At 60.4% G+C, this 911864-nt stretch carries 807 protein-coding genes, 7 tRNA genes, 3 rRNA genes and 19 pseudogenes (2 of these 836 cut by a window edge); 437 read left to right on the top strand and 399 right to left on the bottom strand.

The genetic code is table 11. The features are described 5' to 3' along the window. Positions 1-489, top strand: a pseudogene (locus GQ39_RS07045) (alpha/beta fold hydrolase) (its annotated part extends 264 nt beyond the left edge of the window); the annotation flags it as partial. A 92-nt stretch (positions 490-581) separates the two neighbouring features. Here GQ39_RS07045 and GQ39_RS07040 read toward each other — a convergent pair. After that, positions 582-878, bottom strand: coding sequence for a hypothetical protein (locus tag GQ39_RS07040; protein ID WP_047528505.1), 297 nt, complete (start codon positions 876-878; stop codon positions 582-584). A gap of 690 nt (positions 879-1568) precedes the next feature. Here GQ39_RS07040 and GQ39_RS07035 point away from each other — a divergent pair. Next, positions 1569-2126 (top strand): hypothetical protein, encoded by a 558-nt coding sequence (locus tag GQ39_RS07035; RefSeq protein WP_047528503.1) that lies wholly within the window; start codon positions 1569-1571, stop codon positions 2124-2126. 442 nt (positions 2127-2568) lie between these two features. Further along, positions 2569-3819: a hypothetical protein gene (locus GQ39_RS07025; protein ID WP_047528500.1), complete on the top strand. Its 1251-nt coding sequence runs from the start codon at positions 2569-2571 to the stop codon at positions 3817-3819. 21 nt (positions 3820-3840) lie between these two features. Here GQ39_RS07025 and GQ39_RS07020 read toward each other — a convergent pair whose 3' ends face one another. Next, on the bottom strand, positions 3841-4215 hold the full coding sequence (locus GQ39_RS07020; protein ID WP_047528498.1) for a Rap1a/Tai family immunity protein: 375 nt from the start codon (positions 4213-4215) through the stop codon (positions 3841-3843). A 1210-nt stretch (positions 4216-5425) separates the two neighbouring features. Between GQ39_RS07020 and GQ39_RS07015 the strand changes: the two genes are divergently transcribed. Further along, entirely contained in the window at positions 5426-5980 is a 555-nt protein-coding gene (locus GQ39_RS07015; RefSeq protein ID WP_047528496.1) for a recombinase family protein, read from the top strand. A 224-nt stretch (positions 5981-6204) separates the two neighbouring features. Here GQ39_RS07015 and GQ39_RS07010 read toward each other — a convergent pair whose 3' ends face one another. The 4 genes from GQ39_RS07010 to GQ39_RS06995 are packed head-to-tail and all read right to left on the bottom strand — an operon-like array spanning position 6205 to position 9109. Further along, complete coding sequence (locus tag GQ39_RS07010; RefSeq protein WP_047528494.1) at positions 6205-6591, bottom strand: hypothetical protein; 387 nt, start codon at positions 6589-6591, stop codon at positions 6205-6207. 40 nt (positions 6592-6631) lie between these two features. Beyond that, positions 6632-7123 (bottom strand): hypothetical protein, encoded by a 492-nt coding sequence (locus GQ39_RS07005; RefSeq protein WP_047528493.1) that lies wholly within the window; start codon positions 7121-7123, stop codon positions 6632-6634. Positions 7124-7140: 17 nt separating this feature from the next. Then, on the bottom strand, positions 7141-7524 hold the full coding sequence (locus GQ39_RS07000; protein WP_047528492.1) for a Rap1a/Tai family immunity protein: 384 nt from the start codon (positions 7522-7524) through the stop codon (positions 7141-7143). Between the two features lie 22 nt (positions 7525-7546). After that, positions 7547-9109, bottom strand: coding sequence for a recombinase family protein (locus GQ39_RS06995; RefSeq protein WP_052193489.1), 1563 nt, complete (start codon positions 9107-9109; stop codon positions 7547-7549). Positions 9110-9182: 73 nt separating this feature from the next. On the opposite strand from GQ39_RS06995, the pseudogene GQ39_RS06990 reads away from it, so the two are divergent. The 12 genes and pseudogenes from GQ39_RS06990 to GQ39_RS06935 form a co-directional block, all read left to right on the top strand. Then, positions 9183-9464 (top strand): annotated as a pseudogene (locus GQ39_RS06990) (alpha/beta fold hydrolase); the annotation flags it as partial. A gap of 13 nt (positions 9465-9477) precedes the next feature. Continuing rightward, the gene (locus GQ39_RS06985; RefSeq protein WP_047528490.1) at positions 9478-10431 is read left to right on the top strand and encodes a D-2-hydroxyacid dehydrogenase family protein; all 954 of its coding nucleotides are present in this window, start codon (positions 9478-9480) and stop codon (positions 10429-10431) included. Positions 10432-10989: 558 nt separating this feature from the next. Beyond that, on the top strand, positions 10990-12576 hold the full coding sequence (glgA, locus tag GQ39_RS06980; RefSeq protein ID WP_047528489.1) for a glycogen synthase GlgA: 1587 nt from the start codon (positions 10990-10992) through the stop codon (positions 12574-12576). Positions 12577-12588: 12 nt separating this feature from the next. After that, positions 12589-14388, top strand: a complete 1800-nt coding sequence (treZ, locus tag GQ39_RS06975) for a malto-oligosyltrehalose trehalohydrolase (RefSeq protein WP_047528487.1) — start codon at positions 12589-12591, stop codon at positions 14386-14388. Further along, positions 14381-16459, top strand: coding sequence for a 4-alpha-glucanotransferase (gene malQ / locus GQ39_RS06970; RefSeq protein ID WP_047528486.1), 2079 nt, complete (start codon positions 14381-14383; stop codon positions 16457-16459). Before treZ ends, malQ begins: the two co-directional genes overlap by 8 nt. Next, positions 16456-19230, top strand: a complete 2775-nt coding sequence (locus GQ39_RS06965; RefSeq protein WP_047528484.1) for a malto-oligosyltrehalose synthase — start codon at positions 16456-16458, stop codon at positions 19228-19230. The genes malQ and GQ39_RS06965 overlap by 4 nt, the downstream gene beginning before the upstream one ends. A gap of 21 nt (positions 19231-19251) precedes the next feature. Continuing rightward, complete coding sequence (locus tag GQ39_RS06960; RefSeq protein ID WP_047528482.1) at positions 19252-19572, top strand: DUF2934 domain-containing protein; 321 nt, start codon at positions 19252-19254, stop codon at positions 19570-19572. Positions 19573-19776: 204 nt separating this feature from the next. Beyond that, positions 19777-21936: a glycogen debranching protein GlgX gene (gene glgX / locus GQ39_RS06955; protein WP_047528481.1), complete on the top strand. Its 2160-nt coding sequence runs from the start codon at positions 19777-19779 to the stop codon at positions 21934-21936. 194 nt (positions 21937-22130) lie between these two features. Further along, positions 22131-22889, top strand: a complete 759-nt coding sequence (locus GQ39_RS06950) for a PIG-L deacetylase family protein (protein ID WP_047528480.1) — start codon at positions 22131-22133, stop codon at positions 22887-22889. A 111-nt stretch (positions 22890-23000) separates the two neighbouring features. Then, on the top strand, positions 23001-23801 hold the full coding sequence (locus GQ39_RS06945; RefSeq protein WP_047538510.1) for an endonuclease/exonuclease/phosphatase family protein: 801 nt from the start codon (positions 23001-23003) through the stop codon (positions 23799-23801). Positions 23802-24083: 282 nt separating this feature from the next. Further along, complete coding sequence (locus GQ39_RS06940) at positions 24084-26633, top strand: autotransporter family protein (protein WP_047528479.1); 2550 nt, start codon at positions 24084-24086, stop codon at positions 26631-26633. 313 nt (positions 26634-26946) lie between these two features. Continuing rightward, a complete protein-coding gene (locus tag GQ39_RS06935) occupies positions 26947-28014 on the top strand; it encodes an autotransporter outer membrane beta-barrel domain-containing protein (RefSeq protein ID WP_047528478.1) in 1068 nt (355 codons plus the stop codon). A gap of 122 nt (positions 28015-28136) precedes the next feature. Here GQ39_RS06935 and glgB read toward each other — a convergent pair whose 3' ends face one another. From glgB to GQ39_RS06920, 3 genes are all read right to left on the bottom strand, one after another. Next, a complete protein-coding gene (glgB, locus tag GQ39_RS06930; protein WP_047528477.1) occupies positions 28137-30368 on the bottom strand; it encodes a 1,4-alpha-glucan branching protein GlgB in 2232 nt (743 codons plus the stop codon). 2 nt (positions 30369-30370) lie between these two features. Then, positions 30371-33712, bottom strand: coding sequence for a maltose alpha-D-glucosyltransferase (gene treS / locus GQ39_RS06925; RefSeq protein WP_047528476.1), 3342 nt, complete (start codon positions 33710-33712; stop codon positions 30371-30373). A 75-nt stretch (positions 33713-33787) separates the two neighbouring features. Continuing rightward, the gene (locus GQ39_RS06920) at positions 33788-35785 is read right to left on the bottom strand and encodes an alpha-1,4-glucan--maltose-1-phosphate maltosyltransferase (protein WP_047528475.1); all 1998 of its coding nucleotides are present in this window, start codon (positions 35783-35785) and stop codon (positions 33788-33790) included. A 185-nt stretch (positions 35786-35970) separates the two neighbouring features. Between GQ39_RS06920 and GQ39_RS32965 the strand changes: the two genes are divergently transcribed. Next, the gene (locus tag GQ39_RS32965) at positions 35971-36135 is read left to right on the top strand and encodes a hypothetical protein (RefSeq protein WP_167361820.1); all 165 of its coding nucleotides are present in this window, start codon (positions 35971-35973) and stop codon (positions 36133-36135) included. A gap of 126 nt (positions 36136-36261) precedes the next feature. Here the strand turns inward: GQ39_RS32965 and GQ39_RS06915 are convergent, their stop codons facing one another. Continuing rightward, positions 36262-36765 (bottom strand): MgtC/SapB family protein, encoded by a 504-nt coding sequence (locus GQ39_RS06915; RefSeq protein ID WP_047528473.1) that lies wholly within the window; start codon positions 36763-36765, stop codon positions 36262-36264. Between the two features lie 120 nt (positions 36766-36885). On the opposite strand from GQ39_RS06915, the gene GQ39_RS06910 reads away from it, so the two are divergent. The 3 genes from GQ39_RS06910 to mapR all read left to right on the top strand — a co-directional run bounded on the left by GQ39_RS06910 (position 36886) and on the right by mapR (position 40237). After that, positions 36886-37119 carry a DUF3203 family protein gene (locus tag GQ39_RS06910; RefSeq protein WP_047528472.1) on the top strand — a complete coding sequence of 78 codons (234 nt, stop codon included), beginning with the start codon at positions 36886-36888 and terminating at the stop codon, positions 37117-37119. A gap of 195 nt (positions 37120-37314) precedes the next feature. Next, positions 37315-38745 (top strand): cytochrome c oxidase accessory protein CcoG, encoded by a 1431-nt coding sequence (gene ccoG, locus GQ39_RS06905; protein WP_047528469.1) that lies wholly within the window; start codon positions 37315-37317, stop codon positions 38743-38745. An 82-nt stretch (positions 38746-38827) separates the two neighbouring features. Beyond that, a complete protein-coding gene (gene mapR, locus GQ39_RS06900) occupies positions 38828-40237 on the top strand; it encodes a GntR family transcriptional regulator MpaR (RefSeq protein WP_047528467.1) in 1410 nt (469 codons plus the stop codon). A 90-nt stretch (positions 40238-40327) separates the two neighbouring features. On the opposite strand, the gene GQ39_RS06895 is transcribed toward mapR, so the two are convergent. The 7 genes from GQ39_RS06895 to tpx all read right to left on the bottom strand — a co-directional run bounded on the left by GQ39_RS06895 (position 40328) and on the right by tpx (position 53243). Continuing rightward, positions 40328-41074, bottom strand: coding sequence for an SDR family oxidoreductase (locus tag GQ39_RS06895; protein ID WP_047528466.1), 747 nt, complete (start codon positions 41072-41074; stop codon positions 40328-40330). 119 nt (positions 41075-41193) lie between these two features. After that, positions 41194-43275, bottom strand: coding sequence for a putative bifunctional diguanylate cyclase/phosphodiesterase (locus tag GQ39_RS06890; RefSeq protein WP_047528465.1), 2082 nt, complete (start codon positions 43273-43275; stop codon positions 41194-41196). A 289-nt stretch (positions 43276-43564) separates the two neighbouring features. After that, positions 43565-45046: an efflux transporter outer membrane subunit gene (locus GQ39_RS06885; protein WP_047528463.1), complete on the bottom strand. Its 1482-nt coding sequence runs from the start codon at positions 45044-45046 to the stop codon at positions 43565-43567. Continuing rightward, complete coding sequence (locus GQ39_RS06880) at positions 45043-48150, bottom strand: efflux RND transporter permease subunit (RefSeq protein WP_047528460.1); 3108 nt, start codon at positions 48148-48150, stop codon at positions 45043-45045. The genes GQ39_RS06885 and GQ39_RS06880 overlap by 4 nt, the downstream gene beginning before the upstream one ends. After that, on the bottom strand, positions 48147-51251 hold the full coding sequence (locus GQ39_RS06875) for an MdtB/MuxB family multidrug efflux RND transporter permease subunit (protein WP_047528459.1): 3105 nt from the start codon (positions 51249-51251) through the stop codon (positions 48147-48149). Before GQ39_RS06875 ends, GQ39_RS06880 begins: the two co-directional genes overlap by 4 nt. Next, positions 51248-52564 (bottom strand): MdtA/MuxA family multidrug efflux RND transporter periplasmic adaptor subunit, encoded by a 1317-nt coding sequence (locus tag GQ39_RS06870; RefSeq protein ID WP_047528458.1) that lies wholly within the window; start codon positions 52562-52564, stop codon positions 51248-51250. The genes GQ39_RS06875 and GQ39_RS06870 overlap by 4 nt, the downstream gene beginning before the upstream one ends. 178 nt (positions 52565-52742) lie before the next feature. After that, positions 52743-53243, bottom strand: a complete 501-nt coding sequence (tpx, locus tag GQ39_RS06865; protein ID WP_047528457.1) for a thiol peroxidase — start codon at positions 53241-53243, stop codon at positions 52743-52745. A gap of 324 nt (positions 53244-53567) precedes the next feature. On the opposite strand from tpx, the gene GQ39_RS06860 reads away from it, so the two are divergent. Next, positions 53568-53993: a YciI family protein gene (locus GQ39_RS06860; RefSeq protein WP_047528456.1), complete on the top strand. Its 426-nt coding sequence runs from the start codon at positions 53568-53570 to the stop codon at positions 53991-53993. Between the two features lie 77 nt (positions 53994-54070). Here the strand turns inward: GQ39_RS06860 and GQ39_RS06855 are convergent, their stop codons facing one another. The 3 genes from GQ39_RS06855 to GQ39_RS06845 form a co-directional block, all read right to left on the bottom strand. Beyond that, positions 54071-55573, bottom strand: a complete 1503-nt coding sequence (locus GQ39_RS06855) for an S-type pyocin domain-containing protein (protein WP_047528455.1) — start codon at positions 55571-55573, stop codon at positions 54071-54073. An 88-nt stretch (positions 55574-55661) separates the two neighbouring features. Then, positions 55662-55940, bottom strand: a complete 279-nt coding sequence (locus GQ39_RS06850) for a bacteriocin immunity protein (protein ID WP_047528452.1) — start codon at positions 55938-55940, stop codon at positions 55662-55664. Next, positions 55927-58476, bottom strand: a complete 2550-nt coding sequence (locus tag GQ39_RS06845) for an S-type pyocin domain-containing protein (protein ID WP_047528451.1) — start codon at positions 58474-58476, stop codon at positions 55927-55929. Before GQ39_RS06845 ends, GQ39_RS06850 begins: the two co-directional genes overlap by 14 nt. Positions 58477-59048: 572 nt before the next feature. Between GQ39_RS06845 and GQ39_RS06840 the strand changes: the two genes are divergently transcribed. Both GQ39_RS06840 and GQ39_RS06835 read left to right on the top strand, forming a co-directional pair. Then, positions 59049-60077: an HAD family hydrolase gene (locus tag GQ39_RS06840; RefSeq protein WP_047528450.1), complete on the top strand. Its 1029-nt coding sequence runs from the start codon at positions 59049-59051 to the stop codon at positions 60075-60077. Between the two features lie 236 nt (positions 60078-60313). After that, positions 60314-62680: a tetratricopeptide repeat protein gene (locus tag GQ39_RS06835; protein WP_047528449.1), complete on the top strand. Its 2367-nt coding sequence runs from the start codon at positions 60314-60316 to the stop codon at positions 62678-62680. Positions 62681-62832: 152 nt separating this feature from the next. Here the strand turns inward: GQ39_RS06835 and GQ39_RS06830 are convergent, their stop codons facing one another. Both GQ39_RS06830 and GQ39_RS06825 read right to left on the bottom strand, forming a co-directional pair. After that, complete coding sequence (locus tag GQ39_RS06830; protein ID WP_047528448.1) at positions 62833-63312, bottom strand: DUF934 domain-containing protein; 480 nt, start codon at positions 63310-63312, stop codon at positions 62833-62835. Next, the gene (locus tag GQ39_RS06825) at positions 63309-64982 is read right to left on the bottom strand and encodes a nitrite/sulfite reductase (protein WP_047528447.1); all 1674 of its coding nucleotides are present in this window, start codon (positions 64980-64982) and stop codon (positions 63309-63311) included. The genes GQ39_RS06830 and GQ39_RS06825 overlap by 4 nt, the downstream gene beginning before the upstream one ends. A gap of 326 nt (positions 64983-65308) precedes the next feature. Here GQ39_RS06825 and ccoN point away from each other — a divergent pair, with 326 nt between their 5' ends. Continuing rightward, the gene (ccoN, locus tag GQ39_RS06820) at positions 65309-66736 is read left to right on the top strand and encodes a cytochrome-c oxidase, cbb3-type subunit I (RefSeq protein ID WP_047528446.1); all 1428 of its coding nucleotides are present in this window, start codon (positions 65309-65311) and stop codon (positions 66734-66736) included. After that, positions 66736-66957 carry a hypothetical protein gene (locus GQ39_RS06815; protein ID WP_047528444.1) on the top strand — a complete coding sequence of 74 codons (222 nt, stop codon included), beginning with the start codon at positions 66736-66738 and terminating at the stop codon, positions 66955-66957. Before ccoN ends, GQ39_RS06815 begins: the two co-directional genes overlap by 1 nt. 70 nt (positions 66958-67027) lie before the next feature. Here GQ39_RS06815 and GQ39_RS06810 read toward each other — a convergent pair whose 3' ends face one another. The 4 genes from GQ39_RS06810 to GQ39_RS06795 all read right to left on the bottom strand — a co-directional run bounded on the left by GQ39_RS06810 (position 67028) and on the right by GQ39_RS06795 (position 69821). Further along, positions 67028-67522, bottom strand: coding sequence for a hypothetical protein (locus GQ39_RS06810; RefSeq protein WP_047528442.1), 495 nt, complete (start codon positions 67520-67522; stop codon positions 67028-67030). Positions 67523-67635: 113 nt separating this feature from the next. After that, positions 67636-68157: a GNAT family N-acetyltransferase gene (locus GQ39_RS06805; RefSeq protein ID WP_047528440.1), complete on the bottom strand. Its 522-nt coding sequence runs from the start codon at positions 68155-68157 to the stop codon at positions 67636-67638. 170 nt (positions 68158-68327) lie between these two features. Beyond that, on the bottom strand, positions 68328-69308 hold the full coding sequence (locus GQ39_RS06800; RefSeq protein WP_047528438.1) for a LysR family transcriptional regulator: 981 nt from the start codon (positions 69306-69308) through the stop codon (positions 68328-68330). 72 nt (positions 69309-69380) lie between these two features. Continuing rightward, positions 69381-69821 carry a carboxymuconolactone decarboxylase family protein gene (locus GQ39_RS06795; RefSeq protein WP_047528436.1) on the bottom strand — a complete coding sequence of 147 codons (441 nt, stop codon included), beginning with the start codon at positions 69819-69821 and terminating at the stop codon, positions 69381-69383. A gap of 205 nt (positions 69822-70026) precedes the next feature. On the opposite strand from GQ39_RS06795, the gene pdxR reads away from it, so the two are divergent. From pdxR to GQ39_RS32235, 5 genes are all read left to right on the top strand, one after another. Continuing rightward, the gene (pdxR, locus tag GQ39_RS06790; protein WP_047528435.1) at positions 70027-71460 is read left to right on the top strand and encodes a MocR-like pyridoxine biosynthesis transcription factor PdxR; all 1434 of its coding nucleotides are present in this window, start codon (positions 70027-70029) and stop codon (positions 71458-71460) included. 123 nt (positions 71461-71583) lie between these two features. Continuing rightward, positions 71584-71877, top strand: coding sequence for an antibiotic biosynthesis monooxygenase family protein (locus GQ39_RS06785; protein WP_047528434.1), 294 nt, complete (start codon positions 71584-71586; stop codon positions 71875-71877). A 197-nt stretch (positions 71878-72074) separates the two neighbouring features. Then, positions 72075-72494 carry a cupin domain-containing protein gene (locus tag GQ39_RS06780; RefSeq protein ID WP_047528432.1) on the top strand — a complete coding sequence of 140 codons (420 nt, stop codon included), beginning with the start codon at positions 72075-72077 and terminating at the stop codon, positions 72492-72494. Between the two features lie 227 nt (positions 72495-72721). Continuing rightward, positions 72722-73432 (top strand): hypothetical protein, encoded by a 711-nt coding sequence (locus GQ39_RS06775; RefSeq protein WP_047528430.1) that lies wholly within the window; start codon positions 72722-72724, stop codon positions 73430-73432. A 148-nt stretch (positions 73433-73580) separates the two neighbouring features. Then, the gene (locus GQ39_RS32235) at positions 73581-74156 is read left to right on the top strand and encodes a hypothetical protein (RefSeq protein WP_152613966.1); all 576 of its coding nucleotides are present in this window, start codon (positions 73581-73583) and stop codon (positions 74154-74156) included. 89 nt (positions 74157-74245) lie between these two features. On the opposite strand, the gene GQ39_RS06765 is transcribed toward GQ39_RS32235, so the two are convergent. Beyond that, positions 74246-79141 carry an NAD-glutamate dehydrogenase gene (locus GQ39_RS06765; protein ID WP_047528427.1) on the bottom strand — a complete coding sequence of 1632 codons (4896 nt, stop codon included), beginning with the start codon at positions 79139-79141 and terminating at the stop codon, positions 74246-74248. A 507-nt stretch (positions 79142-79648) separates the two neighbouring features. Here GQ39_RS06765 and GQ39_RS06760 point away from each other — a divergent pair. From GQ39_RS06760 to GQ39_RS06715, 10 genes are all read left to right on the top strand, one after another. Beyond that, positions 79649-80002, top strand: coding sequence for a hypothetical protein (locus GQ39_RS06760; protein WP_047528426.1), 354 nt, complete (start codon positions 79649-79651; stop codon positions 80000-80002). Between the two features lie 290 nt (positions 80003-80292). After that, positions 80293-81252, top strand: coding sequence for an AAA family ATPase (locus GQ39_RS06755; RefSeq protein ID WP_003218556.1), 960 nt, complete (start codon positions 80293-80295; stop codon positions 81250-81252). Positions 81253-81257: 5 nt separating this feature from the next. Then, positions 81258-82202, top strand: coding sequence for a DUF58 domain-containing protein (locus GQ39_RS06750; protein ID WP_047528410.1), 945 nt, complete (start codon positions 81258-81260; stop codon positions 82200-82202). Continuing rightward, positions 82199-82693, top strand: coding sequence for a DUF4381 domain-containing protein (locus tag GQ39_RS06745; protein ID WP_047528405.1), 495 nt, complete (start codon positions 82199-82201; stop codon positions 82691-82693). Before GQ39_RS06750 ends, GQ39_RS06745 begins: the two co-directional genes overlap by 4 nt. Further along, positions 82686-83765: a vWA domain-containing protein gene (locus GQ39_RS06740; protein ID WP_047528399.1), complete on the top strand. Its 1080-nt coding sequence runs from the start codon at positions 82686-82688 to the stop codon at positions 83763-83765. The genes GQ39_RS06745 and GQ39_RS06740 overlap by 8 nt, the downstream gene beginning before the upstream one ends. Then, positions 83762-85501 (top strand): tetratricopeptide repeat protein, encoded by a 1740-nt coding sequence (locus tag GQ39_RS06735; RefSeq protein WP_047528395.1) that lies wholly within the window; start codon positions 83762-83764, stop codon positions 85499-85501. The genes GQ39_RS06740 and GQ39_RS06735 overlap by 4 nt, the downstream gene beginning before the upstream one ends. Continuing rightward, complete coding sequence (locus GQ39_RS06730) at positions 85498-87150, top strand: BatD family protein (RefSeq protein ID WP_047528394.1); 1653 nt, start codon at positions 85498-85500, stop codon at positions 87148-87150. The genes GQ39_RS06735 and GQ39_RS06730 overlap by 4 nt, the downstream gene beginning before the upstream one ends. Positions 87151-87409: 259 nt before the next feature. After that, a complete protein-coding gene (locus GQ39_RS06725; protein WP_047528389.1) occupies positions 87410-88654 on the top strand; it encodes an exonuclease SbcCD subunit D C-terminal domain-containing protein in 1245 nt (414 codons plus the stop codon). Next, on the top strand, positions 88651-92292 hold the full coding sequence (locus tag GQ39_RS06720; protein ID WP_047528384.1) for an AAA family ATPase: 3642 nt from the start codon (positions 88651-88653) through the stop codon (positions 92290-92292). The genes GQ39_RS06725 and GQ39_RS06720 overlap by 4 nt, the downstream gene beginning before the upstream one ends. Then, positions 92289-92885 (top strand): glutathione S-transferase, encoded by a 597-nt coding sequence (locus tag GQ39_RS06715; protein ID WP_047528379.1) that lies wholly within the window; start codon positions 92289-92291, stop codon positions 92883-92885. Before GQ39_RS06720 ends, GQ39_RS06715 begins: the two co-directional genes overlap by 4 nt. An 11-nt stretch (positions 92886-92896) precedes the next feature. Here the strand turns inward: GQ39_RS06715 and GQ39_RS33205 are convergent. The 10 genes and pseudogenes from GQ39_RS33205 to GQ39_RS06675 form a co-directional block, all read right to left on the bottom strand. After that, positions 92897-92974: pseudogene (locus GQ39_RS33205) on the bottom strand (outer membrane lipoprotein carrier protein LolA); the annotation flags it as partial. Positions 92975-93018: 44 nt separating this feature from the next. Beyond that, positions 93019-93276: a hypothetical protein gene (locus GQ39_RS06710; protein ID WP_047528375.1), complete on the bottom strand. Its 258-nt coding sequence runs from the start codon at positions 93274-93276 to the stop codon at positions 93019-93021. Then, a complete protein-coding gene (locus GQ39_RS06705; RefSeq protein ID WP_047528372.1) occupies positions 93273-93485 on the bottom strand; it encodes a hypothetical protein in 213 nt (70 codons plus the stop codon). Before GQ39_RS06705 ends, GQ39_RS06710 begins: the two co-directional genes overlap by 4 nt. 115 nt (positions 93486-93600) lie before the next feature. Then, positions 93601-93726, bottom strand: coding sequence for a hypothetical protein (locus tag GQ39_RS33480; RefSeq protein WP_269082042.1), 126 nt, complete (start codon positions 93724-93726; stop codon positions 93601-93603). A 208-nt stretch (positions 93727-93934) separates the two neighbouring features. Then, on the bottom strand, positions 93935-94114 hold the full coding sequence (locus GQ39_RS06700) for a hypothetical protein (protein ID WP_047528365.1): 180 nt from the start codon (positions 94112-94114) through the stop codon (positions 93935-93937). Positions 94115-94270: 156 nt separating this feature from the next. After that, entirely contained in the window at positions 94271-95440 is a 1170-nt protein-coding gene (locus tag GQ39_RS06695; RefSeq protein ID WP_047528364.1) for a lactonase family protein, read from the bottom strand. Beyond that, entirely contained in the window at positions 95433-95741 is a 309-nt protein-coding gene (locus GQ39_RS06690) for a DUF5629 family protein (RefSeq protein ID WP_052193487.1), read from the bottom strand. Before GQ39_RS06690 ends, GQ39_RS06695 begins: the two co-directional genes overlap by 8 nt. Positions 95742-95916: 175 nt before the next feature. Beyond that, a complete protein-coding gene (locus tag GQ39_RS06685) occupies positions 95917-97497 on the bottom strand; it encodes an aldehyde dehydrogenase (NADP(+)) (RefSeq protein ID WP_047528363.1) in 1581 nt (526 codons plus the stop codon). A 10-nt stretch (positions 97498-97507) separates the two neighbouring features. Next, positions 97508-98500, bottom strand: coding sequence for an AraD1 family protein (gene araD1 / locus GQ39_RS06680; RefSeq protein WP_047528362.1), 993 nt, complete (start codon positions 98498-98500; stop codon positions 97508-97510). Positions 98501-98660: 160 nt separating this feature from the next. Further along, positions 98661-99983, bottom strand: coding sequence for an MFS transporter (locus GQ39_RS06675; protein WP_047528360.1), 1323 nt, complete (start codon positions 99981-99983; stop codon positions 98661-98663). Positions 99984-100176: 193 nt separating this feature from the next. Between GQ39_RS06675 and GQ39_RS06670 the strand changes: the two genes are divergently transcribed. After that, positions 100177-101913, top strand: coding sequence for an IlvD/Edd family dehydratase (locus GQ39_RS06670; protein WP_011334608.1), 1737 nt, complete (start codon positions 100177-100179; stop codon positions 101911-101913). A 199-nt stretch (positions 101914-102112) separates the two neighbouring features. Then, on the top strand, positions 102113-102832 hold the full coding sequence (locus tag GQ39_RS06665) for a FadR/GntR family transcriptional regulator (RefSeq protein WP_047528355.1): 720 nt from the start codon (positions 102113-102115) through the stop codon (positions 102830-102832). Positions 102833-103004: 172 nt separating this feature from the next. Here GQ39_RS06665 and GQ39_RS06660 read toward each other — a convergent pair whose 3' ends face one another. The 9 genes from GQ39_RS06660 to GQ39_RS06620 all read right to left on the bottom strand — a co-directional run bounded on the left by GQ39_RS06660 (position 103005) and on the right by GQ39_RS06620 (position 113429). Continuing rightward, positions 103005-105389: an efflux RND transporter permease subunit gene (locus GQ39_RS06660; RefSeq protein WP_047528353.1), complete on the bottom strand. Its 2385-nt coding sequence runs from the start codon at positions 105387-105389 to the stop codon at positions 103005-103007. 28 nt (positions 105390-105417) lie between these two features. Continuing rightward, the gene (locus tag GQ39_RS06655; RefSeq protein WP_047528352.1) at positions 105418-106470 is read right to left on the bottom strand and encodes a WD40/YVTN/BNR-like repeat-containing protein; all 1053 of its coding nucleotides are present in this window, start codon (positions 106468-106470) and stop codon (positions 105418-105420) included. A 192-nt stretch (positions 106471-106662) separates the two neighbouring features. Beyond that, positions 106663-106875, bottom strand: coding sequence for a hypothetical protein (locus GQ39_RS06650; protein WP_047528350.1), 213 nt, complete (start codon positions 106873-106875; stop codon positions 106663-106665). A 37-nt stretch (positions 106876-106912) separates the two neighbouring features. Then, on the bottom strand, positions 106913-109570 hold the full coding sequence (gene pepN, locus GQ39_RS06645; protein WP_047528349.1) for an aminopeptidase N: 2658 nt from the start codon (positions 109568-109570) through the stop codon (positions 106913-106915). Between the two features lie 10 nt (positions 109571-109580). Continuing rightward, a complete protein-coding gene (locus GQ39_RS06640) occupies positions 109581-110411 on the bottom strand; it encodes a DUF2797 domain-containing protein (protein WP_047528348.1) in 831 nt (276 codons plus the stop codon). After that, positions 110408-110668 carry a YeaC family protein gene (locus GQ39_RS06635; protein WP_020799300.1) on the bottom strand — a complete coding sequence of 87 codons (261 nt, stop codon included), beginning with the start codon at positions 110666-110668 and terminating at the stop codon, positions 110408-110410. Before GQ39_RS06635 ends, GQ39_RS06640 begins: the two co-directional genes overlap by 4 nt. 33 nt (positions 110669-110701) lie before the next feature. Continuing rightward, complete coding sequence (locus GQ39_RS06630; RefSeq protein WP_047528346.1) at positions 110702-111571, bottom strand: rhomboid family intramembrane serine protease; 870 nt, start codon at positions 111569-111571, stop codon at positions 110702-110704. Beyond that, positions 111568-112539 (bottom strand): metallophosphoesterase, encoded by a 972-nt coding sequence (locus GQ39_RS06625; protein ID WP_047528345.1) that lies wholly within the window; start codon positions 112537-112539, stop codon positions 111568-111570. Before GQ39_RS06625 ends, GQ39_RS06630 begins: the two co-directional genes overlap by 4 nt. Beyond that, complete coding sequence (locus GQ39_RS06620) at positions 112539-113429, bottom strand: NAD(+) kinase (RefSeq protein WP_047528343.1); 891 nt, start codon at positions 113427-113429, stop codon at positions 112539-112541. The genes GQ39_RS06625 and GQ39_RS06620 overlap by 1 nt, the downstream gene beginning before the upstream one ends. 115 nt (positions 113430-113544) lie before the next feature. On the opposite strand from GQ39_RS06620, the gene GQ39_RS06615 reads away from it, so the two are divergent. Further along, the gene (locus GQ39_RS06615; protein ID WP_047528342.1) at positions 113545-114495 is read left to right on the top strand and encodes a DUF1853 family protein; all 951 of its coding nucleotides are present in this window, start codon (positions 113545-113547) and stop codon (positions 114493-114495) included. 103 nt (positions 114496-114598) lie between these two features. Here GQ39_RS06615 and GQ39_RS06610 read toward each other — a convergent pair whose 3' ends face one another. Both GQ39_RS06610 and GQ39_RS06605 read right to left on the bottom strand, forming a co-directional pair. After that, positions 114599-115882, bottom strand: coding sequence for an arsenic transporter (locus GQ39_RS06610; protein ID WP_047528339.1), 1284 nt, complete (start codon positions 115880-115882; stop codon positions 114599-114601). Positions 115883-116057: 175 nt separating this feature from the next. Beyond that, positions 116058-116618, bottom strand: a complete 561-nt coding sequence (locus tag GQ39_RS06605; protein ID WP_047528337.1) for an NADPH-dependent FMN reductase — start codon at positions 116616-116618, stop codon at positions 116058-116060. Between the two features lie 182 nt (positions 116619-116800). Here GQ39_RS06605 and GQ39_RS06600 point away from each other — a divergent pair, with 182 nt between their 5' ends. After that, positions 116801-117037 (top strand): hypothetical protein, encoded by a 237-nt coding sequence (locus GQ39_RS06600; RefSeq protein WP_047528335.1) that lies wholly within the window; start codon positions 116801-116803, stop codon positions 117035-117037. Positions 117038-117126: 89 nt separating this feature from the next. Continuing rightward, positions 117127-118020 (top strand): LysR substrate-binding domain-containing protein, encoded by an 894-nt coding sequence (locus GQ39_RS06595; protein WP_047528333.1) that lies wholly within the window; start codon positions 117127-117129, stop codon positions 118018-118020. Here the strand turns inward: GQ39_RS06595 and GQ39_RS06590 are convergent. The 5 genes from GQ39_RS06590 to GQ39_RS06570 form a co-directional block, all read right to left on the bottom strand. After that, positions 117986-118600, bottom strand: a complete 615-nt coding sequence (locus GQ39_RS06590; RefSeq protein WP_047528331.1) for a GNAT family N-acetyltransferase — start codon at positions 118598-118600, stop codon at positions 117986-117988. The genes GQ39_RS06595 and GQ39_RS06590 overlap by 35 nt on opposite strands. A 14-nt stretch (positions 118601-118614) precedes the next feature. After that, complete coding sequence (locus tag GQ39_RS06585; protein ID WP_047528330.1) at positions 118615-120870, bottom strand: Orn/Lys/Arg decarboxylase N-terminal domain-containing protein; 2256 nt, start codon at positions 120868-120870, stop codon at positions 118615-118617. A 117-nt stretch (positions 120871-120987) separates the two neighbouring features. Then, the gene (gene dnaQ, locus GQ39_RS06580; protein ID WP_047528327.1) at positions 120988-121746 is read right to left on the bottom strand and encodes a DNA polymerase III subunit epsilon; all 759 of its coding nucleotides are present in this window, start codon (positions 121744-121746) and stop codon (positions 120988-120990) included. 147 nt (positions 121747-121893) lie between these two features. Then, positions 121894-122346 (bottom strand): ribonuclease HI, encoded by a 453-nt coding sequence (gene rnhA / locus GQ39_RS06575; RefSeq protein ID WP_047528325.1) that lies wholly within the window; start codon positions 122344-122346, stop codon positions 121894-121896. 92 nt (positions 122347-122438) lie between these two features. Then, positions 122439-123197, bottom strand: coding sequence for a class I SAM-dependent methyltransferase (locus tag GQ39_RS06570; protein ID WP_047528323.1), 759 nt, complete (start codon positions 123195-123197; stop codon positions 122439-122441). Between the two features lie 65 nt (positions 123198-123262). Here GQ39_RS06570 and gloB point away from each other — a divergent pair, with 65 nt between their 5' ends. The 8 genes from gloB to fabI all read left to right on the top strand — a co-directional run bounded on the left by gloB (position 123263) and on the right by fabI (position 134024). Then, a complete protein-coding gene (gene gloB / locus GQ39_RS06565) occupies positions 123263-124030 on the top strand; it encodes a hydroxyacylglutathione hydrolase (RefSeq protein WP_047528321.1) in 768 nt (255 codons plus the stop codon). A 99-nt stretch (positions 124031-124129) separates the two neighbouring features. Beyond that, positions 124130-125578: a transglycosylase SLT domain-containing protein gene (locus GQ39_RS06560; RefSeq protein ID WP_047528319.1), complete on the top strand. Its 1449-nt coding sequence runs from the start codon at positions 124130-124132 to the stop codon at positions 125576-125578. Positions 125579-125826: 248 nt separating this feature from the next. Further along, on the top strand, positions 125827-127659 hold the full coding sequence (locus GQ39_RS06555) for an extracellular solute-binding protein (protein WP_047528318.1): 1833 nt from the start codon (positions 125827-125829) through the stop codon (positions 127657-127659). Next, positions 127656-129497 carry an extracellular solute-binding protein gene (locus GQ39_RS06550; protein ID WP_047528316.1) on the top strand — a complete coding sequence of 614 codons (1842 nt, stop codon included), beginning with the start codon at positions 127656-127658 and terminating at the stop codon, positions 129495-129497. The genes GQ39_RS06555 and GQ39_RS06550 overlap by 4 nt, the downstream gene beginning before the upstream one ends. A 4-nt stretch (positions 129498-129501) precedes the next feature. Continuing rightward, positions 129502-130575 (top strand): microcin C ABC transporter permease YejB, encoded by a 1074-nt coding sequence (locus tag GQ39_RS06545; RefSeq protein ID WP_047528314.1) that lies wholly within the window; start codon positions 129502-129504, stop codon positions 130573-130575. A gap of 1 nt (position 130576) precedes the next feature. Further along, entirely contained in the window at positions 130577-131596 is a 1020-nt protein-coding gene (locus GQ39_RS06540) for an ABC transporter permease (protein WP_047528312.1), read from the top strand. A gap of 1 nt (position 131597) precedes the next feature. Further along, the gene (locus GQ39_RS06535) at positions 131598-133208 is read left to right on the top strand and encodes an ABC transporter ATP-binding protein (RefSeq protein ID WP_047528310.1); all 1611 of its coding nucleotides are present in this window, start codon (positions 131598-131600) and stop codon (positions 133206-133208) included. 21 nt (positions 133209-133229) lie between these two features. Beyond that, entirely contained in the window at positions 133230-134024 is a 795-nt protein-coding gene (gene fabI, locus GQ39_RS06530) for an enoyl-ACP reductase FabI (protein ID WP_020799278.1), read from the top strand. A 184-nt stretch (positions 134025-134208) separates the two neighbouring features. Here the strand turns inward: fabI and GQ39_RS06525 are convergent, their stop codons facing one another. Next, on the bottom strand, positions 134209-135069 hold the full coding sequence (locus tag GQ39_RS06525; protein WP_047528293.1) for a LysR family transcriptional regulator: 861 nt from the start codon (positions 135067-135069) through the stop codon (positions 134209-134211). A gap of 111 nt (positions 135070-135180) precedes the next feature. On the opposite strand from GQ39_RS06525, the gene GQ39_RS06520 reads away from it, so the two are divergent. Then, positions 135181-135606: a VOC family protein gene (locus tag GQ39_RS06520; protein ID WP_047528290.1), complete on the top strand. Its 426-nt coding sequence runs from the start codon at positions 135181-135183 to the stop codon at positions 135604-135606. A 133-nt stretch (positions 135607-135739) separates the two neighbouring features. On the opposite strand, the gene GQ39_RS06515 is transcribed toward GQ39_RS06520, so the two are convergent. The 6 genes from GQ39_RS06515 to GQ39_RS06490 form a co-directional block, all read right to left on the bottom strand. After that, positions 135740-136321 (bottom strand): GGDEF domain-containing protein, encoded by a 582-nt coding sequence (locus GQ39_RS06515; protein WP_047528288.1) that lies wholly within the window; start codon positions 136319-136321, stop codon positions 135740-135742. A gap of 74 nt (positions 136322-136395) precedes the next feature. Next, positions 136396-136974, bottom strand: coding sequence for a hypothetical protein (locus tag GQ39_RS06510; protein ID WP_047528287.1), 579 nt, complete (start codon positions 136972-136974; stop codon positions 136396-136398). A 1-nt stretch (position 136975) separates the two neighbouring features. Continuing rightward, the gene (locus GQ39_RS06505; RefSeq protein WP_047528285.1) at positions 136976-139144 is read right to left on the bottom strand and encodes a xanthine dehydrogenase family protein molybdopterin-binding subunit; all 2169 of its coding nucleotides are present in this window, start codon (positions 139142-139144) and stop codon (positions 136976-136978) included. 7 nt (positions 139145-139151) lie between these two features. After that, on the bottom strand, positions 139152-139607 hold the full coding sequence (locus tag GQ39_RS06500; protein WP_047528283.1) for a (2Fe-2S)-binding protein: 456 nt from the start codon (positions 139605-139607) through the stop codon (positions 139152-139154). A gap of 246 nt (positions 139608-139853) precedes the next feature. Beyond that, a complete protein-coding gene (locus GQ39_RS06495) occupies positions 139854-141008 on the bottom strand; it encodes an NnrS family protein (RefSeq protein WP_047528282.1) in 1155 nt (384 codons plus the stop codon). Beyond that, complete coding sequence (locus tag GQ39_RS06490) at positions 141008-141256, bottom strand: hypothetical protein (RefSeq protein WP_047528280.1); 249 nt, start codon at positions 141254-141256, stop codon at positions 141008-141010. Before GQ39_RS06490 ends, GQ39_RS06495 begins: the two co-directional genes overlap by 1 nt. A 265-nt stretch (positions 141257-141521) precedes the next feature. On the opposite strand from GQ39_RS06490, the gene GQ39_RS06485 reads away from it, so the two are divergent. Next, positions 141522-142025, top strand: a complete 504-nt coding sequence (locus GQ39_RS06485; RefSeq protein WP_047528279.1) for a VOC family protein — start codon at positions 141522-141524, stop codon at positions 142023-142025. 33 nt (positions 142026-142058) lie between these two features. Then, positions 142059-142892, top strand: a complete 834-nt coding sequence (locus GQ39_RS06480) for an AraC family transcriptional regulator (protein ID WP_047528277.1) — start codon at positions 142059-142061, stop codon at positions 142890-142892. A gap of 41 nt (positions 142893-142933) precedes the next feature. Here the strand turns inward: GQ39_RS06480 and GQ39_RS06475 are convergent, their stop codons facing one another. After that, entirely contained in the window at positions 142934-143521 is a 588-nt protein-coding gene (locus GQ39_RS06475) for a LysE family translocator (RefSeq protein ID WP_047528275.1), read from the bottom strand. Between the two features lie 95 nt (positions 143522-143616). Further along, the gene (locus tag GQ39_RS06470) at positions 143617-144948 is read right to left on the bottom strand and encodes an aminotransferase-like domain-containing protein (RefSeq protein ID WP_047528274.1); all 1332 of its coding nucleotides are present in this window, start codon (positions 144946-144948) and stop codon (positions 143617-143619) included. An 89-nt stretch (positions 144949-145037) separates the two neighbouring features. Here GQ39_RS06470 and GQ39_RS06465 point away from each other — a divergent pair, with 89 nt between their 5' ends. The 5 genes from GQ39_RS06465 to GQ39_RS06445 all read left to right on the top strand — a co-directional run bounded on the left by GQ39_RS06465 (position 145038) and on the right by GQ39_RS06445 (position 149705). Then, positions 145038-145934 (top strand): DMT family transporter, encoded by an 897-nt coding sequence (locus GQ39_RS06465; protein ID WP_047528273.1) that lies wholly within the window; start codon positions 145038-145040, stop codon positions 145932-145934. Positions 145935-146024: 90 nt separating this feature from the next. Further along, the gene (locus tag GQ39_RS06460) at positions 146025-146645 is read left to right on the top strand and encodes a LysE family translocator (RefSeq protein ID WP_047528271.1); all 621 of its coding nucleotides are present in this window, start codon (positions 146025-146027) and stop codon (positions 146643-146645) included. A 98-nt stretch (positions 146646-146743) separates the two neighbouring features. Continuing rightward, positions 146744-147784 (top strand): DMT family transporter, encoded by a 1041-nt coding sequence (locus GQ39_RS06455; RefSeq protein WP_047528268.1) that lies wholly within the window; start codon positions 146744-146746, stop codon positions 147782-147784. Between the two features lie 102 nt (positions 147785-147886). After that, positions 147887-148969: a bifunctional transcriptional activator/DNA repair enzyme AdaA gene (locus tag GQ39_RS06450; RefSeq protein ID WP_047528267.1), complete on the top strand. Its 1083-nt coding sequence runs from the start codon at positions 147887-147889 to the stop codon at positions 148967-148969. Between the two features lie 106 nt (positions 148970-149075). Continuing rightward, positions 149076-149705 (top strand): DNA-3-methyladenine glycosylase family protein, encoded by a 630-nt coding sequence (locus tag GQ39_RS06445; protein ID WP_442961636.1) that lies wholly within the window; start codon positions 149076-149078, stop codon positions 149703-149705. Between the two features lie 84 nt (positions 149706-149789). On the opposite strand, the gene GQ39_RS06440 is transcribed toward GQ39_RS06445, so the two are convergent. The 3 genes from GQ39_RS06440 to GQ39_RS06430 form a co-directional block, all read right to left on the bottom strand. Further along, entirely contained in the window at positions 149790-150887 is a 1098-nt protein-coding gene (locus GQ39_RS06440) for an extracellular solute-binding protein (protein WP_047528265.1), read from the bottom strand. 2 nt (positions 150888-150889) lie between these two features. Continuing rightward, entirely contained in the window at positions 150890-152014 is a 1125-nt protein-coding gene (gene aguA / locus GQ39_RS06435) for an agmatine deiminase (protein ID WP_047528264.1), read from the bottom strand. A 100-nt stretch (positions 152015-152114) separates the two neighbouring features. Next, the gene (locus GQ39_RS06430; protein ID WP_047528263.1) at positions 152115-152999 is read right to left on the bottom strand and encodes a LysR substrate-binding domain-containing protein; all 885 of its coding nucleotides are present in this window, start codon (positions 152997-152999) and stop codon (positions 152115-152117) included. Positions 153000-153162: 163 nt separating this feature from the next. Here GQ39_RS06430 and GQ39_RS06425 point away from each other — a divergent pair, with 163 nt between their 5' ends. After that, a complete protein-coding gene (locus GQ39_RS06425) occupies positions 153163-153651 on the top strand; it encodes a GFA family protein (RefSeq protein WP_047528261.1) in 489 nt (162 codons plus the stop codon). 191 nt (positions 153652-153842) lie between these two features. On the opposite strand, the gene GQ39_RS06420 is transcribed toward GQ39_RS06425, so the two are convergent. Then, complete coding sequence (locus GQ39_RS06420) at positions 153843-154451, bottom strand: tRNA-(ms[2]io[6]A)-hydroxylase (RefSeq protein WP_047528259.1); 609 nt, start codon at positions 154449-154451, stop codon at positions 153843-153845. A gap of 156 nt (positions 154452-154607) precedes the next feature. Between GQ39_RS06420 and GQ39_RS06415 the strand changes: the two genes are divergently transcribed. Then, positions 154608-155471, top strand: coding sequence for a universal stress protein (locus GQ39_RS06415; RefSeq protein ID WP_047528258.1), 864 nt, complete (start codon positions 154608-154610; stop codon positions 155469-155471). 97 nt (positions 155472-155568) lie between these two features. On the opposite strand, the gene GQ39_RS06410 is transcribed toward GQ39_RS06415, so the two are convergent. Next, a complete protein-coding gene (locus GQ39_RS06410; RefSeq protein ID WP_047528256.1) occupies positions 155569-156039 on the bottom strand; it encodes a DUF1289 domain-containing protein in 471 nt (156 codons plus the stop codon). A 456-nt stretch (positions 156040-156495) separates the two neighbouring features. On the opposite strand from GQ39_RS06410, the gene acnB reads away from it, so the two are divergent. Then, positions 156496-159096, top strand: a complete 2601-nt coding sequence (acnB, locus tag GQ39_RS06405) for a bifunctional aconitate hydratase 2/2-methylisocitrate dehydratase (protein WP_047528254.1) — start codon at positions 156496-156498, stop codon at positions 159094-159096. Between the two features lie 176 nt (positions 159097-159272). Here the strand turns inward: acnB and GQ39_RS06400 are convergent, their stop codons facing one another. Then, positions 159273-160913 (bottom strand): SulP family inorganic anion transporter, encoded by a 1641-nt coding sequence (locus GQ39_RS06400; protein ID WP_047528252.1) that lies wholly within the window; start codon positions 160911-160913, stop codon positions 159273-159275. A 253-nt stretch (positions 160914-161166) separates the two neighbouring features. On the opposite strand from GQ39_RS06400, the gene GQ39_RS06395 reads away from it, so the two are divergent. The 5 genes from GQ39_RS06395 to GQ39_RS06375 all read left to right on the top strand — a co-directional run bounded on the left by GQ39_RS06395 (position 161167) and on the right by GQ39_RS06375 (position 169961). Next, positions 161167-163170 carry a type VI secretion system Vgr family protein gene (locus tag GQ39_RS06395; protein WP_047528250.1) on the top strand — a complete coding sequence of 668 codons (2004 nt, stop codon included), beginning with the start codon at positions 161167-161169 and terminating at the stop codon, positions 163168-163170. Further along, a complete protein-coding gene (locus tag GQ39_RS06390) occupies positions 163167-164033 on the top strand; it encodes a DUF4123 domain-containing protein (protein ID WP_047528249.1) in 867 nt (288 codons plus the stop codon). The genes GQ39_RS06395 and GQ39_RS06390 overlap by 4 nt, the downstream gene beginning before the upstream one ends. Then, complete coding sequence (locus tag GQ39_RS06385; RefSeq protein WP_047528248.1) at positions 164030-167629, top strand: toxin VasX; 3600 nt, start codon at positions 164030-164032, stop codon at positions 167627-167629. The genes GQ39_RS06390 and GQ39_RS06385 overlap by 4 nt, the downstream gene beginning before the upstream one ends. Beyond that, entirely contained in the window at positions 167619-168749 is a 1131-nt protein-coding gene (locus GQ39_RS06380; protein ID WP_081997857.1) for a hypothetical protein, read from the top strand. The genes GQ39_RS06385 and GQ39_RS06380 overlap by 11 nt, the downstream gene beginning before the upstream one ends. 102 nt (positions 168750-168851) lie before the next feature. Continuing rightward, on the top strand, positions 168852-169961 hold the full coding sequence (locus GQ39_RS06375) for a hypothetical protein (protein ID WP_081997856.1): 1110 nt from the start codon (positions 168852-168854) through the stop codon (positions 169959-169961). A 171-nt stretch (positions 169962-170132) separates the two neighbouring features. Here GQ39_RS06375 and GQ39_RS06370 read toward each other — a convergent pair whose 3' ends face one another. Further along, complete coding sequence (locus tag GQ39_RS06370; protein WP_047528247.1) at positions 170133-171413, bottom strand: serine/threonine transporter; 1281 nt, start codon at positions 171411-171413, stop codon at positions 170133-170135. A 423-nt stretch (positions 171414-171836) separates the two neighbouring features. Between GQ39_RS06370 and GQ39_RS06365 the strand changes: the two genes are divergently transcribed. The 4 genes from GQ39_RS06365 (at position 171837) to GQ39_RS06350 (ending at position 175678) form a co-directional block, all read left to right on the top strand. Next, positions 171837-172442, top strand: a complete 606-nt coding sequence (locus GQ39_RS06365; protein WP_047528246.1) for a TetR/AcrR family transcriptional regulator — start codon at positions 171837-171839, stop codon at positions 172440-172442. A 154-nt stretch (positions 172443-172596) separates the two neighbouring features. After that, positions 172597-173562 (top strand): 2-hydroxyacid dehydrogenase, encoded by a 966-nt coding sequence (locus GQ39_RS06360; RefSeq protein ID WP_047528244.1) that lies wholly within the window; start codon positions 172597-172599, stop codon positions 173560-173562. Between the two features lie 143 nt (positions 173563-173705). Further along, the gene (locus tag GQ39_RS06355; RefSeq protein WP_047528243.1) at positions 173706-174773 is read left to right on the top strand and encodes a phosphotransferase family protein; all 1068 of its coding nucleotides are present in this window, start codon (positions 173706-173708) and stop codon (positions 174771-174773) included. A gap of 137 nt (positions 174774-174910) precedes the next feature. Next, positions 174911-175678, top strand: a complete 768-nt coding sequence (locus GQ39_RS06350) for an SDR family oxidoreductase (RefSeq protein ID WP_047528242.1) — start codon at positions 174911-174913, stop codon at positions 175676-175678. 58 nt (positions 175679-175736) lie between these two features. Here the strand turns inward: GQ39_RS06350 and GQ39_RS32225 are convergent, their stop codons facing one another. From GQ39_RS32225 to GQ39_RS06330, 5 genes are all read right to left on the bottom strand, one after another. After that, positions 175737-175958 carry a hypothetical protein gene (locus tag GQ39_RS32225; RefSeq protein WP_152613965.1) on the bottom strand — a complete coding sequence of 74 codons (222 nt, stop codon included), beginning with the start codon at positions 175956-175958 and terminating at the stop codon, positions 175737-175739. Between the two features lie 143 nt (positions 175959-176101). Beyond that, entirely contained in the window at positions 176102-176353 is a 252-nt protein-coding gene (locus GQ39_RS06345) for a DUF1652 domain-containing protein (protein ID WP_047528240.1), read from the bottom strand. A 182-nt stretch (positions 176354-176535) separates the two neighbouring features. Then, positions 176536-178032 carry a helix-turn-helix transcriptional regulator gene (locus tag GQ39_RS06340; RefSeq protein WP_047528239.1) on the bottom strand — a complete coding sequence of 499 codons (1497 nt, stop codon included), beginning with the start codon at positions 178030-178032 and terminating at the stop codon, positions 176536-176538. A gap of 139 nt (positions 178033-178171) precedes the next feature. Next, complete coding sequence (locus GQ39_RS06335) at positions 178172-179455, bottom strand: Zn-dependent hydrolase (protein WP_047528238.1); 1284 nt, start codon at positions 179453-179455, stop codon at positions 178172-178174. Between the two features lie 126 nt (positions 179456-179581). Further along, a complete protein-coding gene (locus GQ39_RS06330) occupies positions 179582-181066 on the bottom strand; it encodes an NCS1 family nucleobase:cation symporter-1 (protein ID WP_047528237.1) in 1485 nt (494 codons plus the stop codon). A 545-nt stretch (positions 181067-181611) separates the two neighbouring features. Here GQ39_RS06330 and hydA point away from each other — a divergent pair. From hydA to preA, 3 genes are all read left to right on the top strand, one after another. Beyond that, positions 181612-183051 (top strand): dihydropyrimidinase, encoded by a 1440-nt coding sequence (hydA, locus tag GQ39_RS06325; RefSeq protein ID WP_047528235.1) that lies wholly within the window; start codon positions 181612-181614, stop codon positions 183049-183051. A gap of 158 nt (positions 183052-183209) precedes the next feature. Beyond that, on the top strand, positions 183210-184577 hold the full coding sequence (locus GQ39_RS06320; protein WP_047538496.1) for an NAD(P)-dependent oxidoreductase: 1368 nt from the start codon (positions 183210-183212) through the stop codon (positions 184575-184577). Further along, positions 184578-185852, top strand: a complete 1275-nt coding sequence (gene preA / locus GQ39_RS06315) for an NAD-dependent dihydropyrimidine dehydrogenase subunit PreA (protein ID WP_047528233.1) — start codon at positions 184578-184580, stop codon at positions 185850-185852. Positions 185853-185994: 142 nt separating this feature from the next. Here preA and GQ39_RS06310 read toward each other — a convergent pair whose 3' ends face one another. Further along, positions 185995-186615 (bottom strand): TetR/AcrR family transcriptional regulator, encoded by a 621-nt coding sequence (locus GQ39_RS06310; protein ID WP_047528232.1) that lies wholly within the window; start codon positions 186613-186615, stop codon positions 185995-185997. A 140-nt stretch (positions 186616-186755) separates the two neighbouring features. Here GQ39_RS06310 and copC point away from each other — a divergent pair, with 140 nt between their 5' ends. From copC to GQ39_RS06260, 10 genes are all read left to right on the top strand, one after another. Continuing rightward, complete coding sequence (gene copC / locus GQ39_RS06305; RefSeq protein ID WP_047528230.1) at positions 186756-187121, top strand: copper homeostasis periplasmic binding protein CopC; 366 nt, start codon at positions 186756-186758, stop codon at positions 187119-187121. 3 nt (positions 187122-187124) lie between these two features. Then, positions 187125-187982, top strand: a complete 858-nt coding sequence (gene copD, locus GQ39_RS06300; RefSeq protein ID WP_047528227.1) for a copper homeostasis membrane protein CopD — start codon at positions 187125-187127, stop codon at positions 187980-187982. Positions 187983-188267: 285 nt separating this feature from the next. After that, positions 188268-188828, top strand: a complete 561-nt coding sequence (locus GQ39_RS32960) for a hypothetical protein (RefSeq protein ID WP_047528225.1) — start codon at positions 188268-188270, stop codon at positions 188826-188828. A 127-nt stretch (positions 188829-188955) separates the two neighbouring features. Then, complete coding sequence (locus tag GQ39_RS06290; protein WP_047528223.1) at positions 188956-190251, top strand: OprD family porin; 1296 nt, start codon at positions 188956-188958, stop codon at positions 190249-190251. Between the two features lie 204 nt (positions 190252-190455). Further along, complete coding sequence (locus tag GQ39_RS06285) at positions 190456-191280, top strand: NAD-dependent epimerase/dehydratase family protein (RefSeq protein ID WP_047528221.1); 825 nt, start codon at positions 190456-190458, stop codon at positions 191278-191280. Positions 191281-191335: 55 nt separating this feature from the next. Beyond that, the gene (locus GQ39_RS06280; protein ID WP_047528219.1) at positions 191336-192223 is read left to right on the top strand and encodes an SMP-30/gluconolactonase/LRE family protein; all 888 of its coding nucleotides are present in this window, start codon (positions 191336-191338) and stop codon (positions 192221-192223) included. Between the two features lie 66 nt (positions 192224-192289). After that, the gene (locus GQ39_RS06275) at positions 192290-193273 is read left to right on the top strand and encodes a TRAP transporter substrate-binding protein (RefSeq protein WP_047528217.1); all 984 of its coding nucleotides are present in this window, start codon (positions 192290-192292) and stop codon (positions 193271-193273) included. Between the two features lie 79 nt (positions 193274-193352). Beyond that, positions 193353-193880, top strand: coding sequence for a TRAP transporter small permease (locus GQ39_RS06270; RefSeq protein WP_047528215.1), 528 nt, complete (start codon positions 193353-193355; stop codon positions 193878-193880). Beyond that, positions 193881-195161 (top strand): TRAP transporter large permease, encoded by a 1281-nt coding sequence (locus tag GQ39_RS06265; protein WP_047528213.1) that lies wholly within the window; start codon positions 193881-193883, stop codon positions 195159-195161. Positions 195162-195238: 77 nt separating this feature from the next. Further along, positions 195239-196108, top strand: coding sequence for an aldose 1-epimerase (locus tag GQ39_RS06260; RefSeq protein ID WP_047528211.1), 870 nt, complete (start codon positions 195239-195241; stop codon positions 196106-196108). On the opposite strand, the gene GQ39_RS06255 is transcribed toward GQ39_RS06260, so the two are convergent. From GQ39_RS06255 to pedF, 13 genes are all read right to left on the bottom strand, one after another. Next, the gene (locus GQ39_RS06255; RefSeq protein ID WP_047528209.1) at positions 196105-197832 is read right to left on the bottom strand and encodes a PAS domain-containing hybrid sensor histidine kinase/response regulator; all 1728 of its coding nucleotides are present in this window, start codon (positions 197830-197832) and stop codon (positions 196105-196107) included. The two genes, GQ39_RS06260 and GQ39_RS06255, sit on opposite strands and share 4 nt — an antisense overlap. Then, on the bottom strand, positions 197816-198979 hold the full coding sequence (ercA, locus tag GQ39_RS06250) for an alcohol dehydrogenase-like regulatory protein ErcA (protein WP_047528207.1): 1164 nt from the start codon (positions 198977-198979) through the stop codon (positions 197816-197818). The genes GQ39_RS06255 and ercA overlap by 17 nt, the downstream gene beginning before the upstream one ends. Before the next feature lie 255 nt (positions 198980-199234). After that, complete coding sequence (gene pqqE / locus GQ39_RS06245) at positions 199235-200377, bottom strand: pyrroloquinoline quinone biosynthesis protein PqqE (RefSeq protein WP_047528206.1); 1143 nt, start codon at positions 200375-200377, stop codon at positions 199235-199237. Beyond that, a complete protein-coding gene (gene pqqD / locus GQ39_RS06240) occupies positions 200355-200627 on the bottom strand; it encodes a pyrroloquinoline quinone biosynthesis peptide chaperone PqqD (protein WP_047528205.1) in 273 nt (90 codons plus the stop codon). Before pqqD ends, pqqE begins: the two co-directional genes overlap by 23 nt. Continuing rightward, positions 200624-201376 carry a pyrroloquinoline-quinone synthase PqqC gene (gene pqqC, locus GQ39_RS06235; protein ID WP_047528204.1) on the bottom strand — a complete coding sequence of 251 codons (753 nt, stop codon included), beginning with the start codon at positions 201374-201376 and terminating at the stop codon, positions 200624-200626. The genes pqqD and pqqC overlap by 4 nt, the downstream gene beginning before the upstream one ends. A 50-nt stretch (positions 201377-201426) precedes the next feature. Then, complete coding sequence (gene pqqB / locus GQ39_RS06230; protein WP_047528202.1) at positions 201427-202341, bottom strand: pyrroloquinoline quinone biosynthesis protein PqqB; 915 nt, start codon at positions 202339-202341, stop codon at positions 201427-201429. Positions 202342-202397: 56 nt separating this feature from the next. After that, a complete protein-coding gene (pqqA, locus tag GQ39_RS31265; protein ID WP_003253598.1) occupies positions 202398-202469 on the bottom strand; it encodes a pyrroloquinoline quinone precursor peptide PqqA in 72 nt (23 codons plus the stop codon). Between the two features lie 262 nt (positions 202470-202731). Then, entirely contained in the window at positions 202732-204252 is a 1521-nt protein-coding gene (gene exaC / locus GQ39_RS06225) for an acetaldehyde dehydrogenase ExaC (protein WP_047528201.1), read from the bottom strand. A gap of 238 nt (positions 204253-204490) precedes the next feature. Next, entirely contained in the window at positions 204491-206266 is a 1776-nt protein-coding gene (locus GQ39_RS06220; RefSeq protein ID WP_047528200.1) for a PQQ-dependent methanol/ethanol family dehydrogenase, read from the bottom strand. Between the two features lie 266 nt (positions 206267-206532). Next, positions 206533-207471, bottom strand: a complete 939-nt coding sequence (locus GQ39_RS06215) for a quinoprotein relay system zinc metallohydrolase 1 (RefSeq protein WP_047528199.1) — start codon at positions 207469-207471, stop codon at positions 206533-206535. 16 nt (positions 207472-207487) lie between these two features. Beyond that, positions 207488-208255 carry a quinoprotein dehydrogenase-associated SoxYZ-like carrier gene (locus tag GQ39_RS06210; RefSeq protein ID WP_047528198.1) on the bottom strand — a complete coding sequence of 256 codons (768 nt, stop codon included), beginning with the start codon at positions 208253-208255 and terminating at the stop codon, positions 207488-207490. A 9-nt stretch (positions 208256-208264) separates the two neighbouring features. Continuing rightward, the gene (locus tag GQ39_RS06205; RefSeq protein WP_047528197.1) at positions 208265-209140 is read right to left on the bottom strand and encodes a substrate-binding periplasmic protein; all 876 of its coding nucleotides are present in this window, start codon (positions 209138-209140) and stop codon (positions 208265-208267) included. Positions 209141-209143: 3 nt separating this feature from the next. Continuing rightward, on the bottom strand, positions 209144-209605 hold the full coding sequence (pedF, locus tag GQ39_RS06200) for a cytochrome c-550 PedF (RefSeq protein ID WP_047528196.1): 462 nt from the start codon (positions 209603-209605) through the stop codon (positions 209144-209146). Between the two features lie 253 nt (positions 209606-209858). Here pedF and exaA point away from each other — a divergent pair, with 253 nt between their 5' ends. Together exaA and GQ39_RS06190 are read left to right on the top strand one after the other, a co-directional pair. Next, positions 209859-211751 (top strand): quinoprotein ethanol dehydrogenase, encoded by a 1893-nt coding sequence (gene exaA, locus GQ39_RS06195; RefSeq protein WP_081997855.1) that lies wholly within the window; start codon positions 209859-209861, stop codon positions 211749-211751. 182 nt (positions 211752-211933) lie between these two features. After that, positions 211934-212581: a pentapeptide repeat-containing protein gene (locus tag GQ39_RS06190; RefSeq protein ID WP_047528193.1), complete on the top strand. Its 648-nt coding sequence runs from the start codon at positions 211934-211936 to the stop codon at positions 212579-212581. Positions 212582-213103: 522 nt separating this feature from the next. Here the strand turns inward: GQ39_RS06190 and GQ39_RS06185 are convergent. From GQ39_RS06185 to GQ39_RS33475, 3 genes are read right to left on the bottom strand one after another with little or no spacing between them, the layout of a single operon-like run. Continuing rightward, complete coding sequence (locus GQ39_RS06185; RefSeq protein WP_047528192.1) at positions 213104-213742, bottom strand: response regulator; 639 nt, start codon at positions 213740-213742, stop codon at positions 213104-213106. Then, entirely contained in the window at positions 213739-215001 is a 1263-nt protein-coding gene (locus GQ39_RS06180) for a sensor histidine kinase (protein ID WP_047528191.1), read from the bottom strand. The genes GQ39_RS06185 and GQ39_RS06180 overlap by 4 nt, the downstream gene beginning before the upstream one ends. A 2-nt stretch (positions 215002-215003) precedes the next feature. Beyond that, on the bottom strand, positions 215004-215126 hold the full coding sequence (locus tag GQ39_RS33475) for a hypothetical protein (protein ID WP_262984254.1): 123 nt from the start codon (positions 215124-215126) through the stop codon (positions 215004-215006). 157 nt (positions 215127-215283) lie between these two features. Between GQ39_RS33475 and GQ39_RS06175 the strand changes: the two genes are divergently transcribed. The 6 genes from GQ39_RS06175 (at position 215284) to GQ39_RS06150 (ending at position 220379) form a co-directional block, all read left to right on the top strand. Continuing rightward, positions 215284-216468 carry an ABC transporter substrate-binding protein gene (locus GQ39_RS06175; RefSeq protein ID WP_047528190.1) on the top strand — a complete coding sequence of 395 codons (1185 nt, stop codon included), beginning with the start codon at positions 215284-215286 and terminating at the stop codon, positions 216466-216468. A gap of 39 nt (positions 216469-216507) precedes the next feature. Further along, on the top strand, positions 216508-217467 hold the full coding sequence (locus GQ39_RS06170; RefSeq protein WP_047528189.1) for a YVTN family beta-propeller repeat protein: 960 nt from the start codon (positions 216508-216510) through the stop codon (positions 217465-217467). Continuing rightward, complete coding sequence (locus GQ39_RS06165; protein WP_047528188.1) at positions 217464-218195, top strand: ABC transporter ATP-binding protein; 732 nt, start codon at positions 217464-217466, stop codon at positions 218193-218195. Before GQ39_RS06170 ends, GQ39_RS06165 begins: the two co-directional genes overlap by 4 nt. After that, on the top strand, positions 218192-218983 hold the full coding sequence (locus tag GQ39_RS06160) for an ABC transporter permease (protein WP_047528186.1): 792 nt from the start codon (positions 218192-218194) through the stop codon (positions 218981-218983). Before GQ39_RS06165 ends, GQ39_RS06160 begins: the two co-directional genes overlap by 4 nt. A gap of 116 nt (positions 218984-219099) precedes the next feature. Further along, positions 219100-219657, top strand: a complete 558-nt coding sequence (locus GQ39_RS06155; protein WP_047528185.1) for a PQQ-dependent catabolism-associated CXXCW motif protein — start codon at positions 219100-219102, stop codon at positions 219655-219657. 56 nt (positions 219658-219713) lie between these two features. Continuing rightward, complete coding sequence (locus tag GQ39_RS06150; RefSeq protein ID WP_047528184.1) at positions 219714-220379, top strand: response regulator transcription factor; 666 nt, start codon at positions 219714-219716, stop codon at positions 220377-220379. A 395-nt stretch (positions 220380-220774) separates the two neighbouring features. Here GQ39_RS06150 and nahK read toward each other — a convergent pair whose 3' ends face one another. The 3 genes from nahK to GQ39_RS06135 all read right to left on the bottom strand — a co-directional run bounded on the left by nahK (position 220775) and on the right by GQ39_RS06135 (position 225962). Further along, positions 220775-223369 (bottom strand): hybrid sensor histidine kinase/response regulator NahK/ErcS', encoded by a 2595-nt coding sequence (nahK, locus tag GQ39_RS06145; RefSeq protein WP_047528183.1) that lies wholly within the window; start codon positions 223367-223369, stop codon positions 220775-220777. Continuing rightward, positions 223338-224501, bottom strand: a complete 1164-nt coding sequence (gene nosP / locus GQ39_RS06140) for a nitric oxide-sensing protein NosP (protein ID WP_047528182.1) — start codon at positions 224499-224501, stop codon at positions 223338-223340. Before nosP ends, nahK begins: the two co-directional genes overlap by 32 nt. Positions 224502-224777: 276 nt before the next feature. Beyond that, the gene (locus tag GQ39_RS06135) at positions 224778-225962 is read right to left on the bottom strand and encodes a porin (protein ID WP_047528181.1); all 1185 of its coding nucleotides are present in this window, start codon (positions 225960-225962) and stop codon (positions 224778-224780) included. A 299-nt stretch (positions 225963-226261) separates the two neighbouring features. On the opposite strand from GQ39_RS06135, the gene GQ39_RS06130 reads away from it, so the two are divergent. Next, positions 226262-227125, top strand: coding sequence for an MBL fold metallo-hydrolase (locus GQ39_RS06130; RefSeq protein WP_047528180.1), 864 nt, complete (start codon positions 226262-226264; stop codon positions 227123-227125). Here GQ39_RS06130 and GQ39_RS30920 read toward each other — a convergent pair. Beyond that, entirely contained in the window at positions 227112-228815 is a 1704-nt protein-coding gene (locus tag GQ39_RS30920) for a hypothetical protein (RefSeq protein ID WP_052193485.1), read from the bottom strand. The genes GQ39_RS06130 and GQ39_RS30920 overlap by 14 nt on opposite strands. A gap of 139 nt (positions 228816-228954) precedes the next feature. After that, positions 228955-229443, bottom strand: coding sequence for a Bkd operon transcriptional regulator BkdR (gene bkdR, locus GQ39_RS06120; protein WP_047528178.1), 489 nt, complete (start codon positions 229441-229443; stop codon positions 228955-228957). Positions 229444-229628: 185 nt separating this feature from the next. On the opposite strand from bkdR, the gene GQ39_RS06115 reads away from it, so the two are divergent. The 5 genes from GQ39_RS06115 (at position 229629) to GQ39_RS06095 (ending at position 235869) form a co-directional block, all read left to right on the top strand. Then, the gene (locus GQ39_RS06115; RefSeq protein ID WP_047528175.1) at positions 229629-230864 is read left to right on the top strand and encodes a 3-methyl-2-oxobutanoate dehydrogenase (2-methylpropanoyl-transferring) subunit alpha; all 1236 of its coding nucleotides are present in this window, start codon (positions 229629-229631) and stop codon (positions 230862-230864) included. 1 nt (position 230865) lies between these two features. Beyond that, positions 230866-231924, top strand: coding sequence for an alpha-ketoacid dehydrogenase subunit beta (locus tag GQ39_RS06110; protein WP_047528172.1), 1059 nt, complete (start codon positions 230866-230868; stop codon positions 231922-231924). Further along, complete coding sequence (locus tag GQ39_RS06105; RefSeq protein ID WP_047528170.1) at positions 231925-233199, top strand: dihydrolipoamide acetyltransferase family protein; 1275 nt, start codon at positions 231925-231927, stop codon at positions 233197-233199. A 17-nt stretch (positions 233200-233216) separates the two neighbouring features. Beyond that, positions 233217-234599: a dihydrolipoyl dehydrogenase gene (gene lpdA / locus GQ39_RS06100; protein WP_047528168.1), complete on the top strand. Its 1383-nt coding sequence runs from the start codon at positions 233217-233219 to the stop codon at positions 234597-234599. Positions 234600-234849: 250 nt separating this feature from the next. Continuing rightward, positions 234850-235869 (top strand): branched-chain amino acid aminotransferase, encoded by a 1020-nt coding sequence (locus GQ39_RS06095; protein ID WP_047528166.1) that lies wholly within the window; start codon positions 234850-234852, stop codon positions 235867-235869. Between the two features lie 143 nt (positions 235870-236012). Here GQ39_RS06095 and dmeF read toward each other — a convergent pair whose 3' ends face one another. The 3 genes from dmeF to GQ39_RS06080 all read right to left on the bottom strand — a co-directional run bounded on the left by dmeF (position 236013) and on the right by GQ39_RS06080 (position 237695). Beyond that, positions 236013-236936: a CDF family Co(II)/Ni(II) efflux transporter DmeF gene (dmeF, locus tag GQ39_RS06090; RefSeq protein ID WP_047528164.1), complete on the bottom strand. Its 924-nt coding sequence runs from the start codon at positions 236934-236936 to the stop codon at positions 236013-236015. Positions 236937-236948: 12 nt separating this feature from the next. Next, entirely contained in the window at positions 236949-237224 is a 276-nt protein-coding gene (locus tag GQ39_RS06085; protein ID WP_047528162.1) for a metal/formaldehyde-sensitive transcriptional repressor, read from the bottom strand. Between the two features lie 132 nt (positions 237225-237356). Continuing rightward, positions 237357-237695 carry an FKBP-type peptidyl-prolyl cis-trans isomerase gene (locus GQ39_RS06080; RefSeq protein ID WP_047528160.1) on the bottom strand — a complete coding sequence of 113 codons (339 nt, stop codon included), beginning with the start codon at positions 237693-237695 and terminating at the stop codon, positions 237357-237359. 185 nt (positions 237696-237880) lie between these two features. On the opposite strand from GQ39_RS06080, the gene GQ39_RS06075 reads away from it, so the two are divergent. The 3 genes from GQ39_RS06075 (at position 237881) to GQ39_RS06065 (ending at position 241194) form a co-directional block, all read left to right on the top strand. Beyond that, positions 237881-238954: a sensor domain-containing diguanylate cyclase gene (locus GQ39_RS06075; RefSeq protein ID WP_047528157.1), complete on the top strand. Its 1074-nt coding sequence runs from the start codon at positions 237881-237883 to the stop codon at positions 238952-238954. Positions 238955-239103: 149 nt separating this feature from the next. Continuing rightward, the gene (locus GQ39_RS06070; protein ID WP_047528156.1) at positions 239104-240396 is read left to right on the top strand and encodes an MFS transporter; all 1293 of its coding nucleotides are present in this window, start codon (positions 239104-239106) and stop codon (positions 240394-240396) included. 21 nt (positions 240397-240417) lie between these two features. Next, entirely contained in the window at positions 240418-241194 is a 777-nt protein-coding gene (locus GQ39_RS06065) for a substrate-binding domain-containing protein (protein ID WP_047528154.1), read from the top strand. Here the strand turns inward: GQ39_RS06065 and GQ39_RS06060 are convergent. After that, entirely contained in the window at positions 241184-242098 is a 915-nt protein-coding gene (locus tag GQ39_RS06060) for a LysR family transcriptional regulator (protein ID WP_047528152.1), read from the bottom strand. The two genes, GQ39_RS06065 and GQ39_RS06060, sit on opposite strands and share 11 nt — an antisense overlap. Positions 242099-242254: 156 nt before the next feature. Between GQ39_RS06060 and GQ39_RS06055 the strand changes: the two genes are divergently transcribed. Then, positions 242255-244063 (top strand): monovalent cation:proton antiporter-2 (CPA2) family protein, encoded by a 1809-nt coding sequence (locus tag GQ39_RS06055; protein WP_047528150.1) that lies wholly within the window; start codon positions 242255-242257, stop codon positions 244061-244063. Between the two features lie 157 nt (positions 244064-244220). Next, complete coding sequence (locus tag GQ39_RS06050; RefSeq protein WP_047528148.1) at positions 244221-245330, top strand: DNA alkylation repair protein; 1110 nt, start codon at positions 244221-244223, stop codon at positions 245328-245330. Here the strand turns inward: GQ39_RS06050 and GQ39_RS06045 are convergent. Continuing rightward, positions 245311-245883: a cytochrome b gene (locus tag GQ39_RS06045; protein ID WP_047528146.1), complete on the bottom strand. Its 573-nt coding sequence runs from the start codon at positions 245881-245883 to the stop codon at positions 245311-245313. The genes GQ39_RS06050 and GQ39_RS06045 overlap by 20 nt on opposite strands. A gap of 184 nt (positions 245884-246067) precedes the next feature. Here GQ39_RS06045 and GQ39_RS06040 point away from each other — a divergent pair, with 184 nt between their 5' ends. Genes GQ39_RS06040 through GQ39_RS06010 form a run of 7 tightly spaced genes read left to right on the top strand, consistent with a single transcriptional unit; the run spans position 246068 to position 252380 of the window. Then, entirely contained in the window at positions 246068-246745 is a 678-nt protein-coding gene (locus tag GQ39_RS06040) for a thermostable hemolysin (protein ID WP_047528145.1), read from the top strand. After that, positions 246735-248216, top strand: a complete 1482-nt coding sequence (locus GQ39_RS06035; protein WP_047528143.1) for an AMP-binding protein — start codon at positions 246735-246737, stop codon at positions 248214-248216. The genes GQ39_RS06040 and GQ39_RS06035 overlap by 11 nt, the downstream gene beginning before the upstream one ends. Next, a complete protein-coding gene (locus tag GQ39_RS06030) occupies positions 248213-248887 on the top strand; it encodes a TenA family transcriptional regulator (protein WP_047528141.1) in 675 nt (224 codons plus the stop codon). Before GQ39_RS06035 ends, GQ39_RS06030 begins: the two co-directional genes overlap by 4 nt. Then, positions 248874-249683, top strand: coding sequence for an SDR family oxidoreductase (locus tag GQ39_RS06025; protein WP_047528140.1), 810 nt, complete (start codon positions 248874-248876; stop codon positions 249681-249683). The genes GQ39_RS06030 and GQ39_RS06025 overlap by 14 nt, the downstream gene beginning before the upstream one ends. Then, positions 249680-250324 (top strand): tetratricopeptide repeat protein, encoded by a 645-nt coding sequence (locus GQ39_RS06020; RefSeq protein WP_047528138.1) that lies wholly within the window; start codon positions 249680-249682, stop codon positions 250322-250324. The genes GQ39_RS06025 and GQ39_RS06020 overlap by 4 nt, the downstream gene beginning before the upstream one ends. An 11-nt stretch (positions 250325-250335) precedes the next feature. Continuing rightward, positions 250336-250998: a response regulator gene (locus tag GQ39_RS06015; RefSeq protein WP_047528136.1), complete on the top strand. Its 663-nt coding sequence runs from the start codon at positions 250336-250338 to the stop codon at positions 250996-250998. Then, on the top strand, positions 250995-252380 hold the full coding sequence (locus GQ39_RS06010; RefSeq protein ID WP_047528134.1) for an ATP-binding protein: 1386 nt from the start codon (positions 250995-250997) through the stop codon (positions 252378-252380). Before GQ39_RS06015 ends, GQ39_RS06010 begins: the two co-directional genes overlap by 4 nt. Positions 252381-252400: 20 nt before the next feature. Here GQ39_RS06010 and GQ39_RS06005 read toward each other — a convergent pair whose 3' ends face one another. Next, positions 252401-253297 (bottom strand): LysR family transcriptional regulator, encoded by an 897-nt coding sequence (locus GQ39_RS06005; protein ID WP_047528133.1) that lies wholly within the window; start codon positions 253295-253297, stop codon positions 252401-252403. Between the two features lie 118 nt (positions 253298-253415). On the opposite strand from GQ39_RS06005, the gene GQ39_RS06000 reads away from it, so the two are divergent. Together GQ39_RS06000 and GQ39_RS05995 are read left to right on the top strand one after the other, a co-directional pair. Further along, positions 253416-255062, top strand: coding sequence for a GMC family oxidoreductase (locus GQ39_RS06000; protein ID WP_047528131.1), 1647 nt, complete (start codon positions 253416-253418; stop codon positions 255060-255062). A 226-nt stretch (positions 255063-255288) separates the two neighbouring features. After that, positions 255289-256911: an MFS transporter gene (locus tag GQ39_RS05995; protein ID WP_047528129.1), complete on the top strand. Its 1623-nt coding sequence runs from the start codon at positions 255289-255291 to the stop codon at positions 256909-256911. A gap of 114 nt (positions 256912-257025) precedes the next feature. Here GQ39_RS05995 and GQ39_RS05990 read toward each other — a convergent pair whose 3' ends face one another. Further along, positions 257026-257394 carry a DUF427 domain-containing protein gene (locus GQ39_RS05990; RefSeq protein WP_047528127.1) on the bottom strand — a complete coding sequence of 123 codons (369 nt, stop codon included), beginning with the start codon at positions 257392-257394 and terminating at the stop codon, positions 257026-257028. Positions 257395-257653: 259 nt separating this feature from the next. Here GQ39_RS05990 and GQ39_RS05985 point away from each other — a divergent pair, with 259 nt between their 5' ends. Continuing rightward, the gene (locus tag GQ39_RS05985) at positions 257654-259594 is read left to right on the top strand and encodes a DNA topoisomerase III (protein WP_047538489.1); all 1941 of its coding nucleotides are present in this window, start codon (positions 257654-257656) and stop codon (positions 259592-259594) included. 80 nt (positions 259595-259674) lie between these two features. Here the strand turns inward: GQ39_RS05985 and GQ39_RS05980 are convergent, their stop codons facing one another. Next, positions 259675-260448 carry an IclR family transcriptional regulator domain-containing protein gene (locus GQ39_RS05980; protein WP_047528126.1) on the bottom strand — a complete coding sequence of 258 codons (774 nt, stop codon included), beginning with the start codon at positions 260446-260448 and terminating at the stop codon, positions 259675-259677. 146 nt (positions 260449-260594) lie between these two features. On the opposite strand from GQ39_RS05980, the gene GQ39_RS05975 reads away from it, so the two are divergent. From GQ39_RS05975 to GQ39_RS05960, 4 genes are read left to right on the top strand one after another with little or no spacing between them, the layout of a single operon-like run. Further along, positions 260595-261413: a shikimate dehydrogenase family protein gene (locus GQ39_RS05975; RefSeq protein WP_047528125.1), complete on the top strand. Its 819-nt coding sequence runs from the start codon at positions 260595-260597 to the stop codon at positions 261411-261413. A gap of 33 nt (positions 261414-261446) precedes the next feature. Next, complete coding sequence (locus GQ39_RS05970) at positions 261447-263225, top strand: FAD-dependent oxidoreductase (RefSeq protein ID WP_047528123.1); 1779 nt, start codon at positions 261447-261449, stop codon at positions 263223-263225. After that, a complete protein-coding gene (locus GQ39_RS05965) occupies positions 263194-263514 on the top strand; it encodes an NIPSNAP family protein (protein WP_047528121.1) in 321 nt (106 codons plus the stop codon). Before GQ39_RS05970 ends, GQ39_RS05965 begins: the two co-directional genes overlap by 32 nt. Before the next feature lie 59 nt (positions 263515-263573). After that, positions 263574-265280, top strand: coding sequence for an FAD-dependent oxidoreductase (locus tag GQ39_RS05960; RefSeq protein WP_047528119.1), 1707 nt, complete (start codon positions 263574-263576; stop codon positions 265278-265280). A gap of 94 nt (positions 265281-265374) precedes the next feature. Here GQ39_RS05960 and GQ39_RS05955 read toward each other — a convergent pair whose 3' ends face one another. The 9 genes from GQ39_RS05955 to GQ39_RS05915 are packed head-to-tail and all read right to left on the bottom strand — an operon-like array spanning position 265375 to position 275134. After that, a complete protein-coding gene (locus GQ39_RS05955; RefSeq protein WP_047528117.1) occupies positions 265375-266556 on the bottom strand; it encodes an acyl-CoA dehydrogenase in 1182 nt (393 codons plus the stop codon). A gap of 36 nt (positions 266557-266592) precedes the next feature. Beyond that, entirely contained in the window at positions 266593-267795 is a 1203-nt protein-coding gene (locus GQ39_RS05950) for a 3-oxoadipyl-CoA thiolase (RefSeq protein WP_047528116.1), read from the bottom strand. Further along, entirely contained in the window at positions 267792-269312 is a 1521-nt protein-coding gene (locus tag GQ39_RS05945) for a 3-hydroxyacyl-CoA dehydrogenase (RefSeq protein WP_047528115.1), read from the bottom strand. Before GQ39_RS05945 ends, GQ39_RS05950 begins: the two co-directional genes overlap by 4 nt. Before the next feature lie 10 nt (positions 269313-269322). After that, a complete protein-coding gene (locus GQ39_RS05940) occupies positions 269323-270267 on the bottom strand; it encodes an electron transfer flavoprotein subunit alpha/FixB family protein (RefSeq protein WP_047528114.1) in 945 nt (314 codons plus the stop codon). Beyond that, positions 270267-271016: an electron transfer flavoprotein subunit beta/FixA family protein gene (locus GQ39_RS05935; protein WP_047528113.1), complete on the bottom strand. Its 750-nt coding sequence runs from the start codon at positions 271014-271016 to the stop codon at positions 270267-270269. Before GQ39_RS05935 ends, GQ39_RS05940 begins: the two co-directional genes overlap by 1 nt. A gap of 30 nt (positions 271017-271046) precedes the next feature. Beyond that, a complete protein-coding gene (locus GQ39_RS05930; protein WP_047528112.1) occupies positions 271047-272189 on the bottom strand; it encodes an acyl-CoA dehydrogenase family protein in 1143 nt (380 codons plus the stop codon). A gap of 11 nt (positions 272190-272200) precedes the next feature. Continuing rightward, positions 272201-273397 (bottom strand): acyl-CoA dehydrogenase family protein, encoded by a 1197-nt coding sequence (locus GQ39_RS05925; RefSeq protein ID WP_047528111.1) that lies wholly within the window; start codon positions 273395-273397, stop codon positions 272201-272203. Positions 273398-273445: 48 nt separating this feature from the next. Beyond that, positions 273446-274306, bottom strand: coding sequence for an enoyl-CoA hydratase/isomerase family protein (locus GQ39_RS05920; RefSeq protein WP_047528109.1), 861 nt, complete (start codon positions 274304-274306; stop codon positions 273446-273448). A gap of 51 nt (positions 274307-274357) precedes the next feature. Next, positions 274358-275134 carry an enoyl-CoA hydratase gene (locus tag GQ39_RS05915; RefSeq protein ID WP_047528107.1) on the bottom strand — a complete coding sequence of 259 codons (777 nt, stop codon included), beginning with the start codon at positions 275132-275134 and terminating at the stop codon, positions 274358-274360. 238 nt (positions 275135-275372) lie between these two features. Here GQ39_RS05915 and GQ39_RS05910 point away from each other — a divergent pair, with 238 nt between their 5' ends. The 8 genes from GQ39_RS05910 (at position 275373) to GQ39_RS05875 (ending at position 283324) form a co-directional block, all read left to right on the top strand. Beyond that, entirely contained in the window at positions 275373-276968 is a 1596-nt protein-coding gene (locus GQ39_RS05910) for an AMP-binding protein (RefSeq protein ID WP_236693081.1), read from the top strand. Between the two features lie 46 nt (positions 276969-277014). Further along, positions 277015-277782 carry an SDR family NAD(P)-dependent oxidoreductase gene (locus GQ39_RS05905; RefSeq protein ID WP_047528102.1) on the top strand — a complete coding sequence of 256 codons (768 nt, stop codon included), beginning with the start codon at positions 277015-277017 and terminating at the stop codon, positions 277780-277782. A 31-nt stretch (positions 277783-277813) separates the two neighbouring features. Next, on the top strand, positions 277814-278596 hold the full coding sequence (badI, locus tag GQ39_RS05900; protein WP_047528100.1) for a 2-ketocyclohexanecarboxyl-CoA hydrolase: 783 nt from the start codon (positions 277814-277816) through the stop codon (positions 278594-278596). Between the two features lie 59 nt (positions 278597-278655). Beyond that, positions 278656-279795, top strand: a complete 1140-nt coding sequence (gene aliB, locus GQ39_RS05895) for a cyclohexanecarboxyl-CoA dehydrogenase (protein WP_047538486.1) — start codon at positions 278656-278658, stop codon at positions 279793-279795. Between the two features lie 73 nt (positions 279796-279868). Then, positions 279869-280348: a MarR family winged helix-turn-helix transcriptional regulator gene (locus tag GQ39_RS05890; RefSeq protein WP_047528098.1), complete on the top strand. Its 480-nt coding sequence runs from the start codon at positions 279869-279871 to the stop codon at positions 280346-280348. Positions 280349-280466: 118 nt separating this feature from the next. After that, positions 280467-281768: an OprD family porin gene (locus GQ39_RS05885; RefSeq protein ID WP_052193481.1), complete on the top strand. Its 1302-nt coding sequence runs from the start codon at positions 280467-280469 to the stop codon at positions 281766-281768. A gap of 144 nt (positions 281769-281912) precedes the next feature. Beyond that, positions 281913-282434 (top strand): GNAT family N-acetyltransferase, encoded by a 522-nt coding sequence (locus GQ39_RS05880; RefSeq protein WP_047528096.1) that lies wholly within the window; start codon positions 281913-281915, stop codon positions 282432-282434. A 560-nt stretch (positions 282435-282994) separates the two neighbouring features. Continuing rightward, on the top strand, positions 282995-283324 hold the full coding sequence (locus tag GQ39_RS05875) for a hypothetical protein (protein WP_047528094.1): 330 nt from the start codon (positions 282995-282997) through the stop codon (positions 283322-283324). 147 nt (positions 283325-283471) lie between these two features. Here GQ39_RS05875 and GQ39_RS05870 read toward each other — a convergent pair whose 3' ends face one another. Continuing rightward, complete coding sequence (locus GQ39_RS05870; RefSeq protein ID WP_047528093.1) at positions 283472-284974, bottom strand: aldehyde dehydrogenase family protein; 1503 nt, start codon at positions 284972-284974, stop codon at positions 283472-283474. Positions 284975-285139: 165 nt separating this feature from the next. Between GQ39_RS05870 and GQ39_RS05865 the strand changes: the two genes are divergently transcribed. Next, on the top strand, positions 285140-285931 hold the full coding sequence (locus GQ39_RS05865; protein WP_047528091.1) for an N-acetylmuramidase domain-containing protein: 792 nt from the start codon (positions 285140-285142) through the stop codon (positions 285929-285931). Between the two features lie 48 nt (positions 285932-285979). Here the strand turns inward: GQ39_RS05865 and GQ39_RS33710 are convergent, their stop codons facing one another. Together GQ39_RS33710 and GQ39_RS33705 are read right to left on the bottom strand one after the other, a co-directional pair. Further along, positions 285980-286363, bottom strand: coding sequence for a CZB domain-containing protein (locus tag GQ39_RS33710; RefSeq protein ID WP_236693136.1), 384 nt, complete (start codon positions 286361-286363; stop codon positions 285980-285982). Positions 286364-286420: 57 nt separating this feature from the next. Next, positions 286421-286849: pseudogene (locus GQ39_RS33705) on the bottom strand (methyl-accepting chemotaxis protein); the annotation flags it as partial. 620 nt (positions 286850-287469) lie between these two features. Here GQ39_RS33705 and GQ39_RS05855 point away from each other — a divergent pair. From GQ39_RS05855 to GQ39_RS05840, 4 genes are all read left to right on the top strand, one after another. Further along, positions 287470-287985, top strand: coding sequence for an HvfX family Cu-binding RiPP maturation protein (locus GQ39_RS05855; protein ID WP_047528089.1), 516 nt, complete (start codon positions 287470-287472; stop codon positions 287983-287985). 297 nt (positions 287986-288282) lie between these two features. After that, positions 288283-288591, top strand: a complete 309-nt coding sequence (locus tag GQ39_RS33190) for a transposase (RefSeq protein ID WP_047527362.1) — start codon at positions 288283-288285, stop codon at positions 288589-288591. After that, positions 288588-289430 carry an IS3 family transposase gene (locus GQ39_RS05845; RefSeq protein ID WP_047528087.1) on the top strand — a complete coding sequence of 281 codons (843 nt, stop codon included), beginning with the start codon at positions 288588-288590 and terminating at the stop codon, positions 289428-289430. Before GQ39_RS33190 ends, GQ39_RS05845 begins: the two co-directional genes overlap by 4 nt. A gap of 433 nt (positions 289431-289863) precedes the next feature. Beyond that, positions 289864-293355, top strand: coding sequence for a hypothetical protein (locus GQ39_RS05840; RefSeq protein WP_047528084.1), 3492 nt, complete (start codon positions 289864-289866; stop codon positions 293353-293355). Positions 293356-293424: 69 nt separating this feature from the next. Here the strand turns inward: GQ39_RS05840 and GQ39_RS05835 are convergent, their stop codons facing one another. The 5 genes from GQ39_RS05835 to GQ39_RS05815 form a co-directional block, all read right to left on the bottom strand. After that, on the bottom strand, positions 293425-294948 hold the full coding sequence (locus GQ39_RS05835; RefSeq protein WP_047528082.1) for an ArnT family glycosyltransferase: 1524 nt from the start codon (positions 294946-294948) through the stop codon (positions 293425-293427). A gap of 3 nt (positions 294949-294951) precedes the next feature. Next, entirely contained in the window at positions 294952-295230 is a 279-nt protein-coding gene (locus tag GQ39_RS05830; protein ID WP_047528080.1) for a lipid-A-disaccharide synthase N-terminal domain-containing protein, read from the bottom strand. After that, on the bottom strand, positions 295227-295967 hold the full coding sequence (locus tag GQ39_RS05825) for a glycosyltransferase family 2 protein (RefSeq protein WP_047528079.1): 741 nt from the start codon (positions 295965-295967) through the stop codon (positions 295227-295229). The genes GQ39_RS05830 and GQ39_RS05825 overlap by 4 nt, the downstream gene beginning before the upstream one ends. A gap of 47 nt (positions 295968-296014) precedes the next feature. Then, positions 296015-296992 (bottom strand): NAD-dependent epimerase/dehydratase family protein, encoded by a 978-nt coding sequence (locus tag GQ39_RS05820; protein WP_047538478.1) that lies wholly within the window; start codon positions 296990-296992, stop codon positions 296015-296017. Between the two features lie 169 nt (positions 296993-297161). Then, the gene (locus GQ39_RS05815) at positions 297162-297782 is read right to left on the bottom strand and encodes a cell wall hydrolase (RefSeq protein WP_047528077.1); all 621 of its coding nucleotides are present in this window, start codon (positions 297780-297782) and stop codon (positions 297162-297164) included. 143 nt (positions 297783-297925) lie between these two features. Between GQ39_RS05815 and GQ39_RS05810 the strand changes: the two genes are divergently transcribed. The 6 genes from GQ39_RS05810 (at position 297926) to GQ39_RS05785 (ending at position 305822) form a co-directional block, all read left to right on the top strand. Further along, positions 297926-298777 carry a CAP domain-containing protein gene (locus GQ39_RS05810; RefSeq protein WP_047528075.1) on the top strand — a complete coding sequence of 284 codons (852 nt, stop codon included), beginning with the start codon at positions 297926-297928 and terminating at the stop codon, positions 298775-298777. A 444-nt stretch (positions 298778-299221) separates the two neighbouring features. Next, positions 299222-300220 (top strand): GTP 3',8-cyclase MoaA, encoded by a 999-nt coding sequence (gene moaA, locus GQ39_RS05805; RefSeq protein ID WP_047528074.1) that lies wholly within the window; start codon positions 299222-299224, stop codon positions 300218-300220. A gap of 6 nt (positions 300221-300226) precedes the next feature. Then, positions 300227-301126 (top strand): bestrophin family protein, encoded by a 900-nt coding sequence (locus tag GQ39_RS05800; RefSeq protein WP_047528072.1) that lies wholly within the window; start codon positions 300227-300229, stop codon positions 301124-301126. Positions 301127-301247: 121 nt separating this feature from the next. Further along, the gene (gene chrA / locus GQ39_RS05795; RefSeq protein ID WP_047528070.1) at positions 301248-302606 is read left to right on the top strand and encodes a chromate efflux transporter; all 1359 of its coding nucleotides are present in this window, start codon (positions 301248-301250) and stop codon (positions 302604-302606) included. Positions 302607-303006: 400 nt separating this feature from the next. After that, positions 303007-304371 (top strand): glutamine synthetase family protein, encoded by a 1365-nt coding sequence (locus GQ39_RS05790; RefSeq protein ID WP_047528069.1) that lies wholly within the window; start codon positions 303007-303009, stop codon positions 304369-304371. A gap of 152 nt (positions 304372-304523) precedes the next feature. Beyond that, positions 304524-305822 carry an NAD(P)/FAD-dependent oxidoreductase gene (locus GQ39_RS05785; protein WP_047528068.1) on the top strand — a complete coding sequence of 433 codons (1299 nt, stop codon included), beginning with the start codon at positions 304524-304526 and terminating at the stop codon, positions 305820-305822. Positions 305823-305880: 58 nt separating this feature from the next. Here GQ39_RS05785 and GQ39_RS05780 read toward each other — a convergent pair whose 3' ends face one another. Next, positions 305881-306669 (bottom strand): DeoR/GlpR family DNA-binding transcription regulator, encoded by a 789-nt coding sequence (locus tag GQ39_RS05780; protein WP_047528067.1) that lies wholly within the window; start codon positions 306667-306669, stop codon positions 305881-305883. 365 nt (positions 306670-307034) lie between these two features. Here GQ39_RS05780 and GQ39_RS05775 point away from each other — a divergent pair, with 365 nt between their 5' ends. The 4 genes from GQ39_RS05775 (at position 307035) to GQ39_RS05760 (ending at position 310361) form a co-directional block, all read left to right on the top strand. After that, entirely contained in the window at positions 307035-307799 is a 765-nt protein-coding gene (locus GQ39_RS05775) for a COG4705 family protein (RefSeq protein WP_047528064.1), read from the top strand. A gap of 28 nt (positions 307800-307827) precedes the next feature. Then, on the top strand, positions 307828-308265 hold the full coding sequence (locus GQ39_RS05770; protein ID WP_047528061.1) for a hypothetical protein: 438 nt from the start codon (positions 307828-307830) through the stop codon (positions 308263-308265). Between the two features lie 108 nt (positions 308266-308373). Further along, entirely contained in the window at positions 308374-309039 is a 666-nt protein-coding gene (locus GQ39_RS05765) for a response regulator (RefSeq protein WP_047528059.1), read from the top strand. Further along, complete coding sequence (locus tag GQ39_RS05760) at positions 309015-310361, top strand: ATP-binding protein (protein WP_047528057.1); 1347 nt, start codon at positions 309015-309017, stop codon at positions 310359-310361. Before GQ39_RS05765 ends, GQ39_RS05760 begins: the two co-directional genes overlap by 25 nt. Before the next feature lie 29 nt (positions 310362-310390). On the opposite strand, the gene GQ39_RS05755 is transcribed toward GQ39_RS05760, so the two are convergent. Together GQ39_RS05755 and GQ39_RS05750 are read right to left on the bottom strand one after the other, a co-directional pair. Continuing rightward, positions 310391-311062, bottom strand: coding sequence for a hypothetical protein (locus tag GQ39_RS05755; protein WP_047528055.1), 672 nt, complete (start codon positions 311060-311062; stop codon positions 310391-310393). Positions 311063-311234: 172 nt separating this feature from the next. Continuing rightward, complete coding sequence (locus GQ39_RS05750; protein ID WP_047528053.1) at positions 311235-313130, bottom strand: sigma-54-dependent Fis family transcriptional regulator; 1896 nt, start codon at positions 313128-313130, stop codon at positions 311235-311237. A 244-nt stretch (positions 313131-313374) separates the two neighbouring features. Here GQ39_RS05750 and GQ39_RS05745 point away from each other — a divergent pair, with 244 nt between their 5' ends. Continuing rightward, positions 313375-315198, top strand: coding sequence for an NAD(P)/FAD-dependent oxidoreductase (locus GQ39_RS05745; RefSeq protein WP_047528050.1), 1824 nt, complete (start codon positions 313375-313377; stop codon positions 315196-315198). A 234-nt stretch (positions 315199-315432) separates the two neighbouring features. Here GQ39_RS05745 and GQ39_RS05740 read toward each other — a convergent pair whose 3' ends face one another. Further along, positions 315433-315615, bottom strand: coding sequence for a DUF1289 domain-containing protein (locus tag GQ39_RS05740; RefSeq protein ID WP_047528048.1), 183 nt, complete (start codon positions 315613-315615; stop codon positions 315433-315435). Positions 315616-315618: 3 nt separating this feature from the next. Next, positions 315619-315990, bottom strand: coding sequence for a hypothetical protein (locus GQ39_RS05735; RefSeq protein WP_047538475.1), 372 nt, complete (start codon positions 315988-315990; stop codon positions 315619-315621). 216 nt (positions 315991-316206) lie between these two features. Here GQ39_RS05735 and GQ39_RS05730 point away from each other — a divergent pair, with 216 nt between their 5' ends. Further along, the gene (locus tag GQ39_RS05730; protein ID WP_236693080.1) at positions 316207-318258 is read left to right on the top strand and encodes a bifunctional DedA family/phosphatase PAP2 family protein; all 2052 of its coding nucleotides are present in this window, start codon (positions 316207-316209) and stop codon (positions 318256-318258) included. A 56-nt stretch (positions 318259-318314) separates the two neighbouring features. Here GQ39_RS05730 and GQ39_RS05725 read toward each other — a convergent pair. The 3 genes and pseudogenes from GQ39_RS05725 to GQ39_RS05715 form a co-directional block, all read right to left on the bottom strand. Beyond that, positions 318315-318581 (bottom strand): annotated as a pseudogene (locus tag GQ39_RS05725) (MFS transporter); the annotation flags it as partial. A 2-nt stretch (positions 318582-318583) separates the two neighbouring features. Then, positions 318584-319954 carry a heavy metal sensor histidine kinase gene (locus GQ39_RS05720; RefSeq protein ID WP_047528044.1) on the bottom strand — a complete coding sequence of 457 codons (1371 nt, stop codon included), beginning with the start codon at positions 319952-319954 and terminating at the stop codon, positions 318584-318586. Beyond that, a complete protein-coding gene (locus GQ39_RS05715) occupies positions 319951-320622 on the bottom strand; it encodes a heavy metal response regulator transcription factor (RefSeq protein WP_047528043.1) in 672 nt (223 codons plus the stop codon). The genes GQ39_RS05720 and GQ39_RS05715 overlap by 4 nt, the downstream gene beginning before the upstream one ends. 147 nt (positions 320623-320769) lie before the next feature. Here GQ39_RS05715 and GQ39_RS05710 point away from each other — a divergent pair, with 147 nt between their 5' ends. The 13 genes and pseudogenes from GQ39_RS05710 to GQ39_RS05655 all read left to right on the top strand — a co-directional run bounded on the left by GQ39_RS05710 (position 320770) and on the right by GQ39_RS05655 (position 331124). Then, the gene (locus tag GQ39_RS05710) at positions 320770-321273 is read left to right on the top strand and encodes a GlcG/HbpS family heme-binding protein (RefSeq protein ID WP_047528041.1); all 504 of its coding nucleotides are present in this window, start codon (positions 320770-320772) and stop codon (positions 321271-321273) included. 10 nt (positions 321274-321283) lie between these two features. Next, complete coding sequence (uraH, locus tag GQ39_RS05705; RefSeq protein WP_047528039.1) at positions 321284-321694, top strand: hydroxyisourate hydrolase; 411 nt, start codon at positions 321284-321286, stop codon at positions 321692-321694. 361 nt (positions 321695-322055) lie between these two features. Further along, positions 322056-322829 (top strand): annotated as a pseudogene (locus tag GQ39_RS33700) (PAS domain-containing protein); the annotation flags it as partial. Between the two features lie 33 nt (positions 322830-322862). Then, complete coding sequence (locus GQ39_RS33695; RefSeq protein ID WP_269082068.1) at positions 322863-323372, top strand: methyl-accepting chemotaxis protein; 510 nt, start codon at positions 322863-322865, stop codon at positions 323370-323372. Between the two features lie 70 nt (positions 323373-323442). Next, complete coding sequence (locus tag GQ39_RS05695; RefSeq protein WP_047528036.1) at positions 323443-324213, top strand: EAL domain-containing protein; 771 nt, start codon at positions 323443-323445, stop codon at positions 324211-324213. Between the two features lie 534 nt (positions 324214-324747). Next, on the top strand, positions 324748-326058 hold the full coding sequence (locus tag GQ39_RS05690) for a flavin-containing monooxygenase (RefSeq protein ID WP_047528034.1): 1311 nt from the start codon (positions 324748-324750) through the stop codon (positions 326056-326058). Between the two features lie 24 nt (positions 326059-326082). Beyond that, complete coding sequence (locus GQ39_RS05685) at positions 326083-326499, top strand: RidA family protein (RefSeq protein WP_047528033.1); 417 nt, start codon at positions 326083-326085, stop codon at positions 326497-326499. Positions 326500-326622: 123 nt separating this feature from the next. Continuing rightward, the gene (locus tag GQ39_RS05680) at positions 326623-327300 is read left to right on the top strand and encodes a DUF1028 domain-containing protein (RefSeq protein ID WP_047528031.1); all 678 of its coding nucleotides are present in this window, start codon (positions 326623-326625) and stop codon (positions 327298-327300) included. Next, positions 327297-328445, top strand: coding sequence for an acetylornithine deacetylase (gene argE / locus GQ39_RS05675; protein ID WP_047528029.1), 1149 nt, complete (start codon positions 327297-327299; stop codon positions 328443-328445). The genes GQ39_RS05680 and argE overlap by 4 nt, the downstream gene beginning before the upstream one ends. Before the next feature lie 151 nt (positions 328446-328596). Next, positions 328597-328986, top strand: coding sequence for a VOC family protein (locus GQ39_RS05670; protein WP_047528027.1), 390 nt, complete (start codon positions 328597-328599; stop codon positions 328984-328986). Between the two features lie 50 nt (positions 328987-329036). Continuing rightward, on the top strand, positions 329037-329249 hold the full coding sequence (locus GQ39_RS05665) for a PLD nuclease N-terminal domain-containing protein (protein ID WP_047528025.1): 213 nt from the start codon (positions 329037-329039) through the stop codon (positions 329247-329249). Between the two features lie 748 nt (positions 329250-329997). Next, on the top strand, positions 329998-330288 hold the full coding sequence (locus GQ39_RS05660; RefSeq protein WP_047528023.1) for a hypothetical protein: 291 nt from the start codon (positions 329998-330000) through the stop codon (positions 330286-330288). 347 nt (positions 330289-330635) lie between these two features. Beyond that, a complete protein-coding gene (locus GQ39_RS05655; RefSeq protein ID WP_139213653.1) occupies positions 330636-331124 on the top strand; it encodes a hypothetical protein in 489 nt (162 codons plus the stop codon). A 189-nt stretch (positions 331125-331313) separates the two neighbouring features. Here GQ39_RS05655 and GQ39_RS05650 read toward each other — a convergent pair whose 3' ends face one another. From GQ39_RS05650 to GQ39_RS05635, 4 genes are all read right to left on the bottom strand, one after another. Further along, positions 331314-331862 carry a cupin domain-containing protein gene (locus tag GQ39_RS05650; RefSeq protein WP_047528020.1) on the bottom strand — a complete coding sequence of 183 codons (549 nt, stop codon included), beginning with the start codon at positions 331860-331862 and terminating at the stop codon, positions 331314-331316. A gap of 271 nt (positions 331863-332133) precedes the next feature. Beyond that, positions 332134-333417: an NAD(P)/FAD-dependent oxidoreductase gene (locus GQ39_RS05645; RefSeq protein WP_047528019.1), complete on the bottom strand. Its 1284-nt coding sequence runs from the start codon at positions 333415-333417 to the stop codon at positions 332134-332136. A gap of 53 nt (positions 333418-333470) precedes the next feature. Continuing rightward, entirely contained in the window at positions 333471-334961 is a 1491-nt protein-coding gene (locus GQ39_RS05640; RefSeq protein WP_047528017.1) for an aldehyde dehydrogenase, read from the bottom strand. A gap of 189 nt (positions 334962-335150) precedes the next feature. After that, positions 335151-336527, bottom strand: a complete 1377-nt coding sequence (locus tag GQ39_RS05635; protein WP_047528015.1) for a glutamine synthetase family protein — start codon at positions 336525-336527, stop codon at positions 335151-335153. 283 nt (positions 336528-336810) lie between these two features. Between GQ39_RS05635 and GQ39_RS05630 the strand changes: the two genes are divergently transcribed. From GQ39_RS05630 to GQ39_RS05610, 5 genes are all read left to right on the top strand, one after another. After that, a complete protein-coding gene (locus GQ39_RS05630) occupies positions 336811-337572 on the top strand; it encodes a gamma-glutamyl-gamma-aminobutyrate hydrolase family protein (RefSeq protein WP_047528014.1) in 762 nt (253 codons plus the stop codon). A gap of 374 nt (positions 337573-337946) precedes the next feature. Beyond that, positions 337947-339089 carry a polyamine ABC transporter ATP-binding protein gene (gene potA, locus GQ39_RS05625; protein ID WP_047528012.1) on the top strand — a complete coding sequence of 381 codons (1143 nt, stop codon included), beginning with the start codon at positions 337947-337949 and terminating at the stop codon, positions 339087-339089. 29 nt (positions 339090-339118) lie between these two features. Then, positions 339119-340000, top strand: coding sequence for an ABC transporter permease subunit (locus GQ39_RS05620; protein WP_167361848.1), 882 nt, complete (start codon positions 339119-339121; stop codon positions 339998-340000). Continuing rightward, on the top strand, positions 339997-340881 hold the full coding sequence (locus GQ39_RS05615) for an ABC transporter permease subunit (RefSeq protein ID WP_047528009.1): 885 nt from the start codon (positions 339997-339999) through the stop codon (positions 340879-340881). Before GQ39_RS05620 ends, GQ39_RS05615 begins: the two co-directional genes overlap by 4 nt. A 178-nt stretch (positions 340882-341059) precedes the next feature. Further along, the gene (locus GQ39_RS05610; RefSeq protein WP_047528007.1) at positions 341060-342157 is read left to right on the top strand and encodes a polyamine ABC transporter substrate-binding protein; all 1098 of its coding nucleotides are present in this window, start codon (positions 341060-341062) and stop codon (positions 342155-342157) included. Between the two features lie 179 nt (positions 342158-342336). On the opposite strand, the gene thpR is transcribed toward GQ39_RS05610, so the two are convergent. Continuing rightward, entirely contained in the window at positions 342337-342876 is a 540-nt protein-coding gene (thpR, locus tag GQ39_RS05605) for an RNA 2',3'-cyclic phosphodiesterase (RefSeq protein WP_047528006.1), read from the bottom strand. A gap of 107 nt (positions 342877-342983) precedes the next feature. Between thpR and GQ39_RS05600 the strand changes: the two genes are divergently transcribed. Then, positions 342984-343178 carry a hypothetical protein gene (locus GQ39_RS05600; protein ID WP_047528004.1) on the top strand — a complete coding sequence of 65 codons (195 nt, stop codon included), beginning with the start codon at positions 342984-342986 and terminating at the stop codon, positions 343176-343178. Between the two features lie 14 nt (positions 343179-343192). Here the strand turns inward: GQ39_RS05600 and GQ39_RS05595 are convergent, their stop codons facing one another. Continuing rightward, on the bottom strand, positions 343193-343546 hold the full coding sequence (locus GQ39_RS05595) for a DUF1428 domain-containing protein (protein ID WP_047528002.1): 354 nt from the start codon (positions 343544-343546) through the stop codon (positions 343193-343195). Between the two features lie 16 nt (positions 343547-343562). Next, positions 343563-344627: a hypothetical protein gene (locus tag GQ39_RS05590; protein WP_047528000.1), complete on the bottom strand. Its 1065-nt coding sequence runs from the start codon at positions 344625-344627 to the stop codon at positions 343563-343565. A gap of 363 nt (positions 344628-344990) precedes the next feature. Between GQ39_RS05590 and GQ39_RS05580 the strand changes: the two genes are divergently transcribed. Next, positions 344991-345251 (top strand): hypothetical protein, encoded by a 261-nt coding sequence (locus GQ39_RS05580; protein WP_047527997.1) that lies wholly within the window; start codon positions 344991-344993, stop codon positions 345249-345251. 58 nt (positions 345252-345309) lie between these two features. Here the strand turns inward: GQ39_RS05580 and GQ39_RS05575 are convergent, their stop codons facing one another. The 5 genes and pseudogenes from GQ39_RS05575 to GQ39_RS05555 form a co-directional block, all read right to left on the bottom strand. Continuing rightward, positions 345310-346425, bottom strand: coding sequence for an HlyD family secretion protein (locus GQ39_RS05575; RefSeq protein WP_047527995.1), 1116 nt, complete (start codon positions 346423-346425; stop codon positions 345310-345312). Positions 346426-346431: 6 nt separating this feature from the next. Beyond that, complete coding sequence (locus GQ39_RS05570; RefSeq protein ID WP_047527993.1) at positions 346432-347262, bottom strand: hypothetical protein; 831 nt, start codon at positions 347260-347262, stop codon at positions 346432-346434. Between the two features lies 1 nt (position 347263). Next, positions 347264-348592 (bottom strand): glycosyltransferase family 2 protein, encoded by a 1329-nt coding sequence (locus GQ39_RS05565; protein WP_047527992.1) that lies wholly within the window; start codon positions 348590-348592, stop codon positions 347264-347266. Next, a complete protein-coding gene (locus GQ39_RS05560; RefSeq protein WP_047527991.1) occupies positions 348589-349986 on the bottom strand; it encodes a diguanylate cyclase domain-containing protein in 1398 nt (465 codons plus the stop codon). The genes GQ39_RS05565 and GQ39_RS05560 overlap by 4 nt, the downstream gene beginning before the upstream one ends. Positions 349987-350504: 518 nt before the next feature. Continuing rightward, positions 350505-351395 (bottom strand): annotated as a pseudogene (locus GQ39_RS05555) (LysR family transcriptional regulator). 133 nt (positions 351396-351528) lie between these two features. On the opposite strand from GQ39_RS05555, the gene GQ39_RS05550 reads away from it, so the two are divergent. Next, positions 351529-352941 (top strand): MFS transporter, encoded by a 1413-nt coding sequence (locus GQ39_RS05550; RefSeq protein ID WP_047527989.1) that lies wholly within the window; start codon positions 351529-351531, stop codon positions 352939-352941. Positions 352942-353122: 181 nt separating this feature from the next. Here the strand turns inward: GQ39_RS05550 and GQ39_RS05545 are convergent, their stop codons facing one another. Next, positions 353123-353542, bottom strand: a complete 420-nt coding sequence (locus GQ39_RS05545) for a hypothetical protein (protein ID WP_047527987.1) — start codon at positions 353540-353542, stop codon at positions 353123-353125. A gap of 264 nt (positions 353543-353806) precedes the next feature. On the opposite strand from GQ39_RS05545, the gene GQ39_RS05540 reads away from it, so the two are divergent. Beyond that, on the top strand, positions 353807-354364 hold the full coding sequence (locus tag GQ39_RS05540; RefSeq protein ID WP_047527985.1) for an ATP-dependent Clp protease proteolytic subunit: 558 nt from the start codon (positions 353807-353809) through the stop codon (positions 354362-354364). Between the two features lie 47 nt (positions 354365-354411). Here GQ39_RS05540 and GQ39_RS05535 read toward each other — a convergent pair whose 3' ends face one another. The 7 genes from GQ39_RS05535 to GQ39_RS33175 all read right to left on the bottom strand — a co-directional run bounded on the left by GQ39_RS05535 (position 354412) and on the right by GQ39_RS33175 (position 365821). Beyond that, the gene (locus GQ39_RS05535; protein WP_047527983.1) at positions 354412-356409 is read right to left on the bottom strand and encodes a peptidase U32 family protein; all 1998 of its coding nucleotides are present in this window, start codon (positions 356407-356409) and stop codon (positions 354412-354414) included. Between the two features lie 236 nt (positions 356410-356645). Beyond that, complete coding sequence (locus GQ39_RS05530; RefSeq protein WP_047527982.1) at positions 356646-357026, bottom strand: RidA family protein; 381 nt, start codon at positions 357024-357026, stop codon at positions 356646-356648. Between the two features lie 81 nt (positions 357027-357107). Next, entirely contained in the window at positions 357108-359726 is a 2619-nt protein-coding gene (locus GQ39_RS05525) for an EAL domain-containing protein (protein ID WP_081997852.1), read from the bottom strand. Between the two features lie 190 nt (positions 359727-359916). Further along, on the bottom strand, positions 359917-362742 hold the full coding sequence (locus tag GQ39_RS05520) for an amino acid adenylation domain-containing protein (RefSeq protein ID WP_047527980.1): 2826 nt from the start codon (positions 362740-362742) through the stop codon (positions 359917-359919). Between the two features lie 68 nt (positions 362743-362810). Continuing rightward, entirely contained in the window at positions 362811-363683 is an 873-nt protein-coding gene (locus GQ39_RS05515; RefSeq protein ID WP_047527978.1) for a mechanosensitive ion channel family protein, read from the bottom strand. Positions 363684-364673: 990 nt separating this feature from the next. Then, complete coding sequence (locus GQ39_RS05510; protein WP_236693133.1) at positions 364674-365504, bottom strand: IS3 family transposase; 831 nt, start codon at positions 365502-365504, stop codon at positions 364674-364676. A gap of 8 nt (positions 365505-365512) precedes the next feature. Next, on the bottom strand, positions 365513-365821 hold the full coding sequence (locus GQ39_RS33175; protein ID WP_047527362.1) for a transposase: 309 nt from the start codon (positions 365819-365821) through the stop codon (positions 365513-365515). Positions 365822-366574: 753 nt separating this feature from the next. Between GQ39_RS33175 and GQ39_RS05500 the strand changes: the two genes are divergently transcribed. From GQ39_RS05500 to GQ39_RS05475, 6 genes are all read left to right on the top strand, one after another. Then, positions 366575-367702, top strand: coding sequence for a PAS domain-containing protein (locus GQ39_RS05500; RefSeq protein ID WP_047527975.1), 1128 nt, complete (start codon positions 366575-366577; stop codon positions 367700-367702). Continuing rightward, a complete protein-coding gene (locus tag GQ39_RS05495) occupies positions 367699-369123 on the top strand; it encodes a sigma-54 interaction domain-containing protein (protein ID WP_047527974.1) in 1425 nt (474 codons plus the stop codon). Before GQ39_RS05500 ends, GQ39_RS05495 begins: the two co-directional genes overlap by 4 nt. 269 nt (positions 369124-369392) lie before the next feature. Beyond that, positions 369393-369995, top strand: a complete 603-nt coding sequence (locus GQ39_RS05490; protein WP_047527973.1) for a dimethylamine monooxygenase subunit DmmA family protein — start codon at positions 369393-369395, stop codon at positions 369993-369995. After that, positions 369992-370960, top strand: coding sequence for a PDR/VanB family oxidoreductase (locus tag GQ39_RS05485; RefSeq protein ID WP_047527971.1), 969 nt, complete (start codon positions 369992-369994; stop codon positions 370958-370960). Before GQ39_RS05490 ends, GQ39_RS05485 begins: the two co-directional genes overlap by 4 nt. A gap of 19 nt (positions 370961-370979) precedes the next feature. Continuing rightward, positions 370980-372020: a heme-dependent oxidative N-demethylase family protein gene (locus tag GQ39_RS05480; RefSeq protein WP_047527969.1), complete on the top strand. Its 1041-nt coding sequence runs from the start codon at positions 370980-370982 to the stop codon at positions 372018-372020. 107 nt (positions 372021-372127) lie between these two features. Further along, the gene (locus GQ39_RS05475; protein WP_047527967.1) at positions 372128-373660 is read left to right on the top strand and encodes an APC family permease; all 1533 of its coding nucleotides are present in this window, start codon (positions 372128-372130) and stop codon (positions 373658-373660) included. Between the two features lie 96 nt (positions 373661-373756). On the opposite strand, the gene GQ39_RS05470 is transcribed toward GQ39_RS05475, so the two are convergent. Next, entirely contained in the window at positions 373757-373993 is a 237-nt protein-coding gene (locus GQ39_RS05470; RefSeq protein ID WP_047527965.1) for a hypothetical protein, read from the bottom strand. A gap of 180 nt (positions 373994-374173) precedes the next feature. Between GQ39_RS05470 and GQ39_RS05465 the strand changes: the two genes are divergently transcribed. The 6 genes from GQ39_RS05465 to yghX all read left to right on the top strand — a co-directional run bounded on the left by GQ39_RS05465 (position 374174) and on the right by yghX (position 381325). After that, the gene (locus GQ39_RS05465; protein WP_047527963.1) at positions 374174-375937 is read left to right on the top strand and encodes an L-lactate permease; all 1764 of its coding nucleotides are present in this window, start codon (positions 374174-374176) and stop codon (positions 375935-375937) included. Between the two features lie 79 nt (positions 375938-376016). Next, complete coding sequence (gene glcD / locus GQ39_RS05460) at positions 376017-377516, top strand: glycolate oxidase subunit GlcD (protein ID WP_047527961.1); 1500 nt, start codon at positions 376017-376019, stop codon at positions 377514-377516. After that, positions 377516-378580, top strand: coding sequence for a glycolate oxidase subunit GlcE (glcE, locus tag GQ39_RS05455; protein ID WP_047527960.1), 1065 nt, complete (start codon positions 377516-377518; stop codon positions 378578-378580). The genes glcD and glcE overlap by 1 nt, the downstream gene beginning before the upstream one ends. Positions 378581-378583: 3 nt before the next feature. Continuing rightward, positions 378584-379801 carry a glycolate oxidase subunit GlcF gene (glcF, locus tag GQ39_RS05450; RefSeq protein ID WP_047527959.1) on the top strand — a complete coding sequence of 406 codons (1218 nt, stop codon included), beginning with the start codon at positions 378584-378586 and terminating at the stop codon, positions 379799-379801. An 18-nt stretch (positions 379802-379819) separates the two neighbouring features. Further along, positions 379820-380221: a heme-binding protein gene (locus GQ39_RS05445; protein WP_047527958.1), complete on the top strand. Its 402-nt coding sequence runs from the start codon at positions 379820-379822 to the stop codon at positions 380219-380221. A gap of 219 nt (positions 380222-380440) precedes the next feature. Further along, positions 380441-381325: a YghX family hydrolase gene (gene yghX, locus GQ39_RS05440; protein WP_047527957.1), complete on the top strand. Its 885-nt coding sequence runs from the start codon at positions 380441-380443 to the stop codon at positions 381323-381325. 21 nt (positions 381326-381346) lie between these two features. On the opposite strand, the gene GQ39_RS05435 is transcribed toward yghX, so the two are convergent. The 3 genes from GQ39_RS05435 to GQ39_RS05425 all read right to left on the bottom strand — a co-directional run bounded on the left by GQ39_RS05435 (position 381347) and on the right by GQ39_RS05425 (position 383573). Next, positions 381347-381712 (bottom strand): hypothetical protein, encoded by a 366-nt coding sequence (locus GQ39_RS05435; RefSeq protein WP_047538467.1) that lies wholly within the window; start codon positions 381710-381712, stop codon positions 381347-381349. A gap of 143 nt (positions 381713-381855) precedes the next feature. Then, entirely contained in the window at positions 381856-382509 is a 654-nt protein-coding gene (locus GQ39_RS05430) for a peroxiredoxin (protein ID WP_047527956.1), read from the bottom strand. Positions 382510-382628: 119 nt separating this feature from the next. After that, positions 382629-383573: an aldo/keto reductase gene (locus GQ39_RS05425; protein WP_081997850.1), complete on the bottom strand. Its 945-nt coding sequence runs from the start codon at positions 383571-383573 to the stop codon at positions 382629-382631. A 95-nt stretch (positions 383574-383668) separates the two neighbouring features. On the opposite strand from GQ39_RS05425, the gene GQ39_RS05415 reads away from it, so the two are divergent. After that, positions 383669-384457, top strand: a complete 789-nt coding sequence (locus tag GQ39_RS05415; protein ID WP_047527953.1) for an alpha/beta hydrolase — start codon at positions 383669-383671, stop codon at positions 384455-384457. Positions 384458-384727: 270 nt separating this feature from the next. Further along, complete coding sequence (locus GQ39_RS05410) at positions 384728-385588, top strand: CAP domain-containing protein (RefSeq protein WP_047527952.1); 861 nt, start codon at positions 384728-384730, stop codon at positions 385586-385588. Positions 385589-385624: 36 nt separating this feature from the next. Here GQ39_RS05410 and GQ39_RS05405 read toward each other — a convergent pair whose 3' ends face one another. After that, the gene (locus GQ39_RS05405; RefSeq protein WP_047527951.1) at positions 385625-386533 is read right to left on the bottom strand and encodes a glycine betaine ABC transporter substrate-binding protein; all 909 of its coding nucleotides are present in this window, start codon (positions 386531-386533) and stop codon (positions 385625-385627) included. A gap of 252 nt (positions 386534-386785) precedes the next feature. Here GQ39_RS05405 and GQ39_RS05400 point away from each other — a divergent pair, with 252 nt between their 5' ends. Continuing rightward, positions 386786-388822: an NADH:flavin oxidoreductase gene (locus tag GQ39_RS05400; RefSeq protein WP_047538465.1), complete on the top strand. Its 2037-nt coding sequence runs from the start codon at positions 386786-386788 to the stop codon at positions 388820-388822. A gap of 63 nt (positions 388823-388885) precedes the next feature. On the opposite strand, the gene GQ39_RS05395 is transcribed toward GQ39_RS05400, so the two are convergent. The 3 genes and pseudogenes from GQ39_RS05395 to GQ39_RS33170 form a co-directional block, all read right to left on the bottom strand. Then, a complete protein-coding gene (locus GQ39_RS05395) occupies positions 388886-389662 on the bottom strand; it encodes a pyrroline-5-carboxylate reductase family protein (RefSeq protein WP_047527950.1) in 777 nt (258 codons plus the stop codon). Further along, the gene (locus GQ39_RS05390; RefSeq protein WP_047527947.1) at positions 389652-390359 is read right to left on the bottom strand and encodes a TetR/AcrR family transcriptional regulator; all 708 of its coding nucleotides are present in this window, start codon (positions 390357-390359) and stop codon (positions 389652-389654) included. The genes GQ39_RS05395 and GQ39_RS05390 overlap by 11 nt, the downstream gene beginning before the upstream one ends. A 119-nt stretch (positions 390360-390478) precedes the next feature. After that, positions 390479-390598 (bottom strand): annotated as a pseudogene (locus GQ39_RS33170) (glutamine cyclotransferase); the annotation flags it as partial. Between the two features lie 232 nt (positions 390599-390830). Here GQ39_RS33170 and GQ39_RS05385 point away from each other — a divergent pair. Beyond that, the gene (locus tag GQ39_RS05385; protein WP_047527945.1) at positions 390831-391109 is read left to right on the top strand and encodes a Rho-binding antiterminator; all 279 of its coding nucleotides are present in this window, start codon (positions 390831-390833) and stop codon (positions 391107-391109) included. A gap of 84 nt (positions 391110-391193) precedes the next feature. After that, the gene (locus GQ39_RS05380; RefSeq protein WP_047527943.1) at positions 391194-392012 is read left to right on the top strand and encodes a hypothetical protein; all 819 of its coding nucleotides are present in this window, start codon (positions 391194-391196) and stop codon (positions 392010-392012) included. 86 nt (positions 392013-392098) lie between these two features. Here the strand turns inward: GQ39_RS05380 and GQ39_RS05375 are convergent. Both GQ39_RS05375 and GQ39_RS05370 read right to left on the bottom strand, forming a co-directional pair. Next, positions 392099-393236: pseudogene (locus GQ39_RS05375) on the bottom strand (polyamine ABC transporter substrate-binding protein). 351 nt (positions 393237-393587) lie between these two features. Further along, a tRNA-Gln gene (locus tag GQ39_RS05370) sits at positions 393588-393662 on the bottom strand. Positions 393663-393997: 335 nt separating this feature from the next. On the opposite strand from GQ39_RS05370, the gene GQ39_RS05365 reads away from it, so the two are divergent. Together GQ39_RS05365 and GQ39_RS05360 are read left to right on the top strand one after the other, a co-directional pair. Further along, complete coding sequence (locus GQ39_RS05365; RefSeq protein WP_047527942.1) at positions 393998-394408, top strand: (R)-mandelonitrile lyase; 411 nt, start codon at positions 393998-394000, stop codon at positions 394406-394408. 157 nt (positions 394409-394565) lie between these two features. Further along, entirely contained in the window at positions 394566-395624 is a 1059-nt protein-coding gene (locus tag GQ39_RS05360) for an alpha/beta fold hydrolase (protein ID WP_047527941.1), read from the top strand. Positions 395625-396312: 688 nt separating this feature from the next. On the opposite strand, the gene GQ39_RS05355 is transcribed toward GQ39_RS05360, so the two are convergent. Further along, positions 396313-397248, bottom strand: coding sequence for a Ppx/GppA family phosphatase (locus GQ39_RS05355; RefSeq protein WP_047527940.1), 936 nt, complete (start codon positions 397246-397248; stop codon positions 396313-396315). Positions 397249-397433: 185 nt separating this feature from the next. On the opposite strand from GQ39_RS05355, the gene ppk2 reads away from it, so the two are divergent. Together ppk2 and GQ39_RS05340 are read left to right on the top strand one after the other, a co-directional pair. Next, a complete protein-coding gene (gene ppk2 / locus GQ39_RS05350) occupies positions 397434-398351 on the top strand; it encodes a polyphosphate kinase 2 (RefSeq protein WP_047527937.1) in 918 nt (305 codons plus the stop codon). A 365-nt stretch (positions 398352-398716) separates the two neighbouring features. After that, the gene (locus GQ39_RS05340) at positions 398717-400429 is read left to right on the top strand and encodes an amidase (protein ID WP_047527933.1); all 1713 of its coding nucleotides are present in this window, start codon (positions 398717-398719) and stop codon (positions 400427-400429) included. A gap of 117 nt (positions 400430-400546) precedes the next feature. Here the strand turns inward: GQ39_RS05340 and GQ39_RS05335 are convergent, their stop codons facing one another. The 7 genes from GQ39_RS05335 to GQ39_RS05305 form a co-directional block, all read right to left on the bottom strand. Continuing rightward, complete coding sequence (locus GQ39_RS05335) at positions 400547-401449, bottom strand: SphA family protein (RefSeq protein ID WP_090468613.1); 903 nt, start codon at positions 401447-401449, stop codon at positions 400547-400549. Positions 401450-401574: 125 nt separating this feature from the next. Further along, complete coding sequence (locus tag GQ39_RS05330) at positions 401575-402636, bottom strand: NADH:ubiquinone reductase (Na(+)-transporting) subunit F (RefSeq protein ID WP_047527931.1); 1062 nt, start codon at positions 402634-402636, stop codon at positions 401575-401577. Positions 402637-402646: 10 nt separating this feature from the next. Then, positions 402647-403006, bottom strand: coding sequence for a phenol hydroxylase subunit P4 (locus GQ39_RS05325; RefSeq protein WP_047527928.1), 360 nt, complete (start codon positions 403004-403006; stop codon positions 402647-402649). 121 nt (positions 403007-403127) lie between these two features. Continuing rightward, on the bottom strand, positions 403128-404663 hold the full coding sequence (locus GQ39_RS05320) for an aromatic/alkene/methane monooxygenase hydroxylase/oxygenase subunit alpha (protein WP_047527926.1): 1536 nt from the start codon (positions 404661-404663) through the stop codon (positions 403128-403130). Between the two features lie 50 nt (positions 404664-404713). Further along, positions 404714-404986 carry an MmoB/DmpM family protein gene (locus GQ39_RS05315; protein WP_047527924.1) on the bottom strand — a complete coding sequence of 91 codons (273 nt, stop codon included), beginning with the start codon at positions 404984-404986 and terminating at the stop codon, positions 404714-404716. Beyond that, complete coding sequence (locus GQ39_RS05310; RefSeq protein WP_047527923.1) at positions 404983-405978, bottom strand: aromatic/alkene monooxygenase hydroxylase subunit beta; 996 nt, start codon at positions 405976-405978, stop codon at positions 404983-404985. The genes GQ39_RS05315 and GQ39_RS05310 overlap by 4 nt, the downstream gene beginning before the upstream one ends. After that, positions 405975-406277, bottom strand: a complete 303-nt coding sequence (locus tag GQ39_RS05305; RefSeq protein ID WP_047527922.1) for a phenol hydroxylase subunit — start codon at positions 406275-406277, stop codon at positions 405975-405977. The genes GQ39_RS05310 and GQ39_RS05305 overlap by 4 nt, the downstream gene beginning before the upstream one ends. A 384-nt stretch (positions 406278-406661) precedes the next feature. On the opposite strand from GQ39_RS05305, the gene GQ39_RS05300 reads away from it, so the two are divergent. The 5 genes from GQ39_RS05300 (at position 406662) to GQ39_RS05280 (ending at position 412519) form a co-directional block, all read left to right on the top strand. Then, positions 406662-408341, top strand: a complete 1680-nt coding sequence (locus tag GQ39_RS05300; protein WP_047527920.1) for a sigma-54-dependent Fis family transcriptional regulator — start codon at positions 406662-406664, stop codon at positions 408339-408341. Positions 408342-408706: 365 nt separating this feature from the next. Continuing rightward, positions 408707-409369 carry a glutathione S-transferase family protein gene (locus tag GQ39_RS05295; protein WP_047527918.1) on the top strand — a complete coding sequence of 221 codons (663 nt, stop codon included), beginning with the start codon at positions 408707-408709 and terminating at the stop codon, positions 409367-409369. Between the two features lie 74 nt (positions 409370-409443). Further along, positions 409444-409716 (top strand): hypothetical protein, encoded by a 273-nt coding sequence (locus tag GQ39_RS05290; RefSeq protein ID WP_047527917.1) that lies wholly within the window; start codon positions 409444-409446, stop codon positions 409714-409716. Between the two features lie 251 nt (positions 409717-409967). Next, on the top strand, positions 409968-411344 hold the full coding sequence (locus GQ39_RS05285; protein WP_047527915.1) for a pyridoxal-phosphate dependent enzyme: 1377 nt from the start codon (positions 409968-409970) through the stop codon (positions 411342-411344). Beyond that, complete coding sequence (locus tag GQ39_RS05280; RefSeq protein WP_047527914.1) at positions 411341-412519, top strand: trans-sulfuration enzyme family protein; 1179 nt, start codon at positions 411341-411343, stop codon at positions 412517-412519. The genes GQ39_RS05285 and GQ39_RS05280 overlap by 4 nt, the downstream gene beginning before the upstream one ends. 57 nt (positions 412520-412576) lie before the next feature. Here the strand turns inward: GQ39_RS05280 and GQ39_RS05275 are convergent, their stop codons facing one another. The 3 genes from GQ39_RS05275 to mqo all read right to left on the bottom strand — a co-directional run bounded on the left by GQ39_RS05275 (position 412577) and on the right by mqo (position 416132). Further along, entirely contained in the window at positions 412577-413146 is a 570-nt protein-coding gene (locus GQ39_RS05275) for a nucleotidyltransferase family protein (protein WP_047527913.1), read from the bottom strand. A gap of 80 nt (positions 413147-413226) precedes the next feature. Then, positions 413227-413892, bottom strand: coding sequence for a M24 family metallopeptidase (locus GQ39_RS05270; protein WP_047527911.1), 666 nt, complete (start codon positions 413890-413892; stop codon positions 413227-413229). 596 nt (positions 413893-414488) lie between these two features. After that, positions 414489-416132, bottom strand: coding sequence for a malate dehydrogenase (quinone) (mqo, locus tag GQ39_RS05265; RefSeq protein ID WP_047527910.1), 1644 nt, complete (start codon positions 416130-416132; stop codon positions 414489-414491). 374 nt (positions 416133-416506) lie between these two features. On the opposite strand from mqo, the gene ilvD reads away from it, so the two are divergent. Then, the gene (gene ilvD, locus GQ39_RS05260) at positions 416507-418189 is read left to right on the top strand and encodes a dihydroxy-acid dehydratase (RefSeq protein WP_047527907.1); all 1683 of its coding nucleotides are present in this window, start codon (positions 416507-416509) and stop codon (positions 418187-418189) included. A gap of 157 nt (positions 418190-418346) precedes the next feature. Here ilvD and nirD read toward each other — a convergent pair whose 3' ends face one another. The 3 genes from nirD to GQ39_RS05245 all read right to left on the bottom strand — a co-directional run bounded on the left by nirD (position 418347) and on the right by GQ39_RS05245 (position 423130). Next, the gene (gene nirD, locus GQ39_RS05255) at positions 418347-418721 is read right to left on the bottom strand and encodes a nitrite reductase small subunit NirD (protein WP_047527905.1); all 375 of its coding nucleotides are present in this window, start codon (positions 418719-418721) and stop codon (positions 418347-418349) included. Further along, positions 418721-421282 carry a nitrite reductase large subunit NirB gene (gene nirB, locus GQ39_RS05250; protein ID WP_047527903.1) on the bottom strand — a complete coding sequence of 854 codons (2562 nt, stop codon included), beginning with the start codon at positions 421280-421282 and terminating at the stop codon, positions 418721-418723. The genes nirD and nirB overlap by 1 nt, the downstream gene beginning before the upstream one ends. A gap of 522 nt (positions 421283-421804) precedes the next feature. After that, complete coding sequence (locus GQ39_RS05245) at positions 421805-423130, bottom strand: OprD family porin (protein ID WP_047527902.1); 1326 nt, start codon at positions 423128-423130, stop codon at positions 421805-421807. Positions 423131-423823: 693 nt separating this feature from the next. Between GQ39_RS05245 and GQ39_RS05240 the strand changes: the two genes are divergently transcribed. The 3 genes from GQ39_RS05240 to GQ39_RS32955 all read left to right on the top strand — a co-directional run bounded on the left by GQ39_RS05240 (position 423824) and on the right by GQ39_RS32955 (position 425234). Then, on the top strand, positions 423824-424429 hold the full coding sequence (locus tag GQ39_RS05240; RefSeq protein WP_047527901.1) for an SCO family protein: 606 nt from the start codon (positions 423824-423826) through the stop codon (positions 424427-424429). Next, positions 424429-424920 (top strand): copper chaperone PCu(A)C, encoded by a 492-nt coding sequence (locus GQ39_RS05235; RefSeq protein ID WP_047527899.1) that lies wholly within the window; start codon positions 424429-424431, stop codon positions 424918-424920. Before GQ39_RS05240 ends, GQ39_RS05235 begins: the two co-directional genes overlap by 1 nt. A 155-nt stretch (positions 424921-425075) precedes the next feature. Beyond that, on the top strand, positions 425076-425234 hold the full coding sequence (locus GQ39_RS32955) for a hypothetical protein (protein WP_167361810.1): 159 nt from the start codon (positions 425076-425078) through the stop codon (positions 425232-425234). 9 nt (positions 425235-425243) lie between these two features. On the opposite strand, the gene GQ39_RS05230 is transcribed toward GQ39_RS32955, so the two are convergent. The 3 genes and pseudogenes from GQ39_RS05230 to GQ39_RS05220 all read right to left on the bottom strand — a co-directional run bounded on the left by GQ39_RS05230 (position 425244) and on the right by GQ39_RS05220 (position 428724). Beyond that, entirely contained in the window at positions 425244-426365 is a 1122-nt protein-coding gene (locus GQ39_RS05230) for a carboxylate-amine ligase (protein WP_047527898.1), read from the bottom strand. Positions 426366-426367: 2 nt separating this feature from the next. Then, positions 426368-427318, bottom strand: coding sequence for a methyltransferase (locus GQ39_RS05225; protein ID WP_047527896.1), 951 nt, complete (start codon positions 427316-427318; stop codon positions 426368-426370). 29 nt (positions 427319-427347) lie between these two features. Then, positions 427348-428724: pseudogene (locus GQ39_RS05220) on the bottom strand (iron-containing redox enzyme family protein). 378 nt (positions 428725-429102) lie between these two features. On the opposite strand from GQ39_RS05220, the gene GQ39_RS05215 reads away from it, so the two are divergent. Then, the gene (locus GQ39_RS05215; RefSeq protein ID WP_047527893.1) at positions 429103-429576 is read left to right on the top strand and encodes a hemerythrin domain-containing protein; all 474 of its coding nucleotides are present in this window, start codon (positions 429103-429105) and stop codon (positions 429574-429576) included. Positions 429577-429627: 51 nt separating this feature from the next. Here the strand turns inward: GQ39_RS05215 and GQ39_RS05210 are convergent, their stop codons facing one another. Next, positions 429628-430362: a DUF72 domain-containing protein gene (locus tag GQ39_RS05210; RefSeq protein WP_047527890.1), complete on the bottom strand. Its 735-nt coding sequence runs from the start codon at positions 430360-430362 to the stop codon at positions 429628-429630. 232 nt (positions 430363-430594) lie between these two features. Here GQ39_RS05210 and GQ39_RS05205 point away from each other — a divergent pair, with 232 nt between their 5' ends. The 8 genes from GQ39_RS05205 (at position 430595) to GQ39_RS05170 (ending at position 437535) form a co-directional block, all read left to right on the top strand. Next, a complete protein-coding gene (locus GQ39_RS05205; protein WP_047527885.1) occupies positions 430595-431185 on the top strand; it encodes an amino acid synthesis family protein in 591 nt (196 codons plus the stop codon). A 42-nt stretch (positions 431186-431227) separates the two neighbouring features. Next, positions 431228-432061, top strand: a complete 834-nt coding sequence (locus GQ39_RS05200) for an alpha/beta fold hydrolase (protein WP_047527883.1) — start codon at positions 431228-431230, stop codon at positions 432059-432061. Next, entirely contained in the window at positions 432058-433539 is a 1482-nt protein-coding gene (locus GQ39_RS05195) for an aldehyde dehydrogenase (protein WP_047527882.1), read from the top strand. Before GQ39_RS05200 ends, GQ39_RS05195 begins: the two co-directional genes overlap by 4 nt. Positions 433540-433551: 12 nt before the next feature. After that, positions 433552-434037, top strand: a complete 486-nt coding sequence (locus GQ39_RS05190; RefSeq protein WP_047527880.1) for a flavin reductase family protein — start codon at positions 433552-433554, stop codon at positions 434035-434037. Positions 434038-434205: 168 nt separating this feature from the next. Next, positions 434206-435657, top strand: a complete 1452-nt coding sequence (locus GQ39_RS05185; protein ID WP_047527878.1) for an NAD-dependent succinate-semialdehyde dehydrogenase — start codon at positions 434206-434208, stop codon at positions 435655-435657. 81 nt (positions 435658-435738) lie between these two features. Next, positions 435739-436128: a carboxymuconolactone decarboxylase family protein gene (locus GQ39_RS05180; RefSeq protein WP_047527877.1), complete on the top strand. Its 390-nt coding sequence runs from the start codon at positions 435739-435741 to the stop codon at positions 436126-436128. A gap of 88 nt (positions 436129-436216) precedes the next feature. Next, positions 436217-436969, top strand: coding sequence for a GntR family transcriptional regulator (locus GQ39_RS05175; RefSeq protein ID WP_046817510.1), 753 nt, complete (start codon positions 436217-436219; stop codon positions 436967-436969). Between the two features lie 2 nt (positions 436970-436971). Then, the gene (locus GQ39_RS05170; RefSeq protein WP_047527872.1) at positions 436972-437535 is read left to right on the top strand and encodes an NUDIX hydrolase; all 564 of its coding nucleotides are present in this window, start codon (positions 436972-436974) and stop codon (positions 437533-437535) included. A gap of 1080 nt (positions 437536-438615) precedes the next feature. Here the strand turns inward: GQ39_RS05170 and GQ39_RS05165 are convergent. Beyond that, the gene (locus GQ39_RS05165) at positions 438616-438912 is read right to left on the bottom strand and encodes a DUF1330 domain-containing protein (RefSeq protein ID WP_047527870.1); all 297 of its coding nucleotides are present in this window, start codon (positions 438910-438912) and stop codon (positions 438616-438618) included. A 71-nt stretch (positions 438913-438983) separates the two neighbouring features. On the opposite strand from GQ39_RS05165, the gene ribBA reads away from it, so the two are divergent. The 5 genes from ribBA (at position 438984) to GQ39_RS05140 (ending at position 444409) form a co-directional block, all read left to right on the top strand. Then, complete coding sequence (ribBA, locus tag GQ39_RS05160) at positions 438984-440093, top strand: bifunctional 3,4-dihydroxy-2-butanone-4-phosphate synthase/GTP cyclohydrolase II (protein ID WP_047527868.1); 1110 nt, start codon at positions 438984-438986, stop codon at positions 440091-440093. A gap of 373 nt (positions 440094-440466) precedes the next feature. After that, a complete protein-coding gene (locus GQ39_RS05155) occupies positions 440467-441492 on the top strand; it encodes an ABC transporter substrate-binding protein (RefSeq protein ID WP_047527866.1) in 1026 nt (341 codons plus the stop codon). Continuing rightward, positions 441489-442421, top strand: a complete 933-nt coding sequence (locus GQ39_RS05150) for an ABC transporter permease (protein WP_047527865.1) — start codon at positions 441489-441491, stop codon at positions 442419-442421. The genes GQ39_RS05155 and GQ39_RS05150 overlap by 4 nt, the downstream gene beginning before the upstream one ends. A 6-nt stretch (positions 442422-442427) precedes the next feature. Beyond that, positions 442428-443237 carry an ABC transporter permease gene (locus GQ39_RS05145; protein WP_047527863.1) on the top strand — a complete coding sequence of 270 codons (810 nt, stop codon included), beginning with the start codon at positions 442428-442430 and terminating at the stop codon, positions 443235-443237. Between the two features lie 17 nt (positions 443238-443254). Then, complete coding sequence (locus tag GQ39_RS05140; RefSeq protein ID WP_047527862.1) at positions 443255-444409, top strand: ABC transporter ATP-binding protein; 1155 nt, start codon at positions 443255-443257, stop codon at positions 444407-444409. A gap of 627 nt (positions 444410-445036) precedes the next feature. On the opposite strand, the gene GQ39_RS05135 is transcribed toward GQ39_RS05140, so the two are convergent. Next, entirely contained in the window at positions 445037-446443 is a 1407-nt protein-coding gene (locus GQ39_RS05135) for a purine-cytosine permease family protein (RefSeq protein ID WP_047527861.1), read from the bottom strand. Positions 446444-446766: 323 nt separating this feature from the next. On the opposite strand from GQ39_RS05135, the gene GQ39_RS05130 reads away from it, so the two are divergent. The 6 genes from GQ39_RS05130 (at position 446767) to GQ39_RS05105 (ending at position 452375) form a co-directional block, all read left to right on the top strand. Then, entirely contained in the window at positions 446767-447252 is a 486-nt protein-coding gene (locus GQ39_RS05130; protein ID WP_047527859.1) for a flavin reductase family protein, read from the top strand. A 1028-nt stretch (positions 447253-448280) separates the two neighbouring features. Continuing rightward, positions 448281-449324 (top strand): LLM class flavin-dependent oxidoreductase, encoded by a 1044-nt coding sequence (locus GQ39_RS05125; protein ID WP_047527857.1) that lies wholly within the window; start codon positions 448281-448283, stop codon positions 449322-449324. A 123-nt stretch (positions 449325-449447) separates the two neighbouring features. Next, positions 449448-449600: a hypothetical protein gene (locus GQ39_RS32950; protein WP_167361809.1), complete on the top strand. Its 153-nt coding sequence runs from the start codon at positions 449448-449450 to the stop codon at positions 449598-449600. 133 nt (positions 449601-449733) lie between these two features. Further along, on the top strand, positions 449734-450411 hold the full coding sequence (locus GQ39_RS05115) for an isochorismatase family cysteine hydrolase (RefSeq protein ID WP_047527854.1): 678 nt from the start codon (positions 449734-449736) through the stop codon (positions 450409-450411). Positions 450412-450416: 5 nt separating this feature from the next. After that, a complete protein-coding gene (locus GQ39_RS05110) occupies positions 450417-451778 on the top strand; it encodes a purine-cytosine permease family protein (protein WP_047527853.1) in 1362 nt (453 codons plus the stop codon). 144 nt (positions 451779-451922) lie between these two features. After that, on the top strand, positions 451923-452375 hold the full coding sequence (locus tag GQ39_RS05105) for a hypothetical protein (RefSeq protein WP_047527851.1): 453 nt from the start codon (positions 451923-451925) through the stop codon (positions 452373-452375). 131 nt (positions 452376-452506) lie between these two features. Here the strand turns inward: GQ39_RS05105 and GQ39_RS05100 are convergent, their stop codons facing one another. The 5 genes from GQ39_RS05100 to GQ39_RS05080 all read right to left on the bottom strand — a co-directional run bounded on the left by GQ39_RS05100 (position 452507) and on the right by GQ39_RS05080 (position 455666). Beyond that, positions 452507-453172 carry an HAD-IA family hydrolase gene (locus GQ39_RS05100; protein WP_047527849.1) on the bottom strand — a complete coding sequence of 222 codons (666 nt, stop codon included), beginning with the start codon at positions 453170-453172 and terminating at the stop codon, positions 452507-452509. 53 nt (positions 453173-453225) lie between these two features. Further along, positions 453226-453636, bottom strand: coding sequence for a response regulator (locus GQ39_RS05095; protein ID WP_047527848.1), 411 nt, complete (start codon positions 453634-453636; stop codon positions 453226-453228). A gap of 268 nt (positions 453637-453904) precedes the next feature. Further along, positions 453905-454216 (bottom strand): pentapeptide MXKDX repeat protein, encoded by a 312-nt coding sequence (locus tag GQ39_RS05090; protein ID WP_047527846.1) that lies wholly within the window; start codon positions 454214-454216, stop codon positions 453905-453907. Between the two features lie 50 nt (positions 454217-454266). Continuing rightward, positions 454267-455052 (bottom strand): molybdopterin-dependent oxidoreductase, encoded by a 786-nt coding sequence (locus GQ39_RS05085; protein ID WP_047527844.1) that lies wholly within the window; start codon positions 455050-455052, stop codon positions 454267-454269. Beyond that, positions 455049-455666, bottom strand: a complete 618-nt coding sequence (locus tag GQ39_RS05080; RefSeq protein WP_047527843.1) for a cytochrome b/b6 domain-containing protein — start codon at positions 455664-455666, stop codon at positions 455049-455051. Before GQ39_RS05080 ends, GQ39_RS05085 begins: the two co-directional genes overlap by 4 nt. 281 nt (positions 455667-455947) lie before the next feature. Between GQ39_RS05080 and GQ39_RS05075 the strand changes: the two genes are divergently transcribed. After that, positions 455948-456889 carry a class I SAM-dependent methyltransferase gene (locus tag GQ39_RS05075; RefSeq protein ID WP_047527841.1) on the top strand — a complete coding sequence of 314 codons (942 nt, stop codon included), beginning with the start codon at positions 455948-455950 and terminating at the stop codon, positions 456887-456889. 45 nt (positions 456890-456934) lie between these two features. Here the strand turns inward: GQ39_RS05075 and GQ39_RS05070 are convergent, their stop codons facing one another. After that, entirely contained in the window at positions 456935-457708 is a 774-nt protein-coding gene (locus GQ39_RS05070) for a helix-turn-helix transcriptional regulator (RefSeq protein ID WP_047527840.1), read from the bottom strand. A gap of 111 nt (positions 457709-457819) precedes the next feature. Here GQ39_RS05070 and GQ39_RS05065 point away from each other — a divergent pair, with 111 nt between their 5' ends. Together GQ39_RS05065 and GQ39_RS05060 are read left to right on the top strand one after the other, a co-directional pair. Then, complete coding sequence (locus GQ39_RS05065) at positions 457820-458923, top strand: polyamine ABC transporter substrate-binding protein (protein ID WP_047527839.1); 1104 nt, start codon at positions 457820-457822, stop codon at positions 458921-458923. A gap of 165 nt (positions 458924-459088) precedes the next feature. Next, positions 459089-460219, top strand: coding sequence for a DmpA family aminopeptidase (locus GQ39_RS05060; protein ID WP_047527837.1), 1131 nt, complete (start codon positions 459089-459091; stop codon positions 460217-460219). A 976-nt stretch (positions 460220-461195) separates the two neighbouring features. Here the strand turns inward: GQ39_RS05060 and GQ39_RS05050 are convergent. Next, complete coding sequence (locus GQ39_RS05050; RefSeq protein WP_047527833.1) at positions 461196-461918, bottom strand: GNAT family N-acetyltransferase; 723 nt, start codon at positions 461916-461918, stop codon at positions 461196-461198. Positions 461919-462153: 235 nt separating this feature from the next. Here GQ39_RS05050 and GQ39_RS05045 point away from each other — a divergent pair, with 235 nt between their 5' ends. Next, the gene (locus GQ39_RS05045; RefSeq protein WP_047527832.1) at positions 462154-463260 is read left to right on the top strand and encodes an alkene reductase; all 1107 of its coding nucleotides are present in this window, start codon (positions 462154-462156) and stop codon (positions 463258-463260) included. A 214-nt stretch (positions 463261-463474) separates the two neighbouring features. Next, positions 463475-464362 carry a LysR substrate-binding domain-containing protein gene (locus GQ39_RS05040; RefSeq protein ID WP_047538459.1) on the top strand — a complete coding sequence of 296 codons (888 nt, stop codon included), beginning with the start codon at positions 463475-463477 and terminating at the stop codon, positions 464360-464362. 2 nt (positions 464363-464364) lie between these two features. On the opposite strand, the gene GQ39_RS05035 is transcribed toward GQ39_RS05040, so the two are convergent. The 4 genes from GQ39_RS05035 to GQ39_RS05020 all read right to left on the bottom strand — a co-directional run bounded on the left by GQ39_RS05035 (position 464365) and on the right by GQ39_RS05020 (position 468899). Further along, complete coding sequence (locus GQ39_RS05035) at positions 464365-465585, bottom strand: MFS transporter (protein ID WP_047527830.1); 1221 nt, start codon at positions 465583-465585, stop codon at positions 464365-464367. Positions 465586-465714: 129 nt separating this feature from the next. Continuing rightward, positions 465715-466767 (bottom strand): DUF2235 domain-containing protein, encoded by a 1053-nt coding sequence (locus tag GQ39_RS05030; protein ID WP_047527828.1) that lies wholly within the window; start codon positions 466765-466767, stop codon positions 465715-465717. A gap of 2 nt (positions 466768-466769) precedes the next feature. Then, positions 466770-467372, bottom strand: a complete 603-nt coding sequence (locus GQ39_RS05025; protein WP_052193472.1) for a YceI family protein — start codon at positions 467370-467372, stop codon at positions 466770-466772. A gap of 165 nt (positions 467373-467537) precedes the next feature. Continuing rightward, a complete protein-coding gene (locus GQ39_RS05020) occupies positions 467538-468899 on the bottom strand; it encodes an MATE family efflux transporter (RefSeq protein ID WP_047527826.1) in 1362 nt (453 codons plus the stop codon). 481 nt (positions 468900-469380) lie between these two features. Between GQ39_RS05020 and GQ39_RS05015 the strand changes: the two genes are divergently transcribed. Both GQ39_RS05015 and GQ39_RS05005 read left to right on the top strand, forming a co-directional pair. After that, positions 469381-470193: a transporter substrate-binding domain-containing protein gene (locus GQ39_RS05015; RefSeq protein WP_047527825.1), complete on the top strand. Its 813-nt coding sequence runs from the start codon at positions 469381-469383 to the stop codon at positions 470191-470193. A gap of 463 nt (positions 470194-470656) precedes the next feature. Beyond that, positions 470657-471316 (top strand): carbonic anhydrase, encoded by a 660-nt coding sequence (locus GQ39_RS05005; RefSeq protein ID WP_047527822.1) that lies wholly within the window; start codon positions 470657-470659, stop codon positions 471314-471316. 151 nt (positions 471317-471467) lie between these two features. Here GQ39_RS05005 and GQ39_RS05000 read toward each other — a convergent pair whose 3' ends face one another. The 8 genes and pseudogenes from GQ39_RS05000 to GQ39_RS04970 all read right to left on the bottom strand — a co-directional run bounded on the left by GQ39_RS05000 (position 471468) and on the right by GQ39_RS04970 (position 478822). Further along, positions 471468-472919, bottom strand: a complete 1452-nt coding sequence (locus GQ39_RS05000) for a DUF1254 domain-containing protein (RefSeq protein ID WP_047527821.1) — start codon at positions 472917-472919, stop codon at positions 471468-471470. 398 nt (positions 472920-473317) lie between these two features. After that, on the bottom strand, positions 473318-473845 hold the full coding sequence (locus GQ39_RS04995) for a DinB family protein (protein ID WP_047527820.1): 528 nt from the start codon (positions 473843-473845) through the stop codon (positions 473318-473320). A 230-nt stretch (positions 473846-474075) separates the two neighbouring features. Further along, positions 474076-474168 (bottom strand): annotated as a pseudogene (locus tag GQ39_RS32155) (RidA family protein); the annotation flags it as partial. Positions 474169-474243: 75 nt separating this feature from the next. Beyond that, positions 474244-474714: an Lrp/AsnC family transcriptional regulator gene (locus GQ39_RS04990; RefSeq protein WP_047527819.1), complete on the bottom strand. Its 471-nt coding sequence runs from the start codon at positions 474712-474714 to the stop codon at positions 474244-474246. 28 nt (positions 474715-474742) lie between these two features. Next, positions 474743-476050, bottom strand: coding sequence for an NAD(P)/FAD-dependent oxidoreductase (locus tag GQ39_RS04985; protein ID WP_047527817.1), 1308 nt, complete (start codon positions 476048-476050; stop codon positions 474743-474745). Between the two features lie 105 nt (positions 476051-476155). Further along, positions 476156-476995 (bottom strand): transporter substrate-binding domain-containing protein, encoded by an 840-nt coding sequence (locus GQ39_RS04980; RefSeq protein WP_047527816.1) that lies wholly within the window; start codon positions 476993-476995, stop codon positions 476156-476158. Between the two features lie 75 nt (positions 476996-477070). Then, the gene (locus tag GQ39_RS04975; protein WP_047527815.1) at positions 477071-477841 is read right to left on the bottom strand and encodes an amino acid ABC transporter ATP-binding protein; all 771 of its coding nucleotides are present in this window, start codon (positions 477839-477841) and stop codon (positions 477071-477073) included. A 15-nt stretch (positions 477842-477856) separates the two neighbouring features. Continuing rightward, positions 477857-478822, bottom strand: a complete 966-nt coding sequence (locus GQ39_RS04970) for an amino acid ABC transporter permease (RefSeq protein ID WP_047527814.1) — start codon at positions 478820-478822, stop codon at positions 477857-477859. A gap of 451 nt (positions 478823-479273) precedes the next feature. Here GQ39_RS04970 and GQ39_RS04965 point away from each other — a divergent pair, with 451 nt between their 5' ends. Further along, positions 479274-479912, top strand: coding sequence for a LysE family translocator (locus tag GQ39_RS04965; RefSeq protein WP_047527813.1), 639 nt, complete (start codon positions 479274-479276; stop codon positions 479910-479912). A gap of 49 nt (positions 479913-479961) precedes the next feature. Here GQ39_RS04965 and GQ39_RS04960 read toward each other — a convergent pair whose 3' ends face one another. The 3 genes from GQ39_RS04960 to GQ39_RS04950 are packed head-to-tail and all read right to left on the bottom strand — an operon-like array spanning position 479962 to position 482746. Beyond that, positions 479962-480963 carry an NAD(P)H-quinone oxidoreductase gene (locus tag GQ39_RS04960; protein ID WP_047527812.1) on the bottom strand — a complete coding sequence of 334 codons (1002 nt, stop codon included), beginning with the start codon at positions 480961-480963 and terminating at the stop codon, positions 479962-479964. Next, positions 480960-481298, bottom strand: a complete 339-nt coding sequence (locus tag GQ39_RS04955) for a carboxymuconolactone decarboxylase family protein (RefSeq protein ID WP_047527810.1) — start codon at positions 481296-481298, stop codon at positions 480960-480962. The genes GQ39_RS04960 and GQ39_RS04955 overlap by 4 nt, the downstream gene beginning before the upstream one ends. Positions 481299-481309: 11 nt before the next feature. Continuing rightward, positions 481310-482746: an NAD-dependent succinate-semialdehyde dehydrogenase gene (locus tag GQ39_RS04950; protein ID WP_047527808.1), complete on the bottom strand. Its 1437-nt coding sequence runs from the start codon at positions 482744-482746 to the stop codon at positions 481310-481312. A 323-nt stretch (positions 482747-483069) separates the two neighbouring features. On the opposite strand from GQ39_RS04950, the gene GQ39_RS04945 reads away from it, so the two are divergent. After that, positions 483070-483999: a LysR family transcriptional regulator gene (locus GQ39_RS04945; protein WP_047527807.1), complete on the top strand. Its 930-nt coding sequence runs from the start codon at positions 483070-483072 to the stop codon at positions 483997-483999. A gap of 84 nt (positions 484000-484083) precedes the next feature. Next, positions 484084-484404 (top strand): isochorismate lyase, encoded by a 321-nt coding sequence (locus tag GQ39_RS04940; protein ID WP_047527806.1) that lies wholly within the window; start codon positions 484084-484086, stop codon positions 484402-484404. Positions 484405-484585: 181 nt separating this feature from the next. On the opposite strand, the gene GQ39_RS04935 is transcribed toward GQ39_RS04940, so the two are convergent. After that, complete coding sequence (locus GQ39_RS04935) at positions 484586-485080, bottom strand: cupin domain-containing protein (RefSeq protein ID WP_047527805.1); 495 nt, start codon at positions 485078-485080, stop codon at positions 484586-484588. A 279-nt stretch (positions 485081-485359) separates the two neighbouring features. Between GQ39_RS04935 and GQ39_RS04930 the strand changes: the two genes are divergently transcribed. From GQ39_RS04930 to GQ39_RS04865, 14 genes are all read left to right on the top strand, one after another. Then, a complete protein-coding gene (locus GQ39_RS04930) occupies positions 485360-485800 on the top strand; it encodes a hypothetical protein (RefSeq protein ID WP_047527796.1) in 441 nt (146 codons plus the stop codon). A gap of 272 nt (positions 485801-486072) precedes the next feature. Next, positions 486073-487629 carry an ArnT family glycosyltransferase gene (locus tag GQ39_RS04925; protein WP_047527804.1) on the top strand — a complete coding sequence of 519 codons (1557 nt, stop codon included), beginning with the start codon at positions 486073-486075 and terminating at the stop codon, positions 487627-487629. A 247-nt stretch (positions 487630-487876) separates the two neighbouring features. Further along, positions 487877-489406, top strand: a complete 1530-nt coding sequence (locus tag GQ39_RS04920; RefSeq protein WP_047527802.1) for a DUF3300 domain-containing protein — start codon at positions 487877-487879, stop codon at positions 489404-489406. A gap of 86 nt (positions 489407-489492) precedes the next feature. After that, on the top strand, positions 489493-490329 hold the full coding sequence (locus tag GQ39_RS04915) for a DUF2950 domain-containing protein (protein WP_052193704.1): 837 nt from the start codon (positions 489493-489495) through the stop codon (positions 490327-490329). A gap of 250 nt (positions 490330-490579) precedes the next feature. Further along, positions 490580-491059 (top strand): hypothetical protein, encoded by a 480-nt coding sequence (locus GQ39_RS04910; protein ID WP_047527800.1) that lies wholly within the window; start codon positions 490580-490582, stop codon positions 491057-491059. 135 nt (positions 491060-491194) lie between these two features. After that, positions 491195-491494, top strand: coding sequence for a DUF7693 family protein (locus GQ39_RS04905; protein WP_047527798.1), 300 nt, complete (start codon positions 491195-491197; stop codon positions 491492-491494). Between the two features lie 83 nt (positions 491495-491577). Beyond that, entirely contained in the window at positions 491578-492147 is a 570-nt protein-coding gene (locus GQ39_RS04900) for a chorismate mutase (RefSeq protein WP_047527797.1), read from the top strand. A gap of 197 nt (positions 492148-492344) precedes the next feature. Further along, positions 492345-492785: a hypothetical protein gene (locus tag GQ39_RS04895; RefSeq protein ID WP_047527796.1), complete on the top strand. Its 441-nt coding sequence runs from the start codon at positions 492345-492347 to the stop codon at positions 492783-492785. A 107-nt stretch (positions 492786-492892) separates the two neighbouring features. Beyond that, a complete protein-coding gene (locus GQ39_RS04890; protein ID WP_047527794.1) occupies positions 492893-493624 on the top strand; it encodes an SGNH/GDSL hydrolase family protein in 732 nt (243 codons plus the stop codon). A gap of 26 nt (positions 493625-493650) precedes the next feature. After that, positions 493651-494079, top strand: a complete 429-nt coding sequence (locus GQ39_RS04885) for a nuclear transport factor 2 family protein (RefSeq protein ID WP_047538451.1) — start codon at positions 493651-493653, stop codon at positions 494077-494079. A 198-nt stretch (positions 494080-494277) separates the two neighbouring features. Continuing rightward, the gene (locus GQ39_RS04880) at positions 494278-495261 is read left to right on the top strand and encodes a FecCD family ABC transporter permease (RefSeq protein ID WP_177329347.1); all 984 of its coding nucleotides are present in this window, start codon (positions 494278-494280) and stop codon (positions 495259-495261) included. Further along, a complete protein-coding gene (locus tag GQ39_RS04875) occupies positions 495261-496028 on the top strand; it encodes a heme ABC transporter ATP-binding protein (RefSeq protein WP_047527790.1) in 768 nt (255 codons plus the stop codon). The genes GQ39_RS04880 and GQ39_RS04875 overlap by 1 nt, the downstream gene beginning before the upstream one ends. Before the next feature lie 47 nt (positions 496029-496075). Beyond that, complete coding sequence (locus tag GQ39_RS04870) at positions 496076-496960, top strand: ChaN family lipoprotein (protein ID WP_047527788.1); 885 nt, start codon at positions 496076-496078, stop codon at positions 496958-496960. Between the two features lie 227 nt (positions 496961-497187). Continuing rightward, positions 497188-497631: a potassium channel family protein gene (locus tag GQ39_RS04865; protein WP_047527786.1), complete on the top strand. Its 444-nt coding sequence runs from the start codon at positions 497188-497190 to the stop codon at positions 497629-497631. Positions 497632-497720: 89 nt separating this feature from the next. On the opposite strand, the gene GQ39_RS04860 is transcribed toward GQ39_RS04865, so the two are convergent. Further along, a complete protein-coding gene (locus GQ39_RS04860; protein WP_236693078.1) occupies positions 497721-499181 on the bottom strand; it encodes a DUF2252 domain-containing protein in 1461 nt (486 codons plus the stop codon). A gap of 334 nt (positions 499182-499515) precedes the next feature. Here GQ39_RS04860 and GQ39_RS31245 point away from each other — a divergent pair, with 334 nt between their 5' ends. Beyond that, positions 499516-499893, top strand: coding sequence for a c-type cytochrome (locus GQ39_RS31245; protein WP_081997847.1), 378 nt, complete (start codon positions 499516-499518; stop codon positions 499891-499893). 67 nt (positions 499894-499960) lie between these two features. On the opposite strand, the gene GQ39_RS33165 is transcribed toward GQ39_RS31245, so the two are convergent. After that, entirely contained in the window at positions 499961-500062 is a 102-nt protein-coding gene (locus tag GQ39_RS33165; RefSeq protein WP_236693077.1) for a MerR family transcriptional regulator, read from the bottom strand. A gap of 274 nt (positions 500063-500336) precedes the next feature. On the opposite strand from GQ39_RS33165, the gene GQ39_RS04855 reads away from it, so the two are divergent. Continuing rightward, the gene (locus GQ39_RS04855) at positions 500337-502031 is read left to right on the top strand and encodes a sensor domain-containing diguanylate cyclase (RefSeq protein WP_047527784.1); all 1695 of its coding nucleotides are present in this window, start codon (positions 500337-500339) and stop codon (positions 502029-502031) included. A 143-nt stretch (positions 502032-502174) separates the two neighbouring features. Here GQ39_RS04855 and GQ39_RS04850 read toward each other — a convergent pair whose 3' ends face one another. Beyond that, a complete protein-coding gene (locus GQ39_RS04850; protein WP_047527783.1) occupies positions 502175-503074 on the bottom strand; it encodes a DMT family transporter in 900 nt (299 codons plus the stop codon). A gap of 90 nt (positions 503075-503164) precedes the next feature. Beyond that, positions 503165-504244, bottom strand: coding sequence for an SDR family oxidoreductase (locus GQ39_RS04845; protein ID WP_047527781.1), 1080 nt, complete (start codon positions 504242-504244; stop codon positions 503165-503167). A 74-nt stretch (positions 504245-504318) separates the two neighbouring features. Here GQ39_RS04845 and GQ39_RS04840 point away from each other — a divergent pair, with 74 nt between their 5' ends. Then, on the top strand, positions 504319-504708 hold the full coding sequence (locus GQ39_RS04840; protein ID WP_047527779.1) for a MerR family transcriptional regulator: 390 nt from the start codon (positions 504319-504321) through the stop codon (positions 504706-504708). A 295-nt stretch (positions 504709-505003) separates the two neighbouring features. Here the strand turns inward: GQ39_RS04840 and GQ39_RS04835 are convergent, their stop codons facing one another. Both GQ39_RS04835 and GQ39_RS31235 read right to left on the bottom strand, forming a co-directional pair. Next, positions 505004-505765, bottom strand: a complete 762-nt coding sequence (locus GQ39_RS04835) for an SDR family NAD(P)-dependent oxidoreductase (RefSeq protein WP_081997845.1) — start codon at positions 505763-505765, stop codon at positions 505004-505006. Between the two features lie 285 nt (positions 505766-506050). Then, positions 506051-506312, bottom strand: a pseudogene (locus GQ39_RS31235) (transposase domain-containing protein); the annotation flags it as partial. Positions 506313-506676: 364 nt separating this feature from the next. On the opposite strand from GQ39_RS31235, the gene GQ39_RS04830 reads away from it, so the two are divergent. From GQ39_RS04830 to GQ39_RS04820, 3 genes are read left to right on the top strand one after another with little or no spacing between them, the layout of a single operon-like run. Beyond that, positions 506677-507231, top strand: coding sequence for a winged helix-turn-helix transcriptional regulator (locus GQ39_RS04830; RefSeq protein WP_052193470.1), 555 nt, complete (start codon positions 506677-506679; stop codon positions 507229-507231). Then, a complete protein-coding gene (locus GQ39_RS04825; RefSeq protein WP_052193469.1) occupies positions 507228-507746 on the top strand; it encodes a thioesterase family protein in 519 nt (172 codons plus the stop codon). The genes GQ39_RS04830 and GQ39_RS04825 overlap by 4 nt, the downstream gene beginning before the upstream one ends. A gap of 11 nt (positions 507747-507757) precedes the next feature. Then, positions 507758-508183 (top strand): LIC_13387 family protein, encoded by a 426-nt coding sequence (locus tag GQ39_RS04820; protein ID WP_047527775.1) that lies wholly within the window; start codon positions 507758-507760, stop codon positions 508181-508183. Positions 508184-508331: 148 nt separating this feature from the next. On the opposite strand, the gene GQ39_RS31230 is transcribed toward GQ39_RS04820, so the two are convergent. The 3 genes from GQ39_RS31230 to GQ39_RS04810 form a co-directional block, all read right to left on the bottom strand. Next, a complete protein-coding gene (locus GQ39_RS31230) occupies positions 508332-508733 on the bottom strand; it encodes a GFA family protein (RefSeq protein ID WP_081997844.1) in 402 nt (133 codons plus the stop codon). Positions 508734-509051: 318 nt separating this feature from the next. Next, positions 509052-509753 carry an alpha/beta fold hydrolase gene (locus GQ39_RS04815; RefSeq protein ID WP_236693076.1) on the bottom strand — a complete coding sequence of 234 codons (702 nt, stop codon included), beginning with the start codon at positions 509751-509753 and terminating at the stop codon, positions 509052-509054. Positions 509754-509980: 227 nt separating this feature from the next. Then, positions 509981-510370, bottom strand: a complete 390-nt coding sequence (locus tag GQ39_RS04810) for a c-type cytochrome (RefSeq protein ID WP_047527774.1) — start codon at positions 510368-510370, stop codon at positions 509981-509983. Between the two features lie 231 nt (positions 510371-510601). On the opposite strand from GQ39_RS04810, the gene GQ39_RS04805 reads away from it, so the two are divergent. Next, a complete protein-coding gene (locus GQ39_RS04805) occupies positions 510602-510907 on the top strand; it encodes an NIPSNAP family protein (protein ID WP_047527771.1) in 306 nt (101 codons plus the stop codon). Positions 510908-510935: 28 nt separating this feature from the next. On the opposite strand, the gene GQ39_RS04800 is transcribed toward GQ39_RS04805, so the two are convergent. The 5 genes from GQ39_RS04800 to speB all read right to left on the bottom strand — a co-directional run bounded on the left by GQ39_RS04800 (position 510936) and on the right by speB (position 517561). Next, a complete protein-coding gene (locus GQ39_RS04800; protein WP_047527769.1) occupies positions 510936-511394 on the bottom strand; it encodes a GNAT family N-acetyltransferase in 459 nt (152 codons plus the stop codon). Positions 511395-511590: 196 nt separating this feature from the next. Beyond that, positions 511591-513279 (bottom strand): choline dehydrogenase, encoded by a 1689-nt coding sequence (betA, locus tag GQ39_RS04795; RefSeq protein ID WP_047527767.1) that lies wholly within the window; start codon positions 513277-513279, stop codon positions 511591-511593. Positions 513280-513281: 2 nt separating this feature from the next. Further along, the gene (locus GQ39_RS04790) at positions 513282-514850 is read right to left on the bottom strand and encodes a purine-cytosine permease family protein (RefSeq protein ID WP_047527765.1); all 1569 of its coding nucleotides are present in this window, start codon (positions 514848-514850) and stop codon (positions 513282-513284) included. Positions 514851-514997: 147 nt separating this feature from the next. Next, a complete protein-coding gene (locus GQ39_RS04785) occupies positions 514998-516509 on the bottom strand; it encodes an aldehyde dehydrogenase family protein (protein WP_047527763.1) in 1512 nt (503 codons plus the stop codon). A 53-nt stretch (positions 516510-516562) separates the two neighbouring features. Then, the gene (speB, locus tag GQ39_RS04780) at positions 516563-517561 is read right to left on the bottom strand and encodes an agmatinase (protein ID WP_047527761.1); all 999 of its coding nucleotides are present in this window, start codon (positions 517559-517561) and stop codon (positions 516563-516565) included. Between the two features lie 150 nt (positions 517562-517711). Here speB and GQ39_RS04775 point away from each other — a divergent pair, with 150 nt between their 5' ends. From GQ39_RS04775 to GQ39_RS04745, 7 genes are all read left to right on the top strand, one after another. Further along, positions 517712-518635, top strand: coding sequence for a LysR family transcriptional regulator (locus GQ39_RS04775; protein WP_047527760.1), 924 nt, complete (start codon positions 517712-517714; stop codon positions 518633-518635). A 76-nt stretch (positions 518636-518711) separates the two neighbouring features. Then, on the top strand, positions 518712-520220 hold the full coding sequence (locus GQ39_RS04770) for a sigma-54-dependent transcriptional regulator (RefSeq protein ID WP_047527758.1): 1509 nt from the start codon (positions 518712-518714) through the stop codon (positions 520218-520220). A 436-nt stretch (positions 520221-520656) separates the two neighbouring features. Further along, a complete protein-coding gene (gene gcvH, locus GQ39_RS04765; RefSeq protein WP_047527756.1) occupies positions 520657-521040 on the top strand; it encodes a glycine cleavage system protein GcvH in 384 nt (127 codons plus the stop codon). Between the two features lie 9 nt (positions 521041-521049). After that, positions 521050-523899 carry an aminomethyl-transferring glycine dehydrogenase gene (gcvP, locus tag GQ39_RS04760; RefSeq protein WP_047527754.1) on the top strand — a complete coding sequence of 950 codons (2850 nt, stop codon included), beginning with the start codon at positions 521050-521052 and terminating at the stop codon, positions 523897-523899. A 160-nt stretch (positions 523900-524059) separates the two neighbouring features. Then, positions 524060-525316, top strand: a complete 1257-nt coding sequence (glyA, locus tag GQ39_RS04755; RefSeq protein WP_047527752.1) for a serine hydroxymethyltransferase — start codon at positions 524060-524062, stop codon at positions 525314-525316. A 155-nt stretch (positions 525317-525471) separates the two neighbouring features. Further along, positions 525472-526461: a lipoyl synthase gene (lipA, locus tag GQ39_RS04750; protein ID WP_047527750.1), complete on the top strand. Its 990-nt coding sequence runs from the start codon at positions 525472-525474 to the stop codon at positions 526459-526461. A 37-nt stretch (positions 526462-526498) separates the two neighbouring features. Then, entirely contained in the window at positions 526499-527932 is a 1434-nt protein-coding gene (locus GQ39_RS04745; RefSeq protein WP_047527748.1) for a M15 family metallopeptidase, read from the top strand. A gap of 13 nt (positions 527933-527945) precedes the next feature. On the opposite strand, the gene GQ39_RS04740 is transcribed toward GQ39_RS04745, so the two are convergent. The 5 genes from GQ39_RS04740 to GQ39_RS04720 form a co-directional block, all read right to left on the bottom strand. Next, positions 527946-529358: a purine-cytosine permease family protein gene (locus GQ39_RS04740; RefSeq protein ID WP_047527746.1), complete on the bottom strand. Its 1413-nt coding sequence runs from the start codon at positions 529356-529358 to the stop codon at positions 527946-527948. A gap of 273 nt (positions 529359-529631) precedes the next feature. Further along, entirely contained in the window at positions 529632-531485 is a 1854-nt protein-coding gene (locus GQ39_RS04735; protein ID WP_047527744.1) for an amidohydrolase, read from the bottom strand. A gap of 148 nt (positions 531486-531633) precedes the next feature. Further along, entirely contained in the window at positions 531634-532653 is a 1020-nt protein-coding gene (locus GQ39_RS04730; protein WP_047527742.1) for a helix-turn-helix transcriptional regulator, read from the bottom strand. A 145-nt stretch (positions 532654-532798) separates the two neighbouring features. Further along, positions 532799-533644, bottom strand: a complete 846-nt coding sequence (locus GQ39_RS04725) for a nitrilase family protein (protein WP_047527738.1) — start codon at positions 533642-533644, stop codon at positions 532799-532801. After that, positions 533641-535140 (bottom strand): purine-cytosine permease family protein, encoded by a 1500-nt coding sequence (locus GQ39_RS04720; protein ID WP_047527736.1) that lies wholly within the window; start codon positions 535138-535140, stop codon positions 533641-533643. The genes GQ39_RS04725 and GQ39_RS04720 overlap by 4 nt, the downstream gene beginning before the upstream one ends. A gap of 199 nt (positions 535141-535339) precedes the next feature. Here GQ39_RS04720 and GQ39_RS04715 point away from each other — a divergent pair, with 199 nt between their 5' ends. After that, positions 535340-536242 (top strand): LysR family transcriptional regulator, encoded by a 903-nt coding sequence (locus GQ39_RS04715; RefSeq protein ID WP_047527734.1) that lies wholly within the window; start codon positions 535340-535342, stop codon positions 536240-536242. A gap of 91 nt (positions 536243-536333) precedes the next feature. Here the strand turns inward: GQ39_RS04715 and GQ39_RS04710 are convergent, their stop codons facing one another. Beyond that, on the bottom strand, positions 536334-536867 hold the full coding sequence (locus GQ39_RS04710; protein ID WP_047527732.1) for a cysteine hydrolase family protein: 534 nt from the start codon (positions 536865-536867) through the stop codon (positions 536334-536336). Positions 536868-536934: 67 nt separating this feature from the next. Next, on the bottom strand, positions 536935-538662 hold the full coding sequence (gene ggt / locus GQ39_RS04705; RefSeq protein ID WP_047527730.1) for a gamma-glutamyltransferase: 1728 nt from the start codon (positions 538660-538662) through the stop codon (positions 536935-536937). A 136-nt stretch (positions 538663-538798) separates the two neighbouring features. Here ggt and GQ39_RS04700 point away from each other — a divergent pair, with 136 nt between their 5' ends. Further along, the gene (locus tag GQ39_RS04700) at positions 538799-539317 is read left to right on the top strand and encodes a methylated-DNA--[protein]-cysteine S-methyltransferase (protein ID WP_047527728.1); all 519 of its coding nucleotides are present in this window, start codon (positions 538799-538801) and stop codon (positions 539315-539317) included. Between the two features lie 50 nt (positions 539318-539367). Here GQ39_RS04700 and GQ39_RS04695 read toward each other — a convergent pair whose 3' ends face one another. Continuing rightward, the gene (locus GQ39_RS04695; RefSeq protein WP_047527726.1) at positions 539368-539958 is read right to left on the bottom strand and encodes an NUDIX domain-containing protein; all 591 of its coding nucleotides are present in this window, start codon (positions 539956-539958) and stop codon (positions 539368-539370) included. A gap of 63 nt (positions 539959-540021) precedes the next feature. Next, complete coding sequence (locus GQ39_RS04690; RefSeq protein WP_047527724.1) at positions 540022-540459, bottom strand: hemerythrin domain-containing protein; 438 nt, start codon at positions 540457-540459, stop codon at positions 540022-540024. 143 nt (positions 540460-540602) lie between these two features. On the opposite strand from GQ39_RS04690, the gene GQ39_RS04685 reads away from it, so the two are divergent. Beyond that, positions 540603-541028 (top strand): GNAT family N-acetyltransferase, encoded by a 426-nt coding sequence (locus GQ39_RS04685; protein ID WP_047527722.1) that lies wholly within the window; start codon positions 540603-540605, stop codon positions 541026-541028. 143 nt (positions 541029-541171) lie between these two features. Here GQ39_RS04685 and GQ39_RS04680 read toward each other — a convergent pair whose 3' ends face one another. After that, entirely contained in the window at positions 541172-541522 is a 351-nt protein-coding gene (locus tag GQ39_RS04680; protein WP_047527720.1) for a hypothetical protein, read from the bottom strand. A gap of 148 nt (positions 541523-541670) precedes the next feature. Here GQ39_RS04680 and GQ39_RS04675 point away from each other — a divergent pair, with 148 nt between their 5' ends. From GQ39_RS04675 to GQ39_RS04635, 9 genes are all read left to right on the top strand, one after another. Next, entirely contained in the window at positions 541671-541937 is a 267-nt protein-coding gene (locus GQ39_RS04675; protein WP_047527719.1) for a hypothetical protein, read from the top strand. Positions 541938-541939: 2 nt separating this feature from the next. Beyond that, positions 541940-542269, top strand: a complete 330-nt coding sequence (locus tag GQ39_RS04670) for a DUF6388 family protein (RefSeq protein ID WP_047527717.1) — start codon at positions 541940-541942, stop codon at positions 542267-542269. Between the two features lie 26 nt (positions 542270-542295). After that, positions 542296-543000 carry a YoaK family protein gene (locus tag GQ39_RS04665; RefSeq protein WP_047538438.1) on the top strand — a complete coding sequence of 235 codons (705 nt, stop codon included), beginning with the start codon at positions 542296-542298 and terminating at the stop codon, positions 542998-543000. A 192-nt stretch (positions 543001-543192) separates the two neighbouring features. Then, positions 543193-543585: a sulfurtransferase complex subunit TusD gene (tusD, locus tag GQ39_RS04660; protein WP_047538436.1), complete on the top strand. Its 393-nt coding sequence runs from the start codon at positions 543193-543195 to the stop codon at positions 543583-543585. A gap of 1 nt (position 543586) precedes the next feature. Then, positions 543587-543949: a sulfurtransferase complex subunit TusC gene (tusC, locus tag GQ39_RS04655; RefSeq protein ID WP_047527715.1), complete on the top strand. Its 363-nt coding sequence runs from the start codon at positions 543587-543589 to the stop codon at positions 543947-543949. Further along, positions 543949-544242 (top strand): sulfurtransferase complex subunit TusB, encoded by a 294-nt coding sequence (gene tusB / locus GQ39_RS04650; protein ID WP_047527713.1) that lies wholly within the window; start codon positions 543949-543951, stop codon positions 544240-544242. Before tusC ends, tusB begins: the two co-directional genes overlap by 1 nt. Continuing rightward, complete coding sequence (locus tag GQ39_RS04645; protein WP_047527712.1) at positions 544239-544574, top strand: TusE/DsrC/DsvC family sulfur relay protein; 336 nt, start codon at positions 544239-544241, stop codon at positions 544572-544574. Before tusB ends, GQ39_RS04645 begins: the two co-directional genes overlap by 4 nt. Continuing rightward, positions 544571-545572 (top strand): glycosyl transferase family protein, encoded by a 1002-nt coding sequence (locus tag GQ39_RS04640; protein ID WP_047527711.1) that lies wholly within the window; start codon positions 544571-544573, stop codon positions 545570-545572. Before GQ39_RS04645 ends, GQ39_RS04640 begins: the two co-directional genes overlap by 4 nt. Before the next feature lie 89 nt (positions 545573-545661). Further along, a complete protein-coding gene (locus GQ39_RS04635; protein WP_047527710.1) occupies positions 545662-546663 on the top strand; it encodes a glutathione S-transferase family protein in 1002 nt (333 codons plus the stop codon). Between the two features lie 114 nt (positions 546664-546777). Here GQ39_RS04635 and cysG read toward each other — a convergent pair whose 3' ends face one another. The 6 genes from cysG to GQ39_RS04605 form a co-directional block, all read right to left on the bottom strand. Further along, entirely contained in the window at positions 546778-548172 is a 1395-nt protein-coding gene (cysG, locus tag GQ39_RS04630) for a siroheme synthase CysG (RefSeq protein ID WP_047527709.1), read from the bottom strand. Then, positions 548173-549453 carry a serine--tRNA ligase gene (gene serS, locus GQ39_RS04625; RefSeq protein ID WP_047527707.1) on the bottom strand — a complete coding sequence of 427 codons (1281 nt, stop codon included), beginning with the start codon at positions 549451-549453 and terminating at the stop codon, positions 548173-548175. Positions 549454-549468: 15 nt separating this feature from the next. Continuing rightward, positions 549469-549843: a fluoride efflux transporter CrcB gene (gene crcB / locus GQ39_RS04620; RefSeq protein ID WP_047527706.1), complete on the bottom strand. Its 375-nt coding sequence runs from the start codon at positions 549841-549843 to the stop codon at positions 549469-549471. Further along, positions 549843-551165 (bottom strand): replication-associated recombination protein A, encoded by a 1323-nt coding sequence (locus tag GQ39_RS04615; RefSeq protein ID WP_047527705.1) that lies wholly within the window; start codon positions 551163-551165, stop codon positions 549843-549845. Before GQ39_RS04615 ends, crcB begins: the two co-directional genes overlap by 1 nt. Positions 551166-551314: 149 nt before the next feature. Next, positions 551315-551935, bottom strand: a complete 621-nt coding sequence (lolA, locus tag GQ39_RS04610; RefSeq protein ID WP_047527704.1) for an outer membrane lipoprotein chaperone LolA — start codon at positions 551933-551935, stop codon at positions 551315-551317. Positions 551936-552001: 66 nt separating this feature from the next. Continuing rightward, complete coding sequence (locus GQ39_RS04605; protein ID WP_081997843.1) at positions 552002-554413, bottom strand: DNA translocase FtsK; 2412 nt, start codon at positions 554411-554413, stop codon at positions 552002-552004. A gap of 318 nt (positions 554414-554731) precedes the next feature. Here GQ39_RS04605 and trxB point away from each other — a divergent pair, with 318 nt between their 5' ends. The 4 genes from trxB (at position 554732) to infA (ending at position 557542) form a co-directional block, all read left to right on the top strand. After that, complete coding sequence (gene trxB / locus GQ39_RS04600) at positions 554732-555691, top strand: thioredoxin-disulfide reductase (RefSeq protein WP_047527702.1); 960 nt, start codon at positions 554732-554734, stop codon at positions 555689-555691. 64 nt (positions 555692-555755) lie between these two features. Beyond that, positions 555756-556436 (top strand): leucyl/phenylalanyl-tRNA--protein transferase, encoded by a 681-nt coding sequence (gene aat, locus GQ39_RS04595; protein ID WP_047527700.1) that lies wholly within the window; start codon positions 555756-555758, stop codon positions 556434-556436. Positions 556437-556504: 68 nt separating this feature from the next. After that, positions 556505-557212: an arginyltransferase gene (locus tag GQ39_RS04590; RefSeq protein WP_047527699.1), complete on the top strand. Its 708-nt coding sequence runs from the start codon at positions 556505-556507 to the stop codon at positions 557210-557212. Positions 557213-557323: 111 nt separating this feature from the next. After that, the gene (gene infA, locus GQ39_RS04585; protein WP_002553999.1) at positions 557324-557542 is read left to right on the top strand and encodes a translation initiation factor IF-1; all 219 of its coding nucleotides are present in this window, start codon (positions 557324-557326) and stop codon (positions 557540-557542) included. A gap of 235 nt (positions 557543-557777) precedes the next feature. Here the strand turns inward: infA and clpA are convergent, their stop codons facing one another. Next, positions 557778-560048: an ATP-dependent Clp protease ATP-binding subunit ClpA gene (clpA, locus tag GQ39_RS04580; protein ID WP_047527693.1), complete on the bottom strand. Its 2271-nt coding sequence runs from the start codon at positions 560046-560048 to the stop codon at positions 557778-557780. 30 nt (positions 560049-560078) lie between these two features. Continuing rightward, a complete protein-coding gene (gene clpS, locus GQ39_RS04575; protein WP_015094394.1) occupies positions 560079-560441 on the bottom strand; it encodes an ATP-dependent Clp protease adapter ClpS in 363 nt (120 codons plus the stop codon). A 224-nt stretch (positions 560442-560665) separates the two neighbouring features. On the opposite strand from clpS, the gene cspD reads away from it, so the two are divergent. Further along, positions 560666-560935: a cold shock domain-containing protein CspD gene (cspD, locus tag GQ39_RS33470; RefSeq protein ID WP_047527689.1), complete on the top strand. Its 270-nt coding sequence runs from the start codon at positions 560666-560668 to the stop codon at positions 560933-560935. 67 nt (positions 560936-561002) lie between these two features. Here the strand turns inward: cspD and icd are convergent, their stop codons facing one another. After that, positions 561003-562259: an NADP-dependent isocitrate dehydrogenase gene (icd, locus tag GQ39_RS04565; protein WP_047527687.1), complete on the bottom strand. Its 1257-nt coding sequence runs from the start codon at positions 562257-562259 to the stop codon at positions 561003-561005. Between the two features lie 493 nt (positions 562260-562752). Here icd and GQ39_RS04560 point away from each other — a divergent pair, with 493 nt between their 5' ends. From GQ39_RS04560 to aceA, 9 genes are all read left to right on the top strand, one after another. Continuing rightward, positions 562753-564978 (top strand): NADP-dependent isocitrate dehydrogenase, encoded by a 2226-nt coding sequence (locus tag GQ39_RS04560; protein ID WP_047527684.1) that lies wholly within the window; start codon positions 562753-562755, stop codon positions 564976-564978. 142 nt (positions 564979-565120) lie between these two features. Beyond that, positions 565121-565567: an NUDIX hydrolase gene (locus tag GQ39_RS04555; RefSeq protein WP_047527682.1), complete on the top strand. Its 447-nt coding sequence runs from the start codon at positions 565121-565123 to the stop codon at positions 565565-565567. A 59-nt stretch (positions 565568-565626) separates the two neighbouring features. Further along, on the top strand, positions 565627-566772 hold the full coding sequence (gene mnmA / locus GQ39_RS04550) for a tRNA 2-thiouridine(34) synthase MnmA (protein ID WP_047527680.1): 1146 nt from the start codon (positions 565627-565629) through the stop codon (positions 566770-566772). Further along, positions 566769-567392: a high frequency lysogenization protein HflD gene (gene hflD, locus GQ39_RS04545; protein ID WP_047527678.1), complete on the top strand. Its 624-nt coding sequence runs from the start codon at positions 566769-566771 to the stop codon at positions 567390-567392. The genes mnmA and hflD overlap by 4 nt, the downstream gene beginning before the upstream one ends. Positions 567393-567519: 127 nt before the next feature. After that, positions 567520-568890 carry an adenylosuccinate lyase gene (gene purB, locus GQ39_RS04540; protein WP_047527676.1) on the top strand — a complete coding sequence of 457 codons (1371 nt, stop codon included), beginning with the start codon at positions 567520-567522 and terminating at the stop codon, positions 568888-568890. Between the two features lie 86 nt (positions 568891-568976). Beyond that, positions 568977-570146, top strand: coding sequence for a ribosomal protein uL16 3-hydroxylase (locus GQ39_RS04535; protein ID WP_047527674.1), 1170 nt, complete (start codon positions 568977-568979; stop codon positions 570144-570146). Beyond that, positions 570139-570564 (top strand): GNAT family N-acetyltransferase, encoded by a 426-nt coding sequence (locus GQ39_RS04530; protein ID WP_047527672.1) that lies wholly within the window; start codon positions 570139-570141, stop codon positions 570562-570564. Before GQ39_RS04535 ends, GQ39_RS04530 begins: the two co-directional genes overlap by 8 nt. 169 nt (positions 570565-570733) lie before the next feature. Continuing rightward, on the top strand, positions 570734-571495 hold the full coding sequence (locus tag GQ39_RS04525; protein WP_047527670.1) for a secretin N-terminal domain-containing protein: 762 nt from the start codon (positions 570734-570736) through the stop codon (positions 571493-571495). 503 nt (positions 571496-571998) lie between these two features. Next, on the top strand, positions 571999-573324 hold the full coding sequence (gene aceA, locus GQ39_RS04520; protein WP_020799541.1) for an isocitrate lyase: 1326 nt from the start codon (positions 571999-572001) through the stop codon (positions 573322-573324). A 124-nt stretch (positions 573325-573448) separates the two neighbouring features. Here aceA and GQ39_RS32145 read toward each other — a convergent pair whose 3' ends face one another. After that, positions 573449-573721, bottom strand: a complete 273-nt coding sequence (locus tag GQ39_RS32145) for a hypothetical protein (RefSeq protein WP_152613958.1) — start codon at positions 573719-573721, stop codon at positions 573449-573451. Positions 573722-573970: 249 nt separating this feature from the next. Here GQ39_RS32145 and GQ39_RS04515 point away from each other — a divergent pair, with 249 nt between their 5' ends. From GQ39_RS04515 to nuoN, 13 genes are all read left to right on the top strand, one after another. Beyond that, positions 573971-574384 (top strand): NADH-quinone oxidoreductase subunit A, encoded by a 414-nt coding sequence (locus tag GQ39_RS04515; RefSeq protein ID WP_003223812.1) that lies wholly within the window; start codon positions 573971-573973, stop codon positions 574382-574384. Between the two features lie 10 nt (positions 574385-574394). Next, the gene (locus GQ39_RS04510) at positions 574395-575069 is read left to right on the top strand and encodes a NuoB/complex I 20 kDa subunit family protein (protein ID WP_047527662.1); all 675 of its coding nucleotides are present in this window, start codon (positions 574395-574397) and stop codon (positions 575067-575069) included. 73 nt (positions 575070-575142) lie between these two features. Continuing rightward, entirely contained in the window at positions 575143-576927 is a 1785-nt protein-coding gene (gene nuoC / locus GQ39_RS04505) for an NADH-quinone oxidoreductase subunit C/D (protein ID WP_047538433.1), read from the top strand. A 2-nt stretch (positions 576928-576929) separates the two neighbouring features. Then, positions 576930-577427 (top strand): NADH-quinone oxidoreductase subunit NuoE, encoded by a 498-nt coding sequence (nuoE, locus tag GQ39_RS04500; protein WP_007970445.1) that lies wholly within the window; start codon positions 576930-576932, stop codon positions 577425-577427. Next, positions 577424-578779, top strand: a complete 1356-nt coding sequence (nuoF, locus tag GQ39_RS04495) for an NADH-quinone oxidoreductase subunit NuoF (RefSeq protein WP_047527659.1) — start codon at positions 577424-577426, stop codon at positions 578777-578779. The genes nuoE and nuoF overlap by 4 nt, the downstream gene beginning before the upstream one ends. 137 nt (positions 578780-578916) lie before the next feature. Beyond that, positions 578917-581631 (top strand): NADH-quinone oxidoreductase subunit NuoG, encoded by a 2715-nt coding sequence (gene nuoG / locus GQ39_RS04490; RefSeq protein WP_047527657.1) that lies wholly within the window; start codon positions 578917-578919, stop codon positions 581629-581631. Then, positions 581628-582635: an NADH-quinone oxidoreductase subunit NuoH gene (gene nuoH, locus GQ39_RS04485; RefSeq protein ID WP_047527655.1), complete on the top strand. Its 1008-nt coding sequence runs from the start codon at positions 581628-581630 to the stop codon at positions 582633-582635. Before nuoG ends, nuoH begins: the two co-directional genes overlap by 4 nt. A gap of 12 nt (positions 582636-582647) precedes the next feature. Next, entirely contained in the window at positions 582648-583193 is a 546-nt protein-coding gene (nuoI, locus tag GQ39_RS04480) for an NADH-quinone oxidoreductase subunit NuoI (protein WP_178132024.1), read from the top strand. A gap of 9 nt (positions 583194-583202) precedes the next feature. Further along, positions 583203-583706 carry an NADH-quinone oxidoreductase subunit J gene (gene nuoJ, locus GQ39_RS04475; RefSeq protein WP_047527652.1) on the top strand — a complete coding sequence of 168 codons (504 nt, stop codon included), beginning with the start codon at positions 583203-583205 and terminating at the stop codon, positions 583704-583706. A 2-nt stretch (positions 583707-583708) separates the two neighbouring features. Then, a complete protein-coding gene (gene nuoK, locus GQ39_RS04470; RefSeq protein WP_007946416.1) occupies positions 583709-584017 on the top strand; it encodes an NADH-quinone oxidoreductase subunit NuoK in 309 nt (102 codons plus the stop codon). Continuing rightward, positions 584014-585867 carry an NADH-quinone oxidoreductase subunit L gene (gene nuoL, locus GQ39_RS04465; RefSeq protein WP_047527646.1) on the top strand — a complete coding sequence of 618 codons (1854 nt, stop codon included), beginning with the start codon at positions 584014-584016 and terminating at the stop codon, positions 585865-585867. The genes nuoK and nuoL overlap by 4 nt, the downstream gene beginning before the upstream one ends. 39 nt (positions 585868-585906) lie before the next feature. Further along, positions 585907-587439 carry an NADH-quinone oxidoreductase subunit M gene (gene nuoM / locus GQ39_RS04460; RefSeq protein ID WP_047527645.1) on the top strand — a complete coding sequence of 511 codons (1533 nt, stop codon included), beginning with the start codon at positions 585907-585909 and terminating at the stop codon, positions 587437-587439. A gap of 7 nt (positions 587440-587446) precedes the next feature. Continuing rightward, on the top strand, positions 587447-588910 hold the full coding sequence (gene nuoN / locus GQ39_RS04455) for an NADH-quinone oxidoreductase subunit NuoN (RefSeq protein WP_047527643.1): 1464 nt from the start codon (positions 587447-587449) through the stop codon (positions 588908-588910). A gap of 275 nt (positions 588911-589185) precedes the next feature. Here nuoN and GQ39_RS04450 read toward each other — a convergent pair whose 3' ends face one another. Genes GQ39_RS04450 through GQ39_RS04425 form a run of 6 tightly spaced genes read right to left on the bottom strand, consistent with a single transcriptional unit; the run spans position 589186 to position 595157 of the window. After that, positions 589186-590928, bottom strand: a complete 1743-nt coding sequence (locus tag GQ39_RS04450) for an ABC transporter substrate-binding protein (RefSeq protein WP_047527641.1) — start codon at positions 590926-590928, stop codon at positions 589186-589188. Between the two features lie 47 nt (positions 590929-590975). Then, the gene (locus GQ39_RS04445) at positions 590976-591248 is read right to left on the bottom strand and encodes a DUF2160 domain-containing protein (RefSeq protein WP_047527639.1); all 273 of its coding nucleotides are present in this window, start codon (positions 591246-591248) and stop codon (positions 590976-590978) included. A gap of 10 nt (positions 591249-591258) precedes the next feature. Continuing rightward, entirely contained in the window at positions 591259-592059 is an 801-nt protein-coding gene (locus tag GQ39_RS04440) for a carbohydrate ABC transporter permease (RefSeq protein ID WP_047527637.1), read from the bottom strand. Between the two features lie 7 nt (positions 592060-592066). Further along, positions 592067-592933 (bottom strand): carbohydrate ABC transporter permease, encoded by an 867-nt coding sequence (locus GQ39_RS04435; RefSeq protein WP_047527635.1) that lies wholly within the window; start codon positions 592931-592933, stop codon positions 592067-592069. Beyond that, complete coding sequence (locus GQ39_RS04430) at positions 592930-594063, bottom strand: ABC transporter ATP-binding protein (protein WP_047527633.1); 1134 nt, start codon at positions 594061-594063, stop codon at positions 592930-592932. Before GQ39_RS04430 ends, GQ39_RS04435 begins: the two co-directional genes overlap by 4 nt. Next, positions 594063-595157, bottom strand: a complete 1095-nt coding sequence (locus GQ39_RS04425) for an ABC transporter ATP-binding protein (protein ID WP_047527632.1) — start codon at positions 595155-595157, stop codon at positions 594063-594065. Before GQ39_RS04425 ends, GQ39_RS04430 begins: the two co-directional genes overlap by 1 nt. A 387-nt stretch (positions 595158-595544) precedes the next feature. Between GQ39_RS04425 and GQ39_RS04420 the strand changes: the two genes are divergently transcribed. Then, complete coding sequence (locus tag GQ39_RS04420) at positions 595545-597407, top strand: sigma-54-dependent Fis family transcriptional regulator (RefSeq protein WP_047527631.1); 1863 nt, start codon at positions 595545-595547, stop codon at positions 597405-597407. Positions 597408-597582: 175 nt separating this feature from the next. Next, on the top strand, positions 597583-598455 hold the full coding sequence (gene uppP / locus GQ39_RS04415) for an undecaprenyl-diphosphatase UppP (RefSeq protein ID WP_047527628.1): 873 nt from the start codon (positions 597583-597585) through the stop codon (positions 598453-598455). Positions 598456-598516: 61 nt separating this feature from the next. Here the strand turns inward: uppP and cysS are convergent, their stop codons facing one another. Together cysS and GQ39_RS04405 are read right to left on the bottom strand one after the other, a co-directional pair. After that, complete coding sequence (gene cysS, locus GQ39_RS04410; RefSeq protein WP_047527626.1) at positions 598517-599899, bottom strand: cysteine--tRNA ligase; 1383 nt, start codon at positions 599897-599899, stop codon at positions 598517-598519. Between the two features lie 22 nt (positions 599900-599921). Further along, the gene (locus tag GQ39_RS04405; RefSeq protein WP_047527624.1) at positions 599922-601622 is read right to left on the bottom strand and encodes a glutamine--tRNA ligase/YqeY domain fusion protein; all 1701 of its coding nucleotides are present in this window, start codon (positions 601620-601622) and stop codon (positions 599922-599924) included. 251 nt (positions 601623-601873) lie between these two features. Here GQ39_RS04405 and GQ39_RS04400 point away from each other — a divergent pair, with 251 nt between their 5' ends. Then, complete coding sequence (locus GQ39_RS04400; RefSeq protein ID WP_047527622.1) at positions 601874-602377, top strand: peptidylprolyl isomerase; 504 nt, start codon at positions 601874-601876, stop codon at positions 602375-602377. Then, the gene (gene lpxH / locus GQ39_RS04395; protein ID WP_047527620.1) at positions 602374-603126 is read left to right on the top strand and encodes a UDP-2,3-diacylglucosamine diphosphatase; all 753 of its coding nucleotides are present in this window, start codon (positions 602374-602376) and stop codon (positions 603124-603126) included. The genes GQ39_RS04400 and lpxH overlap by 4 nt, the downstream gene beginning before the upstream one ends. A 61-nt stretch (positions 603127-603187) precedes the next feature. On the opposite strand, the gene GQ39_RS04390 is transcribed toward lpxH, so the two are convergent. The 7 genes from GQ39_RS04390 to GQ39_RS04360 form a co-directional block, all read right to left on the bottom strand. Continuing rightward, positions 603188-604720, bottom strand: coding sequence for a DHA2 family efflux MFS transporter permease subunit (locus tag GQ39_RS04390; RefSeq protein WP_047527618.1), 1533 nt, complete (start codon positions 604718-604720; stop codon positions 603188-603190). Between the two features lie 126 nt (positions 604721-604846). After that, a complete protein-coding gene (locus GQ39_RS04385) occupies positions 604847-606049 on the bottom strand; it encodes an HlyD family secretion protein (protein WP_047527616.1) in 1203 nt (400 codons plus the stop codon). 15 nt (positions 606050-606064) lie between these two features. Further along, positions 606065-607534, bottom strand: coding sequence for an efflux transporter outer membrane subunit (locus GQ39_RS04380; protein ID WP_047527614.1), 1470 nt, complete (start codon positions 607532-607534; stop codon positions 606065-606067). Then, positions 607531-608004 (bottom strand): MarR family winged helix-turn-helix transcriptional regulator, encoded by a 474-nt coding sequence (locus tag GQ39_RS04375; RefSeq protein ID WP_047527612.1) that lies wholly within the window; start codon positions 608002-608004, stop codon positions 607531-607533. Before GQ39_RS04375 ends, GQ39_RS04380 begins: the two co-directional genes overlap by 4 nt. A gap of 192 nt (positions 608005-608196) precedes the next feature. Next, positions 608197-611865 carry a translocation/assembly module TamB domain-containing protein gene (locus GQ39_RS04370; RefSeq protein WP_047527611.1) on the bottom strand — a complete coding sequence of 1223 codons (3669 nt, stop codon included), beginning with the start codon at positions 611863-611865 and terminating at the stop codon, positions 608197-608199. Further along, positions 611862-613589, bottom strand: a complete 1728-nt coding sequence (locus GQ39_RS04365) for an autotransporter assembly complex protein TamA (protein WP_047527610.1) — start codon at positions 613587-613589, stop codon at positions 611862-611864. Before GQ39_RS04365 ends, GQ39_RS04370 begins: the two co-directional genes overlap by 4 nt. A gap of 78 nt (positions 613590-613667) precedes the next feature. Further along, positions 613668-614318: a GNAT family N-acetyltransferase gene (locus GQ39_RS04360; RefSeq protein WP_047538431.1), complete on the bottom strand. Its 651-nt coding sequence runs from the start codon at positions 614316-614318 to the stop codon at positions 613668-613670. A 206-nt stretch (positions 614319-614524) separates the two neighbouring features. On the opposite strand from GQ39_RS04360, the gene xthA reads away from it, so the two are divergent. Together xthA and GQ39_RS04350 are read left to right on the top strand one after the other, a co-directional pair. Further along, positions 614525-615337, top strand: a complete 813-nt coding sequence (gene xthA, locus GQ39_RS04355) for an exodeoxyribonuclease III (protein ID WP_047527608.1) — start codon at positions 614525-614527, stop codon at positions 615335-615337. A 176-nt stretch (positions 615338-615513) separates the two neighbouring features. Continuing rightward, on the top strand, positions 615514-616854 hold the full coding sequence (locus tag GQ39_RS04350; RefSeq protein ID WP_047527606.1) for a substrate-binding domain-containing protein: 1341 nt from the start codon (positions 615514-615516) through the stop codon (positions 616852-616854). A gap of 118 nt (positions 616855-616972) precedes the next feature. Here the strand turns inward: GQ39_RS04350 and GQ39_RS04345 are convergent, their stop codons facing one another. Continuing rightward, positions 616973-618202 carry an acyl-CoA dehydrogenase gene (locus tag GQ39_RS04345; protein ID WP_047527603.1) on the bottom strand — a complete coding sequence of 410 codons (1230 nt, stop codon included), beginning with the start codon at positions 618200-618202 and terminating at the stop codon, positions 616973-616975. A gap of 164 nt (positions 618203-618366) precedes the next feature. On the opposite strand from GQ39_RS04345, the gene GQ39_RS04340 reads away from it, so the two are divergent. The 3 genes from GQ39_RS04340 (at position 618367) to GQ39_RS04330 (ending at position 620952) form a co-directional block, all read left to right on the top strand. Then, positions 618367-619296, top strand: a complete 930-nt coding sequence (locus tag GQ39_RS04340) for a LysR family transcriptional regulator (protein WP_047527602.1) — start codon at positions 618367-618369, stop codon at positions 619294-619296. Positions 619297-619504: 208 nt separating this feature from the next. Beyond that, positions 619505-619906 carry a MerR family transcriptional regulator gene (locus GQ39_RS04335; RefSeq protein ID WP_047527601.1) on the top strand — a complete coding sequence of 134 codons (402 nt, stop codon included), beginning with the start codon at positions 619505-619507 and terminating at the stop codon, positions 619904-619906. 146 nt (positions 619907-620052) lie between these two features. Continuing rightward, complete coding sequence (locus GQ39_RS04330; RefSeq protein ID WP_047527598.1) at positions 620053-620952, top strand: hydroxymethylglutaryl-CoA lyase; 900 nt, start codon at positions 620053-620055, stop codon at positions 620950-620952. 704 nt (positions 620953-621656) lie between these two features. Here GQ39_RS04330 and GQ39_RS04325 read toward each other — a convergent pair. Beyond that, on the bottom strand, positions 621657-623354 hold the full coding sequence (locus tag GQ39_RS04325; RefSeq protein WP_047527596.1) for an AMP-binding protein: 1698 nt from the start codon (positions 623352-623354) through the stop codon (positions 621657-621659). Positions 623355-623580: 226 nt separating this feature from the next. Between GQ39_RS04325 and GQ39_RS04320 the strand changes: the two genes are divergently transcribed. The 4 genes from GQ39_RS04320 to GQ39_RS04305 all read left to right on the top strand — a co-directional run bounded on the left by GQ39_RS04320 (position 623581) and on the right by GQ39_RS04305 (position 629266). Further along, a complete protein-coding gene (locus GQ39_RS04320) occupies positions 623581-624744 on the top strand; it encodes an isovaleryl-CoA dehydrogenase (protein ID WP_047527594.1) in 1164 nt (387 codons plus the stop codon). Between the two features lie 12 nt (positions 624745-624756). Then, entirely contained in the window at positions 624757-626364 is a 1608-nt protein-coding gene (locus GQ39_RS04315; RefSeq protein ID WP_047527593.1) for a carboxyl transferase domain-containing protein, read from the top strand. A gap of 131 nt (positions 626365-626495) precedes the next feature. Further along, positions 626496-627311 (top strand): gamma-carboxygeranoyl-CoA hydratase, encoded by an 816-nt coding sequence (locus GQ39_RS04310; protein WP_047527591.1) that lies wholly within the window; start codon positions 626496-626498, stop codon positions 627309-627311. Continuing rightward, a complete protein-coding gene (locus GQ39_RS04305) occupies positions 627311-629266 on the top strand; it encodes an acetyl/propionyl/methylcrotonyl-CoA carboxylase subunit alpha (protein WP_047527589.1) in 1956 nt (651 codons plus the stop codon). Before GQ39_RS04310 ends, GQ39_RS04305 begins: the two co-directional genes overlap by 1 nt. 39 nt (positions 629267-629305) lie before the next feature. Here GQ39_RS04305 and GQ39_RS04300 read toward each other — a convergent pair whose 3' ends face one another. Then, on the bottom strand, positions 629306-629944 hold the full coding sequence (locus GQ39_RS04300) for a LexA family protein (RefSeq protein ID WP_047527587.1): 639 nt from the start codon (positions 629942-629944) through the stop codon (positions 629306-629308). 129 nt (positions 629945-630073) lie between these two features. On the opposite strand from GQ39_RS04300, the gene GQ39_RS04295 reads away from it, so the two are divergent. Further along, positions 630074-630418, top strand: a complete 345-nt coding sequence (locus GQ39_RS04295) for a DUF6124 family protein (protein ID WP_047527586.1) — start codon at positions 630074-630076, stop codon at positions 630416-630418. Between the two features lie 881 nt (positions 630419-631299). Further along, entirely contained in the window at positions 631300-632445 is a 1146-nt protein-coding gene (locus GQ39_RS04285; RefSeq protein WP_047527583.1) for a M14 family metallopeptidase, read from the top strand. A 70-nt stretch (positions 632446-632515) separates the two neighbouring features. Here the strand turns inward: GQ39_RS04285 and GQ39_RS04280 are convergent, their stop codons facing one another. Together GQ39_RS04280 and GQ39_RS04275 are read right to left on the bottom strand one after the other, a co-directional pair. Next, positions 632516-633061, bottom strand: coding sequence for a cytochrome b (locus GQ39_RS04280; protein ID WP_047527581.1), 546 nt, complete (start codon positions 633059-633061; stop codon positions 632516-632518). Further along, the gene (locus GQ39_RS04275) at positions 633058-634143 is read right to left on the bottom strand and encodes a catalase family peroxidase (protein ID WP_047527579.1); all 1086 of its coding nucleotides are present in this window, start codon (positions 634141-634143) and stop codon (positions 633058-633060) included. The genes GQ39_RS04280 and GQ39_RS04275 overlap by 4 nt, the downstream gene beginning before the upstream one ends. A 164-nt stretch (positions 634144-634307) precedes the next feature. On the opposite strand from GQ39_RS04275, the gene GQ39_RS04270 reads away from it, so the two are divergent. From GQ39_RS04270 to GQ39_RS04255, 4 genes are all read left to right on the top strand, one after another. Beyond that, positions 634308-634814 carry an RNA polymerase sigma factor gene (locus GQ39_RS04270; protein ID WP_047527576.1) on the top strand — a complete coding sequence of 169 codons (507 nt, stop codon included), beginning with the start codon at positions 634308-634310 and terminating at the stop codon, positions 634812-634814. After that, entirely contained in the window at positions 634811-635563 is a 753-nt protein-coding gene (locus tag GQ39_RS04265) for an anti-sigma factor family protein (protein ID WP_047527575.1), read from the top strand. Before GQ39_RS04270 ends, GQ39_RS04265 begins: the two co-directional genes overlap by 4 nt. 332 nt (positions 635564-635895) lie before the next feature. Then, positions 635896-637026: a cell division protein ZapE gene (zapE, locus tag GQ39_RS04260; protein WP_047527573.1), complete on the top strand. Its 1131-nt coding sequence runs from the start codon at positions 635896-635898 to the stop codon at positions 637024-637026. A gap of 166 nt (positions 637027-637192) precedes the next feature. Further along, complete coding sequence (locus GQ39_RS04255) at positions 637193-638503, top strand: leucine-rich repeat-containing protein kinase family protein (protein ID WP_047527572.1); 1311 nt, start codon at positions 637193-637195, stop codon at positions 638501-638503. Between the two features lie 130 nt (positions 638504-638633). Here GQ39_RS04255 and GQ39_RS04250 read toward each other — a convergent pair whose 3' ends face one another. Beyond that, positions 638634-639338: a YebC/PmpR family DNA-binding transcriptional regulator gene (locus GQ39_RS04250; RefSeq protein ID WP_047527571.1), complete on the bottom strand. Its 705-nt coding sequence runs from the start codon at positions 639336-639338 to the stop codon at positions 638634-638636. Positions 639339-639555: 217 nt separating this feature from the next. Here GQ39_RS04250 and GQ39_RS04245 point away from each other — a divergent pair, with 217 nt between their 5' ends. Then, positions 639556-640980 carry a type VI secretion system Vgr family protein gene (locus tag GQ39_RS04245; RefSeq protein ID WP_047527570.1) on the top strand — a complete coding sequence of 475 codons (1425 nt, stop codon included), beginning with the start codon at positions 639556-639558 and terminating at the stop codon, positions 640978-640980. A gap of 3 nt (positions 640981-640983) precedes the next feature. On the opposite strand, the gene GQ39_RS04240 is transcribed toward GQ39_RS04245, so the two are convergent. After that, the gene (locus GQ39_RS04240) at positions 640984-642375 is read right to left on the bottom strand and encodes an FAD-dependent oxidoreductase (protein ID WP_047527568.1); all 1392 of its coding nucleotides are present in this window, start codon (positions 642373-642375) and stop codon (positions 640984-640986) included. A gap of 70 nt (positions 642376-642445) precedes the next feature. Further along, a complete protein-coding gene (locus GQ39_RS04235) occupies positions 642446-643771 on the bottom strand; it encodes an MFS transporter (protein WP_047527566.1) in 1326 nt (441 codons plus the stop codon). Positions 643772-644039: 268 nt separating this feature from the next. Here GQ39_RS04235 and GQ39_RS04230 point away from each other — a divergent pair, with 268 nt between their 5' ends. Continuing rightward, complete coding sequence (locus GQ39_RS04230; protein ID WP_047527564.1) at positions 644040-644912, top strand: LysR family transcriptional regulator; 873 nt, start codon at positions 644040-644042, stop codon at positions 644910-644912. A gap of 119 nt (positions 644913-645031) precedes the next feature. On the opposite strand, the gene GQ39_RS04225 is transcribed toward GQ39_RS04230, so the two are convergent. Next, a complete protein-coding gene (locus GQ39_RS04225; RefSeq protein ID WP_047527562.1) occupies positions 645032-645895 on the bottom strand; it encodes a LysR substrate-binding domain-containing protein in 864 nt (287 codons plus the stop codon). Positions 645896-646004: 109 nt separating this feature from the next. Here GQ39_RS04225 and GQ39_RS04220 point away from each other — a divergent pair, with 109 nt between their 5' ends. From GQ39_RS04220 to GQ39_RS04210, 3 genes are all read left to right on the top strand, one after another. Next, positions 646005-647114: a 2-aminoethylphosphonate--pyruvate transaminase gene (locus GQ39_RS04220; protein ID WP_047527559.1), complete on the top strand. Its 1110-nt coding sequence runs from the start codon at positions 646005-646007 to the stop codon at positions 647112-647114. 67 nt (positions 647115-647181) lie between these two features. After that, entirely contained in the window at positions 647182-648009 is an 828-nt protein-coding gene (phnX, locus tag GQ39_RS04215; RefSeq protein ID WP_047527558.1) for a phosphonoacetaldehyde hydrolase, read from the top strand. 179 nt (positions 648010-648188) lie between these two features. Beyond that, positions 648189-648749: a cytochrome b gene (locus GQ39_RS04210; RefSeq protein WP_047527556.1), complete on the top strand. Its 561-nt coding sequence runs from the start codon at positions 648189-648191 to the stop codon at positions 648747-648749. Between the two features lie 58 nt (positions 648750-648807). Here GQ39_RS04210 and GQ39_RS04205 read toward each other — a convergent pair whose 3' ends face one another. Further along, on the bottom strand, positions 648808-649734 hold the full coding sequence (locus tag GQ39_RS04205; RefSeq protein ID WP_047527554.1) for a 1-aminocyclopropane-1-carboxylate deaminase/D-cysteine desulfhydrase: 927 nt from the start codon (positions 649732-649734) through the stop codon (positions 648808-648810). A gap of 83 nt (positions 649735-649817) precedes the next feature. Next, entirely contained in the window at positions 649818-651857 is a 2040-nt protein-coding gene (locus GQ39_RS04200; protein WP_047527553.1) for an oxidoreductase, read from the bottom strand. 211 nt (positions 651858-652068) lie between these two features. Here GQ39_RS04200 and GQ39_RS04195 point away from each other — a divergent pair, with 211 nt between their 5' ends. Together GQ39_RS04195 and GQ39_RS04190 are read left to right on the top strand one after the other, a co-directional pair. Further along, positions 652069-653199: a nitrilase-related carbon-nitrogen hydrolase gene (locus tag GQ39_RS04195; protein ID WP_047527551.1), complete on the top strand. Its 1131-nt coding sequence runs from the start codon at positions 652069-652071 to the stop codon at positions 653197-653199. A 3-nt stretch (positions 653200-653202) separates the two neighbouring features. Next, the gene (locus GQ39_RS04190; RefSeq protein WP_047527549.1) at positions 653203-654243 is read left to right on the top strand and encodes an AraC family transcriptional regulator; all 1041 of its coding nucleotides are present in this window, start codon (positions 653203-653205) and stop codon (positions 654241-654243) included. 3 nt (positions 654244-654246) lie between these two features. On the opposite strand, the gene GQ39_RS32945 is transcribed toward GQ39_RS04190, so the two are convergent. The 12 genes from GQ39_RS32945 to GQ39_RS04130 all read right to left on the bottom strand — a co-directional run bounded on the left by GQ39_RS32945 (position 654247) and on the right by GQ39_RS04130 (position 665146). Then, the gene (locus GQ39_RS32945) at positions 654247-654432 is read right to left on the bottom strand and encodes a hypothetical protein (protein WP_130207725.1); all 186 of its coding nucleotides are present in this window, start codon (positions 654430-654432) and stop codon (positions 654247-654249) included. 150 nt (positions 654433-654582) lie between these two features. After that, a complete protein-coding gene (locus GQ39_RS04185; RefSeq protein WP_047527547.1) occupies positions 654583-655431 on the bottom strand; it encodes a DUF2242 domain-containing protein in 849 nt (282 codons plus the stop codon). Positions 655432-655634: 203 nt separating this feature from the next. Next, on the bottom strand, positions 655635-657506 hold the full coding sequence (locus GQ39_RS04180; RefSeq protein ID WP_047527544.1) for a SurA N-terminal domain-containing protein: 1872 nt from the start codon (positions 657504-657506) through the stop codon (positions 655635-655637). Between the two features lie 232 nt (positions 657507-657738). After that, on the bottom strand, positions 657739-658011 hold the full coding sequence (locus GQ39_RS04175; RefSeq protein WP_002552737.1) for an HU family DNA-binding protein: 273 nt from the start codon (positions 658009-658011) through the stop codon (positions 657739-657741). Between the two features lie 149 nt (positions 658012-658160). Continuing rightward, on the bottom strand, positions 658161-660557 hold the full coding sequence (gene lon / locus GQ39_RS04170) for an endopeptidase La (protein ID WP_047527532.1): 2397 nt from the start codon (positions 660555-660557) through the stop codon (positions 658161-658163). A 270-nt stretch (positions 660558-660827) separates the two neighbouring features. After that, the gene (clpX, locus tag GQ39_RS04160; protein ID WP_047527529.1) at positions 660828-662111 is read right to left on the bottom strand and encodes an ATP-dependent Clp protease ATP-binding subunit ClpX; all 1284 of its coding nucleotides are present in this window, start codon (positions 662109-662111) and stop codon (positions 660828-660830) included. A 112-nt stretch (positions 662112-662223) separates the two neighbouring features. Next, the gene (clpP, locus tag GQ39_RS04155; RefSeq protein WP_047527527.1) at positions 662224-662859 is read right to left on the bottom strand and encodes an ATP-dependent Clp endopeptidase proteolytic subunit ClpP; all 636 of its coding nucleotides are present in this window, start codon (positions 662857-662859) and stop codon (positions 662224-662226) included. 93 nt (positions 662860-662952) lie between these two features. Beyond that, entirely contained in the window at positions 662953-664263 is a 1311-nt protein-coding gene (gene tig, locus GQ39_RS04150; RefSeq protein WP_047527526.1) for a trigger factor, read from the bottom strand. Between the two features lie 402 nt (positions 664264-664665). Continuing rightward, positions 664666-664741: transfer RNA gene (locus tag GQ39_RS04145), tRNA-His, on the bottom strand. 78 nt (positions 664742-664819) lie between these two features. Continuing rightward, positions 664820-664904, bottom strand: a tRNA-Leu gene (locus GQ39_RS04140). Positions 664905-664961: 57 nt separating this feature from the next. Beyond that, positions 664962-665037, bottom strand: a tRNA-His gene (locus GQ39_RS04135). Positions 665038-665069: 32 nt separating this feature from the next. Then, positions 665070-665146, bottom strand: a tRNA-Arg gene (locus tag GQ39_RS04130). Between the two features lie 275 nt (positions 665147-665421). Here GQ39_RS04130 and folD point away from each other — a divergent pair. After that, entirely contained in the window at positions 665422-666276 is an 855-nt protein-coding gene (gene folD / locus GQ39_RS04125) for a bifunctional methylenetetrahydrofolate dehydrogenase/methenyltetrahydrofolate cyclohydrolase FolD (RefSeq protein WP_047527525.1), read from the top strand. Positions 666277-666513: 237 nt separating this feature from the next. Continuing rightward, the gene (pbpG, locus tag GQ39_RS04120) at positions 666514-667452 is read left to right on the top strand and encodes a D-alanyl-D-alanine endopeptidase (RefSeq protein ID WP_047527524.1); all 939 of its coding nucleotides are present in this window, start codon (positions 666514-666516) and stop codon (positions 667450-667452) included. Between the two features lie 55 nt (positions 667453-667507). Here the strand turns inward: pbpG and GQ39_RS04115 are convergent, their stop codons facing one another. The 3 genes and pseudogenes from GQ39_RS04115 to GQ39_RS04105 form a co-directional block, all read right to left on the bottom strand. Next, positions 667508-667723: a hypothetical protein gene (locus GQ39_RS04115; RefSeq protein ID WP_047527523.1), complete on the bottom strand. Its 216-nt coding sequence runs from the start codon at positions 667721-667723 to the stop codon at positions 667508-667510. Between the two features lie 31 nt (positions 667724-667754). Next, complete coding sequence (locus GQ39_RS04110) at positions 667755-667961, bottom strand: DUF6021 family protein (protein WP_047527521.1); 207 nt, start codon at positions 667959-667961, stop codon at positions 667755-667757. Between the two features lie 90 nt (positions 667962-668051). Next, positions 668052-668781: pseudogene (locus GQ39_RS04105) on the bottom strand (peptidase C39 family protein). Between the two features lie 167 nt (positions 668782-668948). Between GQ39_RS04105 and GQ39_RS32940 the strand changes: the two are divergent. Continuing rightward, positions 668949-669119 carry a hypothetical protein gene (locus GQ39_RS32940; RefSeq protein WP_177329319.1) on the top strand — a complete coding sequence of 57 codons (171 nt, stop codon included), beginning with the start codon at positions 668949-668951 and terminating at the stop codon, positions 669117-669119. A 78-nt stretch (positions 669120-669197) separates the two neighbouring features. Here GQ39_RS32940 and GQ39_RS04100 read toward each other — a convergent pair whose 3' ends face one another. After that, positions 669198-669947, bottom strand: a complete 750-nt coding sequence (locus GQ39_RS04100) for a TerC family protein (protein ID WP_047527520.1) — start codon at positions 669945-669947, stop codon at positions 669198-669200. 29 nt (positions 669948-669976) lie between these two features. Beyond that, positions 669977-670219: a hypothetical protein gene (locus GQ39_RS04095; RefSeq protein ID WP_047527518.1), complete on the bottom strand. Its 243-nt coding sequence runs from the start codon at positions 670217-670219 to the stop codon at positions 669977-669979. A gap of 135 nt (positions 670220-670354) precedes the next feature. Between GQ39_RS04095 and nhaR the strand changes: the two genes are divergently transcribed. After that, a complete protein-coding gene (gene nhaR / locus GQ39_RS04090) occupies positions 670355-671254 on the top strand; it encodes a transcriptional activator NhaR (RefSeq protein ID WP_047527516.1) in 900 nt (299 codons plus the stop codon). A gap of 4 nt (positions 671255-671258) precedes the next feature. On the opposite strand, the gene GQ39_RS04085 is transcribed toward nhaR, so the two are convergent. Continuing rightward, positions 671259-672416, bottom strand: a complete 1158-nt coding sequence (locus GQ39_RS04085) for an MFS transporter (RefSeq protein WP_047527515.1) — start codon at positions 672414-672416, stop codon at positions 671259-671261. Between the two features lie 463 nt (positions 672417-672879). Here GQ39_RS04085 and sstT point away from each other — a divergent pair, with 463 nt between their 5' ends. Then, positions 672880-674112 (top strand): serine/threonine transporter SstT, encoded by a 1233-nt coding sequence (gene sstT, locus GQ39_RS04080; RefSeq protein WP_047527513.1) that lies wholly within the window; start codon positions 672880-672882, stop codon positions 674110-674112. A 187-nt stretch (positions 674113-674299) separates the two neighbouring features. On the opposite strand, the gene GQ39_RS04075 is transcribed toward sstT, so the two are convergent. The 7 genes from GQ39_RS04075 to GQ39_RS04045 form a co-directional block, all read right to left on the bottom strand. After that, the gene (locus tag GQ39_RS04075; protein WP_047527511.1) at positions 674300-674809 is read right to left on the bottom strand and encodes a DUF1993 domain-containing protein; all 510 of its coding nucleotides are present in this window, start codon (positions 674807-674809) and stop codon (positions 674300-674302) included. Between the two features lie 107 nt (positions 674810-674916). Then, positions 674917-676335, bottom strand: a complete 1419-nt coding sequence (locus tag GQ39_RS04070; RefSeq protein ID WP_047527510.1) for an ArnT family glycosyltransferase — start codon at positions 676333-676335, stop codon at positions 674917-674919. A 5-nt stretch (positions 676336-676340) separates the two neighbouring features. After that, a complete protein-coding gene (locus GQ39_RS04065; protein WP_047527508.1) occupies positions 676341-677276 on the bottom strand; it encodes an SdiA-regulated domain-containing protein in 936 nt (311 codons plus the stop codon). An 11-nt stretch (positions 677277-677287) separates the two neighbouring features. Next, positions 677288-678796, bottom strand: a complete 1509-nt coding sequence (locus GQ39_RS04060; RefSeq protein ID WP_047527503.1) for an ArnT family glycosyltransferase — start codon at positions 678794-678796, stop codon at positions 677288-677290. Positions 678797-678799: 3 nt separating this feature from the next. After that, complete coding sequence (locus GQ39_RS04055; RefSeq protein ID WP_047527501.1) at positions 678800-679078, bottom strand: lipid-A-disaccharide synthase N-terminal domain-containing protein; 279 nt, start codon at positions 679076-679078, stop codon at positions 678800-678802. Next, positions 679075-679815, bottom strand: coding sequence for a glycosyltransferase family 2 protein (locus GQ39_RS04050; RefSeq protein WP_047527499.1), 741 nt, complete (start codon positions 679813-679815; stop codon positions 679075-679077). Before GQ39_RS04050 ends, GQ39_RS04055 begins: the two co-directional genes overlap by 4 nt. Before the next feature lie 46 nt (positions 679816-679861). Next, positions 679862-680839, bottom strand: a complete 978-nt coding sequence (locus GQ39_RS04045; protein ID WP_047527496.1) for an NAD-dependent epimerase/dehydratase family protein — start codon at positions 680837-680839, stop codon at positions 679862-679864. 309 nt (positions 680840-681148) lie between these two features. On the opposite strand from GQ39_RS04045, the gene GQ39_RS04040 reads away from it, so the two are divergent. After that, the gene (locus GQ39_RS04040; RefSeq protein WP_047527494.1) at positions 681149-681796 is read left to right on the top strand and encodes a YceH family protein; all 648 of its coding nucleotides are present in this window, start codon (positions 681149-681151) and stop codon (positions 681794-681796) included. A gap of 154 nt (positions 681797-681950) precedes the next feature. On the opposite strand, the pseudogene GQ39_RS04035 reads toward GQ39_RS04040, so the two are convergent. Beyond that, positions 681951-682278: pseudogene (locus tag GQ39_RS04035) on the bottom strand (hypothetical protein). 41 nt (positions 682279-682319) lie between these two features. After that, positions 682320-683138: a shikimate 5-dehydrogenase gene (locus GQ39_RS04030; RefSeq protein WP_047527491.1), complete on the bottom strand. Its 819-nt coding sequence runs from the start codon at positions 683136-683138 to the stop codon at positions 682320-682322. Between the two features lie 245 nt (positions 683139-683383). Between GQ39_RS04030 and GQ39_RS04025 the strand changes: the two genes are divergently transcribed. Both GQ39_RS04025 and GQ39_RS04020 read left to right on the top strand, forming a co-directional pair. Then, on the top strand, positions 683384-683776 hold the full coding sequence (locus GQ39_RS04025) for a hypothetical protein (protein WP_047527489.1): 393 nt from the start codon (positions 683384-683386) through the stop codon (positions 683774-683776). Positions 683777-683976: 200 nt separating this feature from the next. Then, entirely contained in the window at positions 683977-684168 is a 192-nt protein-coding gene (locus GQ39_RS04020) for a hypothetical protein (protein WP_047538427.1), read from the top strand. Here the strand turns inward: GQ39_RS04020 and GQ39_RS04015 are convergent. After that, positions 684165-685226 (bottom strand): AI-2E family transporter, encoded by a 1062-nt coding sequence (locus GQ39_RS04015; RefSeq protein ID WP_047527488.1) that lies wholly within the window; start codon positions 685224-685226, stop codon positions 684165-684167. The genes GQ39_RS04020 and GQ39_RS04015 overlap by 4 nt on opposite strands. Before the next feature lie 163 nt (positions 685227-685389). Between GQ39_RS04015 and trhP the strand changes: the two genes are divergently transcribed. After that, complete coding sequence (gene trhP / locus GQ39_RS04010; RefSeq protein WP_047527487.1) at positions 685390-686715, top strand: prephenate-dependent tRNA uridine(34) hydroxylase TrhP; 1326 nt, start codon at positions 685390-685392, stop codon at positions 686713-686715. 29 nt (positions 686716-686744) lie between these two features. Here the strand turns inward: trhP and GQ39_RS04005 are convergent. Further along, positions 686745-687607: pseudogene (locus tag GQ39_RS04005) on the bottom strand (LysR family transcriptional regulator). Between the two features lie 96 nt (positions 687608-687703). On the opposite strand from GQ39_RS04005, the gene GQ39_RS04000 reads away from it, so the two are divergent. Beyond that, positions 687704-688612 (top strand): DMT family transporter, encoded by a 909-nt coding sequence (locus tag GQ39_RS04000; RefSeq protein ID WP_047527484.1) that lies wholly within the window; start codon positions 687704-687706, stop codon positions 688610-688612. Between the two features lie 62 nt (positions 688613-688674). Here GQ39_RS04000 and GQ39_RS03995 read toward each other — a convergent pair whose 3' ends face one another. Further along, positions 688675-689391 carry a FadR/GntR family transcriptional regulator gene (locus tag GQ39_RS03995; protein ID WP_047527482.1) on the bottom strand — a complete coding sequence of 239 codons (717 nt, stop codon included), beginning with the start codon at positions 689389-689391 and terminating at the stop codon, positions 688675-688677. A gap of 281 nt (positions 689392-689672) precedes the next feature. Here GQ39_RS03995 and GQ39_RS03990 point away from each other — a divergent pair, with 281 nt between their 5' ends. The 3 genes from GQ39_RS03990 to ampC all read left to right on the top strand — a co-directional run bounded on the left by GQ39_RS03990 (position 689673) and on the right by ampC (position 693669). Next, entirely contained in the window at positions 689673-691019 is a 1347-nt protein-coding gene (locus tag GQ39_RS03990) for an MFS transporter (RefSeq protein ID WP_047527479.1), read from the top strand. A gap of 36 nt (positions 691020-691055) precedes the next feature. Continuing rightward, complete coding sequence (gudD, locus tag GQ39_RS03985) at positions 691056-692399, top strand: glucarate dehydratase (protein WP_047527478.1); 1344 nt, start codon at positions 691056-691058, stop codon at positions 692397-692399. A 130-nt stretch (positions 692400-692529) separates the two neighbouring features. Further along, complete coding sequence (gene ampC, locus GQ39_RS03980) at positions 692530-693669, top strand: class C beta-lactamase (RefSeq protein ID WP_047527477.1); 1140 nt, start codon at positions 692530-692532, stop codon at positions 693667-693669. Between the two features lie 163 nt (positions 693670-693832). Here the strand turns inward: ampC and GQ39_RS03975 are convergent, their stop codons facing one another. Further along, positions 693833-694393, bottom strand: coding sequence for a DUF4174 domain-containing protein (locus GQ39_RS03975; RefSeq protein ID WP_047527476.1), 561 nt, complete (start codon positions 694391-694393; stop codon positions 693833-693835). A 180-nt stretch (positions 694394-694573) separates the two neighbouring features. On the opposite strand from GQ39_RS03975, the gene GQ39_RS03970 reads away from it, so the two are divergent. After that, positions 694574-694942, top strand: a complete 369-nt coding sequence (locus GQ39_RS03970) for a VOC family protein (RefSeq protein ID WP_047538424.1) — start codon at positions 694574-694576, stop codon at positions 694940-694942. A 19-nt stretch (positions 694943-694961) separates the two neighbouring features. On the opposite strand, the gene GQ39_RS03965 is transcribed toward GQ39_RS03970, so the two are convergent. Together GQ39_RS03965 and GQ39_RS03960 are read right to left on the bottom strand one after the other, a co-directional pair. Next, positions 694962-695747 carry a sulfite exporter TauE/SafE family protein gene (locus tag GQ39_RS03965; protein ID WP_047527475.1) on the bottom strand — a complete coding sequence of 262 codons (786 nt, stop codon included), beginning with the start codon at positions 695745-695747 and terminating at the stop codon, positions 694962-694964. Between the two features lie 133 nt (positions 695748-695880). Beyond that, a complete protein-coding gene (locus GQ39_RS03960; protein ID WP_047527473.1) occupies positions 695881-696630 on the bottom strand; it encodes a hypothetical protein in 750 nt (249 codons plus the stop codon). Positions 696631-696831: 201 nt separating this feature from the next. On the opposite strand from GQ39_RS03960, the gene GQ39_RS03955 reads away from it, so the two are divergent. Together GQ39_RS03955 and GQ39_RS03950 are read left to right on the top strand one after the other, a co-directional pair. After that, positions 696832-697653: an aldo/keto reductase gene (locus GQ39_RS03955; RefSeq protein ID WP_047527472.1), complete on the top strand. Its 822-nt coding sequence runs from the start codon at positions 696832-696834 to the stop codon at positions 697651-697653. A 29-nt stretch (positions 697654-697682) separates the two neighbouring features. Then, a complete protein-coding gene (locus GQ39_RS03950; RefSeq protein WP_047527471.1) occupies positions 697683-698153 on the top strand; it encodes a DUF1810 domain-containing protein in 471 nt (156 codons plus the stop codon). Here GQ39_RS03950 and GQ39_RS03945 read toward each other — a convergent pair. After that, positions 698118-700478 carry a DNA polymerase II gene (locus GQ39_RS03945; RefSeq protein ID WP_161793921.1) on the bottom strand — a complete coding sequence of 787 codons (2361 nt, stop codon included), beginning with the start codon at positions 700476-700478 and terminating at the stop codon, positions 698118-698120. The genes GQ39_RS03950 and GQ39_RS03945 overlap by 36 nt on opposite strands. A gap of 289 nt (positions 700479-700767) precedes the next feature. On the opposite strand from GQ39_RS03945, the gene GQ39_RS03940 reads away from it, so the two are divergent. Continuing rightward, positions 700768-701208 carry a CBS domain-containing protein gene (locus GQ39_RS03940; protein ID WP_047527469.1) on the top strand — a complete coding sequence of 147 codons (441 nt, stop codon included), beginning with the start codon at positions 700768-700770 and terminating at the stop codon, positions 701206-701208. A 65-nt stretch (positions 701209-701273) separates the two neighbouring features. On the opposite strand, the gene GQ39_RS03935 is transcribed toward GQ39_RS03940, so the two are convergent. After that, positions 701274-701897 (bottom strand): glutathione S-transferase N-terminal domain-containing protein, encoded by a 624-nt coding sequence (locus tag GQ39_RS03935; RefSeq protein ID WP_047527467.1) that lies wholly within the window; start codon positions 701895-701897, stop codon positions 701274-701276. Between the two features lie 210 nt (positions 701898-702107). Here GQ39_RS03935 and GQ39_RS03930 point away from each other — a divergent pair, with 210 nt between their 5' ends. Beyond that, entirely contained in the window at positions 702108-702548 is a 441-nt protein-coding gene (locus GQ39_RS03930; RefSeq protein ID WP_047527466.1) for a hypothetical protein, read from the top strand. Between the two features lie 102 nt (positions 702549-702650). Here GQ39_RS03930 and GQ39_RS03925 read toward each other — a convergent pair whose 3' ends face one another. Then, a complete protein-coding gene (locus GQ39_RS03925) occupies positions 702651-703742 on the bottom strand; it encodes a DUF1615 domain-containing protein (RefSeq protein WP_047527465.1) in 1092 nt (363 codons plus the stop codon). 156 nt (positions 703743-703898) lie between these two features. Between GQ39_RS03925 and GQ39_RS03920 the strand changes: the two genes are divergently transcribed. Beyond that, on the top strand, positions 703899-705428 hold the full coding sequence (locus GQ39_RS03920) for an FAD-dependent oxidoreductase (RefSeq protein ID WP_047527464.1): 1530 nt from the start codon (positions 703899-703901) through the stop codon (positions 705426-705428). 39 nt (positions 705429-705467) lie between these two features. Here GQ39_RS03920 and hemB read toward each other — a convergent pair whose 3' ends face one another. Together hemB and GQ39_RS03910 are read right to left on the bottom strand one after the other, a co-directional pair. Continuing rightward, positions 705468-706442, bottom strand: coding sequence for a porphobilinogen synthase (gene hemB, locus GQ39_RS03915; protein WP_047527463.1), 975 nt, complete (start codon positions 706440-706442; stop codon positions 705468-705470). A 246-nt stretch (positions 706443-706688) separates the two neighbouring features. Next, positions 706689-707399, bottom strand: a complete 711-nt coding sequence (locus GQ39_RS03910; protein WP_047527462.1) for a glutathione binding-like protein — start codon at positions 707397-707399, stop codon at positions 706689-706691. A 356-nt stretch (positions 707400-707755) separates the two neighbouring features. Between GQ39_RS03910 and GQ39_RS03905 the strand changes: the two genes are divergently transcribed. Further along, complete coding sequence (locus GQ39_RS03905) at positions 707756-708430, top strand: hypothetical protein (protein ID WP_047527461.1); 675 nt, start codon at positions 707756-707758, stop codon at positions 708428-708430. 87 nt (positions 708431-708517) lie between these two features. On the opposite strand, the gene mnmH is transcribed toward GQ39_RS03905, so the two are convergent. The 5 genes from mnmH to GQ39_RS03885 form a co-directional block, all read right to left on the bottom strand. Continuing rightward, positions 708518-709621: a tRNA 2-selenouridine(34) synthase MnmH gene (gene mnmH / locus GQ39_RS03900; RefSeq protein ID WP_047527460.1), complete on the bottom strand. Its 1104-nt coding sequence runs from the start codon at positions 709619-709621 to the stop codon at positions 708518-708520. Next, complete coding sequence (gene selD / locus GQ39_RS03895) at positions 709621-710655, bottom strand: selenide, water dikinase SelD (protein WP_047527459.1); 1035 nt, start codon at positions 710653-710655, stop codon at positions 709621-709623. The genes mnmH and selD overlap by 1 nt, the downstream gene beginning before the upstream one ends. Positions 710656-710779: 124 nt before the next feature. Further along, entirely contained in the window at positions 710780-711736 is a 957-nt protein-coding gene (locus GQ39_RS03890) for a quinone oxidoreductase family protein (protein WP_047527458.1), read from the bottom strand. A gap of 30 nt (positions 711737-711766) precedes the next feature. Next, the gene (locus GQ39_RS31215; protein WP_081997842.1) at positions 711767-711940 is read right to left on the bottom strand and encodes a DUF1427 family protein; all 174 of its coding nucleotides are present in this window, start codon (positions 711938-711940) and stop codon (positions 711767-711769) included. Between the two features lie 107 nt (positions 711941-712047). Further along, positions 712048-712827 (bottom strand): AraC family transcriptional regulator, encoded by a 780-nt coding sequence (locus tag GQ39_RS03885; RefSeq protein WP_047527457.1) that lies wholly within the window; start codon positions 712825-712827, stop codon positions 712048-712050. Positions 712828-712973: 146 nt separating this feature from the next. Between GQ39_RS03885 and GQ39_RS03880 the strand changes: the two genes are divergently transcribed. Next, the gene (locus GQ39_RS03880) at positions 712974-713201 is read left to right on the top strand and encodes a DUF6555 family protein (RefSeq protein WP_047527456.1); all 228 of its coding nucleotides are present in this window, start codon (positions 712974-712976) and stop codon (positions 713199-713201) included. Positions 713202-713238: 37 nt separating this feature from the next. Further along, positions 713239-713511, top strand: a complete 273-nt coding sequence (locus tag GQ39_RS03875; RefSeq protein ID WP_047527455.1) for a hypothetical protein — start codon at positions 713239-713241, stop codon at positions 713509-713511. Positions 713512-713534: 23 nt separating this feature from the next. Here the strand turns inward: GQ39_RS03875 and GQ39_RS03870 are convergent, their stop codons facing one another. The 3 genes from GQ39_RS03870 to GQ39_RS03860 form a co-directional block, all read right to left on the bottom strand. Then, positions 713535-713702 (bottom strand): metallothionein, encoded by a 168-nt coding sequence (locus tag GQ39_RS03870; protein ID WP_047527454.1) that lies wholly within the window; start codon positions 713700-713702, stop codon positions 713535-713537. A gap of 1007 nt (positions 713703-714709) precedes the next feature. Beyond that, positions 714710-715168: a DMT family transporter gene (locus GQ39_RS03865; protein ID WP_047527453.1), complete on the bottom strand. Its 459-nt coding sequence runs from the start codon at positions 715166-715168 to the stop codon at positions 714710-714712. Next, on the bottom strand, positions 715168-715662 hold the full coding sequence (locus GQ39_RS03860; RefSeq protein ID WP_047527452.1) for a DMT family transporter: 495 nt from the start codon (positions 715660-715662) through the stop codon (positions 715168-715170). The genes GQ39_RS03865 and GQ39_RS03860 overlap by 1 nt, the downstream gene beginning before the upstream one ends. 117 nt (positions 715663-715779) lie before the next feature. On the opposite strand from GQ39_RS03860, the gene GQ39_RS03855 reads away from it, so the two are divergent. Continuing rightward, positions 715780-716715 (top strand): LysR family transcriptional regulator, encoded by a 936-nt coding sequence (locus GQ39_RS03855; protein ID WP_047527451.1) that lies wholly within the window; start codon positions 715780-715782, stop codon positions 716713-716715. Positions 716716-716910: 195 nt separating this feature from the next. On the opposite strand, the pseudogene GQ39_RS33690 reads toward GQ39_RS03855, so the two are convergent. The 3 genes and pseudogenes from GQ39_RS33690 to GQ39_RS03845 all read right to left on the bottom strand — a co-directional run. Then, positions 716911-717501 (bottom strand): annotated as a pseudogene (locus GQ39_RS33690) (methyl-accepting chemotaxis protein); the annotation flags it as partial. Between the two features lie 315 nt (positions 717502-717816). Then, a pseudogene (locus GQ39_RS33685) lies at positions 717817-718587 on the bottom strand (cache domain-containing protein); the annotation flags it as partial. A 142-nt stretch (positions 718588-718729) separates the two neighbouring features. Beyond that, complete coding sequence (locus GQ39_RS03845) at positions 718730-720046, bottom strand: Na+/H+ antiporter family protein (protein WP_047527448.1); 1317 nt, start codon at positions 720044-720046, stop codon at positions 718730-718732. A 152-nt stretch (positions 720047-720198) separates the two neighbouring features. Between GQ39_RS03845 and GQ39_RS33680 the strand changes: the two are divergent. Together GQ39_RS33680 and GQ39_RS33675 are read left to right on the top strand one after the other, a co-directional pair. Next, positions 720199-721686, top strand: a pseudogene (locus GQ39_RS33680) (HAMP domain-containing protein); the annotation flags it as partial. A 102-nt stretch (positions 721687-721788) separates the two neighbouring features. Continuing rightward, a complete protein-coding gene (locus GQ39_RS33675) occupies positions 721789-722544 on the top strand; it encodes a methyl-accepting chemotaxis protein (protein WP_425272129.1) in 756 nt (251 codons plus the stop codon). A gap of 107 nt (positions 722545-722651) precedes the next feature. On the opposite strand, the gene GQ39_RS03835 is transcribed toward GQ39_RS33675, so the two are convergent. From GQ39_RS03835 to GQ39_RS03825, 3 genes are read right to left on the bottom strand one after another with little or no spacing between them, the layout of a single operon-like run. After that, the gene (locus tag GQ39_RS03835) at positions 722652-723968 is read right to left on the bottom strand and encodes a sensor histidine kinase (protein ID WP_047527446.1); all 1317 of its coding nucleotides are present in this window, start codon (positions 723966-723968) and stop codon (positions 722652-722654) included. After that, complete coding sequence (locus tag GQ39_RS03830; protein WP_047527445.1) at positions 723965-724633, bottom strand: response regulator transcription factor; 669 nt, start codon at positions 724631-724633, stop codon at positions 723965-723967. The genes GQ39_RS03835 and GQ39_RS03830 overlap by 4 nt, the downstream gene beginning before the upstream one ends. Before the next feature lie 3 nt (positions 724634-724636). Beyond that, entirely contained in the window at positions 724637-724957 is a 321-nt protein-coding gene (locus GQ39_RS03825) for a PepSY domain-containing protein (protein ID WP_047527444.1), read from the bottom strand. Between the two features lie 395 nt (positions 724958-725352). Between GQ39_RS03825 and GQ39_RS03820 the strand changes: the two genes are divergently transcribed. From GQ39_RS03820 to codA, 4 genes are all read left to right on the top strand, one after another. Beyond that, positions 725353-726432, top strand: a complete 1080-nt coding sequence (locus GQ39_RS03820; RefSeq protein WP_047527441.1) for a patatin-like phospholipase family protein — start codon at positions 725353-725355, stop codon at positions 726430-726432. Positions 726433-726507: 75 nt separating this feature from the next. Next, positions 726508-726864 (top strand): 6-carboxytetrahydropterin synthase QueD, encoded by a 357-nt coding sequence (gene queD, locus GQ39_RS03815; protein WP_047527439.1) that lies wholly within the window; start codon positions 726508-726510, stop codon positions 726862-726864. 111 nt (positions 726865-726975) lie between these two features. Then, positions 726976-727806: an alpha/beta fold hydrolase gene (locus GQ39_RS03810; protein WP_047527437.1), complete on the top strand. Its 831-nt coding sequence runs from the start codon at positions 726976-726978 to the stop codon at positions 727804-727806. 187 nt (positions 727807-727993) lie between these two features. Then, positions 727994-729238, top strand: coding sequence for a cytosine deaminase (gene codA, locus GQ39_RS03805; protein ID WP_047527435.1), 1245 nt, complete (start codon positions 727994-727996; stop codon positions 729236-729238). 90 nt (positions 729239-729328) lie between these two features. Here codA and GQ39_RS03800 read toward each other — a convergent pair whose 3' ends face one another. After that, a complete protein-coding gene (locus GQ39_RS03800) occupies positions 729329-730321 on the bottom strand; it encodes a DeoR family transcriptional regulator (protein ID WP_047527434.1) in 993 nt (330 codons plus the stop codon). A 171-nt stretch (positions 730322-730492) separates the two neighbouring features. Between GQ39_RS03800 and GQ39_RS03795 the strand changes: the two genes are divergently transcribed. Then, on the top strand, positions 730493-731644 hold the full coding sequence (locus tag GQ39_RS03795) for an MFS transporter (protein ID WP_047527433.1): 1152 nt from the start codon (positions 730493-730495) through the stop codon (positions 731642-731644). Positions 731645-731877: 233 nt separating this feature from the next. Then, positions 731878-734166 (top strand): primary-amine oxidase, encoded by a 2289-nt coding sequence (tynA, locus tag GQ39_RS03790; protein ID WP_047527432.1) that lies wholly within the window; start codon positions 731878-731880, stop codon positions 734164-734166. A gap of 113 nt (positions 734167-734279) precedes the next feature. On the opposite strand, the gene GQ39_RS03785 is transcribed toward tynA, so the two are convergent. Beyond that, positions 734280-734588, bottom strand: a complete 309-nt coding sequence (locus tag GQ39_RS03785) for a cupredoxin domain-containing protein (protein WP_047527430.1) — start codon at positions 734586-734588, stop codon at positions 734280-734282. Between the two features lie 14 nt (positions 734589-734602). Further along, the gene (locus GQ39_RS03780) at positions 734603-735571 is read right to left on the bottom strand and encodes a metallophosphoesterase family protein (RefSeq protein ID WP_047527428.1); all 969 of its coding nucleotides are present in this window, start codon (positions 735569-735571) and stop codon (positions 734603-734605) included. 153 nt (positions 735572-735724) lie between these two features. Between GQ39_RS03780 and GQ39_RS03775 the strand changes: the two genes are divergently transcribed. Both GQ39_RS03775 and GQ39_RS03770 read left to right on the top strand, forming a co-directional pair. Continuing rightward, the gene (locus GQ39_RS03775; RefSeq protein WP_047527427.1) at positions 735725-736237 is read left to right on the top strand and encodes a sigma-70 family RNA polymerase sigma factor; all 513 of its coding nucleotides are present in this window, start codon (positions 735725-735727) and stop codon (positions 736235-736237) included. Continuing rightward, positions 736230-736973 carry an anti-sigma factor family protein gene (locus GQ39_RS03770; protein WP_047527426.1) on the top strand — a complete coding sequence of 248 codons (744 nt, stop codon included), beginning with the start codon at positions 736230-736232 and terminating at the stop codon, positions 736971-736973. Before GQ39_RS03775 ends, GQ39_RS03770 begins: the two co-directional genes overlap by 8 nt. 39 nt (positions 736974-737012) lie before the next feature. Here the strand turns inward: GQ39_RS03770 and feaR are convergent, their stop codons facing one another. The 3 genes from feaR to paaY form a co-directional block, all read right to left on the bottom strand. Further along, complete coding sequence (gene feaR / locus GQ39_RS03765) at positions 737013-737927, bottom strand: transcriptional regulator FeaR (protein WP_047538420.1); 915 nt, start codon at positions 737925-737927, stop codon at positions 737013-737015. Between the two features lie 105 nt (positions 737928-738032). Beyond that, a complete protein-coding gene (gene paaX / locus GQ39_RS03760) occupies positions 738033-738956 on the bottom strand; it encodes a phenylacetic acid degradation operon negative regulatory protein PaaX (protein WP_047527425.1) in 924 nt (307 codons plus the stop codon). Between the two features lie 178 nt (positions 738957-739134). Next, positions 739135-739728, bottom strand: coding sequence for a phenylacetic acid degradation protein PaaY (gene paaY / locus GQ39_RS03755; protein ID WP_047527423.1), 594 nt, complete (start codon positions 739726-739728; stop codon positions 739135-739137). A gap of 349 nt (positions 739729-740077) precedes the next feature. Here paaY and paaF point away from each other — a divergent pair, with 349 nt between their 5' ends. From paaF to paaK, 6 genes are all read left to right on the top strand, one after another. Further along, complete coding sequence (paaF, locus tag GQ39_RS03750; protein WP_047527421.1) at positions 740078-740851, top strand: 2,3-dehydroadipyl-CoA hydratase PaaF; 774 nt, start codon at positions 740078-740080, stop codon at positions 740849-740851. A gap of 50 nt (positions 740852-740901) precedes the next feature. Then, the gene (paaG, locus tag GQ39_RS03745; protein WP_047527419.1) at positions 740902-741693 is read left to right on the top strand and encodes a 2-(1,2-epoxy-1,2-dihydrophenyl)acetyl-CoA isomerase PaaG; all 792 of its coding nucleotides are present in this window, start codon (positions 740902-740904) and stop codon (positions 741691-741693) included. Positions 741694-741696: 3 nt separating this feature from the next. Further along, positions 741697-743214: a 3-hydroxyacyl-CoA dehydrogenase PaaH gene (gene paaH / locus GQ39_RS03740; RefSeq protein WP_047527418.1), complete on the top strand. Its 1518-nt coding sequence runs from the start codon at positions 741697-741699 to the stop codon at positions 743212-743214. Then, on the top strand, positions 743207-743656 hold the full coding sequence (gene paaI, locus GQ39_RS03735; protein WP_047527417.1) for a hydroxyphenylacetyl-CoA thioesterase PaaI: 450 nt from the start codon (positions 743207-743209) through the stop codon (positions 743654-743656). Before paaH ends, paaI begins: the two co-directional genes overlap by 8 nt. Next, positions 743649-744860, top strand: a complete 1212-nt coding sequence (gene pcaF / locus GQ39_RS03730) for a 3-oxoadipyl-CoA thiolase (protein WP_047527415.1) — start codon at positions 743649-743651, stop codon at positions 744858-744860. Before paaI ends, pcaF begins: the two co-directional genes overlap by 8 nt. 99 nt (positions 744861-744959) lie before the next feature. Next, on the top strand, positions 744960-746285 hold the full coding sequence (gene paaK / locus GQ39_RS03725) for a phenylacetate--CoA ligase PaaK (protein WP_047527413.1): 1326 nt from the start codon (positions 744960-744962) through the stop codon (positions 746283-746285). Positions 746286-747149: 864 nt separating this feature from the next. Here the strand turns inward: paaK and GQ39_RS32935 are convergent. Then, on the bottom strand, positions 747150-747470 hold the full coding sequence (locus GQ39_RS32935; RefSeq protein ID WP_047527410.1) for a hypothetical protein: 321 nt from the start codon (positions 747468-747470) through the stop codon (positions 747150-747152). Between the two features lie 15 nt (positions 747471-747485). Here GQ39_RS32935 and paaA point away from each other — a divergent pair, with 15 nt between their 5' ends. The 9 genes from paaA to paaZ all read left to right on the top strand — a co-directional run bounded on the left by paaA (position 747486) and on the right by paaZ (position 756736). Beyond that, positions 747486-748475 (top strand): 1,2-phenylacetyl-CoA epoxidase subunit PaaA, encoded by a 990-nt coding sequence (paaA, locus tag GQ39_RS03710; protein WP_047527409.1) that lies wholly within the window; start codon positions 747486-747488, stop codon positions 748473-748475. A gap of 28 nt (positions 748476-748503) precedes the next feature. Continuing rightward, positions 748504-748785 carry a 1,2-phenylacetyl-CoA epoxidase subunit PaaB gene (paaB, locus tag GQ39_RS03705; protein WP_007943393.1) on the top strand — a complete coding sequence of 94 codons (282 nt, stop codon included), beginning with the start codon at positions 748504-748506 and terminating at the stop codon, positions 748783-748785. A gap of 8 nt (positions 748786-748793) precedes the next feature. Beyond that, positions 748794-749555, top strand: coding sequence for a 1,2-phenylacetyl-CoA epoxidase subunit PaaC (gene paaC / locus GQ39_RS03700; protein ID WP_047527406.1), 762 nt, complete (start codon positions 748794-748796; stop codon positions 749553-749555). Further along, entirely contained in the window at positions 749542-750075 is a 534-nt protein-coding gene (gene paaD / locus GQ39_RS03695) for a 1,2-phenylacetyl-CoA epoxidase subunit PaaD (RefSeq protein WP_047527404.1), read from the top strand. Before paaC ends, paaD begins: the two co-directional genes overlap by 14 nt. A 33-nt stretch (positions 750076-750108) precedes the next feature. Then, positions 750109-751185, top strand: coding sequence for a 1,2-phenylacetyl-CoA epoxidase subunit PaaE (gene paaE, locus GQ39_RS03690; RefSeq protein WP_047527402.1), 1077 nt, complete (start codon positions 750109-750111; stop codon positions 751183-751185). A 183-nt stretch (positions 751186-751368) separates the two neighbouring features. Next, positions 751369-751677, top strand: coding sequence for a DUF485 domain-containing protein (locus GQ39_RS03685; RefSeq protein WP_047527400.1), 309 nt, complete (start codon positions 751369-751371; stop codon positions 751675-751677). Continuing rightward, positions 751674-753320, top strand: coding sequence for a cation acetate symporter (locus GQ39_RS03680; protein ID WP_081997839.1), 1647 nt, complete (start codon positions 751674-751676; stop codon positions 753318-753320). Before GQ39_RS03685 ends, GQ39_RS03680 begins: the two co-directional genes overlap by 4 nt. Before the next feature lie 34 nt (positions 753321-753354). After that, on the top strand, positions 753355-754608 hold the full coding sequence (locus GQ39_RS03675) for an OprD family porin (RefSeq protein WP_047527396.1): 1254 nt from the start codon (positions 753355-753357) through the stop codon (positions 754606-754608). A gap of 58 nt (positions 754609-754666) precedes the next feature. Beyond that, positions 754667-756736: a phenylacetic acid degradation bifunctional protein PaaZ gene (paaZ, locus tag GQ39_RS03670; protein WP_047527391.1), complete on the top strand. Its 2070-nt coding sequence runs from the start codon at positions 754667-754669 to the stop codon at positions 756734-756736. Positions 756737-756862: 126 nt separating this feature from the next. On the opposite strand, the gene GQ39_RS03665 is transcribed toward paaZ, so the two are convergent. From GQ39_RS03665 to GQ39_RS03655, 3 genes are read right to left on the bottom strand one after another with little or no spacing between them, the layout of a single operon-like run. After that, on the bottom strand, positions 756863-757714 hold the full coding sequence (locus GQ39_RS03665; protein ID WP_177329318.1) for a helix-turn-helix domain-containing protein: 852 nt from the start codon (positions 757712-757714) through the stop codon (positions 756863-756865). Positions 757715-757767: 53 nt separating this feature from the next. After that, the gene (locus GQ39_RS03660) at positions 757768-759186 is read right to left on the bottom strand and encodes an aminotransferase (RefSeq protein WP_047527387.1); all 1419 of its coding nucleotides are present in this window, start codon (positions 759184-759186) and stop codon (positions 757768-757770) included. Between the two features lie 30 nt (positions 759187-759216). Beyond that, entirely contained in the window at positions 759217-760320 is a 1104-nt protein-coding gene (locus GQ39_RS03655) for a polyamine ABC transporter substrate-binding protein (RefSeq protein ID WP_047527385.1), read from the bottom strand. 232 nt (positions 760321-760552) lie between these two features. On the opposite strand from GQ39_RS03655, the gene GQ39_RS03650 reads away from it, so the two are divergent. From GQ39_RS03650 to GQ39_RS03635, 4 genes are all read left to right on the top strand, one after another. Continuing rightward, on the top strand, positions 760553-761335 hold the full coding sequence (locus tag GQ39_RS03650) for an enoyl-CoA hydratase-related protein (RefSeq protein ID WP_047527384.1): 783 nt from the start codon (positions 760553-760555) through the stop codon (positions 761333-761335). Next, a complete protein-coding gene (locus GQ39_RS03645; RefSeq protein ID WP_047527382.1) occupies positions 761332-762513 on the top strand; it encodes an acetyl-CoA C-acyltransferase family protein in 1182 nt (393 codons plus the stop codon). The genes GQ39_RS03650 and GQ39_RS03645 overlap by 4 nt, the downstream gene beginning before the upstream one ends. Before the next feature lie 211 nt (positions 762514-762724). Continuing rightward, positions 762725-763846 (top strand): HlyD family secretion protein, encoded by a 1122-nt coding sequence (locus tag GQ39_RS03640; RefSeq protein WP_047527380.1) that lies wholly within the window; start codon positions 762725-762727, stop codon positions 763844-763846. Continuing rightward, the gene (locus tag GQ39_RS03635) at positions 763843-765435 is read left to right on the top strand and encodes a DHA2 family efflux MFS transporter permease subunit (protein WP_047527379.1); all 1593 of its coding nucleotides are present in this window, start codon (positions 763843-763845) and stop codon (positions 765433-765435) included. Before GQ39_RS03640 ends, GQ39_RS03635 begins: the two co-directional genes overlap by 4 nt. 24 nt (positions 765436-765459) lie before the next feature. Here the strand turns inward: GQ39_RS03635 and GQ39_RS03630 are convergent, their stop codons facing one another. The 3 genes from GQ39_RS03630 to GQ39_RS03620 all read right to left on the bottom strand — a co-directional run bounded on the left by GQ39_RS03630 (position 765460) and on the right by GQ39_RS03620 (position 768531). Then, positions 765460-765900: a carboxymuconolactone decarboxylase family protein gene (locus tag GQ39_RS03630; protein WP_047527377.1), complete on the bottom strand. Its 441-nt coding sequence runs from the start codon at positions 765898-765900 to the stop codon at positions 765460-765462. 141 nt (positions 765901-766041) lie between these two features. Beyond that, entirely contained in the window at positions 766042-767484 is a 1443-nt protein-coding gene (locus tag GQ39_RS03625; RefSeq protein ID WP_047527376.1) for a mechanosensitive ion channel domain-containing protein, read from the bottom strand. A 180-nt stretch (positions 767485-767664) separates the two neighbouring features. Then, a complete protein-coding gene (locus GQ39_RS03620) occupies positions 767665-768531 on the bottom strand; it encodes a pirin family protein (protein ID WP_047527374.1) in 867 nt (288 codons plus the stop codon). A gap of 270 nt (positions 768532-768801) precedes the next feature. On the opposite strand from GQ39_RS03620, the gene dkgB reads away from it, so the two are divergent. Further along, the gene (gene dkgB, locus GQ39_RS03615; protein WP_047527373.1) at positions 768802-769605 is read left to right on the top strand and encodes a 2,5-didehydrogluconate reductase DkgB; all 804 of its coding nucleotides are present in this window, start codon (positions 768802-768804) and stop codon (positions 769603-769605) included. 3 nt (positions 769606-769608) lie between these two features. On the opposite strand, the gene GQ39_RS03610 is transcribed toward dkgB, so the two are convergent. From GQ39_RS03610 to GQ39_RS33155, 7 genes are all read right to left on the bottom strand, one after another. Beyond that, entirely contained in the window at positions 769609-772848 is a 3240-nt protein-coding gene (locus GQ39_RS03610; protein WP_047527372.1) for a transporter substrate-binding domain-containing protein, read from the bottom strand. Then, positions 772849-773475: a response regulator transcription factor gene (locus GQ39_RS03605; protein WP_047527371.1), complete on the bottom strand. Its 627-nt coding sequence runs from the start codon at positions 773473-773475 to the stop codon at positions 772849-772851. Positions 773476-773585: 110 nt separating this feature from the next. Then, positions 773586-773999 carry a hypothetical protein gene (locus tag GQ39_RS03600; RefSeq protein ID WP_047527369.1) on the bottom strand — a complete coding sequence of 138 codons (414 nt, stop codon included), beginning with the start codon at positions 773997-773999 and terminating at the stop codon, positions 773586-773588. Between the two features lie 153 nt (positions 774000-774152). Next, positions 774153-776870: a magnesium-translocating P-type ATPase gene (mgtA, locus tag GQ39_RS03595; protein ID WP_047527366.1), complete on the bottom strand. Its 2718-nt coding sequence runs from the start codon at positions 776868-776870 to the stop codon at positions 774153-774155. A gap of 457 nt (positions 776871-777327) precedes the next feature. Next, positions 777328-777810, bottom strand: a complete 483-nt coding sequence (locus GQ39_RS03590) for a sigma-70 family RNA polymerase sigma factor (protein ID WP_047527365.1) — start codon at positions 777808-777810, stop codon at positions 777328-777330. A gap of 729 nt (positions 777811-778539) precedes the next feature. Then, positions 778540-779370, bottom strand: coding sequence for an IS3 family transposase (locus GQ39_RS03585; protein WP_236693133.1), 831 nt, complete (start codon positions 779368-779370; stop codon positions 778540-778542). A gap of 8 nt (positions 779371-779378) precedes the next feature. Then, on the bottom strand, positions 779379-779687 hold the full coding sequence (locus GQ39_RS33155; RefSeq protein ID WP_047527362.1) for a transposase: 309 nt from the start codon (positions 779685-779687) through the stop codon (positions 779379-779381). 226 nt (positions 779688-779913) lie between these two features. Here GQ39_RS33155 and GQ39_RS03575 point away from each other — a divergent pair, with 226 nt between their 5' ends. Next, positions 779914-782376 carry a TonB-dependent siderophore receptor gene (locus tag GQ39_RS03575; protein WP_047527360.1) on the top strand — a complete coding sequence of 821 codons (2463 nt, stop codon included), beginning with the start codon at positions 779914-779916 and terminating at the stop codon, positions 782374-782376. 163 nt (positions 782377-782539) lie between these two features. On the opposite strand, the gene GQ39_RS03570 is transcribed toward GQ39_RS03575, so the two are convergent. Further along, the gene (locus GQ39_RS03570; protein WP_047527357.1) at positions 782540-783715 is read right to left on the bottom strand and encodes an MFS transporter; all 1176 of its coding nucleotides are present in this window, start codon (positions 783713-783715) and stop codon (positions 782540-782542) included. 174 nt (positions 783716-783889) lie between these two features. Between GQ39_RS03570 and GQ39_RS03565 the strand changes: the two genes are divergently transcribed. Continuing rightward, positions 783890-785716, top strand: a complete 1827-nt coding sequence (locus GQ39_RS03565) for a glycoside hydrolase family 15 protein (RefSeq protein ID WP_047527355.1) — start codon at positions 783890-783892, stop codon at positions 785714-785716. Positions 785717-785751: 35 nt separating this feature from the next. Here GQ39_RS03565 and GQ39_RS03560 read toward each other — a convergent pair whose 3' ends face one another. Further along, positions 785752-786735, bottom strand: a complete 984-nt coding sequence (locus GQ39_RS03560) for a GlxA family transcriptional regulator (protein WP_047527353.1) — start codon at positions 786733-786735, stop codon at positions 785752-785754. A 90-nt stretch (positions 786736-786825) separates the two neighbouring features. On the opposite strand from GQ39_RS03560, the gene inhA reads away from it, so the two are divergent. Next, positions 786826-787512: an isonitrile hydratase gene (gene inhA / locus GQ39_RS03555; protein ID WP_047527351.1), complete on the top strand. Its 687-nt coding sequence runs from the start codon at positions 786826-786828 to the stop codon at positions 787510-787512. A 334-nt stretch (positions 787513-787846) separates the two neighbouring features. Here inhA and GQ39_RS03550 read toward each other — a convergent pair whose 3' ends face one another. Next, on the bottom strand, positions 787847-788329 hold the full coding sequence (locus GQ39_RS03550; RefSeq protein WP_047527349.1) for an SRPBCC family protein: 483 nt from the start codon (positions 788327-788329) through the stop codon (positions 787847-787849). A gap of 202 nt (positions 788330-788531) precedes the next feature. On the opposite strand from GQ39_RS03550, the gene GQ39_RS03545 reads away from it, so the two are divergent. Both GQ39_RS03545 and GQ39_RS03540 read left to right on the top strand, forming a co-directional pair. After that, entirely contained in the window at positions 788532-788930 is a 399-nt protein-coding gene (locus GQ39_RS03545) for a GFA family protein (protein ID WP_047527347.1), read from the top strand. A 64-nt stretch (positions 788931-788994) separates the two neighbouring features. After that, positions 788995-789396: a lysozyme inhibitor LprI family protein gene (locus GQ39_RS03540; RefSeq protein ID WP_047527345.1), complete on the top strand. Its 402-nt coding sequence runs from the start codon at positions 788995-788997 to the stop codon at positions 789394-789396. A 143-nt stretch (positions 789397-789539) separates the two neighbouring features. Here the strand turns inward: GQ39_RS03540 and peaD are convergent, their stop codons facing one another. The 4 genes from peaD to peaA all read right to left on the bottom strand — a co-directional run bounded on the left by peaD (position 789540) and on the right by peaA (position 794114). Beyond that, the gene (gene peaD / locus GQ39_RS03535) at positions 789540-790658 is read right to left on the bottom strand and encodes a quinohemoprotein amine dehydrogenase subunit beta (protein ID WP_047527344.1); all 1119 of its coding nucleotides are present in this window, start codon (positions 790656-790658) and stop codon (positions 789540-789542) included. Between the two features lie 24 nt (positions 790659-790682). Then, positions 790683-791006: a quinohemoprotein amine dehydrogenase subunit gamma gene (qhpC, locus tag GQ39_RS03530; RefSeq protein ID WP_047527342.1), complete on the bottom strand. Its 324-nt coding sequence runs from the start codon at positions 791004-791006 to the stop codon at positions 790683-790685. Between the two features lies 1 nt (position 791007). Next, complete coding sequence (gene peaB, locus GQ39_RS03525; RefSeq protein WP_047527340.1) at positions 791008-792438, bottom strand: quinohemoprotein amine dehydrogenase maturation protein; 1431 nt, start codon at positions 792436-792438, stop codon at positions 791008-791010. A gap of 95 nt (positions 792439-792533) precedes the next feature. Beyond that, positions 792534-794114 carry a quinohemoprotein amine dehydrogenase subunit alpha gene (gene peaA, locus GQ39_RS03520; RefSeq protein WP_047527339.1) on the bottom strand — a complete coding sequence of 527 codons (1581 nt, stop codon included), beginning with the start codon at positions 794112-794114 and terminating at the stop codon, positions 792534-792536. Between the two features lie 379 nt (positions 794115-794493). On the opposite strand from peaA, the gene GQ39_RS03515 reads away from it, so the two are divergent. Continuing rightward, entirely contained in the window at positions 794494-795222 is a 729-nt protein-coding gene (locus GQ39_RS03515) for a hypothetical protein (RefSeq protein WP_047527337.1), read from the top strand. 224 nt (positions 795223-795446) lie between these two features. Beyond that, a complete protein-coding gene (locus GQ39_RS03510; protein WP_047527335.1) occupies positions 795447-796937 on the top strand; it encodes an aldehyde dehydrogenase family protein in 1491 nt (496 codons plus the stop codon). A gap of 138 nt (positions 796938-797075) precedes the next feature. On the opposite strand, the gene qhpG is transcribed toward GQ39_RS03510, so the two are convergent. The 5 genes from qhpG to mrdA form a co-directional block, all read right to left on the bottom strand. Next, complete coding sequence (gene qhpG / locus GQ39_RS03505) at positions 797076-798371, bottom strand: flavin-dependent monooxygenase QhpG (RefSeq protein WP_047527333.1); 1296 nt, start codon at positions 798369-798371, stop codon at positions 797076-797078. Next, the gene (qhpE, locus tag GQ39_RS03500; protein ID WP_047527331.1) at positions 798368-799045 is read right to left on the bottom strand and encodes a subtilisin-like serine protease QhpE; all 678 of its coding nucleotides are present in this window, start codon (positions 799043-799045) and stop codon (positions 798368-798370) included. Before qhpE ends, qhpG begins: the two co-directional genes overlap by 4 nt. Further along, entirely contained in the window at positions 799035-800753 is a 1719-nt protein-coding gene (locus tag GQ39_RS03495) for an ABC transporter ATP-binding protein (RefSeq protein WP_047527329.1), read from the bottom strand. The genes qhpE and GQ39_RS03495 overlap by 11 nt, the downstream gene beginning before the upstream one ends. After that, on the bottom strand, positions 800753-802657 hold the full coding sequence (locus tag GQ39_RS03490) for a sigma-54-dependent Fis family transcriptional regulator (protein WP_047527327.1): 1905 nt from the start codon (positions 802655-802657) through the stop codon (positions 800753-800755). Before GQ39_RS03490 ends, GQ39_RS03495 begins: the two co-directional genes overlap by 1 nt. Before the next feature lie 129 nt (positions 802658-802786). After that, positions 802787-804679 (bottom strand): penicillin-binding protein 2, encoded by a 1893-nt coding sequence (gene mrdA, locus GQ39_RS03485; protein WP_047527325.1) that lies wholly within the window; start codon positions 804677-804679, stop codon positions 802787-802789. Between the two features lie 268 nt (positions 804680-804947). On the opposite strand from mrdA, the gene GQ39_RS03480 reads away from it, so the two are divergent. Beyond that, the gene (locus GQ39_RS03480; RefSeq protein WP_047527323.1) at positions 804948-805871 is read left to right on the top strand and encodes a TIGR03571 family LLM class oxidoreductase; all 924 of its coding nucleotides are present in this window, start codon (positions 804948-804950) and stop codon (positions 805869-805871) included. Positions 805872-805984: 113 nt separating this feature from the next. Here GQ39_RS03480 and rrf read toward each other — a convergent pair. From rrf to GQ39_RS03455, 5 genes are all read right to left on the bottom strand, one after another. Further along, positions 805985-806100 (bottom strand): 5S ribosomal RNA (gene rrf / locus GQ39_RS03475). A 149-nt stretch (positions 806101-806249) separates the two neighbouring features. Then, a 23S ribosomal RNA gene (locus tag GQ39_RS03470) occupies positions 806250-809141 on the bottom strand. A 247-nt stretch (positions 809142-809388) separates the two neighbouring features. Further along, a tRNA-Ala gene (locus tag GQ39_RS03465) sits at positions 809389-809464 on the bottom strand. Positions 809465-809492: 28 nt separating this feature from the next. Beyond that, positions 809493-809569: transfer RNA gene (locus GQ39_RS03460), tRNA-Ile, on the bottom strand. Between the two features lie 80 nt (positions 809570-809649). Further along, positions 809650-811186, bottom strand: a 16S ribosomal RNA gene (locus tag GQ39_RS03455). The 16S, 23S and 5S rRNA genes sit together here with 2 tRNA genes alongside, the layout of an rRNA operon. 613 nt (positions 811187-811799) lie before the next feature. On the opposite strand from GQ39_RS03455, the gene rhtA reads away from it, so the two are divergent. Then, positions 811800-812687 (top strand): threonine/homoserine exporter RhtA, encoded by an 888-nt coding sequence (gene rhtA / locus GQ39_RS03450; protein WP_047527321.1) that lies wholly within the window; start codon positions 811800-811802, stop codon positions 812685-812687. A 167-nt stretch (positions 812688-812854) separates the two neighbouring features. Next, a complete protein-coding gene (locus tag GQ39_RS03445; RefSeq protein WP_047527319.1) occupies positions 812855-813136 on the top strand; it encodes a hypothetical protein in 282 nt (93 codons plus the stop codon). A 15-nt stretch (positions 813137-813151) separates the two neighbouring features. Here GQ39_RS03445 and GQ39_RS03440 read toward each other — a convergent pair whose 3' ends face one another. Next, entirely contained in the window at positions 813152-813712 is a 561-nt protein-coding gene (locus GQ39_RS03440) for a TetR/AcrR family transcriptional regulator (RefSeq protein ID WP_047527317.1), read from the bottom strand. Positions 813713-813801: 89 nt separating this feature from the next. Here GQ39_RS03440 and GQ39_RS03435 point away from each other — a divergent pair, with 89 nt between their 5' ends. Both GQ39_RS03435 and GQ39_RS03430 read left to right on the top strand, forming a co-directional pair. After that, on the top strand, positions 813802-814530 hold the full coding sequence (locus GQ39_RS03435) for an SDR family oxidoreductase (RefSeq protein WP_047527315.1): 729 nt from the start codon (positions 813802-813804) through the stop codon (positions 814528-814530). A 36-nt stretch (positions 814531-814566) separates the two neighbouring features. After that, positions 814567-815157, top strand: a pseudogene (locus GQ39_RS03430) (2-hydroxychromene-2-carboxylate isomerase). Here GQ39_RS03430 and GQ39_RS03425 read toward each other — a convergent pair. Then, positions 815154-816152 (bottom strand): zinc-dependent alcohol dehydrogenase family protein, encoded by a 999-nt coding sequence (locus GQ39_RS03425; RefSeq protein ID WP_047527314.1) that lies wholly within the window; start codon positions 816150-816152, stop codon positions 815154-815156. The pseudogene GQ39_RS03430 and the gene GQ39_RS03425 overlap by 4 nt on opposite strands. 103 nt (positions 816153-816255) lie before the next feature. On the opposite strand from GQ39_RS03425, the gene GQ39_RS03420 reads away from it, so the two are divergent. Beyond that, positions 816256-817176, top strand: coding sequence for a LysR family transcriptional regulator (locus GQ39_RS03420; RefSeq protein ID WP_177329317.1), 921 nt, complete (start codon positions 816256-816258; stop codon positions 817174-817176). Here GQ39_RS03420 and GQ39_RS03415 read toward each other — a convergent pair. The 4 genes from GQ39_RS03415 to GQ39_RS03400 all read right to left on the bottom strand — a co-directional run bounded on the left by GQ39_RS03415 (position 817169) and on the right by GQ39_RS03400 (position 821392). Next, positions 817169-818980, bottom strand: a complete 1812-nt coding sequence (locus GQ39_RS03415; protein WP_047527310.1) for an aminopeptidase P family protein — start codon at positions 818978-818980, stop codon at positions 817169-817171. The genes GQ39_RS03420 and GQ39_RS03415 overlap by 8 nt on opposite strands. 64 nt (positions 818981-819044) lie before the next feature. Then, complete coding sequence (locus tag GQ39_RS03410) at positions 819045-820202, bottom strand: cysteine desulfurase family protein (protein WP_047527308.1); 1158 nt, start codon at positions 820200-820202, stop codon at positions 819045-819047. 204 nt (positions 820203-820406) lie between these two features. Continuing rightward, a complete protein-coding gene (locus tag GQ39_RS03405; protein ID WP_047527306.1) occupies positions 820407-821021 on the bottom strand; it encodes a LysE family translocator in 615 nt (204 codons plus the stop codon). A 101-nt stretch (positions 821022-821122) separates the two neighbouring features. After that, positions 821123-821392, bottom strand: coding sequence for a hypothetical protein (locus tag GQ39_RS03400; protein WP_047527305.1), 270 nt, complete (start codon positions 821390-821392; stop codon positions 821123-821125). Positions 821393-821881: 489 nt separating this feature from the next. On the opposite strand from GQ39_RS03400, the gene msuE reads away from it, so the two are divergent. The 4 genes from msuE to GQ39_RS03380 all read left to right on the top strand — a co-directional run bounded on the left by msuE (position 821882) and on the right by GQ39_RS03380 (position 826063). Next, a complete protein-coding gene (gene msuE / locus GQ39_RS03395; RefSeq protein ID WP_047527304.1) occupies positions 821882-822445 on the top strand; it encodes an FMN reductase in 564 nt (187 codons plus the stop codon). 10 nt (positions 822446-822455) lie between these two features. Further along, on the top strand, positions 822456-823601 hold the full coding sequence (gene ssuD / locus GQ39_RS03390; RefSeq protein WP_047527303.1) for an FMNH2-dependent alkanesulfonate monooxygenase: 1146 nt from the start codon (positions 822456-822458) through the stop codon (positions 823599-823601). A 146-nt stretch (positions 823602-823747) separates the two neighbouring features. Then, positions 823748-824935: an acyl-CoA dehydrogenase family protein gene (locus tag GQ39_RS03385; RefSeq protein ID WP_047527302.1), complete on the top strand. Its 1188-nt coding sequence runs from the start codon at positions 823748-823750 to the stop codon at positions 824933-824935. 24 nt (positions 824936-824959) lie between these two features. Next, the gene (locus GQ39_RS03380) at positions 824960-826063 is read left to right on the top strand and encodes a sigma-54 interaction domain-containing protein (protein ID WP_047527301.1); all 1104 of its coding nucleotides are present in this window, start codon (positions 824960-824962) and stop codon (positions 826061-826063) included. 175 nt (positions 826064-826238) lie between these two features. Here the strand turns inward: GQ39_RS03380 and GQ39_RS03375 are convergent, their stop codons facing one another. The 4 genes from GQ39_RS03375 to GQ39_RS03360 all read right to left on the bottom strand — a co-directional run bounded on the left by GQ39_RS03375 (position 826239) and on the right by GQ39_RS03360 (position 829253). Beyond that, positions 826239-827009, bottom strand: coding sequence for a MetQ/NlpA family ABC transporter substrate-binding protein (locus tag GQ39_RS03375; protein ID WP_047527299.1), 771 nt, complete (start codon positions 827007-827009; stop codon positions 826239-826241). 74 nt (positions 827010-827083) lie between these two features. Continuing rightward, positions 827084-827749 carry a methionine ABC transporter permease gene (locus GQ39_RS03370; protein WP_047527298.1) on the bottom strand — a complete coding sequence of 222 codons (666 nt, stop codon included), beginning with the start codon at positions 827747-827749 and terminating at the stop codon, positions 827084-827086. A gap of 2 nt (positions 827750-827751) precedes the next feature. Further along, entirely contained in the window at positions 827752-828966 is a 1215-nt protein-coding gene (locus GQ39_RS03365; RefSeq protein WP_047527296.1) for an SfnB family sulfur acquisition oxidoreductase, read from the bottom strand. Between the two features lie 32 nt (positions 828967-828998). Next, on the bottom strand, positions 828999-829253 hold the full coding sequence (locus GQ39_RS03360) for a hypothetical protein (RefSeq protein WP_047527294.1): 255 nt from the start codon (positions 829251-829253) through the stop codon (positions 828999-829001). 25 nt (positions 829254-829278) lie between these two features. Here GQ39_RS03360 and GQ39_RS03355 point away from each other — a divergent pair, with 25 nt between their 5' ends. The 4 genes from GQ39_RS03355 to GQ39_RS03340 all read left to right on the top strand — a co-directional run bounded on the left by GQ39_RS03355 (position 829279) and on the right by GQ39_RS03340 (position 832011). After that, a complete protein-coding gene (locus GQ39_RS03355) occupies positions 829279-829737 on the top strand; it encodes a VOC family protein (RefSeq protein WP_047527292.1) in 459 nt (152 codons plus the stop codon). A gap of 221 nt (positions 829738-829958) precedes the next feature. Beyond that, positions 829959-831158: a PepSY-associated TM helix domain-containing protein gene (locus tag GQ39_RS03350; protein WP_047527290.1), complete on the top strand. Its 1200-nt coding sequence runs from the start codon at positions 829959-829961 to the stop codon at positions 831156-831158. Further along, positions 831155-831697 carry a hypothetical protein gene (locus GQ39_RS03345; protein ID WP_047527288.1) on the top strand — a complete coding sequence of 181 codons (543 nt, stop codon included), beginning with the start codon at positions 831155-831157 and terminating at the stop codon, positions 831695-831697. The genes GQ39_RS03350 and GQ39_RS03345 overlap by 4 nt, the downstream gene beginning before the upstream one ends. After that, on the top strand, positions 831694-832011 hold the full coding sequence (locus tag GQ39_RS03340) for a hypothetical protein (RefSeq protein WP_047527286.1): 318 nt from the start codon (positions 831694-831696) through the stop codon (positions 832009-832011). The genes GQ39_RS03345 and GQ39_RS03340 overlap by 4 nt, the downstream gene beginning before the upstream one ends. A 79-nt stretch (positions 832012-832090) precedes the next feature. Here the strand turns inward: GQ39_RS03340 and GQ39_RS03335 are convergent, their stop codons facing one another. The 3 genes from GQ39_RS03335 to GQ39_RS03325 all read right to left on the bottom strand — a co-directional run bounded on the left by GQ39_RS03335 (position 832091) and on the right by GQ39_RS03325 (position 834784). Beyond that, a complete protein-coding gene (locus GQ39_RS03335) occupies positions 832091-832576 on the bottom strand; it encodes a GNAT family N-acetyltransferase (RefSeq protein ID WP_047527285.1) in 486 nt (161 codons plus the stop codon). Positions 832577-832781: 205 nt separating this feature from the next. Then, positions 832782-834107, bottom strand: coding sequence for an ATP-binding protein (locus tag GQ39_RS03330; protein ID WP_047527283.1), 1326 nt, complete (start codon positions 834105-834107; stop codon positions 832782-832784). After that, positions 834104-834784, bottom strand: a complete 681-nt coding sequence (locus tag GQ39_RS03325) for a response regulator (RefSeq protein ID WP_047527280.1) — start codon at positions 834782-834784, stop codon at positions 834104-834106. Before GQ39_RS03325 ends, GQ39_RS03330 begins: the two co-directional genes overlap by 4 nt. A 154-nt stretch (positions 834785-834938) precedes the next feature. Between GQ39_RS03325 and dsbD the strand changes: the two genes are divergently transcribed. Genes dsbD through dsbG form a run of 3 tightly spaced genes read left to right on the top strand, consistent with a single transcriptional unit; the run spans position 834939 to position 838257 of the window. Then, positions 834939-836660, top strand: coding sequence for a protein-disulfide reductase DsbD (dsbD, locus tag GQ39_RS03320; RefSeq protein WP_047527278.1), 1722 nt, complete (start codon positions 834939-834941; stop codon positions 836658-836660). Continuing rightward, on the top strand, positions 836660-837514 hold the full coding sequence (locus tag GQ39_RS03315) for a TlpA disulfide reductase family protein (protein WP_047527276.1): 855 nt from the start codon (positions 836660-836662) through the stop codon (positions 837512-837514). The genes dsbD and GQ39_RS03315 overlap by 1 nt, the downstream gene beginning before the upstream one ends. Beyond that, a complete protein-coding gene (dsbG, locus tag GQ39_RS03310) occupies positions 837490-838257 on the top strand; it encodes a thiol:disulfide interchange protein DsbG (protein ID WP_047527275.1) in 768 nt (255 codons plus the stop codon). Before GQ39_RS03315 ends, dsbG begins: the two co-directional genes overlap by 25 nt. A gap of 50 nt (positions 838258-838307) precedes the next feature. On the opposite strand, the gene GQ39_RS03305 is transcribed toward dsbG, so the two are convergent. The 3 genes from GQ39_RS03305 to GQ39_RS03295 form a co-directional block, all read right to left on the bottom strand. Then, entirely contained in the window at positions 838308-839120 is an 813-nt protein-coding gene (locus tag GQ39_RS03305) for an alpha/beta fold hydrolase (RefSeq protein ID WP_047527273.1), read from the bottom strand. 184 nt (positions 839121-839304) lie between these two features. After that, entirely contained in the window at positions 839305-840135 is an 831-nt protein-coding gene (locus tag GQ39_RS03300; protein WP_081998002.1) for a substrate-binding periplasmic protein, read from the bottom strand. Between the two features lie 94 nt (positions 840136-840229). Then, the gene (locus GQ39_RS03295) at positions 840230-840853 is read right to left on the bottom strand and encodes a TetR/AcrR family transcriptional regulator (protein ID WP_047527272.1); all 624 of its coding nucleotides are present in this window, start codon (positions 840851-840853) and stop codon (positions 840230-840232) included. Positions 840854-841016: 163 nt separating this feature from the next. Here GQ39_RS03295 and GQ39_RS03290 point away from each other — a divergent pair, with 163 nt between their 5' ends. The 8 genes from GQ39_RS03290 to ppnP all read left to right on the top strand — a co-directional run bounded on the left by GQ39_RS03290 (position 841017) and on the right by ppnP (position 850347). After that, entirely contained in the window at positions 841017-842819 is a 1803-nt protein-coding gene (locus GQ39_RS03290; protein ID WP_047527271.1) for an acyclic terpene utilization AtuA family protein, read from the top strand. Between the two features lie 12 nt (positions 842820-842831). Beyond that, a complete protein-coding gene (locus GQ39_RS03285) occupies positions 842832-843701 on the top strand; it encodes an SDR family oxidoreductase (protein ID WP_047527270.1) in 870 nt (289 codons plus the stop codon). Between the two features lie 3 nt (positions 843702-843704). Then, positions 843705-845321, top strand: a complete 1617-nt coding sequence (gene atuC / locus GQ39_RS03280) for a geranyl-CoA carboxylase subunit beta (RefSeq protein ID WP_047527269.1) — start codon at positions 843705-843707, stop codon at positions 845319-845321. A 28-nt stretch (positions 845322-845349) separates the two neighbouring features. Further along, entirely contained in the window at positions 845350-846507 is a 1158-nt protein-coding gene (atuD, locus tag GQ39_RS03275; RefSeq protein WP_047527267.1) for a citronellyl-CoA dehydrogenase, read from the top strand. Beyond that, positions 846504-847301, top strand: a complete 798-nt coding sequence (locus tag GQ39_RS03270) for an enoyl-CoA hydratase/isomerase family protein (RefSeq protein WP_047527266.1) — start codon at positions 846504-846506, stop codon at positions 847299-847301. Before atuD ends, GQ39_RS03270 begins: the two co-directional genes overlap by 4 nt. Before the next feature lie 116 nt (positions 847302-847417). Beyond that, positions 847418-849379 carry an acetyl/propionyl/methylcrotonyl-CoA carboxylase subunit alpha gene (locus tag GQ39_RS03265; RefSeq protein WP_047527265.1) on the top strand — a complete coding sequence of 654 codons (1962 nt, stop codon included), beginning with the start codon at positions 847418-847420 and terminating at the stop codon, positions 849377-849379. A gap of 71 nt (positions 849380-849450) precedes the next feature. Next, positions 849451-849993 (top strand): exonuclease domain-containing protein, encoded by a 543-nt coding sequence (locus GQ39_RS03260; protein WP_047527264.1) that lies wholly within the window; start codon positions 849451-849453, stop codon positions 849991-849993. Between the two features lie 69 nt (positions 849994-850062). Continuing rightward, positions 850063-850347, top strand: a complete 285-nt coding sequence (gene ppnP / locus GQ39_RS03255) for a pyrimidine/purine nucleoside phosphorylase (RefSeq protein WP_047527262.1) — start codon at positions 850063-850065, stop codon at positions 850345-850347. A gap of 68 nt (positions 850348-850415) precedes the next feature. Here ppnP and GQ39_RS03250 read toward each other — a convergent pair whose 3' ends face one another. Further along, entirely contained in the window at positions 850416-851222 is an 807-nt protein-coding gene (locus GQ39_RS03250) for an MOSC domain-containing protein (RefSeq protein WP_047527261.1), read from the bottom strand. A gap of 141 nt (positions 851223-851363) precedes the next feature. Beyond that, positions 851364-852299, bottom strand: coding sequence for a chemotaxis protein CheV (locus GQ39_RS03245; RefSeq protein WP_047527259.1), 936 nt, complete (start codon positions 852297-852299; stop codon positions 851364-851366). A 462-nt stretch (positions 852300-852761) separates the two neighbouring features. On the opposite strand from GQ39_RS03245, the gene GQ39_RS03240 reads away from it, so the two are divergent. The 3 genes from GQ39_RS03240 (at position 852762) to GQ39_RS03230 (ending at position 855269) form a co-directional block, all read left to right on the top strand. Next, on the top strand, positions 852762-853229 hold the full coding sequence (locus tag GQ39_RS03240; RefSeq protein WP_047527258.1) for a hypothetical protein: 468 nt from the start codon (positions 852762-852764) through the stop codon (positions 853227-853229). Positions 853230-853719: 490 nt separating this feature from the next. Further along, positions 853720-854613, top strand: coding sequence for a sensor histidine kinase (locus tag GQ39_RS03235; protein ID WP_047527257.1), 894 nt, complete (start codon positions 853720-853722; stop codon positions 854611-854613). Then, positions 854610-855269 carry a response regulator gene (locus GQ39_RS03230; RefSeq protein ID WP_047527256.1) on the top strand — a complete coding sequence of 220 codons (660 nt, stop codon included), beginning with the start codon at positions 854610-854612 and terminating at the stop codon, positions 855267-855269. The genes GQ39_RS03235 and GQ39_RS03230 overlap by 4 nt, the downstream gene beginning before the upstream one ends. Here GQ39_RS03230 and yegS read toward each other — a convergent pair. Then, a complete protein-coding gene (gene yegS, locus GQ39_RS03225) occupies positions 855253-856164 on the bottom strand; it encodes a lipid kinase YegS (protein WP_047527255.1) in 912 nt (303 codons plus the stop codon). The two genes, GQ39_RS03230 and yegS, sit on opposite strands and share 17 nt — an antisense overlap. A gap of 227 nt (positions 856165-856391) precedes the next feature. Here yegS and GQ39_RS03220 point away from each other — a divergent pair, with 227 nt between their 5' ends. Then, complete coding sequence (locus tag GQ39_RS03220) at positions 856392-856703, top strand: hypothetical protein (protein ID WP_047527253.1); 312 nt, start codon at positions 856392-856394, stop codon at positions 856701-856703. 64 nt (positions 856704-856767) lie between these two features. Here GQ39_RS03220 and GQ39_RS03215 read toward each other — a convergent pair whose 3' ends face one another. Beyond that, positions 856768-857994, bottom strand: a complete 1227-nt coding sequence (locus GQ39_RS03215; protein ID WP_047527251.1) for a molybdopterin molybdotransferase MoeA — start codon at positions 857992-857994, stop codon at positions 856768-856770. Further along, positions 857978-858517: a molybdenum cofactor biosynthesis protein B gene (moaB, locus tag GQ39_RS03210; RefSeq protein WP_047527249.1), complete on the bottom strand. Its 540-nt coding sequence runs from the start codon at positions 858515-858517 to the stop codon at positions 857978-857980. Before moaB ends, GQ39_RS03215 begins: the two co-directional genes overlap by 17 nt. A gap of 90 nt (positions 858518-858607) precedes the next feature. Here moaB and mobA point away from each other — a divergent pair, with 90 nt between their 5' ends. Together mobA and GQ39_RS03200 are read left to right on the top strand one after the other, a co-directional pair. Continuing rightward, positions 858608-859207 (top strand): molybdenum cofactor guanylyltransferase MobA, encoded by a 600-nt coding sequence (gene mobA / locus GQ39_RS03205; RefSeq protein WP_047527247.1) that lies wholly within the window; start codon positions 858608-858610, stop codon positions 859205-859207. Between the two features lie 77 nt (positions 859208-859284). Continuing rightward, positions 859285-859506, top strand: a complete 222-nt coding sequence (locus GQ39_RS03200) for a YgdI/YgdR family lipoprotein (RefSeq protein WP_047527245.1) — start codon at positions 859285-859287, stop codon at positions 859504-859506. A gap of 95 nt (positions 859507-859601) precedes the next feature. Here GQ39_RS03200 and GQ39_RS03195 read toward each other — a convergent pair whose 3' ends face one another. The 5 genes from GQ39_RS03195 to GQ39_RS03175 form a co-directional block, all read right to left on the bottom strand. Next, complete coding sequence (locus GQ39_RS03195; RefSeq protein WP_047527243.1) at positions 859602-859880, bottom strand: hypothetical protein; 279 nt, start codon at positions 859878-859880, stop codon at positions 859602-859604. Between the two features lie 161 nt (positions 859881-860041). Continuing rightward, positions 860042-860932, bottom strand: coding sequence for a pseudouridine synthase (locus GQ39_RS03190; RefSeq protein WP_047527241.1), 891 nt, complete (start codon positions 860930-860932; stop codon positions 860042-860044). 70 nt (positions 860933-861002) lie between these two features. Next, complete coding sequence (locus GQ39_RS03185; protein ID WP_047527238.1) at positions 861003-861320, bottom strand: hypothetical protein; 318 nt, start codon at positions 861318-861320, stop codon at positions 861003-861005. 170 nt (positions 861321-861490) lie between these two features. Continuing rightward, positions 861491-861727 (bottom strand): glutaredoxin family protein, encoded by a 237-nt coding sequence (locus GQ39_RS03180; RefSeq protein ID WP_047527235.1) that lies wholly within the window; start codon positions 861725-861727, stop codon positions 861491-861493. A 99-nt stretch (positions 861728-861826) separates the two neighbouring features. Then, on the bottom strand, positions 861827-863035 hold the full coding sequence (locus tag GQ39_RS03175; RefSeq protein ID WP_047527233.1) for an ammonium transporter: 1209 nt from the start codon (positions 863033-863035) through the stop codon (positions 861827-861829). 327 nt (positions 863036-863362) lie between these two features. On the opposite strand from GQ39_RS03175, the gene GQ39_RS03170 reads away from it, so the two are divergent. The 9 genes from GQ39_RS03170 to GQ39_RS03130 all read left to right on the top strand — a co-directional run bounded on the left by GQ39_RS03170 (position 863363) and on the right by GQ39_RS03130 (position 875249). Next, entirely contained in the window at positions 863363-863677 is a 315-nt protein-coding gene (locus GQ39_RS03170) for a DUF883 family protein (RefSeq protein ID WP_047527230.1), read from the top strand. Between the two features lies 1 nt (position 863678). Continuing rightward, on the top strand, positions 863679-864068 hold the full coding sequence (locus GQ39_RS03165; protein ID WP_047527227.1) for a phage holin family protein: 390 nt from the start codon (positions 863679-863681) through the stop codon (positions 864066-864068). Beyond that, the gene (locus GQ39_RS03160; RefSeq protein ID WP_047527226.1) at positions 864065-864409 is read left to right on the top strand and encodes a hypothetical protein; all 345 of its coding nucleotides are present in this window, start codon (positions 864065-864067) and stop codon (positions 864407-864409) included. The genes GQ39_RS03165 and GQ39_RS03160 overlap by 4 nt, the downstream gene beginning before the upstream one ends. Before the next feature lie 126 nt (positions 864410-864535). Beyond that, positions 864536-865699: an EAL domain-containing protein gene (locus tag GQ39_RS03155; protein ID WP_047527223.1), complete on the top strand. Its 1164-nt coding sequence runs from the start codon at positions 864536-864538 to the stop codon at positions 865697-865699. A gap of 168 nt (positions 865700-865867) precedes the next feature. Then, on the top strand, positions 865868-867196 hold the full coding sequence (locus tag GQ39_RS03150) for a deoxyguanosinetriphosphate triphosphohydrolase (RefSeq protein ID WP_047527221.1): 1329 nt from the start codon (positions 865868-865870) through the stop codon (positions 867194-867196). Between the two features lie 180 nt (positions 867197-867376). Continuing rightward, complete coding sequence (locus GQ39_RS03145; RefSeq protein ID WP_047527219.1) at positions 867377-867766, top strand: response regulator; 390 nt, start codon at positions 867377-867379, stop codon at positions 867764-867766. A gap of 212 nt (positions 867767-867978) precedes the next feature. Continuing rightward, positions 867979-868605: a response regulator transcription factor gene (locus GQ39_RS03140; protein WP_047527217.1), complete on the top strand. Its 627-nt coding sequence runs from the start codon at positions 867979-867981 to the stop codon at positions 868603-868605. Between the two features lie 8 nt (positions 868606-868613). Further along, positions 868614-872255, top strand: coding sequence for a transporter substrate-binding domain-containing protein (locus tag GQ39_RS03135; RefSeq protein ID WP_047527215.1), 3642 nt, complete (start codon positions 868614-868616; stop codon positions 872253-872255). 48 nt (positions 872256-872303) lie between these two features. Then, positions 872304-875249: an HD domain-containing phosphohydrolase gene (locus GQ39_RS03130; RefSeq protein ID WP_047527213.1), complete on the top strand. Its 2946-nt coding sequence runs from the start codon at positions 872304-872306 to the stop codon at positions 875247-875249. Here the strand turns inward: GQ39_RS03130 and GQ39_RS03125 are convergent, their stop codons facing one another. Together GQ39_RS03125 and GQ39_RS03120 are read right to left on the bottom strand one after the other, a co-directional pair. Then, positions 875250-875732, bottom strand: a complete 483-nt coding sequence (locus GQ39_RS03125; protein ID WP_047527211.1) for a GAF domain-containing protein — start codon at positions 875730-875732, stop codon at positions 875250-875252. Next, positions 875729-876619 (bottom strand): ATP-binding protein, encoded by an 891-nt coding sequence (locus tag GQ39_RS03120; protein ID WP_047527209.1) that lies wholly within the window; start codon positions 876617-876619, stop codon positions 875729-875731. Before GQ39_RS03120 ends, GQ39_RS03125 begins: the two co-directional genes overlap by 4 nt. 166 nt (positions 876620-876785) lie before the next feature. Between GQ39_RS03120 and GQ39_RS03115 the strand changes: the two genes are divergently transcribed. Beyond that, positions 876786-879107, top strand: coding sequence for a hybrid sensor histidine kinase/response regulator (locus GQ39_RS03115; RefSeq protein WP_177329316.1), 2322 nt, complete (start codon positions 876786-876788; stop codon positions 879105-879107). Here GQ39_RS03115 and GQ39_RS03110 read toward each other — a convergent pair. From GQ39_RS03110 to msrB, 3 genes are all read right to left on the bottom strand, one after another. Further along, the gene (locus GQ39_RS03110) at positions 879091-879552 is read right to left on the bottom strand and encodes a MarR family winged helix-turn-helix transcriptional regulator (protein WP_047527206.1); all 462 of its coding nucleotides are present in this window, start codon (positions 879550-879552) and stop codon (positions 879091-879093) included. The two genes, GQ39_RS03115 and GQ39_RS03110, sit on opposite strands and share 17 nt — an antisense overlap. Continuing rightward, entirely contained in the window at positions 879549-880034 is a 486-nt protein-coding gene (locus tag GQ39_RS03105) for a glutathione peroxidase (RefSeq protein WP_047527203.1), read from the bottom strand. The genes GQ39_RS03110 and GQ39_RS03105 overlap by 4 nt, the downstream gene beginning before the upstream one ends. A 153-nt stretch (positions 880035-880187) precedes the next feature. Beyond that, positions 880188-880583: a peptide-methionine (R)-S-oxide reductase MsrB gene (msrB, locus tag GQ39_RS03100; protein ID WP_047527201.1), complete on the bottom strand. Its 396-nt coding sequence runs from the start codon at positions 880581-880583 to the stop codon at positions 880188-880190. 224 nt (positions 880584-880807) lie between these two features. Here msrB and GQ39_RS03095 point away from each other — a divergent pair, with 224 nt between their 5' ends. Together GQ39_RS03095 and htpX are read left to right on the top strand one after the other, a co-directional pair. Continuing rightward, positions 880808-882019: a pyridoxal phosphate-dependent aminotransferase gene (locus GQ39_RS03095; RefSeq protein ID WP_047538412.1), complete on the top strand. Its 1212-nt coding sequence runs from the start codon at positions 880808-880810 to the stop codon at positions 882017-882019. Between the two features lie 316 nt (positions 882020-882335). Next, on the top strand, positions 882336-883226 hold the full coding sequence (htpX, locus tag GQ39_RS03090; protein WP_047527200.1) for a protease HtpX: 891 nt from the start codon (positions 882336-882338) through the stop codon (positions 883224-883226). Positions 883227-883288: 62 nt separating this feature from the next. Here htpX and GQ39_RS03085 read toward each other — a convergent pair whose 3' ends face one another. Next, positions 883289-883945, bottom strand: coding sequence for a thiopurine S-methyltransferase (locus GQ39_RS03085; RefSeq protein ID WP_047538409.1), 657 nt, complete (start codon positions 883943-883945; stop codon positions 883289-883291). 103 nt (positions 883946-884048) lie between these two features. Here GQ39_RS03085 and GQ39_RS03080 point away from each other — a divergent pair, with 103 nt between their 5' ends. After that, positions 884049-884816, top strand: coding sequence for a DODA-type extradiol aromatic ring-opening family dioxygenase (locus GQ39_RS03080; RefSeq protein ID WP_047527198.1), 768 nt, complete (start codon positions 884049-884051; stop codon positions 884814-884816). Between the two features lie 92 nt (positions 884817-884908). On the opposite strand, the gene GQ39_RS03075 is transcribed toward GQ39_RS03080, so the two are convergent. After that, positions 884909-886582, bottom strand: a complete 1674-nt coding sequence (locus GQ39_RS03075; protein WP_047527197.1) for a DEAD/DEAH box helicase — start codon at positions 886580-886582, stop codon at positions 884909-884911. 420 nt (positions 886583-887002) lie between these two features. Here GQ39_RS03075 and GQ39_RS03070 point away from each other — a divergent pair, with 420 nt between their 5' ends. Continuing rightward, positions 887003-887794 carry a crotonase/enoyl-CoA hydratase family protein gene (locus GQ39_RS03070; protein ID WP_047527195.1) on the top strand — a complete coding sequence of 264 codons (792 nt, stop codon included), beginning with the start codon at positions 887003-887005 and terminating at the stop codon, positions 887792-887794. A 65-nt stretch (positions 887795-887859) separates the two neighbouring features. On the opposite strand, the gene GQ39_RS03065 is transcribed toward GQ39_RS03070, so the two are convergent. Next, positions 887860-888615 carry a spermidine synthase gene (locus GQ39_RS03065; RefSeq protein WP_047527193.1) on the bottom strand — a complete coding sequence of 252 codons (756 nt, stop codon included), beginning with the start codon at positions 888613-888615 and terminating at the stop codon, positions 887860-887862. Positions 888616-888765: 150 nt separating this feature from the next. Between GQ39_RS03065 and GQ39_RS03060 the strand changes: the two genes are divergently transcribed. Beyond that, entirely contained in the window at positions 888766-890112 is a 1347-nt protein-coding gene (locus tag GQ39_RS03060; protein ID WP_047527191.1) for a class II 3-deoxy-7-phosphoheptulonate synthase, read from the top strand. A gap of 112 nt (positions 890113-890224) precedes the next feature. On the opposite strand, the gene GQ39_RS03055 is transcribed toward GQ39_RS03060, so the two are convergent. After that, positions 890225-891454, bottom strand: a complete 1230-nt coding sequence (locus GQ39_RS03055) for a winged helix-turn-helix domain-containing protein (RefSeq protein WP_047527189.1) — start codon at positions 891452-891454, stop codon at positions 890225-890227. A 64-nt stretch (positions 891455-891518) separates the two neighbouring features. Beyond that, positions 891519-891734, bottom strand: a complete 216-nt coding sequence (locus GQ39_RS03050) for a DUF1127 domain-containing protein (protein ID WP_047527187.1) — start codon at positions 891732-891734, stop codon at positions 891519-891521. A gap of 96 nt (positions 891735-891830) precedes the next feature. On the opposite strand from GQ39_RS03050, the gene GQ39_RS03045 reads away from it, so the two are divergent. Beyond that, a complete protein-coding gene (locus tag GQ39_RS03045; RefSeq protein WP_047527185.1) occupies positions 891831-892685 on the top strand; it encodes a LysR substrate-binding domain-containing protein in 855 nt (284 codons plus the stop codon). Here the strand turns inward: GQ39_RS03045 and GQ39_RS03040 are convergent. Further along, positions 892675-893424: a sulfite exporter TauE/SafE family protein gene (locus tag GQ39_RS03040; protein WP_047527183.1), complete on the bottom strand. Its 750-nt coding sequence runs from the start codon at positions 893422-893424 to the stop codon at positions 892675-892677. The two genes, GQ39_RS03045 and GQ39_RS03040, sit on opposite strands and share 11 nt — an antisense overlap. Positions 893425-893535: 111 nt before the next feature. On the opposite strand from GQ39_RS03040, the gene GQ39_RS03035 reads away from it, so the two are divergent. From GQ39_RS03035 to GQ39_RS03020, 4 genes are all read left to right on the top strand, one after another. Further along, the gene (locus GQ39_RS03035; RefSeq protein ID WP_047527182.1) at positions 893536-894492 is read left to right on the top strand and encodes a LysR family transcriptional regulator; all 957 of its coding nucleotides are present in this window, start codon (positions 893536-893538) and stop codon (positions 894490-894492) included. Positions 894493-894560: 68 nt separating this feature from the next. Further along, positions 894561-895025, top strand: coding sequence for a MarR family winged helix-turn-helix transcriptional regulator (locus GQ39_RS03030; protein WP_047527180.1), 465 nt, complete (start codon positions 894561-894563; stop codon positions 895023-895025). 364 nt (positions 895026-895389) lie between these two features. After that, a complete protein-coding gene (locus GQ39_RS03025) occupies positions 895390-895809 on the top strand; it encodes an organic hydroperoxide resistance protein (protein WP_047527178.1) in 420 nt (139 codons plus the stop codon). Between the two features lie 34 nt (positions 895810-895843). After that, positions 895844-896854 (top strand): alpha/beta hydrolase, encoded by a 1011-nt coding sequence (locus GQ39_RS03020; protein WP_047527176.1) that lies wholly within the window; start codon positions 895844-895846, stop codon positions 896852-896854. Positions 896855-896928: 74 nt separating this feature from the next. On the opposite strand, the gene efp is transcribed toward GQ39_RS03020, so the two are convergent. Then, a complete protein-coding gene (efp, locus tag GQ39_RS03015; protein WP_008057003.1) occupies positions 896929-897498 on the bottom strand; it encodes an elongation factor P in 570 nt (189 codons plus the stop codon). A 48-nt stretch (positions 897499-897546) separates the two neighbouring features. Next, positions 897547-898689: an elongation factor P maturation arginine rhamnosyltransferase EarP gene (gene earP / locus GQ39_RS03010; RefSeq protein WP_047527174.1), complete on the bottom strand. Its 1143-nt coding sequence runs from the start codon at positions 898687-898689 to the stop codon at positions 897547-897549. A gap of 123 nt (positions 898690-898812) precedes the next feature. Here earP and GQ39_RS03005 point away from each other — a divergent pair, with 123 nt between their 5' ends. Together GQ39_RS03005 and GQ39_RS03000 are read left to right on the top strand one after the other, a co-directional pair. Next, on the top strand, positions 898813-899223 hold the full coding sequence (locus GQ39_RS03005) for a hypothetical protein (RefSeq protein WP_047527173.1): 411 nt from the start codon (positions 898813-898815) through the stop codon (positions 899221-899223). Between the two features lie 2 nt (positions 899224-899225). After that, a complete protein-coding gene (locus tag GQ39_RS03000; protein WP_047527171.1) occupies positions 899226-899708 on the top strand; it encodes a GreA/GreB family elongation factor in 483 nt (160 codons plus the stop codon). A gap of 13 nt (positions 899709-899721) precedes the next feature. On the opposite strand, the gene cysB is transcribed toward GQ39_RS03000, so the two are convergent. The 5 genes from cysB to GQ39_RS02975 form a co-directional block, all read right to left on the bottom strand. Beyond that, on the bottom strand, positions 899722-900696 hold the full coding sequence (gene cysB, locus GQ39_RS02995; protein WP_008031398.1) for an HTH-type transcriptional regulator CysB: 975 nt from the start codon (positions 900694-900696) through the stop codon (positions 899722-899724). A 112-nt stretch (positions 900697-900808) separates the two neighbouring features. Continuing rightward, positions 900809-901312, bottom strand: coding sequence for a universal stress protein (locus GQ39_RS02990; protein WP_047527168.1), 504 nt, complete (start codon positions 901310-901312; stop codon positions 900809-900811). Positions 901313-901407: 95 nt separating this feature from the next. Continuing rightward, positions 901408-902313 (bottom strand): 5'-nucleotidase, encoded by a 906-nt coding sequence (locus tag GQ39_RS02985; RefSeq protein ID WP_047527166.1) that lies wholly within the window; start codon positions 902311-902313, stop codon positions 901408-901410. A gap of 25 nt (positions 902314-902338) precedes the next feature. Continuing rightward, the gene (locus GQ39_RS02980) at positions 902339-903295 is read right to left on the bottom strand and encodes a putative 2-dehydropantoate 2-reductase (protein WP_047527164.1); all 957 of its coding nucleotides are present in this window, start codon (positions 903293-903295) and stop codon (positions 902339-902341) included. Beyond that, positions 903292-903678 carry a thioredoxin family protein gene (locus GQ39_RS02975; protein WP_047527163.1) on the bottom strand — a complete coding sequence of 129 codons (387 nt, stop codon included), beginning with the start codon at positions 903676-903678 and terminating at the stop codon, positions 903292-903294. Before GQ39_RS02975 ends, GQ39_RS02980 begins: the two co-directional genes overlap by 4 nt. Between GQ39_RS02975 and GQ39_RS02970 the strand changes: the two genes are divergently transcribed. Both GQ39_RS02970 and GQ39_RS02965 read left to right on the top strand, forming a co-directional pair. Continuing rightward, positions 903677-904120, top strand: a complete 444-nt coding sequence (locus tag GQ39_RS02970) for a PilZ domain-containing protein (protein ID WP_047527162.1) — start codon at positions 903677-903679, stop codon at positions 904118-904120. The genes GQ39_RS02975 and GQ39_RS02970 overlap by 2 nt on opposite strands. Positions 904121-904248: 128 nt before the next feature. Next, on the top strand, positions 904249-905325 hold the full coding sequence (locus tag GQ39_RS02965; protein WP_047527160.1) for a 3-deoxy-7-phosphoheptulonate synthase: 1077 nt from the start codon (positions 904249-904251) through the stop codon (positions 905323-905325). A gap of 74 nt (positions 905326-905399) precedes the next feature. Here GQ39_RS02965 and GQ39_RS02960 read toward each other — a convergent pair whose 3' ends face one another. Next, positions 905400-905687, bottom strand: a complete 288-nt coding sequence (locus GQ39_RS02960) for a GNAT family N-acetyltransferase (RefSeq protein ID WP_020800382.1) — start codon at positions 905685-905687, stop codon at positions 905400-905402. A gap of 640 nt (positions 905688-906327) precedes the next feature. Here GQ39_RS02960 and oprI point away from each other — a divergent pair. Continuing rightward, positions 906328-906579, top strand: coding sequence for an outer membrane lipoprotei OprI (gene oprI, locus GQ39_RS02955; RefSeq protein WP_003199355.1), 252 nt, complete (start codon positions 906328-906330; stop codon positions 906577-906579). Between the two features lie 123 nt (positions 906580-906702). Here the strand turns inward: oprI and GQ39_RS02950 are convergent, their stop codons facing one another. The 3 genes from GQ39_RS02950 to GQ39_RS02940 form a co-directional block, all read right to left on the bottom strand. Next, entirely contained in the window at positions 906703-907674 is a 972-nt protein-coding gene (locus tag GQ39_RS02950) for a L,D-transpeptidase family protein (RefSeq protein ID WP_047527148.1), read from the bottom strand. 103 nt (positions 907675-907777) lie between these two features. Beyond that, on the bottom strand, positions 907778-908071 hold the full coding sequence (locus GQ39_RS02945) for a hypothetical protein (RefSeq protein ID WP_047527147.1): 294 nt from the start codon (positions 908069-908071) through the stop codon (positions 907778-907780). Positions 908072-908127: 56 nt separating this feature from the next. After that, positions 908128-908733, bottom strand: coding sequence for an arylesterase (locus GQ39_RS02940; RefSeq protein ID WP_047527146.1), 606 nt, complete (start codon positions 908731-908733; stop codon positions 908128-908130). Between the two features lie 10 nt (positions 908734-908743). Here GQ39_RS02940 and GQ39_RS02935 point away from each other — a divergent pair, with 10 nt between their 5' ends. Both GQ39_RS02935 and GQ39_RS02930 read left to right on the top strand, forming a co-directional pair. Further along, a complete protein-coding gene (locus tag GQ39_RS02935; RefSeq protein ID WP_047527144.1) occupies positions 908744-909427 on the top strand; it encodes an ABC transporter ATP-binding protein in 684 nt (227 codons plus the stop codon). Then, positions 909427-911864: the 5' portion of an ABC transporter permease gene (locus tag GQ39_RS02930; RefSeq protein WP_047527143.1), read on the top strand. The gene runs 67 nt beyond the window's last position; the window shows 2438 of its 2505 coding nt (coding positions 1-2438); it begins with the start codon at positions 909427-909429; the stop codon falls past the right edge of the window. The genes GQ39_RS02935 and GQ39_RS02930 overlap by 1 nt, the downstream gene beginning before the upstream one ends.

Below are 911864 nucleotides of genomic sequence, written 5' to 3'. Positions count from 1 at the left end.
ATCAAAGCCCTGAGTGACGCCGGTTATTGGGTCATTGCCCCGGACCAGATCGGTTTCTGCACCTCCAGCAAACCCGAGCGCTATCAGTACAGCTTCCAGCAACTGGCGAGTAACACCCAGCAACTGCTCAAAGCCCTTGGTATCCAGAAGGCCAGCCTGGCCGGCCACTCCACCGGCGGCATGCTCGCCACCCGCTACGCGCTGCAATACCCCGAACAAGTCGAGCAACTGGCGCTGGTCAACCCCATCGGCCTGGAAGACTGGAAGGCCCTCGGCGTTCCCTGGCGCTCCGTTGACCAATGGTACGAGCGCGAACTCAAGCTCAGCGCCGACGGTATCCGCACCTATGAACGCAACACCTATTACGCCGGGCGCTGGAAGCCCGAGTTCGACCGCTGGGTGGACATGCTGGCCGGCCTGAACAAAGGTCCGGGCCATGCGCAAGTCGCGTGGAATTCGGCGCTGATCTACGACATGATCTTCAGCCAAAATGCGGCAATGCTGGGATGATCGTACAGACCACCTGACAGACCGTCAATTCAGGACATCACCCAAGCCAATGAGACAGAAACTCCTGTTTGCTACTCGAACTTCTTGCCAGTGATCACCAAGGCCGATGGCCCTTCCTTCTTTAGTAAGGCTTCACCTTCTTCAATTGTTAGGCACCGCGTCTTCACTTTTAACTTAGCTGACTCGTCTCCATGTGATCTTGCTTCTTCTAAAAACTCTCTTGTAACCTGTTTATCAATCTTATCAGCAGCCGAGTAGCAACTAACCAGACTGACATACTGCGTATCAATCATCCTCTCTGATTCGCAGTGCTCTGGGCTTCCTAGAACAGCAGCACAAAGGGTAACCGCCAAATGATAAAACGCCATTACACACATCCTCCCTTCTGAGTGATAGCCCAATGTTACCATTCCAAACCGTAACTACCTACATCTAACTCCTAACACCTCTTAACAGCCCTGCCCTATTGGACTGACGCTACAAATTTATAGAAATAAGCTGAATACAAAATGCTTATATTCCTTGACGAAACAGCATTGTGGTGAGATAATAATATAAGGATAACAGCTTAACTAAGCGATGCTCTCGCCCTCCCCAAAATTCCCTCTTGCTGACACTCCAAGTCTTAGCAATCGTACTGACTTATCCTCAGTACATCCGAGCAACTGTGTAAAGTCTTGCATCTTTATACGACCTCCAGTCTTTCCGGCAGACGCTCAAAGCCGGAACATATTCTTGTGTTGTAACTGTCATTTGAAGGTGACACTAAGGCCAGAGCCTGAAAATTCTCTGGCCTTTTTCTTTGCTTCCAAATCGTTAGCGTAAACAGACAGTACACACTCACCCACCTTTAACATTTCCAGCCTAGGAGGCTCTTATGGCCGTAGAAAGACTGTGTCCACAATGCAGCAAAGTACACAAAGTAAAACGAATCACAAAAATGTATTGCTCAGCTCTTTGCAGAGTAAATGCAGCCAATGCCAAGAAGCGCCAACTGCTGATGCTACCAGAACAACCCCAACCAGATACACCAACTCAATAACACAGGAGACTCACAAATGACAAACAACACACTGAAAACCGTAAACCCTGAAGAACTTCAATTCCTGATTGACTGTGAACTGGCAGCTTACGCCATCCGCCTCACAGGCCATGATGTTGATTACACAGCAACCCCAGACACCAGAGGCAACTTCCCCCGAAAACTCTTCCTAGGTGCAATTGAACAGATTGTGGAGCGCTCCCTGATCGGTGCTGTGGGTGTTCTACAACAACGCCTTGACCAGGGATACAAGCTGTTCTTGAGTAACGCTCTCTCTCCTGAAGTAACTTCTGTAGGTGCTGGCATCTTGTATGTAGAGAAACCTGAGGCTATTCAAGCTGAAGACATTAAGAACATCGGCAATCAAATCACTGCCAAATATAACGCCGAGATCGAAGCTCACAATCAAAAAGTGATGGCAGAACAAGCCGTCGCTGAGAAACTGGCACTTGAAAAAGAGGTGGCACGTCGCCTGGCAATCAAACAGGAAGAAGAACGCCAAGCAATGCTTGCAGTTGTAATGGCTGAACTATTTGCTGAATCTGCTACCAAGCCGGCCAAGAAAACCCGTTAACACAAGGGGAGTAACCCCCTTTATTACAACCCGCTTTTCAATACAAAAACTCTTCGCCTACAAGGCCATCCAACTTATGGAGATACCACCGTGCAAGGATTTAAACAATGAGACTGCTTTACAGAATAATTGAAAGACAAGAGCCAATTCGTCTTGGTGCCGAACAGTACCTAACCGATTGGTACGGCCCGCACATTCCACACAACTTTCCTAAAGTGACAGACCATCTTGTTTGGTGTGTGAAAAATGGAATTGATGAGGCTGAATTTAAACGCGACATTAGAGAGATGCACTTCATCTAGGAGAACCACAATGCGAATTTGTACATGCCGCCATTGCGGCCACGTATTCACGGTAATGAAGCCTATGGCCTTCTGCACTGCAACATGCCGTAAAGCACACAAAACATCTAATCAATCGACGATCCACGTAGGAGTCAAACATGACAACAGCAGCACCCCAAACCACCAAAGCAGCCGTTAAACAGAAGACCTGTAAGAATCCAAACTGCAAGAAGCGATTCAGACCAGCGGTGAAAACCGCAATCTATTGCAACCGCACCTGCAAAGACAAAGCCGCTAACAAGAAAGTGCAAAAAGACCCAGTGGAGAAAGCTTTGAAAACCGCTTTCTTCTACTATCTCGCTCGTGAATGCCTCCGTGCTGGAACAATTGAAATCCTACGGGGCTACACAGTTGAGTCGCTTTCAGCTCTCCACACCCTGTACAAGTTAAACATGCGTTACAACGGGCGTGGTGATCGTAACGAGTACGAGCTGTCTCATATCGCCCCAGTTAAGGGACATGACTTTATCGGTCTGCTATACGCTGAGAACCTTGTATCCACCCCTAAAGCTCTCAACCGTGCGCATGGTACAAAGTGGTTTGGTTGTGGAAAGTCTGTTCATCGCCTGACACTGGATTCAAAGTACAATGTTGACAAACGCTTCGACAAGGAATCTGAAGTTGTTGCACGGGTGATTGATTACCTTGGAAGGAAGGTTGTTCTAGATACAATCAAGGCGTGCAAGATCAAGCCAACCCAGCGTAGCCAACTTACAGAATGGATTATTGATCGTTACAATCCTTCCAACCCACACCACATAGCCGCACTTCCAGATATCAGTAATGTGGACGACCTGAAGCCAAAGGAGCTTCGGCACGTTAAGGCCATGATGCTTGGCGAAGAAGATGGTGAATACTTCGCCTCCCCTGCTTCACGCCCTGAAGTTGTTCTCTGTCATGAGCTAACCCGCCTAAGTGCGTACAGACCAGAGTTGGAAGTCTACGCTTACGCCCTGACTGAAGCTCTCGCCACTCAGACAGAATCCTCCAGTCTGTTTACCAAGCATCATGGGCAGATGTTGTTCGATGTGTTGCATGGTAAGTCGATTGCTGTAATGGCCGATACACTGGAAATGGTGATTGGCGAGAACACTGCTCACAGCTACGTTACGTACACCCACAACGATAATGGTGCACTTCGTTACAACGTTGCCGCGCTTCAGTACGTGAAGAATCCTGATGGTGGTGCTCAAGTTGTCCATACGTCTCTGGCTGCCTTCAAGGCGTCCTTGGGCGATCCTACACGCGCAGTAGTCCTAACGGATACAGTCGATACCCTGTCACTCGTTCGACCTGGGACAATTGACATGAACAACTCTGACCCGTTTTACGACGCTCCACCCTTCTGACAATCAAGCGGCATCGGGAGGCTACTTAAGGCAAGGAAAGGACACCATTAAAGCAGTTGAAATCAGACCGGACTCATTAAGATGGAGCCTGTCCGGGTGTTCGTTCAGGTACTTCACGACAATCTTCATGACCTGTAGCGTTTCGAGACCACCACTCGGTAGGCATACGATCTTGGGTGAATTGAGCAACGCATGAGTGAGGTCGAGGGTATCTATGGTGCCTTGGATCACACCCATGCACTGGCCAACGCCGAAAAGGTTCTCAGGCTCTCTGCCGCCATCAACGTAAACTATGCCCTCGCGACACTCCTTTAGTAGTTTGTTGCCATCCGCCATTGCAGACTGCGCGGCTAAACAAGCTGTCGTAGCCGCTACCCAGATCACGTATTTTTTCATCACAGCCCATCCCTGCGTTAACGGCGAATAATTGCTTGAAAAGGTTAGCACCAAAGGTAAACCCCCTCTCACCTGCCATTAAGGAGACGTTCTACTCCGACTGCATTGCCTCCAGACCATATAAATCAAGGCGTACAGCCATTTTTAGTGTGCAGCTATCCACAAGTGGAACGAGTAATCAACCGTGACGGCAACGTCACAGAGGGCATTGACCCAGCCTCAGGTACGAAGTATTGCCTCACTGCGTTCAGCGGTGTAACATCCGCCCATGCCTTGCACTAAAGCAGGTAATGCTGTGCCTGTAAGTAAAGTGTAAATGTACTTGACAGGAATTCTGATCTTCGATACAATGCCCTACAAGCTTTTATAAACCGTAGGTTTGAATCGTACAGCTCCTGAACGTAGTGCGAAGTGTTAAAAAAAAATAAAATCAACATACCAGAACAAAAAGAGCTAACGCTCTTATAGTCAGTACGACTGGTTGTACACATCTTCAGAGGTACACTCTCCAAGAACGGCAGTTCTTCTTGTTGATATTGTTATCGTATGTTTTGTCAGGTTGTAACATTACCAAGTGTTCTACCCTTCTGAACGTCCGTTCAGGGTTGTACTCACCGTCAGACTTTCCCCTCCTTGATGCGCAGCATCCATGCTCTTGCTCTCTCCAAGACATATTAGAATAACTACTCTAAAACCCCGTAAAACCTGATGTTAACCATATGGTACATATTGGTGTCTTTGCTAAGGCCGATTAGGCCAGATTGGCTACACACGTTGATTTCATTGGCCTACAGCCAGATTGGCTAATGCCCTGCCCAGTCTATTTTGTACGAGATTGTACAATAAACTCTCAAATACCCCTTTCTCCCCTGTCAGTCTCCCCGGATTGCTAAGCGCGATGCTTTTTCACATCCGCCGCCGGGATTTGAAAAATTGAGGAAAACGGAATCGACAGATGGCCGCACACTCACAAATATCAACAGTGTGCAAGAAATTATGATCGAAATCCTATCGAAAGCGATAAACGGTCAGTCCAGCTTTTTGCCAGCGTGAAGACCCAAGCCCCAAGGTGCTTTCGCTGTGTGCTTAGCCTTTACCCTATGACCGGTCATCGGTGAATACGGATTTGCTGTATTCATAGGGTTGCCTTCAGCCTGATACACTGGCAAAGTGACAATCTCTAGACCCAAAGCACACAGGAGATTCCAAAATGGTTGACGTGGCTTACATCAGAGTCTCATCCGCTGACCAGAACGTTGACCGTCAACTTGATGGCCTGACCTTCACCAAGACATTCACAGACAAGGTGAGTGGTGCAACAACAGACCGTCCCCAGCTACAAGACATGATTGAGTATGTGCGTGAAGGTGATTGCATCCATGTACATTCCATTGACAGGCTGGCCCGCTCCTTGAGCGACTTGATGAAATTGGTAGAACAGATCAATGCCAAAAAGGTTGCAATCAAGTTCCACAAGGAGAACATGTTGTTCACTGGTGACAAGCAGGACGCATCACAGAACCTGTTGTTCCAGATCATGGGCTCTGTTGCTGAGTTCGAACGTTCCATGATCCGGGAGCGTCAACGGGAAGGCATCGCTATTGCAAAGGCCAAAGGGGTTTACAAAGGACGTACCAAGGCTGTGTCCAATGATGATATCCGTGCTTCCATTGCTAGTGGTAAGAGTTACAGAGAGGCCGCCAAAGCTCTTGGTGTATCGGTATCGTCTGTTCAACGTGCAATGAAGGACAACACAGAGGCTTAATGTAACGCCGCTCACAGAGCCTCTACGGGGGCTCAGGGTTATTATAGAATTACGAACGTTTCCCATGGGGACGTTCGCACACGGCTTGATACCTAACTCTTAAATCCTAGTTTCCAAACGTCACTCGCCCAAACTTATATTTCGGGCCAGGAATTCAGCCAATATCGAAGTTGATCACTTCTCGCGGCGCGCGGGATGGATTTTGGTGCAGAAACGCCCCAGCCTCATTTCCCGGTTATTGCTTTCACCAACTCTCTAACTCTTCTCAACAGAAAGTACCAAGAATATGGAAGTGCGAACACCCCTATAAGCAATACAGCAAGTAGCTGAGCCCAGCCAAAGTAATCTCCACGCTCCAAGTAGCTCTGTCTAACCTCTTTTTGTATGCCAATGATATCGGGATAGCCTATTAGCTCAGAGGGCTCACACACTAGAGGGGCTTCTTGATATTTCTGCCACGGCCCTTTAGGTGCTTCCATCGTCTCTATCTTGCATTTCACAACTAGTGCATCCAATGCAAATTGCTCTCTCTTATCTAGAGCGTAGCCCACTGCCAGTACGATTAAGCTAACCGCCACACCAAGGAAGAAAATCTTTGTTGGCTTGCTCATTATCATCTACGCCTTATGTAATTGATGTGGCTACATCACATTAGAGCAGCTTCCATCCGCGAACAACCTTGAAATCAATATACTTCGCCATCTGCTCTTCAAGGATCAACAAATCCTTCTCAAATCTCTGTCGTGCTTCAACACTCTTCTCATGCAGTAGGTGCGTTGTCTCTGAACTGATATGGGGTTGAGCACCGGACAATGTGTCTTCGTACACTAGAATTTTATTTCCACTAGTCATGATATTTTTCAGTGTATCGAAGACCCCGTCTTTAGGATCAAATAGAAACTGTGACTCTCGATAGCACTTAATAAACTCAGCAGACTTCGCTTTCATACTGCCCTCAACCTTGCCATACGCTGACTGGTAATATTCGAGAGTTGCCACATACACATTAAATCGCTTGTTGTATAAATCAAGCCTCACCTTGGCACTCGCAATCTTCATTTGTGAATAGCCAACGACGAGTGTAGCAACACCAATCATTGCTGTTACAGAACTTACAACCAATGTAACCTGCGAAGCCTCCATTCGTTACGCTCCAATTATCAATTGCAAGGGTAGGCATCCATAAACGATCGCCACACTAAGGTCATTCTGTCGACATTCAAATCCTTAGGATTATCCTTCAAGTATTTGACTACCACTCGCACTAGCTGGATAGCCGGTGCAGTGTCGGGAATACAAAACATTAAGTCCTTCTTAAGTTCATCACTGTAGAAGTACACAGTGTTAGCGACTCCTTGCACAAAGCCACCACACACACCAGCATCAAAATGCACATCAGTTCTCGCGGTGCCGCCATCCACCAACATTACATAATTCTGGCACTGCATTAATAACTCGTTTCCATCGAATCTTGGGGCTGCTGCCATAGCCCCACCACTCCCCAGCATCCCTACCAGTGCAATCGCCATCAGCCCTGTTTTCATGGTGCGTCCTGTCTTTTAGTTTTTATTGAACTGTAGCCTTTGCAACCATCTTAGCCACTCTGGCTCTTATCCTATCCGCTGCACCTGTATCCTTCATAGGCTTACGCTCAACACCTAGACGATGGATTGGCAGCTTCATTAACAATCCTTCAGGTGTAACAACCTTGTGTACGTCTTCTGCCCTGCCCCAGCCCTCATACTTGTACGTGCCACTTTCACTAACAATAGTAGAATCCTTGTTGCATACGATCTTATATCCAACACTTTGTAGCAGTGCATTAGCTTTAGCAGGGTCGAGATTGAACTTAGATAGGTCGACAATCTTGTCATACACGGAAACAGCAGAATGTGCCAACCCTGCCTTCTCAGCCAGCAACGCTTTACGCCTTGCCTTATAACCTCTACGCTTTACAAGCACCTCATCATCATCTTCATCATCCATGTCTAGAATGATCTTTTCTGCTTGTCTGATCTTCTTGTTAAGTTCTACCACTTCACCATCAATCGTCACTTCCCGCTTTTGCGAAGCTGATAACACTTGCCCCTGCAAGGCTCTCAGAGCACCCTTGCTAAACGATTGAAAGTAAACAAGGGCAATGACAGACTCAGGAATAGAACGACTGTTAGAGCAAGCTGTAGAGCCTCTACGAGCCCTACTAGAACACTCCATCACAGACAATCCAGTAGCCTGATAGTGTTTGGTGTTGAAGTTCTTCCCACACTCGCCACACACCACCAATCCCGTATATTTGTGTTTAACAGGAGCGCTACGTGGTGCAAACTTTTCTTCCATACGTTTCTGCACACGATAGAACAACTCAGGCTCTACAACTACAGGATAGACGTTTGGGATGCCTTGCCACTCCCCTAGTACAGTACGGTTTGTCATCCAGCGTTTGACAGTGCTAGGTGCCATCCTTACAAAACATGGATGCTTAGAGCCACCATTCTCCAAGATGCGTTCATAGATTCGACGCTCACCCAATCCCGCTGCATAGTCTTCAAATGCCTGTTTAACAAACGGTGCAATTTCTTCTATTAATGTGCCATCAGACTTAAGCCACACAGGTGTATTACGTTTTGGTCTTTTCCCACCCAAGGCGAGTTTGTTCCTTGATACATAACTGGCTTTCATTCGCTCACTCAGAGCTTGTGAGTAGTTGAAAGCTGCCTGCACCTTACCTGCCAGAATATAAAGGCTACCGCCCCTCAGTGAAGCCTGTGTGTATTCCTGCTTATCATCCAGCGTCACCAGTGACACACCAGCATTCAGAATGCCTGTGAGGATTCCTAACATTATTCCCGGCTCCATCCGCCCCGCCCGGTCGATTGCCTCAACCAGTACAACGTCACCGGCGCCGATACCACCCTTCTTAATGGCCTCAAGGAGCTTGCCAAACCCATTCTTGAGGTGCGTCCCGTCGCGCCCAGAGATACCCAAGTCTTTAAACGTCAGCTCACGATTCAGACTGTAAGTGGGGTTTCTCTCAGCCCATGCATCTAACATGGCTTGCTGGCGTTCTAGACTGCTACCCTTGAGCTGCTTACCGGTCGAGAAGCGAATGTATGAGTAGGCGTTGTTCACGAAAACCTCTGTATCTATTGAGCTTGCGGCCTGTGGAATGGAGTTTATCACTCTTCTACACATTGCCGCCTTCTTCAGCCAGCCGGTGTACTACGAGTTCCAGAACCTGAAGATGCCTACCCTGCTGCTGATCGGCACGTCCGACACCACCGCCATCGGCAGCGACATCGCGGCTCCCGAGGTCAAGGCAAAAATCGGCCACTACGACGTACTCGGCAAGCAAGTGGCACAACGGATTGCGCAATCGACATTGATTGAGTTCCCCGGCCTGGGCCACGCACCGCAGATGGAAGAACCGGAAAAATTCCATCAGGCTCTGCTCGCCTGGCTAAACAAAACCAACCCCGTGCGTTGATGAGGTAAGGCAGATGACGGTGCAGATTGCAGTAATTGACGATTGGCAGGACGTGGCCCGCAACGTGGTCGACTGGTCAGTGCTCGAAGGCATCGGCCCAGTGAGTTTCATTCATCAATACCCAGCGGACGGCGCCACGATGGCGGCTCGCTTGAGTGAGTTTGATGTGATCTGCGTGATGCGCGAGCGCACGCGCTTTGATGAGGCGCTGCTTCGCCAGTTACCCAAACTCAAGTTGCTGGTCACCGGTGGCATGCGCAACTTCGCCCTCGACCTCAAAGCCGCCGGCACCCTGGGCATCCAGGTGTGCGGTACCGACAGCTACAAGCACGCTGCCCCGGAACTGACCTGGGCGCTGATCATGGCCGCCACCCGCAACCTCGTGGCTGAAGCCAACGCCCTGCGTGCCGGTGTATGGCAGCAAGGTCTGGGCGGCGACCTGCACGGCAAGACCCTGGCGATTCTCGGCCTGGGCAGCATCGGCCAGCGTGTCGCGCAGTTCGGGCAGGTGTTTGGCATGCGCGTCATCGCCTGGAGTGAGAACCTCACCGCCGAACGGGCCGAGCAAGTGGGTGTGAGCTATGTCAGCAAACAGGAGCTGTTCGAACAGGCCGATGTGTTGTCGGTGCATCTGGTGCTCAGCGAGCGCTCCAGAGGCCTGGTGGACGCCGAGGCACTGGGCTGGATGAAACCCACGGCGCTGCTGGTCAATACGGCACGGGGGCCAATTGTCGATGAGGCTGCCTTGATCAAGGCCTTGCAGAAACGTCAGCTGGCAGGCGCGGCGCTGGATGTGTTCGACATCGAGCCGTTGCCCCCTCTGCACCCCTTCAGGACCCTGGACAATGTCCTGGCCACACCCCATGTCGGGTATGTCAGCCAACAGAATTACCAGCTGTTCTTTTCACAGATGATCGAAGACATTCAGGCCTGGTCCGCCGGTACGCCCATTCGCTTACTGGTCTGAGTACAAGCCCGCTCCCACAGGTTTCGTTCACACCGCGAATCTCTGTGGCAGCGAGCTTGCTCGCGAAGAGGCCAGATCAAACACCACGCCGCCAACTCCCGCACCGCAATGGTGCACACCAACTGTTTGCCCACGCACACCGATGTGACAGTTCTGCTTCTTTTTCAGCCGTTTTAACAAAAAAAACTGCACTTCGTCGGTGCGTTTGCCCCGCAATCCGGCACGTCCGTACCTCGTTAAACCGATTGTCGAACAATTTTGCCATCTGAGCTTCACCGCTCTAAGTTCTGGCCTAGACTCACGTTCGCGGGGAAAAACCGGTCGGTCACAAAGTGGAAAAAAAGTCGAAACTTTTGCCTTGGGTGATCGGTCGACTGAAAGGCAGGTGCGTTACGACTGGTGCAATCTTTGCAACGGCTCCTCCACCCATTCTGCTTCAGCGCATTTGGGCAGTACTTGCTCATCGATGTGTAGCGCTTTTGCGCCCGGCCACAGGAATTGGCCATGAAATGCCGTTTGCCAGACCTAAGAATTAGATCAACAACACGGGAGATGCATATGATCAGTGCGGCTTTAGATATTCAGGGAGAGCGTGCTCATCAACAGGTCGGTGAATCGAGCGCCGTGAGCGCCCACAGCGCCCAATCGATTAGTGTGCCCGTCACCAAGGTGCTGACACCGGTTGCCAGTCAGAACCCGAACAAGAAAAAAGTACTGTTTGTGACCTCCGAGATCGCCGATCTGGTGAAAACCGGGGGCCTGGGCGACGTTTCCGCGGCATTGCCCCGCGCGATGTCGCATTTGCACGACGTGCGGGTGCTGATTCCCGGCTACCCGCAGGTGCTGCACAGTGAAAATCCGATTCATATCATCGGTGAGCTCGGGGGCCATGCCGCCTTGCCACCTTGCAAGATCGGGCGCATGGACATGCCCGACGGCCTGGTCATTTATGTGTTGATCTGCCCCGAGCTGTACGAACGCGAAGGTTCGCCTTATGGCGCCAACAATGGTCGCGACTGGCCGGACAACCACATTCGCTTCGCCCGCCTGGGCCTGGCGGCCGCCGATATCGCCGCCAACCTGGCACAAATTCACTGGTGCCCGGACCTGGTGCATGCCCACGACTGGCCGGCCGGCCTGGCGCCCGCCTATATGCACTGGCGCGGGCAACGCACGCCAACCCTGTTCACCATCCACAACCTGGCGTATCAGGGCGTAACCAGCCTCGGCTCCTGCCCGGAACTGGGCATTCCCCACCACGCGCTGCAACAGGAAGGCATGGAGTTCTACGGCAAGATGTCGTTCCTCAAGGCCGGCATGGCCTATTCGAGCCACATCACCACCGTCAGCGCGACCTACGCCCAGGAAATCACCACGCCAGCCTTCGGCTGCGGCCTCGACGGCTTCCTCGCCGCCAAGACCCAGCAAGGCCTGCTCAGCGGCATTCCCAACGGCATCGATGAAAGCTGGGATGCGGCCACCGATACCCACCTGTTCCGCCCTTTCAGCATTGGCGATTGGGAAGGCAAAGCGGTCAACGCCGCCCACGTACGCGAACTGTTTGGCCTGGAAGACTCCGAAGGCCCGCTGTTCGCCGTAGTCTCGCGACTGGTCTACCAGAAAGGCCTGGACCTGACCGAAGCGGTCTCCGAATACATTGTCAAATCCGGTGGCCAGATTGCGATCATCGGCCGGGGCGAACCGGAAGAAGAACAAGCCATGCGCGAGCTGGCGTTGCGCTTCCCCGGGCAAATCGGCGTACGCATCGGCTTCAACGAGACCGACGCCCGACGCATGTTCGCCGGCAGCGACTTCCTGTTGATGCCTTCGCGTTACGAGCCTTGCGGCTTGAGCCAGATGTACGCCCAGCGTTTCGGTTCGTTGCCGGTGGCGCGCAACACCGGCGGCCTGGCCGACACCATTGAAAACGGTGTGACCGGTTTCCTGTTCGATCAATCGACGGCGGAGAGTTATCAGCAAGCCCTGAGCCGTGCCTTCAAGGTGTTCGCATTCCCCGATCTGCTGCATGCCATGCGTTGCCGGGCCATGGCGGCCCCGTTCAACTGGTGCAAGGCCGTCGAACCCTACGCCGAACTCTACGAACAACTGGTGGCCAAGGCTCTGGGGAAATCGCACAAACAATAAAGAGGCTTTGAAATGCCGTTACGGACCCTGAAGACCTGGCCCCACGGCGCAATCATGCTGGACGCGGAGCACACGCAATTTGCGTTGTGGGCGCCAGATGCGTTTTACGTCAGTGTCGAACTGGAAAATGGACAATCCTTGCCGATGTCGCCGCAGGACGACGGCTGGTTCGTAGTCAAAACCCGTTGCCCGGCGGGCACGCGTTATCGATACAGCATCGATGGCGAAATGGAGGTGCCCGACCCGGCCTCCCGCGCCCAGGCCGGCGATATCCACCACCCCAGCGTGGTGGTCGATCCCCTCGCCTATCACTGGCAGCACAATGCCTGGGCAGGTCGCCCCTGGAATGAGGCGGTGATCTACGAATTGCACGTCGGGGCGCTCGGCGGCTTCCAGGGCGTCGAGCAACAACTGGCGCGCCTGGTGGAATTGGGCATCACCGCCATCGAACTGATGCCCCTGGGGCAATTCCCCGGTGAGCGTAACTGGGGCTACGACGGGGTGCTGCCCTATGCACCCCAAGCCTCCTATGGTTCACCCGACCAACTCAAACACCTGATCGACACCGCCCACGGTCACGGTCTGGCGGTGATTCTCGATGTGGTCTACAACCACTTCGGCCCCGACGGCAATTACCTGCATCGCTATGCCAGCGGCTTCTTCCGCGAAGACGTGCACACCCCCTGGGGCGCGGCCATCGACTTCCGTCGGCGCGAAGTGCGGGATTTTTTCATCGAGAATGCCCTGATGTGGGTGCTGGAGTACCGTTTCGACGGCTTGCGCCTGGACGCGGTACACGCCATCGATGATCCGGATTTTCTCCAGGAACTGGCCCGGCGGGTACGCCGTCAGAGCGATCCGTCACGCCATGTCTGGCTGATGGTGGAAAACGAGCACAACCAGGCCCGCCTGCTGGAACAGGGTTATGACGCGCAGTGGAACGACGACGGCCACAACGCCTTGCATGTATTGCTGACCGGTGAAACCGACGCCTATTACGCCGACTATGCGCAAAACACTACAGGGCAACTGGCGCGCTGCCTGAGTCAGGGCTTCGTGTTCCAGGGACACGTCGACCGTCGCGGCAAACCCCGTGGCGAGCCCAGCGGGCACCTTTCGCCCAGCGCGTTCGTGCTGTTTTTGCAGAACCATGACCAGATCGGCAACCGCGCCTTCGGCGAGCGCCTGCATCAATTGGCCCCTCCTCAGGCACTGCAGGCCGCCACCGTCCTGTTGCTGCTGTCGCCGATGATTCCGTTGATGTTCATGGGCGATGAGTTCGCCGCCGAACAACCCTTTCTGTTTTTCACCAGCCACCACGGCGAACTGGCGAAATGGGTGCGTGAGGGACGGCGTAACGAGTTTGCAGCCTTCGCCGCGTTTACTGATCCGCATAAACGCGAGCGGATTCCCGACCCTAACGCGCCACAGACTTTCGAATCATCCCGCCCGGTGCTGACAGCCAATGGATCGTCGCCCATACACGAGCTGTATCGCCGCCTGCTGCATATCCGTCATCGGCAGATCATCCCGTACCTGCCCGGCACCCAGGCACTGGGAGCCAAGGTGTTGGCAGTCGGTGCGGTGAGTGCGTCATGGCGACTGGGCGATGGCCGTCTGTTGCGCATTGATCTGAACCTTAGTGCCACGCCGGTACTCCACACAGCGTCGGACGGCAGCTCTTTGTTGTTCGAACATCCGCCACATTCGGCCGAGCGCCTGGACAAAGGCACTCTGGCCCCGTATTGCGCGCTTGTCAGCCTCACGGCCGCAACCCCTTTGCAACCCCTGATGGAGAGCGCCAATGAGTGATGCGCAACTGGAAATCCTGGCCAGCCGGGCTGGCCTCGCGGTCGACTGGATTGATGCCAATGGTCGCCCGCAAAAAGTTGCACCCTCGGTCTTGCGCAGCGTTCTGACCGGACTCGGCCACCCGGCCGGCAGCGCTCAGGAAATCGACGCCAGCCTGCAGCAATTGCAGCAGGTTCAAGAAACCCGGCAACTGCCGCCACTGATTACCGCCGACTTCGGTGTCGGTCTCGATCTGGCCCATCATTTCGAACCGCACGCGCCGTGCGAGATCCACCTCGAGGATGGTTCGCGGCTCACCCTCAAGCTGGACGCCGAGGCGATTCTGCCGGGGTTGATTCCCGTGGGTTACCAGCACGTCAGAATCGATGGCCAGACCTTTACCCTGGCCGTAGCCCCCGAACGTTGCTTCAGCGTAGGCGATGCCGTGGACAGCCCGATCCCGCGCACCTGGGGCCTGAGCGTGCAGTTGTATGCCCTGCGACGCAAAGGTGACGGTGGCTTCGGCGATACCCAGGCCCTGGAAGACCTGGCCAGGGTCGCGGGCGAACGCGGCGCCGAAGCGCTGGCGATCAGTCCGCTGCATGCCATGTTTGCCAACGACACCCGGCGCTACAGTCCTTACTCTCCGTCCAGCCGGTTGTTTCTCAACAGCCTGTATTGCGCGCCCGGGACGATCCTCGGTGAGCATGCGATGCGCGCCGCCATCGATGCCACCGGCCTGAGTGTAGAGCTCAAGGATCTGGAAGAGCGCGCCTTGATCGACTGGCCCGCCGCCGCCGAAGCCAAGCACCGGCTGTTGCAAGCGTTGTACGAAGGCTTCGTACAGGGCGAACACCCGTTGCATGCCGACTTCAGCAGTTTTCGTCACGCCGGCGGCGAAGCCCTGGAAAATCACTGCCGGTTCGAAGCCATTCAAGAGGTTCGCGAAGCACAGGGCGAAAGCCTCGACTGGCGTCAGTGGCCCGAGCAATGGCGCGACCCGCGCAGCGCTGCCCTGGCCGAGTTCGCCGAAGAAAACGCTGGCCGCATCGGTTTCTTCGCTTTTTGCCAGTGGCTGATCACCCGTTGCCTGGAGCGTGCGCAGGCAACCGCCCGCAGCAGCGGCATGCGCATTGGCCTGATCTCCGACCTGGCCGTGGGCGCTGACGGTGGTGGCAGCCAGGCCTGGAGTCGCCAGGACGAATTGCTCGCCTCCCTCACCGTCGGCGCACCGCCGGACATTCTCAACCGCACCGGCCAGGGCTGGGGGATTTCCGCGTTTTCTCCCGAAGGCCTCATACGCAACGGCTTTCGCGCCTTCATCGAAATGCTCAGGGCCAACTTCGCCCACGCCGGCGGTCTGCGTATCGACCACGTCATGGGCCTGCAACGTTTATGGGTCATCCCCAACGGCGCGCCGCCCGCCGACGGTGCATACCTGTATTACCCGGTGGACGACTTGCTGCGGCTGCTGACCCTCGAATCCCATCGCCACCAGGCCATCGTCCTTGGCGAAGACCTCGGCACGGTGCCCGAAGGCCTGCGGGAAAAACTCATCGCCCGTTCGATGCTGGGCATGCGAGTGCTGCTGTTCGAACAGGACAACACCCACTTCAAGCCGATCCTCGACTGGCCGGACAACGCACTGGCGACCACCAGCACCCATGATTTGCCAACCCTCAACGGTTGGTGGCATGGCCGCGACATCGACTGGAACGCGCGGCTCAACCTCATCGATGCCAACGCTGAAATCGAGTGGCGCCATCACCGCGAACGCGAACGTGAAGGCCTGCGAAGGGCCTTGAGCCAGGACCCGCAGAACTTTCGCGAAGAGTCCCACGAGACCGATCAGGTGCTCGACGCCAGTGTGCGTTTCCTTGGTCATACCCGTGCGCCGCTGGTGCTGCTGCCACTGGAAGATGCATTGGGCATCGAACAGCAGGCCAACTTGCCCGGCACCGTCGATACCCATCCCAACTGGTCACGACGCCTGCCGGGCTACAGCGAGGCCCTGCTGGACGACCCGGACGCCTCGCGACGCCTGGAATTACTTGCCTGCGCGCGGCTTCAGGCGGCTGAGCGTGACCAATGAGCACGCTGCCAACGCAGCCGCTGCGGGCCACCCTGCGGCTGCAGTTTCATAAGGGTTTTACCCTGGACGATGCGGTGCCGCTGGTGCCGTACTTCGCCCGCCTCGGCATCAGCCATGTCTATGCCTCGCCGCTGCTGCGCGCCCGCGCCGGATCGATGCATGGCTACGACGTGGTGGACCCGACCACGGTCAACCCGGAGCTGGGCGGGGAAGCGGCGTTGCGCCGCCTGGTCAGCGCGTTGCGCGAACAAGGCATGGGGCTGATCCTCGATATCGTCTCCAATCACATGGCGGTCGGCGGGAGTGACAATCCCTGGTGGCTGGACTTGCTTGAGTGGGGTCGCCTGAGCCCTTATGGCGAGTTCTTTGATATCCAGTGGCACTCCGCCGACCCGTTGATGGAGGGGCAACTGCTGCTGCCGTTCCTGGGCAGCGACTATGGCGTTGCCCTGCAGGACGGCACCCTGCCCCTGCGCTTCGATGCGCAACACGGCGCGTTTTTTGTCGAGCATTACGAACACCACTTTCCGATTTGCCCGATGACCTACGGCGAGCTGCTCAAATCCGACATCGAGCCGCTGAAATCCCTGGCCGATCGATTCAGCACATTGAGCTACCAGACCGATGCCCACAGCCTGGCGATCCCCTTGCAGGACGAGTTGCGTGAACTGGCCACCGACCCGGCCATGCTCCAGGCCATCGAGCACAACCTGAAAGCCTACGATTCGCTCACCCGTGAAGGTTTCCAGTGCCTGCACAACCTGTTGGAACGCCAGAGCTATCGCCTCGCCAGTTGGCGCACGGCTGCGGATGACATCAACTGGCGGCGTTTTTTCGATGTCAACGAACTCGGCGGCCTGCGGGTCGAACGCCCGGCGGTGTTCGAGGCGACCCATGCAAAGATTTTCCAACTGGTGGCGCAAGGATTGGTCGATGGCATGCGCATCGACCACATCGACGGCCTCGCCGACCCTAGGGGTTACTGCCGCAAGCTACGGCGGCGGGTCGACAGCCTGGTCCCCGGCCGGCACCTGCCGATCTACGTGGAGAAGATCCTCGGCGAAGGCGAAACCCTGCACCGCGACTGGTCAGTGGACGGCACCACCGGCTATGAATTCATGAACCAGGTGTCGCTGCTGCAACACGATCCCCAAGGCGAACAGACCCTGGGCAGACTCTGGCAGCGGTACAGCGAACGTCCCGCCGATTTCCGGCAGGAGGCGCAACTGGCCCGGCAACAGATCCTCAACGGCTCCCTGGCCGGGGATTTCGAAAGTGTCGCGCAGGCGCTGCTGCAAGTGGCCCGGGAAGACCTGATGACCCGCGACCTGACCCTGGGCGCGATCCGCCGGGCACTGCAGGAACTGATCGTGCATTTTCCGGTGTACCGCACCTACATCAGCCCCCTCGGGCGATCGGCCCAGGACGATTTTTTTTTCCAGCAGGCCATGGACGGTGCCCGGCAAACCCTGGGCGAAGCGGACTGGCCGGTACTCGATTGCCTGGCCGGCTGGCTGGGCGGCGAGCCGTGGCGAAAATGCCCGGCCGGACGCGCGCGCAAACGCCTCAAACATGCCTGCGTGCGGTTTCAGCAGTTGACCTCACCGGCCGCGGCGAAGGCCGTGGAAGACACCGCGTTCTATCGTTCGGCGGTGCTGCTCTCGCGTAACGACGTCGGCTTCAGCACCGAACAGTTCAGCGCGCCGGTCGAGGGTTTTCACGCAGCATGCGAACAGCGTCTCGACGAGTTCCCGGACAATCTGCTGGCCACCGCGACCCACGATCACAAGCGCGGCGAAGACACTCGCGCGCGCCTGGCGGTGTTAAGCGAACACGGTCAGTGGTACGTCGAGCAGATCGGCCTCTGGCGCGCCCTCGCCCGCCCGCTGCGCGAGGATGATCAGCAGCCCTCGGCGGGTGATGAATTGATTCTGTATCAAGCGATGCTCGGCAGTTGGCCGCTGGACCTGAACGCTGACGATCAACCGGCGCTGCAGGCCTACGCCGAACGCCTCTGGCAGTGGCAACGCAAAGCCCTGCGTGAAGCCAAGCTGGAAAGCAGCTGGAGCGCGCCCAACGATGCCTACGAGCAAGCGGTTGAAACCTTCATCCAGCGCCTGCTGTTGAACCCGCAGGGCAACTTTCTGCGCACGGCGCTCGGCAAGGCCGTGCACGCGATTGTCGTGCCCGGGGCACTCAACGGATTGGCGCAAACCTTGCTGCGCATGACCGTGCCGGGGGTCCCGGATCTCTATCAGGGCGCCGAGTTCTGGGACTTCAGCCTGGTCGATCCGGACAACCGCCGGCCAGTGGACTACGCCAGCCGCCAACAGGCCTTGCAGCAAGCCGTGAATCTGCCTGATCTACTGGCGAACTGGCGCGACGGGCGCATCAAACAAACCTTGATTGCGCAGACCTTGAACGTACGCACCGAGCACGCCGAACTGTTTCGACGAGGGACTTACCAGGCCCTCGAAGTCGTCGGCAGCCAGGCCCATCGAGTGCTGGGATTTGTTCGTGAATGGGAGGGCAAACGCGCGATCGTCATTGTGCCGATCCGTTGTGCAGCGCTGCTGGAAAACAGTGCCGAGCCGCAGGTGGACGCGCCGCTGTGGGGCGATACGCGAATCCATGTGCCGTTCGCGACCGCTGACGAGAATCTAAAGGGACTTTTTTCAAGCATCACAGTCACAAAAAACAGGGAGCTGATGATCAGCACCGCGCTGGGGGACTTCCCGGTCAATCTCTTTATCCAAACTACCGACACTTGAGTTCAGTTCAGGAGCATTGCGATGAGTACCGACGATAAACGCATCCGCGAATTTGCCTATCAGATCTGGGAGTCCGAAGGGAAACCCGAAGGCCAGGAAAGCCGTCACTGGGAGATGGCACGCAAACTTGCCGAAGCTGAAGCGCTGGCGCCGAAACAACCGGCAAAAGCGCCTGCGGGTAAACCGGCCGTCAGCAAAACCGCCAATGGCAAGACTGGCGAGGTCAAGGCGGCAGCGCCAAAAGCCAAGGCCAAGCCGGCGGCAGCCTCGACCGAGATGCCAACCGGAGAAAAAGCCGCCGGGAAAAAGCCTCGCGCCGCGCGAAAACCGCCGACGAGCTGATTGGCTCGGACTTTTTCCTGATCGAACTCGTGGCGAGTCCGCTCGCCACCGAGGGATGCTCACCCTCAACAAAGCCCTGCGGGAGCGAGCCTGCTAGCGAGGACGGTTACCCTCGACACATGCGTTACCTGACACTCCGCAATCGCGAGCAGGCTCGCTCCCACAGATTGCGGCGTTTTTGTACCTCACTTTGCAGGAGCACCTATGCCCAATCCGAAGAAAGCCGCGCCAGCCCCTCAAGTCGAGGCCTCGCGAATTCGTGAAGGCCTGCCCTTTCCACTGGGTGCGACCTGGGATGGTCTGGGGGTCAATTTTGCCTTGTTCTCCGCCCACGCCACCAAGGTCGAACTGTGCATTTTCGATGATGCCGGCGAAGTCGAGCTCGAACGCATCGAACTGCCGGAATACACCGACGAGACCTTCCACGGCTACTTGCCTGACGCCCATCCAGGGCTAATCTATGGCTACCGCGTCTACGGCCCTTACGAACCCGCCAACGGTCACCGCTTCAACCACAACAAGCTGTTGATCGACCCCTACGCCAAGCAACTGGTCGGCAAGTTGAAATGGTCCGAGGCATTGTTTGGCTACACCATCGGCCATCCCGACGCCGACCTCAGTTTCGATGAACGGGACAGCGCGCCCTTCGTCCCCAAATGCAAAGTCATCGACCCGGCGCACACCTGGGGCCACGATCACCGGGTCAGCGTACCGTGGGACAAAACGATCATTTATGAGACCCACGTGCGCGGCATCAGCATGCGTCACCCTTCCGTCCCCGAGAACGTGCGCGGCACCTTCGCCGGGTTGATGGTCGACGACGTCCTGGAACATATCCGCAAGCTCGGCGTGTCCACCGTGGAGCTGCTGCCGATTCATGCCTTCGTCAACGACCAGCATCTGCTGCACAAGGGCATGACCAACTACTGGGGCTACAACAGCATTGCGTTTTTCGCCCCCGACCCGCGTTACCTGGCCAGCGGCAAGATCGCCGAATTCAAGGAAATGGTCGCGCACCTGCACGAAGCCAACCTCGAAGTGATCCTGGATGTGGTCTATAACCACACCGCCGAGGGCAACGAACAAGGCCCGACCCTGTCGATGCGTGGCATCGACAACGCCTCCTATTACCGCTTGATGCCTGACGACAAGCGCTTCTACATCAACGATTCCGGCACCGGCAACACCCTGGACCTGAGCCATCCCTGTGTCCTGCAAATGGTCACCGACTCCCTGCGCTACTGGGCGAAGGAGATGCACGTGGATGGCTTCCGCTTTGACCTGGCGACCATTCTGGGGCGCTACCACGATGGCTTCGACGAGCGTCACAGCTTCCTCGTGGCCTGTCGCCAGGACCCGGTGCTGCGTCAGGTGAAGATGATCGCCGAGCCCTGGGATTGCGGCCCCGGCGGCTATCAGGTCGGCAACTTCCCGCCCGGCTGGGTGGAATGGAACGACAAGTTTCGCGACACCGTGCGTGCGTTCTGGAAAGGCGACGATGGACAATTGGCAGATTTCGCCAGTCGCATGACCGCGTCCGGCGAGATGTTCAACCACCGTGGCCGACGGCCCTATGCCTCGGTGAATTTCGTGACCGCCCACGATGGCTTCACCCTCAACGACCTGGTGTCGTACAACGACAAGCACAACGAAGCCAACGACGAAAACAATCAGGACGGCAGCAACAACAACCTGTCCTGGAACCATGGGGTCGAGGGCCCTACGGACGACCCGGAAATCAATGAGCTGCGCCAGCGGCAGATGCGCAATTTCTTTGCCACGCTGCTGCTGTCCCAAGGCACGCCCATGCTGGTGGCCGGTGACGAATTCGCCCGCACCCAGGACGGCAACAACAATGCCTATTGCCAGGACAGCGAAATCGGCTGGGTCAATTGGGACCTGAGTGAAGACGGCAAGGCCCTGCTCAAATTCGTCAAACGCCTGATCAAGTTGCGCCTGGCCTATCCGATCCTGCGCCGCGGGCGCTTCCTGGTCGGCAATTTCAATGAGGATATCGGCGTCAAGGACGTCACCTGGCTGGCCGCGGATGGCAGCGAGATGACCACCGAGCATTGGCATGATGCGCACAATCGTTGCCTGGGCATGCTGCTGGACGGACGTGCGCAGGAAACCGGCATTCGCCGCCAAGGGGCCGACGCCACCCTGTTGCTGGTGGTCAATGCCCATCATGACATCGTCAATTTCACCTTGCCGGAAGTGCCCGATGGCGGCTTCTGGACCTGCATGGTCGATACCAATCAACCGTCGATTCGCGGCCAGGAGCGCTTCGAGTTCGGCCACGAGTATTCGGTGACTGGCCGTTCACTGCTGCTGTTCGAACTGCAGCATGAAGAAGAGGATTGAAATGAGCCGGACTCCCGGCGGATAAAAATTTGTTTCAGATCGACGAATAGGCGTCCATGAGCAATACTCGATGCGCGGTGCTCCAGGGTTCGGAGCGCCGCGCATTGCTATCAACCCGCCCTCACGGGTCTGCCGGCTTGTCATGCACAAGCCTTGCGCACGACTGAAGGCAATAAGGAACAAGGACGTAGCCCATGAAACCTGTATCCCTCTGTGAAAGCAGCCAGTCGGGACAAATCTGGAACAGCGCCCCGCAACTGGAGAACATTCCGGTAATCGGTACTCAGTCCTTGGTCCCCCCTGGCGCTCGCGCCGTCGTGATCGCCCCGCATCCCGGCGATGAAGTGGTGACCTGCGGCGGCCTGCTGCAGTTGCTCAGCGCCAGCGCTCATCCGCTGCAATTGATCTCGGTCACTGACGGCAGCGCGAGCCATCAGGGATCCCGGCAGTGGTCGGAAAAACGCCTCAGTGTGTTTCGCTCCCAGGAAAGTGTCGAAGCCCTGCGTCGCCTCGGGTTGCCCATGCATAGCCTGAAATGGATTCGTGGCGGCTTTACCGACAACGCCTTGGCCGAACATGAACTGAAGCTGACGCAATTCATTGCGCGCTACCTGCGCCCCGGCGACGTGGTATTCAGCACCTGGAGCGAGGATGGCGTCAGCGACCACGACGCCGTGGGCCGCGCCAGCGCCAATGCCGCGAACATGGCCGGTGCAACGTTCCATGAAGTGCCGGTCTGGGCCTGGCACTGGCCAGCGCGTGATTACGGCTCTATCCCCTGGCATCGCGCGCGCAAGGTACGCCTGGACAGCTGGACGGTCGCGCGCAAAAGCCACGCCACCCACGCCTATGCCAGCCAACTCGATGGCGAGCCGGCGATCGGCCTTGCACCGATGCTGCCACGGGTGTTGCTGGAGCGGATGCGTTTGCCTTACGAAATCGTATTTGTCTGACACGACCGACAGCCAATGCGCGCGTGAGGACGCCCCTTACCTGACTCAAACTGAACTGCCCGCTTGTGTATCAGTCGCATACATAAGCAACCCGGATTCAGAGGCGTGAAAGTGGTCCGCAATCCCAAACGCGACACGATTGAATCAGTGCCCTCGAACACACCCCCGGCCATCCATCGACTGCGCGTGCTGACGGTCAATACCCACAAGGGATTTACCGCCCTCAACCGGCGTTTCATCCTCCCGGAACTGCGTGAAGCGGTACGCAGTACGTCGGCGGATCTGGTGTTCCTGCAAGAAGTGGTGGGCGAACACGAGCGTCACTCCTCGCGCTACAACCAATGGCCGGCCACCTCGCAATACGAATTCCTCGCCGACAGCATGTGGAGCGATTTTGCCTACGGGCGCAACGCGGTCTACCCGGATGGCCATCACGGCAATGCCCTGTTGTCGAAATACCCGATTCGCGAACACCGCAACCTCGACGTTTCCATCACCGGCCCGGAACGGCGTGGACTGCTGCATTGCGTACTCGATGTGCCGGGCCACGCCGAGGTTCATGCGATCTGCGTTCATCTGAGCTTGCTGGAAAGCCATCGCCAACTGCAATTGCAGCTGCTCTGTCAGTTGCTTGAGTCCCTGCCTGTCGACGCGCCGGTGATCATTGCCGGCGACTTCAACGACTGGCAGCTGCAAGGCAACGCCGCCCTCGCCCGTCGTGACGACCTGCATGAAGCCTTCGAACGCCACCACGGACGCCCCGCAAAAACCTATCCAGCGCGGTTTCCCCTGCTGCGCCTGGACCGCATTTACCTGCGCAATGCCAGTAGCCATCACCCGACAATCCTCGGAAGCAAACCTTGGACGCACCTGTCGGATCACCTGCCGTTGGCGGTGGAAGTGCATTTGTGACGGTTTAAATCGCCCTGAAAAACCGTTGCATCAGCCGCAACGCTGGTCATTTCTGGTATTTCTGACAGTAGATACAACTAGACGCTGCTGCTACGTTGCCCCTATCCGCAGGAAAGACCCTATGGATAGGCAAACAACGTAGCGAGCGTTGCCGAAGAAATCTGGATGACGGGAGATTGCCTCCCGATGCTATCTCGCAACTCGCGCTGCCGAGAGTGGCTGACGCACGGCCGACGCTGAGGCCGTGGCCAATCAGCCGCCGGTCCCGATGCGGAGACGAGCATGAATCCATGGCCAGATCTTCCCAAGTACCGTTACACCGCCTGCGCCTTTTCCCTCTGGCTGTGTGCCGGTTGGTCACCTTCCACCCTCGCCGCTTGCACCCTCACCCCTACCGCTGGCAACGATAACTTCGTCTGTGACAGCGCCACCAGTGGACCGCTGACCGATCTGGCGGGCAACAACACCCTGACGTTCCCCGCCAATGGCACCGGCACCATCAATGGCAACGTGACGTTTGGCAGCGGCAACGACACCGTCAAAATGGACTCCGGCACCCTCGCTGGCGTACTTGACCAGGGCGACGGCGCCAATGCTTTGCAAATCAACAACGGGGTGATCACCGGCGAAGTCCATCAGCACAACGGTATCGACACCTTCATCATGAACGGCGGACGCATCCAGTCTCTGGCGCAAGGTGAGGGCTTCGACAATTTCCTGATGACCGGCGGGACGATCGTCGGCGCCTTCGAAGACGGTGACTTCGCGAAGATGACCGGAGGCACCATCGGCCGGGTAGACATGAAGCTCGACGACAATACGTTCGATATGTCCGGCGGGCAGATCCTGGGAAATCTGGTCACCGGATTTGGCAACGACACCATCATCGTGGCGGGCGGACGAATTGGCGGCAACATCAGTGTCAGCGGTGGCAATGACAACATTACGGTGACAGGCGGCGAGATCGCCGGTGAAATCCGCGCCAGCGCCGGCAATGACACACTTCTGTGGGACGGTGGCGGCATCATCCGCTCGGCGATCCTGATGGGCGATGGCAATGACACAGCCATTGTGCGCAATCTGAATGAAACCACCCTTGCCCTGACCCCGAGCATCGACGGTGGCACGGGCACCGATCAATTAACCTTCGACCACACCACATCCGCCGGCGCCGCCCGTTACATCGATTGGGAAACCGTCAACCTGAACAACGGTTCGCAATTCGACCTCGCCGGCAATTTCGTGCTCGGTGACAGCAGCAGCGGCACGGGTGTATTCAACATCGATGGCAGCAGCGTACTGACGTCCAGCCAGGGCAGCATCGTGCCCGCCACTGCGGGCCAGCGCGCGACCCTGAACAACGCCGGGGTGATCGACCTGAGCAGCGGCAATACGCGCACCAATGATGCCCTGACCGTACAGGGCAATTATTCGGGCAACAACGGGCAACTGCTTTTGCAAAGTGCCGTGGGCGATGACAATTCGCCCAGTGACAAGCTGGTGATCATCGACGGCACCTTGACCGGCACCACCTCGATCAGCGTCAGCAACCTCGGTGGCGTTGGCGCGTTGACCCGGCAGAATGGCATCCAGGTGGTTCAGGCCCAGGGGACGGCCATCAGCGACAACGGCGCCTTTACCCTGAAAACGCCAGTGTCGGCGGGTGCGTTCGATTACGTCTTGTACAAGGGCGGTATCACCGCCGGCAGCGAAAACAGTTGGTACCTGCGCTCCTCCGTCGTCGCCGTGCCGCTGGTGGCCGTCCCGAACCCCGACCCGGCCCTGCCGCCGATTCTTGTGCCAGTGGTGGCTACGCCGGTCGCCGCTGCCGGTAGCCCGCCACTGCCCAACGCCCAACCCGGCGCCGCTCCCATTCCCCTGTACCGCCAGGAAGTGCCGATCTGGTCCGTCTTGCCGCCAGCGGCTGCGCAACTGACCCTGACCGCCCTGGGCACTTTCCACGATCGCCAGGGCGATCAACGCCTGCTGAGCGAAACCGGGACCTTCGGCGCGGGATGGGGTCGTGTCTATGGCAAGAATGTCGACCAGACATGGGCCGGCACCGTCACGCCACGGCTCGATGGTTCGCTTGACGGCTTCCAGGTGGGCAACGATCTGTACGCCTCGCAGACGTCCGAGGGCCAAACCCAACGCAGCGGGTTCTTCGTCGGCCATAGCCGCTTGAAGGGTGATGTCGACGGCTTCAACCAGGGCTTCGAAGGCAAACGCGCGGGCAAGGTCGAGCTGCGAGGTGACAGCCTCGGTGCATCCTGGACCCTGACGGACGCCAGGGGCTGGTACATCGACACGGTGGCGATGTACACCTGGCTCGACGGCGACAGCCATTCCGAGCGCGGCCTCAAGCTCGATAACAAGGGGCACGTGGTGACGCTCTCGGTGGAGGCCGGTTACCCCTTCCCCCTGGCAGGCGACTGGGTAATCGAACCCCAAGCGCAGGTGATCCATCAGAACGTTAGCCTCGACAGCCAGAACGATGGAATCTCGCGGGTATCGTTCGATTCCGATCCAGCCTGGACCGGCCGCCTCGGCGCCCGGCTCAAGGGCCGCTACGAGGTCAGTGGCTTGCCGTTGGAACCTTATCTGCGAGCCAACCTGTGGCACACGTTTTCCGGCACCGATACGGTCACCTTTGCCGGAAACACCGACATCGACACCGAGCAAAAATCTTCCTACGCCGATCTCGGTATCGGTGCCGTGCTGACGCTGGCGCCCTCCGTCAGCGTGTACGCCAGTGCCGACTTCTCCAGCAATATCGACAGTCAGCACCTGCGGGGAACGATGGGAAATGCCGGTATCAGGATAAGTTGGTAAAACTGAGCAAAGGCTCTAGCTCCTGACTTTTTTGGCGTTTCCGCCATTAAACAAGAACTTATTGAGCACCAAAAAATCAGTCACTTACACCCCCTAAAATACCCCTACCACTTATCGGCCATTTTCTTGACGCAGTGGCAGCGGTCTCCTTGAATTCACGTTACTACCCCCGGAACCACAATCAGGGGCAAGCCCCCCAAGTCACCCATATACACGGGCGGCCCCCGGCTTGCCCCCATCCATCGGTCGCCCCTCATTCGGGGTAGGAGAGACGGCAAAGCGAGAACGGCATGCGATTGCAAGGTAGACCCCCATGAAAACTTCACTCACCCAACAAGAGATCAAAATCACTTTTTGCACAGTCTCGAGCTCACTCCTGCTGTGCTCTTCCATGGAAGTGCAGGCCTCGCCTGTCGAGGAAGATACTTCGCCCTGGTATCGCCAGGACGTCCCGGTGCTCTCCTTACCCGCACAAGTTTCCACGTATCCCGACCGTTTCAGCGCCATGCCCGATCTTCGAAGTTCGCACCTGACGACCGAAGATGCCTCGCCTGCTGCCTGGGATCAGGTGTACGGACAGGCCTCGCGCCGGGCACAAAACGATGTTCTCGCCGAAGGCCTTTCCACTTCCGGTGCCGGTCAACTCAAAGGCCCGGCACTCGTGACCCTGGAAAGCGGCAGTGGCCGTACTCAGCGGGTTGGCCTGATCGGTGGCACCAGCATGATCCAGGGCAACAGCACGGGCTTGTTTACCAATCGCGCCCAATCCGACTCCAACAGAGACAGCTTCAGCCTGCAAGGCCAAAGCCTCGGCGCCTACTGGAGCCTGATCGGGCCACAAGGCTGGCACGTGGACTTGACGGCCAGTGGCGGCCGGGTCAATGGCTATACGCGCAACGAGCAGGGTGTGCGGCAAGCCGCCGAGGGCAGCGCGATGACGCTGTCGATGGAAGGCGGATTCCCCATCAGCCTGGGCGAACACTGGGTGGTTGAACCCCAAGCGCAATTGATCAATCAACGGATCACCCTGGACACCCCTTACGCAGGCTCGGGCAATGCCTCCTCCATCGACTTGTCGTCGTGGAGCGGCCGGGTCGGCGCCAAACTGAAAGGGAGTTACGACATTAATGGCCTGCCCGTGGAGCCCTACGTGCGGACCAACTTGTGGCACACGGTGAACACCGGCAATACCGTGACCCTCGATCAGGTCGACAAGATCAGCAGCAGCCGGAACTCGTCGACGGTAGAGCTGGGATTGGGCCTGGTGGCCAGAATGACCCCGACCGTGAGCCTGTACGTCAGCGCCGATTACAGCAGTGACGTCGACCAAAATGATTTGAACGGGTTGATCGCCAGCCTGGGTGTACGGATGCGGTGGTGAGGGTCAGACCTCGAAAAGACTGTTCACCGGGCTGACGCCATCGCGAGCAAGCTCGCTCCCACAAGGGTCACACGGAACCTGTCGGAGCGAGCTGACTCGCGATGTGGCGAGGCGTTTTCGGATCAGCCCTCGGGGCGCAACATCAGCACCGCCAACGGCGGCAGATTCAGCACCAATGACAGCGCCTGACCATGACTCGGCGCTTCCTCGGTGAACGCCCCGCCGCTGTTGCCGTAATTGGAGCCGGCATAGGTCGCCGAATCACTGTTCATCAACTCGGCCCAGCGGCCGGCAAATGGCACACCGATGCGATAAGCCTCACGCGGCACCGGGGTGAAGTTCGCCACCACCAGCACCGGCTTGCCGTCCTTGCTCCAGCGCAACCAGGCATACACGCTGTTGATGGCGTCATCGCCGATCAGCCACTGGAACCCTTGCGGTACATCATCCTGTTCGTGCAGCGCCGGCTCTTCGCGGTACAGCCGATTGAGGTCGCTCACCAGCTTCTGAACACCTTTGTGTTCGGGGTACTGCAGCAAGTACCAATCGAGTTGCTGATCGTGATTCCACTCGCGCCACTGACCGAACTCACAGCCCATGAACAACAGTTTCTTGCCCGGATGCGCCCACATGAAGCTCAAATAAGCCCGCAGGTTGGCAAATTTCTGCCAGCGGTCGCCGGGCATTTTGTCGATGAGCGAATGCTTGCCGTGCACCACTTCGTCGTGGGAGATCGGCAGGATGAAGCGCTCGGACCAGGCGTAGACCAGGCCGAAACTCAGCTCGTTGTGGTGATGGGCGCGGTACACCGGATCCTGCTGGATGTAATGCAGAGAATCGTGCATCCAGCCCATGTTCCATTTGTAGGCAAAGCCCAGGCCGCCCTGTTGCGTGCTCTGGCTGACGCCCGGCCAAGCGGTGGACTCTTCGGCGATCACCAGGGCACCGGGCGCTTCCAGTGCCACGACGTCGTTGAGGTGGCGCAGGAAGTCGATGGCTTCGAGGTTTTCCCGACCACCATGGCGATTCGGCACCCATTCACCGGCCTTGCGCGAGTAATCGCGATACAGCATCGACGCCACGGCATCGACCCGCAGGCCGTCGACATGGAAATGCTTGAGCCAGTGCAGCGCCGACGCCAGCATGTAGCCATGCACTTCGGTGCGGCCGAGGTTATAGATCAGCGTGTCCCAATCCTGATGAAAGCCTTCCTGTGGATTGCCGTACTCGTACAGCGCCGTGCCGTCGAATTGCGCCAGGCCATGGGTATCGGTCGGGAAATGCGCCGGCACCCAGTCGAGGATCACACCGATGTCGGCCTGGTGGCAGGCATTGACGAAGGCCGCGAACTCATCCCCGGTGCCGTAGCGGGCGCTGGTGGCAAATTGCGAGAGCAACTGGTAACCCCACGAGCCGCCAAACGGGTGCTCCATGATCGGCATCAGCTCGATGTGGGTGAAGCCCAGTTCCTTCACATACGGAATCAGCCGCTCGGCCAGTTCCGGCCAAGTGTACTGGCGAGCCACTTCGCCCAGATCATCCAGCTCGCATTGCCACGAGCCGGCGTGCAGTTCGTAAATGGACAGCGGCGCCGTCAGGCGCTGACGCTCGCCACGGGACTGCATCCATTCCTGGTCCTGCCAGTCGATCGTCAGCGGTGGGGCCACTTTCGAGGCCGTGTCCGGCGGCAGGGACGTGGCGAGGGCCATGGGGTCGGCCTTCAGCGGCAGGATTCCGTCCTTGCCAAGAATCTCGTACTTGTACGCCTCCCCCGCCTGCACGCGCGGAATGAACAGCTCCCAGACTCCGGTGGGATGACGCAGACGCATCGGATGGCGGCGACCATCCCAGACGTTGAAATCACCGACCACCGACACCCGCCTGGCATTCGGCGCCCACACGGCGAAACGTACGCCGTCGACACCGTCGACCGTCATCAGTTGCGCACCCAGGCAGCTGCTCAGGTCGCGGTGATTGCCTTCGGCGAACAGGTATAGATCCATATCGCCGAGCAGCGGACCAAAGCTGTACGGGTCTTCGGCGATCTGCTCGCCACCGGCCCAGCGGGTGCGCAGCCGATAGGGCTGCGCCCGGTCGAAGTGCCCGACGAATAACCCCGGTGTCTGCGTCGGTTCCAGATTGCCGAGTTCTTCTCCAGAGTCCCTGGCGACCACCTGTACGCTCAAGGCGTCCGGCAGATAAGCCCGAATGAACTGTCCACCGGCGCCATCGCCGTGGGGACCGAGAATTGCAAAGGGGTCGTGATGTTCGGCGCGCACCAGCGCATCGATGTCCCGCGCCCTGGGTAGCAGGGCTTCTTTGTACTGACCCTGTTCCTTGTTCGAGAAACTCATGACTACTCTCCACCAAGATCGGAAAAGGGTTTAAGCCCGTTCAATAACCCGTACAAACCGTGCAATGGCACGGACAGCCATGTGGGGCGGTTCTCTGCCTCGTAGGCCACTTCGTACGCTGCCTTCTCCAGGCCGAATAACGCCAGCGCGGCGTCCTCGCCTTCAGGATCTTGCCATGCATGACCAAGACTAGCTGCCGCCAGCCGATAAGCGTCGACAAATGCTTGCCGCGCTTCGCTCAAGTAGCGATCGGAAACCCGTTGGCGAGCCGCCCGGGCTTCAGCAGTGTTATCAACGTTATGCACGTTGATCGCCATGGCCGCAGCGTAGTCGAAAGATCGCAAAACGCCGCTTACATCTTTATAGGGACTGTGTTTGCCTCGTCGTTCATGCAACGGCCGCGCCGGTTCGCCCTCGAAGTCGATCAGGTAAGCATCGCCCTTGATCACCAGTACCTGCCCCAGATGCAAGTCGCCATGCACGCGGATTTTCAGACCTCCCGCGGACTTTCTGCCCAGTACCTGCACATGACTGAGGATGGCTTTTTTGTTATCCAGTAAACGGCTGACCAGGGTTTTGTCCGCCGGATTCAGTTCGGTTTGATGCTGTTTGAGCAACTTCAGCGCATGCTCGATCTGTGCCACGACATCCCTGGTCGACGCCAGTGCCTCTTTTTGCGTAGTGAGGTGCGGAGCGAAATCCGGGTTGTCGCTCGGCGCGGCCAGCACCTGATGCATTTCCCCCAGGCGCTGCCCCAGCATGGCCGCGAAATCTTTCAATTCACCGAGGGCGTTGTAGTGTTGTTCCTGTTCGGACATGGCGTCCGCCAGTTCGTCGCGCAGCGCCCGCTCCAGGTTGTTCTGCGTCCACTCCCAGGCGTCGCCCTGATTGCTCAAGTAGCCTTGTGCAATCATCAGTAAGTTGTCCTCGCCCTTGGCATCCCGGCGCACCACCGAGCCCAGCAACGGTGAAATGTTGCGGAAACCGGCCTGAGTCAAATACGCGCTCATTTCCAGTTCCGGGTGCACACCGGAGGCGACTTTGCGGATCAGCTTCAACACCAGGCTGTTGCCGATCACCACTGAGCTGTTCGATTGCTCGGCGGACAGATAACGCACTTCCGATTCAGCCGTCAGCCCCAGCCTGGCCAGCTCGGCGGTCGGCTCGAAGCGGATCTCACCACCGTCCGAAGGCAGCACCCGTTGGTCCTGCATGCCCTGCAACACGGTGCGGATGAAATTCTCGAGACTGAAGGCATCGGTGATCAAGCCGACCTGCGGCCCACGTCGAACCCGTGACAGTGCCAGTTGCTGAGGCAATGCCGTCCCGACCTGGTCTTCGGCAATGAAGCCGAACGGCAGTTGGTAACGACTGGTCTGGCCACCGCTGGTGACTTCGATTTCACTCAACAGCACCGGGTGCGTGGCATCACCAAAACGCACACCATAGGCCAGATGGACCTGCTCGATGGCCGCGTCCTTGCCAGCGAACCAGCGGCGGTTTTGCAGCCAGTTGGGCAAGATGTCCTGCTCCAGCGTACGTCGCGCCGGGGCTTCGAGCAGTTCTTCCATGCGTTTTTTCAGCACCAGCGTGGTGAAGTCCGGCAAGCTTTGGGCCGGCTCCACGTGCCAGCTCGGCATCTGGTTTTCCGTCGCCAGGACGAACCAATAGAAGCCATAAGGGGCCAGGGTCAGGAGAAAATTCAGCTGTCCGATCGGCGGAAACGCGTTACCGCCAAGCATCTCCACCGGCACCATGCCGACGTAGGCCGACAAGTCCAGCTCAGCGGCCTGCGCACTGCGGGACACGTTGGCCACGCACAGAATGATTTCGTGCTTGCCGTCCGCCCCGGTGAATTCCCGGGTGTAAGCCAGGATCCTGCGGTTGGTCGGCGAGAGCATTTTCAACGTGCCGCGCCCGAACGCCTTGGATTGCTTGCGCACCGCGAGCATGCGCCGGGTCCAGTTCAACAGCGAATGCGGGTCGCCGGCCTGGGTTTCGACGTTGACCGAGAGGTAACCGTATTGCGGGTCCATGATCGGCGGCAGCACCAGGCTGGCCGGGTCGGCGCGGGAAAAGCCTCCGTTGCGGTCGATCGACCATTGCATCGGCGTGCGCACACCGTCGCGGTCACCGAGGTAGATGTTATCGCCCATGCCGATTTCATCGCCGTAGTACAGCGTCGGCGTGCCAGGCATCGACAGCAGCAGGCTGTTGAGCAATTCCACCCGGCGTCGGTCACGCTCCATCAAGGGCGCCAGTCGCCGACGAATCCCCAGGTTGATCCGCGCCCGACGGTCGGCCGCGTAGTAGTTCCACAGGTAATCGCGTTCCTTGTCGGTGACCATTTCCAGGGTAAGTTCATCGTGATTGCGCAGGAATATCGCCCACTGGCAATTGGCCGGAATCTCCGGGGTCTGGCGCAAAATGTCGGTGATCGGGAAGCGATCTTCCTGGGCCAGCGCCATGTACATGCGCGGCATCAGCGGAAAGTGAAAGGCCATGTGGCATTCGTCGCCGTTGAGGCCCTGTTTGTCTGTGTTGCCGAAATACAACTGCGTGTCTTCGGGCCATTGATTGGCCTCGGCCAGCAACATGCGGTCGGGGTAATTGGCGTCGATTTCCGCGCGGATCTGCTTGAGGACGTCGTGGGTCTCGGGCAGGTTTTCGTTGTTGGTGCCGTCGCGCTCGATCAGGTAAGGGATCGCGTCCAGGCGCAGACCGTCGATGCCCATGTCGAGCCAGTAACGCATTACCGACAGCACTGCCTTCATGACTTGCGGGTTATCGAAGTTCAGGTCCGGCTGGTGGGAATAGAAACGGTGCCAGAAATACTGGCCGGCGACCGGGTCCCAGGTCCAATTGGACTTTTCGGTATCGAGAAAGATGATGCGCGTGCCGTCGTACTTTTGATCGTCATCGGACCACACGTAGAAGTCCCGCGCCGCCGAACCTTTCTTGGCCTTGCGGGCACGCTGGAACCAGGCGTGCTGGTCCGAAGTGTGGTTGATGACCAGTTCGGTGATCACCCGCAATCCACGTTTATGCGCCTCGGCGATAAAGCGCTTGGCGTCGGCCATAGTGCCGTAATCGCTGTGCACGCCCCGGTATTCGGCGATGTCGTAGCCATCGTCGCGCCGTGGCGAGGGGTAGAACGGCAAGAGCCAGATGGTGTTGACGCCGAGGTCGGCAATGTAATCGAGCTTGTCGATCAGGCCGGGAAAATCGCCGATCCCGTCGTTGTTGGAGTCAAAAAACGATTTGACATGAACCTGATAGATCACTGCGTCCTTGTACCAGAGCGGGTCCTTGATGAAGGTCGCTGCCTTGGGTTTCTTCGCCATTGGAAACTCCTGTCGAATTCGAAATAACCTCTGAGCCGACCACCCATTCAAGCGTGGTTATTCACTGTGGTGGACTCAGGACGCGGTAATCCGCCAGATCCCGAACGGCTGGTGCGCCGGGTCGATCCGCATGAACTGGTACTTGCCGTACCAGGTCCAGCGATGGCCGTTCATCAAGTCTTCGCCGTGGGTCGCGGCATCGTCGGGCAAGCCCATTTCCCACAGCGGCAATTCGAAACTCGCCTCCTGCGGGTGATGTGGATCGAGGTTGACGGCCACCAGGATGAAATTGCTGCCATCGACGCTGCGCTTGCCGAAATACAGAATATTGTCGTTCCAGGCGTTGTAGACCTTCAGGCCTAGATGCGTGTGCAGCGCCGGGTTCTGCCGGCGGATGCGATTGAGCTGGGCAATCTCGGCGATAATGTTGCCCGGCGCGGTGAAGTCCCGCGGGCGGATCTCGTACTTCTCGGAGTCCAGGTACTCCTCCTTGCCCGGAATCGCTGCCGACTCACACAGCTCAAACCCGGAATACATGCCCCACAACCCTGAGCCCATCGTTGCCAGCACCGCACGAATCAGAAACCCGGGGCGCCCGGACTCGTGCAGGAACGCTGGATTGATGTCCGGCGTGTTGACGAAGAAGTTCGGCCGGTAGCATTCGCGCCATGGCGATTCGTTCAGCTCGGTGAAATAGGTCGCCAGTTCCTGTTTGGTATTGCGCCAGGTGAAATAGGTATAGCTCTGGGAGTAACCGACCTTGCCCAACCGGGCCATCATGGCCGGCGTGGTAAAGGCTTCGGCGAGAAAAATCACCTCGGGATACAACGCACGCACATCGGCGATCAGCCACTGCCAGAACGGCAACGGCTTGGTGTGCGGGTTGTCGACGCGAAAGAGCTTCACGCCCTCCTCGACCCAGCCCACCACAATGTCGCGCAACTCAATCCACAAGCTGGGAATCGCCTCGGCGGCATAGAAGTCGACGTTGACAATGTCCTGGTATTTCTTCGGCGGGTTCTCGGCGTATTTGATCGTGCCGTCCGGCCGCCAGTTGAACCAGCCGGGATGCTGTTTGAGCCACGGATGGTCCTGGGAGCACTGAATGGCGAAGTCGAGGGCGATTTCCAACCCGTATTCGGACGCGGCCACCACCAGCCGACGGAAGTCTTCGCGGGTGCCCAGTTGCGAATGAATCGCCTCATGGCCGCCCTCTTCGCTACCGATGGCGTAAGGGCTGCCGGGGTCGTCCGGCCCGGCGCTCAGGGAGTTGTTCCGGCCTTTGCGATAGCTGCGACCGATCGGGTGAATCGGCGGGAAATAAAGTACGTCGAAGCCCATGTCCTGAATCATCGGCAAACGCGAATGCACGTCGTTGAAGGTGCCGTGGCGCGCTGGATCGTCGGTGATCGAGCGTGGAAACAATTCATACCAACTGGCGAACTGCGCCAGTTCGCGTTCGACATCAACCGGATACTCGGGGCTCAGGCTCAGGTAGGCACGGTGATCGGCCTGGGCCATCAAATCGGCGCTACGGTGGTGCAGGAACAAAGCGACCTGCTCGGTTTCGAGCAACCCGGACAATTGATGGTGCAACGCCGCCAGTTGTTCGCTCAGTTGCCCCTCGGTGCGCTCGGCAGCTTGCTGAACGTGATGGCGGCCTTCCTGCAATTCCAGGCTGACGGGGACCGCAGCCATGTGCTTTTTTTCCAGCTCGTAGCGGAAACTGGCAAATTGATCGATCCAGGCTTCGATACAGAACACATAACGCCCCTGATCTTCGACGCGGAACCGGCCTTGCCAGCCATTGTTGCCCAGGTCGGTCATGACTTCGCTGCGCCAGACCTCATCGCCCTCGGAGCGCCAACGCACCCGTACCGCGAGCTTGTCGTGACCGTCGGCAAACACTTTGCTGGTCACCACCACCTCCTGCCCCACCACGGCCTTGACGGCAAACTGCCCACCGTCGAGGGTCGGCATGGTGTCTTCAATCACGATTCGTGGCAGTAAAAGCGCCTGTGACAGCGGCATGTGCGGGTTGTAGCTCAACTCAGTAGGTTTTTCAGCCGTCATCGAGCATCTCTCCTTTACGCCCCAAGGACGCTCTTGTGTCTGGTTGTCATCCCAATGAACTCACTTAGGTTCCGAGCGCCGGGGGCCCGGAAAAGTTCATCGGCAATTGGCCGGAATCAAATCCGTGGTGTGGCGGTCAATCAACTTAAGCACGACTCACGCCATGTGCCACTGGAGGCTAGACCATGACCAATCCATTCCCTGGAGAAACACCCGATCCGAATATCGACAACCCGGTGATCCCACCGACGGACCCGCAACCTGTTCCTGAGCAGGATCCGCCCAGCACCACGCCACCACGGGAAGAACCGCCTAAGACCATGCCGCCGGTGATAGTTACGCCGGAATGACCATAGGCTGACGATGTTTCACCGTTGTACCTGTAGGAGCGAGCCCGATTGCATTGGAATAACGAGCACCGCTGAGTGTCTGGTTTCCCTCGTAATCGTTAACGACCATCGCGAGCAGGCTCGCTCCTACAAGTGGTCGTTCTTCCTTTCGAGCATCTTCACGATCCTCGGCACCACACTGAAAATCACCAACGCCAACACCGTACTGAACACCGCCGTCGCCTCCCTGCCCAACCCGGCGGACACGCCGATGGCGGCGGTCATCCATAAGCCGGCCGCGGTGGTCAGGCCCTTGACCTGACCTTCGTCGCCTTCCTGGTTTTTCAGGATGGTGCCGGCGCCAAGGAAGCCGATGCCGGCGATGATGCCCTGCACAACCCGGCTCATGGCATCGGCCTGGGAACCGGACATCTGAGGCACCAGCACAAACAGCGCCGCGCCGAGTGCCACCAGCATGTGGGTGCGCACGCCGGCGGCCTTGCCCTTGCTCTCGCGCTCGAAGCCGAGAATGCCGCCCAGGATCGCGGCGATCAACAAGCGCACGGTGATGCGTGTCAATTGCGAGGCATCTGCGATGTCGGCGAATTCGGCTTGCAGGGTCACCCAGACTTCGTGCCACCAGGCGTTCATGGCGTGGTCCTTGAAAAAGGTCATGGAGGGTGGACAGCACCGACCATTAATCGGTTGCACAGAACGATGGCCGCCGGGCGTGCCCTAACACTGTAGAGCCCTCTGAAAAAGGACACGTCCATGACCGTGCGCATCGAAAACCAGACTTGCTTCTTTACCATCGAAAACGGCGAAGAGATTCGTTTATGTACTGACGTCACCATCATTACCGACGCGGAAAAAGCCATGTCTGCGGTGGACATCAACGGCCAGCACATTTACATCACCGAAGCTGAAGCCGACGCATTGACCGTCGCCGGCGCGAAGGATGGACGCCGGCATCTAAAGGCGACCGACAGTGATTCGGTGATTTGACTGACCGGGATCAACATCGGCCGAAAACACCTGATATAGCCGCCTGCGTCCCGTTGCGAAAGGTGCTTCAACTTGTCGCAGGGGAGCACGCGGCACCCATCTGATCTGGTTTTTATTGCAATACCTGAGTCTGTTATGCAAACAGATGGCCGCTCATAGTGCTCATGCCTGATGGAGGCTGATGAGCGAAAGACCATGAGCGAGAGAATCCCCGTCCGAACCGTAGAAAGCGCCCCGACCGTAAGAATCCATGAACCTTCACGCCCAAAGATGAAGGTCAAGACCAGTGACAACCTGATCCATACCCGTAGCTTCACCGGTTTGTTCCGCACCCTGCGCCTGAGCGGTGCCGGTTTTCTGTTTCTGCTGTTCTTCGGCACCGTGTGGTTGAACTGGGGTGGCCGCCAAGCGGTGCTCTGGGACCTGTCCGAAAGCAAATTCCACATCTTCGGCGCGACGTTCTGGCCACAGGATTTCATCCTGCTTTCGGCCCTGTTGATCATTGCCGCGTTCGGGCTGTTCGCGATCACCGTGTTCGCCGGCCGGGTCTGGTGTGGCTATACGTGCCCGCAAAGCTCCTGGACCTGGATCTTCATGTGGTGCGAGAAAATCACCGAGGGCGAACGTAACCAGCGCATCAAGCTGCAAGCCGCGCCCTGGGGCTTGAACAAACTGATGCGCCGTTCGGCCAAGCACACGCTGTGGCTGGCCATCAGCCTGCTGACCGGACTGACCTTCGTCGGCTACTTCACGCCGATCCGGCCGCTGGCCGAAGAACTGCTGACCTTGCAACTGAGTGGCGTCAGCCTGTTCTGGGTGCTGTTCTTTACGGGGGCGACCTACATCAATGCCGGTTGGCTGCGTGAGGCGGTGTGCATGCACATGTGCCCCTATGCGCGGTTCCAGAGCGTAATGTTCGACAAAGACACCCTGACCATTTCCTACGACGTCGCCCGTGGCGAGAACCGTGGCCCGCGCAAGCGTGAGGTCAAACCGGCGGAAGTCGGGCTGGGCGATTGCATTGATTGCCAACTCTGCGTGCAAGTGTGCCCAACCGGCATCGACATCCGCGACGGCTTGCAGATGGAGTGCATCGGCTGCGCGGCGTGCATCGACGCCTGTGATTCGATCATGGACAAAATGGGCTACGCTCGCGGGCTGATCAGCTACACCTCGGAACATCAGTTGCAAGGTGGCAAGACTCACCTGTTGCGGCCACGGCTGATCGGCTACACCGCCGTGCTGCTGGTGATGATCGGCGCTTTGGTGCTGGCCTTGGTCGAACGACCCATGGTGTCGCTGGACGTGAGCAAGGACCGCGGCCTGTTCCGCGAGAACAGTCAGGGGCTGATCGAAAACATCTACAGCCTGAAAGTGATCAACAAGACCCAGCAGCGCCAGGACTACCACCTGACGCTGGTCGACGGCGACGGTTTCCAGTTACAGGGCAAAACCGAACTGAGCCTGGCGCCCGGCGAGATCGTCGATGTGCCGGTGTCGGTGGCAATGACGATGGAACGGCCGGAAAGCAGCTCGAAAAGCATCAGCTTCAAAATCGTCGACAGCGACGAGCCCGGCATCTACAGCGTGGCCAAAAGTCGCTTTGTAGCGCCAATGAACCGTTGAGTCTTTAAGATGCCAACCTTTGTGGTCAGGGAACAAGCGCCCTGGCCACAGTCATTCGATTCGATTCCATCGCGGGATACCGATGAAACGCTACGAAAAATTCGCCGATGACATCGCTGAACTGATCCGCTCCGGTGTTCTCGGCCCCGGGCAGCGCGTGCCATCGGTACGCTACGCCAGCCAGACCTACGGCGTCAGCCCCTCCACGGTGTTCCAGGCCTACTACCTGCTTGAGCGCCGCGGCTTGATCCGCGCCCGGCCGCGCTCCGGCTATTTCGTCAATGCCCATGCACCGCGGCCGTTTTCCGAGCCGGAGATCAGCAGCCAGGTCAACGAATCGACCGAAGTCGATGTCAGCGAACTGGTGTTCTCGGTCCTCGATTCGATCAAGGACCCGAACACCGTGCCCTTCGGCTCGGCGTTCCCCAGCCCGACCCTGTTTCCATTGCAACGGTTGTCGCGGTCGCTGGCCAGCGCCAGCCGCGCGATGGACCCGCGCATGGTCGTGACCGACATGTCGCCGGGCAACCCGCAGTTGCGTCGGCAAATCGCCCTGCGCTACATGGTCGGCGGGCTGATGCTGCCCATGGAAGAACTGCTGATCACCAACGGCGCACTGGAAGCGCTGAATTTGTGCCTGCAAGCCGTGACCCAACCCGGCGACCTGGTGGCCATCGAAGCCCCGGCGTTCTATGCCTGCCTGCAGATTCTCGAGCGACTGAAACTCAAAGCCGTGGAAATCCCGGTGCATCCGCGCGACGGCATCGACCTCGGCGTGCTCGCACAAACCCTGGAACGTCACCCGATCAAGGTGTGCTGGTGCATGACCAGTTTCCAGAACCCCATGGGCGCCACCATGCCCGAGGCGAAAAAACAGGAACTGGTGGAACTGCTGCGTAGCCATCAAGTACCGCTGATCGAAGACGATGTCTACGCCGAGTTGTATTACGGTCAACAGGCACCGAAACCGGCCAAGGCGTTTGATACCGAAGGCCTGGTGATGCATTGCGGCTCCTTCGCCAAAAGCCTTGCTCCCGGTTATCGCATTGGCTGGGTGGCCGCCGGCCGCTACGCGCAAAAAATCGAACGCCTGAAGCTCATGACCTCGCTTTGCGCCTCGATGCCGGCTCAGGCCGCCATCGCCGACTACCTGCAGCACGGCGGTTATGACCGGCACCTGCGCAAACTGCGGTACGCGCTGGAAGAACAGCAAAGCGCGATGCTCGCAGCCATTGCCCGCTATTTCCCGGCACAGACTCGCGTCAGTCAACCGGCGGGGGGCTACTTTTTATGGCTGGAATTGCCGGAGCAGATGGATTCGCTGAAGTTGTTTCAGATGGCGTTGGCCCAGGGCATCAGCATTGCGCCGGGGCCTATATTCTCGCCGACCCAAAGGTTCAGGAATTGCATTCGATTGAATTACGGGAGCCCGTGGAACGAGGCTGCGGAAAAGGCGATGGAGACGTTGGGGCGGATTGTCAGGTCCTTCTGACGTTCAGATGTCGCTTGAAAGGACGCTATCGCGAGCAGGCTCGCCCCCACAGGGCGACTCGGTCAATTGTGGGAGCGACAATCCTGTGATCTAACGTCCACCGCCCAAATCAACGAAAGTCCCGGTCGCATAGGACGCCTTGTCCGACAGCAACCAGATAATCGCCTCGGCCACTTCATCCGGCCGCCCGCCCCGGGCCATGGGTATCGCCGACTCCAGTTTGCTGACCCGATCAGGATCGCCGCTCAGCGCATGGAAATCGGTATAGATGTAGCCGGGACGTACGGCGTTGACACGAATGCCTTCGCCGGCCACTTCCTTGGACAGGCCAATGGTGAAGGTGTCGAGTGCACCCTTGGAAGCGGCGTAGTCGACGTATTCGTTGGGCGCGCCCAGGCGGGCGGCGACCGAAGACACATTGACGATGCTGCCGCCCTGCCCGCCGTGCTTGGGCGACATGCGCAGAATCGCGTGCTTGGCGCACAGAACGGGCGCCAGCACATTGGTCTTGAGGGTTCTGAGGATACGAAATTCGGACATTTCGTCGACACGGGACTTGTGTCCCACGGTGCCGGCGTTGTTCACCAGTGCGGTGACCCGGCCGAGCTCGGTATCGACCCGGTGAAACAACGCGATCACTTCATCTTCGATGCTGACATCGGCACGCACGGCGATGGCTTCAGCGCCCAGTGCGCGGACTTTATCCAGCACGCTCTGGGCCGCTTGTTCATCAGACTGATAGTTGATGCAGATCCGATACCCTTGTTCGGCGGCCAACAGGGCTGTGGCGGCACCGATGCCGCGACTGCCGCCGGTGATAACGATGACTTTGTCCATACAAGCTTTCCCCGTTTCAAGCGTAAGCGAACCGGGGGGAAGGATAACCGTCCTCTTCGGTTTTTGCATGGGTCTGTTGCCATTCGATATGGCGAGGGAACGAGTTCCCTCGCCACCGATCAGACGACGGCCAATTGCTCCGAACGGTGAATTTCCAGGATGAAACGCTCGGCCGGCAATGGATGCCCGAGCAGGTAACCCTGCAATGAGTCGCAACCGAGTTGGGTCAGGAAGTCCTGTTGCATCCCGGTTTCCACGCCTTCGGCGACGATCCGCAAGCCCAGCGCCTGGCCCAGGGCGACAATGGCGGAAACGATGGCGGCGTCGTCGCTGTCACGCTCCAGATCCCGCACAAAACCGCGGTCGATCTTCAGTTCGTTGGCCGGCAGACGCTTGAGATACATCAAGCTGGAATAGCCGGTGCCGAAATCATCGATGGACAGGTCAACGCCCATGTCCGACAGCAACTGGAGCACCGTCATGCTCGCATCGGCATCGCTCATGGCCGTGGTTTCAGTAATTTCCAGGGTCAGGCTGTTGGCCGGCAGTTGGTGCGTGGTCAGCGCCTTGGCGACACTCTGTACCAGGCCGACATGGCAGAACTGCATGGCGGAAAGGTTCACTGCGATGCGCCAGTCGGTGTAACCGAGCACGTACCACTCACGCATCTGGCGGCAGGCTTCATTGAGCACCCAGTCGCCAATCGGAATGATCAGCCCGGTCTTTTCGGCGAGTTGGATGAACTTGTCCGGCAGCAACATGCCTTGCGTCGGGTGCTGCCAGCGCAACAACGCCTCGGCACCGACCGGCCGACCCGTGCCGGCGTCGAACTTGGGCTGGTAGTGAAGGCTGAATTCGTTCCGGTCCAGCGCGTTGCGCAGGTCTTGCAGCAGTTGCAGCTGCTTGCGCGCGTTGCTGTTCATCGAGGCATCGAAAAAGCTGTAACCGTTTTTGCCTGTGCCCTTGGCGTGATACATCGCCGCATCGGCATTCATCAGCAACTCATGGACGGTCTGGCCATTGCCCGGATAGAGCGCAATGCCGATGCTGGCAGAGATCTGCAAGTCATGTTCGGCGACCCGGAACGAACGGGCGATCAATCCGACCTGGCGCGCCGCCAGGCCCATGGCGTCGATCTGCTCACCCAGTTGCATCAGCAGCACGAACTCATCGCCGCCGATTCGCGCCAGGGTGTCCTGACTACGCAGGTCTTCACGCAAACGCAGGCTGACCTCGCGCAACAACAGGTCACCCATATGATGACCAAAGGCATCATTGACCGGTTTGAAGCCGTCCAGATCGATGAACATCAACGCAAAACAACCACCCTCGGCGTCCACCCTGGACATCGCCTGTTCGATGCGATCGGCCAGCAGGACCCGATTCGGCAACCCGGTCAGGGTGTCGTGCAGGGCCAGTTGGGTGAGTTCGCGGTTGGCTTCGGTCAGCGACTGGGCAAGGCCGGCGGTGCGGGACTCCAGGCGCGCATCGAGGATCGACGTCAGCAAGGCAATGCTCAACACCGCCAGGGTGGTGATCAGGACGAGGTTGTCCAGGCCTTTGCCATTCAAGCCATTGACGGCAGCGCCGCAAAAGCTGCCATCCGCGAAACGCGCAGCCGCCATGCCGGTGTAATGCATGCCAACGATGGCAATCCCCATGATGACTGCCGCACCGCCGCGGATCAGGCGCACATACGGCGCGTGCTGGCGCAGGCGGAACGCGATCCATAGCGCCGCGCCGGAGGCGCCCGCCGCGATCAGCAGCGATGCGCTAAACAGCGTCGGGTCGTAATCGATACCAGGCTGCATGCGCATGGCCGCCATGCCGGTGTAATGCATGGCACTGATCCCGGTCCCCATCGCCAGTGCGCCGAAAGCCAATTGCCAGGCCGGCAGTTGCGGCTGACTGACCAGCCACAGGGCAAAGCCGCAAGACAGGATGCCGATCAACAGCGACAACAGCGTCAAGGTGAGGTCGTAGCCCAGGTCGATGGGCAACTTGAACGCGAGCATGCCGATGAAATGCATCGACCACACGCCAATGCCCATGGCAAAAGCACCACCCGCCGTCCATAAATGCACGGCCCGTCCCTTGGCCGTGGCAATGCGTCCGCTCAAGTCGAGGGCCGTGTACGAAGCGAGAATCGCGACACTAAGGGAGATGAAAACCAGGGTGGGGGAATAACTGCCGATAAGCATGAGACTTCTCGCCAACACCCTCCGTAATGGAATTCATTCTCGGCAGGGCAAATCCGGCGATTGTACTGATTCCAATTGAGAACGCACTCACAAAATTAGCAAAAGGCCAGCAGTCCGATGAAACGCTTGTTTTAAGGTTTCACCTTAACTGGGCTCAGCGCCCACAGTGATTGGGTGGAGCGCAGAAACCTGTGGGCGCGAGCCGGGTCCGGGCGGCGTCCCGACGAGGGGGGCAGCCGATTCAAAATGGATGGCGCCTGACACAATGCCGTGGCTGGCAAGCCAGCGCCTACAAATTGTCGCTGACCTGCAGTTGGCCATCCCAGCCGCCACCCAACGCCGCAATCAACTGCACGCTGGCAATCAAACGACTTTGCAGCAGGCTCAGGTTGCTGCGCTCATTGTTCAGGGCCGCCGCCTGGGTCACCACCACATCGATGTACGCGATCAACCCGGCCTTGTATTGGTTCTGGGTCAAACGCAACGACTCACGGGCCGCATCCAGTGCCTGCTGACGCACGACCGCTTCGTCTTGCAGCACCTTGAGTTGAACCAGGTAATTTTCCACTTCACGGAAACCGTCGAGCACCGTCTGGCGGTACTTGGCCACGGTTTCATCGTAGGCCGCTTCGCTGCGGTCCACTTCCGCCGAACGCTGGCCACCGTCGAACAAGGTCATGGCCAGTTGAGGGCCGACCGACCAGAAGCGGTTAGGCAGGCTGATCCAATTGGAGTACGTGCTGCTGCTGTAACCGCCATTCAGGCTCAGCGTCAGGTCCGGGTAATAGGCCGCCTTGGCCACACCGATGTTGGCGTTGGCAGCCATGACCGAACGCTCGGCGGAGGCAATGTCCGGGCGCCGTTCAAGCAATTGCGAAGGCAGGCTCAGTGGCACTTGCGGCAATGCCGGGATGCTGTTGATTTCCACCAGGCTGAACTCGGCGGGCGGCAGACCGACGAGTACGGCAATGGCGTTTTCGAACTGGGCGCGCTGCCAGATCAGATCGACCATGTCTGCCTCGGTACCCTTGAGTTGCGTCTGCGCCTGAGCCACCGCGTCCTTGCCGGAAACCCCGGCGCGGTACTGGTTCTCGGTCATTTTCAGCGAACGCTGATAGGCTTCGACGGTCGCTTCCAGCAGACGTTTCTGCTCATCGATCACGCGCAATTGCAGGTAGTTCTGCACCAGTTCCGACTGCTGGCTCAGGCGCATCGCCGCCAGATCGGCAAAACTGGCCTCGGCGTTGGCGGTGTCGGCTTCCAGGCCACGGCGCAGTTTGCCCCAGACATCCGCTTCCCAACTCACGCCCGCCTGGGCGGTGTAGGTGTCGCGAATGCCGCTGGAAGAACTGGTCAGGCTGGAATTGCTGCTGCCGGTGCCCTGGCTTGACCGGTTCTTGCCGACGGTCAGGTCCACCGTCGGGAAAAACGCGCCTCGTGCGCTGCGCACCAGGGCCTGGGCCTGGCGATACTGGGCTTCGGACTGGGCCACGGTCTGGTTGGACGCATTGAGTTTCTCGACCAGCCCATTGAGTTGCTGATCACCGTACAACTCCCACCACGCGCCGCGCGCCAGGGAATCGCTGGGATTGGCCTGACGCCAGCCGGCGGCTTCCTTGTACTGCGCAGGCGCGGCGGTTTGCGGGCGCTGGTAATCGGGGCCGACGGCGCAGGCACTGAGCATCGCCACGCACAGCGACAGGCTCAACAAACGCGAGCCTCGAGCCGCGATCATCGGTGCAGTCAGGTTGTAAAGCGAACGGTCAGTCATAGCGGAGTTTCCAGAGCAGCATCGGTACGCACCCCACGCCAATGGTTGAAGCGATGGCGCAGCTTATCGAGATAGAGGTAAACCACCGGGGTGGTGTAAAGGGTCAGCACCTGACTGAAGATCAGCCCGCCGATAATGGTCAGGCCCAGTGGCTGGCGCATTTCCGCCCCTTCGGCACGACTGAGCAACAATGGCAAGGCTCCGAGGATCGCCGCCAGTGTAGTCATCAGAATCGGCCGTAAACGTTGCAAACAGGCGTTGCGGATCGACTCCAGCGGCGCCATGCCTTGCTGGCGTTCGAGTTGCAGGGCCAGGTCGATCATCAGGATGGCGTTTTTCTTGACCACGCCGATCAGCAGGAACAGGCCCAGCAAAGAGATCAGGCTGAACTCCCCGCCCAGGGCATAGATCGACAGCAACGCGCCGACCCCGGCCGAGGGCAAGGTCGACAGAATGGTCAACGGATGGATGTAGCTTTCATACAGCACACCCAATACCAGGTACACCGCCACCAGTGCGCCAAGGATCATGAACGGCTGGCTCTTCTGGGTGGCGGCAAAGGCATCGGCGGTGCCGGCCATTTTCACGATCACGTCTTCCGGCATCCCCAGCCTGGCAATCGCTCGCTCGATGGCCGCCGTGCCCTGCTCCACCGTGACCCCTTCGGCCATGTCAAAGGAGATGCTTTCGGAAGCGAACTGGCCTTCGTGGCTGACCCGGTCATCTTCCAGGCTGTTTTCGTAGTGAGCGATGGTCGACAGCGGAATCCGCGCACCCGCAGCGGTAATCACCTGAACCTGCTTGAGGGTGATCGGGTCCTGGGCGTATTTCGGATTGACCTCCATCACCACCTGGTACTGGTTGAGGCTGTCATAGATGGTGGAAATCTGCCGCTGACTGTAGGCGTTGTTCAGCACCGCCGTGACCATATTCATGTCGACCCCCAGGCGTTTTGCCTGGTCGCGGTCGACAATCAAGGTCACTTGTTGGGCGCCACGGCCTTCACGGGCGTCAATCGCGGTCAGCTCCGGCAAGGCCCTCAGCGCCGTGACGACTTTCGGATACCACTCGCGCAACTCGCCAAGATCAGCGCTTTGCAAAATGTAGGAATACTGCGACGTGGTCTGTTCACGACCACCACCGAATTGCAGGTCCTGGTCGGCCATCAGCATCAGTTGCGCCCCGGCGACCTTGGGCATTTCCTTGCGTAGACGTTCGATGACTTTCTGCGCCGAAATATTGCGTTCCTTGATCGGTTTCAGACGCACCAGCATGAAGGCGTTATTGGTGCCGTTGGTGCCACCGATGAAACCGGCGACGCTTTCCACGGCTTCGTCCTTGAGCACGGCACGGCGGAAGGTCTCCATTTTCGGCTGCATCACGCTGAACGACAGGCCGTCATCGCCGCGCACAAAACCGATCAACTGGCCGGTGTCCTGTTGCGGCATGAAGGTTTTCGGCACGACCACGTACAGGGCAACGTTGACGCCAACGGTCACCAATAGACTCAACAAGGTCAACCGCCGATGACGCAGCACCCAGTCGAGGCTCGTCGCGTATTTTCCGACCAGCCATTCGTTGGCCTGCCGGCTCCAGCGCTGCAAGCGGTTCTCCTGGCCCGGGACATGGGGCTTGAGCCAGCGCGCGCAAAGCATCGGCGTGAGTGTCAGCGAGACCACCAGCGAGACCACGATCGACGCCGCCAGGGTGATCGAGAACTCGCGAAACAGGCTTTCGATGATCCCGCCCATGAACAGGATCGACAGGAACACCGCCACCAGCGACACGTTCATCGACAGCAGTGTGAAACCGACTTCCTGGGCACCGAGGTACGCGGCCTTCATCGGCGGCACACCTTCGTCGATGTGCCGGGAAATGTTCTCCAGCACCACGATGGCATCGTCCACCACCAACCCGGTGGCCAGAATCAGCGCCATCAGCGACAGGTTGTTCAACGAGAAGCCATAGAGGTACATCACCGCGAAGGTGCCGACCAGTGACACCGGCACCGCCAGCGTCGGAATCAGCGACGCACGAAAGTTACCGAGAAACAGGAACACCACCAGAATCACCAGGGCCACGGCGATCAACAGGGTCATTTCCGCTTCGTGCAGTGTGGCCTTGATCACCGGCGAGCGGTCCATGGCCAGGTTCAGTTTGACGCTGGCCGGAAGCACCGCCTGCAACGCCGGCAATTGGGCCTTGATCTCGTTGACCGTCTCGATGATGTTGGCGCCGGCCTGCCGGTTGATGACCAGCAATACCGCCGAATCGTTGTTGAAGAACCCGCTGTTGTAGCGGTCTTCGACGCCGTCGCTGACCTTGGCCACATCCTTCAGGCGCAAGGCTGCACCGTCGGCGTAGTGAATGATCAGCGATTCGTAGTCCTTGGCTTTCTCCAGTTGATCGTTGGCCTGGACCTGCCACAGGCGCTGGCTGTCCTCCACCGAGCCCTTGGGCCGGCGCACGTTGGCATTAGCGATGGTGTTGCGCACATCGTCCAGCGCCACGCCGTACTGATTGAGCGCCTGGGGTTCGAGTTCGATGCGCACCGCCGGCAGCGAACTGCCGCCGATCTGGACCTCGCCGACCCCCTGCACCTGGGACAGGCTCTGGGACAGGATGGTCGAAGCCAGGTCGTAGAGCTGGCCCTTTTCCAGCACGTCCGAGGTCAGCGACAGCACCATGATCGGCGCTTGGGACGGGTTGACCTTCTTGTAGGTCGGCATGCTGCGCATACCGCTGGGCAACAAGTTACGCGAGGCGTTGATCGCCGCCTGCACCTCCCGCGCCGCGCCGTTGATGTCGCGGTCGAGGTCGAATTGCAGGATCACCCGTGTCGAGCCCTGGCTGGAGCGACTGCTCATGGTGTTGACCCCGGCGATGGCGCCGAAGGAACGCTCAAGCGGCGTGGCCACGGTGGACGCCATGACCTCCGGGCTTGCACCAGGCAGGCTGGCCTGCACCACGATCACCGGAAAGTCCATTTGTGGCAGCGGAGACACCGGCAACAGGCCGAAGCTGACACCGCCCAGCAGCATGATCGCCAGGCTCAGCAACATGGTCGCGACCGGACGCTTGATGAAAGGACCGGAAAGGTTCATGGCTGCTCTACCGCTTCCACGGATTCAGGCTTGCGGCCCCAGCGCCGACCCAGGCGATCGAAGTACAGGTAGATTACCGGCGTGGTGAACAGCGTCAGCACCTGACTGACCAGCAAACCGCCCACCATCACCAGGCCTAGCGGCTGGCGCAATTCCGCCCCCGAACCGGTGGCCAACATCAGGGGCACCGCACCAAACAGGGCCGCCAGGGTGGTCATCAGGATAGGCCGGAAGCGCAGCAAGGCCGCTTGATAGATCGCCGTTTCCGGGTCCATGCCCTGATTACGCTCGGCGTCCAGGGCGAAGTCGATCATCATGATCGCGTTCTTCTTCACGATGCCGATCAGCAGGATGATGCCGATGATCGCGATCATGCCCAGGTCATTGCCGCTGAGGATCAACGCCAGTAACGCGCCGACCGCCGCCGAGGGCAAGGTCGAGAGAATGGTAATGGGGTGAATGTAGCTTTCGTACAGCACGCCCAACACGATGTACATGGTCACGACCGCCGCCAGAATCAGCAGCAAGGTACTCGACAGCGACGCCTGGAAAGCCTGGGCCGCGCCTTGGAACTGGGTCTGCACGCCAATCGGCATGCCGATGTCCTTCTGCACCTGTTCGATGATCTGCACCGCATGCCCCAGCGCCACGCCGGGCGCGAGGTTGAACGACATCATCACCGCCGGGAACTGGCCGATATGGGTGATCGCCAGTTGCGCCTGTCGCTCTTCGATGTGCGCCAGGCTGGACAAACGCACCTGACCGCCATCGGTGGTCTTGACGTGGATCTGCTGCAGCGCCTGCGGGCCGATCTTCTCCCCGGACTGCGATTGCAGCACCACACGGTATTGGCTGGCCTGGGTATAGATGGTGGAAATCTGCCGCTGGCCGAAGGCGTCGTACAGTGCATCGGTGATGTTCGACACCGAGACCCCAACCCGCGACGCCGCATCCCGGTCGATCACCATATAGACCTGCAAGCCCTTGTCCTGCAGATCACTGGCGACGTCTGTCAGCTCCGGCCGTTGCGCCAGGGCCTCGACCAGACGCCCGCTCCACAGGCTGAGCAGTTCGGAGTCCGGCGACGACATGCTGAACTGATATTGCGTCCGACTGACACGATCCTCGATGGTCAAATCCTGCACCGGCTGCATGAACAGGCGAATGCCGACCAGTTTGTCCAGTTCCGGTTGCAGCCGGGCAATCACTGCCATTGCGCTCAGGTCGCGCTCGCTGTGGGACTTGAGATTGATCAGCAACCGACCGCTGTTGAGCGTCGAGTTGTCGCCATCAACGCCGATATAGGACGACAGGCTTTCAACCGCCGGATCGGCCAGGATCACCTTGGCCAGTTCCTGTTGACGTTCGCTCATCGCGGCAAAGGAAATCGACTGCGGTGCCTCGGAAATCCCCTGGATCACCCCGGTGTCCTGTACAGGAAAGAAACCCTTGGGCACGACCATGTACAGCAATACCGTCAGCGCCAGGGTGGCGATGGCCACCAGCAGGGTCAGCGGCTGGTGCTTGAGCACCCACTGCAATTTGCGCCCGTAGGCCGCGATCATCCAGTCGATGAACGCGCCACTGGCGCGATAGAAACGGCCTTGTTCTTCTTCCCTGGGTTCCCGCTTGAGCAGTCGCGCGCACATCATCGGCGTCAGGGTCAGGGACACCACCAGGGAAATCAGGATCGCCACCGACAGGGTGATGGCGAACTCGCGGAACAACCGTCCCACCACGTCCGCCATGAACAGCAGCGGGATCAACACCGCGATCAACGACAGGGTCAGGGAGATCAGGGTGAAGCCGATCTGCTTGGCGCCCTTGAGCGCCGCATTCAGCGGACTGTCGCCCTCTTCAATAAATCGGGAAATGTTCTCCAGCATGACGATCGCATCGTCCACCACGAAACCGGTGGCGATGGTCAGGGCCATCAGGGTCAGGTTGTTGACGGAGAAGCCCGCGAGGTACATCACGCCAAAGGTGCCGATCAGCGACAGCGGCACGGCCACCGACGGAATAATCGTGGCGCTTGCGCGACGCAGGAACAGGAACGTCACCATCACCACCAGCGCGATGGCGATCAGCAACTCGTGCTGCACGTCCTTGACCGAGGCACGGATGGTCTGGGTACGGTCAGTCAGCACGGTCACATCAAGGCCGGCCGGCAGGTTGTCGGTGATGCTCGGCAACAAGGCCTTGATCCGGTCAACCACCTCGATGACGTTGGCCCCGGGCTGGCGCTGGATATTCAGCAGCACCGCCTGGTTTTCGTTGGCCCACGCCGCCAGGCGTTCGTTCTCGGCACCGTCGACGATCTCGGCCACGTCCTTGAGACGCAATGGCGCGCCGTTGGCGTAAGCCAGGATCAGGTTGGCGTAGTCCTTGGGCGACGTCAGTTGATCGTTTGCATCGAGCATCGAAACCCGGGTCGGACCATCGAAGTTGCCCTTGGGCTGGTTGACGTTGGAGGCGCCGATCAGGGTGCGCACGTCCGACAGGTTCAGGCCGTTGGCCGCCAGAGCCTCGGGGTTGACCTTGATCCGTACCGCCTGACGCTGTCCACCGGCGATGCTGACCATGCCGACGCCGCTGATCTGGGCGATCTTCTGTGCCATGCGCGTGTCGACCAGGTCATTGAGCTTGGGCAGCAGCATGGTCTTGGACGTGATGGCCAGGGTCAGTACCGGCGTATCGGCCGGGTTGACCTTGTTGTACACCGGCGGTGCCGGCAGATCCTTGGGCAGCAGGTTGGTCGCGGCGTTGATCGCGGCTTGCACCTGCTGCTCGGCGACGTCCATGTTGATGTCGAGGCTGAAACGCAGGGTCAGCACCGAGGCGCCGCCGGAACTGGTGGACGCCATTTGTGTCAAGCCAGGCATCTGCCCGAACTGCCGTTCAAGTGGTGCGGTCACGGCGCTGGTCATGACGTCCGGGCTGGCGCCGGGATAAAGGGTCATCACGCGGATGGTCGGGTAATCGACCTGGGGCAATGCCGAGACCGGCAACAGCCGATAAGCGATCACGCCGGCCAGAACAATGGCCAGCATGCTCAGGGTGGTCGCTACCGGGCGTAGGATGAACAGCCGCGAGAGATTCATGCGCCGCCCTTTTTCGCCTTGTCGGTGGTCGCCGGCTCAGCGCCGTTTGCCGCCGATTTGCCTTGCAGGTGGCCGGCCGGGCTGGTCGGCACGTCCTCGGGAGTGTTGACCACTTCCACGTCGCTGCCGTCCTTCAGGCGATCGGTGCCCTCCAGCACCACGCGATCACCTGCGGAAAGGCCTTCGGTGACCACGGTGTTCTCACCGTCGCTGGCGCCGATTTTCAATTGGCGAATCTTGACCTTCTTGTCGCCGTCCAGGGCATAGACGAACGTGCCATTGGTGCCGAACTGGATCGCCGCGGAAGGCGCGAGCACCACGTCTTTGAGGGTGTCGGCCAACAGCCGCACATTGACGAACTGGTTGGGGAACAGCGACTGGTCGCGGTTTTCGTAGCGGGCCTTGAATTTCAGGGTGCCGGTGGTGACGTCGATCTGGTTATCCAGGCTCTGCAACACGCCGGTGGCCTGCAATTTGGTGTCACCGCGATCCCAGGCTTCGGCCGGCAGTTTGGCGCCGCTGCGATAGCGGGCGAGCACGACTTCAAGGCTGTTTTCCGGCAAGGTGAAGGCCACACTGATCGGTTGGGTCTGAGTGATGATCGCCAGCGCCGTGGTGTCGTTGGCCGCTACCAGGTTACCGACATCGAGTTGCCGCAGGCCGACGCGCCCGGCGATCGGTGCACGGATCCGGGTGAATTCGAGATTGAGCTTGGCGTCGTTGACCGCCGCCTGATTGGTCTTGACCGTGCCCTGGAACTGTCCCACCAGCGCTTCGGCGGTGTCCAGGGTTTGCTTGGCGATGCTGTCTTCACGGTACAGGCCACGATAACGCTCGACGTCCACCTGGGCGTTTTTCAATTGAGCCTGGTTCTGCAGCAAGGTGCCTTCGGCCTGGAGCAAGGCGTTCTGGTAGGGGCGCGGGTCGATCTCGGCCAGCAGGTCGCCAGCTTTGACCATCTGCCCTTCTTCGAAATAGATCTTGACCAGCTCACCGCCAACGCGGCTGCGCACGTTGATGGTATTCAGCGCCGTGACGGTACCCAGCGCCTTGTAGTACAGCGGGAAGTCGCCCTTGACCGCAGGAGCCACTCGCACCGGAACCGGCCCGGTCGCACCGCCGAACCCTGGACGCATCGCGCCTGACTTGCCCGTGTGTCCGGCAACGGCTTTTTGACCCGCAGCGTCTTTCGGCACAGCGCTGCCGGGCCAGAATTTCCAGCACAGACCAGCGATGACCAACAGGACAAGCAGGCCAAACAGCCAGCGACGGGGACTACGGGGGGCGGAGGATTGCATTGAGTGATCAACCATTAGGCGCGTGGGCTTCTTTTACATGAGGCTGAACGATAAGCACTGGCGGGTCTTAAGCAAAGCGCCTTTACCGGCAATTTACTTTCGGCTTACGTATCAGGAGATTTATCCAAGACACTGAAACACAAATGAAAACGGCCTGGGGAGGGCCAGGCCGTTAACAAATGTAAACGCAGGCTTATTTCAGTACAGCAAGTGCCGCTTCGTAGTTCGGTTCTTCAGCGATTTCCTTGACCAGCTCGCTGTGCAGGACGTTGTCGTTCTCGTCCAGCACCACCACGGCGCGGGCAGTCAGGCCTTTGAGCGGGCCGTCAGCGATAGCAACGCCATAATTCTCGATGAACTCGGCACCGCGCAGGGTCGACAGGTTCTGTACGTTTTCCAGGCCTTCGGCGCCGCAGAAACGGGCCTGGGCGAACGGCAGGTCAGCGGAGATGCACAGCACCACGGTGTTGGCGACGTCATTGGCCTGGGCGTTGAACTTGCGCACGGACGTGGCGCAAGTCGGGGTGTCGACGCTTGGGAAGATGTTCAGCACTTTGCGCTTGCCGGCGAAGTCCTTCAGGGAGACGTCGGACAAATTGCCGGCAACCAGGGAAAAGGCTGGCGCCTTGGAACCGGCTTGAGGCAGTTGGCCGTTGACTTGAACCGGGTTGCCTTTAAGAGTGACTTGAGCCATGAACGGAGTCCTTCTGAACGTTGTTGTAGAGAAATTTGAAGAGGTCGAAGTTAACCACGAAATTGTCGGACGACCTACTCTGGATACAATTTGTGAACAGTCGTCGAGCAATCTGAAATCCGGCGCTTGCACAATCACCACAAAACCCTGTGGGAGCCCGGCTTGCCGCCCCAATAAGCAATCGCCCTCCCCAGCCGCCACCCGGCGTTCATCACGAAAGACACGCATCGACCCCGTTGGCGAATTTTTTTGCAACAGTGTCGATTGGGTGCTCCGCCATACGACTATAAATTGAATCACTCAAATTCAGCGGAGATCGAAACCATGCGATTCATGATCATCATCAAAGCCAGTCAGGACTCCGAAGCCGGCGTCATGCCCAGCAACGAATTGCTGACCGCCATGGGCAATTACAACGAAGAACTGGCCAAGGCCGGCATCCTCGTCGCGGGCGAAGGCCTGCACCCCAGCAGCAAAGGCGCCCGTGTGCGCTTCTCGGGCGACAAGCGCACGGTGATCGACGGCCCCTTCGCCGAAACCAAGGAACTGATCGCCGGCTACTGGCTGTGGCAGGTGAAATCCAAAGAAGAGGCCATCGAGTGGGTCAAGCGCTGCCCTAATCCGATGCCCGGCACTGAAGCCGAGATCGAAATCCGCCAGGTGTTCGAGATGGAGGATTTCGGCGAAGAGTACACGCCGGAACTGCGTGAGCAGGAAGAGCGGGCGTGGGAGCAGGCAAAAAAGAACTGAGTACATCAAGCTTAGTGCTATCACGTCCAGGACAACTTCCTTTACCTGGACGTGATCGAACACTTCAAGCTCACGCGTCAAACCGGATATTCATGTCGACTTCTGAACATGACGTAAAGTGGTTCAAGTCCGGAGTCTGGCGGGAAGACCACGATGTAGTCGTCGAATGAAGTGCCTTCCTCTTTGTCAGCAATCGCCTCAAGCAGTGGCACCGGCAAAGAATAAATAAAACCCAAGCGACGGGTTGAAACTGCCCCAGGCGCAATACTCGCCTCCTGTATAACCGGGGCAGTCCAATGAACATTGAGGGGCGTGGCGCCATCAATTGTAAAAACGTACGAATTGGGTTGCAGCCCATACTGTGCAGCTCTGACACGAACTCCTGATGCAAAGGAACCCGTTGGCGTAGAGGTGATGTAAACCTGCGACAGCGTTCGAACTTCACGCAAACCCTGGAACATGGTGCCGGGTTTTGCCGGAACGACGGCGCTATACATTCGAAATGGAACTTCGATGTCTGCCTTGCTTTGCGCGAGGGATTGCCAATCCTGGCCCTCGAGCGGAAGCAGTTCGATCAGGGGAACGCTCACACCATAAACCTGGGTGTCTGCACGACTGGAAAACTCGAATTGCAGTACGCCAGCACGTTCGCGCCCGGCTGCTAATTCAGCGGAATTGTTCCTCCAGGTGAACTCCCCAACACTCGAGCGAATAGCTTTTTTAAGGTCAACCTGTTGCGATGGAAACAACGGCGTTAACCCTCCCTCCAACAAGACATCACAACGCGTGTCAAAAAAGGCCGTTGACGCCGTCAGCTTGTGTACGGCTTGAGCCGGGCCTGAACCCTCCAAAGTACGCGAGCGGATCAATTGCTCCTGCAGGGTTTTCAACAATGCCTCGGCCTCATCATGCAGTACTCGATGGCGCTGATTGATGCCTGCCAGCCTTGCAGTGTAACGGTCGTGGGTTGCGTTGATCTGGAACGTGATGCTTTGCCATTGCGCGTGCTCCGATCGTGCATACGTCAGGTTTCTTTGAGCGGCGTTTCTGGCGAACTCAATTCTCATTTTATGGGATTTGAACTTGTTCACGGCCATCAATGCGACGTGTTGTGCCTGTTCCAGAGCACGGATGGTGGATTCCTGAGCAGGAATTTCCAGAGGAGCTGTCTGCGATTGCTGGATACCCTGCGCAAACGCGCTAAAGGCTGCTTCCGCGACTTGATCCGATATGGCCACGTCTGTCGCTATTTTCTTGACCTCCGCCAGATTACGGCTGACTGGATCCGTCGGTACCGAAGGGCGCGGCGCGACGGGAACAGTTTCCAGCTTGAAAGCCACGACGCCTTGTTTCTGATGCCAGGCCCTGACCTGATGCACAACCAGATACGAGTTGTTCGAATCAAACTCGCCCTCTGGGTAAAACAGCAAGTCCGCGCCTTTGGGGTGACCAGCGATCCGGTCAAAATGATTGATCAGCCGGTCATGCTCTTGCTTGGGTAGATCAACGGCCCAGATTTTGTCGACCAATGCCTGAAATTCCGATGCAGTGTATTCCTTGAGTGTTGCTTTAAGTTCCATCCTTGGTTCTTCCTTGTTTTCCTGGGCGAGTTGCCGAAGACGATGGCATCTGCTCGATCAAGAGCAGGTGCCATCGTAGAGGTGTTAGTTATTCTGGCTTGAACCCGGGTTTATTATTGGCGGCACGCCATTCTTTGACTTCTTTCAGGACGCCTTCGGGACTATCTTCCTGGCCCTCCTTTGGGTAAAAGATAACGTCTGAGCGGTCTGGATGTTCAGTGACTGACTCAAAATGGCTTAAGAGTCTGTCTCGATACTCCTCAAGCGCTCGCCCTTTTAAACTGCTTGTCTGATGAAAAAACTCGCCCAAAAAAGTCAGAAATTCCGCCTCAGTGTAATCCTCGAGTTTTTCTTTAAAAAAGATCATTATGGTTACCTTTATGCAGTTTGATATGACGTTTCGGGGTCATTACCAATAAATTATCAAGATCATAAACAGCGCCATCTTTTGAAATTTCAATTTGATGATGGAGCTCGAATGTCTTCCGCCCTCCGATTTGATCAATCCTCGTGGGATACGGAGCTGAACCATCTCGCATTCTTTCGAGGTTACCTTTATTAAATTGCATACTTAGTAATGCATCCGCCGCAACAGCCTTCCAAAACGCCTCCCTGAACCGATGAAAATTAGCAAACTCACGCCCTCTTAACTGATCAGCAATCTGCGAAGGTATAGGCGCTCCCTGCCCTCGCGCAGCATCCCCCAACCATACCCCCGAAATCGCTTTCCCCACTCCGGTCGCAACCCCCGGATCGTCCCGTCGATCACGAAACAGGGCATCCGGCGAAGGCAATTCCATATCCCCCGGAAACCCCGGAATACTCGCACCAATCTCCCCCTCATCAACAGCCGGAAACGTCTCGATTGGCGGTAGGACGGGGATGGCCGGGCTGCCGGGATAAACCAAGGGGTCGGTCGGTATGATCGGTGATGTCGTCGACCCGAGGTGTTCGCTGCCCGGCGGCACCAGGGGTGTCCAGCTATTGGCCGGTGGAATTGGCCAGGGTGCGACCGCCGGCACGACGCCAATCCAACCCTCGGCACTGTTCGGCACCTTGATGCGAATTTGGTCGAGATTGAACGGGTCGGTCCAGAACTCCGAGCGTTCTTGATAACGCATTTCGAACTCGCGGTTTTCACCGACCCATGTGCTTTTCGGTGCATAGGGGGCAAACCCTTGTTCGATGCGTTTTTTGTTCACCTCATCAAAGGGCGAGACAAGCAGGCGATACTCTCCGAGCGCTCGCCAAAGCGCTTCGTCGAACGCCCCGAACGACGTGAACTCCCGCCCCCGGAACTGCTCGCCGATTTGCGTCGGGATGGCTGCACCCACAGGCTGGGTTGCTGTATTCCACCAGCCCTGTGTGGCCTGCTGACCTGAGCCCGTGACAACTCCCATCCCCATGGGTGGAACGCCAAAAGACAGATAGATCGGCTCAAGGCCAGGCACGCAAACGATGCAATCTTGAATGCGCCAATCCACACCGGCCGGTATGGCTTGAATCTGTGGCTGCGTAACGGCCAAAGGCGTCTGGCTGGGCATCTGCGCTTGAGGCACAGTGTCTGGCGTGAACTCCACATATCGGGTGGGTGAACCGGGAATTTCTGCGCTGTACGCACCGGTTAGCGGATCCAGCGATGCGTTTACCACCGGAACCCGGGAGTCAATCTCGCCTCCAGTTTTGGCGGCAATGATTGCAGTGCCCCCGTCTGCGGCTAATGGCTTGAGCCGATACTCCACGTCCACCGAGCCGCCCGCGTCAGCGACTGTTTGCAACTCTCTACTGTCGTGAAGCTCCAGCGTATTTGCCGGGATGGCAACAGCGTGGAACAAGCGAGCTCGTTGTTCGGGTGATAACTCTCCGTTGCCCAGCTCGGATGGATACGCCATTCCGCCGACAAATACTGCAACTTGACGCACAGTGAGCGTACCCGCTACTTCGGTCAATAAAACCACTGACCGGGTAACGGCGATTGCCAATGCATCCGCCGCTCCCGCAACCCACGCCCTGCCGGGGATGACGAGCGCCGAAACGGCAGCCATCGATTGCTTGACTGGAAAACGACAGGTGTTGGCCTGCTTGACCCGCTCTAAGCGAAAGTCTGCGTCGGTCTGCTGCTTGAAGCGAATGCGCGCATCACGCTGTTCAATGGTCAGGCGATACTTTTCCCATACAGCAAAATCCCGGACCGCACTAGCATGTTCTCGGGCTAACGCGTTGCTTTTTTCATAGAGCATGTCGAGCTGAGTCGATAACAGCCTTGCTTCATGAGCTGCGCCATAAGCGTTTTCCCAGATATGATGGCCGTGACTCAGCGCCTCTCCGAACGCCTCCAGACGTTGCAGGTAATCGTTTAAAGTTCGAACAAGCGCGTCGTGTCCATCGTATGATCGAGCGGCAATATTCTTTTGGTTCAGCTCTTCAGTTTTACGAGCGATCAGCCCATCGATTTCGCTTTTTTCTTTACTGAGGGAGTAAAGCCGGTAGCGCTCAAATGGGACATCACTGACGAATGGCGTTCGTACAGCCCAGATTTCCTGCTGAAGCGATTGCGTGTTTTTTCCAACTCTTGCAGCAAAACTTCGATCGAGCTCAGCCCTCACAACCCCATGACGCTGGGCCATCCCAGCGAGTAATTGCTGTCGAGCCTGGACGCGGGCTTGTTCCTGCGCTCGTGCAACAGCTTCTGCGTTTTCTTTGGCCTGCTTTTCCCTTAGTTGCAGCAGGGCCTTCCTCCTGAGGGCTTTGGTCTTTGCACTGGGGCCGCCAAAATTACCTGAAGCGCCGACCCTGTTACCGCCGCCACCTCCGCCTCCTCCACCCCAGCCGCCACCGGAAGCCGGCGGACCGGACCTGATTACTACGTCACCTGACGTTCCATCGTTCAATCGTTGTGCCATACAGTCTCTCCTTGTCTGTAGGGCACAGCATCTCGCTGAGATATTGGTCAGGTGCGGTACATATTTATAGGATTGGATTTGTATCGAATGTCCGGATTTTTCGGTGACGCGAAATCGTGATGTCTTGCATCAAAATGCCCGCTCCAGAACCCGCCTGCTTGTGCGCCCTGGAGAGGCCCCTCGGTAACTTGATTCGCGTCACTGATGGTCAGTTAGGGTTTAGTAGCCCGGCTTGTTGCCACGGGGGCTTGTACCGTCAGGTCCGTAGCCCCCCCCCCGAAACTATCGATACTATTTCTGCATAGGGGTCAGCCCTCTCACCACAGATCCTTGAAACCCACCTTTTGCCTTCACGCAGACGGCAGGTTTCGTCGATTCAGCCCCTACACTCACGTCGAAACGGACGTCAAATACCCCGTTGTCTATACAAGTCACCTGGAGCGACTAACGATCAAGCTCCGCACCCCAAGCAGGGAATCCTTGACTACGCTCCATAGTCAGGCCGAACGCAGCAAATGAGCTGCCGTTCCCGGACTGCAAACACTCAATCCGGTTCACTCGAAGGAACGCCCATGACGAACCCGATCAGCCACCGCCACTTTCACGGGTTGAAGCTGCTATTAGCCTTGGCTTTAAGCCTGCCACTGCTGGCTCAGGCCGCCGAACCACTGCCCTCCTGGAACGACGGCCCAGCGAAAAAGAACATCATCGAGTTCGTGCAGGCGGTGACCGATCAAGGCAGCAAGGACTTCGTCAAACCCGAGGACCGCATTGCCGTGTTCGATAACGACGGCACCTTGTGGAGCGAGCAGCCGATGTACTTCGAGCTGCTGTTTGCCCTGGAAGAGGTCAAGCGTACAGAGCCACAACACCCGGAATGGAAAACCACCCAGCCGTTCAAGGCGGTGCTGGAAAACGATCACAAGGCGCTGGCGGCCACCGGGCTGGACGGCATGATGAAGATCTTCGGTGCGACCCACACCGGCATGACCACCGAGGCCTTCGACGACTACGCCAAGACCTGGCTCAGCCAGGCGCGCCATCCGAAAACCGGCAAGCCCTACACCGAGATGATCTTCCAGCCGATGCTGGAAATGCTCGACTACCTGCGTAGCGAAGACTTCAAGACCTACATCGTCTCTGGTGGCGATACCGCTTTCATGCGCGCCTTCGCCGAGAAAGTCTATGGCATTCCGCCCGAGCAAGTGATCGGCACCACCTTCGTCACCGCGTTTCAATACAAGGATGGCCAGGCGTCGATCCTGCGCACGCCAAAACTGGCCCATAACGACGACGGCCCAGGCAAACCGGAAAGCATCGACGCCGTCATCGGCAAACGGCCGATTCTGGCGTTCGGCAACTCCGACGGCGACCTGCAGATGTTGCAGTGGACCGCCGCCGGGCCGGGCAAACGCTTCATGGGCCTGGTGCATCACACCGACGCCAAGCGCGAGTGGGCCTATGACCGTGAGTCGCAGATCGGCCGCCTGGACAAGGCCCTTGACGAAGCCAACAAACGTGGCTGGACGGTGGTCGACATGGCTACCGAATGGCGTCGGATCTACCCGTTCGATGCCGCCACAACAGAGCAAACGCAATAGATCAACCCGGCTGAGGTGTTCAACAAGGCATAGTCAGACATGGACTATGCCGCCCCATCGAAGAATGAACACCTGCCAGCAGCACCCTATGCAGTTTTCCATTGCCTACGACCTGGGCGCGCCAAAGCTGCATAACCGATCACAAGCGTCATTTGACAGACGCCGGTCATCCGGCAAAGCTGCATCGAGCTGAACGTGCGCCTGACGGCAAACGTACCTGGACCAGGGAAGTCGCAATGCCGAAACATAAAAATAATGCAGCAACCGCAACCCCTGATTCGCAACCGCCCCTGATCAATCGCTACCTGTTTCCCGTCACCATCGGCGTTTTGCTGCTGGCGGTCGCGGGCATCGGCTGGTTTCTGTTCGGCAGCCATCCGGCACCCGTGACCTACGCACCGGTCAGCAAAGCCTCGGTTGAACCGGCCAAAACACAACCGCAACCCGTTGCCCTGGCGCCGGCCAAAATGGTCGATGAGCAACAATGCCAGGGCTGCCACAGCGCGCAGGTCAAGGACTGGCAAGGCTCCCATCACCAATTGGCGATGCAACCGGCCAATGCCGACACCCTGCTCGGCGACTTCAACAACGTCACCTTCAAGGCGGAAAACGAAACCACCCGCTTTTCGCGCAAGGACGACGGCTTTTGGGTCAACACCCCCGGCAGCGATGGCAAGAACGCCGACTTCAAGGTGGCCTACACCTTCGGCATTGCCCCCTTGCAGCAGTACTTGATCGAGGTCGGCGAAGGTCGACTGCAAGCCCTGGGCGTGGCCTGGGATACCGAGAAGCACCGCTGGTTTCATCTCTATCCGGGCCAGGGCGTGACCTTCAAGGACCCGCTGCACTGGAGCAAACCGAGCCAGAACGCCAACTTCATGTGCATCGAGTGCCACACCACCGGTTTCAAGCGTAATTTCGATGCGGCGAAAAACACCTTCGACAGTCAGTGGAACAGCCTCGGGGTCGGCTGCCAGGCTTGCCACGGCCCGGCCTCGAACCATCTGGAGTGGACCGCGAAGAAGACCGACCTGATTCACGCCGGTTTCGCCGTCGATCTCAAGGACAAGAACGCCACCGTCGAAATCGAAACCTGCGCCCGCTGCCACTCGCGCCGCGCGCCCTTGGACGACGGTTACACCGTTGGTAAGCGCCTGATGGATGACTACCTGCCGAGCCCCCTGACCCGCGAGCTGTATGCCCTGGATGGCAAGATCAAGGACGAGGTGTTCGAGCACGGCTCCTTTGCCCAGAGCAAGATGTTCGACAAGGGTGTGCGCTGCAGCAATTGCCACAACCCGCACAGCGCCGAGCTCAAGGCGCCGGGTAACGGCGTCTGCCTGCAATGTCACAACAGCGCCGGCAAGACGGCGGTGCAAACCGTCGATGGCAAGGGCCTGCAAGCGAAGAACTACGACTCCATCGAACACACCCGCCACACCATGGGCCAACCGGGTTCGCAGTGCGTGGATTGCCACATGCCCGGCAAGTTCTACATGGGCAACGACTTCAGGCATGACCACAGCTTCAGCATTCCCAATCCCGAGCGTGCGGCAAGACTCGGCACACCGGACGCCTGCCTGACCTGCCACCAGGGCAAGGCGGGTGAAAAGGTCACCGAGCAGTTCAAGCTGTGGAACACCGCCAACGCCAGCCCCGTCCAGCCCCCTCGCTACGACGAAAGCCTGTGGCTGATTCGCAACGGCCAGCCGGGCGCGGCGCAGGCACTCTACGAGCAACTGCAACGCAGCAACTTGCCGGCGATTCAACGGGCGACCCTGCTCGCCGAGTTGCCGCTGTATCCAAGTAAGCAGACGTTGAAACTGGCGACCAATGACCTGAGCCATCCAGCCCCGCAAGTGCGTGAAAGCGCGGTCCACGCCATCAGTGCGCTCCTGCCGCCCGAGGAACGCGCTGCACTGCTGTCGCCGTTGCTCGGCGATCCGGTGAAAGCCGTGCGCATTGCCGCAGCCCGGGACTTGCTCAGCGTGGCAAACAGCGGTCTGGGCAACGCCCTGGCCAGTTGGGAGGCCGCCATCGCCGAGTACGAAAACGTGCAGAAGAGCCTCGCCGAGCGTGCCGAATCCAACCTCAACCTGGCCATGCTGTATCAGGCCAGCGGACGCAGTGACGAGGTCGAGGGCTTACTGCGAACAGCGCTCAAGCGTGATCCGGGCTTCTACCCGGCCCTGGTGACGCTGGTGCAATGGCTGGAGGCCAAAGGCCGCCGTCAGGAAGCACAGGCGCTCTTGGCGCAGAGCCTGAAAGAGCACCCGGACGCCGCCCTGCTGCAACATACCCAGGGTTTGTCGCTGGTGCGCGCCGGCCAGTCCGCCCAGGCCATGCCGTTCCTGCGCAAAGCCGCGCAACTGGAACCGCAGAGTGCGCAGTTTGGCTATGTGCTGGCCGTGGCGCTGCACGACAGCGGCAAAGTCGATGAGGCGTGCGCAGAACTGGAACGGCTGCTGAACGTGCAGCCGGCCAACCGCAATGCGCGCTTGGCGTTGATCCAGTACTACCTGGATAACGGCCATGGACCCAAGGCGCAGGAGCTGTTGCAGGGTTGGAAGAAAATGAACATGGGCGATCCGGCGTTGAAGTGATTGGGGGCTGATCCAGAGGCCCCTTCGCGGGCAAGCTGAACGGGTCAAGTAATCACGGCCAATGATCAACCTGTGGGAGCGAGCTTGCTCGCGATGAGGCCAGTTCAGACAACACTGATGTTGAATGTCAGACCGCGCCCACAGGTTTGGCATCAACGCCGCCGAAACAACGGACGCGGCTCTATCACCGAGCGTCCGTACAGCACGCTCATGCCGGCCAATCCTTTCAATGCATCCTCGGCGGATTTATCCGCCCGCACCGCAAAGCTGTCGAAGCCGCATTGGCGCATGTGGCTGAGCTGGTCGCGAAGCACGTCACCGATGGCACGCAACTCGCCCGTCCAGCCCAATCGAGTGCGCAGCAAGTACGCCTGGCTGTAGCCGCGACCATCGCGAAAATTCGGAAAGTCCACGGCGATCAGCGGCAACTCAGGCAACCACGGCGTGAGGCCCTCCACGTCATCGTCTGGCCCCAGCCACAGCGCGTATTGCCGCGGGTTTTCCAGCCAACGGGCCAATGGCAGGATCAGCTTGCCCGCCGGCAATGGCGCCAGCAGGTCCCGGACCAGCGTCCATGGATCGTCCTCGATCAGCCGCGCCGCGCCCTCTTGCAGACGCAACAGATTGTTCATGCCGACACCTCCAGCACTTTCGGATAAACCGCCTCTTTGAACGGTTCCAGGCCGATACGCTGAAAGGTATCGACGAACACTTCCTCGCTCTCGCGATAACGCACGAAGGTGTCGATGATCAGCTCGATCACCGCGGGCACTTCGGCAGCGCTGAAGGATGGCCCGATGACCTTGCCCAGCGCACTGTTTTTGCCCTGGGCGCCGCCGAGGGTGATCTGGTACCACTCGCTGCCGTTCTTATCGACCCCCAGGATGCCGATATTACCGATGTGATGGTGCCCGCAGGCGTTCATGCAGCCCGAGATATTGAGGCTGATATCACCGAGGTCGTGCAGGTAGTCGAGGTCGTCGAAACGCGCCTGGATGGCCTGGGCGATGGGGATCGACTTGGCGTTGGCCAGTGCGCAGAAATCGCCACCGGGACAGGCGATGATGTCTGTCAACAAGCCGACGTTGGCACTGCCCAGGTTGTGTTCGCACGCCAGGCGCCAGAGCGCGAACAGATCGGCCTTGGGCACGTCCGGCAGGACGATGTTCTGTTCGTGGGCAATGCGGATCTCGGCGAACCCGAAGCGCTCGGCCCATTCGGCCACCGCCTCCATCTGTTCGCTGGTGACATCGCCCGGCGGCGCGGCATTGCCGGGTTTGGTCGACAGCACCACGCTGGCGTACCCCGGCACCTTGTGCGCCTGCACATTGCGCTGCACCCAACGCGCGAACGCCGGGTGCTCGCTCAGGTGCGTGCCGAAATCAAGGCTGGTGCCCGCCAGTTCGCGGTACGGCGGCGCGACGAAGGCACTGGCCACGCGCTCATATTCATCTTCGGTCAGCTGTGCCGGACCGTCCCTGAGGTACTGCCATTCCTCCTCGACTTCGCGGGCGAACGCCTCGATACCCAGGGCCTTGACCAGAATCTTGATCCGCGCCTTGTACTTGTTGTCCCGCCGGCCATGGCGGTTATACACCCGCAACACCGCCTCGACGTAGGACAGCAAATGCTGCCACGGCAAGCCTTCGCGGATCTGCAAGCCGAGGATCGGCGTACGTCCCAAGCCCCCGCCGACGATGACCCGCAGGAGCATTTGCCCATCGCTGCCGGGATAAAGATAGAGGCCGATGTCGTGCATCATGATCGCCGCCCGATCCTGCTCAGCCGAGCAGATGGCGATCTTGAACTTGCGCGGCAGGAACAGGAATTCCGGGTTGATGGTCGACCACTGCCGCAGGATTTCCGCCAGCGGGCGCGGGTCGATCATTTCGTCGGCCGCGACCCCGGCAAAAGCTTCGGTGGTGATGTTGCGCACGCAGTTGCCGGACGTCTGGATCGCGTGCATTTCCACCTGGGCCAGGCGTTCGAGGATGTCCGGCACTTCGGCCAGTTCGATCCAGTTGAACTGCATGTTCTGCCGCGTGGTGAAGTGGCCGTAACCACGATCGTAGTCGCGGGCGATGCTCGCCAGCGTGCGCATCTGCCGGGCGCTCAGCGTGCCGTATGGGATGGCCACGCGCAGCATGTAAGCGTGTTTCTGCATGTACAGGCCGTTCTGCAGGCGCAGCGGCAGGAACTCTTCCTCGCTCAGTTCCCCCGCAATGAAGCGTTCGACCTGATCGCGAAACTGCGCCACCCGTTCGAACACCAGCGCCCGGTCATAGTCGTCGTACTGATACATGTGGCTACCTCATCAGGATTTGGCACAAAACCCTGTAGGAGCGAGCCTGCTCGCGAAAAACGCACAGGCAACGGGGGCATCCAGACAGCCCGCGTCATCGTTGACGCCCATCGCGAGCAGGCTCGCTCCTACAGGAGGCAGCACTATGGACCGGCGCTGATTTTCATTACAGATTCAGATCTTGGTTAAAAAGCCGTATCAGAGGTGGATCAACCAGGACAGGGTTATTTCCAATCTGATCCGCACTAATGAACTTTTCCTGAGCCTGTTTTGTTTGCGCCACGGTTTCTACAGTGCACGGCATTGCAACCGTGGAAGCATTGAGCATGAGCACAACAACTGTCGGGCAAGCCTATAACTACAAGGTCGTGCGCCAATTCGTCGTGGCGACGGTGATCTGGGGCGTCGTGGGGATGGCGATGGGCGTATGGATCGCCTCGCAACTGGTGTGGCCGCAGATGAACCTGGATCTGCCGTGGACCACCTTCGGCCGTTTACGCCCGCTGCACACCAGCCTGGTGATATTCGGCTTTGCCGGCAGCGCGCAATTTGCGGCCAGCTACTACGCCGTACAGCGGACCTGCCAGGTACGGCTGTTCTCGGACACACTCGCCGCGTTCACCTTCTGGGGCTGGCAATCGGTGATTGTGATCATGTTGATCAGCCTGCCGCTGGGTTACACCACCACCAAGGAATACGCCGAAATCGAGTTCTCAGGCGCGGTGTGGATGACCGTGGTCTGGATCGCTTACGCCATCGTGTTCTTCACCACGGTGGTGCAGCGCAAGACCAAACACATCTACGTCGGCAACTGGTTCTTCGGTGCGTTCATCGTGGTGATCGCGATGCTGCACGTGGTCAATCACCTGTCGATCCCGGTGGGCTGGTTCAAGTCCTATCCGGTGTATTCCGGGGCCACCGATGCCATGGTGCAGTGGTGGTACGGGCACAACGCAGTGGGTTTCTTCCTGACCACTGGTTTCCTCGGGATGATGTATTACTTCGTGCCCAAACAGGTGGGGCGTCCGGTGTATTCCTATCGCCTGTCCATCGTGCATTTCTGGGCGCTGATCACCCTGTACATCTGGGCCGGCCCGCACCACTTGCACTACACCGCGCTGCCAGACTGGGCGCAGTCGCTGGGCATGGCGATGTCGCTGATTCTTCTGGCGCCGAGCTGGGGCGGCATGATCAACGGCATGATGACGCTGTCGGGCGCCTGGCATAAGTTGCGCACCGATCCGATCCTGCGCTTTCTGGTGCTGTCCCTGGCGTTCTACGGCATGTCGACCTTCGAGGGGCCGATGATGGCGATCAAGACCGTCAATGCCCTGTCCCACTACACCGACTGGACCATCGGCCACGTGCACGCCGGCGCCCTCGGCTGGGTGGCGATGATCACCTTCGGCGCGACTTATCACATGGTGCCGAAAGTATTCGGTCGCGAGCAGATGCACAGCACGCCGCTGATCAACCTGCATTTCTGGCTGGCGACCATTGGCACGGTGCTGTACATCGCCTCGATGTGGGTCAACGGCATCACCCAGGGCCTGATGTGGCGGGCGATCAACGACGACGGCACCCTCACCTACTCCTTCGTCGAAGCCTTGCAGGCCAGTCATCCCGGATTTGTGGTGCGCTTTGCCGGTGGCGTGTTCTTCCTTAGCGGTATGTTGCTGATGGCGTACAACGTGTGGCGCACGGTACGGGTGGGCGACGTGGCCATGGCTGAACGGGAGGCGCAGATCGCCTGATGATTGAAATCGCACTGAATATTCTGGCGGCGGCGAGCCTGTGGCTGGGCGTCGAGTACTGCCTGAGAAGTCACTCGGCGCAAAGCCTCGATGACGCCAGCCTGATGCCATTTGCCGATGACCCGGAAGTGGCGCGGCGGGTGGAACAGGCGACAGGGAAGACGGTGAAGGCCGTCGCCCCGCCAGCGCCGAAGCCGGGATGGGGCCACCTCGAACTCTGAGACAACAGCCTACCCCTGTGGGAACGAACTTGCTCGCTCCCACAGGGGTCCTGTGCATTGATCAATACGTTCAGTTGCGCTCGCGGGGGATCAGGCTTTGCAACTGTTGCGCCAGAAAGTTCGCATCAAAGGCAAAGGTATCCGGGTCCTTCAGGCCATTGGTCTTGCGCCACTGCCAGCCTTGTGACGGCGGCAGGCAAACCAGGGAAACACTGCCGTAGCGTGCGGCGGTAAAGCCCATCACCGCCACCGAAATCTGCCCGCCGACACCCATCACATCCGGCACGAACTCCACCGGCTTACCGGCAATCAGGATGCTCAGCTTTTCGGTATTGAAGGTGGACGTCTCCACCGGGACACTCGGCCCCGAGGCGACATAGGCTTCGCGACTCACCTCCAGCAGATTCGGCGCCTTGACCGGTTCCAGCCACTGCTGGATCTGATCGAACAGCTCGCCAATGCGCTTGGCCCACTCGGCCGATTGCGTCTCGAACAATTGCTTCTTATGCGCTTCGCTGTCTGCGTAATGACGAAGCATCTCGCCTAGTTGCTGTACGTCGTCCATCGCGATGTTCCTTTGGTTGAAGCGGTGCTGCGGACCCTGAGCATGGCAGAAGCGCGCCGCTGGCGTGCGACTAAAAGCACGAGCGGCGCTGGCGTTTGCCCTGAACCGGTGATTCAACCGGCCTTAAGTGGGCGACGCAGGCGCGCCATGCTCAAGGTATCGACGAATACCCCGTCACGCACCGCGTAATCGCGAAAGATCCCTTCGGTTTCAAAGCCAAATTTGCGATACAGGCCGATGGCAGCCTCGTTGTCGGCATAGACGGACAGTTCGACCCGCCGCAGATTCATCCAGTCATCGGCGATATCCAGCGCCGCCGCCAACAGCTTGGTACCAACGCCCTTGCCCTGCCACGCCTGCGCGACCCCCATGCCAAAAGTCCCCGCATGGCCGCGACGGACACGTGAAAACTGCTCAAGGGTGATACTGCCGACAACGGCTCGCTGGTGCAGCGCCACCAATTGAACGATTCGTTCGTTGTCCGACGCCAGGCGCTTTCGCCAGGTCTCGCTGGACGGAAACGGCATTTGCAGCGTCTGCCGGGCGACCATGGGGTCGTGGTAAAGCGCGGTGATGCCCTCGATGTGGGATTCGTTGAGGCGTTCGAGGGTGATGACAGGGTCGGTGGCGGGCATGGGTGACTCATCCTTGATACAGACATGGCTGCTCACTCTATATCGCAAACTTCCCGGCTGGCGATCCCCCTGTGGAATCGAGCCTGCTCGCGAAGAGGTCCTGCAGGCACATCGATGGAACCTGATACACCGCCATCGCGAGGAGGCTCGCTCCCACATTTTGATTGGGCTCAACGTTCGAACCACTCCCGGCGCTCGTTGAAGGTGCCGTTGATCAACTCGACGATCATCCGCACCTGCGCATCCGCCTCGGAGTGGCGATTCACCGCCAACCAGACCTGACGCTGCATCGGCAGGTCGAACAGCTCTGGCAAGCCGATCAAACTACGGTCGAAACGGCTCATGTAGCCGGGCAGCAGGCCAATGCAGGCGCTGCAACGGATCATTTCCAGCATCAGTTCATAGGAATGCAACTGCACCACCCCGGCCAGGCGCTGGTCCACCAGGGTGTTCCAGGCTCGAAAGCTGTCGATCTGCCGATCATGCTGCCATTGCACGAGCAGGAAATCGGCCAGGTCATCAAGGCTGTCCGGGCGCGAAGCGACCCTGGAGTAACGTTTGGCGATGTGCGGCAGGTAGTCGAGACGTGCCAGGCACCGAGGTTCGCTGATGGCAAAACTCGGCCCGGGTAGCGCTGAATCGGCGCCAGACAACCACAACACCACATCGGCACTGACGGCTCGCAGGGACAGCTCGCTGTCGAGGCTGATGATGTCCAGGCGCACGCGGGCATTGCGCCGCAGCAAGGCCACCAGGTCGCGCCCGAGAATGTCATGCAGGATCGATTCGGCGACGGCCAGGCGCACCAGAGGCTGTTCGATCACCGGCAAGTCGCGCTCGTGGGCCAGTGCGATCAATTGTGAATGCAGTTGAAGCCCGTCACGACTGAGGACGACTCCATTGTCCGAGGGGCTGAATAATGAGCACTGCAGCTGTGTCTCCAGTTCCGCCAATTGCTTGCGTAACCGGGTCGCCTTGATATTGAGGCTGCGCGCCGCCTGCATGAAACAGCCAGAACGCGCGGTGACGCTGAAACACTGGGCCAGCACCGGATCGACATCCGCCGCCAGTGTCCGCCAGGAAACGCTTTTATCGAGGGGCGCGCCATACTCGGTAATGCGCCGACGGCTGCCGGTTCCCATGATTGGCATTGATGACTCCCTGTCCTTCTATCCGTGCGATCCATCCTGCGCACCTTTCATGAACGCCGTATGACAACCCGATCAGGTACTGGGGCTTTGCCGGAAACTCACCGCCAGGCGATTCCAGCTGTTGATGGTCGTGACGGCGAGGGTCAGGTCGACCAGTTCAGCTTCGCTGAATTGCGTCCGCGCCTGCTCGTAGACGTCGTCCGGCACGTGGCTTTCGGCAAGCAGGGTCACGGCCTCGGTCCAGGTCAGGGCCGCGCGCTCGCGCGGGTTGAAGAAGTTGCTGTCGCGCCAGACCACAATCGAGTAAAGGCGCCGGTCGGTCTCGCCCAGGCGCCGGGCATCCACCGAATGCATGTCGGTGCAGAACGCACAGCCATTGAGCTGTGAAGCGCGGATCTTGACCAGGTGCAGCAGCGCCGGTTCGATGCCCAAGCTGCTGGTCAAGGCCTCCATCGCGATCATGGCTTTCATCGCCTTGGGTGACGCGCTGTAGTAATCCAGGCGGGGGTTCATGACAAGCCTCGTGCAGCGAGAATGTGTAATTCACGGTATCCGTTGTTACCCGGGCGTTACAGGTCCAATTTGGCGAAAAATCCGTGGACCACCCGCCTCCAGACCAATTGACGGTTTTTGCGCCACGCAACTTCTGCATAACCTCCGGATGGGGGTAATCTTGCGCGACGCACACGCGCCTCAATTGCCCCGGAGCTTCGCCGGTATGGAACTGCATGTTGTCATCAATGGCCGCAAGGACCTGGCAGGTCAGCTGTACAACCAACTGCGCAGCGCCATCGAGTCCGGGCGCCTGGCGGCAGGGACGCAGCTGCCACCCAGTCGCCTGCTGGCCGAGCAACTGGGCATTTCGCGCAAGACCATTTCCGACACCTACGCTCAACTGACCTACGAAAACTTCCTCACCGGAGTGATCGGCAAAGGCACCTACGTCAACGCTCGGGCTTCGAAAGTCGAGCGTAAACAGAGCCACTCGGAACTGGCCGGATTCGAGGTCATCGAATCCTGGCGCAACCTGCCGGTGTTTCTGCGCCACCCGAAACTGGAAGGCTCGCTGCGCTACGACTTCATTGGTGGCGCCACCAGCAAGGGCCAGTTTCCCCAGGACGACTGGCGGCGCTGCACGTCCCATGCCTTGCGGCAGATCTCCGCGTCCAAAGGGTTCTACAGCCTGCCGGAAGGCCTGCCAGCACTGCGCAATGCCATCGCCCGGCACATCGCGTTTTCTCGCGGGGTCAATTGCCAGGATGAAGACGTGGTGGTGTGCAACGGCGCCCAACAGGCCCTGGACCTGATTTCCCGGGTGCTGACCCGCCCGGGCAGCATCGTCGCCATGGAGGACCCCGGATACCCGCCCGCGCGCCTGTTGTTCGGCACCCACGGCGCCACGGTGATCGGCGTGCCGGTGGATGGCGAAGGCATTCAGGTGGACAAGATCCCCCTTGGCACCCGGCTGATATATGTGACCCCGTCGCACCAGTTCCCGCTGGGCATGCCCATGAGCCAGGAACGGCGCGTGGCGTTGCTGGCCAAGGCTCACGAGCTAGGCGCAATCATCATCGAGGACGACTACGACAGCGAATTCCGCTACGAGGGCCGGCCCACGGACTCGCTGCAAAGCATGGATGAGCGCGGAATCGTCGCCTACGTCGGAACCTTCTCGAAAACCTTGCTGCCGGAGTTGCGGCTGGGTTATGCGATTCTGCCGCCGGCGATTCTCGATGCGGTGGTACGCGCCAAGCAACTGACTGACCTTCACACCTCTACCCTGCCGCAATGGGCGCTGGCCAAGTTCATCGCCGAAGGCTGCCTGCTCAAGCACATTCGCCGTTGTCACAGCATCTACGCCGGTCGACGGGAACGGATACTGGCGCGAATCGCCACTGACCTCTCGCCATGGCTAGAAGCGGTGCCGACCACGGCCGGTTTCCACATGGTGGTGTTGTGCAAAGTACCGATCGATGTGCCACTGGTGATCGAACTGGCGAAAAAAGTCGAAGTCGGGCTCTACCCCATCAACAGTTTTTTCTACCAGCAAGCGCCGCTGGCCGGGCTTTTCCTCGGCTTTGGCGCCATTGATACCCTGGACATCGACACCGCTCTGGATCGCCTGCGCGACATCTTGCAGCAAGTCGCCTGACGGATTGGTCTGCGACTTTATCCGGCGATTGGCTATTGGTGGTCCGGGGGTGCGGGCCTATCCTGCATAGGCGTTATCTCTCAATGAGCAGGATTCGTCCGGCCTGATTCAGGAGCGTGAGCAATGCCCAACCAAATGATCAATACCCTCAAGGTGAAAGCCGTCTCCGGCCGCTCGGACGAGCTGGGTAAGCAACTGCAAAAGATTGTCGAGACGCTGCGCGATCTACCGGGCTGTGAGTCCTATATGGTCGACCGTTGCCCCGACGACAGTAATCGCTGGACCGTCAGCTCCCATTGGCAATCCGAAGCGGCCATGCAATCGCATTTCAACAGCCCTCAAGTGCAGGGATTTATCGACCTGATCGATTGCCAACTGGCCAACGCCGTCGACTTCAACAGCTTTCCGATTCGTTAAGTACACGATTAAAGATCGCAGCTTTCGCCAGTTCCTGCAGGGCATGGGTACCTCTGTAGAAGCTGCCGGAGGCTGCGATCTTTTTTGTCCGCACACTGACATTGGTCCCCTGGACTTCCCGAATATTGGCTGTTTGTTTGTTATGGGTGGCGGACTAGATTGGTTCCGGACAACTCACCCATTACAGGTAATGAACCATGAACGTTTTGCGCTTCTGTACTGCCCCTTTTGTTGCCCTGGCCCTGGTCGTTTCCGCCTCGGCGTTCGCCCATGAAGCCGGTGGTCCTTCGGAAAAGGTCACGGTGTTGCAAGATCAAATGCTGCAAAACGCGCCTGGCAAAAAAGCCATGATGATCGAAGTCGACTACAAGCCAGGGCAATCCTCCATTGCACACAAACATGAGGGCACTGCCATGGCCTACGTGTTATCCGGGGCCGTCACTTCTCAGGTGAAGGGCGAAAAAGAGCGGACCTATAAGGCCGGTGAGTATTGGTACGAACCGGCCGGTTCCGAGCACCTTGTGTCGAAAAACGCCAGCAAAACGAAGCCTGCAAAGCTATTGGTGTTCATGGTGCTCTCACCGGACGAGAAAGTGCTGATCCCGTTGGAAAACTGATGGCTGAACGTACAGCCATAAACAAAAAGGCCCGAATCATTGATTTGGGCTTTTTTATATCTGCCGGCAATTAACCGAAAAGTTTTAAATCAAACAAAACTATTACCCGGCGGATAACTACGGATATTGGCTACTGCATGGGAGTCAAGCGGTTTAGTCTGGAATGACGGCCGCTTAAAACCGGCTATTTAACTTTCCGACTGATGTTGTTTCACTGGAGAAACACCATGAAACTCGCGCTTGTCAGTACCTTGACAATGACCGTCCTAATAGCCGGCTGCTCCATACCCACCGCTCCTTCGGCGGTTTCTTCTCTGGACGGCATGTTCACGCAGCCGGTCGGACGCAGCAATGCCACGAGCATTCCCAACGCCCACAATGTTTCGCTGGGCATCGTCTACAGCCGTAACACCCAGGCCAACCGCGCCTACCTGCAGGATTACCAGGCCAACGCCGGTACCGGTTTCGGCCAGAGCCTGCTGGTGCAGCCGATTCACGATGCCTACGTAGCCACCTCCCAACCCGACCTGGCCGTGGATTGGGTCAAGGCCTCGTTGCAACGCCAGTTCGGCTCGGTCACGGTGTACCCGGACATGCAAAGCCTGAAGGCGGCCAAACCGGACGTGGTCGGCATCGTCGACAGCCGCAGCCAGTTGATGACATCGCGCAGCTCGGACATCGAGGCGAAGGTCAGTGTGGACTTCTACGACAAAAACCTGGGCTACATCGGTACGGCGCAAGGGCATGACGCCAAGGCGATGAGTCCAGTGTGGGCGGACTACAAGCGCAGTGAAGAAATCGTCGCGGATATTAACGAACAGCAAAACGTGCAAGTAAGAGCGCTGCAGAAGTTTGACCAGTCGCTCAGTAATTTATTGTCCAATCCGACAAGTAATGTCTCGATGATCGACAAAACGACAGAGCAAATACTGTACTAAGGCTGCGACAACCATGGCGAGCAAACCTCGACTGGGAGAGGAAGGGTTTGCTCACATTTAATCAACGCCGTGACTTTTAAATAGCGATATATTCAGTTCCGCGCGACAGCGTCAACTACCACCATCTTCTACAGACAAGGACGTCTTCATGACTAAAGACCAGGAAAGATCCTTCATCGCCCGCATCACTTGCGCTGGAATCAACATGACATTTTTTGACGAGTTGTTGAGCCCGGGGCATTTCCAATTCAACGGACGCAGTTCTCCAATACCTCCAAATGTAGTGTCGACATTTGAAGCCTACGATCCAGTCACCCAAACAATGCGCCCTGTAGGCCGTAGAAAAATGAAGACCATGGTCGTCCACTTCAAGTGCTATGACGACTACTACAACATTCAGATTGTGAGCGAAGCCTACTATCAGAAATATTTCAGCAAGGACGGACAAGGCGTACTGGGTGCCTATCCGGCCGCCGGCGGTGATACCACCTCCTTCAATTTGCTGAACAGCGATCACCAAATCATCACTCTGGATGATTTCAGCAGCGACTACGTGACCCTTCACTTGAAAGCACGTAACGCCGGCATCATCAAAAAGGAAATCTGGCGCGACCCGGCCTACAGCACTTGTTTCACCGATAAATCCGGAGACATCGCCACGTTCAGGCTGGATATTCTGGAAAGGCACGTCTCTACACCTGCACGCTCCACGCCCTACACTTGAGTGATCGAGCCATGGGCCGGCGTTCTGCCCGCCCTTAAACAAAAAAGCCCCGCATCTTTCGATGCGGGGCTTTTTCATTCAACGCCTGATCAGGCCGCCGGTTCCAGCTCGGCGACCGCAGCGGCAGGAACTGCCGCTTGACCGCTCAATGCCAGGTCCAGCAGTTCGCGGTTAGCCACCGCGTACATGGCGTAGTCAGTGCCGCTGGCGGCACGGATTTCCACCAGCATGGCGCGCCAGCGCTCGATCATGCCCTCGTTCTGCTGCATCCACAGCTCCAGACGTGTTTCCACGTCCAGGGTGCCGTCACCCTGCTGCAGGACCGAGATGGTGATCGCACGTTGCTGCCAGTCGACGTCATCGCGGAACGCTTCACGGGCCAGGGCCTGCCAGTTGTTTTCAACCGGCAGAGCGCTGATCTGTTGCAGGTACCAGGTAATGTCCAGCGCACTGCCCACGGCGAAGTAAGCCTTGGCCACCTCGGCCGGATCCTGGCCAGTCACGTCGGAAGCCTCGATGATCGGCAGCAGGGTGTACAGGTGCGAAGTACCAGCCACCATACGCGCCAGCAACTCCGGCACACCGGCTTCGACATACGCCTGATAACGGGTTTGCCAGGTTTCGCGGATCTCGCCACTGAGCAACTCGTCCAGCTTGAGACCCAACTCCTTCAGGTGGGGACCGAAGTGTGCGACGTCACGGGCAGCGTTCTGCTCGTTGCGTCGGGCGCGCAGGAACCAGCGCGTGGCGCGACGGCCCAGGCGCATCAGCTCGTCCATCAGTTCCAGTTGTACGTCGGCGGAGACCTGGTAGTCCAGGGCTTCGATCTGACGGAACCAGTGCGGGAGGTGGAAAATATCGCGCACGATCACATAAGCGCCCGCCACGTTCGCCGGGCTCATGCCGGTCGACTCTTTGAGTCGTTGAACGAAGGTAATGCCCATGTGGTTGACCAGATCGTTGGCGATCTGGGTGCTGACGATTTCGCGCTTGAGGCGGTGACGGCGCATGGCTTCGGAGAACTTGCTCACCAGGGTCGGCGGGAAAGCGGTTTCCATGTCGCGGGTCAGGTAGTCATCGTCCGGCACCAGGGAGCCCAGCAACTGCTCCTTGAGGTCGATCTTGCTGTAGGAAATCAGTACCGACAGCTCGGCACGGGTCAGGCCATGGCCTGCCGCGATGCGTTCGTTGAGCTGGTCTTCCGACGGCAGGAACTCGATGGCGCGATCCAGCTTGCCGCGACCTTCCAGGTCGTTCATCAGGCGCTTGTATTCGGCGATCCGCGGCAAGGCGCGACGGGCCGCCAGGGACAGGGCCTGGGTCTGCTTGTAGTTGTTGCCCAGCACCAGACCACCGACTTCGTCGGTCATGCTCGCCAGCAGCTGGTTGCGCTGCTTGTCGGTCATGTCACCGGCCTGAACCACTTCGTTGAGCAGGATCTTGATGTTCACTTCGTGGTCGGAGCAGTCCACGCCACCGGCGTTGTCGATGAAGTCGGTGTTGGAGCCGCCGCCATTGAGGCCGAATTCCACACGACCCAGTTGGGTCATGCCCAGGTTACCGCCCTCGCCCACCACTTTGCAGCGCAGTTCGTTGCCGTTCACGCGCAGCGCATCGTTGGCCTTGTCGCCGACATCGGCGTGGCTTTCGCTGCTGGCTTTGACGTACGTACCGATACCGCCGTTCCACAACAGGTCCACCGGTGCCTTGAGCAAGGCATTGAGCAGTTCGGTCGGGGTCAGCTTGTCAGCCTTGATGTCGAAGCGTTCCTGCATCTGCGGCGAAATCGCGATGCTTTTCGCGCTGCGCGAGAAGATCCCGCCGCCTTCGGACATGAGGCTGGTGTCGTAATCCGACCAGGCCGAACGCGGCAGGTCAAACAGGCGCTGACGCTCGGCGAAGCTGGTGGCCGGATTCGGATTCGGGTCGATGAAGATGTGCAGGTGGTTGAACGCAGCGACCAGTTGCAGCTTGTCGGACATCAACAAGCCGTTACCGAACACGTCACCGGCCATGTCGCCGACACCGACCACAGTAATGCTGTCTTTCTGGACGTTGATGCCGCGCTCGCGGAAGTGGCGTTGTACGCCAACCCACGCGCCCTTGGCGGTGATGCCCATTTTCTTGTGGTCGTAACCGGCCGAACCACCGGACGCAAACGCGTCGCCCAGCCAGAAGCCGTAGTCGATGGCGATGCCGTTGGCGATGTCGGAGAAGGTTGCAGTGCCCTTGTCCGCCGCCACGACCAGGTACGGGTCATCGTCGTCATGACGCACGACGTTGGCCGGCGGCACCAGAGCGCCGTCTTTCAGGTTGTCGGTGATGTCCAACAGGCCCGAAATGAAGATGCGGTAGCAGGCGATACCCTCGGCCGCGATCTCGTCACGGCTGCCGCCCAATGGCAGGCGACGCGGCAGGAAACCACCCTTCGCACCCACCGGCACGATCACCGAGTTCTTCACTTGCTGGGCTTTTACCAGGCCCAGGACTTCGGTGCGGAAGTCTTCTTCACGGTCGGACCAGCGCAGACCACCGCGAGCGACGTTGCCGAAGCGCAGGTGCACGCCTTCGACGCGCGGCGAGTAAACGAAGATTTCGAACTTCGGTACTGGCTTTGGCAGCTCTGGAATCAGGTGCGGGTTGAACTTGAAGCTGAAGTAGGACTTGTTATGACCGGTGGCGTCGGTCTGGTAGAAGTTGGTGCGCAGGGTCGCCTTGATCAGGTCCAGGTAGCGACGCAGGATGCGGTCTTCGTTCAACACCTGAACGTCGTCCAGTGCGCTCAGGATCGCTTGTTCCAGACGTTGCTGCTTGTCTTCCAGGTCATCGCTGGTGAGCTTGCGCGCCAGGTAGAAACGGGTTTTGAACAACCGGGTCAACTCGCGAGCGATGTCAGTGTGGTTGTTCAGGGTGCTGGCGATGTAACCCAGATCGAAGCCCAGGCGGATCTGCTTCAGGTAACGGGCGTAGGCACGCAGCAGCGCTACGTCACGCCATGGCAGGCCGGCGGTCAGCACCAGACGGTTGAACGCATCGTTCTCGGCATCGCCGCGCACGATGTGGACGAACGCGTCCTGCAGGGTGTCATTGAGTTGCTGGATGTCCAGCTCCAGGCCTTCAGCGGCGGTGAACGCGAAGTCGTGAATCCAGAACTCGCGGCCATTGGTGTGACGCAGGCGATACGGGAACTCACCCAGCACACGCAGACCGAGGTTTTCCAGGATCGGCAGCACGTCGGACAGCGCCAGCGGGGTATCGGCGTGGTACAGCTTGCAATGCAGCTCACGCTGGCCGGAGACCTGGCCCAGCGGCTGATAGAAGCTCATCACCAGCGGATTTTTTTCGCTCAGGCTCAGCAGGTGTTGCATGTCGACCACAGCCGAATGGGCGGCGAAACGCTCGCGGTAACCGGCTGGGAAACCTTTCGGGAAATCAGCCAGCACGTTGGTGCCATGGGCTTCGCCGAAGCTTTCGACCACCAGGCTGGCGTAGTCGTCCTGCCAGCTGCGGCAGGCCTGCACCACTTCTTTTTCCAGCAACAGCGGGTCGATGTCGATGCGGTTTTTCGGGTCGACGCGCAGGATCAGTTGCACGCGGGCCAGCACGGACTCGGAGAAGAAGGTCCAGAACTCGCAATCGGAGGCTTTCAGGCGATCCATCAGCACTTGCTGGATCTTCTGGCGCACTTCGGTGGAGTAGATATCACGCGGCACGTAGGCCAGGCAGTAGCAGAAGCGGCCGTATGGGTCTTTGCGCAGGAACACGCGAATCTTGTTGCGTTCCTGGATCTGCACGATCGACATCACGGTGCTGAACAGCTCGTCCACCGGGGTCTGGAACAAATCGTCGCGCGGCAGCACTTCAACCACCTGCGCCAGTTCCTTGCCCAGGTGAGCCTTGGCCTGGAAGCCGGAACGGCGTTCGATTTCCTCGACCTTGCGACGGATGTACGGGATGACCCGCACGCTCTCGCCATACACCGACGAGGTGTACAGGCCCATGAAGCGGCATTCCTTGATGACGTTGCCGTTGGCGTCGATTTCACGGATCGACACGTAATCCGGGTAAGCCGGACGGTGTACACGGCTCGGGTGCGCGGCCTTGGCGAACGACAACAGGGTCGGTTCGCGCAGGTAGTTCACCGCGTAGTCCTCGATGCGCAGATCATCGTAGGTCAGGCCGGTACGCAGCAATTTGGTCAGGCCGAGGAAGGAATTCTGGTCGTAGACGATGTGACCGCCATCGGCCTCATCGCGCACCACGAACTCTTCATAGCCCAGGAACGTGAAGTGATTGCCCACCAGCCATTCCAGAAAGCTCTTGATCTCGGCCTTTTCGCCGGCGTCGACCGCGAACTGGCTGTTGTCCAGGCCGGTAAGGATTTCCTGGACCTTGGCTTTCATCGGTTCGAAGTCGGCCACCGCGACGCGTACTTCACCGAGCACTTGCTCCAGCTCTTTGGCCAGTACGTTCAATTCGGCGGTGTTGGCGCAACGGTCGATTTCCAGGTACATCAACGACTCTTGCAGGATGCCGTCGCCCTGGGTGCCTTTCGGCAGGATTTCCAGCAACTCGCCCTTGCTGCCGCGACGCACGCTCAGCACGGTGGTTTGCAGGGTATGGATGCTGTAGCCGCGACGGTTCAGCTCGGTACGCACCGAGTCCACCAGGAACGGCAGGTCATGGTGCAACACTTCGACCGCGGTGTGGGTCGACTGCCAGCCATGACGCTCGTAATCAGGGTTGTAGACGCGCACTTGCGGTTGCGCGTGATCGAAGCGCTCAAGCAGGCGCCACGCAGAAAGGGTACAGCCAGCGAGGTCGGACAACCGACGCTGGGTCAGTTCATCCAGGGAAATGATGCCGAAGAATTGTTCAGCAAACAGCGCCACTTGTGGCAGTGCCTGTTCACTGATGTGCTGCGCCAGTGCCGCTTGCAGTTGGTGCTGGAAGTCGGCTTTGCTGGCTGCGGTGAAGAACGCCATCTGTGGTACTCCGCTTGGGCTTGTTATTGATGGAAGCGTCGCGTGCAAAACCCCTGTTCGGGGCAATCCGTCACCCTGTTCCTGATTCTCGGGCAGAGGAAACAGGACGACAGGTGGGTGAAGCTGGACGAGACACTCAGGTCACATTCACCTTCCATGAATGGGCATCTGCAAAAACGACTGGGCTGCGTGCAGCTCAATGCCTTTACAGGTGCTCATCCGTTGCGCAGCTTAACGAGTGCGGCAAGGCCCGTGCTTGCGGTGCTGCGACATATTCGGTCAACGGTACGCTGCTTGGTGGCGACGCCATCGAACAACACTAGCAGCCGTATGGGATTTTGGGCGTTTTATGCCCGGATTGACGGCACATCCGTACCAGAAATGACCAGCAACACTTCGGTCGTTCACGACTCACTCGCTGACACTTGAACGAGCATAAACAGGCGAGGACTGGCAGAATCGTCCTTTGTTCGCCTTCACAACGCTCGCCGAGCCAGGAATCCCCCCATGCAAATGACCACCCCCCTCTTGATCGTCAACCCGTGCGATGAAGAAGAAGACAACATGGCCATGCTCTGCTGCCACAGCGAGAAGGGCGAAATGTTCCTGATGAGTCGCTACCCGGACGAGGACGAGCTGGAAATCACGCTCGATGGCGAGCCGTCGACCCTCGATGGGGTGAAAGTCACCCTGAGCCCTACCCTGCTGAAAATCGAAATCGCGGCGACGGATGCCGATGCGTTGAATGGGGATGATGTGCTGGAGATCACTCACAGCACCGATGCGAGTGATCTGGCGGAAGTTGAGGAAACCTTGAAGAACATTCTCAAGGGGACCGGGACTTACATCAGCAACATTTGACGGTGCCTGAGCAGGCTTCATCGCGGGCAAGCCCGCTCCCACAAGGTCTGGATGTGCAGCACAGATAGTGAGCACACCGCAGATAACTGTGGGAGCGGGCTTGCCCGCGATAGCGTCGTGAAGCCCCAACCTGCCTCCCTGCCTGTCTAGGTTACGGCGCCTCTCCAATCATTTCCCCCACTTTGCGCAAAATGCCGTTAGTCGCCGCCCCCCGCGATGGATTAAAGTAACGCCCCCAGCCCAGGCGTTATTCGAACGCCTTCGGTCACCCTTTCCAGGAACAGTCATCGATGGAACATCGTGAAGCGCTGCTAGCGCTGCGAACCTTTCTTTCAACGCAGATTCTCGGCCAGGAAAAACTCATCGAGCGCTTGCTCATCGCCCTGCTTGCCGACGGCCACATGCTGGTCGAAGGCGCTCCTGGCCTGGCCAAAACCAAGGCCATCAAAGAACTGGCCGAAGGCATCGAAGCCCAGTTCCATCGCATTCAATTCACCCCCGACCTGTTGCCCGCCGACATCACCGGCACGGAAATCTATCGCCCGGAAACCGGCAGCTTCGTGTTCCAGCAAGGTCCGATCTTCCACAACCTGGTGCTGGCGGACGAAATCAACCGGGCCCCGGCCAAGGTTCAGTCGGCCTTGCTCGAAGCCATGGCCGAGCGCCAGGTCAGTGTCGGGCGCAGCACTTACGAGCTGTCGCCGCTGTTTTTGGTGATGGCCACGCAAAACCCCATCGAGCAGGAAGGCACCTACCCGCTGCCCGAGGCCCAGCTCGACCGTTTCCTGATGCACGTGAAAATCGGTTTCCCCGATGCCGCCGTCGAACGGCGGATCCTGCAGCAGGCTCGCGGCGAAGCACTGAACGGCGAGACCAAGCCCGAGCGCCGGGTCAGCCAGCAGGCCATCTTTGCCGCGCGCAAGGAAATCCTCGGCTTATACATGGCCGACGCCGTGGAGGAATACCTGGTGCAACTGGTCATGGCCACGCGGACACCGGCCAAATTCGACCCGGAGATGGCCGAGTGGATTGCGTACGGCGCCAGTCCTCGCGGTTCGATTGCCCTCGACCGTTGCGCCCGCGCCCACGCCTGGCTCGCCGGACGCGACTTCGTCAGCCCGGAAGACATCCAGGCCGTGCTGTTCGATGTGCTGCGCCACCGCATCATTCTCTCCTTTGAAGCCGAAGCCGCAGGGATCGACCAGGATCGGGTGGTCCAGCGGATTCTCGACGTCGTAGCCGTCGCTTGACCCCGATGAACGTCCCCCTGCCGTCCCAACCGGGTATCCGCGTCACGCTCGCCGAGCTGATCGAGATGCGCCATCGCGTACGTGAAGTGCAGTTATTCTCCACGCCGAGCCAGCGCAGCCCGCTGATCGGCCTGCACCACTCCAAGCTGCGCGGACGTGGCGTGGATTTCGATCAGGTGCGGGTCTACCAGGCCGGTGACGACGTGCGCACCATCGACTGGCGCGTCACCGCGCGAACGCAAGAGCCGCACACCAAGTTGTTCCATGAAGAGCGCGAGCGGCCGATCTTCATCATGGTCGAGCAAAGCCGCCGGCTGTTTTTCGGCTCCGGGCTGATGTTCAAGTCGGTGCTCGCCGCCCAGGCCGCGAGCCTGATCGGCTGGGCGGCGCTGGGTCATAACGATCGGGTCGGCGGGCTGGTGTTCGGCGACAACGAGCACTACGAAATCAAACCCCGGCGCAGCAAGCAGAGCCTGCTGCAATTGCTCAACCGACTGGTGCGCGTCAACCAGTCCCTGAACACCGAAAGCGAGCCGTCCCGCGATGCCTTCGGCATTGCCTTGCGCCGTGCCCGGGAAGTGTTGCGCCCGGGCAGCCTGGTGATCGTGATCTGCGACGAGCGGGCCCTGTCCGAAAGCGCCGAACAGCAGTTGAGTTTGTTGTCGCGCCATTGCGACCTGTTGCTGCTGCCACTGTCCGACCCGCTGGATCATGCCCTGCCCGCCGCCGGGCTGTTGCGCTTTGCCGAACGTGGCGCACAACTCGAACTCGACACGTTGAACTTCGATTTGCGCCAGACCTACCGTGCCCAGGCCGAAGCGCGCATTGCCCGCTGGGAGTTGCTCGCGCAAAAGCTGCGCGTGTTGTTGATGCCGTTGAGCACCCAAAGCGAGATGGTCGAACAATTGCGCGAATACCTGAACCCACAGAAACCGGGGAAAGGTCGATGAACGGTCTCGATCAACTGCAACCGCTGATTACCCCGCCGGCCATCGGGTTCTGGCCACCGGCGCCGGGCTGGTGGTCACTGCTGTTACTGCTGCCCTTGATCGGTTTCGGCCTGTGGAAGCTGCGACGCTTGATTCCCGACAAACGCCCGATCGTGCGCGCCGAACAACCGCTGGACCCGGTGCGCCTCGCCGCACTGGCGGAACTGGCGCTGATGCCCAAGCCCTACGACGGCGCACCGGCAGGCGCCTGGCTGCAACAGCTCAACGGCCTGCTCAAGCGCCTGTGCCGCAACCACTATCCCTACAGCCAGAGCCACACCCTCAACGGGCGCAAATGGCTGGCATTTCTGGACAACCGCTGCCCGGCGGCCGGCCTGACCCGCTGGATGGTGCTGGTCGAAGGGGCCTACAAACCCGAATGCAAACTCGACGACAAGGCCATCGCCGGCCTGACCCAAGCCGTCGAAATCTGGATTCGCAAACATGTTTGAGTTCGCCTGGCCATGGATCTTCGTCCTGCTGCCGCTGCCGTGGCTGATGCGCATCCTGTTGCCGGTGGCCGACAGCGGCGAGCCGGCGCTCAAAGTCAGCTTCCTCAGTGACCTCGAAGGGCTGGCTCGCCGCCGTGCTCGCGCGAACCTGCCGGCCTGGCGCCAACAGGCACCGTTCATGCTGCTGTGGTTGATGCTGCTGATCGCCGCCGCGCGTCCGCAATGGCTGGGCGAGCCGCTGCCGATTGCCGCCAGCGGCCGTGATCTGCTGGTGGCGGTGGACGTGTCCGGCTCCATGGACTTCCCCGACATGCAATGGGAGGACGATGACGTCAGCCGCCTTGCGCTGGTCCAGCATCTGCTCGGCGACTTCCTCGAAAGCCGCGAAGGTGATCGGGTCGGCTTGATCCTGTTTGGCAGCCAGGCGTACCTGCAAGCGCCACTGACGTTCGACCGCCATACCGTGCGTGTCTGGCTCGACGAGGCGCGCATCGGCATCGCCGGCAAGAACACCGCCATCGGCGACGCCATTGGTCTGGCCATCAAGCGCTTGCGCCAGCGTCCGGCGCAAAGCCGCGTATTGATACTGGTGACGGACGGCGCCAACAACGGCGGCCAGATCGACCCGCTTACCGCTGCGCGTCTGGCGGCCAAGGAAGGGGTGAAAATCTACCCGATCGGCATCGGCGCCGACCCGGAGCAAAGTGGCACCCTGGGATTCCTCGGGATCAACCCGAGCCTGGACCTGGACGAACCCTCCCTCAAAGCCATCGCCGAAACCACGGGCGGCCAGTACTTCCGGGCCCGTGACGGCAAGGAACTGCAAGCGATCAAGGACACCCTCGACCAACTGGAACCGGTGGCACAGCAACCGACCCAGGCCCGCCCGGCCGAGACCCTGTATCAGTGGCCTTTGGCGCTGGCACTGTTGTTGAGCATGCTGTTGGTGGCCCGCGAGCTATGGCCGGACAACCCGCTGCACCGTCTGTTTACCAAGGATCTGTTTTTGCAAACGCAACTGCCCGACTGGCGAGAGCGGCTCAAGCGCCTGCGCCTGCGGAGGCGTCGATGAGCGCACTCTGGCCCTACTGGTTCCGCCCCTGGTGGCTGTTATTGCTGCCACTGCTTGGCTGGCTGCTCTGGCAACTCTGGCATCGGCAGAAGCGTGCCGGGCGCTGGCAGATGATTCTGCCCCCGGCCTTCCATGCGGCATTGCTCAGTGGCGGTAACGGACGCGACAGCAAACTGCCATGGATAGCCCTCGGCGTGGCCTGGCTACTGACCGTATTCGCACTGTTGGGACCGAGCTGGGAACGTGTCGAGCAACTGAGCCAGAAACCCGCCGACCCGTTGGTGGTGCTTCTGGAGTTGACCCCGGAGATGCTCGCCACCGACGTTCAGCCCAACCGGCTGGAACAGGCCCGGCGCAAGCTCTTCGACCTGCTGCAAAATCGCAGTGATGCGCAGACGGCCATCGTCGTATACGCCGGCAGTGCCCATACCCTGGTGCCCCTGTCGGACGATTTGGCCACCAGCCGCAATCTGCTCGATGCACTCAAGCCGTCGCTGATGCCCGAAGCCGGCCATCGCGCCGACCTCGCGGTGGTCAAGGCGCTGACGTTGCTGCAACAGGCCGCGCTCGGCGATGGCCGGATCCTGTTGATCGGCTCGTCCCTCACGGAACAGGAACGCCTGGAGATTCGCCGTGCGCTGAGCGGCAAGTCAACGCAGTTTCTGATGCTCGGCATCGGCACCGCCGAAGGTGCGCCGATCACTCAGGACGATGGCAGTTTTCTCAAGGACGAACAGGGCGCGATTCTGGTGCCGCGTCTGGACGACGCCGGCCTCAAAGCCTTCGCCACTGACCTGGATGGACATTATCGCCACGCGCGCCTTGACGATGCCGATCTGCGTGAGCTCGGCCTGCTCGACGGCCCGCGAAACCTGCGCAACGACGGCCAGACCCTGCGCCTGGACACCTGGGCCGATCAGGGTTACTGGTTGCTGCTGCCCTTGTTGCTGCTGGCGGCCTGCGCCGGCCGTCGCGGCTGGCTGTTCTGCCTGCCGCTGTTGCTGGCGCTGCCACAACCAAGCTATGCCTTCGACTTCCAGGACCTGTGGCTGCGCCCCGACCAACAGGGTCAACACTTGCTCAAGCAGAAACGCCCGGCAGAAGCGGCACAGCATTTCGAAGATCACCAATGGCAAGGCGTGGCCCTTTACGAGGCTGGCGACTACACCGGCGCCGCCCAGCGGTTCGCCGAAGGCAATGACGCCCACGCCCACTACAATCGTGGCAATGCCCTGGCCAAGAGTGGTGAACTGGAAGCAGCGCTGGATGCCTACGACCAGGCACTGGAACGCCAACCGGACTTGCGCCCGGCCCTGACCAACAAGGCGCTGGTGGAAAACCTGCTCAAGCAGCAGCAGACCCCGCCTGCCGCCGAGCCGGACAAGGCCTCCAGTGAAGAGCCGCAGACGCCTCCACAAGAATCACCGTCCAGCGCCACGACGCAACCGTCGAGCACTGGCGAACCGAAAACCGGGGGCGAAGACGAAAAAACCACCGCCGAACAACCGCCCTCTACCCCCCCGCGCCCCGGCAGCAATGAAGTACCGGGCAGCGAACTGGGGGATGAACAGCACACCACGCCACCCATGCGTCCGGCCAACGACAGCATCGAGGGCGAACAACAGCAGGCGCTGGAGCAATGGCTTCGGCAGATCCCGGATGACCCCGGCGAATTGCTCAGACGCAAATTCTGGTACGAACAGCAACAACATCAGGATCAGGGAAAAACTCGATGACCCGCTTCACCGCCTACATGCTCGCCTCGATGCCGGCCTTGCTGATCTGCACCGTTCAGACCCAGGCAGCCGAGCTGGTCGCCAGCGTCGATCGCACGCGTCTGAGCTCCGGAGAGACGATCGAACTGACCCTGGAGTCCTCCGACGTGACGCAGTTCGGCAAGCCGGACCTGGCGCCGCTGGAGCCGTTGTTCGACGTGCGCGGCACACGCCAGGTCAACCAGTTGAATACCCTCAGTGGCGACAATCGCGCCACGACCCGCTGGATCGTCACGCTGCTGCCGAAACAAACGGGCAGCGTGGTGATTCCGCCGCTGAAACTGGGTGAGGTCGAGAGCCAGCCGATCACCGTACAAGTGGTGGAAAGCGAAACCCAGGACAACCCGAACAAACAGGCCCCGGTCTTCATCGACGCCAGCCTCGATCAGAGCAGCGTGTACGTGCAGGCCCAGGCGATCCTGACGTTGCGCATCTACCACTCGGTGTCGCTGTACGACGACAGCAGCCTGCCGCCGTTGCAGATTCCCGATGCACGCATCGAGCAGCTCGGCGAGTCGCGCACCTACGAGAAAGACATCAACGGCGTGCGCCACGGCGTGATCGAAATGCGCTATGCGATCTACCCGCAGCACAGTGGCGAATTGATCATCCCGGCGCAGATCTTCAATGCCGCCCTGGTGGATGCACAACCTGCCCCGGACGCCACGCCGCAGTCGCCGAAATCCGGCAAACTGATGCGCGTCAGCTCCAGCGAACTGCTGCTGACGGTCAAGGCCAAACCCATCACCTACCCCGCCGACCTGCCTTGGCTGCCGGCACGTAGCCTGACCTTGAGCGAGAACTGGAACCCGGAGCCCGATCATGTCCAGGTCGGTGAGTCGCTGACCCGCAGCCTGATCGTGAAAGCCGAAGGCCTGGGCAGTTCGCAACTTCCACCGCTGCCCGGCACCGAGGCCAGCGGCCTGCGTCGTTATCCGGATCAACCGGTGCTCGGCAACCAGAACAGCGACCGTGGCCTGGTCGGCAGTCGCGAAGACCGCGAGGCGCTGGTGCCGGCCCGTAGCGGCCCGATCGAATTGCCGTCGGTGGAAGTAGTCTGGTGGAACACCTTTGAAGACCATCTGGAACACAGCAGCCTGCCTGCCAGAACCCTGCAGGTCTCGGTCAATCCGAGCCTGATGGTCGACACGCCGGCCGGCAACTCTCCGGCCAACGCCACGGTCGACAGCGAGACTCTGTGGCGCTGGAAACTCAGCACCCTGATCCTCGCTTGCACCACTTTGCTGGGCTTCGGCCTGTGGTGGCGCGCGCGCTGGCAACCGGCGATCGCGCGAGCCGCACAAACCGGCCCGAGCCCGCGCACCGTGCTCGACGACCTCAAGCGCGCCTGCCAGGCCAACGACCCCCACGCCACGCGCCAGGCCCTCGACGCCTGGGCCCGGCAGCAACCGGAAACCCTGGCCGACATGGCCGCCCGCTTCGTCCCCCTGTCCGACGCCCTCGACGGCCTGAACGGCGCGCTCTACAGCGAAACCGGCCAACACTGGCAAGGCGAGGAACTGTGGCGGGCGATCCGCACCATCCCGATTGCCGAGCGGGTCCAGGACCCGGTGGGTGACAGTGGTTTGCCGCCGCTGTATCCCAAATAAACAACTGCATTGATTCCAAGACCTTTTGTGGCGAGGGCACTCGCTCCCGCTCGGTTGCGAAGCAATCGTAAACAGCTTGACGCGTTATCATTGAAAACCGTGGGCGTGCGAATTTTGGGCCGCTTCGCAGCCCAGCGGGAGCGAGCTCCTTCGCCACAGGTTCGCGGTGCGATCGTGCTTTTTTGCCAGTAAACTCTCTCCCCTTTCGCCGCTGTCATTTGTCCCTGCGGCCATCACCTTTTATCTAGCGGAGTTGCCCTTGCGTCTGTTCCACACCTCCGACTGGCACCTCGGGCAGAACTTGCACGGCCAGGATCGCGATTTCGAGCACGGCTGTTTTCTCGACTGGCTGCTGCGTCAGCTCAAGCTGGATCAGCCCGATGTGCTGCTGATCGCCGGCGACATCTTCGACACGGTCAATCCGCCGGTCAAAGCCCAGGAGCGCCTCTACGACTTCATCGTCAGCGCCCACGAGCAGCAGCCGTTGCTGACCATCGTGATGATTGCCGGCAACCACGATTCCGGGTCGCGGATCGAACTGCCGGCGCCGTTGATGCGTCGCTTGCGCACCCATGCCCTGGGGCGCGTGCTGTGGCTGGATGACGGGCAACTGGACGCCGAACGCCTGCTGTTGCCATTGCCGGACGCCAGCGGCGACATCGCCGGCTGGTGCCTGGCGCTGCCGTTTCTGCGCCCGGCGGAAGTGACCGGCGCGCATCTGGGCGACAACTACCTGCGCGGCATTGGCCAGGTCCATGAATGGCTGATCGAAGCGGCCAATGCCAAACGCCAGCCGGGCCAGGCGCTGATCGCCATCAGCCATGCGCACATGGCCGGTGGTTCAGTGTCGGAAGACTCCGAGCGCAGCCTGATCATCGGCAACGCCGAAGCCCTGCCCGCCAGCCTGTTCGGGCCGAGCATCAGCTACGTGGCCCTCGGTCACTTGCACAAGCCGCAGAAGGTCAACGGCGAGGAGCGCATTCGCTACAGCGGCTCGCCGATTCCGTTGTCGTTCTCCGAAATCGGCTACCAGCACCAGATTCTCGACATCACCCTCGACGGCGAAACCCTGGTCAGCGTCGAACCCAAGCTCATCCCCCGCGCGGTGAACCTGCAGCGCCTCGGCCCGGCGCCGCTGGCGGAGATCCTGTTGCAATTGGCCGACCTGCCAAACATCGACCTGCTCGCCGACTTGCAGCGTCAGCCCTGGCTGGAAGTCCGCGTGCGCCTTGACGAACCGCAACCTGACTTGCGCCATCAGGTGGAAAGCGCCCTGCAAGGCAAGGCTGTGCGCCTGGTGCGCATCGCCGCCGAGTACGCCGGCAACGGCAGTCGTGACGGCGCCGAGGACGGTGCGGCGTTGATCGAACTGGACCAGCTCACGCCTCAGGAACTGTTCAGCCGTGCCTGGCAGGACAACTACGGCAGCGAAGTCGACGAACAAACCCTCAAGGACTTTGCCGAGCTGCTGCAAGACGTGCAGATGGAGAGCGAACAGCCATGAAGATCCTCGCGATCCGCCTGAAAAACCTCGCCTCCCTGGCGGGGCCGTTTGAAATCGACTTCACCGCCGAACCCTTGGCCAGTGCCGGCCTGTTCGCCATCACCGGCCCCACCGGCGCCGGCAAAAGCACGTTGCTTGATGCCCTGTGCCTGGCGCTGTTCGGCGCGGTTCCACGCCTGAACAACACCGGCCGCGACGCCAAGGTGCCGGACGCCGATGGCGAAATCGGCACCGGTGACCCGCGCACCCTGCTGCGTCGCGGCACCGGTGAAGGCTATGCCGAAGTGGATTTCGTCGGCGTCGACGGCCGCCGCTATCGCGCACGCTGGGAAGCCAACCGCGCCCGGGAAAAGGCCAGTGGCAAGTTGCAAGCCAGTCGCCAGAGCCTGCGTGACATCGATCAGGATCAACTGCTGGCCAGCCAGAAAGGCGAATACAAGACCCAACTCGAAGCCGCCCTGGGCCTGAATTTCGAACAGTTCACCCGCGCTGTGCTGCTGGCCCAAAGCGAGTTCAGCGCCTTTCTCAAGGCCGATGACAACGACCGCAGCGAACTGCTGGAAAAACTCACCGACACCGCACTCTACACCCGCCTCGGCCGTCGCGCCTTCGACAAGACCAAGGAAGCCCGCGAAGCGCACAAACTGCTGCAGGACCAGGCCAGCGGTGTCACCCCGTTGTCGCCCGAAGCCCGTGCGGAGCTGGATGAACGCTTCAACGAAGCGCAGCAACAGCTGAAGTTGCAGCAGGCGCAACTCAAGCAGCTTGAGCAGCAACACACCTGGCTCAAGGATCTTCGTCAGTTGCAGGACGCGCAGCACGCAGCGACCGAGCAACTGCACAGCGCCCAACAGCAGTGGGAAGGTTTGGCCGACGAGCGCCTGAAGCTGACCCGGCTGGAACATCTCGCTCCGCAGCGGCACCAGTTCGCCCGCAAAACCGAACTCGATGCACTGTTGACGCCACTGGCCGCGCAGATTGCTGCCCACGGCCGGCAACAGCATGAGCTGACTGAGCGTCAGACGGTGCTGGAGCACAATCTCACGGCCACGCAAACCGCCCTGAGCGAAGCCCAACAACGGCAATCCGAAAGTGCTCCACGACTGCGTCAGGCCTTCGAAGAGCAAAGCACCCTCGCCCGCCTGGCCAAGGAAGCCGCCCTCAGCGCCGACGCGAAGCACACGGCAGAACAGGCCTGTCTCCAAGGCCAAAGCGCCATTCAAAGCTTGCTGGAAAAGCAGACCCAGGTTGCCGAGCGTTTGCAGCGCATCGCCACCGAGCTGGAACGCAGCGGCCATCTGGCATCGCTTGGCGATGCCTGGAATGCCTATAGAGACCGCCTGCAACAGTTGATGCTGATCGGCAACCGTCTAAACAAAGGCCAGGCCGAACTCGCGACCCTCGAACACAACGCCACCCGCAGCGCCGAGGAGTTCGCTACACAAAAGCAGCAACTTGAAGTGCTGTTTAAAGAGGCCGGGGCCGAGCCGGACGCGGTGGCCGAGCAGATCGGCATCCTCGGCAACCTGTTGCAGGAAAACCGGAAACAGCTGCGCACCGTCGAAGACCTGATGCGACTGTGGGCCAGCCAGCAGGAACTGGACAAGCGCGGCACCGAACTGCAACAACGCCAGCACGCCGCGCAACAGGAACGTGACCGGCTGACTCAGGACGGGGTAAAAACCAAGGCCGAACTGACGGTGGCCGAACAAACCTTCAACGTCACCCGAGAACTGCTGGAGCGCCAGCGTCTGGCCCGCAGCGCCAGTGTCGAAGAGTTGCGCGCGCAGTTGCAGGACGACCAGCCGTGCCCGGTCTGCGGCAGTCAAGAGCATCCTTACCATCAGCCCGAAGCACTGTTGCAGAGCCTCGGTCGCCACGACGAAAACGAACAGGCCAGCGCGCAACAAGCCGTCGACCAGCTCAAGGAAAAGCTCACCGAATTGCGCGCCGAGGTGGTGGGCGTCATCGCCCAGCAAAAGGAATTGCTGCAACAACAGGAGCAACTGAACGCCCAGCAACAAGCCTTGGCCCCAAGCCTCAGCGCCCACCCTCTGGCCGCACAACTGCTGGATCAGGACGCCGCACAGCGAGACGCCTGGCTGACCCGCCACAACGATCAGTTGAACCAGAGCATCGCTCAGGACGAACAGCGTCAGCGCGCCCTGCTCACCTTGCAGCAAGACGCCGCGCGTTTGACCCAGCAATTGCGCCAAGCCGAAACAGCGTACCAACAAGCGGCCCAGCACCTGAGTAACCAGCAGCGCGAATTGAGCAGTGACCGTCAACGACTCGACGAGGAACTCACCGCGTTCGGCAGTCTGTTGCCGGCCGAAACCCTCGAAGCGCTACGGATGGAACCTGCTGCGACGTTCATGCAGCTGGATCGGCAGATCACCGAACGGCTCGCACAACTCGATCAGCAGAAAGAAGAGCTGGCCGAGCAGCAACAGCGTCAACAGACGCTTGAGAAAGAACAGGATCGCCAGCAAACCCGCGTGCAACAACTGCAAACCGCCGAGCAGCAGTTCAGTGCGTTGGCCGAGCAGCAACAGGCTTGCCAGCTCCAGCTTGCGCACTTGCTGGGCGAGCACAGCAGCGCCGAGCAGTTTCAGCAAGGGCTGGAAAACGCCGTAGAGCAAGCACGCAGTGCCGAAACAACAACGGCGCAGGAACTGCAAAACGTCCGTACGCAACGCGTGCAGATCGCCGCCGAACTCAAGGCGCAGCAAGAGCGTCTGCAGGCGCTGGACATCGAAGATCGCGATCTCACCGACAAAATCGCCGACTGGCGCGGCCGTCATCCCGAGCTGGATGACGGCGGTCTCGAAGACCTGCTGCGGGTCGATGACACGCACGTGAGCGAGCTTCGCCAACGTTTGCAGAACAGCGAAAAGGCCATCGAACAGGCCAAAGTGCTGCTGCAAGAGCGCGACCAGCGCCTGCTCGCTCATCAGGCGCAGCACAACGGTAACCTCGACGCCGAGCAACTCGCCACAGCGCTGGCAGAACTGCAAAACCAGTTCAGCGTCAGCGAACAGCGCTGCGCCGAATTGCGTGCCGAGCAGGCAGAGGATCAGCGCCGGCAAAACGCCAATCAGGCCCTGGCGCAACAGATTGCCGATGCTTATGCCGAATTCCAGCGCTGGGCGCGTTTGAATGCGTTGATCGGCTCGGCCACCGGCGACACCTTCCGCAAGATCGCCCAGGCCTACAACCTCGACTTGCTGGTCCATCACGCCAACGTGCAATTGCGCCAATTGGTGCGCCGCTATCGCCTCAAGCGCGGCGGCAGCATGCTGGGGTTGCTGGTGATGGACACCGAAATGGGCGACGAACTGCGTTCGGTACATTCGTTGTCGGGTGGCGAGACTTTCCTGGTATCGCTGGCGCTGGCATTGGGCCTGGCATCGATGGCGTCGAGCACGCTGAAAATCGAATCGCTGTTCATCGACGAAGGCTTCGGCAGCCTCGATCCGGAATCCCTGCAATTGGCCATGGACGCCCTCGACGGCCTGCAGGCCCAGGGCCGCAAGGTCGCGGTCATTTCCCATGTGCAGGAAATGCATGAACGGATCCCGGTGCAGATTCAGGTCCGCCGCCAGGGTAATGGCCTCAGCACCCTGGAGGTGAAATGACCACGCTCTATTCCTTTCGCCGCTGCCCGTACGCCATGCGAGCGCGCATGGCCCTGCGCTACTCAGGGGTTGAATTGAGCATTGTCGAAGTCAGTCTGAAGGCCAAACCCGCCGAAATGCTCGCGCTGTCGAGCAAAGGCACGGTGCCGGTGCTGGACGTGGACGGCCGGGTCATCGATGAAAGCCTGGAGATCATGCGCTGGGCGTTGGCGCAGAACGATCCGCAGGATTGGTTGCTCAAGGATGATCCGCAGGGACAGCTGACGATTGCCGCGCTGATCGAGGCAAACGACCAGTCGTTCAAGGTGCATCTCAATCGCTACAAATACGCCGAACGTTACCCCGAGCACGCGATGGCGTTTTACCGCGCCGAGGGCGAGGTGTTCTTGCGCAAGCTCGACGAGATGCTCGACGGTCACGCCTGCTTGCTGGCCGATCATCCCACCCTCGCCGATGTAGCGCTGATGCCGTTCGTACGGCAATTCGCCCATGTCGATCGCGAGTGGTTCGCGCAGACGCCTTATCGGCGGTTACAGGCCTGGTTGCAGGGGTTTATCGAGTCGCAATTGTTTACGTCGATCATGGCGAAGTAAACGCGATTCCCTGTAGGAGCGAGCCTGCTCGCGAAAAACCTGAGAGCGCTGCGCGGTGTCAGGTTCTCAGCGTCATCGTTCACGACCATCGCGAGCAGGCTCGCTCCCACAGGGAGCGTGGCGATTCAGTGATTCAGGCCAGTACTTCGCACATCCCGATGGCCGAGCAATCAACCTGGAACGGCCCGAAAAAACCGCTTTCAGGCTTGATCGGCGGGTTGCCGGCCAGCAAGCCCAACGCCTTGGCGGTTTCGATGTTACGGGCGATGTTGTGGTTGGCCTCTATGGACCGGGCCACCGAGCCCGCCGAGCCCTGGCCGATCCCCAACAGCGACGCGCCATTGGTCATGAACGCCAGGAAGGCAATGACCCAAAGTCTGTGACCTTTCATGCGCCGCCGACTCCCGCAAGATCCGCCTGGTCGACCATCGCGTTGTGTGCGCGGTGCTCAAACTGGATGCCAGGATGTGCGACTTGAATAGGCGCTTCGAAGGATCGTTGCGACTGCGGCGAAAGGCTGACAACCAGCACCATGACCAGGTAAAGACCAATAGCCACATAGGCGCCATGTTTGGCAGAAGTAATGATTGCGCGGGCCATGATGTTCTCCGTGGACATGTTTCAGAGTCCACAGAATCGATCAAAAAAGCGCGGATAACCAACGAGTACCGTCTATAGCAACTATCAGCTTCGTTGATCATTGAAGCGGACTATGTCAGTCCTCGATAAAACTCATCAAGCGTTCGCGGGCAGCGTCAGGCTCGCCAGAAAGAGGCTCTGCGGCGGATAAAATCGGAGTGGAATAGAGGAATAGCAGCACCACAGCCAGACGCATCGCCATCTAATCGATCCTTTTCTTGAGAAGGAGTCAAAAAATCAGCGTCAAATTTAAACGCATGGCTGAATGATATCAAGCAGAAGATTAGTGGCTATTTGATGCTGTCGTAAATGCGTTATGCAGGAGCGACATCACTTCAGCGCCTTTCGATCGGTGAACGGTCGATTGGCAAGTGACTTCGCTCCTGCATAAAGGGTGCAGGGAGGCGCTTTCAGTGTTGGGCTTTTTGGTCCAGCGCAGCGTAGAAGTTGGCGCTCTGCTGAAGGTATTTCTGGGTGTAGCTCTGGGTACTGGATTTTTTCTCGCTGATTTCAACGTTGGCACTGGCTGGCAGGGCAACGGAAGCAGAGATGGCGGAAGCGGCGATAACGGAGAAGAGATTGAAGTTCATGGCGGTATTCCTCGAAGTCAGTTGGCTTGCTTGCCCGGTGGGGCCGTGAAGCAAACTTAACCTTCAAGGGTCGATGCCTTGAAATGCTTTGCAGAAGTACCAGATATCAGCGTCATTGATAGAACGACGCAGGCCCCCTGGGCCGGGGCCTGCGGCCTATTGTCGCAGCAAAAACTTGAGATCGCTCGGGGCGTCCATCGGCAATTTCTGCACGGTTTTGCCCAGCAAACCGGTCTTGGCATCGCGCTCGACGACGACAATCCCGTTGCTTTTCTGGTTGGCGATCAACACAAATTTGCCACTGGGATCGAGGCTGAACTCACGCGGGTGGTCACCCTCTACGGAGCGACGCTGCAGTTCCTTGAGGTGGCCGGTTGCAGGGTCGATGGCGAATACAAGCAATTGATTGGCCGTGCCACGGTTGCTGACGTAAAGGAATTTGCCGTCCGCCGAGGCATGCAGCGCGGCGGCAGCCTTGTCCGACACCGGTTGGCCGGCCGCCAGATCGACCATCTGCGTCTGCTCAAGCGAGCCGTCCCGGTAATCGAACACCGCCACCTGCGCACTCATCTCCATGGTCAGCCACGCGTGTTTGCCATCGGCGCTGAACAGCAGATGCCGTGGCCCGCTGCCGGCAGGCAACTGGACGAATGCAGGGTTGGCCGGGGTCAAGGGCAGGTCGGGGTTGGCCTTGGGATCGAAGCGATAGGCAAAGACCCTGTCCGCGCCCAGGTCATTGGAGAACACGTAACGGCTGTCCGGCGACGAGGCCGTCGAATGCACATGCGACGACATTTGCCGCTCGGGATTGACCCGACTGGCCGGATGACTGCTCATCTGCACCACCGGCTTGAGCGCACCGTCAGCACTGACTGGCAACACCGCCAGGGTGCCACCCGGATCTTCGGCCACCGAGTAATTGCTGACAAACAGATGGCTGGCGTCAGCGCTGAGACTCGAATGCGTCGGCTCGTTGCCCAGGCTCTGCACCTGATTGATCAGGCTCAGCTCATGGGTCTTGGGGTCGATCGCGTAGCTGCTGACACGCCCCACCGGATCGCTCTGGCCGGGGCCGTTTTCGTTGACCGCAAACAAATAGCGCTGATCCTTTGACAGAGTCAGCCAGGAGGGATTGTCGCTCTTGATCACTTGCAGGGGTTTGGCGTTGATTTGCCCGGTGGCGCTGTTGAAGTTCAGGCGATAAATGCCCTGGCTCTGGCCAGCGGTGTAGGAGCCGACAAGCAGTTGATACTCGTCGGCAATGGCCGCCTGAACGCCCATCGCGCCCAGGCTGCCGGCCATTAACAAGGGCCAGAAGTTACGCATCCTCATTTTCATCGTCTTCGTCATCGTCGTCGTTGTCACCGCCGAAGACGTCACCGAGGCATACCAAGCGATGTTCGCCAGAATCACCGGTGATCAGCCAGCTTTGCAATGTGCTGTCGAAGGTCGCGGCCTGGATTTGCGCCGGGGTGAACGCCCAGTGCTTGGCCGCTCGACCGTCCATGCATTCGATATGCAGGTTGTCCTCTTCATCGAGGGCGAACTCGAAGGCGTGCAGCCCGTCGATTTCCACCATACCGCAGTGCAAGAGGGTATTGAGCAGGGTGTCGGTTACGGCAGTCATGGCAATCAATCTTTGGAAGGGAAAGACGCAATGATAGCTTATGCATTTGATGACTGTTGCACACAAACCGTGGGGGCGGGCTTGCCCGCGATGGCGTCGTCACAGTCAACATTTCGGTCAACTGACACAGCGCAATCGCGGGCAAGCCCGCTCCCACAGAGACTGTAACCAGCCGTTAGATTGCGTCCCGAGACGGCTTGCCATCCACCAGCCGTTGAATGCCCAGCGGATTGGCGTTTTTCAACGCGTCCGGCAGCAGGCTGTCCGGGTAATTCTGGAAGCACACCGGACGCAAGAAGCGGTCGATGGCCAGGGTCCCGACCGACGTGCCGCGAGCGTCCGAAGTCGCCGGATACGGCCCGCCATGCACCATCGATTCACACACCTCGACACCGGTCGGATAGCCGTTGAGCAGGATTCGTCCGACCTTCTGCTCCAGCAAGTCCGTGAGTTCACCGAACTGCTCAAAGTCCGCCTGTTCGCCCATGATGGTCGCGGTCAACTGACCGTGCAGCCCATTCAAGGCCGCGTGCAGTTGTGCCTGATCAGCCACTTCCACCACCACAGTGGTCGGGCCAAACACTTCCTCTTGCAGCACCTCGTCGCCATTGATCAGCAAGCTGACATCGGCCTTGAACAATTGCGGCTGCGCCTGGCGTCCTTGCTGCGCACTCCCCGCCAGATGCTCGATGCCCGGATGACCTAAAAGCTTCTGCAGGCCCTTGCCGTAGCTGCCCAGGGTTCCGGCGTTGAGCATGGTTTGCGCCGGTTGATCGGCCATCAAGTCCGTCAGCAATTGCAGGAACGCCGTGAACTGCGGCGAACGAATGCCAATCACCAGGCCCGGGTTGGTGCAGAACTGGCCGCAACCCTGCACCACCGAAGACGTCAGGCCACGGGCGATGGCTTCCGTGCGCACGTGCAACGCCTGGGGCAGCACGATCACCGGGTTGATGCTCGACATTTCAGCGAACACCGGTATCGGTTGTGGACGCGCCGCCGCCATGTCGCACAGCGCCCTGCCCCCCTTGAGCGAACCGGTGAAGCCCACCGCCTGAATCGCCGGATGCTTGACCAGTGCCTCACCGACGCCACCGCCATAGATCATGTTGAACACACCGGCCGGCATCGCGGTTTTTTCCGCCGCGCGGATGATTGCATCGGCCACCTGCTCGGCCGTGGCCATGTGTCCACTGTGGGCCTTGAACACCACCGGACAACCGGCGGCCAGTGCCGAGGCGGTATCGCCGCCAGCCGTGGAAAACGCCAGGGGAAAATTGCTGGCACCGAACACCGCCACCGGCCCCAGGCCGATACGGTACTGGCGCAGATCAGGGCGCGGCAACGGCTGGCGTTCTGGCAGCGCCTGGTCGATGCGCGCACCGTAGAAGTCGCCGCGCCGCAGCACCTTGGCGAACAATCGCATCTGGCCGCTGGTGCGGCCACGCTCGCCGATAATCCGTGCTGCTGGCAGCGCGGTTTCACGGCAAACCACCGTCACGAACTCGTCACCCAGGGCATCGAGCTCATCGGCGATGGCCTCGAGAAACTGTGCGCGACGCTCGGCGCTCAAGCGGCGATAAGCCGGGTACGCCGCTGCCGCCGCCTTGGCGGCAGCCTCGACTTCTGCCGGTGTGGCCTGGAAGAAATCGTGGGGCAATGCCTCGCCCGTTTCGGCATCGACACTCTGCAGTTTGACGGTGCCCAACGCGCTGCGCTGGCCGCCGATGTAGTTGTGGCCAAGAATCCGGGTCATGGGTAACTCCTCACAATGTGCCGACGGAGCCGGGTTCGAATGCCGCTTCGACCGGCGTGATGCCATTGATCAATGGCGCGCCGAATTCGGCCTGACTGATTTCGAACACATCACCGGGACGGGTGCGCACGCCATCGGCGAACGACAGGGTCGCGGTGCCGAAAAAGTGAATGTGCACGTCCCCCGGGCGCAGGAACTGGCTGTACTTGAAATGGTGGAACTCCAGGTTGGCCAGGCTGTGGCACATGTTCGCCTCGCCACTGAGGAACTCGTTCTGCCACAGCACTTCACCGTCGCGCAGGATGCGGCTGGTGCCAGCCAGATGCTGCGGCAGATCGCCGACTCGCAGTTCCGGCCCGTAGCTGCAACTGCGCAATTTCGAATGGGCCAGGTACAGGTAGTTCTTGCGCTCCATCACGTGGTCGGAGAACTCGTTGCCCACGGCAAAACCAAGGCGATAGGGTTTGCCATCGTGACCGATGACGTACAGGCCGCTGATTTCAGGTTCTTCACCGGCATCTTCGGCGAACGGCGGCAACGGGAACGGCTGGCCCGGACGCACGACGATGCTGCCGTCGCCCTTGTAGAACCATTCAGGCTGTACGCCGGCCTGACCCGCCGCGGGCTGACCGCCCTCCACGCCCCATTTGAAGATGCGCATGGTGTCGGTCATCGACGCTTCGTCACCGGCTTGCTGGTGCATTTTGTCCCGGGCCGAAGCGCTGCCCAGGTGCGTCAGACCGGTGCCGCTGACCAGCATGTGCGCCGGGTCCGGATGATCCAGCGGCGGCAGGATACGCAATTGAGCCAGCAGTTCGGCGTAGTCATGGCTGATCCCCAGCCCGAGGCTTTTCACTTGCTGCTCAAGGTTGACCCCGGCTTCGATCGCCGCCAGTGCCAGGTCACGAACCGTGTGCGCATCCTGCACCTCGTGTACCAGCCCTTGTTCGACCACGCCAACCCGGCGCTCGCCGTTTCTCAATTCGAATTGAACCAAACGCATGAACTTTCTCCTGTAAACACAGAACTTGGGCACACCTGACTCCCTGTGGGAGCGGGCTTGCCCGCGATGACGGCAGCACATTCAACATTCGTGTGCCAGATAGATTGCTATCGCGGGCAAGCCCGCTCCCACAGGGATAGTGGTGATTTGCAGTTATGGGTCAGGTGCGGGTTGCCCCACGCGCACTGGCGGCAAATTCGTCGGCCGGCAGTACATGCTTGCGTTCCAGCAAGCGATAGACCACGCCGGTCAGCACCAGGCCGAACAGCATGACGCCGGACAGGAAGTACAAACCCGAGGCCAGGTTGCCGGTGTATTCCTTGAGCGCCCCGATCACGAACGGGCCGATGTAGCCGCCGAGGTTGCCCACCGAGTTGATCAAGGCAATCCCCGCCGCCGCGCTGGCACCGGCAAAGAAACGGCCCGGCAAGGTCCAGAAAATCGCCGTGCAGGAAAACAGCGCAAATGCCACCAGGCAAAGCGCCGCCAGTTGCAACACCGGTACCGACAGCCAGGCGCTGAAGAACAAGCCGATGGCACCCAATACGTAAAGCACCGCGAGGTGACCGTAGCGATCGTTCAGACGGTCGGAACTGCGCGGGATGATCAGCAAGCCGATGATCCCGAAAATGTAGGGCACCGAGGACACGAAACCGGTCACCAGGTCACTGCCGCCAAACTGCTTGATCAGCGTCGGCAGCCACAGGCCCAGGCCATAAATGCTCAGCGTCACTGGCAGGTAGAACAGCGCCAGCAGCAGCACGCGTTTGTCCTTGAGGGCATGCAACGGGTTGCCGTGGCGGGTCTGGCCGTACTGTTCCAGGTCTTTTTTCAGCTCGCCGGTCAGCCAGTCCTTCTCGGCCTGGTCCATCCATTTCACCTGTTGCGGGCCGTCCGGCAGATGACGCAGCACCGGCCAGGTCAGCAGGATCGCCGGAGTGCCAATGACGATGAACAGCCATTGCCAGCCATGCAGCCCGAACACGCCGTCCATGCCAAGCAAACCGCCGGACACCGGGCCGGTGATCATCATCGCGATGGGTTGGGACAGGATAAACAGCCCGAGGATCTTGCCGCGATGGCGAACCGGGAACCACTGGGTGATGTAGTAGAGAACGCCCGGAAAGAACCCGGCTTCGGCTGCACCGAGCAGGAAACGCATCACATAGAAGCTGTTCGGCCCCTGGACGAAGGCCATGCCGATGGTGATGGCGCCCCAGGTGATCATGATCCGCGCGAACCAGCGCCGAGCACCGAAGCGGTCGAGCATCAGGTTGCTGGGGATTTCCAGCAGGAAGTAACCAATGAAGAACAGCCCGGCGCCCATTCCGTAAGCCGCATCGCCAAGGCCGATGTCGGCGCCCATGTGCAATTTGGCGAAGCCCACGGCAGAGCGATCCACATAGGCGATCAGGTACAGCAGGATCAGGAAGGGAATCAGTTTCAGCGTGATGCGGCGAATAAGCCGCAGTTCCTGGCTCATGAGATCGGTCTCCGATTGTTGTTTTTATAGAAACTCGGGAGACGCCTCTCACGGAAAACCGTCAGGGCCATCCCTCCGTTGAAATCGACTATATAGTAATACTATTTGCTCAACAACACTTCCAAACACGGCAATTTGAGCTTATGTTAGGCACAAGCTTGAACAATATAGTCATACAATAAGAGAATCGATCATGTCTGATAAGAAACCCACCCTGCGCTCCGCCCAATGGTTTGGCACGGCCGACAAGAACGGCTTCATGTACCGCAGCTGGATGAAGAATCAGGGCATCGCCGACCACCAGTTCCATGGCAAGCCGATCATCGGCATCTGCAACACCTGGTCGGAACTGACTCCGTGTAACGCGCATTTCCGCCAGATTGCCGAGCACGTCAAACGCGGAGTGATCGAGGCCGGTGGCTTCCCCGTGGAGTTCCCGGTGTTCTCCAACGGCGAATCGAACCTGCGCCCAACCGCCATGCTCACCCGCAACCTGGCGAGCATGGACGTGGAAGAAGCCATTCGTGGCAACCCGATTGACGGCGTGGTGCTGCTGACCGGCTGCGACAAAACCACCCCGGCGCTGTTGATGGGCGCGGCCAGTTGCGACGTGCCGGCCATCGTCGTCACGGGCGGGCCGATGCTCAACGGCAAGCACAAGGGCAAGGACATTGGCTCGGGCACCGTGGTCTGGCAGCTCAGCGAACAGGTCAAGGCCGGCACCATCACCATCGACGATTTCCTCGCGGCCGAGGGCGGCATGTCCCGCTCGGCCGGCACCTGCAACACCATGGGTACCGCCTCGACCATGGCCTGCATGGCGGAAGCACTCGGCACTTCCCTGCCCCACAACGCGGCGATTCCAGCGGTGGATGCGCGTCGTTATGTCCTGGCACACATGTCCGGCATGCGCGCCGTGGAAATGGTCCGCGAAGACCTGAAACTGTCGAAGATCCTGACCAAGGAAGCCTTCGAAAACGCCATTCGCGTCAACGCCGCCATTGGCGGTTCGACCAACGCCGTGATTCACCTCAAAGCCATTGCCGGACGCATCGGCGTGGAACTGGATCTCGACGACTGGACCCGCATCGGGCGCGGCATGCCGACCATCGTCGACCTGCAGCCCTCCGGGCGCTTCCTGATGGAAGAGTTTTACTACGCCGGTGGTTTGCCGGCGGTGCTGCGCCGTCTCGGCGAGGCCAATCTGATCCCGAACCCGAATGCCTTGACCGTCAACGGCAAGTCCATCGGCGAGAACACCAAGGACGCGCCGATCTACGGTGAAGACGAGGTGATCCGCACCCTCGACAACCCGATTCGGGCCGACGGCGGCATCTGCGTGTTGCGCGGCAACCTGGCGCCCCTCGGCGCGGTCCTCAAGCCTTCTGCGGCCACACCGGAATTGATGCAACATCGCGGACGCGCGGTGGTGTTCGAGAACTTCGACATGTACAAGGCGCGAATCAACGACCCGGAGCTGGACGTCGACGCCAACTCGATCCTGGTCATGAAAAACTGCGGCCCCAAGGGTTATCCGGGCATGGCCGAGGTCGGCAACATGGGCCTGCCAGCCAAGCTGCTGGCCCAGGGCGTAACCGATATGGTGCGTATTTCCGATGCACGCATGAGCGGCACCGCGTATGGCACCGTTGTCCTGCACGTAGCGCCGGAAGCGGCTGCGGGCGGCCCCTTGGCGGCGGTGAAGGAAGGCGACTGGATCGAACTCGATTGCGCCAGCGGCCGCCTGCACCTGGACATTCCGGACGCCGAACTGGCGGCGCGCATGGCGGATCTGCAACCGCCGCAGCAATTGTTGGTGGGTGGTTATCGCCAGCTGTACATCGACCATGTCTTGCAGGCGGATCAGGGTTGCGACTTCGATTTCCTGGTCGGTTGCCGTGGGGCTGAAGTGCCGCGTCACTCCCACTAACCCCGCCATCCCTGTAGGAGCGAGCCTGCTCGCGATGGACTTGAACGCGACGCGTGCTTTCAGACAGCACGCGTGATCGTTCACGTCCATCGCGAGCAGGCTCGCTCCTACAGTCGCTATACGCCACTCTAGCGACCGTCACCCGCCGCGCCTGCTATCATGCCCGGCATCTCCATCGCACAGGACCGCGCCGTTCCCCATGGACTACCGCAAACCCTCCGACCGCAAAAGCATGCATTCGCGCATCGTCCAGGAACTGGGCATGCAGATCGTCTCCGGACGCTTCAAGCCCGATGACAAACTGCCCGCCGAAGCCCTGTTGTGCGAGGAATATGCCGTCAGCCGGCCGGTATTGCGCGAAGCCACTCGGGTGCTGGTCGCCAAAGGCCTGGTGTATTCCCGTCCACGGGTCGGCACCGTGGTCAAACCGCGCAAAGACTGGCACATGCTTGATCCGGACGTGCTGCATTGGCTGATGCAAAGCAGTCCACAGAACCAGTTCTTCGATCTGCTGACCAGCGTGCGCAGCATCATCGAGCCAGCCGCCGCCGCACTGGCCGCGCAATTCGCCACGGAGGCCGACATCGCGTCCATCGGTGAGGCCTACCAACGCATGGAAGCCGCGCCAACGCCAGAAGCGCTGTTGCAACCGGACCTGGACTTCCACAGCCGCATCGCCGACGCAACCCACAACGACTTGCTGGCCAACCTGTGCAACATGCTCTCCGTGGCCATTGCCGAAGCGCTGAAGCACTCGAACCAGCGGCCCAACCTGCATGAACTGGCGCTGCCACGGCACAAGGCGATTTTGACCGCCATTGAAAATCGCGATGCGCTGGGTGCACGACATGCGACCCTGGTACAACTCGACGATGCGCGTAACGCATTGAATGTGGTGCTGGGCAGCGATCCTGCCTGATCACCGAAGAACCCTGTGGGGGCGGGCTTGCCCGCGATGGCGCCTGAACATTCAACATTGGTATCGATCGATATTCCGCTATCGCGGGCAAGCCCGCTCCCACAGGGGCTGGTGTGAATGTGAGAAATAAAAAAGCCGCAACCAGGGTTGCGGCTTTTTCATTTCAACTGGATCAGTGAGCAAACAGCGAATTGCCCTTCTGCCCCGCCAGTTTCTCCGGCTTGATCAGGAAGCGTGCCAGTGCTGGCAGCAGCCAGAGTGCACCGAACATGTTCCAGAGCAGCATGAAGGTCAGCATCAGCCCCATGTCGGCCTGGAACTTGATGGCCGAGAAGATCCAGGTGCACACGCCGATGGCCAGGCACAGACCGGTGAACAGTACGGCCTTACCGGTGGACTTTAGCGTCTGGTAGTACGCCTCTTGCAGCGGCAGGCCGGCACGCAGGAAGCTTTCCAGGCGACTGTAGATGTAGATGCCGTAGTCCACGCCAATCCCCACCCCGAGCGCCACGACCGGCAGGGTCGCGACTTTCACGCCGATGCCCATGAAGGCCATCAGGGCGTTACCAAGCACCGATGTCAGCACCAGCGGCAGCACGATACACAAGGTCGCCGCCCAGGAACGGAAGGTGATCATGCACATGGTCGCCACGCAGATGTAGACCAGGATCAGGATGGTCAGCTCGGATTCCTTGATCACCTCGTTGGTGGCCGCCTCGATACCGGCGTTACCGGCGGCGAGGATGAATTCCAGACCCTCCTTGTTGTTTGCCTTGGCGAACTCCTGCACCGCATGCACGGCGCGATTCAGGGTCTCGGCCTTGTGATCGTTGAGGAACACCAGTACCGGCGCCAGGGAACAACTGTTGTTGTACAGACCATCGGCCCGGGCAATGGAGTTGTTCAGCACGTCCGGGTTACGCGACAGGGTTTCCCACTTCAGGTTGCCCTCGTTCATGCCCTTGATCATTTGCTTGGACACAGTCACCAGGGAAATCGCCGACTGCACGCCCTCGGTGTTCTGCATCTTCCACATCAGTTCGTCGATCGGTGCCATGGCTTCGTAGCGCGAGCAGCCTTCGGCCTTGGTCTTGACCATCACCACCAACACATCGGAGCTGGTGGAGTAGTTGCTGATGATGAAGTTGTTGTCCTTGTTGTAACGCGAGTCCGGACGCAGCTCCGGCGCCCCTTGGTCGAGGTCACCGATTTTCAGGTTCTGGCTGTACCAGAGGCCGCCACCGAAGGCGATCAGTGCCAGCAGGACGGACACCGGCGCGACTTTGGCACTGGCAAAATTGGCCAGCAGACGCCAGAACGGGTGTTCGCGGTGAGCATCCTTCTTGCTGCGTTCCACGGCGCGCTTGCTGATGCCGACGTAGGAGATCGCCACCGGCAGCAGGATGAGGTTGGTGAACACGATCACCGCCACGCCGATCGACGCGCCAATGGCCAGCTCGCGGATCACGCCGATGTCGATGATCAGCAACGTGATGAACCCCACCGCATCCGCGAGAATCGCGATCATCCCCGGCAGGAACAGTTGGCGGAAGGTGCGGCGCGCAGCAGTCAGGGCGTTGTCCGCATCGCTGGATTGCAGGGCAATGCCGTTGATCTTCTGTACGCCATGGGAAATACCAATGGCGAAGATCAGGAACGGCACCAGCATCGAGTAGGGATCAAGCCCGAAGCCGAAGAAGTGCATCAACCCGAGCTGCCAGACCACCGCCACCAGCGTCGTACTCAACACGGCCACCGTACTGCGCATGCAGTTGGTGAACCAGTACAGCAGGATCAGCGTGATGACGAAGGCGATGCCGAAGAACATCACCACCATCACCAGGCCATCGATCAGGTCGCCCACTTTCTTGGCGAAACCGACGATGTGGATCTTGATGTTGGGGTTCTGCGCCTCGAACTTGTTACGGATCTTGTCTTCGAGTTCGTGGGAAAACTTGCGGTAGTCCAGCGCCAGCAACTTGCCCTGGTCCTGCGGGTCCGGGTAGGCCTCCAGCAGCGGGATGTCGACGATGCTCGACTTGAAGTCGTTGGACACCAGGCGCCCGACCTGTCCGGACTTGAGCACGTTGTTGCGCAGCAAGTCGAGGCTGGCCTGGGAGCCGTTATAACTCTGCGGGATCACTTCACCACCGGCGAAGCCCTCCTCGGTCACTTCGGTCCAGCGCACGCTCGGGCTCCACAGCGACTTCAGGCCGGAACGGTCGACGCCGGAGATGTAGAACACCTCGTCGTTGATCTGACGCAGGGTCTCCATGTATTCCTTGGAGAAGATGTCACCGTCGGTGGCTTCCACGGAAATCCGCACGGTGTTGCCCAGGTTCGCCAGATCGTTGCGGTGCTCCATCATCTTTTGAATGAACGGATGCTCGAGCGGGATCATTTTCTCGAAGCTGGTGGATGGCCGGATCAGCGTCGCCTGCCAGAACAGGAAGATGCTGACCAGCAGGCAGATCGTGATCACTGCCGGGCGGTTGTTGAAGATCAGGCGCTCAAGAAACGTCGCCTTGTCCTGATGATGAGTGCTCAAGGAAGTCATAGCCCCGCCTTCTTATTATTAACCCGGCTCATTTGCCCAGCTCGGCGCCGTTTGGCGAAGTGGCGTGAACGCCGCCCTGTCCGGTCAGAATCAGATTGCCATTCCCGGCGGCAGCGACCGACGAGAGGGAAATGCGATCCCGACGATTGAATACGCTGAAAGTCTCGCCGTTGTCGCTGCTGCTGATCACCGAACCGCCGTTGCCGACGATCACGATCGAACCGTCATCGAGCAGCGTGCCGCCGGACAGACCGAATTCCAGGTCTCCGCGTTCAGCCTTGAGTTCGATTTGCTGCCAGGTGCTGCCGAAATCGGTGGAGCGATAGAGATTGCCGCGCAGCCCGTAAGCCAGCAGCGTATTGGCCTGTGCGGTGCCGAGCACTCCAAACAGCGAGCCCTGGTACGGGCCTTCGAGTTTTTCCCAGGTCTGGCCCCCATCGGCGGAGCGGAACATGCTGCCCTGCTCGCCAACGATGAACAGCCCGGCATCCTTGACCGCCGTGATGGCGTTGAGATGGTACTGGTCTTCGTTGTCCAGGCGATCGCTGGCGTCTTCCCAGTGTTTGCCGCCGTCGGTGGTTTCCATCAACGCCCCATAGGCGCCCACGGCAAAGCCACTGTTGACGTCCTTGAACCAGACATCGAGCAGCGGCGATTCGCGTTTGAGATCTTCGAATTGCTTGGTCCAGGTGACGCCACCGTCCTCGCTGGCGAGGATCTGCGCGTCATGACCGACGGCCCAACCGTGTTTGTCATCGACAAAAAACACCGATGTCAGCAGTTGCCGGGTGGGCACCTTGGCCTGAAGCCAGGTCGTACCTTTGTCGTCGGAATACAGGATGTGCCCGCGATCCCCGACCGCCACCAGGCGCGGGCCGGCGTGCACGACATCGAGTATCAGGCTTTTACTGGCCTTGGCCGATTCAACGGAATAAACAACGTCGGATGCCGGCGCGTCTGCGGCCAGCACGGGTGCCGACGCCACGGCACAGCCAAACAGCGAGAGCGCTGTGGCCAGCAACGCGAATTTGCGTAATGCCGGCGGGCGGCAAATACCCACACCCATGACAGGCTCACTCATAGACCATCCCCCATTATTATTGTTAGGTCATTCAACCTTTCAGGGCGCCGACAGGGTGCTCGTTGCGATTGGCTATTTCGGAGCATAGTCCCGAAACCCGCAATCCAGAGCCCCTTCGGAAGCTGGCTTATCCTATCGGTGTTTTTGAAGGGCTGACAATCGACGGCACGTTATGTTTTGTTAACTGCAGGGCTAACGGGTGCAGGTGAATGAGGGGGTATCAGGAAGGATGATGATGTCTGGGCCGACATCATCGCGAGCCGGCTCCGGGCGGCGTTCCGACGATGGACTCAAGTGCGCCGCGCTTTTCAGGTCACAGGCGTTATCGTTGACGAGCATCGCCAGCAGGCTGGCTCCCACAAGGATCAGGCTGAACCCTGTGGAAGCGCGCTTGCTGGCAATCAAGGCATCGCGGAGTCCATGGCACTCCGCGCAAAAGGCATCACGCCAGGCTTTTGCTGACCACTTCAAACACATCGCTGGACAGTTGACCCGAAGCACGGATGCGCTCCAGTTCGCCTTTCATCAACGCCTGACGGGCGCTGTCGTATTTGCGCCAGCGGGTCAACGGTGCCAGTTGGCGAGACGCGATCTGCGGATTGAAGCCGTTCAACTCGATCACCAGGTCTGCCAGGAAGCGATACCCGGAACCGTCGGCCGCATGGAAGTTGATCAGGTTTTGCCCCGCGAATGCGCCCACCAGTGCCCGCACCTTGTTCGGGTTCTTGATGTTGAACGCCGGATGCTGCATCAACGCCTTGACCCGCGCCAGGCCGCCCGGCAACACACTGCCGGCCTGGACACTGAACCACTGATCCATGACCAGCGGGTTGTCCTTGAAGTGCTCGGCGAAACTGGCCAGTGCCTTGGCCTTCTGCTCTTCGAACGGAGAGTTGACCAACACTGCGAGTGCGGTCAGGCGCTCGGTCATGTTGTCGCAGGTGTCGAACTGCTCCAGGGTCGCCGCCAGGACTTCAGGCTTGCCGCTGAGCATCAGGTACGACAACGCAATGTTTTGCAGCGCACGGCGAGCGAAATGCTCGGCTTCGGCCACATACGGGGTTTGCTTCGACAGCTCGCGGTTAGCCTGATAACGCAGCCACAGGCCTTCGAACAACGCTTCGGCCAGTTGCTTGCGGGCAAACTCGCGGGCGATGTGAATGGCCTCGACGTCGGCCACTTCGCTGATTTCGGTCAGGTAGGCTTCGCTTGGCAGCGAGAGCATTTCCGCGACCATCGCTTGATCCAGCGACTCGTCGGACAGCACGGTGCGCAAGGCCGAAACCAGACGCTGATCGAGCACCAGCGCTTCGCCCTTCTGCTGCTGGGCAATCAGTTCCTGCAGCACTTGTACCGACAGTTGCTGGCCGGCATCCCAACGATTGAACCCGTCGCTGTCGTGCTGCATCAGGAACATCAACTGGTCGCGGTTGTACGGGAAGCTCAGTTTCACCGGCGCCGAGAAGCCACGCAGCAGCGAAGGCAGCGGCTGTTCTGCGATGTCGACGAAGGTGAAGGTCTGGTCGGCTTCGGTCACAGAAAGGACACGGGTAGCGCCCTGGGCGCTGGCTTCGCCCTGTAGGCGCAAGGCCATTTCGTTGCCCTGGCTGTCCAGCAGGCCCAGTTCGACCGGGATCACGAACGGCAGCTTCTCGACCTTGTCCGGGGTTTCCGGGCAGCTCTGGCGGAAGGTCAGGCTGTAGGTCCGGGCCGCTGCGTCGTAGGACTCGCTCACCGCCAGACGTGGGGTGCCCGCCTGGCTGTACCAGCGCTTGAACTGGGTCAGGTCGACGCCGTTGGCATCTTCCATGGCCTTGATGAAGTCGTCGCAGGTCACGGCCTGACCGTCGTGGCGTTCGAAGTACAGGTCGCTGCCTTTACGGAAACCTTCGGCACCGAGCAAGGTATGGATCATCCCGACCACTTCCGAACCCTTTTCGTACACGGTCAGGGTGTAGAAGTTGGAAATCTCGATGAAGCTGTCCGGGCGCACCGCGTGGGCCATGGGGCCGGCGTCTTCGGCGAACTGGTGCGTGCGCAGGTACGCCACGTCCTGGATGCGCTTGACCGTGGCCGAGTTCATGTCGGCGGAGAAATGCGAATCGCGGAAAACCGTGAAACCTTCCTTGAGCGACAACTGGAACCAGTCGCGGCAGGTCACGCGGTTGCCCGACCAGTTGTGGAAGTATTCGTGGGCAACGATCGCCTCGACCCGCTGGTGCGCGGCGTCGGTGGCGGTTTCGGCCCGGGCCAGCACGGCGCTGGAGTTGAAGATGTTGAGGCCCTTGTTCTCCATGGCGCCCATGTTGAAGTCGTTCACGGCGACGATCATGAAGATGTCCAGATCGTATTCGCGACCGTAGACCTCTTCATCCCAACGCATGGATTTCTTCAGGCTGTTCATGGCGTGCTGGCATTTGTCGATGTTTTCCGGCTCGACGTAAATGCGCAGCGCCACGTTGCGCTTGGTCATGGTGGTAAAGGTGTCTTCGACACACCACAGATCACCGGCCACCAGCGCGAACAGGTACGCCGGTTTCTTGAACGGGTCCTCCCAGGTCGCCCAGTGCCGGCCATCTTCGCCGGGCCCCGAGGCAATCGGGTTGCCGTTGGACAGCAGCACCGGATAGCTGTGCTGCTCGGCGACCACGGTGGTGGTGAACGTGCTCATTACGTCCGGACGGTCGAGGTAATAGGTGATCTTGCGGAAACCTTCGGCCTCGCACTGGGTGCAGAACATCGTGCCGGATTTGTACAGGCCTTCCAGCGCGGTGTTGGTTTCCGGGTGGATCCTGACGCTGGTATCGACCGTGAAGGTGGTACTGGTCGGGTGCAGGGTCAGATGATTCTCGGTCAACTGGTAATCGGCGATGCCCAGCTCGCGATCGGCCAGCGTCACCGACAGCAGTTCCAGTTGTTGACCGTCCAGCACCAACGGCGGCAGGCCCGGACCACGCTCGGGGTTACGGCGCATCACCAGTTGCGCATGGACCAGGCTGTGGTCCTCGAACAACTCGAAGGTCAGGTGCGTTTCGTCGATCAGGTACTCGGGAGCCTGATAGTCCTTGAGGTAGATCATCTTCGGTTGTTCGGTGCGCATGCTGGAGTCCTTACTGATGCACGGCGAGCTGATAAGCCGTGTATTTACGAATGTTGATCACGCCGGTGTCGAAGATCAGGTACTGGCCCTTGATCCCCATCAGCGTGCCTTCGGCAATGGGCTGCTTGTCCAGGTTGAAGCTGACGATCTTGGCCGGATACTGCTCGACCGGGTAGCGGATTTCGAGCGGTTCGACATCGGCGACGGTCTGAATCGCCTGCAGGCCGAACCGCTGCTGCAAGCCTTGCAGCCCCTCGGCGCAGCTGTCGAACAACTGGTCGCGAACTTCTGCCAGGTTCACCGGCACCGCATCACCCTTGAGCAGCGCGCGCCAATTGGTCTTGTCCGCCACCTGACTGCGGAACAGGTCCTCGACAAAGCCCGATTGCTGGCGGGTCGAGACGCGCATGATCGGCAAGGCCTGGCTGGCGCCCTGGTCGATCCAGCGGGTCGGCAGCTGGGTGGCACGGGTGATCCCGACTTTCACTCCGGAAGAGTTCGACAGGTACACGATGTGATCGGTCATGCAGAACTGCTCGCCCCACTGCGGCTCACGGCAAGTGCCGGCGTCGTAATGGCAGCGCTCCGGGCTCATGATGCACACGTCACACTGGGCCAGCTTGGTCATGCAGGGGTAGCAGTAGCCCTGGCTGAAACTGGTTTTGGTCTTGCGTCCGCAATGGGTGCAGTGGATCGACCCCAGGTATTCCAGGCGAACCGTGGTGCCAATCAAGGGGTTGACCGGTACCTCGACGTCGCCCAGACGAAATGCGTATTGCACGTTCGGCCCGTCCAGGCGCGCCGACATTTTACTGATTGCACCGCGGCCAATCTCGATCAATGGATGGCATCCGACTTGAACAGGATATTGGGCACTTGAATCGATTTGGAGCTGCACTCCTGCGGCCCCATGTAGCCAGTACGCTCTTCTTCGGGCAGGTTCTTGATTTCCCAGGCGATCATCGCTTGCAGCGACAGCTCGCGCTGCTCGGCGGTGAGCTTGCCACCGTCGGACCATTTACCGATTTCCACCGCCAGTTTCAGGCTCTGGTAGATGTCCGGGGTGATGTTTTTGATCATTTCGTTAAAAGAGGACATTGGGTCTCCGCGCTCTCTATGTACATAACTGTTTCAGGCGGCCAGTTTACGGCGGTTGTACAAACCACCCAACAAACCGGTCAGGCATCCGACGAGCAACCCGCCGACGTGGGCCGCGTTGGCGATTTCACCGAAGCCGATCATCGAGACCAGCCCGGACAGGCACAGCAGCAGCCACACCAGCATCATCACCAGTACCCCACGGGGCAGGCGATAGGCGGCGTTCGGCGACAATATCTGGAAAATCCAGCAATGCCCGAGCAGGCCGTACAGCACCCCGGACAAGCCGCCAAACAGGGTCGGGCCGCCGAATACGAACTGGGAAAAATTGGACACGAGGCTGAACAGCAAGGTCAGACCGATCAAATTGACAGTGCCCTGACGCGATTCGATGCGCCGCCCCAGCTCCCAGTACCACATGCCATTCATGGCCAGGTGCAGGATGCCGAAATGGATCAGCATCGGCGTCACCAGGCGCCACCACTGCCCCGCCGCCAAGCTGTCGGCCAATGGCACGAAGTGGATGTACTCACCGACGACGTGATAATCGAGGAAGGTCAGCCAGCGCATGGTGGCAAGGTTATCGCCCAGCAAGGTCACGACACCGACGAGCAGGCTGAGCAGCAGTATCAGCGCCGTGCCTTTTGCATGCCGAAGCTGCAAGGCGAAGCTCGGCCGGCGAACCGTTCGGGCCACCGGGATGGCCAGTTGCTCATCGGGGTCACCCGCCGGATAGCGTTCGTACAACACCCGGACGTCTTCACTGATGTTCGCCGGCACCCACAACACCTGCTCGCCCGACTCCTCACTGACCCGATGCGGTACCTGCATGCGTTGCAGCAACTTGACGAACCCGCTCAAATCCACCGCCAGCGGCAGTCGCAATACAGCGACATTCGTCATTGCAGTACCTCCGGGCGCTCGACGTCGACCCAGACGAACTTATGCGGATCGAGGCGAGTTTCCTGGTCCAGGCGATAGGCGACGAGTTTGCCGTAGAGCACGGCGCTGTAATCCAGGCACGCGAGGTTCGGACGAATCGGTGCCGGTTTGCCGCTGCGCCAGTAATGACCGACGAACAGCAACGGTTCGTCGATGCCATAGCGCAGCAAGTTGTTTTTCTCGGTTGACGTCAGTGGCGTGCGGGCCACCGGGTCGGGCAAGGCGTCAGGCTGGAACACGATGTCTCCGTAGGTTTGCGGATCGTCTTCCCAGAACTTGGTACGGAAGAACGAGCGTGTCAGGCCATCGCCGCTGGTCATGGTCAGACCATGGGGCAAACGCATGTCGGTGCCGCGCAGCAATCGGTCGAACACGGTGCAGGCGAAGCTGCCCGGCATGGCCGACGCCTGAAGGAAGTGCTCATCGACGCAACCATTGGGGAACAGCGCCCGCAACGGTTCGATCAAACTCGCGTCCCAACAGGCATGCACCACCCGGAAACGCCCGGCATCGACGAACAACGGCAGTTCATAGAACCATTGCTGAAAGTCATGCCAGTCCGCCGGATGATGCTCGAACTGGGTCAGGGTTTCCTGGAGCAACCGGGCATGGCGCGGGGTGTGTTCGCGCACGAACTGCTTGCCGCTGCCAGGGAGTGCCGGCGTGCACCAGCCCAACGCGTTGAACTCGTGGTTGCCCATGATGCACAGCGCCTGGCCGGCCTCGACCATGTCGTGGACGATGTGCAGCGCCTCGCGAATCCGCGGGCCGCGGTCGATGATGTCACCGACGAACACCGCCATGCGCGAAGCGTGGCGCCAGACGCCGGCTTGTTTGTGATAACCCAGTCGGTCGAGCAAGTGCTCCAGGGTCAGAGTGCAACCATGCACGTCACCGATCAGGTCGTAGCTACGCGCGGGATCGAGCATCAGTCGCCTCCACCCCCCAACTTGCTGCCCCAGCCGAGTTTGGTTCGGCAGACTTCATAATAGTTGTGGTCGAGCGGGTGAATCAGCCGCAGCTTCTGGGCTTTCTTGCTGACGGTGATGGTGTCGCCGGGCGCACAGGTAAAGTGGTTCTGCCCGTCGCACGAGACTTGCGGGTAAATCTGCATATCCTTGGACACGACGATTTTCAGCTCACTGTTGCCATCGACCACGATTGGCCTGCCTGACAGGGTATGGGGGTACATCGGCACAATCACAATAGCGTCGAGCTTGGGGTGCATGATCGGGCCACCCGCGGAAAGCGCATAGGCCGTCGACCCCGTCGGCGTCGCGACGATCAGGCCGTCGGCCTTCTGGCTGCAGACGAACTGGCCATCGATGTACAGCTCGAATTCGATCATCCGTGTGGATTTGCCGGGGTGCAGCACCACGTCATTGAGCGCGTCGCCCTGACCGATGGCCTCGGCGTGGCGCCGGACTTCGGCTTGTAACAGAAAGCGGTTTTCCACCAGATAGTGGCCGTCGAGCACTTCGGCGACCTTGATTTCCAGCTCATCGGGGCGAATGTCAGTCAGGAAACCCAGGCTGCCCCGGTTGATGCCCAGTACCGGAATATTGTGCCTGGCCAGCGCACGGGCCGCGCCCAGCAGGCTGCCATCCCCACCCACCACAATCACCATGTCACAGACTTCGCCGAGCATCTTGCGCGACGAGGTCTGCAGGCCATGGCCCGGCAGGACTTCGGCGATGGTGTCTTCGAGAATCACGTGCAGGTGACGATCGAGCAGAAAGCGTTTCAGTCGGCGGACGGTATCCAGCACCTGAGAACTGCCCAGGCGACCGATGATGCCGATATTGCGAAATTGCTCCATGGGGCTCCTAAGGAAGGGCAGCGACGGCGAAAAGCACGATTATGGGCGAAAGCCGCGGATAGACAAAATCCTTTCAGCCTCAAGGTAGCTTCCGGTTTCGGGCTATGCTCGCAAGATGATCCTATTTCCAGATTTATTGCAGTTACCCCATCAGTTGCGCCACCCCGAAGTGCGCGACCTGGCGTGGGTCATCCTGGCGCCGCCGATGCTCAGCGACACCCCGTGGCCGCAGCGCCATCCGCTGGCCGGCAGTGACTGGGTACAGGCGCCGGAACGCCTGCAACACTGGCTGCGACAACTGGACCGGGACAGTTATGACTTGCTGCATTGGCTGGCCCAGGCCCGCACCCGGCGCCTGGGCCTGTACTACGAGCGTCTCTGGCAATATGCCGTGCAGCACGCGCCCGGCATCGAGTTGATTGCCGCCAACATGCCGATTCGTCGCGAAGGCCACACCCTCGGCGAGCTGGACATGCTGCTGCGTGATCGCGACGGCGTGCATCACCTGGAGCTGGCAATCAAGCTGTACCTGGGGCCGCAAAACGGCGACGGCCACGATGCCGCGCAATGGCTCGGCCCCGGCTGCCATGATCGGCTGGACCGCAAACTGGCGCACCTGTGCCAGCATCAGCTGCCGATTTCCGCGCGCCCGGAAAGCCGCGAAGTGCTGGAGGCGCTGGATATCCGCGAGTTCAGCGCTCATTTGTGGCTGGGCGGTTATTTGCTTTATCCCTGGCCGGGGAAAGCCACACCCCCCAGGGGTGCGCATCCGCAGCATTTGCGTGGTCGCTGGCTGCACCAAAAGGACTGGGCCGAATTCGCGGCCCAGAGTCCGCCTGGCCGCTGGCAACCCCTGCCCCGCCATGCATGGCTGGCGCCAGCGCACTACCCGGCCGAGCAGACGTGGAGCGCCGAGCAGTTGGACGCGTGGCTGAGCGATCTGGAGCCGCTGGCCCCGGCGCAGTTGCTGGTGCGACTGGTGGAAAATGCCCACGGCGACTGGGAGGAAGCCGAACGATTGTTTCTGGTGGCGGATCTTTGGCCGGATGTGCCGGGACAGGGTTGATCCGGATTTTATGACAAATGTAGTGGCCCTATCGCGAGCAAGCTCGCTCCCACCTTGAATGCATTGCCCTGTGGGAGCGAGCCTGCTCGCGATTGCGGCGACGTTAAACGGACAACCGCACCGCCAGCGCCGCCAAGGTCACCAGCAACACCGGCACGGTCAACACGATCCCGACCTTGAAGTAATACCCCCAGCCAATCCGGATGTTCTTGCGCTCCAGCACATGCAACCACAAAAGTGTCGCCAGACTGCCAATCGGGGTGATTTTCGGGCCCAGATCGCTGCCAATGACGTTGGCGTAGATCATCGCTTCTTTCACCACCCCCGTCGCCTGGCTCGCATCAATGGACAGCAGGCCAATCAACACCGTCGGCAGGTTATTCATGATCGATGACAACAACGCCGTCAGCACCCCCGTGCCCAGCGCCGCGCCCCAGACGCCGTATCCGGCGAAAATGTCCAGCCAGCCCGCCAGATACCCGGTCAGCCCGGCGTTACGCAGGCCATAGACCACCAAATACATGCCCAGCGAAAAAATCACGATATGCCATGGGGCTTCCTTCATGACCTTGCGCGTGGAGATCTTGTGCCCACGGGCAGCGATGGCCAGCAGCAAGGCCGCGCACACCGCCGAGATCGCACTGATCGGAATGCCCAGCGGTTCCAGTGCAAAACAACCGAGCAACAGAATCACCAGCACCGCCCAACCGGCGTAGAACGTTGCCTTGTCGTGAATGGCGGACGCCGGGTGCTCCAGTTGCTCGGGGTCGTAATCCCGGGGAATGTCGCGCCGGAAAAACCACATCAGCACCGCCAGGGTCGCGGCAACGCTGACCAGGTTGACCGGAATCATCACCGCCGCATAGCGGTTGAAACCAATCTTGAAGAAGTCCGCTGAAACGATGTTCACCAGGTTCGACACCACCAGGGGCAGGCTCGCGGTATCGGCAATGAAACCGGCCCCCATGACAAACGCCAGGGTTGCCGTCGGCGAAAAGCGCAACGCCAGCAACATGGAAATCACGATGGGCGTCAGTATCAGCGCCGCGCCGTCATTGGCGAACAGCGCCGAAACCAGTGCGCCGAGCAGCACCATGTAGGCAAACAACTTTCGCCCGTTGCCCCGTCCCCAACGGGCTACATGCAACGCCGCCCAGGCAAACAGCCCGGCTTCGTCCAGCAACAGGCTGATGATGATCAGCGCGACAAAGGTACCAGTGGCGTTCCAGATGATCTGCCACACCAGCGGAATGTCACTCAGGTGCACCACGCCGAAAATCAGCGCCAGCACGGCACCCAGCACCGCGCTCCAGCCGACACCAAGGCCTTTGGGCTGCCAGATCACCAGGGTAATGGTCAGGAGAAAAATCAATGAAGCGGCGAGCATGCGAAACAGCCTTGAGCGAGGGGGCGGACCGGCAGGGATTCTGAAGTAGAGCCGCCGTGCATGGCAACGGCGACGATAGACTCAATACTGTTGTGCCTGCGTGACAGGGAACATGCCTGTCAAGGGAAGCCTGCCCCCTCTGCCACAGGCAAACTCCCTCGGGACACGAACGACCTCAGACTTTCTTGTGCTGCTCCACCCACTGACCATAGGCATTGATGAAGCTCTGCAGGAACGGCTTGACCGACTCCGACAGTTTGCCCGCCTCGTCGAACGCCGAACCGGCACCGCCCAGGTAGGCTTCCGGCTGCTGCATCAACGGCACGTTGAGAAACACCATGGACTGACGCAAGTGATGGTTGGCACCGAATCCGCCGATCGCACCCGGTGAAACACTGATCACCGCCCCCGGTTTGCCGCTCCAGGCACTCTTGCCATAGGGACGCGAACCGACATCGATTGCATTCTTCATCGGTGCCGGCACCGAACGGTTGTATTCCGGCGTGACGAACAGCACTGCGTCGGATGAACTCACTTGTTGTCGGAAACTACTGTAGGCTGCCGGCGGTGTAGCACCATCGATGTCTTCGTTGTAGAGCGGCAGGTCACCGATTTCGACAATGTTCAGCTTGAGATTGGCCGGCGCCAGGTCCGCCAGTGCGAGGGCGACCTTGCGGTTGATCGATTCTTTTCGCAGGCTGCCGACCACTACGGCGACGGTATAGACATTGCTCATGGAAGACTCTCGCTTATCGGTGGGAGGAACCTGAAGTTATAGTTGATCAGATGACGATTCAACCAGTGAACACAGGTATATCTGCGTTCTGATTATTTTTTATACGCAGGAAAACTTACCGTGTTCAGTGACGGTCTACACCACCGCACATTGAGTGATTTATCTCCAGAGGTTCTAAGCAGATGGCAGCAGTACTCGTCGGTCAGTTCCATGCAAGAGACGCGGAAGGCCGCATTTATTCCGTACATGAGTTCCAGGAATCCACCCCGCCGGCAGACGGCCTGGCAAGCGCGACGCCTGTCACCACGTACAAACTGGCTATTGGCGATCGCGTGAACAAGCTGGATGAAAATGAATTTCTATTGGTGCAGTCGGGCGTCACCATTACCCGCGAGCCGGTAACCAGCACCGCTTCATAACTCGACGTTATGAGCAGGAGTCATAGGCGCAGACTTGGGTTAGGATTCAGTCACTGGCTTCCTCACCCTGCTGAACATGGACTTCACGCATGCGCTTACGCCATATCGAAGTGATCCAGGCGCTCCTGCAGACCGGTCACCTGGGCACCGCCGCCGAATGGCTGCAGTTGCCGGTGATCGAAGTCGAGCGCATATTGCGCGACGCCGAGGATCAACTGGGCTTCATGCTGTTCTCCAGTGTACGCGGGCGCCTGCAAGCCACGCGGGAGGCGCGGGAGCTTCAAGTCGAAATGGCCCGCGTCTACGATGCGCTTGAACCGGTCCAACGCCTGGCCAATAGCCTCAGGCAATACCAGGCCCCGCCCTTACGTATCATTTGTACGCCTCCCCTGGCCCAGCAATTGCTGCCCCAAAGCATTGCGGCTTTGCGCCGACACCTGCCTGACGCGCCCTGCACCCTGCTCAGCCAACCGACCCGCGACATCGTCCGAAGCCTGCTGCTGCGCGAAAGCGATCTGGGCTTGAGCCTGCATGATCCCGATCGCGCCGAGATTGAATGCCAGGTGATTGCCCAGGGCAAACTGCAACTGCTCGCCCCCCACGGCTGGCTGCAACCCAGGCAGAAGTACATTTCCCTGCAGGATCTGGCGGGTCAGGCAATGGTCGGCCTCGAAGGGCATGACCCGCTCAGCCCGGCGCTGGAAAACAAACTGCATGCGCTGCGCCCGGCTCCGGTGATCCACACGCGGGTACAGACTCACCAGATGATGCGCAGCATGGTCGAGGCCGGTGAAGGCCTGGCCATCGTCGACCCCTTCACCGCCCTCGGCGCCAAATCGGCCGGGCTCGATGTCTGTCCGCTGGCGCCTGCGGTGCCGGTCAGTCTCTACGCCTTGAGCTTGAAAAACGGCGAGCCTTCCACCGCCGTTCAGGCCCTGTTGGCGATCATCACGGAACAAGCCGCGGCGATGTTGGCGAACTGATCGGATTTTCCAGCGGATTATCGAACAATCGATACCAGAACAGCGCCACCTCGGCGGTATTGGGGTCGATGCCCCGATAGCGCAGGTGATCGATGCCGCCGATCACATAACCGCAGCGCTCATAAAGACGACAGGCCCCCAGATTGTTGTTCTGGGTTTCCAGCATGATGCCTGGCAGCTTCTTCTTGCGACTCCAGAACTGCGCCACATCCAGCAGTGCCTTGGCCACACCATGGCGCCGGGCGGGCGCATGCACCGCCAGTTCGTCGATATGGGCAAAGCCATTCCAGTTAGTGCTGACCACTATATGGCCGACCGGCTCGTCATCCAGATACGCCATGAAAATCGCACTGTCGACGGCGTCGCGATAACTGCTGAACTCCTCGGGGTCAATGCCATAGCACTTGCGATAGGGCGTGATCGGCGTGATCGCCCATTGCTCCACTGGCTGGCCTATTTCGGGGGTGCCATAGGCGGTGACTTCAAAACTGAAATCACTGCCCCAGATATAGGCGGCAAAAGCTTCGTCGGCGACTCGCACCGACAGCCCTGGGTAAATCGGGTTTATGACCGGTTGCATACTGGGAAAGGTCCTCATTCCTTGATGCAATCGACGGTGTAGTGCCGTCCATTGCCCTCGTCTTCGTGTTGCAAGCCGTGCACATCGGCGACGAACCCGGGAAAGCTGCTGTCGAACGTGCGAGCAAACTTCAGGTAGTCGATGATCGAGCGGGTCGACTCGGTAAAACGCTCGCCGGGCATGATCAACGGAATCCCCGGCGGGTATGGCACCAACATCACGGCAGCGATACGCCCTTCCAGAGCATCGATCGACACCGCTTCAACTTCGCCGCGCACCAACTGATCATAGGCGTCAGCCGGCTTCATGGCGATTTCCGGCAATACCGTGTACATGCGCTTGAGATGCCTGGCCGTGGCATTGCTGCGATAACAGGCGTGCAATTGATCGCACAGGTCACGCAGGCCCATGCCCTGATAACGCGCAAGATTCTCCTGCGCCACGCACGGCAGGCAGTTGGCCAGACTGACGTTGGCGTCGTAGCTGCGCTTGAATTCCAGTAACTCGGTAAGCAGCGTGCTCCACTTGCCCTTGGTGATGCCCATGGAGAACAGCACCAGGAACGAATAGAGCCCGGTCTTTTCCACCACCAGCCCGCGCTCCCAAAGGAACTTGCTGACCACCGCCGCCGGAATCCCGCGCTCACTGAGGGCGCCGCCTGCGGTCAAACCCGGCATCACTAGGGTGACCTTGATCGGATCGAGCAACACGTAATCGTCGGTCACGCCGCCAAAGCCGTGCCAGTCGTCCTCCGGTTGCAGCAGCCAGTCTTGCGTGACAACGCGCTCGATGCCTTCCACCGAAGGCGGTTGCCAGATGGAAAACCACCAGTCATCGGCGGCGATATGCTGGCGCAGATTGGCCAGCGCCCGGCGAAAACTCAGGGCCTCGTCGAACATTTCCTGCAACAGCGAACGTCCGGCAGGCCCTTCCATCATGGCCGAAGCGACGTCCAGCGAAGCGATGATGCCGTACTGCGGCGACGTCGAGATGTGCATCATGAACGCTTCGTTGAAGCGATCGCGATCGAGCTGCCGCGCGCCACCGTCTTGCACATGAATCATCGATGCCTGGCTGAACGCTGCCAGCAGCTTGTGGGTGGAATGGGTGGTGAATACCAACGGGCCGTTTTCAGTGCGTGAGGTGCCCATGCCGTAACGCCCGGCGAAAAACTCGTGGAACGCCGCATAGGCGTACCAGGCCTCATCGAAATGCAGCACCTCGACGCTGGTGCCCAACTGCTGCTTGATCAGCTCCGCGTTGTAGCACAGGCCGTCATAGGTTGAATTGGTGACCACCGCGAGTTTGACCTTGGGCGCCCGCCCCTTGGTCAATGGACTGGCATCGATCTTCGCCTGGATCGATTCGCGACTGAATTCACTCAACGGAATCGGACCGATGATCCCCAGCTCATTGCGCTCCGGGCACAGGTACAGCGGGATCGCGCCCGTCATGATGATCGAATGCAGGACCGACTTATGACAGTTGCGATCGACCAGCACCATGTCATCGCGCGCGACCATGGAGTGCCAGACGATCTTGTTCGCGGTCGATGTCCCGTTGATGACGAAAAAAGTGTGATCGGCGCCGAAGTTGCGCGCCGCCCGGGCTTCTGCTTCTGCCAGCGGCCCGGTGTGATCCAGCAGCGACCCCAGCTCCGGCACCGACACCGACAAATCCGAACGTAGGGTGTTTTCCCCGAAAAACTGGTGAAAGGCCTGCCCCACGGGACTCTTGTGGTAGGCCACGCCACCACCATGCCCAGGCGTGTGCCAGGAATAGTTGGAGTCTGCCGTGTGCTGCACCAGCGCCTTGAAAAAGGGCGGCAGCAAGCCATCGAGGTATTTGCGCGCAGCCCGCGCCACCTGACGGGCGAGAAAAGGCACGGTGTCTTCGAACAGATAAAGAATCCCGCGCAATTGATTGAGCTCGGCCATGGCGTCGGCGGGGGCGTTTTCCAGGGTGACTTGCTCGCCCAGGGCGAAGATCGGCAGGTCCGGCGCGCGCACCCGCGCCAAACCGATCAACTCGGCCATATTCTGTAACAAATGCGAACGAGCGCTGGCGTCTTCGGCGGCGATCAACATGCACGAGAGACCGTGATGAGTCGAAGCCACCAAACGTCCTTCGGTGTAGTCCACGGCCGAGACAATGCTGAAGCCTTCCTGCTCCAGCTCCCGGGCAATGCCCCGCACGCGGTCACCGGCAACGGTGTCGGCCTTGATGTCGCGGTGGACGATCAATACCGGGAATTTCAAATCTTTATACATGGGACTCAATGTCCTGAGGCGGCAGACCAGAGCCTGCCAATAACCTCAGGTTAGAGGGTTGCAACGGATGTAGCGAGTGCGACGCCCCAAAACGGGTCACCGGCATAAAGAAACGACCTAGGCCTGAGCTTCAGCCTCGGCCAACTGCACCCACAGCGCCGGCGCACCTGCCGACTTGGCAATGGCTTCCATGCGTGCCACGTGCCGGGCCATATCGTCTTCGCTGGCGCGAATGATACGTGTCGGCTGGCGATCGGCGGGCAGACGGCGGATTTCAGTGGCGGAGTTGTCCGCGCCTTCGCCGGAGCCATTGCCATCGGACGCATTGCCGGCCAGCGACAGGCTGGTCTGGCCGCCGGTCATGGTCAGGTAAACGTCGGCGAGAATCTCGGAGTCGAGCAAGGCGCCGTGCAGTTCACGGCCGGAGTTGTCGACGCCGTAGCGTTTGCACAAGGCATCGAGGCTGTTGCGCTGCCCCGGGTGACGCTCCCGAGCCATGAGCAGGGTGTCGAGGATCGAGCAGTGCTGCGTGATGTCCGCACGGTCGTGCTGGCCCATCAGGGCGAATTCGTTGTTGATGAAGCCAACGTCGAACGCCGCGTTATGGATGATCAGCTGCGCGCCCTTGATGAATTCGAAGAATTCTTCGGCCACTTCGGCGAAACGCGGCTTGCCCACCAGAAACTCGTTGGTGATGCCGTGGACGCCGATGGCGCCTTCATCACTTTCGCGATCCGGTTGCAGGTAGACGTGGAAATGCCGACCGGTCAGGCGACGACCGATCAACTCGACACAACCGATTTCGATAATCCGGTGGCCGTCGGTCACCGGCATGCCGGTGGTTTCGGTATCGAGTACAACGGATCTGGTGGCCATCTAATGCTCAGCTCTCAATCGGTCAATCGTGCAAAAACGGCGATGGTAACACGCTCGCGAACCCGGAAAAGCATCGCGAGCAGGCTCTCTCCCCCCAAGACTTCCTGCGGGAGCGTGCCTGCTCGCAATTGGCGAAGACTCGATGGATCAGGCCTGCTTGAACCCGCGCACTTCATCCACGCCACGGTTGGCCAGTTGGTCGGCCCGCTCATTGCCATGGTGGCCGATGTGCCCGCGGACCCATTTCCAGGTGACGTTGTGACGGTTGACCTGCTCGTCGAGCATTTTCCATAGATCAGCGTTCTTGACCGGTTCTTTCGCCGCGGTTTTCCAGCCGCGTTTTTTCCAGTTGGCCATCCACTCGTTGATGCCCTTCATCACGTACTGCGAGTCGGTCACCAGCAGCACATCACAAGGACGCTTGAGCTCTTCGAGGCCACGGATCGCGCCCATCAGCTCCATGCGGTTGTTGGTGGTGTTGGTTTCGCCGCCCCAGAGTTCCTTTTCAACACCCTTGCACACCAGTAATGCGCCCCAGCCGCCAGGGCCAGGGTTGCCTTTACAGGCGCCGTCAGTGAAGAGTTCTACGCTATCGCTCATGCCAATCTATCCAGAAAATGCGGTGGCTCGCCGATCGTTGATCGACAACGCCCGAGACCAGGGGCAACCCCGACCAGGAAATACAAGGTGAATTACGGTTCGATATGACGACGGTTGACCTTGGCCATGGGCAATGGAATCAACTTGCCCATCGGTTCGCGGCGCTCCTGACGCAAGGGTCGCAGGCCGACCACTATCTTGCGCGCCACCAATAAATAGAAGCCACCGCCAGACAACTGCCAGCGACCGGCCATGCGCTCCCAGCCGGCCAGACGGGTCTGCCAGGCGGGTGACGCGAGCGGCGGACGATAGCACCCGAAGCGGCGTTTCTCCAGCGCGAAGCCCAGCAGATTCAGCCAGTCGGCGACCCGCGACGGGGAAATGCAGCGGGCCTTGCGCAACGCATCATGAGCGAACACATGACGCAGTCCCCAACTGCTCCAGGGATTGATCCCGATGATCAACAGGTGCCCGCCAGGCCGCACGCTGCTCGCCGCTTCGCGCAGCAGTCCGTGGGGCGACAGGCAGAAGTCCAGGCCATGCTGCATGACCACCACGTCGGCGGCATGTTCGCTCAACGGCCACGCTTGCTCTTCGCAAACAATCTCAACCCCTGGCAACGGCGCGCCCAGACGGACATTGCGCTGCACCTGTGGTGCCGACGGTGGTGTCTGGGCGGATGGACCGTAATGCACCAGATAACCGCCGAAAAAGCGACCCAGCTCTTCTTCGAGCATGCGCCGTTCTTCATCCAGCAAAAACTGCCCGATGGGACCGGACAGCCAGTCACGGGCCGCGCTGATCAACGCCAGCCAGTCAGGATCAGCCTGAGCGAACGCTTTATCCGTCATTGCATTCTCCAACGCGCCAGGAAGCTCTAAGATGCGCCATTGCTTTCCAATTGGCGAATCCGACGATGATACAGATCACTGCCCTGCCCGCCTTTACCGACAACTACATCTGGTTGTTACAAGATCCCGACACCCGGCGCTGCGCGGTGGTCGACCCCGGCGATGCCGCCCCCGTGCAGGCCTGGCTTGCAGCCAATCCGCAATGGGTGTTGAGCGATATTCTGATCACTCATCACCATCATGACCATGTCGGCGGCGTCGAACAGCTGAAAAAAACGACGGACGCCACAGTCTACGGCCCGGCCAGTGAAAACATTCCGGCGCGGGACGTGGCCCTCAAGGACAACGACCGCATCAATGTACTGGGCCATGACTTCGACGTCATCGCCGTGCCCGGCCATACCCTGGGGCACATTGCCTATTATCATCGCGGCCTGCTGTTTTGCGGAGATACCCTGTTTGCGGCCGGTTGCGGACGCCTGTTCGAGGGGACGCCCCTGCAAATGTACACCTCGCTGTCGCGCCTCGCGGCCCTTCCCGAAAATACGCTGGTGTACTGCACTCACGAATATACGCTGAGCAACCTGCGTTTCGCCGCGGCGGTCGAGCCCGGCAATCCCGATACGCTGGAACGCCTCGCCACCGTTACCCGCCAACGGGAAGCCGGCGTTATCACACTGCCTTCCACGGTGGCCCTGGAAAAACGTACAAACCCGTTTTTGCGTACCGCCGTAACATCCGTTAAAGAAAAAGTGGACGAACGGACCGGCACCGATAACTCTGCGCCCGATATGGTTTTTGCTGCGCTAAGAAGTTGGAAAGACACATTCTGAGCCGCCTGTACGATGGTGCAAAAACCATGAGTGGTTGACCGTTGGAGGTGCGCTTTCTAGAATCCCCCGACATTTTTGCCCGGAACTTACTTCCAGCCAATGTCGTCATCTATTCGCAAAGCCATCAATTCGGACGCATTGACCCGCCTGGCTCAAGCCATCGCGGTGGCTGTGTCAGCGACCTTGGCCGGCTGTTCCAGCCATGTGCCGCAAACCGATGCGGCACACACTCCGAATATTGCCGCGCGCGCCAAGCAGAAGCCCGTCTGGCTCAGCGAAAAGCCGAGCCCGCAGATTCCGCAGGACGTCTGGGAGCGCATGCGCCAGGGCTTCCAGTTGCAGGATGGCCTGGGCGTCAACCCGCGCATCGAGCAGCAACGCCTGTGGTTCGCCAGCAACCCGTCTTTTCTCGAAAATGCCGGCGAACGCGGCAGCCTCTACATTCACTACATCATCGAACGTCTTGAAGAGCGCAACATGCCGCTGGAGCTGGCGCTGTTGCCGGTGATCGAAAGCGCCTACAACCCGATGGCCTACTCCCGGTCCGACGCGGTGGGCCTTTGGCAATTCATCCCTTCCACCGGGCGTTACTACAACCTGCGTCAAACCCGCTTTTATGATGGCCGTCGCGACATCACCGCCTCGACCACCGCCGCGATGGATTACCTGACTCGCCTGCACGACATGTTCAACGGTGACTGGCTGCTGGCCCTTGCCGCGTACAACGCAGGCGAAGGCACGGTCAGCCGGGCCATCGAGCGCAATGAAAGGCTCGGCCTGCCTACCGACTACTGGAACCTGCCGCTGCCTGCCGAGACCCAGGCGTATGTGCCGAAACTGCTGGCCCTCTCGCAAGTGGTGCTGGCGCCAGAGGCCTACGGCGTGAACCTTAACCCGATCGCCAACGAACCCTATTTCAAAGTCGTCGAAATCAACCAGCGCATGGACCTGTCCAAGGTCGCCGAAGTCGCCAACATCGACGAAGACGAACTGTTCCAGCTCAATCCGGCGTTCAAGCAGCGCACCACCCTCGACGGCCCCCAGCATCTGTTGGTGCCGACCTCCAAGGCGCAGCTGCTGACCACCAGCCTGCAGACCATGCGTCCTGAAGAGTTGATCAGCAAGAAATCGCGCAAACCGGTTTTCGAGGGCGCTGATGACATCCAGGTGGCGAGTGCCAAACGCAACTACCGGGTCAAGCGTGGCGATAACCTGGGCTCCATCGCCAAGGCCAACAACGTCGACACCAAGGACCTGCAGCGCTGGAACAAGCTGAGTGGCAAGAACCTCAAACCGGGCCAGACCCTGGTTCTTCAGGACACCAGCAAACGCGGTTCCGGACGCATCAACACCGTGGTCGCGGCCAATGCCAAGACCAAGGGCGAGACCAAGAAGCCACAATCCCAATACAAGGTTCAGCAAGGCGACTCGCTGTACATGGTGGCCAAGCGCTTCAATGTTGAAATGCAACACCTCAAGCGCTGGAACCCGCGCGTCGGCCAGGCGTTGAAACCAGGTCAGATGCTGACCGTTGCCAATCCGCATTAAAAACGAGCCCCTGAATTCAGGGGCTTTTTTTGCCCGCGAATTTTTTACCCCGCAGGAGCAAGCCTGCTCGCGAAAAACCAGAGAGCGCCGCCGCGCTTCCCGTTTTACGCGTAATCTCCCGAACCATCGCGAGCAAGCCGGCTCCTGCAACGGAACAGATCTGCTTTAAACCCCTGTCTTTTTCCTGTCCATACAAGCTGTTACTGTACGATCCACAAAGCCCAAGCCGCCCGGATCGGATTCCCTATTTGAAGCATCCCCTCCTCTCGCTCCTGATCTGCCTGGCCTTGAGCTCCACCGCAAGCGCGACGATCAGCGAAAGCCACGGTTATGCGCAGTTCGGCTCGCTCAAGTACCCGGCCAGATTTACCCACTTCGACTGGGTCAACCCGCAAGCGCCCAAGGGCGGTACGTTGCGGGTGATGGCGTTTGGCACCTTCGATACGCTCAATCCTTACACCTTCAAGGGCACCAGCCCGGTGACCACGCCGAATTTCCTGCAATACGGCATCAACGAACTCAATGAGCCGCTGATGGTCGGCACAGGTCAGTACGCACCGTCCGGCGACGAACCCGCCTCCAGTTACGGCCTGATTGCCCAGTCGGTGGAGTACAACGAGGACCGCAGCTGGGTGGTGTTCAACCTGCGCCCCGAGGCGCGTTTCCACGACGGCACCCCCATCACCGCCCATGACGTCGCGTTTTCCTACCGTTTGCTGCTCAAGGAAGGCCATCCGCTGTACCGCACCAGCCTCCAGGAAGTGTTGAGGGTCGACATTCTCAATCCACGGCGCATACGGTTCGTCTTCAAACGCGCCGGCAATCCGCTGCTGATCTTGCGACTGGGCGAGTTGCCGGTACTGCCGCAGCACTACTGGAAGGGTCGGGACTTCAAGGCCACCACCTTCGAACCACCACTGGGCAGCGGACCGTACCGCATCACGTCGGTGACGCCGGGACGACAGATCGTTTTCGAGCGGGTCAAGGACTACTGGGGCAAGGATCTGGCAGTCAATCGCGGCAAATACAATGTCGACCGCATGGAGGTCGAGTTCTACCGGGACAGCGATGTCGCGTTCGAAGCGTTCAAGGCCGGCGAGTTCGACATTTACATCGAGCACCAGGCGAAGAACTGGGACACCGGCTACAACTTCCCGGCGATACGCCGCGGTGACGTGATCAAGGCGCAGATCCCGCACCAGATCCCGACCCAGAGCCAGGGTCTGTTCATGAACAGCCGCCGGCCGACGTTCTCCGACGTGAAGGTTCGTGAAGCGCTGGGGCTGATGTTCGACTTCGAGTGGACCAACCGCACGCTGTTCAGCGGCGCCTACATGCGCGCCATGAGTTACTACCCCAACAGCGAGTTCTCCGCCACCGGCCTGCCGGTCGGACATGAATGGCTGATGCTCAAACCCTGGCGCGAGCAGTTGCCCGCGAAGCTCTTTACCGAGCCCTTCAGCCTGCCGCAGACCCAAGGCGCCGGCATCCCCCGGGAAACCCTGCGCAAAGCCCTGGGGCTGCTCGCCGAAGCCGGCTGGAAGCTCAACGGCCAGCGCCTGCAAAACGCCGCCGGGCAACCCTTGCGCCTGGAGATCCTGCTGGTCAATCCGAACCTGGAGCGCATCCTCCAGCCTTACGTCGAGAACCTCGCCAGCATCGGCGTCGACGCCCGGCTGCGCACGGTCGATCGTGCGCAGTACAAACAGCGCCTCGACCAGTTCGATTTCGACATGATCCTGATGACGCTCAACCAGACCCTAAGCCCGGGCCTGGAGCAATGGCAGTACTTTCATTCCAGCCAGGTCGGGGTCAAGGGCAGCAAGAATTACGCCGGCATCGCCAACCCGGTGGTCGACCACCTGCTCGAACAACTGCTCGCAGCAAAGAGTCGCGATGAGCAAGTGGCCGCCGGCAGGGCCCTGGATCGGGTACTGCTCTGGCAGCACTACAGCATTCCCAACTGGTACCTCAATTATCACCGTCTGGCCTACCGCAACCGGTTGGCTTTCGTCACCACGCCGCCCTACACCCTGGGCCTGAGCGCGTGGTGGCTGAAATCTTCGGAGAAAGATCAATGAAGCCTGTAAGCGCCCTGCTCCTGCAGGCCAGCGCCCTGTTGTTCGCCGGGCTGGCCTGTGCCGCCCCGCAGCATGCCCTGACCCTGTACAACGAGCCGCCGAAATACCCGGCCGATTTCAAACACTTCGATTACGTCAACCCGGATGCCCCCAAGGGCGGAAAATTCCGCCAGGCCGGGTTTGGCGGCTTCGACAGCCTCAACCCGTTCATCAGCAAAGGGGTGGCCGCCGAAGACATCACGCTGATCTACGACACCCTGGCCAAACAGGGCCTGGATGAACCGTTCACCGAATACGGCCTGGTCGCCGGCAAAATCGAAAAAGCCCCGGACAACACCTGGGTGCGTTTCTACCTGCGCCCGGAAGCGCGATTCCACGATGGTCATCCGATACGCGCCGAAGATGTGGTGTTCAGCTTCCAGACCCTGATCAAGGATGGCGCCCCGATGTACCGTGGCTATTACAGCGACGTTGACGAAGTGGTCGCCGAGGACCCGCTCACGGTGCTGTTCAAGTTCAAGCACAGCAACAACCGAGAACTGCCGCTGATCCTCGGCCAGTTGCCGGTACTGCCCAAGCATTGGTGGGCCACCCGCGATTTCAACAAGGGCAACCTGGAAATTCCCCTGGGCAGCGGCCCCTATCGGGTCAGCGAAGTGAAGGCCGGGCGTTCGGTGCGCTATGAGCGGGTCAAGGATTACTGGGGCAAGGATCTCCCGGTCAACCGTGGTTTCTACAACTTCGACGTGATGACCACCGATTACTATCGCGACAACACCGTCGCGCTGGAGGCGCTCAAGGCCGGGCAGTTCGATTACTGGCTGGAGATGACCGCCAAGAACTGGGCCAACGCCTACAACATCCCGGCGGTCACCGAGGGCCGCTTGATCAAGGAGCAAATCCCCAACGGCAACCCCACCGGCATGCAAGGCTTCGTGTTCAACCTGCGTCGCCCGATGTTCCAGGATGTGCGCGTGCGTCAGGCCCTGACACTGTTGCTGGATTTCGAATGGACCAACAAGCAATTGTTCAACGGCGCCTACGCGCGAACCCGCAGCTACTTCGAAAACTCGGAAATGGCCGCCACCGGCCTGCCGGACGCCGATCAACTGGCAATCCTCGAACCGTTCCGCGGCAAGATTCCCGAACAGGTGTTCAGCGAAGCCTTCCAGAACCCGGTCACCGATGGCAGCGGCATGATCCGCGCCCAGCAGCGCAAGGCCTATCAACTGCTGCAAGAGGCCGGCTGGCGCATCGTCGACGACAAAATGGTCGACGCCACCGGCAAACCGGTGACGATCGAGTTCCTGCTGGCCCAGACCGAATTCGAGCGGGTGCTGTTGCCGTTCAAGCGCAACCTGAGCGACCTGGGCATCGACCTGGTGATTCGCCGGGTTGACGTCTCGCAGTACGTCAACCGCGTGCGCTCGCGGGACTTCGACATGATCGTCGGCAGCTTCCCGCAGTCCAACTCGCCGGGCAACGAACAGCGCGAGTTCTGGATGAGCGCTGCCGCCGACAAACCGGGCAGCCGCAACTCCATGGGCCTCAAGGACCCGGTGGTGGACCAACTGGTGGAACAATTGATCAACGCCGATTCGCGCAAAAGCCTGGTGGCCCATGCACGCGCACTGGACCGGGTGCTGCAATGGGGCTATTACGTGGTTCCCAACTGGCACATCAAAACCTGGCGCGTGGCCTACTGGAACCACATCGGCCATCCCAAGATCTCGCCTAAATATGACATCGGCACCGCCACTTGGTGGGTCAAGCCCGATGCCAAACCGGCCATAGAGATCGAAACCAAATTGCAAGCCGACCCTGCGGGCACGGAGTAATCAGATGCTGGCGTATATTTTTCGGCGACTGCTGCTGATCATTCCGACCTTGTTCGGCATTTTGCTGATCAACTTCGTGATCATCCAGGCCGCCCCCGGCGGGCCGGTGGAGCAGATGATCGCCAAACTCGAAGGTTTCGAAGGCGCCACCAGCCGCATCGCCGGTGGCGGTGCCGAAGTCTCGGTAGCCGGCTCGGCCTATCGCGGCGCCCAAGGCCTGGACCCGGCGCTGGTCAAGGAAATCGAGCACATGTACGGCTTCGACAAGTCGGCGCCGGAACGCCTGTGGATCATGGTGAAGAACTATGCGTCCCTGGATTTCGGCGACAGTTTCTTTCGCGACGCCAAGGTCATCGACCTGATCAAGGAAAAGATGCCCGTGTCGATCTCCCTTGGGCTGTGGAGCACGCTGATCATGTACCTGGTGTCGATCCCGCTGGGGATCGCCAAGGCCACGCGGCACGGCAGTCACTTCGACGTCTGGACCAGTTCGGCGATCATCGTCGGCTACGCCATCCCGGCGTTCCTGTTCGCCATCCTGCTGATCGTGGTGTTTGCCGGCGGCAGTTATCTGGACTGGTTCCCGTTACGCGGGTTGACGTCGAACAACTTCGATGAACTGAGCATGGGCGGCAAGGTGCTCGATTATTTCTGGCACCTGGCGCTGCCGGTGACCGCGCTGGTGATCGGCAACTTCGCGACCATGACCCTGCTGACCAAAAACAGCTTCCTCGACGAAATCAACAAGCAATACGTGGTCACCGCCAAGGCCAAGGGCCTGACCAACCATCGCGTGCTCTACGGCCATGTGTTCCGCAACGCCATGCTGCTGGTGATCGCCGGGTTCCCGTCGGCGTTCATCGGTATTTTCTTCACCGGTTCGCTGCTGGTCGAAGTGATCTTCTCCCTCGACGGCCTCGGCCTGATGAGTTTCGAAGCGGCGATCAACCGCGATTACCCGGTGGTTTTCGGCACCCTGTTCATCTTCACCCTGCTGGGGCTGGTGGTGAAACTGATCGGCGACCTCACCTACACCTTTGTCGATCCGCGCATCGACTTCGAAAGCCGGGAGCATTGAGATGAACCTGTCCCCTCTCAATCGCCGTCGCTTCGAACTGTTCAAGGCCAACAAGCGTGGCTGGTGGTCGCTGTGGCTGTTTCTGATCCTGTTCGGCGCCAGCCTCGGCGCCGAACTGATTGCCAACGACAAACCCCTGGTGGTGCATTACGACAACAACTGGTACTTCCCGGCGCTCAAGCGTTACCCGGAAACCACCTTCGGCGGCGAATTCCCGCTGGAAGCCAACTACAAGAGCCCGTACATCCGCGAACTGCTCAAGGCCAAGGACGCCTGGGTGCTGTGGGCGCCGATTCCCTACAGCTACCAGAGCATCAACTACGACCTGAAAGTCCCGGCACCGGCGCCGCCCTCGAGCGATAACCTCCTCGGCACCGATGACCAGGGCCGTGACGTATTGGCCCGGGTGATCTACGGCTTCCGCATTTCGGTGTTGTTCGCCCTGACACTGACCCTGTTCAGCTCGATCATTGGCGTCATCGCCGGTGCCCTGCAGGGTTTCTACGGTGGCTGGATCGATCTGGCCGGGCAGCGATTCCTCGAAATCTGGTCCGGGTTGCCGGTGCTCTATCTGCTGATCATCCTGGCCAGTTTTGTCCAGCCCAATTTCTGGTGGCTGCTGGGCATCATGCTGTTGTTTTCCTGGATGAGCCTGGTCGACGTGGTGCGCGCCGAATTCCTGCGGGGGCGCAACCTGGAATACGTACGCGCGGCCCGGGCGCTGGGCATGCAGAATGGGGCGATCATGTTCCGCCACATCCTGCCCAACGCCATGGTCTCGACCATGACCTTCATGCCGTTCATCCTGACCGGCGCCATCGGCACCCTCACCGCCCTGGATTTCCTCGGCTTCGGCCTGCCGGCGGGCAGTCCTTCCCTGGGTGAACTGGTGGCCCAGGGCAAATCCAACCTGCAAGCACCGTGGCTCGGCATGAGCGCGTTTGCGGTGTTGGCGTTGATGTTGAGTTTGCTGGTGTTTATCGGCGAGTCCGCTCGCGACGCCTTCGACCCGAGGAAGTGAAATGAATCAGGACAATCTGATCGAAGTGCGCGACCTCGCCGTCGAGTTTGTCGTCGGCGACCACTGCCAGCGTGTGGTCGAAGGGGTCAGTTTCGACATCAAGCGCGGTGAAACCCTGGCCCTGGTGGGCGAAAGCGGCTCCGGCAAATCGGTGACCGCCCACTCGATCCTGCGCCTTCTGCCCTACCCGCTCGCCCGGCATCCGTCGGGCACCATCGCCTATTCCGGGCAAGATCTGCTGAGCCTGAAAGAGAAAACCATCCGCCACATCCGCGGCAACCGGATCGCAATGATCTTTCAGGAGCCGATGACCTCGCTCAACCCGCTGCACTCGATCGAGAAGCAGATCAACGAGGTATTGGGCATCCACAAGGGGCTGGTCGGAAAAGTCGCGACCAGGCGCACCCTGGAGTTGCTGGAAATGGTCGGCATCCCCGAGCCGCACAAGCGCCTCAAGGCCTTGCCCCATGAGTTGTCCGGCGGTCAGCGCCAGCGAGTGATGATCGCCATGGCCCTGGCCAACGAGCCGGAACTGCTGATTGCCGACGAGCCGACCACCGCGCTGGACGTGACCGTTCAGCTGAAAATCCTCGAATTGCTCAAGGAACTACAGGCCCGCCTGGGCATGGCATTGCTGCTGATCAGCCACGATTTGAACCTGGTCAAAAGAATTGCGCATCGCGTATGTGTCATGCAGCGCGGTTGCATCGTCGAACAGGCATCGTGCGAAGAATTGTTCCGCGCGCCGCAGCATCCGTACACCCGGATCCTGCTGGCAGCGGAGCCCAGCGGTACGCCGGCGACCAATGTGGTTGGCCCGCCATTGCTGACGGTCAAGGACTTGAAAGTCTGGTTCCCGATCAAGAAAGGCTTGCTGAAAAAGACGGTGGATTACGTCAAGGCAGTGGACGGCATCAATTTCAGCCTGCCTCAGGGTCAGACCCTGGGGATCGTGGGAGAGAGCGGTTCCGGCAAGTCGACGTTGGGTCTGGCGATCCTGCGGTTGATCGGCAGCAAAGGCACCATCCGTTTTGAAGGCAAGCAGCTAGACTGCCTGACGCAACAACAGGTGCGGCCGTTGCGCAGGGAAATGCAGGTGGTGTTCCAGGACCCCTTCGGCAGCCTGAGCCCGCGGATGTGCGTGAGCCAGATCGTCGGCGAAGGCCTGCGGATCCACAAGATGGGCACCGAGGCGGAACAGGAACAAGCGATCATTGCGGCACTCAAGGAGGTAGGTCTGGACCCGGAAACCCGGCACCGCTACCCCCACGAATTTTCCGGTGGGCAACGGCAGAGAATCGCCATTGCCCGGGCATTAGTGCTAAAACCGGCGTTGATTCTGCTGGACGAGCCGACTTCGGCCCTCGACCGCACCGTGCAACGCCAAGTGGTGGAGCTTTTGCGTTCACTGCAAAGCAAGTACAACCTGACGTATCTGTTTATCAGCCATGACCTGGCTGTCGTCAAAGCGCTGAGCCACCAGCTGATGGTGGTCAAGCATGGCCAAGTGGTCGAACAGGGAGACGCGCAAAGCATTTTTGCCGCCCCCCAACATCCGTATACACAGCAGTTGCTCGAAGCCGCTTTCCTGGCTCCAGCCACTGCGCAATAACCTGAAAGAGAGGAGCAACACATGGGTTTTCTCGCCGGTAAGCGCGTACTGATCGTCGGTGTCGCCAGCAAGCTGTCCATCGCATCCGGCATCGCTGCCGCCATGCATCGCGAGGGCGCTGAGCTTGCCTTCACTTATCAGAACGACAAACTGAAAGGTCGTGTCGAAGAGTTCGCGCAAGGCTGGGGTTCGAGCCCTGAGCTGTGCTTCCCGTGCGACGTGGCCAGCGATGCGGAAATCGCCAAGGTCTTCGAAGAGCTGAGCAAGAAGTGGGACGGCCTGGACTGCATCGTGCACTCCGTCGGCTTCGCCCCGGGCGACCAACTGGACGGCGACTTCACCGAAGCCACCACCCGTGAAGGTTTCCGCATCGCTCACGACATCAGCGCCTACAGCTTCGTGGCCCTGGCCAAGGCCGGTCGCGAAATGATGAAAGGCCGCAACGGCAGCCTGCTGACCCTGTCGTACCTGGGCGCCGAGCGCACCATGCCGAACTACAACGTGATGGGCATGGCCAAGGCTTCCCTGGAAGCCGGCGTGCGTTACCTGGCCGGCTCCCTGGGCCCGGACGGCACCCGCGTCAACTGCGTATCGGCTGGCCCGATCCGTACCCTCGCCGCTTCCGGCATCAAGAACTTCCGCAAGATGCTGGCCGCCAACGAAGCGCAAACCCCGCTGCGTCGCAACGTCACCATCGAAGAAGTCGGCAACGCCGGCGCCTTCCTGTGCTCGGACCTGGCGTCCGGCATCAGCGGTGAAATCATGTACGTAGACGGTGGCTTCAACACCACCGCCATGGGCAACCTCGAAGAGTGATCTTCGGTTAGCCGATAAAAAACCCGCCGCTTCAGGCGGGTTTTTTTGTGCCTGTGAATCCTCGATCGCACGCATTCCCCTGTAGGAGCGAGCCTGCTCGCGATGGACTTCAAAGCACCGTGTTTCATCCTGACAAAACGCATCATCGTTAACGACCATCGCGAGCAGGCTCGCTCCTACGGGGTCAATGTTGTGTCAGGCAATTGGCAAACAGCTGCTGAATCGGCTGCTGTCGCTGGCTGTAACGCTGCAACAACACAATCTCCAGATAAAACGTCAACTCGCCCAGGCGAATCACCCTGACCTTCGCCCCATGCTCGAGCCACAAACCGGCTTCGGGCAGCAACGAAACCCCCAACCCGCATTCGACCATCTTGACGATGGCTTCCAGTTCATCCAGCTCCAGCGCCACCTGCACATCAACCTGCTGTTCACGCAGAAACCGGGTCACCAGGCGTCCACCAAACGAGTTGCGGTCGTAGCGTACATGGGGGTGATCGGCGAGCAGTTGCAGCGGCTCGTCGCCTTCGAGCTCCGCCGGGACGATCAATACAAACGGCTCGCGGCGAATCACTTGCGCCGACAGTTCCTTGGGCAGGTCGAATGGTGGCTTGATCAGGATCGCCAGATCGACTTCGCCGGTGTCCACCTGGCTCAACAGATTGAGCGACACCCCCGGCACCAGTTTTGCCTCCAGCAATGGCGCCTGCTGACGCAAACGCAGCAAGGCCTGGGGCAGCAATCCGGTCTGGGCCGTGGCCACCGCACCGATTTTCAGCTCGCCACGGTATTCGCTGACATCGTCGCTGACTGCCATGCGGCTGAAGGTGTCCAGGATCTCGCGGGCCATGGGCAACGCGCGCTGCCCCGCCGCATTGAGCAATGCCTGACGTCCGGTGCGATCGAACAAGCGAATCCCGAGGGCCTGTTCCAGGTTGCGCATCTGCGCACTGACGGCCGACTGTGTCAGGCCGATGTGCATGCCCGCCGCCGCAAACGTGCCGTAACGCGTCACCGCGATAAAGGTTTTCAGTTCCCGCAGCATAGGGCCCCCGATTAATCGAAATAATTTGAGCTCGGCGCAAAAACTATCGTCTTTTAATCGAAAAGCACAGGACTACACTCAGCCTGAATTCAGCAGATTGAGGCCCACCCGATGCAGCTCTCCCCATTTCACCTCGCCATTCCCGTCTATGACCTGCCGGCCGCGCGACACTTTTACGGCAGCGTGTTCGGTCTGGAAGAAGGTCGCTCCAGCGAACATTGGGTCGATTTCAACTTTTTCGGCCACCAACTGGTGATCCACCTGGCACCGAAAAACGCGACCCAGGAAGCCGCCCACACCAACGCTGTGGACGGCCATGACGTGCCGGTGCCGCATTTTGGCGTGGTTCTGGGAATGGCGGAGTGGGAGGCGCTGGCCGAACGGCTGAAGGCGCTGGGGACGCGCTTCGTGATCGAACCGGGGATTCGTTTCCAGGGGCTGGTGGGTGAGCAGGCGACGATGTTTCTGTTTGATCCCTGCGGCAATGCGCTGGAATTCAAGGCATTCAAGGATATCGGGCAGTTGTTTGCCAAATAAGCAGTGACAGCGAGGACGCCTTCGCGGGCAAGCCCGCTCCCACAGTGATGTCTATCGTTCACACGAACGGTGTACAACCACACCCTGTGGGAGCGGACTTGCCCGCGAAGGGGCCAGTCCTGCCAACACACGTCTAGCGGCCCAACACCGTTTGCGCCTCAACCAAAAGCTCTTCAATCGAGCCATGCAGCACAGTGTCGTAGTCGATCTGCCCGATGCTGAAGCGAATGTCATAACCGCGATGCACCGTGGCATTGCGCTCATCGAGCATTTCTTCGAGTCGCGCCTTGATCGCCTTGATGTCCACCGCGCTGGACCCCGTCAGCAAAGCGACGAAGGTGGCACCGTCCAGTCGACCGATCACGTCGCTTTCCCTGAAGCCTATGCGCAGTACATCGGCAAAGGTTTTCAGGGCATCGTCGCCCTCGGCGCGACCGAACAGGTAGTTGATGCGCTTGAAGTCGTCGAGGTTAAAAAACAGCAGGGTCGCCGGCCGGTCCAGTTGCTGGCAGACGTTCAGGCCCAGTTGGGCCAATGCGATGAAACCGTGCCGATTGGACAGCAGTGTCAACTCATCCATGCTCGCCATTTGCACGCCGATCAGTTCCTGCTCAGCCTGGCGGGCCAGGTCGCGCAGCAGTTCGCGTTCCTGCAATGGCGTGCGCAAGGGGTCTGCGCAAACACTTGACGGGTAAGTCTTGCCTGGGATCAGCATAAGTTGCTCCTGTGGCGACTCTGTACTTTAGAGTCGCCCAGAACCGGTTTGACTCCCGGCTGACGCACCGTTGGTCAGCTCCCCTGCGGACAGGGCCCTCCCGCGTCCGCCCAAGCCTTGAATTGCTCGACGAAAATAGCGTGGGGCACCGGCACCGGCTCGCGATTGCCTCCGGGATTCCAGCCCCACAGCACCAGTTTGTCCTCGCTGACATGCTTGATCAGCGCCGCGAAATCACGATCGCCGTTGCTGGAACGGTCCTTGATCATGGCGCACAACTTGTCGGGCGGCAGGCCAATCCAGGCCATTTTGTGCGCGGCCGGTGGCAGGCTCCAATGGGGCGCCCCCGGCGGTGCCTTGGGGTCGTAACCGGGCGGTGGATTGGCCTCGGCGTGGCAGGTCGCGCAGGGCAGTCCCGCGGCACCCTTGCCATCCAGGCCACGCACCACATTCATCCCATGGGGCTTTCCCGAATCGAACTGCAACGGTGAATCGCCGGGAATGTGGCAGTTTTGGCAACGCGGGCTCTGGAAAACCTTCTGCACGGTTTCGAAGGCCTTCAACGCTTCGCGGTCATCGGCGAACAACTCGGTTGCATAGATAAACAGGCAAACCAGCAGGACCGAGCCCAACAACCAGTGATGTCGTTTCATCTCACACCCCCGACAACTGCAGTGGCAATTCGCGCAGGCGCTGGCCGGTCAAGGCAAACACCGCGTTGGCCACGGCCGGCGCCATGGGCGGCACGCCCGCCTCGCCGATACCGCCGGGTTTATCGCTGCTGGGCACGATATGCACCTCCACCACCGGCATCTCGTTGAGCCGCAGCACTTGATAGTCGTGGTAATTGGACTGCACCACTTGCCCGTCCTTGAAGGTCAGCTTGCTGTGCAAGGTGAAGCCGAGACCAAAGGTGATGCACGACTCCATCTGCGCCGCGATGCTCTGCGGGTTGACCGCAATCCCGCAGTCCACCGCGCACACCACCCGATGCACGCGGATCGCCAGGTTGTCCTGGGACACTTCGGCAACCTGCGCCACGTAACTGCCGAAAGACTCGTGCACCGCCACGCCCAAGGCATGCCCCTGGGGCAGTGGCGCCTCCCAGTTGGCTTTCTCCACCGCCAGGTTCAACACGCCGAGGTGTCGCGGATGGTCCTTGAGCAAGGTTCGACGGTACTCCACCGGGTCCCTGCCCGCCGCCGTCGCCAGCTCGTCGATCAACGATTCCATGACAAACGCCGTATGGCTGTGCCCCACCGAACGCAACCACAGCACCTTGATGCCGGTTTGCGGTGAATGCAGCTCGACCTGATGATTGGCCAGCCCTTCGAGGTAGGGACTGTCCACAACGCCTTCGACCGAAGTCTTGTCGATACCATCCTTGACCATCGCCGCTTCGAGGGAGGTGCCGGCCATGATCGACTGCCCGACCATCACATGCTTCCACGCCAGCGGCAGCCCGTCGGCACCCAGGCCAATCCGCGCCTGATGCAGGAACGCCGAGCGGTAATAGCCGCCACGAATGTCATCCTCCCGCGCCCACACGGTTTTCACCGGCCCGCCCGCTGCCTTGGCAACCTGCACCGCTTCAGCGACAAAGTCCGACGTCGGGTTGGCGCGCCGGCCAAAACCGCCGCCCAGGAACTCGGTATGGATTTGCACCTGTTCCGGTTTGAGCCCGGTGATTTTCCCGGCGATCATCTGATCGAGGGTCTGGAACTGGGTGCCGGTCCAGATCTCGCACTTGTCCTGGGTGATTTTCACCGTGCAGTTGAGTGGTTCCATGGGCGCATGCGCGAGGTACGGCACGCTGTACTCGACATCGAGGGTCTTGCTCGCCTTGGCCAGCGCCGCCTGGGTGTCGCCGGCCTGACTGGCCGGAAGGCCCGGCGTGGCAGCGAGTTTCCGGAAAGCCTCCAGCAGTTTTTGACTGTCGAGGCCTGTATTCGGCCCCAAGTCCCACTCCACCGTCAGCGCGTCACGCCCCAACTTGGCCGCCCAATAATGATCGGCAATCACCGCCACACCGGTCGGCACCTGCAGCACTTTGTGCACCCCCGGGATCGCCAGCGCGCCGGCGCCTTCGAAGGATTTGACGCTGCCGCCAAATACCGGCGACCGGGCGACCATCGCGGTCATCAAGCCATCAAATTGCACGTCCATGCCGAACTTCGCGCGCCCGGTGATTTTTTCCGGGGTGTCCAGGCGTTTGGTGGGTTTGCCGATGAATTTCCAGTCCTTGGCGTCCTTGAGCTTGATCGATGCCGGATCCGGCACCGGCAGCTTGCCAGCATCGTCGGCCAGTTCGCCGTAGCTGGCGCGCTGGTCGCCGGCAATGACCACCCCCGATTCCGTATGGATCTGCGACGGCGCCACGTTGAAACGCTTGGCCGCGGCCTCGATCAACATCAAGCGTGCCGCCGCACCGGCCTGGCGATAGCGGTCGAACTCCATCCAGGTCGAAGTCGAGCCGCCGGTGATTTGCATCCCGCCAAACCCGGCCAGCCCATAATCCTTGGCCGAGGCCGGGGAATGTTCGACGCGGATTTTCGACCAGTCGGCATCCAGCTCTTCGGCAATCAGCATGGTCAGGCCGGTCCAGATACCCTGGCCCATTTCCGAATGGCCGAGCAACACAGTGACGCTGTTGTCATTGCCGATGCGCAGGAACGCATTCGGCGTGAACACATTGCCCTGGTTGTCCGCCCCCTGGGCAAACCGATGGGCACCAGGGATGACAAACGCCACCACCAGGCCGCTGCCCAGCGCCGTGGCGCCCTTGAGGAAACCCCGACGCGATAACGCAGTGATGCTGTCCATGGCCACCTCAACTCAACTCGGCGGCGCGTTTCACCGCGGCGCGGATGCGTGGATAGGTGCCGCAGCGACAGATGTTGCCGGACAGCGCTTGATCGATATCGCTGTCGGTCGGTTGCGGGATCTTCGCCAGCAGCGCCGCCGCCGACATGATCTGCCCGGACTGACAGTAACCGCACTGCACCACATCGAGTTCGGCCCAGGCTTGTTGCACCGGGTGCGAACCGTCGGTGGACAGGCCTTCGATGGTGAGGATTTTCTGCCCGTGGGCGACGGCCGTCGCGGGCGTGATACACGAGCGCAGCGGCGCGCCGTCGATGTGCACCGTGCAGGCGCCGCACTGGGCCATGCCACAACCGAATTTGGTCCCGGTCAGGTGCGCAACGTCGCGCAGGACCCAGAGCAGCGGCATGTCCGCGGGGACATCCAGTTCCTGGTCCTTGCCATTGATGTTCAGGGTCAGCATTGCGAAGGTCCTCAGACTCAAGGTGTTCTGAAGAGCGCGCGTCTTGGGAAAGGTGATGGGTTGCAGGAGTAAAGCGAATTTTCGCGCGCCTTGGGTTATCCCTTACAGCTAAGCGCAATTTGGCCCGCAGGCCGAACCCTATCGACAGTCGGTCAATTAAACCGTCTCAATCGACTGATCCCAGTGAGTTCAAGGACTGGTGCGGGAGCGAGCCGGCTCGCCCCCACAGTTTTAGCGACATCGGCGCTAGACCCGAGGTTTGAGCAACACCCCGGTATAACGCAGCAGGAACAGCCCGAATGCCAAACACCACAGCAACGCCGCCAGTCCCAGCCCCAACCCGGAAAACGGCACCAGCAGTACCCGCGACAAACCGGCCAGCAGCATCAGGAAAAAACCCGCCACTATCGCTTTGGAAGGCAACAACGACCGCCCGGTATGGCCGAGGCTGACCCGGGCAATCATCGCCAGAATCAGCCCGCCGATGGCGCCAACCGCCAGTGCATGGGTGGCCAGGCTCTGTTGCGGCATCAGGCCGGCGTGCCACAACGCCATCGCCACGACCGCCACAAACAGCCACCCATAGGACAGGTACAGCGACCACAGCAGAGGCACCCGCCACATTCCACGGTCATGCCAGCGCCACAGCCGCAGCAGATGCAACGCCCCGATCAGCACAAACAACAACGACAACCAGGGCCTTCGCGCGTCATTCAAGCCGAAGGCAAAGCTCACGGCGACCAGCAACCCACTGACCAGCAGCACCCTGGTCGGCAACGGACTGGCCGCAGGCGCTGGCGGACGACTCAATCCGCGCTGAATGAAAAACGGAATCACGCGCCCACCGATCACACTCATCAACGCCGCCACCAGCCACAGCGCCGCCAACACACCGCGCCGTTGCAGGCCATCGTCATGGGTCGCGAGCCCCCACAGCGTCATCACCTGGCACCCGGCCAACAAGGTGATCATCAGCAAAATCGGGTAATTATCGCGTTTGCCTGCCGCCAGCAGATCCCGCCCCAGCACCCACGCCAGCAGCGGCAGAAAAGGCAGTTGAAGCACCAGCAACAACGCAGGAGGAATCGGCATCAGCCACGCCAGCCGCGCCAGCAGCCAGACCAGCACCAGCCCGATCAGCGGCCAGCCATTGAGCCCCCGCCGACCTGTCCAGTTCGGCACCGCTGTCAGCAAAAAGCCGGCAATGATCGCCACGGCAAACCCGAACGGCATCTCGTGTCGATGCCAGGCAAGCATGCCGCCCACCGGTTCAACGCCGGGCCATCGGCCGTACAGCCACAGCGCCCAGATGGCCACCGCCAGCGCGGCAAATGCAGCGCCGGCGAGAAAGAACGGGCGAAAACCGAGACTGAAGACGGGTGCAGCGCCGAATGTGCGCATCAGGCCAGCACCCCGGCCATCGGTATGCTCAACCGATGCTGAGCCAGCAAGCGCATGACGTAGCCGACTTTCAACAGGGTGGGTCCGACGATGGTCATGGCATGCATCGCTACCAGCGCGACGATCGGCAAATGACCGGCATAGAGATAAGCGCCATAAATCCCGGCAAGCAGCATGGCCAGGCCGGTGCCGAGCACGCGGCTGGAAAGATGCAGAACATTCTGAGGATGGCTGAAGAAGTCGAACATTTTCCGTACTCCTGAAGGCGTTCAGTGGTACGTGTGTCGTATCAAGTCCCGTGCCAGATATTTGACCCTTATAAATCAGCCACCTGCGAGGCCTTGAGTCTTTTCGACTACCACAAGAAATAGTCTGTATGACTCGATCAGGAGTCATACAGACTACATCCGACAAAACAGCAGCAAGCACTTGTCGATCTACGGCACGCCCGGCCGACATCAGGCTGGCTACGCTGATAGTCCAGCCTGCAAAAACCTGCCAGGGAGACCCGCCATGCTACACGTACAAAAAATCACCCCCTGCCTGTGGTTCGACGGCCAGGCCGAAGAGGCCGCCAAGTTCTACTGTGCGATCTTCGATCACGCAAAAATCACCGCCATCACCCATTACGGCAAGGCCGGCCAGGAATTCCACGGCCGGGAAGTCGGGTCGGTCATGACCGTCAGCTTCGAACTCGACGGACAGACGTTTACCGGCCTTAACGGAGGCCCGAACTTCACGTTCAACGAAGCGATCTCGTTCCAAGTCAATTGCCAGACCCAGGAAGAAGTCGACCACTTCTGGGGACGCCTGTCTGCGGGCGGGCCGGTCGAGGCGCAGCAATGCGGCTGGCTCAAGGACAAGTTCGGCGTGTCCTGGCAAATCGTGCCGGTGGCGATGATGGAGATGATCAAAGACCCCGACACGGCAAAATCCCAGCGTGCCATGCTGGCGATGATGCACATGAAAAAACTCGATATTGCCGAGCTGCAACGAGCCTTTGACGGCGAGAGCTAATACACTCCGACGCTGAACTGCCAAGGATTGACCATGAAGCTCTCCACGCCCAAGGCCACCGACAAGGCCCCGCGCTTCTGGCGCGATGACACCCTGCCCTTCATCGAAGCGCGCGCCATCGCCGACGGGCGCGAGGTCTGTTACACCCGGCATGCCCACGAACACTTCTCCATCGGCGCAATCACCGCCGGGCGCAGTACTTACGTCCACGAGCAATCGCGGTTCGAGGTCAGCACCGGCACCGTGGTACTGATGAACCCCGGCGATGTCCATGCCTGTAATCCAATCGACGACCAGCCCTGGTCGTACCTGATGCTGTACGTCGATACCGCATGGCTCACCGACCTGCAGCACCAGCTCGGGTTCAGCCACGACCTGGCGTTTCGCCGATTTGCGATCACCCACACGTCCGACACCAGTCTGTTCGACGGGCTGAAGGCTTTGTATGAGGTGTTGGTCGATCCGCAGCAGGACGTGCTGCGCAAGCAGAGCACGGCCGTGGAGTTTTTCAGCGACGTGCAACTGCGCCTCAACCCGACCGATCAACCGCTGCGCGAGCCGAACTTCAAACTCGAACGCGCCGCCGAATTCATCCGCGATCACTGCACGCAGATGCTCAAGCTCGAAGACATCTGCGAAGCGGCACAGCTGTCACCGTCCTACCTGATCCGCGCGTTCAAACAGTATTACGGCATGACACCCCACGCCTTCCTGGTCAACCGACGCATCCAGTTCGCCCGGGACCAACTGCGCCACGGCAAGCTGATCGCCGACGTCGCACTGGAAGCGGGATTTGCCGACCAGGCGCACTTTCAACGGGCGTTTAAACAGCATCTGGCGGCGACGCCGGGGCAGTATCGGGGCTGAACCCTCGCCACAGATACTCATCAACACAACAGACCTGTCACTCATTCAGCAATCAGGTAAACCGCACTCACCGCCAGCATCAACGCCATCACCCGGTTAAACCAGCGCATGCCCGCCGGGTTGTTGAGGTAGCCGCGCAGAAAAGTCCCGGCGTAGGCCCAGCAGCCGACCGACAGGTAACAAATCACCAGGTACACCGCCGCAAACTGCCAGACCAGCCGCGCCTCGCCATCGGCGACAAACGCGCCCATGCCAGCCACGCAGGCCAGCCAGGCTTTCGGGTTGAGCCATTGCATCACGGCGCCATACAGCATCGACGGGGCACGGTTTGCGTCCTTCGCCTCAAGCCGTCCATTGTCGGCCGCGAGCTTGTACGCCATGTACAACAGGAACGCCACGCCCGCCCACTGCACCACCCGGGTCATCGCCGGCCACAGCCGCAACACCTCATGCAACCCCAGCCCCATCAACACCAGCAGCAGCACGAAGCCCAGGGTCGCCCCGGCCACATGCCGCTGACTGGCACGAAAGCCGAAGCGCGCCCCGGAACTCAAGGCCACGATATTCACCGGCCCCGGCGTAATCGAAGCGGCCAACGCAAACGCCGCCATGGACATCATCAAACTCATCGCACACCTGTTCCTGTCAGTTGAACCAGGCCCCAAGGTAAAGTGCCCGCGGGTGTGCGTATTGAAGAAAACTGCCCTGCGCGCAAGATCCGCCCCTAGGCGTAATAGCCGACCACCCGCTTCACTTTCACCAGCGCCTGACGCAACGAGTCCATGTCCACCGAGCCCAGCGCCAGGCGGATCGCATGGGGCACATGGGTCGAGATCGCAAAGGGATCGGCGGGTGAGACCGAGACCTGCTCGCGCATCAGCGCCATGGCGATCTGGTCAGCGCGGGCATCGTCGGTCAGTGGCAGCCAGATGAAATACGAAGACGGATGGCTGATGATCCTGAGCCCCGCCAGTTCCTTGCGCGCCAGGGCCTGCCTGGCCTGGGCGTCCGCACGTTTCTGCGCTTCGAGCTTGAGGACGGTGCCGTCATCGAGCCAGCCGCAGGCGATGGCGGTCATCACGCCGGGCGTGTTCCAGGTGGTTGCCATGATCGTGCGCTCGAAAGCTGCGACCCAGGGGACGGGCGCGGCTATAAATCCGACGCGCAACCCGGTGGCGATATTCTTCGACAGGCCTGAAACGTACACCGTCCTTTCCGGCGCCAAGGTCGCCAGGGGTGGCGGAACGTCGTCGGCCAGAAAGGCGTAGGCCGCGTCCTCGATGATCGTCAGATCATGCCGGCGGGCTATCGACACCAACTGCTCCCGCTGTTCGGCCGCCATCACCCAGCCCAAGGGGTTGTGCAGCGTCGGCATCGCGTAGACGGCCCGTACCGATCGAGTCCGGCACAGCTTTTCGAGGGCGGGCAGGTCAGGCCCCTGGTCCGTGACGGGAATGGGCAAGAGCTCCAGATGCAGGGTTTCGGCCAGCGTCTTGAAACCGGGGTACGTCAACGCATCCGCAGCGATCACATCGCCGGGCTTGAGCAAGGTCATCAGGGTCACCGCCAGGCCGTGCTGGGCGCCGCTGACGATCATGACCTGTTCGGCCGGCACGTTGAGCCCGCGCTCACTCAGGTGCCGCGCCACCGAGGCCCGTTCATGCAAACGCCCCGCGTGGGGCTGGTAACGCAGCAGCGCTTCGAGGTCCCCGGACAACGCCAACTGACGCAGGGCGTTGCGCAACAGATCGGCCTGACCGGGCAACGACGGATAGTTGAAGTTGAGGTCAATCATCCCCGCCGCCACCACGGACTGGGCAATGCCTTGACCGGGCGGCAGCGACGTCTCCCGGACAAAGGTGCCGCGCCCGGTTTCGCCACTGACCAGGCCCATGCTTTCAAGTTCGGCGTACACCCGGCTGGCCGTGACCAGCGCCAAGCCTTGCTCGGAGGCGAGTTGCCGGTGAGTCGGCAAGCGTGTACCGGGCGACAGGCGACCGGCGCGGATGTCGGCGGCAAAGGCGTCTACCAGGGATTTGTAGCGGGAGCGAGGCATGTCGAGATGTATCCATGACAATTTTTTGATTGTACCGATAGTCGGTCATAGGATGGCTTTCGTGCAACCAGACTCTGAGCGAGAGCGAAATGGAACGGACTTCGAACCTGCAACACCCGTCACTGCAAAGCAACGCCAGCGGCTGGATCAACGGCCTGATCGGCGTGTTGATCTTCAGCGGCTCGCTGCCTGCGACGCGGGTGGCGGTGCTGGAGTTCGATCCGGTATTCCTGACAGTCGCCCGCGCCACGCTCGCGGCGATCCTGGCACTGTGCCTGTTACTGCTGTTCAAGGAAAAGCGCCCCGCGCGCCAGCAACTGCTGCCCTTGGCCATCGTGGCCTTGGGTGTGGTGGTCGGCTTTCCGCTGTTGACGGCACTGGCGCTGCAATACGTGACGTCCGCACACTCCATCGTGTTCGTCGGCCTGTTGCCGCTGGCGACTGCGGTGTTCGGGGTCTTGCGCGGTGGCGAGCGGCCCCGGCCAGTGTTCTGGGTGTTCTCGGTGCTGGGCAGCCTGCTGGTCGTCGGTTTCGCCGCGTCCCGGGGACTGACCGCGGCACCGCAAGGCGATCTCTTGATGCTGCTGGCAATCCTGGCCTGCGGCCTTGGCTATGCCGAAGGCGCGAAGCTGTCCAGGACGCTCGGTGGCTGGCAGGTGATTTCCTGGGCGCTGGTGTTGGCGCTACCGATCATGGCAGCCGTGACCTGGTGGCGAGTGCCCGCGACCTTCGCCAACATCAGCGCGCCCGCCTGGCTCAGCCTGGGGTACGTGTCACTGTTCAGCATGCTGATCGGCTTTGTGTTCTGGTATCGCGGCCTCGCCCAAGGCGGAATCGCCGCCGTCGGCCAACTGCAATTGCTGCAGCCGTTTTTTGGCCTGGCGCTGGCGGCGACCCTGCTGCACGAACAGGTCAGCCTTGGGATGCTTGGCGTGACAGTCGCGGTGATCCTCTGCGTGGCCGGAGCAAAAAAGTTCTCCCGCTAGCCACTGATACGGCACTTTAGGTCCATGACTGTACGGGGCGCCCCCTTCAAGCGCTGTGATAAAAATACGCTCTCGCTACTGGAGCCCATCATGGACCTCGCCACCCTCTCCCTCTTTCTCCCGGCCTGCTTCGCCCTGAACATGGCGCCCGGCCCGAACAACCTGCTGTCGGTGAGCAATTCGACCCGCTACGGCTATCGCACCGCGTGCCTGGCCGGCCTAGGGCGCCTGCTGGCATTCGCCGGGATGATCGCTCTGGCCTCGGCTGGTCTGGCGGTGGTGCTGCAAACCTCGGAATTGTTGTTCTACGGGATCAAGATTCTCGGTGCGGCCTACCTGTTCTACCTGGCCTGGCAGTTGTGGCGTGCCGATCCCGGCGTGGAGAACGTGGTGGCCAGCGCTCCGGTGGGGATGCTGGCGCTGGCCCGGCAAGAGTTTCTGGTGGCGGCGGGCAATCCGAAGGCGATCCTGATCTTCACCGCGTTCCTGCCGCAATTCGTCGACGCGACCCGCGCCATCACCCCGCAATTCGCGGTGCTGGGTGCACTGTTCCTGATACTGGAATGGATCGCCATCGCGGCCTACGCCTACATGGGCCTGCACATGCGCCGCTGGTTCGCCAAGCCGTCGGGCAAGCGCCTCTTCAACCGCTGCTGCGCGGGGCTGCTGTCGGCGGCGGCTTCGGTGTTGCTGATGGCGCGTCGGGCCTGAGCCGTTTTTTATTCATGGCCCTCTCCATCAGCATGGATCGGGCACCGCGCCTGTGACTAAATAGGTCATCCCGCCATTGATGTGAAAGCCAGGCCCCAATGAACACAAGCATTCTTTACGCCCTTGCCGCCGCTGCGCTGTTTGGTGCAAGTACGCCATTGGCCAAGCTGTTGGGACTGAACCTTTCGCCTATCCTGCTGGCCGGACTGCTGTACATGGGCAGCGGCCTGGGATTGACCCTTGCCCGATTGATCCGCGACCGGGGCTGGCGCCCCAGCGGGCTGACCTCTGCGGAATGGCCCTGGCTGATCGGTGCGATTGCATTTGGCGGGATTCTCGGCCCCGTGGCATTGATGTCTGGCTTGACCTCAACCTCTGGCGCCACAGCCTCCTTGATGCTGAACCTCGAATCAGTACTGACCGCCGTGCTGGCGTGGGTGGTGTTTAAAGAGAACGCCGACCGACGCATCGTCATCGGCATGCTGGCGATCGTCGCAGGGGGCGTGCTGCTGGCCTGGCCACAGGGAGCGGTTCACTCCCAGGGCTGGACCGGGCCGCTGTGTGTCGCCCTGGCCTGTGCCTGTTGGGCTATCGATAACAATCTGACGCGCAAAGTGTCAGCCTCGGACGCGCTGTTCATTGCGGGTGTAAAGGGTTTGTGCGCGGGGTTGGTGAACTGTTCCCTGGCGCTGTCGCTCGGTGCATCGTTGCCACCGATGACGGTACTTGGCCCAACCCTGATCGTCGGCCTGCTCGGTTACGGTATCAGCCTGGTGTTGTTTGTACTGGCCTTGCGCGGGCTGGGCTCCGCACGCACGGGTGCCTATTTTTCCACCGCGCCGTTCCTCGGCGCCGCCATTGCCATCCTGCTACTGGGCGAATCGGTGACGGCGAGTTTTTGGGTGGCTTCTTTGTTGATGGGGCTGGGGGTCTGGATTCACCTCAAGGAAAGCCATGCCCATGAACATCAGCACCAAACCCTTCTTCACCGTCATCGACACGTCCACGATGAACACCACCAACACGAACATGCATTCGAGTGGGACGGCACCGAACCCCACAGCCACGAACACCAACACACGCCCCTGCGTCACAGCCATGCGCACTTTCCAGACATCCATCATCGTCACAAGCACTAATCGAGCACCCGCAACTCCTGAAGGAGCGAGATCTGGAACGCTCCGCAATTCTCTGTCGATTTTCCGGTGGAGACCGTCTGATTCGCCCTCTATGCTGGCCCCATGAACGTACACAGCACGCAACTTCCGCCCCATGCCGAGATGGTTCGCGCCATGCTCGAACGCGACACCGCCTACGAGGGGGTGTTTTTTACCGCGGTCAAAACCACCGGGATTTTCTGCCGTCCCAGCTGCACGGCACGCAAGCCAAAGCCGGAGAATGTCGAGTTCTTCGCCCATGCCGACGAGTGCCTGTCGGCGGGCTATCGCGCCTGCCTGCGCTGTAAACCCCTGGACGCCGCGGCCATCGCCCCGGATTGGGTACAGACGCTGCTCAAGTCGGTGGAAGCCGATCCCGAGCAGCGCTGGACCGATGCCCGGTTGCTGGCCGCCGGCATCGAGCCGCTGAAACTGCGGCGCTGGTTCAAGCAGCATTTCGGCATGACCTTTCATGCCTGGTTGCGCACGCGCCGCCTCGGCATGGCGCTGGGCGGCATCAAACAGGGCGACTCCATCGACAGTGCGGCGTTCGACTGCGGCTACGAGTCCCTGAGCGGTTTTCGCGATGCCTTCCAGAAATCCTTCCATATCACCCCCGGTCGCGCGGCCAACAGTGAGCCGCTGCTGTTCACGCGCCTGACCACGCCGCTGGGACCGATGATCGCCATGGCCGAGCGCCGTGGGCTGGTGTTGCTGGAGTTCCTCGACCGGCCGGTGTTGACCCGGGAGATTGAAGCCCTGCAGAACCGTTTCGGCTATGCCGTGGCGCCAGGGCACAACCACCACTTGCAACAAATCGAGCAGGAACTGGCGCGGTATTTCGCCGGCGACTTGACCGAGTTCAACGTGGCGCTGCACCTGCCCGGCAGCGAGTTTTCCCGCCAGGTCTGGGCCATCCTGGCGACCATCCCTTACGGCCAGACCACCACCTACGGGGCCATCGCCGCCAGGCTGGGCAAACCCGGCGCCAGCCGCGCGGTCGGCCTGGCCAATGGGCACAACCGCCTTTCGATCGTCCTGCCGTGCCACCGGGTGATCGGTGCCGATGGCTCGCTGACGGGCTATGGTGGAGGGCAGCCGCGCAAGGCGTTTCTGCTCAGGCTGGAAAAAGCCGCCGTGCAGATCACCCAACAACTCGCCTTCTGATCGCCCACTGTTTTTCACAAGAAAGGAAACCCGATGGACTGGCGCGACAATCAATGGCACCCACAGACCCACGGCGAAATCCACGCGCCATTAAAGCCCTGCGCAAATGCCTGAGCCCATACCCGACCGCTACCGACCCGCCACGGTGTTCTTGTCGTCAGTCGATGAGGACTGGCGCCGACACATCGCGGCGGTCGGCCCGTGCCTGCACCAACCCCACGCCGCCCGCGATCCCTATGAGTCGCTGGTACGGTCGATTGCCTATCAGCAACTGCATGCCCGGGCCGGCGATGCGATCATCGGTCGGTTGCTCGGCCTGTTCCCGTCCGGCCTGTTCCCCAGGCCCGAGCAGGTCGTGGCCAGCGACTTCGATCAACTGCGCGGTTGCGGGTTCTCCGCCAGCAAGATCGCCACTATTCAAGGCATCGCCCAGGCGACCCTCGAGGGCGTCGTGCCGGATTACGCCACCGCGCTGGCCATGGACGATGAAGCGTTGATCGAGCGTTTGATCACCCTGCGCGGGGTGGGCCGCTGGACCGTGGAAATGCTGCTGATCTATAGCCTGGAACGGCCGGACATTCTGCCGGCCGACGACTTCGGAGTGCGTGAAGGTTATCGGCGGCTCAAGGGCCTGGAAGCACAGCCGACGCGCAAGCAGATGGTTGAAATCGGCTTGGCGTGGAGCCCTTATCGGACGGTGGCTTCCTGGTATTTGTGGCGGGTGTCCAACCGATAGACCGCGTTATCGTTCTTCGCGAGCAGGCTCCGGGCGGCGTTCCGACGATGGCGCCCGCCGATTCAACACATCACCCAACGCCAGTCACAACCCCGATTTCAACCGGCTGAACGCCCGGATCAGCGCCCGGTTGAAGTCCTTGCCGTTGTCATTCTTGCTGTACAACGAAGCGCGAACCTCGGTCGGCGGGTAAGTCCCCGGATCATTGCGAATCGCCGGGTCGATCAAGCTGTCCGCCGCAGTGATCGCGTTGGCGTAGTGAATGGTATCGGTGATCGGCGCCATCACTTCAGGCGTCATCAAATAGTCCATCAGAGCCAGGCCGGCCTGCGGATGAGGCGCATCCTTGGGAATGACCATGGCATCGAACCAGATCAACGTGCCCTCCTTCGGTATCCGGTAACCGAGCTTGTAAGGTTTGCCCGCCGCTTCGGCCTGGCCGGCAGCGATGGCCACGTTGCCGTTCCACGACATCGCCACACAGGTGTTGCCATTGGCCAGGTCGCTGATGTTCAGGTCGTTGTCGAAGTAGCGAATGTAGGGGCGGATCTTCGCCAGTTGCGCCTCGGCGCGTTTCAGGTCATCGAGGTTCTGGCGGTTGATGTCCAGGCCCATGTACTTCATGACCGCCGCGAACACCTCGTTGGGATCATTGAGCAGGCTGACCCCGCAATCGGCGAATTTCGCCACCACCGCCGGGTCGAACAGCATTGCCCAACTGTCCGTCGGCGCGTCGGGCAGGCGCTGTTTGACCGCCTCATCCTGAAAGCCCACGCCCGTGGTGCCCCAGGCGTAGATCCCGGCATAGCGATTGCCCGGATCGAACACCGCCATATGCTGGCGAAACTCCTCGCCGACGCCTGCAAAGTGCGGCAGTCGCTGCTTGTCCACGGGCTGGATCGCGCCGCTCTGGATGGCCCGGGACAGATGCTGTCCGGCGGTCAGCACCAGGTCGTAGCCACTGCGGCCGGTGAGCAGTTTGGTCTCGACGGTTTCCAGAGAGTCAAAGTGATCGGCGACCACATGGATACCGGTTTGTTTCTCGAAATTGGTCAGGGTGTCCGGGGCCAGGTACTCGCCCCAGATATAGAGATTCACCACTGGTTTTGGGGTGTCGGCGGCCTGCACACACAGGGGTGCAAGCACCAGCAGTATTGCTTGAGTCAGTTTGTGCAGGCCCATGGTCACGCTCCCTTTTTGTGGCTGGCGGCGCCGGCGTACTGAGGCATGGTGATGCACGCGACGTTGCCGCCACCGAGGAGAATTTCCCGGGAGTTTTCGATACCGACGATTTTGTGCCGAGGGAACACTTCCGCCAGGGTCGCCTGCGCCACCTGGTCGTTGCGATCACCAAACAGCGGCACCACGATCGACGTGTTACCGGCGTAGTAGTTGATGTAGGACGCACAGATTTTGGTGCCGGCCTGGCGGGTGTGGGTGCTGTCCTGCTGGTCCAGGCCTTCGGCCTCTTCAGCGGTCCATTCCAGCACATCCGGTTGCGGCAGTTTGTGCACGATCAGCTCGCGGCCACGGCTGTCGCGGGTGCTGCGCAGGATGTCGTAGGCCTCCTGGTAGATTTCCCACTGCGGGTCATCGCGGTTATCGGTCCATTGCAGCACCACCTCTCCGGGGCGCACGAAACATGCAAGGTCATCGACATGGCCATCGGTTTCGTCGAACTTGCAGCCCCGCGGCAGCCAGATGATTTGCTCAGCGCCCAGGTAATCGGTCAGGCGCCGGGTAACTTCGTCCTTGCCCAGGTGCTGATTGCGATTGCGGTTGAGCAGGCATTGTTCGGTGGTGAGGATGCTGCCCTGGCCATCGCTCTGGATACCGCCCATTTCGGCAATCAACGGTGCGCGATAGCGGTCGAAGCGTTCGATTTCGAGGATCTTGCTCGCGATCTGGTCGTCCTTGTCCCATGGATAGTACAAACCGCCGTCGAGTCCGCCGTAGGCGTTGAATTCAAAGTCGACGCCGCGCACTTCGCCGCTCTGGTCGTTGACCACGAAGCACGGGCCGCTGTCGCGAAACCAGGTGTCGTTGCAGGTCATTTCGACCACCCGCACTTGCGGCGGCAACTGGCGGCGTGCGGTGGCGAACTGGGCAGCGGAGGCACACACGGTGACCGGTTCGCTCTGGGCGATTGCGGTGACAATCTGCACCCAGACTTTCTGTGCAGGCTTGGCGCCATTGCGCCAGACGTCGGTGCGCTCCGGCCAGCCAAGCCAGCAGCCGGACTTGGTTTCGAATTCGCCGGGCAAACGGAAACCGTCGAGCTTGGGAGTGGAATCGAGCAAACGTGCCATGGGCCTACCTCATCAGCGGGGATTGGAATGACCACAGGCTAAGGTCGTTGGCGGCCTCCTCGCCAACGATGATTATTTCGGAATACTTGAATTCAACTCATCAATCGACCAGCTGATCGTTGAACCATTCCAGCATCTGCGCGACCGCCGGCCGCTCCAGGCGCACCCGTTCACACACCAGCGCGTATTGGCCCAACGCGGTCATGCTGGAGGTAAAAGGCCGGACCAGACGGCCGCTGAGCAAGTCTTCCTGGGCGGTCAGGTTATCGCCCATGGCCACGCCCTGCCCCTGGGCCGCAGCCTCAAGCGCCAATCCGGCATGGGCGAAATACAGCTGCCGTTCGGGGCGCTGATCGCCGGCGTGGCTGGTGAGCCAGGCGGTCCAGGTCTTGCCGTCCTGATCGTCGTGGAGCAGGCAGTGACGGGCCAGATCCCTGGGAGCTTTCAACGTGCCCTGGTTGAACAGACCGGGACTGCACACCGGAAAAAACTGCAGCGCCGGCAATGGCCGGACGAAATACGCACTGCTGTCCACCGGGCCGGTGCCGTAGGTGATGGCGAGGTCGATGTCTTCCCCCGGCGCCGTGGCATCAATCGGTTGTTCGTAAAGGTGCAAGGTGATGTGTGGATAGCGCGCATAGAAATCGGTGAGGCGGCTCATCAGCCACTTTTGCGCCAGTTCGGCGGTCACCGCCAGGCGCAACACCGCGAGGGACGAGGGGTCGCGTAATTCGTCGCAGGCATCACCGATCAATTCGAAGGCCTGCTGCAAACTTTGCATCAAACGCCCGGCAGCCATGGTCGGACGAATTTGCCGGCCTTCGCGAATAAACAACGACACGCCCAGTTGTTCTTCCAGCTGACGAATCTGATGGCTGACGGCGCTGTCGGTCACACACAACTCAGCGGCTGCCCGACCGAAATGGGCATGGCGCGCGGCGCATTCGAAGGTTCGCAGTGCTGCCAGGGAGGGTAGTCGTCGCATCGGGCCTGGTCCGGAATGGGAGGTGCCCATGCTGACTTGGCTGTCGGTAACCGTCCAGTGGCACCGCGTTATCGTTCATCGCTGGCTGGCCAGCGAAGACGTCAGCAAGCTCACCACAGACCTTCTAGGCTGAACGAACGATTTCAGTCCTCTGGAGAGCACCATGCAACTCGACGGTTCCTGCCATTGCGGCGCGGTGTCATTCAGCCTGACCAGCGCCCACCCCTACCCTTATCAACGCTGCTATTGCTCGATCTGCCGCAAGACCCAGGGCGGTGGCGGCTATGCGATCAACTTGGGCGGCGATGCCGCCAGCCTGAAAGTACGCGGGCGCAAGCACATCGCGATCTACCATGCGCGGCTCAAGAATGAAGGTGACAAACGCGCCCACAGCAGCACCGCCGAACGGCATTTCTGCTCGTTGTGCGGTTCGGGCTTGTGGTTGTTCAGTCCTGAATGGCCCGAGCTGATTCACCCGTTCGCCTCGGCCATCGACACCCCGCTACCGATCCCGCCGGAACACACGCACCTGATGCTCGGCTCGAAAGCCTCGTGGGTGGAGGTCGAAGCGCATGGGAAGGACCGGCAGTTCGATGTCTATCCCGAGGAGTCCATTGCGCAGTGGCATGAGCGCTTGGGTCTGAGCCGCTAGGCTCGCGATCCAGGCACCAGCGCGATCCCCCTGTAGGAGCGAGCCTGCTCGCGAAGCACCCAAAGACGCCGCATTAAACCTGAACGTCCGCGTAAACGTTGGCGACCATCGCGAGCAGGCTCGCTCCTACGGGGCGGTATTTTGAAGGGCAAATTCCAGGCATAAAGAATCACCCCGGAGGGTCATGCGGTTCAGGCCGCGGTCGGCACACCACTGTGGAAGCGGAACTCCACATCCGGCGACTCGATCAGCTCCTGCTCGGCGGCGCGGACCTTGTCGATGACCTGGGCGATATCCTTGGCATCTCCGTATTGATAGGCCAGTTTCAGGTAACCCTGGAAATGCCGGGCTTCACTTTTGAGCAAGCCGAAATAGAACTTGCCCAGCTCTTCGTCCAGATGCGGCACCAAGGCTTCGAAACGCTCGCAACTGCGGGCCTCGATGAACGCGCCGACCACCAGGGTATCCACCAGTTTCACCGGTTCGTGACTGCGCACCACTTTGCGCAACCCCGAGGCGTAACGCCCGGCGGACAGCTGACGCAGTCCGATCTTGCGTTTTTTCATCAGACGCATGACCTGCTCGTGGTGCACCAGCTCTTCCCGGGCCAGGCGCGACATCATGTTGATCAGATCGACGTGGGAGTGATACTTGGCAATCAGGCTGAGCGCCGTGCTGGCAGCCTTGAATTCGCAGTTCTTATGGTCGATCAGCAGGGTTTCCTGATCGGCCAGTGCGGCTTGAACCCAACCATCGGGGGTACGGCAGCCAAGGAATTCGTGTATTTCGGGAAGGATCATGGGGCCCACGGACAAAAGGTTCAAAACGAAGGGCGCCGATTATACCGGCCTGCCCGAAGACCACCAGTCGCTACCGTTGATATGCATCAAGTCCCGTGCAGGCGACCAGCATCTATAGTAGTTTCACGCCATCCTTACTTTCCGGAGATCCCGATCATGCAAGCCATTCGCAGCATTCTGGTGGTTCTTGAACCCGAGCACTCGGAAAGCCTCGCGCTCAAGCGCGCCAAATTGATTGCCGGCGTGACCCGGGCCCATTTGCACCTGTTGGTCTGCGACCGCAAGCACGACCACAGCGCCATGCTCGGCGTGCTCAAGGCGGCGCTGGTGGCGGATGGCTATAGCGTCACCACCGAACAGGCCTGGGAAAGCAGCCTGCATGAAACCATCGTCACGGTGCAGCAAGCCGAAGGCTGCGGTCTGGTGATCAAGCAGCATTACCCCGACAGCCCGCTGAAAAAGGCCCTGCTGACCCCGGAAGACTGGAAAGTGTTGCGCACCTGCCCGACTCCGGTCCTGCTGGTGAAAACCGCAGGTTCCTGGAAGGACAAAGTGATTCTGGCGGCCGTCGATGTCGGCAACATCGACGGTGAGCACCGCCATCTGCACAACACCATCATCGATTACGGCTATGACATTGCCAGCATGGCCAAAGCGCACTTGCATGTCATCAGCGCCCATCCGTCGCCCATGCTGTCGTCGGCCGACCCGACCTTCCAGCTCAGCGAAACCATCGAGGCGCGCTATCGCGAACAGTGCAAGGCGTTCCAGGCGGAGTTCGACGTCGACGATGAACACCTGCACATCGCCGAAGGCCCTGCGGACGTGCTGATCCCGTTCATGGTGCACAAGCTGCAGGCGGCCGTGACGGTGATTGGCACCGTGGCGCGCAGCGGATTATCCGGGACGTTGATCGGCAATACGGCGGAAGTGGTGCTCGATGCGGTGGAGAGCGATGTGCTGGTGCTCAAGCCCCGGGAAGTCGAGGATCACCTGGAGGAAATCGCGAGCAAGCATTAAGCCCTGCGGTGCCTGACAGATGACCATCGCGGGCAAGCCCGCTCCCACGGGGTTTTCATCGACCTTGCGGGAGCGGGCTTGCCCGCGATGCTATTTATTAGCCGCCGAATGCATCATTCAGAAACCCCGGCGCGATATAGCGCTGGTAATGCGCTTCTGAAAGCAAAAAGAATTCCCGATCAATGGCGTCCCGCAGCTCCGGCAGGTTCCAGTCGCGAAACTCCGGCAGCAGCACCATGCCGTAGGCTTCCAGGTTGTTGATCACCCGCGCGCCCCGTGCAATCAACTGATAAGCCCAGCAGTATTCCGACTGATGGGGCACGAAGCGGATCTTGCGCTGCTCCAGCTGCATCCGGAGCAGCGCCGGATCAAAAATTTCCACCTTGGCCGCCATCACCTGGGACAACAACTGCTCAAGACGCAGCCATACCGCGCGCTTTTCTTCTTCGTTGTAGCCGTTCCAGTGAATCACTTCATGATGGAAACGCTTGCAGCCACGGCACACCAGATCACCGTAAACGGTGGAGCAGAGGCCGACGCAAGGGGTCTTGATGGTCTGATTGGGCATAGGGGAGAACGCGAAAAAGCAAAACAGAGTGGCATGTTAGCCCTTTGTCCGCCATTGATCACCCCTCAACGCTCTGCGCATCCGGCGCGTCAACATTCCGGGGTCGGCTCTCCACCAAAGTCCAATAGAGCCCGACTTACCTTTAAATTTTTTTTACCGTAGAATCAGCCAGCCTTTTTAGGCGCCAATGTCCGTTGGAAGCTGTTTTCAAAGCGTCACGAGCACAGTCGTTCCTTCAGAACGGTGTTGGCGAAAGGTTTTTTCCAGCGGGGAAAAACCCGACGCCAACCCTCATCAGCTCCCGTTCTGCAGGCGTAAAACTTTGAAAGCAGCTTCTGTAAGAAATTGCCGGTAATTCTGGCTAAGTGGCTCACAACGCCATGAAGCGCATGAGTACGGCAATTTCTGGATGAGCGTCCCGGACACCCATTTGGGACCACTGATGAGGGTAATACTGTGCTTGAAGCCTACCGCAAACATATCGAAGAGCGTGCAGCACTGGGTATCGTTCCCCAGCCGCTAAACGCCGAACAAACTGCAGGCCTGGTCGAGCTGCTGAAAAATCCCCCGGCTGGCGAAGAAGCTTTCCTCGTTGACCTGATCACCAATCGCGTTCCACCTGGAGTGGACGAAGCAGCCTATGTCAAGGCCGGCTTCCTGTCCGCCATCGCCAAAGGCGAAGCCAAATCCCCTCTGATCGACAAAAAACGCGCTGTTGAACTGCTCGGCACCATGCAGGGCGGCTACAACATCGTGACCCTGGTGAACCTGCTGGACGACGCCGAACTGGCACCAGTAGCGGCCGAAGAACTCAAGCACACCCTGTTGATGTTCGACGCCTTCCACGACGTCGCTGAAAAAGCCAAGAACGGTAATGTTCACGCCCAAGGCGTACTGCAATCCTGGGCTGACGGCGAGTGGTTCGTGAAGCGCCCGGTGCTGGCCGACAAGATCAGCCTGCGCGTGTTCAAGGTCACCGGCGAGACCAACACCGACGACCTGTCCCCTGCTCCGGATGCCTGGTCCCGTCCAGACATCCCGCTGCACGCCCTGGCCATGCTGAAAATGGCTCGCGACGGCATCGTGCCTGACGCACAAGGCGTCACCGGTCCGATGAAGCAGATCGAAGAAATGCGCAACGCCGGCTTCCCGATCGCCTACGTCGGCGACGTGGTCGGTACCGGTTCTTCGCGTAAATCCGCTACCAACTCGGTACTGTGGTTCTTCGGCGACGACGTTCCTTACGTGCCGAACAAGCGCGCAGGCGGTTTCTGCTTCGGCAGCAAGATCGCTCCGATCTTCTACAACACCATGGAAGATGCCGGCGCACTGCCAATCGAGTTCGACGTTTCCAACATGAACATGGGCGACGTGATCGACCTGTACCCGCATGCTGGCAAAGTCTGCAAGCACGGTACCGACGAAGTCCTGACCACCTTCGAAATGAAGACTCCGGTCCTGTTGGACGAAGTTCGCGCCGGCGGCCGTATTCCGCTGATCATCGGCCGTGGCCTCACCGAGAAGGCTCGCGCCGAACTGGGTCTGCCACCTTCGACTCTGTTCAAGAAGCCTGAAGCACCGGCTGAAAGCACCAAGGGTTTCACCCTGGCGCAGAAAATGGTCGGCAAGGCTTGCGGCGTGACTGGCATTCGTCCAGGCACCTACTGCGAACCGAAAATGACCACCGTGGGTTCCCAGGACACCACCGGTCCAATGACCCGTGACGAACTGAAAGACCTGGCGTGCCTGGGCTTCTCGACCGATCTGGTGATGCAGTCCTTCTGCCACACCGCGGCTTACCCCAAGCCGATCGACGTGACCACCCACCACACCCTGCCTGACTTCATCATGACCCGTGGCGGCGTTTCCCTGCGTCCGGGCGACGGCATCATCCACTCGTGGCTGAACCGCATGCTGCTGCCAGACACCGTCGGTACCGGTGGCGACTCGCACACCCGTTTCCCGATCGGTATCTCGTTCCCGGCCGGTTCCGGTCTGGTTGCGTTCGCCGCAGCCACCGGCGTCATGCCGCTGGACATGCCTGAGTCGATCCTGGTTCGCTTCAAGGGCGAACTGCAACCAGGCGTCACCCTGCGTGACCTGGTTCACGCCATTCCTTACTACGCGATCCAGGCTGGCCTGCTGACCGTAGAGAAGAAAGGCAAGAAAAACGCCTTCTCCGGTCGCATCCTGGAGATCGAAGGTCTGGAAAAACTGACCGTCGAGCAAGCGTTCGAACTGTCCGACGCCTCGGCCGAACGTTCGGCTGCCGGTTGCACCATCAAGCTGTCCAAAGAGTCGATCGCCGAATACCTGAAGTCGAACATCACCCTGCTGCGCTGGATGATCGGCGAAGGCTACGGCGATGCGCGTACCCTGGAGCGTCGTGCTCAAGCGATGGAAGCCTGGCTGGCCAACCCTGAGCTGCTGGAAGCGGACAAAGACGCTGAATACGCCGAAGTCATCGAGATCGACCTGGCCGACGTCAAGGAGCCTGTGCTCTGCGCGCCGAACGACCCGGACGACGCTCGCCTGCTCTCCAGCGTTGCTGGCGAGAAAATCGACGAAGTGTTCATCGGTTCGTGCATGACCAACATCGGTCACTTCCGCGCTGCCGGCAAGTTGCTGGAACAGGTCAAAGGTCAGCTGCCTACCCGTCTGTGGCTGTCGCCGCCGACCAAGATGGACGCTCACCAACTGACCGAAGAAGGCTACTACGGCATCTACGGCAAGGCTGGCGCGCGCATGGAAATGCCGGGCTGCTCGCTGTGCATGGGTAACCAGGCACGTGTAGAGCCGAACTCGACTGTCGTGTCGACTTCGACCCGTAACTTCCCGAACCGTCTGGGTGACGGCGCGAACGTCTACCTGGCTTCGGCCGAGCTGGCGTCGGTGGCTTCCATCCTGGGTCGCCTGCCGACCGTCGAGGAGTACATGGAATACGCTGGCAAGATCGACAGCATGGCGGCCGATGTCTACCGCTACCTGTCCTTCGACCAGATCGCCGAGTTCCGCGAAGCGGCTGCGAACGCCAACATCCCGGTCGTTCAAGCCTAACGCTGCAAGGCAATGAAAAACGCCGCCCATCGTGAGATGAGCGGCGTTTTTTATGCCCAGGTTTTTATGGCATACCCCTTTTGGGAGCGCGCTTGCCCGCGATGGAGACCTGACATTCACCTCTCTGTTGCCTGACAGGCCGCCTCGAGAGCAATCTCGCTGCCACAGGTCATGCCTTAATCCTTGTAGGCTCGTTGCACAGCGCCATCCACGCTCAGCCCGCTGAGCATCACCCCGTTGGCCCGAACTTCGGGCAACGCCGACAATACCGATTCCGCACTGTCCTTGAGACGCGCCAGAATCAGTCGTTTGCCTTCGTTATGCACCCGCACGAAAAACTCCTGCATCGCCTCGATGCTGGTGCCATCCAGATCAGGGGACTCTTCCAGACTGAGGATCACGGTATGGATCGGTGCCGGTGGGTGCCGGATCAAGTGCAAGGCAGCACCGAGAATCCGCTCGACATTGGCAAAAAACAACGCTTCATCCGGTCGCACGACCAGGACGCCCGGCACGGTTTCCGCCGCGGGATGACGTTGCACGTCGACAAAGTCGTGCCCGCCGTCGATCCGGCCGAGAATCTGGATATTGGCCGCCGACATTTGCTTGAGCATCAGCAGCACGCTGATCGCCACGGACACCAGCAAGCCGTCCAGCACCCCCAGCACCAACACCGCGCCCACGGCGCACATCACCAGCACACGGTCACGCCGCCAGATGAAATATCGCCCCAACGGCTGCAGGCTCAACCCGCGCGCCAAGGCATGGATGACGATGGCGGCGAGGATCGGTTCCGGGGTCAAGGCGATATACGGCAATACCGTCATGACGATGAGCAACACCACCAGCGCCGCCACGCCACCGGCCAGCCGTGAGGTGGCGCCCGCAGCCTCGTTGGCCGATGTCGCCGAATACCCTGCCCCCGCCGGCAGGCCATGGAACAGGCCGGACAGCAGGTTCGAGGCCCCGAGTGCCAGCATGTCGCGGTTCGAATTCACCCGGTCACCGTGCTTGAGCGCGTAGGCGCTGATCGAGCCGTAGGACTCCGCGTACAGGATCATCACCAGGGCAAACGCCACTTCGCCCAAACGCAGCCAATCGGCAAACGGCAACACCGGCAGGTTCGGCACTTCCAGGCTCAGGTCGATGAGTCCGATCATCTTCACCCCATACGCCGACAGGTTCAGCCACTGGCCGGCCGCGATGCCGATCACCACCACCAGCAAACCACCGGGCACCCGTGGAAACCGCGAAAACAACAGCAATAACACCAGCGCCACCGCCGCCACACCGGCTGCCGGCCAGTTCCATTGCGGCAGTTGTGCGAGTAATTGCGGGGCGAAGCGCACCAGGTTGGCGTCGATCAGATGCACACCGACCACACTGGCGACCTGCTTGAGAATGATGGTCAGTGCCAGGCCAAAGGCAAACCCGCGCAACACCGGTTTGGCAATAAAGGAGGTGACGCTGCCAAAGCGAAAGATCCCGGCCAGCAGAAACAGCCCGCCGGTGACCAGCACCAGCCCGGCCGCCAGGGTCGAACGCAACTGCGGGTCCCCGTTGGCCAGGGTCGCCGTCGCCGCCGCCAGCACCGCCGCCGCCGACGAAGTGGCCGAGACAATGGCAAACCGGCTGGTGCCGAACAGCCCATAACAGAGCAACCCGGCAAACAGCGCGATAACCCCGGCCTGCGGCGCCAACGCAGCAATGCTCGAATAGGCGACCGCCTCGGGCAGCAACAGACCGGCAATCGACAGCCCGGCCAGAACATCCTGCCAGCGATGGGTGGATTCAACAGGGTTGGGGGCACTCGACAAGCCACTGTCTCCAGACAAGAAAACCGCTGCACGCGTGATACGTGCAGCCGCCACTGTAGCGCAAAAGCAAACGATCGCCGTCTGTGGCTAAAGGATTTGTTCCCGCTGGCCCCGCCGCAGACGCCCGATGGACTGCCCCTCCGGCGCCACTCAATCTCGGAATCGTCCTACACATCAAAGCGATTCGCCTGACTGCGCCAAGCCGTGGACCCGCGCAAAGTCCCGTGCCTAAAAAAAACACAGGGAAATGTGAATGCTCATTGCCGGCAAACCCGTCGTTTACAAGCTCGATATCCAGGGCTTCCCCCACGACTTTCAAGTGTTTGAGTTCAAGTTCACCGAGGCGCTCAACGAGACTTATGAGGTCAAACTGGAACTGGTCAGTGAACGCCGAGACCTCGATCTCGAATCACTTTTGCACCTGCCGGCCCATCTCTCTTTCGGTCCCGACGGCGCCGGCGTTCATGGACAGGTTTATCGCGTCGCCCAAGGCGATTCCGGCGCCCGGTTGACCCGCTATCAGATGACGCTGGTGCCGCATCTCGCCTATCTGGCGCATCGTCACAACCAGCGAATTTTTCAGCAGCAGAACGTGCCGCAAATCATCCAAAGCGTTCTGAGCGATCACGGAATGCAGCCCGACGTCTGGCGCTTCCAGGTGAGTGCCGACTACCCACCCCGCCTGTACTGCGTGCAATACAACGAGTCAGACCTGGATTTCATCCATCGGTTATGCGAGGAAGAAGGTCTGCACTTTCATTTCCAGCACAGCGCCGATGGACACGTCCTGGTCTTCGGTGACGACCAGACCGTCTTCCCCCTGCCTGACGCACCGACAGCCTACGCACAAGATAGCGGCATGGTCGCCGACGCAACGGTGATCGACCGCTTCAATGTCCGCCTGGAAACCCGCACCACCCAGGTCAGCCGCCGCGATTACCACTTCGAAAAACCCAATGTGCAACTGGAGGCCGAGGCCGCCGAGGCGCGTGTTCCCGTGCTGGAGGATTACGGCTTTCCCGGGCAGTTCACCCTTCGCGATCGCGGTGAGCACCTGAGCCAGCGCACCCTGGAGCGGCATCGCGCCGATTACCGTCAGGGCAACGGCCGCAGCGACCAGAGCCTGATGCGCAGTGGCAGCTTCGTCGAGATGAGCAAGCACCCGCGACCCGACTGCAACGGTTTATGGCTACTGACCCGCGTCGTGCACGTTGGTCGACAGCCACAAGTGCTGGAGGAGGAGGCGGCGGCCTCCGACGACAGTGGTGGCATCATTCAGGGCTACCGCAACCACTTTGTCGCGACGCCCTGGGATGTGATATTCCGCCCCGCACTGAAACACGCCAAACCGCGCATCCCCGGCAACCAGCACGCAGTGGTGACCGGCCCGCCCGGCGAAGAGATTTACTGCGATGCCTACGGCCGGGTAAAGGTCAAGATGATGTGGGACCGGGACGCTCAGCTCAATGAGCGGACCAGTTGCTGGCTGCGGGTGGCCACGGGCTGGGCCCATGATCGCTACGGCAGCGTGCAGATTCCACGGGTCGGCATGGAAGTGCTGGTGGGATTCGCCGAGGGTGATCCCGACAAACCGTTTGTCCTCGGTTGCCTGCCCAATGCCGTCACCCCGGTGCCGCTGGACCTTCCGGCGGAACAGACGCGCAGCATCCTGCGCAGCCAAAGCAGCCCCGGCGGTGGCGGTTACAACGAGCTGCGGATCGAGGACAGGAAAGGCGCCGAAGAAATCGCCATTCGCGCCCAGCGCGACTATGTCCAGCATGTGCTCAACGACCAACGCATCCAGGTCGACAACCAGCTGTCGGTGGTGGTCGGCGGCATTGCCAGCCATGAGCTGCACAGCGATGAACATCACCTGACCCACGGCAATCGCCTGACCGAACTCAAACAGGATGATCATCTGTGGGTGCAAGGCGACCGTCATATTCGTGTCGCCAATCAGCGACTCAGCGCCAGCCAGCATGTGCACCTCGGTGCCGGCCAGCAAGTGGTCATCGATGGTGGCGCCCATGTGACGATCAAGGCCGGCGGGCATTGGTTGACGCTGGGGCCTGAAGGCATCTTCAGCAGCGTGGCGATTGTCGAAGGTGGCGCTCCGGCGGTGGGCCTGTTGGCGGAACCCTTGGTACCGGGCGCATTGCCATTGCTGAAGGTGGCGTTCGATGCGGTTCAGCAGCGCCACGCATTGGTGTCGACCCGCGCCTCGCGCTGCCTGATCTGCGAGGCCGCCCAAGCATGAGCCTTTCGACTTCCTTGCCTGAAAATCTGCCATGGGGCGAGCAGCAGGCCTTTGTGCTGCTCGATGGCGCGACGCTGAGCGACTTGCCATCGCGGATAAAACGGCTCAACCGCGCTGCACTCACCCTGCCCCTGTACGACCAGCCACCTTTTAGCGCCTTGCGCGATGTCTCGCCATTGCTGGTGGCCGTCGAGCAGCCTGACGACGCCGTGATGCAGTTTTTCATGCAACACGCCCCCATAGAGTGCGGTGTGCTGCTGTTCAGCCCGGCTCAACCCCATGTCGTCGCCGAACATTTAAGAAAGCTGCTGACCGTAGAGCTGTCCGAAGGCCTGTCGGTACTGTTGCGACTGGCCGATGCCGCCGTGATGCGAGCCTTGTTGGCCAGCGCCGATCAAAGTTTGTTCGGCCCGATGTCCTGGGTGGTGACGGCCGACTGCGTCAACACGGTCTGGCACAGTCATCGCCCTCGACAACCCGAATGCCCCGCGCTGCCCGCCCCTTATCGGCTCAGCCCGGAACAGATCGCGGCGCTGGATCAGGTTGATCATCGGCGCACGCTGCTTGAACTCGACGCACATTTGCTCAGCCATTTTCCCCAACGCCACCCCGGCGACAGTCTGGCCCAGCGCTGGGCCAGGCTTGAACAGCTGGAGGTCCAGGCCTCTGCCCTCGGGCTGCAGGGTCAATCCGAGTTGTTTTACTACGCCAATGTCGTGGCCTGGCTGGAGGGCGACGACCTCGACCGGCACCCGCACATCCGCCACTTGCTCCACACGCCTTCCCTGCAATCACCCGGCGAGCGCGTCGCGCTGGCTGCGGCCCTGGCCCATCAATGGGCGTCTGAACGAGGCCCATCATGAACCAACACCCCGCCAACCTCGCGGCCGCCGCCGCTTCGAAATCCCCCATCGGCGCACCCGCTGCTTGCCCGCTGCGGCAAACCCATGTGCAACTGCTGCCGTTGCGTTACGGCCTGGTGGAAAAAACCCTCGACCCCGGCGCCGAACTGGAGATGCCCTACGCCCTCACCGCCCGCCCCCTGGGCGTCCGCCTGCTGCGCGATGGCTGGCTGTACCTCATCGACAGCCTCAGCGGCGAGCTGTACGAGTACCGGGTGCTCGACGGTGTCGTCAGCGCGCTGCTGCACAAAGGCAAAACGGTTCACGAAGATCAGCGAGCGGCCATTGAAGAACGCCCGGCGCTGATCTTTTCCCGCAAGAGCACCCTGTACGTGACCTTCGCCGAGGTGCAGTGGAGTGCCGCCAAATGCCGTCAGGTGCTGGACAGCGCCGAGGAGCGCAAGCATTTCATGCAGGCGGTCGACCTTGGGCCGGTGCATTGCCAACTGGGTGGCGAGCACTTGCTCACCGTCGCCCAGGCCCGACAATGGCTGGCGGAAGTAGCGACCGGCGCCGAACCGGCCACCGACCCGCAAACGGGCGAGGTCGAGCTGCCCGCCGTGCAGGTCAGCGACGCCCCTGAGCACGAACGCGAGCCTTATCTGTGGGAGCAACCGCGGCGTTTCCGCGCGGCACACATCGGCGAATTCCTGGGACGGGTGCGCGCGCCTTATCAGGACGACACGCTGTTTCTGCTGGTCAACGATGACCTCGGCGTGATGCGCGATCTGGCCGACTATCAGGACACCGTGGTCGGCTGGGTCGATGACTGGAGCAACGCCGACAACAACCAGCGCGATTACCTCCTGGCCTGTTACATCGAGTCCCTGAGTCAGCTCAGCGACCAGGACATCGACAGTCTGGCCAAGGCCAACGACCAGCCGCAGGCCAAAGCCGTGTTTGCCGAACTGGAGCAGTTGCCCGAGCCGGATCGCGAGAACACCCGCAAGGCCTTGCTCGACTACCTGAACAAGGGCGGCAAGATCGAGCCGAGCGACACCGCCGCTTCCCCGGAGCTGGAGCAATTACGGGACAAGACCCTCGACCGCGCGCTTGAGCTGAACCGCTTTGACGGTGTCGCCCCGGACTTCACCGCCCACGATCGGGCCATGGCCGACGCGGATCGACGCTACTACACCCGTCAGTACTTCGAAGCGGTCGCTCCCGAAGACTTCGTCGATCGGCACCTTTCGGCGCTGGTCGATCTGGGCAAGGATCAGGACCTGCGCATGCGCAACGTGCTCGACGGCCCGGTGCTCAGCGGCAAGCGCGGGGTCAACGACCTGATCGACCGCCCGGCGATGGACGAGGCGTTAAACCGTCATCGCGACGACCTCGGCCGCTGGAACCGCCTGCTCGACCGCATCACCGCCGACCGCACGCAACTGCTGTGCGCCGGCCATTACCATCGCTCGGCCTGGTACTACGACGCACAAGTGCCGGCGCAACTCGGCCAGGCGTTCACCGCCGAATACGCCTGCCTCAAGGACCTCTGCCGCAGCGACGCGGCCGCCGAGCTATTGCTCGGCTATCTGGAAGAACACCCGGAGCTGACCCGAGCGCTGTTCTACACCTTGCCGCTGCGTTTGCAATCCGAGCAGGTCGGGCAGTATTCAACGCTGTTCAACGCCGGCATGGCGATGTTCAACAACCTGGCGGAGTGGCTGGCCAAACTGCGGAAAATCGAGCAACCGCAGCTGCCGGCCCTCGACGACCTGCCCGACCCTACCCGCGCCGTCGCCGAGGCCGTGCAGCACACCTACAGCCCGGCGCTGAACCTGGGCCTGAGCCGTGTACTGGAAGGCTTCGACCTCGCGGCGGAGAAAATCCCCGACCTGGACGAATTGTTCCAGCGCCTGCCCAAGGGCCTGAAGCTGCGGCTCTTCGATGCCGCAAAAACCAGCGGCGTGACCTTCACCGTCGCCAGCCCCGCCGAACAGGCCGCCTTGCAACGGGAAATCAAGGACCTGCTCAGTGAACGCGACTACCTGAAAACCCTGAGCCGCGAACGCAACCAACTGACCCGCAACAAAAACCGCCAGGGCCACAAAACCCCGCGGGCCGTGGAGTTGCAGCACGAAATCGTGCGGGTGCGGGCGCAACTGGCGCTGATCGAAGGACGGCTGGCCAAGGCGTTAAGCCCGATTGCTGAACTGCCGGATGAGTCGGCACGGCTGTACGGCGCAACCCCGGCACGGGCCGGCGTGACGGTGATGTTCCCGCCGGCCCAGCAGCAGGAGTTACGGGGTTTGTTGGGGAATATTCGGTCAGGGCTGGGCGGAGTGTCGACGGGTAGCCTGGTGAAGACTGAAGGGATGGGGTTGGTGGTGGTTTTGGTGCAGGTGGTGAATTTGGTGGGGGTATTCAAGGAAACCCTCAAACAATCAAAAAATGAACGAACTATTTGGCCACTTTTGTCTGTTGCTGCGACAACGGGAGCCGCTGGTTTCACTGCGGCCCAAAGTCTCTCAGACACCGTGTTGAAGGCTCGTAGTGCAACTCTCGTTTCAGGACTTCAGCACCATGCTTTACAGAATGTGAATGTGCAGATGGGCAAATTGCACATTGGATTGGGCATATTCACTTATAGCTTTGGGCTTGTGACTTCAATTGCCAGTCTTAAAAAGCAGATCAAAAATTGGCAGCAGGCGATCCGTAGCGGAAATCGTCCCGCACAAGCTGCAGCCGCGCTGGCTACATTGGGTGCGGGTGGAATGACTACCGTCAATGCAAATGGTCTTGGGCCAACTTTACGCGCCGGTTATACCGTCATTACCGCTGAAAAAGGCACGGTGCGCGCTACGGCGTGGGCAGCCGCCGCCACACGCCTTTCCACCGTGTTCTTCCGCTTCAACCTTGCAGGCGCGCTGTTCACCGTACTTGAACTGAGTGGCTCTTGGCTGTTCAACCGCTACAACCTCAGCGCCCACGACAAATGGCTGAAAACCACCCCTTGGAGCCGGGATGCCGAAATGCGCGGCGACCACTCACTGGATGAGTATCAAAGTTATCTGGCTTTCCTGATCCACGCGCCTTACGCGCAACTGGGCCCGAACCCCTACGACTCCTGGCTGAAAAACCTGCTGTTCAAAGCCAGACCCAGCGATATCCATCTGGTGCTGCCAAGAGTGACGCTGGAAAACCTTCTGCCTCCCTTTGGCGGGAAGCCGACCCATCGACTGGGTATCGGTGCCCACCGTATTTCCCTGCCCCTGCATAGCCAGGGAGCGCCACAGGAACGCAGGGAGGTGATCAGTGACGAGGTCGTGAGCAGCCTTCGCATCGTCAAATCGACCCCCGAAGGCCTGGTGCTCTGTCTTCGATACCCGGTGAATCCTGGCTCCGAGTACACGCCAGCGAAAGAAACACTGGAGCTGGCCGTCTGTATTCAGACGTTGAATGCCAAAGGCGAGTGGACGTCGCGAACCTCTGTCATACATGTAGATCCTCGTGGTGAAGGCCATTTCTCGGTAGTTGCTTCACAGCTAGTCAAAGAGAAGCCACCGGTCTTGCATGTCGAAACCGAGTTTCTGGAGCAAGCTGATCATGCCGAATAATCACAAAGAGCCAATCGGCGCGGCGCAGCTTCAACAGCCCAGAAAGGCTGGAGACATCGAACCGTTTCCCAGCGGAAAAATGACCTATCTGGCGCCGCTACCACTACCAACACCAATGCCTCCCTACGGCCCGCATATTGGTGAGTTGAATGATGTGTACATGGACTTTGGGTTAGGTTCGCCTCAAATATTTTCTTGGCAAGTCATATTCGGCGGCCCGCTAACAATGACCTTTATGTTTGCTTTCTTGTTGCCGTTATTTAGTTTTTTCTTCGGACTCGTTTTAGGGTACGACTTGTTGTATTCCTGGGAGTTCGCGGAGCAGGTTTTTTTCCCATCATCAGAACTAGGATTGCAAACTGCCTTTGTATTGTTATCCATCGGCCTAGCCGTCTGGCACCACAACCACAAAAAACGCGCCACCCTCACCCCCACCCGCTTCAACCGTCAACGCCGCGAAGTCTGCTTCATGCCCTCAGGCGCGACCGAACCGGTCTTCGTCCCCTGGGAATCCCTCTCCGCCTGGGTCATCGAAGCCCAGGGCGCCACCCAGTACGGTATCCATCGCCAGTACGGCATGGGCATCGGTTACCACCACGGCGAAACCCTCACCAGCCTCGAATTCCAGTGCGCCGGACTGCCACTGGCCATCAGTCATTGGGAAGCCATTCGCGGTTACATGGAATACGAAGTCAACGACCTTAAATCCATCCAGGACCTGCAAGACCTGCAAGGCCCCGACGACCCGCCCCACGAAGGCCTGCACACCTTCCGCAACGCCCGCGCACGCATGCACCAGCAGATCCGCGACGGTTCTCGCAGTCGAACATCGGGTTTCTTCTGGTACCTGTACCACGTCATGACCTTGTGGACGATTCCCAACCGCCTCGTCGAATGGGAAGTGCGCCGCCTCGAAGAAATCGGCAAACAAGCCCTGCCCGACGCCATGCGCGAATGGTCGGAGCCGCTGCCGCAAGAGCAATGGGCCAAGCCAAGTGAAGAGTTACTGCAGCTGAGCGAACAGGTCCGACAGCTGCAAAAGCGCGAGCCGCGACGGCCTATCACCGAGATTTTTGCTGAAGTGCAACGCTCGCCCTCCAACGGAAAACGTCGCGCATGAGTGGTTTTCCAGAGGTGCACAGTTGGGCTGGTGCCCACCAGAAAGAACAAGAGAGACCGTCGGTTGTGCTGGTCGAAACCGAGTTTCTGGAGCAAGCCGATCATGCCGAATAATCACAAAGAGCCAATCGGCGCGGCGCAGCTTCGACAGCCCAGAAAGGCTGGAGACATTGAACCGTTTCCAAGCGGGAAAATTACGTATCTCGCGCCGCTTCCACTACCAACACCAATGCCACCGTATGGCCCGCATATTGGCGAGTTGAATGATGTCTACATGGACTTTGGGTTGGGTTCGCCACAGGTCTTCATGTGGCAGATGACATTAGGAGGACCACTCAGTGGCACATTTATGGTTGCGATTTTATTCCCGCTCATTGGCGGTTTATTGTTTTTTTTGTTTGGTATGGGTTGGGATGACATCTCTCACGCTATAGAGGGAATTTTCCATGAAGCTTACGGTTTGGCTTTGGCGGCAGGCTTTCTGTCCCTATCCATCGGTCTAGCCGTCTGGCACCACAACCACAAAAAACGCACCACCCTCATCCCTACCCGCTTCAACCGCCAACGCCGCGAAGTCTGCTTCATGCCCTCAGGCGCCACCGAGCCCGTCTTCGTCCCCTGGGAATCCCTCTCCGCCTGGGTCATCGAAGCCCAGGGCGCCACCCAGTACGGCATCCATCGCCAGTACGGCATGGGCATCGGCTACCACCACGGCGAAACCCTCACCAGCCTCGAATTCCAGTGCGCCGGCCTGCCGCTGGCTATCAGCCATTGGGAAGCCATTCGCGGTTACATGGAATACGAAGTCAACGACCTCAAATCCATCCAGGACCTGCAAGACCTGCAAGGCCCCGACGACCCGACCCACGAAGGCCTGCACACCTTCCGCAACGCCCGCGCACGCATGCACCAGCAGATCCGCGACGGTTCGCGCAGCCGAACGTCAGGTTTTTTCTGGTACCTGTACCACGTCATGACCTTGTGGACGATTCCCAACCGCCTCGTCGAATGGGAAGTGCGCCGCCTCGAAGAAATCGGCAAACAAGCCCTGCCCGACGCCATGCGCCAATGGTCGGAGCCGCTGCCGGAAAATCAATGGGCCAAGCCGAGTGAAGAGTTGCTGCGGTTGAGTGAACAGGTCCGACAGCTGCAAAAGCGCCAGCCGCGACGGCCTATCACCGAGATTTTCGCCGAGGTACAACGCGGACTGTGAATAGAGGAAGGAGGACGTTATGGCGAGGGGTTTCGGTGGGTCAGGTGACAGCGGGTTTTCGCTGCCGTCCTTTAATCCGAAGCAAAAAAAATCGCAACCTCTGGCAGCACCTGGGAGAAAACACCGTTTTCTACGGAAGCTGCCGAAGGCTGCGATCTCTTGATCTTTAAATCACGCCGTCAGCGAGTAGATGAGCGCCGTAATCGCCACCAGCCCCACCGCCACCACGAATACGTTGGACGCCTGGCCGCGATAGCGCGCCATGGCCGGTACCTTGCGGATTGCGTACATCGGCATCAGGAACAGGATTGCCGCGATGACCGGGCCACCGAGGGTTTCGATCATGCCGAGGATGCTCGGGTTGAGGGTGGCGACGATCCAGCACACCACCAGCATGAACGCCGCGACGATGCGGTCCAGTGCCTTGGCGCCCGGGCGTTTGCCGCTCTTCACGATCAGGCCTTTCAAGCCTTCGCTGGCGCCGATGTAGTGGCCCAGGAACGACTTGGAAATGGCCACGAAGGCAATCAACGGCGCCGCGAAGGCGATGGTCGGGTTGCTGAAGTGGTTGGCCAGGTACGACAGGATCGACAGGTTCTGCGCCTTCGCCTCGGCCAGTTGTGCCGGGGACAGGGTCAGCACGCAGCTGAAGACGAAGAACAGCACCATCACCACCATCAAGGCGTGGGCACGGGACAGGATCTGCGAGCTGCGCTCTTCGGCGTGGTCACCGTAACGACGCTTCTGATCGACCGCGAACGCCGAGATGATCGGCGAGTGGTTGAACGAAAACACCATCACCGGAATCGCCAGCCACAGGGTGTGCAGCAGCGCCGAGGGCTCAGGCAAGGTGCTGGCCGTGGCCAGGATGCCGCCGTTCCAGTGAGGAATCAGGAACACCGCCAGGAACAGCAAGGCGACAATGAACGGATACACCATCAGGCTCATGGCCTTGACGATCACCTGCTCGCCACAGCGCACCACGGCCAGCAGGCCGAGGATCAGCACCAGCGACAGCAGCGCGCGTGGCGGCGGCATGATGTGCAGTTGATGTTCCAGGAAACTGCCCACGGTGTTGGTCAGGGCCACGCTATAGATCAACAGGATCGGGAAGATTGCGAAAAAATACAGCAGGGTGATCAGCGCGCCGGCCTGGATGCCGAAATGCTCTTCGACCACTTCGGTGATGTCCGCGCCTTCACGGCCGGATAATACGAAGCGGGTCAGGCCGCGGTGCGCATAGTAGGTCATCGGGAATGCCAACAGCGCCAGCACCAGCAACGGCCAGAAGCCGCCCACGCCCGCGTTGATCGGTAAAAACAGGGTGCCGGCGCCAATCGCCGTGCCAAACAGGCCAAGCATCCAGGTGGTGTCTTGGCGATTCCAGCTCGAAAGGGTCGCTGGTGTCGCGTCTAAATAGCGTTCGTTAACGCTATTGGCCTGATCATTCATCCGGTGGGATCTCCACATTCCGGTCACTTGCCACCCGGTCAGAACGCGTCGGAGTACCCGACAGGTAGCGCCCTGGCCGAAACAGGGGCGCGATTGTCCGGGATTAGTGAACAGAAGCAAAGACTTAGGTGAGGAACGGTGGTGCCAGGTGGCTGAGATTGCACAACATATCCCCCCGTGTGGGAGCGAGCTTGCTCGCGATGGCGGCGCGTCAGGCGCCACCGTTTTTGAATCGATCACTATCGCGAGCAAGCCCGCCCCCACAGGGTTGGCGCATTGGTGTTTCATCGCCAAAGCGCAACCCCCGCTTGATAAAGGTCCGACATCATGTATTTATGATTAAAGCAAGAGAGCGGGTCGTGCGGTAATGGCATTGCCAAATACGCGATCTGATGTCCCATTTGAATTTTTATGAGCCCACCCATGCCCCGAGTCTCCCGCAAGCAAGCCGACCTCAACCGCGAAATCATCGTCGAGGCGGCCACGCGGCTGTTTCGCGAGCGCGGCCTGCACGGGATCAGTGTCGTCGATGTGATGGGCGCGGCGGGCCTGACCCATGGCGGGTTCTATGGTCACTTTGAATCGAAGGAGGCGCTGGCCGTTGAAGCCAGTGACCGGGCGTTCGAACAAGTGGCAGGCCGCTGGCGGGAGCGGATCGGGACGGCCGAGGACCACGCCGCCGCACGCCGCGCCTTGGTCGAACCCTACCTGTCGACCGCCAGCCGCGACAACCCGGGTGACAGCTGCCCGGTGGTGGCGTTTGCCGGTGACATGTGCCACGAGTCCGCCGACAGCGCCTTGCGCGAGACGTTCATGACCGGCCTGAACAGGCTGCTCGACACCCTGAGTCAGCTGATGGACTCGGACGACGCCGCCAGTAACCGCCAGCAAGCGCTGGTGCAATATTCGCTGATGGTCGGTGCGTTGACGCTGGCCCGCGCCACGCGTGGCGACGCCCTGTCGGATGAAATTCTGGAGGCGGCGAAGGGCTTTCTCGGCGCGGTGCCTGCATCCCCTGCCCCACGCTGAATGCTTGGCCACCCCACAGAAAACCCTCGCCTGCCGCGCCAGCTCCTACACTGAGTGACGCGGCACCGATGTTGCTGATTGCCAGGACGTCCGGCAGCCAGCAATCTCCACCGATGTTCGAGTCCGAAATACCGATGCCCACAGGGAGCCAAGCATGCCTGCAACCGTTCTGGTACTGGTCGAAACCATCAATGATTATCTGCCCATCCTCGAACATCAGGGCTTTCACCTGATACTGGCGCCTACGCCTGCCGAACGCGCCGAGGCCATCACCCGGCACAGCGGCCAGATCAACGCGGTCCTGACCCGCGGCCCATTGGGCCTGTATGCCGATGAAATCGCTGCCCTGCCCAATCTGAAGATCATATGCGTGATCGGCGCCGGTTATGAGCATGTCGACCTGCAAGCGGCGGCCGACCGCGGCATCACCGTCACCAATGGCGCCGGGGTCAACGCCTCTTCAGTGGCGGACCATGCCATGGCCTTGCTGCTGTCACTGGTACGCGATGTTCCGCGCTGCGACGCTGCCGTGCGCCGGGGCGAGTGGCCGAAGATCATGCGCCCTTCCCTGTCCGGCAAACGCCTGGGCATCCTCGGCCTCGGCGCCGTTGGCATGGCCATCGCCAAACGCGCCGCCAACGGCTTCGACATGAGCGTGAGCTACCACAACCGGCAACATCGCAGCGACGTGTCCTACGCCTTCTGTTCCACGCCCACTGAACTGGCGCGCGCCTCGGACTTTCTGGTTATCGCCACTCCGGGAGGCCTGACCACCAAACACCTGATCAACCGCCAGGTGCTCGACGCCCTCGGGCCCAAGGGCTTTCTGGTCAACATTGCCCGGGCCAGCGTGGTGGTCACCGCCGACCTGATCAGCGCCCTGGAACAACGCCGCATCGCCGGGGCCGCACTGGATGTCTTCGATGCCGAACCTCATGTGCCGGATGCACTCAAGTCACTGACCAATGTGGTGCTCACCCCGCACGTCGCCGGATTGTCCCCGGAAGCGATCGAAGGCACGGTTGAACTGGTGGGCCGCAACCTCGTGGCGTTCTTTTCCGGGCAACCGGTGCTCACCCCGGTTGAATTGCCGACCCGCATCAGTAACGCGGTCCTGTAGGACAATTCAAACAGGCGTATCAAAAATAATGATTGCCCGGCAACACGCTCACCTATAAGGGCCGTTCATGGTTGTGGGTGCCGGGTGGGCGCATTAGATTAGTCAATAGTTTCAGGCCTCCAGAATAAGCAGAAGGGATAAGCATGGCGCTTACTGACCAGTCCACTCGTATCCGTACCGGCGAAGAACTCGATGCCAGCCTGATCGACCCATACCTCAAGGCGCACATACCCGGCCTCAGCGGCTTGCCGCAGATCAGCCAGTTCCCCGGTGGCGCGTCCAACCTCACCTACCTGTTGGAATACCCCGGACAGGAGTTCGTCCTGCGTCGGCCGCCCTTTGGCCACAAAGCCAAGTCCGCCCACGACATGGGCCGCGAATTTCGCATCCTCAACCAGCTCCGCGAGGGTTTTCCCTACTGCCCCAAGGCTTACGTGCACTGCACCGATGAATCAGTGATCGGCGCCGAGTTCTACGTGATGGAACGGGTCAAGGGGATCATCCTGCGTTCCGAACTGCCGCCGGAGCTCGGCCTGGATGCGGCGAAAACCGAAGCCTTGTGCAAGAGCTTCATCGACAAGTTCGTCGAGCTGCACCGGGTCGACTACAACGCCTACGGCCTGGGCGATCTCGGCAAGCCCGAAGGCTACGTGGCACGCCAGATCAAAGGCTGGAGCGACCGCTACGAGAAAGCCCTGACGCCCGACGCGCCACAGTGGGAAGCAGTCAAAGCCTGGCTCAACGACAAGATGCCGGCCGATCACCCGACCTCCAGCATCGTCCACAACGACTACCGCTTCGACAACGTCATCCTCGATCCGAACAACCCGATGCAGATCATCGGGGTGCTCGACTGGGAACTGACCACCCTCGGCGACCCATTGATGGACCTGGGCAACACCCTCGCCTACTGGATCGAAGCCGGTGACCCGGCGCCGGTGCAACTGATGCGTCGCCAGCCAAGCCACGCGCCGGGCATGCTGACCCGCCGCGAGTTCGTCGATTACTACGCCGTGCGCTCCGGCATCCGGATCGACAACTTCGACTTCTACTACACCTACGGCCTGTTCCGCCTGGCCGGCATCGTGCAGCAGATCTACTACCGCTTCTACCATGGCCAGACCCAGGACAAACGCTTCGCGCAGTTCATTCACATGAACAAACTGCTGGAGCAGATGAGCCTGCAGGTCATCCAGAAATCCAGCCTGTGACCGTACGCGATCCCTGCAGGAGCGAGCCTGCGCGCGAAAATCGTGAACGATAACGCGCACTGACTGGGCTCAACTGAACAGCATTGGCCGCAACCCGGCATTTGACTCGAAAACAAGACTTTTCATAAGGGAATCCCATGTCCAAGACTCAGTTGTTCGACCTCGACGGCAAGATCGCATTCGTCTCCGGCGCCAGCCGTGGCATCGGTGAAGCCATCGCCAAGCTGCTGGCGCAGCAAGGCGCCCATGTCATCGTTTCGAGCCGCAAACTCGAGGGCTGCCAGCACGTGGCCGACGCAATCATCGCCGCGGGCGGCAAGGCCACCGCCATCGCCTGCCATATCGGTGAAATGGAGCAGATCAGCCAGGTCTTCGCCGCCATCAAGGAACAATTCGGGCGTCTGGACATCCTGGTCAACAACGCGGCGACCAACCCACAGTTCTGCAACGTGCTGGACACCGATCTGAGCGCCTTCCAGAAAACCGTTGACGTGAACATCCGCGGCTACTTCTTCATGTCGGTGGAAGCCGGCAAGCTGATGCGTGAAAACGGCGGCGGCAGCATCATCAACGTCGCCTCGATCAACGGCGTCTCGCCGGGCGTGTTCCAGGGCATCTATTCGGTGACCAAGGCTGCGGTGATCAACATGACCAAGGTGTTCGCCAAGGAATGTGCGCAGTTCGGCATCCGCTGCAACGCCCTGTTGCCGGGCCTGACCGACACCAAGTTCGCTTCGGCGCTGGTCAAGAACGAGGCCATCCTCAATACCGCGCTGGCTCAGATTCCGCTCAAGCGCGTGGCCGACCCGGGCGAAATGGCCGGCGCCGTGCTTTATCTGGCGAGCGATGCGTCGAGCTATACCACCGGTGTTTCGCTGAACGTGGACGGTGGTTTCCTGTCCTGATCCCGGTTCAGCAGATGCGCAAAAGGCAGTCCTCGGGACTGCCTTTTTTGTGCCTGCTTTACTGCGTCACGCAGCGGGTGGTCGTGGTGACCCGGGTCACTTCGCCTTCGGCCTTCACATCGCCCATGACATCGGTTTTATCCAGGGTCTGGCAGGTGCGTTCAGGGGGTGGAGGCGGTGCGGCGGGAGGTGGCGGAGGCGGACTGGCACAGCCGCCGAGAATCAGGGCGCAGAGTACGAGCGACGCTGGAGCAAAAACGCGTTTCCCAAGACTTTTCATAGGATGACCCGCGAGAAAAGGATGTACACAGGGGTGTGACAACAAAACACCGCCCAAAAGTTCACGGGGCAGGTGCAGAAATATCACTTTTATACATTCTTATCGCGTAATCAGCCGTTAAGACCGGGAAAACCTGGCGATTCCTACACCACCGGGTCGGGGCGTTGCAGGCTGTTGCTCTCCAGTTCATAACGCAGCTCTTCAAGGAGCGTCGCGATCGATTCGGGCGTCTGCAGCCTCGTCATGTTCAAACCACTGACCACCAGATCAACTTGCCCGGTCACCGGGTGATAGAGCTTGATGGTCAACGAGTGTTCGCCCGTGACCGCACATTCACAGGCCAATGGTGAAAAGGTTCGCTCAAGCTGCGTCCGCAGTTGCGCCAGGCTCATCATTGCGGTGGCCCTCGGCGGCAAACGGCTGCGCAGAAATAACGTTGTAGGTGCATGGCTGGTCCTTTTAGCGATTTCGGAGCGTGCGAATGATCCGAAAATGTCATTCGCACGCGCTCAGCCTAAGGCTTGCCACCTGCTGGCCAGAACGTGAATTTGCACCGTATCACCTAGTGCATTTGCACCTACCGTTGGCCCTTCTGTCTCCATGTGCCGGAAAACAACCCACGCTCGCGTGCCCAGACAATCGCTTCGCTGCGACTGTGCACATCAAGCTTGGAATACACCGTTGCCACGTGGTTGCGCACCGTGTTCGGTGCCAGCTTCAGGCGCGCAGCGATTTCCTTGTCGGCCAGGCCCTCGCAGATCAACTCCAGCACATCGCGCTCCCTGGCCGTCAGGTCAGTGAAGGACACGCTGGGCAACTGCGGCGAGTTGACCTGCTTCACATTGGCGAGCTTTTCGATCAGCGTGCGACTGAACCAGGAAGCGTCTTTCATCACCTCTTCAATGGCCGACACCAACTCCAGCTCGGTGCGTTTGCGCTCGGTGATATCCATCAACACCAGCAGGTAGCAGGCACTGTCCTGAATGTTCACGGTGTCAGCGGAAACCGCGCAATCCATCAATTCGGTATCTTTCTTTCGAACGCGAACATCAACCCGATCCAGACGTCCGGTTTTCTCCAGGGCGCTGAACAGCTTTGTCCTCGCGCCCTTGTCGTGGATGAAGTCGATGTCGGCGATGGTCTTGCCCTGCACTTCCTCGCGGGGATACGCGAGGGATTCGAGAAACGCCTCGTTCACATCCATCACCACCTGATCGCTGGCACTGCACACCAGGATCGGCACGGGCGTCAGGCCGAACGCCTTGGCAAAGCGCTCCTCGCTCTGGCGCAGGGCGACTTCAGCCTTGCGCCGCGGCTCCACGTCGACGAAGGAAAACAGCATGCAGGGCTCATCGTTGAGCTCAAGCGGCTGACCGGCGACGATGACCTGCTTGCTTCCCCCACCGGCCACGCGCAGTTCGGCCTGCATTTGCGGAATGGTCGCGCCTTCACGCAAACGTTGCTTGGCCAGGTCCTTGTTTTGCGCCTGGTCCAATATATCCAGTTCATAAGTGGAGCTACCGATCACCTGATCACGGGCATAACCGGTCATTTCGAGGAAACCGGCATTGACCTTGATGTAGCGCAAATCGCTGAGCCGGCAGATCACCGCCGGGGCCGGGTTGGCGGCGAAGGTTTTCTCGAAGCGCTGCTCGGCGCTGGCCCACTCGGAGACATCGTCCATGATCAGCACCAACGACTCCGGCTCACCGTGGCTATCGGTGACCACCAGGCTGCGCACCTTATGCACCCAGGTACGTTCTTCGTCATCAACCGGGGTCAGCTCGACCAGCACATCGCTGAAGGTCTCGCCACGGGCGACACGGCTGATCGGGTAACTGGCCACCGGCACCGGGTGATGGTTGCGATACCGCAGGGCAAAGCGGCGCGCGTACGCCTTGGCGTTCGCCCCGAGTTCTCCGATCCGCTCAATGCCGTGCATGGCCAGCGCGGCATCATTGGCCCAGACGATGGTCTGGTCGAGATCGAGCAGGATCACCCCGTCGGACAAGCCCGTGATGATCTGCTGCAATTGGCGGCGGCTGGTTTCTGTGGTCAGGACGTCTTGGCTCATTGCATCTCCATACCTGCGACGGAGCAATTGCACTCCGGTGACAAGTACGACCGCCAGAGCCTGCAATCGTGCGAAGTTCCTGCACGCGTTCGACCAGCACTGCCTTCACGGGATGCCGAGGGTTACGGTCTGTTGCGCTTCAAGCGGCCAATTGCCCACTGGCAATCGCCGCCGAAGCCGCCAGCATCGCCCGCAACAACACCGCACAACCGGCCGCCAGGTCATCCGGCGCGGCGTTTTCGATTTCGTTGTGGCTGATGCCGCCTTCGCAGGGGACGAAGATCATCCCGGCGGGTCCGAGTTCAGCGAGGAAGATCGCGTCGTGCCCTGCTCCGCTGACGATGTCCATGTGCGACAGGCCCAATCCTTGCGCCGCACCGCGTACCGCCTCAACGCAGCCCTTGTCGAAGTACAGCGGCGGGAAGTCGGCGGTCGGGGTGAGTTCGTAGGTCAGGCCGTGCTCCTCGCAGGTGGTTTCGATGACTTCGCGGACTTCGGCGATCATCGAGTCCAGCCGTGCCGGATCGAGATGGCGGAAGTCCAGAGTCATGCGCACTTCGCCGGGAATGACGTTGCGTGAACCGGGATAGGCTTGCAGGCAACCGACCGTGCCGCAGGCGTGGGGTTGATGACCGAGGGCGGCGCGATTGACCGCGCCGACGATCACCGCGGCACCGACCAGGGCGTCCTTGCGCAGGTGCATCGGCGTCGGCCCGGCATGGGCTTCGACGCCGCGCAGTTTCAGGTCGAACCATTTCTGCCCGAGCGCGCCCATGACCACGCCAATGGTTTTGTGCTCGTCCTCGAGAATCGGGCCTTGCTCGATATGCGCTTCGAAATAGGCGCCCACCGCGTGGCCACTGACCGCGCGCGCCCCCGCGTAACCAATCGCGCTCAACGCCTCGCCCACGGTAACGCCCTCGGCGTCGACCTTGGCCAGGGTTTCCTCGAGGGTGAATTTTTCCGCGAACACGCCGGAGCCCATCATGCACGGGGCGAAACGCGAGCCTTCTTCGTTGGTCCAGACCACCACTTCCAGCGGCGCTTCGGTTTCCACGCCCAGATCATTGAGGGTGCGCAGCACTTCGACCCCGGCCAGCACGCCGAAGCAGCCGTCGAACTTGCCGCCGGTGGGTTGGGTATCGATGTGGCTACCGGTCATCACCGGCGGCAGGTCCGGGTTGCGCCCGGGGCGCCGGGCGAAGATGTTGCCCACGGCATCGATGCTGACGGTGCAGCCTGCCTCTTCACACCATTTGACGAAAATATCCCGGGCCTGGCGATCGAGGTCGGTCAGGGCCAGGCGACAAACACCGCCCTTGACCGTGGCGCCGAGTTTGGCCAGTTCCATGAGCGACTGCCACAGACGGTCGCGGTTGATGTGCTGATGGGTGGACTGCAGAACATCTACAGCTGCGTTCATGATGATCTCCTCAGGCAGTTCTTATGGTTTCTGTCAGGCATTTCGTCGGTGTGTTTGAGGTCGTCATCGCGAGCAGGCTCGCTCCCACAGGGGTGACGCGTACCCAGCTCGCGATTGGGCCAGCCGCTACACCGCCGATTTCACGGCCGACGGCTGCGCCCGCATCGAGCACAACCCGTAATAAATCAACCCGCCCAGGGCCGAGCCGGTGAACCAGCCGTAGCTGTAGAACCAGCTGAAGGCATCGCTGCCCAGCGACAGCAGCGTCAGCGCCACCGGCACACCGAACGCCAGGAACCCATTCCAGTTCCACGCCGGATACACGTCATCGCGGTACAGCCCGGCGAGGTCCAGTTGCTGTTTCTTGATCAGGAAATAGTCCACCACCATGATCCCGGCAATCGGCCCCAATAGACTGGAGTAGCCCAGCAACCAGTTGGAATAGACGGTTTCCAGACTCACGTCAGAAACGATCAGGCCCAGTTTTTTCAGCAGCTCATGGGCCATCAGCGCCAGGCCGACAAACCCGGTCAGCAGTACGGCTTTGGTGCGGTTGATCACCTTGGGCGCGATGTTCTGGAAGTCGTTGGTCGGCGAAACGATGTTGGCCGCGGTATTGGTGGACAAGGTGGCGATGATGATCAGCGCCATGGCCAACGCGACCCAGACCGGGCTCTGGATATGGCCGATCAGCGTCACCGGATCGGAGACGGTCACGCCCACCAGTTTCACCGACGCGGCGGTCATCACCACGCCCAGCGAGGCGAACAGGAACATGGTCAGTGGCAAACCGATGATCTGCCCGACAATCTGGTCCTTCTGGCTTTTCGCATAGCGGCTGAAGTCCGGGATGTTCAGCGACAACGTGGCCCAGAAGCCGACCATCGCGGTCAATCCGGCGGCGAAATAACTGGCCACGCCGGCCCCTTCGGGACGCTTGGCCGGAATCGCCAGCAGTTCAGTCATCGACACATTGGGCATGGCCCACACCAGCAAGCCTGCGCCTACCGCCACCAGCAATGGCGCAGACAGGGTTTCCAGCCATTTGATCGACTCGGCGCCACGAATCACCACCCACAGGTTCAGCGCCCAGAAGATCATGAAGCCGATGACTTCACCGGTGCCGCCCAGGGATTTCCAGCCGTCGAACACCGACCCCAGGAACAGGTGAATCGCCAGGCCGCCGAACATGGTTTGAATGCCGAACCAGCCGCACGCCACCAAGGCGCGGATCAGGCACGGAATGTTGGAACCGAGGACGCCGAAGGACGAGCGCAGCAACACCGGAAACGGGATGCCGTACTTGGTGCCGGGAAAGGCGTTCAGGGTCAGCGGGATCAATACGATGATGTTGGCAAACAGGATTGCCAGCAGCGCTTCGCCGACGCTCAGCCCGAAATAGGCTGTCAGCACGCCGCCCAGGGTGTAGGTCGGCACGCAAACCGCCATTCCGATCCACAAGGCCGTGATGTGCCATTTGTTCCAGGTTCGTTCGCGCACCTTGGTCGGTGCCATGTCGTGGTTGTATCGGGGACTGTCGAGGACGTCGCTGCCGGCCTCCAACTCAAACAAGCCGTCGCGCTCGGTCACGTGTGATCTGATCTGTTGCATGGCCGCTCCATTGTTGTTTTGTATTGCTCATCGAGGGCTGGCGGCATCAATAAACGTGCCGGATACCCCGCTTACGCATCGGGCAGTTCCATAAACGTTTTATAAACAGCTGATTATTATCAGTTTTATTTATTCAACCATTAAGTCTTCGGTCACTTGCCATGCCACTCAGGCCGAATGTCAGGCAAGTTGTCCGAACAGTCAGGTCTCAATCTGGTGCGTGAATCTTTTTTTAAACGGTGCGCATCAACCATAGACCATTCTCAAACAGCTGATTTCACATAAGAAATCTTGACCATATTTGAATCCTGTCAAGTGCGTCAAAATGGTGAGAGGCCTCACCATTTTGGTGATTTTGAATTTTTTCTTTTAATAATCAATGACTTAAAAAGCATATAAGCTTATAAAAATTATTCTTGCTGATTTCAATAACACCAGCTAGCTTTCATTCTTGACAGCGATGACAGGAATACACCTGTGCAACTCGCTTCATATAAAACATTGAGAGCCGGCATCAGCCGGTCATTGCCTGCGAGGAACTCGGAATGTCTCTGTTGATCCGTGGCGCCACCGTTATTACCCATGATGAAAGTTATCGCGCCGATGTGTATTGCGCAGACGGCGTGATCAAGGCCATCGGCGAAGACCTCGAGGCTCCCACAGGTGCCGACATACTCGACGGCAGCGGCCAATACCTGATGCCCGGCGGCATCGACCCGCACACCCACATGCAACTGCCCTTCATGGGCACCGTGGCCAGCGAAGACTTTTACAGCGGCACGGCGGCCGGTCTGGCCGGCGGCACCACGTCGATCATCGACTTCGTGATTCCCAACCCCCAACAATCACTGATGGAAGCGTTCCATCAGTGGCGTGGCTGGGCCGAGAAGTCGGCTTCCGATTACGGCTTCCACGTCGCCATCACTTGGTGGAGCGAGCAGGTCCGCGAAGAAATGGCCGAGTTGGTGAAACACCACGGGGTCAACAGCTTCAAGCATTTCATGGCCTACAAGAATGCGATCATGGCCGCCGACGACACGCTGGTGGCGAGTTTTGAACGCTGCCTGGAACTCGGCGCGGTGCCCACCGTGCACGCGGAAAACGGCGAGCTGGTCTATCACCTGCAACGCAAGTTGATGGCCCAGGGCATGACCGGGCCGGAGGCGCATCCCCTGTCGCGTCCGTCGCAAGTGGAAGGTGAAGCCGCGAGTCGGGCGATCCGCATCGCCGAAACCCTCGGCACACCGTTGTACCTGGTGCACGTCTCGACCAGGGAAGCCCTCGACGAAATCACCTATGCCCGGGCCAAGGGCCAACCGGTGTACGGCGAAGTACTGGCCGGGCACCTGTTGCTGGACGACAGCGTCTATCGACACCCGGACTGGCAGACCGCCGCCGGTTACGTGATGAGCCCGCCGTTCCGCCCTGTCGGGCATCAGGAAGCGCTCTGGCATGGCCTGCAAGCCGGCAACCTGCACACCACCGCCACCGACCACTGCTGCTTCTGCGCCGAGCAGAAGGCCGCCGGCAAGGACGATTTCAGCAAGATCCCCAATGGCACTGCCGGCATCGAAGACCGCATGGCCGTGCTCTGGGACGAAGGGGTGAACACCGGGCGTTTGTCGATGCAGCACTTTGTTGCGCTGACCTCCACCAACACCGCGAAAATCTTCAATCTCTACCCGCGCAAAGGCGCGATCCGCGTCGGCGCCGATGCCGACCTGGTGCTGTGGGACCCGCAGGGCACTCGCACGATTTCCGCCAAGACCCACCACCAGCAAGTCGACTTCAACATCTTCGAAGGCAAGACCGTGCGCGGCGTGCCCAGCCACACCATCAGCCAGGGCCGGGTGGTCTGGGCTGACGGCGATCTGCGGGCCGAACGCGGAGCCGGGCGCTACATCGAGCGGCCGGCGTATCCGGCGGTGTTTGATTTGCTGAGCAAGCGCGCCGAGTTGAATCAGCCGGTTGCCGTGAAACGCTGAAATCGGCCTTCGACCTATCGCGGGCAATCCCGCTCCCACAGGTTTTGTGAACACCTGAAATCCCTGTGGGAGCCAGCCTGCTGGCGATGGCGTCAGCCCGAACCACACAAAAAAATGCCCGACAGAGGCAGCACCGCCATCACCGTGAGGCCAATACCGTGATCAAGACCCTGAACCACCTCCCCCATCCTGTTGAGCAGGCGGCCGTCCTCGCCAGTCATTTCACCGACCTGGCACCGCCGCTCAACGACCGCCAGGCTCACCTTGAAGCCTCGCGCTGTCTGTATTGCTACGACGCGCCCTGCGTGAACGCCTGCCCGAGCGAGATCGATATTCCATCGTTCATCCGCAATATCCATCAGGACAACGTGCAGGGTGCGGCGCAGAAAATCCTCTCCGCGAACATCCTCGGCGGCAGTTGCGCCCGGGTCTGCCCCACCGAAATCCTCTGCCAGCAAGCCTGCGTGCGTAACAACGCTCAGGAGTGCGCACCGGTGCTGATCGGCCTGCTACAACGTTACGCCGTGGACAATGCGCACTTCAGCGAACACCCCTTTCCCCGTGCCGCCGCCACCGGCAAACGCATCGCCGTGGTCGGTGCCGGGCCAGCGGGTTTGTCCTGCGCCCATCGCAGCGCCATGCACGGCCATGACGTGGTGATTTTCGAAGCCCGTGAAAAAGCCGGCGGCCTCAATGAATACGGGATCGCCAAGTACAAACTGGTGGATGACTACGCGCAGAAGGAGCTGGAGTTCCTGCTGCAGATCGGCGGGATCGAGATCCGTCACGGGCAAAAACTCGGCGAGAACCTGAGCCTGACTGAACTGCATCAGCAATTCGATGCGGTGTTCCTCGGCCTGGGTCTGGCGGCGAGCAAGCAATTGGGGCTGGCCCATGAAAGCGCGCCGGGGCTGGTGGCCGCGACCGACTACATCCGCGAACTGCGCCAGGCCGATGACCTGACTCAACTGCCCTTGGCTGATCGTTGCATCGTGCTCGGCGCCGGCAATACCGCCATCGACATGGCCGTGCAGATGGCCCGCCTCGGGGCCCGTGACGTCAATCTGGTGTACCGCCGTGGTGTCGAGGACATGGGCGCTACCCGCCACGAACAGGACATCGCCAAGGCCAATCAGGTGCGCCTGATGACCTGGGCACAACCCGAAGAGGTCCTGCTCGATGCCAACGGCCGCGTGCGCGGCATGCGTTTCGCGCGCACGCATCTGGTCGAAGATCGTCTGCAAACCACCGGCGAGACCTTTGAACTGGCCGCCGACGCCATCTTCAAAGCCATCGGCCAGGCCTTCGACAGCAGCGCCCTCGCCGACCCGCTGGCCCGCGAACTCAAGCGCCAGGGCGATCGCATCGAGGTTGATGAACAGCTGCGCACCAGCGTCCCCGGCGTGTATGCCGGCGGCGATTGCACCAGCCTCGACCAGGACCTCACCGTGCAGGCGGTGCAGCACGGCAAACGGGCCGCCGAGGCCATCAACGCTCAACTGATGCTCAACGTGGAGGCTGCGTAAATGGCCGATCTCTCGATTGTCTTCGCCGGCATCAAAAGCCCCAACCCGTTCTGGCTGGCCTCCGCGCCGCCCACCGACAAGGCCTACAACGTGGTCCGCGCCTTCGAGGCCGGATGGGGTGGCGTGGTCTGGAAAACCCTGGGTGAAGACCCGGCGGCGGTCAACGTGTCGTCGCGCTACTCGGCGCACTTCGGTCCTAACCGTGAAGTCATGGGTTTCAACAACATCGAACTGATCACCGACCGCTCCCTGGAGATCAACCTGCGGGAAATCACCCAGGTCAAAAAGGACTGGCCGGACCGCGCGCTCATCGTGTCGTTGATGGTGCCGTGCGTCGAAGAATCGTGGAAACACATCCTGCCGCTGGTGGAAGCCACCGGTGCCGACGGCATCGAACTGAACTTCGGTTGCCCCCATGGCATGCCGGAACGCGGGATGGGCGCGGCGGTCGGTCAGGTGCCGGAATACGTCGAACAGGTCACCCGCTGGTGCAAGACCTATTGCTCGCTGCCGGTGATCGTCAAGCTGACGCCGAACATCACCGACATCCGCGTGGCAGCCCGCGCGGCGCACCGTGGCGGCGCGGATGCGGTGTCGCTGATCAACACCATCAACTCGATCACCAGCGTCAACCTGGAGCGCATGGTCGCCAACCCCATGGTCGGCAGCCAGAGCACCCACGGCGGCTACTGCGGCTCGGCGGTCAAGCCGATCGCCTTGAACATGGTCGCCGAAATCGCCCGTGACCCGCAGACCCGAGGCCTGCCCATCAGCGGCATCGGCGGCATCGGCAACTGGCGCGATGCGGCGGAATTCATAGCCCTGGGCTGCGGCTCGGTGCAGGTGTGCACGGCGGCCATGCTGCATGGCTTCCGGATTGTCGAGGAGATGAAGGACGGCCTGTCACGCTGGATGGACAGTCAGGGTTACGCCAGCATTTCAGAGTTTTCCGGGCGTGCCGTGGGCAACACCACCGACTGGAAGTACCTGGACATCAACTATCAGGTCATCGCCAAAATCGACCAGGACGCCTGCATCGGTTGCGGCCGCTGCCACATCGCCTGCGAAGACACCTCGCACCAGGCGGTGGCCAGCCTCAAGCAGGCGGACGGCACGCACAAGTATCAAGTGATCGACGATGAATGCGTGGGCTGCAATCTGTGCCAGATCACCTGCCCGGTGCAGGACTGCATCGAGATGGTGCCGGTGGAAAACGGCAAGCCGTTTCTGGACTGGAACCATGATCCGAGGAATCCCTATCACGTCAGTCCTTGAGGTTTTCAGCGTCTGAGATGACGCCTTCGCGGGCAAGCCCGCTCCCACAGGTTTCTCTGGTGTACACAGGCTTTGTGTACGACCTGAAACCCTGTGGGAGCGGGCTTGCCCGCGAAGAGGCCAGCAGCCACACCACCCGACCTCAGGGCTCCAACCCGATCCCGCGCAAAATCACACTGGTCACCGTCTGAATCGCCCGTTCGAACTGCATGTCCGACAGCGGCTGATGGTCGTTGAGGATGTTCACCTGGTGGTCGAAGTCGGCGTAGTGCTGGGTCGAGGCCCAGATCATGTACAGCAGGCTCGAAGGCTCCACCGGCAGGATGCGTTTGTCGTCCACCCACTGGCGGATTTTCGCTTCTTTCATTTTGGCCCAGTCGTACAGGCTCGCATCCAGTGCCTCCCCCAGGGTCGGGGCGCCGTGGATGATTTCGTTGGCCCAGACTTTCGAACCGTAGGGACGGCTGCGGGAGTGGTTCATCTTGGCGCGGATGTAACTGCTGAGCACCACGCGCGGGTCGTCGAACATCTCGAAGCACAGCGCGTCCTGCTTCCAGACTTCCAGCAAGTCGAACAGCACGGCGCTGTACAACTCGGTCTTGGTGCTGAAGTAGTAATGCAGGTTGGAGCGCGGCAGTTGCACTTCGGCGGCGATGTCGGCCATGGCGGTGCTGCCGAAGCCTTTCTCGGCGAAGACCTTCTCGGCCCCCAGCAGAATTTTCTCGACGTTACTGCGACGAATCTCGATCTTGTGATTGCCCATGAGGGCTCCCTGACAACAGCGTTAAACAAGACTAGCATCCGCTCTACCTCGCGGCGACAGGGGAAAACCAAACTTCGTACAACAGGCCTCTGGCGGCTAAACTGACGCCCACTTCGCAACGGCCTGACAGGAACCCGACCATGCTGCTCAAAAAAACCCTCTCCACCGCCGCCCTGCTCGGCTCGCTGCTGGCCGCCTCCTCGGCGTTTGCCCACGCCCATCTGAAAAGTGAGACACCCGCCGCCGACAGCACCGTGAGCGCGCCGACGGAACTGCGCCTGGTGTTTTCCGAAGGCGTTGAAGCGGCCTTCACCACAGTCACGATCAGCAAGGACGGGGCCAGCGTTGCGGTGAAAAGCCTGGCCACCGAGGGCAGTGACAAAAAGACCCTGGTGGTCACGCCCGCTGCGCCGTTGAGCGCCGGTGCCTATAAAGTCGAATGGCACGCCGTGTCGGTCGATACCCATAAAAGCGAAGGCGCCTACAGCTTCAAGGTGGGCCAGTAATACATGGCGAGCGCGTTGGTGCTGTGCCGCTTCCTGCATTTCACCGTGGTACTGATGCTGTTCGGTGCCTGGGTATACAAGCCTCTGTTGCTGGGCCGTGAGAGCACCCTGGACCGGACGTTGACACGCATCAGCCGTTGGCTGGCGGCACTGGCGCTGGTCAGCGGCGTCTGTTGGCTGCTGCTGATCACCGCCAGCATGGCCGGCGCCTGGGACGCGGCGCTCGAACCCTCGACCTTGCGCCTGGTGCTGGGCAGCACCTTCTTTGGCCAGGTCTGGAGCTGGCACCTGCTGTTCAACGGATTGCTGCTGGCCTTGCTGCTGACGCCGCTGCGCACCCACCTGCCCTTGCGCCTCGCCCTCGGCGCATCGCTGCTGGCGACCCTGGCACCGGTCGGCCACGGCGGCATGCTTGATGGCGTCGAAGGCCGATGGCTGATGCTCAATCAACTGGTGCACCTGGCCTGCGTCGGCATCTGGCTCGGCGGCCTGATGCTGCTGGTGATGATCCTGCGCCGCCCTGCCGGGCATGACATACGGGCGCTGTTGCAGCGATTCAGTGGCGTCGGTTACATCGTGGTGGCGGGATTGCTGATCACCGGCCTGATCAACGTACGGGTCCTGACCGGCGCCTTCTGGCCGACGCCCTTGCTGTCCGGGTTTGCCCTGATCCTGTTGATCAAGGTCACCCTGATCGCCACGATGCTCGGCTTGGCGTTGTTCAACCGGCTGCGGATCAAGGACTGCGAACAGCGCCTGTCGGCATTGCGTAAAAGCGTGATCGCCGAATGGTTGCTGGGCATTGGCGCGGTGGCGGCGGTGTCGTTGCTGGGCACCATGCCGCCAATGATTGCTGGCTGACAACCCAATCGCCTGTGGGAGCGAGCCTGTCGAATCGTCGCACCGTCGCGATGGACGTCAACGATAACGCGGGCTGTCTGAATGCCCGCATTGTCCGCACGTTTTTCGCGAGCGGGCTCGCTCCTACAGGGTCCACGCAGATTCTTGTGGGAGCGAGCCTGCTCGCGATGCTCGCCAACGATAACGCGGGCCGGTCTGAATGCCCGCGTTGTCCTGGCGTTTTTCGCGAGCGGGCTCGCTCCTACAGGTTCCACGCAAATCTTTGTAGGAGCGAGCCTGCTCGCGATGGACGACAACGATAACGCGGGCTGTCTGAATACCCGCATTGCACGCGCGTTTTTCGCGAGCGGGCTCGCTCCTACAGGTTCCACGCAAATCTTTGTGGGAGCGGGCTTGCCCGCGATGGACGTCAACGATAACGCGGGCTGTCTGGATGCCCACATTGTCCGCGCGTTTTTCGCGAGAAGGCTCGCTCCTACAGGTTCCACGCAGATCCTTGTAGGAGCGAGCCTGCTCGCGATGGACGTCAACGATAACGCGGGCTGTCTGAATGCCTGCATTGCCCGCCCGTTTTTCGCGAGCGGGCTCGCTCCTACAGGTTCCACGCAAATCTTTGTGGGAGCGAGCCTGTCGAATCGTCGCACCGTCGCGATGGACGTCAACGATAACGCGGGCTGTCTGAATGCCCGCATTGCCCGCCCGTTTTTCGCGAGCGGGCTCGCTCCTACAGGTTCCACGCAAATCTTTGTAGGAGCGAGCCTGCTCGCGATGGACGTCAACGATAACGCGGGGTATCTGAACACCCCGCATTGCCCGCCCGTTTTTCGCGAGCAGGCTCTCACATGAGCATTTGCAGCCAAGGTCATCGTACAACTTCTGATTGACAACACTGAAACGCCACGTAAATAATCGCCCCGATGTTGTACGACGACGTATAACAACTATAAAAACAAAAAAGAAATGGAGCGTTACAGTGAGCAAGCCCGCCCGCAATCCGTCCCCCCGTGCCCCACTCCCACACTTCGCCCGCCGTCATGCCCTGAGCCTGATCGGTTGCAGCAGCCTGGCCATCGCCCTGCCCATGACCAGTCACGCCGAAGGTTTCACCGATGACGCCAAAGCCACGCTGAACCTGCGCAACGCTTACTTCAACCGCAACTTCACCAACCCGGCCTACCCCCAGGGCAAGGCTGAGGAGTGGACACAGAACTTCATCCTCGACGCCAGATCCGGTTTCACCCAGGGCCCGGTCGGCTTCGGTGTGGATGTGTTGGGTCTGTATTCGCAGAAGCTCGATGGCGGCAAGGGCACCGGTGGTACGCAGCTGCTGCCGATCCACAGCGACGGACGCCCGGCCGACAACTTCGGTCGCCTGGGCGTGGCGCTCAAGGGCAAGATCTCGAAGACCGAAGTCAAGGTCGGTGAATGGATGCCGGTGCTGCCGATCCTGCGCTCGGACGACGGCCGTTCCCTGCCGCAAACCTTCCGTGGTGGTCAGGTCACCTCCACCGAAATCAGCGGCCTGACGCTCTACGGCGGGCAATTCCGCCAGAACAGCCCGCGTAACGATGCGAGCATGGAAGACATGTTCATGAACGGTAAAGCGGCGTTCACGTCGGACCGTTTCAACTTCGGCGGCGGTGAATATGCCTTCAACGACAAACGCACCCAGATCGGCGTGTGGTACGCGGAACTCAGCGACATCTATCAACAGCAATACTTCAACCTGAGCCACAGCCAGCCCATCGGCGACTGGACCCTCGGCGCCAACCTCGGCTACTTCATCGGCAAGGAAGACGGCAGCGCCCTGGCCGGCGACCTCGATAACAAAACCGCGTTCGCCCTGCTCTCGGCCAAGTACGGCGGCAACACTTTCTATGTCGGCCTGCAGAAGCTCACGGGCGATGATGTGTGGATGCGCGTCAACGGCACCAGCGGCGGCACCCTGGCCAACGACAGTTACAACTCCAGCTATGACAATGCCAAGGAAAAATCCTGGCAAGTGCGTCACGACTACAACTTCGTGGCCCTGGGCGTGCCGGGCCTGACCCTGATGAACCGCTACATCAGTGGCGATAACGTGCACACCGGGAACATCACCGACGGCAAGGAATGGGGCCGTGAATCGGAACTGGCCTACACGGTGCAGAGCGGCCCGCTGAAAAACCTCAACGTCAAATGGCGTAACGCAAGCATCCGCAAAAACTTCAGCACCAACGAGTTCGACGAAAACCGCCTCTTCATCAGCTATCCGATTTCGTTGTTGTAAAACGGATCGGCTGATACCGGTCTTGTGGCGAGGGAGCTTGCTCCCTCGCCACAGGTGTAACTTGCCATCGAAAGACGACTCACCCTTCGTCAAATTCGACGCAAGACACATTGACAAGAAACGGAAAGCCTTACGATACTCCCGCTAGTCGTACGACAACCTACAACAAATTCAATGACCACCACTGCTTGTCCAGGACGCCCCATGACCACCACTCCCACTGCCCGCGCCCCTTTCAATCGCCTGCTGCTGACCGGTGCCGCCGGTGGCCTGGGCAAGGTCCTTCGCGAAACACTGCGCCCCTACGCCAATGTGATTCGCCTGTCGGACATCGCCGACATCGCGCCAGCCATCGACGACCGTGAAGAAGTCGTGCCGTGCGATCTGGCCGACAAGCAAGCCGTGCATCAACTGGTCGAAGGCGTGGACGCGATCCTGCACTTTGGCGGCGTGTCCACCGAGCGCTCGTTCGAAGAGATCCTCGGCGCCAACATCTGCGGCGTCTTCCACATCTACGAAGCCGCGCGCCGTCATGGCGTGAAGCGCGTGATCTTCGCCAGTTCCAACCACGTGATCGGCTTCTACCAGCAAGACGAAGTCATCGACGCCCACTCCCCTCGTCGCCCGGACAGTTACTACGGCTTGTCCAAGTCCTACGGCGAAGACATGGCCACCTTCTATTTCGATCGCTATGGCATCGAGACCGTCAGCGTGCGCATTGGCTCTTCGTTCCCGGAACCGCAAAACCGCCGGATGATGAGCACCTGGCTGAGCTTCGGCGACCTGACCCAACTGCTCGAACGGGCGTTGTACACGCCGAACGTCGGCCACACCGTGGTCTATGGTGCGTCCGACAACAAGAACGTCTGGTGGGACAACCGTTACGCCACGGTCTTGGGCTATGCGCCGAACGACAGCTCCGAAGTGTTCCGCGAAAAGGTCGAAGCACAGCCGCTTCCAGCCGCCGATGATCCGACGCGGATCTACCAGGGTGGCGCCTTCTGCGTGGCCGGCCCGTTCGGCGACTGAACCGCCAGTGCTTACCGCTTGATCCCCACAACAAAAACCAAGGGAATGAGTTGCCATGCCAGCTGAACTGATTGTCGATGCCCGCAACGCGGTGGGCGAATGCCCGGTGTGGGTCGGTGAAGAAAATGCCCTGTACTGGGTCGATATCCCGGCCGGCGGCCTGCAGCGCTGGAGCGCCGACACCGGCCAGGTGTCGGCGTGGAAAACCCCGGAAATGCTCGCGTGCATCGCCCGTCGCGCTGACGGCAGCTGGGTCGCCGGCATGGAGAGCGGCTTCTTCCAGCTGCGCCCGCACAACGACGGCAGCCTCGACAGCGAGCCCCTGGCCGGTATCGACCACAGCCGCCCCGACATGCGCCTCAACGATGGTCGCTGTGACCGTCAGGGGCGTTTCTGGGCCGGCAGCATGGTGCTCGACATGGGCGCCAACGCCGCCGAGGGCCGACTCTACCGCTACAGCGCCGGACAACGCAGCCCGCTCGATGCCCAGTTGAACGGCTTCATCGTGCCCAACGGCCTGGGCTTCAGTCCGGACGGTCGCACGATGTACCTGTCCGACTCCCACCCCGCTGTCCAGCAGATCTGGGCCTTTGACTACGACATCGACAGCGGCACGCCGAGCAATCGCCGGCTGTTTGTCGACATGAATCACTACGCCGGGCGCCCCGATGGTGCCGCGGTCGATGCCGAGGGTGGCTACTGGATCTGTGCCAACGACGCCGGGCTGATTCACCGCTTTACCCCGGACGGACGCCTGGACCGTTCCCTCGCCGTACCGGTGAAAAAACCGAGCATGTGTGCCTTCGGTGGCAGCCGCCTGGACACCTTGTTTGTCACTTCGATCCGCCCCGCAGACGACCACGACGATCAGTCACTGGCCGGTGGCGTGTTCGCCCTCAACCCCGGCGTAAAGGGTTTGCCGGAGCCACTTTTCAACGTCTGACCGCAACCGCTCGTGCTGCAACGCTGTGCCTTGAACACAAAAACAATAAAACAGGAGACACCCCCAATGGACTTCAAACGCACCTTGCTCGCCGCTGCACTCCCCTTCACCGCAGCCCTCGCCTTCTCCCTCAGCAGCGCCGCCCATGCGCTGGAAATCAAATTCGCCGACATTCACCCCGCCGGCTACCCGACCGTAGTGGCCGAGGAACAACTGGGTAAAACCCTGGTGGCCGACAGCGACGGCAAACTGACCTTCAAGATGTTTGCCGGTGGTGTGCTCGGTTCGGAAAAAGAAGTGATCGAACAAGCCCAGGTCGGCGCCATCCAGATGGCCCGGGTCAGCCTCGGCATCGTCGGACCGGTGGTGCCGGACGTGAACGTGTTCAACATGCCGTTCGTGTTCCGCGACCAGGCGCACATGCGCAAGGTCATCGATGGCGAAGTCGGCGACGCGATCCTCGCCAAAATCACCGACTCCGAGTTCGGCCTGGTCGCCCTGGCCTGGATGGACGGCGGCACGCGCAACCTCTACACCAAGAAACCGGTGCGCAGCCTGGAAGACCTCAAGGGCATGAAGATCCGCGTGCAAGGCAACCCGATGTTCATCGAAACCATCAATGCCATGGGCGGTAACGGCATTGCCATGGACACCGGTGAAATCTTCAGTGCGTTGCAGACCGGGGTGATCGACGGCGCGGAAAATAACCCGCCGACCCTGCTCGAACACAATCACTACCAGAACGCCAGGTTCTACAGCCTGACCGGGCACCTGATCCTGCCAGAACCGATCGTGATGTCGAAAATCACCTGGGAAAAGCTGACGCCCGAGCAACAGGCACTGGTGAAGAAAACCGCCAAGGCCGCGCAGGCACAGGAGCGCGTCCTGTGGGACGCCAAATCGGCCAGCAGCGAAGAGAAGCTCAAGGCGGCGGGCGTCGAATTCATCACCGTCGACAAGAAACCTTTCTATGAGGCCACCGCCTCGATCCGCGAGAAATACGGCGCGCCCTATGCCGACCTGATCAAGCGCATCGAAGCCGTTCAGTAATCCCTCCCTGCATTCAAGAAAGGCCCGGCGCCACTGACAGGGGTGTCTGTCAGTGCGCGCCCGGTTACGGTGAAACCCGATGAAGAATCTACTGCTGCGCATCAACGACAGGATTTACATGACCTGCATCTGGATCGCAGGCCTGTCCGTGCTGGCCATTGCCCTGATCATTCCCTGGGGCGTGTTTGCCCGCTACGTCCTTGGCACCGGCTCCAGTTGGCCGGAGCCCAGCGCCATTTTGCTGATGATGGTGTTCACCTTCATTGGCGCCGCCGCCAGCTATCGTTCTGGCTCGCACATGGCGGTGGCGATGCTCACTGATCGCCTGCCACCGAACCTGCGCAAAGCCATGAGCGTGTTTGCGCAATTGCTGATGGCGACCATCAGCCTGTTCATGGCGATCTGGGGGACCAAGCTGTGCCTGTCGACCTGGAACCAGTTCATGAGCGCCCTGCCGACCCTGCGTGTCGGCATCACTTACATGCCGATCCCGATTGGCGGTGTGCTGACGCTGGTCTTTGTGCTGGAAAAACTCCTGCTCGGTGACCAGAGCAATCGGCGGGTCGTGCGCTTCGACCTGGTTGAAGAAAACGAAGGGGCTGCCTGAATGGACGCATTGATTCTGCTAGGCAGTTTTATCGCCTTGATCCTGATCGGCATGCCGGTGGCCTACGCCCTGGGGCTTTCGGCCCTGATCGGCGCATGGTGGATTGATATTCCGTTCCAGGCCTTGATGATTCAGGTCGCCGGCGGCGTGAACAAATTCTCCCTGCTGGCGATTCCGTTCTTCGTTCTGGCGGGCGCGATCATGGCCGAAGGCGGCATGTCCCGGCGGCTGGTGGCGTTTGCCGGGGTGCTGGTGGGGTTTGTCCGTGGCGGTCTGTCGCTGGTCAACATCATGGCCTCGACCTTCTTCGGCGCGATCTCCGGTTCTTCGGTAGCCGACACCGCATCGGTCGGCTCGGTGCTGATTCCCGAAATGGAACGTCGCGGTTATCCACGGGAGTTCGCCACGGCGGTCACCGTCAGCGGCTCGGTGCAAGCGCTGCTGACCCCGCCGAGCCACAACTCGGTGCTCTATTCGCTGGCCGCTGGCGGCACGGTGTCGATTGCCTCGCTGTTCATGGCCGGCGTGGTGCCCGGCCTGCTGATGAGCGCGTGCCTGATGGTGCTGTGCCTGATCTTCGCCAGGAAGCGTGACTACCCCAAGGGCGAAGTCATTCCGATGCGCGAAGCGCTGAAAATCTGCGGTGAAGCGCTGTGGGGCCTGATGGCCATGGTCATCATCCTGGGCGGCATTCTGTCGGGGATTTTCACCGCCACCGAGTCGGCGGCGATTGCGGTGCTGTGGTCGTTCTTCGTGACCATGTTCATCTACCGCGACTACAAATGGAGTGAACTGCCGAAACTGATGCACCGCACGGTGCGGACGATTTCGATCGTGATGATCCTGATCGGCTTCGCCGCCAGCTTCGGCTACATCATGACCCTGATGCAGATCCCGGCGAAGATCACCACGATGTTCCTCACGCTGTCGGATAACCGTTACGTGATCCTGATGTGCATCAACGTCATGCTGCTGTTGCTCGGCACGGTGATGGACATGGCGCCGCTGATCCTGATCCTCACGCCGATCCTGATGCCGGTGATTCTGGGTATTGGCGTAGACCCGGTGCAGTTCGGCATGATCATGCTGGTCAACCTGGGCATCGGCTTGATCACACCGCCCGTGGGCGCGGTACTCTTTGTGGGGTCGGCCGTGGGCAAGGTCAGTATCGAATCCACCGTCAAAGCCCTGTTGCCGTTCTACTGCGTGCTGTTCCTGGTGCTGATCGCCGTGACTTACATTCCCGCGCTGTCACTGTGGTTGCCGCATCTGGTGCTGTAACGAAGACTCGCAAAACGCTTTGTGGCGAGGGCACTTGCGCCCTCGCCACAACAGCTCATCAACCAGCAGAGAAGGCCATGACGTCAGCAACCCTCGAACTCGAAGACGAATTCACCCGCCTCACCCTCGCCCCTGAACTGGGCGGGAGCATCGTCAACTGGACCGTGCGCGATACCGGCCAGCCCTTGTTGCGCCATACCGACGCCCACGCGCTGAACACCGGCCTGCCCGGCAAACTCGCCTGCTTTCCGTTGGCGCCCTGGTCAAACCGCATCGCCGAGGGCGGCTTCGATTGCCCGGATGGCTGGCAGTCGCTGTCACCCAACAGCCTCACCGATCCCCTGCCGATTCATGGCAGTGCGTGGCAGCAAGCGTGGCAAGTGGTTTCGCGGACGGCGGATGAAGTGGTCCTGCAACTCGACAGCAGCGTTCCCTTCGCCTATCGCGCTCGCCAGCGTTTCCATTTGAGCCAAGGCAAGCTGAGCATCGAACTGAGCGTCACCCATCTGGCCGAACGCGCCGCCTGGCATGGCCTGGGATTGCACCCGTACTTGCCGCGTACCGCGAATACCCGATTGCAGGCACCCGCGCGCCAGGTGTGGTTTTGCGACGCGACAAAATTGCCGACACGGCTTGGCGAGTTGCCTGCCGAATGGGATTTCCAGCACCCCGGGGCGTTGCCGGAAACGCTGGTCGACAATGGCTTCTGCGAATGGGATGGCCATTGCCTGATCCAGCAACCGGACCTGGGCTATGAACTGGAGTGCCAGGCCAGCGGCAGCGATTACTACCTGCTCTATTGCCCGCCAGGCCTGGATTTTTTCTGCATCGAGCCGGTCAGCCACCCGGTCAACGCCCACCACCTGCCCGGTCGGCCGGGGCTGCGTTTACTCGAACAAGGACAATCCACCGAACTCGGTTTCACCCTGCACTATCGAGCGCTCTAACCCAGCAGTTGACTCAACACCGCACGCAGCTTGCCGGGCTTCACCGGTTTGTTGAGCAACGGCGCATTCAGGCGTTGCAACGCACGCCGACACTGATCGGTTCGGTCGGCGGTGATGATCACGGCGGGGATGGTCTGATGAAAATGTTCGCGCAGATGCCGGACCACATCACAACCGACCACCGCGTGATCGAGGTGATAGTCCGCCAGGATCAATTCCGGTGCCTGCCCGCGCAAGGCATCGATCGCCGAGGCTTCGTCGGTGGCGGTGACAACATCGCAGCCCCACTGCCCGAGCAACGCGCTCATGCTTTGCAGAATGCTCACTTCATTGTCGAGCACCAGCAAACGCCGGCCCGGCAGCGGATTGCCCGTCCCGGGCTGCGGCGCGGCCAGGCTGACAGGCAACGGCATTTCCGCGGAAATCGGTACATCGATGCTGAACATCGAGCCGCGTCCCGGCAGCGAATGCACGCCGATCTTGTAGCCGAGGATCTTGGCGATGCGTTCGACGATGGCCAGCCCCAGGCCCACCCCCTTGCGGTCGGCGGCGCGGCCAACGTCCAACTGGTTGAACTCGAGGAAAATCGAATCGAGCCGATCCGCAGCGATGCCGCGCCCGGTGTCCCAGACTTCCAGGCGCAGCATCTCACCCCGGCGCCTGGCTCCCAGCAGGATGCAGCCTTCGTCGGTATAGCGGCAGGCATTGCTGAGGAAATTGCGCAGGATCCGTGTCATCAGGCGCAAGTCGGTACTGATGGCGTAATGGCCCATGTGCACACGCAGATTCAACCCCGCGGCCTCGGCGACCGACTGAAATTCCGACACCAGCGGCCCGAGCAGTTCGTCGAGGCGGTAGACGGCGACGTCGGGCTTGACCGCCGACTGATCGAGCCGGGAAATGTCGAGCAAGTCGGTCAGCAGGTCTTCGGCGCCTTCCAGTGCCTGGTGGGTGCGTTCGACCAGCACCTGCTCGACCTCCGGCAGCTTGCGCTCGCGCAGGGTCGAGATCAGCAAGCGCGCAGCGTTCAAAGGTTGCAGCAAATCATGACTGGCAGCGGCGAGGTATTTGTCCTTGCTGCGATTGGCCGCCTCGGCGGCATCACGGGCATCGCGCAAGGCCTGGGCGATCTGCTGACGCTGGGTGATCTGCTGCTGCAGGTTGCGGTTGGCTTCCAGCAGTTCATCGGTGCGCGCACTGACCCGTTGTTCCAGTTCGTCGTTGAGTTGTTGCAGGCGCTGCTGGGCCAGTTTGCGTTCGGTGATGTCGGCGACAAAACCTTCCACCAGGCCTTCCTGATCGGGCTTGAGCAGCAGGTTCATGAGCACATCGAGGTGGCTGCCGTCCTTGCGCCGCAAACGGGTTTCGTAACCATGCAGGCTGCGTTGCTGCCTGAGGATTTCACCGATGCTTTGCAGCTCCGCCACGCCACCGGAAAACAGGTGGCTGGCCAGATCGGTCAGGGAAAACAGGACTTCCTGCGGGTCCTGATAACCGAGCATGCGCGCCAGTGCCGGGTTGGCCGCACGCATGCCGTCTTGCAGGCTGGCCTGGAAAATCCCTTGGACCGCGTTTTCGAACAGCCATTTGTAGCGGTTGCGCTCGGCTTCCAGCTCGTCCAGGCGCGCGGCCAGCTCGGGGTAATGGCTCTTGCGCGCCGAATGGCTGCCTAACCCCAGCAGCCCGGCCAGCGCCCGTTGTTGCTCGTCAGAGGGCTTCGCCATACACGACCTCGACGTCACGCTGACTGGATTCGCGTGGGTTGGTCAGGATGCACGGATCGTCCATCGCGTGTTGCGACAGGAACGGAATGTCCGCGGAGCGGACCCCGTGCAACCCGAGGGTTTCGTGGAAACCGATGGCGTGTTTCAACGCGATCAGGTGCTCCACCAGTCGCCCGCAGATCTGCCGGTGATTGAGGCCACGGCAGTCGATGCCGAAGGTCTCGGCAATCACCTTGAAACGTTCCGGTGCCGAGTTGTAGTTGAACGCGACGACGTGCTCCACCAACACCGCGTTGCACAAGCCGTGGGGCAGATCGAGAAAGCCGCCCAGGCTGTGGGACATGGCATGCACCGCGCCCAGGATCGCATTGGAGAAGGCCAGCCCGGCCTGCATGCTGCCCAGCATGATTTTCTCGCGCAGCGCGATGTCCGTCGGGTTGGCGATCATTTGCACCAGGTTGCCATTGATCAGGCGCATGGCTTCCAGCGCATGGGGATCGGTCAACGGCCCGTGCCCGGTGGACACGAAGGCTTCGATGGCATGCACCAGCGCGTCGATGCCGGTACAGGCCGACAGGAACGGGTCCATGCTCAGGGTGGTTTCCGGGTCGATCAGCGAAACGTCGGGCACCACGGCCTTGCTGACGATGGAGAACTTCATGCGCTCCTGCTGGTTGGAAATGATCACGAATTGCGAAACATCCGCCGACGTGCCGGCGGTGGTCGGAATCAGGATCAGCGGCGGGCTGGGCACGCGGATGGTGTCCACACCCTCGAACTCGAGAATGCTGCGACCGTGGGCGACGACAATGCCGATGCCTTTGCCGCAATCCATCGGGCTGCCACCGCCGACGGCGACGATCACATCGCAGTGATTTTCCCGGTACGTCTCGGCACCGAGCATCACTTCTTCGACACGCGGGTTGGGCGACACCGCGCTGTACAGGCAGTATTCGATGCCCAGGGCTTGCAGGCTGGCCTCGACATCGGCCACCCAACCGGCGGCAATCACCCCGGGATCGCTGACCACCAGGACCTTGCGGGCGCCAAAGGTCTTGGCATAGTTGCCGACGTTGTGCCGGCAACCGGCACCAAAGATAATTTCAGGCGAAACGAATTTACGCAGCTGGCTGAGATTCTGGCTCATTGGAAAGCCTGTTTTTTATTGTTTTGAAAGGTAGCGCTCACACTAAAGCATCCAGCTGCGAATGCAATCAGACCAAAGGCCGGATTCACTGCAGATCCTGATGGGGGTTGGGTGTGTACCTGGATTGTCGCGTCAACCAATGCCCCTGTAGGAGCGAGCCTGCTCGCGATGGAGTGTCAGTCGCCGCACCTTTTACTGGTACACCATCGCGAGCAGGCTCGCTCCTACAGGGGATGTGTGTGTGTGTGTGTTCAATCAGCCGCGGTAGATCAGCCGCGACGCTTTTTCGTTGCGCAAGGTCAGGTGTTCCATGCCCAGCCCCGGCGCCTCGGCCTCCTCCCGCGCCTTGAGGATGACACCATGGTGCGGCGACTTGCTGCACACCGGGTCGGCGTTGGCGGCATCGCCCGTCAGCATGAAGGCCTGACAACGACAGCCGCCCAGGTCCTTGTGCTTCTCATCGCAGGAGCGGCACGGCTCCTTCATCCAGTCATCGCCGCGAAAACGATTGAAGCCGAACGAGTGGTTCCAGATGTGCTCGATGCTGTGTTCGCGCACGTTGGGAAACGGCACCGGCAACTGCCGGGCACTGTGACAAGGCAAGGCCGTGCCGTCCGGGGTGATGTCGAGAAACAGGTTGGCCCAGCCGTTCATGCAGGTCTTGGGCCGCTCTTCGTAATAGTCCGGGGTGACGAAGATCAACTTGCACGGGTGCCCCTGGGCCTCGAGACGTTCGCGATACTCGTTGGTGATGCGCTCGGCTCGCTGCAATTGCTCGCGCGTCGGCAACAGCCCGACGCGGTTGAGCTCGGCCCAGCCATAGAACTGGCACGTGGCCAATTCGACGAAATCCGCTTCCAGCTCCAGGCACAGGTCAATGATCTGTTCGATGCGGTCGATGTTGTGCCGATGGGTGACGAAGTTCAGCACCATCGGATAGCCCTGGGCTTTTACCGCCCGGGCCATGGCCAGTTTCTGCGCGAAGGCCTTGCGCGAACCGGCGAGCAGGTTGTTCACCGCTTCGTCGGCGGCCTGGAAGCTGATCTGGATGTGATCGAGCCCGGCAACCTTGAAGTCACGCACTTTCTGTTCGGTCAGGCCGATGCCCGAGGTGATCAGGTTGGTGTAGTACCCCATGTCCCGGGCGGCCTTGATCAGCTCGGCCAGGTCCTGGCGAACCAGTGGCTCGCCACCGGAAAAACCCAATTGTGCGGCGCCCATTTCCCGCGCCTCGCGGAACACCCGAATCCATTCTTCGGTGCTCAGCTCCTCGCCTTGCCCGGCGAAGTCCAGAGGATTGGAGCAATAAGGGCATTGCAAGGGACAGCGATACGTCAGCTCCGCCAGCAGCCACAGCGGCGGCCCCGGTAGCGCGTCACTCGATCCAGAACTGCGCATGGGCCACCTCCAGAAACGCCAACACATCCTCGTCGATCCCCGGCACACCGGGGAAACTCGCGGTCAATTGATCGATGATCGCGGCCACGCTGCGCTGGCCGTCCAGCCGTTCAAGGATCTGCCCGGCACTGGCGTTGAGCTTGATCATGCCTTCGGGGTACAGCAGCACGTGGCAGTCCTGGCGGGGTTCCCATTGCAGGCGAAACCCCCGGCGCAAAGACAGGGCCTGGTCGCGACGGATCGGGCTCACAGAGCGATCCCCCGGTGCCAGACGTTATCACGGGTCACGGTGTGGTACGGCGGACGCTCCAGTTCATAGGCCATGCTCATGGCATCGAGCATGCTCCACAGCACGTCGAGCTTGAACTGGAGAATGTCCAGCATGCGCTGCTGCGCCTCGGCGGTGGTGTAATACGCCAGGGTGATGCGCAAACCGTGCTCGACATCGCGTCGGGCCTGGCTCAGGCGGGTGCGGAAATAGTCATAGCCGGCGACATCGATCCACGGGTAATGGGTTGGCCAGGCATCGAGTCGCGATTGATGGATCTGTGGCGCGAACAGCTCGGTCAGCGAGCTGCTGGCCGCTTCCTGCCAGCAGGCACGACGGGCAAAGTTGACGTAGGCGTCCACGGCAAACCGCACACCGGGCAACACCAGTTCCTGGGACAGAATCCGTTCACGCTCAAGCCCCACCGCCTCGCCCAGGCGCAACCAGGCCTCGATGCCACCCTCGCTGCCGGGTGCGCCGTCATGATCGATGATGCGTTGCAGCCATTCCCGGCGCACGTCGCGGTCCGGGCAGTTGGCCAGAATCGCGGCATCCTTCAACGGGATGTTCACCTGGTAGTAAAAGCGATTGGCAACCCAGCCCTGGATCTGCTCATGCGTGGCGCGCCCGGCGTACATGGCTTGGTGGAACGGGTGATGGATGTGGTAATAGGCGCCTTTGGCACGCAGGGCTTGCTCGAATTCGCCGGGGGTCATTGCTGCATCAGTCATTGCGGTTTCTCCTGGAAGCCCTGCGGTGTCTGGTCTGGCCACATCGTCGGCTACAGCTCAATGCTCATGCCGTCATACGCCACTTCGACGCCCCGCCGCTCCAGCAGCGCCCGTTCGGCCGAGTCTTCATCGAGGATCGGATTTGTGTTGTTGATGTGAATCAGCACCTTGCGCTGACGGGGGAAGCCTTCCAGCACTTCGAGCATGCCGCCGGGCCCGCTTTGCGACAGATGCCCCATGTCGCTGCCCAGGCTCTGGCCGACTTCACACACGCGCATTTCATCGTCGCGCCACAGGGTGCCGTCCACCATCAGGCAATCGGCGCGCTGCATCCAGCCCAGCACCTCTTCGTCGATTTGCCCCAGGCCTGGCGCGTAGAACAGCGACGCACCGCTGCGCAGGTCTTCAATGAACAGGCCGATGGTGTCGCCTGGCTGCGGGTTGCCGCGATTGGGTGAATACGGTGGTGCGTTGCTGACCAGGGGAATCGCCCGGAACTGCAAATGCGCGCAGGCCGGGATGCTGAATGGCTGGCGATCCAGGCCAAGGGGTTGCCAGTGCAACCCGCCGTTCCAATGGGCAAGCATGTTGAACAACGGGAAACCCGTGCTCAGGTCCTGATGAACCCGTTCGGTGCACCAGACGTCATGCGGGCAGCCTTCACGCAGGCTCAGCAGGCCGGTGCAATGGTCGATCTGGCTGTCCATCAGCACCACGCCAGCAATGGCGGTGTCGCGCAGGCGACGGGCCGGTTGCAACGGCGCGAAACTCTCGAGTTGCGCACGGATGTCCGGTGAAGCATTGCACAGCACCCACGCCACGCCGTCGTCGCTCAGGGCAATCGATGACTGGGTGCGCCGTTGCGCGCGCAGGCTGCCATTGCGCATACCGGCGCATTGCCGGCAGTTGCAGTTCCATTGCGGAAAGCCACCACCGGCGGCGGAACCGAGAACGCGGATGTGCATGGGCAATGCTCCCTAAAGGCAGGCCCGGCCAACACCCTGGCTGGCCGGGTGAACCATCAACGGTTGGCGAAGTACATCGTCACTTCGAAGCCAATGCGCAGGTCGGTAAACGCGGGTTTAGTCCACATGGGTCAATCCTCTTGTTATGCCGGGTGATTCCGGTAGAACCATTAATGCACGGGGCGCCGGGCGCCCGAATGCTACTTTCGAAGGAGGTGGCAGGGTGCGTTGGTAGGGGGTTTGTGATCGTCATACACGCACAAACGTTGTAGGAGCGAGCTTGCTCGCGATGGACGCGAAGACACCGCGTACATACAGACTGAACGCGTCATCGTTGACGTCCATCGCGAGCAGGCTCGCTCCTACAGGTTGGGTGTCGTTAGTGCGAGGTTAGAAGAACCCCAGCGGGTTGATGTCGTAGCTCACCAGCAGGTTTTTGGTCTGCTGATAATGGTCGAGCATCATCTTGTGGTTCTCCCGGCCGACGCCGGACTTCTTGTAGCCACCGAACGCGGCGTGCGCCGGGTACAGGTGGTAGCAGTTGGTCCATACACGCCCGGCCTTGATCGCCCGGCCCATGCGGTAAGCGCGGTTGATGTCGCGGGTCCAGAGCCCGGCACCCAGGCCGAACTCGGTGTCGTTGGCGATGGCCAGGGCTTCGGCTTCGTCCTTGAAGGTGGTGATGCCTACCACCGGACCGAAGATTTCTTCCTGGAACACGCGCATGTTGTTGGTGCCCTTGAGCAGCGTCGGCTGGATGTAATAGCCGCTGGACAAGTCACCCTGAAGACGTTCGGCCGCGCCACCGGTGAGCAGTTCGGCACCCTCTTCCTGGGCGATGGTCAGGTACGAGAGGATCTTGTCGTATTGCTGCTCCGACGCCTGGGCGCCGACCATGGTGTCGGTGTCCAGCGGATTGCCGCGCTTGATCTTGACGATTTTCTTCATGACTTCGGCCATGAACGGTTCGTAGATCGACTCCTGCACCAGCGCCCGGGAAGGACAGGTGCACACTTCGCCCTGGTTGAAGAACGCCAGTACCAGGCCTTCGGCGGCTTTTTCGATGAACGCAGGCTCGGCGTTCATGATGTCTTCGAAGAAGATGTTCGGCGACTTGCCGCCCAGTTCCACGGTGCTTGGAATGATGTTTTCGGCGGCGCAATGCATGATGTGCGCGCCGATCGGAGTCGACCCGGTGAAGGCGATCTTGGCGATGCGCTTGCTGGTGGCCAGGGCCTCGCCGGCTTCACGGCCGAAACCCTGGACGATGTTCAGCACGCCCGCCGGCAGCAGATCGGCGATCAGCTCGGCAAACACCATGATCGACAGCGGCGTCTGTTCGGCCGGCTTGAGCACGATGCAGTTGCCGGCAGCCAGGGCCGGGGCGAGTTTCCAGGCCGCCATCAGCAGCGGAAAGTTCCACGGAATGATCTGCCCGACCACGCCCAATGGCTCGTGGAAGTGATAAGCGGTGGTCAGCTCGTTGATCTCGGCGGCACCGCCTTCCTGAGCGCGGATGCAACCGGCGAAGTAACGGAAATGGTCGGCGGCCAGCGGCACGTCGGCATTCAGGGTTTCACGCACGGCCTTGCCGTTGTCCCAGGTTTCGGTGACGGCGAGGATTTCCAGGTTTTGCTCAATGCGATCGGCGATTTTCAACAGCACCAGGGAGCGGTCCTGGGCCGAGGTCTTGCCCCAGGCGTCGGCGGCGGCATGGGCCGCGTCGAGGGCCTTGTCGATGTCGGCGGCGCTGGAGCGCGGAAACTCGGCAATCACTTCACCGTTGACCGGCGAGGTATTGGTGAAGTACTCGCCATTGACCGGCGCGACGAACTCGCCGCCGATGAAGTTGCCGTAGCGTGGTTTGAAGGAAACGACTGAGCCTGGTGTTCCGGGTTTCGCGTAGATCATGGTGGGCCTCTGTCTGGGTCGATGCCTGTCGAACCAACAGGCGATGAACCGATACTAGAGAGCCCCGCGCGCCAGACGAATGCGCCGTTGGCAGGGGGGGCTCTCGTTATTTGGTCGTAGGAGCGAGCCTGCTCGCGAAAAACCTGAGAGCACCGCGGGATATCAGGAATCCAGCGTTATCGTTGACGACCATCGCGAGCAGGCTCGCTCCTACAGGGGTTGTGCGGTGGATTCGCAATCAGTGCTTGGCCACCAGATCCTTCGGCAGCTTGAAGGTCCAGAGCATGCCGCCCTGGTTGAAGTCCTTGACGCGCTTGGCCACCTCGCCACCCCACAGCGGTACGGCGCCGCCCCAACCCGAGAGGACCGAGACGTACTGTTCGCCGTCCATTTCCCAGGTCACGGGCGAGCCCAGCACGCCGGAACCGGTCTGGAATTCCCAGACTTTCTCGCCGGTCTTGGCATTGAACGCTTGCAGGAACCCTTCCGGCGTACCGGTGAACACCAGGTTGCCCTTGGTGGTCAGTACCCCGCCCCACAGCGGCGCGTAGTTCTTGTGGCGCCAGACTTCCTTGCCGGTTTTCGGGTCGATCGCCCGCAGCACGCCGATGTAGTCTTCATTCAATGGCTTGATGGTGAATCCGGCGCCGAGGAACGCCGCGCCTTTCTTGTAGGCGATGCCTTCGTTCCAGATGTCCATGCCCCATTCATTGGACGGCACATAGAACAGACCGGTGTCGCGGTTGTACGCCATCGGCATCCAGTTTTTCGCGCCGAGGAATGCCGGTGCTACAAACACTGAACTGCCCTTGGCTTCGGTGCCCGGTGCGCCAGGACGACTGGCTTCGTTGTAGATCGGCCGGCCGTCCTTATCGAGCCCGGTGGCCCAGGTGATTTTGTCCACGAACGGGAAGCCGCGGATGAACTTGCCGTTGGTACGATCCAGCACGTAAAAGAAACCGTTACGGTCGGCGGTCGCCGCCGCTTTGATTTCCTTGCCACCCTCGGTGTAGTTGAACGACACCAGTTCGTTCACGCCGTCGTAGTCCCAGCCGTCGTGGGGCGTGCTCTGGAAGTGCCATTTGATGGTGCCGTCGTCCGGGTTGAGCGCCAGGCGCGACGAGGAGTACAGGTTGTCGCCAGGGCGCAGGTGCGAGTTCCACGGCGCCGGGTTACCGGTGCCGAACAGCAGCAGATTGGTTTCAGGGTCGTAGTAGCCGCCCAGCCAGGGTGCGGCACCACCGGTTTTCCAGAGGTCGCCCGGCCAGGTCTTGCCGGCCTCGCCGCCGGAGATACCGTTCTCCACGGCTTTGCCGTCCTTGTAGACGTAGCCCATGTGGCCTTCAACGGTGGGACGGGTCCACAGCAGGTCGCCGTTTTTCGGGTCATAGGCTTCGATCTTGCCCACCACGCCGAATTCGCCACCGGCTACGCCTGTGATCAATTTGCCGTTGATCACCAGTGGCGCGGCACTGATCGAGTAGCCTTCTTTGTGGTCAGCGACTTTTTTGCTCCAGACCACCTTGCCGGTGTCCTTGTTCAGCGCCACGAGCTTGGCGTCGAGGGTGCCGAAGATCACCAGGTCGCCATACAACGCCACCCCCCGGTTGATCACGTCGCAGCAGGGACGGATGTCATCTGGCAGGCGCGCATCGTATTGCCAGAGTTTCTTGCCGGTGCGCGCATCCACGGCGAAGACCCGCGAGTAGGAGCCGGTCATGTACATCACGCCGTCCTTGATCATCGGCTGTGCTTGCTGACCGCGCTGCTTCTCACCGCCGAAGGAGAAGGCCCAGACTGGCCGCAACTCCTTCACGTTACCGACGTTGAGGATATCCAGCGGGCTATAGCGCTGACCCTGAACGCCCAGGCCGTTGGTGACGATCTGCTCAGGGTTCTTGGGGTCCTGGAGAATGTCTTGATCGGTGACGCCGGCCAATGCCTGGCCGGATAACAGCATGGCACTGAGCAACAGGCTCAAGACGAAGGGCTGGCGACGTGCGGGTTGAGTCATGACGGCTACCTCTGCGGTTTTTGTTATGCCCGGGAAATTTTCCCGGTGTGATGCAGATTCTTGGGCGCCGCCGCCCTTACAACAATGACCCGCTGTGTGGAGATTTCTAGTTCCTTGGTAGGGGGTTGGGTGTGGATATGGCGCGCTCCCCCCCTGTAGGAGCGAGCCTGCTCGCGATGAACCTGAGAACGCCGCGGGGTGTCAGGTTTCCAGCGTAATCGTTGACCACCATCGCGAGCAGGCTCGCTCCTACAAAGGGGCGTTGATCATTGCTGCGTGGCGGAATCGACGCGCTTCATTTGCGTGCGCTCATAGCGCGGGTACAGGTGGCTGACGCTGCGGATGAGTTCATAGCGGCTCAGGCTGATCCCGGCGAAACGTTCGGGAATGGGGCTGCGGATCATCTCGGCCATGTCGCTGCCCTGGGCGGCGCCGTCGCGCATCAACTGGTCGAGCCAGCTCAGGTAATCGCGCATCTGCTCGAAAGGCTGTGGATCGCTGGCCACCGGCCCGTGGCCGGGCACGATCAGCGTCCAGGGCAACGCTTGCAGGGTGGCGATGTCCGCCAGCCACACCGATAACCCCGGACTGTTGGGCGTGGTCAGCGCCCGTTGATAAAACACCAGATCCCCGGCAAATAGCACACCGGTTTTCTGGTCGAGAATAGCCAGATCCGCACCCGTATGCCCACCCAGGCTCAGCAGCTGCAGATCGTGGTTCCCAAAACGTTGCACGCCGGCGGTCAGCGTCCGGGTCGGCAGCACCACCTCGGTGCCGCGCATCCAGTCACCCACCAGCCGATACATGTTTTGCGCCATGGCATCACCCTGTTGATGCAACAGTTCGGTGGTGCCGGCCAGCGCACCGATCGGCACATCGGTGAACGCCTGGTTGCCCAGCACGTGGTCCGGGTGATGGTGCGTCAGCAGCACCTCGATCACCGGTTTATCCGTGACGGCGGCAATCGCCCGGCGCATGGCTTCGCCGTAGCGCTTCGATGGCCCGGTATCGATCACCACCACGCCACGTTCGGTGACGATGAACGCGGTATTGACGATGTTGCCGCCGTTGGCCGTGGCGAAATTGTCCGTGCTGCCTTCCAGCAGCCAGGTGTCTTCGGCGATCTGCCGGGGCTTGAGCGCATAGTCGAGATCGGCCATGGCCGGCAGGCTCAGGCTCATGAACAACAACAGCATCCAGCGCATGACGCGCTCCTTGGGGTCAGGGTATCGACGCATCGAATTCATTGCCGCTGTTGTCGCGCAACACCAGGCGCGTCTGCCCTGCCCCTTCAATGTCAAAGGCCAGGTTGGGGTTTTCACTGACCGCGGGAAACAGTTCCAGGCGGGCCATTACTTGATTGTTCGAGTCCCGTAGTTCGGCATGGTTGATGAAAAACTCCGGAATGCCGCTGACCATGCCGTTGTCCATCGGGTGGGCCACCTGCAATCGCAAGCGGCTGAAATCACCACGTGGATAGCGACCGCCCAGTACTTCGCCTATGTGTTCCTCCCAGCCTGGCTGGGTACGCACCAAACTGGGCGCGGTACAGCCTCCGCCCGCTGCGTCGATCAGGGTCGAACCGACATGCCACAGCCCGTCGCGGGTCAGCACCGCAGCGCGCAACGGGGTCGCCTGTTCAACGCGAATACGCACCGACAGCCACGGCAACACACCGGACACGGGCTCGAAGTCGACGATTTTCGGCAAAGGGTTGAGTTCGGCCCAGGCGAGTATTCGCACCACCTCGCCCTTGAACGCCCGGGCGTCGATTTCCACGGGCACTTGTCGGGCGTCCTCGGCAAAGGGCGGTGCCAGCAGCTTGACCCGTTCATCGAACACGAACGGCGCGTCGCCCAGCATTTGCTTGTGATAGAACGACCACATGACCGACGGCACCGGGTCCTTGCCCGATTCAATCCCGGCAGCCTGTGCAGCCTGGCCCAGGCTCAAACAGCAGGCCAACAGACAACTCGCTCGCCAGGTCATCGCCCGCTCCTATTGATACATCTCGGGTACGTCATAACGCAGGCCGTAATGGCCATAGATCGTTTTCACCGAACCCTCGCGGATCAGGCCTTCCAGCGCCTCTTCCACGGCATAGGCCAGTTGCCGGTTGCTTTCGTGCACGGCCATGCCGATTTCCCAGAGCTGTTTGCCCATGTTCGGATAAGCGTTTTCCGCCAGCGCCACTTGCGGGTCGGCAGCCTCGTGCACCTGCCAGTCGATCTCGCCGCGCATGGCCATCACCGCGTCGACCTCACCGGCCTTCATCGCCGCAAACGCCTGGGGTACGCCCGGGTAGTGGTGGGTCTTGCCGGCGAGCATGCCGTTGAACACCGAGGTCAGGTAGAACGACGGCACGCTGTCGACTTCGACGCCGATCGGGTGCTGCTCGAACACCGCGACACTGCCGACCTTGTCCAGGCGACGACGGTCGTAGGCCACTTGCCATTGCTCATTCTGGTAAGGCCCGAACATCACCACATGACCGTTTTCCATCTCGCCGAATTCATTGCGCTTCTGCGCGTAATCGCGGTCGTAGGGCACGCGCATCATCAGATCGGCCAGTTGCTGCTTGTGCAGTTGGCTGGCACGCCAGATGTAGTCGCGCAGGTCGTCGTCGAGTTTTTCCCCGGCCGGCGCCCAGATCAGTGTCAGGCGCACACCCAGTGCCTTGGCCAGCGCCTGGGCGAGTTCGACATCAACACCCCGGGGCTGGCCGGCGTCTTCAAAACTGTAGGGCGCGAAGTCCTTGTAGACCGCTACCTTCAGTTCCCCGGCCGCGATCATTTCGTCATAGTTGCGCACCTGTGCCTGCACCGGCTGGCAGCACAGCCACACAACGCTGATCAACACCGCGAGCAGGCGCATGGGTTATTCCTCGACGTGGACGCTGTCCAGATAAGTGCGTACCGCCCACAGGGCTTCCTGACTCAGGTAGTCGGCCATTTTCGGCATGTAGACCCGACCGTCACGCACCGCCCCGTGACGTACCCGTTCGACGAACCATTCATCACCGGCGTCGCCAACATCGAGCATGCGCAAGTCCGGTGCGATGCCGCCCGACTTGGCTTCCAGGCCGTGACAGGCCGCGCAGTTCTGGTTATAGGCCGATGAGCCGATTTCCAGGGCCTTGTCGTGTTCAGGAGAATTGCGGTACGGGTTCACGGCGGCCCAGCCATCGCCATCCACCTTCACCCCGGCATCCTTGATGGGCGTCAGGCCTTTGGTTTCGACGGCTTGTGGCACCACGTTGCCGTGGGCCCATACGGAACCTGCACTGATAAAGCCGGCCAGCAGTCCGGCAACGAGCAAGGCGTTGCGTTTTGTTGTCATTGTTATGCCCTCAGGATTGCACGCAAAACCTCTTGGCAGAGGCTATGGCAACCATCTTAGGAACCCCGCCGCGCCGGCCCCATGCTGCTTTGGTGGTCGCGGCCCAGTACCTTGGTAGTAGGGCTTGTGGCGCACACCCAAATCAGGTGCGGTACGGGAAGTCTTCCCGGCCACAGCGGGACTTTTTCCGTATCCGGCAAACGCTGCGCGCACCAACCTGTGCAGGCCAAAACCTCCACTGGGAACTGCAACCATGACAATAAGATCGCTACCCGCCCTTTCCCCGCTGACACTCGCCGTGCAGGCTTTTCTGCTGGTGGGCAGTGTGTCCCTGAGCGCGGCCAGCTACGCCGCGACAGCCCCCGCCGCCCCCACCGGCAATGTGAGTTGGGAAGACATTGCCAACGATCACCTGACCACCAAGGATGTGCTGCAATACGGCATGGGCACCAACGCCCAGCGCTGGAGCCCGCTGGCCCAGGTCAACGACAAGAACGTGTTCAAGCTGACGCCGGCCTGGTCCTACTCGTTCGGCGATGAGAAGCAGCGCGGCCAGGAATCCCAGGCCATCGTCAGCGACGGCGTGGTGTACGTCACCGGTTCCTACTCGCGGGTATTTGCCCTGGACGCCAAGACCGGCAAGCGCCTGTGGACCTATAACCATCGCTTGCCGGACAACATTCGCCCGTGCTGCGACGTGGTCAATCGCGGCGCCGCCATCTATGGCGACAAGATCTACTTCGGCACCCTCGATGCGCGGCTGATCGCCCTGGACAAGAACACCGGCAAGGTGGTCTGGAACAAGAAGTTCGGCGACCACGCCGCCGGCTACACCATGACCGGCGCCCCGGTGCTGATCAAAGACAAGACCAGTGGCAAGGTGCTGCTGATTCACGGCAGCTCCGGTGATGAGTTCGGTGTCGTCGGGCAATTGTTTGCCCGCGACCCGGACACAGGCGAAGAAGTCTGGATGCGCCCCTTCGTCGAAGGCCACATGGGCCGTTTGAACGGCAAGGACAGCACCCCGACCGGCGACGTCAAGGCACCGTCCTGGCCGAATGACCCGACCACCGAAACCGGCAAGGTCGAGGCCTGGAGCCATGGCGGTGGCGCCCCTTGGCAGAGCGCCAGTTTCGACCCGGAGACCAACACCATCATCGTTGGCGCCGGTAACCCCGGGCCGTGGAACACCTGGGCGCGCACCTCCAAGGACGGCAATCCCCACGACTACGACAGCCTCTACACCTCGGGCCAGGTCGGCGTCGACCCGAGTACCGGCGAGGTGAAATGGTTCTACCAGCACACCCCGAACGATGCCTGGGATTTCTCCGGCAACAATGAGCTGGTGCTGTTCGACTACAAGGACAAGGACGGTAAAACGGTCAAGGCCACCGGCCACGCGGACCGTAACGGCTTCTTCTACGTGGTCGATCGCAACAACGGCAAATTGCAGAACGCGTTTCCCTTCGTCGACAACATCACCTGGGCCAGCCACATCGACCTCAAGACCGGCAGGCCTGTCGAGAACGAGGGCCAGCGTCCGGCCAAGCCACTGCCGGGCGAGACCAAAGGCAAACCGGTGGAAGTCTCGCCGCCGTTCCTCGGCGGCAAAAACTGGAACCCGATGGCCTACAGCCAGGACACGGGGCTGTTCTACATTCCGGGCAACCAGTGGAAAGAGGAATACTGGACCGAAGAGGTCAGCTACAAGAAGGGCTCGGCGTATCTGGGCATGGGATTCCGCATCAAGCGCATGTACGACGATCACGTCGGCACCCTGCGGGCGATGAACCCGACCACGGGCAAAGTGGTATGGGAGCACAAGGAGCATCTGCCATTGTGGGCCGGCGTACTGGCGACCAAGGGCAACCTGGTGTTCACCGGTACTGGCGACGGCTTCTTCAAGGCCTTCGACGCCAAAACCGGCAAGGAGCTGTGGAAGTTCCAGACCGGCAGCGGCATCGTCTCGCCACCGATCACCTGGGAACAGGATGGCGAGCAGTACATCGGCGTGACCGTCGGTTATGGCGGCGCCGTACCGTTGTGGGGCGGCGACATGGCCGAACTGACCAAACCCGTGGCACAGGGCGGGTCGTTCTGGGTGTTCAAGATTCCGAGCTGGGATAACAAGACCGCCCAGAAGTAAGCCTTCCGAGAATGCGGGGCCGCCTTTGTGGCGAGGGAGCTTGCTCCCGTCGGGCTGCGAAGCGGCCCCGGCATTCCTTCAGCCACACCCTGCGCTCAGGTCTTGTGACTGCTGCGCCGCCGAGCGGGACGATTCGACACGTCGACAAGCTCCCTCGCCACCGGAACACCAGAGGTCTCGTGATGAAATACCTGCCCTTCCTACTGCTCTTGAGTTTTTCCCTGGCCCAGGCCGACGAGGGCGACGACGCCCCGCTGGTCATCAACGGCTGCACCCTCGCCGAACACAGCCAGTGCCCCGGCGCCAATCTCAGGGGCGCCAACCTGAGCAATCAGGACTTGCGCAACATGAACCTGGCCGGCGCCGACCTGCGCGATGCCGACCTGCGCCACGCCAACCTCGACCTGGCCAATCTGGAAAAAGCCCGACTGCAGGGCGCCAACCTGACTCGCGCCAGCCTGCAGCAAAGCAATCTGCGGTTAGCTGATTTCAGCGGCGCAACATTGATCGCGATCCAGAGCTGGGGCCTGTTCGCCCAGGGCGCGCAGCTCCAGGACGCCAACCTCAGCGGCGCTTACCTGCAATTCGCCCGCCTGTCCGGGGCCAAACTGCACAACGCCAACCTGCGGGCCGCCGATCTGGAAATGACCTGGCTGAGCAAGGCCGATCTCAAAGGCGCGAATCTCAGTGATGCCAATCTGCAAGAAGCCAAGCTGGGCGAAAGCAACCTGGAAGGCGCCAACCTCAACGGCTCGCGCCAGCACTACGCGAATTTTCAGGATGCAAACATGGAGGGCTGCAGCGGCTGCCCGACCAGCTGGAATCGCTAACCCCCCCTCTTTTTCGGGAGCGAGCCTGCTCGCGAAAAACCCGAGAGCGCCACGGGGTATCAGGCTCCCCGCGTTACCGTTGACGTTCTTCGCGAGCAGGCTCGCTCCTACAAAGGCACAAACGAAAAAACCGAGAGCGCCATGGGGCATCAGACTCCCCGCGTTACCGTTGACGTTCTTCGCGAGCAGATGTCGATGCTTGCTCTTTTGTAGGAGCGAGCCTGCTCGCGAAAAACCCGAGAGCGCCACGGGGTATCAGGCTCCCCGCGTTATCGTTGACGTTCTTCGCGAGCAGATGTCGATGCTTGCTCTTTTGTAGGAGCGAGCCTGCTCGCGAAAAACCCGAGAGCGCCAGGGGGCATCAGACTCCCCGCGTTTTCGTTGACGTTCTTCGCGAGCAGGCTCGCTCCTACACAGGCACAAGCGAAAAACCCGAGAGTGCCGCGGGGCATCAGGCTCGCCGCGTTTTCGTTGACGTTCTTCGCGAGCAGGCTCGCTCCTACACAGGCACAAGGCGGTGAATCAGCCGGCCACCCGTACCACCCCCATGTCGATGCCCAGGTGCACCAGTTCGGCATGGGACGAGACCTGCAACTTGCTCTTGAGCAACGTCAGGTGATTGGAGACTGTTTTGCTGCTGATGCTCAGCTGTTCGGCAATCATCCGGGCCGGGGTGCCTTTGGCGATCATCACGAAAATTTCCAGCTCGCGCTGGGTCATGCTCTGCAAACGCGGATCGCTGGCGTCCTGTGGCGGGTGGCAGGCCAGTTGGGTGGCCAGGGGCTGTTCGATGTAGGCATGGCCCGCGAGAATCCGCCGCACCGCTTCGATCAGCACTTGCGGCGCCGAGCTTTTGGTGAGGTAGCCCGAGGCACCGGCGTCCAGTGCCTGACGCACCAGGGGCAGCTCGTCGTGCATGCTGAAAAACAGCACCCGCAACTGTGGCAGGCGCTGACGCAGGCGTCGTGTGGTTTCCAGGCCGCTGATCCCCGGCAAACCGAAATCCATGATCACCAGATTCGGCACAGCCTCCTGCACCCTGGCCAGCGCTTCCTCGCCGGTCGCCGCTTCTCGCACGTCCATTGCCGGCAGCACCGCGCGCAACAGACTCGCGTAGCCCTGGCGGACCACCGCATGGTCATCGACCAACAGAATATTCATGACACCTCCAAAGGCATGCTCAAGGCCAGCGCCCAACCGGCGCCGGGCCGGCTGATCACCCGCAACTCGCCGCCCAGGCTGCGGGCGCGCTCGAACATCGAATGCAAACCGACACCCGAGCGGGGTGGCTGTTGGGCGCCGCGACCGTTATCGCGAATCAGCAAGCGCAGATGGCCGCCATGATGTTGCAGGCGAACCCGCACCTCACTGGCGCCGGCGTGACGGCTAATGTTGGTCAGGGCTTCCTGCAACAGGCGGTAGAGATGAGTCTTGTCCGGTGCGGACAACGGCGGTAACTGCGCGCTGACCCTCAACTGGCAATCGATCCCCTGCCGACCTTGCCATTGCTCGACCAGCAAGCCAAAGGCTTCGGACAATGACAGATGTTGCAACACCACCGGATAGAGGCCATGCACCAGCGCCCGAAAGCCCTGTTGCAGGTGTTCGCAGTTGTGTTCGAGCTCACGCACTGTGCGTTCCACGGTGTCTGGCTGATCCGCCACCAGCCGCAGCAGGCAGGCCTGGGCGCGAATCCCCGCCAGGTATTGTCCGAGGTCGTCGTGCAGGGTCTGCGCCAGTTGCGTGCGTTCCTGTTCCTGCACCGCCAGCAACGTCTGGGTCAGTTCGGTGTTGTCGGCCCGCGCCTGTTCCAGTGCGTCGGTCATGCGGTTGAAATGCGTCGCCAGTTGCCGCGCCTCCGGCAGGCCCTGCGCACGCAAACGCACATTGAGCTGGCCGCCGGAGACCTGCTGCAGGGCGCGCAGCAAGTCGTCGAGCAGGCCCAGGCCCCGACGTACGGCCCAGCGAATGGTCAGCAGACTCAACGCTAACGCCAGGCCACAAAGGCTCAGCAATTGTTGGAGAGAATCCCAGACTTCGTCGATTTCATCCCGTGGATCGACCACGATCTGCACGCGGCGGCCGTCCTGCAATTGGAGAACCCGTTCACTGTGCCGGGCCTCGGCAAACAACAGCCGTCCGAGCCAGGCATCGAGCCCGTCCTGCACCGGCAGCCGTTCCGCTTCGCCCGGCTCGAGCCAGCGCACCCGCACGTGACGCAAACTGCGCGTCAGCCGTGGTTGCAGGCTGGCAGGATCGCGCTCGGCGGTTTCACTCAGGTACTCGACCACCGCTTCGGCGGATTGCAGTTCACGCTCCACATCCGCCAGTGCCTGATGCACCAGCAACCCCATGCACGCCAAAGTGACCAGAGCGAAAAAACCGCACACCCAGAGGTTGATCCGCCACAGGGCCGACATGCCTAGCGTCCCGGTGTCGCGGGCATGACGAGCAACGGCGCGGGGCGCGGGCCGTGAAGCTTGTCGACACCGATCAGGCTCAGGACCAGTAAAAACGGCAGGAGCAGCGCTTTAAGAATTCGCATGATCGATTGCCTCCAGGGTAATGGCCGTTTTAGTCCATGCTAAAACCGCACCGCACGGTGCGAGCTACTACCTTGGTACTGCCTCGCTGGTACTTTCTGCATATTTCATCCGGCCTTCAGGCTTCCTATGCTGGCGCTACCTGTAATGGAGTGCCCTATGCGCCAGCTTGCCCCTTACGCCTTGTTCTACGTGCTGGCGATTGCCTGCGCGGCGGGGCTGGCGACTCAAAGCCAGGCCGCCGATGCGCCGTTGCAGGTGCGTATCGGCTACCTGGGCTATCGCCCCGACCCGGGACCGCTGCTGTCGAACGTCATTCCCGAACCGACCGATGCCGGGTTGCGCGGTGCTGAACTGGCGATCACTGACAGCAACAGCACCGGGCGTTTTCTCAACCACAGCTACAGCCTGGTGAGTGCCAGCGTCGACAGCCCGGATGCGTTGATCCATGCCGCCCAGGCCCAGCACGAACAGGGCCTGCGCCTGTTTGTGGTCAATGCGCCGGCAGAGACTCTGCGCCGGCTCAGTGCGGTACTTCCCGACAGCCTGTTGTTCAACGCCGGCAGCCCGGACGACAGCCTGCGCACCACCGATTGCTTGCCGAATGTGCTGCACAGCCTGCCCAGCCGGGCGATGCTCGCCGATGCCCTGGGGCAATTCCTGGTGGTGCGCAAATGGCAGCGAGCACTGCTCATCGTCGGCCCGACCGCAGACGATCAAGCCTACGCCGCCGCCCTGCGCCGCGCGGCCAAACGCTTCGGCGTGCAACTGGTGGCGGAAAAAGCCTGGAGTTTCGACAACGATCAACGACGCAGCGCCCAGGCCGACATGCCACTGTTCACCCAGACCGCTGAATACGACGTGGTGTTGGTGGCCGACGAACGCGGCGACTTTGGTGAATACGTGCCGTACCAGACCTGGTATCCGCGCCCGGTGGCGGGCACCCAAGGCCTGACCCCGGTGGGCTGGCACAAAACCGTGGAAACCTACGGTGCCGCGCAGTTACAGAAACGTTTCGAAGCCCTGACCGGGCGCTGGATGAACGACCGTGATTTCGCCGCATGGATGGCCGTGCGCAGCATTGCCAGCGCCGTGAGCAAACTGCGCCAGACCGAGCCCATGGCGATCCGTCAGCTGGAAATCAGCGATCAACTGCCGCTGGACGGCTTTAAGGGGCGCAAGCTCAGTTATCGGCCGTGGAACGGTCAACTGCGCCAGCCGATCCCCATCGTGCAACCCCGTGCGCTGGTCAGCACCTCGCCCCAGGATGGCTTTCTGCACCCCTTCAACGAAATGGACAGCCTGGGCTACGACAAGCCCGAGGTCAGTTGCCGCTTTCCCTGATCCTTTTTTCACTACAACGACAACAATAAGGAATCTGCCATGCGCCGCACCCTGCTTTCCTGCGCCCTGCTGCTCGCTGCGGGACACGCCGCGGCCAGCACCGCCTGGGTCTCCAACGAAAAGGACAACAGCCTGAGCCTGATCGACATGCAGACCCTGCAAGTCACCGAGACCTTGCCCGTCGGCCAGCGTCCGCGTGGCCTGCTGCTGTCCCATGACAACAAGCTGCTGTACATCTGCGCCAGCGACTCGGACCGGGTGCAGGTGATGGACGTGGCCACGCGCAAGATCATCAAGGAACTGCCGTCGGGCAAGGATCCCGAGCAATTCGCCCTGCACCCCAACAATCGCTGGTTGTATGTGTCCAACGAAGACGATGCGCTGGTCACGGTGATCGACACCGAAACCTCCAAGGTCCTCAGCCAGATCAACGTCGGCGTCGAACCCGAAGGCATGGCCGTCAGTCCCGATGGCAAGTGGGCGGTGAACACCAGCGAAACCACCAACATGCTGCACTGGATCGACACCAGCACCCAGACTCTGGCTGACAGCACCCTGGTGGATCAGCGCCCGCGTTTCGTCGAGTTTTCAGCGGACGGTTCGCAGCTGTGGGCCTCGGCGGAAATCGGCGGCACCGTGACCATTCTCGACGTGGCCAGCCGCAAGATCCTCAAGACCCTGAACTTCCAGATCAAGGGCGTGCACCCGGACAAGGTCCAACCGGTGGGCGTCAAACTCAGCGCCGATGGCAAGTACGGTTTCGTCGCGCTGGGCCCGGCCAACCATGTGGCGGTGATCGATGCCAAGACCTTCGAAATTCTCGACTACCTGCTGGTGGGGCGACGGGTCTGGCAGATGGCGTTTACCCCGGATCAAAAACAGTTGCTGGCCACCAACGGCGTCAGCGGTGACGTCTCGGTGATCGATGTCGAAAGCCTCAAGGTCATCAAATCCGTGAAGGTCGGACGTTATCCCTGGGGCGTGGTAGTGACCCCATGAACGCCCTGGAGGTCAGCGACCTGAGCTTCGCCTATGGTGCCCGGGAGGCCTTGCGCCAAGTGAGTTTCAGCCTGGCACCGGGACGCTTCGCGGCGCTGCTGGGGCCTAACGGCGCCGGCAAATCAACCCTGATCGCCCTGCTCACCCGGCTCTATGACGTGCAGCACGGAGACATCCGCGTCGGTGGCTACTCGTTGTCCAGAACGCCACGCCCGGCGCTCAGGCAGTTGGGCGTGGTGTTTCAACAAAGCACCCTCGACCTGGACCTCAGTGTCGAGCAGAACCTGCGTTATCACGCGGCGCTGCATGGCCTGTCCAGGCGCCAGAGCGCCCTGCGGGTCGAGGCGGAACTGGCCCGCCAGGCCCTGACCGAACGCCGGCGCGAACGGGTACGCGAACTCAATGGCGGGCATCGCCGGCGGGTGGAAATTGCCCGCGCCCTGCTGCATGAGCCACGTCTTCTGCTGCTAGACGAAGCCAGCGCCGGACTCGACCCGGCCAGTCGACTGGCGCTCAACCAGCACATTCGCAACCTGTGCCGCGAGCAGCGCATCAGCGTGCTCTGGACCACCCATTTGCTCGACGAAGTGCAGCCCAGCGATGACTTGCTGATTCTCCATCAAGGCCGGCTGGTCGCCAGTGGGCAGGCCGATGCGCTGAGCCTGGAACATGGCGGCGACCTGGGTTCGGCCTTCACCCGTCTCACGACTTCCGGAGCTGCCCGATGAATGCGTACTGGCAATGTTTCAGCGGCATCGTGCTGCGCGAATGGCTGCGTTTCGTTCTGCAGCGCACGCGGTTTCTCAGCGCGCTGGTGCGGCCCTTGTTATGGCTGCTGGTGTTCGCCGCGGGTTTTCGTGCGGCCCTCGGCATCGCGATCATCGAGCCTTACGACACCTATATTCCGTACGAGGTGTACATCATTCCGGGCCTGGCCTGCATGATCCTGCTGTTCAACGGCATGCAGGGTTCGCTGTCGATGGTCTACGACCGCGAGATGGGCAGCATGCGCGTACTGTTGACCAGCCCCCTGCCCCGGACCTTTCTGCTGTGCAGCAAGCTGTTGGCCACGGCGCTGATTTCGTTGTTGCAGGTGTATGCGTTTCTGGCGATCGCCTGGGTCTATGGTGTGCGACCGCCGGCCATGGGCCTGTTGTGGGCCTTGCCGGCGTTGTTGCTGGTGGCGCTGATGCTCAGTGCCCTGGGCCTTTTGCTGTCGAACGCGATCCGCCAGTTGGAAAACTTTGCCGGGGTCATGAATTTCGTGATTTTCCCGCTGTTTTTTCTGTCTTCGGCCCTGTATCCGCTGTGGAAGATGCGCGAGTCCAGTGAATGGTTGTACTGGCTGTGTGCCCTGAACCCGTTCACCCATGCCGTGGAACTGGTGCGGTTTGCCTTGTATGAACGCTTCAATGCCCTGGCGCTGGCGGTGTGCGTGGGGCTGACCCTGCTGTTTTCGCTGCTGGCCGTGTTGACGTTCAACCCGCAACACGCCGCCCTGCGCAAATCCGGCTGACAGATCTCCTGCAGGACCAAAACTACTACTTTAGTACTGGTTTTCCTGTCTATCGTCGCATTCCAAACGCAGCGCGACTGGCATGTAATGGGTCCATAACGATAAGGATTGAACCCATGCCGCATGCCCGACGTCGCCTGCTGCGACTCTCTTTTGCTGCGTTGTCGCTGAGCCTGTGGCTGGGCAACGCCCACGCTGAAGCCGCGTTGTTTTCCGCAGAGGGCTATCGCATTGACCTGTACCGCAGCCCGACGCCCCATGAGTTGCAGGGCGCGACCCTCGTCGACACACCGGCCCTGCAAACCCTGCTGGAACAAACCCCGCGCCCGCTGCTGATCGACGTTTACCGCCGCCCATGGCTGCAAGGCCAGTTCATCGAAGACCAGCCCCACGAAAACCTGCCCGGCAGCCATTGGCTGGCCAATACCGGTGATGGTGAGCTGACGCCACAGTGGCAAGACTATTTCGCGCACAACCTGAAAAAACTGACCGCCGGTGACCCGACGCAACCACTGGTCTTTTACTGCCGCTCCGACTGCTGGTTGAGCTGGAACGCGGTCAAACGCGCGGCCAGCCTGGGCTATAAGACACTGTACTGGTACCGTGACGGTGTGGACGCCTGGCAGGCGGCCAACCTGCCGGTGGCGCCGGCCCGGCCCGAACCCTTTCCCTGAGCTTTACGCGTGCGTGTTGTTGCCACACCATAATCAAAATAATGAGGTGAAAGGCTATGTACAAAATTCTGATTGCCGATGATCACCCGCTGTTTCGCGAAGCCATCCATAACGTCATCAGCGACGGCTTTGCCGGCAGCGAAGTGATGGAAACCGCCGACCTGGACAGCGCCCTGGCCCTGACCCAGGAACACGATGACCTGGACCTGATCCTGCTCGACCTGAACATGCCCGGCATGCACGGGCTCAATGGCTTGATCAACCTGCGCAACGAAGCACCGACCATTCCGGTGGTGATCGTGTCCGCCGAGCAAGACAAGCAAATCGTCCTGCAAGCCATCACTTACGGCGCGGTGGGCTTCATCACCAAATCCTCGCCCCGCAGCCAGATGACCGATGCGATCCAGCAGATTCTCAACGGCAACGTCTACTTGCCTCCGGACATTATCCGCTCGGCCAGAACCGGTACGCACCGGCGGATGAACGACACCCCCAGCTTCCCGCCAGAGCTGCTCCAGGCCCTGACCCGCAAGCAATTGCAAGTGCTGGAACGCATGACCAAAGGCGAGTCCAACAAACAGATCGCCTATACCCTGGAAATCGCCGAAACCACGGTCAAGGCCCACGTCTCGGCGATCCTGCGCAAGCTCAACGTGCACAACCGGGTGCAGGCGATCCTGAGTGCCGGGGACATTGATTTCGGGTCGTATCTGCGGCGGTGAGGCTTGCCTGAAGAGCGCATAACGACCATCGTCGGCACGCCGCCCGGAGCAAGCTCGCTCCTACAGGAATTGGTGAGCGTCACAGCCCACCAATCACCCGCAGGTGCACCCCAACCACTGTAGGAGCGAGCCTGCTCGCGATAACCGTCAGGGCAACGCGGGCATTCAGACAGCCCGCGTCATCGTTGAAGACCATCGCGAGCTGGCTCGCTCCTACAGGAATTGGTGAGCGTCACGGCCCACCAATCACCCGCAGGTGCACCCCAACCACTGTAGGAGCGAGCCTGCTCGCGATAAACGTCAGGGCAACGCGGGCATTCAGACAGCCCGCGTCATCGTTGAAGACCATCGCGAGCTGGCTCGCTCCTACAGGGGGGGCACCCACACCGGAGAAGTCACGGCCGAGCGAGCAAATGACTCATGGCTGTCTTGAGCTTCATCGGCCGTACCGGCTTGTGCATCAGGGTGTGCCCGAGTTCGCGGATCTGCTGCTTGAGCTCGATGCTGTAGTTGGCGGTGATCATCATCGCCGGGATCGGTGAGCCGCGCCGGGCATTGATCCGGGCCACGGCGTCCACACCGTTCTGATCGTTGTCCAGGTGATAGTCGGCGATCAGCAGGTCCGCGTCGGCGTGGTAGTTGTCCACTTGCCGTGCCAGGTCCTCTTCCGACAGCGCCGTGACCACCCGGCAGCCCCAACCTTCCAGCAGCGTGCGCATGCCGGCGCAAATGGTTGCATCGTTATCCAGCACCCAGATCCGCGCCCCGCGCAGCCGTTCGAGCATTGGCTCGCTCATCAGCAAAGCGGGGGCTGCCTGCGGTGCGGTGGCGCTTAACGGCACTTCGACGCAGAACATCGAGCCCTTGCCCGGCCACGAGCGAACCTGAACCCGATGCCCGAGAATGCCGGCGATCTTTTCGACGATCGCCAGGCCCAGCCCGAGGCCGCGGTCCTGATCCGGACGTTGCACATCGCCACGCTTGAACTCCTGGAAAATCTCCTCCAGGCGATTTTCGTCAATGCCCATGCCGCTGTCCCAGACCTGAATCGACAGGCGCTGGTGATGACGCCTGCAACCGAGCACCACGCGACCGCTGTAGGTGTAGCGAATGGCATTGCTCAACAGGTTGCGCAGGATGCGCGCCAATAACTGGATATCGCTGCGCACCAACGCCGAACAGGCAATGAAATGCAGCTCCAGGCCTTCGCTGCGAGCGACCTGGGTGTATTCCGCCGCCAGGGTGTCCAACAGCTCGCTCAGGGCGAACGGCGCGATGTCCGCCTTGATCACCCCGGCATCGAGCTTGGAAATATCCACCAGGGTGCCCAACAGGTTTTCCACGTCTTCCAGGGAGTTACTGACATTGCGCACCAGCACCTCGTTGCTGACCGCCTCCCGGCGCTCCAGCAAGGCACTGGTGAACAACCGTGCCGCGTTCAAGGGTTGCAGCAAGTCATGGCTGACCGCCGCGAGAAACTTGGTCTTCGACAGATTGGCTTGCTCGGCCTCCTGCTTGGCCTCGCGCAAGCGAGATTCGACCCGGCGACGCTCCTCGATCTCACGCAACAACTGGTCGTTGAGGGTGGTCAGTTCCGCGGTGCGTTCGCGCACCCGCAGCTCCAGATTCTGGTAGGCCTGATGCAACGCCTCGGCGGTGCGGCGGCGTTCGGTGATGTCGCGGATCAACACGAAAATCCCCACCACCTCGCCGCTGGCCAGCCGATTGGGCACGTAGGAACGCAGCATGTAGCGTTCCTGATTATTGACGTTGGTTTCGGCGACCTCGAACGTCACGCTCTCGCCGGCCAACGCCCTGGCCACGTAGGACTCCAGGCGCTGGTAATGCTGTTCGCTGTGCACTTCACGCAAGCTTTGGCCGAGCATCACGCCCCGTGGCCAGCAGTACCATTCTTCGTAGACCTTGTTGGTGAATTCGTAGACCAGGTCGGCGTTCAGATAGGCAATCAACGCCGGCACATGGTCGGTGATCAGGCGAATCCAGCGCTCGCTTTCGCTCAGGGCTTCGGCGTGCTGGTAGCGTTCGGTGATGTCGGTGAAGGTGTTGACGAATCCGCCCGTGGGCAGCGGATGGGTGCGAATCTCCAGGACCCGGCCATCGTAGAGGCGTTGTTCGCATTCCTGCGTGGGCCGCCCGTTGGCGTCGCGGCTGGCCGGGGTCAGCAGGGTCAATTCGCTGTCGGCGATCACTTCGGCAAACGGACGATGGGCCGCGACCGGTGCCAGGCCACTGAGTTCGAGGAACCGGCGGTTCCACAGCTCCAGGATGCCGTCGGCGTTGACCATCGCCACCCCTTGGGAGAGGTTGTCGACCGCCCGTTGCAACAGGTGCGACTTCTGCGCCACCGCTTGCTCGCGGCGCACGGTTTCGCTGAGTTTGACGTCGGTAATGTCGGTGAACAGAATCACCCGCCCGCCTTCCTGGGTGGGCCGCTCGCTGACTTGCAACCAGCGACCATCCTGCAAGCGATACAGCAGGTTTTCGTCGGCTTGCCCGCGCGGCTCTTCGGTGAACAGACCGTTGTTCATCATCAGACGCTTGACCTCGGTCAGGCGCATGCCGGCGCTGATCCGCACCCGGCTGTTGCTCCAGAAGGCCTTGAAGCGGCTGTTGAACAGGACGATGCATTGCTGGGCATCGAACAGCACGAAGGCGTCGGAGATGCTCTCGATCGCGTCGATAAGGTGTTGATGAGCCGTTTCTGCGCGCAAGCGCGCTTCGCTGAGCAAGTGGTTGCCTGCCTTGAGTTCGGCCATGGCCTGGTTCAAGGCGTCGGTGCGCTCTCGCACCTGCTCGGCCAGCACCACCGAATGCTGGAACGCGGCGTAGGGATCATTGCCCCGGGTGATGCCGGACTCGATACGTTCGATCAACGCGGCGTTGATGCGTTGCAGTTTCTGGTTGTCGTGTTGCAGGCCGGCGATCTGCGCCCGCAGTTCAGCGCAGTCCGAGGGACCGCCCTCGGGCAATGGCGACGCCGGTGAATGTCTGGTTGATGTGCATGCCATTGAACTGTTCTCCGTAGGTGTTGAACCCCATCACCCGCTGCTCGCGCAAAAAGGCGCCGATCTGCTCGAGGCTGCCGTCGTCCTCCAGCTCCAGGCGCCGCAGAAAACAATCGCAGCCAATGGTCAGCAGCAAATCACCGAGACGCTCCTGCAAGCCGTCGAACAGGCTTTGCAGGTTCGGCAGCATGGGACCGGGGGTCATGGCAGTGAGGACGATGCCGTTCTCCACGGCGCAATAGAAACTCAGGCTCAAATCGGCATGAACCTGCTGAATGGCACGCACGTAATACTGCTCATTGATCCGCACCGCCAAGGGGTGCGCGGCGAAGATCCGGTGATCGAGCTCGGCCACCGGCACGCCGATGTGTCGGGCGTACTCGGCGGCAGCCGGCTCGGCATTGAGTTCGAAGACCCGCCGCGAAGCGCTGTCGGCTCCGGTGACCACCAGTTTTTCCTCCCGGGGCAGGATGTGATGGGTGGTGAACACTTCGAAGTCCAGCCACGTATTGACCAACACCACGACTGCCGCGCCGCTGTGAAACTCGCCGTCGAAGTAGACATGGGTGTGGGTCAGGTAGTTGTCGTCGCCGGCCGAACCGCCGAAATGCGGAATGTCGCCCAGCGCGGCGCTCAAGGCCGCCAGGACCATTTCTTCGCGGCTGGACAGGCCATCGAGCAAGGTCAGGGCAAAGCTGTTGCCCTTGATCGGTGCCAGGGTATTGCTGCGACAGCCGCCGACCAGGCGCTCGACCATTTGCTGGGCGTCGATCAGGCTGAAGCGTTCCATTTCGTCGATCAGTTCGAGGGCGATGGAGAAGTGCCGGTGATCGAAACCGACCGCCGTCACGCAATTGCGTCCATACCCCAGCGGAGTGATTTCCCCGGCGCTGGTGCAACCCGCCAGGCGAATGCCGCCGAAGCTCTGTTGCAAGGCCTGCCCCAGCGCCTGCAAATCGTACTCGGCGGAACAGAAGAACAGCACGAACCCCAGGTGCGGATGCAATAACTGTCGCGCCAGCTCCTGCGCCACCTGCTGGGCATCGGTGGCCTGGGACATCGCGCTGACGATACCTTCGTTCTGGACCTGCTGCATCGTCGCCTCCCGCAGGTGCGCATGTATGAGGTACGAGTGTACGAAGCCTGTTTGGTGCGACCTATGCTACTTGGGTAGCGGTCAGGCGCTTCGATGGGATGAGAGCCGGAGCGTGGAAACTGGATGGCGGGGGCTTTTGTGGCGAGGGCGCTTGCCCACGCCGGGCTGCGAGGCAGCCCCTGCTTGGCCGATGCGCGACCAGAAGCAGGGGCCGCTTCGCGACCCAAAGCGGGAGCAAGCGCCCTCACCACAGGGAAGGGTTAGACGATCACCCCCTTACCAGGTGAGTACAGCCCCCACCGCAAACGTATCGGTGTCTTCGTTCTGGGCACTGGTATCGTGCCCGTTGATTTTGAACTGGTTGTATTCGGCCACCAGCTTGAGGTTGTCGTTCACGTCATGGAACAGCGCGACGCCGCGGGTTTCATAGTCGGCGCCACTGCCGACCACGCCGTTGCCATCGTCATTGGTCTTGCCATAGGACAGCGCCAGGCGGTTTTTCCCCAGTTTGTAGGAGCCCTGCAGCAGATAACCGTCGCTGTCGACGTTGCGCAGGGTCGGTTCCCCGGCGTTGTTGGTGAAGAAGGGGTTGATGCCCTTGGCCTGGAAACCGGAACCGACCAGGGTCAGCCCGCCCATTTTCGCCTGCACCCCGTAACCGACGCCTTTTGAGGTGACGCTGTTGACGGTGGAGTCAGTATTGTCGGACGTCTGGTAGCTGCCGTTGACCCAGCTATAGATCTGCGCGCCGGCCAGGTCGAACTGGTAGGTGATTTCGCTCTCGGTGCGCGGGTTCTCCTGATAGGCCTTGCCGGTCGGGCTGCTGTCGTTGGTGTCCACCGGGTCCATGATGCCCACCGCCACGCGCAGACCGTCCATCACCGGTGTGCGGTAAGTGATCTGCGACGTCGGGAAAGGATAGGGATAACCGGTGCCAATGTTGCCGAACGAGACCCCGCCACCGTCCACCAGCCCCAGGGTGTCGCTGACCTGGCCGTACCCGGCCAGCAGTTCATCGAGCAGGATGTTGGAACGGGCAAACAGGCCGAAGTCCTTGCCGATCAGCACTTCGCCCCATTGCGGGTTGGCCACGGTGCCGTAGAACTGGCGGACATCGATGGCGGTGTCGGTGCCGTTGGTTTGGCTGTCGTTGATGGTCACCCAGAACGAAGCCCGGGCGCCGAGCTTGAGATCATCGACCTGTTTGCCCATGTTGAAGCCCAGGTAGTTGGGCAGGAAACCCATCTTCACCCGCGCCTGTCGACGGTCGTACTGGTCCCCTTCACGGTTCACGTTACTGTTCACGTAAAAGGCGTTGATATAGCCGTCAGTGGAGAACGTGGTCTGGTCCTTGTCGTACAGCATGATCTCGGCCTCAGCCATCGAGCTCAGGCCAAGGGCCGGCAGGCTGGCGATGAAGACCGGTAAAAGACGATGCTTGAAGTTCTTATTGTTGTGCATGGCGCGCTCCGCGACTGGTGACGAGGTGTCGGAGGCGATTATCGAAAGCGGACCGGCGGCGCCATACGCTGCCATGGAGGCGAATTGCAGCTGCTTTGGAGCGGCCGGCGCTGCGCAACAAGTTCGGCGTAAGACCGCTCGTCGGCAGGGTCCGCAACTTAAGGTGTAGGGCCTGTGGACCCCGAGGCGGGGCCACAGGAACCGCTACTGACTGGACAGCCGCCTTCAATAGCATGCCGGCCGCCACCACGGGGAAAATGAAACTACCCTCAATACTCGTCCAGACAGAAACAGCCACCATGCCCGCCTTGATTGAAGCCTTCCTCGACCCGGCCTCCTCGACCTACAGTTACGTGGTCTATGAAGCCGATGGCAGTCAGTGCGCAATCGTCGACCCCGTGCTCGACTACGACCCGGCCGCGGGCCGCACCGCCAGCACCCAGGCCGACCGGATCATCGCGTTCGTTCGCGAACACCGGTTGCAAGTGCAATGGCTGCTGGAAACCCATGCCCATGCCGACCACCTGTCAGCCGCGCCCTATTTGCGTCGGGAGCTGGGCGGCCAGATTGCCATCGGCGCATCGATCAGCAAGGTCCAGAAGGTGTTCAAGGCGCTGTTCAATCTTGAGCCGGAGTTCTGCGTGGACGGTTCGCAGTTCGACCATCTGTTCGCCCCGGACGAATCCTTCAACATCGGCCATCTCAAGGCCACCGCGTTGCATGTCCCTGGGCATACGCCGGCCGACATGGCGTACCTGGTCGATGGCGATGCGATTCTGGTGGGCGACACGCTGTTCATGCCGGACGTGGGCACCGCGCGTTGCGACTTCCCCGGCGGCAACGCTCATCATCTGTACGCTTCGATCCAGAGGCTGCTGGCCTTCCCCGCCGACGTGAAACTCTACGTCTGCCACGACTACCCGCCCGAAGGTCGGCGAGCGCAATGCCAGAGCACCGTTGGCGAGCAACGAAAAAGCAACGTCCATGTGCATGACGGCATCGACGAAAACACCTTCGTCGCCATGCGCACCCGGCGCGACAGGGGGCTGGGGATGCCGACACTGTTGCTGCCGGCGATCCAGGTGAATGTGCGGGCGGGGAACATGCCGCCCGCGGAAGACAATGGCGTGGTCTACCTGAAAATCCCGATCAATCAGATGTAGCGTTCGTCAAAACCGGCTCCATACTCCAGCCGCCGGCATGCTCGTAGTAGGTGAATGCAAGCGTCTGGCCCGCCGAAATGACATGCTCGATTTCATCCGCCCCCCGGGCATGACATATCCTGGTTTCGTAGGGTGCCTCGCTGACGACCAAAACGACGCCATTCGCTGCCGCCACGGCCGGTAGATACACCAAGGGCAAATAGTTGCCGTAGGACACAGTGTATCGAACAAACTTTTCTCCATCGCAGGGTGCAGGAATCGAGTACGAATGATCATCAGGCGAACAGTCGCGGACCTGTAACTTCCATTGCTCGCTACCGTCGAGACAGACGAAGGCCACGGCATCACCTGCTGACAGCGTCACCCGAGCCATCGGGACATCACTGTTGCGCATATCCATTACGCATTCAGCGCTGGCGTCCGAGCAGACCAGCAGCCTGTGTGATTCCGCACTCAGGATGGGAGGCAGTGAGACCGTCGGCGACCAGTGCTCGTCACTGATGCTGAACAGCATGTGGCGGGCCGAGGGCAGGCTTTTGGCTCGTGCGACAGTCGGGTGGGCCTGTTCGACATCCTGAAGCCCCAACGTACGTGCACGAAACTGATTCGAATAGATGATGTTATCGACCAGTCGATGCCTGAGCGACCAATCTGTATTGATGATGTAGTACTTCATGATAGGAGAATGGGCATTACCGGCCGCAAACCATGACATCAGTGAGCCCGATATGTCTTTCGGCACAAAAAAAGGAAACACCATACGTGCGGCCTGAATCGACCTGAGCTCTCCCGCAGGCTTGATCTCTTGACCCACCTTATCGATGAAGGCCTTGAGAGCGGAGTCCGACGGGGTGTTGGAACCGATCCAGCGTTGATTGACTCCCGGCCAGAAACTTAGGTCTCTCTCGCCAGCGTTATAAGACACGACAACATTTTTGAATCCCGGCAAGCCCCAGATCTGCGACACACTCAAATTTTTATACGTTGGGGAAATAATCGAGTCGCCGAAAGCAGACTTCAAAATACCGATAAGTTCTGCATGCGCAGCCTGGGTAAATTTCCGGAATTGATGGAAATTCACAATCACGATTTCTCTTCGACGGTCCCATCCCGAACCGAAGTGAAAGGACTTGATTCCGTTAATGATGTCGCCCTGAATGGTTCGACCATTGGTTGTACTGTGATAAATCATGAATCGCCGGGGATCACCCGACAGGTACCCGGCATAATGGTGAACCCTGATATCCAGCACTCGAATACCCGCGTTCAGTTGTTCATGAGGCGAAACATCCTGGCAAACTTCCGAAGTAGGAGCGAACTGAGCCTTCTCATCAAACCCCGAGTTATGTGTGCCTGGCAAAATGGCCAGATCTATCGGTAAATTCCGCACGCCCGTATAAGTGCTCATCCAGTGCGTACGATTATTACTGAAAGGCTTGCATACGCCATCGCTCCAGCTTCCTCCCGGACACCAGCCGCCCATTATTCCGATCTCGAACTCATCGCTGGTGGATGCCGGCCCGTGATTCAGAAGCGATTGTGGATCTACCGACTGTATGACCGCCGCACTTTCAAAGTAAGGTCCAAAAACGGGAGACCGGTATTCTTTTATATGACCGAGCGCATCCAGATCATCAGCACTCACATCCAGCGAACTGGCCAATGCAACTTTATCCAATAGGGAATTCATCTTGTACCTCAACCGTTAATTAACAATGGAGGAAACAACATAAACGGAGCCCTATCCGATAAACATGGACCCAAACTGTAGATAGGCGTTGTACAGTTGTGACCTATTGATTCAATAACAATAACAACGCCATCGAACGTTATTTATCCAGCGTCATTCCATTGGCCGGCAACGGCAGCGCCGTCTTGTATCGCACCTGCTTGAGCGCAAAGCTCGAACGGATGTTCGCCACCCCCGGCACCTTGGTCAGAAAGTCCATCATGAAGCGCTCCAGCGACTGGATGGTCGGCACCAGCACGCGGATCAGGTAGTCCGGGTCTCCCGCCATCAGGTAGCACTCCATGACTTCCGGGCGATCGGAAATCGCCTCTTCGAAATGCTGCAACGCCTCCTCCACCTGTTTTTCCAGGCTGACATGGATGAACACGTTCACGTGCAACCCCAGCAGGTCGGCATCGAGCAGGGTCACTTGCTCGCGAATCAGGCCCAGCTCCTCCATCGCCTTGACCCGGTTGAAGCACGGTGTCGGCGAGAGGTTCACCGAGCGGGCGAGGTCGGCGTTGGTGATCCGCGCGTTCTCCTGAAGGCTGTTGAGAATGCCGATATCGGTACGGTCCAGTTTGCGCATGAGACAAATCCACCTGTTTTTTATGTTTATGCAGATTTTTTATCTGCAAATGATCATCAGCGCAACGAAACAGAGAGAAATATTCTTCTTGGCCGGGCCTATGATGTTTGTAGGACAAGATTTCTTCCACAGAACGAAATCTGTCAGCTCACTACAAGAAATTCACAAGATCGAGCGTAGAAGCCATGAACCAAGCGTACGAACCGCTGCGTCTGCACGTTCCCGAACCCTCGGGCCGTCCCGGCTGTAAAACCGACTTCTCCTACCTGCGTCTGACCGACGCCGGCACGGTGCGCAAACCCTCCATCGACGTTGAACCGGCCGATACCGCCGATCTGGCCAAGGGCCTGATTCGCGTGCTCGACGACCAGGGCAATGCCCTCGGTCCATGGGCTGAAGGCGTGCCGGTCGAGACCCTGCGCAAAGGCATGCGCGCCATGCTCAAGACGCGGATCTATGACAACCGCATGGTGGTCGCCCAGCGCCAGAAGAAAATGTCGTTCTATATGCAGAGCCTCGGCGAAGAAGCCATCGGCAGCGGCCAGGCCCTGGCGTTGAACATCGACGACATGTGCTTCCCGACCTACCGTCAGCAAAGCATCCTGATGGCCCGCGAAGTGCCGCTGGTGGACCTGATCTGCCAATTGCTGTCCAACGAGCGCGATCCGCTCAAGGGCCGTCAGCTGCCGATCATGTATTCGGTCAAGGACTCCGGTTTCTTCACCATTTCTGGCAACCTCGCCACCCAGTTCGTGCAAGCGGTGGGCTGGGGTATGGCCTCGGCGATCAAGGGCGACACCAAAATCGCCTCAGCCTGGATCGGCGACGGCGCTACCGCCGAATCGGACTTCCATACCGCCCTGACTTTCGCCCACGTGTACCGCGCGCCGGTGATCCTCAACGTGGTCAACAACCAGTGGGCGATCTCCACCTTCCAGGCCATCGCCGGTGGTGAAGCGACCACCTTCGCCGGTCGTGGCGTGGGTTGCGGCATCGCTTCGCTGCGGGTCGACGGCAACGATTTCTATGCGGTCTACGCCGCTTCTGCCTGGGCCGCCGAACGCGCCCGCCGCAACCTCGGCCCGACCATGATCGAATGGGTCACCTACCGTGCCGGTCCGCACTCGACCTCCGACGATCCGTCCAAATACCGTCCTGCCGACGACTGGAGTCATTTCCCGTTGGGCGACCCGATCGCGCGCCTCAAGCAGCACCTGATCAAGGTCGGTCACTGGTCCGAAGAGGAACACGCCGCCGTCAGCGCCGAGCTGGAAGCCGAAGTGATTGCCGCGCAGAAAGAAGCCGAACAGTACGGCACGCTCGCCGGCGGCCAGATTCCAAGCGCAGCGACCATGTTCGAAGACGTCTACAAAGAGATGCCGGAGCACTTGAAGCGCCAGCGTCAGGAACTGGGGATCTGACATGAACGATCACAACAACAATATTCAGTTGGACACCGCCATGACCACGACCACCATGACCATGATCCAGGCCCTGCGCTCGGCCATGGATGTGATGCTTGAGCGTGACGACAACGTCGTGGTGTTCGGCCAGGACGTCGGCTACTTCGGCGGCGTGTTCCGTTGCACCGAAGGCCTGCAGACCAAGTACGGCACCTCGCGGGTGTTCGATGCGCCGATCTCCGAAAGCGGCATCGTCGGCACTGCCGTGGGCATGGGCGCCTACGGCCTGCGGCCGGTGGTGGAGATCCAGTTCGCCGACTACGTCTACCCGGCCTACGACCAGATCATTTCCGAAGCCGCCCGCCTGCGTTATCGCTCGGCCGGCGAATTCACCGCGCCGCTGACCCTGCGCATGCCCTGCGGCGGCGGCATCTACGGTGGCCAGACCCACAGCCAGAGCATCGAGGCGCTGTTCACTCAAGTGTGCGGCCTGCGCACCGTCATGCCGTCCAACCCCTACGATGCCAAGGGACTGTTGATCGCCTCCATCGAAAACGATGACCCGGTGATCTTCCTGGAGCCCAAGCGCCTGTACAACGGCCCGTTCGACGGCCACCACGACCGTCCGGTGACCCCTTGGTCGAAACACCCCGCCGCTCAGGTTCCGGACGGCTACTACACCGTGCCGCTGGACGTTGCCGCCATTGCCCGTCCGGGCAAGGATGTCACCGTACTGACCTACGGCACTACTGTGTACGTGTCGCTGGTCGCCGCCGAAGAAAGCGGCGTGGATGCCGAAGTCATCGACCTGCGCAGCCTGTGGCCGCTGGACCTGGAAACCATCGTCAAGTCGGTGAAGAAAACCGGGCGCTGTGTGGTGGTCCATGAAGCCACCCGCACCTGCGGTTTCGGTGCCGAGCTGGTGGCGCTGGTGCAAGAGCACTGCTTCCACCACCTGGAAGCGCCGATCGAACGCGTCACCGGTTGGGACACCCCCTACCCGCACGCGCAGGAGTGGGCGTATTTCCCTGGTCCGTCCCGAGTGGGCGCGGCGTTGAAACGGGTCATGGAGGTCTGAATGGGCACGCACGTTATTAAAATGCCGGACATTGGCGAAGGCATTGCAGAAGTTGAACTGTCGGTGTGGCACGTCAAGGTCGGCGACATGGTCGTCGAGGATCAGGTGTTGGCCGATGTCATGACCGACAAGGCGATGGTCGATATCCCGTCGCCGGTGCATGGCAAAGTCATCGCCCTTGGCGGTCAGCCAGGCGAAGTCATGGCGGTCGGCAGTGTGCTGATCAGCATTGAAGTCGAAGGCGCGGGCAACGTTAAAGAGTCGACTCAGCCAGCGGCCGCTGTAAAAGAAGCACCGGTTGCAGCCCCGAAAGTTGAAGCCGTGGTCGAAAGCAAACCGGTCGCTGCCGCCGCGCCGCGCCCGGCCGTGTGCCAGGGCCCGCTGGTGGCCCGTGAGGCGAATGAGCGTCCGTTGGCGTCCCCGGCCGTGCGCAAGCATGCGCTGGACCTGGGTATTGCGTTGCGTCTGGTACGCGGCACCGGCCCGGCCGGTCGGGTGCTGCACGATGACCTCGAGGCCTACCTGGCCCAGGGCCAGTCGAATGCGTCGAGCGTCAGCAACGCGTACGCCCAGCGCAACGATGAAGCGCAGATCCCGGTAATCGGCATGCGCCGCAAGATCGCCCAGCGCATGCAGGACGCCACGCAACGCGCCGCGCATTTCAGCTACGTCGAAGAAATCGACGTCACTGCTGTTGAAGAGCTGCGCGCGCACCTCAACGAAAAACACGGTGCGACCCGTGGCAAGCTGACCTTGCTGCCGTTCCTGGTCCGCGCCCTGGTCGTTGCCCTGCGCGACTTCCCGCAGATCAACGCCCGTTACGACGACGAAGCCCAGGTCATCACACGCCTCGGCGCGGTGCACGTGGGGATCGCCACCCAGGCCGACATCGGCTTGATGGTGCCGGTGGTGCGCCACGCCGAAGCCCGCAGCCTGTGGGACAGCGCGACGGAAATCGCCCGACTCGCCACGGCCGCACGCAATGGCAAGGCCAGCCGCGATGAATTGTCCGGCTCGAGCATCACCCTGACCAGCCTCGGCGCCCTCGGCGGCATCGTCAGCACCCCGGTGCTGAACCTGCCTGAAGTGGCCATCGTCGGCGTCAACAAGATCGTCGAACGACCTATGGTGATCAAAGGCCAGATCGTGATCCGCAAGATGATGAACCTCTCCAGCTCCTTCGATCACCGCGTGGTCGATGGCATGGACGCGGCGCAATTCATCCAGGCCGTGCGCGGCCTGCTCGAACAACCCGCCACCCTGTTTGTGGACTGATGACTAGAGAGGCATGCATGCAAACTCTGCACACCACGCTGCTGATCATTGGCGGCGGCCCCGGCGGTTATGTGACGGCGATCCGTGCTGGCCAATTGGGCATTTCGACCATTCTGGTAGAAGGCCAGTCCCTGGGCGGCACCTGCCTGAACATCGGCTGCATTCCGTCCAAGGCGCTGATCCACGTCGCCGAACAGTTTCACCAGACGCAACAGCACAGCCAGCATTCGGCCCTGGGCATCAGCGTGTCGGCGCCAACCCTGGACATCGGCAAGAGCGTCGAGTGGAAGGACGGCATTGTCGATCGCCTGACCACCGGCGTCGCCGCGCTGTTGAAAAAGAACAAGGTCCAGGTCATTCAAGGCTGGGCCAAGGTCATCGACGGCAAGACCGTTGAAGTGGGCGACACGCGCATTCAATGTGAGCATCTGGTGCTGGCGACCGGTTCCAAAAGCGTGAACCTGCCGATGCTGCCGATTGGCGGGCCGATCATTTCGTCCACCGAAGCCCTGGCGCCGAAATCAGTCCCGAAACGGCTGATAGTGGTGGGGGGCGGTTACATCGGTCTGGAGCTGGGCATCGCCTATCGCAAGCTCGGTGCCGAGGTCAGCGTGGTCGAGGCGCAGGAGCGGATTCTGCCGGCCTACGACGCCGAACTGACCCAGCCTGTGCATGACGAACTGAAAAAGCTCGGCGTGACACTTTACTTGAAGCACAGCGTTCAAGGCTTTGATTCCAAATTAAATACCCTGCAAGTACTTGCCCCCAACGGCGACACCCTGAACCTGGAAACCGATCAGGTGCTGGTGGCCGTCGGTCGCAAGCCGAACACCCAGGGCTGGAACCTTGAGGCGCTGGGCCTGGCGATGAACGGCGCGTCGATCAAGATCGACCATCGTTGCCAGACCAGCATGCACAACGTCTACGCCATCGGCGACCTCAGCGGCGAACCGATGCTCGCTCACCGGGCCATGGCCCAGGGCGAGATGGTCGCCGAGCTGATCAGCGGCAAGTCCCGCGAGTTCAACCCGACCGCCATCGCCGCCGTGTGCTTCACCGACCCGGAACTGGTGGTGGTCGGCCAGACACCGGACGAGGCCAGGGCTGCCGGGCTGGATTGCATCGTTTCCAGCTTCCCGTTCGCCGCCAATGGCCGGGCGATGACCCTGGAATCGAAAAGCGGCTTCGTGCGCGTGGTCGCCCGTCGCGACAATCATGTGATCGTGGGCTGGCAAGCGGTAGGCGTCGGGGTGTCCGAATTGTCCACGGCATTCGCGCAAAGCCTGGAAATGGGCGCGCAACTGGAAGACATCGGTGGCACCATTCATGCGCATCCGACGCTCGGCGAGGCGGTGCAGGAAGCGGCGTTGCGGGCCCTTGGCCACGCGTTGCACCTGTAAGTCAGGGAAATCGAGGGTGGCAGTCCAGGCCCCATCGCGAGCAAGCTCGCTCCCACAGGGTTATGTGAACGCCACAAATCCAATGTGGGAGCGAGCTTGCTCGCGATTTCTCAAGGACAACACGATTTCTAGCCTTGAGCCGATAGTCTGGGCTGCGATTTAGCCCAAGAATGAAGTATTGTTGTGCCCATCCGGAAAAATGTCAGAAGCCTTGAACCGTTTCGGCGATTGTTAAGTGATAGAGGGTGTCATGGGTAACGAAAGCATCAATTGGGACAAGCTGGGTTTTGACTACATCAAGACCGACAAGCGCTATCTGTCGCACTGGCGTAATGGCGAGTGGGACAAAGGCACCCTGACCGAAGACAACGTGCTGCACATCAGCGAAGGCTCCACTGCCCTTCACTATGGCCAGCAATGCTTCGAAGGCCTGAAGGCCTATCGTTGCAAAGACGGCTCGATCAACCTGTTCCGCCCGGACCAGAACGCCGCGCGCATGCAACGCAGCTGCGCCCGCCTGCTGATGCCGCATGTGTCCACCGAGCAGTTCATCGAAGCGTGCAAGGAAGTGGTCCGCGCCAACGAGCGTTTCATTCCGCCTTACGGCACCGGCGGCGCGCTGTACCTGCGTCCGTTCGTGATCGGCGTTGGCGACAACATCGGCGTGCGTACCGCACCCGAGTTCATCTTCTCGATCTTCTGCATTCCGGTAGGCGCCTACTTCAAGGGTGGCCTGACCCCGCATAACTTCCTGATCTCCAGCTACGACCGCGCCGCCCCGCAAGGTACCGGCGCAGCCAAGGTCGGTGGCAACTACGCGGCCAGCCTGATGCCAGGCTCCCAGGCCAAGAAAGCGCACTTTGCCGACGCGATCTACCTGGACCCGATGACCCACAAAAAGATCGAGGAAGTCGGTTCGGCCAACTTCTTCGGGATCACCCACGACAACAAGTTCGTGACCCCGAACTCGCCATCCGTGCTGCCGGGCATCACCCGTCTGTCGCTGATCGAACTGGCGAAAACCCGCCTGGGCCTGGAAGTGGTCGAAGGCGACGTGTTCATCGACAAGCTGTCGGATTTCAAGGAAGCCGGTGCTTGCGGCACTGCCGCCGTGATCACGCCGATCGGCGGCATCAGCTACAACGACCACCTGCACGTGTTCCACAGTGAAACCGAAGTCGGCCCGATCACCCAGAAGCTCTACAAAGAGCTGACCGGCGTGCAAACCGGCGACGTCGAAGCGCCAGCAGGCTGGATCGTCAAGGTTTGACCTGACGCCTGATGCACAAAAGCCCCCCATCGGCCTGCCGATGGGGGGCTTTTTTTTAAGTGCGTTATGCGTCTTTCGCAGGGTTACTTCTGTGGGAGCCAGCCTGCTGGCGATGGCTGTAAACGATAACGCGTGAAACCTGGTTAAACGTTGCGCAGTTCGACCGTCAGGTGTGACAGTTCATGGACCGGCGCCAGGCGTTCGCGGATGGTATCGGCGCTGATGTTCGCCGCCGCCACGACACTGACGATGGCCGCCCGTGCCTGCGGGCCGACCTGCCACACATGCAGATCGCTGATCCGCACATCGTCGGACGATTCGAGCAGCTCGCGAATTTCCTCTGCCACGTGTTCGTCCGTGGTGTCCAGCAGCACAGCGGCGCTATCGCGCATCAATCCCACGGCCCATTTTGCGATCACGATGGCGCCGACGATCCCCATCGCTGGGTCCAGCCAGACCCATCCCAGATAGCGCCCGGACAGCAATGCGGCAATCGCCAGGATCGAGGTCAGGGCGTCGGCCAGTACATGCAGGTAAGCCGAGCGCAGGTTATTGTCGTGATGGTGATGATGGTCATGGCCGTGATCGTGGTGACCGTGATGGCTGTGATCGCCCGCCAGCAGGAAGGCACTGAGAATGTTCACCGCCAGCCCTATCACGGCAATCACTGTTGCCTCGGTGAAGGCCACGGTCGTCGGCTGGAACAGGCGCAGGATGGATTCGCCAGCGATGCCGATCGATACCAGCCCCAGCACCATGGCCGAGGCAAACCCGGCCAGATCCCCCACCTTGCCGGTGCCGAAGCTGTAACGCGCATTGTTGGCGTTGCGGCGGGCGAAACCGTAAGCCGCCGCGGCGATGCCCAAGGCTCCGGCATGGGTTGCCATGTGAAAGCCATCGGCCAGCAACGCCATCGAACCGGTCATGTACCCAGCGGCAATTTCGCCGATCATCATCACAAACGTCAGTGCCACCACCCATAAGGTGCGGCGGGCGTTTTCGTCGTGGGAGGCGCCCAAAAACACATGGTCATGGGAAAAACGTGAGGCCTGCGGTGTCAGTGTCATGGTTCCAGACCTCTATTTCGAGTAACGGCGGATGGCTTGCAACAAGTCTTCCAGGCCTTCGGCGCGAGCTTCGTCGCTGAGCCCCGGATGCGCGACATGCTCACGGGCATGAGCATCGATGAACTGTTCCAGCAACCCATTGACCGCCCCGCGGATGGCCGCGACCAAATGTAAGGTCTTGGCGCAATCGGCATCCGATTCCAGCGCGCGCTCCACTGCCTGAACCTGACCGGCAATACGCCGGACCCGTTTGAGCAAGTCGTCTTTGTGTTCGTGAATGTGTGACATACCTATACCCCCTACCCCTATCCGGCGCGCATAGTCACCGATAGGCCGAGGGTTGGCAAGGCGTTGACTGGATTTATTCAGAGGGGGGCATTGGTGCTGTGACGAGCCGGCGGGTGCCACCGGCTGCATCGGTCAATCATCACGGGTCAGCACTTCCAGCAATTCAATCTCGAAAATCAGGTTCGAGTTCGGCGGGATCTTGCCCATGGTGCGTTCGCCATAGGCCAGGTGCGCGGGCACCGAAAGTTTGCGCTTGCCGCCGACCTGCATGCCCATCAGGCCCTGATCCCAGCCCTTGATCACGCGACCGGTGCCGATCACGCACTGGAAAGGCTTGCCACGGCTGTAGGAGGAATCGAATTCCGTACCGTCTTCCAGCCAGCCGCGGTACTGGGTGGTGATCAGTGCGCCTTTGACGGCTGCTTTGCCGTCGCCCGGTTGGAGGTCAATCACCTGAAGCTCGTCATTCATTGAATTCACTCGTATGCTTTCTCGCCCGAAAAGGGCCTGACCGGCGCCGTTTTCCCAGATCTGCACTCGATTGGCAACCCTTCCTGCCGTCAGGCGCGGCGTCGAAAGCTGTTTGCCGAAGTGTCCTGAACTAAGATAACCAAACCTCCCCGGACGGTTCACATCGCCATGGTGGCCACCCCAGAATGATTTTGCTCTCGACCCACACTGCCCTTGGCTTGGTAATACTCGCGCTGATCACCGTGCTGCTCTGGCGCGAGCGCACGTTCCGCAAGCAACTGACCGAATGCCGCACACTGATCGACAACCTCTGCAAAGGACAAAACATCCACCAGAACGGCGACGCGGAGCGTTTCAAACGCAGCCAGTACTTTGCCCGCATCGGCACCTGGGACTGGGAGGTCGATACCGACAGGCTCTACTGGTCGGACGCGATCTACGGCATGTTCGGGTTCAAAATCGGCGAAGTGATCCCTTCGTACGCCTTGTTTTGCGCCTGCGTGCACCCGGATGACCGGTCCAGGGTCCGGGCCGGCGAGTTGCGTTGCCTGGAAACCGGTGAGAATCACGACGAGGAATATCGAGTGGTCTGGCCCGACGGCACCATTCGCTGGTTGCGCGAGACCGGCAACGTGGTGAAGAACGAGCACGACGAAACAATCAAGATGATGGGCGTGGTGCGCGACATCACCGAAGAAAAGGCTTCCGCCAGTTACCTGCGCCACCTGGCGCACTTTGACCCACTGACGGGATTGCCCAACCGGCTGGTGCTCGAAGAACGCCTGGCCGAAGCGCTGGAACAGGCGCGCGTCAACGATACGCGGGTGGCGCTGGTGTTCGTCGACCTCAATGGCTTTAAGGCCATCAACGACCACTATGGACACGCCGCCGGCGACCGCGTACTGATGACCACCGCGACCCGCCTCCAGAAGATCCTGCGTGCGACCGACACCGTTGCCCGCATCGGCGGCGATGAATTCGTGATCATTCTTCAGGGATTGCCTCAGGGCCGCAGCCTGCAAGACGAAGCCCGCAGCATCTGTCAGAAAATCTTCGTCGAACTCTCCCCGCCCGTCACCATCGGCAACGACCAGCGCCACATCGGCACCAGCCTGGGCGTGGCCGTGTTCCCCGACCATGCGCCGAGCATGGACCGGCTGATCCACATTGCCGACCTGGCGATGTATGCGGCCAAGCGCAGCGGGAATAATCAGTACCGATTGGGCGATCAGGCGTTGAGCCACAGCCGGGTGGAATGAGTGCCTGGAAGCATTGATCCGTCCCGCGCATCAATGCATGCCAAAAACGCACTTATCATATCAATCACCCTGTTCCACTATCCGCCCCAATAAGAACCGTGCACCGCCTTCAGGCAATGCACGTCATAAAAGCGGTGGAGTACTTATCGATGACAGCCTCAATCCCGCGCGGACGCTCCCGCGCCAGTGCCATTTTCCGGGTCACCTCGGGCAATTTCCTCGAACAGTTCGATTTTTTCCTTTTCGGTTTCTATGCCACGCAGATCGCTGCCGTGTTCTTCCCGGCCAGCAGCGAGTTTGCTTCCTTGATGATGACCTTTGCCGTGTTCGGCGCGGGCTTTTTGATGCGTCCGCTGGGTGCGGTGCTGCTGGGTGCGTACATTGATGATGTGGGTCGGCGCAAAGGGCTGATCGTCACCTTGTCGATCATGGCCAGCGGCACGATCTTGATTGTGCTGGTGCCCGGCTATGAAACCATCGGTTTGTTCGCGCCCGCCCTCGTCCTGATCGGACGGTTGCTGCAAGGGTTTTCGGCCGGCGCGGAACTGGGCGGTGTCTCGGTGTATCTCTCGGAAATCGCCACGCCCGGCAACAAGGGTTTTTTCACCAGTTGGCAGTCAGCCAGTCAGCAAGTGGCAATCGTGGTCGCCGCTGCACTGGGCTACGGCTTGAACCAATGGATGGCGCCCACGATGGTCGCCGACTGGGGCTGGCGGATTCCGTTTTTTGTCGGCTGCATGATCGTGCCGTTCATATTCATTCTGCGCCGTAACCTGGAAGAAACCGAAGAGTTCGCCGCCCGTAAACATCGCCCGGGCATGGGCGAAGTCTTCCGTACGCTGGCACAGAACTGGGTGATCGTATTCGCCGGCATGATGATGGTCGCCTTGACCACCACCGCGTTCTACCTGATCACCGTGTACGCGCCGACCTTTGGCAAAACCGTTCTGCACCTGAGTACATCCGATGCGCTGCTGGTGACGTTGCTGGTCGGCGTGTCGAACTTCTTCTGGCTGCCGATTGGCGGCGCGCTGTCCGACCGTATTGGCCGACGCCCGGTGCTGATCGCCATGGCCCTGTTGGCACTGTCCACCACCTATCCGGCGCTGACGTACCTGGTACAGGCGCCAAGCTTCCTCAACATGTTGCTGGTACTGCTGTGGTTGTCGTTCATTTATGGCTTGTACAACGGCGCAATGATTGCGGCGCTGACGGAAATCATGCCGGTGCACGTGCGGGTCGCGGGGTTCTCCCTGGCGTATAGCCTGGCCACCGCCGTGTTTGGCGGGTTCACCCCGGCGATCTCGACCCTGCTGATTCAGTACACCGGCGACAAGGCGGCGCCCGGCTACTGGATGAGTTTCGCCGCGCTCTGTGCGTTGTGTGCGACGTTGTATCTGTATCGCCGCGCCAGCGGTCGCCTGCAACCCGCCCTTTCCTGAGCCTTTTCGAGACCACACCCGATGAAGAAACTATTCAACGTTGCGGCCCTGAGCCTGCTTCTCAGCCTGGGGCTGAGTACCGTGGCCCAGGCTGAAGAGATCCGCGTGATGACCTCCGGCGGTTTCACCGCTGCCTACAAGATCCTCGGCCCGAAATTCGCCGCGGCCACCGGCAACACCCTCCATACCGAGCTTGGCCCATCGATGGGCAAAGCCCCGGAAGCGATCCCCAATCGCCTGGCTCGCGGTGAACAGGCCGATGTCGTGATCATGGTCGGCTACGCGCTCGACGATCTGATCAAGCAAGGCAAGGTCGACCCGGCTTCACGGGTCGAACTGGCCGACTCGCGAATCGGCCTGGTGGTGCGCGAAGGGGCACCAAAACCGGACATCAGTTCCATCGACGGTCTGAAAGAAACCTTGCTCGACGCCAGATCCGTGGCCTATTCCGACAGCGCCAGCGGCGTCTACATTGAACAGCAGCTGTTCAAGCGCCTGGGCATTGAAGACCAGCTCAAGCCCAAGTCGACCATGGTCCCGAAAATACCCGTGGCCTCGGTGGTCGCCACCGGGGACTATCAACTGGGCTTTCAGCAGGTGAGCGAATTGTTGCCGGTGCCTGGGGTGAGCTTTGTCGCGAAGATTCCGGAGTCGGTGCAATCGGTGACCCGTTTCGCTGCCGGCATTCCGCAGGGGGCGCAACACCCGGCCGAAGCCAAGGCACTGCTGGCCTATCTGGCATCAGCCCAGGCACAGCCGGATGTGAAAGCCACCGGACTGGATTCGGTCAGCCACTGACAGACGGCAGTTGAACTTTCATTTCCACCACCAGGCGTTCCAGTTCCAGTGCGGCCGGGGTCAGGGTTCGACCCCGGCGCTTGATCAAACCGACACTGCGCATCACCTGTGGATCGGTCAGCGGCACCTGCGTCAGAATCGGGTGATCCGCTGCCGGCATTGCCATCAGCGGCACCGCCGCCACGCCGAGCCCCGCCTCCACCAGGCCGATCATGGTCGTCACATGCCGGGTTTCGCAGATGCTCGGCCGCTGCGGCACCACACGGGTCAATGCCTGATCCAGTAAAAAACGGTTACCCGAGGTTTTATCCAGCGAGATGTAATCCTGCTGATAGAACTCATTCCACGTCACGCTGCTGCGTCCGGCCAATGGATGGTCGCGGCGACAAGCCACCACATAACTTTCCTGCACCAGTGGCTCGAAATCCACTTCGGCCTCCAGCGTGCCCATGAAGCTCAGGCCGAAATCCGCTTCGCCGTTGACGACCGCACTCAGCACTTCATGGGCGCTGGAATCCAGCACTTTGACTTTGATCCGCGGAAATTGCCGATGGTAATGAGCGACGACCCGCGGCATGAAGTAGTACGCCGCCGACGGCACGCAAGCGACGGTGACATGGCCCAGGCGCGTCGAGGCGACTTCGCTGATACCCAGCAACGCGACGTCCAGATCGTCCAGCAGGCGCTCCACGCTCGGCATGAACCCGCGTCCGGCCTGGGTCAGGCTGACCTTGCGAGTGGTGCGTTCGAACAGCCTCACGCCCAGGGCATCCTCAAGTTTTTCAATGCGCCGACTCAGCGCGGGCTGGGAAATGCGCACCGTGTCGGCCGCCTTGCGAAAGCTGCCCTGCTCAACCACGGCACGAAAGGCTTGCAGGTCGTTGAGGTCGAAATTGATGGCCATGGTCCGCACTCGCAGAAGAATCAGATTGATTCACTTATTCTATGAATGTAACCAATTAATGCAAAATGTAACAACTGAGTTCCAACCCGTGGCTGACTCAGCCAGGCCCAGCCTTTATCCTTACCCCCCCCACCGTACCGAGAATGGAGTTTTCTCATGCCCCATGAAGGCAATCTGCTGCAAGCCGCTGTCGTGTTTCTGCTCGCGGCGGTGCTCACCGTGCCGCTGGCCAAGCGGCTGCAACTGGGGGCAGTGCTGGGTTATCTGTTTGCCGGGGTGATCATCGGGCCTTCGGTGCTGGGGCTGATCGGCAATCCGCAGAGTGTCAGTCATATCTCGGAACTCGGCGTGGTGTTGCTGCTGTTCATCATCGGCCTGGAATTGTCGCCACGACGCTTGTGGGTGATGCGCAAGTCGGTGTTTGGCGTCGGGCTGGCGCAGGTCCTGTTGACCGGCTCGGTGATCGGTGTGGTGGCGCTGCTGGTGTTCGGTCAGCCGCTGAACAGCGCGATCGTACTGGGCCTGGGCCTGGCGCTGTCCTCCACGGCGTTTGGCTTGCAGAGCCTGGCCGAACGCAAGGAACTGACCAGCCCCCACGGACGCCTGGCGTTTGCCATTCTGCTGTTCCAGGACATCGCCGCGATCCCGCTGATCGCCATGGTGCCGTTGCTGGCCGGCGTCGATCACAACACCAGTGCCGCCGACGATGTGAATCACGGCTTGCGGGTGCTGGGCAGCATAGCCGTCGTCGTGATCGGCGGACGCTACCTGTTGCGTCCGGTGTTCCGGGTGGTGGCCAAAACCCGCTTGCCCGAGGTGTCCACGGCCACGGCGCTGCTGGTGGTCATCGGTACTGCATGGTTGATGGATCTGGTCGGTGTGTCGATGGCCCTTGGCGCCTTCCTTGCCGGCCTGCTGCTGGCGGACTCCGAGTACCGCCATGAACTGGAAGCGCAGATAGAACCGTTCAAGGGCCTGCTGCTGGGGCTGTTTTTCATCAGTGTCGGCATGGGCGCGAACCTGAGCCTGTTGCTGAGTGCGCCCGCCCTGGTGCTGGGCCTGACCCTGTTGCTCATCGCCTGCAAGCTGCCCTTGCTGTTTGTCGTCGGTCGACTGGCCGGAGGCCTGGACAAGGTCAACGCCGTTCGCCTCGGCATCGTCCTGGCGGCGGGCGGTGAGTTTGCCTTTGTGGTGTTCAAGATCGGTCGCGATCAGGGGCTGTTCGAAGCGCATCTGTACGACTTGCTGGTGTTGACCATCACCCTGTCCATGGCGCTGACGCCGTTGTTGCTGCTGGTGTGCGACCGTCTGTTCAGGCCCAAGGTGCAACCGGTGGAGGTGCCCGAGCAATTTCGCGAGATCGACACTGAAGCGCCCCGGGTGGTCATCGCCGGCATGGGCCGCATGGGGCAGATCGTCGCGCGTATCCTGCGGGCGCAGAACATTAAGTTCGTCGCCCTCGATACCTCGGTGGAAACCATCGAGCTGTCCCGCAGCTTCGGCGGTGTGCCGGTGTTCTACGGCGACCCGATGCGTCCGGAAATCCTCAAGGCCGCGAAAGTCGGCGAAGCGGAGTTTTTCGTGATTGCCACCGATGACCCGGACACCAACATCAAGACCGCCGAGTTGGTACGCAAGCTCTACCCGGAGATGAAAATCATCGCCCGCGCACGCAACCGTCAGCATGTTCATCGCTTGATGGACGTGGACGCCGTGGCGGTGCGCGAGACCTTTTATTCCAGCCTGGAAATGAGCCGGCAGACCTTGATCGGGCTGGGATTGACCCATGCCCAGGCGGATGCGCGGATCAAGCGCTTCAAACATCACGATGAGCAGGTGCTTGAAGCCCAGCATGCGGTGTACGACGATGCGGTGAAAGTCATGCAGACGGCGCAGGAAGCACGGGCGGAACTGGCGCGGCTGTTTGAGTCGGATCAGCTGGAAGAGCAAGCCGCCAGGGAATGATGCGTTGGCACGGGCCTCATCGCGGGCAAGCCCGCTCCCACAATGATTTCGGATGAGCTGAAATTTTGCCTGCCCCACGATCCTGTGGGAGCGGGCTTGCCCGCGCTGAGCGATCACGCGCGGTATCGGACGCATAACGACTGCAAAGGAATCCACAATGGCTGCTGACTCATCCTCCCCCGCCCTCAAGGAAATCTTCAACACCGAACGCCTCCAGCACATTGCCACCGAGATGACCGCGGTCCATCCCGGGTTCGACGCCAAGGCGTTCCTGAAACTGGCCAGAACCGGTCTGGCGGAGCTGTCGGTGATGCAACGCATGGCCCGCGTCAGCGAATGCCTGCACGCGGTGCTGGCGCTGGATTTCGAGGCCTCCCTGCCGGTGTTGCGCGCCCTCGCACCGCGCCTGAACAGCGGCTTTGTCAGCATGTGCCTGCCGCACTACGTCGCGACTTATGGCGCCGAGCGATTCGAACTGTCGATGGAGGCGCTCAAGTACTTCACCGCCTTCGGTTCCTCGGAATTCGCCATCCGTCACTTCCTGCGTCGTGATCTGGAGCGTTCCCTCAAGCGGATGCATGAATGGTCGCGGGACGACAACGAACACGTCCGGCGCCTGGCCAGTGAGGGCTGCCGACCACGGTTGCCGTGGTCGTTTCGCCTGGAGGCGATCCAGGCCGAGCCACGCCTGGCCGCCGCCATACTCGACAACCTCAAGGCCGACCCCAGCCTGTATGTCCGCAAGTCCGTGGCCAATCACCTCAACGACATCACCAAGGACCATCCCGCGTGGGTACTGGACCTGATCGAAAGCTGGTCACTGGATAACAAACACACGGCCTGGATCGCCAGGCACGCGCTGCGCAGCCTGATCAAACAAGGCGATCAAAGGGCACTGGCCATCATCGGCGCCAGCGGCAAGCCGGAAGTCGAGATCATCGACCTGCAGGTCAATCCGCCGGTGATTGACCTGGGGGAAAAGATCACCCTGTCCTTTGCCGTCAAATCCACGGCAGAGGTCAGCCAGCGCCTGGTGATCGACTACGCCGTCGACTACGTCAAGGCCAACGGCAGCACGTCGGCGAAGGTGTTCAAGCTCAAGGCCCTGACATTGCCTGGCAACGCCACCGAGTCCATCGCCCGCCGCCAGCACATCAAGGAACTGACGACCCGTCGCCACTATGCGGGCCGGCATGCGGTGCATGTGTTGATCAATGGCGAACGGGTGGCGAGTTCAGCCTTCGAGATCAGGGTTGACGCTGGTTGAGCGAATCCCGTGAGCGGCCTGGCAGCATGCGCGTCAGGGTGTTGTCCTGGACCCAATAGTGATGGAACAAGCCTGCCGCCGCATGCAGGCCGATCAGCCAGTAGCCGGCATTTCCGAGCAGCTCGTGCCAGTGCTTGAACTGTTTGGCCAGGTCGGGATCGACAGACACCAGTGCCGGCAGGGCAAATTCAAAATAGGGCATCGGTTTGTCGCCTGCTGACAGCATCAGCCAGGCCAGTAAAGGCGTGGCAATCATCAGCACATACAGCGCCAGATGCATCAGGTGCGAAACACCGGTCTGCCAGGTGGGCGGCGCCGGCGTGATGGGTGGGCGCGGGGTCAGCCGTCCGAGCAGACGGATCCAGACCAGGGCAAAAATACTCAAGCCGAACACACCGTGCAGCCCGAGAAAAAAACTCCTCCCCGTACTGCCACGGGGCAGCAACCCCTTGATTTCGATGCAGGCGTATACGCCGACAAACAGCGCCAGCATCAGCCAGTGCAGCGTGATAGACAGTTTTCCGTAACGTTGTGCCGTTGAATCGCGGGTCATGGTGGGCCTCGTGAGTGTCAGTCCAGGCTGGCGACTCATTCGCACAACCTGATCGAGCGCCACCCTGCCAGCGCAATCTTAAGCGAACCTGAAGACGACGTGATTTAACTTTTTTCTCACCTTCAGACTCCGTTAAGAAATGCTTCCGATACTCCTCCCAATCTTCCCCGGGAGGCGTCTTTCAATGCCCCATTCCTACTGGAACATCCCTTTGCCTCTGCAGTTCGGCCAAGCGGAAACACCGCAGATGAGCCTGGCCAGAGCGTTGCCGGATGACCCCCAGCGCAAATCGTTCGAAACCTATATCCAGCAACGTTTCCGCAAGGCCCACGGCGCCGACATCCGCCATTTCATGCCGGAGCTGTTCGGCATGAGCAATGACGCGGGTGAGCTCTGCGCCGTGGCCGGTGTGCGCCTGGCCAATGAAGGAGAGCTGTTTCTGGAGCGTTACCTGGACGAACCGATCGACCCGCTGATCAGCGCCGCGGCTGATCGCCCGGTGGAACGGGCCGGTATCGTCGAAGTGGGCAATCTGGCGGCCAGTGACACCGGCAGCGCACGAATGAGCATCATCGCCATCACCTACCTGCTGGCCATGGGTGGCCTGGAATGGGTGGCGTTTACCGGCAACATTGGCCTGGTCAACAGCTTCCACCGGCTCGGTCTGAAGCCAGTGACCCTGTGCGCCGCCGACCCGGCGCGACTGGGCGAGGATCGGCACAGTTGGGGCAGCTATTACGAGAGCAAGCCTTGGGTACACGTTGGCAATATCCGCGCCGGATTCATTCATTTGCGCAATATCGGACTGTTCGGTCGCCTGGGTTTGCCGACGTCCATGGAGGGGTTTAACCATGTCGCCTGAAATGCAACGATTCGACCGAATCCTGCGCCGCCACGCCGAAGAAAAACCCCTTGGCATCGCCTTGTGGGGCGATCAGTCGAAGCTGGACTACGCCACCCTCTACACCGAAGTGACGAGCCACCGACAGCGCCTGCGCGATGAGAACGTCAAGGTGGTCGCCTTGGCGCTGGACAATGGCGTCGAAGCGATGCTCTGGGACCTGGCCGCACTGTTTGAAGGCCTGACGTGCCTGACGTTGCCACCGTTCTTCAGCCCCGCCCAACGCCACCATTGTCTGGAGCAGAGCCAGGCCGAATGGGTTATCGCCGGGCCGGAGCTGGACAGCGACCTGCGAGCGAGCGGATATGAGCGCACCGGCGAGTTCTGGCGCCGCACCTTCAAGGGGCCCGACCGGATGCCCGAAGGCACCGCCAAGCTGACCTTCACGTCCGGCACCACCGGCACACCGAAAGGCGTCTGCCTGAGTGCCGAGAGTATTCTGCAAGTGGCCCGCGAACTGGAACTGGCCAGCCGGCCCAGCCAGCCGCAGCACCACCTGGCCCTGCTGCCGCTGGCCATCCTGCTGGAAAATATCGGTTGTTATGCGGCGCTGTACGCGGGGGCAACCTTGAGCCTGCCCAGCCAGAAAACCCTGGGCATTCAGGGCGCCAGCGGCGTGGATGTACCGCGCTTGCTGGGGTGCCTGGCCGCCCGTGCACCGCAGAGTCTGATTCTGGTGCCGCAATTGCTGTTGATGCTGGTCAGCGCCGCCGAGCAGAAAGGCTTCGACCCACAACACCTGCGTTTTGCCGCGGTGGGCGGTGCGCGGGTCGCCACAGAGTTACTGCAGCGGGCGCAACGCGTGGGCATACCGGTCTACGAAGGCTACGGTCTGTCGGAGTGCGCGTCAGTGGTCTGCCTCAATCGGCCACAGGCATGCCGTCCCGGAAGCGTCGGCCGGCCCCTGCCCCATGTGCAGATTCGCCTGGCCGACGACGGTGAAGTGCTGATCAAAGGGTCGACGCTGCTCGGCTACCTGGGGGACGCGCCGCAGACCGATCAATGGTGGTCCAGCGGCGATCTCGGCGAATTCGACGCCGAGGGCTTCCTTTACCTCAAGGGGCGCAAGAAGCATCAGTTCGTCACCAGCTTCGGCCGTAACGTGAACCCCGAGTGGGTCGAGGCCGAATTGACCCAACGTCGTCATATTGCCCAAGCGTTCGTCTACGGCGAAGCCATGCCCCACAACCATGCGTTGCTCTGGCCCCATCGCCCCGACTGCCCGGACGAGCAACTGGCCGCCGCCGTGGCCGAGGCCAACGCGGACTTGCCCGACTACGCCCAGGTCCATCACTGGACCCGCCTGGATCAACCCTTCACCCCGGCCAATGGCCTGCTGACCGCCAATGGCCGCCCCCGCCGCGACGCCATTGTCGAGCGGTACCGGGCACAACTGACCGAATCTGCGTTTTCAGAGGACACCGCATCATGAGTTTTTTTGACGCACTGCAAGAAGCTACCCACCAGGAACGCCATGAACTGTTCAACCTACCGGTCATTCGCGATGCCCTGGAGGGCAAGGTCAGCCTGGAAAGCTACCGGGCGTTCCTGACGCAAGCCTACTACCACGTTCGCCACACGGTGCCACTGATGATGGCCTGTGGCGCGCGCCTGCCCTCACGCCTGGAATGGCTGCGGCAAGCGGTGTGCGAGTACATCGAGGACGAATACGGCCACGAACAGTGGATCCTCAACGACATCGAAGTCTGCGGTGGCGACAAATCCGCCGTCCGCGACGGGCGCCCTTCGCTCCCCATCGAATTGATGGTGAGCTTTCTCTACGACCTGATTGCCCGGGGCAACCCGGTGGGTCTGTTCGGAATGGTCAACGTGCTGGAAGGCACCAGCATCGCCCTGGCCACCCACGCCGCCGGCAGTATTCGCGAGCGCCTGGACTTGCCGGAAAGCGCCTTCAGCTACCTCAGTTCCCACGGTTCACTGGATATCGAGCACATGCAGACCTACCGTCGCTTGATGAACACGCTGGACGATCCGGACGATCAGGCCGCCGTCATTCACGCCTCCAAAGTGGTGTACAAGCTCTACGCCGACATGTTCCGCGGTTTGCCACGTGACGAGGAGAACGCCCATGCGCCTGTCTGAAGCTCGTGTGGTATTGACCGGTGCCAGCGGCGGCATAGGCCTGGCCATCGCCACGGCCTTGTGCGACAGCGGCGCCCGGGTATTGGCCGTGGCCCGGCATCGACAACCGTTGGAACCGTTGCTCGAGCGTTACCCCAATAACCTGTGCTGGATCGCGGCTGACCTGACGTCGCTCGCGGACCGCAACGAAGTTCTGGCCGAGGCCGAAAGCATCGGGGGCATCAACCTGTTGATCAATGCCGCCGGGGTCAATCATTTCGCCATGCTCGAACAACTGGATGACAGCGAGATCAACGCGATGCTCGCGCTGAATGTCGGTGCACCGATCTGCCTGACGAAAACCCTCTTGCCACTGCTCAAGCAGGCAACCAGCGCCATGGTGGTCAACGTCGGGTCAACCTACGGTTCCATCGGCTATCCCGGCTACGCCAGCTATTGCGCCACCAAGTTTGCGTTGCGCGGGTTTTCCGAAGCCCTGCGCCGGGAGCTGGCGGACACCCGGGTCAGTGTGCTCTACGTCGCCCCGCGTGCCACACGCACCAGCATGAACAGCCCGGCGGCGCAGGCGCTCAACGATGCCCTGAAGTCCAACGTCGACGACCCGCAAACCGTGGCCGCCGCCGTGATTCACGCCATTGCCGGTGACCGTCGCGATCTGTACCTGGGCTGGCCGGAACGTTTTTTCGTGCGCCTCAACAGCTTGCTGCCCAATCTGGTGGACCGAGGCCTGCGCAAGCAATTACCACTGATCCGTAGCTTGAGTCAGAAGTCCGACAAGGAGAATCTCAAACCATGAACAAAATCGCCGCTTACCTGCTGCTGGGCGCCTTGAGCCAAAGTGCCTGGGCACTGGATGCCGCCGACGAGCAACGCCTGCTGGGTATTCAGCAAAACTGGGCACACATTCAGTACGAACTGCCCGAGGGCCAGCGAACCGCGGCTTTCGAAAAGCTTGCCGCCCAGGCGTCGACCTTCACCCAGGAGCGCCAGAGCGTCGCGGAAGCCTGGATCTGGTCCGGGATCGTCACCAGCAGTTGGGCCGGCGCCCAGGGCGGGCTTGGCGCGCTGAGCAAGGTCAAGGAGGCCAAAGTCGATCTGGAAAAAGCCCTGGCCCTGGACCCCAAGGCGCTGCAAGGCTCGGCCTACACCAGCCTTGCCGCGCTGTATGATCGCGTACCCGGCTGGCCGATCGGCTTCGGCGACGCGGACAAAGCCGAGCAGTTGCTCAAAACAGCGTTGCAACTGAACCCCAATGGCATCGACAGCCTGTACTTCTGGGGCGATCACCTTTACCGTCAAAAGCGTTACACCGAAGCCAAGGCAGCCTTGCAAAAAGCCCTGCAAGCGGCGCCCAGACCGGGCCGCGAAACCGCTGATGCCGGTCGTCGCAAGGAAATCGAGGCATTGCTGGTGGACGTGAATAAAAAACTCGGCTGACAGGAGTCCGTGTGCGCTTACTACTGGTTGAAGATGACGTGGCTCTGGGCGAAGGCATCCATCAGGCCCTGAGCCGTGAGGGCTACACGGTCGATTGGTTGCAGGACGGCAACAGCGCCTTGCATGCGTTGCTCAGTGAATCCTTCGATCTGGCGGTCCTCGACCTTGGCCTGCCGCGCATGGACGGCCTCGACGTGCTGCGACGGCTGCGGGACAGCGGCTCCAACCTGCCAGTGCTGATCCTCACGGCCCGCGATGCCACCGAGGACCGCATCGCCGGGCTGGATGCCGGGGCCGACGATTACCTGATCAAACCCTTCGACCTGGCCGAGCTCAAGGCCCGCCTTCGGGCCTTGTTGCGGCGCAGCGCCGGCCGCGCGCAGATGCTGATCGAACACGCCGGCATCAGCCTGAACCCCGGCACCCAGCAAGTCAGCTATAACGGCGAGCCGGTCGCCCTGACGCCCAAGGAATATCAACTGCTGCACGAACTGCTCTCGCCACCCGGCCGGGTGATCACCCGCGATCATCTGATGCAATTGCTCTACGGCTGGAACGAAGAAGCCGAGAGCAACACCCTGGAAGTGCACATCCATCACCTGCGCAAGAAATTCTCCACCGATCTGATCCGCACCATTCGTGGGGTCGGTTATTTGGTGGAGGAGCGTCGATGACTTCGATCCGGCGTCGCACCCTGACGCTGATCATTGGCCTGATGCTCACCGGTCTCGCCGTGATCAGCGTGCTCAACCTGCATGACAGCAACCATGAAATCGCCGAGGTCTATGACGCGCAACTGGCCCAGAACGCCCGGATGCTGCAGGGCGTAATGCGCATGCCGCTGGCCAGCAAGCAACACGCCGAGCTGTATCAGGCGTTCAACCAGGCCCTGAGCGAAGCGGAGCCAAAGGTCGATGGCCATCCCTATGAAACCAAAATCGCCTTCCAGGTCTGGAACCGCAAGGGCGAGGTGTTGGTGCACACCGCCAGCGCCCCCTCATTCACCGCCCCGCCCGCCACGCCGGGCTTCAGCGACGTGGTGGACCTGAACAACCGCCACTGGCGCGCCTTCCTGCTCGAAGACAAACAGAATGAGCTGCGGATCTGGGTCGGTGAGCGCGACGACGTACGCGCGGACCTGGTGGATCGCATCGTGCGTCACACCCTGTGGCCGAACATATTGGGGAGCCTGGTGCTCGCGGCGATGGTCTGGATGGCCATTGGCTGGGGCCTCAAGCCCCTGGCCGACATGGCAGAGACCCTGCGGGCACGCCACAGTGGCTCGCTCGAGCCTTTGCACCTGACGCCCCTGCCGAGCGAACTCGAACCGATGCAGGCGGCACTCAACCGCATGCTGGCGCAGATTCAGGAAGTGCTCGGCCGAGAGCGGCGCTTCATTGCCGATGCCGCCCATGAAATGCGCACGCCCCTGGCGGTGTTGCGGGTGCACGCGCAGAACCTGATGGAGGCCGGCACCGAAGAACAGCGGCGCGAATCCCTGGCGTTCCTGATCGCCGGCGTCGATCGTACCAGCCGCCTGGTCAACCAGCTGTTGACCATGGCCCGCCTCGAGCCAAAAAACCAGAAGCCGGCACTGCACGCTATCGACCTGACCGAAACCGTCCGTGACAGCCTGGTCCAGCTCACACCCTGGCTTCTGAGCAAACATCTGGAACTGGCCTTCGACGCCAGTGACCGCCCCTGCAAGGTCTTCGCCGACGCTGCCGCCATCGACATCGCGCTGAACAACCTGATCACCAATGCCGCGAACTTCTCCCCCGAGCACGGCGTCATTACCGTGCAGTTGAGTCAGGCCGATGGTTTCTACGCGCTGAGTGTCCTGGATCAGGGACCGGGTATCGACGAAGCGGATCGCGCACGTGTGTTCGAACGCTTCTACAGTCGTGGTAACGCCCAAGGCGCGGGACTGGGGCTGACAATCGTCAACACCATTGCCCATCGACTGGGTGGACGCATCACCCTGGTCAACCGACCTGAAGGCGGGTTGCAGGCAACCCTGACGATTCCGGATGCCCGGCCGATCAGTACTGCCTAGCGTCCCCTCGGGAGCCGTCCCTAAAGGGGGTTGGGGCCGAGCAACAAGCCCTGTTCCCGTTCACACAATTGCACCACGTAGTCCCACAACACGCGCAGCCGCACGGATTTGTGCAGCTCGCGGCGGGTGCTGATCCAGTAGCTGCGCTGGATGCTCTCCTCCGGCAGCAACGGCACCAGTCCGGGATCGGCGCTGGCCATGTAACACGGCAGCACCGCGATCCCCAGGCCCGCGCGCGCGGCCTGTTGCTGGGCGATGACGCTGGTGCTGTGGAACACCACCCGCGGGTTGCGGCAGAAGCTGTTGAGGAACATCAGTTCCTGGCTGAACAGCAAATCGTCGACGTAACCAATCCACGCATGCCGGCCCAGGTCTTCGCGGCTACGCAGCGCCGGCGAACGGTCGAGATAGTCCTGGCTGGCGTAAAGCGCCAGGCGATAGTCGGTGAGTTTGCGGGTGACCAGCATGTCGGCGGCCGGTCGTTCCAGGTGAATGCTGATTTCCGCCTCGCGGTTGAGGATGCTGACGAAACGGGGCACCGCCACCAGTTCCACCTCCAGCCCCGGATAGCGATCGAACAAGCCATTCATTCGGCTGGCCAGGAACATGATGCCCAGTCCTTCCGTGACCCCGACCCGGATCTTGCCCAAGGGCGCCGTGGATTGGGTGATTTCCTCCTGGGCCAGCAGCGCGACGTTCTCCATGGCTTCGGCGTGCTTGAGCAGCGCCTCGCCGGCCGGTGTCAGCTCGTAACCCTGGGCATGCTGAACGAACAGCGCGGTGCCGAGGCTTTTTTCGATGGCCTCGATGTGCCGTGCCACGGTGGCGTGGGTCGTGTTCAAGCGTCGGGCTGCGGTCAACAAACGTCCGCTGCGCTGTAATTCGAGAAAAAACCGCAGGTCATTCCAGTCGAACATGAATCGTCCTTGTTTACAGGTGTTTAAAAACGCACAGCAGCTGCGTAAAAACTAACATTCTTTTGACGAAAGCTAACAACTAGGATGGATCAACAAGAACAACAACATGAGGTCAGGGATGCAGACTTCCCTTGATGAGTACGACTACATCGTGGTCGGTGCCGGGCCCGCCGGTTGTTTGCTGGCCAATCGGCTGTCGGCCAACCCGCAACACCGCGTACTGCTGCTCGAAGCCGGCGGCCGCGATAACTATGCGTGGATTCACATCCCGGTGGGTTACCTGTTCTGTATCGGCAACCCGCGCACCGACTGGTGTTTCAAGACCGAAGCCCAACCCGGCTTGCAGGGCCGCGCCCTAAGTTATCCACGCGGCAAAGTGCTCGGGGGCTGCTCCTCGATCAACGGCATGATCTACATGCGCGGCCAGGCGGGCGACTACGACAGCTGGGCTGCCGAGGGCAATCCGGGCTGGCGCTGGCAAGACGTCCTGCCGCTGTTCAAGAAAAGCGAAAGCCACTTTGCCGGCGACTCGGCGTTTCACAGTGGTGCCGGCGAGTGGCGGGTCGAACGCCAGCGCCTGTCGTGGCCGATTCTCGATGCCTTCCGCAGCGCCGCCGAGCAAAGCGGCATCGCCAGCATCGATGACTTCAACCAGGGCGACAACGAAGGCTGCGGCTACTTTCAGGTCAATCAAAAGGCCGGGGTCCGCTGGAATGCGGCCAAGGCGTTTCTCAAGCCCATCCGCCATCGCCCCAACCTGACCGTGCTGACCGGCGTCGAAGTCGACCGCGTGCTGTTGGACAATGGCCGCGCTGCAGCGGTCGTCGCTCGCTGGCAAGGCCAGGCCAGGACCTTCAAGGCTCGCAAGGAAATCGTCCTGAGCGCCGGTTCGGTCGGCTCGCCGAGCATCCTGCAGCGTTCCGGCATCGGCCCTCGCCCACTCCTGCAACGGCTGGGCATCGGCGTCGCGCACGAACTGGCCGGCGTCGGCGGCAACCTGCAGGATCACCTGCAATTGCGCCTGATCTACAAACTGGAAAATGCCCGGACCCTGAACCAGATCGCCGGCAGCCTGTGGGGCAAGATGGGCATGGGCCTGCGCTATCTGTATGACCGCAGCGGCCCGCTGTCCATGGCGCCCAGTCAGCTCGGCGCGTTCGCTCGTTCGGGGCCGGAGCAGACCTCGGCGAACCTGGAATATCACGTGCAACCGCTGTCGCTTGAGCGCTTCGGTGAACCGCTACACGCCTTCCCCGCCTTCACCGCATCGGTCTGCGACCTGCGCCCGCAGAGTCGCGGCCGGGTGGAAATCCGCTCCGTCAACCCGCAGGACGCGCCGCTGATTCAACCCAACTACCTGAGCCATCCGGAGGATTTGCGCGTTGCCGCCGACGCCATCCGCCTGACCCGGCGCATCGTTGCCGCACCGGCCTTGAAGGCGTTCAAACCGGTGGAATACCTGCCCGGCGACCGCTTGCAAAGCGAAGAAGAGCTGCACGAAGCCGCCGCCCGGATCGGCACCACGATTTTCCACCCGGTCGGCACTTGCCGCATGGGCAACGACACGCACGCGGTGGTCGATGCCGAACTGCGCGTGCACGGGATTCCCGGCCTGCGCATCGCCGACGCCTCGATCATGCCGCGCATCACCTCGGGCAATACCTGTTCGCCCACGCTGATGATCGCCGAGAAAGCGGCACAACTGATCCTCAACCCCAACACAAGGAGCATCGCCGAGACAAAGGAACGGGTCACACACCCGTGAACCCACACGAACACTGTAGGAGCGAGCCTGCTCGCGATGGTCGTCAACGATAACGCTGACAACCTGACACCCATGTGCGCTCTCAAGTTCATCGTCGGAACGCCGCCCGGAGCAAGCTCGCTCCTACGGAAACGCGTACATCCGATACATCGAAGTAGCGGCGCCCGCCCACAAAGCCGGCGTCGACAGTGGAACAACAAAAACAATCACTGTGAGGGATACCGATATGTCAGAACACGTTCAGCCCCTGGAAAGCTTACGCAGCGCGCGTACCAGCCAGGACACCCAGAAAGTCATCTTCGCCTCCTCGCTCGGGACAGTCTTCGAGTGGTATGACTTTTTCCTCTATGGCGCCCTCGCGGCGGTGATCAGCAAGCAGTTCTTCGCCGGGGTCAATGACACCACGGCGTTCATCTTCGCCCTGATGGCCTTCGCCGCCGGCTTCATCGTGAGGCCGTTCGGCGCCCTGGTGTTCGGTCGGTTGGGGGACATGATCGGACGCAAGTACACCTTCCTCGCCACCATCGTCCTCATGGGCCTGGCGACCTTCTGCGTCGGGCTGCTACCGAACTACGCGAGCATCGGCATCGCCGCGCCGATCATCCTCGTGGCGCTGCGCATGCTTCAGGGCCTGGCCCTGGGCGGCGAGTACGGCGGCGCCGCGACCTACGTCGCAGAGCACGCGCCCATCGGCAAACGCGGCTTCCACACCAGCTGGATTCAGTCCACCGCGACCCTTGGCCTGCTGTTGTCGCTGCTGGTGGTGCTCGGTTGCCGTTACTTCACGGGCGATCAGTTCGAAGTCTGGGGCTGGCGCATCCCGTTCCTGTTCTCGATCATCCTGCTGGGCATCTCGACCTGGATTCGCCTGAGCCTGCACGAGTCGCCGGCCTTCGTGAAAATGAAAGAGGAAGGCAAGCTCTGCAAATCGCCGATCCGCGACTCCTTCGGCAAATGGGAAAACCTCAAGGTCGTGCTCATCGCCCTGTTCAGCATCAACGCCGGGCAAGCCGTGACCTTCTACGCCGCGCAGTTCTATGTGCTGTTCTTCCTCACCCAGTTCTTGAAAATGGACCCTGCCGTCGCCAACGGCCTGCTGATTGTCAGCGTGACCCTTGGTGCGCCGTTCTTCATCTTCTTCGGCTGGCTGTCGGACAAGGTCGGGCGCAAACCGGTGCTGATGATCGGCCTGCTGCTGGCCACTGCGCTGTACTTCCCGATCTTCAAGACCCTGGCCCACTACGCCAACCCCGCCATCGACCTGGCCAGCCGTCAGGCACCGATCACCGTGCTGGCCGACCCGGCCACCTGCACCTTTCAGTTCGACCCGGTGGGCAAGGCGAAATTTGACAGCCCGTGCGACAAGGTCAAAACCTTCCTGGTCAAACAGGGCTTGCCCTATACCAGCGCCGTGGCGCCCGCCGGCAGCACCGTGCAGGTCAGCATTGGCGACGTGAAGATCGACGGTTTCGACGAAGCGGCCCTGCGTGGCGCCGTCACCCTTGCCGGTTATCCGCAGCAAGCCGACCTGCAACAGATCAACAAGCCGATGATCGTGGCACTGATTGTCGCGCTGATCATCATTTCCGCGATGTGCTACGGGCCGCTGGCGGCGCTGATGGTCGAACTGTTCCCGACGCGCATCCGCTACACCTCGATGTCCCTGCCCTACCACATCGGCAATGGCTGGTTCGGCGGCTTCCTGCCGACGGTATCGTTCGCGTTGGTGGTGTACACCGGGGACATTTTCTACGGGCTCTGGTACCCGGTGGTGATCACCGGCGTCAGCCTGGTGGTGGGATTGATCTGTTTGCGCGAGACCCGCAACGTCGACCTGCACAAAAATTAAGGGAAGACCTTAACTAACTGTAGGAGCGAGCTTGCTCGCGATGGTGTATCAGTTGTCATCGTGTTGACTGACATATCATCGCGAGCAGGCTCGCGCCTACAGGTATTGCGAACATCACTCGTCGAGCTCGACCACCTCGAATGTCACCTGGTCCGGATAGAACGCCACATAGCCGCGAATCTGCTCCACCGACACCTTGGGATTTTCGTAACTCCATACCGCATTAGCCCCTTCATGCCCCGGCACCTGCAAACTAAAATAGCTGGCATCGCCCTTGTAAGGGCAATAGCTGGTGTGATCGGTGCGGACGTAATACTGCTTGTCGATGTCCTCCCGCGGCACGTAATACACCGGCGGATAATTGGCCTCCAGCAACACCAGCGCGCGCGAGGACGCGGCCACCTGGATACCGTGGAACTTCACCAGCAGACAGCCGGGTTGCTCGGCGATGGTGATGACAGGACTGGGACCGGTGCTTTTCATGGCGTTCGTTCCTCATGACGATGATTGACCCTGTGGAAGCGTGGCTTGCCCGCGACGGGCTGCCCGGCAGCCCCATAACCTGAGACCACGATTTATCAGGTATAACCCAAATTCCGCACTCACGACCGCCTTACAGCCGAACGGATCAGGCAACCCATTGCAACGCACAAACTGTACATCCATACAGATAAAGATTGCCCCCGCGTCCATCTCCCGCCATTCTGTGCACCTCTCCGGGCACTGATCGACGATGGTGGTTATGCGGCTGTACCTCTGTGAAAAACCTTCCCAGGCCAAAGACATTGCGGCTGTGCTCGGTGCCAGGCGCCGTGGCGATGGCTGCTGGCTGGGAACGGACGTCACGGTGACCTGGTGCATCGGCCATCTGCTGGAAACCGCGCCGCCGGACGCCTACGACGCGCGCTACAAGCGTTGGGTGCTGGCGGACCTGCCGATCATTCCGGACAAATGGAAAATGACCGTCAAACCGCGCACGGCCAGTCAGTACAAGGCCGTCAAACGCCTGCTCGGCGAAGCCGACGAACTGATCATCGCCACCGACGCCGACCGTGAAGGCGAGATGATCGCCCGGGAACTGGTGGAGCATTGCCGTTATCGCGGGCCGATCCGCCGCCTGTGGCTGTCGGCGCTGGATGACGCCTCGATCCGCAAGGCCCTCGCCACGCTCAAGCCGGGGGCGGAAACCTTCAGCCTTTACCATTCGGCGCTGGGGCGTTCCCGGGCCGACTGGCTGATCGGCATGAACATGAGCCGGCTGTTCACCCTGCTCGGCCGCCAGTCCGGCTATCAGGGCGTGTTGCCGGTCGGTCGGGTGCAAACGCCGACCTTGCGCCTGGTGGTGGATCGCGACCGCAGCATCGCCAACTTCGTACCGGTCGCCTACTGGGCCATCGATGTCCAGCTGCTGCATGACGGCACCGCGTTCACCGCGCAATGGCGGGCCGCCTCCGAGGTTTGCGACGATCAGGATCGCTGCCTGAATCAGGCGCTGGCCCAACAAGCGGCAGCTGCGATGACAGGTGCAGCGAGCGCCCGGGTGATCAAGCTGCGCACCGAACGCATGCGCGAGGTGGCGCCGCTGCCGTTCGACCTGGGCACCTTGCAGGAAGTCTGTTCGAAGAAGCTCGGGCTTGGCGCCCAGGAAACCCTCGACATCGCCCAGGCGCTCTATGAAACCCATAAAGTCATCACCTACCCGCGCAGTGACTGCGGCTATTTGCCCCTCAGTCAGCACAGCGAAGCGCCGGGTATCCTGGCGGCGCTGCGTCAGGCCGACCCCGCGCTGAACGCCTTGCACGACCACCTTGAGCCCCAGCGGCGCTCACGGGCCTGGAACGATGCCAAGGTCAGCGCGCACCACGGCATCATCCCCACCGCTGCCGCGAAGAACCTCGAAAAACTGGCGGGCAAACAACGCGCGGTCTACACCCTGATCCGCGCACGCTACCTCGCCCAATTCCTGCCCAATCACGAATACGACCGGACCCAGGCCGACTTCGACTGCGCCGGTGAAGCCTTGCGTGCCGTTGGCAAGCAGATCGTCGAGCCCGGCTGGAAACGTGCGTTGCCCGAAGCCCTTGCCCCGGCCAAGGGCCGTGAAGCACCGGCCCCGCAAACACTGCCCAACCTCAAGGAAGGCATTGATTGCGCAGTGGCCAACGTGCAGCTCAAGGACCTGTGGACGCAACCACCCAAACCGTTCACCGAAGGCGATCTGATCAAGGCGATGAAGAACGTGGCCAAACTGGTGGAAGATCCGCTGCTCAAGCAAAAACTCAAGGACACCACCGGCATCGGCACCGAAGCGACCCGCGCCTCGATCATCCAGGGCCTGCTCGACCGTGGGTACCTGGTCAAGAACGGCAAGGCGCTGGCCGCCACCCCCGCCGCTTTCAGCCTGATCGACGCAGTCCCGCGGGCGATTGCCGATCCGGGCACCACGGCCATCTGGGAACAGGCGCTGGACATGGTGCAAAGCGGCGAAATGAGCCTTGAAGAATTCGTCACCAAACAAGCCGCCTGGATGAGCAAGCAGGTCAGCCGTTGTGCCGGCCTGAGCCTGACCATCAGCGGCCCGGCCAGCCCCGCCGGACGTGGCGCGACACCGTGGAAAAACAAGCGCAAGCCGGCCAAGCGTAAAGCAACGGCGGGCAGCAAGCGGACAGCAAAACCGGCGTGACAGCGCCGTTTTTCATGGGGTTTGACGAACACCGGGGCCCCGCCGTTGTAAGGGTGTTCACTTGAGCAAGCGGCGCACGCTCAGAGTGTCATGATCGGCCGCAGCAGTGCCTGCCCTTCGTAGAGCGCCGACAGATAACGCTCGCGCATGTCCTCGATGGTCATGCGCGACGCGTGCGTGGTGAGTGTGAGCGTCGCCTGTAACCGCCCTTCCCGATCGATCAGCGGCACGCTCAAAACCCGCATGCCCACTTCATATTCCTGATCCACCAGTACGTAACCCCGCTCCGCGGCCAAGGCTATTTCGCTGCGGATCTGCGCTTCGTCGGTCAGGGTGTAAGGCGTGATGGCCCGTGGCCGATTGCGCGCGAAATAGGCGGCAAGTGCCTCTTCGGCAAGGCTCGCCAGCCACAGCCGACCGCTGCCGGTGCAATACATCGGTACCCTCGAACCCGGGCGAATCGACATCGAAGTGATGTGGCTGTAGCGGCTGCGCACCACATGCACAATGTCATCGCCGTCACGCACGCCTACCGACACGTGCTCCTGAGTGGTTCGCGCCACCTGCTCGACGATGGGCCGCAGCATGCGCGGCAATACCGCTGAATCGACATAGGCCTGGCCGATGCGCAAGGTCTTGGCGGTCAGCCAGTAATAGCGGCCGTCGGTTTGCGCAAAGTCATCATGCACCAGCGTCAGCAGAAAACGCCGGGCGGCGCTCTGGGTCATGTCGGCCATGCGCGCCACTTCCGGCACGCTCAAGCGCGGATGCTCCTGGGAAAACAGCTGCAACAGCGCCAGGCCTTTTTGCAGGCCGACGATCAAATCCCGCGAATGGATGGTGGGCTGTTTCATCGACTCGGCCTCTTTATCACGCAAAGACTGCGATTATCGCACTCTCATTGCGATTATCAACGTATTCGTCCCAGGCTTTGATTGTTCGTCTTGTGGCCCGCTTGCAGTATCGGCCCCACAACACAGCCAATAAGCGGGTACATCTCATGATTCAGGGTTCGACTGAATTGGTCGCCATCGTCGGCTCACCGATCGCCCAGGTGAAATCGCCGGAAAACTTCAATCGCTGGTTCGCCGACCACCAGCAAAACGTTGCGATGCTGGCCATCGACCTCGCACCGACCGCCTTGCAGAACTTCATCCAGACCCTGCGCGGCTGGCAAAACATGCGCGGTTGCGTGGTGACCGTCCCTTACAAACAGCTGTTGGCCAGCCGCCTGGACAGCCTCAGCGAACGTTCGGCGGCCCTGCGCTCGGTCAATGTCATCCGCCGCGAGGCCGACGGGCGGCTGGTGGGCGATATCGTCGACGGCGAAGGCTTTCTCAATGCCGCGCGCAAACACGCGTTCAATCCCAAGGACAAGCAGGCGCTGGTGATCGGCACGGGCGGCGTCGGCAGCGCGATTGCCTATTCGTTGTGCCAGGCCGGCGTCAGCCACCTGGTCATCAGCGACCTGAGCCAGGAGCGCGTCGAAGTGCTGGGCGAGCTTTTGCGCAGCGCCTTCCCGGAGATTGTGGTCAGCGCCAATCCGCTCACCCTGAAGCACTTTGATCTGGTGGTGAACGCTTCACCGGTTGGCATGGGCGCGGCTACCGATGACGGCCCGATGCCGTTGCCGAATGCGCTGATGGAAACCTTGAGCGCCACCGCCCTGGTGGCCGATGTCGTGACTTCGCCGCAGGTCACGCCCTTTCTCGCCTGCGCCCGACGCATGGGCTGCGCGATTCAGACCGGGCCGGAAATGGCCCTGGCACAACTGGGCAACCTCGGTCATTTCATGGGCGTGACGCCGCTGGACATCTGAACCTCCAGCCACGTCCTCAACAGGCAATAGACAATGAACACGACGACTTCCCTGCCCTCTGACAACGCCGGCCTGACCTATGACGTGATTGTCCTGGGCAGCGGCGCGGCCGGCTTCGCCGCCGCCGTGACGGCCAGCTGCCGAGGCCTCAAGGTCTTGCTGGTGGAAAAGACCGAGGCCTTTGGCGGTACGTCGGCGATTTCCGGTGGCGCGGTCTGGCTGCACGATACCGATCAGGCCCGGGCCGCCGGGCATCACCTGCCCGCCGAGCAGATGCGCCGTTACCTCAAGGAGGTCATCGGCGCCGGCTACAACCCGGAGCTGATCGACGCCTTTATCGAACAGGGTCGCGAAGCCCTGCACTACCTGGAAACCCACAGCGAACTGAGTTACAGCCTGCGGCCGCTGTCGCCCGACTATTACCCCAACCTGCCCGGCGGCACACAAACCGGCCGAGCGCTGGAAATCGACGAATACGATGGGCGTCGGCTGGGCGAGCATTTCAAGCACCTGAAACGGCCACCGGACGGCATGCTGCTGTTCGGCGGCATGATGGTCAATCGTGTCGATATCCAACACTTCCTCAGTTTCAAGCGCTCGGCAAAATCCCTCTGGCATTGCCTCAAACTGATGGGGCGCTACGCCGTCGACCGGCTCAGCCATCCACGCGGCACCCGCCTGACCGTGGGCAATGCCTTGATCGCGCGCCTGGCCAGCACCGCCTTCGCCAATGGCGTCGACCTCTGGCTGCAAGCGTCGGCCGAGGCGTTGATCGTTGAACAGGGAACGGTCAAAGGCGTGCGAATTGCCTGGCGCGACGCGACCCGTGTGGTGTGGGCGCGCGGCGGCGTCGTGTTGGCCACGGGTGGTTTTGCCGCTGGCGACCAGGCCGCCGGGCAGCGGCCGGCCACCGACTCGGAGCACTGGACCATGTCACCGCCGGCCAACGTCGGTGACGGACATCGCCTGGCCGCGTCGGTCAACGCGGCCATCGGCGACCACCTCTCGGCGAACTTCTTCTGGGCGCCGGTCTCGGTGCTGCACAAGGCCGATGGCAGCGTCGAACGCTTTCCGCACCTGGTCACCGACCGCGCCAAGCCGGGCGTGATTGCGGTCAACCGCGCCGGGCGCCGTTTCGTCAATGAGTCCGACTCCTACCACTGTTTCGTCGAGGGCATGTTCGCCAACGGCGGCGCCAATGCGCCCTGCTGGCTGATCTGCGACAGCGACGCCATGAACAACTACGGCATGGGACTGGCCCGTCCACGGCCGGTCGACAACAGCGCACTGATTGACGCCGGTTACCTGCTGCGCGCCGACAGCCTTGCCGAACTGGCCCGGATCGCCGGCATCGATGCGCCCGCCCTGGCGCAGACCCTGGCGCAATACAACGCCGATGCCGAACAAGGCGTCGACCGCCAGTTCGGCAAGGGCAGCACGGCCTACAACCGGTACATGGGGGACCCGCTGCACCAGCCCAATCCGTGCCTCAAGCCGTTGCACAAGGCGCCGTTCTACGCCGTCCGTTTGTTTACGGGCGACCTTGGCTCGGCCCGCGGGCTGGTCACCAACGGCAAGGCCAGGGTGCTGGATCGCAGCGGCGCACCGATTCCCGGCTTGTACGCCGCCGGCAACGAAATGAATTCGATCATGGACGGCACCTACCCCGGTCCCGGCATCACCCTGGGCCCCGGCATCACCTTCGGTTACCTCGCCGCCAGCGACATCGCCGGCCGGCTCGATCAACACCCCACACAACCATCCCGCACTGGAGAACAACATGTATTACGAACTGCGCACCTACACGATTAAACCGACCAGGCTCGGTGACTGGCTGTCCCTGTACAAAAGCGCCGCACTGGCCGTCCAGCAAGAGCACCTGGGCAACCTGATCGGTTTCTTCACCACTGAAATCGGCGAAGCCAATCAAGTGGTGCACATCTGGGGCTACACCAGCCTTGACGATCGCATGGCCCGCCGCAACGCCATGGCGGCCGATCCGCGCTGGCAGGCGTTCGCACGGCAGAACAAGGAACTGGACGCCGTGGTGACCCTGGAATCACGACTGCTGCGCCCGACAGACTTCTCCCCCCTCAAGTAAACCCGGTCGCGCCGCTTCGATGTTCGAAGCGGCCCTCATCCTTTCTCGCGGTAATCCCCATGCACATCAGCAATCCCCTGCTTTGTGACGTTCTGGTCATTGGCTCCGGCGCCTCCGGCCTGGCGACGGCGGTGACCGCCGCTGAACTCGGTCTGGACGTCATCGTGGTGGAAAAAGAGCCGCAACTGGGCGGCACCAGCGCCTGGTCCGGCGGCTGGCTGTGGATCCCGCGCAATCCGCTGGCCATCGCCGACGGCATCGTCGAAGACCCCGAACAAGCGCGCATTTATCTGCGTCGGGAACTGCACAACGAAGCGCTCGACGCGCGTGTAGAGATGTTCCTCGAACAAGGGCCGAAGATGGTCGAATTTTTCCAGCGCCATACCGAGGTGCAGTTTTTCTCCGGCAGCAAGATGCCGGACTTTCACGCCAGCGAAGGCCACGCCAAAGGGGGGCGCTCGGTCTGTGCACAACCCTTCGACGGTCGTCGACTCGGGCCCTGGATCAACAAGCTGCGACGCCCGCTCGACCTCATCAGCCTTTATGGAATGGGCATCGCCGGCGGCACCGACCTCAATCATTTCCTCAATGCCCGGCGCTCGCCGTCTTCGCTGCTTTACAGCGCCAGGCGGGTGTTGCGTCATACCCGCGACCTGCTGCGGCATGGTCGAGGCATGCACCTGGTCAATGGCAATGCCCTGGTCGCCCGCCTGCTCAAAAGCGCAGTGGACCGCCAGGTGCGCCTGTTCACTGAAACCCCCGTGCGCACGCTGCTACGCGAGGGCGACCGGGTCGTGGGCGCGCGTGTTGAATCCGCAGGGCAACGGATCGATGTTCGCGCCCGGCGAGGTGTGGTGCTGGCTTGTGGTGGCTTCCCCCACGATCAGCGGCGCATCGCGCAGTTGTTCAAGCACGCGCCCAATGGCACCGAACATTTGAGCGCGGCGCCCAAGGGTAATACCGGTGACGGGCTGCGCCTGGGCGAAAGCGTGGGTGGATGCGTTGCAACCGGATTGCCCCATGCCGCTGCGTGGGCACCGGTATCCCGGGTGCCACGGGAGGACGGTGGTTTCAGTGGTTTTCCCCATCTGATGGAACGGGCCAAACCCGGTTTCATCGCCGTGCGTCAGGATGGTCGGCGCTTCGTCAACGAGGCCGACTCCTACCACGACTATATGTGCGCGCTGTTCAACGCCTCAGGTGCGCAAGAAGCCCCGGTGTCCTGGCTGATCTGCGATCACCGCGCCCAGCGCCGCTATGGGCTGGGCTGGTCGAAACCCTTTCCGTTTCCGACAGCGCCCCATGTACGCGGCGGCTACCTGTTCAAAGCCCGGACCTTGAGTGAACTGGCACGCCAATGCGGTATCGACGCGCAACAACTCGAAGCCACCGTCAATGCCTTCAACCAGGGTGCAGAGCAAGGTCGAGACCCGCTGTTTCAGCGTGGAGAGTCGCTGTACAACAAAGCGCAGGGGGAAGCGCTGCACGAGCCGAACCCGTCCTTGCGCAGCCTGCGCGAAGGGCCTTTCTATGCCGTGAAACTGGTCCCCGGCAGCCTCGGCACCTTCGCCGGCCTGAACACCGACGCCTGCGCCCGCGCCCTCGATGAACACGGCACGCCGATCCCGGGGCTGTTTGCCGTGGGCAATGACATGAACAGCATCATGAACGGGTACTACCCAAGCGGCGGCATCACCTTGGGGCCGGGCATGACGTTTGGGTACATCGCAGGAAAAACACTGGCCGGTCTGCCAGCGCCGGCGTAAGGCACCTCCGGCTTGTCGAGGCGGATATCCGACGCGTCTACAAGCCGGGCAAACGCCCGGCAAACAAACCCAAGGGATGCTTTTCAGGCAACCATCAGAAAAACGCCTGGATACCGGTCTGCGCGCGGCCGAGGATCAGCGCATGCACATCGTGGGTGCCTTCGTAGGTATTGACCACCTCCAGATTGACCAGATGACGGGCCACGCCAAATTCGTCACTGATGCCGTTACCGCCCAACATATCCCGCGCCAGGCGCGCGATCTCCAGCGACTTGCCGCAGCTGTTGCGCTTCATGATCGAAGTGATTTCAACCGCGGCCGTGCCTTCGTCCTTCATCCGCCCCAGGCGCAGGCAACCCTGCAAGGCCAGGGTTATTTCGGTCTGCATGTCCGCCAGCTTCTTCTGGATCAACTGGTTGGCAGCCAACGGGCGACCAAACTGGATGCGATCCAGCACGTACTGGCGCGCAGTGTGCCAACAATCTTCAGCCGCACCGAGCGCGCCCCAGGCGATCCCGTAGCGTGCCGAGTTCAGGCAGGTAAACGGGCCGCGCAGACCGCGCACTTCAGGGAAAGCGTTCTCTTCAGGGCAGAACACGTTATCCATGACGATTTCGCCGGTAATCGATGCACGCAGCCCGACCTTGCCATGGATCACTGGCGCGCTCAGGCCCTGCCAGCCTTTCTCCAGGACGAAGCCGCGAATTTGCCCTTCATCGTCTTTGGCCCAGACCACGAAGACATCGGCGATCGGGCTGTTGGTGATCCACATCTTGTTCCCGGTGAGGCGGTAGCCGCCTTCGACTTTTCTTGCCCGGGTAATCATCGAGCCCGGATCGGAGCCGTGGTTCGGTTCGGTCAGGCCGAAGCAACCGATGTAATGACCGCTGGCCAGCTTCGGCAGGTACTTCTGTTTGGTGGCTTCGTTACCGAACTCATTGATCGGCACCATGACCAGCGAGGACTGCACGCTCATCATTGAACGGTAGCCAGAGTCCACGCGCTCGACTTCCCGAGCGATCAGGCCATAGCACACAGCGTTCAGACCGCTGCCGCCGTAGGTTTCCGGAAGAGTGGCACCGAGCAGGCCCGTTTCGCCCATCTCGCGAAAGATGGCCGGGTCGGTCTGCTCATGACGAAAAGCCTCCAGCACCCGGGGCGCGAGCTTGTCGGCGGCGAACTGCCGGGCACTGTCGCGCACCATGCGCTCTTCTTCGGTGAGTTGCTGGTCCAGCAGCAGCGGGTCGATCCAGTTGAAGCTTGCCTTGTTGGCCATGGGTGATTTCTCCGGGTTCTTGAGGGTGGTGTTTTGTCAGTCGAGGCGTTCGATCACGCACGCAATGCCCTGGCCCAGGCCAATGCACAGACTGACCAGGGCGTAGCGCCCGCTGCTGCGCTCCAGTTGTCGCACCGCGCTATAGGCCAGGCGTGCGCCGGAAGCACCGAGCGGATGACCAATGGCAATGGCACCGCCGTTGGGATTGAGGCGCGAATCATCGAAGGCGATGTCAAGTTGCCGGGCACAGCCGAGCACTTGCGCGGCAAACGCCTCATTGATTTCGATCAGGTCCATGTCGGCCAGGCTCAAACCTGCACGCTGCAAGGCCTTGGTGCAGGCCGGCACCGGGCCAAGGCCCATCAATCGTGGTTCGACCCCCGCCACGGCTCCGGCCAAAATGCGCGCACGAGGCCTCAGACCCGCCTTCTCACCCATGGCCCGCGAGCCAATCAGTAGCGCGGCCGCGCCATCATTGATGCCCGAGGCGTTGCCTGCGGTGACAACGCCGTCGTCAAACAGTGGTTGCAGGCCCGACAGCGCCTCGACGTTGCTTTGTGGACGCGGATGCTCGTCACGGTCGACGATCTTCGGCGGCTGCTTGCGCCCTGACGGCACTTCGATCGGCAGGATTTCACCGGCCTGGAAACCCTCCCGCACCGCCGCGTCGAACAGCGCCTGGCTGCGTGCGGCATAGCGGTCGACTTGTTCGCGAGTAATGCCCAGTTCATGAGCGACGTTGTCCGCTGTCTGCGGCATCGAATCGGCACCGAACCCGGACTCTACCTTTGGGTTGGGAAAGCGCGGGCCGAGGGTGCTGTCGTACACTTGAAAGTCACGGGACCAGGCGCTTGGCGCCTTGGCCACCACGAACGGCGCCCGACTCATGCTCTCCACGCCGCCCGCAATAAACAGCTCGCCTTCGCCGCAGCGCACGGCGCGGGCAGCATCCAGTACAGCCGCCAGGCCAGAGCCGCAGAGACGATTGACGGTCAAACCGCCAACGGCCGTCGGCAAGCCGGACAGCAGCGCAACATGGCGCGCCAGGTTGCGCCCGTCCTCACCTGCCTGGCTGCTGCAGCCGACGATCAAGTCTTCATAGTCGCGCACCTCAAACGGGTTACGCGCCACCAGCGCGCGCACCACAGAGGCCAGCAGGTCATCGGGACGCACACCGGCCAACGCGCCACCGTGGCGACCGAAGGGTGAACGCAGGCCATCGTAGATATAAGCCGTCATGCTGGGTCCTCGGGGGTGGTCAGGGGCAGGCCGAGCTGGACCCGGCGGCGCAGCCAGGGGCTGGCCCGATAGCGCGGCTCCTGATACAGCTCATGCAGTTGGTGCAGGATCTGCCAGATCTGCAACGCCCCGTATCGGTCACCAAAAGCCAACGGACCATGGGGGTAACCGAGGGCCAACTGCACCGCACGGTCCAGGGTGGCCGGCTCGGCGATGCGTCGCTGGGCGATCTCGCATCCCAGGTTGACGATCCCGGCGAGCACACGCTGGGCGATAAAGCCTGGCGAGTCATTGATGACTTCCACCGGCACGCCATCGGCGCCCAGGGCCTGGCACGCCTGAGCCAGAACCAGCGCGTCGAGCGCCGGTTGACGCATCAGTACGCGACGCGTGTCGAAGCCGACGAAGGTTTCCAGTGCCAGGCTGCGGCGCGACGGCAGTCGCTTGCGGGCGATCACGCTGCTGGCATCCTCCCCCAGCGGCGTCACCAGGCAGATGGCGCTCGCACTGGGTTGATCGCCCTGCTCCAGCACAACGCCGGCAACGGACAGCACCGCGGCTATCCGCTCGCGCATGACCGAGTCGTCGCAGTCCAGCCAGAATGGCTGGGTGATGGCCACCTGCGGCGGCGCCTGCTGCGCTTCCTCGACCACGCTACCGTCCTGGTAGCGATAGAAGCCCTGGCCTGTCTTGCGCCCCAGCAGGCCGCTGGCCAGGCGAGGTGGCACCAGTGCCGATGGGGTGTAGCGCGGGTCCTGATAAAACTGCGCGTGTATCGACTCCATCACCGCATGGGAAATGTCGAGGCCAACCAGGTCAAACAGCTCGAACGGCCCCATGCGAAAGCCGAGGCTGTCCTTGAGGATGCGATCGATCTGCGCCGGGGTGGCGATCCCCTCGCCCAGGATGCGCAAGGCCTCCGGTCCGAAGGCCCGCCCGGCATGATTGACCAGGAAGCCCGGAGAGTCGGGGGTCGTCGCGGCAAAGTGACCGGCGTGCCCGGCCAACGCCGCCAGGCGCTGAACCACCTGCGGGTCGGTCAGTTCACCACGCACCACTTCGACGATTTTCATCAGTGGCACCGGGTTGAAAAAGTGAAACCCGGCCACCCGCTCTGGATGTTTGCAGGCACTGGCTATCAGGCTCACCGACAAGGATGAAGTGTTGGTCGCCAGCACCGCGTCGGCCCTGACCACTTGTTCCAGCGCACGGAACAACCCCTGCTTGGCCTCAAGGTTTTCAACGATCGCCTCGATCAATAAATCGCAATCGGCCAAGGCTTCAAGGCTGATGGCCGGGCGCATGCAAGCCAGCGCGCTCGCCAGCGCTTCGTTGCTCAACTTGCCCTTGGCGGCGGAGCGCTCCAGCACGGCCCGATTGGCTTGCAGCGCCTCCTGCGTCGCTTCGCTGCGACTGTCATACAGCAACACCGGAACGCCAGCGGTGGCGAACAACTGGGCGATCCCCCGGCCCATCGCGCCGCTGCCGATCACACCGATCTGTTTGAACGTATTCACAAGCACCTCCTCAAATCGCCCGTTGCAGTTCCGGCACGGCGTCGAACAGATCCGCCACCAGGCCGTAGTCGGCGACCTGGAAGATCGGCGCCTCTTCGTCTTTGTTGATCGCCACGATGACCCTGGAATCCTTCATGCCGGCCAGATGCTGGATGGCACCCGAGATGCCCACCGCGATGTACAACTGCGGCGCGACGATCTTGCCGGTCTGACCGACTTGCATGTCGTTGGGTACAAAACCGGCATCGACGGCGGCACGCGATGCACCCACGCCCGCGCCAAGCTTGTCGGCCAGCGCATAGAGGTGTTTGAAGTTGTCACCGTTCTGCATGCCACGGCCACCCGACACAACAATCTTCGCGGCGGTCAGCTCCGGACGATCGGACTTGGCCAATTCTTCACTGACGAAGACCGACTGACCGCTGTCGGTGACCAAGGCGAGCGCTTCGATGACGGCGTTGCCCCCTTCGGCGACAGCGGCATCGAATCCGGTGCCGCGCACTGTGATCACCTTCACGCTGGCAGAGGACTGCACCGTCGCGATGGCGTTGCCCGCATAGATCGGGCGCTTGAAGGTATCGGCGCTTTCGACCGCGATGATCTCGGAGATCTGGTCGACGTCCAGTGCGGCGGCGACGCGCGGCAGGATGTTTTTGCCATTGGACGTGGCGGCAGCCAGGATGTGGCTGTAGCCGTCAGCCCCGGCTTCTTGAACAAGCGCGACGATCAACGGCGCGACGTTTTCCGGCAACCCGTGCGCGTAGGCAGCGTTGTCGGCCAGCAGCACTTTCGTCACGCCTGCCACCTTCGCCGCGGCCTCTGCCGCGGCGCCCGCGCCCTGACCGGCGACCAGCACATGAATATCGCCGCCGATCTGCTGCGCAGCCGTCACGGTGTTGAGGGTGGCAGCCGCCAGTGCTGCGTGGGTGTGTTCAGCGATAACCAGGATAGCCATTAGATTACCTTCGCCTCGTTCTTCAGTTTTTCGACCAGTTCGGCCACCGACTTGACCTTGATCCCGGCGCTACGCGCGGCCGGTGCCTGGACTTTCAAGGTGTGCACAGTGCTGGCACAGCTGACGCCCAGGGCGTTCGGCGTGAGCACCTCCAGCGGCTTCTTCTTGGCTTTCATGATGTTGGGTAACGACGCGTAGCGCGGCTCGTTCAACCGCAGGTCGGTGGTGACGATGGCTGGCAGCTTCAGGGAAACGGTCTGCGCGCCGCCGTCGATTTCGCGGGTCACCGCGACGCTGTCGCCGCTGATTTCGACTTTGGACGCGAACGTGCCCTGACCGTAACCGCTCAACGCAGCGAGCATCTGGCCTGTCTGGTTGTTGTCGCTGTCGATGGCCTGTTTGCCAAGGATCACCAGCTGAGGCTGTTCCTTGTCGACAACCGCTTTCAACAGTTTGGCAACGGCCAGGGACGTCAGATCTTCGGCGGATTCGACCAGGATGGCGCGGTCGGCACCCAGCGCCAACGCGGTGCGCAGTTGCTCCTGTGCCGCAATGCTGCCGATGCTGACGACCACCACCTCGGTGGCAATCCCTTGTTCTTTGAGGCGCACCGCTTCTTCCACGGCGATTTCGCAGAAGGGGTTCATCGCCATCTTGACGTTGGCAAGGTCAACGCCGGAGTGGTCCGCCTTCACGCGAACCTTGACGTTGAAATCAACCACACGTTTTACCGCAACCAGTACTTTCATAGTGTGTTCCCGTGTGAGTGCAGTGATCGGTCAGGCGCTGTGCAGCAGCTCGGCGTAGGCCTGCAAATGGTGATCGTCATCGCCCAATTGATGACCCAGCATCACCAGGCGCTTGGCGTGATGGGCCAGGCTGTACTCCCAGGTCATGCCGATACCGCCGTGCAACTGGATCGCTTGCTCGGCGATCAGGCGTGCGGCGCGGACCACCACGAACTTCGCGGCGGCCAGTTGCCGGCTACGTTCGTCGCCGTCGGCTTGATCAGCCACACAGGCGGCAAGGATGGCCATGGAGGTGGCCATTTCCAGCTCGCCGCACATGTCGGCCATGCGATGCTGCAGCACCTGGAATTTGCCGATTGGCGTGCCGAACTGCTTGCGCGTCTTCAGGTAGTCGAGGGTCAGGCGAAAGGCTTCCTGCATGCCGCCGACGGCCTCGGCGCACTGCCCGGCAATGGCCCGACCCTGCTGATAACGCAACGCCGGCAAGGCTTCGCCGATGTCACCGAGCAAAGCACCCCGGGACACAAAGACATCGTCGAGAATCAGATCACTGGCTCGCGGGCCATCGATGCAGGGGTAATCGCGACGCTGCAACCCATGGACTTGCGCCTCGACCAGAAACAGGCTGATGCCCTGTTCGCAACGTGTATCACCGCTGGTTCGTGCCGACACCAGGATCAATCCCGCACTGGCCGCGCCCACCACACAGATCTTGCGCCCGGACAGGCACCAGCCACCCTCGACCGGGCGCGCCTGGGTCTGCACATCGTGCAGCTGGTAATGGCTTTGCAGTTCTTCCAGAGCCACCGCCAGTTGCAGTGAGCCTTCGGCCACCCGCGGCAGCAGGTCTGCCTTTTGGCTGGCATCACCGAGTTGTTGCAGCAGGCCGGCCGCGTGAATCTGCGACTGCAGGAAGGGCTCCAGGCACAGGTGGCGACCGAGCTCGGTCATGATCAGCAGGTTGTCCACGCCGCTGCCACCGAAGCCGCCATGTTCCTGGGCAATCGGCACCGAACACAGGCCCAGTTCTGCCATCTGGTTCCAGAACACCGGGCTCATGCCGGCTTCGCTGTGGTAATAGCCTTCGCGGGCTTCGAAGCTGTAGTGATCGCGGGCCAGTCGGGCCACGGTGTCTTGCAGCATTTGCTGCTCGGAGCTGAGTGTGAAGTCCATTGCGTGCCTCCTTAAAGCTCAAGAATCATCTTGGCGATGATGTTCTTTTGAATTTCATTGGAGCCGCCGTAGATAGACAGCTTGCGAAGGTTGAAATACTGGCTGGCGGGGGCGGCGCTGTAGTCGCTGTGCAGCGCAGTGCCGGTAAAGTCGTCGGTCAATTGCGCTTCGACGAAAGGCAACGCCTTGGCGCCCAGCGCCTTGCGCAACAGGTGACTGATGGCCTGGCGAATTTCCGAGCCTTTGATTTTCAGGATCGAGCTTTCGGCACCGGGCACACCGCCGGCCTGGGCAGCAGCGAGGATGCGCAAGGTGCTCATCTCGATGGCCAGCAGCTCAATCTCCACCTGGGCGACCTGCAAGCGAAACTGCGGGTCCTGCAGCAACGGCCGGCCGTTGCGCAACTCCTGCCGGGCGACCGCTTTGAGGTGCGCCAAGGCTGCCTTGGATTGGCCGATGCCAGCCTGCCCGGTGCGCTCGTGGGTCAGCAGGTATTTGGCGCAGGTCCAGCCCTGGTTCTCTTCGCCCACCAGGTTTTCCACTGGCACGCGGACGTTGTCGAAGAACACTTCGTTGACCTCATGCTCGCCCTCGAGCGTGATGATCGGGCGAACGCTGATGCCCGGCGTGGTCATGTCGATCAGCAGGAAAGAAATGCCCCGCTGCTGCCGGGCTTCGCTGTCCGTGCGCACCAGGCAGAAAATCATGTTGGCGTGCTGGCCGAGCGTGGTCCAGGTCTTCTGGCCATTGACCACATAGTGGTCGCCCTCGCGCACGGCGCGGGTCTTGAGGCTGGCCAGGTCCGAACCGGCACCCGGTTCCGAGTAGCCCTGGCACCACCAGTCTTCTCCGCTCAGGATGCGTGGCAGGTAATGCGCCTGCTGCGCCGGGTTGCCGAATTTCATGATCACCGGCGCAACCATATTGACGCCGAAGGAGATCAGGCGCGGCGCACCGAAGGCGGCGCACTCCTGCTCGAAAATGTGTTTTTGCACCACGCTCCAACCGGTGCCACCAAAGGTCACCGGCCAATTGGCCGCGTACCAGCCACGCCGGGCAAGGATGCGCTGCCAGCGTTGGTGGTCGTCCTTGCTCAGACGCTTGCCGAGGCGAACGCTATTGGCGATGTCCGCCGGCAGCGCGTCACGAAGGAAAGCACGCACCTCGGTGCGGAACTCAAGCTCGGCGGGTGTGTAGTGGATGTCCATGCAAAATCCTCGGTCGATGGTCAGGCCAACACCAGGCTGGCCGCAGGTTCAGCGTCGGCCGCTCTTGGCTGTCTGGCGCCGGGCAAAGAAATCTTCGATCAGCGCTGCGCGCTGGGGCGATGCCATGCATTCGAGAAACAGCGCGCGCTCGCGCTGCAACCCTTCGATCAATGGCATCTGGATCGCCGCTTCGATCGCAGCGAGGCAGCGCGGTGCCGAGAACGAATCAGCCTGGGTGCGGCCGATTTCGCTGCGCCGGGCCGCAATCAATGCACTGGCCTCGGCAGACGTCGTTGGCATCGTCATCTGGCCGACGCGCCGCACGCCCACCCGCTCGGCCAACAGGTGCCGCGCATGCGCAAGGCCTGCAACCAGAGGCTCATCGTCGAACAGTGCGTCTACAAGACCGAGCTCCAGTGCCCGGGTTGCCTCGATCGGCTCGCCGCCGATGATCATGTCCAGCGCGCTTTGCACACCCACCAAGCGCGGCAGGCGTTGGCTGCCGCCGCCCCCAGGCAGCAAACCCAGACGGGTTTCCGGCAGGCCGAGCCGGGTGGCACGGTGAGCGATGCGGTAGTGACAGCCCAGCGCGACCTCCAGCCCGCCACCCAGCACTGAGCCGTGCAACACCGCCAGCGAGGGCTTGCTGCCGTTCTCGATGGCCAGGGTCAGTTCCTGCAGGATCGGCGCCTGGGCCGGTTGTCCGAACTCGCGAATATCGGCACCGGCAATAAAGGTCTTGCCTGCGCAATAGAGCATGATCAACTCGACCTGCCCGTCCCGCTCGGCCGCCATGAACGCTTGCAACAGCCCGACGCGCACGGCGTGACCGAGGGCATTGACCGGCGGGTTGTCGACCCGGATCAAGGCCACGCCTGCCTCGCGCGTCATTTGTACGACTGAAGTCATCGGACAGCTCCTCTTCTTATAGTTATGCGGCTTGCCAATCGATCGCGTTTCTCAGCGATGGGTCCATACCGGCTGGCGCTTCTGAGCGAAGGCCTGCATGCCCTCCTTCTGGTCCTGACTGGCGAAACTGGCGTGCATCAATCGCCGCTCGAACTGCACACCCTCGGCCAGGGTGGTTTCGAAGGCACGGTTGACCGCTTCTTTATTGAGTTTCACCGCGATCGCCGGGTGAGCGGCAATCTGCGCGGCCACGGCCAGGGCTTCATCCAGCAGGTCTGCCAGGGGCACTACGCGACTGATCAAGCCGCAGCGCTCGGCCTCATCGACTTCCATGAAGCGCCCGGTCAGGCACAGGTCCATGGCCTTGGCCTTGCCGATGGCGCGGGTCAGGCGCTGGGTGCCGCCGGCACCGGGCAACGTGCCGACCTTGACTTCGGGCTGGCCGAATCGAGCGTTGTCGGCGGCGATGACCATGTCGCACATCATCGCCAACTCGCAGCCCCCGCCCAGCGCCAGACCGGCAACCGCGGCGATCACCGGCTTGCGGCAGCGGGTGACGGTCTCCCAGTTGGCCGTGACGAAATCCTCCAGGTACACATCGGCGAACCCCTTGAACTGCAATTCGCTGAGATCGGCACCGGCCGCGAAGGCTTTGTCGTTGCCGGTAATGACGACGGCCCGAATCCGCTCATCGGCCTCGAAGGCCAGCAGCGCCTGGCCCAGCTCGGTCATCAAGGCGTCATTGAGGGCGTTATGGACAGCCGGGCGATTCAAACGGATCAGGCCGACGGCTGCACGCTGCTCGACAAGGATATTCAGGAAAGCCATGTCACCTACCTCTTGTTGTTCGGTATGGGTTTCGAATATATCCACAGAAAAAATTAAAGACAACATGTTGACACATTAATTTTGAAAGCCTTATCTTCAGCTCATCGAAAGGGCAATACCAGATCGTAAGAAAACAACAATTCCAACCCTTAAGAGTCGATACTTATAAATGAACACCTGGACAGCCACACCACCAGATCGTCATCCGGAAGCGTCCTCCACAAGCGCTATCAGTGACATGATCATTACAGATTACTGGGGTATACAGGTTGCACGAGGCCAAGGCTGTCGCGCCCTGTCGAGCTACCAGGCTGGCGAGAACAATCCTGTCTCGTTTACCTACGGCGAACTGGATGCCGTGGTCACCCGCATGGGTGCCGGCCTGGCCGCCCTGGGTGTGGAAAAAGGCAGTGTGGTGTCCTGCCAGTTGCCCAACGGCTGGCAGATGACAGCCTTGTTCCTGGCCTGTGCCCGTATCGGCGCGGTGTTCAACCCGCTGATGCCGATCTTTCGGGAACGCGAACTGCGCTTCATGCTCGGCCACGCCCGCAGTCATCTTCTGGTCGTGCCCAAACACTTCCGGGGTTTCGATTACGCCAGCATGGCCGAAGGCCTGCGCACCGACCTGCCGGAACTGCGCCATGTACTGGTGATAGGGGGTGACGGTCACAACAGCTTTGAACAGCAACTGCTCGAGCGGGAATGGGAGAAGGACTGCGATACCCAGGCGCTGTTCGCAGAACGACGCCCCCAGGCCGACGATATTCTCCAGCTGCTGTTCACTTCCGGCACCACGGGTGAACCCAAAGGGGTGCTGCACACCTCCAGGACCCTGCTGAGCAATATCATTCCTTATGCCGAGCGCCTGGGGCTTGGCCACGAAGACATCATCTTCATGGCCTCGCCCATGGCTCACCAGACCGGTTTTCTCTACGGCCTGATGATGCCCATCTACCTCGGCGCGGCAGCGGTACTGCAAGACGTCTGGGATGCGCGCACCGCCATAAGGATCGCCGCCGCCGAGCGCCCGACTTTCACGATGGCCTCAACACCGTTTCTCGCCGATTTGATCGAGCTCGCACCGGACAATGGTGACGCGCTCACGAGCCTGCGTTTTTTTGTCTCGGCCGGCGCGCCCATTCCGGAAAGCCTGGTGGAAAAGGCTGGCCACAGCCTCAACGCGACAATCATCTCGGCCTGGGGCATGACCGAAACCGGCGCTGCCACCATGACGCGTCCGCAGGACGATCCCGAGCGGGCCATCTACAGCGACGGCGTGGTGCTACCGCTCATGGATGTGCGGGTGGTCGATGATGCCGGGCTTGCGCTGCCCGCCGGCACCGAAGGCCATCTTCAGGTCCGCGGCGCGAGCCTGTTCGTGGGCTACCTCAAGCGCCCCGATCTCTACGGCGTTGACGCCCAGGGCTGGTTCTCCACCGGAGACCTGGCCCGTATGGATGCCCAGGGCTACATCCGCATCACCGGACGAACAAAGGATGTCGTCATTCGCGGCGGCGAAAACATTCCGGTGGTTGAGGTGGAAAACCTGCTCTACAAGCACCCGGCCATTTCGGCGGCGGCCCTGGTGGGCTGCCCCGACGAGCGACTCGGTGAGCGTGTCTGCGCTTACGTCACGTTGCATGACGACTATACGGAGCTGAGCCTCGATGACGCGGTGACCTTTCTGCTCGAACACAGTCTGTCGCGCAACTATTTGCCCGAGTACCTGGAGGTGCTGCCTGCCCTGCCCCGCACGCCCTCCGGGAAGATCCAGAAATTCAAGCTGCACGAGCGGGCCGCGAACATTCGCATCGACCCGGCCAAGCGTCGCTGATCAACACACTCGATACACGCAACTCAACTGACTTGGAGAATGCCCCATGAAAGGCCTTAGTGGAAAAACCGTGATCATCACTGGCGGGGGCGGCGGCATCGGCCGCGCGGTGTGCCAGCGCTTCGCCGCCGAAGGCAGCCGGGTGGCGGTGCTGGATCGCGACAGCGCTGCGGCGCAGGTCACCGTCGACCTGATCCGCGAAGCCGGTGGAAAAGCAGTCGCCTATGCCGCCGACATCGCCGACTACGACGCCATCACCCAGACCGTGGCGGCCATCGAAAAAGACTTGGGTGTGCCGACCGTACTGGTCAACAACGCCGGGTTCGACCGCTTCATGCCGTTTCTCAAGACCGAACCAAAGCTCTGGGAGCAGCTGATTTCGATCAACCTGACCGGCGCCCTGAACATGCACCACGTGGTGCTGCCGAAAATGCTCGAGGCCGGTGGCGGCAAAGTCATCAACATTGCCTCGGATGCCGCCCGCGTCGGCTCGTCGGGCGAGGCCGTCTATGCAGCCTGCAAGGCTGGCCTGGTGGGCTTGAGCAAAACCCTGGCGCGGGAGCTGGCGACCAAGAACATCAACGTCAACGTGGTCTGCCCCGGTCCGACCGACACCGCGCTGCTCAAAAGCGTGGCCGAAACCTCCAGCAACCCGGAAAAGCTCCTGGAAGCCTTCAAGAATGCCGTGCCGATGCGCCGACTCGGCCAACCGGAAGACTATCCGGGAATCATCGCCCTGCTCGCCAGCGACGATGCCAATTTCATCACCGGTCAAGTCATCAGCGTGTCCGGCGGCCTGACGATGGCTGGCTAAGCCAGACGATACTCATATGGGAGAGCATGCAATGAACTACGAAGACATCCTGTACCAAGAACTCAACGGTGTCGCGACCATCACCATCAACCGCCCCGAGCGCTACAACGCATTCCGCGGCCAGACCTGCATGGAGCTGATTGACGCGTTCAACCGCGCCGGCTGGAACAAGGAAATCGGCGTCATCGTCTTCACCGGCGCAGGCGACAAGGCATTTTGCACCGGAGGCGACCAGGGCGCTCATGAAGGCCAGTACGACGGCCGCGGCCTGATCGGCCTGCCGGTCGAAGAGCTGCAGAACCTGATCCGCGAAGTACCCAAGCCAGTGATCGCACGGGTCAACGGCTTCGCCATCGGTGGCGGGCACGTGCTGCACGTGGTCTGCGACCTGAGCATCGCCTCGGAAAACGCGGTGTTCGGCCAGGTCGGCCCCAAGGTCGGCTCGGTCGACCCGGGCTACGGCACCGCCTACCTGTCGCGCCTGATCGGCGAAAAACGCGCCCGCGAAATCTGGTACCTGTGCCGCAAGTACAGCGCCCGCCAGGCGCTGGACTGGGGGCTGGTCAACGCCGTGGTGCCCCACGATCAGCTCGATGAAGAAGTCCAGAAATGGTGCGAGGAAATTCTCGAGAAGAGCCCTACCGCGTTGTCCATCGCCAAGCGCTCGTTCAATGCCGACAGCGCCAACATCGGCGGCATCGGCGGGCTCGGCATGCAGGCCCTGAGCCTGTACTACGACACTGAGGAGTCCAGGGAAGGCGTCGCCGCTTTCAAGGAAAAGCGCAAGCCCGAGTTCCGTAAATTCTACAAATGATCCCTGCGCCGGCAGCCATGGCGCTGCCGGTTCAGCACCCGAATGGCCTGGAGAGCATCATGAATTTCGCATTCACAGAACAACAAAATGCCATCCGCGACAGCGTTGCACGATTCAGCGCTGACGTCCTCGCCCCCGGTTATCGCCAACGGGATCGCGACGGCCGCATCGAGCGCGAAGTCATTGCCCAAATGGGCGAAATGGGCCTGCTTGGCGGTGAACTGCCTGAGGAGTTCGGCGGCAGCGGCCTGGACTGTGTCACCGCCGGCCTGATCATCGAAGAACTGGCCCGTGGCGACTTCAACGTCGCGTACATCCCACTGCTGACGTCGTTGAACGGCCAGATCATCGCCCAATACGCCGAATCCTCGCTCGCCCGGGAATGGCTGAGCGAAATGACTGCCGGTCGCAAGGTCGCCTGCATCGCCCTGACCGAACCCGGCGGCGGATCGGATGCCGCCAGCCTGCGCCTGAAGGCCGAGCTCAAGGGCGATGTCTATGTGCTGAACGGCGAGAAAACCTCCATTTCCATGGCCGACCAGGCCGACGTCGCCGTGGTCTTCGCCCGCACCGGCACCGTGGAGCAACGCGCCAGCGGCATCAGCGCTTTTCTGGTGCCCATGAACCTGCCGGGCATCAGCACCACCCGTTTCGAGGATGCCGGCGAGCGTGCCATTGGCCGCGGGTCGATTTTCTTCGACAACGTTGAAGTGCCGGCCAGCCATCGCCTGGGCGATGAAAATAAGGGATTCAAACAGGTGATGCAGGGCTTCGACTACAGCCGCGCCCTGATCGGCCTGCAGTGCCTGGCATTGGCCCAGCAGTCGCTGGATGAAACCTGGCAATGGCTGACCGAACGCAAGGCCTTCGGCCAGGCGTTGTCTTCCTTTCAGGGTTTGACCCACCCACTGGCAGAATTGCAGACCTACGTGCATGCTGCGCGCCTGCAGTGCTATTACGCCTTGTGGCTCAAGGATAATAAGCTGCCGCACAATGCCGAGGCGGCCATGAACAAATGGTGGGGACCGAAACTGGCATTCGATGTGGTCAAGCAGTGCCTGCTGGCCCATGGGCACACCGGTTACGGCGAGGACCTGCCGTTCGCCCAGCGCTTGCGCGATGTACTTGGCCTGCAAATCGGTGACGGCACCGCGCAGATCATGAAAAATATCATCGCGCGCGAATTTGTCCCCAACTGATGCCCTGCCGGCTCCGCCAGGCCGGGCGCTCATACAGCCGCGCTCGTCCTTACGGAGCCGACAAGGAACATTGATGAACAATAGCGATACCCGATCCGTACCCAATACGCTGTTTTTCCGGTTGTTCCAGACCGGGAACGTGCTGCAAAGGCAAGTCCAGAAAGAGATGGGCATCAGCACGGTGCAATGGGCCGTGCTCGGCGCACTGTCACGCGAACGTTATGAAGGGGGTATTTCGTTCTTTGAACTGACCGAATACCTGTTCGTCAGTCGCCAGAGCCTGGACGGTGTACTCAAGCGCATGGAGCGCGACAACCATGTGCTGCGCGTGCCCCACCCGGATGACGGACGTGCCCGCCTGGTGCAGTTGACCGATACCGGCAGGACATTCTGGGACTCTCTGCAGGAAAGGATCCAGACGTTTTACCAGCAGGCATTGAAAGGCTTCAGTTTCGACGACAGCGTCAGCCTGCTGCATTACCTCAACAAGCTACAGGGCGACATGGCCGCCATATCGCTCGGTAGCGAGCAGCCAGACGACGAGGCGCAATAGGCTGATCCCAACCTTCCTGCCCTCGCCCAAGCGTCATTGTTCATAAAACCCTGAACAGCCCTTTCCAGGGGCTGGCTGAACAACAAAAACAACTCACGGCAGGCAGGAACATCACATCATGCGTACAGCCAATCCCGTCACTGGGCATCTGGCCGGGCCGACTCGCGCCCGGTATTCCTTGAAAGCCACTTGTGTGTCTGCGTTATTGCTCGCGACACAGGCCCATGCAGACCTGGTCGCCGACAGCCACATGAGCCTGGAAACACGAAATTTCTACATGAATCGCGATTACCGGGACGCGGGTCTGTCCGACGGACCGCGCCATGATGGCAAGCCTCAGAGCAAGGCCGAAGACTGGGCACAAGGCTTCATTCTGCGCGGTAACTCCGGGTTCACCGAGGGTACGGTCGGCGTTGGCCTGGATGTCCTGGGGCTGGTCGGCGTCAAGCTCGACTCCGGCGGCGGCAGCAGTGGTACGGGTGTCCTGCAGCGCAATCAACGGACTGGCGAGCCCGTCGACGAGTACAGTTTCCTGGCGCCGACCGCCAAGCTCAAAGTCGCCAAGACCCTGGTCACCCTCGGCAACCACGAACCGGTCATGCCCGTGTTGTTCCGCAATGACACACGGCTGTTGCCACAAACCTATCAGGGTGGTCAGGTCGTCTCCACTGACATCCAGAACCTGAGCCTCACCGCCGGACAATTTCGCCAGGCCCATCAGCGCGACTCGTCAGACTATGAAGACATGCGCATGGCGGCCGATGGCTCTACCGGCGGCGTGCCCACAGACCGCTTCAACTACGCAGGCGCGACCTACGCCCTCCAGCCCAATCTCAGCGCCACGTTTTACCGCGCCGAACTGAAGGACAATTACAGCCAGAATGCCGCCAGCCTTTTATACAAGTCGGCGTTGACCGAAAGCGTCAACTTCAAGGCCGACCTACGCTACTTCGGCAGCGATAACGAAGGCCATACCAACGTCGACAACCGCTATTTGGGTGGCATGTTCACGGTGAGCAGCCGCGGCCATTCCCTGGGCCTTGGTTATCAAAACCAACGTGGCGACACCGGACTTCCCTATTTGTCGGTTGCCGATCCCTGGGCCTTGAACAACGGCACTTACCAACCCTTTGTCCGGGCCAGGGAAGATTCCTGGCAATTGCGCTATGACTATGACTTTGCCCCCGTGGGCCTGCCCGGACTGACATTGATGACCCGCTACATGCGAGGCAATGATTTCGAGATTCGAGGCGTTGCCGCCAAAGAGTGGGAGCGCAATACCGACATTGCCTACGTGATCCAGAGCGGGCCTTTACGAAACCTGAGCCTGCGCTGGCGCAATGTCACGTATCGCGGCAGCGAAACGACCGATGTGGATGAAAATCGCCTGATCGTCGCCTACACGTTCAAGTTCTGGTAGGCCGAGGTTTACGCCCATTGTCCCGGAACTGAATTCAGCCAGAAGTGGCATCGTCACAACCGTGGCGAGGGTGCCCGCTCCCTCGCCACGGTTCATTCGCCGTTCCAACTATCCTTGACTGACGGATATCAGGAGCCACCGGTGATGCCTACGATCAATCTGCACGCCGCACAGCGCGACGACCTGGAAACCCTTGAATGCCTGATGCAGTTCTATACCTATGACTTCAGCGAGTGGTTGCCGTTGAAACTGGCTGAACACGGTTTCTTCAACATCCTGCCCCTGACCGATTACTGGCGAAAACCCGCGACCCGGCCGTTTCTCATCAGGGTGGACGGGGAATTGGCCGGGTTCGTGACCGTGGACGATGAAACCCTTCGGCCCGGTATCGAGCACAACATCGGTTACCTGTTCGTGACCCGGCGCTTTCGTGGCCAGGGTGTCGCGAAGTTTGTCGTTTCCACCCTCTTGAGCCGTTTCCCCGGTCAATGGCAGATTTTCCACATCGAGGCGAACCAACCGGCGCGACTGTTCTGGGCTGCGGTCATGCCCGATCTCACGGGTGGCGAGTACAGCCTGCATCACCCGTCGATTGGCGGTTATCCATGCACCCTTTACCGCTTTGAAAAATCGCCACCTTCGCCAGCACCAGGCCCAATCCCGTAGAGCCGCCAAAGGCTTCGATCCTGGCGATCCATCCGCCCCACAGCCCCCTAAACCCTTTGTGCTAATTCCAAACAGCTTTGTCAGACAATATGTAGTGACGAAAAATATTCACTACAAAACCGTTGACGCCTTCGATTTGCCCTTGCATGATGCAGACGTCTCCCCGATCGGGAGTACACGCAACACGCTTGAGCAAGCTCGTCTGACCGCCGAGCTGTTTTTTCCGGATACACCCTGCCCACAAGGCAGATTGAAGAAGCTGACCTGGCCCGAACGTCCAGTACAAGGACGAGAAGCGCTAGCGATCCATCCTCATGAAGCTTGTGCCCGACCCTGAAAACGTCGGCAGTGGCCTGAAGGTATTCGCTGCTTCTCTTCGTTGTGACGCTAACGCGTAGCAGTTATTCAACACGACTACATGCAACAGATGCGGGACCCCGTCGAATATGGCGGACGACTGCTGACGTCCTGGTTTCGGTGCCAGGGATCAACTAACCGATGGGCTACTTGTATTAGCGAATCAACTTTGAAAGATCACCAAATGGTCAAGGGGTTTTAAAATGAATCTGAACAATCAACCAACTATCGAAGAACTGGCTCGTATGTTCGCTGCGCAAAAAGACAGCCACGACAGCCATATTCTGTGGATCAGCAAGTCGGGCCAGGTTCATATCGACTGCCTGTCGCCACATGCCCATGAAACTGAGTTTGACCAGAACAACCAGAACCTGCTCGCCCGACTGAAGATGTACCGTCGCGGCCAGGGCTATGTCGGCAAGAAAGCGGCGGCCGACAAGGACTTCATCGGTAATGTTCTGCAAACGCTGAAACAGACCTGGGCATCGATGCAGAACCAGAACGAAGTTCGGGTGATTGACCGGTTCTACTGATCAGGAAGCGTCATCACTGACTTACCCATAAAAAAGGGCCTGCTCCCCACAAGGAGCAGGCCCTTTTTGATGCCTGATAGACCTGCTGACCGACGTTCACATTTGCCAGCGAACTTGACCGCAACGGCCGCTGCGTCAGGCGCTTTTTTAACGTTTGACCGACAGATTCGTCTGGGTCATGCGGCTACGGATCGTGAACACGCCATCGCCCGAGAGAATCGCGCTACGGGCAAACAGGCGTCCGCTTTCCCAGTTCGACAGGCCCAGCTCGGGCTTGTTGAGCGCGTACTGGCCATCGACCCAACGGGTAATGCCATTGCCGACAAAGGGCGCATTGACCGCATTGTAGAAACGCTCCTGGGTCGCCGCGTCTTCGCTGAGCAGCGACACGGTGAACTGAGGGCTGTAGCGATTGAACAAGGCGATGGCGCTGTCCAGGTCGTCGACGATCTTCAGGCTCACTTCAGGGGTTTCTTCCCATTCCCACTCGCGGCCCAGCTGATCTTCCGGCAGCGGCTCGGCCAGTGCTTCGGTGCGATAGCCTTCAGCACGGTAGACCTCGACGGTCGCGCCTTGCCACTGCGCCGGCAGGAACGTTTCGCTGCCTTCGACGATGTGCAATTTGCAGCCCTGGCCCCGCGCCTTGCCGGCCTGTTGCAGTGCGTCCAGAAACAGTGGCACCAGTTCAACAGCGCGGTCGCGGTGGATCAGGCAGACGTTGAGGGTATTGCAGACCTTGCGGTCGAGGGAGTTGCGCACCACCGCGGCGAAACGCGTGGCGTCGGCGTCGCTGTGGGCGATCAACCAGGCGCCACCGGTGCCGTGCAGGCTGACGGCGGTGCCGGCCTGTTGCGCGATGCTGCCCAACTGGCTGACGGCGCGACCCGAACCCCGGGCCACCGCCAGCGATAGACGGCGGTCGGCAAACATCGCCCAACCGGCGGCATGATTGACGCTCTCCACCAGCGACACCGCACCGGTCGGCAACCCTGCGTCGGCCAGCGCCGGATTCAACGCGTGAGTGACGATGGCCTGGGCGGTACCCAAGGCATCACTGCCAATGCGCAGTACGGCAGTGTTACCGGTGCGCAGCACACCGGCGGCGTCGGCGAAGACGTTCGGCCGGCCTTCGAAGACGAACGCGACAATGCCCAGCGGCGAAACCACCTGCTCGACTTTCCAGCCGTCATGCTCAACGCAGCTGACCACTTGGCCGCGGGTGGCCGCGGCATCGCGCCAGGCGCGCAGGCCGGCGATCATGTCGCGACGCATGCGCTCATCGGCCAGCAAACGGGTGGTCGAACGACCGCGAGCCTTGGCCCGTTCGATGTCAGCCAGGTTGGCCGCCTCGATCAAGGCCCAGCACTCCGGGTTTTCCAGACGTTGGGCAAACAGATCGAAGAAGGTGCTGATGGCTTGATCCGACACCAACGACATTGCGGTAAACGCTGCTTCGGCACGGGCAATCGCGACGGACGCCGCCTGCTGGTCAGCCACTGGAATCAGCAGCAGTTCACCGCTGACCTGCTCCACCAACAGGTGGTCACCGGGCTGGAAGCGTGCCGCCAGTTCGGGGCTGACCACAGTGACACGATTACCAGCGAAAGGGATCGGCGTGCCAGCGACTAGACGTTCGAGCGCGAAAGACATGAAGCAGTATCACCATGCAATGGGCGGGCGGAAAATGTATAGCAAAAGTCCCTGAGCGTCATCCGCCGTTGGCCAGCACCGATGATCGTAAAACCCTCTGCCCGGGCCCGGCCCGCCTACGCTTAAAGCGCGTACCCGCGTTTCCTGTTTTCGACGGAGGCCGTCATGAGCGATGAATTCACCAGCCATGGCGCAGCGCTTGACGACGAAGGAATGGAAAATGCCCTGGACCTGGCCAAAGTCAGCGCTGCGCAACTCTGGGCTGTGCTAGCAGTAGAAACCTCCGGCAACGGATTCTTTTCCGACCGGCGCCCGAAAATCCTTTACGAACGTCACGTCTTCAGCCGCTTGACCCATCAGACGTTTGACGCACAACACCCCGATATCAGCAGCAAATCCCCCGGCAGCTACGGCGCAACGGGCGCGCATCAATATGATCGGCTGAATCAGGCCATCAGCCTGAACCGCAACGCGGCCCTGCAAAGCGCTTCCTGGGGACTGGGCCAGACGATGGGCTTCAATTTCGCCGCAACGGGGTCGTCGGATGTCGAGGCGATGATCAAGCGCATGGTTGCATCCGAAAACGAACAACTGCTGTGCACCGTGAACCAACTGATCGAGGGGGGATCGGTCGCGGCGCTGCGGGCCAAGGACTGGGCGAACTTCGCCCGTCGTTACAACGGCCCCAACTACGCCATCAACAACTACGACTTGCGACTCAGCGCCGCGTATCAAAAGTTCTCTTATGGGGGCACGCCGGACCTGCGAATCCGTATGGCGCAAACCTACCTCACGTACCTGGGCTGGCACCCTGGCGCCATCGACGGCATCGTCGGCAAGCAGACCCGGGACGCAATGAACCTGTTCCAGGCCAAGGAAGGACTGGACTCGACCACGGTGCTCAACGACGAAACCCTGGAACATTTGCGCAACCGGGTCCTGGCGTTATCGGACTGACTCGATGCCCACGCAAACGGCCCCGCAGGTGCAGCGGGGCATGGGACCTCAGACCGCCGATTGCAGGCGCGAATGGAGCAAGCCCTTGACCGTGCGCATCACGGCGGCATTCGCCTGCTCCATCTGAGCCACCTGCTTCAAGGCTTCTTCCAGCTCGCCACGGGCATGGGCTTGCATCGCCGCCTGGCCGCTGCTGTGCACCAGACGATGGGGCACCTCCATGCGCCGGAAATCCGCGTTACGCTCGGCCTCGTTGCCTTCGCCGTAATACCACTGGCCGAACAGGCACTCGGTTTCATCTGGCAGGGTCAAGGGCGAACCGGGCTTGGGATTGAGCAGGCGGTCATACACCGTGACCTTGAGCGTCAGCTCCTGCAGGTTGGCCAGCTCGACGTTGGACAAGAGGTGCGACTGGTCGATTTCCCACTGCATCAGCTGCGCTTCGCTGTACATGCCGGCCATGGCTTCGGCGGTTTTATCGATCACCGCGCCGAAGGCACTGGAAATCTGGCTCTGTTGCGAAATCGCCTGTTTGGCCTGGCTGATTTCCTGCTGGATGGCCGAAGTTTCCTTAACGATTTCCCGGGTCGCTTCGGCGGTTTTCTCCGCCAGCAGGCGCACCTCCCCGGCCACCACCGCGAAGCCGCGCCCGGTGTCCCCGGCGCGCGCGGCTTCGATGGCTGCATTGAGCGCCAACAGGTTGGTTTTGCGGGCAATGTCGCTGATCAAATCGACGATGCGATCAATCTCACTGGCCCGGCCGACCAAATGAGTGATCACGCCTTCCAGCGCATCCAGCCCGGCGGCCATGACCCGCGATTGTTCTTGCAGATGACCGACCTGCTCGCGATTGTCGATGGCGGCGCGGGCCACGGTTTGCGCCCGTTGGTGATTGAGCTTGAGGCGCTGGTTGAGCATCGAGAAGGATTCGCTGACCGGCGACAACGAGTTACCGCAGGTCAACAGGTGTTGCGCCAGGCCACGGAAGAAGTCGCGATCACGTCGATCAGCCTGGTGCGCGATCAGAAGCGCGTCGTCCGGGGATGCCACGACCGCCGGTTGCGGCACCGCCGCGGAGGGCTCAACGCTATGCCCGGCGGTTTTCCTGCGCCATGTGAAATTCATCGTCACTCCCCCTGCCCATGACGCAACGCGCCAAAAGCGCGGACGATACGAATGAACGGCACCGGGTAACAGATCCAATTTGACGAATTAACCGCACGCCACCACACCGCCAATGTCCTGTGGGAGCGAGCTTGCTCGCGATAGCGGTGGGTCAGCCACCCTCAATGCTGGATGCGCAACCGTCATCGCGGGCAAGCCCGCTCCCACAGGAGGGCGGTGATGACTCGGGATGGTTGCGTATCAAAGTGTGTACAGCCCTGCCCCAGACACACCCCGCACTTAAAACCCCACCCCAAAGACACACCGCAGATACACCCGGTTGATGAAATGCGCCTGTCGATTGGCCAAGCCGATCCTTGCGCGAACGGGCGCACAGTCGCCCGACATCCCTGATTTGTAGGAGCCCCCTGTCCATGAGCACTTTCATTTCATCCACCGTCAAAGGCCTGCACCTGAACCTTGACCGCGCCGGCACCTGGATCGCGCCTTTGACCCTGCGGATTTTTCTGGCCTGGGAGTTTTTCGAATCCGGACTGGAAAAATTCAATGGCGAAAACTGGTTCGCCGACATCCAGGACCGCTTCCTGTTTCCGTTCAACCACCTGCCGGCCACGTTGAACTGGGAACTGTCGATGTGGGTGGAATTGATCTGCGCCCTCGCCTTGCTGGTGGGCCTGGCCACACGCTTTTCGGCGATCAGCCTGATGGTGGTCACCATCGTCGCCACCGCCGCTGTTCACTGGCCGGCCGATTGGTCGACCTTGAGTGACCTGGCCCAGGGTTACTCGATCACCAACAAAGGCTATGGCAACTTCAAACTGCCGCTGATTTACCTCGCTGCGCTGGTACCACTGGTGCTGTCAGGCCCCGGCAAGTTCAGTCTCGATGCGCTGCTGGCCCGATGCTTCTGGCGCCATAGCCCTGTCTGAATCAACATCTGTAGGAGCCAGCCTGCTGGCGATGGACTCAAGCACGCCGCGTTCATCCAGACCACACGCGTTATCGTTGACGTCCATCGCGAGCGAGCTCGCTCCTACAAGAGACCATGCCCAGGCATGGGTCACGCAATACCTGTAGGAGCCAGCCTGCTGGCGATGGTCTCCAGTACGCCGAGTTCATCCAGATCACACGCGTTATCGTTGACGTCCATCGCGAGCGAGCTGAACTGGCCTAATGATCCCGGACACCTCTTAAGGGCGATATGATTCGCCCAATCAGGAGGTTCCATGCAAGAGCGAAAGACCTATACCCGCGAGTTCAAGCAACGTGCTGCAAGCATGGTTCTTGACGACAACTGTTCAGTTTCCGACGTCTGCGCATCGATGGATGTCGGCCCTACGGCTCTGCGCCGCTGGGTTGATCAGGTGCGTAAAGAACGTCAGAAAGGGCAACCCGTAGCAGGTACTAAAGCGATCAGCGACGAGCAGCGAGAACTCCAACAATTACGCGCCAAGATCAAACGCCTGGAGACTGAGGCCGAAATCTTAAAAAAGGCTACCGCTCTCTTGATGTCGGATCCCGATCGTTTTTCCTGATTGAGGAGCTGAGAGAGTCAAGCTCGTATCCGACCAGCCAGCTTTGCAGTGCTCTGGGCGTTTCTCGCAGCGCGTTCTATGACTGGCGCCATCGCCGCTCAGTACCAAATACCGAGCGTGATGCGCTCAGGGCAAAGGTCGTACAGCTGCATGCTGAAAGTAGGGAAAGTGCCGGTGCGAGAATTATCTCCCAGTGCTTGAAGGCTCAGCGGCTCAAGGTTGGAAGGTATCTAGCAGGAAGACTGATGGCGGAGGCGAATCTGGTTAGCAGACAGCGCCGCCGCCATCAATACCGCTCCAGGGGCGTCGAAGCATTTGTGGCCAAGAACCTGCTCGAACGTAACTTCGAGCCAACAGCAATCAATCAGGTCTGGTGTGGCGACGTTACCAGCCTGATGGTCGGGAAACGCTGGTATCACTTGGCGGTGGTCATTGATCTGTTCGCCCGCCGAATCGTTGGCTGGGCGTTTTCTCTGATCAATGACGCCAACCTGGTTAGCAGGGCGCTGAAAATGGCAGTGGAGGTTCGAGGCAAACATGCGGGCTTGATGTTTCATTCGGATCAAGGCTGCCAATACACCAGCCAGCGTTTTCAGTCCGATCTGCTGGATCATGGGATAACGCAAAGCATGAGCCGCAGGGGGCAGTGCTGGGACAATGCGCCAACAGAGCGTTTCTTCGGGACGCTCAAATCAGAGTGGGTGCCCACCAAGGGCTACACGACAGTTGAAGAAGCCAGGCAGGATATGACCAGCTTCTTTATGCGATACAACCGAATCAGGCTCCACAGCTACAACAACTACCTGTCGCCAATAGCCATGGAGCAAAAAGCGGCATAAACACCGTAATCGGTGTCCGGGGTTACTTGACCAGTTCAAGCTCGCTCCTACAAGAGACCATGCCCAGGCAGGGGTCACGCAATACCTGTAGGAGCCAGCCTGCTGGCGATGGACTCAAGCACGCCGCGTTCATCCAGACCACACGCGTTATCGTTGACGTCCATCGCGAGCGAGCTCGCTCCTACAAGAGACCATGCCCAGGCATGGGTCACGCAATACCTGTAGGAGCCAGCCTGCTGGCGATGGACTCAAGCACGCCGCGCTGATCCAGATCACACGCGTTATCGTTGACGTCCATCGCGAGCGAGCTCGCTCCTACAGAGGTCAGTCAGCGGCAAATCGGGCAAATAATCGTCCATTCAGGCCAAACCCCTTGGTTGTTTGGGTCTATACATAACTGTACGCAGTGGGCCGACAACAAGAGGCACAGGCCGTGGACAGCAAGGGTTCGGGCACGAATCTGGCCTTTTGGTTGCCAGGCAGTGCGGTCATCCTGAGTCTGGTGGTATCGATGTTCGCCCTCAACCGCGAACCCTTCCTAGAACCGCGCCCCATCGGTGCGCAATTCCAGGCGCAACTGCCTATCGAAGCACGGCTTTGGCAGGACCCTTTCGACGCGGTCGAGCGCTATCGCAAAAAGCTCGGCGACAGCAAAAACCCCGATGCCGAGAACGTGTGCAGCCCCGACCTTTCGCCACTGTCCGGCGCAAAACAGGCGCCCGATATCATGGTCGCGCTGGTCGAGGGCGGCCCCTACGCCGATGAGGTCGAGCGACGCCGGCGCATTCGCTACGCCTTGCTCGCCGGCTTCAAGAATTCCCATCGAGTGCCGGATCAGGAGCAGTACATTCACTGCCTGAGACTCGCCGACAACCTGTCCCCCGATGCGCCACAGAAAAACGCCGTCGTCGACGCGCCCTACGAAGTGTTCGTCTCCAACCCCTTCGATCCGCCGACCGGGCTGGAAGGCGCCTCACCACCTGCGGACCGCACGATCGTGTTCTGGTTGAAACAGGACGCCCTCGGTCCGACGCCGTTGCAAAACCTGGAAACCCTGCGCCAGACCCTGAATCACAAAGTCACTGCGGCGTGCGCGCCAACTGGCTGCTCCGAACAGCCGGAGCGCGCCGTGTTGAAGGTCATCGGGCCGTCGACCTCGACGGTGCTGCGAGACATGTTCCAGGATCAGGACATCGGCAAGGCCACGCCGAATGTGGAAATCTACTCACCGTTGGCCACCGCCGATAACGAAACCCTGGATCGCGGCTACCAACGGCTGTCACCGCCGCTGGTCAATCGGCCACCCATGAAGTTGCTGCGCACCGTCAGCGACGACGGCACCATGACCCAATTGATGCTCGACGAGCTGAAGTTGCGCCGCGTCGACCCGGCCGCCGGCGTGCGTTGTAGCGACGGTACACAGCGCCGGGTCGATTCACCCTGCACGCGCACGCTGCGGCGCAGCGACAACCGCATCGCCTTGATTTCCGAGTGGGACAGTTTCTACAGCCGCGCGCTGATCGAAAGCTTCAAACTGCAGGTGGCCCGGGACGCGCACCTGAATGACAGCGAAAAGAACCCGCGTGAAGCGGTCGACCAATGGATTTTGCGCTTCAGCTATTTACGCGGCCTGGATGGGCGTCTGCCGGAAGAGTCGGCGAGCACTGACAAAACCGCCAGCACCGATGCCGGCAAAAACACACCGGGCAGCCCCCCGATCGACCTCAGTCCGCTGGAAAAGGCCGACGGTAATGCTCAGCTCGACTACCTGCGACGCCTGGCCGACCACATCGCCCGCGAAGACGAGGCCTATCGACGCAATGGCGAAAGCGGCATCGGTGCCATCGGCATACTGGGCGTCGATGCCTACGACAAGCTGCTGGTGTTGCAGGCACTCAAGAGCCGGATGCCCTACAAACTGTACTTTTCCACCGACCTTGATGCCCGCATGCTGCAACGGGGCCAGGCGCAGACCACCCGCAACCTGATCCTGGCGGCCCCTTACGGGCTTACCCTGACGCGCGCCCTGCAACAAGACGTGCCGCCGTTCCGCGACAGCCTGCAAAGTGCGGTGTTTGTCTCGGTGCTGGCGGCGCTGGCGCCGCAGTCGTTCGATGCCAAGCGCGCGAAGTTCGACTATTCCAAATCGGAGCTGCTATCGCCGGGCATTTATGAAATCGGCATCAGTGGCTTCATTCCCCTGGCGAACCGGCTTAGCGCCTCACGCCCGGCCAATTGCCAGGCGCCGGCCCAATCGCAATCCGATCGCGGCATCCGCCCCCACGACCTGATGGCCCTGCGCTGCCTCCAGGACCCTTCGCCACCACCCTACCCCGAACCGTCGCCGTCGATCCGCGAGCGTTTCAAACAAACCCAATCCTTTTTCTGGGCCGGGCCGCTGACGTTCTCCTTGCTGATGATCGCCAGTTTCATCCTCTGGTGGCGGATCGAAGGTCCGCAGGACGATCACGACGCGCGGCTGGCCTGGGTGCGCGGCGTGCCGATCAGCCTGTTCATGGTCGCGGCGGTGTGCGCCTTCATCGCCACGCGCTTCTGGCACGCGGAGTTTCTCTGGTTCACCTTCGTGTTGATCCTGCTGGGCATCCTGTCATTGAACCTGACCCGGCGCTCCACCCGAAAACTGGCGCTGGCCGAGGATCCGATGGCCAGTCCTGTCCCGGCCTCCGACGACGCCTGGGTGTGGTACATCGTGGTTCCGCTGGTGATGTTCATTCTCGCGCTGATGCTGGCGTACCAGATGCGCAGCACCCTGACCGACAACGGCCTGGGCGAGCCGATGTTTCTGTTCGAAGGCATCAGTGCCTGGCCGACCGTGGCGTTGCGGTTGCTGGCGGTGCTGATATCCATCTCGGCATTGACCTGGGGCTGGCGCAAGTTGCGCATCAACCGCGCCGAGATCGAAACCACCTTTCACTTGCGCCTGCACATGCGCAAATACGAGATGACCTTGTGGGGCCAGGTTCGACGCTTGCTGCGCCGTGGCAAAGGCTGGAGCTTGCGGCGCTGGTGCAATGAACTGGGTCACTGGTTGCTGCTGATATTTTTCCCGTTGATGAGCGCCAGCGAGGACTGGTCAAAACCCTGTGCGTCGGCTCAGGTCAATTGCACCGACGGGCGCAAGATGATCTCCATTGCACGCTTCTGGGGCGAGCATTGCATCTGTGGTTCATTCGGTGCCCGCATGCTGCGGGCGGGACTCGCCACCTGGCTTTACGTGGTCGTGACCAGCGTACTGTTTGTCGTCTGGCCCATGGAAGGCATGCCCGTTCGCGGTCAATCGATCTGGTGGATGGTGAGCTGGCTGATTCCCACCCTGACGTTCCAGGTTCTGGTGTTCTGGGTCATGGACGCCAATCTGCTGTTGACCCGATTTATCCGCCATCTCAGCGAGCATCATGCGATCTGGCCGGGTTCGTTGCAGGCTGAGCACAAGAAAATCTTCGGAACGCTCAAGCACCCCTGTATCGATGAGTGGGTGGATATGCAGCTGATCGCCAAGCGCACCTCGGCCGTCAACCGACTGATTTACGCGCCGACGGTGGTCATGTTGATCCTGGTGGCCTCACGCAGCAGCCTGTTCGACAACTGGCCGACACCGCCCGGCCTGGTCATTTCCTACCTGGTCACGGCGCTGTTGCTGCTCGGTTCCGCGCTGTCACTGCGACGCGCCGCAGAAAAGGCCCGCACCCGGGCCTTGCAGCGACTCGACGCCTACCTGCTGGAAACCCAGGAATCCTCACCCTGCTACGGCAAGTTCAAGATGATCCGCGAGCGGGTGGCGACGCTCAATACCGGCTCCTTCTCACGCTATGCCGAAGACCCGCTGATCAAGGCCTTGCTGTTGTCGCTGACCGGGATTGGCGGCTCGGCGATTGTCGATGCGCTGAATTTTGCAAAGTTTTAAGGCGCAGCCCCCTGGATCAGAAGCCTTGCGATTGCTGTTGCACGTCAATCGCAAGGTTGATGCCCCTGATCATTTCGCGGCAAGCGGCGCCCATTCGAACCGATAGGACCTGGGGGACGGCCCTGGCTGGCATTGACCGTTGTCGGCATCGGCGCCGACGATCGACCACTGTGCACGGGAGTTTTCGCCCAGTTCATGGGCGGCTTCGGGCTTGAAGCACCGGGTCAGGACTTCGTCCGGCACCAGGGCATAATCCTGAGGATGTTCACGCAGCCATTGTGCGGCCCTTTCGACCGTGGAGTTGTCCATGCCGAAATGCACGATTGGCTGGCGGGCGAACAACCAGTGCCCCTCCTCCCAATTGACCAGCACCAGGTCCGCACCGTGGCTCATGGTCGCGGCCTGGGACATGATCGCCTGATCCGGGTTGACGCCATCGGCGAACGGTTCGATAAACCCGCGGGCGAACCACAACACGAACCAGCCTGCCACCAGGGCCGGAAATGCCCGGCGCAGGCGCGGACGCCGCTTGAACCAGCGCTGCAGCAGCCAGGGAATCAGCGGCGCAGCCGCCAGTACCAGCCCCGGTAGCGCCGGGTAGATGTACAACTTGCGCTTGCCAGCACTGATGCAAAAGAACAGCACCACCAGCGCAACCCAACCGAGCAGCACCAGCACCCGACCGTCACGCTTTTGCAGCTGACGGCGCCAGGCCGGCACCAGCCACGGCAAGACCAGCACCAACGGCAACCAGTACTGCGGAATGACATTGGTGAAGAAGTACCAGAACGGTTCGCGGTGATGCCACGAGTTGGCGTAGCGCCCGGCCGTCTGGCGCAAGAGGATTTCCCGGGCATAGGCCACCTCGTCAGCGCCGCCGTTGAGCACGATGGACAAGGCCAGGGGCAACAGCCAGACCGCGATCGCCGCCAGCATTACCAGCAACCCGAGCCACCATTTGCGCGCCTGGCCCGGCATGGCCACCACACCCGGCCAGTCCTTGCGCACCGCATAGGCATAAGGGATCAGCATCAGCGCCGGCAGAAAGCCCACGCCTTTGGTGATCACGCCGATGCCCATGGCCGCGCAACCCACATAGAACCAACGCCATGCCGGCCCCAGCAACAAATGACGGGCCAGGCCGTACAGGCCCAGCGTGGTGAACAGAATCAGAAAACTGTCGATCTGCCCGGTGCGCAGGATGCTGTAGGTCTGGTAGGTCGCCAGGTACAACAGCGCGGCGTTACGCCCGATGCGCTGGCTCCACAACCGGCGGCCCAGGTCATAGACCATCGCCGTGACGGTCACGGCGGAAAACAGCCCCGGAATATACAACGCGATATTGGGCTTACCCGTGAGCCAGGTGAAGAACGCCACCGTCCACATGAAGATCGGCGGCTTGTCACCGTAGATTTCTGCGGCGCGGTGTGGAATCAGCCACGAACCGTTTTGCAGCATCTCCAGGGCCACGCCGAGGAAACGTTCTTCATCGACATTCTGCGCTTCACGCAGCCCCAGGCCGGCACCGACCAAAAGCAGGGCGAGCAGCATCAGGGCCAGGCATTCGACGCGGGGCGACAGGGTTCGACGCATGATTCATTCCTTGAGGTGTTTGCTTTTCGCAATCAATTGCAAGTTGCGCAGATACACGATGGAGCCAAAGGCCTGACCGGCAATGAACACCGGGTCCTGTCGGTAAATGGCGTACGCAAACAGCAATGTGCTGCCGACGATGCTCAAGTACCAGAAGCTCACCGGGATCACGCTGCGTTTTTTGTATTCGCTATACAGCCACTGCAGGACGAAGCGGCCGGTGAACGCAATTTGCCCGGCAAAGCCGATCACCAGCCACAGCACTTCGCGCGACAGGGTCATCCCTCGACCTCCTGGGCCTGGGTGTTGAGCCGAGTGCGCTTGATCAGCCACCAGACGCCGATCAGGTCGAGAATGCCCACCAGCGCGCGGTCGATATTGCCGTACTTGGACACACCGGCAGTGCGGTGCCGGTGGTTGACCGGATGGACGATCATTCGGCCATTGTGGCGCTGGATCAGTGCTGGAATGTACCGATGCATATGATCGAAGTACGGCAGGCGCAAAAACGCCGCGCGTTGAATCAGTTTCAAACCACAGCCAGTGTCGGGCGTGGCGTCCTTGAGCAGGCGACTGCGCAGGCCATTGGCGAAACCCGAAGCCCAGCGCTTGCTCGCGGTGTCGCGGCGGTTGGTGCGGTGACCGGCCACCAATTGCACCTCGTCCCTGCCTCGCCCGCCGCGCACCAGCGCCAGCATGCCCGGGATGTCCGCCGGGTCGTTCTGCCCGTCGCCATCGAGGGTCGCCAGCCACTGCCCCCGGGCCTCACGCGCCGCATGATAGAGCGAGGTGCTTTGGCCCAGCGAGCGATCATGATGCAGGATGCGTAACGGGCTCAGACCATTGTTTTTGGCCTGCAGTAATTCGTGCAAGGTCGCGTCGGTACTGCCATCGTCGACCACGATGATTTCATAAGACTCGTCGGTCAGCGCCACGCGGACCTCCTCAAGCAAGGGCTTGAGATTGTTTGCTTCGTTCTTCGCTGGAATCAGTACCGATACAAAAATGTCCTGGCTCATGGTGTCTCCCTCGCCTTGTGGTTTTTCCGCTGTCAAAGGCGAACGTTTCAAATTTGATAAAACTGCCGATACCACGTCACAAACGCCCCTACGCCGGCAGCAACCGGGACTTGAGGGCGGAAGTCGACCCATTCGGTCAGCGCCGAGACATCGGCCCAGGTCTTGATCACGTCACCGGCCTGCAGTGGTAGATAGTTACGTTGCGCCGGCATCCCCAGCGCCGCTTCCAGGCAGTCGACGAACTCCAGCAGCGCCACTGGCTGGCCGCGACCGATATTGAACAACCGGTTGGCGCCCGCGCCGGGCTCATCCGCCAGCGGCGGGCGCGTGCGCAAACGGGCGATGCTTTCGACGATGTCGTCGATATACGTGAAATCCCGCGCCATCCGGCCCTGGTTATAGATGTCGATCGGCAAACCTTTGAGCATGGCCTCGGTAAACCTGAACAGCGCCATGTCGGGTCGGCCCCATGGTCCGTAAACCGTGAAGAAGCGCAGCCCGCTGGCCTTGAGCCCGTACAGGTGGCAATAACTCTCGGCCAGCAGCTCATTGGCGCGCTTGGTCGCGGCATACAGCGAAACAGGGTGATCGACCGCGTCTTCGACACTGAACGGCATTTTGCTGTTGCTGCCGTACACCGAGCTGCTCGAGGCGTAGATCAGATGCTCAGGGCGATGGTGCCGGCAGGCTTCCAGCACATTGAGAAAGCCCACCAGGTTTGATTGAGCGTAAACGTCGGGATTGTCCAAGGAGTAGCGCACACCGGCCTGGGCGGCCAGATGCACCACTTCGCTAAACGGTTGATCGCGAAACAACGCCATCAACGCCGGCTTATCGACAATGTCTATTTTCTCGAAACGAAAGCCCGGCAAGCACTCCAGTTCCTTGAGTCGTGCGCGCTTGAGCGTGACGTCGTAATAGTCATTGAGGTTGTCGATGCCAACCACTGCATGGCCGTCCAGACATAGACGCCGGGCGGTGTGAAATCCAATGAACCCGGCGACGCCGGTGACGAGAACCGTCACTGGCCAGTACGCCACGATGGCGCACCGACTGGTGCAGTGTTGCTGCTCAATACCCACGCCTGCTTCATGCTTCTGTTCCTGCCCATGACGTTTCTGATGCGTGACTCCGTCATGAAGCTTATAAAACAGAAATGTTTCAGTTTCGGTGGTTCAGAAAAACTTGATCGGATTATTTCGCATCCCCGTCACGGGGCTTATAAAACCGGAACAAGCCGATTTCAGCGGTCTTGACGTACTTGTCCGCCCAATCGGGCTTGACGGTGCGGTCGTGAAAATACAACGCGCCGCCCGTGTGGTCCGGCAATTGTTTGTTCAGCGCCTTGCGTGCGATTTCCTTGGCGATCGCGTAGGGAGCCTCCTCCTGAGCCGAGTCGGACTTGCCGTCACACCACCAGGAGAACTGGCAGCTCTTGGTTTCCGAGCCCTGTTTGACCACCGCGCACACCGTATCCGGGAAGCCTTCGTGACCCAGTCGGTTCATCACCACATTGGCGACGGCCTCCATGTCGGTGGAGTCCTTGCCCTTGGCTTCCCAGTAGATCGAACGGGCCAGACAGGTGATCGCGTCGTCCATGGGTGCTTTGCCCGCCGGATCGACTGCCTGGACTTCAGGTTGGGTAATGGCTTGAGACTTGGGTACCGGTGCCGGACTGCTGTTATCCGCAGCCTTTTGCTCCAGGACCTCGGCCTTGTCTTTGGCGACTTGTTGTTTTTGATCCTGATCGCTGGCGAAGGCCGGGCCGACCAGCAGCGTTATTGCGAGGCAGGTTGCAATCCAGTCGAGGCGCATGATGGGAAGAACTCAGTGGGCAATATCGATTCAGTGTAGTAGTGAACGGGTTGCATGCCCCCCCACAACATTCTGGAAAATCCACTGCCTTTGATGGGGTAATTTCGCGCATCATGGGCGCAGTCAGCTCAAGGGGGATTTCCATGCGTTCACTATCATCCGCAATGCGCTTTACCGGGTTGTCACTGGGTCTGCTGTTCGCCTCCAGCGCGATGGCGGGCGAAGAGTCACAGCTGATCGAATCGATCAATGCCTACCGCAGCCAGCTGCAACGGTGCGCCGGTCAAGTGTCGTCGGAGCTGCCGCCGCTGTCGGCCGACCCGCGCCTGGCGCTGTCCGCCACCAGCATCGGCAATTTGCAGCAGGCCATGGTGACCGCCGGTTACCCCATGAAGAACGTGCAGGCGATCAGCCTGTCCGGGCCCCGTGACGCGGCCTCGGCGATGAAAGCGATACAGGAGAGTTTTTGCCAGATCGTGCTGGACCCGCAATTCGTCGATGTCGGTGTCAGCCATCAGGACCGTGACTGGCGAATCGTCGTCGCCCGTCCGTTGCTCAGCGCACGCCTGGGCGACTGGCAGACCGAAGGCCAGAAACTGCTGGCCGAACTCAACATCGCTCGCAGCAAAGCGCGCCAATGTGGCACGCAGCCCTTCGGCGCCACCGCGCCGCTGACCTGGAACGCCACGCTGGCGACTGCCGCCGAAGCGCACGCGCGCAACATGGCCAATAAAAATTTCTTCGACCACAAGGACCCGGATGGCCGCACACCGGGCGACCGGGCGGAACTGGCGGGCTACGACTTCCAGCAGATCGGCGAGACCATCGCCGCCGGGCAGGACACCGTGCGCAAGGTGGTCGATGGCTGGATGGCCAGCCCCGGGCATTGCGCCAACGTGATGAACCCGCTGTTCCGTGATCTGGGCGCGGCCTATGCGACCGATCCGAAGAGCGATGCGGGGATTTACTGGACGGTGATGTTCGGGGCGCAATAAGGGCCTGACCTGAAACGACCTCTGTGACGAAGGAACTTGTCGGACTGTTATGACCGACAAGCCCGCTCCCACAGCCATTCACGCGGCGGTCTTTGACTTTGACCTGATTGAGGTCATCGATCGTTTGACGCAGAAAAGAACAGGAATGCGCGTTTAATATCGCCTTATCACTCGTTGCACCCCCGCTACCGACGACATCCATTAGATTTTTTTATTCTTGTTCATCAATAACTTAAACAACCAGAAAGCCAATACCAGAAGAAAAAAAGCTCTTCATAGATGCCGTCGATCAGCCGGTTACTCATAGTGATTGGACGTTCTCCAGAGTTGCACTTAGCCTCTCCTCAACAAATCCGCACATCACGTCATTCGTCACTGTAGGAGCTCGCTCCTACAGGTTTTGCGGACATTCATTCAATACGTGCGGCGCCACCTGAGGAAATCATGTCAGAGCGAGTCTTGGTCGATGGGTTCTCCCGGCGGGTGGACTACCTGCGCATGTCGGTCACCGATCGCTGCGATTTCCGTTGCGTGTATTGCATGGCCGAGGACATGCAGTTCCTGCCCCGGCAGCGCGTGCTGACCCTGGAAGAGATCTATCAGGTGGCCCACAGCTTCGTCGCACTGGGCACCCGCAAGGTCCGCCTGACCGGGGGCGAACCGCTGATCCGCCCGGGTGTGGTGCAACTGTGCCAGAAGATCGCCGCCCTGCCCGGCCTGCGCGAACTGTGCATGACCACCAACGGTTCGCAGTTGGCCAGACTGGCTGATCCGCTGCTCGAGGCCGGGGTCAAGCGCCTCAACATCAGCCTCGATTGCCTCGACCCGCAACGCTTTCGCGAACTGACCCGCACCGGTGATCTGGCGCAGGTCATCAAAGGCATCGACGCCGCCAACAAGGCGGGATTTCGCAACACCAAGCTCAACTGCGTGGTGATGAAGGGCCGCAACGATCACGAGATCAATGACCTGGTGAGCTTTGCCATCGACCGTCACCTGGACATCTCCTTCATTGAAGAAATGCCCTTGGGCACCATCCACGAACACAGCCGCGCCGAGTCGTTTTTCTCCAGCGCTCAGGTACGTGAAAAAATTGCCGAACGCTACACTTTGATTGATTCCGCCGAGTCGACCCAGGGCCCTTCGCGCTACTGGCGCCTGGCCGAAGCGCCGCACATTCGCCTGGGGTTCATTTCACCCCACAGCCACAACTTTTGCGGCACCTGCAACCGGGTGCGGCTGACCGTGGAGGGTCGCCTGCTGCTGTGCCTGGGCAACGAGCACGCGGTCGACCTCAAGGCCGTCTTGCGTAGCCACCCCGGCCAGCCCGAACGCCTGGAACACGCCATCATCGAGGCAATGAAACTCAAACCTTATCGGCACCATTTCGAAGTGAACGACGATGTCCAGGTGGTTCGCTTCATGAACATGACAGGCGGCTGAAAGACCATGATCGTCAGACCCAAACCCAACCTGATCGGTGTCCTGACATCACTCAAGGGCTCGATCGCCAAGCGCATTGCCCTGCGCAGCCTGATGGTGACGCTGCTGGCCTCGGCCATCGTGCTGATCGAAACGCTGCACCCCAGCTACTTTTCCAAGGTCAGTGCGACACCCTTCACCCTGCTGGGTTTGTCGCTGTCGATCTTCATGAGCTTTCGCAACAACGCCTGTTATGACCGCTGGTATGAAGCGCGCAAGGCGTGGGGCGACATCATCGTGGAAGTCCGGTCGATGATTCGCGAAACCCGGGTCATCAAGGACGCCCGTGAGCGACACACGATCCTCGGCAACCTCTGCGGCTTCGCCCATGCGCTTAACGCCCGGTTGCGCAAGGAGAACGAACTGGCCGCCAGCGGTGACTGGTTGCAGCCAATTCCCAAGGGCGGCACCCAGGACATCAGCGGGCAAATACTGATGCAGGTTGGCCAACAGTGCTCGGCACTCAGCGAGTCGGGCGCCATCAATGAATGGCGCTACACCATCATCTCCGGTCACCTGTCCAACCTGACCCGCGCCCAGGCGATCTGTGAACGGATCAAAAATACCCCGCTGCCGTTCCCCTACACCTTGCTGCTGCACCGGACCATCTATCTATTCTGCATCCTGTTGCCTTTTGCGATGGCCGAACCCTTGGGCTGGCTGACACCCATTTTCACCGCGATCGTCAGCTACACCTTTTTCGGGCTGGACGCGATTGCCGATGAATTGGAAGACCCGTTCGGACGCGACGAAAACGACCTGCCCACCGACGCCATCGTGCGCAACATCGAACGCGACATCCTGGACGCACTGGGCGTGACGGAACTGCCGCCACAACTGGAGCCGGTGGACTTTGTCCTGAACTGAAAAGCAAGCTTGCAGGAGCGCGGCTTGCCCGCGATGGCGATCGGGCAAAACCGACTGTTCAAAGCGCCGCTTCATGGCTACAGTCACCGGCTCAAAGCGCCCCAGCACAAGGAACATTCGCTTGAGCCTCACGCCCTCCCCAAACAGCGCCCCTGAACTGACCAAGCCTGCGCCGATCAGCTTGCGAGAAGCGTTCCGTTTCTGGCTCAAGCTCGGTTTCATCAGCTTCGGCGGGCCGGCCGGACAGATTTCGATCATGCACCAGGAACTGGTCGAGCGCCGCCGCTGGATCTCCGAGCGACGCTTCCTGCATGCCCTCAACTACTGCATGTTGCTGCCCGGTCCCGAGGCCCAGCAACTGGCGACCTACCTGGGCTGGCTGATGCACCGTACCTGGGGTGGCGTGATCGCCGGTGCGCTGTTTGTGCTGCCGTCGCTGTTCATCCTGATTGCGCTGTCCTGGGTGTACATCGCCTTCGGTGAAGTGCCGGTGGTGGCCGGGCTGTTTTACGGGATCAAGCCAGCGGTGACCGCGATTGTGCTGCAAGCCGCGCACCGGATCGGCTCCCGTGCGCTGAAGAACGGCTGGATGTGGGCGATCGCCGCAGCGTCATTCGCCGCGATCTTCCTCGGCAACGTGCCGTTTCCGCTGATCGTGCTGGGCGCGGCCATCATCGGTTACTTCGGCGGGCGCCTGGCCCCGGATAAATTCACAACGGGCGGCCACGGCGCGGCGAAAAAATCTTTCGGCCCGGCACTGATCGACGACGACACGCCGCCCCCCGAACATGCCCGTTTCAGTCGCTGGTACCTGTTGCGCCTGGCGCTGATCGGCGTGGTATTGTGGACACTGCCGATGGCGACCCTCACTGCCCTGTTCGGCTGGGAAGGCACGCTCACGCAAATGAGCTGGTTCTTCACCAAAGCGGCACTGCTGACCTTCGGCGGAGCCTACGCGGTGCTGCCCTATGTGTATCAGGGCGCGGTCGGCCACTATGGCTGGCTGACGCCGACACAGATGATCGACGGCCTGGCGCTGGGCGAAACCACGCCGGGGCCGCTGATCATGGTCGTGGCCTTTGTCGGCTTTATCGGTGCCTATGTCCATCAAGTGTTCGGCCCCGATCAGGCGTTTGTCGCCGGCGCCCTCGCGGCCACGCTGGTGACCTGGTTCACTTTCCTGCCCTCGTTCCTGTTCATCCTCGCCGGTGGGCCACTGGTGGAATCCACCCATAACGAACTGAAATTCACCGCGCCGCTGACGGCCATCACTGCCGCAGTGGTCGGCGTGATTCTTAACCTGGCGTGCTTTTTTGGTTATCACGTGCTGTGGCCCAAGGGCTTCGCCGGTCAACTGGACTGGCCTTCATTGCTGATCGCCATCGCCGCCGCCATTGCCTTGCTTCGGTTCAAGCGCGGCGTCATCGAAGTGTTGTTCGGTTGTGGCCTGATCGGACTGGTCGTGCACCTGCTGCATTGAATCAAAGATTTACATGTGCCCCGTTCACCCCTAGTATCCAGCCATCCCCGGATGGCTGTTTACCCGCCACCGACGTTTTCCTTCTGGAAACATGAGTCATGCGCACTTCGCCGTCAGAGCCCCACTTGCTGGATGTCTCGATCCTGACCCCCTCGCTGCTGGTCGCGGACGGCATTGCCTGATGAAACGCATCGTCAACCTCCCCATGGCCCTGCGCCGCTCAAAACTGCGTCACTCCGCACGCCCGCCGGATAGCTCCCTGCTCGCCTGATCGCGTCTTCGACGCATCGAGCCCCCAGCCTTTTTTGCTATCGCTGCCAGCACGCAACGGATGTTTATCCGTGATCGTGCCGCGGCCTGAATCCGTGCGTCCGCGGGACGCCAACGTGAGTGACGAACAATGAAATTCGCAGCCCTTGAAGATGCCCAACGCTTTCTGGCGAACAACCCCGATATCGACATGATCGAGCTGTTCATTCTCGATGCCAACGGCGTGCCACGGGGCAAGCTGTTGCACCGCGAAGAACTGCTGGCGGTGTATGAAAGCGGTCGTCCGCTGCCCAGCACCATCCTCGGCCTGACCTTGCAGGGCGAAGACGTCGAGAACTCCGGGCTGGTGTGGGACGTCGGCGACATCGACTGCCGCGCCTACCCGCTCGAAGGCAGCCTGGTGCGTTTGCCGTGGCGGCAGATTCCGACGGCGGCGGTGCAGGTCAGCATGCACCCGCAAGAAGGCATGCCGGCGAGCATCGCCGACCCGCGTCACCTGCTGATCAAAGTCATCGACGGCCTCAAAGCCGAGGGTTACCACCCGGTGATGGCCTGTGAGCTGGAGTTCTATCTGCTCGACAGCAAGCGCGATCACAACGGTCGTCCGCAACCGGCGCTGGACGCTGACGGCGGTCGTCCACGGCACACTCAGGTCTATGGCCTGCGTGAGCTGGAACAGATCGAACCGTTCCTCGCCGACCTCTATGCCGCGTGCAAACTGCACGAGATTCCGGCGCGCACGGCGATTTCCGAATACGCCCCAGGCCAGGTGGAAATCACCCTGGAACACGGCGACGCCTTGCAGGCGATGGACCAGGCCGTGCGTTACAAGCGCCTGGTGAAAGCCGTCGCCCACAAGCACGGCATGCAGGCGACGTTCATGGCCAAGCCGTTCGACGATCTGGCCGGCACCGGCATGCACATGCACGTCAGCATCGCCGACGCCGAAGGTCGCAACCTGTTCGCCTCCGAGGACCCGGCCGGCACCCCGCTGCTGCGCACCGCCATCGGCGGCATGCTCGCCTCGCTGCTGGATTCGTTGTTGCTGTTTTGCCCCAACGCCAACTCCTACCGGCGTTTCCAGGCCAACAGCTATGCGCCCCTGGCACCGACCTGGGGCGTCGATAACCGCACGGTGAGCCTGCGCGTGCCGGGTGGCCCGGCCAACAGCCGCCACATCGAACACCGCATCTGCGGCGCCGACGCCAACCCGTATCTGGCGGCGGCGGCGATTCTGGCCGGCATCCATCGCGGCATCCGTGAAAACCTCGACCCGGGGGAACCGGTGCAAGGCAACGGTTATGCGCAAGCCACGCAATTGCTGCCCACCGACTGGCTGACGTCCCTGACGGCACTGGAAAATTCGGCGTGGGCGCGGGATGCACTGGGTCAGGAATTTCTTGGGGTTTATCTGGCGGTCAAGCGTGCCGAGTACCGGCAGTTCATGGGCGAAGTGGGTGAGCAGGACTGGCGCTGGTATCTGACTGAGGCGTGAGCCCAATCAGCCCCCAACCCCCTGTGGGAGCGAGCCTGCTCGCGATGGCGGTGTGTCATTCACCACTGAGATGACTGACATGGCCTATCGCGAGCAGGCTCGCTCCCACAGGGACCGCGCTAACTGCTCTTCATTTTTGCCTGGACCCTGACATGACTAACCAACGCTGCAATTCCTACTACACCGCCACTCTCAACCAGGACACCGATTACCCGACCCTGCAAGGCCAACACCGGGTTGACGTGGTGATCATCGGCGGCGGCTTCACCGGCGTCGCCACCGCCGTCGAACTGGCTGAAAAAGGCCTGAAAGTCGCCATCGTCGAAAGCCACAAAATCGGCTGGGGCGCGACCGGACGCAACGGTGGCCAGGTCACCGGCAGCCTCTCGGGCGACGAGGCCATGCGCAAGCAAATGCGCCGTACCCTCGGCGAAGACGTCGACGACTTCATCTGGCACCTGCGCTGGCGCGGACACCAGATCATCCGGCAACGGGTGGAAAAATACGGCATCGCCTGCGACCTCAAGCACGGCCACCTGCACGCGGCCTACAAGCCAAGCCACATGGAGGGCTTGCGCAAGGATTACGACGAAGCCGTGCGCCGTGGCATGGGCGACGAGGTCAGCCTGCTCGACCGCAGCCAGGTGCGCGACCTGCTGCAAAGCGACCTTTACCACGGCGCAATCAAGAACACCCGCAACATGCACCTGCACCCGCTGAACCTGTGCATCGGCGAAGCCCGCGCGGCCGAGAGCCTGGGCGCGCTGATCTTCGAAAACAGCGAAGTGCTGGAGATCATTCACGGTGATGGCCCGCACAAGCGCCCTGGCGTACGCACCGCCCACGGTCGCATCGACGCCAACCAGGTGCTGCTGGCCGGCGACGTCTACCACAAACTGGAACCGGGCCAACTCAAGGGCAAGATCTTCCCGGCCATGGGCGGCATCGTCACCACCGCGCCGCTGGGCGACCTGGCCAGACAGATCAACCCCGAAGACCTGGCCGTCTACGACTGCCGCTTCGTGCTCGATTACTACCGCCTGACTGCGGACGGTCGTTTGCTGTTCGGTGGCGGCGCCAATTACAGCGGCAAGGATTCCCGCGACATCGCCGCCGAGTTGCGCCCCTGCATCGAGCAAACGTTCCCGGCACTCAAGGGCGTGGCCATCGATTACCAGTGGAGCTGCGCGATGGGCATCGTGATCAACCGCATCCCGCAATTGGGCAAGCTCTCGGACAACGTCTGGTACTGCCAGGGCTACTCCGGGCACGGCATCGCCACCACGCACATCATGGGCGAAATCATGGGCCGCGCGATCACAGGACAACTGGAGCACTTCGACACCTTCGCCGCCTGCCAGCACATCCGCGTCCCCATGGGCGACCTGCTCGGCAACCCGATGCTCGCCGCCGGCATGTGGTACTACCAAATGCTTGAACGCCTGCGCTGAGGCAGCCACGGAATACACCTGAATGAGCTGTGGGAGCCAGCTTGCTCCCATAGTTTGCTCAAGCCTCCACCTGAACCACCTCGATGCCCAGCTTGCGGTAATCATCGATGTTGCCCGTCGCCACATGACGCTCGGTGATCAGCGTATGCAGGCGCGAACAGGGCGCCACCACGAACGGTTCGACCGCGCCCAGTTTGTCCGCCGTGGTGACGGCGATCACCCGCGAGGCACTGTCGATCAGTGCCTGTTTCACCGGCACCTCATCGAAATGCAGCGAGCTGATGCCCACCTCGGGATGAATCGCGCAAACCCCGGTGAACAGCAGGTCAGCCTTGATTCCCTGCAGCAAGCGAAGGGTCTCGTGACCGCTGACCGACATCGTCGCCAGGTTGAGTTGCCCGCCCGCGAGAATGACCTTGATGCCTTTGTATTCAGCCAGGGTGATGGCAGTTATCGGCGAAGTCGTGATGGCGGTGATGGAAATGTCCGAGGGCAGCGAACGCGCGATCTGCAGTGTGGTCGTGCCCGAATCGAACATCACGATCTGGCCGTCCTCCACCCTTTCAGCGGCGAGCTGCGCCAGTCGGGTTTTCACCTCGTCGGTTTCGCTGATGCGGGTGAAGTAATCCTTGCCAGTGTCCTTGGGTCGCGGCAGCGCCCCGCCGTGCACCCGCTGAACCAGGCCGGCGCTGTCCAGCTCGGCAAGATCGCGGCGGATGGTGTCTTCGGACACGGCGAAATGCTGGCTCAACCCGGAGGCCATGACCTTGCCGTCGCGCTCGAGGATCAGGAGGATTTTCTGCCGACGCAGATGAGGGAGTTCGGCCGCAGAATGTTGATCATGCATGTCTTTGCCTGTTTATGCGTTTAGATGCGTGTTTTTGCGAGATTAGTCAAACCGTGCCATAAACACAAACAGGACGAGGCCGGATATCAATTGTTTCGATCTTTCAAATCACGAAGGCGAATTTTTTATTTGCGCGTGACCTGTTCAAGATGAGCGCCATCACAAAAAGCACCGGATGGACATCTCATGAATCTCAATTTCGCCTTCGCCTGCATGATCGTGGTCTCGTTTGCCATCGCGCTGGGCCACGCCTGATTCAAAGTGCCCGGCATTGCTCGATCCTGCCTTGCTCAGTCCCAGCTAAGTTTCAGTCGGTAGTCTTTCTCCTGCGCCACTAACAGCGCTGCCCAGGAGAATCGATCGACATGAACCCGACACCCGCCGGCTGGCTCAACAAGGTGCCCGAAGTGACGCTGTCATTTTGGGTCATCAAGATCATGTCCACCACGGTCGGTGAAACCGGCGCCGACTTTCTGGCCGTCAACGCAGGCCTCGGCGCGGGCTGGACCAGTATCGGCATGGCGGCCCTGCTGGCCATCGCGCTGACCGGCCAACTGCGCACCAAGGCCTACACCCCCTGGATCTATTGGCTCACCGTTGTGCTGGTGAGCATCGTCGGCACGCAGATCACCGACATCCTCACCGACATGCTGGACGTCAGCCTGTACACCAGTACCGCGGTCTTTTCCATTCTGCTGGCGGTCAATTTCCTGGTCTGGTACCGGACCGAACACAACCTCTCCATCCGCGAAATCGTCACCCCACGGCGCGAGCTGTTCTATTGGGCGACCGTGCTCTGCACCTTTGCCCTGGGCACCGCTGCGGGCGACCTGGCCACAGAAGCGCTGGGCCTGGGCTTCACCCTCGGCGCGGTGATATTCGGCGTATTGATTGGCGCCACCCTCGTCGCCTGGCGCCTGGGCGGCAACGTCGTGCTGACCTTCTGGATCGCCTACATCCTGACCCGCCCCTTCGGCGCCTCGCTCGGCGACCTGCTGACGCAAGCCAAAACCTACGGTGGCCTGGGCATGGGCGCGAGCTGGACCAGCGCGCTGTTCCTGTGCGTCATCGTCATTCTGGTGGCCGTCGCGCAAATAAGCGTCGGCAGCCGCAAACACACCACTGCGTAATCCTTCAACAGCCATTCAGGGACACTTCATGCGCTACGTTCAAAACGCCATTCGCCACCTTGCCATTGTTGGCGCCATCGCCCTGCTCGGCATCGCGACCGGCTGCTCGAAACCGGCGGACAAACCCAATGCCGGTGCCGCTTCGGGCGCGGTCAGCAACCAGGCCGTCGCGGGCTCCAAACTGGGCGACTTGTCAGCGTTCCGCAGCATTGCCGCCGACGTCGCCGGGCGGGTCGACAAAAATGACCTGCCTGCGGCGAAAGCCCGGATCAAGGACCTGGAAACCTCCTGGGATGAAGCCGAAGCCGGCATCAAGCCCCGTGCCGCCAGCGACTGGCATGTGGTGGACAAGGCCATCGACCGCGCACTGTCTGCGCTGCGCAAGAGCAGCCCGGTCCAGAGCGACTGCAAAATCGCCATGGATGACCTGCTCAAGGCCTTCGACGCCATGAAAGCCACCCCCTGACCGATGGCCGCTACCTCCGTGAGGCGACAGCGGACAAACCCGGACACAGGTGCTTCAATACAGGCGCGACGGCCATCACCGTCGCGTCTTTTCTTACCGGAGCCGAACATGCGGATACTGCTGGTCGAAGACGACCCGATGATCGGCGACGTGATCCAGAGCGCCCTCACGGATGCCAGTTACGCCGCCGACTGGGTCAAGAACGGCCTGCTGGCCCTGGCTGCGTTGCAGACCCAGCACTACGATCTGGTGTTGCTGGACCTCGGTCTGCCCGGCAAGGACGGGCTCGATGTACTCGACAGTATTCGTGGCCAGAACAACCCCGTGCCGCTGCTCATCATCACCGCCCGCGACAACCTCGATGATCGCTTGCGCGGGCTCGATGGCGGCGCCGACGATTACCTGCTCAAACCCTTCGAGATGGCCGAACTGCTGGCGCGCATGCGTGCGGTACTGCGCCGTCACGGTGGCAGCGCCCTGTCGCGACTCGACAACGGCGTCGTGGCCCTGGACCTGATTTCCAAGGAAGCCAGCACGGAGGAAAATCCCGGCGTTCTGCTCTCCAGTCGCGAGTTCGCCTTGCTCCAGGCGCTGTTGATCCGTCCGGGAGCCATCCTGTCGCGCAGCGAACTCGAAGACCGTCTCTACGGCTGGGGCAATGAAGTGGAAAGCAATGCGGTGGAGTTCCTGATTCATGCGCTGCGCCGCAAGCTGGGAAGCCACGTCATCAAAAATGTCAGGGGTATGGGATGGATGGTTTCAAAAAACGTTTAGGCGAGTCGGTCCAGCTCAGGCTGAGCGTGGCCCTGTCGCTGGCCATCCTGACGGTCGCCATCATGGCCGGGGTCTTCGCCTACGTTTCGGCCTTCGATGAAGCCCACGACATGCAGGACGACACCTTGCGCCAGATGGCCAAGCTCTTCGACCGCCAGCACATGACACTCCAGTACCCGGAAAATGGCGCGGCGGATGACGACGAGGCGCGCATCATTCTTCAGTACCTGGCCGACGGCAGCAAAGCCTCGGGAGACGATGATGCCGGCACCCCGCTGCCCTTCCCCACGACCCTGCCCGACGGCCTGTCGACCGTGCCCATTGCCGGCGAAGCCTTTCGTGTCCTGGTCAAGACCACTGCCCAGGGCGAGCGCATCGCCGTCGCCCAGGAAACCGGCGCCCGCGACAAGGACGCCCGCGCCAGTGCCTGGCGCAGTGTCCTGCCGTTCCTGGTTCTGCTGCCCATCCTGCTGCTGGTGGTCAGCGACCTGGTGCGCAAACTGTTCCGCCCCATTGCCATGCTTTCGTCCGAAATCGACCGCCGCGACGAGCAGGAACTGCATCCGATCGACGAACACCACCTGCCCCTCGAAATCCGCCCCTTCGTGGTGGCGATCAATCGATTGCTCAACCGTGTCGCGCAGTCCATGGAGAGCCAGCGCCGCTTCGTCGCCGACGCCGCCCACGAACTGCGCTCGCCGCTGACGGCCCTGTCCCTGCAGGCCGAGCGACTGGCCGCCGTCGACATGCCGGCGCCGGCGCGAGAGCGGCTGGTGCCCTTGCGACGGGGCATCGAGCGCGGCAGACAATTGATTGACCAGTTGCTGACGCTGGCCAAGGCACAGTCCACTGCGACCTGCGGGGCATCAACGACCTCCGTGCATGAGGTCTATCGCCGCGTGCTGGAAGATCTATTGCCGCTGGCCGAACGCAAGCACCTCGACATTGGAGTCGAGATCGAACAAGACGCGCGGGTGTGCATCAACGAAATCGACCTGACGGCCGTGGTGAAAAACCTGGTGGACAACGCTATCCGCTACACGCCGGCGCACGGCCGCGTCGATCTGACGCTGAAGAGGGAGAGCGGCCAGGCCCTGTTGCAGATCAGGGACTCGGGGCCAGGTATTGTCGTGGAGGAACAGGAGCGGGTGTTCGATCCGTTCTATCGCAGCCTGGGCACCGATGAATCCGGCTCGGGGCTGGGGCTGTCGATCGTCAAGGCGATCATGGACCGAAACGGGGCGCGGGTGAAATTGGGTTTCATGGATGAGCGGGCCAGAAGCGGCTTGTGTGTGTCGTTGTGGTTGCGCGTCAGCAACTGAGCACGCCTTGACGGCCGATCAACCGGCCGTCAGTTGCTGGCAACGTGATCCACGTTGCCCGTCATCACCAGCGCCTTGAGCGACGCATCGAACTGTTTCAGCGCATTCACCTGCAATTCGGTTTGCTCGTTGATTTGCGCGGCGATCTGCGGAGCGGCTTTGCCATGCACCCACACCGAGGGCATTTGCTTGGCGCGTGAACCTTCAGCCTGGCCGATGTATTGCAGGTTCGCATCGTAGAACTTGGCGACAAACCGCGCTTCGACCTGGTCGTTGCGCTTGGACACCAGGCGGCTGAAGGTGTCGAGCATCACCACCACATCGGGATGCGCCTGTACGGCGGCGTCGAGGTTGTCGTAGACGGTCACCGAGGCGAACTGTTTCTGCAGCGACCCCATCAACCCGTTGAGCGCACGTTCCGGATCGGAACTGTCGACGAACGCCTTGGCGATTTGCGGATTCATCTGCGGGTTCTTCGCGCCATTGACCGCCACGGCGTGGTAGCTCTCAAGGTATTGCTGGGTATTGACGGTGTTTTCGCTGTAGAGCACCGCCACCGATTGCGCGTGCGTCAGGCCGGCAGCGCTATCAGCCATCGGCAAGAAGTGGCAGGACTCCTGATCAGCGCCGAAGGCTGGCGTCATGGCTGCGACACCACAGCTTAAAAAGGCGACAAGCGTCAGCAGGGTGGAAGTTCTCATCGCGTTTGCTCCTTCAGAAACCGCTTCGGTGTCTGGTCAGTCTCCTCTTTTTCCGGCAAAACAAAACTTGCATTCCTTGATGATAACTATCGACTGAACGAATGGTGGTGGGCGGTGGGCGACTGAGGCTGACAATCGCGCCCCCCTGCTACAGCGAAGCTCCGCGCCGCATTCAACCGGGTCGTGAAATACCGTGATGACGCAGTTTGCGATAGAGCGTATTGCGGCTGATTCCCAGGCGGGCGGCAACATGGGCGATATGCCAGTGTTCCGCCTCAATCAACGTTAGCAACGTCTGCCGTTCGGATACTCCCAGCGGATTGTCGGCCAGCGCGGCTGTCGCGGATGCTGCCGGCAGCAACTCCGCCAAGTCGTCGAGAGTGACACGCCCCTCCAATGCCAACGCTACCAGTGTGCGCAGACACGTACGCAGCTGCCGGACATTGCCTGGCCAAGGCTGCGTCAGCAAGCGCTCTCTGACACCCGCGTCCAGCCGAACTCTGGCCCCTGCTGCCTCCTCGCGCAGCAACAGGTCAAGCAAACGGCCTTTGTCTGAACGCTCACGCAACGGCGGGAGCTGCACAGCGAACCCGGCAATGCGATAAAACAGATCTTCGCGAAAACGCCCCTCGGCCACACAGACGTTCAAATCCTGGTGGCTGGCACTGATAAGGCGTACGTCGAGCGCACGTGCCGTCGCGCTGCCCAGCGGCACCACCTGACGCTCCTCCAGCACACGCAGCAAGCGAGTCTGTAACGCCAGTGGCATATCGGCGATCTCATCGAGAAACAGAATGCCGCCATGGGCCTGCTCCAACTTGCCGATCATCCCGTCCTTGCGTGCGCCGGTGAAGCTGCCACCGCGATAGCCGAACAGCTCACTCTCGATCAGCGTTTCTGGAATGGCTGCGCAATTGATCGCCACAAACGGCTGGCTCGCCCTGGAGCTGGCGCGGTGCAGCGCCGCAGCAAAAGCTTCTTTACCGGTACCGGTTTCGCCCTGTAAAAACACCGGAACGTCACGCTCCAAAACACGCAATGCGCGAGTGAAGCCGCGTTGCAGGCGCGGGTCTTCCAGGCACACGTGCACATCGTTGATTTGGGGGATTGCAGGCGTGACCAAAGGCACTCGGCGCAAGGGTTCTCGCAACTGTCCGTAGAGCAGGCGCCCGTCGACCAGCCGCATTGGCCAACAGACACTCGGCTGAGCGCTGGCCTGACTCATCACTTGATCGATCGGTGTTTCCAGCAGCATCGTCAGAGACTGCCCAACCACCTGGTCACGGCGCAGGCCCAGCAGACCCAGCGCTGCATGGTTGACTGAACAGATACGGGCACTCTCGTCGAAACTGAGCAGACCTTCACCCAGTAACCCGACGAAGCCTGCCTCAGGGTGGAAGCGCAGCAAATATCGTTGCGGATCATGCCCCAGGAAAAAACAGCTCTCGATCAACTTGGCTGACAGGTTGGTCAACGCCATGGCCTTGAAGTGTTGCTGAAGACTGTGTTCCTCCCCCACAGAGGAGAGGTTGAGCACGGCAAGCAACTCTCCGCTCGCATCAAATATCGGGCTGGCCGAACACGTCAAACCAACGTGCTTGCCACGGAAATGTTCATCACGACGGATGGTGACGTCCTGACGCTCGACCAGGCAGGTGCCGACACCGTTGGTACCCTCGCAATCCTCGCTCCATACCGAACCGAGCCACAGCCCGGAGCGCTGGAACTCGGCCCGTTCGGATTCGTTGAACACACTGTCAATCGCCACACCGCGAGCATCGGTGAGTAGCACCACGTGACCGTCACGCCCGAGTTGTTGGTGCAAGTTGCTCATCTGCCAGTGCGCCGCGCAGATGATGTGTTCCAGTGGCGCGCGGTGATCCTGCAAGCGTGGGTGCTCCACGACATTTGTCGCGCGGCGGCTGGCAGGATCGAGCTGATACTGATCCAGGCACCGGCGCCAGGATCGTGTGATGGCCAGGTCAGCAAGAGGGCCATGGGTGGCGTGAGCGCCCTGGACGGCTTGCAGCACTTGTTGTGCATGGGCGTTGATCAAGGCCGGCTTCATTATTCTTGTTCTCCGTTACGGTCAGGACACGGGTCTGTTCGCAGCTTATATGAAAAGACCGCAACGAGCGTTTTTTGTACCAAGTGACACTCTGTCACCCACCCTTTCCAGAATCGTGACAGATCTCCGGATCCAAGCCTGGGCAATATGGCTGCAGCGGCTCTGCAATGGTGCTTTAACGAAGGTGGCCCGAGCCTTGCTGTGGGGCAAGTTGTACAAAAACAACAAGATCGGGAGACACCCCATGAACATCGCTGTCGAAACACCTCTGCAAACGCCGACTGCTCAGCTCGCGGCTTGGGTCGAACACCTCGGCGAGCGTCTCGCCCAACGTGATTTGGATGGCGCACTGGAACTGTTTGGCGAAGAGTGTCACTGGCGTGACCTGCTACTTTTCAGCTGGAATCTGGTGACCCTGGAAGGCAAGCCTGCCATCCGGGACATGCTCGAAACACGCCTCGACCAGACGCGTCCTGAGCGATGGAAGCTGGAAGGTGAGGCGACGCTGAGTAACGGCGTGCTCGAAGGCTGGATCAGCCTGGAAACCGATACGGCGCGAGGTAAAGGCTACGTGCGTCTAAAGGAGGGACTGTGCTGGACGCTGCTGACGGCCATGCGTGAACTCAAAGGCTTTGAAGAGCCCAGCGGCCGCCGTCGTCCAATGGGTGCCAATCATGGTCACACCCATGCCGACAAACGCAACTGGCTGGAACGCCGTCGTGATGAAGAAGCTTCGCTCGGCTTCACCGCACAACCTTACTGCCTGATCGTGGGCGGCGGCCAGGGTGGGCTGGGGCTCGCTGCGCGGCTCAAGCGAATGGGCGTACCCACCCTCATCGTCGACAAGGCCGAGCGCCCTGGCGATCAGTGGCGTGGCCGCTACAAGTCGCTGTGCCTGCACGACCCTGTCTGGTACGACCACATGCCTTACCTGCCCTTCCCCGATCACTGGCCAGTGTTTACCCCAAAAGACCAGATTGGCGACTGGCTGGAAATGTACACCAAAGTGATGGAGCTCAATTATTGGCCGCGTACGGAATGCCTGAGCGCCAGTTTTGACGAGCAAAGTGGCGCCTGGAAGGTTGAAGTGCAGCGCGATGGCAAGCGTGTGACGTTACAACCTACCCAGTTGATCCTCGCCACCGGCATGTCTGGCGTACCCAATGTTCCCCGTTATCCGGGTGCCGAGGTGTTCAATGGACAACAGCATCATTCCAGCCGCCATCCCGGCGGAGATGCCTGGAGCGGCAAGCGTGCGGTGGTCATCGGTGCGAACAATTCGGCTCACGATATCTGCGCCGACCTGGTGGAGAACGGTGCCGAGGTGACCATGGTGCAACGCTCCAGCACCCACATCGTGCGTTCCGACAGCTTAATGGATCTCGTCTTCGGCGGGCTCTACTCTGAAGACGCCCTGGAGACGGGGTTGACCACGGACAAGGCCGACATGCTGTTCGCCTCGATCCCCTACAAGGTCATGCCAGACTTTCATCGACCCATCTTTGACGCGATCAAGGAGCGTGACAAGGAGTTCTACGAGCGCTTGACCAAGGCCGGCTTCATGCTCGATTTCGGTGACGACGAGTCTGGCCTTTTCATGAAGTACGTACGCCGTGGTTCTGGTTACTACATCGACGTCGGCGCCTCCGAACTGATCGCTAATGGCACGATCAAGCTCAAGAGCGCGCCCGGCCTGGGTGTAGAACGCATCGAAGCAGATGCCGTCGTACTCAACGATGGCAGCCGATTACCGGCGGATCTGATCGTCTACGCCACGGGCTATGGCTCAATGAACGGTTGGGCGGCGAAGCTGATTTCCCAGGAAGTCGCTGACAAGGTCGGCCGCTGCTGGGGCCTGGGTTCTGGAACCACGAATGATCCTGGCCCGTACGAGGGCGAACTGCGCAACATGTGGAAGCCAACACAGCAGCAAAACCTCTGGTTCCACGGTGGCAACCTGCACCAGTCACGGCATTATTCGCTGTATCTGGCACTGCAGTTAAAAGCGCGCTTCGAAGGCATCGACACATCCGTCTACGGCCTTGCCGAAAGCCACCACACTGGCTGAGTCAAATGGCGCCCAACCGTGGTTGGGCGCCTCTCCACAATGCCCCGGATGCAGCCTGAAGATACCCGCCCGGGCTCCCCGTTGCCCGGTTTCAGCGTCAGGAATAGTGTTGAGCTAATGCCGCAGAGCACGCCAATGCCCTGAATGTGGCATCAGGGCAGGTGTCTTCGCCGGACGCTGACTTTCCGACAACAAGCCCAATCGGTGTTGCTCGGTATTGATGCGTATAAAGATTCAAGCGTTCTTTTTTTGCAGGCTTTTCAGACGCAGCGTCGCACGCTGCACAGCAGCCATCTTTTCCGGGCGCTTCATGCGCTTCCATTTTTTGATGTCCTCCTTGGTGCGACCGCAGCTCAGGCAAAGCTCGCTGTTCAGTTGGCAAACAGAAATACAGGGGTTTTCGATATCCTTGGCCATGCTTCAACTCTTCATAAAGCGTTTACGCGCCAAGCGCTGCTGCCAGTCACCCGCGTTCATCCGCCGACATTGCTCTTCACTGTCGAAGTGCAGGTGAGCCATCACTTGGCTGATTTGAATACCCGCTGCGAGTAGCGCCTGAGTGGTCAGCTCAAGCATACGTTTGTCCTGTCCACAGGCAAGCGCTTGATTCCTGCTGGCGAGGGTGTCGAAAACCCAAACAACTATCAGGCTGGATGGGAACAGCGCGTAATCCACCTCGTGGGTCAACCAGGAGAAACCCACAATCTCCGCTTTGGCCGTCTCGCAGGCCTCGGTAAGGGCGGTAATCAGGCGACGCTCAAGTTGTGCCTGTTCGCGCTTGCTCAAAAGCATATATCGATCCTTACTTTCATCTCGGCGGTGCTGCGTATGTTGCCGGGAGGAGTGTTTCCCGACCATTATCAACTGTTTGGCAACGTCAAATACCACGAGAAACCAGCCCAAGGATGTGTTGAGTTCAAACACGCGGAAGTCGCCCTGACGGGAAGACACGCGCCTTGATCGCCTTAGGGCCGACATTGCATAGGTTGCCCGCGAATGATGACGTACATGGTCTCATCAATCATCGAGTTCCTCACGGCAAATCCACATGTTGCCTACCTGGCGGTGTTTCTTCTGGCGCTTTCCGAGTCGATCCCGATTATCGGCGCTGTCATTCCCGGCACTGCCGTGATTCTCACGCTCAGTGCCTTGGTACCGAGCGGCGTATTACTGCTCTGGCCGTTGTTGGTCGCCGCCACGGCAGGTGCCATCGCGGGTGATGGTCTTTCGTTCTGGCTCGGGCATCGATACAACCGCGAAATTCTTGGTTTCTGGCCTCTGAGCCGCCACCCTGAACTGATTCAGAGAAGCGAGGCCTTCTTTGAGCGTCACGGCGCCAAGAGTGTGTTTTTCGCGCGCTTCGTACCGGGTGTCCGCGCCGTCATCCCCCTCCTCGCCGGCATGTTGGGGATGACGGCCAGTCGATTCTATGCCGTCAATATTGTCTCGGCGCTCGCTTGGGCTTCGTCGCATATCCTGTCCGGTGTACTCGTTGGCGCAACATTCAGCATTCTTGGAGCGGCTGCCAAGCCGCTGGCGATCCTGCTGGTCGTGCTACTCGCTGTGGGCTGGGCACTCCTGTACATCGTGCGCTGGACGTTGCGTCGCGGCATCCCCGACGTCATCGACGCATTGGGCCGCCTGCAGTGCCGGGTCGGGGCTCACGACACCTGGTTGAGCCGCCGTCTCAGCCATTTACTCGATCCTTCGCGGCCCGAAGCACGAACTCTCGCAGTGTCAGCCGTGCTTCTCGTCGGTGCAGCCTGGCTCTTCTTTGGCATCCTTGAAGATGTCATCACCGGCGAACCGTTGCTGCTCGTCGACAGTGCGATATACCACGTGCTCCAGGATCTTCGAACAGTGCCAGGCGATGCGGTGATGATCGCCATTACAGAGCTCGGCGACACTACAGTCGTGGCTGCGGTAACGCTGGCTGTCTTGTCATGGCTCATCTGGAAACGCGCCTGGCGTACAGCGGCCTATTGGCTGATTGCGATTGCCGGCGCTTCAGCACTCAACTCGGTCATCAAAGTGGCGCTGCATCGAGTTCGCCCCGGCGAGCTTCTCTACTCCGGCTGGAGTGCATTTTCCTTCCCTAGCGGCCATAGCACGGTCAACGTCGTGCTCTACGGTTTCCTCGCCTTTCTCATCGCGCGTGATTTGCACCCGGCCTGGCGCCTCGTGGTCGCTCTCGGCGCAGCAATCCTGATATTTCTGATCGCCTCCTCGCGCCTCTACCTCGGTGCGCATTGGTTTTCCGACGTTATCGGGGGATTGGCATTCGGGTCGGCCTGGCTGGCGCTGCTCGGACTGTCCTACCTACGACGCCAGGCTGGACACGTTGGACCAAAGGGCCTACTCGCCGCCGGATGTTCAGCACTGATACTTGTGGGGGGACTCAATATCTATCGCAGCCATGCCACCGATATCGACCGCTATGCTGTGAAAGCAACGACTCCAGGCATGACCGCCACCGATTGGTGGGCGTCGGGCTGGCAGCAAGTGCCGGTACGACGTATTGACCTCACGGGCGACACAAATGAGCCCATGTCGTTCCAGTGGGCCGGTGATCTGAACGACTTGCAAGATATCCTGCAAAAACAAGGTTGGAACGACTCGGCAGACTGGACACCAATGAACGCACTGAATTGGTTTAACTTCCAGACTGGCCCGGCAGCTCTCCCGGTCATTCCATTTTTCGCTGGCGGTCGCCTCCCTTGTCTCACCCTCGTTCGAGCGAATAGTGATGAAGCTTTGAGCCGTTCGCGTCTCGTACTTCGCGTATGGGTCGTCGAATTGGAGCTTACAAACGAACGGACTTCATCGCTGTGGATGGGCTCGGTTGTCGAGGAACGCATTTATCACCCCATGTCCCTCATTACCTTGACGTCTACACAGCCTGATGTGAATGCGCCACGAAGCACGCTGGCTGTTGCTTTTGGCGATGCACGACTTGTGCCTCGCCCTCCAGGTACGGCAGACGGGGATTGGGATGGCAAAGTCCTGTTAGCTCGCCATACCAAAACCACCCGTGGCCAAAGCGCTCTGTGCAACCGGTGAGTTGCTCAATCCGATCGCCATTCTTCGGCACCCTGCCTGAACAATTATTGTTTCTGGAGTAACAGCAATCCTTTGCGCCGCCCTATAAAGTCGCTGATAGCACCCGAGAATATTTTGACGAGCATTGCGGTCGACTCGGCAATCCCCTCGATGACCCCGACGGTCAATGCACTCGCACCCAATGTCGTCACCAAAAATACAGGTAGCAAGCTGTGTACCAGCTCAGAAGACAGATCCATGAACAGGCTGACAAAGCCCAACGCCCAGATCGTCCCCGGAATGCGAAGACGCTCGGCTTTCGTGGTTGGACTTTCGCTACTCATATTCAAGCGTTTCCAAGGGGAAACTCCAAGTGAAAGCTCGTACCTGCTTCAGTGCTATCAACGGATACGCGACCGCCATGCAGTTGCATGATTGAGCGAACAATGGCCAATCCCAGCCCCCCGGAATCGTCGGGTTGATTGCGTGAGGGGTCACACCGGTAAAAGCGCTCAAACAATCGCGGCAGATGCTCTGCTGCAATCGGCTCGCCGTGGTTGTGCACTGTGATTTCGAGCGTGTCCTGCGAAACCTCGCTGCTGACCGTCACTGCCGAGGCGGGCGTTGCGTAGCGCAGCGCATTGGCCAGCAAGTTAGCCAATGCTCGACGGATCAAGCCTGGATCACCCCGCAACTGATCCTGAGTCTGGTTGATCAGTTGCACATCTCGCTCCTGCGCCACGCCTTCGAAATACTCACATAGCTGCTCGATCAGATCGTGCAGGTTGATTTGCTCGAATTTTACGCAAGCGTTTGGCTGCTCGGTGCGAGCGAGAAACAGCATGCTGTCGATCATTCGGGCCAGCCTTTCATACTCTTCCTGATTGGAAACCAGCAGGTTCTGATAGTCCTCAATAGAGCGACTGCGCCTCAGGGCTTGCTGGGTATGTCCCATCAGGTTGCCAAGCGGGGTTCGCATCTCATGGGCGAGATCTTCCGAGAAGCGTGAAAGCTGGGCGAATCCGTCCTCAAGGCGTGCAAGCATCTGGTTGAGGGCGCTACAGAGCAGCTTGAGCTCATTCAGTTCGTTGAACTGATCCAGCCGCAGATGCAGATGCTGCACATCGATTCCGGCTGCGCGCTTGGCCAGCAGGCGCACAGGGTGCAAGCCTCGTTGACTGACCCACCAGCCGAGTGCAAAAGCCAGAAGCGCACCGACTGACATGGCCAGCCAGAGCTTGAGCCGGTAAGCCCCCAGCATCTGGTCGCGCTCCCCCAGCAACTTGCCAGCAATCAGGGTCAAACCGCGATCACCCTGTATGACATCCTGCCAGGCAAGTCGCACTGGCTCGGAGGAGTGATCGTCAACGAGGCGAGCGTGGGGTGCAGCGGGTAACTTCGGCAACGTCATTCGCACTGGATTGATTTCGATTAACACCTTGCCAGTGTCATCGACGATCCATAGCAGACTGTCGCGATTGCCCAACATGTTTTCGTAGAGCTTGGGCCGACCTCGCAGTTGCTCGATGCTGTCGCTATCGCTGATCAAGGCTTGCATTCGCTCCAGGCGCCCCAGCAGGGCCTGATCATCGCGCCAGGCAATCTCTCGCTGCAACGATTGATAAAGATAAAAACCAATGGAGCCCAGTAACAGCGTGCTGACCAGGGCGAACATGATCGCCAGGCGCAGGCTCAGGGTGCGCGGAAACAGTTTCAGGATTGCACCTCAAGCATGTAACCGATGCCGCGCACCGTGTGTATCAACTTCACCGCGTAAGGATCGTCAACCTTGGCCCGCAGCCGACGGATGGCGACATCAACCACATTGGTGTCACTGTCGAAGTTCATCTGCCAGATCTGTGAGGCAATCAGCGAACGCGATAACACCTCCCCTTCACGACTGAGCAGCAGATGCAGCAGGGCGAACTCCTTGTTGGTCAGGGTGAGGCGTTCTCCATTGCGCGTGACCTTGCGTCGCAACAAGTCCAGGCTCAGGTCGCCAGCCACAAAATGCTCAACCTCGCGAGGCGGGCCACGGCGTAGCAAAGTGCGTACGCGTGCCAACAGCTCGGCATAGGAAAAGGGTTTGACCAGATAATCATCGGCCCCCAACTCCAGCCCTTTGACCCGATCATCCACCGAATCACGTGCGGTGAGAAACAGTACCGGGGTCTGCCACTTACGCCGGATGATTTGCAGCAATTGCCAGCCATCCAACCCCGGCAGCATGACATCCAGAATGATCAGATCGAACTCACTCTCCTGTGCCAAATGCTGGCCATCCAGCCCGTCAAGGGCGATCTCTACCACATAGCCCGATTCAGTCAGGGCTTTGCGCAGGTAATCCGCCATTTTCGTTTCATCTTCAACCACCAGGATACGCATTTTTTCCTCCAGGACTGGAGCACAGGCTAGCCCGCTTCGCTGATTTCTCACATTACATCTTGGTAATGCGCAGGCAATCATTCTGACGGGGTGCGCTGGTCATGATGTCTGGCAATGACTCAGACAGACTCAACCCAAGGAAACAGCATGCGTACAAGCCTATCGACTTCATTGCTCATCACACTCGCCATGAGCTCTGCATTCGCCGTTGCAGCCCCGGATCAAGTTGTGCAGCGCAAGGACGTGTCACTGGCAATGGCCAACGATTTGCTAAATGCCGCGCTGACGGCCTGTCACGCCGATGGCCGCACAGCCGTTGCCGCAGTGGTCGACCGTGGCGGCAATCTGGTTGCCGTGCAACGCGATGACAATGTCGGCCCGCACAACACGTTAGCCGCGCAACGCAAAGCCTATACCGCCCTGTCGACCAAGACTTCGACGCGGTTGCTGGCTGAACGCGCTCGCGCGAATCCGGATGCTGAAAACCTCAACACCCTTGATGAGTTGTTACTGCTCGGTGGAGGCGTGCCATTGAAATTTGAGGGTCAGGTCATCGGCGCCATCGGCGTGGCCGGTGCGGGCGGGGCTGCAAACGATGAAGGTTGTGCAGAGGTTGCTATTAACAAAGTTTTACCCGCCGTTAAAAACTAAGGACATCCCCATGACTGTATTGAAAAGCTTCTTCGCTGGCGCTGTATTGAGTGCCCTTTCAGCCCTTGCATCAGCAGCGGCAAATCCATTGAGCGTGCATGTACTCAACTTGCAGGATGGCCTGCCCTCCCCTGGCGTGAATGTCACGCTGGAAAAACAGGATGGAAAAAACTGGGACATGCTCAACAGCGCGGCAACCAACGAGCAAGGTCGTATCACCGGGCTGTATCCGGAAGGTCGGGGTCTGGAAAAAGGTACCTACCGTGTCACCTTCAAGACCGGTGAGTGGTTCAAAGCGCACAAAACGTCCAGCTTCTTTCCGGAGGTACCCGTCATTTTTGAAGTGGACGGTACCGTTCCTCACTACCACATCCCGTTGCTTCTCAGCCCTTATGGCTTCTCCACCTACCGAGGAAATTGATCGTCAAGCGATACCCAATGATTAGACAGCCGCCCCGACTCGAAGGGGCGGCACTCTCACAGAAAGAACAGCGTCCATCCTCAGCCTGCTCCCGGGCCCGCTTGATACAAACCTATACAAGAAAACGTCCTACGCACAAGAATGCTCAGGCATCGAGTGCGCTGTCGATTATGCCCCAGCTGCGCAAACCAACCCTCAATTGCCAACGCTCGATCCCCCTACCCGATTAATGCATGACCCGCGATCAACATCCATCCTTCGTGTTCAATCTCGAATTTTCTTGTACAATTACTACAGCAATGTATAACTTTTGCGTTAGCTTGATGAAAGTGCCAAGCAGTCCATATCCACTGAGGTACGTATGTTCAACTCGCAAATCAAGAAAAAGCTGGCCCTCAGCCAGCAGCGCTTGGCTGACTGCGAAGCCACCCTCGCCGCATTAGGTGGCTCCATGGCGCTGATTGAGTTCCAGCCTGATGGCACGGTCCTCGGCGCGAACAACAATTTCCTGAGAATAATGGGCTATCGCCTTGAGGAAATTCACTCCAGGCATCACCGCTTGTTCTGTACACCACAATGCGCCAACAGCGTCGCTTATCAAGATTTCTGGTCACGCCTGAGTAAGGGTGAGTTCATAAACGACCGCTTCCTGCGCCTGGACAAACAGGGGCGTGAGATCTGGCTGGAGGCCAGTTATAACCCTGTTCGCGACGCCTCTGGACAGGTGATCAAGGTCGTCAAGATTGCGTCTGATGTCACTGCCCGGGTGCAGAAGGAACAAGAGCAGGAGAGCCAAATCAAGGCGATTAACCGTTCCATGGCAACCATTGAGTTCAACCGGCTGGGAGAAGTCATCAGCGCCAACGAAAACTTCCTTGCCGTGATGGGTTACCGTCTCGATGAGATTGTTGGCAAGCACCATCGTCTGTTCTGTGAGCGTAGCGAAAGTGAATCCAATGAGTATCGCCAGTTCTGGGAGCGCCTGAATCAAGGCGAGTTTTTCTCCGGCAACTTCAAGCGCCTCGACAACCGGGGACACACCGTCTGGTTACGTGCGACTTACAACCCCGTGTTCGACGCCAACGGCAGCCTGTATAAAGTCGTCAAGTTTGCGAGCGATATCACGGCTCAGGTTCTCCAGCAGGAAGCTGAGTCACGAGCAGCACGCATGGCCTATGAGACTTCATTGAAAACCGACGATACAGCACACGAAGGTGCCCGAGTGGTGCAGGAGACGGTGGATGTCATGCAAAGCCTGGCGGGCGAATTGAATCACGCAGCCGAAGGTATCAATGATGTCAGTCAACAGTCGGAAGTCATCAGCAGCATCGTGCAGACCATCCGTGGTATCGCCGAACAAACAAATCTTCTAGCGCTAAACGCCGCCATCGAAGCGGCTCGTGCCGGAGAGCAGGGTCGAGGTTTTGCGGTGGTCGCTGACGAAGTGCGCAATCTGGCTTCGCGCACAAGCCAGGCCACCCTCAAGATTGTCGAGGTGGTGCAGCACAATCGTGAATTGGCCAAGGGCGCGGTGGCCAGGATGGAGGCGAGTAAAGACAAGGCGGAACAAGGAGTCAAATTAGCCGGTGAGGCTGGTCAAGTGATACTGGATATTCAGGACAGTGCTCGCCAAGTCGTACAGGCAATCAGCAATTTCTCGTCGACTTTGGCACGATGAGTCAGCCTTGCGGCATGTACAAAACCCTGGCTCGGTCGACACACTAATCATTATTAAAATAAGGTCTCGAATGAACACGAAATCACCCATAGTCCCTCCTTGCAGTGCCTGTAGAGAAGGCGATGCACTGGATTTTGAGTTCAGTATGGCGTTCCAGCCAATCGTAGACCTGCGCGACAACAGTATTTTTGCCTACGAGGCTTTGGTACGTGGTTGCGATGGCAGTGGTGCCGCCGCCATTCTTGGAAAGGTGAACGAACAGAACCGTTATGCCTTTGACCAAGCATGTCGCGTCAAGGCTGTCGAGCTTGCTTCACGCCTGAAAATCCCCTGTTTTGTCAGCATCAACTTCTTGCCCAACGCGGTGTATCAAGCAGCCACATGCATTCGTGCGACGCTTGAAGCTGCACGCAGATTTGGTTTTCCCACAGAAAGACTGATTTTCGAGATCACCGAAAACGAAGAACTGGTGGACAAGGAACATCTGAAAAGCATCATTCGAGAATATCGTCTTAAAGGCTTCAAGACGGCGATAGATGATTTCGGTGCCGGGTACTCAGGGCTCAATTTGCTGGCAGAGTTTCAACCCGACATCATCAAACTGGACATGGCCCTGGTACGTAGCATCTGCACTGACCCGGTGCGACAGGCAATCGTCCAAGGCATCCTCGGTGTATGCAAAGCGCTCAACATTGAAGTGATTGCAGAGGGCGTAGAGACCAATGCCGAACTACAGCAGTTACTGACCCTGGGCATTAACTTCTATCAAGGCTATCTGTTCGCAAAGCCCGAATACGAAACACTGCCAAACGTGGCTTGGCCAACCCCGACCATTGGCTGAAAGGTTTACTCACGTTGAGTCCTGGCCCTAAAACTGAAGCGCCCTGGGGCAACGAGCAACGTTGAGACGAAAAAAACCCGCAGGACTGCGGGCTTTCTTCACAGGGCAAGCTATCGATTTGCGTCAGGGAAAATAAATATTTTTCTGTGAACGCGCTCAGTCCCGGATTTCCGAGGGGGTCGATCCTGAAATCTTCCGCCTGTATTGCCTCAGAGATCAGCAGTTCGCCTGTGTTCAAGAGGTTTGGCCAAGTGCCTGCGCAGAGGCTTGAGCCCGGTACCGGTAAACTCAGGAAATGCTCGGTGAAGATCGTTTAAGCGGCTGATATCGAGAACGCAACCTGCCTGCTGTGTTGTCGACGCCTTTCAATTCTCCGCCGGGCCCCCAAGCCAGGGGGGCAAAGGCTCTGCATCAGTTATTTATACTCAAATGCCAGCTTAATAATATTTTACCGATATCAGGGTGATCCCTAGTCTTGACCCCAAGAGATGGCAGGCCACACGCGGTTTGAATCCAACTTCAAAGGGTATTGAGATGACCACTGTAAAAATAAAAACAGATACGCTGATTGTGGGCGCCGGTCAGGCGGGTGTGGCCATGAGCGAGCACCTGAGCAAACTGGGCGTGCCGCATCTGGTGCTGGAGCGTAACCGTATCGCCGAACGCTGGCGCACCGGCCGCTGGGATTCGCTGGTGGCCAATGGCCCGGCCTGGCACGACCGCTTTCCCGGCCTGGCGTTCGACGACCTGAGCCCTGACAGCTTTGCCCCAAAAGAGCGGGTGGCCGATTACTTCGAAGCCTACGCGAAAAAATTCAACGCCCCGATCCGCACCGGCGTCGATGTGTTGAAGGTCGAGCGCAATGTCGGTCGCCCCGGGTTCACCATCGAAACCTCCGAAGGCGTGATCGAAGCCGCCCGCGTGGTCGCCGCCACCGGTCCTTTCCAAAACCCGGTCATCCCGCCGATCGCGCCGAAAGATCAGCCATTGCTACAGATCCACTCGGCTGATTACCGCAACCCTGGGCAATTGCCTGAAGGCGCCGTTCTGGTCGTCGGCGCCGGCTCGTCGGGAGTGCAGATTGCCGACGAGTTGCAGCGTGCGGGCAAGCAGGTCTACCTCTCGGTAGGCGCCCACGATCGCCCTCCCCGCGCCTACCGCAACCGTGATTTCTGCTGGTGGCTGGGGGTGCTGGGCGAATGGGATCAAGCGGCGATGAAGCCCGGTCGGGAACACGTGACCATTGCCGTCAGTGGTGCCCATGGCGGGCGGACCGTGGACTTTCGCGGGCTTGCCCATCGCGGCATGACCCTGGTCGGCCTGACCCAGTCGTTCGATGGCAGTGTGGCGACTTTCCAGCCGAACCTGGCCGAGAACCTGGCCCGGGGCGATGAGAACTATCTGGCGCTGCTCGATGCCGCCGATGCCTACATCGAGCGCAACGGCCTGGACCTGCCGCAAGAACCGGAAGCGCGGATAACTTTCCCCGATCCCGAGTGCGTGACCCATCCGATCCTGCAGCTGGACCTGGCCAAGGCCGGCGTGACCTCGATCATCTGGGCCACCGGTTTTGCCACCGATTACAGCTGGCTGAAGGTCAACGCCTTCGACGCCAACGGCAAGCCGCAGCACCAGCGCGGCGTATCGAGCGAGCCCGGGGTGTATTTCCTCGGTCTGCCGTGGCAGTCGCGACGGGGTTCGTCGTTTATCTGGGGCGTCTGGCACGACGCCAAATACGTGGCTGACCAGATCGCCATCCAGCGTTCCTACCTCGACTACCACGATGCGGCGCAACGGCAGGCCGAAGCGGCCCCGGTTGCCCTTGAAACCACGGTCAGTGCCTAAGCCTTTTTCTGTCAGGAGCATCAAATGTCCACGCCAACCCATACCCGCATTCGCATGTTCAACACCAAACAAACCTACCCGAACCAGAGCCTGGACAACGACCTGTGCCAAGCGGTCCGGGCCGGCAACACCGTCTATGTGCGCGGCCAGGTCGGTACTGACTTCGAAGGCAACCTGGTGGGCCTGGGTGACCCGCGTGCGCAAGCCGAGCAAGCCATGCGCAACGTCAAACAGTTGCTGGAAGAGGCCGGCAGCGACCTGAGCCACATCGTGAAAACCACCACCTACCTGATCGACCCACGCTACCGCGAACCGGTCTACCAGGAAGTGGGCAAATGGCTCAAAGGCGTGTTCCCGATTTCCACCGGGCTGGTGGTGTCGGCCCTGGGGCAGCCACAGTGGCTGATGGAGATTGATGTGATTGCGGTGATTCCCGAATAGACCGAGTGGCTGCCATCGCTGGCAAGCCAGCTCCCACAGGGATCGTCGCATCCACACATCATCTGTGGGAGCGGGCTTGCCCGCGATGAGGCCCGCCCAGACACCTCACCAAGGAGCACACCTATGACCTTTTCCATCGCCGCACGCTGCCCCGAAACCGGTCAATTCGGCATCGCGATCAGTTCTTCGAGCATCGCCGTCGGCGCCCGCTGCCCCTGGCTGTTGCCCGGTGTCGGCGCGGTGTCCACGCAAAACATCACCCTGCCGTCCCTCGGCCCGGAAGTCCTGGCCCTCATGGAGCAAGGCCTCGCGCCGGCCGAGGCGCTGGACAAGGTGCTAACCCGCAACGGTTACAGCCAGTATCGGCAGGTCACCGCCATCGACCACCTCGGCCGCACCGCGCACTTCAGTGGCGCGCAAACCCTGGGCAACCACAATGCCGTGTCAGGCGAACAATGCGTGGCGGCGGGCAACATGCTGGCCGATCGTTCGGTGATCGAGGCCATGGTCCAGGCGTTCGAGCACGGCGAAGGTCAACTCGCCGACCGCCTGCTCGCCGCGATGAAAGCGGCCATTGCCGCGGGCGGCGAAGCCGGGCCGGTGCATTCGGCGGCGATGGTCGTGGTGGGTGAACTGACCTGGCCGATCATCAACCTGCGGGTCGATTGGGCCGACGAAAACCCGATCGGTCAGTTGGAAAAGCTCTGGGACGCCTATCGCCCGCAGGTTCAGGACTACATCGACCGCGCCCTCGCTCCCGACAAATCCCCCGGCTACGGCGTCGCCGGAGACGACCGATGAACAGCAGCCGCGATTTGCTGAAAACCCTGGTGGCTTTCGACACCACCAGTCGCGAATCCAACCTGCAGCTGATCGAGTTTGTCCGCGATTACCTCGCGCGCTTCGATGTGCCTTGCGAACTGATCTACAACGAGCAGCGCAGCAAGGCCAATCTGTTCGCGACCCTCGGCCCGGCGGATCGTCCGGGCATCGTGCTGTCGGGGCATACCGACGTGGTGCCCGTGGACGGCCAGCCGTGGACCGTCGCGCCGTTCGAACTCAGCGAGCGCGACGGCAAGCTCTACGGTCGCGGCACGGCGGACATGAAAGGCTACATCGCCTGCGTGCTGGCCCTGGTTCCGGCGCTGGTAACGGCCAACCTGCGGCGGCCGGTGCACATCGCCCTGTCATACGATGAAGAAGTCGGCTGCCTCGGCGTGCGGTCCTTGCTCAAAGCCCTGGAACAGCGCCCCATCAAACCGATGCTCTGCATCATTGGCGAGCCCACCGAACTCAAACCGGTGCTTGGCCACAAGGGCAAACTGGCGATGCGTTGCGACATTCACGGCCAGGCCTGCCATTCCGCCTATGCGCCGCAGGGGGTCAATGCCATCGAATACGCCGCCGAACTGATCGGTGAACTGGGACGCATCGGCCACCGGCTCAAAGCCCCCGAGCATCACGACGCGCGCTTCGACCCACCGTTCAGTACCGTTCAAACCGGCGTCATTGCCGGCGGCAAGGCCTTGAACATCGTCCCCGCCGATTGCCGCTTCGATTTTGAAATCCGCGCCCTGCCCTCACACGATCCGAGCGAGGTGGCGCAGGCACTGAAGACCTACGCCGAGCAACAGGTATTGCCGCGCATGCGCGCCGTGAGCGAACAGAGCGAGATTCGCTTCAGCGAGTTATCGGCGTATCCCGGCCTGGCAACCGAAGCCCACAGCGAAGCCGCCGAGCTGATCGCCGGGTTTTCCGGTTCCCGAGTGTTCGGCACCGTAGCCTTCGGCACCGAGGGCGGGCTATTTGACGCCGCAGGAATACCCACCGTGGTCTGCGGGCCGGGCAGCATGGATCAGGGGCATAAACCGGACGAATTCGTCAGCCTGGAGCAATTGAACGGCTGCGATGAAATGCTGCAAAGGATGCTGCTGTCGATCAGTTGAATCACAAGCATCACAAAACCCCGTGGGAGCGGGCTTGCCCGCGATGAGGACCTGACATTCAACCTCCATGTCGACTGTCCAGTCCATTGCGAGCAAGCGCTGCGACTCTGCTACATTAGCCCCGCCCTATCAAAACAAGGAATGTTCACCCATGAAATTCGGCTACCTGATCGTCTACGTCGCCAACGTCCCCGCCTCATTGCAATTCTTCGAAACCGCGTTCGGCCTCACCACGCGATTCCTCCACGAATCCAACACCTACGGCGAACTCGAAACCGGTGAAACCGCCCTGGCTTTCGCCGCCGACGAACTGGCCGCCATGAACTTCAACGGCGGCCACATCAGCGCCCACACCAGCGTGAAACCGCTGGGCATGGAAGTCGGCCTCGTCACCGACGACGTCCCCGCCGCCCACGCCAAAGCCCTGAACGCAGGGGCCAGCGAGGTGGCCGCCCCGCTGATCAAACCCTGGGGCCAGACCGTCTCCTACGTGCGCTGCCCGGACGGAACGCTGGTGGAACTTTGCACCGCAATAAAATGAACCCCTCGCCCGCTCGCTCGCCTAACGAATTGACTATCAGGAGGTGAGCCATGCAAATCGAAACAATCTGGATCGTACTCGCCGCCGTTCTGCTGCTGATCGAGCTGTGGGCGATCAACCGGGTGCGAAAAGCCGAGGGCAAATCCAGCAACAGACTGGTGTGGATGGTGGTAATTGTGTTTGTGCCGCTGTTCGGGCTGATTGCGTGGGCAGTGGCCGGCCCCAAGCATGTGGCGCAAAACCCGCATTCATCGCAGGCCTGAAAGGTCGCTGGATGCACCGAGATCACTCTCTGGAAACTGCACGGCTTGAACGACAAAGCCCCGGTGATTCGTAACGCTGTTCAGTTAAGAGATAGAGCGAGCCAGCAGTAACCTGTGGCGAGGGAGCTTGTCGGAACGCCGCCCGGAGCAAGCTCTCTCGCCACACATACTGTGTTCGTACATAACCAAACAGCTTTGCCGATCAATCGGAGCTTTGTCTTTTCCCACAACCGAATCCACATGGAAGCCGTCGAAGACGACGGCCCCAGTCGGACGCACCTTTGATTTTGGACTTCCGAAAACCCTGTAGGAAATTACCTCTTGTGGCGAAGGGGCTTGCCCTCGTTGGGCAGCGAAGCGGCCCCAAACCCTGCCCCCGATTTCCCAAGACCCTGCGCACTGTCCGAAATGCCGCTAAAGCCCGTAAACATTGGCTATCAGCCTTGCCAAAACGCCCGCCAACGCGTCCTACAGCCCGGTTGCGAGCATGAAAATGGGCGCCTATATTCGCCTCGCCGCTGACACAAATAGTGATGGGTTTCGCAGCCCCCTGGATTGACACCAAAGAACCGTCAGGCATGATTCGGCCGCTTTTGGTTGCATTAGTTTTATGGCGGTTGTGCGTGGGAGACCTTCGGGTCTGCCGGGTTTTTGGTGGAGGTCCCCGGTCTGCGAACCCGCGCACAGCTGCCACCCATTTGTTTCGCAGCAGAAAGGTGGCAATTCTTCTTTTATCAGGATTTTCACCATGTCGAATCAACACCCACCCCGTCGCTTCACCCCCATGTCCCAATTCGCCACCCACTACCCCGTCCTGCTCATCGACAGCGACGCCCCGCTGCGCGAACTGCACAACTGCGTCAGCGAACGCCTCAACGCCGTCCTCCAATACCTGCACCTCATGGCCTGCACCAGCCTCCCCGACTCCGCCGAAAACGACATCAACACCATCACCAACATCGCCCGGATCATGATCCAGGATGTGAGCGATGTGTTTCGGGTGATTGAGCAGCGAGGGTTTGAGGTGCCGAAGGGGTAGTGACGACTTTTAGCTGCAAAACAACCCGCAGGTTCTGCGGGTTGATGGCCTGGGTCATTTCACAACCAACAGAGCCCTGACCGTTCAGGGGTTTGTTGTTTATGCCGGGGTGGTTGGGGCTAAAAACCGATCAACCATGGCGCCCCCTGTCCTCCCACCAATGAGTAATAGCGGCACACTGGATATTCGTAAAATGTCACTCAATAAAATCAAAACAAACAAAAAGGTCTAGTGAACTGTCATTAATGACAGTAGCAGCCAACAAGCATCCCCACATAGCATCTGTCATGAATCAAAACCAACTAAGTAAACCCTAACAAAAGCAAGAAACAAGTCAGGTGATCATCGTGAACGAATCAGAATTGCTTAACAATGAAGTAGAAGCTGACGTCGAAGAACATCTAAAAAAAACCGGCTCATACATTCGCCCCAAATCCCACACCGTTTCAGACTATTGGGAAGGTGCGCCAACAGGTTTAATTACTGCGACAGGGGGGATAGGAGCTGGAAAAAACCAATTCATAGCGGATGTAGAATTCAGATATCGAAAAGATGGGCAAACATGGCACATCATGATTGATAGATACAGAATGGTCGCCATGGGGTATCCACCCAAGTATCGGGCCAATATAAATATTGAATTCACGAGCGCTGGGCACTCTTCTGGAAAGCTTGTATCCCCGGATGCCATGTGGCAGGACAACGCGTGGCACAGCTACGAACGCATCATGAAGGTTTCGAGTGATTTAACTTCAGGTTTCCGGATGGGAATTGAAGTTGACTTTGATGGTCCAGACGGCGGGGGGTGGTTCTGGACGTACAAAAATTTCGCCTGATCAGGCGTTGAAGAGTCGAGTGTTGCGAGGCGCTTAAATACCTGGCGCAAATCCCTGTTTTCGAAACCCGTGTTTGAAACTTTGACTCAACAGTTTGCCCGACCAGCCGCAACCAAAAAATCCGACGCCTGAACGGGCATCGGATTTTTTATTAACCACCGTGAATGTAACGCCTGTCAGTAACCCATATCAGAAGTTCGCCGGCGTATTCGCACTGATAATCTCTGCCTCATCCGCCCCGATATTGCGGAACCGATGGGGCAAGGTCGTCGGGAAGTAATAGCCATCCCCGGCATTCAATACGCTGATCTGCCCATCCACCGTCAATTCAACCGTGCCACGCGTGACGAGCCCGCACTCCTCGCCTTCGGCGTGGACGATCGGTTCTTCCCCGGAGCTGGCGCCCGGCGCGTATTGCTCGCGCAGCAAGCGCATCTGCCGGCTCGGTACGGAGGCGCCGATCAGCAGCAGGCGCAGGCCGTTGCGGCCCAGGTCTGGCTGTTCGTTGGCGCGGAACACGTATTGATGCTCGCGCGGGGGTTGATCGAAGGTGAAGAAGTCCGCCAGGGACATGGGAATGCCTTCGAGCAGCTTTTTCAGGGAGCTGACGGAAGGACTGACGCGATTCTGTTCGATCAGGGAAATGGTGGCATTGGTGACGCCGCTACGCCGGGCCAGCTCGCGCTGGGACAGTTTGTAGCTTTCGCGTACTAATTTGAGTCGAGAACCCGTATCCATGACAGCCTTATGCAAGAACGACTTAAGGGTAATGGGGGTGGAAAACAGGCGCGGATCCTGCCGTTTTCCCTGTCCCTGAACCGTGAAAGGCGGCTATTAAATCACGTTTGTTGGTGTTGCTCAGCAGGTTCGATAAACGGTGGTCGAAAATGGCCTCGGCCTTGATGCAATACAACTGTGGAAGCGAGCCTGCTCCCACAGGTCGTTGCGGTGTTTCTGCATTTTAAAAAGCCGGCGACACCTTTTAGGGCGACCGCCGGCGAGGTAAAGCTTAGATACCGAAACGGTCGCGCAGCGAGTAGTACGCGGCGCCCATGGCGGTGAGCGGGGCCTGGAAGGTGCGGCCGCCGAACATCGGCATGTGTGGCAGCGAGGCGAACGCGTTGAAGCGTTCGGCGTCGCCACGGATCATTTCCGAGATCAGTTTGCCGGCCAGGTGCGAACAGGTGACGCCGTGGCCACTGTAGCCCTGCATGTAGTAGGCGTTTTTCTCGATACGGCCGAATTGCGGCATGCGCGACATGGTCAGCAGGAAGTTGCCGGTCCAGCGGTAGTCGATCTTCACGTCCTTCAATTGCGGGAAGGTCTTGAGGATTTTCGGGCGGATCAGTTGCTCGATGTCGTCCGGTTCGCGCGCGCCGTAGACCACGCCACCGCCGTAGAGCAAGCGGTTGTCGGCGGTCAGGCGGTAGTAGTCGAGCAGGTAGTTGCAGTCTTCGACGCAGTAGTTGTTTTTAATCAGGCTGCGCGCCTGTTGCTCCGTCAACGGCTCGGTCACGACGATCTGCGAACCGCACGGCATGCTCTTGCTGGTCACGCGGTTATCCAGGCCTTGCGGCAGGTAGGCGTTACCGGCGATCAGCAGGTACTTGGCACGGACCACGCCCTTGGCGGTGCGCACGGTGATCGGTTCGCCGTAGGTGATTTCCACCGCTGCCGATTGCTCGAAGATCTTGCCGCCCAGGCCAATGATCGCCGAGGCCTCACCGAGGGCCAGGTTCAGCGGATGAATATGGCCGCCCTGCATGTCCAGCAGGCCGCCGACGTAGGCATCGGAACCCACTTCGCGCTTGATGTCGGCCGCGTCGAGCATTTTCAGGTTCTTGTTGCCGTAGCGCTCCCAGCTTTTTTTCTGCTCGGCCAGGCCTTTGAGTTGCTTCTTGTTCATCGCGGCGAAGATGCCGCCCGGGCGGTAGTCGCACTGGATATCGTAGTGCTGTATGCGCTGACGGATGATGTCGGCGCCTTCGAAAATCATGCTGCCCAGGACTTCGGCCGTCTTGTCGCCATAGCGCTCTTCGATGACATCGACGTCGCGGCTGTAGGAGTTGACCAGTTGACCGCCGTTACGACCGCTGGCGCCGAAGCCGACCTTGGCGGCTTCCAGCACGGTGACGCTGTAACCCGCTTCGGCGAGGAACAGTGCCGAGGACAGGCCAGTGTAGCCGGCGCCGATCACGCAGACGTCGCATTCCACCAGTTCTTCGAGCACCGGGAAATCGCCGGTGAAGTTGCGGGTGGCGGCGTAGTAGCTGTTTACATGTGTTTGTTTCATAGGTTTCTCCGAGGGTCGCCGGCAACGTGCAAGCGACCGCCGCTTAAAAGGGCTTAGAGCTTGATCCAGGTCGCTTTGAGTTCGGTGTACTTGTCGAACGCATGCAGCGATTTGTCCCGACCGTTACCCGACTGCTTGAACCCGCCGAACGGCGCGGTCATGTCGCCGCCGTCGTACTGGTTGACCCAGACGCTGCCGGCGCGCAGGCCACGGGCGAAGGTGTGGGCCTTGCTCAGGTTGCTGGTCCAGACCCCGGCCGCCAGGCCGAAGATGCTGTCGTTGGCAATCGCCAGGGCTTCTTCGGCGGTGTCGAAGGTGATGAGCGACAGTACCGGGCCGAAGATCTCTTCACGGGCGATGGTCATGGCGTTGGTCACGCCGTCGAAGATCGCCGGTTCCACGTACAGGCCACCGGTCTCTTCGAGGGTGCGGCTACCGCCGGCGATCAGTTGAGCGCCCTGCTCCTTGCCGATGCCGATGTAGCGCAGCACGTTATCCAGCTGACGCTGATCGACCACGGCGCCGACGGTGGTCGAAGGATCGAGCGCATGACCCGGTTTCCAGGCTTGCAGGGCTTCGACCAGCAGCGGGATGAACTGATCGCGGATCGAACGCTCCACCAACAGGCGCGAGCCGGCGGTGCAGACTTCGCCCTGGTTGAAGGCGATGCCGCTGGCTGCCGCCTGGGCGGCTGCGCGCAGGTCCGGTGCGTCGGCAAAGACCACGTTCGGGCTCTTGCCGCCGGCTTCCAGCCAGACGCGCTTCATGTTGCTCTGCCCGGCGTAGATCATCAGTTGCTTGGCGATCGCCGTGGAACCGGTGAAGGCCAGCACGTCGACATCCATGTGCAGCGCCAGCGCCTTGCCGACGGTGTGGCCGAAGCCCGGTAGGACGTTGAACACGCCTTTGGGGATGCCCGCATCCAGCGCCAGCTGCGCGATGCGGATCGCCGTCAATGGCGACTTTTCCGAAGGCTTGAGGATGAACGAGTTGCCCGCCGCCAGGGCCGGGGCGAACTTCCAGCTGGCCATGATCAGCGGGAAGTTCCACGGCACGATGGCCGCGACCACACCCGCCGGTTCACGGGTGACCAGGCCGAGTTGATCGTGGGGCGTGGCGGCGACTTCGTCGTAGATCTTGTCGATGGCTTCGGCGGTCCAGCGGATCGCGTTGGCGGTCGCCGGAATGTCGATGCTCATGGAGTCGCTGATCGGCTTGCCCATGTCGAGGGTTTCGAGCAGCGCCAGTTCTTCCTGGTTGGCCAGGATCAGATCGGCGAAACGGATCAGGATGCGCTTGCGCTCGACCGGGGCCAGCCTGGACCAGACGCCGGACTCGAAGGTACGCCGGGCAACGGCGACGGCGGCGTTGGCATCGGCTTCGTCGGTGCTGGCGACGTTCGCCAGAAAGCGACCGTCGACCGGGCTGATGCATTCGAACGTGGCACCAGTGGCGGCCGCGCAGTACTGGCCGTCGATGAAGGCACGGCTTTCGATGGTTAGGGACTGGAAGCGTTGCTCCCAGTCGCTGCGAGTAATTGTCATTGTTGTGACTCGACGCAGGGGAATAGGTGGTCTCGGGCTGAATGCCAGCCAATCAAGGCATTGAAATGCAGTCCCCTGTGGGAGCGAGCCTGCTCGCGATAGGGGTGGATCAGTCAGCATTAGTATCGTCTGACACTCCGCTATCGCGAGCAGGCTCGCTCCCACAGGTGTTGCATTGGGTTCTGCCCGTCAGACGGTATGCAGGTACCAGTTGTACTCAAGATCGGAGATGGAGTTCTCGAACTCGGCCAGCTCGCTTTCCTTGCACGCCACGAACACGTCGATGTACATCGGGTCGATGTATTTGGCCATGACTTCGCTGTCGTCCAGCTCGCGCAGTGCGTCGCGCAGGTTGTTCGGCAGGCTCTGTTCGTTCTGCTCGTAGCTGTTGCCTTCCACCGGGGCGCCCGGCTCGATCTGATTGGTCAGACCGTGGTGCACACCCGCCAGGACCGAGGCCATCAGCAGGTACGGGTTGGCATCGGCACCGGCCACGCGGTGTTCGATGCGCACGGCGTCCGCCGAACCGGTCGGTACGCGCACCGCCACGGTACGGTTGTCGATGCCCCAGCTCGGCGAGTTCGGCACGTAGAACTGTGCGCCGAAGCGACGGTAGGAGTTGACGTTCGGGCAGAGGAACGCCATCTGCGCCGGCAGGGTCTCGAGCACACCGCCGATCGCGTGACGCAGTGCGGCGTTCTGCTCGGGATCCTCGCTGGCAAAGATGTTCTTGCCTTCTTTGTCGAGAATCGAGATGTGGACGTGCAGACCGTTGCCCGCCTGGCCCGGATAAGGCTTGGCCATGAAGGTGGTGTCCATCTCGTGGTCGTAGGCGATGTTCTTCACCAGACGCTTGAGCAGGACCGCGTAGTCGCACGCCTTGATCGGGTCGGACACGTGGTGCAGGTTCACTTCGAACTGCGCCGGGGCACTTTCCTTGACGATGGCGTCGGCCGGAATGCCCTGCTCTTTCGCGCCTTCGAGGATGTCTTGCAGGCAGTCGACGTATTCGTCGAGGTCGTCGATCAGGTACACCTGGGTCGAGATCGGACGCTTGCCGGATACCGGCGAACGTGGCGACTGCGGACGACCGTTCACGTTGTCCTGGTCGATCAGGTAGAACTCCAGTTCGAACGCGGCGCAGATGGTCAGGCCGAGGTCGTCGAACTTGCGCACTACATTGGCCAACACTTCACGCGGGTCAGCGAAGAACGGTTCGCCTTCCAGCTCGTGCATGGTCATTAACAGTTGCGCGGTCGGGCGCTTCTGCCATGGCTCGATGCTCAGGGTGCCGGGGATCGGGTAGCAGATTCGGTCAGAGTCGCCGATGTCCAGGCCCAAGCCGGTGCTTTCCACCGTCGAGCCATTGATGTCCAGCGCGAACAGCGACGCCGGCAGGTTGATGCCTTTCTCGTAAACCTTATGAAGACTGGTGCGTTCGATGCGCTTGCCGCGCACCACACCGTTCATATCCGCAATCAGAAGGTCGACGTACAAAACCTCAGGATATTTCTTAAGGAATGCGTTTGCTTCGTTGAGTTGAACGGTACGCAGAGGGACCGACATGATGCACCTATTTTTTACTGTTAATTATTATGTTCACCGCCCTTTCACGAGCCCAGTCAATCCGAAAGGCAAAGTGAAGTCAATAGCGAACACTCAGCCTTTCAGCGTTTATTTTAGGGCCTCTCAGCGGCACGGGAGTGCCATATCATCGCTCAAACGCAGGTAAATCCTGATCTTCAGACGTACGGCGTTTAGAATTTTTTACATGAGAGTTGTTAATTAAAATCAACAAGGCTAAGCTCCGGAAAAGCTCGTTCAAGTGTGAAACTTCGAGGTGATAAAAATGGCATTCAAGCCATTGATCGGCGTTACTGCATGCGTCAAACAGATTGGCCTGCACCCCTACCATGTCAGCGGCGACAAGTACTTGCGTGCTGTCAGCGTTGCGGCACTGGGGCTGCCCGTCGTCATTCCTTCCCTGGCTGAACTGACCGAAATCGATGATCTGCTGCCGCAGCTCGACGGTTTGTTGTTGACCGGCTCGCCTTCGAACGTGGAACCCTTCCACTATCAAGGCCCGGACAGCGCTCCCGGCACGGAACACGATCCCCAGCGGGATCGCACCACCCTTCCCCTGATTCGTGCGGCCATTGCGGCTGGCGTCCCGGTGCTCGGCATCTGCCGTGGCTTTCAGGAGATGAACGTGGCGTTCGGTGGCAGCCTGCATCAGAAGGTCCATGAGTTGCCCGGCTTCCTCGATCATCGCGAAGCCAACCACCCTGACCTGGCGGTGCAATACGCACCAGCGCACACAGTCGACGTGCAACCGGGCGGCGTGTTCCAGGCACTGGACCTGCCCACGCAATTCCAGGTCAATTCGATTCACAGCCAGGGCATCGACCGACTCGCCCCCGGCCTGCGCGCCGAAGCGCTCGCGCCGGACGGCTTGATCGAAGCGATTTCGGTCGAGCACAGCAAGGCCTTCGCCCTCGGCGTGCAATGGCACCCGGAATGGCAGGTTCTGTCGAATCCGCCCTACTTGAGAATTTTCCAGGCGTTTGGTGATGCGTGCCGGCAACGGGCGGCGCTGCGTCATGGGCGCTGACTGACGAACTCAAACACGATTCAACGATTTCACTGCCCCCGTGAGTCAGGCGGGCGCGCTTGTGCGCGTCGGTCCCTCACGACAACAACACACTGCAATAACAACAAGCACCACCAGGCAGCCAGGACGGCGGCGCCGAATAAACCCGAGCGGTATGGGTGAGTTCGATCAGCAAATGCAATTCCATGTGGGAGCGAGCTTGCTCGCGATAGCGATATGTCAGGCGACATCGATGTCGACTGTCCTGACCTCATCGCGAGCAAGCTCGCTCCCACAGGGTCCGCGTTCTGAGCGAAGTCCCCGATACGGGTTTGCAATCAACTATTAAGTCAGGCCGCGTTGGCCCGACGACTGAAACCTGTTGGGAGTTTCAAATGGCAAACGCCTCCAGCATCTACAGGAAGGCTCTTGAAGGTCACCAGGCACCGAAAAAGGTGTTGGTGAAAGTCGACCGCGTCACCAAGAAATTCGACGAAACCACCGCTGTGGACGATGTGTCCCTGGAAATCCATCAGGGCGAAATCTTTGCCCTGCTCGGTGGCTCCGGCTCCGGTAAATCGACGCTGCTGCGCATGCTCGCCGGCTTCGAACGGCCGACCGAAGGCCGGATCCTGCTCGACGGTGTCGACATCACCGACATGCCGCCCTACGAGCGGCCGATCAACATGATGTTTCAGTCCTACGCGTTGTTCCCACACATGACCGTGGCGCAGAACATCGCCTTCGGCCTTAAGCAGGACCGTTTGCCAGCCGCGGAAATCGACGCCCGCGTGGAAGAAATGCTGCGCCTGGTGCACATGACCCAATACGCCAAGCGCAAACCCCATCAATTGTCCGGCGGACAGCGTCAGCGCGTGGCCCTGGCCCGCTCCCTGGCCAAGCGGCCGAAGCTGCTGTTGCTCGACGAACCGATGGGCGCACTGGATAAAAAGTTGCGTTCGCAGATGCAACTGGAGCTGGTGGAAATCATCGAGCGCGTGGGCGTGACCTGCGTGATGGTGACCCACGACCAGGAAGAGGCCATGACCATGGCCCAGCGCATCGCCATCATGCACCTGGGCTGGATCGCCCAGATCGGCAGCCCGGTGGACATCTATGAAGCACCGGTCAGCCGCATGGTCTGCGAGTTCATCGGCAACGTGAACGCCTTCGAAGGCACCGTCGTCGAAGACCTGGAAGGTTACGCGATCATTCACAGCCCGGACCTGGAACAGAAGATCTACGTGGGTCACGGCGTCAGCACTTCGGTGCAAGACAAGTCGATCACCTACGCCATCCGCCCGGAAAAACTGCTGGTCAGCACCACCAAGCCAGAGGCCCGCTACAACTGGTCCAGCGGCAAGGTGCATGACATCGCCTACCTCGGCGGCCACTCGGTGTTCTACGTGGAGCTGCCTGGCGGCAAGATTGTGCAGTCGTTCATGGCCAACGCCGAACGCCGTGGCGCACGTCCGACCTGGGACGATCAGGTCTACGTGTGGTGGGAAGACGACAGCGGCGTGGTACTGCGCGCATGAGAACCTTCAATCAGCAATTCCTGCGCCTGGTGCCCAGCGGACGAAAACTCGTCATCGGGATTCCTTTCCTGTGGCTGTGCCTGTTCTTCCTGTTGCCGTTCTTCCTGGTCATGAAGATCAGCTTCTCGGAAGCGGCCCTGGCCATTCCGCCCTACTCGGAGATCTACACCTACGCCGAGCAGAAATTCCAGCTGTTGCTCAATATCGGCAACTACACCTTGCTGGGCGAAGATGAGCTGTACCTCTCCGCCTACCTGGGTTCGTTGAAGGTCGCGCTGTTCAGCACACTGATGTGCCTGGTGATCGGTTTTCCGATGGCCTACGCCATTACCAAGGCGAGCAAGGAAGCGCAAAACGTCCTGATGCTGCTGATCATGATGCCGACCTGGACCGCGATCCTGATCCGCGTCTACGCCTGGATGGGCATCCTCAGCAACAACGGTCTGCTCAACGCGTTCCTGATGTGGACCGGGCTGACGTCGCACCCGATCGAGATCCTCAACACCAATACTGCCGTCTATATAGGCGTGGTGTATGCGTATCTGCCGTTCATGATCCTGCCGCTATACGCCAACCTGGTCAAACACGACCAGAGCTTGCTGGAAGCGGCGTCGGACCTGGGTTCGAGCACCTTCAACAGCTTCTGGAAAATCACCGTGCCGCTGGCCAAGAACGGCATCATCGCCGGTTGCATGCTGGTGTTCATTCCAGTGGTCGGCGAGTTCGTGATCCCGGAACTGCTCGGCGGTCCCGAGACCCTGATGATCGGCCGCGTGCTGTGGCAAGAGTTCTTCAATAACCGCGACTGGCCGGTGGCATCCGCCCTGGCGGTGGTGATGCTGTTGATCCTGATTGTGCCGATCCTGCTGTTCAACCGCAGTCAGGCCAAAGAAATGGAGGCACGGGGATGAAGCGTTTCGGCTTTTCAAAAATGATGCTGGTGCTCGGCCTGTCGTTTATCTACCTGCCGATGCTGATTCTGGTGATCTACTCGTTCAACGCCTCGAAACTGGTGACGGTATGGGGTGGCTGGTCGTTCAAGTGGTACGCCGGCCTGCTCGACAACACCCAGTTGATGGGTTCGGTGGTGCGTTCGCTTGAGATCGCCTGCTACACCGCGCTGGCGGCCGTGGCCCTGGGCACACTGGCGGCGTTCGTCATGACCCGCGTCACCCGCTTCAAGGGTCGCACGCTGTTCGGCGGCCTGGTCACCGCACCGCTGGTGATGCCGGAAGTGATCACCGGTCTGTCGCTGTTGCTGCTGTTCGTGGCCATGGCGCAACTGATCGGTTGGCCGATGGAACGCGGCATCGTGACCATCTGGATCGCCCACACCACCTTTTGTGCCGCCTACGTGGCAGTGGTAGTCTCCGCGCGCCTTCGCGAGCTGGACCTGTCCATCGAAGAAGCGGCCATGGACCTGGGTGCGAAGCCGTTCAAGGTGTTCTTCCTGATCACCATTCCGATGATCGCGCCATCCCTGGCGGCCGGCGGCATGATGTCGTTCGCCCTGTCGCTGGATGACCTGGTACTGGCAAGCTTCGTCTCCGGCCCGGGTTCCACGACCCTGCCGATGGAAGTGTTCTCGGCGGTGCGTCTGGGCGTGAAGCCCGAGATCAACGCCGTGGCCAGCCTGATCCTGTTGGCGGTCTCGATCGTGACCTTCATGGTCTGGTACTTCAGCCGCCGTGCCGAAGCCACCCGCAAGCGGGCGATCCAGGAAGCGATGGACCAGACTGCCAGCGAATCGTGGCAGGCGCCTGAGAAGAAAATGCTGGAAGCGACGGCCTAGTGCCGCCGACTTGTAGGAGCGAGCTTGCTCGCGATGGACCCAAGGACGCCGCGTTAATTCAGGCAGCCCACGTCATCGTTGACGTCCATCGCGAGCAAGCTCGCTCCTACAGGGCACACAAGCGCCACTGCATTTTTGCTTTGTGTATTTGAATAAGAAAAGAAATGGAGTTGTACCGATGAAAATGTTTGGCAGGACTCTGCTGACACTGTCCTTATTGGGCGCGATGACCACCGGCGCCCAGGCCAATGACAAGGTACTGCGCGTCTACAACTGGTCGGATTACATTGCCCCGGACACCGTCAAGAAGTTCGAAGACGAGACCGGCATCCAGGTGACCTACGATGTGTTCGACAGTAACGAAACCCTTGAGGCACGTCTGCTGGCGGGTAAATCCGGTTACGACATCGTCGTGCCGTCCAACAGTTTCCTGGCCAAACAGATCAAGGCCGGGGTCTATCAGGAACTGGATAAATCCAAACTGTCGAACTGGAAAAACCTCAATCCGGTCCTGCTGAAGAACGCCTCCGCCAGTGACCCTGGCAACAGCCACGCGTTCCCGTACATGTGGGGCTCGATCGGTATCGGTTTCAATCCGGCCAAGGTCAAGGAAGTGCTCGGCGCCAATGCCCCGACCAATTCCTGGGACCTGCTGTTCAAACCGGAGAACGCCGCAAAGCTCAAAGCCTGCGGCATCAGTTTCCTCGATTCACCGACCGAGATGCTCCCGGCTGCCCTGCACTACCTGGGCTACCCGGTGAACGATCAGGACAAGCAACACATCGCCGAAGCCGAAGCGCTGTTCATGAAGATTCGCCCGTCGGTGGCGTATTTCCATTCGTCGAAATACATCTCGGACCTGGCCAACGGCAACATCTGCGTGGCGGTCGGCTACTCCGGCGACGTGCTGCAAGCCAAGGCCCGCGCCCTGGAAGCCGGCGACAAGGTGAAGATCGACTACAGCATCCCCAAAGAAGGGGCCGGCAGTTTCTACGACATGGTCGCCATCCCGCGTGATGCCGCCAACGTCGAGAACGCCTACCTGTTCATGAATTTCCTGATGCGCCCGGACATCATCGCCGAGATCACCAATAACGTCGGCTACAGCAACGCCAACGCGGCCGCTACGCCATTGGTGGATGAAGCGATTCGCAACGATCCGGGTTCGTATCCGTCCCAGGAAGTGATGGCGACCCTGTATGCCATTCCCGACATGCCGATCGGTGTGCAGCGGGTGATGACCCGGGGCTGGACCAAGGTGAAGCTGGGTAACTGATTCAGTGCACCTGATGCCGCTATCGCGAGCAAGCTCGCTCCCACAAGTTGGGGGTGCAGGTTGAAATCTGATTTTCCGATTGACGTTCATGCAGCGCCTTACCACCGCTGCATCACTCACCTGGCTCCTCGGTTAAGGTGAATTTCGGCGCCCTCGGGCGCCTTTTTTTGTAGCAGTGCCTACGCCGCCCCCAGCGGCAAATCCGCCAGCGCCCGGTAGCGGCCCTTATGGGATTCGAACAGGGTGAAGCGGTCGGCGCGCAGGAAAAACTCAGGTGACGAGGTGGACTCCGGCACCGGCGCCCGATAGTCGCGGGCCAGGGTCAGGTGCGGACGAAATTCCCGTGGCGCATCCTCCAGTCCAAACGGCAACAAGGCCTGTTCCAGGTCATACACCAGGCGCAACAGCGCCGGCGGTGCCTGTTCCGGCGCCAATACCAACACCCCTGCCCTGCGCCAGACATCCAGCCGATCCAGCGCCACGGTCAAACGCGCGTCGGGTGTGCGTACGGACGCGACCGCCGTGCAAATGTCCGCAATCTGCCCCACCGCCACCGCACCCAGAAACTTCAGGGTCAGATGAAAGTTCTCCACCGGCACCGGCCGCCCGCTGCGCAGTTGCAGCGCGCCACGCCACTGGGCGATGGCCTTGCGTTGCGCGGGGGCGCAATCCAGGGCAAAAAACAGCCGTTTGAACGGTTCGCGGGATTCGTCATTCATGCAGGACACCTCGGCGGGAGACCGCATGAGTGTACAACCTGTGACGTAACGACAAGCGCCCTCGCCACGGGTCTATAGTTGAGGCGAGCGATTCAACCGGAGGGGTCATGCGACAGATCATCAGCAAGGAACCATGGTGGGCCGAGCCGCCCAGGCCCGGCCAGGATGAGTTCGAACTGGAATGGGGCTGGCTGGTGCACTACAGCGAAGGCGAGCCGCGTTTCGAATTCATCAGGGTGCGGCCGACCGATGACGAGATCCGCCATCGCAAAAGCTGCAGGATCACCCCGACGGCGGAGTGACCCCGGGGCCTGCCTCAGGCCTGGACGAACAGTTCGAAACCGCCGAATACCATGCGTTGGCCATCGAACGGCATCGGATTGACGTCCGGCTTCATGCGCGAGTCCTGCATCATTTTCTCCATCCCGGCATTGCGGGTGGCCTTGTCCGGCCAGATGATCCAGCCAAACACCACGGTCTCGTCTTCCTTGAGTTTTACCGCCATCGGGAACGACGTGACCTTGCCCTCCGGCACGTCATCGCCCCAGCACTCGGCCAGGCTCAACGCACCGTTTTCCTTGAAGATCGCCGCGGCGATTTCAGCGTGTTTCTTGAATTTTTCACGATGGGCGGTGGGCACCGCCGCGATAAAACCATCGACATAAGACATGGGTCTTCTCCTTGGGTCATGGGTTGATCTGCTGATTAGTCGATTCAGTCGGGCTCCAATCGACAGACCCCACGCCTGAACCGACCGGCGGTTCAGCACTTTGTGCGAGGTTGCCTTCTATTTGCGCCGCCATGTACAAGGTCCCGGCCATGACACCGGTGGTCGGGTTCTGCACCAGCTTCACCCAGGCTTTGTCGAAGGTGTTGCCCAGGCTGCTGCGGATCAACGCTTCGCTGTCCGGCCGATCGGCGGCCTGAATCAATGCGCGAACCCCCGCCACCCCCACGGTGATCAACCCCCCGGCGAGTTTGCCGGCCGCCGCGGCCACCGCACTGGCCGCCCCGCGCGGGGCCATTTCGGCTTCCATCCGCTGGCTCGCGCGCCTGGCCACGGGGGCCATGGCGGTGTCGGTCGAACCAACGCCTTTATCGCCGCCGGCCTTGTGGATCTTGTCGACCAACGCGGCGTAGGCCGGCAAGCTGTTCAATTGTTCGGTGTGAACGATCTGATAAAGCGAAGCGTCCCGGGCCGGTGGCGGCCCAAGGGCGATGGCCGGTATTTTCTGGATACGGCCATTGAGTTGGGCCATCGGCACGCCATGGCGTTGGGAGATTTTCTGCAGTTCTTCCTTGAGAATGTCCACGTAGAAAGCCGCCGCCAGGCTGAGAATCGCATCCGGGTCGATCTCCACCGCCACCGGCGCCAGGACCTTTTCCTGATACTGCTCCAGCAGATAAGCCGCCAGGCGCTTTTCCGAGGCGTCCTGCTCGCCCTTGGCGCTGATGGTGTACCAGCTGACCTTCATCGACAGCCATTCCTGGGTCCAGTAACTGCTGAACCAGGGAATGAAGTTCTGCTCGGTCAACTCATAGACCCGCGTGCGCCAGTAATCCATGGCACCGTGGGCGTAGATTTTTGTCTGCTCGGTCGCCGATTGCGACGCCTGAATGATCTCCCGATCCACTTGTTGCCAGGTGCCGGGAGCAATCATGACTTGCGGTACTTCCACAGGCGCGCGCGGTGACATGGCGCATCCGGCCAATACCACCAGCATGGCGACGATCAACCAACGCAGGTTCAAGATCGCGGTTCCTAAAGTCGGCTCCGAGCGGGATGTTCGGTGTTCAAGAGCTCCTGAACTGAGTATAGGTGGCGGCCATTGTCCGCTCGGCGCGGACCTTGCGCCCAATGCCAGTTTCGCCGCTTGTCCGCGATAAAACCCTCAACGACACGGTCAAAAACCGACCATCACTTATGTCGATATTCACCATCGCCAGGAATTTCTTCCGCCCCGTGACCGTCAGCGTAGGATCGGTTCCACCCCAACACGAAACCCTGTAGCGGAGGGTCGAACCATGCTTATCCATCTCCTGACCTGTCTGGCCCTGACGGCCTTCACGTTGAGTGCATTCGGCTGGTTCGTCCTCTCCGAGGAGCGCGCGTCATGATCAACGAAGTCACCCTGTCCGTGAGCTTCCCGGTGTTTGGCAACAACTATTACTCGCAACCTTTCGAGTCTCGTAAAGTGTTGACCCTGGTATTCGACAAAAAATTCGAAGCCCTGCTGATTCCGGCCGCCGCCAATCACTTCAACAACGAAGTGGTCGGGCTCAATGATCAGTTCCGGTTCTTGAACGATGTGCTGGCCGAGCATCTGCAGGCGACCGAAACCGCCGCCACTGCACGCCGTCATCAGTACGTCTGAGAGGCCGCCCCAGGCCAAGTGCCCGTCAGGTCGGCGATGCTGGATCGGCCGTCATCCTTTAGCGACTTTCCTGGGCGGTGGCCGTTGCCCGGCCAATGGCGAACAGATCGCCCGCTTGCTCGATGAGTTCACGGCTATCGGCGAACATCTGTTGCCAGTCGGTGGGAAACCGCACATTCAACGGCAGTTGATCGATTCGCCACTTCGCCGGCAGCGGGTGATCGAATCGGGCAGCGACTTGCAAACCCATTTCGCTGGCCGTGAACGGTCCGCGCAACACTGTCGGCGTGCGCCCGGCGCTGTCCACTGCCTGGACAACATGAGCCTCCAGCCAGTCACCGTTGGGCATGCGCACGCGCAATGCCTGGCCAATGGCGGCGTAGCTGATATTTTGCGGCTCCAGGTAAATCCACAGCAGCGGGTCTTCCTGTCGTTCGATGCGCATCAGCAAGGTCCCGGCACCGACGTTTTCACCGGGGTTGATCATCACTTCCGCCACGCGTCCGCTCTGCGGGGCCTTGATCGGCAACGCGGCCAGGCGCGTCTTCAGCCACTGCTGCTCGGCGTTTTGTTGAATGACGTCTCGCTCAACGCTCAATGGCGCCTGATTGGCCAGTTGCTCACGGCGCTCGAACGCCAACAGATCGGCCCTGAAACCATCGAGTTCGGATTTGGCCGTCAACACTTCCCCCGGCGAAACGGCGCCACGCGACACCAGATCTTCCAGCACCTTCACGCGCGCCTGTGCCCGTCCTATGCGGGTATTGAGCAGCTGACGCTCACTGCCGCCCAATTTGGTATTGCGTACCGGTGTGGTGTTGGTCGGCAGGGCCGCCAGTTGCGATAACCGGGCCCGCCATTCGGGGTTGTCGAGATTGACCAGTGGCTGATCGACGCCGATCTGGTCACCGGCCTTGACCAACAGTTGCTCGACCCGACCGCTATCCCTCGCACGCACTTCGATGATCGGCAAGCGCAACTGAGCCGGCGCATCGATCATCAGCATGCCGTAGGCCAGCTTGCCACCCAGCCAGATCAACGGGCTGGCGACCAGAAACAGGATCAAATACCAGCGCACGCGAAACGCCGTGCGCTTGCCCGGTGCATAGAGCACGTTCAAACCCTGCTCGTGGGTCGGGCTCAGTTCCTTACGACTATCAAAACGAATCTTCATGGGGGTTCACCGTTTTGGAAAGTCTCGCCAGGCTTGCCAGTCAATGCCGGCAATCCCGAGAGGTTGCAGTTGTTCACGCCAGGCGCTGCTCTGGTGCTGCAACTGTTCGGTCGAAACACCGGCCCAGGTCTCCGTGGCATCCAGTTGCGGCTCCGTGCTTTGTGCCAGGCGAAATTGCAGGTCGGGCCAGCGCCTGGCGATTTGCTCTGCCATTCGCGCGCTGTTGTTGGGGTTACGGGTGTAAATCATCAGGCTGACCTGCCGCACTCCCGCACCGGGAAGCGCACAGGGCACGCAGGTTTGTCCGGGTTTAGGGTCAGCGAACCAGCGATGATGACTGGAAATCTCGACCGGCCATGGGCTCACCGAAGAAGCTACGCGCAAGGTTTCGAGCCAGTCTTTGAGGCGCTGATCCGGAACGGGCATGCCCAGTTGTTCGACTTCCAGGTCCAGGTGCAGGCTGCTGAAGGCAAGCCCTTTGAGTTTCGCCAGCAGATCGGTGAGCTGATGGCGTTCCGGCTGCTCGATCCAGCTCGGGTCGCCCAGCAGCAGGCTGACCTGTACCCCCTTGCCCGCCGCGTCCCGCAGCAACTGTTCCAGGCGTTGGCGGGTCGTGCCCAGGTCTTTGATCTGCGCGGCCTTGAGGCCCAGGTAAATCTTGTCCATCCCGGCGTTGCGCAGTGCGTCCAGTTCAGCCGGCCGCTGGCCGGGATCGAGCAACGCTTCGCTGTCCCAGACATAACTGGCCTGGGACCATTTCTCCGCTTGCGCCGCCTGCGCGGTCAACGACAGGACCACCAGCAGGGGCAAGCACAGGGCCTGAAGGATCGAACGCATGTCAAAACCTCGTGGCTCGTTTCAGCACCCACCAGGGCGCCATCGAGCTTTCTTCATGCCCGCGGCGGAACATTTCGTTGAGCATGGCGACCACGCTCCAGCAGCGCAGGAGCAACATGAACAGCGGGAAGAACGGCACCAGCAGGCCGAGGGTCATGTCCTGTCGAGGGCGGTCGGAGATCATCAACAACATGGCGCAGAACATCAGCAGGGTGATCGTCAGGTACAACAGATAGATCAGCGAAAACAGAAACAACAGGGTCATGCCCGGCAGGATGAAGATGGCCAGCAAGGTGTAGGTGAAGATGATGAACGGCAGCACCAACTGGAAAAAGAAGCCCGTCAACAGGATCATCAGAAAAGTTTTCCAGCCCAATAGTTTCGGGCTGATGTTGCGGTTGTGCTTCCTGATGTACAGAAAGAACAGGTCGCCATCCCAGCGCAGGCGCTGCATCAGGAACTGGCTGAGTGTCGCCGGCGCGTCGGTGTGGCCAATCGCTTCAGGCTCAAAGGGGATTCTCAGGTCATGGCGCTTGAAGTAGCTCTTGATACGCAGCGTCAGGTCCAGGTCTTCGGCGGTATGGGTGTTCCAGCCGCCGATTTTCACCAGGAAGCTGCGGCGGAAGGCGCCAAAGGCCCCGGACACGTTGTTGACCAGGTTCCATTCCGCCAGACCGATCTTCGACATGTGGATCGACAGCAGGTATTCCAGCGACTGCATCGCCGTGACCCAGGAACCCCAGACATTGCGCACCCGCAGGCTACCGGCCACCGCGGGCACCATGGGGTCTTCGAAATGCCGCACGATGGCGCTGACCATGTTGTTGTCGAAGGATGTGTCGCCATCGAGCGCCATCACGATTTCGCCACTGGCCAGCGACAGGCCGGCGTTCAAGGACGACACCCGCCCGCCCCGCTGCCATTTGGCGATCGGACGCAAATGGCGCCTGGGGTACAACTGCGGGTCGACGTTGAAACTGCGCACGGCGGCCAGCGTCGCCTGGTTCACGGTGGCGCCGTCGACCACGGGAATCATCTCGATGTGACCGCCGTAGGTCTGCTCGCACAGGCTCAAGAGCGTGGTCTGCACGTCCATTCCTTCGCTGTAGCAGGTGATGACGCACGAGACCCTGGGCTGATAAAGGCTGATCTTCGGCACGCGGGAACGCCGGCGGGCGAACCAGCGCAGCACGCCCAGCATCACCAGGATCATCATCGGCAATTCAAAAATCAGAAACGATGGAAAGAGCATGTAGAACAACCGGCTCAGACCATCCGCCCCGGCAAGCCCACCCAGTGCGTTGTAGAGTTGTTCCATCAAGGGGTTCATGGGTGTAACACCAACTCACCGGCCAAACGGGCCAGCAGCAGTTCACCGTTTTCCTGATCGAGCAGATCATCGGGCGCCGTGATGCTGACGACACGCAGGGAAAGGTCGCTGACCTCCGGCGCGGAAAACAGCTCGGCGATCCGGCTCAAGCGTTGTTTGACGCACTCCAGGCCTTTGCCATCGGTATGGGGAAGCATGATCCAGAAGAACTCTTCGGTACTTCGCGAGCAGCGGTCCGTTTCCCGCACGGTTTCCTTCAAGCGATCGGCCACGCTGTCGATGAAGGCATGACCGCGCTGTTCCCCCAGGTGCGACAACGTGCCGGCCAGGTTGACGAAGCGCAGACCGATCACCGAAAAGGTCGGCGACGGGTAGCGGCGTACGACCTGGATCTGCCAGCTCAGCAGATCATAGAAATCCTTGCCGCCCAGCAGGTTGAGTCGACCGAAGTTCTGCACCGAACGATCACTGAACTCCTGGCGGCAGCGGAACCGTCCGGCCTCGCTCAGGCGGAAATCCCTGACCTCGCGGACTCGCAGTTTATCCGGCGTATGGGACAAGCCGCAGTCCAGGCAGCGCGCCTGCACTTCGGCATCGACAAAGAACGCCTGGCATGACCGGCAACGATAGTTCTCCATCGGCCGGTCGTAGTCCGTACCGATGTGACGCAGCCGGCTCAAACAGTTGGGGCACAGCAGCACACCGTCTTTGAGAAAGGATTCCTGTGGCCCCACATGCCCACAGGTGAAGCAGTGCAACGAGGGCTGCCGGGAAATGTCCAGGGCCTGACACTCGGCGCATACGTCGATGTAATTGAGTCGGCCCGAGCCACAGTCTGAACAGAGGCGAACGCGATCGACCAGCACCCCCTCTTCGAGCCAGTCCTGCTGCACCATCAAGCCGAGCCAGACAAACGCGTTGATCTGCTCGTTGTCAGCCAGGGCGTCCAGCAAAGGGTAACGGTAATGCTGGGGCACCTCCGGGTCGCGCAACGCAAACACATGGGCGTTTTCGCGCAACCACAACCAGGACAGCACCCGGCTTTCGAAACGCTCGGGGGCGGCCCCCTGTTCAAGCAGCCTGAAGCGCTCCTGCCAGGCGCCCCAAAGCTGCTTGATTTCACTGGACTCGACAGGACACGCACCATCGCCCAACGCTTCACACCAGCCATCCTGGTCGCGGCAACAGTAAATAAGGGTATAGCGATACGGGGGGATCGAGCGTAGCTTGCGCAGCACTTTGCCCGCATAGGCCGCTGGCATGTCCAGCAGTAATACATCAAATGCGCGGGCAGCCAACAGGCTGCCCAAGTCGGAAAAGTGTTCAAGTTCTGGAAGATTCAGACTGGGCACTCTATTACCGAGTATTGCGATTCGAGGATTTGGAATGGGCATGACGCACGTCCTTTAGAGAGACAAGTGCGGTGAATTGAAGTTATCAACACTAGCACCAATGACGAAGCGCGCATGCTTTTATTCTGATTTTTTTGCAGATACACGGCAACAGCACTTCGTCACCTAACTTCCTTTGCAGCCCTTCCTCAATTAGACAATGATCACAGCCGACCAACATCGCACGACATCAAATTTTTTTACCAATGTAAATCAACAGCTTAGATAATATAGCCCGATATATTATTGTATATATTGTCAGTACTAGTAAATCGCCACCTTGATAGCGTTGCGCCATTCAATGCATTTGCAAACTCTTCCCTATCAGTGCCTTTAATTAATAAGATTGCCGGCCTACCTCACTTCAAACCAGAAGTTCAAAATTTTTTTATAGCTATTTGGCTTTTCGATATAACTAAAATTTAATAAAAGCAAAATCAGTAACAACAGCTTAACACCAACTTGGAAAACAACGAATGTTTGCCCAGTTAATTTAAACTTATTCCTTCTCCAGTTACTTTCTATTCCGAACAAACCACTCGAAGACATTCACGTAACCAGCGATGCACCGGATCGGCATCCAGTCGTGGGTGCCAGAGCATGGCCACGGTGAAAGAAGGCAATAACAATGGAAGCTCGAAACTGTGCATGCCTTAGCGCAGGTCGGCCGTGTGGCGCTCCGGCACGCTGACGATCAAATCACTGGTCCGGGCGAGCGAGAGTGCCGTCGAAAAGCCGGCGACGATGGTGGCGACCTCGCGCTCCAATCCGAGCCGTTCCAGCGCGTCATCGATCGGCCCCTTGTCCAGCCCGCGCCGGGACACGCCGATGTGACGGCCCGCAGCGAAACGCGCAGCGCTGATCGGGCCCTGACTCAACGGATGCCCCGAACGCACCACGCCGATGAAACGGTCACGGAACAGACCCTGGGTACGCAATTCGGGACCGGCGCCCTTCCCCACCACCCCCGTTTCCAGATCCACCGTGCCGTCGCGCAGTGACGTGCTGTCCTTGTCCGGTTTGTGCACGAAGCGCAGGCGCACACCGGGCGCTTGTTCGGCGATGCGCGCAATCAGCCTGGCGCCAAAATTTTCGACAAAACCTTCACTGGTGCGCAGGGTGAACGTGCGAACCAATTGCGTGAGGTCCGGTTGCTCGGCCGGACGCAGCACCGCTTCGACCTCCTGCACCAGTTGGCTCACCTGCTCTCGCAAGGCCAGTGCCCGAGGCGTGGGCACCAGACCGCGTCCGGCCCTGACCAGCAGCGGATCGCCAGTGGTTTCTCGCAATCGCGCCAGCGCCCGGCTCATCGCTGACGGACTGAGGCGCAAGCGCTTGGCGGCGCGGGCCACGCTGCCTTCTGCCAGCAGCACATCAAGGGTAATCAGCAAGTTGAAATCGGCGGTGGACATGCAATGCCTCGTGGCGGGCTCATGGGGCGTTGTATGCACGTATTAAGTGCAAAGGCTGCGTCTTCCGCCATGTTAGGCGCGGGCGTAAATTTCCGATAGCTCCAATCGGGAGTGGCCACGAGAGGGGGACCCCATGAATTCGACAACGACAATGACAGAGGGCGCACAACGCACAGGATCCGTCAGGTGGGCGCTGGCCAGCCTGTCATTGTCGATGCTGCTGTCCGCCCTCGGCACCAGCATCGCCAACGTGGGTTTACCGACGCTGGCCCAGGTGTTCGAGGCCTCCTTTCAACAGGTGCAGTGGATCGTCCTCGCGTATCTGCTGGCCATCACCACGCTGATTGTTAGCGTCGGCCGGCTCGGCGATCTGACCGGACGGCGGCGCCTGCTCCTGGGCGGGATCGGCGTTTTTACCCTGGCTTCGGCCTTGTGCGGCCTGGCACCGACCCTCGGCCTGCTGATCGGCGCGAGGGTCCTGCAAGGCCTGGGCGCGGCGATCATGATGGCCCTGACCATGGCCTTCGTCAGCGAGACCGTGTCCAAGGAAAGGACCGGCAGCGCCATGGGCTTGCTCGGGACAATGTCGGCGATTGGCACCGCAATGGGCCCTTCGCTCGGCGGCCTGCTGATCGGCGGATTCGGCTGGCGGGCGATGTTCCTGATGATGCTGCCGCTGGGCCTGGTGACGCTGCTGCTTGCGTATCGCTACTTGCCGGCCGATCAGCGCAAGGCGGACACCGTGGGCAGCGGTTTCGATCCGCTGGGTAGCCTGTTGCTGGGCCTGACACTGGGCGCTTATGCATTGGCCATGACCCTCGGCCGCGGCCACTTTGGTCCGTTGAACATCGCCCTGTTGCTGGTCACGTGCGTGGGCGTCGGCCTGTTCATTCGGGTGGAGGCCCGGGTCGCTGCGCCGCTGATTCGCCTGGGGATGTTCCGCGATCCGCAGCTGAGCGCCAGCCTGGCCATGAGTCTGCTGGTGACGACGGTGATGATGGCAACACTGGTGGTCGGGCCATTCTACCTGGCCCGGGCGCTCGGGCTGGATGCGGTCGGGGTCGGGTGGGTGTTGTCGGTCGGGCCACTGGTGGCGGCACTGGCCGGCGTGCCCGCCGGGCGCATGGCCGACCGCTTCGGCGCGCGGCGCATGACCCTGGCCGGGCTCATCGCCCTGGGGCTGGGTTGCTTCACGCTGTCGGCGCTACCAAGGACATTCGGTATCGCCGGCTACCTCGCACCCATGGTCATCATCACCCTGGGTTACGCGGTGTTCCAGACCGCCAACAATACCGTTGTCATGAGCAATGTGGCGCCGGACCGGCGGGGCCTGGTCTCTGCGTTGCTCAACCTGTCGCGCAATCTCGGGCTGATCATCGGGGCCTCGGTGCTGGGCGCGGTGTTTGCGCTGGCCTCTCATTCGGTGGACATCAATACCGCGCCTCCCGAGGCGGTTGCCAGGGGCATGGGCGTGACGTTCATGGTGGCATGGGGACTGATCGGGATTGCTTGTATGATCGCCCTGATCAGCCGCCGCAGCCATTAAGCGGTCACCGTGTGTCGCGCAGGTCCCTGTTGTGTATGCGCACGTCACTGTCGGTGCTGAAGACAGGTCGCAATGCAAACCACATCGCGTTTATCGCAGATCAGTCCAACCCGTACGTTTGAGCCGACCCTAAAGATCAAGCCCCGAAAACAACTCGAGGCTTGATGAGGATCACGCAGCATTAGGCCTTACGTCCTCCGCCGCCGCTGTGGTCCCCGCCTTTGCGTCCCGCTTCAGAGCCTTTATCCATGTCATCGGCCATATTGTCACCACGACCGCTTCCCTGCCCGCCGCTGGTCGAATGATGGGCATCGCCTGACTGGCGTCCACCGGAGGCCTGACCACCCTTCTGTCCTGGTTTGGTCATGTCCTGCTTGTCGTCAGCAAACTCGCCGCCGCGATGGGTACCTTGCCCGCCACCTGACATGCGATCAGCGTCGCGCGATTGCCCGCCCGACGCCTGGCCGCCTTTCTGGCCTGCTCGTTGTGGATCGTTGGTTACGTTGCCGCCGGAAGCCCCTGTGCCTTTCTTGGTGGCATCGGAAGCCTTGTCCCGATCACTGGCTGAATTACCGGGGTTGTTGTTTTCTGTATTGGCCATTTCTGTTCACCTCTTGAGTCGTTGGTACGAGCTCGGGCCCGTACAATTCGGAGGGCGCAGGGAATCGAAAGTTTGAACGCAAATTCGGTGTCGCGACGAGTGGATTTCGAGGGTTAGTTCCATTGAATTCAGGAACAATCGACTGGCGGACGCCGCCGCTCAAGCCCGGACCGTACGCCGCTTTTCAAGAATCGAAGGGCATTGTTGACTAGACTGGATAACGCGCGGTACGTCCTCCTGGCTGCGGACTCGGAAGGTCAATCAATGACAGAGCACATCGTACATTTTCATTGCCAGATCGATCAGGGAACGACTGAGCGCTTCAGGGATTGCTGCCTGGAAGCGATCGATCAAGGGGCCCATTCGCTGCTCTTGAATCTGTCCACCAGCGGCGGCAGTACCAACTTTGGCTTTACCCTTTATACCTTCTTGAAATCATTGCCAGTGCCACTCTGCGCGATCAATGCCGGCAACATCGAATCGATGGGCATCATCATGTTCCTGGCAGCCGGCCGTCGAATTACATCCCCCCATTCGCGATTTCTGATTCACCCGATGAACTGGTACTTCAGCCAGAAATCGGTCGACCACCAGCGGTTGAGAGAATACCTGTCGAGTCTGGACAACGACCTGGCACGCTACGTCCAGATATTTGCCCAGGAAACGGCGGAGGCCCCCACCAGGCTGGACATTTTCCACTGCCTGTCGGCGGAGGAAAAAGTCATCGCCGCCCACGAATCCATGGCTTACGGCATCGCTCACGAGATGCGGCAAATGGTGTTCGCCGACGATGTCAAACACTGGAAAGTCAGTGGTGGATGAAGCGGGCCAGGCAAACGCGACGCCGTGACGTCGCGCTCGCCTGTCACTCAGTGAGGCGCGCGGGGGATGGTTTTGAGCAGGTCTTCAGGGCTGATGTGGCCGACCACTGACTGAACGCTGCCCGGTTGCGGCAGATCCAGGATGTGGCCCTTCATCTTGCCGATCACGTGCATTTCGCAAGGTTTGCAGTCGAACTTCAGGGTCAGCACTTCATCGCCGTGCACCAGTTGCATCGGCGCGACCTTGGTGCGAACGCCGGTGACGCCCTTGGCCTGTTTCGGGCAGAGGTTGAAGGAAAAACGCAGGCAGTGCTTGGTGATCATCACCGGCACTTCGCCCGTCTCTTCGTGGGCCTCGTAGGCCGCGTCGATCAGCTTCACGCCGTGACGGTGATAGAAATCACGAGCCTTCTGGTTGTAGACGTTGGCCAGGAACGACAGGTGCGATTCCGGGTACACCGGCGGTGGAGTGGTCTCGGCTTTGCGAGCGCCCCGTGGGTGTGCGGCGATGCGCGCCACGGTCAACGCTTCGATCACTTCGCGGCGCAAGGCCTTGAGCTGCGAATTGGGGATGAACCAGGCCTGGGGTGCGTCCAGCTTGATGTCCGTGGCGTGGTATTCGGTGGTGCCCAGTTGGCCCAGCAGATCGTGCAGTTGCTCCAGGGCCTGTTCCGGTTTGTTGGCCACACCGAACGGTCCGTCCAGGTTAACGCTGGCGCTGACGCCCTCTTCACTGGTGGCGGTCAGTTCCAGGCGATCTTCACGCAGGCGCGCGACCCACGAGAGGCCGATACGGCGCTCGGCGGACGTCTTTTGCAGCGCTTGGGCCCAGTTGTGATCCAGGTTGCGGCTGAGCGGATGATTGGGGCGCAACTGATGCAAGCCTTTTGGCATCTCGTTTGGCTCGACGCGGTAGCGGTAGCGCTTCTCGCCGTCCTCTTCGAACTCACCCTTGGGCTCGGCGATGTTGGTCCGCCAGCCCACCACTTCACGCTTGACCAGCACATTGAGGCCGTCGCCGTTGGACAGCGGCTCGTGAGTGACCACCAGCAGATCACGCTTGCCGACTTTTTCCACCACGCCCACCGGCAGGCCGGTGAAGGTCGGCGAATCGAAGGCGCCGATGTCGATCTTGCGTTCGCTGACGAAGTAGTCGGTGCTGCCGCGGTGGAAGGTCTTGTCCGGATCGGGCAGGAAGAAGTGCGCGGTGCGGCCGCTGGAGGCGCGGGCCAGGTCCGGGCGGTCTTCAAGCACGTCGTCCAGGCGCTGGCGGTAATAGGCGGTGATGTTCTTCACATAACCCATGTCCTTGTAGCGCCCTTCGATCTTGAACGAGCGCACACCGGCTTCGACCAGGGCGCGGATGTTGGCGCTCTGGTTGTTGTCCTTCATCGACAGCAGGTGCTTCTCGTAGGCGATCACCCCGCCCTTTTCGTCTTTGAGGGTGTACGGCAGACGGCAGGCCTGGGAGCAATCGCCCCGGTTGGCACTGCGGCCGGTCTGCGCGTGGGAAATGTTGCACTGGCCGGAGAACGCCACGCACAGCGCGCCGTGGATGAAGAACTCGATCGCCGCATCGGTCTCGTCGGCGATGTCGCGGATTTCCTGCAGGTTCAGCTCGCGGGCCAGCACCAGCTGCGAAAAACCGGCCTGATCGAGGAACTTCGCCCGCGCCAGGGTGCGGATGTCGGTCTGGGTACTGGCGTGCAGTTCGATCGGCGGGATATCCAGTTCCATCACGCCCAGGTCCTGGACGATCAGCGCGTCGACACCGGCATCGTAGAGTTCGTGGATCAGCTTGCGCGCCGGCTCCAGCTCGTTGTCGTGCAGGATGGTGTTGATGGTGGTGAACACCCGGGCGTGGTAGCGATGGGCAAACTCCACCAGCCGGGCGATATCGCTCACCTCGTTGCAGGCATTGTGGCGGGCGCCGAAGCTTGGGCCGCCCAGATAAACGGCGTCGGCGCCATGCAAAATGGCCTCGCGGGCGATGGCTACGTCGCGGGCGGGGCTGAGCAATTCGAGATGATGCTTGGGTAGGGACATGTGTTTTTAGTCTGGCCTGTCACGATCAAGGCACGCATTGTAGCGGCGAAACGCCTGACCGGCACCCGTATGCTGCCGGGTGGTGCTCACTTGCTGACTTTCTTCAAAACACAGCAGATCAAATGTGGGAGCGGACTTGCCCGCGATGGGGGCGGTACATCCAGCATCTTGGTTGTCTGACCCACCGCCATCGCGGGCAAGCCCGCTCCCACAGGGTTGAGTGTCGCTGGAAGGGATCAGCCCTTGGCGGCCATCGCGGTGACTTCCACGCGCATGCCTTCGACTGCCAGGGCGGCCACGCCAACGGCGGCGCGTACCGGCCATGGCTTGGCGAAAAAGCGCTGGTAAACCTCGTTGAAGGCAGCCCGGTCGGCCATGTTGGTGAGGTAGATGGTCAGGTGCAGAACCCGGTCCATGGAGCTGCCGGCCCGCTCCAGCGCAACCTTCAGCGCCTGCAGGGTGCATTCGCTCTGGAGGGTGATGTCGCCCAGCTCCAGGCTGCCGTCGGCACGGGTCGGGATCTGGGTGGAGACCAGCAGGCCGCCAAAACCGGCAACGTCGGAGGAGATGGAATCGGCATCGGGGTCAGGAACGAAGGTGATGTCTTGATTGGCCATGGGAAACTCTTGCTCGAGGGGTAAAGGGTCGGTCGAAACCGGGCGGCCAGTTTACAGCGCCATCGTCTGGCCGTCCCTGAATCAGCTCGAAAACCCCGCCCCCACGCAGAGTGACCCTGCCCCGTTACACGCGGCCGCGCCCGCATTCACCGAATCAATGAATTGCACGAACGCCTGGCCAGGCAGTGGCAACGAGAAGAAATTGCCCTGGCCGACCTCATACCCTTGGGCCTTGAGGATGTCACGCTGGACGGCGGACTCGATGCCTTCGGCCACCACGGTCAACGACAGACTCTTGCCGATGCCGATGACCGACTCGCTCAGTGCCCGGCAAGACGTATCGTGCTCCAGATCGTCGACAAAACTCTTGTCCAGTTTCAGCTCGCTGATCGGCAGATGCCGCAAATACCCCAGACTGGAGTAGCCCGTGCCGAAATCATCGATGGCCAGCCGCACCCCCAACGCGTGCAGATCGCGGATGGTTTTACAGGTGCCAGGACTGTTGGAAAGCACCACGCCCTCGGTCACTTCCACGCACAGGTCGGCGGGTTGCAAACCGTATCGCTGCAATTGGCCGGCAATCAGTTCGGCCAGATCGAGGTTATGAAAGTTGATCGGCGACAGGTTGATCGAAAGCGACGCAATCGCCAATCCCTGTCGACGCCAGACGGCCAGTTGTTCGCATGCCGCTTGCAGCACCCATTGACTCAGTTCATTAATCAGCCCGCACTCCTCGGCCAGCGGTATGAATTGCCTTGGCGAGATGTCGCCCAGGGCCGGATGCGCCCAGCGAGCCAACGCCTCGACACCCACCAGCCTGCCGCTGTTGAGGTCGATCTGCGGCTGGTAGAACAACTCGAGGTTGCCGGTGGCCATGGCGTTGCGCAGCGCCGTTTCCAAAACCAATCGGTCTTGAGCGATCCGGTTCATCTTTTCGACAAAAAAGCTGAAGCTGCCGCGCTCGATGCGCTTGGCCTGATACATCGCAATGTCGGCACGGTGCAGCAAGGTCTCCATGTCACGCCCATCGCCGGGGAACAGGCTGATGCCAATGCTGGCCGAAACGACCACCGACATGCCCGCGATCGTCATCGGGCGACTCAGGAGCATCATCATCCGCTCCAGAAAAGTCGCGACCTGTGTCGCGTTCATGCGTGGCAGCACCAGGACGAATTCGTCGCCGGACAAACGCCCGACCAGGTCGGCCTCTCGCAACAGGCTGCGCAGCCGGTGCGCCGTGACGCGCAATAACTCGTCACCCGAGGCATGGCCCAACGCATCGTTGATTTGCTTGAAACGATCCAGGTCGACAAACAGCACGGCCAGCTCCGCCTGCTCTCGCGCCATTTCGCCCAAGGTGCGTTGTGCCTGGGCGAGCAGGTAACTGCGATTGGGCAGGCCGGTCAATCCATCGTAAAAGGCCATTTTTCGAATGGATTGGCGGGCTTGCTCGCGTTCGAGGGCCAACATGCACAGATGCGTGCCCGCTTTGACCAAGTGGCCATGCAAGGGGTCCGGTCCACGGCTTTCCCGGAAATACAGTGCAAAGGTCGCGGCGATGCGCCCGGCACCGTTGCGCACCGGCATCGACCAACAGGCCTGCAAACCGGACTGTTGTGCCAGGTGCTTGTAGTCCGCCCACAGCGGGTCGTTGTTGATGTCGGTCACCAGCACCGGTTCGCCCCGGTAGGCGGCCGTGCCGCAGGACCCCGTCGTGGGGCCGATGGCCAGGCCCTCGATGGCCCTGGAGTATTCGACCGGCAAGCCGGGGCTGGCCAGGGGATGCAGAATTCCTTGCGGATCAACACTAAGGATCGACACGATGACTTCGGGGGCGATGCGTTCAATTTCATGGCACAACAACGTCAGCACACTCTCCAGCGACTCCTCCTTGAGCAATGCGCCAATGACTTTGTTCTGCAGCACCTCATGCAACTTCGACTGGGTAATGTCCGTCAGCACGATCACGACGTGTTCGAGCTGGTCTTGAGCATCGAAGACGGGTGTCGAGGACACATGCACCCACAGGCGCTGTCCGCTGCGTTTGCTGATCAGTGCGCTGAACTCGTGAGGCTGGCCGCAGAGAATGGCTTCCAGCTCCGGCTCCGCTTGCGTCTCGGCCCGAGCGTCGGGCACGAAGAACAGCAAGGGTGATTGCCCGATCACCTCCTCACGGGAATACCCCAGCAAGCGGATCAGTCCGTCATTCACGTAGATAAGCTGTCGATGGGCGTCGACGATGCACGTCGCCGAATGCGTGGCATTGATCGACATCGATAGCAACCGGTGCTCGAGGTCTTGCACGCGCAGGTGCGTGACATCCTTGAGGAAGACCGCATGCAGGGTCTGGTCATGCATGACGATTGTCGAGACGGACATCACGCCCCAGCGCTCCTGACCATCCTGGCGCACGATCCGCGTATCCAGACTGCTGCCTGCCAGGTGATGGACGCCGCCGTCCGTGTGCTCGCTGGCAGAATCGTCAGGGTTCGGGTCAAGCCCCCGGGGAATCAGGGCACTGACGTTACCGCCCAGCGCCTCAATGCGCGAACAGCCCCAAAAGCGTTCGGCAGCGGCATTGAAAAACACCACGAGGCCCTGCGCATCCACGACCACCACGGCGTCGATAGCCTGCTCCAGTGTTTGCACCAAGACGCCTGGAGCCGCTTCGTCTCTTGCCAGTTCGACCCTTGTGTTCATCGCTGCCACACTTATCCGTGCAACCACCGCCTTTCATCCAGAAAAGCCTGTGGAACGCCGAAAGACCCTTCCCTGCCAGAAGGTACCCATCATCCAGGCAACAGTTGACTCCGGTTAACGAAGCGCAACGGCATCAAGAACATGGAAATCAGGATAGCCGTGAAGTGGCGACCTGACGAAAACATCGGCGTCAGGCCACCCGTTCAATCTTTTGCGCACGGCGCTTCTTCTCGGCGCCGTTGAAGCGCATCAACACGATTCGCACGAACTTGTTCCAGGCGTAACCGACCACGATCCCGCCGACGATGGCGATTACCACGGCCAGTACAGGGCTGTCATTGAGGCGACGGGCCACGGACTGGAACTGGAAGTGCGTCAGATAGATGTACAGCGTTGACGCCGCGATGGCGGCGAGCCCCCGCGCGATGAGTCCTGGCACGGGCACCGAGCGGATCCAGATCACCGCGAGCACCGCCGGCACCGCCACATCGATGTATTCGCTCATGCCAACCGCAGGCAAGCCATGCCCGTAGAACTCCAGTAAATCTCGCCCGCCCACCACAATGACCGCCACCGCGCTGGCCATCCATTTGCGCCGGGTGGAGTCGGCATAGTGAATGGCCATGCCGAGCACCATGATCGCCAGGAAGTGCTGTGGCACCCGGTTATCCAGCGCTGAAGCGTCAAACACATACAGACTGATCAACAGATCAGCCACCGCCAACAGGCAGGACGCCATGAGCAAATAACGGAACGGATTGGAAAGGATGATTTGCCTGACGCGCTCGAACGACAACACTAGCCCGATAATCACGATCATCTGCAACAGCACTTCAACGTACCAATAGGTGAAGTAGCCGATGTCATTGGGGGCAAACCAGTTGGAAATCATCAAGACAGACTGCCAGTGAAACCTGTCGAAAAGCAGCTGGGTCAACAACGTATACAGGACGGTGGGCACTGCGATAGTGGCCACGGACTTGACGAGCGTACTGGCGTTGCCGCGTTCATTGATGGCTTGAAATTGAAACCTCGCCAGGCTGAGACCGGACACGACGAACAACACCGCCGTTTCGCCGAAGAACGCCCAATCCTTAAACAGTTGAAAATGCCCGACAACGATCATCACGATGGACATGACCCGCAGCAACACGGGAACTTCCATTGCCCGAACGGCCAGCCTCGAGGGTTTGGCGGTGTTGGCCAACTCACCCAGATCACGAACCGGCAGCATTTCCCATCGTTCGGGCAAATGCCCGATCAACCGCTCAAGGACCATTGACGCCTGGACGAACGACAGCGAATCGCCGCCCAGCTCGACGAACGACAGGTTGGCGTCGATATGCGGGACGTCGAGGATTGCAGACCAGGCGTCCGCCAGCTTGAGCCCGATGGGCGACAGATTCTGGTCCGAGCCCGGGGACGCCGCTTGCGTCGAAGCGCCCGCTGCAGTCAGCACCCGCTTATCGATCTTGCCATTGGGCGTCAGTGGAATGGCGTCCAGAAACACGAACAACGCCGGCACCATGTAGTCGGGAAGTGCCTTGCTGACATGCTCGCGCAATTGAACCGACGAAACAGGCTGGGTTGAAACGCAATAGGCCACCAGCCTCACGCTGGAACGGTCATTCGCCGCCAGCATAACGCACTGCTTGATTCGAGGATGGCGCGAAATGGCGCCTTCGATTTCAGTCAGTTCGATTCGGTGCCCGCGAATCTTGACCTGACTGTCACCCCGCCCCAGAAACATGACACTGCCATCCGGAAGGTATGTGCCGAGGTCGCCGGTCTTGTAGCAAATGTCATCCGGGACACGAGTAAAGGGATTGACCACAAAACTATCCCGGGTCTTCGCCGCGTCGCCCCAGTAACCCAATGACAAATAGGGGCTGCGAATCAGGATTTCCCCCATTTCTCCAATGCCGGCCAACTGACTGGCGTCATTCACGACCAGCAGTTGTGCCCCGTCTATGCCTTTGCCCAGCGGTATCCGCGAATTGTCGGCGGTGGGATCGAGCGGGTGAAACGCCATGGCCTGTGGCGTTTCCGTCGTACCGTAGAAGTTCACGCTCTTTGCATCGGGTGCAATGACGCGCATCTGTTCGTACAAGGTATCGCTCAGGGCGTCGCCACCCCAAAACAGGTAGCGCAAATCGTTGAATCGGGTTCCATTGATCTTTGCGCCCGCTTCAATGAGCTTGCCCAGGGGCGGCGTCAAGTGAATGACCGAAATGGCATGTTCATGCAGCCATGTGGCCAAGGCCGATGGATCGATAACCAGCGACTGCGCCGGAATGACCACTTTCGCGCCGATGGACAGCGGCGTGAAGACGTCCCTGTAGACGGGGTCATGACCCAGTCCGGACAACAGGGAAAAGCAATCGTTTTCCGATAGCGAATGATGCCGGGTATGCCACTCGATGAAATGAACCAGCGGCGCATGGTGGGTGACAATCCCCTTCGGTTCACCGGTACTGCCCGATGTGAAGGTGATGTAGGCCGGATGAGCCGGGTCGACTTCCGGCAAATCATCTGGAGCAATGGCAAACGCTTGCAGGGATTCGTCAGGCGATTCGGGAATCTGCACCACTTGCGGATGAGCAGTGCCCTGCCCCGGTTGTACAGGCCCGGGATCGAAGGTCGCCCCGCCGCAAAGCAACACAAACGAGGGCTGCAGGATGCGTATGATCTGGTCGATGCGCGCAGCGGGATAGGCCATGTCGGCGACACTGAATGTCAACCCGGCCCGCGAGGCGCCGAGCATGGCGTAGACCAGGCCCGCGCAGCGATTGGAAATGATGACCACCCGGTCTGACTCGCGGGCGCCTTTTTCGATCAGAAAGCCGGCAATGCCCCGGCTTATGCGCTCAAGTTGACGATAACTGCACGATGCATCGTGGGAAATGACAGCGGTTGCATCGGGTGTACGGTTCGCGTTCTGCAAGAAATCCATGAATATCGGACGTTCGACACAATATTCCAGGGTCAGCGTTGGGTTGGGGCGAACATCCTGCATTTATTGATCCTGCTCCGCATGAAGTCGATTGCGACCCGGTACCCATGACCGCAATCGAACTGACGCCGTCATTCCTTGGTCAGCGCTCCGGGTAAGGTAGCGCCCTGCTGGAAAATCACCGTTTGCGCCGGTATCGGTGCCGGGAAGCCCGCCTCGCCGAGGGCATCCTTGATGGTGCGATTGGTGTCGAAATACACCTGCCAGTAGTTTTCGTTGTGGCAATAAGGACGCACCGCCAACACGGGCCCTACCAGATTGAACTCCAGAATCTCCACATCCACCGCCGGCTCGGCGAGCACGTTGGGAATGGACGCGATTTTCTCCTTGAGCAAGGCTGCCGCTGCCTTCCAGTCGGCGGCGCCGGACAGCTGTGCCTTGAGTTCAACACGGCGGAAGGGATTGTGGGTGAAATTCTGGATGTTGTCGCTGAAGATCTTGTTGTTGCCCACCAGGGTCAGCACGTTGTCCGGGGTGTTGATCGCCGTGGCGAACAGTCCGATCTCGGTGACCGTGCCTGTTACCCCGCCGGCGCAGATGAAATCGCCCACCTTGAACGGCCGCAGGACAATGATGAAGGCACCGGCCGCCAGGTTGGCCAGCAACCCCGACCAGGCCATGCCGATTGCCAGGCCGACTGCGGCGAGCAACGCGGCGAAGGTGGTGGTCTGCATGCCGAGGTAACCGAGGATGCCGATCACCAGGATGATGTTCAGCGTCACCGTGATCGCCGAGCCCACATAGCGCAACACCGTCGGGTCGACCTTCTGCTTGCCCAGGGCCTTTTGCACCATATGGACGGCAAAGCCGATCAGCCAGCGCCCGACGATCCAGAACGCGATGGCGGTGAGAATCTTGATCGCGAAAGCGGCCCCGTAGGCCTGGACGATGGCGATGAGGGCGTTGAACTTGGCAGTGGTGACATTAACGATAGTCTCGTCCATGGAGGGAGCTCGCGAATGAGGGTTGACCTCAAGACGCTAGCACAGCCGGTGAGCCCTGCCAGTCGAATTGCGTTACCTATGCCTGGGGTACATCGCTCTGTAGGCGCCAGCCTGCTGGCGAGGGTCGTTAACGATGACGCGTGTTGCCTGGTTAAACGCGGCGTGTTTGAGTCCATCGCGAGCAGGCTCGCTCCTACAGGTATTGCGTTACATCCCTCTGTAGGCGCCAGCCTGCTGGCGAGGGTCGTTAACGACGATGCGTGTGGCCTGGTTAAACGCGGCGTATTGGAGTCCATCGCGAGCAGGCTCGCTCCTACAGGTATTGCGTTACATCGCTCTGTAGGCGCCAGCCTGCCAGCGAGGGTCGTTAACGATGACGCGTGTGGCCTGGTTACACGCGGCGTTTTTGAGTCCATCGCGAGCAGGCTCGCTCCTACAGGTATTGCGTTACATCGCTCTGTAGGAGCCAGCCTGCTGGCGAGGGTCGTTAACGATGACGCGTGTGGCCTGGTTAAACTCGGTGTAGTCGAGTCCATCGCGAGCAGGCTCGCTCCTACAGGTATTGCGTTACATCCCTCTGTAGGCGCCGGCCTGCTGGCGAGGGTCGTCAACGATGATGCGTGTGGCCTGGTTAAACGCGGCGTGTTTGAGTCCATCGCGAGCAGGCTCGCTCCTACAGGTATTGCGTTACATCCCTCTGTAGGCGCCAGCCTGCTGGCGAGGGTCGTTAACGATGACGCGTGTGGCCTGGTTAAACGCGGCGTATTTGAGTCCATCGCGAGCAGGCTCGCTCCTACAGGTATTGCGTTACATCCCTCTGTAGGAGCCAGCCTGCTGGCGAGGGTCGTCAACGATGACGCGTGTGGCCTGGTTAAACGCGGTGTATTTGAGTCCATCACGAGCAGGCTCGCTCCTACAGGTATGGCGTTACATCCCTCTGTAGGAGCCAGCCTGAACTGGTCAAGTAACCCCGGACACCGATTACGGTGTTTATGCCGCTTTTTGCTCCATGGCTATTGGCGACAGGTAGTTGTTGTAGCTGTGGAGCCTGATTCGGTTGTATCGCATAAAGAAGCTGGTCATATCCTGCCTGGCTTCTTCAACTGTCGTGTAGCCCTTGGTGGGCACCCACTCTGATTTGAGCGTCCCGAAGAAACGCTCTGTTGGCGCATTGTCCCAGCACTGCCCCCTGCGGCTCATGCTTTGCGTTATCCCATGATCCAGCAGATCGGACTGAAAACGCTGGCTGGTGTATTGGCAGCCTTGATCCGAATGAAACATCAAGCCCGCATGTTTGCCTCGAACCTCCACTGCCATTTTCAGCGCCCTGCTAACCAGGTTGGCGTCATTGATCAGAGAAAACGCCCAGCCAACGATTCGGCGGGCGAACAGATCAATGACCACCGCCAAGTGATACCAGCGTTTCCCGACCATCAGGCTGGTAACGTCGCCACACCAGACCTGATTGATTGCTGTTGGCTCGAAGTTACGTTCGAGCAGGTTCTTGGCCACAAATGCTTCGACGCCCCTGGAGCGGTATTGATGGCGGCGGCGCTGTCTGCTAACCAGATTCGCCTCCGCCATCAGTCTTCCTGCTAGATACCTTCCAACCTTGAGCCGCTGAGCCTTCAAGCACTGGGAGATCATTCTCGCACCGGCACTTTCCCTACTTTCAGCATGCAGCTGTACGACCTTTGCCCTGAGCGCATCACGCTCGGTATTTGGTACTGAGCGGCGATGGCGCCAGTCATAGAACGCGCTGCGAGAAACGCCCAGAGCACTGCAAAGCTGGCTGGTCGGATACGAGCTTGACTCTCTCAGCTCCTCAATCAGGAAAAACGATCGGGATCCGACATCAAGAGAGCGGTAGCCTTTTTTAAGATTTCGGCCTCAGTCTCCAGGCGTTTGATCTTGGCGCGTAATTGTTGGAGTTCTCGCTGCTCGTCGCTGATCGCTTTAGTACCTGCTACGGGTTGCCCTTTCTGACGTTCTTTACGCACCTGATCAACCCAGCGGCGCAGAGCCGTAGGGCCGACATCCATCGATGCGCAGACGTCGGAAACTGAACAGTTGTCGTCAAGAACCATGCTTGCAGCACGTTGCTTGAACTCGCGGGTATAGGTCTTTCGCTCTTGCATGGAACCTCCTGATTGGGCGAATCATATCGCCCTTAAGAGGTGTCCGGGATCATTAGGCCAGTTCAGCCTGCTGGCGAGGGTCGTTAACGATGACGCGTGTGGCCTGGTTAAACGCGGCGTATTGGAGTCCATCGCGAGCAGGCTCGCTCCTACAGGTATTGCGTTACCTGTGCCTGGCTTCTGCAGGATTGCGTGAACGGCATTAAAAAGCCCGCTCAAGGCGGGCTTCGAAGGTTAAGTAGGTGGCCAGCGCTGGTCTCTGGCTTACAAGGTTTATCAGGCCTCCCACAGAACAGTCATGTAACCATGATGCAACTAAACACTGTCCTGCTTCACACGGCATAAGGGCTGGATCTCAGCGCGGAGATCTTTCTAACCGTGTACCCTTCGGAGCGCGCCCCACGCCTCCTCGCTATCCGCTTGCGCATCAGTCTGCGTTTTCACCTACAACTTCAGATTAGCAAAGCACTCAGGGAATAGGGGGCCGTTTTTAGACCGATTTCATCCTGGGAAACACCTGGCTGGATGGAAAAATGCTATCGCCCTCACCGCTCCAGCGATCAGCCGCGACAGGGTCATTCATCGGATAGCGTGTTCGGCCCGGCAAAGTGCTGTAAATATGCATGAACTGCTGCATTATCACAGCGCTCAGCCAGACAGGCCTTCGTAAACGTCAATGTTTATAAGCGTTTCGATTGGCATGCAATGTGCCGCATCCAAACACTCAAACGCCAATATCGAGCTGATCCATCAATGGATATCCTGAATTTGCTGGCCAAGAAAGCCCAGCCCCTCGCAAGCACCGTCAGCGCCGACGGGCAACTGCTCAACCTGTCCGCCAGCCTGAGCGATCAATTGGGCTATGCGCTGGAGGAACTGCTGGCGCAACCGATCGAACGCATTTTCAGCGTCGAGTCGGTGCGTGCCTTGCAGTCGCTGTTCGCCAACCCGCCTGCCGACGAACTCATCCCGAGCCTGGAGCTCACCTTGATTCGCCACAATGGCGGCCTGCTGCACGTGATCGCCAGTGGCCTGCTGGAATGGCGGACCGTGCAACCTGCGCGCCTGCACCTGGTAAAAATCCCCCTCGGATCGCTGGGCCACCGGCTGCGGGAAATGCACAACGCCAACGAAGTAATGAGCCAGATGCTGCAGAGCGCAAAGGTGGCGTACTGGTGCATCGAATTCGCCGAAGCGGTGAACATCAACAATACCCCGGACGAAATTGTCCGCCAGGTCTTTGAAAACGACTCCCACTGGCGCTTGTGCAACCGCGCCATGGCCGATGTCTACGAGATGCCGTCGGATGTCGATTTCAATCAGCAGCCCGTCCGCCTGTATTGGCCTCGCAGCCCGGCCAACGAAGCATTCGTGCGGCGCTTGATCGAGGCGGGGTTCAGCGTCGACTGCGCCCTCTCGGTGGACCGTCGCCACGATGGCTCGCCGGCCTACGTCGAAAACGATGTGCGGGCAACCATCATCAACGGGCAACTGCTGCGGATGTGGGGCAGCATTCGCGACGTCAGCCAGGAATTGCGCATGCAGCACGACGCTGAGCAGCGCATCGAAGCGTTGCGCCGGGTGTTCGATGCCGTGCCCGACGCCGTGTTGGTGATCGATGAACACCTGCAGCCGCAATGGCGCAATGCGGCGTTCGAAGACACGTTCGGCATCACCCATGGCGCCGGGATCGCACAGTTGCTGCTGGACATGGCCTTGCCCGAACGCACCTGGCACAGCCTGCCGCTACCTGATTTGCATGGGCGCGACCGGAATTTCAATGTGCACTGCTCGCGCATCCTGGTCCGTGAGGGCGTGGCGTGGCGGGTGGCGGTGTTTCGCGAATGCCAGGGGCGTCGCGTCCAGGATTTGCATCCATGAACGACTCGAACCTGCCGCCCTCGTTGCAGATGGGCATGCGCTCTTCGGTCAATGCCAGCAGTGAAGTGCTGGGTGCCTTGCTGGAAACCCCGGCACTGCACGCCTTGCTCGACAGCTTCAGCGAAGCACTGATCGTCACTGACGGCGAAGGTCGGGTGCGCTTTCTCAACCTCGCCGCCGAGCGGGTCAACCGGTTGTCGAAACAGCAAGCCATCGGGTTGTCCGAGCGCGATTTCTTCCAGCGCTCGGCCCTGAATTACGACGACTTGCTGGCCGCGCTCAATCGCGGAGGCAACAGCGCCCTGACCCGTTCCCGGGAAGGTCGGGTGCTGCTCAGCAGCACCCATGCCATCCCCACCGGGGCGTACGAAAAACCGTTCCGGATGCTGACCCAGAAAGACTTCGACGGCAGCCAGCCGCAACGGCGGGCATCACTCGGCAATCGACCGGCGGAACCGCAAGGCCTGCGCGACCCGCAGGACAACGCCCTGCACCTCTCGCCTCAACTGTCGAGCATCGCCGACACCGGCGTGCGCGCGTTCCGCCGGCGCGCGCGACTGTTGCTCCTGGGCGAGCCCGGCGTCGGCAAAACAGCCATTGCCCGACACATTCACCGTGCGGCCGGCTGGGGTGATCGACCGTTCATTCATGTCAACTGCGGGAGCATTCCCGAGAGCCTGTTCGAGTCGGAGATGTTCGGCTACGAGCGTGGCGCTTTTACCGGTGCGCTGCAGGGCGGCAAGCAAGGCTACATCGAGGCGGCCTCCGGGGGGACGCTGTTCCTCGACGAGATCGGCGAGATCCCCTTGCATGTACAGGCCAAGTTGCTGAAGTTTCTCGAAGACAGCACCATTCAATCAGTCGGCTCGCCCCTGAGCAAAACCGTGCAAGTGCAAGTGATCGCGGCCACCAACAAGGATCTGCGCCACTTGGTGAGCACCGGTGAATTTCGTGCCGATCTTTACTATCGCCTGGCCGTGCTGCCGGTGGAAATCCCGCCACTGCGCCAGCATCGCGATGACCTGCCGTTTCTCATCGACATCCTGCTCAGCCGCATCAACGGTGATCGCGAGCCTTCCCTGAGCCTGTCCGCCGGTTGCCGCAAGCGTCTGATGAGCTATGACTTCCCGGGCAACATTCGCGAACTGGTCAACATCTTCGAACGCCTGGCCGTTCTCGCCGACGACGAGGCGCAAGAGCATCATTTGCCTGCGGAGCTGCTGCAAGCGCAACGACTGAAGCCCTCCGTCGTTCAGGGCGCCACCGATCAGAGCGCCGAGCAGAACCTCAAACTTCAGGTCCAGCAGTTCGAACGCCAGGTCATCCTCGAGGCGGTGGAACTGTGCGGCAGCAAACGCAAGGCGGCGCAGCATCTGGGTATCGACATCGGTACGTTGATTCGCAAATTGCAGCGTGACTGATGTCTTGATTCCCGCAACACACAACCCTGTGGGAGCACGCTCGCGCCTACAGGGGTGATGTGGCTTCCCGCCTGAATGCTGCAAAAATGCCTACACCCATCGTTATTTTTACCCCCAAGCCATCCTCAACAAACAATAAAACCCTTTAATTTCAATGACTTGAATATCTGGCACGCCCTGTGCTCCTGCTATCGCAACCCACCGTCGTTGGGCTTTGCATCACAGCCGGCTTTCATCAGCCGAGCCGATAGTCAGGAGAAAAAACAAGAATGCTGATCACCGGGATCAAAAGCCGACCGGTCTATGACCAGTTGCAACCGCTGCCGGGCGGTACGCGGCACATCATTGCGGGGCAAGGCAGTGGCGGGCGCGCCATGTTGCGCCTGCTCGACGAAATGGCCGGCCTGGACCGGCCCATCACCTTGCTGTATTCCCGCGAGTCCTTTTCCGGGCAGGACTTTGTCGCCCAACTGCAGGAGCATCCAGGCCATCAATTGAAGCTGTACGCCAGCAACCAGGCGTTGATCGATGACCTGAACGACCTGCTCTTCGATGCGCGAATGGGCACCCGTCTGTACCTCGCCGGGTCCGAAAGTTTTCTGGGCAGCGCCATGCAAGTGGCCACCCGTTACGACCTCAACCGCGATGAAGTGCTGCGCGAACATTCCGGCACGCTGGTGCGCCGGGTCTGGTGCGTGCACTGCGACACCTATACCGAAAACGTCACCCAACGTGTCTACGACTGCCCCGGTTGCGGCCTGACGCTGGTGGTGCGCGATCACTATTCCCGCCGGCTGGCAGCGTTTCAAGCGGTCAAGGCCGATGCCGAAGTACCGGGCGAACTGCCGCCCGCCGAGGAGCTCGACACATGAGCCAGAACACTGGGACTTTGAATCTGCGCGTGGCCCGAATTGAATCGGTGACCCCGGAAATCAAGCGCTTCACCCTGGTCTCACCGACCGGCGAGCACTTGCCGGCGTTCTCCGGTGGCAGCCATGTGGTGGTGCTGATCGCCAACGACCGCAACACCTTGCGCAACCCTTACTCGCTGCTGAGTTCGCCCTACGATACCAGCAGCTACCAGATTGCCGTACGTCGCGTGGAAAGCGGTCGCGGCGGCTCGGTGGCCCTGCACGACAGCGTCAATGAAGGCGATCTGATCGAAGTCACGCCGCCGGTCAATCTGTTTCCGCTGATCAAACAGGCACGCCTGCATCTGTTCATCGCTGGCGGCGTCGGCATCACCCCGGTGATTTCCCAACTGGAGGAGTTGCGCCTGAGCAAGGTGCCGTTCGAGCTGCACTACGCGGTGCGCGGCGAAGAACATGCGCAACTTGGCAAAGAGCTGCAGGCGGCCTACGGCGACAGGGTTCACCTGTATCGCAAGGGCATCGAAGCGCGCATGGACATCGGCCGGGTCCTGGCCGATCGCCCGCTCGGCAGTCACGTGTACGCCTGCGGCCCGGACAGCATGATCGATGCCACCCTGGCCTGCGCCCGCGAATTGGGCTGGACCGACAGCCACGTGCACTTCGAACGTTTCCTGGAGCAAAGCAGCGGCGGCGAAGCCTTCAGTTTCACCCTCGGTCGCAGTGGCGCGACCATCGAGGTCTCGCCCGACCAGACCATGCTCGAAGCCGTGGAAGCCGCCGGTTACAGCATGCCTTACCTGTGCCGTGGCGGCGCCTGTGGCCACTGCGAAACCGAGGTGCTGGAGCTCGACGGCGAGCTGCTGCACACCGATGACTGGCTGTCCGACGAGGACAAAACCAGCGGCAAGAAAATCATGCCCTGCGTGTCCCGCGCCAAATGCAATCGCCTGGTCATCGACCTCTGATCGACGGAGAAAAAAAACAATGAACATCCCATTCAATCCCGACGAAACCTACCGCGACGACTACACCTTCGCCAACAGCCCGGAATGCATCGCCCGCGCGCCCTTCCCGTTTCCCGATGACAATTACATGTACTCGATGAACCTCGAGCCCCATGTCTCGGTGGGAGACGGTGCCTTCCGCGCCGCGTTCGATATCGATGAGCATTACATCAGCGAATGCCGCGACCGGGCGATCACCCTGGAGAAAGACCCGGGCATGCACTATGTCTCGGCGCCGCACATGATGGAGGCGCAATGGGATTTGCTCGAACTGATCATGGAATCCTACGCCCGGGACTACCCGCAGTACTTCAGCCTGGAGCGTGAAGGCCGCCAGTGGCACTGGACCAACCGGTTGCTGGACATTGACGACCGCTTCACTTTCGGTGACCCGGCCACCCTGCCCTACGAGCCGATGGAGTACGTGACCCGCCAGGCCCAGGGCGACTGGGTGTTGCAAGAGGAGCGCGACGGCACACTGTACTGGGGGGCGGGCATCGCCACCCAGCGCGCCGATTATTCGCTGCGATTCAACCTCGGCATGAGCTGGGAAGAATTCCACGGCCCGGTGCCGCTGGTGAAAGAAATCGGCATGCTCGACCGTGCGCTGAAGTTCCTGCTGCGCCTGCGCACCGGGCATCCGGTGCGGCGTCTGAACTGGTCGCTGACGGTCAACCCGCGCCTCGAGGTCTCGGCCGAAAGCCTGCCGGAATGGGCACCGGACCGGACCATCGTGACCGCGGAAAATGCCGGCAAACTGGTTTACCTGCGCATTGAGTTGCAACCGCTGCATCGCCTGCCGCGCAGCAACGCCATCGTCTTCCCGATCCGCACCTACCTGCTCAGCCTCGAAGACATCGCCACCAACCCGGCCTGGGCCCGGCGCATGCACCGGGTGCTGCGCGACCTGGATCAGCAACTGGTCGACTACAAGGGCTTCAGCCGTTATCGCGATGCGGCGGTGCAGTGGTTGTCGCAATACGACGACGGGCGCGACAGCGAAGTGACAAAGCAGGCTTAAGAAAAATAACGCCTTTATCCCTGCGGGAGCGAGCTCGCTCCTGCAAGGGAGCCGTGGCGAAACAAAGGTCAGAACCCAATCACTGCCATTGATAATGAGGAAATAACATGAGTGGCTCACCTAACGCGCGTGCAAGCGTCAGCGACGACCAGGATGCGGAACAGCTCCGCGCCCTCGGCTACAGTTCGGATTTCAATCGCAGCATGAGCCTGTGGGAGAACTTTTCCCTGGGCTTTACCTACCTGTCGCCGGTCGTCGGCGTCTATACCCTGTTCGGTTTGTGCCTGGCCGCCGGCGGCCCGCCAATGTTCTGGTCTTACTTGTTGATCGGCGCCGGGCAGATGCTGGTGTGCCTGATCTTCGGTGAAGTGGTATCGCAATTCCCGATTTCCGGCGGCGTGTACCCTTGGGCCCGCCGGCTGGTGGGCAAGCGCTGGGCGTGGATGGTCGGCTGGGTGTATGCCTGGGCCTTGTGCGCGACTATCGCCGGGGTCGCGGTGGGTGCCGGGCCTTATCTGGCGATCATGCTCGGCTTCAAGCCCGGTCCCGAGTCCAACATTCTCATCGCCTTGGCGATCATCCTGCTCTCCACGGCGCTGAATCTGGTGGGCACCAAACTGTTGGCGCGGGTGGCGATGTTCGGCTTTCTGTGCGAGTTGGTCGGCGCGATTCTGGTCGGCGGCTACCTGCTGATCTTCGAACGTCACCAGCCGCTCAGCGTGCTGTTCAACACCTTCAACCTCGAGGTGAATGGCTCGTACCTGCCGGCGTTCCTGGCGGCGTCGTTGGCCGGCCTGTTCCAGTACTACGGTTTCGAGGCCTGCGGCGATGTCGCCGAAGAAACGCCGAACCCGGGCAAGCGCATTCCCAAAGCCATGCGCATGACCATCTACATCGGTGGTGCGGCGGCGATGTTTGCCTGCCTGGCGCTGATCCTCTCGGTGCCGGACATGGCCAAGGTCCTGGCCGGTGAAGACACCGACCCGGTCGCCACCATCCTGGCCAATGCCTTCGGCCCGGTCGGTTCCCGCCTGGTCATGGCCGTGGTCATGGTGTCGTTCATTTCCTGCGTGTTGAGCCTGCAAGCGGCGGCCAGCCGGCTGTTGTTCGCCTACGCCCGCGACGAAATGATCGTCGGCAGTTCGCTGTTCAAGCGCCTGTCGGCCAACCATGTGCCTTCGTTCGCCCTGCTGGTCAGCGGCCTGGTGCCGGCAGCGATTGTCTGCCTGGGCATGTTCATGGCCGATGCCGTGGCCACCATCGTCGGCTTCGCCGCGATTGGTATCTACGTGGCCTTCCAGTTGATCGTGGTCGCCGCGTTGATCGCCCGGGCCAAGGGCTGGCGTCCGAACGGTCAATTCACCCTCGGCGCCTGGGGCTTGTGGGTGAACCTGGCTGCGCTGGTCTACGGCGTGTGCGCCATCGTCAACATGGTCTGGCCGCGCTCGCCCGATGCCGCGTGGTACATCAACTACTCGATGATCCTGACCACGCTGGTGGTGATGGGCGCCGGGCTGGTCTACATGCTGCTGGGCAAACCTTATGACAAGGGCACGGCGCCGGCGGGTGACGCGTGGAAGTTCTCCAAACCCAAGGCCAAAGCGACGGGAGTGGCCGGCGCAACGCTGCAACAGCCTTGAGCCCACCGACCCTCTACGACCTGTAACCGACCTGCAGGAGCTGGCTTGCCAGCTCCTACGGGTTTTGTGCCCTGCGCAATGGTGCGGCACCCACCTCTACAACGTCCTCTGACTGTTGCCGATGCCCTTGGCAATATCGATGCCCCAATCCATCGCCGCTTCCATGTCCAGCATGTGCGGCTTGGGATCAGGGTTCTCTTCAATGACCGTGCCGTCCGGCCGGTAAACACCGATGAACATCCCCAGCGAGCCGTCCCTGAGGATTTCGGCCTTGACCTCGATGCTGCATCCATTCGACAGCGTTTCCTTGTGAATCAGATGGCGCTCAGTCATTGCGGCATTCCTCTCCGTACTGGATGTGGACCCTATCCGCCATGCTAGCTCAGCCACGACAACTAGCGCTGATCCACAGGACCGGAGGCTCCCCCCTGACAGCGGCGTAATGCCTCCTATACTGAAAGCCACCTCCCCTCAGGGGTCTGCACTTCCAACAATAAAAAGCAGAGGTGGAACATGGTCTGGCAGCAAGTCTACGATCCGTTCAATAACCCGGTGCTTTCAACCCTCATGGCCGCAGTGCCAGTAGTGGTGATGCTGGCCTCCCTGGCGTTCTTCCACGTCAAGGCGCACCTGGCGGCGCTCCTCGCCCTCACCTCCGCCTTGCTGATCGCGATCTTCGCCTTTGGCATGCCCGCCAACATGGCCGGGTCGGCCGCGTTGTACGGTGCCGCCAATGGTTTGCTGCCGATTGGCTGGATCGTGCTGAACATCATCTTCCTGCACCGGCTGACCACCGAAAACGGCTCGTTCAAAGTGCTGCAGGATTCCCTGGCGAGAATCACCGACGACCGCCGCCTGCAACTGTTGCTGATCGCCTTCTGCTTCGGCGCGTTCTTCGAGGGGGCGGCCGGTTTCGGTACGCCCGTGGCGGTGACCGGGGCGATTCTGATCGGCCTGGGCTTCTCGCCGCTGGCGGCCTCCGGTCTGGCGCTGATCGCCAACACCGCGCCGGTGGCGTTCGGCGCCCTGGGCACGCCGATCATCACCCTGGCCAAAGTCACCGGGCTGGATGAAATGGAGCTGTCGATGATGGTCGGCCGGCAACTGCCGTTCTTCTCGGTGATCGTGCCGTTCTGGCTGATCTGGGCCTTCGCCGGTTGGCGCAAGATGCTGGAAATCTGGCCGGCGATCCTGGTGGCCGGGGTCACCTTTGCCGTGCCGCAGTTCCTGGTGTCCAACTATCACGGGCCCATGCTGGTGGATGTGATCGCCGCGCTGATTTCCATGGCCTGCCTGACCGGTTTCCTCAAGGTCTGGAAACCGGCCACGGTGCATACCTCCGCCGCCCTTTCCGGACGGGTCGACAACTCGAAAATCGATACCGAACACGAGACCAAACCCGAGCCGACCGCGACCTTTGCCAGCGATGCCAAGCCTGCGGTGATGCGCGCATGGATGCCGTGGATCATCCTGACCCTCTTCGTTTTCGCCTGGGGCACCCAGGGCTTCAAGAACCTGTTCGACACGCGCCCGGCCATCGATCCGGCCACTCACTCAGCCAAGCTCGACCCTCAGGGCAAACCGTTGTCTGAAGCCAATCCGCTGTTCGCGCCGGTCCTGACCTTTACCACCATCCACCAACAGATCGAGAAGGTGCCGCCGGTGGTACCGGCACCGAAAACCGAGGACGCGGTGTACAAGTTCACCTGGTTCACCGCCACCGGCAGCGGCATCCTGCTCGCGGCGATTCTCGGCGGATTGCTGATGGGTTACTCCATCCCGCAGCTGATCAGCCAGTACCTGCGAACGTTGTGGGTAGTGCGCTATTCGCTGATCACCATCACGGCCATGCTCGCCCTCGGCTTTCTCACGCGTTATTCGGGCCTGGACGCGACCATGGGCCTGGCGTTCGCGGCGACGGGGATTTTCTACCCGATGTTCGGCACCCTGCTCGGCTGGCTCGGCGTCGCCCTGACCGGGTCGGACACCGCCTCCAACGTGCTGTTCGGCGGCTTGCAACGGGTCACGTCCGAGCAACTGGGGCTCAGCCCGGTATTGATGGCCGCCGCCAACAGCTCCGGCGGGGTCATGGGCAAGATGGTCGATGCCCAGTCGATCGTGGTCGCCTCCACCGCCACCCGCTGGTACGGCCATGAAGGGGAAATCCTGCGTTACGTGTTCTTCCACTCGATCGTCCTGGCGATCCTGGTCGGCGGGCTGGTGACATTGCAGGCTTATGTGGCGCCGTTCAGCCATATGGTGGTGGGCGGCCATTGATCGCCCAAGGCCCTGGCCAGCCTCGAAATGCCCGGGCAATCGTCCGGGCTTTTCACGAAGGGAGTATCGTAAAGCGACTATGAACATTCTCTACGATGAACACGTCGATGGCGTGCTGCCGGACGTGGACAAGGCCGGGTTGTTGCAGGCGCTGCACACGCAGTGGCCGGGCCTGGAAGTGCTGCATCAGCAGGAAGAACTCAAGCCGTACGAGTGCGACGGGCTCTCGGCCTACCGTACGACGCCGATGCTGGTGGTGTTGCCCCGTGACATTGCGCAGGTCCAGGGTGTGCTGCGCCTGTGTCATGAGCGTCAGGTGCCGGTGGTCGCCCGCGGTGCCGGCACCGGTTTGTCCGGTGGGGCGCTGCCGCTGGAAAAAGGTGTGCTGCTGGTGATGGCGCGCTTCAATCAGATCCTGCACATCGACCCCGCCGCGCGCACCGCGCGGGTCCAGCCCGGCGTGCGCAACCTGGCCATTTCCCAGGCCGCCGCCCCCTACGGCCTGTACTACGCGCCGGACCCTTCCTCGCAAATCGCCTGTTCCATTGGCGGTAACGTTGCCGAAAACGCAGGCGGCGTGCATTGCCTGAAGTACGGCCTGACCGTGCACAACGTGCTGAAGGTCGACATCCTTACCGTCGACGGCGAATACCTGAGCCTGGGCTCGAACGCCCTGGACTCGCCCGGCCTTGATCTGCTGGCCTTGTTCACCGGCTCCGAAGGCATGCTCGGGGTGATCACCGAAGTCACGGTCAAACTGCTGCCCAAACCACAAACCGCGAAAGTGCTGCTGGCGGCCTTCGATTCCGTTGAGAAAGCCGGCCACGCCGTCGGCGACATCATTGCCGCCGGCATCATTCCCGGTGGCCTGGAAATGATGGACAACCTGGCCATCCGCGCCGCCGAGGACTTTATCCACGCCGGCTACCCGGTCGACGCCCAGGCCATCCTGCTGTGCGAACTCGACGGCGTTGAAGCCGACGTCCATGACGACTGCCTGCGCGTACGCCAAGTGCTGGAACAAGCCGGTGCCACCGAAGTCCGCCAGGCCAGGGACGAGGCCGAGCGCGTGCGTTTCTGGGCCGGGCGCAAGAACGCCTTCCCGGCGGTCGGCCGTCTGTCGCCGGATTACTACTGCATGGACGGCACGATTCCGCGCCGCGCGTTGCCCGGCGTGTTGCACGCCATCGCCGCGCTGTCGGCGGAATACGGCCTGCGGGTGGCCAACGTGTTTCATGCCGGCGACGGCAACATGCATCCGCTGATCCTGTTCGACGCCAATCAACCGGGCGAACTCGACCGCGCCGAGGCACTGGGTGGCAAGATTCTGGAACTGTGCGTGAAGGTCGGCGGCAGCATCACCGGGGAACACGGTGTCGGCCGCGAGAAAATCAATCAGATGTGCGCGCAATTCAACAGTGATGAACTGACCCTGTTTCACGCAATCAAGGCGGCGTTCGACCCCAGCGGCCTGCTCAACCCCGGCAAGAATATTCCGACCCTGCACCGCTGCGCCGAGTTTGGCGCCATGCACGTGCATGGCGGGCAACTGCCCTTCCCTGACCTGGAGCGTTTCTGATGCACGGCACTGGCGATTGCGACGACAGCAGCCTGCTGCTGGAGCAGGTCAATCAGGCGCTGCAAAACGCTACGCCCCTGCGCATCCAGGGCTCCAACAGCAAGGGGTTCCTGGGACGGGTGACCGCGGGTGAAATACTCGACACCCGCTCGCACCGGGGCATCGTCAGTTACGACCCGACCGAACTGGTGATCACGGCTCGTTGCGGCACGCCGTTGGCGGAGCTGTCGCAAGCACTGGACGCCGCGCAGCAGATGCTGGCGTGCGAACCGCCCGCCTTGGGCGATGGCGCCACCGTGGGCGGCATGATTGCCTGTGGCCTGTCGGGGCCACGTCGGCCCTGGTCGGGATCGGTCAGGGATTTCGTGCTCGGGACCCGGGTGATCACCGGCCACGGCAAGCATTTGCGCTTTGGCGGTGAAGTCATGAAAAACGTCGCCGGTTACGACCTGTCGCGCCTGATGACCGGTAGCTACGGCACCCTGGGGGTGATCACCGAAGTCTCGCTCAAGGTCCTGCCAAAACCCCGGCAAGCCTTGAGCATCAGCCTGGAAATGGACAGCGAACGCGCCCTGTTGCGCCTGGCTGAATGGGGCCAGCAACCCTTGCCGATCAGTGCCGCGTGCCATGACGGCCGGTGCCTGCACCTGCGACTCGAGGGCGGTGAAGGTTCGGTGGCGGCGGCCCACGACCGCTTGGGCGGGGAGTTGCTGGACGCCTCTTACTGGGCCGACCTCAATGAGCAGCGCTTGAGTTTCTTCGACGAAGACCAGCCCCTGTGGCGCCTGTCGCTGCCAAACAACACGCCAAAACTGTCGTTGCCCGGCCGTCAGTTGATCGACTGGGGCGGCGCCCAGCGCTGGCTCAAGTCCGACGCCGAAGCGGCGTTCATTCGCCAGGTCGTCGATGAGGTCGACGGCCACGTCACCTGCTACAGCCACGGGCTCACCGACAGCCCGTTCCAGCCGCTGCCCTCTGCACTGATGCGCCTGCACCAGAGCCTCAAGCAGCAACTCGATCCCCGGGGCGTCTTCAACCCCGGTCGCCTGTATGCGGAGCTTTGAGCCATGCAGACCACATTGAGCGACAGCGCCCGCCAACTGCCCCGTGCCGAGGAAGCCGACAGTATCCTGCGCACCTGCGTGCACTGCGGCTTCTGCAATGCCACCTGCCCGACCTATCAACTGCTTGGCGATGAACTGGACGGTCCACGGGGGCGCATCTACCTGATCAAACAGGTGCTGGAGGGCAACGAGGTCACGCAAAAGACCCAACAACACCTGGATCGGTGCCTGTCGTGCCGCAACTGCGAAACCACCTGCCCGTCCGGCGTCGACTACCACAACCTGCTGGACATCGGCCGCGCGGTGGTCGACGCGGCGGTGCCGCGCCCGGTCGGCCAGCGCTTGCTGCGCGAAGGTTTGCGCACGCTGGTGCCGCATCCGGAGCTGTTCAAGGGACTGGTCAGCAGCGGCCAGGTGTTTCGCGCGCTGCTGCCCGGCACACTGCAAAGCAAGCTGCCGCGCAGCGCCCCGCCAGCCAAACCACGCCCCACCACTCGCCATGCGCGACAGGTGCTGATGCTCGAGGGCTGCGTACAGCCGGGGCTCTCGCCCAACACCAACGCGGCCGCCGCGCGGGTCCTGGACCGATTGGGGATCAGCGTCACGCCGAGCCGCGAGGCCGGGTGCTGCGGTGCCGTGGACTATCACCTGGACGCTCAGGCCGCGGGTCTGGACCGCGCCCGCCACAACATCGACGCCTGGTGGCCGAGCATCGAAAAAGGCGCCGAGGCCATCGTGCAAACCGCCAGCGGCTGCGGCGCCTTCATCAAGGACTATGGCCATCTGCTGCGCAGCGACCCGGCCTATGCCGAGAAGGCCAGAACCGTCAGCGCGCTGGCCAAGGACCTGATCGAAGTGTTGCGTGACGAACCCCTTGAGCAACTCGGCATACACAGTGCCCAGCGCCTGGCGTTCCATTGCCCGTGCACGTTGCAGCACGCGCAAAAACTCGGCGGTGCGGTGGAAGCGCTGCTGACACGCCTGGGTTTCAATTTGACGACCGTGCCCGACGGCCACTTGTGCTGCGGCTCGGCGGGCACGTACTCGCTGACCCAACCGGAACTGGCGCGGCAACTGCGCGACAACAAGATGAACGCACTGGAAAGCGGCTATCCCGAGGTGATCGTCACCGCCAATATCGGCTGTCAGTCGCACCTTGATGGCGCCGGTCGAACCCCGGTCCGGCACTGGATCGAACTGGTCGAAGCCGCCCTTCCTTAACGAGCCCTGGAGAACCCCATGAAAAGCAAAGCCGTGCTGAGTCAGGCCGAAGTCGGCCAGATCCTCGCCGCCGCCCGGCAGGAGGCGCAGAACAACCAGTGGCCGGTGACCATTGCCGTGGTCGATGACGGCGGCCATCCGCTGGCCCTCGAACGCCTTGATGGCGCCTCGCCCATCAGCGCCTACATCGCCACCGAAAAGGCCCGCACCTCGGCCTTGGGCCGGCGCGAATCCAAGGGCTATGAAGACATGGTCAACGGCGGGCGCCATGCCTTTCTGTCGGCGCCCTTGCTGACGTCCCTGGAAGGCGGCGTGCCGATCATCGTCGACGGCCAGGTGATTGGCGCGGTCGGGGTGTCCGGGGTCAAGGCCGAGCAGGATGCGCAAGTGGCGAAGGTCGGGGCGCGGTGCCTGAAATGAACACGCTACCTTCGCCGCGCACATTGTGGGAGCGGGCTTGCCCGCGATGATGGCGGCAAATCCGGCATCCACGTATCAGACATACCGCTATCGCGGGCAAGCCCGCTCCCACAGGGTTCGCGTCTCCTGCCATGGCCATGTTTTCCGCCTCATTAAGTTCGTGCCCGCCAGCAGGCCCCACCAGGATCGTGTTCAATTCGCCGAAAAGGAAGCGCATCGATGACCCGTCTCACCGCGAAAGACTTTGCCCCGCCATTGCTGGAGCTCTATGACTACTACGCCCACGGCCTGATCAATCGCCGCGAGTTTCTCGACCGGGCCGCGTTGTTCGCCCTGGGTGGTTTGACCGCCAGCGCGCTGCTGGCATCCTTGAGCCCCGATTACGCCCTTGCCGAGCAGGTCGAGTTCACCGATCCGGACATCCTTGCCGAATACATCACCTACCCCTCGCCCAAAGGCCATGGCCAGGTGCGAGGCTATCGGGTGCGCCCGACGAAAAACGCCGGCAAGGCTGGAAGCGTGGTGGTGGTGCATGAGAACCGCGGGCTCAATCCCTATATCGAGGATGTTGCGCGACGGCTGGCCAAGGCCGGTTTCGTTGCGCTTGCCCCGGATGGCTTGAGCTCGGTCGGCGGCTATCCCGGCAACGACGACAAGGGCCGCGAACTACAGGCAACGGTCGATCCGGAAAAGCTCATGAATGACTTTTTCGCCGCCGTCGAGTGGCTGATGAACCAGGCCGACAGCGGCAAAGTCGGCATTACCGGCTTCTGTTACGGCGGTGGTGTGGCCAATGCCGCGGCGGTGGCCTACCCGGAACTGGGCGCTGCGGTGTCGTTTTATGGCCGACAACCGGAACCCAAAGATGTCGTGCGGATCAAGGCACCTGTGATGCTGCACTACGGTGAACTGGATACGCGCATCAACGAAGGCTGGCCTGCCTACGAAAAGGCCTTGAAAGCCGCCGGCAAGACCTATGAAGCCTTCATCTACCCCGGCTGCAATCATGGTTTCCACAACGATTCCACGCCGCGTTACGACGAAGCGGCGGCCAAACTGGCCTGGGAACGCACACTGGGGTGGTTCCACCGCTATCTGGTCTAGGCGTTGTCGCAGCGATAAGGATTACGGGTAAGTCAAGGTCACCACGTAGTTGCCCGAGGTCAGCGCCCGGCCTTTGCCGTCCACCAAGGCGTACTGCTGACGGAGCGAGCCGCCCTCTTCCCTGCTTTCGCGGATCAGCTTGACCTGGGCGGTCGAACCGTCGATTGAGCGCACTGACTGTAGCGGCGGCACCTTGCGTGTACTGCCGTCCTGGCCGGTGGCCCTGGCAGGACAGCCGTGGAAGGCGAACCCTTCAGCCGACGTCGAAACCGGGCAAGGCGCCTCAACAATGGCGCCACGCAAAGCGATAACGCCTGGCGAGGCGAAACAGGTTCCACTCAGGCTGACCAGCAGCCCCATTGCGATAGAAATACGCAGACAGCTCATCTTCACGCTCCCTTCGAAAAAGCTCATGTCCTTGACGCTGTATCGACCGGATAGCGGATTTCTGAAGATCGTACTGAGGAAGGTCCTACCGACCATCGCTCACCCCGAAGACCTGCTTCGAGGTGACCGTTCTGTTGAGGCGGCTACTTCGGTTGCGCCACGGTGCGCAGATACGGCTTCAGGGTTTTGAAACCGTCGGGGTATTTCTTCTTCGCATCCTCGTCGGAGACCGATGTCGGGATGATCACGTCTTCACCCGGACGCCAGTTTACCGGGGTGGCCACGGTGTGTTTGGCATTGAGTTGCAGCGAGTCGAGCAGGCGCAGCACTTCGTCGAAATTGCGCCCGGCGCTCATCGGGTAGATCAGCATGGCCTTGACCTTCTTGTCCGGGCCGACAATGAACACTGACCGCACCGTGGCGTTGTCCACCGCCGTGCGCGAACCGCCACTGGCGTTCGGGTGGATCATGTCGTAGAGCTTGGCCACCACCAGGTTATCGTCACCGATCAGCGGATAGTTGACGGCAGTGCCCTGGGTTTCCTCGATATCACCGACCCACTTGTTGTGGTCGCTGACCGGGTCGATGCTCAGTCCGATGACCTTGGTGTTGCGCTTGTCGAATTCCGGCTTGAGCTTGGCCAGGTAGCCCAACTCGGTGGTGCAGACAGGGGTGAAATCCTTCGGATGGGAAAACAGGATGGCCCAGCCATTGCCAATCCATTGGTGGAAGTTGATCGTGCCTTCGGTGGTTTCGGCGGTGAAATCCGGTGCTTCGTCGCCAATGCGGATGGACATTTTCGAACTCCTTGCAGTGTTGGATGGAGAAGCCGTCAGAGGGCCGACTGCGGTTCCAACGGCATGGGGAAGACGGTTGACGCGAACAGTATAGGAGAGCTTCCAGGGGGCGCCGCCCGCTACTCCACCAGTGCTATCAACAGATAACGCTGCGCATCGGTGAGCATCGGACCAAAACCGGCTCCGGCATTTTCCGCCATGTAGCGCGGGTTGCCGGTACCGGGGATGACGCAGGTCACTGCCGAATGGGACAGCACGAATTTCAGCGCCAGTTGCGGCCAGCTCTTGGCCCCGACTTGGGCGGCCCAGCCAGGCAACGGTCTGCCTTTGAGACGCTCGAGCAGGCCCCCGCCACCGAACGGCCGATTGCAGATCACCGCCACGCCCCGTTCGCGACACAACGGCAAGATGCGCTTCTCGACGCCGCGATCGCCCAGCGCGTAGTTGATTTGCAAGAAATCCAGTGGCTCGGTTTTCAGAACGGCCTCCACTTCGTCATACGCCGACGGGGTGTAATGGGTGATACCGATGTAACGAATACGCCCTTGTTCCTTCCAGTGCCGCAACGTCGGCAAGTGAATTTGCCAATCCAGCAGGTTGTGAATTTGCATCAGGTCGATGCAATCGGTCTGCAATAACGTAAACGACCGCTCCATCTGCGCAATGCCCTCTTCGCGGCCACGGGTCCACACCTTGGTCGCCAGAAATGCCGGGGACCGTGGCTCGTGGATCGACAGCAATTCGCCGGTCGTCTGCTCCGCACGACCGTACATCGGCGAGCTGTCGATCAGCGTCCCGCCCTTCTCGAACAGCGCGCGCAGCACCGCGGGCAATTGCTTGTAGGCGGCATCGGCGGGGGCCACGTCAAAGCCGCGATAAGTGCCCAACCCAACGATAGGCAATGGTTCGGCGCTGGACGGAATGGCGCGGGTCTGCATGGTCTTGCCTCCTGTTGCGGTCGACGGCGCTGATGGCGCGGCGGCCGGGCCGAACGTGAAGACCGCCGAGGCACCGGCAGCCAGCGTGAGTAGTTTCCGGCGGGTGAACCCCTCTGGATGCTGCATGAGCATGACCTCGGCAAACGGCCGGCGTGCCCCGCTGGCGATTGACTACACTCTGGCAGCGATCCAGCGTAGCCGTGTTCACCCCCGAGCCATCAATGCCGTCCACTAACGTTAGTCGAATGTCACGCAACCTGATGCTGCTTATCGTCGTCCTGGCCGCCTTGTATCTGACGCTCTGCGGGGCGCTGTATGTGTTTCAGCGCGCGCTGATCTACTACCCGCAACCCCGCGCTATCGGGACCAGTGGGACATTGCTCACGTTGCCCGTCGACGACGCGCAGCTCCAGGTTTCCGTCAGGCCCCACGACGGCCCCAACGCCCTGATCTATTTTGGTGGAAACGCCGAGGATGTTTCGCGCAACCTGCCAGAGTTCAGCCAGGCTTTCCCCGACTACGCCCTGTATTTGCTGCACTACCGAGGCTACGGCGGCAGCACTGGCTCGCCCTCGGAAGAGGCCATTGCCCGCGACGCCCTGGCCTTGTTCGACACCGTGCATGCCACGCATGGGCATGTCGCGGTGGTCGGACGCAGTCTCGGTTCGGGGGTGGCCGTGCGCCTGGCCAGCCAACGCCCGGCGGCACGCTTGGTGTTGATCACGCCTTACAACAGCCTTGAGGGCCTCGCCGCCCGGCAGTTCCGCTGGTTTCCGGTGAAGTGGCTGCTCAAGGACAAATTCGAGTCCTGGCGCTATGCCGCACGCATCACGGTGCCGACGCGGCTGATCGCGGCCGAGCATGACGAAGTGGTGCCAGGCTCAAGCACGCGGCTGCTGTACAGCCATTTCGCCCGGGGCGTGGCGTCGCTGCAGGTGATTGCAGGCACGGGACACAACTCGATCAGCGACAGCCCGGAGTATCTGAAGGCGTTGGGGGATGGTTTGTAGTGACCGAAGGTTTAACGGCCGTTGATCCGGCGACCAGGACATCGTCGCGCATGACTGCGTGTTCCATCGTTTGGCCGCTACCGAACCCTGACACCCAGGCCGTCTGAGCCCCGTACAGGCAAAAAAACAACATCCGCTACGTCCGTCGGATGCTCCTCCCCATCCGCCAAAATGCCCGCCCGCCCCGTGAACCAAGTCCCGGGGCGCCAGTCTTAGAGCGGCGCCAAATCCACCCCTCATCGTTGTCATCTCATCAGAGCTGTCCGCACCATGCGCCAAACCGCCCTTGTCTTGCGCTTTTCTTCGCTGTGCCTGTTGACCTTGCTTCCCCTGATCGCCAGTCCCGCCCACGCCAGTGCCGAGCGAGAATTGGTGGAAGCGATCAACGATTATCGAGCCCACCCCCAGCGCTGTGAGCGACGTCCAGCTCAACGCCTGTCGCCACTGGCGCTGAAATCCAGCCTGGCCCTGCCCGTGGGCTACGGCGGTGGCTTGCGCGACCGGTTGAAATCCAATGGCTATCAAGCGGTGGCCGTGCGCTCCATCCGTGTGGTCGGTGCGCAGGATGCCGAAGAGGCGTTCGATCTGTTTCAGAGCGAGCATTGCTCGGCGCTGCTGGACAGCCAGTACGCCGACATCGGTGTGAGTCGCAGCCGCAGCGAATGGCAAGTGGTCATGGCGCAACCCGTGCTGGACCGTCAGTTGAACGATACGCGATCGGTCAGCAAAGCCTTGCTCGCGCAGGTCAATGCCGCCCGTGCAAAACCACGCCTCTGCGGGCGCCAGCGCTTTGCCGCCGCACGGCCACTGTCGTGGAATGCCAGCCTTGGCGCGGCGGCGCAAGGCCATAGCAAGGCCATGGCCTACGGTAACTACTTCGCCCATCAGGACCCCGATGGCGACATGCCCGCTGACCGGGCCAGGGCTGCGGGTTACCGTGGCCGGCAAATTGGCGAAAACATCGCCGCCGGCCAAGGCTCACCGAGCAAAGCCATGGCCGGCTGGCTGGCCAGTCCCGGGCATTGCGCCAACCTGATGAACCCGATGTTCACCCAGGTCGGCGCGGCCTATGCCACGGACGCGCGCAGTGACGAGGGGGTTTACTGGACGATGGTGTTTGGGACGCCGTAAAGGAGTGCGGAAGCCGGCGTGATGGCGAAAGCACCATCAAGGCTGCCGACTGCTGATCCTCTGCTCGCTGCCTTCGAACATCGCTTCGAAGCGCGGTTTGTTGGCGGCGTAGTAGTCGGCGACGACCTTGTCGGATGAACTCTGCCGCGACTGCATCATCAGCGCTTCCAGGTCGGCCCGGGGAATCGAGTAGTGGGCGAAGAAGTACGCCACCTCGGGATATTCCTGGCTGAAACCCTTGCGGGCCATGGCGTGGATCTGCTCGGCGCCACCGAAGATCTGCTTGGGGTCATCCAGGTAACGCAGCGACCACTTGGAGAACATCCAGTGCGGGCTCCAGGCATTGACCAACGACCATTTGTCCCGCTTGAGGTTGCGGTCCAGCTCGTTAAGCATGCCGGTTTCCGAGGACGCCACCAGTTTGTAGCCGTCGAGCTTGTATTCGTCGATGGCTTTGACCGTGAGCTTGTATTGGCCATTGCCCACCTCTGAGGTGAGGATCTTGCCGTCGAATTTCGCCCTGACTTCGGGCTTGTTCAAGTCCTCGACGCTTGCCACCTCGCTGACGGGGATCGAGGTGGGCACGGCCATGCCGATTCGCCCTTCGTAAAGCACACCGAGGTCTTCGAGCCTGTCCTTGTACTTGTCGTAGAAGGCCTTGTGGGTGCTCGGCAGCCAGACCATCGGGATCAGGTCGATATTGCCGTTGGCCAACGCCTGGAACTGGATGCCGATGTCGGCCATGACCAGTTTCACCGGCTGCTTGAGATGGTCCTCCAGGGCCGTGGTGGCCAGCTTCACGGTGATCTCGGTGTCCGACCAGTTGACCCAGCCAATACGCACCGGAGCAGGTTCCGCGGCTTGCGCCAGCGCAGCGCCGGCGGCGAGCGCAACACTGATCAATCCGGCACAGATGGTTTTTCGATACGGCGAATGAGCGTTCATCAAGCGTCTTCCTGTTTTGGTTGTTATTGGCAGGTTTGTCTTAATTTGAACGGCCTTACGGTCGTGAAAAATGCGGCCTTGCGCGGCAGGTCGGTGTGACCGATCCCTTGTCCTTGTGGGCCGATCTTAGCCACGACTTTTACCCCGCGCAAGCAAAATGTACATAGGTGTCATGAAGCATTGACACACCTGTACAGTTATCCTAATTTCAAGTCGCCGAGCCTGATGAAGCCCACCTTGGAGCGCACCACCATGTCCAGCGATCCCTTGCTGCAGCCGTACACGATCAAGCACCTGACCCTCAGAAACCGCATCATCACCACCTCCCACGAACCGGCCTATCCGGTGGACGGCATGCCCAAGGACTTGTATCGCGCCTATCACGTCGAACGTGCCAGGGCCGGTGTTGCCTTGACCATGACCGCCGGCTCCGCGGCGGTCTCGCGCGACAGCCCGCCGGTGTTCAACAACGTGCTGGCCTACAAGGACGAAGTAGTCGGATGGCTCAAGGACCTGACCGACGAGTGCCATGAACACGGCGCGGCGGTGATGATCCAGTTGACCCACCTGGGCCGGCGCACCCGCTGGGACAAGGCCGACTGGCTGCCCGTGGTGTCGCCTTCCCACCACCGCGAGGCGGCGCACCGCTCCTTCCCGAAAAAAATGGAAGACTGGGACATCGAGCGAATCATCAAGGACTACGTGGACGCGGCCGAACGTATGAAAGCGGCCGGTATGGATGGCCTGGAACTGCAGGCCTACGGGCATTTGATGGACCAGTTCTGGTCACCGCTGACCAACGAACTCGACGGCCCCTACGGCGGTTCGCTGGAAAACCGCATGCGTTTTACCTTCGAAATCCTGCGGGGCATTCGCCAGCGGGTGGGCGAAGACTTCCTGCTCGGCGTGCGTTACACCGGCGACGAGCAACTGCCGGGAGGCTTCAATGCCAGCGAAGGCTTGCAGGTTTCGCACCTGCTCAAGGACAGCGGACTGGTGGACTTCCTCAATGTGGTGCGCGGCCATATCGACACCGACGCTGGTTTGACCGATGTCATCCCGATCCAGGGCATGCGCAATTCACCGCACCTGGACTTCGCCGGGGAAATTCGCTCGGCCACCGGGTTTCCGACCTTCCATGCGGCGAAGATTCCGGACGTGGCCACTGCGCGCTATGCGATTGCCTCGGGCAAGGTCGACATGGTGGGCATGACCCGGGCGCACATGACCGACCCGCACATCGTGCGCAAGATCATCGAAAAACGTGAGGAAGACATTCGCCCCTGCGTCGGCGCCAACTACTGCCTGGATCGCATCTATCAGGGCGGCGCGGCCTATTGCATCCACAACCCGGCGACCGGCCGGGAAACCACCATGCCCCACGAGATTCCCAAGGCGGCGGTCAAGCGCAAAGTCCTGGTGATCGGCAGCGGCCCTGCGGGCCTGGAAGCGGCGCGGGTCGCGGGCGAGCGCGGGCATGAAGTGACAGTGCTGGAGGCCGCCGACCAACCCGGAGGGCAAATCCGCCTGACGGCCCTCAATGAGCGACGCCGGGAAATGATCGGCATCATCGATTGGCGCATGGCCCAGTGCGAGCGTCTGGGGGTCAAGTTCCACTTCAACACCTGGGCCGAAGCCGACACGGTATTGGCCCACGAGCCAGACGTGGTGATTGTCGCCACCGGCGGCCTGCCCCACACCGAGGTGCTGACCCAGGGCAACGAGCTGGTGGTGTCGACCTGGGACATCATTTCCGGTGACATCAAGCCCGGCCGCCACGTGTTGATCTTCGACGATGCCGGTGACCATGCCGCGTTGCAGGCGGCCGAAGTCATCGCCAAAAGTGGCGCGACCGTGGAGATCGTGACGCCTGACCGTTCGTTCGCGCCGGAAGTCATGGCCATGAACCTGGTGCCGTACATGCGCAGCCTGCAGGATCTGGACGTCACCTTCACCGTGACTTACCGCGTCGAGACGGTCGAGAAACGCGATGGTCGCCTGCTCGCGACTTTCGGCAGCGATTACGGCCAGGTGCACAAGCAGCGGATCGTCGATCAGGTGGTGATCAACCACGGCACCCTGCCCCTGGACGATCTGTACTTCGAGCTTCGCCCGCATTCGAGCAACGGCGGCGCGGTGGAACAGCACGACCTCATCGCCGGCAAGGCGCAAAACATCGTCACCCACCCCCAGGGGCAATTCCAGCTGTTCCGGATTGGTGACGCCGTGGCCGCGCGCAACACCCACGCGGCGATCTACGATGCGTTGCGGCTGGTGAAGGATCTCTGATCCTGCGATTCACTTGTGGCGAGGGAGCTTGCTCCCTCGCCACAGAACCGATATCGGAATTCGCTACATCCCCCGCCGCGCAACCTCCGCACCGGCCTGCAATGCGCGCCCGACGATGGCATCGATGCCCTGCTCGGTCATCGACTGCAAAGCCGCCGCCGTCACACCCCGGTAAGCCATCAGTGCCTCGATCATTTGCCCCGGATCACGACTGGCAAGCATCTGCCCGCCTCCGACCACCACGCCTCGGGCGGCACGTTGGGCAATGTCATGGGGAATACCCGCCGCCACCGCCTGACTGGCCAGCGCCTGATGCAGCAAGGCGGGAAACGCCGGCCCGGTGCCGGACAACGCGCTGAGGTAATCAATGCAGTCTTCGTTCGGCACTTCATCCGCCGTGCCGACGCATTCGAACAACTGCTGCAGCCACTGACGATCCCTGTCGCCAAGCTTGCCGCTGCTGTACCACGGGGTGTACGACTGCCTGATCTCCACGGCTGCATTCGGCATGGCCCGCACCACCGTCTGCGCACCGGTAGCGGCGCTGATGACGGCGGCCGGGATCCCGGCCATCAGGGAAATCACCTGTTTGCCGCTGGCGTCTATCCGCAGTTCACGAAACTGCTCCGGACGAATCGACAGCACCAGCACATCGCTGAGCGCCACCAACGGTTGGTTGTCGGCCAGCACCCGCACGTCCGGTCGCAACGTGCTGCGGCCCGAGCGGTTGGAAACCAACAGCCTGGCGGGCTCGATGAAACCGCTGTCGAGCAGCGCCTCGGCAATCGCGCGGCCCAGCCAGCCAGTGCCGCCAATGATGCCCAGGGTTCTATTGTTCATCGGCCGCCGGCTCCTCGAAAGTTGCAACCAGCGGACCGAACACACCGGGCTCTTTTTCCGCGTAACCGAACTTGCCAAAGAAACGATCCAGTTCACGCCGCTTCGGTGCCTTGCCGGTAAACACGGTGACGTACTGCGGGATGCGGCGAAAACGCACCACGATGTCCTCATTGGTTTTCATCGAGATGTAGCCGATCTGCGTCAGGTAGATCGTCCGGGCCCTCGCGTCGGCGGCCTCGGTTTCGTAGCCAAAACGACGGAACATCGCGGCCAGGGCATTGATGCGCGCCTCATCGGCCAAGGCAATTTCCGCAGCGACTTCAGCCGATTGCAGCGCCCAGCTGCGCACGGCGAATTCGAACTGCGAGTCAAACAGTTCGGGGTTCAACCAGCACTCGAAGACGTTGAGGATCGCCTCGCAAATGCTCTCGGCATAACCCTCGCACTGAGCAATCAGGCCGCCACTGTTCTTGTCCCGCCAACGGGCCAGCAGCGCCGCGAGCAACTGCTCGCGATCTTCGTAGAACCAATAAAAGCTGGTGCGCGACAAATTCAGGCGCTTGGCCAGCGGCATCACCCGCACCGCGTCGACACCGGACTCCTTCAATGCATCGTAGGCAGCGTCCAGCCAGCCATCGACGGAGCCCCGCCATCCTGCGTCCTGAGCCTTGGTTTTCACCTTTCCTGTCTGCGACATCTTGGCTGGCGCCTTTACCTGGGAGTTGCGCTCAACTGTACACCGCAGCAACCGTGGCGTACATGCGCTGTACATCGCCGTACATTTTCAAGACAGCGTGGCGCTGAGTACGGAGTAGACAGCCCCGACACGCCGACACCAGCCGGCATCTCCAGGCTTTCGAGGACCTCGCCGGAGTGCGGATCGATGCGGCGCAGTTCGCTCTCTTCGGCTTCCCAGGTGACATGCCACAGGTCGCCGCGAAACCGGGCACCGGCGCAGTCACCCGGAGTGAGTCTATTTCACGATCGCTCACCACAGCGCCCCCGATCAGGCACCGGGAAAACCTTGAGCCGGTGTCGGTTTGTCTTGCCGGGCACTCTTTACCAGGCAGGCTTTTTGGTACTTGTACCGACGATACCGCCGGCCGAGACAAGACTGACTCGCCCTGTCTATGCTCAATCGAACCGCAGCGTCGCCAGGAGAATCGACATGAATGAATACCAGCCCATGAGTTGCGACCTCTATGACTATCTGGAAATCGCTTGCATGCGTGGCTATCGACTGGACATCGAGTTGAAGGACGGCGCACGCCTGGTGGCCAAGGCGCTGACCACGCGCACCTCGAGCGAGAAGGAAGAGTTCATCCTCCTCGAGACGGATGACGGTCAACAGGAGATTCGCCTGGATCAACTGCTGGCCGTCACCCCCCTCGATGCCAATGCGCAGTTCGGACGAGTGGTGTTTTCCGAAGCCGTCTGCACGTTCTAGAGTTGAATCGCCGCAAGCGACAGGCGGTGGCTTCAGGCGGCCAAAAAGGCTTGTGCCAGGCTCCCGGAAAATTGCCAACAAGGAATGAATATGTCACGAGTACAACTCACGCTGTTCTGGACCTTGGTGGCCTCGACGCACAGCGGCTTGAGCCTGGCAGACGATTCGGCAGAGCTGGCCAAAAAGGCACTCAACCCGGTCGCGGCCATGTACAGCCTTCCCGTGCAATACAACTGGGATCAGAAGCTGGGCCCGACGGGCGATGGCATGCACAGTGTCACCAATATTCAGCCGGTGCTGCCCTTTAGTCTGAATGATGACTGGAACCTGATCTCGCGCACGATCCTGCCCGTCATCGACCAGCATGGCCTGGCACCCAATGGCGCGGCCGACCAGTCGGGTATCGGTGATGTGACCCAGAGCTTTTTCTTTTCGCCGAAGAAACCCACCGACAGCGGCTGGATACTCGGTGTAGGGCCTGCGCTGCTGATTCCCACCGGTAGCGACAAGCTGCTGAGCAGCAAGCAATGGGGCCTCGGGCCGACAGCCGTCGCGCTCAAACAGTCGAATGGCTGGACCCGTGGCATTCTCGCCAACCATATCTGGGGCCTGGAAGACAGTCCGCCGGATAACAAGGACAAGGTCAACCAGACCTTCCTCCAGCCCTTCCTTTCTTACACCACCCACACCTACACCACGTTCGGGGTGAACACCGAATCGACCTACGACTGGCAAACCCGGCAGTGGTCGGTACCGATCAACTTGACCGTCACTCAACTGCTGAGAATCGGCGGCCAGCCACTGACGATCCAGGCCGGGCCACGTTATTGGCTCGACAGTCCGGAAGACGGGGCTCAAGGCTGGGGCTTTCGCGCGGCGGTGACCTTGCTGTTTCCGCGCTGAACACACACCACACGTCACCTGACTCGAACGCCCCACGCCGGCAGGTAAATGTGGGAGCGCGCCGGCTCGCTCCCACCGTGGCTCGGCTACTTGTCCGACTTGATGCTGGTCCAGACCCGAGTGCGCACCCGTTCAAGCTTTTGCGGCAACGGCTGCACGACATACAAGGTTTTCAGGGCTTCGGGGGTGGGCGTCAGGTTGGGGTTGCCGGTGATGTCCTTGTTGATCAGGGCAATCGAATCTTTGTTGGCGTTCGGATAACCGAGGAAGTCACTGATGGGCGCGATGACTTTCGGCTCCAGCAAGGTGTTGAGAAATTCGTGGGCTTCCTCGACGTTCTTCGCGCTTTTAGGAATGGCGAAGGTATCGAACCAGATCGGCGCGCCCTCCTTCGGCAAGCGCCAATCGACGACCACGCCGTTGCCCGCCTCCTTGGCGCGATTGCCGAACTGATAGAAGCTGCCGGAGTAACCGATGGCCACGCAAATGTCGCCGTTGGCGATGTCGGTCATGTACTTGGCGGAGTTGAAGTAGGTGACGTAAGGCCGGATCTTCAACATGAGGGCCTTGGCTTTTTCGTAGTCGTCCGGGTTCTGGCTGTTCGGGTCCAGCCCCAGGTAATGCAGGGCCAGGGGCAGGATTTCCGACGGCGAGTCGAGCATCGCCACGCCGCAGGATTTCCGACGGCGAGTCGAGCATCGCCACGCCGCAGGATTTGAGTTTTTTCATGTTCTCGGGCTTGAACACCAGATCCCAGCTGTCCACCGGCGCGTTCTCACCCAACGCGGCCTTGACCTTGGCCGGGTTGAAACCAATCAGCACGGTGCCGTACATGTAGGGCACGCCGTACTGGTTGCCGGGGTCGTTCTTGTCCAACAGCTTGAGCAATGCCGGGTCCTGATGGCTCCAATTGGGCAGTTTGGACTTGTCCAGCTTCTGGAACACCCCGGCCTTGATCTGGGTTTCGATGAACTGGTTCGACGGTACCACCAGGTCGTACCCGGAGTTGCCGGTCAGCAGCTTGGCTTCCAGGGACTCGTTGGTGTCGAAGGTGTCCCAGGTCACTTTGATGCCAGACTTGTCGGCGAAGTCCTTGGGCACGGACGGCAGGATGTAGTCCGCCCAGTTGTACACCCTCAACTCGCGCTGTTCGGCGTGCACGGCGCTGGCCAGCAACGTCAGCCCACAAACCGTGGCGCCCAAAATGCGTTTCATAGTGTCCATGGATCAGTTCCCCAATGTCAGCTCTGGTTTTTATGTTTTGAGACGGCAGTGGCCCGCAAATAGCCAAGGGCAAGGAAGATCAAAGATTCTGGTTATGGATTCGAGGGGCGCCGGGTCGGCAGCCTGGCTCCGATTCTTGCTGACAGGCTGGACGCTTCATAGCGTGGCATTGGCCAAAAGGGGATCGTAATGGCCATTATCGGTGGCCGCAGGGAAACGAAGGATCGTCAGAGGAGGGTTTTGTCGCGGGCAAAAAAAACGCCAGACCGATTCGGACTGGCGTTTTTTCATGATCATCCTCAACCCGCGTCTTGGCTGCCGACTGAGTTGAACCTGGATGAGCAAGGAATATGGCAGGGGCGGCTGGATTCGAACCAACGCATGGCAGGATCAAAACCTGCTGCCTTACCGCTTGGCGACGCCCCTGTATCTGCAACTTAAAGGCCCGTGAGGCCCTGTGCGAGAGTGGGCGGAAATTTATCAACTTTCTTCGCAGCTGTGAAGCCCAAACAGAAAATATTTGTTTGAAAACAGCCAGTTATTATTAAACAAGGTTAAACGCAACACCCTCGACGGTGTTTTTTGCCTTTCCAGACAGAATGACCGGGTGCGCACGTTGCGCTCGCGCACAGGCAGGCGCAGATTGATACGGCTGTGCTGAATGCCCCCTTGGGTCGTCATCAAAGCGTCGACCACCCCTGCGGATGACTGAACCTGGGCGCACTGACCTCCTCCTGTTCATTTATCAATAGGACCCGATCATGATCCTCAAGCGCGTAGGTTCGCAGCCCTCGATAAAAGCCCCTGAAGCCTTCTTCACCGGCACCGTCCGCATGGACCCGCTCAACGCCCCTCCGTCACCCGCCCGGGTTTCCGTCGTCAGCGTCACCTTTGAACCCGGCGCACGCAGCGCCTGGCATACCCATCCGCTGGGGCAGACCCTGATTGTCACTGCCGGCTGCGGCTGGACCCAGTGCGAAGGCGAACCGATCGTGGAAATCCGTGCCGGTGATGTCATCTGGTGCCCGCCTGACCACAAGCACTGGCACGGCGCCAGCGCCACCACCGCAATGACCCACATCGGCGTCCAGGAAGCGCTGGACGGTGTGAGTGTGGTCTGGATGGAAAAAGTCACGGACGAGGAATACAACGTCGGCCCGCCCGCGCAATGATGTATCACAGTGTATCCGGGCGACATCGCGATACATCCGCTTGCATCTGGCCTGCCCACCGACACAGGCCAGATACATCGCCGCGCTCAAATGCAGGCAAGGTTTGAAGGGGATCAGCCAGAACCCCTGACCAACGGCTTGCAACGGAGACATCCCCATGACGATGGCATTGCGGAACCACGAAAACGGGAAAACCCGCCGTCACCTGGTCGGCGCCTCGCTCCTCGCCCTCAGCCTGTTCGGCGTGCTCGGCACGGCCCACGCGCAGTCGAACGCCGCCGCTCAGACCGAAACCGGTGCGACCTATACGACGCCCTCTCCGTTCGGCCCGCTCAAGCATGTCACCGCCGGGCTGCTGAATGTCGCGTATGCCGAAACGGGCCCGGCCAACGGACCGGTGGTGATTCTCCTGCACGGCTGGCCATACGACATTCACAGCTATGACGAGGTCGCCCCTTTGCTGGCCGCCAAGGGCTATCGCGTGCTGATGCCCTATGCGCGGGGTTATGGCGATACGCATTTCCTGTCCGATAAAACCCTGCGCAATGGTCAACCGGCCGCGCTGGCCAGCGACGTCATCGACTTCATGGATGCGCTGAAGATCAAGCAAGCCGTGCTCGGTGGCTATGATTGGGGCGCGCGCTCGGCGGACATCGTCTCGGCGCTGTGGCCGGAACGGGTCAAGGCGTTGGTGTCGGTCAGCGGTTATCTGATCGGTAACCAGGCAGCCGGCAAGAACCCGCTACCGCCCAAGGCTGAATTGCAGTGGTGGTACCAGTTTTACTTCGCCACTGATCGCGGCCGTGCCGGTTATGAGAAAAACACCCACGATTTCGCCAAGTTGATCTGGCAAACGGCTTCGCCGAAATGGGCGTTCGATGACGCCACGTTCGACCGCAGCGCCAAGGCGCTGGAAAACCCGGACCATGTCGACATCACCGTGTTCAACTACCGCTGGCGCCTGGGGCTGGTAAAGGGTGAATCCCGTTACGAAGCCCTGGAACAAAAACTGGCCACCGCGCCGTCCATCGGAGTGCCGACCATCACCCTGGAAGGCGATGCCAACGGCGCGCCCCACCCTGCCCCCGAGGATTACGCCAAGCGTTTTACCGGCAAGTACGAATTTCGCCTGATCAACGGCGGCATCGGCCACAACCTGCCGCAGGAAGATCCGCAAGCGTTCGCCAAGGCCGTGATCGATGCCGATCATCTTTGATGATCTATACCTGTAGGAGCCAGCCTGCTGGCGATGGACTCCAGGACGCCGCATTCATCCAGGCCACACGCGTCATCGTTGACGACCATCGCTGCGATGCGGCGACCCGACAGGCCAGCTCCCACAGGAGAACGGAACTTGTAGGAGCCAGCCTGCTGGCGATGGACTCAGGTACGCCGCGTTTAACCAGGCCATACGCGTCATCGTTGACGACCATCGCTGCGATGCGGCGACCCGACAGGCCAGCTCCCACAGGAAAACGAGACTTGCAGGAGCCAGCCTGCTGGCGATGGGCCCGAGTGCGCCGCATTCATCCAGGCCAGACGCGTCATCGTTGACGACCATCGCTGCGATGCGGCGACCCGACAGGCCAGCTCCTACAAGAGAACGAGACTTGTAGGAGCCAGCCTGCTGGCGATGGACTCCAGGACGCCGCATTCATCCAGGCCAGACGCGTCATCGTTGACGACCATCGCTGCGATGCGGCGACCCGACAGGCCAGCTCCCACAGGAGAACGAGACTTGTAGGAGCCAGCCTGCTGGCGATGGACTCAGGTACGCCGCGTTTAACCAGGCCATACGCGTCATCGTTGACGACCATCGCTGGCAGGCCAGCTCCCACAGGAAAACGACCATCGCTGCGATGCGGCGACCCGACAGGCCAGCGCCTACAGGGGGACCGAGGGGATCAGTGTTTCGACATCAGCCCATGCAGCACACCCAATCTCAACCCTGGCTCGGACGGCGTCATGTGTGAGACTCCAAACACCTTGAACGCCGCCAGCATGACCACCAGACCACCCGGCAGAATGCTCAAACGATGAGCCTGTAAACCTGCCAGCTTGAGCTGCTTGACATGCCCGACTTCCAGCAGGCGCAACGACAGGCGCAAGAGGCCGCCATAGGTCACGCCGCCTTGACCGTCGTCGTTCAGCCCGTTGGCCTTGAGCACTTTGGCCAGCATCCGTGCCGTGCCTGAAGAGCCGATGACTTGCTGCCAACCCTTGGCACGGTAACGGCGCGCCACCCTTTCAAATTGCAGGGTGGCGACACGCTCGGCTTCCAGCAACGCCCGTGCGCTGATCGCGCCTCCCGGAAAGTAACGCGCGCCCACGGTGCCGCTGCCAACGGCAACGCTCTCGGTGAGTAATGGCTGTGCGCCCTGGCCCAGGATCAGTTCGGTCGAACCGCCACCGATATCCACCACCAGGCGCATGCGCTGGGTATCAGGAAGGGTATGGGCAACGCCGGCGTACACCAGTTGGGCCTCTTCGTGCCCGGAAATGACATCAATGCGAAACCCGAGGTGCCGCTCTGCGCTGGCCAGAAACAAGGGGGCGTTGTCGGCTTGGCGAACCGCGCTGGTCGCCACCGCCCGCACTCGCCCGGCCTCGAAACCCCGCAACTTTTTGCCGAAGCGCGCGAGCGCCTGCCAGCCTCGGTCCAGCGCCAGTTCGTCGAGCGCGCCGCCCTGGAAACCCTCGGCCAAACGAACGGGCTCGCGCAGGGTTTTCACTTCCTGGATCATCAATTGCTGATTGCGCGTGACCGACTGGCCGATCATCAGGCGAAACGCATTGGAGCCCAGATCAATAGCGGCAAAAAGTGAGGCATCGCCTTTCATGGTGGGGGTTCCCTGGCAAATTCGACAGCCCGCGGGCCGCTCAACGCGGAGTGCGAGGATGTTGCCACGGGCTCGGTGACAGTCAGATGACACCGGGATCATTTTCTGCTGAATCCCATCGTCACCAGGCCGTCACATCCCCAGGGCTAGCATCGGCACTTCCACCTTCGTCGGGAGTTCCCATCATGCTTTTGACCAACGACACCTTGATGCAACGCATTCATCGCGAGCTGCTCGATCACAGTGACGAAGAACTGGAACTGGAATTACTGGAGGACGGACACGACCTCAATGCGCTGTTTGACGATCACCTCAGCGACACCCCCGAAAAGCAAGAGCGGCGACGCTATTTCAGCGAGCTGTTCCGCCTGCAGGGCGAACTGGTGAAGTTGCAGAGCTGGGTCGTGAAAACCGGCCACAAGGTGGTGATCCTGTTCGAGGGCCGCGACGCCGCCGGCAAAGGGGGCGTGATCAAGCGCATTACCCAGCGCCTCAATCCTCGCGTGTGCCGGGTGGCCGCCCTGCCCGCCCCTAACGACCGCGAACGCACCCAGTGGTACTTTCAGCGATATGTCTCACACCTGCCGGCCGCGGGTGAAATCGTCCTGTTCGACCGCAGTTGGTACAACCGCGCGGGGGTTGAACAGGTCATGGGCTTTTGCAACGCCGACCAATACGAAGAGTTCTTCCGCACCGTGCCGGAGTTCGAACGCATGCTCGCCCGCTCCGGGATCCAGTTGATCAAATACTGGTTCTCGATCTCCGATCAGGAACAGCACCTGCGCTTTCTCAGCCGCATTCACGACCCGCTCAAGCAATGGAAACTCAGCCCCATGGACCTGGAGTCCCGCCGGCGCTGGGAGGCCTACACCAAGGCCAAGGAAATCATGCTCGAACGCACCCACATCGCCGAAGCGCCCTGGTGGGTGGTGCACGCCGACGACAAGAAAAAGGCCCGACTCAACTGCATCCACCACCTGCTCGGGCAAATGCCCTATGAAGAAGTGGAAATGCCGGCCATCGAACTGCCTGAACGCTTGCGCCAGGAAGACTACTCGCGCAATCCCACGCCGCCGGAAATCATCGTGCCTCAGGTCTACTAGGCGCAGCGCCACTCGGGCTCGCCCCCATAAGCCGTGCTGTTTTTTCTGCTGCCTCCCAAGGCAGCTTTTTTTGCCTGATACCTGGTCATTCATAGACGTTGCCGAGTCCGGAACGACAAGTTACAACGGCGACGACTGGCCCTCGTCCAGACCCGACAATGTCAGACCGTCCTTTATAGCGATTGCCCTCCCCCCGACTTGGTGCAAAATACAGCGCTCAGCCAAAAAACAGCCCGCGTCGCGGAACGCCGTGCAACGAGAACCGATATGAACACCCATTTTCAGAAAAGCGATGTCGCTGTGTCCAAGACCTTGTGTGATGGCCGCCATCACCGTGTCGCCCATCAGCAAGCGGCGGTGGCGGCATGATCGAGGTCACTGAAGTTTCCATCGCCCAACTGCGCGCTGCGCTGGAGTCCGGCCAGACCACGGCGGTTGAGCTGGTCCAGGCCTATCTCGCCCGGATCGATGCGTACGACGGCACCGACACGCCCACCGCCCTCAATGCGGTCGTGGTGCGCAACCCCGAAGCACTCGCTGAAGCGCAGGCCTCCGATGCCCGTCGGGCCAAGGGCCAGACGCTGGGTCCGCTTGATGGCATTCCCTATACGGCCAAGGACAGTTACCTGGTCAAGGGACTCACGGCAGCTTCGGGCAGCCCGGCCTTCAAGGACCTGATTGCCTATCGCGACGCGTTCACCATCGAGCGCCTGCGCGGTGCCGGGGCGATCTGCCTGGGCAAGACCAACATGCCACCGATGGCCAATGGCGGCATGCAGCGGGGCGTCTATGGCCGTGCTGAGAGCCCGTACAACGCCAACTACCTCACCGCGCCTTTCGCCTCGGGTTCGTCGAACGGCGCCGGCACGGCCACCGCTGCCAGCTTCGCCGCCTTCGGCCTGGCCGAAGAAACCTGGTCGAGTGGCCGTGGGCCGGCGTCGAACAACGGTTTGTGCGCCTATACGCCTTCACGCGGGGTGATTTCGGTGCGCGGCAACTGGCCGTTGACGCCGACCATGGACGTGGTCGTGCCGTTCGCCAGAACCATGGCCGACCTGCTTGAGGTCCTCGACGTGGTGGTGGCGCAAGATCCCGACACCCGTGGCGACCTGTGGCGCCTGCAACCCTGGGTGCCGATTCCAAGCGTTGCCTCGGTGCGTCCGGCTTCCTATCAGGAACTTGCCGTAAAGTCCGACTCACTGGCAGGCAAGCGTTTCGGCGTTCCGCGCATGTACATCAACGCCGATGCCGAAGCCGGCACCAGCGATGCACCGGGTATCGGCGGGCCGACCGGGCAACGCATCATCACCCGTGATTCGGTCATCGGGCTGTGGCAGCAAGCGCGCGAGGCCCTGGAAGCTGCTGGCGCCGAAGTGCTCGAAGTCGATTTCCCGCTGGTTTCCAATTGCGAAGGTGATCGTCCCGGTGCGCCGACCGTGTTCAACCGCGGCATTGTCTCCAAAGAGTTCCTGCACCACGAATTGTGGGACCTGACGGCCTGGGCCTTCGATGATTTCCTGCAGGCCAACGGTGATCCGAAACTCAACCGTCTGGTCGACGTCGACGGGCCGCTGATTTTCCCGCACGACCCGGGCACGCTGCCCAACCGTGAGGGCGACCTGGCCGCCGGCATGGACGAATACGTGAAGATGGCAGAGCGCGGCATTACGCCGTGGGACCAGATCAGCACGGTGCCTGACGGCTTGCGTGGTCTTGAACAGACCCGGCGGATCGATCTCGAGGAGTGGATGGATCGCCTGGGGCTCGACGCGGTGCTGTTCCCGACCGTCGCCGACGTGGCGCCGGCCAATGCCGATGTCGACCCGCAGTCGGCGGATATCGCCTGGAGCAACGGCGTTTGGGTGGCCAACGGCAACCTCGCCATCCGCCACCTGGGCGTGCCGACGGTTACCGTCCCAATGGGTGTGATGCCCGACATCGGCATGCCCGTCGGCCTGACCTTCGCCGGTCGTGCCTATGACGATTCGGCGCTGCTGCGTTTTGCTTCGGCGTTCGAATCGACCGGGTCCAAGCGCCTGATCCCGCCGCGCACCCCGCCGCTGTCTGGCGGCCGATAAAGGGTGTGGGAGAGCTTGCTCGCGAATACAGGGTGTCAGACGACTTAAATAGCGTCTGATACACCGCTTCGCGGGCAAGCCCGCTCCCACAGGATTATGCGTTGATCACAGACCGTGTCAGAACGGCACGGTCAGTTTCATCCAGTACGCATTGCCCTGCGCCCGGTTGCGCACTTCGGTCTCCTGCTCCCACTTCCCGGTGACGAACCATCCCTCCTTGCTGGTGTATTTGATCGATGGTCCGATGGCCAGCGCCCGGCCCTTGTTGTCTTTGACCGTCTCGCCGTTCTGGCGGTCATCGGTGGTCTGTCGGTAGTAGTAGCCACCCACGCCCAGCACCCAACCATTGCCCAGCCCCCAGCCGACGGCATAGTCGACGTGAAACTCCTGTCCCGAACGGTAGTCGGTCGCCGGGTTCTCGCGGTTGAAGTCGTACATCACCTTGGCATCGAGGTTGAGCCCGTTCGGGTCGACGTAGGACATGGCATAGACCGGCTCGATCACCCAGTAGTTACGCCCGATGTTGGCCAGGTCGCCTTTGTCATAACGACCGGTGGGGGCGATCATGTCCAGGGCGAGGATGCTGTGGAATTTCTCGCTGTGGTGAAAGCCCAGTGCCGGTCCGAAGATCACGTCCCCCAGGCCTTGTTTGCTTTGCGACTGACCGTTGAGATCGACCTTGAGGTCCACCAGCGGGACGATCGCGTGCAGCGCCACGCTGGCGCCAAACAGGGTGTAATCGCTGACCCAGATCAGCCGAGGGGTGATGGCGTTGGCGCGCACGCGAAAATCCACCGGGAGTTTCTTGCCGTCGTTGCCGCGCAGGTTGTCGGCCTCATAGTGATTGACGAAAAGTTGCCCGTAGAAGCCCGGTGGGGGCATCGCCCCGGACATGTAGTTTTCCGCGCCCAAGGGGTAAGACGTTCCTCCGCCTTCGGTGGCGTGCACCGGGACAGCGAGCGCCGCGCTGACGCTGGCCAGGGTAGAGATCACGAGCAGCTTGTTTGTTCTGCGAGTCATTCGTTTCAACCTTTATTGTTGTTATCGGTCAGGCACGCCCTGCCCGCTCGCAGGGTGTCGAGAAGGCAGGTTCCATTACTGGTTGGAGCGAGCAGGCTCGCTCCCACAGTGGGTCGAGGGCTGTGTCAGATGCGTTTGAACAACGCCGAACGCTGGGTTTTCTCACTGCCGTCGGCGGCGCTGTAGAAGCGCTCCATGAAGATGTCGCGTTCGAACAACCGCCCCTGCATCAGGCAGGTAATGGCCGAATCGATCATCACCGGCGGCCCGCACAGGTAAGCCTTGCGGTTGTTGAAGCGACCGTCGAAATGCTGCTTCGCAGCGTCATGCACGTAGCCCTTGAACCCCGTCCAGTCGGAATCCTCGACCGCCTGACTGAGCGCCGGCACATAGGTGAAGTTGGCGTGCTCCCGGGCCAGCGCCTCGAACAGTTCGTGGTTGTAGAGCTCGGCGCGGTTGCGCGCGCCCTGGAACAGCACGATCTGGCGGCTATCGCCGGCTTCCAGCAGGTCAAGAATCATCGACTGCGGGCTCGATAAACCGGAGCCGCCGGCGATGAAGATCAGGTCGCCACTTTGCGAGGTGCGCACGAAAAACTGGCCGTACGGCCCGGACAGATCCACCCTGTCGCCGACCTTCAAGTCGTCGTGAATCTTGCCCGTGGCCAGGCCGCCGTCGACCCGCCGTATATGGAGTTCAACTTCATCGGCACGGCTCGGTGGATTGGCCAGGGAAAAGGCCCGCGTGCCTTCGATGCCGGGCAATTGCAAGTTGATGTACTGCCCCGCCTGAAAGGCCATGGGCCGGTCAAGCTTGAGGTGCACGCCTTTGATGGTCGGCGACAGGTCCACCAGTGCACTGACCACCGCGCGGTAGTCCTCGACCGGATGCCCGAGGAAATCCGGGTCGGCATCGATATCGGCCTCGATCACCATGTCGCTCTGCGGAATGGCACAGCACGCCAGTACCTTGCCCTCATCGCGCTCCATATCCATCAGCGCAAAAGACGAGGCCGCGCCCAGGTCAGCTTCGCCTTCGAGCACCTGGACCTTGCAGGTGGCGCAGGTGCCGTGCCCGCAGGCAAACGGCAGCCAGACGCCCTGGCGCAAGGCGGCCTGCAGGATGGTCTGGCCCTCTTCCACTTCGATCTGCTCGCCAGTGGGTTCGATGGTTACTTGGTAGCTCATCTCCGTGTCCTCAGTTAAAGGTGCCGGCAATGCCGTTCAAGCCAGGGGTGTCGAGGTGCAGCAGGCTCTTGTGATCGATGCCGTTGGCGATCAGGCTCGCCCCAAGGTCAGGGGTGAACGGCTGATCGTTGAGGCGCCACAGGGCTTGGGCGAAATCGACCCGAGGTGCATCCGGGTGCTGAGAAATCGAAGGCTTGACCACCTGCTCGAGGAAGTCGCTGAACGGCATCGCCGGGGGCAGCGGAAAGGTAAACGGGGCGCAGAACATCAGGTGTCTTTCCCAGCACAGGTACACCAGTTGCAGGCCATGGAAATTTTCCTGGCGGTCCAGGGGTTGGGCGTCGTAGGCGCCGATGGCAGTCACGGGCATGGTCTTGTTCCTTCTTGTTTTCGGTCGACTGCAGGAGTCGGCTGCCGGCGAAGCGAACTAACGGCCACCCATACAGGTGAATGTTCAGCCGCTATCGCGAGCAGGCTCGCTCCCACAATGGTTAGGGTTTCGAGGTGGCCGGTGTGCTGTTGCGATCGTTCGGGTGCCAGTCCTGCCAGCGCCGATGCTCGGTGGAACCCAGGTATTCAAAGTTGTCCTGGCCGGGATTGATGTTGTAGTAATCGCGCACCACCGATTCGACGTCTGCACCACCGCAGTTGCCCTGCAGAATCTGATGCACCGGCAACCAGGCCTGGATGTACTTGGTTGGCTCGTATTCGAAGATGTCGCAGCAACCCTGGGAGCAGAAGTGATAGCGCTCGCCTTCGTGCTCGGCGCTGCGATGGCTGAGGGTGGTCTGGTCATCCGGCTCGCCGAACGACAGCGGGATCTGGCAGATCTGGCAGAGCATCGGCAAGGTCGGGTTGTAGAAGCGCTCGCCCTTTTCCTGCAGCGCGCGCCAGTGTTCGAAACGTGGGCGATAGATCTTGTCGAAGGTGTCCGGGTACTTTTCCGAGAGCCAGTCCAGTTCCTCGTCGGTCGGCATCCAGGTGTGGAAGTTGGTCGCCTGGCTGTACTGGTAGAAGATCGACCAGGCCTGATGGCTGACGTGATCCTTGGCGATGTTGGCTTCTTCCACGTGTTTGGGTGGGCGGATCCCATAGCGTTCCAGGTCCTTGAACAGCGCACCGCCGGCCTCTTCGAAATACACGCCCCAGGCTTCGGACCAGGACATGACTTTGTTCGGCAACATGTAGTCCATCATCATCCCCACCAGTGTCAGCAGGCGGTAGCCGCGCCAGAACCACTTGTCGATCCAGCGCTGGATGATCGGCACGTTGTCTTCGTGTTGCTCGAGCAGGAACTTGATCACTTCCAGGCCCAGGGTCATGTGCCGGGCTTCGTCGGACTGCGCGGAGAAGCCGAAGGTCACCGTGGCCATGTCGCCGTTGAACGCCGCGCCGGACATGAACGGCACGAACAGCAGGTTGGTCAGCACGTATTCGAATGAAAACGAAATCGCCGTGAGGAATTCGAATGGCCCGGCGGTGCGTGCATCTTCGAAGAACGACTTGGGCACCGAGAGGAACCACACGCGGTCGTGCATGTGAGCGAAGTCATGCAGGCCGTTGAAGTGCTTGTTGTAGTGGCTCATGGCGTGGATCTGCGTCTGCACATGACGCAGTTCGTCGATGGCCTGCATCTGGCAGGCGATTCGCGCACCGGCGCCGCTGAACTGCCGGCCGACCCGGGCGAAACCTTGATAGGCCTGGTATTCCAGTGGCGTGACCCCGGACAGGAACAGCTTCAGCGCGTTGACATAACGGGCATCCGACAGCGTGGTATGGCCGTTGTTTTGCGAGAACGCATCGAAGATCGCGTAGAGTTTTTTCTCTTTCTCGGCCTGGTACTTCCAGTAGGTGTCCATGGTCAGGCGGAACGGGTCTTCCCACTTGTCCCAGTCGGTGATCTTGATCCCTTCGAAACGCTCATGGGGGTAGATGTCCTCGTGGGTCTGGTAGCTCGGCTCCCAGTCCAGGTCACGGGTCATGCAGCGGTATTTTTCTTTGGCATTAAGGCGTTTTTTCACGGCCATGATGGCACTCCCGAATTCTTGTGATGGATCAAACGGCGGTCGGCGATGGATCAGCTGTTCCAGTACAGGGAAAAGCTGTCGTCCTCTTCCACGACGTTGCCGCCCAGGGTGATCACGTACATCAGCATTTCCTGGATATCCCAGACGCTGCCGGTCAGCTCCTCGACCGTCTCGCGGCGGATATCCAGCCGGCCCTGGGCTTCAATGCGGATCATCGAAGGCTGGTGCTGGATCTCGGCATGGGGGTTGTCCTGGACGATGGCGTCGACGATCGAGCGCGCGTAGTCGGTGTCCTGCAGGTTCATGTAAACGAGGGAAGTCATGCTTGGGCTCCTGTCAGGCCGAGTTTTTTCAGGCGCGAGTCGAATTCGCTGCACACCGTATCCAGCGCCGATGGATCGAGCCCCAGGGCCGCCAGCGCTTGCAGCGCCTCGACCGAGCGATGGCTCCAGTGATCGACCCAGCCTTGCACCAGCGCCTTGTTGGCCGCGCTTTCGTTGACCACGGTCTTGAGCAGGGCATCGACCCAGCGCTGGCTTTCGGCGAACCACAGGCGCATGAATTCGGTCAGCATGCCGACCTGGCCGGCGCCGTTGGCCGTCAGCTGTTCGTCGAGTTTGTGGAACAGCAGCGGGTACACCAGGCCGTCGCTGACCAGGTTTTGCGCCACGGTCAATTCGAACCAGTCACGCACCACCAGGGTGTCCTCGACGTAGCGGCGCATGCCCTGCCATGCCGGGTCGTTCAGCCACTGCTGTTTGGCCTGGGCCAGCAACTGGACATCGCCGTCGTCGAGCATCAGGCCGATGCGCGACAGGTACTGGGCGATGCCCAGGCGATCCATGGCCTGGAACATGTGCATCTGCGTCACACTGGTACCAAAGCCATCGGCGGCGATGTTGCTGTTGTTCATGTTGGCGCCCATCTCGGCGTGGCGCAGCGGCAACAACAGCGTGCTGATCAACTGGATATTGGCGCCGGACAGACCGGCGAGCATGTCGCGCTTTTCGCAGAACGCGTAATCGTGCTCGGCGTTTTCCTGCATCTTGGCCCGGGCCTGGACGTAAGCCCCGTAGTAGTACTGGCGCGGGTCGCTGACCGCGTACCAGTCGTTCATGACCACCGCGGTGCGGGTGGCGTCGTTGAGCAACTTGTCTGGCTGCCACAGCGGCCGGTAATGGAAGTTGGTCGCCGACTCCAGGTCGAAACTGGCTTCCTGATAGCGGCTGGCCACCTTGTCGCCAAAGCGGCGACGGGTGTGGCTGAAGGTGTTGCGGATCGTCTCGACGGTCGTCGTCTTGATCTCGACACTCATGGAGTGGACTCCTGTGGTTTTTGTTCTGTGGGTTGGTCGGCGACCTGTTCAGCGTCGCGGGTTTCGCCGTAGCGCCACTTCTGCGCATCGGCGTCGAGGGCCTCGGACATCTGCGCATCCATGTGCTGCACCCGGTTGTTTTCGCAAAACTGCTGGAACGCCTGACGCGGCAGCACCAACTCGACGAACAGGTCGGGATAGCCGATGGCGAAATCGAATTCGACGAAGGTGGCGTCAGGCTCGCTGCGTACACGGATGTAACGCGGCATCTGATCGAAGGTGCTGCCAGGTTGGCTCATGCTCGGGTACTCCCTTGGTATGGTCGGGGTACGGAGCAACAAGGGTGCCAGCCACGAAAAATCGTTCGAAATTGATTTTTTATTTGTTTAAAAACAATCAGTTAAACGAACGCACCCAGCACCGGGCAGGGTTCAATACCGGCTGCGGGGCAAGCCCCCGGCAGCGGCAAATTGATCATTTGATCAATCGCCCCCGGCCCCTTCGAGCAAATGAGCGATCATCCGGCGATTGACTTTTGGTCCGCTTTCAGGCCGCTTAGAAGAAGAAAAAGCGACCTTGCCTTGCCTGAAAAACCACGGTCGCTACGATGCCTGGAACAATCCGCCAAAAGCCTGGGCGGACCGCATCGCCACCCCAATAACTACAAATCAGGGGCGCACTGAATGATCACCACGTACAAGGCTACCCAGCACCCGCCGTCGCTCAAGGATCTGAGCGACCAGGTTCGCTTTCTCGGTAGCGAAGGGAAAATCTGGCTGGATGAACAACGCATGTTGTTGATCCAGGTTTCGATGATGGCATCGTGCAGACGCGAGTTGATCGAGATGCTCGGCGTCGAGCGCGCCAAGGGGTTTTTCCTGCGCCTGGGCTATCAGTCCGGGCTCAAGGATGCGGAGCTGGCGCGCAAGTTGCGGCCCCAGGGCAGTGATGTGGACATGTTCTTCACCGGCCCGCAATTGCACTCGCTCAAGGGCATGGTCAACGTGCGCCCGCAGACCATCGACATCGATCTGGAGAACGGCCAGTTCTACGCCGATATCGAATGGCAGGACTCCTTCGAAGTGGAAAACTGCCAGACCGAGAACCTCCACTCCGATCAGCCGGTGTGCTGGATGCTGCTCGGTTATGCCATCAGCTACAGCTCGTTTTTCCTCGGCCGGCAGATCATCTACAAGGAGGTCAGTTGCCGCGGTTGCGGCGACGAGCACTGTCGGATCATCGGCAAGCCCGCCGAACAGTGGGACGACGCCGAAGAGATCATGCACTACTTCCAGAGCGACCCGATCATCGATGAACTGCAAGCGCTGCAGGTGCAAGTGGCCAACATGCGCCAGCGCTTGCAGATCGAGGCCGGCAAGTTCTACGGCATCGGCCAGTCGGCGGTGTACCGCAGGACCTGTGCACTGATCGACAAGGTCGCCTTGGGCAAGGCCTCGGTGTTGCTGCTGGGCGAGACCGGCGTGGGCAAGGAAGTGATCGCCCGGAGCCTGCACTTGCGCAGCGAACGGGCCGGCGGGCCCTTTGTCGCGCTGAACTGCGCGGCCATCCCGCCAGACCTGATCGAAGCCGAATTGTTCGGCGTGGAAAAAGGCGCCTACACCGGTGCTCAGCAATCGCGCATGGGGCGTTTCGAGCGGGCCAATGGCGGCTCGTTGTTCCTCGATGAAATCGTCGAATTGACCCCGCGCGCGCAAGCCTCGCTGCTGCGGGTCTTGCAGGAAGAGGAGCTGGAACGGGTCGGCGATTCGCAGACCCGCAAGGTCGACGTGCGGGTCATCACCGCGACCCACGAAGACCTGGAAAACGCGGTCAAGCAAGGGCGTTTCCGGGCGGACCTGTTCTACCGCCTGAACGTGTTCCCGGTGCGCATTCCGGCCTTGCGCGAACGCCGCGAAGACATCCCGCTGTTGATCGATCACTTCCTGGAAAAACTCCACGCCAGCTACAAGAAAAAAACCCTGGGCCTGTCGGACCGGGCGCTGCAGGTGTGCCTGCACTACGACTGGCCCGGCAATATCCGCGAGCTGGAAAACCTGATGGAGCGCGGCGTGATCATCACCGACGAGAACCAGAGCATCACCGTCGACGCCCTCTTCCCGCATTCACCGCAACTGGCCGAAAGCATTGGCCTGGCCAGCGATGGACGCCTGGTCAAATCGGCGCTTGCCAGCGACCAGGACTGGATCGACACCATCATCGACAGCGGTATTGGCCTGGACGGCGTGGAGGATGCGTTGATTCAGGCAGCCATGGAACGCAGCCAGCACAACGTCTCGGAGGCGGCCCGCCTGCTGGGTCTGACCCGGCCCGCGCTGGCGTACCGCCTGAAAAAGTCCCCCTAGACTTACAACAGCGACCGCGTGTCGTTGACGAAGAAGCGGCTCTGATCAACGTCGCGGCCGCCTTCGGTGTTCGACTGGCCATTGCGCAGCGAGAAACCGACGTTCCTGAAGGTGCCCGCTGCCCGATACCCTGGGGGGTGTTCCCGGTGATTTCTTATCGTTATTCGGTTTTTCGCCGCCAACTTCCGCACGCACGAGGGCGCGCCCGATGAATGGCCATGGGTATCAAGGTTGGGAAGTGACGGATGGCGGTGTTGGCGGCTGGCGCACTGCGAAACGCTTCAAGCATTTCGAGGCGTGACAGAAGCGTGTTGTCCGACCTTGGCCAATACTGCAAAGGTTGCCCTGCAAGCCGGAGCTGAAAGATGCCGCTGACTCTTTACTACCATCCGCTGTCGTCGTACTGCCACAAAGTGCTGGTCGCGCTCTACGAACAGGCCATCGAATTCGAAAAGAAAATCATCGACCTCACCAACGAGGCGGACCGATCAGTGCTCCAGGCACTCTGGCCGCCGTGCAAGTTCCCGGTCATCCGCGATCACGCGCGCCAGCGCAACCTGGCGGAGTCGAGTGTCATCATCGAGTACCTGGACCACTTCCATGCTGGCCAGCACCCGCTGATTCCCGCTGATTGGGACACCGCGCTGGAGGTACGCCTGTGGGACCGCTTCTTCGACCTGCATGTGCAGACCCCGATGCAACAGATCGTTGCCGATCGCCTGCGTGGGACCCATGGCGACCTGACCCGCGAGCGCGCCGCGCTGATGACCGCCTACGGCATGCTCGAACGCCAGCTGGCCGGTCGTACCTGGGTGGCCAGCCCGGACTTCAGCCTGGCCGATTGCGCCGCCTGCCCGGCCCTTTTCTATGCCAGCACCTTGCTGCCGTTTCCCACGGACTGCCGGCACTTGCAGGGGTATTTCGAACGATTGACCCAGCGGCCGTCGTTCCAGCGGGTCATCGACGAAGCCCGGCCTTACTTTTCGCTCTATCCATTTGCCGAGGCCATTGCGCAGCGGTTTCGCTAGCCGCTGCCGGGCATTGGCCCGTCCCTTGCTTTGGCTGATTGTGCGCATCAGCACAATCGGCAGCGGAGGTAGTCATGGGGGCGCAAGCATGGGTGGCGGTGTTCATCCTTGCCGTGGCGGCAGTGATCGTCCTGACGACGTTATCGGCGCTGTCATTGCTGACCTCGGCAGCGTCCACGGCCATCGGCATTGCCGAACGGGTCACTACCGACATTCAGCTGCTGGCCGCTCTGGCGCTGAATCCGGCGCAGGCGATAATCATGATCGCCCTACAGGCCACAGGCCTGGCGACGATCACGCCGTTCATGCAGGCGTTGAACCTGGTCATGATCGCGGCAACCCTGTAGACGACGAATCCTGCGGTAAAACCCACGCCGCAGCGCTGCTCTCCCCGCCCCCCAAAAGCTGCCCAAACTCAGGGAATTCCCCCACTGTCGGGGCCCTTTGGCATTGGCAAACAACATGACCGACTGGCCGCCTCAGGTTGCGGCTCCGGCATTCCCGGCCTATGGTCCAAACGAAGATTTGCCACAAATGGCGCGATGACGCGCCGCTGGTTTCTGTCTTTCCAGTGCGAATTTCCACAGGAGGTGACGACATGCCAAACGACTCCCGCCCCGCCGTCCTCGAACTGATCGGCAACACGCCGCTGGTGCGTGTCAGCCGTTTCGATACCGGCCCGTGCACCCTGTTCCTCAAGCTTGAATCGCAGAACCCCGGTGGGTCGATCAAGGACCGTATTGGGCTGGCGATGATCGATACCGCCGAACGCGATGGTCGCCTGCAGCCCGGTGGCACCATCGTTGAAGCCACCGCCGGCAATACCGGTCTCGGCCTGGCCCTGGTCGGTCGCGCCAAGGGATATCGGGTGGTGCTGGTGGTGCCGGACAAAATGTCCACGGAAAAAGTCTTGCACCTCAAGGCCATGGGCGCCGAAGTGCACATCACCCGCTCCGACGTCGGCAAGGGCCATCCCGAGTACTACCAGGACGTCGCCGCGCGGCTGGCACAGGACATTCCCGACGCCTTCTTCGCCGACCAGTTCAACAACCCGGCCAACCCGCTGGCCCACGAGTGCAGCACCGCCCCGGAGATCTGGGCGCAGACCCAGCATGATGTAGACGCCATTGTGGTCGGCGTCGGTTCCGCCGGCACGCTGACCGGGCTGACGCGCTTCTTCAAACGGGTGCAGCCGGACCTGGAGATGGTGCTGGCTGACCCGGTCGGTTCAGTGATGGCCCAGTACAGCCGCGATGGCACCCTGCCGACGCCCGGCTCCTGGGCGGTGGAAGGCATCGGCGAAGACTTCATTCCGTCGATTGCCGACCTTTCCAGCGTGCGCCACGCCTATTCGATCAGCGACGAGGAAAGCTTCGATCATGCCCGGCAACTGCTGCGCGCCGAAGGCATCCTCGGCGGCTCCTCGACCGGTACGTTGCTGGCCGCGGCGCTGCGATACTGCCGCGAGCAGACCGAGCCGAAACGGGTGGTCAGCTTCGTCTGTGACACCGGCACCCGCTACCTGTCGAAGGTCTACAACGACCAGTGGATGTCCGATCAGGGCCTGCTGCAGAGCAAGCGCTACGGCGACCTGCGCGACGTGATCGCGCGGCGTTTCGAAGATGGCCGGGTGATCAGCGTCGGCCCAGATGACACCCTGCTCACCGCCTTCCAGCGCATGCGCCTGGCGGATGTGTCGCAACTGCCGGTGCTGGTCGATGGCCAGCGGCTGATCGGGGTGATCGACGAGTCCGACATTCTGCTGCGTGTGCACCAGGACGCTTCGCAATTTCGCCTGACCGTGGCCGGCGCGATGACCGACAAACTGCAAACCCTGCCGCCCGGCGCCAGCCTGGCCGAGCTGCAAGCAGAGCTCGACCGCGGCCTGGTGGCCATCATCGCCGACGCGTCGGGCTTTCATGGCCTGATTACCCGGTTCGACATGCTCAATCACTTACGGAGATCCCTAGCATGAGTCAGCACGATAAAGACGCCGCGCCACAGGGCTTCGCCACCCGGGTGATCCACGCGGGACAGGCGCCGGACCCTTCCACCGGGGCGCTGATGCCACCCATTTACGCCAACTCCACCTATTTGCAGCAAAGCCCCGGCGTGCACAAAGGCCTCGACTACGGACGCTCGCACAACCCGACGCGCTGGGCACTGGAGCGTTGCGTGGCCGATCTCGAAGGGGGCACCCAGGCCTTCGCTTTCGCGTCCGGGCTGGCAACGATCTCCACCGTGCTGGAGCTGCTCGACGCCGGCTCGCACGTGGTCTCGGGCAATGATTTGTACGGCGGGACCTTCCGCCTGTTCGACAAGGTGCGCCAGCGCAGCGCCGGGCATCGCTTCAGCTTCGTCGACTTGACCGACCTGGCGGCGTTCGAGGCGGCACTGCAAGACGATACCCGGATGGTCATGGTCGAGACGCCGAGCAATCCCCTGCTGCGCCTGTCCGACCTCGCCGCCATCGCCCGAATCTGCCGTGCACGGGGCATTATCTGCGTGGCCGACAACACCTTTGCCAGCCCGTATATCCAGCGCCCGCTGGAGCTGGGTTTCGACATCGTGCTGCACTCGACGACCAAGTACCTCAACGGCCACTCCGACGTGATTGGTGGCATCGCCGTGGTCGGGCAGAACGCCGAACTGGCCGAGCGCCTGGGCTTCCTGCAGAACGCAGTGGGCGCGATTGCCGGCCCGTTCGACGCCTTTCTCACCCTGCGCGGCGTCAAGACCCTGGCGCTGCGCATGGAACGTCACTGCAGCAATGCGCTGGAGCTGGCGCAATGGCTGGAGCGCCAACCGCAGGTTGCGCGCGTCTACTATCCGGGCCTGGCATCGCATCCGCAGCACGAACTGGCGCGACGACAAATGCGCGGTTACGGCGGGATGATTTCGCTCGACCTCAACACCGACCTGGCCGGTTCCAGGCGGTTCCTCGAAAACGTCCGGATCTTTGCCCTGGCCGAAAGCCTGGGGGGTGTGGAAAGCCTGATCGAGCACCCGGCGATCATGACCCACGCCACCATCCCCGCCGACACCCGTGCACAGTTGGGTATCGGCGATGCGCTGGTGCGCTTGTCCGTGGGGGTCGAAGATGTCGAAGACCTGCGTGGGGATCTGGCTCAGGCGCTGGCGCGGATCTGAAGTCGCCGGCAGAGGCTCGATGGAGACGCTGCCAGCGCTTCTCGCCTGCGCAAAGGGTCACGGCATATCAGGTTCAACGATCCTGAGCCAGGGCCAGCGCGCCTGATAACTTTTCGCCTTCTGCGCGAACAGCTCCGGCTTGGGATTCTTGCGATTGATACGCAGCAGGCCGTGCTCGGTGTCGGCCAGGCCGTTGGGTGCATAGAGCTCGCCGGTTTCAACATCCAGACCGATGCAGGTGCCGGCGATCAGGTAGCGATCGATTCCGTCCCTGGCCGACTGAAGCTGAGGATAGGCACCGCCAAACCGCTGGCCGTACCACAGGTGCACGCGAGCCTGGTTCCTGATCTCGACGGTGGCGTCCAGGTCCCGGAACAGGCGCTGCGCGCACTGAATGACCTCATTCTCGGCCTCCCAGGACAGATCCTCGTCGAAGTAGAAGACGTCATAGTCCTTCACACCCCATGCGGCCGGCCACTGCGCCTGATGGTTCCATACAGCCTGGAACAGGCAACCGGCCGTGAGCATGCACTCGGACAAACCCAGTGCAGGCAAACGTGCGGTCAATTGAGCGTTGATGGGGTTGGTCATTGCGATGCTGACCAGGCTTTCGACAGTCAATGTCATGTGCTTCGTCCCTTGTAAATCGCTCCAGTGCTGGCCAGCGACAATAGCGCAATTTCCCGGGACGCCGCTTCACTCGACGGTCAAATCAGCAAATCCTCATAGAACGCGCCGAAGGGACGCTCGGGATGGGCGATCTGGATTTCCAGAATCCACAGGCCGGTATTCGGGCATTGATCCAGATCCCCGAGGTCGCCACCCCGGTAGATCGCATGGGGAAAATCGCTGACCCGGTGACCCTTGATGTCCAGATTGAGCCTCCAGCCCATGGCCGTTGCCTGAGCGGCGGCATAGTCATAAAGCGCCACGCCGGACACCCGCTCGCTGCGCCAAAAGCTTTTGACCCGGTCAAACAGATCCTTGGCCGCCGCCGCACAGGCGATCATTTGCGGATCGGAACCGGTGGTGAATGTTGCGCCGGCATCCCCTTCGTGGCCCTGCCAGACCACGCCCATGTCGATGAAGAAAATGTCCTCTTCGCCCAATTGCGGGTCGCCATCGGAACGCTGCTTGAACGTCTTGAGCGTATTGGCACCGAAGCGCACCAGCAGTGGATGCCAGATTCGATCCATGCCCAGTTCGGACAACACCTGCTTGCCGAGCAACTGCGCCTCGGACTCGCGCATGCCCGGAGTGATGACGCGGGCAATCTGATCGATCGCCTTCCAGGTCATTTGCTGCGCATGGCGCATCGATTCCAGTTCGTAACGTTCGCCTACCGCTTCTTTACCGCTCAGGGCCATGGTCATGAGTCATTCCTTGTTTAAGACCGCGCATGTGATCGCTGTATACCTTTTTATATTGCGATATTCAAGATCAAGGCAGGGGTCACGACCTGGCAGCGTTAAACCGGTGAAATAGTGGCCAGCACGCCGATCAGGATCGTCAGTATCAGAAAGCCACCGAGAAAAAATGCCATCTTGCCCATAAGTCTTCCTCCCGCTTGAAAGTACGGTGCAATCACGGTGGCGACTGCCGACCGTACCGTTATTGTGGCGCGCCAGCTGAGTACGTTACAGAGGCAGAAAGCGCAGAAAAATACGGATCAGATCAAAATCCGCCCAGGAAAGGCCCTGCACGCGAGCCCGGCAAACGCACAACCTGCGGGAGCCCGCTTGCTGGCGATGGACGCCAGTGCGCCGCGTTTAACCAGGCCACACGCGTTATCGTTAACGACCATCGCTGCGATGCGGCGACCCGACAGGCCAGCTCCTACAGGTTTTGCCCTGCCGCATGTCATTAAAAACCCAAAAAAAAGCCCGCTGACCGTCACCGGGTCAGCGGGCTTTCTTTATCGCGGATCAGCTCATCCGGGCGTCCCGTTCACAACGATGGGACCTGCGGATTACAACGCCATATCCGTCGAGGCGTTCTCCTTTGGCGCCTTCGGCTTTTCAGCCTCGACAGCCGGAGCAGCAACCTGACCGATCACTGGTGGCGGAGTCAGTTCCAGCACCTTGGCGGTGTAGGCCCACTCTTGCGCCACTTTCTCGGGGCTGGCATTGAGCGCAGTGCCGTAGCTCGGCACGATCTGGTGCAGCTTCTCTTGCCAGGCCGGGGTCGCGACCTTGTCCTTGAAGACTTTCTGCAGTACCGACAGCATGATCGGTGCAGCGGTCGAAGCGCCTGGCGATGCGCCCAGCAGGCCGGCGATGGTGCCGTCCTGGGAAGCGACGATCTCGGTGCCCAGCTTCAGTACGCCACCGGCGGCTTCATCACGCTTGATGATCTGCACGCGCTGGCCCGCTTGCCACAGGCGCCAGTCTTCAGCCTTGGCGTTCGGGAAGTATTCCTTCAGGGCATTGAGGCGGTCTTCATCCGACAGCATCAACTGACCGGCCAGGTACTCCACCAGCGGGTATTCCTTGATGCCGACCTTGGTCATTGGCCACACGTTGTGCGTGGTCGTGGTGGTCAGCAGGTCCAGGTACGAACCTTCCTTGAGGAACTTGGTCGAGAAGGTCGCGAACGGGCCAAACAGGATCACGCGCTTGCCGTCCAGCACGCGGGTGTCCAGGTGCGGAACCGACATCGGCGGTGCGCCAACGGAGGCTTTGCCGTAGGCCTTGGCCAGGTGTTGCTCGGCGATGGCCGGGTTTTCGGTCACCAGGAACGAGCCACCCACCGGGAAGCCTGCGTATTCCCTGGCTTCAGGAATGCCGGACTTCTGCAGCAGGTGCAGGGCACCGCCGCCAGCGCCGATGAACACGAATTTGGCGTCGGTTTCGGATTTGCTGCCGTCTTTGAGGTTTTTGTAGCTGACGCGCCAGCTGCCATCTGCGTTCTTGGTGATGTCCTGCACTTCGCTGGACAGCTTCAAGTCGAATTTCGGCGTGGTTTGCAGGTGAGCAACGAATTGACGCGTGATTTCGCCGAAGTTCACATCGGTGCCGATCGGAGACCAGGTGGCCGCGACTTTCTGGTTCGGGTCACGCCCTTCCATCATCAGCGGAACCCACTTCTTGATCACCGCCGGGTCTTCGGAGTACTGCATGCCGGCGAACAGCGGGCTCGCTTGCAGGGCTTCATAGCGCTTTTTCAGGAACTTGATGTTGTCATCGCCCCACACAAAGCTCATGTGCGGCGTGGAGTTGATGAACGAACGCGGGTTTTTCAGCACGCCTTGCTGAACCTGCCAGGCCCAGAACTGACGGGAGATCTGGAAAGCTTCGTTGATTTCAACGGCTTTCGGGATCGAGACTTTGCCGTTCTCGTCTTCCGGGGTGTAGTTCAATTCGGCCAGGGCGGAGTGACCGGTACCGGCGTTGTTCCAGCCGTTGGAGCTCTCCAGGGCGACGCCATCGAGACGCTCGATCATTTCCATCGAGGTGCCGGGTTCCAGCTCATTGAGCCAGACGCCAAGGGTCGCACTCATGATGCCGCCACCAATCAGCAGCACGTCGACTTTCCTGGCTTCTTCGGCCTGGGCCGTCGTCATCCCCAACGACAGGGCCAGCCCCAGCAGGGCCGTGTTCACTTTTTTAAACATCTGTAGCACCTATGATAAAACGCAATCCGCCCTTCCAGCTTCACTCACGAGCCTTGGTTCTCGGCATTCAGGCAGGCTGCCGCAGGTTCTCGCGCATGACATCCGGAGGGTGGGCACACAAGGCCGACTGTATCGACCCCAGTTATATGTCCCTTCTGAACTGACTTTTTATCTTTTTTGGCTTCAGCTACTTGAGCGACAGTGATTCCGTTCGCCTGTCTCAAGGACAGGAAAACTGAATAGGTCAAACCAAGTTGGCGCGAAGAATATCACGACATGACAAACCCGCGGTTGATGGATCTGCAGGCGCCAGGCTTGCGGTGCAGGGGTGACTATACTCACTGGTCATCCGTTGAGCCTGTGAGGAACCGCCCATGAACGATAAAGACGATCTGCGCAAACACTCCTCTCAAGTCATCGACGGCGTGGAGGCCGCACCCGCCCGCGCCATGCTCCGTGCAGTGGGCTTCACCGACGAAGACTTCAAGAAACCGCAAATCGGCATTGCCTCCACCTGGGCTATGGTCACACCTTGCAACATGCACATCGACAAACTCGCGATCGAAGCCGAAAAAGGCGCGAATGCAGCCGGTGCCAAGGGCGTGATTTTCAACACCATCACCATTTCCGACGGCATCGCCAACGGCACCGAAGGCATGAAATATTCGCTGGTCTCCCGTGAGGTGATTGCCGACTCCATCGAGGTGGTGGCCGGTTGCGAAGGCTTCGACGGACTGGTGACCCTGGGCGGTTGCGACAAAAACATGCCGGGCTGCCTGATCGGCATGGCGCGGCTGAACCGGCCGTCGATCTTCGTCTATGGCGGCACCATCCGCCCCGGTGCCGGACACACCGACATCATTTCCGTGTTCGAGGCCGTGGGCCAGCACGCGCGCGGCGACATCAGCGAGATCCAGGTCAAACAGATCGAGGAAGTGGCCATTCCTGGCCCCGGTTCCTGCGGCGGCATGTACACCGCCAACACCATGGCGTCGGCCATCGAGGCGCTGGGCATGAGCCTGCCCGGTTCCAGCTCCCAGGACGCCATCGGCGGCGACAAGGCTTCGGACAGTTTCCGGGCCGGCCAGCAGGTCATGGAACTGCTCAAGCTTGACCTCAAACCGCGCGACATCATGACCCGCAAGGCCTTCGAAAATGCCATCCGCGTGGTGATCGCCCTCGCCGGCTCGACCAACGCCGTGTTGCACCTGTTGGCCATGGCCCATGCGGTCGATGTCGAACTGACCCTCGATGACTTCGTCGAGCTGGGCAAGGTTTCTCCCGTGGTCGCCGACCTGCGCCCCAGCGGCAAATACATGATGAGCGAACTGGTGGCCATCGGCGGCATTCAACCCTTGATGAAACGCATGCTGGCAGCCGGGATGCTGCATGGTGATGTGCTGACCGTCACCGGCAAGACCCTGGCCGAAAACCTCGCGCACGTCCCCGACTACCCGGCCGGCCAGGACGTGATCCTGCCCTTCGACCAACCGATCAAGAAGGACTCGCACCTGGTGATCCTGCGCGGCAATCTCTCGCCCACCGGTGCCGTGGCCAAGATCACCGGCAAGGAAGGCCTGCGCTTTGAAGGCACGGCACGGGTCTACCACGGCGAAGAAGATGCGCTGGCGGGCATCCTCAACGGTGAAGTGCAACCGGGCGAAGTGATCGTGATCCGTTACGAAGGCCCCAAGGGCGGGCCGGGCATGCGCGAAATGCTCTCGCCGACCTCGGCGGTGATGGGCAAGGGATTGGGCAAGGAGGTGGCGCTGATCACCGACGGCCGTTTCTCCGGCGGCTCACACGGTTTTGTCGTGGGGCATATCACGCCCGAAGCGTTTGACGGCGGACCGATTGCGCTGATCGAAAACGGTGACAACATCACCATCGACGCCGAAACCCGACAGATCACGGTCGATGTGTCCGATGCCGAACTGGCCGAACGCAAGAGCCGTTGGGTGCGACCGGAGTCGAAGTACACACGCGGGGTGCTGGCCAAGTACGCGAAGACCGTGTCCAGCGCCTCTGAAGGCGCCGTCACGGACAAATACCTCTAAAGCCTCCCTGTGCCCCGGATTTCCGGTTCGACCAATGACCCTGTGGGAGCTGGCTTGCCAGCGAAAGCGTCGGCTCTGCCAACATTGATGGTGAATATGCTGCAGTCTTCGCTGGCAAGTCGGATCGCCGCACCGCAGCCCCTACAAAAAGGTGTTGTCAGGCCACCCCGACCTCCACGACCCCATCATTCAACCGCACCGGCCAGACCCGCAGACGCTGTTGCGGGTACTCCAGGCAGGTGCCGTCCTCCAGGCGAAAATGCTGCTTGTAGATCGGTGACGCCACCACCAGATCGCCCTTGAGGCTGCCGACCAGACCGCGGCCGATGACATTGGCCCCCGATTGCGGGTCGTGATTGTCGATGGCGTAGAGGTTTTTGCCCTCGACGCCCGGCAGGTAGAACAGCGCCACCTGCGCGCCGTCCAGCCACACCACCACACCGGAGTCATTCACCAGATCCTGTTGGCTGCACACCGATTGCCAGACGGCTGACGCACCGGTTTCAAGGCGTTGGGTATTGGACTGAGTCATCAGACAGTCTCCTCGGTAACAGGGATCAGGTTGAGTTCGGCCGCCATGATCGGCCGGCGTTGACCACGTTCCTGAACAAAGTGAATGTCCGGGTCCGGGCGTTTATCGTTGACGAAGGTGCGGAAGCGCTTGAGCTTTTCCGGGTCCTTGAGGGCGTTGGCCCACTCGCATTCATAGCGGTTGACCACCAGCTGCATCTGCGACTCCAGTTCGGCGCCCAGGCCCAGGCTGTCGTGAAGGATCACGTCCTTGAGGTAATCCAGGCCGCCCTCCAGGCTTTCGCGCCAGACCGAGGTGCGCTGCAGTTTGTCGGCGGTGCGGATGTAGAACATCAGGAAGCGGTCGATGTAGCGGATCAGGGTCGCGTCGTCCAGGTCGGTGGCGAACAGCTCGGCGTGGCGTGGACGCATGCCTCCGTTGCCGGCGATGTAGAGGTTCCAGCCTTTCTCGGTGGCAATCACGCCGACGTCCTTGCTTTGCGCCTCGGCGCACTCGCGGGTGCAACCGGAGACGGCGAACTTGAGCTTGTGCGGCGAACGCAGGCCCTTGTAGCGATCCTCGAGGGTCAGGGCCATTTGCACGCTGTCCTGCACGCCGTAGCGGCACCAGGTGCTGCCGACGCAAGATTTCACCGTACGGGTCGATTTGCCGTAGGCGTGCCCGGTTTCGAAACCGGCTTCGATCAACTCGGCCCAGATGTCCGGCAGCTCATGCAACTGGGCGCCGAACAGGTCGATGCGCTGGCCGCCGGTGATCTTGGTGTAGAGGTCGTATTTCTTCGCGACCACGCCTATGGCAATCAGCTTGTCGGCCGTGATCTCGCCACCGGGAATGCGCGGCACCACCGAATAGGTGCCGTTCTTCTGCATGTTGGCCATGAAGGTGTCGTTGGTGTCCTGCAACGGCACCAGCGACGGGTCCATGATCGGCTGGTTCCAGCACGAGGCGAGGATCGAGCCCACGGCCGGCTTGCACACGTCGCAACCGGTGTGACCCCGGCCATGTCTGGCCAGCAGTTCGTCGAAGGTGATGAGCCCTTCCACCCGAACCAGCGCATACAGCTTCTGGCGGGTGTAGGCGAAGTGCTCGCACAGGCTCTTGTCGACACTGACGCCCCGGGCGGTCAACTCATGCTCGAACACTTGCTTGAGCAGACCGGCGCAACCGCCGCAGCCGGTACAGGCCTTGGTCTGTGACTTGAGCAGACCCAGGTCGGTGCAACCGCCGTCGATGGCCGAGCAGATGGCGCCCTTGGTCACGTTGTGGCAAGAGCAGATCGTCGCCGCTTCCGGCAAGGCGCCCGGCCCCAGGGTCGGCGCGCCTTCGGACGACGGCAGGATCAGCGCGGCCGGTTCGGACGGCAAGGCAATCGCGTTCTGCATGTATTGCAGCAGGGTGTCGTAGAAGCTGTTGTCGCCGATCAGCACCGCACCAAGCACGCGCTTGCCGGTGGCGTCCACCACCAGGCGCCGGTAGCCGGCGCTCGTCTCGTCGATGAACTGATAGCTGCGGGCACCCGGTGTATTCGCGTGGGCGTCGCCGATGGAGCCGACGTCGACGCCCAGCAGTTTGAGCTTGGTCGACATGTCGGCGCCCTGGAACGGCTCGGCCACGTCATCGCACAGCCGCGCGGCGACGCTGCGCGCCATCTGATAGCCGGGCGCGACCAGGCCGAACAGGCTGCCATTCCACGATGCGCACTCGCCGATGGCGTAGATGTTCGGGTCGCAGCTCAAGCAGGTGTCGTCGATCACCACGCCACCGCGAGGGCCGATCTCCAGCGCACATTGGCGAGCCAGCGCATCCTGGGCGCGAATACCGGCGGAGAACACCACCAGGTCGGTTTCGAGGAATTCGTCGTTGGCAAAATTCATCCGATAGCGATAGTCCTCACCGGCGCTGATCGATTGCGTGGCGCGGGACAGGTGCACGCCGACGCCCAGGCGTTCGATTTGTGCCTTGAGCGCCAGGCCACCCAGATCGTCCAGTTGCACCGGCATCAGGCGCGGGGCGAACTCCACGACGTGGGCTTCAAGGCCCAGGCGCTTGAGCGCATTGGCCGCTTCCAGACCGAGCAGGCCACCGCCGACCACGACGCCCCGCCGGGCATTGGCCGCCGCCGCTCGAATGGCATCGAGGTCTTCGAGGGTGCGATAGACCAGGCGCGAGTCGCCTTCAGCGCCTTCAATCGGCGGCACAAACGGGTAGGAGCCGGTGGCCAGGACCAGTTTGTCGTAGCTGACACACCCTTGCGCGGTGATGACCTGACGACGCTCGCGGTCGATTTCCAACACCGGCACCCCCAGGTTCAGGGTGACGCCGGGCGTCTGGTACAACGATGCATCGCTCAGCGCCAACGACTCGGCGTCGCGGCCGGAGAAGTATTCGGAAAGGTGCACACGGTCGTAAGCGCGCATCGGCTCTTCGCTGAAGACGTGCAAGCGATAGCGATCAAGGGCTCCGCGCTCGATCAACTGTTCCACACAATGATGTCCGACCATGCCGTTGCCGATCACGACCAGCGTTTGCAGCTTGTTCAACGTGGCTACATTGGAATTCATAAACGACACCTGCCAAAGCCAATCACGGTAAAAAAAAGCAAAAAAAAACGCCTGAAACCTTGCGGTTCCAGGCGTCTTTGCCTGTTCTTTTGCGGTGTTGAAACCAGACGGCTATGCCTGATCCACCGATGTAGCCCACGACCTGTGCGGCCAGTCGATCGTCGTTGACCGAGAGGGCTGTCCCTCTTTTTCAGATGGACTTGAGGGGATTAATGCAGCCTTTGTGCCAGTGGGTGACGGATGCTTTGCGCGACACGCGAAACGGGTCCATCACGCGATGGAAATGGCCTTGCGAGGTTGGGTCAGAGGCGTTCCCGGCAGGATGGAAGCGTTCCGACGGCGGGTGATACATGACGCTGAAACACCCGACAAATCGCCTCGCACTGGTGCACGTCGCCCGCCAGGGCGCTTTAAAAGTGCATCCAGGGAAGCGCTTTATGTAAACAAAACGGCCAGCTTCAGCAGGGCTGAAACTGGCCGTCAACGCGGTGCGCCCTTCGGGCCTGACCGGCGGTCTTGCGCTTAGAAAATCGAGATCGGGTAATCCACGATCAGACGGGTTTCGTTGTAATCCCCTTCCGCCTGATCGGCGTTACCGCGGTGCCAGGCTTGACGCACCCGCATCGACAAGTCTTTGGCTGGACCGGTCTGCACCACGTATTTGGCTTCGAAGTTGGTTTCGTGGTGCTTGCCGTCAGAGCCATAACCATAGGCCTGGTAGGCGCTGCCGACCGGCATGTGGGTGCCGTCGATATTGTCACCGTTCAGGTAGCGCGTCATAAAGCTCAGCCCCGGCACGCCATAGGCCGCCATGTTCAGGTCGTAACGGGCCTGCCAGGATTTTTCGCCAGGGCCGTTAAAGTCAGAGTACTGAACCGAGTTGGCCAGGAAGATAGAGTCGGCCAAATCACCCGACTTGTTATTACCAACGGCCACATAGTCAAACGGCGTGTCGCCGTGAACTTTCTGGAATGCCAGCGTGACGGTGTGAGCACTCAGGAAAGAGTACGCCGCAGCCATCGACCAGGTGGTGTTGTCGATGGCGCCGGCTTTGGACTGACCGGAATCGAGGGTGCGGTAGATATTGAAGTCCAGGTTCAGTGACTGATCGGCAGTGAACGGGATCGTGTAGTTGGCATTGCCATAGTATTGGTGCCAGACGTCTTTGAGGTCCGACGCAAACAAGCTCATGGACAAGTTATCGGTCAGCGTGTACTTGCCGCCGAGGTAGTCAATACTCTTGGCCGCCACGTTTGCATAACCGGCATACAGGTCATGGCTATTGTTGGTTGTGGTCGAACCGTTACTGGCGGTGAAGTGCCCGGCGTCGAGGTTCAACCCTTCGATTTCGCTGCTCAACAGGTTGAAACCGGTCGCCGTTTGAGGCGTGGCGCGCGTACCCGCCGTGGCCAGGACCGGGTTGTTGGGCTGCAAGTTGCCATAGTGCAGTTCAGTCTTGGAGAACCGGGCCTTGATCGACGCGCCTGCGCTGCTGAAGTCATCCTTCGGCCGCCCGTTGCTGTCGACCGGCAAGTTGCCGGAATCCGCATTGCCTTTGCCACCGTCCAGCTTCACCCCCCAATACCCGTAAGCATCCACACCAAAGCCGACGGTGCCTTGGGTGAAGCCGGAAGTGAAGTTGCCTTGTGTCACTTGCAACCAGTCCTGTTTGTCGCCCGCCGTATTTTTACCGTCACGATCAAAATAAAAGTTGCGAAGTAGGAGGTTCAAACTGCTGCCTTCAACAAACCCCTTGGCAGTCGCTTGGTCTTCCACACCAGCGGCCGACGCTAGTTGACTAACACCCAGTGAAACAGCCAGCGCCACCAAATTCCACTTCAAAGACATTGTTCGTTCCCCTGTTTTTTAATAGAACTGCCTCGTCTCTCAATGCGCAGAAAGCAGGGCATCCCCTGAAGTCGGGCCGTCAAAAGCGAACAGTCGTAAGTCAATGGCAGATAAGAAAAAAAGGCTCTAAGTCGCAATCTTTTGAATGCGCAGAGTGATACACCGTTTTATAACGGTTTATTTTTATTACATGGCAGGCCCTAAGGCGAAAAACTTATAACACTTTCGCACCGAAACATTGATCCGGTTTCCCGTGAAAGTAATTATCAATTCCTGCAACAATTCGGGCTTATACAAACAGATACCTTATCTCGCTTAGAGCGGGCTCGTTATATAGCCGAACACACCCCGGCATTTGAGCTTGACTCAAATGTCCAACACTGAAGGCACCGCAAAAAAGAAGTAGACGAACACGCCGAATCCATCGGCTAGTGCCCGCCCGTTAAAACCATTGAGTCGTTGTCGTCATCGGGCTCTCCGACCATCAATCGCGCACGCGGGTGCATCTGCACTGTGTCCGCAAAGGCGCGATTAGCCGGGTTGTGAACGGCTGGCCGCGACCATTTGGCGCATGACCGGCGGGCGACCGATTGAGCGCCACAGGGCAACAGTTTGTTAACATCCACGCGCTTTTTTTCGCCTGATACGTCAGGCACTGTGGTTTTTCAGTGGTGACACAGGAAGCTTTTTTCCATGAGTACGTTGTATACCCGTCGCACAGTCCTTCAAGGCATGGGCCTGCTGAGCCTTGGCCTGCTCGCCGGCTGTGATGACAGCAGCAAGCTGTCGTTCAAGTACGGCAAGGATCTGAGCGACAAGATCATGGGGCGTAACTTCAAGCTCAAGGACGCCCAGGGCGAGACCCGGATGCTCGGCAGCTACCGTGGCCTGATGCCGATGATCTTCTTCGGTTTCACCCAATGCCCCGCGGTGTGCCCGACGACACTGGCCCGCGCCGCCCAGGCCAAGAAACTGATGGGCCGCGACGGCGAACGCCTGCAAGTGATCTTCATCACCCTGGACCCCGAGCGCGATACCCCGCAAATGCTCGACAAATACGTCAAGGCCTTCGACCCGAGCTTCCAGGCGCTCTATGGCACCCTGGAAGAAACCGCCGCCACCGCCAAGGAGTTCGGCGTGTTTTATGAAAAGGTCCCGAGCGGCGACACCTACACCCTCTCCCACACCGCGACCAGCTACGTCTTCGACTCCAGAGGCAACTTGCGCCTCGGGCTGTCCGCGTCCCTTACCGCAAAAGAGTGCGCAGAAGACCTGCTCACCGTCATGGAGGTCTGCTGATGACTTCGTTGTACGCAAAGCGTTTTAAACAACTGGCCCTGGGCCTGTCCCTGATCGGCATGGCCTGGCAAGCATCGGCGCAAACCCTGGTCAACGACGCCTGGGTCCGCGCGACGGTGGCTGGCCAGCCTTCGACAGGGGCCTTCATGACCCTGCAGGCGGACACCGACAGCAAACTGCTGAGCGTACAGTCGCCCGTCGCCAAGACCGTGCAAATCCACCAGATGAGCATGAAAGACGACGTGATGAAAATGGGTCAGGTCGAGTCCGTCGAGCTGCCGGCCGGCAAACCGGTGAGCCTTGACCCGGGCGGCTACCACGTCATGTTGATGGACCTGAATGCCCAGGTTCAGGAAGGCAGCAAAGTGCCGCTGACCCTGGTCGTGGAAAACGCCAAGGGCGAGAAAGAAACGATCAACGTCGAAGCTGAAGCCAGGGCGCTGGGCACCATGGATCACAGCAAGATGATGGACCACAGCAAGATGCAATGATCTGCTGACCGCCTCATCCCCCGAGGCGGCTCATTGACTGGCAGGGGTTGCACTCAGCCAACCCCGATTCCCGCGCAAGCGTCCGACGTTCGGAAAAAAACCGAACTCCTGCCATCGCGCCTCCTCCAATGTGCAGACACTGGAGGAAAAGCATCATGAACGACGATGACCTGATCAACCCCGCCGAGTCAGAGGACGCCAAGCGTCGGGACGAAGCCAATCCGCCGACGCAACCGCTGACCGAAGAGCAAAAGCTTGAGGAGCAGCGGCGCAAGGTGGCCGAAATAGAGCGCAAGGTGGCCGATGGCAATTGAGCGACGGCGTCAGCCGCGGCTTTCTTGCAACAGATGATCGACCACTCGCTCAAGGCATCGCTGTGCGTCCGCGCCCTGGGCCATGGCCCGGGCATGGCAGTCCAATTGACGACGGGCACTGTTGCCCGACAGCAGCAGTGCCTGGACGGCATCGTAAACACCCGGCTCGCCAATCAGCGCTGCGGTGGGCGCCAATACCGATCGCAGCTGTTCGAGCCATTGTTCGGCGCTGATCACCTCGCCTCCTGCATCGATTACAAAACGCCCTTCGATCCCATGACGCTTGGCCTGCCACTGGTTTTCCTTGAGCAACCAGCGGGCTGTCGCATCGTATCCAGCGCCGGGGTTGGCGCTTGAAATGGCGAACGCGACCATCACTCGAAACAACGTGGCCAACAGTACCGTGTCGGCCAGACGCGGGCAGGCATCGGTCATGCGCAATTCCAGGGTGGGAAAACGACTGGCCGGGCGAATCCCCCACCATCCGTTGCCGCCGTCTTCAATCGCGCCGGTACGCCGCAGCAACGCCAGATAACGCTGGTATTCGCTGTCGTTCTGAAAATATTCAGGGATGCCCATGCGCGGCCAGCCGTCGCAAACGACCTGGCGATAACTCATGAAACCACTGTCCATGCCCTCCCAGTAGGGCGAGGAGCAACTGAGCAACAGCAACAACGGCAACCAGGGCGCCACCTCGTTCAGGACCGCCATCCGATCGATCCCGGCAGGAATTTCCACATGCACATGCAGGCCACTGAGCACGCTGCGCTGTGCCACGGATCGATATTCCTGAAACAGCTGATCGAAGTGCGGCAGCCTTGTCGCATGCTGCTCACGCCAGCGCGCCAACGGGTGACTGCCTGCGCAGAGCAGCCCCAGACCGCGTTCGGCCAGCACGCGATTCAAGCGCTCACGCACGCCGCCGAGAAAATCGGCGGCCTCGCTGGCCTGGGTAAACACAGGCGAGGCCACTTCGATTTGTCCCTGGAACATCTCGTAGGCAAATCCCTCGCCAATGGCTTCGCGACAAGCGCTCAGCAGCTCGGCGCCGGGTTCAGCGAGCATCTGGCGGGTCGTGAGGTCGGTGAGGAAATACTCTTCCTCGATGCCAAACCGGGGCGCCAGGCTCATGGTCACGCCTCGCGTCTGCGGGTAACGGTCAGCGCCACGGCCGCAATGCGTTCGGCCCGTTCATAACCAGGCTTGAGCAATTCTTCGCCGAACACGTCAGGGTCCAGTTCCCGATAGGTCCAGGCAAAGGTGTCGCCGGACAGCATGGGCAGCACGGCCTCCAGAAATGGATCGCTCCCGGCCACCATCGCCACCCCCGTGTACAGCACCAGGCTGCCGCCCACGTGCAGGCGCGGCAACGCTTCGCGAACGATGCGCAGTGACAGGGCTTCGCCCAAGGCGCCACCGCCATCGCGATAGGCGCGGTGCTGGCTGTCGTTCATATAGGGCGGGTTGGCGATGATCAGATCGAATGCACCTTCGACGCTGCCCAGCACATCGCTGTGATAGACCGTGACGTTGCTGGCCCCGGCCAACTCGGCGTTGACGGCCGACAGTCGCAGCGCTCGCGGGTTGATGTCCACGGCCAGCACTTGGGCGTCCCGTCGGGCGCGGGCGACGATCAACGCGCCGACGCCGGCACCACAACCGATGTCCACCACGCGCCGCACAGGCTCGAAACACTGCTGCAAATGCGCTTCGATCAACCGGGCAAAGCGGTAGCTGTCGGGACCGAAAAACACCGAGTCGGCCTGGGTCGTCGGGTACGCCGAATGGGCGAACAGCAATCCTTCGAGGGTTGACCAGCGCACGGTGCTGCGCCACAGCGAGCCATCCCTTTCGACGATGCCTGCCTGCTCCAGCGCCGCCAGTCCCTCCGTCGCAAACAACCGGTGATCGAACGGCATCGACCAACCGAAAACATCGCGCAGGTCCCTGGCCAGCGGTGTCGCCAGGCGCTGAAGAACCCTTTGGTGGGTCAACGGCGTCGGGGTGACGAAACGATAATGCCCGGCGAGCAGGCGCTTGCCCAACTCCAGTAAGCCTTGATCGGCGTTTTGTTGTACTGACATGTGGCGCTCCTTGAGTCAGTGCAAAGGGGTCAGCGCAGACGGGTACGCAATTCAATGAAGCGTCGGGTGGCGTAGAGCCCGGCCGGACGGCAATGACGCTGTGCCGACAGTCACGGAATCAACGACTCAAGCTGTTGCCGTGGCGATTGCTCGCTCAGAGAGTCCTGCAATGCCTTGAGTTCCGGATCATCCGCCCACCCGGCGTCGGCGTGGTTCTCGTCGTGCTTGCGACGCGGTGATGGCTGACTTTTCGGGTCTTGCCAGTCACCGGCCATCCAGTCGCGCAGCAGCTGCTTCTCGTAACCACTGAACACGCCGAACATGGCGGCGGTGCTGCCTTCGATCAAATTCCAGAAGCGACTTTCCTGTGGTGGACAATGGCGCTTGATCCAACCCTTGCGCTCCAGTGCGCCGAGAAAGTCCTCCACCTGCCCGGGCGCCGACAGCCACTCGTTCACGGTCTTGCCCTCGATCCGGCAGTAGTCGGAATGCATGTGCTGACCGAAGCTGCGTTTGCGCTCGAGCATGGCGAGCACTTCGCGATGCAAATCGAAGCCCTGTATCACCGCCGTCGAGCCTGTTCCCAGATCGTTGAGGCGATAACCCAGTGCCACGCGGCGATAGAACTCGTCCCGCCCCTCGTCAACAGGCATCAAGTCCAGCAGCGCCTGGATGGCCTTGCGTGCATGTCCGCTGCTGACGTTGTCGATGGTCACATGCAGGGTGAAATAATACGGATCAATGCCCAGCTCACGCAGTTCATAGGCGCTGATCAACAGGTGCAACGGCAGTTGCTCGTAACCGAGGTTGTAGCCGATCACCTCCGGCATGAACGCCGCGCCGCAGCGTCCCAGCGCCAGTTGAATCGCGCCTTGCAGAAAGTACTGGTCATCCAGCCCTTGCTGATCCTGCGCGTCATGGTCGGCCAGTAACTGGCGGTAAATCACCACATGGTTCTGCCGGGGGTCGCCACTGCCGAGTTCCTCGAGGTAGGTGGTCAGCAGACCGTCGAACCGTTGGTCCTGCCAGCAATCCACCACCCCCTCCAGCCAGGCGCCATCGACCTCTTTGGTCGGCGCGACCCGTTGCAGGAAATACAGCGCGTGAGCCTTGTTCTGAAAATAACGCCGTGCGCCGCCCTGCTGGCGCTCCTCGATGTACCGGGCATAGTCGCGTGCCACCTCGGCACAATGCAGTTCGGCCCATGCCGACAATTGCTCCGGCGTTTCGGGCAAGTCACATGGCAGCTCAGCGGCGCGGGCCAGTTGTTGGCGCAGGAAGGTTTCCCCCCTTGATCCGGCATCGGGAGCATTGCTGTACAACACGCCGTAGAGGTCGCGGCACTGTTCATGACTTGAATCAGTCAGTGTCGAGGACGTGCCGGACAAAAGTGTGAACACGGTCATGAGGTCATTCTCCTGGGCCATGCATTTCGACTGCCCCTGACATCAGGTGGCGATTAAACGAAACGCTGCTCGTTGAACAGGAGATTTGGCCGGCCACGAAAAATTCCATCGGCTTTCCCAGGCCATGGACCGGTGGCAATACAGAATGCTGCGCCAACACCTTCGCGCCTGCGCCCCTATCCGCGATTTGCAATACCGGCACGACGGCGCTCGGGCAAGCTGCATGAGGCTTTGCGCCAGCGACATCTCCAAGCCATTGATATAGCTTGAATTTTTAACAAGACAAGATTGGCACAGCTCATGCTCCTGTCATGGGGCAACCACAGAGATTGCCGGCAACGACCGGTCCTGACTTCCCGTGACAGCAGAGGCTGAACCATGAACGCCATTGACATTCTGAAAGCCGACCATGAACGAGTAAAAACTATCCTGACCCAACTGAACGACTCCACCGAGCGGGCGGTAAAAAAACGCGCCGAGCTGATTGCCAAACTGGAAATGGAGATCACCCTTCACACCAAGCTTGAAGAAGAAATTCTCTACCCGGCCTACAAAAAAGCCGGCGGTAAAGAACAGGAAAAAATGTACTACGAGGCGAAGGAAGAGCACCGCACGGTCGACTCCCTGGTGCTGCCTGACCTGAAGGCCACAGACCCGGCCAGCGTGGAGTTTTCCGGACGCGCCAAGGTGGTCAAGGAGTTGCTTGAGCATCACATCGAAGAAGAAGAAACGGAGATGTTTCCTCAGGCCAAAAAACTGTTGGGCAAAGAGCAACTGGATGAACTGGGGGCACAAATGGAGTCGATGAAGGCTTCTTATAAGAAGTCGCTCGGCGACGGCATGGCGGCCTGATCACTGACCGGCAATACATTGAAGCCTGACGCGGGTCCTTCGACTCCGCGCTCAGGCTTCGCCGCGCAAGGACGCTGCCAGTGTCAAGGCATTGCCCAGCGCAGCGCCGCTGGCGGTGTTGTCAAAGATGCACCAGGTCGCTTGCCCAGCGCCGGTGGCGGCCTGGAGCTCGACCGCCAGGTGTTCAAGGCAGCTTCGTTCATAGGCGCTGTAGTAAATGCGTGGCGAACCATGAAGCCGCCAGTATTGAAGTCCCTGCCATCCTCTCGGAGCGCCATCACCGCTGATACGCGACGGATCCACCACCGCTTGGGTAATGCGATGGCGCACCAGCAGTGGCTCGGCATCGGCCCAGGATTCATGACGCGGCTCCAATACCACATCCCCGAAAAACCGCTGCCTCAAAGCGACAAAAAATGCCTCGGCAAACGGTTCTGCAAACGCCAGTGACGGTGGTAGTTGCAGTAACAGGCAACCCAGACGATCGCCCAACCCGGAGCATTGCCCCAGAAATTCATCGAGTTCCTGCTCGCAGTGTTGCAAACGCCGGACGTGGGAAATCCGCTTGGGCATCTTCACGCAAAAGCGAAAGTCGGCTGGCACCGAATCGGCCCAGCGAACGTAAGTCTGTTGACGATGGGGGCGATAAAACGAGCTGTTGATTTCAACGCTGCCCAAAATCGCTGCATAGCATTGCAAGTGCGTGCCCTCGGTGGGGAACGCCGACAAATGCTCGCGGCCCAGATTCCAGCCAGCGCAGCCCACGTAAAACCGCTGAGCGTTCAATAGCGCACCTTGCCTGTATGCCTTGTCGAGCCCGATTGGCTGGATCCCTACGGTAAAGGCATGGCCGGCGCACCGCAGTTCCCTTTTTCAACTGTTCAAGACCGGCATCCGATCAATGGCTGGCGGGTTTGCGCACCTTCCGACCAGAAACTCCATTCAGGGTCTTGCGCTAACGGTATTATGGTATACCATCAGACGCACAGACACTTTTCACTCTGAAATGGAGCCGCTCATGAGTTTTGAAATCCGCAAGATCGTCAGCTACATCGAAGAAACCTTTATCGAAGGCGGCAAGGCCAGTGATAAGCCTGTGACCATGGTCGGGCTGGCCGTGGTGATGAAAAACCCTTGGGTGGGCAACGGCTTTGTCGAAGACCTGAAACCGCAAATCCGCGCCAACTGCTCCGACCTTGGCGCCATGATGGTTGAACGCCTGGTGGGCCTCATCGGCGGTGCCGAGAAGATCGAAGCCTACGGCAAGGCTGCCGTGGTCGGCGCCGATGGCGAAATCGAACACGCCTCGGCCGTGATCCACACCCTGCGCTTCGGCAACCATTACCGCGAAGCCGTGAAAGCCAAGAGCTACCTGAGCTTCACCAACAAGCGCGGCGGCCCGGGCACCTCGATCCAGATCCCGATGATGCACAAGGACGATGAAGGCCTGCGTTCGCACTACATCACCCTGGAAATGCAGATCGAAGACGCGCCGCGTGCCGACGAAATAGTCGTCGTCCTGGGTTGCGCCGATGGCGGCCGCCTGCACCCACGCATCGGCAACCGTTACATCGACCTGGAAGAACTGGCGGCTGAAAAAGCCCAGTAAGACGGTCGGTCACTACAACAAGAAGGTTTGCAGGAGCGCTCCATGATTCGGCTCACCGCTGAAACCACCCCGGCTGGAACCAGTTACCTGGCGACCGGCCAAGGCCAGCCCGTGGTCTTGATCCACGGCGTGGGCCTGAATAAAGAAATGTGGGGCGGCCAGATCGTTGGCCTGGCCTCCCAGTACCGGGTCATCGCCTACGACATGCTCGGTCATGGGGCCAGCCCGCGCCCGGAAAGCGGCACGCCCCTGCTCGGCTACGCCGACCAGTTGCTGGAGCTGCTCGATCACCTGCAATTGCCCAAGGCGGCGGTGATCGGTTTTTCCATGGGCGGGCTGGTGGCACGGGCCTTCGCCCTGCATTACCCGCAACGCTTGCAAAGCCTGGTGGTGCTCAACAGCGTGTTCAACCGTAGCGCCGAACAGCGCGCCGGTGTGATCGCCCGCACCAGCCAGGCCGCCGAGCATGGACCGGACGCCAACGCCGAAGCGGCGTTGTCGCGCTGGTTCAGCCGCGAATACCAGGCGGCCAATCCGGCGCAGATCGCCGCGATCCGCCAGACGCTGGCAGGCAATGACCCCCAGGGCTACCTGACCACCTATGAGCTGTTTGCAACCCAGGACATGTACCGCGCCGAGGACCTGCCCGGCATCCAGGTGCCGACCCTGATCGCCACCGGAGAACTGGACCCGGGGTCGACGCCGGAAATGGCCCGGCAACTGGCCGAGCGCATTCCCGGCGCGGCAGTTGCCGTCCTCGCCGAGCAGCGGCATATGATGCCCGTAGAATCGCCGCGCCTGGTCAACCAGCTGTTGCTGGAGTTTCTCGATAAAGCGCACTCCCGACCAAACCAAATCAAGGGGATCGTTGCATGACACTCGCACGCTTCCAGATGTGCATCGGCGGTGAATGGGTCGATGCCCTGTCCGGCAAGACCTTCGAAAGCCTGAACCCGGCCCTGGCCGAACCCTGGGCCGAACTGCCCGATGCCGACGAAGCCGACGTCGAGCGCGCCGTGCAGGCCGCGCAGAGCGCTTTCGACAGCCCGGCCTGGCGTGGCCTGACCGCCACCGCCCGCGGCAAACTGCTGCGGCGCCTGGGCGACTTGATCGCCGAAAACAAGGAACAACTGGCGCAGCTGGAAAGCCGCGACAACGGCAAGCTGATCCGCGAAACCCGCGGTCAGGTCGGCTATCTGCCGGAGTTCTTCCATTACACCGCAGGCCTGGCCGACAAGCTTGAAGGCGGCACCCTGCCGCTGGACAAGCCGGACCTGTTTGCCTACACCGTGCATGAAGCCATGGGCGTGGTCGCCGCGATCATCCCGTGGAACAGCCCGCTGTACCTGACCGCGATCAAACTCGCCCCGGCACTGGCGGCGGGCAACACCATCGTGATCAAACCGTCCGAACATGCCTCGGCGACCATTCTGGAGCTGGCGCGCCTGGCCCTCGAAGCCGGGATTCCGCCGGGCGTGGTCAACGTCGTCACCGGTTATGGCCCAAGCACCGGCGCCGCCCTCACCCGCCATCCGCTGATCCGCAAAATCGCCTTCACTGGCGGTGCGGCGACGGCGCGGCATGTGGTGCGCAGCAGCGCCGAAAACTTCGCCAAGCTGTCCCTGGAACTGGGCGGCAAATCACCGAACATCATTTTCGCCGACGCCGACCTCGACAGCGCGATCAACGGCGCCATCGCCGGGATCTACGCCGCCTCCGGGCAGAGCTGCGTATCGGGTTCGCGCCTGTTGGTGCAGGACGACATCTACGACGAGTTCGTGGGTCGCCTGGTGGAGCGCGCCCAGCGCATCCGCATCGGCAACCCGCAGGAAGACAGCAGCGAAATGGGCCCGATGGCCACGGCGCAGCAACTGGCGGTGGTTGAAGGCCTGGTCGCCGATGCCATTGCCGAAGGTGCAAAGCTGCGCCTGGGCGGCAAGCGTCCGCAGAATCTCGGCGAGGGCTGGTTCTATGAGCCGACCTTGTTCGAATGCGACCGCAACTCGATGAAGATCATGCAGGAAGAAGTCTTTGGCCCGGTGGCTTCGGTCATCCGTTTCAAGGACGAAGCCGAAGCCCTGGCGATCGCCAACGACTCGCAGTTCGGCCTCGCCGCCGGCATCTGGACTCGCGACCTGGGCCGTGCCCATCGCCTGGCCCGTGACGTGCGTTCGGGGATCATCTGGGTCAACACCTACCGCGCGGTCTCGGCCATGGCGCCGATCGGCGGGTTCAAGAACAGTGGCTATGGACGCGAAAGCGGCATCGATTCGGTGCTGGCCTACACCGAGCTGAAAACGGTGTGGATCAACCTGTCCCAGGCGCCAATGCCTGATCCGTTCGTGATGCGCTAGGAGTCCAGAGAAATGATCGAACCCGGCATTTACAAAGACGTCATGAGTTCGTTTCCGTCCGGCGTCACGGTGGTCACCACCCTGGACCCCGACGGCGGCATCGTCGGCATCACCGCCAGCGCATTCAGTGCGCTGTCGATCGATCCGGCGCTGGTGCTGTTCTGCCCCAACTACGCCTCGGACACCTACCCGGTGCTGCGCGACAGCAAGCAATTCGCGATTCACTTGCTGTCCGCCGACCAGACCGCCGAAGCCTATGCCTTTGCCGGCAAAGGCAAGGACAAGGCCAAAGGCATCGACTGGCACCTGAGCGAACTCGGCAACCCGTTGCTGGCCAAGGCCACGGCAATCATCGAGTGCGAACTGTGGCGTGAATACGACGGCGGCGATCACGCCATCATCGTCGGCGCAGTGAAGAACCTCATTTTGCCCGCGCAACCGGTGACGCCGATGGTCTACCACAAAGGCAAACTGGGGCCGCTGCCCGCGCTGGGCTGATGGTTCACACCCCCCTGTAGGAGCGAGCCCGCTCCGGGCGGCGCTCCGACGATGGTCGTGAACGATAACGCGTGCTGCCTGACAGCCCTTGGCGTTCTCGGGTTTTTCGCGAGCAGGCTCGCTCCTACAAGGGGCCGCGCAGATCTTTTAATTTTGTCAGGAGCCGGCATGAGCCCAGCAGCCTCATCACTGTTCCGCCAGCAGGCGTACATCAACGGCCAATGGCTGGATGCACCCGACGGCGCGCAACAGGACATCTTCAACCCGGCCACCGGTGAACTCATCGGTCGGGTGCCGAACCTCGGTGCCGAGCATGCGCGCCTGGCCATCGAAGCCGCCAACAACGCCTGGCCGGCCTGGCGTGCACTGACCGCCAAGGAACGCAGCAACACACTCAAGCGCTGGCACGCCCTGATGCTGGAAAACGCCGACGCCCTCGCTGAAATCCTCACCCTCGAACAGGGCAAGCCATTGGCCGAAGCCAAGGGTGAAATTCTCTACGCCGCCAGCTTCATCGAGTGGTTCGCTGAAGAAGCCAAACGCATCTACGGCGACACCATTCCCAGCCACAAGGGCGATGCACGCATCGTCGTCAGCAAAGAACCGATTGGCGTGGTCGCGGCCATTACACCGTGGAACTTCCCGGCGGCGATGATCACCCGCAAGGCCGGCCCGGCACTGGCCGCTGGCTGCCCGTGCATCGTCAAGCCAGCGCCGGAAACGCCGTTCTCGGCCCTGGCCATGGCCGCGTTGGCCGAACAGGCCGGTATTCCTGCGGGCATCTTCAACGTGATCACCGGCGACGCCATTGCCATCGGTGGCGAACTGACCGCCAGCCCCCGGGTGCGCAAACTGTCGTTCACTGGCTCCACGGCGATTGGCAAATTGCTGATGGCGCAGTGCGCGCCGACGTTGAAAAAGGTTTCGCTGGAACTGGGCGGGAACGCGCCGTTCATCGTCTTCGACGATGCCGACCTGGAGCGTGCCGTGGAAGGCGCGCTGATTGCCAAGTTCCGCAATGCCGGGCAGACCTGCGTCTGCGTCAACCGCTTCCTGGTGCAGGACGGCATTCATGACGCCTTTGTCGCCCGGCTGGCCGAGCGGGTTTCGCAGCTCAAGGTTGGCAGCGGTTTCGAGGCGGGCATCACTCAGGGTCCATTGATCAACGAACGCGCCGTGGCCAAGGTCGAAGACCACGTACAGGACGCACTGGCCCAGGGCGCGCGCCTGCTGTGCGGCGGCGAACGCCATGCGCTGGGCAACGGCTTCTTCCAGCCGACCGTGCTGGCCGGCGTCACCACGCAGATGAAAGTCGCCCGGGAAGAAACCTTCGGCCCGCTGGCGGCGGTGTTCCGCTTCGACAGCGAAGCCGAGGCCGTGCACATGGCCAACGACACCGAATTCGGCCTGGCCGCCTACTGCTACACCCGCGATCTGGGTCGTGCCTGGCGCATGAGCGAAGCGTTGGAATACGGCATGGTCGGGATCAACGAAGGGCTGATTTCCACCGAAGTCGCGCCGTTTGGCGGAATCAAGTCCTCAGGCCTGGGCCGTGAAGGCTCCAAGTACGGCATCGAGGACTACCTTGAACTTAAATACACCCTGATGGGTGGGCTCTAAGTCAGTTTGGCCAAACGGCAGGAGCCGCGCTGCGGCCAACAGCACAGCCTCGAGATCTGAGCGCCACAGGAGACACATGCAATGAGCAACGAGAAGTACGAGAAAGGCTTGCAGATCCGTACCCAGGTGCTGGGCGAAGCCTATGTCAATCGCTCCATCGAGAACGCCGACGACTTCACCCGCCCTCTGCAGGAAATGGTCACCGAATACTGCTGGGGTCACGTCTGGGGGCGCGAGGGCTTGTCCCTCAAGGAGCGCAGCATGATCAACCTGGCGATGATCTCGGCGCTCAACCGGCCTCACGAACTCAAGCTGCATGTGCGCGGCGCCTTGCGTAACGGCTTGAGTCGTGAGCAAATACGCGAAATTCTGCTTCAGGTCGGCATATATTGTGGTGTTCCCGCCGCCGTCGACAGTTTCCGGCTCGCCCGAGAAGCCTTCGCCGAAGCCGATGCCGAGGCCTCCAGTTAACCCCTTGGCTGTTTGATCTGACGAGCACGGAGATTGCTGCAATCGAAGTGCTTTTTTTGCATGGACAGCCACAATCAGAGCGGACCCCATGAAACGCCTGCCACTCGACGACAGCTTCAAGGTCAATCGCAACCCCGTTACCCTGCGCGAAATCGTGCTGGATAAATTGCGAAGCGCCATCATGAACTTCCAGCTTCTGCCGGGAGACCGTCTGGTCGAACGCGATCTGTGCGATCGCCTGGGCGTCAGCCGTACCTCCGTGCGCGAAGCCCTGCGTCACCTGGAATCCGAAGGCCTGGTGGAATTCGCCGACGCCAAGGGCCCACGGGTGGCGATCATCACCCTGGCCGACGCGGTCGATATCTACGAACTGCGTTGCGTGCTCGAAGGCCTGATCGTCCAGCTGTTCACCCTGCGTGCCAAGGCCAAGGACATCAAGGCCCTGGAAAAAGCCCTGGAAGAAAACCGCCAGGCCTTGAAGGAAGGTGAACTGCAACAGGTCATCGACTCCGTGCAAGGCTTCTACGACGTGTTGCTCGAAGGCTCCGGCAACCATGTCGCGGCCACCCAGTTGCGCCAGTTGCAGGCGCGCATCAGCTACTTGCGTGCCACCTCGGTGTCCCAGCAGAACCGTCGTGGCGCCAGTAACCAGGAAATGGAACGCATGGTCGAGGCGATCAAGAGCGGCGATCCGCTGGCCGCTCACCAGGCCTGCGTCGACCACGTCCGCGCCGCCGCCACCGTGGCCCTCGACTACCTCAAGCGCAAGCAGGAAGAGACCGGGGCAATCCCCGAGATCACCCAACCCATCGCCCTCAAAGAACCCCGCATAGGTCGTTGATCATGTTCAGCCCGAGCTTTTGTCCGAAGTGTGGCAGCCCTGACCTGGGTCAACAGCTGCCGCCGGGCGATACGCACGAGCGCCTGATGTGCCGCGGCTGCGGCTACATCCACTACGTCAATCCGAAAATCATCGCCGGCTGCATCATCGAGCAGGACGGCAAGTACCTGCTATGCCAGCGCGCCATTCCGCCGCGTCCGGGCACCTGGACGCTGCCGGCGGGCTTCATGGAAACCGGCGAAACCACCGAGCAGGCGGCCTTGCGCGAAGTCTGGGAAGAAAGCGGCGTACGCGCGGAAATCCTCTCGCCGTACTCGATCTTCAGCGTGCCGAAGATCAGCGAGGTGTACATCATCTTCCGCGCCATCGCCCTGGAAATCACCGGCCAGTACGGGCCGGAAACCCTCGACTATAAATTCTTCGCGCCCGAGGACATTCCCTGGGACAGCATCTATTACCCGGCGATCCGGCAGATTCTCGAGCGCTATATCGAAGAGCGGCAGGCCGGGGTCTATGGCATCTACATCGGCAACGACGATACCGGCAAGATTCACTTCATTCGCTGACCCTGCACACACCCTGTGGGAGCGAGCCTGCTCCGGGCGGCGTTCCGACGATGGTCGTCAACGATAACGCGGGGATTCTGACACCCCGCAGTGTTCTCAAATCCATCGCGAGCAGGCTCGCTCCCACAGAAAAGCACAGCGGCGTTCCGACGATGGTCGTCAACGAAAACGCGGGGGAGTCTGACACCCCGCAGTGTTCTCAAGTCCATCGCGAGCAGGCTCGCTCCCACAGAAAAGCACAGCGGCGTTCCGACGATGGTCGTCAACGATAACGCGGGGGAGTCTGACACCCCGCGGTGTTCTCAAGTCCATCGCGAGCAGGCTCGCTCCCACAGAAAAGCACTGCGGCGTTCCGACGATGGTCGTCAACGAAAACGCGGGGGAGTCTGACACCCCGCGGTGTTCTCAAGTCCATCGCGAGCAGGCTCGCTCCCACAGAAAAGCACAGCGGCGTTCCGACGATGGTCGTCAACGATAACGCGGGGGAGTCTGACACCCCGCGGTGTTCTCAAGTCCATCGCGAGCAGGCTCGCTCCCACAGAAAAGCACAGCGGCGTTCCGACGATGGTCGTCAACGAAAACGCGGGGGAGTCTGACACTCCGCAGTGTTCTCAAGTCCATCGCGAGCAGGCTCGCTCCTACGGAAAAGCAAGGCGCGCCACCCTGCTCTTCACCACTCATCAGGCCGAGCGTTAGCTCGCCTGCAGCTTTTGATCTTGATCCACCCGCCCCTTCGGGAGGCTGAGTGGAGGTGTGCATCCGGGGAGTGGCGCGTAGCGCCGTTCGACGCAGTCGAACACGCTGCATGTAGGTCGTCGCGAAGCAGACCGGAGGGCAGTGTCCCCGGATGGATACCGTAGCGAAGGAACGCCGAGCCCAAGCGAGGGGCCGGACGCTCGGGGCGAGCCTTTTTTTGCTTATCTTTTTTTTGGCGTTTGAAAAAAAAGTAAGTCGCCGTAAGGGCGAAACCGCCAGCCGCCACTACCGCAGCAACGGATATGTACCCAGTCAACCACACACAGGTCGGCTGTCAGGCCGCCGCCGCTGGCAAGCTCCTACAGTCGATCCGGGGACCACCCCTCAAACCGGCACCACCCCCTCGACAATAATCACCTCAGCCCGAGCCACACCCTCGCGGTGCCCCCTGGCCTCCTGATAAAGATCCGACCGATAACAGGCCACCGCCTGGTCATAGGAATCGAACTCGATCACCACGCTGCGTTGCGGTGTCGGCCGCCCTTCCATCGCCTCGCTGCGCCCACCACGCGCCAATATCCGTCCGCCGTATTCGGCAAACGCCTTCGGCGCCCGCTGGGTGTATTGGCTGTATTGAACGGGATCGGTGATATCCACGTGAGCAATCCAGTACGCCTTCATAGTGACCTCTCCGGTTGTTTTGTATTATGGTATACCACAATATATTTCCAACAAACACCGAGAATCCTCACATGGCCTTCAACAGCATCGAAGAAATCATCGAAGACTACCGCCAAGGCAAGATGGTGCTCCTGGTTGACGACGAAGACCGGGAAAACGAAGGCGACCTGTTGCTCGCCGCCGATCGTTGCAGCGCCGAAGCCATCAGCTTCATGGCCCGGGAAGCACGCGGGCTGATCTGTCTGACCCTGACCGACGAGCACTGCCAGCGCCTTGGCCTGGAACAGATGGTGCCGAGCAATGGCAGCGTGTTCAGCACGGCGTTCACCGTGTCGATTGAAGCCGCCGTCGGCGTGACCACCGGCATCTCCGCCGCTGATCGGGCGCGTACCGTCGCCGCCGCCGTCGCCCAAGGCGCGAGTGCCGCCGATATCGTGCAGCCGGGGCACATCTTCCCGTTGCGCGCCCGGGAAGGCGGCGTCCTGACCCGCGCCGGGCATACCGAGGCCGGTTGCGACCTGGCACGCCTGGCCGGTTTCACACCGGCCTCGGTGATCGTTGAAGTCATGAACGACGACGGCACCATGGCCCGTCGCCCGGATCTGGAAGTGTTCGCGCGCAAACACGGGATCAAGATCGGCACCATCGCCGATTTGATCCACTATCGTTTAAGTACCGAGCACACGGTCGTACGCATCGGCGAGCGCGAGCTGCCAACGGTGCATGGCACCTTCCGTCTGATCACCTTTGAGGATCGCATCGAAGGCGGTGTGCACATGGCAATGGTCATGGGTGACGTGCGTCGCGAACAACCGACGCTGGTGCGCGTGCATGTGATCGACCCGTTGCGCGACCTGGTCGGCGCCGAGTACAGCGGGCCGTCCAACTGGACGTTGTGGGCGGCGTTACAGCGAGTGGCTGAAGAAGGATGTGGCGTGGTCGTGGTGTTGGCCAATCACGAATCCTCGCAAGCGTTGCTGGAGCGCGTACCACAATTGACCCAACCGCCACGGCAGTTCAGCCGTTCGCAGTCACGGATCTATTCGGAAGTCGGCACCGGGGCGCAGATCTTGCAGAACCTTGGCGTGGGCAAGCTGCGGCATCTCGGGCCGCCGTTGAAATACGCCGGTTTGACCGGGTACGACCTGGAGGTGGTGGAGAGTATTGCGTTTACCCAGTGACCCGAGCGGAATTTGCCCCGGTGGGAGCAAGCTTGCTCGCGATAGCGGTAGGCCAATCGATACTGAAATCGACGGCCCTGCCCTCATCGCGAGCAAGCTCACTCCCCCATGGGATTGTGGCGATCAGAGGCACCGAAGTTTTCCAAAAAAGCCGATTCGGCAGATAGCCGGTAAGGCAAAATGCTTGCACAAAGTTTGGAATACCATAATATGATATTCCATAGACCGAACGATTTAGCCAAGTGCGCCCGCCAGGGAAAGCACCAATAACAGCCCTTGGCACGGTCGCCTTTAGAGGCCAGATGGACCTACTGCTCCCGATAGGCGGGCAATACAAAGCCCGCTCAAAAACACAACAAATGAGGGCGTGAAAATGGTGTTGAACAAACGTGCAACCGCAGTACTGTTCGCGGGTTTGCTGGCCACGGCCAGTCACGTGGCAATGGCGGCTGAAAGCGTCAACTTCGTCAGCTGGGGCGGCAGCACCCAGGATGCGCAGAAGCAGGCCTGGGCCGACCCGTTCAGCAAGGCCAGCGGCATCACGGTGGTCCAGGATGGCCCGACCGACTACGGCAAGCTCAAAGCCATGGTCGAAAGCGGCAACGTGCAATGGGACGTGGTCGATGTCGAAGCTGACTTCGCCTTGCGCGCCGCCTCTGAAGGCCTGCTCGAACCCCTCGATTTCAAAGTCATCGATCGCACCAAGATCGACCCGCGGTTCGTCTCCGATCACGGTGTCGGCTCGTTCTTCTTCTCCTTCGTCCTCGGCTACAACGAAGGCAAGCTCGGCGCCGCCAAACCCCAGGACTGGTCCGCGCTGTTCGAAACCAAGACCTACCCCGGCAAACGCGCCCTCTACAAATGGCCAAGCCCAGGCGTGCTGGAACTGGCGCTGCTGGCCGACGGCGTGCCGGCCGACAAGCTCTACCCGCTGGACCTGGATCGCGCCTTCAAGAAACTCGACACCATCAAGAAAGACATCGTCTGGTGGGGCGGTGGCGCGCAGTCGCAACAGTTGCTGGCCTCCGGTGAAGCGAGCATGGGTCAGTTCTGGAACGGCCGGATTCACGCCCTGCAGGAAGACGGCGCCCCGGTGGGCGTAAGCTGGAAGCAGAACCTGGTCATGGCCGACATCCTGGTCATCCCAAAAGGTTCGAAAAACAAGGACGCGGCGATGAAGTTCCTGGCCAACGCCAGCAGTGCCAAGGGCCAGGCCGACTTCTCCAACCTGACCGCCTACGCCCCGGTCAACGTCGACAGCGTGGCGCGCCTGGATTCGGTGCTCGCCCCTAACCTGCCGACGGCCTACGTTAAGGATCAGATCACTCTTGATTTCGCGTACTGGGCCAAGAACGGTCCGGCCATCGCGACACGGTGGAACGAATGGCTGGTCAAATGAAAATGACGGTAACCGCGTCCCGTCCATCCACGCCCGTCGGGAGCGCCTCCGGCGCTGCCGGCAAGGCCGCTGCGATGACGCAATCCCCGACCCTGGCACAGCGCTGGCGTGGTGCAAGCAACCTGATCCCCGCGCTGTTGTTCCTTGGCCTGTTCTTTCTCGCGCCGTTGATTGGCCTGCTGTTGCGCGGCGTGCTTGAACCGGTGCCGGGCCTGGGCAATTACGAACAGTTGTTCGCCAACTCGGCGTACGCCCGGGTGTTGCTCAACACCTTCTCGGTGGCCGGCCTGGTCACGTTGTTCAGCCTGTTGCTGGGCTTCCCGCTGGCCTGGGCGATCACCCTGGTACCGCGCGGCTGGGGCCGCTGGATTCTCAACATCGTGCTGCTGTCGATGTGGACCAGCCTCCTCGCCCGCACCTACTCCTGGCTGGTGCTGCTGCAAGCCTCCGGGGTGATCAACAAGGCGCTGATGGCCATGGGCATCATCGATCAGCCGCTGGAAATGGTGCACAACCTGACCGGCGTGGTGATCGGCATGAGCTACATCATGATCCCGTTCATCGTGCTGCCGCTGCAGGCGACCATGCAGGCGATCGACCCGATGATCTTGCAGGCCGGTTCGATCTGCGGTGCCAGCCCGTGGACCAACTTCTTCCGGGTGTTCCTGCCGCTGTGCCGGCCGGGCCTGTTCTCCGGGGGCCTGATGGTGTTCGTGATGTCGCTGGGTTACTACGTCACCCCGGCCCTGTTGGGCGGTGCGCAGAACATGATGCTGCCCGAGTTCATCATTCAGCAGGTGCAGTCGTTCCTCAACTGGGGCCTGGCGAGCGCCGGCGCCGCGTTGCTGATCGTGATTACGCTGGTGCTGTTCTACTTCTACCTGAAGCTTCAGCCGGAATCCCCGGTTGGCGCCAGTAACGCGAGGTAAGCCGTCATGCTCCTGACCCCCAATGCCATGAGCCGCCGGATGCGCTTCGGCCTGTACGCCACCACCGGGCTGATCGGTCTGTTCCTGTTGCTGCCGATCGTGTTCATCGTGCTGCTGTCGTTCGGATCGTCGCAATGGCTGGTGTTCCCGCCACCGGGCTGGACGCTGAAATGGTACGTCCAGTTCTTCTCCAACGCCGACTGGATGAACGCGGCCATGGCCAGCCTCAAGGTCGCGGTGCTGACCACGTTCTTCGCCGTGGCCCTGGGTTTGCCGACGGCGTTCGCCCTGGTGCGCGGCCGCTTTCCTGGCCGGGAAATGCTCTACGGCCTGTTCACCCTGCCGATGATCGTGCCGCTGGTGATCATCGCCGTGGCGGTGTACGCACTGTTCCTGAAACTGGGCTACACCGGGACGATGTTCGCGTTCGTGGTCAGCCATGTGATCGTCGCGTTGCCGTTCACCATCATCTCGATCATCAACTCGCTGAAGCTGTTCGACCAGTCGATCGAGGATGCCGCGGTGATCTGCGGTGCCTCGCGCCTGCAAGCGGTGTTCAAGGTCACCTTCCCGGCGATTCGTCCCGGCATGGTGGCCGGCGCCCTCTTCGCCTTCCTCGTCTCGTGGGATGAAGTGGTGTTGAGCGTGATGATGGCCAGCCCGACCCTGCAAACCCTCCCCGTGAAAATGTGGACCACCCTGCGCCAGGACCTGACGCCCGTGATCGCCGTCGCCTCGACGCTGCTGATCGGCCTCTCGGTATTGGTCATGGTGATCGCCGCCGCACTGCGCCGGCGCAACGAAATCAGCGCCTGAGCGCGCAGGAGAACGACATGAGTGCAGTGATCAAAGATAGCGCCCAGCAAAACGACCAGCCGCTGGTCAGCCTGCGCAACCTGAACAAGTACTACGGTGACTTCGCCGCCGTGGACAACATCTCGCTGGACATCAAGGACGGTGAGTTCCTGACCTTCCTCGGCTCCAGCGGCTCCGGCAAAAGCACCACCCTGTCGATGCTCGCCGGCTTCGAAACGCCAAGCAGCGGCGAGATCCTGGTCAACGGCCAGTCACTGGTCAATGTACCGCCGCACAAGCGCGATATTGGCATGGTGTTCCAGCGCTACTCGCTGTTCCCGCATCTGTCGGTGCGCGACAACATCGCCTTCCCGCTGACGATTCGCAAACTGGCCACGGCCGAACGTGAACGCCGGGTCGATGCCATGCTCAAGCTGGTGCAGCTGGAGCAATTTGCCCATCGCCGCCCTTCGCAACTCTCCGGCGGCCAGCAGCAACGGGTCGCCATCGCCCGGGCACTGGTCTACGAGCCACGCATCCTGCTGATGGACGAACCCCTCGGCGCACTGGACAAAAAACTGCGTGAAGATTTGCAGGATGAACTGCGCCAGCTGCATCGACGCCTGGGCATCACCATCGTCTACGTGACCCACGACCAGGAAGAAGCCATGCGTTTGTCCCAGCGCATCGCGATCTTCAGCCACGGCAAGATCGTTGGCCTGGGCAGCGGCTATGACCTGTACCAGAACCCGCCGAATGCCTTCGTCGCCTCGTTCCTCGGCAACTCGAACTTCCTCAAGCTCAAGGCCCAGGGCAATGCGGCGGCTTCGTTTGAAGGGCAGTCGCTGTCGATCCGCCTGACCGCCGGGCTGCAAACCCATCAGGATGTGCTGCTGATGGTGCGTCCGGAAAAAGCATTGGCCTTGAGCGTTGAGCAAGCAGCCCGGGAGCCACTGGCCGCCGGCTGGAATGAAGTCTCGGCCAAGGTCGTGGAAGTGTTGTTCCTGGGCGAAAGCCAGACCTGCAGTGTGGTGACCTCGGGTGGCACCTCGATGACCGTCAAGGCCTTGTCTGCGGCCGGAATGCCAATGAAGGCGGGCGATCCGGTGCGCGTGCGCTGGGCGACGGCGGATGCTTGTGTCTATACCGAATGGGCTGAAAGCGACCTGAACAAGGCGGCTGGGGCCCATTGATGTTTTGAGGTCCATGCCAGTGGACCGGTAATAGAGTGTCACCCTCGGGTCACCACAACGTCGGGTTGTGGTGACCTTTTTTTTTCAGTGAGTGTACCTGTCCCTTCCTTCGGTAACGGCCACTTGGGGTTCCGCTCTTACAGCGGGTCACTTTGAAAAGCGCATCGCCACCCGGGGCCAAGTAATCAAACCCTGGCGTTCGCTGGGCCCGCCGCGATGGGGCAAGATCATCAATAGCCAGAGCAACGCGAGGCGGCCTGACAGCCGACCTGATTTTCGCGGATACCGCCAATCCCCTGTGGGAGCCAGCCTGCTGGCGATGGACGTCAACGATAACGCGCCCTGTCTGAAGGATCGCGTTATCCGGGCGTTCATCGCCAGCAGGCTGGCTCCCACAAGGGGATCGCAGACAGACCTGTAATCAGATCGGCTGTCAGGCCGCCTCGCTTTGGCTTTTGAAAAAGAGACTCGCCATCAGGGCAAAACCATAAGTGGCCGTTACCGCAGGAATGGGTAGGTACTCCGAAAGCAAACAACAGGTCGGCACCAGGCTGCCTGTATTCACGAATCACCAGAACAAAAATGCCCGGCCAAAAGCCGGGCATTCCAGACAAACATCACCCAATATCAATCAGTAAAACCAAGCCCCACAACGCGGCTCAACCGCGCCTGCCCACGAGTTGCCAGGCAGTAATACAGCGGACACGTCACCACCAACCCCACCAGCCACGACAGATCCGCGCCCTCAACCAGATTGGCATAAGGCCCGACATACAGCGATGTATTGGCGAACGGCAACTGCACGATGATCCCGATGAAATACGCCACGATCGCATGCAGATTGAACCGACCATAGATCCCGCCATCCGCACGGAAGATCGAGGCAATGTCGTAGCACCCACGCTTGATCACATAGAAATCGATCAGGTTGATCGAGGCCCACGGCACCAGCACTAACAGCAACGCCAGAATCAGCCCGATGAACTGCGAGATGAAGTCCGCCGAAGCGCCGAGCGCGACCACGCAGCACCCCGCCAGCACTACGCTCGACAACACCACGCGCACCTTGATGCTCGGCGTCCACTGACTGGCGAAGGTCTGGATCGAGGTGATGATCGACAGCACCGCGCCATACAGATTCAAGGCGTTGTGACTGATGATGTTGAGCAGGAACAGCACCATCAGAATCGGCCCCAGCCAACCGGTGGATTGCTTGACCGCAGCCATCGCTTCAGTGCCTTCCGGGGTCGCTAGGACCGCCACCGCGCCGAAAGTGAACGAGAGGATCGTGCCCAGGGTCGCGCCCAGGTAGGTGGCAAAGAACGGACGAGTGATGCCGATATCCGCCGGCAGGTAGCGCGAGTAGTCCGACACGTAAGGCGAAAAGCTGATCTGCCAGATGATGCCCAGGGACACGGTGGCCAACCAGCCGGACAGGTTGAAACCGCCACGGGTGAAGAAGTCCGCCGGCAAGTCATGGGCGAAGATGTAGAGGAAACCGGCGAGCAGCGCGCTGCCCATCACCCAGGTACCAATACGATTGAGGGTATGGATGAAGCGGTAACCGATCACCCCGATGGCGGTCGCGCTGAGGGCACCGATCAGGATACTGGCAGGCACCGGGACCGAAGGCACGATGCCGACGATCGATTTGCCGGCCAACACGATGTTGGAAATGAAAAAACCGACGTAAATCAGGGCGGCAAAGAACACGATCAGCAGCGCGCCATAGCGACCGAACTGACCCCGGCTCTGCACCATTTGCGGAATGCCCATGCGCGGGCCCTGGGCCGATGCCAGGGCAATCACCAGCCCGCCGACCATGTGTCCCAGGGCAATCGCCAACAGCCCCCAGAACAAATTGAGATGGAACACTTGAACCACCATGGCACCGGTGACGATAGGCAGTGGCGCAATGTTGGTGCTGAACCATAGGGTGAACAGATCGCGGGCCTTCCCGTGGCGCTCTGCGAGTGGAACGTAGTCGACCGTGTGATTCTCGATCAACGGGTCTTGCCGGGACATCTGGGACATATGCATGAACTCGAGTTTGTCTGTTCTTATCTTTGTATGAAGCCAAACCGGGGGGACTCTCTGGTCGCCCCTCAGATGAACACCATATTATGGTATTCCAACTTTTTCACAAGACTGATCCGGTCTTTGCAATCCCATCTGATCTGCAATCCTGCCGCAAACCCCCACCCTCTGCCTAGCTGAAAGCCCTGTATTTATTGACCTCAAGACCGGAGGTGTACGTTTATCGGCCGGTAGAAAAAGCCCTTGCAAACGATGTATTACGGTATACCATCAGACCTACAAACTCATAAAAACCATGCACCACACCCGAGGACAGTCCAATGATCGATGCCGCCATCTACAAACAAGTCATGGGCTCGTTCCCGTCCGGCGTAACCGTGATCACCACGCTCGATGACGACGGGCAAATCGTCGGCCTGACAGCCAGTGCGTTCAGTTCGCTGTCCATGGATCCGGCCCTGGTGCTGTTCTGCCCCAACTACAGCTCCGACTCCTACCCGGTTCTGATCAAGAACAAACGCTTTGCCATTCATGTGCTTTCCGGCGGTCAGCAAAGCGAAGCCTATGCCTTCGCGCGCAAGGGCAAAGACAAGGCACAAGGCATCGAGTGGACATTGAGCGAGCTGGGCAATCCGATCCTGGCCAACGCCACGGCGGTCATCGAATGCGAACTGTGGCGCGAATATGAAGGGGGCGACCACGCGATCATGGTCGGCGCGGTGAAGAACCTGATCGTGCCCCGGCAGAATGCCGGACCACTGGTGTATTGCCACGGCAAGATGGGCGCCCTGCCCGTTCTCGCCTGATTCCACAATCCATGTAGGAGCGAGCCTGCTCGCGATGGGCGTCAACAACGCGGGTCGTCTGAATGCCCGTGTTGTCCGCGCGTTTTTCGCGAGCGGGCTCGCTCCTACAGATCTACGCAAATCCCTGTAGGAGCGAGCCTGCTCGCGATGGGCGTTAACGATAACGCGGGTCGTCTGAATGCCCGTGTTGCCCGCGCGTTTTTCGCGAGCGGGCTCGCTCCTACAGATCTACGCAAATCCCTGTGGGAGCGAGCCTGCTCGCGATGGGCGTCAACGATAACGCTGGCTGTCTGAATGACTGCGTTGTCCGCACGTTTTTCGCGAGCAGGCTCGCTCCTACAGATCTACGCAAATCCCTGTAGGAGCGAGCCTGCTCGCGATGGGCGTCAACGATAACGCGGGTCGTCTGAATGCCCGTGTTGTCCGCACGTTTTTCGCGAGCAGGCTCGCTCCTACAGATCTACGCAAATCCATGTAGGAGCGAGCCTGCTCGCGATGGACGTCAACGATAACGCGGGTCGTCTGAATGCCCGTGGTGCCCGCACGTTTTTCGCGAGCGGGCTCGCTCCTACAGATCTACGCAAATCCATGTAGGAGCGAGCCTGCTCGCGATGGACGTCAACGATAACGCGGGTCGTCTGAATGCCCGTGGTGCCCGCACGTTTTTCGCGAGCGGGCTCGCTCCTACAGATCTACGCAAATCCCTGTGGGAGCGGGCTTGCCCGCGATGGACGCCAACGATAACGCCGACCGTCTGAATGCCCGTGGTGCCCGCGCCGGAATACATAACCGCCCTCCTGCGTGCCCAGGGACAGATAGGCATAAGCCGAGTGACTCTTGGTAAGTGACCGTCTAAGAGAAATATTTTGCAGATATTCCGTATTATGGTATACCAATAATCAATCAGCCGAACAGCCGTACTCAGGAACGCGCTTTACACTGGCGAGAACACCGGGGAGCCCTGCGCTCATTCCAGGCAACAGGCCCGCAGTCGACAGGCCGACAACAAAAGATCCGAGGTAAGCGTCATGAAATTTTCCCTGTTCGTACACATGGAACGTTGGGACGAAAGCATCAGCCATCGCCAGCTGTTCGAAGACTTGACCGAGCTGACCCTGATGGCCGAAGCCGGTGGTTTCAGCACCGTCTGGATCGGTGAGCACCACGCCATGGAATACACCATCTCGCCGAGCCCGATGCCGCTGCTGGCCTACCTGGCGGCCAAGACCACCACCATCCACCTCGGCGCCGGCACCATCATCGCGCCGTTCTGGCACCCGATCCGGGTCGCCGGCGAATGCGCATTGCTGGACGTGATCAGCAACGGGCGCATGGAAGTGGGCCTGGCCCGTGGTGCTTACCAGGTTGAATTCGACCGCATGGCCGGTGGCATGCCAGCCTCAAGCGGCGGCCAGGCGCTACGGGAAATGGTTCCGGTGGTTCGTGCCCTGTGGCAAGGCGACTACGCCCATGACGGCGACATCTGGAAATTCCCGACCTCTACCAGCGTGCCCAAGCCAATCCAGAAGCCGAACCCGCCGATGTGGATCGCCGCCCGTGACCCGGACTCGCACAACTTCGCCGTGGCCAATGGCTGCAACGTCATGGTGACGCCGTTGATGAAAGGCGACGAAGAAGTACTGGACCTGAAGAACAAGTTCCAGACCGCGCTGGACAACAACCCGGACGTGCCACGCCCGCAACTGATGGTGTTGCGTCACACCCATGTTCACGCAGTCGATGATCCCGAAGGCTGGAAGGTCGGGGCCAAGGCGATCGCCAAGTTCTATCGCACTTTCGATGCCTGGTTCGGCAACAAGGAAACCCCGGTCAACGGCTTCCTGGCGCCAAGCCCGGAAGAGAAATTCGCCGGCCGTCCGGAGTTCGAACTGGACAGCCTGCACAAAACCGCCATGATCGGTACCCCGGAAGAGATCATTCCGCGCATCAAGTACTATCAGGAACTGGGCGTCGACGAGTTCAGCTTCTGGTGCGACAACAGCTTGCCGCACGCCGAGAAGAAGAAATCCCTGGAGCTGTTTATCAAGCACGTGGTCCCGGCGTTCCGCTGAGTCCTCTGAGTTGTGGGAGCGAGCTTGCTCGCGATGGATGTCAGCGATAACGCGTGCATTCTGAATCAACGCGGTGCCTTTGAGTTTTTCGCGAGCGGGCTCGCTCCTACAGGGTCGATTTCCATGTTCAATGGTCGTCTCCAGTCACTCGCCCTTCCCTCCGGCGCCGCGCGGGCTTACCTGCGCGGTGAATGGACCGCTTCGCACCTGCATTTCAAGCGTTTGCGCGCCAGTGTTTCGGCCAAGCAGAACGGCTTCTGGCAAATAGTTCACTGAGCACTCCCGAACAGGAATCCACGTACCTCGACGTCAGGCGATAGCCTCGCGGTTGTGGTGCATTGTGCTTCGGCCCGGTGGTTATCGGGCTGGCTGGACGCAACAGTGTCCGGCCCATGATCAGGTTTGCTCTATGAACAATAAAAACGCACTGTTGATCATCGACATGCAACAGGAGGACGGTTTCGTCCTCGAACACTTCGATTCGGTGCTGGCCAACACCGCCACACTGCTCCAAAGCGCCCGCCAGCAGCGGGTCCCCGTTATCTATACCCGCCATATCAACCAGGCCGACGGCAGTGATCTGCCACCGGGCGAACCCCGCGCCGCCGATGGCGGCCCGAGCGGCTATCGCGCCGGCACGCGGCAAGTGGAGATCATCCAAAGCCTCGCCCCGCGACCCGATGAAGCCGTCGTCGATAAAGGCCGCTACAGCGCTTTCCACCGTACCGACCTCGATGCCCGGCTCAAGGCACTGGACGTCGACACGCTGATCATCGGCGGCGTACTGACCGATGTCTGCGTATTGACCACGGTGTTCGATGCCTTTGCCCTCGGCTACCACATTCGCCTGGTCAGCGATGCGTGCACCACGACCACCGAGGCCGGGCACTATTCGGCGCTGTTGATCATGGCCAACTGGGTCTACTCCCTGGAAATCCTCACCACCGGCGAATGCCGCCGCGCCCTGGAAAACCGTGACTACGTAAGCCTGAGTCCCGAGCACCCGGACCTGTTCGCCCACCAGCCCCACGAACTGCAAAGCACCATCGCCCGCCTGCAAACCCACCTCGTCCGGACTCAGGAGTGATCGCCATGCAAGTTGAAAAAAGAAGCATCGATTTCATCCCCGAAGCCGAACGTCATGGTCAGCCGGGTTCACTGTTTTTCATCTGGTTCGGCGCCAACATGAACATCACCACCATCGCCTCGGGTGTGCTGCCGGTGGTGATGGGGCTCAACCTGTTCTGGAGCGCATTGGCAATCATTATCGGCTCACTGATCGGGGCGATATTCATGGCCTCCCACTCCGCCCAGGGACCGAAACTGGGCATCCCGCAGATGATCCAGAGCCGGGCCCAGTTCGGCGTGCTCGGGGCGGTGTTGCCGCTGTTGTTCGTGATGCTGATCTACCTGGGATTCTTCGTCAGCAACACCCTGCTCGCCGCCCAGGCGCTGGAGTCGGTCAGCCCGTTGCCCGCCAACGGCAACATCTACCTGATCGGCGCCTTGTGCTTCGTCGTCGCGCTCTACGGCTACCGCTTGATTCACCGCCTGCAGAAGCTGCTGTCGATCCTTTCGCTGCTGGTGTTCGTCGTCGCCACGCTCTTCGCCCTGCAACTGTCGATTCCGCCCGAGCAGTGGCTACCGACCGGGTTCTCGCTGTCGAAATTCCTCGTGGCCGTGAGCATTGCCGTCACCTGGCAGCTGTCGTATGCGCCGTATGTCGCCGACTATTCGCGCTACCTGCCCAGCCAAACGCCGACCGCCAAGGTGTTCTGGTACAGCTACGCCGGGACGGTCAGTGGCGGTGCGTGGATGATGATTCTCGGGGCGATCCTGAGCGTCGGCATCGGCGACTTCTCCAGTAACGTCGGCGGCCATGTCGCCGGGCTGTTCGGCAGCGGCGCGCTCCTGCTGTTCGCCTTCATCGTCTACGGCCAGGTGTCGATCAACGTCTTCAACCTGTACGGCGCTTTCATGTCGACCATCACCGTGATCGAACCCTTCGCCCGACTGAAAGTGACACCCCGGGTGCGCGGCCTGTTCATGCTGGTAATCAGCCTGGTGGCCACAGCCCTGTGCACCATCAGTCAGGATGACTTCATCACCTTCTTTCTCAACTTCATTTTCTTCATGAGCTACTTCCTGATCCCGTGGACGGCGATCAATCTGGTGGATTACTACTGCCTGCGCAAAGGTCAGTACCGGATCGATGACATCTTCGACGTCAACGGGATCTATGGCCGGGTCAACTGGACGGCCTGCGGCAGTTTTGTGCTGGCGATTGCGCTGGAGATTCCGTTCATGAACACCACGCTCTACGTCGGCCCGGTGGCCACGGCCCTCGACGGCGTCGACCTGGCCTGGCTGGTCGGGTTGCTGGTGCCGGCCTTGAGCTACTTCTGGCTGATGAAGCTCGGCAAGCGCGCGCCGGTGCTGAAGCAAGCGTCGTAATCGTTAATCTGTGGCAAGGGAGCTTGCTCCCTCGCCACAAGTCAGTGTTCGACCTTGAGTGGACAGCATTGCAGCCCCGGACAGCGATTAATGAGCTATACCCCTTAATCACCCATTGCGGTTCTTCTATGCAGGAGGTTGGCAATGAAATTCAGAAACTCACTTACCGCGCTCATGGTCATGACCAGTCTGTTCGGCTGCGCTACTTCATCAAACAAGAGCGTGTCCGTTACATTGGTTGCCACCCGGCAAAACACTGGTCAGATCGGCAATGTCGCCTTGTCCGACTGGGGCAAACAGACCGGCCTCAGCTTCTTCATCAGTGGTGTTCCAACCGGAGCGGTGCTGCCCTTGCGCCTCTATTCGTTCATCAACAAGGGCAGTTGCGCAAAACCCGGGCCCGTCGCCTACGCCATGAACGACAAGGTCGATACCGAACGCCAGGCCGTACGTGGCTGGTCGTTCAGCCGAAGCGCCCCCGTCGAATTGTCCGTGCTGCTGGCCGGTGAGTATTCCATTGTCGTGCGCACTGCGGCGACCGATGGAAATGTCGATATTTTCTGTGGGGACATCAAGCAAGGCGTTGCGCAGAAATAGCTCAAGGCCAGCACCCGCATCCCGACTGGCGAGGCGACGCCGGCAGCGGTGCGAACGCCCCCTTAACGCTCACCTGACGGCCCTTCAGCAGAACCTGCTGGCGGGCCTTTTTCATTGGAAGGCGCTATCACTCACAAAAGCTGCAGCTGGATCAGGTCGTCGTTCAGTCTGGCCACAATCTGGTCATAACCGGCCAGGGTCGCGTGCGCCGTCTGCATCGGCTGATCATGGGTGGCCGTGACGATCAGCAAATCCGCCCCCGCCGCTTCGGCCGCGAGAATGCCAACAGTGGCGTCTTCGAACACCAGGCACTCGGTGATCTCGACACCCAGTCGCCGGGCCGCCAATCGATAACCCGCCGGATCAGGTTTGCCAGCGCTGACGTCTTCGGCCGTGACCATCACCTGCGGCTCGGGAATCCCGGCGGCGGCCATGCGGCGCAACGCCAACGCTCTGGGGGCCGAGGTGACGATGGCCCATCGATGGGCCGGCAATGACTTGAGAAACCCCGCCGCACCCGCCACCTCTGCCACCCCGTCGACATCCTCGAGTTCCGCCTGGGTGATCCATGCCGCTTCGGCTTCGGCATCGACGCCGGGTAACGCCAGACGGCTGATCGTGTCGATGGCGCGGGCGCCGTGGATGGTCGGCAGGAAGGTCTCGACATCGACGCCGTGACGCTTGGCCCAGGTCGCCCAGACGCGCTCGGCGGCGGCAATGGACGTCAGTACGGTGCCGTCCATATCGAACAGTAAGGCACGGTACGGGTGATGGAAAACGCAGGTTTGAGCGGACAAGGCGGACCTTCCTGTCTAACGGAGCTGGCGGGTGTGATGGCCAATGTACAGGATCAATGCGGCGGAGGATTAGCCTGCAATGCGTTTTGTACGCAGTCGAGCAACTGCCCGAGGGCCCAGGGTTTCTTGATGAACCAAACCGCATGCCGCACGCCTGAACTTTCGGGGGTTTCATAGCCGGACATGATCATGATCGGCTTGTCCGGCCAGCGATCACCGACCAGGTTGGCCAGGTCCGCGCCATTGAGCTTGCCCGGCATGGTGATGTCGGTCAGCAGCATCCGCACATCCTGCGCATGCTGCTCCAGATACTGCGATGCAGCGTCCGCACTGGTCTGCGGCTGCACCACAAAGCCTTCGTCCTGCAGGATTTCACAGAGAAACTCCAGAATGAGCGGGTCATCCTCAACCACCAGGATCAACCCGCCAGGAAGGTGTTCGCCCGCTGTCGGTACTCGACTCATGACCGTGCCGCTCCCTGATGCTTCAATGAATTCGCGGGCTCAATGCCGCTGCCTACAGGTAGGAGCAGCGGAGTGGGCGGAAATTCATTTTTGATGCAGGCAAAGGGTGAAACCAGGCAATGGCATGGGGCATGACTTCAAGTCATAGGGTGATAAACCTGTAGGAGCGAGCCTGCTCGCGATGAGGTTTACCAGTCGATATTGATGTTGACTGACACACCGTCATCGCGAGCAAGCTCGCTCCCACAGGGTTTGCAGTTGGCCGGGGTTACTGCGACATGGCGTCCTTTTTCATCGCGTCCTTGCTCATGCTGTCCTTGGACATGGCGTCTTTCTTCATCGCATCTTTGGACATGGCATCTTTGGACATGGCATCTTTTTTCATCGCGTCCTTGGACATGGTGTCCTTGGACATTGAATCCTTGGTCATCGCGTCTTTTTTCATCGTGTCCTTGGACATGGCGTCCTTGGACATCGAGTCTTTGCTCATGCTGTCATTGCTCATCGTATCGGCGGCAAACACGCTGGCGGCGCCGACGGCCAGGCACAGGGACAGAACAACGGTGGTCAACTTTTTCATGATGAAACTCCTTGATGCATGGGGGGACAAGCGAAGTTGCCGGGCGCCTGTCAGCTGCCACCGAACCAGTTGTAGCCCTGGTCTTCCCAGTAGCCACCGCTGTAGGTGTTGCTGACGAAAATCGCCTGGATGTGTTTGGGGTTCTTGTAGCCGAGCTTGGTGGGCATGCGCAGCTTCATCGGGAAACCGTATTCGCGAGGCAGCACGGCGCCGTCATAGGTCAGCGCCAGCAGGGTTTGCGCATGCAGTGCGGTGGCCATGTCGATGCTGGTGTAGTAGTCGTCGGCGCACTTGAAGCCGACGTATTTGGCATCGGTGTCGGCGCCCACGCGTTTGAGGAAATCGCTGAAGCGCACACCACCCCAGCGGCCGATCGCGCTCCAGCCTTCGACGCAAATGTGCCGGGTGATCTGGTCGGTCTGCGCCATCGCGCGCAGCTCTTCGAGGCGCCAGCTGCGCTTGTCGGCGACCAGGCCGGTCACTTCCAGGCGATAACTCTCCTGGTCCACCGCCGGTGCCTCGTCGATGCCATAGAAGGCATTGAAAGGAAACGGCCGGGTGATCATCGATTCCGGATAGGTCGGCGCCATGGCGTTGGGGTTGAACAGCCAGCCCTGCACCCGATCGTTGAAGCGCGACATCGACGACAAGGCGGTGTCGACGCTTTCGTTGTCGGTGAGGTTGCAGCCGGACAACATGGCCACACCACCGAGGGTCAGGCCGCGCAGCAGGAACGAACGGCGCGAGCGGTCTTCGATCTGCGGGGCGAGGATTTTGCGGGCGTCGGTCAGGATGGACGACTCGTCCAGACCCGATCCTTGAATGGGCTTTTTCATACGGGCTCCTTGCGACCCACGATCATGGCCAAGAGTGTTTTTGGCACCAGCGCGACCATCACCAGATGCACCGCCACGAAAGCGACCAACAGCGCCATGGCGAAGAAGTGCACACGTCGTGCGCCTTCGTAGCCCCACAGCAGCTCACGCAACAGCGGGAACTGCACGGACTTCCACAGCACCAGCCCGGAAAGCACCAGCAGCGTGATATCGACCATCACGAACAGGTAGGCCACGCGCTGCACCTGGTTGTAATGACTGAGGTCGGCGTGACCGAGTTTGCCCCGCAACGCGGCCCACAGGTCTTGCAGCACGCCTTTGGGCGAGACCGGGAAAAAGCGCCGTTTCAGGCGCCCGCTGAACAGGTTGAACGCCAGATAGACAAGACCGTTGATCGCCAGGAACCACATGGCCGCGAAGTGCCATTGCAACGCACCACCGAGCCAGCCGCCGAGGGTGATCGACTTGGGAAAGCTGAAATCGAAGATCGGCGAGGCGTTGTAGATGCGCCAACCGCTGGTGACCATGACCAGCACCGCCAGGGCGTTGAGCCAGTGGGTCAGCCTTAGCCATCGTGGATGGCTGGCTCTGGGTGAGGCAGGTAGCGGCGACATGACGGGCTCCCGGCTGTTGTTGTTCGTTGGGGCCGAGTATGGGAGCCGCAAGGTCGCCAAATCCTCACGTAAAGTTAAATAAATCGTGATAACTACCCCACCCGATCCCTTGTAGGAGCGAGCCTGCTCGCGATGGTCGTTAACGAAAACGCGGGAAGTCTGACACCCCGCAGCGTACTCAAGTCCATCGCGAGCAGGCTCGCTCCTACAAGGTTTGTGGGAGCCGCCCATGCTGCAACTATGGTTAAATGCCGCCCCCTTCAAATGACCGACCCGACCCGATGAACCCTGAAGCCCTCGACACCCTCCGCGAACATTTGCTGACCGCCCTGGCGGCCGCCCCCGCCGAAACCCGCCGCCTGTTCCACGGCCGTGGCCGCTGCTGGCCGGGGCTGGAGCAATTGACCGTCGACTGGCTGCAAGGCGTGGTGCTGGTGGCACTGTTCAAGGAGCCGGAAGCGGCGCAGCTGGAGGCGTTGAAACAGCTTCTGCTGGCATTCACGCAGTCAGACGCCTGGGCGCAATCCGGCGCGCACACCCTGCTGCTGCAACATCGCTACCTGCTGCAAAGCACCACCGAATGGTTGCTCGGGGAAGAAATCGACGAGCTGACGATTGTCGAGGGCGGTCTGAAGTACCGGGTGGACCTGGGGCGCAAACAGAACACCGGCCTGTTTCTGGACATGCGCTACGGTCGCGATTGGGTACGGGCCAACGCCGAGGGCAAACGGGTGCTAAACCTGTTCGCCTACACCTGCGGCTTCTCCGTTGCCGCCATCGAGGGCGGCGCGACCCACGTGGTCAATCTCGACATGTCCAGCCCGGCCCTGAGCCGCGGTCGCGACAATCACCGGCTCAATGGGCATGACCTGGGCAAGGTGACCTTTCTTGGCCACGACCTGTTCAAGTCCTGGGGCAAAGTCATCGGCAAAGGCCCGTACGACCTGGTGATCATCGACCCGCCGTCGTTCCAGAAAGGCAGCTTCCTGCTGACCAAGGACTACCAGCGCGTGCTGCGCCGCCTGCCGGAATTGCTCGCTGAAAACGGCACCGTTCTGGCCTGCATGAACGACCCGGCCTTCGGTGCCGACTTCCTGATCGACGGCGTCACCCGCGAAGCGCCGAGCCTGCAATTCATCGAACGACTGGAGAATCCGCCGGAATTTCCGGATGCCGATATCGAATGCGGGCTGAAGGCGTTGGTGTTCAAACTGCAAAGCTGAAACACCGCCTTCGCCGGCGAGCCGGCGCCTGCAAAAGCGAAAGCGTCAGCGTGGCCGCAAAACCAGGGCAAACAGCTCGCCATGTCCGTTCACATTGAGCTTGTGATAGAGGTTGCGTCGATGCACCTTCACCGTCTCCGGCGAGATACCCATGTGCTGGGCGATGGCCTTGCTGGAGAAGCCCTGGAGAATCAGGCGCGCGGTTTCTATTTCCCGTGCCGACAGGCGTGCATCGAAGCGGTCCAGCAAGGTCGCCAGATCACCGGCCACCGCCTCGGCGGCCGGCCCTTGCGGCGGCAGCAGTTGCGTATGTCGACGCATGGCGGCCAGCACCCAATCGCGCACGCACAGCAGGCGACCCTGCTCTTCGAGGCTGAAGCGTGTCGAACGTCCCAGGGACAAACCGAGCACGGCGCCTTCGACGTTGAGCATGAACTGCAATTCGTCGCCGCCGACCACCGAACGGAAGTAACTCAGGTAGTACTCGCTCTGCTGGAACTGGTCGGGTGCCACCGATTCGAGGCTGTGCAAGCCATCGGCGATGCCCGCGCACACGGCCAGGTAGAACGGATCGAGCAGGTACATGCCGGCGCGGTAATCCGCCAGTTCTTCATGCTCGTCGACAGCGCCCCGCGAGTCGAAATCAATCAGCAGGCTGGGCACCCGTCCGGCCTGCATCACCGCGACCAGCGCGTTGTCCAGCGGCACCAGCAAACGCAGGGTGTCGACCAGCGCCCGCCAGAAGCCCTCCTGGCCCACGGCGCCAAACACCCGCGCCAGCCCCTGGTGCAGCGGTAACTCTTTCAACAACGCGTCCACGCACTACCCCTTTCGAGTAACCCATGATGGGAATGGGTGACGGCCACCCCGGTCGATACGCTGCAGACTCCTGATTATCACCGGCCTGCAGCAGGCCAGGAGTGCCGCATCATGAGTGGTCACCGCTCGTATTTCAATCTGGGGTTGGGCGCCTGTCTGGCGATCTCGTTGTCGGCGGTCGCCGCCGATGGCGAGACCGTGCATGTGTACAACTGGTACGACTACATCGGCCCGAACACCCTGCATGACTTCAAGCGTGACACCGGTATCCAGCCGGTCTATGACACCTTCGACAGCGCCGAAGTCCTGGAAGGAAAACTGCTGACCAGCCGCAGCGGCTACGACGTGGTGGTGGCCAGCAACTTCAGCCTGCCGACCCTGATCAAGGCCGGCGCCCTCGCCCCGCTGCCCCACGCCCGGATGCCGGATTTCACTAACATGGACGCGGATCTGATGGCGAAACTGGCCAAAAACGATCCGGGCAACCAGTACGCCGTGCCGTACCTGTGGGGCACGAACGGCATCGGCTACAACGTCGACAAGGTCCGCGCTGCCCTGGGTGACAAGGCGCCGGTGGACTCCTGGGACCTGGTGTTCAAGGAAGAGAACCTGGCCAAGCTCGGCCAGTGCGGCGTGGCGATGCTCGATTCGCCCTCGGAAATGCTGCCGGTCGCCCTGCACTACTTGGGCCTGCCGCCCAACAGCACCAACCCCGAGGACTACAACAAGGCCGAAGCGCTGCTGCTCAAGCTGCGTCCGCACATCGCTTACTTCAATTCGTCGAAATTCATCAGCGATCTGTCCAACGGCAACATCTGCGTCGCGGTGGGCTGGTCCGGCGCGATGCTGGAGGCCAAGGCCACCGCCGAACAGGCCGGCAATGGCGTGAAGATCGCCTACAGCCTGCCCAAGGAAGGCGCGCCGCTGTGGTTCGACACCCTGGTGTTGCTCAAGGATGCCCCGCATCCGCAACAGGGGCTGGCGTTCATCGACTACCTGATGCGTGCCGACGTCATTGCCCCGGTCAGCAATCACCTCAACTACCCCAACGGCAACCGCAACGCGACGGCCCTGGTGGCCGAGGCAACCCGCAACAACCCTGCGGTCTACCCGTCGGCCGAGGCCCTGGCCACCCTGTTCACCCTGCAACCCTTGCCGCCGGCTACCGAACGGGTGCGCACGCGGATCTGGAGCAAGGTCAAGAATGGGCAGTAACCACACCACTAATCCTGTGGGAGCGAGCGTGCTCGCGAAGACGTCGGGTCAGTCGACATCACTTCGCCTGATACACCGCATTCGCGAGCAGGCGCGCTCCCACAAGTGAATCACCGCTGTCAGCCAGATATTTTCCAACCCACGAATTCGAAGATGAGTAAACCGATGAAACCACGTGCCCGCGACCTCAATATCCAGTTTGGCCAACTGCAACCCGGCCCGCTCAATGCCATCACCGATGTCCCCGGCGTGCGCGTCGGCCACAGCAATGTGCGCGGCCGCAGTGCCAAGGGTCGTGACATCCTCACCGGTGTCACCGTGATCGAACCGCGTGCCGGTTCGACCAGCCTGCAACCGTGTTTTGCCGGCGTTCATGTGCTCAATGGCAATGGCGACGCGACCGGTCTGGAATGGATTCGCGAAGCGGGTCTGCTGACCAGCCCGATCGCCTTCACCAACACCCATAGCCTGGGCGTGGTGCGAGATGCGCTGATCGTGCTGGACCGTGAGCAGCAACCGGACGACGGCCGGCTCTACTGGAACATGCCGGTCGTGCTGGAGACCTTCGACGGTTTGCTCAACGACATCAACGGCTTCCATGTGCAGGTCGAGCATGTGGCCCAGGCCCTGCGTACAGCAGAAAGCGGCCCGGTGGCCGAGGGCAATGTCGGCGGTGGCAGCGGCATGATCTGCCATGAATTCAAGGGCGGCATCGGCACCGCTTCACGGCGTCTGAACAATGCCCAGGGCGGCTGGACGGTCGGCGCCATCGTCCAGGCCAACCACGGTATTCGCGGTGAGTTGCGCGTCGATGGCTACCCGGTCGGGCGCTACATGGAACAGGTCGATTCGCCGTTCCTCAAGGCGTCGCTGCCACATCCGGGCATGGGTTCGATCGTGGTGTGCCTGGCCACCGATGCGCCGTTGCTGCCACACCAATGCACACGCCTGGCGCAGCGTGCCAGCCTCGGCCTGGCCCGCACCGGCGGTGGTAACGAAGACCACAGCGGTGACATCTTCATCGCCTTTTCCACCGGCAACCCGCACGTGCCGCCCGCCGCCTACGAGAGCAAACGCGCGCCCACCACGGGCAACCTGAGCATGGTCAATAACGATCACATCAGCGAATTGTTCCTGGCGGCCACCGAAGCGGTGGAAGAAGCCATCATCAACGCCCTGCTGGCCGCCGACAGTGCCGAAGGCAATGGGCATGCCGTGCCGGGACTGGATCCGGAAACGCTGCTCGATGCCCTGCAGCAGGCCGGATGGCCGGGCGCCGGGAAAACAAAAAACTGACAATTATGGGGGTGATTCGACTAGCGGTACTTGAGGTCGAACCCCCAACTTCCTACGATGAATCTGCGCAGCCGCTTGCTTGCCCAAGCCGTTGCGCAGGTGGTGAGTGTACTGAACCCCTATCAAGCTCACCGCCTGCTTCATGCGCATCTTGAGCCTCAATGGCTCCACTTCCTCCCCATCAAAGAGCTTTGAGGCTCTTTTTTAACTGCGCGACTTCCAGACCAGAAAAAGCCCGGCAAATGGCCGGGCTCTGTGCTGCCTGAAATCCGCCCCTTGTGGAAGCGGGCCGGCCCGCGATGGACGTCAACGATAACGCCGGCTGTCTGAATGCCCGTGTTGCCCGGGCGTTTTTCGCGAGCAGGCTCGCTCCTACAGGTGCCATGCAGATCCTTGTGGGAGCGGGCTTGCCCGCGATGGACGTCGACGATAACGCCGGCTGTCTGAATGCCCGTGTTGCCCGGGCGTTTTCGCGAGCAGGCTCGCTCCTACAGGTGCCATGCAGATCCTTGTGGGAGCGGGCCTGCCCGCGATGGACGTCAACGATAACGCTGGCTGTCTGAATGCCCGTGTTGTCCGTGCGTTTTTCGCGAGCAGGCTCGCTCCTACAGGTGCCATGCAGATCCTTGTGGGAGCGGGCCTGCCCGCGATGGACGTCAACGATAACGCCGGCTGTCTGAATGCCCGTGTTGTCCGTGCGTTTTTCGCGAGCAGGCTCGCTCCTACAGGTGCCATGCAGATCCTTGTGGGAGCGGGCCTGCCCGCGATGGACGTCGACGATAACGCCGGCTGTCTGAATGCCCGTATTGTCCGTGCGTTTTTCGCGAGCAGGCTCGCTCCTACAGGTGCCATGCAATTCCTTGTGGGAGCGGGCTTGCCCGCGATGGACGTGAACGATAACGCCGGCTGTCTGAATGCCCGTGTTGCCCGTGCGCTTTTCGCGAGCAGGCTCGCTCCTACAGGTTTGATCGGGTTATCAGACCAGGCGCAAGCGCGGGCCAGTGGCCGGCACGGCGTCTTCCCCCAACCGTTTACGCACAAACTCGTTGGCCTTGCGCGTCAATTGGTCCAGATGCCGGTCACGCTGTTTTTCCGCGTCGAGCATGGCGCGCTTGCCATGTTTTTGCAGCAGGTAGGTGTGAATCTGCCGCACTTCCAGGGAGCTGTAGATTGACGCCACATCCAGCAGCGCCATCAGGCCGTCGCTGCCGTGATCGCGGGTATTCATCAGCACCTGGGTAGCGCGCACACCCACGACCTGAAAGCCCATCGCTTCGAAGTACGGCACCTTGCCCACTGCACAAGTCAGCTCGGCATGGGGATAGCGACCGACCATCTCCCGCAGCATTTTGCGCGCAACGCCCTGGCGCCGATGGCTGGCATCCACCGCCATATAAGCCACGCCGCACGCCTCGGGATCGTCCTTGACCGGCAAGTACAGCAAAAAGCCGATGACCTTGTCCGGGTCGTCCAGATCGGTGGCGACCAGCAACTCCACATCAATCCCTTTCGCCCCGTTCAACGCCTCCAGATACAGGTGCACCTCATAGCCAATCGCATACTGGTAGACGTTGTACAACAGGTTGCTGGGCGGGATCGCGACCATGCTGATGTCGGTCAGGTTATCGACCACCATCTGCAGGATCTGGCTGTTGATGTGCTCGGGACACGGGGTTTTGAAGTGGCTGATCTGGGGCATTGCGGGGGCTGACTCCGGGGGCTGGGGTGAAGCGTTGATCGCGAGGCTGCCTATCATAACGTGCCCGGGCGCATTACTCGCCTGCCAAACCGTCGAGACGGCTGAACGTCCGGCCGCGGAAACTGGCGCCGGAGCGATTACGGAGCAATGCGTCCTGAGAGAGCGGATCGCCGGGCCGTTTTTCTCCACACTCGCCTGGCCTAAGGTGGCCTCCAGACATTTAACGGAGATCACCATGAGACACCCCACCCTGCTGTCCAACATCCAGATCGGCCCCTACTCCCTCAGCCATCGCGTAGTCATGGCACCGCTGACCCGCATGCGTTCGGAGCCCGGCGACCTGCCGGGTGCGTTGATGGCCGAGTACTACTCGCAACGCGCCACCGATGGCGGCCTGATCATTTCCGAAGCGACGGTTGTGTCCACCACCGGCAACGGCTACCTCGGTTCGCCCGGCCTGTATAACGATGCACAAATTCCGGGCTGGAAGGCCATCACCGAAGCCGTCCACGCCAAGGGCGGGCGGATTTTCCTGCAGCTCTTCCATGCCGGTCGCCAGTCCCACAGCGACATGCAGCCCGACGGCGCGCCACCGGTCGCGCCTTCGCAGGTCGATTACAACGGCGTTGCCTACACCGCCAACGGCTGGGTGCCGAGCACGCCGCACCGCGCTCTCGACGAAATGGAAGTCGAGGCGCTGGTCGAAGATTTCCGCCGTGCCGCGCAACGGGGTTTGCAAGCCGGTTTCGACGGCGTGGAAATCCACGGCGCCAACGGTTACCTGATCGACCAGTTCCTGCAGGACGGTAGCAACCGCCGCACCGATGCCTACGGCGGCACCATTGCCAAGCGTGCGCGCTTCCTGATGGATATCACCCGTGCAGTGATTTCGGTATGGGGCAGCGAACGCGTGGCCGTGCGGCTCGGGCCCAGCGGCAACTTCGGCGACATGCACGACAGTGATCCCGAAGCCCTGTTCGTCTACGTCGCGCAGCAGCTGGCACCGCTGCAACTGGCCTATCTGCACTTGATCGAGCCCCGGGTACTGGGCAATTCCATCGATGAAAGCAAGGACCAGAACCCGGTGGCCGCGCAGTTGATCCGCCGGCATTACAACGGTCTGATCGTTGCCGCCGGTGGCTTCACCGCCACGTCGGCCGAGCAGATCCTCCAGGCAGGCGACGCAGACTTGGTGGCTTTCGGTCGTGACTTCATCGCCAACCCCGACTTGCCGGAGCGCATTCGCCATGACCGGCCGCTCAACGCCTACGACCGGGAGACGTTTTACGGGGGTAACGAGGTGGGATTTACTGATTATCCGGTCTATCAGCACAGCGCCTGACATTGGCGCTGGATGCAACATCGCTATCGCGAGCGGGCTCGCTCCCACATTGGGTCTGCGTCGTGCACGAATAATGTGCTCGCCAAAGACCCCTTGTGGGAGCGAGCCTGCTCGCGAATGGGGCCACCCGGTTTCCAGGCCAAACCTCTGCTTTGCAATTGCCCCTCCCCCCTCTACTCTGCGTTAACCCTCCCAGCACCGAGCACATCCCATGATGGACAGCCTCAGCGGTATCACGGCCTTCATTCAAGTGGCCGAAACCCGCAGCTTCACCGAAGCCGGGCGCCTGCTGGAAATCTCCTCGTCCGCGGTGGGCAAGAGCGTGGCGCGGATGGAGGAACGCTTGGGTGTCCGGCTCTTCCACCGCAGCACCCGCAGCGTCACCCTGACCACCGAAGGCGAGCTGTTCCTGGACCGCTGCAAACGCATCCTCAGTGAAGTGGAAGCCGCGCAAATGGAGCTGCTGGACCTGTCCGCCAATCCACGGGGCAAAGTGCGCATCAGCGTGCCGATCCAGAACGTGTTGATCATGCCGGTGCTGGCCGGGTTCATGCGCGCCTACCCGGACATCGAATTGGACGTGGACATGTCCGACCGCATGGTGGACGTGATCGAGGAAGGGTTCGATGCGGTGATCCGCACCGGCGCACCGCAAGATTCGCGGCTGATGGCGCGTAAACTGGGCGGCTATCAATTGCAGTTGGTGGCATCGCCGGAGTATCTGCGAGAGCACGGCGAGCCGACGCATCCGGACGACCTGATCGGCCACGTCTGCCTGCTGCACAAGTTTCCGGCCACCGGGATGATCGAGCGCTGGCCGCTGCGGATTGGCGAAACGCACATCGAGCCGCACCTGTCGAAGGCGTTGACCTGTACGACGATGGACCCGCTGACGTACCTGGCGATCGATGGGGTGGGGATTGCCTGCCTGCCGGACTTTTCAATCCGCCAGCCACTCGCCGACGGCAGGCTGAAGGTGGTGCTGGAGGATTACACTGACCATACCGGCAACCTGTGGATGCTCTGGCCCGCCTCGAAGCAGACCGCGCCGAGGCTGCGGGTGTTGATCGATTACTTCAAGGACAACATTCTCAAGGGCTGAACTCAGCGTTGCAGCGCCTCGGCAATCGGTGCCTTGCCGAGGCCGAAGCTGAGCATCACCGCCACCCCGAGCATGCCAATGCCTGCGCCCAACCACAGCGCCGACGGTACGCCGTGATGATCCACCATCCAGCCACCGAACAACGAACCCGAGGCAATCGCCACCTGGAACATGGTGACCAGCATCGCCGAACTCGCTTCCGGCAACTGCGGCGAAGTCAGTTGCATCCAGGTGCTCACACCCAGCGGAATCGCGCCATAGGCAATGCCCCATGCCAGCACCGCCAACACCACACCCGCTCCCTGCAACTGCGGCAACGCCAGTTGCGCGATGACCATCAGCAGCACCACCGCACCCAACGACGCCCGCAGGTGCCGGGCAACCCCGCTGGCCATGGCGAAGTTGGCCAGCATGCCGACCAGGCCGAAGCCCAACAGGATCGAGGTGATGGCGCCCGTCGAGTAGCCCGCTTCACGGCCAAGAAATGGCGCGATGTAGGTGTAGGCCGAGAAGTGCGCCGCCACCACCAGGCCCAGCAGCAACATGCTGCGCCGGGCGTTTTTGCGCGCCAGGAAGCTCAGCAGCGCGCGCACCTGCAAGCCGTCCCGGGATGGCAATGAAGGCAGGGTCAGGCCTTGGGCGATCAAGGCCAGCAGCGCTAATGCCGCGGCAACGGCAAAGGACACGCGCCAGGAGAACAAGCTGCCGAGAAAGGTGCCGAACGGCACGCCAAACACGGTGGCCAAGGTAATGCCGGCGAAGATCAACGCCGTGGCTTTGGCGGCGTTCGATTCACTGACCAGTCGCCCGGCCACGGCAATCGCCACCGCCCAGAAACCACCCAGCGCCACCCCCAACAACGCCCGTCCCAGCAGCATCACTGGCAGCGACGGCGCGATGGCCGACACCAGGTTGGCAATCAACTGCAACAGCGTCAGCAACAACAGCAACTGCCGGCGGTTCATCCGCCCAGCCCCCAACATGATTGCAGGCGCAGCGATGGCCGCGACGATCCCCGGCACGGTCACCATCAACCCGGCCACCCCGTCGGTGATGCCCAGGCTGCTGGAGATAGACGGCAGGACGCCAACGGGCAGGTATTCGGTGGTGACAAAGGCAAAGGCGCCCAATGCCACCGAATACACCGACAGCCAGTCGCGCCAGGAGGACGGCTGCCCCTGGGCGAGCGCGGGGTTGGCCGGTAATGCAGGTGAATCGTTCATGGCAAAGCTCCACTGAAATGAGTGGAGCCATGCTAGGTACCCCGCCGCCGGGGAAAAATGGGCTGCAGATCCGATCACTCTGGAGCGATGACTCCGCAATCGAACGCGCGTGCGTACGATGGCGCGGGATCAACTGATCTTGTTCAGCGGTCGGTAATCGCCAGACAAGAACACACCCACCGGATTCTTGGGCCGATACGTGCCCACCGTGGTCACCCGCTGCTGCACGCTGTCATCGATGCATTCCTGGCCGAAGGTCTTGGTGCCGACCGGCCGGAAATACCGGGCATTGAGCAAGCGGTAGGTTCCACCGAGGAAATCACTGTAGGAGTCGGTGACGTCCGGCAGGTTTTTCGGCTGCCGGGGAATTTTCATCGGGTCCAGCTCTAACCCGCAGTCCATGGCCTTGTTGGCCATCCAGCGCAGCGGAATATCCGACAGGTTGTTATCGGCATAACCGCCTCCGACGTTGGCATGGGCCCCACAGAACCACAGCTGCTCCATGACCTGATTGGGCTTGGCGATCGGGTCCCACAGCGTGCACTCGTAGTTTTCCCGATGTTCATCGATGGCCACGGCATGGAAGGCATTGCGCACAATCCCGCTGAGCTCAGTGTCGTGAAATTCGTAATATTTGTGGTTGAACCACTCGGCCGATTTGAACGGAACACCCAACGCCCCGACCGTGTCCCAGACGCCCAGGAAGTGGATCTCGATTTCCCGCGAGTAGCTTTGCCGAAAGTACTGGGCGTTTTCGGTGTCGGCGCTGGAGTCACGGGTGCGGTACAGGCTGTAGGCCTCATCGATACGATTGAGGTGTCGTTTGGTCAGCAACCCGACGTTTCGAATCAGCCCCACCAGGCTGCGCGCCGAATAAGCGCCGCGACTGAAGCCGATGATGTACACCTGATCACCGTCTTCGTAACTCTTGGCCAGGGCCAGGTAACCTTCCTTGATCTTCTTCGACAGGCCGACCCCGAATGCCCCGCCTTCAAGCTTGTCGTACCAATCGGTGCCCACACCGGCGATGTACACCGCATGCTGGACCGTGCCGTCCTTGTGCGCGGGCAGGATCGCATCATGCAATTTAACGACGTTGGTGCTCGAGTCGCCGTCGATTTCCGGCGCCTGATCCGGCAGGTTCCAGGTACCATCAAAGGCGATGATGATTTTTTTTGGCATGACTATCTCCCTTCAGTAACGGGCATTGCTTGATCGCTGCGTTGCGGCGCGACCATGCGAAACCGGATGTTGATGTCGTCGGAAACCACACCGCTGGCGAACTCCCCTTCGCCGATGTTGAAGTCACTGCGTTTAAGCGTTAACTGACCGTCGAAAATGCCGATGGCGTCCTCCACCTTTAGCAGAACCGGCACCACTACCTCCCGTGTTTGCCCACGGAGCGTGAGGTGACCGGTGATCTGATAGCGGTTGTTGCCAAGGTCTTTGGCGCCGTTCGACTCAAAAATCGCCTGCGGATAAACCGCCGTATCGAACCAGGCGGTTTTCTTCAGTTCGCTGTTGGCGTCGCTGCTGCCGGCATCGATGCTGTCGAGCTCGATGATCAACCTGGCATGGGCCGATTCGGGCCTGACCGTATCGAAATAGAGGCTGCCTTCGAACCTGGAAAAGGTGCCATACACGCTCGCCCCCATCTGGTCAAAGGTAAAGCTGATGGTACTGGCCGTGGTGTTGACATCGGCGTACTGCGCCGCCTCGGCGACGGGCTGGGCGCCCGCCGCGAAGAGGGCCGCCAGGAGGGTGAAACGAGGGAATCGAAAGTTCATGGAACGCTCCGGGCCAGAGCCTCCTCAGGGGTTGAGGTGGCCAGCGCACGCCAGCCAGCAACAGAAGGACTAAAGCAAAGAACGGCGCTTTATTCCACCTCCTACCCGTTATGGCGGATCGCCAGCATTCGCGATGCACCAGACGTCAGGCGTATTCCGAGATACCTACACCAACCGCTCAATCTTCTGATGCTTCCACACCTGTTTGTAATACAGCGTCTGCAACGCCAGCATCCCCAGGTACGCCAACGGAAACGCCATCCACACCCCCGGCAGCCCGAACCGCGCATCCAGCAGGTACGCCGCCGGCAATTGCACGCCGACCACGCACACAATGGAAATACCCACCGGCACCATCACCGTGCCACTGGCGCGCATGATGCCGCCGATGACCGCCTGGAAGCCGAACACCAGCAGGCTCCAGAGCATGATGTGCAACAGGTGTTCGGCCATGCTTCGCGTCGCCTCTTCGGTGAGGAACAGGCCCAGCAACCAGTGCGACAGCGCATAGCTCAACACCACCAGGCCGCCGGTCAGGCACAGGCTGATCATCAGCCCCGTGCGCAAAATCGAGCCGATGCGTTCGATGCGCCCTGCCCCAATCGCCTGCGCACCGAGGATCGATGCCGCGATCGCAATCGACAGCGCCGGGAACTGCACATAATTGACGATCTGCGTCACCGCGCCATACGCCGCCGTCGCCTGGGAACCGTGCTGGTTCACCAGCGCCAGGATCACCAGCTCCGACAGCGACAACACCACCATCTGCAACCCGGTCGGCAAGCCGATGCGCAGCACCTTGCCCAGGATCGCCCCGTCCAGCTTCATCGCCGCGAAAAACTCCCGGTCCGGCGCCAACGGATGCCCCCTGCGAATCAAGCGCCACGCCAGCCAGCCCATCGCCGCCAGGTTACTGACCAACCCGGCAAACGCCGCACTCTGAATCCCCATCGGCGGCAACCCCACCCAGCCGCGAATCAACGCCGGCGTCAGCGCCAACCCGATACAGGTCGAGACCACCAGCGCCAGCAGCGGCGACAAGGTATCGCTCACCCCGCGCAGCAACTGGGTGAACAGCACGAACACCAGCAGCGTCGGCATGAACCACAACATCACATGGGCATACGCCACCGCATCGTCCAGCACATCCGCCGGCGTCCCCAACCCCACCAGCGACGCCCGCGCAAACACACTCCCCACCACTGCCGCGACCAGACCGATCAACAAGCCCAACAACAAGGTCGACCCGGCGATGGCCTTCACCAAATGCTTCTCCCGTGCGCCCCAGGCCTGCCCGATCAACACCCCCGCCCCCGCGCCGAGGCCGATGATCAGGGCGATGAAGAAAAACACGATGGGGAACATGCCGGACACGGCGGCCAGGGCCTGAGTGCCGAGCATTTGGCCGATGTAAATGCTGTTGACGGTGCCGGACATGGCCTGAAGGAAATTCGACAGGACCATGGGGGCGAGAAACAGGAGGTAGGTTTTCCAGAGGGGGCGTTGGGGTTGGGTGGGGGTTTGCATGGGGTGGAGGTCCATCTCGACGGCGTGAGGGTTGATAGGGATAGCTTCGGTGAGTTACGAGCCAGGGGCAATGAACATTTGAGGGTTGGGTTTGGATTTCTGGCGTGGGGGGCGGAAGGTCTGAGGTTTCGTCGTCTTGGGTCCTACAAAAAGCTCGGAATGGCTCACCTACCGAGCGGATTCCATGCCGCTTATAGTCTGCGCCGTCGCCCAAATGGCGATTCGGGTTTAGTGACCAGACAACAGACGGACGTTGGTTTCGTTTTATCTGGGCCAAAAAAGCAGGCCGTCGTTGCGGGTCGCTGGGGTGAAAATGACCCCGGTTCTTGAACACGGCCAAGTATCTGCATAGTCTTGCCGGGCGTTTCCATCGATAGCCATTAGCGCCTATTGATCGTCGACTGGGAAGTGGGGCTGCGATCGACCTGTGTTCGAGGTATCGACCTACTGTTTATGAGGGACGACCGTTCAATGAGGAAACATGCGTTCAGCAAAGATGAACTCAAGCAAGTGGCAGTCCAGACCGATGCTGCTGATGTGCCTTCTTTATCTACTGGCTCCGAGCACCGTCGCTGCGCTGGAAACGCGTGAGACGATGACGATCCTGGCAGAGGATGCAGCCCCGCCATGGTCGGAGCATGACGGCACGGGTTACGCCAATGATGTAGTGGTCGCCGCCTTTAAGGAAATGGCGGTCGACGTTCAGCTCAAAGTCGTACCCTACGCCCGGTGCAAGTACATGGTGCTCAATGGCACGAACATCGCTTGCTTTAACATGAGTTGGTCGCCCGAATTCGAGGGCAAGATCAAACTGGCCGCGCAACCCATCTTTACGGTTAACAATGACATTTTCGAACAGGTGAACGCGCCCTTGCCCAAGCCAAGCAAAGGCACATGCACCTTGCCGCCCGGCACGGTAGTGGGCTCGGTCAGAGACTACGAGTACTCGACCCAAGCCACAGCGCTACGGTCCGCGGGAATAGTGTTTGAGAGCGCCGAATCTGATGGGCAGAACCTTCGGAAGCTCGCTGCTCGCCGCCTGTCTGCCGCCTTGATCGTGACCAGTGACCTGGAAGCAAAAGAGCAGAAGGCCAAACTGGCGGGCACAGAAGAGGCTGTTCGGTTTGCCTTCAATTGCGGGGTGGTAACCGCGACCATAGGCTTTAGCCTGACTCACCCTGACGGATTGCGGGCGTTGAAGATCTATGAGGAAGGCTATCGGCGCATACAGGCTAACGGCGTGCTCGAGCAAATCCATATCCGCCGGTTCCCCTCGCAACCTGTCGTTGATTGATGACGGGAAAATGAGGACTGATCTGTTTTTTCACTGCACTTTATAAAGCCGTCACCCCAACGCGGCCTGACCACTCCAGTTTTTGAACATGCAATGCCCCACAGAGATACACAGGAAATACTGTCTAACCGTTAAGAATAGAAGGTTCCTGCCCTGCATCGATTCGCCAAGGATTTTGAGAGGCTGCATTTGGTCGTTCTCTGCCTGTGGCGACCGGCTGAAAACGGCCAGAAGCAATGGGATGCCTAAAAAACCAGGCAATTCACGCGCCTTTCAGGCCAGCGAAAGGTCAATGGCGGCTGCCAGGAGGCATCGGACATTCGCCGCGCTGGTCGTGTCTCGAAGTGCATCGTTGATCCAGTAAAGCCAACGCGCGTGAGGTCTGCGATAATGACGACCACAGCGGCGCGATGGCATATCGAGTGCTCGTGCCACCATCCGCTACTCGGGTTTGGAGGACTCCATGCGTGACATTATTGACGGCTTTCTGCGCTTTCAGCGCGAGGTTTATCCGCAACGCGTCGAGCTTTTCAAGCAGCTCGCGACGACACAAAATCCGAAGGCGCTATTCGTCACCTGCTCAGACAGTCGTGTTGTGCCCGAACTCCTGACACAGCGCGAGCCGGGTGAACTGTTCGTGATTCGCAACGCCGGCAACATTGTGCCGTCGTATGGTCCCGAACCCGGCGGCGTCTCGGCCACCGTCGAATATGCGGTCGCAGTGCTCGGCGTACAGGACATCGTGATCTGCGGTCACTCAGACTGCGGAGCGATGGGCGCGATTTCACGCTGCACGTGTCTGGATCATCTTCCGGCAGTCGCTAACTGGCTACGTCACTCGGACGCCGCGAAAGCGATTAACGCGGCGCATGAGTTCGACACGCCACGCGCGAAACTCGATGGCCTCGTGCGCGAAAACGTGATCGCGCAACTGGCGAATCTGCGTACGCATCCATCGGTAGCCCTCGCGCTCGAGCAGGGGCGCATGAATCTGCACGGCTGGGTCTACGACATCGAGGCGGGGTGCATCGATGCGCTGGATGGCGCGACACGACAGTTCGTTTCACTTGCCGAGTCGCCGACCACCGTGGCGATCGCTGCGCGCAACGGCAAACAGATGTAATGGCGACAGACAAGTGAGGGTGGCCGCATGACTTCCGGTCCTTCGTGAATGTCTGTTTAAGACCAATAGCTGCCCTTCATGATCGGCAGCTATTGGCAACAAGCAGCACTTGCCGACATCAACCTGCAGCGAGTGTCGGCAATGGGTCGCACTACTTCGAAACCACCAGTGCCGGTGGCTGCCAGCTGCCTTCGCCAGCGGGAAGAATCGAAGGCGGTGCGGTCTTCGGCCAGTAGAGACGCATCACCAGATAGACCGTATCGTCAGGCGCCGGCAGCCAGTTGCTTTCTTTTGCCTTGCCGGGGGAGTCCTTCTGGATGTAAAGCGTCAGTGAGCCATCCGCGTTTTTCTTCATGGCCGACAGCATCGGCGAATTGATCAGGTAACGGTTGAGCGGGTTGTTGATCAGCAGTTGGCTCTTGCCGTCATACAGGGTCACCGACCAAAAGGCATTCACTGGCGGCAGCTTGCCCGCCGGGAAGGTCAGCGTGTAATTGCGCTTGCTGGTATCCAGCGTCTGGCCTTTACCGTCGGTGCGGGTATAGGGGTACATCGCCTCAACGGCGTCATTGCCGTAAAGGCCGCCCTTCGCGGCGCCGGCACGCATCAGCCAGTCGCCCTTGTAGAACGCCTGGTCGCCAAAGAATGCGCCGACGTTCCAGCCGTTGATGTTTTTCATGCCGCTGGAGAGAAACTTGTCGACCTTCTCATCGCCAGCTTTCATCCCCAACAAGACCACCGCCTTGTGTTCCAGCGAGAGGTCTTTGAATTCGAAGCGCCGGCCGGGGCCTACGCCGATGCTGGCCAGCTTCGACCGAATCGCCTTGTCGTCGGCCGATGGCGGCACATACTCCAACGCGGCCGACAGGTACTCGAAGAAATTGTCCTTGATGCCAGCCGTGGTGGCCGGTACGAAATCAATCTTCGGGGCCGCGACCGGCGCTGGTTGATGGAGGAAGGCTGAAAGTGGCTGGACCTTGTAACCCGCCTGAACCTTCTCGACATTGGGCATGTCGGCTGGATTGAACAACTGGGTCCGGATCAGCGTCAGTGAGAAGGGAGTCGTGGAGTTGAACACTTTATCGATGCCAGGCGGTGTCGCCCCTTTCCAATCGGGGCCTGCAATCAGATAGCTCCCGGGGGCACTTGCAGTTGCCCGGCTGCCGATGTAGCCGTAGTTATAGGTGTTGCCGTCGATTAGCTGCACCGAGTAGTAGCGCTTTTTGGAGACTGCCGGCACGGTGATCACGAGAGGCTCTGCGCGCAGGTCGGTCCAGAGTATCGAGTAGGGGGTGTCACTGTTTGGCGTAATGACGGCGGTATCAGCGGGTGTCGCGACCCGATGCTCGTTATGCAGTTGATTGAAGGGGGCCTTGAACTGGCTGGACTTGGTGTCCACCGCGAACTCGTTCATCACGGCGTAGTTCATGACCAGCGGCAAGCCGTAAATAAAGCCTTCCTCGGCGATCGCCTTGGTCTGCTCGAGGCTCGGCGCGGGTACGCCCTTGGCCACGTCCGCCTTGTCTGCCTGTGCGATGGGGTCGTTCTTGCCCGCACACCCCGTGAAAAGCGTTGAACCCACCACGACGAGTGCCGCAGCCATTGTCCAGCCCCGGTTAGACTTCCTGTTCATTTTCACCTCGTTTGTTCTGAGCAACGTTTTGCTGTCGACTGGCATGCACCACCCAGACCGCGCCCCAACTGAAACTCTGGCTGTCTCTTTACCTGGCGAATGAGTAACTCCTGCGGCGAAGCGCCAACTCACCCGCCCCGGGAGTGTAGATCACAATAAGCCAGCATCCCCTTGCGCAGCCAAGATCGTGCCCGTTATCCGTAAGCCTTGTCGCCAGGACCCATACGAGATGATGTTCAAATTCCGTCAGGTCACACGCACTATATAAATCCGCCCCCATTTCAGTCATTTAAGATGGCCAAGCTGGTTTACCGGCATGACATGAAAATCCCGGTCTAGTGCTGGTTTTTAAATTATGCGCGGGACTTCTAAGGAATGAGGGCTACCAGATCAGTATCGCCTACGTCGACACCACCTTGTGACAGCAAAGTAGTAGCTTGGCCTCGGTGATGAGTCTGATGATTGAAGAAATGCATGACCAAGCCATAAAAGTTCTTGTCAGCGGGAGCTCCTTTCATGCTTGTGTAATTGAGTGTGTAATCTAAATCTGACTCTGTAATGGAGCGAGACCACTCGACAATTACCTGATCGAGCCAAACGCGATATGTCGAAAGTTCTCGGATATTTGAGAGCAGTAACTGGTCGAGGCTTTGGGGGGCAGGAAGCTGTCGAATCGGCTCCAGAGCCAAGTAATTCGCTGGGTGCTGGGCAAATCGCTTTAGCCAGATTGTGTCCCCGACCACCAGGTGGTTTAACGTCCCGAGAATAGAACCAAAGAATGCTTTCCTGTCCACTGACAGCTCTTCATCTGTCAGACGTCTGGCCGCTTCATAAACCTTTGCGTTCATCCAGTCGTTATAGATCGCCATCAGGCAGATATGGTCGATGCGGCCCATCGTGTTCATCCTTTGAATGATTACTTGACAAGCGATCCACGCTCATTTGGGGCCATTCTAGAGCAGGGCTTTTTAAATCGCCCCTGATTTCGCAGGCACCTGTCCCAGAAAATGGAGACGAAAATGGGTGTCCCCATTATTTCCCTGGATCCGACGTGCGACTCATTGCAGCCCAAAGGTTCATGATGGACCGCTTTCCGTACCGCTCCCTTACGTAATCACTGACCAGATCATCCCCCGATGGTTTCTGGCAGCCGGGCGATCACCTTGATCTCGAACTGATAACCATAAAGCCACGTGACGCCCACGCCGGTCAGTGTCGGCAATCTGGTCGATGGCGGGGGTAGCATCAAACTGCGCGTGTTCATCGATTGGGTCGCTGAGTTGATGGGCAGGCGTTAAACCGTCAATTTCCGGCTGAATTTGGTTTCCATCACAATATGCGACGCGGTGTGCGCCACGCCTTTGATCATGTTGATCCGGGTCAGCTCGGCATTGAGTTCACTCAGCGTCGACGTGGCGAGATGGATGATGAAGTCGGATTCGCCCGAGACCGCATACACCGCCTGCACCGCATCCATCTTGCGAAGCGAGGTCATGACATCGGTATAACTCTTGTTGGTGCAAGAGGTCATGGTGAAACAGTTGATTGTCTGCTGGAGTCTGTTCTGGTCGATGCGCACGCTGTAACCGGTAATGACCCCGGCCTTTTCCAGGCGGGCGATGCGTTCTTGCACCGAAGAGCGTGAGACCTCGAGTTTACGTGCCAGGGATGCCGTGGGCTCGCGGGCGTTGGCCTGCAGCAGGCCAAGCAACTGCCGGTCCTTATCAGTCAGGTTAAACAACGGACCGGGATTGTGCGCATCCATCAACACTGCCTTGACCTCACTGTGATTTTCAGTTTTTTTGACTCGCCCTGTACTGCGAACGCGTTTCCTGAAACTTGTCCATCATTTTCAGGCCGGCATATACCGTTTGCGCCGCAGCCGGGCCGAGCGGGCCGCCATTCCATTCCAGGCCGTAGGCATCGAAAAGACGGTAGCGATTGGTCTCGCCGCAAATGGCTTCGGCAATGACGCGCCCGCCGATAGGCGCCGTGTTCATACCATGGCCACCAAATGATGTACATGCCCATAGCCCCTTCCCGAGAGGGCCGATGTGAGGCATCTTGTGCCGCGCATAACCCATCAGTCCCGACCAGGCTTTTTCGATCTTGATGCCGCGCAATTGCGGATACACATCGAGGATGTCTTCGGTCAGCAACTGCCCCAGGCGCTTTTCGTCCTGCAGGTTCCTGGTGGTGATACGACCGCCCCAGAGCAGTCGGTCACCTTCGACGATTCGGTAATAGTCTGAGGCCCGGCGATTATCACCCACGGCATCGGTGGTGCCTACCGCATCGGCCAGACGCTCGCCCAAGTGTTCGGTCAGTACCGCGTAGGTCGCAATGGGCAGAAAGGCACGGCGTAATTTACCGAACTCGGGGCCGCCATAACCGCCGCAGCAATACACCACGTTGGCGCAATCGACAGTGCCCCGGGCAGTGATGACTCGGTGTCGCCCGTTTCGGCTCTCGACACGGGTCATCGGCGACTGTTCGTAAATCTTTGCCCCGTTGCGTTCAATCAGCCGGCCCAGGCCCAAGCAATAGTTCAAGGGATGGAAGTGAAATCCATGGGTATCGCGCAGAGCCTGGAAATACCGCTCCGTCTTCAGCTTTTCACGCACGGCCTGGCGATCCAGGTAGTCGAGGTGGAAGTCGAAATCCGTCGCCATCCTGTCGCGCAAACGCTTGAGATTATCGCCATCCTCGTAGCGAACCACGCTCAATTTTCCAGGCGTTGGCGAGCAACCTGGCAGTTGATGACGGGCGATCATGTCGCGAACAGTGTCGACACCTTCGAGCGACAATTTGAACAGGGCGGCGGCTGTCGCTTTTCCGCAGCGCCGCTCGATGGATGACAATCCTTCGGACCAGCCCTGAAGGACGAAGCCACCGTTACGGCCGGAGGCCCCCCAGGCAACACGGCCTGCCTCGAGCAGCACCACGGACTTTCCTCGTGAGACCAACTCCCAGGCCGTGCTCAGCCCCGCCAGGCCCGCGCCGATGACGCACACATCGGCCTGGACATTGCCTGACAGCGCCGCGCGCTCAGTCGTGTCGTTCATCGTGGCGGTGTAGTAATTGTTGTTATACGTGTACATGAAGTCCCTTGTCCTTCTTCGCGGCGCAGTCATACAGGGCGCCGCGTCTGGAACGGGCGCCTGCAATGATTGGGTTTATTGCTCTGGAATTTATTGCACCCGGAGTTATTGCACCTGGGTGAGATCGGCGCCGTACCACTTCTCGGAAAGTTGCTTGAGCGTTCCGTCGGCTTTCATCTGCGCAATGGCCTTGCTCAATTCGCTATTGAACGCCTCATCGCCTTTATCCACGGCGATGGCCAGCGGTTCGTAGTAAGCGGGTTTGCCTTCCACGCGTACGATGGGATAGCCATTCTTGACGGCCGCGACGACGGTTGGAAGCGCAGACAGGGTGGCGTTCAGTCGGACCCCGTTGCCCATACGCAAATCATCCAAGGGGCCCATGCTGTCGCCATACGTCTTCACCTCGCCGGGCGTGACGTCGTAGGTGAACGCCGGCACATCGGCGGCGTCGATCTTGAGCCGGCGATTGATATAGTCCTCCGACGTGGTGCCTGCTTCGACGCCGATGATCTTGTCGTTCAGGTCCGCCGCCTTTGCCCCGGCCGCGTCCTTGTGCACGGCGAATACATAGGGCGTGTAGTAGTAGATCGCGGGGAAGTCGAGGACTCGGGAGCGCTCGGTGGTTGGCGTCATCGAACCGACCGACAAGTCCCAGCGATTCGACCAGCGCCCTGCGGTGATGATCCCGTATTCGGGGGTGACGAAGTCGACCTTGCTACCCAGGCGTCGACCGATTTCGGTGGCAACATCGATATCAAAACCTTGCAACTTGTTGTCCGGCCCCAGGAACGATTGTGGTGGCCAGTTGGCGGCCGTGGCCACTTTGATCACCTTGGTTTCATGGATGCGGTCGAGGGTCGAGCCCGCCCAGGCGGCGCCTGAGCTGATCGTGACGGCTGTGGCGATAGCCGCTGTGGTGAAGAAGCGAGTGATCGAGATCATGAGTAAGCCTCCAGGTGTTTGAGTGCAGGTCTTTGTTGTTTTTATCGATGACGTTGGACGGTGTGACGATGCTGCTCAGTGGCTGAGAATCTGTGACAGAAATTCTCGGGCGCGTTCATGCTGTGGGTTCTCAAAAAAATCATTGGGTTTGGCCTGCTCGACGATACAACCCTGATCCATGAAGATGATCCGGTCGGCGACCCGCCGGGCAAACCCCATCTCGTGGGTGACGCACACCATCGTGATGCCGTCCTGAGCCAACTCGCCCATGACATCCAGCACTTCCTTGACCATTTCGGGATCAAGTGCCGAGGTGGGTTCGTCGAACAGCAAGATGCGTGGTCGCATGCAGAGGGCCCGGGCGATGGCAACGCGTTGCTGCTGACCGCCGGAGAGCTGGCTGGGGTACTTGTCCGCCTGGTTCCCGATCCGCACTCGATCCAGGTACTCGTAGGCCAGTTGGCGAGCCTGCGACTCATCGAGCCGGCTCACCAGGCGCGGACCCAGCATCAGGTTCTCCAATACCGTCATGTGCGGAAACAGATTGAACTGTTGGAAGACCATGCCGACCTGGCGCCGGATGCTGGCCACGCAGGCGGCATTGCGGGTCAACTCGATTCCGTCGATGAACACTTTGCCTTTCTGGAAGTCTTCCAGCAGATTCAGGCAGCGAATCAACGTCGATTTTCCGGAACCCGATGGACCACAGACGACCACTATTTCGCCGCTGGAAATGTGCAGGTCGATGCCCTTGAGCACATGAAAATCGCCATACCATTTTTGCATCTCGTGAATCGATATGGCGGGATACGGGGCAGTGACTGCTGAAGCTGACGGCTGATTCATCGTAAGGCTCCTGATTCAGCGGTGGGCGCGATTGAAGTGCTTTTCCAGACGCGACTGAACGGTTTCCAGCACGATCGACAGCAGCCAATACAGCACGGCTGCGGTGATGAGCATTTCCAGGTGACGGAACTCGGCGCGTCCTTGTGTTCGCGCCAGGAACATCAGTTCCCAGACGCCGATCACGGACACCAGTGAGCTGTCCTTGAGCATCGAGATGAACTGGTTGCCAGTGGGCGGAATGATCAGGCGCATGGACTGCGGGAGAATGACCCGGGTCATTGTTTGAAATGGGTTCAGGCCAATCGCCCGGGAGGCTTCCCACTGACCCCGCGGGATGCTGCTGATCCCCGCACGGAAGATCTCCGTCATATAGGCGCCGTAGCAGAGCGAGAGCGCCAGAATCCCTGCCGGCACGGCGCCGACCACGTAGCCGAGCTGAGGAATGCCCAGGTAAATGAGATAGATCTGGATGAGCAGCGGAACACCTCGGAAAAACGAGGTGTAGAAGCTCGCGATGGCAATGGCGAAACCGTTGGAAGATAAACGCGCGGTCGCTCCCAGCAATGCCAGGACAAACGCAATGGCAATGGAAATCGCGGACACGTAGACGGTGGTGAAAACCCCTTGGGTGATCATGAAGCCGACTTTGGTCGCGATGAAGCTGTAAGAAAGATTGAAGGTGTCGAAGAATAAAAGGAACAGCACCAGCAATTCGCACCAGACCGTAATGATCTGCGCCCGCAAGGGAAACCGCCCAAGGATGAACAGATTCAGTACGGCCGTGATGGTGAAGGTCCCCCCGACGGCGATGTCACGCGCCAGAGGAGCTTTCAAGTCGAGAACGATTGGCCCCATCAACGTGGAAAGACGGCCTTCACCTACACCGCAGACCAGCGTGATGATGAAAATGACTGCAGCGACTCCCCCCATGAACAGGGCGCTGTCAGTCATGCGCGCCTTGACGATATGGTCTTTGTACATGGCTTACGCTCCTTAGGGGTGTCCCTTTGTTGTAAGCCAATTATGAGTGTGCGAAATGCCGGGCGGGACCCGGCAGAATATTGGATTTATCGGTTTTTTCCGGCATATCGGTGGTTATGACCCTGACATCTGCTCAGGACTCCCGACCATTCTGACGGCAAGGCTTTTTTAGATTACGCCCGAGCGCCATCCCGAGCGCCATAAAGGAGGACCTGGATTTTATCGAGCGCTGCAAGGCTTTTATCGACTGCGCACTCCTCCGGGTGATGACACGCGTCTGGCTAACTGAGCAGAAGCCATCGACGGGAACATCTTTCTCCGTGAGGCGATACACAGTTTCCCCATCATTGTTGGCTGGGCTTCGGTGACTCCTGTAGGTGATGCGTAATTTGCATCATCAGGTAACGAAGTCTCCGGTAGCATACCCTCAGTTATTCAGGAGCCTGGACCCATGGACACGAACACGATGCTGGCTTTTACCCTGGTCGCCGCGATTGCCATCGCCAGCCCCGGGCCTGCGACATTAATGGCGATCAACAACAGCCTCGCCCACGGACAACGCAGCACGATCTGGTCCTCGCTGGGCAATGCCACTGGCCTGTTCTGCCTGTCGGGGGCTGCAATGCTAGGGTTGGGGGCGCTGCTTGCCAGCTCCGAAGGGTTGTTCAACATGGTAAAGATTGTTGGCGCCGGGTATCTGTTCTACCTGGGGGTGAGGCAGTTGCTCAATAAGACGCCGCTGCTGGCTGATGGCATTCATGAGGGCCTGAGCCGCAGGCCCACACGGCTAAAACTGTACAGGTCGGCGTTTTTTACCGCCCTCTCCAACCCCAAGGCGACGCTGTTTTTCACGGCGTTATTCCCGCAGTTCATCGATCAAGGCGCAGCCCTGTTCCCACAATTCATGATCCTGACCGCGATTTTCATGGCGCTTTCAGTGTCGTCGTTGAGCCTGTATGCCGCGCTGGCCTCACGCGCCAAGGGCCTGCTGGTTCGCCCCGAGTTGTCCCGATGGGTTAGCCGGGTGGTGGGGGTCACATTCATCGGGTTTGGCGCTGCGATTCTCGCTATACGCCGGCAGACGGCCTGAGACTTGAGTATCGGCACCTTTGGCAGGCACTTCTCGCAGAAGACCGGACTTAGAGCAAGTCCGCAGGCTGCATCGTGAGAATGATCTTCCCGACGTTTTCGGACGACTCCATCCTGTGATGGGCATCTGCGGCGCGTGACAGGGGGAAAGTGCTGTCGACTACCGGCTCCAGGCTTCCTCCCCCTTCGAACCGTTCAAGCCAATGCTCGCGGAATCGCTTGATCATGTCGTGCTTCTCCGGCTGGGTACGGGATTTCATGACCGTGCCGATGATTTGCAGGTGACGGTAGAGAATATGCTCCAGCTCCAGGGCGACCTTCCCGCCACCGCCAAGGATGCCAACCTGGATCAGCCGCCCGCCGTTAGCGAGTGAAGCCAGGTTGCGGGCGAAGTAAGGTTCGCCGACGAAATCGATGATGACATCGACACCCCGGCCATCGGTTTTGCTGGCGATGACTTCGGCGAAATCACTGTTCTTGTAGTCGATGGCGACATCGGCACCCAAATGCTCGACGCGGGATAACTTGCTGCCATCGGTTGTCGCATAAACCGTCGCACCTGTGGCGTAAGCGAGCTGCACCGCAGCGGAGCCAACACCACCCGCGGCGGCATGAATCAAGACCGAGTCACCTGGCTTGAGTCGAGCCAGATGCATCAGCGCCTCATGAGCGGTGACAAACACCTCGGGAATCGCCGCCGCGTGCACGTAATCCAGTTGAGCAGGAATTGGCATGGCCATGCGGTAGTCAATGCGTGCCAACTCGGCATACGCCCCGCCACCCACCACGCCCATCACCCGATCCCCCACTTCGAAACCAACGACGGTATTGCCTTTTTCAATGACCTCGCCTGCGATCTCAAGCCCGATGATGGGCGAATCTCCGAAATCAGGACGCCCGTAGCCACCGGTGCGATGCGTCAGATCCGCGCGATTGACACCGGCCGCATAGACCCGCACCAGCAAGTCGGCAGGGCGTACTAGCGGGTCGGGAACATCGCTCAACTTCAGTACGTCGGGGTGGCCGAATTCTTCAATGGTGATGGCTTTCATGGTTGCTTCGCCTGCGATTGAGTGAATGTGGCATTGGCAATGGCGGACGCGGTGATGGCGGCCGGGAAACCTGCATAGAACGCCAGGTGGGTGATCGCTGCGGATATTTCGTCATGGGTGACCCCATTGCTGACCGCGCGCCGCAGGTGCGCAGGCAGCTCTTCGGAGTGACCACCGGCAATCAATGCAGCCACCGTTATCAGGCTGCGGTCACGTGGAGACAGTGCCGGATCACTCCAGATTTGCGGATAGAGCGTAGCGTCGACGAACTGCGCCAGCTTTGGGGTGAACGCTCTGGCGGCTTCACGAGGGCTGCTGAAATTGATGTTCGACATTTCGGGCGTCCTTAAATCTGGCTGATGAATTTGTTGGTCAGATAGTGTTCGATGCCTTCAATGCCGCCCTCTGAGCCATGACCGCTCTCCTTCATGCCGCCGAAGGGAAGCTCAGTAGCAACAATTCGGTATTGATTGATCCCGATCATTCCGGCCTCGAGGCCATCTGCGACGTCAATGGCGGTTCGAGCGTTAGCGGTAAAGGCGTACGCAGACAACCCGTAGGGAAGGCGGTTGGCCTCTTCCAGGCCGTCGGCCAACGTATCGAAGGGCATCAAAATCGCGATCGGGCCGAAGGGTTCTTCATGCATGACCCGAGCGTCCATGGGCACATCAGCCAAAACGGTGGGCTGGAAGAAAAAGCCTTGTCCTGGCAGGCATTCGCCACCGGCAAGCACCCGCGCGCCTTTCTCGACGGCGTCAGCCACCAGTTCTTCCATCTTTGACAATTGCCTTGGGTTGGCGAGTGGCCCGACCTGAGTATCGGGATGCAGGCCGTTGCCGATTCTCAGGGCGTTGGTTGCTGCAACAAAGTGATCAGTGAACGCCTGATAAGCACCACGCTGGATCAGGAAGCGTGTTGACGAGATACAGACTTGCCCTGTCCCCCGGAACCGATTCGCCACGCCTTCTACTGCCGCCTTTTCAATGTCGGCGTCTTCAAACACCAGCACAGGGCCGTGGCCGCCCAGTTCCAAAGTGATTGGCTTGACGCCTGCGGCTGCCCTGGTCGACAGCAGTCGCCCAATCGGTACGGAACCGGTGAAGGTCACCTTGCGAATGATCGGCGAGGCAATCAGGTGGCTGGAGACTTGATCGGGTACACCGAAAACGACTTGCAAAACGCCTTTGGGCAAGCCCGCATCATCAAGGGCGCGAGCAAGGGCCAGCGCCGTGGAAGGGCTCTCTTCACCGGGTTTGAGAATGACGCTGCAACCTGCCGCCAAAGCAGCTGACAACTTGCGAGCCGGAGTAATGGCCGGAAAATTCCAGGGCGTGAAGGCTGCGACCGGGCCGATTGGCTGGCGCTTCACCAGTTGCAACACGCCCGGGCGGTTGGCCGGCACGACGCGGCCATCGATGCGGCGGGCGCTTTCGGCGAACCATTCAAAATACTCCGCTGCACGCGTGACCTCGTCGATGCTTTCGCCAAGGGGTTTGCCCTCCTCCAGCGTCATCTGGGATGCGATGTGTGGCGCTCGCTCCAGGATAAGATCAGCGGCACGTTTGAGAATTTTTGCGCGCTGGTCTGGCACCATCTGACGCCACGTCTGGAAGCTGAGCCGGGCGACTTCAAGGGCGTGGTCAAGGTCGGCTGAAGTGGCCAGCGGCACACGTCCGATTTCACTTGCTGTGGCTGGGTTTATGACGGCTGCGGTGTCGCGCCCTTCAGCGCTGATCCACTCACCCCCAATGAAAAGATAGAGCGCGTCGTATGGTGTGTTCATCGATGTGGCCTTCACTTGATTGTCAGGAATCGGGCCGAAGCGCGCTGTGTAAACCCTCGCTTCGGTGGTTTGCGACAGAGCCGGTTCAGGCGGTCCGTGCAATCAAGTCTATGGAGGGCGACAGGTTTGATTTAGATAGCCACGAGGGAATCAATGTTGTGTGCAGAGGGAAGATCATGCGCCGTCGTTGAGTTGTGTCCTCAACAGTCAACGTCCATGATGCGGGGTCGGTGGGTGGTGGCGTTGCGCTCACGAGCACTGAACAGCCTCAGTGGATTTTCTCTGTAATTTGAGCGTTAAACCGGTAGAAAAGGACGGTAGGGATGGACAAATTTTCAAATATGTCTGTGTTCGTAAAAGTCGTTGAGATGGGCACTTTCACTGCAGTGGCCAACCATCTGGACTCGACCGTCGGCAATGTGTCCCGTGCCGTTTCTGCGCTCGAAACAATGCTCGATGCCCGCCTGCTGCAAAGGTCCACTCGCCGTCTTTCCGTGACTGACGCAGGTCGACGATTTTACGAACGCTGTACGGCAATCCTGGCCGACCTCGAAAACGCTGAAGCCGAAGCAAGTGATTCGATCCTGGAACCCAAGGGCACGCTACGGGTTCATAGCGTGCCCGGCCTTGCGCGTCATCTGGTGACCAGCGCCGTCCTTGAGTACCGCAAGGAGTTTCCGGCAGTCACGGTCGATTTGCTGCTATCCCAACGGATGCCGAACCTGCTGGAAGACCAACTGGATGTTTCAATTCTGATTGCCAGAACGCTGCCGGATTCAGCGTACGTCAGTCAAAAGATTGGGGTCAGTCATTGCGTGCTGGTCGCGTCCCCTGCCTACCTGGCACAACATGCACCGCCGGCGAAGCCTGAAGACCTCAACGATCATCAGTGCCTGTTGCTGGGAACCGTTGATTACGCACGGGATGAATGGCAACTGAGAAGCAAATCCGGCACCGCCACTTTCGTACCCACCGGGCCGAGCTTTAGCGTAAATGATATGGATGCAATGGCAGTCGCTGTTCGATCCGGAGCGGGGATTGGCTTATTGGCCGGATTCTCGGCCATCGACGATCTGCGCTCGGGACAACTCGTGCGCGTTTTGCCGGAGTACCATACCTACGAGCGCAATGTTTATGCCGTTTACACGTCCCGCCAGTTTGTCGATGCGAAGATAACCCGCTTCGTAGAAACGCTAAAAGCGCGGGTGGGTGGCCAATTGGCAGACACTGCAAGAGAGCTTATCGGTAGGTAACCGGCTTGAGACTCTCGGGAAAGTCAGACCCTGAATGACACATCAGCCGTTTAACGATTTATTTCAGCAAAGGGAGTGACTCACATGGACGTTTCCAATCAATTGCAACCCTCAGAATGTGCCGGAATGGAGGACATCAGACGCGAGATCGATGCCCTCGACCGGGCCGTTATCAAGCTGTTGGGCAAGCGTTTCAAGTACGTGCTTGCGGCTTCGAAATTCAAGACCTCTGCGGCCTCGGTGCGTGCCCGGGAGCGATTCAATGCCATGCTCGCGACCCGCCGTGAATGGGCAGAGGCCGAAGGCCTGAGCCCGGATGCAATCGAAAAGTTGTATAGCGACTTGGTTAACCACTTCATTGCCGAAGAGATGAAACACTGGTCGGCGCAATTGCCCACTACGTAATCCCGGATTGTCGGATATCCAGCCTGGCGCACCGGGCGTGTCTCCGTGGTGCACCAGGTTGTGTGAAAACGCGGGCTGCTTGATGGCGCCCGCTTCGTTGGCAATCGGGCACCTGCGGCGACGTTGGGTTTTTCGCGAGCAGGCTCGCTCCTACAGGGGTATTGACCTGGACGCGGCGTTGTCACTTCGACGCGTTGCGCGGATCGTCATGGTCATCCACATACTTTAGCCCCAGCGGCCCCGTTCCGTAGACTTGCGAGATGTACTCCCCTGATTTCGCCCAATGAAAGTGCGGCGTATTGGCCGGGAGTATCACCACACTCCCCGGACCATACGCCACCAGTTTGTCTGGATCAAAAACAGTGCCGAAGCCGATGTAGAACACACCGGACATGACGGTGTAGATACGATCTTCCGGATGGGTATGGGGCATTAACTTGATGCCGTTGGGCACTTTGACTCGCACTACATACGGTGCAGGTTTACTGGGGTCGCCGGCGATAACAGCGAGTTTCACTTCTCTCGGAAAAGCCGGAAAGTTGCGCCATTCCACGTCTTCATTATGCAAGGCACCGACTTTATCGAGTGGCAAGGGTTGTGCCTGGGCCAGGGGCATTGCCGCGCTTGCGACAAGCAGGGCGGCCAGACCCGCCGTTTTGATCATGCTTTGAATCATGGGAGGCACCTTAACTGCGCGGAAGACATCATCGTCAGGCGGACTCTATTTCTGATTGGCTTTACTGATAACGGCATGATCGCGAATTACAGTTGATACCCAATGTAATCAATGTGCCGCCGCATAGGCGTCGCCTCTTCATCATGCTCACCAACGGTGTTCTGCTCGCCCTATCAATCCCGTCGATGTTCACAATCACCTCAATGAAGTTCTCATAAAAAAACCGCGGCGTAACATGGGCTCCATACCCAACAAACAACACCCCTGGAGCACACGATCATGAAACGCCAAACCATCCTCAGCATCGCTTTTTCGATCTTCGCCGTTAACGCTTTTGCCGCGACCTCCGTTCAGCCTGTTGTCGCTGAAGGTGGCTCGGATCGTCTGATTGAAAGCCGTGTGGCTGAAGGTGGCTCGGACCGCCTGATCGAAAACCGCGTCGCAGCCGATGGTTCGGACCGCCTGCAAGGCAACACCGTCGCCGCCGATGGTTCGGATCGTCTGCAAGGCAACACCGTCGCCGCTGATGGTTCCGACCGCCTGCAAGGCAACACCGTCGCCGCCGATGGTTCTGACCGTCTGCAAGGCAACACCGTCGCCGCTGATGGCTCTGATCGCCTGCAAGGCAACACCGTCGCCGCTGATGGTTCCGACCGTCTGCAAGGCAACACCGTCGCCGCTGATGGCTCCGACCGTCTGCAAGGCAACACCGTCGCCTGAACACATCGCCTCACCGCCATACCCGCAAAAAGCCCGGCCTGATCAGCCGGGCTTTTTCGTGTTCACGGCAATTCACCCCTCTAATGTCCTTACATGAACAATTGTTCATGCCGTTATTCACAGCCCAGCATTAATGCATGTGTTAACTGGACTTGAATCGCAGCCAATGATTTGTTCGCGATCTACTGACAATTTCATCACATTTCAACCGATAGCCTTGACGATTCAGCCGCTTCGCCGACGTCACGGTGAGCGCAACGTGCGAACCATTCATGAAAAAATCGTTAGTCAGCTTTCTGAAAAGTGATCAGGGGGCGCTGTCACTTTTGCTGGGCGTGTCCGCGCTCTTGTTGCTTTTCGGGCTGGGCGCCAGAGAGCTTTGGGGCCCGGAAACCCGCTGGGCCAACATCGCCCTGCAAATGTTGCAAACTGGCGATTATTTCGACCCTTATCTCAAGGGCATGCCCTATTACGACAAGCCACTGCCCTCCTATTGGTTGATCACGGCCACGGCCCACTTGATGGGTGGCCTCGGGCACTGGTCCCTACGCCTGCCCTCGGTCTTGTCGGCGTGGCTGAGTGTCTGGCTGGTCTACCTGATCGGCGAACAGTTGTATCGCAAAGGCACGGGCCTGATCGCTGGCTGGTTTCTGGCAACGACGTTTTTTTTCGTGTTCTGGGCTCGGGTCGCCACGGCGGACATCCTCACGGTTTGCGGTGTCCTGGGTGCGGTCTGGTGGTATTGGCGCGGTCCCAACGACACGCGCCTGAGCCGCTATCTCGTATTTTTTCTGATACTGGCGCTGACCTCGCTGTTCAAGGGTTTGATCGGGTTCATTCTTCCCGGCCTGATACTGCTGCCGCACCTGCTGGGCGAAGGGCGCTGGAAAAACCATCTCAATCCACGTCTGTGCCTGGCGCTACTGGTAGCGGGCGCGTTCTACATGTTGCCGTTCCTGCTGTCGCACCGCTATGGCACGCCAACTTATGAACAGAGCGGGCTGGATCTGGTCTTTCGGGAAAACGTGGTCCGGTTCTTTCATCCTTTCGACCAATTTGGCCCGATCTACACCTATCTGCTTTATCTGCCGGTCTACACCCTGCCCTGGGCTCCCTGCTGGATACTCGGCCTGTGGGTGGCCGTGCGCAGCTGGAAGCACACCGAGCCCAACGTTCGCTGGCTGATCGGCGGCCTGGGGTTGCTGTTCCTGTTCTTCACCGCCAGTGGCAGCCGGCGCAGTTATTACGTATTGCCGCTGGTGCCGTTTGCCCAATTGCTGGCGGCCTGGTGGGTCACCCGGCGCATGGCCGAACGCGAGGCTGCCGGTAAAGTCAGCGGCCCCGGCTGGACCAAGGGCATTGCCGGCGCGGCTGTTTTTTTATGGTTGATTCTGGGCGTCGTCTACCCCTGGACCAACGGCGGAGACGGCGGTGTCATGCAGTTCACCAAGGATGTGCGTGCCGAAGCCAGCAAAACGGCGCCGTGGAACGAATGGCGCCTGGTGCTGGTAGACGTCGACAACAAGTTGCCCATGTACCTGCAAAACCACGGCTCACCGTTCTACTACGTACTGCCGGACTCGGACCTCCCAAAAACCGGTGGCAGCCCGGCGCTCATGGCGTGGTTGGAGAAGAAAAGTGGCGAGCGCTGGAATCCCGAACGGACGATCATTTTCGAACAGTACGAAGACATCAATCGGTTGCCCCTGGGTTATCTGACTGCCGATCATCAGTTGATCACCACCAGGCCCAACAACGGAGCCCGCCTGTTTCACGCCCATGAATCCGGCAGTGCCGCGTACATTCCCAAGGTGAGAACGGACGGCTGAGGCGCCATTTTTTCGCGTGCAAAACCTTCTTGGATTTTCGGGGGTAGTCGGTCGACTGCCCCATCTGGCGCCCACCTGCTTACCCCCCAGTCAGTCCCTCCCTCGCTGCGCCGCCGATCTCAGTGGCAGATATTTTTTGTTTGCTACTATTACTGAACGGCATCGAGGTCTGTGGCTTGCAAAGTCAGCTGTCACCTCCCTGGCATTGATCCACTCCTTTCCAATTGCCAGATCACAGGGAGCTGCGATGCGCCTTCCAATTCTTTATGCGTTGTCAGCGCTGCTGTTTTTGAGCGGCGCGCCCTGCATTGCGCAGACCGCGGAGACCGCCACCCCCACCGCCAACCCTGCCCCAGCCACGCCGGTCCCGGTGCCCGCGAAAGATGCCGTGTTTACCCAGGAGCAACTGGATCAGATGCTGGCGCCCATCGCGCTTTACCCGGACCCATTGCTGGCACAGGTGTTGATGGCTACTACTTACCCTGGGGAAGTCGCCGAAGCGGTCACCTGGTCGAAAGCCAGTCCGGACGCCAAGGGCGATGACGCGGTCAAGCAAGTGGCAAACCAGCCGTGGGACCCCAGTGTGCAGGCGCTGGTCGCCTTCCCCCAGGTCCTGGCGACGCTGGGACAGGACCCGGTGTGGGTTCAGCGCTTGGGTGATGCCTTCCTGGCACAACCAGACGATGTCATGGAGGGGGTGCAACGCTTGCGTCATCAGGCACAAGCCGCCGGCAACCTGCAGAGCAACCAGTATCAGAACGTGACCATCCAGAACGTGGCGGCACCCGCCCCGGCAGCGGCCCCCACGACCACAGCGTCCGCTCCGCCCCCTGCCAGCAGCAGCAGCTCCACCATCATCATTCAGCCCGCTGATCCGCAGGTGGTGTACGTCCCCACCTATAACCCGACCACCACCTACGGCACCTGGCCTTATCCAGCGTCGCCGCCAGCCTACTATCCACCGCCACCGGCCTATTACCCCGGTCAGGCGCTGATCGCCGGGCTGGCGTTCGGGACCGGTGTGGCGATCATCGGCGCGTTGTGGGGGCAATGCGACTGGGGCAATAACGACGTCGACATCAACGTCAATCGCTACAACAACATCAATGGCAACAACCGAATCACCAATAACAGCTGGCAGCACAACCCCGTGCATCGCAATGGCGTGCCCTATCGAGACACCAGGAGCCGCGAACAGTACGGCCGTCAACTGGACGGTGCCAATCAACGTGAGGCCTATCGGGGGGACAATGCCCAGCGTGCCCAGGCGCGTGACAGGGCCCGTAGTTCGATGGACAAACACGGCATCGAACGACCGGCCACCAGCAACCTCGAAGCCCGGGATCGGGCCCGCGAAGCCCAGGCGCGAGACTCGGGCAATCGGTTGCAAGCCGGGGCAGACCGGCCCAAGGCAGCCGACAGGTCCAGGGCCACCGATAGACCGCAAGCAGCTGACAGAAGCCAGGGCACGACCAGGAATACTCGGGAGAATCAGACGTCCAGGAAAGAGACGGCGCAGGTCAATCAACGCACACAGGGCAATGCACAGGCACGCCAGACCACGCAAAACCGGACGGCCGCGAAGACCGCCAGCCAGGGCAGTGCCCGCGACAATGCCTTCGCCGGCGCGCGCTCGCCGTCCCAGGCCAACCTGCAAGCCAGTCGTGGCCGGGCCAGCGAGGCATCCGTTCAGCGTCCCAGCGCTTCGCGTTCAGCCGGTCAACAGATCAGTCGGCCGTCCACTCCACCCGCGCGTCAAAGTGGGGGCCGCCGTTGAATAATCATCCTCGATTTCCGGCTCTCAAGGGCCTGCTGGGTCATGCCCTGGCGATCACGACCGGTTTGGCCTGGTCATGCCTGGTCATGGCGCAGCAGGCATTTCCAACCCCGGAAAAGGCCGCCCAGGCATTCGTCGAAGCACTGGGCACAAAACATGCCGACCAGAAACGCCTGAGCGAGTTACTGGGCAACGAATGGCGCACCTACATCCCGCGCGCAGGCGCGGAGCGCAAAGACGTGGATGCGTTTTTGAAGCAATACCGCAAGCAACACAGCATTGAAAAAACCAGCGACGGCAAGGCGATTCTGTCGGTGGGGCCTGATCACTGGACACTGCCTATTCCCTTGGTCAAAAGCGCGCAAGGTTGGCGCTTCGACATCAAGGCTGGCAACGCCGAGATCCGCGCCCGCCAAATTGGCCGCAACGAACTCGCCGCGGTGCAATCGGCGCTGGCTTATCACGACGCCCAGATGGACTACGCGTCGGTGGACCGTGACGGTGACGGCGCCCTTGAATATGCGCAGAAAATCTTCAGCACCCCGGGCCAGCACGACGGGCTCTATTGGGCGGACGACAACAGTGGTCAGATCAGCCCGCTGGGCCCTTCGTTCGGCAAGACCATTGCCGGCCAGGACTGGCATGGTTACCGCTTCCGCATCCTCGATGGCCAGGGTCCTTCGGCGCCCGGCGGTGCCTATAGCTACCTGATCGGCGACAAGATGAGCCGGGGCTTTGCACTGATCGCCTGGCCGGCGAAGTACGGCGAGAGCGGCGTGATGAGTTTCATGATCAGCCATGAAGGTCAGGTGTTCGAGAAAGACCTGGGACCGGAAGGTGAAAAGCTGGCGCAGTCGATGAAGCTGTTTGATCCGGATGACAGTTGGAAGTTGGTGCCTGCGGATGACGAGCAGCCGGATTGATTCAGGTGTCATGCGCGGCAGGTTGTTGACGGCTCTCGTGGTTGGCGATTGCACGGTGATGTGTGTGTGTGTGTGTGTGTGTGTGTACCCGGGGGCGCTTGATAAAACGAACCGGCGCCTGCCTAAAGCGCCGCCGTACAGTCATTGACTGCGTCGATAGTCACCATTGACTCAATGAAGTTCTCTTAAAAAATCCGCGGCGTAACATGGGCTCCATACCCAACAAACAACACCCCTGGAGCACACGATCATGAAACGCCAAACCATCCTCAGCATCGCTTTTTCGATCTTCGCCGTTAACGCTTTTGCCGCGACCTCTGTTCAGCCTGTTGTCGCTGAAGGTGGCTCGGATCGTCTGATTGAAAGCCGTGTGGCTGAAGGTGGCTCTGACCGACTGATCGAAAACCGCGTCGCCGCCGATGGTTCGGATCGCCTGCAAGGCAACACCGTCGCCGCTGATGGTTCCGACCGCCTACAAGGCAACACCGTCGCTGCCGATGGTTCCGACCGCCTGCAAGGCAACACCGTCGCCGCTGATGGCTCCGACCGTCTGCAAGGCAACACCGTCGCCGCTGATGGCTCCGACCGTCTGCAAGGCAACACCGTCGCCGCTGATGGCTCCGACCGTCTGCAAGGCAACACTGTCGCCGCTGATGGCTCTGATCGTCTGCAAGGCAACACCGTCGCCGCTGATGGTTCCGACCGTCTGCAAGGCAACACTGTCGCCTGAACACATCGCCTCACCGCCATACCCGCAAAAAGCCCGGCCTGATCAGCCGGGCTTTTTCATGGGCACCCGTTTTGTGCTTGATCGATTATCCTGTGCCACCCCATTCCCCCTGCCCTGTATCTGTCGGAGACACTTGTGCCCCCCTTGACCGCCCGCGAGGTTTATCAGCAATTGCGTGACGTCGCCCAAGGCATTCGTACGTTAACGCGCCTGGACGAACAAGCCGTGGCCGGCCAGGTGCTGGTAGACATCGAGGGTTGGCGCCTGACGCTGGAGGTCGAGGCGCATCAGCTGAGCCACTGCCTGCATTGCCTCAGCGCGGACGGTCGTACGCTCGCCGGTTGGCAGCGTTACGGCACCGACCCGGTGAGTCTGCTCAGCACCTGGGAGCTGGCGCAGATTGAGCGGCGGCTGGCCGAGCCTCAGTCCGCTTGATTGCGTCGCGACCACTCGTCCGTTCGGCGCGCCTGTGCTACACAAGACCTCTGTATGAACTCCGCTCCCGATGAGGTTTGCTTATGCTCCACTTTTCACGCCTTTCACAGCTGCTGACGGGAGCCCTGCTTGGCGTTCTCGCCAGTGGCACCCAGGCCGCGGCTCCCACCCCGGCACCTGATGCGTTGCAACCGCTGCTGGCCACGATCAACGAGCGCTTGAATCTTGCTGATCAGGTGGCACTGACCAAATGGGACAGTGGCAAGCCGATCCAGGATACCGCCCGGGAGACGCTGGTCATCGCCAATGCCCGCCGGCAGGCGATCGAACACAAAGTGGACCCGGAGGACGCGGCCGAGTTGATCGCCGCCCAGATCGAAGCCAACAAATTGGTGCAGTATGGCTTGCTGGCGCAGTGGCAAGCGGCGAGCAAGGCGCCTGATGTGCCGCGGCCGGACCTCAATAAAATCAGGCCACAACTGGACGAATTGCAAAACCGACTGCTGCAGCAATACGCCGATTTCGCGCCTTATCGCGTGGACCCGGACTGCCCGGCCTGGTTGGCCGCCCAGCGTTCCGGCCTGATCAAGGATGCGCTGCATGGCCAGGCGCTGATACGCGCCACCGGGGAGCTTTGTATCGCTGAGCAATGAAGCCAGCGGTATCCAGCGGGAGGGCGATGGTGCCCTTGAGATGGCCATCGCCAGCAAGCCGGTGCCTGCACAAAGTGCCTTGGTCCATTCATTGACTGCGTCGATAGTCACCATTGACTCAATGAAGTTCTCTTAAAAAATCCGCGGCGTAACATGGGCTCCATACCCAACAAACAACACCCCTGGAGCACACGATCATGAAACGCCAAACCATCCTCAGCATCGCTTTTTCGATCTTCGCCGTTAACGCTTTTGCCGCGACCTCTGTTCAGCCTGTTGTCGCTGAAGGTGGCTCGGATCGTCTGATTGAAAGCCGTGTGGCTGAAGGTGGCTCGGACCGCCTGATCGAAAACCGCGTCGCCGCCGATGGTTCGGACCGCCTGCAAGGCAACACCGTCGCCGCCGATGGCTCCGACCGTCTGCAAGGCAACACCGTCGCCGCTGATGGCTCTGATCGCCTGCAAGGCAACACCGTCGCCGCTGATGGCTCTGATCGTCTGCAAGGCAACACTGTCGCCGCTGATGGCTCTGATCGTCTGCAAGGCAACACCGTCGCCGCTGATGGCTCTGATCGTCTGCAAGGCAACACCGTCGCCGCCGATGGTTCCGACCGTCTGCAAGGCAACACCGTCGCCTGAACACATCGCCTCACCGCCATACCCGCAAAAAGCCCGGCCTGATCAGCCGGGCTTTTTCGTGGGCGATTTTTAAGCGAATCTATGGCTCTTCTCTCAGGAGCCTCGGTATGAGCAAGATTGAAACGCTGGCCAACATCCTGCTCGGCCCCTTGTTGCTCATGCAGGGTGCGCACACCCGTCGGGTCACGCCAAAGCTTCCGGAAGCCGAGGGCGAGCGCGAAGGTGTGGCGGGCTCCGGCAAAGACCTTCGTGTGCTGATTCTGGGTGATAGCGCCGCTGCCGGTGTCGGCGCATCGACTCAGACTGAAGCCCTGAGCGGTCAAGTGGTCAGCCGTCTGGCCAAGGATCATCGGGTGCTCTGGAAGCTCTGGGCGCGCTCCGGCCTGGACTCGCGGGCGCTGCTGGATCTGCTCGAACAGCACCCGCCGCACCCCTTCGATGTGGTGCTGCTGTCCATTGGCGTCAACGATGTCACCAGCACGTTGTCGGTCGATCAGTGGATCACCTTGCAACAGCAGTTGATCGATGTGCTGCGCGATAAATTCGCGGCGACGCAGATCGTCATGTCCCCGCTTCCACCCATGCACCTGTTTCCCGCATTGCCGCAGCCGCTGCGCTGGTACCTGGGCAATCGGGCGGCGCGCTTCAATACACGGCTCGCCGGGCTGGCGACTGGCAACGATCACTGTACGATGCTGACCACCCGCCTGGCGCCCGTGGCCGGTTCGATGGCACGGGATGGTTTTCATCCCGGCCCGGCGATCTACAGTGTGTGGGCGGACGATGCCGTCGAGGCCATTACCCGGCGCCGTCGAGAAACCGCATCAGGCAAGGTTTGAACAACAACAAAAAACAGGAGTTGAAAATGTCTGAACTGAAACTGCAAGCCGACGCCGCCGCGTCCCTGGACCAGTGGCACGCGATGATCCGCAGCGGCGACTTGAGTGCCCTGCCCGGGTTACTCGACCCGAACGCGATCTTCCGCTCGCCGATGGCCCATACGCCATACCCGGGCGCACCGGTGGTCTCGATGATTCTCAACACGGTGTTCAACGTCTTTCAGGACTTTGCCTACCACCGCGAATTGGCCACCGCCGACGGCTTGAATGTGGTGCTGGAATTCAGCGCCAGGGTCGGCGAGAAACAGCTCAAAGGCATCGACCTGATCCGCTTCAACGAACAGGGAAAAATCGTCGAGTTCGAGGTCATGGTTCGTCCGCTCAGTGGCTTGCAGACCCTGGGCGAGGAAATGGGACGGCGTTTGGGTGCTTACCTGGCCGCCAGTAAAGTCTGATCTTTTCAGCCATCAGTCACCGGTGGTGCCTGACCTTGCCGCCACCGTCTACATCTTTGATCGACCAAGGAAGTCCCAGATGCCTGTGAAACCCCTTCTGCTCTGCGCCGATGCGTGCCTGGCCCGGACTGCCGGGGCCCGGCGATGACGGCGATTATCCGGCCGCGTCCGTTGCTGACAGGCCTGGCCCTGTTGCTGCTGTTGGTGTTCTGGCTGTCCTTGGCCCTCGGGCCCGTCAGCCTGCCGCTGGGCGAAACCTGGCTGGCGGGTTTTAGGCTGCTCGGGCTGCCCCTGGACGGCGCCGATACCCAGCAGGCGCAGCTGATTCTCGGTCAAATCCGTCTGCCGCGCAGTTTGCTCGGCATCGCGGTCGGTTCGGTGCTGGCATTGTCCGGCGTGGCCATGCAGGGGCTGTTTCGCAACCCGCTGGCTGATCCGGGACTGGTCGGCGTGTCCGGCGGTGCGGCGCTGGGCGCGGCCCTCGCCATTGTCGGCGGCAGCCTGATCGGTGGACTGCCGCCAGCCATCGAACCTTATCTGCTGTCGGTCAGTGCGTTCGTCGGTGGCCTGATCGTCACGGCGGTGGTGTATCGCTTCGGGCGCCGCAATGGCCAGACCGACGTCGCGACCATGCTGTTGGCAGGCGTGGCCATGACGGCGATGGCCGGCGCCGGGGTCGGGCTGTTCACCTACCTGGCGGATGACGCCACGCTGCGCACCCTGACCTTCTGGAACCTGGGCAGCCTCAACGGTGCCAGTTATTCACGCTTGTGGCCGTTGCTGATCGTGGCCGTGGGCGTGGCGTTGTGGTTGCCCCGTCGCGCAGCGGCACTCAATGCGATGCTGCTGGGCGAATCGGAAGCGCGTCACCTGGGCTTCAACGTTGAGCGGGTCAAACTGGAACTGGTGTTGTGCACGGCGCTGGGTGTCGGTGCCGCCGTGGCCGCCGCGGGGTTGATCGGCTTTATCGGCCTGGTGGTTCCGCACCTGATGCGCCTGCTGGTCGGTCCAGATCATCGGGTGTTGTTGCCGGCGTCATTGCTCGCCGGTGCCAGCCTGTTGCTGCTGGCGGATCTGGTCGCCCGTTTGCTGTTGGCGCCGGCCGAATTGCCGATCGGCATCGTCACGGCACTCATCGGTGCGCCCTTCTTCCTGTACTTGCTGGTGCGAGGGCGTTCCTGATGTTGCGCGCAAACAACCTGGCAGTACGGCGCGGCAGTCGCACCGTGTTGGCGGGCATCGATGTTCAGTTGCATCCGGGCCAGGTCCTCGGCGTCCTGGGACCGAACGGCGCCGGCAAAAGCACCCTGCTCGCGGCCTTGTGCGATGAGCTCGCGGCCAGCGAGGGCACGGTCAGCCTTGACGGGCAAAAGCTGAGCGACTGGCCAGGTCAGGAGCGGGCCAGACGCCTGGCGGTGTTGCCCCAGAGTTCGAGCCTGAACTTCGCCTTTTCGGTCAATGAAGTCGTAGCCATGGGCCGTTTACCCCATGCCAGTGGCCGGGTGCGCGATGCACAAATCGTCGCCGAGGCGCTCAGCGCCGCCGACGCCTTGCACCTGGCCGGACGCAGTTATCTGGCCCTGTCCGGGGGTGAGCGCCAGCGCGTGCACCTGGCGCGGGTGCTCGCGCAATTGTGGCCGGGCGCCGAGGGGCAGACCCTGTTGCTCGATGAACCGACGTCAATGCTCGACCCGCTGCACCAACACACCACCCTGCAAGCGGTGCGCGATTTCGCCGGGCGCGGCGCGGCGGTGCTGGTGATCCTGCACGACCTCAATCTTGCCGCGCGTTATTGCGATCACCTGCTGCTGTTGCAGGAAGGTCGCCCCCACGCCTACGGCACCCCGGACGAAGTCCTGACTGCCGAAGCGCTGGAAGCGGTCTATGGCTTGCAGGTACTGATTCATCGCCACCCGGAACGTGGCCATCCTTTGATTATCGCGCGCTGATCACCCATCCTCAGGTGGTGAATCAAGGGCCCTGATAAGGAAAACCGATGCGCATTCTGTTGCTCTGCCTCTTCAGCCTGCTGGCTGCCTGCCAATCCCATCAAGCAGCAGCGCCACCGGCACCGATTGCTCCGCAAGGCCGGGATCACACCGATTTCGGGGTGATCCGTGAACTGGCCACCGGTCGCGCCCTGACCCCGCAGGAACTGGTCGAGCACTTGGCTGGCGCGCCCCGGGTGCTGGTGGGTGAACAACACGACAACCCCGATCACCACGCGCTGCAACTCTGGCTGCTGCGCGAACTGGCGGCGCAACGTCCCCAGGGCAGTCTGCTGATGGAAATGCTCAACCCCGACCAACAAGCCAGGGTCGATGCGGCGCAGGCCGCCAGCCGTGCCGGTCAGCCGCCGGCCGATCCTTATCAGGCGCTGGCCTGGCAAGCCAATTGGGATTGGGGTGTTTACGGGGCAGTGGTCAACTACGCGCTGCGTCAACCCTACCCGCTGCTGGCGGCCAACCTCGACCGGTCGCAGATCCTGCAAATCTACCAACAGCGCCCGATGCTGAGTGGCGAAGCCTCCACCACACCACAGGTTCAAGCCACGCTGCTGGACGACATCCGAGGGTCCCATTGCGGGTTGCTACCTGAAGCGCTGCTGCCGGCCATGCTCGCTGTGCAACAGCAGCGCGACCGGCGCATGGCCGAACGCCTGCTGGCCGCGCCAACCCCTGCCCTGTTGCTGGCCGGGGCGTTCCATGTGCGCAAGGACCTGGGGGTGCCGTTGCACCTCAAAGACCTCGGCGCCGCCCAGGGCAACGTGGTGTTGGTGTTGGCCGAAGCGGGCAAGACCGTGAGCGCCGAGAACGCTGATTACGTGTGGTACACGGCGGCGCAACCGGAACAGGATCATTGCGCGCAGTTGCGTCAGTGAGCGCAAATGCAAAAGGGTCGGCTGTGTGTCATTGCATGGGCTTGACGGCGCTGTCAGGTGCATGGGTCACCGAGGAAACTGCCGGAATTCTCAGTGCACTATGCTCAAGTGCGTCAGCCCAACAACGGGTCAAGGTCCTTTGCGTTGACCCGCCGATTGGATGCTTATCGCCAGAGCCTCTGCGAGGCGGCAATCGATCCCTGTCACAGCCTCCATGAGGAACACCGATGCCTTCAATTATCGTCTTCGCATGGGGGCTGGCGGCCATTACAGTGATGGTGCATGCAATCGGCCTGGCTTTGTTACTGAAGGCTCTGGCTCGGTTGGAAACGCTGCATCTACATCACCTCTGGGCCATCATTGGCAGACTGGTATGGGTGGCCTCCTACCTGATTCTGCTCCATACGCTAGAGATCTCGATCTGGGGGATGTTCTATCTGTGGCAAAAATGTCTGCCCGATATTGAAACGGCCCTCTACTTCTCCGGGGTGACTTACGCGACGATTGGTTACGGAGACGTGACGCTCGCGAAACCGTGGCGGTTGTTCGGGCCGACCGAGGGCTTGATCGGCATACTCATGTGCGGCTTATCCACGGGCTTCTTCTTCGCGGTTGTTAATCATATTTATCAGATAGCTCACTTGAAAGCTGACAACGATCACAAGTCCTGATGCGCTCTCAGCGTGCAGGGCAACGTCCCAGGCAGCGCATCTACTGCCCGCTTTCTCTCCAGCAAGCGGGTTTCATTGACCCAAGCGGGCTACTCGTTGATCTGCGCTTGTATCCGCCCGGCGCGTACAGCTTCCACCAGGGCCGCATGATCGCGCTCAATCTCATCCGCATAGGATTGGGCAAACGCCGCCAGAGCCAGGTCAAAGGTATCGCTCCCACCCAGATAACCGCTGATGCTCGCTGCGTCTCCGGACTTGGCATGTGCCCTGGCCAGTGTCCATCCGCACACCTGCGCATAGCGTTTAAGCTGCACAGCCGAGAATTTTTCCACCGGAGCGGTGTACTTCATGTCGCGCAACTGGCGGACGAAAAAATCATGCTGCTGCCGACCGCGCACCCACCCCAGGAAGATGTCGCTGGCGGACTGCATCAGCCGCTGGCCGACGACGATTCTCTGGCCCTGCCGTTGATATTGGCTCTTGCCACAATAGGGTTCCAGGACGGAGCGGCAGGCTTGCTTGAATTGCAGCAACAGCGGATGTCCGTCCTTGTCGACGAGCAACACGACATAGCACCGGGTTCCGACGCTGCCAATGCCTACCACCTTCATGGCGAAGTCTTCCAGGCGGTAACGATCCAACAGCACCCGACGCTCATCGGGCAGCGATTGTCGGTAGTCGGAAAGCCGATCATGAACGTGCGCTTCGAATTCTGCTTCAGCGACATGGAAAAGGGTCGGCCGATGTTCAATGAAGCGATAGTGACCGCTTTCCTCGCAGACAATTTTCGGAAACAGATGCTCTGCTAAATGTGCATGGGCCTTTTCGGCGATCTCCTCGCGATTCTTTCTGATGGGTCCTTTTTGAGCCATGGCGGTGATGCTGTCCACCTCCTGACGCGCGTACCAGACCTCCATAGGACTCATTCGGGAGTATTCGCGCAGGCGTTGCCGATAGGCACAAACGCATTCCAGAACGCAGTCCCTGGCCTCGGCGGCGGACAGGTGAATATCGCGTGCAGCCAAGACAAAGCTGACCGCCAGACGTTTGCAATCCCACTCCCAGGGCCCGGGCAAGGTTTCGTCGAAGTCGTTGATGTCAATGACCAGGTTACGCTCGGGGGTGGCGAACAAACCGAAGTTCAGCAGATGACAGTCGCCACAGGCCTGGACCCGGATGCCGGTGCTGGGCGTGGTCGCGAGGTCGTGGGCCATGAGTGCCGCCGAGCCCCTCATAAAGGTAAACGGACTGTGCAGCATACGGCCATAGCGAATGGGCAGGAGCTCTGGCAAGCGGCCCTTGCTCGATTGTTCGAGTATCGCGACGGGGTCGCGGCGGTTGGCGGGTTGCAGCCAGGTGGCATGACTGCTTCGCGGCACACGCTCACGCAGCGATTGACCTTCTGCAACTCGCTCGGCCCGTGATCGAAGTTCGCAAAGCATGCCGACATCGGTGTCGCTCGGCTTGGCTGTCGAAGGTTTCTTAGTCAGCGCCACCATAATTTTCACCCTGTTTTCGCCATGCCTGAGGAGGGAGAAAAACGCCAGCAAGCTGCAGGAGGTGCCCGACCCGGTAGCACAGCGCGTACAGCGAAAGTGAACACAGAATCAACTCAATGCAATGCTCCGATCAGCATAGTTGGACTATCGGCGTGTCCTGGGCAATTCAGCTTGATTCGGATCAAACGACCCTCTGCCTCCGGTCGGTTTCAGCAGGTCGTAACAGGCAGAAATTGGCCAAGAATGGTCACCGGGATGCGCCGGGAAAACGTGTTGGTTTAATGGGCATCAGAAATGACGGTGTGTGGCGACGCGATGGCTGATATCTTTCCCGCGCCCCAAATCTCGTCCAATCGACGCGGATCCCATCAAGGAAGATAAAAAAATGAAAAGATTGTTCATCGCTGCGCTAGGAATGTTATCGCTGACTCAAACATCGCCATCCTTCGCGGATAATGCTAATGGCAAAAATCTCTATCTACAGCGATGCAGCATGTGCCACGGAATGGATCTCAAAGCAACAGGACCGCTGGCTAATAAAAGCAATCCGCCTACACCTGATCTAACAACCTCCGCTTTCAAAAAACGATTACATGATTATCCGGGCGTGATTGTATCTTCGATAATACTTCGCCCAAATGGCGATTTAATTCCAAGAACCTTGCGTGAGAATGGAGTAAAGCTATCGCCGCACTCATGGAGCGTTAAGGATTTTCGCGATTTAAATCAATACATGGGTGGTGTGATTTCACAAAACCGATGACCTTTGAAGTGCCTGCTCCTGTGCTGTCACCTTCGATTGACATGACGCCAGCGTTTGACTCTGTCCCTTAACTGCCAAGGCGCTGAGGGCTCAGGAGGCCCAGTTGCTCATACAAACGAATGGCTTTGGGAGTGCACCCCGACAACCGGGCGAATTCACCTATGTTCATGTGACGCTCCTCCCTGATCCCGCTCCGGCCCGCAGTTTGCTGGCTGTGGCCGGGTGTTGTCCGGGTGCACATGGTGTTCATGCAGAGTCGGTCAGCGGCACCGCGACAGGCAGAAAGCGGCCAAATGCAGCCGTTGGTTGCTGGCGACGAGACTCCTCATTTTTGCTCGGAGGCTTTAGAGTAGCGCGGCCTATTCATAGGGATATTGTTACTTAAACCAACTTGCACCAAGAGCAATAGCAGGGAATGTATGAGAGGGCATGGAGCTTTGGCGGTGTTTCGGTTTTTGCTGGTTGTTCTGGCGCTGCTGGCGCATTCACATGTATATGCGCTGGAGCCTATTGCCGTTGATGCAAATCTCGATGGCCTGTCGCTGGTTGGTCATGCCGAATTTCAGCGCGATCCACACAATTACGAGTCGCTGAAGCAACTCGATCCCTCCGCGTGGAAGCCGCTGACACAAGCTGATCTTTATCAGGGCATCACCCGCGACGGGTTCTGGCTGCGGCTAACGCTGCACAATCCAGGCGCGGATGCACAGCCTTGGGTGCTTGTTGATGACACGTCATGGATTGATTCCATGACGGTTTTCGTGACAGCCCCGACCCCATGGCAGCAGGAAGTCGGCGATCGCCTGCCATTTTCCAGCCGCGCTCTGCCTTCGCCCCTACCTGCGATCATGCACAGCATCGCCCCTGGCGAAACACAGCAGGTTTTCGTGCGGCTGCGCTCGGTGTCTGGCGACGATATGCGATTGACCTTGCGCCTGTACCAGCCTGCTGCGTTCATGGCGGCCCTGCAGGCCTATACCGCCATCTACACAACACACTTGGGCGTATACATCACGCTGGGTGCCATCTGGCTACTGTTCGGTATCGTGCTGCGTCAGCCGACCTTTATCACCTATGCCGCCTTCGTCACGTGTACTGGCTTCGCGTGGTTCAACTTGCGCGGCCTGCTCGCGCAGCATCTTGCACCGGATACAAGTTTCTGGACGAACGAAGGCCTCGGCCTGCTGGTCAGCGGCGCGCTGTGTTTTTCCTTCCTGTTTTCCCGCAAGGCACTGCGCCTGAACTCCGTTGCTCCGATACTCGACCGCGTGGCCCTGGGCTTTGCGTTGGCGAATGCCGTGGTTGCGATCTTGTGTGCGTTGCGCGCATTGCCTCTCGATACACTTTTCCTCATGTACCGCTTCTTCAACGCCACCGCGATTATCAATGCGTACTTTGCTTTTGTCAGTTGGAGGCGTGGTACACCGCATGCAATTTGGCTGCTGATTGGCTGGGCGACCTTCGGTCTCAGTGCGCTCAGCGTCACCTGGGCCTGGTACGGTATCAAGGGCGGGCTTCCGGAAATCAACATGATCGCACCGATGACGATGACTCAGAGTGCCGCGCTGATCGAAGTCCTATGCTTCGCCATCTCTCTCGCCCTGTGGATACGTACCCAGCAGCAGGAACGTCTCGCTGCTGAGCATTCGGCAAATACAGATGGCCTTACCGGGCTGAATAACCGCAAATGCGTCGAGCGTCGTCTGGACGAGCTGATAAAACAGCCTGCTACACCGGATACACTGTGGCTCGGGATTGTTGATATCGACTTCTTCAAGACGGTCAACGACACCTATGGCCATGCTGCCGGCGATGCTGTACTGCGTAGCTTTGCCAAGATTTTACGCGCCAACTCGCGCCAGACTGATATCGTCGGCCGTTTCGGTGGAGAGGAGTTCGTCCTGGTCCTTGAGCGTATTGATCGCGAAGGCGCTGAACGCATCACCAATCACCTGCGTGAAGCCTTCGAGGCGACGCCGACCGAATTCGAAGGCCAGATCATTCCGCACACCCTCAGCCTGGGTCTCGCTGCCCATGCCGGCGAGACCGACTCGCAGCTCTGGTTCCAGCGCGCCGACGCTGCGCTCTATGAGGCCAAGCACCGTGGGCGCAACCGCGTTTGCATTGCAGGCGGATAACGCCTGATTCGTTGAGATATCTGGGCGTCTGCTTCTGGCCGATTTCTGCCTGTGGTGACAGGCAGAAATCGGCCAATAGCGGTCAGTCGCTCAAAATACTTAAAAGCCACTGATTGCTAAAGTCATCAAGATCCGAAAATAGCTCACTTGGTCGAAGGGACGGATACCTTGTTGCCCAAGCGGATTAGTTCATTGGAGAAACACAGGCCGACGATGATCAGTGCCGCTCCCGCGTAAAGGCTTTCACGCGGTACTTCATTGAGCGCCACAAACGCCAGCAGCGCGGTGAACAGTGGCTCGGTCAGTTCCAGCGCTTGCACTTGGGATGGCTTGAGATACTCGATGGCCTTGGTGGTGCAGAAGAAGCCCAGGATTGTCGGCAGCGTGGCCAGCGCCAGCAGCGCGGCGATCGCCAGCGGCGACAGCTCGCCCATAGCAAAACCATCGGCTACAGCCGGCATCAGCAGGTACAGGCTGCCAAAGAACAATAATTGTCGGGTGAAGTGCAGCCCCCCCGACACACCCATACGCTTCATGGCAACCGAAAAGGCCCCATAGCCGCAGCCGGCCACGCAGGCGAGCGCAGCGCCTTGCAGGGTAAAACCCTGCTGAAGGTCGCCGCCGAAGATCACCGAGATCCCGGCAATAGCCAGTGCGGCGCCAACGGTAGCGTTCGCGGTGATGGCCTCCTTGAGGAAAATACGCCCCAGAATAATCGAGGATATTGAAGCGCTGGCCATCAGCACCACCACCACACCTGCCGCCGCATAGTGTCGATAGGCGGACGTTTCGAAATGGAACAGCACGAAGATGCCAAGGAACGCGCAGAGAGCCGCTTGAGTCCATTTGGTCGACACCGCCGGGCGCTTGAGGAAAAACAGTAAGATCGAGAGAAGCACGCAACCCAGTACGGTCTTGATGACAGCGACACTGCTGGCGGTGAAACCATTACTCATGAGCACTTTACTGAGCACACCGATCGTTGCGTTCAGTGCCGCAGCGCAGAGTGCAAACATGACGCCTTTGCTGAAAGTAGATTGCATTGTTGACGATCCCTGTCGCTGAATTGTCGTTCGATAGAATGCCGTCCTGCATCGACGGCGCAAAGTTTGAGGATGCCCCCAAGGGAGAAGTCAGAGGGCCTGGCCCTTGGCTATGCAATTTGAATTGACGAACGTTGCAGTGTGCTGCAAAGACTGACGTATATCCGGTTTGGCTATTCCATGCCTGTTGGCAAATTGCTCGACCGCCGTTGTATCAAAACGAGTGGTCTGGATAAAGTCCAAGGCTTCGGGTTTTGAATTCAAAAACCGCGCAACGGGAGGAATACTCAGTAGCAACTTCAGCAATCGAAGTGAAATGTAATGCTTGGGAGACTTTAAGCCCAAAGGTTGTGCCGCCTGTGCCAGGAGTTCTCGCAAGTTGGGCGTTTGGTCATCAAGCGCCAGCAGTTCCTGGCCCACCATGGCAGGATCAAAAGCACACACCGCCACCAGTTCAACCAGGTAATCCACGGTAACCAGTGGCAGCCAGTGCTCGGCGGTACCAGGCACTGCTGTCAGCTTTCCCTGCACAAGGTTGCGTATCAGCTCCACCAGCGGCTGACCGTCAAGGATATGCCCCGTGCGGCTGTGGCCACAAACCGTCGCGGGGTGGACAACGGTAATCTCTCCGCCCTTGGTGGACACGACCTCCAGAGTCGCAAAATACGCCTCCAGCTTGCTCCCCTCGTAACCACCGACACGTCGGTAGACAGCAGGCCAATTCGTCAGCTCCGGATAACGAGGATCAATTCCGATGCGTTGCAAATGTTCATGATTTTTCAGCATGTAGCCTCCGATCATCACTAACCGGCTTTTTTGCTCAGCCGCCAACAGCGCCACGCGCTTCGCCCCTTCCACATTCACCGCACGAGAATGCTCCGCTGAAAGCCCCCATGCGAAGTGGGCACCTAGGTGGAATACAACTCTGGCGTGCCTTAGCACTTCTCGGTCAGCAGGACTCAGCCCGAGGTTGTCCCGTTCCAGATCGCCAGCTACGGCAAATACCCGGGTTGCGCAGCCTCCCAACTTGTCGACTTGCTCCCGCAGTGCAGCTAGTCGCTCCGGGCGACGCATCAACACCTGAATGGTGTGACCTTTTGCACTCAGGTAAGCCACCAAATGTTGACCGATGAAACCGGTACCCCCCGTGACAAAGCACTCCACGCTCATTTTCCTGTTCCTTGTTTAAGGTGAGGAACGAAGCGTAAACTATCGACCCAACTCTATGGTCAAGCGGTGTTTTGATGAAAATCGGCGAACTCGAGGCCCGCAGCGGTGCCAGCCGCCATACGCTACGTTACTACGAGCAAATCGGCCTGATCTCACCGCAGCGGCGAACTAACAACTATCGCGATTACACAGCGCAAACCCTGCAGGATCTGGACTTTATCCAGCGCGCGCAAAGCATGGGGTTTTCCCTGGGGGAAATAGGCGAGATTCTGGATGCGCAGCGGAACAAGCTGATCGATTGTGCTGACGGCGCCAAGCTAATTGAAAAGAAGATGGCAGAAATCAAACTGAAAATCGCCAACCTCCAAAGTATTTATCGGTACCTGGATGAAGAGCGTGCAAACCTCGAAGCCAGTGCTGCCAAACAACTTGAGCTTCAGCAGTTGAACAACTCTTCCAACTGAACGGTCAGCATCTAGAGATGCGGAAGCTGCAGCCTGTTTCAAATTTCAAGCTTCAAGCTTCAAGCCCTGTATGCATTTTCTAAAGCCTTCTGGCCAGGCCCTGGACAGCAAACGTCCGCCCAACAGAACTTGCGTGGTTAAACGGGCGCCCATCTATGCGGCAGCAACTCGGTAATTTGTATCCGCCCGTCGATGTCCTCTAGCCCGCCCTGAAAAGCTATGGTGTCCGGCCTTTGGCCGAGTCGGCGAAACAGAGTGACTCGTCTTCTCACTGCTACACGGGAGCATGCTAAACCTAGGTCAGATTCAACCCGCCGTCGGAGAGGAGTATCTCGCCGGTTAAATAGTCCGACTCGACCAGCATTACAACAGCTTTTGCGATGTCGTCTGGGCTAGCGGCCCTGCGCATAGGTGCACGAGTTCGCCACAACTCTTGAGCACCTGTCCACTCTGCGGTCAGCGGCGTGTCGACCAAGCCAGGCGCCACAGCGTTTACGCGTATTTCCGGCCCCAGCGATACCGCGAGCAAGCGAGTCATGTGATTAAGCGCAGCTTTGCTTACCGCATAGGGAATCGATGCACCCTTAGGACGGATACCGGCATGCGAACTGATGTTTACGACGCAACCTGCTCGACGGTCACGGGCGGCATCGCGTAATGCCGACTCGGCCAATGCGACCAGGTGGAACGGCGCCACGACATTAACCTCGTTAAGTTCGTGCCACACCGTCGAGTTGGCCGAGGCAAGATCGCAGTGCGGAATGACTCTGCTAATACCGGCGTTATTGACCAATACGTCGAGCTGCCCCCACGCGGCGATCGCCTCGTTAACAAGCCTGACCCTGTCAGCTTCGAAAGCAAGATCAGCTTGCACGTAAATAGCCTGCTTCATTTCGGCGGCCATAGTACGTCCTGCATCCGCAGAATTTCGCGAATGGAGCACCACCGCATAGCCTGCATGGCTGAGTACACGTGCAATGGCTGCGCCGATACCGGAAGTGGATCCTGTCACCAACGCGACGCGTAATACGTTATCGATTGTCGGATTGGGTTTCATATGGCTATCTCGAATTGGTTGCTAAAAAGCCATCACCGTAGCACCAAGCGGGCAACGTCGGCGTCAGGCGGTCACGATAGGCAGGTATCCATTTTCAAATCAGGTTTGCGCTTATTCTGCGGCGCAAAGCTACGCTTTTTATTGAGACGTCCGGCGGTACGTATTCCTGGACGACTTGGGCTTTAAAAGGTTTGGGGCAAGCAGTTCTCTGACGCATGGAAATCCCGGCGATAATGGCGGAGGTGCCCACGTACTTTTTAGTGAAAAACACCTCCTTTGTCACAGCTATCGGCCAGGTTTATGCGTCCGACACCACGCCTTGCGTGATGAAACCGGTTGCCACTTATGCGGCAACAACTGATCGACTTCACTCGCCCGCTGCGTCGGCAGGCGCGTGAGCACGCCCTTTAAATACGCATACGGTTCATGGATGTTAAGCCGTGCCGGCTGGTTCAAACTGATAATCGCAGCCGCACCTTTGCCGCTACGTAAAGAGCCCGCGAATAGCCAGTTTGAAAGCCAGAAAAGCCCATGACCGGATTTGATTTCCACATCAGTGAATTGCTCCGGATTTGCTAGACACATCTGCTTTGGGTCGTTTTCTGCCTCTCGCGACAGGCAAAAAGCGGCCAAAAGCGGACGCTCGGTCATGAGTTCAAAAGCCGCCATTCGCACTGATGCGACTGATTGTTTCAACGCTCGTTTGGTCCATTCACCACCGTGACTATCCCTAACGGATGCGGGGCCGAACAGGTTTCCCGCGGCTTTGGCACTCCCATTCTCTACCTGCATGGGGGCCTTGAAAGAATTGCGAAAAATCACAGGTTAAGTTTTATTAAGAAACTAAAATAGTTGCTTAATGAAACTAAAAAACATAGAGTCAAGACTACATTTCTTGCATTTGAAGTCCTATGCCACGCCAGAGAGTCAACGAGTCCCTATGTTCTGCCGCCCGCGCTCTAGAGGTTCTGGGCGATCGCTGGACGCTCCTCCTGATTCGCGAAGTCGTATTCGGCACGCGCCGTTTCGATGAGTTTGCGTTGCACCTCGGCATCGCACGCAACGTCCTGACCACGCGCCTGAATGCAATGATTGCCGCCGATATTCTGGTGCAGGCGTCGGTCCGCGACGATGCGCTTCGCAAGGCCTACCATCTAACCGAAAAGGGACGCGATCTCCTGCCCGTCCTAATCGCATTGCTACAGTGGGGCGACCGCTGGCTACAAACTCCCGATTCGATTCCGATCCAGATCGTCGAGCGCGAGTCGGGCGAAGTGATCGAGCCCATGCGACCTCGCAATCGGTCTGGCAAAGCGCTAACCCTGCGCGACCTTGACTGGGTTCCGGGCCCCGGCAGTACCGATCCACGGATTGCCCGACTAGTCGCCGCCTACGAAAAACAGCGACGCATCGAACCGCGGCCGATAGCTGCGCCAAAAAAATCGAAGAAAGAGAAATCAGCATGAGTCTTTACTTTCGGCTGTTCTGGACCTGGCTACGAGCCCGTTTTAAATCGCCGATCCAGATGGGTGAAACCATCGAGCTGGCCATGCGCGTCTGGCCAAATGACCTCGACATCAACGGCCACATGAACAACGGTCGCTACATGACGATCACTGACCTGGCCCTGGTCGAATACTTCACCCGCGCCGGATTCACCGAGGTCGCGCTACGCAAGAGATGGCGCCCCATGCTGGGCGGTAGCATCATTTCGTACCGTCGCGCCCTGAAGCCGTTCGCGGTTTATACCTTACGCTTTTCGATGAAATGCTGGGACGCGCGTTGGAACTACATGGCGTTCGAGTTTCTGCAGGATGGCAGGATGATGGCGCACGGCCACAGCAAAGGCGCGATTGTCGGCAGAGAAGGTTTCGTGAGCAGCGCGGACGTGCGCCATGCGATGGGTCTCAATCCAGCCTCGCCTGAATTTCCCGCGTCGATTTCCGCGTGGATCGAAACCGAACGCCTGATGAACATTTAGTAGGAACCGCCATGCTTGCGCAAATACTCATAACGATCAGTGCAGGACTCATCATGTTGTTAGGCCTGGTGCATCTGGCCTACACCTACTTTGGCGACAAACTCCATCCGCGTGACACCGACTTACTAGCACGACTTAAAACGACCTCCCCCGTCATCAGCCGCCAAACAAGCGTGTGGAAAGCATGGATCGGCTTCAACGCGAGCCACAGCCTGGGTGCAATTTTGTTCGGAGCGATTTTTGGATATCTGGCACTCGAGCAGCCGATGCTGCTCTTTCATTCTTATTTCCTCGGATTCACAGGTTTGATCGTGCTTGGCGCCTACCTTGTGATGGCGAAACTGTACTGGTTCACCCGCCCCTTGCAAGGCATCTCGCTGGCACTCCTGTTCTATGTCGTCGGATTTATCCTCGCAAATATTCACCTTTTCGCATGAGGCGACGGTGCTCAGTGCATGCAAATACCCTTATTGGCTCCGCCTAGCGATTCGATGACATTGCGTTTCTGGCTGGTTCTGGTGCGCCTGCTGGACTCTACGGCTACATGAGGAATGTCTGCTTTGGAGCGAAAACGGCACATTGCATTCATTGAGCCTGTGGCCACTGATCCTGAATTTCATACCAGGATGCCTTGGACGCGACTTCGATATGTCGCTGTTTGTCGGACGTAATAGACGTGTCCAGGGTGCCCAGCGCGATGGATATCCAGTCAGCGTATTCACCTCGGCTTTTCGACCAGAACAACGACGAACCGCATCGGCTGCAAAACTGACGAATTACTGATTCAGACGAGCGGTAAGCAGTCATGAGTTCTGCACCCTGGATGAAGTGCAAATCAGCGCGCGGTACGCTTCCATAGCTGGCAAACGCAGCCCCGTGAGCTTTGCGACACTGACTGCAATGGCAATGTGTAAGTGCTTTGGGGTCTGATTTGATTTCGAATCTGACTGTGCGGCAGAGACAGCTGCCTTGGTACGTGCCGGTCATTGTTTATGCAGCCTGATAGATAAACCCACCCATTTAAACGTTGAGCAGGCGTAGTGTCGAATGAAGGCTTCCAGTCGATTTCTGACTGTCACGGCCCCATAGCAGGTTAGCGAGGTGCAAAATCGCCTGTCACAGACTCAATCTTGGTTCGCACACGTTTAACGACGCTTTTTTTCATCTCTATGCAGTTTGCGCAGAGTATCCGGCGAGCTCAGGTGCGATATGCCCCGGTTGTCTGTCCGTTATCCGAGGAGGTCTTGAAGCGCACGGGGGCGGACAATTAGTCCAAAGCGATGGCAACCAGTGCTCCGCTCACCATCAGACCAGATGTCCCTCTATCAACCTTGCCACTTCGGCTGCGTGAGTAAAACCCAGATCGTGATCGGCGCCAGGGAAGACGTGTAGTTCCGCGCGGGGTAACAGTTGAGCAAGGCGCTGGCCGACGCGAACGGGGCTGATCGGATCAGAATCTCCCCAGAGGAGCAGGACTGGCATGCGCAACTCGGCCAACCGGAGCGTGAGGTCGGTCTGGTCGTCGAGAAACCAACTCGGCAGTGTCGGGTTGGCGGCAGCAAAATCCGGGCGCCAGTCATGCGCGCCCAGAGCAGACATATCCACCCCGCCAGAGGTGACGGTCAGCGTCAGGTGCGTGATCAGTTCAGGGCGCTCAAGCGCTGCACGCACAGCGACTATACCGCCCATAGACTGCGCCACCAGCGCTGTGGGCCGGTCGATTTCGGCCAGCACGCGAGCCACCAGATCATCCATGCCGGTTACGCCAGGCAAGGGCGGAGTGTCTCCAAAGCCGGGCCAGCCGATATGGACCCGCTGCGCCGGGTGGACCAGGCGCTCAGCAACCGGAAGCCAAAACCGGGTGTTACCCGAGGCTCCGGGCAGGAAGAGGAGTTTGGCGGGGGATGCGATCACAGGGTTGGCGAGATTATGGGCCAGCGACGGGGTCAAAATGCCTGACCGCTCTTCTTCAGTCACGTTTTCCGATAGCTTGATTTCTACCGTCATGGCGCTCTCCCTGAGCGACGAGTAAATGACTCAACAAGGTAGCCCATTCAGTCACCCCATGGTGAATCGGCACATGCATCAGTCGTCCTTTTTTGATGGGCTGAATACCCGCTTGCGGCCGTTCCCTGCCGATCATGGTTACAAAGCGTGCGGGTCAAATCCGATGCTATCGGTAGTCAGGTCGAATGCAAGCAGGTGTTCAAGTGGGGTGCAATTCCTCAGGCCGGTCACGGCGCCGGAAAGGTCTCCAGATACGCCAGCAGATCGTCGATTTTTTCCGGGTCGCTGATGCCCCAGAAAATCATCCGGGTGCCGGAAACCACTGCCTTTGGATCTTCGATATACGCAGCGAGTTTTTCCCGGGTCCAGACCACGCCCGATGACTTCATGGCGTCGGAGTACTGGTAGTCGGTGGTGCTTGCGGCCGCGCGTCCGACAATACCGTTGAGCTGCGGGCCAAAAAACGCCCGCGCCGATTCTCCGATCTGGTGGCAGCCGCCACACATACGCTTGAACAGTTTCCCGCCGGCCTCGGCATCGCCGGCCGCTTGGGCTTGCGCACCCGACAACCCTGCCTGAAGCAGCAAGAAGAAGGTCAGCACCGCAGCTTTGTTCATGTACCGCTCCAGATCCGGGATGACGCACGGCGAAAAGGGGCGGCCATTTCACCATGTCCAACGCTTTTATCGAAGGGTTTGTTGCGGGTGCCTGCGGGAACCGGCATAAACGCCACCCTGCAGATGAGGGCGCATTCCTGGCCGCAAATCGCTGATGGCAGTCTGACGCAGGCCTTGGCAGACTGTTGCCCTTTGCATCCCGTCCCGCACTTTTACAAGGAAAGAAAACTGATGGTCACCTGCTACCTGAAATACGTACTCGACCCCTACAAGCTCGACGCGTTCGAGCACTACGGCAAGTTGTGGATTCCACTGGTGGAGAAATTCGGTGGTCAGCATCACGGCTACTTCCTGCCGTCCGAGGGTGCCAGCAATATTGCCCTGGCGATGTTCACCTTCCCCAGTCTGGCGGCCTATGAAACCTATCGCCAACAGTCGATGAACGACCCGGCGTGCATTGCCGCGTTCAAGTACGCCGAAGAAACCCGCTGCATCCTCAGCTATGAGCGCAGTTTCTTCCGGCCGGTGTTCGGTTAGGGGACATCCGCGACTTGAAGCGCCGGGCTCAGCCCTGCTTCAAGTCCAGGCAGTAGGTGTAGTAACCCGGATCTCGTACATACCCCAAAGACTCATACAAGCGCTGTGCGGTGTGGTTGTCGGTAGCGGTTTCCAGGGTCATGCCCTTGGCGCCGCTCAACCGCGCAAAGTCGCGGGCGGTGTTCATCAATAGGGTGGCAACGCCTTTTCCGCGAGCGGCGGGTGCGCTGAACAGGTCGCCGAGCAACCAGGTGCGGTGTGCGTTGATGGAGGAAAAGGTCGGGAACATCTGCACGAAACCCAGGGCTTCGCCGCTGGCGTCCTCGGCGTAGAAGATCACCGATTCGTCGCGGGCGATGCGCTCGGCAATGAAGTCACGGGATTGCGGCAGGTTCGATGACTGACCGTAGAAGCAGCGATAGGCGTCGAATAACGGGGCGATCTTGTCGATGTGGGAAGCGTCGGCGCGCAGGGCCTGAATAGCCATGAGGGTGCTCCTTTGCGGTCTCAAGGACTCTGGAGCCTAGCAAACAATTGTCCGCACGCGGCGTGAAACTGCGCGAATGCTTCAATCCTGCTGGAGCTGGCTTGCTGGCGAAGGTTGTCGACGATAACGCGTGCGGCCTGGATAAACGCGGCGCTCTCGGGTCCATCGCCAGCAGGCTGGCTCCTACAGGGTTTTATTACACGCGCACATTACGCCCCGGCAGGGTCGACCGCTGGCTGTTTTCCCAGTTTTCGACCAGTCCCACCGGCACATCCGACGCCGGCAGCATCTTGCGTCCGCGCACCAGGTCCGACGCCCGTTCGGCGAGCATGATGGTCGGTGCGTTGAGGTTGCCATTCGGTTCGGTCGGGAACACCGAGGAGTCGATCACCCGCAGCCCGGCGACGCCATGCACGCGCAACTCGGAATCCACCACGGCCATGTCGTCCTCGCCCATGCGGCACGAACCGCAAGGGTGGTAGGTGCTCTCCAGGTTGTCACGCACGAACGCATCAAGGTCCTCATCGCTGGTCAGGTGCGCGCCGGGGGCGATTTCGCCATCGCGGAAGCGGTCCATGGCTTGCTGGCCGATGATCTCGCGGGTCAGGCGGATGCAGCGGCGGAAGCCTTCGCGGTCCTCTTCGCGCTCCAGGTAGTTGAAGCGGATTTCCGGATGCTCGTAAGGATCGGCGGAACGCACGCGAACATAGCCGCGGCTCTTCGGTTTGTTCGGCCCGGTCAGCACCATGAAACCATGGCCCTTGATCGGCTTGTTGCCGTCGTAACGCATGGCCGCCGGCAGAAAGTGGAACTGAATGTCCGGCCAGCGCAAGCCCTTGTCGGAGCGGATGAAACCACCGGCCTCGAAGTGGTTGGTGGCCCCCAGGCCATCCTTGAACAGCAGCCAGCGCAAACCGATCATCAGTTTGCTCAGCGGGTCCATTTTGCTGTTGAGCGTCACCGGTTCCTTGCAGCCGAACTGGATGTACACCTCGGCGTGATCCTGCAGGTTCTCCCCTACCCCCGGCAGGTCATGGCGCACGGCGATCCCGGCCTTGCGCAGGACCTCGGCCGGGCCGATGCCCGAACGTTGTAGCAGGTGCGGCGAGCCGATCGGCCCGGACGAGATCAGCACTTCCTTATTGCAATAGACCTGGTGGGTCTGGCCACCGTGGTCATAGCTGATGCCCACGGCGCGCTTGCCTTCAAGGATGACCTGGCGGGTCATCGCATGGGTGATCACCGTCAGGTTCGGACGGTCCATGGCCGGGCGCAGGTAGGCGTTGGCGGTGGAACAGCGCACGCCGTTTTTCACGGTCATGTGCATCGCGCCGAAGCCTTCCTGCATGTAGCCGTTGCAGTCATCGGTCTTGATGTAGCCCGCCTCGGCGCCGGCTTCGACCCAGGCCCCGTACAGCGGGTTTTTCATGTGGTTACCGTTGGTGGTGTGCAGCGGTCCGGTTTGCCCGCGATAGCTGTCACCGCCCGACTCGTAGCTCTCGGCACGCTTGAAGTACGGCAGGCAGTTTTTATAGCCCCAACCCTGGGCGCCGAGGGATTCCCACTCGTCGAAGTCATAGGCATGACCGCGGATGTACACCAGGCCGTTGATCGACGACGACCCCCCCAGCACCTTGCCCCGTGGGCAGTGGATGCGACGACCGTTGAGGTAGGTTTCCGGCTCGGTTTCGTAGCGCCAGTTGTACTTCTTGGTGTTCATCGGGATCGAGAACGCACTGGGCATCTGGATCACCACGCTGCGGTCGCTGCCGCCGAATTCCAGGACCAGCACCGAGGTGGCCGGGTCTTCGCTCAGGCGGTTGGCCAACACACAACCTGCCGAACCTGCGCCGATGATGATGTAGTCGTATTTTTGCGTAGCCATGATTATCTCCGGACCGTCGATTCGTTGAACACGGGCTTCGACGATTTGGTCAATTTTTCGCCGGTGGTGAATTGCGGGGACGTTTTCTCGATGTGCTGGATGACCGCCTCTTCGCGCTTGAGATCGATGGAGCGGCTCAGCCAGTAGTAGGCCACCCCCGATACGATCAGCCCGACCAGCCAGGCGATGTCGATGCTGCCCAGGGCCTTGGCGAGTGGGCCGACATACACTTCGCGCTGCTCGACGCCGTCGAAGATGTAGAAGAACGGAATCATCGAGATGAAGCCGATGGCGTACGCAGCGATGCCACGCAGGCCCCAGCTGCCATAGATGTTGCCGTGGGGCATGAAGAAATGCGGGATGGCGTAGCGGCCCTTGCGCACGAAGAAGTAGTCGGTGAGGTTGACCGAGGTCCAGGGCACCAGGAAGTACAGCATCACCACCAGGTAGATGCCGAGCACCGACAGGCCCTTGCCGGAACTCTGGATGCTCAGGGCCACGCCCAGTTGCAACAGGATCACAAAGGCGATGGCGAGGATCCGCGCCTTGCGGGTCGGCTCGATGTGCTTGATCGAGTCGACGCAGGTCAGCGTGGTCAGCTTGGCGCTGTAGATGTTCATCGCGATCACCGGCAGGAACGCCAGGATGGTGATCACCACGACCGCCGTGCCCATCAGCGGCGACACGGTATTGCCGACTTGTCCGAGGGCCACCAGCACGTCGGTCGAGTGCAGGTGATCGGCCAGCCAGCCCCCCACGGAAATCATCCAGGCACCGGACAACGAAGCGCCCAGGAAAACCACCGCAATCAGCTTGCCGCTGGAGGTGTTCTTCGGCAGGTAGCGCGAGTAGTCCGACACGTACGGGGCGTAAGCGATGTTGTAGCTCGCCGCGGCGGCGAATTGCGCGATGAAACCGGTCCAGTTGAACCCCAGTGGTGCCGGGGCCACTTCTCCGGCGCCGAGCGCCGGCAACGCCGCATCCGGCACCCAGCCCATCAGCACCGCCAGCGTCACCAGACCGTACAGTGGCAACGACAGGTACAGCGCCCATTTGAAGCTGCGGTGCATCCAGTCATGGCCGAGGATCGCCAGCAACGCGGCCGGTATCGTCACCGCCACCGCAATCGCCCAGGGGTGGAACCCGAATAGTGTGTGCAGGCCTTGCATCATCAACACCAGGTTGACGATGTTGAAGCCGGCGAACACGAACAGTGTCGCCAACAGCACCAGAATCACCCCGCGATAACCGAACTGCGCACGGGACTGGATCATCTGTGGCAGGCCCAGGTGCGGGCCTTGCGAGCCATGAAAGGCCATGAACAGTGTGCCGAACATGATGCCCAGCGTACCGGCCAGCGTGGTCCAGAGCGCGGTCAGGCCGACGCTTGGGCCGACGAAGCCGATGGTCATGGTGAAGAAGGTGAAGTTGCCGAGAAACCAGAACGGGCCCTGGCTCGACAGTTTGTCGGTGCGCTCGTGCTCGGGGATGAAATCGATCGAATGGCTTTCGACGACGATTTTGTCATCGAGGACCGACACGCTCGGGGCGGACTTGGCGTTAGTGTTCATGATGGACTCTTATTGTTGGAAGATCATGACGAAAAAACCGCGTTTTATCGGGTGAACGACTCCCGGGGCGCGTCCTTGCCGTTCCCGAATTTCCGATGTGCAATTGCTTTCAACTTTGGCATTGTTCCTTGTCTTGCCTGATCAGCTTCAGCCCGGCAGCGTGATCCACACAGCCTTGGTCTCGAGCAGGTAGTCGAGCTGCTCGGCGCCCAGGTCCTTGCCGAACCCGGACTGCTTGTAACCGCCGAACGGCATCGACGGGTCAAGGGTGCCGTGGGCGTTGACGTAGACCGAGCCGGCCTTCAGACGGGGAATCAGGCTGTGCACCTTGCCCAGGTCATTGGAATACAGGGCCGCCGCCAGGCCATAGGGCGAGTCATTGGCCAGTGCCAGTGCCTGCTCCACATCGTCGAAGGGTGCGGTGACCAGCACCGGACCGAAGATCTCCTCCTGGACGATGCGCATGTCATTGCGGCAATGGGCGAAAATGGTCGGCTCGACGAAGAAGCCAGGGCCCTCGACCGGTTGGCCGCCGTAGACCAGTTGGGCGCCCTCCTGCTTGCCGGTTTCGATGTACTCGGTCACACGCTGCTTTTGCAGGGCCGAGACCAGCGGACCGATGAAGCAGTCCGGGTCCATCCCCGGCGCGATCTTCAGGGTGCGGGTGTAGGCGATCAGCTCGCGCAGGAATTGGTCATAGACACTGCTGTGAATATAGGCCCGTGTACCGGCGTCGCATACCTGTCCCGAGTTGAAAAACACACCGTTGGCGACCGCCTGTGCCGCCGCCGGAATGTCGGCGTCGGCGAACACGATGACCGGTGATTTGCCACCCAGTTCCAGGGTCAGGCGCTTCATGTCGTCCAGCGCGGCGCGGCCCACGGTGCGGCCGACCGGGGTCGAGCCGGTGAAGGTCAGTTTGTCGATGCCAGGGTGGGTGGCCATGGCCGCGCCGACCACGCTGCCGCGCCCGGTGACGATGTTGATCACCCCGTCCGGGATACCCGCTTCCTGCACCAGTTCGGCAAAGCGCAGGGCCGACAGCGAAGTCAACTCGGCCGGTTTCACCACCACGGTGCAACCGGTAGCCAGGGCCGCGCCCAGTTTCCAGGCCATGGTTTGCAGCGGGAAGTTCCACGGCACGATGGCACCGACCACGCCCACCGCTTCCTTGCGGGTGTAGGCCAGGTAATTGCCCGGCAGTGACGGCTCGACGGTACGCCCGTGCAGCTTGGTGGCCCAACCGGCGAAGTAGCGCAGGGTATCGACGGTGCCCTGGATATCGACGTCCTTGGCGAAGGCGACCGACTTGCCCATGTCGATCGATTCGATTTCCGCCAGTTCGGCGGCGTTCTGTTCGATCAGGTCGGCCAGGCGTTGCATCATCCGCTCGCGTTCGGCCGGTTTGGCCTGACGCCAGGCGCCGCCGTCGAACTGGGCGCGGGCGGCTTGCACGGCACGGTCCAGATCAGCGGTGGTGCCCATGGGAATGCGCGTGATCAGGCCTTCGGTGGATGGCTCGATGACTTCGGACGTCTGGCCATCGCTGGCCTCGACCCAGGCGCCGCCGATGAACATTTTCTGGACCTTGCCAAGGAAGGTCTGGGTGGCCTCGGAGACGCCGAATTTTTGCAGGTAACTTTTGACGATCGTGTCCATTTTTATTCTCTCTGCCCGGCAGTCGGGTCCTGCCGGGTTTAGTGGTTTCGATATCAGGCTGGAGTGGCTTCGCTCTGGGCCGCACGCACCTTGCCCCGCTCGTGGAAGATGAAACCGATGCTGTTGAGCAGCAGTTGCGCGGCGAGGATCGAGGTCATGCCGGTCGGGTCGTACACCGGCGCCACTTCCACCAGGTCCATGCCGACGATGTTGCCTTGGCTGCGCTTGGCCAGGGCCTGGATGATTTCCAGCACTTCGTAGTAGAGGAAGCCGCCGTGGCTCGGGGTGCCGGTGCCAGGAGCGATGGACGGGTCGAAACCGTCGATGTCGATGGTGATGTAGTAGTTGATGTTCTGCGGGATCAGCGCCAGCACGCCTTCGACGCCCAGGCGGCGCACATCGCGTACCGAAAGGATTTTCGAGCCGGCTTCGTGGGCCGCTTCGTAGTCGTCGCGGTTGGACGAGGACACATTGCGGATGCCCATCTGGGTCATGCCGACGATGTGGTTCATTTCCGAGGCGCGGCGCAGCGGGTTGCCATGGCCGTAGCGCACGCCGTGGCGCTCGTCGACGAAATCCAGGTGCGCATCGAAGTGGATGATGTGGATCGGACCACGGCCTTCGAAGGCCTTGATCACCGGGGCGTGCACCGAGTGGTCGCCACCGAGCACCACCGGCATCACACCGGCATCGAGAATCTTGCGTACCGCGTATTCGGTGTTCTTGTTGCTGGTTTCCATATCGGTGTGGACGATGTCGGCATCCCCCACGTCGACCATGCGCACGTCGGCGGCGGTCAGGTACATCACGTCGTCTTCGTGGTCGTAGGCGCCGGCATGACCGAAGGAGAACAGCGTCGATGCTTCACGAATCCCGCGTGGTCCGAAGCGTGCGCCGGAGCGCCACTGGGTACCCATGTCATTGGGCACGCCGAGCACCGCGACGTCGGCATCCAGGGCATCCCAGTCGGTGCACACCGGGGATTTGCCAAAGGTGCAATGACCCACGAATGGCAGGTTCAGGCGACCGGATTCATAACCATTGTTCGACATGTCTAGCCTCTCCACTTCTTGTTTTCGGCCTGGCGGACTGCAAGGCGACCGCCGTTGGAAAGACTATGGGCGCAGCTTTTCGTGGAAAAAATGCTAAACATCAGATACTCATATCGGCATTACCGATGCATCCACACGCGGGAGGTCCAAGTGATTCAACTGCATGATGTCGACCTGAAACTGCTCAGGGTGTTTGCCACCATTGTCCGCTGCGGCGGCTTCTCGGCCGCGCAGGCGGCGCTGAACGCCGGCCAGTCGACCATCAGCGAACAGATGACCCATCTGGAAACCCGGCTCGGGGTCAAGCTCTGCCAGCGCGGGCGCAGCGGCTTTCGCCTGACCGAGCAAGGCGTGGCGATCCACGAAGCCACCCAGCGCCTGCTCTCGGCGGTGGAAAATTTCTGCATGGACGCCGACGTGCTCAAGCAGCACATCAGCGGCAAGCTCAACCTGGGGATCATCGACACCACCATCACCGACCCCGACTCGCCGATCCCGCGCACCACCCAGCGCTTCGTCTCCCGTGGGCACGATGTGCACCTCAACGTGTACGTCGGCACCCCCGCCGAACTGGAAGAACGCGTGCTCGACGGGCGCCTGCACCTGGCCATCGGGCACTTCCCGATCCACGTGCCGGGGTTGCTGCATTCGCCGCTGTACCAGGAAGCGCTGGGGCTGTATTGCGGGCGGCGGCATCCGCTGTTCGGCAACCAGGCCGAAGGTGAGGAATTGCTCGAAGAGATCGCCGCGAGCCGCATTGTCGTGCGCGGCTACATGCAGCAATACGACCTGGAACACCTGGGCGTCAGCAAGGCGGCGGCGACCGTGGACAACATCGAAGCCCTGGCGATTCTGATCATCTCCGGCGCCTACCTGGGCTTTCTGCCAGCGCATTTCGCCGCGCAGTGGATCAAGACCGGCGAGATGCACCAACTGGCGCCCGGCAGCTTGCAGCTGATGTCGCCGTTCGACGTGATCACTCGCCGAGGCACGGCGCCACCGCCGATTTTGCAGGCGTTTCTCGAAGACCTGGCGGCCTGTTCCCGCAAAGCGCCTGCACCCGAGAAGCATTGACGGCTCGCCAAATTCAAACAGCGCCCGCCATACTCATCGACGCAACGTTTCGCTTCATCACCGCTCAAGGCCACCTATGCGCATCCACGTCACCTTCATCGACCGCGTCGGCATCACCCAGGAAGTCCTGGCCCTGCTGGGCGGACGCAGCTTCAACCTCGACGCCGTGGAGATGGTGCCGCCGAACGTCTATATCGATGCCCCGACCCTCGGCGCCGAGGTCCTGGAGGAATTGCGCGAAGCCCTCTTCGGCGTGCGTGGCGTGCAAGCGGTGACCTTGGTCGACATCCTTCCGGGGCAACGCCGGCGCCTGCAACTGGATGCCTTGCTCGCCGCCAGTTCCGACCCGGTGCTGGCGGTGGATGAACGTGGTCATGTGCTGCTGGCCAACCCGGCGCTGATCGCCCTGTGCGGCCGCGAGCCGGCCGGTGAAGCGCTGGTCGCGCTGTTCGATGATCCCGACTTGCAACCGACGCTGATCGCCCAGGGCTTCCGCCTGCCCATGCGCGAAGTCAGCCTCGGCGGCCACACCTTGCTGCTCGACGCCATGCCGATCACCGATGCCGGCGCCCTGCTCACCCTCTATCAACCGAACCGCATCGGCGAACGCCTCTCGGCGCTGCATCACGATCACGCCGAAGGCTTCGATGCGCTGCTGGGCGAGTCACCGCCGATCCGTGCACTGAAGGCACGGGCCCAGCGGGTGGCGGCCCTGGATGCGCCGCTGTTGATCCAGGGCGAAACCGGCACCGGCAAGGAACTGGTGGCCCGCGCCTGCCACGCCATCAGCGGCCGATGCGACAAGCCTTTCCTGGCGCTCAATTGCGCGGCACTGCCGGAAAGCCTGGCCGAAAGCGAGCTGTTCGGCTACGCCCCCGGCGCCTTCACCGGCGCCCAGCGGGGCGGCAAACTCGGGCTGCTGGAACTGGCCGACCAGGGCACGGTGTTCCTCGACGAAGTGGGGGAAATGTCGCCGTACCTGCAGGCCAAGTTGTTGCGCTTTTTGAGCGATGGTTGCTTCCGTCGCGTGGGCGGCGATCGCGAGGTCAAGGTCAACGTGCGGATCCTCAGCGCCACCCACCGCAACCTGGAAAAAATGGTCAGCGAAGGTCACTTTCGCGAAGACCTGTTTTACCGTCTCAACGTGCTCAACCTGCAAGTGCCGCCGCTGCGCGAGCGCGGCCATGACATCCTGCTGATGGCCCAGCACTTCATGCAGCAAGCGTGCGCACAGATCCAGCGACCGGTCTGCCGCCTGGCACCCAGCACCTTTCCCGCCCTGCTCGGCAACCGCTGGCCGGGCAATGTGCGGCAACTGCAAAACGTGATCTTCCGCGCGGCGGCGATTTGCGAAAACCCGTTGGTCGACCTCGACGACCTCGACATTGCGCGCACGGCAGTGGAACGCCAGAACGATGGCGAAGTGGGTAGCCTGGAAGAGGCTGTCGAAGGTTTTGAAAAGAACCTGCTGGAGCAGCTGTATCGCAGCTATCCGTCCAGCCGATTGCTCGCAGCACGCTTGCAGACTTCCCACAGCGCCATCGCCATTCGCTTGCGCAAGTACGGGATTCCCAACAAGGCCTGACCGCCGGTTTCAGCAACACTGAAAATCCCTGTGGGAAGCGGGCTTGCCCACGATGAGGCCGTGTCAGTCACCATTTTCGTTACCTGACACACCGCAATCGCTGCGATGCGGCGACCCGACAAGCCCGCGCCCACAGGGTTCGAGTGCCATTCAACAATGTATACAAATCGATACGGCGTATCGAAATCAAGACAGAACGAGCTCGACCCGTCTCGCCCGGACTTCGCCCCCTGTTCCTTGCCTGCCTGTATTGATTTCAATACGCGAGACCTCCGCAAAACTGCCAAAAACCATCTCAAGCCATTGATTTATAACAATTAATCAATTCTGGCACCGCCCTTGCTATGACTCCTTCAGCCACGCTCGCCACCCAAACGAGCCTGCCCATCGTCATTCGCCACCTGCAGCGAATGAGCCAGAACAATGAGGAGTAGACATGAGCGAATTGCGTTTTACCGTCGACCACGAATGGCTGCGCACCGAAGCTGACGGCACGGTCACCGTTGGCATTACCGCTTTTGCCCAACAGGCGCTGGGGGATGTGGTGTTTGTACAGGTGCCCGAACTGGGCGGCTTCGACGCCGGCACCGAAGTGTCGGTGCTGGAGTCGGTGAAGGCCGCCAGCAGCATCGGCATGCCGCTGGACGGTGAGGTGGTGGAAGTGAATTCGGCGCTCGACGCCAACCCTGAGCTGGTCAACGAAGATCCGCTGGGCGAAGGCTGGTTCTTCCGCTTCCAGCCTGCTGACGCTTCGGCGATCGCCCGCTTGCTCGATCAAGCCGCTTACGAACGCCTGATCCAAGACCAGACCGACGCGTGAGGATTCCGTATGACCACCCTCCTCGACACCCGTAACGAATTCATCGCCCGCCATATCGGCCCGCGCGCCGGTGACGAGCAAGCGATGCTCAACAGCCTCGGCTTCGATTCCCTCGAAGCCCTGAGCGCCAGCGTGATTCCCGACAGCATCAAGGGCACCAGCGTGCTCGGCCTGGAAGACGGCCTGAGCGAAGCCGACGCCCTGGCGCTGATCAAAGGCATCGCGGCCAAGAACCAGCTGTTCAAGACCTACATCGGCCAGGGTTACTACGGCACGCACACGCCGTCGCCGATCCTGCGCAACCTGCTGGAAAACCCGGCCTGGTACACCGCCTACACCCCGTACCAGCCGGAAATTTCCCAGGGTCGCCTCGAAGCGCTGCTGAACTTCCAGACCCTGATCAGCGACCTCACCGGCCTGCCGATCGCCAACGCCTCGCTGCTCGACGAAGCCACCGCCGCCGCCGAAGCCATGACTTTCTGCAAGCGCCTGAGCAAGAACAAGGGCAGCCACCAGTTCTTCGCCTCCGTGCATTGCCACCCGCAGACCCTCGACGTGCTGCGCACCCGTGCCGAGCCGCTGGGCATCGAGGTGGTGGTCGGTGACGAGCGCGAACTGAGCGACGTGACGCCGTTCTTCGGCGCCCTGCTGCAGTACCCGGCGAGCAACGGTGATGTGTTCGACTACCGCGCATTGACCGAGCGTTTCCACGCCGCCAATGCCCTGGTGGCCGTGGCCGCCGACCTGCTGGCCCTGACCCTGCTGACCCCGCCGGGCGAATTCGGCGCCGACGTGGCCATCGGCAGCGCCCAACGCTTCGGCGTGCCGCTGGGCTTCGGTGGCCCGCACGCGGCGTACTTCTCCACCAAGGATGCGTTCAAGCGCGACATGCCGGGCCGCCTGGTCGGTGTCTCGGTGGACCGTTTCGGCAAGCCGGCCTTGCGTCTGGCGATGCAGACCCGCGAGCAACACATCCGTCGCGAGAAGGCCACGTCCAACATCTGCACCGCGCAGGTGCTGCTGGCCAACATCGCCAGCATGTACGCCGTCTACCACGGCCCGAAAGGCCTGACGCAGATCGCCAACCGCGTGCATCACCTGACCGCGATTCTGGCCAAGGGCTTGAGCGCTTTGGGCCTGAACGTTGAGCAGGAACACTTCTTCGACACGCTGACGATCAAGACCGGCGCCGACACCGCGAAACTGCACGACCAGGCGCACGCCCGGCAGATCAACCTGCGCGTGGTCGACGCCGAGCGTCTGGGCCTGTCCCTCGACGAAACCAGCACCCAGGCCGACGTCGAAACCCTGTGGGCCTTGCTGTCCAACGGCAAAACCCTGCCGGACTTCGCCGCCCTCGCCGCCGCCACTCAAGCGACGATCCCGGCCGCGCTGGTGCGTCAGTCGCCGATCCTCAGCCACCCGGTGTTCAACCGCTATCACTCGGAAACCGAGCTGATGCGCTACCTGCGCAAACTGGCGGACAAAGACCTGGCGCTCGATCGCACCATGATCCCGCTGGGCTCGTGCACCATGAAACTCAACGCCGCCAGCGAAATGATCCCGGTGACCTGGGCCGAGTTCGGCGCGCTTCACCCGTTCGCCCCAGCCGAGCAAAGCGCCGGCTACCAGCAACTGACCGATGAACTGGAAGCGATGCTCTGCGCCGCCACCGGTTACGACTCGATCTCCCTGCAGCCGAACGCCGGTTCCCAAGGCGAGTACGCTGGCCTGCTGGCCATTCGTGCCTACCACCAGAGCCGTGGCGAAGACCGCCGCGACATCTGCCTGATCCCGTCGTCGGCCCACGGCACCAACCCGGCCACCGCCAACATGGCCGGCATGCGCGTGGTGGTCACCGCCTGCGATGCCCGTGGCAACGTCGACATCGAAGACCTGCGCGCCAAGGCCATCGAGCACCGCGAACACCTCGCCGCGCTGATGATCACCTACCCGTCGACCCACGGCGTGTTCGAGGAAGGCATCCGCGAAATCTGCGGCATCATTCATGACAACGGCGGCCAGGTGTACATCGACGGCGCCAACATGAACGCCATGGTCGGCCTCTGCGCACCGGGCAAGTTCGGCGGCGACGTCTCGCACCTGAACCTGCACAAGACCTTCTGCATTCCCCACGGCGGTGGCGGCCCGGGCGTCGGCCCGATCGGCGTGAAATCGCACCTGGCGCCGTTCCTGCCAGGTCACGCGCAGATGGACCGCAAGCAAGGCGCGGTGTGCGCCGCGCCATTCGGCAGCGCGAGCATCCTGCCGATCACCTGGATGTACATCCGCATGATGGGCGGCGCCGGCCTCAAGCGCGCCTCGCAGCTGGCGATCCTCAACGCCAACTACATCTCCCGTCGCCTCGAAGAGCACTACCCGGTGCTCTACACCGGCAGCAACGGCCTGGTGGCCCACGAGTGCATCCTCGACCTGCGTCCGCTGAAAGACAGCAGCGGCATCAGCGTCGACGACGTGGCCAAGCGCCTGATCGACTTCGGCTTCCACGCCCCGACCATGTCGTTCCCGGTGGCCGGCACGCTGATGATCGAGCCAACCGAAAGCGAATCCAAAGAAGAACTGGACCGCTTCTGCGACGCCATGATCCGCATCCGCGAAGAAATCCGCGCGGTGGAAAACGGCACCCTGGACAAAGACGACAACCCGCTGAAAAACGCCCCGCACACTGCGGCGGAGCTGGTGGGCGAGTGGTCGCATCCGTATAGCCGGGAGCAGGCGGTTTATCCACTGGACACCTTGATCGACGCCAAGTACTGGCCGCCCGTAGGCCGAGTCGACAACGTCTTTGGCGACCGCAACCTGATCTGCGCCTGCCCGTCGATTGCCGAGTACGCCTGACCACAAAACATAACCCTGTAGGAGCGAGCCTGCTCGCGATGGACTCCAGAGCGCCGCTGGGCATCTGGTTCCCTGTGTCATCGTTAACGATCATCGCGAGCAGGCTCGCTCCTACAGAAGAGCAGTGCCCCCTATTCAAGAACAACCAGAGGACTTCACCATGTTCAGCAAACACGACCAGATCAAAGGCTACGACGACGAACTGCTGGCGGCGATGAACGCCGAAGACGCTCGGCAGGAACACCACATTGAATTGATCGCCTCGGAAAACTACACCAGCCAGCGGGTGATGGAAGCGCAAGGCAGCGGCCTGACCAACAAGTACGCCGAAGGTTATCCGGGCAAGCGTTACTACGGCGGCTGCGAGCACGTGGACGTGGTCGAACAACTGGCAATCGATCGCGCCAAACAACTCTTTGGCGCCGATTACGCCAACGTCCAGCCACACTCCGGCAGCCAGGCCAACGCGGCGGTTTATCTGGCCTTGCTGCAACCGGGCGACACCGTGCTGGGCATGAGCCTGGCCCACGGCGGGCACCTGACCCACGGCGCCAAGGTCAGTTTTTCCGGCAAGCTGTACAACGCCGTGCAGTACGGCATCGACACCGCCACCGGCCTGATCGATTACGACGAAGTCGAGCGTCTGGCCGTCGAGCACCAGCCGAAGATGATCATTGCCGGGTTCTCGGCTTACTCCAAGACCCTGGACTTCCCGCGTTTCCGTGAGATCGCCGACAAGGTGGGTGCCTACCTGTTCGTCGACATGGCCCACGTCGCCGGGCTGGTGGCCACCGGTCTGTATCCGAACCCGATCCCGTTTGCAGACGTGGTGACGACCACCACCCACAAGACCCTGCGCGGCCCCCGTGGCGGGCTGATTCTGGCCAGGGCCAACGCGGAACTGGAGAAAAAACTCAACGCCGCCGTGTTCCCCGGCGGTCAGGGCGGCCCGTTGATGCACGTGATCGCCGCCAAGGCCGTGTGTTTCAAGGAAGCGCTGGAGCCCGCCTTCAAAACTTATCAGGCACAAGTGATCCGCAACGCCCAGGCCATGGCGAAAGTGTTTATCGAGCGCGGTTACGACGTGGTGTCCGGCGGGACCGACAACCACCTGTTCCTGGTCAGCCTGATCCGCCAGGGCCTGACCGGCAAAGACGCCGGCGCCGCCCTCGGCCGCGCCGGCATCACCGTGAACAAGAACGCCGTGCCCAACGATCCGCAATCGCCGTTCGTGACGTCCGGCCTGCGCATTGGCACCCCGGCCATCACCAGCCGTGGTTTCAAGGAAGCCCAGAGCATCGAGCTGGCGGGCTGGATCTGCGACATCCTCGACCACCTCGGCGATGCCGATGTCGAGGCCCAGGTGGCGCGGCAGGCGGCGGCGATGTGCAGCGATTTCCCGGTGTATCGCGACTGATCGCCCGACACAAAACCCTGTAGGAGCGAGCCTGCTCGCGATGGACGTAAAGCTGATGCGTTTTCGTCAGCAAGCCCGCGTTATCGTTAGCGACCATCGCGAGCAGGCTCGCTCCTACAGGTCCGGTTCTTGTCTGACAGACCTTGGAAAAATATATGAACACACCCGTGGAATCGCCCGGCAAAAGCCCGGCCAAGGTGGAAGTCGGTACCAAGTTACGCGGCGCGGAAAAGGTCGCGCGGATTCCGGTGAAGATCATCCCTACCGATGAATTCCCGCGTAAACCGGACTGGATCCGCGTACGCATGCCGATCTCTCCCGAGGTCGAACGCATCAAGCAATTGCTGCGCAAACACAAGCTGCACAGTGTCTGTGAGGAAGCCTCGTGCCCGAACCTGGGCGAGTGTTTTTCCGGCGGCACCGCGACCTTCATGATCATGGGTGACATCTGCACCCGCCGCTGTCCGTTCTGCGACGTGGGCCACGGTCGGCCGAAACCGCTGGACGTCGATGAACCGACCAACCTCGCCGTGGCCATCGCCGAGTTGCGCCTCAAGTACGTGGTGATCACCTCGGTGGACCGCGATGACCTGCGCGACGGTGGCGCCCAGCACTTTGTCGATTGCCTGCGGGACATCCGCAAACGGTCGCCGGGCATACAACTGGAAACCCTGGTGCCGGATTATCGCGGGCGCATGGACGTGGCCCTGGCGATCACCGCCAGCGAGCCGCCCGATGTTTTCAACCACAACCTGGAGACCGTTCCGCGTCTGTACAAAGCCGCGCGGCCGGGTTCGGATTTCGAGTGGTCGCTGGACCTGCTGCAAAACTTCAAGTATCGGGTGCCGCACGTCCCGACCAAGTCCGGGCTGATGCTGGGCCTGGGCGAAACCGACGCGGAAGTCATCGAGGTCATGCAGCGCATGCGTGAACACGATATCGACATGCTCACCCTCGGCCAGTACCTGCAGCCCTCGCGCAGCCACCTGCCGGTGCAGCGTTTCGTCCACCCGGACGTGTTTGCCTGGTTCGCCGAGGAAGGCGCGCGGATGGGCTTCAAGAACGTCGCCTCCGGGCCGCTGGTGCGTTCGTCCTATCATGCCGATCAACAACTGCATGGAGGTGCGGCGGGATTCACGCCATGATGGGCTGACTTGCCATGCATTCCGGAGGCCCGGCCCGATGCCCTTTGCCGTTCGAACATTGCTCCTGTCACTGAGCCTCACCCTGCCCTGCATCGTCGGTGCCGACGAGGCGGTCAAAACCAGGCCCGAACACATGGTGTACTTGCGCACGATCGATCCGGGCATCGCGCAGGACATCCGCTACGCCAGCGCCCACAACTTCACCGGGCACCCGCTCGACGGTTATGCGGCGCCCGAGTGTCTGCTGTCGGTGAATGCGGCCAAGGCCCTGTCCCGGGTGCAAGCGGCCTTGCAGGCGCAAGGCTACGGCTTGAAGGTTTTCGACTGCTATCGACCCAGCCGCGCGGTCGCCGACATGGGGCGCTTCGCCACCGAGCCGGGCGACCCGCGCAAGACCGAGTTCTACCCACGGGTGGACAAGCAGGACTTCTGGCGCCTGGGCTATGTGGCCCGGGTGTCCAATCACTCCCGAGGCAGCACCGTCGATCTGACCATGACCGGCCCGGACGCCCTGCCCGCCGACACCTGGACGCCCACCGCCACTGCCGTCGATTGCACGGCACCGTACGACCAGCGCTGGCACGACGGCGCCGTGGACATGGGCACCGGTTTCGACTGCTTCGATGAACGCGCGCACACCGACTCAACGCAGATCAGCGCTGCGGCCAGGGCGAATCGCCAGCGACTCACCCGCGCCATGGAGAAAGAAGGCTTCAGCGGCTACTCGGCCGAGTGGTGGCATTTCACCTACAGCGGCGATGCGACGCTGAAAGACGTCATGGATTTCCCCATTACGCCGCTTGCGCTGGGGGACGTTCTCAAGACCAGCAATCAACTGATTGTGGTCACCAGCCAAAAATGGACCGACACCCACGCGACCGCGCAGCGATATGAACGACAGGGCAACCGCTTTCGCAAATACCAGGCAGCGTTTGATGTGGTGCTGGGCAAAAACGGGTTGGCCTGGGGCAAGGGCCTCGGCCCCGTTGATCAGCGCGACGGGCCCATCAAACAGGAAGGCGATGGAAAAGCGCCGGCCGGGATATTCAAACTGGGGACCGCGTTTGGCTACGACACGACGGCTGAAACCCGGCTGCCTTACGTCGCGCTGACCTCCACCATTGAATGCGTGGATGACAGCCACTCCCAACGCTACAACCAGCTCGTCGACGGCGCGACGACAACGAAAGACTGGACCAGCTCCGAACACATGCGCAGCATGGATGAGCTGTACCGAAAAGGCATCGTCATTGAACACAACACACCGGCGGCCCCGGCAGCGGGTTCGTGCATTTTCTTCCACATCTGGCGCAGCCCTGCCTCGCCGACGCAGGGCTGCACTGCCATGGATCAAGCCGATATCTCTCGGCTGTTCAGTTGGCTCGACCCAAGCCAGGCGCCCCTGCTGATTCAAATGCCCGAGGAGCAATACGAGCAATTGCGCGTCGGCTTGAACCTCCCCGGACGCTGAAGCGGGAACCGGTTCAGGCGTTTGAACGCTGCTCGGGCGAAAGCGCCCGAGCCGAGTCCCTGGCCAGCCAGTAATAGAGAATTCCCGGCACTGCCAGCCCTACGATCCAGGAAATATCCACGCCACCCAGCTGCGCAACCATCGGCCCGGAATAGAAGTGGGTATCGACGAAAGGCAGCTGGATCAGCACGCCAACCACATACACGCCGATGCCGCGCAGGTTCCAGCGGCCGTAACGCCCCGACGGATCGGACAAGGCCGGGATGTCATAGCGCTCCTTGTTGATGAAGTAGTAATCCACCAGGTTGATCGCGCTCCAGGGCGTGAAGAATGTCAGCAGGAACAGGATGAAATACTTGAAGCTGTTGAGGAACGAGTACTGCCCCAGCAGCGCGAGGGTGGTGGATGCCGCGACAATCAGCAGTACAAACAGCATGCGCTGGCCGGCGCTGATTTCCAGACGGCTGCGAAAGCCACTGATGATGGTGGCCACGCACATGAAGCTGCCATAGGCGTTGAGGGTCGACACCGTGACCTTGCCGAAGACCACGCTCAGGTACAGCAAGGAAGCCATCACCCCTGTACTGCCCAAGCCGACGATGGTCGCCACTTCATGGCCACGAAAATTCGCCCCGGCCAACGCGGCGGCAAATACCCCCAGCACCATCGACGCCTGGGCGCCGAGCACGGTGCCCAGGCCAACCGCCGTGAAGGTTTTCCAGGACGCGGTATTGCTCGGCAGGTAGCGCGAGTAGTCAGCGACGTAAGGGCCGAAGGCGATTTGCCAGGAGGCGGACAGCGACACCGCCAGCAGGAACGTGCCCCAGCCGAAGTGCCGGTTGTCCAGCAGCAGGCCGATGTCGTTGAGGGTCATCAAGCGGGTGAACAGATAGACGAACGCGATGATGCCCAGGACGCTGGCCACGCGCCCGACCAGGTGAATCACCCGATAACCGAAGATCGTCAGAAAGGCGATGCAGGCGGCGAAAATCAAGATGCCGGCGCTGTCGCTGACATTGATCAACTGGGCTATCGCCTGTCCCGACAGTACCGCGCCAGTGGCGCTGAATCCGAGGTACATCAGGCACACCAGGACAATCGGGATCGCCGCGCCGTATACCCCGAACTGCACGCGGCTGGAGATCATCTGCGGCAGCCCTAGCTTCGGCCCTTGCGCCGCATGCAGCGCCACCACGGCACCGCCAAGCACCTGGCCAATCAGCAAGCCGATCAGTGACCAGAACACATCGCCACCCAACACCACGGCCAGCGCCCCGGTGACGATCGCGGTGATCTGCAGGTTGGCGCCAAGCCACAGGGTGAACTGGCTGTAGAGACTGCCGTGGCGCTCGGCCTCGGGAATGAAATCGATCGAGCGCGTCTCGATCAGGGGACTTCGTTGTGGGCTGTCGCAGGTCTTGGTCATTGTTATTGTTCTCTTTGAAAGATAGAAAGCATTCATGCGTCACGGAGCGGGCTTGCTCGCGACATCGCCGGGTCAGCCTGCACAAATGTCAAATGTGCAGACGCCTTCGCTGGCAAGCCAGCTCCCACAGGTTTCTCGGTTGCTCACCGATTGCGCATGCATCCCCACCTCTTGCAGGAGCTGGCTTGCCAGCGAAGGCATCGTCACATCCAACATCACCGTCGCCTGACTCAACGCCATCGCGAGCAGGCTCGCTCCCACGGGGATTTGTGTTTAACGGACAGGCTGTTGTTCGTTAACGGCCACCTGCCCCACGAACGGTGCCTTGGCCCACACGATCTTGCCGCCGACCATCGTCAGCAGCACCTTGTTGCGCCCCAACGCGTCCTCCGGAACCTGCATGAAGTTTTTGTCGAGAACGATCAAGTCCGCGAATTTGCCCGCCTCCAGCGAACCGACCACGGCATCCAGTTTCAGTTGCTCGGCGGCATTCAGGGTGATGGTGCGCAGTACGTCGGCACGGGACAGTGCCGGCTCGGCGTTGAGTCTGCCCGCATAGTCGGGGCCATAACTGTGCGGGTTCTGCGGATCGCCCGAGCGGGTGACGCCGATCTTCAATGCCAGGAATTCATCGAGCGGATCGACCGGCCAATCGCTGCCATAGGCCACGCGGCCACCGGCGCGGGCGATGCTGCCCGACGGTTCCATGCGCGCGAAGCGCTCGACACCGAGGTGATCGCTGGTGCCATCGACCGTGGACGGCGCTTGCTGTGCCCACTGGAAAGACATGTTGGCGGTCACGTCCAGGGCCTTGAAGCGCCCGTAGTCCGCGGGGTCCACCGATTCGGCGTGGGTGATGGTCGGGCGGAAGGCATTGCCGGGCAATTGCTTGCGCACGTATTCGATGGCGTTGAGCGAGTCACGCACCGCGCGGTCACCGGTGGCATGCAGGTGTGGATCGAAACCGGCCTGCACCGCTTTCAATAGCAGCGGGTCCAGCACTTGCGGCGGGAAATACAATTCGCCGCGATTCTTGCCAGGCGTCCATTTCGGTGCCTTTTCCGTGCCGGCGTTGTGCAGGTAGGGCGTCAACATGGCGCCAGTGTCGGCCGGCGCATTGATGATGCCGTCCATGAACAATTTGACGTGGCGCATGTTCACACCCGGTGTGACTTTGGCCTCGCCCTGGTCATACAGGCTGGCCAGGCTCTTGGCTTCGGCAATGGTCTTGTCCGGGTCGGCCGCCGCGGCGGCCGGATCGAGCTTGATGGCCAGCAAGGCCCGAGCGGTCAACTCGCCCGATTGCTCCAGCGTGGTGAACGCCTTGGCGTTCTCCGGCCCGGACAGGGCATCGAAGAAACTGGTGATACCTTGCTGGCGCATGGCATCGAGCGCGGCGCGGCTCTGAATCAACTTCTCGGCCTCGGTGGCGGGCGGTACCACGGCGGCCATGGCATCGGCCGCGCCGTCCTCGCAGATGCCGGTCGGGTTGCCGGTACTGTCGCGCACGTATTTGCCATCGCCGGGGTTGGCCGTGTGCTTGTCGATGCCCGCCACCGCGAGGCCACGGGAGTTGACCAGCACGGTATGGAAATCGGTGGAACGCACCTGGATCGGACGCTGGGTCTTCAGTGCATCGAGGGTCGATTTGTCCGGGTCGCCATCGAGGCCGTCCATGCCCATGCGGTCCCAACTGCCGACCTCGAGCCAGACGTCGGGCCCCTTGTCCTTTTCGGCATCCAGACAGGCCTGGATGGTTTCCTGGAAGACTTTGCGGGTCATGGTCTGGTATTTCAGGTCACACAGGGTCATGGCCCGGCCGCCGTCCCCCGGGTGCATGTGCGCATCGATCAAGCCCGGCATCAGCATGCGCCCGGCCAGGTCGATCTGCTGGGTCTGGGTGCCGATGTAGGAAGCGGCCCCCTCGTCGCTGCCGACATAGACAATCCTGCCGTCCTTGACCGCCACCGCCTGCTGCACCGAATTCTTGCCGTCGACGGTGTACACGTAGCCGTTGCGCATGACCACGTCAGCGCTTGTCGAACCCTGGGTCTGGCACCCCACCAGCGCCACGCAGGAAACGGCCGTTGCACCGGCAACGGCGATAAATAGCCTGGACAATTTCAATTGCCTCACCCCTGTTTTTATAGTTTTGAAGTGGCCCGAACAGACTGCCGCGCAAGCCCTTGATATGCAGGGCATACCCTATAGAGCGCGGCAGTCGGATGGACCTCTTCAAATGAGGAGGGTCAGGTGGTTATTTGCACCATGGCGCTCACTCCCGGCGCACGATCTCCGGTGAATTTGGCGAACGCAGCACCGAGCCGAGCTCCACCTTGCTCTTCACACCCAGTTGCAGGTAGCAGTTGCGCAAGTAGGTGCGCACCGTCGCCGGGCTCAGGGAGAGAATTCTGGCGATTTCTTTGTAGGAATGACCGGCGGCAAACAGCATCGCCACGGTCCGTTCGCGAGGCGCCAGCACCGCCCCGCGTGGCTGGGTTTCCAGCGACAGGATGACGTGTTCCGCGTTGGGGGTCAGGGTCAGCGCAGAGCGCCCCAGGCGCATGACGCAAGGCGCTTTGGGTAACTGCGCAATGACTTCGGCGGGCAGTGTCGAACCGTTCCAGCCAGGCAGTTCCCGCTGGATCATGGTGCACAACCCGGCGCCGATGTAGAGCAGGCCCCCGTCCTGGCGCGCGACGCCGAAGTCGCTGGCGCCGTTGCCGGTGTCGACGCGGATCATGTCCTGCACCTGAAACCGCCACAGCTGCAACAGGTGCTCGCAGAATGCCGAAAACAACTCGGCCTCAATGTCGTTGAAACCCGGGGCCTCGGCTCCCCGATAAAGACAGACGAAAAACATCAGGCCGCTTTCCGGCAACTCAAAGGTGATGCACATCGGGTGATAGAGGTCATGGCGCCGGGCGAACGCATCCACCTCAGCATTGGGATCGGTGAAGCCACTGTCACGGATGACTGCGCCGGGGTGGCTCAAGGTGTCGTGGGAAAACTTGTCGCTACCGGCGCTTTTTTGCCAATCGCCAGCGAAGGAATCGGGCAGGTCGATGCGCCCGTGCATCCAGCTCTGCGGAGGTGCGCTGGCCACCGAGGTGGACATCTCGCCCCACCATGCCGATGCGAAAGGCACCAAGTGCCGAAATGCCTGCAGGCCATCGGCGATGAATTCGGCGGCGCCACATTCCCGTGCCAGACGTCCCAAGTGCAGTACGCATTGGTTGAACGCTCGCAGCGTGACCATCGACGTGTCGACGCCAATCTTGCTCCCCTCCTCCATCCTGTCGATCCTGTTCGCTGCATGGTTTTCGATTCGACCATGCCACAGGCGCTGCGATGGCGTCCACAGAACCCACCGCAAGGCTGTCTTCGCTGGCAAACCAGGTTTCTGCAGAGGATGGGCGTGACGGGTATTGCGCTGGCCGTCAGTCGAGCGAGCGGTCCATCCCGTACAGGTGCGGGCGCCGATCGCGATGCAGGTCATTGCGCTCGCTGATGCGCTTGTTGCGGGCCTCGGCGAGGTTCAGGGTGGCCAGCAAAATCTGCTCACCGCCCTGCTCCGCGGGCCCGGCTACCGGATAGCCATCGGCGTCGACGATCACCGAGCCCTGCACCCAGCCCACTCCGCGCTCATGGCCGTAGCGGTCACACGCGGCGATGAACAAACGGTTGACTGAGGCATTGGCCTGTACCCGCAAGACTTCCGCCGGGCGTTCGGTTTGCGGACGTGGGCCGTCGGGCCAGTTGACCGGGGCGCAGAGCAGGTCTGCGCCGGCCAATGCCGGCAGGCGCACCCACTCGGGGAATTCCAGGTCGTAGCAAATCAGCATTCCGATACGCCCGTGGTCGGTCTCAATGACCGGCGGCGCTTCACTGCCGGCAGTGAAGATCTCCTTCTCCGCATCCCACAGATGCGCCTTGCGGTACACCGCACGCACGCCCTGAGCATCGATCAGCGCCGCACTGTTGGCCAGATCATCCCCGCCCAGGTGCTCGCAGAAGCCGCCCACTATGACAAGGTTCAGTTCCCGGGCCAGCGCTTGCCACAGGCGCAGCGTCGGGCCATCGCGGGTTTCCGCCAGGGCCAGGGCCTCGCTGCGGTCGGCAAACAGGTAACCGCTCTGCACCAGTTCCGGCAGCACCACAACCTGCGCCCCTCGCAGGGCCGCCGAGCGAATGGCACGCTCGGTGAGGCTGCGGTTGTAAGCAAGATCGCCGATTTTCGGCGCCAACTGACAGCAAGCGACCACGGTACTTTTTGCAGTGTTCAACGCCCTGCCTCCTCCGTTTGATGAGCCATGGCGACAATGTCCTTCTCGCTGATCCCGTCGATGACCCGGCGCTCGGCGACCAGGTCGAGCGAACGACTGAGAAGGAAATAAGTCAGGCCGGACACCACCAGACCCACCAGCCAGGCAATGTCGACCCCTTCAAGCATGCGTGCCAGCGGGCCGACGAACACTTCCTTGTTGGCGGCGGCATCGAAGATGTAGAAAAACGGCACCATCGCGGCAAACCCGATCAGGTAGGAGGCGATGCCACGAAATTGCCAGGCGCCGTAGATACCGTTCGGTGTAAAGAAGTGCGGGATCGCGTAGCGGCCCTTGCGGACGAAGAAGTAGTCCACCAGATTGACCGCGGTCCAGGGTACGAGGAAGTACAGCAGCAAGACGAGGAAGGTGTTCAACAGTGCAATGCCGTCACCTTTGATCGACAGCACGCAGGTCAACAGGATCAGGCTGATGACGCTGATCGACAGCACCCGGGCACGGGGCGTCGGGGTGATCTTGCTGATCGAGTCGACGCCGGTCAGCAGCGTCAGCATGGCGCTATAGGTATTGAGCGCAATGATCGGCAGGAAACCCGCCACCGACACGACCACCAGCAGATTGCCCAACCCCGGCACCATCGAAGAACCGACCTGATTGAGCGCCACCAGCGCGTCCGCCGCTTTCAGTTCCTGGGCGAGCCAGGCACCGAGGCCGATCATCCAGCTACCCGACAACGAGGCGCCGATGAACACCGCCGCGATCAGTTTCGGCCGGCTGGTGTTCTTCGGCAGGTAACGGGAATAGTCGGAAACGTAAGGTGCATAGGAAATGTTGTAGCTGGCGCCGATGGCAAACAGCGTGGCGAAGGCAACCCAGTTGAAACCCAGGTCGGTAGCTGGCGTGACGCCTTCGGAACCGGCGCCGAACATCAACGCGATCGTCACCAGCGCATACAACGGCAACGTCGCCAGTAATGCCCACTTGAAGGCTTTGTGCATCAGGTCGTGGCCGTAGATCGACAGCAGCGCGCCAATGAGCACCACAGCCACGGCGACGTAAGTCGGGTTGATCCCGAACACATGCTCAAGACCGTTCATGATCAGCGAGATGTTGACCACGTTGAACCCGACGAACACGAACATCGTCGCCATCAACGCCAGGATCACCCCGCGATAACCGAACTGGGCGCGCGACTGGATCATCTGCGGCAGGCCCATTTCCGGCCCTTGCGAGCCGTGGAAGGCCATGAAAATGGTGCCGAACATGATGCCCAGGGCGCCGGCCAGCATGGTCCACAGAGCAGACAACCCGAGGCTCGGGCCGACAAAGCCGATGGAGATGGTGAAGAAATGGAAATTACCGAGAAACCAGAATGGCCCCTGACTGCTGAGCTTGGCGTGGCGTTCGCTTTCCGGAATGTAATCGATCGAGTGGCCTTCGATGGCCAACCCGCTGCCGGCCTCGGCGGCGCGCGCAGAAAGTGGGGTTCCTGACATACGATGGTTCCTATGCAGTTGATTGTTTTTATTGTGAGCGCAGCGGTCGTTTCGACGTCCAGATCAGATGAAAATCCCGAAAAAGCTGACGATGACCCTGGTTTCCCTGCAATGTATGGCGTTGGTCAGGGCGGTAAAATATCGCAGGCACACTGTTTACATAGATCTACACCTATGTGATTGAACATCGGGAGCGCCCATGCTGGGGAATGTAACGGAGCTGGATCTACGCTTGATCCGGGTATTTCTTACCGTCGTCGAGGCGGGCGGGATTTCGGCGGCACAAACCGCCCTCAACACCACGCAGCCGACCATCAGCGCACAGTTGGCGACGCTTGAGGCGCGGGTCGGATTTCGTCTGTGTGAGCGTGGACGGGGCGGATTTTCGGTGACGCCCAAGGGCGGCCAGTTTGTCGAGGCGGCCCGGCGCTTGCTCGCGGCAGCCGAAGGCTTCCGGGTTGAAGTGCAGCACATCAACCGCAAAGTCTCGGGCAACATCAACATCGGCCTGCTCGGGCAGATCGACCCGGTGGCCAACAAAAAGATCGGCCTGGCGATTGCGCGCCTGCGGGCCAGGCATGAAGGCCTGTACTTTCACTTCACCGAACTGTCGTCGTCGCTGCTGGAAGAGAAAATCATCAACAGCCACATCGACCTGGCCATCGGTTATTTCTGGCACCGCTTGCCCAATATCGACTACTTCCCCCTGTTCCAGGAAACCCAGATCGCCTACTGCGCACCGTCTCATCCGCTGTTTGGCCAGGTGGGCGCACTGACCCGTGACGATGTCAGCCACTATGACTGGGTCTGGCCGAGCCACCCCTTGCCGGAAATGCCGGCACCCACCTCCATCGAACGCCTGACGGTGCTGACCGACAGCATGGACGGCGCCGCCCTGTTGATTCTGTCGGGCCAACATTTGGGTTTTCTGCCGCAACATTACGCGGCACGGCATGAACAACTGGGGCAACTGCACCCGCTCAACCCCGAGTTGCTGCGCTATGAGGTGGGTTTCCACGCGGCGGTGCGGCATTCGTCGCGGCAGCGCGATCTGGTCAGTGCATTCCTGAACGAATTGATCGACATCTTTGGCGCGCCTTAGATCAAGGCATCAGCGCAATGCCTGTGGGAGCTGGCTTGCCAGCGAAGGCGCCATCGCGAGCAGGCTCGCTCCCAAAGAGAATGGGGTGGTTTCAGGGTCGGATATCGTTGGCCGGGACGACGTCGATCCGGGCAACAGCGCTGGTCAGGTGCGCCAGATCCTTGTTGTGCTCGGCGATGATGTCTTCAGCGGCCATATTGCCGTTGTCGACGGTGGAGTGGGCGTCGGCCGCGAGCACGACGTCGTAACCCAGTTTCAATGCCTGGCGCACGGTGGCGTTGACACAGTAATCGGTTTGCAGACCGCAGATGATCAGGCGGCTGACGTCCAGCTCCTGCAACTGGTCATGCAAGTGGGTCTGGTAGAACGAATCCGGGGTGGTCTTGCGTACGCGCAGGTCCTGGGACACGGTTTGCAATCCTTCGGCGAGTTGCCAGCCTTCGGCGTTGCGTGCCAGGGGACTGCCCTTTTCTTCATGCTGGATCAGCACCACGGGGAGCCCTTTGCTTCGGGCCTTGGCACTGAGGCCGTTGATGCTGTCGATGACGCGCTGGATCTGGAAGCACTCATACTCGCCGGAGCACAAGGCCTGCTGGACGTCGATGATTAACAGTGCAGTAGTCATGGTTCCTTCCTTGAGAAGTCAGTGGAACAGGGACGAACATAAGTCCGTCCCCGTCCAAACACAAGGCTCAATAACCCAGCGACAACCCGGTGTTACGCCGTGGATCGTTGGCGCCGTAGAAGCGGTTCTTGCCTACCGGTTTGCCATCCAGGGACGGCGCGCCGACGAGAATCGCCGCCAGGTGGTTGGCGTCCTGCGGCCCGGCAAACTTGTGCCCCCAGCTTTCGAGGATCTTCACCGTGTCCGGGCTGGTGGTGAAGGCTTCGAGGTTGGTTTCCTCCGGCAGCCATTGCTGGTGGAAACGCGGTGCATCGACCGCTTCCTGGATGTTCATGCCGTAGTCGATGACGTTGAGCATGGTCAGCAGGGTTGCGGTGATGATGCGACTGCCGCCGGGCGTGCCGACCACCATCACCACTTTGCCGTCCTTGGTGACGATGGTCGGGCTCATGGATGACAGCGGCGCCTTGCCGGGGGCGATGGCGTTGGCTTCACCCTGCACCAGGCCGTACATGTTCGGCACGCCGATCTTCGAGGTGAAGTCGTCCATTTCGTCGTTGAGAATGACCCCGGTTTTACTGGCCATGACCCCGGCACCGAACCAGTCGTTGAGGGTGTAGGTCACCGACACTGCGTTGCCCCATTTGTCGACGATGGAGTAATGGGTGGTGTTGTTGCCTTCATGGGGCGCGACCCCAGGCTTGAGCTCGCGGGACACACCGGCCTTTTGCGGATTGATGGCTTCGCGCAGTTTGGTCGCGTAATTCTTGTCCAGCAGATGGGCAATCGGGTTCTTCACGAAGTCCGGGTCGCCGAGGTAGCTGTTGCGGTCCACGTACGCGTGGCGCATCGCTTCGATCTGATAGTGCATGCCCTGGGCCGAGTGATAGCCCAGGTCTTTCATCGGGTAACCTTCGAGGATGTTCATGATCTGGCAGATCACCACGCCACCGGAGCTCGGAGGCGGGGCCGAGACCACGTGGTAGCCACGGTAGTCGCACTCGATCGGCGCCAGTTCGCGGGTCTTGTATTTGTCCAGATCGGCCTGGGTGATGATGCCCTTGTTGGCCTGGCTGGAGGTGACGATGGCGTCGGCGACCCAGCCCTTATAGAAGCCGTCGGCGCCCTTCTCGGAGATGGTCCGCAGGGTTTTGCCGAGGTCTTTCTGCACCAGCTTCTGTCCGACTTGCATCGGCTCGCCGTTGCTCAGGAAGATCGCCCCGGAATCCTTGATGTCCTTCTTGAACACGTCGGTGGCGTAGTCCAGCAAATCGACATCACCTTGTTCCAGCACGAAGCCGTCTTCGGCCAGCTTGATTGCCGGGGCGATCACTTCCTTGCGCGGTTTGGTGCCGTATTTGCTCAGGGCCAGTTCCATCCCGGACACGGTACCGGGCACGCCGACGGCCAAGTGGCCACGGGTACTCAGGTCCGGGACAACGTTGCCCTCTTTGTCGAGGTACATGTTGGCGGTGGCGGCCAGCGGGGCTTTTTCGCGGAAATCGAGGAAGGTCTTGCGTCCGTCGGCCAGTTGGATGGTCATGAAACCGCCACCGCCCAGGTTACCGGCGGCGGGATAGACCACCGCCAGCGCGTACCCCACCGCCACGGCGGCGTCGACGGCATTGCCGCCGCTCTTGAGCACGTCCACACCCACATGGCTGGCCAGATGCTGGGCAGTGACCACCATGCCGTTTTCGGCCGCGATCGGGGCTACGGAGGCGGCGTGGGCCATCAGGCAGCTGAGTGCCAATGAGGTCGCTATCAGCGATTTGGCAAAAGGTTCGTACTTCATCAGTCGGTCTCTTCTTGTTATTGAACAGGGGAACGCTTCAGGAGCCGTAGGCAAGTATGGTCGCGATTGCGTATTGCGCCTCCCCGGCGAGACAGTATCCTTAACGCCCGTTCAACCATTCGGCGCGGCCTTCGGCATGACCTACACCTGCAGCACCCTGGCGTCTCCGGTCGGCGAGTTGAAGCTGGTTGCGAACGGCTCGCGACTGGCGGCCATCCTCTGGGAAAACGACAAACCCGGCCGGGTGCGGCTCGGCCCGATGAGCGAAGCGCCTGACAATCCGATTCTGCTGCGCACGGCGCAACAACTGCGCGAATACTTCGCCGGCGGCCGCCATCATTTCGAGCTGGATCTGGAGTTTGTCGGCACGGAGTTCCAGAAAAAGGTCTGGGCAGCGCTGTTGACCATTCCGTTCGGCGAGACCCGTAGCTACAGCCAGATCGCCGAGCAGATCGGCAACCCGAGTGCGGTCCGGGCGGTGGGTGCGGCGAATGGCAAGAACCCGATTTCGATTATCGCGCCGTGCCATCGGGTGATTGGTGCGTCGGGGAAGCTGACGGGATTTGCCGGGGGGCTTGAGGCGAAGGAGAAGCTACTGACGCTGGAAGGTGCTCAATGGCTCGGAGCCGGAATGACCGCTGATCTGTTCGGGTAAACACAGTTCTCTGTGGCGAGGGAGCTCGCTCGCCACAGAAGGCCCAAGGCTTAAGCCGCGAAGATGTTTTTCATCGCCGCATACTGCAGCAGCATGATGGTCTTCGCATCGCAGATTTCGCCACGATAAAACGCCTCGATCGCTTCATCGAAGGCCCATTCCAGCACTTCCAGTTCTTCCGTCTCTTCCTCCAGCCCGCCGCCTTCGCCGACCTTCGACGCCGCATCGTATTCGGCGATGAAGAAATGCAGTTTTTCCGTCACCGAGCCCGGACTCATATAGGCCTCGAACACCGGCTGCACGTGGTGCACGCGGTAACCGGTTTCTTCTTCCGCTTCGGCACGAATGCGTTCTTGCGGCGCAGCGCCTTCCAGCAGCCCTGCCGCCACTTCGATCAGCAGACCGTCGTGGCCGTTGACGAACACCGGCAAGCGGAATTGCCGGGTCAGGACCACGGTTTTCTTCTCGCGGTTGTACAGGAGAATCGCCGCGCCATTGCCACGGTCATAGACCTCGCGGGTCTGGCGCTGCCAATCGCCGTTGTTGCGTTGATAATCGAAGGTGATTTTCCGCAGCAGGTACCAGTCGTGGGACAACACCTGTGACTCTAGGATATTGACCCGCTCGGCTGTGTTCGACATGACAACGCATCCTGTTTTATCGAGATTGCGCATCTTAGGTGAAAACGCCTGGCGTTTGATCCCTCAAACAAGCTGAGCCTTGTATTCCTTCAAATAGGCACCGGCCAGGGACTCTTTCTGTTTGTCGTCGAGCAACTTGCCGGCCATCTGGAAGAACTTCTGCTCTTCCTCTTCAAGATGGTGATGGACCTTCTCGGACAGCTTCTTCGCGGTGGCCAGCCAGGCCGGGCTGGACATCTCGGTCCCATCCAGCTCTTCCATCATTTCGTCCATTTCGTGGTGTTCGGCGATCGCGTGGCGGCTGAGGTCGACGCCGTTATCGAACTCCATCAACGGGATGTAGAAGTGCCGCTCCTCAGCGGTTTCGTGGGCCTGCAGTTCGGACTTGAGCTGTTTGTAGGCCGCAACCCGTTCCGGGGTGTCGCCGCTGGTGCGAATCAGCGCTTTGGCATAGGTACGTTGGCGTTCGTGGCTTTCGCGCAAGGCTTCGAAAATATTCACGGAGTGTCCTCATGGGCGGCGTTCTGGAATGACGCTCTCTGAGGCTAGACATCTGCGTGCGGGCTACGGTTCCACGCGTGCGGGGATAGATCAATCGCCGTGACCAAGATAGTCTGCGGCTTCACTGCCATAAGGACATAGCCATGACCCTGCGAATCGAGCTGTCGCCAAACCCCACGGAAGAAGAGCGCCAGGCCATCCTGCAGCCACTGCGCGCCTATAACGCCTCGAAGGCCGCGGGTGCCGTGCCCGAGCACATTGCATTGCTGGTGCGCGATGACAACGACGAAATCCTCGGCGGGCTCTACGCCCGGCTGTTCTACCAATGGTTGTTCATCGACCTGTTGTCGGTGCCGGAGCAGGCGCGGGGACAGGGCATGGGAACCCGGCTGATGCAGATGGCCGAAGACCTGGCGCGGGAGAGGAAATGCATCGGGCTGTGGCTCGACACGTTCGAATTCCAGGCACCGGAGTTCTACAAGAAATGCGGCTACAGCGAGATCGGGCACATTGCCGACTACCCGCCGGGGTATAAGCACTTCTTTTTTCAGAAGCGCCTGAACAACTGAATCAACACGCCTGCTGTAGGAGCGAGCCTGCTCGCGATGGACGTTAACGATAACGCGGGCAGGCTGACTTAACGCGTTGCCCTTGAGTCCATCGTCGGAACGCCGCCCGGAGCAGGCTCGCTCCTACACCGGCGTGCATCAAGTCACAGGCAGGTGGCCAACGCCGCCAACCGACGCTTGGCGACAAAGTCATCATGCTGCGCGTAGTAGCTCAACACGGTGCCCGAGGCATCGGTGGTCACGTCAACGAACGACTCCGCCGAACGCGTGTAGACGGTAGTCCCGCCCTTCTCGCTTGGCTGCAGGTAAGCCGCCGCATCGACACCGAACACCGCTTCGTCCTGCCAGGAAAACTGCACGCACTGGGCAACATCCCTGGCCGGCTTGTCCGAGTTGAGGGTTTTGTACGGAGGTTTGCTGCGGGCATCGCTCATCACCGAGCCCGCGCAACCGGCCAGCAACGTCACGGCCAGCGCTACCATCAGAATTCGCATTGCAGTCGCTCATCAGGAAAAAGCGGACTGTATCACCGTGGCACGGCGTTTCGTTCTGCTTTACTGCATTTATACCGCGACATCGCGCGACGAATCGCGCACCCTGTCGCGCCCTTCGCGTCGCATCGACCTCTATTGTGGAAGCCCAATGACACCCAACGCCGAGTTTTACAAACCCACCACTGAATACGCCGACAAGCTGATCAGTCAGATCGGTCAGACCCCCTCCTGGATCGCCAAGCGAATCGGCGTGACTGACAAGCGCATCCGTTACATCCTCGACGGCGAAAGAACCGTCAAGGGTGAAACCACACCGATCCAGATGACCTACACCGAGCAGTTTGCCCTGGAGTGCCTGGCGGCAGCGGCCAAGGCCAGCAAGAAGCAGGCTTCGCAATCCCTACCCAAGGAGTGACCATGGCGGCATCCGGGCAGCAACACGAACAGGCACTGAAGCGGTTTCTCGAAGAACGCCCCGAGCTGCGTGTGGAGCTCGACAACTTGAATCCATTGCTCGCTCAGGTAAAGGGCGAGACCCTCGCGCAGTATCGCGACGAGCGTTTACACGAAGCCTTCGAGGCCGAAGCCGAGCGTCTCGGTCTGTTTGCCTGGGAATTGACGCTGTTGTTGACCGCCGCCACACCCGAGGACTATCAGGCCCAGCGGCTGGACGTGCACAGGGAAGTCGCGGAAATGGCCGGGCTAGACTGGCAGGAATATTGCGAGTTATATGGATTAACCCCCTAACGTCTCGCTCAAGGATGCCGCTGCCGATGTTGCCTTCGTCTTCAAGTACCCACGCCAGTTCCAGACATTTGCACACTCAGAAATGGCGCGGGCGCATCGGCCTGAGCCTGGTGGCGTTGCTCTCGGTGCTGGCCGGCATGACGGACGCCATCGGTTTCATGGCCAGCGGTGACTTCGTTTCGTTCATGAGCGGCAACACCACCCGTATGGCGGTTGCCATCGGCGCTGGCGACGCGGGATTGACCTTGCGCCTGGCGCTGCTTGTCGCCACCTTCATTGTCGGTAATGCGCTGGGCATCATCGTCAGCCGGCTGGGTGGGCGCCGGGCGCTGCCGCTGTTGCTGACCATCGCCGCGTTGCTATGTGCTGCCGCCGCCTGGCCTTTTGATTCACAGCTGCCAGCCCTGCTCGCGGCCATTATTGCCATGGGCATGCTCAACGCCGCCGTGGAAGAGGTCAATGGTTTGCCGGTGGGCCTGACGTATGTCACCGGCGCCCTGTCGCGCTTCGGACGCGGACTGGGTCGCTGGATGCTCGGTGAGCGCCGTAACGGCTGGCGTGTGCAACTGATTCCGTGGACCGGCATGTTCGCCGGTGCGGTACTGGGCGCCGTGCTCGAACATCATCTGGGGCTCAAGGCGCTGTTCGCCAGCGGCCTGCTCGCTGCGGGACTGGGGTTTCTGTCGCTGAAGATCCCGCGACGCTGGCAGTTGGGGTATATGCCGCGTTGACTGCAGTCCGCTATCGCTGGCAAGCCAGCGCCCACAGTAGATCTGCGGCGAACGACGATTCTGTGATCGACGCATTACCTGTGGGAGCTGGCTTGCCAGCGATTGGCGGCAACCCGGTCCCCGCGAAAACGCCCTTCGCCGCCCCGCCGATAAAGCTTTATCATGGCCGCAGTTTCGCTGATCGAGTCCGTCATGAAGTTCGCCATCGCGCTGTTTTCCGCCGCCCATGCACCCTCCTCGCGCCGTGCCCTGCTGTTCGCCCAGGCCGCGCTGGCCGGCGGGCATGAAATTGTCCGGCTGTTTTTCTACCAGGATGGCGTGTACAACGCCTCCAGCAGCGTGGTCACGCCCCAGGACGAGCAGGACGTGCCCAAGCAATGGCGCGCCTTTGTTTCCGAGCACCAGCTGGACGGCGTGGTGTGCATCGCCGCCGCCTTGCGCCGCGGTGTGCTGAACGAAGAAGAAGCCAGGCGCTATCAACGTGAAGCCGTCGCCGTCGACGCGCCATGGGAATTGTCCGGCCTCGGTCAGTTGCATGACGCCGTTCAGGACGCCGACCGCCTGATCTGTTTCGGAGGCGCTTGAGATGGCCAAATCCTTATTGATCATCAGTCGCCAATCGCCTTGGTCCGGCCCCGGCGCGCGCGAAGCACTGGACATCGTGCTGGCCGGCGGTGCCTTCGACCTGCCCATCGGCCTGTTGTTTCTCGACGATGGCGTGTTCCAGCTCGCCGCCCGACAGGACGCCAAATCGCTGCAACAGAAAGACCTGAGCGCCAACCTGCAGGCCCTGCCGATGTTCGGCGTCGAAGCGCTGTTTTTCTGTGCCGACAGCGCCGCCGAACGTGGCCTGGCCCCTGGCGCCCTGTCGCTGGAAGAAGCCGCACCGCTGACAGCCAGCGAAATCACCGCCCTCATTGACCGTTACGACCAGGTGATCACCCTCTGATGTCGACTTTGCATGTGTTGTCTCACTCCCCGTTCAGCGACTCGCGCCTGAGCAGCTGCCTGCGCATCATCGGCGCCGCAGACGCGCTGCTGTTGTCCGGCGACGCAGCTTATGCCTTGCAGCCGGGCACAGTGCCTTTCGCGACGCTTCAAACCCGTGGCCTGAAACTCTACGTGCTGGCCGAAGATGCCCAGGCCCGGGCCATCGACGTTCCAGACTGGGCCAGGGCCATCGATTACCCGGCCTTCGTCGAGCTGTCGATCCAACACGACAAGGTCAACACGTGGCTATGAATTCCCTGACAGTCGGCGCCCGTACCATCGAGTTGGACAAGGACGGTTTTCTGGTCGAGTTGAGTGACTGGTCTGCCGACGTCGCCAGCGCCCTGGCGGCGGCCGAAGACATTGAGTTGAGCCCCGAGCACTGGGAAATTCTCGAACTGCTGCGCAGTTTCTACGCCGAATTCCAGTTGTCGCCGGCCACCCGCCCGCTGATCAAATACACCGCCTTGAAACTCGGTCCGGCCAAGGGCAACAGCCTGCACCTGAACCGACTGTTCAAAGGCACCCCCGCCAAACTCGCCGCGAAACTGGCGGGCCTGCCCAAACCGACGAATTGCTTATGACTGACTACCCAGCGCTGACCCTCGAAACGCCCGCCGAACACCCGTTCGCCCCATTCGTGCGGATTCTCGGCAAAGGCAAGCGCGGTGCCCGCGACCTGACCCGCGAGGAAGCCCGCGAAGCCATGGGCATGGTGCTCGACGACAAGGTCGAAGACACCCAGCTCGGCGCGTTCCTGATGCTGCTGCGGCACAAGGAAGAAAGCGCCGAGGAAATGGCCGGCTTCACCGAAGCCTTGCGTGAGCGCTTGCAGCCACCCTCACTGGCGGTCGATCTGGACTGGCCGACCTATGCCGGCAAGAAGCGTCATTTGCCGTGGTATTTGCTGGCGGCCAAATGCCTGGCGCAAAACGGCGTACGCATCTTCATGCACGGCGCCGGCGCCCACACGGCGGGCCGCCTGTATAGCGAACAATTGCTGGGGGCTTTGCAGATCCCGCTGTGCCGCAACTGGCAGCAGGTCGGCGAGGCGCTCGACAACGCCGGCCTGGCGTTCATGCCATTGGTGGACTGGGCGCCGCAGCTGCAACGGATGATCGACTTGCGCAACACCCTGGGCCTGCGCTCGCCGATCCATTCCCTGACGCGCATTCTCAACCCGCTAGGTGCTCGCTGCGGCCTGCAAAGCATTTTCCATCCCGGTTATCAGGCGGTGCACCGCGATGCCAGCGGCCTGCTCGGCGACACCGCGATTGTGATCAAGGGCGATGGTGGCGAAATCGAGATCAACCCGGATGCCGACAGCCACCTGTATGGCACCACGGGCGGCGAGAGCTGGGACGAGGAATGGCCACAGCTGTCGAGCCAGCGCCATGTCAAACCGGCCAGCCTCGACCCCGAGCACCTCAAAGCCGTCTGGCGAGGGGATGTGGTCGACAGCTATCCGCAGATGGCCCTGATTTCCACTATGGCCCTGGCGTTGCGCGGCTTGGGGCAGAGCCGCGAACAGGCGTTCGAAACCGCACAGCGATACTGGGATGCTCGGGACAAATCGATTTAATCGATCATAACTTCCCAACCTTTGCGCTTTTTGTTCGAACTCATGGGAATAGACTCGACTCCAACGATTATTGGTTGAGGAGTCTGAGCATGGGTTTGTTAGTCGAAGGCCGCTGGCAGGACAAATGGTACGAAAGCAGCAAGGACGGCGCGTTTCAGCGTGAACAGGCGCAGCGCCGTCACTGGGTCACGGCCGACGGCCAGGCTGGCCCCACCGGTGTCGGTGGCTTTGCGGCCGAGGCCGGTCGTTATCACCTTTATGTCTCCCTGGCCTGTCCGTGGGCCCATCGCACGCTGATCCTGCGCAAACTCAAGGGTCTCGAAAAGCTGATCGACGTATCGGTGGTCAGCTACTTGATGCTGGAAAACGGCTGGACCTTCGACAAGTCCCACGGCTCAACCGGCGACAAACTCGATCACTTCGACTTCATGCACCAGCGCTATACCGCCGATACCGCCGATTACACCGGCCGCGTCACCGTACCGGTGCTGTGGGACAAACAACAGCAACGCATCGTCAACAATGAATCGGCGGAAATCATCCGCATGTTCAATGGCGCGTTCGACGCATTGACCGGCAACGACTTGGACTTCTACCCGGCGCCACTACGCAGCGAGATCGATGCGCTGAACGAGCGGATTTATCCGGCGGTCAACAATGGCGTGTACCGTGCGGGGTTTGCCACATCGCAACAGGCTTATGAAGAAGCGTTTGATGGATTGTTCGCCGAACTGGATCGGCTGGAGCAATTGCTGGGGGCCAACCGTTACCTGACAGGGGAATACCTGACCGAAGCGGATATCCGTCTGTTCACCACAATCATTCGATTCGACGCGGTGTATTACGGGCACTTCAAGTGCAACCTGCGGCGGATTGCCGATTATCCGAACCTGTCGAACTGGCTGCGGGAGATTTATCAGTGGCCAGGGATTGCCGAGACGGTGGATTTCACCCACATCAAGCATCACTACTACGGCAGCCACAAGACCATCAACCCGACCGGTATCGTGCCTAAAGGCCCGGAACAGGACTTCACCGCGCCCCATGATCGGGAGCGGTTGAGCGGCAAAGGGGTTTGGCGCAAGGCCTGAAGCTTGTGCCGTTTTTCAGGCCCCCATCGCTAGCAGGCTAGCTCCCACACAGGTTGTGTCGTTCACAAACCCCCTGTGGGAGCTAGCCTGCTAGCGATGGGCGCGACTCGGTTTTCAGACCTGCGCCTGAGCCCCTTCGAACCACGCCAGTTTCTCGCGCAGTTGCACCACCTCACCCACGATCACCAGCGTCGGCGCATGCACCTCATGCTCCGCCACCAGCCGTGGAAGATCGGCCAATGTGCCGGTAAATACCCGCTGATTGACCGTGGTGCCCTGCTGGATCAATGCCGCCGGGGTATCCGCGTTGCGACCATGCTTGATCAACTGTTCGCAGATGATCGGCAGGCCCACCAGGCCCATGTAGAACACCAGGGTCTGTGCCGGCGCAACCAGATCGGCCCACGGCAGATCGGTGGAACCGTCCTTGAGATGCCCCGTGACGAACCGCACCGACTGCGCGTAATCACGGTGAGTCAGCGGGATCCCGGCGTACGCCGCGCAACCGCTGGCCGCCGTGATGCCCGGCACGACCTGGAACGGGATGCCTTGGGCCGCCAGTTCCTCGATCTCTTCACCGCCACGGCCAAAGATGAACGGATCGCCGCCTTTCAGCCGTACCACACGCTTGCCTTGCCTGGCCAGGTCCACCAGTTGCTGGTTGATCTGATCCTGCGGCACGGCGTGATCGGCGCGACGCTTGCCTACATAAATCCGCTCGGCATCACGCCGACACAGTTCAAGAATTGCCGGCGCCACGAGGCGGTCGTACAGCACCACATCGGCTTGCTGCATCAGGCGCAGGGCACGGAAGGTCAGCAAGTCGGGATCACCCGGCCCGGCGCCTACCAGATACACCTCACCGGTCGCCACGGGTGCTTCACCGTCGATTTTCGCTTGCAGCAAACGCTCGGCTTCGGCGCCCTGCCCGGCCAGCTGCCGGTCGGCAATCGGCCCCTGGAACACGTCCTCCCAGAATGCCCGGCGCTGTTGCACGTCCGGGAACAGGCCTTTGACCTGATTACGGAAGCGCGCGGCCAGACCGGCCAGTTGACCGTAGGTAGAGGGAATCCAGGTTTCAATCTTGGCGCGGATCAAACGCGCCAGGACTGGCGCATCGCCGCCGCTGGACACGGCAATCACCAGCGGCGAGCGGTCGACGATGGCCGGGAAGATCACGCTGCACAGGGCCGGCGCGTCCACCACATTGACCGGCACGCAACGCCGATGGGCATCGGCGGAGACTTGTGCGTTCAGCGATTCGTCATCGGTGGCGGCAATGATCAGCCCGCAACCGTCCAGGTCCGCCTCGACGTAACCACGCAGCACGCACTCGCCACCGCTGAGGGCGACCAGTTCGCTCAATTGGGTTTCGATTTCAGGTGCGACCACCCGCAGTAGCGCACCGGCATCGGCCAGCAGGCGGGATTTGCGCAAGGCAATCTCCCCCCCGCCGACGACCAACACACGACTGCCGCGAAGGTTATGGAACAGCGGCAGATAGTTCATTTAGCCGATGACCTCGAGGCCACCCATGTACGGCTTCAGCACTTCAGGCACACGGATCGAACCGTCGGCCTGCTGATAGTTCTCCAGCACCGCCACCAGGGTACGACCGACTGCCAGGCCGGAACCGTTCAGGGTGTGGACCAGTTCAGGCTTGCCGGTTTCCGGGTTGCGGAAACGTGCTTGCATGCGACGGGCCTGGAAATCGCCGCAGTTGGAGCACGACGAAATTTCACGGTACTTGTCCTGGCTCGGGATCCACACTTCCAGGTCGTAGGTCTTGACTGCACTGAAGCCCATGTCGCCGGTGCACAGCGCCAGGGTGCGGTATGGCAGCTCCAGCAACTGCAGGACTTTCTCGGCGTTGGCGGTCAGGCCTTCCAGGGCTTCCATCGAGGTCGATGGCTCGACGATCTGGACCATTTCGACTTTGTCGAACTGGTGCTGGCGGATCATGCCACGGGTGTCGCGGCCCGATGCACCGGCTTCACTGCGGAAGCATGGGGTGTGGGCAACGAACTTGATCGGCAGCAGTTTCGAATCAACGATTTCGCCGGCCACGATGTTGGTCAGGGACACTTCGGCGGTCGGGATCAGGTACAGATCGGCCTCGCCTTCGCGGGCGATCTTGAACAGGTCTTCTTCGAACTTGGGCAACTGGCCAGTGCCTTGCAGCGCCGGGGCCTGGACCAGATAAGGCGTGTAAGCCTCTTCATAGCCGTGCTCGGTGACGTGCAAGTTGATCATGAACTGGGCCAGGGCGCGGTGCAGGCGGGCAATCGGGCCACGCAGCAAGGCGAAACGGGCACCAGACAGTTTGGCGGCGGTTTCGAAGTCCAGCCAGCCGAATTTTTCGCCGAGGGCCACGTGGTCCTGAACCGGGAAATCGAATGTGGTCGGCGTACCCCAGCGGCGCACTTCGACGTTGTCGTCTTCGTCTTTGCCGACCGGCACCGACTCGTGCGGCAGGTTCGGAATACCGAGCAGAATCGAGTCCAGTTCAGTCTGGATCGCGTCCAGCTCGACCTTGCCGGCACTCAACTCGCCCGCCATGCGCTCGACGTCGGCCATCAACGGCGCGATGTCTTCACCGCGCTGCTTGGCCTGACCGATGGATTTGGAGCGCGCATTACGTTCAGCCTGCAGGGCTTCGGTGCGGGTCTGGACGGTCTTGCGCTGTTCTTCCAGCGCTTCGATGCGCGCAACATCCAGGGCAAAGCCACGGGATGCCAGGCGGTCCGCTACGTCCTGAAGGTTGCTACGTAACAGTTTGGAATCGAGCATGTCGGTCTCTCGTTATCAAAGTTTGGTCAAGGACAGGCCAGCCCAGGTGGCGAGCAGCCCGCCGAATACGCTGATGGCAGCATAGCCCAGGGCCAGCGGCACCTGCCCGCTTTCCAGCAGGCGCACCGTATCCAGTGAAAAGGATGAAAAAGTCGTCAGCCCTCCGAGGAAGCCGACGATTAGCCCGGCGCGCACCTCGAACGGCACCTCCGGGCGGATCAAAAACAGACCGTATAGAAAGCCGATCAGCAAACAGCCGACGATATTAACGGCCAGCGTCGCGGTATAGAAGTGCCGCGGCCAATTAGCGTTGATCCAGTTACCGGTGGCGAAGCGCAACAGCGTGCCGGCCATCCCGCCGACGGAAACCGCAATGATCAAGGGAACCACTATTTTCTCCGCTGCCGGGGGCTTAAACGGTCAAGTTGCGCCAAGTGATTGAGCTTCTCGCCAATCTTCAATTCCAGGCCACGTGGTACGGGCTGATAGAAGGGTTGAGGTTCGAGCTCTTCCGGAAAATAGTCTTCGCCAGCGGCGTAGGCATCCGGCTCATCGTGGGCATAACGGTATTCATCGCCATAGCCCAGTTGTTTCATCAGTTTGGTCGGGGCATTGCGCAGGTGCAGCGGCACTTCCAGGGAACCGTGTTCGGTGGCGCTGCGCATCGCGGCCTTGAAGCCCATGTACACCGCGTTGCTTTTTGGCGCGCAGGCCAGGTAGGTGATGGCCTGGGCCACCGCCAGTTCACCTTCCGGACTGCCGAGGCGCTCCTGCACCTCCCACGCCGCCAGGCACAGGCTCAGCGCACGCGGGTCGGCATTGCCGATGTCTTCGCTGGCCATGCGCACCACGCGCCGGGCCAGATACAGCGGATCACAACCGCCGTCGATCATTCGCGCGAACCAGTACAACGCGCCATCGGGGTTGGAGCCACGTACCGATTTATGCAACGCGGAGATCTGGTCATAGAACGCCTCGCCGCCCTTGTCGAAACGCCGACGGGTATCGCCCAGCAGGCTTTGCAGCAGATCGACGCCGATTTCGCTGTTGTCTTCGGCGAGGTCCGAGGCGTTTTCCAGCAGATTGAGCAGGCGCCGGCCATCGCCATCGGCCGCCGACAGTAACATCTGGAAGCCTTCATCGCTCAAGGTCAGCTGGCGCTTGCCCAGGCCACGCTCTTCGGTCAACGCACGCTGCACCAGTTTGCGCAGCGCCGCTTCGTCGAGGCTCTTGAGCACGTAGACGCGGGCACGGGAGAGCAAGGCGTTATTGAGTTCGAAAGACGGGTTTTCCGTGGTCGCGCCGATGAAAATCAGCGTGCCGTCTTCGACGTACGGCAGGAACGCATCCTGCTGCGACTTGTTGAAGCGATGAACCTCATCGACGAAGAGGATGGTGCGCTTGCCGTATTGCCCGGCCTGTTGCTTGGCGATTTCCACGGCCTGGCGGATTTCCTTGACCCCGGCCAACACCGCCGACACCGTTTCGAAGTGCGCGTCCGAGACTTCCGCCAGCAGACGCGCCAGGGTGGTTTTGCCCACGCCCGGCGGCCCCCAGAAGATCATCGAATGCAGGGCACCCTGCTCCAGGGCTTCACGCAATGGCTTGCCGCGAGCGAGCACGTGTTCCTGACCGACGTACTCGTCCAGATTGGTCGCGCGCAAACGGGCGGCCAATGGCTGGGCAATCGGGGCACTGCGAAACAGGTCCATCACTACCTCTGAAACCTCAATTGAACACCGTCCCCACTGCAGCAGCGAGCCTGCTCGCGATGGACTCAAGGCACCGCTGGGTGTCAGGCCGCCAGCGTTATCGTTAACGCCCATCGCGAGCAGGCTCGCTCCTACAAGGGGGTTGTGTCTTATTCCTGGATCACGTCCGCACCCTTGGGGATGTCGAACTTGAATTTCGAAGCCGGGATCGGCTCGTTGGCCTTCACGCCAGTGAACAGGATATTGGTGCGCTGACCGACGCTGTCAATCAGTTGCATGTCATTGACCAGGCCATTGCGGAACGACAGACGCAGGCTGTCGAACAGGGTGTCCTTGGTTTTCGGCTTCAAGGTGAAGTCGATCACGCCGCCGGCTTCCTTGGCGCTGATGTCGAAGCTCTGGCTGATCTTGGACACGTCACCGGACAGCAGCAAGGCTGGGGTCTGGGTCAGGCGCTGGTCGAGATTCTTGATGGTGGCCTGCTCCAGATCGGGGTCCCACAGGGTCACTTTCTTGCCGTCGGAGACCATGGTCTGTTCGGCTGGCGCATTGGTGTGCCAGTAGAACAATCCCGGGCGTTGCAGGGACATTTCACCGGCCGTTTCCTGCAATTGGGTGCCTGTACCATCGAGGGTCAACTGGGAGAAACGTGCGGTCAGGGTCTGGGATTTTTCCAGCAGTTGGGTCAGACGCGCCACGTCCTTTTCATCGGCGTGGGCCGAGAGCGTGGTCAAGGCCAGTACCGGCAACAGCATGCGGATAAGACGCATGGGAGTCCTCATAATATTCGTGGGAGTGCGGACGGCGCCTCAAGACGCCGTCCTTCAAAAATCAGGTCAGTCGCGCACCGGGCCGGGGGCCAGGACTTCACGCGAGCCGTTGGTGTTCATGGACGTCACGACCCCGGCCATTTCCATGGCTTCGATCATGCGCGCAGCGCGGTTGTAGCCGATTTTCAGCTTACGCTGAACCGCGGAAATGGACGCGCGACGGCTTTCCAGAACGAACTGCACCGCCTCGTCGTACAGCGCGTCAGCTTCGGGATCATCGCCGTCGCCACCACCGCTGCTGCCTTCAAAGCCGCTACCGGCCTCTTCGACACCGTTGAGAATGTCGTCGTTGTATTCCGGCGCCCCACGCAGTTTCCAGGCTTCGACCACCCGGTGTACCTCGTCATCGGAAACGAACGCACCGTGGACGCGAATCGGCAGACTGGTGCCCGGCGGCATGTACAGCATGTCACCGTGGCCCAGCAGCTGTTCGGCGCCACCCTGGTCGATGATGGTGCGCGAGTCGATCTTGCTCGATACCTGGAACGCCATGCGGGTCGGGATGTTGGCCTTGATCAGACCGGTGATCACGTCCACCGACGGACGCTGGGTCGCAAGAATCAAGTGAATACCGGCGGCACGCGCCTTCTGCGCGATACGGGCAATCAGTTCTTCAACCTTCTTGCCGACGATCATCATCATGTCGGCAAATTCGTCGACCACCACCACGATGGTCGGCAGCTTTTGCAGCAGCGGCGCTTCGTCGTGGATGCTTTCGCGCTTGTACAGCGGATCGCTCAACGGCTCGCCGGCGTCCTGGGCTTCCTTGACCTTGGCGTTGAAGCCCGACAAGTTTCGCACGCCCATCTTCGCCATCAGTTTGTAGCGCCGCTCCATCTCGGCAACGCTCCAGCGCAGGGCATTGGCGGCGTCCTTCATGTCGGTGACCACCGGGCACAGCAGGTGCGGAATGCCCTCGTAGATCGACAGCTCGAGCATTTTCGGGTCGATCATGATCAGCTTGGCGTCTTCCGGGCCGGACTTGAACAGGATCGACAGGATCATCGCGTTCACGCCCACCGACTTACCGGAACCGGTGGTACCGGCCACCAGCAGGTGAGGCATTTTCGCCAGGTCGGTGATCACCGGCTTGCCGCCGATGTCATGGCCCAGGGCCAGGGTGACTGGCGATTTGAAATTGTCGTACTCGGGCGTCGACAGCACTTCGGAGAAACGCACGATCTGGCGGTCTTCGTTGGGGATCTCGATACCGACCGTGGTCTTGCCGGGAATCACTTCCACGACCCGCACACTGGTCACGGCCAGGGAGCGCGCCAGGTCTTTGGCCAGGTTGGAGATACGGCTGACCTTGACCCCGGCCGCCGGCTGGATTTCGTAACGGGTGATCACCGGACCCGGATGGATCGAGTCCACGGTAACTTCGACGCCGAATTCCTTGAGTTTGATTTCCAGCAAGTGACCGACCGCCGCCAGGGACTCCGGTGAGTAATTGAGCTGTTTCTTTTCCGCAGGGTCGAGAATCGAGATCGGTGGCAAGGTGCCTTCCACGGCGCTGTCGACGAACAGCGGCGCCTGTTTCTCTTTCTGTACGCGCTTGCTTGGCTCGGGCGCCTTGACCGGGGCCGGCGCGATCACAGGCGGTACCTGCTTCTCGCGCTCGGACATGTGCTTGCTCAGCGCCTGCTCACGTTCGATCAGGCGCTCCTTGACCTTGGCCTGCTCGCGTTTGTCGGTGACGGTCGGCGCGACCACGTCATGCACGCGATCATCGACTTCACGCAACTGCGCGACCAGTTGCTTGCGCTCGGTACGGGCCGCCCACCAGCGATTGGCCGCGCCCTGGAACAGTTCGAAAAGGTCGAGGGTGATCTTGCCGGTGACGTCCATCACCTTGAACCAGGACAGGTCGGTGAACACCGTCAGGCCAAACAGGAACAGCGCAATGAACAGCAGCGTTCCGCCCTGGATGTTCAGGGCGTTCTTTGCCAGATCGCCGAGGCTTTCCCCCAGCGCGCCGCCAGCACCGGCCGGCAACCCGGTCGCGGCATGGAAATGGATGTGCGCCAACGCAGCGCCGGACAGCACCAGAAACACCAGGCCGATCAGCCGCCAGGAAAACAGCCAGCCGCTCCACTGCCATGGCTCGTGGCGTTGACGGAATATCTGGTAGGTCTTGATCGCCAGCAGCAGCGGGAAGACGTAGGCGAAATAACCGAGCACCATGAACAGGATATCGGCGCTGTAGGAGCCCGCCGGCCCGCCGAAATTCTGTACGTCGTCGATCTTGCTGTTGTGGCTCCACCCCGGATCGTCCTTGCCATAGGTCAACAAGGCCATCATCAGGAACAGGCACAAGGCACCAATGGCGATCAATGCACCTTCCTTGAGTCGGTAGTGCAAATGCTGGCGCCAGAGCGGAACGACGGCTGGTTTAGGTGCTGCGGTGGATTTCTTCAAAACGCTTCTTTTCCTGCGCCTATGGCGCGTCCATCTGTTGAATGACTATAAAAACTGCCAAAAAAACTGCCCAATCCAGGCAGGTAAAAAGTTAACGGGCGTAACAAGTACTACTTTTAACATTGCGCCTCGGTTTTTATAAACACGAAGTGCACTGCATATTTTGTTACAGACACTGTGACAACCACGCATTGTACGGGTTTGTTCGTTCGATGCCATGCTTGAAACCTTAGGTTGCAGCATAGTCAAAAGCACATTACGTGCGACTCAATTTGAGCACGCATTCTCTTTTGTGACAAAGGCTTATGAGGTGTTTTTATGAGCGAAGCGAAGCATCACCGCCTGATCATTCTGGGTTCCGGCCCCGCCGGTTACAGCGCAGCCGTGTATGCCGCCCGCGCCAACCTCAAACCCGTTGTCATTACCGGCATACAGGCAGGTGGCCAGCTCACCACCACCGTCGAAGTCGATAACTGGCCCGGTGATGTCGAAGGCCTCACCGGCCCTGCCCTGATGGAGCGCATGCAAAAACACGCCGAACGCTTTGACACAGAGATCGTCTACGACCACATCCACACGGCCAAGTTGCAACAGCGCCCGTTTGAACTCACGGGAGACAGCGGAACCTACACGTGCGATGCACTGATTATTGCCACCGGAGCCTCCGCGCAATACCTGGGTCTGCCCTCGGAAGAAACGTTTGCCGGCAAAGGGGTTTCGGCTTGCGCGACTTGCGACGGCTTCTTCTATCGCAATCAGGTCGTCGCCGTGATCGGTGGCGGCAATACGGCGGTTGAAGAAGCGTTGTACCTGTCCAACATTGCCAGGGAAGTGCATCTGATTCACCGTCGGGACAAGTTGCGCTCGGAGAAGATCCTTCAGGACAAACTCTTCGAGAAAGCCGCCAATGGCAATATCCGCCTGCACTGGAACCAGCATCTGGATGAAGTGTTGGGCGATGCCAGTGGCGTCACCGGTGCGCGCCTGCGTGACAGCCACACCGGAGCCACCCAGGAGCTGCCACTCGCTGGCGTGTTCATTGCCATCGGCCACAAGCCCAACACCGACCTTTTCACCGGCCAGCTGGAAATGCGTGACGGCTACCTGCTGGTCAAGGGTGGCAGCGAAGGCGACGCCACAGCGACGGCCATCGCTGGCGTATTTGCCGCCGGCGATGTGGCCGACCATGTCTATCGCCAGGCCGTCACTTCGGCCGGAGCCGGCTGCATGGCGGCACTGGACGCGGAAAAATACCTCGACGACATTCCCGTCGTTTGACGGCACACTAAGTGGCGGATCGACAATCCGCCACTACCCTCCCCTCTCTGCAAGCCCGGACGCCATGCTGACTTGGTTACAACGCAATACCCTGACGTTCCCGCCGCTGGATAAAGCCATGCGCGACCCCAATGGTCTGCTGGCCGCCGGCGGCGATCTGTCCGCCGACCGGCTGATCCGGGCGTACCGGCACGGTTGCTTTCCCTGGTTCTCGGAAGGACAGCCGATTCTCTGGTGGTCGCCGGATCCGCGCACCGTGCTTTTTCCCGACGAACTGCACGTCTCGCGCAGTCTGAACAAATTGCTGCGCCAACAACGCTATCAGGTGACCTTCGACCAGGATTTTGCCGCCGTCATCCGTGCCTGCGCAGCACCGCGCGACTACGCCGATGGCACCTGGATCACGCAAGCTATGCAGGACGCCTATCTGGAGCTGCACAAGCGCGGTTATGCGCATTCGGTGGAGGTCTGGGATCAGGGTGAACTGGTTGGCGGGCTGTACGGCCTGGCAATGGGTCGGTTGTTTTTCGGCGAGTCCATGTTCAGTCGCGCCGACAACGCCTCCAAGTATGGCTTTGCCACCTTGGTGCAACACCTGAAAGAATGGGGTTTCGTGCTGATCGATTGCCAGATGCCGACCGACCACCTGCATAGCCTCGGTGCGCGAGCGATTCCCCGCCGCGCGTTTGCCGGCTATCTGTCGCAGTACCTGGACCAGCCCAGCCGTGCGACCTGGGTTTGCTGAGCGACTTTCGCGCGCGTGGCTTACACTTAGAGACGCCCCTAATTAAAAGTTTATCCCGAGGGTTGATCATGACCGAGTTGGCGCGCTTGAAGTTCTATGCCACTCAGCCCCACTCTTGCAGTTATCTGCCAGAGGAGCAGGCTACAACCCTGTTCCTCGATCCTAGCCAGCCCATGGATGTGCATGTCTATGCGGACCTGTCGGAAATGGGTTTTCGTCGCAGTGGCGATCACCTCTATCGGCCGCATTGTCAAAACTGCAATGCGTGCGTGCCTGCACGCATCCCTGTAGGACAATTCACCCCCAACCGTCAGCAGAAGCGCATTTTCAAACGCAATGCCGACTTGCAGGTACGCCCGGCAAAACCAGGCTTCAGCGAAGAGTATTTCGACCTTTACCAGCGCTATATCGAACAGCGTCATGCCGATGGCGACATGTATCCGCCGAGTCGCGATCAATTTTCGACATTCCTGGTACGTGACCTGCCTTTCTCGCGCTTCTATGAATTTCGCCTCGACGGGCGGCTGCTGGCCATCGCTGTCACTGACCTTCTGCCGAACGGTCTGTCGGCGGTCTACACCTTCTATGAGCCTGCCGAAGACCGCCGAAGCCTGGGGCGTTTCGCGATCCTGTGGCAGATTGGCGAGGCCCGGCGCCTGGGGCTGGACGCGGTCTACCTGGGTTACTGGATCAAGAACTGCAAAAAAATGAGCTACAAGACGCAATATCGACCCATTGAACTGCTGATTAACCAGCGTTGGGTTGCCCTGAACTAGAGCACGGCCTAAACCCCTTGGCTTGAACCCCACTTTTCGGGCACAATGCACGCCGCTTTTGCCTGGCGCAGTTGCACCGGGCCATTCATTGGACACCGAGGGCTTTACTGCATGTCGAAAGAAGACAGCTTCGAAATGGAAGGCACTGTCGTCGACACCCTGCCCAACACCATGTTTCGTGTGGAGTTGGAAAATGGGCACGTCGTAACCGCGCATATTTCCGGCAAGATGCGCAAGAACTACATTCGTATTCTTACCGGTGACAAAGTGCGCGTCGAGCTGACGCCCTATGACTTGAGCAAAGGGCGCATCACTTACCGCGCTCGCTAATCAAGTCAATACAAAACGCCCGGCTATGCCGGGCGTTTTTGTATGTCCGAAATTTGAAGCCCACCGCAACCAATGTGGGAGCGAGCCTGCTCGCGAAAGCGTCGTGTCAGCCAGCATCTCTTTCACTGATATAACGCATTCGCGAGCAGGCTCGCTCCCACAGGGGGCAGACGTACATCTGACAGACAGCAAAAAGGCGCCAATCGGCGCCTTTTTGCTTTGCAGCGGTTTAACGTCAGGCCATTTCGGCCGTAGTCTCGAACTCGAAGGTCAGCTCGCCGTCCTTGATGTCGATGTGCACTACACCGCCATGTTCGGCCAGTTCGCCAAAGAGAATCTCCTCTGCCAGCGGACGCTTGATCTTGTCCTGGATCAGGCGAGCCATTGGTCGAGCACCCATTGCTGCGTCGTAACCACCGGCCGCCAGCCAGCTGCGGGCCGCATCGGAAACCTCCAACAGCACACGCTTGTCTTCCAGCTGCGCCTGAAGCTCGATGAGGAACTTGTCCACCACGCTCTTGATAACCTCGTGACTGAGGCGACCAAACTGAATGATGGTGTCCAGGCGGTTGCGGAATTCCGGCGTGAAGCTTTTCTTGATCACTTCCATCGCATCGGAAGAGTGATCCTGATAGGTGAAACCGATCGAGGCACGGGCTGCGGTCTCGGCACCGGCGTTGGTCGTCATGATGACGATCACGTTACGGAAATCCGCCTTGCGCCCGTTGTTATCGGTCAACGTACCGTGATCCATGACCTGCAGCAGCAGGTTGAAGACTTCCGGATGCGCTTTCTCGATTTCATCGAGCAACAGCACGCAGTGAGGCTGCTTGGTAATGGCTTCGGTCAGCAGACCGCCCTGATCGAACCCGACATAGCCCGGAGGCGCACCGATCAGACGCGATACGGTGTGGCGCTCCATGTACTCGGACATGTCGAAACGAACCAGCTCGACACCCAACGCCTTGGCGAGCTGACGCGCCGCTTCGGTTTTACCGACACCGGTAGGACCGGCGAACAGGAACGAACCGACAGGCTTGTCAGGCGACTTGAGTCCGGCACGGGACAGTTTGATCGCGGTCGCCAGGGAGTCGATCGCGGCATCCTGACCAAACACCGTCAATTTCAGGTCACGCTCAAGGTTACGCAGCAGTTCCTTGTCGGAACTGGTGACGTGTTTTGGCGGAATCCGCGCGATTTTCGCGACGATGTCCTCGACCTGAGCCACCTCGATGCGTTTTACGCGCTTCTCGATCGGCTGCAGGCGCTGGTAGGCACCCGCCTCGTCGATGACGTCGATGGCCTTGTCCGGCATGTGCCGGTCATTGATGTAGCGCGAGGCCAGTTCGGCAGCGGCGCGCAGGGCTTCATCACTGTATTCGATATTGTGATGGGTCTCGAAACGCCCTTTCAGGCCGCGCAGGATACCAATGGTGTCTTCCACCGAAGGCTCGGACACATCGACCTTCTGGAAGCGCCGAGCCAAGGCACGGTCCTTCTCGAAGATGCCGCGGAACTCCTGGAAGGTCGTCGAACCGATGCAACGGATATCACCCGACGACAGCAGCGGCTTGAGCAGGTTCGAAGCGTCCATGACGCCGCCGGACGCTGCACCCGCACCGATGATGGTGTGGATCTCGTCGATAAACAGGATTGCCTGTGGACGTTTTTTCAGTTCATTGAGCAACGCCTTGAAGCGCTTCTCGAAATCACCGCGATATTTGGTCCCGGCCAGCAAGGCACCCAGATCGAGGGAGTAAACCACGCTGTTGGCCAGCAGGTCCGGTACCTGGTTGTCGACAATGCGCTTGGCCAGACCTTCGGCAATCGCGGTTTTACCCACGCCCGCCTCGCCTACCAGCAGTGGATTGTTTTTGCGACGACGCGCCAGGATCTGCGCAACGCGCTCGACTTCCAGCTCACGACCGACCAACGGATCGATACGACCCTGGCGCGCGAGTTCGTTGAGGTTACTGGCATAAGCATCCAGTGGGTTGCCTGAAGAAGAAGACTCACCGCCCTCGTCGTCCTGCATATCTTGCTCGCCCTCAGAGTGATCGCCGTGCCCTGGCACCTTGGAAATGCCATGGGCGATGTAGTTGACGACATCGATACGGGCAACGCTCTGCTGTTTCAGCAGGAACACTGCCTGACTCTCTTGCTCACTGAAGATCGCGACCAGCACGTTGGCGCCAGTCACTTCACGTTTGCCCGAGCTCTGTACATGAAACACAGCACGTTGCAGTACACGCTGGAAGCCCAGGGTTGGCTGGGTTTCGCGGTCCTCGTCATGCACGGGGATCAACGGCGTGGTGGAGTCAATGAACTCCTGCAGGTCGTGCTTGAGTTTGTCGAGGTTTGCGCCGCAGGCACGCAATACGGTGGCGGCAGCCTCATTGTCCAATAGGGCCAGCAGGAGATGCTCGACGGTCATGAATTCATGACGCTTCGAACGGGCCTCCTTGAAGGCAAGATTGAGGGTGACTTCGAGCTCGCGGTTTAACATAGCTTCACCTCATACCCAAGTGTCCGGCGATTAACCGTCCTTCTCGATTTCACAGAGTAGCGGATGCTGGCTTTCCCTGGCGTACTGGTTGACCTGCATGGCCTTGGTCTCGGCGATGTCGCGGGTAAACACTCCACATACTGCCCGCCCTTCTGTATGGACGGCCAGCATGACCTTGGTCGCCAGCTCGCGATTCAGGTTAAAAAACACCTCGAGCACTTCGACGACGAAATCCATCGGTGTGTAGTCATCATTGAACAAAACCACCTTGTACATCGGCGGCGCCTGTAGAGCAGGCTTGGCCTCCTGAACAGCAATGCCTGCGGAATCGTCGTCGTGTAAATCAGGGCGATCCTGATTGAATGTTAGTCGAATCTGGCTGATTGCATGCATGGAAAGAAAGGTTCGTCAGTTGTGCAAATACAGTGGTGGGGGCAGCTATGGCCAATTTCAACTCCGACTGCCGGGTCACCTTGACTATCAGCAAAACGGTGTTACAACCAATAGAGCCCACAGTGGGTAAAAAAGGTCCGCGGAGTCAACTTTTTTCTAAAAAGCGACTGCGGATGAACTGGATGATACTCCAGTGATGGAGTCTGTTGCAGAGGGATATGTGTATGGCAGTCGGCAAGGTCAAGTGGTTCAACAACGCCAAGGGTTACGGCTTCATCAACGAGGACGGCAAGACAGAAGATCTGTTTGCCCACTACTCGGCCATCAAAATGGATGGCTATAAAACCCTGAAGGCCGGACAGGCTGTGACCTTCAACATCATCCAGGGGCCCAAGGGGCTGCATGCGGTCGAGATCAACGACGCCCTGGCCAAAACCACCACCGCGACTGCCACTACCGCCTCCACCAGCACCCACGGCACAGCTCTAAGCTGACCGCCCCGGCCATGAAAAACGCCCGGATCAATTGAGCCGGGCGTATTTTTTTGCAGCCTGGATTCGCTTACATGTGCGAGATCAGGGCATCGCCGAAGGCCGAAGACGAAAGCAGCGTGGCGCCGTCCATCAGGCGTTCGAAGTCGTAGGTCACGGTTTTGGCGGAAATCGCGCCGTTGGTGCCTTTGATGATCAGGTCAGCCGCTTCGGTCCAACCCATGTGGCGCAGCATCATTTCAGCGGACAGAATCAACGAACCCGGGTTGACCTGGTCCTTGCCGGCGTACTTCGGCGCAGTACCGTGGGTGGCTTCGAACATCGCCACGGTGTCGGACAGGTTGGCGCCTGGCGCGATACCGATACCGCCCACTTCCGCCGCCAGGGCGTCGGAGAGGTAGTCGCCGTTCAGGTTCAGGGTCGCGATGACATCGTACTCGGCCGGGCGCAGCAGGATCTGCTGGAGCATGGCATCGGCGATGGCATCCTTGACGATGACGTTCTTGCCGGTTTTAGGGTTCTTGAACTGCATCCACGGACCACCATCGAGCAGGGTCGCGCCGAACTCTTCGGCGGCCACTTCGTAGGCCCATTCCTTGAAGGCACCTTCGGTGAACTTCATGATGTTGCCTTTGTGCACGATGGTCAGCGAATCGCGGTCATTATCGACCACATATTGCAGCGCCTTGCGCGCCAGACGCTTGGTGCCCTGCAGGGAAACCGGCTTGATGCCGATACCGCAGTTTTCGTCGAAACGGATCTTGGTAACGCCCATTTCTTCTTTAAGGAATTTGATGACTTTGGTGGCCTCGGCCGAACCGGCCTTCCACTCGATACCGGCATAGATGTCTTCGGAGTTCTCGCGAAAGATCGTCATGTCGACGTCGCCAGGCTTCTTGACCGGGCTCGGCACGCCTTCGAACCAGCGCACCGGACGCAGGCAGACATAGAGATCGAGTTGTTGACGCAGCGCCACGTTCAGCGAACGAATGCCACCACCGACCGGAGTAGTCAGCGGACCCTTGATGGAAACCACGTAGTCCTTGACCGCGTCCAGGGTTTCCTGGGGCAGCCAGGTGTCCTGGTCGTAAACCTGAGTCGCTTTTTCCCCGGCGTACACTTCCATCCAGGAAATCTTGCGCTCGCCACCGTAAGCCTTCTTCACGGCAGCATCGACAACCTTGATCATGACGGGGCTGATATCAACCCCAATGCCGTCGCCTTCGATGAAGGGAATGATCGGGTTATTAGGAACATTGAGAGAATGGTCTGCATTGACGGTGATTTTGTCGCCGACGGCTGGAACCTGAATCTTCTTGTAACCCATGCTGAACTCCATTGATTGGATTGAACATCTGGCTTCATTCGAGCGTAACCCAGTTAAATCTGCGCGCAAACCCTATGTTCCATCCACGTGCCGCAAAGCTGCACAACTGGCGGCCTACAAGCCTGAAAGCAAAGGGAAAAGCGCCAAACTACAGCACGACGAATGACTCTACGCCCGACGCGCCCCTGCGACCTTTAGACCAATGGACGACAATCGTCGCGTATGAACCATCGGCAGATTGCCAGCTACCTATGTATAATGCCGCCCGCTGACCAAAGAGTCACGACGACTGAACTGCTCCATGATGAGCCTTTCCGCCGCATAAGCCGGTCTGTTACCGCAGCCCGCTTGCTTGTCGCTCTACTGATGCACCCAACATCACAGCAACGAAACCTCGATATTCGGCTCATGGATGACTTTGAACGAACGCGCTTACCCGGCGCCCTCGAGTTTCTGCGCACGCTTTAGCAAAGAAGAGAGAGTTAATCCGAATATGCCCACCCGCTCGAAGATCATCTATACCTTCACCGACGAAGCTCCCGCCCTCGCCACCTATTCACTGTTGCCTATCGTAGAGGCCTTCACCGCCTCGGCTGATATCGCCGTTGAAACCCGCGATATCTCTCTTGCAGGGCGTATCCTGGCCAGCTTCCCCGAGCAATTGGGCGACAAAGCCGTAGCCGACCACCTCGCCGAACTGGGCGCCCTGGCGATTACGCCTGAAGCGAACATCATCAAGCTGCCGAACATCAGCGCCTCGGTTCCACAACTGCAGGCCGCGATCAAAGAGCTGCAGGCCCAGGGCTACGCTCTGCCGGACTACCCGGAAACCGTGACCACCGAAGCCGACAAAGAAGCCAAGGCCCGTTACGACAAGATCAAGGGCAGCGCCGTGAACCCGGTCCTGCGCGAAGGCAACTCCGACCGTCGCGCTCCGCTGTCAGTCAAGAACTATGCGCGCAAGCACCCGCACAAAATGGGTGTCTGGGCTGCTGACTCCAAATCCCATGTCGCGCACATGACCACCGGCGATTTCTACGGCAGCGAAAAAGCTGCCCTGATCGACGCCGCTGGCGCTGTGAAAATCGAACTGATCGCTCAAGACGGCACCACCACCGTCCTGAAAGAAAAAACCACCGTGCAAGCCGGTGAGATCATCGATTGCGCGGTCATGAGCAAAAACGCTCTGCGCAGCTTCATCGCTGCCGAGATCGAAGACGCCAAAGCCAAAGGCGTGCTGCTGTCGGTTCACCTGAAAGCGACCATGATGAAGGTTTCCGACCCGATCATGTTCGGCCAGATCGTTGCCGAGTTCTATAAAGACGCACTGGCCAAGCACGCTGACGTGCTGGCGCAGATCGGCTTTAACCTGAACAACGGCATCGGCGACCTGTACGCTCGCATCAAGGCCCTGCCCGCCGAGCAACAAGCCCAGATCGAAGCAGACATTCAAGCGGTCTACGCTGTTCGCCCATCGCTGGCGATGGTCAACTCCGACAAAGGCATCACCAACCTGCACGTGCCGAGCGACGTCATCGTCGACGCCTCGATGCCAGCCATGATCCGTGACTCCGGCAAAATGTGGGGCACCGACGGCCAGCTGCACGACACCAAGGCCGTGATTCCGGATCGCTGCTACGCCACCATCTACCAGGCAGTGATCGAAGACTGCAAGGCCAATGGCGCTTTCGACCCAACCACCATGGGCAGCGTGCCGAACGTTGGCCTGATGGCGCAAAAAGCCGAAGAGTACGGCTCCCACGACAAGACGTTCCAGATCAAGACCAACGGTGTTGTCCGCGTGACCGACACCAAAGGCACCCTGCTGCTGGAACAACCGGTTGAAGCCGGCGATATCTTCCGCATGTGCCAGGCCAAAGACGCGCCGATCCAGGACTGGGTCAAACTGGCCGTCAACCGTGCCCGCGCAAGCAACACACCAGCGATCTTCTGGCTGGACCCGATGCGCGCTCACGACGGCGTAGTGATCGAGAAAGTTCAGGCTTACCTGAAGGATCACGACACGACCGGCCTGGACATCCAGATCATGGCGCCAGTCGACGCGATGAAGTACACCCTCAAGCGCACCCGCGAAGGCAAGGACACCATCTCGGTGACCGGCAACGTTTTGCGCGACTACCTGACCGACCTGTTCCCGATCATGGAACTGGGCACCAGCGCCAAGATGCTGTCGATCGTTCCGCTGATGAAGGGCGGCGGCCTGTTCGAAACCGGCGCTGGCGGTTCCGCACCGAAGCACGTTCAACAGCTGCTGGAAGAAAACTTCTTGCGCTGGGACTCGCTGGGTGAATTCCTGGCACTGGCTGCGTCCCTGGAACACCTGGGCGTGACCTACAACAATCCCAAGGCGCTGGTTCTGGCCAAGACCCTGGACCAGGCCACCGGCCAGTTCCTGGACAACAACAAGTCGCCATCGCGCAAAGTCGGCAACATCGACAACCGCGGCAGCCACTTCTACCTGGCGCTGTACTGGGCTCAAGCCCTGGCTGCCCAGACCGAAGACAAGGCCCTGCAAGCGCAGTTCGCGACCCTGGCCAAAACCCTGACCGAGAACGAAGCAACCATCGTTGCCGAGCTCAATGCCGTTCAGGGCAAACCAGTGGACATCGGCGGTTACTACCACGCCAATGCCGATCTGATCAGCAAGGCCATGCGTCCGAGCGCCACGTTCAACGCGGCGATTGCTGCGCTGGTTTAAGGCTGCAAGGAACATCACAAACCCCGGCCCCGTGCCGGGGTTTGTGTTTTTGGGATTTATGATCGACTCAAAACCCTGTGGGAGCTGGCCTGCCAGCTCCCACAGGGACAGTGTTTCAACTTTTGAAAATTGAGGGCATTTCATGGACTGGCAACCCCACATCACCGTCGCCACCATCGTAGAAGACAACGGCCGCTTCCTGATGGTCGAGGAACTCAAGCACGGACGCGTGGTGCTCAACCAGCCCGCCGGCCACCTCGACGCGAACGAAACCCTGACCGAGGCCGCCGTGCGCGAAACCCTCGAGGAAACCGGCTGGGACGTCGAGCCGACCGGCGTGCTGGGCATTTATCTCTATACCGCACCCAGCAACGGCGTGACCTACCAACGGGTCTGCTTCATCGCCAAGCCGCTCAAACACCACCCGGACTACGAGCTGGACGACGGTATCGTCGGCGCCAAGTGGTTGACCCGCGACGAATTAATCGAGCAGAGGGACAGCTGGCGCAGCGAGCTGATTATCCGCTGTATCGACGACTATCTGGACGGCAAACACTTCGGTCTCGAATTGATCCGCCCTTCTCTTTAGCCTTGCGGGCTCCAGCCTGTTAGAATCGCGTCCTTTTTCAAGACACTCATTGAATCCCTATGCGTGATCCAGCCCCTTCTGACACACAAAAGAAGCGCGTCATTGTCGGCATGTCCGGCGGCGTGGACTCTTCCGTTTCCGCCCTCCTGCTGATCGAGCAGGGTTATGAGGTGGAAGGCCTGTTCATGAAGAACTGGGAAGAAGACGATGGAACGGAATACTGCACTGCCATGGATGACCTGGCGGATGCCCAGGCTGTGTGCGACAAGATCGGAATCAAGCTGCACACCGCCAACTTCGCCGCCGAGTACTGGGACAACGTCTTCGAGCACTTCCTGGCCGAATACAAGGCCGGCCGCACGCCGAACCCGGACATCCTGTGCAACCGCGAAATCAAGTTCAAGGCGTTCCTCGACTACGCCATGATGCTGGGCGCCGACCTGATCGCCACCGGCCACTACGTGCGCCGCCGTGACATCGACGGTCGCACCGAATTGCTCAAGGGCCTGGACGCAAACAAGGACCAGAGCTACTTCCTGCACGCCGTCGGCGGCGAACAGATCGCCAAGACCCTGTTCCCGGTCGGCGAGCTGGAAAAGCCGGAAGTACGCGCGATTGCCGAGAAATACGAACTGGCAACCGCGAAGAAAAAGGACTCCACCGGGATCTGCTTTATCGGCGAACGTCGCTTCAGCGACTTCCTCAAGCAGTACCTGCCGGCACAACCGGGCGAGATCAAGACCACCGAAGGTGAAGTCATCGGCCGCCACCACGGCCTGATGTATCACACCATCGGCCAGCGCCAGGGCCTGGGCATCGGCGGCTTGAAAGACGCCAGCGACGAGCCGTGGTACGTGCTGATCAAGGACCTGGAACATAACGAACTGATCGTCGGCCAGGGCAATGACCACCCGTGGCTGTTCTCCCGCGCCCTGCTCGCTTCGGACATCTACTGGGTCAATCCGATCGACCTGAGCGAGCCGCGCAGACTGACCGCCAAGGTCCGCTATCGCCAGAGCGACCAGCCCTGCACCCTGGAAAAAACCGCCACCGGTTACCGCGCCACGTTTGACGACCCGCAACGCGCGGTCACTCCGGGCCAGTCCGTGGTGTTCTATGACGGTGAAATCTGCCTGGGTGGCGGAGTGATCGAAGTGGCGGAACCCTGGACCAGCAAGAGCACCGGCAAAGGGCAGCCCCAATGAGCCCGACCCAGGAGCAACTGACGGCACTGGGCGGCGTATTTCTCGCCGCCGTGCTGGTCGATAAAATTGCCAAGACCGGCCAGACCAACGAGGCCGGCCTGACCTGCATGCTGGGTAGCCTGCTGATCCGCGACCCCAAGGAAACCCTGGAAGTCTACGGCGGCGACGATATCAATCTGCGCGAAGGCTATCGCGCCTTGATCGGCGCCCTGGAACGCGATCCGAGCGCCCTGCAGCGCGAACCGCTGCGCTACGCGCTGGCCATGCTCGGCCTTGAGCGCCAACTGGCCAAGCGCAGCGACATGCTGGACATCATCGGCAAACGCCTGCCCCAGATTCAGTCCCAGGTCGAACACTTCGGCCCGGCCCATGAAAACGTGATCGCCGCGTGTGGCGCGCTGTACCAGGACACCCTGAGCACCTTGCGCCAACGCATCCAGGTCCACGGCGACATGCGCAACCTGCAGCAACCGAGCAACGCGTCGAAAATTCGTGCGCTATTGCTGGCCGGCATTCGCTCGGCACGCCTGTGGCGGCAGCTGGGCGGCCATCGCTGGCAGTTGGTGATCAGCCGACGCAAATTGCTGAAAGAGCTTTATCCGTTGATGCGCGCCAGCTGAGGCGCATCCGCAACACCCCTTTGTAGTCAGTAACGCGTAATACGCTGGTCAGTTGGCAACGGACCGGCGGATTTTTTCATGTATGATACGCGCCCCATTTCGTTGCCCGACTGTCCGAGAACACCCCATGCAGCTCTCTTCGCTCACTGCGGTTTCCCCTGTTGACGGCCGCTACGCCGGCAAAACCCAGGCCCTGCGCCCAATTTTCAGCGAGTACGGCCTGATCCGTGCCCGCGTCCTGGTTGAAGTACGCTGGCTCCAGCGTCTGGCCGCTCACCCTGCCATCAGCGAAGTGCCGGCGTTCTCCGCCGAAGCCAACGCGGTGCTGAACACCCTGGCGGAAAACTTCTCTCTGGAGCACGCCGAGCGTGTCAAAGAGATCGAACGCACCACCAACCACGACGTAAAAGCCATCGAATACCTGCTCAAAGAGCAAGCGGCCAAGCTGCCGGAACTGGCCAAGGTCAGCGAGTTCATCCACTTTGCCTGCACCAGCGAGGACATCAACAACCTGTCCCACGCCCTGATGCTGCGCGAAGGCCGCGATGACGTGATGCTGCCGCTGATGCGCCAGACCGCCAACGCCATCCGCGAACTGGCCATCCGTTTCGCCGACGTGCCAATGCTGTCGCGCACCCACGGTCAACCGGCTTCGCCGACTACCCTGGGCAAAGAGCTGGCGAACGTGGTTTACCGTCTGGAGCGTCAAATCGCTCAAGTCGCTGCCGTTCCGCTGCTCGGCAAGATCAACGGCGCCGTCGGCAACTACAACGCACACCTGTCGGCCTACCCTGAGATCGACTGGGAAGCCAACGCCCGCGCCTTCATCGAAGACGAACTGGGCCTGGGCTTCAACCCGTACACCACGCAAATCGAGCCGCACGACTACATCGCCGAGCTGTTTGATGCGATCGCCCGCTTCAACACCATCCTGATCGACTTCGACCGCGACATCTGGGGTTACATCTCCCTGGGCTACTTCAAGCAGCGCACCATCGCTGGCGAAATCGGTTCGTCGACCATGCCGCACAAGGTCAACCCGATCGACTTCGAAAACTCCGAAGGCAACCTGGGTATCGCCAACGCACTGTTCCAGCACCTGGCGAGCAAACTGCCAATCTCCCGCTGGCAGCGCGACCTGACCGACTCCACCGTTCTGCGTAACCTCGGTGTCGGCTTCGCCCACAGCGTGATCGCGTACGAAGCAAGCCTCAAAGGCATCAGCAAGCTGGAGCTCAACGAGCAGAAAATCGCCGCCGACCTGGACGCGTGCTGGGAAGTCCTGGCCGAGCCCATCCAGACCGTGATGCGCCGCTACAACATCGAAAACCCGTACGAGAAGCTGAAAGAATTGACCCGCGGCAAGGGCATCAGCCCTGAAGCGCTGCAGACTTTCATCGACGGCCTGGACATGCCGGCCGCCGCCAAGGCCGAACTGAAATTGCTCACCCCGGCAAACTACATCGGTAACGCTGCAGAGCAAGCTAAACGCATCTGATCGACCGCTTGACCCTTTTAAGACGCCCGGCCGCGCCGGGCGTTTTTATTCCCGTATGAAAAGTGCATTTTTTCAATAGGTTACACATGAATCCTGACATTCCTCTTCAACTTTTGGGCGGCATCACGGCACGGGAGTTCCTGCGCGACTACTGGCAGAAAAAGCCGCTGTTGATCCGTCAGGCCATCCCAGACTTCGAAAGCCCGCTCGATGCCGACGAATTGGCCGGCCTGGCGCTGGAAGAAGAAGTCGAATCGCGCCTGATCATCGAGCACGGCGAGCGCCCTTGGGAACTGCGCCGCGGCCCGTTTGCCGAGGACGAATTCAGCAAGCTGCCGGAACGCGAGTGGACCCTGCTGGTACAAGCCGTGGACCAGTTCGTTCCGGAAGTCGGCGAACTGCTGGAGCACTTCCGCTTCCTGCCGAGCTGGCGCATCGACGACGTAATGATCAGCTACGCGGCACCAGGTGGCAGCGTCGGCCCGCATTTCGACAACTACGACGTGTTCCTGCTGCAAGGCCACGGCAAGCGCAACTGGAAGATCGGCCAGATGTGCGACTCCGAAAGCCCGCTGCTGCAGCACGCGGACTTGCGCATCCTCGCCGAATTCGAAGCGACCGATGAATGGGTCCTGGAACCGGGTGACATGCTCTACCTGCCACCACGCCTGGCCCACTGCGGCGTCGCGGTCGATGACTGCCTGACTTACTCCGTCGGTTTCCGCGCACCGAGCGCCGCTGAAGTGCTGACCCACTTCACTGACTTCCTCAGCCAGTTCCTGCCTGACGAAGAGCGCTACACCGACGCCGACGCCCTGCCAGCGGTCGATCCGCACCAGATCCAGCACGACGCCCTCGACCGCCTGAAAGGCCTGCTGGCCGAACACATGAGCGATGAGCGCCTGCTGCTGACCTGGTTCGGCCAGTTCATGACCGAGCCACGCTATCCGGAATTGGTCGTCGGCCCGGAAGACGTCGAAGAGGAAGACGTCCTCAGCGCGCTCGAACAGGGCGCCGTACTGATCCGCAACCCAAGCGCACGTCTGGCCTGGTCGGAAGTCGATGATGACTTGCTGCTGTTCGCCAGCGGCCAGAGCCGTTATCTGCCGGGCAAACTGCGCGAGCTGCTGAAGATGATCTGCGCCGCCGATGCGTTGCACAGCGACAACCTTGGTCAGTGGCTGAGCGATGAAGATGGCCGCAGCCTGCTGTGCGAGCTGGTCAAGCAAGGTAGCCTGGGGTTTGCCGATGAATAAGATTCACGTACGTGTCGCAGACTGGCAGAAGGACAACGCCGAGATCCGGCGCATTCGTGAGACGGTGTTCGTCGCCGAGCAATGCGTTCCACCTGAACTTGAGTGGGATGCCGACGACGCGACTGCCGTGCACTTCCTGGCATTCGAAGGCGACTTTCCAATCGGTACCGCCCGCCTGCTGCCTGACGGTCATGTTGGCCGGGTGTCGGTACTCAAGGATTGGCGCGGCCTGAAAGTTGGCGATGCGTTGATGCAAGCGGTCATCGGCGAAGCCGAAAAACGCGGGCTAAAACAACAGATGCTCAGCGCCCAGGTCCAAGCCACGGCGTTCTATGAGCGCCTGGGCTTCAGCATGGTCAGTGAGGAGTTCCTGGAAGCAGGGATTCCGCATGTCGACATGGTTCGCCATTCGGCTTGATACCTGTGGTGAGGGGGCTTGCTCCCTCACCACAAAAGCAACACGCAAACACCACAAAACGCCTCGCCATTTTCGGATGCCGGGGCGTTTTGCTGTCTACGATTCAACTTGCCCCATTGCGGGCCGACAAAGTGGCACTATCAAGCCTTTGATTGCGGAGATAACGGATATGTCCCTACGCACCCTGCTCACCACGCTGTTGGTGACCTGCAGTTTTTCGGTCATGGCAGCCACCGAAATCGTGCCATTGAACTACCACACCAGCGCCGATATGTTGCCGGTCGCACAGGATTTCATCGGCAAGGACGGCCAGGTCAGCGCTTACGGAAATCAGCTTATAGTCAACGCTGATCAGCGCAAGATCGACGAACTTAAAGCCCTTCTTTCCCAGCTCGACACGGCGCCAAAACGCCTGCTGATCACTGTCGATACCAGTGACAACAACACCCAGGGCGACCAGGGCTATTCAGTGAACGGCGCCAAGCCCAACCAGACCCGCATCATCAGTTACAACACCGCCAGCCGTAATGGCGGCATTCAGCAAGTCCAGACCAGCGAAGGCACGCCAGCACTGATCCAGGTCGGCCAGAGCGTACCGCTCACCAGCAGCCAGACCGACTCCTACGGCGACCTGCGCAGCCAGACCGAATACCGCAACGTCACTCAGGGGTTCTATGTCACCGCCAGCGTCACCGGTGACATCGTTCACCTGTCGATCAGCACCAACCATGACCGCATGAGTCAGGAACGTCCCGATGTAGTGAACGTACAAAGTACCGACACAACTGTCACCGGACACTTGGGCGAATGGATCCTGCTGGCTGGCGTAAACGGCCAGACACAGGCCGACAAACAAGGCCTTACCCGCAGCTACTCGACTCAAGGCCGGGATGACATGACGCTACGGGTGAAAGTCGATACCTTGGACTAAGTCACCGAAAACTGACTGGCAAGTCGTATTAGACCAAAGATGTAGTGCTTAAAAAAAAGCACTACAAAGTGTTTGACGAGCTAAAAAACCGAAGGCATGATGGCCTCGCTCCCGCTAATCAGAGGCCCCGGCAAGGGCCTTCGAGTCGCCGCTTGCAACTTACCCCACGCAAGCCGATTCGTGTCTATACCGCCCACAAGGTGTGTTTGACGAGGTTGTCGACTGGAACGAAGTTGTCCCGAGGGACGGAAGCGTAATTAGGTAACCCGGCACCACACTGATGTTCGCACCAAGGCCCACGACGCCCGAATGCGCCCGCAGTTCGCCCGTACCTGCTCACTTCCCCTCGAGCCCATCGTTCATCCCGTCGCCTCCCCCGCCGAACCCGACTTGACCGCTTAAGCTTCTGGTCAGCGAGCAGCCTCTTACGCCAATTTCGGGATGCGTACGTGGCAGGAGCAGGAATTTTCCACCCCAAGACCTATGCGACGAGGTTTATCTCCATGGCACTGACACGCGAACAGCAAATTGCAGCCCTCGAAAAAGACTGGGCTGAAAACCCGCGCTGGAAAGGCGTGACACGCACTTACTCCGCTGCTGACGTCGTCCGCCTGCGTGGCTCGGTTCAACCTGAGCACACTTTTGCAAAAATGGGCGCCGAAAAGCTGTGGAACCTGGTTACCCAAGGTGCCAAGCCAGCCTTCCGTCCTGAGAAAGATTTCGTCAACTGCATGGGCGCCCTGACCGGCGGCCAGGCTGTGCAACAAGTCAAGGCCGGCATCCAGGCGATCTACCTGTCAGGCTGGCAAGTAGCTGCGGACAACAACTCCGCCGAATCGATGTACCCGGACCAGTCGCTGTACCCGGTGGATTCGGTTCCAACCGTGGTCAAGCGCATCAACAACTCGTTCCGTCGTGCCGACCAGATCCAGTGGAAAGCCGGCAAGAACCCAGGCGACGAAGGCTACATCGACTACTTCGCGCCAATCGTGGCTGACGCTGAAGCCGGTTTCGGCGGCGTACTGAACGCTTACGAACTGATGAAGAGCATGATCGAAGCGGGCGCCGCCGGCGTTCACTTCGAAGACCAACTGGCCTCCGTCAAGAAGTGCGGCCACATGGGCGGCAAGGTACTGGTTCCAACCCAGGAAGCCGTACAGAAGCTGACCGCTGCTCGTCTGGCTGCTGACGTTGCCGGTACTCCGACCATCATCCTGGCTCGTACCGACGCTAACGCTGCTGACCTGCTGACTTCCGATTGCGATCCGTACGACCAGCCATTCGTCACTGGCGAACGTACCCAGGAAGGCTTCTACAAAGTGCGCGCCGGTCTCGACCAGGCTATCGCTCGCGGCCTGGCCTACGCGCCGTATGCCGACCTGATCTGGTGCGAAACCGCCAAGCCTGATCTGGAAGAAGCTCGTCGCTTCGCCGAAGCGATCAAGAAGGAATACCCGGACCAACTGCTGTCGTACAACTGCTCGCCTTCCTTCAACTGGAAGAAAAACCTGGACGACGCGACCATCGCCAAGTTCCAGCGCGAACTGTCCGCCATGGGCTACAAGCACCAATTCATCACCCTGGCCGGCATTCACAACATGTGGCACAGCATGTTCAACCTGGCGCACGACTACGCCCGCAACGACATGACTGCCTACGTGAAACTGCAGGAGCAGGAATTCGCCGACGCCGCCAAGGGTTACACCTTCGTGGCTCACCAGCAGGAAGTGGGCACCGGCTACTTCGACGACATGACCACCGTGATCCAGGGTGGCTCGTCGTCGGTAACCGCACTGACCGGTTCGACCGAAGAAGAACAGTTCCACTGATCTGCTTCACCTGAAATACCAGCCGCCGCGGACGGGATAGAAAGCTAACCGCAGCGCTGCACATCTGACGCCCCGACTGGTTCGGGGCGTTTTTTTGCCTGCGCTCCAACGAACGCCCCCTTCTTTAGGAGCGAGCCAGCTCGCGATGACCCTGAGGACGCCGCGGCGTGTCAGCCCCCCCAGCGTCATCGTTGACCACCATCGCGAGCAGGCTCGCTCCTACAGGGGTTGGTGGCGATCTGGAAAAATACTGATCCAAAGCGGCATCAACATCGGAAAAATCCGCTAAAAAGATCACCGCCGCTACTTCAAGTAACGCGCATATAAGACAACTTAACGAACACTGACCCGTTAAACAGATTAAAAACCAACGCAAACAATATTGATTATCATTCATGCAGGGCTGTGTTCGTTACATCCCCTACAAAACATAATTGACGAAATGCCATCTAATGCCCGTAACGCAAGGGCTACAGCGCTTTTGCCGCTCGCCATGTCCTTATTCCTATAAATAATTTCGCTATAGGAATTTTACTTGCCGAGTGTTTAGCCATAAAATCAGCGGGATTGATTGCTGCGACATATCGTCACTGCGTTGTTTCTTTTCAAGCTCAGAGACCTTTGCTCTCTGTTAAGGATTACCAGCATGCCCGAAGCGACAGGACTCATGGCCCACAACTGGGGCTTTGCCATTTTCCTTCTGGGCGTAGTCGGCCTCTGTGCCTTCATGCTCGGCGTCTCCAGCCTCCTCGGGTCAAAAGCCTGGGGCCGCAGCAAAAACGAACCGTTCGAGTCCGGCATGCTACCTACAGGTGGCGCCCGCTTGCGGCTCTCTGCCAAATTCTATCTGGTCGCGATGCTCTTCGTGATCTTCGATATCGAAGCCCTCTTTCTCTTTGCATGGTCTGTGTCCGTCCGCGAAAGCGGCTGGACCGGATTCGTCGAAGCTCTCGTTTTCATAGCAATTCTGTTGGCAGGTCTTGTCTACCTATTCCGAGTGGGCGCCCTTGACTGGGCTCCGGAAGCTCGGCGCAAGCGGCAAGCGAAGCTGAAACAATGAGGCTTTGGCAATGCAATACAATCTCACCAGGATCGACCCCGATGCTCCTAACGAGCAGTATCCGATTGGCGAACGGGAAACCGTTTCCGATCCGTTAGAAGATCAAGTCCACAAAAACATTTTCATGGGCAAGCTCGAAGACGTGCTTAACGGCACGATCAACTGGGGGCGCAAGAACTCCCTGTGGCCGTATAACTTCGGCCTTTCGTGCTGCTATGTGGAAATGACCACCGCCTTCACGGCGCCCCACGACATCGCGCGCTTTGGCGCCGAGGTTATCCGGGCATCACCGCGTCAGGCGGATTTCATGGTTATCGCCGGTACCTGCTTCATCAAGATGGCGCCGATCATTCAGCGTCTCTACGAGCAAATGCTCGAACCTAAATGGGTCATCTCCATGGGTTCGTGCGCCAACTCCGGTGGCATGTACGACATCTACTCTGTCGTTCAAGGGGTGGACAAGTTCCTGCCCGTGGACGTCTACGTGCCTGGCTGCCCGCCCCGCCCTGAAGCTTTCCTGCAAGGCTTGATGCTGTTGCAGGAGTCGATTGGCCAGGAGCGTCGCCCTCTTTCCTGGGTCGTTGGCGATCAAGGCGTTTACCGCGCCGAGATGCCTTCCGAGAAGGAAAAGCGCCGCGAACAGCGTATTCAGGTAACCAACCTGCGCAGCCCCGACGAAGTCTGATCCAGATCTGCTGTTTCAAAGAAACGAGAAGCTGGCTTCATTCTTTACGTTGACCGAAAGCGATAAAAAAATCATGACTACAGGCAGTGCTCTGTACATCCCGCCTTATAAGGCAGACGACCAGGATGTGGTCGTTGAATTGAACAACCGTTTTGGCCCCGAGGCGTTCACCGCCCAGCCTACCCGCACCGGCATGCCGGTGCTTTGGGTTGCCCGTGCCAAACTCGTCGAAGTCCTGACTTTCCTGCGTAACCTGCCCAAGCCGTACGTCATGCTCTATGACCTGCACGGCGTGGACGAGCGTCTGCGCACCAAGCGTCAAGGGCTGCCGAGCGGCGCCGACTTCTCTGTGTTCTATCACTTGATGTCGATCGAACGTAACAGCGACGTCATGATCAAGGTTGCCCTCTCCGAGAGCGACCTCAGCCTGCCGACCGTCACCAGCATCTGGCCGAACGCCAACTGGTACGAGCGTGAAGTCTGGGACATGTACGGCATTGACTTCAAAGGCCACCCTCACCTGTCGCGCATCATGATGCCGCCGACCTGGGAAGGTCACCCGCTGCGCAAGGACTTCCCTGCGCGCGCCACCGAATTCGATCCGTACAGCCTGACCCTGGCCAAGCAACAGCTCGAGGAAGAAGCCGCGCGCTTCAAGCCTGAAGACTGGGGCATGAAGCGTTCCGGCCCGAACGAGGACTACATGTTCCTCAACCTCGGCCCGAACCACCCTTCGGCGCACGGTGCGTTCCGCATCATCCTGCAGCTGGACGGCGAAGAGATCGTCGACTGCGTACCGGACATCGGTTACCACCACCGTGGCGCCGAGAAGATGGCCGAGCGTCAGTCCTGGCACAGCTTCATTCCGTACACCGACCGTATCGACTACCTCGGCGGCGTGATGAACAACCTGCCGTACGTGCTCTCGGTCGAGAAGCTGGCCGGCATCAAGGTACCCGAGAAGGTCGACGTCATTCGCATCATGATGGCCGAGTTCTTCCGGATCACCAGCCACCTGCTGTTCCTGGGTACCTACATCCAGGACGTCGGCGCCATGACCCCGGTGTTCTTCACCTTCACCGACCGCCAGAAGGCGTACACGGTGATCGAAGCCATTACCGGTTTCCGTCTGCACCCGGCCTGGTACCGCATCGGTGGCGTCGCCCACGACCTGCCACGCGGCTGGGAAAAGCTGGTGAAGGATTTTGTCGAGTGGATGCCAAAGCGTCTGGACGAATACCAGAAAGCCGCCCTCGACAACAGCATTCTGCGTGGCCGTACCATCGGCGTCGCGGCCTACAACACCAAGGAAGCCCTGGAATGGGGTGTCACCGGTGCCGGCCTGCGTTCGACCGGTTGCGACTTCGACCTGCGCAAGGCGCGTCCTTACTCGGGCTACGAGAACTTCGAATTCGAAGTGCCGCTGGCCGCCAACGGCGATGCCTATGACCGCTGCATCGTGCGCGTCGAGGAGATGCGCCAGAGCATCAAGATCATCGAGCAGTGCATGCGCAACATGCCGGAAGGCCCGTACAAGGCGGATCACCCGCTGACCACGCCGCCACCCAAAGAGCGCACCCTGCAGCACATCGAGACCTTGATCACGCACTTCCTGCAAGTTTCGTGGGGCCCGGTGATGCCGGCCAACGAATCCTTCCAGATGATCGAAGCGACCAAGGGCATCAACAGTTATTACCTGACGAGCGATGGCGGCACCATGAGCTACCGCACCCGGATTCGCACCCCAAGCTTCCCGCACCTGCAGCAGATCCCTTCGGTGATCAAAGGCAGCATGGTCGCGGACTTGATCGCGTACCTGGGTAGTATCGATTTCGTTATGGCCGACGTGGACCGCTAAGCATGAACAGCACGCTTATCCAGACAGACCGTTTCGCCCTGAGCGAAACCGAGCGCTCGGCCATCGAGCACGAGCTGCATCACTACGAAGACCCGCGCGCGGCGTCGATCGAAGCCCTGAAGATCGTCCAGAAGGAACGTGGCTGGGTGCCGGATGGCGCCCTGTACGCCATCGGCGAGATCCTCGGCATTCCGGCCAGCGACGTTGAAGGCGTGGCGACGTTCTACAGCCAGATCTTCCGTCAACCGGTTGGCCGCCACATCATTCGCGTCTGCGACAGCATGGTCTGCTACATCGGCGGCCACGAGTCCGTGGTCAGCGAAATCCAGAGCAAGCTCGGCATCGGCCTGGGTCAGACCACCGCCGATGGTCGTTTCACCCTGCTGCCGGTCTGCTGCCTCGGCAACTGCGACAAGGCGCCGGCGTTGATGATCGACGACGACACGTTCGGTGATGTACAGCCAGCAGGCGTCGCCAAATTGCTCGAGGGCTACGTATGACCCTGACTTCCTTCGGCCCGGCCAACCGCATCAAGCGTTCGGCCGAGACTCACCCGCTCACCTGGCGTCTGCGTGACGACGGCGAAGCCGTCTGGCTCGACGAGTACCAGGCCAAGAACGGTTACGCCGCTGCCCGCAAGGCCTTCGCCGACATGGCCCAGGACGACATCGTCCAGACCGTGAAGGACGCCGGCCTCAAGGGTCGTGGTGGTGCAGGCTTCCCCACTGGCGTGAAGTGGGGCCTGATGCCCAAAGACGAATCCATCAACATCCGCTACCTGCTGTGCAACGCGGATGAAATGGAACCCAACACCTGGAAAGACCGCATGCTGATGGAGCAACTGCCCCATCTGCTGATCGAAGGCATGCTGATCAGTGCCCGCGCACTGAAAACCTACCGTGGCTACATCTTCCTGCGTGGCGAATACACCACCGCCGCCAAGCACCTCAACCGTGCCGTGGAAGAAGCCAAGGCCGCAGGCCTGCTGGGTAAAAACATTCTGGGCAGCGGCTTCGACTTCGAGCTGTTCGTCCACACCGGCGCCGGGCGTTACATCTGCGGTGAAGAAACCGCACTGATCAACTCCCTCGAAGGCCGCCGCGCCAACCCGCGCTCCAAGCCGCCCTTCCCGGCCGCCGTTGGCGTGTGGGGCAAACCGACCTGCGTAAACAACGTCGAAACCCTGTGCAACGTACCGGCGATCATTGCCGACGGCGTGGACTGGTACAAATCGCTGGCCCGCGAAGGCAGCGAAGACATGGGCACCAAGCTCATGGGCTTCTCCGGCAAGGTCAAGAACCCTGGCCTGTGGGAACTGCCATTCGGCGTGACCGCGCGCGAGCTGTTCGAAGACTATGCCGGTGGCATGCGCGACGGCTACAAGCTCAAGTGCTGGCAGCCGGGCGGCGCCGGTACCGGCTTCCTGTTGCCGGAGCACCTGGACGCACAAATGTACGCCGGCGGCATCGCCAAGGTGGGCACCCGTATGGGTACCGGCCTGGCCATGGCGGTCGACGACAGCGTCAACATGGTGTCCCTGCTGCGCAACATGGAGCAGTTCTTCGCTCGCGAATCCTGTGGTTTCTGCACCCCTTGCCGCGATGGCCTGCCATGGAGCGTCAAGCTCTTGATGGCTATCGAGAAAGGTCAGGGTCAGCCAGGCGACATCGAGACCCTGCTGGGTCTGGTCGGCTTCCTCGGCCCAGGCAAGACCTTCTGTGCTCACGCACCGGGCGCCGTGGAGCCGTTGGGCAGCGCAATCAAATACTTCCGTCCAGAGTTCGAAGCCGGCATCGCGCCCACCAGCGCCGCCGTCCCGCCTCTGGCAAGGCCGATCGTAGTCGGCGCGTAAATGCTTAAAAAGGCGAAGGGTCCGTGCCCTTCGTCTTTCGTTCGATGACGCCTTTAAAGGGCTGTTTGGATTCGGACGAACAACAAGATTCCATTAGCCACGCCCGCTGACACCGGGCCAACGAAGAACTTTGAACCATGGCCACTATCCACGTAGACGGCAAAGAGCTCGAAGTCGATGGGGCAGACAACCTGTTACAGGCATGTCTGTCGCTAGGCCTCGATATCCCTTATTTCTGCTGGCACCCTGCCCTGGGCAGCGTTGGCGCTTGCCGCCAGTGCGCGGTCAAGCAGTACACCGACGAGAACGACACCCGTGGTCGCATCGTCATGTCCTGCATGACCCCTGCCACCGACAACACCTGGATCTCCATCGAAGATGAAGAATCCAAGGCCTTCCGCGCCAGTGTTGTCGAATGGCTGATGACCAACCACCCTCACGACTGCCCGGTCTGTGAAGAAGGCGGTCACTGCCACCTGCAAGACATGACGGTAATGACCGGCCACAACGAGCGCCGTTACCGCTTCACCAAGCGTACCCACCAGAACCAGCAACTGGGCCCGTTCATTTCCCACGAAATGAACCGCTGCATCGCTTGCTATCGCTGCGTGCGCTTCTACAAGGACTACGCCGGCGGCACCGACCTCGGCGTGTTCGGCGCCCACGACAACGTGTACTTCGGTCGCGTTGAAGACGGCACCCTGGAAAGCGAGTTCTCCGGCAACCTCACCGAGGTCTGCCCGACCGGTGTGTTCACCGACAAGACTCACTCCGAGCGCTACAACCGCAAGTGGGACATGCAGTTCTCGCCGAGCATCTGCCATGGCTGCTCCAGCGGTTGCAACATCTCCCCGGGCGAACGCTACGGTGAGCTGCGTCGTATCGAAAACCGTTTCAACGGTTCGGTAAACCAGTACTTCCTGTGCGACCGTGGCCGTTTCGGCTATGGCTACGTCAACCGCGAGGACCGTCCGCGTCAGCCACTGCTGGCCAACGGCACCAAGCTGGGCCTCGACGAAGCCCTGGATAAAGCCGCCGACCTGCTGCGCGGCCGCAACATTGTCGGTATCGGTTCGCCCCGCGCCAGCCTCGAAAGCAACTACGCGTTGCGCGAACTGGTCGGTGCCGAGCACTTCTACTCCGGTATCGAAGCCTCCGAACTGGAGCGCATCCGCCTGGTCCTGCAAGTGCTGAAAGACAGCCCGCTGCCAGTACCGAACATGCGCGACATCGAAGACCACGACGCCGTGTTCGTCCTCGGTGAAGACCTGACCCAGACCGCTGCACGCATGGCCCTGGCCCTGCGCCAATCGGTCAAGGGCAAGGCCGAAGACATGGCCGAAGCCATGCGCGTACAGCCTTGGCTCGACGCCGCGGTGAAGAACATCGGTCAGCACGCGCTGAATCCGCTGTTCATCGCCAGCCTGGCTGAAACCAAGCTCGACGACGTGGCTGAAGAGTGCGTTCACGCCGCGCCGGACGACCTGGCCCGCATCGGTTTCGCCGTGGCTCACGCCCTCGACGCCAGCGCGCCTGCTGTTGAAGGCCTGGACGCCGAAGCCCTCGAATTGGCCAAGCGCATCGCCGACGCCCTGCTCGCGGCCAAGCGCCCACTGATCATCGCCGGTACTTCCCTGGGCTCCAAAGCCTTGATCGAAGCCGCCGCGAACATCGCCAAGGCTCTGAAACTGCGCGAGAAGAACGGTTCCATCAGCCTGATCGTGCCAGAGGCCAACAGCCTCGGCCTGGCCATGCTCGGTGGCGAATCGGTCGATGCAGCCCTGCAAGCGGTGATCGACGGCAAGGCCGACGCCATCGTCGTGCTGGAAAACGATCTGTACACCCGTACCGACAAAGCCAAGGTCGATGCCGCCCTGACCGCCGCGAAAGTGGTGATCGTGGCGGACCATCAGAAGACCGCCACCAGCGATCGTGCGCACCTGGTCTTGCCGGCTGCGAGCTTCGCCGAAGGCGACGGTACCCTGGTCAGCCAGGAAGGCCGTGCCCAGCGCTTCTTCCAGGTTTTCGACCCGCAATACATGGACGCCAGCATCCTGGTTCACGAAGGCTGGCGCTGGCTGCATGCCCTGCGTTCGACCCTGCTGAACCAGCCGATCGACTGGACGCAGCTAGACCACGTCACCGCTGCGGTCGCCTCGAGCACCCCGCAACTGGCGGCCATCGTCGACGCGGCACCGTCCGCCGCGTTCCGCATCAAGGGCCTGAAACTGGCGCGCGAACCGCTGCGTTACTCCGGTCGTACCGCCATGCGCGCCGACATCAGCGTGCACGAACCCCGTACACCGCAGGACAAAGACACCGCGTTCGCCTTCTCGATGGAAGGTTACTCGGGCTCGGTCGAACCACGTCAGCAAGTGCCATTCGCCTGGTCTCCGGGCTGGAACTCGCCGCAAGCCTGGAACAAGTTCCAGGACGAAGTCGGTGGTCACATTCGCGCTGGCGACCCGGGCACCCGCCTGATCGAAACCACCGGTGATTCGCTGAAGTGGTTCGCCAACGTTCCGCGCGCGTTCAACCCGGCCCAGGGCACCTGGCAGGTTGTGCCGTTCTTCCACCTGTTCGGCAGCGAAGAAACCTCTTCGAAAGCCGCGCCGGTTCAGGAACGCATCCCGGCGGCCTACGTTGCCCTGGCCAAGTCCGAAGCCGACCGCCTGGGTGTCAACGACGGCGCACTGCTGAGCTTGAACGTGGCTGGCCAGACCCTGCGCCTGCCACTGCGCATCAATGAAGAACTGGGCGCCGGCCTGGTGGCATTGCCAGCGGGCATCGCCGGCATTCCGCCAGCGATCTTTGGCAAATCCGTTGACGGTCTGCAGGAGGCAGCTCAATGACCTTGTTCACTCCTGAAGTGATCGACATCATCATCGCGGTCCTCAAGGCCGTGGTGATTCTGCTGGCCGTGGTGGTCTGCGGTGCACTGCTGAGCTGGGTCGAGCGTCGTTTGCTCGCCCTCTGGCAGGATCGTTACGGTCCGAACCGCGTGGGTCCGTTCGGCGCATTCCAGATCGCCGCCGACATGATCAAGATGTTCTTCAAGGAAGACTGGACGCCACCGTTCGCCGACAAGATGATCTTCACCTTGGCACCGGTCGTGGCCATGAGCGCCCTGCTGATTGCCTTCGCGATCATCCCGATCACCCCGACCTGGGGCGTGGCGGACCTGAACATCGGCATCCTGTTTTTCTTCGCCATGGCCGGTCTGTCGGTCTACGCGGTGCTGTTCGCCGGCTGGTCGAGTAACAACAAGTTCGCCCTGCTGGGCAGCTTGCGGGCTTCGGCACAAACCGTGTCGTACGAAGTGTTCATGGGCCTGTCGCTGATGGGCATCGTGATTCAGGTCGGCTCGTTCAACATGCGCGACATCGTTGATTACCAGGCCCAGCACCTGTGGTTCATCATTCCGCAGATCTTCGGTTTCCTGACCTTCTTCATCGCTGGCGTGGCCGTGACTCACCGTCACCCGTTCGACCAGCCGGAAGCGGAACAGGAACTGGCCGACGGTTACCACATTGAATACGCCGGCATGAAATGGGGCATGTTCTTCGTCGGCGAGTACATCGGCATCGTGCTGATCTCGGCGCTGCTGGTGACCTTGTTCTTCGGTGGCTGGCACGGTCCGTTCGGCATCCTGCCGCAGATCCCGTTCATCTGGTTCGCACTGAAAACCGCGTTCTTCATCATGATGTTCATCCTGTTGCGCGCTTCGATTCCGCGCCCACGGTATGACCAAGTGATGGATTTCAGCTGGAAGTTCTGCCTGCCGCTGACCCTCGTCAACATGCTGGTGACCGCTGCGATCGTGTTGCTCAACACGCCCGCCGTCGCGGCTCAGTGAGGATAGAGAATCATGAAGTACATATTTGACATCGTGCATGGCCTCTACACCCAGCTTCGCAGCCTGGTGATGATTTTCGGCCACGCCTTCCGCAAGCGCGACACGCTGCAGTACCCGGAAGAACCGGTCTACCTGCCGCCACGCTACCGTGGGCGTATCGTCCTGACCCGCGACCCCGACGGCGAAGAGCGCTGCGTAGCGTGCAACCTGTGCGCCGTGGCGTGCCCGGTCGGTTGCATTTCGCTGCAGAAAGCTGAAACCGAAGACGGTCGCTGGTACCCGGACTTCTTCCGCATCAACTTCTCGCGCTGCATTTTCTGCGGCCTCTGCGAGGAAGCCTGCCCGACCACCGCGATCCAGCTCACGCCGGATTTCGAAATGGCCGAGTTCAAACGTCAGGACCTGGTTTACGAGAAAGAAGATCTGCTGATCTCCGGCCCCGGCAAAAACCCTGATTACAACTTCTATCGTGTTGCAGGTATGGCGATTGCCGGTAAGCCAAAAGGCTCCGCGCAGAATGAAGCCGAACCGATCAACGTGAAGAGCTTGCTGCCTTAAGGAAGAAAGATGGAATTCGCTTTCTATTTCGCATCGGGTATCGCTGTGGTGTCCACGCTTCGCGTGGTCACCAACACCAACCCTGTGCACGCCCTGCTCTACCTGATCATTTCGCTGATCTCCGTGGCGATGACGTTCTTCGCCCTTGGCGCACCGTTTGCCGGTGTGCTGGAAGTGATCGCCTACGCTGGCGCCATCATGGTGCTGTTCGTGTTCGTGGTGATGATGCTGAACCTGGGCCCGGCCTCGGTTCAGCAAGAGCGCGTCTGGCTCAAGCCCGGCATATGGGGCGGCCCGGTCGCCCTCGCCGCCTTGCTGCTGGTGGAACTGCTGTATGTGCTGTTCTCCCACCAGAGCGGTCAGGCCATCGGCCACACCACCGTGGACGCCAAGGCCGTGGGCATCAGCCTGTTCGGTCCTTATCTGCTGGTGGTCGAACTCGCCTCGATGCTGCTGCTCGCCGCAGCCGTCACGGCGTTCCACTTGGGCCGCAACGAAGCCAAGGAGCAATGACGATGCCTGCTATCCCCATGGAGCATGGTCTGGCGGTCGCCGGCATCCTGTTCTGCCTCGGTCTGGTCGGCCTGATGGTCCGCCGCAATATCCTTTTCGTGCTGATGAGCCTGGAGGTCATGATGAATGCCTCCGCGCTGGCGTTCATCGTTGCCGGTAGCCGCTGGGCGCAGCCGGATGGACAGATCATGTTCATCCTGGTGATCAGCCTGGCTGCCGCCGAGGCCAGTATCGGCCTGGCGATCCTGCTGCAACTGTATCGCCGCTTCCACACGCTCGATATCGACGCTGCCAGTGAGATGCGCGGATGAACATGATCTTTCTGACTTTCGTATTTCCCCTGATCGGGTTTCTCCTGCTGTCGTTCTCCCGCGGACGCTTCTCGGAAAACCTCTCGGCACTGATCGGCGTCGGCTCCATCGGCCTGTCCGCAGTGGTCGCGGCCTACGTGATCTGGCAATTCAATGTCGCGCCACCCGAGGGTGGTCACTACACCCTGGTGCTGTGGCAATGGATGGCGGTCGAAGGCTTCAAGCCTGACTTCGCCCTGTACATCGACGGCCTGTCGATCACCATGCTCGGCGTGGTGGTGGGCGTCGGCTTCCTGATCCACCTGTTCGCGTCCTGGTACATGCGCGGTGAAGACGGTTACTCGCGCTTCTTCGCCTACACCAACCTGTTTATCGCCAGCATGCTGTTCCTGGTACTGGGCGATAACCTGTTGTTCCTGTACTTCGGCTGGGAAGGCGTGGGCCTGTGCTCGTACCTGTTGATCGGTTTCTACTACAGCAACCGCAACAACGGTAACGCGGCACTCAAGGCCTTCATCGTGACCCGAATCGGTGACGTGTTCATGGCCATCGGCCTGTTCATCCTGTTCGCTCAACTGGGCACGCTGAACATCCAGGAACTGCTGGTGCTGGCACCGCAGAAATTCCAGGCCGGCAACTTCTGGATGGTCCTGGCGACCCTGATGCTGCTGGGTGGCGCTGTCGGTAAATCCGCGCAACTGCCGCTGCAAACCTGGCTGGCGGACGCGATGGCCGGTCCTACTCCGGTTTCGGCACTGATCCACGCCGCGACCATGGTGACCGCCGGTGTCTACCTGATCGCCCGTACTCACGGCCTGTTCACCCTGGCGCCGGAAGTCCTGCACCTGGTGGGCATCGTCGGTGGCGTGACCCTGGTGCTTGCAGGTTTCGCCGCACTGGTACAGACCGACATCAAGCGTATCCTCGCCTACTCGACCATGAGCCAGATCGGCTACATGTTCCTGGCCCTGGGCGTTGGCGCCTGGGATGGCGCGATCTTCCACCTGATGACCCACGCCTTCTTCAAGGCCCTGCTGTTCCTTGCCTCCGGTGCGGTGATCGTTGCCTGCCACCACGAGCAGAACATCTTCAAGATGGGTGGCCTGTGGAAGAAACTGCCTCTGGCCTACGCCAGCTTCATCGTTGGCGGCGCGGCCCTGGCGGCCCTGCCACTGGTGACTGCGGGCTTCTACTCCAAGGACGAAATCCTCTGGGAAGCGTTCGCCAGCGGCAACCACGGTCTGCTTTACGCCGGTCTGGTCGGCGCGTTCATGACCTCGCTGTACACCTTCCGCCTGATCTTCATCACGTTCCACGGTGAAGCGAAGACCGAAGCCCACGCCGGTCACGGCATTGCTCACTGGCTGCCGCTGTCGGTGCTGATCGTCCTGTCGACTTTCGTCGGCGCGATGATCGTTCCACCGTTGCACGGCGTGCTGCCGGAAAGCGTCGGCCATGCCGGTGGCGAAGCCAAGCACAGTCTGGAACTCGCTTCGGGCGCCATCGCCCTGGCCGGTATCCTGCTGGCCGCGCTGCTGTTCCTCGGCAAGCGTCGCTTCGTGACTGCCATCGCCAACAGCGGCATCGGCCGTTTCCTGTCGGCCTGGTGGTTCGCTGCCTGGGGCTTCGACTGGATCTACGACAAACTGTTCGTCAAGCCTTACCTGGCGATCAGCCACATCCTGCGCAAAGACCCGCTCGACCAGACCATCGGTCTGATCCCGCGCATGGCCAAAGGCGGTCACACCGCCCTGAGCCGTACCGAGACCGGTCAACTGCGTTGGTATGCCGCCTCGATGGCTGCTGGTGCCGTGCTGGTAATTGGCGCCGTCGTGCTGGTAGCGGTCTGATATGAACCTTGCGAACTTGCGAAAGGAATTGAGCCCGTCATGATTCTGCCTTGGCTAATCCTGATCCCCTTCATCGGCGGCCTGCTGTGCTGGATGGGTGAGCGCTTCGGCGCCACCCTCCCCCGCTGGATTGCGCTGTTGACCATGACCCTGGAACTCGCTCTCGGCCTCTGGCTGTGGGCCCACGGTGATTATTCATTTGCCCCGGCGCCTGGCGCCGATCCGACCTGGTCGCTTGAATTCAAGCACGTCTGGATCCAGCGCTTCGGCATCAGCGTGCACCTGGCCCTCGACGGCCTGTCGCTGTTGATGATCCTGCTGACCGGCCTTCTGGGTGTCCTCTCGGTACTCTGCTCGTGGAAAGAGATCCAGCGCCACGTCGGCTTCTTCCACCTGAACCTGATGTGGATCCTGGGCGGTGTTGTCGGCGTGTTCCTGGCCCTCGATCTGTTCATGTTCTTCTTCTTCTGGGAAATGATGCTGGTGCCGATGTACTTCCTCATCGCGCTCTGGGGTCACAGTTCTTCGGACGGCAAGAAAACCCGGATCTACGCGGCGACCAAGTTCTTCATCTTCACTCAGGCTTCCGGCCTGATCATGCTGGTGGCGATCCTGGGTCTGGTACTGGTCAACTTCAACAACACCGGCGTGATGACCTTCAACTACGCCGACCTGTTGAAAACCAAAATGTCGATGACCACCGAGTACGTCCTGATGCTCGGCTTCTTCATCGCCTTCGCGGTCAAGCTGCCCGTCGTACCGTTCCACTCCTGGCTGCCTGACGCTCACGCCCAGGCGCCGACCGCAGGTTCCGTGGACCTGGCCGGTATCTTGCTGAAAACCGCTGCCTACGGCCTGCTGCGTTTCGCCCTGCCACTGTTCCCGAATGCGTCGGCCGAGTTCGCGCCGATCGCCATGACCCTGGGTCTGATCGGGATCTTCTACGGTGCGTTCCTGGCGTTCGCGCAAACCGACATCAAGCGTCTGATCGCCTTCTCGTCCGTTTCCCACATGGGCTTCGTACTGATCGGCATCTACTCCGGCAGCCAACTGGCGCTGCAGGGCGCGGTGATTCAGATGCTGGCGCACGGTCTGTCGGCCGCGGCACTCTTTATCCTCAGCGGTCAGTTGTACGAGCGCACCCACACCCGCGACATGCGTGAAATGGGTGGCCTGTGGTCGAAGATCGCCTACCTGCCGGCCATCAGCCTGTTCTTTGCAGCCGCGTCCCTGGGCTTGCCGGGTACCGGTAACTTCGTCGGCGAGTTCCTGATCCTGATCGGCACCTTCGCCAGCGCTCCATGGGTCACCGTGATCGCGACGTCCGGCCTGGTGTTCGGTTCGGTCTACTCGCTGATCATGATCCACCGTGCCTACTTCGGTCCGTCCAAATCGGACGCGGTCCTGCAGGGCATGGATGCTCGCGAACTGATCATGGTGGTCGGTCTGGCAGCGCTGCTGGTCTACATCGGCGTCTACCCGCAACCGTTCCTCGACACCTCTGCCGCGACGATGCATGGCGTGCAGCAGTGGCTCGGCACCGCCTTCACTCAACTCGCTTCGGCACGGTAAGAGCGCTATGGAATTCACGACTCAACACTTTATCGCGCTTGCGCCGTTGTTGATCACCAGCGCCACGATCATCGTGGCGATGCTGGCGATCGCCTGGCGCCGCAACCACTCGCAGACCTTCCTGATTTCCGTGGCGGGTCTGAACCTGGCGCTGCTGTCGATCCTGCCAGCCCTGAAAGTCGCGCCCCTGGCCGTGACGCCATTGCTGCAAATCGACACCTTTGCCTGCCTGTACATGGCGCTGATCCTGGTCGCCACCCTCGCCTGCGTCACCCTCGCCCACGCCTACCTCGGCGAGGGCGGTTCGGGTTACCCGGGCAACCGTGAAGAACTGTACCTGCTGATCCTGATGGCCGCCGCCGGTGGCCTGGTTCTGGTCAGCGCGCAGCACCTGGCCGGGTTGTTCATCGGTCTGGAGCTGCTGTCGGTGCCGGTCTACGGTCTGGTGGCCTACGCCTTCTTCAACAAGCGTTCGCTGGAAGCCGGCATCAAGTACATGGTGCTGTCGGCAGCCGGTTCCGCGTTCCTGTTGTTCGGTATGGCCCTGCTCTACGCTGACTCCGGCTCCCTGAGCTTCGTCGGTATCGGTCAGGCGCTGGCGGCTACCGGTCTGCCAAGTTCGCTGGCGCAACTGGGCCTGGGCATGATGCTGATCGGCTTGGCGTTCAAGCTGTCGCTGGTACCGTTCCACCTGTGGACCCCGGACGTTTACGAAGGTGCTCCAGCGCCGGTCGCAGCGTTCCTGGCAACCGCTTCAAAAGTCGCCGTGTTCGCCGTGATGGTGCGTCTGTTCCAGATCTCGCCAGCGGCAAGCAGCGGTGTGCTGAGCAACGTACTGACCATCATCGCCATCGCGTCGATCCTGTTCGGTAACCTGCTGGCCCTGACCCAGAGCAACCTCAAGCGTCTGCTGGGTTACTCGTCCATCGCCCACTTCGGTTACCTGCTGATCGCCCTGGTGGCGAGCAAAGGCATGGCCGTGGAAGCTATCGGCGTGTACCTGGTCACCTACGTGATCACCAGCCTCGGCGCCTTCGGCGTGATCACCCTGATGTCCTCGCCGTACAAAGGCCGTGACGCGGACGCCCTGTACGAATACCGCGGCCTGTTCTGGCGCCGTCCGTACCTGACTGCCGTACTGACCGTGATGATGTTGTCCCTGGCTGGTATCCCGCTGACCGCGGGCTTCATCGGCAAGTTCTACATCATCGCCACCGGTGTCGAATCCCATCAGTGGTGGCTGGTCGGCTCGCTGGTACTGGGCAGCGCCATCGGCGTGTTCTACTACCTGCGTGTGATGGTCACCCTGTACCTGATCGAACCGAACCTGCGTCGCCACGATGCGCAACTGCACTGGGAACAGAAAGCAGGCGGCGTGATGCTGCTGGCCATCGCGGTACTGGCATTCTTCCTCGGCCTGTACCCACAACCGCTGCTGAGCCTGGTTCAGCAATCGGGCCTGGCGGGTTGATCGCTTAAGCGTTATCGGTAGCAAACAGAAACGGCACCTTCGGGTGCCGTTTTTGCATTCTGGCGTTGCTGGACCGGCAGCGCTGTCCTCACCATTCCGTGCTGACCGACACAACGCCATCGCTGGCAAACCAGCGCCTGTAAGTGATCGTGAGTCAATGCCGGGACTGCGTCCGACGCTGCATCTGCAGGAGCCGGCATGCCGACGAAAGCGGTGGCACAGGCACAAACAAAAACGGCACCTTCCGGTGCCGTTCGCCTTTCGCAGTTCAGCTTTTATTTACGCGCATCCGCCCACGATTTCAGCAGTTCGTTATAGCTCACGGTCTCCCCTTTAGGCTTCTCGTTGGCCAGTTTCGGTTTCGGTGCGCCCGGTTGGTCGAACCAGTATTGCGCGTCGCGTTCCGGGTTCATCTTCGGTGCGCAGGTGGTTTGCGCTTTCGAACGTTCCAAGCGGGACATGATCGCGTCCTGATCCTTGGCCAGACCGTCCAGTGCCTGCTGCGGAGTTTTCTCGCCGCTGGCCGCTTCGGCGATGTGGCTCCACCACAACTGCGCGAGGCGAGGATAATCAGGCACGTTGGTCCCGGTCGGCGTCCATTGCACGCGGGCCGGGCTGCGGTAGAACTCGACCAGGCCACCGAGCTTCGGCGCCAGGTCGGTCATGGCTTGCGAGTTGATGTCCGACTCGCGGATTGGCGTCAGGCCGACGATGGTTTTCTTCAGTGACACGGTTTTCGACGTCACGAACTGCGCATAGAGCCAGGCGGCGAGTTTTTGCTTCTCCGGCGTGGACTTCATGAACGTCCAGGAACCCACGTCCTGATACCCCAGCTTCATGCCCTCCTCCCAGTACGGGCCGCGCGGCGACGGTGCCATGCGCCATTTCGGCGTGCCGTCGGCATTCACCACCGGCAGACCCGGCTTGGTCATGTCGGCCGTGAACGCGGTGTACCAGAAAATCTGCTGGGCGATGTTGCCCTGGGAAGGCACGGGGCCGGATTCGGAGAAGGTCATGCCCGCCGCTTCCGGTGGAGCGTAGGCCTTCATCCAGTCGACGTATTTCTGGGTGGCGAAGACCGCCGCCGGGCCGTTGGTGTCGCCACCGCGGGTCACGCTGGAGCCCACCGGATGGCAATCCTCGACGCGAATGCCCCACTCGTCCACCGGCAAACCGTTGGGCAAGCCCTTGTCGCCGCCACCGGCCATGGAGAACCAGGCATCGGTGAAACGCCAGCCCAGGGAAGGGTCTTTCTTGCCGTAGTCCATGTGCCCGTAGACACGCTTGCCGTCGATCTCCTTGACGTCTTCGCTGAAGAACTTGGCGATGTCTTCATAGGCCGACCAGTTCACCGGTACGCCCAGCTCGTAGCCGTATTTCTCCTTGAACTTGGCCTTGAGGTCCGGGCGCTCGAACCAGTCGGCGCGGAACCAGTACAGGTTGGCAAACTGCTGATCGGGCAGTTGATAGAGCTTGCCGTCCGGAGCCGTTGTGAAAGAAGTACCAATGAAGTCCTTGAGGTCCAGAGTCGGCGAAGTGAAGTTCTTGCCTTCATTGGCCATCAGGTCGGTGATGGCTTCAGTCTTGCCGTAACGGAAGTGCGTACCGATCAGGTCCGAGTCGTTCACCCAGCCGTCATAAATGCTTTTGTCCGACTGCATCACGGTCTGCAGTTTTTCCACCACATCGCCTTCTTGCAGCAGGTCGTGGGTCACCTTGATCCCGGTGATCTCGGTGAAGGCCTTGGCCAGCACCTTGGATTCATATTCGTGGGTGGTCAGGGTTTCGGAGACGACCTTGATGTCCATCCCGCGAAACGGCTCGGCGGCCTTGATAAACCACTTCAATTCCTCGAGCTGCTGATCAGCCGTCAGGGTGGACGGTTTGAACTCGCTGCCAATCCATTTCTTCGCAGCGTCTTCATAGGCATCGGCCCAGGCTGCGGCGCTCAAACCGCTGAGTGCCAGCATGGCTGCCAATGAAATGCTATGTCGCAGCTTATTGTTTTTGTCGAACATAGAGACCTCCTGTTTAAGTTTCGGAGCAACATTGCCGAGCGATTCGACTAGCCCCACCGCATCACAGCCAACAGCCACACCAGGGACGACGCGAAGGCGACCCAGATGCTCCAGTCGGTTACGCCGATGACCAGCAGATGCAGGTAGGCGCTACCGAGAAGACCGATAAACAGCCGGTCGCCACGGGTGGTGGCAATCGGCAGGAAACCACGCCGAAGAATGCTCGGCGAACGCAATTCCCAGGTCGTCATGCCCACCAGAATCAGGCCAATGACGACGAAGAACGCTGCGGTGGGAATCGTCCAACTCATCCATTCCATCATCAGCTCCTCATACCCGGCCCAGGGCAAAGCCCTTGGCCACGTGGTTGCGAACAAACCAGATCACCAGCATGCCCGGCAAAATGGTCAACACCCCCGCCGCCGCCAGCACGCCCCAGTCGATGCCTGACGCCGAGACCGTGCGGGTCATCACCGCCGCGATCGGTTTGGCGTTCACCGACGTCAGGGTGCGCGCCAGCAGCAGTTCGACCCAGGAGAACATGAAGCAGAAAAACGCCGTGACACCGATGCCGGAGCCGATCAGCGGGATGAAAATCTTCACGAAGAACTTGGGAAAACTGTAGCCATCGATATAGGCGGTTTCGTCGATTTCCTTGGGCACGCCAGACATGAACCCCTCGAGAATCCACACCGCCAGTGGCACGTTGAACAGGCAGTGCGCCAGGGCCACGGCGATGTGGGTGTCGAACAGCCCGATCGACGAATACAGCTGGAAGAACGGCAACAGGAACACCGCCGGTGGTGCCATCCGGTTGGTCAGCAGCCAGAAGAACAGGTGCTTGTCACCGAGGAAACGGTAACGCGAGAACGCATAGGCCGCCGGCAGCGCCACGCTCAGGGAGATCACCGTGTTCAGGCTCACGTAGTACAGCGAGTTGAGATAACCGGTGTACCAGCTCGGATCGGTGAAGATCACTTTATAGTTATGCAGGGTGAAATCCGCGGGAAACAGCGTCAATCCGCCGAGGATTTCGGTGTTGCTCTTGAAGGACATGTTCAGCAACCAGTAGATCGGCACCAGCAGGAACAGGATGTAGAGCAGCAACGGAATCAGCTTTCTCTTGCTCATGGCGGCCTCAGCGGTTGGCGTCAGAGTGAGTCATGGCGGTATAAAACAGCCACGACACCAACAGGATGATCAGGAAATACACCAGCGAAAACGCCGCGGCAGGGCCCAGGTCGAATTGCCCTACGGCCATCTGGGTCAATGTCTGACTGAGGAAGGTCGTGGCATTACCCGGCCCGCCGCCCGTGAGCACGAACGGTTCGGTGTAGATCATGAAACTGTCCATGAAACGCAGCATCACCGCGATCAGCAGCACGCTCTTGAGCTTGGGCAACTGAATGTGCCGGAACACCGCCCAAGCCGAAGCCCGATCAATCCGCGCCGCCTGGTAATACACGTCCGGAATCGCCCGCAGACCGGAGAAACACAACAGCGCCACCAGCGACGTCCAGTGCCAGACGTCCATCACCAACACGGTGACCCAGGCGTCCATGGTGTTCGCCGCATAGTTGTAGCTGATGCCCATGGCATTAAGGCTCGAACCCAGCAGACCGATGTCCGCGCGGCCGAAGATCTGCCAGATGGTGCCCACCACGTTCCACGGAATCAGCAACGGGATCGCCAGAATAATCAGCACCAGCGACGACCAGCGCCCCTTGGTCGGCATGGTCAGGGCGATGGCAATGCCCAGGGGAATTTCAATCAGCAATACACAGGCCGAGTAGATGAACTGGCGCAGCAGCGAGTCATGCAGGCGCGGATCGAGCAGCACTTGCCTGTACCAGTCGGCGCCGACGAAGTAGCGGCTGGACTGATCGAATATGTCCTGCACCGAGTAGTTGACCACGGTCATCATCGGGATCACCGCACTGAACGCCACCAGCAGGAACACCGGGAGCACCAGCCACCAGGCCTTGTTGTTCTGCACCTTGTTCATGGCTGCGCCTCTTCGTTGGCCATTGCTTCGTTGACGGCATGGGGCTCCAGCAGGAATTCGTCGGCGTAGACCATCAGCCACTGGCCCGGAAAACTGATGTACGCCGTGCCTTCAGGCACCGGTTTGTCTTCGGCCAGGCGTACTTTCAGCGGCGCGCCATCGAGGTTCAGGGTCATGATCTTGTAGGTGCCGAGGTCTTCGACGTGTACGACATGAGCCCGCATCGCGTCATCGAATGGCTCGTCCCACACATGGACGAACTCGGGTCGGATTCCGACTTTCAGGGTTTTCCATTCGGTCTCGGCGATGCGTCGCTGCATGGCGGCGGACAAGGGCAAATGGGTCGAAGCGAAACCGACGCCGCCCGGTTGCGGCTGCACCTCGATCAGGTTCATCCCCGGGCTGCCGATGAAGTAACCGACAAAGGTGTGGCTCGGGCGCTCGAACAATTCCCGTGGCGTGCCGAACTGCACGATCTGCCCGCCGTACATCACCGCGATCTTGTCGGCAAAGGTCGAGGCTTCCAGTTGATCGTGGGTGACATAGACCATGGTGATGTTGAACTGCTCGTGGATCTGCTTGAGCTTTCGCCGCAGCTTCCACTTCAGGTGCGGGTCGATCACGGTCAGCGGTTCATCGAAGAGAATCGCCGACACGTCATCACGCACCAGCCCACGGCCCATGGAGACTTTCTGCTTTTCGTCGGCGGTGAGGTTGCGTGCTTTTTTGCTCAGCAGGTTCTGCAGGTCGAGGACTTCAGCGATTTCCTGCACTTTGGTGTGAATCTTCGCCTCGGCCATGCCCTGATTGCGCAGCGGGAACGCCAGGTTGTCGAACACCGTCATGGTGTCGTAGACCACCGGAAACTGGAAAACCTGAGCGATGTTGCGCTTCTCCGGGGTCAGGTCATTGACCGCTTTGCCATCGAACAACACATGGCCCTGGGACGGGCTGAGCAACCCGGAAATGATGTTGAGCAAGGTCGACTTGCCGCACCCCGACGGGCCGAGCAAGGCATAGGCACCGCCCTGCTCCCAGATGTGGTCCATCTCGCGGATCGCGTAATCCTCGGGTCCGCCCGGGGTTTTGGTGTAGCTGTGGGCGAGGTTCTGCAAACGGATTTCGGCCATCAGGCAACCCTCGCGACACGCCGGCCCGGCGCCTGGACCAGCCGCCCCTGCGTATCGAACACAAACAGTTTATGGGTCGGGATGTAGATGCGGATCGGCGCATCGACGTCGTATTCGTGGACACCGGGCAAGTGCAGCACCAGCAGGAAATGCTCGTTGCGCACGTGCAGGAAGGTTTCCGAGCCGCTGATTTCCGCGACTTCGACGGTCACTGCCAATTCCAGGTCGTCGTCGTTGCTCGGCACCAGCGAGATGTGGCTGGGCCGCACGCCGAAGCGAAACTCGCCCTCGCCCACCGGCCGCAAATCGACGTTCAGCGGGAAATGCACGAAATTGGCGAAACTCACTTCATTACCGGCGATGCGCCCCGGCATCAGGTTGATCGGCGGTTCGGAAAACAGCTCGGCCGCCAGCACGGTCTGCGGCTGGTGATAGACCGCGGAAGACTTGCCGCTCTGGATCACCCGACCCTCATGAAGAATGGTCGTGGTGCCGCCGAGGGCCAGCGCTTCGTTGGGTTCGGTGGTGGCGTAGATCGCGATGGTGTGGCGGGCCTTGAACAGCTCGCGCATTTCCTGGCGCAGTTCCTCGCGCAGTTTGTAGTCGAGGTTGACCAGCGGCTCATCGAACAGAATCAGTTCGGCGTCCTTGACCAGCGCCCGGGCCATGGCCGTCCGCTGTTGCTGGCCCCCGGAGAGCTCCAGCGGATAACGCTGCAGAAACTTCTCGATGCGCAGCATCCTGGCGGTTTCCAGCACCTTGCTCTGGATCTGCTCATTGGACACGCGGGCCTGACGCAACGGCGAAGCGATGTTCTCGAACACCGTCATGGTCGGGTAGTTGATGAACTGCTGATACACCATCGACACATTGCGCAGGCGCACCGGGCGTTGGGTGACATCCACGCCATTCATCAGGATGCGCCCGGTGTCAGGCTTGTCCAGCCCGGCCATCAAGCGCATGAGACTGGTTTTGCCGGACAGCGTGCGACCCAGCAAAACGTTGAAGGAACCGGGTTCGAAACTCAGGCACGCATCGTCGATCCAGGTCTGGCCCTCGACGGTACGGCTGACATGCTCCAGGGTTAATGACATGGCTCGGCCTTTTTTATTTTTGGAGTCAAGCGACCGGAGCTACATAGCGACATTTGTGCCAAAAATCACAAGCCGTTGATTTGGCTTGAAATCCTTGAACGTGACTACCGAGTCACGTTCGTTGCTGAACACAAATGAACAATCGAAAGTGAACAATTGAACAGTTCGCCGATTGACAATGAACATTAGTGAACAACACTCTATGGGTGCTTTTTGCCTTTCCCGGGACATGAAACAGACGCAAAACCTGTGGGAGCGAGCCTGCTCGCGATGGCGTTGGATCAGGCAACATTCATGTCGCCTGATAAGCCCTTTTCGCGAGCAGGCTCGCTCCCACAAGGAAAACCTATAACAACAATAAAAGCGTAAATCAGAGGCTGACCTGTAATGGCCCTACCTGCCCTGCCGCTGTCCCACGACGCCATCATCCAGGACTCCTGGTCCCGCTGCCGCGCGTTCGGTCTCAATCATCAAAGCGCTCCGGCGTTCGATCAGTTGCCCGCCGAAGGCATCGCGCAGTTGCTCGAGAGCCAGCACTCGCTGGTGCAGACCACCCACCAGGAAGTCCTGCCGTATTACGAGAACATCCTCAGCAACTCCAATTGCCTGATCATGCTCGCCGACAATCAAGGCCAGGTGCTGACGTCATGGGGCACCCAGCGCTTCATCGAGCCGAGCCTGACCCGCGGTTTCAGTGCCGGCGCCAGTTGGCTGGAGCACTGCAGCGGGACCAACGCCATCGGCACCGCTTTGGCCTGCGAACAAGCGGTGCACATCGAACACGATGAACACTTTCTCAAGGCCAACCGCTTCATGACCGGTTCCGCCGCGCCGATTTTCGATGCCGAGCGCAAAGTGATTGCCGTGCTGGATGTCTCCAGCGACAGCTACCTGCCGCCGTCCCACACCCTGGGCATGGTCAAGATGATGAGCCAGACCGTGGAAAACCGGCTGATCCTCAACCTGTTTCACGGCCAGCATTTCCAGTTGACCTTCAACACGGGCCTGAACAACCTCGACAGCCAGTGGGCCGGCTTGCTGATTTTCGATGAAAGTGGCCAGGTGCTGTCCGCCAACCGCCGCGCTGACAACCTGCTGGGCATCCGCCTGTCGCGAGTCAGTGTGGAGAGCCTGTTCAACGTCTCGCTGCTGGAACTGCTGAATCAGCCAGAAGGCCTGCCCTTCGCCCTGCAGACTCGCGGACGCAACCGCTTCCAGTGCCTGTTGAAACGGCCGAAGCAGGCACCGATTCAGCCGCGGCTGTTTTCTGAAAGCAAAAGTGCTGACCCCAAGAGCGCCGTGGCGGACGCTAAACCCGCCACCATCAGCCTGAAGACCCTGCACTTTGGCGACAGTCGCGTGGAAAAGGCCGTGCGCCAGGCCGAGCGCTTGCTGGAGAAAGACATTCCGCTGTTGATTCACGGTGAAACCGGGGTCGGCAAGGAAGTCTTCGTCAAGGCCCTGCATCAAGCCAGCTCCCGCCATAAACAAGCGTTCATTGCCGTCAACTGTGCTGCGATCCCTGCCGAACTGGTGGAGTCCGAGCTGTTTGGTTACGAGAAAGGCGCGTTCACCGGAGCGAACCAGAAAGGCAGCATCGGCCTGATCCGCAAGGCCGACAAAGGCACGTTGTTCCTCGACGAAATCGGCGATATGCCGCTGCCGACCCAGGCACGCTTGCTACGGGTGTTGCAGGAGCGCTGCGTGCAACCGGTGGGCAGCAGTGAGTTGTTTGCGGTGGACATCCGCATCATCTCCGCGACCAACCGCTCCTTGCGCGAGCAGGTGCAATTGGGGCGTTTCCGCGAAGATTTGTACTACCGCATCGGCGGCCTGACCCTGGAGTTGCCGCCGCTGCGCGAGCGCAGCGACAAGCAGGCACTGTTCAAGCGTTTGTGGGAGCAGCATCGGGAGCCCACCCAATGGGCGGGACTTAGCGACGAAGTTCTGGAGCTGTTTAGCCGTCATCCGTGGCCCGGCAACCTGCGCCAGGTCAGCAGCGTGATGCAGGTGGCGCTGGCCATGGCCGAGGAACAACCGGTGCGGCCGGAGCATTTGCCGGATGATTTCTTCGTCGACCTGGAGATGGAGCCGGTGGAGGCGCCGGAGCCGTTGGGGGTTGATCTGAATGACGCCCAGGCGTTGAACCGGGAACTGAAGGCTGCCGGAGGGAATATTTCGCATCTGGCGCGGCGGTTGGGGGTTAGTCGCAATACGCTCTATAAGCGCTTGCGCCACCTGGAAAGCTGACTGCTGCGCAGTCAATCGCGAGCAGGCTCGCGAAGGCGCCAACCCAGTCACCGCAAAAAACCACTCACTGCGCCCATTGACCGCAGCGACCAGATTGTGACGAAATGTTTCAGCTTTTCGCCTGACTTCTTTTTATCCAGACCCTCCTCCTCCTGATCCTCACAGGATAAGCGCTTTGACCAACATCTGTTCTACCGGCCTTGATATCGGCTTTGCCTCGCTGGATTACCTGCAAATCGGCCTCTTGGGCATCGTTCAGGGCATCACCGAATTGTTGCCCGTGTCCTCCACCGCGCACATGCGCATCGTGCCCGCGCTGCTCGGCTGGCCCGATCCCGGCTCGGCGTTTTCCGCGGCCATGCAGTTGGCCGCACTGGCGGCGGTGGTCAGTTATTTCTGGCGTGACGTCAGACAAGTTGTCAGCGGCAGTGTCGGCGCGGTACGCCAACGCGATTACAACAACCAGTGGTTCATCCTCGCGGTGGCCATCGTGCTGGCGACCATTCCCATCGGTATTGCCGGCGTGGCCTTGTCCTCGACGCTCAATGCCTGCAACTCGCCGTTGCGGGGGCTGATGGTGATCGGGATTTCCTGCGTGGTCATGGCGGTTTTGCTCGCGGCCGCCGAACTCAGTTGCCGGCATCGCCGCACCGTTGGCGAAATGCGCCTGCGTGATGCACTGATCGTTGGCATTGCCCAGATCGGCGCGCTGATTCCCGGCGTGTCGCGCTCGGGGTCAACGCTGACGGCGGCGCTGTTCCTCAATTTCAAACGTGAAGAGGCAGCGCGGTTCTCCTTCCTGCTGGGGCTGCCCGCGATCGCCCTGGCCGGCTTGAAGGAGCTGTGGGTGTTGTTCCATGCTGATCTTCCCGCGCAAGCCTGGGCGCACCTGTTTTTTGGCCTGGTGATCGCCAGCATCTCGGCGTTTTTCGCCATCTGGGGCCTGATGCGCTTTCTGGAGAAGTTCTCCACCTGGCCGTTTGTCATCTACCGCGCGGTGCTCGGGATCTTCCTGATTGTCGCGGTCAGCACCGGACTCCTGAGCTAACGCCCGCCACAAAAAAACAAAACCCGCACAAGGCGGGTTTTGTTTTTTACGGATCAAGCAATCAGTCAGCCAGACGCCAGGTCGTCCCACCCTTGCCGTCTTCCAGCACCACGCCCATGGCGGTGAGCTGGTCGCGGATGCGGTCGGATTCGGCCCAGTCTTTCCCGGCACGTGCCGCCAGACGCGCAGCAATCAGCGCCTCCACTTCAGCGGCATCCACGCGCCCTTCGGCACCGGCCTGCAGGAAGTCGTCGGCCTCAAGCTGCAACACACCCAGCACGCTGGCCAGTTCTTTAAGGCGCGCCGCCAGACCGGCCGCCGCATCGAGATCGGTCTCGCGCAGGCGGTTGATCTCGCGCACCATCTCGAACAACACCGCACAGGCTTCAGGCGTGCCGAAGTCGTCGTTCATCACCGTGGTGAAGCGCTCGACGAACGCTTCGCCGCCAGCCGGAGCCACGCTCGGCAGGCCTTTCAACGCGTGGTAGAAACGCTCCAGTGCGCCTTTGGCGTCCTTGAGGTTGTCTTCCGAGTAGTTGATCGCGCTGCGGTAGTGGCTCGACACCAGCAGGTAACGCACGACTTCCGGGTGGTACTTGGCAAGCACGTCGCGAATGGTGAAGAAGTTGTTCAAGGACTTGGACATCTTCTCGCCATTGATGCGGATCATGCCGCAATGCATCCACGCGTTGGCGTAGGTCTTGCCGGTGGCCGCTTCGCTCTGGGCGATTTCGTTTTCATGGTGCGGGAACTCGAGGTCACTGCCGCCGCCATGAATGTCGAAGGTCTCACCGAGGCAGCAGGTGGACATCACCGAGCACTCGATGTGCCAGCCCGGACGCCCGGCGCCCCACGGCGATTCCCAGCTCGGCTCGCCCGGCTTGACGCCTTTCCACAGCACGAAGTCCAGCGGATCTTCCTTCGCTTCGTCGACCTCGATCCGCGCACCGATGCGCAGGTCCTCGACCTTCTTGCGCGACAGCTTGCCGTAACCCATGAACTTCGCGACGCGGTAGTACACGTCGCCATTGCCCGGGGCGTAGGCGTAACCCTTGTCGATCAGGGTCTGGATCATCGACAGCATGCCCGGGATGTGATCCGTGGCACGTGGCTCCATGTCCGGTTTGAGGATGTTGAGGCGCGCCTCGTCCTCGTGCATTGCGGCGATCATGCGCTCGGTCAGCGCGTCATACGGCTCGCCGTTCTCGCGGGCACGATTGATGATCTTGTCTTCGATGTCGGTGATGTTGCGCACATAGGTCAGGTTGTAACCGCTGAACCGCAACCAGCGGGTCACCAGGTCGAACGCGACCATGCTGCGGCCGTGGCCTATGTGGCAGTAGTCATACACGGTCATCCCGCAGACGTACATGCGCACATTGTTGCCATCCAGCGGCTTGAAGACTTCTTTGCTCTTGGTGAGCGTGTTGTAGATCGTCAGCACTTTAAATTTCCTTGACGCAGAATCACTGGCCCCACGAATCACGCAGGGTCACGGTACGGTTGAATACCGGCTGACCTGGTTTCGAATCCTTGATATCGGCAACGAAGTAACCTTCGCGCTCGAACTGGAAACGGTCTTCCGGCTGTGCATTGCCCAGCGAGGGTTCAGCACGACAACCGGTCAGCACTTGCAGTGAGTCAGGGTTGATGTTGTCCAGGAAACTCGCGCTGTCTTCGGCCTTCTCCGGGTTCGGAGAGCGGAACAGACGATCGTACAGACGTACTTCACACTCGACGCTGGCAGCGGCCGGCACCCAGTGGACCACGCCCTTGACCTTGCGGCCTTCGGGGTTCTTGCCCAGGGTGTCCGGGTCGTACGAGCAACGCAGCTCGACGATGTTGCCGTCGGCGTCCTTGATCGCTTCGTCGGCACGGATCACGTAGCTGCCGCGCAGGCGCACTTCGCCGTTTGGCTCCAGGCGCTTGTAGCCTTTTGGCGGTTCTTCCATGAAATCATCACGATCGATGTAGATCTCACGGGCGAATGGCAGCTTGCGCACGCCGAGCTCTTCTTTCTGCGGATGACGCGGCAGTTCGAGGTTGTCGACCTTGTCTTCCGGGTAGTTGGTGATCACGACCTTCAACGGACGCAGCACGCACATGGCACGCGGGGCGTTCGCGTCGAGGTCCTGACGGATGCTGAACTCGAGCATGCCGTAATCGACCACACCGTCGGAGCGGTTGGTGCCGATCATCTCGCAGAAGTTGCGGATCGATGCCGGGGTGTAGCCGCGACGGCGGAAGCCCGACAGCGTAGACATGCGCGGGTCATCCCAGCCGTTGACGTGTTTCTCGTCGACAAGCTGCTTGAGCTTGCGCTTGCTGGTGATGGTGTAGTTCAGGTTCAGGCGGCTGAACTCGTACTGGCGCGGGTTGGCCGGCACGGGCAGGTTCTCGAGGAACCACTCGTACAGCGGACGGTGGCTTTCGAACTCCAGGGTGCAGATCGAGTGGGTGATGCCTTCGATGGCGTCCGACTGACCGTGGGTGAAGTCGTAGTTCGGGTAGATGCACCACTTGTCACCGGTCTGGTGGTGGTGGGCATGACGGATGCGATACATGATCGGGTCGCGCAGGTTCATGTTCGGCGAGGCCATGTCGATCTTCGCTCGCAGCACACGTGCACCGTCCGGGAATTCGCCGGCGCGCATGCGGGCGAACCAGTCCAGGTTCTCTTCGACGCTGCGGTCGCGGAACGGGCTGTTGCGGCCTGGCTCGGTCAGGCTGCCACGGTATTCCTTGGCTTGCTCAGGGGTCAGGTCGTCGACATAGGCCTTGCCGGCCTTGATCAGCTCGACGGCCCAGCCGTGCAACTGGTCGAAATACTGCGAGGCATAGCGCACTTCACCGGACCATTCGAAGCCCAGCCATTTGACGTCGCTTTCGATTGCGTCGATGTATTCCTGGTCTTCCTTGGCCGGGTTGGTGTCGTCGAAACGCAGGTGCGTGACGCCGCCGAACTCCTGGGCCAGGCCGAAGTTCACGCAGATCGACTTGGCGTGACCGATGTGCAGGTAGCCGTTGGGCTCAGGCGGGAAACGCGTGACGATCTGCGTGTGCTTGCCCGAGTCCAGGTCTGCCTGGATGATCGGCCGCAGGAAATTGACCGGCACAGCAGGGCCGGTCTTGGCATTCGAGGTAGGGTCGACAGTGGGCTTGCTCATAGGATCCTTGAACGTACAAGTGCGTGGCCGTAATAAAGGCCGGACAAAACAAAGCCGCTATCATAGCCGATGCCGTCAAGCAGCTGACAGAGCAGGCCTGCAAACGGTCGCATTTAATGGGGCGTAAATGAAAAACAGCCTCGAAATTCGCGTCTGGCACGCTAAACTGGGCACCTTGGCCGAAAACGGCTGAACCGGTGAAGGGACCGCAATGTCCCGAAACCCACGAATTCCCTGAATGAGTAGTAATCATGACCCAAGTCAAACTGACCACCAACCATGGCGACATCGTCCTGGAACTGAACGCCGAGAAAGCCCCGATCACCGTGGCCAACTTCGTCGAATACGTCAAAGCCGGTCACTACGAAAACACTGTTTTCCACCGCGTCATCGGTAATTTCATGATCCAGGGCGGCGGTTTCGAGCCTGGCATGAAAGAAAAGAAAGACAAGCGCCCAAGCATCCAGAACGAAGCCGACAACGGTCTGCCGAACGAGAAGTACAGCGTGGCCATGGCGCGCACCATGGAGCCGCATTCGGCTTCCGCCCAGTTCTTCATCAACGTGGCTGACAACAGCTTCCTGAACCACAGCGCCAAGACCACTCAGGGCTGGGGCTACGCCGTGTTCGGCAAAGTCGTTGCAGGCACCGACATTGTCGACAAGATCAAGGGTGTTTCCACCACTATGAAGGCCGGCCACCAGGACGTACCAGCAGACGACGTGATCATCGAGAAAGCCGAGATCATTGAGTGATATTGCTGATTTCAGACTTGCATCTGGAAGAGGAGCGCCCGGACATCACCCGGGCGTTTCTGGATTTGCTCGCCGGACGCGCCCGCTCGGCGAGTGCGCTGTACATTCTGGGCGACTTTTTCGAGGCGTGGATTGGCGACGATGCCATGACGCCGTTCCAGCGCTCCATCTGCCAGGCCCTGCGCGACCTCAGCGACAGCGGCACGGCCATTTTTCTGATGCACGGCAATCGCGACTTCATGCTCGGCCAGGCCTTTTGCAAACAGGCCGGCTGCACCTTGCTGAAGGATCCGAGTGTCGTGCAACTGGCAGGCGAGCCGGTGCTATTGATGCACGGCGACAGCCTCTGCACCCGCGACGAAGCCTATATGAAGCTGCGTCGCTACCTGCGCAACCCCGTCACGTTGTTCATCCTGCGGCATCTGCCGCTGCGCACGCGGCATAAACTGGCGCGCAAGCTGCGCAGTGAAAGCCGTGCGCAAACGCGGATGAAGGCCAACGACATCGTTGACGTCACCCCCGAAGAAATTCCGCGGATCATGCAGGAATACGGGGTGAAAACCCTGATTCACGGCCACACCCATCGCCCCGCCGTGCACAAGCTGCAACTGGGCGATCAAGCCGCCCGGCGCATTGTCTTGGGGGATTGGGATCGCCAGGGGTGGGCGTTGCAAGTGGATGATCACGGGTTTGCGTTGGCACCGTTCGATTTCGCCCCGCCGCCGCAATTGGCTGCCCCCGCCAACTAAATTGCCCAACAAAAAACCTGTAGGAGCGAGCCTGCTCGCTCCTACAGGGATTGTGCTTGTATCAATGTCCGGCAGAGGCCGCCGGCCCGGCCTTGGCGGTAAAGGGGGGCTTGGCCAGCCACACGATCAGGATCAACCCCATGAACATCCAGCCCAGCAGCGTGAAATAGTCCACCGTGGACATGATGTATGCCTGGCTGATCACCATCTGATCCAGCTGCGTATAAGCCTTGGCCCCTGCCCCGCCCAATTGATGCAACGCCTCGCGGGTGGCCGGGTCGAACGGAGTGATGCTTTCCGTCAGGTAGGCATGGTGCTGGTCGGCGCGGCGGATCCAGATCCAGGTGGTCAACGACGCCGCGAAACTACCGCCCAGCGTACGCAGGAACGTCGCCAGGCCCGAGCCGTCGGCAATCTGGCTGGGCGGCAGGTCCGACAGCAGGATGGTCAGGGTCGGCATGAAGAACAGTGCCACGCCAATACCCATGAACAGCTGCACCAGGGCGATGTGCTGGAAATCCACCTCATTGGTGAAGCCGGCGCGCATGAAACAACTCAGACCGATGGCCAGGAATGCCCCGCCCGCCAGCACCCGCATGTCGAATCGCGGCGCGTATTTACCGACGAAAGGCGACAGCAGCACCGGCAGAATGCCCAACGGCGCCACGGCAAAACCGGCCCAGGTCGCGGTGTAGCCCAAGCGGGTCTGCAACCATTGCGGCAGGATCAGGTTGATCCCGAAAAATCCGGCATAGCCCAGAACCAACACGATGGTGCCAAAGCGGAAGTTGCGGTGGGCGAACAGCCGCAAGTTCACCACCGGGTGCTCATCAGTCATTTCCCAGATCACGAAAAACGCCAGGGCGACCACGGAAATCACCGAGCCGATAATGATGAAACTGGACTCGAACCAATCGGCGTCGTTGCCCTTGTCGAGGACGATCTGCAATGCGCCGACGCCGACGATCAACGCGATCAGTCCCACGTAGTCCATGGGTTGGCGGCTGGTGACCACCGGACGCTTCTTCATCTGCTGGGTGACCACCCAAGCGGCGAACAAACCGATCGGCACGTTGATGAAGAAAATCCACGGCCAGCTGTAACTGTCGGTGATCCAGCCGCCGAGGATCGGCCCGGCAATCGGTGCCACCACCGTGACCATCGCCAACAGCGCCAGCGCCATCCCCCGTTTCGCCGGAGGGTAAACCGCAATCAGCAGTGTCTGGGTCATCGGATACAACGGCCCCGCCACCACGCCTTGCAGAACGCGAAAGCCCACCAGCTCCGGCATGGAGGTGGAAACCCCGCACAGGAACGAAGCGAGCACGAACAGCAACGTCGCCCAGACAAACAACTTCACCTCACCGAAACGCCGACTGAGCCAGCCGGTCAGCGGCAAGGCAATGGCGTTGCTGACAGCAAACGAAGTGATGACCCAGGTGCCTTGCTCCGAACTCACCCCAAGGTTGCCGGAAATCGTCGGCAGCGCCACGTTGGCGATGGTGGTGTCGAGCACCTGCATAAAGGTCGCCAGCGACAGGCCGATGGTGCTGAGCACCAGGCTGGGGGGCGTGAAAGACGCGTTATTGCTCATCGCGAATCCTTTGGAGCTGAATTTTTTGCAGCGGGATTGGCGCTGCGCCTGTTACAGACGCAGCTGACCCTGTGGGAGCGAGCTTGCTCGCTCCCACAGAGGGGCGGCGTGCTGCACATAGGCGAATCAGCGTTGCGCGGTTTTGCTGACTGCCGCGCTGTTGTCGTGGATCAGTTGAGTAATCATCGCGTCGGCCTCGGCCAACTGACGGTCATAGATGTTGGTGCTGAACGAGGCCTTTTGCGGTGGCTGTTGCGCCAGCACCGGGCCACTCTGGTCATGCAGGTTCACATCGACCACGGTCGACAGGCCGACCCGCAGCGGGTGCCTGGCCAGCTCATCGGCGTTGACGTGAATCCGCACCGGCACACGCTGCACGATCTTGATCCAGTTACCGGTGGCGTTCTGTGCGGGCAACAGGGCGAACGCGCTGCCAGTACCGGCGCCAAGGCTGTCGATGGTGCCGCTGTATTTCACAGCACTGCCGTAAAGGTCGGTTTCGATTTCCACTGGCTGGCCGATGCGCATGTCACGCAACTGGGTTTCCTTGAAGTTGGCGTCGATCCACAACTGATCCAGCGGGATCACCGCCATCAGCGCCGTGCCCGGCTGCACACGCTGGCCAAGCTGCACGGTGCGCTTGGCCACGTAACCGGTGACTGGCGCGATCAAGGTGCTGCGCGAATTGTTCAGGTACGCCTGGCGCAATTGCGCGGCGGCGGCCATCACGTCCGGATGCGACGACACCACGGTGTCATCCACCAGGGCACTGGTGGTTTTGAGTCGCTGCCTGGCGTCGGCCAGAGCGTTTTGCGCCGAGGTCAGGTCATCACGGGCGTGGGACAGTTCCTCCTGGGAAATCGCCCCGCCCGCAGCGAGGTTCTTGCGGCGATTGAAGTTGTCCTGCGCTTTCTGCACTTCTGCCTGCTGGGCATTGACCTGGGCTTTCTGGCCGTCGACGTTGCTATACAGGCCGCGCACCTGACGCACGGTACGGGCCAGATTGGCCTGGGCACTTTGCAAACCGATTTCGGCATCGTTCGGGTCGAAGTTCACCAACACCTGGCCTTCGTGGACCAGATCGCCATCATCGGCACCGATGCTGACCACGGTGCCGGTCACCAGCGGAGTGATTTCCACCACGTTGCCATTCACGTAGGCGTCGTCGGTGCTTTCGCTCCAGCGACCGTAAAACTCGTGGTAGGCCCAGACGCCCGCGCCGCTCAGCGCCACCGCCACCGCGAGGATCAGCAGCATGAACTTGCGCTTGCCCGAGTTGGGATTGCCTGGAGTGTTTTCAGCAGTTTGAGTTGTATCGGCAGTGGCCATGGCAAATACCTTGAATTAGTGGCTCAGCGTGGCTGGCGATGTGTTGGCTGAAGCGATGGTGTCGGGCGTAAACCCGCCACCCAGCGCCTGCATCAGTTGGATCGACAAGTCGATCTGCTCGGCGTTCAGGTTGGCCAGCTGCCGCTGGGCCTGGAGCAGTTGCTGCTCGATGCTGAGCACGTCCAGATAGTTACCGATGCCGGAACCGTACCGCTGGACCACGGTGTTGTAAGAGTCCTGGGCGATGTCAGTGGCGTGTTGTTGGGCGGCGATTTGCCGGCCGATGTCACGCAACTGGTTGATGCTGTCGCTGACATCCCCCAACGCCTTCACCAGGCTTTTGTTGTACTGCGCCACGGCGAGGTCGTAATCGGCGTCGCGGGAGTCGAGGTCGGCGCGCAGGCGGCCGCCATCGAAGATCGGCAGTGAAATCGTTGGCCCGACGTTGAAGAAACGACTGGCCGAACCGAACATCGCGTCACCCAACAACGATTGGGCACCGGCCGCCGCACTCAGGTTCAAGTTGGGATAAAACTGGGTTTTGCCAGCGTCGATGTTTTTACTGGCTGCCTCAACCCGCCAGCGCGCCGCCACCAGGTCCGGACGACGACCGAGCAACTCGGCCGGCAGCACCGATGGCAACGCCACGGCGCTGGCCTGAAGGACTTTCGGCCGGGCGATCTCGTTACCGCGATCCGGGCCCTTGCCCAGCAGCACGGCCAGGGCGATTTTGGCGCTTTGCAGGCGTTTCTCGGCGTCAATCAGGTTCGCCTCAGAGGTGGCCTCCAGGCTTTCGGTCTGCTGGAACTGGTACTGACTGTCGATCCCGGCGCTCAGGCGGCGCTGGCTCAAATCGAGCATCTGCCGGGTGCGCTTGAGGTCTTCGGCGGACAGGTCATAGACGATGTGCGCCTGCCCCAGATCGCTGTACGCGCGGGCCACGTCGGCGGACAAGGTCAACTGTGCGGCCTGCTGATCGATTTCAGCGGCACGGGCCTGGCCCAATGCGGCTTCCCAGGCATCGCGCTGGCCACCCCAGAGGTCGAAATTGTAATTGAAACTGGCGCCGATGTTACGCAGGGTGGAGTAGTTGTCGCCCTGCCCGCTCGGGTCTTGATCACGGGCCAGACGCGAACGGGTCACGCCGGCGCTGGCATCGATAGTCGGCATCCGCGCGGCATCGGCGGCGTATGCGGCGGCGCTGGCCTGATGGGCACGGGCGTCGGCGATCTGCATGTCAGGGCTGTCGTGCAGGGCTTCGCGAATCAGGCCGTCGAGCTGAGGGTCGCCGAGGCTTGTCCACCAGTCGCTCTTCGGCCAGGCCGCCGGCGAAAGCTTCACGCCGCTGAGGGATTGCCCGGCCTTGAGGTTTTTCGCCTCGAGGCTGACACCTTCGGTATTCAGGCCGCTGTAATTGGCACAACCGGCGAGGGTCATGGCCAACAGCACCAGGCTCAAACCGGTACGCAGGGTTTTGCTGCTCATTTGTCACCTACCCGCAGCAAGGTGATCGCGTCACCGGCTGCCACCAGGATTTTCTTCAGGATCTGTTCCAGCGTGTTCAACTCTTCAGGGGTGATGCCGCCCGCCAGTTCGTTCATGGCTTCGGCACCGATGTGCGGCAACAGAGCGGCCAGTTTCTCGCCCTCTTCGGTCAGTACCAGTTGAACCTGCCGGCGATCGGCTTCGCAGCGTTGGCGGGCAAGGAAACCTTTCTGTTCCAGACGATCGAGCATTCGGGTCATCGAACCGCTGTCCAGCGACAGGTGCCGGCACAGCTCGGCCGGGGTATCGACGCCGAACTGGGCCATGATGATCAGCACCTTGAACTGCGCCGCGGTGATGCCGTGGGGCTCCATGTGGGTGTCGATGATCCGGTCCTTGAGCAGCGCGGCGCGACCGAGCAACAGGCCAAGGTGGCAATTGTGGAAATCGTCTGGGGTGAAATGTTTCATCTGAACACCAGTTAGCTGCCTAGGCAGTGAATGTATGTCGAGATGTTACTGCTTAGGCAGCGAATGTCAACGCAATAGTTAGCATGCTTTGTAATTAGTTGACTAACGGCGTCGGATATTAACGGCGAACGCGGTGACGCCTTCGCTGGCAAGCCAGCGAAGGTTGAGAGCAGGTTTTGGAGAAAACGGGACCTAGAAATCCCGCTTGTAGAAGATGTCCAGCGAACTGGCCACGCCGCCAGCGGCTTCGAGGTAGACCTTTTTGCTCAGTTTGTAACGCAAGGCAATGGTGTTCGCCGGTTCGAACACGCCCACGCCATAGCGCAGGCTGAGCTTCTCGGAAAGGTTGCCACTCGCCACCACGCTGGTGGTGTTGCCGCTGCCCTGGGTGTCGAGCTGGAAGTCCTGAATACCCAGGTTCTTGGCCAGCCCGCTAGTGACCCCGGAACTGCCCATCAGCCCCAAGCCGAGGGCCGCCTGGGCGAGCATGTTGTTGTCCTCGCCGTTGCTGCTCAGCGGACGGCCCAGCACCAGGTAGGACAGCGCCTGCTCCTGACTCATGGCCGGCTCGGAAAAAATCTGCGTGGTCGGCTGCTCGGCGCTGCCGCTCAAGCGAATGCCGGCGATCACGTCGTCGGTCTTGCGAATGGCTTCGATGTCGAGGTAAGGCTGATCGATCGGCCCAGCAAACAGTAAACGCGCACGACGCACGGTCAACCGCTGACCGTAGGCGCGATAGCGGCCGTCGTTGAGCCAGAGTTCACCCCGGGTGTCCATGTTGTCGCCGATGTGCACATGACCTTGCAGATTGGCCGTGAGGCCAAACCCGGCGAAGCTCAGTTTGTCCTCGCCGACCACCACATCGATGTCCATCAGCGTGGCCATCGGCGGCTTGCCCTGTTCGGTCTGCTGGCCGACGATCACCGTGTCACCGGAGACTTTGACCGTCGATGGCGGCAGCTCGCGAATGGTGATTTCGCCCTTGGGCACCTGCACTTTCCCGGAAACCGCGAGCTTGTCGTCCTTGATCGAGATCTTCAGGTCCGGCGCCACTTCCAGCTTGGCGTAGGGCTCAACGGTGACCGGCAACTGTGAGCCCTTGAGCGCCAGGTCCACCACCAGAGCCTGACCCCAGGCAACGCTGCCGCTCAAACTGCCCTGCCCGGTCTTGCCGCTTTTCCAGCCACCGTTCAATTGCACGGTTTCGCCGGCGATGACGGCCTGAAGTTGCAACGCCTCAATCTCCAGTGGCAGTTCCGGCCCGGAAACCTGGCCATCGCTGAGCAACAGATTGCCATTGACCTGGGGCGCCAGCAGCCCACCGGAAATCGTGCCGCTGCCGTTCAAACGGCCAGTCAGCTTTTCGACCATGGGCACAAACGGTCGCGCCACCGACAGGTCCAGGCCACTCAAGCGGAATGAACCGCTCAGGGGTTTGTTCTTGGGCAGCGGGTTGATCTGCGCCTGCACCATCAGTTCGCCGAGCTTGCCGCCGACGAAGTTGAGGTCGGTGTCGATACGTTTGGGCGTGAATTTGCTGGTGAGCTTCAGGGCCTGGTACGGAAAGTCCAGCCACTGGTCTTTCTCGCGCATGCGCAAGACGCCACCGCTGGCGTCGAGGCTGACCTGGCCGTTCGGGCCGCTGGCGGGAAGATCCAGTTGCACGTCGGCGTTGAGTCGGCCCTGCCAGGCAAAGTCTTTCGGCAACCACTGCGCGAGGCTTTCGATAGGGAACTGCTTGAGGTGATAGCGCAGTTTCGGATCAGGCATCAGACGCTGGTCTTCGCCGCACAAACTGGCCGGGCCGGACTGCCAGCAATGGGCGCCGAAGTTGATCTTGCCGTCCGCCAGCCGCTCCAGTTTTGCCGGGCCTTGCAGCCTCCAGTCCTGGCCACCGGCCTGGATATCGCCACTGGCCAGGCGTCCGCGCCAGTTGCCGTTGTCCAGGCTGCCGTCGAGACCCAGGGCCAGCTTCAGCTTCGGCCCTTGCAGGTCGAGGGTCAGTTTCTGGCTTTTGATATCGCCCTGCCCACTGGCGGTCAGGGTGCCGAGAGAGGTGTCGCCGGCCTGGATCCCGCTGCCCTTGAGGTCGATTTTCGCCCGTTGCGCGCTGTCGAGGGTGGCGTCCAGGTTCAGGCTTTGCAGCCGATTGTCGGCGAACGCCAGCTGGTTGCCTTGCAGACCTAGCTTGCCTTGGGGGGCCTTGAGCGTGCCGGCGACATCAATCCGGCCATTGAGCTGACCGCGCAATTGCGGCCAGAGCTGGGCCAGACGCGGCAGCTTGATATCGATCTGCCCGGCGAGCTTCTGTTGCAGGCTGCCCTTGCCGTTGATGCTGTTGTCGCCCAGGCGTATCTGCAGCGCATCGAGGTTCCACTGCTCGCCGCCGCCATTGGCCTTGGCCTGGATCACCGCAGGCTGGCCACGCAGTTTGCCTTTCAGATCAAGGTCGGCGCTCAGGCTGAGTTTTTCATCCTTGATTTCCCCTTGGCTGCGCAACGGGCCGGCCAGGGTGCCGGGCAATTCCGCCACCCAGTACGCCGGGTTGATCGCCGACAAATCCAGCGCGGTATCCCAGGCGATGCCATTGGCGAACTGCAGGTTCAGATGCCCTTCAGCCTTGCCCTGGCCGGCCGCGAGCTGAATCTGTTGCAGGTAGATTTTCGTCAGGTCACCCGCGAACGGACTGGTCAGGCTGAACGCCCCGGCCGGACCGTCCAGCGCGGCGTTGAAGTGGCCGAGGTACTGACCGTCCGTGTAGGAAACTTCGCCATTGAAGCTGCGCAGAGCCACTTGCGGCTCATCGATCAGCGGATAGAGGCGGTGCCACGGAAAGTCCAGCCAATCGATTTTCGCCTCGGCACTCAGGCCTTTGCCCCAGTCGACTTGCCCCGTAAGTTTTAGGTGTTGCTTGTCGCTGGCCGTCAGGTCCAGCGCGGCGATCTGCGCGCCATTGGCGTCGACCTTGCCTTGCAGCACCAGCGCAACAGGCCCTTGTTCGGCCGGTAACGTGGCCTTGCCGAGCAGCGCGTAGCCGTTTTTCAGGTCGCCGTCACCCGTGAGTTCAAGTTGATTGAGTTGCAAGGTGTCCGGCAGATCGGCGCCGGGCTTGAAACCGTCAGCGATGATGCGCACCTTGGCCGGCAGGTTCTCCACCAGCGGTTGCAGTTGGCCGGTCAGTTGGCCGTTGAGGTATCCGCTGCTGTCGGCTTTCAGGTTGAGGGTCTTGAGCAAATCACCGTCGATTTTCAGGGCCAGCGTCCAGGGCGCGGGGGGCGACAGGGTCAATTGCCCCTCAGCGCTGAGCGGCCAGTTGCCGCCCGGTTGCAGCTGCCCGGTCAAATTCAGGTTCAGATCGTCCCGCTGCAGTTTTACCGAGTCGATCTGCATCCCCTTCTCGGTCCAGTGCGCCGTCAGTTGCAGGCCCTTGAGCTGCTCGCTGCCGTTGAACCGCAAGCTGCCGACCTGCACGTCACCCAGCTCCAGCGCCACCGGTAATTTCAAATCCGGCAGGCTGATCGGCCCGCTGCTTTGTTCTTCACCGCCCGGCGGGAATTGCAGGCTGACCTGATCAGCCTTCAATTGTTCGATGCACAAGGTCATGCGCGTCAGGCACAGCGGCGACCAGGCAAAAATCACCTTGCTCAGTTCGACCTGGCTGGCGTCTTGCTGCCACACAACGCGATCGGCGCTCCATTGCCCGCCCAGCCGCCCCTGGAAGTTGTCCAGGGTCAAACTCGGCACAAAGCCAAGCGCCCACCGGCTGCCCGCCGCCGTGCCCAGCACCGTGGCCAGGGTCAGGGCGACCAGCATCAGCAGCGTCAGGATCGCCAGCAGCGATAGGTTCAAACCACGCTTCACAACTCGGGCCCCATGGAAAAGTGCAGTCGAATGCCGCCATCGTCGTCCAGCGCGTGGGCCAGGTCGAGGCGGATCGGCCCCACTGGTGATACCCAGCGCACACCGATACCGACACCGGTCTTCAGATTCGGCAGTTCAAGTGTATTGAAGGAATTGCCCTGGTCGATGAACGTGGCGACACGCCATTTTTCGGCAATGGAATATTGATACTCCGCGCTGGCGGCGACCATGTAGCGGCCCCCGATGCGGTCACCCTCATTGTTTTCCGGGGACAGGCTCTGATAGTCGTAGCCGCGCACACTCTGATCGCCACCGGCGAAGAAGCGCAGCGATGGCGGAACCGACTTATAGCCGTTGGTGGCACTGCCGCCGACTTGCACCCGACCGAGGAAGCGGTGTTTGTCGAACACCGTGGTCAAGCCCTTCACCAGCGCCGTGCCGTACACCAGGTTGTTATCCGACCCCAGACCTTCCTTGGCCACCTTGCTTTCGAATTGCAGGCGATAGCCATTGTGCGGGTCGATGCGGTTATCGCTTTTGAGGTACGAATAGCTCACGCCGGGCATCAGCAGGTTACTGAGTCCCGAGTCGTCGCCGAGCCGGTACTCCTCGCGTTGCCACTTGAGTGACACCACCCGTTGCCATCCACTGGGCAACTTGCTGTGCCATTCGGGACCGATGGTCAGGAGTTTGCTGAGGCTGTCCCTGTCCGCGATTTCTTCATTCTGATAACCACCGGCGAAACGCAGTTTGTCCGTCAGTGGCGGGTCCAGAGGAATGTCATAGAACACCCCGACGTTTTGCCGTGGCGCCGAGACCTCGGTTTCCCAGCCATAGCTGTGCCCCTGCGGGTTGACCCAATGCCGCGTCCAGTTGGCTTTGATCCGCGGGCCGACATCGGTGGAGTACCCCAGGCCAAGGCCCATGGTCCGCGGCTTGCGGGTTTCGAGCCTGACGTCCACCGGGATCACGTTGTCCCTGGACCCGGTCGGCGCCGCGTCCACTCGCACGCCCTCGAAATAACCGCTCGATTGCAGGGCTTGGTTGAGTTCGGCAATCAGCTCGGAGTCATACGGCGCGCCTGCCTTGAACGGCACCATGCGTTGCAGCAGGTCTTCGTCGAAGGGCGTATCGCCTTCGAAACTGACCTTGCCCAGGGCGTAACGCGGACCACTGTCATAGACCAGCTCGATATCGGCCACGCCGGCTCGCGGGTCCACCGACAATGTCGAACGGGTAAAACGCCCGCTGAAAAAGCCATAGCGCGAGGCCTGGTTCTGGATCAGCCGCTTGGCATCTTCATAATGGCCATGGTTGAGCACCGCACCGGTTTTCAGCGAATGGTCATTGGGCACACGAAAGGATTTGAGCGAGGCGGCCGGGCCGTCGATGCGGATGGTGACGTTGCGCAGATGCACCGGTTCGCCGGGGTCGATGTTCAGTATCAGGCGTGGTGTCTTGCCGCCCTTCACGTCGCTGTCGATCTGCGGCTGGTAATAACCCAAGGCCTGGGCGGCCTTGCGCGCCTGTTCCTCGGCACCCCGACTGAAGCGCTGCAAGGCTTCCTCGTCACGATCGCCGAGACTGCCGACATAGCCCTCTATATTGGCTTTCAGTTCATCGTTGGACGGTTTGATCCGCACATCCAATTCACTTTGGGCCAGTGCCGCGCAGCTGGAAATCAGCATCAGCACGCCACTGGTAATTCTTCCTGGAAACTTCATAGGCGCGGATGCTATCACGAGCATGCTTGATGAACATGGGAGCGTGATAGAGCCCGGTGCGCCCCAAAAGTTCGACGGTCAGGCCGTTGCGGTTTGTACGACTTGAGGATTGGCGTGAAAAAACACGTGTTCGCGGATCGGTCCTACAGCGACCTCACCAATTTCCTCATAACCCTGACGCTTATAGAACTCCAGATAACGCGGATTGCCGGTGTCGAGCACCACGCCCTGAGAATGTTCATCCACCGCGCACCAGTTGTGCACCGCTTGCAGCAGTTGTTCGCCGAAGTGCTTGCCCTGGAATTGCGGATGAATCCCCAGCAATGGCAGCAAATGCACCGAGTCGGACGGCACACAAGCCATCACCGCATCGTGATATTCAAGGTAGCGACGGGTGCAGCGAAACCCGGTGCTCAGCACCATCCGCAGGCGCCAGGCCCAACTTTCAGTGATGCCCAGGCGCCGTTGCGGCGGCGCGATCAGGGCGATGCCGATCAAGCGATCGTTGACCAGCAGGCCGATGGCCGGCAAATCCTGGAGAAAGTGTTGCTTGACCAGCTCACGTACCGTGGCGCGCACCCGCTGTTCATAACCGGGACGCTCGGCTTCGAACAGGTAGCCGAACGTCGGCTCGTGCCGGTAAGCCTGGTACAACAGGGAACGTGCTTCGCGGGAATAGCCCCTGTCGAGCATGTGAATATCGGCGATGGCGGTGGACGTTTCGGGCATGACGGTCATTCTCCCCGGCACAGCTCGAATGGCTGTGCTCTTGTTGGTAGGAGCCTTTGGGTGGCAACACAGTTCCCCCTCACAGGTATAGACCAGACTCGCCGATCAGTCAGTCAATACAAAAGCCGGCTGCACCCACTCCATCCCGACACTGGCCCGATGCCGACATGTCAGCTAGCATCGCCCTTTTGCCAGGACTGCCGACCATGAAGATCGTCTCCTTCAACATCAACGGGCTGCGTGCCCGTCCCCATCAGCTGGCGGCGCTCATCGACAAACACCAGCCCGACGTGATCGGGCTGCAGGAAACCAAGGTCCATGACGACCAATTTCCGCTCGATGAAGTCAGAGCCCTGGGCTACCACGTGTATTTCCATGGACAAAAAGGTCACTACGGCGTCGCCCTGCTGTCGCGCAAAGAACCGCTGGCGCTGCACAAAGGCTTCGCCACCGATGATGAAGATGCCCAGCGGCGCTTTATCTGGGGCACGTTCGCCGACGCCAATGACGTGCCGGTGACCATCATGAACGGCTATTTCCCTCAAGGCGAAAGTCGCGACCACCCGACCAAATTCCCGGCCAAGGAACGCTTCTACAGCGATCTGCAGCAGTTGCTGGAAAGCCAGTTCCGTAACGACCAGCCGTTGGTGGTCATGGGCGATGTGAACATTTCCCCGGAAGACTGTGACATCGGGATCGGCCCGGACAACATGAAGCGTTGGCTGAAAACCGGTAAATGCAGCTTCCTGCCGGAAGAACGCGAGTGGATGGCCCGCCTGAAAAACTGGGGCCTGGTGGACAGTTTCCGTCACCTGAACCCGCAGGTGACCGACATGTTCAGCTGGTTCGACTACCGCAGCCGCGGTTTTGAAGACGAGCCCAAGCGTGGACTGCGCATCGACTTGATCATGGCGTCCCATGGCCTGTTGCCACGGGTCAAGGATGCCGGCGTGGACTACGAACTGCGCGGCATGGAAAAACCCTCCGATCATGCGCCGATCTGGCTTGAATTGAGCTGAATACAATCTCCTGTGGGATCGCGCCTGCTCGCGATGGCGGACTGTCATCCAACTGAATATTGAATGCCAGGCCCTCATCGCGAGCAGGCTCGCTCTTACACTGGAAAACTGTCATCTCTCTGAAACCCTACTGACTTAATCTCCCGGCACCTCCTTTAGCCATTCAAGGTGCCGGCATGACGCTGCGCGGTTTATTCCTGTTGATGCTGTGCACCTGCTTGCCGCTGATGACCTCGGCCAACAGTTTGCCGGTGCCGGACCATGGCCCGATGCTCAGCATCCAGGGCTCCAACACCATCGGAGCGGCACTCGGTCCGGCGCTGGTCGAAGGACTGTTGCGCGAACAGGGGTTGCTCAAGGTGCACAGCGAAGCCCCGGACAAGGCCAACGAACTGCGAATAGTCGGTGAAACCCCGCAAGGGCGCCGGGTCGAAGTCGAACTCGCCGCCCACGGCTCCAGCACCGGCTTCAGCGCACTGAAGGCCGGCAGGGCCGATCTGGCCGCTTCATCGCGCCCGATCAAGGACAGCGAGTTGGTTGACCTCCGATCCCTGGGTGATCTGAAAAGCGCGGCCGCCGAGCAGGTCATCGCCATCGACGGCCTGGCCATTATCCTTCACCCGCAAAACCCGCTGAACCAACTCGATACCGAGCAACTGGCACGCCTCTTCAGTGGCGAGATCAAAACCTGGGAAGAACTCGGCGGCCGTGGCGGGGCCATTCATCTGTATGCGCGGGATGATCACTCCGGCACCTACGACACCTTCAAGGAACTGGTCCTCAGCCGTCGCGGGAAAACCCTGAGCGGTGCAGCGAAACGTTTCGAATCCAGCGAGCAATTGTCGGACGCGGTCAGCCTCGACCCACAAGGTATCGGCTTCATTGGCCTGCCGTACGTGCGCTCGGCCAAACCGGTGGCGATTGTCGACGGCCAATCCCAGGCCATGCTGCCGCTCAACAGCCTGATCGCCACGGAAGACTATCCCCTGTCCCGCCGCTTGTTCCTCTACCTGCCGCCCAATGGGAAAAATCCCTGGGCCGACGCGCTGGTGACGTTCGCCCAAAGCAGCCAGGGCCAGGCGATTGTCGCGGCCAACGGGTTTATCGCCCAGACCGTGCAGGCCATGACCGTCACGCCCAACGCACTGATGCCCGAGGCCTACCAGGGACTCAGTCGCCACGCCCAGCGCCTGACCGTGAACTTTCGCTTCGAAGAAGGCAGCGCCAGCCTGGACAACAAGGCGCGACAGGACCTGTCACGGGTGCTCGACTATATAAAGCAGCGCGGCAAAACCGATCGGCAGGTCACACTGGTAGGGTTTGGCGATGCCAAGAGCGACCCGGCGCGCGCTGACCTGCTGTCAAAACTGCGGGCCATGGCGGTGCGGCGGGAACTGGTGAAAAGTGGCGTGGTGCTGCGCGACGTTCGCGGGTTTGGCGCCGAAATGCCTGTGGCGGCCAATAGCGCCGATGAGGGGCGGATCAAGAATCGGCGGGTTGAAGTTTGGGTGTATTGAATTTGATGTAGATGTATTGAATGGGCCGACGCCATCGCGGGCAAGCCCGCTCCCACAAAGATCACACTAAACCTGTGGGAGCCGGGCTTGCCCGCGATGAACGATGACTCGGTGCCTGTTATTGCCCGCTGCGCATCATGTCTTTTGGCACGTACTTGCCGATTTCGAACTTGCCGATCGCCGCACGGTGCACTTCGTCCGGACCGTCGGCCAGGCGAAGGGTGCGCTGCATCGCATACATGTAGGCCAGCGGAAAATCGTTGGAGACCCCTGCCCCGCCGTGTATCTGGATCGCCCGGTCGATCACCCGCAACGCCACGTTCGGCGCCACCACCTTGATCTGTGCGATTTCGCTCTTCGCCACTTTGTTACCGACGGTGTCCATCATGTACGCCGCTTTCAACGTCAGCAGGCGTGCCATGTCGATTTCCATCCGCGAGTCGGCGATCTTGTCGATGTTGCCACCCAGTCGCGCCAGGGGTTTGCCGAACGCCGTGCGGTTCACCGAACGTTTGCACATCAATTCCAGGGCACGTTCGGCCATGCCGATCGAACGCATGCAGTGGTGAATCCGGCCCGGGCCGAGGCGACCCTGAGCGATTTCGAAGCCGCGTCCTTCACCCAGCAGGACGTTTTCGTACGGCACGCGCACGTTTTCGAACAGCACTTCGGCGTGACCGTGGGGCGCGTCGTCGTAACCGAACACCGGCAGCGGACGCACGATCTTCACGCCGGGGGTATCCACCGGAACCAGAATCATCGAGTGCTGTGCATGGCGCGGTGCATCAGGGTTGCTCAGGCCCATGAAAATCAGGATTTTGCAGCGTGGATCGCAGGCCCCGGAGGTCCACCATTTCTTGCCATTGATTACCCACTCGTCGCCATCGCGCACGGCACGGGCGGCCATGTTGGTGGCGTCGGACGATGCGACGTCCGGTTCGGTCATGGCAAATGCCGAGCGGATTTCCCCGCGCAGTAGCGGCTCGAGCCAGCGTTGCTTCTGTTCTTCGTTGGCGTAGCGCACCAGCACTTCCATGTTGCCGGTGTCGGGCGCGGAGCAATTGAACGGTTCAGGCCCCAGCAGCGAGCGCCCCATGATTTCGGCCAGGGGCGCGTATTCGAGGTTGGTCAAGCCGGCACCGAGCTCTGACTCAGGCAGAAACAAATTCCACAGGCCCTCCGCCTTGGCCTTGAGTTTGAGTTCTTCCATGATCGCGGTCGGCTGCCAGCGGTCACCCTCGGCGACCTGGCGCTCGAACACGGTTTCAGCGGGATAGACGTAGGTGTCCATGAACGCTGTCACGCGCTCACGCAGTTCCTGAACCTTGGGCGAATAAGCGAAATCCATGAGCAAGATACCTTCTTGGGGGAGGTTGTTTAGATCATGCAATCGATGCTAGAACAGCTACGAAAATTTACCTAGCCTATTCTCGGCGTGTATTAACATTCATCACCGATATATGATCGACTGATCTTCAAGGCCAGCCGCCCACACAATAAGAGAGCCGCGTAATGAATCTGAGCAAGGTCGACCTCAACCTTTTCATCGTCTTCGACGCGATCTACACCGAGGCCAACCTGACCCGCGCCGGGCAGATTGTCGGGATCACCCAACCGGCGGTATCCAACGCACTGGCCCGCCTGCGCGAAACCTTCAACGACCCTTTGTTCGTGCGCACCGCCCAGGGCATGGTGCCGACGCCGATGGCCCAGAACATCATCGGCCCGGTACGCAACGCCCTTTCCCTGCTGCGGGTATCGGTGCAGGAAAGCCGCATTTTCAACCCGTTGCAGGCGGTCAAGACCTACCGCATCAGCATGACCGACCTGACTGAGGCGGTGATCCTGCCGCCGTTGTTCCAGCGCCTGCGCCGTCTCGCCCCCACGGTGATCATCGAGAGTTTCCTGTCCAAGCGCCGCGAGACCACCAAGGAACTGGCCGCCGGTCGCCTCGATTTTGCGGTGGATGCGCCGCTCAACACCGACCCGCAAGTGCGCCACGTCAAGTTGATGGAAGACCGCTATGTATGCGCCATGCGCAAGGGGCATCCGTTGGCGGGCAAGGAAAAATTCACCCTCGATGATTATCTGGGCCTGACCCACATCCATATTTCCAGCCGTCGCAGCGGTCTGGGGCATGTCGACCTGGCCCTCGGCAAGATGGGCATCCAGCGCAAGATCGCCCTGCGCTCACAGCATTACCTGATGGCATCGCAAGTGTTACAGCAGACCGACATGGTTATGACCGTTCCGGAGCGCTTCGCCCGTCGTAACGATCTGCACGCCTTCAGCTTGCCGGTCAACGATGTGCCGCCGGTGGAAACCCACCTGTACTGGCACGAAAGCACCGACCAGGATCCGGCCAACCGCTGGATGCGCGAGCAGATGATCGAGTTGTGCCAGCAGGTGACGGCGCATGAGAAGAAGCTCGAAAAGGTGTAGGAAGTTTACCCGCGTCATCGTTCATCACGGGCAAGCCACACTCCCACAGGTCAATTTGTCATGCACTTGATTGAGTACGCCGAAAAACTTTGTGGGAGCGAGAGCCTGCTCGCGATGGGGCCGGCAGAACAGCAGTCAACCCCTGCCCCCTTGACGTAAACGTCAACCTGCCATTAGCTTAGCGCCATGACCTTTTGCGAGCGCTTCCATGAGCAGCCAGACCTACAGCATTTCCGACCTCGCCCGCGAGCTCGACATCACCACCCGGGCGATTCGCTTCTATGAGGAGCAAGGCCTGCTCAGCCCCGAGCGGCGAGGTCAGGAACGCGTCTATTCGCCCCGCGACAAGGTCAGCCTGAAGCTGATCCTGCGAGGCAAGCGTATCGGCTTCTCCCTGGCCGAATGCCGCGAACTGATCGAGCTCTACGACCCTTCCAGCGGTAACACCAAGCAGTTGCACAGCATGCTGGCGAAAATCAGCGAGCGTCGGGAACAGCTGGAACAGCAACTGCTGGACATCGAGCAGATGAAACTCGAACTCGATACGGCGGAAGAACGCTGCGTCCAGGCGCTGGAGCAGACCCTCAAAAGCCAGGAAGTCATTCAATAAAACCCGCCCCCTTGTAGGAGCGAGCCTGCTCGCGATGGTCGTTAACGATAACGCGTGTTGGCTGGATAAACGCGGTGCCTGGGAGCCCATCGCGAGCAGGCTCGCTCCTACAGGGTTCTCCGAACAATCAGCACAGGTCGAACCCCATGTCCCTCCCTACCCATGTACGCCTTGTCGAAGTCGGCCCGCGCGACGGTCTGCAAAATGAAGCCCAACCCATCAGCGTTGCCGACAAGGTACAACTGGTCGACGCGCTGACGGCTGCCGGCCTGGGCTATATAGAAGTCGGCAGTTTCGTCTCGCCCAAATGGGTACCGCAGATGGCGGGCTCTGCGGATGTCTTCGCGCAGATCCAGCGTAAACCCGGGGTGACTTACGGCGCGCTCGCCCCCAACCTTCGAGGGTTTGAAGACGCCATCGCTTCCGGGGTCAAGGAAGTCGCGGTGTTTGCGGCGGCCTCCGAAGCGTTTTCCCAACGCAACATCAATTGCTCGATCAGCGAAAGCCTGGAGCGTTTCGTGCCGATCATGGAGGCGGCCAGACAACACGGCGTGACCGTGCGTGGTTACGTGTCCTGTGTGCTGGGCTGCCCCTATGAAGGTAACGTCGCGCCGGAACAAGTCGCCCGGGTCGCGCAAGAGCTCTACGCCATGGGGTGCTACGAGGTATCCCTGGGCGACACCATCGGCACCGGCACCGCGGGCGCAACGCGCAAGATGTTCGACGTGGTTAGCGCCGTGGTGCCACGGGACAAACTGGCCGGGCACTTCCACGACACCTACGGCCAGGCCATGGCCAACATTTACGCCAGCCTGCTGGAAGGAATCTCGGTATTCGACAGCTCCATCGCCGGCCTCGGCGGCTGCCCTTACGCCAAGGGCGCCAGCGGTAACGTCGCCACGGAAGATGTGGTGTACCTGCTCAATGGGCTGGGTATCGACACGGGAATCGACCTGGACGCCTTGATCCTCGCCGGCCAGCAAATCTGCACAGTGCTGGGGCGGCCCACCGGTTCGCGCGTGGCCAAGGCACGTAGCGCTCAGTGAGGGCGCGGTTGTGTCCGGGTGTTACCGCTGCGGCTGGGCGTGGGGCAAAAGCGAGTAACACGGAAACAAATTGTCGGGGTTTACCTGAGGGAAAAACCTTACACTTTTATTAAGTCATTGATTTTAAAGGGTTTTTAAAAGTTGGCACGACACCTGCTATCTCTATGGCATAACAAGAATAAAAAAAGCGGCACAACCAATAAAAACAAGACGTAACGACTCTGACATAACAAAAACAACACGGCAGAGACGCAGCTAACAGATTTTTTTGGAGAAGATGTGCTTTTCAGGGTGCTTTTCGGAGTTACCCGCAACCGGGCAGAGAACAATAAAACTACCTTCAGGTAGCTCCCGAATCGGTTGGATCGCTCAGCGAGAAAGTAGATCAGCGCTCAAAAAAATACGTTTGCTCTTGATCCCGGATGGGGATCGACAAAAACAGCGGTAAAGGGTCACGGTCACCAAAAACAACAACAGACCGCCCCTCAATAATAAAAAAAGAGCACGCGCAACGAAAAATTAAAGGGGAGCTTCGGCTCCCCTTTGTGCTGTCTGGCATTTGTGTTTTTCACCCCTCTCCTGTGGGAGCGAGCCTGCTCGCGAAGAACGTCAACGATAACGCGTGCAATCTGGATCAACGCGGTGCCTTTGAGTTCTTCGTCGGAACGCCGCCCGGAGCAGGCTCGCTCCTACAAAAGGCCTGGTCAGCCCTGCTTGCTACGCAACTCCTCGATGCTGACCTCGCGCATCCGGAATTTCTGGATCTTGCCGGTCACCGTCATCGGAAACTCCTCAACGAACTTGAAGTAACGCGGCGTCTTGAAGTGCGCGATGCGCTCCTTGCACCAGGCTTGCAGTTCCTGCTCGGTCGCGCTGTGACCGGGGTGGAACTTGATCCAGGCAACAATCTCCTCGCCATAGCGCGAGCAAGGAATGCCGATCACCTGCACGTCGGCCACGGCCGGGTGGGTGAAGAAGAACTCCTCCAGCTCCCGTGGGTAAATATTCTCGCCGCCACGGATGATCATGTCCTTGTTGCGCCCGGCAATGCACACGTAACCCTCGTCATTCATGCTCGCCAGGTCCCCGGTATGCATCCAGCCCGCCTGGTCGATCGCTTCGGCGGTGCCTTCGGGGTTGTTCCAGTAGCCGAGCATCACGCTGTAACCGCGGGTGCACAGTTCGCCGATGGTGCCGCGCGGCACCAGGTTGCCCGCCTCATCAATGATTTTGCTTTCCAGCTGCGGCTGGGTACGGCCGACGGTGGTCACGCGCAACTCCAGGTCATCTGACGGCCCGGTCTGCAAGGACACCGGACTGGTTTCCGTCATGCCGTAGGCAATCTGCACTTCGCTCATGTGCATTTCGCTGATGACCCGCCGCATCACCTCAATCGGACAGGTCGCGCCCGCCATGATCCCGGTGCGCAGGGTCGACAGATCGAAATCGTTACGTTGAGGCTGATCGAGCATGGCGATGAACATGGTCGGCACGCCGTACAGCGCAGTGGCTTTCTCTTCGGCGACGGTGTTCAGGGTCAGCAGCGGATCGAAGGCGTCACTGGGGTAAATCATGGTGCTGCCGTGGGTGATACACCCCAGATTGCCCATCACCATGCCGAAGCAGTGGTACAACGGCACCGGAATGACCAGTCGATCGGCGGCGCTCAGGCCAAGGCTTTCACCGACCATGTAACCGTTGTTGAGAATATTGTAGTGACTGAGGGTCGCGCCTTTGGGAAACCCGGTGGTACCGGAGGTGTACTGGATATTCACCGCCTGGTCGAAATGCAGGCTGTCCTGGCGCTCGTGCAATTGCTCGACCGACACACCGGCCGCCAGATCGCTCAGCTGCGACCAGGGCAGGAAACCGACGGGTGGCTGCGCATCAAGGCTGATGACGCCGCGCAACGCCGGCAAGCGATCACTCTGCAGCTTGCCAATGGATTGCTCCGCCAGTTCCGGCACCAGGCCTTGCAACATGGCGTGGTAATTGGAGGACTTGAACGCCCCGGCACAGACCAGCCATTGGCAGCCGGATTGCTTCAACACGTATTCCAGTTCGGAACTGCGGTAGGCGGGGTTGATGTTGACCAGGATCACGCCGATTTTCGCACTGGCGATCTGACTGATGCACCACTGAGCGCAATTCGGAGCCCAGATCCCCAGGCGGTCCCCGGTCTGCAAGCCCAGCGCCAGCAGGGCTCTGGCGTGCAGGTCCGCCGCATCCGCCAATTGCCGCCAGGTGTAGCGCAGCTGCTGATGGCGCACGACCAACGCCTCACCGTCCGGGTACTGCGCGGCGGTGTTGTCGAACGCCTGGCCGATGGTCATCGCCAGCAAGGCTTTGTCCTGGGAACCGCGGGTGTAGCTGCGCTGCGGATGTGCACTGGGTTGATCCATGACGACCCCTATTATCTTTATTGTTGGTGCGCGGCATGTGTGGCGAGGGAGCAAGCTCCCTCGCCACAGAGTGCGACGCTAGTCTGTAAGAACAGCTCTACTCTCGCTCAAGTTGACGTTAACGTAAAGGGCGATTGACAGCCATTCGTCACAGGCTTACGTTAACGTAAAGGTGAGAGCTGAATCACTGCCCTCCCCACCCAACAAAAAAGCCAAAAGGTGACCCATGAGCTATCCATCCCTGAACTTCGCCCTCGGTGAAACCATCGACATGCTGCGCGATCAGGTTCAGTCCTTCGTCGCCAAAGAGATCGCCCCGCGCGCCGCTCAGATCGACATCGACAACCTGTTCCCCGCCGACCTGTGGCGCAAGTTCGGCGACATGGGCCTGCTGGGCATCACGGTGCCGGAAGAGTACGGCGGCGCCGGCCTGGGTTACCTGGCCCATGTGGTGGCCATGGAAGAAATCAGTCGTGGTTCGGCTTCGGTTGCGCTGTCCTACGGCGCGCATTCCAACCTCTGCGTCAATCAGATCAATCGCAATGGCAACCACGAGCAGAAATCCAAATACCTGCCGAAACTGATCAGCGGCGAGCACATCGGCGCCCTGGCGATGAGCGAACCGAACGCTGGCTCCGACGTGGTATCGATGAAGCTGCGCGCCGACAAACGTGGCAATCACTACGTGCTCAACGGCAGCAAGACCTGGATCACCAACGGTCCGGACGCCAACACCTACGTAATCTATGCCAAGACCGACCTGGAAAAAGGCCCCCACGGCATCACTGCCTTCATTGTCGAGCGCGACTGGAAAGGCTTCAGCCGCAGCAACAAATTCGACAAGCTCGGCATGCGCGGTTCGAACACCTGCGAACTGTTTTTCGATGACGTCGAAGTCCCGGAAGAAAACATCCTCGGCGTGCTCAATGGCGGCGTGAAAGTGCTGATGAGCGGCCTCGACTATGAGCGTGTGGTGCTCTCGGGTGGCCCGACCGGGATCATGCAGGCCTGCATGGACCTGATCGTGCCGTACATCCACGACCGCAAGCAGTTCGGCCAAAGCATCGGCGAATTCCAGCTGATCCAGGGCAAAGTCGCCGACATGTACACCCAACTCAATGCCAGCCGCGCCTACCTGTACGCCGTGGCCCAGGCCTGCGAGCGCGGCGAAACCACGCGCAAGGACGCGGCGGGCGTGATCCTCTACAGTGCCGAACGCGCCACGCAAATGGCCCTCGACGCGATCCAGATTCTCGGCGGTAACGGCTACATCAACGAATTCCCGGCCGGTCGTCTGCTGCGTGACGCCAAGCTGTACGAAATCGGCGCAGGCACCAGTGAGATCCGTCGCATGCTCATCGGCCGCGAACTGTTCAACGAAACCCGCTAAACGGAGCTGTCCATGGCTATCCTGCATACCCAGCTCAACCCCCGTTCGGCGGAGTTCGCCGCCAACAGCGCGGCGATGCTCAAACAGGTCGACGCCCTGCACACCCTGCTCGCCCAAGTAGCGCAAGGTGGCGGCCCGAAAGCGCAAGAACGCCACATCTCGCGGGGCAAGCTGCTGCCCCGTGAGCGCATCAATCGCCTGCTCGATCCAGGCTCGCCGTTTCTCGAAATCAGCCAATTGGCCGCCTACGAGGTCTATGGCGAAGACGTTCCCGCCGCTGGCGTGATTGCCGGGATCGGCCGTGTGGAAGGCGTCGAATGCATGATCGTCGCCAACGATGCCACGGTGAAAGGTGGCTCGTACTACCCGCTGACCGTGAAAAAGCACCTGCGCGCCCAGACCATCGCCCAGCAAAACCGCTTGCCGTGCATCTACCTGGTGGACTCCGGCGGCGCCAACCTGCCGCGCCAGGATGAAGTGTTTCCGGATCGCGAGCACTTCGGGCGGATCTTCTTCAACCAGGCCAACATGAGCGCCATGGGCATTCCGCAGATTGCCGTGGTCATGGGTTCCTGCACCGCTGGCGGCGCCTATGTGCCGGCGATGGCCGACGAAGCGATCATGGTCCGCGAGCAAGCGACGATCTTCCTCGCCGGCCCACCGCTGGTGAAAGCCGCGACCGGTGAAGTGGTCAGCGCCGAAGACCTCGGCGGGGCGGATGTGCACTGCAAGATCTCGGGCGTGGCCGACCATTACGCCGAAAGCGATGAACACGCCCTCGCCATAGCGCGCCGCAGTGTGGCCAACCTCAACTGGCGCAAACAGGGCGAAGTTCAACAACGCACACCGATCGTCCCGCTCTACAGCATCGACGAGTTGTACGGCGTGGTCTCGGCCGATGCCAAGCAACCGTTCGACGTGCGCGAAGTGATTGCCCGGTTGGTGGACGGCTCGGTGTTCGACGAATTCAAGGCGCTGTTCGGGACGACGCTGGTGTGCGGCTTTGCTTACCTGCACGGTTATCCGATCGCGATCCTCGCCAACAACGGGATCCTCTTCGCCGAAGCCGCGCAGAAAGGTGCGCACTTCATCGAGCTGGCGTGCCAGCGCGGCATCCCGTTGTTGTTCCTGCAAAACATCACTGGCTTCATGGTCGGTCAGAAATACGAGGCCGGCGGTATCGCCAAGCACGGCGCAAAACTGGTGACCGCCGTGGCGTGCGCCAAAGTGCCGAAATTCACGGTGATCATCGGCGGCAGCTTCGGTGCCGGTAACTATGGGATGTGCGGTCGCGCTTATGACCCACGTTTCCTGTGGATGTGGCCGAATGCGCGCATCGGCGTGATGGGTGCCGAGCAGGCGGCTGGCGTGTTGGTGCAGGTCAAGCGCGAGCAAGCCGAGCGCAGTGGCCAGGGTTTCAGTGCCGAGCAGGAAGCCGAGATCAAGCAACCGATCCTCGACCAATACGAAGAACAGGGCCACCCCTACTATTCCAGCGCCCGCTTGTGGGACGACGGTGTCATCGACCCGGCACAGACTCGCGATGTTTTGGGCCTGGCCTTGTCCGCGTCGTTGAACGCGCCAATCGAACCGAGCCGCTTCGGCGTGTTCCGGATGTGATCTTTTTGTAGGAGCGAGCCTGCTCGCGATGGACGTTAACGATAACGCGTGTGTTCTGGATAAACGCGCCGCCCTTCAGTCCATCGCGAGCAAGGCTCGCTCCTACAAAGTGCCGTGGAGAACGGAAGAATATGAGCGACTTCAACACCCTCCAATTGCTGACCGACCCTCGGGGTTTCGCCACCCTGTGGCTCAGCCGCGAAGAGAAGAACAACGCGTTCAACGCCGAGATGATCCGCGAATTGATCCTCGCGCTGGACAAGGTATCGAACGACGCCAGCCTGCGTTTTCTGCTGGTGCGTGGCCGCGGCAAGCATTTCAGCGCCGGTGCCGACCTGGCCTGGATGCAGCAATCGGCCGAACTCGATTACCACACCAACCTCGACGACGCCCGTGAACTGGCGGAGTTGATGTACAACCTCGCCAAACTGAAAGTGCCGACCCTGGCGGTGGTGCAAGGCGCGGCCTTTGGTGGCGCACTGGGCCTGATCAGTTGCTGCGACATGGCCATCGGTGCCGATGACGCGCAATTCTGCCTGTCAGAAGTCCGCATCGGCCTGGCACCGGCGGTGATCAGCCCGTTCGTGGTGCAAGCCATCGGCGAACGGGCCACCCGACGTTATGCCCTGACCGCTGAACGCTTCAGCGGGCAACGGGCGCGGGAACTCGGTTTGTTGTCGGAGAGCTATCCGCTGATCGATCTGGAGCAAAAGGTCGAACAGTGGATCGACAACCTGTTGCTCAACAGCCCCGCCGCCATGCGTGCCAGCAAGGACCTGCTGCGTGAAGTCGGCGATGGCTCGCTGAACCCGGCGTTGCGCCGCTACACCGAGAACGCCATTGCCCGCATCCGCGTCAGCCCTGAAGGCCAGGAAGGCCTGCGCGCCTTTCTGCAAAAACGTCCGCCGAGCTGGCAGTCCGAAACCACCACCAAGGAGCCCCGTTGATGAGCGCACCTGTTATCACCTCTGTGCTGGTGGCCAATCGTGGCGAAATCGCCTGCCGGGTCATGCGCACCGCCAAGGCCCTGGGCCTGACCACCGTGGCCGTGCACAGCGCCACTGACCGTGACGCCCGCCACAGCCGCGAAGCCGATATTCGCGTCGACCTCGGTGGCAGCAAAGCCGCCGACAGCTACCTGCAAATCGACAAACTGATCGCCGCCGCCAAGGCCAGCGGCGCCCAGGCCATCCACCCCGGTTACGGCTTTCTGTCGGAGAACGCAGGGTTCGCCCGCGCGATCGAAGCGGCCGGCCTGATTTTCCTCGGCCCGCCCGCGTCGGCCATCGACGCCATGGGCAGCAAGTCCGCCGCCAAAGCCTTGATGGAAACCGCAGGCGTGCCGCTGGTGCCCGGTTATCACGGCGAAGCTCAAGACTTCGAGACCTTCCGGGCGGCCTGTGAGCGCATCGGTTACCCGGTGCTGCTCAAAGCCACGGCCGGTGGTGGCGGCAAGGGCATGAAAGTGGTCGAGGACGTCAGCCAACTGGCCGAAGCCCTGGCCTCGGCCCAGCGTGAAGCGCAATCGTCGTTCGGCGATTCGCGGATGCTGGTGGAGAAATACCTGCTCAAACCGCGGCATGTGGAAATCCAGGTGTTCGCCGATCAACACGGCAACTGCCTGTACCTCAACGAACGTGACTGCTCGATTCAGCGTCGGCACCAGAAAGTCGTGGAAGAAGCGCCGGCGCCAGGCCTGAGCCCGGAACTGCGCCGCGCCATGGGCGAAGCGGCCGTGCGTTCGGCCCAGGCCATTGGTTATGTCGGCGCCGGCACCGTGGAGTTTCTGCTGGATGCGCGCGGCGAGTTCTTCTTCATGGAGATGAACACGCGCCTGCAAGTCGAACACCCGGTCACCGAAGCCATCACCGGCCTCGACCTGGTGGCTTGGCAGATTCGTGTCGCACGGGGTGAAGCACTGCCCATGACCCAGGATCAGGTTCCGCTGATCGGCCACGCCATTGAGGTGCGGCTGTACGCCGAAGACCCGGGCAATGATTTCCTGCCGGCGACCGGGCGTCTGGAGTTGTATCGTGAGTCGGCCGAAGGCCCGGGGCGTCGTGTCGACAGAGGCGTTGAGGAAGGCGATGAGGTTTCACCCTTCTACGACCCGATGCTCGGCAAGTTGATTGCCTGGGGCGAGGACCGTGAACAGGCACGCTTGCGCCTGCTGAGCATGCTCGATGAATTTGCCATTGGCGGGCTCAAGACCAACATCAACTTCCTGCGTCGAATCATTGCCCATCCGGCGTTTGCCGCGGCGGAACTGGATACCGGGTTCATTCCTCGTTACCAGGAGCAACTATTGCCGGCGCCGGCGGCGCTCAGCGACGGCTTCTGGCAAGCCGCCGCCCAGGCATTTGCCCAGAGCCAGTCTCGTTCACCGCGCGTCGATGACCCGAGTTCGCCTTGGGCCGACAGCAACGGTTTCCGCGCCGGATTGCCATCGGAAATCACCCTGCACTTGAGTTGTGAAGGCCAGGACCGCGCGCTGACGCTGGGCAACATCAACGCCCAGAGCGCGCGGCTCAAGGGTGAGCAATTGCTGACCGAGCACGACGGCGTGCGTCGTCAGCATCGGGCCATCCGCCAGGGTGAACTGGTCTATCTGCAATGGGATGGCGAGTTGCGCCGCATCGAAGCCTATGACCCGATCGGCGCCGTCGAAGCCAGTCACAGCCACCAGGGCGGGCTGACCGCCCCCATGAACGGCAGCATCGTGCGCGTACTGGTAGAGGCCGGGCAAACGGTCGAAGCCGGGGCGCAACTGGTGGTGCTCGAAGCGATGAAGATGGAGCACAGCATCCGTGCGCCACACGCCGGGGTGATCAAGGCGCTGTATTGCCAGGAAGGCGAGATGGTCAGCGAAGGCAGTGCGCTGGTCGAACTGGAAGAAGCGTGAAATGAAGATCGGTCCTGCGCTTGGCGAGGACCGATCCGGTCAGAACTTGGCTGTCGCCTGAACCACCACGCCGATGACTCGGCAGTCGTCGGTGTAGAGGGCTTTGGGATACGTCGGATTGAGCGGGACCAGGTAACGCTGCCCGCCCTCTTCGATCAGCTTGCGAAAGATCGCCTCGGTGCTGTCGGGCCATTGCGCGATCACCAGTTTGCCGGGCTCCGCAGCCACGTCCGGGTCCACCAGAATCAACATGCCTTCGCCAATGCTCAGGCCACTGGGGGCGGTCATCGCGTCGCCGGTCACCGTCAGCCAGAATGCCGAGCCTTGGGCGTGGTAGTCCGACAACTCGAAACGGTACTGCGCCCGTTCTCCGTCGCGCACTTCAGCGGTTGCCTTCCAGTCACTGACCGGGTAACGAAAGTACGGATTGTACTTTTGCGTCAGGGAGACTTCGTCGTCCTTCGCGTCCGTGGTTTCGCGAATCACCAACGCCACTTCCAGAAAGTCCATGCCGAGCGCCTTCAACACTCGATTCATGTTCTCGACACCCGGCTCGCGACGTTTATTCAGCCAATGGCCAATGCCGCCCTGGGACATCCCGAGGCGCTCGGCGAGTATTTCCTGAGTGATTTTGAGTTCACTCATCTTGGCCTTGACCAATTCGATCCATTTATCCATGGGCGGCACGATACTGGGGCAACTCCGGCCATCAAAACACAAATTGTAGTATTAAACCCATGGTCACAAATACAAATCGTACTAGGATGAGCTCACGGATCTGAATCTATCACGGAGCTTGCCATCACCATGACCCAACAACCGGCCAACGAACTGCCCGACCTGCAAATCGACACCTCCCTCACCTCGCCCCAAGGCTCCGCTGCCGCCCAACGGGCGCTGGACTACTACTTGAAGCCGGCGGTTTCTGAGAATGAGGTCGAGGAGCGCTTCTTTGATGTGAACCGCAACATCAGCAGAGAAGAGGCATTGGTCCATGCTTCCGATCTGCTGCGTTGTGCCGCAGCCATCGCCTACGAGTCAGCCAATCACCTGCAGGGCGCCAGTCGGGACCTGGCGTTTTCGGCAGTGCATATGATCGATATGGCCAAAGCCATGGTCGCCCGCTCCCTGGAGGGGCACCAGAAAGCCTAAGAGGAAGGCGCTGACAGAGGACCGGAAAGAACTTTCCGATCCCAAGACAAAAAAAGCTTGACCCACAAACGAGAATGATTATTATTGCACCATCTGGTCGCGAGATCAGTCGATGGATCAAGGGACCTCAGGTCGGACTTTTGGTCTATCTCCTCATCAGGCTAATCACGGTTTTTGACCCGGCTTATTGCCGGGTCTTTTTTTGCCCGTTTTCTGGCCTGTGGCTTCAGGCTGATCAACTCTTCAAGTGCCGCATACACGCAATGGCGCGGACGATATCAAAAGAATATCCGTTGGCATGGGCAGCCCGACATCATTGGGGCGAACCACCGAAAAATAGCACTTGAGAATCAATTCCACAGTCTCTAAGCTGCGACAGCGTCAAGGAAGACGCCCCCCCTCGTTTTACATCATCTGCCTGCCCCCCCCCCTCGTTCCTTGTCTCTGCGATGACCTGTCTTGCCGTCACCATCAGGTTGAAGCGGGTATGCAGGCGAGGATGCACCGCCCTCGCCCTCCTGACCTCAATACCCCCCGATATGCGAATCCGCCCGTAACGGGTCAGGTCGCCCACCACGTGCACCTCATGCCCACGGCGCCAAGGCGGGTTGAGGTCGGGGCTGGCTATATAGAGGGGCAGGCTGTAGGGGGAGCACTAAAGGAGGATCGCGTAGAAATGCCCCCATTCTGTCACTCGATAGCCTCAAAACAGTGCTGGTGGTAACACGGATGATCGCTACGCTGAGAAGGAGCGCTTCGTGGCGGACACGGGCCGCGGATCAGTGCATCCGCAGGAAGGGTGAAACGTTTTTTCTGCCGCTCCTAACCCCCTTCTCTTGCGTGTACAGTAGCCGCCATAAAATCTAAACAGGAACCCAACCGTGGCTAAATCCTCTCTCGACATCAGTGCCAACTTTGACAGCGGCAACATTGAAGTGCTGGACATCAGCAACCCGCTGCAGGCGCTGCTGGCCATCAAGCCCGACACCCGCAGCCAGCATTTTCAATGGTTCCACTTCAAAGCCAGTGGCCTGCATGTCGGACAGGAGCACTGGTTTCGCCTGAACAATGCCAGCAAGTCCTCTTACAACAAGGCCTGGGACGGGTACCAGGCGGTGGCGTCCTACGATCATGTGAACTGGTTTCGCATACCGACCATCTTCGAAGGCGACTGCCTGCGTTTCAGTCTTGAAGCGACCCAGACCCACGCCTGGTTCGCCTACTTCGAACCCTACAGCCGTGGCCGTCACGACTGGTTGATCGAGCAGGCGCTGACCAAGGCCGGCACAGAACTGCTGGCCACCGGCAAGAGCGTCGAAGGTCGGGACATTCAGCTGTTGCGCAAAGGCTCGGGTGCCGAAGGCCAGCGCAAGGTGTGGATGATCGCTCAGCAACATCCGGGCGAACACATGGCCGAGTGGTTCATGGAAGGCGTTATCGAACGCCTGGAAAAACACGACGACACCGAACTGAACAAACTGCTGGCCAGCGCCGACCTTTACCTGGTGCCGAACATGAATCCGGACGGTGCCTTCCATGGTCATCTGCGCACCAACGCCATGGGCCAGGACCTGAACCGCGCCTGGCAGAGCGCCAGCCCGGAAATCAGCCCCGAAGTCTTTTTCGTACAGCAACAGATGGAAAAGTACGGCGTCGACCTGTTCCTCGACATCCACGGCGATGAGGAAATCCCCTACGTGTTCACCGCCGGCTGCGAAGGCAATCCAGGCTACACACCGCGCATCGAAGAACTCGAGGAGCACTTCCGCTCCCACCTCAAGCACGTGACCAAGGACTTCCAGACCAAATACGGCTACACCCGCGACGAACCGGGCAAGGCCAACATGACCCTGGCGTGCAACGCCGTTGGCCAGAAATACGATTGCCTGTCACTGACCCTGGAAATGCCGTTCAAGGATCACGACGATCATCCGAACCCGATGACGGGGTGGTCGGGCAAGCGGTCGAAGCAGTTGGGCAAGGATGTGTTGACCACGGTGGCCGAGATGGTTGATACGCTGCGCTGATTGCTTTTTCAGATCAAAAGATCGCAGCCTGCGGCAACGCCCCAGGCGGCGATCTTTTTTCAGGTTATGACTAACCGCGATCCTTGCCCCGCAACATACTGTCCAGCACGTCATCCCGACGCACCCAGGCGTGAAACAACGCCGCCGCCAAATGCAGCAACACCGTCAAGAACAACAGATAAGCCAGATACCCGTGGGCCTTGCGCAGGAAGGCAAACACCTGGGCATTGGCCGGCAGGATCGACGGCAATTGCAACGAATTGCTGAGCATCACCGGTTCGCCCGAGGCCGAAATCATCGCCCAGCCCAGCAGCGGCAATATCAGCATCAAGGCATACAGCAGCACGTGGGAGGCCTTGGCCGCCAGCGCTTGCCAACCCGGCAAGTCCGCGGGTAACGGCGGCTGTTGCGTGGAGAACCGCACGAGCAGACGCACGATCACCAACAGCAGAATGGCGACGCCCAAGGGCTTGTGCAGGTGAATCAGCCATTCATGACGCTCGGACACCGAGGCCACCATGCCTGCGCCGATGAACAGCATGGCGATGATCATCAGCGCCATCAGCCAGTGCAGCAGTCGCGCCAAGGGAGCGAAATGGTTCGGTTGGGCGCTCATTGCTTGGCCTCCTGTTTGGCGGCGGGTAACTGGCTGACTTCGCTGGTGCGACGCAGGTAGGAATTGGCGTAACCGGCCGAACGAGCGGCGAGCAAGGGGTCGTCGGAACCTTCGATCCCGGCGGGCAATACCAACGGGTCGTAGTTGATGTCACGGCACTCGCCACTGAGCTGCGGCTGGGTGCTTTCAAGGACCAGGGTACCGGCGTTCAACACCTTGCGCCCGTCGGGCCAGGCCTTGCTCGCGTCGTTGACCGGATCGCCGGGGTTGGCCAGGATGATGTTCAACTGCCAACGCAACGGCCCTGCGGCGATGCGTTGAACCAAGTCTTTTTCCAGATAATCGCTGCCTTCCGGGGCCGTCGCGCCCGGCGCATCTTGAGCCACTGGCACCATGCTCCAGCGCACCGCCTGCCGTTGTCCAGCGGCGTTCACCAGGTAAAACGCGTTGACGCTGTTGTAGGTTTCCGTCACGTAACTGGCCGATGGCTTGGCGGTCTTGATCCAGGCAAGGAACGGTGCGGCTTCAGGGTGCGAGCCGAAGAATGCCGGCACCGCCGCCGGGTTCGGCTTGCCGGTGGCCGGGTCAGGCGACTGGGCTTGTTGCAATTGATAGAACGCCTCGGGCGTGCCCACCGGGAACACCGGCATGCTGTTCATCCCGGTGCGCCACTGCTGGCCGTTGGCCTGGGTGAAGCGCAACGCCAGGCTGCGGATGGGCACGGCACTGTCCGGCGCATAAGGATTACCCGCCGGCAAGGCGAAACGCCCGACCACCGGGGTCCGCGCTTCATTGAACACCTGTGCCGAGGAGTAACTGCGCGCTTCGCTGCTGCTCTCGAAATGGCCGATCACGCACACGCCTTTAGAGTGATTACGTCTGAATCCGGGGTGCACGCCGTTGTTGGTTTCCAGCACATTGATCAGCTTTTTCGGCGTCAGGCGTTGTGGGTCAAGGGTGCCGTTGACGTAGGCAAACGCCCCGGCCACGGCGGCGACGACCACGGCAATGCCTGCCAGGCGCATCATCAGGCTCGCGGTACTCAGGGGTGGCCGGGTGGGCGGTGTTGATCGATCTACCATGAAGGACTCCAGGGCCATCGGCCACAAGTGAGAAGAACCAGACAGACGCCCCCCCCGAGGGTTTATTCCATCGTTCGGTATTTATTTTTTCCGGCGTGGAATAACCTCGATGGCCATGCGTCTTCCTGGACACTCACCACAGCGTAGTGACTGGTCAGAACTTCATGAATGATATCGACGAACAATTGCGGGAAATTATTCCCAGGCTGCGCCGCTTCGCCGTATCGCTGACGCGAAATCCCGGCAATGCCGACGATCTGGTGCAGTCGTGCCTCGAGCGGGCACTGTCGGCCTGGGGCGACAAGCGGCCCGAGGGAGACCTGCGTGCCTGGCTGTTTTCAATTCTCTATCGGCAGTTCCTCGACGCTCACCGGCGCTCCCGACGCTATGCGCGAATGCTCGAGTTCTTCACCGGACGCGACGATGCGCAGCCCTCGACAGAGCGAACGGTGATCGCCCAATCGACACTGAACGCCTTCGATCAACTGCCCACCGAACAGCGCGCATTGCTGCTTTGGGTATCGGTGGAAGGCCTGAGCTACAAAGAGGTCGCCGAGATTCTCGATGTCCACACTGGCACGGTGATGTCCCGCCTGTCCCGGGCCCGCCAGGCCTTGCGCCAACTCAGCGATGGTGAAATCAACCGCCCTTCCCTGCGGAGACTCAAATGATCAGCATGCCCCCCAGCGAGCGAGATCTGCACGCTTATGTCGACCACCAACTCAGCGATGACGACCGACGCCTGGTGGAGACCTATCTCTCTGGCAACGCGCCCATTGCCGAGCAGGTGCGCGCCTGGCAAAAAGACGCCCAGCAACTGCGCGCAGCCCTGAGCGGCGCCCTGCAGCAACCGGCCAACCCGGACCTCGATCCTGTGATGATTCGTCAACGCCTCAAACGCCAGTCCCGTCGTCACCTGGCCAGCGCCGCTGTATTGCTGATCGCCGTCGGCATCGGCGGGGTCAGCGGCTGGCAGGCACGGGAGATGACCCTCGCCAGCGCCCCGCTGCCCATGACCGATGCCCTGCAGGCCTACCGGCTGATTGCCCAGCAAGGCATCTTGCCAGCCGACTACAAGGTCAGTGCCGACGGCGACATGCAAGGCTGGCTCGACCGCTACTTCACCCAGGCCAATCGCCTGCCCGATCTCTCGGGCGCCGGGTTCAAACCGGTCAGCGGGCGTTTGCTCAGCACCGAGCAAGGGCCGGCGGCGATGGTGGTCTACGAGGATCAAGGCGGACATAAGATCAGCTTCTACGTGCGCCCGCCGGGGCCGAAAAACTTCCTGCTGCCACGGGGCAGTCGCCGTGATGACGGCTTGCAGGCCGAGTACTGGTCAGGGGGCGGCTACAACTATGCGATGGTCAGCCCGGCGGATACGCCGGCGGCGCAGATGCTCAAACAGACAACTCAGTTCTGAGCGCCACATCAATTCCGTAGACGCTGGCCTGGCAGCGTCTGCCGGGTTTCGCCTACGCTTTCTTTTTCAGCGTTGCCCATTTAGATCTTAGCGTTGCAGTGGACCACCTGACGGCCCCGAAAAAATGTATCCACGCCCAATTGAATTGATTTTGTAGGGCCTGTATCGATTTTCTACAGAATTCCAACTCGAAATAAGTTGTACACACCGCAGTAATCCGTCCAAAAAAAACCAGCATTCCAGCGACATGACTGGAAGCAAATTCTCCCCTCTGGGTACACTATGGCGCCGCCGCGCGGGAGCCGGCCTGAAGATTATGGGGTGACATCACAGTGGCCGTTCGACCGCCCAACCGTTTGCGTCTCGCACCGCGCTGGCCATCGCTGCGCCGCCTGTTCGGCAAGGCCTCGGCTGCGCACGCCCATGGAACCGCAACAGGCCGGGTCATCCACGATTACTTTCACCGCAAGGCTCACGCGCAGGGCTACACCCTCAGTCACAGTCAACAGCGCGTGATCGACTGCATGGCGCAACACGCCACAGCACTGCTGGGCAGCGCAGCGCCCCCCCTGCCCGGCCTCTATCTGCACGGCGCCGTGGGTCGCGGCAAGAGTTGGCTGCTCGACGGCTTCTTCCAGGCTATTCCCCTGGAACAAAAACAGCGCCTGCACTTCCACGAGTTTTTTGCCCGGTTGCATCAGGGGATGTTCAGCCATCGCGATCAACCGGACGCGCTGGCGACCACCCTGGATGATTTGCTGTGCGATTGCCGAGTGCTGTGTTTCGACGAATTCCATGTCCATGACATCGGCGACGCGATGCTGATCAAGCGTCTGTTCAAAGCGCTGTTCCGTCGAGGCATTCTGCTGCTGGTCACCTCCAATTACCCACCGGAGGGTCTGTTGCCCAATCCGCTGTACCACGCGCGCTTCAAACCGGTGATCGACCTGATCAATGCGCGCATGCAGGTGATGGAGGTCGGCGGGCCACACGACTACCGCAGCCAGGCCAGAACTCACACGCATCAACTGTTTACCCAGGGTCAATACATCTGGCCCGGCACAGCGTCGCAGCGTCAGGCGTCCAACCTGCCACCCGCCAACGCGCCGGCCATTGCGCTGCCGGTCGGCCCTCGCCACCTGCCCGCTCGTTACTGTGAAGACCGTACCATCGGTTTTACCTTCACCGATCTGTGTGAGCAGCCCACGGCGGTCATGGATTACCTGGAGCTGAGCCGACGCTTCGATCACTGGATCATCGACGAATTGCCCAGCCTGGCCGACTGTTCAATCGCCGCCCAACAACGTTTCATCAATCTGGTGGACGTCTTGTACGATCAAGACAAGCATCTGGTGCTGATGGGGCAGCGTTCTTTGCGCGAAAGCCTGGACGGCGATGCCATCGACCTGGCACGTACCCGCAGCCGCTTGGGGCAGTTGGTGGAGGTCCGGGAGCCGGCCTGATCGCTCGTATTCGATTGGGCTGCTGGCGCGTTCGCGCCCACCTTTCGCCCGCGCTTGATTAAACAACTCGGTCGACTGCGGGCTCGCTCGCGAAAGCGGTCTGACCGACAACACTCATTCCCGTTATCATGCCGCCCATTCATTTGATCGATGGCGAGCCCCGTTCATGCACACCCTTGCACAATTGCGCGCCGGCACACTGGCAGGCATCACCCGTCTGGACCTCAGCTGCGGCCTGACAGAATTCCCCCGGGAAATCTTCGACCTGGCGGACTCCCTGGAAGTGCTCAACCTCAGTGGCAACGCCTTGAGCAGCCTCCCGGACGACCTGCATCGCCTGACCCGTTTGCGCGTGTTGTTCTGCTCGGACAATCTGTTCACCGAACTGCCGGCCTGCGTGGGCCAGTGCGCGGCGCTGACCATGATCGGCTTCAAGGCCAACCGCATCGAGCACGTGCCGGGCGCTGCGTTGCCACCGCTCCTGCGTTGGCTGATCCTGACCGACAACTGCATCGGCGAACTGCCGACGGAGCTGGGCGAACGCCCCTACCTGCAAAAACTGATGCTGGCGGGTAACCGACTGCAACGCTTGCCGGAAAGTTTGCGCAATTGCCATCGGCTGGAGCTGATCCGCATCGCCGCCAACCAGATCAGCCAATTACCCGAATGGCTGCTCGCGCTGCCGAGCCTGACCTGGCTGGCGTACGCCGGTAACCCACTGGAAACCGAAGCCGACGCGGCCGCCCTGGCAGCCACTGCGTGCATCCCCTGGTCGCAGTTGCGTCTGGAGCAGCTCCTGGGCGAAGGTGCTTCGGGGTTGATTCATCGGGCGGCATGGGCACGACCGGGCCACGCGGACACGCCAGTCGCGGTCAAACTCTATAAGGGCGAAATGACCAGTGATGGCTCGCCGTTGCATGAAATGAACGCCTGCATTACCGCTGGCCTTCACCCCAACCTGATCCGGGTCGAAGGCCGGGTGGTCGATCACCCGCAAGACACCGCCGGGCTGGTGATGCAACTGATCGAGCCGAGCTACCGCAACCTTGCCGCGCTGCCGAGCCTGGCGACCTGCAGCCGCGATGTCTACGCCGAAGATACCCGGTTCACGGCCGATGTCGCCTTGCGCATTGCCCGTGGTATCGCCTCGGTCGCCGAGCACTTGCACCGCCAGGGCATCACCCATGGCGACCTCTACGGCCACAATATTCTGTGGAACGCGCAGGGTGATTGCCTGTTGGGGGACTTTGGCGCGGCGTCTTTCCATGCCACGCAAGACACCCTGGAAAGCCGTGCACTGCAACGCATCGAAGTGCGAGCGTTCGGGGTTCTGCTGGGGGAATTGCTGGAGCGGATCGACTCGGGGTTGAGCGCCGAGGAGCGTCTGCGGCTGGAGGATTTGCAGCAGCGCTGCTGTCAGCCTGATGTACTGGCGCGACCGGGGTTCGACGAGGTTATTCAACTGCTGAAAGATTGATGACCGCTGCGCGGTCAATCGCGGGCAAGCCCGCTCCCACAGGGTTCAGCGTCGTACGCATTTTTTGCGAACGACACAAATACAGTGGGAGCGGGCTTGCCTGCGATGGCGGTGTCACTGGAAATACAACTTAACCCGCCAACCCGACAAACATGTCTTGCACGTCATCATGGTTATCGAGGCCTTCGAGGAAGGCTTCGACTTCAGCCATCTGCTCGTCGCTCAGGCCGCTGACCGGGTTCTTCGGCTGGTAGCCCAGCTTGGCCGACAGTACGGTGAAGCCTTGTCCCGGCAGGGCTTTTTGCACGGCGTCCAGATCCGCAGGTTCAGTCAGGAACAGGGTCGCGCCGTCATCGCCCGGCTCGAAATCCTGAGCGCCCGCTTCGATGGCGGCCATTTCCGGATCGGCGTCCGGGGTGTCCGGCGAGGCTTCGATCATGCCCACGTGGTTGAAGTCCCAGGCCACCGAACCGGAAGCGCCCAACTGGCCCTTGCGGAATGCCACGCGGATTTCAGCGACGGTACGGTTGATGTTGTCAGTCACGCATTCAACGATCAGCGGCACCTGATGCGGCGCGAAGCCTTCATACGTCACGCGATGGTATTGCACGGTTTCGCCCAACAGGCCCGCACCCTTCTTGATGGCGCGATCCAGTGTTTCCTTGGGCATCGAAGCTTTCTTGGCCTGTTCAACCACCAGGCGCAGGTGTGCGTTGGTGGCGACATCAGCGCCGTTGCGCGCAGCAATGGTGATTTCTTTCACCAGTTTGCCGAAGATCTTTCCCTTGGCGTTGGCTGCCGCTTCTTTGTGTTTAACCTTCCACTGTGCGCCCATTACTCACTCTCTTGTCTGTGGCGCCGAGACATCTATTGGCCGACGCATTGCGCAAGTTTACCCGGCCTAAAGTTGGCAATCGACCAAAAATTCCGACCTCGAATCGACATATTCACCGGCAGTTGTAGGGCGATTCTGAAACTCCTGTTTGCGATGACCATTAAGGGCTGTGGTTTCGTACCCTCTGCAGCCGTACTCCATGGCAGAAGCGCGTCCGATGCATAACGACAAGGAAAGTCCCTTCACCCTGACACTGCTTGACGACGATTTGAGCCTGCAGGTGGTGCAGTTCAGTGGCCGAGAAGCCCTCAACCAACCCTATCGATTCGAGATTGAAGTGATTGGCCTGGCTCCGGCCATGCCGCTGCAACAACTACTGCACCAAGCGGCGTTCCTGAGCCTTGGGCAGGGCCAGGGCATTCACGGCGTACTGCACAGTGTCAGTCGCGAACATCGCGGCCCGCACCGGGTCGGCTACAAACTGGTGCTGGGCCCCGCCCTGCAATCGCTGGACCGACATCGTTGCCGACGCATTTTTGAGCCGTCCAGCGTGCCCATGATCCTGCAGCAGTTGCTGGCCGAACATGAGCTACCCGATGACAGCTATCGCTTCGAACTGACCAATGACCACTATCCTCTGCGACCGTTTTGCATTCAGTACGAAGAAACCGACCTGGCCCTGCTGCAACGGCTGTGCGAGGAGGAAGGCATTCACTATCACTTCGAACACCACCGCCACGGGCATGTTCTGGTGTTCGCCGACGACAGCCTGAGTTTCCCTCAGGAACCGTTGTTGATGCCGTTCCAGAGCGACGCCCCCGCTGACAGCAACCGATGGCGAGTCAGCGAGCTGTTCCAGCGTCACGATTCACGGCCCTCTTCGCCAAGGCTGGATGCCCGAGACCGCGGTGCCATGGACACCGACGACGGCGCGGCCAATCATGTCTTTAGCCAAGCCATGGCGCCCATGGCCCGCCCCGCTCCCGAACAGCGCTACCGCGATCAACTTGCTCGCCGGCATCTGGAGCGCTTGCGATGCCGGCAAATGCAGATTCACGGCCAAAGTAATCACGGCGAACTGCGCAGCGGCTGCATCGTGCAGGTGACTGAGCACCCACTAACCGGTTTCAACGATCAATGGTTGGTGACCCAGGCGCGTCATCAGGGAGAGCAGGGGTCGATTCTGCAGCAGGGCACCTCGGGCGCGCCCAGGCGTTACCGCAATCAGTTCAGCGCGATTCCCTGGTCAACGGTGTTTCGTCCGGCGCTCGAACAGCCGAGGCCGCGTATCCCCGGTTATCAGCCAGCGCGGGTGCTGGGCCAGACCGGGCAGCAGTCGGCGCTGGATGAGCAAGGTCGCATACAGGTGAGTTTGTGGCCTGCTACGGACAATGAAACCGCAGAAGGCATCGGCCTCTGGCTGCCCGTCGCGGTGACGGGTGCCCGCATCGATCCTGGCGGTTTGCCCATGGCCGGCAGCGACGGGTGGGTCAGTTTCCTCGACAGCGATCCCGACCGCCCGGTGTTCTGCGCCAGCACGGGACACCGCTCCACGCCTCGATCCGCCCGGCGCCATGAGCCACGGAGCGATAGCCGTCTGCTGCTCGACTGGTTGATCGACCCCTCCGACGCCGGGTCCTGAGCCTCACCCCTTGTCAGCCTTGCCGGCCGCCGCCGCGAACCTGGCCAGGCGCACGTCCAGATGCCGGGGCCGCCGCCCGTGGTCCTCGGCGCACTCCTTGCGGCGAATGGCGTTGCGCACCATCAGCGAGCCAAGGTAACGAATCGGCTCCGGCGGGAAGAAGCCCAGCGGTCCGTTGACCAGTGGCGAGCGCGTCCAGGGATTGTCCAGGCCCAGGACCATCGAAGCCAGAATCTGCCCGCCCATGTGGCATGGCCCGACGCCGCTGCCGGAATATCCAAAACCGTAGAACAGGTTCCCGCTGGCACTCATCTGCCCAAAGAACGGCAGCCCTGTGACCGAGCGATCCGACGGGCCGTTCCAGGTTGCGTCGACCTTGACGTCGGCAAACGCCGGGAAGAAGTCCGTCAGACTGCTGCGAAGCAGACCGGCATAGGGCGATGGCTGATCGAACACCGGTGACAGGCGACCACCGTAAGCGAAGGTATTGCCGCCCTTGCCGAGCATGATCCGGCCGTCGGGTGTGTTGTGGTAGTAGTGCACGAAAATCCGCGAATCGAGCACGGTGACACCGCTGGTCAAACCGATTTCGTCGAGCAGATCGGGTCGTGGTTCGGTGATCAACATGTCGCTGGAGACGATCGCCACGCTGCGTTCGAACTGTGGGAATGCCCGTGCCATCCAGGCATTCATCGCCAGCACCACACGATCGGCGCGAACGCGGCCACTGGCGGTCTGGATGACGGCCGGCTTACCTTCCTCCAGCCCGGTCATGGAGGTGTTTTCATGAATCCGCACGCCAAGCTGCAAGGCCACCCGGCGCAAACCGCGCACCAGTTTGCCTGGCTGCACGCTGGCGGCGGCCGGGGAAAACCAGCCTTCCAGGTGCCTGGTGGAACCGGCCATGCGTTGTACATCGGCCAGCGGTCGCTGACTGAAGGAGTTGATACCGTTGCGCTCCAGCGCGGCGATCACCGCGTCGGTCGAGCCGACCTGAGCAAGGTTGGTCGCGGTGTAGAGGGTGCCATCGAGGCGGTAGTCGGCGTCCACCGCATACCGCTCGCAGAAGGCCCCGATCGCATGAATGCTGCGCTCGGATTCCTTGACCAGCCGCACCGCTTCTTCTGCGCCGAACAGGCGTTCAAGGGTGAAATACTTGGCCGACCATGACAGCGCACAACCACCGTTGCGGCCACTGGCGCCGGCGCCACAGATATCGGCTTCGATCAGCACCACCTCCAGGCCGGGGTTCTGCTCCTTGAGCATGATGGCGGTCCATAACCCGGTGTAGCCGCCGCCGACGATGCAGACGTCGGCGCGGATGTCGCCTTGCAGCGCCGGACAGGTTTCGGACGTCTCGGTCTTCAAGGCCTGCTCCAGCCAAAAGGGTCTCATGGGATCACTCTCCATTCGATAGTCCACACGCCAGCCTGCCGCAAACGCAGCAGGCGGCGACGGACAGGGTTCAGGTACGCAGGGATTTGACGCTTATCGGCCGGTTAGGCACGAGGGGATAGTGGGTTCGCAAACCACCGGGGCGACTGTTCCAGTGCGGGATCAACACCAGTGCGGAGAACATCGCGCAGCCAGCGAAGACAATGAACACCGTCACGGTGTCGAAATAACCAGGCAGTAACCCGCCAAGAATCGCCCCGACCGAGCCGCAACCGTTGACGAAACCGGCGGCGGTCGCACCGGCCTTGGCAGTGCCGAAGTCGATGGCGGCCGCGCCGCTGATCATCGAATCCGGTCCATAAAGCGTCAGCCCCATGACAAACAGCAGCGCCACTACCAGCAGCACACTGCCGGTGTGCAGGGCACCCATGAACAGCGCGAGCGACACGGTCAGCGCCAGCAGACTGAGCACACAGGCGGGCATACGTCGGGCGCCGAACACTTTGTCGGAGGCAAGGCCGATCATAATCGGTCCGAGCAACCCGGCCAGTTCGAACGCCGTCGGAATGATCGCCGCGCCGACCTTGCCCACCGAAGGCATCTGTTCGAAAACGATCACCGGGCCCCAGAGCAGAATCGCATAGCGCGCCGGTTTCAGCATGAAGTACGCGAGGCCGAGCACCAGCACCGTACGATTGCGCAGGATTTCCTTTAACGGCTCCAGGACGCTGATTTTGCTTTGAGCCTGTGCCTCTTCAGCGGTCAGCTCGGGCTCGGGCTCCACAGCCGGCAAACCGACGTCTTCGGGTTTGTTGCGTTGAAAAATAAAAAACAGCACGGCGACCAGCCCAACCACCGCCGCACTGGAAATGAAGGCCGCATGCCAGCTGCCGATCAGCGTATAAGCCCACCAACCGGCAAAGGGCGATGCCACCAGACCGCCAAAGGCGTAGCAGGAGCTCCACAGACCCAGCACCCGCCCGCGCTGCTCGGCGGGATAGAAACTACCGAGGTTCTTGCACAGCCCCGACCAACCGGTGGACTGCGCCAGGCCCTGAATCAACATGCAAGTGGCGAAAATCGGCAACGTGGCGAAACTGCCCATCACCAGCGCGGCGGCCGCAGAAATCAGCAAGCCGCCCAGTACCACGACCCGCGGGCCGAAGCGATCGGCCAGGATGCCCCAGGTGAATTGGCCGATGGCGTAAGCGGTCAGATAGATAGCATCGAGGTTGGCCATGGCCATTTTGTCGAGCATGAACGTCGGGTCTTCGCCAATCCCGAGTTTTGCAACAGAGAATGCTTTGCGAGTGAAGTAGAAAGCGGCGTAGGCGAGCCAGGTGATCGCGAAGATCTGCACGCGCCAACGTTTGATGGTGCCGATGTGCTTGTTCATTGTGGTTCTGACCTCAGGGTGTGAGTGTGCCGGCAGAATTGAAAGAAAACGCCTGTGTTTTTATTGTTGAGCACTGCGAAATCACCTTGTCCCTGTGGGCGATTCCGGTCAGATGAGTCCTGTTGTTGCACGCACAGGCTCATGGCACCCGCTGCTGTTCGATTGACCAGTCACCGGGGCTGAGGTGGATAAAAACAACTACTGATTAATAAGTGAAATCGATTTATCGTATTTCAAAAATAAGCTCAGCTTGTTATTGGAGATTCGCATGTCGGTTTCCCACGCCCAACTCAAAGCCTTCCATGCCGTGGCCGTGTACGGAAGCTTTACCAAAGCCGCCGAACGACTGTTTCTCACGCAACCGGCCATTTCCGATCAGGTGCGCAAACTCGAAGAGCGCTACGGTGTGCTGCTGTTCCACCGCAACAAGCGTTCAGTGCGCCTGACCGACCTGGGCGAACGCTTGCTCGGCGTCACGCAGAAACTGTTCGTGATCGAAGCCGAAGCCCAGGAACTGTTGCAAGACTCCCAGGCCTTGCAGACCGGCAGCCTGGTTCTGGCGGTGGACGCGCCGGTGCATGTGCTGCCGCAGATCGCCCGATTCTGTGAGCGTTATCCGGGGATCAGCGTGAAGATCGAAACCGGTAACACCGATGAGTCGCTATTGCGGCTCTTCAACTATCAAGCCGATCTGGCGTTACTGGGCCGTGATGTCAGTGATGAACGTCTGCTCTCGTTACCGCTGCGCAACGACCCGATGGTGGCGTTCGTGTCGCGCAATCACCCGTGGGCCGATCGTAAGTCCATCTGCCTGGCGGACCTGGACGATACGCCGCTGGTGCTGCGGGAAATCGGTTCGGTGACGCGGCAAACACTGGAAGAAGAAATGGCTGGCGCCGGCTTGCGCATCCGCTCGGCCATTCAGGTCGAAGGGCGGGAGGCGGCGCGAGAAGCGGTGGTGGTGGGAATTGGTGTCGGCGTGGTTTCGGCAGCCGAATTCGGCGCGGATTCGCGTGTGTGTGCATTGCCGATTACCGATTGCAAACGGCGGTTGACCGAGACGCTGGTGTGCTTGCGCGAGCAGAGTTCGCGGCGGGTGGTGGCGACGTTTCTGGAAATGGTGCGCGAGAGCCTGAGGTAGGCAGGTCTGGCCCCATCGCGGGCAAGCCACGCTCCCACAGGGTTTGCACCGTACATAAAACGGGTGATCAACATGAATCCTGTGGGAGCGTGGCTTGCCCGCGATAGCCACGCCACGGTTTATCGGCCTGGCACCAACTCAAAAAACGCCTGGATCAAACGCAAATCCCGGCGCCGTTCCATGCACCCCATCATGTGCCGGTTCACCAACCCCTCGCCAATGATCGGCACCGCCGTCACCCGGGGGTCGTGGCTCACCTCTACCGAAGACACCACGCCCACGCCCAACTCGGCGGCCACTGCTTCTGTCACCGCTTCGCGACTGTCCAGCTCCAGCAACACCCTTGGGTTGACTTGGGCATGGGCGCACGCCTGATCAAAGGTGCGCCGGGTGATCGAACTCGGCTCACGCAACACCATGATCACCTGATCCAGTTCCTTGAGTGGCACGCCTTTGGACCGTTGCGCCCACGGATGACCGTCGGGCACCAGTGCGCAAATGCGTGACTCGCTGAGCGCTTGCAGATGCAGCCCCTTGCGCGGCTCGACTTCGGTCAGCACCGCCACGTCGGCATGTTCGGACAACAGCGCCGCCAGGGTTTCCTGGGCATTGCCCAGGCGCAGGTTCACCGTGATTCCCGGATAACGCGCCCGCAGGCTCGCGAGCATCGGCATAACCATATGCGGGCCGTCCGCCGCCACTTCCAGGCGCCCGGTCAGCAACTGCCGGTTGGCCTCCAGCATCGCCTGTGCTTCTTCGGCCAGGCCGAACATGGCCCGGGTGATCGCCGCCAGTTTGGTGCCCTCTTCCGTCAACTCCACCCGTCGCGCGGTGCGGCGCAACAGGCTGATCTGGTAGTGCTCCTCCAGCGCCTTGATGTGCCCGGTGACCGCCGGTTGACTGATGAACAGCCGTGCGGCCGCCCGGGTAAAGCTGCCCTCGCGGGCCACGGCGTCGAAAGCACGCAACTGAAACAGATTCATGAATAAGCCTCACTGATGGCTGGCATAACAACAAACAATTTGATTGATAACACGGCAAATTGCAATTTAGGCCCCGTAGCTTCATCCCATCGATTGCGAGGACACGAGAATGAGTACTGCCGCCCCCATCCTGCTCACCCCTGGTCCACTGACCACTTCAGCACGCACCCGTCAGGCGATGATGGTCGACTGGGGTTCATGGGATGAGCGCTTCAACCAGTTGACCGCCAGCCTCTGCGAACAACTGCTGGCAATCATCAACGGGGGCGCCAGTCATCACTGCGTGCCCCTGCAAGGCAGCGGCACCTTCGCGGTCGAAGCGGCCATCGGCACGCTGGTACCGCGCGACGGCAAAGTGCTGGTACTGATCAACGGTGCCTACGGCAAACGCCTGGCGAAAATCTGCGAAGTGCTCGGCCGCTCGTTCAGCACCTTCGAAACCGCCGAAGACGAACCCACCACCGCCGCCGACGTCGAGCGTCTGCTGCGAGCCGATGACAGCATCACCCACGTTGCACTGATTCACTGCGAAACCAGCACCGGTATCCTCAACCCGCTGCCGGAAATCGCTCGGGTCGTTGCGCAACACGGCAAACGCCTGATCATCGACGCCATGAGCTCCTTTGGCGCGCTGCCGGTCGACGCGCAACAGATACCGTTCGACGCGCTGATCGCTGCTTCCGGAAAATGCCTGGAGGGCGTACCCGGGATGGGGTTCGTTTTCGCTCGCAAGGAAGCCCTGGCCAACGCTGCCGGCAACTCGCATTCGCTGGCGATGGATCTGTTTGACCAGCACTCCTACATGGCCAAGACCGGCCAATGGCGCTTCACCCCGCCGACCCACGTGGTCGCGGCGCTGCACGAAGCCCTGCTGCAATACAACGAAGAAGGCGGCCTGCCGGCCCGGCATCAGCGCTACGCCGCCAACTGCCAGGCACTGATGGAAGAGATGGGCAAACTGGGATTGCGCAGCTTCCTGCCGGCCGCCATCCAGGCGCCGATCATCACCACGTTCCACGCACCGAAAGATCCACGCTACCAGTTCAAGGAATTCTACGAACGGGTCAAGGCCAAGGGTTACATCCTCTACCCCGGCAAACTGACTCAGGTCGAAACCTTCCGCGTCGGCTGCATCGGTCACGTCACCCCGGCGCAGATGCGCGAAGCAGTGGCGGCGATTGGCGACGTGCTGCGTGAGATGGAAGTGTTAGAGATCTAAGCCATACCCCCTTCCCCACAGTAACCACATCGCCCCTATCAGCCAGTTGCCACAGGACTTGATCACCATGAACTACACCCATCCAAGCAAACTCCAGGCCGCCATCCTCGACTGGGCCGGCACCGTGGTCGATTTCGGCTCCTTCGCGCCGACGCAGATCTTTGTCGAAGCCTTCGCCGAGTTCGACGTCCAGGTGTCCATCGATGAAGCCCGTGGCCCGATGGGCATGGGCAAGTGGGACCACATCCGCACCTTGTGCAATCAGCCGGAAGTCGCCGAGCGCTACCGCAAAGTGTTTGGCCGCACGCCCACCGACGATGACGTCACCGCCATCTATCAACGCTTCATGCCGCTGCAGATCGAAAAAATCGCCGAGCATTCGGCGCTGATCCCGGGCGCCCTGGACACCATCGCCAACCTGCGCCGGCAAGGGATCAAGATCGGCTCGTGCTCCGGCTACCCGAAACAGGTCATGGACAAGGTGGTCGAACTGGCCGCCACCAACGGTTACGTGGCCGATCACGTGGTCGCCACCGACGAAGTGCCGAATGGCCGCCCATGGCCGGCACAGGCACTGGCCAACGTGATTGCCCTGGGCATCGACGATGTCGCCGCCTGCGTGAAGATCGACGACACGGTGCCGGGCATTCTCGAAGGTCGCCGCGCTGGCATGTGGACCGTGGCGCTGATCTGTTCGGGAAACGCCCTGGGCTTGGACTACGAGGGTTATCGCGCCTTGGACAGCGAAAAACTGGACAGCGAACGCACGCGTATCCATGCGCTGTTCGAAGGCTCGCGCCCGCATTACATGATCGACACCATCACCGACTTGCCGGCCGTGATCGCCGATATCAACAAGCGTCTGGCCAAAGGTGAGATGCCGCAAACCAGCTGATTGCCACGCCTCCAAATGCAGCGCCAGTGTTTGAACGGAACTGGCGCTTTTTGCTGTCAATCAGCTGAACCAGTGCTCCCGTGACCCATCGCCACAGGCAAACACGGTGAAACAGGATTACAGTAAAGCACACCGTCGAAGAAGAACGGTGGCTTGAGCTGACCTGTGAGGAACACCGTATGCCATGGAAAAATTCCGATTCGCGCTATAGCACCGTCTCGATAGCGCTGCATTGGTTGATGTTGGTCTTGCTGGCGTTGGTTTACGCCTGCATAGAATTTCGCGGGATTTTTCCCAAGGGCAGTGGCGGGCGAACACTGATCGTGGAATCGCACTTCATGCTCGGCCTGACCGTGTTCGTTCTGGTCTGGTTGCGTTTGTTTGCTCGCAGCCTGGGCCCGGCGCCGCAAATCTTCCCGGCCTCCCCTCGGTGGCAGACGGTGATGGCCAGGCTGATGCACTGGGCGCTGTACCTCTTCATGATCACCATGCCGATTCTCGGCTGGCTGGTCACCAGTGCCAAAGGCAATCAAGTGATGTTTTATGGTATCGACCTGCCCATGCTGATCGCTGAAGACAAAGCACTGGCCAAACAAATCCAGGGTTGGCATGAACTTGGCGCAACCATCGGCTATTGGCTGATTGGCCTGCACGCGTTGGCCGGGCTTTATCATCACTACGTGGTCGGCGATAACACCTTGCTGCGGATGATGCCCAAACGAGTGAGCCGCAATTCCTGAGACACGCAATACCTGAGTGTGGGAGCAGGCTTGCTCCCACACTGGTTTCTGTTGCCCTTCAGTGCTGCGAACCGAACCCTCGCAGGCCCTGCAAGCCACCGGTATGGATGAAGATCAGTCGGGTCCCGGGAGCAAACCGGCCCGCCTCGACTTGCTGTTTGAGCGCCAGCAACGCCTTACCTGTGTACAGCGGTTCCAGAGGAATGCCGCTGGCGCGCTCGGTCTTTTCGATGAATTCGAGCAACGGCGGATCGACGCGGGCAAAGCCGCCACGACTGGCGTCGAACAGTTGATAAACCGCCGTGGTTTCGCCCGCTTCTGCAACGATCCTCTCGACCGCCTGCGCGACCCCATGATCGTCGGGGACCGCCAACGCGCCGTAAACCGGATGATCCCCCGCTTCAGCCAGCACCAGGCCGGCCAGGGTCGTACCCGTTCCGCAGGCCAGCCACCAACCGTCGTAGCCGCTCCAGCCCACGCTGGCCAGTTGCGCAGAGACCTGCCCTCTCAGCGGCATGCAGCCGAGCGCGCCTGGCAAACCACCACCGCCTTCCGGTACGGGGTGCAATGTCGGGTACAGGGATTGCCACGGCTGCCAGAAACCCGCTTCGTGCCGCGCGCGATAGCCGCCATAACCGAGCCAGTGCAGCTGCATGCCGAACGCCTGCAAGTCTTTCACGGTGGGCGTTTGCTGAGGGTGTCCGCGCAGCAGGCCGACCGTGGCAAAACCCAGGCGCTTGCCGGCGGCGGCCAGTGCGTGAAGGTGATTGGAGTGCGCGCCACCGAGGCTGATGATGCCCTCGGCACCCGCCCGGTCAGCGGCGTTGAGGTGTTCGATGAGCTTGAACCATTTGTTACCGCTGATCAGCGGGTCGATCTGATCCAGGCGCAGGATGGCGACTTCGATTCTGGCGCGGCTGAGCCAGTCGAGTTGCAGTGGTTCGAGGGGGGCTTGGGGTCGCCAGTTTGCGGGAGGAGAAAGCATTGATGCCGGCCCAGGGGAAAGAGCCGGCATCTTAGCAGTTGACGGGTGACGAGGGCGTTCGCGCCCTCGTCGCAGGGCTGCTATTACAACTCAGCCGCCAACCGCGAACCCTGATTGATTGCACGCTTGGCATCCAGCTCCGCCGCGACGTCCGCGCCACCGATCAAATGCACGTTCTGCCCTGCCGCGACCAGGCCTTCCTGCAACTCGCGCAACGGGTCTTGGCCGGCGCAGATTACGATATTGTCCACTGGCAACACTTGCGGCTCGCCGGTTTCGCCGATGCGGATGTGCAAGCCTTGGTCGTCGATCTTCAGGTATTCGACACTGTTGAGCATCTGCACCTGCTTGTTCTTCAAACCGGTGCGGTGAATCCAGCCGGTGGTTTTGCCAAGGCCGTCGCCGACCTTGGACTTCTTGCGTTGCAGCAGGAACACTTCACGGGCCGGGGCATGGGGCGTGGCCTTGATCCCGGCGACACCGCCGCGCGCTTCCAGGTGCGTATCGATGCCCCATTCTTTCCAGAATTCATCGCGGTTCAGGCTGGTGGACACGCCCTGGTGAACGAGGAACTCCGACACATCGAAACCGATACCACCAGCACCAATCACCGCGACACGCTTGCCCACGGGCTTACGCTCGAGGAGCACGTCCAGGTAACTCAGGACCTTGGCGTTCTCGACGCCAGGAATCGCCGGAGTTCTTGGGGCGATGCCGGTCGCCAGGATGATTTCGTCGTAACCGCCCTCGACCAGTCTTGCCACATCCACCCGGGTGTTCAGGCACAGCTCGACGTTGGTGGTCTGCAACTTGCGGTTGAAGTAACGCAGGGTCTCGTAGAACTCTTCCTTGCCCGGTACGCGCTTGGCGACGTTGAACTGGCCGCCGATTTCGCTGGCCGAATCGAACAGCGTCACTTGATGGCCGCGCTCGGCCGCTACGGTCGCGGCGGACAATCCCGCAGGACCGGCACCGACCACGGCGATTTTCTTGATCTGCTTGACCGGCAGATAGTTGAGTTCGGTTTCGTGGCAGGCACGCGGGTTGACCAGGCAACTGGTCAACTTGCCGCCGAAGGTGTGGTCCAGGCACGCCTGGTTGCAACCGATGCAGGTGTTGATTTCGTCGGCGCGGCCTTCAGCGGCCTTGTTGACGAAGTCCGGGTCGGCGAGGAACGGCCGCGCCATCGAGACCATGTCGGCATCGCCTTCGGCCAGAATCTGCTCGGCGACTTCCGGGGTGTTGATGCGGTTGGTGGTGATCAACGGAATGTTCACCGAACCACGCAGCTTGGCCGTGACCTTGCTGAAGGCCGCACGCGGAACCTTGGTAGCGATGGTCGGAATCCGCGCTTCATGCCAGCCGATACCGGTGTTGATGAGGGTCGCACCGGCCTGCTCGATGGCCTTGGCCAACTGCACGATTTCTTCCCAGGTACTGCCGCCTTCCACCAGATCGAGCATCGACAGGCGGAAAATAATGATGAAGTTCGGCCCTACCGCTTCACGCACCCGGCGTACGATTTCCACCGGCAGGCGCATGCGGTTTTCGTAGCTGCCGCCCCAGCGGTCGGTACGGTGGTTGGTATGAGCGGCGAGGAACTGGTTAATGAAATACCCTTCGGAGCCCATGATTTCGACGCCGTCGTATTCGGCCTGTTGCGCCAGGGTCGAACAGGTGACGAAATCGCGGATCTGCTTCTCGATACCGTCCTCGTCAAGCTCTTTAGGCTTGAACGGATTGATCGGCGCTTGAATGGCGCTCGGCGCGACCTGTTTCGGGCTGTAGGCATAACGGCCGGCGTGAAGGATCTGCATGCAGATCTTGCCACCCGCCTCGTGCACCGCGCGCGTCACGATCTGGTGCTTGAGCGCCTCTTCTTCGGTGGTCAGCTTGGCGGCGCCGGAATACACCCCGCCCTCGTCGTTCGGACCAATGCCACCGGTGACCATCAAACCGACACCCCCACGGGCACGCTCGGCGAAATAGGCCGCCATGCGCTCGAACCCACCCGGTTTTTCTTCGAGGCCGGTGTGCATCGACCCCATCAGGGTACGGTTGCGCAGCGTGGTGAAACCCAGGTCCAGCGGGGCCAGCAGGTGCGGGTAATGGGCGGCGGTCATCGGAAACTCCACATCGAGCGATCACGGGAAAAATGCGGAAGCTCTCGTGGCCCCCGTCAGTCATGCTCGACAGACTAAGAGCCGAGTCGTTGTCACTCAATGACCATAACTGACAACTTATTGATCCAAATGCGCAGCACCCCTTGGCAAGCGTCGACATGGGTCATACCCTAGTCGACGAATCCTGCTCGCGGCCGTTGACTGTTTCCCCATGCGCAAACTTTTGTACCTGACCTTCTCCATGGCGCTGATTGCTGTCCTGGCGACCTACGCCATGTGGGCCGCGGATCGCCCGGCGGGGCATTACCTCTCGGACTTGCGGATCAACCTTGCCGTCGATCAGGGCACGCCTGCCGATCGCGGCAATCTGCTGGGTATCCAGCCCGAACTCTTTCCCACCGATTATCAGAGCCCTGAACGCCTGCACCGAAAACTCGCGGCCTACTTGCAGAAAGCCAAGGACCAGGGATTGCTGAACGAGAAAACCATCGTGGTCCTGCCGGAGCATGTCGGCACCTGGCTGATGGTCAGCGGTGAGAAGGATGAGCTTTACCAGGCCAGCACGTTGAAGGAAGCCATGAACTGGCTGGCCGTGAGCAACCCCTTGAAATTTGTCCGTGCCTTGATCAGCGCCGAAGGCGGCAATCGCCTGGACGATGCTCACCTGCGCATGAAAGCAAAAGGCATGGCCAAGGATTACCAGGCGTTGTTTGGCGGCCTGGCGAAAGAATTCAACGTGACACTGGTGGCAGGCTCCATTGTATTGCCCGAGCCGAGCATCATCGATGGCACCCTGAAAATCGGCCACGGTGCGCTTTACAACAGCAGCGTCGTGTTTAGCCGCGATGGCCTGCCAATCGGGCAACCGCAGCGCCAGATGCACCCGATGTTTGCCAAGCAGGATGGGATCAAGGCCAGTGGCGAGCATTCACTCAATGTGGTCGACACACCGGCCGGACGTTTGGGCGTGCTGATCGGTCGCGACAGCTGGTATCCGGAAAATTATCGCAAGCTCGACGATCTGCACGTGCAACTGGTTGCGGTTCCCGCCTATTTGGCAGGGCGCGGCACCTGGGATCAACCGTGGCGAGGATACCGGGGCTCGTCGACGCCAGCTTCTGTCAACCTCAAGCCAGGAGAGCTCAGCGAAGGCCAGGCGTGGCAGCACCTGACCCTCACGACCCAGGCACCGGCCAGTCAGGCCACCGCCGGGGTCAGCGTGTTTCTGCGCGGGCAATTCTGGGATCAGGGCAGCGCCGGACAAAGCTTCATCAGCAGCAGCGGCCAGCAGTTCATCGATGCCAACGCGCATGGTGCGCGCTTGCTGAACCTCTGGTTGTAGCGCATGAAATCCCTTCCGATGCGTCTGGGCGATCTGTCTGTGGGGTTTGTTCACAGCCTGGCCGACGCCATACGCAGCCACGGAGTCGACCCGCAACCCTTGCTCGAACAATACGGCCTCGACGCAGCGCGACTCGGCGAAGCGTGTGCCCGACTCTCGATACCCCGCTACATGCGCCTGGGCCATGGCGCAATTCAGCTGACCGATAACCCGGCACTCGGCCTGCGCATGGGCCGGTACAGTCGCTTGAGCCAGGCTGGCCTCGCCGGAGTTACCGCCTCCCAGGCGCCGACCGTGCGCGAAGCCGCACGTTGCCTGATCCGTTTTGAAGCCTTGTATGGTTCCAACTATCGCGGACAATCGAGCTTTCACGAAGACCCCCAGGGTGCCTGGCTGAGGTTCTACTCGATCAGCCCTTACAACAGCTATAACCGCTTTGTGGTCGACTCGATCATTGCCGGCTGGTTGCAGCAATTGTCCAGCGTCAGCCCTGCTCCACTGTGTGCCGAGCGCATCGAGATCGAATTCGAAGCCCCCGATTACCGCGCGGACTATGAAGTGTTGGGTGACTGCCCGATCCAGTTCGGCTGCGAACACAATCAGCTGCGCCTGGGCCTGGAGAGTCTCGCTCAGCGCAACCCTGAACATTGTCCAAGCACCTGGCGTCACTTGCTGCAACTGTGCGAGCGGGAACTGGAGCAACTGACACGCACCCGCAGCCTGCGTGAACGTATCACTCAGTTGCTGGGGCCGTTGCTCAATGGCGGCCGGGAACCCGACCTGGAAGAAGTGGCGGCACGCCTGAAGCTGCCCACCTGGACCTTGCGTCGCAGACTTGCCGAAGAAGGCACGCAATTTCGCGCAATTCTCAACGACACACGTCGCGACCTGGCCATGACCTACATTCGCGACACCGAACTGGCATTCGGAGAAATCGCCTATCTGCTGGGTTTTGCCTCAGCCGAAGCCTTTCAACGCGCATTCAAGCGCTGGAACGGTCAGACCCCCGGCGAATTTCGCCGCAGCCACCGTCAGTTAGCCTGACGCTTACAGCTCGGTCGCGTCTTCGGCTGGTTCCAGCGGGTCCAGCTCAAAGGCCTGATACTCGAGCAGCTCTTCCTGATAATCGTCCATTTTGAATCCCCCACGGCTCATTGAAAATTGTCTGAATAAATGACCAGCAACTTGAGCATAAAGTCCGCGCATGAAAGAAAAATGACGCAGCCACGACACGCCTTCGCTCTACGATAAAACGTAGCAGGCGGTCGGGCATTTATCAGCGTTTTTTTCGAGACAGACCGCAGAACGGCAGCCTGGTTTGACGTGGGTCAATCTGTGCAGCGCAATGGGAGCGGTTTTTCACTCCCGCGACGCTGCAACCCGCTATTGGCCGGTAACAGGCATCGCCGGAATCGGTTCTGTCGGCGGCGGCATGTCGCTTGAATGGGTCGGCGGCGTAATGGTTTCCGAGGACGCGGCCGGCTCTTCGCTCCGGGTCGCCGCAACTGGCGCGGTTTCCGCCGGCGCAACCGGTTCAGAGGCTGCGGGAGCGGCTTCAGCGGGCACTGGGGGCACTGGGGCCGCTACGGGTGCAGGTTCTGCTGCCGGTGCCGGGGTCGCTGCTACCGGAGCCGGAGCAGCCTTGGCTTCAGGCACTCCCAGATCGGTTTTCGGTTTTTCGGTGATGTGTGCAGCCTTCTTCGCCTCCGGTGGCAGGAACAGCTCGACCAGCGTGAAAAAACGCTCATAGAACTTGGCCGACGATACGGTTTCGCTGGCGACCTTGACCATCGAATCGTCAGACGAGCCTATTGGCATCGACACCGAACCCAACACACCGACACCAAGACTGGCGGAGTTGTTGGTCTTCTTCAATGCATAGCGGTCCTGCAGGGCATTGGCGAACATGGTCGCGTGGTGCCCCTCGCTACCATCATCGGCACACACCACACTGAAGCTGATCTCCATATGGGTCTCGCCGGTCTGCTGGAAGCTCTTGTGACCACTGACCAGTTTCGGATCACTGCTGGTGATGATATAGCCCTGGCTGAGCAACGCCCGACGGGCGGCTTCACAGGATTGCGCATCAGTCACCGGATAGTTACGGGAAAACGTACCGGAGTCGGCGAAGTTCTCATGCTCGTAGATGGTGGCTTTTTTCGACGAGCACCCGGCCGCAACGGCCAGCACCAGCGCCAGCCCGGCAACACGCATGGGAAATGATTTAAACATTGAACATCCTGAGGAAATCGGTTCGGGGCGTATTGTGCAACAGATCGATGCTTAGCGGCGCAACGATTGTGTCTTAAAACAGTTACAGGTCCGTTGATCCCGATATTAGGCAAAAGATCCCGGAAGATTGATGACAACTGCACAAACAAAAAACCCCGACCTTTCGGCCGGGGTTCTTGATAAGCGCAAAACTCAGTCGGGCATCAGAAACGCTTGATGTCCGCCTGGCTTTCCAGCTGCTTGCGGTAAGCCGCAAAGTCCTGCTGGCCAACGCGCGAAGCGAGGAAGCGACGGTATTGAGCCTTCTCTTCTTCGGTTGGCGTTGCCGCTTCGTTGACACTGTTCAGGCGCACGATCATCAGGCTGCCATCAGGCAACGTCACGCTACTGAAGGCCGGCTTGTCCTTCGCGACAGGCTTCGGCATCCGGAACAGCGCTTGCAGCACGGTTGGGTCAACCCCCTCCTGAGCGCGAGTCGCGCCGGCGGTGACTTTCCAGTTCTGTCCGTCGATCGCCTTGTCCAACGGCGTCTTGCCAGCACGCAGACTGGCGATCAGCTCGTCAGCCTTGGTCTTGGCGGCGGCACTGGCGTGCTCCTTGGTCAATTGCTCGCGGATCGGGCCGGCGACGCTTTCCAGCGGCAGCTGCGCAGGCTTGAGGTGCTCCTTGGCGCGCAACACGATCACGGTTTCCGGATCGAGCTCGATGGCAGTGCTGTTGGCACCCTCATCAAGTACTTCAGGGCTGAACGCTGCGGTCACCACGGCACGGTTGGCCGTGACACCTTCGCCACCTTCACGGCCGAACGGCTTGGAGGTGTGAACGGTCAGCTTCAGGTCCTGCGCCGGCTGAGCCAGATCTGACGCCTCGAACGAAGAGTCTTCCAGTTGCTTGGTTGCCTCGACGAAGCGCTGTTCGACCTGCTGGGCCTTCAGTTCGCGAGTCAGCTTGTCTTTCAAGCTGGCGAAGGTCGGCACTTCCGGCGCTTCCACACCCAACAGCTTGATCAGGTGGAAACCGAAGTCGGTGCGAACCGGTGCGGAAACCTGATCCTTGGCCAGTGAATACAATGCTTTTTCGAACGCTGGATCATAGACACCCGGCCCCGCGTAGCCGAGATCACCACCGTTGTTGGCCGACCCCGGATCCTGGGAGAATTCCTTGGCCAGAGCCTCGAATTTATCGCCTTTGGCCAGACGGGCCTGGATCTCTTCGATCTTGGCCTTGGCTTGCGCCTCAGTGGTCTTGTCGTTCACTTCGATCAGAATGTGCGCCGCCCGACGTTGCTCGGACAGGTTCGCGGTTTCTTTCTGATACGCCGCTTGCAGGTCTTCGTCCTTGACGCTGACCTGATCAAAGAAGGAGGACTTCTTCAACTCCAGGTAATCGATGACCACCTGATCTGGCGTCATGAATTCCTTGGCGTGTTCGTCGTAATAGGCTTTGATTTCATCGTCGGTCAACTTCACAGCCGCCGGGTCAGCCTTGATGTTCAGGGAAGCGAAATCGCGGGTCTGTTTTTCCAGACGGGCGAAAGCCAGGACCTGTGCATCAGTGACAAAACCGCTGCCCGCAACGCCGGCGCGCAATTGACCGATCAGCATTTCCTGAGCCAGCATCTGACGGAATTGCAGACGGCTGTAGCCGAGCTGACGAATAACCTGATCGAAACGCTCAGGACTGAACTTGCCATCCACCTGGAATTCAGGTGTTTGCAGGATGACTTGGTCCAACGCCGCTTCGGAGAAAGCGAATTTCGAGCTCTCTGCGCCTTGCAGCAGCAGTTTGCGGTCGATCAAGCCTTTGAGGGCCGATTCGCGCAGCATTTTTTCGTCGAGCAAGGAAGCATCGAAATCCTTGCCCAGCTGTTGCATGAGTTGACGGCGTTGCATATCAACCGCCTGGCTCAGCTCGTTCTGGCTGATTTGTTCGCCGTTGACCTTTGCCGCTTCATTGTTGTGCGTCGTGGCCTTGAAAATGGCGTCGAAACCAGTCAAAGCCATCAGTGCAACGATGACCCCGATAATGGTCTTGGCAATCCAGCCTTGTGAATTGTCCCTGATATTCTGCAGCATGCGTCCCCCATAAACGGTTGAACTTCAAAATTAGGCAACCGTGGAGCGTGGGTAGAATCCGGATAGAAGAAAGGCGCATCCGAGGATGCGCCTTCTCGTAACTGGCGGAGCGGACCGATGACTCGAGCTTGCGAGCCTCGGCGTCTCGGACCGGCACCTGCCGACTGGACTACCGCTCCGCTGCCAGGTCAGGCATGACCCCGACCCGGATAGGCAAAAACCTGAATCGAACTTAGTTGACAGCTTCTTTCAGAGCTTTACCGGCTTTGAAACCTGGTTTTTTGGCTGCTGCGATTTCCAGAGTCTTACCGGTCTGCGGGTTACGACCAATGCGAGCTGGACGATCAGTGACGGAGAAAGTACCGAAACCAACCAGAACAACAGAGTCGCCAGCCTTGAGAGCGCCAGTGACGGATTCGATTACAGCGTCCAGCGCACGGCCAGCAGCAGCTTTCGGGATATCAGCGGATGCAGCGATAGCATCAATCAGTTCCGACTTGTTCACTCTAAGTCCCCTTATATCTATTTGAGTATGATTCTAAGTTTTTTTGGTGAAAGCAAAAACGAGTGCTGAATGGCCTACAGACACTTAAGAGCCGCTTTATAACAAGGGCTCTAAAAAGCTGTCAAGGAAGCCCTTCAGGCAAATACGTACTAATGCGTGCTAATTCTTTCCTTAGAATCCGACTCGCGTTTTTCATCCTTCGCGACTATCTCCGGAGCCACATCAGGCAAGGGCTCCGGCGCGTATTGCAGCGCAATTTGCAGGACCTCGTCAATCCATTTAACCGGTTTAATCTGTAGATCTTGCTTGATATTGTCGGGAATTTCCTTCAGATCGCGCACATTCTCTTCCGGAATGATCACAGTCTTGATCCCGCCACGGTGAGCGGCCAACAGTTTTTCTTTCAGGCCACCGATTGCCAGCACCTGACCACGCAAGGTGATTTCACCGGTCATGGCGACATCCGCGCGCACAGGGATACCGGTCAGTGCCGAAACCAGCGCCGTGCACATGCCCACACCGGCGCTAGGGCCGTCCTTTGGAGTCGCCCCTTCCGGCATATGGATGTGCGTGTCACGCTTCTCGTGGAAGTCCAGGGGGATCCCCAAGCTCTTCGCGCGGCTACGGACCACGGTCAAGGCAGCCGTGATCGATTCAACCATCACATCACCGAGCGAACCGGTCTTGATCAACTGGCCTTTGCCCGGTACGACGGCGGCCTCGATGGTCAGCAACTCGCCACCCACCTGAGTCCACGCCAATCCGGTGACCTGACCGATCTGGTCTTGCTGTTCAGCGAGGCCGTAGCGGAACTTACGCACGCCCAGGAAGTGTTCCAGCATGTCTGCGGTGACCTTCACCGAGAAGCGTTTTTCCAGTGCATGCTCTTTGACCGCCTTGCGGCAAACCTTGGCAATCTGCCGCTCCAGCCCCCGTACACCGGCTTCGCGGGTGTAGTAGCGGATGATGTCGCGGATCGCTTCGGAGTCGAATTCCAGCTCGCCTTTCTTAAGGCCATTGGCCGTAATCTGCTTGGGCGAAAGGTATTTGACCGCGATGTTGATCTTCTCGTCTTCGGTGTAGCCCGGCAGACGAATCACTTCCATCCTGTCCAGCAGCGCGGGCGGAATGTTCATCGAGTTCGAGGTGCACAGGAACATCACATCGGACAGGTCGTAATCGACTTCCAGATAGTGATCGTTGAAATTGTGGTTCTGCTCGGGATCGAGCACTTCCAGCAAAGCCGACGCCGGGTCGCCACGCATATCGCTGCCCATCTTGTCGATTTCATCGAGCAGGAACAGCGGGTTGCGAACGCCCACCTTTGTCATCTTTTGAATCAATCTTCCTGGCATCGAACCGATGTAGGTACGGCGATGACCACGAATTTCCGCCTCATCACGTACGCCGCCGAGGGCCATGCGCACGAATTTACGGTTGGTGGCGTGCGCAATCGACTCCGCCAGGGAGGTTTTGCCCACCCCAGGAGGACCCACCAGGCACAACACCGGGCCACGAATTTTTTTCACGCGCTTTTGAACGGCGAGATATTCGAGAATCCGTTCTTTGACTTCTTCCAGACCGTAGTGATCGGCGTCGAGAATGTCTTCGGCGCGCGCCAGATCCAGACGCACCTTGCTCTGAGCCTTCCACGGCACCTGAACCAGCCAGTCAATGTACGAGCGCACCACGGTCGCTTCCGCGGACATTGGCGACATTTGCTTGAGCTTGTTCAGTTCGGCCGTAGCCTTGGCCAGCGCGTCTTTTGGCAGGCCAGCGGCATCGATACGCTTTTTCAGCTCTTCGATTTCGTTGTGCCCCTCGTCGCTGTCGCCGAGCTCCTTCTGAATGGCTTTCATCTGTTCATTCAGGTAGTACTCGCGCTGACTGCGCTCCATTTGCTTTTTGACACGACCGCGAATGCGTTTTTCGACTTGCAGCAGATCGATCTCGGCGTCCAGCAGCGCCAGAACGTGCTCGACCCGGGCCGACAAATCGATGATTTCGAGAATTTCCTGCTTCTGCTCGATCTTCAGGGCCATGTGCGCGGCCATGGTGTCGACCAGGCGCCCGGGCTCGTCGATGCTGTTGAGCGACGAGAGGACCTCCGCCGGGACTTTCTTGCCCAGCTGCACATATTGTTCGAACTGCGACAGCAGGCTGCGCACGAACACTTCCGACTCGCGCGCAGGCGCGTCGACTTCGTCGATCAAGGAGACTTCGGCACGGCAATGGCCGTCCACTTCACTGAAACGCTCCACGGCGCCGCGTTGCTCGCCTTCGACCAGAACCTTGACCGTGCCGTCAGGCAGCTTCAGCAACTGCAGAACGGTGGCAATCGTACCTACGCGATAAAGCGCATCTTCGCCGGGATCGTCGTCAGCAGGGTTTCTCTGTGCCAGCAGAAGGATCTGCTTGTCGCCCGTCATCGCAGCCTCAAGGGCTTCGATGGATTTCTCGCGCCCCACGAACAGCGGGATAACCATGTGCGGATAAACCACGACATCACGCAATGGCAGGAGAGGCAATTCGATGGTTGTCTTCATGATTTCGCCTCTACGGCGGCCATAAGGCCGTAAACAGATGGAAGTAAGCTTGAAACCAAGATGGGGGCTGATCTGGAAAAAAACAAGCGGATAAAAGTACGACTTAAAAGATCGCTTCTTACGGCAGCAACTGTGGGGCTCGGATACAGCGAAAAAAACAGGCAGGCGGGCTGGCATGTCGCCTTCCCAGCGGCGCAGCGATCCGACAAGCCCACCGCCACAAAAGCAAAGGGGCCCGAAGGCCCCTTCTTTGTACCGGCTGCGTGACGCTTATGCGTCTGGCGCGGCCTTGGCAGCAGGCTCACTGTTTTCATAGATATACAGTGGCTTGGACTTGCCTTCTATAACGCTTTCATCGATCACTACTTTACTCACCTCGGACTGCGAGGGGATTTCATACATAGTGTCGAGCAATACACCTTCGAGAATCGAACGCAGGCCACGAGCGCCGGTTTTGCGTTCCAGTGCGCGTTTCGCAACCGATTTCAGTGCGTCAGCCCGGAATTCCAGGTCCACGCCTTCCATCTCGAACAACTTGGCGTACTGCTTGGTCAGAGCATTTTTCGGCTCGGTGAGGATCTGCATCAAAGCAGCTTCATCGAGCTCGTCCAGTGTGGCAAGAACCGGCAGACGACCGACGAATTCCGGGATCAGACCGAACTTGACCAGATCGTCAGGCTCGACTTCACGCAGGGATTCACCGACTTTCTTGCCTTCTTCCTTGCTGCGCACTTCCGCGTTGAAACCAATGCCGCCCTTGGTGGAACGGTTTTGAATAACCTTTTCCAGACCGGAAAATGCACCACCGCAGATGAACAGGATGTTACGGGTGTCGACCTGAAGGAATTCCTGCTGTGGGTGCTTGCGACCACCTTGAGGCGGAACGGAAGCGACTGTACCTTCGATCAACTTGAGCAGGGCCTGCTGCACGCCTTCACCGGAAACGTCCCGGGTAATCGACGGGTTGTCAGACTTGCGCGAAATCTTGTCGATTTCATCGATGTAGACAATGCCCATCTGGGCTTTTTCCACGTCGTAATCGCACTTCTGCAGCAGCTTCTGAATGATGTTCTCGACATCTTCACCCACATAACCCGCCTCGGTGAGGGTGGTTGCGTCGGCGATGGTGAACGGAACGTTCAGCAAGCGGGCCAGTGTTTCGGCAAGCAGGGTTTTACCCGAGCCTGTCGGGCCGATCAGCAGGATGTTGCTCTTGCCGAGTTCGACATCGTCATTCTTTTTGTCACGCTGGTTCAGGCGCTTGTAGTGGTTGTACACCGCTACGGCCAGAATTTTTTTCGCACGCTCCTGACCAATCACATACTGATCAAGGATGCCGCTGATTTCTTTAGGCGAAGGCAATTTATGCGCGCTGCTTTCGGCCTGGGCTTCCTGCACCTCCTCACGGATGATGTCATTGCACAGGTCGACGCACTCGTCGCAGATAAAGACCGAGGGGCCGGCAATCAATTTGCGCACTTCATGCTGGCTTTTGCCACAGAAGGAGCAATAGAGCAGCTTGCCGTTGTCCTCGCCGTTGCGGGTGTCAGTCATTCGTTCGATCCAAATCCGATAGGCTTGCAACACAAGATGAAGGCTATTGCGGGCTTTTTCAAGCCCGCAGGTGATCGGACCTGCCGACCAACCTTATTTTGAGCTGCTTATTTTAAGCAGGGCGCTGGCTGATCACTTCATCGATCAACCCGTATTCACGCGCGGCTTCCGCACTCATGAAATTGTCGCGGTTTGTGTCTCGCTCGATTTCTTCAAGAGTGCGACCACTATGCTTGGCCATCAGCGTGTTGAGACGCTCACGAATAAAGAGGATTTCCTTGGCATGGATTTCGATATCCGAAGCCTGGCCCTGGAAACCGCCCAATGGCTGGTGAATCATCACACGTGAGTTCGGCAGGCAGTAACGTTTGCCAAGGGCACCAGCCGTGAGAAGAAACGCGCCCATGCTGCACGCTTGGCCAATGCAGGTGGTCGACACGTTTGGCTTGATGAACTGCATGGTGTCATAGATCGACATGCCCGCCGTCACCGACCCCCCCGGGGAGTTGATATAGAGATGGATGTCCTTGTCCGGGTTTTCCGCTTCAAGGAACAGCAGTTGCGCACAGATCAGGTTGGCCATGTAGTCCTCTACCGGACCTACCAGAAAGATCACTCGCTCCTTGAGAAGACGCGAGTAGATGTCATAGGCGCGCTCGCCACGAGCAGACTGCTCGACAACCATAGGGACCAGGCCGCCTGCGGCCTGGATATCAGAGTTCTGCTGAATATACGAATTACGGAACATGCTCTGCAGTCACTCCCAAATAGTTATGTCTTGAATACGCATAAGCCAGCACGAAGGCTGGCTTATGGTGTGCACTTCTTACCGCAAAAACAATCAGTCGGCTTGTGGAGCTTCTACCGGCTTGACCGCTTCTTCGTAAGAGACCGATTTGTCGGTCACGCTAGCTTTCTGCAGAACAGTATCCACAACTTGTTCTTCCAGCACAACCGAACGGACTTCGTTCAGTTGCTGGTCGTTCTTGTAGTACCAGGACACAACCTGCTCAGGCTCTTGGTAAGCCGAAGCCATCTCCTGAATCATCTCGCGAACGCGGGCTTCGTCAGGCTTGAGGTCGAATTGCTTGACCACTTCAGCGACGATCAGGCCCAGTACTACGCGACGCTTGGCTTGTTCTTCGAACAGCTCGGCCGGCAGTTGATCAGGCTTGATGTTGCCGCCGAACTGCTGAACAGCCTGCACGCGCAGACGGTCAACTTCGTTGGACAACAGAGCCTTAGGCACTTCGATCGGGTTGGTGGCCAGCAGACCATCCATGACCTGATTCTTGACCTTGGACTTGATCGCCTGACGCAGCTCGCGCTCCATGTTCTTGCGAACTTCGGTGCGGAAGCCTTCCAGGCCGCTTTCCTTGATGCCGAATTGAGCGAAGAACTCTTCGGTCAGCTCTGGCAGTTTTGGCTCGGAAACGGTGTTTACGGTAACGGTGAACTCAGCGGTTTTGCCTGCCAGGTCCAGGTTCTGATAGTCCTCTGGGAAGGTCAGGTTCAGAACGCGCTCTTCGCCGGCCTTGGCGCCAACCAGGCCGTCCTCGAAACCAGGGATCATGCGACCGGAGCCCAGAACCAGCTGAGTGCCCTTGGCGGAGCCGCCAGCGAACACTTCACCGTCGACCTTGCCAACGAAATCGATGTTCAGTTGGTCTTCGTTTTGAGCAGCGCGATCGGCCACTTCGAAACGGGTGTTCTGCTTGCGCAGGATGTCCAGCATCTTGTCCAGATCGGCATCAGCCACGTCAGCGCTCAGACGCTCTACGGTGATACCTTCGAAACCGGCAACGGTGAACTCAGGGAACACTTCAAAAACAGCAACGTATTCCAGGTCCTTGCCAGCTTCGAGCGACTTAGGCTCGATCGAAGGCGAACCAGCCGGGTTCAGCTTCTGCTCAACCACAGCTTCATAGAAAGAGGACTGGATCACGTCGCCTACAGCTTCCTGGCGAGCTTCAGCGCCGAAACGACGCTTGATTTCGCTCATTGGCACTTTGCCTGGACGGAAGCCAGCAATCTTGGCCTTTTGGGCAGTCTGCTGCAGACGCTTGTTGACCTGAGTCTCGATGCGCTCAGCCGGCACGGTGATGCTCATGCGGCGCTCAAGAGCAGAAGTATTTTCAACAGAAACTTGCATGGATATTCCTCGTTGCACAGACGTTAGCCGGCCGTTTCCGACCCCAGAATCAAGGGCATGCATTCTAGTGGGTCAAACTCAAGAAGTCACCCTACTGAAAACGGGTAAAAAAGCAGCTGGCAATTTATAGGTGCGAATGCACGGATGCACCTCGCCCCGGTGGCAAATACAGCCAATCACGCCAGGGCTCTGCGCCAACCCTTCTATATATAGAAGAGGCAGCCAATCATCTCCCTGACAGCCGATCTTGCGAGCAAGGCCGGCGAGCAGCGCAGCATCATCGAGAAACATAAATACGACGAAACGCCCTGCCCCTGCGACCCAGAACCTGCAGCCGCTGAATACTCGAACCGCTGAAACAAAAAAGGCGCCAGACTTTTCAATCTGGCGCCTTTCGAAATATGGGGTGGACGATGGGGATCGAACCCACGACAACGGGAGTCACAATCCCGTGCTCTACCAACTGAGCTACGCCCACCATATTGCATGACAAAGAAGCCAAACAACTTCTTTAGTCAGCCCCAAACAAGCCAAGCGGCATGACTGAAGCTTTATTTGGTGCGGATGAAGAGACTCGAACTCTTACGCCTCGCGGCGCTGGAACCTAAATCCAGTGTGTCTACCAATTCCACCACATCCGCGGGTTGAAGCTGTTAAAGCAAAGGCGCCAGACTTTTAATCTGGCGCCTTTCGAAATATGGGGTGGACGATGGGGATCGAACCCACGACAACGGGAGTCACAATCCCGTGCTCTACCAACTGAGCTACGCCCACCATATCGCGCTACTTGTGCCAAAGCTGCCTAATGGCGCACCCGGCAGGACTCGAACCTGCGACCATCCGCTTAGAAGGCGGATGCTCTATCCAGCTGAGCTACGGGCGCCTTGTTAATCTGTAACCTTGGAGGACTACAAACTAAATGCTTTCCAGCCTCGCAGAACTTTGATTCCGCTCGACCTTCTTAACCAGTGCTAGGCTGTGCCCGACAAGTGCGACGAATAGTATAGAGCCCCCCGAGGGTCGTCAAATCCTTTTTAAAAAAAATTCATTTAATTAAAGGAGTTAGGGGAATTTGCAGACCAAGCGCCTTTGCCCTCACCTCATGACATGCGAGAATGCGCTCTCTTTTTTTCCCCTCTCGATGGTTAATCACGCGCAATGACTGCACAACTAATCGACGGCAAATCGATCGCCGCCAGCCTGCGCCAGCAGATCGCCCAACGGGTCAACGAGCGTCGCCAGCAAGGCCTGCGCACGCCCGGACTCGCGGTGATCCTGGTCGGCAGCGATCCTGCCTCTCAGGTTTATGTCTCGCACAAGCGTAAAGACTGTGAAGAGGTCGGCTTCCTCTCCCAAGCTTATGACCTGCCTTCCGAAACCACTCAAGAAGCGCTGACCGATCTGATCGATCGCCTCAATGACGATCCGGCAATTGACGGTGTTCTGCTTCAACTTCCTCTACCGGAACACCTGGACGCGTCCAAGTTGCTGGAGCGCATTCGTCCGGATAAAGACGTCGACGGCTTCCACCCGTATAACGTCGGTCGCCTGGCCCAGCGCATACCGCTGCTGCGTCCGTGCACCCCTAAAGGCATCATGACCTTGCTGGAAAGCACCGGTGCCGATCTGTACGGGATGAATGCCGTGATTGTCGGCGCTTCCAATATCGTGGGTCGCCCGATGGCGATGGAATTGTTGCTGGCCGGTTGCACCGTGACCGTCACCCACCGCTTCACCAAGGACCTGGCCGGCCACATTGGTCGCGCGGATCTGGTCGTGGTGGCCGCCGGCAAGCCGGGCCTGGTCAAGGGTGAATGGATCAAGGAAGGCGCGATCGTGATCGACGTCGGCATCAACCGTCAGGAGGACGGCAAGCTGGTCGGCGATGTGGTTTACGAAACCGCCCTGCCCCGCGCTGGCTGGATCACTCCAGTGCCCGGCGGCGTCGGTCCGATGACTCGCGCATGCCTGCTGGAAAACACACTGTACGCGGCTGAAACCCTGCACAGCTGAGTCCCGTTTTCGGCGCAGACAACAACTCAAGGAACCCCGCCCATGGCGGGGTTCTTTTTGCCCGCGAATAAAGGCCGACCACCTGCCGGAAAATGACATTTTTTTCATGTTTCAAAGGACTTTAACCACTTCCCGGAACAACCATCGACAGTTATTCAGCCATACTCCAGAATGTCGCGTTTTTTACGAAATAGCCCGTTACAAAACGGCTTATCAACATTTTATGAGTCTGCCAGCGTGAAAATCCGTCTTTCCATCCTGAGCCTATTTTTTGCAGTTACAGGGACTTTCATCACGCCAATCGCCAGCGCTGGCGAAACCACCGCCGCGCCTCGAGACACCTCTCACCTGAAGATCGCTTCCGGCAGCGCATTGCTGGTCGACTTGCAGTCCAACAAAGTCATTTACGCCAGCAATCCCGACGTCGTTGTCCCCATCGCTTCGGTGAGCAAACTGATGACCGGCCTGGTGGTCGTCGAAGCCCGGCAGAACATGGACGAATACATCAACATCAACATCAGCAACACGCCGGAAATGAAAGGCGTGTTCTCCCGGGTCAAGCTCAACAGCGAGATGCCGCGCCGGGAGATGCTGCTGATCGCCTTGATGTCTTCGGAAAACCGTGCCGCCGCGAGCCTGGCGCACCATTATCCGGGTGGCTACGCGGCGTTCATCGCCGCCATGAACGCCAAGGCCAAGGCACTGGGCATGACCAATACCCATTTCGTCGAGCCGACCGGCCTCTCGCCACGCAACGTGTCCACAGCCCGCGACCTGAGCAAACTGCTGGTCGCCGCTCACAAGTACCCGCTGCTGACACAACTGAGCACCACCAAGGAAAAAACCGTGTCGTTCCGCAAACCCAACTACAGCCTGGGTTTCCGCAACACCGATCATCTGGTGGGCAAGCCGAACTGGAACATCGAACTGACGAAAACCGGTTTCACCAACGAAGCGGGTCACTGCCTGGTATTGGTGACCCATATGGCTAACCGCCCGGTAGCACTGGTGATCCTCGATGCCTATGGCAAGTACACACACTTTGCCGACGCCACTCGCATCCGCAATTGGGTCGAAACCGGCCACAGCGCAGACGTACCCTCTGTGGCCCTGCAATACAAATCCGAAAAGAACCTCAAGCATCGCCAAAGCGGCGTGGTTGAAGCGTCGAAATAACTGCACGACAGTCGAAAGCAAAAGCCCCGATCATTCGGGGCTTTTGCTTTCTGCCTTAATCATTGGGCAGCGGCATCTGGTCATCATCCGGAATCCCGTCGCCGGTACTCGGGTCTCTCCAGGGTTTCGGATGTTCGGTGGATACCACGGTTGGCCGAGCCAGAGGATCCCTCATCGGGCTATCCGGATCCATCACCGGATCCACGTCTTGCTCCGGGGTTGTCGGGACGTTTTCCGGACGTTTATCGTCAAAGCTCGAATCAGTAGACATACGCACCTCCAATGAGACCTGGCAATGAGACCTAGGGTTTCAGATCACCGAGTGGATCGTAAGGCTTTGCCGGAGCCTTGGGATTGTCGCCCGGCTTTACATCCCGTGGCGCCTTTGCCGGACCGATGGGATCGACCTGAGGGTCGGCGAGATCCGGAGAGTCGGGGTCGAACCCCAACTCGTCGCCGGATGAATGCTCAGACGAGTGCGGACCGGCGGGAGTATTGAAATGAGCCATGAACGCCTCCTGGTCGTGGCCCGAGAAACTCGGGCCTCAATCATCAGAGGCTGGCAATGCGCAGTGGTGCCATGGGGGTGACGAACGGGCTTACTGTGCGCCCAACGCTTTTTTCGCCCTGGCGGCCGCTTGCTCCTGGCCGGCCTGAGCGAGATCGCTCGCAGCCTTTAACCAGCGCTGCCGATCGACGCTGGCCGGAACCTGTGTCGGCGCCTGAATCAAAACCGCCCAGCCACCGGCATCCTTGAAAGACGACTCAAACGAACTGAAACTCATCATCGTCCTCTGACTCATGCCGGCGCGCAGCAGCACCGTCTGTTTCTGGCGGTTGTACCCGGCGAGAATGGCATAACGCGGCTCGGCCCACAGCGCAGAACCTTCAGTGAAGCGCACCATGACCGGATATCCGGCAGCGACCTGAGTCAGCAAGGCAGGCAGATTGCTGTCAAGGGGATAAACCATCATCCCGTATTCACGGGCGAGGTTTTGCATGTTCTGTTGCAATTGCGCTTCGGCACCCGGCAAACGCAACGGCTTTTCGAGCAAGCCCGGGGTAATCACAACGCCCTGCTGGGACAGCATGCTCGCCAACACTTGCGGCCCGCTTTGATTGGCTACGCCCTTATAGAACCGGCCGCCGAGCTCGACGCGCTCCGGCAGACGCTTGATCTCAGGCGCGACACTGCCCGCGCAACCTGCCAAACCAGCCACGCACCCCACAATCAGTGCCGCCGATAGAATTCGAGAAATTACCCGCACCATCATCACTCTCTTCGTTCAGACGCCAGGCAATCGCACTCCCGGCTTGGCCGTCGATCATAGGATGCCTCGCGACAGCGGTATAGCCTTAACCGGTAGTTGATTGCATTCGATAGAGCGAACTGGTTGATCCGGGTCGACCTTTGGTCAATAGCCTGCAACACCGCAGCGTCTAGACTGTCACTTGCAAGTCGTGTGTGCCCGCCGCAGGGCAAAGAGGAGGCATCGATGAGCCTGACAATGACAATCGTGATGTTGATTTCCGGCTGGCTGGCCGTTGCCACCGCCATGCTATGGGGCGTTCTGCGCATTACTCGTCGGCACCATCACCACCCTGCTCAACCCGCGCCCCTGGTGAACGCCGAAAAACCGGCCACGCGCCACGCCACTGCCCATTAACCAAAGCGTTGGGGCCCTACAAAAAAAACGGCCGCCTGGACTCTTTCGAGTGCAGGCGGCCGTTTCGTTCAGCGCCAATCAAGCTTCCGCGGAGACCCGCTTCTGCCGGGCGCGGCGTGACATCATGTTCAACACCTCGATCGCAGCCGAGAACGCCATGGCAGCGTAGACGTAGCCTTTCGGTACGTGGGCGCCGAAGCCTTCGGCGATCAGCGTCATGCCGATCATGATCAGGAAGCCCAGGGCCAGCATCACCACCGTCGGGTTGTCGTTGATGAACTTGGCCAGGGGATCAGCCGCCAGCAACATCACCAGCACCGACACCACCACCGCGATGATCATGATCGGCAAATGTTCGGTCATGCCGACAGCGGTAATGATGCTGTCGATGGAGAACACCATGTCCAGCATCAGAATCTGACCAATCGCCGCGGCAAAGCCCAGGGTCACGGTCGAGGTGGCCGACGTCGGATCTTCCGGAGCCGGGTCCATGCTGTGATGGATCTCGGTGGTAGCTTTCCACAACAGGAACAGGCCACCGGCAATCAGGATCATGTCTTTCCAGGAGAAGGCCTGGCCAAACACTTCAATCACAGGCGCCGTCAACTGGACGATGAACGCAATGGTGCTCAGCAAGCCCAGTCGCAGAATCAGCGCCATGCCGATACCGATGCGCCGTGCTTTCTGTCGATGTTGCTCAGGCAGCTTGTTGGTCAGGATCGAGATAAAGATCAGGTTATCGATGCCAAGCACGATTTCCATCACCACCAGGGTGGCCAGGGCAACCCACGCGGTGGGGCTGGCAGCTAGTTGTAAAAGGTATTCCATGGGTCAGTCCTGACTCGCTGTAAGACGGTTTAGATTTCCTGGGAGGAAGATTCGGTTTTTTCCGCGTCTTTTTCCGTTGATTCTTTTTTGCTGATCAACCCGCCAGTGGCATCGCTCAGCGCTTGTTCGGCGGCTTTATGGGTGTCGTCGATGGCCTGTTTGGCGCTTTCGGCGGCTTTGCCCATCAGTTGCTGGGCATTTTTTTCGGCCTGGTCACAGCCGGCCAGTACCAGTAAAGACGTGATCAGCAATGCCGTGGTCTTAAGCTTCATGTTGCCTCCTTCAATAGAACAAACGGCGCCGAGACGATGGCCCGTTGATAGCGACGCATTCTAGGGAGATGAACACTTCAGGAAAATTCGTATTTTCAGCGTATATACTTCGGTTTTTACGAACTGTAGATTCTCATGCTCAACTATCGACAACTGCATTACTTCTGGGTCGTGGCCAAGACCGGCAGCATCGTGCGCGCCTGCGAGCAACTGAACCTGACGCCCCAGACCATCAGCGGGCAGATCTCCCTGCTGGAACAAACCTACGGCATCGAGTTGTTTCGCAGGGTCGGTCGGCAACTGGAGCTGACCGAGGCTGGCCGGCAAACCCTGCCCTACGCTGAACAGATGTTTCAGCTGGGTGGCGAATTGGAGTTAATGCTGCGGGCGCAGCCCAACGAGCAACAGATTCTGTTCCGGGTCGGCGTGGCCGACGTGGTGCCCAAATCCATCGTCTACCGCCTGATCGCGCCCACCATGGAATTGAGCGACCCCCTGCGCATCAGCTGTCGCGAAGACAAGCTGGAGCGCCTGCTCGCCGACTTGGCGATCCAGCGCCTGGATCTGGTGATCTCCGACAGCCCGATGCCGTCGCACCTGGACATTAAAGGCTACAGCCAGAAACTCGGTGAATGCGGGATCAGTTTTTTCGCGACCGCTGAGCTGGCAGCGCTCTACGGTGGGGATTTCCCCCGCAGCCTCAATGGCGCTCCGCTGCTGATTCCAGGGCCGGAAACCGTGGTGCGCAGCCGCTTGCAACGCTGGTTCGCCGAACAACAGATCCAACCGCGCATCGTTGGCGAATTCGACGACAGCGCCTTGATGCAAGCCTTCGGACAGTCCGGTAGCGGGATTTTCATCGGCCCGAGCGTGATCGCCGATGAAGTGCGGCGCCAATACGCCGTGGAGGTGATTGGCCAGACCGACGCGGTGAGCGAGTCGTTCTATGCCATTTCGGTGGAACGCAAGGTCAAGCACCCCGGCATTGTCGCCATTACCGAAGGTGCCCGCCGCGAGTTGTTTACCGAACTGTGAAGCCTTAGGCGAAGACTTCGCGGGGTTTGAAAGTCATCAGCGCGAGAGCCAACAGGATCGACGCCAAGATAAAAGCGGCAGCCGCAAAACCCAGGCCTTGCAGGCCGACGCTATCGATCACCCGGCCGCCAATCATGGCGCCCAGGCCAATCCCCAGGTTGGCCCCGGCGATGTTCAGCGAGGCGGCAAAGGCTGGCGCCTCGGGTGCGGCTTTCATCAAACGCACATGGCTGACCAGAAACAGCGCTGCCTGAGTGATGCCCCAGATACCCATCGCCGCCGCCAGACCGAAAGGCGAATGGATGTTCGGCACCAGCGCCACCAGCCCGGCAATCATGAACGCGCAAAACATCATCGACGCGATCAGCGGATGCCGATCCACCGCACGGCCCCCCAGTGAGTTACCGATCAACCCGACCGCGCCAAAGCCCATCAGACACCAGCCAACCACCGTGCCATCGAAACCGGCCAAACGCTCGAGGATGTCCGCCAGATAGGTGTAAGCGGTGAACATGCCGCTGAACACAATGATCGACAGCAGCACGTGGCCGACCATCACTGGGCTGCGCAGAATCTTGAAATGTGAACGGAAACTGACCTGATGCTGATGCAGACTGGTTTTCGGCAGATAGATAAACAGCAGCAGCGCCTTGGCAAACGCGATGACCGCGAGGATGCCGAAAGCACTGCGCCAGCCAAATGCATCGGAGATCAGGGTGCCCACCGGAATACCGAACACGGTGGCGCAGACAATGCCGAAGCCGATTTTGGCGATGGCGCGTCCGGCGTAATCCGGCCCGACAATGTCCACGGCCGTCTCACTGGCCAGCGCCCAGAACACCGGTAAGCCCAACGCCGGAATCAAGCGAGCAACCGCCATGACCCAGATATTGGGCGCCAACGCCGCGAGGGTGTTGGCCAGGCCGAACATGATCAGCACGCTGATGAACAGCTTGCGGCGCTCGAATCGGGCGAAATACGCGGTGAGAAATGGCCCGAAGGCGGCAACGGTGAAAGCGAACAGGGTCACCAGCAAGCCCGCTTGCGGGATGCTGACCTCGAGGTCGCGGGCGATGGCCGGCAGCAGGCCGACAATGATGAACTCCGTGGTCAGCACCGTGAAACCGGCGGCGGACAACAGAAGGATGGGCAACAACCGCATGCAAAACTCCAAAAAAACGACAACACCAGCGATAGCCCGAAGGCCCACTGGCAGACATGAAAAAGAGGATGGCGAATCTTAACAGAGTGTTTCCGGATGCGGTTGCACGAACCTGCAAATCGCGTTGAACGCCAGGGCGTCAGTTCGTCACAGGCCTGAAGGATCGGTCCTGCGCTGTGATAAAGTCCGCGCCCTGAAAAACGTACACCCTGTGGTCGATGCTGTTCATTCAAGTGACAAAACCTGTGGGAGCGAGCCTGCTCGCGAAGGCGGAGCGTCAGCAAACACTAATGTTGACTGTTCCACCGTCATCGCGAGCAGGCTCGCTCCCACAAGGTTTCTACACGTTGAATGACATTACACCCCCGCGTTTCTCCTTACGGTTTCCTGCCTGCGGCCTGCCCGGCTTGTTGCTGCAAACCCGCGAAACCATGCACTTAAAAAAAATCAGAGATGCCGTTTTATGACCGCTTCATCCCCTTCTCTATGGCAACACCTCAAACGCACCAGCCTGGTCACGCAAATCATCATCGGCTTGATCGCCGGGATTGCCCTGGCCCTGTTCGCGCCGGAAGCGGCAAAGTCCACGGCGTTTATCGGCAAGGTCTTCGTCAGCGCGCTGAAAGCAGTCGCGCCGATTCTGGTGTTCGTGCTGGTCATGGCGTCCATCGCCAACCACAAGCACGGCCAGGAAACCCATATCCGGCCGATTCTGTTCTTGTATCTGCTGGGCACCTTCGCCGCCGCCGTGGTCGCGGTAGTGGCGAGCATGATGTTCCCCTCCAGCCTGGTGCTATCGACCCATGACGTCGCGGTGACCGCGCCCGGTGGTATCGGCGAGGTCCTGCAAAGCCTGTTGCTGAGCGTGGTCGACAACCCGATCAGCGCACTGATGAACGCCAACTTCATCGGCATTCTGGCCTGGGCCATCGGCATGGGCGTCGCCATTCGCCACGCCGGCGACACCACCCGCGAAGTGCTGGGCGACCTGTCCAACGGCGTCACCGTGATCGTGCGAGTGGTGATTCGCTTCGCACCGCTGGGGATCTTCGGCCTGGTGGCCTCGACCCTGGCCACCTCCGGTTTCGGTGCCCTGATCGGGTACGCACATCTGCTGGCCGTGTTGCTCGGCTGCATGCTGTTCGTGGCGCTGGTGATGAACCCCGCCATCGTGTTCTGGAAACTGCGTCGCAATCCGTATCCACTGGTGTTTATGTGCCTGCGTGAAAGCGGCATCACTGCCTTCTTCACCCGCAGCTCGGCCGCGAACATTCCGGTCAACCTGGAACTGAGCAAGCGCCTGGGCCTGCACGAAGACACCTACTCGGTGTCGATCCCGCTCGGCGCCACCATCAACATGGCCGGTGCGGCCATCACCATTACCGTACTGGCGCTGGCGGCGGTGCATACCCTGAACATTGCCGTGGACGTCCCGACCGCCATCCTGCTCAGCGTTGTCGCGGCGATCTGCGCGTGTGGCGCCTCGGGCGTGGCCGGTGGCTCCTTGCTGTTGATTCCACTGGCGTGCAGCTTGTTCGGCATTCCGAGTGAAATCGCGATGCAGGTGGTAGCGGTCGGTTTCATCATCGGCGTATTGCAGGACTCGGCGGAGACGGCTTTGAATTCATCCACTGATGTGCTGTTCACGGCGGCGGCTTGCCTGGGTGAAGAGGCAAAGGCAGAACGCCTGGCCTAACCCAAATCCCCTATGGGAGCGAGCTTCCTCGCGATGGCGGCGTCACATTCAATATCAATGTTGACTGACCCACCGCTATCGCGAGCAAGCTCGCTCCCACAGGGTTCGTGGTGTAGCGAGTACTTGCGCGCACATGAAAAAGCCCCCGCAACCCAAGGCTGCGGGGGCTTTTTTGTATCTGGACGGTTTAGAACGCGCCCATGTAGTCGCGCTTGCCCACTTCCACGCCGTTATGACGCAACAAGGCGTAAGCGGTGGTGACGTGGAAGAAGAACTGCGGCAAGCCATAGCTCAGCAGGTATGCCTGGCCACTGAAGCGCTTCTCTTTAGGGGTGCCTGGACGCGTGACGATTTCGATGCCTTCCTTGCCGTTGATCTGCTCCGGCTTGATCTCGCCGATGTAAGCCAGAACCTTGGTCAGCAGCGCTTGCAGTTCGGCGAAGGTGGTTTCGGTGTCTTCGTATTTCGGAACTTCAACTTCGGCCAGACGCGAAGAAACGCCCTTGGCGAAGTCAACGGCGATCTGCACCTGACGCACCAGCGGGAACATGTCCGGGTACAGGCGCGCTTGCAGGAATGCATTCGGGTCGATGTTCTTTTCAGTCGCGTGGGCTTCGGCCTTCTTCAGCACGTCACTCAAAGCGTTGAGCATTTGTTTGAAAACAGGAACGGAAGCGTCGTACAGGGAAATGGTCATGGCAGTCTCGTGTGATGACGGAGAGAAACGTGCGCCGATTATAGCCATGACCGCCCGCTCAGCGGCTTGTCTTTTGTTGCGTCACGATCGGCAACTCGCCTTGCCGATCAGTGGCAATCGCCGCCCATGCGGACCAACAGCGCCGAGCGGCCCGGTTTCAGATACGCATCGACTTCTCCGACCTTGCACGATGCCAGGTTTTGCAATTGTGGATTCAGTGGCTCCGGCACGAATAGCAGCCCTGGTGGCCGGTCGGCCCCTTGCAACTGATCAATCGTCAGCGGCGCAACCGGTCTGCCCATGTAGTAGACCAGGCGGATATCCGGCTCACCGATTGTGTAGGCCTTCTGGCCCGGTTGCCCTGCCGCCAGCGTGGCGACCTGCTCAAGGCCACCGACGCGGTGAGACAGCACCCGCGCCTCGACGAACGCATAAAACACCACGAACCCGGCCAGCATCACGCAGGGAACCGTGACCAGGCAGGCACGCCAGCGACCCTTCGCGTCTTCGAGCACGGCCGTCCAGTGCATGGCCAGCAGCAGCGCCATGGACGGGTAAACCGGCAGCAAATACTTGCCGTGTTTTTCGGTGAAAAAAGAGAACACCAGCAGTGGCAGCAGACTGCAACACAGCAACATGGCCGCCTCGCGGCGCGAACGGATCATTGCCCAGAACTTTCGCGGCTGCACGAAGACAATCAGCCAGAACGGGAAGAAGTCACCGGCCAGGTACAACAGATAGGCGTACCAGGCTTCGGCGCCTTGCCCGTCGATCTTCTTCACGATGTCTTCGCTGATGATCGACGCCCAGACACCCCAACCCTGATTGATGGACACGGCCAGATACCAGGAACCGCCCAGAACCACTGCAAGGAGCCAGCCCCAACCGTCACACAGATAGGCTTTGGCCCGGGCATCGCGATAGATCAAGGCATAAGCCAGAATCGGCGCCGTCACCCACAGAAGGCACACCGGCCCCTTGGTCAACAACGCGCAGCCTATGAGAACGTAGCTGAGTCGACTCCAAACGGCCCGGCCCTGCTGGAATATGAATTGCCAGGCTGCCAGCAGCGCGCCGAAACACAGCAGGGTCAGCAGCATCTCGATTTCAGAGCGGCGGGCGAACAGGCTGAATGCCCCGTTCGCGGCCAGGAACACCACCGCAAACAGCCCCACCTGGCGCCCCGCCTGCCTGAGCCCGTACAGATAAGTGCCGACACAGCACAAGGTCGCGGCCAGCGCCGAAGGCAGGCGCATGCTCCACTCGGACAAGCTGCCCAGCACGGCGGTTGAAACGAGACCGACCCAATAGAAAAACGGCGGCTTGGACAGGTACAGATCGCCGTTCATATAAGGCAGCAACCAACTCCCCGCTTCGCGCATTTCGCGGACGGTGACCGCGCGCCGGGCTTCGTTGACACTCAAAAACGGTACGCTGCCCAGGCCCCAGAAAAACAGCAGCGCAATGGCTATGGCCGCAAGCAAGGCGATATTGCGGTTCGACAAACGCGACAGACTCAGCCCCATCCAGGTTACTCCGCAGCAGTTACTTGAGCGTTTTTGGTCTTGCTGAAGCGATAGAAAAGGTTGGACTCGCTGACGACGTAGAGGTCGCCATCGGCGTCCATTGTCATACCCTCGCCTTGCGGCACCGAATGCTTAAGATCGCCCGCCTGGCTGCGCAGGGAGAGAATGCTGACGAAGTTCCCCTCGCCGTCCAGCTCGGTGATATTGGCGGACTCATCACTAAGCAACAAAAGGTGCCCGCTCTTCGGATCGAAGTAGCCCTCGGAGAGGTCTCGACTGAAGACACTGCGGTTGACCCAGGACGTCAGGTCCTTGATGCGGATCTGTAGAGGGCCGCCCATTGAAGCGAGCATGCCTGTCACCGAATACAGCTGCCGCGGATCACGCTCCTTGATGGCGAAGACACGATCATTGGCCCGGTCGTACGCCACCCCCTCAAACCCTTTGTTGTGTGGGCTCAGGTTGACGCCGATGGCGACAAATTGTGCTTGTTCGACATGGATCGGCGCAGGGGTGTCGGGCAAGGTGACGATGTCCAGTTGCTGCAATCTTTCATCGGCGATCACCACCCGTCCACCGCCAATGTAAGCGATGCCTTCGGTGTCTTCGAAGCCGATCAGCGGGTAGCGCCCGAGCAAGTCGCCGTCGCGGCTCAACACCACGATTCCCATGGGCTCGCCATTGGTGATTCCCAGCAGGCGATCACGATCGTAATCGTAAGCGATGCCGGACAGATTGGTGACACCCTCCACAGGTTTGGCCTGGATCACCGCCTTATAGTCAGGCAGCCAGATATTTTTGTCCGGTGCCTGATTGCCGTACCACTGGTTGTGCCAGTGTCCGTACAACTGCGAGAACCAGGCATCACGCACTCCTGTAGTGATAACCAGTGCCAACGCGACAACGACAACCAACAGCCCCGCTTTCCTTGCCTTGCTCATTATTATTTTTCTCAGTCCCAAGTGAAACGATAGACATGCCCAGGCTGCTCCGGATGGCATTTGCCGTTATCGGCATCGGCGCCGACGATCGACCACTCGGCACGGGACGTTTCGCCCAGTTCATGTGCAGCCTCGGGGGCGAAGCACTGGCCGAGCAACTCGTCCGGGACCAACGCATAAGCCTTGGGGTGATCGCGCAGCCATTGTGCAGCCTGCTCGACCGAGGACTCGGCCATACCGAAATGCACGATCGGCTGACGGGCGTACAACCAATGTCCCTCGCGCCAGTTGACCAGTACCAGGTCAGCACCGTGAGTCATTGACGCGGCTTGCTCCATGATGGCTACGTGTGGATTGGCGCCGTCCGTGATCGGCTCGATAAACCCACGGGCGAACCACAACACGAACCAGCCTGCCACCAGGGCCGGAAATGCCCGGCGCAGGCGCGGACGCCGCTTGAACCAGCGCTGCAGCAGCCAGGGAATCAGCGGCGCGGCCGCCAGTACCAGTCCCGGTAGCGCCGGGTAGATGTACAACTTGCGTTTGCCGGCACTGATGCAAAAGAACAGCACCACCAGCGTGACCCAACCGAGCAGCACCAGCACCCGACCGTCACGCTTTTGCAGCTGACGGCGCCAGGCCGGCACCAGCCATGGCAAGGCCAGTACCAACGGCAGCCAGTATTGCGGAATGACGTTGGTGAAGAAGTACCAGAACGGTTCCCGGTGGTCCCACGAAGCGGCGTAGCGTCCGGCGGTCTGGCGCAGGAGGATTTCCCGGGCATAGGCCACCTCGTCAGCGGAACCATTGAATACGATGGACAAGGTCAGGGGTAACAGCCAGACCGCAATCGCCGCCAGCATTACCAGCAACCCGAGCCACCATTTGCGCGCCTGGCCCGGCATGGCCACCACGCCCGACCAATCCTTGCGTACCGCATAGGCATAAGGGATCAGCATCAGCGCCGGCAGAAAGCCCACGCCTTTGGTGATCACGCCGATGCCCATGCCCGCACAGCCTACGTAGAACCAGCGCCATGCCGGCCCCAGCAACAGATGACGGGCCAGGCCGTACAGGCCCAGGGAAGTGAACAGAATCAGAAAGCTGTCGATCTGCCCGGTACGCAGGATGCTGTAAGTCTGGTAGGTCGCCAGGTACAACAGCGCGGCAATGCGCCCGATGCGCTGGTTCCACAGCCGTCGCCCCAGGTCATAGACCATCGCCGTGACGGTCACCGCGGAAAAAAGCCCGGGAATGAACAGGGCAAGGTTGGGTTTGCCGGTCAGCCAGGCGAAGAACGCCACCGTCCACATGAAGATCGGTGGTTTATCGCCGTAGATCTCCCCGGCGCGATGGGGAATCAGCCAAGAACCGTTGTGCAGCATTTCCAGGGCCACGCCGAGGAAACGTTCTTCATCGACGTTCTGCACCTGACGCAGGCCCAGACCGGCACCGACCAAAAGCAGGGCGAGCAACATCAACCCCAGGCATTCGACCCTGGGCGACAACGATCTGCGCATGACTTACTCCTTGAGGTTTTTGCTTTTTGCAATCAGTTGCAGGTTGCGCAGATAAACAATAAAGCCAAAAGCCTGGCCGGCAATGAACACCGGGTCCTGCCGGTAAATGGCATACATCAGCAGCAGGGCACTGCCGACGATACTCAGGTACCAGAAGCTGGTCGGGATCACGCTGCGTTTTTTGTATTCGCTGTACAGCCACTGCAGGACGAAACGGCCGGTGAACGCGATCTGGCCGGCAAAGCCGACCACCAACCACAAGGATTCGCGGGAAAGGTTCATTCCTGAACCTCCCGAGCCTGAGTATTCAGGCGAGTACGCTTGATCAACCACCACACCCCGAAGAGGTCGAGAATGCCGACAAGGGCGCGGTCGATATTGCCGTACTTGGACACGCCGGCGGTGCGGTGCCGGTGGTTGACGGGATGGACGACCATCTTGCCATTGTGGCGCTGGATCAGCGCTGGAATGTACCGATGCATATGATCGAAGTACGGCAGGCGCAAAAACGCCGCGCGTTGAATCAGTTTCAAGCCACAGCCAGTGTCGGGCGTGGCGTCCTTGAGCAGGCGGCTGCGCAGGCCATTGGCGAAACGCGAAGCCCAGCGCTTGCTCGCGGTGTCGCGGCGGTTGACCCGGTGCCCCGCCACCAGCTGCAAGTCGCCACTGCCACGCGGGTTACGCACCAGTGCCAACATGCCCGGGATGTCTGCCGGGTCATTCTGCCCATCGCCATCGAGCGTGGCCAGCCACTGCCCGCGAGCGGCCTGTGCCGCGTGGTACAGCGACGTGCTTTGGCCCAGCGAGCGATCATGATGCAGGATGCGTAACTGGCTCAGACCATTGTTTTTGGCCTGCTGCAGTTCGTGCAAGGTCGCATCGGTACTGCCATCGTCGACGACGATGATTTCATAAGACTCATCCGCCAGCGCCACGCGGACCTCCTCAAGCAAGGGCTTGAGATTGTTCGCTTCGTTCTTCGCAGGGATCAGTACCGATACAAAAATGTCATTGCTCATAGAGGCGCTCTTTTGCCTTGCTCTTTTATTTTCAAGGGAGAATGGTTCATAACTGATAGAACTGGCGATACCACTTCACAAACTCCCCGACGCCGGTGCCAACCGGCACCTGCGGACTGAAATCGACCCACTCTGCCAGGGCCGACACGTCGGCCCAGGTCTTGACCACATCGCCAGCCTGCAGCGGTAGATAGTTACGTTGCGCCTGCATCCCCAGCGCCGCTTCCAGGCAGTCAATGAACTCCAGCAGCGCCACTGGCTGGCCGCGACCGATATTGAACAACCGGTTGACACCTTCTCCCGCCCCGGTCGATACCGGTGGTCGTGTGCGCAATCGGGCAACGCTCTCGACGATGTCGTCGATGTACGTGAAGTCCCGTGCCATCTGGCCCTGATTATAGATATCGATCGGCCGGCCTTTGAGCATCGCCTCGGTAAACTTGAACAGCGCCATGTCCGGCCGCCCCCACGGTCCGTAAACCGTAAAGAAACGCAGCCCACTGGCCTTCAATCCGTACAGATGGCAATAACTCTCGGCCAGCAGCTCATTGGCGCGCTTGGTCGCGGCATACAAGGAAATGGGATGATCGACCGCGTCCTCGACACTGAACGGCATTTTGCTGTTGCTGCCGTACACCGAGCTGCTGGAAGCGTAGATCAAATGCGCGGGACTGTGGTGTCGGCAGGCTTCCAGCACATTGAGGAAACCCACCAGATTCGATTGCGCGTAGATATCGGGATTGTCCAGCGAATAGCGTACGCCGGCTTGTGCGGCCAGATGCACCACTTCGGTAAACGGATGATCGCGAAACAACGCCATCAACGCCGGCTTATCGACAATGTCCATTTTCTCGAAACGAAAGCCCGGCAAGCACTCCAGTTCCTTGAGTCGTGCGCGCTTGAGCGTGACGTCGTAATAGTCATTGAGGTTGTCGATGCCAACCACTTCATGGCCGTCCAGACATAGACGCCGGGCGGTGTGAAACCCAATGAATCCGGCAGCGCCGGTAATCAAAATAGTCATGCGAATCGTGTGCTATTGAGCACATCTTGTTTGGCTGATACCAACATCAACTTCATGCCTTGCTCCATCTTCCATTGCTTAAGGCCGATGACATTGTCGATGCAAGAAACGTGTAAATCCCCCACTTCAAGGACATCCTGTCCATGGCCCCGCATACGGTGCCCATCCAATTGTAAAAAAATCGTTAGTATTGCGTTAAAGCCTCATTAAACAGCCCAGATAGTTCGCAAATACTATTGCCATTGACGCACACCAATCTAAAGTGCATCCACGCAAGTGAAAACCTGAACCGGGTAAGGACGCAGAACCATGATCACCGAGCAAGAGACGACCTATGACGAGCCGCGACTCAACAGCACGGAAATCCGTATTCTGGGCTCTCTGATCGAAAAACAGGCCACCAGCCCGGAAACCTACCCGCTTACCCTCAATGCGCTGATGATCGCCTGCAACCAGAAGACCAGCCGTGAACCGGTGATGAACCTGACCCAGGGCCAGGTCGGTCAAAGCTTGCGCGCCCTTGAGGGACGCGGCTTCACCAAACTGGTGATGGGCAGCCGTGCGGATCGCTGGGAGCACAGGGTCGACAAGGCACTGGAACTGGTACCGGCTCAGGTGGTGCTGGCGGGACTGTTGTTCCTGCGTGGCCCACAAACGGTCAATGAGCTGCTGACCCGCAGCGGCCGCATGCATGACTTCGAAGATACCGACCAGGTGGTGCATCAGCTTGAACGCTTGATTGCCCGTGGCCTGGCCCTGCTGATTCCGCGCCAGGCCGGACAGCGGGAAGACCGGTATATGCATGCCTTGGGCGACCCGGCGGACATCGACGCGATTCTCGCGGCGCGGCAGAACCCGGTCGAACGTGGTGGTGGCAGCGCTGTTTCGGTTGAGCGGATCGAAGAGCTCGAGGCGCGGATTGCGGCACTGGAAGAGCGTTTGGCGCGCCTTGAGTAACCATAATTAGCTGAACAACAAATCCCGTGGCGAGGGTCATGCTGTTCAGTTCAGGACGAACACTGTACCTGTGGCGAGGGAGCTTGTCGGAACGCCGCCCGGAGCAAGCTCGCTCGCCACAAATACACCATCGCCGACTCGATCTCGGAGCCGTTCATTCCCCGTCCCAGTAATCCACCCCATCCGCCTGCCGGGCAACCGCGACAAACCCGGAGGCGTTACCCTGGGCATCGACCTTGAAGTCATCCATCACCGCATACTTGCCGGAGTCCGGATATTCGCAAATCTCCGGTGACTGCTGGGTGCTGACCGCCCCCCGGTTCCAGCACGTACAGGCGATAACCGAGCTTTTGAGCCCCCAGCTACTGACCCACGCGGGCCATGCGTTGCCGATAGCGGCCAGCGGTTTCACCGGTGGGCGCCAAGGCTTGGGGCAAGGGCTCGAGTTCGACCTGATTCAGGTTGAGAATGGGGGGATGCATGGATACCTCCTTGATCTGGTTTTAAGGCAGGCAAAAGACCTTCAACTGCGCGCAAACGCCACCGCTTGCTGAAATTGCTCATCCGTCGGCCGCACACCGGTATAAAGCACGAATTGCTCCAACGCCTGGAGCGCGATCACCTCCAGTCCGGTGATCACTTGCTTGCCCTCGGCACGACCACGCACGATCAGCGGCGTTTCCGAGGGAATCGCCACCACATCGAAGACGATATCAGCAGCCGCAATGACCTCGGTTTCGTACGCCAACTGCCCGGCCTCCGGGCCGCCATCCATACCGACCGGCGTGACATTGATCAGCATTTGCGGCCGTCTCTCCCCCAATTCCGCTTGCCATGGATAACCCAGGGACTCAGCCAGGGCCCGGCCTGCGCGCTCGTTGCGGGCCACGATCAGGCCGTTTGTGTAACCGCCATCGCGCAAGGCACTGGCCACCGCCTTGGCCATTCCGCCGCTGCCGCGCAGGGCAAAGGTGGTGTCCTTGGGCACTGCGTGGGTTTCCAGCAGCTGGGCAACCGCCATGTAATCGGTGTTATAGGCCTTGAGATGACCGTCGGTATTGACGATGGTGTTGATCGATTGAATGGCGGCGGCGGACGCGTCCAACTCATCGACCAGCGCAATGCAGGCTTCCTTGAACGGCATCGACACGCCGCAGCCGCGAATGCCCAAGGCACGAATACCGCCGACAGCGCCCGGCAAGTCGTGACTGCTGAAGGCTTTGTAGTAGAAATTCAGCCCCAGTTGTTCATACAGATGGTTGTGAAATCGCAGGCCAAAGTTACCGGGGCGTCCGGAGAGGGACATGCACAGCTGGGTGTCTCTGTTGGGGTTCATCTGCATGTGAATCTCCTTGCATTGCACTTTCAGATGGACGGGCTTGGCCAGTCCTGGGTGTTCTGATCAATCATATTCCAGGGCCTGCGCATGGTATCGGGCGACCGTAAGCAGGCCGGTACAGACCTTACACAAAATTTACCTAACGGCTGTGCTGATTATCAAAAAAGCGCTGTCTTAGAAGTATCCCCGCGACGATCCTTGGGTCTATTGCAGACGCAAGCGCCGGGGCGAAGAACCGAGGAATTATCATGATCCGTAAAATCCCCACAGTAGCCTTGCTGATCGGCGCGCTCGCTATCGCAGGACAGGCGCAAGCCCATGGTGGAGGTAATGACGCGGCGGTATTTGGAGCGATCGTCGGTACGGCCATCGTCGGCTCGGCCCTGATCAACGCCAACCGGCCGGTGTATGTCGAGCCACAACCCGTTTATGCACAGCCGGTCTACGCCCAACCCGCACCGGTGTATGTCGCACCACCGCCACCGGTTTACTACCAGCCGGCTCCGGTCTATGTGCAGCAACCGATCTACTACCGCCCGGCGCCGGTCTACTACGGACCTCCCCGTGGTTACTACGGACCTCCCCATGGTTACTACGGCCCTCCGCGTGGTTACTATGGCCCGCATTACGGTCACTACTGACACAGTCCGCAGGGGCCCGCTTGCTGGCGATGACGCGTTCAAAAACGCGATCGCCGGCCAGCAGGAACATTGAAAGGTGCGGTGACCGAGAAACGGTCATTTGCACCCACTGGCGTCAATGACCACTATCGAAAACGGTGATTGTCCGAAAAAACGCCCGCCCCGTAAGGTATCTCCATAGATCGCTGGAGGTACTGATGATGTCTCAGGTTCAGATTATGTCCGTTATCGGCAGTGCCGTTCCCGCCCCTCTCAGAGAGCTGGGATTACTCGCCTGCTGGTACCTGGTACAGGACGGCGAACAGATCAGCGGCCCGCTCACTTCGCTGCCGGCCGCCCAGGCATTGTCTGAGCGTATCGGCACTGGCCAGACGGGCAAATTCAGCGCTTAAGGCAGCTGAACCCGCGGTTTGGTTTCGATGAAGATCGCCCAGCTCGACATGAACAGCGCGGCAATCAGTGGACCGATCACAAAACCGTTGAGGCCGAAAATCGCCAGGCCGCCCAGGGTCGAGATCAGGATCAGATAGTCCGGCATCTTGGTGTCCTTGCCCACGAGGATCGGTCGCAGCACGTTGTCCACCAGTCCGATCACAAAAACCCCGAACAACCCCAATACCACGCCCTGCCAGATCGCCCCGGTGAACAGGAAAAATGCCGCCACCGGCGCCCAGACAATACCCGCCCCCACCGCTGGCAACAGGGACAGAAACGCCATCAACACGGCCCAGAGCAACGCGCTCGGGATGTCCAGAAACCAGAAAATCAAACCACCCAATGCGCCTTGTGTGATCGCCACCAGCAGATTGCCCTTCACCGTGGCCCGCACCACGCGGTTGAATTTGAGTTGCAGACGACGTTTCTGGTGTTCCTGCAGCGGTACGGCGGAGCGAACCTTGCGCGCCAGTTCGGCACCGTCCCGCAGAAAGAAGAACAGCAAGTAGAGCATGATGAAAAAACCCACCACAAAATCGAAAGTGCCCTGACCAAAACTGAAGACCTGCGTGGCGACAAACTCATTGCCCGTCACCGCGCTCTTGATGATTTTCTCCCGCAGGCCGTTCAGCTCGCCGACCCCGAACCGATCGAGCAAGTGCTGAAAGTACGGCGGCAGGCTGTGTTTGAAGTGCGTCACATAGCCTGCAATGTCCAACTCGCCGCTTTCGATTCTGTTGTAGAGCGCCGCCCCCTCCTGAACCAGCAAGGCACCAAGGATGATCACCGGCAGGATCGCGATCACCAGACAAACACTCAGCGTCAGCAACGACGTGACGTTGCGCTGCCAGCCAAACTTCAATTGCAACCGACGCTGCAATGGCGCAAACAGGATGCCGAGGATCACTGCCCAGAACACCGCGCCGTAGAACGGCAACAGAATCCAGATGAAGGCGATGCTCACCAGCCCCAACAACACCGTCAGTGACTTGTCTTGTAATGTCTCTTCGTTCATGTCCGATCCATGTCAGTCCGCCGGAACGCAATGTTGCGCCCTGATGCTTAGGCCACCATGGCTCGCGCGAGTGCCATCGTTTTTTTCATCAAGCATAGATCCAGATCAATAAACCTTCCGAGCAAGGCGTATACGCTCGGCGGCTTTTGCGATCGATCCCACCATGAACCAGATTGCTCCGGAACTGCTCGCCCCCGCCGGCACCTTGAAAAACATGCGTTATGCCTTCGCCTACGGCGCCGATGCCGTGTACGCGGGCCAGCCACGCTACAGCTTGCGCGTGCGCAATAACGAATTCGATCACGCCAACCTGGCCGTCGGCATTCGTGAAGCGCAGGCCCAGGGCAAGCGCTTCTACGTGGTGGTGAACATCGCGCCGCACAACGCCAAGCTCAAGACGTTCCTCAAGGATCTGGAACCCGTGATCGCCATGGCGCCGGACGCGTTGATCATGTCCGACCCCGGCCTGATCATGCTGGTGCGCCGGCACTTCCCGCAGATGCCGATTCACCTCTCGGTACAAGCCAATACGGTGAACTGGGCCAGTGTCGAGTTCTGGCAGCAGCAGGGCTTGAGCCGGATCATCCTCTCGCGGGAACTGTCTCTGGAAGAAATCGCCGAAATCCGCCAACAGGTTCCCGCCATGGAACTGGAGGTATTCGTGCACGGTGCGCTGTGCATGGCCTATTCGGGCCGCTGCCTGCTGTCGGGCTACCTGAACAAGCGCGACGCCAATCAAGGCAGTTGCACCAACGCCTGCCGCTGGAAGTACTCGGCGCAGGAGGCCACCGAAAACACGCTTGGCGAGATCGTCCAGCAGTTTCAGCCGGAACCGACCCTGGGTCTCGGCGCACCCACCGAGCAGGTGTTCCTGCTGCAAGAGGCCAATCGCCCCGACGAACTGATGCCCGCCTTCGAAGACGAGCATGGCACTTACATCATGAATGCCAAGGACCTGCGCGCCGTACAGCATGTCGAGCGCCTGACGCAGATGGGTGTGCACTCATTGAAAATCGAAGGCCGGACCAAATCGCATTTCTATTGTGCGCGGACCACCCAGGTCTACCGACGGGCCATCGATGATGCCGTGGCCGGCCGCGATTTCGACCGCAGCCTGATGACCGACCTCGAATCCCTTGCTCAGCGCGGCTACACCGAAGGCTTTCTGCGTCGGCATGTGCATGACGAGTACCAGAACTACCAGAACGGCAGCTCGGTGTCGGAGCAGCAACAGTTCGTCGGTGAACTGACCGGCGAGCGACGTGAGCGGTTGGCGGAAGTGAAGGTGAAGAATCGGTTTGGCCTGGGCGATCACATGGAGTTGATGACACCCAAGGGCAACTTCCACTTCGATCTGCATCAATTGCACAACATCCGGGGTGAAGCGATCGAGGTCGCGCCGGGGGATGGGCATACGGTGTACCTGCCGATTCCGGATGCGGTGGATTTGAGTTTCGGGTTGTTGATGCGGGATGTGCGCACGAGCTGATCAATCCGCGTTCACGGCTACCAGTTCGCTTAAGCAAATTCCTCGCGCAACATTGCCACGAACGCCTCTCGCGCCGGGTGCACCCCGGCGTTTTCATGCCAGTAGAACAAGTTCTCGATCGCCGTCAGCTCGGGAAACTCGTAACCCACGCACCCCGCGCCCTTGGCGTATTGATCGAACACACCCTTGGGTACCAGCGCCACGCCGGCCCCGGCGCTGACGCACCCGACAATCGCGCCGTAACTGGCCAGGCTGACAATCGGCAACGCCTGCCCTGACGCAACAACCAATGTTCCAGCGCCGCCCGATACGGACAACCCTGGGGCCACATAAAGACGGTCTTGTCATGCAGATCCCCCATGTCACGCACTGGCCCCAGCGATGTCGAGGCAATCAGCAACAGGTCTTCGCGGTACATCGGCGTGCGCTTGAGGTGCGAGCGCTCGACATCCACCGCGACGATCGCACCGTCAAGCCGATGATTTAGCGTGTCATCCAGCAACTGGCCCCAGGTGCCCGTGGTCAGTTCCAGCGCCACTTGCGGGAAGCGCTTGTGGAATTTGGCCAGCAGTCGCGGCAAGCGACCGGTGGCCGAGGACTCGATGGCGCCGATGCGCAACGGCCCGGAGGGCTCGGCCGCGGGGTCCACCGCTCGTTTCGCCTCCGCGGTCAACGCCAGGATTTTCGAGGCGTAGGCCAGAAAGGTCTGACCCGACGGACTGATGCGCAGCCCGCGCCCCTCGCGCAAAAACAACGCGACACCCAACTCCGCCTCCAGCGACTTGATCCGCGCCGTGATGTTCGACGGCACGCAATGCAGCACGTCTGCCGCACGGGCGATGCTGCCCATTTCGGCAACGGTCTTGAACATGCGAATCTGTGCCAGCTCCATACATCACCCAAAGTGAACGGTTAACACATTATAAGTCAGTTGTGGCGAATGGTTCGGGTTCAGATACTCAGAGCACCTGCCTACCGGTGCATGACCATGAAGCCGCTCACACACTCCTCCGTTTCGCCCTTGAAGATCATCCTGGCCATGGCGTTTGTCGTGACCTGCTGGGGGTATTCCCCGACCGGCATCCATATCGGCTTGCTCGCCTACGACCCCGTGCATCTGGCGCTTTTGCGTTTCCTGCTGGCATCGGTGTTCATGGCCGTGGTCGCATTGTGCAGAGGCATTCGCCTGCCCGGGCTGCGCGATGTTCCACTGCTGTTCGGGCTGGGTTTCTTTGCGGTCAGCCTGCATCACGTGGCGATCAACGTCGGCCAGCAAGGCGTCAGCGCTGGCGCTTCCAGTGTGCTGGCACAAACCACGCCGCTGTTCAGCACCTTGCTCGCGCGCTTCGCGTTCAAGGACCGGGTCAGCCTCTGGCGCTGGGGCTGCGTTTTATTAGGCCTGCTCGGCGTGTTGATTGTGGTGGCGGGCGATCATGGCCTCGGCAGCATCGACGCCCACGGCTTGCTGATCCTGCTGGCGGCGCTGTCCTGGAGTCTGTATTTCGCCCTGCAAAAGCATCACACCGGGCGTTATGACGGGTTGACCCTGGTCTGTTACACGGTCTGGTCCGGGACGTTACTGTTACTGGTTTTTCTGCCCGGCCTTGTGGAGCAGGTCGCCGTGGCGCCGCTGCGCGTGCAGCTGGCAGTGTTTGCCCTGGGGATATTCCCCAGTGCCTTGGCGTATCTGGCCTGGGCCTATGTATTGGCACATGTGGATTTGAGTCGGGCGACGATGGCGCTGTATCTGGTACCGCCGACGGCGATGGCCATTGCGTCGTTTGCACTGGGTGAAAGGCCGACGCTGATGGTTGGGGTTGGAGCGGTTGTGGTGTTGATCAGCGTGTTGGCGCTGAATCTGGAGCGGCGAGTGGTCGTTCAAGTGGCCAATGCCTGAACACTGAAGATCCCTGTGAGAACGAGCTTGCTCGCTCCCACAGAGGGGCGGCGGCACCACGATCAACTGCCGGCAGGCGAAAAACGGTCGCGACTGTTGGTCAAATGCAGCCACATCGCTGCCCGCGCCGCGTCCGGGTCCTGGCGCTTGATGGCGTTGAGAATTGCCTCATGTTCGAGGTTGGCCAGTTCGCCGAGTTTGCTCAGGTCCACTGCGCCGCGCTCGGCGGCGTTGACCCGGGTTCGCGGAATCATGGCGCTACCCAGATGCTGCATGATCTCGGTGAAGCACACATTGCCCGTGGCTTCGGCGATCAGCAGGTGGAAGCGCCGATCCGCTTCCACACAACTGTCATTGTTGGCCAGCAGACGCTGATAGTCGTCGAGCGCCTCGCGCATCTGCGCCAACTGTTGATCGCTGCGGCGAATGGCGGCCAGTGCGGCGGCCTGGGTTTCCAGGCCCATGCGCAATTCCAGAATGCTGCGCACCCCCAGCGCCGTATCGACATTCAGTCGCAAGCCCTGTTCGGGCGCACGCTCCAGCACAAAGGTGCCGATGCCGTGCCGGGTCTCCACCAGGCCGGATGCCTGCAACTTCGAAATCGCCTCCCGCACCACGGTACGACTGACACCGTGCTCCTGAACAATCGTGTTCTCCGACGGCAGCTTTGCGCCAGGCAACATCTGCCCGAGCAGGATGCTCTGGGTCAGCTTGGCCACCAGGTCATGGGCCAGGTTGTGGCTGCGCTTGCGGGCAGGTGCATCGAGATCTTCTTGCATGACACTCATCCAAAAGCAGAACTAGCGCAATCGTAGCACTGCGATCGCCTGAAAACTCAAGAAAACACCACTCAACTTGTATGACAACACTCAACAACCAGTCGAATAACCTCCAATCAATCCGCTAAAAACCACCGACCAAGGAATAAAAATAGCTGTTATAGCGCCGTTTTATTCGGGAAAAGCTATTGCAGTATAAAAAAATGCAGTTGTATGATGTCTATCAACAACGCAGCACCCAGCCGCACCCCGCATAAAAATAACGAGTGGGAGAAAACGCAGTGAAAACATCCATATCAGCCATGGACGATGGCGCCGATTCGGTGCTCAAGTCCGCCATCTCGAAAGTCAAACGTCACGTCTTGCCGCTGTTCGTGATCATGTTCATCGTCAATTACATTGACCGCGTGAACATCGGCTTCGTCCGCGCCCACATGGAACACGACCTGGGTATTGGCGCTGCCGCCTACGGCCTGGGCGCCGGTCTGTTCTTCATCGGCTACGCACTGTTCGAGGTGCCCTCCAACATCCTTCTGCAGAAAGTCGGCGCTCGCCTCTGGCTGACCCGCATCATGCTGACCTGGGGCCTGGTCGCGGCAGGCATGGCGTTTATCCAGACCGAAACCCACTTCTACGTCCTGCGTTTTCTGTTGGGTGTGGCCGAAGCCGGGTTTTTCCCTGGCGTGATCTACTACTTCACTCGTTGGTTGCCCGGTGTGGAGCGCGGCAAGGCCATCGCCATTTTCCTCAGCGGCTCGGCGGTTGCGTCGCTGATTTCCGGCCCGCTGTCCGGGTTGCTCCTGCAAATCAACGGCTTCGGGATGCACGGCTGGCAGTGGATGTACTTCATTGAAGGAATGTTTTCGGTCGGGCTGTGCGTGTTTGTCTGGTTCTGGCTTGACTCCAGGCCCCACGACGCGAAATGGCTGACCCGCGAAGAGCAGGACGCACTGGTCCAGGCCATCGATGACGAACAACTGGCCCGAGAAGCCGCGACGCCGATCAAACCGTCCCTGGGCAAACTGCTCAAGGACCGCCAGATCATCCTGTTCTGCCTGATCTACTTCTTCATTCAACTGACCATCTACGCCGCCACCTTCTGGCTGCCGAGCATCATCAAAAAAATGGGCGACTTGAGCGACGTCCAGGTCGGGATGTTCAACTCGATTCCGTGGCTGCTGTCGATTGTCGGCATGTACGCCTTTGCCTCGCTGTCGGCCAAATGGAAACACCAGCAAGCATGGGTCGCCGCCGCTCTGTTGATCGCCGCCGCCGGGATGTTCATGTCCACCACCGGCGGGCCGGTCTTCGCCTTTGTCGCAATCTGCTTCGCCGCACTGGGTTTCAAATCGGCGTCATCGCTGTTCTGGCCGATCCCCCAGGCCTATCTGGATGCCCGAATCGCCGCTGGCGTCATCGCGTTGATCAACTCGGTGGGCAACCTCGGCGGGTTCGTTGCGCCGACCACCTTCGGCCTGCTGGAAGAACGCACCGGCTCCATTCAGGGCGGCCTGTACGGCCTGGCCGCGACGTCGATCATCGCCGCGATCATCGTCTTTGCCGCACGCAACACACCCAAAGCCGCTTCCATCACCACAACGGCCAAACCGGCGGCCCACCACGCCTGATGACTTTTCAAGAACACGGCTTAAAAGGATAAGAACATGACCCTGCAAGAAACCGCCAACGCCCCGATCATCACCAGCATGCAAGTTGTTCCGGTGGCTGGCCACGATGGCATGCTGCTCAACCTGAGCGGCGCCCACGGGCCGTTTTTTACCCGCAACATCGTGATCCTCAAGGACAACGCCGGCCACACCGGCGTCGGCGAAGTACCGGGTGGCGAGCGCATTCGCCAGACCCTCGAAGACGCCCGCAGCCTGGTGGTCGGCAGCCCGATCGGCACCTACCAGAAGGTTCTCAATCAAGTGCGCCAGACCTTCGCCGACCGCGACGCCGGCGGTCGTGGCCTGCAGACCTTCGACCTGCGCATTACCATCCACGCCGTCACGGGGCTGGAGGCGGCGCTGCTCGATCTGCTCGGTCAGCATCTGGACGTACCCGTCGCCGCCCTGCTCGGCGAAGGCCAGCAGCGTGATGAAGTGAAAATGCTCGGCTATCTGTTTTATGTCGGTGACCGCCAGCAAACCGATCTTGCCTACCGTAGCGAGCCGGATGCCGACAATGACTGGTTCCAGGTGCGTCACGAAAAAGCCATGACCACCGACGCCGTGGTGCGCCTGGCCGAAGCAGCTCATTCGAAGTACGGCTTCAAGGATTTCAAGCTCAAGGGCGGCGTACTCAGCGGCGATGCTGAAATCGAAGCGGTGACGGCCCTGGCCGAACGCTTCCCTGACGCACGCATCACCCTCGATCCGAATGGTGCCTGGTCCCTCAAAGAGGCCATTCGCTTGTGCCGCGACCAGCACAAGGTACTGGCTTACGCCGAAGACCCCTGCGGCGCGGAAAACGGTTACTCGGGACGCGAAGTCATGGCTGAGTTCCGCCGCGCCACGGGCCTGAAGACCGCGACCAACATGATTGCCACCGACTGGAGGGAAATGGGCCACGCGATCCAGTTGCAATCGGTGGACATCCCGCTGGCGGACCCGCACTTCTGGACCCTGCAGGGCTCGGTGCGCGTGGCCCAGATGTGCCATGAATGGGGCCTGACCTGGGGCTCGCACTCCAACAACCATTTCGATATTTCCCTGGCGATGTTCACCCATGTCGCGGCGGCCGCACCGGGTGAAATCACGGCGATCGACACCCACTGGATCTGGCAGGACGGCCAACGCCTGACCAAAGCCCCACTGCAAATCGTCGAGGGCTGCGTGCAGGTGCCGCAGAAACCCGGGCTGGGCATCGAGCTGGATATGGATCAGGTGGTCAAGGCCCATGAACTCTACAAGGGCATGGGGCTGGGTGCGCGGGATGACAGCGTCGCGATGCAGTTTCTGATTCCGGGGTGGACATTCGATAACAAGCGGCCGAGCCTGGTGCGTTGATTTAGCGGATGCATGCCCTCCAACGACCCGCCCTGCCGCCTATGGTCGGCAGGGCCCAAAAACCATTCGGAACGGAGCAATTAACCCCCTAACATGACGCGCAACTGAATCGATGACGGACGACACCCACATGGACAGACTGAAAACTTTCGCGGTTTGCGTGGCGGCGCTCGCGGCTGGCCAATGCCTCGCACAGGATCAAATGGAGACGCTGGTGAATACCGCCGTGCGCCCGGTCATGCAAGCCCAGGGCATACCCGGAATGGCTGTGGCGGTGACCGTCAACGGCACGCCGCACTACTTCAACTACGGGGTAGCATCGAAAGAAAGCGCGCAACCGGTCACTGAAAACACCCTGTTCGAAATCGGCTCCCTGAGCAAAACCTTCACCGCCACCCTCGCCGCCTACGCCCAGGCCAGCGGCAAGTTGTCGCTGTCCGACAAGGCCAGCCAGGTGTGGCCCGCATTGCGCGGCAGTGCGTTCGATCACATCAGCGTGCTGCAACTGGGCACCTACACCGCGGGCGGCCTGCCGCTGCAATTCCCCACCGCCGCCGACTCGGCGGACAAGATGCTCGGCTATTTCAAACAATGGCAACCGACCTACGCCGCTGGTACCCACCGGCTGTATTCGAATCCGAGCCTCGGTTTATTCGGCTACCTCGCGGCCCAAAGCATGGGCCAGCCATTCGATGAACTGATGGACAACACGCTGCTGCCCAAACTCGGCCTCAAACACACCTACCTCAACGTCCCCCAGGCACAGATGAATCTATACGCGCAGGGCTACAACAAGGACGACAAGCCCGTACGCGTGGGGCCTGGCGCGCTGGACTCCGAGGCTTACGGGGTGAAAACCAGCACCTCGGACCTGATCGGCTATGTGCAAGCGAACCTGCAACCGAGCTCGCTGGAAAAACCGCTGCAACAGGCAATCGCCCTCACCCACACCGGCTACTACCGCGTCGGCGAGATGACCCAGGGCCTGGGATGGGAGCTCTATCAGTACCCGGTCACCCTGGATCAATTGCTGGCGGGCAACTCGCCACAGATGGCCATGGAGGCGCACAAGGTCCAGTGGCTCAACCCGCCTCAGCCGCAACCGGAAAACCTGCTGCTGAACAAAACCGGGTCGACCGGTGGCTTCGGCGCCTATGCCCTGTTTGTGCCGTCGAAGGACATCGGCATCGTGATCCTGGCCAACAAAAACTACCCGATTGCGGAGCGGGTCAAGATCGCTCACCAGATTTTGAGTGCACTGAGCCAGTGAACCGAGGGTAGTGCCTCTGTGGCGAGGGGGCTTGTGGGACGCCGCACCGCCCCGTTCGGCTGCGCAGCAGTCGCACAACCTGCCTATGAAGTCGATCTGGAATAACGCCAATGCCACATGTAGCGCCGCTTCATAGCTCGACGAGGGCTATGGCTGAAACCCCTCAATCATCCGGCATTTCCGCTGGTTTGGCGGGCTTGGCTGGTTTGGCCGGCTTACCGGATTTTGTGCCTTTTGCGCCCTTGGCGGTCGGCTCCGGTTCGGCTGCCGGCGCTACCGTGGGTGCTGGCGTTTCCTTCTCGGCCGCCGGCAACTGATCGACAGCGGCGAACACCTCTTTCAGCTCGACAGGTCCGGACTGTTCAAGCTTCTTTTCGCCGTCCTTGCCCACCAGAATCACCTTGGTCTTGGCTCCGGCACCCAGTTTGAGTGAACGAATCAACGCTGCCGTGTCCTGCGGCCCGAGGTCTTTGCCATCGCGCTGGCCCATCAGATTGAGCACCGTGTACAACACCAGGTTTCGCTCGGTGAACCCCTTTTTGTTATCCGGCTCTTCCAGCGACTTTTTCAGGCTGACCCACGTCGGGTCGACCGTACTGGGAGCGATGACAATCAGTGGCCGGGACCTGCCCTTGTCCATGTCCAGCGGTGAGTCGCCATCAGCGGCGAACAAGGGACCGGCAACTGCCAGCAGGGTAGCCAGGGTCAGTGACCTGATGAGCATGCGCATCTCCTTTTGATATCCACGCTCTAATGATTGCGCATCGCGGCGATCGTTCCGGGTGACGCTCCGCAAATGTTGTTCGCCTTGTCCAAAGCTTAGGTCAGGGCGGTCGAAGCGCAACAGGCCGGGCTAAACTCAAGATTCATGGAAACCCACCTGATCCGCCGTGAGGACCACTGCATGAGCGCTCAGTTGAATCACACCATTGTCTGGTGCCGCGACAAGCAACTATCGGCCAACTTCCTCGCAGACCTTCTCGGCTTGCCCGCCCCGCAGCCCTTTGGCCCGATGCTGGTCGTCAAGTTCGACAACGGCGTGTCACTGGACTTCTACGACAATGACCCGCCGATCGCGTCACAGCACTATGCGTTCTTGATTGGCGAGGATGATTTCGACGAGGTCTTTGCGCGCCTTCTGGCCCATGGTCAGCAGTGGTGGGCTGACCCTGGTAAACAACGGCCGAAGGAGATCAATGAGTTTGCGGGGGGGCGACGGGTGTATTTCGATGACCCGGACGGGCATCTGCTGGAAATATTCACCCGTGAGTGACGCTGCGCCCCGTGGCGAATCAAAACACCAGTTTGTAACCGATCAGCACCAGCATCGTCGCCAGGCAAGGGCGCAGCACTTCATCGGAGATGCGGCCGGTTAGATGGCTGCCCAGGTAAATCCCCGGCAGCGAACCGACCAGCAAGTAACCCAGTACATGCCAGTCCATGTTGCCCATGCTCGCATGGCCAAGACCGGCGACCAGGGTCAGTGGCACGGCGTGAGCGATTTCCGTGCCGACCAGGCGGCGGGTCGGCAGCAGCGGATAGAGAATGAACAGCGCCACGGTGCCCAGCGCGCCAGCGCCGATGGAGGTCAGCGCGACCATGGTGCCGAGCACCAGACCGGTAACGACCGTCAGGACATTCAACCGCGTACCGCTGGGGTTGTAGTTGCCGCCGGCACGCTTGTGGGCGAAATCGAGCAGGCGCTTCTTGAACAGGATCGCCAGCGCCGTGGCGAACAGGACAAAACCCAACGCCTGCTTGATGATGGCGTTCATCGCCTCGGGGGCGCTGTGCAAACTGCTGAGGAACCACAGGGTCAACGCCACTGCTGGCACACTGCCCAGCGTCAACCAGCCGGTGATGGCCCAGTCAATGTTGTCGTTCTTTTTATGAACCAGCACGCCACTGGATTTGGTGATGGCCGCGTACAGCAAATCGGTGCCCACCGCCGTTGCCGGGTTGATGCCGAACCACAGCAGGATCGGTGTCATCAACGACCCGCCGCCCACGCCCGTCATGCCGACGATGAAGCCGACCACCAGCCCGGCTACGACCAACCCGATATTCACTAAATCCATCGATACGTCCACAAAGACTGCAGGGAAAATCTGGCCCGCAGCATAGCGATTTTTCTTATAACCACTTATATCGATGCGATCTATCTTTATTCCCTACATGCACTATCACCCTTGTTGGAAAGTCACCGCCGTTCTATTGCACCGGCAGGAAATTCAGGAACAACAGGCTCTGGGCGTAGTTGAGGCCGATGCGCCGGTAGCGCTCGTCCAGCATCTGCGTCAGCAAATCCAGGCGCGCGACTATTTTGCCGAACTCCACGGCAAAACTCAGGTTGCTGCCCTCCTCCGAGATTTCGTTGGAAAACAGCATGGGTTCGCCGTTTTTGTTTTGCCGCTGACTCAGGATCCAGGTCGCAATCTCGATGTTGCGTGCAGCGTTGCTGACGAACGTCGGGTTGATCGCGTCCGTCATGTAGAACTCCAGGCGATTGCCGTGGGCGGTGACCAGCATGCTGCCGATGGCATAGATGAACGCACCGACCCGGTCGCCAAGGAACTCCGGACTCATGGCAAACCGTAGCGCCGCGAGGTCCTTTTTACCGCCAAGCGTTGGCAGCGGCTGCTGCTGCTCGATCGCCAAGCGTACTTGCTTGCCGGCGCTGCGCGCGTCAAGGAAGCCGGATTTTTTCAGCTCGTCGGGGTTGCGCAGGTACAGCTTGCTCATCAGCAGATAGAGGCTGTCGAGGTTGTCGCGCATGGTCAGGGTGGCCATGCGGTCGACACTGGTTTGCAGAAATTCCTGGGGTTTGCCTTCGCGCAATTGAGTCAAGAGGTCGTTACCATCCTGATGGCTGCATCCGGTGACGAGGAACGTCGACAGGCCTAGCAGCATCAGGCAACGGCGGCGGATTGAGGGGGTACTGAAAGGTAACGCTCGAGCCATGGGTTCTTGAACTTGGGCATGGGCCGGCAGAGGGGATCGCCGCAGGCTGCCCAAAAGTAGAGCGGTTGATTTCAGAAAAGTGCAGTCATGCCGTCACCAATCGATCACCGGCAAGTTGCGATCTTTTGATCTAAGCGCGGAACCCGAAAGCTATGCTGAGTGCCAATAGCAATATGGCTTGGGTGTTTACAGGAGATTTGCATGCGTACTCTCGAATTGGCCGGCGTCAGCGTACCGGTCATCGGCCAGGGCACCTGGCACATGGGCGAGGACCACTCCCGGCACAACGAAGAGGTCGCGGCGTTGCGCCTGGGGATCGAGTCGGGCATGACCCTGATCGACACCGCCGAAATGTACGCCGAGGGTGGCGCCGAGGAAGTGGTGGGCGAAGCCATCGCCGGCCGGCGCGACGAGGTGTTTCTGGTCAGCAAGGTCTACCCGCACAACGCCAGCCGCCAAGGCATTCCCCAGGCCTGCGAACGCAGTCTGCGGCGCCTGAACACCGACCATATCGATCTGTACCTGCTGCATTGGCGCGGCCAGTACCCTCTGGAGGAAACGGTCGAGGCCTTCGAGCGACTGCGCGCGGCAGGCAAGATCGGTCGCTGGGGCGTGTCCAACTTCGACGTCGATGATTTGCAGGAACTGGCCGCGCCGGCCTGCGCCACCAATCAAGTGCTCTATAACCTGGAAGAGCGCGGCATAGAATTTGATTTACTGCCCTGGTGTCAGCAGCGCAGGATGCCGGTCATGGCCTACTGCCCCATTGGCCAGGGCGGGAACATGCTGGGCAACGCCACGCTCCGGCAAGTGGCCGCCCGTCACGATGCCACGCCTGCCCAGGTGGCGCTGGCATGGCTTTTGCGCCAGGACGGGGTGATTGCCATCCCCAAGGCGGTACGGCCCGAGCATGTGCAACTCAACGCACGCGCGGCGCAGTTAGTGCTTGAACCTGGGGATCTGAAGGCGCTGGACCAAGCGTTTCGTGCGCCACAACGCAAACAGCGGTTGGCCATGGTCTGAGCCATCGCAGTCTGTCAGAGGACTTGCGCATGAGAAGCACCGATCGGCTGGACACCTTTAACCTGCAGCGCTTCATTCAGGCGCAGGACCCGGTGTTCGACCGGGCTCAGGCCGAATTGAAGGCCGGCCGCAAGCGTAGCCACTGGATGTGGTTCATCTTTCCGCAGTTTGCCGGGCTGGGTGGCAGCGACATGTCCAAACGCTTCGCGATCGGTTCGCGCGAAGAAGCCCGAGCCTATCTCGAGCACCCATTGCTGGGCGCGCGGCTGCGCACGTGCACCCAAGAGGTGCTGAACATCCAGCAGCGCTCGGTGAGGGACATCTTCGGCCATCCCGATGACCTGAAATTTCATTCGTCGATGACGCTGTTCGCCCAGGTCGCACCTGATGACAGCCTGTTCCATCAAGCCCTGAATCAATACTTCCACGGCATTCTGGATGACTGGACGTTGTCGCTGATGGACTCAAAACAGGCCCAGTTGCCCACCAATCAGGGTTGAAAAATCGTCGTCGACGAACGGAAGGATCGCGTCGGCCACAGGCTGCAATTGCTTGCTGACGTAATGCTCGTAATCGATGGGCGCGCTGCGGATCTCCAGTGGTTCAGGGCCGGCGACGGTGATTACGTAACTGATCCAGCCACCGTTCTGGTACTGGCGGGGACGCCCCTGCCGGTCGTTGTAGTCATCGGCGATACGCGCTGCCCGTACATGGGGCGGCACGTTGCGTTGATAATCATCGAGGGTTCGGCGCAGGCGCTTGCGGTAGATCAAGCGCTCGTCGAACGCTCCGGCCAGGGTCTTGCGCACATAGTCGCGCACGTAATCCTGATAGGGTTTGCGATTGAAGATGCGCAGGTACAGCTCCTGCTGGAACTGGCGGGCCAGCGGCGACCAATCAGTGCGCACGGTTTCCAGTCCTTTGTAGACCATCTCGTCCGTGCCATCGGCGCGCGTCACCAACCCCGCATAACGCTTCTTGCTGCCCTCCTCCGCTCCGCGAATGGTCGGCATCAGAAAACGTTTGTAGTGGGTTTCGAACTGCAGTTCGAGCGCGCTTTCCAGGCCATATGCCTGCCGCACATGCTCGCGCCACCACTGGTTGACGTGCTTCACCAGCGCTTCGCCGATCTGTGCCGCTTCCTGTTGGCCGTGGGCGCGGCGCAGCCAGACGAAAGTGGAATCGGTATCGCCATAAATCACCGTATGACCCTGGTCTTCGATCAACTGACGGGTGCGCAGCATGATCTCGTGCCCGCGCAGGGTGATGGACGACGCCAGGCGTGTATCGAAAAACCGGCAACCACTGGAGCCGAGCACACCGTAGAAGGCGTTCATGATGATCTTCAGTGCCTGGGACAGCGGCGCGTTGTGCTCGCGCTTGGCGGTTTCCCGGCCTTCGGCGACCCGGGCCACGATGGCGGGCAGGCAATGCCGGGTTCTGGAAAAACGTGCCCCCCGGAAACCTGGCACCGACTCGCTGTCCTCGGGATGCTTGAGCCCTTCGATCAAGCCCACCGGGTCGATGAGGAACGTGCGGATGATCGATGGGTAAAGGCTTTTGTAGTCGAACACCAGCACCGACTCGTACAGGCCCGGTTGCGAGTCCATGACAAACCCGCCGGGGCTGGCTTGCGGCGGGCGCCCACCGAGGTTTGGCGCGACGAAGCCCTGGCGGTGCATCAACGGCATGTAGAGGTGGGTGAACGCCGCCACTGAGCCGCCCATGCGATCCACCGGCAACCCGGTGACGCTGGCCCGTTCCAGCAAAAAGGTCAGCAGTTGGGTGTGGGCGAAAATTCGGGTGACCAGTTCGCAGTCCTTGAGGTTGTACCTGGCCAGCGCCGGTTTGTCCTCGGCGAACATGCGATTGATTTCGTCCATGCGCTGGTACGGATTGTCGATCGACTTGCCTTCGCCCAGCAGGGTTTGCGCGACGTTTTCCAGGCTGAACGACGGAAAACTCCAGGTCGCCGAACGCAGCGCCTCGATGCCGTCGATGATCAGCCGGCCGGCAGCGGAGGCAAAATAATGGTTGCCGTTGCCGTGTTCGCGCCACTGCATCTCTTCGCCACCACGCCCCAGCTTCAGCGGCACGCCCAGTTGCCTGGCGTGTTTATGCAACACCCGCAGATCGAACTGCACGACGTTCCAGCCAATGATCGCGTCGGGATCGTGCCGGGCGAACCAGTCGTTGAGCTTTTTCAGCAACAGGGTGCGCGAGTCGCAGTATTCGAGCTGGAAATCCACCTCGCTGTCATCGCCATTGGGTGGGCCGAGCATGTACACCTGCCGCTCGCCGCAGCCCTCCAGGGCGATGGAGTACAACTCGCCCTGGGCGGTGGTTTCGATGTCCAGGGACACCAGCTTGAGGCTTGGCCGATAGTGCGGATCGGGTTTCATCTGTGCGTCGAGCAACAGGCCCTCGGCATCCGGCGTACCGCCAAAGCGCACAGGGGCGGTGATGAACCGCTCCATCATGTAGCGTTCCGGCGGGCGTACGTCAGCTTCATACACTTCGACCCCGGCCCTGCGCAGGGCCGTTTCCAGGCGCATCAATTGTCCGTGCTGCGAGCAATACAGCCCCAGCACCGGACGGTGCTCGAAATCCCGCAAGGCCAATTCCCGCAGTTCGACATTTTTTTCGTCGTTCAGCAGTGCCTCGGCCTGCTCGCGCTGGCTGGCCGGAATAAACGCCACCGATGGCTGATGAGGCAGGCGAATGCGCCGGGGACCGTTGTCGGTCGCCAGCCAGAACTCGACTTGCGTACCGGTCGGTGTATCGCGCCAATGCCGGGTCAGGACAAAGCCCTGCGGTAAATCCACCACTGAAAACCTCAACATTGATTCAGGTTGGTGATTCTACGCCACCATGAACCTGTGGGAGTGAGCTTGCTCGCGCCGGCGGCCTGACATTCAACATGGATGTCGACTGATTTGACCTCATCGCGGGCAAGCCCGCTCCCACGGGTATTTTGCCGGGCAGGAATCCGGGGATTACCGAAGAAAAACCAGCGAATGACGTTTTTTGCCGTTTATCTGCCGCTTTCTCTCTTGCCCTGCGCGCCGGCGTCTACGATTCTTCAATAACAACGACAACACCCGAGAAACCGCCATGAAAACCGTCGCGCAACTACTCAAGTTGAAAGATCAGAAGAATCAGGAAGTGCACCAGATCAAACCTGGTCATATGGTGCTGGAAGCGCTGATGAAGATGGCAGAGAAAAACGTCGGCGCCTTGCTGGTGGTGGAGAATGACGAAGTGCTGGGCATCATCAGTGAGCGTGACTACGCACGTAAACTGGTGCTGCACGGGCGTTCTTCGGTGGGTACGCCGGTACGCGACATCATGGTTTCACCGGTAATTACCGTGGACACCCATCAAACCGTCGATACCTGCCTGGGCATCATGTCCGACAAACGCCTGCGCCACTTGCCGGTGGTGGAGGACGGCAAATTGATCGGCTTGCTGTCGATTGGCGACCTGGTCAAGGAGGCCATCGCGGAACAGGCGGAACTGATTCGTCAGCTGGAACAGTACATTCGCGGGGAATAACTCAAACACACCACCCATCCCCTGTGGGAGCGAGCTTGCTCGCTCCCGCTCTTGTTTTCCAGTGCTCAGGCCGGCCAATGCCGGGCGAACACCGGCGCCAGCGTCGGGTGTCGGTCGATGCGTTCCAGCCAGGCGTAAAACCCCGGTCGGGCAGCGCGCAAATGTTCGCGGCTGCCTGACCATCGGCTGATCACCGCCGCCAGCACATCCAGTGCTCCCGGCGTCTCGTCTCCCAGATACAGCTCGCCGGAAAACTGATCGGCAAACACCTCCCAACTCCAATGCAACCGTGCACGGGCGCCCGCTATCAGGTTTTGCCGAGACGATTCATCTGCCTCGGCCAACCAGCGTTCGGGGTAGTCGATGATACCGATGGCCGTATAGCAATTGCTGACGATGTACGCCAGACCACGGATGGCCTGATCACGATCAGCCGGGTTGTCCGGCAGCAGATTCGACTCGGGAAACGTCAGCCCGAGGTGAATCAGGATCGCCGCGCTTTCGGTGAGGACGCTGCCGTCGGGCAATTGCAGGGTCGGAATCTGCTTGAGCGGGTTGAGCTTCTCCAACGCCAAAGCGGCCTGCGAAGACGACTCGACGTCGATGAAGCGATAAGGGATCTCACACAGTTCCAGTGCCGCCTCTATGGCGGCTGCGCCCGAATTCTGATGACCGTAGAGCTGATACATAAACACCTCCTTGCGACGCTATCCAGTGTAGAAGCCGCCCTTGACCGCGCTGGAGCCATCCGACGACTGCATCATCACGCCCGCCAGGGGTATGCCGCTGGCCCTATCAATCCCGTCGATGTTCACCATCATGCCAATGAAGTTCTCATAAAAATTGTGCGGCGTAACATCTGCTCCATACCCACCCAATAAGACCCGGAGCACACCACCATGAAACGCCAGACTCTTCTCAGCATCGCTTTCTCGGTTTTTGCAGTGAACGCTTTCGCCGCTACCTCTGCTCAACCTGTCGTCGCCGAAGGCGGCTCGGATCGCTTGATTGAAAGTCGCGTGGCGGAAGGTGGCTCCGATCGCCTGATCCAGAATCGGGTGGCCGCTGATGGCTCCGACCGCCTGCAAGGCAACACCGTCGCCGCCGATGGCTCGGACCGCCTGCAAGGCAACACCGTTGCTGCCGATGGCTCGGATCGCCTGCAAGGCAACACCGTCGCTGCCGATGGCTCGGACCGCCTGCAAGGCAACACCGTTGCTGCCGATGGCTCGGATCGCCTGCAAGGCAACACCGTCGCTGCCGATGGCTCGGATCGCCTGCAAGGCAACACCGTCGCTGCCGATGGTTCCGATCGTCTGAACAGCAACCACATCGCTTGAATGAATGGCTTTACCGCAGTCCTCGACAAAAAAACCGGCCTGATCAGTCGGTTTTTTTATGCCTGGGATCATGCGTAAAACCGCCTGCGATCGTTTTGCTCTTCAACCCGCCCGCGCCATACAGCGTTGATAACGCTCATCAACCCGCTTGGCAAACCAGGCCGTGGTCAGTTTGCGAGTGATTTTCGGGCTCTGCAGGACAATTCCCGGCAACACTTGCCGAGGCAATGACCGGCCTTCGGCCCGTTCGGCCAGCGCGAAGACCCGCTGATACAACGAGCTGTTCTCGAACGCCAGGCTCTTGCCCTCTTCCAGTTGATCCCTGATCGTCGTGTTGCGCATGCCCAGTTGCTTGCCGAGGCTGCGCACGGCCACTTCGGTGCTGCCGGGCATGATCGAACCGTAATTGACCAAATCGCCATCCAGCGCCAGCGCAATGCCCGAGGCACGGCTCACGGCGTTCTGGAACGCGGCATTGCGACTGGCATACCAACCGGCGTTGAAATCGGCGAAGCGATAGAGCGGTTGCGGGTAGTTCACCGGGTATCCGAGCAAATGGGCGATACCGAAATACATGCCGCCGCGCCGAGTGAAGACTTCATGGCGGATCGACCCGTCCACCGGGTAGGGATAGGCCTTGGCGTGCTGCTCGGCAAATTCAATGCTGACCTGCATCGGCCCGCCGGTGTGTACCGGGTTGAGGCCGCCAAACAGACTTTTCCCCATGGGCACCATGCCAATGAAGTCATCGAAAATCGCGCTCAGTTCCTTTTCGCTACGCGCCGCATTGAGGCGCTCGCTGTAACTTTTGCCATTGGGCGAGCGTACCTGCAGCGCCGCACTGACCAACAGGCCGGGGATGTGGGCCTTGGCCGCTCGGCGATCGATCTCGTCGCGAGCGATTTTGCCCAGGCCAGGCACGCTCGGGTCTGCCTGAAAGGTCGACTCTTGCTCAGTGACAGCCAACACCGAGCACAGGTTTTGCGTGGTCGTCTCGATGTTCTGCGCGGCAAACGCAGCCTGGATGTCCGTGGCCCAACCCTGGCGGTCGCCGGTTTTGGCCGGCAACAGTCGCATGATGTCGGCCTTGACCTCGGCGGGTGTACGCGCCGGCGCCTGCTGCGTGCGTTGACTGCCGCAACCGGCCAGCACCAGCAATGCGACGATGCTCATGATCAATCGATGGGCTTGCATGCTGCTCCAGAAAATCCGTTATGCCGGGCTAACCATACGATCAATGGCCTGTCTGAGGCTATGACCTTGAGCAGTGGCCTTCTCCGTTGGGCAGCCAGCCTGGCCGCCCGCCACGGCTGGACCATACTTGATCCACGCCGCGAGGAGGACAGGCTCATGCACCGAAGCGATGTGTTGATCATCGGCGCCGGCCCGACCGGGCTGGTACTGGCACTCTGGCTAAGCACACTGGGCGTCCGCGTGCGGATCGTCGACAAGACATCAGCGCCCGGCACCACATCGCGGGCGCTGGCGGTGCAGGCACGTACGCTGGAGCTGTACCGCCAACTCGACCTCAGTGCCAGTGTCGTGCAGAAGGGCCATTGCGTGGAGGCCGCCAATTTCTGGGTCAAGGGTGAACCCGTGGCACGCTTGCCGCTGACCCATATCGGCGAGGGCCTGACGCCTTACGCCTTCCTCGAAATATTCCCCCAGGACGAACACGAACGGCTGCTGATCAAACGCCTCGAATCCTTTGGCATCACGGTGGAGCGCGACACCGAGCTTGAGGCTTTCGAGGAAACCGTTGACGGCATCAACGCCACGTTGCGTCTGCCCGATGGTCAACAGGAAACCTGCCAGGCCTGTTACCTGGCCGGTTGCGACGGTGCCCGTTCAGTCGTGCGCAAGGTCCTGGACACCGGATTTCCCGGCGGGACCTACCAGCAGATTTTCTATGTGGCCGATGTGCAGGCCAGCGGCCCGACGTTCAACGGCGAACTGCACGTGGACCTCGATGAGGCGGACTTTCTCGCGGTGTTCCCACTGGCAGGAAGCGGTCGCGCACGCCTGATCGGCACCGTTCGCGATGAGCGTGCCGAGCGCGCTGAAACGCTGCGATTCGAAGACGTCAGCAGCCGGGCCATCGAGCACCTGAAGGTGCAGATCGAACAGGTGAACTGGTTCTCGACCTACCGCGTGCATCATCGGGTGGCCGATCACTTCCGCACCGGACGCGCGTTCTTGTTGGGCGACGCCGCCCATGTGCACAGCCCCGCCGGTGGCCAGGGCATGAACACCGGGATTGGCGATGCCATCAACCTGGCCTGGAAACTCGCCGCCGTATTGAGCGGCGGCGCCGAGGCCAAACTGCTTGATACTTACGAAACCGAGCGCATTGCGTTCGCCCGAAAACTGGTGGCGACCACCGACCGGGTGTTCAGCTTCGTCACCGCTGAAGGCCCCATGGCCGACCTGCTGCGCACACGCCTGGCGCCCTTACTGATTCCGAAAATGGCCTCGTTCGAGAGATCCCGTGAATTCCTGTTTCGCACGGTGTCGCAGATCACCTTGAACTACCGCGGCATGCCTTTGAGCACAGGCGTCGCCGGGCATGTCCATGGTGGCGACCGCCTGCCCTGGGCACACGACGGCGAAGGGGACAATTTCGAACCGCTCAAATGCCCGAACTGGCAGGTGCATGTGTATGGCGACACCAGCGACGAAATGATCGCCTGGTGCATCGAGCATCATTTGCCGCTGCATGTGTTCGACTGGCGGCCGGCGTTTGAAACGGCAGGCCTGGGGCGTAACGGGTTTTACCTGTTACGGCCGGATACCTATGTGGCGATTGCCGAAACCTGCTCGGATCCCAAGGTGATCGAGCGGTACTTCCGGGATCACGGGATCCGGCCGTTCATTGGTTGAACCCGAAACACTCCCGGCTCCTGCGGGGCCGGGTGAGTTTCAGATCCCGGCCAATGCCAGGTCCATCGCGAAATACGTGAAGATCAGATCGGCCCCCGCCCGCTTGATCGCACCAAGACTCTCGCGCACCACGCGGTCTTCATCAATCGCCCCGGCTTGCGCGCCGAACTTGATCATCGCGTACTCGCCGCTCACCTGATACGCCGACAACGGCAAACGCGAAACCTCACGAATATCGCGAATGATGTCCAGGTACGCACCGGCCGGCTTGACCATCAGCGCATCGGCGCCTTCCTGCTCGTCGAGCAACGATTCGCGCACCGCTTCACGGCGATTCATCGGGTTCATTTGATAGCTTTTACGGTCGCCCTTGAGTGCGCTGCCACCGGCTTCGCGGAACGGTCCGTACAGCGCCGAGGCGAATTTGGTCGAATAGGCCATGATCGCCGTCTGACTGAAACCGGCCTCGTCGAGTGCCCGGCGAATGGCCTGGACCTGACCGTCCATCGCTGCCGACGGTGCAATCACATCGGCACCGGCACGGGCCGCCGCCACGGCTTGTTTGCCGAGGTTGATCAGGGTCTGGTCGTTATCGACTTCGTGATTGTGCAGAACACCGCAGTGGCCGTGGTCGGTGTACTCACAGAAACAGGTGTCGGACATGACGATCATTTCCGGCACGGCATCCTTGGCGATGCGTGACATGCGCGACACCAGACCGTCGTCGCGCCAGGTGTCGCTGCCGCTGCTGTCCAGGTGATGTGACACGCCAAAGGTCATCACCGACTTGATCCCGGCCCGGGCATAACGCTCGATCTCGCCGGCCAGTTTCGATTCGGGAATGCGCATCACACCGGGCATGCTTTTGATCGGTACAAAGTCATCGATCTCTTCTTCGACGAAAATCGGCAGCACCAGGTCGTTGAGGCTGAATTCGGTTTCCTGGAACAGACTGCGCAGGCTCGCATTGCGGCGCAGACGGCGTGGGCGAGCTTCGGGGAACTGACTGGACATGGGCATTCCTGGAAATCGGAGGGCAAGACGAAAGTCGTAAGGGGGCAAAGCTTATGCCCTGCGGGTGCCGGGCACAAACACCCAACGCTCAAGATTGCGTTACTGCAATGGCAATAATCCTTTAACAAACACCAACCCCCTGTGGGAGCGAGCTTGCTCGCGAGGGCGTCGCGCCAGTCAATACATATGTTGACTGATACTCCGCCATCGCGAGCAGGCTCGCTCCTACAGGGGTTGTGCGGTGAATCAGTTCGAAACGGGCTTGGGAATTTCCAGCCCGCGCTTGACCGCCGGCCGCGCCAGGAATTTTTCCAGCACGCGGGTGACGTTGGGGAAGTTCTGGATGCCGACCAGATCGCCAGCCTCATAGAAACCGATCAGGTTGCGCACCCAGGGAAAGGTCGCGATATCGGCAATGGTGTAGCGCTCGCCCATGATCCAGTCACGCCCTTCAAGGCGTTTGTCGAGGACGCCGAGCAGGCGTTTGCTTTCTTCGACATAGCGGTCACGGGGACGCTTGTCTTCGTAGTCCTTGCCGGCGAATTTATTGAAGAAGCCGAGTTGGCCGAACATCGGCCCGATGCCGCCCATCTGGAACATCAGCCACTGAATGGTCTCGTAGCGCGTAGCCCCTTCCCGGGCCAGCAACTGTCCACTCTTGTCAGCCAGATAAATCAGGATCGCGCCTGACTCGAATAACGGCAACGGCTGGCCGTCGGGGCCGTGAGGATCGAGGATGGCCGGGATCTTGTTGTTTGGGTTCAACGACAGGAACTGCGGCGACATTTGATCGTTGGTGTCGAACCCGACGCGGTGCGGCTCATAAGGCAAGCCGATCTCTTCGAGCATGATCGAAACCTTGACGCCGTTGGGGGTCGGCAAGGAGTACAGCTGAATCCACTCCGGGTACTGTGCGGGCCATTTTTGGGTGATGGGAAACGCAGACAAATCGATCATGGGAAGGATCCACGAGAAAATTGAAAGTAGTGATATTAATGCAGGCGTTGCGCTGTCGTTATCAATATCACTGATGTTGAAGATCAAGGGATTGCAGCCCTCGTCAGCCCCATAACCTGTACCGTATCCATAATTCAGCAACATCCTGTCGATAACCTTCGCTCCTGTCCGCTCCTGGTTGCCGGTAGATTGCTGCGCACTCCGCCGGAATCGAACCAAATGGGCATCAGCGGACTCTGAGCACCGCCCTTGTTGAAACGGACCGGCTCAACGACATGGAAAACACCCGACGCAGGAAATTCGTGGTGTAGAGGTTTGTCAGCCTTAACCGAATGTGCTGAAGAATCCTTTATTCCATGAAGAACTTTCTGAAACTCTGCCATCGCTTCAAACACCGCGCGTATCTATTCCTGCCCGCCCTGCTGGCGACCAGCGCGTTGTTTCTATCCCTGGAGTCTCGCGAAAGCCGTGCCCAACCGGCAGATGGCACCCAGACGCTGGTGTTCCTGCGTCATGCGGAAAAACCTGCCGGGGGCCTGGGCCAGCTCAATTGCCAGGGCTTGAACCGTGCGATCGATCTGGCCACCTTGCTTCCGGAAAAGTTCGGCAAGGCCAACTACGTGTTTGCCGCCAACCCGACGCGCAATGTCGAGGAAGGCGAACTGAACAATTCCTACAGCTACATCCGCCCATTGATGACCATCAGTCCCAGCGCGATCAAGCTCGGCTTGCCGGTCAACATCAATTTCTCGGCCAATGACACCAGCGACCTGGCCGATGAACTGCTTCAGAACAAGTATCACAACTCGGTCATCTACACCGCGTGGTCCCACGGCTACCTGCCGGAGTTGATCAACAAGGTCGCCGGGGAAGCGGTCGGCAAGAAACAGAAGATCACCGAAGATTGGGAGTCCAGCGACTATGACTCGCTCTTTGTGCTGACCCTGACCTGGCATAACGGCAAGGCCAGCCTGCAAAGCCACAGCTACAAGCAAGGGCTGGATAACGGGCCGCAGACCTGCCCGACCTGAGTTGAGCAGGGCCTGATCGGGCCTTTTGTGTACGCCACGGCCCCTGTGGGAGCGGGCTTGCCCGCGATGAGGCCGGCAAGACCACCGTCACCCTCGCTGACTACCGCGCTCGCGCAAATACCCCAATACCGCTTCACGATTCCCGGCAAACTCGATCCGCGCGCCCTTCTTTTCACGCTGAAAGGCATACATCGGATCGTAATACTCGGTCAGCAACCCCTCGATCCAGCCCCGGTGCAGATCCACCGCGCCGCTACGCCCCTGCTCCGCCAAGGCATCTTCCATCAGCGTCATCATGCGTCGATGGCGCTCACCCCCCAGACGCTTGTGCACATTGTTCAAACTCGCCAGCAAGCGTTCGCAAAACAGCGCAAAACCTTCCTCTGCGTGCACATGAATGAACTCGGCACACAGGTCCACCACGTAATCGCGCAGGATTCGCTCGACCCGGCCCTCCAGGCTGTCCTCGAGCCAGACCATCGGAAACTGCTGCATGCCCTGATAAAGCGGCAAAGGCAGTGCGCAACTGCCGATCGCGCGGCTCTCGTCTTCCAGCACGAATTGCTCGAGGCCCGCGGCGCGCTTCTTCAGCACATCCACCGCCAGGCGGTTTTCGAAATCGATATTGCAAGGTTGCCCCGTGGCGCGTTTGCCGAAACTGGAACCGCGATGATTGGCGTACCCTTCAAGGTCCAGCCCGTTGCTCAGTTGCAGGAGTACTTCGGTCTTGCCGGTGCCCGTCATGCCCCCCAACAACACGAAATCGCACTGGGCCACCGCTTGATCAAGGGTATCGAGCAGAAAACTGCGCATGGCCTTATAGCCACCCGCGACTCGCGGGTAGTCGATACCCGCCTCGTCCCTGAGCCATTGCTGAACGATCTGCGAGCGCAACCCGCCGCGAAAACAGTACAAAAGCCCATCGGGATGAGCCCGGGCAAAGTCGGCCCAGGCCTGGATGCGCTCGGCCTTGATTGCGCCAGACACCAGTTGATGACCCAGTTCGATGGCGGCTTGTTGACCCTGTTGCTTATAACAAGTGCCAACCCGTTGCCGCTCGTGATCGTTCATCAGCGGCAAATTGACCACACCGGGAAACGAGCCCTTGAGAAACTCGACTGGCGCACGGGCATCCATCAGCGGCCGGTCGTTGAGGAAAATATCGCGGTAATCGGTGCAGTCGGCGAACATCAGGAGACCTCGACTGCATGGCTCTGTCGCTCGACCAATTCACCGATGGGCGCAAGGTTCAGGCCCATTTGCGCAGCGGTCGCCAGAAAAGTGTCATTACCCTCGGGCGTCACGGCGATCAACAGGCCTCCGCTGGTCTGCGGGTCGCATAACACGTTTTTGTGCAACGCCTGCAATCGCCCCAGTTTGCTGGCGTAGCTGTCGTAGTTACGCAAGGTCCCGCCGGGAATGCAGCCCTGCTCAAGGTAATACTCGACCCCCGGCAGACGCGGCACGCGGTCATATTCGATAAGGGCGGTCAGCTGGCTGCCGTCGGCCATTTCCACCAGATGCCCCAATAGACCAAAACCGGTGACGTCGGTCATCGCGGTCACCCCGTCCAGCTTGCCAAAACGGCTGCCGGGTTTGTTCAGGGTGCACATCCAGTCCCGGGCCAGGCCAATGTCGGCATTGCGCAACTTGCCTTTCTTTTCGGCGGTGGTGAGGATGCCGATGCCCAAGGGCTTGGTGAGGTAAAGCAGGCAACCGGCCGTCGCCGTGTCGTTGCGCTTCATGTGACGCTTTTCCACCAGCCCGGTGACGGCCAGGCCAAAGATCGGCTCCGGTGCGTCGATGGAATGCCCGCCAGCCAACGGAATACCTGCTTCATCGCACACCGAACGGCCACCGCGAATCACTTCACGGGCAATTTCCGGCGCCAGCACATTGACCGGCCAGCCCAGAATGGCGATGGCCATCAACGGGTCGCCACCCATGGCGTAGATGTCACTGATGGCATTGGTGGCGGCGATGCGGCCGAAATCGAAGGGATCGTCGACGATCGGCATGAAAAAGTCCGTGGTCGATACCACACCGCGCTCTTCGTCGATGGCATAGACCGCCGCATCATCGCGCGAGGCGTTGCCGACCCAGAGCCTGGGGTCCAGATTCTGCGCCCCGCTGCCGGCGAGAATCACTTCCAGTACTTGGGGAGAAATCTTGCAACCGCATCCAGCGCCGTGGCTGTACTGGGTCAGGCGAATCGGCTCGCTCATGGGACACCTCGCAGGATTGGTGCCGTCGATTCTAGCAGAGCACCATTGCGGCAACGGATTGCAGCGCCAGTGGGAGCGAGCCTGCTCGCGAAGACGGGCTAGCCCGCTCCCACAGGGGTCAGTGTTACGGCAACAGGATCACCTTGTCACCGCTGCCCTGATTGACCTCGGCATAACGCTCCAGGCCCTCGGCCAATGGCGACTCGAACAGCCCCTGGGGCAACGGTAACAAGTCCTGATCGAAGAATTGACCGAACTGATCCAGCATCGCCGCGCACGCTTGTACGCCGTAGAGCAACGAGTTGATGCCGACCACCGAGCCGCCCTTGCGATACAGCGCCAGGGCCGGTAGCTGCACCATGCCATCCACCGGCGCGGCGATGATGGCGATGCGGCCAAAGGTGGCCAATGCCGCAACGGACGCCGGCAACCAGAAGCCGGTGGTGTCGAAAATCACGTCGGCGCCGCCCTTGAAGACGGCATTCACCTGAGCGTCCAGATCCTCGGGTTTGTCCAGTTGCAGCGTATGAAAACCCTGGTCCTGCAGCTCCTTGACCTGCTCGGGCCGCCGCGCTGCCGCCAATACTTGGGCCCCACGCACCTTGGCCAATGCCAGCGCGGCACTGCCCACCGCGCCGCCGCCGATCACCAGCAAACGGGTTTCGGCAGTCACCAGGCTGCGCTCCAGTGCATCCCATGCCGTGGTGTAGGGCACGCCCAGACTGGCGGCCTGGGCAAAGCTCAAATGCGTGGGCTTGAGGGCGACGCCATTGGCCGGCAGTTTGACGAATTGCGCGTGGGAGCCATCGGCGAAAAAACCCAGTTCGCGACCTGTGCCCCAGACGTGTTGACCGACCAGCGCCTGTGGGCCTTCAACGACGATGCCGGCAAAGTCGCGACCGGGAATCCGCGGCAACGTGGTGTAGGGAAAACGTCCCAGCACGTTCTTCACATCGCTGGGGTTGAGCCCGGCCGCCTTGATTTCCACCAGTACTTCATCGACGCCGGGAACGGGCGTCGCAACCTCGACGTAGCGCAGGGCCGAGAGGTCGCCGGTTTTGTCGAACTGCAATGCTTTCATGAGGGTTACCATCGAATGATCAAAGAAGGTTCAGGAGATCCAGCCGGCCACCAGCTCGCGGCCCATCGGCCAGAGCTTTTCGCCGGCCAGCATGCCGAGCAGGCCTACCAGTGCGATCGCCGGTGGTGCGGGGGAACGAAAATCCAGGGCGCCGTAGAGCAGACCGACACCCAGGCCGATCGCCAGTGAAATGAGGTAGTTCATGACAGACTCCGTGGGCCATTGGGATAGGCCCGAAAGTCTAGTGAACAGTGCCAACGAGTACCGGCCAAGTGCTTCTGAATTCCGGCCAAACACTGGTCCTGAAAGCGTCAGCCCGGATGCTGACTGGCCGAAAACTGCGACGGCGCGACACCCAGTTCCCGACGGAACATGTCGCTGAAGCTGCTGGGCGAATAACCCAGTTCACGGGCGATGGCACTGACCGGCACCCCCTGAATCAACTCGGCCACCGCCGTCGCCAGTTGTACCTGGCGCCGCCATTCGGCAAAGCCCATGCCCAGGCCGTCCTTGAACAACCGCGCCAGGGTCCGCACGCTGGCGCCGGCGTTTTCCGCGTGTTGCTCGAAAGCGATGTCCAGCGACGGCGCGGCCATGACGGTCTGGCACAGGTTCATCAGTCGCCGATCAGAATCATCCGGAAGCGGGATCTTCAGCAGTGAGCGCCGGGCCCGCTTGAGCTCCAGCAGCGCCAGCCCCACCAGTGCTTCGTAATACTCGGGCGCACCGTCGTCGCCCTGCTCCACCAGGCCGACGATCAGCTCGCGCAACAAACCGCCGACTTCGATGACCTGGACACTGGCGTCGAGTGTTGCCGCCAGCGATGGTCGCAAGTAGATGTTGCGCATCTGCAGGTCCGAGACCACGCGAATCCCGTGGGGCACGCCGGGCGGCAACCAAACCGCCCGTTGCGGCGGCACCACCAGTGCCTCGTGAGGCGTCTCGACCCACATCACGCCACTCATCGCATACAGCAACTGCCCCCAGACATGCTCATGCGGCTCGATGAACAACCCGCGCGGATAAGTGCGCGCCAGCGGTTGCACGGGGACATCGGTGTCGCTCAAATCTGGCGGTGCGGCAAGGGCCATGGGCAGCAATCATTGGGGTTGGGAAAGGCTCAATGGTAACGAGGCCTTGAATTTGCCGCCAGCGGCTGCCACCGTCCGCCAATCCAAGTGAATTTTCCGTTCGGCCCGTGATCCGTTTATGTACCACAGGGAGGAATACGGGCTATATGAACAATGCAAAACTCTTCGTCATTGAATACACCCTTCATGGCGTCCCCAAATCGTTCATTATCCGTCTGGACAAAATGGACAACGCAGAAGCCTGGCATTGGGCGAGCTGCGACGCGGGAGTCGGCCGGATACCGCGCTTTGGCCGGGAAAAGGTGCAAAAGACCAGTAAGCCGATGGCTGAGAAATTCGGCGTGGAAAACGTCAAGTGGCGGCCGGCTAACTGATGCCCGGCACGCGACAGGATTGGAGGGGGCCAAGCACATGACTCTGATCAGCAGCCCTGCGCATCTCGACTATGGTCTGGATACGCTGTTTGGCCGCATCACCAAAAGCGCCGAGTGCCAGGTTGGCCTGGAACAGGTCATGAACGACCCGACCTGCTTCGCGATTCGCGTTCCGCCGCCGCTGCCGGAAGATCTCGAGCAGGCCAAGACTGTCGTGCTCAAGGTCGAAGGACGCCGCCTGTCGGGCACCGTCCGACACACCGAACGCCTCGACGATGACAGCCTGAAACTGGACGTGGAGCCCGACTAGGCTCCACTTTCAACGTAAACGAACTATTTGGCGTGGGCGCACTTGCAGCCCTTGCTGGAACATTCTTCACCGTGCTCGTGGTGCTTGGCGCAGGCCTCGCAGCAATAGTGCTTGCCGTGGCGCGCAATCGGATGCGCGCCCAGCTTGCACGAACATTTCGGGCAATCGCAGATACTGTCACTGTTGATCATGAGCCTGACTCCTGAGGTAGTGGTCGTCGGGGCGAGAAGAACAACCCGTGTTACCAGTGTAGGCTGGTGGACCGTTATCGTCGGAACGCCGCCCGGGGCAGGCTCGCGTCCACAGTAGGTCTGGTAAACCTGCGGGTGATGGGTCGGCTGGCAGGCCGCCATCGCTGGCAGGCCAGCTCCCACAGTAGAGCGGGTACATCTGCGGGTGATGGGTCGGCTGGCAGGCCGCCTTCGCTGGCAGGCCAGCTCCCACAGTAGATTGAGTACAGCTGCAGGTGATGGGTTGGCTGTCAGGCCGCCTTCGCTGGCAGGCTAGCTCCCACAGTAAGTCGGGTGCATCTGCGGGTGATGGGTCGGCTGGCAGGCCGCCTTCGCTGGCAGGCCAGCTCCCACAGTTGAGCGGGTACATCTGCAGGTGATGGGTCGGCTGGCAGGCCGCCTTCGCTGGCAGGCCAGCTCCCACGGTAAGTCGGGTGCATCTGCGGGTGATTGGTCGGCTGTCAGGCCGCCTTCGCTGGCAGGCCAGCTCCCACAGTAAGTCGGATGCATCTGCGGGTGATGGGTCGGCTGTCAGGCCGCCTTCGCTGGCCAGCCAGCTCAGAAAAGCAAGTCGGCGTACACCCACCCGCTCCTCACCACTCATCAGGCCGAGCGTTAGCTCGCCTGCAGCTTTTGATCTTGATCCACCCGCCCCTTCGGAAGGCTGAGTGGAGGTGTTCATCCGGGGAGTGGCGCGCAGCGCCGTTCGACGCAGTCGAACACGCTGCATGTAGGTCGTCGCGAAGCAGACCGGAGGGCAGTGTCCCCGGATGGATACCGCAGCGAAGGAACGCCGAGCCCCAGCGAGGGGCCGGACGCTCGGGGCGAGCCTTTTTTTGCTTATCTTTTTTTTGGCGTTTGAAAAAAAAGTAAGTCGCCGTAAGGGCGAAACCCTAAGCCGCCGTTACCGCAGCAACGAATATGTACACAACCAACCCAAAACCTGGTCGGCCCAGAGGCCGCCAAGGTCACCCCCGACACCGCACACTACTGCGATACATGAATACCAGGGCCAACCCCAAAAGCCCCATCGCCAACACCCGACTCCCAGACAACTCGATCGCCGGATTCCCCAACCAACCGAAATTATCAATCAGCATCCCCATCCCCAACTGCCCGACAATCACCGCCACCGTCGCCACCGCAGTCCCCACCCGTGGCACCGCGCCCACCATCACCATCATGTAGACGACACCGAACAACGCCCCGCTCAGCTGCCATTTCGGCACGTCCAGCAAACTCACCGCATGCGCTGGCTCAAAAAACAGAATCAGCAACCCGGTACTCACCGCCCCCACCACGAACGTCAGCAAACTGCTGCGCAACACACCGACCGTTTCGCCGAGTCGACCATTGATAGCCGCTTGCACACTCAACACCGCACCGGCAGCCACGACCACCGCCAACAAAATAATCAGATTCATCATCAACCCCGGGCGATCAGAACAAGTGCCGCCACAATCAGCAGCAAAGCCAGCCAACGTTCACCGTTGACCTTTTTGCGAGTCGCGCCGAACCAGCCGAAATGATCGATCAAGACGCTTTTGCCGACTTGCCCGGACAGGATCGCGATCATGGTCATGGCAATACCGATATGCGGCGTGGCCAGCGTCAGCACCACCACGTAGATCGGCCCGAGAAAACCGCCGATCAATTGCCAGCGCGGCAGTTCGCCCAAGGCAGGCCCCTGTTGCCGGCCGCTGAACAACAGCAGCAAGAACAGAATCGCCGAGCCGACACCGAAAATGCTCAAGGTCGCCCACAAGTGCCCGACCTGTGCACCCAGCGGTCCAAGCAACCCGGCCTCCACGGACAGGCCCATGCCGGCCAGGATCACCAGCGGCAACAGCAACAACCGCTGCCCCGATCCGGTCGCAGGCGTTGTGTCAACGTCCGCGTGATTGATTGAAGAAGTTTGCATAAAGAGCCCCCGTGAAATGGATCAAAACGTCAGGCGGGCATTATCGATTGGCGCATCTGCGCGATAAATGGGAGCATGCCGACAACACTTTTGCGTAACACGCACAGCAGGTCGCTTATGCACGGCTTCAACGAACTCGGATTCAAGGCACTTCGGCTGTTTGTCGCGGTACTCGACCATGGCAGTTTTTCCGAAGTGGCGCGCCGTGAGGGCCTGGCGCCCTCTTCGATCTCCCGGCAGATCCAATTGATGGAGCAGGCCCTGAACCAACAATTGCTTTACCGCCACACCCGCGCCGTCACCCCCACCGAAGCGGGGCGCATGCTCGGTCATCATGCGCGGTTGGTGCTGGTGCAACTGGAGGAAGCGGAGCAAGCCCTGCAGGAACAACAAAGCGAACCCAGCGGACTGGTACGGATCAACGCGCCAGTGGTATTCGGCCAACGCCACCTGACGCCCTGGTTGGGGCAGTTGCGCGCGCGTTATCCGAAGCTGCAACTGGACATCCAGCAGACCGACAGTTACGTCGACCCGTTGCAGGAAGGCGCCGACCTGCTGTTTCGCATAGGGCCGCTGCACGACTCCAGCATGCAGGCGCGGATTCTTGCGCCCCACCGTTTCCAGGTCGCGGCAAGCCCTGCTTATCTGGAGCGCCATGGCACACCACAGCATCCCGATGAACTCGCCAGACATCAATGCCTGGCCTATAAGGGCGTCACCGGCCAGCAACGCTGGTTTTTCCGAAAGGGCCAGCAAACGTGGACGCCCTACTCGGTGAGGGGACCGATCACCGGCAACCACGCCGATACCCTGACCCAAGCCGCCGAACAGGGGCTGGGGCTGGTGATGTTTCCGTCGTGGTTGATCGGTGAAGCGGTGCGCAACGGCACGCTGGTGCCGGTGCTGGGGAACTATCAAGTGTCCAACAGCCTTGAGCCGCAGCAGATTGCCGTGCTCTGGCCCGGTAGCCGACGCCTGTCGGTGAAGGTCAGGACGGTGATCGACTTCTTTGTCGAATGCTTTGGTGCAGTGCCGTATTGGGACAGGCCGTAGCAGGCTTTCTTGTAGAAGCCTGCTTGCCGGTTCCTATAACTATTACGTGACCGAGACCGTCCCCTGTAGGCGCTGGCTTGTCGGGTCGCCGCATCGCAGCGATGGTCGTCAACGATCACGCGGGTGACCTGATTAAACGCGTCGCCCTTGAGTTCATCGCCAGCAGGCGGGCTCCTAAAGGGTCAGGGTGGCTGGTCAGATGCGGAACTGCCCGACCAGATTGCCCAAGCGCTGCCCCAGCTCCGCCAGACTGCGCGAGGTTTGCGCACCCAGCTGGGTTTCATCGGCGACGTTGTCCACCGCCACCGCGATCTGATGCACGCTGCGGTTGATCTCTTCGGCCACGGCGGTCTGTTCTTCGGCGGCGCTGGCGATCTGTGCGTTCATCGAATTGATGGTAGCAATCAACTGGGCCATGGTATCGAGCGACGCGCCCGCTTCGTTGGCCTGGGCCGAGGTGCCGTCGCCGGCTTCACTGGAACGGCGCATCGCTTCCACCGCCGACTGGGTGCCGGCCTGCAAGCGGTCGATCATGCCCTGGATTTCCTGGGTACTGATTTGCGTACGGCTGGCCAGTGCCCGTACTTCATCGGCCACCACTGCGAATCCGCGACCAGCCTCACCGGCGCGCGCCGCTTCAATGGCCGCATTGAGCGCCAGCAGGTTGGTTTGTTCGGCAATCGAACGGATCACCCCGAGCACGCTGACAATCGACGACACGTCTTTTTGCAAGCTGTCGAGGGACACACCGCTGCTACGAATGTCGTCCACCAACGCATGAATCTTCACGATGCTGCCAGCCACCACACGCTTGGCGGCCTGGCCTTCTTCGTCGGTCTGCTGGGCGGCCACTGCCGCGTTTTGCGCACTCTTGGCCACTTCCTGAGCTGCCGCCGACATTTCATTGATCGCCGTGGCGACTTGATCAGTCTCGTGACGCTGACGCTCCATGGCCTGGTCCGAACGGTGCGCCTGATCGGAAACCTGATGCACCAACCCGGTCAGCTGCGTGGTCATTTCGGTGATCTGGCGCACCAGGCCGTGGATCTTGTCGACAAAACGGTTGAACGAACCGGCCAGTTGGCCCAGCTCATCCTGGCTGGTGATGGTCAGGCGACGGGTCAGGTCGCCCTCGCCCGCCGCAATATCGTCCAGGTTGGCTTTCATCAGGTTCAGCGGACGCAGAATGGTATTGGCCAGCAGCATCCCGGCGGCGGCGATCACCAGCAGCACCACCACGGCGACGCCGACGATGCTCAGTACCACACCTTCCATGCGTTCCTGAACCTTGGCCTCAACCACCGCGACTTGCGCCTCGATGCCGTCCAGATTCACCGAAGTACCCACCGCCATGTCCCACTTCGACAGGTATTCGGTGTATCCGAGCTTGGGCACCAGCACCTGGTTGTTGCTGGGCAGCGGCGAGCTGTATTGCAGGTAGTGAGTACCGTCCTTCGCGACCTTCACCAGATCACGGTTGACGTAGACGCCGTTCGGGTCGCGGTTGTCCTTGAAGCTCTGGCCCACGCCTTCGGGGCTGTTGGCCTTGAACAGCCGCACGGTGTTGGAGTCGTAGCCGAAGAAGTAGCCTTCCTTGCCGTAGGCGATGCTCGACAGCAGCTTGATCGCCTGGGCCCGCGCCGCGTTATCGCCAGGGGCTGCCGCGTCGTAGAGCGGTTTGATCGCGGTCATGGCCACGGCAACGTAGCTTTGCAGGGTGGCCTTGGCATCGCTGAGCAGGCGTTCGCGGGTTTCTTCGACTTCGTGGCGAGCCTGTGCCTGCAGGATGAATAACGTGGTCAGGCTGATGACCAGCGCAAAGAGCAACACCGGGAGGACGGCAAGGGACAGGACTTTGGCCTTCAGGCTCATGCGCATGACGTTCACTCTTTTTTGATTTTATTGGCGTGGTTAAAGGCGTTAACGGCAGGCCAGGTCAAAAGTTGAACGCGTTCATCGGGAGCACTGGAGCCCCCCCTGTGGGAGCGAGCTGGCTCCCACAAGGGTTGCGGTTTTACAGCACCATCGCCGCCACCCAGCCAAACGCGAGCAATGGCAGGTTGTAGTGCAGGAAGGTCGGGACCACGGTGTCCCAGATGTGGTGATGCTGGCCGTCGATGTTCAAACCGGAGGTCGGGCCGAGGGTCGAGTCCGAGGCTGGCGAACCGGCGTCGCCGAGTGCGCCGGCGGTGCCGACGATGCAGACGATTGCCAGCGGGCTGAAACCCAATTGCACGCACAGCGGCACAAAGATCGCCGCCAGAATGGGCACGGTGGAAAACGACGAACCGATGCCCATGGTCACCAATAGCCCCACCAGCAACATCAACAAGGCGCCGATGCCTTTACTGTGGTCGATCCAGGACGCCGACGATTCGACCAGCGTCTGCAATTCACCGGTGGCCTTCATCACTTCGGCGAACCCTGAGGCGGCGATCATGATGAAGCCGATCATCGCCATCATCTTCATGCCTTCGGTGAACAGATCATCGGTGTCGCGCCATTTGACGATGCCCGACACCGAAAAAATCAGGAAACCCACCAGTGCACCGATGATCATCGAGTCCAGCAGCAGCTGCACAATGAAAGCGGCGGCAATCGCCACCCCGGCCACCATCAGGCTCAGCGGGTTGTACTGCACCGCGACCTGCTCGACTTGCTCGATTTTCTCCAGGTCATAGACGCGCTTCTTGCGATAACTGATAAACGCGATCAGCAGGCCCGCCACCATGCCCAGCGCCGGAATGCCCATGGCGTGGGTGACATTGATGCCCGTGATGTCCACGCCGCTGCGGGCCACGTTGGCCAGCAGGATTTCATTGAGGAAGATGTTGCCGAAGCCCACCGGCAGGAACATGTACGGCGTAATCAAGCCGAAGGTCATCACGCAGGCGATCAGCCGGCGATCCAGTTGCAGCTTGGTCAGCACATAAAGCAGCGGCGGCACCAGCAACGGGATAAAGGCGATATGAATCGGCAGAATATTCTGCGAGGCAATGGCCACCACCCACAGCAACCCGATCAGCAACCACTTGACCTGACCACCCCCGCTGGCGTGCTGGCGATCGACCATCGCCAACGCCTTGTCGGCCAGGGCATGGGCCAGGCCGGACTTGGCAATGGCCACGGCAAACGCACCGAGCAATGCGTAGGACAGCGCCACCGTCGCCCCGCCGCCGAGGCCACTGTTGAAGGCCTTGAGCGTCGCGTCGATGCCAAGACCGCCGGTCAGGCCACCCACCAGCGCACCGACGATCAGCGCGATGACCACATGCACGCGGGACAGGCTGAGTATCAGCATGATGCCGACCGCGGCAATCACTGCATTCATTTCATTACCTCGAGACAAACGGAAAGAGTCCGTCCGGCAGTCTGCGTGAGCCGCCAGCGGATAAAGGAATGGGTTTTATTAGAGGGCGCGCACTGTGCCGCAGACTCGCCCTCGTGTCAAAGCGCCCAAGCCCTGCGCAGATGTAACGGCATATGAATACCTGCAGGAGCGAGCCAGCTCGCGAAGCGCATGAGAGCACCGAGGGGTATCAGCTTTCCATCGTGATCGTTGGCGACCATCGCGAGCAGGCTCGCTTCTACAGGGAGATCGACAAGAGACGGGATAAAGAAACCAGAAACCCGGCCGTTACAGTTCAAAGTCGCAGATATTTATCGAATAAGGACGTCTCCATGTCACTCAAGCAACTGTCCATTCAATGGAAAATCACCCTGCTGGCCGGGCTTTGCCTGGCGGGCATCGTGACCCTGCTGGTGGGTCTTTCGCTGTATCGCATGGAGACCAGCTCGGAATTGGTGAAAGCCTCAAGCATGGAAATGCTGACCGAATCCGCCCAGGCACGGATCGAGTCCCAGGGTGAAAACCAGGCGCTGGGCATTCGCCAGCAGTTCATGGACGCCTATCAATATGGCAACGGTTTTTCACGCCAGGTGCTGTTTCTGCGCGATCAGGCCGAAAAGCGCTTTCTCGATGCCTTCGACTTGCGCGAAGACCTGACCCGCCAGGTCAAGGCGACACTGCAAGCCAACCCTGAACTGCTCGGCCTGGCCCTGGTGTTCGAGCCCAACGGCCTGGATGGCAAGGACGAACTGTTTGCCGGCCAGAGTGACGTCGGCAGTAATGAAAAGGGGCGTTTTGCCTTGTACTGGTCGCAACCGACGCCAGGCCAGCTGACCTCCATGCCACTGCCGGAAAAAGACATCGCCGACACCAGCACCGGCCCCAGCGGCGAAGCGGCCAACGCCTGGTTCACCTGCCCGCGCACCACCCTCAAGCCCTGCGTGATCGAGCCCTACTTCTATACGATCGACGGCCAGAACGTGCTGATGACCAGTATCGTTTTCCCGCTGATGCTTAACGGCAAGCTCATCGCCTCGCTGTCGGTGGACATCAACCTCAACAGCCTGCAAACGATCAGCCAGAACGCCAGCAAAAAGCTCTATGACGGCCAGACCAGCGTCAGCATTCTCAGCCCGGCCGGTTTGCTCGCCGGCTACAGCCCCGACGCCAGCAAACTCAGCCAGCGCCTGGAAACCGTGGACAAGACCAACGGTGCCGAGCTGGTACGCATGCTCGCCGCCAGCAGCAAGACCGCCAGCCTGCACAGTCAGCAACAGCTCAAGGTGCTGTCACCGTTCCAGCCGATTCCCGGTGGCAAAACCTGGGGCGTATTGCTCGACGTCCCGGAAAAAGTGTTGATTGGCCCCGCCGAAGCGCTGAAAAAGCAACTGGATGAAAGCAACACCGCCGGCACCCTGACGGAACTCGGATTGGGCGTTCTGGCGGCGTTGATTGGCCTGCTCCTGGTATGGCTGATGGCTCGCAGCGTGACCCGACCAATCCTCGGCGTGGCGCACATGCTCGAAGACATCGCCAGCGGCGAAGGCGACCTGACTCGACGCCTGGCCTACGACAAACAGGATGAACTGGGTCAGTTGGCCGGCTGGTTCAACCGTTTCCTCGACAAGCTGCAGCCGATCATCGCCGAGGTCAAACGCTCGGTGCAGGACGCACGCAGCACTGCGGACCAGTCCTCCGCCATCGCCACCCAGACCAGCGCCGGCATGGAGCAGCAATACCGGCAGGTGGATCAGGTCGCGACCGCTTCCCACGAAATGAGCGCCACCGCCCAGGACGTAGCCCGCAGCGCCGCACAAGCGGCACAGGCTGCGCGGGATGCCGATCAGGCGACCCGTCAGGGCCTGACCGTGATCGACCGTACCACCGCCAGCATCGACAACCTCGCCGCCGACATGAGCGCGGCAATGGTGCAAGTCGAAGGCCTGGCGGCCAACAGCGAGAAAATCGGTTCGGTGCTGGAAGTGATCCGCGCCATCGCCGAACAGACCAACCTGCTGGCGCTCAACGCGGCCATCGAAGCGGCCCGTGCCGGTGAAGCCGGCCGTGGTTTTGCCGTGGTCGCCGATGAAGTGCGTAACCTGGCGCGACGCACTCAGGAGTCGGTGGAAGAAACCCGCCTGGTGATCGAACAACTGCAAAGCGGTACTCAGGAAGTGGTCGGTTCGATGGGCAACAGCCATCGACTGGCCCAGGGCAGCGTCGATCAGGTCGGCCAGGCCGTGACCGCGCTGCGCCAGATCGGCGATGCCGTGACAGTGATCAGTGACATGAACCTGCAGATTGCCAGCGCCGCCGAAGAACAAAGCGCGGTGGCCGAGGAGATCAACAACAACGTGGCAACCATTCGTGATGTGACGGAATCGCTGTCGGGTCAGGCCAACGAGTCGGCGCGGGTGAGCCAGTCGCTCAATAGCCTGGCGAATCAGCAGCAGAGCCTGATGGATCAGTTCCGCGTCTGACCCCGCCCCCTGTAGGAGCGAGCCTGCTCGCGATGGAGTATCAGTTGCCACCTCGGTGACTGACACACCCTCGCGAGCAGGCCCGCCCACAGCGTCCCCGTCTGGTTTCAGAGGCGCTTGGGCAATTCGATCAGCACGTTCAACCCGCCCCACTCGCTCTCCTGCAGCTGCAATACCCCGCCCCACGTCTCGACGATGTCGCGGACAATCCCCAAACCCAGGCCATGCCCGTCAGTCTGCTCATCCAGCCGAGTACCGCGGCTGAACACCTGCTTGCGGCGATCTTCGGGGATCCCAGGCCCGTCGTCTTCCACACTCAGTTCAAAGCCTTCAGCGGTTTCGACCACGCTCAGTCGCACTTCGGCATCCGCCCATTTGCAAGCGTTGTCCAGCAGATTGCCGAGCAGTTCCAGCAAGTCCTCACGATCCCACGGCAACTGCAGGCCCCCGGGGGCGCGAGCGCTCAGCGTCAGGTGCTCACCATGGATCATGTTCAAGGTCGACAGCAATCCCGGCAGTTCGGCATCGCAATCAAACAATGCTCCCGGCAGTGCATCGCCGGCGAGGCGGGCACGGTTGAGTTCGCGACTGAGCCGTTGCTGCACCTGTTCCAGTTGCGCCTTGAGGGTTTTGCGCAGTTGCGGATGCGCGTCCAGCTGTGCACTTGAAGCCAGGCTCAGCAATACCGCCAACGGGGTTTTCAAGGCGTGGCCGAGGTTGCCCAGGGCATTGCGCGAACGCTTGAGGCTGTCTTCGGTATGGGCCAGCAGATGGTTGATCTGCGCCACCAGCGGCTCCAGTTCCACCGGAACCTGATCATCGAGTTGCGAGCGTTGGCCCTGCTGCAACTGAGCGATCTGTTCGCGGGCCTTTTCCAACGGGCGCAAGGCGCGCCGTACGGTGATTCGTTGCAGCAGCAGAATCAGCAACAATCCCGCCAGCCCGAGCCCCAACCCCACCTGCTGCATGCGCCGGAAGCTCTCGCGCACCGGGGTGTAGTCCTGCGCCACGCTGATGGAGATCGACTGGCCCAGGCGGCGATAGTCCGAACGCAGCACCAGCAACTGCTGCCCTTCGGGTCCCAATTGCAAGTTGCTGTCCAGGCCGGGGTGTTCGAGACGTGGCAGTTCCTGGTCCCACAACGAACGGGAACGCCAATGGCTGTCAGCAAAATCGATGCGGAAATAATGCCCGGAAAAGGGTCGTTGATAGGCCGGTGCCAGGTGCCTTTCGTCCAGCTGCAAACCTTGCGGGCCACGTACCAGCGCCACCAACAGGTTTTCACTGTCGTTGCGCAGCCCGGCTTCGAGGTAGCGCTGCAAACCCATTTCAAACAGCCACAGACTGGTCTGCGCCAACACCAGGCCGACAATCACCATCACGCTGATCAGGCCCAGACTCAAGCGGCGCTGGATCGACCTCACCGGGTTTGTCCACCGAACAGATAACCCTGGCCGCGACGGGTCTCGATCACGCTGCGCCCGAGTTTGCGCCGCAGGTGATTGACGTGGACTTCCAGCACGTTGGAGTCGCGTTCGGTTTCGCCGTCGTAGAGGTGTTCGGCGAGGTGGCTTTTGGAAAGGATCTGTTCCGGGTGCAGCATGAAATAACGCAGCAAGCGGAATTCGGCGGCGGTCAGTTGAATCTCGGCACCGTCGCGGGTCACGCACTGACGTCCCTCATCCAGCTGCAGACCCGCAGCCTTGAGGGTCGGCTGATTGACCTGGCCGTGGGAACGGCGCAGCAACGCCTGGACTCGCAAGTGCAATTCTTCGGGATGAAAGGGTTTGGTCAGGTAATCGTCGGCGCCGGCCTTGAGGCCTTCGATGCGCTCGGCCCAGGAGTCGCGGGCGGTGAGGATCAACACCGGCGTGGGCAAACCCTCGGCACGCCAGCGGGCCAACACTTCAAGCCCTGGCAACCCCGGAAGGCCGAGGTCGAGGATGATCAGGTCGTAAGGCTCGGTGCTGCCCTGATGGACCGCGTCGCGACCGTCGGCCAGCCAGTCCACCGCGTACCCTTGGCGATTGAGGCCGGCCATCAGTTCGTCGGCCAGGGGCACATGGTCTTCCACCAGGAGCAAACGCATCGATCAATCTTCCTTGTCTTTGAGTAAACGGCCCGTGGCAGCGTCGATATCGAGCTCTCGAACCACGCCTTCAGCGGTCAGCAACTCGACTTCATAAATGTAGACGTCGTGCTTCTCTTCGAGCTCGGCTTCCAGCAGTCTGGCCCCGGGATAACGGTCCAGCGCCTGCTGCAACACTTGCTCGAGCGGCAGGATGATCCCTTGCTGGCGCAAGCGCAGGGCTTCGTCCTGGTCCAGATCGCGGGCCATGACCACCGAGCAGAAAGCCAGCAACACCAGCGCCAGAATGCCCGCGCGCCGATGTAAAAAAGAAAGCAGCGTCATTTCGAATCCTGATGATCCTTGAGTCACTGGCCACCGGCCGCGTCAAATTGCAGATCCCGGTCGATGCCACGGCGTTGAGCTTCTCGAAAGGCACAATGGTACCAGCGTCGTGCAACCTCGAGGCTTTGTCCGGCTCCTGGGTGTTGCACACGGGGTCCACTTTAGCGGCCTGAACTTAATTGAAACTGAATTGCCATCATTGGGTTGCAGTGGCAAGCAGACACAAATGCAAACCTGTAGGAGCGAGCCCGCTCGCGATGGAGGATAACGATGGGGTGGGCTGTCTGAATGCTCGCGTTGTCCTCGCGTTTTTCGCGAGCAGGCTCGCTCCTACAGGATTAGCGCCGTGATGGAACCTGCTTATAATTCCCCGCTTGCCCGACATCGAGACCGGTATGACCGCCATCCACATCAAGTTCCCTTCCCTGACGCTCAAGGCCGGCCCCCGTGCCTTTGCGCGCATCCGTGAAAACGGCCTGAACGCCGTTGATGTCGGCACGCTACCGGGTGCCGCCGGTGGCCCGAAGGCGCTGGGAATCCAGGGGCTGGACCTGGCGTTGTTCGGCGAATGGCTGCCGGCGGCGCCACGGGAGCGCTCGCTGATCGGAGCATCAGTCGGGTCCTGGCGCTTCGCCAGCGCCTGCCTGCCGGATGCCGCCGAAGGCATCCGCCGCCTCGGGCATCTCTACACCGAGCAGAATTTCGCCAAAGGCGTGACCATGGCGCAGATCAGCCAGAGCTCGCGGCGCATGCTCGATGATTTGCTCGACGGCCGCGACGCCGCCCTGCTCGACAACGCCCATTACCGCTTGAACATCATGGTGGTCAAAAGCCACGGCCTGCTCGCGGACGATCATCGCGGCCGCCTGGGCCTGGGCCTGTCGTCGGTGATCGCCGACAACCTGCGCGGCCGCGCGCGCCTGTCGCGGCACTTCGAACGCGTGATCATCCACGATCCGCGCCTGGCTCCGCCGGTCAACACGCTGAACGATTTCCCGTCGCGCTTCGTCGCGCTGAACGCCGGCAATCTGCGCCAGGCCCTGCTCGCCTCGGGGTCGATTCCGATGGTGATGGAAGGCGTGCGCGACCTGCCGGGTGCAGGTGCCGGGACCTTCCGCGATGGCGGCCTGCTGGACTACCACCTCGACCTGCCCTACAGCGGCGACGACATCGTGCTCTACCCGCATTTCACCGATCGGGTGATTCCGGGCTGGTTCGACAAGACCCTGCCATGGCGCCGCGCCTGCCCTGCGCGCCTGCAAAATGTGCTGTTGCTGGCACCGTCCAGGGAATACCTGTCGCGTTTGCCCTACGGCAAACTGCCGGATCGTAATGACTTCAAACGCTTCATGGGGGACGCCCCGAGCCGGCAGAAATACTGGCGCGCGGCGATGGACGAAAGCCGTCGCCTGGGTGATGAATTCCTTGAACTGGCCGCCAACGGTCGCCTCGGTGAGCGCTTGCTGACCCTTTAGTCAGGACAAGCTGTTAAACTCGCCGCCTGCCCCTATCGCCACGGCGATCGCCACCTGAACAGAGCTGAAAACACTGTGGAAATCTTCAAAGAATTTACCTTCGAATCCGCCCACCGCCTGCCCCACGTCCCGGACGGCCACAAGTGCGGCCGCCTGCACGGCCATTCGTTCAAAGTGGCGATTCACCTGAGTGGCGACATTGATCCGCACACCGGCTGGATTCGTGATTTTTCGGAGATCAAGGCGATCTTCAAGCCGCTGTATGAGCGTCTGGACCACAACTACCTGAACGACATTCCTGGCCTGGAAAACCCGACCAGCGAAGTGTTGGCCAAATTCATCTGGGCCGAACTCAAGCCCCTGCTGCCGGAACTCAGTGCGATTCGTATCCACGAGACCTGCACCAGCGGTTGCATCTATCGCGGCGAGTAAACCAGCCCCTACAGGGGAAATGCGTTTCGTCAGTGATACAAAAGACAGCCTCCAAGGCTGTTTTTTTATGCCTATGCTTTTTGGCGTTTACACGCCAAGAGGACACGCCCAATGACAGACTGGCCACTGGCTCAGAGCTACCGCTTCAATGGTCACTCCGTTCGCTACGCGGTAAGGGGCGACGGCCCGCCGTTGGTGTTCGTGCATGGCACGCCCTTCTCTTCTTATGTCTGGCACCGGATTGCACCGCACTTCATCACCTCGCACCGGGTGCATTACTTCGATCTGTTGGGCTATGGGCAATCCGAGAAGGTCGACGGCGATGTGTCGCTGGGGGTGCAAAATCAACTCTTGGCGCAGCTGCTGGAACATTGGGGGCTGGATCGTCCCGACATAGTGGCCCATGATTTTGGCGGCGCGACTGCCCTGCGCGCCCACCTGTTGAACGGCAAGGAGTACCGCAGCCTGACACTGATCGACCCGGTGGCGCTGACACCCTGGGGTTCGCCGTTCGTGCAGCATGTTCGCCAGCATGAGGCCGCGTTCAGCGGGCTGCCCGACTACATTCAGCGCGCCATCGTACCGACCTATATTCGCGGGGCGATCAAGCGCGATATCCCTGATGACGAACTCGACCCTTACGTGCAACCGTGGGTGGGCGACCCTGGGCAAGCGGCGTTTTATCGGCAGATCGCCCAGATGGACGAGCGCTACACCCGCGAGGCCGAGGGCTTGTATCCGACGATCCGCTGCCCGGTGCAGATTCTCTGGGGTGAAGACGATCAATGGATCCCCATCGAACGCGGGCGCGCCCTGCAACAGATGATTCCGGGGGCACAGTTCCATGCCATTCCCAACGCCGGTCATCTGGTCCAGGAAGACGCACCCGAAGCCATTGTCGCCGCACTGATGCGCTTTTTGCCGCAGCCCCCGTCCTCCTGAAGGAATGGCCCTTGCGGGAGCGAGCTTGCCAGCAATGATGGCATCAACCACGCCACGCAATTGACTGATCCAGCGCAATCGCAAGCACGCTCGCCCGACATTTGCACAGGCAAGATCAATGACGCTGGCAGGGATTGCCTCCGTCGCGCTAACGTAGGGTCATTGTCTATCGAAAAGGACGCTCCTGATGCACATCATCAACGCCCGGCTGCGTCACCAGGAAGGCCTGCATGAGTTGCACCTGGAAAACGGCCTGATCAGCCACATCGCCCGGCAAACCGAGGCCCCGACCCTGGGCCCCGACGATCTGGATGCCGGTGGCAACCTGGTGGTACCGCCCTTCGTCGAGCCGCACATCCACCTCGACGCCACCCTGACCGCCGGCGAGCCGCGATGGAACATGAGCGGCACGTTGTTCGAGGGCATCGAATGCTGGGGCGAACGCAAGGCGACCATCACCCAGGAAGACACCAAGACCCGCGCCAAGAAAACCATCCAGGCCCTCGCCGCCCATGGCATCCAGCATGTACGCACCCACGTCGATGTCACCGATCCGCAACTGACCGCCCTTAAAGCCATGCTCGAAGTGCGCGAGGAAAGCCGTGATCTGATCGACCTGCAAATCGTCGCATTCCCCCAGGAGGGCATCGAGTCGTACCGCAACGGCCGGGATCTGATGGAAGAAGCGATCCACATGGGCGCCGACGTGGTCGGCGGCATTCCGCATTTCGAATACACCCGCGATCAAGGCGTGAGTTCGGTGAAGTTCCTCATGGACCTGGCCGAGCGCACCGGTTGCCTGGTGGATGTGCATTGCGACGAAACCGACGACCCGCACTCGCGCTTTCTCGAGGTGCTGGCTGAAGAAGCCCGCAGCCGCGACATGGGCTCGCGCGTGACCGCCAGCCACACCACGGCCATGGGCTCCTACGACAATGCCTACTGCGCCAAACTGTTCCGCCTGCTCGGGCATTCCGGGATCAGTTTTGTCTCCTGCCCCACCGAAAGCATTCATCTGCAAGGGCGCTTCGATAACTTCCCGAAACGCCGTGGCGTGACCCGGGTCAACGAGTTGCTCGAAGCGGGCATGAACGTGTGTTTCGGCCAGGACTCGATCGTCGACCCGTGGTATCCGCTGGGCAACGGCAACATCCTGCGGGTCCTCGAAGCGGGCCTGCACATCTGCCACATGCTCGGTTACCGCAACCTGCAAAGCGCGCTGGACCTGGTCACCGACAACAGCGCCAAGGCCATGGCCCTGGGTAATCGTTACGGGTTGGAGCCGGGGCGGCCGGCGAACTTGCTGATCTTGTCGGCCGAGAGCGATTACGAGGTGATCCGCAGCCAGGGCCTGCCGCTGTATTCGGTTCGTGGCGGCAAGGTGCTGATGAAGCGCACGATGCCGGTGGTGGAGTTCGGTAGTCCGGATTGAGATTTGTATTGGCCGGACGGGCACTGTCGTCGGAACGCCGCCCGGTGCGAGCTGGCGCCGGGCGGCGTTCCGACGATGACGCAGGCCCAGTCAACTCACCAACCGAGCCGTGCCAAACAGGCTCACCCGACTCAACGCCCCCCGCTCTTCCTCCAGCAGAATCGGCGCCGTCCCACCCGGCATCGTCACCTTCACCTCCCCCGCATCGACCCAACCAACCCGCCATGCCGCACACGCCACCGCACTGGCACTGGTACCCGAGGACGCCGTCGGCCCCTCCCCGCGCTCGAACACACGCGCGGCGATGTGCCCTGGGGACAGCCGCATCGCCCATTGCAGATTGATACCCGCCGGGCAAGGCCGCCCGGCACCGGTCGGCATGGCATAGGCAATACGCGTCAGCCCTTCGCCCAACGCCGGCTCGCGCATTTGCTCATTGCCCGGCAACGCGTCCGCGCTGTCGACCAGGGTCACGCAATGCGGATTGCCGAGCCGCACGAACTGGCTGCGTGACCAGGCGCCATTGAGTGCTGACAGTTGTTGAACGTGGCTGAGTTCGCGCCCGTTCAACAGCACCGTGTCCATGCCCGCCGCGCTGACCGCCGCCGGCCCGAACCCAGGTTGGCCCAAGTCAAGCCAGAAACCCTGGACACCCTCGACTTGCGCGGCTTTCACGGACGTCTGGCCCGGTGAAGGCGTGTCGGATTTGTCGTGGTGAACCCTGAGCACGCAAGGGTCATCGCTGGGTAAAAACCCCTGGTCGCTGAGCGCCTGGGAGAAAATCGTCAGCCCGTTGCCACTGCGCTCGGCCAGTGTGCCGTCGGTGTTGACGATCAGCAGATCAAACGGCGGCGACGACTGGAACGGGCCGACCAACAGACCATCGCTGCAATGGTCTTTGCTACCAGGTGGTTGCGTACCCGGGGCCCAGCCACAGTACGCCGCAATGGCCGCCAACGCCCAGACCTCGCGGGTTTGCGCGGCGTGGCCGGCCTGATCGGGTACGGCGATACCCTGTTGGCGCAACGCCTCGGGCGCCACAACGATATAGATATTGCCCCGTGCATCGTACATCCGCGCCATGGCGCCCTCCCTGCTGGAATGATTGGACTGCCTCAACATATCGCGAAACACACTCTGGCTGTGCAAGGATGTCAGCCTGTTTGAGCGCAAGCCTGGCGGACACTGATCGAACCCTTGCAGGCGGATCACTGTCCCTTGGAATCGCGACGTTTTTTTTGGCCAAGGATCGATATGACCAACCTCAACACCCAGACCTCATTCGTGCCGGGGCGACTGGAACAAATGTCCACGCGCATCGCCTTTTTCATCGCCGGGTTCGGCATCGCCGCGTGGGCGCCACTGGTGCCGTATGCCAAGGCCCGGGCCGGGCTGGATGAAGGCACGCTCGGTCTGTTGCTCCTGTGTCTGGGCGTGGGCTCGATTCTGGCGATGCCCATGGCCGGAATGCTCGCCTCGCGTTTTGGCTGTCGCAAAGTGGCCACCGGCGGCACCTTGCTGATCTGTCTGGCGCTGCCACTGCTGGCAACGGTGTCATCGATTCCGGCCCTGATCGCGGCGTTGTTCATCTTCGGTGCCGGACTCGGCACGGTGGATTCCACGGTGAACCTGCAAGCAGTGATCGTCGAACGGGCCAGCGGCAAGAACATGATGTCGGGTTTTCATGGCCTGTTCAGCCTCGGCGGGATCGTCGGAGCGGCCGGCGTCAGCGGGCTGCTCGGTCTCGGGATTTCACCGCTGGGCGCAACGTTGGTGGTGATCGTGATTCTGCTGATCGCCCTGGCCAAAGCCGCGCCGCATCTGCTGCCCTATGGCAGCGACAGCTCGGGACCGGCGTTTGCCGTTCCCCACGGCATCGTGCTGTTCATCGGCGTGATGTGTTTCATCGTATTCCTCGCCGAAGGCGCGGCCCTCGACTGGAGCGCGGTGTTCCTGGCCCAGGAGCGTGGAATCGACAAGGCCTATGCCGGATTGGGTTACGCGGCGTTTGCCCTGACCATGACGGCGGGACGATTGACCGGTGATTCGATCGTGCGTCGCCTTGGCGCCACACGGGTCATTGTATTCGGCGGACTGACGGCCGCGGCCGGTCTGTTTCTGGCGACATTCGCACCGGGCTGGGAGTCGGCACTGCTGGGGTATGCGTTGCTGGGCGCAGGCTGTTCGAACATTGTGCCGGTGCTGTACACCGCAGTGGGCAAGCAGACGGTCATGCCGCAAAGCATCGCCGTACCGGCCATCACCACCCTCGGTTACGCCGGCATTCTCGCGGGGCCTGCGGTGATCGGCTTCATCGCCCATGGCAGCAGTTTGAGCTTTGCCTTTGGCTTGATGGCGGTGCTGCTGGTGGCGGTGGCCATTGGCGGGAAGGTGTTGAAGGCCTGAAAAGCATCGCTGGCAAGCCCGCTACGGTTGAGCCATGTCGTTCATAAACGCTTCCCGTTAACGTGCGGGGGCGCGATGGCAAAGCGCTATATCCGCTTGCCAAGCCCTCGCCAGTCGGGAAAGCTGATTGCGGCACAGAGCCAAAGGATTTTGGCAGGCATCCAAAAGCAGCCATCGCCGGGCTGTTGCAAAGTACTGGTGTGCTGTCACCGGCTTTTTCGAAGGAACCCAGAATGTTCACCTCCCTTGCGTTGCGAAACAGAAAACCGCTTGCCCGGCTCGCCCTGGCGATCACCCTGGGCACCCTCAGCCTGCCTTATTGGGCAGGCAATGCCCAGGCCCACGGCGGTCACGCCGAAATGGTGCCGCTGCAGGCGGGCCTTGAGGAGTTTGGCGCCACGGTCAAATGGGACGACTATTCCAACCTGTTCACCATTGCCAAGGACGGGGTCTACCTCAAGGTCAAGCCGAACAGCAAAGTGGCCATGCTCAACGGCAAGCCCATGGCGCTGACGGTGCCGGTGGTGTTCAAGGGCAAGACCGCCTTCATGTCCAAGGACTTCATCAACCAGGTGTTCCAGTCCGGCCTGGACAAAACCTTTGTCGTCGAAACCCGCCCTAACCCGCTCAATCCCCTGAGCGCGGACGAAATCACCTCGGCGGTGGACATCGTCAAGAAGTCCGAGCATTACCAGCCTGGTTTGCGCTTCACCGAAGTCTCGGTCAAGGAGCCGCCGAAAGATCAGGTGTGGAACTTCGTCTACACCGGGCAGAAGGTCGACCAGCCGCGCCAGGCCAATATCGTGGTGCTGGACGGCAAGCACGTGATCGAAGCGCTGGTCGATCTCGACAGCAAGGAACTGAAATCCTGGAAGCCGATTGAAGGTGCCCATGGCATGGTGCTGCTGGACGACTTCGCCACGGTGCAATCCGCCGTCGAGACCAGCCCGGAATACGCAGAAGCCCTGGCCAAGCGCGGCATCACCGATGTGAAAAAGGTCGTCGCGACACCGTTGACCGTCGGCTACTTCGACGGCAAGGACGGCCTGGCCCAGGACAAGCGCCTGCTGAAAATCGTCAGCTACCTCAATACCGATGACGGCAACTATTGGGCGCATCCGATCGAAGGCCTGGTGGCGATTGTCGATCTGGAGCAGAAGAAACTCATCAAGATCGAAGACGAAGCGCTTATCCCGGTGCCGATGAAGCCGACGCCGTATGACGGTCGCGGACGCAAGGGCGTGGCGGTCAAGCCGCTGGAAATCACCGAGCCCGAGGGCAAGAACTACACCATCACCGGCAACAGCATTCACTGGCAGAACTGGGATTTCCATGTTCGCCTCGACTCGCGGGTCGGGCCGATCCTGTCCACCGTCACCTATGACGACAAGGGCAAGAAACGCAAAATCATGTACGAGGGTTCGCTGGGCGGCATGATCGTGCCGTATGGCGATCCGGATGTCGGCTGGTACTTCAAGGCCTACCTGGATTCGGGCGACTACGGCATGGGCACCCTGACCTCGCCGATCGCCCGGGGCAAAGACGCCCCGGAAAACGCCGTGCTGCTGGACGCCACCATCGCCGACTACACCGGCGCCCCGACGGCGATCCCGCGCGCCATGGCGGTGTTCGAACGCTACGCCGGCCCCGAGTACAAACACCAGGAAATGGGCCAGCCCAACCTCAGTACCGAACGCCGGGAACTGGTGGTGCGCTGGATCAGCACGGTCGGCAACTATGACTACATCTTCGACTGGGTCTTCCAGCAGAACGGCACCATCGGCATCGACGCCGGCGCCACCGGCATCGAAGCGGTCAAGGGTGTGAAATCCAAGACCATGCACGAGGACACCGCCAAGGAAGACACCCGTTACGGCACCCTGCTCGATCACAACATCGTCGGCACCACCCACCAGCACATCTACAACTTCCGCCTCGACATGGACGTGGACGGTGAAAGCAACTCGCTGGTGGAGGTGAATCCGGTCATTGCCCCGAACGACCGTGGCGGACCGCGCACCAGCACCATGCAGACCGAAACCAAAGTGGTCAGCACCGAGCAACAGGCGGCGCAGAAATTCGACCCGTCGACCGTTCGCCTGCTGACCAACTTCAGCAAGGAAAACAAGGTCGGCAACCCGGTGTCCTATCAGTTGATTCCCTATGCCGGCGGCACACACCCGGTGGCCAAGGGCGCCAACTTCGGCAAGGACGAATGGCTGTATCACCGCCTGAGCTTCATGGACAAGCAACTGTGGGTGACGCAATACAACCCGGAGGAGAAATACCCGGAAGGCAAGTACCCGAATCGCTCGGATAAAGACTCGGGCCTGGGGCAGTTCACCCAGGACAACCACTCCATCGAAAACACCGACGATGTCGTGTGGCTGACCACTGGCACCACCCACATCGCCCGCGCCGAAGAGTGGCCGATCATGCCGACCGAGTGGGTGCACGTGCTGCTCAAGCCGTGGAACTTCTTCGATGAAACGCCGACGCTGAACCTCAACGCACCCAAATAACGTACATCCCCGCTGTAGGAGCGAGCCTGCTCGCGATGGTGTGTCAGGCGACATCTATGTTGCTGATACTCCATCGCGAGCAGGCTCGCTCCTACAGGGTTACATCGGTCCGTTCATTGGCTGACCACAATCTTCCCCAGCATCTGCGGATGCAGTGCACAGAAATACTCATACTCCCCCGGTGTATTGAACACCCAGGAATAGCTGTCACCGGTATCCAGCGCCCCGGAGCGAAACAGCTTGTGGGTTTCCGCCACCGTGTGTGGAATTTCGTCGTCATTCACCCAGGTCACTTTGGTGCCCACCGCCACGTTCAAATCCTTGGGCCCGAACATGAACGCCTTGATATCGACTTTCACCTCCTGAGCCCACACCGGCATCGACAGCAACACGCAAACAACAGCCAACAATCGCGCTTTCATTCCAATGCCCTCCGCTAAACCAGTGTCGAATCGATCAGCGCCAAGGGGTGCTCACCCTGCGTCGCTCGCACATCGGTGATCCCCAGGTAATTGCGCAATTGATCCGCCGGCACCGTCATCGGTCCCGGAGCCGGCGCCGTGCCCGGTGCCGGTTGTGGATAGGCGGTGCCGCGCGCGGTGTGGAAGGTGATGTTGCCCTCGACCTTCTGGATGACCTGATGGATGTGCCCGTTCAGCACCGTCACCGAACCGTACTTGCGCAGCATGGCAATCGCCTGATCGCCGTCCTCGGTGCCCCAGCCCCACGGCTGATAGAGGGTCCACAATGGAATATGGGTGAACACGACAATCGGTGTGCTGCTGCTCACCGCACGCAAGTCATCGGCCAGCCAGGCCAGTTGATCGGCGCCGAGGGTCGCTTCATGGCCAGCCTGGAAGTTGAAGACATTCACCAGCGCGATGAAATGCACGCCGTGGTCGTCGAAGCTGTACCAGCCATTGCCTTTGGTGCCCTTGCCGTAACGCTCCAGATAGAGCTTGCCGCCGCCCTCGTCGAGGGTGTCGTGCTCGCCCGGCACATAGTGCACGGTGGACGGCAGCGCCTTGAGCAATTGTGCGGCGGTGTCGAACTCTGCGGGTTTGGACAGGTGGGTAATATCGCCGGTATGCAGGATCAGCGATGGCCGCTTGGGCAGCGCGATGACCTTGTCAATCGCCACTTGCAAGGTCTTCACCGGATCGGGATTGGCCTCTTTGTTGAAACCGATGTGCGAGTCGCTGATCTGCACGAAGTGGAAGGTGCTGGCCAGCGCCTTGGGGTCGGAGACATTCCCCGTGTCATCCAGAGCGAAGGCCCGGGGAATGCCGCCGCTCAAGGCCCAGATGACCCCCGCCCCGGCCCACGCCGAGCACTTGAGCAGTGTCCGGCGGTCGGGGTTTAACGGGGCGTCGGTGCGCAGTGGGTGTTTTGCTTGAATGTCCATCGGTATTCCCTCGCTGGAGAACTACAGTGATGTAGCTGACACGAGGTAAAACCGGGCAGGACCGGGATTTATTCCCCGTCGAAAAAATAAATTTTTCCGGGAATAAAAGGCCACGCACCGCAGTTATAGGGGTGGGACAGTGCGGGAACCACTATGAAGCGATTTGAGGAACTGTTTGCGCCGCACCTGGATGCCGCTTACAACCTCGCGCGCTGGCTCACGGGCAATGACAGCGCCGCGCACGATGTCGTACAGGAAAGCGCCCTGCGCGCCTTGCGGTTTGCGCACCGCTTCGTCGACGGCAACGCCAAGGCCTGGTTTCTGACCATCGTGCGCAACGAAAGCTACACCTGGCTCAAGGCCTCGGCCGGACGGCATTGGGTCGCTTTCGACGACGAATCCGATGAAAACGAGGCTGCGATGAGCCACAGCCAGACCCCGGAACTGCTGGCCATCCACACCGAAAATGCGGCGCTGGTCCAGCAAGCCCTGTGCGCCCTGCCACCGGCGTTTCGTGAGGTGATCATTCTGAAAGAACTCGAAGACCTGGCTTACAAGGACATCGCCCTGGTGGTCGACGTCCCCATCGGTACCGTCATGTCGAGGCTGGCCAGGGCTCGCGCCATGCTCAAGCTCGAACTATTGAAGTTGCACGCCCATGAATGAATTCGACTGCACGGTTTGCCAGACGCTGGTGCATGGCTATCTGGACAAGGAACTTGATCCCGAGACAGCGGCGAATGTGGCCGGGCATCTGGCCGAGTGCGCCGCCTGCGCGCGGTTACATGATCAGGCGCAGCTGCTGAAGGTCAGCGTCAGGCACAAGGCGCCGTACTACGCGGCGCCGGCGTCACTGATTGCCCGCGTGACCACCCCTGAGGCGCCAGCGCCCGGGGCCCTGGAGCGCTGGCGAAAATGGTTTGCACCGGCTTTTTCAGCGGCGGCGCTGGCTTTGGCGATGGTGCTGTATGTGGCGACACCCGGCAGCGAGCAGCCGTTGATGGACGAGGCGGTTTCCAGTCACGTTCGCTCGTTGATGGGCGAGCATCTGAACGATGTGGTGTCGTCCGACCGCCACACCGTCAAGCCCTGGTTCACCGGCAAACTCGACTTCTCGCCACCGGTGTTCGATTACGCGGCGCAAGGCTTTCCCCTGTTGGGCGGGCGCCTGGATTATCTGCAACACCAGACCACGGCGGCCCTGAGCTATGGCCGGGCCAAGCACATCATCAATCTGTTTATCCTGCCCGCGCCCGCGCCCGAGGCCGACGAGCCGCGCCAGAGTCAGACGATCCGCGGCTTCAATGTCGTGTCCTGGCAAGCCAACCACATGCGCTTCGTCATGGTTTCCGATCTGGAGAAAGGCGAGCTGGAGGCGTTTAGCGAATTGCTCAAACCCTAGGACTTCCAAGCATCGAACGCTGCGATCTGATCAAGGACCTCAAGCATGCAGCTTGCGATACTCCCCCGGCGCAATACCGAAGCGTGACTTGAACGCCGTGGAGAAGTAGCTCGAATCGGAAAAACCCCATGAGTACCCCAGCACCGACAACTTTTGCTCCTTGCCCGATTGGCGCAGGGATTCGGCGCACAGGTCCAGGCGACGATTCTTGATGTAGCGCGCCACCACCAGGCCCTTCTTGGCAAACATCCGGTACAGCCCGCGAGTGGACATGCCCACTTCTCGCGCCAGCCATTCCGGGCACAGCTCTTCGGAGCGGATGTGCTGGTCGATAAAACTCAGGGTCTTGCGGAAGGTGCGTTCATGCAGATCCGTGCAGTCGTCGGCCTGACTGATCGCCGGGCGCAGCAGGCTGACAATCGCTTCCAGGGTCGCTTCGCTTTCCTGACGACTGAGGTTTGGCTGGCGGGTGGCATCAAGGATCAACCGGTGCGACAGCATCGCGATGGGCGATGTCGCGGCAATGCGGTGACCGCACTTGACCTGGTTGAAGCGCAGGGTCTGCTCGACCAATGGGTAGGGCAGGATCAGCGACAACTGTCGGGAGTTTTCGCTGTAGGTGAAGTCGCTTGGGCGCGATGCATCGATCAGTGTGATGTCGCCGGCGGACAGCAACACTTTGTCGTCGCCCTGGGCCATACCCGCCGAGCCATCGAGCTGGAACACTGCGAAGTACTTGCCGCCCTCGCCCGCCGCGACTTCCTGCGGCGTGCGGTACAGGCGCGCCTGACAGGCATCGACAAAACTGAGCTTGAGGGCATCGCTGCGGTATTCCCGGATCTGCCCGGTAAACCCGCTGCCCAGCGGTTGTGCATTGAAGGCGCCACAGATCTGGTTGATCTGATGGATCCACTGATCGAACCCATCCTGGCGCTGTGCAATTATTGAAGAAATCATGTCAGGCCTCACGCAGGCTTATTTTTATTGTCTACGTCAATCCACACGACATCGGGGTGCTACGCCTCTCCTGAACAACCCTGCTCCCTGCACCATGACGTGCTACTTGAGTCCGCCAAAACGCCGGTAAAAGCTTTCCCCCACATCCGGCAACGGGCCGTCGGCCGTTTCCAGCGCAGCGTTCAGCCACTCCTCGGCCTTGGCGTAAATCAAACGGTAAATGTTGCGGCACAACTGCCGCGCCGCCCGACCTTCCCAATCACCGGGCAACAACTCGTCCGGCAGTTGCGGATCGCGCAACAGCAATTTTCGGTATTCATGAATTAGCAGAATCCGTGCCAGGAAACAGTCCGCCGGCTGCAGGTTCTCCTGCTCGCGAAGCGCTTGCCAGAGCGGCCGGAACAATTGAATGAACTCACTGTAATGGGTCGCCAGCTCCTCGATGTTCCAGCTCTCGCGCACCTGCAGGCGCAGGGCCTTGGAGGCCAGCACGTCCTGGGCAGTGGTTTCGAAGACGATGGTTTCTTCCTGGGCGCCGAGGTCGATCAGGGTCGCGTTGACATCGGTGCGGTCGCTGCGCGGACACGCCAGCACCGCCGGAGAAATCGCACCAAAACCTTGCCACTCCAGTTCTTCACGCACTTGTTTGCGCTTGTCCTGGGTCAGCTGCGACAGCATCACCAGGCACCAGGAACCGTCCCAGGCCGGCATGCTGGTGCTATAGACCCGTTTGAACGCCTTGTCGAAACGCCGGCGACCGGTGCCGGTCAGGCTGTAGTAACTGCGACGCCCGACTTTTTCGGCGGTCAGCCAGCCTTCCTTGGTCAGGCGGAAAATCGACGTGCGGATCAGCCGTTCGTTGATGCCGATCGGTTCGAGCAACTGAATCAGGCTGCCCAGCCACACCGTCCCGCCATGAGGCTCGATGGCATCGCCGTACAACGTGATGATCAAGGAGCTGGCGCGGATCGGCGTCTGCTCCTGGAAGCGGGTAATCAAGTGATTCAAAGGTGTCAGGGACGACATGGGCGTACCGAGCGAAAAAAGAAAACGAATATACCGAAAGTCCGCCTGTTAATCGCAAATCCCTCTGTAGGAGCGAGCTCGCTCGCGATGGACGTCAACGATGACGCGCTCTGTCTGAAGACCCGTGTTGTCCTGGCGTTTTTCGCGAGCAAGCTCGCTCCTACAAGGGGATTTGTGTTCACGACGTGCCCTTTGGCCGCAGACCACTGTCGCTGATGCGCGGGCGATCCGGCTCCGGCTCGCTCAGCGGTTCGCAGACCTGCATCTGTTCCAGGCAGCGCCGGGCCAACTGCTGATACTCGCGGGTGCCTGCCTGTTTCCACGCCACTTCCTGATCGCTGAGGCTGCGCTTGACGCTGGCCGGGGCGCCCATCACCAGCGACTGCTCGGGGCATTCGAAACCGGCCTTGACGAACGCCGCCGCCGAGACGAATGAACGCGGGCCGATCTGCGCGTTGTCCATCACCACCGCATTCATGCCCACCAGTGCGTCGGCGCCGATCCGGCAACCATGCAGCACGGCACCGTGGCCGATGTGGCCATTGCGCTCGACCACGGTGTCACTGTCGGGAAAACCGTGCATCACGCAGGTGTCCTGCAGATTGGCGCCCTCCTCCAGGACGATCCGGCCAAAGTCGCCACGCAGGCTCGCGAGCGGCCCGACGTAGCAATGAGGACCGACGATCACATCACCGATCAACACGGCAGACGGATGCACATAGGCACTGGGGTCAACCACCGGGGTCAGGCCATCAAGGCTGTAGCAGGTCATGGAAGGTTCCTTCACAAAGCGATGCAAATAATGACTCATTTTGTATCACATCACTTTTACCAGCACAAAGACAAAAAACCGTATCACTTGAAAAGGGCGGTCAGCGCGGTGACTCGCCTGCCGCCACCACCCGATCAGCAGCCAATAAAATCGCGACATTCAGGCATATCAGCGTCCACTCCCGGCAGACATGCAATGACTGAAGCAACGACAAAAGGACACATTAAATCTATTTTTGTATTGCGTTTGCGTATCACGTTGCAGGTATACTCGGGCAAAACCGGTTCCTGCGACCGATCCAATAACAAGCCGGCATCACCGCCGAGCGTGCACCGTGAGGGCATCCGCCATGCCTCTAACCCTTGCCGTCGAACTGATCGAGCCCGGCGTCCGCCTGATTACCCTGCAGCGCCCGCAATCCCTGAACGCCCTGACCACCCAATTGCTGGGTGAGCTGGCCGACGAACTGAGCGCCGCACAAGCCGACCCCCAGACCCGCGCCGTGGTCCTCACCGGTAGCCGCAAGGCCTTCGCCGCTGGCGCCGACATCAAGGAAATGGCCGAACGCGACCTGGTCGGCATCCTCGACGATCCCCGCCAGGCTTCGTGGCAGGCGATCACCCGCTTCAGCAAACCACTGATCGCCGCCGTCAATGGCTTCGCCCTCGGCGGTGGCTGCGAACTGGCGATGCACGCCGACATCATCATTGCCGGTGAGGACGCCCGCTTCGGTCAGCCGGAAATCAACCTCGGGATCATGCCCGGCGCCGGTGGCACCCAACGCCTGCTGCGTGCCGTCGGCAAATCCATGGCCATGCAGATGGTCCTGACCGGCGAGCCGATCGATGCGCGCCAGGCCCAGCGCGCCGGGCTGGTCAGCGAAGTGACGCAACCGGAACTCACCGTTGAGCGCGCCCTGCAAATCGCCCGCAGCATTGCCGGCAAAGCCCCGCTGGCGGTGCGCCTGGCCAAGGAAGCGCTGCTCAAGGCCATGGACACCGACCTGGCCACCGGCCTGCGCTTCGAGCGCCATGCCTTCACCGTGCTGGCCGGCACCCGCGACCGCGAGGAAGGCATTGCCGCCTTCCAGGAAAAACGCACGCCGACCTTCACCGGCCAGTGATCACCCCGCCCCTTTTAAAAAAGAACGATCTCTCAGAGAGCGCCAAGACCATGAACTTCGAACACATTCTGTTTTCCATCGAGGCCGGCGTTGCCCTGCTCAGCCTCAATCGCCCGGACCAGCTCAACAGCTTCAACACGCAGATGCACGGCGAAGTGAAGGAAGCGCTCAAGCAAGTCCGGCAGAACCCGGACGTGCGCGTGCTGCTGCTGACCGGCGAAGGTCGTGGCTTCTGTGCCGGACAAGACCTCAGCGACCGCAATGTCGCACCGGGCAGCGCCGTGCCGGACCTGGGCGAATCCATCGAGAAGTTCTACAACCCGCTGATCCGCCAACTGCGCGACCTGCCGATGCCGGTGATCTGCGCGGTCAATGGCGTGGCGGCCGGCGCCGGCGCCAACATTCCGCTGGCCTGCGACCTGGTACTGGCGGCACGCTCGGCCAGTTTCATCCAGGCGTTCTGCAAGATCGGCCTGATCCCTGACTCTGGCGGCACCTGGACCCTGCCACGCCTGGTCGGCATGGCCCGCGCCAAGGCCCTCGCCCTGCTCGGCAATCGCCTGACCGCCGAACAGGCCGAGCAGTGGGGGCTGATCTACCGCTGCGTGGAAGACGCTGAATTGCGCGACGAAGCGCTGAAGCTCGCGCAACACCTGGCCACGCAACCGACCTACGGTCTGGCCCTGATCAAGCGCAGCCTCAACGCCAGCCTGAGCAACAGCTTCGACGAACAGCTCGAACTGGAGCGCGATCTGCAACGCCTGGCCGGACGCAGCGAGGACTATCGCGAAGGCGTGAGTGCCTTCATGGAAAAACGCACCCCAAGCTTCAAGGGACGCTGAGCCATGACCGCACTGAACGTCAACGCACGCATCGCGGTGATCGGTGCCGGCGCCATGGGCGCCGGGATTGCACAGGTCGCGGCGCAGGCCGGTCACCCGGTGTTGCTGCTGGACAACCGCCCCGGCGCCGCAGCCCAGGCCATCGAAGGCATCGACCGGCAACTGGGCAAACGGGTCGAGAACGGCAAACTCTCGGCCGAATCCCGCAGCGCCACGATTGCCCGTCTGCACGCAGTAGAAGCCATTGAAGCGCTGGCCGATTGCGAGCTGATCATCGAGGCCATCGTCGAGAACCTTGAGGTCAAACGCGCGCTGTTCCGGCAGCTGGAAGGCATCTGCGCCGAAAACTGCATCCTGGCCAGCAACACGTCGTCGCTGTCGATCACCAGCATCGCCGCGCAACTTGATCACCCAAATCGCCTGCTCGGCCTGCACTTCTTCAACCCGGCGCCGGTCATGGCGCTGGTGGAAATCGTTTCCGGCCTGGCCAGCGATCCAACCCTGGCCGAGTGCCTGTACGAGACAGCCAAAGCCTGGGGCAAAAAACCGGTGCACACCCGTTCCACGCCGGGCTTCATCGTCAACCGCGTGGCCCGGCCGTTCTACGCCGAGAGCCTGCGCCTGTTGCAGGAAGGCGCCGCCGATTGCCCGACCCTGGATGCGCTGATGCGCGAGGCCGGCGGTTTTGCCATGGGTGCGTTCGAACTGACTGACCTGATCGGCCACGACGTCAACTATGCCGTGACCTGCTCGGTGTTCGATGCCTATTACCAGGACACCCGTTTCCTGCCTTCACTGATCCAGAAGGAGCTGGTGGACGGCGGACGCCTGGGACGCAAAAGCGGCCAGGGTTTCTACAGCTACGCCCAAGGCGCCGAACGTGCGCAAGCCGCTCAAATCAGCAGCGAAGAAACGGTCGAGGTTTGCGCTGCTGAAGGCGACCTCGGCATTGCCCAAGGTTTGCTGGCGCGTTTGCGCGAACAAGGCGTCGAGATCATCCAGCGTGATGGCCTGGGCCTGCTGCGGGTCGGTGACGCGGTGCTGGCCTTGAGCGACGGGCGCATGGCCTGTCAGCGCGCCCGGGAAGACGGACTGCGCAACCTGATCCTGCTGGATCTGGTCCTCGATTACAGCAAGGCCCAACGCATCGCCATCAGCTGCGCGGCGGGCATCGATCCACTGGCCCTCGAACAAGGCGTCGCCCTGCTGCAACGGGCCGGTTTCAAGGTCAGCCTGCTCAGCGACAGCCCGGCACTGGCGGTCCTGCGCACGGTGGCGATGCTGGCCAACGAGGCGGCGGATGCGCTGCTGCAAGGCGTGGCCTCGGCGGCCGACATCGATCTGGCCATGCGTGCCGGGGTCAATTACCCGCAAGGGCCGCTGGCCTGGGCCGATGCCATTGGCCTGGCACACATCGTTACCGTGCTCGACAACCTGCAAGCCGCCTACGGCGAAGAACGCTATCGCCCATCGCTGCTGTTGCGCCGTCGGGTCGCCGAAGGGAGAAACCTCCATGACTAATCATGAAGCCATGACCCTGGCCAGCGATTGCGCCCAGGCCCTGTTCCTGCGTGACAGCGCCAGCCAGGCCATGGGCATGCGCCTGCTGTCCGCCGGCCCCGGCTGCGCCCGGGTGGGCATGACCGTGCGCGCCGACATGCTCCAGGGCCACGGCACCTGCCACGGCGGCTACCTGTTCGCCCTCGCCGACTCGGCGTTCGCCTTTGCCTGCAACAGCTACAACGAAGCCACCGTGGCCATCGGTTGCAGCATCGACTACATCGCCCCGGCGCGCCTGGGCGACACGTTGAACGCCGATTGCACCGAGCAGAGCCGCTCGGGTCGCACCGGCAACTACGACGTACGCATTGAAAACCAACAGGGCCAGTTGATCGCCCTGTTCCATGGCAAATCCTACAAAGTGCGCGGCCCGGTGCTGACGCAGGAGAACCCGAATGAATGACGCCCTGATCATCGATGCGGTACGGACCCCGATCGGTCGCTACGCCGGAGTCTTGAGCAGCGTGCGCGCCGACGACCTCGGCGCGGTGCCGCTGCGCGAACTACTGCGGCGTCACCCGCAAGTGGACTGGAGCAGTGTCGATGACGTGATCTACGGCTGCGCCAACCAGGCCGGCGAAGACAATCGCAACGTCGCGCGCATGTCGGCGCTGTTGGCCGGGTTGCCGGTCGGCGTGCCCGGCACCACCCTCAATCGCCTGTGCGGTTCCGGGCTGGATGCGGTCGGCACGGCGGCGCGCGCCATTCGCAGTGGCGAGGCCGGGTTGATGCTGGTCGGCGGCGTCGAATCGATGTCCCGCGCACCGCTGGTGATGGGCAAGGCCGAGCAGGCGTTTTCCCGCCAGGCGGAGATTTTCGATACCACCATCGGCTGGCGCTTCGTCAATCCGCTGATGAAAAAGGCCTTCGGCATCGACTCCATGCCGGAAACCGCGGAGAACGTGGCCGAACAGTTCAACATCTCCCGCGCCGACCAGGACGCCTTCGCCCTGCGCAGCCAGCAACGGGCCGCTGCCGCCCAGGCCAACGGGCGTCTGGCCAGGGAAATCGTCGCGGTAGAAATCCCCCAGCGCAAAGGCCCGGCCAAAGTGGTCGAGCAGGATGAACACCCGCGCGGCGACACTACCCTTGAGCAGTTGGCCAAACTCGGCACGCCGTTCCGCGAAGGCGGCAGCATCACCGCCGGCAACGCTTCCGGGGTCAACGACGGTGCCTGCGCGCTGTTACTGGCCAGCCCGGAAGTCGCCAAGCGTCACGGGCTGACCGCTCGCGGCCGGGTGGTGGCGATGGCCACTGCCGGGGTCGAGCCACGCATCATGGGCATCGGTCCGGTGCCGGCGACGCGCAAGGTGCTGGAACTGGCCAACCTGAGCCTGGCGGACATGGACGTCATCGAACTCAACGAAGCCTTTGCCGCACAAGGCCTGGCGGTGCTGCGCGAACTGGGCTTGAGCGACACCGATCCACGGGTCAACCCCAACGGTGGCGCGATTGCCCTCGGCCATCCACTGGGCATGAGCGGCGCGCGCCTGGTGACCACGGCCCTGCATGAGCTTGAGGAACGGAGTGGCCGCTATGCCCTGTGCACCATGTGCATCGGCGTCGGCCAGGGGATCGCGCTGATCATCGAGCGACTCTCCCGTTAAAGAACCGCGATTCCCGGGGAGCCGAGAGGTATCCTTGGGTCATGCACTCAAAGCCCCTGTGCAAAGGGGCTGGAACACAAAAACAATTCGAGTGAAGTCATGAACATGCCAATTGCCCAATCCGTGCTTGATCCTGTGCTGGACCCGCTGGAAACCGCCAGCATCGACGAGTTGCGTCAACATCAGCTGGATCGCCTGCGCTGGAGCCTCAAGCACGCCTACGAGAACGTGCCGCTGTACCGCCAGCGTTTCGATGCCCTGGGCGTGCACCCGGACGACATCCAGTCTCTCGAAGACCTGGCGAAATTCCCGTTCACCACCAAGTCCGACCTGCGTGACAACTACCCGTACGGCATGTTCGCCGTGCCAATGCATGACATCGTTCGCCTGCACGCCTCCAGCGGCACCACCGGCAAACCGACCGTCGTCGGCTACACCCAGAACGACATCGACACCTGGGCCAACGTGGTCGCCCGCTCGATTCGCGCCGCTGGCGGACGTCGTGGCGACAAGGTGCATATTTCCTATGGCTACGGCCTGTTCACCGGCGGCCTCGGCGCGCATTACGGTGCCGAACGCCTGGGTTGCACGGTGATCCCGATGTCCGGCGGCCAGACCGAGAAACAAGTGCAACTGATCAAGGATTTCCAGCCGGACATCATCATGGTCACGCCGTCCTACATGCTCAACATCGCCGATGAAATCGAGCGCCAGGGCATCGACCCGCACAAACTGGCCCTGCGCCTGGGCATCTTCGGCGCCGAGCCATGGACCGCCGAACTGCGCAGCGCCATCGAAACACGCCTGGGCATCACCGCCCTGGACATCTACGGCCTCTCGGAAATCATGGGCCCGGGTGTCGCCATGGAATGCGCCGAGTCCAAGGACGGCCCGACCATCTGGGAAGACCACTTCTACCCGGAAATCATCGACCCGGTTACCGGCGAGGTGCTGCCGGACGGTCAAATGGGCGAACTGGTGTTCACCTCCCTGAGCAAAGAAGCCCTGCCGATGATCCGCTACCGCACCCGCGACCTGACGCGCCTGCTGCCGGGCACCGCAAGGCCGATGCGACGCATCGACAAAATCACCGGACGCAGCGATGACATGCTGATCATCCGTGGGGTCAACGTGTTCCCGACGCAGATCGAAGAGCAGGTGCTGAAAGTCAAACAGCTTGCCGAGTGCTATGAGATCCATCTGTATCGCAATGGCAACCTGGACAGCGTCGATGTCCATGTCGAGTTGAAGGCCGAACATCAGCACTTGAGCGATGAACAGCAGAAGGCTGTTTGCGGGGAGCTGAGCAAGCACATCAAGACCTATATCGGGATCAGTTCGCGGATTGTTTTGCAGCCTTTCCACTCGATCAAACGTTCAGAGGGCAAGGCTTGCCACGTGATGGACAAGCGCCCGAAAGCATGACTGCTGCACCCCTTATGGCCCCGCTTTTGCGGGGCTTTTTTTTGGGTTTTTTTTGGTGTACGTCCATCAGCTTTTCCGTAGGAGCGAGCCTGCTCGCGAAAAACGTCATGACAACGCGGGCATTCAGACAGCCCGCGTCATCTTTATCCACCATCGCGAGCGGGCTCGCTCCCACAGGGTTTGCGTTGTCTCTGTAGGAGCGAGCCTGCTCGCGAAAAACGCCGGGACAACGCGGGCATTCAGACAGCCCGCGTCATCGTTACCCACCATCGCGAGAGGCTCGCTCCTACAGGGTTTGCATTGTCTCCGTAGGAGCGAGCCTGCTCGCGAAAAACGCCGGGACAACGCGGGCATTCAGACAGCCCGCGTCATCGTTACCCACCATCGCGAGCGGGCTCGCTCCCACAGGGTTTGCGTTGTCTCTGTGGGAGCGAGCCTGCTCGCGAAAAACGTCAGGACAACGCGGGCATTCAGACAGCCCGCGTCATCGTTACCCACCATCGCGAGCGGGCTCGCTCCTACAGGGTTTGCATTGTCTCCGTAGGAGCGAGCCTGCTCGCGAAAAACGTCAGGACAACGCGGGCATTCAGACAACCCACGTCATCGTTACCCACCATCGCGAGCGGGCTCGCTCCCACAGGGTTTGCGTTGTCTCTGTAGGAGCGAGCCTGCTCGCGAAAAACGCCGGGGCAACGCGGGCATTCAGACAGCCCGCGTCATCGTTACCCACCATCGCGAGCGGGCTCGCACACAGGGTTTGCGTTGTCTCTGTAGGAGCGAGCCTGCTCGCGAAAAACGCCGGGACAACGCGGGCATTCAGACAGCCCGCGTCATCGTTACCCACCATCGCGAGCGGGCTCGCTCCTACAGGGTTTGCGTTGTCTCTGTAGGAGCGAGCCTGCTCGCGAAAAACGCCGGGACAACGCGGGCATTCAGATAGCCCGCGTCATCGTTATCCACCATCGCGAGCAGGCTCGCTCCTACAGGGGGCGCATTACGTTCTTCCAAATGGTTCGCCTGAACGGCGAAACCGCCAGCCGCCGTTACCGAAGAAATGGATATACCCCCAAAACCAAGCTTCCCTCCACCAAAGCGATACAAAAAACAAATACGACACGTCATTTTCAGTTTGATATTAATTTCTGTATCGCTTATAAAGTTCTCCATGCCCTCGAACAGATTCACGGCGGGAGACCCCCAATGTACGCACAGCTCGTAGAAACAGGCGTAAAGCGCATCAAAGACCTGTCGGAAATGTCCGATCAGGAACGCGCCTTTCAGGAAAAAATCGATTCAGAAATCAAGATCGAAGCCAAGAACTGGATGCCAGATGCCTACCGGCAAACCCTGATCCGGCAGATTTCCCAGCACGCCCACTCCGAAATCGTCGGCATGCTGCCCGAAGGCAACTGGGTCACCCGCGCGCCGACGCTCAAACGCAAACTGCAATTGATGGCCAAGATTCAGGACGAAGCCGGTCACGGCCTGTATCTGTACAGCGCCATGGAAACCCTGGGCGCCGACCGCGATGAGGAAATCGCCAAGCTGCACAGCGGCAAGGCCAAGTATTCGAGCATCTTCAACTACCCGACGCTGAACTGGGCCGACATGGGCGCAGTGGGCTGGCTGGTGGATGGCGCGGCGATCGTTAACCAGGTGGTTTTGCAGCGCACCTCCTACGGCCCCTACTCCCGGGCCATGGTGCGTATCTGCAAGGAAGAGAGCTTCCACCAGCGCCAGGGCTACGAAATCCTCCTGACCATGATGCGTCACGGCAATCAGGCACAAAAAGACATGGTCCAGGATGCGATCAACCGCCTGTGGTGGCCGTCGCTGATGATGTTCGGTCCAAGCGACGAACACTCGCCCAACAGCGCCCAGTCCATGGCCTGGAAAATCAAGCGCCAGAGCAACGACGAACTGCGCCAGCGCTTCATCGACCAGACCATCCCGCAACTCGAGCTGCTGGGCTGCACCTGCCCCGATCCGGACCTGAAGTGGAACGCCGAGCGCGGCCACTACGATTTCGGCGAGATCCAGTGGAGCGAATTCTACGAAGTGCTCAAGGGCAACGGCCCGTGCAACCAGGAACGCGTCGCCACCCGCCGCAAGGCGATTGAAGACGGTGCCTGGGTTCGTGAAGCCGCCGTCGCCCACGCCCGCAAAAAACAAAACAAGAACGCCGCCTGATTCGGCCACCTGATGTGGAGTAATTGAAATGTCCGAGTGGACCCTCTTTGAAGTCTTCGTGCGCAGCAAGCACGGCCTCAACCACAAGCACGTCGGCAGCGTGCATGCCGCCGACACCACCATGGCCATCGAGAACGCGCGCGAGCTCTACACCCGTCGCAGCGAAGGCGTCAGCCTGTGGGTCGTGCCATCGGCGCTGATCACCGCCTCCTCCCCGGATGAAAAAGACCCGCTGTTCGATCCGTCGGACGACAAGGTTTACCGCCACGCCAGCTTCTACGAGCTGCCGGCCGAAGTCGGGCACATGTGAGGTCGACCATGAATAACAAGACCGATCTGATCGAATACCTGCTGCGCCTCGGCGACAGCGCCCTGATCCAGGGCCAGCGTCTGTGCCAATGGTGTGGCAAGGCCCCGGCCCTGGAAGAAGAGCTTGCGCTAATGAACGTCGGCCTCGACCTGGTGGGCCAGGCGCGCAACTGGCTGGACTATGCCGCCGAATTGCTCAACGACGGTCGCGACGCCGACGACCTGGCGTTCCGTCGCGACGAGCGCGCCTACCGCAACCTGCTGCTGGTGGAGCAACCCAACGGCGATTACGCGGTGACGATCCTCAAGCAGTTCCTGTATGACGCCTGGCACCTGCAAGTGCTGAGCGGCCTGAGCCAGTCCAGCGATGAACGCATCGCCGGGATCGCCGCCAAAGCCGTGAAGGAAGTCACCTATCATCTGCGCCGCTCCGGCGAGTGGGTCGAACGCCTGGGTGACGGTACCGAGGAAAGCCACAAACGCATGCTGGCAGCGATCCCCGAGGTCTGGCGTTTCACCGTCGAACTGACCAGCGCCGACGACAGCGAACAACGCCTGCACGCGGCCGGCATCACCCCGGACACCGCGCAAGTCGCCGCCGCCTGGCAAGCCAAGGTCAACGAAATCTTCGCCAGCGCCACCCTGCCCGTGCCTGCCGCGCCCAGCTATTTCTACCTCAATGCACGCAAGGGCCTGCACACCGAACACTTGGGCATCCTGCTGGCCGAGATGCAATTCCTGCCACGAGCGTACCCCGATGCAACCTGGTGAGCTGATCGCCAGTGACCTCGGCGCCCGGCCGGCACAACCGACCGACCTGGCTGCTGCGTGGGCGATCCTCGCCGAGGTCTTGGACCCGGAAGTGCCGGTGGTCAGCGTGGTCGACCTGGGCATCGTCCGCGATCTCGATTGGCAGGCCGGGCATCTGCACGTGGTGGTCACGCCGACCTACTCCGGATGCCCGGCCACCGAAGTGATCGAAGGTGATATTCGCCAGGCGCTGGAACAGGCCGGTTTCCAGGCGCCGCAACTCGAGCGCCGGTTGACCCCGGCCTGGACCACCGACTGGATCACTGACAGCGGCCGCGAACGCCTGCGCGCCTATGGCATCGCCCCGCCCGAAGGCAGTACCAGCAAGCGCAGCCTGCTCGGTGAAAGCCCGGTGATCCTCTGTCCGCAATGCGGCAGCGCCCACACCGAAGTGCTCAGCGAGTTCGGTTCCACCGCGTGCAAGGCGCTGTATCGCTGCGTCGATTGCCGGGAACCGTTCGACTATTTCAAGTGCATCTGAGCGGCAATCGGCCGTCCCAGCTGGAGAACAACAATGAGTAAATTTCACAGCCTGACCATCAAGGACGTGCGCACCGAGACCCGTGACGCGGTGTCCATCGCCTTCGAGATTCCGCAACACCTGCAGGACAGTTTTCACTTCACCCAGGGCCAGCACCTGGTGATGCGCACCCATCTGGACGGCGAAGAAGTGCGTCGCTCGTACTCGATCTGCACCGGGGTCAACGACGGTGAACTGCGTGTCGCCATCAAGCGCGTGGCTGGCGGGCGCTTTTCCGCCTTTGCCAACGAACAGTTGAAGGCCGGGCACAGTCTGGAAGTGATGCCGCCTGCCGGGCATTTCTGCGTCGAACTCGATCCGGCGCGCCACGGCCACTACCTGGCGGTCGCGGCGGGCAGCGGCATCACGCCGATCCTGTCGATCATCAAGACCACCCTGGAAACCGAGCCGCACAGCCGCGTCACCCTGCTGTACGGCAACCGTTCAAGCTCCGGCGCCTTGTTCCGCGAACAGCTTGAAGATTTGAAGAACCGTTACCTGCAACGGTTGAACCTGATCTTCGTGTTCAGCCGCGAGCAGCAGGATGTCGACCTGTACAACGGCCGGATCAACGCCGAGAAATGCGAGCAATTGTTCAGCCGCTGGATCGATGTCAAAGCCCTCGACGCCGCCTTCATCTGCGGCCCGCAGGAAATGACCGAGACCGTACGCGACAACCTCAAGACCAAGGGCATGGCGCCTGAACGCATCCACTTCGAACTGTTCGCCGCCGCTGGCAGCCAGCAAAAACGTCAGGCCCGCGAAGCCGCGCGCCAGGTCGACGCCGCCGTCAGCCAGATCACCGTGATCAGCGACGGCCGCGCCCTGGCCTTCGACCTGCCACGCAACAGCCAGAGCATCCTCGACGCCGGCAACGCCCAAGGCGCCGAACTGCCTTACTCGTGCAAGGCCGGCGTGTGCTCGACCTGCAAATGCAAGGTCATCGAGGGCGAAGTGGAAATGGACAGCAACCACGCCCTGGAAGACTACGAAGTGGCCGCCGGCTATGTGCTGTCGTGCCAGGCGTTTCCGGTGAGCGACAAGGTGGTGCTGGATTTCGATCAGCTCTAACCCCCCAACCGCCCCCCTGTAGGAGCGAGCCTGCTCGCGAAGAACCTGAGAGCAACGCGTGTATCCAGACTCCACGCGTCATCGTTCACGGCCATCGCGAGCAGGCTCGCTCCCACAGTTGTTCAGTGATCAACCCGAATACACCGTTACACCCAAAACAAAAACAACAAAGGAGCTCGCGTCATGACCCCCCAGGAAATAGAACTCATCGGCCAGCACCCGGATTTCATCCAGCTGGTTCGTCGCAAACAGAAACTGTACTGGTCACTGAGCCTGGCCATGCTGGTGATCTATTACGGCTTTGTGCTGCTGGTGGCTTTCTCCCCTTCTACCCTCGGCCAATCCCTCAACGGCGGCGTGACCAGCGTGGGCATGCTGGTGGGTGTAGTGATCGTGGTGCTGGCCTTTGCACTGACCGGTTTCTATGTCTATCGCGCCAACCACGTGATCGATCCGCTGAATGAAAAACTCAAGCAGGAGTGCGCCCGATGAGCCGTCTTCTCGCGATGTTCCTGCTGCCGCTGGCGGTGGTCACTGATTTTGCCGTGGCCGCCGACGGCGCGTCCCGGCCAATGAACTGGAACGCCATCGGCATGTTCCTGGTGTTCGTGCTGTTCACCTTCGGCGTGACGCGCTGGGCGGCACGGCGTACTCGCTCCGCCAGCGATTTCTACACCGCCGGCGGTGGCATGACCGGCTTTCAGAACGGTCTGGCGATTGCCGGCGACATGATCTCGGCGGCGTCCTTCCTCGGCATCTCCGCGATGATGTTCCTCAATGGTTATGACGGTTTGCTGTACGCCCTGGGCGTATTGGCGGGCTGGCCGATCATTCTGTTTTTGATCGCCGAGCGCCTGCGCAACCTCGGCAAATACACCTTTGCCGACGTGGTTTCCTATCGCCTGGAACAAACCCCGGTGCGCCTTACTTCGGCGTTCGGCACCCTCACGGTGGCGTTGATGTACCTGGTGGCACAAATGGTCGGCGCCGGCAAACTGATCGAATTGCTGTTCGGCATCGATTACCTCTACGCGGTCATGCTGGTCGGCGTGCTGATGGTGTTCTACGTGACCTTCGGCGGCATGCTCGCCACCACTTGGGTACAAATCATCAAAGCCGTGATGCTGCTGTTCGGCACCACGTTCATGGCGTTCATGGTGCTCAAGCATTTTGGTTTCAGCACCGAAGCGATGTTCGCCGGCGCCACCGCCGTGCATGCCAAGGGCAACGCCATCATGGCGCCCGGCGGGCTGCTGTCGAACCCGATCGATGCGATCTCGCTGGGGCTGGGCATGATGTTCGGCACCGCCGGCCTGCCGCATATCCTGATGCGCTTCTTCACCGTCAGCGATGCCAAGGAAGCGCGTAAAAGCGTGTTCTACGCCACCGGTTTCATCGGCTATTTCTACTTGCTGCTGATCATCGTCGGCTTCGGCGCGATCGTCATGGTCGGCACCGACCCGGCGTTCCGTGACGCCAGCGGCGCGATCATCGGCGGCGGCAACATGATCGCCGTACACCTGGCGCAAGCCGTGGGCGGCAACCTGTTCCTCGGCTTCATCTCGGCCGTGGCCTTCGCCACCATTCTGGCGGTGGTCGCGGGGCTGGCATTGTCCGGCGCATCGGCGGTGTCCCACGATTTGTATGCCTGCGTGATGCGCAAGGGTCAGGCCACCGAGCAGCAGGAAATTCGCGTGTCGCGCATTGCCACGCTGTGCATCGGCGTTCTGGCAATCATCCTCGGTCTGTTGTTCGAGTCGCAGAACATTGCGTTCCTGTCCGGGCTGGTCCTGGCCATCGCCGCGTCGGTGAACTTCCCGGTGCTGTTCCTCTCGATGTACTGGAAAGGCCTGACCACCCGTGGCGCAGTGACCGGCAGTCTGGCGGGGCTGGTCTCGGCGATTGTCCTGCTGATCCTGAGCCCGGCGGTATGGGTCAACGTGCTGCATCACGACAAGGCCCTGTTCCCTTACTCCAACCCGGCGCTGTTTTCCATGAGCCTGGCCTTCTTCAGTGCCTGGGTGTTTTCGGTCACCGACACCTCGCCCCGTGCCGCCCTTGAACGCGGCCGTTACTTGGCGCAGTTCATCCGTTCAATGACCGGAATCGGTGCCTCCGGCGCCAGCAATCACTAAACGACAATCGATCTGATGGCAGGGAACAAAAATAATGAAGCCCGCGCGTACCGCCTCCTACGAATCACTGTTTTCGCTGGCCGCCGCATTGAGTCTGCCCATGGTCGCCACCAGCGCCATGGCCGACTTCATCGACGATAGCAAGGCCCGCATTGAAATGCGCAACCACTACATCAATCGCGATTTCCGTCAGGACAACGCACCACAATCCAAGGCTGAAGAATGGGCCCAGGGGTTCACCGCGCGCATCGAGTCCGGGTTCACCGAAGGCACATTCGGCTTCGGTCTCGACGCGTTGGGGGAGTTGGGGCTGAAACTCGATTCCAGCCCGGATCGCCGGGGTACCGGGTTGCTGCCCTACGGCCCGAACAGCCACGAACCGGCGGACGAGTACAGCCAACTGGGGCTGACCGGAAAGCTGCGAGTTTCCAAAAGTGTGCTGAAGCTCGGCACCCTGCAACCCTTGTTGCCGGTGGCGACCTACAACGACACCCGCCTGCTGGCGTCGACCTTCGAGGGCGGCCTGCTCACCAGCCAGGAAATCAGTGGCCTGACAGTGAACACCGGACGCCTGACCAAGACCAATCTGCGGGATTCCTCCAGCAACGATGACATCGGCTACGGCACCGCCACCAGTGATCACTTCGACTTTGCCGGCGGCAGCTACGCCTTCAGCCCGCAACTGAACCTGAGCTACTACTACGGCAAGCTCGATCAGATTTATCGCCAGCAGTTCGTCGGGCTGGTGCACACCCAACCGCTGGGCAACGGCTTCAACCTGCGCAGCGACCTGCGCTATTTCGACAGCCGGGGTGACGGCGCCGAGCGGGCCGGGCGTATCGACAATCGCAATTTCAACAGCATGTTCACCGTGTCCCACGGTGCCCACAAGGTCAGTGCCACGTACCAGCAGTTGTCTGGCGACAGCGCCTTTCCGTTCCTCAACGGCGGCGACCCGTACGTGGTCAACCTGGTGACCTACAACACCTACACCCGCGCGGACGAGGACTCCTGGCAGCTGCGTTACGACTATGACTTCGCGGCGCAAGGCATCCCCGGCCTGACCTTCATGACGCGCTACACCGACGGTCGCCACGTCAAGGCCGGCAGCGTCGACAACGGTCGCGAGCGGGAGCGCGACACCGACATCAGTTACGTCATTCAGAGCGGCGTGTTCAAGGACGTCAGCCTGCGCTGGCGCAACGTGACCTTCCGTTCCGGCAATGGCTTGAAAACCGCCATCGATGAGAACCGGCTGATTGTCGGTTACACCCTGGCGCTTTGGTAATCCCTGAAAAGCGCGGTTGCGGCCGCGCCAACACCTTTCATAATCTGGAGCAATCGTGATGTCCTCTTCACCTGCACTGCACGCCCCCACCCTGCAAAGTTTCATCGCCGGCCGCTGGATCGGCCAACACGGCGCCCAGGTGCTGCGCAGCGCTATCGACGGCCATGAAATCGCCCGTACCCACGAAGAGCGCCCGGACTTCGCCGAAGCCATCGAACATGGCCGTCGCCAGGGTGTCAGCGGCCTGATGGCGCTGGACTTCCAGCAGCGTGCCCAGCGCCTCAAGGCCCTGGCCCTGTACCTGGCCGAACGCAAGGAACAGCTCTACGCGATCTCCCACCACAGCGGCGCCACCCGCGCCGACAGCTGGATCGACATCGAAGGCGGCAACAGCACGCTCTTCACCTACGCCGGCCTCGGTTCGCGGGAACTGCCGTCGGGCAACGTCGTCCATGAAGGCCCGGCCCTGCAGCTGAGCAAAATGGGCACCTTCGCCGGCACCCACATCCTCGTGCCTCGGGGCGGCGTGGCGGTGCACATCAACGCCTTCAACTTCCCGATCTGGGGCATGCTGGAAAAATTCGCCCCGAGCTTCCTCGCCGGCATGCCATGCATCGTCAAACCGGCCAGCGCCACCAGCTACCTGACCGAAGCCGTGGTGCGTCTGATGGACGAATCCGGCTTGCTGCCAGCGGGTAGCCTGCAACTGATCATCGGCGGTACCGGCGATCTGCTCGACCGCCTGCAAGGCCAGGACGTGGTGACCTTCACCGGTTCCGCCGACACCGCGGCCAAGCTACGGGTCAACCCGAACCTGATTCGCAACTCGGTGCCGTTCACCGCCGAAGCCGACTCGCTGAACTGCGCGATCCTGGCCCCGGATGTCACCCCGGACGACGAAGAGTTCGAGCTGTTCATCAAGGAAGTCGCCCGGGAAATGACCACCAAGGCCGGGCAGAAATGCACCGCCATTCGCCGTGCCATCGTCCCGGCCAAACACATCGATGCCGTGGCCACCCGCCTGCGCGATCGCCTGGCCAAAGTGGTGGTCGGCGACCCGTCGGTGGAAGGTGTGCGCATGGGTGCGCTGGCGTCCCACGATCAACAGAAAGACGTGGCCGAGCGCCTGGAAGCGCTGTTGCAGAGCAGCGACATGCTGTTCGGCGCCCGCGATGGCTTCGAACCGCGCGGCGAGAACGTGAGTCAAGGTGCGTTCTTCGCCCCGACCCTGTTGCAGGCTCGCGACCCGCACGCCGAAGGCGGCGCCCACGATATCGAAGCCTTTGGTCCAGTCAGCACCTTGATGGCCTATGACGATCTCGACGAAGCCCTGGCCCTGGCCGCACGCGGCAAAGGCAGCCTGGTGGCCAGCCTGGTAACCAAGGATCCGCAGATTGCCGCCAAGGCGATTCCGGTGGCCGCTGCATTGCACGGACGCTTGCTGGTGCTGGATCGCCACTGCGCAGGTGAATCCACCGGTCACGGCTCGCCGCTGCCGCAACTCAAGCATGGCGGCCCCGGTCGTGCCGGTGGCGGTGAAGAACTGGGCGGCCTGCGTGCGGTAAAGCACTACCTGCAACGCGCGGCGGTACAAGGTTCGCCCACCATGCTCGCGGCGGTGACCGGTGAATACGTGCGTGGCGCCAACGTGATCGAAACCGACGTACACCCGTTCCGCCGCTACTTCCAGGACCTGCAGATCGGCGAGTCGCTGCTGACTCACCGCCGTACCGTCACCGAAGCAGATCTGGTGAACTTCGGCTGCCTGTCGGGGGATCACTTCTACATGCACTTCGACGACATCGCCGCCAAGGAATCGCAGTTCGGCAAGCGCATCGCCCACGGTTATTTCGTGCTGTCGGCCGCCGCCGGTCTGTTCGTATCCCCAGGCGTCGGCCCGGTACTGGCCAACTACGGCCTGGACACCTTGCGCTTCATCAACCCGGTGGGCATCGGCGACACCATCCAGGCACGCCTGACCTGCAAACGCAAAATCGACCAGGGCAAAAAGAGCCCGCAAGGCGTCCCGCAAGGGGTGGTGGCGTGGGACGTGGAAGTCACCAACCAGTTGGGTGAACTGGTGGCCAGCTATGACATTCTCACCTTGGTCGTAAAACGCGAGGACTGATGCAACACCTGTAGGAGCGAGCTCGCTCGCGATGGACGTGAATAATGGCGCGCGCTTTCTGGATGAACGCGGTGCTCTCAGGTTCTTCGCGAGCAAGCTCGCTCCTACATTGGCTCTGCGTTGTAGTCAGTGCTTGCGCAACCACTCAATAAACAACGCGAACAACTCCGACTGCGACCCCACTTCCAGTTTCAGGTACAGATTCTTGCGGTGCATGCGCACGGTTTCCGGGGAGATACCCATCTGGCTGGCGGTGGATTTCACCGAGTGGCCGCGTAGCACCATGTGCGCCACTTCCCGCTCACGCTCGGTCAGCACGTCGCAGCCGAATTGCTCGAATGCCGACTGCACCCGGTGCTTGAGATCATCACGCAGGCCTTGATCGTTATTGCTCTGGATTTCGTGACTGCGCAGCAGGCCACGCTGACTGAACTCGCTGACAAATTCGCGCACCAGCGGTTCGACGGCGCGCAGCAGGTTCAGCTGATCGACCCGCAGGCATTCACCCCCGAAACCCTGAAAGAGGCTGACGGATATCTTGGTGTCGTTGCCCGTATCGACGATGTAGTAACTGTCTTCCGAACAACCCGCCTTCAGGTAATAGGACTTGTAGTAGTCACTGTCGAAGAAGTTGTCCGGGGCGATTTCCTCCAGGTGATAGAAGCCTTGCGCCAGGCCATGCTCCACCGCCAGGCAAAACGGGTCGAGCAGGTAGCCCCCGGAAAAATAGCGGTCGAGAATCGAGACCTGGTACTCCTGGGCAATACCGCGCTGGTGCAGCAACCGGGGCGCGCGATCCTTGCGCTCCAGGCTGATCATCATCGACTCGATGGACACCAGCTGCGCCAAGGCGGACGCCAGGTATTGCAGGGCGTCAGGCTCGTCGACATGGGCGAATGCCTCGCGCATGCCCCCATGCCATTTGTGCAACGCCCCGAAGGGCATTGCGATCAGTGTGTCGTCGTTTGGTTTGCTCATGCCCCGCAGTCTAGCGGGTGTGCAAGCCCTTGGTAAAAACCTGACTGAAAGACTCATTGGCCGAAATACTGGCCGCTCTGCTCCAGCTCGGCCGCCACTTCGAGGATGCACACCCGCAGGATCTCGACAATTTCGTCGACCTGGTCATAGGTGAGAATCAACGGCGGCGACATGACATTGAGGTGCATGATCGGCCGCACCAGCAAGCCCCTGGCCTGTGCCCGCACATGGATTTTTTCGCCGATGTTGATCTCGTCGGCGAACAACGCCTTGGTGCGTTTGTCGGCGACGAACTCCACGCAGGCCATCAGTTTCTGGCAACGCACATCCCCCACCAACGGCAAATCCTTGAGCGTGGCCAGGCGCTGTTCCAGATAGCCGCCGACATCGTCGACATGGGCCAGCAGGTTTTCCCGCTCGATGATTTCAATGTTCTTCAGCGCCGCCGTGCAGCACACCGGATGACCGCTGTAGGTGAAGCCGTGGGTGAAGCAGCGACCCTTGCCGGGTTCGGCGATGACTGTCCAGATACGGTCGGAAAAGATGCACGCGCCCAGTGGCAGATAGGCGGAGGTCAGGCCCTTGGCGGTGGTGATGATGTCGGGTTGCACATCGAACACGTCCAGGGAGGCGAAAAACTTGCCCAGGCGCCCGAACGAAGTGACCACTTCGTCGGCAACGAACAGGATGTCGTAGCGCTGGCACACCTCCCACATGCGCTTGAGGTAACCCTTGGGCGGAATGATCACCCCGCCCGAGCCCATGATCGGCTCGGCGAAAAAGCCGGCGACCTTGTCCACGCCGATCGACAGGATCTTGTCTTCGAACTCCTTGACCAGGAACTCGAGGAACTGCGCTTCGTCCATGCCGTCCGGGGCGCGGTACGGGTTGGGGTTGGACACATGATGGATCAGCGGGTTGGCGTAATCGAACTCCGGCACCCGGTCGGCGGCCTTGTTGCCGATCGACATGGTCAAGGTGGTCGAGCCGTGATAGGCGTTGAAGCGCGCGATGATGTGTTTCTTTTCCGGCTTGCCGCGACAGTTCTGGTAGTACTGGATCAGCCGGTACGCCGTGTCCACCGCCGTGGAACCGCCCGTGGTGAGGAACACATGGTCGAGGTCACCGGGGGCGAGGCTGGCGAGTTTTTCGCACAACTCGATCGCCACGTTGTTCGACATGTCGGAAAACGGGTTGGAATACGCCAGTTGCCGCACTTGATCGGCAATGGCCAGGGCCATTTCTTCACGGCCCAGACCGATGTTGGTGCACCACATGCCGCCGACGGCATCGAGAAAACGGTTGCCTTGGGTGTCATATATATAGGCGCCGTCGCCGGCGACGATGTTCAGCGAGCCCTGCTCGGCATGCTCGTCGAAGACGTGATAGCCATGCATGTGATGGGCCTTGTCGGCCTTGACCAGTTCAGCCGCTTCGACGGTCGAGAACACTTTTTTAGTTGGGGTAGCCATACAAGAACCTCAAACGAAACGATTGGACGATCAAATCCCGCTTTTCACGGTGCTCCAGACGCGTGTCATGGCTCGCATGTCTTTCGCGTCCTGGGTTTTCTGCGGAAACAACCGTTGACGAACATCTTCATCGGGATAAATCGCCGGATTGTTTCGCACGCTGGCATTGAGCAATGGCGTGGCCGCCGCGTTGCTGTTGGCGTAATTGATGAAGTCGCTCACGTCCGCCATCACCTGCGGCTGCATCAGGTATTGCAGAAACTTGTGGGCGTTGGCGACGTGGGGTGCATCTGCCGGGATGTACATATTGTCGAACCAGATCAGCGAGCCTTCCCTGGGAATGAAGTACGCCAGGTTGATCTGCTTCTTGGCTTCTTCGGCACGGGCCATGGCCGTCGCGTAGTCACCGGACCAGGTCATGGCCATGCACACGTCGCCATTGGGCAGACTGGTGAGGTAATTGACCGAGTCGAACTTGCGGATGTACGGCCTGACCGACAACAGCAAGTCTTGGGCGGCTTTCAGGTCTGCCGGGGCCGCGCTTCTCGGGTCGCGTCCCAGGTATTTCAAGGCCATGGGAATGACTTCGGTGGGGGCATCGAGCAGGGTCACGCCGCAGTCGGCGAAGCGCGAAACGATCTTCGGATCGAAGATCATCGCCAGCGAGCCGATCGGCGCGTCCGGCATGCGCTCCTTGATCTTGTCGACGTTGTACGTGACGCCGTTGCTGCCCCAGGTGTAGGGCGCCGAGTAGGCAGTGCCCGGATCGAACCCTTGCAGGTCATGCAGGACTTTCGGGTCAAGATTGCTCCAGCCCGGCAGCAACTTTTTATCCAGCGGCTGGAAAACCTTGGCCTGGATCAGCGGCGGTGCGAGGGAGGCGTTGAGCACGATCAGGTCATAACCGGAGTGGCCGGTGAGCAACTTGGCCTGCACGGTTTCATAGGAATCGAACGTGTCGTAGATGACTTTGATGCCGGTGGACTTTTCAAAGTCCGACAGGGTTTTTTCACCGATGTAATCCGCCCAGTTGTAGAGCCGCAGCGTATGGCTGTCGTCCACTTCGGCGGCCTGGGCGTTGATGATCAACGGAAGAGCAAACAGACTGGAAATCACCCTCAGTGTCTTGCGCATTGCACATTCACCTTATCAAGCGAGTTCGGCTCTGGATGAGCGGTGAACCTACTATTGGGCGATTCGCCAGGCGGCACCATACCCCGAATGGGTGTGTGCGGACCGACTGGCACTGCCGGGCAAGTCACGGCACATGGCAAAAAGCATCAGGTGGGTTGACCCGTTTTGTCATAGCTGCGGGGTTTGCCTGACGCTTAAAGTGGCGGCCGAACCGACTCTGCAAGAGCCATCCATGACCGACCTGATCAAACATGAACAACGCGATGGCGTACTGACGCTGACCATCGACCGCCCCGACAAGCTCAACGCGTTGACCAACGGCATGTACATGCGGCTGGCCGACCTGTTGTTCGCCGCGGACGAGGACGACTCGGTCGGCGTGGTCATCCTGACCGGTGGCCCGACCTGTTTTTCCAGCGGCAATGACCTGGTGGATTTCCTGCAGCAGCCACCCACGCACCTGGACAGCCCGGCGTTCCGCCTGATGCGCGCCGTGACCCATCTGCAAAAACCGCTGATCGCGGCCGTGTGCGGAGCCGCCATCGGCATTGGCACCACCGTGCTGCTGCATTGCGATCAGGTGCTGGTCACCCGCAATGCCAAGCTGCGCATGCCGTTCGTCAACCTGGGCTTGTGCCCGGAGTTCGGTGCCAGCCTGCTGCTGCCGCGCCTGCTCGGTCAGGCCCGCGCCGCACGCCTGTTGCTGTTGGGCGACAGTCTGGACGGCAGCGAAGCGGTGGCATGGGGCCTGGCCAACGAGGTGTTCGACGACGGGGCGCAATGCCTGGCGGCGGCCACCCGTCTGGCCCATCGACTGTTGGCAATGCCTCAGCAAGCCCTGCGGCAATCGCGACAACTGATGAAACAGGCCGGCATGGCCGAACTGCAAGCCACCCTGCGTGAAGAGAACCTGCTGTTCATCGAACGCCTCAATAGCGACGAAGCGAAAACGGCCTTGAACGCCCTGCTCAATCGCAGTACTGATAAGAATTCACCGAAAGGAAACCAGCCATGAACACTCCGGAAGTCTACGTCGTCAGCGCCGCCCGTACCGCCATCGGCACCTTTGGCGGTTCACTCAAGGACGTGCCGCCGGCCGACCTGGCCACCACCGCCGTGAAGGCCGCCCTGCAACGGGCCGCCGTGGACCCGGCGCTGGTCGGTCATCTGGTCATGGGCAACGTGATCCCGACCGAAAACCGTGACGCCTACATCTCCCGGGTCGCCGCGATGAACGCCGGGATCCCGAAAGAAACCCCGGCCTACAACGTCAACCGTCTCTGCGGTTCCGGCCTGCAAGCGATCATCAGCGCGGCGCAGACGCTGCTGCTGGGCGATGCCGAAATCGCCATCGGTGCCGGCGCCGAATCCATGAGCCGCGGCCCGTACCTGCTGCCTTCGGCCCGTTGGGGCGCGCGCATGGGCAACGTCCAGGCCATCGATTACATGCTGGGCATCCTGCATGACCCGTTCCACAACATCCACATGGGCATCACCGCCGAGAACATCGCCGAACGCAACGGCATCACTCGCGAAATGCAGGATGCCCTGGCGCTGGAAGACCAGAAACGCGCCGCCCATGCGATTGCCAACGGTTATTTCAGCGAGCAGATCGCGACCGTGGAAATCCAGGATCGCAAGGGCACCAAGCTGTTCAGCGTCGACGAGCACCCACGCGCCACGTCGCTGGAACAGTTGGCCGCAATGAAGCCGGCGTTCAAGAAAGAGGGTTCGGTCACCGCCGGCAACGCTTCGGGCTTGAACGACGGCGCGGCGGCGCTGGTCATGGCCACCGGCAACGCGGTCCAGGCTAACAACCTGCGCCCTCTGGCGCGTCTGGTCAGCTACGCCCACGCCGGCGTCGAGCCTGAACTGATGGGCCTGGGACCGATCCCGGCCACGCGCCTGGCACTCAAGCGCGCCGGCCTGACCGTCGCGGACCTGGACGTGATCGAAGCCAACATCGCCTTCGCCGCACAAGCCTGCGCGGTCAGCCAGGAACTGGACCTCGATCCGGCCAAGGTCAACCCGAACGGTTCGGGTATCGCCCTGGGTCACCCGGTAGGCGCGACCGGCGCCATCATCGCCACCAAGGCCATCCACGAACTGCACCGCATCAACGGCCGTTACGCCCTGGTGACCATGTGCATCGGTGGCGGCCAAGGGATTGCGGCGATTTTCGAACGCGTCTAAGCAATAGGTCCAAAAAAGGCCGGTGATCGCGCAGATCACCGGCCTTTTTTCATTCCAGTAAACCCACAGGGTCCTCCAGCGCACACAAAACCTTCTTTATTTCCACTGGACAAACCACCTGACGACCGGCCGCAAAAACCATTTGCCACAAAATATTACATACGTCATATTACGTGCGTAATTAAACGCCGCTTCCGACAGGTAATTCTCCATGACCGGCATGCCCCCCGTTGAACCCGACCTTGCTGTCCCGGTGAACACCCCCAGGCCTCCCCTGCTCAAGCGCCTGCTCCTGCCGACGCTGGGTGTGGCGGCGCTGGTAGTGGCCGGTGTGTACGCCGCGCATTGGTGGACAGCCGGCCGTTTCATCGAAGCAACCGACGATGCCTACATTGGCGGCGATGTGACGGTGATCGGGCCGAAAGTGGCGGGTTACATCGACGAAGTGCTGGTGACCGACAACCAGAAGGTCAAGGCCGGCGATGTGCTGATTCGTCTCGACTCCCGCGATTACCGCGCCAACCTGGCCAAGGCCGAAGGCGCGGTAGCGGCCGAGGAAGCCTTGCTCGCCAACCTCGACGCCACCGAACAACTGCAGCAAGCCGTCATCGGCCAGGCCCGCGCCGGCATCGACGCCGCCGGCGCCGAAACCGCCCGTTCGCGGGATGACGACGCGCGCTACAAAAAACTGGTCAGCACCAGCGCCGTTTCCGTGGAAAGCGCGCAGAGGGCCAACGCCACCTTCAAGACCGCCCAGGCCCAAAGCAATCGCGCCCAGGCTGAGTTGCTGGCCGCTCAGCGGCAGTTGAACGTGATCGCCACCCAGAAACAGCAGGCCCGCGCCGCGCTGATCCAGGCCAGGGCCGAACGTGATCTGGCGCAGTTGAACGTGGGCTATACCGAACTGCGCGCACCCGTCGACGGCGTGATCGGCAATCGCCGGGCACGGCTCGGCGCTTATGCCCAGGCCGGTTCGCAACTGCTGTCGGTCGTGCCCTCCAGCGGCTTGTGGGTCGATGCCAATTTCAAGGAAGACCAATTGGCACGCATGACGCCCGGCCAGCGAGTCGTGATTCATGCCGACGTGCTCTCGGGTCAGGAATTCCACGGTCACCTGGACAGCCTCGCGCCGGCCAGCGGCGCTCAGTTCAGCGTGCTACCGCCGGAAAACGCCACCGGCAACTTCACCAAGATCGTGCAACGGGTGCCGGTGCGCATTCACCTCGATCCGGCTGACGGCGTGCTCGGCCACCTGCGCCCCGGCCTGTCGGTGACCGCCGAAGTGGACACCCGCAAGGAGCCTGAAGCGCCAGCCGTGGCCAGCGCGCCATGAGCCGCGCCCTCGCCGCCCCGGCGCAACCGTTCAATGCGGCGAACATGGCGACGGCGACCAAGGTCTTCGCCTTCGCCAGCATGTGCATCGGCATGTTCATTGCGTTGCTGGACATCCAGATCGTCTCGGCGTCGCTGCGTGACATTGGTGGCGGACTCTCGGCCGGTACTGACGAAACCGCCTGGGTGCAAACCAGTTACCTGATCGCCGAAATCATCGTCATTCCACTGTCGGGCTGGCTCTCCCGAGTGTTCTCCACACGCTGGCTGTTTTGCGCCTCGGCGGTGGGCTTCACCCTGACCAGCCTGTTGTGCGGCGCGGCATGGAACATCCAGAGCATGATCGCCTTCCGCGCCCTGCAAGGGTTTCTCGGCGGATCGATGATCCCGATGGTGTTCACCACGGCCTTCGTGTTCTTCAGCGGCAAGCAACGGGTCATCGCCGCCGCGACCATCGGCGCTGTGGCTTCCCTGGCGCCGACCCTGGGCCCGGTCATCGGTGGCTGGATCACCGACATTTCGTCGTGGCACTGGCTGTTCTACATCAACCTGGTGCCAGGGATTTTCGTTGCAGTGGCGGTGCCGATGCTGGTGAAGATCGACCAGCCGGAACTGTCGCTGCTCAAAGGCGCCGACTATACAAGCATGGTCTTTCTCGCCCTGTTCCTCGGTTGCCTGGAATACACCCTCGAAGAAGGCCCGCGCTGGAACTGGTTCTGTGACCGCACGATTCTGACCACCGCCTGGATCAGCGGCCTGGCAGGCCTGGCGTTTATTGGCCGGACCTTGCACGTGGCCAACCCGATCGTCGATCTGCGCGCCCTGAAGGACCGCAACTTCGCCCTCGGCTGCTTCTTCTCGTTCGTCACCGGCATCGGCCTGTTCGCCACCATTTACCTGACGCCGCTGTTTCTCGGTCGGGTGCGTGGCTACGGCGCGCTGGACATTGGTCTGGCGGTTTTCTCCACCGGCGTGTTCCAGATCATGGCGATTCCGCTGTATGCCTTTCTGGCCAACCGCGTCGACCTGCGCTGGATCATGATGGCCGGCCTTGGGCTGTTCGCCTTGTCGATGTGGGATTTCAGCCCGATCACCCATGACTGGGGCGCCAGGGAATTGATGCTGCCGCAAGCCCTGCGCGGGATTGCCCAGCAACTGGCGGTGCCGCCCGCGGTGACCTTGACCCTGGGCGGGTTGGCACCGGCGCGACTGAAACATGCTTCGGGGTTGTTCAACCTGATGCGTAACCTGGGCGGCGCGATTGGCATCGCCGCCTGTGCGACCATTCTCAACGACCGCACCAACCTGCACTTCACAAGGCTGGCGGAGAACCTCAACAGCACCAACGAGGCCCTCAACCAGTGGCTGTCGCAGGTCGCAAACAACTTCGCCGCCCTGGGACAGAGCGGCGATGTCGGGGTCACTGCCAGCCTGCATCAGCTCTGGCTGTTGACCTATCGCGAAGCCCAGACGCAAACCTATGGCGACGCGTTTCTGATGATCGGGGTCTGCTTCGTCATCGCCACGGCGATGGTGCCCTTGATGCGCAAGGTGCAACCACCGGCCGCGCCGAGTGCCGATGCCCATTGAGGCGCATCGGCAGCGACTTGAGGATCAGGCCTGAGGGGTTTTGCGGAAGCCTACCGCCAGGCGGTTCCAGCTGTTGATGGTGCTGATGGCCACGGTCAGGTCGACCATTTCCTTGGGTGTGAACTGGGCGCTGACCACTTCGTAGTCTTCATCCGGCGCGTGGGTCAGGCTGAGTTGGGTCAGGGATTCGGTCCAGAGCAGCGCAGCGCGTTCGCGATCGGTGAAGAACGGCGCCTCACGCCAGGCGGTCACGGCGAACAGGCGACGCGGGGTTTCACCCCCCTTGATCGCATCGGCGGTGTGCATGTCGATGCAGAAGGCGCAGCCATTGATTTGCGAAGCACGCAGCTTGACCAGCTCGATCAGGGGCTTCTCCAGCGGCAGCTTGGAAACCGCGGTTTCCAGGGCGATCATCGCTTTGAGGGCGTCAGGGCTGGCGGTATAGAAATCGGTACGTGGTTGCATGGGATGTGCTCCAGGGCAAGTGGGTGTGTGACTACGTTAGTGCCCGAAGCGCTTTGGACAAATAGCCAATGTTCCAGAAGTCGAGGAGGCCACTTGCGCGAGAAGAAAGGTCGACCTCCCCGCGAACCCTGCAACGCCCCTTCATACCCGATTACGCAACCAATGCAAAAAACCCGTTTTCTGCACAACCGGCGGCACGTCCTGAGTCAGTGTCTGCGCTTTGTGCAAACGGAAATCCAGCAGGTTTTTCATCGCATCGTTGATGTCGTGACGGGCATCCAGACAAGGTTTGAGGTACTCCTTCTCGATGCGGTAAAGCGCGCACGGGGTTTTCGCCGCAAACGCGGCGGGCACCGAACTGTCTTCCAGGATGCCCGCCTCGCCGATCACTTCGCCCGGTCCCATGCGCCCGGATTCGAAAGGCGTACCGTGGCGGCTCAAGGTGACCGTCACCACCCCGGATTCAATGATGAACAAATGATCACTGACCTCCCCCGCCGCCAATATCGTCTCGCCGGCACGAAAGGTTTGCAGGCTCATGTTCTGGCTGAAGGTTTCTTTCTCTTCCTGACGCAAGGTAGAGAAGATCGGTGAACTGTCGAGCAGCGCCCGTGGCCGCGAGAGGTTGGTCGGCGTGCAGGATTCCTCGCCCGAGAGCAAGTTGACCCCGGACGCCTGCAAATGCCGGTACGCCAGATCGTAGAGTTGATTGCGTACCTCGCGCTGCTCGTTCATCGAGGCGACAAACCCGATGATTTCGAATTCCACGCCAGTGCTGGAGGAGTTTTTCAGTGCCACTTTGGCTGGCGGCGTGGTCAACAGCATGCGGCAGCCCTGCATCGCCCGCTCAAGGGCATCGATCACCCTGTTCGGCCGGACATGGGGGCTCACCTGCAAACTGATCGAAATGCCGAAAATGTCGCTGGGCCGGCTGAAGTTGACGATCTTGGCCTTGGCCGCCAGCGAATTGGGAATCACCGCCATGCAGCCCAGGGACGTCTGCAGGCGCGTGGCGCGCCAATCGATGTCGATGACCCGGCCTTCGGTGCCGTCGATGGAGATCCAGTCATCCAGTTGATAGGGTTTGGTGGTGTTGAGGACGATCCCGGAAAATACGTCGCTGAGGGTGCTCTGCAAGGCCAGGCCGACAATGATCGCCAGCGCGCCGGATGTGGCCAGGACGCCCTTGACCGGCAGATCAAGCACGTACGCCAGGGCCGCGATGACCGCGACCAGGAAAATCACCGCGCCGAGCAGGTCCTGCAACAGTCGCCCGGTATGCCCGACCCGTTGCATCATCGCCGCGCCAATCAACACGGTCAGGGTGCGCGCACCGAACAGCCACCAACCGATCTGCAACCCTGTCGCCGCCAGATGCAACGGCACGTTGTCGGCCCACGGCGCCGGCTCCATCGGATTCAAGCCTTCGTTGAACAGCAGAAGACTGAACAATGAAAAAATCACGACCCGCACCAACAGCTTCCAGCCATTGCGATTGGCACTGACTAAACGCCACAGCCCGAGATCGATCAGAACCAGCACCATGGCGCAAATCAGCGGATGTTCGGTAAGAAAAGACAACATCAAGCAACTCCAGCCCGGAACAATGAACGCAAGATCGCATTGGCCACAGTGTAGGAGCAATTGATTTAGCTGGAGCCTGACGTGCACAAACCTGCAGCAACGTGCTTGCCCGTTGCCACAGGTTATGGGGGTTGCCGGATGTACGTGCCCATGCTCAGCGCGATGTCGCGGGTCTTCCCGTCAACCGTGCATGCGACCGAAGCGGCCGGACTGGAAGTCGGCGAAAGCCTGGTGGATCTCCTGTTCGGTGTTCATCACGAACGGACCGTGACCGACGATGGGCTCGTCAATCGGCTCACCGCTGAGCAACAACACCACTGCATCGGCACTCGCTTGCAGGGTGAGCTGGTTGCCCTGGCGCTCGAACAGGACCAACTGCCCTTCGCCCACCGACTCCTCACCATTGACCTGAACCGTGCCGCGCAAGATCACCAACGCCGTGTTACGACCTTCATGCAGGTCAAGCGTGAGCGCCTGGCCGCCATTGAGACGCAGATCCCAGACGTCGATCGGCGTAAAGGTGCGCGCCGGGCCTGTTTGCCCATCGAACTCACCGGCAATCAAGCGCAGGCGGCCTGCGTTGTTTTTCAGGGCGATGCTTGGGATATCAGCGTCGAGAAGGGTCTGGTATCCGGGATCGGCCATTTTGTCCCTGGCCGGCAGGTTGACCCACAACTGCACCATCTCCAGGGTGCCGCCGCTTTTGGCAAAACCTTCGGAATGGAACTCTTCGTGGAGAATGCCGGAAGCAGCGGTCATCCATTGCACATCACCCGCGCCGATCTTGCCGCCACTGCCAGTGGAATCGCGGTGTTCCAGTTCGCCCTTGTAGACGATGGTCACGGTTTCGAAACCCCGGTGCGGGTGCTGACCCACGCCACGTCGCTCGGTGGTCGGGGTGAATTCAGCCGGCCCCGCGTGATCCAGCAGCAGAAACGGGCTGATGTGTTTGGCCAGGTTGTCGTAGGAAAACAGCGTACGGACCGGAAAACCGTCGCCGACCCAGTGCATATGCGGGCTGGTGTAGATACCGATGATGTTTTTCATGGTGTCTCCTGAAGAGGTGAGTGAAACCATGGACATAGCTTAAAAATATCGCCAATGAAGCGCTAGACGGTGAAAAACAGCTTGATCGTTCTACTAGCAGAACGATGATGACTCATCTGACGCCCACGCCGCCAGATCAGTCCCCGCGCTACAGCAGACTGTCCGATTCATGATTTCCGGTAAACATTGCTTTGCCATTGCAGCGGTTTTTCCCAGGGAAGCGAATACGGATACTCGCGCCCATTCCCACTGCAACCTCTGGAGTCTTTCATGTCTATCCCCGCATTCGGCCTGGGTACTTTTCGCTTGCAAGGCCAGGTGGTCATCGATTCGGTGCGCACCGGCCTCGAACTGGGCTACCGGGTCATCGACACCGCGCAAATCTACGAGAACGAAGCCGAGGTTGGCGAGGCCATCGCCGCCAGTGGGATCGCCCGTGACGAACTGTTCATCACCAGCAAGATCTGGGTGGCCAACTTCGCCAGGGATCGCCTCATCGACAGTCTCAAGGAGAGCCTGCGCAAACTGCGCACCGACTACCTGGACCTGACGCTCATCCACTGGCCGTCGCCGGAAGATCAGGTACCGGTGGAGGAATTCATGGGCGCCCTGCTCGAAGCCAGGCAACTGGGCCTGACCCGGCAGATCGGGGTGTCGAACTTCACCATCGACCTGATGAAACAAGCCATCGCCGCCATCGGCGCCGAGCACATCGCTACTAACCAGATCGAACTGCACCCCTATCTGCAAAACCGCAAAGTGGTCGAGTTTGCGCAGCGCCAGGGCATCCAGATCACCTCGTACATGACCCTGGCTTACGGCGAAGTGCTCAAGGACCCGGTCATCCGGCAGATAGCCGAGCGCCTGCAGGCGACCCCGGCACAGGTCACCCTGGCCTGGGCCATGCAATCGGGTTACGCGGTGATTCCTTCGTCCACGAAACGCGCCAACCTTGAAAGCAACCTGAAGGCCCGCGAACTGATTCTCAGCGAAGCCGACATGGCCTTGATCGCCAGTCTGGATCGCGGCCATCGCCTGACCAGCCCCAAAGGCATCGCGCCACACTGGGACTAAGCGTCAGCCCTGCTCAAGGCCTTGTTCCAGGCGCCTCATGGCTTGCTGCAGCTGATCGACGGCGACGTCGATCAGTGACGCGTTGCCCTCGCCACACGCACGTTCCAGCTGTTCGCAGCACTCGACCAGATTCATGGCCCGGACCATCAACGCTCCGCCCTTGATCCGGTGCGCCAGCTCCTGCAAGCCATGGTGATTGCCGCTGGCATGCTCCTGCAGCAGGCGTTCACGATCATCGCGATTGGTCACCGCCAGATCGCGCAACAACTGGGTAATCAGCTCATGATCGGCGCCCACGTAGCGCTCCAGTCCGCTCAAGTCGATCTCGCCGGATGACGGCGCTTTGACCGGCGCGGCCGGCTCGCTCAAAAACCTTGCGGCCAACCAGGCGCTCAGATCCTCCAACCGAATCGGCTTGAACAGGCAATCGTCCATCCCCGCCTCGATACAGCGAATTTTCTCCTCGGGTTGCGCATTGGCCGTTAACCCCAGGATCACCATCGGCGACAATCCCTGGCACCGCTCCTCGTCGCGAATCGCCCCCGCCAACTCATAACCACTGACCACCGGCATGTTGCAGTCGGTGATGACCAGGTCGAATTCGTACTCGCTCCACTGCTCAAGACCTTGCTGGCCATCCTCGGCCTCCAGCACCTGATGCCCCAGCCAGCTCAACTGCCGCGAGAGCAACACGCGATTGGCCGGGTAATCGTCGACCACCAATATCGTCAGCGGTCGTGTCGGTGCTTGCACGGCGCGGTCCTCCAACGCGCTGGCCGGCAGCGGTTGCAACGCAACCAGTTCAAGGTTGATGTCGACACGGGTACCGCCCCCGAGGGTGCTTTCGAGCTGCAAGCGGCCGCCCATCATTTCGCACAAGGTGCGGCTGATCACCAGCCCCAGCCCGGAACCCTGCCGACCCGATTGCTGACCATTGCCGGCCTGCACGAAGGGACTGAACAAGCGCTGCTGATCGAAGGCGCTGATGCCGATGCCGCTGTCCTGCACTTGCACGCTGACCGCCAGACGCTGCGATGACAACTGATCCACCCGCAGTTTCAGACTGACCTCGCCTTCAGGGGTGAACTTGATCGCATTACTCAACAGATTGGACAGCACTTGCTTGAAACGCGTGGGATCGATCAGCACATCACAGTCGCTCTGTGGGTCGAGCTCAACCCGCCATTGCAGGTTTTTCTGCCGCGCCAGGCCTTCGAAGATCCGACACACCGACAGCACCAACGCCTGCAATCGGGTGCGCTCCGGCGTCAGCGACAGATGCCCGGACTCGATCCGGGCGATGTCCAGAATGTCACCGATCAATGCCAGCAATTGTTGGCCGGCATTGGATGCCACTTCGATGGCCGAACGGTCGGTGACACCTTCATCCGCCCGTTTCAGCGCCAGTTCGAGCATGCCGATCAGGGCGTTCATGGGCGTGCGGATTTCATGGCTCATGGTGGCCAGAAACGTGGTCTTGGCCCGGTTGGCGTCGTCCGCGGCGTCCTTGGCGTCCTGCAGTTGCGCCAGCAATTGTTGACGCTGCCGGATCTGCCGACGCTGCCAGACGATCCCTGCCAAAGCGATCAAGAGCAAGACGCCAGCGGCGGCGAACGCCTGGAAAATGGTCTGCCGATGCCGCAGCCAATAGCTCTGCTCGACCATCAGGTCATTGCGCCAGGGCAGTATCAGCTCGTCGATTTCTTCAGGGGGGATACTCAGCAGCGCCTTGTCCAGGATCGAATGCAACTCGGTGGCTTCGCGACTGGTGGCCAGGGTACTGCGAGCGGGGTCGGTGCCCACCGTGCTGGTCACTTGCAGACGATCGCGGTATTGCCGGGAAATCTGGTAGCGGGCGCCGATCAAGGAGTTGATGCTGCCATCGGCCTTGCCCTGGGCGACCATTTCCATGGCCTCCGCCGACAAGGGCGCATCCACACAGCGGATCAACGGGAAGTGCTCCCGAATGTACTCGCTGGCGATGTTGCCCTGGGTCAGCGCTAGGGTTTTTCCGGCCATCTCATCCAGGGTTTTGGGGCTGCCCGGTGCTACCCGTGTCACCAGCACCGAAGGACTGGTCAGGAATGGCCGGGTAAAGAGCAGCGCCTCTTCCCGTCGAGAACTGAGGCCGATCCCCGCCAGCATGTCGACCTGGCCGCTCTTGATGCCCTCTAACATCTCGCTCACCGAATGCATGACGTGGATGTCGAACTGCATGCCGGTGCGCAGGCCGATTTTCGCCAGGACATCGACACCGATGCCACGAAACCGGCCCTCGCTGTCAGTGAACGTGATCGGCGGGATGTTCGCATTGATCGCCACATTCACACGCGGGTGCCGGTCGAGCCAACGCTGCTCGGCCACGCTCAATTGCAGTGACTGAGTACCCGGCATGGACACACCCCCCGCCCCCCAGCGCCGCAAAATATTCATCTGCTCATTGGTGGCAATCATCGCCAACGCCTGGTTGACGATGCGCAGTAACGGACGGTTGTTGCGGCTCATCGCAAAAGCGAAGCGGCCGGACTCCATGCGCGAGAAGTCGGCCAACTGCACGTTGTTGAGGTAGTTCTTGCTGATCAGGTAATGGGCGCTGATCGCATCGCCCAGATACGCATCCGCCTGACCGAAGGCCACGGCACCCACTGCCGCCAGCGTCGAGGGATAGAGCTGAACGTTCGCGTCGGGGTAGAACTGCTGCACGCTGTGTTCGGGCAAATAGTGGTACAGCATCGCCAGTCGCTTGCGGGCCAGCGCCGGGTCCGTTATCTGAGGCGCATCGGTCTGGGTCACCAGCACCGGTTGATCGACGGCATAGGCACTGGACATCTGTAACTGCGGGTCCTGAGCCTCATAACGATTGGCCGTGCCCAACAGGTCCGCATGCCCCTCCTTGAGCGCCCGGACTGCTTCCTCCCGGGACGCGTAGCGCTGAACGTCGATCTGCACCTGCAACAGTTGTTGGAGCACACCGGCATAGTCCGCCGTCACCCCTTCCAGCGCATGGCCGGTGGTGGTGATGTCGAAGGGCGGATAATCCGGAGCCGAGACGGCCAGCACCAGCCGCCCCTTTTGCTGCAGCCAGCGCGAATCGGCCGCTGACAGCTTGACGCTGTCACCCTCCACGCTTGAGCGCCCGAGCAGGGTCAGCGTTTGCGGCTGCGCGCAGGCACTCGATGCCCACAGGCATAGTCCCAGTAGCAAAAGGATGCTCAGGTCGCGCGGGCGTCGAATAATGTTCATTCAGATCAGGTGATTGCGCCGGGCAAGATCGCGCAGGTGCACCGGTGAATCGACATTGAGCTTTTCCGTCAAACGGGTTTTGTAGGTGCTGACGGTCTTGTGGCTCAAATGCATGATTTCGGCGATAGCCTTGTTACTCATCCCCCTGGCCAGGTGCTGGAAGATCGACAGCTCGCGGTCCGACAGATTGGCGATCATCTGTTTTTCGCTGCGTTGCAATGCGGTCAACGACACTGAACTGGAGGGTAACCGGGTGAAATAGGTATAACCGGACATCACGGCGTGCACGGCCTTATGCAAATGCTGCAGGTCATTGGTCTTGGCGACGAAGGCAGAGGCGCCGGCACGCATGCACCGGTCCTGGAAAAACTCCGGCTCCTGGGACGTGAAGACCACGATCCGGCACGGCACCTCACCGGCCTTGATCCTGGCCAGCACATCCAGCCCGTCGAGGGACGGAATGTTCAGGTCCAATACCACCAGTTCCGGTCGGTGCTCACGGATCATCGGCAGCACTTCGTTACCGCTGGCCGCTTCATAAATGCGCTTGTACCCCTCTTGCTTGAGTACGATTTTGAGTGCGCCGCGAATCACCGGGTGATCGTCCACTATCAGCACTGACTTCATGGCTACTCCCTGTGCAACAACACGACGATTAGGCACTGATTACCCATGAGCAAAGCTCGAATTGGACGCAGTAGCTGCGCATAGACTGTTGCATGAAAAGCCTCTGCGAACTACCTGACAGAAATGACAGTGCCGACAAACGGTAGGCGCGGATCAATGATCGCCATCAGGCGCTGGATCGTCCCCGGATCCGGCAGCGAGGCATGGCTCACCTGAATTTTCTGCTGCTCGCAGGCTGGGACAGGTGGCAGTTGCGCCTGCTGGCCGTCGTAGATCAACACGCGATCCAACTGCCGGTTGTCGAGGCAGTAATCCAACAGATCCAGCTTCCCGCCCGGTAGCGCGGCATTGATGACCAACAGGTCGAAGGGCTCGCCACCGTATTCCACCAGGCTCAGCAACTCGTCGAGATTTTGCACTGGCGCTATCCGAAAATAATTGAGTTGGTTGAACCAGCGCTCGATTCTCAGCCGATTGAAGTGTTGCTCGTCAGCGATCAGGATGCGTAAGGACTTGTTCGACAACGTGCGCCCCCAGAAAGGTGTCAGATGAGTGAGGGCGCAAGGCTACGGAAGACCTATCGAGCTTTCTGTAGGACTTTTCCTAAATCCCGTACCCCGTTGGCTGCGCGTTCTCCCGCAGGCACCGGACTTGCCCGGCGCCTGCGGTTGACAGCCTTATTGCCAGCCGAATCGCCGGATGTAGAACCCCTTCACCGCCTGGGTCAGGCCCATGTACGCCAGCAGAATCACCGGCAGGAATACAAAGTACAGCGATGGCAGCGCCTGCAGTTTGAAGTAGTGCGCCAGAGGTCCCATCGGCAGGAAAATGCCCACCGCCATGATGACCGCGGTCATCACCATCAACGGCATCGCCGCGCGGCTTTGCAGGAACGGGATCTTCGGCGTGCGGATCATGTGCACGATCAGCGTCTGGGTCAGCAGCCCGACCACGAACCAGCCCGACTGGAACAGGGTTTGATGGTCCGGGGTGTTCGCGTCGAACACGTACCACATCAACGCAAAGGTGGTGATGTCGAAGATCGAGCTGATCGGCCCGAAAAACAGCATGAACCGCCCGACGTCGGCGGGTTGCCAACGCTGTGGTTTTTTCAGCATGTCCGCGTCGACGTTATCGAACGGAATGGCAATCTGCGAGATGTCGTAGAGCAGGTTCTGCACCAGCAGGTGCATCGGCAACATCGGCAGGAACGGAATGAATGCACTGGCCACCAGCACCGAGAACACGTTGCCGAAGTTCGAACTGGCCGTCATCTTGATGTACTTGAGCATGTTGGCGAAGGTCCGCCGACCTTCCAGTACGCCCTCCTCCAGCACCATCAGGCTCTTTTCCAGGAGGATGATGTCCGCCGCCTCCTTGGCGATGTCCACGGCACTGTCCACCGAAATCCCGATGTCGGCGGTGCGCAGGGCCGGCGCATCGTTGATGCCGTCGCCCATGAAGCCGACCACATGGCCATTGCCCTTGAGCAAACGGACGATGCGCTCCTTGTGCGATGGCGTGAGTTTGGCAAACACATTGGTGTGCTCCACCGCCACCGCCAGTTCCGCGTCGCTCATGCGCTCAACGTCATTGCCCATGAGCAGGCCTTGTTGCTCCAGGCCGACTTCACGGCAGATCTTCGCGGTGACCAGTTCGTTGTCGCCGGTCAGCACTTTCACCGCCACACCGTGGGCGGCCAACGCCTTGAGCGCGGGCGCGGTACTTTCTTTCGGCGGGTCGAGGAAGGCGACGTAGCCGATCAGCGTCAGGTCCCGTTCATCCGCCAGGCTGTAGGCGTCACGCCCTTCAACCATCGGCCGCGCGGCCACGGCAACCACCCGCAGCCCTTCAGCGTTGAAGGTCGCGGTCACTTGGCGAATCCGCGCCAGCAGTTCCTCGCTCAGCGCTTCGTCAATCTCGCCATGGCGCACCCGCGAGCAGACCGCCAGCACCTCTTCGACCGCCCCTTTACAGATCAGCAAGTGTGGCTGGTCACGCTCGGCCACCACCACCGACATGCGCCGGCGATTGAAATCGAACGGGATCTCGTCAACCTTGCGAAACGCCGTGCCGACTTTCAGTTCGCGGTGGATTTCCACGTGTTCAAGCACCGCCACATCCAGCAGATTTTTCAGGCCGGTCTGGTAGTAGCTGTTCAGGTACGCCATTTCCAGCACATCGTCGGAGTCGTTGCCCCAGACATCGACATTGCGCGCCAGGAAGATTTTGTCCTGGGTCAGGGTGCCGGTCTTGTCGCTGCACAGCACGTCCATGGCACCGAAGTTCTGGATGGCGTCGAGGCGTTTGACGATGACTTTCTTGCGCGACAGGAACACCGCACCCTTGGCCAGGGTCGAGGTGACGATCATCGGCAGCATTTCCGGGGTCAGGCCCACGGCGATCGACAGTGCGAACAACAGCGCTTCGGTCCAGTCGCCCTTGGTGAAGCCGTTGATGAACAACACCAGCGGCGCCATCACGAACATGAAGCGGATCAACAGCCAACTGACTTTGTTGACCCCGGTCTGGAACGAGGTCGGTGCCCGGTCGGTGGCGCCGACCCGCTGCGCCAGTGCGCCGAAATAAGTACTGTTGCCCGTGGTCAGGATCACCGCCATGGCCGTGCCCGACACCACGTTGGTGCCCATGAACAGAATGTTGTCCAGGTCCAGCGGGTTGCAGGTGTCGTTGTCCTGTTGGCGTGGAAACTTCTCCACCGGCATCGATTCACCGGTCATGGCCGCCTGGCTGACGAACAAGTCCTTGGCGCTCAGCACCCGGCAATCGGCGGGAATCATGTCACCCGCCGAGAGCACGATCAGATCGCCTGGCACCAGTTGCTTGATCGGCAGTTCGATGCGCTGGGCACCGTGGTCTTCCAGGTCCCGCCGCAGCACAGTGGCGGTGTTGCTCACCATGGCCTTGAGGGCGTCGGCGGCCTGGTTGGATTTGGTTTCCTGCCAGAAGCGCAGCAAGGTCGAGAGCACCACCATCGAGAAAATCACGGTGGCGGCCTTCATGTCTTCGGTCAGCCAGGAGATCACCGCCAGCAGGGTCAGCAGCAGGTTGAACGGGTTTTTGTAGCAGTGCCACAGGTGAACCCACCATGGCAGCGGTTGTTCGTGTTCGACTTCGTTGAGGCCGACCTGCTCACGCACGGCTTCGGCTTCGAGTTCGCTCAGGCCGTCGGTGTGGCTGCCGAGGCTCTCCAGCAAGTGGCCGGTATCGCTGATCGCGGCGTTGACCAGGGTTTGTGCCAGGGTGGGCGGGACCTCACGGCTGACCGTGGTGTCGGTGAAATTTTCCAGCAGTGCCAGGCGACGGAAGTGCCGGGCAATGTGGCGGGTGCGCAGGAATCCGGCAAAGAATTCCTTGAGCAGGGTCAGGTTCATGGCAGTTCCCCCAGGGTCGGCCAGGAAACCGTCGAGCAGGCGTGTCGATGCGCCGCGAAGACGACACAAAGTCGAACATCACGCACGGTTCAGCGTCGATGAGAGGACGTCGGGAATCCAGCCTGGGCCGGCCGGAATCGGGATGCCGCTGCTCGCTTTACGGCGAGACAACGGCATAAAAAAATGCGCGTTATCTTGCCGTGAAGGTGCCGGTTATCGAAACCGGCCGACTACTGTCACTCGAACAAGTACCCACTGTGGGTCTCCGCTATTGATGAAAACGCGCGAAGCTTACGCCCCGGTTTTTGGAGAGTAAACCTGTTACAGAATCTTGCAGGGGGAATCGTGGGGTTCTTCAGGAAGGGTTCAGTTTACAATCGTTGCAGCGCTTTTGAGGGCCCTGTTACGCAGCGGCTGCAGGCTGTTTTTTCATGATAAGGACGGGGCAACGGGCCGATCAATGCGCATCCCATTGCCGCATGCGCACCCGGCAGTGCTTCATCGCATTGACGATGTGCTTTTCGACCATGGCCTTGGAAATACCCAGGTGCTCGGCGATCTGCGGGTGTGTCAGTCCTTCGATCTTGCGCAGCAGGAAGCTCTCGCGGCACAGCTGTGGCAGTTCGGCCAATGCGCGCTGGAGCATGTCGATGCGTTGGCCATGGTCGAGGCTGTTGAGGGGCGATGGACTGACACAGCGTTCTTCGCTGTCCAGCACTTCCAGCGATTCGACCTGGCGCAAGGCATTGCGCCGATGATTATCGATCACCAGATTCAGCGCGGTGCGATAGAGAAACGCCCGCGGCTGCTCGATCGGCGTGTCACTGGAGCGTTCCAGGACACGCAGGTAAGCGTCATGCACCACATCTTCGGCCACCTGACGGTTGCCGAGCTTGGCGTTCAGGAAACACACCAGCTCGCGATAGTAGTTTTCCAACATGACTCCCGTCCGCACGGGTGCGGTTTCTGTCCTTGAGCGACTTGATCGGACACTGATGCAGGCAGTGGCACGATAGTGGCAATTTGAGGTGCGTAATTTATAGTAATTCTCATATAGATTTAAAGTAATGCTTTGCCCTGCTCGGAAATAGTCGTGGCCCCACGCACCTGAAGGTTGTTTTTCGCCCCCGCTCCGCCGTTTTCTGTAGGAGCGAGCCTGCTCGCGAAAAACGTCAACGATTACGCGAGACAACCTGGCGATACGCGGCGCCCAGACGTCCATCGCGAGCAGGCTCGCTCCTACAGGTTGTTTTTCGCCCCCCGCTCCGCCGTTTTCTGTAGGAGCGAGCCTGCTCGCGAAAAACGTCAACGATTACGCGAGACAACCTGACGATACGCGGCGCCCAGACGTCCATCGCGAGCAGGCTCGCTCCTACAGGTTGTTTTTCGCTCCCGCTCCGCCGTTTTCTGTTGGAGCGAGCCTGCTCGCGAAAAACGTCAACGATTACGCGAGACAACCTGACGATACGCGGCGCCCAGACGTCCATCGCGAGCAGGCTCGCTCCTACAGGTTGTTTTTCACCCCCCGCTCCGCCGTTTTCTGTAGGAGCGAGCCTGCTCGCGAAAAACGCCAACGATTACGCGAGACAACCTGACGATACGCGGCGCCCAGACGTCCATCGCGAGCAGGCTGAACTGGTCAAGTAACCCCGGACACCGATTACGGTGTTTATGCCGCTTTTTGCTCCATGGCTATTGGCGACAGGTAGTTGTTGTAGCTGTGGAGCCTGATTCGGTTGTATCGCATAAAGAAGCTGGTCATATCCTGCCTGGCTTCTTCAACTGTCGTGTAGCCCTTGGTGGGCACCCACTCTGATTTGAGCGTCCCGAAGAAACGCTCTGTTGGCGCATTGTCCCAGCACTGCCCCCTGCGGCTCATGCTTTGCGTTATCCCATGATCCAGCAGATCGGACTGAAAACGCTGGCTGGTGTATTGGCAGCCTTGATCCGAATGAAACATCAAGCCCGCATGTTTGCCTCGAACCTCCACTGCCATTTTCAGCGCCCTGCTAACCAGGTTGGCGTCATTGATCAGAGAAAACGCCCAGCCAACGATTCGGCGGGCGAACAGATCAATGACCACCGCCAAGTGATACCAGCGTTTCCCGACCATCAGGCTGGTAACGTCGCCACACCAGACCTGATTGATTGCTGTTGGCTCGAAGTTACGTTCGAGCAGGTTCTTGGCCACAAATGCTTCGACGCCCCTGGAGCGGTATTGATGGCGGCGGCGCTGTCTGCTAACCAGATTCGCCTCCGCCATCAGTCTTCCTGCTAGATACCTTCCAACCTTGAGCCGCTGAGCCTTCAAGCACTGGGAGATCATTCTCGCACCGGCACTTTCCCTACTTTCAGCATGCAGCTGTACGACCTTTGCCCTGAGCGCATCACGCTCGGTATTTGGTACTGAGCGGCGATGGCGCCAGTCATAGAACGCGCTGCGAGAAACGCCCAGAGCACTGCAAAGCTGGCTGGTCGGATACGAGCTTGACTCTCTCAGCTCCTCAATCAGGAAAAACGATCGGGATCCGACATCAAGAGAGCGGTAGCCTTTTTTAAGATTTCGGCCTCAGTCTCCAGGCGTTTGATCTTGGCGCGTAATTGTTGGAGTTCTCGCTGCTCGTCGCTGATCGCTTTAGTACCTGCTACGGGTTGCCCTTTCTGACGTTCTTTACGCACCTGATCAACCCAGCGGCGCAGAGCCGTAGGGCCGACATCCATCGATGCGCAGACGTCGGAAACTGAACAGTTGTCGTCAAGAACCATGCTTGCAGCACGTTGCTTGAACTCGCGGGTATAGGTCTTTCGCTCTTGCATGGAACCTCCTGATTGGGCGAATCATATCGCCCTTAAGAGGTGTCCGGGATCATTAGGCCAGTTCAGGCTCGCTCCTACAGGTTGTTTTCGCCCCGCCTGAACCTAAAAACCTCAGCCATTCATCATTCTGAAATTTCTTTTCCGGTTTCGCGCCCACGCCCCGTCTTAATAATAATTCCCATTAACAAAAACTCCGCACGACCCTTTTCAGGAGCACAGGCAAGTAATGCGATCCCTTTCACGCCGCACACCTCTCGCGCTGGCCGTTCAGCGCCCGACCCTGCATCGAACCCTGCTGACCGGCATTCTGCTGACCGCCACCTTGCTGGGGAGCTCGATGGCCAATGCGCAACCGGTAAAAGTCAGTATTGCCGTGCAACCACTGTCCAGCGCTCTGACGGAACTGGGCATGCAGACCAACCTGCAGATCCTGTACAGCCCCGATCAAGTGGCCGGCCTCAAATCCCGCGCGGTGTCCGGGTCGCTGGAGCCTTCCGCGGCATTGGCCGAAATGCTCAAGGGCAGCGGTATTTCGTTCCAGATCAATGGCAACAGCGTCACGCTGACGTCCGGCGGTGCCTCCAGCCTGCAACTGGGCGCGACCACCATTTCCGGCCAGGCCCTGGGGCTGGTCACCGAAGACACCGGCTCCTACACCACCGGCGCGACCACCACCGCCACCAAGCTGCCGCTGACCATTCGGGAAACCCCACAGACGGTCACCGTGATCACCCGCCAGCAAATGGACGATCAGGGTTCAAAGAGCGTCGGTGATGTGCTGCGCAATACCCCGGGGGTCTCGGCGCAAAAGTACGACAGTGACCGTACCGAGTTCTCCGCTCGCGGCTTTGCGATCACCAACTTTCAGTACGACGGCGTCAACATCCCTTACGACGGCGTCTACGGTGAAAACCCGAACAACAGCGACGACGCCGCCAGCCTGGATCGGGTCGAAGTCATCAAAGGCTCGACCGGCCTGATGACCGGCGCGGGCGACCCGTCGGCCACCGTTAACCTGGTACGCAAGAAGCCGACCAAGGACTTCAAGGCGTCGATCAGCGCCACCGCTGGTTCCTGGGACAACTACCGCACCGAAGGCGACATCTCCGGTTCGTTGACCGATTCGGGCAACGTGCGTGGTCGCTTCGTCGGTGCCTATCAGGACAAGGATTCGTACATCGACCACTACAGCCAGAAAAAAGACCTGTTCTACGGCATCCTCGAAGCCGACCTGAGCGACGACACCTTGCTGACCTTCGGCGTCGACAAGTCCAGCGCCACCCCGCGCGGCAGTTCCTGGACCGGCAACGCGGTGTACTTCACCGATGGCGGCCGTACCGATTTCCCGCGCAGTTTCAACCCGGGTGCCGACTGGAGCCGTCGGGATTTCGACAGCACCACCTACTTCGCCGCCCTGGAACAGGCACTGGCCAACGATTGGAAACTCAAGCTCAGCCTCGACCAGAAAACCACCGACCACGACACCCGCCTGGCCTCGGCCAGCGGTGGCAGCCCGGACCGCGCCACCGGTGAAGGCATGTTCCTTTACTGGGGCCGCTGGGAAGGTCATCGGGTGCAGAACACCGCAGACGTCAACGTGACCGGCCCGTTTACATTGGGCGGTCGTGAGCATGAACTGGTGGCAGGTTTCATGACCTCCCACTCCCGTCAGACCGGTGCGACCTACGACACCAGCGCCTTCGAACTGGTCCCGGGCAGCATCTATGACTGGAACGGCGACCTGGCGTACCAGGACTTCCCGAAAAACGGCAAATACGAGCGCACCCAGAGCCAGAACGGCATTTACCTGGCCACGCGCCTGCGCCCGACCGACGACCTGTCGTTCATCCTCGGCGGCCGCCTGAGTACCTTCAAGTACAACGAAGATTACCGCTACAACGCTGACGCCGGTCAGGCCGACACCCATGCCGGCTATAAGGAACACGGGGTCGTCACGCCTTATGCCGGTGTGGTCTACGACCTGAACGACACCTACTCGGTCTATGCCAGTTACACCAACATCTATCAGCCACAAATCAACAAAGACGCCAGCGGCAAGACCCTGGACCCGGTCGAAGGCGACAGCTATGAAACCGGTCTGAAAGCGGCCTACCTCGATGGCCGACTCAACGCCAGCCTGGCCCTGTTCCGCATCGAGCAGGACAACGTCGCCCAATACGTCATCACCGACACGAACACCGGCCAGGACATCTACAAACCGACCTCCGGCGCGACCACCAAGGGTGTCGAACTGGAACTGGCCGGCGAACTGGCCGAAGGCTGGAACGTCTCGGCCGGCTACACCTACGCCCGTACCCGCGACAAGGACGAACAGCGCATCTACGGCTTTCCGCTGGCCACCACCAAACCGGAACACGTCGTGCGCACCTTCACCACCTATCGCCTGCCCGGCGTACTGGACCAGGTCACCGTCGGCGGCGGCATCAGCTGGCAGAGCGCGTTCTACGGCCAGAGCTCCAGCCCTACCGAAGGCGCCACTTCGCTCAAACAAGGCGGCTACACCCTGGTGGACCTGATGACCCGCTATCAGTACGACGATCACCTGAGCTTCACCGTCAACGCCAACAACGTGTTCGACAAGCGCTACCTGACAGGCCTGGGCAACTTCGGCACCACGTTCGACGGCGAACCGCGCAACCTGCAACTGACCGCGAAGTACAACTTCTGAGCGGGTGAACCGAAATGAAAAATGCCCGCATTGTGAGATGCGGGCATTTTTTGTCGTCTGCGATGCCGACATCGCGAGCAGGCTCGCTCCCATAGGGATGCAGGATGGCCACAAACGGTGCAGTCGCTTGGGTTAACGGTGGGAACAAGCTCCCACGGGTGAATCATCCTTTCAAATGACGGTGGCTTTGCACCGCCGAACCCAGTACCACCGCCCCCGCCGCAATCGCCACCCAGAATCCGCTGCGCGCCCCGAAGGCATCCACCAGCCACCCCGAACTGGCGGCGCCGATTGCCACGCCGATGCTTAACCCGGTGACCAGCCAGGTCAGGCCTTCGGTGAGTTTGGCCGGCGGCACGATTTGCTCCACCAGGGCCATGGCGACGATCAGCGTCGGCGCAAAAAACAGCCCGGCGACGAACACCGCCAGCGACAGCCCGAGAATGTTCACCGCCAGCAGCAGCGGCAAGGTGGTCACCGCTGTCGCCACTCCGCCGTACAGGAACAATCGCGGCAGCGGCACGCTCGAGCGCAATGCGCCGAACGCCAGTCCGGCCAGGCACGAACCAATGGCATACACCGACAACACGACGCTCGCCGCCGCCGGTTGCCCCTGTTGCTGGGCGAAGGCCACGCTGACCACATCCACCACGCCAACGATGGTGCCCATGGCGACCATCAACAGCATCAGCAACTGAATGTCCCTTGAACGGATGATCGACCCCTGGTGATGTTCTTCATGGGGATGCAGCGCGGGCTCGGTGTCGCGTTGCAACACAAACGCGGTCACGCCGATCGCCAGCATCAGTGCCGCTGCCAAGGGCCCGGCCTCGGGGAACGCCACCACGCACAGCCCGACCGACAAGGGCGGCCCGACAATGAAGCAGACTTCGTCCAGCACCGATTCCAGGGCATAGGCCGTTTGCAGTTGCGGCTGACCGCGATAGACCTCGGTCCAGCGCGCCCGCACCATCGCCGACATGCTCGGCATGCAACCGGCCAGCGCGGCGAACACGAACAGCGTCCAGTGCGGCGCCTGCAAGCGGGTGCAGAGCAACACCATCAACAGCGCCCCGCCCCCGACCAACGCCGACACCGGCAAGATCCGCCGCTGGCCAAAACGGTCCACCAGCCGCGACACCTGCGGCGCACAAAACGCCGTGGCCAGGGCAAATGTCGCCGCCACCGCCCCGGCCAACCCATAGCCGCCCTGCAACTGCGAGAGCATGGTGATCAGACCGATGCCGGTCATGGAAATCGGCATGCGCGCGATCATTCCGGCTAGCACGAAGGCGCGGCTGCCTGGGGCGTTGAACAGTTCGCGGTAGGGGTTCGCCATGGGGTCCGGCCTCGATAGGGGCCTGCAAAGTGCCACAACGGCGGATTGAGGGGGAAGCGGCAATTTGTTGCTTGAATGTGAAGGTCACAGACACCCTGCTCTCCCATCGAATGAACTCCAGGGCGTTCGGGCCAGTCAGTTGCATAGGAGCTCAACTCCCGGAGTTTCACGGTTATGCCTGATCATCACCCGGAACGACAAAGCCCCATCGACGCCCACGGCATCATCGGTGACATGCGCAGCGCCGCGCTGGTCAACGACAAGGGCAGCGTGGATTTTTTCTGCTGGCCGGAGTTCGACAGTCCGTCGATTTTCTGTTCGCTGCTGGACACCCCCGAGGCCGGTATTTTCCAGCTGTCCCCGGATTTGCCCGATGCGCGTCGCGAGCAGATTTACCTGCCAGAAACCAACGTGCTGCAAACCCGTTGGCTCAGTGACCGCGCTGTTGTTGAAATCACCGATCTGCTGCCCATCGGCGACACCGAAGATGATTTGCCGATGCTGATGCGTCGGGTGCGGGTGGTCAGTGGCCGGGCGACGTTTCGCCTGCGCTGCGCCGTACGCCATGACTACGCCCGCGCCAAGACCCTCGCACGACTGGACGGCAAGGACGTGATTTTCAGCGCCGCCGGTCAACCGTCACTGCGGCTGTCCACGGACCAACCGCTAAGGATCGACGGCAACGTGGCGGTCACCGAATTCACCCTCGAACAGGATCAGGCCGCCGGGTTTCTGCTCGGCGCCATCGACGATCCGCGCTTCAGGGAGGGCGCCGCCGATCTGTGTCTGGAGCGCACCCTGAAGTTCTGGCGCGACTGGATCAGGCAGTCCAGCTATCGCGGGCGCTGGCGGGAAATGGTCAATCGCTCGGCACTGGCGATGAAGCTGCTCACCTCGCGCAAACACGGCGCCATCCTCGCCGCCGCGACCTTCGGCCTGCCGGAAAGCGTTGGCGGCGAACGCAACTGGGACTATCGCTACACCTGGATCCGCGACGCCTCGTTCACCGTTTACGCCTTCATGCGCCTGGGTTTCGTCGACGAGGCCAACGCCTACATGCGCTGGTTGCGCGGGCGGGTCAGTGACTGTCGGGGCCACGCGATGAAACTCAATATCCTGTATGGCATCGACGGCCGTCAGGAACTGCCGGAAATCGAACTCACACACCTGTCCGGCCATGGAGGTGCAACTCCGGTGCGCATCGGCAATCTGGCGTATGCGCAGGTGCAACTGGATATCTTCGGCGAGCTGATGGACGCGGTGTACCTGGTCAACAAGTACGGCGAAGCCATTTCCCACGAAGGGTGGAAGCACACGGTAGAAGTGGTCGATCAGGTCTGCGAAACCTGGCAGCAGGGCGATGTCGGCATCTGGGAAATGCGCGGCGAGCAGCATCATTTCCTGCACTCGCGCCTGATGTGCTGGGTGGCGCTGGACCGGGCGATCCGCCTCGCCTCGAAACGCTCCCTGCCCGCCCCGTTCGCCCGTTGGGACCAGACGCGGCAGGCCATCTATTCCGATATCTGGGAAAATTTCTGGCACGAGGAACGCGGGCATTTCGTCCAGCACATCGGCAGCACCGCCCTCGACGGCTCGATGCTGCTGATGCCATTGGTGCGTTTCGTCAGCGCCAAGGACCCACGCTGGCTGGCCACCCTCGATGCCATCGAAAAGAACCTGGTGCGCGACGGCATGGTTTATCGCTATCACAATGACGACAACCCCATCGACGGCCTGCCCGGCACCGAAGGCGCCTTCGCCGCGTGCTCGTTCTGGTACGTCGAATGCCTGGCCCGGGCCGGCCGCGTGGAAAAGGCCCATCTGGAATTCGAACAGCTGCTGCGCTACGCCAACCCGCTGGGGTTATACGCGGAAGAATTCGACAGCCAGGCGCGGCACATGGGCAACACGCCGCAAGCGCTGACGCACCTGGCATTGATCAGCGCGGCGTGTTTTCTGGATCGGAAGTTGAGTGGGGAGAAGAGTGTTTGGCAGCCTTGAACGGACTGACTACAGTGGCAACGCCAGCATCCCGTTCAAGGCAGCACTGGATCTGTCCCGGCATTGACGGAAAACCGCTCACGATAGGCTTGTGGTGTCACGCCCATGGCGCGCAGAAAGCTGCGACGCAGGGTTTCCTCGCTGCCGAACCCGCATTGCACGGCAACCCGTTTGATCGGCACGCCGGTGTCGCTGAGCAGCCGTCGCGCGGTCTCGACGCGGATCTGCTCGATGGCCCGTGCCGGGGTCTGGCCGGTGTCGGCGCGGTAGTGGCGCACGAAACTGCGCTCGCTCATGCCGGCCTGCTGGGCCAGGGTCGGAATGCCGAGGTCCTTGGTCAGGTTTTCGCTGATCCAGGCGTGAAGCTCGTCGAACCGGTTGCCTTCTTTTTGCAAGGACAGGGTCACGCTGAATTGCGACTGACCGCCGGGCCGCTTGAGGAACACCACCAGTTGCCGGGCAACTTCCAGGGCCATGCCACGGCCGAGGTCTTGCTCGACCATGGCCAGCGCCAGGTCGATGCCGGCGGTGACCCCGGCCGAGGTCCAGACCGGACCGTCGTTGATGAAAATCGGATTGGGTTCGACCTGCAATTGCGGATGCTGCTGCGCCAGCTGCTCGCAACGGGTCCAGTGCGTCACCACACGCCGCCCATCGAGCCAGCCACTGGCCGCGAGCAAAAACGCCCCGGTGCATACGGATGAAACCCGCCGACACCCCGCTGCATGCTCGCGCACCCACGCCACCAGCGGCAGATCTTCAGCCGCCGCATAAACGCCCCAGCCGCCGGCGATGATCAAGGTGTCGCTGCCCTGCTCCGGCAACGGTCCGGCCAGCAAGGCCAACCCCGCCGACGACATCACCGCCCCGCCGCCGCTGGCGATCACCGTCGGCGCATAGGGCGGCGGCAAGCCTTGCTGACGGGCGATGTCGTTGGCCGAAGCGAAGACCTGCAACGGCCCGGTGACGTCCAGCAATTGCACGTTGGTGAAGGCGAGCACATGAATGGTCTTGGGCATGATTGGCGTAATTCGTGGGGTAATTGGCGTATGCGCCAAATCCTACGAGCCTACAGTGAAGCCGTCCACCCACTTCATGAGAAATACACCATGACCTTGCAGATCGGTTTTCTGTTGTTTCCACAGGTTCAGCAACTCGACCTGACCGGCCCTTACGACGTGCTGGCCTCGCTGCCGGATGTGAAGGTGCATTTGATCTGGAAGGACCTGATGCCGATCACCGCCAGCACCGGTCTGATGTTGAAACCGACCGTCACCTTTGACGACTGCCCCGCGCTGGATGTGATCTGCATTCCGGGCGGCAGTGGCGTCGGGCCTTTGATGGAGGATGAGCAGACCCTGGATTTCATCAGGACCCAGGCTGCCAACGCGCGGTATGTCACCTCGGTCTGCACCGGTTCGCTGGTGCTCGGTGCGGCAGGCCTGCTCAAGGGCAAGCGTGCAACCACCCACTGGGCCTATCACGAACTGTTGGCACCGCTGGGGGCGATTGCGGTGAAAGACCGGGTGGTGCGCGACGGCAATTTGCTGACCGGTGGTGGAATCACCGCCGGCATCGATTTCGCCCTGACCCTGGCGGCGGAGTTGTTCGATAAGGACACCGCCGAACTGGTGCAATTGCAGCTCGAATACGCCCCGGCGCCGCCGTTCGCCGCAGGTAGTCCGGAAACGGCGCCCGCCAGCGTATTGGAAGAAGCCCGCAAACGCGCTGCCGGTTCATTGAAGCTGCGCGCAGAAATCACCGAACGTGCTGCGGCGAAACTGGATCGACGCTGACAGAAATGGCTGCGGGAACCGGGTCCCCGCAGCCAGTACATTTCTTGCGCCCATAAAAAAACCCGCCGAGGCGGGTTCTTCCAAGACCATTACGACTCCCTGTCGTCAGCATTCCATGCAGGCCGATCATCCGTGATCCTGAGCACTCCCTGTGCTTCAGTGGATGGGGCCAGAATACGCATGGGATCCAATCTGCGATAGAGGACATATCTACTAACACTTGTAGGACATTCGCTATAGTCGACCTTCCGAAATCCCTGAGATACGTCGGAAATCGAGCAAGGAGGCCGCGAGTGACGCGACCGGGGGCGGACGTGCAGCTATCCGGGTGCCATCACTCCACCTGGCGTTCGTGGTCCTTGCCGATAAGAAACTGCTCGATGTTGCTCATTTGCTCGTCCCAACCACGACTGTCCATGCGGAACGCCTTGAGTCGGCGAGTTTGGGGAATGTGGTCGAATCCCGACTCGGACACCTTCAGCAACGTGCCGTTTTCCATGTCTTCGAGCTCGAATTTCACCAGGGTGGTGGGCTCCTGGGAGTAATCGAAGCCCGGCTCCACGGCGTATGGATGCCAGCGAAACGAAAACAGCCGCTCCGGCTCGACCCGTTCGACCAACACATTCCACAACACATGTTCATAACCCGGGTACGTCACCTGCCCCTGGGTCCACTCGCCGGCGACAAAACGCCTTCCGTCCAGCCCCACGCCAAACCATTTCCCGAATTGCTCGGCATGGGCTATGACGCGCCAGACCTGTGAACGCGGCGCCTTGAGCAGGATCTTCCTTTCGATGCGATCTGATGCTGGGTTCATAAGTCACCTCCTGTACTGAACAACAGTAGGCCTGTAAGACCACTTGTCCAACCCTAAAGTTGTGTGGCGATCAACGTTGCCTGAAGTATTCGGCTGTATTCGTGGCGATAAGTTCTGCTTTGACGGTGGCGATTGGCGTCGATCGAACCTGCTAACGTTGACCGCCACAACGCAGCATTCAGCCATGTCATCGGGAGGCACCATGAATAAACTGCAGGGCAGCTGCCTATGCAAAGCCATCCAATACGAAGTCGACAGCCTCGACATGCCCATCAGCCATTGTCACTGCCATACCTGCCGCAAGGCACACGCGGCGGCTTTTGCGTCGACTGCCGGAGTGATGCGCGAGCATTTTCGCTGGATCAAGGGCCAGGATCGGCTGAGCAGCCATGAGTCCTCGCCGGGCAAGTGGCGGCATTTCTGTTCGGTCTGTGGCTCGCATTTGATGGCGGAACGTTTGGTCCAACCCCACGTGATCGTTCGTGTCGCGACACTGGATGACGATCCGGAAATGACGCCTCAGGCGCACATCTGGACGTCCCACGACGCGCCCTGGCTTGCCTATGACGCGGTCAAAAAACACCCTGAATGGCAGACGTAGAGGGCTGGAGATTGCACTGCGCTAAACTGCACCGCTCTTTTCCCTGTCATAGCGAGCTTCTGACATGCATCCACGCTTTCTTCTGGCGCTGGCCCCCTTGATGTTGACCCCCATGGCCCATGCCGTGGACTGCGACAACGCCTCCGACCAGGCGACGATGAACCAGTGCGCGTCGCAACAGCACGCCGCGGCTGACAAGGAGCTGAATGCGCTCTACCAGCAAATCACCGCTCGACTGAAGGCCAATCCCGACAGCAAGAAACTGTTGGTGGGCGCACAGCGTTCGTGGATTGCGTTTAGGGATGCCGAGTGCAAGTTTTCGGCGTCAGGGGTGGAAGGCGGGAGTGTCTATCCGCTGGTCTACGGCAACTGCATCACGCAATTGACCAAGGCGCGGGTCGAGACGTTCAAGACGTATCTGAAGTGTCAGGAAGGGGATTTGGGGTGTCCGGTGCCGGGGATTTGATTCTGCCTATTTTGGCTGTGTTTGTGGGGGCCCCATCGCGAGCAAGCTCGCTCCCACAGGGTTCAGCGGCGTACACAAATGTGTGATCCACCGAAATCCTTGCAGGAGCTGACTTGCCAGCGAAGGCAGCTCAGGCGACGTGATTACCGCACAAACACCTGCGCCGTGGTAATCGCCATATCCCCGCCTGGCATCTTGATGCTGCCGATCTGCTTCAGGCTGTCGGCATCGAAGATCGCCACATCGTTGAAGGTCCCGGCCAGGTAGATCTTGCTCCCGTCCTTGTTGAAGGAAATGCAGTAGTAAGAGTGATCCAGCGTGGCGGACTGGAGCATTTTCTTCTCCTTGATGTCGTACTTGGCCAGGCGGTTAAGCACGCCAAACATCAGGTTCGGGTCCTTGGGCGAGCGCATGCCACTGAAGTAGATTTCCGTCAGGGGACCGAAGTCAGTGGTTTCGGTCTTGCCGGTTTTCAGGTCGATGCTGAACAGGCCATACAGGTATTCGGCAGTGGCCGGGTCCTGTTTCTTGTCCTTGAATTTCGCGGCGGTGTAGAGCAGCGAGAAGTCATGGCGATAGGTCTGCTGGTTCCACACGTAGAGCACGTCCGGGGCGCTGTAGTTCGGGCGCTTCCAGTGGCGGCTCGGGATCAGCACGTCGAATTTGCCGGTCTGCACGTTGACCTTGTAGACATCCGCCCCCGCCACGTACAGCGTGCCGTCGTCACCGCTCTGCATGATGGTCAGCTGTCGCGGCGCCGGGAAGCTGCGCACCGGTTTGGCGTCCATGCCGGCGTCGGTCTTGTACACGTCGAGCCGCGGCTGCTGCACTTCGTAGCGGTCGTTGAGCATCAACGTCGGGTTGGCGACGGTGAACAGTTCCTTGCCGTCGTGGCTGAGGGTAAAGGCGAACATCGACCGCGCTTTCTCCCCCGGCTTCTGGGTGATGCTGGCATGGAACACCTGCTTGCAGCTGTCCAGTTCGACGCCGTAGACATCCGCATAGTGGTTGTTCAGCACATAGGCGGTCTTGCGGTCCGGCGACAGTTGCACGGTGCCGGGACCGAAGGCGTCGGGCATCTTGCAGGTCTTGTACAAAGTGTCCGTGGACAAGTCGATCACATGCAGGTTGTTCGGGTAATTGGTGGTCAACATGTATTCGTGACCGTCTTGCAATGCGGTGTTTTCATCGGCCAGAACACTGAGCGAACAGGTGCTCAGGAGGGCGAAAGCGGCCAGGCCGCAGGCTTTGATGCTGTGCATGCTGGAATCCTTCTTCTTATCTGATCACTTGTCTTTGGGGAAGACCGTGCCGAGGTTGCGCCAGTTTTCGTTGGACGCCTGGGCATCCTTGTTCCAGTCCGGATAGGTGCTCATCATGTCGGGCACTTGGGCCGGCCACCAGCACGGATCGGAGCAGCCATACAGGTCGGCTTCCATCGGCTGGCAAAGGGACGACACACCGCCAAACGCATCGATTTCCCAACCCGGGTCGGTGGTCGAGGCGCAGCCCGCCACGGAGCTCATCGCCACCACTTCTTCGATGCGGTTTTCGTCCGCGGCCTGATCCAGCTTCAACGCTTTGTTATTGATTGCCTTGAAATGTTTCATATCAGTGAGCCTTGCGCGGAGTGATGTAGCTGCTGATGAACGCAGGGTTATGAGCCATGATCCGGGTGTAGACCTCGATGCCGAAGTCGACCCAGTCACGCATCAGTTCGCAGTAGTGATAGGTCGGATGGGTCGGGTCGCCGTAGCGGGCGTAGCTTTCGTGGTAGCAGCCACCGGAACACAGATTACGGATCTGGCAGTCTTCGCAGCCGGTGTTGGTCCGGTCGAGGCGCTGGGACAGGAAGTCGTTCAACTCCACCTGTTTCACGCCGCTGTGTACGTTGCCGAAGGTCGGCAGGCTCGAACCGGTAAAGCGGTGGCACAGGTTCAACTCACCCTTGTGATCAACCGCCAGCATCTTCAGGCCCGCGCCGCAGGGCAGGGCTTTTTTGTGGCCTTCGTGGATGTCGGTGATCAGCTGATGCAGGTTGGAGAAGCCGATGTTGCGGTGCTCCAGCGCCGCTTCCAGGTAACGTCGACCGAGCTTCTTCATGTTGGCGAAGACTTCGATCAGTTCGTCGCTGGTCAGGTTGAAGGTGCTGATGTCGCCTGAGGTGACGGGGGCGAAACCGACTTCGGCAAAACCCAGCTCGTTGAACAGGTGATCCCAGATGGTTTCGACATCGGTGACGCCAGTGGTCAGGGTCACCCGCGCCCCGACCGGACGGCTGTTGTAGCGCGACAGCAGCATTTCGGCCTTGCGCCGCACCACGTCGTAGGTGCCCTGCCCGCCCACGGTGATGCGGTTGCGGTCGTGCACGGTTTTCGGCCCGTCGATACTCACCGAGAGCCCGAACCGGTGGGCGTTGAGGTAGTCCACGGTTTCTTCGGTGAGCAGCGTGGCGTTGGTGGTCATCACGAACTCGACGAACTTGCCGGCCTCGCGAAAACGCTTTTCACAGTAATCGACCATGTACTCGATCAGCTTGCGATTGCTCAGCGGCTCTCCGCCGAAGAACACCACGGTGAAACGCTCTTCATCCGGGGATTCGCGCAGCAGCATCTCCACCGAAGCAATGGCGGTCTCGACGTCCATTTTCTTGCCGGCCGAGGGCTTGTCCAGGTCTTCCTTGTAGCAGTAGGTGCAGCTCAGGTTGCAGCCGGTGTTGACGTTGAGCACCACGGTGTTGATCGCCGTGCGCTCGACCCGTTTGGTGGCGATGTCCGGGGTCAGCGGCGAGCCGTCGCTGACCAGTTCCAGGGCCATCAGCTCGCGCAGGGTTTCGGTGACTTCTTCACCGTTGAAACGCGTAGCCAGCCGCTCGATCAGGTCGTCCGACGAGCAGCCGGGGCCGCGCAAGGTATCGATGATGGTGCCCGTCAGTTCATCGCTGGCGAACAGCGAACTGCTGGGGATGTGGAACAGCATGCGGTCGGCATCAACGTGCACTTCGTGCAAGTTGCGTTCGACCAGATTCAAGATAGCGCCCATGGCAAACCTCCTGTGCAAGCCCCGTTCTGCGGGGCTTGCGGTCATTCCGAAAAGTGTCTGAAGCCTTTGCTGTCAGTGCAGCTCACGTTTCAACATCACGGAATGGGTGGGTTGTTCCAGCGTTGCACGGTCACGATCATGTGGCCTTCGCCGGTCAGGGATTTCCCTGCGTCGTCGACGGCGGCGATCACCTTGAGGTTGCCGGCATTGTTGGTGGACATTTTGCGCGCCGGATTCGGTCCGGCATCGCCCGGTGTGAACACGCCCGCGTCGGCCTGCATGGTGCCGGCGAACTTGACGTCTTCGTCTTCCCTGGCGCGGTCGTCGAAGGCCTCGACCTTCCACTGCGCCGGGAACACGCCGATCCGATACGGCTTGCCATCGGCGCCCTTGCCCCAGGCTTCGGCGTCGAATCGGCCCTGGACTTTCGGCGTCGAACCGCCGCCCTCGCCGATCCGCGCCACCGAGAACTCAGGCACGACTTTGACTTCGGCGATCTGGTTGTACACCGACAAGCTCGGGCCTTTCAACGTACCGACGGTGACCACGCGCAGACCCGGCTGGGCATTGGCGGCGGCCTTGAGTTTGACCTTGATCCGCTGCGGGCTCTGCTCGATGACTTCGAGTACTTCCACGCCTTTGCCGAAATTCGGCTTGCCACTCAGACCGCTGCCGACCAGGGTGACTTCGCTTTCGCTGCCGGCCTTCAGATAACCCGGCTGCACCGCCAGCAAACGGGCGGAACCCTGTTTGGCGGCGACGAAGTCCAGGCCACGCTCATCGTGCTCGGCCTCGAACATCCGGCCCTGCATCGCATTGCCTTGGACGGCGAACACCTGGCGCATGGTCACGCCGTCGATGGTCACGTTGCCGCGCCATTCGTAGCCGGTGTAGAGAATCGCGCTGCCGTCGCCGTTGAACGGGGTGCCGTCGGCGTATTGGCCTTTGACGCTGACCTTGAAGGTGTCGCTGCCGTCGGCGCTGACGCTCATCACACCCGCCAGTTCACCCTTGCCCGGCAAATGACCGCTGAAGCTCCAGTCGCCCACCAGTGCATCGGACTTCGGCGCCACGCTCTGCCATTTCTTCCAGGCCGGGTTGTCCAGCGGATAGCGCTTGGCCAACAGCGGCACCATGTCTTTGCGAGCGATATCGAACCAGTCGCGATCGCGGGCCAGGGCCTGGTATTCCAGGGACGGCCACTGGCCGAGGTGGAAGTTCACCAGACGCTCCCATTCCTGGGCCGGACGTCGTTGCAGGGCGACCCGCGCACCGGAGTGGCAGCGACCGCACATCTGGCTGGTCTGCTCGTCGAACTTCTCGGCGGTGTTGAGCCGGCGTTCCAGTGCATAACGCACGCCGTCGGTCTCGCTCGGTGCCAGGCCCTGGGTGTCGGCCAGGTACTTGACCAGCGTGCGGCGATCTTCATCGCTGATCTGCAAACCGTGCATGGTCTGCATCCGGGCGATGCTCATCAACCAGCCCTCCGGCGTCTTGCGCTGGTGGCTGATGCGACTCAGCGCGTTATCGGCTTCTGGGGTGTGACAGCCCTGACAGGTTTCCTTGAGGACGGTCTGGGCATCTCGGGCTGCCAGGCTGTGCGGCGAATGCAGGGCCACGCAAGCGGCCACGGCCAGCAGGCTGGCGCTCATGCCTGATCGGATTCTTCTCTTCATCAACGTCGAACCTCGCACGGTGCTTTATTATTGTTGTGGCTTATCGTTTTTATGGTTTCTGCCGTCGGCGGCGCACCGCAGACGGAGGCAAGAGAAACGTCTGCAATGAGCAATACACGGAGCGTGCCAGCTTCCCGATAATCTTTTTAATCAACTAGTTACGGGTTAATCACCGCATTGCGCCGGCATTTGCACCAAGCCCCGGCGTCCAGTTTCGCGACAGCTGTTGCAATCTGAGACAAGCATAGATGCCCATGCCGGCAATCACCTCTCGACACACCTCCTGACATATTCAGTAACGTCTATCGAAGCGCAATCGCTCAAGCCTGGCTTCAACTCGTCGATAAACGACTTACGACCAATGATCAGGGAAGACGACATGGCAATCTCTTTAAACTCTGTCTTTATCCAGCCATCAGCCGCTGAGTTGAGCAAAACTGCGCAACCATTGACAAAGACATCGCTCAGCGAAGACCTCCAAAAGACGGCGGTCAACCTCAATCCGTCGGCTGTTTACCATCCCAGCGATGAAGCCCAGACAATCAGCCCGACCATGGAAGTCATCGAGACCTGGATTGGCCGTTCCCAGGCAGCTGACTTCCCGCAAATTGCCGAACAGCACAAAAATGCGCACGAATCGCTGAAACTGGCGTTCGAAGACTTCAAGTCGGCCTTGAGTTACGCTTTTCCGGATCTTGCCAACAAGAAATTCGGCTTTACCGTTGAAGCCGATGGCAACCTCAAAGTGCTGAACTCCGCCAACGAGCTGAGTGCTTCAGACATGGATCAACTGAACTCACTGCTCAATGCCTCAAGCTCACTGAAAATGGCGGCGAACGGCTACCGGGACACGTCCATCGAGTTGGTCGCGGCCGATGCAGGCTGGGGAGGCAGCCATTTGGGCAAGTACAACCTGACCAAAGACAACTTCGCCAACACTATTGATATGGCGGCCCTGTTTCTGCCAAAGGGCAACGCGCCAAGCGCTGAAGCCATCGACGGCTATTTCTCACACCAGTTATGGCGTAAAGGTGAACTGGGGACGCCGCAGACGGATGCCGCAATCGTGGCTGCACGCGATGCCAAAAGAATCAATGAGAAGGTCTGATTACCAATAGCCCTCCCCGGACACGCCCTGGCCTCATCGCTGGCCGGGGCTGACCAATCCGTCGCTTGCGTCTCAGCCGACGTCGCGATTTGCGACAATTCCCCCGCTGCCGCCCGTCCCGGGCTTTATCCAACTCCCGCCAACAGTGGGCCATAAGGCCTTCCCGGGCAGTTGGCACAGCCATTGCGAAAGTCTCGTTCTCACGAACAACAAGAGGCTTTGCCATGTCCCTCCCAAATCTACTCCCCGCCACTTCGGCCTTCATCCAGCGCGCACCGCGCATGTTGATCGGCGGCGATTGGGTCGAGGCCGCCGACGGCCAGACCATGCCCCTGCACAACCCGGCCTCTGGCGAAGTGCTTTGTGTGGTGCCACGGGCCACGCCGGAAGATGTCGACCGCGCCGTGCTCGCCGCGCGTCACGCGTTCGATGATTCGGCCTGGAGCCGTACCCGCCCACGGGAGCGGCAGAACCTGTTGTGGAAACTCGCCGACCTGATGCAGCGCGACGCCGAGCTGCTGGCGCAGCTGGAGTGCCTGAACAATGGCAAAAGCGCTGCCGTCGCACAGGTGATGGACGTGCAGTTGGCCATCGACTTCCTGCGCTACATGGCCGGTTGGGCGACCAAGATCGAAGGCTCCAGCGTCGAGGTGTCGTTGCCGCTGATGCCCAACGATCAGTTCCACAGCTTTATCCGTCGCGAAGCGGTGGGTGTGGTCGGAGCCATCGTTGCCTGGAACTTCCCGTTGCTGCTGGCCTGCTGGAAACTCGGCCCGGCCCTGGCCACCGGTTGCACCGTGGTGCTCAAACCTGCCGATGAAACGCCACTGACCGCATTGAAGCTGGCGGAGCTGGTACTGGAAGCCGGTTATCCCGAAGGCGTGTTCAATGTGGTCACCGGCACGGGCATCACCGCCGGCTCCGCACTGACCCACAACCCGCTGGTGGACAAGCTGACCTTTACCGGCTCCACCGCCGTGGGCCAGCAGATCGGCAAGATCGCCATGGACTCGATGACCCGGGTCACCCTCGAATTGGGCGGCAAGTCGCCAACCATCGTCATGGCCGATGCCGACCTGCCAAGCGCCGCCGCCGGCGCCGCCAGCGCGATTTTCTTCAATCAGGGCCAGGTGTGCTGCGCAGGGTCTCGCCTGTATGTGCAGCGCAAGCATTTCGACAATGTGGTGGCGGACATCGCCGGCATCGCCAATGCCATGAAACTCGGCAACGGCCTGGACCCGAGCGTCGACATGGGGCCGCTGATCTCTGCGCGTCAGCAGGCGCGGGTGTATGGCTATATCGAAAAAGGCCGGGAAAGCGGTGCGACCATTGCCTGCGGCGGCGAGCAATTCGGGCCGGGTTTTTTCGTCAAGCCAACGGTAATCGTCGACGTCGATCAGAAGCACTCACTGGTGCAGGAAGAAATCTTCGGCCCGGTGCTGGTGGCGATTCCGTTCGATGACGAAGCCGATGCGCTGCGCATGGCCAACGACAGCCCTTACGGCTTGGGCGCGAGTATCTGGTCGAATGACCTGGCGGCGGTGCACCGGATGATTCCGCGGATCAAGTCCGGTTCTGTGTGGGTCAACTGCCATAGCGCGCTGGACCCGGCGTTGCCGTTCGGCGGTTACAAGATGTCGGGGGTCGGGCGCGAGATGGGTTATGCGGCGATCGAGCATTACACGGAGTTGAAGTCGGTGTTGATCAAGCTGTAACAGCGGGGCCCTTTCGGCCGCCATCGCGGGCAAGCCCGCTCCCACAGGTTTTGTGGCGTTGCTGAATTCTTCGGCATCTCACCAATCACTGTGGGAGCGGGCTTGCCCGCGATGGGGCCGGTCCAGACGGCACAAATTTCAGGGTTTGAAGCCTTGAGCCAATAACCAACTGCGAACCATCCTCCCCTGCTCCACCGTCAGCCCGGCCAGCGCCTGCTCGGCCGGCTCGGTGCGCAACCGCCGTATCAATGGTGCCAGCTCAATCCCCTGTACATGCCAGATTCCCAACGGCTGATCCGCCGTGATCACCACTTCGGCCTCATCGACAAACCCGTCGCGCAACACCGGCGCCCGCTCGATCCGCAGCGCACTGAAATCCGCCTCGGCATGGGCGATCTCGGCATCCGGCCACTGTCGACGCGCCTCCCAGAACGGCTGGCTCAACCAGCGCTGCTCATCGGCATAGAAATCCCGACCGATCCGTGCGAAACGCAAAAACAGCTGTTCCACTCGTTGCTGGTGAAAACGCCGGGCCAGCGCAGCCCGTTCGGGTTTGCACAACAGGGTGTTGATCACCGTCGGCGCTTGCAATGCCGACGACAGCGATTGAAAGATGCCATTGCCCGACAGCGGATCCACCGCCATCGCCGCATCGCCGACCCGTATCCAGTGATCGCCACACACCTGCGGGCTCAGGATGGCTGTGCTGCTGCGGGCGTGCAGGTTCAGATCAACCTCCGCTTCGCCGGCAAAAAATGCCCGAGCCACGGCCGAATCCCGACGCCGCTGGCGACAGTACGCCAGCAACTGCGCCTTGCCCGGCAACCCGGCGCTGGCCACGTCCACCGTCCATTGCCAGTAGCACTGGCCGTCGGCCCGCCGCGCCATCCACGCCCAGCCGTCCTCAAGGCTTTCCACGGCGCTGGCGGTGTCGCCCGGGTTGCCTTGCCAGCGGTTGAGCAGGCTGACCGTCTCCGGCCCGCGCAGGCCCTTGCCGAGCGCCGGTGCCTGACGCCCACGGGCTTCGACCAGAAAGTCTGCGCTCAGGCTTTCGCGGCCTTCGATGTCGATGCGATGCCCATCGGGGAATGACTGCACGCCCAGCACCCGGCCTTCGATCAACAGCACGCCAGCCGCGCGCAAGTCTTGGCGCAGGCCGCGATCGAAGGTCGGGCGATCCAGCAGGAATTCGATGTTTTGTGCGTGTTGCTGGCCGTTCCAGTTGACCTGCCGTTGAGAAGGCAGCGCCGCTTCCTCCAAAGCGTGATGCAGTCCCGCACCGCGCAGGGCCTCCAGCACCCGCACGGATACGCCTTCCAGCGCGGCAAACCGGCGCCACTCGCTGACCAGGGTGACGGCATAGCCGAGGCGCCGCAGCCCCAGTGCCACCGCCGCACCGGCCGGGCCCGCGCCTAAGACCACAATCGCGGTCATGGCCCGAGGCGCCGTTCAGGCCCGCGATAGCGAGCGTTGTGCTGCAGATAGTCGATCACCTGTTCATTGCTCGCCTCGGGGTGGGCCACCAGGAACGCAGCGATATGCCCGCTCAACGCCGCGCAACCGAGACTGGCGCCCGACTGCCCCGGATAAGTGCCGTGCACGCAGGCGGCAAAGTCTGCCTGCGTGGTGTTGAGCCACGACCATTCGAGTTCGGCGCAGCGCGCATCGCCGGTCACGCGCAACACTTGTGGATAATTCGCCGGGAACACGCCCTCGCCCTGGGCCGGACTGGACGCGCAAAGCAATACGCCCTTCGCCACCGCCGCCGCGCACGCGCCACGTAACAGACTGCGATCCTGACGCAGGCCGAGACTCAAATTGATCAGCCGCACATCCCGGGCCACCAGCCAGTCGATCGCCGTGGCAATTTGTAAGGCACTGGTCACCCCACGCTGATCGAACACCTGGGCCACGCAGAACAATGCCGATGGCGCACGGCGGCCGATGGCTTCGATGACCGCGCTGCCGTGGCCCAAGGGATCGCCGTGCAAATCGCTCTCGGTGAGTCCGTCCTCCACCAGCGCAAAGCGCCGCCCGGCGATAACTTGCACCTGCTGCGCCGCCGAGTGACCGCTGTCCACCACGCCAATACGCAACTCAGGCTTCATGCAGCACCGCTTTGGAAATTAATACGCCGTCGAGCAATTCAAAGCGCAGGTCGGCATCGGCCAGGGTGGAAGGACGATGGCTGATCAGTATCCGTGTGCGCCCGGCGAACAGGCGGTCGATAGCCTCGATCACTTCGCGCTCGGTGGCTTCGTCCACCGCCGAGGTGGCTTCGTCGAGCACCAGGATCAGAGGGTCCTGCAACAGCGCACGGGCAATGGCGATGCGTTGTTTTTGCCCACCGGACAACTGCTGCCCGCGCTCACCCAGCGGGCTGTCGAGGCCTTCGGGCAAGGAGGCGATCAGGCTATCGAGTTGTGCCAGCCGGGCCACTTCGGCAATCGCTTCGCGGCTGGCATCCGGCACCGCATAGGCCAGGTTGTCGGCCAGGCTGCCGCGAAACAGCACGATGTCCTGACTGACCACGGCGATACGCCGACGCAGCTGGAACAGATCCAGTTCTCGCAGGTCCACTTCGCCGAGCAATACCCGACCGGATTGCGGGTCATGGTGGCGTTGCAGCAGGTCGATCAAGGTCGATTTGCCAACGCCGGAGCCGCCGCTCAAGGCGACTTTCAAACCGTAGGGTATGGATGCCTGGATGCCGCGCAGGGTGGTCGATCGACCCGGATGGCTGAAGTGCACGTCATCGAAACGCAGATCGCCAGAGGCCGGCAGCGGCTGTGGCGTCGCGGGTGTCAGTACGGTCGGCTGTTCGCCGCGCAGTTCCATCACGCGCCCGAGGCTGACGGTCATTCGCTGAATGGCGACATAGAGCCCGAGCAGGCTCTGCACCGGCCCGACGGCCATGCCCAGGTAGGTCGAAAACGCTATCAGCGCGCCCAGTTGCCAAGTGCCCTGCACCACCCAGTATCCGCCGATCAGAAAGGCGCAGGCGCGGGACAGGGACGTCAGCGTGCCCGGTACGGCCTGGGTGAAAAACTCGGTGACTTGCAGGCGCAGCAACTGGCTCATGTAGCCCTGGCCGAGGTTTTCCAGGCGCCGCGCTTCGCGCTGCTGCTGACCGGCGGACTGGATGAATTTCATCACCGGCAGCGTTTCGACCATGAACGAGGACATGTCTGCCGAGCGCTCGCGTAACTGCCGCACATCACGCTCGACCTTGCGTCGCATCCAGCGCAGCCAGAGCACGTCCAGGGGAATCAGCACCAGCGCCAGCAGCGACAGTTTCCACGACAGGGTCAGCAGCATCGCCAGCGCCACTACCAGGCCAATCACGCTGGACACCGCCGAGAACAGCGAGTCCACGGCAAAACGCTGGATCTCCGCCACGTCGCCATCGAGGCGCGACATCAGGTCACCGATGCGCCGCTGGCCGTAGAAGCTGGGTGACAGGGTCTGCAAATGCCGATAGAGGTCATCACGCAGCGCAAACAGCATGCGCCCGGACAGCCGCGTGTGCAGATAACGGTTGATCCCGGACAACGCCGTGCCGAGCAAGCCGGCGACGATCATCAGCCCGGCGATCAGCACCAGCATCGGGAAATTGCGCGCGAGCAACCCGTCGTCGATCAACAGCTTGGTCAGCCACGGTTGCACCAGCACCAACGCCGAAGCACAGACCGACAAGCCGAGCAGCCCGGCGATCGCCAGCCGATGGGGCCGCACGAAACTGTAGAGCCAGCGCAGCGCTGATTGCAGAGCTTCGGGGTTCTGGCTGTCGATCAGCCGAACGATCAGGCGCTGCATCACGAGCGCAACTGTTTGAGCTTGCGATACAGGGTCGCGCGGCTGATGCCCAAGGCGTCGGCGGCGGCCGAGACGTTGCCCTGATGGCTATCCAGGGACTGGCGAATCATCTCCAGTTCGTTTTCGCGAATACTCCCGGACTGCGGTCGTTCGCTGGCGCTCAGGTCGTCAAGCATGCTGTCGGGCAAGTGATCGAGGGTCAGCACGGTTTCCCCTGGCTCACGCATGGCCAATGCAGTACGCAGGACCATCTCCAGTTGGCGGATGTTGCCCGGCCAGTGGTAACCGCCGAGCAAACGACTCAAGTCGTCATGCAGCACCACCGTGGGCGCATCGAGTCTGGCCAGCAAACGGCTGACCAGCGCGCTGAAGTCATCGCGCTCGCGCAGGGCCGGGAGCATCACGCTGATGCCGTTGACCCGGTAGAACAGGTCTTCGCGAAAATGTTGTTCTTCCACCAGACGCTTGAGGTCGCGGTGGGTGGCGCAGATCAATGCGATGTCGATGTCCTGTTCTTCGCCAGCGCCCAACGGGGCGACCTTGCGATCCTGCAACACGCGCAACAAACGCGCTTGCAGTGCCAGCGGCATGTCACCGATTTCGTCGAGGAACAGCGTGCCGCCATGGGCCTGTTGCAAACGACCGATCATGCCACCGCGCCGCGAACCGGTGAACGCGCCTTCGCGGTAGCCGAACAGTTCGGACTCGATCAGACCTTCAGGAATGGCCGCGCAGTTTACCGCCACGAAGGGCTTTTCGGCGCGACTGCCAGCCATGTGCAGGGCGCGGGCGATGACCTCTTTACCGGTGCCGGTTTCGCCCAACAGCAACACCGGCAGTTCGTTGGCCAGGCCTTGGCGGGCCATGCGCAACGCCCGGGCGTAACGCACGTTGTTGCCGGCCAGTGATTCGAGGTCCGGCTGGGTCTTGGCGGGTTTTGCGACGCTGCGCGGCGGGGTGCTGACGTTGATCGAACGCTGCGGCGCACGCAGGGTTTTGTAGAAGAACTCGCCTTTGGCGGTCTGCAGGCTGCCAACGCCACCCTGATGCAGCCGCGCCAACAGTTGCAGGCCATCGACGCCGAGAAACTCTTCGCACCGCCGACCAACCAGCGCCGAGCGCTCGGCACGCAGCAACTGGCAGGCCTGGGCACTGACCGCGAGGATCTGCCCGCCGAGGCTGACGGCCAACAAACCCTGCCAGGGAGATTCGAGGTACTGCCGACGGCTGTGGAAGGCCAGGACGATTTCGTCCGGATAGCTGGCGTTGAACACCCGGCTTTCGATCTGGCTGACGGCCATGGCCAGCAACGCGGTGCTGTCGTGGGCGCGGCCCAGTGGACCTTCGCGGGTCAGGTCGAGGACGCCGAGAATGTCGCCCTGGGGGCAATGGATCGGCACCGAGGTGCAAGAGAAATCACTGAGGCGATCCAGGTAATGTTCGCCGCAATCGATCAGGGTCGGCCGGGCTTCCACCAGCGCCGTACCGAGGGCATTGGTACCGCGTACGGCTTCGCTCCAGCAGGCACCGAGGGTGATGTCTTGCAGACCGCTGCCCTTGAGACGATCGGCGCGTCCTTCGACCGCAAGAATGGTCGCCTCGGAGTTGGCGAGTATGATCAGCCCTTCCTTGCCCTGGCGGTCGGCCAGGTAATCGATCGCCGGCAGTGCCGCATCGATCAGCAGCCGGTTGCTTGCCAGCAACACATCCAGGCTCGCCGTCGATTCCAGAGCCAGTTCATGCTTGGCGTTGAAATGCACGCCATGGCTGAGGCTGCGTCGCCACGAGGCATCGATTTCGGCGCGCAGGACGCCATCGGGTACTTCGCCTTCCAGATGCAGTTTTTCCCGGGCCAGCCGGGCTTCGCGGTGCAATTTGGGGGAGTTTGTTTTTATGAGTGTCATCAAGCGCTCCGGGTCGGTCCGCCCTGCGCCTTGGTAAAACGGCGCCCTGCCGCAATCTTTACGTTAACGTAAGGGCTATGGCAAGTGCCGCAGGGCGTTTGTGTTTCGACAGGTGGATCGCGATGGCTTTCAGACGTGAGGATCACCCGGCGGTTTGCTCGGCGCGGCGTATTGCGGCTTCAAGTGACCGTCCTGATCAAGTAGCCAGGCGTCCATGATCTGCCGTACCACGGGACCGGCGACGCGGCCACCGGCCTCGCCGTTTTCGATCATCACCGAAATGACAATCTTGGGGTGTTCCGCCGGTGCGAAACCGACGAACAAGGCGTTGTCGCGGTTGCGCTCCAGGGTCTTCGCGCGGTTGTAACGCTCACCCTGCTTGATTGCCACCACTTGCGCGGTGCCGCTCTTGCCGGCGATGCGGTACTGCACCCCCACTGCGGCTGCCCGGGCAATGCCTCGGGCATCGTGCATGACCATCTGCATGCCATGGTTGACCTGCTCCCAGTCACGGGGATCCTTGAGCAGGATATTCGGTATCGGGTGCTCATCCACCGGTGCGACACCGTCCACAGTCCGGGCCAGGTGCGGGCGATTCCACACCCCTTTGTTGGCGATCAGCGCGGTGGCTTGGGCCAGTTGCAGCGGCGTGACTTGCATGTAGCCCTGGCCAATGCCGAGGATCACCGTCTCACCCGGGAACCAAGGCTGGCGGCGCGTGGCGCGCTTCCAGGCCTGGGACGGCATCAATCCGGGAGACTCTTCGTACATGTCCAGCGAGACCTTTTCACCGAGACCGAACATCGCCATATAGTCGTGCAGGCGATCGATGCCCAGCTTGTGGGCCAGATCGTAGAAATAGGTATCGTTGGAACGCATGATCGCCGCGTCCATGTCCACCCATCCGTCACCGCTGTGGTTCCAGTTGCGGTATTTGTGATCGAAGTCCGGCAGTTGGTAGTAGCCCGGATCGAAGACTCGGGTCTGCGGCGTGACCACGCCCGCATCGAGGCCTGCGATCGCGACTTCCGGCTTGATAGTCGAGCCCGGCGCATAGAGGCCGCGCAGCACGCGGTTGAACAGCGGCCGGTCGATAGAATCGTGCAGCGCCGCGTACTCCTTGAAGCTGATGCCGGTGACGAACAGATTCGGGTCGAAGCTGGGCTTGCTGACCATGGCCAGCACTTCACCCGTCGACGGATCAAGCGCAACCACCGAACCACGGCGGTCACCCAGGGCTTGCTCGGCGGCTTCCTGAAGTTTGACGTCTAGACTCAGGACGATGTTTTTACCCGGAACCGGGTCGGTGTGCTTGAGCACTCGCAACACGCGCCCTTGAGCGTTGGTTTCAACTTCTTCGTAACCGACATGGCCATGCAGTTCCGACTCGTAGAATTTCTCGACCCCGGTTTTGCCGATGGATTGAGTGCCACGGTATTCGACCGAGTCCAGGGCCTTGGATTCTTTCTCGTTGATACGACCGACGTAGCCGATTGAATGAGCGAAGTGTTCAGCGAATGGATAGTGGCGTACGAACTGCGGTTCGACATCGATGCCAGGCAAGCGGAATTCGTTGACCGCGAGCACCGCAATCTGTTCTTCGCTGAGTTCATAGAACAGCGTGACCGGTACGAACGGATGCCGCGCCTGCTTCATCGCTTTGTCGAACAGCGCGCGGTCTTCGGCAGGCAAGTGCAGCAGGTTGATCACTTCGTCCAGTTCTTGCTTGACGTCCGAAGCGCGCTCGCGGGTGATGGTCAGGTTGTAACTGGGCCGATTGTCCGCCAGAACCACGCCATTGCGGTCATAGATCAACCCGCGAGTCGGGGTGATCGGCAGGACGTGGACACGGTTGTTTTCAGAGATCGTGGAGTGATAGTCGAATTCGACCACTTGCAGGACATACATGCGCACCACCAGCGCGCAGGTAATGGCGACGACAAACAAGGCGCAGGCGATCAGCCTTTTGTTGACCAGGCGCGTCTCATTTTCGTGGTCCTTGATCGGTATCGGTTCGGGCATTTCTGGACCAACTCTTTGAAGAGGAAGTGCCGATCCGTGGGCTTGAAATCAGTCCGTTAAAAAACGAGCTGCACCATAACAAAAACTGCCCGGTCACTTTAGTGCGATTTCCTCTAAGGGCAGTCGTCGAGCGTCGCAAAGTGATCTCGGTTGCCGCTGACTCGTGCGTCTTAATCAAGACAGATATTCCCATTCGTGCATTTTTCTTGCTGATTAGCCCGTGAATACTGGGTGAATGTCATTCCGTTCTGTTTTTTGGGAGTTATACATGCATCCACGATTTCAACGATTGCTTGGGCCGAATGGGTTTTCCATCGGACTGGAACTGCCACTCGAAAATGATTGGTCCAGCGGCGGTCAACGGCTGCGGATGGCCGAAGGTCGACCTTTTGGCGTACCGGACCTGAGGCAGCACGCGGCCATGGCGCGCCTGGCCGACAAGTCGGGTTTTCGTGCCCTTTGGGTTCGTGATGTGCCGATTTATGACCCCCATTTCGGTGATGCGGCACAGGTTTTCGAAACCTTTTCCTATCTCGGGTACCTGGCCGGCATTACCGAAAACATCATGCTGGGTACGGCGGCGGTTGTATTGCCGCTACGTCAGCCTTGGCTGACGTTGAAATCGGCTAACAGTGTCGATGAGTTGAGTGACGGGCGCCTGCTGCTGGGCGTGGCCAGTGGTGACCGCCCGATGGAGTATCCGTTGTTTGGCGTGGATTACGATCGGCGCGGTGAAATCTTCCGCGATACCGTTGAATTGCTGCGCAGCCAAGGGGAAGGTCATTTACCCGAGGGGGCTCGCTTGCTTCCCGAGCGAGGTGAGTCAGCACCGTTGCTCGTTGCGGGTCTTGGCCAACAATCTCCAGCGTGGATTGGTCAACACATGGACGGTTGGCTCGCCTATCCAGGCACGCCAGACGAACATCGTCGCAGAGTCGGGTTGTGGCGCGAGGTTGGCGGCAACAAACCTTATGTCAGCTTCATTCACCTGGATCTCGCAGACAATCCCCACGCCCCCATGGGACGAGTACGGTTCGGCGGCACTTGTGGGCGGTTGGCGTTGATTGACGAACTTCAGGCATTGCGCGAAGCCGGGGTACAGCATGTTGGCCTGCATCTACGGCGCAGTGAACGACCCATCGCGCAGATTATTGAAGAGATTGCAGAATACGTGTTGCCAAAGTTTCACTAGCGCTTCGGGATGAAAAAGGGATAGCCATCAGACTGTCCCTTTTTTACGGCACTTTCCTGCGGACAAAAACAAAACCCCTACCTGCATGCGCAGATAGGGGTTTTGGAATTTAATCTTGACGATGACCTACTCTCACATGGGGAAACCCCACACTACCATCGGCGATGCATCGTTTCACTGCTGAGTTCGGGATGGGATCAGGTGGTTCCAATGCTCTATGGTCGTCAAGAAATTCGGGTACCGAACCGTCTTTCGACGCTTCAGCAAATTGGGTATGCGATAGTTTGTGCGGCTTTTGTGAATCGTTGCGAACTTTCGGTTCATTGCGTCTTCACACACCGCAATCTGGCCTTTCGACGCAAATTGCTTGGGTGTTATATGGTCAAGCCTCACGGGCAATTAGTATTGGTTAGCTCAACGCCTCACAGCGCTTACACACCCAACCTATCAACGTCGTAGTCTTCGACGGCCCTTCAGGGGACTCAAGGTCCCAGTGAGATCTCATCTTGAGGCTAGTTTCCCGCTTAGATGCTTTCAGCGGTTATCTATTCCGAACATAGCTACCCGGCAATGCCACTGGCGTGACAACCGGAACACCAGAGGTTCGTCCACTCCGGTCCTCTCGTACTAGGAGCAGCCCCTCTCAAATCTCAAACGTCCACGGCAGATAGGGACCGAACTGTCTCACGACGTTCTAAACCCAGCTCGCGTACCACTTTAAATGGCGAACAGCCATACCCTTGGGACCGGCTTCAGCCCCAGGATGTGATGAGCCGACATCGAGGTGCCAAACACCGCCGTCGATATGAACTCTTGGGCGGTATCAGCCTGTTATCCCCGGAGTACCTTTTATCCGTTGAGCGATGGCCCTTCCATACAGAACCACCGGATCACTAAGACCTACTTTCGTACCTGCTCGACGTGTCTGTCTCGCAGTCAAGCGCGCTTTTGCCTTTATACTCTACGACCGATTTCCGACCGGTCTGAGCGCACCTTCGTACTCCTCCGTTACTCTTTAGGAGGAGACCGCCCCAGTCAAACTACCCACCATACACTGTCCTCGATCCGGATAACGGACCTGAGTTAGAACCTCAAAGTTGCCAGGGTGGTATTTCAAGGATGGCTCCACGCGAACTGGCGTCCACGCTTCAAAGCCTCCCACCTATCCTACACAAGCAAATTCAAAGTCCAGTGCAAAGCTATAGTAAAGGTTCACGGGGTCTTTCCGTCTAGCCGCGGATACACTGCATCTTCACAGCGATTTCAATTTCACTGAGTCTCGGGTGGAGACAGCGCCGCCATCGTTACGCCATTCGTGCAGGTCGGAACTTACCCGACAAGGAATTTCGCTACCTTAGGACCGTTATAGTTACGGCCGCCGTTTACCGGGGCTTCGATCAAGAGCTTCGCGTTAGCTAACCCCATCAATTAACCTTCCGGCACCGGGCAGGCGTCACACCCTATACGTCCACTTTCGTGTTTGCAGAGTGCTGTGTTTTTAATAAACAGTCGCAGCGGCCTGGTATCTTCGACCGGCGTGGGCTTACGCAGCAAGTGCTTCACCCTCACCGGCGCACCTTCTCCCGAAGTTACGGTGCCATTTTGCCTAGTTCCTTCACCCGAGTTCTCTCAAGCGCCTTGGTATTCTCTACCCAACCACCTGTGTCGGTTTGGGGTACGGTTCCTGGTTACCTGAAGCTTAGAAGCTTTTCTTGGAAGCATGGCATCAACCACTTCGTGTTCTAAAAGAACACTCGTCATCAGCTCTCGGCCTTAGAATCCCGGATTTACCTAAGATTCCAGCCTACCACCTTAAACTTGGACAACCAACGCCAAGCTGGCCTAGCCTTCTCCGTCCCTCCATCGCAATAACCAGAAGTACAGGAATATTAACCTGTTTTCCATCGACTACGCTTTTCAGCCTCGCCTTAGGGACCGACTAACCCTGCGTCGATTAACGTTGCGCAGGAAACCTTGGTCTTTCGGCGTGGGTGTTTTTCACACCCATTGTCGTTACTCATGTCAGCATTCGCACTTCTGATACCTCCAGCAAGCTTCTCAACTCACCTTCACAGGCTTACAGAACGCTCCTCTACCGCATCACCTAAGTGATACCCGTAGCTTCGGTGTATGGTTTGAGCCCCGTTACATCTTCCGCGCAGGCCGACTCGACTAGTGAGCTATTACGCTTTCTTTAAAGGGTGGCTGCTTCTAAGCCAACCTCCTAGCTGTCTAAGCCTTCCCACATCGTTTCCCACTTAACCATAACTTTGGGACCTTAGCTGACGGTCTGGGTTGTTTCCCTTTTCACGACGGACGTTAGCACCCGCCGTGTGTCTCCCATGCTCGGCACTTGTAGGTATTCGGAGTTTGCATCGGTTTGGTAAGTCGGGATGACCCCCTAGCCGAAACAGTGCTCTACCCCCTACAGTGATACATGAGGCGCTACCTAAATAGCTTTCGAGGAGAACCAGCTATCTCCGAGCTTGATTAGCCTTTCACTCCGATCCACAGGTCATCCGCTAACTTTTCAACGGTAGTCGGTTCGGTCCTCCAGTCAGTGTTACCTAACCTTCAACCTGCCCATGGATAGATCGCCCGGTTTCGGGTCTATTCCCAGCGACTAGACGCCCTATTAAGACTCGCTTTCGCTACGCCTCCCCTATTCGGTTAAGCTCGCCACTGAAAATAAGTCGCTGACCCATTATACAAAAGGTACGCAGTCACAGAACAAAGTCTGCTCCCACTGCTTGTACGCATACGGTTTCAGGATCTATTTCACTCCCCTCTCCGGGGTTCTTTTCGCCTTTCCCTCACGGTACTAGTTCACTATCGGTCAGTCAGTAGTATTTAGCCTTGGAGGATGGTCCCCCCATATTCAGACAAAGTTTCTCGTGCTCCGTCCTACTCGATTTCATGACCAAGAGATTTTCGCGTACAGGGCTATCACCCACTATGGCCGCACTTTCCAGAGCGTTCCGCTAATCTCAAAGCCACTTAAGGGCTAGTCCCCGTTCGCTCGCCACTACTAAGGGAATCTCGGTTGATTTCTTTTCCTCAGGGTACTTAGATGTTTCAGTTCCCCTGGTTCGCCTCTTAAGCCTATGTATTCAGCTTAAGATAACCATCTTATGATGGCTGGGTTCCCCCATTCAGACATCTCCGGATCAAAGTCTGTTTGCCGACTCCCCGAAGCTTTTCGCAGGCTACCACGTCTTTCATCGCCTCTGACTGCCAAGGCATCCACCGTATGCGCTTCTTCACTTGACCATATAACCCCAAGCAATCTGGTTATACTGTGAAGACGACATTCGCCGAAAATTCGCGCTACTCAATTAAGAGCAACTCACAAATTTTACCTTAGCCTGATCCGTTACCAGTGAAAGTAACGTTCAGTCTATCTTTCTATCACATACCCAAATTTTTAAAGAACGATCTAGTCAAAGACTAGAAATCAACATTCACCATCCTTCGACGGAATGCTCATTTCTAAGCTTTCAAACTTCAGAAGCAGTAGTGGTGGAGCCAAACGGGATCGAACCGTTGACCTCCTGCGTGCAAGGCAGGCGCTCTCCCAGCTGAGCTATGGCCCCGTATCTCTACAGGTGTCCCACACAAAATTGGTGGGTCTGGGCAGATTCGAACTGCCGACCTCACCCTTATCAGGGGTGCGCTCTAACCAACTGAGCTACAGACCCAATTTCGGGCTGCTTCTATCGTCTTCTTCAATGAATCAAGCAATTCGTGTGGGAACTTATGGAGTAGCTGAGTCGTCGATTAAGGAGGTGATCCAGCCGCAGGTTCCCCTACGGCTACCTTGTTACGACTTCACCCCAGTCATGAATCACACCGTGGTAACCGTCCTCCCGAAGGTTAGACTAGCTACTTCTGGTGCAACCCACTCCCATGGTGTGACGGGCGGTGTGTACAAGGCCCGGGAACGTATTCACCGCGACATTCTGATTCGCGATTACTAGCGATTCCGACTTCACGCAGTCGAGTTGCAGACTGCGATCCGGACTACGATCGGTTTTGTGGGATTAGCTCCACCTCGCGGCTTGGCAACCCTCTGTACCGACCATTGTAGCACGTGTGTAGCCCAGGCCGTAAGGGCCATGATGACTTGACGTCATCCCCACCTTCCTCCGGTTTGTCACCGGCAGTCTCCTTAGAGTGCCCACCATTACGTGCTGGTAACTAAGGACAAGGGTTGCGCTCGTTACGGGACTTAACCCAACATCTCACGACACGAGCTGACGACAGCCATGCAGCACCTGTCTCAATGTTCCCGAAGGCACCAATCCATCTCTGGAAAGTTCATTGGATGTCAAGGCCTGGTAAGGTTCTTCGCGTTGCTTCGAATTAAACCACATGCTCCACCGCTTGTGCGGGCCCCCGTCAATTCATTTGAGTTTTAACCTTGCGGCCGTACTCCCCAGGCGGTCAACTTAATGCGTTAGCTGCGCCACTAAGAGCTCAAGGCTCCCAACGGCTAGTTGACATCGTTTACGGCGTGGACTACCAGGGTATCTAATCCTGTTTGCTCCCCACGCTTTCGCACCTCAGTGTCAGTATCAGTCCAGGTGGTCGCCTTCGCCACTGGTGTTCCTTCCTATATCTACGCATTTCACCGCTACACAGGAAATTCCACCACCCTCTACCATACTCTAGCTTGTCAGTTTTGAATGCAGTTCCCAGGTTGAGCCCGGGGCTTTCACATCCAACTTAACAAACCACCTACGCGCGCTTTACGCCCAGTAATTCCGATTAACGCTTGCACCCTCTGTATTACCGCGGCTGCTGGCACAGAGTTAGCCGGTGCTTATTCTGTCGGTAACGTCAAAATTGCAGAGTATTAATCTACAACCCTTCCTCCCAACTTAAAGTGCTTTACAATCCGAAGACCTTCTTCACACACGCGGCATGGCTGGATCAGGCTTTCGCCCATTGTCCAATATTCCCCACTGCTGCCTCCCGTAGGAGTCTGGACCGTGTCTCAGTTCCAGTGTGACTGATCATCCTCTCAGACCAGTTACGGATCGTCGCCTTGGTGAGCCATTACCTCACCAACTAGCTAATCCGACCTAGGCTCATCTGATAGCGCAAGGCCCGAAGGTCCCCTGCTTTCTCCCGTAGGACGTATGCGGTATTAGCGTCCCTTTCGAGACGTTGTCCCCCACTACCAGGCAGATTCCTAGGCATTACTCACCCGTCCGCCGCTGAATCAGGGAGCAAGCTCCCTTCATCCGCTCGACTTGCATGTGTTAGGCCTGCCGCCAGCGTTCAATCTGAGCCATGATCAAACTCTTCAGTTCAAACATCTTTGGGTTTTGAGAAAACCCTAAACTTGGCTCAGCAATCGTTGGTTACATCTTTGATTTCTCGCGGAGTAACTTGTGATGCTGATAATCTGTTGACTAGCAGTCTGACTCCACAAGCACCCACACGAATTGCTTGATTCAGTTGTTAAAGAGCGGTTGGTTAAGATCTTTCGTCTCAACCGAGGCGCGAATTCTACAGCAGCCTCATTTGCTGTCAAGTGATTATTTTCAGAAGTTTTCAAGGATTCCTTAACAACTTCAACCACTTGCGCCTTCGATCTCTCGTCAGCGGGAGGCGAATTCTACAGCGTTACTCGCTGCTGTCAACACCTCTTTTTCAACTTCCTTTCGACTTCGATGACCTGAAGCAACCTGCTGCCGAAAACTGCGTAACTCATTGTTTATCAAGGAGTTTTCCGTTTCGACTGCGCCGGAAGTGGGGCGAATTATAGGCTTCCAGAATCTGCCGTCAAGCACTGATTTGGGTTTTCTATCAGACAGACAAAATCACCGCTTATATATAGACGTGCCTGCAACGATTGCGCAGTATATTGCCCATTACCAAGAACAATACCCCAAGCTCTCTACCTTCGGACGATGCCACTCAATGAATGATCAGCCTCGCAGCCTTGCCTCGACCTTGTTTTCGGTCGGCCTGCTATTAATAGCCATGGCATCGATCCAGTCCGGAGCCTCCCTGGCCAAAAGCATGTTCCCTATTGTCGGCGCACAGGGAACCACCACTCTGCGCCTGATCTTTGCCAGCGTAATCATGCTGCTGTTGCTCCGACCATGGCGGGCGAAGCTCACGGCAAAATCTCTGCGCACTGTCATCGTCTATGGCATGGCGCTGGGCGGAATGAACTTCCTCTTCTATATGTCTTTGCGCACGGTTCCGCTAGGGATCGCGGTGGCGCTGGAGTTCACCGGGCCATTGGCGGTTGCCATCTACGCTTCACGCCGAGCTATCGACTTTTTATGGATCGCCCTGGCAGCTGTCGGTCTCCTGCTATTGATTCCCACAGGAGCAACCACAGCGAGCATCGATCTGGTGGGTGCCGGTTATGCATTGGGGGCCGGTGCCTGCTGGGCGCTGTACATTCTTTTCGGCCAAAAGGCCGGTGCCGACAATGGTGTGCAAACCGCCGCGCTGGGGGTAATGATTGCTGCGCTGTTCGTAGCCCCCATCGGGATTGTTCATGCGGGTGCCGCGCTGCTGACCCCCTCACTGATCCCGATCGCCCTCGGCGTCGCCATTCTCTCCACCGCACTGCCTTACACCTTGGAGATGGTCGCCCTCACTCGCATGCCGGCCAGGACTTTCGGCACATTAATGAGTATTGAACCCGCTATTGGCGCCCTTTCAGGGTTGCTGTTCCTCCACGAGTACTTGTCGCTGTCACAGTGGATGGCCATCCTGTGCATCATACTGGCTTCCGTCGGTGCCACCATGACGATGGGCAGTACCGCAAAGCCCGCTGTTGCGGCAGATTGATACAGGAATTGACGAGACTCTGGTATTTACCGCTCAATTAGGCCATGTTTAGGCCCGCAACCCAGTGACAAACATGGACTTTTCAAGACAGGGATATCAGAACGCTTCATGCGAAAGCGATTACAGCCGAACCCGGGCAAAAGACCCGGGACGCTACAAGGACAGCAATGAAACGAATTTTGATACTGATCGCCGTACTTGCAGTTGCGGGCTGCGCGGCGACATCCCAAACCCAGATAAAACACGGCAAGAAAGGACTGCATATCAACTGTTCCGGGCTGTCGTCTTCCTGGGACAAGTGTTATGCGAGTGCCGCGAACTCATGCGCCCCCAAAGGCTACAAAGTCATCGCCAAGTCAGGGGATGTCGTGGAAGAACCGGGGGATTACCCTTTTGGCCTCAATCCGGCCGGGTATACAAGCCGCAGCATGATCGTCATCTGCAAATAGCTTGAAGCCGCCGTGTCAGGCTCTCGGACTTGCAATCTGGCGGCTGGTCTCATCATAACTGGACTTCAGCACCCTGCGCTGCAGCTCCGGAGTAACGAGCATCCGAGCCACCACCAACGCCCCGATGCATTGCGACAGAATGGCCCAAGCCAGGCTGTCGCTCTCTAGCACCTGCGCCCAGCTTTCCTGAAGCTGGCAGATCCAGTGCTCTGCCTGCTGCCGTATCACTACGTCGGAACGGGCGATCTCGGCACCCAGGACCGGTAATGCACAACCGGTTTCCGGATGATCGACGTGGGACATGCTCAAGTAATGCTTCAAGCATCGCTCGAGTTTATCCCGGTCCTGATCAGCCCCCAGTCGTTCCAGGCTTTGACGCAACTCACGCTCGACAATGGACGCGAACAGCTCGTCCTTCGACGAGAAATGGTTGTAGAACGCGCCCCCGCTCAAACCGATCGCTTTCATCAAGCCGTCCACGCCCACACTGGAAAAACCAGACTTCTTGGCCGACACCGAGCTGCTTTGCAGCAGTTTTTCCTTGGTTTCCAGCTTGTGATTGGCCGAGTAACGCATTGCCTTCCCCCTGAGTTGATCGCCTTGACGCTGGCCCGATCGTAGCATAACGTTCGTTCAGTTAACGATCGTTTATCAAAGGGCTACCCATGAATAACAAGAAGGTCGTACTGGTTGTAGGGGCAGGTGATGCCACAGGTGGCGCCATCGCCAAACGCTTTGCACAGGAAGGTTTCATCGCCTGCGTCACACGGCGCAGTGCGGAAAAACTCCAGCCGCTGGTAGATTCCATCAAGGCCAATGGTGACGAGGCCCATGGTTTTGCCTGCGATGCACGCAAGGAAGATGACGTGATCGCACTGGTCGAGCAGATCGAAAGCGAAATTGGCCCCATCGAGGCGTTCGTGTTCAACATCGGCGCCAACGTGCCTTGCAGTATTCTCGAAGAAACCGCCCGCAAGTATTTCAAGATTTGGGAAATGGCCTGTTTCTCAGGGTTTCTCAATGCCCGTGAAGTGGCCAAACGCATGGCCAAACGGGAACGGGGCACGATCCTCTTCACCGGAGCCACTGCTGGAATGCGTGGTGCCGCAGGCTTTGCCGCATTTGCAGGTGCCAAGCACGGGATTCGTGCATTGGCGCAAAGCATGGCTCGCGAACTAGGGCCGATGAACATCCATGTCGCCCACATCATCGTCGACGGCGCCATCGATACCGATTTCATCCGCGACAACTTCCCCGAAAAGTACGCGACCAAGGACCAGGACGGCATCCTCAATCCCGATCACATTGCCGAGAACTACTGGTACCTGCACAGCCAGCCACGCGACGCCTGGACCTTTGAACTGGACCTGCGCCCCTGGAACGAACGCTGGTAAGCCCTCCCGAATAACAATAAGCAGAGAGCATCAACCATGAGCAAAACCGTGGAATTCTATTTTGACCTGGGCAGCCCGGCCACCTATCTGGCATACACGCAACTGCCAAAGATCTGTGAGCGAACCGGCAGCCAGCTGACCTATATTCCGATCCTGCTCGGCGGCGTATTCAAAGCCACCGGCAACGCCTCGCCAGCGACCGTCCCGGCCAAGGGCCGCTACATGTTTCAGGACCTCGACCGTTATGCCAAACGCTACGGCGTGCCACTGAAATTCAACCCGCATTTCCCGATCAACACCTTGATGCTCATGCGCGCCGTCACCGGCATGCAGCTGCGCCATCCAGAGCGCTTTGCCACCTTCATCGATTGCCTGTTCAAGGCGCTTTGGGTCGACGGTCGCAGCCTCGACGAACCGGCCACGGTTGCGGCAGTGCTGACCGAGAACGGCTTTGACCCCAACGAAGTGCTGACCCTGACCGCCGATGAGCACATCAAGGCCGCGCTCAAGGACAACACTTAGAAAGCGGTGCAACGTGGCGTTTTCGGCGCACCCAGCATGTTTGTCGATAATCAGCTGTTCTTCGGCCAGGACCGTCTGGACTTCGTCGTGGAAGCCCTGGGTTAAATGTCGATGACCAACCGCCCTTGCGCCGCTCCCGACAGGAGCAGCTCATGGGCGGCCTCGGCGGATTCCAGGTTGAACCGGTGCGGATCGAGAATGGGCACCACACTGCCCGCTTCTATCAGCCGCGCCGCCTCCTGAAGGATACGGCCATGGTGCTCACGCCCCTTCCCTGTCAACAACGGTAACAAGGTGAACACGCCGGAATAGGTTGCTCCGCGAAAGGACAGCGGTGCCAGGCTGTGCTGCCCCCAACCGAGGCAACTCACCACATGACCGTGATAGACCCGCGCCGCCTTGAATGACGCATCCAGGGTTTCACCGCCGACCGTGTCATAGACAATGTCAAAACCCTCCCCGTCGGTGTGCTCAGCCACATAGGCCTCCACCGACGTCTTGCGGTAATCAATGAAGGTCGCGCCCAAGCCTTCGATGATTTCCTGCTGTCCCATCGACCCGGTGGCGAACACCTTGGCACCGAACGCGCGGGCGATTTGCACCGCCACATGACCGACACCTCCCGCACCACCGTGAATCAGCACTTTCTGACCCGCACGCACCCGAGCGCGGTCAACCAATCCCTCCCATGCCGTAATCAACACCAACGGCAATCCCGCCGCTTCGCGCATGCTCAGATTGACCGGCTTGCGCGCCAGCAGACGCGCATCGACCACCGCGTACTCAGCCAGTGAACCCTGGACACCGCCGATCCCCGTCGCCATGGCATACACCTCGTCGCCGGGCAGCCAATCACTGACGTCCTCGCCTGAGGCTTCGATGGTGCCCGCCAGATCCATACCCAGTACCGCTGGCAGTGACTGGCGCGCGTGGGTGGCCTGCCCCGATCGGATTTTCCCGTCCAACGGATTTACCCCGCTGGCAGCGACCCGCACCAGTACCTGTCCGGCTCCGGGCACCGGTCGCTGAATCGAAGCCAGGCGCAGGGGGGCATTAGCAGAGTCAACCATCAGCGCGCGCATATGCAGTGAGTCATTCATTTCGGCTATTCCCGTCAAAGGTGGTGGTAGAGCCATCTTCCAGCACGCTACTCATGCCGATAAGACGCCAAATAGCTATAGTGACCATGCCCATTTGGCATCAATGAGAAATCCCGTGGACAAACTCAATGCAATGGCCATTTTCGTCCGGGTGGTCGAACGCGGCAGCTTTTCCGCCGTCGCCCGGGAAATGCAGACCAGCCAGCCGACCATCAGTAAAGTACTGCGCGCCCTGGAAACCGAACTGGGTGGAAAGCTGATCACACGCAGTACCCGTCGTTTATCCCTGACCGATGAAGGCCAGCGCTACTACAGCGAATGCCGACAAATCCTCGCCGCCGTCGATGCAGCCGAGCACAGTTTCCAATCCGGCAGAGAAATGATCGCCGGTCACCTGCGCATCGGCTCGTCGGTCAGCTTTGGGCGCTTGCAGATTGCTCCGCGCCTGCCGGCATTCCTCAAGCGATATCCAGAGATTGAAATCGACCTGCAACTGAATGACCAGAACCAGGACCTGGTCAGTGAAGGTCTGGATGTGACGTTCAGGATCGGGCAATTGAATGACAGTGGCCTGATCGCTCGTCACATCGGCACCACCCACCGGGTAACCGTCGTAACTCCCGCCTACCTCAAGCAACACGGTCAACCACAAACACCGCAGCAATTGAGCGAACACAACTGCCTGCTATTCAACCTGCTGAACAGTCAGAACCTGTGGGTTTACGAGCGCGACGAACAGCTTCACGAGGTGCGGATCAAGGGCAACGCCCAAAGCAATAACTCCGAGGCGATCCGCGAGATGGTGCTGGGAGGCTTGGGGATTGCGTTATCGCCGGTCTGGCTGTTCAGCGAGGATCTGAAAGCCGGCAGAGTGACAGCGATTCTGCGCGAGTACACCGCGCAATCACTGCCAATACATGCGGTGTCCCCGGCGAATCGTCGCCAATCCGCCAGGGTCAGAGCCTTTGTCGACTACATGAGCCAGGCACTACAAGCAGCGCCCGAACTGCAGGCGGTCAAATAGCCGCGGTACGGGTGTTCAACCACTCCAGTGCCGCACCGTCGAGCAACGGGCTCAAGCGCTTGCGCACTTCGGCGTGGTAAGCATTGAACCACTGTTTTTCTTCTTCCGACAGCAGCGACGGCTCCAGGCAACGGGTGTCGATCGGGCACAGGGTCAAGGTTTCGAACTTCAGGAATTCGCCGAATTCGCTGGTGCCCGCTTCGCGGTTCATCGCCAGGTTTTCGATCCGCACACCCCAGCGGCCTGGGCGGTAAGTGCCTGGTTCGATAGAGGTGATCATGCCCGGTTGCATCGCGGTTTGCGGTGCGGGTGCGGCCTGGTAGGCAATGACTTGCGGACCCTCGTGAACGTTGAGGAAGTAGCCAACGCCGTGACCGGTGCCATGGCCGTAATCGACGCTTTCGGCCCAGATCGGCGCACGGGCAATCGAGTCCAGCAGCGGCGACAGGATGCCTTTCGGGAATTGCGCACGGGACAAGGCAATCACGCCTTTGAGCACACGGGTGCAATCGCGCTTCTGCTCGGCCGTCGGTGTACCGACCGGGACCATCCGCGTGATGTCCGTGGTGCCCCCCAGGTACTGGCCGCCGGAATCGATCAGCAGCAGACCATCACCTTCGATCACCGCGTGTTCTTCTTCGGTGGCGTGGTAATGCGGCATGGCGCCATTGGCGTTGAACGCGGCGATGGTGTTGAAGCTCAGCGACACATAACCCGGACGGCGCTCACGGGCGGCGGTCAGTTTCTCGTCGATGGTCAGCTCGGTGATGCGTTCGCTGCCCGTGAGTGCCGAGTCCAGCCAGGTGAAGAATTCGCAGAGCGCCGCGCCATCCTGCTCCATGGCCTGACGGATGTGCTCGGCGTCAGCCAGGCTTTTTTGCGACTTGGCCAGGGTGGTCGGGTTCAAGCCTTCGATCAACTTGACGCCGCTGTCGAGGTTATCCAGCAATCCCGCCGTGACTCGCGCCGGGTCGACCAGCAAGCTCGCCCCTTTCGGTACTGCGCGAAGCGCGTCGGCCACTTCACTGTAATCGCGCAGGGTCACGCCGTCCTGTTCAAGGACCGCACGCAGCTCGGCATCGACCTTGCTCAGCGCCACGAACAGGGTTGCCTGCTGCTGGCTGATCAAGGCGAAGGAAACGAACACCGGATTGAACGACACATCGCCGCCGCGCAGGTTGAACAGCCAGGCGATGTCATCGAGGGTGGCGATGAAATGCAAGTCAGCGCCGCGCGCCAGCAGGGTTTCCCGCAGTTTGGCGAGTTTTTCGCCACGGCTGACGGTCGCCTGCGGAGGCAAGTGCTGATAGATCGGTGCATTCGGCAGGCTCGGGCGGTCGCTCCAGACCTCGCTCAACAGATCGATATCCGTGCGCAGACGAGCGCCACGCTCCTCCAGCTTGCCGCTCAACGTACGTGCGGAGGCCACGGCCATCACCGCACCATCGACCGCGACCACACCGCCTTCCGGGGTTTGCTCGGCCAGCCAGTCCAGCGGCCCCGGTTGACCCGGTTGCAGCTTGACCAGTTCGATGCCGCTGCCCTTGAGTTCCTTGGTCGCCTGCTCCCAGTAACGGCTGTCGGCCCAGACGCCAGCAAAGTCCGCAGTCACGATCAGGGTGCCGACCGAGCCATGGAAGCCCGACAACCACTGCCGCCCCTGCCAGTAACCCGGCAGGTATTCGGACAGGTGCGGGTCCGCCGACGGCACCAGCAGGGCGTGAATGCCCTCGCGGCTCATCAGTTCACGGGTTTGCGCCAGGCGCTGGGGCACCGATCCATTGATCGAAGACTGCGTACTCATCATGACTCCTGCTAACCACTCATCATTATTGTTTAGCGCCGATCGGTGTCGGCGCTTCGAGGCACTACTGCCAGAATGCCGGAGCACTGGCGCAGGCCGTTTTAATCAGTTGTACCGCTTGATCGATATCCTGCTCGGTGGTGAAACGCCCCAGGCTCAAGCGAATGGTGCGACTCGCCAAACGCGCGTCATGCCCCAGGGCCAGCAGCACATGGGACGGAGCATTGCTTGCGGAATTGCAGGCCGAGGTCGCGGAAAACGCGATCGACGCGAGCAACGCCGCCGAATTGAACTCGCCCTCACTGAAGGTCAGGCTCAGGGTATGAGGGATGCGCCGGGTCGGGCTGCCATTAAGGCGCACGCCGGGAATACCCAGCAATTGACCGAGCAGGCGTTCACGCAGTCGCACGATCAAGGCTTTTTCGTCATCGAACGCAGCTGCCGCCAGGGCGAACGCCGCGCCCATGGCGGCAATCTGGTGAGTGGCCAGGGTCCCGGAACGCAGGCCGCCTTCGTGACCACCCCCGTGAATCTGCGCCTGTAAACGCTGGTGCGCGCGCGGCCCGACATACAACGCACCAATGCCTTTGGGGCCATAGAGTTTGTGCGCCGAGAACGACATCAGATCCACCGGCCATTGCGCCAGATCGATCTGCACTTTGCCCGCACCCTGCGCCGCATCGACATGAAACAAGGCGTCGCGATCGCGCACCACCTGGCCGATGGCCGGGATGTCGTTGACCGTGCCCAGCTCGTTGTTGACCAGCATCAGCGACACCAGGAAGGTGTCCTCGCGCATGGCTTCGCTGACGGCTTGCGCGGTGATCAGGCCGTCGGCGTCAGGCACCAGATAAGTCACTGCCACACCCGCGTCCTGCAATTGTCTTGCGGTATCGAGGATGGCCTTGTGTTCGATCTGGCTGGTGATGATGTGGCCGCCGGCAACGCCGCGGGCCTGGGAAACGCCCTTGAGGGCAAGGTTGTTCGATTCGGTTGCGCCGGAAGTCCAGACGATCTGTTCAGGCGTGGCGCCGACCAGTTCGGCGACCTGGCGCCGTGCCTGCTCGACCGTTTGCCGGGCCTGTTGGCCGAATGCGTGGGAGCTGGATGCCGGGTTGCCAAAGTTGCCGCTGAAACCCAGACACTCGACCATGACCTTGATGACCCGCTCATCCACCGGCGTGGTGGCGGCATAGTCGAAATACAACGGACGTTTATTCATAAAAGACTCGCAGAGCGTGTTCCGGGATCAGGAGGCTCGTCACTGTAAACATCAACACGCAGCCTCGTGAGCGGCGCCCGGTTTCAGAACGTTACCAATACCTGATCGGATGCTGTTAAAGAAGTACCACTTCATTAAAAGTGCGTAGGAACGCTCCTGAAAAGCGAGCTTAACAGGCATCGGGCGACCGGTTGAAGCAATGCGTCAGCGAAAGCTTTCGAGCAACAGCGGATACAGCGAAGCCACCAGCAACGCGGCCATGCCCCAGTTGAACAGGCGCAACCAGCGACGGTCCTTCAGGACGTTGCGCAACAGCGTGCCGCACGCAGCCCAAACGCCAACGCTCGGCAGGTTGATCAGGGCGAATACCGCGGCAATCACGATGACATTGGTGAAATAACCCTGCATCGGCGTGTAGGTACTGATGGCACCAATGGCCATGATCCAGGCTTTGGGGTTGACCCATTGGAACGCAGCGGCGCCGAGGTAGCTGATGGGTTTCCCCCCAGCCTGTTCGCCGTCCGAGACCGGCCCGGAATGGGCGATTTTCCACGCCAGATACAGCAAATACGCGGCACCGACATAACGCAGCACGGTGTAGAGCAATGGATACGTCTGAAACACCGCGCCCAGGCCAAAGCCCACCGCCACGACCAGCACGAAAAATCCGCAGGTAATGCCGAGCATGTGAGGAATGGTGCGGTTAAAGCCGAAGTTCACGCCGGATGCCAACAACATCGTGTTGTTTGGGCCAGGCGTGATTGAAGTGACAAGGGCGAACAGGGCGAAGCCCAGCAGCAGATCAAGCGAGAGTGTCATGGGAGGCAGTCCATCAGGGTCAATCAGGTAACGACCCTATCGCACACCCCGGGGGAAACCCACGGACAGTTGGGTAAAACTTCCGGCAGTACAGTTTTCGCTTAGCTCGGGCGACCGTGCAGCTGTACAGCGCGTCCGGCGTTCATCTCACCCTGCTTGTCGAAGCCGAACGATTTTTGCGGTTCGCCGAGCAATTCAGCTTTTTTCGCTTGGTATTCATCGAAGGACAGACCCCGGCGATTCAACGCCTCCAGCGCAAGCTCCCTGGATTCTTCAGCGGTGTAAGGGCGCAACTCCGGCGAAGTCTGGCTGGCGCATCCGGCGAGAACGGAGACGGTCAGCAACAACAACGTGGCGATCAGAGGTTTCATGTTCAGGCGTCCTGGCATCTGGGTTCGGGGCAATGAACACAGGCTACTCGCGCCTTTGGCCGGGTAAAAATCATCGTGCTCGATAGTCGCTATCGAGTTTTCCTGATGGTGCCAGACCGCAGGCGCCGTCTCGGGGGCGTGTCGACCTGAACTTCGCGCTGTTCCAGGTGCCGTCATCGCTGGCAACCCAGCTCTACAGGGCCCCTTATATATCCAAATGATCTATAAATATCAATCAACGATCTTTTGAGGAATAACAAATTGCCTTTATAACAACGGCATCCGCTGACGCACTGTTGCTCATGCAACTGTTCGCCAGGCAACAGTCAATCAACAAACAGCCCTTAGAAATCAACAGCGCGGCCTGATCAACTCGCCGCAAGCCCCGTAAAACGTGGCTTCGAGGGATTGGTACAGCTCTTGCTCAATGGGGAAAAGCCCAGTGATGACTCACTGCTCCCACAGCAACTGTTTAAAAAGGAACTGATCATGTCGCGTCCATTGAAAGTCGTTGCCGTCTCCGGCGGCACCTGGCGTCCCTCCCGCACCCTGGTGCTGACCCAAGCGCTGTTGGCGCAGCTGGCCGAGCAACTGCCGATCGAGAGCAAGTTGATCGAACTGGGTGACATCGCCCGGCCATTGGGCGCGGCGCTGTCTCGCCAGGAACTGAGTGAGGACGTCGAAGCCGAACTGCAAGCGATTGAAAACGCCGATCTGCTGATTGTCGCCGCGCCGGTTTATCGCGGTTCCTACCCTGGCCTGCTCAAGCACCTGTTCGACCTGATCGATCTGAATGCACTGGTCAACACCCCGGTACTGCTGGCCGCCACCGGTGGCAGCGAACGTCATGCGCTGGTGCTCGATCATCAGCTGCGCCCCCTGTTCAGTTTTTTCCAGGCGTTGACCTTGCCGATTGGCGTCTATGCCACCGAAGCCGATTTCTCCAATTACCAGATCACCAGCGAACTGCTCAGGGCCCGCATTCAATTGGCTGCAGAACGCGCGGCGCCGTTGTTCGGCGTGCACCCCAACAATCTGCTGAAAATCGCTTAAGGAACTCGTCATGGATGTTTTCTGGTTTCTGCCGACCCACGGCGACGGGCATTACCTGGGCACCACTCAGGGCGCACGCCCGGTCACCCTCAACTACCTGAAACAAGTGGCACAGGCCGCGGACAGCCTCGGCTACCACGGCGTATTGATCCCCACCGGGCGTTCCTGCGAAGACTCATGGGTGATCGCTTCAGCCTTGGTGCCGCTCACCGAGCGCCTGCGTTATCTGGTGGCGATCCGCCCGGGCATTATCTCGCCCACCGTATCGGCGCGCATGGCCGCCACCCTGGATCGGCTATCCGGTGGCCGCTTGCTGATCAACGTCGTGACCGGCGGCGATCCCGACGAAAACCGTGGCGACGGCAGCTTCCTCGATCACAGCGAACGCTATGAAGTCACCGACGAGTTCCTGAAAATCTGGCGCCGGGTATTGCAAGGCGAATCGGTGGACTTCGAAGGCAAACACCTGCGGGTCCAGAACGCCAAGGCGCTGTATCCACCGGTGCAGAAACCTTATCCGCCGCTGTACTTCGGCGGCTCGTCCGATGCCGCACACGACCTGGCCGCCGAGCAAGTCGATGTCTACCTGACCTGGGGCGAACCACCGGCCGCCGTGGCGCAGAAACTCGCCGATGTCCGTGAACGTGCCGCCCGTCACGGGCGCACCGTGAAGTTCGGGATTCGTTTGCATGTGATCGTCCGCGAAACCGCTGAAGAAGCGTGGAAAGCCGCAGACAAACTGATCGAACACATCAGCGACGAAACCATTGCCGCCGCACAGAAGTCGTTCTCGCGCTTCGACTCCGAGGGTCAACGGCGCATGGCCGCGCTGCATGACGGGCGGCGCGACAACCTGGAGATCTCGCCCAATCTGTGGGCCGGTGTCGGCCTGGTGCGTGGCGGTGCCGGGACGGCGCTGGTCGGCGACCCACAGCAGGTCGCCGCGCGCATCAAGGAGTACGCGGACCTGGGGATCGAGAGTTTCATCTTCTCTGGCTACCCGCATCTCGAAGAAGCGTATCGCTTTGCCGAACTGGTCTTCCCGCTGCTGCCCGAGCCGTACGCGAGTCTCGCCGGGCGTGGCGTCACCAATCTCACCGGGCCGTTTGGCGAAATGATCGCCAATGATGTGCTGCCGACCAAAACCAAGGCCTGACCCACGCACTACCTGCAGGAGCGAGCCTGCTCGCGCTGGTCGTCAACGATGACGCTGTCATTCAGACATCCCGTGTAATCGTTGTCCTCCATCACGAGCAGGCTCGCGCCTACAGGGGATCTGCGTCTTTTTAAAAGGAAAACAGCGTGACTGCCAAGCCGCAAAGCGCCCTGATCCCCCCATTGCAGACCGCCCGTCAATTGGCCGCCGAATTTGCCCTGACCGCCGTCGAGCGCGACGAACGCGGCGGTACACCCAAGGCCGAGCGTGATGCGCTGCGCCACAGCGGGCTGCTCGCGTTAAGCATTCCCACCCGGTTCGGCGGCCTCGGCGCCAACTGGAGCGAAACCCTGACCATCGTGCGGGAGTTCGCCAAGGTCGACAGTTCAATTGCCCATGTGTTCGGCTTCCATCACCTGATGCTCGCCACCGTGCGCCTGTTCGCCCGCCCCGAACAATGGCAGCCATGGTTTGAACAAACGGCGCGCAAGAACTGGTTCTGGGGCAATGCCCTCAACCCGCTGGACACCCGCACCGTGGTGAAAAAACTCGATGGCTGGCGCGAGTTTTCCGGCAAGAAAAGCTTCTGCTCCGGCGCCAGCGATTCGGAGATGCTGATCGCTTCGGCGGTGGACGAAAGTGCCGGCGGCAAACTGTTGATCGCCGCCATCCCCAGCGGTCGCAGCGGCATCACCTTGCACAATGACTGGAACAACATGGGCCAGCGCCAGACCGACAGCGGCAGCGCCACCTTTGAACGGGTGCGGGTCGAAGAATCAGAACTGCTGCTCGATCCAGGTCCGTTGAGCACGCCGTTCGCTTGCCTGCGCCCACTGATTGCCCAGCTGACGTTCACCCATATGTTCCTCGGCATTGCCGAAGGCGCCTTCGAAGAAGCGCGCCAATACACGCTGACCGAAACCCGTCCATGGCACAAATCCAGTGCCCGGGAAGTGAGTCAGGACCCTTATGTACTCGGCCACTACGGTGAATTCTGGGTGGCTCTCGAAGGTGTCCGACTGTTGGTGGAACGCGCGGCTGATTTGCTCGACAAGGCTTGGGCGAAAGGCCCGAACCTGAGCGCCGGAGAGCGCGGACATCTGGCCACCGCCATCGCCACGGCCAAGGTCGCCGCCACGCGCAATGGCCTGGAACTGTGCAGCCGCTTGTTCGAAGTCACCGGCGCACGCTCGACCCATGCCTCGCTGCGCCTGGACCGCCACTGGCGCAACCTGCGCACGCAAACCCTGCACGACCCGGTGGATTACAAACTCCATGAACTGGGTGACTGGGCGCTGAACCAGGCCCTGCCGATTCCGACTTTCTATTCATAGCTTCCCAACCAAGGAGCGTGCCCCATGCAATTGCTGACCTTACCGCCCTCGCCCGCTCTGGCCACGTCGATCCGCGCCACGGCCCAGGTGTTCGAAGACCCGAAATCCCAGGCCTTGCTCGCCCACTTGCAACAAGTCGCCCCGAGCGAAGCCAGTGTGTTGATCATTGGCGAAACCGGCACCGGCAAAGAGCTGGTGGCGCGCCATATCCACAACCTCAGTGCCCGGCGCAACCGGCCGTTTGTGGCCGTGAACTGTGGTGCGTTCTCTGAATCACTGGTCGAGGCCGAGCTGTTCGGCCATGAAAAAGGCGCTTTCACCGGCGCCCTCAGCGCCAAGGCCGGCTGGTTCGAGGAGGCGGACGGCGGCACCCTGTTCCTCGATGAAATCGGTGATTTGCCGATGGCCATTCAGGTCAAGTTGTTGCGGGTGCTTCAGGAACGTGAAGTGGTGCGCCTGGGTTCGCGCAAGAGCATTCCCATTGACGTGCGGGTGCTGGCAGCGACCAACGTGCAACTGGAGAAAGCCATCAACGCCGGCCATTTCCGCGAGGATCTGTACTACCGGCTGGACGTGGTCAGCCTGGAGCTGAGCCCGCTGCGTGATCGCCCCGGCGATATCCTGCCCCTGACCCGTCACTTCATCGACGCCTACAGTCAGCGTCTCGGTTACGGCAGCATCACCATCAGCAAAGAAGCCGAACTGAAACTGCGCAGCTACAGTTGGCCGGGCAACATCCGTGAGCTGGAAAACGTCATTCACCACACCCTGCTGATTTGCCGCAACGGCATCATCGAACGTGATGACCTGCGCCTGTCCAACATGCGTATCGAACGCCAGGACGATCACCACACCCAGGTCGACGATTGCGCCGAAGCCCTGCTCGACCGGGCGTTTCAAAAGCTGTTCGAGGAACAGGCCGGTGCGCTGCACGAAAAAGTCGAGGACGCCTTGCTGCGGGCGGCCTATCGCTTCAGCCACTACAACCAGGTGCACACCGCCGCGCTGCTGGGCCTGAGCCGCAACGTGACCCGCACGCGCCTGATCAAGATCGGCGAACTGGCGGTGAACAAGCGACGACCGACGGAAAACGTGCAGGGCGAGCGCTTGATGCAGTTGTCCATTTAGCAGTCGCTCGGGAACGTGGCTATTGGCATCCGGGTCAGACCTGAAATAGCGGCTCGGCCATCGCGGGCAAGCCACGCTCCCACAGGGTTTGGGTCGTTTGCACATTTCGTGAACGACCCAAAAAGCTGTGGGAGCGCGGCTTGCCCGCGATGGCGTCCTTGCCCTCAATAGATAATCAGAACCCCGGCGCAATCTGCCCCTTGTAGCGCGTCAAAATGAACTGCCGAACCTCATCGGAGTTCAACGCCTTGGCCAGTTTCTGCACGCCTGGGTCGTTGATGTTGTCTGGTCGCGCCACCAGGAATTCGACGTACAGACTCTTGCCCTTCTCGACGATCAACGCACTGTTGGTGTCGATCCCCGCTTCCAGCGCGTAGTTGGCGAATACGAACGCCAGGTCCACCTGGCTCACCGAACGCGCGAGCAGCGCACCTTCCAGCTCACGGATTTTCAGGTGCTTGGGGTTTTCGGCAATGTCCCGTTGCGTCGCCAGGGTGTTGCTCGGGTCCTTGAGCTTGATCAGCCCCGCTTCGTGCAGCAGCACCAGGGCGCGACCAGTGTTCACCGGGTCGTTGGGGATCGACACGGTGGCGCCGTCCTTGAGCTCTGAAATGTTTTTGATCTTGGTCGAATAAGCCCCGAACGGTTCGATGTGCACACCGACCACCGGCACCAGGTCGGTGTGGCGGGTCTTGTTGTAGTCATCGAGAAACGGCCGGTACTGGTAGTAGTTGGCGTCGAGGTTCTTCAGCGCCAGCTGCTGGTTGGGCTGGATGAAATCGGTGAAGACCTTGATGTCCAGGTCCACGCCTTCCTTGGCCAGGGTCGGTTTGACGAATTCGAGGATTTCCGCGTGCGGCACCGGCGTGGCGCCGACGGTCAGTTTTTCGTTGGCGTGAACGCTCAGTGAAATCAGGGCAGCCAGAACGGCCAGGTTCTTTTTCATGTTGTGCTCCTAGGCAGATTGAGTGGCCGTCGTGGGGCGGACGTGGGGCCGATTTTTGGTTTTGAACAGAATGTTTATCGGTGGCTGTAGCGCGCCACCAGTCGGTCGCCGCTCATTTGCAGGGCCTGGACCAGGATCAACAGCAGCACCACGGTGACCACCATCACGTCGGTCTGGAACCGCTGGTAGCCATAGCGGATCGCCAGGTCACCCAGACCACCGCCGCCGATCACCCCGGCCATCGCGGTGTAATCCACCAGCACGATGGCAGTGACCGTCACCGCCGCCAGCAGCCCTCCCCGCGCCTCGGGCAGTAAAGTGAAGCGGATGATTTGCCAAGTGTTGGCGCCCATGGCCTGGGTCGCCTCCACCACACCGCGATCGACTTCGCGCAATGCGGTTTCCACCAGCCGCGCGAAGAATGGCGTGCAACCGACCACCAGCGGCGGAATGGTCCCCGGCACGCCCAGGGACGTGCCCACCAGTAAGGTGGTCAGGGGAATCAGCACGATCAGCAAAATGATGAACGGCAGCGAACGCAGCATGTTCACGATCACCGACAGCACCCGGTAAACCCCGACAGCTTCATGCAACTGGCGCTTGCCGGTGAGGAACAGCAGTACCCCCAGCGGCAGACCCAGCAACACGGTGAAACCAAGGGCCGCACCGAGCATGCTCAGGGTGTCGAGACAGGCCTGGCCGATGTCGGCCCAATAAATGTTCTTGAACAATTCAGCCATGGTCACGACCAGTCATGACGCGGCGGTCTCACGCCGTTGAGCAGCCAGTTGCCGACCACGTGGTATTTCCAGCGCACCGGATCGTGCAAGGTATGCACCCGCGCGTTACGCCAGTGGCGGTCGAAATTGTGTTTCTTCAGGGTCGAACGAGTACCGCCCAGTTCAAACAGCTTGTTAGTCGCTTCAATGGCGATCTCGGTGGTCAGCACCTTGGCTCTGGCCACGGCCAGGGACGCCAGGGCCACGTTGTCCTCATCCGGTGCCGGGCGCGCCGCGTCCAGTGCCCGTCCTGCCCGTTCCAGCAAGGCTTCGGCGGCCTCCAGACGAATGTCCAGGCCACCGACCTGAATGATGGTCAGCGGATCTTCGCTGGCCCTTTCCACACCCGCGTCGATCCATGGCCGGGCGAATTGCCGGACAAAAGCTATGGTGTCGCGCAGGGCGGCGCGGGCAATGCCGGCATCAATGGCGGCGGTGGTCAACTGGGCGAACGGGCCGGCCAGGGTCGGGCTTTCATAAGAACGATAAGTCGGGAACAGGTTGAACGCCGAGACGTGCAGATCTTCGGCCAGCACGGTGCCGCTGGAGGTGGTGCGCTGGCCGATGCTGTCCCAGTCGTCGACGATCACCAGCCCTTGAGTGCCTCGCTGGACAAACGCCAACTGGCCATTCTGCTCTTCATCCAGCGCCAGCACCGCGAGCCAGTGCGCATACAACGACCCCGTGCAATAACCCTTGCGTCCGTTGATCACATGGCCGTCGCCGTAACGGCGGATGGTCGCCTGAATGTCCTGCACATTCTTGCCGCCGGTTTCCGACAAGGCGTTGGCGAACCGATGCCCCTGCAGTGCCAACTCAAAGAAATGCGCCTGCTGCTCCGGCGTGCCTTGCAGACGAATGTCTTCCAGCAGGCAGTAGTGGTTTTGCGGGATCTGCCCCAGGGATGGATCGGCCGCCGAGATGATCGCGATCACCTGCGCCAGCACCGCGGAGGACACCTGCGCTCCGCCAAATTCCTTGGGCACCGTAATGCCCCACAGGCCGCTATTGGAGAACAGATCGACGATATCGGCGGGCACCTGGCGGGTGCGATCACGTTCGGCGTCCTGCTCCAGCAGAATCGCGGCGACATGCTCGGCCACGCGCAGGGCTTCGGCTTCGCTGGCGATCCGGTGGGCGGCCGGCGGGTTGATCGGATAAACGGCAGATTCAGACATACAAGACTCTCGATACCAGTGTTTACCGAAGGTCATTGCAGCTTCTGTGCCTGACTGCAAGAGCCCGTGTTTTCGGGCACTTCAACGGGTTCTGGCGGGTTCGACAATGCCGAAGTCAAGGCAATCTGTTGCTTCACTGTTGATTGCCGGACAGTGGCGCTGCTGCCGAGCGCTGTGATCTTTTTGTGAACTTGGCGAGTGCTGAAGATCAAACACAAGACATCGCCTTTTTCGTCAGGACCTACACTGGGAGTCCTGCCGAACAGCAGCGAAACGAGATCTTCCATCTACAACAAATCAGGGAGAACGATCATGAGCGTCAAACCCATTCCAGAGGGCTATCACAGCATCACCCCGTACCTGGGCATCAAAAAAGCGGCCGAAGCCATCGATTTTTACAAGAAAGCCTTCGGCGCCATTGAGGTCATGCGCCTGTCCATGCCCGACGGCGGCATCGGCCATGCCGAACTGCGCATCGGTGACTGCCCGATCATGCTCGGTACACCGTGCGATCAAGGCCCGTTGAGCAATCCGGACCAGTCGCCGTCCGTGGGACTGCATTTGTATGTGACCGATGTGGACAAGTCGTATCAGCAGGCTATCGCGGCTGGCGGCATTGTGGTGTCGGAGGTCAAGGATCAGTTTTATGGCGACCGTTCAGGGACGTTGAAAGACCCCTATGGCCATCTGTGGTTTTTGGCCTCGCGCAAGGAAGATCTGACCCAGGAACAGATCGAACAGCGGGCGAAAGAGATGTTTCAGCAGGGTTAGTGATTTCATGTGTGGCGTGGGGGCAACAAGTCTCCCGAAAGAAACGCCCCTCGAAATACGAAACATTTTCTTTCATATCCCTCTTCGGGATTTCCCATGTTCATCCGTCTTATCTAGATGCAGTCCTGTCGCGCCGGTAAAAGCCGCGTCCGGACCCGGATCGACCTCATCGCTGCGAAGCCCGTGGCAGAGGCCTTCTCATCGAACCAAGACCCTTGATCATGTCGAAGAAATCCCGTTCCAAAATCTGGTTTCTGGTCCACAGCTGGCTGGCGCTGCCGATCTGGTTTTTTGTCCTGATCGTCTGTGTGACCGGCACCCTGGCGGTGGTCAGTCAGGAAATTCTCTGGCTGGCCAACCCGCCCATGCGCGCCAGCCAGCCCTCGGACGATGCACCACGGCTCAACTACGACCAGATTGTCGCCGCCATCAAGAAGGCCGAGCCCGACACACTGATCGAAAGCATCAGCCGGCCCGACGAGTCGCACTTTGCCCTGGACGTGGAAGTCAGCTACCCCGACGGGCGTTCGGCGACGGTCTACGTCAATCCGTACACCGGCGCCATTCAAGGCACGGCCCCGCCCTTTGACTTCAAGGCCTTTACCCGAGCGCTGCATGGCTGGTGGCTGGTGCCGTTCACCCATGGCTACAGTTGGGGCTGGTACCTGGTGTCGTTCCTCAGCCTGCCGATGCTGGCGTCCCTGGTGACCGGGCTGGTGGTGTACAAGCGTTTCTGGAAAGGCTTTTTTCGTCCGACCCTGCGGATTCGTCACGGGGCGCGAATTTTCTGGGGCGATTTTCACCGCCTCAGCGGCATCTGGTCGATCTGGTTCATCGCGGTGATTTCCGTCACCAGTACCTGGTTCCTGATCCAGGCGTTCTTGTTCGATAACCGGATCTCGATCTCCACCGAACCGGTCGCCGCCGTGGTACCCCGTGAAAGCGTACCGCTCAGCGCCGATGGTTCGCCGGCACCGATGATCAGCCTGGAGACCGCGATCCGCCAGGCCAGGGCGCGTATTCCCGGACTCGACGAGGGTTTTGTCAGCCTGCCCGACAATGCCTACAGCTATCTGTCGGTGGGCGGTCGCAGCGGGTATCCGTTGATGTACCAGACCGCGGACATCAACCCCTATACCGGCGACGTCGCCGCCACACGCCTGCTCTCGGACCGCTCGGGCCTGGAGTGGGTGACCGAGTCCATGCGGCCGCTGCACACCGGAGATTTTGGCGGGATCTGGATCAAGCTGATCTGGTTTTTCTTCGGCCTGCTGCTGAGCATGATGGTGCTCAGCGGCCTGTTGATCTGGACCAAGCGAACCGCCCTGGCCACGGCCAATGCCCTCAAGCGCAACCACAAAACGTCGCGCAGCCAGACGGCTGCGACCATCCGCCATGAGTCCACGCAGGTCAGCCAATGAACCCGGTCGCCGCTGAAAAACCGCGTTCGCCGTTGAGCCGTTTCTGGCACAAGTGGCGCTTTCACATCAACGTTCTGCTGTTGCTGGTGCCGCTGGGTTTCATGCCCGAGTATTTCGCCGACGCTGCGCTGTCCCGGGGTGACACCGGCCTGGGCGAACGGGACATCGGCGAAGTCACCGTCGGTCCATGGAGCCTGCGCCTGGCCGAGTTGCATAACGAGGCCCCGCAGCTCGATGGCCCGGCCGGCTACATGAAGAGTTTCAACGCGGCGCTGTGCGCCAGCTGCCGCGAACAGGTCAAGGCGACTTACCTGCGCATCGGTAAACCGCGCAGCCTGCGCGCCGCCGGGGTGATTTTCGTCGGCACGCCGTACCGCATGAGCGCGATGTTGCCGATCCCGGCCAGAACCAGGGCCGACGCGGAACTGTGGATCACCATGGAAGGTTGGGACGGCGCGATGCACCAGGCATCCATTCCTCTGAGCCAGGCCTCCCCCGCCACCCTCGCCTGGCTGAGCACACAAAGAGGTACACCATGATCGACCCTATTCGCCAGGTGAGCGCCGCACTGCTGATGTTCAGCGCCAGCGCCCTGGCCCATAACCCGATATGCGAATGCAAAGCCATCGACGCCGGGCAGATCAAGTGCACGGGCGGTTTTTCCGATGGCAGCGGCGCGCCTGGCGTGACCCTGGATGTGATCGGTTACGACGAAACCATTCTCGTGTCGGGCAAGCTCGGCGCCGATTCGACCCTGACCTTCAAGAAGCCGGAAACCGAGTTTTATGTGCTGTTCGACGTGGGGCCCGGCCATGTGGTCGAAATCGATCAGGCGGACATTGCAACCCCATGAGCCGCCTAACCACGCCGATCGTGCGCCGGGCCGGGTCTGAACCTGGAAAAGCCCGCTGACCGCACTCTCGATCAGCTTTCTATGCCGGCAGTACCAAGCCTTTGTGCATGGGGATGGCACACAGACCCGCGACCGTGAAGCGCCGGGAACAGGGCCGATAGCCCAGATGCCGGTAGAACCCTTCGCCGGTTCTGGTGCTATAGAGACGCGCCTGCTGCTGGCCCTGATTGATCAACCAGCCCTCGAGGTCTTGCACCAGCGCTTGCCCGGCGCCGCGACGAAACCACTCCGGTTGTACATAACAGAACACCACCTTGCCGTTGCTGGCGGCCATGGCGACACCCACGGGTTTGTCCTGCAACAGGGCAATATTCAGGTACAGCCGTCGGTCGCTCAACCAGGGCTGGATGTGTTCGATGGTTTTGTTGTGGGTCCAGGTGGCGACGGTCAGCGGATTGTTGCGATGGTCGAGTGCACAACCGACGCGGATGGAGCGATCGATGATCCGGCTGATGATACCGGCGTCGGCCGGGGTGGCCTTGCGGATCTGTATGGATGCTTCCATGGCGCTTTGCCCTCAATCCATTGAGTGTGGCCAACCATAGTCCCGCGAGTTCCGGGCGGCCAATGGAGAGAAATTACTTTTGATGTGCGACAAACAACCTATGGGGCGGACTTGCCCGCGATGGCGGCGAAACAGCCAACATTGAGATTCAATGTAAGGGCCTCATCGCGGGCAAGCCCGCTCCCACAGGGTCTTATAGTGTTGATCAGACCGGTTGCAACGGCATCGTCAACTCAACCCGCAACCCGTCCGGTCGACTGTCGAAACGCAGGGTGCAGCCGCAGCGCTGGACGATGGCCTGAACAATCGCCAGGCCAAGGCCGCAGCCGGTGCTTTGACCGTTGCGCCAGAAGCGTTGGGTCAAGTGCTGCAGATCGTCTTGAGCAATGCCCGGCCCGTGATCCCGCACCACGAACTGCACGCGATCGCCGCTGGTTTGCAAACTCAACTCCACCGGACCTTCGCCAGAGGTATGGCGCAGGGCGTTGTCCAGCAGGTTGCGCAACGCCGCGATCGACAGCACGGCGGGCATCTGCACCGGGGCGTGCGAAAACCTGGCCGGCACCTCGAACCGGATACGCTCGCGATCACCGCCGGCCGCATCTTGTATCGCCAGTTTCGCCACTTGCTCGGCGCTGCATTGCACGCCGTCATCGAACGACAGACTGCCTTCAACCCGTGCCAGCAACAGCAATTGCTCCAGGGTCCGGTGCAGGCGGTCGGCCCCCTCTTCGGCCCGGGCCAGGGACTGATCCCGCGCGGCACCCTCGGTCATGCGCGCCACCTGCAGGTGGGTCTTGATCGCGGTCAAAGGGCTGCGCAACTCGTGAGCCGCATCGCCGGTCAGTCGGCGCTCACGCTCGATGGTCTTGCCGATTCGCTGGAACAACTGATTCTGCGTATCCAGCAAGGGTTGCAGTTCGCTGGGCAAAGGCTGGACCTGCAAGGGCTCGAGCGAATCAGGGCTGCGCCGCATTAGCGCATCGCGCATGCGATTGAGCGGCGCGAGCCCTTGGCCGATCCCCAGCCACAGCAGGCACAGGCAAACGAGCAGCGCTACGCCCACCGGCACGGAAGCGGCCAGCAGGATCGACATGTTCAACGCCTCGCGCTCGATCTGCCGGTCGGCGGTGGTGATCCGCAGATCGCCACGGGCCAAGGTGAAACTGCGCCACGGCGCACCATCGATCATCTGATCGTGGAAGCCCATTTTCTCCGCTTCCAGGGTTTGTCCCGGATCACTGTGGCTACGGGCAAGAATTTCCCCGCGCAACGAACTGACCTGACAGGCCATGCCACCGGGGATATTCAGTTGTTCGGCGCTGAAATGGGTGCCCTCGCCCTTGCTCGGCACGGGCGGCAATTGCTCCATCAACCCGGCCACCATCCGCGCCGAGGCCACCAGCCGCTGGTCGAGGGAAAACATCATTTGATTGCGCAGGTCGCTGAGCATCCAGGCCGCAGCCAGCGCCCAGATCAGCGCAAACGCGGCACCGAGCGTCAGGCTCAGGCGCAAACGCAAACTCATCACTTCTGTGGTTCTCCACCATCAGCCGGTCCCAGGCGATAGCCCAGGCCGCGCACGGTCTCGACAATGCCATTGCCGAGTTTGCGCCGCAGGTGATGGATGTGGACATTGAGGGCGTTGCTTTCCAGCTCGTCGTTGAACCCGTAGACGCTGTCCTTGAGCTGCTCGGTCGACAATACGCGGCCACGGTTGTGCAACAGGGCCTGCAACAGCGACTGTTCACGACGCGACAGGTCCACCGGCTGGCCGGCGAGCGTGGTCTCGCGACTGCTCGGGTCATAGGTCAGGGCACCGTGTTCGATCAGGTTGACGCTGCGTCCCGCCACCCGACGCAACAAGGTGTGCAGGCGTGCAGCCAGTTCACGCAGGTCAAAAGGTTTGAGCAGGTAGTCGTCGGCACCGGCCTGCAGGCCGTCGACGCGGTCCGTGACCGAGTCCCGGGCCGTGAGGATCAACACTGGCAACTCCAGGCCGTTGTGACGCAGTTGCTGCAATAACTTCAGACCGTCCTCGTCAGGCAACCCGAGGTCGAGCACCATCACATCGAATTCCGCGACCTTGAGCATCGCCCGGGCGGCGGAAGCCGTGGCCACATGCTCCACGGTCAAGCCCTGGGCGGAAAGGCCGGCGACGATGCCGCTGGCGATCAACTCATCGTCTTCGCAAACCAGAACGTGCATGAAAAGCCTCGCAGAAATAAAGCGGATTAGGCCGGCGACCGATTAAGCGGACATTATGCCGCAAGTGCTGCCGCCACAAGGCTGCCAGGGTTAATCATCGGTTAATCGCTACCGCCCATTGTGCTTTTCACTTGTACAGAACCAAGGCTTATTCATGCGTCGTCTGTTTTTACTTTTTTTTCTCCTGCTCTCGGGTCTGGCCCAGGCGGGAACCAATCCGTTTGAGACCAAACCCGACTTTCTTCCGGTCGGCAAAGCTTTCACTTTCACCTCTGAACGCCTGGAATCCGGTGAAACCCAACTGTTCTGGCAGATTGCCGATGGCTATTACCTGTATCAAAAGCGCCTGAAATTCGATGGCTTGCCTACTGAACAGCATCCAGCGCTGCCGGAAGGCGAAGCTCACAGCGACGAGTTTTTCGGTGATCAGCAGGTCTATCGCCAGGGCCTGGAACTGAAGATTCCCGCCGGTGCCAGCGGCCAGGTCAAGGTGGGTTTCCAGGGCTGTGCCGATGCCGGTTTGTGTTATCCGCCGCAAACGCAAGTTGTCGACCTGGGTGGCACAGCGGCCAGCGTCGCGACAGACGAAGCCGCGGATCAAGCCTTGGCCAATGGCCTGCAGCAGCGGGCACTCGGCTGGAGCCTTCTGGTGTTCTTCGGCCTGGGCCTGCTGCTGGCCTTTACCCCGTGCTCGCTGCCCATGTTGCCGATCCTGGCCGGGCTGATCGTCGGCAGCGGCGCCTCGCCCAAGCGCGGTTTTGCCCTGGCCAGTAGTTATGTGGTGAGCATGGCGCTGATCTATGCGGCGATGGGCGTGCTCGCGGCGCTGCTCGGTGCGAACCTGCAGGCACTGTTACAGAACCCGTGGCTGCTCGGCAGTTTCGCGGCGATTTTCGTCCTGCTGGCGTTGCCGATGTTCGGTTTCTTCGAACTGCAGCTGCCGGTGGCCGTACGCGATCGCCTGGAAAACGTTTCGCGCAATCAGCGTGGTGGCAGTCTGGTCGGCGCCGGTGTACTGGGGGCCTTGTCGGGCCTGCTGGTCGGCCCGTGCATGACCGCTCCGCTGGCCGGCGCCCTGCTCTACATCGCACAAAGCGGTAACGCGCTGCATGGCGGGTTGATCCTGTTTGCCATGGGCATCGGCATCGGCGTGCCACTGTTGCTGCTGGTGACCGTCGGTAATCGCTTCCTGCCCAAACCTGGCGCCTGGATGAACCTGCTCAAAGGCATCTTCGGCTTCCTGTTCCTCGCCACCGCGTTGCTGATGCTGCGCCCAGTGCTGGATGAGTCGCTGTGGGTCGGCTTGTGTGGGGCGTTGCTGTTGATTGCGGCGTATAGCGCCTGGAAACAGTCGGAAGGTTTTGGCCGTGTCGCTCATCTGTTCGGCGCCAGTTCGCTGCTGCTCGGGTTGTGGGGCAGTCTGTTGATGATCGGTGCGGCGGGTGGCGCGGATGATCTGTTCAAGCCATTGCAGGTCTATAGCGGCGCCACAAACCCGGTCGGCCACGACGCCTTCACCACCATCAAGGACCCCGCCGAACTGCAACGGCAACTCGACGCGGCGCAGGCTCAGGGCCAGTGGGTGCTGCTGGATTATTATGCGGACTGGTGCGTGTCGTGCAAGGTCATGGAAAAACAGGTGTTCGCCAAAGCTGACGTGCTCCAAGCCCTGAGCGACGTACGCTTGCTCCGCCTGGACGTCACCGCCGACAATGCCGCCAGTCGCGAACTGCTCGGCCGCTATAAAGTGCCGGGACCGCCGAGCCTGCTATGGATCGGTGCCGATGGCAACGAGCGTCGCAGCCAGCGCATCACTGGCGAGGTCGATGCCACCACTTTCCTGCAACGCTGGACCACCACCCGAGACGCCCGTTAATGCTGACATTCACCCTCGGCACCTTTGCCATCGCGCTTAACCATCTACTGCTGATCAGTGCATTGGCACTGGCGACATTCGTCGGCTGGCGGGTGGCCAAGCGCGGTGGCGAAAACCCCGAGTCGGTGCTGTTCAGTCTGTTCCTGATCGGCATGCTCGCGGCGCGGATCAGTTTCGTCGCCGTTTACTGGATGCACTATCGCAACGATCCCTGGCAGATCATCGACCTGCGCGACGGCGGTTTCCTCGCCTGGCCGGGAGTGATCGCGCTGGTACTTGCCACGCTGTACCGCGCCTGGCGCCGTCCGGGATTGCGTCGCCCGTTGGGCTTTGGCGTGGCGAGTGGCCTGGCCTTCTGGCTGCTGGCGACGTTCTCCTTGAGTATCTACGAACAAGGCACGCGCCTGCCGGACATCACCCTGCGCAACGCCGCCGGTGAAACCGTGCAACTGGCCGACTACAAGGGCGGTCCACTGGTCATCAATCTCTGGGCCACCTGGTGTCCACCGTGTCGCCGGGAAATGCCTGTGCTCGAAAGCGCCCAGCAACAACGCCCGGACCTGACCTTCCTGTTCGTCAACCAGGCGGAAAGCATGCAAAGTGTCAGCACCTTTCTGGAAACCCAGGGCCTTAGCCTGTCCAACGTGCTGTTCGACGGCAGCGGCCGTTTGGGCCATGCCGTCGGCTCCATGGCGTTGCCGACTACGCTGTTCTATAGCCCTGAGGGTCGCCTGCTGGGCAGCCATCTGGGCGAGTTGTCGCAAGCCAGCCTGGCTCGCGCACTGGAAAATTTCGATACCGCTCCTGCCACCTCTTCAAGGAAACTGCCATGCCCCGCCTCCGCCACCTGCTGACCCTGAGCCTGGGTGCCGCCCTGCTGCACCTGCCATCGGTGCAGGCCGAAGAGCTGCCCGAGGCGATCAAGAAGATCGAAGCCAAAGGCGCGAAAATTGTCGGCCAGTTCGACGCTCCCGATGGCCTGCGCGGTTATGCGGCGCAATATCAAAACCGCGGCATGGCGCTGTACCTGACACCGGATGGCAAGCATGTGCTGCTGGGCAATCTGTACGACGCCGAGGGCAATGACCTGAGCAGCGCGCCGTTGCAAAAACTGGTCTACGGGCCAATGTCCAAGGAGGTCTGGGGCAAGTTCGAGGCGAGCAGCTGGATCGGCGACGGCGACAAGAATGCCCCGCGCATCGTCTACCTGTTCAGCGATCCGAACTGCCCCTACTGCAACCTGTTCTGGGAACAGGCGCGGCCATGGGTCAAGGCTGGCAAGGTGCAGTTGCGCCACATCATGGTCGGTATCATTCGCGAAGACAGTCCGGGCAAGTCCGCCGCACTGCTCGCCGCCAAAGACCCGCAAAAAGCCCTGGCGGACCACGAAGCCGCTGGCAAGGGCAGTTCGCTCAAGGCGTTGAAAGATGTACCACCGGCGATTCAAGCGAAACTCGCGGCGAACATGCAGTTGATGGAAGACCTGGAGTTGCAAGCCACGCCGGCGATCTTCTACATGGATGACAAGGGCGAGCTGCAACAGCAGCAAGGTGCGCCGTCGCCGGACAAACTGGTGAAGATTCTCGGACCCAAGTGACCTCATCAGCCCCATCGCGAGCAAGCTCGCAATGGGGCCATTACAACCGACTAGTGTCTCTCGGCTAAAAACCCGAGCAACACTTCAGTGACGAACTGCGGATTTTCCAGATTGGAAATATGCCCCGCGTCCGGCACCCACACACAAGGGCAACCTATCAGCTCGGCCATTTCCCGCGCTTCGCCGGGTGGACGTGGCTTGTCCTGATCGCCACAGATCACCAGCGTCGTCGCGGCGTTCAATTCGCCCAGGCGTGGCAACAGATCCTCTCGGCCAAAGGTGATCCGCCCCATCGGCACGATGCTTTCGCGCAGGCGTTCAGGCGGCAACGCGGCGAGTTTGGCGCGGAAGTCCCGGTACAGTGCCGACTGCGGATCGATGCCCGGACGGAAAAAGATCGGCACCACGATGTCGAGCAATTGCGGCGATATTTCGCCGCTTTCCTCGATCGTCTTGAACAGCGAAAAATAGTATTGCCGGGTCGGCTCCGGCTCGACGCCGACATAGGTGTCCATCAGCACCAGGCCGTTGAGGCGTTGCGCAGACGACAACGCCAACCGCACGCCCCACATGCCACCGACCGAAAGCCCCACCAGCGTGAAGCGTTCTATTTCCAGATGATCGATCAACGCCAGCGCCTGACGGGCGATATCATCCAGCGACCGTGTGCCCTCCGGAAGCCGCCCGGATTCACCATGGCCCCACAAGTCCAGCGCAATCACCCGATACTGTTGCGACAACGCAGCAATCTGCGGCGCCCACATGTTCTGGTCCCACAGGTAACTGCCGGCCAGCAGCACCGCCGGGCCAGTGCCTTGATCAATATAGTGAAGGGCTTGTCCGTCTATGGTCAGGAAGGGCATCGGATGACTCCGCTTGAAAAATGGAGCCGGAAGGCTCAGCTGCTGACGACCGGCAGTCAATCGCGAAAATGTACGCGATTGTACAGCGCCTTGCGATCCAGTTTGCCATGGGGCGGGCTCACGATAATCGTCGACAGTTCAACGATGTAACGCATTCCGGGGCGGGAAATTCAAGCGGGGTCGGTCAATTCGCGAACTGCGGCGCGCTCTGAGTCGCCGGGACCGGCAACACCGCAATTTTGTACGGATCGAATATCCTCAGCATCTGACCGTTATCCCGCAGCCCTTGCAACAACTTGCCGAATGCCTCGCTGCTGATGGGCGAGGCCGGACGCAGGATCGCGTAATGGTGATAGACCTGATCGATGCGCTCGGACACCAGAAATTGATCGGCGACCTTGTTGTTGCGCAAAAAATAGTCGCTGAGATAGGAACGCGTGACCAGGGCGATGTCGGCGCGCCCGCGCAGCACCATCAGCAAGTTGCTGTCATGGGAATACGTCAGCGTAGCGTTGTAGTTCTGCGCGAGGAATTTGGGATCGGCATTGAAGCCGGCAAATTCGTAGTGATAGCCGCTGAACATCGCCAGACGCTTGCCTGTCAGGTCGGCAAAGTAGTTTTGCTGGCGCACTGGCTGACCTTCATGCTGGCGCTGCGCGACAAAAATCTCGGCGTCTTCCAGGCCCATGTCGACACTGGTGTGGGGGATGTCCTTCCAGCCCCAGTCGGGGTTTTCGAAGATCGCCATATCGACCCGCCCTTGTTTGAAATCACCGAAACGCCGGGGAATGGAGGTGGGCACCAGGACGAACTGATAGTCGTTTTGCAGGGCGTTGAGCGCCTCGACCAATTGCGGCAGCAAACCGGTGTCGGCACCGGACTCCGGGCGCACGGTGTAGGGCGGAAAGTGCGCCGCACCGATACGCACCAACTGTGCAGCCTGGGACGGCAGGATCCATAACGCAACAAGCGCCATCAGCAAAAGCCGCGAAGCCGTCCGAATTGGCGAAGACATCAAAACTACCACTCCAAAAAAGTACTGCATCAATGCATTCAAGCTAGGCGGTTTAACCCAATTAGCCAGTTTCCTGCCGACCAATGCAATCTAATTATTTTTCCCCCAGCACCAGAATCAGCGCCTCGTCGGCCAGTTGATCAAGGCTCATGCTGCCACCGGCGCGAAACCAGGTGGTGGTCCAGGACAGTGCCCCGGTGAGAAAGCGTCGCGTGACAAACACATCACCGCGAATGAGACCGGCACTCTTCGCTTCCCCCAGTACCTGCAACCAGATGTCTTCGTAAATATCGCGCAACGCCAGGACCTTGGCCTGACCGTCCTCGGACAGTGAGCGCCATTCGTAGACCAGCACCGCCATGGCCTCGCCACTACCGCCCATGATCGACTGCAATTCACAACGGATCAGCGCCAGCACCCGCTCGCGCACGTTGCTGGCGTCGGCGATGGCTGCACGCATCAGCGCGGTGTTGTAGCGAATGGTCTCCTCCATCACCGCCCGCAGGATTTCTTCCTTGCTTTTGAAGTGATGAAAAATGCTCCCTGACTGAATGCCCACGGCACCGGCCAGATCACGCACCGTGGTGCGTTCGTAGCCTTTATTGCGAAACAGGTGAGCCGCCACTTGCAGGAGCTTGCCGCGGGCACTGTCCGGATCGGTCAATTGGCCGTTTTCGACCAGTTCGTGCATGACCCTCAGGGCTTTTTGCTCGTCCACCCGTTTTCTCCTACAGTCGAGATCACCGCTAAAACAGCGGGGTTGCGCGGGCAATTTAAGCTGCTGCCCGCAACCAAGCAAGCGCTCGGGCAGAAGTTATTTTAGCCGTTTACAAACCAAGCGCTTGCTTGGTAGTCTCAAGGCACTTCTGTCGGAGGTGGTTATGGAGTTGACTGCGCCAAAAACGATCCGCATCGGTTGCGCCAGCGCGTTCTGGGGCGACACCTCGACCGCCGCCGCGCAACTGGTGGAAGCTGGGCGCCTGGACTATCTGGTCTTCGACTACCTGGCGGAAATCACCCTGTCGATCATGGCCGGCGCACGGATGAAAGATCCCCAGGCCGGCTATGCCAGCGACTTTATCGAAGTGCTCAGTCCGCTGCTCAGCCAACTCTGCGAACAAAAGATCCGGGTTATCAGCAACGCCGGCGGGGTCAATCCACAGGCCTGCGCCACCGCGCTGCAAGCGGCGTGCGACAAAGCCGGCGTTGCACTGAAGATCGCCGTCCTGCTGGGCGATGACCTGCAACCGCAGTTCAAACAGCTGGGTTCTCGCGGCATCCATGAGATGTTCAGCGGCGCGCCCCTGCCGCCCCTGTGCGTCTCGACCAACGCTTACCTTGGCGCACCGGGCATTGTCGAAGCCCTGCACCTGGGAGCGGACATCGTGATCACCGGGCGCGTGGTCGACAGCGCGGTGGTCAGCGCCGCGCTGGTGCATGAGTTCGGCTGGTCGTGGCATGACTACGACAAACTGGCCCAGGCGGCCCTGGCCGGCCACATCATCGAATGCGGCGCCCAGTGTACCGGCGGCAACTTCACCGATTGGCGCGACGTGCCCGACTACGAACACATCGGATTTCCCATCGTCGAAGTCAGCGCCGACAGCCAGTTCATCGTCAGCAAACCCGAAGGCTCTGGCGGGCTGGTCACCCCGCTGACGGTGGGCGAGCAAATGCTTTATGAAATCGGCGACCCAAGGGCCTATCTGCTGCCCGACGTGGTCTGCGATTTCACCCGGGTCAAACTCGTGCAGCAAGGCAAAAACGCGGTGCAGGTGCACGGTGCGAAGGGATTGCCGCCGACCGATCAATACAAAGTCAGCGCCACCTACCCGGATGGTTTTCGCTGCACCGCCAGTTGCCTGATCGCCGGCATCGATGCGGTCGACAAGGCTCGGCGGGTCAGCGAAGCGATCATCAACAAGACCTCGGAGATCTTCAGCCAGCGCGGCTGGGCGCCCTATAGCGAGGTCAACATCGAACTGCTCGGCAGCGAGGCCACTTACGGCCCCCATGGCCAGCGTCGCGACAGTCGCGAAGTGGTGATCAAACTCGCCGTGCGCCACCCGAATAAACAGGCATTGATCGTGTTCTCCCGGGAAATCGCCCAGGCCGCCACCGGCATGGCACCGGGCCTGACCGGGATTGTCGGCGGCCGCCCCACCGTGTACCCGCTGATCCGCTTGTTCTCGTTCCTGATCGACAAAACCGCCTGCACGCTGGAAATTGATCTCATGGGCCAGCGCCATCCATGCGCCCTGCCCGCCGTCGATCTGCTCGACAGCGCCGACTTGCCCGTGCCGCTCGAACCACCCAAACCTGCGGGCATGGCCGACGCCAGCGTGGCGCTGGTCAAACTGGCGGTGGCCCGTTCGGGCGACAAGGGCAACCACAGCAACATCGGCGTGATGGCCCGCGACCCCGAGTACCTGCCCTGGATCGCCGAAGCCTTGACCCCGGCGGTGCTCGTCGACTGGATGAGCCATGTGCTGGACCCGATCCATGGCCGTGTCGAGCGCTGGTATCTACCCGCCACCCACAGCCTGAACTTCCTCCTGGAAAACGCCCTCGGGGGCGGCGGTGTCGCCAGTCTGCGGATCGACCCACAAGGCAAGGCGTTCGCCCAGCAACTGCTGGAAATCCAGATTCCGGTGCCGCAGCGCATCGCCGACCAGGTCAACTAGAGGGCTGCCGCCATGGCCTACGATTCGATTTTCAAAGCCGATTTGTTTGCAGGTTTTACCGTCATCGTCACCGGTGGCGGCAGTGGCATTGGCCGTTGCACCGCCCACGAACTGGCCGCCCTCGGCGCGCACGTGCTGCTGGTCGGACGCAAGGCCGACAAGTTGAAAACCGTCGCTACCGAAATTACCGAAGACGGCGGCAGGGCCGACTGGAGCACTTGCGACATTCGCGAGGAAGATGCAGTGACGCACCTGGTTGGCGAACTGATCCGCAAGCACGGCCCGATCCACGGTCTGGTCAACAATGCCGGCGGGCAGTACCCGTCGCCCTTGGCTTCGATCAATCAGAAGGGGTTCGAAACGGTGATGCGCACCAATCTGGTCGGCGGTTTCCTGATGGCCCGGGAAGTGTTCAACCAGTCCATGAGCAAGCACGGCGGCGCCATCGTCAATATGCTCGCCGACATGTGGGGCGGCATGCCGGGCATGGGCCACTCGGGCGCCGCGCGTTCCGGCATGGACAACCTGACCAAGACCGCGGCGTTCGAGTGGGGTTACGCCGGGGTGCGGGTCAACGCCGTGGCACCGGGCTGGATCGCGTCCAGTGGCATGGACACCTATGAAGGCGCGTTCAAGGCGGTGATCCCGACCTTGCGCGAACACGTGCCGCTCAAGCGGATCGGCACCGAGTCGGAGGTCAGCGCGGCCATCGTTTTCCTGCTCAGCCCGGCGGCGGCGTTCATCAGTGGCAGTACCCTGCGCATCGATGGCGCCGCGAGTCTCGGTGGCCGCGCATGGCCGATTCACAAGGCGACCAACAGTGAGTCGTACAACGGCTTTCACCGTGCGTACCTTCCAGACGTGCTCAAGGATAAGGAATAACCCATGCCGGTGATTCAGTCGCAACTCGATCCCCACAGCGAACAGTTCGCCCGCAATCGCGCGGCCATGCTGGTGGGGATCGAGCAGGTCCGCGAACTCGAGCAGAACCTGTTGAACAAGGCGGCCGAGGCCAAGCCCAAGTTCGACAAGCGCGGACAATTGCTGCCCCGCGAACGCCTCAATCTGCTGCTGGACCCCGGCGCGCCCTTCCTCGAACTGGCGAGCCTGGCCGGTTACAAACTGCACGATGACAAGGATGGCAGCTCGGCCGGTGGCGGCCTGATCGCCGGCATCGGTTATGTGTCCGGCGTGCGCACTCTGGTGGTGGCGAACAACAGTGCGATCAAGGGCGGGACCATTTCCCCCAGCGGTTTGAAAAAGTCCCTGCGCCTGCAACAGATCGCCATGGAAAACAAACTGCCGGTGATCACCCTGGCCGAAAGCGGTGGCGCCAACCTCAACTACGCGGCGGATATTTTCGTCGAAGGCGCGCGCAGCTTTGCCAATCAGGCGCGGATGTCAGCCATGGGCCTGCCGCAGATCACCGTGGTGCATGGCTCGGCAACGGCGGGCGGTGCTTATCAACCCGGATTGTCGGATTACGTGGTGGTAGTACGGGGCAAGGCCAAGCTGTTTCTCGCCGGCCCGCCTCTGCTCAAGGCGGCGACTGGTGAAGTGGCGACCGACGAAGCGCTAGGCGGCGCCGAGATGCACGCGCAAATCGCCGGCACCGCTGAATACCTGGCGGAAAACGATGCCGACGGTGTGCGTCAGGTGCGCGAGATCGTCAGCCTGTTGCCGTGGAACGACCGGTTGCCTGCGCTACCGGAACGTCACTGGGAAGAACCGCTCTACCCCATCGACGAATTGCTTGGCCTGATCCCGGATGATCCGAAAAAGCCCTACGACGTCCGCGAGATCATCGCCCGTATCGCCGACGGTTCGAACTTCCTCGAGTTCAAGGGCGAGTTCGACCAGCAAACCGTCTGCGGCCAACTGAAAATCCAGGGCCGCGCCTGCGGCTTCATCGGCAACAACGGCCCGATCACGCCCCAGGGCGCGAGCAAGGCTGCACAGTTCATCCAGCTGTGCGACCAGAGCCAGACGCCGCTGCTGTTTTTTCATAACACCACGGGATTCATGGTCGGCACCGAATCGGAGCAGCAAGGCGTGATCAAGCATGGCGCAAAAATGATTCAAGCGGTGGCCAACGCCCGGGTGCCGAAACTGACGATCGTCGTCGGCGGTTCCTATGGCGCCGGCAACTATGCGATGTGCGGCCGCGGCCTCGACCCGCGCTTCATCTTCGCCTGGCCCAATAGCCGCACGGCGGTGATGGGCGGTGCCCAGGCCGGCAAAGTGCTGCGCATCGTCACCGAGGCCAAACAGGCCAAGGACGGCCAGGTGCCCGATCCGAAAATGCTCGACATGCTGGAACAGGTCACCGCGCAGAAACTCGACAGTCAGTCCACGGCGCTCTACGGCAGTGCCAGTCTATGGGACGACGGCCTGATCGATCCGCGCGATACCCGGACCTTGCTCGGTTACTTGCTGGATATCTGTCACGAGGCCGAGGTACGGCCGCTGCACGCCAACAGTTTTGGTGTCGCACGGTTCTAGGCCGGCGACCAAAGGGAGAACAATAAAAATGATTTTCACCCAGGAACACGAAGCCCTGCGCCGCACCGTCCGCCAATTCGTCGACAACGAGATCAATCCCCACGTCGAAGAATGGGAAAAGGCCGGACGCTTTCCGATCCACGAGATTTTCCGCAAGGCTGGCGACCTTGGCCTGCTGGGGATATCCAAACCGGAAAAATTCGGCGGCATGGGCCTGGACTACAGCTACTCGATCGTCGCCGCCGAAGAATTCGGCACCATTCATTGCGGTGGCATTCCCATGTCCATCGGCGTGCAGACCGACATGTGCACCCCGGCCCTGGCGCGTTTCGGCTCCGATGAATTGCGCGACGAATTCCTCCGTCCCGCGATCAGCGGCGAGCAAGTCGGCTGCATCGGCGTCTCCGAAGTCGGTGCCGGTTCCGACGTGGCCGGGTTGAAGACCACCGCGCGAAAGGACGGCGACGATTACGTGATCAACGGCAGCAAGATGTGGATTACCAATTCGCCGTGCGCCGATTTCATCTGTTTACTGGCCAATACGTCGGACGACAAACCGCACATCAACAAATCACTGATCATGGTGCCGATGAACACGCCGGGGATCAGCCTCAGCTCGCACCTGGACAAACTCGGCATGCGCAGTTCGGAAACCGCCCAGGTGTTTTTCGACAACGTGCGTGTGCCGCAACGCAATCGCATCGGCCATGAAGGCGCCGGGTTCATGATGCAGATGCTGCAGTTCCAGGAGGAACGCCTGTTCGGCGCGGCGAACATGATCAAGGGGCTGGAGTACTGCGTCGACAGCACGATCGAGTACTGCAAGGAGCGCAAGACCTTCGGCAGTGCATTGATCGACAACCAGGTCATTCACTTTCGCCTGGCCGAACTGCAAACCGAAATCGAATGCCTGCGAGCGCTGGTCTATCAGGCCACCGAGCAATACATCAAGGGTCATGACGTCACTCGCCTCGCGTCCATGGCCAAGCTCAAGGCCGGCCGGTTGGGCCGCGAAGTCAGCGACAGCTGCCTGCAATACTGGGGCGGCATGGGCTTCATGTGGGACAACCCGGTGGCCCGCGCCTACCGCGATGTACGGCTGGTGTCGATCGGCGGCGGTGCTGACGAAATCATGCTGGGGATCATCTGCAAACTCATGGGCATCCTGCCGGGGAAAAAGAAATGAGCACCTTGCCGGTTTGCCAAACCTTGCTGCTGGAGCCGCATAACGGCGTGCTGCACATCACCCTCAATCGCCCGGACAGCCGCAACGCCATGAGCTTGCAGATGGTCAGCGAACTGCGCGCGGTGCTGGCCGCGGTACGCGATGACCGGACGACCCGCGCCCTGGTCATTGGCGGGGCCGGCGGGCATTTCTGTGCAGGCGGCGACATCAAGGACATGGCCAATGCCCGCGCCCAGGGCCAGGATGCTTACCGCGATTTGAACCGCGCCTTCGGTGCCTTGCTCGAAGAAACCCAGCATGCGCCACAAGTGGTGATCACCGTGTTGCAAGGCGCAGTGCTGGGCGGCGGTTTCGGCCTGGCCTGTGTCAGTGACATCGCCCTGGCCGATCATCAGGCGCAATTCGGCCTGCCGGAAACCAGCCTCGGCCTGCTGCCGGCCCAGATCGCGCCGTTCGTGGTCCAGCGCATTGGTTTGACCCAGGCCCGGCGACTGGCCCTGACGGCGGCGCGATTCGATGGGACCCAGGCGCGGCGGATGGGGCTGGTGCATTTTGTCGAGCACGATCCACAAGCACTGGCCGAACGCCTCGATGAGGTGTTGGCCCATGTGCTGTGTTGTGCGCCGGGGGCGAATGCGGCGACCAAAAAACTGTTGCTGGCGAGTGCTCCACAACCCTCGGATGAGCTGCTGAACGAAGCCGCGCAGTGGTTCAGCGAGGCGGTGACCGGGGCCGAAGGTATCGAGGGAACGATGGCCTTTGTGCAGAAGCGTAAACCGGGGTGGGCCTCCTGAAAAACATCGCTGGCAAGCCAGCTCCCACGGTGGATTTGTGCCACACACAACCCTGTGGGAGCTGGCTTGCCAGCGAAGAGGCCAGCACTTTCACCGCAAAACCAAGGGAAAAACCCATGCCCGCACTCAAAAAAATCCTCATCGCCAACCGCGGTGAAATCGCCTGCCGCATCCAGCGCACCGCCCAGGCCCTGGGCTACCGCACCGTCGCCGTGTTCAGCGATGCCGACGCCGATGCGCTGCATGTGCGGATGGCCGACGAAGCGGTGAACATCGGCCCGGCTCCGGTGCAACAGTCTTATCTGAACATCCCGGCCATCATCGAGGCCGCCCGGCTCACCGGCGCGGATGCGATCCATCCCGGCTACGGCTTTCTCTCGGAAAACGCCGGTTTCGCCCTCGCCTGCCAGCACGCCGGCATCACCTTCATCGGCCCCAGCCCCGAGGCGATTGAGTTGATGGGCAGCAAACGCCTGTCGAAGATCGCCATGCTCGAGGCCGGTGTGCCGTGCATCAAAGGCTATCAAGGTGCCGAACAGGACGACGCGACCCTGAGCCGCGAAGCCGAACGCATCGGCTATCCGCTGATGATCAAGGCCAGCGCTGGCGGTGGCGGACGCGGCATGCGCCTGGTACAAGCGGCCAGCAACTTGCCGGAGCAGCTTCGCACCGCGCGCTCCGAAGCCCTGCACGGTTTTGGCAGCGAAGAACTGATCCTCGAACAGGCCCTGATCGAACCACGGCATGTCGAAGTTCAATTGTTCGGCGATCAGCACGGCAACCTGATCTACCTCGGCGAACGGGATTGTTCGATTCAACGCCGCCATCAGAAGGTCATCGAGGAAGCCCCCTGCCCGGTCATGACCACCGAGCTGCGCCAGGCCATGGGTGAAGCGGCGCTCAAGGCAGGGCGCGCGGTGAATTACGTAGGTGCCGGAACGGTGGAGTTCCTGCTGGATGCGCGCGGACAGTTTTTCTTTCTGGAAATGAACACGCGGCTGCAGGTGGAGCATCCGGTGACGGAGCTGATCACTGGGCTTGATCTGGTGGCCTGGCAACTGAATATCGCCGAGGGGCAGCCTTTGCCGCTGCGTCAGGAACAGGTGCAACTCAACGGCCACGCCATGGAAGTCCGGCTGTATGCCGAGGACCCGGCCCAGGGTTTTCTGCCGCAGACCGGGCGCGTCGAAGCTTGGGAACCCGCCGCGCAAAACGGTGCACGGATCGACCATGGCCTGATCGAAGGCCAACAGATCAGCCCTTTCTATGACCCCATGCTGGGCAAGATCATCGCCCATGGCGCCACCCGCGAGGAAGCCCGGCGCAAGTTACTGCGAGCGGTGCAGGACACCGTGCTGCTGGGGGTGCAGAGCAATCAGCGTTTGCTCGCCAGCCTGCTGGATCATCCACAATTCATCAGCGGCGAATTCAGCACCGGGTTCATCGCGCAGCATTTCGCCGACCATTCCTGCCTGCACCCACATGTCCCCGGCGCCGAGGAACTGGCAATTGCCGCGGCGCTGTTCTATCAGGCCTCTGCTCAATCGCATCGCGCTCCGCTGGTCGGTTGGCGCAACAACGCCAGTGTGCCGCTCCAGTATTGTCTGGGTTTGGAGGATCAGACGTGGTCGGTGGAGCTGAAGGCTATGCCGGGCAAGGCCTACCGGATTCAGACCGCGACCCGCGGCCTGGATCTGATCATCATCGAGTGCGACGGGCGCTGGGCCACTTTGGAAATCGACGGCATCCGCAAGCGCCATGCCTACCGAATGGAGGCCGGGCAACTATGCCTGTTCACCTGTCCGGGTAGCTTGATCCTGACAGACCGGACCCAGGCGCTGGTCAGCAGTCTGGCCAGCGTCAGTTCCGGCACCTTAAAGGCGCCAATGGACGGAGCGATCGTCGATGTGCTGGTCCGTGAAGGCAGCCCGGTGAGCAAAGGCCAATTGCTGGTGGTGCTGGAGGCCATGAAGATGGAGCATCCGCTCAAGTCGGGCATCGACGGCGTCCTCAAGCGCTTGCAGGTGCAGGTGGGCGATCAGGTGAAAAACCGACAGATTCTGTTGGAGGTCGAATAAGCCGCTAGGCGGATCCGCCGGGTTTGGCTACGCTCAAGCCCTATCAGGACGCGGATACCAGGAACCCTGCAATGCCTCACTGGCTGGTCATTGATCTGGAAGCCACCACCGATGAAGGTGGCTGGCCCATCACGGAAATGGAAATCATCGAAATCGGCGCCAGCCTGGTGGACCGCAAGGGCCGGGAGCTGGACCACTTCCAGCGCTTCGTCAAGCCGGCACGGCGTCCGTTACTGACATCGTTTTGCCGGGAACTGACCCACATAACCCAGGCCAATATTGATGCCGCGCAGCCATTGGACGAGGTATGGGCATCGTTCGAGCGTTGGCTCGGCCAACATCGCACGCACCTTGAAGGCTGGGCCAGTTGGGGCGATTACGATCGCAAACAGCTGCTTCAGGAATGGCAGCGCCTGCACATCGACAGTGCACTGGCCAAGGTGCACCACATGAACCTCAAGCAGCGCTTTGCCAAGGTCCGACGCCTGGAGCGCCCACTGGGGCTCAATGGTGCCCTGCAACTGGCGGGTTTGCAGTTCACCGGCCAGCAACACCGGGCGCTGGAAGATGCGCGCAATACCGCACGGCTGCTGCCACTGGTTCTTCCCCTTTAGAGAGGTGACTCGGCGTTGGGCGTTGTGCATACTGGCCGGCCCTTTTTAGCCCTTTTCGAGGAATCGCCCATGTTTAAAGTCAACGAGTACTTCGACGGCAACGTCAAGTCGATCGCCTTTGACAACGCTGAAGGTCAGGCGACCATCGGTGTCATGGCTCCGGGTGACTACGACTTCGGTACCAGCCAGCGTGAAATCATGCACGTGGTGTCCGGCGCGTTGACCATTCAACTGCCGGATAGCACCGAATGGGAAACTTTCAACGCCGGCGACCAGTTCAACGTTCCGGCCAACAGCAAGTTCAAGGTGAAAGTGGCCGTCACCACTGCTTACCTGTGCGAATACCGCGGCTAAACCCCGGGTTTCACAGCAGCAAAATAATGCCCGTGTCCAAGGACACGGGCATTATTTATTGAGCGCCGTTACTCGAGGATGGTCACCGGCATACCGACTTGCAGCCGGCCATTGCCGTCATTGACCAGATTCTGGCCGAACATCGCGCCATCGGCTTCGGACCGGTACTTCTGCAGGGAGGCCAGGGGTTCGCGATCTGCGCTGCGCTCGCCGGTCTGCGGATCGATGGTGGTCAAAATGCAACGCGCGCACGACTTGACCACCCGGAACTCGACATCACCAATGCGAATGCGCTTCCAGCTATCCTCGGCATACGCCTCGCTGCCTTCGATCACCAGATTCGGCCGAAAACGCAGCATTTCCAGCTCACGTCCGACTTTTTGCGACAGGTCTTCCAGCGATGCCTGGCCGATCAGCAGCAGCGGATACCCATCGGCAAACGCCACCTGATCGTCGTCCTTGCCATAACCGGCCTCGGTCATGCGCGCACGCTCCAATGGCACTTGTACCAGGCGGGTCGGTTTGCCAATGAATTGGCTGACCCATGCGCCCGCTTCATCGCCGGCATCGGGCACACGCAGGGTGTCGCGCCAGATGGTGACGCCACGCAGTTCGGCGTCGCTTGCGGGCAAGGCGATATCGATCGGTGAGTGGTCGGGGGCGCTGAGGGTCAGGCCGCCTTCAGCATTCCACAACGCTGACAATTGGCTCATTTGCGCCACCGCACGCTGGGTCAGAAAGCGCCCACTGGCCTCGTCGACCAGCATCCAGCGTCGATCTCCGTCCAGCCCCAGTTTGTCGAGGCTGACCTGCTGCAAAGGCTCACCCTTGCCAGATTTCAACGGATAACGATAAAGCGCGCTCAGACGCAACATGACCTGCTCCCTGGGAGGTAAAAACGCCACCCTATACGAGCTTGATCGCTGAATCAAAGGCCAAAAAACAGTGGGAGCGGCTCGCCGGATAAAGCGACGTCACAGACTCAGCCGGCTCCTACAGGTTGTTTGCGGGCGTGTTCAGGCCGGCACGGCGTCGAGCATCAGGCGCTGGCGCACCACGTCGACGAGTTTGTCGGGCTGGAACTTGGAGAGGAAATTATCGCAGCCAACCTTCTTGACCATGGAGTCATTGAAGCTGCCGGACAAAGACGTGTGCAACACCACATACAGGCCTCGCAAACGTGGATCGTTGCGGATCTCGGTGGTCAGGCGATAGCCGTCCATTTCCGGCATTTCCGCATCGGTGAAAACCATCAACAGTTTGTCGGTCATGTTGACGCCGGTATCGGCCCAGCCCTTGAGCATGTTCAGCGCCTTCAAGCCATCGCTGGCAATGTGCATCTTTACGCCCAACTGCCCCAGCGTGTCACGCAACTGCGTCAGGGCCACATTCGAGTCATCCACCAGCAACACTTCACGACCACGGGCACGCTCCAGCACCGGATCGTCGAGCTTGTCGCGGGATACCTTGGCGTTGTAAGGGACGATTTCCGCCAGGACTTTTTCAACGTCGATGATTTCCACCAACTGATCATCGACCTTGCTGATGGCGGTCAGGTAATGCTGACGACCGGCGCTGGTCGGCGGCGGCAGAATGGCTTCCCAGTTCATATTGACGATACGGTCCACACCCCCCACCAGGAATGCCTGTACCGAACGGTTGTACTCGGTGACGATGATCGTGCTGTTCGGGCCTGGCACCAGTGGACGCATGCCGATGGCCTGGGACAGGTCAATCACCGGCAGGGTCTGGCCACGCAGGTTGACCACGCCACAAACGAACGGGTGACGCTGAGGCATCAGGGTCAGCTTCGGCAGCTGCAAGACTTCCTGCACTTTAAAGACGTTGATCGCAAACAATTGCCGTCCGGCCAGCCGGAACATGAGAATTTCCAGGCGATTCTCACCCACCAGTTGCGTACGTTGGTCTACCGTATCGAGAATGCCGGCCATTCAATGACTCCTGGGCTTGTTCTGATGAATTCACTATTAGAAGGTTATCGGCTGTTTTTGCCGGAGCTTGACCCCTTGCAAAATGCCACGCACAGGCATTGATGTCACATTAACATCATGCTTTACTGGCGTTGTGATTTCATCTGCTACACTCCTGCAACGCGACCACAGCTTTCGCGTTCGGTTCCTTTGCGTAAGGGATTCCCCTAGCATCAATCAGGTAAAACCTGATATTCGCAATATCCAATAGCCATTAATGTGACGCCATTCTCATTGCATGAATGGAGTCAGGCTTGTGTGTGCGATTGCAGGTAAGTGGCCAGCCACCCTTTCGATTACTACTGCCCGCACTCCAGCCGGCTGTAGCGCGATCCCACGACCAAACGGTTACGTCGGGACGCTGTCCGTCCTGATCGACACGCGCGACATCCCCTCATTAGTCATGACGTTGTGGAGATAAGCATGCCGAACAATCGCAATGAATGGGCACAGCGGATCCCTGAATTTCTCGTCGAAGCTGAAACACTCCTGGCCAAGACCGAGGAATGCCTGAGTCATTTGCAACTGATCAGCAATGACAAGGACGCGATCGACTGCATGCTCAGTACCCTCCTCAAGCTGGCCAACAAGGCCGATGCCCTGGCGCTGGCCGCTGTTTCGGAATTCTCCTTACACATACACGGCTTGCTCAATCATGCGCAGAATCATATGGATCTGCATGACGAGGCCCTGAGCGCGCTGAAAGACTGCCTGACACTGATTGCCTGGCAACTCGAACTCATCGACCAGAAAACCGGCCAGCTCAGCCTTGATGAAAGTGAACAGACCACCCTGATTGAAGCGTTTGCCTGTCAGGTTGGACAAAGTCAGTTTCGGCCACCGATTAACTCCAAACCCTTCACAATCATTTCCTATGCTGAACAGAGTTAAAACGACAGAACGACCCGTATTTCTTTTTTCCCGATGACGACTCAGTAACTTGAGCAAACACACATCGCAACTGGCTATTGCATATTTAAGCGACAACCCCCAACAAATAACTAATCTCCTCGACAGCCGACAGCCTAGGGTTTTGCCTGATATTAAATGACAAAAACCTATAGACAAACGGCCCCCCCTGCGCCGACGAAACAGCCTCCTTTTTGCTGGCTGGAGCCAGGGTTTGGACTCGTGTTTCTTGACTCCAACGACATCTATCGCGTACGCGACCAACGGTATCTTAAGTGGTATTATGCCGCCCAATAGTTTGCGTCAAGTAATGGCACCGTGATTGCAGACGGTCGTAATCCGATCAAGTTCCAGACTGGATTCTTAGTCAGAATACGCCCCGTTGAAGTCGATGCCTGATACTAAAAAACATAGACCCGTCAGCTTGCATGACCAGTCTGCCCGCAGCGAACATCCATTGGCTCCATCCGCTATGCACGCCAGCCTCAAGTCCATCGCCAAGTGGCCACCTTCCAGAGAAAATGCAAGTCGGTTCACCCTTGCTCTGTGCGCCGCCTCGACGCTCGGCAATCTGCTGATCTACAGCCTGTCCGCGCATCTGCCACCAGGTTTGCTGGTGCTCAACATAGCGGCATTGGGCTGCGTCTGGATGCAGTATCACCTGTCGCGCAAGTCGATCAAATTTCAGCCTCAGGAGTTGGCCGACCGCTTGCTGCAGGTTCAGGAAAACGAGCGTCATCGACTGAGCCGGGAACTGCATGACGACATCGGTCAGTTGCTGACGGCAGCAAAGCTTCAAAGTGACTGGCTCAGGCGCCGAATGCCGGAAGAACTGCAGGGACAATGCTCGGTGCTCTGCGATACGCTGGACGAAACCCTGACCAAAGTTCGCGATGTATCGGCCATCCTCAATCCCCGACAACTGACCAGCCTTGGGCTGGAAGCCAGCCTGCGTGCACATTTGCTCAAGACGCTGACCAATACGTCGGTACACTGGAGCCTTGAATGCCATCAACGCCTGACGGGCATCCCGGAAGAGATGGCAGTGGCCGCTTTTCGAATCACTCAGGAAGCGATCACCAACATACTGCGACATGCCGAAGCGAAAAACCTTCTGGTCTGCCTCCAGCGCTTGCCGCAAGGCCTGTCGCTGCTGATCAGTGACGACGGCCTGGGGTTTGCGCCGGCTACAGATCCCGGTCGCGAGGGGCAACGTGGTATGGCCGGGATGTCGGAACGGATCGCTCAGTTGGGTGGCACACTGACCGTGACCAGCGAACCGGGCAAAGGCACTCAAATCGAAGCTCTCCTCCCTTGGGCACCTCGCGCGCTCGAACGGGCCAGTACGAAAAAGGTTATACATTGACTTGTAACTTACTTCTGGTGGATGACCACTCGCTGATCAGGGCTGGCGTACGCGCCCTGGTGCTCGACCTTCCTGGCTACGCGGTCATTGGCGAGGCCGATGACGGCTCGCAATTGCTCGCGATGGTCGAGCATCTGTCCCCGGATATCGTGCTGCTGGACATTTCCATGAAGCAAACCGGCGGCGTTGAAGCCTTGCAGCAGCTCAAGCGGATACGCCCACAGGCCAAGGTGCTGATCCTGTCGATGCACACCGACCCGGCATTGATCATGCAGGCGCTGGAATCGGGTGCCCATGGCTACCTGCTCAAGGACACCACAGCCACTGAGCTGGAACAGGCGCTGGAGGCGTTGCGAAACAACGAACGTTACCTGAGCCCGGCCATCGCCCATACGGTTATCAACCAGGCGCTGACCCGAACCCAGAAAAACCAGACTGAATCCGCTGATTCGCACAACCTGACGCCCCGTCAGCTGGAAATCCTTCGTTTGATTGTTCGGGGAAAATCCACCCGGGAAATCGCCAACGGCCTGGGCCTGAGCGTCAAGACAGTTGAAACCCATCGCTCGCAGATCATGAAACGCTTGCAGATCTTCGATGTGGCAGGCCTTGTTTTATTCGCCGTGCGCGAGCAGATCATCAGTCTGGACGATTAACGCTGGCGCCCAACAACGGCGAATGCTCGGGTAAATGCACCCTTAGCGCCCCCGGTCGAGCCGAGAATCGCAGGTTGTCACCTTCCAGCGGCTCGCCATCGAGGTTGATGTGCAGGCCTTCGGAGGCCTTGATCTCGACCCAAGGCAGGCGTGCCCGCACGAACATGTTGTCGATACCAAAGCCATCGGCCAGCAGGTTTTTCAAGGTGCCCACCAGTTCCTGCGGTGCCGGCAAAATGCTGATATCGAGCAGACCGTCGTCCGCCAGCGCTTGCGGACATAACACATGGCCACCTCCCGCTTGCCGGCCGTTACCGATGCCCAACGCCAACAGCTCGCCACTCCAGTGAAAATCCGGCCCGTGCAACTCGCCATAAGCCGCGTGCAACTCACTGAAACGTGACAGACCCGTGAAGAGATACGCAGCGCCACCGAGGACTTTTTTCAGCTCCTCCGAGGTATTGGCGGTGACCTGGCTGCCGAAACCGCCCGTGGCCATGTTCAAGAACACTTGCCCGCCCACGTCCCCCAGATCGATGGCGCTGGGCGCACGCTCCAGAAGTTCCAGTGCCTGATCCGGCTCCAGTGGAATACCGGCGGCGCGGGCAAAATCATTGGCGGTTCCCAGAGGCATCAGCACCAGGCTGGCCCCGGTCGAATGCGCCGCCATGGCCTCGGCAATATCACGCAACGTGCCATCGCCACCGCCAGCAATGATTTGCCGGTAGCCCGCGGTCAGTGCTTCATCCACCAGCCGCTGTGCGTCACCGGCCTCCCAGGTCACCCGGACAGCCAGTTCCCAACCCTGCTCGCGCTTGCTTTCGACGGCAGCACGCACTGCCTCGTTGAGCGCCTGTTTACCATGCAATATCAACAGCGCCTTGCGTTCGCTCATCGGTGTCACTCCCGGGATTGATTGGCCTATGGGAGATGTTGACCGCGACGCTACCGATAAAAGTCGCAAGAAATTGAATTATTTCCAGTCGAGTCGACTTGAGCCCTATGTAGCAGGATTTTTCTTACAAAACGTGAGGAATCGGCTCAATTGACCAGAAAGTGTGATTGGTCCACTTTGGTGCCTTCGGTTTTTAGTGATCAGCAGCACAAACACAAGGACGTGCCATGCAGAGCCATCACTCCAGCCTATCGGTGTTTCCGGTCGCACCACTCGCAGAGAAACAGGCCAACCAGCCGGCTGAAATCAAAAACAGCATGAAACTCAACGGAGAAGTTGATATGGAACCTCGCGTCACTGAACTGGAAACACGCCTCAAGTGCATCCGAAGGGACATGGAAGACATTCGCAGTGACCTCAAATCCATCAAGCACCGACTCGCCTATTCGGCTGGCGGAACAGCCGTAGTCCTCGGGCTTCTCGGCTGGATCGCCAATAGTCGTTTCGAGCAGCTCGTGACACTGCTTCTGGCGAATTAAAGCCTCATCAACGCAAAACCCGGTTCGATCAACCGGGCTTGCAAGACGAAGATTGTTCACCGGGTCAGCCCAGGACTTCGCTCAACGGTATGAAGTACACACTGTCACCTACGACAAGCGTACGATCCTCGAGCACCTCAACCAGTCCATCGGCCCAGGCGGCGCTGCGCAACACCCCGGAACTCTGGTTCCTATAGATGATCGCCCGACCATTATCCAGGCGACCGCGCAAATACTCGCGTCGATTGCCGGCTTTGAGCCAGTCAAATCCTGCCTGTACCTGCACTTTCAACGGCTCGACTTCCTTTACCCCCTGACGACGCAGGAGATAGGGCCGTGTCAGCAAGGCAAAGGTCACCAGGGTTGATGCCGGATTGCCGGGCAAGCCAATGACCGGAACGCCACGGAAATGCCCGAATGTCAGTGGTTTGCCGGGTTTGATGGCGAGTTTCCACAATGCCAACTCACCCTCTTCCCGCAAGGCAATGCCCAAAAAGTCCGCCTCACCTACCGATACGCCCCCCGTCGAGAGAATCAGATCGACATCCTGCAACTCGCCAAGGCGCGCGCGCGTGGTGGTCAGGTCATCCGGCAGAATCCCGGCATCGATCACTTCGCAACCCAAACGCTGTAACCAACTGCAGAGCAACACACGGTTGCTGTTATAGATCTGGCCAGGCCCTAGCGCCTGCCCTGGTTCAATCAATTCGTCCCCGGTGGAAAGAACCGCGACACGAACCTTACGAATCACGTCCAGCTCGGCACACCCCAGCGAAGCCGCCAGGCCTTGCTCGATCGGCCCCAGACGAGTCCCCGCCGGCAAAATCAGTTCACCGATGGTGGTTTCCTGGCCTTGTGGACGGATGTTTTGCCCAACGGTCATGGTTTCGGCGAAATGTATTCGCTCATCTGCCTGGATGACCGCGTTTTCCTGCATCTCGACGCAGTCAGCACCCGCCGGTACAGGGGCTCCCGTGAAGATTCTGGCACAGGTACCCGGCTGCAATGGCTCGGGTGCCTGCCCGGCAAATATCTTCTGACTGACAACCAACGGCTCACCCGTCCAGTCAGCCAGGCGCAAGGCATAACCGTCCATGGCGCTGTTGGGCCACGGGGGCAAATCAAGGGTCGACACCAAATCGTCCGCCAGCACACGGCCTTGCACCTGCGCCAACGGCAAGCGTTCACGCTCATGAATCCGGGAGTTGTCAGCCAATTCCAGCAGGCGTGCCAGCGCCACCTCGACCGGCATCAGGCTGCCGGTCTTGCCCGGTTTACCCACGGGATTCACAGGGTGCCGCCTGTTTCAAATGAGCCACGAAATTACAGGGGCGATGGCGCGAGTCCAGTTGTTCGGAAAGAATGCCATCCCAACCCGTGCGCACCGCATTGGTCGAGCCTGGCAGGCAGCAGACCAGTGTCCCGTTCGCCAGACCGGCCAGGGCGCGGGACTGAACAGTGGAGGTGCCGATGTCCGCCACCGAAATCTGCCGGAACAACTCACCGAAGCCATCGACTTGTTTATCGAGCAGGCAGCTCACCGCTTCCGGGGTGCTGTCGCGACCGGTAAAACCGGTGCCGCCAGTGATCAGCACGACCTGCACCACATCATCGGCAATCCAGTTGGCGACTTGCGCGCGAATTTTGTAGAGGTCATCTTTAAGCAATACCCGGGAGGCCAGGTTATGGCCGGCAGCCGTCAAGCGGTCGACGAAGACCTGGCCTGAGGTATCGGTTTCCAGGGTACGGGTATCGCTGACAGTCAGCACCGCAATGTTGAGCGGCGCGAAAGGTACATCAGCCTTGGCTTTCATAGGCTCGTCCAGTTGTAGGAGAAACAGCCCGGTGTTATATCACAGCGCCTCATTTTTTCGCCGCCCTCCCATGTCTGATGGAGAACCGCCATGACTTCGAATCAGTTGCCGCCCTGCTCCATTCTGCTCCTGGCAGGCGGTCGCGGCCAGCGCATGGGAGGGCAGGATAAAGGGTTGCTGGACTGGCACGGTGAACCGCTGATTGCACATCTGCATCGCAAGACACGGCCACTGAGCGATGACCTGATCATCTCCTGCAACCGGAACCCGGAAAAATACGCGCCTTATGCCGACCAACTGGTGCATGACGACGAAGGTGACTTTCCCGGGCCGTTGGCCGGCATTCGTGCGGGATTGAAAGCCGCTCGCCATACACATCTGCTGGTCTTGCCGTGTGATGTTCCACGCATCGATGCCGCCCTGCTCAACAGCATGCGCGGAACCGCCAACCAGCATCCCGACAAGCCGTTGATGCTGCGCCATGGCGAGCACTGGGAACCTCTACTGTGCGTCATTCCCGTGGCACTTCGCGCTGACTTCGAAAGCGCCTGGAACGACGGCGAGCGCAGCCCGGGCCGACTTATGCGCAAACTGGGCGCTACCGCATTGCAGTGTCCTGATAATGATCCACGTCTGGCCAATCTCAACACACCGGAACTGTTAAGCGCGTACAACACTGTGTCAGACTGAACCTATCAAGGAACTTGCACGTTCTGCATACGTCTCAAGCTCAGTAACCAAAAGAATTCATTTTCGGAGATACACCCATGACTCAACGGATCCTGGCCACTTTCATGCTCGCATTGGGTCTAGCCACCCTGGCCGGTTGCGCGTCACCTGCAGTAATCACCTTGAACGACGGTCGCGAAATCCAGGCCGTCGACACGCCACACTATGACAAGGATTCGGGCTTCTACGAATTCGAACAACTGGATGGCAAACAGACCCGCATCAATAAGGATCAGGTTCGTACCGTTAAAGAGTTGTAATTCGCGCAGCGGACACCGGATACAAGAATGCCCCGACTCGTCGGGGCATTTTTTCGTCTGCATCAAATTCATGAAGCCGAACCGGATTGACGCGATTACGGATTCGGTTCGTTGCTCAGCTTATCCGCGCGTGACAGGGCTTGCGTAGCTTCGGTAACGCATTTCGTGTTATCCCCGGCAAGCTTGGACGCTTCGGCACTGGCCAACAACCGCCTGATTTCCATGGTGGTGTTTTCAGAGGTGGCTGGCAGGCTCGTGACTTTGTCCTTGAGCTCCTGAAGCTTGGCGGTGCATAGATTGTTGTCTGCGGCGAATGCAGGAGAGGCCAACATTGCAGCGCAAATGAATATTCCAGCGAAAGCGGTACGTTTCATCGGGGTTTCCTTGCACGATAGGTCTCGGTGCTACCGGGCGATCCGGCTGCTATGCCGAGGTCGTTGAAAGCCAAGATCGCGAGGCCTTATCAACTGACTGTAGAGCGGCCCTTAAATTCGATATTTTTTGCAGGCACGGCTAAATAAAACGCCCTGGTTCATCACCATTGAAGGGTAATGGCGCTCTCGAACTCTCGATCCTGCCCCGTGACCGGATCGACAAATTTCAGTCCTTGGGCCAGCAGCTTCAAAGGATTGGCGTAGTCATCCTCGACATCCTTGAGCACCCGGGGATAAAACGGATCATTGCAAATGCTCGCACCCAGCGCCGTCATGTGTACCCGCAGCTGATGCTTCTTGCCTGTCACCGGGTAAAGTCCATAACGCCAGAGATCCCCGTTTTTCTCCCTGACCTCGACGGCTGTCTCGGTATTGCTGGCGCCCGGCCCTTCCTGCATGCGGAAAAAAGGCTCGCCATCGACAAGACGGCTCTTGTGCACCAAGGGAAATGAGAGATCAGGCAATGCCCCGGCAATGGCCTCGTACCGTTTCTCGATCTGCCGCGCAGGAAACAACGACTGATACGCCGATCGGCTCTGCGGGTTGGCAGAAAACAACACAAGCCCCGCGGTATGCCGGTCAATTCGATGCAAGGGCACCAGGTGCGGGTTATCCAGGCGACGAATCAGCCGTCTGAGCAAGGTCTGCTCCACATACTCCCCCGCCGGAGTCACAGGCAGAAAGTGCGGCTTGTCTGCCACGACCAGATGCTCATCCGCGTACAAAATCGACTCGACCACCGGGATCGTTTTTTCGTCCGGTATTTCGCGAAAATAGTGAATTCTCAGGCCTTCCCTGTAAGGCAGATCAACGGTGATCGGCGCACCTTGCCCGTCGAGGACGCGGCCGCGGGCAATTCGATCCAGCCATTGTTCACGCCCGATGGCACTGAAGTGCTCGCACAGGCAGTCGAGCACGGTCTGCCACGGGCCGGGGGGCAAATAGAGCGTGCTCGCCTGGTGGTGTGCAGCCGAAAAAGTTGAAGTGGACATACGAAAGCTCTAACCCTCAATGCAGGGCGACATTATCCGACAGAGAAAGGAGTGAGCCTAGAAGAGATTCTCAAGCAGGAATCTGCTTGCGCGCTGCGGCTTCTGTGTATTCCTTGAGCCAGCGCAGCACATCGACCGCTTCCCAGCGCGCCGGGTCATAAAGCGCATACAACAAACCCTGGTAGCCCACGACGTCCAGTTGCCGGTGATAGCCAGCGCGCTGAAACAAGGCTTCGATTTCTGCAAAACAGGTATTGAAATGCAGTTTGTTGAAGGGTGTTTTGCCTTCCGTCACCAGACCATCAAGACGCAGTTCGAGAACCGCTTCGCGTACTACGTCCACCGACATCCGGTTCACGCTGCTTTTCAATTGTTCGACATTGACCACGATTCATCCCTCTCACGCCCGGGCTCGCCTGCTCAAACCCTGAAGTCAGGGGTAACAAGGTCGGCAACCCGGATAACTGTATGCGCATACAGTATCCGAATCGCATTGATTAAGCCAAGGGGATCATTCGCGAAGATCGACAGGCGGGAACAGGCCATCGCAAAAAACGTTTATCGCAGGAACGCCACCACGTCATCGGCACTGAACGGCCAGCCTAGCTCCGCGCCGTTATCGACCCGCCGTAAAACAGGAATGCGCAGGCTGTAGGCTTCGAACCAGGTCTCGTCCTCAGCGATATCCACCAGTTCCACCAGCAAGCCGCGCTCAACAAATTCCATCAGCATGGCTTCGGCCACTTCACAGAGATGGCACCCGAGGGTGCCGAACAACTGACATTCAGGAAGCATGAGCGCTCAACCTAAAAAATGAAGTGCTTATTCTAGGCCTGCCCCGAAAAGCCGTCGAGCCATTGAATCCTCTGCCTTGAAACGTGAATTTCAGCAGTCTCAATCCTGACTGACGGCACCAATCTTGTGTACCGACAAGTCTGCACCGTAATACTCCTCCTCCTGGCTCAACCGCAGACCATGGAGCGCCTTGATCACGCCATACACCGCAAAACCACCGGTCAATGCCACGCCAACGCCCAACGCGGTTCCGATCAACTGGCTGATCAGGCTCACCCCACCCAACCCACCCAGTGCACCCTGACCGAAAATGCCGCAAGCAATACCGCCCCACGCGCCACACAGGCCATGCAGGGGCCAGACACCCAGCACATCGTCGATATGCCACTTGCTTTGAGCGGCAGTGAAACACCAGACGAACAACGCACCGGCAATCGCACCGGTCACCAGCGCGCCCACCGGGTGCATCAGGTCGGAACCGGCACAGATTGCCACCAGCCCGGCCAATGGGCCGTTGTGCAGAAAGCCAGGGTCATTGCGCCCGACGATCAATGCCGCCACGGTGCCGCCAACCAAGGCCATCAATGAGTTCACCGCCACCAATCCACTGACACCTTGCAGGGTTTGGGCGCTCATGACGTTGAAACCGAACCAGCCGACGATCAGGATCCATGAACCCAACGCCAGAAAGGGAATGCTCGAAGGCGCGAACGCCACCAGGCGTCCTTCGCGATAACGGCCATTACGCGGCCCCAGCAACAGCACCGCCGCGAGCGCCAGCCAACCGCCCATGGCATGGACCACCACAGAGCCGGCAAAATCATGGAAACCTGCGCCAAAACGTTCCAGCAACCAGGCCTGCAAGCCAAAGTTGCCGTTCCAGATCATGCCCTCGAAAAAGGGATAGACGAACGCTACGATCAAGGCGGTCGCGCACAACTGCGGGACGAACCGGGCGCGTTCGGCAATGCCCCCGGAAATGATCGCCGGGATCGCCGCCGCAAAGGTCAGCAGAAAGAAAAACTTCACCAGGCCATAGCCGTGATCGGCATTGATCACCGCGGCCGGTTGCATGAAAGTGACGCCGTAGGAAATCCAATAGCCTATAAAGAAGTAAGCCAGGGTTGAAACGGCGAAGTCGCTGAGGATCTTCGACAACGCGTTAACCTGGTTTTTTTGGCGAACCGTTCCGACTTCAAGAAAGGCAAAACCGGCATGCATGGCCAGTACCATGACGGCGCCGATCAGTATGAACAATGTATTGGAGCTATGGACCAGACTGTCCACAGCACTTTGCAGATTTTCCATGGATTTGGCAGACCTTTAAGGCTGAAAAAAGCACCAAAGCAGTTCGTGCGGGCAATCCATGCACCAAGTTGTGACCTTCCCGCTTCGAGCAGGTCACCCCAATGAACCGATTTGGCGCACAGGGTTCGTCATGGCCAACGATGACCGGGACAATTTCACGGGTTTTGATTGTTTGAGTTAAGGTTTTACTGAAATCATGCCCAGCGACAGCGCAACGGCGCAGACTGACGCACCACGACATAGCAAAAGTTGTACCAGTCATTTGTACTGAACCTTCACCCAAGGCTCATACTCGAACGTTTCAGAAGCCACTTATGGAGATCACCCATGGCCAGCATCAAGGCAAAGACTGCTCAAGAAATCCTGATGAGCGATTTTCAGACTCTGGTCAACGACACCGAACGGTTGCTCGAACACACCGCCACCCTGGCCGGTGATCAGGCCGACGAGCTGCGCGACCAGATCCACGACAGTCTGCTGCGTGCCCGCGAAACCTTGCGACTGACCGAAGACTCCCTGCGTGACCGCGGCAAGGCAGCCGTCACTGCCACCGAGGACTATGTCCAGGCCAACCCATGGCAATCGGTCGGGATCGCGGCCGGGGTCGGCTTCCTGATTGGCCTGCTGGCGACGCGGCGCTGATATGGCAATCGGTGAATCCGGTTCGTCCGAGACGGGGCAAAGCTCCTCACCGCGGCGCCTGGGCGCTGCATTCCTGGGCCTGCTGCACAGCCATGTCGAGCTGTTCGGCATCGAACTGCAGGAACAAAAAGCCCGCACCGTAAGCCTGTTGCTGTTTGCCGGGTTGGCGCTGGTGTTTGCATTGCTGTTGCTGGTGGGGTTGTCGACGCTGGTGCTGATCCTGTTCTGGGACACCTATCGGCTGCCGGCCATCATTGGGCTCTGTGTGTTTTACGCCCTCGCCGCCCTCTTCTGTGGCCTGCGCCTGAAAGCGGCGATCTTCGATGAGTCCTCTCCCTTCCACGGCACTCTGGAAGAGTTGGCCAATGACCGGGAGCGCCTGCTGCCATGAGCCTGCCTGAACTGCCTCGAAACAGCACGCGCACAGAGATGCGCAAGGCGCTGATTCGCCTGCGCATGGAAATGCATCGTCAGGAAATCCGCCACGAGTCCGCGCAACTGCTACAACCCCTGAACCGTGTGCGCGGGATGACGCAAAGCCTGCAGGACGGCTTCGGCATCAAGCACGCTCCGCTCTGGGGCGTAGCCGCCGTAACTTTGCTCGGTTTCCTGACCGGCAAGGGCGCAAAAAACGGCGGGGGTCTGAGCAGCCTGACCCGGCTGGTTCGGCTTGGCACCACATTGGTGCCCCTGATCAAGCTGATCTTGCAAGGCTCATCGCGTAAACAGTAAACCATCGCTATCTGGCTGCATTCTTGCAACACGCACGGGCTGAGCCTCTTTATAGAGGGGTTCAGCCCTGTTCGCCCACCCGGTGATCAGGCTCATTCCAAAAACAAGATCTGCTAAGGAGGCCTCGTGATCGACGGGCAACCGCTCGCTTGCTTTCAACCGTTCATCGATACCGCTACGGGCCGTATCGCGGGTGTTGAGGCACTGGGTCGACTGCGGCAAGCCGACGGTCAATTGGCGTCAGTGGGTCCGCTGTTCGCCGACCCGCGTACAAACGCCATCATCCTGCGTCGGCTGGATCGCCAATTGCGCGATGACGCCTTGAGACGTCTGCATGAAGCGCCTTCCGACTGGTTCTTGAGCCTGAACATTTCACCCCGCTGGATCAGCCGCCTGCGTCCGGACCAGCCGCTGCCGAGCCTCAAGCAACTGAGCAGTCAGGGGATCGATCCACGGCGAATCGTCTTCGAGATCACGGAACTGGGGGGCGATATCCAGCGTCTGGCCCAAGTGGTGACGCGTTACCGTCAGGCCGGCGCACGGATCGCCATCGACGATTTCGGTGCCGGCTACTCCCAACTCGATCGCGTTCTGGCGTTGCAGCCAGACATTCTCAAGCTCGACATGCGCCTGTTCCAGGCGGCGGCGCTGGGTGGGCCCAGCACTGACGTGGTCAAGGCCCTGGCCTTGATGGCCGAGAAAACCGGTTGCTGGATCATCGCCGAAGGCGTGGAAACCGAAGCCCAACTGAATTTTGCCCTGGAATGCGGCTCACGCTACGTGCAGGGTTTTCTGTTTGCCGGGGCGCAAGAGGACTTCTTCGCCACCGACGCCTTTGTCGAGCGCTTTGCACAACTGCGCCAGCGTTATGTTCAGCAAAAGCTGGCCGAGCGTGGTCGTTTGATGAACATGCGCCAGCAACTCGGCGAATTGATGGCGATCCTGCAAGCCTGGGCACAAAACCGCGCCCCGCTCAGTGCCCTGCCCCAACTGGATGCCTTTCCCTGGCTGTTGCGCTTCTATCAATGCGACCGGCACGGAACCCAACTGACGCCAAACCTTGAATGGCGCAATAACGGCTGGGTCGCCGATGACCGTTATCTGGGCCACAACTGGTCGTGGCGCCCCTATTTCTATCATCTGTTGGCCGAGGGCTGGGATGAGCGTCGACTGACCCTTTCCAACACTTACCGCGACGCCACCAGCAATCAGTACTGCCTCACCGCCGGGCAATTTTTCGACAATGGCGAACGCTTGCTGCTGATCGATATCGATGCCGTCGGGCTCTAGGAGCCGGGACCGCCCGGCGATGGCGATAGCTGACTCGACGTTGCAGCGCCCGATGCACCACCATCGCCGGCCAGTCTTGCACCTGCAGGTAGGCGTGTTTTTCCCTTGCAGGTCCTGATGCGAACCGGGAAGCTAAAGCAATCAGTCACCTGACGGAGAGAACCAGCCTTGGATTGGCACACCCTGCTTACCCGTGAACGCCTTGGAAAACCGCTGCACAGTCCGGAAGAACTCGGGCGCAGCCCCTTTCACAAAGACCATGACCGCATCATTTTTTCGGGTGCGTTTCGCCGCCTCGGGCGCAAAACCCAGGTTCATCCGGTTTCGAGCAACGACCATATCCACACCCGTCTGACCCATTCCCTTGAAGTGAGCTGCGTCGGTCGATCACTGGGCATGCGTGTCGGCGAAACCATCCGCGGCGCCCTGCCCGACTGGTGCGAACCCAGTGACCTCGGGATGGTGGTGCAATCAGCCTGCCTGGCACATGACATCGGCAATCCGCCGTTCGGGCATTCCGGTGAAGATGCGATTCGGCACTGGTTCCTGCAAGCCGCCGGCCGTGGCTGGCTGGACGCGATGAGCGAAGCGGAACGAAGTGACTTCCTCAATTTCGAAGGTAACGCCCAAGGTTTCCGAGTACTGACGCAGCTTGAGTATCACCAGTTCGACGGTGGGACGCGTCTGACCTACGCGACCCTCGGCACCTACCTGAAGTATCCATGGACGGCCCGGCACGCCGACTCGCTGGGTTACAAAAAACACAAATTCGGTTGCTATCAGAGCGAGCTGCCGCTACTGGAACAGATCGCTCACAAACTCGGCCTGCCGCAACTCGAAGAGCAACGCTGGGCGCGTCACCCGCTGGTGTATCTGATGGAAGCCGCCGATGACATTTGCTACGCGTTGATCGATCTCGAAGACGGCCTGGAAATGGAGCTGCTGGAATACACCGAGGTCGAGTCCCTGTTGCTGAATCTGGTGGGCGATGATCTGCCGGAAACCTATCGCCAGCTTGGTCCGCAGGATTCTCGCCGGCGCAAACTGGCGATCCTGCGAGGCAAAGCCATCGAGCATTTGACCAATGCGGCGGCCCGGGCCTTTGTCGAGCAACAGGACGCGCTGCTGGCCGGCACCCTGCACGGCGACTTGGTAGAGCACATGCACGGCCCCGCCAAACGCTGCGTTCTCAACGCCAAGGACATGGCGCGCAAGAAAATCTTCCAGGACAAGCGCAAGACCCTGCACGAAATTGGCGCCTACACCACGCTGGAAATCCTGCTCAACGCTTTCTGCGGCGCGGCACTTGAGCAACACGGCGGTCGGACGCCATCGTTCAAGAGTCGGCGGGTTCTCGACCTGCTGGGCAACAATGCACCCGACCCCAACGGCCCGTTACACGCGTCGTTCCTGCGCATGATCGACTTCATCGCCGGTATGACCGACAGCTATGCCAGCGACATGGCACTGGAAATGACCGGCAGCTCTAGCCACTGACAGGAACAGGGACATCAGCCATTACGCCCCCCTTAATGGCTGATGTCCCCCGAAAACTGCAAGTGCGCTCAAGGTTCGCGGAAATCCCCTACAGCTCCTGTCGAGTGAACTGATCGATTTATCCGCGTTTCCCACGGAACAATCACGCCTACTTTGTTCGATAGAAAAAGCGTGAATAATATGATCAAAGACAATCTGCGCATCTTGTTGGTGGAAGATCACCCGTTTCAGCTCAGAGCCACTCAGTACCTGCTCGAGAGTTACGGCTTCACCCAGCTCACCACCACTGACTGTGCCCAAGGTGCATTGCAACTAATGCTCACCGCCACACAACCGTTCGATATTCTTTTGTGCGACCAGTGCCTTCCCGATCTCTGCGGCCTTGATCTGGTCAAATTTGCCAGTCATCGAGGGATGATAAAACAGGCAATACTTCTAAGTAGCCTGACACCCGCTGAACTGGACCAACTTAAACACATGGCAAACACCCATGGACTCCCGTTGCTGGGCTACTTGATCAAGCCTTTGAAACAATACGAATTCAGAAAATTATTGACCCTGATCCCATAACAAAAAACCCAAAAAAACCAGCGCTGAATATTACAACTAAACCTCAACAACGTTTATTGATCCTTATAAAAAACCTAGTTGACACGTAGGCCCATTCCTTTTTGCATGTAGGAACATTCCTATAATGGTGCTACGACTACCTCAGTTCATACGTCACCTCAACTATCTGAGCTAAGGTGCGCGCTTTATTTGAGCTTGCATGGAATTTTATTATGAACTCCGTTTTTATTGTCGACGATCACCCTGTCATCCGACTTGCCGTCCGTATGCTACTGGAACACGAAGGCTACGAAGTCGTTGGCGAAACTGATAATGGGGTCGACGCCATGCAGATGGTTCGCGAATGCATGCCCGACCTGGTCATTCTCGACATCAGCATTCCCAAGCTGGATGGCCTGGAAGTACTGGCCCGCTTCAACGCAATGAGCACCCCACTTAAAACATTGGTATTAACGGCACAATGCCCGACACTTTTCGGTATTCGCTGCATGCAGTCCGGTGCTTCTGGATATGTCTGCAAACAGGAAGACCTGAGCGAACTGATCAGCGCCATTAAAGCAGTATTGTCAGGTTACAACTATTTCCCAAGTGAAGCGCTCAACCCGGTTCGCGGCGATGAAGCGCGTTACGCCGAACTCGAACTGTTCAAGTCAGTAAACGATAGGGAACTGATGGTATTGCAACTTTTTGCCCAAGGCCGCACCAACAAGGAGATCGCCAAAGGCATGTTTTTGAGCAACAAAACTGTCAGCACTTATAAAAAACGTCTCATGCAAAAGCTCAAGGCCAAATCCCTGGTTGAACTTATCGAAATGGCAAAACGTAACGCTTTGGTGTGAGAAACAGGATGCTCAGTCGTTTAAAGGATTTTCTGATACTCACGACAGCAGGCTTATGCTTGAGCACCTCATTGCTCGCGGCGCAGGACGGTGAGGATTATGTCTTGCTCAGCCGCATGACGGCCGGAAATCTGGAAGTCCAACTGGATCCATCGCAACGACAATGGGTCAGGAACAAACGTGAATTGGTTCTGGGTACCTCAGCACCGGATTATCCACCGTTCGACCTGACCCTCAGCGGCCACGACTATGAAGGCTTCACTGCCGATTATGCGGGCATACTCGGCAAGGCCACGGGCTTGCCCATCAAGGTTCAACGCTTCTCATCCCGGGGAGCCGCAATCGAAGCACTCAAAAACGGCGAGGTTGACTTGCTCGGCACCGCCAATGGATTCGAAGCAAGCAATGCCGACATCGTATTGTCCATGCCCTACGCGGTGGACCAACCGGTCCTGGTGACACGCGAAGGCGAAACCCGATCACTGACCGACGGCCTTGCCGGTCTGCGCCTGAGCATGGTGTATCACTATCTGCCGCTGGAGGAGGTCAAGGCCCTCTACCCGAAGGCGATCATTACATCCCATCCCTCCTATCAGAATGCGATCAACGCCGTAGCCTTCGACCAGGCGGACGTGTTTCTCGGCGATACCATTTCGACCCATTACATGATCAACAAGGGCTACCTGAACAACATCCGCATGGCCAACTTCGGCAAACACGAAGCCCACGGATTCAGTTTTGCGGTGCACAAGAACAACCCGGAACTGCTCGGCATCATCAATACGACGCTCATGGCGATCCCTGTCAGCGAACGAGAAAACATCGCCAAGCGTTGGAGCGCCGGCAGCGACATCCTGCTCACCGATCACAAGCTGGAGCTCAGTTACGGCGAAGAACGCTGGCTGGCGCAACACCCGGTGGTCCGCGTAGTCGTCAATGAAGCACTTGCGCCACTGACGTTTTTCGACAGTGACGGCAACTTCCGCGGCGTTGCCGCCGACTTGCTTGAACTCATCAGGCTGCGCACCGGTCTGCGCTTCGAGATCCAGCGCAGCCGAAGCGACAGCGACATGATTCAGCGGATCAGAGACAACCAGGCCGATCTGATCGCCGCACTGCTGCCCAGCGCAAAACGGGAAAGGCTGCTGAATTTCAGTCGACCCTATCTGCAAAACTCCAATGTCCTGTTGACGCGCAAAGCTGCAGACAGCCCTGCCAATCTTACGCAGCTTCATGACAAGCGCGTGGCCATCGCCCAAGGCAATCCACTGATAGATTTTTTGCGTACCGAGTTCCCGCAGATAAAACTCATCAAAATGCCGGACACGTTCAGTGCCGTGGAAATGCTTGCCGAGGGCCAGGCAGAAGGTGCAGTGAGCTCTCTGGTGATCGCCAACTACTTCATCTCATCGCGGCTCTTCGAGCACAGCCTCCAAATCAGCACCACCATCGGCACAGAGCAAGCGGCATTCTCTCTGGCCACCGGCCGCAACGCCAAGGAACTCAATGACATCCTCAACAAGGCGCTGTTGAGCATCTCGCCGGAGGAACTGGGGATTATCAACAGCCGCTGGCGTGGTTATTCAGCGTCCTCACAAAGCACCTGGCGCACCTATCATCGGGTGTTCTATCAAATCGTCATCGGCGCAGGCGTGCTGTTGTTAATTTCCATGGCCTGGAACGCAAACATGCGGCGCCAGATCAATCAACGCAAAGCGGCCGAGCGTGCATTGAACGATCAATTCGAATTCATGCGTTCACTGGTCAACGGCACGCCACATCCGATTTATGTACGTGATCGCCAGGGCCTGCTCCAAAGCTGCAATGACAGCTACTTGCAAGCCTTCAGTGCAAAACGCGAAGACGTCATTGGCAAAAGTGTCATTCAAGGCACTATGAGCAACGCCTTCGAAGCCCGGGAATATCAGGCCGATTATCAGCGCGTCGTGGCCGAGGGCATACCCCTGATTCTCGATCGTGAACTGCACATCGGTGGACGCCGGTTGACGATCTATCACTGGATTCTCCCCTACCGTGACTCTTGCGGTGAAGTGCAAGGCATCATCGGTGGCTGGATCGACATCAGCGAACGGCGGCAACTGTTCGATGATCTGCGTTGTGCGAAAGAGCGCGCCGACGAAGCCAACCGGGCCAAAAGCACATTCCTGGCCACCATGAGCCACGAGATCCGCACCCCGATGAATGCAGTGATCGGCATGCTCGAATTGACGCTCAAGCGTATCGAACAGGATCACCCGGATCGTCCAGCCATCGATGTGGCGTACAACTCGGCAAAAGACTTGCTGGAATTGATCGGCGACATTCTCGACATCGCCCGCATCGAATCGGGGCACTTGAGCCTGAGCCCGGAGCGTGTCAATCCGCAGGAAATCGTCGCGTCAGTAGCACGTAACTTCGATGGGCTGGCCCACCAGAAAGGACTCGAATTGCGGCTGGAGTTCAACCCGGCCAACCCACCGATCGACGTCCTGCTGGACCCGTTGCGTTTCAAGCAAGTGCTGTCCAACCTGGTCAGCAACGCCATCAAGTTTACCGAGCACGGTCAAGTCAGGATTATCGTCAATCTGCAGCCGTCCGCCGAGCCGGGCCAGGTACGAATGCAATTGCAAGTCGAGGACAGCGGTATCGGAATCAGCGAACAGGATCAGCAACGCCTGTTCGAGCCTTTCGCTCAGGCCGATAACGCCGGACAGTCCGCCAGGGGCGGCACCGGGCTTGGCCTGGTGATCAGCCGCGGTTTGTGCGAAAGGATGGGGGGCTGCCTGCAGTTACGCAGTCAGCCGGGGCTGGGCACTCAAGTGGGCATTACCTTGCACCTGCCCACATTGCCACGTGAACCTGGGCCGAAAATGGTTGAAACAGAAACACCCGCGACATTAACTCCCTTGAATGTACTGGTAGTCGATGATCACGCGGCCAATCGCCTGCTCATGTGTCAGCAGCTGGAGTTTCTGGGCCATCGATTCAGCGTCGCTGAGGATGGTCAGGCAGGATTCGAGGTATGGAAAGCCGGCACCTTCGATCTGGTCATTGCCGATTGCAACATGCCAGTCATGAATGGTTACGAGCTAGCCCGCGCCATTCGCCGCCAGGAATGCCAAACGCAACAACGCCCGTGCACCGTACTGGGATTTACGGCCAATGCACAGCCGGAAGAGATTCAACGTTGCAAACAAGCCGGGATGGACGATTGCCTGTTCAAACCGCTGACCCTGACGGCCTTGAGTCAATGGGTTGAGGGCATGGAGCCCATGGACCTCGCCCCCGTTTTCAGCCTGCAAGGATTCGAGCTGATGACGGGAGGCAATCCCGCACTGAACCGACGATTGTTGACCGAACTGATCAATAGCAATGGTCTGGACCGACAAAGCTTGCTGGCGTTATCCGGGTCCACGGATCCGCAGGTTTTTCTCGATATCGCCCACAAGATCAAAGGTGCCGCCCGAATCGTTCAAGCCTCCCGATTGATCGACACCTGCGAAGCGCTCGAAGCGGCCTGCCGCAGCCTGTTCGAGCCAGGCAGGACGGCCGAATGCTGCAAGGCCATCGAGAGCGCCATGCTCGAATTGGACCAGGCATTGCTGCAGCAAATTGGGCAAAACGACGGAAGCAAAATCACGGAGCCTTAACTATGCTTGGACGCTGAGCAGTGCGTTAACCATCATGGAGTGAACTGCATGCCCAACCCACTGCGCCCGGATCAACGGCGGTTTCCCCTGCACGTTCATATCAGTGTGATGTTCACCCTGCTGTTGTTGCTGACCGGGGTGGTGTTGGGCATTTTCAATTACCGTCAAACCACGCAGATCATTCTTTCCAGCAGCGAAAAACTCTTCAATCGCATCGAGCAGGATGTCCGCCTGGATCTGCAGGCTACCTACGAGCCGATTCGCCATCTGCTCAGCTTGTTGGTGCTCAACCCCGCCGTGCAAGGTTCCGACCTTCAGCAACGACTGGCGCTGCTCAAACCCTTCAGTCAGTCGCTGCGGGATAACCCGGATCTGGCATCCCTGTATCTGGGCTATGGCAATGGTGATTTTTTCATGGTTCGCCCGCTGCGCGCCCCTCAGCTGAAAATGCTGCTCAACGCCCCGGAAGCAGCGGCTTACCAAGTGTGGAGCATCGAGAGAGACACCCGCGGTCAGGCTCATTCCCAATCGTTGTTTTTCGATCAGGACCTGACCCTCATCGGTCGTCACGAAGACCCCGCCGACACCTACGACCCACGTAGCCGCGCCTGGTTTTCCAGCGCCAGCCGCGACAGCACCCAGATCACCACCGAACCCTATGTTTTTTTCTCTACCCACAACGTCGGCACCACGCTGGCCCTGCGCAGCGGCGACCATGCCGTGATGGGCGCCGACCTGACCCTGGAGGAACTCAGCGCCACCCTGGCCAAACATGTAGTGACGCCCGCCACCGAGATCGTGCTGTTCGATGCCCAAGGCAATGCCATCGCGTATCCCGACAGCAGTCGTCTGATCGTCGACGACCAAACGGCGCGTCTGATCAAGGCCGCCGACCTGAGCCCCAGCCTCGGCGCTCTGCTCAACAGCCCCCCCGCGGGCAATCGTTTGAATGTCGGCGGTCGCCAATGGATCGTGGCCCGCAGCAACATGCAGGAAGGCGGTCCCCAAGGTCTGCAGTTGGCACTGCTGGTGCCGGAAGACGAATTGCTGACCGATGCCTACCGCATGCGCTGGCAAGGTGCGCTGATTACTCTGGCGACACTACTGTTGTGCGTTCCTCTGGGATGGCTGACGTCGAGGGTGTTGGTCAAACCCCTGCGCGCGTTGGTACAGGAAGCGGATGCGATTCGCAGCTTCGACTTCAATTTCCCGGTTTCCCGTCGCTCCCCGGTGCTGGAAGTCGATCAACTGAGCGTGTCGATGGCGCGCATGAAAGACACGCTGGCAAGCTTCTTCCAGATCACCGACAGCCTGAGCGCCGAGACCCGTTTTGCGCCGCTGATGGAGCGGGTGTTATTTGAAACCGTAAAAATCGGCCAGGCCCAGGCCGGTCTGATTTACCTGCGCGAAGGAGACGGTGATCGCATGGAGCCCCAGGGTCTGGTCATCAATGACACCGCTGAAACGCTGTCGTCATTCGATATCCACGGGCATGATCTTCAAGACCCGAAAACTCCAGCCTGGATGCAACAGCTTTCGACCGCCGACAATGTCGTCAGCCATTTCGGCTTCGAACAAGCGGGGGATTTGCAAAAAGTGTTGCTCGCACTGGCTTGCCCTCGGGTTCATCTGATCGGTATCCGCTTGCACAATCGTCATAACGAAACCGTGGGCCTGCTGGTGTTTTTATTGGCCGACAGCGGTAACCAGAGTGACCTGGAAAAACTCCGGCCCGACCGTATCGCGTTTCTGCAGGCGGTGTCCGGTGCGGCAGCCGTGAGTATTGAAAGCCAGCGCCTGCAAGCCCGACAAAAAAACCTGCTGGATGCCTTCATTAAACTGCTGGCCGGCGCGATTGACGCCAAAAGCCCCTACACCGGAGGGCATTGCCAGCGAGTACCGGCCCTGGCACTGATGATTGCCCAGGCTGCCGCGGCCAGTCAGGATCCAGCCTTCAGCGGTTATCGCCCCACCGAGGATGAATGGGAGGCGCTGCACATTGCAGCCTGGTTGCATGACTGTGGCAAGGTCACCACACCTGAATACGTCGTCGATAAAGCCACGAAACTGGAAACGTTGAACGACCGCATCCACGAAATCCGCACCCGTTTCGAAGTGCTCAAGCGCGATGCCTGGGTCCGCTATTGGCAAGCCGTTGCAATGGGGGGGGACGAGCAAGACCTGTCGCTATTGCGCGATGCCACGCTGACGGCGCTCGATGATGATTTCGCCTTTATTGCCCGGTGCAACCTTGGCGGTGAAGCGATGGCAGAAGCCGACCTGCAACGACTACGCAGCATTGGACAACGCACCTGGACCCGAACCCTGGATGACCGGTTGGGCGTTTCCTGGGAAGAGAACCGGCGGCAGGAACGCACCCCGGCACCGACATTGCCAGTCAGCGAACCGCTGCTGGCGGACAAACCCGAGCATTTGTTCGAACGCATCGACGCCGAACTCATTGGCCCGGACAATCCCTTGGGATTCAAGCTCGATGTGCCGCGCTACAAATACAATCGCGGCGAGCTCTACAACCTGAGCATTCCCCGAGGCACCCTGACGAACGAAGAGCGCTACATCATCAATCATCACATGGTGCAGACGATCCTGATGCTCAACCACCTGCCCTTCCCCGGCCACCTGCGCAACGTTCCGGAAATCGCCGGAGGCCATCATGAAAAAATGGACGGCACCGGTTATCCCAAACGCTTGAAGCGCGAAGACATGAGCCTGCCGGCGCGGATGATGGCGATTGCCGATATTTTCGAGGCGCTGACCGCTGCCGACCGCCCCTACAAGAAAGCCAAATCCCTGAGCGAAGCGCTGGGCATCATGGCCAACATGTGCCGGGACGCTCACCTCGATCCGGAATTATTCGGGTTGTTCATCAACGACCACATCTATCTGCGGTACGCCGAGCGTTTTCTCAACCCACGGCAAATCGATGCGGTCGATGCGTCAAGCCTGCTGATCAAGGCAGGCTTGCGGGTTTGATCAGCAATCGGTCAGGCGCAGGAAAATCGCTGCCAGTTTCTCGATGCCGGCCTGATCCTCTGCGGTGAAACGCGCCAGTTTCGGGCTGTCGAGGTCCAGTACGCCGATCAAACGACCGTCCTTGATCAGCGGCACGACCAGTTCGCTGTTCGATGCGCTGTCACAGGCGATATGCCCTGCAAACGCATGCACGTCTTCGACCCGTTGACTCTGCAAGGTCGCTGCCGCCGTTCCGCAAACGCCGCGGCCGAACGGGATCCGCACGCAAGCGATCTGCCCCTGAAACGGGCCCAGCACCAGCTCTTCATTGCGATTGAGATAGAAGCCGGCCCAGTTCAGGTTATCGAGCTGATTGAACAGGAAGGCCGAAAACTGTGCGGCATTGGCGATGAAGTCCCGCTCGTCCGCCAGCAACGACTCAAGCTGCGCGCGCAGCATGCCATAGCCTTCGAGGCCCTGGCCGCTCTTGTGTATATCGATCATGCCTTGTGCTCCAACAGTTTCAGCCCAACCCAATAGCGGGCAAATTGATACGCGCAACGTCCGTTACGATTCCCGCGCCCGGTGGCCCAACGCACCGCAAGGATGTCCAGTTGCTCGTCGCGTTGCCACTTGAGGCCGGCCTTGTCCGCCAGTTGGCCGATCCAGTGTTCGACCACGTTGAGGAAATGCTCCTGGGTGAACGGATAGAACGACAGCCACAGTCCGAAGCGGTCCGAGAGCGCGATCTTGTCTTCCACCGCCTCGCTGGGATGCAGTTCGCCGTCGACTCGCTTCCAGTTTTCGTTATCGCTTTCCTTTTCCGGCACCAGGTGGCGACGGTTGGACGTGGCGTATAGCAAAACATTATCCGGTGCTTGCTCAAGCGAACCGTCGAGTACGCTCTTGAGTACGCGGTAATCACCTTCGCCCGACTCAAACGACAGGTCATCACAGAACAACACGAAACGTTGCGGCAGTTTGGCGATTTGTTCGACGACTCGCGGCAAATCGGCCAGGTGATCGCGCTCGATTTCGATCAGACGCAAACCCGCCTTGGCGTGCTCGGCCAGCAAGGCGCGAATCAGCGAGGATTTACCGGTACCGCGCGAGCCCCAGAGCAATGCGTGGTTGGCCGGCATGCCATCAAGGAACTGTTGGGTATTGCGCCCCAGTTGCTCCACTTGGCGATCGACGCCGATCAGGTCGGAAAGACGCATGTCGAGACTGACTTCCAGGGGCAACAGAAAGCCGCTGCGACCCTCACGCTGCCAGCGCGCCGCCAGGCTCTGAGTCCAGTCGATGGCATGCCGAGGGGTGGGCAACAGTGGCTCGATACGAGCCAGAACGGCATCGGCGCGTTCAAGAAAAGCATTCAATCGGGAATCCACGTCTTTTCCTCGGGCACGTTCACAGTAATGATGGCGATACAGCGACGAAACATGGTGGTCGATGAGCGGTTAGCCCCGTGTGCAAGGGCTCGCCAGGCACATCGGAATCCATGCATGATCGACTATGCTTGAGCAGCGAAGGGAAACGGAAGTGGTTCAACACCCCATGGACATTAAATTCACCAACCGACTGTCTTACAAACAGGCGCGGCTTACCGTGCTGGTCGGTTTCATTCTGGGCATGCTGCTCAGCCTGCTGCAAATAGGCATCGATTATGCCAGTGAAGACGCTTCCATCAACCGCGAAATACAGTCTTTACTGGAAATCAGCCACAACCCCGCGTCCCGCATCGCCTATAACATTGATGCCGAACTGGCTCAGGAACTGACACTGGGCCTGCTGCGCTCACCCGCAATCATCGGCGCGAAACTGACGGACAACAACGGCAACGTGCTGGCCAACGTCAAACGCCCGGGCTTGCAAAGCGGCTATCGGGTGCTCAGCGACTTCCTGTTTGGTGCCGATCGCCAGTTCGAAGACCGCTTGTATCTGGATCACTTGCCGAACGAATCCCTTGGCACGCTGCAACTGGACGTCGACACTTACTCCTTCGGCTACCGTTTCCTGCGTCGGGCCGAGGTGACCCTGCTTAATGGCTTCGCCCGCAGTCTGATCCTGTCGGGCATCCTGCTGGCGCTGTTCTACGTGATGCTGACCAAACCATTGGTGCGCCTGATCCACGAACTCAGTGGCCGCGATTCGCGCAGTATGGAGCCGACGTCACTGGAATGTCCGGCGGGGCACGCCGACGATGAAATCGGCGTACTGGTGAAAGTGGCCAACCAGCAGTTTGAAAATGTCGCCACCGAAATCCAGCAGCGGCGCAACGCCGAAAACCGCCTGACCGACTATCTCGGCCAATTGGAAAACATCGTCTCGGCCCGCACGGCGGAACTCAAGGCGATCAATGCGCGGCTCAGCCAGTCCAACCAGGAACTGGAAACCGCTCGCAGCACTGCCCTGGACATGGCTGAAGCACGCTCGGCGTTCCTGGCCAACATGAGTCATGAAATTCGCACGCCCCTCAATGGCCTGCTGGGAATGATCGCGCTGTCCCTCGATGGCCCGTTGAATCCCGAGCAACAGCAACAACTGTCCATCGCCCATGACTCGGGCAAGGTTTTGGTGGAGTTGCTCAACGATATCCTTGATCTGTCGAAGTTCGATGCCGGTCAGTTGGAACTCGAACACATCCCGTTCGACCTCGCCTCGCTGATCGAAGACACCGCCAACCTGCTGTCGCAGAACGCCGCGCCGAGTGTCGAACTGACCTGCCTGATCGAACCGCAGTTTCCGGCGCTGGTGCTCGGCGATCCGACCCGGGTCCGGCAAATCGTCAGCAACTTGCTGTCCAATGCGCTCAAATTCACCCGATTCGGCCGCGTCGATGTGCGTCTGTCGACCTCTGACGACGGCGTCAGAATCGAGGTCTGCGATACGGGCATCGGTATCCCGCAGGACGCACAAGTCAAGATTTTCCAGCCCTTCACTCAAGCCGGTGCCGGCATCACCCGGCAATTTGGCGGCACCGGGTTGGGGCTGGCCCTGACCTACAATCTCTGCGAAGCCATGCAGGGCCGCCTCACCATCAGTTCGGAAGCGGGTTTCGGCAGCCAGTTCTGCGCAGAATTGCCACTCCCCCGTCACACCCGGGCACTCGCCATCCCGGCGCTGCAAGGCAGAGTGGTTGCAATCACTGCGGCCAGCAGCGGTTTGGCGGAATTGCTCGGCAGCTTGTTGCCAGGATGGGGGGTTGAATATCATCAGTGCGCCATCGATGACCCATTGACCGGATTGGCGCCCGATGTGCTGATTACCGATTGCCCCGAATGCCTGTTCAACCTGCGTCCCACTTTCACCGCGCCAATTTTACTGGTGACCGCTTACGGCAGTTTCATGCCCAGCGATCAGGTCAGCGCCCTCGCCCCCCTGCAACAACAGGCACGCCCCTTGGCACGCAACGCACTGCACCAGACCTTACGACGAATCCTTCAACCGGATACCAGCATCGTCAATGCCCCCCATATCGACACCCACTCACCGCAACGACGCGGACGGGTGCTGCTGGTTGAGGACAACCCGGTCAACCAACTGGTGGCCAAAGGCATGCTCGGGAAACTCGGCTGCGATGTCACCGTCGCTGCCCACGGTGCCGAGGCGCTGGATCAACTGGAGTACAAGGAATTCGATCTGGTGCTGATGGACTGCAACATGCCGGTGATGGACGGCTATGAAGCCAGCCGGCAAATCCGCCGCAGCGGACGCTGGCCACAACTTCCCATCGTCGCCCTGACCGCCAACGCCATGTCCGAGGAACGCGAACGATGTCGTGCTGCAGGTATGAGCGACTACCTGGCCAAACCCTTCAGCCGGGAAGAACTGGCTGCCCTGCTCGACGTGTGGATCCCCCTTACGACAGTGTCTTGATTTGCCCCAACAGATGATCGAGGCCATCGCGCAGCTGATTCAATCGATCCAGATCCACACCGCTGTCGCAAAGCAGGCGAGCCTTCAGTGGCCCGACCCGATCGCGCAGCGCCAGGCCGGTTGGCGACAGGCTCAGGTGCACCTCACGCTCATCCCGCGCCGAGCGCTGACGCTGCACAAGTTGCAACTGCTCCAGGCGCTTGAGCAGCGGAGTCAGCGTGCCCGAATCCAGGGCCAGGCGCTCGCCCAGCGCTTTGACCGTCGGCTGTTCGGGTGCTTTTTCCTGCCATTCCCACAACACCAGCATGACCAGATATTGCGGATAAGTCAGACCCAACTGATCGAGCATCGGCTTGTAAGCACGAATCACTGCACGGGAAGCGGCGTATAGCTTGAAGCAGAGCTGGCTGTCGAGATTCAGCGAATCGACTGACAAGCTGTTCATTTGAGCAAGGCTTCAATCTCGCGGCTCAGGTCCTGCGGCTTGGTCGCCGGAGCGAAACGCTTGACCAACTGGCCGTCCTTGCCGATCAGGAACTTGGTGAAATTCCACTTGATGCCCTGAGAGCCGAGCACGCCCGGCGCGCGTTTTTTCAACTGGACGAACAGTGGGTGAGCACCGGCACCGTTGACGTCGATTTTCTTGAACAGCGGGAAACTCACGCCGTAGTTGAGCTCACAGAACTCGCTGATCGCTCCTTCGTTGCCCGGCTCCTGCTTGCCGAATTGATTGCAGGGAAAGCCCAGCACGACCAGGCCTTGATCCTTGTAGGTCTGCCACAGCTCTTCAAGGCCTTTGTACTGAGGCGTGAAACCGCACTTGCTCGCGGTGTTGACCACCAGCACGGCTTTACCGGCGAAATCCGCCAAGGTCTTTTGCTCGCCCTTGATGGTGGTGCAAGGGATGCTCAGCAGGTTATCGCTCATGTTCGAGGTACCGATTGAAGGGAAGTGAACATAAAGTAGCGAGCAATTGAATTGTGTGCAATTTAATTAATCAATCGACGCTGCTCGTTCGGTAGAACCCGAACCTGCAGGCGCTGGCTTGTCAGCGCCTGCAGGGCATCCCCACGCCCCGGTTCAGTCTCGAGGGACGAGGTCCAGGCACACCGAATTGATGCAATAACGCAGGCCGGTCGGTGGCGGGCCATCTGGAAATACGTGTCCCAGGTGCGCATCGCATCTGGCGCAGACCACTTCAGTGCGGATCATGCCGTGGCTGACGTCACGAATCTCGATCATGGCGCTGTCGGCGATCGGTGCGTAGAAGCTTGGCCAACCGCAGCCGGAATCGAATTTGGTCCTGGAGTCGAACAACGGTTCGTTGCAGCAGATGCAGTGGTAGACACCGTCGGTCCTGGTGTCGTTGTACTTGCCGGAGAACGGGCGCTCGGTGCCCTTGAGCCGGCATACGTTGTACTGCTCCGGATCGAGCATGGCTTTCCATTCTTCCAGGGTTTTTTCCAACTTTTCCATCGTCACACCTCAGCAGCTGAAAAAGCCCGATCTGTATCTTTTCCACGGATCGGGCGGCACGTATGATTGCGCCTCGTCAAACGCCAGTCTGGCAGCCAGACCACGCGCATTCAAACGGATTTATGGGTGCTGCCTCTCAAGGCTTCAGACCTGTGATTACGCAGGATTCCCAGTACGGTTGGTCATTCGCCGCCTGGATCGTTCATTTTCGGGAACACATCGCCATGCAGGTCAGCAAATCGAACAAGCTCGCCAACGTCTGCTACGACATTCGCGGCCCAGTGCTCAAGCACGCCAAACGCCTGGAAGAGGAAGGCCATCGCATCCTCAAGCTGAACATCGGCAACCCGGCGCCCTTTGGTTTCGAAGCGCCGGACGAAATCCTCCAGGACGTCATCCGCAACCTGCCCACCGCCCAGGGTTACAGCGATTCCAAAGGCCTGTTCAGCGCACGCAAGGCCGTCATGCAGTACTACCAACAGAAGCAGGTGGAAGGTGTCGGCATTGAAGACATCTACCTGGGCAACGGCGTTTCCGAACTGATCGTGATGTCGATGCAGGCCCTGCTCAACAATGGTGACGAAGTGCTGGTCCCGGCGCCGGACTACCCGCTGTGGACCGCCGCGGTCAGCCTGTCGGGCGGAAGCCCGGTGCACTATCTGTGCGACGAGCAGGCCAACTGGTGGCCGGACCTGGCCGATATCAAGGCCAAGATCACCCCGAATACCAAGGCGCTGGTGATCATCAACCCGAACAACCCCACCGGTGCGGTGTACTCGAAAGAAGTGCTGCTGGGCATGCTGGAACTGGCCCGCCAGCATAATCTGGTGGTGTTCTCCGACGAGATCTACGACAAGATCCTGTACGACGACGCCGTGCACATCTGCACGGCGTCCCTGGCGCCAGACCTGCTGTGCCTGACCTTCAACGGTCTGTCCAAGTCCTATCGGGTGGCCGGCTTCCGTTCCGGCTGGATCGCCATATCCGGCCCCAAACACCATGCCCAGAGCTACATCGAAGGCATCGATATGCTGGCCAACATGCGCCTGTGCGCCAACGTGCCGAGCCAGCATGCGATCCAGACCGCACTGGGGGGATATCAGAGCATCAACGATCTGGTGTTGCCGCCAGGACGCCTGCTGGAGCAGCGCAACCGCACCTGGGAACTGCTCAACGACATTCCGGGCGTGAGCTGCGTCAAGCCAATGGGCGCGCTGTATGCGTTCCCGCGCATTGATCCGAAAGTCTGCCCGATTCACAACGACGAGAAATTTGTCCTCGACCTGCTGCTCTCCGAGAAGCTGCTGGTGGTGCAAGGCACGGCCTTCAACTGGCCATGGCCTGACCATTTCCGCGTTGTCACCCTGCCGCGCGTGGATGATCTGGACATGGCCATCGGGCGCATTGGCAACTTCCTGAAGTCCTATCGCCAATAAGCGAATTTTCACCGTGCGACGCCCTGACGGGTCGCACGGTGATTCATTCAGCAACATATGCTTGCGTCCTGCGGCTCACCGACGTATCAACCCCACACCTGTACCCACTTGCCGGCCTACGACTAGCGGCTACGGGGCTCGGGGCGTCCAATGACCTACAAACTCTTCCTGCCGAACCATCGGAAATGCCCTTCAAGCAGCTAAGCTGATGCCGTAAGACACAGTTTGAAATAGTCACTTGGTTGAATACCCCGGTGCAGCACCTTATATACCCCGCAGTACGCTACATCTTTAGCAAAAGGAGATTTCTACAACCATGATGCGCATCCTGCTGTTTTTGGCCACTAACCTGGCGGTCGTGCTGATTGCCAGCATCACCCTGAGCCTTTTCGGCTTCAACGGGTTCATGGCGGCCAACGGGGTTGATCTCAACCTCAATCAGCTGCTGATTTTCTGTGCGGTCTTTGGTTTCGCCGGTTCCCTGTTCTCGCTGTTCATCTCCAAGTGGATGGCGAAGATGAGCACCAGCACCCAGATCATTACCCAGCCACGCACTCGTCACGAACAATGGCTACTGCAAACCGTCGAGCAATTGTCCCGCGAAGCCGGGATCAAGATGCCCGAAGTCGGGATTTTCCCAGCCTACGAAGCGAACGCCTTCGCCACCGGCTGGAACAAGAACGACGCTCTGGTCGCGGTCAGCCAGGGTTTGCTCGAACGATTCTCGCCCGATGAAGTGAAAGCCGTACTGGCCCACGAAATCGGCCACGTGGCCAATGGCGACATGGTCACGCTGGCACTGATCCAGGGCGTGGTGAACACCTTCGTAATGTTCTTCGCACGGATTATCGGTAACTTCGTCGACAAGGTGATCTTCAAGAACGAAGAAGGTCAGGGCATCGCCTACTACGTGGCGACCATCTTCGCCGAACTGGTGCTGGGTATCCTCGCCAGCGCCATCGTCATGTGGTTCTCGCGCAAACGCGAGTTCCGCGCCGACGAAGCCGGTGCACAACTTGCCGGTACGGCTGCGATGATCGGCGCCCTGCAACGCTTGCGTGCGGAACAGGGGCTGCCCGTGCACATGCCGGACACCCTGAATGCTTTCGGCATCAACGGTGGCATCAAACAGGGCTTCGCCCGCATGTTCATGAGCCACCCGCCGCTGGAAGAGCGTATCGATGCGCTGGCTCGTCGCCGGGGCTAAGAGACTCCGTGGCAAACAAGAAGGCCCGCAGTGATGCGGGCCTTTTTTTGGGTCTTCACGGATTACCGGGTGGACACCCGATACACCCGCTCCTCAAGCCGGGTAACCCCCGCCTCCAGAAATTTCCCGCTCTCGCTCAGCACATCCTGATCCTCCAGGATTTTTAGCGACCATGCCTGGCCAAACATTCGCTGCACTTCGTCATCCAGCACGGCAAACGGTGGGCCGTCCATTTGAGCCTGGTCATAATCGAGGGTGATCAAAAGCCCATGGCAATCCTTGGGCAGGATCCGCTTCAAATGCGTGGCATATTGCTCGCGCATTGATGGCGGAAGCGCAATCAATGCGGCCCGGTCATAAAGCGCAGAGCAATCAGCCACATCGCCGGCTGTCAGCTCGAAGAAGTCACCGCACCAAAGCTCGATAGAGCCTGCGCGATAAACCTTGAACGGCCCCTGCTCGCTCACAGCGGGGTCAAAGTGATGCTCGCTGAAAAAGTCCTCGATGGCTTTTTCCGACAGTTCGACGCCCAGAACCTCGTGCCCCTGATGAGCGAGCCACAACACATCCAGACTCTTCCCACACAAGGGCACCAGAACGCGACTGCCCTCTTCCAGGCCCAACGCTGGCCAGAACCGTTGAAGATAAGGATTCACTTGCGGCAAGTGAAAGCCGATCTGATTCGACGCCCACTTCTTGTGCCAAAACTCCGGCTGCATAAGTAACCCCAAAAATTCGATCAAAACACCCTAAAACTTATATTAGATTTAGATCAATGATCTGACAGAAGATGGTGCCATCTTAACTCTCCGGAGCTCGTTCATGTTCCCCAGCCTGTACATATCCCATGGTTCCCCGATGCTCGCCCTGGAACCCGGTGCCAGCGGGCCTGCCCTGGCTCGCCTGGCGGCCGAGTTGCCAAAACCCAAAGCCATCGTGATTGTTTCCGCGCACTGGGAAAGCAATGAACTGTTGGTCAGCGGTAATCCACGACCTGATACCTGGCATGATTTCGGCGGTTTCCCTAAAGCCTTGTTTGAAGTCGAGTACCCGGCACCCGGCGATCCACAGCTGGCAGCCGAAGTCGTCGAACTGTTGAAGGCCAGTAATCTTCCCGCCCGCATCGATTCCAACCGACCTTTCGATCATGGTGTCTGGGTTCCGCTGTCATTGATGTATCCGCAGGCGGACATCCCGATTGTTCAGGTTTCACTGCCAACCCGTGGCGGCCCTGCCCTGCAGGCCCACGTCGGACAGGCGCTGAGCAGCCTGCGCCAGCACGGCGTACTGCTGATCGGCTCCGGCAGCATCACCCATAACCTGCGAGAACTGGATTGGCATGCCGGCCCTGAGAGCGTGGAGCCGTGGGCACAGGCGTTCCGGGACTGGATGGTCGAAAAGCTTGCGGCCAACGACGAGGCAGCCCTGAACGATTATCGCCAACGGGCACCCAATGCCGTGCGCAATCATCCCAGCGATGAACACCTGCTGCCGCTGTACTTTGCCCGCTCGGCCGGAGGGGATTTCAGCATCGCCCACCAAGGATTCACGATGGGTGCACTGGGCATGGACATCTATCGTTTCGGCTGACCGGTACACCAAGTCGCCCTGCCATCCGGACAAAAAAAATCCCCGAACCAGTCGGGGATTTTTTATGTGCGATCAATCAGCCCGAAAGCGGATCAATCTTCGCGGTAGCGACGCAGCTTCAACTGCTTACCGGCAACGCGAGTGTCCTTCAGCTTGGTCAGCAGACGCTCCAGACCATCTTCCGGCAGCTCAACGAGGCTGAAGCTGTCACGAACCTGGATGCGACCGATGGCTTCACGAGCCAGGCCACCTTCATTGAGGATGGCGCCCAGCAGGTTCTTGGCCGCGATACCATCACGCGCGCCCAGCGCGGTACGGCAACGAGCACGACCTTCGGCCAGAGGCATTGGTGCGCGACGCTCGCGGTCACCACGCTCAGGACGATCACCGGAACGCTCTGGACGATCGCCACGCGGTGCGTTGTTCGGCACCAGTGGACGCTCTTTCTCGATAGCGGCCAGGTTCAGCGCTTGACCGTTGGTAGCCTTGCGCAGCAGGGCTGCGGCCAAGGCACGCGGGCTGCAACCGATATCGGCAGTCAGGCGATCCAGCAGTTCACCATGGGTCGATTCAGCTTCAGCCACCAGCGGCGACAGGCTGTTGGTCAGTTTCTTGATGCGCGCATCCAGAACGGCTTGAGCGTCCGGCAGGCGAACTTCGGCAACTTTCTGACCGGTTACACGCTCGATGACCTGCAGCATGCGGCGCTCACGTGGAGTCACCAGCAACAGCGCACGACCTTCGCGACCGGCACGGCCGGTACGGCCGATACGGTGAACGTAGGACTCTGGATCGTACGGCATGTCAACGTTGAACACGTGAGTGATGCGCGGAACGTCCAGGCCACGAGCAGCAACGTCGGTCGCCACAACGATGTCCAGACGGCCATCCTTGAGGGAGTCGATCACGCGCTCACGCTGGTTCTGGGCAATGTCACCGTTCAGCGCAGCGGCTTTGTAGCCTTTGGCTTCCAGGGCGCTGGCCAGGTCCAGGGTCGCTTGCTTGGTACGCACGAACATGATCAGCGCATCGAAATCTTCCACTTCCAGCAAGCTGAGAACGGCAGAAGTCTTCTGGTCAGCGTGAACCAACAGGTGAGCCTGTTCGATCGCGGTAACGGTCTGGGTCTTGGTCTGGATCTTCACGTGTTGCGGATCGCGCAGGTGGCGTTCGGCAATGGCACGGATCGATTGCGGCAAGGTGGCCGAGAACAATACGGTCTGACGGGTTGCAGGCAGAGCCTTGAAGATAACTTCCAGGTCGTCCATGAAGCCCAGCTTGAGCATTTCGTCGGCTTCGTCGAGAACCAGATGGTTCACGGTCGCCAATACTTTTTCGTCACGACGCAGGTGGTCGCACAGACGGCCCGGAGTGGCGACAACGATCTGTGCGCCATTACGGATTGCTTTCAGCTGTGGGCCCATCGGCGCGCCGCCGTAGACAGCCACAACAGTCACGCCCGGCATTTGCTTGGCGTAGGTTTCGAAAGCGGTTGCAACTTGTAGCGCCAACTCACGAGTTGGGGCCAGGATCAGGGCTTGCGGCTCGCGCTTTGCAGGATCGATGCGATGCAGGATCGGCAGGGCGAACGCGGCGGTTTTACCCGTACCGGTTTGCGCCTGACCAATCATGTCGTGACCGGCCATGATGATCGGGATCGATTGCTGCTGAATAGCCGATGGCTCTTCGTAGCCAGTCGCGGTGACGGCTGCAAGAATATTCGGATTAAGATTAAAAGCGGCGAAGCCGCCGGTTTCCTGGGTCATGGGTCTGCCTCTAAGTGCATCCGCAAAGACCCATGCTCCAAAGCTGCGCGTGCCGTGTTGAGACTCAAGAGTCGCCCTGGCAGCTTTGTCGGCGGGGATTTGCGAAAACGAATGAATGAAAAGAATCGTCAAGGAAGAGTCCGCGATGCGGACGTGCAGCCGAAGCTGACTTCGGGGAATTGCTCTACCTAAACGCGGCCCGGCTAAAGGCCGGCGCGTACTATACCGGAATTTGCTGAAAAAGGGAGCTTTTTTTATCGCAAAACTCCTGTGCACGGCGTTCTGTCACAGGCTTTGCGGATAATCAGGCGAGCGTCTATTTTTCAAAGGCCCGGCCATGCGGGCGCTGGCGCTAAAACGGTTCATCTTGAACAGGCAGACCGTCGGTCTGACTCCCCTTCCCGCCCGAGGAAATGCACCATGAAAGAGCTCAACACCAGCCGCGTGAGCCGTGAAAAGCGTGGTCATGTCCTGATGATCGGCCTGGATCGGGTCGCCAAACGCAACGCCTTCGATCTCGACTTGCTCAACGAATTGAGCCTGGCGTACGGCGAGTTCGAGGCTGACACCGAAGCGCGGGTGGCGGTGGTCTTCGGTCATGGCGAGCATTTCACCGCCGGACTGGACCTGGTCAATGCCAGCGCCACGTTGACCGAAGGCTGGCAGGCACCACCCGGCGGCTGCGATCCGTGGGGCGTGTTCGCCGGTCCGAGGGTCAACAAACCGGTGATTGTCGCCGCTCAGGGCTACTGCCTGACGATTGGCATCGAGTTGATGCTGGCCGCCGATATCAACCTGTGCGCCAGCAACACCCGTTTTGCGCAAATGGAGGTGCAACGCGGCATTTTCCCCTTTGGAGGCGCCACCCTGCGCCTGCATCAAGTCGCCGGCTGGGGGAACGCGATGCGCTGGATGCTGACCGGGGATGAGTTCGATGCCCATGATGCCTTGCATCTGGGGCTGGTGCAGGAAGTCATGGCCAGCGAGGATTTGCTGCCACGGGCAATCGAGCTGGCCGAGCGAATTGCCCGGCAGGCGCCACTCGGGGTTCAGGCGACATTGATGTCGGCCCGGCAGGCGCGTTATGAAGGGGAAACGGTGGCCGCGCAAGGGTTGCCGGCGCTGGTGAAGAAGCTGATGAGCAGCGAGGATGCCCGGGAGGGTGTTTTGTCGTTGGTGGAGCGGCGCCCCGGAGTCTTCAAAGGCATGTGAAATGTGTGTTGGCCTCCATGGCCCCATCGCGAGCAAGCTCGCGACGGGGTCCGCCCAGACAACAATCAGCTCGCCGGCCGAATTGCCTTGATCAACGGCTGCAACGAATACCCCAACCGCGGCGCCAGCCCTTCGGCCCGCGCGATCAGGCCGTCCATGTCCAGTTGCTGATCCAGCTCCGAAGGCACGATCAGGATCACATTGCCCTCCTTCACCGGCAATTCCCAGTAATGCCGATGGTAGAGCCCGCGCAGCAACGCGGCGCCCAATGGTTTGCCATCATCGGTAGCCCATTGATTGATCACCAGCCAGCCGCCCGGATTCAGGCGTTTCTGGCAATTTTCCAGGAAAGTCCAGGCCAGGTGTCCGACTCCGGGACCGACGTCGGTATACAGGTCGACAAAAATCAGGTCCGCCGGCTCCGCAGTGTCGAGCAACTCCAGCGCATCACCCACGCGAATGTACAGGCGCGGATCGTCATCGAGCCCGAGGTATTCGATGGCCAGACGCGGCACGTCAGGGCGCAACTCGATGGCTTCGACGTCCTCCAGCGGCAGGAACTTGAGGCACGCCTGGGTCAGCGTCCCGGCACCGAGGCCGAGAAACAGTGCGCTTTCCGGTTGTTCGTGGCATAGCGCACCGATCAGCATCGCCCGGGTGTAGTCGTATTCGAGCCAGCTCGGATCGGCCGTGAAGACGCAGCTTTGTTCGATGGCATCACCGAACTCGAGAAAGCGGTAATCGGCCACTTCCAGCACGCGAATCACGCCAAATTCGTCCTGCACCTCGGCGAGCAGATGCTCGACGCGCTCCTCAGTCATTTCGTCTCCTGATCGTCACCGGGCCCGGCAACGCAATAACACCGCCAACAGGGTGGGGCAAAGGCGCGATTGTCCGCGAAGCGACGGGAACAGGTCACGCACTAATTGCTGATAACATGGCTGTCCGAGCGTAAAACATTAGAGACTGCGATGAGCCAACCCTGGAGCCCTGACAGCTGGCGCGCCCTGCCGATCCAGCAACAACCCCAATACCCCGACGCGGCGCATTTGCTGCAAGTCGAGCAAACCCTGTCCAGCTATCCGCCGCTGGTGTTTGCCGGTGAAGCCCGGGAGTTGCGCCGTCAGTTTGCCGAAGTGACCCAGGGCCGGGCGTTTCTGTTGCAGGGCGGCGACTGCGCCGAAAGCTTCGCCGAGTTCTCCGCCGCGAAAATCCGCGACACCTTCAAGGTGCTGCTGCAAATGGCGATTGTCATGACCTTTGCCGCCGGCTGCCCGGTGGTCAAGGTCGGGCGCATGGCCGGGCAATTCGCCAAGCCGCGCTCGGCCAACGACGAAACCATCGACGGCGTGACCCTGCCCGCCTACCGTGGCGACATCGTCAACGGCATCGGTTTCGATGAAAAAAGCCGCGTACCGGACCCGGAGCGCCTGCTGCAGTCCTACCACCAGTCCACCGCCACGCTGAACCTGCTGCGCGCCTTTGCCCAGGGCGGCTTTGCCGATCTGCATCAGGTACACAAGTGGAACCTGGACTTCATCGCCAACTCGGCCCTGGCGGAAAAATACAGCCACCTGGCCGACCGCATCGATGAAACCCTGGCCTTCATGCGCGCCTGCGGCATGGACAGTTCGCCGCAACTGCGCGAGACCAGTTTTTTCACCGCCCACGAAGCGCTACTGCTGAACTACGAAGAAGCCTTCGTGCGTCGCGACAGCCTGACCAACGACTACTACGACTGCTCGGCGCACATGCTGTGGATCGGCGACCGCACCCGTCAGCTCGACGGTGCCCATGTCGAGTTCCTGCGCGGGGTGAACAACCCGATCGGGGTCAAGGTCGGTCCGAGCATGAACCCTGAAGACTTGATTCGCCTGATCGATGTGCTCAACCCGGACAACGATCCAGGCCGCCTGAACCTGATCGCACGCATGGGCGCGAACAAGGTCGGCGATCACTTGCCGCAGCTCATCCGCGCCGTACAGCGTGAAGGCAAGCAAGTGCTGTGGAGTTGCGACCCGATGCACGGCAACACCATCAAGGCCAGCAGCGGCTACAAGACCCGTGACTTCGCGCAGATTCTTGGCGAAGTGAAGCAGTTCTTCCAGGTGCACGAAGCCGAGGGCAGCTACGCCGGCGGCATCCACATCGAGATGACCGGGCAGAACGTCACCGAATGCATCGGCGGTGCGCGGCCGATTACCGAAGACGGCTTGTCGGATCGTTACCACACCCATTGCGACCCGCGGATGAATGCCGATCAGTCGCTGGAATTGGCGTTTTTGATTGCAGAGACTTTGAAGCAGGTTCGGCGCTAACTCGCATCGCCCCCATCGCTGGCAAGCCAGCTGCCACAGGATTTACGTCGTTGGGCAATAATGTGCACGACGCAACCTCTGTGGGAGCTGGCTTGCCAGCGATACCCTCAGATCAAACCCCGCAAATGCTGGCCAATGCCACCCGCAACCTGTCCGCACTCGCCCGGGGACAATTCAACTGAACCTGCGCCAGCCCCAACCATTGCGCCATCTGTCGCAGATTGGCCGCCAACGCCAGCATCCCTTCGTCATCCAGACCCGGTTCTTCCTCATGCACCGCGTGCACCGCCAGTCGACCGACCGCCCGTTCGGCGCGCAGATCAACCCGCGCGGCAATCCGTTCGTTGTGCAGGAACGGCAGGACGTAATAGCCGTAAATTCGCTTGTCCTGCGGCGTATAGATCTCCAGCCGATAGCGAAAGTCGAACAGGCGTTCGGTACGACTGCGTTCCCAGATCAGTGAATCGAAAGGTGAAAGCAAGGCACTGGCCTCGACCTTGCGCGGTACCTTGGGCTCAGGCAGGCAATAGGCCAGTTGGCGCCAGCCCTGGACGTCGCAGGTGAGCAATTCACCGGCCTCGACCAACTCCGCCAGACGTGGACGGCTGTCAGCGGGATTCAGGCGAAAGTAGTCGCGCAGATCCTTTTCCGTGCCGACGCCCAATGCTGTCATGGCATGCAACAGCAATCCGCGCTGGGCTTGCGCCTCATCAACCCGTGGCTGCGCAAGAATCGCCGAGGGGATCACCCGCTCCGGCAAATCATAAAGCCGTTCGAACCCACGCCGGCCGGCCACGGTCACTTCACCGGTGGCGAACAGCCATTCCAATGCATGCTTTTCCGCACTCCAGTCCCACCACGGACCCGCGCGCTCCTGGCGGGTCGACAGACTTCCGGCCCCCAGCGCGCCCTGCGCCTCGACGGAGGCCAGCACCCGACGGATGACGTCCTGCTGCTCACGACCAAAACGCGCCAGTTGTTGATAAATGTCTTCGCCACGACTCGCTCGCTGCATGCGCCAGCGCATCAACGGGTACATCGACAGGGGCAGTAAAGAGGCCTCGTGGCCCCAGTATTCGAACAATGTTCGACGCCGGCCCTGACTCCAGGCAGCCTGGTCGAGCACGTCGCAAGTGTAGTTTCCAAGGCGGGAAAACAGCGGAAGGTAGTGCGAACGCACCAAGGCATTGACTGAGTCGATCTGCAGAACGCCCAGTCGCTCGATCAGGCGGTTGAGCTGAAGCGGCTTGATCGTCGCTGGCGGCTGACGCCCGTTGAACCCTTGGGCAGCCAGCGCCAGACGCCGAGCCTGTTTGAGGGTAAAGGACAACGTTGCGGGCATGAGCATCTCCTTGTCTGCTCGCAACCTACCTCACCGGTAAGTGGTTTGTGTAGCGTGGCACTCATCATTTATGCATCGGGTCTTTCCAGAATGGCTGGACCGACTCGAATTCGACATCCGCACGACTCATGCCGATATCTTTCAGCGCTTCATCGCTCAGACTCGCCAGCATTTCGCGCTCCTTGTGCAGTTCGTACCAGCGACTGAATTTGTGCAGCAGATCGGATACCAGGTGGATCGAGTGTTTTTCTACCGCTGGGTATTCATGTTGACCTTTCATCTTGTTGCCCTCCGTTTTGGATAGCTCCAGTCTCGCGCCAGGACTAAGATCAATCCAACGAATGTTTCTGATGTCACATATCTCGGAGATTGATGAATGTCTACCTACCCGAGCATCGACACCGAAGTGCTGCGCACCTTCGTCGCCATCGCCGACCAGGGCGGTTTTACCCGTGCCGGAGAATTGGTCAACCGCACCCAGTCGGCCGTGAGCATGCAGATGAAGCGGCTGGAAGAAGACGTTTTGCAGCGCCAGCTGTTCCAGCGCGACGGCCGGCAGGTTCGGCTGACGGCGGAAGGCCAGGTATTGCTCGGTTATGCCCGGCGCATCCTCAAGCTGCACAGCGAAGTCTTCAACACCTTGCGCGAACCCCACATGGTCGGCACGGTACGGATCGGTACTCCGGACGATTACGTGATGCGTTTTCTGCCGGGGATACTGCGCCGGTTTGCCCAGTCCTATCCGCTGATCCAGATCGAAGTGCACTGCGAGTCGTCCAAACAATTGCTGATGCGCCAGGACCTCGACCTGTCCATCGTGACTCGCGAACCGGGCAGCGAGATCGGTCAGCTACTGCGCAAGGAACGCTTGGTCTGGGCCGAGGCGCAATGCTACAGCGCCCACGAGCAGACGCCGCTGCCACTGGCGATGTTCAACAGTGATTGCTTCTGCCGCCTGTGGGCCTGTAACGCCCTCGATGTCATGGGCCGCGATTATCGCGTGGCGTACAACAGCGACAGCCTGTCGGCGATCATGGCAGTGGTCAGCGCCGGTCTGGCCGTGACCGCGCAACTGGAAAGCCTGATCACCGCAGACATGCGCATCCTCGGTGAGGCCGAAGACCTGCCGAGCCTGCCCGAGGCCAGCATCATGCTGGTGCGCAACCTGCACAACCCGTCCCCGATTACCGAATGCCTCGCCGAGCACATCGTCGAAGGCTTCAAACCTTAAAGGCGAGCATCACCGCGCAGCACACCAGAAAGCCGCAGAACAATCCGCGCAGCAACCGCTCGGGCATGGCATGGGCGATCCTCACACCCCAACTGATGCTCATCAGGCCACCGAGCGCCAGTGGCACGCCAATCATCCAGTGCACCTGATGGTGTACGGCATAGGTGACCAGCGTGACGCCGGTGCTTGGCAATGCCAGCGCCAGCGACAAGCCCTGCGCCACCACTTGCGTGGTACCGAACAGACTGGTCAATACCGGCGTAGCCACGACCGCCCCGCCTACACCAAACAACCCGCCCATGGTTCCGGACGCCGCGCCGAGCACACCCAGCCACGGCCACGAATAGTTCATCTGCGCCGAGGCCGGCGCGCTGGCGGTGAACATGCGCACCAGGTTGTAGGCCGACAGGGCGACCAAAAACGCGACAAAACCAATCCGCATGGTTTGCGCATCAACGCCCACGGCCCAAATCGAACCGATCCAGGCGAAACAGAACCCCATCGAAGCCAATGGCAACGCGTGGCGCAACTCGATGCGGTTGCGTTGGTGATAACGCCACAGTGCCAACATGACATTCGGCACGACCATGACCAACGCCGTCCCTTGGGCAATCTGCTGATCGAGACCGCACAACGCACCCAGCAAGGGAATGGCAATCAAACCTCCGCCGATGCCGAAAATCCCGCCAAGGGTTCCCAGGGCTGCGCCGAAGACCAGATACATCAGAAACTCAATCACAGCCGTTTTTCCCTTTAGGTGAGGCGATTCATCCTACGCAGTTGGTTCTGGCTCGGAAACGCACAGCAACGCACAATGGCTATGCCAATTTCGCACAAGCATTGACCACACATGAATCCGAATCAATTGACTGATCAACTGGGCCTGTTTCTGGACGTGCTGGAAACCGGGAGCTTTTCTGCGGCGTCCCGCCGTCATCCGCTGACGCCTTCGGCGGTGGCCCGGCGCATCGATAGCCTGGAAAGCGCCGTCGGCAGTCAGTTATTCATTCGCAGCACCCACGCGGTGCGCGCCACGCCGGCGGGGCTGGCCTTTGCAGAACGCGCACGGCGGATCGTCGCTGAGTTACGCCTGGCCAGGGCGGAAGCCGTGTCCCTCAGCAGTGCGCCGGAAGGTTTGATTCGGGTCGATGCGCCGGCCGCGTTCGGTCGCCGGCATCTGGCCCCGGTGATCGCCGATTTCTTGATGCTTTATCCCGGCCTCGATGTGCAATTGCACCTGATTGACAGTTTTGTCGACATGCAAGGCTTGAACCTGGGCAAGGTCGATCTGGTACTGCGTGCCGGGCAGATGGCCGACACCCGGCTGGTGGCCACGCCGCTGGCGAGCATGATGCGCATCGCCTGCGCCAGTCCCGACTACTTGCAGCGCCGGGGCGTACCCACCGATCCGGCTCAGTTGATTGATCATGACGGCCTCGATTGGGATGGCCTGGCTCCCCCCTTCGCCTGGCGATTCGAGCGAGACGGCCAAATGCAATTGCACCGCCCTTCCCGGGTGCGCATGAGCGCCAACAATGCCGAGGCACTGGTCTGCGGTGCATTGGCCGGACTGGGTATTGCGCATTTGCCGACCTGGCTGGCCAGTGAATACCTGCTGCGCGGCGAACTGTTGCCCTTGTTCTGTGAGAGTGGCCTGCCGAAACCCGAGAGCTCCGGGATCTATGCCTTGCGCCTGGAACAGCAACCCAATTCCCGTAGCCGCTTGCTGCTGGAATACCTGAAAAGCCGTTTCAGCCCGATACCGCCGTGGGACCTAGTGCTGCAAACCCACCTGGGCCGCCACTAGTCGAGAATTGTGTAGCGCATTAAAGATTCGCCCGCTAGATTCTGAAGATCACTGATCAAGGCTTTGACATGACCACCGAGCGCGACACCCCGGATACCTGCGACGACCTGCTGCTGGACAATCAGGCCTGCTTCGCCCTTCACTCCACTTCGCTGATGATGACCAAGGTCTACAAGCCTCTGTTGCAGGCGTTGGGCCTGACCTACCCGCAGTACCTGGCGATGTTGGTGCTGTGGGAACAGGACGGTTTGACCGTAGGCGAAATCAGCGCACGCTTGCTGACCGATCCTGGCTCTCTCACGCCGCTGCTCAAACGCCTGGAGACCGAAGGTCTGCTCAGTCGCACCCGCAGCCGTGAAGATGAGCGCGTGGTGATCGTCGAACTCACCGCCAAGGGCCGCGCCTTGCGCGACAAAGCCCGTGACATCCCCCAATGCATCCTCGGCGCGAGCGGCATGACGCTGGAGCGACTGCAGACACTGCAAGCGGAGCTGCAAGCGCTGCGTCGTCACCTGCAGGAAAGCCTGATTTGAATTCGCATCACCCGTTTGTGGAAACCTGAATCCTGTGGGAGCCGGGCTTGCCCGCGATTGCGGTATGTCAGCGCCATTGATGTCGACTGACAGGGCGCTATCGCGGGCAGGCCGCGCTCCCACAAGAATCGCCTGCGTATTTGAAATCCCGGCCACATAAATTTTTTTTGCGACCCGCCTTTCCCCCTCTCGCGTCTCTAAATCAAGCCTTCCAGCCAATTCGGTCGCATCGACGCGATCTCTGGATAGATTTTTCTTAAAGATTTATCTTGCGCACTAACTATTAGCGCGATACATTCATTTCGCACTTACTTAGCGCGCAAACATTTAGCGCATAAAAACAAACCTGGACGAGGCTTTCACCATGCAAACTCTCTACACCGCAATCGCAACTTCCACTGGTGGCCGTGATGGTCGTGCGGTTTCCAGTGACAACATCCTCGACGTCAAACTCGCCACCCCGAAAGAACTCGGCGGTGCGGGCGGCGCAGCAACTAACCCTGAGCAATTGTTCGCAGCCGGCTACTCCGCCTGCTTCATCGGCGCTCTGAAATTCGTCGCCAGCCAGACCAAACGCAGCATCCCGAACGACGCATCGATCACCGCCCACGTCGGTATCGGTCAGATCCCTGGCGGCTTCGGTCTGGACATCGACTTGCATATCAGCCTGCCGGGCCTTGAACAAGCCGACGCGCAATCCCTGGTCGACGCGGCCCACCAGGTCTGCCCGTACTCCAACGCCACCCGCGGCAACGTCGATGTGCGTCTGCACGTCACCGTCTAACCGCTGATTGCCCAGGCCCGAACAGGAAATGAACATGAACACTTTCAGCAAAGTCTTGACCGGTACCCTTCTCGCCCTGTCCATCCAGAGTGCATTTGCCGGCGACGTCGAACACAACACCCAGGCATTCCTCGATGTGCTCAATGCCGGCACCGGCAAACCGATGGAGCAAATGACACCTGCCCAAGCGCGCGCCGTATTGGTGGGTGCGCAGGCCGGGGTGAAGCTGACGCTGCCAAAAGCCGATGTCAGCCAGAAGACGATTCAGGTCGACGGCCAGCCGCTGAACCTGACCATTGTCCGGCCGGCCGGGGTCAAGGGTGAGCTGCCGGTGTTCATGTTCTTCCACGGTGGTGGCTGGGTACTGGGCGACTTCCCGACCCACGAACGACTGGTGCGTGACCTGGTTGTCGGTTCGGGCGCAGCGGCGGTTTTCGTCAACTACACACCGTCGCCGGAAGCGCACTACCCGGTGGCGATCAACCAGGCCTACGCCGCAACCCAGTGGGTGGCCGAGCACGGCAAAGAGATCCATGTCGACGGCAAACGCCTGGCCGTGGCCGGCAATAGCGTCGGCGGCAACATGGCGGCCGTGGTTGCACTGATGGCCAAAGACAAGGGCACACCGGCGATCAGGTTCCAGGTGCTGCTGTGGCCGGTGACCGACGCCAACTTCGAGACGGGTTCGTACAACCAGTTCGCCGAGGGGCACTTCCTCAGCAAAAACATGATGAAGTGGTTCTGGGACAACTACACCACCGACGCCAATCAACGTAACGAGATCTACGCCTCGCCGCTGCGGGCCACTACCGCGCAACTCAAGGGCCTGCCACCGGCCCTGGTGCAGACCGCCAGCGCCGATGTCCTGCGCGATGAAGGCGAAGCCTATGCACGTAAACTCGACGAAGCCGGCGTGCCGGTGACCTCGGTTCGCTACAACGGCATGATCCACGACTACGGTTTGCTTAACGTGGTCAGTCAGGTGCCAGCGGTGCGTTCGGCGATGCTGCAGGCTTCGCAAGAACTCAAAGAGCACCTGAAATAAAAAATTGAGCCTCAAACTGCACACACAAAAAAGCCCGACTCAATGGTCGGGCTTTTTCATTCCTGAAGCTGTGCTTATTTGGCACGGCCTTTGTAGGAACCGCCTTCGCGGGTATCGATCTCGATCATGTCGCCGATTTCGATGAAGTCAGCAACCGACAGCTCGGTACCGTTCTTCAGTTTGGCAGGCTTCATCACCTTGCCGGAAGTGTCACCGCGAGCGGAACCTTCGGTGTAGTCAACCTGACGCACGATGGTGGTCGGCAGCTCTACGGAAACCAGACGGCCTTCGAAGAACACGGCTTCGCAAACGTCGGTCATGCCTTCTTCGATGAACGGCAGTACGCTTTCGATGTCTTCAGCGTTCAGCTCGTACATGGTGTAGTCGGTGGTGTCCATGAACGTGTAGGAGTCGCCGCTGATGAAGGACAGGGTCGCTTCTTTGCGGTCGAGGATCACGTCGTCCAGTTTGTCGTCGGCGCTGTAAACGGTCTCGGTCTTGTAACCGGTCAGCAGGTTTTTCAGCTTGGTCTTCATGATCGCGCTGTTACGACCCGACTTGGTGAATTCAGCTTTCTGAACCAGCCAAGGATCGTTGTCGATACGGATCACGGTACCGGGTTTGAGTTCTTTACCAGTTTTCATTGCGAATATCCGAATTTGGATGGGATTTACAAAAATCTAGGCCGCGTATCATATCCAATTTACATAAAACTGTACCAGCGCCGTGGCAAGATCAGCCTGCAAGGCTTGTTCCAGACACCACGCCTGGGCGTGCTTTTCCAGCTCTGGCCAGTGTTTGCGGGTCGATTGCCAGTGGTCGGTCATTCTTTCACCGGCATTCCACGCCCGCCAGAGACCGCTGATCGCCTCGCCAGCCGGCCCGGAAAGGCCCTTCACATAGAGCCTGAGGAAGGCTTCCAGCTTGTCCAGATGGATATCTTCGTCCTGCTGATAGATGTGCCAGAGCATCGGTCGACCCGCCCACTGCGCGCGGACAAACGAGTCCTCACCGCGCACGGCATTGAAATCGCAGCTCCACAGCAACGGGTCGTATTGGTCCTGTCGGACGAACGGCAGCACTTGCACGGTCAAGGCGTCGCGCACATGCACGGCACCCGCCGCCAGCCCTTGCACACCGAGCCAACGCTCAACATCGCCGAGAATCCGCCCTTCCGGCACCAACAGATGCGTGGGCGTCACGTCGCCAGCCATCGCGTCGAGCCAACTGGCCAGGCCGGTATTTTCGTAGGCGAACAGCGAGATCAGTTGCGCGCCAGGTGCGCGATCGATCCCCAGCCCTTGAAGGAAAAGTCGCTGCGCTGCCGGGCTCTGTTGAAATTGCTCACGCCGTTCAAGAAGATCGCTTTCACGCAGCAAGCCACCGGTGCCCTTGTGGAACCCGGGGAAGAAAAAGAACTTCTGCACCTGCTTGTACTTCACCGACGGCAAGCCATGACAGCCGACGATCCAGTCCTCGGCGCTCAAATAGTCGAGGTTCATCCACAGCGGCGTTTTTTCCCGTTCGACCATCGCCTCCATGTAAGCACCCGGCAACTGGCAGGCGAACGCGGCGATCACCACATCGGCGGCTTCAGTGGGCTGCCAGTCGGCCATCCACTGCCGCACCTCAACACCTTGCTGCCATTGCTGCAACGCGTGGATGTCGATGTCCGGGCAGAGGCGCTCGAAGGCGCGCAGATCATCGACCCACAACCGCACCGCCTGCGAATGCTCGGCAACCAGTTGCCGGGCCAGACGCCAGGTCACGCCGATGTCGCCGAAGTTGTCGACGACGGTACAAAAAATATCCCAGCGGGTTTTCATTTCAGGCATTCCAGGCTCCCGTTGGAAAAAGCACCGATTGTCCGCATAAATTACCCCGCGCAGAAGGGCCGACGGCGATTAATCTTCGTGCGACAATCGCCACTCGCCCGCGACCACCGCCAGGAGGCAGCCATGCCCTACCGTCCCAACCCGCGCCGCCCATTGCCGATCCAGCTCAACACCTTGCAATTGAGCGGCAGCATCGCCCTCGGTTTGTGGCTGGGGTTCATTGCCATTGCGCTGACCTGCTGGCTCGCTTCTCGCTTTTTGTTCAGCGAGCAATTGGCGCCCGTGGCCCAGGCCGTGCAGCAACTGACAAACCCGCCTGCTGCGGCACAACCGGTACCGGATATTCCTCCACAGAGCCCGCTGTTCGAGCAATACGAAGAGAACCTACGCAAGAACGAGCAAGCACAACGGCTTGATCAGGCTCGCAGCAGCAGTCGCAATCTGTCGAATCCCAAGTGCCAGTTCTGGCTGCAACAGGACCACACCGCACCGAGCGAAAAAAGTCGCGCCAACGTTTTGCAATTCTGCGATTGACCATGAACAAACAAACTGTCCACCAACTGATTCTCGACAAGTTGCGCGTTGATCTCGACATCGCGGAACGCGCCGCGCAGACCGCATACGAAACCGCGACCCATGAAGAAAACATCGCCGAGAACAAGTACGACACACTGGGACTGGAGGCGTCCTATCTGGCTGCCGGCCAGGCCAAACGGGTCGAGGAGATCAGGCAGTCACTGGCACTTTGCCAGAACCTGATACTGCGTTCTTATGATGAGCAGCGCGGGATCGAGGTCGGCGCACTGCTCGGCCTTGAAGACGAAAAGGGTCGCGAGCAATGGCTGTTTCTGGCACCTGATGCGGCAGGCTTGAAGGTCGACCTGGTGGGGCAACTGATCACGGTCATCACCCCGCGCTCGCCGCTGGGCAAAAGCCTGCTGGGCAAGTTCAAGGGCGATGAAGTGGAGATTCTGGTGGCGGGTACTCGGCAACAGTTTGCTGTCACCGAAGTGGTCTAGCGGCGCCCACTGATCAATGGACCGGCAGTTCGACGCCGTCGAACAGCTCTTCCAGCTCCTGCTTGTTGTGGCACTGGATGGCCTTGGCCATGACTTCGCGAGTCAGGTGCGGAGCGAACTTCTCGATGAAGTCGCACATGAAGCCACGCAGGAAAGTGCCGCGACGGAACCCGATCTTGGTGATGCTGGATTCGAATAGCTCGCTGGCGTCGAGGACCACCAGGTCGTTGTCGAGTTTGGTATCGACTGCCATTTTCGCCACGATGCCCACGCCCAGTCCAAGGCGAACATAGGTCTTGATCACGTCGGCGTCGGCTGCGGTGAACACCACTTTCGGCGTCAGGCCACGATGGCTGAAGGCTTCGTCGAGCTTCGAACGGCCGGTGAAACCAAACACGTAAGTCACGATCGGGTATTCGGCCAGGGCTTCGAGGGTCAGCTTCGACAGCTTGGTAAGCGGGTGTCCCTGAGGCACGACCACGCAGCGGTTCCAGCGATAGCACGGCATCATTACCAGATCGCCAAACAGCTCCAGCGCTTCGGTGGCAATGGCGAAATCCACGGTGCCGTCAGCGGCCATTTCGGCGATCTGCATCGGCGAACCCTGGTGCATGTGCAGGGCCACGTCCGGGTATTGCTTGATGAAATTGCTGATCACCGGCGGCAATGCATAACGCGCCTGGGTGTGGGTGGTGGCGATCGACAGGGTGCCTTTCTTCTCGTTGGAGAATTCCTGGGCGATCTGCTTGATGCTTTCGACCTTGCGCAGAATCTCGCCAGCCGTGGTAATGATGCGCTCGCCAGCCGGGGTCACGCGGGTCAGGTGCTTGCCGCTGCGGGCGAAGACCTCGACGCCCAATTCGTCTTCCAGCAGTCGGATCTGTTTACTGATGCCCGGTTGCGAGGTGTACAGGCTTTGGGCGGTAGCGGAAACGTTGAGGTCGTGGTGCGCCACTTCCCAGATGTAGCGCAATTGTTGAAGCTTCATATGAATCCCTCAAAGCAGATAGACGCCACGGGCATCAGCGACGTTATATAACTATATTAATGGTTTGAAGAATAAATCTAGAACTTTTTATCAAACTGGCACTATTGGTGCTCTAGCGATCCCCTTGGCGACGGCGCTCCACCAGCGGCACCAGATAGACCGGTACGCGGGACAGTTGCAGGACGCGCGCCGCGGTCCGACCCAGCGGCGTTTCCGCGCCAGCCCCATGGCTGTGGCTACCCAGGATCAACAAATCCACCGAGAGTTTCTGCGCCTGGTCGAGAATCACCTGCGACGGATCACCCTGCAGCACCCGCACAGCACGAATCAGCTCCAGATCCTGTGCGCCCTCCCCCCCCAATTCTTCACGAAAACTGTCGAGCACCCGCTGCTCGATATTGGCAATGACCGTGTTCAGGCCCTGACTGTGAAATTCGTTCAACGCTTGCTCATCAAGGTAACTCTGAAGCACCGACTCAGCGAACAGCCCCATGGGTTCAACCGCGTGCACCACGTAGAGATCGGCATTGAAGGTCCGTGCCAATGCCAAGGCATGCTGCATCACTAGCGGTGCGTACAGGCCGAGGTCAGTGGCATACAGCATCGAATGAATCATATGACCTCCTCGAGTGCCAACATGGCGCAGACTTGAATCAGCTTAGCAGTGCCTTGGCGAGTACGACGCCCCGCGCAACACGTTGATCGGCGGGCTTAAACCTTTTGTTCGTTGCTTATGCCATGGGGGACATGACCGGTGGCGACGACTTCGCGGGCCAGTTCGCAATGACCGGCCTGATCGTCGAAAAACACGTCGGCGGCGAAGGCCTCGAGAAAGGCCGATTTGGTCAGGCCGCCGAGAAACAGCGATTCGTCCAGGCGAATGTCCCATTCGCGCAAGGTGCGGATCACCCGCTCATGGGCCGGCGCCGACCGCGCCGTCACCAGGGCCGTGCGGATAGGACAGGCATCGTCCGGGAACTCGCGCTGCAACAGATTGAGGGCGGCGAGGAAGCCTTTGAACGGCCCACCGCGCAACGGCTCGCGGGCCGCCTCGCGTTCGCTGGCCTGGAACGCTTCCAGACCAGCGGCCTGATAGACGCGCTCCGACTCGTCGGAAAACAGCACCGCATCACCGTCAAAGGCGATGCGCAATTCATCACTGGCCGCACGGCTGGCGCCTCCCGACAGAATGGTCGCCGCGGCAAAGCCGGCGTCCAGCGCATTGCGCACGTCCTCGGCATGGGTCGACAAAAACAAATCGCAACCAAACGCCTTGAGGTACGGATAGGGACTACGACCGCCGACAAACGCTGCGCGGGAAATCGCCAGTCCATAGTGATGGATCGAGTTGAACACCCGCAGGCCGGTGTCGGCACTGTTGCGCGACACCAGGATCACCTCGACCCGGGCACGGCCGAGGCTGGCATTGAGATTGAGGAGTTTTTGCACCAGCGGGAAGGCATCGCCGGGTTCGAGGATCTCGTCCTCATGTTCGATCTGATACTGCCGGTAAGCTTCGACGCCACTCGACAGGTAGACCTTGTGGCTTTCACTCAGGTCGAACAACGCTCGCGAGGAAATCGCCAGCACCAGCTTGTCGTCAATTGCCTTCGGCATGCCCTTCCCCCATTGGTTGGTCGACTCAGGTGTTGCGTCGATCGATAAAACTCAGACTGCGATACAACGCCTCGATGCGCGGCAGCTCACACCCCGCCGCTTTGGCCGCCGCCAGTGGACGGGTGTAAATGGCCGCCAGCTCCAGCGGGCGCTTGTGCAGGAAGTCGTGATACATGCTGGGCCAGTAATCGGGCATTCTCTCGGTGACCATGAACAAATGTTCGGCATAGCCCGCCGGAATATCGTGACCGCAAGCGGTGGCGCCCAGGACCACTTCGGCCATCAGTGCCCTGATCAACTCGCGGCTGTCGGCATCGGCCATCAACGGCGTAGTGCTCGCCCCCAGTAAAACCGACAAACCGTTATAGGGAACATTCCAGACCAGTTTTTGCCAGCGCGCCTGATGCAGATTCGCCATCGCCTGGGAATCGATACCGGCGGCACGGAACAGTCCGACACCTTCCTCGACAATCGCCGCACGCGCCGTCGCATCGGCCGCAGGACCGCTGTGGAAGCCGACATGCACCGCGCCGAGCGCCTGATGGGTAATGACGCCGGGGCCTTCGCGATGAACGCAGATGTAACAGAGGCCACCGAGTACATGCAGCGAATCGGGAAGCCGTTCACGCAGGCTGTCTTCGACGTCCAGGCCATTTTGCAGCAGCAATACTTTGGCATTCGGTGCCGCGGCTTGAAGAATGGCGGGTGCCAGGTCCGCATTGCTGGTGGTTTTCGTCCCGACCAGCAGCCAGTCGCACGGCGGCATGTCTTCGGCCGTCGAATAGGCCTGCACCGGACTCAACGTCATGGCACCGTAGGGCGCACTGTCTACGTGCAGCCCGCGCTCGGCCACTGTGGAAAACTCGCTGCGCAGCAGGAAATGCACATCGAAACCGGCACGCGCCAGCATCACCCCGTAGAACCCGCCGATTGCACCGGTCCCGATAATGCCGATTGTCGGCTTAGCAACCGCCCCCATCATGGCAACTCCTCTGCTGTTCGGCTCAATGCCTTGCGCACCGCTCGATTGAGCTCGTTGTCTGTCAGGCGCGAATTCAATGCTCCAAAAAACTCACCGTCGCGCACGACAAACAGCGCCGGCAAATGAAAGACCTGATAACGCTCGACCACCCCGCCATTGTTTCCGGCGTCGATCCAGCACAGGCGATCGACGGCCAGATCGAGAGAGGGCAATCGCTCACGGGCAAAACGACAACTGGAACAGCCCACGCTGGTGAAAATGACCAGCGATACACCGCTCATCGTCAGCAGCCGTTGGTCGGCGTCGAAATCGGTCAGTTCCAATTCGACCACTATACTGGGGGAAACGCTGTCAGATGGCCGACACATGGAGTCCGTGTTCATGGGACGATTCATTCCTCATCCTGATGAAGTGCCCGTCGAATTAACGTTGCTGACACCTGAGTGTATTTCACGGCAACAATTGCACACTACCAGCCTCGGGGGCATGGCTTGCAATTATCATCGCGCCTGGCGCCATGGTACGGCGCTGGAAGTGCGCATGCCGACCCTGAACCCCGACATGCGGATTCCAGGCTACGTGGCCTGGTGCCTGCGACGCAAACATGGCTATCTGGTGGGTATTGCCTTCGTGGACGAGCAGACGTTGTTCAGCGCCCGGATGGGCGAGCAGGTATGCCAGATCGAGCGCTTCTGCCGCCAGCACGACGCACACAGCGACCTGCAGGAAGTTCAGGCGCTGGCCCTCGAGTGGGTTCAGGAGCATGCCGACGAGTTCTCCGATGACACGGTTCACAGAGCATTTGCGCAATCAATGCTCGATTAAACCGCCCCCTGCCCATTGTCGAGCCACGGTGTAACGCGCTAAGGTTCCGCTCCCCGACGCGCTTAATTTGCTGTGCTCCGCCGCGCGGGTTCGCTGGCGGCCGGCACCCGTGACCTGACGAGTAAACGATGGCTGATTTACCGATCAACGACCTAAACGTCGCCTCCAACGAGACTCTGATCACCCCCGATCAGCTCAAGCGCGATATCCCCCTGAGCGACGCCGCCCTGCGCACCGTCACCAAGGGCCGCGAAGTCATTCGCAACATTCTTGATGGCACCGACCATCGCCTGTTCGTGGTCATCGGGCCTTGCTCGATCCACGACATCAAGGCAGCGCACGAATACGCCGAGCGCCTCAAGGCACTTGCCGCGGAAGTGTCCGATACCCTGTATCTGGTCATGCGCGTGTACTTCGAGAAGCCACGCACCACCGTCGGCTGGAAAGGCCTGATCAACGACCCGTACCTGGATGACTCGTTCAAGATCCAGGACGGTCTGCACATTGGTCGCCAACTGCTGCTGGACCTGGCCGAAATGGGCCTGCCTACCGCCACCGAAGCCCTCGACCCGATCTCCCCGCAATACTTGCAGGACCTGATCAGTTGGTCGGCCATCGGCGCGCGCACCACAGAATCCCAGACTCACCGCGAAATGGCCTCCGGCCTGTCCTCGGCCGTCGGCTTCAAGAACGGCACCGATGGCGGCCTGACCGTGGCGATCAACGCCTTGCAATCGGTTTCCAGCCCGCACCGTTTCCTGGGTATCAACCAGGAAGGTGGCGTGTCGATCGTGACCACCAAGGGCAATGCCTACGGTCACGTGGTCCTGCGCGGTGGCAACGGCAAGCCGAACTACGATTCGGTCAGCGTCGCCCTCTGCGAACAGGCGCTGGACAAAGCGAAGATCAAGCCAAACATCATGGTCGATTGCAGCCACGCCAACTCCAACAAGGACCCGGCCCTGCAACCGCTGGTGATGGAAAACGTCGCCAACCAGATCCTCGAAGGCAACAAGTCGATCATTGGTCTGATGGTCGAAAGCCATCTGAACTGGGGTTGCCAGGCCATTCCTAAAGACCTCGCCGACCTGAAATATGGCGTGTCGATCACCGATGCCTGCATCGACTGGTCGGCCACCGAAACGACCTTGCGCAGCATGCACGCCAAGCTCAAGGATGTGCTGCCTAAACGCGATCGCTCCTGATCGCGCCATTGGCTGCAGACAAAAAAACGCCGGGCTGAACCCGGCGTTTTTTTATGCGTTCGTTTTTTTCAAGCTTACTGGCTCAGCTTGGCGGCATGCCGCTGGTGACGCTCCATGTAGCGCTCGACGTAGGAGCACGATGGAATGACGGTGTAGCCCATTTCCTCGGCGTACTGCAGCGCCTGTTCGGTCAACGCCGCCGCAATGCCACGACCACGCAATGCGTTGGGCACAAAGGTGCGATAGATATCCAGGGTCTGTTTCCCCAGATCCATATAGGTCAGGTAGGCACGATGACCGTCCACATTGGTCTCGAACTGATGACCAGCCTGGTCATGGTGGATGGACAACGCCTCGCTCATCACTACTCCTCGCGGGTCTTGGATTTCGACCCCTACCTTACCGATGTTTTTCCGGCGAAGAAACATCTACGCCACCCCGTGCCTGAATGGACACCGAGAAGAGCTACACCGATCTCGCGCAACCGAGCACGTACAAATAGTAGGCACCATTGGCAAAAATGCTCAAGGTGCACTCGTCATCATGCTGGTTGGCGGGTGCCGCTCCGGGTGACGCAGGGCTGGCTCGACCGAAGATCGCCCCAAGGTCGATAGCCTGAACATTGCCGGATGTTGAGACTTAAGACGAACGCCCTTTGTTAAAGTCACCTGAAGATAGAGAAAGATATGAGAGACGCCACCCAAGATCCGAACAAAAGTGTAGACGAATCCATCTAGACACTCTTCAGCCAAGACAGAGGAAAAGTGCTACGAGAGCGGTAAGCTTTTCCTCATTGGATCGCTCAGCTCGGGCATTGCAGCTGTATATTTTTTAAACAGAGCAGTTAAAAGTTGCTCGAAAAAGAATCAACGCCTACAATTTTTTTGGCTTCTTGCTTTACGTCAGTTTACTTACGACTAGTAATGGGTAGTATGTACGCCGGCTAATTCCTCACTGTGAGGAGATAGCTAATTTAATGGAAAGTCCTTGAAGGGGAACACGATGAACAACGTTCTGAAATTCTCTGCTCTGGCCTTGGCCGCAGTTCTGGCTACCGGTTGCAGCAGCGCATCGAAAGAAACCGAAGCACGTCTGACTGCTACTGAAGACGCAGCAGCTCGCTCCCAAGCTCGTGCAGACGAAGCTTACCGTAAAGCTGATGAAGCTCTGGCTGCTGCTCAAAAAGCACAACAGACTGCTGACGAAGCTAACGAGCGTGCTCTGCGCATGCTGGACAAAGCTAGCCGCAAGTAATAATCCTTCGGGATTATTATCAAGCCGACCCATTTTTGGGTCGGCTTTTTTATTGCCCGGCGTTTGTCGCAAGCAATAAAAAACCCGCCGACGCGGCCTGCGTCGGCGGGTCCTTTTCCAGGCTTATTGCATCGGGTCGAGCGGAGCGCTTGTGACCATCGGCGCGGAAGTGCTCGGCACGGCGATTTCCACCGGCAGGCCGTCTTCAGCGGCAACGACGTCACGCACCACATCCCAGTTCATGCGCAGATTGTTGGTAATGTCTTCACGCTTGAGCATCGCGTTGATGACCGCCGTGTGCTTGTCGACCACCGAAGGGTTGCCATTGTCATCCAGCGGGGTGTGCGCTTCGAGGTACACCTTGCCGCCACTGACGCCGAACTTGTACGGGTCATTGATAATCCGCACCGACGTACCGACCGGCACCATGCTCGCCATTTCCAGCACGTTGTTGTTGAACATGCGGAAGCAGCCGTGGCTGGTGCGCATGCCGATGCCGAACTTCTTGTTCGAGCCGTGAATCAGGTAGCCCGGAGTGCCCAGGCTGAATTTGAACGGCCCCAGCGGGTTATCCGGGCCCGCCGGCACCACGTTCGGCAACGGATCACCATCGGCGGCGTGCTCAGCCTTGATCGACGCTGGAGGCGTCCAGGTCGGGTTAGGCGTTTTCGCGGTGATGGTGGTGTGGGCGATGGGTGAGCCCCAGCCCTCACGCCCGATACCCAGCGGGAAGGTGTACACCACGTTCTTGCCTTTCGGGTAGTAGTAGAGGCGGTATTCGGCCAGGTTGATCACAATGCCTTCACGCGGACCCGGCGGCAGGATGAAACGGGTCGGCAGGATGACTTCGGTACCGGCACCCGGCAGCCAGGCGTCGACGCCCGGGTTGGCCGCGACCATTTCCGTGTAGCCCAGGTCGTAGGTGGTACCAAGGTCGGCGAAGGTGTCTTCGTACTTGGCCTTGATGACTTGCACCTGGCCGACGATATCTTCACCGGGCGGTGGTAGTGGCAGCTCCAATGCTGCAACAGGACCCGCCACACAGAGGGCGGCAAGTGTCAGGCAGCGGGTGACGGCAGGAAAGCGCGGCAACATCCGGAAAATCCTTCGCATGATCAACAGAGGGTATAAGGACGCGATTGTACACCGACGCCCGTTATTTCGGGGAGTTGGCCGATAGCTTGCTATCGTTAATGATTTACAGCTCGAACCGCAACTCTGGCCAGATCGGCGAAGTGCCGCGCTTTTGCGACTCGAGAATCGCTCGACACAAGGAGCACAGGCGCTGGTCCTGAAACACCCGGCGATCGACACTCGACCAGCGTGGCTGCGCCGGCAACAGGCTGCCGCACAAGGTACGGTCCGCCGAGCCGCCCAACTCCAGCTGACGCGCCACCAGATGCACCCGCACTTCCTGGCAGGCGAACAGATCCAGCTGTTCGTCAGGCTCGATCAGTTGATAGGCAAAAAGTGACCAGGCGGGACGCGGCATCGGGGGCTCCAAATCGGGGGCGCCACCTTAGCCGAAAGCCCGCGCCTAGAAAAGAGTCATAACAGCGGTTTTAGGGTAGGCCAGACATTCTCCAGCAACTTGTCCTGGGCCCCGGCCGCCGGGTGTATACCGTCGGCCTGCATCAAGTCCGGATGACCGCCCACGCCGTCGAGGAAAAACGGTACCAGCGGGATGTTTTTCTCGGTGGCCAGATTGCTGTAGACCTCGGCGAAGGCATCGGTGTAGCGCTTGCCATAATTGGGCGGCAGCTGCATGCCGAGCAACAGCACCTTGGCACCGCTGGCACGGGAGCTGTCGATCATTGAGGCAAGATTTTGTTGCAATTGAGTAGGCGGCATTCCGCGCAGACCATCGTTACCCCCAAGTTCGAGGATCACCAACTCCGGCTTATGCTCTGCAAGCAGCGCTGGCAGGCGTGCCTGGCCTCCGGCACTGGTGTCGCCACTGATGGACGCATTGAACACCGTGTCGTCAAAACCTTCGCGCTTGAGCCGCTGTTCAAGCAGCGACACCCACCCCACCCGGGTATCCAGGCCGAAACCGGCGCTGATACTATCGCCAACGATCAGGACTGTACCCGCCGCTGCGTTCTGGGCCATGCACATCAAGGCCAGGCCAGCACTCAAAAACCACACACGCATCGGATTCTCCATGGGCGCAAGCATTCTCACCGCGAAGAACCTCAGCAAAGTGGTACCCAGCGCGGAAGGTGAACTGACTATCCTGCACGAACTCAGCCTGGAACTGAACAAGGGTGACAGCCTGGCCATCGTCGGTGCCTCCGGCTCCGGCAAATCCACCCTCCTCGGCCTGCTCGCCGGACTCGACCTGCCGAGCAGTGGTGAAGTCACCCTCGCCGGGCAAAGCCTGAGCCACCTCGACGAAGACCAGCGCGCCCGCATTCGTGCCGAGCACGTGGGTTTCGTCTTCCAGTCATTTCAGTTGCTCGACAGCCTCAATGCCCTGGAAAACGTCATGTTGCCGCTGGAACTCGACGGCCGCAAAGATGCCCGCGAACGCGCCACCGAATTGCTCGAGCGCGTGGGCCTTGGCCAGCGCCTGACCCACTCGCCACGCCAGCTCTCCGGCGGCGAACAGCAGCGCGTGGCGATTGCCCGTGCGTTTGCCGCCGAACCAGACGTGCTGTTTGCCGATGAACCGACCGGCAACCTCGACAGCCACACTGGCGAGCGCATCAGCGACTTGCTGTTCGAACTCAACAAGGAACGCGGCACGACCCTGGTGCTGGTGACCCACGACGAACGCCTGGCACACCGTTGCCGGCGCCTGATCCGCCTCGAAGCCGGCCTGCTGGTCGCCCCCCTGGAGCCTTGATGGCACGCTTGCCGTTTGTGCGCCTGTTCAGCCTCGCCATTCGCCAATTAATGCGCGATGCCCGCGCCGGCGAATTGCGCGTATTGTTTTTCGCCTTGGTGGTGGCCGTGGCCGCGAGCACTGCCATCGGTTATTTTGGCGCCCGCCTGAACGGCGCCATGATGTTGCGCGCCACCGAGTTTCTCGGCGCCGACCTGCTGCTCGAAGGCAGCTCACCGGCGCGCCCGGAGCAGATAAGAAGCGGCACCGATCTGGGCCTCGAACATGCGCAAGTGGTGGAGTTTTCCAGCGTCATCGCCACCGACAATGGTATTCAGTTGTCGAGTATCAAGGCGGCGGATAGTGTCTACCCATTGCGCGGCGAACTGAAAAGCGCCCCTGCCCCATTCGCCCCGGAAACGTCCGGAGGCGGGCCGAAACCCGGCGAAGCCTGGGTCGAATCACGATTGCTGACCGCGTTGAACCTGAAGATCGGCGACAGCATCGATGTCGGCATGAAACCCCTGACCCTGGCGCGGGTACTGACCTATGAACCCGACCGTGCCGGCAACTTCTACAGCCTGACGCCACGGGTGCTGATCAATCTCGACGACCTTGCGGCAACCGGCGTGGTGCAGCCCGGCAGTCGGGTCAGTTATCGCGAGCTCTGGCGTGGCAATGCCCGGGCACTGGAAACCTATCGCCAACTGATCAAGCCTGGCCTGGCAGCCAACCAGCGCATCCAGGATGCCCGCGATGGCAACCGGCAGATCGGCGGTGCGCTCGGCAAGGCCGAACGTTATCTGAACATGGCCAGTCTGGTGGCGGTCTTGCTCGCCGGAGTGGCGGTGGCATTGTCGGCGACACGCTTCGCCACCCGCCGCTTCGATGCCAGCGCGCTGCTGCGCTGCCTGGGCCTGTCCCGGCGCGAAACCATGGTGCTGTTCAGTTTGCAATTGACCGTACTCGGATTGCTCGCGAGCATCAGCGGCGCCGCGATCGGCTGGCTGGCGCAACTGGGGTTATTTGCCTTGCTGCATGACTTGTTGCCCAGCGACGTGCCACCGGGCGGCCTGTTCCCGGCCTTTGCCGGAATCGGTACCGGGCTGGTGGCATTGGCCGGGTTTGCCTTGCCGCCATTGGCGGCGCTGGGGCGGGTGCCACCGTTGCGGGTGTTGCGTCGCGACATGCTGCCCATTCCATCCAGCACCTGGATGGTTTACGGCGCGGCGTTGGCCGCATTGGGTCTGATCATGTGGCGCCTGAGCCTGGATCTGCTGCTGACGTTTGCCCTGCTGGGCGGCGGCATGATTGCCGCGCTGGTGTTGGGTGGCCTGCTGTTACTGCTGCTGAAAAGCCTGCGACGCATGCTCGCCCGAGCCTCCCTGCCGTGGCGCCTCGGTCTGGGCCAATTGTTGCGTCACCCGCTGGCGGCCGCAGGCCAGTCCCTGGCGTTCGGCTTGATCCTGCTGTCGATGGCGTTGATTGCGCTGCTTCGCGGCGAATTGCTGGACACCTGGCAAAACCAGTTACCCAAAAATGCGCCGAACTATTTCGCGCTGAACATCCTGCCCGCGGAGAAACAGGCCTTTACCGATCGCCTGATCTCGCTGTCGGCGCAATCGGCCCCGCTCTACCCGGTCGTGCCGGGTCGGCTGATCAGCATCAACGGTGAACCGGTGCAGCAAATCGTCAGCAAGGATTCGGCCGGTGATCGGGCGATCCAGCGTGACCTGAGCCTGACCTGGTCGGCGGACCTGCCGGCAGGCAACAAGCTCACCGCGGGCAACTGGTGGCAAGACCAGATTCCGGACGAGGTGCCTGGCGTATCGGTGGAAGGCAAGGTCGCCGAAAGCCTGAAGCTCAAGCTCGGCGACCACATGGTGTTCAGCGTCGGCGGGGTCAACCGCGAGGCGAAGGTCACCAGCCTGCGGGAAATCAACTGGGACAACTTCCAGCCGAATTTCTTCATGATCTTCCAGCCCGGCACCCTCAAGGATCTGCCGGCGACCTATCTGACCAGCTTCTATCTGTCAGCGGGCCACGATCAGCAGATTGTCGATCTGTCCCGCAGCTTTCCGGCGGTGACCATCCTGCAGGTCGAAGCGTTGCTGGAGCAACTGCGCAGCATCCTCGCCCAAGTCACGCTGGCGGTGGAATACGTGTTGTTGTTCGTGCTGGCGGCTGGCATGGCGGTGTTGTTTTCCGGCCTGCAGGCGACGCTGGATGAACGCATTCGTCAGGGCGCGCTGCTGCGGGCGCTGGGAGCGGAACGCCAGTTGCTGGTCAAGGCGCGGCGGATCGAATTTGGTTTGCTGGGCGCCGTCAGCGGATTACTGGCCGCGCTGGGGTCGGAAGTCGTGAGTCTGGTGCTCTACCGGTTCGCCTTTGACCTGCCTTGGCATCCGCACCCATGGCTGTTGCTGCTGCCAATGATCGGAGCCGTGCTGATCGGCGG

The organism is Pseudomonas sp. 11/12A, assembly GCF_000800055.1.
GTDB classification, from domain to species: Bacteria; Pseudomonadota; Gammaproteobacteria; order Pseudomonadales; family Pseudomonadaceae; genus Aquipseudomonas; species Aquipseudomonas mohnii.
Note: the sequence above shows the minus strand (reverse complement) of the source record. Positions and strands in the feature narration are given on the sequence as shown.

What these genes read in the sequence shown, in the direction of transcription:
- GQ39_RS05550 (WP_047527989.1), top strand. Translation starts at nt 351,529, where the DNA reads ATGAATTCGACAACGACAATGACAGAGGGCGCACAACGCACAGGATCC.
- GQ39_RS06590 (WP_047528331.1), bottom strand. Translation starts at nt 118,600, where the DNA reads ATGCAACCGGTCATAAACCCGATTTACCCAGGGCTGTCGGTGCGAGTC.
- GQ39_RS05975 (WP_047528125.1), top strand. Translation starts at nt 260,595, where the DNA reads ATGATTCAGGGTTCGACTGAATTGGTCGCCATCGTCGGCTCACCGATC.
- GQ39_RS06875 (WP_047528459.1), bottom strand. Translation starts at nt 51,251, where the DNA reads ATGAATCTCTCGCGGCTGTTCATCCTACGCCCGGTAGCGACCACCCTG.
- GQ39_RS05780 (WP_047528067.1), bottom strand. Translation starts at nt 306,669, where the DNA reads ATGCATGATCAACATTCTGCGGCCGAACTCCCTCATCTGCGTCGGCAG.
- glcD (WP_047527961.1), top strand. Translation starts at nt 376,017, where the DNA reads ATGAACATTCTCTACGATGAACACGTCGATGGCGTGCTGCCGGACGTG.
- GQ39_RS05540 (WP_047527985.1), top strand. Translation starts at nt 353,807, where the DNA reads ATGACAGAGCACATCGTACATTTTCATTGCCAGATCGATCAGGGAACG.
- GQ39_RS06080 (WP_047528160.1), bottom strand. Translation starts at nt 237,695, where the DNA reads ATGAATGACGAGCTTCAGGTGATTGACCTCCAACCGGGCGACGGCAAA.
- rnhA (WP_047528325.1), bottom strand. Translation starts at nt 122,346, where the DNA reads ATGAGCGATAGCGTAGAACTCTTCACTGACGGCGCCTGTAAAGGCAAC.
- phnX (WP_047527558.1), top strand. Translation starts at nt 647,182, where the DNA reads ATGAACTACACCCATCCAAGCAAACTCCAGGCCGCCATCCTCGACTGG.
- GQ39_RS05355 (WP_047527940.1), bottom strand. Translation starts at nt 397,248, where the DNA reads ATGAAAGGCGATGCCTCACTTTTTGCCGCTATTGATCTGGGCTCCAAT.
- GQ39_RS06045 (WP_047528146.1), bottom strand. Translation starts at nt 245,883, where the DNA reads ATGACCCGCGATTCAACGGCACAACGTTACGGAAAACTGTCTATCACG.
- GQ39_RS06705 (WP_047528372.1), bottom strand. Translation starts at nt 93,485, where the DNA reads ATGGCCCGCGCAATCATTACTTCTGCCAAACATGGCGCCTATGTGGCT.
- GQ39_RS05185 (WP_047527878.1), top strand. Translation starts at nt 434,206, where the DNA reads ATGAGCCCAGCAGCCTCATCACTGTTCCGCCAGCAGGCGTACATCAAC.
- GQ39_RS06445 (WP_442961636.1), top strand. Translation starts at nt 149,076, where the DNA reads ATGCCTGAGCCCATACCCGACCGCTACCGACCCGCCACGGTGTTCTTG.
- GQ39_RS03350 (WP_047527290.1), top strand. Translation starts at nt 829,959, where the DNA reads ATGTCGAAGAAATCCCGTTCCAAAATCTGGTTTCTGGTCCACAGCTGG.
- GQ39_RS05890 (WP_047528098.1), top strand. Translation starts at nt 279,869, where the DNA reads ATGAACAATAGCGATACCCGATCCGTACCCAATACGCTGTTTTTCCGG.
- codA (WP_047527435.1), top strand. Translation starts at nt 727,994, where the DNA reads ATGCACATCATCAACGCCCGGCTGCGTCACCAGGAAGGCCTGCATGAG.
- aceA (WP_020799541.1), top strand. Translation starts at nt 571,999, where the DNA reads ATGGCACTGACACGCGAACAGCAAATTGCAGCCCTCGAAAAAGACTGG.
- betA (WP_047527767.1), bottom strand. Translation starts at nt 513,279, where the DNA reads ATGGCTACGCAAAAATACGACTACATCATCATCGGCGCAGGTTCGGCA.
- peaB (WP_047527340.1), bottom strand. Translation starts at nt 792,438, where the DNA reads ATGGGCGCTATCTTGAATCTGGTCGAACGCAACTTGCACGAAGTGCAC.
- GQ39_RS04385 (WP_047527616.1), bottom strand. Translation starts at nt 606,049, where the DNA reads ATGGCCACTGCCGATACAACTCAAACTGCTGAAAACACTCCAGGCAAT.
- nirB (WP_047527903.1), bottom strand. Translation starts at nt 421,282, where the DNA reads ATGAATTCCAATGTAGCCACGTTGAACAAGCTGCAAACGCTGGTCGTG.
- GQ39_RS04375 (WP_047527612.1), bottom strand. Translation starts at nt 608,004, where the DNA reads ATGAAACATTTCACCCCAGACGATTTCCACAATTGCCACCTTGGCCTG.
- trhP (WP_047527487.1), top strand. Translation starts at nt 685,390, where the DNA reads ATGAACCAGATTGCTCCGGAACTGCTCGCCCCCGCCGGCACCTTGAAA.
- nuoK (WP_007946416.1), top strand. Translation starts at nt 583,709, where the DNA reads ATGCCTGCTATCCCCATGGAGCATGGTCTGGCGGTCGCCGGCATCCTG.
- gcvP (WP_047527754.1), top strand. Translation starts at nt 521,050, where the DNA reads ATGACCACCCTCCTCGACACCCGTAACGAATTCATCGCCCGCCATATC.
- GQ39_RS05405 (WP_047527951.1), bottom strand. Translation starts at nt 386,533, where the DNA reads ATGAACGCTCATTCGCCGTATCGAAAAACCATCTGTGCCGGATTGATC.
- GQ39_RS06390 (WP_047528249.1), top strand. Translation starts at nt 163,167, where the DNA reads ATGAGCCTTTCGACTTCCTTGCCTGAAAATCTGCCATGGGGCGAGCAG.
- potA (WP_047528012.1), top strand. Translation starts at nt 337,947, where the DNA reads ATGGCAAACGCCTCCAGCATCTACAGGAAGGCTCTTGAAGGTCACCAG.
- GQ39_RS06450 (WP_047528267.1), top strand. Translation starts at nt 147,887, where the DNA reads ATGAACGTACACAGCACGCAACTTCCGCCCCATGCCGAGATGGTTCGC.
- GQ39_RS06050 (WP_047528148.1), top strand. Translation starts at nt 244,221, where the DNA reads ATGGCTGCTGACTCATCCTCCCCCGCCCTCAAGGAAATCTTCAACACC.
- GQ39_RS31245 (WP_081997847.1), top strand. Translation starts at nt 499,516, where the DNA reads ATGAAAAGATTGTTCATCGCTGCGCTAGGAATGTTATCGCTGACTCAA.
- GQ39_RS05225 (WP_047527896.1), bottom strand. Translation starts at nt 427,318, where the DNA reads ATGTCAGTACAACAAAACGCCGATCAAGGCTTACTGGAGTTGGGCAAG.
- GQ39_RS06190 (WP_047528193.1), top strand. Translation starts at nt 211,934, where the DNA reads ATGAAATACCTGCCCTTCCTACTGCTCTTGAGTTTTTCCCTGGCCCAG.
- GQ39_RS05385 (WP_047527945.1), top strand. Translation starts at nt 390,831, where the DNA reads ATGAATGAATACCAGCCCATGAGTTGCGACCTCTATGACTATCTGGAA.
- GQ39_RS04345 (WP_047527603.1), bottom strand. Translation starts at nt 618,202, where the DNA reads ATGGATTTCGCTTATTCGCCCAAGGTTCAGGAACTGCGTGAGCGCGTG.
- GQ39_RS03285 (WP_047527270.1), top strand. Translation starts at nt 842,832, where the DNA reads ATGGCCTACGATTCGATTTTCAAAGCCGATTTGTTTGCAGGTTTTACC.
- nuoH (WP_047527655.1), top strand. Translation starts at nt 581,628, where the DNA reads ATGACCTTGTTCACTCCTGAAGTGATCGACATCATCATCGCGGTCCTC.
- GQ39_RS04390 (WP_047527618.1), bottom strand. Translation starts at nt 604,720, where the DNA reads ATGAGCAATAACGCGTCTTTCACGCCCCCCAGCCTGGTGCTCAGCACC.
- GQ39_RS05630 (WP_047528014.1), top strand. Translation starts at nt 336,811, where the DNA reads ATGGCATTCAAGCCATTGATCGGCGTTACTGCATGCGTCAAACAGATT.
- GQ39_RS04405 (WP_047527624.1), bottom strand. Translation starts at nt 601,622, where the DNA reads ATGAGCAAGCCCACTGTCGACCCTACCTCGAATGCCAAGACCGGCCCT.
- GQ39_RS06205 (WP_047528197.1), bottom strand. Translation starts at nt 209,140, where the DNA reads ATGCGCCTGCTCGCGGTGTTGATCAGCGTTGTGTGGCTGTGCTGCCAG.
- GQ39_RS04195 (WP_047527551.1), top strand. Translation starts at nt 652,069, where the DNA reads ATGCGCAAACTTTTGTACCTGACCTTCTCCATGGCGCTGATTGCTGTC.
- GQ39_RS03410 (WP_047527308.1), bottom strand. Translation starts at nt 820,202, where the DNA reads ATGAATAAACGTCCGTTGTATTTCGACTATGCCGCCACCACGCCGGTG.
- GQ39_RS05525 (WP_081997852.1), bottom strand. Translation starts at nt 359,726, where the DNA reads ATGAACACAAGGGTCGAACTGGCAAGAGACGAAGCGGCTCCAGGCGTC.
- GQ39_RS30920 (WP_052193485.1), bottom strand. Translation starts at nt 228,815, where the DNA reads ATGAATTCCCTATTGGATAAAGTTGCATTGGCCAGTTCGCTGGATGTG.
- GQ39_RS33190 (WP_047527362.1), top strand. Translation starts at nt 288,283, where the DNA reads ATGCAAGAGCGAAAGACCTATACCCGCGAGTTCAAGCAACGTGCTGCA.
- nhaR (WP_047527516.1), top strand. Translation starts at nt 670,355, where the DNA reads ATGCTCAACTATCGACAACTGCATTACTTCTGGGTCGTGGCCAAGACC.
- GQ39_RS05535 (WP_047527983.1), bottom strand. Translation starts at nt 356,409, where the DNA reads ATGTCCCTACCCAAGCATCATCTCGAATTGCTCAGCCCCGCCCGCGAC.
- GQ39_RS04095 (WP_047527518.1), bottom strand. Translation starts at nt 670,219, where the DNA reads ATGAAGCTTAAGACCACGGCATTGCTGATCACGTCTTTACTGGTACTG.
- GQ39_RS06475 (WP_047528275.1), bottom strand. Translation starts at nt 143,521, where the DNA reads ATGAGTTTGATGATGTCCATGGCGGCGTTTGCGTTGGCCGCTTCGATT.
- GQ39_RS05020 (WP_047527826.1), bottom strand. Translation starts at nt 468,899, where the DNA reads ATGCAAACCCCCACCCAACCCCAACGCCCCCTCTGGAAAACCTACCTC.
- argE (WP_047528029.1), top strand. Translation starts at nt 327,297, where the DNA reads ATGAACAGCAGCCGCGATTTGCTGAAAACCCTGGTGGCTTTCGACACC.
- GQ39_RS04255 (WP_047527572.1), top strand. Translation starts at nt 637,193, where the DNA reads ATGCACACCCTTGCACAATTGCGCGCCGGCACACTGGCAGGCATCACC.
- GQ39_RS04695 (WP_047527726.1), bottom strand. Translation starts at nt 539,958, where the DNA reads ATGTCGAACACAGCCGAGCGGGTCAATATCCTAGAGTCACAGGTGTTG.
- GQ39_RS05640 (WP_047528017.1), bottom strand. Translation starts at nt 334,961, where the DNA reads ATGACAATTACTCGCAGCGACTGGGAGCAACGCTTCCAGTCCCTAACC.
- GQ39_RS05500 (WP_047527975.1), top strand. Translation starts at nt 366,575, where the DNA reads ATGGATATCCTGAATTTGCTGGCCAAGAAAGCCCAGCCCCTCGCAAGC.
- GQ39_RS04900 (WP_047527797.1), top strand. Translation starts at nt 491,578, where the DNA reads ATGCTCCACTTTTCACGCCTTTCACAGCTGCTGACGGGAGCCCTGCTT.
- glgB (WP_047528477.1), bottom strand. Translation starts at nt 30,368, where the DNA reads ATGAGTTTCTCGAACAAGGAACAGGGTCAGTACAAAGAAGCCCTGCTA.
- paaH (WP_047527418.1), top strand. Translation starts at nt 741,697, where the DNA reads ATGACCGCACTGAACGTCAACGCACGCATCGCGGTGATCGGTGCCGGC.
- GQ39_RS06615 (WP_047528342.1), top strand. Translation starts at nt 113,545, where the DNA reads ATGATCCTATTTCCAGATTTATTGCAGTTACCCCATCAGTTGCGCCAC.
- GQ39_RS06215 (WP_047528199.1), bottom strand. Translation starts at nt 207,471, where the DNA reads ATGCGCTGGATGCTGTTGTTGTTCATGAGCCTGAGCCTGCCGGCCATG.
- GQ39_RS06735 (WP_047528395.1), top strand. Translation starts at nt 83,762, where the DNA reads ATGAGCGCACTCTGGCCCTACTGGTTCCGCCCCTGGTGGCTGTTATTG.
- GQ39_RS04430 (WP_047527633.1), bottom strand. Translation starts at nt 594,063, where the DNA reads ATGGCCGAAATCCGTTTGCAGAACCTCGCCCACAGCTACACCAAAACC.
- GQ39_RS03540 (WP_047527345.1), top strand. Translation starts at nt 788,995, where the DNA reads ATGCATCCACGCTTTCTTCTGGCGCTGGCCCCCTTGATGTTGACCCCC.
- GQ39_RS05150 (WP_047527865.1), top strand. Translation starts at nt 441,489, where the DNA reads ATGAAAATGACGGTAACCGCGTCCCGTCCATCCACGCCCGTCGGGAGC.
- GQ39_RS06755 (WP_003218556.1), top strand. Translation starts at nt 80,293, where the DNA reads ATGGAACATCGTGAAGCGCTGCTAGCGCTGCGAACCTTTCTTTCAACG.
- GQ39_RS04210 (WP_047527556.1), top strand. Translation starts at nt 648,189, where the DNA reads ATGCCATGGAAAAATTCCGATTCGCGCTATAGCACCGTCTCGATAGCG.
- ssuD (WP_047527303.1), top strand. Translation starts at nt 822,456, where the DNA reads ATGGATGTTTTCTGGTTTCTGCCGACCCACGGCGACGGGCATTACCTG.
- GQ39_RS05360 (WP_047527941.1), top strand. Translation starts at nt 394,566, where the DNA reads ATGACGATGGCATTGCGGAACCACGAAAACGGGAAAACCCGCCGTCAC.
- GQ39_RS05940 (WP_047528114.1), bottom strand. Translation starts at nt 270,267, where the DNA reads ATGGCTATCCTGGTTATCGCTGAACACACCCACGCAGCACTGGCGGCT.
- uraH (WP_047528039.1), top strand. Translation starts at nt 321,284, where the DNA reads ATGACTGTATTGAAAAGCTTCTTCGCTGGCGCTGTATTGAGTGCCCTT.
- GQ39_RS03565 (WP_047527355.1), top strand. Translation starts at nt 783,890, where the DNA reads ATGCCTGATCATCACCCGGAACGACAAAGCCCCATCGACGCCCACGGC.
- GQ39_RS03335 (WP_047527285.1), bottom strand. Translation starts at nt 832,576, where the DNA reads ATGGAAGCATCCATACAGATCCGCAAGGCCACCCCGGCCGACGCCGGT.
- GQ39_RS04965 (WP_047527813.1), top strand. Translation starts at nt 479,274, where the DNA reads ATGGACACGAACACGATGCTGGCTTTTACCCTGGTCGCCGCGATTGCC.
- GQ39_RS05960 (WP_047528119.1), top strand. Translation starts at nt 263,574, where the DNA reads ATGCACATCAGCAATCCCCTGCTTTGTGACGTTCTGGTCATTGGCTCC.
- GQ39_RS04535 (WP_047527674.1), top strand. Translation starts at nt 568,977, where the DNA reads ATGAATCCTGACATTCCTCTTCAACTTTTGGGCGGCATCACGGCACGG.
- GQ39_RS06185 (WP_047528192.1), bottom strand. Translation starts at nt 213,742, where the DNA reads ATGAATATTCTGTTGGTCGATGACCATGCGGTGGTCCGCCAGGGCTAC.
- GQ39_RS03180 (WP_047527235.1), bottom strand. Translation starts at nt 861,727, where the DNA reads ATGCTTCCTGAATGTCAGTTGTTCGGCACCCTCGGGTGCCATCTCTGT.
- GQ39_RS03665 (WP_177329318.1), bottom strand. Translation starts at nt 757,714, where the DNA reads ATGAGCAAACCAAACGACGACACACTGATCGCAATGCCCTTCGGGGCG.
- GQ39_RS03110 (WP_047527206.1), bottom strand. Translation starts at nt 879,552, where the DNA reads ATGAACAGCTTGTCAGTCGATTCGCTGAATCTCGACAGCCAGCTCTGC.
- GQ39_RS05920 (WP_047528109.1), bottom strand. Translation starts at nt 274,306, where the DNA reads ATGACTTCAGTCGTACAAATGACGCGCGAGGCAGGCGTGGCCTTGATC.
- paaB (WP_007943393.1), top strand. Translation starts at nt 748,504, where the DNA reads ATGTCCGAGTGGACCCTCTTTGAAGTCTTCGTGCGCAGCAAGCACGGC.
- purB (WP_047527676.1), top strand. Translation starts at nt 567,520, where the DNA reads ATGCAGCTCTCTTCGCTCACTGCGGTTTCCCCTGTTGACGGCCGCTAC.
- GQ39_RS06465 (WP_047528273.1), top strand. Translation starts at nt 145,038, where the DNA reads ATGGAACGGACTTCGAACCTGCAACACCCGTCACTGCAAAGCAACGCC.
- GQ39_RS05680 (WP_047528031.1), top strand. Translation starts at nt 326,623, where the DNA reads ATGACCTTTTCCATCGCCGCACGCTGCCCCGAAACCGGTCAATTCGGC.
- GQ39_RS05765 (WP_047528059.1), top strand. Translation starts at nt 308,374, where the DNA reads ATGCGGATACTGCTGGTCGAAGACGACCCGATGATCGGCGACGTGATC.
- GQ39_RS03820 (WP_047527441.1), top strand. Translation starts at nt 725,353, where the DNA reads ATGACCGCCATCCACATCAAGTTCCCTTCCCTGACGCTCAAGGCCGGC.
- GQ39_RS06115 (WP_047528175.1), top strand. Translation starts at nt 229,629, where the DNA reads ATGAACCAAGCGTACGAACCGCTGCGTCTGCACGTTCCCGAACCCTCG.
- GQ39_RS05575 (WP_047527995.1), bottom strand. Translation starts at nt 346,425, where the DNA reads ATGAAGATTCGTTTTGATAGTCGTAAGGAACTGAGCCCGACCCACGAG.
- mrdA (WP_047527325.1), bottom strand. Translation starts at nt 804,679, where the DNA reads ATGCCCGAACCGATACCGATCAAGGACCACGAAAATGAGACGCGCCTG.
- GQ39_RS06510 (WP_047528287.1), bottom strand. Translation starts at nt 136,974, where the DNA reads ATGAAACGACATCACTGGTTGTTGGGCTCGGTCCTGCTGGTTTGCCTG.
- GQ39_RS03065 (WP_047527193.1), bottom strand. Translation starts at nt 888,615, where the DNA reads ATGACTGAGGAGCGCGTCGAGCATCTGCTCGCCGAGGTGCAGGACGAA.
- GQ39_RS06805 (WP_047528440.1), bottom strand. Translation starts at nt 68,157, where the DNA reads ATGCCCGCCACCGACCCTGTCATCACCCTCGAACGCCTCAACGAATCC.
- GQ39_RS02985 (WP_047527166.1), bottom strand. Translation starts at nt 902,313, where the DNA reads ATGCCGAAGGCAATTGACGACAAGCTGGTGCTGGCGATTTCCTCGCGA.
- GQ39_RS04940 (WP_047527806.1), top strand. Translation starts at nt 484,084, where the DNA reads ATGGACGTTTCCAATCAATTGCAACCCTCAGAATGTGCCGGAATGGAG.
- GQ39_RS04850 (WP_047527783.1), bottom strand. Translation starts at nt 503,074, where the DNA reads ATGCAATCTACTTTCAGCAAAGGCGTCATGTTTGCACTCTGCGCTGCG.
- GQ39_RS02935 (WP_047527144.1), top strand. Translation starts at nt 908,744, where the DNA reads ATGGGCGCAAGCATTCTCACCGCGAAGAACCTCAGCAAAGTGGTACCC.
- GQ39_RS04020 (WP_047538427.1), top strand. Translation starts at nt 683,977, where the DNA reads ATGTCTCAGGTTCAGATTATGTCCGTTATCGGCAGTGCCGTTCCCGCC.
- GQ39_RS03425 (WP_047527314.1), bottom strand. Translation starts at nt 816,152, where the DNA reads ATGAATGACTCACTGCATATGCGCGCGCTGATGGTTGACTCTGCTAAT.
- tig (WP_047527526.1), bottom strand. Translation starts at nt 664,263, where the DNA reads ATGCAAGTTTCTGTTGAAAATACTTCTGCTCTTGAGCGCCGCATGAGC.
- glyA (WP_047527752.1), top strand. Translation starts at nt 524,060, where the DNA reads ATGTTCAGCAAACACGACCAGATCAAAGGCTACGACGACGAACTGCTG.
- GQ39_RS03970 (WP_047538424.1), top strand. Translation starts at nt 694,574, where the DNA reads ATGAGCGCTCAGTTGAATCACACCATTGTCTGGTGCCGCGACAAGCAA.
- msuE (WP_047527304.1), top strand. Translation starts at nt 821,882, where the DNA reads ATGTCGCGTCCATTGAAAGTCGTTGCCGTCTCCGGCGGCACCTGGCGT.
- GQ39_RS03380 (WP_047527301.1), top strand. Translation starts at nt 824,960, where the DNA reads ATGCAATTGCTGACCTTACCGCCCTCGCCCGCTCTGGCCACGTCGATC.
- GQ39_RS06165 (WP_047528188.1), top strand. Translation starts at nt 217,464, where the DNA reads ATGAACGCCCTGGAGGTCAGCGACCTGAGCTTCGCCTATGGTGCCCGG.
- GQ39_RS05910 (WP_236693081.1), top strand. Translation starts at nt 275,373, where the DNA reads ATGATCATTACAGATTACTGGGGTATACAGGTTGCACGAGGCCAAGGC.
- GQ39_RS03175 (WP_047527233.1), bottom strand. Translation starts at nt 863,035, where the DNA reads ATGGAAAATCTGCAAAGTGCTGTGGACAGTCTGGTCCATAGCTCCAAT.
- exaC (WP_047528201.1), bottom strand. Translation starts at nt 204,252, where the DNA reads ATGATCTACGCGAAACCCGGAACACCAGGCTCAGTCGTTTCCTTCAAA.
- GQ39_RS03675 (WP_047527396.1), top strand. Translation starts at nt 753,355, where the DNA reads ATGAAGCCCGCGCGTACCGCCTCCTACGAATCACTGTTTTCGCTGGCC.
- GQ39_RS04510 (WP_047527662.1), top strand. Translation starts at nt 574,395, where the DNA reads ATGCAATACAATCTCACCAGGATCGACCCCGATGCTCCTAACGAGCAG.
- GQ39_RS31215 (WP_081997842.1), bottom strand. Translation starts at nt 711,940, where the DNA reads ATGAACTACCTCATTTCACTGGCGATCGGCCTGGGTGTCGGTCTGCTC.
- trxB (WP_047527702.1), top strand. Translation starts at nt 554,732, where the DNA reads ATGAGCGAAGCGAAGCATCACCGCCTGATCATTCTGGGTTCCGGCCCC.
- GQ39_RS04640 (WP_047527711.1), top strand. Translation starts at nt 544,571, where the DNA reads ATGACTGACTACCCAGCGCTGACCCTCGAAACGCCCGCCGAACACCCG.
- GQ39_RS03490 (WP_047527327.1), bottom strand. Translation starts at nt 802,657, where the DNA reads ATGACACTCATAAAAACAAACTCCCCCAAATTGCACCGCGAAGCCCGG.
- GQ39_RS04985 (WP_047527817.1), bottom strand. Translation starts at nt 476,050, where the DNA reads ATGTACACGTATAACAACAATTACTACACCGCCACGATGAACGACACG.
- GQ39_RS03340 (WP_047527286.1), top strand. Translation starts at nt 831,694, where the DNA reads ATGATCGACCCTATTCGCCAGGTGAGCGCCGCACTGCTGATGTTCAGC.
- GQ39_RS05685 (WP_047528033.1), top strand. Translation starts at nt 326,083, where the DNA reads ATGTCCACGCCAACCCATACCCGCATTCGCATGTTCAACACCAAACAA.
- GQ39_RS04635 (WP_047527710.1), top strand. Translation starts at nt 545,662, where the DNA reads ATGGGTTTGTTAGTCGAAGGCCGCTGGCAGGACAAATGGTACGAAAGC.
- GQ39_RS06365 (WP_047528246.1), top strand. Translation starts at nt 171,837, where the DNA reads ATGCCCCGAGTCTCCCGCAAGCAAGCCGACCTCAACCGCGAAATCATC.
- GQ39_RS05825 (WP_047528079.1), bottom strand. Translation starts at nt 295,967, where the DNA reads ATGAGCCAGGACATTTTTGTATCGGTACTGATTCCAGCGAAGAACGAA.
- GQ39_RS03325 (WP_047527280.1), bottom strand. Translation starts at nt 834,784, where the DNA reads ATGCACGTTCTGGTTTGCGAAGACGATGAGTTGATCGCCAGCGGCATC.
- GQ39_RS05280 (WP_047527914.1), top strand. Translation starts at nt 411,341, where the DNA reads ATGAGTCAGCACGATAAAGACGCCGCGCCACAGGGCTTCGCCACCCGG.
- aguA (WP_047528264.1), bottom strand. Translation starts at nt 152,014, where the DNA reads ATGGCACGTTTGCTCGATTCCACTCCCAAGCTCGACGGTTTCCGTTTG.
- GQ39_RS05045 (WP_047527832.1), top strand. Translation starts at nt 462,154, where the DNA reads ATGAGACACCCCACCCTGCTGTCCAACATCCAGATCGGCCCCTACTCC.
- GQ39_RS06265 (WP_047528213.1), top strand. Translation starts at nt 193,881, where the DNA reads ATGGACGCATTGATTCTGCTAGGCAGTTTTATCGCCTTGATCCTGATC.
- GQ39_RS06360 (WP_047528244.1), top strand. Translation starts at nt 172,597, where the DNA reads ATGCCTGCAACCGTTCTGGTACTGGTCGAAACCATCAATGATTATCTG.
- GQ39_RS04785 (WP_047527763.1), bottom strand. Translation starts at nt 516,509, where the DNA reads ATGGACACGATCGTCAAAAGTTACCTGCAAAAATTCGGCGTCTCCGAG.
- clpP (WP_047527527.1), bottom strand. Translation starts at nt 662,859, where the DNA reads ATGTTCCGTAATTCGTATATTCAGCAGAACTCTGATATCCAGGCCGCA.
- GQ39_RS06950 (WP_047528480.1), top strand. Translation starts at nt 22,131, where the DNA reads ATGAAACCTGTATCCCTCTGTGAAAGCAGCCAGTCGGGACAAATCTGG.
- GQ39_RS06795 (WP_047528436.1), bottom strand. Translation starts at nt 69,821, where the DNA reads ATGAACCCCCGCCTGGATTACTACAGCGCGTCACCCAAGGCGATGAAA.
- GQ39_RS04365 (WP_047527610.1), bottom strand. Translation starts at nt 613,589, where the DNA reads ATGAAGTTTCCAGGAAGAATTACCAGTGGCGTGCTGATGCTGATTTCC.
- GQ39_RS04865 (WP_047527786.1), top strand. Translation starts at nt 497,188, where the DNA reads ATGCCTTCAATTATCGTCTTCGCATGGGGGCTGGCGGCCATTACAGTG.
- GQ39_RS03935 (WP_047527467.1), bottom strand. Translation starts at nt 701,897, where the DNA reads ATGTATCAGCTCTACGGTCATCAGAATTCGGGCGCAGCCGCCATAGAG.
- GQ39_RS04425 (WP_047527632.1), bottom strand. Translation starts at nt 595,157, where the DNA reads ATGTCATTAACCCTGGAGCATGTCAGCCGTACCGTCGAGGGCCAGACC.
- atuC (WP_047527269.1), top strand. Translation starts at nt 843,705, where the DNA reads ATGCCGGTGATTCAGTCGCAACTCGATCCCCACAGCGAACAGTTCGCC.
- GQ39_RS03195 (WP_047527243.1), bottom strand. Translation starts at nt 859,880, where the DNA reads ATGAAACGTACCGCTTTCGCTGGAATATTCATTTGCGCTGCAATGTTG.
- GQ39_RS05285 (WP_047527915.1), top strand. Translation starts at nt 409,968, where the DNA reads ATGCCAAACGACTCCCGCCCCGCCGTCCTCGAACTGATCGGCAACACG.
- paaC (WP_047527406.1), top strand. Translation starts at nt 748,794, where the DNA reads ATGAATAACAAGACCGATCTGATCGAATACCTGCTGCGCCTCGGCGAC.
- GQ39_RS05580 (WP_047527997.1), top strand. Translation starts at nt 344,991, where the DNA reads ATGATCAACGAAGTCACCCTGTCCGTGAGCTTCCCGGTGTTTGGCAAC.
- GQ39_RS03920 (WP_047527464.1), top strand. Translation starts at nt 703,899, where the DNA reads ATGCACCGAAGCGATGTGTTGATCATCGGCGCCGGCCCGACCGGGCTG.
- clpA (WP_047527693.1), bottom strand. Translation starts at nt 560,048, where the DNA reads ATGTTAAACCGCGAGCTCGAAGTCACCCTCAATCTTGCCTTCAAGGAG.
- GQ39_RS03170 (WP_047527230.1), top strand. Translation starts at nt 863,363, where the DNA reads ATGGCCAGCATCAAGGCAAAGACTGCTCAAGAAATCCTGATGAGCGAT.
- paaG (WP_047527419.1), top strand. Translation starts at nt 740,902, where the DNA reads ATGAACTTCGAACACATTCTGTTTTCCATCGAGGCCGGCGTTGCCCTG.
- GQ39_RS03940 (WP_047527469.1), top strand. Translation starts at nt 700,768, where the DNA reads ATGAAAACCGTCGCGCAACTACTCAAGTTGAAAGATCAGAAGAATCAG.
- GQ39_RS03130 (WP_047527213.1), top strand. Translation starts at nt 872,304, where the DNA reads ATGCCCAACCCACTGCGCCCGGATCAACGGCGGTTTCCCCTGCACGTT.
- GQ39_RS03930 (WP_047527466.1), top strand. Translation starts at nt 702,108, where the DNA reads ATGAAACGCCAGACTCTTCTCAGCATCGCTTTCTCGGTTTTTGCAGTG.
- mobA (WP_047527247.1), top strand. Translation starts at nt 858,608, where the DNA reads ATGACTTCGAATCAGTTGCCGCCCTGCTCCATTCTGCTCCTGGCAGGC.
- GQ39_RS06685 (WP_047528363.1), bottom strand. Translation starts at nt 97,497, where the DNA reads ATGACCCGGATTCTTGGCCACAACTACATCGGCGGCCAGCGCAGCGCG.
- GQ39_RS05560 (WP_047527991.1), bottom strand. Translation starts at nt 349,986, where the DNA reads ATGCCCATTCCAAATCCTCGAATCGCAATACTCGGTAATAGAGTGCCC.
- tusB (WP_047527713.1), top strand. Translation starts at nt 543,949, where the DNA reads ATGTCGACTTTGCATGTGTTGTCTCACTCCCCGTTCAGCGACTCGCGC.
- GQ39_RS06870 (WP_047528458.1), bottom strand. Translation starts at nt 52,564, where the DNA reads ATGGTTGATCACTCAATGCAATCCTCCGCCCCCCGTAGTCCCCGTCGC.
- GQ39_RS06270 (WP_047528215.1), top strand. Translation starts at nt 193,353, where the DNA reads ATGAAGAATCTACTGCTGCGCATCAACGACAGGATTTACATGACCTGC.
- GQ39_RS04990 (WP_047527819.1), bottom strand. Translation starts at nt 474,714, where the DNA reads ATGGATGCGCACAATCCCGGTCCGTTGTTTAACCTGACTGATAAGGAC.
- GQ39_RS06700 (WP_047528365.1), bottom strand. Translation starts at nt 94,114, where the DNA reads ATGAACTTCAATCTCTTCTCCGTTATCGCCGCTTCCGCCATCTCTGCT.
- GQ39_RS03055 (WP_047527189.1), bottom strand. Translation starts at nt 891,454, where the DNA reads ATGCCCGCAACGTTGTCCTTTACCCTCAAACAGGCTCGGCGTCTGGCG.
- GQ39_RS05515 (WP_047527978.1), bottom strand. Translation starts at nt 363,683, where the DNA reads ATGGACGAGACTATCGTTAATGTCACCACTGCCAAGTTCAACGCCCTC.
- GQ39_RS05410 (WP_047527952.1), top strand. Translation starts at nt 384,728, where the DNA reads ATGCGCCAAACCGCCCTTGTCTTGCGCTTTTCTTCGCTGTGCCTGTTG.
- GQ39_RS04555 (WP_047527682.1), top strand. Translation starts at nt 565,121, where the DNA reads ATGGACTGGCAACCCCACATCACCGTCGCCACCATCGTAGAAGACAAC.
- GQ39_RS07000 (WP_047528492.1), bottom strand. Translation starts at nt 7,524, where the DNA reads ATGAAAACAGGGCTGATGGCGATTGCACTGGTAGGGATGCTGGGGAGT.
- GQ39_RS02970 (WP_047527162.1), top strand. Translation starts at nt 903,677, where the DNA reads ATGGGACGATTCATTCCTCATCCTGATGAAGTGCCCGTCGAATTAACG.
- GQ39_RS03550 (WP_047527349.1), bottom strand. Translation starts at nt 788,329, where the DNA reads ATGAACCCAGCATCAGATCGCATCGAAAGGAAGATCCTGCTCAAGGCG.
- pepN (WP_047528349.1), bottom strand. Translation starts at nt 109,570, where the DNA reads ATGCGCACCGAACAACCGAAGATGATCTACCTCAAGGACTATCAGGCT.
- bkdR (WP_047528178.1), bottom strand. Translation starts at nt 229,443, where the DNA reads ATGCGCAAACTGGACCGTACCGATATCGGCATTCTCAACAGCCTTCAG.
- GQ39_RS05485 (WP_047527971.1), top strand. Translation starts at nt 369,992, where the DNA reads ATGAGCCAGAACACTGGGACTTTGAATCTGCGCGTGGCCCGAATTGAA.
- GQ39_RS05140 (WP_047527862.1), top strand. Translation starts at nt 443,255, where the DNA reads ATGAGTGCAGTGATCAAAGATAGCGCCCAGCAAAACGACCAGCCGCTG.
- GQ39_RS04220 (WP_047527559.1), top strand. Translation starts at nt 646,005, where the DNA reads ATGAGTACTGCCGCCCCCATCCTGCTCACCCCTGGTCCACTGACCACT.
- GQ39_RS06280 (WP_047528219.1), top strand. Translation starts at nt 191,336, where the DNA reads ATGCCAGCTGAACTGATTGTCGATGCCCGCAACGCGGTGGGCGAATGC.
- GQ39_RS05930 (WP_047528112.1), bottom strand. Translation starts at nt 272,189, where the DNA reads ATGGACTTCACACTCAGCTCCGAGCAGCAAATGCTGCAAGACACCGTG.
- lon (WP_047527532.1), bottom strand. Translation starts at nt 660,557, where the DNA reads ATGAAGACAACCATCGAATTGCCTCTCCTGCCATTGCGTGATGTCGTG.
- GQ39_RS03785 (WP_047527430.1), bottom strand. Translation starts at nt 734,588, where the DNA reads ATGAAAGCGCGATTGTTGGCTGTTGTTTGCGTGTTGCTGTCGATGCCG.
- GQ39_RS05305 (WP_047527922.1), bottom strand. Translation starts at nt 406,277, where the DNA reads ATGAGCCAACCTGGCAGCACCTTCGATCAGATGCCGCGTTACATCCGT.
- GQ39_RS05135 (WP_047527861.1), bottom strand. Translation starts at nt 446,443, where the DNA reads ATGTCCCAGATGTCCCGGCAAGACCCGTTGATCGAGAATCACACGGTC.
- copD (WP_047528227.1), top strand. Translation starts at nt 187,125, where the DNA reads ATGGCGAGCGCGTTGGTGCTGTGCCGCTTCCTGCATTTCACCGTGGTA.
- GQ39_RS04645 (WP_047527712.1), top strand. Translation starts at nt 544,239, where the DNA reads ATGAATTCCCTGACAGTCGGCGCCCGTACCATCGAGTTGGACAAGGAC.
- GQ39_RS33165 (WP_236693077.1), bottom strand. Translation starts at nt 500,062, where the DNA reads ATGAACATAGGTGAATTCGCCCGGTTGTCGGGGTGCACTCCCAAAGCC.
- GQ39_RS06535 (WP_047528310.1), top strand. Translation starts at nt 131,598, where the DNA reads ATGAATCAGGACAATCTGATCGAAGTGCGCGACCTCGCCGTCGAGTTT.
- GQ39_RS06335 (WP_047528238.1), bottom strand. Translation starts at nt 179,455, where the DNA reads ATGAACGCAGCTGTAGATGTTCTGCAGTCCACCCATCAGCACATCAAC.
- GQ39_RS04720 (WP_047527736.1), bottom strand. Translation starts at nt 535,140, where the DNA reads ATGTCAGGAACCCCACTTTCTGCGCGCGCCGCCGAGGCCGGCAGCGGG.
- GQ39_RS03200 (WP_047527245.1), top strand. Translation starts at nt 859,285, where the DNA reads ATGACTCAACGGATCCTGGCCACTTTCATGCTCGCATTGGGTCTAGCC.
- GQ39_RS04075 (WP_047527511.1), bottom strand. Translation starts at nt 674,809, where the DNA reads ATGACCATTTCCCTGTACGACGCTTCCGTTCCTGTTTTCAAACAAATG.
- GQ39_RS05810 (WP_047528075.1), top strand. Translation starts at nt 297,926, where the DNA reads ATGCGTTCACTATCATCCGCAATGCGCTTTACCGGGTTGTCACTGGGT.
- GQ39_RS05215 (WP_047527893.1), top strand. Translation starts at nt 429,103, where the DNA reads ATGAACGCCATTGACATTCTGAAAGCCGACCATGAACGAGTAAAAACT.
- GQ39_RS04330 (WP_047527598.1), top strand. Translation starts at nt 620,053, where the DNA reads ATGTCCCTCCCTACCCATGTACGCCTTGTCGAAGTCGGCCCGCGCGAC.
- GQ39_RS02980 (WP_047527164.1), bottom strand. Translation starts at nt 903,295, where the DNA reads ATGATGGGGGCGGTTGCTAAGCCGACAATCGGCATTATCGGGACCGGT.
- GQ39_RS03495 (WP_047527329.1), bottom strand. Translation starts at nt 800,753, where the DNA reads ATGCAGCGCCTGATCGTTCGGCTGATCGACAGCCAGAACCCCGAAGCT.
- paaA (WP_047527409.1), top strand. Translation starts at nt 747,486, where the DNA reads ATGTACGCACAGCTCGTAGAAACAGGCGTAAAGCGCATCAAAGACCTG.
- GQ39_RS06935 (WP_047528478.1), top strand. Translation starts at nt 26,947, where the DNA reads ATGAAAACTTCACTCACCCAACAAGAGATCAAAATCACTTTTTGCACA.
- GQ39_RS06915 (WP_047528473.1), bottom strand. Translation starts at nt 36,765, where the DNA reads ATGAACGCCTGGTGGCACGAAGTCTGGGTGACCCTGCAAGCCGAATTC.
- GQ39_RS05425 (WP_081997850.1), bottom strand. Translation starts at nt 383,573, where the DNA reads ATGCAGCATCCAGAGGGGTTCACCCGCCGGAAACTACTCACGCTGGCT.
- GQ39_RS04225 (WP_047527562.1), bottom strand. Translation starts at nt 645,895, where the DNA reads ATGAATCTGTTTCAGTTGCGTGCTTTCGACGCCGTGGCCCGCGAGGGC.
- GQ39_RS05745 (WP_047528050.1), top strand. Translation starts at nt 313,375, where the DNA reads ATGAACATCGCTGTCGAAACACCTCTGCAAACGCCGACTGCTCAGCTC.
- nuoL (WP_047527646.1), top strand. Translation starts at nt 584,014, where the DNA reads ATGAACATGATCTTTCTGACTTTCGTATTTCCCCTGATCGGGTTTCTC.
- GQ39_RS05950 (WP_047528116.1), bottom strand. Translation starts at nt 267,795, where the DNA reads ATGACGGCTTATATCTACGATGGCCTGCGTTCACCCTTCGGTCGCCAC.
- GQ39_RS03355 (WP_047527292.1), top strand. Translation starts at nt 829,279, where the DNA reads ATGAGCGTCAAACCCATTCCAGAGGGCTATCACAGCATCACCCCGTAC.
- GQ39_RS04440 (WP_047527637.1), bottom strand. Translation starts at nt 592,059, where the DNA reads ATGAGCAAGAGAAAGCTGATTCCGTTGCTGCTCTACATCCTGTTCCTG.
- GQ39_RS06520 (WP_047528290.1), top strand. Translation starts at nt 135,181, where the DNA reads ATGCAGCTCTCCCCATTTCACCTCGCCATTCCCGTCTATGACCTGCCG.
- GQ39_RS05870 (WP_047528093.1), bottom strand. Translation starts at nt 284,974, where the DNA reads ATGTCTTTCGCGCTCGAACGTCTAGTCGCTGGCACGCCGATCCCTTTC.
- GQ39_RS04040 (WP_047527494.1), top strand. Translation starts at nt 681,149, where the DNA reads ATGATCACCGAGCAAGAGACGACCTATGACGAGCCGCGACTCAACAGC.
- htpX (WP_047527200.1), top strand. Translation starts at nt 882,336, where the DNA reads ATGATGCGCATCCTGCTGTTTTTGGCCACTAACCTGGCGGTCGTGCTG.
- folD (WP_047527525.1), top strand. Translation starts at nt 665,422, where the DNA reads ATGACTGCACAACTAATCGACGGCAAATCGATCGCCGCCAGCCTGCGC.
- GQ39_RS06210 (WP_047528198.1), bottom strand. Translation starts at nt 208,255, where the DNA reads ATGACCTGGCGAGCGAGTTGTCTGTTGGCCTGCTGTTTGAGCCTGGGC.
- infA (WP_002553999.1), top strand. Translation starts at nt 557,324, where the DNA reads ATGTCGAAAGAAGACAGCTTCGAAATGGAAGGCACTGTCGTCGACACC.
- GQ39_RS03515 (WP_047527337.1), top strand. Translation starts at nt 794,494, where the DNA reads ATGGCAATCTCTTTAAACTCTGTCTTTATCCAGCCATCAGCCGCTGAG.
- GQ39_RS04030 (WP_047527491.1), bottom strand. Translation starts at nt 683,138, where the DNA reads ATGCAGATGAACCCCAACAGAGACACCCAGCTGTGCATGTCCCTCTCC.
- GQ39_RS04665 (WP_047538438.1), top strand. Translation starts at nt 542,296, where the DNA reads ATGTTGCCTTCGTCTTCAAGTACCCACGCCAGTTCCAGACATTTGCAC.
- GQ39_RS03070 (WP_047527195.1), top strand. Translation starts at nt 887,003, where the DNA reads ATGAAAGAGCTCAACACCAGCCGCGTGAGCCGTGAAAAGCGTGGTCAT.
- moaB (WP_047527249.1), bottom strand. Translation starts at nt 858,517, where the DNA reads ATGAAAGCCAAGGCTGATGTACCTTTCGCGCCGCTCAACATTGCGGTG.
- GQ39_RS05635 (WP_047528015.1), bottom strand. Translation starts at nt 336,527, where the DNA reads ATGTCGGTCCCTCTGCGTACCGTTCAACTCAACGAAGCAAACGCATTC.
- GQ39_RS04960 (WP_047527812.1), bottom strand. Translation starts at nt 480,963, where the DNA reads ATGAAAGCCATCACCATTGAAGAATTCGGCCACCCCGACGTACTGAAG.
- GQ39_RS32965 (WP_167361820.1), top strand. Translation starts at nt 35,971, where the DNA reads ATGACCAATCCATTCCCTGGAGAAACACCCGATCCGAATATCGACAAC.
- GQ39_RS06965 (WP_047528484.1), top strand. Translation starts at nt 16,456, where the DNA reads ATGAGCACGCTGCCAACGCAGCCGCTGCGGGCCACCCTGCGGCTGCAG.
- GQ39_RS06255 (WP_047528209.1), bottom strand. Translation starts at nt 197,832, where the DNA reads ATGGCGAAGCCCTCTGACGAGCAACAACGGGCGCTGGCCGGGCTGCTG.
- GQ39_RS04025 (WP_047527489.1), top strand. Translation starts at nt 683,384, where the DNA reads ATGATCCGTAAAATCCCCACAGTAGCCTTGCTGATCGGCGCGCTCGCT.
- GQ39_RS05115 (WP_047527854.1), top strand. Translation starts at nt 449,734, where the DNA reads ATGAACAATAAAAACGCACTGTTGATCATCGACATGCAACAGGAGGAC.
- GQ39_RS06860 (WP_047528456.1), top strand. Translation starts at nt 53,568, where the DNA reads ATGCGATTCATGATCATCATCAAAGCCAGTCAGGACTCCGAAGCCGGC.
- GQ39_RS04935 (WP_047527805.1), bottom strand. Translation starts at nt 485,080, where the DNA reads ATGATTCAAAGCATGATCAAAACGGCGGGTCTGGCCGCCCTGCTTGTC.
- GQ39_RS04340 (WP_047527602.1), top strand. Translation starts at nt 618,367, where the DNA reads ATGAATCTGAGCAAGGTCGACCTCAACCTTTTCATCGTCTTCGACGCG.
- GQ39_RS04810 (WP_047527774.1), bottom strand. Translation starts at nt 510,370, where the DNA reads ATGAACAAAGCTGCGGTGCTGACCTTCTTCTTGCTGCTTCAGGCAGGG.
- GQ39_RS06940 (WP_047528479.1), top strand. Translation starts at nt 24,084, where the DNA reads ATGAATCCATGGCCAGATCTTCCCAAGTACCGTTACACCGCCTGCGCC.
- GQ39_RS33710 (WP_236693136.1), bottom strand. Translation starts at nt 286,363, where the DNA reads ATGCAGTGGGAAATCGACCAGTCGCACCTCTTGTCCAACGTCGAGCTG.
- GQ39_RS04930 (WP_047527796.1), top strand. Translation starts at nt 485,360, where the DNA reads ATGAAACGCCAAACCATCCTCAGCATCGCTTTTTCGATCTTCGCCGTT.
- GQ39_RS06010 (WP_047528134.1), top strand. Translation starts at nt 250,995, where the DNA reads ATGACTTCGATCCGGCGTCGCACCCTGACGCTGATCATTGGCCTGATG.
- sstT (WP_047527513.1), top strand. Translation starts at nt 672,880, where the DNA reads ATGACCGCTTCATCCCCTTCTCTATGGCAACACCTCAAACGCACCAGC.
- GQ39_RS04885 (WP_047538451.1), top strand. Translation starts at nt 493,651, where the DNA reads ATGTCTGAACTGAAACTGCAAGCCGACGCCGCCGCGTCCCTGGACCAG.
- tynA (WP_047527432.1), top strand. Translation starts at nt 731,878, where the DNA reads ATGTTCACCTCCCTTGCGTTGCGAAACAGAAAACCGCTTGCCCGGCTC.
- GQ39_RS04015 (WP_047527488.1), bottom strand. Translation starts at nt 685,226, where the DNA reads ATGAACGAAGAGACATTACAAGACAAGTCACTGACGGTGTTGTTGGGG.
- treZ (WP_047528487.1), top strand. Translation starts at nt 12,589, where the DNA reads ATGCCGTTACGGACCCTGAAGACCTGGCCCCACGGCGCAATCATGCTG.
- GQ39_RS03400 (WP_047527305.1), bottom strand. Translation starts at nt 821,392, where the DNA reads ATGAAACCTCTGATCGCCACGTTGTTGTTGCTGACCGTCTCCGTTCTC.
- GQ39_RS04830 (WP_052193470.1), top strand. Translation starts at nt 506,677, where the DNA reads ATGCCACGCCAGAGAGTCAACGAGTCCCTATGTTCTGCCGCCCGCGCT.
- GQ39_RS06485 (WP_047528279.1), top strand. Translation starts at nt 141,522, where the DNA reads ATGCTACACGTACAAAAAATCACCCCCTGCCTGTGGTTCGACGGCCAG.
- GQ39_RS06430 (WP_047528263.1), bottom strand. Translation starts at nt 152,999, where the DNA reads ATGCGACGACTACCCTCCCTGGCAGCACTGCGAACCTTCGAATGCGCC.
- GQ39_RS07025 (WP_047528500.1), top strand. Translation starts at nt 2,569, where the DNA reads ATGACAACAGCAGCACCCCAAACCACCAAAGCAGCCGTTAAACAGAAG.
- GQ39_RS05060 (WP_047527837.1), top strand. Translation starts at nt 459,089, where the DNA reads ATGAAACCACGTGCCCGCGACCTCAATATCCAGTTTGGCCAACTGCAA.
- GQ39_RS05715 (WP_047528043.1), bottom strand. Translation starts at nt 320,622, where the DNA reads ATGCGTATCCTGGTGGTTGAAGATGAAACGAAAATGGCGGATTACCTG.
- GQ39_RS06035 (WP_047528143.1), top strand. Translation starts at nt 246,735, where the DNA reads ATGTCGCCTGAAATGCAACGATTCGACCGAATCCTGCGCCGCCACGCC.
- GQ39_RS05980 (WP_047528126.1), bottom strand. Translation starts at nt 260,448, where the DNA reads ATGAAACAGCCCACCATCCATTCGCGGGATTTGATCGTCGGCCTGCAA.
- GQ39_RS04840 (WP_047527779.1), top strand. Translation starts at nt 504,319, where the DNA reads ATGAAAATCGGCGAACTCGAGGCCCGCAGCGGTGCCAGCCGCCATACG.
- glgA (WP_047528489.1), top strand. Translation starts at nt 10,990, where the DNA reads ATGATCAGTGCGGCTTTAGATATTCAGGGAGAGCGTGCTCATCAACAG.
- GQ39_RS06330 (WP_047528237.1), bottom strand. Translation starts at nt 181,066, where the DNA reads ATGCAACAGATCAGATCACACGTGACCGAGCGCGACGGCTTGTTTGAG.
- GQ39_RS03290 (WP_047527271.1), top strand. Translation starts at nt 841,017, where the DNA reads ATGGAGTTGACTGCGCCAAAAACGATCCGCATCGGTTGCGCCAGCGCG.
- aliB (WP_047538486.1), top strand. Translation starts at nt 278,656, where the DNA reads ATGAATTTCGCATTCACAGAACAACAAAATGCCATCCGCGACAGCGTT.
- GQ39_RS03000 (WP_047527171.1), top strand. Translation starts at nt 899,226, where the DNA reads ATGAACAAACAAACTGTCCACCAACTGATTCTCGACAAGTTGCGCGTT.
- GQ39_RS04715 (WP_047527734.1), top strand. Translation starts at nt 535,340, where the DNA reads ATGCTGGGGAATGTAACGGAGCTGGATCTACGCTTGATCCGGGTATTT.
- GQ39_RS04065 (WP_047527508.1), bottom strand. Translation starts at nt 677,276, where the DNA reads ATGAGCAAGGCAAGGAAAGCGGGGCTGTTGGTTGTCGTTGTCGCGTTG.
- exaA (WP_081997855.1), top strand. Translation starts at nt 209,859, where the DNA reads ATGACAATAAGATCGCTACCCGCCCTTTCCCCGCTGACACTCGCCGTG.
- GQ39_RS06285 (WP_047528221.1), top strand. Translation starts at nt 190,456, where the DNA reads ATGACCACCACTCCCACTGCCCGCGCCCCTTTCAATCGCCTGCTGCTG.
- GQ39_RS05030 (WP_047527828.1), bottom strand. Translation starts at nt 466,767, where the DNA reads ATGCCAAAAAAAATCATCATCGCCTTTGATGGTACCTGGAACCTGCCG.
- GQ39_RS06060 (WP_047528152.1), bottom strand. Translation starts at nt 242,098, where the DNA reads ATGGCCATCAATTTCGACCTCAACGACCTGCAAGCCTTTCGTGCCGTG.
- GQ39_RS03855 (WP_047527451.1), top strand. Translation starts at nt 715,780, where the DNA reads ATGCACGGCTTCAACGAACTCGGATTCAAGGCACTTCGGCTGTTTGTC.
- GQ39_RS06670 (WP_011334608.1), top strand. Translation starts at nt 100,177, where the DNA reads ATGTCTGATAAGAAACCCACCCTGCGCTCCGCCCAATGGTTTGGCACG.
- GQ39_RS05245 (WP_047527902.1), bottom strand. Translation starts at nt 423,130, where the DNA reads ATGTCTTTGAAGTGGAATTTGGTGGCGCTGGCTGTTTCACTGGGTGTT.
- GQ39_RS06105 (WP_047528170.1), top strand. Translation starts at nt 231,925, where the DNA reads ATGGGCACGCACGTTATTAAAATGCCGGACATTGGCGAAGGCATTGCA.
- GQ39_RS06460 (WP_047528271.1), top strand. Translation starts at nt 146,025, where the DNA reads ATGGACCTCGCCACCCTCTCCCTCTTTCTCCCGGCCTGCTTCGCCCTG.
- paaD (WP_047527404.1), top strand. Translation starts at nt 749,542, where the DNA reads ATGCAACCTGGTGAGCTGATCGCCAGTGACCTCGGCGCCCGGCCGGCA.
- GQ39_RS03570 (WP_047527357.1), bottom strand. Translation starts at nt 783,715, where the DNA reads ATGGCGAACCCCTACCGCGAACTGTTCAACGCCCCAGGCAGCCGCGCC.
- GQ39_RS04820 (WP_047527775.1), top strand. Translation starts at nt 507,758, where the DNA reads ATGCTTGCGCAAATACTCATAACGATCAGTGCAGGACTCATCATGTTG.
- GQ39_RS06525 (WP_047528293.1), bottom strand. Translation starts at nt 135,069, where the DNA reads ATGCTGCGGGAACTGAAAACCTTTATCGCGGTGACGCGTTACGGCACG.
- moaA (WP_047528074.1), top strand. Translation starts at nt 299,222, where the DNA reads ATGTCAGAGCGAGTCTTGGTCGATGGGTTCTCCCGGCGGGTGGACTAC.
- nuoI (WP_178132024.1), top strand. Translation starts at nt 582,648, where the DNA reads ATGAAGTACATATTTGACATCGTGCATGGCCTCTACACCCAGCTTCGC.
- lipA (WP_047527750.1), top strand. Translation starts at nt 525,472, where the DNA reads ATGAACACACCCGTGGAATCGCCCGGCAAAAGCCCGGCCAAGGTGGAA.
- GQ39_RS06345 (WP_047528240.1), bottom strand. Translation starts at nt 176,353, where the DNA reads ATGATGAGCCTGGCGCAACTGCGGACGCAGCTTGAGCGAACCTTTTCA.
- GQ39_RS03960 (WP_047527473.1), bottom strand. Translation starts at nt 696,630, where the DNA reads ATGGCTCGAGCGTTACCTTTCAGTACCCCCTCAATCCGCCGCCGTTGC.
- GQ39_RS05985 (WP_047538489.1), top strand. Translation starts at nt 257,654, where the DNA reads ATGCGGCTGTACCTCTGTGAAAAACCTTCCCAGGCCAAAGACATTGCG.
- GQ39_RS03405 (WP_047527306.1), bottom strand. Translation starts at nt 821,021, where the DNA reads ATGACACTCTCGCTTGATCTGCTGCTGGGCTTCGCCCTGTTCGCCCTT.
- GQ39_RS32940 (WP_177329319.1), top strand. Translation starts at nt 668,949, where the DNA reads ATGAGCCTGACAATGACAATCGTGATGTTGATTTCCGGCTGGCTGGCC.
- cysB (WP_008031398.1), bottom strand. Translation starts at nt 900,696, where the DNA reads ATGAAGCTTCAACAATTGCGCTACATCTGGGAAGTGGCGCACCACGAC.
- GQ39_RS03165 (WP_047527227.1), top strand. Translation starts at nt 863,679, where the DNA reads ATGGCAATCGGTGAATCCGGTTCGTCCGAGACGGGGCAAAGCTCCTCA.
- GQ39_RS05835 (WP_047528082.1), bottom strand. Translation starts at nt 294,948, where the DNA reads ATGCGTCGAACCCTGTCGCCCCGCGTCGAATGCCTGGCCCTGATGCTG.
- GQ39_RS03145 (WP_047527219.1), top strand. Translation starts at nt 867,377, where the DNA reads ATGATCAAAGACAATCTGCGCATCTTGTTGGTGGAAGATCACCCGTTT.
- GQ39_RS06655 (WP_047528352.1), bottom strand. Translation starts at nt 106,470, where the DNA reads ATGAGTGAGCCTGTCATGGGTGTGGGTATTTGCCGCCCGCCGGCATTA.
- GQ39_RS33475 (WP_262984254.1), bottom strand. Translation starts at nt 215,126, where the DNA reads ATGCGAATTCTTAAAGCGCTGCTCCTGCCGTTTTTACTGGTCCTGAGC.
- GQ39_RS05125 (WP_047527857.1), top strand. Translation starts at nt 448,281, where the DNA reads ATGAAATTTTCCCTGTTCGTACACATGGAACGTTGGGACGAAAGCATC.
- GQ39_RS05645 (WP_047528019.1), bottom strand. Translation starts at nt 333,417, where the DNA reads ATGAAACAAACACATGTAAACAGCTACTACGCCGCCACCCGCAACTTC.
- GQ39_RS04955 (WP_047527810.1), bottom strand. Translation starts at nt 481,298, where the DNA reads ATGTCGAACATCAATTTCAGCAGCCCTCGTGAAGCCGCCAGAGCGTTC.
- GQ39_RS05475 (WP_047527967.1), top strand. Translation starts at nt 372,128, where the DNA reads ATGAGTGGCTCACCTAACGCGCGTGCAAGCGTCAGCGACGACCAGGAT.
- GQ39_RS05880 (WP_047528096.1), top strand. Translation starts at nt 281,913, where the DNA reads ATGCCTACGATCAATCTGCACGCCGCACAGCGCGACGACCTGGAAACC.
- GQ39_RS06005 (WP_047528133.1), bottom strand. Translation starts at nt 253,297, where the DNA reads ATGTTCGACTGGAATGACCTGCGGTTTTTTCTCGAATTACAGCGCAGC.
- GQ39_RS06375 (WP_081997856.1), top strand. Translation starts at nt 168,852, where the DNA reads ATGCCGAATAATCACAAAGAGCCAATCGGCGCGGCGCAGCTTCGACAG.
- GQ39_RS04685 (WP_047527722.1), top strand. Translation starts at nt 540,603, where the DNA reads ATGACCCTGCGAATCGAGCTGTCGCCAAACCCCACGGAAGAAGAGCGC.
- GQ39_RS03810 (WP_047527437.1), top strand. Translation starts at nt 726,976, where the DNA reads ATGACAGACTGGCCACTGGCTCAGAGCTACCGCTTCAATGGTCACTCC.
- GQ39_RS04615 (WP_047527705.1), bottom strand. Translation starts at nt 551,165, where the DNA reads ATGGACCTGTTTCGCAGTGCCCCGATTGCCCAGCCATTGGCCGCCCGT.
- GQ39_RS05040 (WP_047538459.1), top strand. Translation starts at nt 463,475, where the DNA reads ATGGACAGCCTCAGCGGTATCACGGCCTTCATTCAAGTGGCCGAAACC.
- GQ39_RS04420 (WP_047527631.1), top strand. Translation starts at nt 595,545, where the DNA reads ATGGCCCTACCTGCCCTGCCGCTGTCCCACGACGCCATCATCCAGGAC.
- GQ39_RS05005 (WP_047527822.1), top strand. Translation starts at nt 470,657, where the DNA reads ATGCGTGACATTATTGACGGCTTTCTGCGCTTTCAGCGCGAGGTTTAT.
- GQ39_RS06840 (WP_047528450.1), top strand. Translation starts at nt 59,049, where the DNA reads ATGACGAACCCGATCAGCCACCGCCACTTTCACGGGTTGAAGCTGCTA.
- GQ39_RS05240 (WP_047527901.1), top strand. Translation starts at nt 423,824, where the DNA reads ATGAGTACGTTGTATACCCGTCGCACAGTCCTTCAAGGCATGGGCCTG.
- GQ39_RS06180 (WP_047528191.1), bottom strand. Translation starts at nt 215,001, where the DNA reads ATGTCGGCCCTGTGGCGGATCAACCTCTGGGTGTGCGGTTTTTTCGCT.
- GQ39_RS05390 (WP_047527947.1), bottom strand. Translation starts at nt 390,359, where the DNA reads ATGTCGCAGACAGGAAAGGTGAAAACCAAGGCTCAGGACGCAGGATGG.
- GQ39_RS06835 (WP_047528449.1), top strand. Translation starts at nt 60,314, where the DNA reads ATGCCGAAACATAAAAATAATGCAGCAACCGCAACCCCTGATTCGCAA.
- GQ39_RS03305 (WP_047527273.1), bottom strand. Translation starts at nt 839,120, where the DNA reads ATGCCCTTCCTGACCATAGACGGACAAGCCCTTCACTATATTGATCAA.
- GQ39_RS06490 (WP_047528280.1), bottom strand. Translation starts at nt 141,256, where the DNA reads ATGTTCGACTTCTTCAGCCATCCTCAGAATGTTCTGCATCTTTCCAGC.
- GQ39_RS05035 (WP_047527830.1), bottom strand. Translation starts at nt 465,585, where the DNA reads ATGAACGATTCACCTGCATTACCGGCCAACCCCGCGCTCGCCCAGGGG.
- GQ39_RS05520 (WP_047527980.1), bottom strand. Translation starts at nt 362,742, where the DNA reads ATGCAGGATGTTCGCCCCAACCCAACGCTGACCCTGGAATATTGTGTC.
- speB (WP_047527761.1), bottom strand. Translation starts at nt 517,561, where the DNA reads ATGTCGAACAATGGTTATGAATCCGGTCGCCTGAACCTGCCATTCGTG.
- GQ39_RS06720 (WP_047528384.1), top strand. Translation starts at nt 88,651, where the DNA reads ATGAAGATCCTCGCGATCCGCCTGAAAAACCTCGCCTCCCTGGCGGGG.
- GQ39_RS06070 (WP_047528156.1), top strand. Translation starts at nt 239,104, where the DNA reads ATGACAGCCTCAATCCCGCGCGGACGCTCCCGCGCCAGTGCCATTTTC.
- mapR (WP_047528467.1), top strand. Translation starts at nt 38,828, where the DNA reads ATGAAACGCTACGAAAAATTCGCCGATGACATCGCTGAACTGATCCGC.
- GQ39_RS03435 (WP_047527315.1), top strand. Translation starts at nt 813,802, where the DNA reads ATGAATAACAAGAAGGTCGTACTGGTTGTAGGGGCAGGTGATGCCACA.
- GQ39_RS04730 (WP_047527742.1), bottom strand. Translation starts at nt 532,653, where the DNA reads ATGGAGGAGGGGAGCAAGATTGGCGTCGACACGTCGATGGTCACGCTG.
- GQ39_RS31230 (WP_081997844.1), bottom strand. Translation starts at nt 508,733, where the DNA reads ATGACCGGCACGTACCAAGGCAGCTGTCTCTGCCGCACAGTCAGATTC.
- glgX (WP_047528481.1), top strand. Translation starts at nt 19,777, where the DNA reads ATGCCCAATCCGAAGAAAGCCGCGCCAGCCCCTCAAGTCGAGGCCTCG.
- GQ39_RS03650 (WP_047527384.1), top strand. Translation starts at nt 760,553, where the DNA reads ATGACCGACCTGATCAAACATGAACAACGCGATGGCGTACTGACGCTG.
- GQ39_RS04205 (WP_047527554.1), bottom strand. Translation starts at nt 649,734, where the DNA reads ATGCTTTCTCCTCCCGCAAACTGGCGACCCCAAGCCCCCCTCGAACCA.
- ampC (WP_047527477.1), top strand. Translation starts at nt 692,530, where the DNA reads ATGGACAGACTGAAAACTTTCGCGGTTTGCGTGGCGGCGCTCGCGGCT.
- GQ39_RS04310 (WP_047527591.1), top strand. Translation starts at nt 626,496, where the DNA reads ATGAGCGACTTCAACACCCTCCAATTGCTGACCGACCCTCGGGGTTTC.
- GQ39_RS06545 (WP_047528314.1), top strand. Translation starts at nt 129,502, where the DNA reads ATGCTGGCGTATATTTTTCGGCGACTGCTGCTGATCATTCCGACCTTG.
- GQ39_RS06780 (WP_047528432.1), top strand. Translation starts at nt 72,075, where the DNA reads ATGAACGTTTTGCGCTTCTGTACTGCCCCTTTTGTTGCCCTGGCCCTG.
- GQ39_RS03605 (WP_047527371.1), bottom strand. Translation starts at nt 773,475, where the DNA reads ATGAAGTCAGTGCTGATAGTGGACGATCACCCGGTGATTCGCGGCGCA.
- GQ39_RS03480 (WP_047527323.1), top strand. Translation starts at nt 804,948, where the DNA reads ATGCATCCACGATTTCAACGATTGCTTGGGCCGAATGGGTTTTCCATC.
- GQ39_RS03105 (WP_047527203.1), bottom strand. Translation starts at nt 880,034, where the DNA reads ATGAGCGATAACCTGCTGAGCATCCCTTGCACCACCATCAAGGGCGAG.
- GQ39_RS03140 (WP_047527217.1), top strand. Translation starts at nt 867,979, where the DNA reads ATGAACTCCGTTTTTATTGTCGACGATCACCCTGTCATCCGACTTGCC.
- GQ39_RS06130 (WP_047528180.1), top strand. Translation starts at nt 226,262, where the DNA reads ATGCCCGCCTTGATTGAAGCCTTCCTCGACCCGGCCTCCTCGACCTAC.
- GQ39_RS05905 (WP_047528102.1), top strand. Translation starts at nt 277,015, where the DNA reads ATGAAAGGCCTTAGTGGAAAAACCGTGATCATCACTGGCGGGGGCGGC.
- GQ39_RS07010 (WP_047528494.1), bottom strand. Translation starts at nt 6,591, where the DNA reads ATGAGCAAGCCAACAAAGATTTTCTTCCTTGGTGTGGCGGTTAGCTTA.
- GQ39_RS03135 (WP_047527215.1), top strand. Translation starts at nt 868,614, where the DNA reads ATGCTCAGTCGTTTAAAGGATTTTCTGATACTCACGACAGCAGGCTTA.
- glcF (WP_047527959.1), top strand. Translation starts at nt 378,584, where the DNA reads ATGCAGACCACATTGAGCGACAGCGCCCGCCAACTGCCCCGTGCCGAG.
- GQ39_RS06355 (WP_047528243.1), top strand. Translation starts at nt 173,706, where the DNA reads ATGGCGCTTACTGACCAGTCCACTCGTATCCGTACCGGCGAAGAACTC.
- GQ39_RS04825 (WP_052193469.1), top strand. Translation starts at nt 507,228, where the DNA reads ATGAGTCTTTACTTTCGGCTGTTCTGGACCTGGCTACGAGCCCGTTTT.
- GQ39_RS06065 (WP_047528154.1), top strand. Translation starts at nt 240,418, where the DNA reads ATGAAGAAACTATTCAACGTTGCGGCCCTGAGCCTGCTTCTCAGCCTG.
- paaY (WP_047527423.1), bottom strand. Translation starts at nt 739,728, where the DNA reads ATGACCTGCTACAGCCTTGATGGCCTGACCCCGGTGGTTGACCCCAGT.
- GQ39_RS03510 (WP_047527335.1), top strand. Translation starts at nt 795,447, where the DNA reads ATGTCCCTCCCAAATCTACTCCCCGCCACTTCGGCCTTCATCCAGCGC.
- copC (WP_047528230.1), top strand. Translation starts at nt 186,756, where the DNA reads ATGCTGCTCAAAAAAACCCTCTCCACCGCCGCCCTGCTCGGCTCGCTG.
- GQ39_RS03680 (WP_081997839.1), top strand. Translation starts at nt 751,674, where the DNA reads ATGAGCCGTCTTCTCGCGATGTTCCTGCTGCCGCTGGCGGTGGTCACT.
- GQ39_RS03035 (WP_047527182.1), top strand. Translation starts at nt 893,536, where the DNA reads ATGAATCCGAATCAATTGACTGATCAACTGGGCCTGTTTCTGGACGTG.
- GQ39_RS05875 (WP_047528094.1), top strand. Translation starts at nt 282,995, where the DNA reads ATGAATCTGAACAATCAACCAACTATCGAAGAACTGGCTCGTATGTTC.
- GQ39_RS04995 (WP_047527820.1), bottom strand. Translation starts at nt 473,845, where the DNA reads ATGGGCCGCATCGACCATATCTGCCTGATGGCGATCTATAACGACTGG.
- GQ39_RS05595 (WP_047528002.1), bottom strand. Translation starts at nt 343,546, where the DNA reads ATGTCTTATGTCGATGGTTTTATCGCGGCGGTGCCCACCGCCCATCGT.
- gloB (WP_047528321.1), top strand. Translation starts at nt 123,263, where the DNA reads ATGATACAGATCACTGCCCTGCCCGCCTTTACCGACAACTACATCTGG.
- GQ39_RS05190 (WP_047527880.1), top strand. Translation starts at nt 433,552, where the DNA reads ATGATCGAACCCGGCATTTACAAAGACGTCATGAGTTCGTTTCCGTCC.
- GQ39_RS05380 (WP_047527943.1), top strand. Translation starts at nt 391,194, where the DNA reads ATGAATATGTCACGAGTACAACTCACGCTGTTCTGGACCTTGGTGGCC.
- paaF (WP_047527421.1), top strand. Translation starts at nt 740,078, where the DNA reads ATGCCTCTAACCCTTGCCGTCGAACTGATCGAGCCCGGCGTCCGCCTG.
- pcaF (WP_047527415.1), top strand. Translation starts at nt 743,649, where the DNA reads ATGAATGACGCCCTGATCATCGATGCGGTACGGACCCCGATCGGTCGC.
- GQ39_RS04975 (WP_047527815.1), bottom strand. Translation starts at nt 477,841, where the DNA reads ATGAATCAGCCGTCAGCTTCAGCAGTCACTGCCCCGTATCCCGCCATA.
- GQ39_RS06175 (WP_047528190.1), top strand. Translation starts at nt 215,284, where the DNA reads ATGCGCCAGCTTGCCCCTTACGCCTTGTTCTACGTGCTGGCGATTGCC.
- GQ39_RS06960 (WP_047528482.1), top strand. Translation starts at nt 19,252, where the DNA reads ATGAGTACCGACGATAAACGCATCCGCGAATTTGCCTATCAGATCTGG.
- qhpC (WP_047527342.1), bottom strand. Translation starts at nt 791,006, where the DNA reads ATGAAACATTTCAAGGCAATCAATAACAAAGCGTTGAAGCTGGATCAG.
- GQ39_RS05195 (WP_047527882.1), top strand. Translation starts at nt 432,058, where the DNA reads ATGACACTCGCACGCTTCCAGATGTGCATCGGCGGTGAATGGGTCGAT.
- GQ39_RS05105 (WP_047527851.1), top strand. Translation starts at nt 451,923, where the DNA reads ATGAAATTCAGAAACTCACTTACCGCGCTCATGGTCATGACCAGTCTG.
- msrB (WP_047527201.1), bottom strand. Translation starts at nt 880,583, where the DNA reads ATGGAAAAGTTGGAAAAAACCCTGGAAGAATGGAAAGCCATGCTCGAT.
- GQ39_RS03965 (WP_047527475.1), bottom strand. Translation starts at nt 695,747, where the DNA reads ATGGATTTAGTGAATATCGGGTTGGTCGTAGCCGGGCTGGTGGTCGGC.
- GQ39_RS06350 (WP_047528242.1), top strand. Translation starts at nt 174,911, where the DNA reads ATGTCCAAGACTCAGTTGTTCGACCTCGACGGCAAGATCGCATTCGTC.
- GQ39_RS05465 (WP_047527963.1), top strand. Translation starts at nt 374,174, where the DNA reads ATGGTCTGGCAGCAAGTCTACGATCCGTTCAATAACCCGGTGCTTTCA.
- GQ39_RS03660 (WP_047527387.1), bottom strand. Translation starts at nt 759,186, where the DNA reads ATGGCTACCCCAACTAAAAAAGTGTTCTCGACCGTCGAAGCGGCTGAA.
- GQ39_RS05730 (WP_236693080.1), top strand. Translation starts at nt 316,207, where the DNA reads ATGGTCTCATCAATCATCGAGTTCCTCACGGCAAATCCACATGTTGCC.
- GQ39_RS05295 (WP_047527918.1), top strand. Translation starts at nt 408,707, where the DNA reads ATGCCGCTGACTCTTTACTACCATCCGCTGTCGTCGTACTGCCACAAA.
- GQ39_RS05990 (WP_047528127.1), bottom strand. Translation starts at nt 257,394, where the DNA reads ATGAAAAGCACCGGTCCCAGTCCTGTCATCACCATCGCCGAGCAACCC.
- GQ39_RS04800 (WP_047527769.1), bottom strand. Translation starts at nt 511,394, where the DNA reads ATGGCTATTCAGGCCCTGCGCGCCGACGCTTCCCACATCGACAAGATC.
- qhpE (WP_047527331.1), bottom strand. Translation starts at nt 799,045, where the DNA reads ATGAAGCCTGAGTTGCGTATTGGCGTGGTGGACAGCGGTCACTCGGCG.
- GQ39_RS03050 (WP_047527187.1), bottom strand. Translation starts at nt 891,734, where the DNA reads ATGAAAGGTCAACATGAATACCCAGCGGTAGAAAAACACTCGATCCAC.
- GQ39_RS06150 (WP_047528184.1), top strand. Translation starts at nt 219,714, where the DNA reads ATGTACAAAATTCTGATTGCCGATGATCACCCGCTGTTTCGCGAAGCC.
- GQ39_RS03365 (WP_047527296.1), bottom strand. Translation starts at nt 828,966, where the DNA reads ATGTCTGAATCTGCCGTTTATCCGATCAACCCGCCGGCCGCCCACCGG.
- GQ39_RS05570 (WP_047527993.1), bottom strand. Translation starts at nt 347,262, where the DNA reads ATGCGTTCGATCCTTCAGGCCCTGTGCTTGCCCCTGCTGGTGGTCCTG.
- preA (WP_047528233.1), top strand. Translation starts at nt 184,578, where the DNA reads ATGGCCGATCTCTCGATTGTCTTCGCCGGCATCAAAAGCCCCAACCCG.
- GQ39_RS06505 (WP_047528285.1), bottom strand. Translation starts at nt 139,144, where the DNA reads ATGGACAGCATCACTGCGTTATCGCGTCGGGGTTTCCTCAAGGGCGCC.
- GQ39_RS05435 (WP_047538467.1), bottom strand. Translation starts at nt 381,712, where the DNA reads ATGAGCTGTCTGCGTATTTCTATCGCAATGGGGCTGCTGGTCAGCCTG.
- GQ39_RS05075 (WP_047527841.1), top strand. Translation starts at nt 455,948, where the DNA reads ATGAACCCTGAAGCCCTCGACACCCTCCGCGAACATTTGCTGACCGCC.
- GQ39_RS03800 (WP_047527434.1), bottom strand. Translation starts at nt 730,321, where the DNA reads ATGGCGCGGATGTACGATGCACGGGGCAATATCTATATCGTTGTGGCG.
- GQ39_RS04670 (WP_047527717.1), top strand. Translation starts at nt 541,940, where the DNA reads ATGGCGGCATCCGGGCAGCAACACGAACAGGCACTGAAGCGGTTTCTC.
- aat (WP_047527700.1), top strand. Translation starts at nt 555,756, where the DNA reads ATGCTGACTTGGTTACAACGCAATACCCTGACGTTCCCGCCGCTGGAT.
- GQ39_RS04530 (WP_047527672.1), top strand. Translation starts at nt 570,139, where the DNA reads ATGAATAAGATTCACGTACGTGTCGCAGACTGGCAGAAGGACAACGCC.
- GQ39_RS03220 (WP_047527253.1), top strand. Translation starts at nt 856,392, where the DNA reads ATGCAGAGCCATCACTCCAGCCTATCGGTGTTTCCGGTCGCACCACTC.
- GQ39_RS04115 (WP_047527523.1), bottom strand. Translation starts at nt 667,723, where the DNA reads ATGTCTACTGATTCGAGCTTTGACGATAAACGTCCGGAAAACGTCCCG.
- GQ39_RS06610 (WP_047528339.1), bottom strand. Translation starts at nt 115,882, where the DNA reads ATGCTCGCCGCTTCATTGATTTTTCTCCTGACCATTACCCTGGTGATC.
- GQ39_RS05800 (WP_047528072.1), top strand. Translation starts at nt 300,227, where the DNA reads ATGATCGTCAGACCCAAACCCAACCTGATCGGTGTCCTGACATCACTC.
- GQ39_RS02950 (WP_047527148.1), bottom strand. Translation starts at nt 907,674, where the DNA reads ATGTTGCCGCGCTTTCCTGCCGTCACCCGCTGCCTGACACTTGCCGCC.
- hydA (WP_047528235.1), top strand. Translation starts at nt 181,612, where the DNA reads ATGTCTCTGTTGATCCGTGGCGCCACCGTTATTACCCATGATGAAAGT.
- GQ39_RS03025 (WP_047527178.1), top strand. Translation starts at nt 895,390, where the DNA reads ATGCAAACTCTCTACACCGCAATCGCAACTTCCACTGGTGGCCGTGAT.
- GQ39_RS05710 (WP_047528041.1), top strand. Translation starts at nt 320,770, where the DNA reads ATGCGTACAAGCCTATCGACTTCATTGCTCATCACACTCGCCATGAGC.
- GQ39_RS04515 (WP_003223812.1), top strand. Translation starts at nt 573,971, where the DNA reads ATGCCCGAAGCGACAGGACTCATGGCCCACAACTGGGGCTTTGCCATT.
- GQ39_RS04350 (WP_047527606.1), top strand. Translation starts at nt 615,514, where the DNA reads ATGACGCTGCGCGGTTTATTCCTGTTGATGCTGTGCACCTGCTTGCCG.
- nirD (WP_047527905.1), bottom strand. Translation starts at nt 418,721, where the DNA reads ATGACTCAGTCCAATACCCAACGCCTTGAAACCGGTGCGTCAGCCGTC.
- GQ39_RS04805 (WP_047527771.1), top strand. Translation starts at nt 510,602, where the DNA reads ATGGTCACCTGCTACCTGAAATACGTACTCGACCCCTACAAGCTCGAC.
- GQ39_RS05000 (WP_047527821.1), bottom strand. Translation starts at nt 472,919, where the DNA reads ATGGCTGCGGCACTCGTCGTGGTGGGTTCAACGCTTTTCACGGGGTGT.
- GQ39_RS05970 (WP_047528123.1), top strand. Translation starts at nt 261,447, where the DNA reads ATGAACACGACGACTTCCCTGCCCTCTGACAACGCCGGCCTGACCTAT.
- GQ39_RS03260 (WP_047527264.1), top strand. Translation starts at nt 849,451, where the DNA reads ATGCCTCACTGGCTGGTCATTGATCTGGAAGCCACCACCGATGAAGGT.
- GQ39_RS04045 (WP_047527496.1), bottom strand. Translation starts at nt 680,839, where the DNA reads ATGACTATTTTGATTACCGGCGCTGCCGGATTCATTGGGTTTCACACC.
- GQ39_RS04280 (WP_047527581.1), bottom strand. Translation starts at nt 633,061, where the DNA reads ATGAGCGCCCAACCGAACCATTTCGCTCCCTTGGCGCGACTGCTGCAC.
- GQ39_RS05770 (WP_047528061.1), top strand. Translation starts at nt 307,828, where the DNA reads ATGCGCTACGTTCAAAACGCCATTCGCCACCTTGCCATTGTTGGCGCC.
- clpX (WP_047527529.1), bottom strand. Translation starts at nt 662,111, where the DNA reads ATGACTGACACCCGCAACGGCGAGGACAACGGCAAGCTGCTCTATTGC.
- GQ39_RS04950 (WP_047527808.1), bottom strand. Translation starts at nt 482,746, where the DNA reads ATGAACACACCATACGACGCGCTCTATCTTTTCATTGGGGGTGAGTGG.
- GQ39_RS03955 (WP_047527472.1), top strand. Translation starts at nt 696,832, where the DNA reads ATGCGTACTCTCGAATTGGCCGGCGTCAGCGTACCGGTCATCGGCCAG.
- GQ39_RS06585 (WP_047528330.1), bottom strand. Translation starts at nt 120,870, where the DNA reads ATGTATAAAGATTTGAAATTCCCGGTATTGATCGTCCACCGCGACATC.
- GQ39_RS06690 (WP_052193487.1), bottom strand. Translation starts at nt 95,741, where the DNA reads ATGACTGCCGTAACCGACACCCTGCTCAATACCCTCTTGCACTGCGGT.
- GQ39_RS32145 (WP_152613958.1), bottom strand. Translation starts at nt 573,721, where the DNA reads ATGAATGATAATCAATATTGTTTGCGTTGGTTTTTAATCTGTTTAACG.
- peaA (WP_047527339.1), bottom strand. Translation starts at nt 794,114, where the DNA reads ATGAAGAGAAGAATCCGATCAGGCATGAGCGCCAGCCTGCTGGCCGTG.
- GQ39_RS05165 (WP_047527870.1), bottom strand. Translation starts at nt 438,912, where the DNA reads ATGAAGGCGTACTGGATTGCTCACGTGGATATCACCGATCCCGTTCAA.
- GQ39_RS03635 (WP_047527379.1), top strand. Translation starts at nt 763,843, where the DNA reads ATGAGCCGCGCCCTCGCCGCCCCGGCGCAACCGTTCAATGCGGCGAAC.
- GQ39_RS03865 (WP_047527453.1), bottom strand. Translation starts at nt 715,168, where the DNA reads ATGATGAATCTGATTATTTTGTTGGCGGTGGTCGTGGCTGCCGGTGCG.
- GQ39_RS06765 (WP_047528427.1), bottom strand. Translation starts at nt 79,141, where the DNA reads ATGGCGTTCTTCACCGCAGCCAGCAAAGCCGACTTCCAGCACCAACTG.
- cspD (WP_047527689.1), top strand. Translation starts at nt 560,666, where the DNA reads ATGGCAGTCGGCAAGGTCAAGTGGTTCAACAACGCCAAGGGTTACGGC.
- GQ39_RS04890 (WP_047527794.1), top strand. Translation starts at nt 492,893, where the DNA reads ATGAGCAAGATTGAAACGCTGGCCAACATCCTGCTCGGCCCCTTGTTG.
- GQ39_RS02965 (WP_047527160.1), top strand. Translation starts at nt 904,249, where the DNA reads ATGGCTGATTTACCGATCAACGACCTAAACGTCGCCTCCAACGAGACT.
- GQ39_RS04675 (WP_047527719.1), top strand. Translation starts at nt 541,671, where the DNA reads ATGACACCCAACGCCGAGTTTTACAAACCCACCACTGAATACGCCGAC.
- GQ39_RS06020 (WP_047528138.1), top strand. Translation starts at nt 249,680, where the DNA reads ATGAACAAAATCGCCGCTTACCTGCTGCTGGGCGCCTTGAGCCAAAGT.
- GQ39_RS06550 (WP_047528316.1), top strand. Translation starts at nt 127,656, where the DNA reads ATGAAGCCTGTAAGCGCCCTGCTCCTGCAGGCCAGCGCCCTGTTGTTC.
- GQ39_RS03445 (WP_047527319.1), top strand. Translation starts at nt 812,855, where the DNA reads ATGAAACGAATTTTGATACTGATCGCCGTACTTGCAGTTGCGGGCTGC.
- GQ39_RS05600 (WP_047528004.1), top strand. Translation starts at nt 342,984, where the DNA reads ATGCGACAGATCATCAGCAAGGAACCATGGTGGGCCGAGCCGCCCAGG.
- GQ39_RS04745 (WP_047527748.1), top strand. Translation starts at nt 526,499, where the DNA reads ATGCCCTTTGCCGTTCGAACATTGCTCCTGTCACTGAGCCTCACCCTG.
- GQ39_RS03060 (WP_047527191.1), top strand. Translation starts at nt 888,766, where the DNA reads ATGAGCCAACCCTGGAGCCCTGACAGCTGGCGCGCCCTGCCGATCCAG.
- peaD (WP_047527344.1), bottom strand. Translation starts at nt 790,658, where the DNA reads ATGCACAGCATCAAAGCCTGCGGCCTGGCCGCTTTCGCCCTCCTGAGC.
- GQ39_RS03440 (WP_047527317.1), bottom strand. Translation starts at nt 813,712, where the DNA reads ATGCGTTACTCGGCCAATCACAAGCTGGAAACCAAGGAAAAACTGCTG.
- GQ39_RS03370 (WP_047527298.1), bottom strand. Translation starts at nt 827,749, where the DNA reads ATGGCTGAATTGTTCAAGAACATTTATTGGGCCGACATCGGCCAGGCC.
- nuoF (WP_047527659.1), top strand. Translation starts at nt 577,424, where the DNA reads ATGACCCTGACTTCCTTCGGCCCGGCCAACCGCATCAAGCGTTCGGCC.
- mgtA (WP_047527366.1), bottom strand. Translation starts at nt 776,870, where the DNA reads ATGAACCTGACCCTGCTCAAGGAATTCTTTGCCGGATTCCTGCGCACC.
- GQ39_RS05755 (WP_047528055.1), bottom strand. Translation starts at nt 311,062, where the DNA reads ATGAGAACTTCCACCCTGCTGACGCTTGTCGCCTTTTTAAGCTGTGGT.
- GQ39_RS05565 (WP_047527992.1), bottom strand. Translation starts at nt 348,592, where the DNA reads ATGAACCCCTTGATGGAACAACTCTACAACGCACTGGGTGGGCTTGCC.
- GQ39_RS05365 (WP_047527942.1), top strand. Translation starts at nt 393,998, where the DNA reads ATGATCCTCAAGCGCGTAGGTTCGCAGCCCTCGATAAAAGCCCCTGAA.
- GQ39_RS06515 (WP_047528288.1), bottom strand. Translation starts at nt 136,321, where the DNA reads ATGCTGATCCCAGGCAAGACTTACCCGTCAAGTGTTTGCGCAGACCCC.
- araD1 (WP_047528362.1), bottom strand. Translation starts at nt 98,500, where the DNA reads ATGCGTTTGGTTCAATTCGAATTGAGAAACGGCGAGCGCCGGGTTGGC.
- GQ39_RS05495 (WP_047527974.1), top strand. Translation starts at nt 367,699, where the DNA reads ATGAACGACTCGAACCTGCCGCCCTCGTTGCAGATGGGCATGCGCTCT.
- GQ39_RS05815 (WP_047528077.1), bottom strand. Translation starts at nt 297,782, where the DNA reads ATGCGCCTCGACTGGATTGCAACCTGCCTCGCAATAACGCTGCTGGTC.
- GQ39_RS06880 (WP_047528460.1), bottom strand. Translation starts at nt 48,150, where the DNA reads ATGAACCTTTCCGGTCCTTTCATCAAGCGTCCGGTCGCGACCATGTTG.
- GQ39_RS05050 (WP_047527833.1), bottom strand. Translation starts at nt 461,918, where the DNA reads ATGCCCCAGATCAGCCACTTCAAAACCCCGTGTCCCGAGCACATCAAC.
- GQ39_RS32225 (WP_152613965.1), bottom strand. Translation starts at nt 175,958, where the DNA reads ATGAAAAGTCTTGGGAAACGCGTTTTTGCTCCAGCGTCGCTCGTACTC.
- GQ39_RS04590 (WP_047527699.1), top strand. Translation starts at nt 556,505, where the DNA reads ATGACCGAGTTGGCGCGCTTGAAGTTCTATGCCACTCAGCCCCACTCT.
- GQ39_RS05695 (WP_047528036.1), top strand. Translation starts at nt 323,443, where the DNA reads ATGAACACGAAATCACCCATAGTCCCTCCTTGCAGTGCCTGTAGAGAA.
- GQ39_RS05935 (WP_047528113.1), bottom strand. Translation starts at nt 271,016, where the DNA reads ATGAAAGTACTGGTTGCGGTAAAACGTGTGGTTGATTTCAACGTCAAG.
- GQ39_RS04710 (WP_047527732.1), bottom strand. Translation starts at nt 536,867, where the DNA reads ATGACTACTGCACTGTTAATCATCGACGTCCAGCAGGCCTTGTGCTCC.
- GQ39_RS05760 (WP_047528057.1), top strand. Translation starts at nt 309,015, where the DNA reads ATGGATGGTTTCAAAAAACGTTTAGGCGAGTCGGTCCAGCTCAGGCTG.
- GQ39_RS03845 (WP_047527448.1), bottom strand. Translation starts at nt 720,046, where the DNA reads ATGAATGCAGTGATTGCCGCGGTCGGCATCATGCTGATACTCAGCCTG.
- GQ39_RS04360 (WP_047538431.1), bottom strand. Translation starts at nt 614,318, where the DNA reads ATGCCCGAAACGTCCACCGCCATCGCCGATATTCACATGCTCGACAGG.
- GQ39_RS04300 (WP_047527587.1), bottom strand. Translation starts at nt 629,944, where the DNA reads ATGGATAAATGGATCGAATTGGTCAAGGCCAAGATGAGTGAACTCAAA.
- GQ39_RS07035 (WP_047528503.1), top strand. Translation starts at nt 1,569, where the DNA reads ATGACAAACAACACACTGAAAACCGTAAACCCTGAAGAACTTCAATTC.
- GQ39_RS05925 (WP_047528111.1), bottom strand. Translation starts at nt 273,397, where the DNA reads ATGGACATCCACTACACACCCGCCGAGCTTGAGTTCCGCACCGAGGTG.
- GQ39_RS03910 (WP_047527462.1), bottom strand. Translation starts at nt 707,399, where the DNA reads ATGATCGATTTGTCTGCGTTTCCCATCACCCAAAAATGGCCCGCACAG.
- GQ39_RS03880 (WP_047527456.1), top strand. Translation starts at nt 712,974, where the DNA reads ATGAACAATGCAAAACTCTTCGTCATTGAATACACCCTTCATGGCGTC.
- thpR (WP_047528006.1), bottom strand. Translation starts at nt 342,876, where the DNA reads ATGAATGACGAATCCCGCGAACCGTTCAAACGGCTGTTTTTTGCCCTG.
- GQ39_RS05965 (WP_047528121.1), top strand. Translation starts at nt 263,194, where the DNA reads ATGTATTACGAACTGCGCACCTACACGATTAAACCGACCAGGCTCGGT.
- GQ39_RS04275 (WP_047527579.1), bottom strand. Translation starts at nt 634,143, where the DNA reads ATGGTAGATCGATCAACACCGCCCACCCGGCCACCCCTGAGTACCGCG.
- GQ39_RS04180 (WP_047527544.1), bottom strand. Translation starts at nt 657,506, where the DNA reads ATGCTGCAGAATATCAGGGACAATTCACAAGGCTGGATTGCCAAGACC.
- GQ39_RS06415 (WP_047528258.1), top strand. Translation starts at nt 154,608, where the DNA reads ATGCAAGCCATTCGCAGCATTCTGGTGGTTCTTGAACCCGAGCACTCG.
- GQ39_RS06220 (WP_047528200.1), bottom strand. Translation starts at nt 206,266, where the DNA reads ATGACTCAACCCGCACGTCGCCAGCCCTTCGTCTTGAGCCTGTTGCTC.
- GQ39_RS05530 (WP_047527982.1), bottom strand. Translation starts at nt 357,026, where the DNA reads ATGGCCAATCAAGACATCACCTTCGTTCCTGACCCCGATGCCGATTCC.
- GQ39_RS04680 (WP_047527720.1), bottom strand. Translation starts at nt 541,522, where the DNA reads ATGCGAATTCTGATGGTAGCGCTGGCCGTGACGTTGCTGGCCGGTTGC.
- GQ39_RS06440 (WP_047528265.1), bottom strand. Translation starts at nt 150,887, where the DNA reads ATGGGCCTGCACAAACTGACTCAAGCAATACTGCTGGTGCTTGCACCC.
- GQ39_RS03825 (WP_047527444.1), bottom strand. Translation starts at nt 724,957, where the DNA reads ATGACGCTGCTTTCTTTTTTACATCGGCGCGCGGGCATTCTGGCGCTG.
- GQ39_RS05885 (WP_052193481.1), top strand. Translation starts at nt 280,467, where the DNA reads ATGCGTACAGCCAATCCCGTCACTGGGCATCTGGCCGGGCCGACTCGC.
- GQ39_RS05145 (WP_047527863.1), top strand. Translation starts at nt 442,428, where the DNA reads ATGCTCCTGACCCCCAATGCCATGAGCCGCCGGATGCGCTTCGGCCTG.
- GQ39_RS04100 (WP_047527520.1), bottom strand. Translation starts at nt 669,947, where the DNA reads ATGGAATACCTTTTACAACTAGCTGCCAGCCCCACCGCGTGGGTTGCC.
- GQ39_RS04085 (WP_047527515.1), bottom strand. Translation starts at nt 672,416, where the DNA reads ATGCGGTTGTTGCCCATCCTTCTGTTGTCCGCCGCCGGTTTCACGGTG.
- GQ39_RS06920 (WP_047528475.1), bottom strand. Translation starts at nt 35,785, where the DNA reads ATGACGGCTGAAAAACCTACTGAGTTGAGCTACAACCCGCACATGCCG.
- GQ39_RS05320 (WP_047527926.1), bottom strand. Translation starts at nt 404,663, where the DNA reads ATGGCCGTGAAAAAACGCCTTAATGCCAAAGAAAAATACCGCTGCATG.
- GQ39_RS06425 (WP_047528261.1), top strand. Translation starts at nt 153,163, where the DNA reads ATGCAACTCGACGGTTCCTGCCATTGCGGCGCGGTGTCATTCAGCCTG.
- GQ39_RS06600 (WP_047528335.1), top strand. Translation starts at nt 116,801, where the DNA reads ATGGCAGCAGTACTCGTCGGTCAGTTCCATGCAAGAGACGCGGAAGGC.
- GQ39_RS04335 (WP_047527601.1), top strand. Translation starts at nt 619,505, where the DNA reads ATGAGCAGCCAGACCTACAGCATTTCCGACCTCGCCCGCGAGCTCGAC.
- GQ39_RS03300 (WP_081998002.1), bottom strand. Translation starts at nt 840,135, where the DNA reads ATGTCTTCGCCAATTCGGACGGCTTCGCGGCTTTTGCTGATGGCGCTT.
- GQ39_RS06745 (WP_047528405.1), top strand. Translation starts at nt 82,199, where the DNA reads ATGAACGGTCTCGATCAACTGCAACCGCTGATTACCCCGCCGGCCATC.
- paaZ (WP_047527391.1), top strand. Translation starts at nt 754,667, where the DNA reads ATGTCCTCTTCACCTGCACTGCACGCCCCCACCCTGCAAAGTTTCATC.
- GQ39_RS05750 (WP_047528053.1), bottom strand. Translation starts at nt 313,130, where the DNA reads ATGAAGCCGGCCTTGATCAACGCCCATGCACAACAAGTGCTGCAAGCC.
- GQ39_RS06775 (WP_047528430.1), top strand. Translation starts at nt 72,722, where the DNA reads ATGAAACTCGCGCTTGTCAGTACCTTGACAATGACCGTCCTAATAGCC.
- GQ39_RS02975 (WP_047527163.1), bottom strand. Translation starts at nt 903,678, where the DNA reads ATGAACACGGACTCCATGTGTCGGCCATCTGACAGCGTTTCCCCCAGT.
- nosP (WP_047528182.1), bottom strand. Translation starts at nt 224,501, where the DNA reads ATGCAGCAGGTCCAGAACGAAGGTATCGTCAGCGCGATGTCCCAGGCC.
- GQ39_RS05430 (WP_047527956.1), bottom strand. Translation starts at nt 382,509, where the DNA reads ATGTCCATCCGCATTGGCGACGAAGCACCGGATTTCACCGCCGAAACC.
- gcvH (WP_047527756.1), top strand. Translation starts at nt 520,657, where the DNA reads ATGAGCGAATTGCGTTTTACCGTCGACCACGAATGGCTGCGCACCGAA.
- GQ39_RS06910 (WP_047528472.1), top strand. Translation starts at nt 36,886, where the DNA reads ATGACCGTGCGCATCGAAAACCAGACTTGCTTCTTTACCATCGAAAAC.
- GQ39_RS05995 (WP_047528129.1), top strand. Translation starts at nt 255,289, where the DNA reads ATGTCAGAACACGTTCAGCCCCTGGAAAGCTTACGCAGCGCGCGTACC.
- GQ39_RS06850 (WP_047528452.1), bottom strand. Translation starts at nt 55,940, where the DNA reads ATGATCTTTTTTAAAGAAAAACTCGAGGATTACACTGAGGCGGAATTT.
- GQ39_RS04920 (WP_047527802.1), top strand. Translation starts at nt 487,877, where the DNA reads ATGCGCCTTCCAATTCTTTATGCGTTGTCAGCGCTGCTGTTTTTGAGC.
- GQ39_RS04190 (WP_047527549.1), top strand. Translation starts at nt 653,203, where the DNA reads ATGAAATCCCTTCCGATGCGTCTGGGCGATCTGTCTGTGGGGTTTGTT.
- GQ39_RS05785 (WP_047528068.1), top strand. Translation starts at nt 304,524, where the DNA reads ATGACTAACCAACGCTGCAATTCCTACTACACCGCCACTCTCAACCAG.
- pedF (WP_047528196.1), bottom strand. Translation starts at nt 209,605, where the DNA reads ATGACAACAAAACGCAACGCCTTGCTCGTTGCCGGACTGCTGGCCGGC.
- GQ39_RS06630 (WP_047528346.1), bottom strand. Translation starts at nt 111,571, where the DNA reads ATGACGAATGTCGCTGTATTGCGACTGCCGCTGGCGGTGGATTTGAGC.
- GQ39_RS32950 (WP_167361809.1), top strand. Translation starts at nt 449,448, where the DNA reads ATGTTCAATGGTCGTCTCCAGTCACTCGCCCTTCCCTCCGGCGCCGCG.
- GQ39_RS06740 (WP_047528399.1), top strand. Translation starts at nt 82,686, where the DNA reads ATGTTTGAGTTCGCCTGGCCATGGATCTTCGTCCTGCTGCCGCTGCCG.
- GQ39_RS05330 (WP_047527931.1), bottom strand. Translation starts at nt 402,636, where the DNA reads ATGAGCTACCAAGTAACCATCGAACCCACTGGCGAGCAGATCGAAGTG.
- tpx (WP_047528457.1), bottom strand. Translation starts at nt 53,243, where the DNA reads ATGGCTCAAGTCACTCTTAAAGGCAACCCGGTTCAAGTCAACGGCCAA.
- GQ39_RS05660 (WP_047528023.1), top strand. Translation starts at nt 329,998, where the DNA reads ATGTCGAATCAACACCCACCCCGTCGCTTCACCCCCATGTCCCAATTC.
- GQ39_RS06160 (WP_047528186.1), top strand. Translation starts at nt 218,192, where the DNA reads ATGAATGCGTACTGGCAATGTTTCAGCGGCATCGTGCTGCGCGAATGG.
- GQ39_RS03190 (WP_047527241.1), bottom strand. Translation starts at nt 860,932, where the DNA reads ATGTCCACTTCAACTTTTTCGGCTGCACACCACCAGGCGAGCACGCTC.
- GQ39_RS03345 (WP_047527288.1), top strand. Translation starts at nt 831,155, where the DNA reads ATGAACCCGGTCGCCGCTGAAAAACCGCGTTCGCCGTTGAGCCGTTTC.
- pdxR (WP_047528435.1), top strand. Translation starts at nt 70,027, where the DNA reads ATGGAACTGCATGTTGTCATCAATGGCCGCAAGGACCTGGCAGGTCAG.
- GQ39_RS03655 (WP_047527385.1), bottom strand. Translation starts at nt 760,320, where the DNA reads ATGCGCAAGACACTGAGGGTGATTTCCAGTCTGTTTGCTCTTCCGTTG.
- GQ39_RS05665 (WP_047528025.1), top strand. Translation starts at nt 329,037, where the DNA reads ATGCAAATCGAAACAATCTGGATCGTACTCGCCGCCGTTCTGCTGCTG.
- GQ39_RS06055 (WP_047528150.1), top strand. Translation starts at nt 242,255, where the DNA reads ATGCCCCATGAAGGCAATCTGCTGCAAGCCGCTGTCGTGTTTCTGCTC.
- GQ39_RS05490 (WP_047527973.1), top strand. Translation starts at nt 369,393, where the DNA reads ATGCTGATCACCGGGATCAAAAGCCGACCGGTCTATGACCAGTTGCAA.
- GQ39_RS06095 (WP_047528166.1), top strand. Translation starts at nt 234,850, where the DNA reads ATGGGTAACGAAAGCATCAATTGGGACAAGCTGGGTTTTGACTACATC.
- GQ39_RS05110 (WP_047527853.1), top strand. Translation starts at nt 450,417, where the DNA reads ATGCAAGTTGAAAAAAGAAGCATCGATTTCATCCCCGAAGCCGAACGT.
- GQ39_RS04835 (WP_081997845.1), bottom strand. Translation starts at nt 505,765, where the DNA reads ATGAAACCCAATCCGACAATCGATAACGTATTACGCGTCGCGTTGGTG.
- mnmA (WP_047527680.1), top strand. Translation starts at nt 565,627, where the DNA reads ATGCGTGATCCAGCCCCTTCTGACACACAAAAGAAGCGCGTCATTGTC.
- GQ39_RS04770 (WP_047527758.1), top strand. Translation starts at nt 518,712, where the DNA reads ATGCGCATCCACGTCACCTTCATCGACCGCGTCGGCATCACCCAGGAA.
- GQ39_RS06890 (WP_047528465.1), bottom strand. Translation starts at nt 43,275, where the DNA reads ATGCTTATCGGCAGTTATTCCCCCACCCTGGTTTTCATCTCCCTTAGT.
- GQ39_RS05335 (WP_090468613.1), bottom strand. Translation starts at nt 401,449, where the DNA reads ATGACTCGCAGAACAAACAAGCTGCTCGTGATCTCTACCCTGGCCAGC.
- GQ39_RS04875 (WP_047527790.1), top strand. Translation starts at nt 495,261, where the DNA reads ATGTTGCGCGCAAACAACCTGGCAGTACGGCGCGGCAGTCGCACCGTG.
- GQ39_RS05025 (WP_052193472.1), bottom strand. Translation starts at nt 467,372, where the DNA reads ATGAACTTTCGATTCCCTCGTTTCACCCTCCTGGCGGCCCTCTTCGCG.
- GQ39_RS06340 (WP_047528239.1), bottom strand. Translation starts at nt 178,032, where the DNA reads ATGAGCCAAGACGTCCTGACCACAGAAACCAGCCGCCGCCAATTGCAG.
- tusD (WP_047538436.1), top strand. Translation starts at nt 543,193, where the DNA reads ATGAAGTTCGCCATCGCGCTGTTTTCCGCCGCCCATGCACCCTCCTCG.
- inhA (WP_047527351.1), top strand. Translation starts at nt 786,826, where the DNA reads ATGACCTTGCAGATCGGTTTTCTGTTGTTTCCACAGGTTCAGCAACTC.
- GQ39_RS03115 (WP_177329316.1), top strand. Translation starts at nt 876,786, where the DNA reads ATGGACATTAAATTCACCAACCGACTGTCTTACAAACAGGCGCGGCTT.
- GQ39_RS03770 (WP_047527426.1), top strand. Translation starts at nt 736,230, where the DNA reads ATGAATGAATTCGACTGCACGGTTTGCCAGACGCTGGTGCATGGCTAT.
- GQ39_RS06895 (WP_047528466.1), bottom strand. Translation starts at nt 41,074, where the DNA reads ATGGACAAAGTCATCGTTATCACCGGCGGCAGTCGCGGCATCGGTGCC.
- qhpG (WP_047527333.1), bottom strand. Translation starts at nt 798,371, where the DNA reads ATGACCGCGATTGTGGTCTTAGGCGCGGGCCCGGCCGGTGCGGCGGTG.
- GQ39_RS04450 (WP_047527641.1), bottom strand. Translation starts at nt 590,928, where the DNA reads ATGTTCGACAAAAACAATAAGCTGCGACATAGCATTTCATTGGCAGCC.
- mqo (WP_047527910.1), bottom strand. Translation starts at nt 416,132, where the DNA reads ATGTTTAAAAAAGTGAACACGGCCCTGCTGGGGCTGGCCCTGTCGTTG.
- GQ39_RS04320 (WP_047527594.1), top strand. Translation starts at nt 623,581, where the DNA reads ATGAGCTATCCATCCCTGAACTTCGCCCTCGGTGAAACCATCGACATG.
- GQ39_RS04915 (WP_052193704.1), top strand. Translation starts at nt 489,493, where the DNA reads ATGGCGCAGCAGGCATTTCCAACCCCGGAAAAGGCCGCCCAGGCATTC.
- GQ39_RS03420 (WP_177329317.1), top strand. Translation starts at nt 816,256, where the DNA reads ATGAGAAATCCCGTGGACAAACTCAATGCAATGGCCATTTTCGTCCGG.
- GQ39_RS06710 (WP_047528375.1), bottom strand. Translation starts at nt 93,276, where the DNA reads ATGAAAGGTCACAGACTTTGGGTCATTGCCTTCCTGGCGTTCATGACC.
- GQ39_RS03080 (WP_047527198.1), top strand. Translation starts at nt 884,049, where the DNA reads ATGTTCCCCAGCCTGTACATATCCCATGGTTCCCCGATGCTCGCCCTG.
- clpS (WP_015094394.1), bottom strand. Translation starts at nt 560,441, where the DNA reads ATGCATGCAATCAGCCAGATTCGACTAACATTCAATCAGGATCGCCCT.
- GQ39_RS06815 (WP_047528444.1), top strand. Translation starts at nt 66,736, where the DNA reads ATGATTGAAATCGCACTGAATATTCTGGCGGCGGCGAGCCTGTGGCTG.
- GQ39_RS06885 (WP_047528463.1), bottom strand. Translation starts at nt 45,046, where the DNA reads ATGACTGACCGTTCGCTTTACAACCTGACTGCACCGATGATCGCGGCT.
- GQ39_RS04970 (WP_047527814.1), bottom strand. Translation starts at nt 478,822, where the DNA reads ATGTACAAAGACCATATCGTCAAGGCGCGCATGACTGACAGCGCCCTG.
- GQ39_RS33155 (WP_047527362.1), bottom strand. Translation starts at nt 779,687, where the DNA reads ATGCAAGAGCGAAAGACCTATACCCGCGAGTTCAAGCAACGTGCTGCA.
- GQ39_RS03005 (WP_047527173.1), top strand. Translation starts at nt 898,813, where the DNA reads ATGCCCTACCGTCCCAACCCGCGCCGCCCATTGCCGATCCAGCTCAAC.
- GQ39_RS05310 (WP_047527923.1), bottom strand. Translation starts at nt 405,978, where the DNA reads ATGAGTGTCGAGATCAAGACGACGACCGTCGAGACGATCCGCAACACC.
- GQ39_RS05085 (WP_047527844.1), bottom strand. Translation starts at nt 455,052, where the DNA reads ATGAAAAAGCCCATTCAAGGATCGGGTCTGGACGAGTCGTCCATCCTG.
- GQ39_RS05275 (WP_047527913.1), bottom strand. Translation starts at nt 413,146, where the DNA reads ATGACATTGACTGTCGAAAGCCTGGTCAGCATCGCAATGACCAACCCC.
- GQ39_RS04230 (WP_047527564.1), top strand. Translation starts at nt 644,040, where the DNA reads ATGTCGGTTTCCCACGCCCAACTCAAAGCCTTCCATGCCGTGGCCGTG.
- GQ39_RS03315 (WP_047527276.1), top strand. Translation starts at nt 836,660, where the DNA reads ATGCTGACATTCACCCTCGGCACCTTTGCCATCGCGCTTAACCATCTA.
- nuoE (WP_007970445.1), top strand. Translation starts at nt 576,930, where the DNA reads ATGAACAGCACGCTTATCCAGACAGACCGTTTCGCCCTGAGCGAAACC.
- GQ39_RS05545 (WP_047527987.1), bottom strand. Translation starts at nt 353,542, where the DNA reads ATGGCCAATACAGAAAACAACAACCCCGGTAATTCAGCCAGTGATCGG.
- GQ39_RS06825 (WP_047528447.1), bottom strand. Translation starts at nt 64,982, where the DNA reads ATGTATCAGTACGACGACTATGACCGGGCGCTGGTGTTCGAACGGGTG.
- GQ39_RS06155 (WP_047528185.1), top strand. Translation starts at nt 219,100, where the DNA reads ATGCCGCATGCCCGACGTCGCCTGCTGCGACTCTCTTTTGCTGCGTTG.
- GQ39_RS06500 (WP_047528283.1), bottom strand. Translation starts at nt 139,607, where the DNA reads ATGCTGACCCTGAACATCAATGGCAAGGACCAGGAACTGGATGTCCCC.
- GQ39_RS33695 (WP_269082068.1), top strand. Translation starts at nt 322,863, where the DNA reads ATGGCCTATGAGACTTCATTGAAAACCGACGATACAGCACACGAAGGT.
- ribBA (WP_047527868.1), top strand. Translation starts at nt 438,984, where the DNA reads ATGGCCTTCAACAGCATCGAAGAAATCATCGAAGACTACCGCCAAGGC.
- GQ39_RS05095 (WP_047527848.1), bottom strand. Translation starts at nt 453,636, where the DNA reads ATGAGTCGAGTACCGACAGCGGGCGAACACCTTCCTGGCGGGTTGATC.
- GQ39_RS05200 (WP_047527883.1), top strand. Translation starts at nt 431,228, where the DNA reads ATGATTCGGCTCACCGCTGAAACCACCCCGGCTGGAACCAGTTACCTG.
- GQ39_RS05400 (WP_047538465.1), top strand. Translation starts at nt 386,786, where the DNA reads ATGTCCAGCGATCCCTTGCTGCAGCCGTACACGATCAAGCACCTGACC.
- GQ39_RS04910 (WP_047527800.1), top strand. Translation starts at nt 490,580, where the DNA reads ATGAAACGCCAAACCATCCTCAGCATCGCTTTTTCGATCTTCGCCGTT.
- GQ39_RS03780 (WP_047527428.1), bottom strand. Translation starts at nt 735,571, where the DNA reads ATGGACATTCAAGCAAAACACCCACTGCGCACCGACGCCCCGTTAAAC.
- GQ39_RS04000 (WP_047527484.1), top strand. Translation starts at nt 687,704, where the DNA reads ATGAAGCCGCTCACACACTCCTCCGTTTCGCCCTTGAAGATCATCCTG.
- GQ39_RS06660 (WP_047528353.1), bottom strand. Translation starts at nt 105,389, where the DNA reads ATGACTTCCTTGAGCACTCATCATCAGGACAAGGCGACGTTTCTTGAG.
- GQ39_RS03950 (WP_047527471.1), top strand. Translation starts at nt 697,683, where the DNA reads ATGAGAAGCACCGATCGGCTGGACACCTTTAACCTGCAGCGCTTCATT.
- nuoM (WP_047527645.1), top strand. Translation starts at nt 585,907, where the DNA reads ATGATTCTGCCTTGGCTAATCCTGATCCCCTTCATCGGCGGCCTGCTG.
- dsbD (WP_047527278.1), top strand. Translation starts at nt 834,939, where the DNA reads ATGCGTCGTCTGTTTTTACTTTTTTTTCTCCTGCTCTCGGGTCTGGCC.
- GQ39_RS04845 (WP_047527781.1), bottom strand. Translation starts at nt 504,244, where the DNA reads ATGAGCGTGGAGTGCTTTGTCACGGGGGGTACCGGTTTCATCGGTCAA.
- GQ39_RS06750 (WP_047528410.1), top strand. Translation starts at nt 81,258, where the DNA reads ATGAACGTCCCCCTGCCGTCCCAACCGGGTATCCGCGTCACGCTCGCC.
- GQ39_RS06395 (WP_047528250.1), top strand. Translation starts at nt 161,167, where the DNA reads ATGCTCATTGCCGGCAAACCCGTCGTTTACAAGCTCGATATCCAGGGC.
- GQ39_RS06675 (WP_047528360.1), bottom strand. Translation starts at nt 99,983, where the DNA reads ATGAGCCAGGAACTGCGGCTTATTCGCCGCATCACGCTGAAACTGATT.
- GQ39_RS33675 (WP_425272129.1), top strand. Translation starts at nt 721,789, where the DNA reads ATGGAGCAGCAATACCGGCAGGTGGATCAGGTCGCGACCGCTTCCCAC.
- GQ39_RS03125 (WP_047527211.1), bottom strand. Translation starts at nt 875,732, where the DNA reads ATGATCGATATACACAAGAGCGGCCAGGGCCTCGAAGGCTATGGCATG.
- GQ39_RS03075 (WP_047527197.1), bottom strand. Translation starts at nt 886,582, where the DNA reads ATGACCCAGGAAACCGGCGGCTTCGCCGCTTTTAATCTTAATCCGAAT.
- GQ39_RS04895 (WP_047527796.1), top strand. Translation starts at nt 492,345, where the DNA reads ATGAAACGCCAAACCATCCTCAGCATCGCTTTTTCGATCTTCGCCGTT.
- GQ39_RS04200 (WP_047527553.1), bottom strand. Translation starts at nt 651,857, where the DNA reads ATGACCGCCGCCCATTACCCGCACCTGCTGGCCCCGCTGGACCTGGGT.
- GQ39_RS02940 (WP_047527146.1), bottom strand. Translation starts at nt 908,733, where the DNA reads ATGCGTGTGTGGTTTTTGAGTGCTGGCCTGGCCTTGATGTGCATGGCC.
- GQ39_RS02960 (WP_020800382.1), bottom strand. Translation starts at nt 905,687, where the DNA reads ATGAGCGAGGCGTTGTCCATCCACCATGACCAGGCTGGTCATCAGTTC.
- GQ39_RS04235 (WP_047527566.1), bottom strand. Translation starts at nt 643,771, where the DNA reads ATGAACAAGCACATCGGCACCATCAAACGTTGGCGCGTGCAGATCTTC.
- yghX (WP_047527957.1), top strand. Translation starts at nt 380,441, where the DNA reads ATGACCCGTCTCACCGCGAAAGACTTTGCCCCGCCATTGCTGGAGCTC.
- glcE (WP_047527960.1), top strand. Translation starts at nt 377,516, where the DNA reads ATGCACGGCACTGGCGATTGCGACGACAGCAGCCTGCTGCTGGAGCAG.
- GQ39_RS06085 (WP_047528162.1), bottom strand. Translation starts at nt 237,224, where the DNA reads ATGTCACACATTCACGAACACAAAGACGACTTGCTCAAACGGGTCCGG.
- GQ39_RS32960 (WP_047528225.1), top strand. Translation starts at nt 188,268, where the DNA reads ATGGACGACAACGATAACGCGGGCTGTCTGAATACCCGCATTGCACGC.
- GQ39_RS06855 (WP_047528455.1), bottom strand. Translation starts at nt 55,573, where the DNA reads ATGGAACTTAAAGCAACACTCAAGGAATACACTGCATCGGAATTTCAG.
- GQ39_RS03885 (WP_047527457.1), bottom strand. Translation starts at nt 712,827, where the DNA reads ATGGCCCTTGCCGCACCGCCAGATTTGAGCGACACCGATGTCCCCGTG.
- GQ39_RS04925 (WP_047527804.1), top strand. Translation starts at nt 486,073, where the DNA reads ATGAAAAAATCGTTAGTCAGCTTTCTGAAAAGTGATCAGGGGGCGCTG.
- GQ39_RS03575 (WP_047527360.1), top strand. Translation starts at nt 779,914, where the DNA reads ATGCGATCCCTTTCACGCCGCACACCTCTCGCGCTGGCCGTTCAGCGC.
- GQ39_RS06625 (WP_047528345.1), bottom strand. Translation starts at nt 112,539, where the DNA reads ATGCTCGATCCCGCGCGTAGCTACGACCTGATCGGTGACGTGCATGGT.
- ercA (WP_047528207.1), bottom strand. Translation starts at nt 198,979, where the DNA reads ATGAGCCAGAATCTCAGCCAGCTGCGTAAATTCGTTTCGCCTGAAATT.
- oprI (WP_003199355.1), top strand. Translation starts at nt 906,328, where the DNA reads ATGAACAACGTTCTGAAATTCTCTGCTCTGGCCTTGGCCGCAGTTCTG.
- GQ39_RS06540 (WP_047528312.1), top strand. Translation starts at nt 130,577, where the DNA reads ATGAACCTGTCCCCTCTCAATCGCCGTCGCTTCGAACTGTTCAAGGCC.
- GQ39_RS05155 (WP_047527866.1), top strand. Translation starts at nt 440,467, where the DNA reads ATGGTGTTGAACAAACGTGCAACCGCAGTACTGTTCGCGGGTTTGCTG.
- GQ39_RS03640 (WP_047527380.1), top strand. Translation starts at nt 762,725, where the DNA reads ATGACCGGCATGCCCCCCGTTGAACCCGACCTTGCTGTCCCGGTGAAC.
- GQ39_RS05735 (WP_047538475.1), bottom strand. Translation starts at nt 315,990, where the DNA reads ATGCTTTTGAGCAAGCGCGAACAGGCACAACTTGAGCGTCGCCTGATT.
- treS (WP_047528476.1), bottom strand. Translation starts at nt 33,712, where the DNA reads ATGGCGAAGAAACCCAAGGCAGCGACCTTCATCAAGGACCCGCTCTGG.
- GQ39_RS05480 (WP_047527969.1), top strand. Translation starts at nt 370,980, where the DNA reads ATGAACATCCCATTCAATCCCGACGAAACCTACCGCGACGACTACACC.
- GQ39_RS05175 (WP_046817510.1), top strand. Translation starts at nt 436,217, where the DNA reads ATGAAACGCCTGCCACTCGACGACAGCTTCAAGGTCAATCGCAACCCC.
- xthA (WP_047527608.1), top strand. Translation starts at nt 614,525, where the DNA reads ATGAAGATCGTCTCCTTCAACATCAACGGGCTGCGTGCCCGTCCCCAT.
- GQ39_RS05830 (WP_047528080.1), bottom strand. Translation starts at nt 295,230, where the DNA reads ATGACCCTGTCGCGCGAAGTGCTGTGGCTGGTGATCGGCTTTGCCGGG.
- dnaQ (WP_047528327.1), bottom strand. Translation starts at nt 121,746, where the DNA reads ATGGCCACCAGATCCGTTGTACTCGATACCGAAACCACCGGCATGCCG.
- GQ39_RS06040 (WP_047528145.1), top strand. Translation starts at nt 246,068, where the DNA reads ATGCCCCATTCCTACTGGAACATCCCTTTGCCTCTGCAGTTCGGCCAA.
- GQ39_RS06495 (WP_047528282.1), bottom strand. Translation starts at nt 141,008, where the DNA reads ATGCGCACATTCGGCGCTGCACCCGTCTTCAGTCTCGGTTTTCGCCCG.
- ccoN (WP_047528446.1), top strand. Translation starts at nt 65,309, where the DNA reads ATGAGCACAACAACTGTCGGGCAAGCCTATAACTACAAGGTCGTGCGC.
- GQ39_RS03630 (WP_047527377.1), bottom strand. Translation starts at nt 765,900, where the DNA reads ATGCAACCACGTACCGATTTCTATACCGCCAGCCCTGACGCCCTCAAA.
- GQ39_RS05315 (WP_047527924.1), bottom strand. Translation starts at nt 404,986, where the DNA reads ATGACTTCCCTCGTTTACATGAACCTGCAGGACACCGACTACGCGCGC.
- GQ39_RS06385 (WP_047528248.1), top strand. Translation starts at nt 164,030, where the DNA reads ATGAACCAACACCCCGCCAACCTCGCGGCCGCCGCCGCTTCGAAATCC.
- GQ39_RS04110 (WP_047527521.1), bottom strand. Translation starts at nt 667,961, where the DNA reads ATGGCTCATTTCAATACTCCCGCCGGTCCGCACTCGTCTGAGCATTCA.
- dmeF (WP_047528164.1), bottom strand. Translation starts at nt 236,936, where the DNA reads ATGACACTGACACCGCAGGCCTCACGTTTTTCCCATGACCATGTGTTT.
- GQ39_RS04945 (WP_047527807.1), top strand. Translation starts at nt 483,070, where the DNA reads ATGGACAAATTTTCAAATATGTCTGTGTTCGTAAAAGTCGTTGAGATG.
- GQ39_RS06800 (WP_047528438.1), bottom strand. Translation starts at nt 69,308, where the DNA reads ATGCCAATCATGGGAACCGGCAGCCGTCGGCGCATTACCGAGTATGGC.
- GQ39_RS06715 (WP_047528379.1), top strand. Translation starts at nt 92,289, where the DNA reads ATGACCACGCTCTATTCCTTTCGCCGCTGCCCGTACGCCATGCGAGCG.
- GQ39_RS06845 (WP_047528451.1), bottom strand. Translation starts at nt 58,476, where the DNA reads ATGGCACAACGATTGAACGATGGAACGTCAGGTGACGTAGTAATCAGG.
- GQ39_RS06420 (WP_047528259.1), bottom strand. Translation starts at nt 154,451, where the DNA reads ATGATCCTTCCCGAAATACACGAATTCCTTGGCTGCCGTACCCCCGAT.
- dsbG (WP_047527275.1), top strand. Translation starts at nt 837,490, where the DNA reads ATGCCCCGCCTCCGCCACCTGCTGACCCTGAGCCTGGGTGCCGCCCTG.
- GQ39_RS07005 (WP_047528493.1), bottom strand. Translation starts at nt 7,123, where the DNA reads ATGGAGGCTTCGCAGGTTACATTGGTTGTAAGTTCTGTAACAGCAATG.
- GQ39_RS06410 (WP_047528256.1), bottom strand. Translation starts at nt 156,039, where the DNA reads ATGCCCAATCAGACCATCAAGACCCCTTGCGTCGGCCTCTGCTCCACC.
- GQ39_RS06470 (WP_047528274.1), bottom strand. Translation starts at nt 144,948, where the DNA reads ATGCCTCGCTCCCGCTACAAATCCCTGGTAGACGCCTTTGCCGCCGAC.
- GQ39_RS06075 (WP_047528157.1), top strand. Translation starts at nt 237,881, where the DNA reads ATGATTTTGCTCTCGACCCACACTGCCCTTGGCTTGGTAATACTCGCG.
- GQ39_RS04240 (WP_047527568.1), bottom strand. Translation starts at nt 642,375, where the DNA reads ATGAGACCCTTTTGGCTGGAGCAGGCCTTGAAGACCGAGACGTCCGAA.
- GQ39_RS03905 (WP_047527461.1), top strand. Translation starts at nt 707,756, where the DNA reads ATGAAGAACTTTCTGAAACTCTGCCATCGCTTCAAACACCGCGCGTAT.
- GQ39_RS06135 (WP_047528181.1), bottom strand. Translation starts at nt 225,962, where the DNA reads ATGCACAACAATAAGAACTTCAAGCATCGTCTTTTACCGGTCTTCATC.
- GQ39_RS06110 (WP_047528172.1), top strand. Translation starts at nt 230,866, where the DNA reads ATGAACGATCACAACAACAATATTCAGTTGGACACCGCCATGACCACG.
- GQ39_RS03775 (WP_047527427.1), top strand. Translation starts at nt 735,725, where the DNA reads ATGAAGCGATTTGAGGAACTGTTTGCGCCGCACCTGGATGCCGCTTAC.
- GQ39_RS06030 (WP_047528141.1), top strand. Translation starts at nt 248,213, where the DNA reads ATGAGTTTTTTTGACGCACTGCAAGAAGCTACCCACCAGGAACGCCAT.
- GQ39_RS04560 (WP_047527684.1), top strand. Translation starts at nt 562,753, where the DNA reads ATGCCCACCCGCTCGAAGATCATCTATACCTTCACCGACGAAGCTCCC.
- GQ39_RS03610 (WP_047527372.1), bottom strand. Translation starts at nt 772,848, where the DNA reads ATGAACATTATTCGACGCCCGCGCGACCTGAGCATCCTTTTGCTACTG.
- pqqE (WP_047528206.1), bottom strand. Translation starts at nt 200,377, where the DNA reads ATGCGCAGTTCTGGATCGAGTGACGCGCTACCGGGGCCGCCGCTGTGG.
- GQ39_RS06380 (WP_081997857.1), top strand. Translation starts at nt 167,619, where the DNA reads ATGCCGAATAATCACAAAGAGCCAATCGGCGCGGCGCAGCTTCAACAG.
- tusC (WP_047527715.1), top strand. Translation starts at nt 543,587, where the DNA reads ATGGCCAAATCCTTATTGATCATCAGTCGCCAATCGCCTTGGTCCGGC.
- earP (WP_047527174.1), bottom strand. Translation starts at nt 898,689, where the DNA reads ATGCCTGAAATGAAAACCCGCTGGGATATTTTTTGTACCGTCGTCGAC.
- GQ39_RS05740 (WP_047528048.1), bottom strand. Translation starts at nt 315,615, where the DNA reads ATGGCCAAGGATATCGAAAACCCCTGTATTTCTGTTTGCCAACTGAAC.
- GQ39_RS03250 (WP_047527261.1), bottom strand. Translation starts at nt 851,222, where the DNA reads ATGTTGCGTCTGAGCGCGCTTTATCGTTATCCGTTGAAATCTGGCAAG.
- GQ39_RS05180 (WP_047527877.1), top strand. Translation starts at nt 435,739, where the DNA reads ATGAGCAACGAGAAGTACGAGAAAGGCTTGCAGATCCGTACCCAGGTG.
- GQ39_RS05610 (WP_047528007.1), top strand. Translation starts at nt 341,060, where the DNA reads ATGAAAATGTTTGGCAGGACTCTGCTGACACTGTCCTTATTGGGCGCG.
- GQ39_RS06620 (WP_047528343.1), bottom strand. Translation starts at nt 113,429, where the DNA reads ATGGAGCAATTTCGCAATATCGGCATCATCGGTCGCCTGGGCAGTTCT.
- badI (WP_047528100.1), top strand. Translation starts at nt 277,814, where the DNA reads ATGAACTACGAAGACATCCTGTACCAAGAACTCAACGGTGTCGCGACC.
- hflD (WP_047527678.1), top strand. Translation starts at nt 566,769, where the DNA reads ATGAGCCCGACCCAGGAGCAACTGACGGCACTGGGCGGCGTATTTCTC.
- GQ39_RS03375 (WP_047527299.1), bottom strand. Translation starts at nt 827,009, where the DNA reads ATGAAAAAGAACCTGGCCGTTCTGGCTGCCCTGATTTCACTGAGCGTT.
- GQ39_RS03020 (WP_047527176.1), top strand. Translation starts at nt 895,844, where the DNA reads ATGAACACTTTCAGCAAAGTCTTGACCGGTACCCTTCTCGCCCTGTCC.
- paaX (WP_047527425.1), bottom strand. Translation starts at nt 738,956, where the DNA reads ATGTCGTCCCTGACACCTTTGAATCACTTGATTACCCGCTTCCAGGAG.
- GQ39_RS03975 (WP_047527476.1), bottom strand. Translation starts at nt 694,393, where the DNA reads ATGCTCATCAGGTCACTGACCCTGGCTACCCTGCTGGCAGTTGCCGGT.
- GQ39_RS02990 (WP_047527168.1), bottom strand. Translation starts at nt 901,312, where the DNA reads ATGATTCATTCGATGCTGTATGCCACTGACCTCGGCCTGTACGCACCG.
- GQ39_RS05230 (WP_047527898.1), bottom strand. Translation starts at nt 426,365, where the DNA reads ATGAGCCTGGCGCCCCGGTTTGGCATCGAGGAAGAGTATTTCCTCACC.
- GQ39_RS04050 (WP_047527499.1), bottom strand. Translation starts at nt 679,815, where the DNA reads ATGAGCAATGACATTTTTGTATCGGTACTGATCCCTGCGAAGAACGAA.
- GQ39_RS06810 (WP_047528442.1), bottom strand. Translation starts at nt 67,522, where the DNA reads ATGGACGACGTACAGCAACTAGGCGAGATGCTTCGTCATTACGCAGAC.
- gudD (WP_047527478.1), top strand. Translation starts at nt 691,056, where the DNA reads ATGACCCTGCAAGAAACCGCCAACGCCCCGATCATCACCAGCATGCAA.
- GQ39_RS03685 (WP_047527400.1), top strand. Translation starts at nt 751,369, where the DNA reads ATGACCCCCCAGGAAATAGAACTCATCGGCCAGCACCCGGATTTCATC.
- GQ39_RS06785 (WP_047528434.1), top strand. Translation starts at nt 71,584, where the DNA reads ATGCCCAACCAAATGATCAATACCCTCAAGGTGAAAGCCGTCTCCGGC.
- GQ39_RS05170 (WP_047527872.1), top strand. Translation starts at nt 436,972, where the DNA reads ATGTTCAGCCCGAGCTTTTGTCCGAAGTGTGGCAGCCCTGACCTGGGT.
- malQ (WP_047528486.1), top strand. Translation starts at nt 14,381, where the DNA reads ATGAGTGATGCGCAACTGGAAATCCTGGCCAGCCGGGCTGGCCTCGCG.
- paaK (WP_047527413.1), top strand. Translation starts at nt 744,960, where the DNA reads ATGAACATGCCAATTGCCCAATCCGTGCTTGATCCTGTGCTGGACCCG.
- selD (WP_047527459.1), bottom strand. Translation starts at nt 710,655, where the DNA reads ATGAGCGAGCCGATTCGCCTGACCCAGTACAGCCACGGCGCTGGATGC.
- GQ39_RS04380 (WP_047527614.1), bottom strand. Translation starts at nt 607,534, where the DNA reads ATGAGCAGCAAAACCCTGCGTACCGGTTTGAGCCTGGTGCTGTTGGCC.
- lpdA (WP_047528168.1), top strand. Translation starts at nt 233,217, where the DNA reads ATGCAAACTCTGCACACCACGCTGCTGATCATTGGCGGCGGCCCCGGC.
- GQ39_RS06830 (WP_047528448.1), bottom strand. Translation starts at nt 63,312, where the DNA reads ATGAACAATCTGTTGCGTCTGCAAGAGGGCGCGGCGCGGCTGATCGAG.
- GQ39_RS03925 (WP_047527465.1), bottom strand. Translation starts at nt 703,742, where the DNA reads ATGCAAGCCCATCGATTGATCATGAGCATCGTCGCATTGCTGGTGCTG.
- GQ39_RS06570 (WP_047528323.1), bottom strand. Translation starts at nt 123,197, where the DNA reads ATGACGGATAAAGCGTTCGCTCAGGCTGATCCTGACTGGCTGGCGTTG.
- GQ39_RS06595 (WP_047528333.1), top strand. Translation starts at nt 117,127, where the DNA reads ATGCGCTTACGCCATATCGAAGTGATCCAGGCGCTCCTGCAGACCGGT.
- rhtA (WP_047527321.1), top strand. Translation starts at nt 811,800, where the DNA reads ATGAATGATCAGCCTCGCAGCCTTGCCTCGACCTTGTTTTCGGTCGGC.
- GQ39_RS05340 (WP_047527933.1), top strand. Translation starts at nt 398,717, where the DNA reads ATGATCGAGGTCACTGAAGTTTCCATCGCCCAACTGCGCGCTGCGCTG.
- GQ39_RS02945 (WP_047527147.1), bottom strand. Translation starts at nt 908,071, where the DNA reads ATGCCGCGTCCCGCCTGGTCACTTTTTGCCTATCAACTGATCGAGCCT.
- GQ39_RS03590 (WP_047527365.1), bottom strand. Translation starts at nt 777,810, where the DNA reads ATGTTGGAAAACTACTATCGCGAGCTGGTGTGTTTCCTGAACGCCAAG.
- GQ39_RS04445 (WP_047527639.1), bottom strand. Translation starts at nt 591,248, where the DNA reads ATGGAATGGATGAGTTGGACGATTCCCACCGCAGCGTTCTTCGTCGTC.
- GQ39_RS06730 (WP_047528394.1), top strand. Translation starts at nt 85,498, where the DNA reads ATGACCCGCTTCACCGCCTACATGCTCGCCTCGATGCCGGCCTTGCTG.
- paaI (WP_047527417.1), top strand. Translation starts at nt 743,207, where the DNA reads ATGACTAATCATGAAGCCATGACCCTGGCCAGCGATTGCGCCCAGGCC.
- GQ39_RS03560 (WP_047527353.1), bottom strand. Translation starts at nt 786,735, where the DNA reads ATGCCCAAGACCATTCATGTGCTCGCCTTCACCAACGTGCAATTGCTG.
- ppnP (WP_047527262.1), top strand. Translation starts at nt 850,063, where the DNA reads ATGTTTAAAGTCAACGAGTACTTCGACGGCAACGTCAAGTCGATCGCC.
- GQ39_RS06480 (WP_047528277.1), top strand. Translation starts at nt 142,059, where the DNA reads ATGAAGCTCTCCACGCCCAAGGCCACCGACAAGGCCCCGCGCTTCTGG.
- GQ39_RS05290 (WP_047527917.1), top strand. Translation starts at nt 409,444, where the DNA reads ATGGGGGCGCAAGCATGGGTGGCGGTGTTCATCCTTGCCGTGGCGGCA.
- GQ39_RS05270 (WP_047527911.1), bottom strand. Translation starts at nt 413,892, where the DNA reads ATGACCATGGCCCTGAGCGGTAAAGAAGCGGTAGGCGAACGTTACGAA.
- GQ39_RS04435 (WP_047527635.1), bottom strand. Translation starts at nt 592,933, where the DNA reads ATGAACAAGGTGCAGAACAACAAGGCCTGGTGGCTGGTGCTCCCGGTG.
- GQ39_RS03795 (WP_047527433.1), top strand. Translation starts at nt 730,493, where the DNA reads ATGACCAACCTCAACACCCAGACCTCATTCGTGCCGGGGCGACTGGAA.
- ccoG (WP_047528469.1), top strand. Translation starts at nt 37,315, where the DNA reads ATGAGCGAGAGAATCCCCGTCCGAACCGTAGAAAGCGCCCCGACCGTA.
- GQ39_RS04525 (WP_047527670.1), top strand. Translation starts at nt 570,734, where the DNA reads ATGTCCCTACGCACCCTGCTCACCACGCTGTTGGTGACCTGCAGTTTT.
- GQ39_RS05065 (WP_047527839.1), top strand. Translation starts at nt 457,820, where the DNA reads ATGAGTGGTCACCGCTCGTATTTCAATCTGGGGTTGGGCGCCTGTCTG.
- GQ39_RS03645 (WP_047527382.1), top strand. Translation starts at nt 761,332, where the DNA reads ATGAACACTCCGGAAGTCTACGTCGTCAGCGCCGCCCGTACCGCCATC.
- GQ39_RS05300 (WP_047527920.1), top strand. Translation starts at nt 406,662, where the DNA reads ATGATCACCACGTACAAGGCTACCCAGCACCCGCCGTCGCTCAAGGAT.
- GQ39_RS05015 (WP_047527825.1), top strand. Translation starts at nt 469,381, where the DNA reads ATGCGTTCAGCAAAGATGAACTCAAGCAAGTGGCAGTCCAGACCGATG.
- GQ39_RS06260 (WP_047528211.1), top strand. Translation starts at nt 195,239, where the DNA reads ATGACGTCAGCAACCCTCGAACTCGAAGACGAATTCACCCGCCTCACC.
- ilvD (WP_047527907.1), top strand. Translation starts at nt 416,507, where the DNA reads ATGAACGATAAAGACGATCTGCGCAAACACTCCTCTCAAGTCATCGAC.
- ppk2 (WP_047527937.1), top strand. Translation starts at nt 397,434, where the DNA reads ATGCTTTTGACCAACGACACCTTGATGCAACGCATTCATCGCGAGCTG.
- GQ39_RS03545 (WP_047527347.1), top strand. Translation starts at nt 788,532, where the DNA reads ATGAATAAACTGCAGGGCAGCTGCCTATGCAAAGCCATCCAATACGAA.
- GQ39_RS33480 (WP_269082042.1), bottom strand. Translation starts at nt 93,726, where the DNA reads ATGGCGATGCGTCTGGCTGTGGTGCTGCTATTCCTCTATTCCACTCCG.
- GQ39_RS03875 (WP_047527455.1), top strand. Translation starts at nt 713,239, where the DNA reads ATGACTCTGATCAGCAGCCCTGCGCATCTCGACTATGGTCTGGATACG.
- GQ39_RS03870 (WP_047527454.1), bottom strand. Translation starts at nt 713,702, where the DNA reads ATGATCAACAGTGACAGTATCTGCGATTGCCCGAAATGTTCGTGCAAG.
- GQ39_RS06455 (WP_047528268.1), top strand. Translation starts at nt 146,744, where the DNA reads ATGAACACAAGCATTCTTTACGCCCTTGCCGCCGCTGCGCTGTTTGGT.
- GQ39_RS06025 (WP_047528140.1), top strand. Translation starts at nt 248,874, where the DNA reads ATGCGCCTGTCTGAAGCTCGTGTGGTATTGACCGGTGCCAGCGGCGGC.
- GQ39_RS06170 (WP_047528189.1), top strand. Translation starts at nt 216,508, where the DNA reads ATGCGCCGCACCCTGCTTTCCTGCGCCCTGCTGCTCGCTGCGGGACAC.
- GQ39_RS03270 (WP_047527266.1), top strand. Translation starts at nt 846,504, where the DNA reads ATGAGCACCTTGCCGGTTTGCCAAACCTTGCTGCTGGAGCCGCATAAC.
- GQ39_RS06665 (WP_047528355.1), top strand. Translation starts at nt 102,113, where the DNA reads ATGGACTACCGCAAACCCTCCGACCGCAAAAGCATGCATTCGCGCATC.
- GQ39_RS03240 (WP_047527258.1), top strand. Translation starts at nt 852,762, where the DNA reads ATGCCGAACAATCGCAATGAATGGGCACAGCGGATCCCTGAATTTCTC.
- GQ39_RS05090 (WP_047527846.1), bottom strand. Translation starts at nt 454,216, where the DNA reads ATGAAAAAGTTGACCACCGTTGTTCTGTCCCTGTGCCTGGCCGTCGGC.
- icd (WP_047527687.1), bottom strand. Translation starts at nt 562,259, where the DNA reads ATGGGTTACAAGAAGATTCAGGTTCCAGCCGTCGGCGACAAAATCACC.
- GQ39_RS03890 (WP_047527458.1), bottom strand. Translation starts at nt 711,736, where the DNA reads ATGAAAGCATTGCAGTTCGACAAAACCGGCGACCTCTCGGCCCTGCGC.
- GQ39_RS05775 (WP_047528064.1), top strand. Translation starts at nt 307,035, where the DNA reads ATGAACCCGACACCCGCCGGCTGGCTCAACAAGGTGCCCGAAGTGACG.
- GQ39_RS05790 (WP_047528069.1), top strand. Translation starts at nt 303,007, where the DNA reads ATGAAATTCGCAGCCCTTGAAGATGCCCAACGCTTTCTGGCGAACAAC.
- GQ39_RS03245 (WP_047527259.1), bottom strand. Translation starts at nt 852,299, where the DNA reads ATGGCCGGCATTCTCGATACGGTAGACCAACGTACGCAACTGGTGGGT.
- GQ39_RS04270 (WP_047527576.1), top strand. Translation starts at nt 634,308, where the DNA reads ATGAATGATATCGACGAACAATTGCGGGAAATTATTCCCAGGCTGCGC.
- GQ39_RS03625 (WP_047527376.1), bottom strand. Translation starts at nt 767,484, where the DNA reads ATGTTGTCTTTTCTTACCGAACATCCGCTGATTTGCGCCATGGTGCTG.
- GQ39_RS03265 (WP_047527265.1), top strand. Translation starts at nt 847,418, where the DNA reads ATGCCCGCACTCAAAAAAATCCTCATCGCCAACCGCGGTGAAATCGCC.
- ggt (WP_047527730.1), bottom strand. Translation starts at nt 538,662, where the DNA reads ATGAAGTACGAACCTTTTGCCAAATCGCTGATAGCGACCTCATTGGCA.
- paaE (WP_047527402.1), top strand. Translation starts at nt 750,109, where the DNA reads ATGAGTAAATTTCACAGCCTGACCATCAAGGACGTGCGCACCGAGACC.
- GQ39_RS32235 (WP_152613966.1), top strand. Translation starts at nt 73,581, where the DNA reads ATGACTAAAGACCAGGAAAGATCCTTCATCGCCCGCATCACTTGCGCT.
- GQ39_RS06370 (WP_047528247.1), bottom strand. Translation starts at nt 171,413, where the DNA reads ATGAATGATCAGGCCAATAGCGTTAACGAACGCTATTTAGACGCGACA.
- GQ39_RS04700 (WP_047527728.1), top strand. Translation starts at nt 538,799, where the DNA reads ATGACCTACACCTGCAGCACCCTGGCGTCTCCGGTCGGCGAGTTGAAG.
- GQ39_RS07015 (WP_047528496.1), top strand. Translation starts at nt 5,426, where the DNA reads ATGGTTGACGTGGCTTACATCAGAGTCTCATCCGCTGACCAGAACGTT.
- GQ39_RS06275 (WP_047528217.1), top strand. Translation starts at nt 192,290, where the DNA reads ATGGACTTCAAACGCACCTTGCTCGCCGCTGCACTCCCCTTCACCGCA.
- GQ39_RS03995 (WP_047527482.1), bottom strand. Translation starts at nt 689,391, where the DNA reads ATGCAAGAAGATCTCGATGCACCTGCCCGCAAGCGCAGCCACAACCTG.
- GQ39_RS03235 (WP_047527257.1), top strand. Translation starts at nt 853,720, where the DNA reads ATGCACGCCAGCCTCAAGTCCATCGCCAAGTGGCCACCTTCCAGAGAA.
- GQ39_RS05130 (WP_047527859.1), top strand. Translation starts at nt 446,767, where the DNA reads ATGATCGATGCCGCCATCTACAAACAAGTCATGGGCTCGTTCCCGTCC.
- yegS (WP_047527255.1), bottom strand. Translation starts at nt 856,164, where the DNA reads ATGAGCGAACGCAAGGCGCTGTTGATATTGCATGGTAAACAGGCGCTC.
- GQ39_RS05415 (WP_047527953.1), top strand. Translation starts at nt 383,669, where the DNA reads ATGCCGTCCACTAACGTTAGTCGAATGTCACGCAACCTGATGCTGCTT.
- GQ39_RS05325 (WP_047527928.1), bottom strand. Translation starts at nt 403,006, where the DNA reads ATGCCCGTGACTGCCATCGGCGCCTACGACGCCCAACCCCTGGACCGC.
- GQ39_RS06310 (WP_047528232.1), bottom strand. Translation starts at nt 186,615, where the DNA reads ATGGGCAATCACAAGATCGAGATTCGTCGCAGTAACGTCGAGAAAATT.
- GQ39_RS03095 (WP_047538412.1), top strand. Translation starts at nt 880,808, where the DNA reads ATGCAGGTCAGCAAATCGAACAAGCTCGCCAACGTCTGCTACGACATT.
- GQ39_RS05615 (WP_047528009.1), top strand. Translation starts at nt 339,997, where the DNA reads ATGAAGCGTTTCGGCTTTTCAAAAATGATGCTGGTGCTCGGCCTGTCG.
- nuoN (WP_047527643.1), top strand. Translation starts at nt 587,447, where the DNA reads ATGGAATTCACGACTCAACACTTTATCGCGCTTGCGCCGTTGTTGATC.
- nuoG (WP_047527657.1), top strand. Translation starts at nt 578,917, where the DNA reads ATGGCCACTATCCACGTAGACGGCAAAGAGCTCGAAGTCGATGGGGCA.
- GQ39_RS05205 (WP_047527885.1), top strand. Translation starts at nt 430,595, where the DNA reads ATGAGTTTTGAAATCCGCAAGATCGTCAGCTACATCGAAGAAACCTTT.
- GQ39_RS06605 (WP_047528337.1), bottom strand. Translation starts at nt 116,618, where the DNA reads ATGAGCAATGTCTATACCGTCGCCGTAGTGGTCGGCAGCCTGCGAAAA.
- GQ39_RS05955 (WP_047528117.1), bottom strand. Translation starts at nt 266,556, where the DNA reads ATGGCCAACAAGGCAAGCTTCAACTGGATCGACCCGCTGCTGCTGGAC.
- GQ39_RS04185 (WP_047527547.1), bottom strand. Translation starts at nt 655,431, where the DNA reads ATGTTTAAATCATTTCCCATGCGTGTTGCCGGGCTGGCGCTGGTGCTG.
- GQ39_RS03085 (WP_047538409.1), bottom strand. Translation starts at nt 883,945, where the DNA reads ATGCAGCCGGAGTTTTGGCACAAGAAGTGGGCGTCGAATCAGATCGGC.
- GQ39_RS05915 (WP_047528107.1), bottom strand. Translation starts at nt 275,134, where the DNA reads ATGGCTTTCCTGAATATCCTTGTCGAGCAGCGTGCAGCCGTCGGCCTG.
- GQ39_RS03860 (WP_047527452.1), bottom strand. Translation starts at nt 715,662, where the DNA reads ATGCAAACTTCTTCAATCAATCACGCGGACGTTGACACAACGCCTGCG.
- GQ39_RS06760 (WP_047528426.1), top strand. Translation starts at nt 79,649, where the DNA reads ATGCAAATGACCACCCCCCTCTTGATCGTCAACCCGTGCGATGAAGAA.
- fabI (WP_020799278.1), top strand. Translation starts at nt 133,230, where the DNA reads ATGGGTTTTCTCGCCGGTAAGCGCGTACTGATCGTCGGTGTCGCCAGC.
- GQ39_RS03830 (WP_047527445.1), bottom strand. Translation starts at nt 724,633, where the DNA reads ATGCGTTTGCTCCTGGTGGAAGACCATGTGCCCCTGGCCGACGAACTG.
- efp (WP_008057003.1), bottom strand. Translation starts at nt 897,498, where the DNA reads ATGAAAACTGGTAAAGAACTCAAACCCGGTACCGTGATCCGTATCGAC.
- GQ39_RS05670 (WP_047528027.1), top strand. Translation starts at nt 328,597, where the DNA reads ATGAAATTCGGCTACCTGATCGTCTACGTCGCCAACGTCCCCGCCTCA.
- GQ39_RS05865 (WP_047528091.1), top strand. Translation starts at nt 285,140, where the DNA reads ATGAGCGATGAATTCACCAGCCATGGCGCAGCGCTTGACGACGAAGGA.
- GQ39_RS04790 (WP_047527765.1), bottom strand. Translation starts at nt 514,850, where the DNA reads ATGAACACTAACGCCAAGTCCGCCCCGAGCGTGTCGGTCCTCGATGAC.
- GQ39_RS06635 (WP_020799300.1), bottom strand. Translation starts at nt 110,668, where the DNA reads ATGTCCTCTTTTAACGAAATGATCAAAAACATCACCCCGGACATCTAC.
- GQ39_RS04055 (WP_047527501.1), bottom strand. Translation starts at nt 679,078, where the DNA reads ATGAACCTTTCCCGCGAATCCTTGTGGTTGGTGGTCGGCTTTGCCGGC.
- GQ39_RS05690 (WP_047528034.1), top strand. Translation starts at nt 324,748, where the DNA reads ATGACCACTGTAAAAATAAAAACAGATACGCTGATTGTGGGCGCCGGT.
- hemB (WP_047527463.1), bottom strand. Translation starts at nt 706,442, where the DNA reads ATGTCCAGTCAGTTCCCCGAAGCTCGCCCACGCCGTCTGCGCCGCAAT.
- GQ39_RS03045 (WP_047527185.1), top strand. Translation starts at nt 891,831, where the DNA reads ATGTCTACCTACCCGAGCATCGACACCGAAGTGCTGCGCACCTTCGTC.
- nuoJ (WP_047527652.1), top strand. Translation starts at nt 583,203, where the DNA reads ATGGAATTCGCTTTCTATTTCGCATCGGGTATCGCTGTGGTGTCCACG.
- lolA (WP_047527704.1), bottom strand. Translation starts at nt 551,935, where the DNA reads ATGCGTCTTATCCGCATGCTGTTGCCGGTACTGGCCTTGACCACGCTC.
- GQ39_RS04870 (WP_047527788.1), top strand. Translation starts at nt 496,076, where the DNA reads ATGCGCATTCTGTTGCTCTGCCTCTTCAGCCTGCTGGCTGCCTGCCAA.
- GQ39_RS07040 (WP_047528505.1), bottom strand. Translation starts at nt 878, where the DNA reads ATGGCGTTTTATCATTTGGCGGTTACCCTTTGTGCTGCTGTTCTAGGA.
- GQ39_RS03360 (WP_047527294.1), bottom strand. Translation starts at nt 829,253, where the DNA reads ATGGAAGATCTCGTTTCGCTGCTGTTCGGCAGGACTCCCAGTGTAGGT.
- GQ39_RS04250 (WP_047527571.1), bottom strand. Translation starts at nt 639,338, where the DNA reads ATGGGCGCACAGTGGAAGGTTAAACACAAAGAAGCGGCAGCCAACGCC.
- dkgB (WP_047527373.1), top strand. Translation starts at nt 768,802, where the DNA reads ATGTCTATCCCCGCATTCGGCCTGGGTACTTTTCGCTTGCAAGGCCAG.
- GQ39_RS05470 (WP_047527965.1), bottom strand. Translation starts at nt 373,993, where the DNA reads ATGACTGAGCGCCATCTGATTCACAAGGAAACGCTGTCGAATGGATGC.
- pqqC (WP_047528204.1), bottom strand. Translation starts at nt 201,376, where the DNA reads ATGACTGATGCAGCAATGACCCCCGGCGAATTCGAGCAAGCCCTGCGT.
- GQ39_RS05855 (WP_047528089.1), top strand. Translation starts at nt 287,470, where the DNA reads ATGAGCACTTTCATTTCATCCACCGTCAAAGGCCTGCACCTGAACCTT.
- GQ39_RS05650 (WP_047528020.1), bottom strand. Translation starts at nt 331,862, where the DNA reads ATGGATACGGGTTCTCGACTCAAATTAGTACGCGAAAGCTACAAACTG.
- GQ39_RS06560 (WP_047528319.1), top strand. Translation starts at nt 124,130, where the DNA reads ATGTCGTCATCTATTCGCAAAGCCATCAATTCGGACGCATTGACCCGC.
- atuD (WP_047527267.1), top strand. Translation starts at nt 845,350, where the DNA reads ATGATTTTCACCCAGGAACACGAAGCCCTGCGCCGCACCGTCCGCCAA.
- serS (WP_047527707.1), bottom strand. Translation starts at nt 549,453, where the DNA reads ATGCTCGATTCCAAACTGTTACGTAGCAACCTTCAGGACGTAGCGGAC.
- GQ39_RS06985 (WP_047528490.1), top strand. Translation starts at nt 9,478, where the DNA reads ATGACGGTGCAGATTGCAGTAATTGACGATTGGCAGGACGTGGCCCGC.
- GQ39_RS04400 (WP_047527622.1), top strand. Translation starts at nt 601,874, where the DNA reads ATGACCCAAGTCAAACTGACCACCAACCATGGCGACATCGTCCTGGAA.
- nuoC (WP_047538433.1), top strand. Translation starts at nt 575,143, where the DNA reads ATGACTACAGGCAGTGCTCTGTACATCCCGCCTTATAAGGCAGACGAC.
- GQ39_RS03160 (WP_047527226.1), top strand. Translation starts at nt 864,065, where the DNA reads ATGAGCCTGCCTGAACTGCCTCGAAACAGCACGCGCACAGAGATGCGC.
- GQ39_RS33175 (WP_047527362.1), bottom strand. Translation starts at nt 365,821, where the DNA reads ATGCAAGAGCGAAAGACCTATACCCGCGAGTTCAAGCAACGTGCTGCA.
- GQ39_RS05080 (WP_047527843.1), bottom strand. Translation starts at nt 455,666, where the DNA reads ATGTCGCCGCTACCTGCCTCACCCAGAGCCAGCCATCCACGATGGCTA.
- GQ39_RS04325 (WP_047527596.1), bottom strand. Translation starts at nt 623,354, where the DNA reads ATGGATCAACCCAGTGCACATCCGCAGCGCAGCTACACCCGCGGTTCC.
- GQ39_RS04060 (WP_047527503.1), bottom strand. Translation starts at nt 678,796, where the DNA reads ATGCGCAGATCGTTGTCGCCCAGGGTCGAATGCCTGGGGTTGATGTTG.
- GQ39_RS04740 (WP_047527746.1), bottom strand. Translation starts at nt 529,358, where the DNA reads ATGACCAAGACCTGCGACAGCCCACAACGAAGTCCCCTGATCGAGACG.
- GQ39_RS04245 (WP_047527570.1), top strand. Translation starts at nt 639,556, where the DNA reads ATGCATAACGACAAGGAAAGTCCCTTCACCCTGACACTGCTTGACGAC.
- GQ39_RS04265 (WP_047527575.1), top strand. Translation starts at nt 634,811, where the DNA reads ATGATCAGCATGCCCCCCAGCGAGCGAGATCTGCACGCTTATGTCGAC.
- GQ39_RS05395 (WP_047527950.1), bottom strand. Translation starts at nt 389,662, where the DNA reads ATGAACAATAGAACCCTGGGCATCATTGGCGGCACTGGCTGGCTGGGC.
- GQ39_RS04980 (WP_047527816.1), bottom strand. Translation starts at nt 476,995, where the DNA reads ATGATCTCGATCACTCGCTTCTTCACCACAGCGGCTATCGCCACAGCC.
- cysG (WP_047527709.1), bottom strand. Translation starts at nt 548,172, where the DNA reads ATGAACTATCTGCCGCTGTTCCATAACCTTCGCGGCAGTCGTGTGTTG.
- GQ39_RS05445 (WP_047527958.1), top strand. Translation starts at nt 379,820, where the DNA reads ATGAAAAGCAAAGCCGTGCTGAGTCAGGCCGAAGTCGGCCAGATCCTC.
- mnmH (WP_047527460.1), bottom strand. Translation starts at nt 709,621, where the DNA reads ATGTTCGCCGACTGCACCGATTACCGCGATATTTTCCTCAACGACCGG.
- GQ39_RS07020 (WP_047528498.1), bottom strand. Translation starts at nt 4,215, where the DNA reads ATGAAAAAATACGTGATCTGGGTAGCGGCTACGACAGCTTGTTTAGCC.
- GQ39_RS04315 (WP_047527593.1), top strand. Translation starts at nt 624,757, where the DNA reads ATGGCTATCCTGCATACCCAGCTCAACCCCCGTTCGGCGGAGTTCGCC.
- GQ39_RS06000 (WP_047528131.1), top strand. Translation starts at nt 253,416, where the DNA reads ATGCAGACTTCCCTTGATGAGTACGACTACATCGTGGTCGGTGCCGGG.
- GQ39_RS06695 (WP_047528364.1), bottom strand. Translation starts at nt 95,440, where the DNA reads ATGCGTAACTTCTGGCCCTTGTTAATGGCCGGCAGCCTGGGCGCGATG.
- GQ39_RS03030 (WP_047527180.1), top strand. Translation starts at nt 894,561, where the DNA reads ATGACCACCGAGCGCGACACCCCGGATACCTGCGACGACCTGCTGCTG.
- GQ39_RS03620 (WP_047527374.1), bottom strand. Translation starts at nt 768,531, where the DNA reads ATGAAAAACATCATCGGTATCTACACCAGCCCGCATATGCACTGGGTC.
- GQ39_RS04070 (WP_047527510.1), bottom strand. Translation starts at nt 676,335, where the DNA reads ATGGGGCTGAGTCTGTCGCGTTTGTCGAACCGCAATATCGCCTTGCTT.
- GQ39_RS04295 (WP_047527586.1), top strand. Translation starts at nt 630,074, where the DNA reads ATGACCCAACAACCGGCCAACGAACTGCCCGACCTGCAAATCGACACC.
- GQ39_RS03415 (WP_047527310.1), bottom strand. Translation starts at nt 818,980, where the DNA reads ATGAGTACGCAGTCTTCGATCAATGGATCGGTGCCCCAGCGCCTGGCG.
- GQ39_RS05235 (WP_047527899.1), top strand. Translation starts at nt 424,429, where the DNA reads ATGACTTCGTTGTACGCAAAGCGTTTTAAACAACTGGCCCTGGGCCTG.
- pqqB (WP_047528202.1), bottom strand. Translation starts at nt 202,341, where the DNA reads ATGCACATCCGCGTTCTCGGTTCCGCCGCCGGTGGTGGCTTTCCGCAA.
- GQ39_RS32955 (WP_167361810.1), top strand. Translation starts at nt 425,076, where the DNA reads ATGAACGACGATGACCTGATCAACCCCGCCGAGTCAGAGGACGCCAAG.
- GQ39_RS04305 (WP_047527589.1), top strand. Translation starts at nt 627,311, where the DNA reads ATGAGCGCACCTGTTATCACCTCTGTGCTGGTGGCCAATCGTGGCGAA.
- GQ39_RS04815 (WP_236693076.1), bottom strand. Translation starts at nt 509,753, where the DNA reads ATGACGGTAGAAATCAAGCTATCGGAAAACGTGACTGAAGAAGAGCGG.